The organism is Coprococcus eutactus (assembly GCF_025149915.1).
GTDB classification, from domain to species: domain Bacteria; phylum Bacillota; class Clostridia; order Lachnospirales; family Lachnospiraceae; genus Coprococcus; species Coprococcus eutactus.
Map to the genome: position 1 here is coordinate 847,672 of NZ_CP102278.1, position 922,746 is coordinate 1,770,417.

The window sequence follows — 922,746 nt, forward strand, 5'->3', positions numbered from 1 at the left end:
TACCGTTTGTATCCAGGTTTTCCAGAAAAAAGGAACCGGTTAACAATGTAGAACTCCAGTTTAACAAGGCTATGAACCTTATGGATAATGGTGATGCGGAAGAGTCAGTGTCTATATTGGAGCAGGTTGCAGACATAGGGATAATGGATGCACAGTATAAGTCATATGGGGATGACGCACTGCTTGCACTTGCGGAGTTCTTTGAAAAAGGAAAATATCGTAATGCTGTGATAGATGTGGATCTCAACAAGGCCACAAAGTACTACGAGAAATATGTCAATCAGAATCATGATGGCGATACGATATTCAAGCTCGCCAAGATGCTTCTTGAAGTTCAGAACTTCTCAAAGGCCATAAAGTATTATGAGCTGGCAGCGAATGACTATGGAATCAAGGCAGCGTATATGAGCCTTGGGTCAATATATGAGAGTGGTCTGAACAGGGTTGATGAGTATGGCAACAAGAGCGATTATGTTGTGCCGATTGATTTGGACAAGGCTATGATGTGGTACAAGAAGCTTGCCGATACAGGTGACGCCAAGGCTAAGGCGTCATACGAGAGGGTTGAGTACATGAGTACCCACGGTGACAGCCTGGAGTTTGAGGCGAAGGATAAACTGTACACTGATATTGCAGAGGCGAGAAAAGCCAAGGGTAAGGAGCCTCGTTACAAGGTGATAGAGGCATCACGACTTCAGTATCAGTATACATATGTGCATGATCAGGTTGAGGGCTTTATACATAAACTTCCTAAGGGTTGGGTCAAGACGATCAATGAGTCCACCGGAGAAGAGTATTATGCGCCTAGTCTGACATACAAAGATTTTGCGATGTATGTTTACTATGACAGTGTACCAAAGGATACGAAGATGACCCTTGAGAATTATCTCAGGTATTGCAACGATGCGTTTGACGAGGATCTTCAGATGAAGGCCTACGTTACAGAGTACGCTGATGGCATATGTACAACGTACTACCACAAGGATATGGAGAAGGGAATCGTTTCCTTCGCATTCTATCATGGAAGACGACTTGCATGTATGAGATTTGTATGTGCAACTATGGAAATCATAGAGCAGTATGAGGAGATCATATTTGAGACAGCTAACTCATTTGCATTTGTAGATCCTACACTTGCCAGTGAGCACAGTGCAAACCGTAAGGATATGCAGTATTACAATGAGGCTATCTACTGCTATTACCTTGAGGATTATGAAGGAGCCATGAGAGCCGCAAAACAGGCTCTTAAGCTGGGAAGTATAAAGGCAAGTTATCTGCTCATAGAGCTTTACTATGATGAGGACAGTCCGTACCGCGATGTGGAGAAGACTATCAGCTACGCAAAGCAGTTGTTTGAGGCTACAAAGGATCCTGAGTTGGCATTCCTTCTTGGATTAGTGTATGACCAGCAGCTCAAGGATTATGTGAAAGCGGTCAATTGGTATGAGAATGCAGAGAGACTCGGGCACAAGAGAGTTGCCTTCTATCTTGGAAGAATATATTATTATGGTCTGCTCAGAACAAAGCGTGACGGCGGAAAGGCGCTGGCATACTTCAAGAAGGCAAGAGAGAACGGCATCCAGGAGGCAGAGGGATACATAAAGGATCTCGAGGATCTTAAGGGTGAGGATCTTCAGACAGCTATAGACAAGTGGGAACGCGCCGTTCAGGCAGGAAGCGAGTCCGCAGCGATCAAGATTGCCATGATGAAACAGAGGCAGATATTCTATATTGCAACACCTTATGAGATTGAGAAGGCCTATCTCGAGGCGCTGGGACTTGGAAGTGCACAGGCTGGATATGAACTGGGAAGAATATATCAGGTTCAGGAGAAGCAGGATAACTATAAGGGCGAGATCAAGAGTATTAAGTATTTTGAGAAAGCATTCAATGCAAACTTTGATGACTGGGATAAGGAAAACCTGTTTAAGGTTATCAATTATAAAGTTGAGAAGGGACTCTCAAATGATGAGGCTATCAAGCTTTATATTGAGAATGCCAGCATGGGATATGTGCCAGCTATTGAAAAGCTTATCGCACTTGTGCCTACTACCACACAGCAGATATGGAGTCTGTATGATGCACTCATAGAGCTAGCAGAGACAGGTGATGAGTCAGCTATAGTAGCTATGAACAAGCTTGAGATGAACTATGTGGATCTCATTCTCAGAGAGCCTGCAAAGGGACAGAAGGTTGTGGAGAACAAGTTCTTCAGATTGTGCGTTCCAAAGGAGTGTAACGCTGTTATCAACGATGAAGGCGGTACTATTAAGATGGCTGATTCGGTTGTAGAGTTTGCTGTTGCAGAGATGCCTGTCAACGCAAGTGCAGAGCAGGATTATCTCAAGATATATAAGCTTATCGTGTCTGAGTATCTGCCTGACGAGAATGCAGAGGTAATAATTGCAAACTCAAGAATGATAGGTTCTGCGATCAGGGCTTCAAAAGATAACGTACATACATTCAGCATACTGCTCATAAGTTCAAAGAACCAGTATATATTCAAGCTGAGTTCAAAGGATAGAAGACAGATGATGCAGTTTAAGGATGTGCTTATAGCAATATCAAAATCACTTGTTGAGACAGGCGAGATTTATAAGGCTACAGAGGAGGGCAAGAAGAATATAGGTCTTGCGTTCCTGCTCAAGACAAATGAAAGTGGATTCCTTTCAATTGGCAAGGGCGAGTAATCAGTCTGACCTGGGTATCGGGTCTGACGGAGGATAAATGATCAATTTACCCGGAGGATATATCAGATCTCCTCCGGGTTTTTATCTCGGTATTTGAGAAAGGAAGCATAATTATGCCAGGACTTAACAGGAAAGAGATGACAAACAAGCCGCTCAGAGTGGATTCAAGAATGGCACGCGACATAGAGAGACTTTCTGATCAGACAGGGTATTCCCAAAATGAGATAATACTTATGGCTATCAAGAGATATCTGTATGAGAACCGAAAGTATTTCCTGAGAGATATGGTGGAGGACTGGTGCATATCACGCATAGAGAGGGAAGTGTGCATAATGCACAGTGAGACACATCTAAAATACGGAGGCATGACCGTGGATGTTGTGAAGCCGGAGATGGATGATGCGTTTGGACAGAATGTATATAGTTCCACCATCAGACTCAGAAATAGTCTGGGAGAGATTTTCTATGAGGATCAGCAGAATGTTGATATGAATGGAGAAGACTGGGAGGAATACAAGGAATTTTTATATGAGGTAGTAATGAAGTTCGTAGATATAGATGAACCGGCACTCAAGACATATTTCAGAGAAAAATTCTTGTATGAATAGAAAATAGAAATTTGTAACAAAAAAGTAATAGTGAGAATGCAATAGTACATATGGATGAGCTGGTTATTTACATGTGTTATTATTAGTGGTATGCTATAAATTGTAAAAGGTTAGAAAAAAGTGACCGAATCGAGGTGAGATGCTTGTTTAGGAATATAATGAACGACCTTGCAACATGGTACGAGACAGGAAATAATAAGATAGCTGTCGTGAGAGGTGGCAAGTTCGTGGGAAAGACTTGGGCTGTCACAGATTTTGCCATGGGTTTTTTTGAGGATCACATAATTGTAGACATGAATAAGCAGACAGATTTTGCAGCATATGCAAGTAAGGAGAGGAGACCTGAAAAGCTTCATGCCAAGCTTACCACTTCTCTGGATAAGTATGATTTTAAAGACAAGCTGCTCATATTTGACAACGCAGAAAACTGCAGTGGTCTGTTGCAGAATCTTGTTCAATATGCAAAGTATAACACGGAGTGTAAGATATGTGTTGTGGCTACAGTGTGTGGACCTATGCTTGGTGAGGAAGAGTGCGCAGACGATATATGCGTGTATGAGCTGATGCCTATGTGCTTTGACGAGTTTCTGAAGGCGGGAAAAGGCAGAAAGCTTTGTGCATTTATAGAGAATCAGAAATTGACAGCGATGCCGGATGAGGTGAGGGAAAGTGTCCAGACGATGTTGGAGGCGTTCTTCGTCACGGGAGGTATGCCAGAGGCTGTTGATGAGTATTATAAGACAGGCGATTTTAGAAGAGTAGACGTAATATTGAAGTCTATACTTGACAGGATGACCGATTATCTGATAAACTCCACTCCGAAGAGGTATCTTTCGAAGGTTATGGCGATATGGAAGAGTATTCCAACGCAGCTCACGAAAGAGAACAAGAAGTTCATGTATGGATATGTAGATCCAAAAGCACGAGCCAGAGAGTACGAGGCATCTGTTGACCAGATAGTTCGAATGGGAGTTGTGAGACAGGTGTTCAGAGTAAGAAATGGAGTACTTCCACTGACGGATCAGAGGGATGATAAGTCATTTGAGCTGTATCATTTGGATCACGGACTACTCAGAATGATGGCGGGGATCTTGGTTCAGGATATAGATACTGACAATGTTCTGGATATGATGGATGGAGTTATTGCAGAACAGTATGCGATGGCTGAACTCTATATGAACAAGAGTGTTGGAGATTTGTACTTCTGGATATCATCAGCCACTGCAAAAGTGGATTTTGTATATGAAGGTGATGGAGAGGTCATTCCGGTGGACGTACAGACAAGTCCGCATACGAAAGCTCAGAGTTCCAGAGTATTCCGACAGAGATATAACAATAAGACTTCTGTGAGAATATCTACAGATGACATGTTCGTTGATAAAGGATTGGTAAATATACCGCTGTATGGCATATGGTGTTTCTGACACCGCCATTGGCAGTATTTTTATAGATGCCGAAATAGCTCAGTTGGTAGAGCAACGCATTCGTAATGCGTGGGTCGAGGGTTCGAGTCCCTTTTTCGGCTTGATAATATGGGAAGGCTGCCTGCAATGAACCCCATCAGGGTGCATTTGCTGGCAGCCTTTCGTTGCTATATTGGTGGAACTTCCCGAAGGAGGCGTGGATATGGAGGCACCTAAGTGGTACAGACATTTAAAGACGATAAACAGACATAAATGGATGGTGATGAAGAACTGTTTCAGATGTGGCTTATACAAGCAGGGACTTCTTCACGATCTGTCCAAGTATTCATGGACGGAGTTTTCTGTGGGAGCAAGATACTTCCAGGGGACTAGGAGCCCTAACGACGCTGAGAGAGAAGAAAAGGGGTATTCTGGCGCGTGGCTGCATCACAAAGGCAGGAATAAGCATCATCTGGAATATTGGATAGATTACAGCGCCGACAAGAGCAACAGACAGCTCATGGGAATGAAGATGCCAGTCAAATATGTTGTGGAGATGTTCTGTGATAGGGTTGCGGCAAGTAAGAATTATAACAGGGATGAATATACGGATGCATATCCACTGAATTATTATCTCAGGGGCAGATCGAGGGATCTGTTGCATCCGGAGTCTGCAAAGCTTCTGGAATCAATGCTGGCAATGTTGGCAGAGAAGGGTGAAGATTTTACTTTCGATTATATAAGACGTGAGATCCTGCATAACAGGAAGTGATGCGGGGTACAGAGTTGACAGATGACAGGGAGGAAAATGTATGGAATTTACACATTTGCATGTGCATACAGGTTACAGTCTGCTAGATGGAGCTGCCAAGATAAAGGAGCTTGTACACCGGGCTAAGGAGCTTGGGTATGACTCGCTGGCGATAACCGATCATGGTGTCATGTATGGAGTTATAGAATTCTACGAGGCGTGCATGGCTGAGGGTATAAAGCCGATACTTGGCTGTGAGGTCTATGTAAGTCCGGGATCAAGATTTGACAGAGAGGTGGGAAAAGGAGATGATAGATACTATCATTTGGTCCTTCTGGCTGAGACAGATCAGGGATACCACAATCTCTCAAAGATAGTTACCCGTGGATTTACTGAGGGATTTTATTACAAACCGAGAGTTGATATGGAGGTGTTGGAAAAGTATCACGAGGGCATAATAGCATTGAGTGCGTGTCTTGCTGGTGAGGTTGCAACCCATTTAAGGAAGAACGACTATGAAGGCGCCAGGAAAGCCGCAGTGAAATACAGGAATATATTTGGTGAGAATAACTATTTCCTTGAGATGCAGGATCACGGTATTCCTGATCAGGCTACTGTGAATGCAGGTGTCATGAGACTTTCAAAGGAACTTGGCATACCAATGGTAGTTACCAACGATTCTCATTATATTTATGCCGAGGACTGGGAGGCGCATGACGTGCTGCTCTGCATCCAGACAAACAGGAAGGTCCAGGATGAGAACAGGATGCGTTATGATGGAGGACAGTATTACCTCAAGTCCAAAGAGGAGATGGCGGAACTGTTTCCATATGCACTGGAAGCTCTTGAAAATACCCATAAGATAGCGGAGAGGTGCAACGTCAAGATCATATTCGGTGAACAGAAGGTGCCGAGATTTGACGTGCCAGACGGATATACGGCGGAGGAGTATCTTGAAAAGCTTGTATATGACGGTATGGAGAGAAAATACGGTATAAAGTATGCGGACACGGAAGACCTCAGTGAGGGTGATAAAGGATATGATGTGCGCCAGAGGATAGACTATGAGCTCTCGGTCATAAAGAGCATGGGATTTGTTGACTATTTTCTCATAGTATGGGATTTTATTCATTTTGCAAAGACAAATGGAATAGCAGTGGGACCGGGACGAGGCTCAGCGGTTGGAAGCGTGGTCGCATACTGCCTGGACATAACAACCATAGAGCCTATGCAGTACGATCTTCTTTTTGAGCGGTTCCTGAATCCGGAGCGTGTATCCATGCCGGATATTGATATAGACTTCTGCTACATAAGGCGACAGGAGGTTATTGATTACTGTGTTAAGAAGTACGGAGAAGAATGCGTAACGCAGATAATCGCATACCAGACCATGGGTGCACGAAATGTCATAAGAGATGTCGGCAGGGCTATGGATATTCCATATGCCCAGTGTGATGCCCTTGCGAAGGCGATCCCGGCAGAAAAGGACATGACGATAGATATAGCACTGAAGACAAGCAAGGATTTTCAGGATATGTACAGGGGTTCGGATGAGATAAGGAAACTAGTGGATATCGCGAAGAAGCTTGAGGGACTTCCGAGAAATGCGGGAATGCATGCAGCGGGGGTTGTTATCGGCCGTGAGGCTATAGAAGAATATGCGCCGCTCTCAGTTGGTGCTGAGGGTGCAGTTGTAACACAGTTTGAGAAGAACACAGTCGAACACCTTGGAATGCTCAAGATGGACTTTCTGGGACTTCGTACTGCCACTGTCATACAAGATACAGTTAAGCTCATCAAGGAGAACACGGGAAGAGATCTTGACATAGACAACATAGACTATGATGATCCGAATATACTGGGGCTTATGGGACAGGGTAAGACAGAAGGAATGTTCCAGCTTGAAAGCCCGGGAATGAAAAATTTTATGATGAAGCTGAAGCCACAGAGTCTGGATGATGTAATCGCCGGAGTGGCACTTTTCAGACCGGGTCCGATGCAGTTCATAGATGACTATATCAGAGGTAAGGAGAACCGGGAGCTTGTAAGATATGATACGCCGGAGCTTGAGGAGATACTGGAGCCGACATACGGTTGTATCATTTATCAGGAGCAGGTAATGCAGATAGTTATGAAACTGGCAGGCTACACTCTGGGGAGAAGTGATCTGGTTAGAAGAGCTATGGCTAAGAAGAAGCCCGAGGAGATGGAGAAGGAGCGTAAAAACTTCGTTTATGGCAACAAGGAGCTGAATGTGCCAGGTTGTGTTGCAAATGGAATATCAGAGGATGTTGCAAACAAGATATTCGATGAGATGATGAAGTTCGCAGAGTACGCGTTCAACAAGTCCCATTCTGTAGCATATGCGGTACTTGCAGCCCAGACAGCTTACCTGAAATATTACTATCCAGTGGAATTTATGGCTGCACTTATATCGTCAGTTCTCGATAACAACGGCAAGGTCGCAAAGTATATAAATGTCTGTAAGCAGATGAACGTTGAGATACTCCCGCCAGACATAAATGAGGGAGTTGCCAAATTCTCCATAAGCGATGGAAAGATACGATATGGTCTGTCCGGAATAAAGAGTGTTGGTGCTGCGGTAGTGGACAGGATAGTTGAGGAGAGAAAGAAAAATGGCAGATTTAAGGACCTCCATGACTTCCTCACAAGAATGCCGTCGAAGGATACCAACAAGAAGACTGTCGAGGCACTTATACTCAGCGGAGCGTTTGATGGAATGGGAGCTAATAGAAAGCAGATGTTCATGGCGCTTCCAGCCATATCTGAAGAGACTGCAAGGGAGAGAAAAAGCAGGGAATCAGGACAGCTGTCACTGTTCGATATCATGGGTGAAGATTTTGCGGCAAGCACAAGAGTGCCGTATCCTGAGGTGGAGGAATATCCGGACACGGAGAAGCTTTCACTAGAGAAGTCTGTTCTTGGAGTGTATATATCCGGACATCCTCTTGGAAAATATGTGGATCTGTTGCAGAAAAACTGCACAGCACAGTCTCTGGATTTTGCCGGCGACAGTGAGGATGATGCAGAGCTGGATGACGCCGGAACGGATGAGAAGGACAGAAAGATCCAGGATGGCGCTGTGTATGTAGTGGGCGGAATCATTACGGATGTATCGGTAAAACTTACAAGAAACAACCAGAACATGGCATATGTTACCCTGGAGGATCTTGTAGGTCAGATAGATATCGTAGTGTTCCCTAGAGATTTTGAAAAACATAGGGAGCAGCTCAGAGTTGACAACAGAGTGTTTGTCAGAGGTCGCGCAGATGTGGGAGAAAAGGACAGCAAGATCATTCTTTCTGATCTTGTTGCATTTGACAATGTGACAAATGGTGTGGTGGAATTCGCCTCGCAGAGAAGCTGGGGGACAAAGCAAAAGCCTGTTAAGAGCAACAAGCAGCTGTGGGTTTTGTTTGACGATATGAATGAGTATGTGAAAAACGAGGCGGAATTTATGTCAATCCTCGAGGAACACAGAGGCAACTGTCCTGTGTATGTGCAGCTTAAAGCCACGAGACAGATGAAGAGTATGGGAAGAGGCTTCTGTGTGGATGAGAATTCAGGCATACTCTACTCACTTCAGATGGAATATGGCAAAGACAGGGTGCTTTTACGAGATGTATAGATGAAGGAGAAAAGGAACATTGAATAAAACTTTGGATATAATCACGGCTAACAGCAATCCTAAAGTAAAGATGTTAAATAAGCTGAACAAGGACTCAAGGCTCAGAAGAGAGCGGGATGTCTTTATCGTTGAGGGTATAAGGATGTTCAGGGAAATACCGGTGGACAGTGTGGATGAGATCTACATGTCGGAATCAGCGTACGCTGAATACTGCGATGAGGACGATCTGCAGGAGCTTTATAATGCGGCTGAGGTTACGGTTATGAGCGACAGTGTATTTGCGGGGGTGTCACAGACGAAAACGCCGCAGGGCTGCATGGCAGTCGTCAGATGTTTTCATTATGAAATGACCGATATTGCGGGCAGTACGGACACAGCGACATATCTGATACTGGATACCATCCAGGATCCAGGAAATATGGGAACTATATTCAGAAGTGCTGAGGCTGCGGGAATTACTGGGGTGATCATAGGTCCCGGTTCATGTGATCCGTATAATCCAAAGGTTGTCAGATCGACCATGGGAGCGATATTCAGGGTGCCGTTTGTGCAGAGTGATGATCTGATCTACACCATAGATGCGCTGAAGCGAAAAGGTGTGCTGATATACGGGGCACATCTTGACGGAGAGGAACTTTACGATACGGAATTTCCTGACAAGATAGCATTCCTCATTGGAAACGAGGGAAATGGCCTGTCAAAGGCTGTGTCGGATACTGCCGACAGACTTCTGCGCATTCCGATGGAGGGGAAAGTGGAGTCGCTTAATGCCGCAATATCTGCAACACTTTTGTCGTATGAGGCCATGAGACAGCGAAGGAGTGCACGACAAAACTAGATTAAACAAGACAGCATATTTTTGAATCATCTGGCATAACTTTTAGAGTATGCAAAAGTTTGTTATAACGGAGGGAGAAAATATGACTGAAAAAACATTAAACAACAATCAGGTAGTGGTGGCAGGAGAGATAGCATCAGAATTTACATTCAGCCACGAAATATTCGGAGAGGGATTTTATATGGTTGATCTTATGGTGAGTCGCTTGAGCGATGCCTACGATGTGATCCCGCTTATGGTGTCTGACAGACTGTTTGATGTGAACGAGTCCCATGTAGGTGAGAAGATCATGGCTAAGGGGCAGTTCAGATCCTACAACAAGCATGAGGAGACAAAGAACCGACTTATACTATCTGTGTTTGTGAGAGAGATCGAACAGCTGGACGAGGATGAGCCGGAGGAGGAGAACAGACCGAACCAGATATATCTTGATGGTTACATATGTAAGGCTCCAGTGTACAGGATGACTCCTCTCGGCAGGGAGATAGCTGATGTTCTGCTCGCAGTGAACAGAGCGTATGGAAAGAGTGATTACATACCTTGCATATGCTGGGGAAGAAATGCGAGATTTGCAGGAAAACTTCAGGTCGGGGAACATGTGGCGATATGGGGAAGGATACAGAGCAGAGAATATCAGAAACGTATCGACAACGACCAGGTGGTTAGCAGAGTAGCCTATGAGGTATCTGTGAGCAAAATGGAATGCCTTGAATAATATTTCATAAGGAGGGACCCGCGTAAGCGGGAGGATTTCTTGTGAAGCACGCAGGCGCCGCGCGAAGCGCATAGGAATGCGCCTGCACAATATTTCATAAGGAGGAACCCACGTAAGTGGGAGAATTTCTTGTGAAGCACGCAGGCGCCGCGCGAAGCGCATAGGAATGCGCCTGTACCTTATTTCATAAGGAGGGACCCGCGTAAGTGGGAGGATTCCGGCTAAATAGATGTTGACATAGGGTGAAGTCGGTGATATAGTAGCACTATCTAAGGTTAAACTGAATACAATATAGTAGAGGCGCGGGATTTAAGAGTAGACAGAATGATGCGTGTGGTTGCATATGAGTTCTGGTGAAAGGAGAGACCGCCGAAGTTGTGAACCAGCCACGGAGTTCACTGCTGGTTGTGCAGTTAATAGCTGTATGACTGTCATCGATATTTATATAGGCTATTTTATTTATAGAGATGGAGAGCTACTTATAAGAATGAGATATTTTTATGGGTTGGCTTTTCGCCAACCCATTTTTATGCTACATGCTATATTGTATCAACTATTATTTTTAAGGAGGATGACAATATGTCGATTTTTACCGGTTCAGCAGTTGCACTTGTAACACCATTTTTGGAGAATGGAGATGTGGATTATGCTAAGCTCAAGGAGCTTGTAGAATTTCATGTAGCTCATAAGACTGACGCGATAGTAATATGTGGAACAACAGGAGAGGCATCCACACTCTCACATGAGGAGCATTTGGAGTGTGTGAAGAAATGTGTAGAATTTGCCGATCACAGAATAAAGGTTATAGCAGGAACAGGTTCAAACTGTACAGCTACAGCGATCTATCTTTCAACAGAGGCTGAGAGCTACGGTGTTGACGGACTCCTTGTTGTTACACCATACTACAACAAGGCAACACAGAAGGGACTTATAGCTCATTTCACAGCTGTAGCAAATTCAGTAAATGTTCCTATCATTCTTTACAATGTTCCATCGCGTACAGGATGCAATATCCAGCCGGAGACAGCAGTATATCTGGCGCAGAACGTGGAGAATATAGTGGGAATCAAGGAAGCATCAGGAAATATAAGCCAGGTAGTAAAGCTTGCAAGCCTTGCAAATGGATGCATAGATATATATTCAGGAAATGATGATCAGGTAGTACCTCTTCTGGCGCTTGGCGGAAAGGGAGTTATATCAGTTACAGCAAATATCATTCCTGAGGATGTACACGATATGGTTCAGAAGTATCTTGATGGCGATGTTCAGGAAAGTCTGGATCTTCAGCTCAAGACTATTGACCTCTGCAATGCACTGTTCTGTGAGGTCAACCCAATTCCTGTAAAGAAAGCTGTTGAACTTCTCGGTATGTGCGGTGGTACACTCAGAATGCCTCTTACAGAGATGGAGCCACAGAATGTAGAGAAACTGAAGAAGGCCATGGAGGACTACGGAGTACTCTAAAAATTATGGCACAATATTTAAATATATGCTGAAAATGTCTGCGGTCTGTCAGGACTGCAGACATTTTGTCTTTATAAGGACATTTTATCTTTGTAAGGAAAAACATTGCACAATAGACCGCAAATGTGTAAAATGGAGTACATGTCGTAATGTATACAACAGTGAAAGAAACTGATAAATATCATGCAAATGAAAATACTGATATATGGAGGATGATACAGATGGTAAAGATTATCATGCATGGATGTAATGGAAGGATGGGACAGGTCATAACCGGGATAACGGCAAATGATCCTGAAGCTGAGATAGTAGCCGGTATAGATGTGGTTGACTGTAGAGATAATGGATATCCTGTATTTACAGATATTGATGATTGTGATGTAAAGGCTGATGTCATCATAGATTTCGCAGCAGCAGCAGCAGTGGATAAGCTGCTTGATTACGGTGTTAGAACACAGACTCCTATAGTTCTCTGTACCACAGGACTTTCCGATGAGCAGTTGGCGAAAGTGAAGGAATGTAGTGAGAAGGTTGCTATACTCAAGTCTGCAAATATGTCACTTGGAATAAATACACTCATGAAGCTTCTGAAAGATGCTGCAAAGGTGTTCAGTCCTGCTGGATATGATGTAGAGATAGTAGAAAAACATCACAATCAGAAGGTCGATGCTCCATCGGGAACGGCACTTGCACTTGCTGATTCCATAAACGAAGCGTGTGGAGAACAGTATGAGTATGTGTATGACAGAAGTCAGGTGAGAAAGAAGAGAGATAAGAGAGAACTCGGAATTTCAGCGGTGAGAGGTGGCACTATCGTAGGAGAGCACGAGGTTATATTTGCGGGAATAGATGAGGTTATAGAGTTCAAGCATACAGCATATTCAAAGTCAGTATTTGCCAAGGGTGCAGTTGAGGCAGGCAAGTTCCTTAAGGGCAAAGCGGCAGGAATGTATGATATGGCGGATGTCATAGGATAGGAGATACAATGGATATTTCAACAAGAACTGAGGATGGCGAGCTGGTTCTATGTGCCAGTTCGATATACAATCAGAAGTTTTATCTGAACAAAGAGTTTTCAAAACTTCCTGATGATATAAAGGATGAGCTTCATGCCATGTGTGGGGCATTTACTCAGGAAGTCGGCGGCATATTTATGCTGGTGTTTGATGATGCTGGTAATCTGAGGATACAGACAAGGGCGCTTGACGATGATCTTCTGTTTGACGACATAGGATGTGGACTGAAGGTGAAAAAGCTGCAGAATGAGAAGCGCGAACTGTTTCAGAGCCTGGAGCTTTTCTACAAGATATTTATACAGGGCGTAGACCTTGACAGCCTTATAAAAGAATGATAAAAATTTGATGATCAGGAAGGGAAAGAGATCATGTTATTTGCTATTGATGCGGGAAATACCAACATAACCATCGGACTGTTCGATGGAGAGAAACTTGAGAAAACATTTAGAATGACAACGGGGATATCGCGTACATCGGATGAGTACGGAGTGTTTCTGCTCGACTGGCTGCGAATGAGACAGTTGTCCAAGGATGTTATAGATGAGGTTATCATTGCCTCTGTAGTTCCGAAGATAATGCATTCACTTGTGAACGGTATAAAGAAATATTTTGGCATTACACCGCTTATAGTTGAGCCAGGCATAAGGACGGGCATAAATATTGCACTGCCAAATCCAAAGCAGCTCGGAGCCGACAGGATTGTAGATGCTGTGGCAGCATATCACATGTATGGAGGACCAGTTCTCACGATTGATTTTGGAACTGCTACCACATATGATCTCATAAGTAGCGATGGTATATTTGAGGCCGAAGTCACATCACCTGGTATAAGACTTATAGCAAATGCACTTTGGACGGGAACTGCAAAGCTTCCTGAGATAGAGATAAAGGTGCCTGACACTATCCTGTGCAAGGACACAATATCCAGTATGCAGGCGGGTGTCTGTATGGGTTACATAGGTCAGACTGAATATATAGTGAAGAGGATGAAGAAGGAGTCAGGTCTCGACGACATGAAAGTGGTTGCAACGGGCGGTCTCGGCAAGATGATATATGAGAACACGGACTGTATAGATGTGTATGATCCGGATCTTACTCTCCACGGACTCAGACTTATCATGGACAAGCAGAAATAGAAAAATGACATATATATAGAAGCAATGGAGAAATTTATGGATTTTAGGGATAAATTGATCCTGGCGCCGATGGCTGGTGTATGTGACCAGCCATTTCGTCTTTTATGCAAGGAACAGGGCTGCGATATCCTGTATAGCGAGATGGTCAGCGCCAAGGCGATATACTATAACAATAAGAATACAAAGCCCCTCTTGGCAATGGATGAGAGGGAGAAGCCGTTTGGACTTCAGCTCTTTGGCTCAGATCCTGTGATAATGGCTGAGATGGCGAAAAAGATAGAGGGAAATGGATACTCGTTTATAGATATAAATATGGGATGTCCGGTGCCAAAGGTGGTGAATAACGGTGAGGGATCAGCCCTCATGAAAGACCCTCTTCTGGTGGGCAGGATTGTTGAGACGGTGGCAAATGCGATAAGTATACCTCTGACGATAAAGATAAGAAGTGGATTTGATCCTGAGCATATAAATGCCCCGGAGATCGCACATATAGCCCAGGAAAGTGGTGCTGCGGCGGTTGCGGTACACGGCAGGACAAGACAGCAGTATTATCAGGGACACGCCGACTGGGATGTCATAGCCAGAGTAAAGCAGGTGTGCAATATACCAGTCATAGGCAATGGCGATATAAACACTCCAAAGGACATTATAGATATGAGAAATCAGACGGATTGTGACGGATTTATGATAGGCAGAGGAGCCAGAGGAAACCCGTGGATATTCAGGGATATGAAGTATTATTATGAGCATGGAGATCTGCCACCGAGACCGGATGCCCATGAGGTGAGGGGGATGATCCTCAGACATGCAAGGTTGATGACTGAGTTTAAGGGAGAGTATATTGGGATCCATGAGATGCGAAAACATGTGGCATGGTACTCTGCTGGAATGTACGATTCGGCAAGGCTAAGGGGGCTTGTGAACGAGGTTGAGACATACGATGAGCTTGTGGAATTGCTTGACAGGTGGGAAGAAAGTATACCTGAAAAAGTGATGTAGAGTTAACATAATAATTAAAAATTGTAACAAGAAATAAAGAAATTCTTAAAAAATGTAAAGTAAAAATATACAATGTGCCAATATGTTTCAAAAATGTTACAGGGATTAAATGTGTGATATGCACAAAAATATAGTGCAAAAATGTTACATATTTACATTAACAGAAATAAAGAATTTTGTACAATTGTGCAGCATTCATAAAAATAGCTACTTTGCTTGACCTTTCTTTTGACAGAGATTATAATAGCGTCATGAGTAAAAAATTAACGGTTTTGTAACAATTCTGAAACCGTAAAGAAATTAAGGAGAAAAGGTTATGCAAAGGTTTTCAGATTCATCACGTATGAAATCACAGAAACTAAAGAAAACATCACTCAAGACATCACTTAGAAAGAACGTAAAGAAAATCAGCATCGGAGCAGTGCTCATTGCAGTTGGAATATCATCATATGGTGTTATCTATTCAGATGACAGCATGGTATCATCAAAGAGCAGAGGCATATCCATTGCGGCAGCAGGTAATACATTATATGCAGACAATGCAGCAGACTACGCGGAGACCACAGCAACTGAACAGTTGGCAGATGGAACACTTTCAGACGTCAACAAGACCGGTTCAACAGTACTCTCAAGCAAGAAGTCTACAAGACAGGCAGTAGCGATCAGCGGAGGAGTTCAGCATGCTCCAGCAGAAGCTGTTGAGCAGAAGATTGAATTTGAAGAGGTTACAACTCAGGCAACAGAGGCTACCACAGAGATGAAGGTAGAGGATGACAATAAGTCAACAGCAGGTCTGCCAGAGGATGAGATCTCAGAGGATCCATCTACAGAGAAGGCAACTGACGGACTTCCGGAGGATAAGGTAATGTATGTGAATGGTGAGACATCAGGTACATATCTCGGAACATTCTGGATCACAGCATATTGTCCATGTCCGATCTGCTGTGGAGAGTACAGCAATATGGATAACCCAACAACAGCCTCAGGAGCACCTGCAGTTGAGGGAGTTACATGTGCAGCGCCTAGCAACTTCGAGTTCGGAACAGAGCTGATAGTTGACGGGCATACATATACAGTTCAGGACAGAGGAGGAGCTATCAATGGAAATCATCTTGATATCTACTTCTCAAACCATCAGGCCGCACTTAACTTCGCAACAGGCTACTATGATGTATATGTAAAGTAATACAGCAATCACAGTTCAATTGAATATAAACTTATACAGTAAAACCCGCCATCAGGCGGGTTTTGTGTTGTGTAAAGCGATATGGAGAAGATGAAGGCCGTGGTTTTGATATCATGCCAGCATTGCTTGCCTGAATGCCTTGTTTTTTCTATATCCCTGTGTTATAATGCACACGATTATTTGTGGATTACTTGATCCATAGAATATTTGAAGATGCATATAACCTAGAGGATTAAATACATTTTAAGGAGATTGGCAAATGGAACTGATTTACAGAAGCACAAGAAATGCAAACGAGACAGCAACAGCGTCACAGGCTATACTTAAGGGCCTTGCTAATGAGGGAGGACTTTTTGTACCGGATTCGATCCCGGCACTTGATGTGTCGCTGGAAGATCTGGCAAAGATGAACTATCAGCAGGTAGCCTATGAGGTTATGAAATTAATGTTCACAGACTTCACAGAGGATGAACTTAAGCATTGTATAAATTCAGCATATGACTCAAAGTTTGATACACCGGTCATAGCACCACTTGTAAATAAGGCAGGAGCATATTATCTTGAGCTGTTCCATGGTTCAACGATCGCATTTAAGGATATGGCACTTTCAATTCTCCCTTATCTCCTCACAACATCAGCGAAGAAGAATGGCGTGAAGAATGAGATCGTCATCCTCACAGCAACATCAGGAGATACAGGTAAGGCTGCCCTTGCTGGATTTGCAGATGTACCAGGAACAAAGATAATAGTATTCTATCCAAAGCATGGTGTAAGCCCTATTCAGGAGAAACAGATGGTTACCCAGAAGGGAGACAATACATTTGTTGTAGGTATCACAGGCAACTTTGATGATGCCCAGACAGGTGTAAAGAAGATGTTCTCAGATACAGAGCTTGCAAAGTACATGGATGAGAAGGGATATCAGTTCTCATCAGCAAACTCCATCAACATCGGACGTCTTGTTCCTCAGATGGTATATTATGTATACGCATACACAAGACTTGTTGCAGATGGAACCATCAAGGCCGGTGACAAGATCAATGTGGATGTTCCAACAGGTAACTTTGGAAATATCCTCGCTGCATATTATGCAAAGGAGATGGGACTTCCAATCGCGAAGTTCATCTGTGCGTCAAATGACAACAAGGTTCTGTTTGATTTCTTCCAGACAGGAACATATGATAGAAACAGAGAGTTCATACTCACAACATCACCATCGATGGATATCCTCATCTCAAGCAACCTTGAGAGACTGATATACAAGATCGCTGGCAACGATGCTGAGAAGAACTCAGAGCTTATGAAAGAACTCACAACAGATGGTGTGTACACCATCACAGACGATATGAAGGCAAAGCTTGCCGAGTTCTATGGTGGATATGCTACAGAGGCAGAGACAGCAGCAACCATCAAGAAGGTATACGAGTCAGACGATTATATCATCGATACACATACAGCAGTTGCAGCTACAGTATATGACAAGTATGTGGCAGAGACAGGTGATAAGACGCCTACAGTCATCGCATCAACAGCAAGCCCATACAAGTTCACAAGAAGCGTTATGAACGCTATAGATCCTGAGTACGATTCCAAGACAGACTTTGAGCTCGTTGACGAGCTTGAGAAGCTCTCAGGAGTAAAGGTGCCTCAGGCTATAGAGGATATCAGATCAGCAAAGGTACTCCACGACACAGTATGTGACAAGGAGGATATGCTGGCAGAGGTTAAGGGATTCCTTAATATTTAAAGTGATATTAGAAACGTCAACCAGTCTGTTGGATAGAAATTCCGGCAGGTAAAGAATTGGAGCACAATATAAATACAATAAAATAGATTGACAGTTCATTAGTACCATCCTGTCACTAAACAAAACTAGGACATAAGAAGATCAGAATGTCCTATTCTGGTCTTTTTTTGTGGTGAACAGTTGGATGCTTATAGGAGGAGTTATGTATAAGTTAAAAACAAAGGCAAGTTTTGACAGCGCCCATTTTCTAAAAGATTATGAGGGCAAATGCAGCAATATCCACGGACACAGATGGACGGTGGAGATAGAGGTTGGAGCGGAAACGCTTGAGCACGATACACAGAACAGGGGAATGGTGGTAGATTTCTCGAATCTTAAGAAGGATCTGAGAGAGCTTGCAGATCATTTTGATCACAGCCTTATCATGGAGACAGGAAGTTTGAAACAGGCAACGGAGGATGCGCTGCTGGCGGAGAATCTGAGAATCGTGAAGGTTGATTTCAGACCTACGGCTGAGAACTTCGCAAAGTATATATATGATGAGATGACGAGCCGAGGCTACAATGTTATAGAGGCAAGTGTGTATGAGACACCGAATAATGTGGCGTCTTATTGCGAGTAATATAAACAATAGGATCCCGGTGAGAAACTGACTGGTCTCAAGATCTGTCAGATGTGAGACAATATACACTGGGAGAAAGGAAATATAGACGTGAGTACGTACAGAGTAGTAGAGAGATTTATAAGTATCAACGGTGAGGCGGCAAGAGCCGGAGAACTCGCTGTGTTTATCAGATTTGCGGGCTGCAATCTTAACTGCGGATACTGCGATACAAAGTGGGCAAATGAGCCGGGCGTGGACTATCAGGAGCTTACAGAGGATGAACTCGTGGATTACGTCAGGAGAACAGAGGTAAAGAATGTCACACTGACAGGCGGTGAACCGCTGATACAGAAAGACATAGACAAACTCCTTCTGGCATTTGCGCTTGAGGATGACATAAGGGTTGAGATTGAGACAAATGGAAGTGTTGATATTGCTGAGTTCAAGGCTCTCGGCGGAAATGTGTCATACACACTGGATTATAAATGCCCATCCAGCGGTATGGAGAGTGACATGTGCCTTGCAAATTATAACTATATAGACAAAAATGATTCGGTTAAATTTGTGGTAGGCTCACAGGAGGATCTGGAGAAATGCCTTGAGATAATCAGGGAATATGCACTGGATGAGAGAACGAGGGTGTTCATCAGTCCTGTGTATGGAAGTATAGATCCGGCGGATATAGTGGACTTTATGATAGAGAACGGTATGAATGATGTAAAGCTGCAGCTGCAGCTCCACAAGTTCATTTGGGATCCGGAAGAAAGAGGTGTATAAGATGGCTATAGATAAAGAGGCTATAAAGGAACACGTAAGGGGGATACTCATTGCCCTTGGCGATGATCCTGACAGAGAGGGACTTATAGAGACTCCTGACAGGGTCGCGCGCATGTATGAGGAAGTATTTGAGGGAATGAACTATACCAACGATGAGCTGGCTGAGATGTTCGGTAAGACATTTGCCGAGGATGGAGTGGCAAGACAGGCGGGCGATATGGTGTTTGTCAAGGATATAGAGGTGTTCAGCTACTGTGAGCATCACATGGCGCTTATGTATGACATGAAGGTGTCTGTTGCATACATTCCAAATGGAAGAGTGCTGGGCTTGTCCAAGATAGCAAGGATCGCGGATATGGTTGCGAAGAGACTTCAGCTCCAGGAGAGGATAGGCTCGGATATTGCCTACGTCATATCAAAGGCTGCTGGAACTGAGGATGTTGCGGTCATGATAGAGGCACATCACAGCTGTATGACGGCAAGAGGCATCAAGAAGCCGGGAAGCAAGACTATGACGACCACTCTCAGGGGAAGATTTGAGAGCGACACAGCTCTGCAGAACAAGATGCTGATGATGTACAATGCGGGAAGATAGTCATCGGTATACTGAATTGATAATTATGAATTTGCAGATTCGGGATTATTATAATGAGACCTGGAATATCATATTTGATTATATATGGAGGATGAGATTATGCAGAATTTGAAGAATAAGGATGAGGCAGTTGTAGTATTCAGTGGCGGACAGGACAGCACAACGTGTCTGTTGTGGGCACTCAAGAAGTACAAGAAGGTGTATGCGGTATCATTTGACTATGGACAGAGACATGCGTTAGAGCTTGAGTGTGCCAGGGAGATCGCGGACAAATTCGGAGTGGAGCACCACATACTCGATATGAGCCTTCTCAATCAGCTTGCGCCAAATTCTCTGACAAGAACAGACATGAAGGTTGATGAAAATGCACCTGACGAGGGTACACCGAATTCATTTGTTGACGGAAGAAATATGGTATTTCTTACATTTGTAGCAATATTTGCCAAACAGAGGGGAATATCTGATATAATAACAGGAGTGTCTCAGAGTGATTTCTCAGGATACCCTGACTGCAGGGATATATTTATCAAATCGTTAAATACAACACTAAATCTTGCAATGGACTACGAGTTTGATATAATAACACCATTGATGTGGATCGATAAGATGGAGACATGGAAGATGGCTGATGAGCTGGGTGGACTGGATGTCATCAGAGATATGACACTTACATGTTACAATGGCATCAAGGGCGAGGGCTGCGGACATTGTCCATCATGCAAGCTCCGCAAGAAGGGGTATGATCTGTACATGAAGTACAAGGAGGAACACAAGTAAATAAGCAGTATCAAACGGAAAGGTTGTGTTATTGAAAGTATGAAGAATATGCTGTTCATCATGAATCCCAAAGCGGGTAGGACTACTCTGAAGAATTCTTTGGTGGATGTGCTGGAAGTGTTCTGCAACAACGATTACGCGGTCAGGACATATCTTACGAAATCGGCAGATGACGCAGAGAGAATTGTTCAGGAGGAAGGCGCAAACTACGATGTGATCGTATGTGCGGGGGGCGACGGAACCCTGGGCAACACAGTTACAGGATATATGAAGAGCGGGATAAAGGTTCCACTTGGATATATTCCGTGTGGCTCCACCAATGACTTTGCAAGGAGCATGGACATACCGAGAGAGACAGTTGAGGCGGCTGAGATGATAGTGAAGGCAGAGCCGTTCTCCATAGATATAGGAAGTCTGAACGACAAGAACTTTGTTTATGTCGCAGCTTTTGGAATGTTCTCAGATACATCATATGCAACGCCGCAGAATATGAAGAATATATTTGGGCATGCGGCATATGTATTGCAGGGGATAAAAAGTCTGGCAAATGTACCATCTTACAAGATGAAGGTTACAATAGACGGGGACGAGCAGGAAGGCGAGTTCATATTCGGTATGGTGTCTAACTCGATATCCGTAGGAGGATTTAAGAGTATAACCCGAAAAGGCGTTGAGTTCGATGACGGACTTTTTGAGGGAGTACTGATAAGGACAATTAAGACGCCAGCTGATCTGGAGAGAGTTGTAAGGGCACTTCTTACGGGAGATGTGAATGAGAGGAGCATGGTTTCATTCAGGGCTCACAGGGTCAAGTTCGATGCAGAGGATCCGGTTGCATGGACATGCGACGGTGAGTTCGGCGGAGAATATAAGGAGACCAAGATACACATCCACAGGAGAGCGATAGATCTTCTGGTCGTTCAGGAAAGCGAGCAGGATGAGGTTATAGAATAATAGAATCGAGGATTTTACAATGGGTAAATATTTTGGAACAGATGGATTCAGAGGCGAGGCAAATGTAGACCTTACAGTGGAGCATGCTTATAAGGTTGGAAGATACCTTGGCTACTACTATGGCAAGCAGCATGATGATGGAAAGGCTCATGTCGTCATCGGAAAGGATACGAGACTTTCAAGCTACATGTTCGAGTATTCCCTGGTTGCAGGACTTACTGCCAGCGGAGCTGATGTATACCTGATGCATGTAACACCTACGCCTAGCGTGTCTTATATAGTCCGTACAGGTGATTTTGACTGCGGTATCATGATCTCAGCCAGCCACAACCCTTACTATGACAATGGTATAAAAGTCATCAACGGTCAGGGCTATAAGCTCGAGGCAGCAATAGAGAATGAGATAGAGCAGTATATAGACGGAGAGCTCGGTGAGATACCATTTGCAAAGAAGGACAGCATCGGTAAGACCACCGACTACACCATGGGAAGAAACAGATATATAGGATATCTGCTCACGATCCCTACCAGACCTTTTAAGGGAATGAGGATCGGTCTTGACTGTGCAAATGGTGCATCATATCTGGTTGCAAAGTCAGTGTATGACGCTCTCGGAGCAAAGACATATGTCATCAACAATGAACCAAATGGAACAAACATCAACACGGACTGCGGTTCAACACACATTGATAAGCTTCAGGCATTTGTCAAGGAGAAGGGACTTGATGTGGGATTTGCATTTGATGGTGATGCGGACAGATGTCTTGCAGTGGACGACAAGGGTGAGATCGTGGACGGAGACAAGATCCTCTATGTCTGCGGTCGTTATCTGAAGGATAAGGGCGAGCTGAACAACAATACGATCGTCACAACTATCATGTCCAACCTTGGACTTTACAAAGCACTTGACAAGAAGGGCATCAACTATGAGAAGACAGCAGTCGGTGACAAGTACGTGTTCGAAAATATGATGGAGCACGGACATTCCATCGGCGGCGAGCAGTCAGGACATATCATCTTCTCCAAGTATGCAACAACCGGTGACGGTGTCCTCACCTCACTGATGATCATGGAGACTATACTTGGACGTAAGGTCAAGCTCTCAGAGCTGTTCCACAGCCTGACGATATATCCACAGCTTCTTGTGAACGTCAAGGTTTCAAGCAAGGATGCAGTCATGAATGATGCTGATGTGCTGAAACTGAATGATGAGATAGCAGCAGAGCTTGGAGACGACGGAAGACTTCTTCTCAGACAGAGCGGTACAGAGCCTGTCATCAGAGTTATGGTCGAGGCAGCTACAGATGAGCTGTGTGAGAAGTATGTATACAAGATGGTAGATCTCATAAAGGCAAAGGGATACGCTGTGGAGTAGAGTGGTCTGTAGGACTTCTTGAGGAAATTCATGAAGCAGGTCTGACGATCTTGTGATATTTCTTAAGGAAAATCCTTGTAAAGATACAAAATTATCATCAATAGATAGAAAAAAGCTCAAAAGATACAAAGTACGTAAAATTTGTATCTTTTGGGCTTTTTCGTGTGCTTGGTGAAAATTTTGTGGCATAAGATACCGAGAAATTCAAAAAAGATATAATGTTATGGCAGCCACTATGGAATAATTTCAGGTGGAAGCCGGAAGGACTATGTGGTAACCTGCCGTGTCAGGAGAGAAGTACAGAGCGTCCGGTGAGGCGAGGTTGTGACAGAAAGATGTGGATTTTCTCAAGCTTAAATAGATAAATACTTGCGAAATATACTGCTGTTGGTGAAAATGCATGAAAAAAGTGGGGTATCAACCTGAAAATGATAGAATTTATCTGTTGACATGTTGTGGCAAAACAGATAAAGTTTTATGTGGCGAAAGATATGACTGTCACCAGACTTACAATGAGAAATATGTGGCCGTGACAGTTACAATAATATAACATGAGAGGCATATATTTATGAACGAATGTTTAAGATCCCATTATTATGACGAGGACGAGATGCACGAGGAGTGCGGAGTCTTCGGTATCTATGATTTCGATGGAAATGATGTGGCGAACACGATCTACTATGGTTTGTTTGCATTGCAGCACCGTGGGCAGGAGAGCTGCGGTATAGCGGTGTCAGACACTGCCGGTCCTAAGGGCAAGGTCAGCTCCTTAAAGGGCATGGGCCTTGTGAATGAGGTGTACACGACTGATTCACTGAGCAAGCTAAAGGGAAATATCGGTGTGGGTCATGTGAGATATTCTACAGCCGGTGCCAGCACTATAGAGAATGCACAGCCACTGGTTCTCAATTATGTAAAGGGAACTCTGGGACTTGCCCATAATGGCAATCTGGTAAATGCTCCTGAGCTTAGACGTGAGCTGGAGCTCACAGGAGCTATATTCCAGACTACAATTGATTCTGAGGTAATAGCTTACCATATAGCCAGAGAGAGAGTTAAGTGCGGTTCCGTTGAGGAGGCTGTCACAAGAGCTCTCAAGAAAGTAAGGGGATCATATTCACTTGTTATCATGAGCCCTAGAAAGCTTATCGGAGCCAGAGACCCATTTGGCTTCAGACCGCTTTGTATAGGAAAGCGTGATAACGCATACATACTGGCATCTGAGAGCTGCGCTCTCGATACCATAGGGGCTGAATTTGTCAGGGATGTGGAGCCTGGAGAGGTTGTAACCATATCACCTGAGTACGGAATCCAGTCGTACAAGAACATGTGCCAGGAGCAGCATGCAAGATGTATATTTGAGTATATATACTTTGCGAGACTTGATTCAGTCATAGATGGAATGTCTGTGTACGATTCGCGTATCACAGCCGGAAGATGCCTTGCAAAGGACAGCCCGGTTGACGCTGATGTGGTAGTTGGCGTTCCTGAATCGGGAAATGCGGCGGCTATGGGTTACTCACTTGAATCGGGTATTCCATATGGAACGGCATTTGTCAAGAATGGATATGTGGGAAGAACATTCATAAAGCCACAGCAGAGCCAGAGAGAGTCCAGCGTGCGTGTCAAGCTGAACGTCCTTAAGGAGGCTGTAAATGGCAAGCGTGTCATAATGATAGATGACTCTATAGTTCGTGGAACTACGAGTGACAGAATAGTTGGCATGCTCAGGGAGGCAGGAGCGACTGAGGTCCATGTAAGGATCAGTTCACCTCCATTCCTGTATCCATGCTACTTTGGAACTGACATTCCGGACAGAGAGCAGCTCATAGCATACAACAGGTCTGTGGATGATATATGCAAGATCATAGGTGCCGATTCTCTGGCGTACCTGAAGATGGAGAGGCTTCCGGAGCTCTCAGGCGGAAGACAGTACTGCCATGGATGCTTCAGCGGCCAATATCCTATGAAACCGCCTACAGAGGACATCAGAGGCGACCACGAGAATTTCAAGAGAGGATCGGAGTCTCATATTATATCATGAGGAGGGGCCCGCGTAAGCGGGAGGAGTCCTGGTGATAGCGCACGAAAGTGCGCACTTGTCGCAAGACAAAAATTGTGAAAATTCGGAATCATATCAGCGGAAAAAGCGGATATTGATTCCGAATTTCTGGTTTATGCAAAAAAAGCATGGAAATAATCTGAAACCCATGTATAATAGTTGTGTGATAAGATATAAAAGCATTTGTCAGCTGGCAAATGCGGGAGACTACAGGAAGAAAGAGGTAAAGACATGAGTAAGGACAAGTACGAAAGCCCACTGTGTGAAAGATACGCTAGTAAGGAAATGCAGTATATTTTCTCACCTGATATGAAGTTTAAGACATGGAGAAAGCTGTGGATAGCTCTTGCTGAGACAGAGAAGGAGCTTGGTCTCAAGGACGAGAACGGCAATCCAAGAATCACAGATGAGCAGATCGAGGAGCTCAAGGCTCACGCTGATGACATCAACTACGATGTTGCCAGAGAGAGAGAAAAGCTGGTTCGTCACGACGTAATGAGCCACGTATATGCATACGGTGTTCAGTGCCCTAAGGCAGCTGGAATAATCCACCTTGGAGCAACAAGCTGCTATGTAGGCGATAACACAGACGTTATCATTATGACAGAGGCATTAAAGCTTGTCAGAAAGAAACTCATCAATGTTATAAATGAGCTGGCAAAGTTCGCAGATCAGTACAAGGATCTTCCAACTCTTGCATTTACACATTTCCAGCCTGCACAGCCAACGACAGTCGGCAAGCGTGCAACACTCTGGATGCAGGAGCTGCTCCTTGACCTCTCTGATATAGAGTACATGATCAGCCAGCAGAAGCTTCTCGGATCAAAGGGAACAACAGGAACACAGGCAAGTTTCCTTGAGCTCTTCGGAGGAGATCACGAGACAGTGAGAAAGATAGATGGAAAGATCGCTGAGAAGATGGGATTTGCTGAGTGCTATCCTGTATCAGGCCAGACATATTCAAGAAAGGTCGACTCAAGAGTTCTTAACGTGCTCTCAGGCATCGCACAGAGCGCACACAAGTTCTCAAATGATATCAGACTTCTCCAGCACTTAAAGCAGATAGAGGAGCCATTTGAGAAGAACCAGATCGGTTCATCGGCTATGGCATACAAGAGAAATCCAATGAGAAGTGAGAGAATCGCATCACTTGCCAATTATGTAATGTGTGACGCGCTCAATCCTGCTATCACAGCCGCAACACAGTGGTTTGAGAGAACACTTGATGACTCAGCAAATAAGCGTATCTCAGTTCCAGAGGCATTCCTTGCAGTTGATGGAATCCTTGATCTGTACCTGAACGTTGTTGATGGTCTTGTGGTATATGACAAGGTTATCTACCAGTGCTTTATGAAGGAGATTCCATTCATGGCAACAGAGAATATCATGATGGATGCTGTTAAGCGTGGCGGCAACCGTCAGGAGCTTCATGAGAAGATCAGAGAGTACTCAATGCTTGCAGGCGAGCAGGTCAAGAAGTACGGAAGAGAGAATGACCTCGTTGACCGTATCGCAGCAGACCCTGACTTTGGTATGACAAAGGAGGAGATCGTATCTATCCTTGAGCCAAAGAACTTCGTAGGTCGTGCTCCTGAGCAGACAAGAGAGTTCCTTGCAGAGGTCATTCAGCCTATCCTCGATGAGAACAAGGATATCCTCGGCGTTACTGCGGAGATCAATGTATAAAGATCTGAATTAAAATGTATATAGAGTAAATAAGGCGCTGGCGCATTTGAGATGGTGGTATGTCCGTTTAATATTTGATATATCCCAGAGCTTATGTGCTGGCGCTTTTTGAATTCATGTACAATTTTGAATGGAACTTTGGCATGGGATGTGACAGGAACTAGGGATACATCGAAATGTCTGGATATAGATCCGGATACGTTATATGAATTGGAAAATGTAAAAGATAAAATAGCGTAACATAAATTGGTATACAGTAAACTATAAATAGCTGGTGTATGGACGAAACGTCTGTGCGCCATTTTTTTTGTGCAGACAACAATACAGAGTTTGTATATGCACAGGATTTGGGTGGCTGGCGGGGCAACTATGAAAAAACTGATCAGCGTGATATAATGAGCATTGTGACGACAGGCGATAGGATATAATAAGCTAATAGTGTAGGCATCAGCGGTAAAATTGATTCCATTAGGTATAAAAGATATATACATGGTTAAAGCTCGATGTATTTATGAAATATAAGGGGATATATTATTATGATGAAACTGACAAAGGAAGAACAGCACAGGCAGTGCATAAAAGAGATCAAAGCGACGCTGCTTGTGGTATTTATATGTTTTTTATGGCATGTGCTAACCGCGTTTCTGCTAAATGGCACCGGGTGGACGGTGTTCCATATGCCGGCGTGGTTTGTGGTCTCGGTGCTTGGAACAGTGGTGCTTGCGGTAATCGGTGTATTCTGGCTGCTTAAGTTTGTGTTCGTAGATTTCCAATATGAAGAGGATGAGAGTGAGGGTGAAAATGAACAGTAATCAGATATTGATCTTATCGGTTTTTCTCGGATATTTGTTATTCAATATTGTGGTGAGCTTTGTCTACAGCAGAAGGGCGGAGAAAAGTCTGCACACAACGTCCGAGAAGAAGTATTTCATAGGCGGAAGAAATATGAACGGAATCGTCCTAGCCATGACGATCATGGCGACATACACTTCCGCAAGTTCATTTATATCAGGGCCGGGTGCAGCGGGGCTTACATATGGATATGCACAGGCGTGGATAGCTGCTATCCAGGTCCCGGTCACATTTCTGGTGCTCGGTGTGCTTGGAAATAAGCTGGCGATAGTGTCCAGACGAACGGGCGCTGTGACAGTGGTGGGCTACTTCAAGGCGAGATACAAGAGCGATGCGCTGGTAGTCATCACGAGCATTGGACTTATAGTTTTCTTCATAGCACAGATGATAAGCCAGTTTACGGGAGGGGCCACACTTATAGCATCCATAACGGGAATGGATCATGTGAGTTCACTTTTGATATTTGGCACAGTCGTGATATTGTACACAGCTATTGGCGGATTCAGTGCGGTTGTTATAACTGACACGATTCAGGGAATAGTAATGTGTATCGGAACATTCCTGTTTATATTCTTTGTCTTAAGGAGCGGGGGTGGTCTTGCCGCGATAGATGCCGGTCTTCAGACAAATCTGCCAGAGGTGTACGATGACATTTTCTCAAAATACACGCCAGGAGGGCTGCTCAGCTATTGGGTGCTTGTGGGCTTTGGAACGCTGGGGCTTCCCCAGACTGCTGTGCGCGCCATGGGATTTAAGGATACGAAGAGCATGCACAGAGCGATGTGGATCGGAGTTCTCACATGCGGCTTTGTGATCGTGGGAATGCATCTTGCAGGAACATGGGCTGGCGCACTTGTCGATACGGACAATCTTCCAACTTCGGATTATTTTATACCATATATAGTACAGAAGATCATGCCGCCTGGAATAGCAGCGATATTCCTCGCAGCGCCGATGGCAGCAGTCATGTCGACAGCGGATTCGCTCCTCATACTTGCCACAGCAGCTATAGTGAAGGATCTGTGGAAGAATTACGTGGTGGGGGATGATCCGGTGAAAAATGAGAAATACGACAAGAATGTCAAGCTGGTGAGCACGATACTTACGATGTTGCTCGGCGTGGTGGTGATGGTTCTCACGATCAATCCGCCGGATATAATTTTCATGCTCAACATGTTTGCATTTGGCGGACTTGAATGCACATTCTTCTGGCCCCTTGTGGGAGGCCTGTTCTGGAAGAAGGGAACTAAGCAGGCGGCGGTGTGCAGCAGCGTAGGTGCGATCGCGACATATATATTTGCAACGTATTTTATCAAGATCGCCGGGATAAATGCGGTCGTGTGGGGACTGATGGTAGGTGCGGTGCTGTACTTTGGAATTGGATTTGTAACGGGAAGAAAAGGACTTGATCCGGATATTCTGGACAAGTGCTTTTGATATGTGCGCAGGATGTATGAACATGAAAATAGAGTTGAAAGGTAAAACTAAGCATGAATGAGATAAACGACAACAAAAAAGCTATGTCCGAGGATGTGAAACAGGCGCTGATAAGGTTTAACAAGGACAACATCTATGTCCAGAACCTGAAGATAGAGCTGGTCGATATGAGCATTGGATATGTGAAGGGCAAGATGATGGTCACAGAGGATGTCCTGAATCCATATGGTTCTGTGCATGGTGGATGCCTGTACTCACTTGCGGATATAGTGAGCGGGATCGCAGCATGTACCTACGGAAAGTTTTCTTCAACTATAGATGGAACCATGACATATATAGCTCCGGCTATGAACACGGAGTATCTCATCTGTGAGGGAATCGAGATCCGCCAGGGCAAGAAGGTGTCACTGTACGAGGCAAATATTTACGATGACAAGGGACAGCTTGTAGACAAGGCAAGGTTCTCATTCTACATGATGAACCGTTCTGTTGTGGAATAGATGGGAGATGTAAGGAAAGGTGAAATATACAAATGTTATCTCAGGCAAGTTCGTAGACAGGCCAAACAGGTTCACAGCCCATGTGGAGATAGACGGAGTTACAGAGACCGTGCACGTAAAGAACACAGGGAGGCTTAGCAGTTTGCTGATACCGGGGAACACGGTCAGCCTTGAGAAGTCTGCAAATCCAAACCGCAAGACGAAATACGATCTCATAGCGGTGGAGGATCCAAAGCTTGGCTGGGTGAACGTGGACAGTCAGGTGCCAAATAAGGTGGTTTTGGAATGGCTTAAAACAAAGGATTATGACTTTATAAAGCCAGAGTATGTATACGGGGATTCAAGGATTGATTTCTATATGGAAAAGGATGGCATGAAGTATCTCATGGAGGTCAAGGGCTGTACGCAGGAGATTGATGGGATAGGATATTTCCCGGATGCACCCACCGACAGGGGAGTCAGGCATTTGCGGGAGCTGATGAAGGCGGTCTCCGAGGGATATAAATGTTATGTGGCATTTGTCATTCCAATGACAGGGATAACTGAGGTCAGACCAAATGCGGAAATACACAGGAAGTTCGCGGAGACTTTCTATGAGGCGAAGGCTGCCGGTGTGGAGGTGTTAAATCTCACATGCCGGGTTACACGGGATGAGCTGGAGATAGTGGAGCGTTGGATTCCAGATCGTGAATGAGAATGATGAGAAATATATAATGGTTTGCAGGCTGTCGTAGATGGTAAGTGATTTAGAAGATATAAGTAGCTTTGATGAGAAATATGTGATAAAAAATAGATGAAATTATATCAAGACATAATTGTCAGGTGGAAAAAACGTCATTTCCTCACTTTTTGACGTGTTTTCTCGGAGGTATTTGTATGATAATCAGCAGCGAAAGGAGAAAACAGAAATGATTGACCAAGTAAAGATTGGAAATTTCTTAAGGAAGTTAAGAAAAGAGAAAGGTATGACTCAGGAAGAAATAGCAACAAAGTTTGGAGTATCTTCCAGAAGTGTTTCACGCTGGGAAAATGGAAACACAATGCCGGATTTGGCAATCCTTGTTGAATTGGCTGATTATTATGATGTAGATATCAGGGAAATAATTGATGGTGAGAGGAAAAGTGAGAATATGGAAAAAGAGACAAAAGAAACTTTATTGAAAATTGCTGATTACGCGGACAAGCAGAAGAGGCAGGCCGTCTTTAGAGCGGTGCTGTTCTTTGTTATAGAAATATTATGTTTTGGATTCACAATTGCCGCTGTAATATTTAGAAGTAAAGAAAATATTAGTGCTGGATTTGTTGTGGTTCCGTTGTTTATGACAGTGGTATGTTCAATTGCGTTGATAATAAATGCAAGGGGATATGTATGGAACATTCAGAGGAAATAAGTTGATTTAGGAGATGTCATGGAGATAAAAAAGATTGATGAAGAATTTTCAGTGTGTCAGGTGGAAGCTTATACATATGCTAATCTCGATTCTGAGTATTGTTTTATAGGAAAAACTGATGAGGAAAAGTCTCTGGTATGCCCGGTGAGTGAAGTGCCGTCAAATGTTATAAAGCGTGATGACGGCTGGAGGGCCTTTCGCATTCAGGGAGTACTGGATTTTTCTTTGATCGGGATTTTGGCTAAGATCGCATCTGTTCTGGCGGATAACGGAATTTCGATATTTGCAGTATCCACATATAATACGGATTATGTTATGGTGAAGAAGGAGAATTTTCAAGATGCACTTGAAGTTCTGGCGGCAGCAGGGTATGAAATTGTGGATTGAGAGTTGATAAACCGAAACTTAAAACCGGGATGAGAATCAGGGAGATACAATTATGAATATTCCTCACAATAGTTTAATGGAGAAAATCAAAGAACTTGTGCGCTTATGCGAACAGATTGCATCTGATTATGGTGACGATGCTTCATGGTTCAAACAACCTGCATCAGATGAAATGATTTCTAATTGGGAAAATAAACACAATGTTTTTATTCCTGAAACATATAAAGAATGGTTAAGTTTCACGAATGAAGCACAAATTAGAAACTCATTGGCACATTTTTATGGGCCGGACAAGTTTGTTATGAACTCTGGAGACTTACCAGAAGACTTGATTGTAATTGCAGATTTAATAGGTGATGGTGAACAATTATGTTTTTCAAAAATAACAAGGGATTTTGTTTGGGTTGACCATGGTGAGTTAGAAATAATAGATGATTTTGGTGCTGTTTTAAGTGAAATAATTAGAATGCTTAAGCCCCAAAGCTGCTTATCTCCTAAAATGGAAGAATTATTAATGAATATGGTTAAAAAAAATAATTGCTAGGATAAAAAGGAATGTATATGGATTATGATTTATTACAAAAAATATACAATATCAAGTCATTTGTAGGATATACAGATGAGGAGATAAAAGAGCTGAGAGCGGGATTTGAGAGCATCCCACATACGCTATATGAGATATGGAAGAAATGTGGTAAAACAAGCGAGTTGTTTAATTATAGCAATGATCCCTGGGTTACTCTTGATTTTCAGCGCAGGTATAAATGGACAAGGAAGACAAAAGGATATTTTTATATCTTGAATGAGAATCAAGGTGTATATCAGGTCGCGATCAGAAGGGCTGATATGGCTGAGGATGATCCACCTGTGTATGTCGTGGAAACGGATGACGATGGCACGGTCAACGAGATCGGCCAGGCTGAAAATAGTTTGTCTGCATTTATGATGGGAATGTTGATATATGAGGCGGCAATATCCTGTTTTGAGTTTTGCGCAGAGGATATTATCTGGTATGATGATGGTGATGTTGAAAAGATAGATGGGATATTAAATAAATATCTGTATCATGTTTATAACTGGTATTCTGACAGAATCGATTTATACACGAAAACTGATGAAGAAATCTTGTTTGTTATGCAGGGAGATTCTCCGAATGGCACATATTCAGCACGGACAGAAACGGCATATCAGGAGATTGACAGACTGATAGGGGGTATTGGGGAAAGATAAGGAGCAGATTATGGTAGAGATACTATTTGGAGAAAGCTCGGCAGGCTCCATGAAAGCGGCAAAATGCGAGAATGTGGAATATAAGAATGGTCAGCCACTGTGGATACAGGGTTCTTCTGACGAGGTGATCTGCCTTGGTTTCATGCTGGACATGGGCTACATCGGCGAGGTAGTTGACAGTCAGTACCGCAAGGATTTTATCTACTCAATGTATGCTAAGAACCAGTGGGAGCAGGACGAGGAATATGACAATGAACTTAAGAAACTTGGTGATGTGTATGCTGGGGAACTGGTAAGGCTTATAAGATTTCTTGAGGGTGGTGAGCCGGTAAGAATATGGTACAGTGACGCTCCATATTCAAGGTGTGGATTTTATCATGTATGCAGCATCCTGAAGAACTATCCAAATGAAGTGACTGTTGTCACGCAGCCAGAGCATGTTGTGAAGAAAAACGTCATAGTGTCGTATCATAGCTGGAACGAGGTGGCGGCGGAGGAATTCGCTGGGTTCCTCGGAAATGAGAGGAAACTCACATCAGATGAGATAAGAATGTATGCGGAGATGTGGGGCGAGCTTGTCCTTGAAAATGCACCGCTCAGGGCTGTGGTAAACGGAACTGTGCTCAGTGTGTCAGAGGATTTCTACGATTTTATTATTTGGAACAGGCTGACTGAAAAGCCTGTTAAGGAGTGCAGGCTGATCGGAGATATTCTAGGACAGGTTCCGATTGGAATCGGCGACTGGTGGTATGCGGCGAGGATAGAACATTTCATCAGGCAGGGCAAGATAAAGGTTGTGGAGGATTCGGAGAAAAAGTATGCACGTTTGATAAAAGGGTATTTGTAGAATGGAGACTGAGAATAGCGTGGATAAAGAAAAATACAAAGCATGTATTGATGATATAGAGGTCGCAAAAACTGAAATAAAAAATATGAAATTATACCCAGAGGATGTTGTTGCAGACTTTTACTGTATACCATCACATAACCATCAGGCATATTATGCCATGCTTAGTTGCACAGATGATAACTACAGGTTGACATATATAAAAACTCAAGTATATTTTCCGGGGCATAAAAATCCAATAAAAATGTATCCGTTTGCTCTGTGCAAAAAAGCAGAAAAGCATCCCGGAAAACAAGGACAATTTATGATCGGGGTAAAGAAGGTTGCTGAATCAGAAGTAGCTGTGCTGATGGATATGTTGGGGGATCTCCCTATGACACATATTTTTCAGGAAGATGGTTTATATCTTGATGGAGTAGTACAGGGGATAAGGGCCTTTGGAGATAACCCCAAGGCGGTCTCAAAGGAAGTATTTTATCGCGATGCGGCAAAAATAAATGGTTTGTCAACCAAATAAAGAGAGTTCTTTGAGAATTTCTATCTTAAAATAGAAGAAATTATAGAGGGTAGGGAATAAAAGATATTACGTGTTGGACATTATAATAAATGGAGTGTTGAGGGCTAGATGCCAGCAGTCTGGATAATGTTCAAATATATAGTGGCTTTTCCTCTCGGGTCATGTTAGAATCACATGTATATGCAAATAAATGTGGAAGGAAAGATTACGGGGATTAGTTCCAGGTAAAATATGGTGAAGGTATATGGAAGATATGAAGAATGGTAAGCGAAGTTCATTTTCGGGCAAGCTGGGGTACGTGCTGGCGGCGGCAGGTGCATCTGTGGGCCTTGGAAATATATGGAGATTTCCTTATCTTGCAGCAAAGTACGGCGGGGGAATTTTCCTCATAATATACATCGTGCTTGCACTTACATTTGGTTATACTATGATAGTTGCGGAGACGGCGATCGGACGAATGACGAGAAAGAGTCCGGTTGGAGCATTCAAATCATTTGGAAAGAAGAAATGGCTGTCGTTTGGCGGCTGGATAAATGCTGTTATCCCCGTGCTTATAGTGCCGTACTATTCGGTTATCGGCGGCTGGGTCATCAAATATCTGGTGGAGTATTTCAGAGGAAATGCAAAGCAGCTGGCTGAGGATGGATATTTCACCGATTTCATATCAAATGGTGTGTCAACGGAGCTGTGTTTCATGGCATTCTGTGCATTTACACTTATCATTATATTTGCCGGTGTGCAGAACGGAATAGAGAGGGTGTCAAAGATCATGATGCCTATACTGATCGTTCTGTCAGTCATCATTGCGGTATATTCCGTGACAAGACCGGGTGCACTTGCAGGAGTAAAATACTTCCTTGTGCCAAATGTGAAGAACTTCTCGTGGATGACAGTGGTTTCTGCCATGGGGCAGATGTTCTACTCGCTTTCCATTGCCATGGGAATACTCATAACATTTGGCTCTTACATGAAGAAAGATACGGCGATAGAGGATTCTACCAGAAATGTAGAGGTATTCGACACTGGTATAGCGATCATGGCGGGACTTATGATAATCCCGGCGGTATTTGCATTCTCTGGGGGAGATCCGAATACCCTTCAGGCCGGACCATCACTGATGTTTATCACTATTCCAAAGGTATTCCAGAACATGGGATTTGGAACTGTCATAGGAATCGTGTTCTTCCTGCTCGTACTATTTGCTGCGGTCACAAGCTCCATAGCACTTACTGAGAGTGCAGTGTCAACATTTGAGGATGAGCTTGGATGGGGAAGAAAGAAGGCAACGGTGCTTGTGGGAGTTATCATGCTTGCACTTGGAAGTCTGTCATCCCTTGGCTACGGTCCGCTGGCAGGAATCAAGATCATAGGCATGCAGTTCCTTGACCTGTTCGACTTCCTCACCAATTCGGTGATGATGCCTATAGCGGCACTCCTCACAAGCCTGCTTGTGTCAAGGGTAGTTGGAATAGATAAGATAGAGGATGAGATAATTCACGGCGAGAGTGCCTTCAGGAGAAAGAAGGTATTTGTAGTCATGATCAAATATCTCTGCCCTGTATTTGCCATCATTATCCTGCTCAGCTCTGTTGCAAATGCACTTGGCTGGATAAAGATGTAGAATTATTATAAAAGGGAATGAGGTTCTCCTCTGGAAAACCTGAATGGGCAACCTAAACTGCTAATATAGCTGATGACTTCTACGATTATTTTTGTCGCAGAAGTGTCAGCTTTTTTGTTTCCATAAGAAGAAAATGCTTTGATACATTTGCTAAATTAAGGAGGTATTGTCTATCATGTTGACATCACTTGCACTCATTTTCATAGTCGGACTGGCGATGGGCGCCATCTGTCAGAGGCTTAAGCTGCCGCGCATCATAGGAATGCTGGCGACGGGAATCGTTCTTGGCCCGTATGTGCTGGATTTCCTTGATCCGTCCATATTGTCCATATCTGCGGATCTCAGAAAGATAGCGCTTATCATCATACTTATCAAGGCAGGACTGTCCCTTGACCTTAAGGATCTGAAGAAGTCGGGACGCTCGGCGGTGCTGCTATCATTTGTTCCGGCATCATTCGAGATCATCGGATACATACTGTGCGCACCAGTTATACTTGGAATAAACCGCACAGAGGCAGCGGTCATGGGCGCGGTGCTAGGCGCGGTATCACCGGCGGTCGTTGTTCCGAGAATGGTGAATCTCATAGAGAAAAAGTACGGAACTGACAAGGCGATTCCGCAGATGATACTTGCGGGGGCGTCCTGCGATGATATATTTGTCATAGTGCTTTTTACCACATTTCTCAGCATGGCGCAGGGCGGAAGTGCTCATGTCATGGATTTCGTGAATATACCAATATCCATCGTGCTTGGAGTACTGCTTGGCGTGGACGTTGGATATGGACTTTATCTGTTCTTTGAGACTTCCTATGCAAGGAAACACTGCGTGAGAAACAGCATGAAGGTCATCATCGTGCTGGGATTTTCGTTCCTGCTTATAGCGATAGAGGGATGGCTTGAGGGAAAGGTGTCGGTGTCGGGACTCCTTGCGGTGGTGGCAATGGCATGTGTCCTGAAACTCAAATGTCCAGAGTCGGTGTCGGGAAGACTCTCACAGAAATTTGGAAAGCTGTGGCTTGCGGCGGAGGTCATATTGTTCGTGCTTGTGGGTGCGGCTGTGGATATCAGATACACCCTGGCAGCAGGACTTCCGGCGCTCCTTATGATATTTGTCGCACTGGCATTTAGAATGGTTGGTGTTCTGATCTGCGTGGCACATACATCACTTACATGGAAGGAAAGGCTGTTCTGTGTCATCGCGTATCTTCCGAAGGCTACAGTTCAGGCAGCCATCGGATCAGTTCCGCTTGCGGCAGGGCTGGCATGTGGTAATATAGTATTGTCGGTTGCTGTGCTGGCGATCGTGGTGACTGCGCCGCTTGGAGCGATAGGAATAGACGGAACATACAAGCATTTGCTTAGTGAGGATGAATAAGATGAATAATAAGATAAAGAACATTATATTTGACATGAACGGCACAATGATATTTGACGGAAAGTATCATGAGATAGCCTGGAAGGATTATGCGGAGAAGCTTGCTGGCAGACAGATGAGCACGGAGGAGTTTCAGCATCATGTGCTGGGGCACACGAACAAGGATATTCTGGAATACCTCATGGGAAAGGGTACGCTCACCGAGGAGAGGATACTTGAACTTACCGAGGAGAAAGAGGCTATGTACAGAGAGATGTACATGGAAGATACTGCAAACTTCAAACTGGTGGACGGCCTAGTGGCATACCTTGATAAACTTAAGGGACAGGGGATAAATATGAACATAGCCACAGGGTCAAATATGACAAATCTCGCATTCTATTTTAAAGAGTTTGATCTCGGAAGGTGGTTTGACATAACGCTGTGCGCATACGACGATGGAACCATGAATGCTAAGCCGGCCCCTGATATGTACATCCGGGCCATGGAGCGCATCGGAGCAGTGCCGGAAGAAACCATGGTCATAGAGGATGGACCGTCAGGAATCCGGGCAGCGGCGGCAGCCGGAGCCGGATATATAGTGGGAATCTATGGTGACTCATCGAGAGAACTGCTTGAAGAGACAGGGCTGTGTGATGAACTGATTCCGGATTATAGAAATATGTGATAAGAATAGGGCGTGTTCAAATGGACGAACATGCTCTATTTTGCTATGATATATGGGTGTGGGGATGATTCCTACAACAACTCCATAAGTTTATTTGCAGCAACGCTCATACCACGGCGCCTGTCACTGATGATACACATGTGACGCTTTGGTATGGGCTTTTTAAATTGCAGGCGGAACAGGTCGCCGCGGTCTATATAGCTCTGGGCGAAGTCTGCCATGATGGAGCCGATGCCGAGATTTCTCATGACGAACTGGGCGATCATATCGCTGGTAGAAAGCTCGAATTCGGGCTGCAGAGTCACGCCCTCATGGCTCAGGAATGTGTCGACATATGCGCGTGTGCTTGTGTCGTGTTCCAGACAAATGATCGGAAGTTCGTCAAGCTCGTGGTAATCCAGAGTTTTGCCCTGAAGATATGAGAACCTTGGTCCGGCGATGAAGATGTCCTCGATCTCCCTTGCCTGCCTGATCTCCATGTGAGGATCTGCAGGAAGAGGACTGGTGACGATACCGAAGTCTATGTTGCCTGATAGCAGATGATTTATCGTGCTGGGAGTCGGAGCATTTGTGACATGAACCTTGATCCCCGGATATAGCTGGTGGAAATGCTCCAGATATGGCAGGAGATAGAACTGCAGTGTCATATCGCTTGCACCTATCCTTATCTCCCCGGTCTCCATGTGGAGAAGCTGTGAGAGCTGCTGTTCACCCAGGGATATGGATTCGTATCCCGCTGCAACGTGGGAGTAGAGGAGCTCTCCGGCATTTGTCAGTGAGACGCCCTTCTTGGTTCGGATGAACAGTTCTATGCCGATCGCCTGCTCCAGAGCTTTGACTGCCTGACTTACGGCTGGCTGGGATATACACAGATCCCTGGCAGCAGCGGATATGCTGGATGCATTGGCGACGTGGTAGAAGATCTTGTAATATTCGAAATTTATGTTCATATATAATTTCCTCCAGATTCAATAGAGATCGTTTAATATGTGTGTGTCAACAATATGTTTTATTGCAAAATAATTCAGGACTTTTTACAGTTCTATAATGGTACGATTGAAATAATTTTGCTTAAAAAATTATACATATATAATATAAGTAAAATGGTGTTTGAGGTGGACAAAATTCATTATATTTACAGTTTATGTTGGTTTCTACAAAATGTAAAGACAAATATAAGATACACTTATAATAAATATAAATAATATTGATTTTACTTATGACATTATAGTGTTATAATGAAAAGGTATTGTGAGTGATCTGCTTATAAATATTATGTATGGGCAGAAACATTTGAACAGCCACAATACGGATATCAGAAAATATTTCAAAATGCTGCGAAAGCGAGGAAAAGTATTATGGTAAGAGCGGTTGTAGGAGCCAATTGGGGCGACGAAGGAAAAGGTAAGATCACAGACATGTTAGGCCAGGAGTCAGACATAATCGTAAGATTCCAGGGTGGTGCCAACGCAGGTCACACAATTGTCAATGACTATGGTAAATTTGCTTTACATACACTTCCATCAGGAGTGTTCTACAGTCACACAACAAGTATCATTGGAAATGGTGTTGCACTTAACATCCCTCTTCTTTTCAAGGAGATAAAGTCCATCACAGACAGAAATGTACCAATGCCTAAGATCCTTGTATCTGACAGAGCACAGATGGTTATGCCATACCACATTCTCTTCGACGAATACGAGGAGGAGCGACTTGCAGGTAAGTCATTCGGATCAACAAAGTCAGGAATCGCTCCATTCTATTCAGATAAATATGCAAAGATCGGTTTCCAGGTAAGCGAGCTCTTTGATGAGGAAGCACTGAAGGAGAAGATCGAGAGAGTTATAGTACAGAAGAACGTTCTTCTTGAGAACCTGTATCACAAGCCACTCTTAAAGGTTGATGATATATTCAACACACTCATGGAGTATAAGGAAATGGTTGCTCCTTATGTATGTGACGTATCAGCATACCTCTATGAGGCGATCAAGGAGGGCAAGAACATCCTTCTTGAGGGTCAGCTTGGTTCACTGAAGGATCCGGATCACGGAATCTACCCTATGGTTACATCATCATCAACTCTGGCAGCTTACGGTGCCATCGGTGCAGGTATACCTCCATACGAGATCAAGCAGATCATCACTGTATGTAAGGCATACTCAAGCGCAGTAGGAGCAGGCGAGTTTGTAAGTGAGATATTTGGCGACGAGGCAGATGAGCTCAGACGCCGCGGCGGTGATGGCGGTGAGTTTGGTGCAACAACAGGAAGACCTAGAAGAATGGGTTGGTTCGACTGTGTGGCATCAAAGTATGGCTGCCGTATCCAGGGAACAACAGACGTTGCATTTACAGTACTTGATGTACTTGGATATCTCGATGAGATCCCGGTATGTGTAGGCTACGATATCGATGGTGAGGTTACAACAGACTTCCCAACAACATCAAAGCTCAAGAAGGCAAAACCTGTATATGAGACACTCCCAGGCTGGAAGACAGATATCAGAGGAATCAAGAAGTACGAGGATCTTCCAGAGAACTGCAGAAAGTACATCGAGTTCGTTGAAGAGCATATCGGATTCCCAATCACCATGATTTCAAACGGTCCGGGAAGAAACGATATCATCTACAGAAACGCAAAGTAATTTGACCTGATTCACAGGGAAATCAAATAACAGAAAAATAACAGGGACACTTTCCAGTAAGAGATTATTAGGGAGTGTCTCTTTTGTTGTTGGAAATGGATTTCTATTTGTGGTGTAAGGAGATTGTAGAATAAGATTATATTTGTTATGATTATTTTATCGGCTTTCCGATAAAAGTTCTAGTGGATAGGGCGATGTGCAAAAAAAGCATATTGCAAATTTATTGCATGGAGGAGAAAAATGAAATACATCAAAATCAATGAAAACGGAATTCATATTGTATTTGGAATTACAGATAAAAATCAGATCAAATTGCTGCATTTTTCAAAAGCAGAATTTGATGAAAATGATATTTGCAAATTTGGAAAGGAATGTAAGGCAGAAGATCTGGTAAGAAAAGAGCAATTTATCGATGAGGCTTTTCAACTTGTACAGGTAAACCTTGCCGGATATAATCGCCCATATGAAAAGCATGGAAATAAACATATTTGTACAGCACCGGGATATTTATTGACCTATGCGGGGATGGAAGACAGTTGGAATGAGATTGGACGTAAGATAACCATTTATCAGGAAGATAAGGAAGAGACACATGTCCGCGTAGAAACAAGAATGCAGTTTTATAAGGGCACTTCTATCGTTCGTATGGTCAATAAAGTAATCAATGAAGGCGATAGTACACAGTGTCTGGAATATCTATCTTCATTTTGCTATACAGGAATTGAAAAAGAGGGAAAAAGCAATTCCGATGCGAAAATGAGAGTGCGCATTCCTTATAATGGATGGCAGAAAGAGATGAGTATCAAAGAATATAAGTTCGGAGATGTAGGACTGGCGCAAACACAACCCGGGGTATACCAGCGTACTTCACAGGTGCTTGAAGTATCGAATACCGGAAACTGGTCTACGAAGAAGTATTTACCATTAGGGTATGTAGAAAATACAGAGGCACATACAAGCTTATTCTGGCAGATTGAACATAACGGTTCCTGGCATTATGAGATCAGTGATCAGAATACGCATTTTTATGTCTGTGTCAGCGGACCGACCGAAGTACAGTCTCACTGGTTCAAAAATCTCGCGCCGGGCGAATCATTTGAATCGGTACCGGTTGCTGTGGGTGTGGCAGATGACAGCTTTGAAAAAGCAATGGGTGAGCTGACAAAATATCGCCGTATGATTCGAAGACCGAATAAAGATGATGAGAATTTACCGGTTATTTTCAACGATTATATGAATTGCCTGTTTGGTGATCCGACAACGGAGAAAGAACTTCCGATGATTGATGCGGCTGCGGAATGCGGTTGTGAATACTATGTGATAGATGCCGGTTGGTATGCTCCCGGAGAATGGTGGGACAGTGTCGGCGAATGGCAGGAAAGCAGGGAGCGTTTTCCGAATGGAATTAAAGAAGTAACAGATTACATTCGTCAAAAGGGAATGATACCGGGCGTCTGGCTGGAACTTGAAGTGATGGGAATCAATTGTGAGAAAGCAAAGAATGCTCCGGATGACTGGTTCTTTATCCGTCATGGAAAGCGTGTATATGACCGTAGCAGATATCAGCTCGATTTTAGAAATCCGGAAGTCATCGAACATGTCAATGAAGTGATCGATCGGGTAGTCAAAGATTACGGAGTGGGATATATCAAGATGGATTATAACATTGAACCGGGCATAGGTACTGAACTTGGCGCGGAAAGTGTGGGGCAGGGACTGCTTGAACATGAAAAAGCATATCTAAACTGGCTTGATGATGTATTTGCACGTTATCCGGATCTGGTAATTGAAAACTGTTCCAGCGGAGGCCTTCGCATTGATTATGCGTTGCTCTCCAGATATAGTATTCAGTCTACATCGGATCAGGAAGATTACCGGAATTATGCGACGATAGCAGCAAATGCTGTGGCAGGAGTTACTCCGGAACAGGCGGCAGTCTGGTCGTATCCGATGCGCCAGGGAGACAAGGAAGAAGTAATTTATAATATGATAAATGCCATGCTGCTTCGTATTCATCAGAGTGGTCATTTGGCACAACTTCCGCCGGAACGTCTTGCATTAGTGAAAGAGGGAATTGCCTGTTATAAGACGATTCGTCAGGATATCAAATATGCGATACCTTATTGGCCGATTGATATTGCTGACAATGAGGATATGTGGGTATGCGGAGGCCTTCAGCTTGAAAACAAAGCATATCTTGCAGTATGGAAGCGGCAAATGGAAGGAAAAAATAATGACAGGTACATGAAAGCCGGCATAAACTGCACAGATGATAGTTTGTCCATACCATTGGACAGTATTCCATTTATCAGAGACGATATGCAAGTATCCTGCATTTATCCTAAGAAGGAACCGGTTGATTTTGAATTCAAAGGAAATGTATTAACGGTGCATTTTAAAAAGCCTGTTATGGCAAGACTTTTTGAATTAAGAAAGGGTATTGTTTAATAAGGCGGAATCTGATTCATCGTTTTGAATTTTATAGATTCCACTTGTAGATGTTTGAAAATGTGATACTGGAAAATGAAACAATAGAGGACGCAGAATTTGTTGGCTGTGAATTTAAAAAATGGTATTTGTTGTAAATAAGGACAAGTGGATTAATATTCAATTTGGAGGAATAACATAATGTCAAAAGATGAGTATTTGATCACAGATGCACCGCTTAAAGCGCTGACAGTCTTTGCAATGCCTATGATCTTGGGCAGCTTTTTTCAACAAGTGTATAATATGGCTGATTCAATAATAGTTGGCCAGTATGTCGGATCATCTGCACTTGCGGCTGTTGGCGCATGTGCCGCTCTTACAAATGTATTCATTTGTGTGGCACTCGGTGCCGGCATAGGTGCGGGCGTGCTTGTGAGCCGCTATTTTGGAGCCAGGGATTATAGTAAAATGAAAACAATAGTATCAACATCGCTGATAAGTTTTATGGTTTTGAGTATACTTTTGGGTGTATGTGGTCTTATCTTTTCACGTTCGATGATGACGCTGCTTCAGACACCTGCTGACATACTGGATGAAGCGGTGCTGTATCTTCGTGTTTATTTTGCCGGATTTCCATTTTTGTTTATGTATAATATTCTTTCAACAATGTTCAATTCAATCGGTGAATCAAAGATACCGTTGGGTCTTTTGATATTTTCTTCTGTCTTGAATATTGTTATGGATCTTTGGATGGTGGCAGGCCTCGGCCTGGGCGTTTTCGGTGCAGCTCTTGCAACTCTTATTGCCCAGGGAATATCCGCAGTGTTTTCACTGCTGATTTTTCTTTGGCGTATGTGCCAATATAAAGGCCGTTTTGATTGGTTTGACAGGCACGAGTTACATTTCATGCTTAGAATTGCCGTACCATCGGTTCTTCAGCAGTCCACAGTGTCGATTGGTATGATGATCGTTCAGGCAGTTGTAAATCCATTCGGTACACAGGCACTTGCAGGTTACTCAGCAACGATGAGGGTAGAGAATGTTTTTTCACTGATATTTGTATCCATTGGAAATGCAGTTTCACCGTATGTTTCTCAGAATCTTGGCGCAAAGAAAATCAAACGTATCAAAAAAGGATATCGGGCTGCGTTGGTGTTGGATGTGTGCTTTGCGATCATCGCATTTATAGTCATTGAAACACTGCATACTCAGATTTCATCTTTATTCCTTGGCAAAGATGGAACCGCTTTGGCATATCAGGTGTCTGGGGGCTATATGAGATGGATTGGCTACTTTTTCATCTTCATGGGAATCAAGATGGCAACCGACGGGGTCCTTCGAGGACTTGGGATCATGCGCCCATTTCTCATTGCAAATATGGTCAACCTCGCGATTCGTCTGGCAGTTGCCCTGATTTGTGCGCCCCGTTTTGGTATCGAATTTGTCTGGCTTGCGGTGCCGGCGGGATGGCTTGCAAACTTCCTGATCTCTTATATGGCTCTCAGAAAGTCGTGGCCGGTTGATAAAGCAATTGACGAATGATCGGTTTGGTGCAAAGGGATGTCTGTTTTGCAATAGTACCGGCAATCATTGAGGAATACATCTTCCGGGGTGTGATACTCGGAGCTTATCTGAAAGTGGAGATGATGGCGGCGGTTCTGATTAGCAGCCTACTACAAAGCATTGGATTTAAGATGGTATGGGTGATACAATCTAAAATGTAAATGCTTTGTTTAACTATAGGGGCTGATGGGAATGCGATTGATTTATTATTCTTGGATATTGTTTTTTATGCGATAAACAGCGCGTTGTTTATCTGTCTTAATATATAATTGATTAATCTTATATGTAATGTTCTCGGCATGCGCCATGATATCAGGAATCATTTGTCAGAGATACAGCTTCTGACCGTTTGGAGCTTGTCAAGTAAACACTGAGTGCATCAGTATTTACTCCGTTTTTTAATTAAATTTAACGAAAAGGAGGTATCGTGCATCTGTTGTGTGCGAGAAAGAGAAATGGGAACATTGGAAGTGGACAAGAGTCTTAAAGCGGCGTTTAAGGAAACGCTGGAACCGCATGGGTTCAAGAAAGTAAAGGGGAGGTATCCGCACTTTGTGAGGATGGCAACTCCCGAGATTATTCAAGTCATCAACTATCGGCTGGAGCAGGCTCTGTCGCCGCAGTTGGAGGAAAAACGGTTTGAAGTATACTGTGCGGTCGGCAGTATATACCGCCCGGAGATCAATCTGAACCGGTCTGTGTATGCCAGCATGGATTGGATAAATACAACACAGCTAGATATGTATTTTACGGCAAAGCGAAATGGAATACCGGTTTACGAGAATGAACAGCCGGGAGTTGACTATATCATCAAAAAGGGAGATGAAGCTTCTCTCAGAGAACAGATTGCGTTTGCCATGACTGGAATAGAGCATTATATAATTCCGGCATTTGACAAGGTGGTGGATTTAAAGACATGCGTGGATTATTTGGAGTTATATGATAGAGGCGAACTATTTGTATGGTTTGAAAATGGAGATAAATTTATTTTACCAGCAAAATATCCGGATAAGGAATCATATAGCAAGAAAATACAAAAAGATTGTGAAACAATGAAAAAGGAGGTGGAACAAGACATTTTAGATGGAAGAATTACAGAAGCAAATGGGCGGGAAAAAATAATACAATGCACGAGAAGTTATAATGATGATATCGAACAATACGGAAAATTTTTTGAAGATGAGGCAACTAAAAATGAGATTGCGCGATTAAAGGCAGAGCGAGCAGAAAAAAATATAAATGCAATACGTGCGATGGGAATCGAAGTGTAAAAGACGGGGGCAAAAAGAGGGGAGTAAGCATATGAAATTAAAACAAATGACAAAGGTACGAGAGGACATTGTTAGACAGATAAAATATCATAGCTGTGCTGAGATACCGGATTCAGGCAGTGACGGAAGCCGTAAACGCAGGTAAGATAGTCACAATTCCGGCAGAGAACATGACGATAGGCAGCTGGCCGGGAACAGGGTATATGGTCATAGACCCGGAGACCGGAGCAGGGGCGTATATGATATCCGGAGGGCTGAATGGGGGTGCATTATCGGCGCTTTTGACACTTGGAGGATTATGCGCTACATTTCCTTCGGCTGCTGCAACGTCAATGTTGGTTTGGGCTGCTGTTCAATTCTTCGCACTTACGCTAATATCAAGATATCTCTTGATAAGGAAGCGTTTGTATTTATGATAGATAATCAAGGTGTACAATGGTTCTTTTTTAGATTAGATGAGGGAGATAATCCCCCGGTGTATATGTATACAGAAGCTAGAGAAGATAGATTTGATAAAATATGCGATTCATATACTGACTTTATAACAGGGATAGCTAAAGCTGATTCAACAATATTACACAGATTGTTTGGTTAAGGTTGCAAACGAAAATATATGGATGAGCATCACCCGATTAAATTTTAGGAAGGAAAATGCGTGAAATGGGAAAAAAATTTGTTAAATATATATTAGACGGACAATTTGATTTTGCTAAAAGCTTGTGTAAGGATATGGATAGGAATTTGATTAGAGATACAATTATCATATGTGCAAATGATACAGAAAATGTAACCCTGCTGTTATTTGCACAGGATATGTTTAAAACTACACAGGATATGTTCTGGTTAGACGTCTTAATTGATTTGTTATTGGGACCGTTAGCATTTTATGAGGGAGCATATCATGCGGCATATTATTATTCAAGACTTGCACTTAAAATACAAAATAGCATTGGAAATTTAGAAAGAATCCTATTTTTTTATGGACTTCCTGAACGCGTTATGGATTATAGTCATGCTAAGGAATATGCAGAACTGTTATTAACAATGGACAAAAATAATAAAACAGCGAAAATGATATTAGGTCTTAATGCAAGTAGATAATGTAATACATATGATTCATTCAACCGAGCTGGAAAAGTACCTGCATTTGGCGGATGAACATATGCAATGTATGACGTTGTTGGAATAAGTAATGCTAAGTCTTTGACTAAAGATAGGTGGATAAATAAAAAATAGCTCAAGATTAGTCAAAGAAAGTTTAAATAGGAAGGAAATATCATGATATATACCGATCAGCAACTAATTAAGAAAATTCGTAAGATGATAATAGATTTTGAGGACGAAGTGGTTGAATTTAAAGAAGCCCGTACAAGTTATTCATTTAAGGATATAGGAAAGTACTTTTATGCTTTGGGAAATGAAGCGAAGAGATAAATGCAATATATGAAGATATTGGTGCATGGTGGAAGGTAAAGTAATATGGGAACATTGGAAGTGGACAAGAGTCTTAAAGCGGCATTTAAGGAAACGCTGGAGCCGCATGGGTTCAAGAAAGTAAAGGGGAGGTATCCGCACTTTGTGAGGATGGCAACTCCCGAGATTATTCAAGTCATCAACTATCGGCTGGAGCAGGCTCTGTCGCCGCAGTTGGAGGAAAAACGGTTTGAAGTATACTGTGCGGTCGGCAGTATATACCGCCCGGAGATCAATCTGAACCGGTCTGTGTATGCCAGCATGGACTGGATACATACTACGATGCCTCATATGTACATGAAGGCAAAACGCAATGAAATAACGGTGTATGAGAATGAACAGCCGGGAGTTGACTATATCATCAAAAAGGGAGATGAAGCATCTCTTAGGGAACAGATTGCGTTTGCCATGACTGGAATAGAGCATTATATAATTCCGGCGTTTGACAAGGTGGTGGATTTAAAGACATGCGTAGATTATCTAGAGTTATATGATTCTATGTGCTTAACAGTATGGAACAGGTATCAGTTTGAAAATAGCGAGGAAGCTTTAATTTTACCAGCTAAATATCCTAATCAAGAAAGCTACAAGGAGAATGTGCTGAATAAGTATGAAGCAATAAAGGAAAGAGTGTTTCATGATATTGATGAAGGTAAAATGTTGAGAGCTGATGGAGAAATAAAAATGCTGCGCTGTAAAAAAAGAGCTGATGATACAATAGAGCGATACGAAAAATTTTTTACAGATGAAGAAACTAAAAAAGAACTTGAACGATTAAAGGCAGAGCGAGCAAAGAAGAACTTAGAAGCAATACGTGCGATGGGAATCGAAGTGTAAAAGACGGGGGGTAAAAAAGAAGGGAGCAAGATATGTAGACCGTTTGGCGTGGAATCGATTTCATATAGAGGTGCAGAAGGATACCTAATAAAGATGCTTGATGAGTACAAAGAGGAGGCAGACGATATAGACTGCAAGTGCGATTTATTTACCGCACTTGCAGGGATTATGTGGGATAAGGGCAGACTTACGGAGGAGATAAAACAAAGAACTCTTGCGGAGATTGAAGAAGATAAGTCCGCAGAACGCTGGGAAGGCGAGAAGATTAGACAGAAAAGATGCATAGAACTTGAAAAGTTCAAGAAGAAGCTTGAGAGTGAGATGCCGCCCAGAAAAAAAGTGCCTGTGCACAGACCGTATAAAGCAGGGTGGATAGAAGGCGGTGTATATTGCTTTCAGATAACGGAGACGATAGATGGCTATGAAGAATATACTGGTTGGTATGCAACGTTTTATGTGGATAAGGTGTATAAGGAGGATTGGATAGTCAGAGGCGTATGGGACGAGGTGGCTGATGCTTATTTCTTTCTTTCAAAGGACAAGCCACAGTCTGCGGATGATATAAAACGTATGAAAAATATACTGTTCAGCTGGCCTCCAATTCAGATTAACTATGAAGCAGAAATACTGGAAAGCTCAAAAAGACAAAGACCAAAGGATTTGACATATTTGGGAAAGTGTGGTGATTTCAGATATCCTCACAATGATAAATATTCTAATAAAGATCTTGTGTTTTGGGGATATTGTACTGAAAGAGACTTAGTCTGGGGATATGTAAAACAGTTGGAATATGAGCGTTCATTGAGTGGCAATGAGAATTAGTTTGCACGAAGTTCTGTAGTCATAATCTGTGCACTGCGTGGTAGTCGGCTTCATGTGCGACGGCATGTGCAAGACATCACTCAGAATCATCCTAAAACCGATGATGGCAATATTCGGTCTCGGAAACTAGGTCGACCAGATACAGTAAGCGATAAAGAGCGGCGCCCCCGTGGAGATGGCGGTGCGGTTTGTGCAGCTTACGTGTATGCTGTTCGGCTCACAAGCCAGTGCTTCACAGGAGATACTCTGGTATTGATGGAATACGGGCTTACACCGATAGCTGACATAGAGGCAGGCGATTATGTCTGGTCTGAGGACACGGAGACGGGAGAATGTGTTCTCAGGGAAGTGATGGGAGTTTCTCACTGTCGTAGACATCGGTTGCAACGAGTGGACAAGCCTGTCTGCAAAGTGCAAATGCAATTAATGCTACGGTTATGCTCAATATCGCAAGGAGCCTTTGGGGAACAAAACTGAGTTCCTATGTAGTATATACACTCATGGTTGCATTCCATACAAGAAATTGGATAGAAGATGATGGCGGTATGGTAGGGTACAATATGATAAACGGTATAGGTGCAGGAAATAAAAATAAAACAATATATCATGATAAGTCAAATGAATATTTTAAAGACTACCCATCGTTGATTAATAATTATATTAGCGAATAGATAAATGCAATATATGAAGATATTGGTGCATGGTGGAAGGTAAAGTAATATGGGAACATTGGAAGTGGACAAGAGTCTTAAAGCGGCGTTTAAGGAAACGCTGGAGCCGCATGGCTTCAAGAAAGTAAAGGGGAGGTATCCGCACTTTGTGAGGATGGCAACGCCCGAGATTATTCAAGTCATCAACTATCGGCTGGAGCAGGCGCTGTCGCCGCAGTTGGAAGAAAAACGGTTTGAAGTATACTGTGCGGTTGGTAGTATATACCGCCCGGAGATCAATCTGAACCGGTCTGTGTATGCCAGCATGGACTGGATAAATACTACGCATCTGGATATGTATGTTAAGGCGAAATACAATGGCATACCGGTGTATGAGAATGAACAGCCGGGAGTTGACTATATCATCAAAAAGGGAGATGAAGAATCTCTCAGAGATCAGATTGCGTTTGCCATGACTGGAATAGAGCATTATGTAATTCCGGCATTTGACAAGGTAGTGGATTTAAAGACATGCGTGGATTATTTGGAGTTATATGCTTTTAGTAATTTGTATATCAGCAGAAAAACTGAATGTAATGGGGATGTATTTATTTTGCCGGCAAAGTATCCGAATAAAGAATCCTATAGAGTGAAAGTGCAAAGTGATTTTCATGAGGAAAAAAGAATAGTGATGCAACGTGTTTCAGAAGGGAAAATGACAGAAGAAGAAGGTAAACAGGAACTGCTTTGGTATGAAAGGCGGTTTTGTGACAATATTGAAAGATATGGGAAATTTTTTGAAGATGAAGCAACCAAAAAAGAAGTTTCACAATTAAAGGCAGAGCGCGCAGAAAAAAATATAAATGCAATACGTGCAATGGGAATCGAAGTGTAAAAAACGAAGGTAAAAAGAAGGTTGGCTCTGAACAGTTACATTAAATTCAACGAAAAGGAGGCATCGTACATCTGATATGTGCGAAAAAAGAGAAATGGGAACATTGGAAGTGGACAAAAGTCTTAAAGCGGCGTTTAAGGAAACGCTGGAACCGCATGGGTTCAAGAAAGTTAAGGGGAGGTATCCGCACTTTGTGAGGATGGCAACTCCCGAGATTATTCAAGTAATTAACTATCGGCTGGAGCAGGCGCTGTCGCCGCAGTTGGAGGAAAAACGGTTTGAAGTATACTGTGCGGTCGGCAGTATATACCGCCCGGAGATTAATCTGAACCGGTCTGTGTATGCCAGCATGGACTGGATACATACTACGATGCCTCATATGTACATGAAGGCAAAACGCAATGAAATAACGGTGTATGAGAATGAACAGCCGGGAGTTGACTATATCATCAAAAAGGGAGATGAAGCATCTCTTAGGGAACAGATTGCGTTTGCCATGACAGGCATAGAGCATTATATAATTCCGGCATTTAACAAGGTGGTGGATTTAAAGACATGCGTGGATTATTTGGAGTTATATGATAGAGGCGAACTATTTGTATGGTTTGAAAATGGAGATAAATTTATTTTACCAGCAAAATATCCGGATAAGGAATCATACAGCAAGAAAATACAAAAAGATTGTGAAACAATGAAAAAGAAGGTGGAACAAGACATTTTAGATGGAAGAATTACAGAAGCAAATGGGCGGAAAAAAATAATACAATGCACGAGAAGTTATAATGATGATATTGAACAATACGAAAAATTTTTTGAAGATGAGGCAACTAAAAATGAGATTGCGCGATTAAAGGCAGAGCGAGCAGAAAAAAATATAAATGCAATACGTGCGATGGGAATCAAAGTGTAGAAAATGAGAAAAAAAGAAGGGGAGCAAGAGATGAATTTAAAACAAATGACAAGAAGAATTATTGCTGTAGTGCTGTCAATATCAATGCTATTGACAGTGTTACCGACGAACTGTAGCGTAGCTTTCGCAAAAACAAATCAAGTAAACACTGAGTGCATCAGTATTTACTCCGTTTTTTAATTAAATTTAACGAAAAGGAGGTATCGTACATCTGTTGTGTGCGAGCAAGAGAAATGGGAACATTGGAAGTGGACAAGAGTCTTAAAGCGGCATTTAAGGAAACGCTGGAACCGCATGGGTTCAAGAAAGTAAAGGGGAGGTATCCGCACTTTGTGAGGATGGCAACGCCCGAGATTATTCAAGTCATCAACTATCGGCTGGAGCAGGCTCTGTCGCTGCAGTTGGAGGAAAAACGGTTTGAAGTATACTGTGCGGTCGGCAGTATATACCGCCCGGAGATTAATCTGAACCGTTCTGTGTATGCCAGCATGGACTGGATAAATACTACGCATCTTGAAATGTATGTTAAGGCAAAGCGAAACGGAATACCGGTTTATGAGAATGAACAGCCGGGAGTTGACTATATCATCAAAAAGGGAGATGAAGCATCTCTTAGGGAACAGATTGCGTTTGCCATGACTGGCATAGAGCATTATATAATTCCGGCGTTTGACAAGGTGGTGGATTTAAAGACTTGTGTGGATTATTTGGAGTTATATGGTTTTGATGAGTTAGAAATTAGTAGAAAAACTGAATGTAATGGGGATGTATTTATTTTGCCGGCAAAGTATCCAGATGTAGAATCTTACAGCGCAAAAGTACAAAATGATTTACAAGAGGCAAAGAGAAGGGTGATGCAACGTGTTTCAGAAAAAAAGATGACAGAAAAGGAAGGAAAGGAGAGATTGCTTAGGTGTGAAGGAAGATACAATGATGATATTAAACAATATGAAAATTTTTTTTCAGATGAAATAACTAAAAATGAGATTGAACGATTAAAAGCAGAACGTGCAGAAAAAAATTTAAACGCAATACGTACGATGGGAATTGAAGTGTAAAAGACGGGGGGCAAAAAGAAGGGAGTAAGCATATGAAATTAAAACAAATGACAAGAAGGATTATTGCTGTAGTGCTGTCAATATCAATGTTATTAACAGTGTTACCGACGAACTGCAGTATAGTTTTCGCAGAAAGTGGAAAATCAGGAGAGACAATTCTTGCAACTTTGTCAGATGAGGTTTCAAGTATTGGCGAGGCGAAAGCGGAAGCACAATCTGATTCAATTGCTGATGTCAAGGTGCGGGCAGGGGATTGGAGAACGGCAATCTATAAAGACCATTTGGTGTGGAATCGATTTCATACAGAAGTACAGAAGGATATATTTTCAAGGTATATGTCATCAAAAGAAATAAAGCTAGAGTATGGTATCGAATTTGTCAATGCAAGTGGAAAAAAGACGGGGAAAAAGGGAAGGGCGGATATTGCTATAAAAGAAGATGGGTCTACTTATCTATGGGAAGTAAAGCCTTATTCCTATTCTGTTAACCCGAAGAAACTATTGGGAGAAGAGCAGTTGTCAAAATATATTTTTTCAGGGAATTGCACAAATGAAATGGGTTATGTTAAAGATGGTTCCATTGATTTATCAAAAACAACATATTTTATCGGTGACGCATCCACTATTTCGAGTAGCAGCTGTACATTTTCGATAAGTGATACAGTATCTTACGTCGTTACCTATACCGTTCAAAATAATGGTTTGATCTTATATAAATTCAAAAGATACGAAAAAAAGAAAGAACCAGAGCCGGAGCCTTCGCCGGTGACAGTTAGTGTGCCGTCAAAGAATAAAACAGAATCATATACTGACACTCAGGACTATGGAAACAATGATCAGACTGACAAACCAAGTGGTGAAGGTTTGGTTGCAATCGATCCATATGTGTATTTAACGCTCGTAGCAACTGCTACGACGCTTCAGGCGGCAAATGTGGCAATAAACAGAAATCCGAATACATGGAATTCGGTATCCGAGGCTATTATTGCTGCCTGCGAGTCATTCAAGACAACGGTAGCAGCGAATCTGCCAAAAGTATTGAAAACGGCAGGAGCGAGTGCTGCGGGAATTACGGGAGCAGTTATGGTTTCAAAAACGAATGTTTATGCTCAAGAACTACAAAATGCCCAAGACGATTTTATGACCGCGGTGGAGATATATTGTGGCGAGGATATGGCAGCAGCCGTTAGCGATGCAATTCAAAATGGGGATGAAGACGCATTAAACGACATTACAGACAGTCTGCAGGATTTGGCGGATGAATATGACCAGGCTGGAAACGCTCAGCCGCCAAGAGATCCGCTGGTGGTAGATTTGGGAACAGATGGCATCGAGCTGTCCACGCTTGCTGACGGCGTGAATTTTGACCTCGACAACAACGGCTTTGCAGAAAAGACGGCATGGATTGGCAACGAGGACGGATTTATAGCACTTGACAGAAATAAGAATGGTAAGATTGACAATGGCGGAGAGTTGTTTGGCGATCAGGTAACGCTGTCAAGCGGAGCATTGTCGTCTTCTGGTTTTGATGCACTTGCAGAATATGATATCAATGGTGATAAGGTAATAGATAAAGAGGATGATGTTTATGGGCAGCTTTTAATCTGGATTGATAAGAATCATAACGGTGTTTCAGAAATGACTGAGCTTTTTTCATTGGAAGAAACGGGAATCACATCGATTGGACTGGAACATAAGGAAACAAGCGTGTTGGATGAGACGACCGGAACATTGATAGCGGAGACGTCGGAGGTCGTGCTGGAAAATGGCAAGACAACGGAAGCAAGTGAATTCTGGTTTCCGGTGAAAACATCAGATACGACACATGGAGATATCAAAACGACAGGAAATATTCCGAATATTTATCAGGCGCTGGCGGAGGATGAAACCGGCGAATTGGAAAAATTGGTGTATACATTTGTAGAATCCAATGATATAGCAGAAAAAAGGTGCTGCATAAAAGAAATTTTGTATTTCCTTGCAGGTGCTTCCGATATTGAAGCAAACAGCAGAGGCGGTAATATCGACGCCAGAGATTTAAAGGTAATTGAAGAATGTATGGGACGAGGATTTGAAGGTGTTGACGGCACTTGTCCAAATGTCAATGCAGCGGCTATTTTAAAAGATATTTATGGTACGATAGAGGATGGATACTATAACATGCTCAACCTGAATTCCAGCTTGGGCGGATACTGGTATAGTGTTGTAGAATATCAGGATGAAGACGGGAAAGACAATCTTTTGCTGAATCTTCCGGTTGCACTCATTGATGAAAAGATTTCAGATGGCGAGGATGTTGATTCTATTTTGTATGACTTCTGTCTGTATCTGGCATGGTATGATGAGATGCATCAATCGGAGATGCTTTCTACATGGAGTGAGCATTTTTCTGCAATATCGACTCATTATGCAGAGGTGATTGAACTGGCAAAAACCGGATATGTATATATTGGAACGGAGAAAGCGGATCGTTATAGCGGTACAAATCAGAATTCATATATATTTGGAAAAGCAGGGGACGACCAGTTGAGTGGTGGAAGCGGTTCGGATCGTATATATGGAGAAGATGGTTCAGATAAATTATACGGAAATGCCGGAAATGATATTCTTTCCGGAGGCTCCGGTGATGATTGTCTGGATGGAGGATCCGGAAATGATATACTCTATGGTGGAAACATCGGAGATACTTCTGAAGATGGAGACGATGAATATGTATTTTCTACCGGATATGGTCAGGATATAATTGTTGACTATGGCGGAAGCAACACGATACGGTTTACGGGTGTATCAAGCAAGGATATACGTGTGAATGGAGTAAATGAATATGACGCAGAGATTCGCATTCAGGGAACGAATGATACGTTGACGCTGAAAAATTTCTGTAAAGATGAAGTGTATACAGACTATACATTGATATTCCGTGATAAAAAAATACACTGTTTGGATGAAGACAGTCCGTTTCATTATATCTATGGAACCGAAACGGAAGATTCATTAAAGGCAGTAGTAGAAGATAGTTATATGTATGGGTATGCGGAGAACGATACGATTATCGGAAGTGCAGGGAAGGATATCATTTATGGAAATGCAGGAGACGATCAGATAGAAGCGGGAGACGGCGCTGATACAATCTATGGCGGAGATGGAAAAGATCAGATCAAGGCTGGTGATGGCGATGATATTTTATTCGGCGGTGCAGGTGCGGACATCCTCTGTGGAAACAAAGGAAATGATTATATGTTTGGAGAAGAAGGCGATGACACATACATATTTGATAAAAGCGATGGCGTGGACGTTATAGAGGATAACTCCGGCACTTCGACGATTCAGTTTGGCGAAGGAATTCATTTGAACGATTTGACGGCGATGAAAGTTGGAGATGATTTATTCTTTTTGATTTCGGGTACAGCGGATCGTCTTGTGGTTACCGGATATTCCGACAATCCAGAACGTTTCATTGTTTATGTTGGGGAAGATGAAGTTGATGTCTCAGATATTCTGACAAAAACGGATGCTGCGGAGCTGCCGCAGATTGACGGTGAAACGGATTCTTCACCTGATGTAACAGAGGAGATACCGCAGATAGCAACGCCAACGGATGCGGATGCATCAGATGATGCGATGGATTCCTCTGCTCAGGCATCAGATAAAAGAGATGTTTCAGACAATGTAAACATTATTTCCGGTACGGAAAACTCAGACGCAGTCTTTGCAGAAAACAGTAAAAATTTTATTTTTGCAGGGGCAGAGTATGATTATATCGTCGGCGGAAGCAATGCAGATTATATATTTGGCGATAGAGATGTAGACCGGATATTGGCAGGAGACGATGCAGATGTGGTCTATGGCATGGATGGAGATGATCAGGTCTTTGGAGAAAATGGAGATGACATCATAAGCGGCGGAGCAGGCAATGATTATGTAAGTGGCGGAGCAGGCAATGATGTTGTGATTTCACAAAGCGGGAATGACTTTATAGATGGCGGAGCAGATGATGACACATACTATATATCTCCTTCCTGCGGAACGGTAACAATCAAGGACACCGAGGGGAAGAATACAATCGTGTGTGCAGATGGGTTGGAATCTACGAAGATAAAAGCATATCGGTTAGATTGGAATGATTTGCTTATTGTATTTGAAGGCACAGAAACATCTATTGTGATTAAGAATTATTGCATCAATGAGGATGCTCGTGGGTTCCGGCTGATATTTGCGGATGGTCTTGTAGAATATGCAACTGCTTCCGGCGGCGTACTGCGCACAATCAATGACTGGGAAGGAACAGAATACCATACCAGTATATATACTGATGGAACGACCATTGTTGCGGAAAACGGCGACGATCAGTTAAACGGCAGCGAAGCTTCGGATAATCTTATTGGAGGCGACGGAAATAATAGAATTGCCGGAAACGGCGGCGATGATTATCTAGATGGCGGAAAGGGAACGGATATGCTATACGGCGGTGCCGGAGCGGATGTATATATCTATCAGAAAGGATATGGTACGGACACGATTTCGGATGCACAGGGTGAAAATATCATAGAAATAACAGGCTACGGAATTTCAGATATAAAAGCTTATAGAACAAACTGGAATAATTTGACGATGATTCTGGATGGAAGTGGTGAAGCCGGTTTGAGTGATTCAGGAGCTGATAAGCTCATCATAGAAAACTTCTTTGTTTCGGATGCCAACCGCCAGTATAAGGTGATTTGTGACGGCTCCGTATTTGGAATTACAGATTTTGGAAGTCCATGCAGGACATTGTATGGAACTGCCGGAAGTGATTATATGTTGGGATTTGATGGCGGACGTATGACATACTATGGTTTGGACGGCGCGGATACGTTAAATGGTTCGGATGGTACAGATGTACTTTATGGTGGTACTGGTGATGATAGGATTTTAGGCGGAAATGGAAATGACTGCCTGCTTGGAGAAGCCGGAAATGATTATTTGGAAGGCGGAGCAGGTAATGACACATACTATTTTGGCATTGGGTATGGGACGGACAGTATCAGCGATAACAGTGGAATCAATGAGATTATCTTTTGCGAGGGCTTGAAATGCGAAGACATTCTTGTTGAACGGACGAACTGGAATGATTTAACGATTCGTTTTGCGGGTTCAGAGGATGCACTTGTGTTGCTGGGGTATTTTACGTCCGATGAAAACAAAAAATTTAATCTTGTCTTTTCGGATGGAGTAAAATACGAGTATGATGCGCAGGAGAATCCGATTTTACAGGAATTGAGCATGGGAGAATAAATAGAATTTTATTGCACGGGAAAAGGTCATCTGGTTTCTTGAAAACCAGATGACCTTTTTTTAAAAAGCAGAATGGCTTGGGAGCATCCCAAAGTTTGTGTAAACCTCCAAACTGATGTAAGATAAAATTACTCAGTTTGGAGGTTATTTTTATGGCAAGAAGAAAAGACAGCCCACAAAAAGCAGCAATGAGAGAAATGATGCGTGATTATCTGAAGAATAATGATATCAGCATCAAAGACGGCACCGATGTAAACAGTATCATGCGTGACATGATGTCTGTCATTTTGGAAGGTGCTTTGGATGAAGAACTGGATGAAGAATTAGGATATTCCAAGTACGACTATCGAAACAAAGAAACAGACAATAGTAGAAATGGACATTCCAGCAAAACCATGCACACCAGTTATGGAGATATGGATGTGGCAATCCCAAGGGATCGTAATGGTGATTATGAACCACAGCTGATTAAAAAATATCAGAATACCGTAACTCAGGACATGGAAGAAAAAATACTTTCCATGTATGCCAAGGGAATGACAACTGGAGACATTGAATCCCACATGCGTGAATTATACGATATTGATATTTCTGACAGCACAATCAGCCGGATCACAGACAAAATCCTGCCGATTGTAAAAGAATGGCAGGAACGCCCTTTGGAAGAAGTGTATGCTGTAGTATTTATGGATGCAATCCACTATCACGTCCGCAGTGAAGGACGTATTGTAAAACGTGCGGTTTACATTGCCCTTGGTATCGATATGAATGGGAAAAAAGATGTTCTTGGAATGTATGTTGGAGAAAACGAAAGTGCGAAGTTCTGGCTTTCTATCATGAATGGATTAAAAAACAGAGGCGTTGAGGATATCCTGATTGCATGCGTTGATGGTTTAAATGGATTTCCACAGGCAATCGAGGCTGTTTATCCAAAAACAGAGATTCAGCAGTGTATCATCCATCAGATCCGTAATTCAACGAAGTTTGTTTCTTACAAAGATATCAAAAAACTGATGGCTGATCTGAAGCTTGTATATGCGGCTCCAACGGAAGAAACCGCTTTAAATGAACTGGAACTGTTCAAGGATAAATGGGATTCCAAGTACCCGAAAATCTATAAATCCTGGCATGATAACTGGGCAACACTGTCCACTTATTTCAAATATCCAGAGGCAGTAAGACGGCTGATTTATACCACAAATGCCATTGAAGGATTCAACCGCCAGCTCCGGAAAGTGACCAAAAGCAAAACGGTTTTTCCGTCGGATGACAGCCTTTTGAAAATGCTGTATCTGGCAACCATGGATATCACGAAAAAATGGACCGGACACAGGCAGGACTGGGGACAGATCCATTCCCAGCTTGAAATTTATTTTGAAGAACGTCTGGCGGGACGGAACCTGTAAAGCAGTCAATTTTAGGCAGGTTTTATTGACATGCCTAAAAACTACTGTATAATGCAGATATGGGCAGAATCCGGAAAATCGGCTCTGCCCATTTGTAACTATTCACAAATCTTATATCAGTTTTTAACGTTTACACAAAACTTGAAACGGTCTCAATGGCTTCTTGTCATTTCATTAGTATATTCAATTTAAAGTCAACTATAATTATTTATCCTTGTTATCAGCGTCGATCACTGACTGGATCTGTTTCATGAGAGAGTCGTAGTTAGCCTGATCGTCGATCCCTCCAAGCATAGGCTCTCCGACAATATTACCATTTCTATCGACTAGTATGGTTGTAGGAAATGCCATGATGTCGGAGGCATATTTGCCTACGCTAGAATCAGAGTCAACGGAGATATTGCGGTATTTTGCACCCTGGCTGTCAAGAACGGCTGCGGCTTCCTTGATAGCATCTTCGTTTCCGTCAAATGTCTCTGTGTTGATACCTACTACCTCGCCGCCCATCGATTTGATGGCATCATTTAATTCATTAAGCTTGGACAATTCTGCGACACAAGGCTTGCAGCCGGTAAACCAGAAATTAACGACAGTTACTGCATTATTGGAAAACAGGCTTTCGTCAACAGAATTACCGTCAAAATTCTTGCCGGAGAAACTCTTGAAAGGCGTGATTTCTTCGGAACTGTCATTCTGGTCGGTGCTTTCTGATCCTGCGTTTTTATTTTCGATTTCAGCTATCTGCTTTTCAATCTGTCTGATAGTTTCGATATCATTGTTAAGTGTTTTCAGTTCATCATCCGTAAAGGATTCCTTGTTCGATTCTATTATGCCGGCCAGATAATCGGCATAATCTCCGCTTGGATCAGCATCGCTTTTATTCGCCATGCCAAATGCCTTGTTCCATACATCCTGGTGATCTGCAAATATCTGGTTCTCCTGCTGATATAGATCATCCAGCTTTGTGTTGGAATTGTCCACAGCTTCAGTGGTAGATTCTGTCTGGGTTTTTTGTGAATTCTCAGTAGTGGCGGATCCTGATCCGTTACATGCCGTGAGAGATAAAGCTGCACAGAGAGTGATAATAGATATTAATGTTCTTTTTGTCTTCATAAATAATTGCTCCTTTAAATAATATTAGTATGGTTGATTGTTACATGTTGGTTTTGGAAGCTTGCTTATGTCCTTTTTGGGAACATGGCTTTCCCATAAACTGATAGTGGATCGCATCTTTTGGACATGCCTTCATACATGCTCCGCATCGTATGCATTCCGGATGATTTGGTGTTTTGCATACATCTACATCCATTTTGCATGCCTTTGAACACTTACCGCATCCGACACATTTGCTGCTTTCAACCTTGATACTCATAAGGCTGACCTTGTTGAATAATGAGTAGATTGCGCCGAGAGGACAAATCCATTTACAGAAGGGTCTGTAGAACAGAATACTCAGAACGACAACTGTAATTAAAATAAGGCATTTAAATGAAAACAGCTTTCCGAGTGCAGAGCGTATAGCTGCATTTCCGAGTGAAAGTGGTATAGCACCTTCCAGAACACCTTGTGGACAAATATACTTACAGAAGAACGGGTCTCCCATTCCTATGGAGTTCGTTACAAGCATCGGCAGAAGTATAACGAAAACAATAAGGATTATATATTTCAGGTATTTTAGTGGTTTCAGCCTGGCTGTGGAAAACTTTTTCCCGGGGATTTTGTGAAGCAGATCCTGAAACCATCCAAATGGACACAAAAACCCACATATAAATCTTCCGAGGATCACACCGATTAAAATGAAAAAACCGGTTATGTAGTAAGAAAATTTAAATTTGGATGATCCGACGACCGCCTGAAATGCACCGATGGGACACGCTCCTGTTGCAGCAGGACAGGAGTAACAGTTTAGTCCTGGTACGCATACTGTTTTTGCTTTGCCCTGATAGATCTTGCCTTTAAATAAATTGGGGATGTGAATATTGGTAAGCAGCGTGGCTGCTGCCTGTATCCATCCGCGTATTCTGGCTGTTTTTTTTGACAGTGATTTGTTCTTATCCAATTCCTACACACTCCAGACATAATTTTATTGCTTTGCTGAGCACGGCAGCCGCTTCACCTCTGACTGCACCATAGCTGATCATTGCCATACCCGTGATGAGTAAAATGATCTGAGACATTTTCCTGTACTTCAAGTTATTGCAGCTCCTTTCATGATTGTGTTTGTTGACCAGCTGACTTGGATATTATACAATAGCTGTTGTAAAATTTTTGTTAAGAAGGATTTTTGTTAAGAAACAGGTGACAGTTTTGAGATTATTGATAGTTGAAGATGAGAAGCAGATATGTGATATGGTTGCGAAAGGCCTGTATGATGCCGGGTATGAGGTGGATACCTGTTATGACGGAGAAGAGGCTCTTGAATGCATTCTGTCAGAGGAATATGATCTGATCGTTTTGGATCTGAATCTGCCAGGTGTGGATGGAATGGAGATTTTAAAGGAACTCAGACAGCAAAATGAGGAGACAAAGGTTATCATATTATCTGCGAGGGGACAAATTGCGGATAAGGTTGAAGGGCTGGATGCAGGTGCAAATGATTATATGGAAAAACCATTTCATTTGCAGGAGCTTGAGGCGCGTATCAGAAGTCTTACAAGAAGAAAATTTGTACAGAAGGATGTATGTCTGGAAAGTGGCGGGATAAAGTTTGACACGATAAAACGTGAGGCATACGCAAAAGGAGAAAAGGTTCCCCTTACAAGAAAAGAAAATGGAATCCTGGAATATCTGCTTCTTAATCTGGGCAGACCGGTAAGCCAGGAGGAATTGATGGAGCATGTCTGGGATGCTTCGGTTGACAGCTTCAGTGGAGCGATCAGAGTACATATGTCTTCGCTGAGAAGAAAGCTTAAGGCAGTGCTTGGATATGATCCGATTTTGAACAAGGTGGGAGAAGGATATAAAATACGAGAGGAGTCCGACAGATGAAAAGAATGTCGCTGCAGTGGAGGCTTACCTGTATAATCACATTATATATTGCGCTTATATGTGGATGCCTTACTTTGCTTGTCTATAAAAATGGAGTGTATTATATTGATTCTCTGCAAGAAACCGTTGATGCCCAGGGAGATGATAATGGGAGCGGTACTGATGAAATATATATCAGTATTCCGGAGGATAAGTGGGATGAATTTGCAAATGACTTTTCTGTTAAGGTGTACAATAATAAGGCAGATTACAAGAAAAACAGCCTGATAATTTCTGCCTTGCTGGCCCTGCTTGGCGGAGTAGCTACATATTTTATAAGTGGGCATGCACTAAAGCCGATCAGTGAGTTTTCTGATAAAATTGAAGAGGTACAGGCACAGAATCTGGCGGATTCACGAATAGAAGAAAACAATGTTAAAGAACTGAACCAGCTCAGCGTTTCATATAACAAGATGCTTGAACGCCTCTCGGATGCATTTGAGATACAGAGACAGTTTACTGCAAATGCAGCACATGAGCTCAGAACTCCACTGTCCTTAATGCAGATACAGCTTGATTCATATAATTCTTCCCGGCATCCGGGAGATGATGAAGTCACTCTGCAGACGATAAAGATGGTAACTGAACAGAATGAGAGACTCAGCAAAATGGTAAAGACACTTCTTGATATGAGTGAGCTTCAAACTGTGAGCCGGGATGATAAAATAATGGTCGACGCGCTTGTTGATGAGGTATTGGCGGATCTGGAACCTCTTGCACAGGAAAAGGATATAGAACTTATTGGAGAATGTACGGATGTAACTATGATAGGAAGTGACATCCTTATTTACAGGATGTTATACAATCTTGTTGAGAATGCTATAAAATATAACCGCACAGGAGGACGGGTTACAGTGACAGCGCGTCAGAAGGAAAAACACGTTTACCTGTCAGTAGAGGATACCGGAAATGGTATCCCGGAAGAACTGAAGGATCGCGTGTTTGAACCTTTCTTTCGCGTGGATAAATCCAGAAGCCGTGAGCTTGGCGGCGTAGGACTGGGACTTGCTCTTGTCCGCGAGATCGTGATAGTGCATGATGGCAATATTGCAGTTAAGCCTAATCCGTCTGGAGGAACGATTTTTGAAGTCGTTTTATAAAGTGAGCATTACAGCCGTTACATATAACAGACTTACCCACTTACTTTCCGGTAACAGCATATTGGCTGTCATACATAGCCTTAAGATTTTCGTTGGAATTGAATTTTTCTCCTATGCAGAATTCTTCAGACCATGTCATGTAGTATGCCCATGGAGTGTGTGACTTCTCCAGAAGATGTATATCCGGTATATATCCAACTTCGGTAAGGGCGGCAACCTTGTTCGGAGAGGTAGCTTCTACAAGCTTTGTGTATTCTTCACTGTAATCGGTTGCTGTGTATTCCGGCAGATATATGTCCATGGAGACAATATCAACGAAGTCATCTCCAGGGTATACGCCCTTTGTAGGACAGTTCCATACCCATATAAGGTTGTTGATGTTCAGTACATTTGTATAGTAGTCGAACATGAGTCTGTAGAGCTTTGCCGCAACAGCAGGACCTTTGGCACCCCACCAGAACCAGGTGCCCTCGGACTCGTGGAAAGGTCTCCACAGAACCGGGATATCTTCAAGCTGGAATCTTCGGAGTTCCTTTGCGATGATGTCCATATCGTGGTAGAAAGCATCACGTTCTCTTGTGCCTGGAATGAACACTTTTTCAGCGTTGAAGTCAGTGTTCTCTGTGTAGAAACTCTTGTCACGACCTCCAACCGGAGAGAACCAGTGAAATGTGAAAGTGACAATGCCATTTGTTTTCTTTGCCCATTCGAGAGCGGTGTCAAGGGTATCCTGATTTTCATATACCTCTGTGAGACATTCTGCGGATGCATCATTATAGTTTATGTTTGGCGAGTATCCAAGCAGCTCGAAACCTCTGAGTGCCGGACATTTGCCTGTCTGTTCGTATATATAGTCAATCTCCTCCATAGGATTGGTCTGTGTGTGCTGACCTGTTATTATCTTATTACCGGCAATCTCCGATAAATAATCCAGTAGATTCTGTGCTGAATGCGATATGTGCTTGTTTGCTGCTTTCTGCATCTTATTTTCTCCTTCATTAGTATGTGTTTGATATGCTTTTATCATATACAAATAAATGTAATAATTGTATTATATAAAGAGCAAAAAATTGTATAAACCTATCATGATACAACTTGGATCGTAGGGGGAGAGACTGCTATGGAAATGTTTGAGTACATTGATGAGATGAAACAGCCATATGATATATTTTACACAGATTGTGTGCATTCTGAATTGCACTGGCACTATTACAGTGAGGTACTTTATATAGTCAGCGGATCTATCCGGGTGATCTGCAATGATGGAGAGACGGTCCTCAGAAAAGGGGATATGTGCTATCTATATCCGCTGCAGCTCCACAGTATAAAGGCGGATAAGACCTGTGCGGAGCCGGTGAAGTATGCGGTCATAAAGTTTAATATGTATACACTGGGCATTCCCCAGACTTATATAAGGAAAATGTATGATTGTTTTGTATACAAGACGGAGACTACAGATTTCTGTACTGTTATAAGGTCTGAAAAACTAAAAGAAAGTATGGCAGATATTGTTCAGGATATATTTGAGGAGTATATGGAAAAACGGGAGATGTACATGCTTGCGGTTCAGTCTGGGATATATAAGCTGCTCATCATCATGGCAAGACAAATGAAAACAAATGGAGATTTTAAGCATAAGAGGTCGGATGGTGATGTGTATTTCAATCACATACTGGAATATATAGATGCGCATTCGTCAGAACAGATAGAGGTTCAAGATCTGGCAGAAATGTGCAGTATGAGTTATTCACACTTTGCCAGATCATTTAAGGCTCGTTATGGAAGATCGTGTAAGGAATACATATTGTATATAAGGCTCAATAAGGCGCAGAACATGCTGCTGTATTCGGATTATTCCATGGAATATATCGCGCAGGAAAATGGCTTTTCGGACAGCAGTTATTTTATCCGAGTGTATAAAAAGTGGAGGGGGATCACTCCGAAACAGGAAAGGATGCAGAACAGACTTTAGTATCCCAATAGGGTGCAAAGGAAACAGACTCACATGTGATTGAGACACAAGTGAGTCTGTTCATAAACCGATTATATTGTTGCCGTTGCGGATTTGGCACGGCTAATTTTATTTTTCCCGAACTTTCGTCTCAGCTGTTTCATAACCCACAGGTACGCAGGGATCAGGAAGAGATCAGCACATACCCATGCAAGCGGACTTCCTAGTGATACGCAGATGAAACCGAAATGAGGCACCAGCACGAAACCGGCAACAGAACGGGCTATCATCTCACATATGCCTGCAAGTATGGCGAAAGTCGAGTAGCCAAGCCCCTGTATCATGAATCTTACGATATTCACAAGAGCCAGGAATATGTAGAATGCGGCGTTGATAACCACGAATTCATATATGTAGCCGATAAGCTCAATCTGTTCCTTCTTTACAAAGAGAAGTGCAAGCTGCTTTCCGAACACGATGGAGAAAGCCAGAGCCACGAGGGCATATATGATTCCCATCTTGATACAGGCTTTAAGTCCCTGATCAACACGGTCAAGACGCCTGGCACCAACATTCTGACCTCCGTATGTTGCCATGGTGGAGCCCATTGCATCGAAAGGACAGCACATGAACATGCAAATCTTGGACCCTGCTGATACGGCTGCAACATATGTTGAACCCATATCATTGACTGCGGTCTGTAGAATGACACTGCCTATGGCTGTTATGCTGTACTGCAGTCCCATAGGTAGACCCATACCGCAGAGCTTAAGGCAGTGACGCATGCTGAATGTCCAATCCTCTTTACTGAATTCAAGATACTTCAGTTTCTTTGTCATGTATATCGTACATATGATTCCTGACACTGCCTGTGAAGCTACTGTGGCAACTGCAGCTCCGGCGACGCCCATAGGAACAACAAGTATAAGATCAAGTATTATGTTGACAATTGATGAACCCACAAGGAATATGACAGGTGTGATACTGTCTCCGAGTGATCTCAGTATCCCGGCGGTCAGGTTGTAGAGGAAGGTTGCCGGAATGCCCAGGAATATTATAAATATGTATATATATGCATCATCGATGATATTCGAAGGTGTTCGGAGAACCTTGAGTATCTGCATGGTAAAGATACTTACTGCCACTGTTATAACAGCAGCCAGTGCAACGGATGACCATATACTGTTGATTATATAAGCCTTAAGAGCCTTGAAATCCTTCGCACCGTAAGCCTGTGCAACAGGTATTGCAAATCCGTTGCAGATTCCTATACAGAAACCGAGTATCATGAAGTTGATGCTTCCGGTGGAACCCACCGCCGCCAGCGCGTCAGTCCCAAGTTTCTGCCCGACTATTACAGAATCTACCATATTATAAAACTGCTGAAATATCAGACCAAAGAGAAGGGGCAGACCAAAGTTCAATATAAGCTTTGAAGGCTTTCCTTCAGTGAGGTCTTTTGTGCCACTGATGCGCGCAATAAAATTCTTCATGTGATTCACCTCTCAAAAATCTAGTTGTTTGTTTATAAATTGCTTGTTTTCACGATATCATGTGTTTGCTAGTTAATCACCTTTTAATGATTTTATATATGGAAAAAAGGTGATTAAACGTGGTAAAATGTAAACACTTTTGTAATGCTGGAAACTTGATATATATTAGTCTCTGAACTAATATAAGTATAGTCGTAAAAGTGATGAAAAAAGAGAAAATAATTGTGCATAAAGCGCATGGATACAAACCAGGGTAATGTCGATAACGATAATGACCTGGTGGGGGATATGGAATGAGCAGAGATAGCGATAAAAAAAATAATAAAAAAAAGAACGATAAAAAGATTGGCAAGAATAATAAAACGGGCAGAGAAGAAATCAGGAATATAAATAGTATGAACGGTGGCACAGCAAAATCTTACAGGCAGAAAGTTCTTGTGAATCAGGCAGGAAAGCTAGTGGATGAGCTTGAGCGGGCGAGACGAGAGGAGCAGGAGTCCCAGATTGATGGAATAATCAGACAGAAGGTTATCAAGAGAAAGAATACCAGAGCTGCCTATCGTATTGTGGGAATAGTATTTATACTGATTGGAATCGCGTGTATGTGGTGGGCCATGGGAGGTCACTACAGGTTTTTGAAGGCGGCGGTTTCTATAGCAGCCATGGCATATGGGTTTTATATTGTAAGGGCGTCATTCAGGAGTGCAGCATATGATGCTACATATTTGTTTGGACAGGACAGGATAACGATACTTCAAAAGGGTGGAAGTAAGATCATACCATATGAAGCAGTGACGGGTTATACAATGATAGAACCAGATCCCGAGATGAAGTATTATATTTTTAAGTTCGACAGGGGGAAGGAGAGTTATGTAGTGCCGTTTGCCGGGGCGAAGGCAAAATGTGAGGCAGTGTACAATATTTTCAGAGAGAAGGTAAGAACAGATGAAAAAGAAAATTCTTGAAAAACTCCAGAGTACGGATGGTTTTGTATCAGGACAGGAATTATGTGAGCTGCTGGGTGTGTCAAGAACCGCAGTGTGGAAAAATATACAGGCTCTGAAAAATGATGGATATGTCATAGAAGGAGTTAATAATAAAGGCTATAGGCTGGTTAGCGTTCCTGATGTCATGTCTGAGGAAAATATATCGAGGTACCTCAACACGAAGACATTTGCAAGAAAACTCTACTACTATGATGAAACTGATTCAACAAACACCCGCGCTAAGATTGTTGGTGAGACGGATCTTGTACACGGCGCATTGTTTGTTGCAAATGAGCAGACGGCAGGAAAAGGCCGGAGGGGACATAGCTGGAATTCAGATAAGGGAACAACGATATCCATGTCGTATCTGCTAAAACCGGATATAGATATCTCGTGCGTATCCAGGATAACTCTGGTGTCGGCGGTTGCACTTGCAAGAGCATTCGGCAAAGTGGATGGTGTCAAGCCTCAGATAAAGTGGCCCAACGACGTACTTTCAGATGGAAAGAAGCTTGTCGGAATACTTACAGAGATGAGTTCAGAGGGAACTGATATTAGTTATGTTGTCGTGGGAATTGGTATAAATGTATATAACCAGAGTTTCCCGGAGGACATTGCGGACAAGGCGACATCAATTCTTCTGGAGAACGGCAGGGGATGTGACAGGTCATGGTTCATAGCGCAGGTGTCAAATGAGTTTGAAAAACTATATGATGAGTTTGTAAAAAATAAAGATCTGGGATTTCTTGTTGATGAGTACAACAGTTATCTTGTGAACAAGGATAAGCAGGTATATGTCATAGAGGGAGATCAGAAAACTGAGTATACAGCCTTGGGACTTTCCCCTGACGGCGGACTTCTTGTCAGGGATGCTGATGGAGCTGTGCGCGATATAATATCAGGTGAAGTGTCCGTCAGAGGCATATATGGATATGTATGATATATGATAAACATTCATTTGCATGTCAGCATATGGGGCTTAATAATATTAATAAATGGCAGGCATGATTCAAAAAAACTAGAAATATAGCCCTTTATGGTTTATAATCGGCAGTGGGTATAATATAACTTAGAAAATTCAAAGAATTATAAAAATATTCAAAAATAAAATTCAAAAAAGAAATTCAAAAAAGAAATATAAAAATGGAGGACATAAACATGGAAAAGATTCAGATGACCACACCACTTGTAGAGATGGATGGAGATGAGATGACCAGAATTCTCTGGCAGTATATCAAGGATGAGCTTATCTATCCATTTATCGATCTCAAGTCAGAGTACTATGACCTTGGACTTGTACATAGAAATGAGACAGATGACAAGGTAACATTTGACTCAGCATATGCAACACAGAAGTATGGTGTAGCTGTAAAGTGTGCAACCATCACACCTAATGCAGCAAGAGTTAAGGAGTACAATCTCAAGGAGATGTGGAAGAGTCCTAACGGAACTATCAGAGCAATTCTCGATGGTACAGTATTCAGAGCACCTATCGTTGTAAAGGGAATCGAGCCATGTGTTAAGAACTGGAAGAAGCCTATCACCATCGCAAGACATGCATATGGTGACGTGTACAAGAGTGTAGAGATCGATGTTCCAGGTCCTGGAACTGCAGAGCTTGTATTCACAGGCGATGACGGACAGGTTATAAAGGAGACTATCCATAAGTTTGATGGCCCTGGTGTTCTTCAGGGACAGCACAACGTGGACAAGTCTATTGAGAGCTTTGCAAGAAGCTGTTTCAAGTATGCGCTTGATACAAAGCAGACACTGTGGTTTGCGACAAAGGATACTATATCAAAGAAGTATGACCACACATTCAAGGATATCTTCCAGGAGATATTTGATGCGGAGTATAAGGAGCAGTTCGATGCAGCAGGTATCGAGTACTTCTACACACTTATAGATGATGCGGTTGCCCGTGTTATGAAGAGCGAAGGCGGTTACATCTGGGCATGTAAGAATTATGATGGAGATGTAATGAGTGACATGATCTCATCAGCATTTGGTTCACTTGCCATGATGACATCAGTTCTCGTATCCCCTGATGGAAAGTATGAGTACGAGGCTGCCCATGGAACAGTTATGAGACATTACTACAAGCACCTTGCAGGCGAGGAGACATCTACAAACTCAGTTGCAACTATATTCGCATGGTCAGGAGCACTCAGAAAGCGAGGAGAGCTTGACGGAATCCAGGCACTTCAGGATTTCGCAGATAAGCTTGAGGCAGCAACCATCAAGACCATCGAGGATGGTAAGATGACAAAGGATCTGGCTCTCATCACAACACTTGAGAACCCTACAGTCCTCAACAGTGAGAATTTTATCAAGGCTATCAGAGAGACACTTGAGGGAATGCTTTAAAAAGTGATTCAAGATAATAAAAGCATTGAGAATATATAAAGAAAGAAGCATATCACCTTTATTCAGACAATGGATAAAGGTGATATTTTTATACCATTGTGAAAATCGCAGCGTTAGGTTAAAATAACTTATATCTGAGTGTAGCGTATAAGATGATGAGGAGTTGTATTTATGAGAATTGAGCATGTTGCCATGTATGTGAATGACCTTGAAGGGGCGAAGAGTTTTTTTGAGAGATATCTGGGGGCATCGGCAAACAAGGGGTATCACAATAAAATGACGGGCTTTCGTTCGTATTTCCTCACATTTGACGATGGTGCAAGGCTTGAGATAATGAACAGACCTGGAATGGATGATCCTAAAAAAACGCTTAATAGAACAGGATTGATACATATAGCGTTCAGCGTGGGCAGCAAAGAAAAGGTGGATGAACTTACCAGGCTGCTTGAGTCTGATGGCTACGAGGTGATAAGCGGACCGAGAACGACAGGTGATGGCTATTATGAGAGTTGTGTAGTTTCCATAGAAGGAAATCAGATAGAGATTACGGTATAGAATTAAAATGTAGTAGATAGATAAAAATCAGAGTATGTGGAAATTCAAACATAGATTTCATTATAGGAGGTATAAGACAATGGACAATCAGGTATTAGAGGTAATAAGGAAGAGAAGTTCGGCTAGAGCGTATAGTGATGAAGAGATTACGAAGGAGCAGCTTGAGAAGATCATAGAGGCTGGACTTCAGGGACCTACAGGTATGAATAAGAAAGAGATACATTTTACAGTTGTCAAGGGTGATGCACCAATTCTGGAAGAACTTGATGCGGAAAAGAGGGCACTTCGAGGACAGGATAAGCAGCCACATAATTTCTATTATGAGGCGCCTGTTTTGATATTCTTGAGCGCAGAGGATGATTACAGATGGAGCAAGGTGGATTCAGGAATCGCAGTTCAGAATATGGCTATAGCGGCAGAGAGCATGGGACTTGGCAACTTGATCATAGGTTGTGTGTATGATGCTCTTCACGGGGAAAAGAAGTCATATTTTGATAAGGCACTTGCTATACCAGAAGGGTATTCATTTCAGATAGCGCTTGCAGTTGGACATAAGACCGATAACAAGACACCTCATGATTACGATGAGTCTGTTCAGGTAAGTTATTTGTAGTTTGTCGCTAAAGGTTCATTAGGTGGCAGGGTATAATGAAGTGGTTATCACGCCCAAGAGTGGTTACATATTGTGTATTGTAGGAGATGAGATAAGGAAGTATACAGGGAGGATATAGTATATGGGTAAACTTGTAATGGGGTATTGGGACTGCCCTTATTGTAGTACAAAACATATAGAAGGAACGAGTCGTGAGTGTCCATCCTGCGGAAAGCCGAGAGGACAGGAAGTTAAGTTCTATATGGATGGAGTGAGGTATTTGTCCGCGGAGGAGAGTCGGACAAAGGGAAAAGGTGCCGACTGGTTATGCGATCATTGCGGTAATTACAATTCTGCTCTTAACACACGGTGTAGCAGCTGTGGCGCTGAACGAGGTTCAAATGATAAAGCTTATTTTGATGTCAGGAAAGAACAGGATGCAAAGAATGCCAGAAGTGCATCCGGAACAGGAACAGCTGCCGGAGGACAAAACAGCGGGCAGGGGGTTAGCAAACGGAGCCGTTCATTTGGAGCATGGAAGATAGTACTGATCGGCATGTTTGTGATAGCGGCGATAATCGGACTTACAGCGATCATAGCCATGCCGAAGAAGAGAACAGTAACAGTCAAGGATATGTCGTGGAAGACCAGTGTTGATGTGGAGAAATATTTTCTGTGTGATGAAGATGACTGGGAACTCCCAGAGGGCGCTACGCTAAAGACCACGAAACAGGAGGTTCATCATACAGAACAGGAATATGTGGGTGAGCGCGAGGAGACCTATGATTCATATGAAGTGATAGGTTCCCATGTGGAGTACAGCTACGAGGACAATGGCGATGGAACATTTTCCGAGGTGGCAAATGACGTGGATGATTACGGATATGTGACGAGAACGAGGTCTGTCCCTGTGTACAGAGATAAGCCGATATACAAGACGAAGTATTATTATACAATATGGAGGTGGAAGTACGACAGGACGGAGACTGCGGAGTGCGGTGGAAAAACACCGGAATACCCAGATCCCCAGCTCACAGACAAGGAGAGGCTAGGGGAAAAATCAGTTGAATATGAAGTCACATGTGAAGTGAAGAATAAGGAAAAGATATATAAAGTTAAAGAGGCTATATATGACAAACTTGATATTGGAGAGACATATAATGTCAAGGCTGACTCTGAGGAGATAGTGAGTATCATAGAGTAGAGATATGAGAATACGGAGACGGTCGAAAGTTATAGTGTAAGTGATAGGTACGAATAAATATAAGCAAATATAAATAAATATTATCCCGGACGGATAAGACATAATGTAGCTCACTGTTTTGAGCAAAATGTCGAATCCGCCCGGGATTTTTATAATTAAAATGAATAACATCGATGTTTGCTGAATACCATGTATTTGAGACGAAAAAGTTAAGGCGGACATTGAATGAGAGGGAACCTTGATAGGAGAATGGGATTTCGTACTGTACAGCTCATGGCAGCTGCAGTTTCAGTGATTTTAGTGCTTTGCGTGACGACTGGAATTATAGGAGCATTTGGGAAGACTGATGATGGAAGTTATGTACTGCAGGACAGATCAATCGCAGAACTTATGGGTGATTTCGGAGTGATATGTTTTGATACATTGAATGTGCAGACACATTTGCACAGCAATTTTATAACAAAGACGCTAAATGCAAATTCCAACTCGGGACTCAGAAATTCTTACGGGGTGTATGAGGAGTTCTATTTTGAGGACGCTGAGAATATGAACGGCTGCGTGTCGGATGTGGATACTGATATGCTGTATACAGGGGCAGATATTAGAAGGGTAGAGGATGGCAGTGTTTATATAATTATGAACAATGGCTCTGAGATAAAGCTTGACAGACCTGCAAATGTTAAGACTGATGCGGAGCTTGCTGAGAAGGGAGAATACTCAAAGTATGCCGATATGTCTGACATACAGAGAAGATTTATTGAATACAGTCTGGAACTTAGAGCGTATGCTGATACAGAGGAAACTGTGGATATAGATCTGGATGGAGATATAAATAACAGACGAATTGCGGTAAATGGCGATGGTATGCATGCTGTGTCGCTGGACTACAATGAACTGTCGGCAAATACCAATCCGATTTATTTTGAGTTCCCGGATTGTGATGGGGATACCGTTCTTCTCATGAACATTGATCTGAGTGGTGCGCAGGATGTAGTGTTTGGGGATATGATATTTGGCAGCAAAAATGATGCGAAGGCAAACGACAATGGAAACTATTTTAATGCCTGCAACAGGATGTATTTTAACTTTTATGACAGCTCTGCTGCAGATGGACAGTTCAGCGGCAGTATTACATTTGCAGGTCGAGGATTTGGAACGGTGATGGCACCAAAGGCATCAGTAAATCTCGGACATAACTGGGATGGATGCGTGGTGAGTGAGATATTCTCAAACAGCGGAGAGTTCCACAGAGTGCCGGGAACTGATTTCCCAAAAGAAGAACCGACAACTGAGAGCACGACGACGGAAGACACAACGGAGGACACAACGACGGAGGATACGACCGCAGAGGATACAACGACGGAGGACACAACGACGGAAGATACAACAACGGAGGACACAACGACGGAGGATACGACAACAGAGGACACAACGACGGAAGACACAACAACGGAAGACACAACGACGGAAGACACAACGACGGAAGATACGACCACAGAGGACACGACCACAGAAGATACGACAACCGAGGATACCACAACAGAGGACACGACAACAGAAGACACAACGACAGAAAACACAACTGGCACGACCACGGAGTTGACAACGACAGAGGAGACGACAACGGAACATACCACATGGAGCACCACTGGCACAACAGTGACAATGATAACGACGCGCAGCACTCCGCCAGGCAGACATCCCGATACCGGTGACAGGCTTCCCTTAAAGGAGATAACTGGTGTGATAGTACTTGCACTTATGGGAAGTGCGGGGATAGTGATATATAAAAAAGTAAAAAAATAAATATATACTATTGAAAACAATATATGAGTTTGCTAAACTATGCTCAAAGCATATATTCTTGTATTCAATCAGCGAAGGCTGCATCTAAGAATCTTTAGTCAATTCAATGAATTCTATGCTTTTAAATACCATATTTTATTTTTGCATAGTGCATTGGAGAGGTTAAAGGATATTTGCCGCTGTTTCTTGATAAGGTTCTTTGATGTACTGTAGAAAGGAGAACTTATGAAGAAACTTGAAGACATGAATTTAGTGGATGATTTTTTGATGACGAGTCTCATATGTCATCAGGAGTATGGAGATCGTTCGGTGAGGTATATGCTTGAGTGCATATTGAATCGCCGTTTTGGCAAGCTGACTGTTGTGCCGCAACGAGTTATGTGCGGTGCAGATCCGGAAAAACATGGCATTAGAATGGATGTGTATATTGATGAGAATGATGGAGAGATAATTGATATCGAGCCGGATCAGAATGACGGCAAGGCTGACGTAAAAGCTGTGCCAAGGCGAAACAGATTTTATCATGCGAAGATTGATTCAGCAAATTTGGCTGCTGGAGACGATTATAGCAATTTAAGGAATGTTGTTGTTATATTTATAACAACATATGATCCATTTGGACTTGACAGGATGGTTTATACGGTGAAAAATAAGTGTATAGAAGAATCGGATATGCCGTATGATGATGGGGCTGTGTCGTTATTTTTGTACACAAAGGGGAAAAAAGGAAATCCACCGGAGGAACTTAAGAGTTTGTTGCATTATATGGAAAATTCGATAGAAGAAAATGCTGGTACAGATTCACTTAAGGTCTTTCATCATATGGTGACTGCTGTGAAGAATGATGGAGAGGTAGGTCTTGCGTATATGAAGAGTGTTGAGATAGAAAAAAGGATACGAGAAGAAGGAAGAGAAGAAGGAAGAGAAGAAGGACACAGGGATGGGGTACGTATTGGACGTATTCAGGAGATAGTAAGACTAAGTAGAAGATTCAATAAAAGCGATGAAGAAATAATACAGATACTGCTGGAAGAGACAGGGCTTGGAGAAGACCAGGCAAGAGATGCACTTAAAAAGTACAGTTAGGTTATGTGAATCGTAAGGTTATAGCAGATTTTTAGCACCGTCATGTATACAGTAATATGTTACATGGCGGTGTTTATGTATAGGTGGCTAAAACTACTCTCAGTCTTGCATAATATGTTCGAATGTGATATATTTTAAAGGAATTTTGTGGTACAAAATACCATGGCAGGAGAATGTGTTTACATTATTTGACACAGAATAATAAAAAGGCACATTCTTTATTTTTGCTCATAAAAGATAGGAGAACAATAACATGACGATAACTGATGAAACTATTGATTATGTTGGAATCCTTGCAAAGCTTGAGCTTTCTCAGGAGGAGAAGGAGCAGGCAAAGAAGGATATGTCAGACATGCTTGATTATGTCAGCAAATTAAATGAACTTAATACAGATGGTGTGGAGGCCATGAGCCATACATTCCCATACAATAATGTGTTCCGCGAGGACGTAGTCACAAATAACGACGACAGAGAGAACATGCTGAAGAATGCACCGGAGCAGAAAGACGGCTGCTACAAGGTGCCAAAGACATTTGACTAGGAGGTAAGCTGAAGTGAATTTAATGGGTATGACAGCTGTAGAGCTGGGAAAAGCTATTAAAGACGGACAGGTAAGCGTTGTTCAGGCGACACAGGCTTGTCTTGACAGCATAGAGGCTTGTGAGAAGGACTACAACAGTTTTGTCACAGTTGACCGTGAGGGAGCACTTGCCCAGGCGGAGGAAGTGCAGAAGAAGATAGATGCAGGAGAGCTGAGCGGTCCTCTTGCAGGAGTTCCAATTGCGATAAAGGACAATATGTGTCAGGCTGGTGTTCAGACAAGCTGTTCATCAAAGATACTTTCAAATTTTGTCCCGACATATACAGCCGAGGCAGTGGTGAAGCTCCAGGAGGCAGGGGCAGTCATCGTTGGACATACCAACATGGATGAGTTTGCCATGGGAAGCACAACGGAGACATCGTACTTTGGAGAGACAAGAAATCCATGGGATATAAACAGGGTTCCGGGCGGCTCATCAGGTGGTTCAGCGGCAGCAGTTGCCGGAGAGGAGGTTCCATGTGCCCTCGGTTCAGACACCGGTGGGTCAATCAGGCAGCCTGCATCATTCTGTGGTGTCACAGGAATAAAGCCAACCTATGGAAGAGTTTCAAGATACGGACTCATAGCATACGGTTCATCACTTGACCAGATAGGACCTCTCGCAAAGAATGTTGAGGACTGTGCAACTATCCTTGAGGTCATATCACAGTATGACAAGAAAGACTCAACATCAGTGAACAGAGATGACAATGATTTTACAAGCGCTCTGGTGGATGATGTAAAGGGACTTAAGATCGGACTCCCACGAGATTACTTCACAGAGGGACTTGAGCCTGAGATAAAGGAAGCTGTATACGGTGTAGCTGAAGCTCTTAAGGCAAAAGGCGCAATAGTTGAGGAGTTTGATCTTGGCATGGTTGAGTATGCGATTCCGGCATACTACATCATAGCATCGGCGGAAGCAAGCTCAAACCTTGAGAGATTCGATGGTGTAAAGTACGGCTACAGAACATCAGAGTACACCGATCTTCACAACATGTACAAGAAGAGTCGTTCAGAGGGATTTGGTCCTGAGGTAAAGAGAAGAATCATGCTCGGTTCATTTGTGCTGAGTTCAGGATATTATGATGCATATTACGTTAAAGCACTTAAGGCAAAGGCGCTCATCAAACAGGCATATGACAAGGCGTTTGAGAAGTATGATATCATCCTTGGACCTGTTGCACCTACAACAGCTCTGAAGATGGGAGAGTCACTCTCAGATCCTATTAAGATGTATCTGGGTGATGTGTACACCGTTCCTGTAAACCTTGCGGGACTTCCTGGAATATCACTTCCATGTGGAACAGATAAGGACGGAATGCCGATCGGAGTACAGATGGTAGGAAATGCATTTGAGGAGAAGACTATTATAAGAGCAGCTTACGCATTTGAGAAGACCAGAGAATACAAGAGACCTGCACAGGTTTCAGAAAGGGGGCTGTAAGAGATGGCAAAGACATATGAGACAGTCATCGGACTTGAGGTCCATGTAGAGCTAGCGACCAAGACAAAGATATTCTGTGGCTGCAGCACAGCATTTGGAGGAGCTCCTAATACACATACGTGTCCGGTATGTACCGGAATGCCGGGTTCACTTCCAGTACTTAATAAGGAAGTTGTAAATAAGGCGATCGCAGTTGGTCTTGCGACAAACTGTAAGATCACACAGAACTGTAAGTTTGACAGAAAGAATTATTTCTATCCGGATAACCCACAGAACTATCAGATATCACAGCTTTACTACCCAATATGCAGGGATGGTAAGGTAGAGATAGAGGTGGACGGTGTCAAGAAATATGTGAGAATCCATGAGATACATATGGAGGAGGACGCAGGTAAGCTTGTCCATGATCCATATACAGACAGCTCACTTGTTGATTTCAACCGTTCAGGTGTTCCGCTTATAGAGATAGTATCTGAGCCTGACATGAGATCTGCGGAAGATGTAATAGCATATCTTGAAAAGCTCAGGGAGACGATACAGTATCTCGGTGCTTCAGATTGTAAGCTTAATGAGGGATCAATGCGTGCTGACGTCAATCTTTCTGTCAGAGAGGTTGGCTCGGAGGAGTTTGGTACACGTACAGAGACAAAGAACCTGAACTCATTCAAGGCCATCGCCAGAGCCATAGAGAATGAGAGAGAGAGACAGATCGATCTCATCGAGTCCGGTGAGAAGGTTGTTCAGGAGACAAGAAGGTGGGACGATACAAAAGAGTATTCATATCCGATGAGATCCAAGGAGGATGCACAGGATTACAGATATTTCCCTGATCCTGATCTTGTACCAATCCATATCAGTGATGAGTGGCTGCAGCAGGTAAGGGATGCACAGCCTGAGTTCAGAGATGCAAAAAAGATAAGATACAAAGAGGAATATGCAATTCCTGATTATGATATAGATATAATCACAGCATCAAAGAAGATGGCAGATCTGTTTGAGGATGCCATCGCACTGGGATCGCCGGCAAAGAAGGTGTCCAACTGGCTTATGGGAGAGACCATGAGACTGATGAAAGAGAACATTGTTGATGCGGAAGACCTGAAGTTTTCAGCGGAGAATCTTGCAAAGCTCATCAAGCTCGTGGATGACAGGGTTATCAACGGCGGTGTAGCAAAGGAAGTGTTCGAGAAGGTATTTGCTGAGAATATTGATCCTGAGAAGTATGTAAAGGATAACGGACTTGCGACAGTTCAGGATGACAATGCCCTTAAAGAGGCATGCCAGGCAGCCATAGATAACAATCCGAAGGCTGTAGAGGATTACAGGGGTGGCAAGGAGAAGGCTCTCGGAGCACTTGTCGGTCAGGTTATGAAAGCTATGAAGGGTAAAGCAGATCCTGGATCTGTTAACAAGATGCTTAGGGAGATGCTTTAATATGGAAGAAAACAGAAGAGTGAGAAAGAGGGATAGGTATAAACGTCTCATAACAGTGGGTGAGGCTTGCGTACTCATTGCTGTGGAGCTGGTGCTGTTTGGACTCATGTGGTACCGGTACTATGAGGTAACGCTTACGCTTCCGTTCTGGAGAAGAGGAAACTGGGCGGTTATCGGAATGTATGGAATAATCATCATACTTTTCACCAAGCTTTATGGTGGTTACAGAGTTGGCTTTTTCAGATTGCTTGATATAGTATACTCACAGCTGCTGGCTCTTGTATGTGCCAATGTGGTTGGTTACTTGCAGCTCTGTATAATCTGTCGAGATTATGTGAATCCAGTACCGTTGCTTAAGGTAACCGGACTTGAAGCGGTAGTGATACTGCTTTGGATCTTTACGTGTAGATTTCTGTATGCGAAGATGTATCCGCCAAGGCATCTGCTGTTGGTATATGGATATAAGACGCCGATGGAGTTTATAGACAAGATCAATGCCCGTAAGGATAAGTATGTAATAGAAGATAGAATACATGTCAGTGAAGGCGAGCAGGCGATTAAGGAGAAGATACTCCAGTACGATGGAGTAATCATTTGCGAGACAAAGGCTTATATAAGAAATGAGCTTGTGAAGTATTGTTTTGAACACTCCATCAGATCGTATGTTGTGCCAAAGCTCTCCGATATAATCATACTTGGTGCGGAGCCTATACATTTGTTTGATACGCCTATCCTGTTGTCAAGGAATCAGGGCCTTACTGGAGATGACATGATCATCAAAAGGATCATGGATCTTGTGTGTGGATTTATATTGCTGATCATAGCATCGCCATTTATGCTCATATCAGCACTTGCGATATGGCTTTATGACAGAGGACCGGTTTTCTACAAACAGGACAGACTAACGCTTAATGGTAAGGTATTCAAGATCATCAAGTTTAGAAGTATGAAGATGGATTCAGAGGCTCACGGTGCCCAGCTTGCAAAGAAGGATGATGATAGAATTACTCCTGTGGGCAAATGGCTCAGGAAGCTGCATCTCGATGAGCTTCCACAGCTTTTCAATGTTCTTAAGGGAGATATGTCCCTTGTTGGACCGAGACCGGAGAGACCTGAGATCGCAGAGCTTTATAAGAAGACCTTCCCTGAGTTTGATTACAGACTCAAGATGAAAGCTGGACTTACGGGATATGCACAGGTGTATGGAAAATACAACACCACACCAAGAGATAAGGTGAAGCTTGATCTCACCTACTACGAGCAGTATTCAATATGGCTTGATTTCAAGCTGATGCTGCTAACTGTAAAGATCATGTTCCAGAAGGAGACATCAGAGGGCATAGCTTCAAATATGACTACTGCACTCAGAGATGGTGAGAAGGTTCAGATTCCGGCACCGGTGAATGTCAAACCAGATGGACTGGATGAAGCAGAGGATGCATTTTATGATCTTAAGAAGACCGTAAATAAAAATACAGGCAAAGATTCTTGATATAAACATATGATTTGATGTGTAGGTGGATAGTATGACAAATGCTAAGGTTTCGGTAGTTATACCATCATATAACAGTGGCGGTACAATAGAAGAGGCTATAGAGTCGGTTCTGGCTCAGGATGTGCCAGTGGAGATCATCGTGATAGATGATTGTTCGCTGGACGACACTGAGCATGTACTCCAAAAATATAAGAATGATCCACGTATCAGGATAATTGTGAATGAAAAGAATTTGGGGGTAGCAGCGTCCAGAAATCGTGGAGTGAAAGAGGCTGTTTGTGACAGAGTCGCATTCCTGGATTCAGATGATATGTGGGTGGATGGAAAGCTGGTAAAACAGCTGAAGCTGATGGATGAAACAGGAACACTGATCTGTTCGACTGCGAGGGAACTGCTCACGGAGGATGGCAACAGGACAGGAAAGATCATAGAGGTGCCGGATACTGTGACATACAGGGAACTTCTCAAGGGAAATGTGATCAATTGCTCTTCGGTGGTTGCGGACAGAAACATATTGATGAAATATCCTATGGGTAATGATGATATACATGAGGATTACATCTGCTGGCTTCAGATCCTAAAAGAGTGCGGGCAGGCTGTTCTTATAAATGAACCATTGCTTCTTTACCGTGTGGTGAAGAACAGTAAGTCGGGTTCAAAGCTTTCGTCCGCGAAGAAAACATTTGCAGTATACAGAAAACTTGGTTACGGATTTTTCAGAAGCTGTCTGTATTTTGCGAATTACGCTGTAAATGGTGTGAAAAAATATTTCCTTTAGAAGTTAAAGTGCGGGTATGCATGAGATATAATTATAGTCGGAGAACGATATGGCTGATGAAAAAATAAAACGAGGTCCGGGGAGACCTACAGACAAGAGAAAAGACACTGTCTTGAGACTCAGGATAGATGCGGAGACACATAAGAAGCTGAATAGATGTGCAGAGAAAAGACAGGTGTCGATGTCCGAGATCGTCCGTGAGGCAATAAATGAGATCGTCCGGGAAGCTGAAGCTGAGAGTTATGATGCAAAGGTTCCTGGGGGGAAAAAGACACAGGACAATAGATAAATATAACGACAAAGCAGGTGAGCAGCCGAGAGATTATCAGTATCCCGGCGGTTCACCTGCTTTATTTTATAATTGGGTTTATAATGTATATCCGTTTTGCTTGAGAAGCTCTCTTGCAGAGTCAATGGAATCATTGCCAGTAGCATTTTTTATAGGGGCAAATTCCTTCTCACGCTCAACCTCAAATGGAAGACATGTGCCCATGAATGCAATCATGTCTAGAGCTAGTGTCTCAAACTTGTATCCGTTAGGCTCGGCAGGCTTTACAATGTCACCATTCTTGTCAACATATGGGATGGCTTTCTTCACGATGTGTAGAGGCATGCTTTCATTCATGATCTTCATAAGTCTGTCGACAGGAAAGATGTAGTTGAGGGTAACACCGTAATTGTATGCGTAATCTCCATTTTCATCGCGCTGGTTGCGCATCTCATCTGTGAGCTCATAGTACTCAACGATGTATGGCTTTCCGTGGTTTGTGCAGAGAACACCGACCTTCTCGTCGGGATAGGCTTTTCTGACAACCTTTCCGCCGGAGAGGTAGCCTTCCTTGATGACTGCACCGAGGAAAACAGGATCTGCGATCCTTTGAAGAACATTGTCAACAGAGAAGACATTGATGTATTTGATATTGTGCTCAGTCAGCTTGCTCAGATGACCTGCCTTGCAAAGTGATGAGAACCAGCCACCATTACCGTTAGGGGACATGGCGATACGTCCCTTTTCTTCCAGATAGATCTTGCCGTTGAAGTCAACTGATGGCACCATCTCCTGTTTGAAGAAATGAATATAATCAGGGTTATATCCGAAGTAGTTATGTTCCTTGAAAAATGTAGTCGTATCATCGTGGTTCTTTTCATTCGTCATTATAAAGAAATGTATCCATGTATCGGCAAGCTTTACGATATCCAGTGTGTGCTCAATGAGCAGTTGGAAGATGAACATATCTTTTGTTACGCCCACATTGAAGGTTCCCTTTGGCCCTGAGAATCCAAGACGGGTTCCCTGACCACCAGCTAAAAGTACGAGTGCAAGATCGCCATTTTTTATAGTGTCTATTCCTGCATTCAAGTATGTGTCATGGTTCGCATTGATGGCGTCTAGCTGAAGAGCTGCGACAGGTGCAATGTCGGAATCATTTCCAGAGTTGTTTTTGCCAATCATGTCGATGAGTGAAAAATCGATCTGATCAATCTGGCTTAACAGAGCCTGCTGCTCATCGCTTTTTAATTCATCATAATATCTGAGAAGGTGAAGCTGACCCTTTTCTTCCAGAAGTTTGTATGCGCTTTCGTAATTCATAAAATTCTCCTTAAATAATGTAGATTGTAAATAAATTCTCTCTCCTAGTATTTCTTTCTGATAGCAATTGTGTCCGTAAATACTTTCCAGATATCTCTGAACTTGATCCTTCTGCCGTTTGATAAATCGTCTCTGCTGTAATTAAGCGCTATCGGAGCCTCAGATATTTTGTATCCCTGCTTGTGGGCGGCTACAAGTATCTCAATGTCAAATGCGTATCCATTTATAGTCAGATTTTCAGCTATCGGCTTGATCACCTCGGATTTAAATAACTTGATACCGGTCTGAGTATCGTGGATCCCGAGATTGAAAAGCATCCGGAGCATGACATAATAAGAATAACTCATCATTCTTCTGAGCGGTGGATAGTCAAGTTTGGATTCTGGGTGAAGCTTGGAACCGATGACTATGTCTGCATCGTCATCCTTCATCTGCTTCATGAACTTCCTGAGCAGAGCAGGACTGAGTTCCAGATCAGAATCAAGGAAAGCGATGTATCGGCCACGGGCTGCCTTGATGCCTGTCGTTATAGCGAATCCTTTGCCGTGGTTGTCATTGTATCCTGTGGCTGTAATGTGGGAATCTGCATCAGAAGCCTCCCTTATCAATTGCCAGGTGGAGTCTGAGCTGCCATCGTTTACGGCAATTATCTCATAGCGATGAAGGAAACTGCTGAGTATCTTACTCGTTTCCAGCAGATTATCTTTTATATGCGCTTCTTCATTGTAAGCTGGCATGACTACCGACAAAGTAATATTTGGTGAAATATTCTTTTCAGTTTCCATTTCATTCATTATCTCCCTTGCTATAGACTTAACTCCAATTGTTTTAAACACAATTATTAATAGTATACTTGTAAAAATGATGGGTGTCAAATGAAATACATTTAAGACGTTATGCCTTGGTTTTTAATTTCATTGGGTAATGCCATAGATTATATGTTGTAAAAGCCAAAAATATAATGTATTATATAGCGAGGTAACGACATTTTTAGATATGAAGATAAAAGAGGAGTTCCAATGGATAAAAAGAACAGATTATCAACAGATTATGATGATGAAGATATGAACTGGCTGGATGACGATGACGACTACCTTGAAGAAGGAGGTATTCTGAGTTCATTGTTATTTGGCGATAAAAAGAAGAAAAAACGCTCCAAAGCGGATCCATCCCGCGATGATGACCGCAGAAGCAGGAGATCGACAGACGTACATGAAAAACGCGAGGAAAAGACGGATGTATCAGAGCCGCGCCGGACTAGAGCAGCTTCTGGAATTCATGGAGAGAGAACTGGCAAGTCGGTGAGATCAGTGCGCCGTGTTGGGGACGAGCAGAGCACAGGTATAGATAATGTCTATATGGATGAAACTGCATCTGCGAGAGATCGTCAGTCGGAAAGACCTGCCAGGAGAAGAAAGATTTCGTCAGACAGGACACCGGTAAGACTGGATGAGGGAACAACTAGAACAGGCAGAACCCCGGTCAGACATGATGAGGAAAAGGCAAAAACTGTCAGAACACATGCTGCGTCAGCGGGGACAGTTGGAGAGTATGATGAATACTACCATGAAAACAGCCGTTCGAGAAAACTGAGAGATGACAGGACAGCCCAGAAGAAAGAGAATGCATCAGGAAAACATACAGGCCGTAGTCAGCGAAGCGGATCTGCATATGCTGCAGACAGCGCCAGGACATCAGTGGACAATCTTCTCAGGGAGGTGAATAACCTCGAGGTGGACAGCAAACAGAGACATGAGGACCTGCGCAGAGAGGCGTGGGAGAGAACTCAGCGCAACGTCGCAAAGGCAAAGGCGGAGGTCGAGCGCCTGGAACTTGAGCGCGAAAAGAATGAGAAAGAGGAAGCGCGCAAGAAAAAAGTCCGCGAGGAGATGGAGAGAAGACAGGCTGAGTCAGAGAAGCAGCGTGAACAGGAGAACACCGAAAAAGAGGTAAGGTCTGTAGCAGACAATAGTGAAGAGGACAATAATAAAACAGAGGTGACTTTAGCAGATACTGCGGAAAAATCAGTTGATATAGGACCAGATGATATGGGTTCAGACGATGCAGGCGGCAAGTCAGAGGCAGTGGAGTCTGTTATTTCAGACGATCAGACAGAAGAACCGGATGAAGAGTCAGGTGAAGAGTCAGGTGAAGATGACAATATAACATTTTCTGACAATGCAGACGAAAGCAGCACCAAAGAAGAGAAGCCTCGGATGAAGGATAATAGATCTGATATGCTGAACATGGATGCTCTTGAGCAAATAGAGAGGGATATAGACGAGGATAAGCTCAGATATTCAGAGTCAGATACGGAGGATCTAGGACTCGGAGATATTGGCAGGGCACTTGGGTTTGATGCGGTTGATCTTGAGGATGATGAAGAGGAACTGGATGATGACGAAGAGTCAGACAGTGAGAAGTTTTTCAGAGAGAATCTACTCGATGAGGCTGATCCGAAAGTAGTAAATCCAGAGAGAAAGAAGATAAATATAAGCACTAAGGTCTGGGCGATCGCGTTTTTTGTACTGCTGGCATTGTTCATAATGATATGTGTCATATATGTCAAAAATTATGCAAGAATGAAGTACAATGAGATGAATATCAATGAAATCAGTGCAGATCAGCTTCTTGTAAATGATGGTGTAAAAGATGCTACGGCTGGATACAGAACTATAGCGTTGTATGGTGTTGATTCAAGAGATCAGAATATGGATGCCGGAACAAACAGCGACAGTATCATGATAGTGAGCATCAATGAGTCCACGAAAGAGATAAAGCTTGTATCAGTGTACAGGGACACCCTCATGGATATAGCAAGCGGAGCGATGAACAAGTCGCAGAAAGTAAATTATGCTTATCAGCTTGGAGGCGCCGTCACAGCAATAAACACTTTGAATACTAATCTTGATCTCAATATCACAGATTATGTAGCGGTAGATTTCAGTGCCATGGCAAGCATAATCGATGCGGTAGGCGGTGTTAATATTAATGTAGTCGATGATGAGATAAATAATTTCAACAAGAATCTTGCAGAGCAGATAAGTATATCGGGTAAATATTCATCTGGTATAACACAGGCTGGTCAGTATACTCTTGATGGACAGCAGGCGGTTGCATATTCAAGAATCCGTTCAACAGGCAGCGGTGATATCACGAGAACTGAGAGACAGAGAATAATACTTCTGAAGGTCATCGATAAGCTGATAAAGGCTGATACCAGCTCGCTCAGCGCATTTGTAGATGTGTCATTCAATAATATATCTACAAGTCTTAATAAGGACAGTATATTGGATCTGGTAAAAGCTGTTGCAAAGTACAGTGTAGTTGACACTGCTGGATTCCCTTTTGCCTATGAGGCAGTGGATATGGCAGAACAGGGCAATTGTCTTGTTGCTGCAGATATGGAGAGCAATGTCCAGGCACTTCATGAATACCTGTACGGCAATTCACATTACAAGGTATCAGATACATCAAAGCAGATAAGTGTAAGCCTTGCAAAGGAGACAGGTGTAAGTGCCCAAAAGGTCAAGGTAGAATCAGAAAAGCCGGGAGATGGTATTTCTGACGGAAAGGGTGAGGGTGACCTCAGAACTATAACAGAGCCACCTAAGGGAATGATTCTTGACGAGTGATGTATTAGTACTGATGTGAAATTAACAAATAACATGTATAAATATAGAACCCCCATATGAGTGCATATCAGCATCCATATGGGGGTTTTCTGAAAAATGGAAAAGCATGGGTGGGGAGAAAGAGCCAGCTGCCTTAAATCACAGAAATGTATAGTGATATAAATGTGTTTCATGGAAAATGAAACTGAAAATATTTGAGAATTGAGAACAACAAGAGAAAATGAATATACAATAATTCAAAATATATTAAAACTGAAAACTGTCAGACAATTTCCTGAAAAAAGTTGTTTACAAACGGTATAAATGGTAGTAATATATCAAAAACGATAAAACACTTGAGAAAAATACAAAATTAGCAACATTTACTTGAGAAACAAAAGCAAAAAGAAAAATATCGTTGTGAATGACAAAAATGCAATAACATGGAAAGGACGGAACAGGACATGATTGAGAATAAGAGAGCAGAGAATACCGGATTATACGACCCATGCTTTGAACATGATAACTGCGGTATCGGTGCTGTTGTCAATATCAAGGGTATCAAAACTCACGACACAGTTAACAATGCCCTCAAGATAGTTGAGAATCTTGAGCACAGAGCAGGAAAGGATGCAGAGGGCAAGACCGGAGACGGTGTAGGTATACTCCTTCAGATATCACATAAGTTCTTCAGTAAGGCTGTAGCAGAGCTTGGATACGACCTTGGAAAGGAAGGCGATTATGGAATAGGAATGTTCTTCTTTCCACAGAAGGAGCTGGCTCGCAAGCAGGCTATGAAGATGTTTGAGGTCATAGTTGAGAAAGAAGGACTTGAGTTCATTTGCTGGAGAGAAGTTCCTACAACACCTGGAATTCTCGGCAAGAAGGCGATAGATGTTATGCCATGTATCATGCAGGCATTCATCAGAAGACCTGAGACAGTAAAGGCAGGTATGGACTTTGACAGAAAGCTCTACTTTGTCAGAAGAATATTCGAGGAGAGCAATGATGACACATATGTTCCGTCACTTTCTAGCAAGACTATAGTATATAAAGGAATGTTCCTCGTCGGTGAACTCAGAATGTTCTACAACGACCTTCAGGATCCTGATTATGAGTCAGCAATAGGACTTGTTCATTCAAGATTCTCAACGAATACAACACCATCATGGCTCAGAGCTCATCCATACAGATATCTGTGCCATAACGGTGAGATCAATACAATAAGAGGAAATGAGGACAAGATGATTGCCCGTGAGGAGACAATGGAGTCGACCATCATGCAGGATGAGATGTACAAGGTTATGCCTGTTCTTGATCCCGATGGTTCAGATTCAGCAAGACTTGATAACTGTCTTGAGTTCCTGGTGCTGAACGGAATACCACTTCCTATGGCAGTCATGATCACGATCCCTGAGCCGTGGGAGAACGACAGAGCTATGAGCCAGGAGAAGAAGGATTTCTATCAGTACTATGCAACCATGATGGAGCCTTGGGATGGTCCTGCTTCTATATTATTCACAGACGGTGAACTCATGGGAGCAGTCCTCGACAGAAATGGCCTGAGACCATCGAGATACTATATAACAGATGATGATTACCTTGTACTTTCATCAGAGGTCGGAGTTCTGGACGTAGATCCATCTAAGATCGTGAAGAAAGACCGACTCAGACCTGGCAAGATGCTTCTTGTCGACACAGTGAATGGACGTCTTATCTCAGATGAGGAGATCAAGGAGAAATATGCACTGGCAAAGCCATATGGAGAGTGGGTAGACAGCAATCTTGTACATCTCGCCGATCTGAAGATCCCGAACATCAGAGTTCAGGAGTACACAGATGAGGAGAGAGCAAGACTTCAGAAGGCATTTGGATATACCTATGAAGACTTCAAGAACACAATATATCCAATGGCAGAGAAAGGTGCAGAGGCTATCAGCGCCATGGGTACTGACACACCGCTGGCAGTCCTGTCGAACAGCCACAAACCATTGTTCAACTTCTTCAAGCAGTTATTTGCACAGGTTACAAATCCTCCAATCGATGCGATCAGAGAGGAAGTTGTCACATCCACATCGGTATACCTCGGAAAGGATGGTAATATCCTCGAGGAGAAGCCAGAGAACTGTCATGTGTTGAAGATCAACCATCCAATACTGACAAACACAGATCTTCTGAAGATCAAGAATATGAATGTTCCTGGCCTTAAGGTTGCGACACTTCCTATTCTTTATTATAAGAACACATCCATGGAGAAGGCTCTCGACAGACTGTTTATCGAGGCCGACAAGCTCTACAGGGACGGTGTAAATATACTCATCCTCTCAGACCGAGGCGTGGATGAGAATCATGTGGCAATACCATCACTCCTTGCAGTATCAGCTATGCAGAAGCACCTGGTAAGAACCAAGAAGAGAACAGCGGTTGCGATCATCCTTGAGAGTGCAGATCCAAGAAATGTTCATCACTTTGCAACACTTCTCGGATACGGTGCATGTGCAGTCAACCCTTATCTTGCAATAGAGACGATCAAGCAGATGGTTGATTCGCATCTGCTGAACAAGGATTTTAATGCGGCTGTAGATGATTACAACAGTGCAATATGTCATGGAATAGTAAAGATCGCATCCAAGATGGGAGTCTCAACGATCCAGTCATACATGGGTTCACAGATATTTGAGTGTATCGGACTCTCAAAGGATGTTGTGGACAGATATTTTACAAATACAGTAAGCCGTGTTGGTGGCTCCGGAATAAAGGAGCTTGAGAAGACCGTTGACGATCTCCATTCATCAGCATTTGATCCACTTGGACTGAATACGAATCTTGCCCTCACAAGCATAGGAGCACACAAGTTCAGAAGTGGCAAGGAGGAGCATCTGTACAATCCTGTCACAATACATCTTCTTCAGGAGGCAACAAGGCGCGGCGATTACAAGCTGTTCAAGCAGTACACAGCAGCGCTCCATGATGAGCAGAAGCCATTCCACCTTAGAGGTCTTATGGACTTCAAGTTTGCTGATAAGCCGGTTCCACTTGATGAGGTTGAACCAGCAAGTGAGATAGTCAAGAGATTCAAGACAGGTGCCATGAGCTACGGAAGTATATCACAGGAGGCACATGAGTGTATGGCCATCGCCATGAACGAGCTGGGCGGTAAGTCCAATTCAGGAGAGGGCGGTGAGTCGATAGAGAGACTTACGATCGGCAAGGATGGCAAGAATAGATGCTCAGCCATCAAGCAGGTAGCATCAGGAAGATTTGGCGTTACATCGAGATACCTTGTGAGCGCCAAGGAGATACAGATCAAGATGGCACAGGGAGCAAAGCCTGGAGAGGGCGGACATCTCCCTGGCGGAAAGGTATATCCTTGGATCGCAAAGACAAGACTTTCAACACCTGGAGTAAGCCTTATCTCTCCACCACCACATCACGATATATATTCGATAGAGGATCTTGCACAGCTCATCTACGACTGCAAGAATGCAAACCGTGATGCGAGAATATCAGTAAAGCTTGTGTCTGAGGCTGGTGTAGGTACAGTAGCGGCCGGTGTTGCAAAGGCCGGAGCACAGGTCATCCTGATCTCAGGTTATGATGGAGGAACAGGAGCAGCACCTAACAACTCCATCCATTATGCAGGCCTTCCTTGGGAGCTTGGACTTGCAGAGACACATCAGACACTTATAATGAACGACCTCAGAAATAAGGTTATCCTTGAGGCTGATGGTAAGCTTATGACAGGACGTGACGTTGCCATAGCTGCAATGCTCGGTGCAGAGGAGTTTGGATTTGCAACAGCACCGCTTGTAACAATGGGCTGTGTCATGATGAGGGTATGTAACCTTGATACGTGTCCTGTCGGCATAGCAACACAGAATCCTGAACTTAGAAAGAGATTCAGAGGTAAGCCGGAGTATGTGAAGAACTTTATGCTGTTCATAGCAGAGGAGCTTCGTGAGTACATGAGTAAGCTCGGCGTCAGAACAGTTGATGAGCTGGTTGGACGCTCAGATCTCCTGATGAGCAGCGACAGAGCAGATGAGAGAAATGTAATCCTTGATAAGATAATCAATAATCCATATATGGATATGCCACAGAACAAGGTCAAGTATCATGAGAAGAATATTTATGACTTCCAGCTTGAGAAGACAGTAGATATGAGGATACTCATGAAGAAGCTCGGACCTGCACTTGAGAAGGGACAGAAGAAGAGTGTTGAGCTTGATGTGGTCAATACGGACAGATCTGTTGGAACAATATTCGGATCAGAGATCACCAAGAAATATGGCGAGTCCCTTGATGAGGACACATACATCGTCAAATGTAACGGTGCCGGTGGACAGAGCTTTGGTGCATTCATTCCAAAGGGACTTACACTTGAACTGGTTGGCGACAGCAATGATTACTTCGGCAAGGGTCTGTCAGGTGGCAAGCTGATCGTTTATCCACCACGTTCAGTAAAGTATAAGCATGAGGATAACATCATTATAGGAAACGTTGCACTGTATGGTGCCACAAGTGGTAAGGCATTCATCAATGGTGTTGCAGGCGAGAGATTTGCAGTTCGTAACTCAGGCGCAACAGCGGTCGTTGAGGGTGTTGGAGATCACGGATGTGAATATATGACAGGCGGTAAGGTCGTAGTTCTGGGAACAACAGGCAAGAACTTTGCAGCAGGAATGAGCGGCGGTATCGCATATGTTCTTGATATGGGCAACGATCTGTACAAGAGACTGAACAAAGAGATGATATCCATAGAGGCTGTTACGGACAAGTACGAGGTGAGTGAACTTAAGCAGCTCATCATGGATCACGTAAACTATACCAATTCAGAGATAGGCAAGAGAATCCTTGAGGATTTTGAGGGATATCTTCCAAAGTTCAAGAAGATCATACCAAAGGATTACAAGAAGATGATGAATATGATAGTTGCATTTGAGGAGAAGGGCCTGAGCCGTGAGAAGGCAGCTATCGAAGCATTCTACAAGGTTAAGAACGGAGGTAAGTAGGAATGGGAAAACCAACTGGATTTTTAGAATATGAGAGAAAGACAAGCGCAGAGCTTGCTCCTAAGGACAGAATCAAGAATTTCAATGAATTCCACACTCCGCTTAGCCGTGATGAGCAGAGAAAGCAGGCTGCAAGATGTATGGACTGTGGCGTTCCATTCTGCCAGGCAGGTTTGAATATATGTGGCATGACATCTGGATGTCCTCTGAACAACCTTATCCCTGAGTGGAATGATATGCTATATAACGACAATCTTGAGCAGGCATTTGCAAGACTCAGCAAGACCAACTGTTTCCCTGAGTTTACAAGCCGTGTGTGCCCGGCGCTCTGCGAGAAGGCATGTACTTGTAACTTGAATGGCGATCCAGTGTCGGTCCGCGAGAATGAGAGAGCCATCATAGAATATGCATTTGCAAATGACCTCGTAAATGATGCTCAGCCAAAGGTTCACTCTGGCAAGAAAGTAGCAGTCATAGGTTCAGGCCCTTCGGGACTTGCAGTGGCGGATCAGCTGATCGGCAGAGGTCATGACGTGACTGTGTATGAGAGAAGCGACAGGCCGGGCGGACTTCTAATGTATGGTATTCCAAACATGAAGCTTGAGAAGCAGATCATAGACAGAAGAATAGATGTCATGAAGAAGAGAGGAATAAAGTTCGTATTAAACACAGAGGTTGCAACCGGAAAGGCATCTGCTAAGGCTGTGTGCCCGAAAGACGACCAGATGACTGGATACCTTAAGAACAAGAACCTCAAGTATGTGAAGGCTGATGATCTGCTCAAGGAATATGACGCAGTTGTGCTTGCCTGTGGAGCAGCAAATCCTAGAGATATCAAGGCACCCGGAAGGGATGCAAAGGGAATCTACTTCGCTGTTGATTTCCTCAAGACAACCACAATGAGTCTTGTCAATTCAGGCTTTGCAGATAAGCAGTTCGTGAGCTGTAAGGGTAAGAATGTTCTTGTCATAGGCGGCGGTGATACAGGAAATGACTGCGTTGGAACAGCGGTCCGCGAGGGCGCTGTCAGCGTGACACAGCTGGAGATGATGCCAAAGGCACCTGACACAAGAACACCTGACAATCCATGGCCGGAGTGGCCGAAGATCTGCAAGACAGATTACGGTCAGCAGGAGGCTATAGCAGTATATGGACATGATCCTAGAATATATGAGACTACAGTAAAGGAATTCATCAAGGACAAGGATGGAAATGTCAAGGCCGCCAAGTGCGTGAAACTCGACTGGAAAAAGAATCCTGAGACTGGAAGAATGTCTATGACAGAGATAGAGGGAAGCGAGTATATCGTTGACTGTGACGTGGTACTCATCGCAGCAGGTTTCCTCGGATGTCAGACATATGTGGCAGAGAGCTTTGGCGTAGAACTCAACGAGAGAACAAATGTCAAGACGCCATGTCCAAACTCATATACAACCAATGTGCCAAAGGTGTTCGTAGCCGGAGATATGCACAGAGGCCAGTCACTTGTAGTATGGGCCATCAGAGAAGGCCGTGAGGCAGCCATGGCAGTTGAAGAGCTGCTGCTCGGATATACAAATCTGCAGTAAAAATAGACGAACTTGGTTCGTTCGCCTTTCGTGTAAATAAAAAAATATCCCTAATACCTATCATGTGATTGAGGTATTAGGGATATTTTGTCATATAATCTGAGAATTTATCCTTAATCGGTCTGGTTTTGGGGAATAAGGATAAAACTATAACAACTACGTATAAAAGCCGGGTAATATGGAAAACAATCTGTTACAGAATCCTTTTGTATGTGTGCATTTGTCTCGCAGCCAGCCCTTGAAAAGATTGTTATAGAATGCCATTGTACATGTTGGTTCATCCCACAGTCAGCCCTTGAAAACAAAAAAATGTATATATACATCTTTCTGTTTCAATGGGCGTCCGTCTTTCTTAAAGCAGATGATTTACTGGCAGATACATAGGAAGTCCATCCTTGTATTGCAGGGAAACCTCACCTATTATAAGAGGTCTGAGATATGCTTCCATCTCAGGCGTGACATCATTCTTCTCAGGAGTGATCCACTCTAGTGGAATTGTCTTGGCCTGATTTGCGATGAGTGCTACATTTTCAGGCTCGATAATCCACTGGTAAGGGTCGTTTGACACTCTCTTTATGGTTGACATAACTGCGGTCATACCTTCGGCTGCATACTTTACAGCGGCCTGTCCGAGTGCAAATGACTCATTTATATCTGTTCTTGAAGAAATGTGTGCAGCACATCTCTGTAGAACATTCAGTTCGATGGAACGAACCTTTATGTCCATTCTGTCTTTTACCAGACTCTCAAGAGCCTTTCCGGTTCCACTGAGCTGAGCGTGACCGAATTTGTCTGCTACGGCGGATGTTGCGCTGATGTAGTTGCCGTCCTTATCATGAATTCCTTCAGATACTGCGATGATGACACATCTTGATGTCTTTAATACATTCTTGATATCTTCAATGAACTGGTTCTCGTCGAAATCAACCTCTGGAAGATATATGAGATGAGGAGCAAGGCTGTAATCATTTCTTGCAAGGCATGAGGCTGCGGTAAGCCAACCGGCATCACGTCCCATTATCTCTACGATGACAACACTTGGTATATGATAGATGTAGGTATCATGTGCAATTTCCAGCATGGTCGATGCAACGTACTTGGCTGCAGAACCAAATCCAGGCGTATGGTCCGTGAGACACAGATCATTGTCTATGGTCTTAGGTATACCAACTATCTTTACATCTGAGCCGATCTTCTCTGCATATTTGCTGAGCTTGTCAACTGTATCCATGGAATCATTGCCACCGATATAGAAGAAGGCAGCGACCTTGTATTCTTCAAATCTGTCAAATATTATCTCATATGGCTTCGGATCAACCTCAAAATCAGGCAGCTTGTATCTGCATGATCCCAGATACATAGCAGGAGAAAGCTCCAGTGTATTCACAAGCGGGAATTTAGAGAGTGCCATGAGGGAAAGGTCTATGAAATTATTTTCAAGGACTCCCTGTATTCCGTGAATCGCACCATATACTCTTGTAAATTTCTTACTCTTTTTTACTCCATCTATGACACCTGCCAGCGAAGCATTTATCGCTACGGTAGGGCCTCCTGACTGAGCTACTATACAATTGTCTTTCATATCAATTTACTCCTTTGAAATTATTACTCTGGGCTACGAAGAAGTATGCCTATCTTCTTGCGTCCATAAACCATGAGCGCATCCTTTATGATGTCTTGGTTTGCTTGGGTGGTATGGATCTCAACTCTGTCGAGAAGTTCCTCCACATAAGATACCCAAAGATCATATATTTTCTTTTGATTTTTTTCACTGACTGGTGGAAGAGCAGCCTTTGCCTTTTCAAAGTCAGGATCATCATCGGTCATGTAGATGAATGAATCAGGCTTTAAAGCATCCTCGCCGTATGCTGAGACAAAGATGTCCTCAGTTCTCACAAAGCCGCAGTCGTACATCTCTACGATCAGGTCGTGGATGCATTCATCTATGTTGTCAAAGTAGTGGTAGTATCTCAGACGGTATGTCTGATCCACCTCGTCCATATCGTCTTTATTGAGCCAGTATCCTTTGCTCTCGCCCTGCTCCTCCTGAATGAGTTCATCGGCCCATTTGCTCCGGTCTTGGTCAGTTGCCTCTCGGCGTATGGCAAGCCGCTTTCTTATATAGAGGATCGTCAGGAACACAAGTGCAAGAAAAAATAATATCAGCAGTATTACATATCCCATTTGTAGGGTGTTTTTATCCATTTGTATACACCTGCCTTTCATACATAGCCTTGTTATTAATATTAGCTATAGCACTGAAAAATTGCAAAAGTCAGAGATAGCCATAAGTAATTTTATTTTAACACATAGCATGATTATATTTCAAGATGTAGGGAATGATAGCAAACCAGCTTAATGTAATTTTATATTCTGAAATAAATTTGTGAAAATTACCATTTTAGGAAGTTTTTATTCGCTTTTGACTGATAAATTATCCCTAAAAGGTCCTTGAAATAACTAATAAAGCATTTCAGAAGGGTGGTATGTATGATGAATGGATATTTAGAGTATCTAGCAAAGACTGTGCCTGTTATATCTACACGGCAGACAGTGATCAACATTTCGCAGATGGGAAATATTATGGGTGATATGATATATCTTGAGAATGGATATAAGACGGGGTGGCAGATACTGTTATGTCGACGACGATGACTATAGTGTATATGAGTATGATGAAGAGGGCGGTAAAGAAGAGGACAATGATAACAGAGCTTCAGATTGCTTGGCGATAAATATGTCGATCAGTCTTCAGCCGTCAAATGGTATGCCGCATGATTATATAATGCTGACATGTCCACAGAACAGTCCGAATTGTGCAATGTTCTATAATATCGCAGGCGATGATGATCTTCAGCTAAAGGTTCAGGCACTGGACATGTGTACTGCCATTTTCACACTGATATGTATAGATGAGAGTCATCAGCGGCTATGGGGGAGCTGCTTGGCGAATCATCACAGTCTTTCGTATCTTGATAAACCAAGTTTTACCTCGTTCATCAGCAGATCGACAGCCTCCTGCGGGTGGGTTATAAGCACGATGAACTGGAATGCAGTATTCCAACCAGACAGGCCTTGAGGTTGCTGGTTATGTTGAGATCACTGCTTTCACGCTTTCCTCGTAATTTATCTGATGACATTATAAAACCTCCATATGTTTTTAGGTGATGTAGTTGGATATGACAGAAAATATACACTATATATTATTTTATTATACAGTTGCAGGGGAAATCAAGTGATCGTTTTGAAGGATGTTTAATTAGCTGATGTTATACTAGGGGGGATGATTATGGCAGTTTACATACTCGCAGATATTCATGGAATGTATGATAAGTTTATGAGAATGTTGGACAAGATAAATATGACGGATGAGGATATTTTATATGTACTGGGGGATATGGTAGACAGAGGTCCACATCCGATAAAGGTCGTTCAGAAGATAATGAATATGAAAAATGTGAGGACGCTTATCGGTAATCATGATAGTGGAGTGATTGGAACATTAAAGTTTTTTGCCATGAATGATAGTTACAGGGGAGATACGAGCACGGAGAGGGAATTTCAGACGCTTGATCAGCAGGAAAAAATGAATGTAATAGAGTTTCTGTCTGAACTTCCATATTATTATGATATTAGTGTAAATGATCAACAGTATATTCTTGTACATGGGGGCTTGGGTAATTTTTCCCCAGGTAAATCGCTGGATGAATATACCATAGATGAGATAGTGTGGACGAGACCAGATTTCAGTGTGCCATACTACACTGACAGGATAGTTGTATGTGGCCACACACCGACTCAGCTCATAGAGGAAAATGACAGGCCGAGGTATATAATGAAGAAAAATAATTACATTGCAATTGACTGTGGAGCGTGTTTTAGAGGTGGTCGTCTTGCAGCGATATGTCTGGATACAGGGGAGGAGTTCTATGTCTAAACTTGATGTGAAAAATTGTTGCAAGTGGTGTAAAGGTAATGTATAATGAGTTCACAAGCTGAGATGTATTAAGTCTCTTGTGATTTTGAACCTACATTTGAATAAAAGGGATTCCTACATCATTACATTGAAGTCAAGCCTCGTTATATAAGTTCTAGTGGACGGCTGATATGTAGTTGCGGTTGCCCACCTAGCTCTGCTAGGACTCAAAAGCAAGGGCGCATTTCAGTTTATTACAAAAGACAAAAAAGCAGCATGTATATGCTGCTTTTTCTCTGTAATTGGACGTTTTATAAGAGATGGAGAATGTGATATGCGTATAGACCAACGAAAGAAATGGTATCAAAAGATAAAATACAATAAGAATTTTAAAGTGGTCAGCTTTATAACAGTTATCCTGGTATTTGTGGTTGGATACATGATAATGACAGGCAGGAGCAAAGTGGGGGATGGTACCACTGATGCGGATGGAAGTAATGCTGTTGAGACAATAGTTATACAGGCACCTGACGATCCGACAGAGGACCTTGTGAGGTATGCTGCATATGACGGTGGTGAGAAGCGTGACAGCGATAAGCGTGGCGGCGAAAATATAGAAGAATTTGATTACACGATACAGGGTGCGGGAACAGTGGCAGCTCCAAAGAAGGAGAAGAAGGACACAGATTACTCATACAGGCTGAGCGGATCGGACAGGACTAGCGGAGGTACGGGAGACGGCGGCGCGTCAGTTCTCATAACTGGTATGGAGAATAGTGTCCGTGTCATCCTGACGAATGGCGGAGACTATTATCAGAGTTACGTTGAGTTTTCATGCAGCACAGGCGTAAATGTCACAAGCGATGGCAAGGCAAAAAGTTATAAAGCAGGAGATATCATATCACTTGGAAGTGATGAGAAGGCCTCGAAGATAATTGTCGAGCCTGAGAACTCAGATGGTGTGATAACAGTTTCCAGCCTCAGCAAATCGGGAGGTGCGCCAAGATATCATGGCGCTCTTGATATAACAAAGGATTCATCCGGGTATCTGGTTGTGAATCAGGTCAATATAGAACAGTATCTGTACGGAGTTGTCTCCAGCGAGGTCTCATCAAGCTACAGCATGGAAGCATTAAAGGCTCAGGCCATATGTGCAAGAGGATTTACATACAGAAAGCTTGGCAGCAATTACAGGGGCTATGATGCAGATCTGGATGATACGACAGCGTGTCAGGTATACAACAATTTCCCTGAGACTGATAATTCAATAGCAGCGGTAAATGATACAGTGGGAATTGTTCCTACATATGATGGAGAGATAATAAATGCAGTATATTTCTCAACTTCATGTGGAACCACGACGACCAGTGATCAGGTGTGGGGAGGCAGTATGCCATACACATGCACGAGAATACAGAATACGGCACTCGATATACCATACTTCAGCGATGAGGCGGCATTTATGGATTTTATGGATGGAAGGACAGACACTGATGTTGTCGAGAGAAATCTTCCTATGTACAGATGGACAGTGAGCTATACAGAGGATGAGATGAGACAGGCTGTGGAGACAGGACTTTCAAGGTGCTCCGATGTATCTGCCACATCGGTAGGCAAGATCACATCAATTGCAGTTACTAGTCGTGATGACAGTGGACTTGTCAAGGAAGTGACAATAACAGGAGATGCAGGAACGGTTACAGTGAGCGGACAGAGCAATATAAGAGTTCTGTTTGCAACTGACGGCAAGGCAATCACGGAGCAGGATGGTTCAGAACTTACAGGCTGGACAGGCGTTCCAAGTAATTTCTATTATGTGAAGAAGGACAGCAGTTCAGGACTTTACATACTCAAGGGCGGCGGATACGGACATGGTGTAGGTATGAGTCAGAACGGCGCAAATGAGCTGGCAAAGCTGGGATATACCGCTGCACAGATCATAAGCCACTACTACAATGGAGCGGTTCTCAGTTCGGTTGAAAGGTAATGGAGAGTTTGTTCATATGAAGATGAAGAAAAGAGCGGTGATCTTGTATCACAAGCTAAGACTGTTTATGGCTGAGATGAATAAAGATCAGGTGTCGGCCTTTGCGGCTCAGTCTGCATTCTTTCTGCTGTTGTCGTTGTTCCCACTTGCAATGACACTTCTCACTTTTGTTAAGTATCTGCCATTTACGGAAGTCCAAGTTGTGGAGATCGTGAGAGAGCTTTTCCCGGAAGAGATAAATTCTAATTTTGAATTTATGTTTGCCGAGATATTCAATAGCAGGAGTTCGCTGATAGCGACGGCTGTGTCAATATTGCTCACGGTGTGGTCTGCATCAAAGGGCACCATGGCCATCGGCAGAGGACTTACATTTATGACTGGCAAGGAAGACAGTGCAAACTATTTTCTGAGAAGAGCTATACACACATTGTATACGCTTATATTCTGTGTGATGATAGTGGCGGTGATGGTCATATATATTCTCGGTGATGTTGTTGTTTCAAAGATACTGGTAAGGCTTGATTCTGTTGAGGGATTTCAGCTGGTGGATACAGTTGCCGATATTCTTTCCATTATAAAGATAGCATTTGCGCCTACGGTATTGTTTGGCGTTATGTTGGTTGCTTACTGGGCACTTCCGGTTGGAAAAGTAAGGATCAAAACAGCTATGCCTGGAGCGGCATTTACAACCATACTGTGGATGCTTCTGTCATTTGGCGTTTCAAGCTACATCAATCTTGTGGGTATAAATACTTACATGTATGGAAGTCTTGCCAGTGTCATACTCCTTGCACTGTGGCTTTATATGTGTATGTATGTCATGCTGATCGGTGCGGAGATCAACAAATTCATGGATAACGGAATCCGTGGAATAAGGAGACGTGCACACAAGGCCGGGCGGAAGAAAAAACGTCTTGAGAAGAAGAAAAAGCGCGCAGAGAAGAAGCGGATGCGCCAGACCAGAAGAGAACTCGTGGTGAATGCAGATGAATTTGACCAGGAGCTGGGGATGGAGAACGCTGAAGGCGTAATGGAAAATGAAAATCCGGATGTGAGTCCAGCCACTGAGAAAAAAGAGGTTGACTAACATCCGCCTGTAGGTATATTATCTCTACAGGCAGTGACGATGCAAAAGATGCGCATGTCGCCATCAGAGAGACCAGGTCAGCGGCTGAAAGCCCGGTCAGGTTAGAGTGCGTATTTAATTTCACATCAGAGCCATCATGGCTGAAGGATTGATGATATCTGCTGATCAGTTGACAGATATTGATTTGTGTAGGTTGTGGCGTGTGACGTGCGACAAACGTCTAATGAGAGTCAGACATATAGCACATATATATGACGGTGCATATAATGAATGTCTGGAATCAGGGTGGTAACGCGGATATAATTCGTCCCTAGTATGTAAAACATGCTGGGGACTTTTTTAGTGTATAAGTCGTTTTCAAAGCACGAGCAGTTTCATGCTTGCATGAAAAACTGCTCATGCTTTAGAAAACACAACAGAAATGAGCGAGCAGCCCGATAGGGCGGAGCGCGAATCACTGTAGGAATTGCGGAAGCCAGAGGCGAAGCAATACCGAGACTTATACACTAAGCAGAACACTAAGTAGAAATGTATAAAAATCCCTAGAAATAGAAAAAGGAGAAATACGATGAAAGACAAGTTGGAAGCCATTAAGGCAGAGGCTCTTGCGAAGATCGAGAGCGCAGAGGTTGTATCGACACTTAACGATGTGAAGGTGGCGATACTCGGTAAGAAGGGAGAACTCACACAGGTTCTCAAATCAATGAAGGATGTTGCACCGGAGGACAGACCAAAGGTTGGTCAGATGGTAAATGAGGCACGTCAGGCCATCGAGACAGCACTTGATGAGAAGACAAAGTCCATCAACAGAGCACTCCGCGCTGAGAAGATGAAGAGAGAGACCATAGATGTAACACTTCCAGGTGTGAAGAAACTCACCGGACACAGACATCCAAACCAGATAGCACTTGAGGATTTGGAGAGAGTATTCATCGGCATGGGTTACGAGATAGTTGAGGGACCAGAGGTAGAGTATGACAAGTACAACTTCGAACTGCTGAACATTCCTGCAAATCACCCTGCAAAGGATGAGCAGGATACATTCTATGTTACAAAGGATATCCTCCTTCGTACACAGACATCACCTGTTCAGGCGAGAATCATGGAGAAGGGCAATCTTCCGATCAGAATCCTCTCACCTGGACGAGTGTTCAGAGCTGATGAGGTAGATGCGACACATTCACCATCATTCCATCAGGTAGAGGGACTTGTAATAGACAAGGGAATCACCATGGCAGACCTCAAGGGAACACTGGCGCAGTGGGCAAAGGAGTTCTTCGGTGAGAACACAAAGGTCAAGTTCAGACCTCATCACTTCCCATTCACAGAGCCATCAGCAGAGTGTGATATCACATGCTTCAAGTGCGGCGGCAAGGGATGCCGAGTATGTAAGGGCAGTGGCTGGATAGAGATCCTTGGCTGTGGTATGGTTCATCCAAAGGTTCTCCGCGACTGTGGAATAGACCCTGAGGTATATTCAGGATTTGCATTTGGAATCGGACTTGAGAGAGTAACACTTCTCAAGTATGAGATAGATGACATGAGACTTCTCTACGAGAACGATATGAGATTCTTAGACCAGTTTTAATTGTGGGGACGCTGCTGGACGATGAAGGTTTTGAAGCCGCTTTTGCTGACCCATTTGTCAATGCAGAACGCTTCCGCTCGTTTCGCCCTGCAGCGGTACTAAGACGCCGCTGGAGCGCCACCTAAGGACCGGCGGGCTCAAATGTCTGCTTATGACAAATGGGTCAGCCTAAGCGGATTAAAATGTGTCGAACGTCTGGCAGCTGTCTGCTGATTGACGTAATGTAGTAGAGATTCAATGAGGTTTATGTAGAAAGTAAGATTACACAATTAAAAGGAGAATAGAAGATGAATACACCAATTTCATGGATAAAGGCATATGTTCCTGATCTGGACGTGACAGCTCAGGAGTTTGTAGATGCCATGACTCTCTCAGGATCACATGTAGAGGGTTACGAACAGAAGGATAAGAATCTTGATAAGATCGTTGTCGGCAAGATTCTCACTATGGAGAAGCATCCAGATGCGGACAAGCTTGTAGTGTGTCAGGTAGACGTGGGACAGGCAGAGCCTCTCCAGATAGTGACCGGAGCAAAGAATGTAAAGGTTGATGATCTCATCCCACTTGTACTTGACGGTGGTAAGGTTGCGGCAGCACACGGTGACAACAATGAATACCCTGACGGAATCAAGATCAAGAAGGGTAAGCTCAGAGGAGTTGAGTCAAATGGTATGATGTGCGGTATAGAGGAGCTTGGTTCATCAAGAGACTTTTACCCAGAGGCACCAGAGGATGGCGTGTATGTATTCCCAGAGGAGTCGGGTGTGAAGCCGGGCGATGATGCTGTGAAGGCACTGGGACTCGACGATGTTGTTGTTGAGTACGAGATCACATCCAACAGAGTTGACTGTTTCTCAATGATTGGTATGGCAAGAGAGGCAGCAGCTACATTTGACAAGCCATTTTACCCACCAGTGGTAACAAAGACAGGAAATGACGAGGACGTCAATGACTATATATCAGTAGAGGTAAAGGATCATGACCTCTGCCCTAGATACACAGCAAGGGTTGTCAAGAACCTGAAGATCGGACCTTCACCAAAGTGGATGCAGCAGAGACTTGCTTCACAGGGAATCCGTTCGATCAACAATCTTGTCGATATAACAAACTATGTTATGGAAGAGTACGGACAGCCAATGCACGCATATGATCTCAGCACCATAGCTGGCAACAAGATCGTGGTCCGTCGTGCAAATGACGGAGATACATTTGTAACACTTGATGGACAGGAGAGAAAGCTCGACCATGACGTTCTGATGATCTGTGACGGTGAGAAGGAGATTGGTATCGCTGGAATCATGGGTGGTGAGAACTCCATGGTAACAGACAGTATCGATACACTGCTCTTTGAGGCAGCCTGCTTTGATGGAACAAATATCAGACTTTCATCGAGAAGAATTGGACTTGCAACTGATGCGGCAGCCAAGTTCACAAAGGGACTTGATCCAAATCTTGCAATGGAGGCAATAGACAGGGCATGTCAGCTCATCGAGGAGATGGGCGCAGGTGAGGTAGTCGGCGGAGCTGTTGACGTGTATCCAAATCCTGTACAGGACAAGAAGCTTCCATTTGAGCCTGACAAGATGAATGCGCTTCTCGGAACAGAGGTTGAGCCTGAGAAGATGCTGTACTACTTCGGCAGACTTGGTCTCACATACGATGCAGAGACAAACACTCTGGATGTGCCAAGCTTCAGACAGGATCTGAACTGCATGGCAGATCTGGCAGAGGAGGTTGCAAGATTTTACGGATACGACAACATTCCTGTATCACTTCCAAGAGGTGAGGCAACAGTTGGTAAGCTCCCATACGACCAGATGATCAATGCCATCGCAAGGGATGTCCTTGAGGCAAATGGTTTCTCGGGCGGTATGTGCTACTCATTTGAGAGCCCTAAGGTATTTGACAAGCTGCTTCTTCCTGCTGACAGCGAGTTCAGAAAGACAGTTACAATAGCAAATCCTCTCGGTGAGGACTTCAGTATCATGAGAACAGTATCACTGAACGGTGTTCTCACATCACTGGCAACAAATTATAATAGAAAGAACAAGATTGCAAGACTTTATGAGTTCGGAAATGTATACCTTCCAAAGTCACTTCCACTCACAGAGCTTCCAGAGGAGAGAATGAAGCTGACCATCGGTATGTATGGCCAGGGAGATTTCTTCGATCTCAAGGGTGTTCTCGAGGAACTGACAGATAAGGTTGGACTTAAGGGTCAGGTGACATACGAGCCTGAGTCGGAGTACACATTCCTTCATCCGGGCCGTCAGGCAAAGCTCAAGAAGGGCAAACTGACAATTGGATTTATCGGACAGGTACATCCTGAGGTATGTGACAACTACAACCTTAAGGGTGAGGTATATGTGGCAGTCATCGATATGCCTACACTGGTTATGCTTTCAAACTTCGATACCAAGTACGAGGGAATCGCAAAGTTCCCGGGAAGTACAAGAGACCTGAGTCTTGTTGTGAACAAGGAAATATTTGTCGGACAGATAGAGGAAGTCATAAAGAAATGTGGTGGCAAGCTGCTTGAGAGCTACAAGCTCTTCGATGTATACGAGGGTGAGCAGATCGCAAAGGGCAAGAAGTCAGTGGCTTACACAATGACATTCCGTGCTAAGGATAGAACACTTGAGACGTCAGAGGTCGATGGAATCATTGCCAAGATCCTCAAGGAGCTCGGCAAGCTCGGAATCGAGATCAGAGCGTAATATCTGGGCTGCACTGCATGGAAGCCAGGCATGCGGTGTAGATTCTGCTTAAGATGATCGATACTATATATTTTAAATACCACCCGGTAACAGATCGCAAATGAGGTGTACCTCAGAAGGTCTGTTACCGGGTGGCATTTTTATGTTGAATGCTGAGAGACGGGATGGTAAGGTATGTAAAAGGATTTTTACACTGTATCCGGGGCAAGGACAAAGCCTTTTGATGGAAAAGATGTGATATGGGTGTTAGCATTTGCTCAGATAGAGAACTCAGAGTGATTGCATGGACATGAATTTATGTGCATCAGGCAGACATATGATGACGCAGACGCCACGCGAAGCACCTATATATCTGCTCTATTCTGTGATAAAGGAGGTAAAAGAGGAAAAACATGGAGATTGGAAATAAGATAAAGGAAGCGAGAAATGGAGCTGGGTTAACCCAGGATCAGGCTGCTGAGAAGATTATGGTTTCGAGGCAGACGATATCCAACTGGGAAACTGGAGTTTCCCATAGTTAAAGATACCACACCAAATATAACGAATCCACGCTTATATGATACTGCATGAAAAAAGGTACTTGATAAAAGCAATGAAGCGCAATATCAAGTACCTTTTTGATTTGTTTTTTACATGGTTATTAAGAGAATTACTCTTATTCCGAAGTCCTCAATCGTTCCACCACAGTTCCTTTGTTAAAGAAGTGGAGAACGATCAGCGGAATGACCGCAGCCAGCAACAGATAAAGCACGCCGATGACCAAAGCTGGAACCAATGTAATGTGCAGAGTAAAGAACCACATAGATGGCGAGTTCAAGACATTTTTCAGCACCGTCACAGCAAGCAGCAGCGCAACCACTCCACCAATGATGTCTGCACCAGCGGCATAGTAAACGCCTTCATAAACCATCAGCCTTTGAAGCTGGCGATTTGTCATACCGATACTCTGCATAGTCGCAAACTCATGGCGACGGGTAATAATATTGGTGATGATCATATTTGTAAAGTTAATCAATCCTGCCAATGCCATGATACAGCCAATCAGACTACCTACAACCCAAACCATACTTGCAACAGAATTTAATTGTTCTTTCAGTAATTTTGTTGAGGTATAGGTAACAGAGGGGTTCTTTTCAACATAACTGCTCAGAAAGTCCTCCATTTGCGGATGCAGAGAAGCATCCATATTAAATCCATAGTTCAACAGGGTCGGGGTCGTGTAAATCTGTTTGAATACGGTGTCTGGTAAATACACAAAAGGCGCATCGCCGCCAATATGCATCGTAGCCGTAGTTGTTGTCGGCGTTTCGTCCTCAGTCCCAACGGTGCAGGCTTTTGCCAGAATTGTGCAGGTTTTGACTAACTCACCATCCCTGTAAAAAGAAATGCTATCACCGATCTGCAACTGCTCTGACAGGGATGTTGTTTTCGGGCCACCACTCAGTCGGTCTAATCGGTTTCCGATAATGACATATTCTCCGGTTAGCATTTTCTGTTTCAGTACATTAGGATCTGTTTCACCATCATAAATCATCATGTCAGACCAAAAATGTTCGGAAGCGCCATAGACATTTCCAAAGAAAAGATTTTCTGCATCCGGGGCAGTATTCAGCGCATAATTCCCGAAAGACTTGCTAATCCCATTTTCATATTCAAAAGTATTTGTGCAAGTAAGTCCCTCAAAGCCGTAATCCACAAGCACGTTACCGTCATCTACGGTGTTACGGTAAAGATACCGTTCTTCTTCCAGACCGTTCTGCTCACGGATCATATCTACTACTTGCTGTGGAAGTGCATCTTCGTGATGTCTAAAGCCCTCCTGAACATTGACTGCAATCGAATTGTAGACGGTAAAATCTGTTTTTGTTGTGCGGGTAATCCACTTTTCTTCATCCATACTCTGTGTCACGATGATAATAGAGTTGAACAGAACGATACACAAAAGCATAGAAACAACAATGAATACACAACGGCGTCTGTTACGTCCTAAGTTAGAAAATGCCATGTGAGAGAGCTTTGCTCCACTGATTCGTGTAACCGTTTTCTTTTTATAATCATCCTGCTCCGTATAACGAATTGCCTCCATGGGAGATACTTTTGATGCCTTTTTGGCCGGTTTGCGGGTACTGATAAACACTGTCAAAATCGTAAACAATGCGGCTATAACAAATAGCATAGGAGATGCCGATGCCTGCAAACTTGCCGTAGAATACTCATAACTGAAAATTCGCATTACTACCGGAAGCAACGCCCTGCCTGCAAAGAACCCGGCAATTAAACCGATCGGCAGACCGATTAGGGTCAGCCATACCGCCTGCCGATTGACGATGCTTTTAATTTGCCGTGTAGAAGTACCAATCATCCTCAATAAGCCATATTGCCGAACATCCTGCATAACGGAAATATCAAAAATATTATAAATCAGCAGATAGCCACACAATACAAACATCAAAACAAATACTACGGCAAATAAGATGGACTCCGAAGAAATCATGGCTTTTCCCATCTGGTTTTCAACAGAGAGGATAAAGTTATCGGCAGACATATCCTCTGGATTGCCGCCGATGGAGTAGACAAAGCTATCCATCTGCTCCTGAATGTTCGTCTTGTCTTTCAGCACAACTTCAGAAAAAGTAACCCCTGAGATTTCTCCATCCACTGCGTGGGTATTTTTCACCACATCCGGATTATCTTTTACAAACTGCTCTGAGAGAATCGCCACGCTGACCGTATCGTTGCTTGCTTCCCACCAACCGGAAAGCACCATATCATAATGATAGGTTTTTCCCCGCAGTTCAAATTCCAGAGGAACTTCTGCTCCGATCTCCGGTTCCACACCAAGGGCCTTCAAAGCCAGTTCGGTAGTAGCAATTTCATTCGCCTTTTCCGGCGCTGAACCATGCGTTGGCACGCAGAATGTAAGTTCCTGCTGTATGCTGTCAGCATAGTTTAATTCAACAGAATGACCCACGGCGTTGCTTGCATATCCAATCGTCCGCCGATGACCTGCCTGCTCCACAAAATCACTGTTTTTCAGTTGCTCAAATTGCTCCTCTGTCATATAGCCGAAGGTTCCATCTCCCTTGCTGCCTTTCTGCATCTGCATAGAGAGCTGCATGGAGGATACCATGTTAAATGCCAGTGAAGTGATGGATGTAAACAAAAATGCTGTCAGAACGATCGCAAGAATCGCCGCCAGATTACGAACCTTATTCTTCTTGAAATATTGTTTAGACAGCCGCTTGATGGTTTTTGTATTATTATTGCCAAATAGAATGTCATTCATAGTCCCGCCCCCTTTACTGCACGATCTTGCCATCCTCAATCCGAATGATACGGTCGGCAAGCTGGGCAATCTCATTATTATGAGTAATCATCACGAGGGTTTGGTGGAATTTCTGACTTGTGGTTTTCAAAAGCCCCAGCACATCAGCGCTGGTCTTGCTGTCCAGGTTGCCGGTGGGTTCATCAGCCAAAACAATAGCGGGTTTTGACACCAAGGCGCGGGCAATGGCTACGCGCTGCTGCTGACCGCCGGAGAGGTTATTGGGCATATTGTTCAGCTTATCCTCCAGCCCCAGCATCTGAACAACTTCTTTCATAAACTTCTTGTCTACCTTGTTTCCGTCCAGCTCCACAGGCAGCACGATGTTTTCATAGACATTTAGCACCGGAACCAGATTGTAGTTCTGGAAGATGAAGCCGATCTTTCTCCTACGGAAGATAGTAAGCTGCTCATCTTTTAATGTGGAGAGTTCACGCCCATCCACAATAACCTTGCCGGAGGTAGGCACATCCAGCCCGCCAATCATATTCAGTAGTGTAGATTTACCGCTGCCGGAGGTTCCTACGATAGCAACAAATTCGCCCTTTTCAATGGAGAGGGTCACACCATCCAAGGCTCTGGTAATGTTCGGCTTTGCACCATAATATTTTTTCAGTTCAGTCGTTTGCAAAATGCTCATAAAGAACACCATCCTTTCTTTTTGATAAATCCATTATAACGACCAAACCTCACAGAAATGTCACAGCCAGCATAATAAATTGCCCTGAAATGTCACAATCCTGTGACATTTCAAAAAAACAGGTTATTCATGGGGAAGAAAAACGGAGAATGTTGAACCTGTTCCTACTTGAGAAGTTACTTGTATATAACCGTTCTGTAAGCTAATAATTTCCCTTGCAAGATACAACCCAATGCCGATTCCCTCTATATCGTGGACATCTTCTTCCCGATAAAAGCGCCTAAAAATTGCTCCTTGCTGGTTTTCGGGAATACCTTTGCCGGTATCGGTAATGCTGACTTTCAGGTGCATTTCCCAGCTTTCAACGCAAACACGAATAGAACCGTACTCCGGCGTGTACTTAACTGCATTATCCAATATGTTAAATAAGGCTTCTGCTGTCCATTTGCGGTCATGGGAAACAACCAATGTTTCCGGGCAGTTTACTTCAACTTGTATGTGCTTTCTTTCAGCGTTCAGAAAAATACCGCCCAGCGCCATAGCAAGAGTATCATAGATAGGCTGCTGTTTCTTTTCAAGTGAGATAACGCCAGTTTCAAGTCGGGAAGTTTTTATCATAGCCTGCATTAAGAAATCCAGTTTATCAAGCTGTGTGCCACTGGCAAGTAGAAATTCCCGCTGTTTATCCGGTGGCACTTCTTGTTCTAATAAGGTGGCATTTATCATTTTTAAGTTTGCTATCGGTGTCTTTACCTGATGAGAAATATCGGAAATTAACTCCTGTAAGTCAGCTCGTTCACTGGCAACGCTGTTTTTGCTTTCCTGCATAACCTCATAAAGACGCACCAGCCGATGATTGATTTTATAAAATAGGTTTTCTTCTTCGGCAACCTGTGATACATCTATTTTTCCATTCATCATTTCGTCTAAGGTGCAGCAAAGCATTTCAGAAAACAAAGTCAGCTTTCGCCGTATCAGTATCACAAAAGCAGTAACACAAAGTAGAAAAAGCAGACCAAAAGCCATGCTACAAAATACCACAGACATTTCTTTGGTCAGGATATATAGAACCGAAAACATGACCACTGATAAAAGTAAAATGGTAGTTGCCAGTATTATGCAGACTTTATTTAAGGAGAGTTTTTTTGAAATCATTTTTGCGCTCCTCCAATCCACATATAGCCCATACCGTAAACGGTTTTGATGTAGGAATGCTGGTTCGTTTCAATTTTACTGCGGATGCGGCTGATCGTTGTGGTTAGTGCGTGTTCATCCACATAATTTTCATCTACATCCCACAGCTTTTCAAGCAATACCTGACGTGTCAGGACAGTTTGAGAATTTCTTGTCAGCACTTTTAATAAACGATATTCCAACGATGTAAGGGTAATCGGCTGTCCTGCGAGACAGGCTGATAATTCGGAAAAATTGATATACAAATTCCCGTCATCGTAGAAATCGCCGCCGGATTGTGCTGAAATGCGGTTCAGTAAAGCAGATACTTTCTTTTGGAACACGCTGATAGGAAAGGGCTTTGTTACATAATCATCTGCGCCCAATTCAAATCCTTTCAGCATATCGCTTTCCATATCATTTGCGGTTAGAAAAATCACGGCGGTATCAGGACGGCGTTCTTTTACCTCATGGCATATATCAAACCCGTTCCCATCTGGCAGATTGACATCCAAAACGATTAAATCATAATCCTGTTTTTCAAGAAATCTTATGGCAACAGCCTTTGACATAGCCCCATCCACGGAATATCCGACAGCCGACAGATTATAGCTTAATGTCTTATTCAAAAGCTGGTCATCTTCAACAACCAGTATTCGCATAGTATCACATCCTTTTTCTTTTTATAGTATCAGCAAAATGTCACAGAAACCTCACAACGAGAAAAAAATTTAATATTCTGTCAGTTCCACAATTACATTACTCTGCTGATACAGCCAGTCCGTAAATTCTTTCGGGCTGGCTGTTCCTGTTTTTACAGTCTTTTTTCTCTGTAAGGCTTCTTTCTTAAAGTCGGAAAAGGCAGCCTGTATTTTTTCCAGACGGTCAGCCGGAAAGCCTGCGGTATTTTTTGCCCGGTTTATTTTGTTGCGCCAGTTCTGGCATTCATTTTTATAAAGCAGGTCATAGTTATTTTCTCTTGCCCTCTCGTCAAATTCCCGTTTGTTCTGAAGCGCCTGTGCTTTGCGGCACTTGTCGCTGCACAGCTCATACCGCTGGCTCTTTGCCAGAAAATATTTCCCGCAGACCTTGCACTGCCGGAAGCAAAGCCCCCAGTCATTCAGCCGGTTCAAATAATAGGTAATCAACGGGTAGAGGGACGCATAGGCAGACACACATTCTTCTGTGCGCCGGTTGTCCGGGAACCAGAGGTCAAGCCGGGTATCTTCTGACGGTGCGCCTTTGAAATAAAGGCTGCCAGCTTGAAAATGTTTCGGTTTTCCTGTCTCCCTGTCAAAGCTCATGGCTTCGTTATGGAATACCCCGGTCAGGCTGCTCATTTTATCCATGAAGCGGTCACAGGCAGCGTTACGGTCACGGGGTTCTCTGGCAAGCAGATAGCTGTTCCAGATACGGAACGCTACATACATTTTCAGAGGATCGTTGCTAAGATATTTTCCCCAGAGAAATTCGCTTGCCGCCTGCTCCAGCTCCGGCTGTTTCCATCTGTTGGAGTGGAGGGCTTGCCGCAGCGGAGAAAGCCCATATAAGTTCCAATCTCTGTCCGTGTCATGCTCAAAGTTTATCAAAAAAGTTCCCAGTGGGCGTGTCATATCACAAAGCACCTCTGCGTTTTGGCTCCCGTTCAGCCGGAAGCGGATCTGCTGTTCTTCCCCAATCAAAATCCGCTCTTTCATTTTCTTCCTGTCCAGCGTCAGGACAAACAAAATCCTCTCAAAACATGGCTCATGCCGTATAAACTGATTCTCCATCCCTATCCCCTGCCTTTGTTTATGGTAATTATATAATTCGGTTATATCTGTTACACTCATGGTATCGCAGAAGCATTGTTTTGTCAAGGATAGTCCGCTATGATGATTGCAGTTGGTAATTTCGTGCCACACAGTACCTTGACAAGTGAATGACCGTCCAAAAGGGATATGACCGGCAGGAGAAGTGACGCATCCGGCGCACCAATGCAGGGAAACACCGCAGGAATGGGGCAGGAAAACGGCTTTTGGGGAGAACGGCAGCAGGAAGCATTTTAACCTATTTGATTTATGGGAGGAACAGAATGAACGATAAAAAGAGATTGAACAGCTACGAGGATTTACCGCTGGTTCTGGATGTGGCGGACATTCAGCGGATTATGGGAATTTCAAGAGCGAGCGCCTATGAGCTGGTACACACACCCGGCTTTCCGGCGTTCCGCAGGGGCAGGCTTATCAAGGTCAGCAAAATTGCTTTCTTTGAATGGATGGCAAAAGGCTCCGAAACCGTACCGGGAAGCGACAAATAAGCGTGAGGTATCATTCCCTGACTGCAATACTGCCGTACTTTCCAAAGGGGCATACAGAGGGAAAAAACCTTAAAAATAATACCGAGACGCTACACCAAAACAGCCTATCTGCGTACATCAGATAGAAACGGAGAAAGGAGCCGGTTATGGCAAGAATGAGTAACAAGCGACGGCTGGAATGGTCTTTCTTCTTAAATGACCGCAGCCGTATCACTTACAACGAATTGTGCCGGAAATGCCAGCACGAATGTAAACAGAGCTTCCGGGCGGTTGTGGTTGACTGCCCGAAGTATCTTTCCAAGCGTTCCAAGAAAAAGGACAAGACTGCCGGAAACGGCAAAATCCCTTAGGAACTAAGGGCGCACTTCTATACATAGTCTAAAGACCATGTATCGTGCGTCCTGCGGAGCTTACCTCTGCCGCTGATAAAATCAGCAATCCGAGGTCTGCGTTCGCTTCGCTCCGACAAGGTGGCTACACCCCCTTGCGCCGCTAAAGCGGCTATCCCCTGTGTACCCGCCAAAAAGAGAAATCCGCTTTGCGTTTTTCCCTTTTCATCGGGTTTTATAGAAGCACTGACACACGGACTGTCTGCGGATGGTCTTTCTTTATCTTATAAGCAAAGGATGTGAGAACACGGAAAAATCTTTGGAACAGTTGAAGCAGGAATATGAAAAAAACACTGTCCTGCTGGAACGGGAAAAACGGAAAATGCAGCGTTTGAAAAACCGGCAGGCGTATCTGGAAAGCGGTTCCCGGAAACAGAGGACGCACCGGCTGATTACCCGTGGGGCAGCCGTTGAGAGCATTGCACTACAGACAAAGGAGCTATCCGAAGCGGAATTTTATTCCCTCATGGAAAACATTTTGAATCTGCCGCAGGCGGAGCATTTCATCCGGTCTGCCGCAGAGAACCACGCCCGTATTTCCGGGCAGGAGAAAGGCGGTGACTAAGGATAGCACTTTATCATTTTTCAATCGCACAGATAAAGCGCAGCGCCGGTCAGAGCGCCATTGCCAGCGCAGCCTACCGAGCCGGGGAGCGTCTTTACAGCAGCTACTATGGAGAAGTCAGCGATTACACCAAAAAGGGAGGCGTGATCGCTTCGGAAATCATGCTGCCGCCCCATGCGCCGGAAATATATCTTGACCGGGCGACCCTCTGGAATGCTGTGGAGAGCTGCGAGAAACATCCAAAAGCACAGCTTGCCTATTCCTTTGACATTGCCATGCAGAATGAATTGACGCTGGAAGAAAACATGGAGCTGGCGAGGAAGTTCGTACAGGAGCAGTTTGTGGCAAAAGGCATGATTGCCGACCTTGCTTTTCACAGCCCGGAGAAAGAGGACGGCGGCATCCCTAACCCGCATTTCCATGTGATGACAACCATGCGCCCTTTGAACCCGGATGGCACATGGGGACAAAAACAGCGGCGGGAATATCTTCTTGATGAAGATGGAAACCGAATCCGGGATAAAAATGGCGATTATATGTTTAACGCTGTCCATACAACAGACTGGCATGAGCCAGAAACGCTGGAACACTGGCGGGAGCAGTGGGCGGCTGCCGTTAATACAAAATTTGAGGAAAAAGGGCTGGATGTGCGTATCGACCACCGTTCCTATGTGCGGCAGGGGCTTGACCTGATACCTACTGTCCACGAGGGAGCTAATGTCCGGCAGATGGAAGCAAAGGGCATCCGCACCGAGAAAGGGGAACTGAACCGCTGGATTAAAGCCACCAACCGGCTCATGCAGGATGTGAGGAAGAAGATCAAAGCCCTGTTTGTCTGGATGGCAGAGGTAAAAGAAGAACTTTCCAAACCGCAGACACCGAGCCTTGCCGACCTACTGATCGCTTATTACAACCAGCGCAACGCAGGGGCATGGAGCAATAAAGCCAGAACCGGAAACTTAAAGCAGTTTGCCGAAGCCGTCAATTATCTGACGGAAAACAAGCTGCTCACATTAGAGGATTTGCAGGAGCGTCTTTCCTCTGTCAGTGAAGAATTTGAAGCATTAAGCGGCTCCATGAAAAAGAAATCTGCCCGGATAAAGGAATTGCAGGAATTGATACGGGAGGGCGAGAATTACCAGCGGCTAAAACCTGTCCATACGGAATTGGACAATATCAAGTTTAAGAAACAGAGGGAGAAATTTGAAACATCCCACGATGCGGAGTTACGGCTGTTTTATGCCGCCCGCCGTATTCTGAAAGAAAAACTGGACGGAAAACCTATTGCCCTGAAAGCATGGAAACAGGAATATGCACAGTTAAAAACAGAGTATGCCGAACTGTCTCCGCAGCACAAGCCACTCCGGGAGGAAGTCATACGGCTGCGGCAGGTGCAGAACGCCGTAGATACCGCACTGCGCCGGAGGGAGCAGCCACAGGAAGTACAGAGAAAGAAACATGAGATGGAGCTATGATATAATCGGCAGCTTTACCGCTATCGGTATTTTTATGGAGGGAGCATTTGAATGTATTTGAAGCGGTGAAACAGTCTGTTACCACCCGGCAGGCTGCTTCATTCTATGGAATCCGGGTGGGGAGAAACGGCATGGTCTGCTGTCCATTCCACAATGACCGCACGCCCAGCATGAAAGTGGACAGCCGCTTTTATTGCTTCGGCTGCAGGGCTTCCGGGGATGTGATCGACTTTGCCGCTTTGCTGCATGGATTGGGGAAGCGGGAAGCTGCGGTCAGGCTTGCGGAGGACTTCGGCGTTTCCTATGAGAAATCCGGCAATGCGCCACCAGATAGGAAGCGTAACAACAGGTCACAGCCCCGACAAAAATCAGCGGAGCAGAGATTTCAGGAAACGGAACGGTATTGTTTCCGGGTGCTATGCGATTATCTGCGCCTGCTGGAGCATTGGAAAACAGCATACGCCCCACAGCCGCAGGATGCCATCTGGCATCCTCTTTTTGTGGAAGCGTTGCAGAGGATAAGCTACACAGAATACCTTTTGGATATTTTGTTATACGGAGAAATAGAAGAAAAAGCGGCATTGATCGCCGCACAGGGAAAGGAGGTGCTGCGGCTTGAACAGCGAATTTCAGAGCTTGCCGCCGGAAACGCAGGAAGCGGTCAAAAGGACGATGGATACAATAGAGCCAGCGCAGACACCGGCAGAAATCCGGGAGACGTTAGAGGGGACGCAGAAAGGCGGTGTGAAGAACAGCATCCGAAACTGCCTGACGGTGTTCCAGCGTGATCCGCTGTTTCGTGGGGCGCTGCGCCTGAACCTTTTGACGGAGCAGATTGACATTGTGAAGCCGTTGGGCTGGGAGCGCACCAGTACCACTCTGACCGACATGGACATGAACTACCTGCTTTTGTATCTGGAAGAAAACTACGGGCTTACCAGCGAGAAAAAGGTGCAGAGCGCCATCAAGATTGTTGCCAATGAAAACCGCTACCATCCGGTCAGGGATTACCTGAACAGCCTGCAATGGGACGGCACAGAGCGCATCCGTTACGCCCTGCATCACTTTCTGGGAGCCGATACGGACGAATACACCTATGAAGCCTTAAAACTGTTCCTGATGGGAGCCATCCGGCGGGTATTCAGACCGGGGAGCAAGTTTGAGGTCATGCTTTGTCTGGTTGGTGGTCAGGGAGCCGGGAAATCTACCTTTTTCCGGCTGCTGGCAGGCAGGGACGAATGGTTTTCAGACGATTTGAAGAAGCTGGACGATGAAAATGTGTACCGCAAGCTGCAAGGGCATTGGATTATCGAGATGTCGGAGATGATTGCCACAGCCAACGCCAAGAGTATTGAGGAAATCAAGTCATTCTTAAGCCGCCAGAAAGAAACCTACAAAGTGCCGTATGAGACACACCCGGCAGACCGGCTGCGGCAATGTGTATTCGGAGGGACGACCAACCGGCAGGACTTTTTGCCCCGTGACCGCACCGGCAACCGGCGCTTTCTCCCCGTGACGGTGTACCCGGAACGGGCGGAGGTTCACATACTGGACGATGAAGCGGCGGCGAGGGCGTATATCGAACAGATGTGGGCGGAAGCCATGACGGTTTACCGCAGTGGGAAGTATAAGCTGTCATTCAGCATAGAAATGAACCGATACCTGAACGCCCATCAGCAGGACTTCATGCAGGAGGACACACAGGCTGGCATGATCTACGCCTATTTGGAGGACTACACCGGTGACAGGGTATGCTCCAAGCAGCTTTATGAGGAAGCGCTGGGGAACTTAAATTCCCCGGCAGACTGGGAGACACGGGCAATCTGCGAGATTATGAATACCGGCATTGCGGGCGGCATCATACAGGGCTGGGCAGCCTACAAAAGCCCGAAGCGGTATAAGAAATACGGTTCTCAAAAAGGCTGGGAGCGTGTCAACCAAGACCCGCCGGAGGGGGACGGTTTTCAGGAAATCACGGAAGAAGAAGCCTGGCAAATGGAACTGCCATTCTGAAAATCCACCGGTTAACAGTTTGGTTAACGCTTCGGTTGACAGCCGGTTGACGGGGAAAAGCCTGATATTTGGGGCATTTCTCTCCTTTGTCAACCATGTCAACCAAGAAATCAAAGAAAAAGTAAAAAGTAATCATAGAGCGCCTATGGATTGTTTTCAAAGTCTTTTCTGCCGGTTGACACAGTTTGGTTGACATGGAGACAGTCTGCGGCTGTACACCTGCCTGACATTCCCTTGTCGGGCATATTTCATTTATGGAGGTAACTGCCTATGGCAAAAAGCAAAAACGAGAGCAATAACAAAAACAGCGGCACCCTGCTTACCGAAAAAGACGGCACCCAGTATTTTGTCATGGGGAAAGTCCGTATCAAAGTATCGGAGCATTTCGCACAGGATGGGAAGCCGCTTGACAGTCTGCTGGAAGATGTGATCCAGCACGCTGCCGCCGCTTCCTGAAAAAATACGGAATAACGACTGTCAATCAGCCCACGCTTATGATATACTTGTACCAGCGAGTATTGTATAAGCGTGGGTTGTTTCTTTTAGAAGGAGGATTTTTAACCGTGAAACAACCATACAATACAACGATTTATAACACTGCACTATATTTGAGATTGAGCCGTGACGATGAATTACAGGGGGAAAGCGGCAGTATCCAGACCCAGCGCATGATGCTTAGGCAGTATGCCGCAGAGCATGGGCTGACCGTTGTAGACGAGTACATTGACGATGGATGGAGCGGGACAAATTTCGAGCGTCCAAGTTTCCAAAGGATGATTGATGACATCGAGGACGGGAAAATCAACTGCGTTGTCACAAAGGATTTATCCCGTCTGGGAAGAAACTATATCCTGACCGGTCAGTACACGGAAATCTATTTCCCCAGCAAGGGAGTACGCTACATTGCCATCAATGACAATGTGGACACCATCAACGGAGAAAGCGAGCTTGCCCCGTTCTTAAACATCCTGAATGAAATGCACGCCCGACAGACCAGCAAAAAGGTCAAGGCTGCCATGCACACAAGATTTGCCAATGGCGCACACTATGGAGCCTATGCACCGCTGGGCTATGTAAAAGACCCGGACAAAAAAGGTCATCTTCTGATCGACCCGGAAACACGCTGGATTGTAGAGAAGATTTTTGACCTTGCCGTACACGGGAGGGGTGCCGCCAGCATTACACGGATTCTGGTGGAAGAAAAAGTACCTACCCCCGGCTGGCTGAACTATGAAAGATACGGGACTTTCGCTAATATCTACGCCGGTGCGCCCGCAGAAAAAGCCTATGCGTGGACGATTGCACAGGTCAAGAGCATTTTGAAAGAGGAAACCTACATCGGTCACAGCGTTCACAACAAGCAGAGCAACATTTCATTCAAGAACAAGAAAAAGGTGCGGAAGCCGCAGGAAGAATGGTATCGTGTGGAAAATACCCACGAAGCCATCATTTCCGAAGAAGTGTTCCAAAAAGTTCAGGAGCTGATTGCAAGCAGACGCAGACGACAGAAGAATGGCACAACGCAGATATTTTCCGGGCTGGTAAAATGTGCGGACTGCGGATGGTCATTGGCTTATGGTGTAAACAGCCAGAACAAAAATCCCTATGCACACTACCATTGCAGTAAGTACGGACAGGGATTACGCCAGTGTTCCATGCACTATATCCGCTATGATGTACTGTATGCCTATGTGCTTGCAAGACTGCAATACTGGTCTATGCTGGCACAGAAAGACGAGGACAAGCTGCTGAAACGGCTGCTCAATGCCAGTGACAGGGAAAGAAACTCTGCGAAGAAAAAGCAGGCTGCGGAGCTGAAAAAGGCAGAGAAGCGTAAAGCCGAAGTTGACGGGCTGTTTGCTAAAATGTATGAGGACTGGTCTGCCGGACGCATAACCGAGTATAACTTCAATATGCTGTCCGAGAAGTACCAGAACGAGCAAAAGGAGCTTGAAACAAAAATAAGACAGCTTCACGAAATGATGGAAGCCGCCGTACAGACCGCAGCGGATGCTGAAAAGTGGATTGCCCTGATGAAACAGTATGTCAACCCTGTGGAGCTGACCGCCGAACTTCTGAACACTCTAATTGAAAAAATAACCGTCCACGAAGCTGTCAAGGGCGAGGACGGAAGCCGTGAGCAGGAAGTAGAAATCTACTACCGCTTCATCGGCAAAATCGACTGACCTTTCTTTTTTACCCAACAATATCTTTAATTAAGGGAAACGGGAAAGACCATGCCAGATATTGCCAGCGTGATCAAAATGAGTGATCTCTATCATATCAGTCTGGATGAACTGTTGAAAGGAGATCAGGATATGATGAAAAAGATAGAGAAGGACACAAATATCGTAAGGTCCAACAGCAGGCTTATCGCTGTGGGCATAGTGGCTATCATAGTGGCTGTCGTTGTCACATTTGCAAGTATCATGACGGGAAATGCGGTGTTGGATTTCCTTGCGGCGGCGCTTCCGTGGATATTCATGGGGATTGCCCTTGCGTGTTTTCTTGCAACGAGAAAGCCTGATGAGAACACGCCGAAGCTCAGGGTGGCAGGATTTATACCTATCATGATAGGCGTGATGTTTATGATAGGTGGAATATATCTGATGAACGCATGTATGTGGAGAGGGATTGGAATTGGAGCGCTGGTTGTAGGCATTGTATTGAATGGAGTGGGGCTGGTAATTTTATTTTACAGAAAAAAATAGAGATGGAAAGCGTTGTTTGCTGTCCTTGAAATATTTGTGATAGTAGTATAATATGTAACTGTTTGGCAACGGATATATTGTATCTGATGCCAGACAGTTATTTTTTTGACCAAGGTGTCAGAGAATATGATCACACAAGAAGCAAAGCGGCTGTATAAATTTGAAAACACGTTTTGTGTTTCTCAGAACATGATAGATTAGAAGATGCGAGGAATTACGATATGATGAAATTAACAGATTTTTACTATGATCTGCCACAGGAGCTTATAGCGCAGGATCCACTTCTTAAGAGAAGTGAGTCCCGTCTCATGGTCCTGGACAGGAAAGACAATACGATAGAGCACAAGCACTTTTATGATGTGATAGACTACCTGAATCCGGGCGACTGTCTGGTCATCAACGATACAAGGGTTCTTCCGGCGAGACTCATGGGCGTCAAGGAGGATACGGGAGCATCAATAGAGGTACTACTGTTAAAGCGCAAGGATGACCGCACCTGGGAGACGCTGGTAAAGCCGGGCAAAAAGTGCAAGGTAGGTGCTCGTATAGTATTTGGCTCGGAGTCAAATGAACCTGACCCTGAGACAGGACTTATAAAGGGCAAACTTGTGGGAGAGGTTGTTGGTATAGTCGAGGAGGGCAACAGACTCATCAGATTTGAGTTCGATGGAATATTCGAGGAGATCCTTGACGAACTGGGACAGATGCCGCTCCCACCATATATCACACATAAGCTTGAGGATAAGAACAGATATCAGACTGTGTACGCAGAGCACGACGGATCAGCAGCAGCGCCGACAGCAGGACTTCACTTTACAACAGAGCTGCTTGATCAGATCAAAGCGAAGGGAATCAAGATAGCGCATGTGACACTCCATGTCGGACTCGGAACCTTCAGACCTGTTAAGGAGGAGAATATTCTGGATCATCACATGCATTCAGAGTTCTGTATCATAGAGCAAGATGCTGCTGATATGATCAACGAGACAAAGGCTGCAGGCGGAAGAGTTGTGTCCGTTGGAACGACAAGTACCAGAACACTTGAGTCCATGTCGGACGATGACGGAACAGTACATGCAGGCAGCAAATGGACGGATATATTTATTTATCCGGGATACAAGTTCAAGGTTATTGACGCGCTCATCACGAATTTCCATCTGCCGGAGTCAACGCTTCTTATGCTTGTTTCGGCGCTCTACGACAGAGAGCATATACTTGAGGCGTACAAGGTGGCGGTTGAGGAGAAGTACAGATTCTTCTCATTTGGCGATGCTATGCTGATAAAATAAGATAGCTTGAGATGTGTCCCAGTCACATGGACAGATTGGTATGGATCAATGTTGAACTGACAGGAGATAATTATGGGAAAGAAGATATGTGTTGTGTTTCCAGGTATAGGATATCATAGTGACAAACCATTATTGTACTATGGTAAAAAATATATGTCTGAGAATGGATATGAGATCGTTGATTTAAAATATGGCAAATTGCCGCACGGGCTTGAGAATGCATTTGCTGCAGGATGGGACGTGGTCATTCCTGAGCTTGACAGTATAGACTGGCGGGAGGCAGAGGATATAGTGTTCATGTCTAAGAGCATAGGCACCGTGATAGCAGCGAGATATGCTGCCGAGAAAGACCTCGATGTCAGACATATTTATTTCACGCCTCTTGCAATGACGCTGAAATATGCAGATGGACATGGAATAGCTTTTCATGGCACAGCAGATCCGCTTGCGGATACGGATGAGATAACAAAACTATGTGCGGCAAAGAACATACCTCTTTATAGATATAAAGGCGGAAATCATTCAATAGAGACAAAGGATATTCTATGGAACATAAAAACGCAGAAAGACATAGCGGAAAAGTATATAGATTATTTGAACTTCTAGGTCATACGGAGGGGCAGTTATATATTGCAGAGATAGCAGTGCTCATAACACTGCTTATTGGCACGGCAGTATATATACTGCTCCTTCGTGTCTTGCCGGATACCTCGTGGCTTGAGGGGTGTCAGATACGCCGGTTTACAGGAGTGATATGTCCCGCATGCGGTACGACAAGGGCTGTGCTTGCAATGCTCCACGGACATATTCTGACGGCTATGTATTACCATGTGGCGACTGTGTATCTGGCGTGCATCTGCATCATATATTTGGTGGGCAATACGATCAGGCTTGCCACAAAGGGCAGGACACCGCTTGTGAGATTCCGGTTGTGGTATGTGTATGTGTGGCTTGGGATATTTGTGGTGTCTTACGTGGTGAAGCTGGTGGTGCCGGGATATGTCATATAATGAGCGCAAGTTGAGTAGGCGTGTGCATGTCTCTCGCTTACTCACGACGACATATGATATAAGGAGTGGTTTTATGAGACTTATGATAAAACAACGGGTATTTGCCTGGACAGATACCTACGATATATATGATGAATGGGGAAACAAAAAATATTTTGTGAAGTCGGAGGCATTTCGGCTGACGCATCAGGTTCACGTATATGACATTGCGGGAAATGAGATAGGTCTTATCAGTCAGAGATTATTCACATTCCTGCCTACATTTGACATCAGTGTGGGTGGCAGACCGTGTGGAAGTATCAGGAAGGAATTTACATTCTTCAAGCCTTCGTACAGTATTGAGTATGGTGGATGGCAGTGTGATGGAGATTTCCTTTCGTGGAATTACAGTGTCACAGCTGGAAGCAGGCTGGTGGCAGATATAGCAAAGCAGTTTCTCTCATGGGGAGATACATACACACTTGATATCTCAGATCCGGGTGATGAGATCATGGCACTTATGCTGGTGATAGCTATTGATGCGGTCAATTGTTCACAGAATAATAATTAATTTTTAAACAGGTATTAAGAACTCCTTCATCAGAATCCATTGATAAGAAGAAAAAGATGCTTGAGGCAAGAAAGCGGATTGAAAATAAATGAGTTATTTGACAACAGAAGAATTTGAAAGTATTTTGGATAATGTGTCGATATTTCCAGTTACTTCAGTAGAATTAGGAGATATTTCACAGTATTTTTTTGAATGTGGAGATGCAGAAGAGTATGTCACATTTTTGATTAATAAGATCGTTTAGAAAGCATTTAGAAATTATCCCTTTTATGTTTAGTCGGATGTATGATAGCAGAGCTCTGGATCATCCTTGGAATCTGTAATTGAATATGTTTACAAAAAGGCTTTTCGGGTTATTCGTAACCGGAAAGCCTTTTTTTGTCCAAAATCGGCACTATAATGTCGTTTCGTGAATTCAGCATTGAAGAGGTAATATAACAAAGTGTATAATATTCAAATATTTTACATAATGGGGTGAGTATATGAACCAAAGAAGTAAGCTTAATATAGCGGTATGCGATGATGATATATTTGTAACTGAACAGCTGAGTGAATGGATAAAGGAATATTTTGTTTCCAATCATTTGGAAGAACCCAACATATATGAGTTTGACAATGGCGAGAATCTGATAAAAAGCGAAGTGAAATATGATTTTGTATTCTTGGATATAGTAATTCCGGGAATGAATGGGATAAATATAGGCAGACGGCTTTTGGAGCAGAATGAGGAGTGCCTGATATATATAATAACGGCATACGACAGCTATCTTGATGCTGCTATGAGCTTGAGGGTGTTCAGGTATATTTCAAAGCCGCTTGACAAATCCCGTATATACCGAAATATACAGGATGGACTTAAGATATACACAACATCAAATACTAAGATATTGATTGAGACAAAGAATGAAAATATAATCCTCAGAGCTACGGAGATTATTTACCTGGAGGCACAGGGACATACGCTATTTGTGAACACCAGTGAGGGAAAATACATCTCTGTGAGAAAGATGGATTACTGGGAGAAGACATTGGATACAATGGGGTTTTTTAGAACACACAGAAGTTTTATTGTGAATATGGAACATGTAGTAAGGTTTGATCATTCATTGGTGTATCTGGATACTGGGGTAACAGCCTATCTAACGAAACGCAATTATCAAAATTTTAAGCATGCATTTATGATGTATTTGGAGGGGGCAAGGACATGACAATGGCTATGATTTATGGAATCGTTTTTCTGATAGAAGCGTTGATAGCATTTCAATACTTCGAGTGGATGTTTGTAAAACCAAGATATACGGTGATAAAGAGATTTGTTTTGGTGTTGGCGTGTTATGTTGTTTTATTTGGTTTGTTTGAACTAAATATATTGATATTTAATTTTATTTCATTTCCAGTATTCAACTGGATAATAATAAAATTCGTATATGGACAAAAAACTTTAAGCTCAGTTTTTCACAGTGTGGCAATGTCAGTAATTATGACATTGTCAGAGATGGTGGTTGTGGCGATATTTTCTGGAATCAGTCAAAAAGCCTGGGATCCATCTGGTGGTGTTTTGACTGTATTATTTCTAGCAATATTAAGCAAGTTTGTGTATTTCCTTGTGATGTTTGCAATCAGCCGATACGGGATGAGACACAGGGTTAATGTACATATGGGAGCACAGGGCTGGGTAATTCTTGTCATACCAGTGTGTGTGATAGTTGTTGTGTGTCTGCTCAATTACATGTGTTACTTTTCTGACATCAGCAAAATGCAGGAATCCATAGTGTTGTATTGTTCAATAATCTGTCTGGTGATAATTATTATTTCATTTGTGATCTACGGATATTTGCAGAGTGTCTACAAGGAGAATCTGGATAAAACATTGCAGATCCAGAGAGAAAAATATGACATTGAGTATTATAAAAAAATTATCAGTCAGGACGAAGAGCAGAAAATAATGATACATGACATAAAAAAGCATATCAGCGGGATACATGATCTGCTCGAACATCATGATTACGATAAGGCAGTCGAATATATTGAAAGGATATATGAATCCAACGAGTTGAAAGAGACTATAAGGTTTTCGGATGATCATATGGTAAATGTTATTCTTAATAGATATGCCAGCAGGTTCATTGATGCGGGGATTCATTATGATTTTGATGTGAGAAGGGCACGTATGGATTACATGCAGGTAGATGACTTAACTGTCCTTCTGTGTAATATGCTGGACAATGCCAGTGAGGCAATGAGTGAAATAGGCAGTGCCAGTGTGGAACTTAGAATGAATTCACAGGGGAACGATGGTGGAACGATCATATCAATGACAAATGATTGTACGCACAGATATGATTCACGAAAGTCCGGTAAGCCGGATCAAAAATTCCATGGATTTGGAATAAAGAGTATGAAAAGGGTAGCGGAAAAGTATGGTGGAAGTGTTGATACATATTATTCAGAGGATGATCAAAGATTCCATACGGTCATATATCTGTCAAATGTTACCCGGTAAAGATGTTAGGTATTTCTGTAAAATAAAACGGAGGTGTACGATGAACAAGAAAAAAATAATGTGTGCAGCACTTATTTCTGTTATGGCATTAAGTCTTGCCGCATGTGGAAACAAAAAGGTCGATTACGGAATGAATGGTGGCAGTGATGATGCAGATAATGCAGGAGGTCTTGAGGGACAGCTGGATATACCAGATAACTGCGATGTTACTTTTGACATAGGAGAATCAAAACTCTCATCGATAACATTGAAGGATGATGATATAGAGGTTCCAGATGCTGATAGAGTATATAAAGTCGGGTTTGACATGGTAAATGCACCATGTTCAGATGATGAACTTAAAACTATAATATCCAGACTTTTTGACGAGACATCAGAAATAAGGTGGCAGGATGGCGATGCTGCTGAGTCAAAGGAAATCCTGGATAACACGATAGCTTCATATAAGGCGGACATAGAAAAGGCTTTGGCGAGTGATGATCCTGGTTATGCAGAGCTTTTAGAGGAAGGTATGAAAAGATGGGTAGACGAGAGAAATAGCATTGATGATGAGTTACCAATAGCTACAGAATATAAGATTAATGAGCATTATGTTGCGGAATCCGGTGGGGTACAGAGAATATTTATGGCGGCATCGGATAATGAAGATGGAGGTGGATATAACAATTACTATTTTACATATGGTATGACACCTGAGGGTGAGGATAAGGCTCTTGTATCAGAGGTTCCAGGAACTGAAAGTACGTATGAGATCAATGTTGTCGGTGAAGACATATATGATGGGGATGAGAAGAACCCAATCACAGAAGATGAAGGACTCAGTTCTGCAATGAAGTTACTAGACAATCTGGGGATAAGCGGATTTGCCTGCACAGGGACAGAAGAGGCGGTGAGAGCCTGGACAGGCGGTACTTATGGTGAAGATGTCATAAAAAAGCCTGATGGATACAGATTCCAGTTCGGACGGAAGATAGATGGGATAGATGTGGTATACTCAACAGATATCGACACCGTGGATAGTATTGATACCGATAACCTTACCTATAAAGGTGGAGTTGACAAGGCGGTAATAAGTGTTGATAAGTTTGGGGTTGTCTCATCTACAGTGTATGTATATGCCGACGAGGATACGTTTGATAAAGAGGAGGTCAAGCTTTTAAGCTGGGATGAGATGATTAAAGCTGCGGGCGAGAGTATAGCCAAATATTATAAGGATCACCCGACAAATTATGGAACGGTGGAATTTAATGATGTGGAACTTGCCTATGTACCATGTGCTGATGAGTCGGGAAATAAGTATTTTGTTCCGACATGGATATTTTCTCAGAATGAATATAATGAGGATTACCGATGTGACATGCCGATACAGAGGGTATATATAAATGCGATAGATGGAAACTACATAGATATAGTGGATAACATGAAGAAGATAGGAATGTATGAGGAGACAGGCAGGAAATAGTCATGAATAAGATACCAAAGTATGTTGTTATCATAGCCTGCATATTGGTAATGGTGGTGTTGCTACCATTAGGTTATGTTAGATATAAGACGCGTTACGAAGCTGAGCAGATAAGTGTGTCAACGTCTCCAGATGGTGATTATAAGCTTGTGATCTATTCTGTTGGTGACCCGGATTTTCCATTTGGAGCTGCCCATGGAAGACTGGTGCTGAATGGCAAGGAGAAGACGGTTGCATATAGGTCATTTGAAGTGGCAAATGATGGTGCAAGATTTGACGAAAGCGATCTAAAGACGACATGGTATATTGATCGTGTGGAGGTGGTAGTGTCTGGCTCTGAACAGCGTGACGAGCTTGTGACCATGCGTTTTAATGGGCAGACCAGCAGTAGACGTCTCACGACCAGATATAGAAGAGAAGATACGGATATAGAAAAAGACAGCGAACAAGACTCTGCGATAACGGAAAAAGCTTCGGCTGACAGCAGGGAGAATGCAGAGAGCTCCACTGATTCCTCTGTTGATCCTGATGTAAATGATCAGCCAGAAAATAAGGAAATTACAGTCGGGTATCAGGCGATCTTTGAGAAATATTCAGATGCCACTGCTGGAAAATTCAAAGTGTATTGCGGCGCCTCGGAGTCATCATCAAGATGTATATTGTCTGAAAGTGATACTACAGTGGAATACATTGTATATGATGGCAAATCAGAAAATGAGAAGTGCGGTCTGTATGTAAGGTATCGCGCTGAAAAAGGCGGTGGTGGAACATATGATTATGGCAGCGCCGAAATAAAAGATATCTATGCATATATATTTTCCAGTGGAGAAGTGATAAGCAGTGGGAAAACAAACTGGGAAGATACGGGAACTGATGAGTTTGAGAGGGCAACGGAGTAAGCTGTTGTGAATAGTCCATGAACTGTGGTAAAATGAACTATAAAATAAGACTATTTAAATCATGAATTATATATATAATAAAAAGTATAAAGGCGGTGATTGTATGACAACAGTGAGCACGAAAAGTGGGAAGATAATAAATGTAGTATCAAGAGAAGAAGAAAGTAAAACGTTAACGTTATCGGATCAAGAGATGGATGCCAGAGCTGTTGAGGCGGTTAAAGCTGCAATAAATAAAGCTAAAGTCTGTAAAAAACCCATAGCCGGATATGATAAAGAGAATAAAAAAGCATATATTGAATATGCAAATGGAGAGATAAAATATGCAAAATAGAAAGCCGATGGTTCTTGTTTTTGCTGGTCCAAATGGCTCTGGTAAAAGTACGATAACGTCTTTTTTTGAAAAAGTCGGAAGATACACAAATGTAGACGATATAGTTATGTCGACAGGAATGGATAATATTGATGCAGCAATTCTTGTGGATAAAATGAGATATGAATCCATAGAAAAAAATGAAGATTTTACATTCGAAACTGTTTTATCATCAGAATATAAAATGGATATACTTAGGAAGGCTAAGGATGAAGGATACTTTATTAAGTGTGTATTTGTGTTGACAATTGATCCTGCAATAAATATTCTGCGAATAGAATCAAGGGTAGCATCGGGGGGACATGATGTGGAACACATAAAGGTTATAGATAGATATTATAAGTCATTGGGACATATAAAAGAGCTTATAGATATATGCGATATTTTACATGTCTATGATAACACCGAGAGTCCAAAGAGAATTATTCGTAAACATAAAGATGATTTGTCCATATATCCAAATGAATATTGGACAGAGCAGGATATCATTAAATTATTAGGATAAAAAGTAACACAAATTAAGGCGACACAGCTGTCTGGTATGATGCAAAGCATCACAGACTGTAGTGTCGCCTTTATTTGTGCTAAAAATAATCTATATATCTTTAACGTTCCAGTCCCGCCAGATCATCATAGAATCCCGGATATGAGATATTCACACACTCGGCTCCGGTGATCTCTGTATCGCCATCAGCGTTAAGTCCTGCGATGGCAAAGCTCATGGCGATCCTGTGGTCAAGGTGGCTGTCGATTACGGCTCCATGAAGTGGCTTTCCGCCACGTATGATCATTCCGTCATCGGTTGCGGTTATGTCTGCCCCCATGGCTGAGAGCGCGTTTACCATGACATCTATTCTGTTGGATTCCTTGACCTTGAGCTCCTGGGCATCCCTGATGATAGTCTCACCGTCTGCGAAGCAGGCGAGAACTGCGATGGCAGGGATCTCGTCAATGAGCTTTGGTATGATGGAACCCTCGATGACACAGCCCTTGAGACTTGATGTCTTGACTGTTATGTCAGCGGTTGGCTCACCACATCCGCTTACCACATTGGAGTATTCCATATCGCCGCACATGGCCTTGATTACTTCAAGTATTCCATCTCTGGTCGGGTTGATGCCAACATTTTTGATGGTGATGCATGAGTTCGGAGTGATAAGTCCTGCAACAAGGAAGTAAGCAGCTGATGATATATCTCCAGGTACAATTATCTTCTGTCCAACAAGCTTATCCACAGGCTTTACAGTAGCCGTAGTTCCCTCTGTTTTTATATTGCCGCCAAATGACTCAAGCATGAGTTCAGTGTGGTTTCTTGACACATATGGCTCGGTGACACTTGTCTCGCCGTCTGCGTAGAGTCCGGCAAGGAGTACACATGACTTTACCTGTGCTGATGCGACCGGGGAGTTGTAGTGTATTCCATGGAGCTCCTTTCCGTTTATTAGGAGCGGAGCACAGTCATTTCCAAGCTCCGATGTGATGTCAGCCCCCATCATGGACAGCGGTGTCATGATCCTTTTCATAGGTCTCTTGCATATCGATGCATCACCTATGAGTCTGCTTGCAAATGGCTGAGCGGCAAGTATACCCGATATAAGTCTGGTGGTCGTTCCGCTGTTGCCGACATCGAGTGTGCCTTCAGGCTTTGACAGTCCATTCAGACCTTTGCCGTATACAGTAACGATGCTGCCGTCGTAATCAATATCTATTCCCATCTGTCTGAAACAGTTCATCGAGGAAATGCAGTCGGCCCCGTTTAAGAATCCGTGTACCTCGGTTATTCCATCTGCGATTGAGCCGAACATGATGGAGCGGTGGGAGATGGATTTGTCTCCCGGTATTGTTATCTCTCCATTAAGTGATTTTACTCTGTTGATCTTCATAAATTCTCAGTATTCCTTTAATCTAGTGTAATATGTCTGGTTAAAATATTTTATTCTCCGGCTTAATATAAAATGAGCCGCGAATTTATTTGCCGATAAGTGACAGTAAGATTATAACTGCTTTTACTTAACGGTTATAAATCTTATAGCCTGCGGCCTTAAGCGCATCCTGCGCATTCTTTCTTGATTCTGCATCGTAGAATGAAAGCCTGAGAACACCCTCCTCATCCTCCCGGTTGTGGGAGACTCCGATATTCTTGAGACTTATCTTTGCCTCAGAGATAAGAGCAGTTACCTTCGCTATTGCACCAGCCTCATCAGGTATATCTACGAACAGTTCATGATGCATTCTGATGACACCGCTGCTGTTGTTAGGAATGGAATCTCTGTAGTCCCTTGCGGATGCAAAAAATGCATTTATCCCAGCCGCATCGCGCTGCTTAATATGATAAATCATTTTGTTTATAAGCTCAACATATTCCTGAAGACCGTTTACGATATTGTCAGGATTTGCCAGAAGAATGTGCTCCCATACCACAGGATTGGAGGATGCGATCCTGGTTATATCCTTGAAACCTCCGGCTGCCAGTGATTTGAAAATATTGTCCGGGCTGTCTGCCGCTGCGACAAGATTGACCAGTGAGGCGGCGATGACATGTGGTACATGACTTATATAAGAAGTTATCCTGTCGTGCTCAACCGGAGAATATATGATAGGTATTGCTCCAAGATCTCCGATAAATGTGGAGAACTCCTCAGTCTTGCCCGGCAGAACCCCATCAGCTGGTGTGATGAAGTAATAGGCGTTCTCTATGAGCCTGTCGGTGGCCGCCTCGTAGCCAGATCTCTCAGAGCCGACCATAGGGTGTCCGCCGACAAAATACCTGGCAAGCCCGAGCTCCTGAACCGCTTCATATATGTCGAGCTTCACGCTTCCGACATCAGTCAGTATGGTGCTGTCTGTAAGGAATGGCCCTAGCTGGCGCAGGTATTCTATATTATAGTGGACCGGTGCACATAGAAAGATATAGTTACACCCAGCTATAGTGTGTATGTCATCTGTATATTCAGTCAGCGTTCCATCGGAGACAGCTTGCTTGAGAGTGGATATATTGTTGTCAAAGCCGACTATTCTGTAATCAGGGAAAATGCGGTGGATGGATTTGGCAATAGATCCTCCGATAAGTCCAAGACCAATAAATCCTATTGAAAAATCATTCATTTTACGTTCTCCTTTAACGGTTTGACGCATAAAAGCGTTAAAGTATCTAAAGGCGATTATACAGCCTTTTGAAAGACAGAGCAAGAGAAGATTCACATTGCGATAAAAAACTTGAATATCAGATGTGGATATTAAGCTAAAATAAGAAGTAAGGGAATTGTATAAGCTGAAGATTTGTACTAAAATCTTTGTGAAGAACGCAGACGATGCACATAAGAAAGGGTACTGATGTGTGCGTTTGCCGACCGACCATTATAAGGAGGATAATTTATTATGATAGATACATTATGCAGACTACTGGACGCAGGTGTTACACAGTTTCATGTTGTGAAGGAATGTGAAGATATATTGCTGGATCATGATTACAGGAAATTAGACATAGGTGAGCGCTGGGAGCTTATGGCAGGTGGAAGATATTATGTAAAACCATATCCATCAATGCTGGTTGCATTTGCAATTGGTGAGGTGCCTGAGTATGGAAGACTGAATATAGGACTTGCCCACACGGATTTTCCGATGCTCAAGATCAAGACACAGCCTGATATGAACAGGTGCGGTTATCAGACGCTCAATGTTGAGCCTTATGGAGGACTTATCAAGGAAACGTGGTTTGACAGACCTCTTGGGATTGCGGGAAAGGTCGTGGTTCAGACAGAGGATCCATTCAGACCGAGGACATATCTGTATGATTCAGAGAGGGCTATGTGTATTGTCCCAAGTCTTGCGCCACACCTGAGAAAAGAGACTACCGGTGATAAGATGAATGTGCAGAAGGAGCTTATACCGGTATATGGGCTGAATGGGCAAAACGTTAAAGAAAAAGATATATTACAATACGTGGTTGATGATCTTGGACTTTTGAAGGATGATATACTGGATTACGATCTGTATCTTTACAATATGGATCACATGGAGATCGTTGGGGCAGAGAAAGATATGATAGCATCGCCGAGACTTGATAACATAACATCGGTTTCAGTGCTGGTGGATACCATGTGTAAAACTGAAAAAGGTAACTGCATAAATGTGATATCATTGTTTGATAATGAGGAGATAGGCAGTAGATCAAAGCAGGGTGCAGATTCATTGATGCTGTCTGGAATAGTAGACAGGATCATGAGTGGACTGGATATGGAGGAGAATGATAGAATGCGAATCATGAGGGATGCGTTCATGTTGTCACTGGATGTGGCTCACGCATCACATCCTAATTATCCGGAAAAGAGTGATCCGACTAATCAGATAGTCATGGGATGCGGAGTTGCACTTAAGTCTAGCGCAAGTCAGAGATATGTGTCAGACAGTGAGGCTTCAGCTGTAGTGATGGCTCTTGCAAGAAAAAATGATATAAAAGTTCAGCGTCAGGTGAACCGGTCGGGCATGGCTGGGGGACAGACTCTAGGTCCTATAGCGTCATCGTATCTTCCGGTCAGAGCTGTGGATATGGGAATTCCAATCTTGGCGATGCATTCGGCGATGGAACTTGGAAGCGCTGAGGATTACAGCCAGCTCAAAGCTTTATGTTCGGCAGTGTTTGAAATGTAATATATTACATAAGATTATAGAAGAATGAGGTATTTGAGCAATTTACTTGTACAGGTATTACGATTATGTTACAATAAGTTGATCTGTTTTAATATTTATAAGGAGAGACTCGCGATGGCGAGGAAAATCCTTAACAGGAGGATACTCATGAAAAAGAAATATTTAAAATACGCAGTGCTTTGCCTTGGACTTGCATCTATGCTTGCATTTGCGGGATGTGGAAACAAGAACAGTGATGCAACCACAGCTAAGCCTACAGAGACGGAAGCTACAACAGAAGTGACCACGATGGCTACGACAGAGGCGACCACGGAGGCTCAGCCGGAGAAGGACAAGGATGGATTTACCATTTGCAAGGACAAAGTAAAGACACTAGACTATGTAAATGTCAGAACCACACCATCCACAGACGGTGATGTTTATCAGGAACTTGCAAATGATGTTGAACTCGACAGAGTTGGTTACAACGATGAGTGGAGCAAAGTATCCATAGATGGTGGAGAGTACTATATATTCTCAGAACTTCTTGAGGTCGTTGGCGGAGAGAAGAGTAATGCGTCAACTGAGGCGGCCACAACAGAGAGTTCATCGGATGACACCACCGAGGCCACAGTTAAGTCCAACGTGGGAAACGGAAGAATGATAGTGATTGATGCCGGACATCAGCAGACGGCAAATGAAGAGAAGGAGCCTATAGGTCCTGCCGCTACAGAGACAAAGGTAAAGGCAACCCCGGGCAATACAGGTGTTTCAACAGGAATAGCTGAGTATGAGCTGAATCTTCAGATAGCAAAGAAGCTTGAGACAGAGCTCACAGCCAGGGGCTACAATGTCAAGATGATCAGAACAAGCAATGATGTGGATATAAGCAATGCTACAAGAGCAGAATATGCAAATAATCTGAACGCTGAGGCTGTCATCAAGATTCATACAAATGGTTCCACAGACAACACAGCAACGGGAGTTATGACTGTGTGTCAGACGTCATCCAACCCATATAATTCAGCAATCTATGACAAATGCAAGGATCTTGCCACAAATGTTCTGGCGGGGCTTATTGCATCAACCGGCGCAAAGAGTGATGGAATATGGGAGACCGATTCTATGAGTGGCATCAACTGGAGTACAGTACCGGTCACTATAGTTGAGGTTGGATATATGACAACAGCATCTGAGGAGGCACTTCTTGTTACAGATGATTATCAGAACAAGATAGTAAAGGGCATAGCAGACGGACTTGACACATATGTGACAGGTGGCGATTCATCTTCAGATATAGCGACAGGTTCAGCATCAGGTGAAGCTTCATCAGAGGAATCATCGATGGAGGCTGCCACAGATCTGACAGAGTAATATCACAGCTCATAGAAGCAGTAATTGGCATAATATATAAAAAATAAAACATCATGCATGTTATACCTCATTGAATATACTGAGTGTTTCAAATCGGGGGAAGGTGCATGATGTTTTTATTTACGCGGAGCAACGAGCTAAAGTCTGAACCTTTACAACATTTATTATATGGTATGCGATAGCGCAGATACCTCCTCCGGGGTCAGCTCCCGGTAACTGCCTGTTGGCAGATCGTCTGCTATGTGCAAGTTGCCCATGGATATGCGTTTTAGAAATGTGACGGACATATTCACGGCCTGGAACATTCTCTTGACCTGGTGGAAACGTCCTTCAGTGATGGTCAGTTCTATGCGGGAGCTGCCCGTACTGCGGTCTGCCTCAATGATCTTGAGACTGGCAGGGAGAGTTGGAGTGTCGTCGCCGATATCGATCCCCTGCTTAAAGAGGGATATTGTCTGGTCGTCCACATATCCATCGATATCTGCATAATAGGTCTTAGCGATGTGGTGAGCGGGAGATAGCAGATGGTGAGCCAGCCGACCGTCATTTGTGATTATAAGAAGTCCTTCTGTATCAAGGTCAAGTCTTCCCACGGGAAAAAGGTCCTTTGTATTTTCTCCATTTAACAGGTCTATAACAGTCTGGTGAACATTGTCCTTGGTTGCACTCACACACCCTGCCGGTTTATTGAGTAGGAAGTATCTGTATTTGGAATAGCAGAGTTGTTTTCCGTTATATTTTATTGTATCTGTGTCTTCGTTGATCTTCATGTCAGATGAAGCAGCGTTAGTGCCGTTCACTGAAACCATGCCTTTTTTTATGTACTGTTTTACCTGGCTTCGGCTGCCGATATTCATCTCAACAAGAAATTTGTCAAGTCTCATAAGAATTCTCCTTAATGTGTTATCTTTGTTGATATCATAACATGCAGGCTGTTTTATTTCACCAGATTAATGAGAAATATGTAATAAATGCGCTGAGAAAAAATGCGCGTCGTCTATAACCGCGAGTTGTTACAGAACACAACATATCGTTACGCATAGTCGTAAAAAACCACTATAAATTGATGTTTTTTTGTCATATTTGGTTGACACAATTACATGTCTAGTGTATTATATTTAACAGAAATGTAACAAACAGGCGTTGTTTGTAAATAAATGATTACGAAATAAGAATAAGAGTAAATTATTATATTATATGACAGAGGGATAAAAAATGACAAGATCACGTAGTAAAATGGGAAGATTTGTAGATCACATGAGAAGAAATGTACTTAGCTATAAGTACTTAAAGCATAATATACTTATGACATCACTGGTGGTTGTTATCGCACTTTGTATTTTTGCGGTCGTAAGTTTTGGAGAGAATGCAGACCCGTTGGCGGATGAGCTTTACGTCAATGAGAGTGTAACAATAGATCAGAGTAAAGCGGTCATGATGGCTGATGGCAGCGTTGATATGGCTATGGATGCGGCAATCCCGGCAGACAGATATGTGGCTGCCAATGATACCGCAAGAGTAGCAAGCAGCGGGCTGGGAAGTTCGTCGGCGACAACAGAGAGTATAATAGAGAGTACAACAGATAGCACAACAGATAAAGTAACAACAGAGGAGAGTACAACAGAGAAGACAGAGGTTATGGCAGGCGTAACAGCGTCGGTACTCTATGATGGTGTTGACGTATATGCAAAGCAGGCATCAGACTCGGATGCCATTGCGACAGTAAACAGTGGAGAGGTATTTGATGTTGTATCACAGGATGAGAGCTGGATCGGTGTTCAGCTTTATGATGGATCAGTAGGATATATCTCAACAGAGTATGTAAGTGTAGATGCCTCGCTTCAGTAGTGTATAAAGTATCTTTCACCCGGATACAGGCAACATGTTATATGGAACATGGTAATAGGAATTCAACGATATTGTTAAGGTTCCAGATATTCAGAAAGGCATCATAACAAAAAAAGGATTACAGATCAGGAAACGGCAATATGCCGTAGATAAGGTCTGTAATCCTTTTTGCATGTATGGATGTGTGTGCATGAAATAGAAAGTTCTTAATGTTTTAAATTTTTATAGAAAAAGCATGCAAGCTGGGTTCTGTCGCGAAGGCAGAGTTTGTCGAGAATTGAACTTATATAATTCCTAACGGTTCCCTCGCTCAGAAAAAGTCTGGATGCAATCTCTTTGTTGTTTAGTCCGTCAGCTACAAGACGTATAATATCCATTTCCTTGGAGCTTATCTCGTATTGTGTGTCGGCAAATGGTGATCTTTCAACATCAGTAGAGTGTGATTCACTGTGCCCAAGAAGGTCAGGAAGTTTTCCTATTATCTCCTCGCCAAATACGGTCTGTCCGTTGTATACCGCATTTACGGCTGGGGCAATACATTCGAAATTCTGTTTTAGAATATACCCTTTTGCGCCGAGACTCAGAGCTTTGATTATGTACTCATCATCGGAGAAGGTGGTGAGCAGAAGAATCCTTGCATCCGGGTGTGCTGCGATTATGATTTCCGACGCTTCAAGTCCGTTCATATCTTCCATTCTGATGTCCATGAGAAGGACATCGGGTGAGTACTTGTTGTAAAGCCGTACTGCCTCTGAGCCGCTGCAGCCGGTGGCAGATACGTGTATATTGTCGTCAGCCTCAAGTATGGTCTGAAGAGACAAGGCCACAAGCTGATCATCGTCAACTATAACTATATTCATATGTCATGATCCCTTCCTTTCATTATTGTTATAAGAAGTCTGAAACCGTTATCGGTGGACAGCTTCAGGCTTCCTCCAAGCATGTTGACTCTCTCCTGTATACTGAAAAGTCCCATTCCCTGACCGCTCATATGTATATCTGTACCGTTGTCTGCGATACTCAGCTGGTAAAAAGCGGGATGCTCGCGCAGGCGTATATCCATATGGTCTCCATTGCTGTGTTTAAGCGTGTTGTTTATAGATTCCTTTACTATGTTGATAAATGAATATTTGACATCCTTAGGTAGCTTTTCAGACATATCATAGTCAAGCGTGATATCTATATCGTGGACACCTGCAGTTATATCGTTAAGTGCGACACGGAGATTTACAGATTCGTCGTAAAGATCGTGCACGCTGTTTCTCATGCTGTCCATTGCTGTATCCAGAGTGGATTGCAGCTGTTCTAGAGGCTTTGTCAGTCGTTCATCTTTGTTTATGACCTTGATAGCTCCTGTCTGGAGTATGGATCTTGTCAGCATGTGGCCTACGTTGTCATGTATCTCCCTTGCGATCCTGTTTCGCTCCGACAGGGTTGCGGTGAGCACCATATTGTCCTGGTTCCTAAGCAGCTGGCGGGTATTTTCTGCAACCAGCATATCGTGTTCGGCAGTGTTGTCTCTAAGGGACAGAAGCTCGGAGCGGAGAGAGTCAACATGACAGCTATACACGCTTAATATCAGCGAAAATGCCACAAGACATAACTGCGGGAGAAATACTGCACAGGTATTTTCGGCAACAGTGTAGACAGATAACAATACAAGCAGTGCAGATGAAAAGCGCTGTCTGTATCTGTATATGTCATAGCTTACCAGAGATACAAAAAAGTACATCGGCTCAAGAAAAAAAACGGAGATGAGATAAAGGCATATCAATGTCTCGCACAGATGAGAATATATTCCGCCTTGTATGCCCGTTCTGTCGTATTTGGTTGCTGTGGATGCACTGATGCCTGAAAGCGCCGGATAGATGGCACTTGCGATCATAGACAAAAGAATTGCGGCGATAAGCCTGGTGTCTACAGCAATGTGTTGTGTATATATAAGGACAAACGCTGCAATCAGCAGCAGACCTTTGTTGACGATGTGTTTCATGTTTAAAATCTCCAAAATGTAGAATCTCCGAAATGTAAAATCTCCAAAATGTAAAATCTCCAAAATGTGAATAGATGGATACCATATCACACAGACAAATCAGATGTCCGGCGGTATGTATGCAGCATACTAATACTTTCATTATAAATAAATATTCTAAAAAAAGGAACATGACAAATGTCACATTGTGAAGATGACGCTGTTCACTGTGAAAACAGATCTGAGGTGTATATAATGGGATTATACAATAAAGAATGCAAGCGCACGGGTATTGCAAACTGTCATGATTGCAAATGGAGACAATAAGCGTAAAAGTATCGTGTTAAAACAGGAGGGCATACATGAGTAATTCGGGAAATGCAATAGAAGTTACGAATCTGGTGAAGAGATATAAGGATCTGCTGGCGCTGGATCATTTCAGTCTTACGGTGAAAGAAGGGGAGATACTGGGGCTTCTTGGCCCAAATGGATCTGGAAAAACGACAACTATAAACTGTATATTGTCCCTGCTCACATTTGACAAGGGGGACATAAAAGTATTTGGAAAAGAGATGAAGCCAGACAGCTACGATATCAAGAGGGAGATCGGAGTCGTAATGCAGGATGTGGCGGTGTTCGATGAACTGACAGTGTACGAGAACATTGATTACTTCTGCGGTTTATATATAAAGGATAAGGAGAAGAGACGAAAGTGCGTTGAGGAGACCATGGATTTCGTGGACATAGCGGACTACAGAAAGTTCATGCCTAAAAAACTTTCAGGCGGACTTCTCAGAAGATTGAATATAGCCTGTGGAATAGCACATAAGCCAAAACTTATATTTTTCGATGAGCCGACAGTGGCAGTTGATCCGCAGAGCCGCAACAGAATACTTGAGGGGATAAAACGTCTGAATGAGGAAGGCGCGACCATCGTGTACACTTCTCATTATATGGAGGAGGTAGAGCAGATCTGCGACAGGATAGTCATCATGGACAAAGGTAAATCTGTTGCAGTCGGAACGAAGGATGAGCTCAAGAAGATGATCAAGAATACAGAGACCATAAAGGTTGAAGTGCTTGGACTTACAGGCGAACAGATGTCGGAGCTTCGCAGTCAGCCACATGTGTATGAGAACGAATATAACGGAAGCATGCTTACACTTAGATATTCCGGCGGAAGACACAATCTGGTGAGGCTCATGGAATTTTTCAAGGAGCACGACATATCATTTGGCAGGGTTGTCACGGAGCTCCCAACGCTTAATGATGTATTCCTGGAGATCACAGGCAAGGAGCTCAGAGACTGATTTGAATGTAAGTTGGATTATGGATTTGTTGAAGAAACAAATATTTGTATATTTCAGATGAACCGGGATTAAAAGGAGAGAAATATGTTTATACGGGATTTCCTATATACGATAAAGATATTGATGCGTGCCAAGGTGTCTATTTTCTGGACACTGGTATTTCCGATACTGCTTGCCACATTTATGTACATGGCATTTGGCAGCATATATGAACAGGATGAGATGTTTAGTAATATCAAGGTGGCGGTGGTCACTGAGGATGAATCGGCAAATGGACTTAATTATATGCTGGATGCGCTGTCGGATGGCGATGACGCCCTTCTGTCGGTTACGAGGATGAGCGAAAGCGATGCGGAAAAGTTACTGGCTGATGAAGAGGTCGAGGGCATCATATATACGGATGATGTGAAGCTCACGGTTGCGGAGAGTTCTGTCAATGCGAGCATACTTGAGACAGTGCTTTCTGAGTACAAGCAGTACGAGCATGCACTTAAGGATATATATAAGTATGGCACAGAACCTAAGGGTGATATGTCGAACCTTGTGGAAAAGCTCTCAGAACAGAGATCATATTATACGGAGAAAGCCAGCACCGAGGGCAGTCAGAACGTGTATAACAATTATTTCTATGCCATATTTGCCATGAGCTGTCTGTTTGCATCACTTTCATCTATAGAGATGATGAGCAATCTTCAGGCAAATGTGAGCGCTACGGGAAAGAGAAAAAATGTGTCCCCACAGAGGAAAATGACATTTGTTTTGGCAGAGTTTGCTGCACTGCTGCTTATACATTTTGTGGTCGAGGTCATAAGCTTTATATACATGTCCTGCATAGGAGTGGATTTTGGCGACAGAGTATGGGAGATCCTGCTTACTCTGTTTGTGGGCTGCTTTATCGGTCTGGCAATTGGAGTCATAGTTGGGGCTATATCAAAGCTTGCTGAGGGAACCAAGATAGGAATTGTGATCGGAATATCCATGGTGATGTCCATCCTTTCTGATCTGTGTATAAACGGGATAAAGTATGAGATACAGCAGCACGTGCCGATTATAAATAAACTCAATCCCGCGGCTCTGATATCGGATTCATTCTATGCGCTGAATGTTTACAGTGACCACCAGGTTTTCACTGAGAATATCGTCATAATGACTATTGAGGCTGTGGTGCTCATAGCAGTTGGGATTCTCATGGTAAGGAGGAACAGATATGCAAGTGTTTAAATCTTTTTTCAAGGTTTTGAGAAAATATATTGGGCAGATGATCATGTATGTGGGAATCCTGTGTGGAGTCATGATTGTGTTCATCAATGTGGGAAACACAGATCCACAGAACTATTATAAGGATAAAACGATCAAATATGCGGTGAGCGATGAGGATGGCAGTGAGATGAGCAGAAAATTGATGGCTTACCTGAGTGATACGCAGCAGCTTGTAGATGGCGTTGATATGGACGAACGAGGTATTCAGGATGCTCTCTACAACAGGGCGGTGGATTGTGTGATCAGGATACCAGATGGCTTTGGCGATGCATGGGCAAATGATATTGCGGATGGTATGCTTGAGATAACGACTATCCCCGGAAGTCAGGCGTCCATGCTGTTTGAGACAAGGCTTGACAGCTACATGAATATGGTGTCTCTGTACAATAGGGCCGGAGATGATGTGAACGATGCCGATAAGAGAGCGAGGACGGCACTTGAGCAGAAGGCTGAAGTCGATATGGCTGAAGGAAAGACCGCAGGACATTCCATGTTATATAATTTTTACAACTATCTGGGGTGGGTCATGATCTGCGTTATGGTAATTGGGGTAGCGCCTGTTTTGCAGGTATATAACAGGAAAAAGCTTAGAGCGAGAATAGAGTGCTCATCATACAAATTTTTCAGGCTGAACAGGGAACTTGTCCTGGGGATGATGTTTACTGGATGCGTATTGTCTGTAGTATTTATAGCACTTTCCAGAATACTTATAAAATATGATATAGTCTCAGCAAGGGGCGGAATGTTCATACTCAATATGCTGGTGTATGCCTGTGTAGCACTCTCGCTGGCATTTCTAGTTAGCAAGCTTACCCAGAATGAACAGATTCTTTCTATGTGTGCTAATGTCATATCACTTGGAATGGCATTCCTCTGCGGGATATTTGTGCCGAGAGAGTTCTTAAGTGACACTGTGATGGCGATAGCACATTTTCTCCCGGCATACTGGTATGCAAATGCGACAGACGCCATCGACAATTTCACATCTGGCAGTTCGGTGATAGGAATATTTGTGAGCATGGGAGTACAGGTGCTCTTTGCCGTTCTGTTCACACTTGTTGGAGTGATTGTTGACAGGTACAAGACCGCTGGCAAGGCTATGGCTTAGAAAAATTAATAATATTTTTTGTTTGACGCGCGTCAAATACGTATGTATTATGTATGTATAGTATTTGACGCGCGTCAAATACTATACAAGCAGTACTATTTAATTATTGGATGTGTCAAAGGAGGATATGAATGAAAATAATACACGAAAAACAGGATCTTACATTCCTTCGATGGTCTCATATAAGGAGTTCAAGTGGAACTGCAGGAACTTTTTTAAAGTCGGAATCCAATTTGGATGGGAGTAAGATATATTATAAACTTTCAAGATTTGATCCATTAAATGGCGTAGTTGGACATGAGTGTGTAAATGAGTTGATAGTGGATAGACTGCTCACAGTTCTTGGGGTGGAACACCTGGATTATGAGTTGATAAACAGCCGTATAGAAATAGAGGGAAAAGCGTATGACACTTACCTGTGTGCCTCTAAAGACTTTAAGGAGCGCGGTGAAAGCAAGCTGGCACTTGATGATTATTATAGACTAAATGCGATAAAGGGAGAGAGCCGCTATGATTTTTGTGTGAGATGTGGCTGGAAAGAATATATAGACCGTATGATCGTACTTGATTATATTATCCTGAACAGGGATCGCCATGGGGCAAATATAGAGGTGCTTCGGAATTCAAGGAAGAGAACGATAAGGATGGCTCCGTTGTTCGATCATGGTTTATCTCTTTTGTGTTTTTGCAATTCCGATGAGGAAGTGTCAGAAACAGATATTATGGAAGATAAGAGATGCCAGAATTTTATTGGTGGATTTTCATGTCAGGAGAACTTGAAACTGATAGGAGAAAAAAAGGATGTTTTCCCAAATAAGCTTTATATAACAGATAAAGAGTTTATTTTTGACGGACTTAGAGGCGTAGTGTCAGATGTATTTATAGACACAGTATGGAACATGATATATAAGAGGTACAAGGTTTATGAAAATCTTTGAAATTATAGATGGCGACAAGGATAAAACTGTAGGAGCACTTCTCTATTTTGAGAAGGAGCGCACATGTATAGTTGAATTACAGGAATATCTGGATGAATGGTCAGCGCCATTTTTATTTGCAAGCTATGTGAAGAATAAGGTATATACAATACCGAGAGATGTGAGCGCCCTGTGGGTAAGGGGGAGGGTGATCCCAAGTGGCAGGCAGAATATATCAGATATACTTAAAGTTCATCACCTCAAGGAATACGACGAAATGAAATTTCTTGAAATATCCGAGGGAAGATGTTCACAGGACGAAATGTATATCAGGCAGCTTGATAAGCTCCCGGAATTTGTAGTTGAACGCCAGCAAAAAAATCTGTCGGAGTGTGTTATTTTGGGTGCATATAATATTTTGTGCTTTTTCGCAGATGGTAATACGAGAAAAATAGATTTGAAAAATATATCAAAAAAAGATAGTGAAGCACAGCCGATTGACAGGCTGGCTGGATTGGATAAAGTTCTGGAAAATGACAGACTTTACAGGTCCGGTAAGCTTGGCACTGGAGGGTACTTTGTCACATTCAATGATTCGATTGATGTTCCTACAGACATTTTGTATGAGTCAGGAGAGAAGGTTCCTCTTGGACTTGAGGATTTTAAGACATTTGTAAGACGTAACATTATTGATACGACAGAAAGCTGTGAAATGCTTGAGTGTTCAAGACAGAATATTTCATATATGGTGAATCAGGAACAGATGTCAGCGGTGAAAGAGGATGTCCGGGGAAATCTGTATCTTAAAGGAGAGGTACTTTCAAATAGGTGGTAAGAACAATATTACACTGGAAGTTATGAGGCATGGTCTGTTATAATAAAAAACGGAGGGAGTTTAGGAGGAACGAGAAAGTGCTTAAAAAGAAAGTGCTGAAACAGAACAACTTACTCAGACTGCAGAAGAGACTTGCAGTGGTTATGCTGGCCCTGACACTTGGGCTCGGTACAGGGTGCGGCAAAGCAGATGACGGAGCGGACGGTGCTGCGTCGTCAGAAACAGAGACTTTGGCGTATGGTCAGACAAACGATCAGACAGATGCCGGAGCATCAGAAGAAGATGGACAGGAGTCAAAAAAAGCTGCGGAAGACAAGGATGAGCCCTATGTAGAGGGAACATACTCAAGTGATTCGTATGACGTGGCGGAATTTACGGCAGAGACTCGTAAGAAGACCAACGAAGAGGGTAATCGCGGTGTGTATTACGAGATATTTGTCAGATCATTTGCCGATTCAGACGGTGATGGTATAGGCGATCTGAATGGCGTCACGGAGAAACTTGACTATCTGCAGGAGCTCGGAATTGATGGGATATGGCTCATGCCGATCACAGCATCCGATACCTACCACGGATATTCAGTGACGGATTACGTGACGGTGAATCCCGATTACGGAACAGAGGATGATCTTAAGAGATTGCTTGACGAAGCACACAGCAGAGACATGAAAGTCATCATGGATCTGGTCATCAATCACACCAGTATCAATCATCCGTGGTTTCAGGCGGCAAAGTCCGATGAGAACAGCGAGTACAGAGATTATTACAGGTGGGTGTACAAGACCGACAAGAAAGACTGCAATCATCTTCTCGACAAATCAAGCTGGGGAGATATGGTGTGGCACCAGGAAGGAGACTTCTATTATTATGGTGTGTTCGGCGCGGATATGCCGGACCTAAACTACAACAATCCGGATGTTAGACAGGCTGCGAAGGATGCCGCCGGTCACTGGTTAGAGCTTGGTCTTGATGGTTTCCGTATGGACGCCGCAGTTCATATCTATGGGGCACACGAGTTCAGGCAGCAGGAAGATTCTGAAACGGCAAATATCACCTGGTGGAACGAATTTGCCAGTTACTGCGAGAGCATAAATCCTGATGTATACCTGGTGGGGGAGGTATGGCAGGATGACAAGGTGCTGGAAAATTATGTCCAGCCATTTGACACAAAGTTTGATTTTGCAATTCAGCAGAAGATACTGAACTGCGTACAGAAAGGCATGGCGGTGCCTGGCTTTGGTGATTCTCTTTCCGTGGCGATAGAGAATATACAGAATAAATATGACGGCGTGGATGCCAACTATCTGAATGGAATATTTGGAGCAAATCACGATCAGGACAGGATAGCATCGTCGGTGAACAGCCTGGATAAGGCGAGACAGATTGCGGCGGTATATATGACGCTTCCAGGCAATCCATATATATATTATGGCGAGGAGCTTGGAATGTACGGCAGTAAGCCGGATGAGATGATAAGGACGCCTTTCCTTTGGGGAGGTGACAGTACATATAATACGTCGTGGGAAAAGGACAATCAGAATGCAGAGACAAAGGGACTTGACCAGCAGATGGAAGATCCGGATTCAATGTATTCATATTACAAGACATTGATAGCACTGAGAAAGGACAATCCTGCACTTATGAAAGGAAGTTACAGAGCGGCATCGCTCACAAGTGACAGTGTGACAGCATACTTCCGTGAGACGGATGGACAGAAGCTGCTGGTGGTGCACAATTTTGCAGAGGGCGATCAGACGGTATCACTTGCAGAGTGCGGAGACATAACAGTTACAAATGTACTTTATTCAAGTTCTGGTGAGACAGGTGTGTCAGACCTTAGTTCAGTGAAATTAGCTGGAAATGAGAGCGTGGTGCTGGAACTTGGTGAGTAGATAAAAAATCCCAATTTAAAGGAGGCTCTCCATGAAGAAAATACTAATAACGGGTGGCACAGTATTTGTAAGCCGGTATGCGGCGCGGTATTTTGTGGACAAAGGCTATGAGGTGTATGTGGTCAACAGAAATTCAAGACCGCAGGTTCCAGGTGCGAAGCTTATAGAAGCGGACAGGCATGACCTGGGAGACAAACTCAAAGACATCTATTTTGATGTTGTGGCGGACATAACCGCATATAATGCAGAAGATATCACAGACTTATGTGACAGCCTTGGTTCATTTGGTCAGTATATCATGATCAGCTCAAGTGCAGTGTATCCAGAGTATGGAGATCAGCCATTCCGTGAAGATTCAGAACGGGCACTCAACAGATACTGGGGGTCATATGGTACGGATAAGATTGCTGCGGAGGATGCATTACTTGACAGAGTGAGTGATGCTTACATACTCAGACCACCATATATTTATGGACCTATGAACAATGTATACAGGGAGGCTTTTGTATTTGACTGCGCCAGGGCGGACAGACCATTTTATCTGCCCGGAGATGGTGGAATGAAGCTGCAGTTCTTCCATGTGAAGGATCTCTGTATCCTGATGGAGAGAGTAATAGAGGAAAAGCTGGAGACTCATATCATGAATGTGGGAAATGTGGAGCCGGTCACTATAAAAGACTGGGTGACGATGTGTTACGCCTGCTTTGATAAGATCCCTGCGTTTGTAAATGTCAGTGAGGATATAGAACAGAGAAATTATTTCAGTTTTTATAACTATGAATATTATCTCGATGTGCAGCAGCAGAACAAAATATATCCGGAGACAATATCATTGGAAGATGGATTGAAAGAATGCGCAGAGTGGTATGTGGAAAATGAATCAGAAGTTGGGAAAAAGTCATATATGGAATATATAGACTGTAATTTAAAATAATGTACGTTGGTGCAGCGATATTGTAAATGATATGTATTTAGGGAGATCTGGAGCTTCGGCTCTGGATCTTTTTTTATAGATATACATTCAAATATCGTCGAGATATACGATGTGTATAAATTCATTAAGAAAGTGTAAATTCGTTATAAGTGGGTTTACATCTTCGCTAGCATTGATATAATGCGGATACATAGTGAGAGAGTTCTTGACAATGATGGAGTTTTACTCATTGTTCTCAAATAAGATTTTAGTTCTTTTTTAGTAGAAATAAGTGATCTGAAATTTCTATAGTTTAATTTCCATAATGATTTTTGGCAAATATAAAATAATAAAGGAGTTACTGAATGATAAAAAACAGGAATGTTAGTATAATAACGGACGAAAATAATAATCAAATAGTAATTATTAATGACAAAAAATTTAAAGGCTTATCAAAAGATGATTGGCAGCAGATAGAAAAATACTTAAAAGGCTATATATCGGATTGTTATGAAATTACAGAAACAAATGATGTTGTTTATATTGGAAAAGAATTTCCGTCTGAATATGCAGGTTCGAAAAGCAGAATTGCATTAAAAGGTGCAAGAAAAAAGGCAAAGGCATCAGCATCACAGGGAATTCCAGAGCTAATAAAAATAGCCAAAAATCCACGTTGGGAAGAGAATAAAGAGCAAAAGCATAATAAAGATGCTAAATATGGTTGGTATAGATATGATATAAGGTTTGGACTGCCTGTGTATGATGATAAAACGGGCAATTTAGATAGATATAATATATTCACAGCTATTCTTCTTATAAAACATTCAGAGGATGGTAATAAGTACCTGCATGATATTACCACAATAAAAAAAGAAACGAGCAGCCCGCTTGAGTCGTAAAACTGTACGGTGAAAACCCATTTCTTTTGATATATTCTATTTCAGTCTTTTTGTTTTGTCAAGAAAAAAACATCCTCCATCATATTCATAACGAGTATGATGGGGGATGTTTCATGTCTACACTATAATAAATTACTTATTGTTAGCGTTGTCCTTCTCCTCACGCTTCTGATCCATCATAGCACGAACCTTCATTGAAAGACCGAACAGGTTGATGAAACCTGAAGCATCCTTGTGATCGTAGAGGTCGCCAGTTGTGAATGAAGCAAGGCTCTCTGAGTACAGAGTATAATCTGATGTAGTACCAGCCTTGATGATGTTACCCTTGTAGAGCTTCATCTTTACATGACCAGTTACACGCTCCTCAGTCTTGGCAACAAATGCTGAAAGGCTCTCGCGGAGAGTGCAGAACCACTTTCCTTCATATACAAGTGCTGCGAACTTTGTTCCGACAAGCTTCTTGTACTCCATGGTATCACGGTCAAGTGTGAGCTCCTCAAGCTGCTTGTGAGCCTCTGTGAGGATAGTTCCACCAGGTGTCTCGTATACACCACGTGACTTCATGCCGACAACACGGTTCTCAACGATATCGATGATACCGATACCGTGCTTTCCGCCGAGCTTGTTCAGCTCACGGATGATATCAGAAGTCTTCATCTTCTTGCCGTTGAGTGCTACAGGGTAGCCCTTCTCGAAGTCAAGATCGATGTATTCAGGCTCATCAGGTGCCTTCTCAGGTGTAACTGAGAGAACCAGAAGGTCATCGTAGTTTGGCTCATTTGCAGGATTCTCAAGCTCAAGGCCCTCATGGCTGATGTGCCAGATGTTACGGTCACGGCTGTAAGAATGCTTTGCATCAAATGGAAGATCGATGCCGTGTGCCTTACAGAATGCGATCTCATCCTCACGTGACTGCATAGTCCACTCAGGCTGTCTCCATGTAGCGATAACCTTGATGTCCGGTGCAAGAGCTTTGATAGAAAGCTCAAAACGAAGCTGGTCGTTACCCTTACCTGTAGCTCCGTGGCAGATGGCAACAGCGCCTTCCTTACGTGCAACCTCAACAAGCTTCTTTGCAATAATAGGTCTTGCAAATGAAGTACCGAGAAGATACTTGTTCTCATATACAGCGTCAGCCTGAACTGTTGGCATGATGTACTCGTCACAGAGCTCATCTACAACATCGATGATGTAAAGCTTCTCAGCTCCTGAATACTTTGCTCTCTCGTCAAGTCCCTCAAGCTCGCTCTCCTGACCTACATCTATACATGCACAGATAACATCGTATCCGTATGTCTCCTTTAACCATGGGATGATGGCAGTGGTATCAAGACCGCCTGAATAAGCCAGTACAACTTTTTCTTTAGCCATTTTAATAAATCCTCCTATAAATATAGTGTTTTGAAAAATTACTTTATAATATATTCCATTTTTCGCCTACATGAACTATACAACGCAAATGTATATTATGCAAGCGATTTTTCAAAATATCCATTCAATCAGCGTATAATATGCATGTAATTTATGCATGGATACATAGCTAAATGGCGGCAAAAACGTTGATAAACCGTATATTTTTAACGATTATGCAAATATTCAAAAAAACCATTGCATAATATGCAATCAAAATGTATAATTATAAAAAGTTTTTTGTAGGAGGTATAACATATCGTCTGATTAGATGAATGTTGACTAGGCTGACTAAGTGGGTATACAATCAAACAGGATATGCCTTAAGACAAATCCGTGGGAATGGAAATATAAATTTTTACATATATATGGAGGCAGTTATGATTAAGGTAGGAATTATCGGATCGACAGGATACGCAGGACAGGAGATAGTAAGAATCCTTCTTGGACATAAGGAAGCGGAGATCGTATGGTACGGTTCAAGAAGCTTTATCGATCAGAAATATTATCAGGTATACGGCAATATGTTCCAGATCGTGGACGCAAAGTGTATGGACGACAACATGGAGGAGCTTGCATCAAAAGTAGACGTCATATTTACAGCTACACCACAGGGACTGTGCGGATCACTGGTGAATGAGGAGATTCTGTCAAAGGTGAAGATCATAGATCTCAGTGCAGATTTCAGAATAAAGGATGTTGCTACTTATGAGAAGTGGTACAAGATAGAGCATAAGAGCCCACAGTTTATTGACGAGGCTGTGTATGGTCTCTGTGAGATCAACAGGGAGGATATAAAGAAGTGCAGACTTCTTGCAAACCCTGGATGCTACACAACATGTTCCATCCTTTCACTCTACCCACTGGTTAAGGAAGGTCTGGTTGATGCCAACTCCATCATTGTTGACGCCAAGTCCGGAACATCAGGTGCAGGAAGAGGCGCGAAGATTGCAAATCTTTACTGTGAGGTCAATGAGAGCATAAAGGCTTATGGAGTTACGACACACAGACATACCCCTGAGATAGAGGAGCAGCTTGGATATGCGAATGGCAGTCCGATAGTTATCAACTTCACTCCACACCTTGTTCCTATGAACAGAGGAATACTTGTGACAGCATATGCCAACCTCAAGGAGAAGGTCGATTACGATACAGTGAGAGCCGCATACGATAAGTACTATGCAAATGAGAGATTTATCAGAGTCCTCGACAAGGATGTATGTCCTGAGACAAGATGGGTTGAGGGCAGCAACTATGTGGATGTCAACTTTAAGATAGATGAGAGAACAAACAGAGTAATCGCCATGGGAGCACTTGACAATCTTGTAAAGGGTGCTGCAGGTCAGGCGGTTCAGAACATGAACATCATGTTTGGATTTGACGAGGCAGAGGGTCTCCGCATGGCTCCTGTTTTCCCATAAATTCGGAAATAAGGTGGTAGGATGAAGATAATTCCGGGAGGCGTGACAGCCCCTGCTGGATTTCGGGCAGCGGGACTACATGTTGGAATAAGAAGAAATAAACTGAAAAAAGACATGGCACTTCTGGTGAGTGATGTTCCTGCACATGTAGCGGGAGCATTTACACAGAACATGGTTCAGGCAGCACCAGTCATATACGACAGGCAGCTTTGCCAGAATGTGGGAATGTGTCAGGCGCTGGTTGTAAACAGCGGTGTGGCAAATACCTGTACCGGAGAGCAGGGAATCCATGATGCGGAGGCCATGGCGGCGCATGTAGGTAAGAGCCTTGGCATAGATCCAAGTACGGTTGCGGTGGCTTCTACAGGAGTCATAGGAATGAGACTTCCGATGGATGTCATACAGAGCGGTATAGATATGCTGGTGCCGGAGCTTTCATATTCTATAGATGCCGGAGTGGATGCCGCGGAGGCGATAAAGACGACGGATATCTATAAGAAGGAGATAGCCGTAACTTTAGAGATCAAAGGGCAGCAGGTCACCATAGGAGGCATGTGCAAGGGATCCGGAATGATCAATCCAAACCTTGGGACCGTACTCAGCTTCATCACGACAGACCTGAATATCAGTTCAGAGCTGCTGGGCAAGGTGCTTAAGGCTGATGTGGTCGATACATACAACATGGTGTCAGTGGACGGAGATATGTCCACCAACGACACTGTCATGATATTTGCAAATGGTATGGCGGGTAACGAGGAACTGCTGGAGACCGATGAAGACTTTCCTGCATTTGTCGAAGCGATAAGATATATCAACAGAGCATTTGTCAGGGCGATAGCCTCGGACGGAGAGGGCGCTACCAAGATGTTTCAGGTGGATGTGTCGGGTATGCCTGATAAGGATACTGCAAGGCATCTGGCAAAGGCTATAGTGGCCTCCAATCTTGTAAAGTGTGCCATGTATGGTGCCGATGCCAACTGGGGCAGAATAGTATGTGCCATGGGGCAGAGCGGAGTGAAATTCGATCCGTACAGGGTAGATATAGAGATATCCAGTGTGGCAGGACATCTTGAGATTGTAAAGCATGGAGTGACGACGGATTATGATGAGAAAGAAGCCAGTCACATACTCTCAGAGAAACAGATAAAGCTCAAGGCACATATGAATATGGGGGATGAGACAGCCACAGCATGGGGTTGCGATCTCACATATGACTATATAAAGATAAATGCGGATTATAGGAAATAAAATATAAATTCAAAAAATAGACTGTAGTCAATAAAAAATAGACTGACTGAATAGGGTGTATTAATCAGCGATATTGATCGGGTTAAACCCTAAAAGATACACTTGGAAATACAAGAAATATAATATAGAAGAAAGAAGGACAGAGAAATGGTTATAGGTGATTACACAGTAGATCAGGTAATTGAGAAGGCACAGACACTGATAGAGGCTATGCCGTATATCAAGAAATTTCAGGGCAAGACAGTGGTTGTCAAGTACGGCGGGAGCGCCATGCTTGACGAGAATCTCAAATACAATGTTATAAAGGACGTTGCCATGCTGAAGCTTGTAGGTATGAAACCGGTCATCGTACACGGTGGCGGTAAGGAGATCAGCAAGTGGGTTGAGAAGGTTGGCAAGGAGGCAGAATTTATCAATGGTCTCCGTGTGACAGATGCAGAGACTATGGAGATCGCAGAGATGGTTCTTGGTAAGGTCAACAAGAGCCTTGTAAGCCTCATGCAGAAGATCGGACTTAAGGCAGTTGGAATCAGCGGCAAGGATGGCGGTATGTTCACAGTCAAGAAGAAGTTCCCAGGTGGCAAGGATATAGGTTATGTGGGAGAGATAACAAAGGTTGATACATCACTGCTCACATCGCTCATCGAGGACGATTTCATTCCTGTTATTGCACCTATAGGCGTGGATGAGAATTATGAGGATTACAACATCAATGCGGATGACGCAGCATGTGCAGTTGCCACAGCTCTTGAGGCTGAGAAGCTCGTATTTCTCACAGATATCGAAGGTGTATTCATTGATCCTACAGACAAGTCAACTCTTATCTCAGAGATGGATATACATGAGGCAAAGGACATCATAGAGAATGGTGTTGTCGGCGGTGGTATGCTTCCAAAGCTTAACAACTGTATCTCAGCCATGGAGAATGGGGTTTCAAGAGTGCATATCCTCGATGGACGTCTCCAGCACTGCCTGCTTCTTGAGTTCTTCACCCAGAAGGGTATCGGAACAGCTATACTCAAGGAGCCATTGTTCTAGGAATGGACAGCATATAATATAATCTAGCAAGGCTGCATTTGCTACTTTGAAAAACAGTATACATCACCATATTTGAGGGGCATCAGATGCTTTGATAAGGGTGACAGTATACTGTTTTTTTGTTGTATTGTAAAAACTATCAATCTGATGTGTAGAAAAGGGTTGTTTTGTGAAAAAAGTAACAAAAATGAAATAAATTAGAAATATATTGTTGTAAAATATAAAATGATTAGATACAATGAACCTGTGTAATTCCGTGCAGACACAGGAGGTGTCGGCACAGTGAATAAAATATTAAAAAAAATACAAATGTTAATACGCAAAGGTCTGTTTTTTATATTTGTGGGTTTCATATGTATCACTGCCTGTGGATGTGGCAGCGGAGAGATCTCCTTATATGAAGATATGGAGGCAGTTTCTAGCAATCAGTCCACGGAGACAGGAGATGAAGATGATTCAGAGACTGTGGATTCGGATGATTCAGAGACTGCAAATTTAGACATTTCATCTGAAAAAGTGGGAAAGATAAAGGTATATGTGTGCGGGGCGGTGAGGTCGCCCGGTGTATACGAGCTGGATGCTGATGCAAGGATCAATGATGCGCTTGAGGTGGCGGGTGGCTTTGCTGAGAATGCGGACATAGATATTGTTAATCTGGCGGATGTGGCTGCCGATGGCCAGAAGATATATTTTCCGGTGGAAGGTGAGGATATCCAAAGTGACATTGGAAAAAATCAGAATGGTCAGGCAGATGCTGGATCAGACCGCCTCATCAATATCAATGAGGCTGGCGTCGAGGAGCTGACAGAACTTCCCGGTATCGGTGAGACCAGAGCAGGGCAGATTGTTGAGTACCGACAGACTTATGGCAGATTTTCGGACAAGGAGGATCTGAAGAATGTCAGTGGTATAGGAGACAGCATATATAGGAAACTGGAGACATACATAACTGTAGATTAGAGGACCCGGGAGAGACGGAATTTGATAAAGTGAAGAGAAAGGAAGTTACAATGAAAAAGGTTCTTGTTGTTGATGATGAGAAGTTGATAGTTAAGGGATTGAAGTTCAGCCTTGAGCAGGATGATATGGAGGTGGACACCGCATACGATGGCGGTGAAGCTGTTGAAAAGATAAAGAACAATGATTACGATATAGTACTTCTGGATATCATGATACCTGTTTATACTGGCATAGAGGTATGTCAGATGGTTCGTGAGTTTTCGAATGTACCGATAATCATGCTCACAGCGAAGGGCGAGGATATGGATAAGATCATGGGCCTTGAGTACGGTGCCGATGATTATATAACAAAGCCGTTTAACATACTTGAGGTTAAGGCTCGTATGAAGGCTATTCTCAGAAGAAGCGGCAAGAAACAGGCTCCTGTAAAGCAGAGCAATGTCATGGAGGTAAATGGTATGAAGGTTGAGCTGGATAGCCGCCGCGTGTTCGTGGGTGGCAAAGAGCTGAATCTCACTGCGAAGGAATTTGATCTGCTTGAGCTCCTCATGGCTCATCCCAATAAGGTATATTCTAGAAATGAGCTCCTGAGTACGATATGGGGAGATTCATATCCGGGTGATGCGAGAACGGTTGATGTCCATGTCAGAAGACTCAGAGAAAAAATCGAGGCAAACCCAGGTGAGCCGGTATACATTCATACAAAATGGGGAGTAGGATATTTCTTCAAGGGATGATATGAAAAAAAATAGAGATACAGTTGGTGTAGAGAAAAATAAAAAAACAAGCTCCAACGCAGAGCTCCAGGCGGATAAGGCCAAGGATGAACAGCCTAAAGCCTCCCAGAAGAGTGATGAAGGCAGACGGTTTACGGTCAGCCAGAGACTGATAATCTCAGTGATGGTGGTCGTATGTGTTGCCGTTTTAGTGTATATCGGACTTGAGGTCGTTATAAGGTCTGTTGATGCGAGAAACGAACGGGAATTTGACAGACGGGTGGATTCATGTGCGGACTATGCGGTATATGCAGTCAACAGTTACAATGCGGATGGAGATATGCGAGAAGCCGTGGGAGATATAAAGACCATGGCTTATTCTCTGTCAGGAAGGATACTTGTCATAGATCCTGGGTACAGAGTAGTGGTGGATTCCTATGACAAAGAAACAGGCAAATATATGGCGGATCCTGAAGTGCTTCAGGTCATGACTGGCAAGACACCGGAGGTATCGGAGCAGTATGACAGAGTGTACAGGAAGATAATGCCGGTGGTCGACAGTGAGGGATATACGGATGCAGTCATAATCTTTGCTGTTAAGATCGATGAGCTTGACAACTACAGTGCAGGACTCAGACACAATTCCATGTATCTGTTTGCGCTTGTGGTTATACTAGGCATGGTTGCAGCGTACTTTATAGCCAAACTGTCTGTGAGGGATGTCAACCGAACAAGAGGTATTATAGAGGGCATGAAAGGTGGAAGTCTCGAACAGATGGATACATCGGGCATGTTTGGTGAGATGAAGGCCCTGACAAAGGATATCAACAATATATTCAACAAGGCACAGTTGCTGGAGGAATCGAGACAGGAGTTTGTTTCAAATGTGTCGCATGAGCTGAAGACTCCTATCACTTCGATGAAGGTGTTGTCAGAATCACTTCTTACACAGAGCGATGTTCCTGCCGAGATGTACAGGGAATTCATGGAGGATATAGTCCAGGAGATAGACCGGGAGGCTGAGATCATAAGCGATCTTCTTACTCTGGTCAAGACGGACAAGGGACCAGACAGCCTTAATAAGGAATCTGTTGATATGGATGAATTCATGGATCTCATATTAAAGAGACTGCGTCCGCTGGCGGACAAGAGAAGTATACAGCTGTCATATGAGAGTTTTGGAGAGATACACGCCAGCATAGACAAGGTGAAGTTCACGCTTGCTATATCAAACCTGATAGAGAACGGTATAAAGTACAATGTTGATGGTGGATGGATAAAGGTATCGCTGAATTCTGATCACAAGAACTTTTATATAAAAGTTGCGGATTCGGGGGTAGGAATACCGGAAGACTGCATCAATCATATATTTGAGCGTTTCTACAGGGTGGATAAGGCGCGAAGCAGGGATACTGGAGGAACAGGACTTGGTCTAGCCATAACGAAGAACATCATTATTCTTCATAAAGGAACAATAAATGTTTATAGTGAACCTGGAAAAGGAACAACGTTTACAGTTAGAGTACCTTTGGGTGAACAGTAGAGGATTGAAATGAGACAAATTTTAAAAAATATAGCCATGGCGGCTGTGGTTATGTTGCTGACGCTGGTGATATGGGGATGCAGATCAGACAGTGATTCCAGTAATATAACAGATCAGAAAACTTCTGTGGAGGATGGTTTTTACATTTATTATATCAATGATGGATGGACGGATATCTCCATGAAGAAAATGGATGTTGACCAGCAGTTGTCGTCTGAGAATACAGTTGATCTGGTCATGAAAGCCCTGCTTGAGGGTGGAGGTACATCAAAGTTTGGGACACCAGTTCCTGCCGGAATGACTTATCAGAGGTATATATATGATGGGTATGGAACGGTCAATCTCATATTTGAAGCTGATCTTGAGAATGTTGATCCGTATGCTCTAGTGCTCAGCAAGGAGGCGTTTGTAAAGACACTGAGTCAGATCGATCAGGTACACATTGTGGTGTATGAGATGGTGGATACAGTCAATGAAAGCAACGTCGTAAAGGATAAATTAACGCTGGAATCATTTGCGGATATAGACAACATGACTGATTCGGAAAAAGAGATAAGGATATTTATGCCGGATTCATCTGGGACAGCTTTGGTGGAGAAATCTCTCACGTTGGATTATTCACAGAAAGAGAGTCTTCCAGAACAGGTTATGAAAGGGCTTGGCAGCTCTTATGATGGAACGGTCACACCACTTAACAACAAAACAGTGGTGAAGAGCATAAGTGTTGAGGACGGGTTGTGTACAGTCACCTTCAACGATGCATTTGTAAATGGAAAAGAAGGAGTGGATGACAATGTCCTGGTATATTCCATCGTCGATTCACTGCTCGAACTTGATGATGTGAACTTAGTTCAGCTTCGGCCTGACAACACAGGAAACAGGCTAAATGATATAGATCTGGAAAGAAAGTTTACAGGAGATTATTCGTATGTAACTAGATAGGGTTATGTGCGGTGAGGAGGAAAATAACATAAAGAGACCATTGTTCTGGATAGCGGTATGCTTTGCGCTTGGAGAGGCGTATGCAGTGGCAGCTGGACATTCAGTTATCGTAAGTGGTCTGATGATAATGGCTGCGCTGGTTTTGTCAGTTTGTACTGACAGAGCCGGTACAGCCATGTCTTTTTTTCGTGATCCGATATACAGAAGGCTATTGACAGGAAACATATTTCTACTGGTTACACTCTTAGGATTTATGAACATAAGATCTGTAGACAGACAGGGACAGCTTGCCGATGAGATTATGGAGATAGACAGGTGCCGTGTTGTATGTAGTGTTTATGACGTTAGAAATGCCAACAAAGGCTATCAGGTATACGTAAAGACAGAGAGCATGGATAATCAGCGCATTGGTACAAAACTGATCCTGTATATGGATAATGTGGATGACATAAAGATGGGGCAGCAGATTGCGGTTTACGGCAGAATGGAGAGACCGGACATTGCATCAAATCCCGGTGAATTTGATGCACGTTCATATTATGCATATAAGGGAATATATATGATATGCAGGGATGCCGTCATCACAGAAAGGGGAAGTGGGTACAGCACCATAAGGCAGTTCCTTTATAGCTTCAGGCTAAAGGCAGGTGAGACACTGGACAGATACTTGGCAGTCAGGGATGCATCAGTTATGCGTGCTATGCTTCTTGGAGAAAAGAGTGGTATAGACCGGGATACAAAGAGACTTTTCCAGCTTAACGGAATAGCGCATATATTGGCAATATCCGGTGTCCACATAGCGATAATAGGAATGACATTGTTTAAGCTGCTGAGGAGGATAAGCGGTTCAAATGTGATGCCGGGGATAGTCTCGGTATGTGTGATAGTGCTGTATGGTATGATGACAGGGCTAGCCAGCTCTACGTGCCGGGCGGTCATCATGATGACTGTAGTGGTCGCGGCGAAGATAAAGGGCAGAAGCCCTGATATGATGACTTCAGCCGGGATTGCCTGTGTTATACAGGCTGTGGCAGATCCGTACATAGTCATGGATGCGGGATTTCAGTTATCCTTTGCAGCGGTACTTGGGATAGCGGTCGTAGATCCTATGTTGGAAAAGATAGTGGGACATGGGGGCAGACTCTCCGCACTCCGGATCAATGTGTCTGTAACTTTGACGACAACACCTCTGGTGGTCTACTATTTTTATCAGTTTCCATTGTATTCCGTTGTATTGAACATGGTGGTGGTGCCGTTTGTATCCGTGTTGATATTCTGTTCAATGGCGGCAATATTTTTCGGCATGATGCCGGGGGTCTGGGGATTTGCCTCTGTGACCGCACAGTTTCTTGCGATGCCGGTACGGTATATATTGGCGGCGTACCGGGCGCTTTGCGAACTTATGTGCAAATTGCCAGAATACAGTGTAAATGTAGGACATGTATCAGTGGAGATGGTTGCGGTATATTATGTGACTCTTGTTGTAGTGCTGTGGTTATTGTGCAGGATCAGACAGAAAAATATTGAGAGGCCTACTGTCAGGAGAGCTGCGGTGCTGGCGGTATTTTTCGCCGTGACCTGTGTGACTTATGAGTACATGGCATATGACAGGAATTTCCGCGTTGTGTATATGGATGTCGGTCAGGGGGATGGGATTCTCATAAGATCGGGGAAAGGCGTCAACATCCTGATAGATGGCGGTTCATCGGACAACAGCCAGGTTGGTGAATACGTTATAGTCCCGGTTCTCAGGTATTACGGGGCCGCCCATATAGATTACGCATTTGTGACTCATGCGGATAGTGACCACATATCAGGACTGAAATATATACTCCAGACGGAAAATACCGGAATAATCATAGAGAACATAGTGCTTCCGCTTTACGGCATGCAGGATGACTTTGAGGAGCTTAAGGAAGCGGCGGTAAATGCAGGTGTAAATATTCTGTATATGAAAAAAGGAGATGCCATGGAGGTGTCTGCTGGAGGTGTGGATAAACTTTTGGGTAGAGATATGGCTAAGATATCGCTAAGTTTCTTGTATCCTGGTCCAGAAACTGGTATAAATGATATAAATGAGCTTTCTGCGGTCATAAGACTGGATTACCAGTCACACAGGATGTTATTCACTGGGGATCTAGGTGAAGCTGGAGAAAGGTATTTGCTAGATGAACATGCTGATGTGAGGGCTGATGTGTTAAAGGTGGGGCATCATGGAAGCCGTTATTCAAGTTGCGTTGATTTCCTGAATGCCGTCTCGCCTGAATTCGCGGTTATATCTGCGGGGGCGGATAACCGTTACGGGCATCCTCACGCGGAGACATTAGACAGGTTGGAAGCTCACGGAGCAGGTGTAAAGAGCACTATAGAATGTGGTGCGGTCAGCGTAAAGATTGACCGGGGAGGTTTGAAACTAGAACAATACAGATGAGTCCATGTAGTGCAGACGAACAAAAAGAAAGGATGATTGGTATGACAAAAAGACTAAATTTGCTGCTGGAATTTGTAATGCTGACCCTTGGAGCGGTGATAGCTGCATTTGCTATCGAAGAATTCCTTGTTCCTAACACGATTCTTGATGGAGGAGTTATCGGTATCGGTATCATGATCAATAACCTCACGGGAATATCTCTCAGTATTCTTACGATCGTTTTAAATGTTCCATTTCTTATTATCGGATCGAGACAGCTTGGAAAAATGTTTATAGTTAAGGCTGGCTATTCTATGATTGTTTTTTCAGTGTTTGTAGAGATATTTAAACCTCTTGAGAATGCAACATCGGAAACGATACTGGCTGTATGCTTTGGTGGTGTGATTCTTGGACTTGGAGTTGGAATCATAATCAAGTTTGGCGGATGTCTGGACGGCACAGAGACCGTGGCGATAATGCTGAACAAGAAGAAAGACTGGCCGGTTGGAAGGCTGGTACTTGGGATGAATCTCATTATATACTCTATAGCAGGAATGTTGTTTGGACTCGACAGAGCCATGTACAGTCTGCTTACATACTTTATAACTTCAAAGGTACTTGATATGGTGGAATCTGGCTTGGAGCAGGCGAAGGCTGCAATGATCATAACTGACGATGCCAGAGAGGTAGCTGACAAGATATACAAGCAGCTTGGCAGAACGGTCACTATCATGCAGGGAAAAGGCATGATAAGCGGCAATAAGACAGTGCTGTATTGTGTTCTCACGAGATTCGAGATAGGAGAGCTTAAGAGTATAATAAGATCCATTGATTCATCTGCGTTTGTCACTGTCACTGACGTGGCGGAGATCATAGGTAATCATATCAAGGACAACGAGTACAAGGAGCTCCTTGAGAAGATAGAGGAGAAGGAGGAATCTCTCACAAAGCACCCAGAGCATGAGAGCATGAAAGATTTTGAAAGCCTTGATAAACTGAAATAAACAGGTAAACGATACTGACAGATAAAAAGATAATCTTTTGAATAATATAAATAAGTGAAATAAAATAAGCCGGAATCCAAGCATAGAATGAGGTACTTCCTCAACGCTTAGATCCAGGCTTATTCTTTTATATGTTTTCTATAAATGCTTTGTGAATGCTGTAGTCGCTGTCAAGTTCCGGGTGGAATGAGAAGGCAAACTGCTTGCCGTACTTGACCGCCACGATCTTGTCATCAACTGTAGCAAGAACATCAACATCGGGTGAGACATCAGCCACATAAGGTGCGCGGATGAAAGTCATAGGAACCTCACCGATACCCTTGAGATCTGCCACGGTGTGGAAGCTTCCAAGCTGTCTGCCGTAGGCATTTCTCTTTACTGTTACAGGGAGTGTGCCAAGGTGTACAGTGTCGTCGCCTTCAATGTGCTGTGCCAGAAGAATCAGACCCGCACATGTGGCAAGAACCGGCATGCCACCCTCGATCTGAGATTTTATCGTATCGAACATATCGCTGTCTCTGAGGAGCTTTCCCTGAACAGTGCTCTCACCTCCCGGGAGGATGAGTGCATCGTATTTCTTCTCAAGATCCTTAGCATTTCTCAGCTCGATGCAGGATACACCAAGCTCGGAAAGTACATGCTCATGCTCTGCGAAAGCTCCCTGTACTGCCAATACACCTACCTGCATACTACTTACCCCTTTCTGCCATGAGGATTGCGATCTCCTGCTCGTTGATACCAACCATAGCCTCGCCAAGTCCCTCTGAGAGCTTAGCTACGAGATCTGCGTCATTGTAGTTTGTTGTTGCCTGAACGATGGCAGCAGCACGCTTTGCAGGATCACCAGACTTGAAGATACCAGAACCTACGAATACACCCTCAGCACCGAGCTGCATCATAAGGGCTGCATCTGCTGGAGTTGCAACACCGCCGGCTGCGAAGTTTACAACTGGAAGACGATGATTCTCGTGTACATACTGAACAAGGTCATAAGGAACCTCAAGTTTCTTTGCTGCTTCATACAGCTCATCGGTTCTCATGCTCACGATCTCGGCTATCTGGCTGTTCATCTTTCTCATATGTCTTACGGCCTGAACGATATCACCTGTACCAGGCTCGCCCTTTGTTCTGATCATTGATGCACCCTCATTGATTCTTCTGAGAGCCTCACCGAGATCCTTTGCACCACAAACAAATGGCACCTTGAACTGTCTCTTGTCGATATGATATACATCATCAGCTGGTGAGAGAACCTCGCTCTCATCGATGTAATCGATCTCGATGGCCTGAAGGATCTGAGCCTCTGCAAAATGTCCGATACGGCACTTAGCCATAACTGGTATTGATACAGCGTTCTGGATTCCCTTGATCATCTGAGGATCACTCATACGTGATACTCCGCCTGCTGCTCTGATGTCAGCTGGTATTCTCTCAAGAGCCATAACTGCACATGCGCCGGCAGCCTCTGCGATCTTAGCCTGTTCAGGTGTTGTAACGTCCATGATAACGCCACCCTTGAGCATCTGGGCAAGTTCCTTATTTAACTTATATCTTTCTGTTGTTTCCATGTTGAACCTCCGTTATAATTAGATTTGCATTGAATCTGCATAAATTAGGTGAATATTCATAAATTCACAATCTGTAGGTGATTATAAAACTAAAGTGACATTATAGAAATAATCAATATGTGAATATAAAAAGAGGTCAGATTGTGCTAAAAATGTTGAATAGACATCAAAAATAATGTCAGATACAAGTCTGCTGACATGCAAATAGCAACCTGAATATCGATTTAAACTGGTATCAGCGGGTAATAACCAGGAGTGTGGAGGAGAAAAAGTATGGCTGCAACCAAGAAAAAAGAGAAGAAGAACGCCATGGCGGTCATAAATCAGAATATAAAGTCCGGAGAATTTGCAAAGATCTATCTTCTGTATGGCAAGGAGAGATACTTGGTAAATCAATACAGGGATAAGCTTCTTGGCGCACTTACGGATAAAGATGATAATCTGAATTTTATGAAATTTGCAGGAAATGGGGTAAATACGCAGGAAATCATAGACTTTAGCAATGAGATGCCATTTTTTGCAGACAGGAGAGTGGTCCTCGTAGAAAACAGTGGTCTCTTCAAGAGCAGTAATGAGGAGTTTGCGAAAAAGCTTATTAATATAGAAAATACATCCGTGGTCATATTTGTGGAGATGGATGTCGACACCAGATATAAGCTGTATAAGGAAGTTGACAAGAACGGAGAGGCTTTGGAATTTGTAACTCCAGATGAGAAGATGATGGTGACGTGGGTAAAGTCGATCTTTCGTGACGCGGAGGTGGCAACAACCGATACGGCGATATACAGGATAATAGAATCAGCCAAGATGGACATGAACTGTATCAAGAACGAAGTTGATAAGATGATAAGTTATGCCGGGGATACGAAGCAGGTGAGTGAATATGACGTGGATCTTCTCTGTAGCCAGGACGCTGAGAGTAAAGTGTATCAGATGATAGATCTTATCATAGCGAAGCAGAAAGAAAAGGCTGCAAGAATGTATCATGATCTCCTGGAAAACAAAGAGGCACCGATAATGATCAATTCATGTATCATGAGACAATATAACAAGCTGCTTCTTGTGAAGATGGCTATGGCTGAGGGCGCTCAGGATGCATCGCTGGCAAAGTTAACCTCGGGACCAGTATGGGCAGTAAAAAACTATAAGGCGCAGTGCAGGCCGTATACGGTGGAACAGTTAAAGGGGATAGTAGAGAAGTGCAATGATATGGATTACAAATTAAAGACCGGTCAGGTTATGGACGCGGCGGCGCTTGAGGTAATGATAGTGGAACTCTGTGAGATGTAGTTATTATGATATTTTTATAAATCGTCGAATATTTGCAATAAGTCTGTGAAATGTGCGATATACATTTTGCAGGCTTATTTTTTTGCAATCCCCCCATGTGAAAAAATTGCCGCATAGGCTATGTTATGCTGTCAGTATAAGCAGAGTTTTGAATTGGAAACAGTGCATTATATACCACAGGTTTACTTTTAAAATAGACAGATGCCGTTAATATTATAAGTAAGTGAACAAGGTGGCTTCGAATGGACTGATGTTTAACAGGATGGAGGTTGACGATATGGATAAAGAAAATGTGTGGGATACAGCAGAAGATATGGGTATGCTGTACGAATTTGACCAGACAGGAGAGCCTGAGACTGGTGAAGCAGATGAAGTGGTCAGCATAGAGGATTCTTTTGTCATGTCAATGAGGAACAAAGGGTACGTCGATCTGGATTACATGTCAGCTGTCACGGGGGCATCTGAGAAAAATATAACAGACAGACTTTCGGGCAAGGCGATATGGGTTGATCCTGACAGATATAAAACGTCCAAAGACACATCGGTATCCTGGGTGTCAAGACAGCAGCTGCTCCGGGGCAACCTCTATAAGAAATTGGAGTCAGCGCGTATGTTACTGAAATCTGTCAAGGAGATGGAAGACACAGTGATCCTGCTTCAGAAAGAGCTTCCTGATATGGTCTCAGGTCAGGATATCCATATAAATCTGGGCTCAAGCTGGGTACCTCCAAGATACATCGAACGGTTCATCGGCGAGCTTCTGGGGATGATAGTGGATCCGGATGTGAAGTATGATGACTTCAGGGGAGTGTGGACTATAGAAAAGTCGTATGCGATATCGTATGTCAACAATAATTTCACCTATGGTACCGATCGAATGTCTGCGCTTTCCATCATAAAAAAGATGCTGAATGCAAAGCCTGTGGCGGTGTATGACAGTGTGCCAAATCCTGAGCGGGATGGAGAAATGAGAGTGCTCAACAGAGACGCTACTCTTGAGGCTCAGGAGAAGCAGAAACTGATAGCCAGTGCATGGCAGGATTTTGTACATGGAGATCCGCAGAGAGAGACAGAACTGCAGGAGATCTACATGAAGAGATACGGATATACCTGCAGCAGATATGACGGCAGCTTCCTTGAACTGGCGGATATGGCACCGGTCATGACTCCGTATGCGCATCAGAAAAATGCGATCGCTCATATCATATTGGGGAAGAACACCCTGCTTGCACATGAGGTCGGAAGCGGTAAAACGCTGGAGATGTGCGCAGGTGTGCATGAACTCATAAGGATAGGACTTGGGCACAGAGCAGTGATGGTCGTTCCAAATACGACTTTTTCAGCCATGAATGATACCTATAGACAGCTGTATCCGTCGGACAGAGTCCTGGCGGTATCACCAAATAAGGATTTCACTCCCGCAAAACGCAAGGGAACACTTGGCAAGATGAAGTCGGGCGAATATGATGTGATAATCATGGCGTATTCATCATTTGACATGATAACACTCAGCAAGGAGTGTTCATTTGCCAGATGGGAGGCCAGACTCAGAACATACAGGAGTTATATAGGGCGGTGCAGGACGTATGCAGAAAGGTCAAGAGCTGAGGCTGAGCTTAAAAGGCTGAACGACGCTTACAGGAAGTACAGGGAGAATTTCAAGGATTCGGACACAGCCTGCTTTGACGACCTGGGGATAGATATCCTGGTGGTGGATGAGGCGCATAATTATAAAAATATAACAATAGACGGACGAGTCACCAACATAGTGGGCATGCACGCCAAGGGCTCCAAGAAGGCAAACAGTATGCTTGAGAAGGTCCAGTATATACAGAGCCTTGATTCGGGACACGTGGTATTTGCAACTGGAACGCCCATCACCAACTCACTTGCCGACCTGTATGTGCTTCAGAGATATCTCCAGCCGGTGGAACTGGAACTTTGCCATATAGACCATTTCAATGACTGGGTAAACACGTTTTGCGAGCAGCAGCACAGTTTTGAGGTTGACGTGGATTCCAAGAATTTCAGGTTTACCACGAGATTTTCAAAGTTTCACAATCTGCCTGAACTTATGGCGATGTTCAGCGAAGTGTGTGATTTCTATCAGGTATCTGCGGGCGAACTCAAGCTGCCGGACTTCAATGGCTACAATGATGTACTTGTGCACAAATCCGATGCGCAGACGAGGTACATAAACGATCTTGCAGACCGGACGGATGCTATAAGATCCCATAGAGTAAGAAGGAGCGAGGACAATCTTCTCAAAGTCACGGTTGATGGAAGAAAGTGTGCTCTGGACATTAGACTTGTCAGACCTGATGAGACAGGTGATAACACTGAGAACAAATGCGGAAGCTGCGCCGATAATGTAGCTCGTATTTATTGGGAGAAGCCGAACACAACGCAGATCGTGTTCTGTGATATATCCACCCCGAGGAATGGATTTAATGTATACGATGAGCTGAGAGGAGAGTTGATTAAAAGAAATATCCCGGATACAGACATTGCATATATCCATGATGCTGCGACAGACGCACAGAGAAAAAAGATAGAGAAGAGCTTCAACGATGGAAAGGTAAGGATACTGATCGGCTCAACCATGAAGCTTGGCATCGGCGCAAATGTCCAGGAGAGGCTGATCGCTGTGCATCATCTGGATCAACCATGGAGGCCGGCCGATATGGTTCAGAGGCAGGGCCGTATTCTCAGACAGGGAAACCTGAACAGCGAGGTGTTCATATACAGGTATGTCACAGAATCAAGCTTTGATTCTTATACATGGCAGATCCTTGAGAACAAGCAGAAGTTCATAGCCCAGTTCCTGTCGGGTACGATGTCCGCAGTTCACAGGGAGGAGACGGACACTGCGGATACGGTTCTCAATTATTCTGAGATAAAGGCACTTGCCATAGGTGATCCTTTGATAAGACAGAGGGTTGATGTGTCAAACAGTCTCGAGCGTGCCCGCATCAATCAGAGACAGAGGAGAAAGCAGCTTATCAGTCAGCAGGACTGGCTGGACATGGCCCCGATAAGACTTCGGGCAATACAGAGACGCATAAAAGCTATGGAGTACGATGCAGGGTACTATCATATAAATAAGCATCCGGTTACAAAAGATGATCGTTCCATGTTTGGTGATGATCTTATGTACGCACTGGAGAATAATTCATTTGCTGAGTATGACCGCTTTTTTGAAAACTATCAGGGGTTTGACGTGATGCTTCCGAAGAAGATGGATCCGGCTAAGCCATATGTGCTGCTAAGGAGCGGAAGTGGCAATTCCTATGAGGTGAAGATGGCTGGCGGACGTGGAGTTGGCTGTTCAAAGAGGATAGACAATGTGCTGGAGCATCTGCCTCAGGAAAGGGAGAGGGCGATCAATGAGCGTGAGCAGTTTATAAAACAGATAGAGATGGCACAGCCTGAGATACAGAGAGGAAATGAGTATGATGTGGAAGTCGACAGGCTCGCCTCGGAGCTTGCAGATATTGATAAGACATTGAAAGGAGACATTGCGGTATGAGTAATGATATCAATATGAACATACCATCGGTTTCGGTGGATGATTTTGTGGAGGAAATGACAAGGGTGTATGTTCCGACGATAAAAGCCGGATACCCGATAAATATGATCCCTGCGGCCATGCTGTGGGGGCCTCCGGGTGTTGGAAAGAGTGATGGAGTCAGAGAATTTGCAGACAGGCTTGGAACGGCTACGGACAAGAGGGTGAATGTCACTGATGTAAGGCTTCTGCTCTTTTCTCCAGTTGATCTCAGAGGCGTTCCGGTGGCAGATGCCCAGCGCAGATTTACTGACTGGCTGATGCCGAGAATATTTGATATGGATGCGTCGGATGATGTGATCAACGTGCTGTTCCTTGATGAGCTGACGGCGGCCCCTCCATCGGTTCAGGCGGCTGCATACCAGATAACCCTCAATCGCTCAGTTGGAGAGCACAGACTTCCAGATAACACGATAGTTATTGCAGCAGGAAACAGAACGACAGACCGCTCAGTGGCATACCGCATGCCAAATGCCCTGGCAAACAGACTCATGCATTTTCAGATAAAGGTAAGTGCGGGATCGTGGATGAGATACGCGCTCAACCATGGGGTAAATCCACTCATTCTGGGATATCTGTCCTATGATTCCTCAAAGCTTTGCAGGGCCGAGGTAGGATTGGATGTGCTTGCATACCCGACACCGAGAAGCTGGATGGCGGTCAGCAATGTTCTGAATGCGGTTGGAGAGACAGTGGATCCAGGTCCATACAGCAGACTGATAAAGGCAAATATAGGGGAGGGGGATGCCGCCGAGTTTATAGCCTGGTGCAAGGTATACAGCAAGCTCCCAAAGATCGAGGATATATTCGCTGGACGGAAGGTAGCATATCCGGGAGCTCCGGATGTTCTCTTTGCCTTGATCAGCGGGATAATTTCGTATGCTGTATCTGCATATAAAATGGATGGAGACAGATCACTGTCACTCACAGAACTTGATAATATGTGCAGATTTGTAAATGGATTTCCGAAGGATTACATCGTGTGTACATACAGGAATATACTTCAGATAGAAGGACTTCGCGATATGCTCGTGAATGCGGAGGCATTTATCTCATGGATAAAGAAGTCAGACGATTTTGTGAGGAACAACAGAAAACTTCTTGATCAGTGTAAATTCTAAGGAGGGTATATGGAGCGTAGAAAGGTTATAGAGGCGATAAGTGCAGCCCGTAGCGAAATAGTCATGTTGTATCCATTTTATGGATCAATACTGATGAACCTCAGAGTTGCTCTTGCGGATTGTGGTACGGCTGCAACTGATATGAGGCGGCTTATATTTGACCCGCAGTTCGTCCTCAGACTGAGCAGTGAGGAGCTTCAGTTTGTGATGATGCATGAGGTTATGCACAATGTACTGAGACACTGCATAAGGGGGGCGGATAAAATAAGTGAGATATACAATGTTGCGGCAGACATAGTCGTGAATTCAGATATTATGAAAAGCATGGGTGTCACATCATTTGCGGTTGACGGCTGTGAAGTTATGCACAAGGCTCCCGATGGCAAGGAGGGATACCTGTACAGTGCAGAGGATATATATGACATGCTACTGGTCAGAGGAATGTCTTTGCCCGGAGGAGATGAGAGTTCAATGCAGCCTGCAGCTCAGGCAAATAAGGAGAACAAGAACCAGCCACTTGATCGGCACGATCTGTGGGGACAGATAAAGGTAGATCAGGAGCTTGTAGATGAGCTCAACAGGATCCTCAGACAGGCGATAGATGATGCGGGAGAGTCAGGTCTTGCAGGAATGCCGATGGAGATCAGGAGACTGGCGGCAGAACTGCCGGATGCTGGACGTGTCAACTGGCGGGAACTTCTGCATGATTTTGTACAGACTGCATGTGATGATTATGATTACAGCTTTAATCCGGTGGATAGAAGATACTCGGACAGCGAATTTCTGCTTCCGGCATTTAATGAGACAGAGTCGTACAGTGTGGAGGATATATGGTTTGTGGTTGACACCAGTGCATCGGTGGAAGATGAAGCTCTTGAAGTTGTATACGCGGAACTTAAGTCCGCGGTCATGCAGTTCACAAGCTTCAAGGCTATGCTGAGCTTTTTTGACCTCCAGGTCACGGAGCCTGTAGAATTTGACGATGTCGATTCGCTCATGGACATAAAACCTGTGGGTGGAGGCGGAACGGATTTTGATAGCATATTTGAGTATATGGCAGACAATATGGATGAGAAACTTCCGCGGGCGGTAATCATCCTGACTGATGGATATGCAGAATGGCCTGCCGAGGAGATGAGTCAGGGAGTTCCGGTCTTGTGGATAATTGTAGATTCGAACAGAATGTGTCCGTGGGGACTCACTGTGCAGATAGAAGGTGAATAGGGCAGTAACGACAGGAACATAGACCATGTTGGTTCATGACAAGACCTTGAGGTCTTTAAAAGGGCATGAAAAAACAGCATCCTTGTGGGATGCTGTTTTTTATATAACTATGATTGGTTCAAATATATGCAGCCGTTTAATATATCTAATCCTCTGTCAAAGTTACTTAGTTATCATGCTGTATAAGATTAAGCCATCTTGTTTACAGCAACTGCAAGGCGTGACACCTTACGAGCAGCGTTGTTCTTGTGGTAGATGCCCTTTGAAGCAGCCTTGTTGATCTCAGATGTAGCAACTACAAGTGCCTGCTGTGCAGCAACCTTATCACCAGCAGCAATAGCAGCCTCAACCTTCTTGATAACAGTCTTAACCTTAGACTTGATCATCTTGTTTCTAAGTGTCTTCTTCTCGATAACATTGATTCTCTTCTTTGCAGATTTGATATTAGCCAAAATTCTTACCTCCATAAATTCTAAATAAATATAATAAGGTTTTACATTAAAACCGGACACGGACAATTCAATGTAAACATACTCACATATAATAGATGAAACACAAAATCTTGTCAAGTATAATTAAACAAAAAATGCCAAAAATATAAGTAAAACTGCAGACTTTGTGAGTGACACATAAACCCCAAAACACTTTGTTACGCGCCTTTACATCAAAACACTCAGATGGTATTATTATAGAAGCAAATAAACAGGAAACAGAGAAGTACAAATGGCTAAATATAGATTTTTTCAAGTGGTAATGGCACTGTCGCTGGTCATACTTATCATTTCGTCAGCGGTCATGTGTTCCTTTATGGTCAGAAAGGTTTCGCAGGTAAACTACAAGCCTTATAAAGATGGGAAGATAACATCGGTTATGAATACTGGACAGACGGAAGAACTATCAGATCTCGATGCGTGGGTAGAGTACAGCATAATAAGTGACGGTCTGGATGGTACGGAGAATGACGACTACAGAAAGGGTAACATCTACCTTTCAACGGAGAATGAGATACGTCTTGACCAGCTTAGGGATATAAAGTCAAAGGCAAGCAACGGTGTGTTTATATCGATCGTCATACTTATAGCCTGCTTTGTGGTGATAAGGAGAAGGAGACTCTATGAGTGCGTCGTGTGGGGCGGTGCAGCGGGAGTTATAACAGGTATCATAAGCTTTCTTATGATGCTCCTTTCAAAAAATGGCATATTATATGGTATGAAGAAACTCATATTTGACGGGGATCCTACGGTGCTTTTTCCCGGACATGATGTTCTGCCGGATATCATTCCGTCGGGACTTGGAGTGAATGTGCTGTGTGTTTATATGGGTACGATATTTGTGGGACTGGCAGTTACGATCATCGTGAGAGTGATCAGCTACAAAAAGTCACGTCCACATAAATTCAAATAAATGTTACTTATGCGGTCACGCGGATTGGAGAGTCTGCATATGACCGGAAAATATGGAGGTAGGTATGAGAAAAAGAATTGAGGAGTGGATAAACTGGGTGCTCTATGATGAGCTTATAGCCAGTAAGATCAATGCACCAAAGCATTTGCTTGGTATTCACGATTACGGAGAAGGCCAGATAATCGTGGTGTACAAGCCGGGGGCTATCAGAGTAGAGGTTACATCCAGAACCGGCAAGAAAGTTCACAATATGGAGCGCATGACCAACGAAGGTCTGTATGCGATATACTTTGAGAAGAAGGAGTATGATGGTAACAAGTACAATGTTGTAACTACATATGAGGATGGCACGGTTGTGAACAGTGCAGATCCATATTCATTTGAATCACTCATAACAGACTTTGACACATATCTTTTTGCGGAGGGCAGACATTACAATATATATGAGAAGCTGGGCGCGCATCCTATGACGATAGATGGTGTCAGCGGTACATATTTTGCAGTGTGGGCACCACACGCAAGACGTGTCAGTGTGGTCGGAGATTTCAACCTCTGGGATGGAAATGTAAACCCTATGCAGATCACGGCAAATGAGGGAATATACGAGCTGTTCCTTCCTGGCATTGAACCAGGGGCGGTATACAAATACCAGATCATGACCAGGTACGGAGAGATATTATACAAGGCTGACCCGTATGGTAATCAGTGTCAGATGAGGCCGGAGAACGCGTCTGTCGTTGCTGATATAAGCAGTTACAAATGGAAGGACTCATCCTGGATGAAAGAGAGAGACAAAGTCAGCCGTACTGACAGAATGCGCATGCCGATGGCGATATACGAGATGCATCTAGGCTCATGGCGCAAGAAGGTTGAGGACGATGATGCAGGTTTCTATTCATATAGAGAACTTGCACCGATGGTGGCAGATTATGTGAAGGAGATGGGCTACACCCATATTGAGCTTATGGGTATATCAGAATATCCATTTGATGGCTCATGGGGATATCAGGTCACCAATTATTACGCACCGACCAGTAGATACGGAGCTGCGGTGGACTTTATGTATTTTGTTGACTATATGCACAGCAAGGGAATCAGTGTCATTCTTGACTGGGTACCCGCACACTTCCCTAGAGATGCGCATGGTCTTGGAAGATTCGATGGAATGCCTCTCTATGAGCATCCAGATCCAAGACGAGGAGAGCACCCTGACTGGGGTACATATATATTTGACTATGGTAGGAATGAGGTTGCCAATTTCCTCACGGCAAATGCGCTGTTCTGGGTTGAGAAGTTCCACATAGACGGACTCCGTGTGGATGCTGTAGCATCCATGCTGTATCTCGATTATGGCAAGCAGGACGGACAGTGGCTGCCAAATGAACACGGCGGTAATGAAAACCTTGAGGCTATCGCACTCATGCAGAATATAAACCGCATCATGGAGGAGAGAAATCCTGGTGCATATCTCATAGCAGAGGAGTCAACAGCATGGGCAGGGGTAACGGCACCGGCATCCATGGACGGACTCGGATTCCTGTTCAAGTGGAACATGGGTTGGATGAATGATTTCCTTGAGTATATGCAGATGGATCCTTATTTCAGGCAGAACAATCAGAATATGCTTACATTCAGTCTGTCATATGCGTATGCTGAGAACTATGTCCTTGTCATATCCCATGACGAGGTCGTTCATCTCAAGCGTTCAATGATAGAAAAGATGCCGGGCAGCGAGGAGAACAAGTTTGCAAATCTCAGAACGGCCTATGGATTTATGTATGGACATCCAGGCAAAAAACTGCTCTTTATGGGACAGGAATTTGCTCAGCCAAGGGAGTGGAGTGAGGCTAGAAGTCTTGATTGGTTTGTTCTTGACAATCCGCTTAACCAGGGAATGGAGAGATACGTCAAGGCGCTCAACAAACTGTATAATACAAATGATGCGATGTATGCAAATGACACTGATCCGATGGGATTTGAGTGGACAGACTGTGACCATCCGGATATGAGTATACTCTCATTTGTAAGGCGCGGTTCAACACCGAAGAAACAGTTGCTGTTCGTATGTAACTTTACACCAGTTGAGAGAGATGATTACAGCATACCGGTTCCTTGTTATACCACATACAAGGAGATACTGAACTCAGATGATGTACAGTTTGGCGGTAAGGGCAGACTGAACATCAAAGCCGTAAAGGCGATGGACAAGAAGAATGCGAGAACACCATACAGCATAGATATCACAGTTCCGCCGCTTTCCACCGTTGTGTTTGAGTATGATTACACAGACATGACACCTGAGCTTGAAAAGAAGGAGGCTAAGGCTAAGGTTGCTGCAAAGAAGCGTGTGGACGCTGCAAAGAAAAAGGCTGCAGCTGCACAGAAGAAGGCAGAACAGATAAAGAATGACGCGGAGAAAGAGGTATCAGAGCTGAAGAAAGATGCAGAGAAGAAGAACGCTGAGCTGAAGAAAGATGCATCTGAGATATCAAAAAGGTTTAAGGATGATATAGCTGATATGGAAAAGTCAGTGACGGTTGTTGCTAATGACATCAGGAAAGATATAAAGTCACGAAAAAAATAAACTTGCAATATATATGAACAGGTCATATAATGTCAGTGTAAGTGCAAAGGGGCACAGAACAATATCGTTCTGTGTCCCTTTTTGTATATAAAAAGCGGGCGAGAGTGGCACGCTTTGAAGAATCCATGTAGTTTTTAAGGAGGAAACAGTATTATGAAGACAGGAAAAGTAAAATGGTTCAATGCAAAGAAGGGCTACGGCTTTATATGTGATGAGGACGGCACAGATGTTTTTGTTCATTTCTCAGCACTGAATATGGAAGGATTCAAAGCTCTTGAAGAGGGGGACACAGTAGAGTATGAGGTCGTGGACGGAGAAAAAGGTCCACAGGCTGCCAATGTGACAAAACTGTAATACAATGCGGTATCTGTCAAAACAGTGATATATGAAAGAGAATATATGCGGATTTAGGAGAACATCCTCAGGTTGTGATTATAGATGATCTGGGGATGTTTTTTTTGTGAGCAATGAACTTGAGTATACTATTGCAGGAAACTGTGGTGAATATATACAAGGCTTCGTGTTACATAAATACAAGAATATTATAGATATCACCATATGCTAAAATCGCATGTCTGATATAATAAAAATAACAGATATTTAAAAATCATCTTGACGTCTAGCGATGATAAATTGTAGAATACAAATACACAGTGAAACATGTTTCATGGACGCACTGCTGATGATATACAGTTAAATAAACAGGTACATATATATTTTTATTATAAGGGGGATGTGAATCATGAAGAGATTTGATGTGGTTGCACTCGGAGAGCTGCTCATAGATTTTACGCAGAATGGACTCAGTGGGCAGGGCAATATGATGATGGAGGCGAATCCTGGTGGGGCGCCATGCAATGTTCTGGCGATGCTGCAAAAACTTGGAAAGAAGACTGCATTTATGGGAAAAGTTGGGGGCGACTTTCTTGGAAAGATGCTGGCTGGAGTGGTTGCTGACGCTGGAATCAATACAGACAATCTGAAGTATGACAGTGAAGTACATACCACACTTGCATTTGTGCATACATATGAGGATGGCGACAGGGATTTCTCATTTTATAGAAATCCGGGGGCAGATATCATGTTGAGCGCGGATGAGGTGGACGAGAGTATTATAAAGGATACCAGATTGTTCCATTTTGGATCGCTGTCTCTGACATATGAGGTTTCACGTGCTGCAACGCAGAAGGCTGTGGCAGCAGCGAAAGAGGCTGGATGTATCATCACATTTGATCCTAATCTTAGGGAACCGCTCTGGAAGACTCTGGATGAGGCTCATGAGCAGATAGAGTGGGGCATGAAGCAGTGCGATGTACTCAAGATATCGGACAATGAGATACAGTGGTTCACAGGCAGAGAGGATTTCGATGAGGGCATAAAGCTCCTTCAGAACACATATAATATACCTCTGATACTTCTCTCGATGGGAAGGGACGGCAGCCGTGCATATTATGGTGATGTGATGGCAGAGGCGAAACCATTCATACAGGAGAACACCATAGAGACTACAGGTGCCGGTGATACATTCTGCGCCTGTGTACTGAACTACATACTGGACAATGGACTTGATGATCTTGACGAGGATAAACTCACGGAGATGCTCACATTTGCAAATGCAGCAGCATCGATCATCACAACACGCAAGGGCGCACTCAAGGTAATGCCGGAAAGATCCGAAGTGGAAACATTGATAGCTGACAGAATCGTAAGTTAACATAAAAGGGGACAGGTACCTCCGTCTCCGTGAAGATAGATATGGAAAAGGAGAAAGATAAATGGCGGCTTCAAAAATAGTGAAAAAAACTGCAGAATATATTAAGAGATTTGAGGAGAGATACGATGAGCTCAAGTGGCTATATTGTGAGCTGTACAATAATAACATGGAGGCATTTGACTGGCTGTGTGATTCTCTGTATGGTTATTATCAGGAGAGAAATGCTGATCTCAAGAAGCTGGACAGAAGCCGTGTCAAGAATCCGGACTGGTATAAGCAGAATGATCTGCTGGGTATGATGATGTACACAAATGCATTCGCGGGAACGCTGAAGGGTGTAAAAGAAAAGCTTCCATATGTGAAGTCATGTGGTGTGAATTATCTTCATTTTATGCCACTGCTGGAAAGCCCTAAGGGCAGGGATGACGGCGGATATGCTGTTGCGGATTTCAGGAAGGTAAAGCCTGAGCTTGGAACCATGGAGGATCTGGAGGACCTCACTGCAGAGTGTCACAGACAGGGTATAAGCTGCTGTCTGGACTTTGTGATGAACCATACAAGCGAGGATCATGAGTGGGCAAGGGCAGCGAGAAATGGGGATCCTGTCGCAAGATCCAGATATTTCTTCTATGATGACTGGTTTGTTCCAAATATTTACGAGGAGACCGTGCCTGAGGTATTCCCAACTACGGCGCCTGGTAACTTCACATGGATAAATGACTGCAATCAGGTGGTCATGACCACATTTTACCCATACCAGTGGGATCTGAACTATGCAAATCCTATGGTATTCAATGACATGGTAGGCAACATGCTGTACATGGCAAATAGAGGTATAGACGTCATAAGACTTGACGCAGTTCCATATATATGGAAGCAGATAGGCACAAACTGCCGTAACCTGCCACAGGTTCATACTCTTGTGCGCATGATGAGGATAATCAGCGAGATAGTATGTCCTGGAGTTCTCCTTCTCGGAGAGGTCGTTATGGAGCCTTCCAAGGTAGTTCCATACTTTGGAACAGTTGACAAGCCTGAGTGCCATATGCTCTACAACGTAACCACGATGGCGTCTACATGGAACACAATAGCCACAAAGGATGTGGGACTTTTAAAGCGCCAGATGGATCAGGTGTGTGCACTTCCAAAGGATTATGTGTTCCTGAATTACCTCAGATGCCACGATGATATCGGATGGGGACTGGACTATGACTGGCTGGCACAGTTCGGTATAGATGAGGTGGCACACAAGAAGTTCCTGAATGATTACTTCACAGGAAAGGGATATAACAGTGATTCCAGAGGCGAGCTCTATAACGATGATCCTAGACTCGGAGATGCCCGTCTGTGTGGAACGACAGCGTCCCTGTCAGGACTTGAGGCTGGACAGTACGAGGCAAATGCAGACAAGATCGACCAGGCTATTGCCTGTGATCTCATGCTTCACGGATACCTGCTGGCACAGAGTGGAATCCCGGTTCTGTACAGCGGTGATGAGATAGGTCAGACCAACGATTATACGTATAAGAATGATCCGGACAAATGGGCGGATAGCAGATACCTACACAGGGGAAACTTCCCGTGGGACAAGGTTGAGAAAAAGGATCCTGTTGCTATGAAGATATTTGACGCACTGCGCCACATGGAGGATATCAGGGCATCACATGATGTATTTTCATGTAATGCAAATGTCTACACCATAGAGACAGGATGTGCAAGTGTTCTTGGTATAGTGAGGGAATATGCAGGACATGAGCTGAGGGCATTCTTCAACTTCAGCAATATGGATCAGCTCATCTGGACTATGCCTGAGGAGCAGGCTGACATATATACAGATCTCATATCAGGCAAGACACTCCGTGAGCTTGGAGCAGTCATGCCTAGATATGGGTGCTGGTGGTTCTACAGATAGTTATTCGGAATCTTTTTTATAAAACATAAGAAGAGTATTTTTGATAGAAGGCTTAAAGACTGTGTTATGGTCATAGCCTTCTATTTTTTCGTAGGTTAGGTTTAAGCCAGAATAGTTTCTCTCTTGTAAATCATTGTAAAAATTTTCAATAGAAAAAATGAAATTTTTATCTTCATCTGCACCTACGGTTACATAGACATTAGCATTCAGAGTCTGTGTTCTGTTGTAATATTCTTCTTCATACGTAGACATAAATTTGCCGCCAGTATTTGCCCACATGGAAGGGCTGCCAATATAATAATTTGTAAATGTATTTTTGCCTATAGTGTCATTATGAAACAGAGCGTAGTAAGCCCAGTATCCGCCAAGGGAATGTCCTGTGAGAGTCATATTTTCAGGGGTTACAGAGTATATTTCTTCCAGATAAGGAATCAGGTTATCTACAATAAAATGCAGGAATGAATCAGGGTTAGTCTGAAGATCTCTTTTCCTGATGACATCATAATTGTAAGTGTTTGGATATCCTATGCTGACAAGTATAACATCCTGTATCTGACCAGATGTCATAAGAGGTCTGAGTTCAGGGTGATCACTGAGTCTCCAGACTCCATCGGTCATAACAACCATTGGATATGTGCTTGCTTCGTCATAATCAGGTGGAAGAGATATATGGACAACAAAAGTGTCATCTATCTCAGCATCATAAATGGATAATTCATTGATATAGTCTGCACAGGCGGGATCAAGAGTTGTCACCTCGTTATAATACATGTGTTCGGGAGAGAGTTTTCCCATGGTTATGCTGGCACGTTCCTCTGGAAGTAAACCTGTTGGAGTTGGCGCTTCTGTTGTAATCTCCTCAGTTGTGGTTTCTTTGACAGAGGTTTCGTTCGTTGTTGCTTCTGCGATTGTCGTATCTTCGGATGAAGAATAGCTGGTGACCGATTGGGTGACAGTAGAGTCATTCTTAGATGCTGACGAGTGCTGACACCCGGTGACAACTAATATAATGGCTATGCTGAATGTGGTCAAAATTGTTAATTCCTTTTTCATAAAGGCCTCCTTTGTTTGTATTTAGTAATTATCATATAAATGAGAAATACTATAAAAACAATATCACAGGAGTTGCATTATGACCTGTCAGCAATGGTTAAACTTTGTCGGGACGGATTTGTAGGAGAAGGTAATTTTGTTCCTTTTCTAATGATACATTGCTACACTCTAAGGTTACGTCAGGTACTATGTTATAATGAGAAAATGGTAGAAATTCTGTGTAAATTTTATACCAAAGTGACTGCTGCCCGGCAGGAGTAGTATCTGAACAGTCAAAACAGATCCATTCGCCGTCAGGAATGCTTGTTATCGAATAATCGGATATATTTAATCCGGAAATTTCTTGTTTTGTGATCATTCGTCCAAATGTGTAATTAAAGCATGAAATTTCATTATTGAACTTATCAATATTTATAAAATCATTTGATCTGTAACCGAATAAGCAGTTATTTGGTTTTTCGTTATTGGATTTAATTTCCATTAGTTTATCCCAGCTTTGACTGCAGCATTCTCTTGTAAACTTTGGAATCAGAACATTATTTTTCGCGGTATCGAGGCTTGTGAAAACCCTGGAATAACCAGCAATACACATGTTGTTGATCTTAACGATTCTGTAGTTGAGCATAGATCCCCCATCTGCTGTGACCCTTAATACAATCCGGGTGAAATTATGGAGGCCTGACTTGTTATTTCGAACATAAGATGGAGAGTTTCCATGAAAGCGTGTGAAAGCCTTCGTGAAACTTTCGGGTGTGTCATATCCATATTCAAGTGCAATGTCAGTCACCGTGCGGTTGGATGAAATGAGTTCTTCTCCAGCCAGGGAAAGCCGGCGGTTTCTGATATATTCCCCTATAGTATATCCTGTGATTAGATGAAATACTTTTCTGAAGTTGTCGGGAGAAGAGTAAGCCTGCCTGGCTATTGTATTTTGGTCTAATACTTCACCGTCAATAAGGTGAGTCTCAATATAATCAATTGCGTTAATAAGTCCTTCGGTCCAATTCAAATGGTTTTCTACCTCCATGTAATGTATGTATATCACTATAGCACATATTTGTAGTAAATTGTTATAATGGACATATGAAAGTCATATCGGTTTGTTAATATGCAGGTCAAGGAGGTGATGATGTGGAGAGAAATGACATAGAGGCGTCAATAAATGCCGCATATGCAGAAAAAAATTCGGAGACTTCAAAAATGGAAATGTTCGCTCTGAACAAGATATTGTTGGTGGAGGATGATATACACATAAGTGAGGTCATACATGACTACTTTGTCAGAGAGAGTGGAGGTCAGATGTATGTCGAGGTGGCGTATAATGGCGATGACGGATTGGACAGTTTCATGATGGAGACATTTGATCTTGTGCTGCTTGATATCATGCTGCCAGGGATGGATGGCTTTGCGGTGTGTCGTGAGATGCGCAGGAACAGTATGGTTCCAATATTATTTCTGACGGCTAGAGATTCCGAACGGGATATTATGCTGGGCTATGATCTGGGCTGTGATGACTACATAGTGAAACCATTTTCACTTGCAACTCTGTATGCCAAGTGCAAGGCGCTTATCAAGAGATCCAAGGGGACTGACAGCAATGGAGAGCTGGTATGTGGAGCGATAAGTATGAATCCGTCAAGATATATGACGAAGGTAAATGGCGTGGAGGTCGATCTTGCACCAAAGGAGTTTGCTATTCTGAAGATACTTCTTGAGAATAAGGGAAAGGTTATCACAAGAGAAAGACTGCTCGTTGATATCTGGGGTTATGATTATGAAGGAAGCGACAGATGCGTGGATAATCATGTAAGAAAGCTCCGGGCAGGTATAGGCAGTGCAGGAAAGCAGATAAAGACTGTGATAGGCAAGGGGTATCAGGTGAAAGAAATATAATTTATATCAGGCAAGAAATGATGATAAAAATGTCTGTATTAGAAAGCCTGGATTAGAATGTAAAAAGGGAGAAAAACGATATGACTGATAAAAAGAATAACAATAAGAAATATACATCGGCAGTAAGACGTGAGCTTAAGCGTATAGTGAGGCGAAAACTTTGGCAGGGTCTTCTGGTTGCTGTAGTTATGGTTATGCTGATGACCATAGCAGCACTAGGATTATTGATTATAGTAAATTATAATCAGAGGTCAGAATTTGACAGCAATGTGAGTTCTGTGTGTAATGGAATGTACCGATTGATAAAAAGTGGTGAGGGTGATCAGCAAATACGTGAAGACATAGAAGATATACTTGCCAAATGTAATACACCGGGTTTTGTATCGAAGGTGTACAGATACGACAATGGTGTGGAGCTGTCGGGCTATGATGCAAAGTTTGAGGATGAAACAGATTTTGAAGATGAAGAGCAGGCGGATGATATGTCTGGAGCTGATGGTGAAATGACGGAAAATGTGCCAGAATCAGAGGTGGCACAGGATAGCTCATTGACAGACCGGGAGGAAGATATAAAGCCTGGTGATACATTTGTGGAAAATGGAATAACCTACGAATGGGCATCCACGGATGAAGGAATAACCGCTGTGAAAGTGAAGTCAGATGAATATATATATGAGGATGTAAGATCTGCTGAGGAGGTATACCGTGACTATGTTGCGATGGGATATGACGATGTAGACTATGCGAATATTGACAAACAGTATGAGTGTTCCAGAGAGTATCTTGACAGCGTATTTGAACGGGAGGGTATGAATAATGCCACCGATCACGAAGAAAGTATCTTGTGGAGAGGCTACTTCTACAGAGGGAGAACGCTGACAGTAGGAGAAAATGATTATTACGTTGTATCAGCAATGTATGAGAATCCGTTTACAGATCCGGATATGAAGTTGCTAAAAATTCTTATGTATGTATCTCCAATGTTTTTTATCTGCTGTGTGGTAGTACTTATGATATCATACAGAAAAAAGAAAAAAGAGATAATAGCTGACGAGAGCCGCAGAAACCTGATAGCAGCCATTGCTCATGATGTCAGAGGTCCGGTCACAGCTATATCGGGATATGCGGAAAATCTGCAGCAGATAGCAAAGGATTCCGAGTCCAGACATTACACAGATTCCATTTTGGACAATGTAGCATATATAAATGAGATGATAACAGGAATGCTGTCGTATATGAGACTTGAAAACACCATGACTATAAAAAAAGAAAACGTGGAATTGGATAAGTTAGTAAGTCAGGTGACAGACAGATATATGGTGGATTTTGAAAACAGAAATATAGAGTGTGAGGTAAAAGGACATGCAGTCATTCAGGCGGATTTACGACTTATTGAGCTGCTTATTGATAATCTTGTGATGAATATGGCAAAATATGCCGCTGATGACAGCCATGCGAGCATTGAGATAGACGATGACCAGATCGTATTTTCAAATAAAATGGCTTGTGCTATAGACTGTGAGCCGTCAGAACTCTGGGAACCGTTAAAGAAAGGAAACACAGCGAGAACAGGACACACTGGAAATGGACTTGGACTTTCGATAGTCAGAAAGATAATGGGGTTGTCAGACCTTACAGGAGAGATAACTATCCAAGATGGGAACTTTATAGTCGAGATTGTTTTTAAAAAGTGAAAGACTATAATATAATATATATTATCTGTGATAAAGTTATGGGGCTATTCAATGAAGACTGGATAGCCCTTATTTGTGCAAAAAAATAATATATTATGAAACCGTTTTTGACAGTAATCCCACTACTTTAGTGAAAGGAGGTAAGAGATTTGACCGGTCAGCATAGCAGCAATGTAAAAGAGCATTTTGAAGAAATCTATGAAAAAACCAAACGCAGTGTGACACTGTTCCTGATTTCAAGATGTAAAAGTTTCGATGATGTAAACGATGTACTGCAGGAAGTGTATATGGAGTATTTTAGAATATTACAGAAGAAAGGGATAGCTTATGTCAGGGATGAGGAACCATTTCTGATCTCGCTTTGCAAAAAGAAACTTTCATCATATTATTCATTCTGGGACAGAATAGCAAACCGGACATCGATAGATATATCGGCTGAATCTGAACTGAATGAACAAAGCGTTTATGAAGAGGAGAGCAGTGTGGAGGATGATTTTTACAGGGAGGAAATGCTACATGATGTTAAAGAGATATTGAAACGGCAGCCAGACTGTGTACAGAAGATTTTTTATCTGTATTACTCAATGGAACTTTCTGTAACAGAGATATCCGGACTGCTGCACATGAAACCACAGACCGTGAAGAACAGGTTATTCCGGACAAGAAAATTAATAAGGGATTCATTGAGATGATGCATAAATTGGATATGATATCAAAGGGCGTGTCAGGAATGGAGGTGCGATTATGAACGAAAAGGATTTCTTCAAGGAAGCAACAAAGGAGATGATTGTGGATTTGAAAGGAGTGGATATGAATAATATACATAAAGAGATGAAAGTAAAATCAGGGAAAAGGCTGCACATATCAGTATATAGTAAAGCTGCGGTAATAATCATAGTGTGTGTTATCTCACTGGGTACGGTAGGCGTTGGCGCCAGCGCATTATATCACAGATGGAGCGATGGAATAAGAGACAAATACCAGATATCATCGGGAGACACAGAAAAATATGAACAGTCCGGACTGGCGAGTTTTCCGGGGGAAGACTCCGATGTAAATGCAGTTACACAAGATGGAGTAACGATATCCGTGGCACAGACCATAGTGGATAATTACTTTGCCTATGTGGCGCTTAAGGTTGAAGGCTTTGCCATAGAGGATGGACAGACTCCCGGATTTGGCATACATACCTGTACCTTAAATGGAAAAGCAATAGGGAGCTTTAGCAGCTTTTATGCGGAGAAGGTTCTTAATGAAACCGGTAAGGTAGCAACAAGAGATGGCGAACTGATACAGAACTATGAGCTTGAAGATGGCAGTATGGAGTATCACATTCTTTTGGATTCAGAAGGAACAAAAGGATTTCTAGGTGGCAAAAAGATATCGATAGAACTGGGAAATCTGGGAGTGTATGATGATAGCCTGGGAATACAGACTGAGAACGGAGGAACATGGAAATTTGAATGGACGCTTAGCGGAGACAGTACATCCGTGATCCGAAAGGTCCATACAGTTCTTGAAAATACAGGAGCGGTAGTCACAGAATGCGAAATTTCCCCAATTTCAATTAGAGCGGTAATTGACATAAGTAATGCAAAACATATAAAGAATGACGAGTTATATGCAGTTCTTTCAGGCGTAAAATTAAAAGATGGAACTATCCTCACGCATATTACAGATGCCGGAACCGGCAGTTTATTAAAAAATGGAACATATCAGATTCTATTTTCGACAGACCGAATATTGGACGTAGATCAGGTAGAGAGTCTGCTGTTTCAAAAAACATCAAAATGCGAGGGCAGCACATACACCATCGAAGACTTATACGAAGTGCCATTCAGATAAGCAAATTGACGATGGTCAATAATTAAAGAAAAAGATTAGGTACACTAAGAATTTGCAGACAAATAAAAGTAAGAGAATTAGTTGTATAAAGAATTATTTTATATTAAAACAAGAACAGAAAGAAAGCCCCCCGGGGTATATATAGCGATCGGTAGTGCAGTCGACTGAGTTTCAGCGCTTCTTGCTAAGGCGAAGCGCGCAACGCCCTTATCGCGTGCGTAGCCGCATGCAGATAGAAACAAGCTGAAACGAAGGAAGACAAACGTGATCGATTATATACCCCGGGTGGGCTTTCTTTCGTCCGTCATACAACTTAATTCTTAGAACATCTATACAGCAGATCCTCCCAACGACGGTCAACCTCCTGCTGATACTGAACGAGGAGGTGCTCGTTCTCAGGCTTGAACAGGTGCTTGAACCTGCCCTGCGTTCTCAGGAAGTCCTCGATAGGAAGCTTCTTCTTAGGAGAGTAGGAGAGGATCCATTTGCCCTCGATAACCTCGAACAGAGGCCAGTAACATGTCTCGACTGCCAGCTTGCAGATGTCCATGATCTTCTCTGTAGGGTATCTCCATCCTCTAGGACATGGAGACATGACGTTGAGGAAAGCTGCGCCAGGTGTGTAGATAGCCTTCTCAGCCTTCTCGTAGAGGTCACGCATGTTGCCGAGAAGAGTAGACTGTCCAACATATGGGATGTCGTGTGCAGCCATGACCTGGGCGAGATCCTTTCTGTTCTGCATCTTACCATTTGACTGTGAGCCTACTGGTGTGGTTGTTGTGTCAGCATACATAGGAGTAGCTGATGAACGCTGGATACCGGTGTTCATGTATGCTCCGTTGTCATAGCACACATATACCATGTCATGTCCACGTTCCATGGCACCTGACAGTGACTGAAGTCCGATGTCATAAGTTCCGCCATCACCGCCAAATGTGATGAATTTGTATGTGTCATCTATCTTGCCTTTTTTCTTCAGAACGTTGTACGCTGTCTCAACACCGGAGAGGGTAGCGCCTGCGTTCTCAAATGCATTGTGTATGTAGCTGTCCTCGTATGCTGTGTAAGGATACATGAAGGTTGAAACCTCAAGACATCCTGTGGCGTTACCGATGACCGCCTTGTCGCCCTCGTGAAGGGCGCGGAGTACAGTTCTGACAGTGATAGTACCACCGCAGCCTGCACACATTCTATGACCTGGAGCAAGACGCTCAGGCTTGTTCATTACTTCTTTAAAATTATATGCCATTTCATCTTACCTCCTACTGTCTAAGTCCTATGTACTGATACTGAGGGATCTCAGCATCGTTCTCGATCATGTCCTCAAGCTGTGCAAATACGCCTTTTGCGCTCTCCACAGTGTAGTCACGACCGCCGAGACCGTAGATGTAGCTGACAGCCCTTGTGGTTGCCTGAATGTCATACAGGTGCTCCTTAACCTCTGCTGAGAGAGGTCCGCCGCCTGCTCTGAATCCTTCCGATCTGTCAAGGATTGCCACAGCCTTGGTGTGGGCGAGAGCCTTTGCAATCTCCTCACCAGGGAATGGTCTGAACACTCTAATCTTAAGAAGCCCGACCTTCTTGCCTTCGTTTCTCAGTTCATCTATAGCTTCCTTTGTTGTTCCGGCAGCAGAACCGATCATAACGATGGCGTAGTCAGCGTCGTCAAGTCTGTACTCCTCAAAGAATCCGTAGTGACGGCCTGTCATCTCCTCGAATTCCTTTGCAACGTCAAGAATAACCTGCTTTGCATTCTTCATGGCAGTGTTCTGAGCCATCTTAGTCTCCATATAGTAAGGAGATGTGGCGTAAGGACCGACAGCCATAGGCATCTCAGGATTTAACAGATACTGCTCAGGGGTGTATTCACCTACAAACTTCTTTACGAGATCATCCTCGATGAGGGTGATGTTTTCAACGGCATGGCTTGTGATGAAACCATCCTGACATATCATGATAGGAAGTCTGACATCCTTGTGCTCAGATATTCTGTATGCCTGAACAAAGTTGTCATATGCCTCCTGGTTGTTCTCTGCGTATATCTGAAGCCAGCCTGTATCACGTGCGCCCATACTGTCTGAGTGGTCACAGTTGATGTTGATAGGACCGGAGAGTGCTCTGTTTACAAGTGCGAGGGCAAGTGGAAGACGATTGGACGCTGCCACGTAGAGCTCCTCCCACATGAGAGCCATACCACATGATGATGTGGCTGTGAGTGTACGGCAGCCGGCAGCCTCTGCGCCGATCGCTGCACTCATGGCACTGTGCTCACTCTCTACCGGTATAAATTCTGTATCGATCTCTCCATTGGAGATAAATGTTGAAACGAACTGAGGTATCTCAGTTGAAGGTGTTATAGGAAATGCAGGCATAACATCCGGATTGATCTGCTTTATAGCATGTGCCACAGCCTCATTTCCTGAAAGACGTTCTCTTATAGCCATTTATTTGCCCTCCTTCATAGTGATTGCTCCGAATTTGCACTGGTATGCGCATATACCGCAGCCCTTGCAGTGCTCCAGGTCAAATGCGAGACGCTTGCCTGATACGACCGGAATGCATGAATCCGGACAGACAGGTGCGCACAGAAGACAGTGTACGCATTTGCTCTCGTCTAGGACAGGGGTTGAAGTCCTCCACTCACCTGTGTTAAATGCCTTGGATGTGCCACCGCCGTATACGTGGTTTCCAGGTGTGAGCTCTGTCCATTTGCTATTGTCATGTATCTTGCTTATATCTGTTCTCATTACTTCATTACCTCCCTGAAGGCGAGCTTTAATGCTTCCATGTTGCCTTCGATAACCTCTGGTTTCTTGGCAAATTTGTGCTGATATGACTGTCTCATATCTTCGAGGAAAGGTCCCTCCTCCATGATTCCACTGACAGCAACGATGGCTGCAAGCATAGGAGAGTTAGGGAAATTCTTGCCGAGAGTCTTCAGAGAGATCTCCTTGGCATCAAGTGTGTATACCCTGCCCTTGTAACCCTTGAGCAGTGGACGGACCTCGTCCGGAGTCTTAGGTGTATTTATAATGATGGCGCCATCCTCGGCGAGACCTGCAGTCACATGTACAGGTTCGATCAGAGATTCGTCTACAACAACCACATACTGTGGCTCGTAAATGTTGGAATGTACTCTGATAGGTTCACTGCTGATCCTGTTGTAAGCAGTGATAGGTGCGCCCATTCTCTCTGGACCATACTCAGGGAATCCCTGAACATATTTACCTGTTTTGAATGCCACATCTGCGAGGAGCAGGGCAGCAGTCTTGGCACCCTGACCACCACGTCCGTGCCATCTGATTTCGATAGTATCTTTCACTTTTACATCTCCTGTCAAAAATTTCTCATTAAGTTCCATTTAATAGGAAAAATAATCCTTTTGATTATACCATTTATATATAATAAGTAAAGAATAAAATTAAGGATGTGTAGGTGAATACAGAAAAAATTAACGAATAATGGGGGATACACCTGAAAATGTTAGATATTGACGGGCTGTGCAACATAAAATCATAAACAACAGGGAAGAAAGTGATAAAAATACTGCATGTGTATATATGAAAGAGATCATCGCCAACAAAAAAGACAGCTATGGGATCAACCCATAGCTGTCTAAAATGTTCATAAAAGCGATATTTACAATCTGACCAGAAAATGAATACAAGTCTGTCCGTCTACTGTCTGATTGTCGAGAAGGATCTCACCGTCATATTTTTTAGTGAGTTGTTTTAACTTATAAAGACCTATCCCCCTTGAATATCTGCCATCCCTCAGCGGCTTTGTCGAGTAGCCTTTGGTGAAGAAATCCCTTCGCATGGTGGCGGTGAGTGTAGGCCCTGCATTGAGAGTCTCAATGGATGTCTTCGTTCCATCTGAGTCGATCACTATTTCTATATGTCCTCCATCCTCGGTGGCATCAAATGCATTGTCTACCAGAATACTCATCGTATCTAGGAGTTCGAACTCAGCAGCCTTTGATGTGAGAGTTGAATTCTTGACATTTATATTGAGATCTATATCTCGTTCCTGGGCAAGGTTCATCTTGCTGAACAGAAATCCGGCGATCAGTTTCATGTTGATCTTCAGAAGGTAGGAATTTTTTATAACATGATCGCTGCATGAAGTATCAAGTTCCTTTGCCAGAGCGGCAGAGAGTGATTCATAATCGGTGTAGCTGATTGGCAGCATACTTATTGCCTGAAGCTCGTTGCTGTAATCGTGCTGTCTCATTCTAACCTGATCAATAAGCTCCTCTATAATAGGAAGATACTGTTCATATGACTGCAGCTGCTTCTGGGACTCCCTGAGACTTAAGTAGTTCTTGTACATTCCAGCGTACAGAATGAGGATAAGTATGGTTGTAAACAGGAAAGACATAAACACATTCATGAAATCTTTAGGTGATATACGCTGGTATAAAACAATGGAGACCATGAAGGCAAATACAGCGAGTATTATATTCCTGAAAACCTGGTTTTTTATGATGAGGGTTTCATACAGCTTATTCATGTGTCCGAATTTGTACAGCAAAATAGCTATCACAAGAGCCATACTTTCAGTTACATATGTTGATGTATTGGTGAAAGGGTTGTCTGTGAATTGCATGATGACAACCATCTGTATAAGGTTCAGCACTGTCATGATTATAAGCGCCAGTGCATAGCCCGTTATGATCTTCATTGGCGGATAACGGAAGACCAGGGAGTAGAATACAAAGCAGTAGATGTATGATATCAGTGTGAATATTAACAAGGAGTCTGTAACTGTGGCAATCAGAGAGACTGGTAAAGTCAGCAGAAGCAAAGGTGGAAGTCTCTTTGCTATCTGGGAAAATTTTACATTATATATCGCCATCAAGAATACTAAAAATACAAAGGTATCAAACAGTATCTTGGAAAGAAAATCAAAATATGCAGCCATTATCTGTTCTCCAAATATTTTTCTGTTTCTGTTTTATATTTTCTGCCGATCGGTATGGAGCCCTGAACTCCAGACAGCATCAAAAGACAGTTTGCTCTATCGTAGCTGTGTATGAAGCTGGGAGTAAAATAGTAACTCCTATGGCATCTGACAAGAGGAATATCAGGCTTTTCCATCAACGTGTCAAATGTAGAATTTGTTACAATAAAGTCACCGTTTACTGTGAAAATGTGTTTGTGGTGTCCCTCGGATCTAACAAAGATAATATCCTGAGGAATCACATGGAACAAGATTCCCTGTATATCTTTGAGCTGTAATTTAGTCGGAACGGATTCTGAACCGTGCATTACATTGTTTATGGCCGACACGACTTCATCACTGTTGTACGGTTTTGAAAAATAGTATCGGCAGTGATATTTGTTTATTACATCAAGACTTGGGTTAGTTACGTCCGTTATAAATACGACAGGAGTGTCTTTGTGCTCAGGTTTGCGCCTGAGATAGGAACACACGTCAAGTCCACTTTTGCCATCTCCAAGGTTGATATCAAGCATAAAAAGGTCAAATTTAGAGGAGTCGATGATGGCTGTGGCTTCATTGAAGCACGATGCGGTGAATACAGAAAACGCTGGATAGTGTTCGGCGATTATATGATTCAGGCCGCTGCGCTGTATAGCGTCATCTTCAACAATAAGTATATTCATTGAAATCGGTGATTGTTGGTTCATATCGTTGTTCATATCAGTGTTCATATCAGTGTTCATTGTAAGGTTCCTCTGTTGTAACTGAAATATAAAAATTTATATAATAAATATGTTTTTTTCTTTAGTTAACTATAGTATTTTAACATACAATATTGGTATTATACAATAGGTAGAAAATAAGTATATGTATTTTATGCACAAAAATATTTGCTGTTCACGTCGATAGACACGTCATTCGTGTCGATTTTTGCCTGACCTATTGGAAAATGTATACAAATCGGATAATATTGTAAGCACAGGATAATTGACTCTGAGGGGAGATTGATTATAAAGTGTCAGAAGATGTATGCGGTGTGCAGTGGTTCCTGTAAAAAGGGCTGTTGTACAGCATATGTGATCTGACGCACACTACCATTTCAGATGGCTGTTCAAGCTACTTGATATGGTATAGCCATTTATCTATCGTAAGAAGCTGCTGCAGATTACAGACATCTGTGGCAGCTTCTTTTTTGTTCTGGCAATAGAAAAAGCGGCCAATCATACCTCTAAGTACCATCATATGCGTTACTGACACATAATCCTGTTTAAAAAATCAATGGAATATGGTATCATGTAAAGAAGCATGGGGTTTTGTATACATGAAGGACAGTAATCCCAACTAAAAAGACAAAAAGCTATTACCAGGAGGAAGAGTATGATTAAATTATTTGACAATGGTGCTTATCTTTTGCATGGCACAGAGCTGGTTGAGGATAATGCTGAGGCTGGTGCAGTCCTTGCATCAAAGATCGGCAGCGTTCCATCAAAGGAAGAGGCATCCAAGAACACACTTGCCTATGGAATATTGGAGAAGCACAACACATCAGACAACATGGACAATCTCAAGATAAAGTTTGATAAGATGACTTCCCACGATATAACATTTGTTGGAATCATCCAGACAGCCAGAGCGTCAGGACTCAAGGAATTTCCTATACCATATGTACTTACAAACTGCCACAATTCACTGTGTGCAGTAGGCGGTACCATCAATGAGGATGATCATATGTTTGGTCTTTCCTGTGCGAAGAAATTTGGTGGTGTGTATGTACCACCTCATCAGGCTGTTATACATCAGTTTGCCCGTGAGATGCTTGCTGAATGTGGAGCAATGATCCTTGGATCAGATTCTCATACACGTTACGGCGCTCTTGGTACCATGGCTATAGGAGAGGGCGGCGGTGAGCTTGCAAAGCAGCTCCTGTGCAAGACATACGATGTTGCAAAGCCGGGCGTTATCGCGATCTATCTTGATGGAGAGGTACAGAAGGGAGTAGGTCCTCAGGATGTGGCGCTTGCCATCATCGGAGCAACATTTGGATGCGGATATGTCAAGAATAAGGTTATGGAGTTTGTCGGCCCTGGAGTTGATAAGCTTTCAGCAGATTTCCGTATCGGTATCGATGTAATGACAACAGAGACGACCTGTCTGTCATCCATATGGAAGACAGATGACAAGATAAAGGATTGGTATGATATCCACGGCAGAAGTGAGGCATACAAGGAGATGAATCCTGGAGATGTTGCTTACTATGACGGAGTTGTATATGTTGACCTGTCAACAGTTAAGCCGATGATAGCTATGCCATTCCATCCAAGCAACACATATACCATCGATGATCTGAATGCCAACCTCATGGATATTCTCGATGATGTTGAGAAGCGTGCACTTGTAAGCCTTGATGGCAAGGTAGATTTCACACTTAAGGATAAGGTGAGAGATGGCAAGTTGTATGTAGAGCAGGGAATCATCGCCGGATGTGCCGGTGGTGGATATGAGAATATCTGCGATGCTGCCGATATACTCAGAGGCAAGAGCATAGGAGCTGATGAGTTCACACTTTCAGTATATCCTGCAAGTACGCCTATATATATGCAGCTCGCAAAGAACGGAGTCCTGGCAGATCTTATCGAGACAGGCTCTATCGTTAAGACTGCGTTCTGTGGACCTTGCTTTGGTGCCGGTGACACACCTGCCAACAACGCATTCTCCATCAGACATTCAACAAGAAACTTCCCTAACAGAGAGGGATCAAAGATACAGAATGGTCAGATATCATCTGTTGCACTTATGGATGCTCGTTCGATCGCAGCAACAGCAGCCAACAAGGGATACCTGACATCAGCAACAGACCTTGCAGATATAGAGTACACACATCCAAAGTATTTCTTCGACAAAGCTATATACGACAGAAGAGTTTACAACGGTGTCGGCAAAGCTGATCCATCAGTTGAGATCAAGTTTGGTCCAAACATCAAGGACTGGCCTGAGATGGTTCCACTTACAGACAACCTTCTCCTGAAAGTAGCATCAGTTATACATGATCCTGTAACTACAACTGATGAGCTTATCCCATCAGGAGAGACTTCATCATACAGATCAAATCCTCTTGGTCTTGCAGAGTTCACATTGTCGAGAAAGGATCCTGAGTACGTTGGAAGAGCAAAGGCTATTCAGGCGGTTGAGAAGGTTCGTGAGGCTGGAGAGTGCATGGGTAAGGCATTCCCAGAGGTCAAGGAAGTTATGCATGCTATCAAGGAGAAGTTCGAGGATGTATGCGGTAGCAATACAGGAGTTGGAAGTACCATATATGCTGTTAAGCCAGGTGACGGTTCAGCTCGTGAGCAGGCTGCATCATGCCAGAAGGTACTCGGCGGATGGGCAAACATTGCAAAGGAGTATGCTACCAAGAGATACAGATCAAACCTTATCAACTGGGGTATGCTTCCATTTGTCATAGACAAGGACTTTGATTTTGACAATGACGACTATGTATTCATTCCTGGCGTCAAGGATGCAGTGAAGAACAAGACAGAGGTTATCAAGGCTTATGTTGTGAACAAGAATTTTGCTGAGATAGAGCTTAGACTTGGAGAACTCACAGATGATGAGAGACAGATCATCACAGACGGCTGTCTCATCAACTACTACAAGTACAACTAATTTATATATTATATATGGTGCCGAGTGCGCCATGTATGTACATTTGCAGATTATGTATATTTTCAGATAATGTATATACGACGAGATAACAGGCATCATCATTGTGTGCATTTGCGCGGATTGGTGGTGCCTGTTGTTATTCATATAGCCTGTGTGATCCTGAGACGATGATGCACAATGGCGAAGACGAAAGGATTTGCATCGTGTCGGGGTTGCCAAGACAAAAATAAAATACAGGAGGTTTTTATAATGAGTAAATCAGAGATGGAAAAGATGCACACATGTGAGCTTTATCTTCCGGGTGACGAGGACATCGCCAGAGAGCAGATAAAGTGCCTGGACAGATTGTATGATTTCAATATGACCAGACCAACGGAGATGGTCAAGAGGCAGCAGATGCTTAAGGAGATGTTTGAGGAGATAGGAGACAACTGCTATATAGAGCCACCACTTCATGCAAACTGGGGCGGAAAGTTTGTGCATTTTGGAAATAACATATATGCCAACTTCAACCTGACAATGGTGGATGACACGCACATATATGTTGGAGACTATACAATGTTTGGTCCGAATGTCACACTGGCTACGGCGGGACATCCGATAGACGCAGATCTCAGAAAACAGGGATATCAGTACAATGCACCTATAACAATAGGCAAGAACTGCTGGATAGGTGCAGGAGTTACGATACTTCCGGGGGTAACTATAGGTGATAACACCGTCATAGGAGCTGGAAGTATGGTTGCAACGGATATTCCATCGAATGTGGTTGCTGTCGGAAACCCGTGTAAGGTTCTTCGTGAGGTAAATGAGCGAGATGCAAAGTATTACTTCAAAGATCACAGGATCGACTTCTTCCAGTACAACAACGTAAGTAAGAATGACTGATGAGGTGAATGAGTGAAGGTTATATGCAAAAGCTGCGGTAAAAAATTCGATCCTGAAAAGACAGGACATATGTGTCCGAGATGCGGTTCATGGTATGTGGAGAAAAACATAGATGGGCAGTTTGAAAGCGGAGCAGCCTCGGCAGATGCCGGTGATTACAATCAGGATCAGACATCATATACTGAAGACAAGAATAAACAGTATGGAAACGTGCACAGCGAGTGGTTCAAGAAGAAAGAAAAAGACGTACTCGATAATGAAAAGAGAATGGAAAAAGTCTGCATGATAATTATCATTGTATTTTTCCTGATAATAAGTTTGGGGACCGTTTATTCGGCGCTCACGTCAGATCATGACAAAAGTCTTGGGTTTGATGAAGAATCAGAAGACGAATATGAGGATACAGATGATGAAATATACAGTGGCGATGGGAATTATTATGTTGATAGTATCCCAGTCAAAGGATATGCATTTGGAGACAAGATGGTGAATGTGGATCCTGATGGAAATGCGGCGTGGTTGACGATCGATTCAGTGAAGCCTATAGATCTGGAAGATGCCGATATTCCCGAAGGATATGTAGTATATGACATGGAATATGAGATGGATGCTCCGGATGATGGGGATTCAGATGCAGAGGATATGTCAGACGGAGGGGATTATTTTGATGTATATCTCAGATCAAAATCCTGTATGATGTTGGAACCTATGAGTCAGGAGAACATAGACATTTTGGTGTCATATGATGGATATGCAGATGCCAATGACATATCAGAAGTAGTGGATGCTGATCATGGGCATATGTACTTTATGGTCAGGTCAGGCGATTACGGGTATATGGTTGTATATTGTCAGAATGATGATCCTGATTTATTTGAAGGTAAGTCTAGTCCTATAAATAATATATATGTGGTAGGTGAGAAGGCTGATGCGTCGGTTTGGTATGATGTGAGTAAGCTTGACACTCCTAAAGGAAAGTTATACAAACTATACGATGGAGAGTATGGACAGAAAATTGAGAATGATAAGAAATATACTCTTCCCGGTGGGGCGGAAATTACCACTGATGAGATAAGTTATCTGAGTGGAGTAGACTTTGATTATGACAGTTATGACTATTATCTGGTGAGCGATATACTGTTAAATCACGGCGCGAGAATAGGAAGCTTTGACATTGTGGTTATAGATACGGGCAGCGATACGGATCCAATAAAGAGAACGATTTCTTATGGCGAATATACAGATGACGCCCTTACTCCAATGTCTGTGGTGTATCAATATATTGTGTACGGTATTCCGAAGGGACAGGATAAGATTATAGATGTTACATATGAATTTGGATCAGTGTGGGATGAACTGCAGCATGAGAGCGGAAGACTGCCGGTTCCGGAGCAATAATATTATATATGATGCTATATAGATGAAGGATTATTTATAATATCCTGAATGATATACAGATGAAGTTATAAGAAAAGGCATACATGGACGGTACAGTGAAATGTACTGTCATGTATGCCTTTTGTGATTAATCTCTTTGCTTACTGCTTTGATATAGCAGCTGCTTCAGTGCTCTTGGCAACCTCTACGATAGAAGAGGTGAGACCTGCGATTCCCTGGATCTCGGATGGAATGATGATCTTGGTAGCCTTGCCGTCTGCAGCCTTTGCGAATGCTTCGAGGCTCTTGAGTGTGATAACCTGATTTGATGGCATTGATTCATTAAGAGCTCTGATACCATCTGCATTTGCCTGCTGTACAGCGAGTATAGCCTGTGCCTGACCTTCAGCTTCCTTGATAGTTGCTTCCTTCTTAGCTTCAGCACGAAGGATCTGGGATGCCTTCTCGGCCTCAGCTTCGAGGATAACTGACTGCTTGTTACCTTCTGCGATGAGGATGGCTGACTTCTTCTCACCTTCGGCACGAAGGATCTGCTCACGTCTCTCACGCTCTGCCTTCATCTGCTTCTCCATTGCATCCTGAATAGCTGCAGGAGGGATGATGTTCTTGAGCTCTACTCTGTTGACCTTGATTCCCCAAGGATCAGTAGCCTCGTCAAGCGTAGCTCTCATCTTGGTGTTTATTGTCTCTCTTGATGTAAGTGTCTGGTCAAGTTCAAGATCACCGATGATGTTACGAAGAGTTGTGGCTGTCAGGTTCTCAATGGCCATGATAGGATTCTCAACTCCGTAGCTGAAAAGCTTTGGATCTGTGATCTGAAAGAATACGACAGTATCGATTCTCATTGTAACGTTATCCTTGGTGATAACCGGCTGTGGTGCAAAGTCAACAACCTGCTCTTTGAGAGTAACCTTTTTTGCAACCTTGTCAATGACAGGCATCTTCATGTGAAGTCCAACAGACCATGTTGCCTGATATGTTCCAAGTCTCTCAATTACATAGGCATGTGCCTGTGGCACGATCTTGATCGTACTGCAGATAACAACGATTACGATCAGACATAAAATAATAATTAGTGCTGTTCCAATTCCGTCCATATTAATCTCCTTAATAATTAAAATAGTGTGTGAATAAGTAATAAAATAATGTACATCAAAGACATGCTGGCCTTTTTTGCTCTCCGTTACCGGTCTGCCTGCTCAACAATAGCTTTTACGCCGGATATCTCGCAGATTACAACTTCGGTACCTGTTGGTATGATATTGTTGCTTTTGGATCTTGCTGTCCATTCAACCCCATTAATCATAACCTGACCTTTTGACTTGAGATTGTCTATATCATCGGATACGATCACGTGTTTGCCGATGAGACTCTCTACGTTGGTTTTTACCAGTTTGTTGTCAAGATGTTTCTTGGCAATAGGCCTCGTTGTGAAAAAGAGAATGGTTGTTACAACAAGAAATACAACAATCTGTAGCGGTAATGAACCGCCGAAAAACGCGATGATCATGGCAACCAGTGCGCCACCGCAGGCCCAGATAGTTGTGAGTCCGAGCGATATGATCTCAACAATGAGACATACGGCAAATATTATAAGCCAGGTTACAATCTCCCAATTCATATAGAACACCTCCCTTGTGTAGGAAATCCTGATATGCGATAAAACTCGCATTGCCCTTGGCTAGTTTCCATTTTACTAGAAAAATAATTACTAAACAACATAAATATTCTGAATATACAATCCTTTAAAGTGCATTATATGCACGAATTATAAAATTATTAGGAATAAATAATAAAGGCTTGGTTAAATATGTGTAAGCTGTCTTGCACCATTCGGTAAAAACAAATATAATAAAAAAGCGGTTGCCGGGACTTTCCGGTGAGCCGTACACAAGCTTATGGATGGGAGAGAAAAAGGTGGCGGCAAATAACAAAAAGAGACGAATCTTAAATATAAGCCTGGCGGTTATAGGAATAATCGTCGTGGGACTTTTATTTAACAAGATACTTGAACAGTGGGCAGGCTTTCGGGCGATAATAGATAAAATCTCAGGCGCATTTGCACCAATTATAGTGGGTGCGGTCATAGCGTTTCTTATGAATCCGGTACTTGTATTTTTTGACAGGCTTTTTCATACGATATTTCAGGACAAAGTTATCACGGATAAGAAGAAACTGTTTAAGGTATCAAGAACACTGTCGGTTATACTCACAACTATAGTATTTCTGGGAATCATAACTGGTGTAGTATGGCTTGTGGTGCCACAGCTCTATGACAGTATCAAGCAGCTGGTTGGCAATATGGATAATTATTATTCCAACCTGCAGAATATGGTGGAGAATATCAATGAGAAATTCCAAAAACTCAATATCCCTGAGGATGAGCTGAACAAGTATATGAATACAGCATATCTGAAGCTGCAGGACATGTTGAACACAAAGATCATGCCTAATGTAGACAAGATCGTGGTGAATATAGGAAGCGGGGTATTTTCCGGATTGAAGTTCCTGTATAATTTCCTTATAGGTATAGTGGCTTCTATATATGTGATGGCAAATAAGGAATATCTAGCATCAAGGGGAAAGAAGATCATATATGCTGTGTTCAAGGTAAAGAATGCGAATAATATCCTCGATGGTCTTTCAGAGATGTACAGGATTTTTGGACAGTTTATCAATGGCAAAATACTTGATTCACTTATAATTGGAATGATAATGTTTATAGTTTCTACAATACTCAATCTGCCATATGCAGTGCTGATAAGTGTTATTGTGGGAGTGACAAATGTTATACCATTCTTTGGGCCGATCATAGGAGCTATACCTTGTTTCTTTATCGTACTTATAGCCGATCCGATCAAGAGTCTGGTGCTGCTTCTTGTTATACTCATATTGCAGCAGTTTGATGGGAATATTCTTGGACCGAAGATCATTGGTGATACCACAGGACTTTCAAGTTTCTGGGTACTTACCGCGGTTATTGTGGGTGGAGGCCTGTTTGGATTCTTTGGAATGCTCCTGGGCGTTCCTGTATTTGCGTGCTGTTATATGTATATTAACAGGACATGTACTGCAAAGCTGCAGGATAAGAACCTGGCATTCAAGACCTCTGAGTATGAGAAGATAAAGAGGATTGATGAGGAGACGGGTGAACCGATATACAGGACAGAAGAGGAAGAGGACATAAGATTCAAGAAAAAGACTCCAGAACAGAAACAGGAAGAGCGTGAGAATAAGAGGAAGCTCAAGCAGAAACAGCATATGCTTCAGTATCCATCAGATCTACCTGATGATGAATACTCAAAGAAAGAGCCTGCACAGAATATAGATGATCAGGATGGTGATGAAGATGAGTCCGATGATGATCCGATCAGTATCCTTGATAAATTCATGCATGTTATGAAGAGCGTTGCCAGCAGGGCGGATGCTGAAAAGCTAGCAAAAAATATTGTGGAAAATGATGAAAGTACCGGGCGTGATCCAGATGATACTGGAAAGCAAACTGCTGGAGAAGATCAGACTGAGGATACCGGAGCCGGAGATCCACACAAATAAAAAAGAATATCAATACGGGGAATAAAGTCTGAGTCTCTGTATTACATAAGATAAAAGAACAGATTTGCTTTTACACAAATCTGTTCTTTTTTTCATCGTATGAATAATCTATGGTTGCAAGCTTTTTCTTTACACCATCCGCATCAACGCATAGAGAACTGCACAATTCGTCAAGGCTTGGATAATCGTCTCTGAGCTTTGTGTTGATGAAACTGAGAAGGACCATGGGATCCTTTGGGAGTGATGAATATTCCATAGTAAAATACCTCCTTGTGGTATATTGCGTCATAATATATGAAGTGATTATAAATATTATGGTTGAATTAGCAGCATAAAATTGGTATATATATAGTTTGTGGAAATTGTTCAGTGGCGCATATGCGTGACTTGGTCATGCATGCAACACTTGAATTTTACAATATAGATATAGAAATGGCAATAAGGAGTTAAATATGAGTACAAACACTGGTGCGGAAAAGAAAGGCAAGCTATCAGGAAAAGGAAGTAATCTGGCACTTCAGGCGGGGATTCTGGCTGGCGCTGGAATCGTGTCAAGGATCATAGGTCTGCTGTACAGATCCCCTCTGTATCAGATACTTGGAGATGAAGGAAATGGGTATTATGGATCAGCATATGCCATATATGCAATGGTCATCATGATAGCGACATATAGCATCCCAACTGCGGTATCGAAACTCGTCGCAGGCAAGATAGCAATGGGACAGTACAAAAGTGCCAGACGTATTTATTATTGTACATTTATATATGTAGTGATAGCAGGAGCTGTGGCGGCACTCATCACATACTTTGGTGCTGAGTGGTTTGTCAGTGATCAGCCAAATGCTGTGCTCAGTCTTAAGATACTTGCACCTACCATATTTATATCAGGATTCCTAGCCATATTCAGAGGATATCTGCAGGCATACAATACCATGGTGCCTACATCTATATCCCAGATCATAGAGCAGCTTGTGAATGCCGCGGTAAGTATAATTGCAGCGTACATGCTTGCAAGACCATTTGCTGCGGGAACCACAGAACATGCAAAGTACGGATCTGCGGGAAGTGCCATGGGTACAGGTGCCGGAGTCCTTGGGGGATTGATATTTATACTGTTCGCATATGCGAAGAGAAGAAAAGGCATCATGGAGTCTGTGAAAATGGATACAAGCCCGGACACAGAATCCTATGGAAAGCTGTTTAGAATCATCATAGCAACAGTCACTCCAATCGTGGTGGCTGCGGTGGTGTACAATGTATTGACCCCTATAGATATGAAGGTATTTTATGTTGTCATGAAGATGAAGGGAATGGATTCGCTGGAAATGGCGAAATTGTACGGTATTTATTCTGGACAGTACACGGTCCTCACGAACCTTCCGCTTGCCATAGCAGCTTCAGTAGGAATCGCATACATTCCTGGAATATCAGGGGCGTATGCACAAAATGATATGAAAAAGACGAACAGACTTCTCAATCAGGCACTCAGTATGTCTATGCTTGTCACGATACCATGTGCCGTTGGAATGGGAGTTCTGGCAAAACCAATCATACAGCTCCTGTTTTCGGGAGCAGATCCGATGGCGGCTAAGTGTATGTATCTTGGATTTATATCCATCGTGTTCTTTGCACAGTCCACTGTGACAAACAGTGTGCTTCAGGCGATGGGCAAGGTGATGGCGCCGGTTATCAATGCCACACTTGCACTGGTGATACATGTGGTTGTCCTTGTGATCATGTTGTATTGTACTGACTGGGCACTGTATGCTCTGGTTCTAGGTTCCATAGTAAATTCACTGCTCATATGTATATTTAACCAGCGTTCACTTACAAAGTACAAGACCGGCAGGATGGACAACAGGAGAATATATGTTGCACCGACTATAGCATCTATCTTCATGGGCGTTGTCACGATCATTGTATATGAGGGCTGCCGAAAGCTTATCGGCAACTGGGTCATCTCAATGTTTGTTGCTGTATTTGTGGCGATAATATTCTATGCGGTGGCTATTCTCAAAGTCGGAGGCTACACTGAAGAGGAGCTCCTCAACATGCCAAAGGGAGGCCTCATCGTAAAGTTTGCGAAGAAATTCAGACTATTGTAAGTATCAGGGACGTTCCTTTTGTACCGACGAGTGTCCCCTTGTACCGACGAGTGTCCCCTTGTACCGACGAGTGTTCCTTTGTACCGACGAGTGTCCCCTTGTACTGACGGGTGTCCCTTGTACCGATGAGTGTCCTCCTGTCAAGGCTGAGGTTTGCTGTTGTGAGGCATGCCCTCTGTTAAGGTTCGCTGGATGATTCCTTTAGACGTGCCCGTGAGACGGTTCAGCTGTCTGATAGAAATACCTTGTTCGTGCAAAAGAGCAAGGTGTTTTTTCTTTTCTAAAAGGGGCAGTGATTGAAAATCGGTAATAGTATGGCATCCGGTTTCTTTGATAATTAGCTCTTTTGCAACATCATCTGGGAGCCTTTTGGTAAGTTTATGAATGTCTAGGCAATCGGCTTCTTCAGTTTCTCGATGAAATGTTGTAAATGCCTTCGAACCACCAATTAGATTGTTTATCAGTCCGATATCTACCAATGCCGAATTCCCTGACAGGTAACTGTAGATACTGCTCCAGGGGTAAGACTCGCCGGGAAAAGCTTCTATGCCAGTTTTGTACGGATTTTGGTGTATGTAGCGGACTACAGTGAGAAGGTATCGTTCATCGTTAACAGGTTCACTGTAATATCTGCCTTGCTGTAGGAAACCGGTTCTATCATATTTCATATTAAACCAAACCGCATAACGCGTGTTAATGCGGCGAAATACAGTCGCCAGTGGGGTGTTAGAGGTATGTATGAGAAGATGAACGTGATTAGACATCAGACAATATGCATAGATTTCAAATTGGCATTCTTTTTTGTAATAGCTCAGGATATCCAGGTATTTGTCATAATCATTCTTTTCTTCAAACATTTGCTGCCGGTCTGCTCCGCGAATTACAACGTGGTAAATGTTTGATTCAGATATAGCTCTTGGTTTTCTTGGCATAAAAGGACCTCCTCCAAAGTGATAAAATGTGATGTGTACAGTGTGGAAAAAATAAATGTTAAAATGTGATTCATGAAAACACGGTCATCAAAAATATAGCCATCAAAAACCAACCACGATAAGACAAAAAACAGTTATAAAGAGGTAATTGTTGAAAAATTGAAATGACTATGGGTTTCGTATAACATGATTCATATAATATCATTCATATGAAAATGGATTTGATTAGATACGATAGCTTAACGATCGTTTAAGAAAATCAAAACATATAATATTATACTATATTTTGAAAAGAAGTAAAGCGCTTTGTAGAAGCATATGATAGAATGTATCAGGGACGTTCCTTTTGTATCGGAATGTATCAGGGACGTTCCTTTTGTATCGGAGAGTGTCCCCTGTCATGCGAAAGGTGAAAACTCGATATGGGGCAATAAAAGGAGTAAAGTTGACATAATTGTTTGAGAGAACCATACGTGCAATGTCTGCGACAGAAGATGATAAAAAAGTATGATGCAGAAGATGGCAGATGTCAGTTGCAAAAATATTTAGACGAAAATTATTTAGACTTGATTAGGAATATATATCTAATGTGGGACAGAGGGACGCTCCTCGTTACAGAAGGAACGTCCCCTAGGGATTAATTATGGAAAAAGAAAAAAGAAAGGGCAGGACCCTTTTAAAGATATTAATAACAACATTATATCTGAGCACCTTTACCTTCGGGGGTGGATACGTCATCGTGTCTCTTATGAAGAAAAAGTTTGTGGATGAAACTCACTGGATAGAGCAGGATGAGATGCTCGATCTTGTAGCTATAGCACAGTCGTCGCCTGGGCCTATCGCAGTAAATGGATCGATAGCGGTGGGATATAAATTGTGTGGTATAGCAGGGGCATTGGTGGCGATAGTCGGAACGATCATTCCGCCATTTGTTATCATATCCATCATATCTTACTGTTACAGCGCGTTCAGGAGCAATTGGATGATAAGCCAGATGCTGGAGGGGATGCAGGCAGGTGTTGCTGCGGTTATCGCATCCGTCACATATGATATGGGAGCAGACATAGTAAAGCAGAGGGATGATCTGGGGGTATTGGTCATGATAGCTGCATTTGTTGCATCCTACATATTGGAGATAAATGTCGTGTTCATAGTAATTGTCTGTGGACTTGTCGGTGTTTGTAGAGGACAGCTTGAGAAAAGAAGAGGGCGTGGGCATAAAAAGACAGAGGATACCTCTGACGAAAATCCTGAAAAACGCTCAGGCAAAGGGGGGATGGAATAATGATCTATTTGCAGTTGTTCCTAAGTTTCTTCCAGATAGGACTTTTCAGTTTTGGCGGAGGTTATGCCGCCATGCCGCTTATACAGGGACAGATAGTGAAAATACATGGGTGGATGACCATGTCAGAGTTCACGGATTTGATCACTATATCCCAGATGACTCCGGGACCTATAGCTGTCAATTCGGCGACATTTGTGGGGCTACGGGTGGCCGGATATGCCGGTGCGGCGATTGCCACGCTCGGATGTGTACTCCCTTCATGTATTATTGTAACGGTCATAGTCAGGCTGTATCTGAAATATCGCAAGCAGGATGTTCTTCAGGAGTTTCTCGGCGGTATAAGACCGGCTGTTGTGGCTATGATCGCGTCAGCGGGAGTTTCGATATTCGTGACGGCGGTCTGGACTGGTATCGATATGATAAGTCTCGCAGGAACTAAGTGGAATCTTGTGGTGATATTTGCAGTGAGTGTTGTTCTGCTCAGAAAATTCAAACTGAATCCGGTGTGGGTGATGCTGCTTTCCGGTGCGATGCAGGTGCTGTGTGAAGTGGGGACGTTTCTTTTGTCATGAAAAACGTCCCCAAAGGAGGTCTAGATGAAGAAGAAAATATTACTGTGTCTGATAGCACAGCTCATATGCTGGAGCATTATGACGCTGTCTGATTACATAGAAGAAACATATAATGATAGTTATAATCTGGTCGTTGTATTTGCTGTACCCCTGATATGCGTAATTCTGTATATTATATTCAGAAAATGGATATACGATAATCAGATTGTGCGGCTGAAAGATGTCGCCATAATCTGTGCGGCGTGGATGATCTGTGGATTGATACTGGGATTTCTGATTGGTGCTCTGGTTATGAATGAAATGTGGATAGTGCCGCAGGCTACAGGAGGATGGGAGCATCTGCTGAATGGGATCGAATACATGATGTTCGCCATAACACTTGCAGGAATACCATTTGTGGCGGTGGTTCTGATCGAGTCGGTTGTGGGGATAGTAAAGGTAGTTAGAAAAAGGGCTTGACGAGAGCTTTGGTAAAGTTGCCCGGCGCAAGTAATAAGTTTTATAATTAAATGCTTCATCTGTGAGAGAATCAGGTGGAGCATTTTTTATGCATGGTGGCTAATGGCTTACGCAGGCATATGAATAGTTTATATATCCTATCCCTTGACAAAAAGAGAAAATATGAATATACTTACCGACGATAATTACCTAAAGTAATTATACGAAATAACAATAAAATAATATTTGATAAATTTACAGGAAGGAGAACCATGACAAAGGAAAAGATAAAACAGGTTATGGATGCCTGCTACCAGGCTAAAAGGGTTAGGGATATGATGCCCAAGCTGCCAAATGAAGTGACGCCTACCCACATACATTATCTTGATGTGATAACTAAGCTGGAGCTTGACGGCGCGGAGGTGAAGGTCAGTGATATAAGTGATGAACTGGGGCTTCCAAGACCAGGAGTGACAAAGACGATAAAGGATATGGAACGCCTCGGATTTGTGGAAAAGAAGGCTTCAGAGGCGGATGGACGTATTGTTTATATAAGGAGCACTCAGGCTGGCAGAGATCTGGTTGGCAAATATGTTGACGAGTATTTTACAGGACTGGGGGAGTCTCTTGTCGATATCACAGATGAAGATGCAGATATTATGATAGCGACCATTGAAAAAATTTATGATGTTATGAGCAAAAGGAGTCAAGACATAAGATGAGTGTACAGGATAAAACAGATTTTACACAGGGAAGTATAATTAGAAAAATGCTCCCATTCATGGGACCGATTCTTGGAGCATTGATACTTCAGGCTGCATATGGTGCGGTTGATCTGCTGGTGGTTGGAAGATTCGGTTCAACGGCGGGACTTTCAGCCGTATCAACAGGCAGCCAGGTGCTCAATCTGGTTACATTTGTGATAACAGCACTTGCTATGGGTGTCACAGTGCTTATTGCCAGATATATAGGCGAAAAGAACATGGATCAGATAGGAGAGCTTCTTGGAGGCGCCACGACCATATTTGCAATACTTGCGGTGGTGCTGGCAGTTGTCATGGTGACGTTTGCAAGACCCTTGTCCGTGTTGATGCAGGCACCGTCTGAGGCGGTCACTCTTACATCATCGTACGTGAGGATATGCGGAGGCGGAATATTTTTCATTATGGCTTACAATGTGCTCACCGCGATATTCAGAGGTTTTGGAGACAGCAAATCACCTCTTATATTTGTGTTTGTGGCATGTATAGTAAATGTTATCGGTGACCTTATTCTGGTTGCGGGATGTCATCTTGACGCTGCGGGTGCAGCCATAGCAACAGTGGTTGCCCAGGCGGTCAGTGTTGTCCTTGCGCTTGTGCTGCTGAAGAAGAAAAAGCTTCCATTTAAGATAGCAAGAAAAGATTTCAGATTAAACAGACAGTGCAGAAGATTGCTCTCGGTTGGACTTCCGCTTGCAATGCAGGAATTTCTCACGCAGATGTCATTTCTAGCGCTGTGTGCATTTATCAATAGACTTGGCCTGGAGGCATCATCCGGATATGGCGTTGCCTGCAAGATAGTCAGCTTTGCCATGCTGGTACCAAGTTCGCTTATGCAGTCTATGGCTTCATTTGTATCGCAGAATGTTGGAGCTGGAAAAGAGGACAGAGCGAGAAAAGCGATGCTTACCGGTATGGGCATAGGACTCTCTGTCGGCGTGGTGGTATTCATTGGCGTGTGGTTCTTTGGTGACAAACTGACATCAATCTTTACCACTGACGCGGCTGTTATACAGAGGGGCTTCGAGTACCTGAGGGGCTTTGCACCTGAGACTATACTTACCGCGGTGCTGTTCAGCATGATAGGATATTTCAATGGACATGAGAAGTCACTATGGGTCATGATACAGGGACTTATCCAGACATTGCTCGTTAGACTGCCTCTTGCCTATTACATGAGTATACAGCCGGATGCGAGCCTTACAAATATAGGACTTGCAGCGCCGATAGCAACATGCGCAGGTATTGTGCTGAATGTCATATTCTATATGGCTATGTCAGAAAATAAGAAAAAAGCGAAAGAACAGAAAGCATAGTTGAAAGTATGCTATACATGGCGAGAAAGCTCAGAGTGGATATTTGTTGTATTGACAAATATCCTTATGCACTATACAATATCGTTATATGATATCGATAAATGATATTGAGAAAGAGAAGTGATATTATGCCAAAGAAAGCTATGGATATTCTGACGGAATCCATGTTTTATGTGCTTATGGCATTCTCAAAAGGCCCGATGTGTGGGATAGATGTGGCAGATTATATAGAGGAGAGAACCGGTGGAAGGGTAAAGATCGGGCCGGCGACTCTGTACACTATACTGGGAAAGTTTGAGAAGGAAAAGTGGATAAGGGAAATTGAGGTGGAAGGCCGTAAGCGAACATACAGCATCACAGATAAGGGTATATCTGCATATGAGCAGGAAGTGGAAAGACTTAGAATGTGTGTGCGGGATGCTGAAGATGCAGCAGATGAAATGTAGAGATTCATTTGCAGCGGAGTGCGGACTATTCACAAAAAATTTATATGGAGGACTCAAAGATGGTGGAGAAAAAAGATACAAAAAGTGTGCACCGCATCATACCATGTCCGGATTATGATGTGACCGGAGTTGAGTGCTGGCTCTCATATATGGCGGAGCGGGGGTATATCTTGCGGGATGGTGGAGTGTTCCGTGGAATAGCTGCGTTTGACAGGTGCGAACCTAAAAAGGTGAGGTATAGGTTGCAGCCGGCTCAGAAAGGATTCGTGATATATGACAACGACGGACCAAGTGATGATGAGGTGGAGCTGAACGGCGCTTTTGGATGGAAGTACGTGGCAAAGTATGGAGTATTTAATATATACAGAGCAGATGATATGGATGCCAGGGAGATGGACACAGACACTGAGGTCCAGGCGATGGCGATGAATTCGCTGCATAGAAGTCAGAGGTTTAACATAATATGGATGTCCATCTGGATAATAGTATATCTTGCAATTGTCTTTACAAGTCAGCCGTTCCTATCGATGGTAAACAGAGGAAGCCTGATAAGTATTGCCCTCGTATTGTGCGTGATCATATTTATAGTGACCGGTCTGGTTAAGGCTGTGAGTCTGTACAGGCTCCGCAGAAAAATACTTGATGGGGATAGTCTGGGTTCGGGTACAAACTGGAGAAGAGGCGCCAGAATATACACAGTAAAGGCCGTTGTTGGAATAATTGCATATGTGGCAATGATAGTGTTTGGATGTATGTTTATACTGAGTGATGGCGTAGACAGAAACCAGATGCCGCTTTCCGAATATCAGGGAGAAGTTCCGTTTCAGACAATAACAGATCTGGTATCCTGCAGCGATATTCAGAAGGTAGATAACGTGGACGATGATGTGAATACGATCAGCAAATGGTCTGATATTCTGTGGCCTGAAAATTACAAGGTTTATGAGTATGGTGATATAGTTTACACAGATGGAAATATATGTCATGGTGGATTGGTGATAACCTATCATGAGGCAAAGAATGAATGGCTGGCAAATAAGCTTTATCAGGCTTATGTGCAGAGGGCAAAGCATCAGTCTGACTATGAGAAAATTGATATGAAGATAGCTGGGCTGGATGATGTAGATGCTTACTGGGACGGATCAGAGAGCGTGGTCATGAGAAAAGGAAGGAGACTTATAGTAGCCAGTTTCTACATGAGCGGCGAGAACAGACATGAGGGAGATCTGGAGGAATGGGCTGGCTGCATTGCGGTGAGTCTGGAATAAAGAGAAATTCTTACGCGACTAATACAGGGGACACTCCTCGTGACAGAAGGAACGTCCCCATTAAACATTTACAATTTAGCCACGTTATAGTATATTAGAATTTGTATGCGTGGCTATTTTGTGGCTGCACTATAATATATAGGAAGAAATAATACAGAGGGACACTCTTCGTTACAAAAGGAACGTCCCCAAGGAGGTATACATGAAATTAGGTATCGTAGGACTCCCAAACGTGGGAAAGAGTACACTTTTCAATTCACTTACAAAGGCAGGAGCGGAATCAGCTAACTATCCGTTCTGTACAATAGATCCAAACGTAGGTATCGTTGCAGTACCGGACGAGAGACTGGACAGGCTCACAGAGATGTATAACTCTGCAAAGACAACACCTGCTGTTATAGAATTTGTAGATATCGCTGGTCTTGTAAAGGGCGCGTCAAAGGGTGAAGGACTTGGCAACCAGTTCCTTGCAAATATCAGAGAGGTTGATGCCATCGTTCACGTTGTAAGATGCTTTGAGGATACAAATGTCATCCATGTTGACGGTTCCGTAGATCCGATCAGAGATATAGAGACCATCAATCTGGAGCTGATCTTCTCAGATATAGAGGTGCTTGACAGAAGGATCGCCAAGACCATCAGAGGCGCGAGAAACGACAAGATGCTTGCGAAGGAGCTTGACTTCCAGCAGAGGATCAAGGCTCATCTTGAGGATGGCAAGCTTGCAAAGACCATCGAGGTCACAGATGAGGACGAGCAGGCATGGATAGAGGAGTACAACCTTCTCACATGGAAGCCTGTTATATTTGCAGCAAATGTAGGTGAGGACGACATAGCAGATGACGGTGCGTCGAATGAAAACGTACAGAAGGTAAAGGCGTATGCAAAGGACTTCGATGCAGAGGTATTTGTAGTATGTGCACAGATAGAGCAGGAACTTGCAGAGCTTGACGATGAGGAGAAGAAGATGTTCCTCGAGGATCTCGGAGTTAAAGAGTCTGGTCTTGACAAGCTTATCAAGGCAAGCTACTCACTTCTCGGTCTTATCAGTTATCTGACAGCCGGAGAGACGGAGTCAAGGGCATGGACCATCAAGAAGGGAACAAAGGCACCTGGAGCAGCCGGCAAGATCCACTCAGACTTTGAGAGAGGATTTATCAAGGCTGAGGTCGTAAGCTACAAGGATCTCATGGACTGCGGAAGTATGCTTGCAGCTAAGGAGAAGGGTCTTGTTAGACAGGAAGGCAAGGAATATGTGGTTGAGGATGGAGATGTGATTCTCTTCAAGTTTAATGTATAGAGAAGTCATGTGGTTACATACGGAATAAAGGAGGATGTAATGATATGACTCAGATATCAGAATATTTTAGAAATATATTTTTCCCAAATCTCGGGATAACGCTTAAGAATATAGGCGACCATATCAGTATAGGAAGCTTTGAGATAAGATTCTACGGGATCATCATCATGATAGGTTTCCTGCTGGCGTATGTGCTTGTCACAAAAGAGGCGAAGAGAACCGGGCAGAATCCTGAGACATATCTGGATTTTATACTGATACTCATAATCCCGGCGATACTTGGCGCAAGACTTTACTATATACTGTTCAGGCTTGACCAATATATTGTGAAGGGCGATGCGGGGGCAACCATCAAGGCGATGCTCAACATTCGAGGTGGCGGTCTTGCCATATACGGAGGAATCATAGCCGGAATCATCACGGCGGTCATCTTCTGTAAAGTGAGAAAAGTTAATTTTGTTCTCATGGCTGATACTGCCACGTTTGGAATACTTATCGGACAGATACTTGGAAGATTTGGAAACTTCTTCAACAGGGAGGCATTTGGCGCATATACGAACAGCAAGATGGCCATGGCAATCCCACTTGATTATTACAGATCAGAAGGAAATCTTGACTATCTGGAGAGAACTGGTGTTATAACCCAGAAGATGCTTGACAATGTGGTGAATATAGATGGCATGGACTGTATAACGGTTCATCCAACATTCTTGTACGAGTCTCTGTGGAACCTGATACTGCTTGTTTTCTTATTTATATATAGAAAGCACAAGAAATTCAAAGGAGAGTTTGCGCTTATATATGTGGGAGGTTATGGCCTTGGAAGATTCATCATTGAGGGACTCAGAAGTGATTCTCTGATGATAGGCAGCACAGGAATCAAAGTATCCCAGGCGCTTGCACTTGTCTGTTTCATAGCGGCGGTTATCCTGCTTGTTATAAACTATGTAAAGTGTGCGAAGAATGGCTGGCCTGCAGTGGAGATAAGTGGAACGGATGACCAGCACGTGGAGACAAGTGGAACTGAGAGCCGATCGGTGGAGACCGATAGTGCCAAGAAGCAGCCGGTGGAGGACAGTGGAGCTGAGAGTCAGCCGGTGGAGGCTGGTGGAACAGAAACTCTAAAAGCCCACGAAAAAAATAGAGAAAACAAGTAAATTGACGCTGATTTTTGCTCATATGTAAAACGATCATAATCAAATATATATTAGAAAATAACATATATTAGGGCAGATTCCCCACACAGTGGAGAAAAACTGGGATTTGCCCCCACTACAAAAAAGCCTGTAGATTTAACATGAAAAAGTGTTGAATCTACAGGCTTTTTTATGCTTTTGCGCACAGTTTTTTTGTATAACAGGGTTGCATTTTCAGGGTTGATAGTATAGAATAATGGTTACAAGTGGGTGAACTGTGAAACTCGGTGGTGAAAAGTGGTTTTGAAAGCGGTTTTCATCTATAAGGGAAATACGGTATATCCCGGAATACCTACAACAATTTGTTGCCGGCTGCTGAGAATATGCGAAAGAACTAAGAAGAGGAGGAGATCTGAATGTCCAGATGCTTATCAGGTGAATATGAACATAAGCTTGATGCAAAAGGAAGACTGATCATGCCTCTTAAGCTCCGAGCAGAACTTGGCGAGTCGTTTATGGTTACGAAGGGTATTGATAAGTGCCTTTACGTATACAGCAATGAAGAGTGGGAAAGCTTCGTGGAGAAGCTGAACAAGCTTCCTATTACGAACAGGACTGCAAGAACATTTAAGAGACGTTTCCTTTCAGGTGCGGTCAAGTGCGAACCGGATGGACAGGGAAGAATACTTCTTTCTCCAAAACAGAGGGAGTATGCTGAGATTGATAAGGATGTAATAATCATAGGTAATGGAGAGAAGGCTGAGATCTGGAGCAAAGCTAACTGGGAAGGCGAAGAGAACGTTACTGATGACGAGAGTATGGCAGAACTTGCGGACAAGCTCGATGAGCTTGATTTTAGTTTTTAAGAGAAGAATGGTAGTTGAGTATGGAATTTGCACACAAGTCGGTCTTACTTGAAGAGACCATAGATAATCTGAATATAAAGCCTGACGGCATTTATGTGGATGGTACATTGGGGGGTGCCGGGCATTCAGAACAGATTGTCAGAAGGCTTGGTGAAGGCGGAAAACTCATAGGCATTGATCAGGATGAGGATGCAATAGCTGCGGCTACGAAGAGACTTGAACCGTATAAGGACAAGGTGACGATAGTCCGAGATAACTATCAGAATTTCAGAAGAATTTTAGATGAACTGAACATACAGAAGGTGGACGGGATACTCCTTGATCTGGGGGTATCTTCATATCAACTCGATAATGCGGATAGAGGATTCACATATCGGGTTGATGCTCCACTGGATATGAGGATGGACAACAGGCAGTCGAAGACAGCGAAGGATATTGTGAATGAGTATCCGGAAGCGGAACTGTTCAGGATACTCAGGGATTACGGAGAGGAGCGGTATGCAAAGAGCATTGCGTACCACATATGTAAGTACCGTCAGGATAAAGAGATAGATACGACGGAGGAGCTTAATGACATAATCCGCGGATCAATTCCGGCAAAGGCGAGGAATGGACAGGGGCATCCTTCAAAACAGACATTTCAGGCTATAAGGATCGAACTCAACAGGGAGCTTGATGTGCTCCGTGATTCGATAGATGGAATGATAGCTAGTCTGAATCCTGGAGGAAGGCTGTGTATCATCACATTTCACTCCCTGGAGGACAGAATAGTGAAGACTGCATTCAGAAAGAATGAGAATCCATGCATATGTCCGCCAAATTTCCCAGTGTGCACATGCGGAAGAAAGTCCCGCGGCAGGGTTATAACGAGAAAACCTATCATACCGGGGGAGAGGGAGCTTATAGAGAATTCAAGATCAAAGAGCTCAAAACTCAGGGTGTTTGAGGCTGTTTGATATATAAATGAAAGAGGCGATATATAATGGCAGATAGAAGACGCTACACAGAAGGTAGTTCTGCGAGACAATTGAATGAAGCAAACAGAGCAAGACACAGGGCAGAGGGCGAGAGATATATGAGTGGTTCGGCAGCTCCGGCAATGGTTCCACAGCCACGGAGAAAGCACCAGAAGACATCCCATCTGACAGAAGAAAACAGAAGAAATATAGCAGCGAGAAAAGCTGAGAAGAAAGCTGTTACAAATGCGCAGATTAGATACACAGCGGGAATGGTGGTAGCGATAGTGATTGCGGTTGCACTTTGCTGTTATCTGCTGAAGCTAATTTCGGACGTGAGAGTTGCCAAGAACACGGTGGCGGATCTCAAGGAGCAGGTGGCGACACAGCTTGATGAGAACACGGGATATAGCGCAGGTTTGGATTCGATGGTTGACTTGAATAATATATATGATATTGCAACACAGAAGCTCGGTATGGTATATTCACAGCCGGGACAAACTTTATACTATTCCCAGAATAGTGATGATTATGTAATACAGTACAAGGATGTCCCTGAGGCTAAGTAAACCTCAGGGATAATTTTTTGAGGAAGAGGTGGTAAGTACAGATGTCAGCTAGGTCAAAATCATTTTTGGAAGGAATGAGAAAGAAAAGCAGCTGGGCTGTAATAGTGTTGATTATAGCCATGGTGATATTTATAATACGAGTACTCCAGATAAATATAAAAAATGGAAAAGAGTATTCTGAGGCGGTTGTTCTGCAGGAGAATTATGAATCGTCAACTATACCCTACGAGAGGGGCGAGATCCTGGACAGAAACGGCAATGTCCTGGCAAACAGTGAAAAGACATACAGTCTGATAATAGAACCTAATAACATAAGACTGAAAGATGAATACCTGACAGCGACAAGGGCAGCCATACTTAAGTTCTTTGATATATCTGAAGAAAAACTTGATGAGAAACTGGCAATTGAAGGAGATTATGGGTATTATCAGAATATAGTTCAGGATCTTTCGTACGACAAAGTAAGAGAATTTGAAAATTACTGTAAGACGGATGAGGGAGATAATGTTGTTGGAGTTTATTTTGAAACGAAATACAAGAGAAATTATCCAAATGGAACTTTGGCATGTCATGTTCTCGGTTACACAGTTGACGGAAATGTGGGTCAGTATGGCATCGAGGGATATTACAACGATGAACTGAACGGAGTTGATGGAAAATCATATAGCTACATGTCCGGAACTGACGGTATGGCATCAGAGACCGTGCCTGCGCAGAACGGAGAGACAATAGTATCTACTCTGGATATGAATATCCAGAAGATAATAGAGGATAATATATCTGAGTATATGCAGAATACTGGAGCGAAGCAGATAGGAATCATTGCCATGGATCCAAACAACGGAGAAGTGCTGGGAATGGCAAGCTCACGTGTGTACGATCCAAATGACGCTTCAAATCTGCAGGCGCTGAAGGATAAGATAGTTCCGATTACCCAGGAGGTGGAGGTGGATGGAGCCGATGAGACTGCAGACAGTCTTATATCGGTAGAGAAGTCCACGGAGAAATCTACAGAAGGGGTATATCTTGAGGGGTCAGATAACAAGAAGAAGGCAGAGAAGTCTGAGGGAAAATCTACAGAGAGCACCACTGAAAGCAGTACGGATGATGATGATGAATCATCTTCGGAAAATCAGACAACCGAGGAGAAGAAAAATGTTAAGACGGAGGAGGTCGATTATGACTTCTCGGCCATGACAGACGAGGAATTTAAGGACACGGTAAGCCATTTCACAAAAGAACAGAAGACGGAGGCTCTGAATTATCTCTGGCAGAATTATTGTATAAGTGATGCACTCGAACCTGGTTCAACATACAAGGCATTTACCATAGCAGGAGCTATGGAGGATGGTGTTATATCAGATGGCGATGAATTTTACTGCGATGGTTCACAGACTCCGGTTGAAGGGGAGTCTCCGGTATACTGTAGTTACAGGGCCGGACATGGAACAGTGGATGTAAAAAGAGCGCTTGCTGTATCATGCAATGATGCGCTTATGCAGATAGCCGAGAAGGAGGGACCGGAGACGTTTGACAAGTACCAGGAGATATTCAACATAGGCTCTAAGACCGGAATAGATCTCCAGGGAGAGACCACAGGAATCAAGTACAGTGCAAAATATCTTCACCCTATGGAGCTTGCGACATCCTCATTTGGACAGGGTGTTACAACATCCATGATACAGATGGCAGCAGGTTTCTGCTCAGTAATCAACGGTGGAAATTATTATGTGCCACATGTGGTAAAGCGGCTTCTGGATGATGATGGAAATGTTGTACAGGATATTGAACCAGTATTGGTGAGAAAAACGATATCAAAAGGTGTCTCCGATTATCTCAGAACATACCTTCAGGCGGTAGTTGAAGAGGGAACTGGATACGCCGCAGGTGTAGAAGGATATACCATTGGAGGTAAGACTGGTACAGCGGAGAAGCTGCCTAGAGGAAATGGAAACTATGTTCTTTCGTTTATAGGATTTACCCCGGTTGAAGATCCTCAGATCATGCTCTATGTAGTTGTCGATGAGCCTAATGTTGAGGACCAGGAAGGATCGGGAGCCGGTGCAAAGCTTTTTAGTCAGGTTATGGAGGATCTCCTCCCATATCTCAATGTATATGCAACAAACTCTGATGACGTATCTTATGACGGAACAGATGAGGCTGTTTCTGCAGATGATGAGACAGTTACAGAGGACGATACAGAGGCAGATATATCATCAGATGATGCAGTGGTAGATGACGGAACGGATGATTCCTACACTGACGATACATCGGATGGAGATTCATCTTACACGGATGACGGTTATATTGACGATTCATCAGGTGATGGCGCATATACGGATGATTCATCGGAAGGTGACTCCTACACAGATGATACACCGGATTACAGCGCGGATGACTCGTATTCAGATGATAGCTATACAGATGATACCACGACATATGATGAAGATACCGGTGGTGTGGCGGATTATTCAGATGGAGAATGATCTTATCAAATATATATTAAACAGCCCATGGATATAAGATATAAACGTATCCATGGGCTGTTTTTGTGGTTTGAGGAATAGAACAGAGATAACAGTAATACTATAGTAAAAAAATGCAGGACGATCGAGTGAAAGTATATAGCTACAACAGACGGAGGATAAAATATATATTTGTTATGGTGTGCATAGCTGCTACGGTTATAATCGGTAGACTGGCATACATAATGGTCTTAAAGGCTAAATACTATAGTGAGCGGGCGGATAATCTTCACGAGCGTGAGAGAAGTATAAAAGCACCCCGAGGCAGGATATACGACAGAAATGGAAATATACTTGCGGACAACAGGGCAGTATGTTCGGTGTCCGTCATACATAGCCAGATAGAAGATGAGGAGGCGGTCATAGATCTGCTGGAGAAGTATCTGGATAAATCTCCGGAGGAGATCAGGAAAAAGGTGACAAAGGTATCGTCCAGGGAGATCATAGCGGTAAATGTCAGCGAGGAGACAGGTGACATGATAAGAGCTGCGGCACTGCCGGGGATCAAGGTGGATGAGGATTACAAGAGAAATTATCCGTATGATGAACTGGCATCCAAGATGCTCGGATTCACAGGCGCGGATAATCAGGGAATACTCGGACTTGAGGTGTCTTACGACAGCGTGCTAACCGGAGTTCCCGGAAGTATAAATGCCGTTACGGATGCGCGGGGAATAGAACTTGCGGAATACGCGGAGACGAGAAATGATCCGATTCCAGGCGATGACCTTGTGACAACGATAGATATTAATATACAGAAGTATGCAACCCAGGCGGCATACAAAGTCATGACTGAAAAGAATGCGAACAGGGTGTGCGTGCTGGTCATGAATCCACAAAATGGTGAGATATATGCCATGGTCGATGCGCCAGAATACAATCTCAACAAACCATTTGAACTGATAAATGACGGTGAAAAGTCAGCGGAGAGCACAGAGAATGGCATAGAAAAAGACACAGATGCACGAAAAGAGGAGGCAAATGATCAAGCTTCGGGCAATATACATACTGTCATGAGTCAGATGGATAAGCTCAATAATATGTGGAGAAATTATCTTATAAGTGATACATATGAACCGGGATCCACGGCAAAGATGATCACTCTCACGGCGGCTCTTGAGACTGGGGCTGTGGATAAGAGCAATTCGTTTTACTGCCCCGGATACAGGATAGTTGAGGATCGACGGATAAGGTGCAGCAAGACAACAGGGCATGGAAGCCAGACTCTTGAACAGGCTCTCATGAATTCCTGTAATCCTGCATTTATGGATATAGGGGAGAGGACAGGAGTGGATGGTCTGTACGAGTACTATCACAAGCTAGGACTCTTTGATAGGTGTGGTATAGATCTTCCAGGTGAGGCAAATTCCATAATGCATAAAAAGGAAAATGTTGGACCGGTGGAGCTTGCAACGATCTCGTTTGGACAGTCGTTTCAGGTGACGCCTATACAGTTTATGTCCGCTGTGGCTTCAGTCATAAATGGCGGTTACAGCATAACTCCGCACATAGGACAGAAGGTGATGGATAGCGAGACAGGGGAGACAAGTGTGTTGGGATTTGAAGAGAAAAAACAGGTTATAAGTGAGAACACTTCGCTTCAGATGCGGGAAATGCTCGAGAAAGTGGTTGCAGAAGGCGGCGGTTCAAAATGTGCCATAGAGGGCTACAGGATAGGTGGTAAGACTGCTACAAGTGAGAAGCTGCCGAGAGGTACAGGAAGATATATTTCATCATTTATAGGATTTGCTCCGGCTGATAATCCGGTTGTTATGGCAGCCGTACTGATAGACGAGCCGGAGGGAACTTATTACGGTGGAACCATTGCTGCTCCGGTGGTGAGGGATATATTTTTGAACATTCTTCCCTATTTGGGAATTGACAAAGTATCAAATGAGTATTAAATTTATGACAGTCTGAAAACAGTAAAAGAAATACATAGTCCATGATGTGTGGACAGGTAAGGAGTACAAAATGAATTTAGATTTAAAGATTATTTTACCGGTAGTGATCGCGTTCTGCATCAGCGTAGTGTTATGTCCAATAGTGATTCCATTTTTGAAGAAACTGAAGTTTGGACAGTTTGTCAGGGATGATGGTCCGCAGGCACATCTCAAAAAAGCAGGTACACCTACAATGGGTGGACTTATCATACTGCTTTCATTTACGATCACAACTCTTATATATATGAAAGATTACCCTGATGTTCTTCCAGTTCTTTTTGTAACTCTGGGATTTGGACTGATAGGATTTATAGATGATTATATCAAGGTTGTAATGAAGAGATCCATGGGTCTCCGTGCATGGCAGAAGATGCTGGGACAGATAGTAGTAACAGGTGTATTTGCATATTATGTAGAGAAGTATTCAACAATTAACAATGAACTTATAATACCATTTGTGGGCAAGACAATTCAGCTTAACAGTGTACTTTATGTTGTACTGTTATTCTTTATAGTGCTTGGAACTGTAAACGGTGCAAACTTTACTGATGGACTTGACGGTCTTGCTTCGTCAGTCACAGTTCTCATTGCGACATTCTTTGCGGTTGTTGCAGTCGGAACAGGTTCAGGTGTTGCACCTGTGTCATGTGCTGCAGTTGGAAGCCTTCTCGGATTTTTGGTATACAATGTATATCCGGCAAAGGTGTTCATGGGTGATACAGGTTCATTGGCACTTGGAGGATTTGTTGCTTCTACAGCTTACATGCTCAAGATGCCGATATTCATAGTGATTATAGCATTTATATACTTCCTTGAGGTATTGTCAGTTATAATACAGGTTGTATCATTTAAGCTTACAGGAAAGAGAGTGTTCAGAATGGCACCAATACACCATCATTTTGAGCTTGGCGGATGGCCGGAGTCAAAGGTTGTTGCCATATTCTCTATCGTGACAGCAGTACTCTGCGTTGTGGGACTTCTGGCACTTTAATGGATTTAGATAGCTTTAATATAGTCATATATAGTTCTATATAGCCATAGAAAGGAGAAAGTGGCGTAGATTACGCCATGGTGAAGATTATGGAGATAAAGACAGCAATAGTAGCAGGAACAGGAAAAAGTGGAATCAGTGCGACGAAGCTCCTGATAAATCATGGAGTTTCGGTATATCTGTTTGATGAGAACAAGGACAGAGATATAGATAAGATAAAGGAGTCAGTGGATAATTCGGAGCTTGTAAATGTTGTTCTGGGTGAACTTAGCGAGGAAGCACTTTCGGCATCGCAGCTCATGGTCATAAGCCCTGGAATACCGGTTGACGCTCCGTTCACAGACATAGTCAGAAATGCTGGAATACCTATCTGGAGTGAGATAGAACTTGCATATCATTATGGCAAGGGCAAGATAGCAGCAATAACCGGAACAAATGGCAAGACAACAACGACAGCTCTTGTGGGCGAGATAGTAAAGGCATACAATGCCAGCACGATAGTTGTTGGAAACATAGGAATCCCTTACACTGAACTGTGTGATACAACAAATGAGGATTCTGACACAGTAGCAGAGATAAGCAGCTTCCAGCTTGAGACAGTCATAGATTTCCATCCGAATGTGAGTGCCATTCTGAATCTCACACCGGACCATCTGAACAGACATTATACATTTGAGAATTACGGCAATGTAAAATTCTCAATAACCAAGAACCAGACCATGGATGATGTGACAGTTCTCAACTATGATGACGAGCATACAAGAGCCATGGGTGAGAAAGCAAAATCCCACGTCCGTGTCGTATATTTCAGCAGACTGGAAAAGCCTGCCGGCGGTGTGTATGTTGAGGATGGAAATATAGTGCTTGAGGACGGAGACAAGAAGATAAATGTGCTTGCACTCAGTGATCTTAAGCTTCTCGGAGCACATAATGTTGAGAATGTGCTTGCAGCGGTTGGAATCTCATACTACATGGGAGTACCAGTTGATGTCATAAGAAATGTGGCAACATCATTTAAGGCAGTTGAGCATAGAATAGAGTATGTTGATACTATAAACGGTGTTGCATATTATAATGATTCAAAGGGAACGAACCCTGATGCGGCCATCAAGGGTATTCAGGCTATGGTATCACCTACATATCTAATCGGTGGCGGATATGATAAGGGTTCAGAGTATGATGAGTGGATAGAGGCATTTGGTGGAAAGGTGAAGTGCCTCGTACTTATAGGACAGACAGCACAGAAGATAGCAGACTGTGCAAAGAGACATGGTTTCAATTCCATAGTGTTTGAGGAGAACCTTCAGGAAGCAGTGGCGTACTGCCATGAAAATGCAGTTGATGGTGATGCGGTGCTTCTCTCGCCTGCATGTGCAAGCTGGGGACAGTTCAAGAACTATGAGGAGCGTGGAACTAAGTTCAAGGATTATGTAAGAAGCTATAAGGAGTGATATGATTGCGTGGTGAACCTGTAGTTTCAGAAGATAGGTTGACTAAGGCACGAAAGCACGGGAGGAGATCCTGGGATGGATATGTGGATTTGCCTATGTTGATATGCCTGTCTGCTATTCTGATATTCGGGTTAGCCATGATATACAGCACCAGCAGTTACAGAGCGATGGATCTGTACGGTGACGATATATACTTCTTCAAGAGACAGACGGTATACATGCTTACAGCGGTATTGTTGATGTGCGGTGTATCCGGGATTGATCATACATTTTTCTTCAGGTATTCTAAACTGATACTCATATCATCATTGCTATTGCAGATACTTGTGCTTGTGATTGGAACGGCAAGCCACGGCTCCTCCAGATGGATATATATCGGGCCGATAGGATTTCAGCCATCGGAATATGCAAAGCTGGCGATAACGGTGTATACGGCGGCACAGGCGGCAGTAAAAAGCCGGGATCTGTGCCGGGCCGGATGCCTGATAAAGGTTATGGTGTTTCCGGTAATAACAATAATCCTGATAGGAGTAGAAAATCTCAGTACAGCGATAATATGCTTCGTAATCATGTTTGCCATATTATTTGTGGCAAGCCCGGGCATAAAGCATTTTGTTGTTATAGGGATATGTGGTATAGTTGGGTGTGTACTGTTTATATTATTTGCCGGATACAGGGCTGATCGCGTGAGGATCTGGCTGGATCCGGAACAGTATGCCGACGGATATCAGACTGTCCAATCGCTGTACGCAGTAGGTTCAGGCGGACTTTTTGGCGTGGGCTATGGCAAGAGCGTGCAGAAGATGGGCTTTATTCCAGAATCACACAATGACATGATCTTTTCAGTTGTGTGTGAGGAGCTGGGAATGGTGGGAGCAATCGCTCTTATAGTACTTTTTATAGTATTTTTGTACAGACTGGCGCTGATAGCAATGAATGCGGATGACCGGTTCGGAAGTCTGGTTTCCTGTGGAGTGATGACACATGTGGCCGTCCAGCTTCTGATAAATATGGGTGTTGTCACAAATACGATACCGCCTACGGGAGTTCCTATGCCTTTTATAAGTTATGGCGGAAGTTCGATCATTTTTATTCTCATAGAGATAGGGATAGTCATGTCTGTCGCGCGGGGAAGAACAGTGGGTACAGATGTCAGAGACATTCCATAAACTGATAACTCATAAACTGATAAACGACAGATCCTGAAAAGGAAGATATTGATGAGTGAAGACAATAGAACATACAATAATAGAACCGGTAAAAATACCGGAAACAACAGAAGATATTCCGGATCCAAAGGCGGGGCGAACAGGCCGGAGACGAGAACATCTGACAGAAATGGCCGCGGTCGTAGCCTGAATGATTACAGTGTTGATGTTGCGGCTCAGCGCGGTGTGGTGAGAGATGACAGCGCACTGAGAAGGAACAAAAGACCTGGAGATGTGAAGATGGCACCTGCAAGAAGATCGTCGCGAAGTGATCTGACCGAGAACAGGCCTGCCCAGAGAGAGCGCTCCGCGGACGAACAGATCAGGAAAAGCAGAAATGTCGATGTGGCGGATGCGAGGAGACAGAGCGGTAAGGTTGATGTCGAGACTGGAAGGCGCCTTGATGGACGTGTGCGTGTTCCTGTGGACAAGAGACGAGTTCCGCCATCACAGCCATCTCAATCTCGGTCATCACAGATGTCGGGCAGAAAAAACAGCAGGATGCAGGAAGGTCGGAGACCGTCGGATGGTGGGCAGAGGCGGAGCAAGACTGACAACGGGCAGCGCACAGCTCAGGATAAACGCAGACGTCCCGACGAAGAATCTCGCAGAACCCAGGATAGACACAGACGCTCTGCTGAAGAACAGCGCAGAGTCCAGAACGGACACAGACGCCCTGCTGAAGAACAGCGCAGAGTCCAGAACGGACACAGACGCCCTGCTGAAGAACAGCGCAGAGTCCAGAACGGACACAGACGCCCTGATGAAGAACGGCGCAGAGTCAGGACTAAAAAGGTTAAGCGCAAGCCGACACCGCAGGAGATCGAGAGAAAACAGAGACTTAAGCAGGAGAGGCTCGAGAGAAGAAAGCAGAGACGTGAGAGGGCTGCGAAGGTTTTTCTCATCATACTCAGGGTGCTTCTTGTACTGATCGTGATAGCAGCTATATCGGCAGCCATAATCAACAGCTGCTATAAGCTAAAAAAGATAAATGTCAGCGGAACAGATCACTACACAGACCAGCAGATGGAGGATATAGTTTCCGGAGGAAAGAAATACAGCAATACGCTGTTGTTCATTCTCAACAACAAGATAAATCCTCCTGGTGATGTGACATTTATAGATAAGATAGATGTTTCATATGTAAACAGAAACACCGTGTCAATAACAGTTTATGAGAAAGCAATGGCGGGATGTATCGAGCATAATGGCAAGTATGCATACTTCGACGGAGATGGAATTGTTCTTGAGATATCAGATAAGAAGCTGGATGATGTTCCGTGTATAGAGGGACTGACAAGCGACAGAGTTGAGCAGGGCAAGAAGCTTTCGGTGGGAGACAATAGTTTCTTCCAGGAGATACTGACTATGACGCAGCTGATATACAAGAATGAAATACAGATAGATAAGATAACATACGATAACAAGCAGAATCTAATACTTCACAAGGACGGAATAAAGATAAGAATAGGCAATTCGGATAACCTGGAGAGCAAGTTTATGAATCTTGAAAATATCCTGTCCACACTGAAGGGCAAGAAGGGTACGCTTGACATGTCGAATTACAGTGCATCCGATGGTAATGTTATATTTAAAGAAAATAAATAAAAAAATCTTGCGTATTGATATAAAAAATCGTATTATATAGGTACTAATGCGATAAAGCGGACTAGTTATGCCCGTATATTGTGATCTATCAGATAAACAGAGATAACAGATATAATAATAGAGAATAATATTAAGGAGGATGCAACCGTGCTTGAAATAAAATCAAATGACGAGAGAACACCAGCAAGGATTCTTGTTATCGGTGTCGGCGGTGCAGGTAATAATGCTGTAAACAGAATGATTGATGAGAATGTTGAAGGAGTGGAGCTTATTGCTATCAACACAGATAAGCAGGCTCTTTCACTTAGCAGAGCAACAACAAAGATCCAGATAGGTGAGAAGCTTACAAAGGGTCTTGGTGCCGGAGCAAAGCCTGAGATTGGTGCCAGTGCAGTGGAGGAGAATAGAGAAGAAATCGTTGATATCATCAAGGATGCCAACATGGTGTTTGTCACATGTGGTATGGGTGGTGGAACCGGTACAGGTGCCGCTCCTGTTGTAGCAGAGATGGCAAGAAATCTCGGAATCCTTACTGTTGGTGTAGTTACAAAGCCATTTGGTTTTGAGGGCAAGCCACGTATGAGAAATGCCCAGGAGGGAATTGCAAGACTTAAGGAGAACGTTGATACACTTATCGTTATCCCTAATGACAAGCTCCTCCAGATATGTGATAAGAGAACAAGTATTCCTGATGCACTCAAGAAGGCAGATCAGGTTCTTCAGCAGGGTGTTCAGGGTGTAACAGACCTGATCAACAAGCCAGGTCTTATCAACCTCGACTTTGCAGATATCCAGACAGTTATGAGAGATAAAGGTATTGCCCATATCGGTATCGGATCAGCAAGCGGTGAGAACAAGGCTGTTGATGCCATCAAGGAGGCTATGGATTCACCACTTCTTGAGACAACAGTATCAGGTGCTACAGATATTATCGTTAACTTCTCTGGTAATATCGGAATCGTTGAGGCATATGATGCAGTTACATACCTCACAGAGCAGGCCGGAGACGGTGTCAACATCATATTTGGTACAGTTGACAATGACAACATGGGTGAGGATATAAGCATCACTATTATAGCAACAGGTCTTGAGAGATCAGGAGAAAGTGATGTTACATCAAGATATGCTGGAACAGCATCTCCGATGGGAACTATGACAACAACTCCAAAGCCGGCTGTTGCAACAACTCCTGTATCAGAGCCTAGAACAGCAACATATGCAGGTCAGAGCATAGGTACGCACAGTACAGCATCACAGTCAGTTGCTGCAAGCAGACCTTCATTTATGAATAACAGTTCAGCTGCAACAGAGCCGGCAACAAAGCCTGCATACACCGCAGCTACAACATCACAGCAGAGCAGTCCGGTCACATCCACACCAGTTGAGCCGGTTCATGTTCCAAGACCAAAGACAGAGAGCATAAAGATACCTGATTTCCTCAAGAAGAGATAATTAGATAATTAAGTAAATGTCAGAATCAAAACGGATAATTTCGTGAGAAATTATCCGTTTTGTCACATAATAAGCGGATAGGAGATGAATATATATGTTTTATCTTCCGGATAGAGATGAGATGCAGGAGATAGACAGACGCACCATCAAGGAGCGGGGAATCCCGGGAATACTTCTGATGGAGAGAGCGGCTATATCGATTTTGGAGGAGATAAATGCAAGAAAGGATACAGTACTTCCAGCACGTGTCAAATGTCTTATCGTTGTGGAGGGAGGAAATAACGGCGGGGACGGACTGGCTCTTGCAAGACTTCTGGCACAGCAGGGAGATCAGGTCGAGGTGTGTTATATAAGCGGACTGTCAAAGGTGAGTGATAGCTTTGCATACCAGCTGGATATAGTGCGGAATCTCGGTATCCAGGTCACAGATGAGATCTCACAGAAGGAGTATGACATTATAGTCGATGGAATCTTTGGAGTCGGTTTGAAACGTGATGTGGCAGGAATATGGAAGAATGTCATAGAGCAGATGAACAACATGCCGGGATACAAGATCGCTGTGGATCTGCCATCGGGAGTGGATGCCACCACCGGTCAGGTGCTTGGGACTTCCTTCAGGGCTGATCTGACAGTGACATTTGGTCTTAACAAGAGAGGACTTGTGTTGCACCCGGGATGCGATATGGCTGGGCAGGTAGTTGTAAGAGAGATTGGATTTTCGGATAGAGAGGTTCAGGACATAGCACCTGAGGCTTATGGCTATGATCTGTCAGATCTTGCGCGTCTTCCAAAACGCAGCGACAACTCCAACAAAGGAACATATGGCAGGGCTGCGGTCATCGCTGGAAGTGCTGATATGTCCGGAGCTGCAGTATTTGCTGCAGAGGCTGCATACAGGACAGGAACAGGGCTTGTCAAGGTTTATACACACAGTTTAAACCGTACGGTGATTGGAAATAGGATACCGGAGGCTGTTCTTATGACATACAGTGACGAAGTTGAGGCTCTTAAGTGTGCAGAGGATGCAGTTTCGTGGGCGGATGTCATTCTTGTGGGACCTGGACTTGGCAGGTCAGGGGAAGCTGAAGAACTTCTCCGCTATGTGATATGTGAGGCAGAGCAACCCCTTGTTCTGGATGCAGATGCGCTGAACATCATATCTCAGGATTTGGAACTTCTGAAAAAGCACAGGGGTGAGGTCACAGTTACTCCGCATCTCGGGGAGATGTCAAGACTCACAGATATAGCTATACCGGATATCAAAAAGAATATATTAAGGGTGTGCAAAGACTTTGCTATGGAGTATAATGTTATAGATGTGCTCAAGGACTCCAGGACATGTGTCAGCAGAGGTGGTGACATTTACATCAACACCTCGGGAAACAATGGCATGTCCACAGCCGGTGCAGGTGATGTGCTTGCAGGGGTGATCACGGGACTTATAGCCACGGGTAGTTCACCGTATGAAGCGGCTAAGCTTGGTGTGTATATCCACGGGCTGGCAGGTGATCTTGCAGCTGAGCGCATGGGAAAAAATGGGATGATAGCCAGAGATATAGTTGAATCCATACCTATGGTGATAAAAGGAGTGGAAAATGAGAAATTATAACAGGGTACAGGCAGTGATAAATCTTGATAATATAAGACATAATGTGGCGGCTATGAAGTCTCTAGTGGATAAGGATAAGAAGATGCTGGCGGTTATTAAAGCAGATGCATATGGTCACGGAGCAGTGGAGGTGGCACATGCACTCAATGATATGGTAGATTTCTTTGCGGTTGCTTTCATTGATGAGGCAATTGAACTCAGGAATGCAGGTTTTAAAAAACCGATATTGATACTGGGGTATACTGATCCTGAGGACTATAAGCTTCTGATAGATTTTGATGTACGTCCGGCGATATACGATGTAGATGATGCACGAAAACTGTCGGAGACAGCCGTTGGTAAAGGTGCAAAGGCTAAGATTCATATAAAGGTTGATACGGGCATGGGAAGAATAGGATTTTCATGTGATGATGCCGGGGTAAAACATATAGAAGAGATAAGCAGGATGCCAGGGATAGAGATAGAGGGAATGTTTACCCATTATGCCAAGGCTGATGAGCTTGACAAGACAGCGGCAAAAGGACAGCTGGACAAATTCAGATGGATCAACAGACAGCTTGAGGATAAGCACATATATATTCCTGTCAGACATATATCGAATAGCGCAGGTATCATGGAGATGGATAATTCTGACTTTGATATGGTGAGATCTGGAATCGTAACATATGGACTTTATCCATCAGAAGAAGTGGACAAGAGTATAGTGGATCTGAGACCAGCCATGAGCCTTACATCAAAGGTAATATTTGTGAAGGACGTAAAGGCTGGAACCGGAATAGGATATGGATGGTCATACATAGCAGACCATGATATCAGGGTTGCCACAGTGTCAGCCGGATATGCAGATGGATATCCGAGAGCGCAGTCCAACATAGGTCGAGTCATAATACATGGACAATATGCGCCGATCATAGGCAGAGTGTGTATGGATCAGTTCATGGTCGATGTGAGTCATATAGATGATGTAAAAGTCAGAGATGATGTCATACTGATTGGCAGAGCTGGAGACAAGGTTATCACAGTTGAAGAGGTTGCAGAGCCAGCGAACAGCTTTAATTATGAGCTTGTATGTAATATATCAAGACGAGTTCCGAGAGAGTACATAAGAGATGGCAAAGTTCTTGGACAGGTGAATTATCTGTTGGATTGATGAATAACCAATAATGACACTGGAAATACTTTTTTTAGAGTGGAATACATAATATGTATAAAGCCACATTTATAAAGTATTTATGGGGTGATAAATTTGGTTATAAGAAGAGGGGACATATATTATGCAGATCTAAGACCTGTTGTGGGTTCAGAGCAGGGCGGAATCAGACCTGTGATCGTGGTCCAGAACGAGGCAGGCAATAAGCACAGTTCAACTGTCATAATAGCAGCGATAACGAGTAAGATGAAGAGACCAAAGCTGCCGACGCATATCATGCTGGATTCTGCGAGATGCGACATTGCAAAGGATTCCGTTATACTGCTTGAGCAGCTCAGGACCATAGATAAACAGAGGCTTAAGGAAAAGGTATGTCATGTGGATTCAGATGTACTGAAAAAGGTAGATGAGGCGCTGAAGATCAGCCTGGAGCTGGTATGATATACGAATCAATAAATATATGAGGTGATAAAAGCTAAAGTATGAAGATTTTTAACAAGAAGTCGGATGAGGAGAAGGTAGAGGAAGAGATCATATCGATGGTGAACGAGGGAAATGAGCAGGGATTTATAGAGGATTCCGAAGCTCAGTTCATCACGAACATATTTGAGTTTACTGATAAGGAGAGCAGGGATGTCATGACGGCAAGACTTAACGTCATGGCGATCGATAAGAATGCAGAGCTGGATGAAGTCATGGAGATAATGCTTGAGAACAACTATTCCAGATACCCGGTTATAGACGGTGATCTTGACAATGTTGTCGGTATAATATATTTCAAGGATTTCGTCAAGGAATATTTAAAGGACAAAAAGAAGAAGCTTGCTGATATTATGGTTGAGGCGACATTTGTGCATCCTACATATAATATCGCGAAACTGTTCCGAAGGATGCAGACGGCAAAGATACATATGGTTATAGTTGTTGATGAGTACGGCCAGACTGAGGGTATAGTGACCATGGAAGATATACTGGAAGAAATAGTGGGAAACATACTCGATGAATACGATGATGCCAGCGATGATATCAAGAAAAGAGGGGATGTGTACATAGTCAGCGGAAAGGCTGAACTGGATGAGGTCAGTGATGTGCTGGGTATAGAATTCCCTGATGAAGATTTCCAGACGATGAACGGTTTTTTGCTCTATGAGCTGGGAAGACTGCCGTACGCGGATGAGGAGATAGAGATAGTATATCAGAATTATAAATTTACTTCGCTGTCTGTAAGTAACAACATGATAGGGGAAGTAAAGATCACAAAGGTTGAAAAAACACAGCAATAGTGTTAATATACGAAATTAGTAATCAAGAAAAAGAGGAGAATTAACGATGTCAGGACATTCAAAATTTGCAAACATCAAGCACAAGAAGGAAAAAAATGATGCAGCAAAGGGAAAGATCTTCACAATCATAGGTAAGGAGATCGTGGTTGCTGTTAAGGAAGGCGGAGCAAATCCTGAGAATAACAGCAAGCTTCGTGATGTAATTGCCAAAGCAAAGGCAAACAACATGCCTAATGATACTATCAAGCGTGGTATCGAGAGAGCAGCAGGAGATGCCAACTCAGTAAATTACGTAGTGAATACATATGAAGGCTACGGTCCAAGTGGTACCGCCATCATAGTAGACACTCTTACAGACAATAAGAACAGAACAGCAGCAAATGTGCGTAACTGCTTCACAAAGGGCGGCGGAAACGTAGGAACAACAGGCTGTGTATCATATATGTTTGACCATAAGGGTCAGATCATCATTGCAAAGGAAGACTGTGACATGGATGCAGATGACCTTATGATGATGGCACTTGACGCAGGTGCAGAGGATTTTTCAGACGAGGACGACAGCTACGAGATCATCACAGCACCTGAGGATTTCTCACAGGTAAGAGAGAGCCTTGAGAAAGAGGGTATCAAGATGGCTGAGGCCGAGCTTACAATGATACCTCAGAATTACGTTGATATAACAGATCCTGAAGTTGTAAAGAAATTCACAAGAATTATTGATATGCTTGAGGAGGATGATGACGTACAGGCTGTATATCACAACGCAAATCTTCCAGATGAGGATGAGGAGTAATATCAGACAACAATATTGAATGGCAGTTGGTTAAGTGACAATAGTCGTTATGTGACAATGGCCATTGAACCAGAATTTAGAACTTCCACATTATGCATAATATGTGGAAGTTCTATTTGAGTACAGATATATGACCGAGTATAAGTATCAGACTGCTATTTGCGGAAAAAGGTATTGATAGGAGAAGAGATGAAAGGAATACTTAGATATCTAAAGGACTACAAGAAAGAGTCCGTACTTGCCCCCCTCTTTAAGATGCTGGAGGCAACATTTGAACTGCTCATACCTATAGTCATGGCAAACGTCATCGATGTGGGTATAGCCGGTCGTGACATAGGCTATGTTGTAAAGATGTGCCTTGTCATGATACTTTTGGGAATTATCGGTCTGGTGTGTTCTATCACGGCACAGTACTTTTCTGCCAAGGCTGCAACAGGCTTTGGAACGGCACTTAGAAATGACCTTTTCAGACATATCACATCACTTTCTTACACGGAGATCGACAGTATAGGAACTTCCACACTGCTCACAAGAATGACCAGTGATACGAACCAGGTGCAGACCGGAGTCAATATGGTGCTCAGACTGTTCCTCCGTTCGCCATTCATAGTGTTCGGTGCCATGATCATGTCATTTACGATCGATGTGAAGTCTGCCATGACATTTGTTGTGACAATACCGGCACTTTCAATAGTGGTGTTCGGAGTTATGGCGCTCAGCATACCGCTGTTCAAGAAGGTACAGAACAGACTAGACAGAGTCACACTGCTCACTCGTGAGGGCCTTGAGGGCGCGAGAGTTATCAGAGCTTTCAACAGACAGGACAAGGAATTTGAGGATTTTGATAAGTCAACAGACGATCTGATGAAGTTTCAGCTTCTTGCAGGACGTATATCAGCGTTCATGAACCCTGTAACATATGTGATAATCAATCTCTCAACTGCAGCTATCATATGGATAGCAGCGGGACAGACTGAAGCAGGTATAATTACACAGGGTAAGGTCGTCGCCCTTGTCAACTATATGTCACAGATACTTGTGGAGCTGATCAAGCTTGCAAACCTTATTGTGACGATCACCAAGGCTGTTGCCTGTGCAAAGAGAATAAATGCAGTCATGGATCAGCAGCCATCGATAACAGATGGAACAGGGAAGGTATCAGGATCAGAAGCAAATGCTGTAAAGGTGAGCTTCAAGGATGCCAGCCTCAGATATGCCGGTGCCGGAGCGGATTCTCTGTCTGATATAACATTTGACATTGCACCGGGAGAGACGGTGGGAATCATAGGCGGTACGGGATCAGGAAAGAGCTCTCTTGTAAACATGATCCCAAGATTTTACGATGTCAGCCATGGAAGCGTCAGCATAGACGGAGTGGATGTAAAGGACTACACCTTGGACGAACTCAGACATAAGGTGGGCGTGGTTCCACAGAAGGCAGTGCTGTTCGCCGGAACCATAGCAGACAATATCAGATGGGGAAAGCAGGATGCAACTGAGGCTGAGATAGACGAGGCTCTCGAGATAGCTCAGGCGAAGGAATTTGTGGATGGCAAGGAGAATGGAATAAATTTCAAGATCACTCAGGGAGGAAAGAACCTGTCAGGCGGACAGAAGCAGAGACTCACCATAGCTAGGGCGATTGTGAGAAAGCCGGATATATTGATACTTGATGACAGCGCATCGGCACTCGACTTTGCAACGGACGCGGCACTCAGAAAAGCAATCAGGGAAAAAACAAAGGGTATGACAGTGTTCCTCGTATCACAGCGAGCGTCAACCATCATGAATTCGGATAAGATCATAGTCATGGACGATGGCCAGATAGCAGGAATAGGAACTCATAGGCAGCTGCTTTCTACCTGCGAGGTATATAGGGAGATATGTCAGTCACAGCTTTCGGAGGAGGAACTGGCTCATGAGTAAAGATAAAGGTAACAGATCAGTAAACAAAAAGACAATACTCAGAATACTGAGGTACATCAAGAGATATAGATTCCTTGTTGTTCTGTCACTCATATGTGCAGCCATTTCGGTGGTGCTCACACTGTATGCACCGATCATTATGGGACATGCGGTTGACAAGGTCGTTGGACCTGGAAATGTAGACTTCACAGGACTTAAAGGAATGCTTGCAAAGCTTGTTGTGGTGGTTATCATAACGGCTGTTGCGCAGTGGATCATGAATGTACTTAACAACAGGATCACATATAAGGTTGTAAATGATGTCAGGACAAAGGCATATGAGAAACTGGGCAATCTGCCTCTCTCATATGTGGATTCACACACACATGGAGATATAGTCAGCAGGATCATAGCCGATGTAGACCAGTTCTCAGACGGACTTCTGATGGGATTTACACAGCTCTTTACAGGAGTGATGACGATAGTGGGAACACTCTGTTTTATGATTTCAATCAACTGGATCATAGCTCTGGTTGTTGTGTGTATCACACCTGTTTCGCTGTTTGTTGCATCATTTATAGCTAGGAAAACATACAGCATGTTCAAAAAGCAGGCTGAGATAAAGGGAGAACTCACATCACTTGTAAATGAGATGGTAGAGAACCAGAAGGTGGTTACGGCGTTTTCCATGGAGGATGAGACTTGTGAAAGGTTCCAGGAGATCAATGGAAGACTGGGCGTTGCAGGACTTCAGGCAACATTCTTCTCGTCTATAACAAATCCGAGCACGAGATTCGTAAACAGCCTTGTTTATACAGGTGTTGGAATTATAGGTGCCATAACGGCTATAAAGGGCTTTATATCAGTTGGACAGCTCACAAGTTTCCTGAGCTATGCAAACCAGTACACAAAGCCATTCAATGAGATATCGGGCGTTGTAACGGAGCTTCAGAATGCGCTGGCATCAGCGGCCAGAGTATTTGAGCTGATAGATGAGGATGCAGAGGTGGCAGAGCCTGCCGATGCACACGAGCTCACAGATGTACATGGTGAGGTCAATCTAGAGAATGTTGACTTCTCATACAATAAAGATGTGGAACTTATAAAAAACCTCAATCTGAATGTAAAGGATGGACAGAGGATAGCGATAGTAGGACCTACCGGATGTGGCAAGAGTACGGTCATCAATCTGCTAATGAGATTTTATGATGTGGATGCCGGAAGCATATCGGTGGATGGATACGACATAAGAGAGGTTACAAGAAAGAGTCTCCGTGGCAATTATGGAATGGTACTTCAGGAGACATGGCTTAAGAGCGGTACGATCAGGGACAACATAGCATATGGAAGACCTGATGCAACAGATGAGGAGATCATCGAAGCTGCAAAGCAGTCACATGCACACAGCTTCATAAAGAGGCTTCCTGACGGATACAACACATTTATAACAGAGGATGGAGGTAACCTGTCACAGGGACAGAAGCAGCTTCTCTGTATAACCAGAGTCATGTTGGATCTCCCTCCTATGCTCATACTGGATGAGGCGACATCGTCCATAGATACCAGAACAGAGATCAGGATACAGAGGGCATTTGCCAAGATGATGAAGGGACGAACGAGTTTTGTTGTGGCGCACAGACTGTCGACCATCAAGGAGTCGGATGTCATCCTTGTCATGAAGGATGGACACATCATCGAACAGGGAAATCATGAGACGCTGCTTGCAAAGGGTGGCTTCTATACGAACCTGTACAATTCCCAGTTTGCAAGATAATGCAGAAAAATGTATAAATATAAAAGGACTGTGCTTCAAGGAGTTTCTCAAAGCACAGTCCTTTAGCATGTTTTAGAGCAATTATCTGTTATATTTTATGAATGCTTGCCAGTAGCGGACTTTGTGTATATAATGTATGCGGAACATATACAAAAATAATAAAGCTATACGTTAGTTTAGGTAATTGCGAAACTAGGACAAACATCAAAGGAGAGAATGATGAAGGTTAGTGAATCAGGTTATACAAAAGAAGAACTCTTGGAGATAGTAGATACATATCTGGCTGAACAGTCAAGAAGATGGGATTTTATAGAGGAAAAGGGCGATGGCATGTATGTGTACGCTGAGAACGGCGACAGATATCTTGATTTCTTTGCCGGAATAGCGGTCAGCAGTGCGGGAAATGCCAACAAGAAGGTCGCAAAGGCGATAGCAGATCAGGCGGCGAATGTTATACATGCATCAAATTATGCATATACACTTCCGATGATACTCTTAGCTAAGAAGGTGTGTGACACGATCGGTATGGAGAAGATAGTATTCCAGAACTCAGGAACAGAGGCAAATGAGGCCATGATCAAGATGGCAAGAAAGTATGGAGTAGATCATTACGGACCTGAGCATTACAAGATCGTTACTGCAAAGAACAGCTTCCATGGAAGAACATACGGTGCACTGTCGGCAACAGGACAGCCGGATTCTGCATGTCATAAGGGATTTGCACCGCTGCTTCCTGGATTTACATATGCAGAATATAATAACCTTGAAGATTTCAAGAGTAAGTGTGATGAGAACACCATAGGAATCATGGTGGAGCCTGTGCAGGGAGAGGGCGGAGTATATCCGGCAGATCCTGAATTCCTGAAGGGACTCCGAGAGTTCTGTGATGAGAAGAAGATACTTCTTATGTTTGACGAGGTTCAGACCGGATGGGGAAGAACCGGAGAGATCATGGCATATATGACATACGGTGTTAAGCCTGATATGGTATCCATGGCGAAGGCCATCGGAGGCGGCATGCCTATAGGTGCTATGTGTACAAACGCAGAGATAGCGAAGGTATTTACCCCTGGTGCTCATGGATCAACATATGCTGCCAATCCGGTTTGTTGTGCGGCTGCACTTGCAGAGATAGATGAGATACTTGACAATAAGCTTTATGAGAACGCAAAGGAAGTCGGAGCTTATTTCATGGAGCAGCTCAAGTCACTTCCGTGTGTAAAGGAGATAAGAGGACTTGGACTCCTGATAGGAGTTGAGTTTGAGAAACCTATAGCGTTTGAAGTTAAGCACAGGGCAGTAGAGAACAAGCTTCTCATAACGGCGGTAAGGGACAGTATTATAAGAATGGCGCCTCCTCTTATCGTTACAAAGGAGCACTGTGATGAGGCAATAAAGCTTCTGAAGAAGTCAGTTGAGGAAGCCTTGCAGGAACAGTCATAAAACTGGAAAATAGAATAAATCTAGTTGGAATCGAGCGGCAATAACATAAATACAGGAGATCGAAATGGGAAGAAGTAAAGAAGAGATGGAGGGCGTGACTCTCCTTGGAAATAAAGATGTGAAGTATAGCATGAACTATGCACCGGAGATGCTTCAGACATTTGACAACAAGCATCCGGACAATGACTATTTTGTAAAGTTTAACTGCCCGGAGTTCACAAGCCTTTGTCCTATCACGGGTCAGCCGGATTTCGCAACGGTGTACATATCGTATGTTCCGGGGAAGAAGATGGTTGAGAGTAAATCGCTCAAGCTGTATCTGTTCAGCTTCAGAAATCATGGTGATTTCCATGAGGACTGCATGAACATCATCATGAAGGACCTCGTAAAGCTCATGGATCCGAAATATATCGAGGTATGGGGCAAGTTCACACCAAGAGGAGGAATATCCATAGATCCATATTGTAACTATGGAAGACCTGGAACAAAGTGGGAGGAGGTTGCCTGGAACCGTCTGGCAAACCACGACCTCTACCCTGAGAAAGTAGACAATAGATAATATAGTCTGAGATCTTGTCTTGCTTATGATAATTTTATGATTATATACGAGTACACAAATAAGATGTACATAGCAAGACAAGATCTCAGACAGATAAGGAGAATTATTGTGGCGGATTACAGAGAGACCGTGGATTATATATTGGGTATTCCGCTTTTCGCGCAGAAGATTGGTAAGGAGAACCTTTCCAGTCTTTTGTGTCGTTTAGGGAACCCTGAAAAATCAATACCGGCTGTTCATGTGGCTGGAACTAACGGAAAGGGATCTACCTGCAGAGCTCTGGCACAGATGCTGACGGGCATGGGATACAGAGTGGGACTGTTCATATCCCCCCATCTCGTGTCGATAAATGAGCGTATACAGATTGACGGCGAGAATATATCTGATGCTGACTTTGTGTGGGCATTTGAGACCGTGAAGGAGAAGTTCACCCAGCATCCATCATTCTTTGAGGTCATGTTTGCCATGGCAGCAGTCTATTTCAGAGAGAAGAAGTGTGATTTCGTGGTGTATGAGACAGGAATGGGAGGAAGGCTTGATGCCACAAATGTTCTCATGCCTGAGCTTTCGATCATAACATCGGTCGGCATGGATCATATGGAGTACCTCGGGGATACTATAGAGAAGATAGCCGCAGAGAAAGCGGGGATCATAAAGCCGGGGATCCCTATCATATATTTCAAGCGAGATGAGGCCGTGGCGAAAGTTATAGAGGATACTGCCAGAGGGCAGAAATCCCCGGTTATTATGGTCGAAAAACAGGATTATATAATAAATCATTTGGGTGACAAAACCATTGATTTTTCATTGCATAGTCGGTATTATAGTTATTGCAATTTGGTTATACAGAAGACATCGCTATATCAGCTGGAGAATATAAGCCTTGCTGTTATGGCGTTTTACGGGCTCATGAAGGCCCGGAACGCATCGGAGGAAGATATAGAGAAGGGCATAAGGGAGACTCTTCCTGAGTTCTATTGGGAGGGGCGTATGGAAGAGATCGCTCCGCATATATATGTGGATGGCGCACACAACGTCGAGGCAATCAGGGCATATATAGACACTATGCGGACACTCCATAGAGATGACAGGAAGATACTCGTATTCGCGGCTGTCAGGGACAAGGAGTATGGTGCTATGATAAGTATGCTGGCAAGTCAGTTGAAGTGGGACCGCATTATAGTCACCAGTGTGGACAGTAGCAGAAAGGCAGATTCCGGGAAACTGGCTCAGATATTTGCAGATAACACGGATGTGCCGGTCTTGGTAAGCGATGAAATAGATGAGGCTATGGATATGGCAGTGGCACTTAGGACAGATATAGGGACGGATCTGGAAAGATGCGGAGGACAGGGTATAGATGACGTAGATATATATTGTGTCGGATCGCTGTATCTGGTCGGCGGTGTCAAGAGATGGAGGAAGAAACATGATCAATTTTGATGAAGAGATAAAGAGATTCAAGCCTGCACTTGAGCTTGATCAGGCAGAGGATGCCATATATAACAATGACCTGAAAGATATCATGGACATCATGCAGGAGATGATGAGAGTTGCAAAGGAAGCCGAAAAGTAGAGCAGATAAATAAAGCTTTTGAATAAAGCAGAAAAGCGAAGCGGCAGAGACTACAGATAGATCAGGAGATTATGTTATGGCAGATGTACTTAACTGTAAACACTGCGGAGGCCCGATAGCTGTCACAGGCTATTGTACCCGATGCGGTCTTAAGATAGATTACGTGAACAAGGCTCTTAACTCGTCCAAGTATTATTACAATATTGGACTTGATAAGGCCAGAGTAAGGGATATGACCGGAGCTGAGGAGGCGCTGAGACTTGCCCTTAAATATGACAAGATGAATATTGATGCCAGGAATCTTCTTGGACTTGTGTATTACGAGACAGGCGAGATAGTACAGGCACTCAGCCACTGGGTCGTCAGCGTGAATTACTTTGACGGCAAGAACGTGGCAAAGAGATATATAAAAGAGATAAAGTCAAATCCCCACAGATTGGAGGCTATAAACAACGTCACAAGAAAGTATAATCAGGCTCTTGTGTATGCAAAGCAGGGAAGCAAGGATCTTGCATTCATACAGCTGAGAAAGGTCCTGTCAGATAACTCCAGGTTCATACAGGGATATCTGCTCCTTGCCCTTCTCTTCATAGATGAGGGAAGAGATGACAAGGCGAGAAAGGCGCTGAAGCGCGTCATAAAGATAGATAGAACAAATCCTGTGGCAGTCAGATACTTTAATGAGCTTGGACACACAGACGAGGAGATTATGAATTTCCGCGATTATCCACAGGAGGATTATGATGTTGATTCACTGTTCGTCGATGACCAGAAGAAACTCATAGCAGGAAATAGTGAGGTCGATTTTGACGGCGATCCGGTTCCGGTTGGAAGATATAAGGATATCAATTTTTACAAATACTCCATAGCATATATCATAGCTGGAGTTGTACTGGGGCTTGCAGCCATGTGGACATTGATAATTCCGAACAGGGATAAGGCTGCAGACAATTCACAGAGAGATTTGCAGATAACCTTCAGCCAGGAGATATCAGACAAGAATGTGAAGATATCTGAGCTTCAGTCACAGGTAGATTCTATGACAAACAAGCTTCAAAACGCGGAGACAGAGACTAAGACATTGAAGAATCAGATATCAAAGTATGGAGATTACGCATCACAGGTGCTCTCGGACGACAACAAGGCGAGGGTTCAGTCAGCGATATCAAAGTACGAGAATATGTCATATGAGGCTGCAATGGATGATCTTAACAGGGTGCTTCAGGATACACCGAATAGTGATGTGGCACTTTATTACAAGGGCATGTGTTACCTCAAGCTGTCGGACGAGAACAATGCAACACTTGTATTTAACCAGCTGGTAGAGAACTGTCCTAATTCAGTATATTATGCGTATGCCTGCGAACATGCCGATGACGAGGCGATACAGGCGGGCAAGGATAAGGCTGCACAGAAGACAAGTGCAGCTGCAGGAACAGAAGGATCGGCTGTGGCAGATAGTACAGATACATCTGTGGCAGATCAGTCAGATACGTCTGGAACAGATACATCCGGACCAGATACCACAGATGGAAATACAGATTCTTCCTACGGATATGATGATACGGCAGGAGCAGATGATCAGGGTGACGGATACACAGATGGCACAGACAGCACAGACAGCACTGAGCCTGATTACTCGGCAGATGACACTACAGACGGAACAACAGATGGAGTTACAGACGGAACAGCAGATGGTGCTGACACCGGAGACTCAGCCGATGGCGTTTATTAGTCGGCTGGAGAAAATATAGAATATAATATAGGTCATAGATGAGAATAGAGAGATACGAAAGAGATTGATGTAAAGATCAGCAATTTCTTTTGTATCTTTTTTTGTTATAGGAGGCGTGGGTATGAATATTTATGAGAAAATGGGGGATACTGTCATTGTATATATGCCCTCAGAGGTGGATGATTATGCAGCCGGGAAGATCACTGAGGCGACCGAAGAGATCTTTGAGGGACAGGATATAAGACATGTTGTGTTTGACTTCAGGATAACCACGTTTATGGACAGCTCAGGGATTGGGATCATAACAAGACGGTTCAGGCAGGTACAGACGAGAGGAGGAAGCGTGGGTGTCATAAATGTAAATGGGAGGATAGACAGGATACTGCTCATGTCAGGAATATACAGAATAGCGGTAAAGCTCGATGGCGGGCTGAAGGATGCCTAGCAGTTAGATATCAGTGAGTATAGAAAACAAGGAGAGTAAAAAATATGGACAAGAACAGATTAGTCGTGGAGTTTGGCAGTGATGCGAGGAACGAGTCGGTTGCGAGGGTAGTGGTTGCGGCAATGATGACGAGGATAAACCCTACACTTTGTGAGGTAGAGGATGTGAAGACAGCCGTATCCGAGGCAGTAACAAATTCCATAGTTCATGGCTACAGGTCAGGGACTGGAGTTATAACGGTCGAGGTATACATAGAGGACAGGACGATATACATAACAGTCAGGGATCAAGGCTGCGGAATAGAAAATGTTGACAAGGCTATGGAGCCGATGTACACGTCGGTCACGGATGGAAGCCGTTCAGGTATGGGATTTTCGTTTATGGAGGCATTTATGGACGGACTTGAGGTATTGTCGGCACCAGGAGAGGGGACAGTGGTAAAAATGAAAAAGATGATCGGAAATAGTCAGGAGATGTATTGATGACAGATAATCTTCAGCTGCTCAGGCTTGCAAAGGAAGGCGACATTACAGCGAGGGACAGACTGATAACTGAGAATATGGGGCTTGTGGTAAGCGTGGCAAAGAGGTACATTGGCAGGGGACAGGAGCTTGAGGATCTTATACAGATAGGACTTATAGGACTTATAAAAGCTGTAGACAGATTTGATCTTGAATACGATGTTATGTTCTCCACATACTCAGTTCCGCTCATACAGGGGGAGATAAGGAGGTTCTTAAGGGATGACGGACTGGTGAGAGTCAGCAGAAATCTGAAAACGATACATTACAGGGCGGAGAAATACCGGCAGGAATACCAACGGACAAATGGCAGGGAGCCAACTGTGGACGAGATATGCGCGAAGATAGGCAGTGATCCGGAAGAGCTGGTCATGGCAATGGAATCTGCGGTAGATATATCTAATATTGAGGAGATGGGAGAACTTCAGACCAGCCGCCGGGAGGAGGAAAGAGTAGTGGAAAAGCTGTATGTGAAGCAGCTTCTGGACACCTTACCGGAGAGGGAAAAGAAACTGATAACATTGAGATATTTCGGTGAAAAGACACAGGGGGAGATTGGAAGGATACTGGGTATGAGCCAGGTTCAGGTCAGCAGACTGGAGAAGAAGATTCTGCGGGAACTCAAGCGGGCGTAGAGTGCAGATGCTGGATAAAAAATGGAATATATTGGAATAATATCAGCCGTACACATGGACAGACTATTCTTAGAGGAAAAGAACAGGAGTATAAGTGTATGGCTGATTGTGTTTATTTAAAGCTTTCAGAGAGCTGTCTGGCTGAGAAGAAAAAAGTCAGAATAAAGGATGTTGCCACGGTGGTCAGCGGTAATCCTGATGCGAAGTATGATATAGAGAAGATGGAGCTGGCGAGTTTTACTGGTACAAAGGAGCAGAAGGTGATCTCTGTAATGTACATTATAGAACTGATACAGCAGAAATACCCAGAGCTGCAGGTGGAAGCACTTGGGGCGACGGATGTAGTGGTATATTACAGGACTTATGATACCAGTGACAATGTCAAGCAGATACTGAAATTCATAATGATATGTCTGATAGCCTTCTTTGGCGCCGGGTTTTCGATCATGTCATATAACTCAGATGTGAATATGGTGGGACAACTGGATGTCATGGAAAATATATTTGTGGGAAAGGCGAGGGAAGCCTACCCTGTGGCGGGAATAGCATATTCTCTGGGACTTTTCATAGGCATCATCATATTTTTTAACCACGGAGTCAAGAAGAAGTTCACAGATGATCCTACACCGCTCCAGGTTCAGATGCGCCAGTATGAGCAAGATGTCAACCAGACAGTTATAACAGATGCAGAGAGAAAGAAGGAGTGCAAAGATGCTGATTAGATATGTTTTGCTTGCGCTGGCGTGCTTTGCTAGTGGAATAGCCATATCCGGCGGCTATTTTGCATTCATATCGCTTATAGGAATATTTCCGAAGCTGTTAGAGAAGGTCAAGGGAGCAAGGCATTACATGTTGATAGAGAGCCTTCTGGCGTTTGGAGCAACTCTTGCAAATGCGGTGTATCTGTTTGATATACCGGTGAGGGTAACCTGGCTTGGGTATTCTGTCGTGTGCCTGTTTGGAGGCATATTTGTCGGATGTCTTGCGGGAGCGCTCACGGAGGTGCTGAACGTGATACCGATTGCGGCAAGACGTTTCAGCGTGAGAAGAAATCTGCCTTACGTTATATATGCGTTGGCGGCGGGAAAACTTATAGGCTCCCTGATCAGTGTTGCCGTGGGAATGTAGGGGAGTCTATTTAAATATAAAACAAATCAATAAGGAGGATCTTTGATCATGAAATTTGAGCCAAATGAAAGCGATTACAATGAGTATGTGGAAAATGTCACACCGACATCCAGTGCCCCAAGAAACTGTCTGTGGGCGTTTATTGTGGGAGGCATAATATGTACAATAGGACAGTTGATATTTAATATATTGACAAGATTTGATGTGAAGGAGGATGAGGCTTACGCGTACGTTTCTCTCATACTTGTGCTTGCCAGTGTTATACTTACGAGCTTAAATCTGTACAAGAAGATCGCAAAATACGGAGGTGCTGGAGCCCTTGTGCCTATAACAGGATTTGCAAATGGAGTGTGTGCACCGATAGTTGAGTTTCAGACAGAGGGCGAAGTATTTGGAAAGGGTGTCAAGGCGTTTACCATAGCCGGACCGGTCATATTGTATGGTATATTTACAAGCTGGCTGCTTGGAATTATTTATTGGATCATCTCTATATGGTAGATAGATACGGATAACCAGTTAAAAAATGGGCTTTTTACTAAAGAGATGTTGACTTTGGTAAAAAAAACAACATAATGATGTATAGACAAAAGACGATGGTTTGTGAGGATGATAGTTGTATGAAAAAAATATTTGCCATGAACCTGCCGGCTGACAAAGAGACGGTGGTTAAAGAGATATGTGGTGTACTTGGAGCTGTGTACGAGACAATTGACAGTGGCTGCGGTATGGTGAAGGTGTCAGATATTCTAGACGGTGTGGAATATACCGGCGCTACCGGTTTGAAAGAAAGTGACAGCCGAAAACTCAACATGGAGATGGTGGTATTTGCCGGGATAAGCAGCCGTGAACTGGATATATTCCTCGACAGGTACAGGAAGTCCGGGGTGGCGCCGATAGCACTCAAATCGGTGGCTACGGACACGAACAGGACATGGACAGTGGAGAAGCTCTATTCGGAGCTTGCGAAGGAATATCTGTTTTATAAGATGCATGGCAGAAAATAGGATAAATCATTTGTATACTGGACAAAAGATAAAGTACAACATACGATAATGAGGATGAGAATATGGAAGACAGGAGACCCAGAAATTCAGGGAACAAACCGGTGAGACCGGCGAATGATTCCCAAAAACGAGGCGGGATGACTGACAGCCAGCGGATGGAGCTACAGCGGATGAGAACCCGCAGACAAAAATTACAGAGACAGTATAAGATAGTGAGCTGGATACTTACAGGTATATTTGTCGTTATATTATATGCGGTCATATGCCTTATAATTGGAAACAGAAAGTTCTATGACAAGACCAGCATAAATGGCATAGACGTTGGAAAGATGAAGCCCACGGAAGCCGCCAGACTGGTCAGCAACCAGTACGACAGGGATTACAGCAGCGCCAGCGTCAGGATTGAATTAAACGGACAGAGATACACGTTGAATATATCTGAAGCTCTCGACAGAGATTCATACAGTTCAGTCAAGGATATTCAGGACAGAACTCACAGGTTCTGGATAAGAGGATATGGTTTCCTGAAATCGAAGATTGGTGGAACTGATTACAATATATATCCGGAGATCGGAGATGCACAGAAGCTGAAGAAGCTCGTGGAAAGCAGCGATATCATGAAGGCAGATCTGAGCAGGGAGGATGGCTACAAGATAGATAATGACAAGCTTATCCTCACGAAGGGCAAGGGTAGCTATGCCGTGGATGTGGATAAACTTGTCAGGACCATAAGCAGACAGACCGGCAAGGGCGATTACGACACGGTCATAAAGTGCCCGGAAAAACAGTCGGACGTTGACATGGATGCGCTTTATGAAAAGATACACTGTGAACCGCAGGATCCTACGCTGGATCCCGACGATGACTATAAGGTCATAGAGGCAAAGGACGGAGTAGATTTTGATCTGGATGCGGCTAAAATGGCTCTGAGTGGGGCAAAGTCAGGGGAGAAGGTTGAGATACCTCTTGTACTTACAAGCGCTGATCTGACGACAGCAGAGTATGAGAAGCTTCTGTTTAGGGATCAGATAAGCAGTTATTCCACTGAGGTTGATGGATCTGACAACAGAAAGACAAATGTCAAGCTTGCGGCTCAGTATTGTGATGGAACGATACTCATGCCAGGAGAGTCATTTTCCTACAACCTGGGAGTTGGAGAACTCACTGAGGAGAGAGGCTTCCTTCCTGGACCTTCATATGCAGACGGAGAGTCGGTTCTGGATATGGGAGGTGGAATATGTCAGGTATCGTCAACCCTCTACATGGCTTGCCTTTATGCCAATTTGGAGATAGATGAGAGACATTGTCATCCATATCCTGCATCTTACGTGCCTGCGGGACTTGACGCAACAGTTGCTTGGGGAGGCTGTGATTTTGTGTTTACAAACGATACAGACTATCCGATAAAGATAACGACTACATATGATGGATATTCCACATCATGTACGATATGGGGAACTGTCACTGAGCCATTCAGCGTGGAACTCTACACTGAAACTCTTGAGACTGAGCCATATGAGACGAAGTACGAGCTTGACAAGAGCCTAGGAAAGGATGAACAGATCCTCGATACTACAGGAATAGAGGGACTTACGATCCAGTCATACAGAAGAGTGTATGATGGTGAGGGCAATGTTATATCGGATAATCCTGAGGCTGTGAGCGTGTACTCCGTCAGGGACGAAGTATATAAGGTCGGTAAATTGCCAAAGAAGGCTAAGAATGATGATAAGTCCGGCGATAAGACGACGGACGATTCAGGAGAAAAGACGGAGTCAGACTATGACGAGGATTCAGAAGAATCGTCCACATCGGAACAATTGTAGATAGATCAGATGAGACTTCCAGTGACGGAACATCGGAGAGTTCATCAGAAGATAGTGCAGAAGCTGTATCGGAATGATACAGCTTTTGTTTACTCTACATCGTCAGCGTCATCTTCACGGATTCTGAGAAATCCCTCCAGAAATCCCGGTTCTTTAGTCCGTATTTCCTGGTTGGTATAGAGATTCACATAGTGAGGACGGAGCTTGGAGTAGATGATCTTCTGTTCGTTGTACAGGCTGTAGTAGCCGGACAGCATATAGCTGACGGCGCAGCCGATGGTGAAGAACATGATGCCGTTTGCACCAAAAAGCTCGATACTCAGGAACAGTGAGGTGAGAGGGCAGTTTACAACTCCGCAGAAGAAGCAGACCATTCCGAGAGCCGCTGCAAATCCTGGATCCATTCCCATGAGGCCTCCGGCTACACAGCCAAATGTGGCACCAACGAAGAATGACGGAACAATCTCACCACCTCTGAAACCGCAGCCTATCGTTATGGCTGTAAACAGCGCTTTCAGAAGGAAAGCCGCTGGCTGGGCATTTCCATTTAACGCTTTGGCAATGATATTCATACCGGTACCGTTGTAATCTGTTGTTTTTAAGACTATGTTCAGGAGTACAAGCATTAAACCACCCGCAAACACGCGTAGATACTGATTCTTAAAATATTTTCTGAACAGCTTGTGTACTATGGTCATAAATATGCAGAACAGACTGCTCAAAATGGCGCAGAGGATCGCAAGTCCTATGACTTTAAGCACCATGACAACATCTATGGATGAAGGTATCCCGGTGATATCGTAATGCTCATGGACGACGTGCAGCTTTTGGGTTATGGCGTAGGATATAACGGATGAGAACAGACACGGAACGAATGCACAATAGTACAGTATTCCTATACTGATGACCTCCATGCTGAATAGGGCGGCTGTTATAGGCGTTCCGAACAGCGCAGAGAATACTGCACTCATACCACACAGAGTCAGTATGTGCTTATCGCTCTCATCTAGTTTAAGGATCTTTCCTATTGATACACCGATACTTCCACCGATCTGGAGAGCGGCACCCTCACGGCCGGAGGAGCCTCCGAACAAATGTGTTATAACCGTTGACACAAATATGAGCGGAGCCATACGCGAGGGAATCTCGTTCTCCACACTTCTGATGGAACCAATTACGAGGTTCGTGCCTTTGGAATGTCTGATTCCGCATATGCGATAGATAAATACGATCACAACGCCCGCCAGAGGAAGAAAATATATGATCGGATGGTGACTTTCCCTGAAGCCGGTTGCGTACTCAACACAGATGTGGAATGCGGTTCCCACAAGTCCGCATATCGTACCCATGATCAGTGAAAAAATAATCCATTTTATAAATGTCTTTGTATATCTGATGCACCTGTTAAAACAGTTTATCCAATATTCCTTTGTAAATTCCACAATAAATCTCCATTTCTACACATGTACTTTTCTATTTAACGTCTCTGGTAATGTTAAAGCATACATGGCTTTTTGTCCAGTACTGGTTGATGGCGTATTCCTTTTCTGACATAAAATACCATGATGAAAATTTAAAATTCAGGGAAATATAGTATCAGAGACAGATATGCATATCAGTAAGGAGATATAAAAAATCTTCAAAACTGAATCGCCGAGCGAAAGGGAGTTGCGGAGTATGAAGGAAAAGGTAGGAAAGCAGAGTTTAAAATTTGAAAATGCGCCCTATATCATAGGAGCCGCATCTGTTGCGGGGCCCAAGGAGATAGACGGTCCTATGGCAAGGTATTTTGACAGGGTGAGCGAGGATCCGACATTTGGAAAGGATTCCTGGGAAGAGGGAGAGAGCGAGATGGTGAGACAGGCGGTGATGCTTGCCATACAGAAGGCTGGAGTGAATAAGGACGACATAAGATATGTATTTGCCGGGGATCTGCTTGGACAGCTCATAGCATCCACATTTGGAATAAAGGATATGGAGATACCGGTATTCGGTCTGTATGGGGCGTGTTCAACGTGCGGAGAGGCGTTGTCACTGGCAGCTATGACAGTTGCTGCAGGGTATGCTGACAATGTTGTGGCGGAGGCATCCAGTCACTATGGAAGCGCAGAAAAGCAGTTCAGGTTTCCCCTCGAATATGGAAACCAGCGGCCCCTGTCAGCTACCTGGACGGTTACCGGAAGCGGAGCCTTTGTGGTGTCGGACAGAGAGTCGGAAGTATGTATAAAGGGCATAACAACAGGACGGATAGTAGATTATGGAGTTAAGGATTCACTCAATATGGGGGCGTGTATGGCGCCAGCTGCTGCGGATGTGATATATCAGAATCTGCAGGACTTTGATATCGAGCCGACATACTATGACAGGATAATAACAGGCGATCTAGGAAAGGTCGGAAAAAAGATCCTTACAGATCTACTCAAGATGAACCAGGTTGACATATCGGACAATCATATGGATTGCGGCATAGAGATATTTGACAATGAGGAACAGGACACACATTCAGGTGGCTCCGGATGCGGCTGCTCTGCCACGGTGCTGGCTGGTTATATATTGAAGAAGGTCAGCTCCGGGGAGTGGAAGAGGGTTCTGTTTGTGCCGACAGGTGCGCTTCTCTCAACAGTGAGTTTCAATGAGGGGCAGACGATTCCGGGAGTTGCACATGCTGTGGTGATAGAACATCATGAAATGTCGAAAGGAAAATGATATGGATTATATAAAAGCTTTTGTGATAGGTGGAGTGATATGCGCACTTGCGCAGATCCTTATGGACAAGACTAAGCTGATGCCAGGCAGGATCATGGTGATCCTGGTGTGCTCAGGTGTAGTTCTCGGAGCACTTGGACTTTATGAGCCGATATTGAAGTATGCGGAGTGTGGTGCCTCAGTACCTCTTACGGGATTTGGTTACAACCTGTGGAAGGGTATAACGGAGGCGGTTGACAAAGATGGTTTCATAGGACTTTTCAGGGGCGGATTTCAGATGGCTGCGGTTGGCAGTTCAGCAGCGCTGATATTTGGTTATCTGGCTTCACTGATATTTAAACCGAAGATGACAAAATAATGGTATTTAGTTAGCATTTGATAAAATAAAAAAGTCCTGCCACAATGATCGTGGCAGGACATATTTTTATATCGATATTGAGCAGATCATCAGAAGCATTATTCACCTCCAGATTGATCTTCGGTGGTTACAATATCTTCTGATGTCGTAGGATCCTCACTTGTAGGTTCATCCGTTGGTGGATCCTCACTTGTAGGTTCATCTGTTGGTGGATCCTCACTTGTAGGTTCGTCCGTTGGTGGATCCTCACTTGTAGGTTCCTCAGTTGTAGGTTCTGGCGTAGGTTCCTCAGTTGTTGTAGCCTCAGTCGTCTGAGTAGTTTTCTGAGTTGTGGTCTTTTTATCCTTCTTCTTGTCGAGATGAATGTTACAGTGCTCCTTCAGAAGTGATTGATCCCACATGTATCCATCGAGAACATACTCACCGTCTGAATTGAGCTTGTATATATATGTTGTGGTCTCCGGACACGCTTTGTTTGCAAGCATGTGGGACTCGTTACATACGGTAACCTTCTTAACACCAGGACAATACTTTGTAGGTAACTTTGATGCATCAAAGTAATCTGTTACAGTAGGACATCCGTTTGATGGGAGAAGTCCTGTATCAGAACATACAGTAGCCTGAACGATTCCATCCGGCATTTCAAATGTGACGGATGTGTCAAGTCCCTTCTTTTCGATGATCTGATCCATGATATCTCTCCACATATAACACTTTATTGAGCCTGGACTGTAAGTTATATTCTCGTCATTTCCAAGCCATATAGAAGCGGTGAAATAAGGGTTATATCCACAGAACCAGTTATCAAAGTCGCCTGAGGTTGTACCGGTCTTACCTGCTGTGTACATACCCGTTGATGAGTTTGCACCGGAACCTGTACCTCCTACTACAACATCGTGCATAGCACTTGTGAGAAGCCAGGCGGTCTGTTCGGATATGACACGTGTCTTTTCTGGTTCTCTGTTGTCTATCAGAATGTTGCCATCGTGGTCATATACCTCTGTATAGAATACGGGCTTTATATAGTTACCGCCGTTTGCTATGGTTGCATATGCGGCTGTGATCTCAAGGTTGGTGATACCGTTTGTCAGACCACCGAGGGCGAGAGACTGGTTTATATCTGAAAGAATAAGTCCGTCGCTGTCTGTCTTTCTGTCTACAAGGGTTGTAAATCCAAGCTTTAACAGATAATCGTATGCAAGCTGAGGTGTGACATCTGTGATACACTTTACAGCTATGATGTTCATGGATTCCATGATTGCATATCTGATGGTCTTTGGTCCCCAGTAACCGCCATACCAGTTGAATACCTGATTACCATTCTCGTAGTAATATGGGGCATCGTCGTACACAGTGGCGAGAGACATGTTGCATGCCTCAAGTGCTGGGAGATATGTTGCAACGATCTTGAAGCAGGAACCAGGCTGTCTGGTTGCTTCAGTGGCACGGTTGAATGATCTGTTCTCGGTCTTCTCACCACGTCCTCCGACAAGTGCCTTTACCTGACCTGTCTTTTGATCCATGAGGGTAAATGAGACCTGTGGCTGGATGACAAGCTTGAATGTCTCAAGAAATACATCGTCACCGCTCTTTTCGATCATGGCAGCTTTGAAAGTGTCTGCATCAGCCCTAGCCTCATCCTCACTGTAGTATCTCGCACTATATTCGTATCCCTGCTGTTCGGTGAACCAGCTCTCCATATTCTCAACACTGTAGTTGGTCTGGACCTTTGTCTCCTTATCAATAAGTGTGAGAGCATAGTTCAACTGGTATACAGGTTCTGGCCAGTAAGAAGCATCGTTTACGACTGAATCAGCGATCTCCTGGATCTCCGGATCCTGGCAGACGATAACTTTGAGACCGCCGGACCATATCATAGTCTCGGCATCTTCCTCTGAGTATCCCTTGGCTTCCAGATCAGACTGAAGCTGCTTGATGACCTCGTCTGTGTAATATGAGTTGACCTCTGTCTTCTCCTCTTCACTGTCTTTCTTAGATATCTTTGCTATTCTGTCATACACCTTATCGTTTAAGGCCTCATCGTACTGAGCCTTTGTTATATATTCAAGATCCAGCATATATTTCAGAACCATTTTTCTTCTTTTAGCATTCTCCTCAGGATAAACTATGGGATCATACTTTGATGGGTTCTGAGGAATTGATGCAAGCACTGTACACTCGGAAACAGATAGCTGGCTGAGATCTTTATCAAAATAATTCTTGGCAGCTGTCTCAACACCGTAGCAGCCCTGGCCAAGGTATATCGTGTTCAGATAATACTCGACTATGTGTTCCTTGCTTATCTGCTTCTCCATCTCAACAGCGAGATACTGTTCCTGAACCTTACGTTCAAGAGACTGCAGGAAAGTGGTCTCGTTAAGACCAACGTTGAAAACGTTGTTCTTGATGAGCTGCTGTGTGAGGGTTGAAGCACCCTCGTCGAAGTCACCCTTGCTGAGACCCTGTATGAAAGCTCTTGCAATACCCTGTACATCGATACCGTTGTGCTCCCAGAAACGCCTGTCCTCTATTGCAACAAATGCGTTTACAAGGTCTGCCGGTATGGAGTCATAGTATACATACTCTCTGTTGGAATTAAAGTTTGCAAGAGTAGTGATCTCCTTGCCATTCTGGTATACAAGTTTCGTCTTGTATCCTGTAGGTATAAGTGCCTCTGCATTTACATTTGGCGTGTCATCAAGGATTCCCTTCAGCGCGCCGAAACCGGCGCCCACACCAACGATGACAAATGCGAGGATCAGAACCAGAAGCGCTTTAAAAAACGAGATACTGAACTTCCTCCGGTTCCTTGGGAGTTTTGATACCAGCTCTTTTTGAGCCTTGACCGCTCCCTTTTTAGTAAAATCCATAAAAAGACCTCCTTAAATGTGGGAAACAATATTCCCAGATATTTGATTGTAAGTTAATTTCATAAAATAATGGTGGGATATCCCACAAATACATACTTCAAATTAGTATATCAAATATAAGTATAATAATAAAGAAAAAAATAATGCAACAAAACAAAAATTAATAAAAGTGAAAAGACGGAACAAACCGGTTGCCTGAAATAAGGACCGATGTTAAAGTATAGACAGCAATAGTTAAGGAGGTACGGTATGTTTGCATCAATAGAGGAAGCAGTAGAGTACTGGAAAGACGAACTTTCTTATGTGGAAGACGCGAAGATAATAGGTTATGAGGGCGGATATCCTATAGTAGAATTTACTATAAAGGATGCGGCCTGGGATCTGGTGAAGGACAAGAAAAAATTTCCAAGGATAGTGAGATCATCCGAGATGGAGGGCGGAATAGAAGTTGGCGTGTCAACATGTTTTTATAAAACAGCTTCGCTTGAATGGAATCCACCAGTCATGAGGATATGCGGATATCCGGAGGTCATAAACAGGATTCTGAACAAGGTCATGTAGGACCTCGCGATGACTGATTGACAGGAGTTATATATTTGATGAACTAAAAATACCCCTGCAGATACATAAACAGGTATCTGCAGGGGTATTTTAATCATGGGGACGGCAGATAAATTTGCGGATAAAAAGAGAAATGATGGCAACAGTGAAATCAAATATTAGGAGGATGATCATGAACAGAGAGATACGTACAGATCTTGCTATAGAGCTCAGGGAGAGTGCCGGCGGGAATACAGAGATGGAGGGAGTACGTGTAAAGACAGTTGTAAATGAGGACAAGAGTATAAGAACTACTACTATAGATGTTATCAATGAGGCGGGGGAGAAAAATCTGAAGAAGGCAAAGGGCAGATATATAACAATAGAAAGCCGACACCTAAAAGAGCCAGACGAGACGATAAATGAACAGTTGAAGGATGAACTCGGAGAAAGACTCAGACTCCTCACGGAGGGATGTGATAACATACTGGTGGTGGGGCTTGGCAACAGGCAGGTCACGCCAGATTCCATAGGTCCTCTTGTCGTTGACAATCTGTTTATAACAAGACACCTTGAGCCTTCACCGAAAGGAGGTGTGACGCTGAGTGCCATATGTCCCGGAGTTATGGCACAGACAGGCATAGAGACTCTGGATATAGTCAGGGGAATATGCGATAAGATCGATGCGGATGCAGTGATAGCGGTCGATGCCCTTGCCGCAAGAAGCAGCAAAAGACTCAACACGACCATACAGATAACAGATACTGGGATAAGTCCGGGATCAGGAGTTGGGAACAACAGAAAGACGCTCAGCGCAGACAACCTTGGAAGGCGTGTCATAGCACTTGGAGTTCCTACGGTGATATCAGTTCCATCCATCATAGATGATTCCTTAGATGAGATGGCTGATGCGTTTAACGAGACATATGGCAGAAAGATCATGAGAGAATTTACAGAGGGACAGAGATATCAGATAGCTAGAAGTCTCATAGATGAAGACATGGCTGATATGTTTGTCACACCGAAAAATATAGATGAGCTTGCGAAAAGAATAAGCTATACCATATCCGAGGCGATAAATGCCCTCACCCTGTAGGTTTATATGCATTGGTGTCACACCATGATAATCATATGTGCCGGATTTGGGTAATGTTTTTCGCATTATACACATATACTTGAATGATAGGATCCGTAAATGACCTTGTTTGAGGGGTGTGTTGTTATGAATAAGAAGATCAGAGACAAGATATTGTATATTCTGGCATGGATCATCATGGTATGTGCCGGGATACTCATACAGACAGGTGAAACAGACCGGCTGTGGCAGATAATATACAGGGGAGTTTATGACAATACCGCGGGAGGAAACGCCGGCTCAGTGAGAAGCTGCGTGGATACAGATGTCGAGGATTATGTAAATTACTGGGAATCCCAGGTGAGGGAGGTATGCGATGACGGCATAAGGGATGCAGGAAAAGGCGGTGGGAGTGGAGCCCTGACTGAAAATGGTGCAGACTGTGAAAATTCCAGCGGAGCAGAGTCAGCCGGTGAGACAGAGAATACAGATACTGCGGATGATGAGGCGGTGAAGGCTGCAAAAACCCAGGCGAGAGCTGAGCGGGTCCGCGGATCTGAGAGCACAGTACCTGTAATGGCAGATATATCAAGTTCGTATATAGGAATGGATCCGGATACGCTGCTGTCATACTGCTACAACGCCACCTATCCAAAATGTGTAAAGAGCGATGAGCTGGATGCGGAGGATCTGCTAGGAAAGGATATGTCGCTGGACATGAGCACGGGAGGTTATAAAGTCCTGATATACCACACGCACAGTTCTGAGGCATATGCGGATTCACGCTCCGGCGAAGTAGATGATACAGTGGTTGGACTTGGACAGCAGCTTGCAGATATACTCACGGATACCTATGGAATACCGGTTTACCACGACACGACGCCGTACGATATGATGACGGGAACCTTAGACAGAAATGCGTCATATGATTACTCGAGGGAGGGTGTATCAGAGATACTTGCGGAGCATCCTGAGATAGAGGTGATGATAGATCTGCACCGTGATGGAGTGCCAGACGATACCAGACTGGTAACTGAGGTAAATGGAAACGAGACAGCTCAGATAATGCTCATAAATGGTATGTGCCGTGATGAGGAGGGAAATGATGTGGATTACTGGAGCAATGATAACAAGGTAGACAATATGGCATTTGCACTCCAGACGTACCTTGCGGGCAGGGGGAACTATGGTGATATAATGCGAAAGATATATATAAGCACCTGCCGTTACAACATGGATCTTATGCCTCACGCCATGCTGGCGGAGATTGGCGCTCAGACAAACACGATCGAGGAGGCCAGAAATGCTATGGAACCATTTGCGGCGATGCTGGCAAAGGTACTGCTTGAACAATAAGTGCTGAATAATAAGCCAAATAATAAGTAATCTTTTCTCTTGCAGAGGAATGACAATACATGATATATTAACGTCAAATGCGTAAATCAGATACAGGATAAGGATGTGGAGAGATAAACATGGAGCATATAGATCAGTCCAAGATAAGAAATTTTTGCATAATTGCCCATATAGACCACGGCAAGTCTACACTTGCCGACAGGATCATAGAGAAGACAGGTACACTTACAAGCCGTGAGATGCAGAACCAGGTGCTTGACAACATGGACCTTGAGAGGGAAAGAGGAATAACCATCAAGGCGCAGTGCGTCAGAATCATATACAATGCGAGTGACGGTGAGGAGTACATATTTAACCTCATAGATACCCCGGGACATGTGGACTTCAATTACGAGGTCTCACGAAGCCTTGCAGCATGTGAGGGAGCGATACTCGTTGTCGATGCAGCACAGGGTATAGAGGCACAGACTCTGGCGAATGTATATCTTGCCATTGACCATGATCTCGATGTCATGCCGGTCATAAATAAGATAGATCTTCCATCGGCTGATCCGGAAAGAGTAGTGAACGAGATAGAGGATGTTATCGGAATAGAGGCTCAGGATGCACCGAGGATATCGGCAAAAAATGGTATTAATATAGAAGAGGTACTGGAACAGATAGTCACAAAGATACCTGCACCACACGGCGATCCAAATGCACCACTCAAAGCACTCATATTTGACAGTCTGTATGACTCATACAAAGGAGTTATCATATTCTGCAGAGTGTTTGACGGCTGTGTGTCCAGGGGAACCGTTATAAGGATGATGGCGACGGAAGCGGAGGCAGAAGTTGTAGAAGTTGGAATATTTGGCGCGGGAAGATTTGTGCCGTGCGATGAACTGTCAGCAGGGATGGTTGGCTATATAACAGCCAGTCTCAAGAATGTCAAGGATACGACAGTCGGAGATACGGTGACACAGGCGGATATGCCATGTGCTGAGGCACTTCCGGGCTACAAGAAGGCACAGCCTATGGTGTACTGTGGTTTATATCCGGCAGATGGTGCAAAATACCCGGATCTCAGGGATGCACTTGAAAAACTCCAGCTAAATGATGCAGCACTCAGTTTTGAGCCGGAGACATCGATAGCACTCGGATTTGGTTTCAGATGTGGATTCCTTGGACTTCTCCATCTGGAGATCATACAGGAGAGACTGGAGAGGGAATTCAACCTCGATCTGGTGACGACCGCACCGGGAGTTGTGTACAAAGTCCATACCACGGATGGCAACGTCATAGAACTTACCAATCCTTCAAATCTCCCTGATCCTTCAAGCATAGAGTATATGGAGGAGCCATTTGTTTCAGCTGAGATCATGGTGACAACGGAATTTGTAGGAGCAATCATGCAGCTTTGCCAGGAGAGGCGTGGAGTGTATAAGAGCATGGAGTACATGGAGGAGACCAGAGCGCTTCTCAAGTACGACCTTCCGCTCAATGAGATCATATACGATTTCTTTGATGCGTTGAAGTCACGCTCAAGAGGGTATGCGTCATTTGACTATGAGATGAAGGGTTATGTCCGCTCTGAGCTTGTAAAGCTGGATATACTTATCAATAAGGAAGAGGTTGATGCTCTGTCATTCATCATACATCAGGATACAGCCTACGAGAGAGGAAGAAAGATGTGTGAGAAGCTCAAGGAGGAGATCCCGAGACACCTGTTTGAGATTCCGATCCAGGCTGCTATAGGTAACAAGGTGATCGCTCGTGAGACAGTCAAGGCGATGAGAAAAGATGTCCTTGCTAAGTGCTACGGCGGTGATATATCGCGTAAGAGAAAGCTCCTTGAAAAGCAGAAAGAGGGCAAGAAACGAATGAGACAGGTCGGCAATGTGGAGATACCGCAGAAGGCATTTATGTCTGTGCTGAAGCTGGACGAGGAATAGAGATACAGACAGATTATATGCAATAGATCCTGAAAAGCCGTTAATAAGAAGATTCTTAATAGCGGCTTTTTTAGTGGGCTATATTGCGTATACATATACAAAGAGGATGATCGAAAATGATAGATATTATAGAAGATGAGAGCGGTGTCAAGTACGACGATGGCAGCAGCTACGAGAGAAGAGAACTTAGCATATACATACACATACCGTTCTGTGTGAAAAAATGTGTGTACTGTGACTTCCTGTCATTTCCTGTGGGAACATCCTGCATGCAGGGATATGGCGTGTATAGGGAGAAGTACATAGAGGCTCTGTGCGAAGAGCTCAGAAGCTATGCGTACCTGGCGGAGACGCACAGCGTGAAGACGATATATATAGGAGGCGGTACGCCTTCGCTGCTGGAAGCTGACGAGATAACAATGATAATGACGACAGTGAGAAGCATATTTGATGTCGCAGAGGATGCAGAAATAAGTATAGAGGTCAATCCGGGAACCCTCACAAGCCGCAAGGCGGCAGACTACATAGCAAATGGAATAAACAGGATGAGCATAGGCCTTCAGTCTGCGCAGAGGGACGAACTTCAGGTGCTCGGAAGGATACACAATTATGATCAGTTCCTCGCCGCATTTGATATGGCGAGGGAGGCAGGATTTAGAAATATCAACATAGATCTGATGTCGGACATTCCCGGACAGACCATGAGATCATATCTGGATACTCTGGAAAAAGTCCTCAGATGCAAGCCGGAGCACATATCGTCCTACAGCCTCATAGTGGAGGCTGGTACCCCGCTTGCAGCTTCACCGGAACTCATTTCAAGGATTCCTGATGAGGACGTGGATAGGGAAATGTACGATATAACAAATAAACTTCTGGATTCAGGAGGATATCACAGATATGAGATATCAAACTATGCCCGCCATGGCTACGAGTGCAGGCACAATATAGTCTACTGGACGCTGGGCGAATATATCGGTGTCGGTATCGGCGCAGCCTCTTTCCTATACGGCCGCAGATACACGAACACCAGCGACATAGGAGAATACATAGACACAATGGAAAACTGTCATGAACTGGTCACATATGGAGATCCCGTGGCAAATTCAAGAAAGGTCCGTGATCTGCTTGAGCAGATGAGAACAGTGGATGAAGAACTAAACACAGACAGGCTGATGGAGGAATATATGTTCCTTGGACTGCGTATGATATCAGGTGTGAGCGCCGAAAGATTCAACGACTACTTTGGACACTCCATCTACGACATCTACGGTCCCGTCATAGACAAATACAAGGTATCAGGCCACCTCGAAGACGACCACGGCCTGATCCGCCTCACAAAAAAAGGAATAGACGTAAGCAACACGATCCTGGCAGACTTTCTGATAGAAGATTGATAAAAAAACAAAAAAATTCGTTATTTTGTTGACAAAAAGGGGCGGCGGTGTTAGATTATGTTTAGTGGTTAGCACTCGGATATATTGAGTGCTAATAAAACTAAAAAAACAAGTAATAAAGGGAATGATAGTCATGGAACTTGACGAAAGAAAAGTCAGAATTCTTAAAGCGATCGTTTCTAACTACCTTGAAACAGGCGAACCGGTTGGATCAAGAACCATATCAAAGTTGGCAGACATGAATGTCAGCCCGGCTACAATCAGGAATGAGATGTCGGATCTTGAAGAGATGGGATACATTTGTCAGCCGCATGCATCGGCAGGAAGAGTGCCGACGGATGCCGGTTACAGATTTTATGTTGACAGCATTATGGCAGACCGAGAAGAAGAGAAAGCTGGCGATCAGGAAGAGAGAGAGAATCTTCTTCAGAGAGTCGACAAGTTGGAAAAACTTCTCAAGCAGGTAGCAAAGGTGCTTGCAGCGAATACACAGTATGCAACACTTGTCACTATGCCTCAATACAACAACACGGTGAAGTTCATTCAGCTGTCACAGGTTGATGAGACCACGTTGCTGGCAGTTATCATGGTAGATGGCAATATTGTTAAGAATAAGCTTATAAAGACTACTTATAGTCTGAAGAATGAAGAGATATTAAAATTTAATATACTGCTCAATACATTTCTTCAGGGGGCGTCGCTGGAAGACATTAACCTGGAGCTTATACAGACTATGAAGTTACAGGCTGGAGAATATGCTGAGATATTGGAAACAATATTTCAGGGAATCATGGAAGCGATCCATGAGGCTGATGACCTGAAGGTATATACAAGTGGCACAACCAATGTTCTGAAGTATCCGGAATTGGCAAATTCGTCTTCAGCAGAGAAACTGCTTGGAACACTTGAAGATATAGAGGACAAAGAGGAATTTGCAAAGCACGTAGAGGACGTGATACAGCAGGACAGTGATATACAGATTCTGATTGGGCAGGAGAACAGTGATGAGAATCTCAAAGATTGTTCCCTTGTAACGGCGACATATAAGATGCCGGAGGGGGCAAAGGGTACCATAGGAATTATAGGACCAAAGAGAATGGATTATAAGAAAGTGGTAACAATGCTCAAGGAACTTACCGGAGAGCTTGATGATATATTTAACAGTTAGATTGTTAAAAAGACATTATAAAAAGACATTAAAAAAGATGTTAAAAGTAATTTAAGGTACTAAAAACAGTACACCAAAAAGATGATGAATAGGAGGATATGTAATGGCTGATAGCGAAAACAGCAATGCATCCGACAAGAAGGTGAAGACAGAGCAGACCGCTTCTGAGACAATAGTTGGAGATGCTTCAGCAGAGATAAAAGACAGTGCAGAATCATCGGTGGATGTAACGGAAACGGTTGATGTTCCAGAGGAACAGGCAGAGGCGGCGAAGCCACAGCATGTTGCAAAGGAAAACAGACGCGGAGGCAAGGCACTGCGTGAGGAGAATGAGAAACTCAAGGAGCGCTGCAAGGATGCAGAGGCTAAGTATACAAGACTTCTCGCTGAGTGTGAGAACATCCGGCAGAGAAATGAAAAGGAATCAGGTAAGTTGTACGACATAGGTGCGAAGGGAGTCCTTGAGAAACTGCTCCCGGTAGTAGATAACTTTGAGAGAGCACTAGCAGCCATACCTGAGGACGAAAAAGGAAGACCATTCGAGTCAGGAGTTGCAAACATATACAAGCAGCTTATGACTTCATTGGATAGCATAGGCGTTAAGCCTATGGACTGTGCGGGACAGCAGTTTGATCCGACATATCACAATGCCGTGATGCATGTTGAGGATGATAGCTACGAAGAGAATGTTATCGTCGAAGAGATGCAGAAAGGTTATATGTACAAAGATCAGGTACTCAGATTCAGCATGGTAAAGGTAGCAAATTAGTGCACTGATGTGCGCGCAGGTCATCAGGCAGAGCTTGGTGATATGTTACGCAGACGCTGAGCGTAGAGCTTCTCACGCGTCTGTGCAATAAATTTAGAAGTATGATCATTTGAAATTTTTTCTAGGAGGAAAAGACAATGGGTAAGATTATAGGTATTGATTTAGGTACAACAAATTCATGTGTAGCAGTTATGGAAGGTGGTAAGCCTGTAGTTATAGCAAACTCAGAGGGTATGAGAACAACACCTTCAGTAGTAGGTTTCCTGAAGACAGGAGAGAGAGTAGTAGGAGAGCCTGCAAAGCGTCAGGCAGTAACAAATGCTGATAAGACAATTTCATCTATCAAGCGTCATATGGGTACAGATTACAGAGTGGAGATAGATGGTAAGAAGTATTCTCCACAGGAGATCTCAGCAATGATCCTTCAGAAGCTGAAGGCAGATGCTGAAGGATACCTTGGTGAGAAGGTTACAGAGGCAGTTATCACAGTTCCTGCTTACTTCTCAGATGGACAGAGACAGGCAACAAAGGATGCCGGTAAGATCGCAGGTCTTGATGTAAAGCGTATCATCAACGAGCCTACAGCAGCAGCTCTTTCATATGGTCTTGACAATGAACAGGAGCAGAGAATCATGGTTTACGATTTAGGTGGTGGTACATTTGATGTATCTATCATTGAGATCGGTGAGGGTGTCATCGAGGTTCTTGCAACAGCCGGTGATAACAAACTCGGTGGTGATGATTTCGATAACGCTATTACACAGTATATGCTTGACGAGTTTAAGAAGGCAGAGGGTATCGACCTTTCAGGCGATAAGATGGCTATGCAGAGATTAAAGGAAGCAGCAGAGAAGGCAAAGAAGGAGCTGTCATCAGCTACAACAACCAACATCAACCTTCCTTTCATCACAGCAAACCAGGATGGTCCAAAGCATTTTGATATGAACCTTACAAGAGCTAAGTTTGATGAGCTTACAGCAGATCTTGTAGACAGAACAAAGGGCCCTGTTAACACAGCACTTGCTGATGCAGGTCTCACAGCAGCAGAGCTTGATAAGGTACTTCTTGTCGGTGGTTCAACACGTATCATCGCAGTACAGGAAGAAGTTAAGAGACTTACAGGCAAGGAGCCATTCAAGGGAATTAACCCTGATGAGTGTGTTGCAATCGGTGCTTGTATCCAGGGTGGTAAGCTTGCTGGAGATGCAGGTGCAGGTGAGATCCTTCTTCTGGATGTTACACCACTTACACTTTCAATCGAGACAATGGGTGGTATAGCTACTCACCTTATCGAGAGAAACACAACTATCCCTACAAAGAAGAGCCAGATCTTCTCAACAGCACAGGATAATCAGGATGCCGTTGATATCAACGTAGTACAGGGTGAGAGACAGTTCGCAAAGGACAACAAGAGCCTTGGTAGATTCAGACTTGATGGTATCGCTCCGGCAAGACGTGGAGTTCCACAGATCGAGGTAACATTTGATATCGATGCAAATGGTATCGTAAATGTATCAGCTAAGGATCTCGGAACAGGAAGAGAACAGCACATTACAATTACATCAGGTACATCACTTTCAGATGATGATATCGATAGAGCAGTTAAGGAAGCAGCTGAGTACGAGGCTCAGGATAAGAAGCGTAAGGAAGGCATTGAGGCAAGGAATGAGGCCGATGCACTTGCGTTCCAGACAGAGAAGGCACTCGGCGAGGTAGGAGATAAGCTTTCAGATTCAGATAAGGCTGGCGTAAAGGCAGATCTTGACTCCTTAAGAGCAGCAATAGACAGCACAGATGCAGAGAACATGAGCGATGCTGATGTTGACAAGATCAAGGCAGCTAAGGATAAGCTGATGGAGAGCGCACAGAATCTGTTCTCAAAGCTCTATGAGCAGAATGGTCCTGGAGCAAATGCAGGCACAGGAGCAGGCACACCTGATTACTCAGATGGCGATGTTGTAGATGGAGATTTCACAGAGGTTTAATATATAGAGGATGAAAGGTAAAGGCTATGGCAGAGACAAAGACCGATTATTATGAAGTCCTTGGTGTTTCCAAGGGTGCCTCTGACGCCGAGATCAAAAGGGCATACCGAGTGGTAGCAAAAAAATACCACCCGGATATGAACCCTGGTGATGAGGAGGCTGCAGAGAAATTCAAAGAAGCCGCAGAAGCTTATTCAGTCCTCAGTGATCCTGAGAAACGTGCAAAGTATGATCAGTTCGGCCATGCAGCATTTGATCAGAACGGTGGCGGTGCCGGTGGATTTGGCGGATTTGACTTCGCAGATATGGGAGATATCTTTGGTGATATCTTCGGAGATATGTTTGGAGGAGCAAGTCGTCAGAGAAATACAAATGGCCCTATGAAGGGTGCAAATATCAAGACAACTATAAGAGTTGGATTCGAGGAGGCTATATTTGGTACTCAGAAAGAGCTTGAGCTTCCTCTTAAAGATGAATGTGATGTATGTAAGGGTACTGGATCCCAGCCAGGACATCAGCCGGAAGTATGTGGCAAGTGTGGCGGCAAGGGTCAGATAGTTACAACACAGCAGTCACTGTTTGGAGTTGTCCGTAACGTACAGACCTGTCCGGATTGTTCAGGTTCAGGAAAGATCATCAGATATAAGTGCAGCAACTGTGCAGGCACAGGATATGTCAAGAGTAGAAAGAAGATACAGATAGCTATTCCACCTGGAGTGGATAATGGTACAAATATCCGTATCAAGGGCAAAGGTGAGCCAGGCATCAATGGCGGTGAGAGAGGAGATCTTACAGTTACGATCCTGGTGGATCGTCACCCTAACTTCCAGAGACAGGAGTACAATCTTTACTCATCAGAGCCTATTACATTCACACAGGCAGCCCTTGGTGGAACGATCAAGATCAACACCATAGAGGGTGAGGTGGATTACACAATACCACCTGGAACACAGACAGATACACGTATCAAGCTGAAGGGTAAGGGCGTACCAAACCTGAAGAATCCTACTCAGCGAGGTGATCACTATGTAACACTTGTCGTACAGGTACCTGAGAAGCTGACAGAAGAGCAGAAGAAGATTCTCAACCAGTATGAGCAGGCAACACTTGTGGAGACAAGACCTGCCACAGACTCAGCAGGACCATTTACATTTGGTGATCATAAGAGAAGAAAGAAGAAACAGTAAAAATAATAAAAGCAGGTAAAATAATATATGAAATGGACTAAGCTCACGATAGATACAACATGTGAAGCTGAAGACCTCATAAGCGCCTTCCTCGAAGAGGAAGGCGTTTTGGGTGTTCAGATAGAAGATAATATACCTCTTACAGAGGAAGAGATGGAGACGATGTTTGTGGATCTCCTGCCGGATGATATGCCGGAAAATGATGGAACAGCCAGGGTGACATGTTTCCTGGATGATACATTTGACGTTCAGGAGATAAAGGATAAAGTTACAGCCGAGATAAAGAGGCTGTCAGAGTTTCTTTCGGTTGGAACCGGCAATATAACAGAGAGCGAGACGAAGGATGAGGATTGGAGAGATAACTGGAAGGCATACTTCAAACCATTCAGACTCTATGACAACATTATCATCAAGCCGACGTGGGAGGCGGTTCCGGATGATGCGAAGGAAGAAGATATCATCATAGAGATAGATCCGGGAACAGCGTTTGGAACAGGCTCACATGAGACAACAAGACTGTGTATAGGACAGCTCAAGAAATATATGAAAGATGGAGACAAGATACTTGACGCTGGCAGCGGAAGCGGTATCCTGTCATTTGTATGCAACAAGCTTGGAGCAGAACATGTGCTCGGAATAGATATAGATCCTATAGCTGTGGATGTTGCAGGAGAGAACAGGGATGTAAACAACATACCTGCTGATGCTGTAAGCTTTATATGCGGCAATGTGCTTGAGGACCAGAAACTGGTAGATTCGATCGGCGCAAATTATGATATAGTAGTTGCAAATATTCTCGCGGACGTTATCATACCTATGTCAGCGGTTGTTCAGAAGTTCATGAAGGATGATGGACTTTTCATATCATCAGGAATCATCAATATAAAAGAGGAAGAAGTTCGACAGGCTTTGCTTGACAATAACTTTGATATCGTAGATACTGTCTACATGAATGACTGGGTAAGCTTTGTCGCAAAAAAACATATAGATTAAGCGAACTATAGATTTTATAGGGCGTAAAGTATGAGAGGATATAGTCTGGGATGAACAGGTTTTTTGTGGATATAGATGGCAGGGATATAGGTACAGATATCGAGATTACAGGTGGAGATGTGAATCACATAAAGAATGTACTTCGGCTTAAGATCGGGGAAGAGATCCTTGTGAGTGATGGCAGAGGCCGGGATTATACTTGCAGGATATCGCGTATAGATCCTGATAAGGTAGTTTGCAATATAGAAGACATAAGCGACAATTTTGCTGAACTCCCGGTTAAAGTCACACTGTTTCAGGGCTATCCAAAGTCCGATAAAATGGATCTCATAGTCCAGAAGATGGTCGAACTTGGAGTATGCAGGATAGTGCCGGTATTTACATCCAGAACTATAGTCAAACTGGATCAGAAAAAAGCTACGAAAAAGACAGAGAGATACCGAACTATTGCGGAATCCGCGGCGAAACAGTCCGGACGCGGGATCGTTCCAGAGATTACAGAGCCGGTATCATTTGCCAAAGCGCTGGATATGGCGTCGGAACTTGATATGAATATCATACCTTATGAAGAGGCGGAAGGTATAGAGGAGTCGAGGCAGATTATCGCTAACGTGCGAGGCAAAAGGTCACTGGGAATATTTATAGGCCCGGAGGGCGGATTTGCCCGCGAAGAAGTGGAAGAGGCTGTGGCGGCGGGGGCTGAGTGCATAACGCTTGGACACCGGATACTGCGCACGGAGACGGCTGGACTTGCGGTGATGGCGATCATCATGTTTCAGGCAGAGTAGCAGGCATAAAGAAGAGATATAAAGAAAAGACATAAAAAGGCATAAAGAAGAAATAGAGAGACTGGCAATTACAAAGACGGAATCAGGGACAAGAATCATGGAAACAAATTCAGGAAACAGGATAGAGGCATATTTTGACAATTCAGCGACAACTCCGGTGTATCCGGAGGTCAGGGATCTTGTAGTAAGGCTCATGGAGGAGGATTATGGCAATCCATCTTCACTTCACCTCAAGGGGGTTGAAGCGGCAAGATATGTTACAGACGCCAGAGAGAAGATGGCAAGACTTATGAAGGTCATGCCGAAAGAGATAGTGTTCACATCCGGCGGAACAGAGTCAAACAATATGGCACTTATAGGCGGTGCACTTGCCAACAGGAGAGCAGGGAACAAGATCATAACAACAGAGGTGGAACATGCATCGGTGGGAAGTCCGGTATCATTTCTGGAAGATATGGGATTTGAGGTAGTTAGGATAGGTGTTGACAGCAAAGGTGTGATCAATGTCGATGAACTTGTCGATGCAGTGGATGATAACACCATCATAGTGTCTGTGATGTACGTGAATAACGAGATAGGATCTGTGATGCCGGTCCAGGATATAGCAAAACGCATCAAGGAGAAGAATCCAGCAGTGCTGTTCCATGTTGATGCGATTCAGGCATTTGGCAAATATGTCATATATCCGGGAAGAATGGGAATAGATATGATGTCTGTCAGCAGCCATAAGTTTCACGGACCAAAGGGCGTTGGCGCGCTATACATAAGAGACCGTGTAAAGGTGAAGCCGGTGATATATGGCGGAGGCCAACAGAACGGAATGAGATCGGGTACGGAGAATGTGCCGGGGATAGCCGGTATGGCACTTGCGGCGGAGATGACGTACAGAGATCTGGATGAGAAAGTGCGGCACATGCGTGAAGTAAAGCAGCATCTGATAGATGAACTTACAGGAATAGAAGAAGTATACAGCAACTCAGGTGATGCACCACATATTGCGAGCATCACATTCAAGGGTGTGAGAAGTGAGGTCATGCTGCACGCACTTGAGGAACGGGGAGTATATGTCTCTTCAGGTTCGGCGTGTTCGTCTAACAAACATTCCACCAGCGGAACACTTAAGGCGATAGGACTTCCACCGGAGAAGCTTGAATCAACATTGAGATTTAGTTTTTCACCGGAAAACACAATAGAACAGGTGGACTATGCAGTGCAATGTTGTAAAGAGCTGCTTCCTGTACTGAGAAGATATGTAAGAAAAAAATAATGTCAGGATTATAAGGAGGACACATGCAGTACAAGGCTTTTATGATAAAGTATGCCGAGATAGGTACAAAAGGAAAGAACCGATATATATTTGAGGATATCCTGTGCAAGAATATAAACAGAAAACTCAAAAACTACGGTGATTTCTATATAAGAAAAGAACAGGGTAGAATTTTTGTGGAGTGCAAGTCAGATTACGATTACGAGGATGTGGTCGGAGCGCTCGGTAAGGTATTTGGAATAGTTGGCATATGTCCTGTTGTTGTGGAGGAGAATACAGAATTTGAGAACCTGAAACAAAAGGTTATAGACTATGTTGACAGGGCTTATGATCACAAGAATTTCACATTCAAGGTGTTCACCAGAAGAAATGAGAAGTCATATCCGATGACATCGATGGAAGTCAGCGCAGAGCTTGGACATTTCCTCCTCGAGGCATACCCTGGACTCTCTGTTGACGTCCATTCGCCACAGGAGATAATCAATGTGGAGATACGAAAGGTTGCATATATATATTCCATAACGATACCTGGACCGGGAGGGCTTCCTGTCGGAACAAATGGAAAGGGAATGGCACTTCTCTCAGGCGGTATAGACAGCCCGGTTGCTGCATACATGATAGCGAAGAGAGGGGTTGTGGTTGAGGCTGTATATTTCCATGCGCCTCCGTTTACAAGCGAGAGAGCAAAGCAGAAGGTCATCGATCTTGCGTGCCTTGTGGCAGATTATGCAGGAGCCATAAAGCTTCACGTTGTCAATTTTGCAGATGTGCAGATGGCTATATATGACAACTGCCCTCATGAAGAACTCACGATAATAATGAAGAGATATATGATCAAGATCGCAGAAGAACTGGCAGAGAAAAATGACTGTCAGTGTACCATCACAGGAGAGAGCATCGGTCAGGTGTCAAGTCAGACGGTGTTTAGCCTTAATGTTATCAACCAGGTGAGCACCATGCCGGTGTTCAGACCGTGTATAGGTATGGATAAACAGGAGATAGTGGATATATCTGAAAAGATAGGCACATACGAGACATCTATCCTGCCTTATGAGGATTGCTGTACGACATTCGTCGCAAAGCATCCGGTTACAAAACCTGTTCTCTCAGCGATAGAGAAGTCTGAGGAAAAACTTGCGGGAATCATAGAACCACTTTATCGCACGGCTGTTGATACAGCAGAGACAGTTATGTGCAGGGCAAAGAACTAAGTCGAGTCGTGAATAACTAAAGTTATAAGGCGGATTCAACGTGGACTAGATTGCATAGTTGTATAGTATAGTTGTATAGAAAATAAAAAAGAGATGCTGAAAAGCATCTCTTTAAATTGAAAATAGCAATAAAAAAATTGTTATAATATAATTGATTTTGAAAAACTTACTCGGCAAGGTATGGCTTGAGTGTTGCCATAATCTCATCAATACCGCTCTCTGCATGGATGTTAAGCTCGATTGGCTTTGAGATATCCAGACTGAAGATACCCATGATTGACTTTGCATCGATGACATAACGTCCTGATACAAGATCGAACTCAGCGTCAAACTTAGCAATGTCGTTGCAGAAGCTCTTAACCTTATCGATTGAGTTTAAAGAAATCTTAACAGCTTTCATAATTAGTCCTCCTAACCCTTATGATATAGTTTATGTACTGTAACCATTATATTTTTATGGAATACAAAAGTCAATATAAGGAGAGTAAAATTGATGTTAAAAGGTAAGTCGGTTGCGGCAACCACACTTGGGTGCAAAGTTAATCAGGCAGAGACGGACAGCATGCTGGATATGCTCAGTGCCGCAGGCGCTGATATTGTTGACTTTGAAGAAAAAGCAGATATATATATAGTAAATACCTGTTCAGTTACAAACATAGCGGACAAAAAATCCAGGCAGATGCTTCACAGGGCAAAAAAGAGAAACCCGGAGTCGATAGTGATAGCAGCTGGCTGCTATGTACAATCTGCAAAGGAACTGCTTGAGCAGGATGAATCCGTAGATATAGTGATCAGCAATAACAAAAAGAAAGATATCACAGATATAGTGAATGATTATATTAATGTGAGAAAAAACGAAGGAGGGGATACACCTGCTGGTGGAGAGAAAAAAGAGTACTTTATTGATATATCCAAGGAGACAGAGTATGAGGAGATGGGAGGACATGTTCCTGTCGGCCATACAAGGGCGTATGTGAAGATTCAGGACGGGTGTAACCAGTTCTGCTCATACTGTATTATACCATATGTAAGGGGGCGTATACGTAGCAGGAGTGAGGAAGCTGTGATAGCGGAAGTCACCGAGCTTGCGGAGTCTGGTATTAAAGAAGTGGTGCTTACCGGAATACATATATCATCCTATGGCAAGGATAAGAATAATGAGGGAGCACTTATAGATCTCATAGATGCCATCTCAAAAATCAAAGGAATCAAGAGGATACGTCTTGGATCGCTTGAGCCAGGCATAATAACAGAGGACTTTGTACGAAGAGTTTCCGCAAACAAAAAAGTCTGCCCACACTTCCATTTAAGCCTGCAAAGTGGTTGCAATACAATACTTAAAAGGATGAACAGAAAGTACACACGGGAGCAATACTTTGAAAAATGTGAGATGCTTAGAGAGGCGTATGATGCGCCGGCGTTGACTACCGATGTCATTGTAGGGTTTCCAGGAGAGACAGATGAAGAATTTGAAGAGACTGTACAGTATCTGACGGAGCTTAATCTGTACGAGATGCATATATTCAAGTACTCACCGAGAAAGGGAACTGTTGCGGCAGCCATGAAAGATCAGGTTTCACCTGAAGTGAAAAACAAGAGAAGTGATGTGCTTTTGGAACTTGCGGAGCGCGGCAAGAAAGCATATGAGGCGAAGTACGAGGGTGCGGAGCTGGAAGTGCTTGTGGAGGAGGTTCTGCACAGAGAAGATGGGACTTACCTGAGAGGCCATACGGAGAGATATATGGACATACTTATAAAAGCGGGGGATATACCTATGCCAGAAAGCTTCGTGAACAGCTTTGTCTATGTGAGATACACACAGAATGGAGATATACTAATGGTCTGATCTGCTGAGAATATGTTCCTTTACTTTTGGAATCTTTTATATTAGAATAGGAACGTTAGATAGGCAGCTCGACAGAGAATAACAATATGAGGACGTGATTTGATGAATAATGAAAGTACACAGAACATTTCAGCGGTGAAGGATGCCACCATTGATGTAAGACAGATCATTGGTCAGGTGTATGATGCACTTGCTGAAAAGGGATACAATCCGGTAAGTCAGGTTGTTGGATACATAATGAGCGGAGATCCAACATACATTACCAGCTACAAGAATGCCAGAAGCCTTATCATGAAGGTTGAGAGAGATGAGATCATAGAAGTATTGTTTGAGGATTATATCAGAAACAATCTGATATAGGTGGTACACATGAGAGTTTTAGGATTAGATTACGGAACAAAGACTGTTGGAGTAGCGGTGAGCGATCCGCTGGAGATCACAGCGCAGCCTCTTGAGACCATCGAGCGAAAGTCAGCAGGCAAGCTCAGACAGACGCTGGCAAGGATCGAGGCGATCATAGAGGAGTATGGCGCAGCTGGTCAGCAGGAGAAGATAGAAAAGATAGTGCTTGGATATCCAAAGAACATGAACAACACAGAGGGAGACAGATGCGAGGCTACCGTGAGCTTTAAAAATGATCTGGAGAGAAGAACCGGTCTTGAAGTTGTGTTGTGGGATGAGAGACTGACCACTGTTGAGGCCGAGCGTATACTCATGGACAGCGGAGTCAGAAGAGAGAATCGTAAGACGTATATAGACAAGATGGCAGCTGCGGTTATCCTGCAGAACTATCTTGATTCCAAAAGTAACGGCATGTAGAGCCGCGAACACAAAAACAGGGGTTTATATGGCAGAGAATAAGAATGACAGCATAATTTTTGAAGCAGAGGATGGAACAGAAGTAGAGTTTGCAGTGTTGGAACAGACAACACTTGGTGGGATAAACTATCTGTTTGTGGTAGACAAGGCGGATGATGAATCATTCCTTATACTCCGTGAGGACAGCGGAGCTGATACGGAAGAGATGGCAGCATACGATATTGTTGAAGATGAAAAAGAATTAGATGCAGTTATCAGGATATTTGATGAACTGCTTGAGGACGTAAATTTGGAGGTATAAGAAAATTGAATAAGAATAACAAAGAGACAGTGAAGATCATTCCTTTGGGCGGTCTGGAACAGATTGGAATGAATATCACTGCGATAGAGTATGAGGACTCTATCATAGTCATTGACTGCGGACTGGCATTCCCTGAGGACGACATGTTAGGAATAGATCTGGTTATTCCGGATGTCACGTATCTCAAGGAAAACGCGGACAAGGTCAGGGGACTTGTGGTTACCCATGGACATGAGGATCACATTGGTGCCATACCTTACATTGAGAAAGAATTGAATATGCCTATCTATGCGACCAAGCTGACCATGGGGCTTATAGAAAACAAACTGAAAGAACACAACCTTATGAATAACACAAGGAGAAAGGTTGTAAAGTATGGTCAGAATATCAATCTTGGAGCGTTCAGGGTGGAATTTATCAGAACAAACCACTCCATAGCTGATTCGGCAGCGCTTGCAATATATACACCGGCTGGACTTCTGGTTCACACCGGAGATTTCAAGATAGACTACACACCTGTATTTGGTGGAACTATAGATCTTCAGAGATTTGCAGAACTTGGCAAGAAGGGTGTGCTGGCACTTATGGCAGACTCAACGAACGCCGAGAAAGAGGGATTTACACAGTCGGAGAAGACTGTTGGAAGAACATTTGACAACCTCTTCAATGACAACAAGGATCACAGAATCATCATAGCAACGTTTGCGTCAAATGTTGACAGAGTACAGCAGATAATAAATTCTGCATACAAGTATGACAGAAAAGTTATAATCGAGGGCAGAAGTATGGTGAATATAATCACCACGGCCTCGGAGCTTGGATATATAAATATACCGGACAACACACTCATAGATATAAGCCAGATGAAGAATTACCCGGATGAGAAGGTTGTGCTCATAACGACGGGAAGCCAGGGAGAGAACATGGCGGCACTTTCAAGGATCGCAGCATCCATACACAATAAGGTTGCGATCAAGCCGGGAGATGTTGTTATATTCAGCTCACATCCGATACCGGGAAATGAGAAAGCCGTATTCAAGGTTATAAACGAACTTGAGGCTAAGGGTGCGCATGTAATATTTGAGGATACCCATGTATCCGGACATGCCTGCCGGGAGGAACTCAAGCTTATATATGCACTCACAAAACCGAAGTATGCGATACCGGTTCACGGTGAGTACAGACATCTGAAGCGCCATGCAGAGCTTGCAAGAGAGATGGGCATTCCAAAGGAAAATATAAAGATCATGACAACTGGCGATGTACTGGAAATCGGTGAGGATAAGTTTGATGTGGTCGGAAAGGTTCCTGCACAGGGGGTATTTGTTGATGGCCTCGGAGTTGGAGATGTGGGTAACATAGTTCTCAGAGACAGACAGCTCCTGTCTCAGAATGGACTTATCATTATAGTTGTTACTTTGGACAGATACAGCAACCAGCTTGTGGCCGGTCCGGATATAGTATCAAGAGGTTTTGTGTACGTCAGGGAGTCTGAGACACTGATGGAGGACTGCCGTATAACATGCCAGGAGGCACTTGACAGATGCCTTAGCCGCGGTGTGACTGACTGGGGCAAGATTAAATCTGTGATAAAGGATGATATGGGAGAATTCCTGTGGAAGAGGACCAAGAGAAGCCCGATGATCCTTCCGATAATCACAGAAGTGTAGAAGGGTGATAATATGACAGATACGTTGGAACTTAGCAGACAGCTCAATGCGTGCATCAAGGATTCCGAAGTCTATAAGAATTATCAGTACTGCAAAGACAAACTCAGACAGAAACCTGATAAACTTCAGCAGCTTATGGAATTTCGTAAGAAAAATTATGAAATACAGAACAATGAAATGCTTGACAATCCTTATGATGAAGTCAATAATCTATTCATAGAATATGACTCCATAGTCCATGATACTATAGTAAACGATTTTATCAGGGCGGAGCAGAAGCTTGTGCGTATGATGAAGATGGTGTATGAACAGATCGCGGACGATCTTGACTTTGACATCATTGATGAGGATGCACAGTAACACTTCAGGCGTGTGCCTGCTTGTGTATATGTGAACAAGGAGAATTAGGGTTATGGCTATAGATAGTGCTAGAAGTATGAAAAAGATACTGAGATTCCTGTTTGGTCTTCTCATAAATGTATGTATTCTGTTTGTGTTGGTCAAAGGTTTCTCGTATTCATTTGACTTTGCGTATCAGGTGTTTTCGACCACGGCGGTTGAACCTGGAAGTAACAAGAAGACGGCCATCACCATCACCGATGATGAACCCCTGCTGGATATAGCAGATTCACTGAAGAAGTCAGGAGTGATAGACAACAAGTATGCATTCATACTCAAGGTCAGGATAAACGGTGATGCGGGCAAGATGAAACCTGGTACATACGCGATGTCTCCAAGCAATACCAACCAGGAGATCATAGATATAATAACAGGCGTGTCAGGGGACGACACAGCAAGTTCGGGAAGCTCGGACAGCAGCTCCACAGGAGATGAATCGGGCGGAGACGGGCAGAGCACAGTGACCAATGCAAATGGCACAGGAGATGAAGGCGCTGCTGAGGACAGAATAACAGAGGCAGCAACAGATGAAACTGGAGAATAGACAATATGATAACTGATGAGAGACTTGCGTCATTTATTAATTCATTCAGTGTGGATTATGACGAGGTGGTGACAGCTATCAGAAAAGAGGCAGAAGAGAACGGGATACCGATAATAAGACGTGAGGCCGGAGAGTTCATAAAGATGATCATATTGATGAACCGACCGGAGCGGATACTTGAGATTGGTGCTGCCGTAGGCTTTTCTGCCATTTTTATGAGCAGATTTCTGAATAGCGATGCACATATAACAACAATAGAGAATTACCCACCTAGAATAGAACAGGCAAAACAGAATATTATGCGCGCGGGAGCACAGGATAAGATAACCCTTCTTGAGGGCGATGCCCATGAGATACTGCCACAGCTTGATGACGAATACGATATGGTGTTTATGGATGCTGCAAAGGGACAGTACGGAAGCTTTTTTGACGAGTCGATAGAGAAACTGAAGAGTGGTGGGATACTTTTGTGCGACAATGTGCTTCAGGATGGTGATGTGCTGGAGAGCAGGTTTGCGGTGACAAGGAGAAACAGAACGATACATGCCAGAATGCGGGAATATCTGTACAGCCTGACTCACGACGAGAGACTGGAAACCGGGATATTCAATATAGGTGACGGCATGTCGCTCAGCATAAAAAAGTAATATAAAAGATTTGGAGAAGGTGCTATGGAAAGAAGAAATAAGCCGGAACTTCTTGTGCCAGCAGGAGGTCTTGACACGCTGAAGGTGGCGGTTGATTACGGTGCAGACGCTGTGTATATAGGTGGTCAGTCATTTGGACTCAGAGCCAAGGCGGATAATTTTTCAATTGATGAGATGAGAGAGGCTGTTGGATATGCGCACGAGCGTGGAGTCAAGGTGTATGTAACAGCGAATATATTTGCGCACAACTACGATCTCGAAGGAATAAAGAGATATTTCGGTGAGCTTAAGAATACTGGTGTAGATGCTGTTCTGGTATCTGACCCGGGCGTGTTTATGATCGCGAGGGAAGAGATGCCTGATATGGAAATCCATATCAGTACCCAGGCGAACAATACCAATTATATGACGTACAAATTCTGGTACGAGCACGGTGCAAAGAGGGTGGTGTCCGCAAGAGAATTGTCTCTGACGGAGATATCTGAGATACGCGCAAATATACCGGACGATATGGAGATCGAGTCGTTTGTCCACGGTGCAATGTGTATTTCATATTCAGGAAGATGTCTGCTCAGCAACTATTTTACAGGAAGAGATGCCAATCACGGTGCGTGCACACATCCGTGCCGCTGGAAGTATTCGATAGTTGAGGAGACCAGACCGGGAGAATACATGACTGTGAATGAGGATGACAGGGGAACGTATATATTTAACTCAAAGGACCTCTGTATGATCGAGTATGTCCCTGAGATGGTAGCCGCAGGAATAGACAGCCTCAAGATAGAGGGAAGAATGAAGACGGCGTTATATGTGGCGACTGTGGCAAGAACCTACAGGAAAGCTATAGACGATTATTTCGAGTCTGAGGAGAAGTATCGTTCCAATATGGAATACTACAAGAGTGAGATCGCAAAGTGTACATACAGGCAGTTTACAACGGGATTCTATTTCGGAAAGACGGATTCAGATTCACAGATATATGACAGCAACACATATGTAAAGAATTACACATACATCGGCACAGTCAGACAGGTAACAGATGATGGCTGTGTGTGCTTTGAACAGAAGAACAAATTCTCGGTTGGAGAGTGTGTTGAAGCGATGGATTTCAATGGGGACAACATAGAGTGTACCGTGGAAGCCATATATGATGAGGATGGTGCGTTGATGGAATCGGCGCCACATCCAAAACAGCAGCTCAAGGTGAAATTCAGCGAGCAGCTGACCGAGGGTATGATAATCCGCAGGAAAGAGTGAAAACAATTCTCTGGCATAAAAGTAAAAGGTTAAAAAATAAAAAACAAGAATGAGGATGTCTTGATCATTTGTCGAGACATCCTCTTAGCTTGCTTAAAGCGCGTTTTTCTATCCTGGATACATATGATCTGGATATTCCCAGAATCTTAGCGGTTTCCTTCTGAGTCAGTGGCGCTTCCCCTAAAATCCCATATCGCATCTGGATTATGTGGTATTCCCTTGGAGTCAGGATCTGATTCATGCACGATGGCAGGTGGTTTAGATGATCTTCCGTGATCAGCTTTTCGAGTGGACAGCTTTCAGATGTACTTATGATATCCATTATAACGATCTCGTTGCCCTCTTTGTCAGTTCCTATCGGTTCATACATAGAGACTTCACGGGATTTTTTCTTTTCCTGGCGCAGATTCATCAGAAGTTCATTTTCAATGCATTTGGCAGCGTAACCGGCGAGCTTACAGCCTTTTTCCGGTTTATAGCTGTCGATCGCCTTTATCAGACCAATGGTTCCTATAGACAGAAGATCTTCAGGATCCCGGACGGATGAGCTGTACTTCTTAACAATGTGGGCAACCAGTCTCAGATTATACTCGATCAATACCCGGCGCGCTTCGTTGTCTCCGGATATGCACCGGTTTATATATTCCTTTTCTTTATCGGGAGTTAAAGGATTTTTGAATGCTTCCATATGTTTTTGCTCCCGGCAGCTTTGGCTGCAACGATCAAGGTTGTTTGTAATATATTATGTCGTTTGTGCAAAAATAGTGCTTATCCACAGATTCAAATCTGGATTTTTATAAAAGATTATAAAAAAAGCTGGTAAAATATGTACAAAATGTTTAAATTGTGAAAATACTGTGATATAATGCACTTTAGGTATTTGGGTAATTGTGTGTATATAGAGAAAATAGACAGAAAATGATAGGGAATAACAGGGAATAACAGAAAATGACATGGAATGAAAAGAGAAAAATAAAGAGGAGGATTTTCGGAGAATGCGACTTAGTGTGGGGCGTAAGAAAATAAGAATAGGAGATGTCCTTGTTGCGGCAGGGGCAATTACAGAGGAACAGCTGCAGGAGGGACTTGCAAAGCAGAAGGAGACCGGAAGAAAGCTTGGTAATGCTCTGGTTGATCTGGGATTTATCAGTAATGACATGCTGATCACAGTTCTTACAACCCAGCTGGGAATTGACTATATAGAGCTCAAGGGAGCCAAGATAGAGGATAAGGTCATACATATGGTTCCGGAGAGTATGGTAACCAAGTATCAGGCCATACCTATAGAGGTGGATCCGGATAATCCGAATATCCTCAAGGTGGCTATGGCTGATCCTATGGATATCATGGCCATGGACGATATAGGTCTTGTAACAAATCTTCAGGTCGAGCCTATGCTTGCATCCGAAGAGGGGATAAAGAACGCCATAGACAAGTACTATGGAAGTGCCCAGGCGATGGAGGCTGCTGAGGCCTACAGACAGGAACAGCAGAGTGTTCTTGGTGGGGATGATGAAGATAACAGTAACGATGAAGTAGATAACTCCCCTATCGTTCTTCTGGTAAAACAGATAATAGAGGGCGGTGTAAGACAGAGGGCATCAGATATACATATAGAGGCTCTGGAGAACAGCGTCAGAGTAAGATACAGAATAGACGGTGCACTGAAGCAGGTTATGTCATATGACCTGAGTATATTGGCTGGTATCACAGCGCGTATCAAGATCATAGGCGGTATGGACATAGCAGAGAAGAGAAAGCCACAGGATGGTCGTATCACGATCATGGTGGACAGGAGAGAGTTCGATGTCCGTGTTTCTATCCTCCCTACAGTGTTTGGAGAGAAGACGGTTATGAGACTTACATCCAAGGATGGTCTTACAAAGCCTAAGAGCGCTCTTGGTTTCGATGCGGAGCAGGAGAAGGTATTCGACAATATCCTGAGCAACCCACATGGTATAATCCTCGTAACGGGACCTACAGGATCAGGAAAGTCAACTACACTGTACACTTCACTCAGTGAGCTTAACACAGAGGATGTTAATATCATCACAGTTGAAGACCCTGTCGAGGCCAATATCAATGGTATCAACCAGGTACAGGTTAACAACAAAGCGGATATGACATTCGCGGCAGCCCTCAGATCTATCCTCCGACAGGATCCGGATATCATCATGATAGGAGAGATCCGAGACGGTGAGACAGCAGGTATCGCCGTACAGGCCGCTATCACTGGACATTTGGTTGTATCGACACTGCATACAAACTCGGCGGCATCGACGATCACACGTCTTATAGATATGGGTATTGAATCATATATCGCCGGCGATGCTGTAGTTGGCGTTATCGCACAGCGACTTGTGCGAAGATTGTGTACAACATGTAAGCAGCCTAGACTTGTGGAGGATGAAGAGAGAGTACAGCTCGGCATTCCAGCAGACGAGGAGGATGTTATTATCTACGAGCCACAGGGATGCCCGCTGTGTAACGATACAGGATATGCAGGACGTATCGGTGTGTATGAGATGATGCCAGTATCAAGAGAGCTTCAGGCAGTCATAGCGTCAGGCGCTACAGCAGATGTTATCGAGAAGCAGGCTCTCAAGGAGGGTATGCTCACACTTAAGATGGGAGCTGCAAAGCATGTGCTTGATGGAATCACATCCATAGCCGAGATGAACAAGATAGTCCACAGTACAGTTACAGTCGCTGAGGGCGTGGACATGGGAGAATTGTAAAATACCACACAACAAACGAGATATATAATAACAGGGATTATTTATATATATGAAATTATTAATGCAAAAGGGAAAGGAAGGGACAAGAAAATGCTGGATATGAAAGAACTGCTTGCTTTCTCCGTTGAGGAGAGAGCTTCAGATGTTCACATAGCTGTAGGAATACCACCTAAGCTTAGGATCAACGGAAAACTCACGGAGGTTGAGGTTCCGCCTCTTACACCGGCTGACGCAGCCGAGGCAATAGGTTCAACCATGAAGGACAGACATAAGGCGATACTTCAGGACAGAGGAGAGGTCGATTTCTCATTCGACTCACCGGAGACCGGACGTTTCCGTGTGAATGTATTCATGGACAGAGGAAACATGGCTGCCGCTTACAGACGAGTTGAGACGCAGATACCAAGACCAGATCAGTTAGGTATACCTAGAGAGGTTGTTGAACTGTACAAGAGAAAGAGAGGACTTGTCCTTGTAACCGGACCTACCGGATCAGGAAAGTCGACCACACTTGCTTCTATTATTAATAAGGCGAATGAAAACCTCACGGATCACATCATAACACTTGAGGATCCTATAGAGTACATACATCACCACAACAAGGCGATAGTCAACCAGCGAGAGGTTGGTATGGATACCCTCAGCTATGCGAATGCACTTCGTGCAGCACTTCGTGAGGATCCTGATATAATCCTCGTAGGAGAGATGCGAGATCTTGAGACTATCTCAACAGCTATAACAGCTGCCGAGACCGGACACCTGGTATTCTCAACACTGCATACGATTGGAGCGGCCAGTACCATCGACCGTATCATAGATATCTTCCCTACGAACCAGCAGCAGCAGGTAAGAGTTCAGCTTGCCATGGTTCTTGAAGGTGTCATATCGCAGTCATTGCTTCCTATAGCAAGTGGCAACGGACGAGTAGCAGCATTCGAGGTCATGCTTGCATCACCTGCTATACGAAGTCTGATACGAGAGGCAAAGACCCATCAGATCCAGTCGACTATCCAGACAAGCAGATCACTTGGAATGGTAACTATGGATGATTCACTCTATGAGCTATATGCGTCAGGCACAGTAACAAGAGAGACGGCCATGACATATGCTCAGGATCAGCAGTATCTGAGAAAGAAGATCAATGGACAGTAAGATACGGATATATGGTAAAATGAATTGCGATATGGCATAATGTGAAATAATTGACAAAGCGGTTTGTGCACATATTATAAAAAAAAACGTGCGAATAATTAAATGTTGATTAAATTTACGCAGTATAGTAAGATGTTTTACATATAGTTTATGTTGCAAAATTGTGCTTTTAACGCGCAGATACATGAAAACGTAAGAATATTAAGATTGGGTCGGAGGAGAGACAATGGCAGTATTTAATTACAAGGTTGTTGACAGAGATGGTAAGAACAAAAAAGGTACCATCGAGGCCCCAAACAGGGATGGCGCTGAGAAGAAGCTCAAGTCGGAAGGATATTCCATCATGAGCCTTACGGAGCAGAGCAGTCCACTTGGGGATATTGGATTATTTAAGAAAAAGGTAAAGTCAAGAGATCTGGGAGTGTTCTGTAAGCAGTTTTCAGCGGTCATCAAGGCTGGTGTTACGATTATCTCAGCACTGGAACTTATGGGTGATCAGATAGAGAACAAGACACTCAGAAAAGCTATACAGGATGCCCGTACATATGTAGAAAAAGGTGGAACTCTCGCTGATGCGTTCAGAGTTAACCCTGATGTATTCCCACCTATCATGATCAACATGGTTGCCGCAGGTGAGATGTCAGGTAACCTGGAGATATGTTTGGACAGACTGGTAGAACATTTCGAGAAGGATAATGCTCTTACGTCCAAAATCAAGGGTGCCATGACATATCCTATCGTAGTGCTTATAGTTATGGTTATAGTAATCATAGTAGTGCTGGTAGCCGTTATTCCTAACTTTGCCAGCATGTTCGAGGATATGGGAACACAGCTTCCACTTGCCACACGTATAATGATGGCCGCTGCGGACTTTGTGAAGTATAAGTGGTGGCTGCTCATCATCATCGTTGCAGCCATCGTATTCGGAGTTAAGTTCTTCAAGAAGACTCCTTTCGGTGAACAGCTTTTTGCAAATCTGGGACTTAAAGCACCTATATTTGGACCTCTGAATGTTAAGACTGCATGTTCAAGATTCGCAAGAACCATGAGTACACTTATGGCATCAGGTATCTCGATGATAGATGCAGTTGAGCAGGTTGCCAAGATGATGGATAACAAGATCATAAGAGACGGCTTGATGGATGCCAAGGTTCAGGTATCCAAGGGTGTGCCACTCTCAAAGCCACTCAAGGATATGGAGATGCTCCCACCTATGCTCTCAGCTATGACTAAGATCGGTGAGGAGACAGGAGATATAGAGGAGATGCTCAGCAAGGTTGCAGACTATTACGACGAAGAGGTAGAGGCGGCAACAAACGCGCTCACATCAGCTATGGAGCCAATCATCATGGTTATCCTTGCATGTATCGTTGGAATGATAGTTGCAGCTGTGTATGGTCCTATCATGAGTATGTACGATGCGATGGATCAGTACTAGAATCAGGGATGCAAGAGATACAATAGAGAGTATCATATGATATATATGTTACTATAGAGAGAGTATTTCTCGGGACTCCTGACCCGGAGCCGGGAAATACAATGAGTGATTAAGTCCGGTAGTACGAGGATACCGGTTTAATATAGTGCAAAAGCACAAACAACAAACAACAAAACGACATATAACAAAAGGAGAGTAAAATTATGAAGAAAAACAACAAAGGTTTCTCACTCGTAGAGTTAATTATCGTTATTGCTATCATGGCAATCCTTGCAGGAGCTCTTGCTCCAGCACTTATCAAGTACATCAACAAGTCAAGAAGATCAACAGATGTACAGAATGCTGATTCACTTAGAACAGCTCTTCAGACAGCACTTTCAGATCCAGATGCAGCAGATGCTGATTCAGCTAATGATACAGATATCCAGTCTGCATCGACAATTTCTGAGAGCGGAGATGCGTTCCAGAAAGAGGTATATTCGATCGTAGGCAAGGCATCACTTAAGACAAAGTATGCACCTAAGGGTGGTCCGGAATCTGGTAAGACATTTGGATTTGTAGTGGATCAGGCTACAAATCAGGTTAAAGTTTATGCAACAGATGATGCTACAACATATGAGCTTTCACCATCAACATGTACTGAGTGGAGCAAGTAATATAAGACGATAGTAAGCACTATCTCGAGTAAACAAAATGTGGATGTATCACATAGATTGTTATCTGATCACATATCTTTATTTCGCCTCGTAAGAATATGAAAGTGACAAGATGACATCAAGAAAAAACAAGATAAAATCCACATACATAATAAAGCTTGTTACGCAACAGGTGCCATGGGTGCCTGTTGCATAATTAAGCTTTTAGCGGTCAGGAGTGATATGCTTGCGGTGACGCCGGCCAGATGGCGGTGCAGAGCTCGCGGCAACGAAACTTATGGCGGCAGCTGGCTTACCTTGTGTAGCTGGTACTTATTTTTCTCGGTGAGTTTCTTCTATATAAAAGGGTCATTATACGGAGGAGATGAACTATTAAAAGGGTGACAGAATGTTGAACTTTATTCAGCAGATAGCCGGACAGTTCGGGATCTGTTGTGACAATTTCTATGAATGGGGTGAACAGCGGTAAGCTGGTACTCAAGCAAATACAAAACTACTGATTAGCGAGGGAGGCTATAAAAATGGCGAGTAATAGCAAAGTTTTAACAATCGACATTACAAATGAAAGTATTACAATCGTTGAAGTTACACCTTCAAACAAAAAACAGTCAACGATCCACAATGCTATCATCTTCGAGACACCGGAAGATGCCTATGAGGATGGAGTGATCAGAGACAAGGAGAGAATAGCAGAGGCAATCAAGTCTCAGCTCTCAGCAAATGGAATTACAAACAAGAACGCAATATTCGTTCTTACCTCTACAAAGATCGTTAACAGAGAGGTTCTTGTACCTTTCGTTAAGGAGAACAAAATCAAAGGAATTATTAATGCGAACTCATCAGAGTATTTCCCTGTTAATATAGAGGATTACGTGGTGTCTCACTCAGTTCTTGAGACCGTTACTGATGAAGAGAATAACAAGCAGCTCAGAGTTCTGGCAGTTGCAGCACCGGAGAACATGGTTAGATCGTACTACGATCTCGCAGCACTTGCAGGACTTAAGGTAGTAGCGCTTGATTATATTGGTAATGCGATGCTTCAGTTGATCAAGACTCAGACAACCGAAGCTATGACAACTATGGTAATCCAGTTGGGCAGTGAATCAACCGTGCTCAACATCGTAAAAGGAGACACACTTCTCCTTCAGAGAACAGTCCCATACGGTACAAATGTAGTAGTAAATGAAGTTATGGATGCAAAGGGTGTGGATGCTACAACAGCTATGACACTTCTGCAGAACGAGAGACTTCTGACAGTAGATTTCGATGATAATGCTATAACAGGAGCATTCAGATATCTCATCAACAACATCGGCCGTGTTATGGACTTCTTCACATCAAAGAACCCTGATAAGCCAATAGATGATGTATTCCTCACAGGTGATGGAGCACTCATCAAAGGTATAGATGGTCTTTTCAAGGTCCAGCTCAATGTATCGACAAGAGTAATGGATACATTGTATAATATTAAGTTTGATCCAAAGATTGATCTCAAGATCTACAATCCGGTATACCTTATGGTTCCGATAGGAGCAGCTTTTGATCCGATGGGATTTGAACTTGGAGAAGCAGGAGCAAAGGGCAGTGCAAGCAGTGTTGACACGACACCTCTTGTGATTGCTTTCCTGATACTTTCAGTGATAATCGCCGGAGGAGTTACAGCGTATTCGTTCATAGCGAAGAACAAGGCTCAGTCAGAACTCGATCAGGTAAACAGAGATATCCAGGCTATAAGTGATATTGAGAAGATAGTTACTGATTGTGAGAATGCACAGAACATCTATATGGATGCTGAGAACATGTACAGCTACACAGAGAACCTCAACGAGAACGTGGGTACACTCATCACAGAACTCGAGGACAAGATGCCGAAGGGAATCAGCCTCACAGCGTTCAATTCAACTGCTGACGGTGTAGACTTTACAGGCAACACAAAGACTTATGAAGATATAGCTGCATTCGCAATCAATCTCAAGGACATCGAGTGTATCGATAATACATTCATAGAGTCTGTAACAGAGAACAAGGATGCGCAGTCAACAGATGTCACATACGATTTTACAGTTAAGTGTATATATAAGGATGCTACAGCAGATGCTGATGCAGCAGAGACTTCAGGTACTGAAGTATCTGCAAATTAAGGAGGTACGGATATGGATTCAATCACAAAGGGTCAGAGAAATTTATTATTATTCATACTTGGTATAGCTATTCTTGTGGTTCCTATAAGGTTCTTTGCAATGGATAATTTTGGTGCCAAAAAGGATCTTGAAAGCCAGAAGAATGAGAGACAGACATATTATAATGAGCTGAAGGCAAAGGATGCCAACAGACAGCAGTATATAGAAGATACAGAAAAGTATACAAAGCAGTATCAGGAAGTTATAGCAAAGTTCCCTTCAGAACTCTATCAGGACAATACAATCATGTATCTCCAGGGAGTTAAGGATAAGTATAAGTTCAACTTCCCAAGTGTTACCATGGGCGAGGAGACACTTTTTTATACACTTGGTTCAGGTGCTGCAGGGGACGTGACAACTACAGATACGACAGTGACAACAGATGCAGCAACAGACGGCACAGCTTCAACTGATGGAACTGTTTCAACAGATGGATACAACTGCTATTCAGCATCATTCCCTGTTACATACGAAGGCGATTACAAGGATATCAAGGATGTGATCGACTATATCAAGACAGGTGATTACAGAATGACACTTGATGAGGTTACCATTGCATTTAATGATCAGACCGGAAAATATGAGGGTGATATGACCATCACATCATATGCTGTAAACGGCGAAGACAGAACAACAGATCATGCAGATGTCAATGTACAGATTGGTACAAACAACATCTTTGGAAACCCAACAGTCAAGTCAACAACATCAACAAGTGCTGAATAATAGATGTATAACACTGAATGGAGTGAATAAATTAAATGGTAAAATCAAATAATAAAGGCTTTAGTTTGGTAGAACTTATAATAGCTGCAGCCGTATTTGCCATTCTGGTTTATCCTATAACGAATGCACTGATAGCGGCCACCAAGACCACATCTACTTCGACAAAGAAGCAGTATGCGGTCGAGAAGGCCGAAGAAATAATGGAGAATTTCAAGACTGCAGACCTTGGTGATAAGGTTGCTCTTCCTGATGACAACGGTACGAAGACATATACATTTAATAAAGGAACGTCAACAAAAGAGAGTATATCACTTCCAAATTCAAAGACTGCATCATACACAGATACACAGTATACATGTAACGATATCTCAATCGGAAATAATTATGAGAAGTATACATGTACAGTAGATGTCAACGATGCAGCATATCAGGTTCTTAAGAATGGATATGTTCTTACAGGACTTGAGGGTGGTGCAACTTTTAAAAATGATGGCGGAACAGTCGTAAATACCAATATTACAGAGTCAGGTACGATCAGGAATCTTGACAGCAAGCAGTCAGCTATTATTGTAGGCGCAACTTACAATACAACGGCTGCCGGAAATAATCTGGATAATCTTGCTTACCAGTATTTCCTTGATGAGAAGCTTGCTTTACTTAAGGATTATGACGTGCAGTATAACCATTATCTTTCAGGTGGAGGTACATTCGACGAGGACCACTTCCAGAAAAATACGACTATAAAGATCTCAAAGCTTGGATCGACATATACAGTAGAATGTATAGTAGAATATACAGATTATACCAACGTATCTGTCATCAGATCAGCATATGTCAATTCAGGAAATAATGTATATAAGCCAACAACAACATATGGCGATGGCATTGTATATAAGAAGGAGTTTGCAGACAGCATACCACCTATATATCTGCTGTATGTTCCGGCTATCTATAATGGTGCTTATTGTACAACGGACAATATCACAGTAGATAAGAGTGGTGTATCAGAGGATGCCAAGATATATGTATTTGAATCTACAGCTGAGCTTAGCGATACATACAAGAAGATTATATGCGAACAGTTTGGCGTGAGCAATGTAGGAGATCTTACATATACAAATGCAAAGAAAAATACAAAGATGCAGGATGTTAAAGTTAGAGCAAAGCTTGCGCTTGGAACAGACGCAGACAGCCTGGACATGTTTGCAAACTTTGATTTTGACAACGATAATTCTGATTATAACGTAAAGAAGCTGACAGATGATGAGAGCGGAAATGTATATATGTATCAGATCACAGTTACTCTTACTGACAGCACAGGAAAGAAGACAGTAGTAACGGGAACAAGGGGGAAATAGCAGATGATTAAGAGATTAAAGAATAAGCTTAAGCATACTGATGATCATGGATCAAGTTTCGTTCTTGTAATTATTGCTACTACATTTATGTGTATACTTTCAGCTGCACTTCTCATGGGTGCGTTTATGACATATAAGCTGAAGTATTATAAGCTTAACAGTCTGAATAATTTCTATGAAGTTGAGACAGCTCTTGATGAGATATATGCAGGCGTGGGTGCTGCAACAAATGAGCATCTGTATTCAGCATATACCACTACAGCTGAGCTGGTTGTAGTATATGATCCTGCGACTAAGGAATATACGACGATCGACAATGACGAGGCTAATGACCTATTCAAGAAACTCTTCATGACAGGATTTATTGCAGATGTCAATTACAAGAATATCAAAAGTGTAACAGATACATTCCAGTCATTTATATCAAATGAGTATGATGCATCAACAAATCCGGATGGTATAAAGCTTGATACTACGAATCTTAAGCTTATTTATACAGATGAGGCTGGTAAGACATCAACACAGAAGTTCTCATCTGGAAGACCAAGAACAGAAAAAGAGGCAGGTTTCAAGAATGATAAGGTAAGGACAGTGACATTCAAGAATGTCTGCCTTAAGAGAACAGTTGAACTTACAGGTTCAGAAGCAGCTACAACATCGGGAGTATACGAGCAGTCGATCACTACGGATATAGTTCTTTCTGAGCCAGAGTACAATGTATCATTTGACACGAGTAGCACATCAAACAATTCTCTCTATGAATATGCAATACTTGCCGACATGGGAGTTGAAGTTGGTGAGGATGATGACACAATGGCCACAGATCTTCAGATAAAAGGTAATATCTATGCTGCGAGTGATTACTACAACAAGGATTACAATGATGTTTCTTCAACAAAGGTAACCGGTAAATATGACAGAACAAGTACTACTAAGTGGGGCAGTACATCTGAGAGTGCTTACTCAGGAATCTTTGTAAATGGAAAGAATTCCAAGCTGACGATGAATTCAGATGTTATCATATGTCCAGGTTCAGTTGCAGCGTATAATGGTGGACAGATAAGTCTTTCAGGACGTTCAGGCACTGTTTCAGAGCTTTGGACAGACAATATAGTGATCGGCGGTAAGGCGAGCGGTTCGATAAAAGCATCAGCAAATGCATATGTATTTGATGATACAGAGCTCAATGCAGAGAAAGCAAGCCTTAAGTTTACACAGGGTAATTATTTTGGATACAGCTACAATGCACAGGATACCAGAAGCCTGAACTACCTTAGAAAGTATGGATGGCTTGCAACAGGATACAAGCTCAGATCACACTTTAGTGACAGTGCGATAATCGTAAATGGCAAAGATTCTACATTGGATCTTGAAAAGCTGAATTCTCTGTATATAGCAGGTAAGTCTTATATTGAGTTTTCAAAGATTGCAGCATCAAGCGTTGCAGAAGAGAATAAGGTTAAGACAGCAGAGGATGAGAAGGATCCGAATAAGATCAAGGTCGACGATAATGCAGAATATGCATTCACAAATCTTACTGATTACTCAACAGGACAGTCTCTGGATGTAAAGACAAACCAGCTGATGTTCCTTACACAGTGGGCAGTTATAGAAGGTTCTGAGAAAACTGATCAGGATACAGGTATTACAACAGTAGAACTCAGATTTCCTAAGACGCTGTCAACAGATGTTGCGGATGCAACTGACAAGAATGCAAAGATAGAGGCACTTTATGGAGCTCTCAGAGATCCGGATTCAGACGACCTTAAGGTTTCTGCTATAAAGCAGACCGTGTCAGGACATGATTATTATTATCTCTACATTGAGCCAGGTGAGGATTCCAACGGCATAAGCAATGCAGAGAAGTTTGTTGAGACATACTATGATCTCCTCGGTGATGAACATGATGGAGAGTACTATACAAGCACACTGAATTATAATGTAAGAAATTATGAGAATTTCAAGGTTAAGCTTGTTCTTCCAACGCAGGATAAGATCAATGCGAGTGGAGCAGTAACAGCACAGAACAAGGATGACTCATTATTCCTTAGAAAGTCAACAGATACAACTATGGATGTGTCAAAGTCATTCGAGAGCGCATCAACCAGCAAGGTGTTTTCAGGCATACTTGGCAACAAGGGTACCGATGAGAATAAGAAGACTCTTAATGATCTTAAAGCAGATGCACTTAAGCTGTCAGGTTCAGGAACTGCAAGTGAGGAAGAACAGACAAGTACATTCCTTTCATATATGTATATCAATATGAAGGATCATCTGTCAGTTCTTAACAAGGTTGATGATGCAACGAAACTTACACAGAATGCGTGGGATATAGTTAAATATACTTCTTCGTCAGTAGGCTACATAAGTTCGTATGATAAGGATAAGGATACATATTCATATGACTACAGCGTGACACCGCTTAATAATTATGTTAATTATAATTACATATTATCAAATAACCTTACAATAGATAAGACAATGGGTGTTGCAGCAGATAATAGTGCAAAGTCAGTTATAATCAATTCAGGGGATGTAGTTGTTGGTGCAAATAATAATGATAGTTCATTCCAGGGAATCATCATAGCAGGTGGTGATGTAAGATTTGATAATTCAGTAAAGTCATTCAGAGGAATGATCATAACTGGTGCAAAGCTTATCATAGACCATAACATGACTATATCATCAGATGCGGCATTCGTGGCTAACTTCCTTGAACAGTGTTCAGAGAGTTCGGATGAGAATACAAAGCTTATAACGACGAATAACATACTCAAGAAATATGACTCGACAAAGAAAGAGGGTAACACAGAGGTTACAGGAGTATCCATATCTGATATCTCTTATGAAGATATTCTTGAATTCCAGAACTGGAAGAGAAATGTCGAATAGGGGGTGTAGAAGATGAAAAAAGAACTTAAGAATAATAGTGGATATACTCTGGTAGAGTTAATTCTGGTAATTGCAATCATTCTTATCATGTCAGGTGGTGCTATGCTGACTGTGTCGGCGATCAGATCATCACAGGCTACATCTTCTATGCAGAAGTTTGATGACGAGATAGCTACTCTTGAGATGAAGACAAAGTCGTTCAGCGTTGGTCAGGCTATAAAGATAGTTCAAAATGGAGCGAATTATGAAATCTATTATGGTACATGTACCGACAATGATGTAAGTACTTTTACAGCAGATTCAGCAGAAGCTGATTCAATACTTGAGAGAGTTTCTATTTACTATTCAGATAGCTATGACGCAGATGCGGTTTCGACACCTCTGACATCTGCAGTGATACTTGTCAGAAAGTCTGATGGGGAGATCTTATCAGGTTATGGTGAATACAAATTCTGTAAATATAATACAACAAGTAGCGTTGGCAGGGTTACTCTTAACAGGTACACCGGCGGACATACTTATGGTAAGAATTAGGGGGTGTGAAGAATATGTATAGAAAGAACAACAAAGGCTTCACATTCGTAGAACTTATTTTGTACATGGCAATACTTGGTATATTCATGGTGGCGGTTATGTCGCTTGTGGGTTCGACAGTTGCTTCACATAAGAAACTGAAATCCAGACAAAAGCTTGAGACACAGGCGAGTGAGGCTTATGACACTATAAGCGATATGCTTATGGGAGCCAGCAATGTCAGAATCAACGGAGATGGCTATGTAGGATCAGGTACTTCATACTCAAAGGTCACAGCAAGCTTCATAGTGCCTGATGACACTATGGAAAAAGCAGCAGCGGCAGGTAAGCTTACATATAAGAAAGGTCCTGCTGGTGATGTGACACAGGATATTGCTGTAAAAAGTGGTGCTGGTGTCTCAGTTACAAGCAGTACCACATGCTATGATATTTCTGATGTGAAACCTTTTGTCAATGAGGGATCTTCAAAGGATCCGGAGACATTTATAGACACAAAATACCTGTGGATACAGTATTCGTCTTCGCTTAGCGAGACGGCATATTGTACCATCGGATATGATGAGACTAATAAAAAGCTGTATATATACAGAAATCAGTTAGCTGATACAGCTCGCGAACAGGCTGAGGCATTTCTTAAGAGCGGTGATGACGGAAAGGTTAGAGCGGCGAAGGCAGTCCTTGATCCTTGTACCAAGTTTGTCGATGTAAAGACAGAGAAGGGTACGGTTTTGGCTAACAATGTTGAGAGTTTCAGGCTTCAGGTAAATCCTGATGATGGAAGTATAGCAGTCACAATTGGCTTAAAGGATTCAAAGACAGACGAGAAGTACGAAGTAACAAGTGTTGTAGGTCTTAGAAATTCATTTGTGCTGAAGAAGCATGAGTGGAACTAGTAGAGGAGGATAATACAGTGTTTAAGAATAAAAAGATAGTCTTATCATCTATAGCTATTATATTCGCACTTGTAGTCAGCTCTATATTTGTGAATTATACACTGGCTAATTCCGATTCTCAGGCTTCTGTGAGCGATGCAACTGGAAGTGGCACCACGACAGGACTGACAGGTCTCTCCAATATCGATCTGGCAATAGAGAATTCAAATAATGCCGGAAAGAAGGCGACGGGTGAGGATAAGTATCGAATCGTTCAGATAGTTTCCGATGATTATGCAGCGAATGCAGCCATGGATACACAGCTGAAGGAGACAGTATCTAACGCTAAGTTCACAGGTGACGCAAAGAAGCTCACAGGATATGAGTCTACAACTTATCTGTGGAGATACGTATACGCAGGTGAGTACTTCAGACTTGCAGTGTTCAACGGTTATAAGACTATTGCAGATAACATGGCTGAAGGGGCTGTCACCCTTACGACATGTACGGTTAGTGAACTTAACAAGATGGACAAAAATGCTCAGGGAATCCTCAATCAGGCAGACTTCATATACATATGGGCAAATGGTGCCAGTGATTATGCAAGCAAGAGCAATGATTTGAGTGAGGAGCTGTATAACTGGCTGGATTCATATGCAACTGCAAATTCACATCCGATAGCTATGTGTACGGGTACTCTGTGTACAAGTGAGCCTGGCAATATATCAGGAAACAATGATGATTTCAGAATGGGAGCTCTGGCATATAAGCTCATTACAAAGGGTGCGGTTGCAAGATATGATAATGTACTTGTAACTGATGCAGATTTCTTCAAGACACTTTACGAAGAAGCAGATAAGAACAATGAGCCTACTCCGGATATAGAGAAGACAACGTATACCATCTCAGATTTTATACTGAAAGCTGAGAGAACAGCAAGTCAGGGGGGCAGTGATTACCTTAACTTTGGTACATACTATAAGTGGTATGATGGTGTATCGATCACAGACTTCCTGGATGGTAATATTCCGGATAATATCACAGATTCTACATATGATAAGGCGGGATCAAGATCAGGTCTTACCGGTGATAGAAAAGAGTGGAATTTTGACAATGCAAAGGTTCTTATCATATCAGAGGATGGTGCAAACAGTGCCATGTTCAATGAGATGAAGGAGAAGAACAGCGGTAACAGTGCTGAATCAGCAGCTTCTGACTACAAATTTGATAAGAAGACACAGACCTGGAAGTCGGTTGAGAAGGCACCTAACAGTGAGCTTACCGGACATATGTATGCGAATGGTACATCGGCCAGTGGAACAGGTATTTCAAAGTATGTGCCAAGTGGTGCAGATATATATGTATTGGATAGTGCTAATATAGTGGATGCACTTACAAATGGTGGTGTTCCATACAGCAATATGGCACTTTCAAATTCAGCATATATGGATGTCAAAACAAAGACGGTAAGTGGTACAGTGAGACTTACGGATATGGCGGTTGATGATGATCATGCGCTTGCTGTTGAAGATGTGAAACTGAGTGCTTATCTTGTGGTAGACAACGGTTCAGAGCTTCATCTTGCAGGAACATCTGCAGATGAAATGATGATGTGTCCACTTACAAAACAGGAGCAGCCAAAGCTTGACACAAATGGTGATGAACTCACGGATGACGATGGCAATATAATTATGGAAACAGTTTATACATATAGTTTTCCAAAACTTGATCCATCGTATAATTATAAAGTTGTCATTGGCGGAGATGATGGTTTCAGTGCAGATGACTATACAGTAGGTATGGCACAGGCAGGAGAAGATTCAGCAGATGGCGGTACTCAGGATAACGCAGATAATGTATATGATTTTATCATCAAGGCTGCAGAAGAGGATAACGTTGATGGTTATACTTTTAGAAAAGATGCAGAGGGAAATGAGGATGCAACAGTAGTTGTTACTCGTGATGATTTCAATGAAAGTGTTGATAAGCCTGATCTTGGAGCTGTGTACAAGAGTGATCTTATATACACAGGATTTGACCTTTCTGATGAGAGCAAGATTGCTGAATATGTAAAGAGTCAGCATGATGCATATGTAGCTTTGCAGACTGGTCTTGTAAGTGCTAATCCAGATAAGGTTGATCTTACACAGTTTGATTTCGTATTTATTGATAAGGGTACATATAACAAAGAGATAGGTCGGGATGTATTCAAGACTCTCACAGGTGGAGTCGAGAGTGGTCAGTATTTCATCGTATCATCTAAGGCCGGAGACGGTAAAGGTTCAAATACTGGAGATGGCGGCGGAAATGATAAGCCTGGAATCACAGTTATCACAAGCCCTTCAGCAAAGGCTATTGCTGATGTGATCAATGCCAGCGTTTACAGGGATGGAGCTGATAATAAGTTCAAGGTTCTTGAGATTCAGCCGGATTATCCAATTGATCTTGAGGTTGCAGCCCTTAATCAGACAGTAGAGACAGCTTATAAAACGAGAAGCGATGGAACAACACCTATCACAGGTAACTATTATACAGTTCCTTCAGATGTTGTGAGTGGTAAGTCAAAGGAAGAGCTTTCTGCGAAGACAGAGTATTATGACTTTGATCTCACAAAGGCAAAGATAGCGTATGCTGTAGATGGACTTTCATATGGTGATATAAGTCTTACTCAGGTTTCAACTGAGCAGCTCATAGGTATGAAGGAGAATATAGCAGCAACTTATGATCTTGTATATATCGGTGGTGATATAAGTGCAATGGATAGGAATCCTGCCGAGATGTATAAGGGACAGAATGATATAGGTAATTCCACACCGGGGTATACATATCAGATATTCCCGACATTTATAATGTATTATCACACCGGTACACTGAGTCAGTTGATGGCAGCTTCTACATATAGTCCGGATACGGCGCCTATATCAGGAAGCACAGAGATGATGGCTACGCCATGCATCGGTAACAAATATTACAAAACTACATATCTTGCAGAAAACGGTAATGACCTGACAAAGACCAAGTATGATGAACTTATATCATATATGGCATCAGGAAAACCGGTTATGGTAAGTGATGAGCTTACAAGTGTATATGAGAATATGCAGGGTACAAATGCAGATGGACAGGGATTGTCAGAAGCTGAGCTCCTTCAGGGATATTGGTATAAGAATGGCAATCTGGAGAGAACGAATTATTACCTTGATCCATCATCAAGAATGTACAGTCTGGTAGGCAGCCTGTATACAAGACATAACAGCCAGAGCGGTTCTAATGTACTGTGGGGCTTCAATAGTAAGTCTACTCAGTATATATCAGACAAGGATGGAAAGTATGGCAACAGTCTTTGGACAATGTACGTTCCGGCAGACAGCCAGAATGGAAGTGGTATACAGGATCTACTTGACAGCGATGCGCAGAAGAAAGCTTGGTATAAGGGAACCTCAGATGGTACAATATATTATAACTACAAGCTAGTGTGGGATGATGTGACATGTGCTTCGGTTAACAGACTTGTGACAGGAAGTGCACATAGGACCAGACTTACGGTTACTGAGAAACCTGTTACATATCAGCAGGGAATAGAGACGACATATATTAAGTCGAATAGGATGCCGTTTACTTTCAGAGTCGATGGAGATGATGCATCTTACAACTATAAGCTTTTCGTTGATGTCGATAAGAACACCAAATTCGAGAGTAGTGGTAAGGATATATGCCTTTCTAGTTCTTTACAAAACGGTGTAGACAAGTCTGTTACAGTTACACTTGATACGGAATTCTTCGGATCTGCTGCATGGTATCTTGAGATAACAAATACTAGTGGAGACGTGATTGCAACTGCGAACGGACTTAGCAAGATAGTCAATAATAAGACGGAGCTTGCAAAGAATGAGATCAATGTACTTCAGGTTCAGACTATGGCAGAGGGACAGGGCGCTACATCATGGGGTGCTACAGATACTCTGTATTTCGATATTGAGTCACAGACAGCGCATAAGATAGCAAAGTATAATGTATTTGCAAATATGGTGGAACTTGACAATGCGTCAACGACACAGTACGAAGTGCTTGGACGTCATGAGAATAGGTTCGGTATATACGAGTTTGATACGGATACAGATGCAGATGATTACTATTCAAATCTTGCAGATGAGATAAGTGATGATTATGACATTAATCTTGATCTTGTTGTTGCGTCGAAAGATAAGGCAGAGTTTACTACTGGTGATGGAAAACAGACAAGTTATGCTTGTCTTGATACAATGGTAGAGGAAGCTGAGATACTTGCAAATGGTGGTAAAGTTGATAACATGAGTCAGGAGGATTATGCAAATCAGGCTACAGTAGCTCTTGCAGCATATACAAAGGCTACATCTGATGTTGTAGCTCCAAAGAAGGCTCTCGACACTTACCTTACAAATGCGATAGCATATATGAATGGTACGTATACAGGTTCTATCAATTATCAAGAGGAATTCCTTAAGAATTTCAAGACCAGCACAGATGAGACAAAGCAGGTACTCCAGTATATTATGGATACAGGTGATTACTACATTATATTCTGGCCTAAGTACAATACCATGAATCACTGTGAGGCAGCATTTAAGAATCACCAGATGTCCAATGATTATGGCGATAGATTCAAGACGTTGTATGAGAAATATGTAGAAGTAAAGGATAAAGAAATTGAGGCAAAGGAGAAGTATAATACATATCTTAGAAGATCATATGGTAAGGACTTCATGAAGAAGATGTATTCAATACTTGTACTTGGACCTTCAGATTCATTTGGTGGATTTAAGGTTGATTTCCAGAAGGCTACATGTCAGTACATACTGGATTATGTATCATATGGAGGAGATCTCTTCTTCTTCCATGATTCAATGTCACCTTATGCAAATGCTGGTGCGGTTAATCTTACAAGATCACTGTTGTCAGTTGTTGGAATGAATAGATTCCATGTTGATATAACAAATGATGTGGTATCATATTCAAAGCCTATATCTCTTGGAGAATATACGGTTAAAAATGTTGCATATAGTAAAGCTTCAGTTAACACAAGTACATTGGATGTTACATATACGCCAGATGGCACTGTTGATGATGTCACTTATACATCTCCAGATACAAGCCTTTACTATATGACACCATATGTTAATAACTCTGCGGCGGGTGAAGGCTTACTTAACAGTATGAATTCAAATATTATGGATATATTCGTAAAGAAGAATGCGTACTGGCAGCCATACCTCGGTAAAGAGAAGAATTTATTTATAAGCCCTGTTGCTATGACAGCACTTTATTACAATGGTAATATGGCTGGAGCAACGACAACTCTTCCATATGTATATGCTCAGGAGTCATTCAAGGCAGCTACGGCATGGTCACAGGCTTCAAATCAGGATCAGTCAGCATGTGCTGAGACGGTAAAAGCTACACAGCTTAACTCAGGTCTTGTAACGTTGTATCCATACAATATCAGTTCTTCACTGAATATTTCTGGTACACATCAGCAGGCTTATGCACTTGATCTTGAAAGCAATAATATAACTGTTTGGTATACACTTGCAGGTTCTAACAACTCATCTAACAGTAAGATGCGTTCATCAAAGTATGCAGCTGATCCTGGTGATGCTATGGAAGCTTATTACATCTACACTACAGCCTATGGCAGTGGTGCAATCACGTATTGTGGATCAGGACATTCATCAGTAACTGGTCGACGTACAAGAAACAATGATGAGAGAAAGCTCTTTATCAACGTTATTGTAAACAGCGCTACAGCAGTACCTGATATGCCTACGATCAAGTGTTATGATCCTGTAGAGACTTGGAAAGATGAGGATGAGCTCACAAAGGATGAGGAGATTCTTGCAACATCAGGCAGAACAGTATACAACAGAGTTGTAGATGCGAAGACAGATGCACCTACATTCGATTACAAGATTGGTATTCCTGAGAATACAAAGATTACAAAGGTTAACATCTTCTATGATCTGAATCTCGATGAGGAATCTCTTAAGACAGAGAAACCTAGTATGCCGGTATATGAAGAGAACGTGGATAAGATGATTCTCTCATACGACGAAATAGGTGGAAAGAAAGTTAGAGAGATTTCAAAGCAGATTACAGATGCACTCAGAGATGGTGAAACCAGAGGAAATCTCACTGTAAATCTCAAGCCAAACGATACCTACTTTGCAGCTTATGATGGAACACATACATACATTGTTGTTCAGGTAGAGTATCAGGGAATGAAAGCTCCAGTATACACAATCATAAGAGTAAAGGCATCAGATCCTCTGTTTGATCTGACAGATAATACGATCGATGTTCCAGCATATGATGATTTCATAGCTGAGAAGAAGAAGGTATTCGCATAAATCGCGGAGAAACTAATTCTTAATCGCAAATAACTAAAAAAATTGGAAGCCGGGTATATTGCCCGGCTTCTTTTATGTTATACTGTCGGAGTGAAGATGTTATACTGTTGGAGTGCAGATGTTGAAAAGCTTGCGATATGTTGTAACACATAATATGTGTGACAACCTTAAAGTATTAGGGATGCAGATTCACTAGAATGAAAATTATTATTATTTATATATAGCTGTGACATGGGAACGGCGGAATGGAGATTAGATGAATATAGATGGTAAGACAAGGCTTTTAGGTTTGCTTGGAGATCCGGTGGAGCACACGATGTCTCCGGTTATACACAACACTCTCAGTGATGTGCTTGGATTTAATGAAGTATATGTTCCTTTTCACACAACAAGCGAGGGGCTCAAGAATGCTGTAAAAGGTGCATATGATCTGAATATTCTTGGGATGAATGCCACGGTACCTCACAAGAATGCGGTTATGGATATGTTGGTTGATATCGATGCAGGAGCAAAAGCTATCGGCGCAGTGAATACTCTGGTTCGGGTAGAGGGAGGTTACAAAGGATACAACACCGATATGATGGGGCTTTCGAGGGAACTTGATGTGTATGGCATATCCCTGAAAGAAAGAAATGCGGTTATCCTTGGAGCTGGTGGTGCTGCGAGGGCTGTAGCATATATGTGTGCAGCGAAGGGGTGCAAGAAAGTATTCATACTTAACAGGACATTACAGAAGGCAGAAGGTATTGCATCTGATATGAACAGATATTTTAAAAAAGATATATTCCTGCCTGTATTACTTGCGGATTATGAAAAGCTATATGATGAATATAATGATGAGAAGTTTGTAGTGTTCCAGTCTACATCTATAGGTCTTGCACCACATAATGAGGATGTGGTTATTGACGACTCAAGATTTTACGAGTTGATAGATGTTGGAATCGATCTGATCTATAATCCATTTGAGACGAAGTTTATGAGACTGTGTCGTGAGAATGGTGCAAAGGCTTACAATGGACTCAGGATGCTTCTCTATCAGGGGATAATAGCATATGAATTATGGAATAATATTTCAGTCGCCGAGGATGTGGCAGATATCGTATATAACAAGATGTTGAAATCTGTTAGAAAGAATATAATACTTATTGGATTCATGGGATGCGGCAAGACAACAGTTGGAACAGCGGTTGCCGGCAGACTGGGATATAATCTGCTTGATGTGGATTTATATATAGAAAAAGAAGCTGGATGCAGCATAAGCCAGATATTTGCTGACAAGGGAGAACAGTATTTCAGAGAGCTGGAGACAGATACATTAAAGAAACTAAATGCATCTATATCTCATACTGTGATCTCAACGGGTGGCGGACTTCCGATGAGACCAGAGAATGCCGAGGAGCTCAGAAAACTGGGAACGGTCATTTATCTGGATGTACAGCCGGAGGAAGTGATTCGCAGACTTTCTGGCGATACATCAAGACCATTGCTTCAGGGTGATGATGTAGAAAGAAAAGTCAACAGGCTTATGGATGAGAGAAGACCGGTGTATGAGTCTGAAGCAGATTGTGTGATTCCTGTAACTGGAAGAGATGTGGAAGAGATAGTTGACGAATTGGTTTGTATCGTAGAATGAGTATTTGATGTGATCAAAGATATAAACAAGCTAAACAAATAAAAGAAAACAGGTACGGAAAGCATATATCATATATAGAAGGGAAGATGACATTTATGGAGTCTGAGAGAACAAGGGTAGAACTTGAAAAAGTAATTCGTGAATTGGACCTTGATGCAATATTGATAACGGACAGATATAATATGAGGTATATCGCTTCATATCGCGGAGAGGGAGTCATATTTTATACAAAAGACGCAAAGTATGTACTCACTGATTCCAGGTATACAGAACAGGTGGAGAGAGAATGTGATGGATACGAATGCATAGATATTGCTGGTTTAGGATATGCCGGTAATTTAAATCAATTGATAGCCACAATAAAATGTTCTCCGGAGTATACAGGAAGTAAAGTAAGGGTGGGATTCGAGAATCTCAGTATCTCATACAGTGATTATGATATATATCAGAATAAACTTGATGAGGTTGAACTTGTAGCTATAGATGGAAGACTCGATTCCATCAGGGAGATAAAGACAGATGATGAGATCGAGAAGCTCCGTGTTGCAGAGTCCATAGGGGATGCGGCGTTTAAGTACATTCTGGGATTTTTGAAGGAAGGAATAACAGAGAAAGAGGTTGCCCTGGAACTGGAATACTATATGAAAAAGAATGGCGCTGAGGGCCTGAGCTTTGACACGATAGCTGCTTCAGGAAGGAATTCGTCCATGCCGCACGCTATACCATCAGACAAGAAGCTTGAAGCGGGAGACTTCCTGACGATGGACTTTGGATGCATATATGATGGGTACTGTTCAGATATGACAAGAACTGTTGCGATAGGATATGCATCGGACAGCATGAGATCGGTATATGATATAGTTTTAAGGGCTCAACTAGAGTCGATGAAGCATATAAAGGCAGGCGCACTGTGTAACGAAGTGGATGCAGCTGCCAGGAGAGTGATAGCAGATGCCGGATATGGCAATTGTTTTGGCCATGGACTGGGACATTCTGTAGGATTGTTCATTCATGAGAATCCGAGATTTTCACCAAAATGCAATGCATTACTGAAGCCGGGCATTGTCATAACTGTGGAACCGGGAATTTATATTCCGGGTCAGTTTGGTGTCAGGATAGAGGATCTGGTTGTTGTGACAGAGGATGGGTTTGTAAATCTTGCAAGAGCGGAAAAGAGCCTTATCATAGTCTAGCTTATATGCGTGGGAGATGTCAGCAAACCAGGGATAAATGTATGAATGGAGAAAAATAGAATGGATAGTAATCTGACTAATGTGCCAGAGGAAAATCATGAAGAAAGAATAAAACATAATGAGAAAGGCTGCTCAAGAACTAAAAATAAACACTGGTATGTTGGGATCTTTATTGCATCAGTACTTTTGTATACTATAGTGATAGCGGTGGAGGGGGCATATCCGTTTGGAAAAAGGTGCTTCCTGACTGACGATGCATATGTCCAGTACAACACCATGCTAAGAACATTGATAGAGTATGTACACAGTGGTGACAAAAGTGCAATTCTATGGAATAGAGGTATGGGAACTGATATGTACCTGACCGCACTTTATTACCTGATGAGTCCGTTTAACATCATCGCGTTGTTGATGGGGGAAAAGCATGTTGAATTAGCTCTTATCTTCATCATAGTGTTAAAAGGCTCACTGGTTACAGTCACAGGCCTATATTATTTCCGTAACACGACTGTGTTCGCGAATGAAGATAGAAACAGCAAGGCTGGTGGATGGGTCAGCTTTTGCTGTGCTCTGGCGTGGGGATTCTGTGGATACTTAGTTGCTTATGGACAGAATATCATATGGCTTGATGCGATTATTCTTATGCCACTTATAGCTCTGGCTGTGGAGAAAGTGAATATGGGAGAGTCATATATAAGATATATTCTTCTTCTCACGTTGGTTTTTATATTTAATTTTTATTATGCATTTTATGTATGTATGTTCATAGTTGTATATTATATTCTTCTAGACAGACGAACTTTCGGAGAGCTGCTCAGAAATGGCTTGAAGCTGGCTGGATTGTCTGTGGCTGCAGTTATGCTGGCGGGAATAGTGTTGGTTCCTGCTGCACTCAGCATCATGAAAGCTGGTGACACAACACTTAACAGTTCAGATACTTTGGACATGTGGGGAGATTTTGGACATTATATTGTGTCCTTTTTCCCGTTCAAAGAAGTGACAAATGGATATATGTACAACAACAACAATTATTGCGGAACAATTGTAGTGTTGCTGCTGTTCGTGTTTGTCCTGTCGTCATCGGTGTCACTTAAAGATAAATTGAAGTATGCTGCCGTAGTGTTGATGTTTATGCTTGCGGCCAATTTTCTGCCTCTTAATTATGTGTTCCACGGATTTGTTGTTCCCCACGGAACGGGAAATCGATTTGCGATCATTCTCACATTTGTCATGTTGATGATCGCCTATAGGATACTTACAGATATAGAGTCTGTGAAAACGTATGCAGTTGCTGGAGCCGGAATTGCAGGCGGAGTTGTATTTGCATTGTCATTTACAGATGAAAACATGCTTCAGGTGTTTTACTGTTATGTGGGATTTCTTCTGGTCATGGCAGTCAGCCTTATTGTTATGGTGCTGTTATCTAGAAAGAGCATAAAGAAAACTACAGCACTTGTCATCATAATGGTGCTGTGGGTGGCAGAAATATGCTGCAATATGGTTGTGACCATGAAAGACAAGGCAAATGAAGGAGACATGATTGATAATATACACTTGTCAGAGTGGAATGCACAGTATCAGATGCTTAATACGGATGGAAAATCGCGAAAGACAGCTCTGTTAAATGATAATTATGTGCAAAATTCTGACGTGAACTGGTATTCATCGATGATAAATGGATATTATGTCAATGCGTTTGAGACCATGGGAATGGCACATTTTGATAATGTTGAGTGTGTGTATGATGGCGCGACACCTCTTACAGCTATGATGTATAATGTCAGATATGTTCTGACGAACTCAAAGAATACAAATGGTGGATATCATTCGATATATAGCGGTGAGATATATAGCGTATATGAGGCGGATGAGTTGGCTGACTGGGGATTTATGACAGGTGAAGGCATAAAAAAGTGGAATGCTGATGGAAATGTAGCAGAGAATCAATCCAAGTTCTTGGAATGTGGGTTTGGCGATGAACTGGCTGATCTGAATAGCGAAAATCTTCAGAACTCCCTACAACTTTCTCAGCTTATGGAGCTTATTCCGTGGGGGGACATATCCTATGATGTGGCACACGGATTGGGAATGTTGCAGAGATATATGGCGCCGGAGGGTAGATTTATAAATCGTGGACTTACACAGATATTTAATTTTGGAGATTTTAAAGAAACAGGAATTGGTGAATACATATATTCGGGAAACAGTACCCAGTACCATGCGTGCGTACAGCTTCGATTTACAGCTGACAGAGACATGGATCTGTACGTGTACAGTGCAGATAACAGAGATCAGGCAGTTACCACGTATATAGATGGAGAAGAGTCTTCCTCGGTTATGTATACATCGTCAGGGCAGCTTGCCTATGGAGGACATGTGAAAAAGGGACAGAAGGTGAAGGTGTCAGTCATCGGCGGGGCTTCTGTAGGTGAGTCAGCGATAAAGGAAATTCAGCTTTATAGCTTTAACACAGAACTATTCGAGAAGGCTAAGTCATCTATAACTGATGAGACCCTCATAAGTGACGGCTTTTCAGGCAATACTTTTAAAGGACATGTAACGGCAAAGAAGGATGGCGTGCTCTATCTGGCGTTCCCGTACAGTGACGGATACACGATATACGTGGACGGCAGAAAGGCAGAAAAAATTCTTCTCGGCAAGGGGAATATGGGAGTGGAATTGTCTGGTGGCGAACATGAGATAAAGCTTGAATATCATACGCCGGGATTTGCCTTTGGAATAATCGTAAGCTGTGCTGGATTGGTATTTTTAGTACTTATCTGCATGCATGGCAGAACGAAAAGAAAAGCAGCTGTTAAATAAAGGCAGAAGGTATGTGTATAGCTGAATATGTATAGCAGTGTATGCGTAGCTGAGCATGTATATAGCTGAGTATGTATATCTGCGTATGCGTAGCTGAGTATATATAGCAGTGTATGAATATAGCTGAGTATACACAGCTGCGTATGCGTATAGTTGCAGTATGTCTGTGTATGGTAAAAAATAGTTGAAAAATTATTTCATATATTATAAAATGTGACAAGAAGTTTGTATCTTTAAGCAAGAAGTTAATATCTTTAAGGAGGATAAGATAGTTATGGCAGAGATGATCTCAGCAGGCGATTTTAGAAACGGCGTTACGATCGAATTCGAGGGAAATATTTATCAGATTATAGAGTTCCAGCACGTTAAGCCAGGAAAGGGTGCAGCTTTCGTAAGAACAAAGCTTAAGAACATCAAGAACGGCGGTGTTGTAGAGAAGTCATTCCGTCCAACAGAGAAGTGTGAGAAGGCTCACATCGAGAGAAAGGATATGCAGTATCTTTACAATGACGGAGATCTTTTCTATTTCATGGATCCAGAGACATATGATCAGATTCCTATCAGCTCAGCAGCTATAGGTGATTCACTTAAGTTCGTTAAGGAGAACGAGCTCTGTAAGATCTGTTCACACAACGGCAACGTATTTGCTGTAGAGCCACCTCTTTTTGTAGAGCTGGTTATCACAGAGTGCGAGCCTGGTGTAAAGGGCGATACAGCAACAGGTGCTACAAAGCCATGTACAGTTGAGACAGGCGCTCAGGTATCAGTACCTCTCTTCGTAAACGAGGGTGACACGATCAAGATCGATACACGTACAGGTGAGTATCTTTCAAGAGTTTAATTCACAGCGTGTAACAATATTAATAGAAACTATCATAGATCAGGTATGGCGGTTGCTGTACCTGATTTTTTTATGCAATCAGTTCCCTGCGTGTTCTAAATCCTCAACCCCATGAATATATTGTTTATGTAGTCATAATAGCAGAGTGATCACAAGAGGGAAAATGTATGTGCGGAGAAGATGTATTGCGCCTGCTGCCGGTGAGGATCAGGTGTATGGTGGAGAAACTGAAACTGGATTTCAGCAGATTGTGGGAGATCAGGCTCAGGGTGAACAGCCCGTTTATTCTGAGGTATGAGGACAGCGAGATATATGTGGATTCAAGGGGAATGAAGACGGATGATGCGGCAAAGGCTTACATAGTGACTGCCAGGGATGTGAATGATACCTTGGAATGTGTGTGCAACCACTCACTGTATGCTTACGAGGATGAGATAAGGCAGGGCTTTGTGACTGTGTGCGGAGGTCATAGAGTAGGTGTTGCGGGAAAGATCATATTGGACGGAAACAGGATAAAGTGTATACGGCACATATCGTTTCTCAACATAAGGGTTGCCCATGAGATCAAGGGTTGTAGCAACAGAGTGATGCAGTACATAGTGAGCGGTGGAAGACTTCTGAACACACTCATCGTATCAGCGCCATGTCATGGCAAGACCACTTTGCTCAGGGATATCATAAGGGTGGTGTCCAACAGCGGAACCACGGTGGGAGTTGTAGATGAGAGATCTGAGATAGCGGCATGTTACAAGGGGATACCTCAAAACGATGTGGGTATAAGGACTGATGTGCTTGACTGCTGCCCGAAGGCTGCGGGAATGATGATGTTAGTCAGGACCATGGCACCGGAGCTTATAGCGGTCGATGAGATAGGTGGGCCTGCGGATGTGGACGCGATATTTGGCGTCGTAAACTGTGGGTGCAGATTGCTTGCCACAGCTCATGGCTACTCCATAGATGATGTGCGGGAGAGAACCGGTATAAGAAGACTTGTGGAAAACCGCGTGTTTGAGAGATACGTTGTTCTGGGGGGAGAGAAAGCAGGGCAGGTATCAGACATATTTGACGGTCAGGGCAACAGACTGTGCTGGTGCGAATGACGCCGGGGAGGATGAAGTAGATATATGTTGAAGATAACAGGCTGCTTTCTTATACTGTATGCCTCATTTATGACAGGACATGCAGTGGGCAGCTTTCACACAAGAATGGTGAGTGAGCTGGAGGAGCTCATTTTACTGATACAGATCATAAAGAACCAGATAATATACGAGGGAACAGAGCTGCCTGAACTGCTTGCCAGATGTGAGAAGCGCACTAAGGGAGCTGTGAAGATGTGGCTGCACAGCCTCAACGAAGACGTTTCCGGCGGCAGGGACAAGCCATTTGGCGAATTGTGGCGGGATTCGATGGCAGTGCTGTCGGATCTCTCGGCAGTCCGCGCGGATGTGGTGGAGGAGATTGGCCGTCTTGGTGATATACTCGGAGATATGGATGTCGATGCACAGATATCCAGGATATCGCTGATAGAGAATATAATCACTGACAAATATGAGAGGGAGAGAAACAGAAATGGGGGGATCAGGAAGCTTTCCAATTCCCTTGGGATACTGGCAGGACTGTTCATCGTGATAATGTTATTGTGAGCGTAGAGGAGAGGAAACTATGACGATCCAGATACTGTTGAAAATAGGGGCGGTAGGTATCCTGGTGGCATTGCTGAACCAGATACTCAAGCATTCCGGGAAAGAGGAGCATGCATATCTTCTTAATCTGGCAGGGCTTATCATAGTGTTGTCATGGGTGATTCCCTATATACGGGATCTGTTTAATGAGATAATGGAACTTGTAAATCTGGGACAGTGATGGATGGTGATGTGATGAATCTGATAGCAGTGTCATTTGCAGCGGTGATAGTGGTACTCATAGCCATAAAGATAAAGGATATGGATTCCGGATATGGAGTCATTCTCTCGATGGCGGGCTGTGTGATGGTGATGTATTTCGTGGTTAGTAGATTCAGACAGATCACGGATTATATAGACAGGATCACAGCATACATATCGGTAAATATCACATACATAGATGTTATCCTGAAGATGATCGGTCTTGCATATGTGTGTCAGTTTTCAAGTGACCTGTGCAGGGATGCGGGATACAATGCCATAGCCTCCCAGGTTGAGATGGCGGGAAAGATATCCCTCATACTTCTAAGCATGCCGGTTCTCATGAGTGTGATAGATCTGGTGGTGAAGATAGTTGAAGGGTAGGTATTTTTTTAGATGCGGTGTCCGTATGGCTTTATTGATCTATATGGTCGGTGTGTTTGCGCTGCTGCCAGAATACCAGGTGTCAGCGGATATGCGGACCGCAGAGTACGAGAGTGATCCTGATAGCGACTGGATAGATCAGCTTGACGAACTCATCAGCGAAAAGACATCGGTTAAGTTCAGCGAGATATATGAACTTCTGAGGACCGGTGATATAGACGGTGCCTGCCGGCGCGTTGGAAGGGCTCTGGCGGACAGCATCGCCTATGAGGTGAGGACAAGCCGCGTGCTTGCTCTGCAGATAATCGCGGTAATAGTTCTTGGAAGTACATTTGCCCAGGTGTCGGGCAATATCGGAGAGTATGTCATGGAAAATGGCTTCATGGTGACATATATGGTGCTTGTATCGCTGCTGCTCGGTGATTTCGTCATAGTACAGAATGTTGTAACAGACACGATAGGGGATGTTACCGAGTTCATGAGGGCGTTTTATCCTATGTATGCATCTCAGATATTGTATGTCAGCGGACCTGAAAGCGCCATGTACTCGCAGTCGGTGCTCATACTTGTGATATACATATGTCAGACGGGGATAATCGGATTCATCCTGCCCCTTATAAAGTGCAGCGGGATAGTGGCGCTGGTGAATAATCTCAACAAGGAAGATAATTTCTCAAGACTTGCGGGGCTGATGAAGAAGCTTGCCAGCTGGGGGCTTGGAACGATGTTCGCCGTTGTCACGGGCATCAATGTCGTGAAGAGCATGATAGCACCATCGATAGACAGGGTATCAAGAAACGGGATACTCAGGGCTATAGGAAAGATGTCTGGCATGTCATCTGTCAGTGCAGTGCTGAGTGTCATGATAAGTACAGGAGAGTTTATAAAAAACTGTATGGGGATGGCGTGTACAGTTATCATAGTGATACTGGCGGCGGTTCCCATGATAAAGATACTTATTATAGTATTTACACTTAGGTGTATCGCGGCTGTGGTACAGCCTGTTGGGGACAGCAGATATTCAGAGGGAGTTGGGATCATGGCGGCGACAGCGGAACTGATGCTGAAGGCATGTGGTATAAGCGTGATGATGTTTGTGATCAGCATAGCTCTTATGACAATGAGTATATCGTCGTAGCTGAATGCAGGCAGGATCAACCCCTCCTGCCTTTACATGGAGGGATGTAATGCTCAGGGAATGGATAACAAATATAATAGTGTGCGGCATATTGTTCTCGGTTATCCTGTATCTTGTGCCTGACCCGAAGATGAAGAAATACATACAGACGGCCATCGGATTTGTCATGATGATAGTCGTTCTCACGCCGGTCATAAGGTGGCTGCACAGCGATGACCGTGTGATCTTTGATATGTATGAAGAGTCGCTTGGGGCAAATATAGATGGTGGGGATGATGAGGTGTACGTAGAACTTATGGAGAAGGTAATACAGGATTTTATTTCTGACAGGTATGGGACATATGCAGATGTGGATATAGAGTTATCCGATGAAATGGAAATAGCTGGAATCCGGGTAATTCTTTCCGGAGATAATCCTATGGAAGGGGAGAATGCACAGACCGGAAAACAAATAGATCACGGGGAGGCTGATTCTGGGGAAATGTCAAAAGTGCTTTCGGATGAATACGGGCTGGACCAGGAAAAGATCAGCATTGCAGGAAGGGCTGGAAAATGAAAATGAATATTAAAGCGATACTCAAAAGCAGCAACAACAGGATATATAAGTTGCTGCTTGTTTTGATTGCAGGGATATGCATGCTTATCATAGTATGGCCGTCAGACCGCCGGGATAGTTCTCAGGAGAACACGGATGATGCGGAGAGCGAAATCTATGGACAGACGGCTGACAGTTACGCAGATGGGCAGCAGGCAACGGACAGCATGGCGGATGAAAACTATATGGATGATGTAGCAGCCTATACTGAACGCCTTGAAAAAAGACTGGCGGGTGTGCTTGGGACAATGTATGGAATATCGGATGTGCAGGTGATGATAACAGTAAAGGATAACGGGCAGAAGATCGCACTCAAGGACAGAAATACAGCCCAAAGTGAAGATGACGACTCCAGTCAGACATCCGTCACTGAGGATACAGTCCTTAAGGAGAGCGGAAGTCAGAGCGTTCCATATGTGACAAAATATGTGCAGCCTGAGATTGAGGGAGTTGTGATATGCTGCAAAGGTGCGGAAAATGCAGAAATGTCGCTGAAGATAACAAATGCTGTTCAGGCATTATTTGACGTTCAGGCGCATAAGATTGTGATATTAGAAGCAAATTAATGTGGAGGACTCTATGAGAAGAGTGAGTGGTAAAAACAGACTTGCGATAATAGCACTTGCAGTTATGATCGGTGTGGCTGGTTATATGAGCTTTGCAGATGCGGGAAAGGACAAAAAGACAAAAAAGAACGGCAAGGAACAGGTCGAGGTCATAAGCTATGATGAAGTTGCGGGAAGTGACAGCAAAAATGTGGCAGATGGAAGTGAAAACATTGCTGCTGATGAAGCGCAGGATACAGATGAGGGACTATCGGAGGATATGGAGCTCAACGGTCCGGAGGAAGAGATAGGCGATGCGGTGCTCACCAGTGCCAGTGCAAAGGCTGTCACAAACAATATGGCATCTGTCAAACTCACAAGGGAGCAGAACAGGTCAAAGAGCAGAGAGACACTCATGGATATCATAGGTGATGAGGCGCTCAGCGATGAGGCAAAGAAAGAGGCGGCTGATACATATGTCAGATTAAATGACACGATAGAGATGGAGACTGATATAGAGACTGTGCTGGCGGCAAAGGGATACACAGATGTAGTAGTCACGATAGGAGACGAGTCGGTCGATGTGACACTTGGCGCAGCAGAGCTAGATGATGCGGAGAGGGCACAGATAGAGGACATAGTGACACGTAAAACCGGTTATAATATCAGCAATGTGGCAATATCTATGATGGATGGCAAGTAGGTACTGTAAAATCTCATATACTTGCAAAATAGCTGTCAGGATATTATAATGTGTGATATATAAATCTAGAAGTCTGCCTATAGGAGAAATCTAAGGCAGACTTGACGGATTTGTCAGTCCGTAAAATACAATCCGGGAGGTATGAATGAGTATGAGTGATACAGTACAGAACGGCGCAGCAACTGATGCCCTGGACAATAAAAAAGACGAGATAGTTCAGATAGATAAGGTTCAGGACGGTTCATATAATATTGAGGAGAATAACTCTCTTGGCAAGGTACAGATAGCAGATGATGTTGTTGCTATCATAGCAGGTCTTGCTGCTGGAGAGGTGGAAGGTGTATACAGACTTACCGGAAGTATTTCAAATGAGCTTGCTTCGAAATTTGGCAAGAAGAATCCGGCAAAGGGAGTCAAGGTGGAACTGCTTCCGGGAAAAGTCAAAGTGGATATTGCTATAGAAGTGCTCTATGAGTACAGTATTCCATCGGTATCTGCACAGGTTCAGGATAAGGTCAAGCAGGCTATAGAGACCATGACAGGACTTTCTGTTGAGCAGGTCAACATCAGGATAGCAGGTGTGCGTGTCAGTGACGCCAGGTAGACTGGCTGATTTAGATGATGCAGATATAGACATGGCAGAATACGAGTGATAGTGGAGAGGAAAACATGACAAGAAGAGAGATAAGAGACAAGATATTCAAGATCGTATTTACAGCAGAGTTCAATACTCAGGAAGAGATGAAGGAACAGCTTGAGCTGGCATTTGACACGGAGATGCCTGGGGATGAGGAAGACGATCCTATGCTGTATGCGTCTGTATCGGAGAAGGACAAAGAATATATAACAGATAAGGTTATGGATATACTTGCCCATAAGGATGCCATAGACAACACGATATCAGAGATATCAGAGGGATGGAAGCTTCCGAGAATAGGCAAGGAGGAACTTGCTATCCTCAGACTTGGTGTATATGAGGTAGTTTATGATGAGACCATTCCTGAGAAGGTAGCCATAAACGAGGCGGTTGAACTTGCAAAGAAATATTGTGATGTCTCAGCAAGCAAATTTGTGAATGCACTTCTTGCAAAACTAGTAAAAAAGGAAGAAAGCGGTAATGCCACAGAATAATATATATACAGTTCAGGAACTCAATCGCAGGATCCAGGATCTGATCAGCGGGGAACCGTGGCTGGGCAATCTGTGTGTGGAGGGTGAGATAACAGGATTTGGACGTGATAAGAAAGGTCATTGTTATTTCTCTCTCAAGGATTCCAGTGGAGTTATATCCGCTGTGATGTTCGCCGGTAAGCAGAGATACGGTTTGGGTTTCACACCGAAGAATGGCGACAAGGTTCATGCCTTTGGCCGGGTGGAAGTGTATGTGCGTGATGGAAAATATCAGCTCTATGTGGACAGGCTTGTGCGAGTGGGCGATGGTGAGGTTAATGCCAATCTGCAAAAGCTCATTGCAAAGCTTGAAGGCATGGGGCTTTTTTCACAGGAATACAAGAAACCGATACCTCGATATCCCAGGAAGATAGGAGTTGTGACGGCTGGAAATAAGGCTGCGATAAGCGACATATGTAAGGTAGCAAAGACAAGGGATCCGTATGCCCAGCTGTATTGTTATCCCGCGACGGTGCAGGGACAATATGCCGCGGCGGATATATCAAGAGGAATAGAGATACTGGATGGCATGGGTATGGATGTCATAATCGTTGGTCGTGGAGGCGGATCTGCGGAGGATCTGTGGGCGTTCAACGAGGAACAGGTTGCATGGGCCATATTCAATGCTGAGACACCGATCATCACTGCGACAGGACATGAGATTGACACGACGGTTGCAGATATGGTTGCGGATAAGAGAGAGTCCAACCCATCCACGGCGGTCATGCATGCACTTCCGGTGGTGAAGGAGACTGTTTCGGAGTTTGAACAGAGATATCTGTACATCAAGGCACTTATGGATAATCGGATGGAGAAGTATCGAAGAAATCTGGACGGCTATGCGAGACAGTTAAGGCTGCTGAGCCCGGAGGCACAGCTTGGGGCGCAGAGAGAGAAGCTTGACAGACTTCAGGAGACGATGAAGTCCCTTATGAGTGCAAGGCTGAGCAGCGCTCATGACAGGTGCGAAAGGATGAGTGAGAGACTTGAGGGCGGAATGTACAGAAAATACGAGCTGCGACTCAATGCTCTTGCGGTTATGACGGAGAGGTTACACGGACTCTCACCTACAGCCAAGCTTGTTAACGGATTTGGATATATAGCATCGGCAGATCAGCCAGTCACATCTGTGGGGGATGTAGAGCCGGGCAGCGATATTGAGATAACAGTACACGATGGAAAGATATTGGCGTCTGTTACGGACATTAATGGATTTCGATAGACAGGAGGAATAGCTATGGCAGAAGATATACAGAAAACGGCAGCAGGATCTGATGAACAGTCACTCGGAGACATGTCCATAGAGGAAGCTTTTGGAAGACTTGACGAGATAGCCGCCATACTTGAGAATGCACAGACAGGACTCAGGGAATCTCTGGATGTGTATGCGGAAGGCGTCCAGCTTATAAACAGATGCAGAAATTATCTCTGTGACGTTGAGAAGGAGATGATAACACTCTCCGGTCAGGAGGATGAATGATGAGCGTAAAGAGTGAGTCATATAATGATGCATACAGTGCAGAGCAGAAGAAATCACTTGATAAAGCGATCGCTGAACGCGCGGAGCGCATAGATGGGATAGTCGCAGGGTATCTCCCAAAGGTGGAGGGATTTCCGAGAACTGTTTGCGAGGCTATGGCATATTCTGTGGAGGCTGGCGGCAAGCGCCTGAGGCCTATGCTTATGGAAGAGACATACAGGATGCTTGGCGGCAGCACAGATGTGGTAAAGCCGTTTATGGCAGCGATAGAGATGATACATACATATTCGCTCATACATGATGATCTGCCAGCCCTCGATAACGATGATTATAGAAGGGGCAGACAGACGTCACATGTGGTGTTTGGTGAGGCTATGGCGATCCTTGCCGGTGATGCTCTTCTGAACTATGCGTATGAGACCGCATGCAAGGCATTTGATCTGGATGAAGATGCGCGCAAGGTTTCTGAAGCTCTGCGGATACTTGCTAGAAAGCCAGGAGTTTACGGCATGCTCGGAGGCCAGGTGGTGGATGTCGAGATGACGGGAAGAACGCTTACCAGGGAACAGCTTGAATATGTGTATGAGAACAAGACTGGAGCCCTCATAGAGGCATCTATGATGATAGGTGCGGTCCTTGCAGGTGCGGATAGTGAACAGGTTGAGGCTGTTGAGAAGATCGCATCAGATATCGGAATGGCATTTCAGGTTCAGGACGATATACTGGATGTTTGCGGGGACAGTATGGTCCTGGGAAAGCCAACTTTGAGTGATGAGGAGAACGGCAAGATCACATACGTCACGATACATGGAATAGAGAAGTCCAGACAGTATGTCAGGGACTTATCGGAGAGAGCGGTAAGAGAATTGGAAGAGATGGACGGTGACAGTGAGTTCCTGAGGAAGCTTGTACTCTGGCTGATAAACAGGCAGAAATAACAGGTTTGTCTATGGTGTGTTTATGAATATACTGGATAGAATAAATAAAGAAAACGATATAAAGAACATTGACAGTGAGGAGCTGCCGAGGCTGGCAGAGGAGATAAGGGAATTTCTGGTATCACATGTGAGCGAGACAGGAGGACATCTGGCACCAAATCTGGGGTGCGTAGAGCTTACGATGGCCCTCCACCGTGTGCTGAATTTCCCGGAGGATAAGCTTATATGGGATGTTGGACATCAGTCGTACGTCCACAAGATACTGACGGGCAGAAAAGACGAGATGGGCAGTCTGAGACAGTTTGGAGGCATGTCGGGATTTCCAAAGACAAGCGAAAGCCCATGTGACGCCTTCAATACCGGACACAGTTCGACCTCGATATCAGCAGCCCTAGGTATGGCATGTGCCAGAAGCATAAAGGGCACACATGAGAATATCGCGGCAGTGATAGGCGATGGCTCGTTCACCGGCGGGATGGTGTATGAGGCCATGAACAATATGGCGGACATCAAGACGAGCTGCCTTGTCGTGTTAAATGACAATAACATGTCTATAGATCAGAATGTTGGCGGAATGTCTACGTACCTGAGCAAACTCAGGGTAGGCCAGCAGTACAATGATTTCAAGGGCAATGTTGAGAAAGTACTTATGAAGATACCTGTGGCAGGAGAGCGTCTGGCGAAGGGACTCAAGAAGTCCAAGGATTCAATTAAACAGATACTGGTGCCGGGAATGTTCTTTGAAGAGCTTGGCGTTACATATATAGGTCCGATCGATGGACATGATATAGAGACTATGGAAGCTACATTCAGAAAAGCCTTGAAGCTTGACAGACCTATACTTGTGCACGTTAAGACGGTCAAGGGCAAAGGCTATGTTCACGCTGAAAGGCATCCGAGCTATTTCCACGGTGTCGAGCCGTTTGACATCCGGACAGGTCATGTGATAAAAGAGAAAAAGACAATGTCTAACACGGGCGTGTTTGCAAGAAAACTGATCGAACTTGGCAGAACCGATGACAGGATAGTTGCGATAACAGCCGCCATGGGAAAGGGTACCGGAGTGTCTGCATTTGCCGAGAAGTTCCCTGAGCGGGCTTTTGACGTGGGAATTGCTGAGGAGCATGCGGTGACATTTGCGGCCGGGCTTGCTGCATCAGGACTTGTGCCTGTTGTTGCAATCTATTCATCGTTCCTGCAGAGGGCGTATGACCAGATACTCCATGACGTGTGTCTGCAGAACCTGCATGTGATATTTGCCATAGACAGGTCAGGTCTTGTCGGAGCTGACGGCGATACACATCAGGGAATATTTGACACGGCATTTTTATCGCACATACCGAATATGACAGTGATTGCGCCAAAGAACAGATATGAGCTCACGAAGGCGATGGAATGGGCGGTAGGCTATGACGGTCCGGTTGCGATAAAGTATTCAAGGGGAGATGCATACTATGGTCTCAGTGAATACAATGTGCCATTTGAAAAAGGAAAGAGTGAGATCATACACAGAGGACGCGGACTTGCCATCATGGCTGTGGGCAATATGGTACAGGAGACCGAGAAGATATACAACAGGTATATATCTGAGGACGATGATGTTACATTTGTGAATGCAAGATTCCTGAAGCCTCTTGACACTGAACTTATCGATGATCTGAGTCATGACCATGACAGAATAGTCGTGATCGAAGAGGGTATAAAGCGTGGTGGATATGGAAGTGCCGTGGAGGAGTATGTTGAGGAACATGGTCTGCCAGTGAAGGTGATGACCTGTGCCATAGATGACAGATTTGTGCCGCAGGGAACGGTCAGTGAACTCAGACGGATGCTGGGGCTGGACGCCGATTCCATATATGACAGAATAGGACACGCGGATACAATACAGTAAGATAATCAAGAATATAAGAGGACAGAAAATGAAGAAAAGACTGGATGTGCTCCTCGTAGAGCAGGGGCTTGCTGATTCCCGCGAGAAGGCGAAGGCGATCATCATGTCCGGAATAGTGTATGTAGATAACAATAAAGAGGATAAGGCTGGAACTACATTTGAGGAGACGGCCAGGATAGAGGTCAGGGGAAACACCCTGAAGTACGTCAGCAGAGGCGGGCTTAAGCTTGAGAAGGCGATGAACAATTTCGGAGTGACACTCGAAGGAAAGGTGTGCATGGATGTGGGAGCTTCCACCGGTGGATTTACTGACTGCATGCTGCAAAATGGTGCGGTAAAGGTGTACTCAGTGGATGTCGGACATGGACAGCTGGCATGGAAACTCAGAAATGACGAGAGAGTTGTCTGTATGGAAAAGACAAACATCAGGTATGTAACACCGGATGACATAGATGACGTGATAGAATTTGCATCGATAGATGTGTCGTTTATATCCCTCACAAAGGTTCTCCCTGCGGTCCGCGAGCTCATGACACCAGGCGGTGAGATCGTGTGCCTGATAAAGCCTCAGTTCGAGGCGGGGCGCGAGAAGGTCGGAAAGAAGGGGGTTGTCCGCGAACTCTCAACACATATTGAAGTAGTGCAGATGATCGTGGACTATGCCAGGGCGAATGGATTCAGGACACTTCATCTGAGTTATTCTCCGATCAAAGGCCCAGAGGGCAATATAGAGTATCTGCTCCATATAACGAAGGATGAGAGCCGTGAAAATGAGGAGTTTGATATCAGGGCGTTGGTTGAGGAATCACACAGTGCGCTCAGCAAATAAGCTGGAGGATTTATAGATGAAAGCGATATATATACTGTATAATCCTGATAAAGATGATGAATCCGGGGTGCTCCCAGGACTTACGGAGTATATACATGCCCATGGCGGACAGAGTAAGTGTATGGACTGCTATAGCTTCAGCGCACTCACAAAGCAGCAGGTGAGTGATGTGCTTTCTGGCTGCGAATGCGTTATAGTGCTCGGCGGTGATGGAACACTGTTAAATGCAGCATCTACGGCCAGTCATGTGGATATACCGTTGCTTGGTATAAATCTTGGAACAGTAGGCTTCCTCACCGAGGGAGAGGTCACAAACTGGAGAGAGATAGTTGACCGCCTGATGGCTGATGATTTTGCCATTCAGGAGCGCATGATGATAAAGGGCTCTATAAAAAAGTCAGGATGCAGGCCGGAGGACAGCGTGGATGCACAAAAGGAAAGCAACATAGGAGCAGCTCGTGTCGGCACCTTCAGGAAGAGGGCGCTCAACGATATAGTTATAAGCAGGGCTGGATTTTCGAGGCTGATCGGACTTGATGTGTATGTGAACGGGAGTTTCCTGAACGCTTATGAGGGCGACGGAATCATCGTGTCAACGCCGACCGGCTCAACCGGATACAACCTGTCTGCCGGCGGACCTATAGTGGACCCGATGGCGCGTCTTATGATAATCACGCCGGTTTGTCCCCATTCGCTCACGTCCAAGAGCATAGTTCTTCCGAGTGATGCAAAGGTGTCGATTGCCATAGCAAAAAAACGGAAAACACAGGACACAGAGGCGATAGTGTCATTTGATGGAGGAAATGATTATGAGCTTTCTGCCGGGGATGTGCTTGATATATGTACATCACAGAGGACGACGAAGCTCATAAAGGCAAGTGATGTGAATTTCTACGAGATACTTAGAAATAAGCTCGGGGGTAAATAGCATGAAACAGAAAAGACAGGCAAAGATATTGTCTATAATAGAGCAATATGATATAGAGACCCAGGATGAACTTCTGGAAAAACTTGCTGAGGCTGGTTTTACAACGACTCAGGCTACGATATCGAGGGACATAAGGGAGATAAATCTGACGAAGGTGGCAGTTGCTGGAGGCAGACAGAAGTATACACTTGGCAAGAGCACGAGCCATGAATCGATAGAATCTTACAGAAAGGTACTGTCTGCGGGAATACTGTCCATGGTCCCCGCTGAAAATCTGATAGTCATAAAGACTGTGTCTGGAATGGCTATGGCAGTTGCCGCAGCACTTGACAATGTGGAGATAAATGGACTGCTGGGGAGTATCGCGGGTGATGACACGATATTTCTGGCGGTCAGGAGCAGGGATATGACTGACGCGGTGATGAAGACCATCGACCGTATGCAGAGATAATATATACATTGTGGAATGACAGCTTCCATGAGTTATGATATGTGTAGAGAATTCTGTGTAAATACAGGAGGAGACAATGCTACTTAATGTACATATAAAGAACATCGCCCTGATAGACGATGCGAATGTTAATTTTACAGACAATCTTAATATACTGACAGGTGAGACCGGTGCCGGAAAATCCATCATCATGGGGGCTCTCAAGATCGGAATGGGAGACAAGCTCCCAAAGGATATAGTGAGGGAAGCCGGCAAGGAGGGCTTCTGTCAGCTCCTTTTTCTTGTGGATGATGAGGCAGTCCTTGAGCAGATCAGACAGCTTGGAGTGGAGCCTACAGAGGATGGCGAGATACTCATAACAAGAAGAATAGTGAATTCCAGAACGATCAATACTATAAATGATATGGCGGTAACAGCCGCAAGGCTCAGAGAAGTCTCGGCACTTCTGATAGACATGCACACACAGCATCAGCAGCAGACACTTCTCAAAAAGAATGAGCACATGAAACTTTTGGATAAATTTGGCAGAGCAGCTATAGAACCACTGAAGCGCGAGGTGGCACAGAGACATGCTGATTATACTGAGCTTGTGGATCAGATGGATAAGCTGTCCATGGATGAGGCTGAGCGAAGCCGCAGAGCTGAGTTCCTGAAATACCAGATAGCGGAGATCGAATCTGCAAATGTCAAAGCTGGCGAGGATGAGGATATTGAGCATCAGTACAACAAGATGGTAAATTCCAGGGATATAGTTGCGGCAGCGTCAGAGGTTTACAGTGTGACCGGCTATGAGAACCAGTCATCCGCAGGAAATGAGATAGGCCGTGTTCTCGTAAATCTTAAAGGCATAAAGGAGCTTGACGATGAGATAGACGGACTCTACAGTCAGTTGGAAAATATAGACGCTCTGTTAAATGATTTTAACGTTGAACTCAGCAACTATATGCAGAGCATGAACTTTGACGATTCAGAGTTCCGCGAGGTGGAGTCGAGGCTTGACGTCATAAATGACATAAAAGGAAAGTATGGCAGCACGGTGGATGAGGTCAACAGATATCTCGAGGAGAGCAAGGCTGAATACGAAAAATTATCAGAGTATGATGAATATATTGCTGAGCTTTCAGGCAGGATAAACAAAGCCAAGAAACTTATGATTGATGCCGCTGACAAACTCAGTGCGGAGAGAAAGAAGCAGGCAAAGCTTATGTGTAAGGAGATAAAGACAGCTCTCTCAGATCTGAGCTTTATGCAGGTCGATTTCGATATGGTATTTGACAGACTTTCGGAATGTACGGCAAATGGCATAGATGACTGTTATTTTGTGATATCCACGAACGTGGGCGAGAAGCTGAGACCACTCTATGATGTTGCATCGGGCGGTGAGCTGTCTAGGATCATGCTGGCAGTCAAGTCGTGTATGGCGGTGGAGGACAATATCGGAACGCTCGTGTTCGATGAGATAGATGTCGGAATAAGCGGACGTGCAGCCCAGGCGGTCGCTGAAAAAATGGCATTAATTTCCAGAAAACATCAGGTTATCAGTATCACGCATCTTCCTCAGATCGCGGCCATGGCGGACAGCCATTATCTCATAGAAAAATCCGCAGATGAGGGCAAGACAGTCACAAAGATAGTCAGACTGTCAGAGACTGAATCAATCACGGAGATAGCCAGACTGCTCGGCGGAGCAAGTATAACTGATGCGGTCATGAGCAACGCACTTGAGATGAAACAAATGGCAGAAAAGACAAAAAAATACTGATATAAACTTGTTCTTAAATCAACATAATAAGAGTAACAGCAGATGCCGTTGCTCTTATTTTTTTTGCTTAAGAAGGAGGAATAGATTATGAAAAAATATAAAAAGCTGATCTTATGGGTAAGTGTTGCGGATCTTTTGCTCCTTATGGTCTTATTTGTTCTATGTGCTGTGGCTGATAGCATAAGAGCGGGTGAAAATGAAGGCTCGGAAATCAATATGTATGGTTATTCAGGTGAAACGTACAACGCCAGTATGACAATGGAAGATCATGCCGCGAGTATGAAGCTGAAAGACAAGGCATTTGGCGATGATATATATGAAAGACAGGTCATTCCATCAGGGGAGGCCATGGGAATCTATATGAAGACGGATGGGGTCATGGTCGTTGATGTATGCAGCTTTAGGAATTCAGATGGAAAGACGTGCTGTCCGGTTGAGGGTATTTTGCAGACAGGGGATTATATTGTGAGCGTTGATGGAAGGGACATATCAAAAAGGTCAGAGCTTTTAAGCATGGTGGCAGCGGGGAATGGTCAGAGCATGGACTTAGAATATGTGCGTGATGACAAGACATTCAGAAAGTCAGTAATTCCCGAGAAAAATGAGAGTGGCAACTATCTTCTTGGTGCCTGGGTTAAGGATGATGTCTCTGGTATTGGCACGATCACATTTGTAGATGGCACGCGGTTTATGGCCCTGGGACACAGTGTGTCCGATGTGGATACCGGACTTATGATGAGATGCAGCACCGGCGGAATGTACACCACGAACATCACCAATATAAGCAAGTCATACTCGGAGCAGCCCGGAAGGCTGCAGGGAAGCATTGCATACAGAAAGGCACTTGTCGGTATAATCGATGGCAACAGTGCAAGTGGTATATACGGACATCTTGATGAGGCGTACTGCAGCACCAGATACAGTGATGCGGAACGGATGTATATAGCAAAAGGGGATGATGTTCGCAGCGGCAGGGCATATATATATTCCAGAATGAACGGCGAACTTAGCAAGTACGAGATAGATATAGAGATAGTGGACTGTGATGCCGACGATAAGAATATAGAGTTTCATGTTATAGACAATGATCTCCTAGAGCTCACCGGCGGAGTCGTCCAGGGAATGTCCGGCTCCCCGATAGTCCAGGATGGAAGGATAATAGGCGCCGTCACCCACGTATTTGTAAACGATCCAACCAGGGGATATGGGATATTCATAGAGAATATGCTGGAGGAGTGAGATTATAGTGGAAAAAAATTGTTGAAAAGGATAAAATTGTATCTGTAAAAAGATATCAGGCGGCAGGGAGGAGAGACCTATAAAAGTATCAAAAGTTTCAGTGTGTCATACACTTAGGAATTACAAAAAAGAGAATATAATCCCGGACATTCTGACGGGAATAATCATAGCGGCGGTGTCCATACCGATATCCATGGGATATTCCCAGATAGCCGGACTTCCGGCGGTGTACGGACTTTACGGATCGGTGCTGCCGATAATAGTTTTTGGACTGCTGTCCACATCCAGACAGTTTATATTCGGGGTGGATGCAGCGCCGGCGGCGCTTGTCGGCGCTGCACTGGTAACTCTGGGGGTGACTCCCGGAACGGAAGAGGCAATGCAGGTAGTGCCGGTGATAACATTCTTCACGGCGATATGGCTGCTAGTGTTCTTTCTGTTTAAGGCGGGAAAGCTGGTCAACTACATATCGACTCCGGTAATGGGAGGCTTCATATCTGGAATATGCGCCACGATCATATTGATGCAGATCCCGAAGCTTTACGGTGCCGGGGCTGGAACAGGAGAGCTGTTCGAACTGATGGAGCATATAGCGGCAACGGTGAAGGATGCAAATATGCCATCAATAGTCATGGGGGTGATAGCCCTAGTCATACTTCTCGTGTCAAGACGGCTTATACCAAAGTTCCCGATGGCAATCTGCGTCATGGCAGCGGGGGCGGTGATGTCCTGCTTTATAGATATGGATGAGTACGGGATAGTATGTCTGTCTGAGGTGAGCAGAGGACTTCCGTCATTCATAGTGCCACAGGTGGACGTCAGAATGCTTCCAGATATTCTCACGGTGAGTTTGTCAGTGGCAGTGGTTATCATGGCGGAGACACTTCTGGCAGAGAACAATTTTGCGCAGAAGAATAGATATAAGATAGATGACAATCAGGAGCTCCTGGCATTTGGCGCGGCAAACCTTGCTGCAGCATTTACTGGATGCTGTCCGATAAACGGATCAGTGTCGAGGACGACCATGAACGAACAGTACGGAGGACGAACCCAGCTCACAGGGATAACCGCGGGTGTAGTGATGATAGTCATACTATTGTGTGGAACAGGATTTATAGGATATCTTCCTGTCCCTGTGCTCACGGCGATCGTCATATCGGCACTTTACAGTGCCATGGAATTTGATCTTGCGGCCAGATTGTGGAAGGTAAGCAAAGTAGAATTCTATATATTTTGTGGCGCATTTCTGGGAGTTCTGCTGCTCGGGACCATCAATGGCGTTCTCATAGGAATGATACTCTCATTTGTGGCTGTGATCAAAAAGGCAGCGGACCCACCTAGAAATTTCCTAGGACTGGTACCGGGACACGGAGAATTTCTTGCCCTTGAGAAATTCAAACACGCATATCCGATACAGCATGTGGTCATATACAGATTCAGCAGCAATCTGTTCTTTGCAAATATAGCAACATTTCAAAAAGATATAATGGATGCGGTTGACGAGGAGACCAGAGCAGTCATAGTGGATGCATCTGCTATAGGAAGTGTGGATGTCACGGCGGCGAAGACACTTCGCATAATGTATGATACCCTGGCAGATATGGGTATTAAGCTATACATAACGGAGCATATCGGGCAGCTGAATGTCCAGCTGAGAAAGCTGGGACTCGGTGACCTGATAGAAAATGGCAGCGTGAGACAGACTATAGAGAGGGCATTGGCGGACTGTGGTTTATCCAGCCCGTACCCATTGGTCGGAGTACATAACAGCTATCATGATATAAGGAGAAAGCGGACCGACACCATGGTTCAGGAGCTTGTCTGGGCATTTGGCGATGACGCAGAGGATGTGATAGAGCGGCATATACAGGAGTCTATAAGAAGCATGAAAAATGGTGCGGATATGGAACAGATCATGTCGGGATTCTGGAGCCAGATGGATATCCAGGATGAGGATGAGTGGCTTGAACACATGGAGTCTCATATTGAAGAGATAGTCAGAGTGACCGGAGAGGATGAAAATAAGATTGCTGAACACATAGAGAGAAGAAGAAAACAGCTCTATGAGAGACTTGAGAAGGAACATCCGGAATTTGTGGAAAGATATAAGGCAAGACGCACACGTATGGATGAACGTCTCAGAAAACACAACCCTGCCGCGTATGAGGTCGTCATGAAACTCCGTGAAAAAGAGTGATTGCTGTGTTCTGCGGTAACTTGCTGTCAGATAAGATATTCTATTAAATAAAAAATACAGATCCCTGCACTTTTATGACGGTGCAGGGATCTCTTTTGTTCTGAGATGTTGAATCACGCTGACTGCCGACAAGATGCTGTCGTAACTTGCGAAGTTCTACATATTCCCAAGGAAAGATTGAATATATATAATAAAACAAGTGAATAACAGCAAGGCGAAAGGAGTACGACATGGGTCATGTTAAAGTTTTGATGGTGAAACATGACAAAAGAGAAAGTGAGCAGCTGAAGAACATAATAAGTAATCTCAAGGACTATGAATATGCGGGATGCTGTGAAAAGGGAGAAAATGTAATAAAACAGATAATTGAGAACAAACCTGATATCGTGATAGTAGACGAAGTAGTGGCGGGAACAGATATTCCAGAGATGGTTGACAGTGCGATAAAAAACAAGAATCTTAAGAATGTGAAGTTTGTCATCTGTTCATCGAGAAAACACAGGAATTATCTTGAATTTTTATTTTCCATGGTCGGAGAGAAAGCTGTACTCAGGGTCCTCGAACAGCCATATGATGAGCAGAAAGTAAAGGAAGTGTTAGATGAGGCGACAAAGGGACGCGGCAACAATACGGAGGTTTTATTCAAAAAAGATGAACCAGACAATGAACTTCTTGAGACGACTGTCACAAATATAATTCACGAGATAGGCGTGCCAGCGCATATAAAGGGATATCAGTATCTAAGAAGCGCGATAATAATCGCGGTGGGAGATATGGACATACTGAATTCCATTACAAAGCAGCTTTATCCGACAATAGCGGAGATGTATGGAACAACAGCATCGAGGGTTGAACGAGCCATAAGACATGCGATAGAGGTCGCCTGGAATAGAGGAAGAGTTGAGACCATAAATGATCTGTTTGGATACACCGTGAGCGCGGGAAAAGGCAAGCCGACCAACTCGGAATTTGTCGCTTTAATTGCAGATAAGATAAGGCTTGATTCCAAAATGCGAAATGTCGGGTAATGTGTCCGAAAATGATGTTTGAATACATGATATTAAAAACGATATCAAAAATACTTGACAAACTAAATAGTTTTTAATATTATTTTATCCGAAGACAGGAGTAGCGCTAATGACTGAATAATCTTATACATAACAAGGGAGATATTATGGGAAACAAAGGGTTTAATATTGTAATTGCTGATGGCGACAGCACACAGATAGCAAAACAGATCGCCACATATGCATCAAGGGACGAGATGAGAGTAGTGGATATGGTCAGTACAGGGGATGAGGCGATAGAATCCATCAAGATAAATAAACCTGATATAGTGATTCTGGATATATGTCTGACAGGCATCGACGGGCTGGGTGTCATGGAGCATATAAGTGAACTTCCTGAGTACAAGGATACGACATTTGTCGTACTCACATCGGTATCATCACAGAGACTCATAAGATGTGCTTTTGAGATGGGAGCCACATACTATATATTGAAACCGTATAATCCGGTTCAGCTTGTGGCAAGGCTCAGACAGATGTATATCAAGAAGCAGGAGAGCAGTGCAAAGATTACGGACAACCTTACGTGTCTTACAGAGAAGAATCTGAACCACAGGATAGACAACACTATAGAGAGCGATGTTACAGACATCATAAGAGATATAGGAATCCCGGCAAATATCAAAGGTTATCAGTATATCAGAGAGGGAATCATCATGGCAGTGCATGATGTGAACATGCTCAACTATATAACTAAGCTGCTTTACCCGACGATCGCGAAAAAGTACAAGACGACATCGTCAAGTGTTGAGAGAGCGATAAGACATGCCATTGAGGTGGCGTGGAGCAGAGGCCAGATCGATACTATAAATGACCTGTTCGGATACACGGTAAATGCCGGAAAGGGCAAACCGACAAACTCAGAGTTCATAGCACTGATAGCGGACAAGCTGAGGATAGAGTACAAAAAGAGAGCATAAAACACTGGTAGACAGCAGCTTTGGATAGATTGAATACAGAGTGGCAGATGTATGGACAAATATAGAGGTGAGGCATTTTGATGGAACAGTCAGGGTTGAAGAACTGACCCTGGTAATGTATAATAATATAGGTACAATGAAGAGCAGGATACGCACAGGTACCCTGCTCTTTATATTTGTGCGGAATTGACGCGCAGGTGTACGGAATATAGCAGACGATAACGGTATAATGGGTGGTAATATATGATAGAGACAGTTGTTTCAGCAAATATGCTGATCGGAGAAGTTATGAGGGTGAAGAAGAATCACCTTGCGCCTGATTTCCCAACGGGAAAGGAAAAGAGACTGTGTATTGTTTCGGGTATACACGGTGATGAGGTTGCCGGACAGTACATTTGTTATGAACTTATAAGAAGGATCAAGAAGGATTTCGATAAACTGACAGGGATAGTGGATGTGTATCCATTTGTCAATCCGATGGGGCTCGAGGCCCAGTACAGGGATGTGCCGGTATTTGACATCGACATGAATACACTGTTTCCCGGATCAAAGGACGGAACTGTGGGGGAGTATACTGCGGCGAAGGTCATGAAGGATATAGAGGGCGCAGACATATGTGTTGATGTACATTCCAGCAGTGTATATATCAAAGAGATACCACAGGTGAGAGTGAACTCCGATGTGGCATCCGATGTAGCTCCATATGCGGCATGTATGAACGTCGATGTGGTGTGGATCCATCCATCGTCCACAGTCATGGAGGGAAGCCTTGCCCACGCACTGAATGAGATAGGTGTCAAGAGTATGGTCGTGGAGTCCGGAGTTGCCCTCAAGATAGACTATGATTATTCAAATCAGATAGTGGATGGTCTGTTTTCACTCATGAAGAAGATGGGAATATGGCAGGGAGATGTGGAGGTTCAGCACAAGCCTAAATTTGCGAAGGATAAGGATGTGGAATTTGTCAATGCGGAGAGCAGTGGTATATTCCTTCCGGTTGCAAAGCACTCAGAATATATCCAGCAGGGTGAGATAATAGGCAGGATAGTGAACGTTCTAACAGGAGCTGTCGAGGAGACAATCAGATCTCCGAGAAATGGAATCGTGTTCTCACTCAGAGAATATCCGGTCATAGAAGAGGGCTCGCTTGTTGCCCGCATATTCGGAGGTGCACATGAATAAAGAGATCATATATTCGATGAATACAGCCTACAGAGGCGAATATGAGATACAGGGCTTCTCATATGGAAGCGGTGAGAAGACTGCATGTATAGTTGGTGCGATGCGGGGAAATGAATTTCAGCAGCTCTACATAAGTTCTCTCCTTGCAAAGAAGCTCAGTGAGCTTGAGGCCAGGGGAGCCATAGTGTCAGGCAAGCAGATACTGCTCATCCCATCACTCAACTACAGTTCATTCAATGTCGGTAAGAAATACTGGATAACAGATAATTCAGATATAAACAGATCATTTCCGGGAAATCCAGAGGGACCGGCGACAAGCCGTATTGCGGCTGCGGTCATGGAGAAGGTCACCGGTTATGCATACGGAATACAGTTTGCAAGCTTTTATATGGACGGTGAGTTCATCCCGCACGTCCGCATGATCGAGACCGGAAGACAGAGCAACAGTCTGGCAAACCAGTTTGGTATGCCATACGTTCTCACAGCGGAGCCACGATCATATGACAGGGCGACGTTGAATTACAACTGGCAGATGCGCGGAACAGATGCATTCTCGGTATATTCGGGCGTAACAGATACCATCAACGGAGAGAGTGCAAGCCAGGCGGTGTCATCAGTGCTCAGATTTCTTACGCGTATGGGCGTGATAAGGTATAACTGTCATGCCGGCTATATATCGACGATACTTGATGAGGAGGATCTTCTCAGCATCAGATCGGAGCATGCGGCAGGATTTTTCAAAAAACTCGTTCAGCCAGGGGATGAGGTGGTAAGAGGCGACATCATAGCCAACATCATCAACCCGATGACAGGTGAGAACACCACAGACATATATGCGCCGACGGACGGAATCATATTCTACTGCCAGAACTCGCCGATGATATACCAGAATTCGGTGATATTTAAGATGATAAGAAGGCTACATAACTAAGATAGGATAGGTATGATAAGTTTACAGAAGGATACATATTGTATTTCTTTATAAAGCTTTAATAAAATAATAAATTTATATTGAAAAGAACAGAATAATTGGTGTATTATACAAAAATTTGTAAACTGATACAAAAACACTACAAAAAAATCAAGATAAATGCTATTATAAAATAATTGAGATAAAAGGGCGGAAAATATTTTCGCCTGCATGAAAAACGCTTTTACTATGGAGGTATGACATGAGTAAGGTCAAGAGAGTGTATGTTGAGAAAAAGCCTGACTATGCGGTCAAGGCAAAGGAACTTCACGAAGAGATTAAGAACTACCTGGGAATCAAAGCTGAGTATGTAAGAGTCCTTGTCAGATATGACATTGAGAATATATCGGATGAGACCTACAGCAAGGCGCTTGAGACAGTATTTGCAGAGCCACCAGTAGATGTTATCTACGAGGGCGAGCCAGAGCTTGCAGCTACAGACAAGGTATTCTCAGTAGAGGCACTTCCTGGTCAGTTCGATCAGAGGGCGGATTCAGCAGAGCAGTGTGTAAAGCTTCTTGCAGAGGATGAGGAGCCTGTCATCAAGACTGCCACAACATATGTACTCTCAGGCGACGTGACAGACGAGCAGCTGAAGGCTGTCATGGATTACTGTGTAAACCCTGTTGATTCAAGAATATGTGGCATGGAGATCCCTGAGACTCTTGTAACTGAGTTCCCGGAGCCAGCCGATGTTCATATATTTGACGGATTTAAGGATATGGCTGAGGCAGATCTGAAGGAGCTTTATGACTCACTTGGACTTGCCATGACATTCAAGGATTTCCTTCACATCCAGAACTACTTCAAGGGCGAGGAGAAGAGAGATCCATCCATGACTGAGATCAGAGTGCTCGATACATACTGGTCAGATCACTGCCGTCATACAACATTCTCAACAGAGCTCACAGATGTAGAGTTTGATGAAGGAGATTACAAGGATCTTCTTGAGAAGACATTTGACGCGTACAGAGCAGAGATGAAAGAGATGTACAAGGACAGAGATGACAAGTTTGTATGTCTCATGGATATAGCTCTGATGGGTATGAAGCAGCTCAAGGCAGCAGGCAAGCTCGATGACATGGAAGTGTCAGACGAGATCAATGCATGTTCTATAGTTGTTCCTGTAGTAGTAGACGGAGTAGAGGAAGAGTGGCTTGTATTCTTCAAGAACGAGACTCACAACCATCCTACAGAGATAGAGCCATTCGGTGGCGCTGCAACATGTCTGGGCGGAGCTATCAGAGACCCACTTTCAGGAAGAGGTTATGTATACCAGGCTATGAGAGTTACAGGTGCAGCTGATCCTACAAAGTCCCTTAAGGATACTATGGAGGGCAAGCTTCCACAGCGTAAGATCGTCACAACAGCTGCTCGTGGATACAGCTCATATGGTAACCAGATCGGTCTTGCAACAGGTCTTGTAAATGAGATATATCATCCTGATTATGTTGCAAAGAGAATGGAGATCGGAGCAGTCATGGGTGCAGCTCCAAGACGTGCAGTAAAGCGTCTCACATCTGATCCGGGAGATGTCATCATCCTTCTCGGTGGACGTACAGGCCGTGATGGCTGTGGCGGAGCTACAGGTTCATCCAAGGCCCACACATCACACTCACTTGAGACATGTGGTGCAGAGGTTCAGAAGGGTAACCCACCTACAGAGAGAAAGATACAGAGACTCTTCAGAAGAGAAGAGGTTTCATCTATTATAAAGAAGTGTAACGACTTCGGTGCCGGCGGTGTGTCGGTAGCCATCGGTGAGCTGGCAGACGGACTTGTGGTAGACCTTGACAAGGTGCCAAAGAAGTACGCAGGACTTGACGGTACAGAGCTTGCAATATCAGAGTCCCAGGAGCGTATGGCTATAGTGGTTGATCCTAAGGATGTTGATACTATGCTCGGATACGCAGAGGAGGAGAACCTTGAGGCTGTAGTAGTTGCAAAGGTTACAGAGGAGCCTAGACTGGTACTCAATTGGAGAGGCAAGGACATTGTAAATATCTCACGTGCATTCCTGAATACCAATGGTGCTCATCAGGAAACAGAGGTTAAGGTTGAGGTGCCAAGCAAGGCAGACAATTACTTTGACTCAGTTAAGGAGCCACAGGATATCAAGAAAGCATGGCTTGATACATTGTCAGATCTCAATGTATGTTCACAGAAGGGACTTGTTGAGATGTTCGACAGCTCTATCGGAGCTGGAACAGTTACTATGCCATATGGTGGTAAGTATCAGCTGACACCTACCCAGACCATGATCGCAAAGCTTCCTGTACTCAAGGGCAAGACAGACACTATCACCATGATGAGCTACGGATTCGATCCATATCTCTCAAGCTGGAGCCCATATCACGGTTCAGTATATGCGGTAGTTACATCGGCAGCCAAGATCGCTGCAGCAGGTGGAGATGTGAGCAAGATCAGACTCACATTCCAGGAGTATTTCAAGAGACTTGGTACAGACCCATATAGATGGGGACAGCCACTGGCAGCGCTCCTCGGTGCATATGATGTACAGATAGGACTTGGACTTCCATCTATCGGCGGTAAGGATAGTATGTCAGGTACATTCAACGATATAGACGTACCTCCAACACTCGTATCATTTGCAGTTGATGTGGCAAGTTACATGGATGTTGTGACACCTGAGCTCAAGAAGGCTGGAAATGTACTTGTGGAGATGGATGTAGATAAGGATGAGAACGATATACCTGTATATGAGAATGTTCTCTACATGTATGATCTCCTCAACAAGAAGATAAAAGAGGGCAAGATCCAGTCTGCATATGCAGTAGGATTTGGCGGTATCATAGAGGCTGTCAGCAAGATGGCATTTGGAAATAAACTCGGCGTTGAGCTTGAGGATACAGTCAGCAAGAGAGATCTGGTAGCCAAGAATTACGGCTCCATCATCCTTGAGGTCAAGAAGTCAGATCTTGATCAGCTCGGCATTCCTGTTAAGAAGATCGGTAAGGTCACAAAGGAGCCTGTATTTACATACAAGGATGTCACTATCACTATGGATGAGGCTCTTGCAGCATGGACAAAGACTCTTGAGAAGGTATTCCCAACAGAGTCAAATGTACCACAGACAGAGATTAAGACAGGACTTTTCGATGCCAAGACAGTTTACACATCAAGGAACAAGGTTGCAAAGCCAAAGGTATTTATACCGGTATTCCCTGGTACAAACTGTGAGTACGATTCAGCAAAGGCATTTGAGAGAGCTGGCGCAGACGTACAGACGATAGTATTCAGAAATATGACAGCACAGGGAATCAGAGATTCTGTTGACGCATTTGCAAAGGCAATCAGCGATTCACAGATCATCATGTTCCCAGGTGGATTCTCAGCAGGTGATGAGCCTGACGGATCAGGTAAGTTCATCGCAACTGCATTCCGTAATGCAAAGATCTCAGAGGAAGTCATGAAGCTCCTGAACGAGAGAGACGGACTTGCACTCGGTATCTGCAACGGATTCCAGGCACTCATCAAGCTCGGACTTGTGCCTTACGGCGAGATCAGACCACAGACAGATGACTCACCTACACTGACGATGAACAGCATCGGTCGTCATCAGTCCAAGATGGTATACACAAAGGTTGTTACTAACAAGAGCCCATGGCTGAAGAAGGCAGAGCTTGGCGGAGTATACACAATTCCTATCTCACACGGTGAGGGACGTTTCGTTGCAAGCAAGGAGTGGTGTGAGAAGCTCTTTGCAAATGGACAGGTTGCAACACAGTATGTCGACATGAACGGCAATCCAACCATGGATGAGTACTACAATGTCAACGGCTCATACTACGCAATCGAGGGTATCACAAGCCCTGACGGACGTGTCCTCGGTAAGATGGGTCACTCAGAGCGTATCGGACAGGCTGTAGCTGTGAACGTATATGGCGATCAGAACCAGAAGATATTCGAGAGTGGTGTGGAGTACTTTAAGTAAGATATAATATAGATTCATGCTGTGACATGAAGTGACACATGACTGAATGATGAGTTAGAATAGACGGGGACAGGTGAGATGATGAACCTGTTCCCGTTTTTTAGTAGGGTTGAATGCCTGAAAAAATAAGTTGTCGGGGGAAATAGAATTGGTTTATAATACGGATCACACATTTGCGGTGTGTGCATATAAAGAGTCACCATATCTGGAGGAATGCATCAGATCACTTGTGGAGCAGACTGTAAAGACGAATATAGCTGTATATACATCGACACCGAATGCCTACATAAGAGGCATAGCAGAGAAATATGGTGTGCCTGTGTATGTGAATGAGAATGCAGGACAGGGGATACAGGCAGATTGGAACTTTGCATATAACAATGCAAAGACAAGGTATGTGACGGTTGCTCATCAGGATGATGTGTATGACAGAAACTATGTGAAGGCATTATTAAAGTGTGCAAGATATTATGATGATTGGAGTATATTCTATGTGGATTATACTCCAGTTAAGAATGGTAACTATAGCAAACGAGACGTAAACAGCCGTATAAGGAGATTCCTGAGATGGCCTGTGAAGAATAAGGATAAGGCTGATAGGATCTGGAGAAAGAAAATGAGTCTGTGTCTTGGCAACACTATAGTGTGTCCGCTTGTAACTTATAATAAGGGTCGTCTCGGAGACAGTATATTCACTTCTGACTATGACTTCAACCTTGACTGGGATACTTTCTATAAGCTGGCATGTATGCCTGGAAGGTTTCTGTATGTAGATAAAGTGCTTGGACACTACAGAGTGCATGATGGTGCGACCAGCAAAGAATTCATAGTCGATCACCGCAGAGAGCGGGAGGACAGGAGTATGTTCGAGAAGTTCTGGCCGAAATGGATTGCAGGACTTATCATGGTGTTTTATAAACTTGCATACAGAACATATGGATAGTGAAGTAAGATCTGACACACATAAAGCGTGTGGATATGGCAAGACGATATGAACTGATATACAGAATACGTAGATAGAGCGTATGGTCAGATATTATAGTCAGATATGAAAAAGGTGGAACAGGATATGGGTGACATATCATTTTCCACCTTTTTATTTGTTTTTGTTTATATTAGTTCACTTTGTACACATTGATCCTGTGGTAGTTGAGACCATCACAGCCAATGTATGTGAGGTCATTGACAAATGATAGATCCTTGCACTTTTTCAGCACAGTTTTCAGATCAAATCTAGGATCTGTTTCTTCTTCAGGTATGGAGGACGGGTTAAGTTCATTTGATATATATGTAGGTTTCAGGTAATCTATCATGACATTGTTTTTTTCTATATCAATCTGTGTGCTGTTTATTCTAGTCATGTCAATTAAGATATACGTATCACCATCCAGCTTATGTCCATCTATTTTTTCAAGTTGGTTATCCAAGTCATAGTCTGCCGTGAGGAAAGCTTCGTTGCAGTCTATCAGTTTATCTGCATACTGTACGAGCATCCATTTGGCTGCGGAGATTATGATGAAGTTGGAATCCTTACTGATATCTTCCAGTTTCATGGTTGTAGGGCACTCCATAAAGTATGTACAGGTTATTCTGCCAGATGATATGGTTGACGCTGCAAGTACAAGTGCCAGAACTATTGATATCACAACCTGCCTGTTTCTAAATATAAGTGTACATATTCGCCAGAATGCAAGTACAAATACCACCATTGCGGCTGGAAGGCAGGCAAATATGTATCTGTCACCGGTGTCGCCAAGACCATACAGGTCGGCGATATATGCTGCAGCAAGGCAAGTGATAAGTACACTGCATACAAGTGATAATGTCACGAAGTTGAATGTCCTGAAGAATGTAAGGATACCATTCTTTATCCTGCCACAGAGTTTTATGAACCATGCATCCTTTCGGAAGAGGAATGACATAAAAGCTGCCACGATTATAAGTACAAATACTGCACATGAAATGTATATTCCAATGTAGCTTTTATAACCGGAGAATATCTCGTATCCAAAAAGTTCCTTGTTCACATGGGCAAGAGCAAGTCTGAACTGGAATGGTACGGGCATATATCTTGTACTGCTGTTTACAACTGTCCCAGCTGCCTGAGAGCTTCCCTGACCAATGCTGATTCCGAGAGATCCCAGCATACTCGTAAATGTCTTAGGAAAGATGACTATAGACAATATGATTCCGCAGGCTGCCGAAAGAATGTATTTCCACAGAGTCTTGAAATCTTTCTTTACACACCAGCATATGCAGAAGATAAGTGTGGTGGCAAATGCATATGGTAGGAAAAAGTTGTCTGTAAGTGCTCCGATAAGCGCAGTCACACCTATCAGGATGTAACTAGATACCTTGTGCCTCTTTTCTTCATTGTAATACAATTTTGCATTCAGATATGAATATATAGTTGCAACTGCAGCCACACACAGGTACATTCTCACAAACATGGTCATGTTGAGCATTCCAAGTGAAAATGTGGAGAATAATACTCCGATGAGGCTGACGGCTTCTGATTTTGTTATCAGAAGAAGTAATTTATACATAAAGATTGACAATATGATATATGCGGCCATGTTGATGATAAAACCTATGACGAACATATATTGATTTGGGAAAAATGAGCACAAAAAATGCAGAAGCATAAAGTAAAGTGGGGGGTGTGTGTCACATGACATGTTATAGTACACCGATCCAAATGCGAAACGCTCACCTTTCTGTACCGTAAGGTAGTCTCTGAAAACTTCATTTGTGATCCATGTGTCAACGTTCCGATATTCAGATGTGTCATCGGAATATTGTATGTATGGTTCATAGTAGCTGTTCGCCAGACCAAATGACCAGGTTTCATCAGAGTGGGCGCCTTGTTTTTGAACGAAAAAACCGTAGCTGAAACGGCATATTCCAGCAGCTATAATTAGTGCCAGCAATATATAACTAAGTTTTGTTGTAGTTTTTTTATTTCCCATGATTGCTCCTTTGTGATTCTTGTGGATTATGTGACTGCTGCAGGTGATATAAGTTGATAAATATGTCATATCTGCTATAATTATATCATTATGCACAGTTCTGTTTTGATTATTTGTATGTATCAGACAATCACTATAAAATATAACATAGAATGCCTACAGTTTCAATTGTGCATAAGCAGACAAAGGTTATATAGATCAAAGGGAAAAGAGTAGTATATGGCGGATATTTTATACATAGTGATACCTTGCTTCAATGAGGAAGAGGTGCTCACTGAGACGACAAAGAGGCTGACTGAAAAGATGCGTAAGATGATGGAATCCGGAAAGATAGCTGACTCAAGCCGGATACTTTATGTTGATGATGGATCGACAGACAGTACTTGGCATCTTATAGACAGACTGTATATGGACAATGGGTTGGTGACAGGCATAAAGCTTTCAAGGAATAAAGGACACCAGAATGCCCTTCTTGCAGGACTTTTTGAGGCGGCGGATCACGCAGACATGATAGTGTCCATGGATTCGGATCTGCAGGATGATATAGATGTGTTGGACAGCTTTGTTGACGAATATTATAACGGCAGTGAGATCGTGTACGGTGTGAGAAAATCGAGAAAGAAGGATTCGTGGTTCAAGCGCACGACAGCGGTTGCGTTCTATAAGCTTATGAGAGCCATGGGTGTGGAGATTGTCTATAACCATGCCGATTACAGGCTTATGAGTAAGAGAGCAGTTGATGAGTTAAAAAACTATAAGGAAGTCAATCTTTTCCTCAGGGGCATCATCCCGCTTATCGGATTTGAGACATCGACAGTGGAATATGACAGAGGAGAAAGGTTTGCGGGAAAGAGCAAATATCCTCTGAAGAAGATGATATATTTTGCGATAGACGGTATTACATCCACTAGTGTAAGGCCGATAAGGATGATCACGATGTTTGGCCTGTTGTGTATCCTGTTCAGTATAATATATGGAATATATGTAATTATAGGTCATGTTGCAGGTGGGACCGTACAGGGCTGGACAACGTCTGTCCTTCTCATATGTTTCTTTGGCGGAGCTCAGATTATGTGTACTGGAATTGTCGGTGAGTATGTCGGTAAGATATATCTTGAGACAAAAGCGAGACCTAGGTTTATCATTGAGGAGAAGCTGACGGACGATTCTAAGAACAAATAGCGGTAAAATAATAAATACGGTGTAGGAAAACAAAATATGATATATGTTATTACACATAAGAACTTTAAAAAAGTGATCACAGATAACTTCTATAAAACACTTCTAGTCGGAGCGGATGGGAATAGTGCTGATGGATGTGATGAGAAAGATAACACAGGAGATAATATATCCCTAAAGAATCCAAGTTATTGTGAACTGACAGGATTATACTGGATATGGAAAAATACATGTGATGATATAGTTGGAGTATGTCATTATAGAAGATACTTTGCCGATTCGTTTATACCGGATAAAAAGAAGCTGCTATCGGGTGAAGATGTAAAAAGATATATGAAAGATTTTGATATCATCCTTCCTCATAAAAGATTCTTTGATGGTAAGAATGCCCTTGAGTTTTATGGTAAATATCATAATATAGAAGATTGGCAGAGAATGGTGGAAGTTGTGGGGAATCTGTATCCTGAGTATATACCAGACATAGAGTGGTTTGGAAAGGAGAAGAAGGGCTATTGTTATAATATGTTTATAACAACTAGAGAAAATATGTATCTCTACTGCAAGTGGCTGTTCTCAATATTGTTTGAACTTGAGAAAGATACAAATACAACAACATATACGAAATATAACTCGAGAATATATGGTTTTCTTTCTGAAAGAATGTTGAATATATGGTTGCACCATAATAATCTGAAAATTTGTGAAAAGAATGTATATAATCCGGAATTTTTTCCAATGGTTTGGAATCAAGCCAGAGGTTGGATTCTGCGTAAACTAAAGAGAGAAAAGAAATAACGTTATATGTAGGAGACAAATTAGCATATGTGTAATTCAAAGGTTACAATAATAATTCCGGTATATAATGGAGCTGATACTATATCAAGGACAATAGATAGTCTTATAGCGCAGACATATGATGACTGGATTGCATTGGTGATAAATGATGGATCTACCGACGGAACGAATGATATCCTGATGCAGTATAAGAACAGATATCCGTCAAAGATAAAAGTGGTTTGCCAGAAGAATATAGGACAGGCAGAGACTAGAAATCATGCTGTGAAAATGGCGACCGGAAAATATGTGATGTTTGTTGATGCGGATGACTATTTGGACCCCGACTATGTGGGAACATATGTGAAAGAAGCTGAAAAGGGTGACTATGACTGCGTCATAGGAGGCTTCAGGCGGGAAGATAATAAAGGAAATATTATAAAAAAATTTGTGCCATCAAGTAGGTGGCTTATGTATTCACATATGGTGCCGTGGGCCAGAATATTTAAGAGACAATTTTTACTGGATAACGATATTGAGTTTTTGAATATCTCGATAGGAGAGGATTCATATTTTAATTTTAAGGTGTTATGTGCTACCGATAATATAAAGTGCATAGATAATATGGGGTATGTCTGGTATGTAAATAATGGCAGCATAAGTTTCAGCAGGCATAAGGGATTTTCTGTAACTGATGAGATAGTTACTTTATTAAATAGTCTGGCTGAGACATTGGATATGAACGACGTGCTGGTTCAGGCATGGCTTGTAAGGTATGTAGTCTGGTACTTACTTTTTTCTGGAAAGAATACCGATAGAAGTGATTTTATCTGTACAGATGATAAGTTATTTGCATGGTTGAAATTGCATAATGTGAGACTTAAGTTCCCAGTGAAAGGCGTTACGGATGGAGAGACGTTAAAAATAAGGTTTTGTGTCCGGGCATATTTGGTGATAAGAAGGCTGGGATTATTAAAAATATTTGCAAAACTATATTGCAGATAGTTAATGCTAGGAGAGAACAATTGATCGAAAGTGTAAAAGTGAGCATTATAGTTCCTGTTTATAATGTGGAAAATGAGCTTGATAGATGTGTTGCCAGTCTGATAAATCAAACGTATCAAAATATTGAGATACTGCTAGTAGATGATGGAAGTCCGGGTGCATGTCCAAAAATGTGTGATGAATATGCCAAAAAAGACAAGAGGATTATTGTGATACATAAGCCGAATGGGGGATTGTCATCGGCAAGAAATACTGGATTAAAAAGAGCTTCAGGTAAATATGTTTTATTTGTTGATTCGGATGATTATATAGAAACTGATTCATGTGAAAAGTTTTTGACATTTGTGAAAGATGATGTTGATCTGGTGGTTGGAGCAGGCAGGATGATAAAAGGAAAAGATGAGATCCTGCTGAGACACAGTAATATACGTGAAAGGGAAAAGTACAGTGCTAGGGATTTTACTATCAAATCAATAAAGCATTCAGAATGGAATTCATATGCATGTTTAAGTCTATATGACAGAGAATTTCTTATTAAAAATGACCTTTTTTTTAGAGAAGGTATAATATTTGAGGATATGCAGATTTTGCCAGAGATATATTTGAAGGCTGGTAATATAGTGTATATGGATTATGCATTTTATAATTATGTAGTAAGAGATGGTTCTATAATGACATCTGGAAATGTCGAAAATAAAAGACGGACATGTGTAGAAATCTTAGAAGAGTGGTACATTACGATGAGTAATGTCATGGATAGAAGATACAGGAGATACCTGTATGGAGCTCTGGTGAACTTTTATTTATGGTCTTGCAGAAGTATTGGTTTTTGCAAATGGAACATAAAAAATGTAAACTTTGTTTTTTCTATCAGGTATGCCGTAGGCATAAAGGAAAAATTGAAGGTGATAATGTTTCAGTTCCTGCCGAAATTATATCTGAAATTCAAAGTATAATAACAATTGATATACGAATATTTTACACATGAAAGATGGATAATCAGATGAAAGAAAGTACTAACGATGAAAAAATTGGTGTAAGTGTCATATGCAACACATATAATCATGAAAAATATATTGCAAAGACGCTTAACAGCATATTAGAACAAAGAACTGAATTTGTAATAGAGGTATTAGTGCATGATGATGCCTCAACTGATAAAACTGCTGATATTATACGGGATTTTCAATACAGATTCCCTGATATAATCAAACCTGTTTATCAGAAAAAAAATCAGTATTCCATGGGAGTGGATATAATACAGAGGTATCAGTTTCCAAGAGTTAAAGGAAAATATTTTGCATTTTGTGAGGGAGATGATTATTGGAATGATCCATATAAATTGCAAAAACAATATGATGAATTGGAATTACACGTTGACATAGATATATGTGCACATGCATCGTATGTTTTAAACAGCAGTAAAAAAATCCGTATGAATGATATTGTTCCTGCAGCGAAAAATACCATATTTTCTATGTCTGAAGTAATCAGAGGTGGTGGAGGTTTTGTTGCAACAAATTCGCTGCTTATGAGGGCAAGTCTGTTGGATGAGCAGCCTGACTTTTTTAAAAAATGTAGTCTGGATTATTCTATTCAGATGTATGGGGCGTTAAAAGGTGGGATGTTGTATCTTTCAGATAAAATGTCTACATACAGATATATGATTGCAGGGTCATGGTCGGACAGAACAGAAAAGGATACGGTTTATAAAGAGAAGCAGCTAAACATAGTTATGAGTCTTTTGCGAGGCGTGGATGAATATACAGAGCATCAATATAGCCAAGATATAAGTATGGTGATGAGCAAGGAAAGATATAATTTTTTGATGGAGACGGGATCTTATAGAATGGCAAGACATGAACAAAAACAGTATTTTAAAACAGTTTGTTCAGCTAAGGATAAAATATATAATTATTGTATGGATTATTGCCCCTGGTTTGTAATATTAGTACAGCGTATATCTAAAAAGAGTTTCAGAGAGTACGGTAAATAGATAGATGAAAAATAAAAGCGAAAATAATAGTACGATTGCAAATTTTATATGGCGTTTTACAGAGCGGACAGCTGCGCAGCTAGTTACATTTGTAGTGTCGATAATACTGGCTAGAATTTTATCACCGGAATATTACGGAACAATAGCTCTTGTCACGGTATTTACAACTATATTACAGGTGTTTGTAGACAGCGGGCTGGGCACCGCGCTGATCCAGAAAAAGGATGCTGATGATCTGGATTTTTCATCGGTGTTTTTTTTTAATATGTTTATGTGTGTAGTTCTGTATATAGTCATGTATATTGCATCGCCATACATCGCAGCTTTTTATAATGATAAAGGACTTACACCAATCATAAGATTTATAAGTTTAACGATAATAATATCTGGCGTGAAGGGAATACAGCAGGCTTATGTATCACGCAATATGTTATTTAAGCGTTTTTTCTTTTCAACTATAGGAGGAACCGTTGCATCAGCTATAATAGGTATTTTCCTTGCGTATAAAGGATATGGAGTATGGGCGTTGGCAATTCAGCAGGTATCCAATACAGCCATTGATACATTAATTCTTTGGCTGACTGTAAGGTGGAAACCTAAATTTATGTTTTCTTGGCAGAGATTAAAAAGTTTGTTGAAATTCGGATGGAAACTGTTGGTGTCTGCGTTGCTTGATACGGTTTATAACAACTTGAGGAATTTGATGATAGGTAAGATATACACGTCATCAGATTTGGCATTTTTTGATCAGGGGGATAAGTTGCCTAAGGTAATAGCAACCAACATTAATATATCTATAGATAGTGTGTTACTGCCTACATTGTCTAAAGTTCAGGACAAAGTGGAAGAGGTTCGGTTATTAACACGTCGAGCAATTAGAATAAGTGTATATATAGTGGCACCATTAATGATTGGTTTTGCATGTTGTGCAGAATCGTTGGTTAGTCTTGTACTGACTGATAAATGGTTGCCATGTGTACCTTTTGTTAGAATATTATGCGTGTCATATATGCTTTGGCCGATACACACAGCGAATTTGAATGCTATTAAGGCTATGGGACGAAGTGATATTTTTTTAAAAATGGAAGTAATAAAAAAAGTTGTAGGAATAGCGCTTCTAGTGTCAACTATCGGATTTAGTGTTAAAGCGATGGCTTATGGAGTATTATTGGAGTGTGTAATAGCACAAATAGTTAATTCTATACCAAATAAAAGTCTTTTAAATTATGGTTATATTGATCAGTTGAAAGATGTACTACCAACATTAGCTTTATCAGGTGTGATGGGGATAGTTGTATACTATATAGGAATACTGCCCCTACCTCAATTATTAGGGGTAGTAGTTCAAATTCTGACAGGAATGATAATTTATATTGTTGGTTCATATTTATTAAGATTTGATGAGTTTAGATACATAATGAGTAAGTATAAATTGTTGGTGAAAAAATAATTGGCATTTTTAAAATATGATTAGTTATTGGTTATGGGAGAAAGATGAAGATGGAAAGAAAAGTAGGGATAATGCAACCATACTTTATGCCATATATAGGATATTGGCAATTGATGAATGTAGTGGATACATATGTAATTTATGATGATGTTAATTATATAAAAAGAGGGTGGATAAACAGAAACAGAATACTGATAGATGGTGAACCGAGGTATTTCAATATTCCAATTCAGGGGGTCAGTCAAAATAAGTTAATAAAGGATGTGGATTGTTGTCTGTCTGATGAACTTATAGAAAAAAGGTTGAGGACTATTGAACTTGCATATAGACGAGCTAAATATTTTGAGGATATTTTTCCAATGATTGATAGAATTATAAATTGTGGAGATATAGCAATTGTAGATTTGATAGAAAAATCATTTTTGGAGATTACTAAATATCTTGATATTACAACAGAAATAATAAGGTCTTCATCACTTGATAAAGATAATTCTCTGAAAGGACAAAATAAGATATTAAATATTTGTAAAGTGCTTGGGGCAAATGAATATTATAATGCAGTTGGAGGTCAAACATTATATGATGGGAGAGAATTTTTAAAGCGTGGAGTGAAACTGTGCTTTGTGAAAACCAAAGAGATAAAATATAAACAATTTGATGGGAAATTCCAACCAAATTTATCAATAATAGATATTTTGATGTTTAATTCAAAAAATGATGTAAAAAAAATGTTAGATGAATTCGAATTAATTAATGGATAATAATTATGGGGATAGAAAAATGAATATAAAAGAGACTAGTAATATCTTCTTTAAAGAAATAGAATGCGCACGTTTACAGGGTAAAAACATATATATTCTTGGGGCTGGTTCAGGCGCTGGAATATTAGTAAACGGACTAAAGAAACTAGGTGCGTTTGCGTATATTACTGGGTTTGTTATTGATAATTGTCCTGATGATGGTGAAATATATAAATTCGGCAAACCCGTTATGGATACAAGCAAATTGAATGATGAAACAGACAAGCCTTTGGTGATATTATCGATTCGTGGATATAGTGAAATAAAAAAAAGAAAAATAGAGAAATATGCAAATGTGATAGATGAGGATATTATGTCTCTGTGGACGCTGGATGGGAAAGAATTATTTACACGTGAGTATTATGATAATAATAAGGCAGCATTTATAGAAACATATAATCTTCTGAGTGATGAAAAGTCGAGGGACTGTTTAGAGGCGTATATAAATTCTAAGATAAGTGGGAAATATGATTATTTGGCTAAAATATGGGAAGAAAATCAGTATTTTGCAGAGAATCTTATCGATATAGGAGGCGTCACTTCGTGGATAGATTGTGGGGCATATGATGGTGACAGCTATATTTCATTTGCAGAAAATTATAAAGAAATTACAGGAAACGACTTTTCTGGAAAAGTTACATTATATGAACCAGATAAAAATAATTATGACCGAATGGTCGAAAATATGAGCAAATATAAAACGGTTAGTTCAAAATGTATAAACAAGGGGATTTGGAAGAAAAAGACTACACTGATGTTTTATACTGGTGATACGACTTCAAGTTGTTTTGATGACGGTGGAAGTGTGGCTGTTGATGTTGATAGTATTGATGATCTGCACAGGTATGAAAGAGTAGATTTTATTAAGATGGATATTGAAGGAAGTGAACTTATGGCGTTACAGGGAGGAAAGACGGTTATAGAAAATAATCATCCTGCGCTTGCAGTATGTGTTTATCATAAAAGAGAAGATTTGATAACAATTCCACAATATATTCATAAGCTTAATTCTAATTATAAATTATACCTTAGAGCTTATGAGCGGTGGAGTCAGGAACTTGTATTATATGCAGTTGAAGGATAGTGAGTGAAAAGATGAAAAAAGTGTTAATGCTAACGGCAAAAGAAACTGAAATTCCCTTTATTTTACAGGCGAAGATGTTGGGATATTATGTTATTACAACGGGAAACGCTCCGGAACAGGTAGGACATAAATATGGGGATCAATATATACCATTTGATTATTCTGACTTTGAAGGAATAGCTCAGATGGCGAAAGATATACACGTAGATGCAGTTATGAGCGGTTGCTCGGATAACTGTGTTCTGACAGCCGCATATATATGTGATCATCTGGGACTGAAGGGACATGATTCATTTGAGACGACAGAGATTATTCATAGAAAGGATAAGTTTAAAAAGTTTGCGTTGGAGAATAGGGTAAAGACACCTTTGGCCAGGTGGTTTGATTCAAAAGAAACTGCATATAAATATTCGGATAATGGATTCCCGGTTATTATAAAACCCAGCGATATGGCAGGAGGAAAAGGGGTAAGCGTGGCACATGATATAGACGAGATGATAGCTGGTGTAGATCGTGCATTTGAAGTATCCAGGGACAAAAAAATCGTGATAGAGCCGTATATAGAAGGATCACTTCACTCACTGCATGTTTTTATTGTTGATGAGAAGGTCAGGTCATATGGTACGGCAAATGATTATTCATATAAAAACAAATATATGACAAGTTATGGCATATTCCCTGCAGATAATTGGGAGACTGCAACAGAAGCTTTAATACCGGAGATAAATAGAATAGCAAAGATACTTCATTTGGTAGACGGACAGATGGATATACAGTATATTATGGGGGCAGATGGACCGTGGATTGTAGAGATGATGAGAAGATTTCCGGGAAATCATACGACATCAGTAATAGCTAATTCAATTGGCATAGATTGGAGAGAATGGATATGCCGTGCTGAGTTAGGCGAATCTGTGAAAGGAATGCCATGTGCTGTACACCCTCAGAAATATTATGGATATTATGCGCTTATGGCAGATCATAATGGTTGCTATGATGGCATGGATATAGATCCTCTGATAAGAAAGTATGTAATACAGATTGATGAGTGGCATTCGAAGGGGTATGAAATAGAAGATTATATGTATGACAAAATGGCACTTATTCAATTTTATTTTGATACTGAAAGTGAAAGACAGTTTTATTTGCCGCAAATTTGCAATCTGATAAAAGTTAAATATAGTTAATATGGAGGATAAGGGATGAATGAAAAAGGGGAAATATGTATTGGAATGGTAGGAACAGGAAGAGCAACAGAGTTACATATGAATGCTCTTCAGCGGTACACGGAGGTTCCATTGTGTTACAAGTGCATTGTTGGAAGACGACAGGAAAGATTAGATTTATACAAAAAACGGTATGGATTTTTGAATACCAGTCTTGAGCTGGACGACTTACTGTATGATCCAGAGATAGATGTTATAGATATATGTACGCCGCCATATGTTCATGATGATATGATCACAGCGGTATTAAAATCTGGAAAACATGTTATATGTGAAAAGCCTTTAAGCGGTTATTTTGGTAAAGCAGGCGATAAAGAACCAATAGGCGACAATGTATCTAAAGCACATATGTATGAAGAATTGTTAAAGTCGTTAGATAGACTCCGTGATCTGGTCAATAAATCTGGTAAGAAGTTTATGTATGCAGAGAACTTTGTATATGCGCCGGCTATAGTTAAAGCTGCTGAGATAATAAGAAAGAAGAAATCTAAAATACTATTTGCAAAAGGTGAGGAATCATTAAAGGGATCAAGTTCTCCTGTTGCAGGAGAATGGTCTAAAACGGGTGGTGGAACATTTATACGAACAGGCGCACATCCACTTTCGGCAATATTATGGTTGAAAAAAGTGGAGGCAGAAACATATGGAAAAGATATTTGCGTAAAAACAGTTTTTGCAGACATGGGGCGTATTACACCGCAGCTTACTGAATATGAACACAGACATATAGCGGCAACTCCTATTGATGTTGAGGATTGTGCAACAGTTATTATTACGTTTAGTGATAACACGAGGGCTGTTATTATGGCTAATGATATGCTTTTAGGTGGTTCTAAGAATTATGTAGAATTGTATTGTAATGATGCGGTTATAAACTGTAAGATGACTATGTCAGATATGATGGAAACATATTTCCTTGATGAAGATAGACTGGATGATGTATATATTTCGGAGATGCTGCCATCAAAGACAGGTTGGAATAAGCCTTTTTTGGAGGACGAGATTATAAGGGGATATACTGATGAGATGAGAGACTTTATAGAGTCGATATATTATGATAGGGAACCTAAATCCTCATTTGATCTGGCTTATGATACAGCAAAGATCATATATGCGGCGTATAAATCGGCAGAACTTGGAGTTGCAGTAAAACCATAAATGCGAAAGAAAAGAGAAAATATGAATAAGAAAATATTAGTCACCCGTTCATCCATGCCGGGCATGGATGAATATGTGCAGGAGATACGATCACTGTGGGATACACATTGGATTACAAATATGGGACAAAAACATATTGAGTTGCAAAATGCATTGAAAAAGTATCTGAACGTTGACAACGTTGAACTCCTTGTAAACGGACACATGGCACTTGAGATGACACTTCAAGCTATGAATCTACAGGGGGAGGTGATAACGACTCCTTTTACATTTGCATCTACAACCCATGCGATAGTCAGAAATGGCCTTGAGCCGGTTTTCTGCGATATAGACCCTGTTACATATACGATGGATGCCACCAAGATAGAAGATCTTATAACTGACAGGACATGTGCGATAATGCCAGTTCATGTATATGGCAATATATGTGATATAGATGGGATACATAGAATTGCGCACAAATATGAACTGAAAGTGATATATGATGCTGCCCATGCGTTCGGTGAGACATATAAAGGTGAGAGTGTTGGCAGTTTTGGTGATGCCTCATGCTTTAGTTTTCATGCGACGAAGGTGTTCAATACCATAGAGGGTGGGGCAGTGTGTTACCGTGACAAAGAGCTCGGTGCAAGACTATATGAACTTAAAAATTTCGGTATACACGGTCCTGAGGACGTGGATGCTGTTGGTGCAAATGCAAAGATGAACGAATTCTGCGCAGCTATGGGAATATGTAATCTGAGGCACATTGATTCGGAGATTGGCAAGAGAAAAGTTGTTTATGACAGATATATGGAAAGACTTGCGGGAGTTAATGGCTTACAGTTAAACAGCAGACAGCCGGATGTGACATATAACTATTCTTATTTTCCGGTTCTGTTTGATGAGAGAACATTTGGAGCGAGCAGAAATGAAGTGTTTGACAGACTTGCGAATGATGGCATATGTGCGAGAAAGTATTTCTATCCGCTTACAAATACATTTGCATGTTTTCATAATAAATATGATGTGGATGATACCCCTGTTGCAAGGAGTGTTGCAAACAGAGTTTTGACACTGCCGCTCTATGCAGATCTGAGTTTAGACGATGTTGATAGAATATGCGATGTTATATTAGATTGTAAGGCGTAAACGTAAAATGGATAAATTAGTTGTATTAATTCTCTGCTACAATGAAGAAAGAACAAGAAAAAACAATATCGAAGGTGGTAACTGATTTCAAGGAGACTTTGCAATCACGGCGGTTGTCATTTGACAGGGCAGATGATAGAATTGAAACAAAGTTTTTGGGACATTTGACATGACGTTCAAAGAAATTGATAGGAAAGTATGGGAAAGTTCGTGAGAGATGACTTCCTCATGGACGGAGAGTGTGAACATATTTAATAAAATGGAGGCGAGGATTAATGAGGAGTGGTATAGGAATAAAGCCAATAAATCCTGGAGTACAGGATTTTATAAAACTCCGGGAAGAGGACAGCTTCCTCATTGACAAAACGGAATTCATCAGGGAGTAGTGGGAAAGCCGTGATGACGTGACCTTGATCACCATACCGAGACGTTTTGGGAAGACCTTGAATGCCTGATCAGTATGCTGCAGACTCGTTAAAGATCCTGAGTCTGTTTATTTACAGATATTATGGAAAGAAGATCATAATACTTCTCGATGAATATGACACACCCACGCAGGAGGCGTATCTTAATGGATACTGGGAGGAGTTTACTGGATTTGTCAGACAGTTTTTTAACAGTACATTTAAGACAAATCCATACATGTATAGAGCTGTTATGACAGGCATAACAAGGATAAGCAAGGAGAGTATATTTTCTGATCTTAACAATATTTCGGTGATCACGACTACATCAGAAGAGTATGCGGACTGCATTGGATTTACAGAGCTGGAGGTATTCAGTGCACTTGATTTGGCAGGTCTTTCAGACATGAAGGGAAAGGTAAAAGCCTGGTATGATGCCGAACTGATGTCAGAAAACATAACGACAACGCAGATATATCATTATGGATTTGCATTTGATGGCAAGAACGTGCTTATCAAATGCAAGAGTATGTAATTGATAATTGATCACACCCCCACCCACTCCATAAACTTCCTCATAGCCGTGCTCTGATTTCTAACTCCCGAGTAAGCGAATCCAACAGTTCTGCTTGGAATAGGAGAGTCAAGCGGAAGCTCGGTGATGTCGCCTGAGTCCAGCTGTTCCTGGGCGAATTCGCGGACCACGCTGGCAACGCCCATACCGATGGCGGCGAAGTCGATGAGAAGATCCATGTTGTTGATCTCCAGGACCTGGCTGCAGCTTATGCCCTGGGAGCGTAGATATTCGTCCACATGGGTACGGGTTACATTGGCCTCCTCGAGAACCATGAGATTGGAATTCTCAAGGATGTCAACGGTTGATATATTTGAGATATCGGTGTTAATTGAATCAGAAATTGTATCAGAAGCAGAGATGCCGGACGAATGTCTGGTGTCTCTGCTTTTTTTATCATGATTCGGAACTGGTGCATCCTCGCCTGTGACAGAGGTTAGACCTGAGCTTAGCAGAGGGATGAAGTTGCCTTTGATATTGTTTGGAAGATCATCAGCAAAACTATAGTGAGCCTTTTCATTTGCACGCTCGTAGAAATTGTCCAGATATTCGGGACTGGCCACAAATACGTCGTGGATCTCCCTGACAGGAGAGTAGACTATCCCCTTTGGAAGTTCGGTGTTGCAGATGAGACCTATATCGATATCCTCGTTTCGGAGCAGCTTGATGGTGTTGATCGTTGAGTGGCAGTCGATGCTGAACTTGATATTTGGATTTTCTCTTATGAAGTCCTTCAGGTAGTCCAAGAGTATGTGCTTGCACAGTGATGTGCTCACACCGATCCTTATGTGTCCGATCCCAAGTTCTTTGTAGTTCTTCAGATTTTCCTCGCCCATGTTCAGTGAATCGAAAGCCCTCTCCACATACTCGTAGAGCACCTGTCCCTCCTCCGTCAGTACCACGCCCCTTGAGCTTCTGGAAAAGAGGGCAGTGCCAAGCTCTGCTTCAAGCTTGGATATTGATTTGCTGATCGCTGGTTGGCTGATGTAGAGCTGGCTTGCAGCCTTGCTGATATTTCCGGTCTTTGCTACTGTATGAAATATGACGTAATTGTTCAGATTACTTATCATGACATTCCTCCAAGTTATAATAATTATTCTTTTTATATATTGTAATTATATCTGGATGAGTGATATTATCAAGAGTAAGAATTTGTATTTAGAAACAAATGATAGGAGGACTATACATATGGGTATGACCATGACTCAGAAGATTTTAGCTGCTCATGCAGGACTGCCAGCAGTTGAAGCAGGACAGCTTATCGAGGCAGATTTGGATTTAGTATTAGGAAACGATGTAACAACACCGGTTGCAATTCACGAGATGGAGAAGTTCAACAAGAAGGAAGTATTTGACAAGAAGAAGATAGCACTTGTCATGGATCACTTCACACCAAACAAGGATATCAAGAGCGCAGAGCACTGTAAGTGTGTAAGACAGTTCTCGGCGGCAAATGAGATTGAGAATTATTTTGACGTCGGAGCAATGGGTATCGAGCATGCGCTCCTTCCAGAGAAAGGACTTATCGTAGCAGGAGAGACATGTATCGGTGCAGACTCACATACATGTACATACGGAGCACTCGGAGCATTCTCAACAGGTGTCGGAAGTACAGATATGGCAGCAGGAATGGTGACAGGCGAGGCTTGGTTCAAGGTTCCATCAGCCATCAAGTTCAACATCGTTGGAGAGAAGGCAAAGTGGATCAGCGGTAAGGATGTCATCCTTCACATCATCGGTATGATCGGCGTCGACGGAGCACTTTACAAGTCTATGGAGTTCGTTGGCGAGGGTATCAAGAACCTTACTATGGATGACAGATTTACAATTGCAAACATGGCCATCGAGGCTGGTGCCAAGAACGGTATCTTCCCTGTAGATGAGCTTACAGAGGAGTACATGAAGGAGCACAGCACAAAGTCATATACAAAGTATGAGGCAGACGAGGACGCTGTATATGATGCAGAGTATACCATCGACCTGTCACAGCTTAAGCCGACAGTTGCTTTCCCACATCTCCCAGAGAACACAAAGACTATCGATGAGGTTGGCGATATCAAGATCGATCAGGTAGTCATCGGTTCATGTACAAATGGACGTATCTCAGATATGAGAATAGCAGCCGATATCATCAAGGGAAGAAAGGTTGCCGACGGTGTCAGAGTCATCGTCATTCCTGGAACACAGGATATCTACCTTCAGTGTATTGAGGAAGGTCTTATGACTATATTTGTCAAGGCTGGAGCAGTGGTTTCAACTCCTACATGCGGACCATGTCTCGGAGGACATATGGGTGTCATGGCAGCAGGAGAGAGAGCTGTATCAACAACAAACCGTAACTTCGTAGGACGTATGGGTCACGTTGACTCAGAGGTATATCTTGCCAGCCCGGCTGTAGCAGCTGCATCAGCGATCACAGGTAAGATCAGCAGCCCTGACGAACTTGGTTTGTAATAAAAAACATAGAATATGAAGAAGTTTGCTAAGCATGCTAAAGCACCCAAAAGGTCAGGCTTGCATGATTTAGCAAATTTCTATAGAGATAAAGGAGATAGACTATGAAAGCACATGGAACAGTACACAAATATGGTGACAACGTAGATACAGATGTAATCATCCCTGCAAGATATCTGAATTCATCAGACCCTGCAGAGCTTGCAAAGAGCTGTATGGAAGATATAGATAAGGATTTCGTTAAGCGCGTAAAACCGGGCGACATCATTGTGGCAAGAAAGAACTTCGGCTGTGGATCTTCAAGAGAGCACGCACCTATAGCCATCAAGGCTTCAGGAATAAGCTGTGTCATCGCAGAGACATTTGCCAGAATCTTCTATAGGAATGCCATCAATATCGGACTTCCTATCATCGAGTGCCCTGAGGCAGCTGAGGCTATCCAGGCAGGCGACGATGTGGAGATCGATTTTGACAGCGGTATGATCTATGACAGAACCCAGGGAACAGAGTTCAAAGGACAGGCATTCCCTCCGTTCATGCAGGAGATCATCAAGAGTGAGGGACTCATCAACTACATAAATAGCAAGAATTAATAATCGAAAGAAGGAATAAGAAAATGCAGTGTAATTTAGCCGTAATAAAAGGCGACGGTATCGGCCCTGAGGTAGTCACAGAGGCTATGAAGGTCCTTAATACAGTCGGAGAGAAGTTCGGACATACATTTGACTATGAGCAGATTCTCATGGGTGGATGTTCAATAGATGCAACTGGTGTGCCGCTCACAGACGAGGCAGTGGCAGTTGCAAAGTCAAAGGATGCTGTTCTTCTCGGTTCGATAGGAGGAAATACATCCACATCACCATGGTATAAGCTCCCTCCAAATCTCCGCCCGGAGGCAGGACTGTTAAAGATCAGAAAAGAGCTTGGCCTCTTCGCAAACCTTCGTCCTGCAAATCTTTATGATGAGCTGAAGGAGGCTTGCCCACTCAAGGCTGAGATCGCAGAGCGCGGATTTGACATGATGATGATGAGAGAGCTCACCGGTGGTCTCTACTTTGGCGAGAGACACACAGAGGAGGTTGACGGAGTCATGACGGCCGTTGATACCCTCACATACAATGAGAACGAGATCAGAAGAATTGCAATTAAGGCATTTGACATAGCTATGAAGAGAAGAAAGAAAGTCACATCCGTTGACAAGGCAAATGTTCTTGATTCTTCGAGACTTTGGAGAAAGGTCGTTGAGGAAGTGGCAAAGGATTACCCTGAGGTTGAGCTTGAGCACATGCTCGTAGACAACTGTGCAATGCAGCTTGTAAAGGATCCGGCACAGTTCGACGTGGTCCTCACAGAGAATATGTTCGGAGATATCCTCTCAGACGAGGCGTCCATGATCTCGGGGTCTATCGGAATGCTTTCATCGGCATCACTTAACGAGACAAAGTTTGGTATGTACGAGCCATCAGGCGGATCAGCACCTGACATAGCAGGACAGAACAAGGCAAATCCAATAGCAACCATCCTGTCAGCAGCCATGATGCTCAGATACACATTTGACCTTGACAAGGAGGCAGATGCGGTGGAGAACGCTGTAAAGCAGGTGCTCAAGGACGGTTACAGAACCATAGATATCCACTCAGAGGGAACACAGCTCGTAAGCTGTTCCGAGATGGGTGATCTTATCTGCGAGAGAATCTAACGACCAACAAGATATACCACAAGCGGACATACGAGAGAGAGCACTCCGCGGTGGTATATTGAAGATGATGTATATATAAAATGTAGGAAATTATAAATAAATTTGACATTCACAGCGAGTGGTTCAATGATATACAGAAAAGCGGAGTGTGTTTCAGATATATCACAAGCGGACATTTGAGTCCGCCGGTACTAGAATCCACTCGCGTGATGGGAAAGGAAAAAAGATGAAGAGTGATAATGTTAGGGTTGGAATGCAGCAGGCGCCACACAGATCTCTGTTCAACGCACTGGGCATGACAAAGGAAGAGATGGAGAGACCTTTAGTAGGTATCGTATGTTCATACAATGAGATAGTTCCAGGTCACATGAACCTGGATAAGATAGCACAGGCAGTAAAGATGGGAGTTGCCATGGCAGGTGGTACACCTGTTATGTTCCCAGCAATCGCTGTATGTGACGGTATAGCAATGGGACATATCGGAATGAAGTATTCACTGGTTACAAGAGATCTGATCGCAGACTCGACAGAGGCTATGGCTATAGCTCATCAGTTTGACGCACTGGTTATGATCCCTAACTGTGACAAGAACGTTCCCGGACTTCTCATGGCTGCAGCCAGAGTAAATGTTCCAACAGTATTTGTATCTGGCGGTCCTATGCTCGCCGGACACGTAAAGGGAAATAAGACAAGTCTTTCAAGTATGTTTGAGGCTGTTGGCTCATATGCAGCCGGAACTATGACAGAGGAAGATGTATACGAGTATGAGTGCAAGACATGTCCTACATGCGGATCATGTTCAGGTATGTACACAGCAAACTCAATGAACTGTCTTACAGAGGCTCTTGGAATGGGACTTCCAGGAAACGGAACTATTCCAGCCGTTTATTCAGAGAGACTTAAGCTTGCAAAGCATGCAGGTATGGCGGTCATGGATATGTACAGAAAGGGCATCAAGCCTAGAGATATCATCACAAAGGAGTCCATCATCAACGCTCTTACAGTTGATATGGCACTTGGATGTTCAACCAACTCCATGCTCCACCTTCCAGCCATCGCACATGAAATCGGCTTCGACTTCGATATCTCATTTGCAAATGAGATCAGCGCGAAGACACCAAATCTGTGCCACCTTGCTCCAGCAGGTCACACATACATGGAGGATCTCAATGAGGCCGGCGGTGTGTATGCGGTTATCAAGCAGCTTGCTGATGCGGGTCTCATCAACAAGGACTGCATGACAGTTACAGGTAAGACAATAGGAGAGGCTGTTGCAGGCAGTGTTAATAAGAATCCAGAGGTCATCAGACCTATGGACAATCCATATTCAGTTACAGGTGGTCTGGCTGTACTCAAGGGTAACCTTGCACCGGACGGCTCTGTAGTAAAGCGTTCAGCAGTTGTGCCTGAGATGCTGGCTCACAAGGGGCCTGCAAGGGTATTTGACTGTGAGGAGGACGCGATCGCAGCTATCAAGGGTGGTAAGATCGTAGAGGGTGACGTAGTAGTCATCAGATACGAGGGACCAAAGGGAGGCCCTGGTATGAGAGAGATGCTCAATCCTACATCAGCAATAGCAGGTATGGGACTTGGCTCATCAGTAGCTCTTATCACAGACGGAAGATTCTCAGGAGCAAGCCGTGGAGCATCCATCGGACATGTATCACCTGAGGCTGCTGTGGGCGGACCTATCGCACTTGTTGAGGAAGGCGATATGATCGAGATCGATATCAACAACCTCAGCATCAAGCTTGATGTGTCAGACGAGGAGCTTGCAAAGAGAAAGGCTGCATGGACACCAAGAGAGCCAAAGGTTACAACGGGCTATCTTGCAAGATACGCAGCAATGGTTACATCAGGTAACAGAGGTGCTGTGCTTGAGGTGCCAAAGAACTAGATGATGATTGTGAAATTCAATTATGTAGACTAAAACATCTCAGAAGTTCATGATCTACATGTTTCACAATTATTTCTACGATATGAGAGAAAAGAAGGAGAAGATAATAATGTCAAAGATATCAGGTTCTGAAATTGTTATAGAGTGCCTTAAAGAACAGGGCGTTGACACCGTGTTCGGTTATCCGGGAGGAACTATCCTCAACGTATATGATGCCCTCTACAAGCACCAGGATGAGATCAACCATGTGCTCACATCACATGAGCAGGGCGCTGCCCATGCAGCAGATGGATATGCCAGAGCTACAGGCAAGGTTGGAGTGTGTATGGCCACATCAGGTCCGGGTGCCACTAATCTCGTAACAGGTATAGCCACAGCATACATGGATTCAATTCCTGTTGTAGCTATCACAGCAAATGTAGGTGTGAACATGCTCGGTAAGGACAGCTTTCAGGAGATAGACATTGCAGGTGTTGTTATGCCGATCACCAAGCACAGCTTTATTGTAAAGCACATAGATGATCTTGCGCCAACTATCAGACGTGCATTCAAGATCGCAAAGAGCGGCAGACCAGGACCTGTACTTGTGGATATAACAAAGGATGTAACTGCAGCGGAGACAGAGTATACACCTGAGACACCAGAGGTTATTGAGAGAAAGACAGACACCATCCGCGAGGAGGATGTGAACAAGGTCATTGAGATGATCAAGGTTTCAAGAAGACCATTTATCATGGCAGGTGGCGGATGCATTATCTCTGGCGCGTCAGCAGAACTTGCAGAATTTGCAGATAAGGTGGATGCACCTGTGTGCGATACGCTTATGGGTAAGGGTGCATTTGACGGAAGAAGTGAGAGATACACAGGCATGATCGGTATGCACGGAACCAAGGTGTCCAACCTCGGTTTGTCAAGGGCAGATCTCGTGATCGTTGTGGGAGCCAGATTCTCAGACCGAGTTATCGGAAATGCATCCAAGTTTGCGCCAAATGCGAAGATCATACATATAGATATAGATGCAGCCGAGATAGATAAGAACATCCCTACAAATGCCAGCATAGTCGGCGATGCAAAGGAAGTTCTGGAGATACTCAACGGCAAGCTTGCAACACAGTCGAACAAGACGTGGATGTCTGAGATCGAAGACCTCAAGAAGCAGAACCCAGATGTGTACAGCTTTGACACATTGAACGGTCCTGCAGCGATTAAGAAGATATATGAGCTGACAAATGGCGATGCAATCATCACGACGGATGTTGGACAGCATCAGATGTGGGCTGCCCAAAACTATACCTTCAAGGAGCCAAGAACATTCCTGTCATCAGGTGGCCTTGGAACCATGGGTTACGGTGTTGGTGCTGCGATCGGAGCAAAGTACGGCAGACCTGATAAGGTTGTCATCAACATAGCCGGTGATGGATGTTTCAGAATGAACCTGAACGAGATAGCAACAGCAGCAAGATACAACGTTCCTATCATTCAGGTAGTCTTGAACAATCATGTGCTCGGAATGGTAAGACAGTGGCAGACACTGTTCTATGACCACAGATATTCCAACACGGTGCTTGACGATTCAGTAGATTTCGTCAAAGTCGCAGAGGGACTTGGTGCAATGGGAATCAGAGCCAACACTCTTGATGAGTTTGAGGCAGCGATGAAGACAGCACTTACAGCAGGCAGACCGGTAGTAATAGATGTAACAATAGCAGGAGATGACAAGGTATGGCCAATGGTAGCACCTGGTGCAGCCATCGACACCTGTTTCTCAGAAGACGATATGTAATATATACGCCGACACAAGATGAAAAGACACCATATTTGTGTGGATACATACATAAATATGGTGCCTTTATATATAATCCCCACTTGCCGACAGGCGAAAAGAGTGCTATAGTACAGGGATATAAGCGATAATAAAGTTAAATTACTTGATAATATAAGATTTTAGTAAGAATAACTTGTTAATCGCAAGCGGGATATACCAAAAGAACAAAGATAAGTCAGAATTTTCATATAAATATAAATGGGAACGAAGGACATTTTTGTTAAGTAAAGTATCTCGCACACATTTAATTAAGTCACAACCAGATAATTTTGTTAGAAAGAATAAATTGCTTGCGATTGGCTGTATATGCCGTTCGAAGGACATTCTCCTCCGCCGGTTCTTAGGTGGTGCGTAAGCAGCACCTTAGTACCGCTGCAGGAGGAGACGAGCGGGAGCGCTCCGAAGAATGTCATATACAGCCAATCGCAAGTGCATTCAGCTTAAGGCAAAATTATCGTCACAAAATCAAAGAAGGAGAGATAACAAAAATGGCAAGAGTGTACAACTTTTCAGCAGGCCCTTCAGTTCTTCCTGAGGTGGTATTAAAAGAGGCAGCAGAAGAAATGCTTGATTACAAGGGAACAGGCATGAGCGTAATGGAGATGAGCCATCGATCTAAAGCCTTTGACAATATCATCAAAGAGGCAGAGAAGGATCTCAGAGATCTCATGAATATACCTGACAACTACAAGGTGCTTTTCCTTCAGGGAGGAGCTTCACAGCAGTTCGCAGCAATTCCAATGAATCTCATGAAGAATGGTGTAGCAGATTACATCATCACTGGTCAGTGGGCAAAGAAAGCATACGAAGAAGCAAAGAAATATGGAAAGGCAGTTGCAGTTGCATCATCAGCTGACAAGACTTTCTCATATATCCCAGATTGTTCAGATCTTCCAATCGATGACGATGCTGATTATGTATACATTTGTCATAACAATACTATATATGGAACAACATATCACACATTGCCTAACACAAAGGGTAAGATCCTTGTGGCAGATATGTCATCAGACATTCTCTCACAGCCTGTGAATGTTGAGGATTATGGCATGATCTACTTCGGAGTACAGAAGAATGTTGGTCCTGCCGGTGTGGTAGTAGCCATCATCCGTGAGGATCTCATCAGAGATGATGTAATGCCATTTACACCAACCATGCTCAAGTACAAGACTCAGGCAGATGCTGATTCACTCTACAACACACCTCCATGCTACGGTATCTATATCTGTGGCAAGGTATTCAAGTGGGTTAAGGAGATGGGCGGACTTGATGCAATGAAGATCCACAATGAGAAGAAGGCTAAGATCCTCTACGATTTCCTTGATAGTTCAGAGCTTTTCAAGGGAACTGTTGTAAAAGAAGACCGTTCACTTATGAATGTACCATTTGTAACAGGTGACGCTGATCTCGATGCCAAGTTTGTCAAGGAGGCAACAGAGGCTGGATTTGTCAACCTCAAGGGTCACAGAACAGTCGGTGGTATGAGAGCGTCTATCTACAATGCAATGCCTATCGAAGGTGTTGAGAAACTTGTAGAGTTCATGAAGAAGTTTGAGGCAGAGAATAAGTAATATTAACTATTATATAGTAGCATACAAAAAAGATAGTGACGGGTGATCGTAAAGTCTGCAGTATATGATCATACAATTGCCAGTGTCACAGAAAAAGGGAGAAAAAGACATGTCAGTAAAGATTAATTGCTTAAATCCTATCGCAGCATGCGGTATGGAGCTTTTACCTGATACATATGAAGTAACAGATAATTTTGCAGAGGCAGATGCGGTTCTCGTTAGAAGTGCATCCATGCATGACCTTGAGCTGTCAGACAGCCTTCTGGCAGTAGCCCGCGCAGGTGCAGGCGTCAACAATATTCCGCTTGATAAGTGCGCTGAAAAGGGTATCGTAGTATTCAACACACCAGGTGCAAATGCAAACGGTGTTAAGGAGCTTGTTGTGGCAGCGCTCCTCATGGCTTCAAGAGACCTTGTTGGCGGTTATAACTGGGTCAAGGACAATGCCGCTGAGGCAGATATCACCAAGATGGTGGAGAAGCAGAAGAAGAATTATGCAGGTAACGAGATCCTCGGCAAGAAGCTCGGTGTAATCGGACTTGGTGCCATCGGAGCAAAGGTTGCAAATGTTGCGCTTAAGCTCGGTATGCAGGTATACGGATATGATCCATATGTGTCAGTAGATGCCGCATGGGGACTTTCAAAGGATGTAAAGCACATCACAAATGTAGAGGATATCTACAGAGATTGTGATTATATAACAGTTCATGTTCCGGCACTTGACAGCACAAAGGGCATGATCAACGCAGATGCATTTGCCATGATGAAGGACGGCGTGAAGATCCTCAACTTTGCAAGAGATGTACTGGTTAACGATGAGGATATGAAGGCTGCACTTGACTCGGGCAAGGTAGCAAAGTATATGACAGATTTCCCGAACCCAGCTATAGCAGGTTACAAGAATGTTGTAGCATTCCCGCACCTTGGAGCATCTACAGCAGAGTCAGAGGACAACTGCGCAGTTATGGCATGTAAGGAGATCAAGGCATACATCAACAATGGTAACATCAAGAACTCAGTAAACTATCCAAATGTCAACATGGGAGAGTGCAGTGATGTAGCCAGAGTTACTATCTGCCACAAGAACATCCCTAATATGCTCACACAGTTCACAGGAGTATTCGCCAAGAAGGGTGGCAACGTATCAGGAATGATCAGCAAGGCAAAAGGCGATTATGCATACTCTATCCTTGATATCGGTGTAGAGCCAACTGCGGATGACATCGCAGAACTCTCAGCAATCGAGGGCGTAGTAAAGGTCAGAGTTATAAAATAAATAATATAAAGTAGAACGAAGTAATTCTCGAGTATCGAGCAATATACTGGATTTTACCTAAAACAGGCAATTGCAATAATCACAGAGGTGGATTGAAAGTTTTGTGGTTAGTATTACCAAATCAGGGGAATACGAAGCCACCGGTCCTTAGATGACGCGCCAGCGGCATCTTAGTACCGCTGTAGGCTGAGTTAAGCGGGAGCGACCCCTGATTGGTATACTAATACACAAGACTTTCATCATAAAAGTTACGCAATTGCCGTCATTAAAAAGATAGGAGAGAAGAAAGATGAGTGACAAGTTAAAGGTAGGTATTCTTGGCGCAACAGGTATGGTAGGTCAGAGATTTATCTCACTTCTTGAGAACCACCCTTGGTTCGAGGTCGTTACAGTTGCAGCCAGCCCAAGAAGTGCAGGCAAGACATATGAAGAGGCAGTAGGTGACAGATGGAAGATGGATACACCGATGCCTGAGGCAGTTAAGAAACTTGTGGTATACAATGTCAATGAGGTGGAAAAGGTCGCTGCCACAGTTGATTTCGTATTTTCAGCAGTTGATATGACAAAGGATGAGATCAAGGCTATCGAGGAGGCTTATGCCAAGACTGAGACTCCTGTAGTTTCGAATAACTCAGCTCACAGATGGACTCCTGATGTTCCTATGATGGTTCCGGAGATTAATGCAGATCATGCAGAGGTTATTGAGTTCCAGAAGAAGAGACTTGGAACAGAGAGAGGATTTGTTGCAGTTAAGCCTAACTGTTCGATCCAGAGCTACGCACCTGTACTTACAGCATGGATGCCATTTGAACCATATGAGGTGATCGTAAGCACATATCAGGCAATCTCAGGAGCAGGTAAGACATTCAAGGATTGGCCTGAGATGCTTGGCAACATCATCCCATATATCGGCGGTGAGGAAGAGAAGTCAGAGAAGGAGCCACTCAGGATCTGGGGTAAGGTAGACAAGGAGAATGGTGTGATCGTTCCTGCAGAAGGAATCACTATCACAAGCCAGTGTATCAGAGTTCCTGTTCTCAACGGACATACAGCAACTGTATTTGTAAAGTTCAGAAAGAACCCTACAAAGGAGCAGCTCATCGAGGCTATGACAAGCTTCAAGGGCGCACCTCAGGAGTTGAACCTTCCAAGCGCACCAAAGCAGTTCATCCAGTATCTCGAGGAAGACAACAGACCACAGGTATCTTTGGATGTTGACTTCGAGAACGGTATGGGCATCAGCGTTGGACGTCTCCGTGAGGATTCAGTATATGACTGGAAGTTCGTTGGTCTTTCCCATAACACTGTAAGAGGCGCTGCAGGTGGAGCAGTTCTCTGCGCAGAACTTCTGAAGGCAAAGGGATATATCACAAAGAAATAAATTTCTCGCGGTATAAAATCTGATAATTTATAAATATTAGACAGAATTAAGCCTGTTTAGCCGACATTGACATAATTTGTGTCAACCGCTGGCTGAACAGGCTTGTTTTGGCTAATATGTTATTGACAGTGCACAAATACTTGTACTAAAATTATTATATCTATAAATATGCATATGCATGAGCCGTATCATTATGACATACATAATGCATACATAATAAGGGAGGTAGAACATGAGAAAAGGGAGAAAGTGGCTGCCTGCAGTGTTGAGTGTGGCCATGGTACTTCAGCCGTTTGCTGGTATTGGATCGGTAACAGCAATGGCTGCAGATGGTGTAAATATTGATGACACATTTAGGAATGATTCAATATTTAAAAAGTATGTATCTAATAATTTTGATACAAATAGCGATGGATATCTTGATGCAGATGAAATTTCTGCAGTCAGAAGTATAGATATTCATGATATTGACAGTAAAGCTGAATATGGTAGAAAAGCAGTACAGAATGTAGATGGTATAGAGGTATTCACTAACCTGACAGAAATCAACTGTAGCGGTCAGGGTATAAAGAACATGGATATACAGAATCTTACAAAGTTGGAATATTTGGATGTATCAAACAACATGATGAGTGATCTTACACTTCCAGTTGCTGCTGATGATTTGGCATATCTGGATATAAGTGGAAATGACATTACTAGACTCACCTCGCTTTCAAATTATGACAATCTTACACATCTTGATGCCAGCGGAACAAATCTTGAGAGCGTTGATGTAAGAAGTATGAAAGGACTTACATATCTAAGTGTAAGTGGACTTTCTCTTAAAACTCTTGATTTGTCAGAGAATATGCAGCTTAAGACGTTACGTTGTCAGGCTATGTCGGGATTATCCACTTTGGACGTATCTGACCACACTGCACTTGAGAGCCTTTATTGTGACGCTACAGCAAGTTCGATAAAGGGATCAATAACAAAACTTGATGTTTCTGGTGATACATCGCTTATCAGCCTTAATTGTGCATCTAATAACCTTGCTGATCTGGACATCACAGATACACCAAATCTTACAATATTGGATTGTTCGGAGACAAGACTTCAGTCTCTGGATATAGCTAATAACAGTAAATTGACAAGTCTTACAGTTGATGGTACACCACTTGGTACGTTAGATATTTCTAGTAATACGGCCTTGAGTACTTTATCTGCATCAGGGATTGGACTTCAAGATGTGAACATAAGTTCTAATGCAGCATTGAAGTATGTGAATTTGAATTCAAATGATCTCAAATCTATAGATATATCAAGTAATGCGGCACTTGAGACACTGTATCTTAGTGATAACATACTTGAGAGTATAGATTTATCAAGGAATGTTAATCTTCGTGATCTGACATTGGACAGGAACAGACTTGTCTGCATAGATGTTTCAGACTGTACTAAACTTTTTAATTCGGAAGAAGGCGGATCATTTAGCTGTATAGGTAATAGCAGAGATATAACACTTGACAAGCCAAATTATGATTTTGATTTAACTAAATATAATAGTCTATATAACTTCCACAGAGCTTACAATGATAGTGAGATAAAAGTTTGGAACGAAACTAAGGAACAATTTGAGTATGGTAGAAAGAATACTACTATTGGATATGCTGGACTTGCGTTGGGTGAAGAAAACGGAGCGATATACACTGCAACAGGTGGTACAATAAATAATTATAGTCTTAATGCAGATCTTGATTCCACAGAGATAAAATATCAATATTATTGTGGTTATGGAACAAGAAAAGTTAAATTCACACTTAATATTCTGAATCCTTTAACAGTTCAGGTATATTATTCAGTAAATGGCAAGTTTACACAGGCTGGTAGTTCTACACTGAATTGTGTGGTAGGAAGTACAACTAAACTTGTTGCAAGGGATAAGGATGGCAATCTTCATGAGAATATAACATGGAGCTCAAATAACAGCAGAGTAGTATCAGTTAATAACTTAGGAGAGGTTACATGTAAGGAAAGCGGAACCGCTCAGATAACTACAAACCTCAACGGAAGACCTGTTGGATACATCAATATAGAATGCCATAATCCTGTAAATAGAATGAGTTTTATTGACAGAGATAATAAGAATGATGATGGAACAGATATAGCTTATGGGGATAATTCTGTGATTGATCTTGAGTGTGGAAGATATGCTGGTATTAGTACGAAGAATCTGACAGCTAAATTCTACAATACAGATGGTGTTGTAGCTCCCAAATTTTCAGGATATACATGTGTTATATCTGATTCTAAGGATAACTGTGACAATGAATCGAACTCTGTGGTTTCGTTTAGAAATGGACAGTTAGCATCAGTAGGTCCTGGTATTGCATATCTTCACTTTACCTCCAAGGATAATCCGGAAACCAAGATGGTTATCCAGGTGAATGTCATTCAGAGGGCAGATAGCATTCAGGTATCACAGAGAACACTTTCAATGATTGCAGGTAGGACAGCGACTCTTACAGCGATAATCAGTCCTGCAGCTACAGCTAATCAGAATGTAACATGGGTATCAGGGGATGACAGTATAGTTTCTGTAGATGAAAATGGAAAACTTACAGCACATAAGGCAGGAACAGTGGACATAACCTGCATAGCTGATGATAATCCTAATGTACTCAAGAGCAAATGTACGGTTACTGTACTTGAGGCAGTAGCTGGAGTCACTATGGATAGAACTGAGTGCACACTCACACTTCCTAAAGACAGATCAGTTCAGCTAAGCGTGAAGATTGATGCAGAAGATGAGTCAAAATATACCCAGAAATGGGTTTCCTCTGATTCAGAGGTTGCCAAAGTGGCTAGCAATGGTTATGTAACAGCTATTAAGCGTGGTACAGCAGTCATTACCTGCTATCTTTCAGATGATCTTTTTGCTAGTTGTGAGGTTACTGTAAATCAGAATGTTACGAATATAGAACTTAATGTTGAGAAGAATGAACTCATAATAGGAGAAAAGATGCAGGCAGTTACTAAGGTAACACCTGAGAATGCAAATAATAAGCAACTTATATGGTCGTCAAGTGATGACAAAATTGCTACGGTTGATCAAGAAGGAAATATAACAGCTGTAGGTAAAGGATCTGTTACAATAAAAGCAACAGCAGCTGATGGAAGCGGAAAATATCGTCAGATAGGACTTCGGGTTAAAAAACTGGTATCAGATGTTAAGCTTGAGAAAGATTCCATGATAGCATATATTGGAAGAGCATCAAGAATGGATATTAGTGTCATTCCAGCGGATGCAAGTAATGGAAATCTTATATGGGAGTCAAGTGATGTAGGTATAGCTACAGTAAGTGGCGGACGAACAACTGTAGCTGTTACAGGTGTTAAGCCTGGTGAAGCAACAATCACAGCAAAGACCAAAGACGGAAGCGATATAGTAAGAAGCTTTACAGTGACTGTATATCAGCAGATTACAGGAATATCTTTTAATGAGGCAAGAAAAGACGTTAAGGTAGGGGCTAAATTTAAAAATACATATACAATCCAGCCGGATACTGCAAATAGCAGGGAAATTACATGGTCAACGTCAAATGAAGCGGTTGCTACTGTAGCTTCAGATGGAACGGTAACGGCTGTGGGCAGAGGTGTGACTGTAATATCAGCAGTGCCATCAGATGGAGTAGGTACACGGTCTACGTATGTTGTCAATGTAATCCAGCCGGTAAAAAAGATAACATTGTCAGCAACTAAGTTGTCTCTTGCAAAAGGAAGCAAATACACACTTGCGGCAACGGTTTTACCTGCTAATGCCAACAATAAGAAAGTTACTTGGAAAACTTCAAATCCGAAGATTGTGAATGTGTCAAATGGATATCTAACAGCGGTTGCAAAGGGCACAGCTACTATCACTTGTACGGCTAAAGACGGTAGTGGAAAATATGCAACTTGTACAGTAAAGGTAGTACAGCCTGCAACATCAATAAAGTTAGGGGTATACCAGAAGACTATGTTGAAGGGATCAACATATACACTGAAATATGCAGTTGGTCCTGCATCAGCAAGCAATAAGAAGGTGGTATGGTCTTCATCAAATAAAAAGGTTGCAACAGTGACTGCAACTGGTGTAGTTAAAGCTGTTGGAAAAGGAACAGCAGTAATCACGTGTAAGACAGCTGATGGCACAAATCTTACAGCTTCATGTACAATTACATCGATAGTTCGAGTCTCCCGTGTTAAGCTCAACAAGACATCAGTAGCTGTAAAACGAGGGGGAAGAGTTGCACTTAAGGCTACAGTTGCTCCTACAATAGCGAATAACAGAGCGGTTGCATGGACATCTTCAAATAAGTCCATTGCCACAGTTGCAGCTAATGGTGTTGTAACTGGAAAGAAGAAAGGTAAGGCTGTCATAACCTGCAAAGCTAAGGATGGTAGTGGCAAGTATGCAAGATGTACAGTTGTCGTAAAGTAAACGTATATTGATTAATGTTAAAATATTAACAATTAACGATTAAATATAAAATAATTAAAATAAGACCTGCTATATAATCATTTTCGCATTTTATTTGATATATGGTGGGTCTTATTTTATGTGAACAGGAACATAGGGGGACAGGTACCTCCGTCCCCGATGGGTGTCGTATGCTGTTCTTTATTTTTATTTAACGTTAAAAAATGTTGTAAGCAAATTGTAATTGTGATAAACTATTAGAAAAATTGATTTCATTTACATGGAGGCATTTATAGATATGAAGAAGCTTATTTTAGTTACATCACCACCAGCATGTGGAAAGACATTTATTTCAAAGCAGGTTGCAAAGGCACTTCACAATTGTGTATACCTTGACAAGGATACACTGATCGTGCTCTCAAAGCAGATATTTGTAGTTGCCGGACAGGAGTACAATCGTTCATCAGACTTCTTCCAGAAGGAGATCAGAGATTACGAGTATTACTGTGTACTGGATCTTGCATTTGAGGCACTGGATTACAATGATACAGTACTTATCAATGCTCCGTTCACAGAGGAGATCAGAGATGATGAGTATCTTGATAACCTTCGTGCCAAGTTGGCTGAGAAGGATGCAGAGCTCTTCGTTATCTGGGTAAATACAAGAAAAGATGTATGTCACGAGAGAATGATCAAGAGAGCTTCAGACAGAGATACATGGAAGCTTGAGCACTGGGATGAGTACATCAACAGCCAGAACTTCAATCCACCAACCAATATCAAGGATCTCTTTATATTTGAGAACTCATCAGAAGAGGAATATGAGGATTCCATTAAGAAGGTTGTCAAGGCAGTAAGAGGTTAATTGGCACATACAATAAAATATTTATGACAGGAGTAATGAATATGGCAACAATCAGAAGTTTTAGAGCCTATAGACCGAGACCCGATGTTGCAGGCAGAGTAGCTGCCTTGCCATACGATGTGTATAACCGTCAGGAAGCAGAGATAGAGGTCAAGCGTGAACCATTATCATTTTTGAAAGTGGACAGAGCTGAGACATCCTTTGGACCAGATGTAGATACATATGCTCCATGTGTATATGATAAGGCTGGCCAGCTGCTTCAGGGTATGATAGATGATGGAACGTATATTATGGAGCGCAGACCAGTCTATTATATTTATGAGCTTATCATGGATGGCAGACATCAGACGGGACTTGTGGCATGTGCTTCTATAGACGATTATATGAATGGGGTTATCAAGAAGCATGAGAACACAAGAGAAGACAAGGAGATAGACAGAATAAAGCATGTTGAGGCGTGCGGGGCGCAGACGGGGCCTATATTCCTTGCGTACAGAGCTATAGATAAGGTTGATGAGATCATAGGCAGAGTGAAGTGCGGAGAGAAGCTTTATGGCTTCACATCGCCCGATGGAATAACCCACAATGTATGGATCATAGAAGATCAGGGGGATATCGACACCATCAAAGAGGCTTTCGACAATGTAAATGACATATATATTGCGGATGGACATCACAGGGCTGCATCTGCTGTGAAGGCTGGAATGCATATGAGAGAGAAGAATCCGGGATACACCGGACAAGAGGAGTTCAATTATTTCCTCTCTGTACTTTTCCCTCATGATCAGCTCATGATCATGCCGTATAACAGAGTCGTTAAGGACCTGAATGGACTTGATAAAGATGGATTTATGGACAGTATATCACAGATATTTGATGTGGCTGAGAGCAGCACCCCCGTTGATCCAGATATCAAGGGACAGGTTGGCATGTATATTGATGGACAGTGGTACAGGCTGAATGTTAAGGACAGTATTGTACCAGATGATGTGGTCGGAAGACTGGATGTGTCGGTGCTTCAGGACAATGTGCTTGCACCGATACTTGGAATACAGGATCCGAGAACAGATCAGAGGATCATGTTCATAGGGGGAATCAGAGGACTTTCAGAGCTCGAGAGATTGGTGGATGACGGAATGGCAGTTGCATTTTCCATGTATCCTACATCGATCACAGAGCTATTTGATATAGCGGATGCTGGTCTTCTCATGCCGCCGAAGTCTACATGGTTTGAGCCAAAGCTTAGGAGTGGAATATTCATTCACGCCATAGACGGAAGATAAATATGTAGGAGAAGGTTTTATGGATATATTTGTACTAAAGTCAGATGAGATTGCATCGATAACAAGAGCTACACACGGCAATCCTCATCATATACTGGGAATGCATAAATGTCTTAAAGACTGTTATGTGAATGCATATCTGCCTGGGGCTGCATCCGTGTCTGTGATGGATGGGGAGCAGGAATATCCGATGAAGGAGATAGGATCCCAGGGATTTTTTACGGTCAGAATAAAAGATAGATCAGAATTTGCATATAAACTCAGGGTTACAAAAAAGATATGGGGGGAATCAGGTGAGGAGGATGTCGTAAAAGATATATATGATCCTTATTCATTTGGTTACAGCGTTGATCCGGAGATGGTCATGAAAGTCGTTGATGGCGATGATGATGTGGAGTCCGGATTCCATGTGAAGGAAGTGTTTGGGGCTAGAAAGATCACGATGAACGGAGTTTCCGGTGTGTCGTTCTGTATGAATATGCCGGGGGCAGTCAGAGTCAGCGTGGTTGGCGATTTTAACGGATGGGACGGAAGAGTAAATCCTATGAGAAGGATTGATTATACGGATATATTCGAACTGTTTATTCCGGGAGATCTTGCGAATACGAGATATAAGTTTGAGGCATTATATAGAGATGGCAATGTGGATATATTTGCGGATCCATATGCGGTTGCTTATGAGGTGGCGCCGGGCAATGCATCCATACTGACAGAACTTGAGTACAGCTGGAATGATTCAGCGTATATGAAGAACAGAAACAAAGCAGCAGGCGTCAATATATATGAAGTTCATATGCCTACATGGGGCAATGTTCCTGACGACGGAAAGCTGACATACGCAGAGTTTGGCAGGGAGATAGCCACTTATGTGAAGAATATGGGATATAACTATATCCAGTTCATGCCGCTTATGGAGTACGGAGATGATTCAGGCTGGGGATATGATACTGTGGGAATGTTTGCGCCGACATCGAGGTATGGAACACCAGTAGATTTCATGGCGATGGTCGATCATCTGCACAGCAAGGGCATAGGGGTGATCATGGATATGGTCACTGTGAAGGACATAGATTGTCTGTCGTATTGGATCGATACCTATCACCTTGACGGAATCAGGATAGAGGATGAAGAGCTGGTGAGAGAATTCAGAAACATCACTGGTGACAGATATGCGGATGTGCTTGTCGGTCTTGGATGGAACAATGAGGCTGTGACGAGGGTGACGGATTATATGATGATCCCGCCGGCAGCCAGAGGAAGCTTCAGTGATTACACCTGTGGTATCACATTTGATGAGAGTGACAGTTCTGTCTGGGCACTCAGCCATGATGCTGTTGCTGGACAGAGAGGCAGTTATGCATCAAAGATGCCGGGAGGATATGAAGACAAATATGCTGATCTTAGGGTGCTTTTCGGACTTGTGATGACGCTTCCGGGAAGAAAGCTCACATTTATGGGTCAGGAGCTAGGCGGATTTAACGGATTTGATGGCAGAAGTCTGATAGACTGGTCGGTACTTGAATTTGATGCCAACAGCTACTTTCAGAAGTATGTTAAGGAGATCAACAAGCTGTACAGTTCAAAGACAGCATTTCACGGACAGGCAGATGGCAATGTGGAGTTCAGTGAAGATGGACAGGTCATGTCATTTGTAAGAAGGGGAATGAGGCTTGATGATGTGATGTATGTAGTGTGCAACTTCGGACTTAAGGATGCGGAGTACAGTATGCCAGTGCTTGCAGATGGCAGGTACAGAGAGGTGTTCTCCAGTGACAACCAGAAGTTTGGAGGCGAGGGAAACAATAACAGAGGCTATAAGAGCTCCGCTGATGGTAGGATAACGGTTACTGCTCCAGCGCTGTCATTTGCGGTCTTTGCCCATGTAAATACTAAATAAGCTATAGAGATAGCGACTATAGATCGATAGAGATATGACGCTGTGCGGGGATGGGCGGCTTGTGGCTGGGATTTCTGCACAGCGTTTTTAGCTTAGTATTTCATATATTTTGTTGAGTAATGAAGACAGGAGGAATGTATATTTATGATATTACCAGAGACTTTAGTCAATATGGCATCATACAGTGCGACCACGGAAAATGTTGTTGAAGACGCCGTGAAAGAGGCAACGGACCAGGTGAGTGTCATAGGACAGTACATCCAGAAACTTACAGACTGGTGTATGTCAAAGCTGGGAAGCATAGTTGTGGCAATTATCTTTATGGTAGTGTGCTTCAAGCTTGTGAAGCTGCTCCTAAAGATACTAAGAAGGAGCTTTGAGAAGTCTAAGCTTGACACGAGTGTTGCAGGATTTTTCGTGTCGGCTGTGAAAGTTGTGTTAAATGTCTTGATAGTTCTCACGGCTGCAAGCATTGTGGGACTTCAGATAACATCGTTCATTACCATACTGGGCACAGCGGGAGTAACGCTTGGTCTTGCTCTGCAGGGCAGCTTGTCCAACCTTGCGGGAGGGCTGCTTATCCTCATGCTAAAACCGTTCAGAGTTGGAGATTATATAGTAGAGAACAATACACACTGTGAGGGCACAGTCGTATCAATAGATATTTTTTACACCAGACTTATAACCCTTGATAATAAATCAGTAGTCATACCAAATGGCAACATATCCAACACTTCTCTCGTAAATGTCACGGAACATGATATGAGAAGAGTTGAGATCCCATTTTCGGTAGCATACGACTCGGATATAGAGAAGGTAAAGAGAGTTACACTGGATGTGATAAAGGATGTTGACGGTTATCTGAAGGATGAACAGGTATTGCTGTATATAGATGAATTTGCTGACAGCGGGATCAATATGTATGTCAAGTTCTACGCAAGGATCGAGAAGTTTTTTGATGCAAAATGGGACGCTATGTGGAAGCTGAAAAAAGCATTTGATGAAAATGGAATAGAGATTCCATTCAACCAGGTGGATGTACACATGATTCCTTGCAAAAATCAGGGCAATCGAGTATAATCCATAAGGATGTATTGATATCAAAGCTGTGCAGACATAATTCATATGCGCAGTCTTAATATAAATTTGTTTAAGGAGTGATTGATATGACAAAGATTGATATTATCTCAGGTTTCCTTGGAGCCGGTAAGACAACGTTGATCAAGAAACTTATTGAGCAGGCATTTAAGGGAGAAAAGCTGGTTCTTATTGAGAACGAGTTTGGAGAGATCGGAATCGATGGCGGTTTCCTGAAGGATGCCGGTGTTCAGATCACAGAGATGAACTCAGGTTGTATCTGTTGTTCACTGGTCGGAGATTTTGGTACTGCACTCAAGCAGGTTATAACAGACTATACACCTGACAGGATCATTATTGAGCCATCAGGAGTTGGCAAACTGTCTGACGTTATCAAGGCAGTTAAAGATGTGGCAGCAGATCTCGATGTGGAGCTTGACAGCTATACAACTGTTGCAGATGTATCAAAGGTCAAGATTTACATGAAGAACTTCGGTGAGTTCTTCAACAACCAGATAGAAAGTGCCAACACTATCATCCTGAGTAGAACACAGACAACTACACAGGACAAGATAGAGAAGGCAGTAGCCATGATCAGAGAGAAGAATGATCATGCAACAATCATTACAACTCCATGGGATGAGCTTGATGGAGCTGCTATCCGAGAGGCTATGCAGAACTATAAGTCTCTTGAGGAGACAATGATGGATGAGGCAAAGAGCGGACATGATCATGAGCATGATCACGGAGATGACTGTACGTGCGGATGTCACGATCATGATCACCATCATGACCATGACCACCACGATCACGAGCATCATCACGATCATGACCATGATCACGAGCATCACCACGATCATGGAGATGAGTGCACATGTGGATGTCATGACCATGATCATCACCATCATCATGCAGATGAGGTATTTACAAGCTGGGGCAAGGAGACACCTCACAAGTACAATGAGGATAAGCTCAGAGAGATTCTTGACACCCTGGCTGACACAGAGAAGTATGGCATTATCCTACGTGCAAAGGGAATTGTGCCTAGCGATGCTGGTGACTGGCTGTACTTTGATCTTGTACCAGGTGAGTTTGAGATCAGAAAGGGTAAGGCAGATATCACAGGAAAGCTCTGTGTAATAGGAAGCAAGCTTAAGGAAGATGACCTTGCACAGCTGTTCGAGGTTTAAATAAGGAGTTAATATGATGGGACGTCAGAATAAAGAGATACCCGTATATGTGTTCATGGGATTCCTTGAGAGCGGCAAGACAACATTTGCCAAGGAAACTCTTATGGACAGGGGCTTTACAGGCGGAGCCAAGACTCTGCTTCTTGTCTGCGAGGATGGAGAGGAAGAGTACGATCTTGAGGCTCTGAAGAAGGCGAATATATATACAGAGTTTATAGAGGAAGATCAGCTTACAACTGACCATCTCCTTGATCTTCAGGACAAGTATGAGCCTGAGCAGGTTATGATCGAGTACAATGGTATGTGGAAGCTTGATAAGATATTTGAGATAAGAGTTCCAAAGGGATGGACAGTCGTTCAGGTTATCTCATTTGTGAATGCTGAGACATATGATGTGTATTCACAGAATATGAAGGCGACTATGGTCGAACAGTTTAACAGCGCGGACATGGTGATCTTCAATAGATGCGATGAGAACTCCAAGATCCCCGAGTGGAGAAGATCTATCAAGGCAGTGAACAGGAGAGCACAGATCATCTTTGAAATGAAGGATGGTTCTATAGCACCTGAGACAAATGAGCCAGAGGATCTGCCGTATGATGTGACCGCTGATGTCATAGAACTTCCGGATGACGATTTCGGTATCTGGTATGTGGATGCATCAGATATGAAGGAGCGATATGATGGCAAGAAGATACACTTCAAGGCCATGGTATTCAGACCAAAGCAGTACGGAAGCAACGCATTTGTTCCTGGAAGATTTGCCATGACATGTTGTGTTGAGGATATCCAGTTTGTCGGATTCAAGTGTTACTATCAGGGAGCTAGAAATCTTGTGGATAGACAGTGGGTGGATGTGACAGCGAAGATCGGATATGAGTATTATCCTGATTTTGACGGAGAAGGACCAGTTCTTACGGCTGAGAAGGTCACACTTACAAGTGCTCCTGAAGAGGAAGTTGTATATTTCAGTTAAAAATAAGATCCCTGTATACAGGCAAGCTTTGTATACAGGGATTTTTTGTGCCATAACGCCGGAAAGATTATTGAGTGGAATGTTGAAAAAGGTCTTACGAAAGTGTAAGTTGCGTAATTTTCTTGTAGAATTTATTATTAGCATAGTTGTAAAACTATAACGGAACAGAAAGGCATCATATGTTCAAAAATAATTTGGTATGTGGAAGTGCAATAGCGATAATGCTTCTTACTAATCTGGCGCCGGTGACACAGATAAAGGCTGATGCGGCAGCGTTGTCACAGGCGGGAAGTAAGGCTATAAATACAGTATATGATACACAGGATGATGAAGGCGATGACTCATTTGCAGAGATGGACGATGAATCGGATGGGACAACTGAAATCAGTGCAGATGGAAGTACATATGGAAAGATAGAACGCAAGATCATCACTAGAAATCCTGACATCAGTGTAAGCCTGAATTATGGTATTGACGGATATGCGGTTTATGATTCGGGCTCTCAGGTTGTACTGAATGTGCACACAGATGTGGAGTTTAGCGGCAGGGTAGTTCTTATGCCGGACTATGACGAGGTGTACAGTGACAGTGCAACCATGAAATATTCCCAGGAGATCGACTGGGGAGCAGACTCGGACAACACAGTGAAATTCTATGTAAATGAGCTTGGGTATGGAAGGCTGCTCGTTCAGATAGAGGATGAGGATGGTCAGGTAGTATATGCTGAGAGTGATCAGCCAAGTGTGAGCGGTTATGAGATGGCGACAACAGTCGGAGTACTGTCTGATGACCGGGATTCATTTGAGAATCTGGAAGATGCGAGGGTCAGAACCCAGAGTGACAGTGTGAGTGTCAGAAAACTGAATATGCAGACAGACCTGTTCCCAGATTCGCTTCAGGGACTGGAGGTTGTCCATTATATTCTGATAGATAAATATGATACCTCAAAGCTCTCAGAAGATCAGATGGAGGCTTTGCAGGAGTGGGTTTTCGAGGGTGGTACTCTCATATTGTCACTTGGCAAAGATGCGGACAGAGTTCTGGGCGGATTCAACAGCAAGTTCATCAACTATGAATTAAATGGAAGTTCATCGAAAAATGTCACTGTATGGTCTGATAAAGGCAGTTCAACTGAATATAAGAAAGTATCTGTTGCAGATATCTCGGTATATGGAGCACAGGTAAACGACGCGTTAGGTGGTGTAAGTGTTCTGGATACAGGGTACGGCAGGGTAGTGGTGGTTCCGTATTCTCTGGTATCAAAACCGGTGGCTGGCGGCAGCGGTGAACTGCAGCTTATGGAGATGATACTCAAGGCTGGCTACACCGACAAGATAAACAACTTTGTCCAGGGTTCATTTTACGATAACAGTGCAGGTTATGGAATAATAAATGCGATAAATACAAACAGGAAGAAGGTGGTATCACCGTATATTTTTATAGTGATACTGGTGGTTTACCTGATACTGTGCGGCCCTGTAACCTACGTTGTGTTGAAAAAACTTCGCAGGAGAGAGTGGATGTGGATAACGGTTCCTGCGTGGGCGTTGGTTGGAACTATTGCAATATACATTGTAAGTACCAGATACAGCGTGACGAGACCCCTGGAACTTACATTTGAATCGGCGGACATAAGCGATAACATTATGAGACAGAATGTATATACATACATAATAGGCTCTAAGGCAGATAGTTACTCAGTGGATGTGAACAGTGAGTATGACAACGTACAGGTTATGGATGAGTATTACGGAGATGCCACATATTCCCAGTCTATGAACATTGAGAGATGCGCCAGCGATGATGGCATAACGATGAAGTTTGATACCCATATTCCATTTGGCGGCATAAGTCTTCAGGCGAGCAGCGTGACGACAAATGACATAGGCAGATTTGACAGTTCATTGAAGCTTTACACTGATGGCATAGAGGGAAGTGTAAAGAACAACACGGCATATGATATGCGGGACGTGGTTGTTATGACTGATGGATATTATTACTGTTTGGACAGCCTGCCGGCAGGGGAATCCATGGATATAAATAAGCTCCAGAACAGAAAGATGACAAATGGTTTATCAATAGACTGCATGAAAAACTATTATATATACAGATTTGGAAGCGGCTATAATTATGATGATGAGGCAGATGTCATGATGTCGAGAAATTATTATATGCTGCTCAAGATGGGAGCGTATTCATCGGTTCCATCAGGAATGGGCAGGATAGCTGTGTGGGCCACGATAGATAAGGAGGCCGATATAAGTGATGGTCAGTCATCTGAGAAATATGGTAATTACGTGGTATATGATATACATCCCCAGGATTATGAGGATTTAGACGGTGCATATTACAGCAATATATACACAAGGGATGTCAACAGATTTGAACAGTCGGATTATGACACCGATGATCTTATGATGTATTCGGATCAGGTGGACATAGATATATGCTTCCAGAACGATGACAATATAACTACCGTTACAAGAGAGAGCAGTACGAAGGATGAGTCAACAGCAAATGTGATCGTGAAGGCATATAATTTTTATACAGACAATTACGATGTCATATTTGTAAATGGTTCACAGGAGATAGAGGGAGACAGACTGGCTCCTTATATTGAAAATAATGAGATGCGGCTGAGATGCATATCGCCACATAAGGGTGAGGATTATACAGAGACATATCTTCCGCGTATAAGTGCAAGAGGGGGTGGACAGTGATGGTAGATATTGTGAATCTGACAAAATATTATGACGGATTCGCTGCCCTGGACAATCTGAATCTCCATATCGACAAGGGGGAAATATTTGGTTTTGTGGGTCCTAACGGGGCTGGAAAAACCACCACCATGAAGATCATGTGCGGACTAATTAAGGCTACATCGGGAGAACTTCTGATAGATGGCGTTAATGTACTGAAAAAGTCGGCGGATGTCAGGCGTAAGATAGGATATGTTCCTGATTTCTTTGGAGTATACGACAACTTTAAGGTTATAGAGTATATGGAATTCTACGGTTCCATGTATGGAATGTCCAGACAGGCTTCAGATGAGATGGCAGACAGACTGCTGGAGCTCGTAGATCTGTCAGACAAGCGAGAGGAGTTTGTGGATGTGCTGTCAAGAGGTATGAAGCAGAGACTTTGTGTGGCAAGAGCCCTTATCCATGATCCTGAGCTGCTGATATTAGATGAGCCAAACTCTGGACTTGATCCGAGAGCTAGAGTAGAGATGAAAGACATAATGAAGAAACTGAGAGAACTGGGCAAGACAGTAGTGATAAGTTCACATATATTGCCGGAGCTTTCGGAGATGTGTACGAGCATAGGGATAATCGATCACGGAAGGATAGTGTCCAGCGGTAAGGTTGATGATATAATGGCGCAGGGACATGCGGAGGCGCCTGTAAAGATAAGGGGGTATATATTAGGACTCAGCGGACACGAGGCGCTTGACCGTATATCCGTGATAATCAGGGAGCGCTTCAGCGTTGACCGCATAACTGAAAAAGATGGAGAACTAATAGTGTATTATCACGGGGACCGTGAGAGTGATGCGGAGCTTCTGAGGAGCCTTGTGGATAACGGTGTTCATGTGCATCAGTTTGTTAGGGAGAAGGAGAATCTTGAATCCCTGTTTCTTGAGATCACAGGAGGTGGTGCAGATGACAAAAACAACACTCATTAATCCGATACTCAGGAAGGATGCGCTTGTAAATGCCAGAAGCCCGAAGATGATAATAGTGGTGACCATGATAAACTGTCTCTTCGCCATCATTGCATCAGTCGCATTTGCCATGTCATTTGGATCGGGTTATCAGGCATATTATTCATACATAGTAAAGCTTTTCCCTATTCTTGGGGGATGTGAGCTGGCTATAATATGCATGGTCCTGCCTGTGATGACAGCTACATCGATAGCGGGCGAGCGTGAGAGGCAGACACTAGAGATAATGCTCACAACACCTGTCAGGTCGTTTTCTATAATAGCAGGAAAACTTGCCTCTGCAATGGTGACAACATTTATGTATGTTGTGGCAACTCTTCCATTCCTTGCTGTGTCGTTTGTCGTGGGAGGTCTTGGATGGAAGTCACTGTTTGAGTTTATCGGAATCGTTTTGTATGTTGATATATATATAGGAAGTTTTGGAATGTTTTATTCTTGTGTGCGAAAGACATCGGTGTCAGCCACTATATCAACTATCATAACTGTGGTTGCAATCGTGCTTATATCATACCTTGCAGGAAGAGTTATGATCTCTGCTATGTACATGACTGCAAGTGTTGAGGCTTTTAAGTTTTATCAGGCAGGGATCAGGACAATTTATGCACTGAATCCGTTTTTATGGATATTTGAATTTGCAGATCAGACCTTTTATGCAGACAGCCTGTTGCCGTCACTTGAGAAGGCGGGGGGCTATACAGTGTTTATGTCGGACTATATGACATGGATATCTGTTATATTCAATCTGACTGTGGCGGTGGTGATGCTTAAACTGGCATCGGCAAAGCTGCGGTCTGGAAACAGGAGAAAGATACTATCCAAAAAGGAGTTTGACTTGTAGGATAGGATAGTTTATTCTCGTTTATATGATATGTGCTTCGAATGGAGAGGCTGTCCGGAAGGACAGAAAGGAGCACACATAAGACATGTACAGTAAAGTTTTAAGTGGACTTGTTCGAGGTGTGGAGGGAACGCTTATATCTGTTGAGACGGATATACATGACGGTCTTCCTATGATGAATATGGTTGGATATCTGTCCGCCTGCGTCAGGGAGGCCGGAGAACGCGTCAGGACCGCACTTCGCAATTCCAATTTCAGTCTGCCGCCGAAAAGAGTCACTATTAATCTGTTTCCGGCGGATATCAGAAAAGAGGGAACGGCGTTTGACCTTCCAATTGCAGTAGGAATACTTGCGTCTATGGGGATCATCCCACAGGAATCCATTGAAAATATACTTATATTAGGTGAGATGGGCCTTGACGGACATGTAAGTTCGGTCACAGGAATTCTCGCCATAGTTCATCATGCCTATACGCAGGGAATCAGAAAGTGCATAGTCCCATCTGGCAACTCACAGGAGGCTGCGATCATAGATGGTATGACAGTTATACCGGTGGAGAGTCTCACAGAGCTTGTAGATTATCTCAGTGGAATAAGTGCCATAGAGCCGGAATATGTTGATGTAGACGGACTGCTGGGAGAAGCACCTGACAGAAGGGAATGTGATTTCTCTGAGGTTAGGGGGCATGAGACATTGAAGAGGGGTGTTGAGATAGCGGCGGCGGGAATGCACAATATATTGATGACCGGCCCTGCCGGCGCGGGCAAATCCATGATAGCCAGACGCATTCCAACCATACTGCCAAAGCTTACATTAGAAGAGAGCATAGAGATAACAGAGATATACAGTGTGGCAGGACTTTTGAAGGATGGCGCCTCCATAATAAACAGGCGCCCCTTCAGATCCCCTCATCATACGATCTCATTGCATGCCATGTCAGGAGGCGGCAGGGATCCAAGACCAGGAGAGATAAGCCTGGCCCACGGAGGTGTCCTTTTTCTTGATGAGCTGCCTGAATTTGGAAGAAGTGTGCTTGAGGTGATGCGCCAGCCACTTGAGGAGGGGGCGGTCAACATATCAAGACTTAATGGCGTTTACAGGTTTCCAGCGGACTTTATGCTTGTTGCGGCGAGAAATCCGTGTCCATGTGGACAGTACCCGGATGTAAACAAGTGCACATGTACGGTGAACCAGATAAGAAATTACAATGCGCGCATAAGTAAGCCGCTTCTGGACAGGATAGACATAAATGTGGATGTGAGGAAGGTCCAGTATGGCGAATTGTTCGGGGACGGAGTTGGCGCTTCATCATCAGAGATGAGGGCACGTGTCCTGGCTGCCCAGAATATACAACTGTGCAGGTATAAGGGTGAGGACATACGGTTTAATTCGCAGCTCGACTCCGGCATGTGCGAAAAATATATACCGCTTGGAAACGCAGAAAAAGAATTTATGGAAGATTGCTTTACGAGACTCTCACTCACCGCAAGAGGAAGCTACAGGGTGCTCAAAATTGCAAGGACCATAGCGGATCTTGACGGTGATCAGGATGTGAACGTAAGGCATCTTGAGGAAGCGGTGTTTTTCAGAAATGCGGATGGGGGAGGTGCAGTCTGATGATAGATGACGAACTTCTATATCTCTGGTATGGAATGATGAACCGCATGGTACACACCCAGAAGATTGAGCTTGCATTCAGGTTTGGTGGCATCCGTGGGTTGTGGGAGACATCAGAAAAGGTCTTGCAGGAAAGTCTTACGAAGAAACAGTTTGAAATGGTAATGGAGAACAGGACGGAGCATGCTGTACTTGAATACAGGAATAGGTTGGAGGCTGGGCATATCACGTATGTATATCCAGGGCATGACTGTTATCCTGGAAAATTGTATGATATTCCGGATCCACCTATGCTGCTGTTTGCTGCAGGAGATATAAATGTGCTGAAGGATATGGCTCCGGCGGTGGCGGTTGTTGGAGCCAGAAAGGCCTCGGTGTATGGCAGAACGATGGCGGACAGGATCTCGGCGGATGTGTCGGCAGCAGGTGTTACGATAGTTAGCGGAATGGCACTTGGGATAGACGGGACTGCACATCGGGCGGCGTTATCCGGCGGTGGAAAGACGGTGGCAGTTCTTGGAAGTGGTATAAATGTGCCTTATCCAAGAGAGAATTATGATATATACCGCAGCATAGTAAATGGCGGAGGCGTTGTGGTCTCGGAAAGTGGACTTGATGTGGCACCGGAGGCATTTCGTTTTCCCTACAGGAACAGGATAATAAGCGGAATGTCAGACGGTGTGCTGGTGGTGGAGGCCCGTGAGAAGAGTGGCTCCCTCATCACAGCCGACCAGGCACTGGAGCAGGGGAGAGATGTGTATGCGGTTCCGGGAAGAGTAACTGATACGGGCAGCGCGGGCTGTAACAATCTGATAAAAATGGGCGCAATGTGTGTTACATCGTCTGAGGATATATTGGAAGAACTTGGAATACAGACAGTCAAAGGACAGTTCCTTAACAAAAAATTACTTGCACCTGCAGAGAAAAAAGTGTATAGTTGTGTACGTTTGGAATCAAGACATATTGATGATATATGTTTTGAGGCTGGGATGACGGTGTCTGAGACAGCTCAGATACTATTTGAATTAGAGAAGAAGAGGCTGGTAAAACAGTTGGTGAGAAACTATTACTGCAGGGCCTGAGATATCAGGGAGAGGCGCTGCACAGCTTCGTGACTATACACAGAATATTACGGAAAGGAACAGATACCTATGGCAAAAAATCTTGTTATTGTTGAGTCTCCGGCAAAGGCTAAGACAATCAAAAAGTTTTTGGGGTCAAACTATGAGGTCATAGCTTCAAACGGACATGTTAGAGATCTTCCTAAGAGTCAGATGGGAATAGACGTTGATAATGATTTCGAGCCAAAGTATATCACTATAAGAGGGAAAGGTGATATTCTTGCGGCACTCAGAAAAGCGGTGAAGAAAGCGGATAAGATATATCTCGCAACTGACCCGGACCGTGAGGGAGAGGCTATATCCTATCATCTTATGAAAGCTCTCAAGCTTGAGGATAAGGATTACAAGCGAATTACATTTAATGAGATAACAAAGAATGCAGTCAAGAATTCAATAAAGCAGGCGAGAGATATAGATATGAATCTTGTTGATGCACAGCAGGCAAGACGAGTTCTGGACAGATTGGTTGGTTATAAGATAAGTCCGGTCCTTTGGGCAAAGATCAAGAGAGGCCTTTCAGCAGGCCGTGTCCAATCAGTTGCGCTTAAGCTTGTGTGTGACAGAGAGAAAGAGATAAATGATTTTATACCACAGGAATACTGGACATTGGATGCGAATCTCATAGCCGGCAAGATGAAAAAGCCTATCACTTTCAAGTTTACAGGAGATGGAACAAACAAAGAGGAGATATCCGGACGCGCTGCACTCGATGAGATATTAAAGTCACTTGATGGCGGAGAGTATGTTGTAAAGTCCATAAAGGAGAGCGAGAGAAACAAGAAACCTCCGCTTCCATTTACAACGAGTACGATGCAGCAGGAGGCGTCGTCCAAGCTCAACTTTGCAACATCAAAGACCATGAGGATAGCCCAGCAGCTGTATGAGGGCGTTGACATAAAGGGCCGTGGAACAATCGGTCTTATAACATACCTGAGAACGGATTCCACCAGAATATCGGAGGAGGCTGTTGCGGCAGCAGACACATATATTGCAGACAATTTTGGGCAGCAGTATATCGGGGATTCCAATGGAAGAGCCAAGACTGACAAGAAGATACAGGATGCACATGAGGCTATACGTCCTACGGATGTGGCACTTTCACCGGTCATGATAAAGGATCAGGTATCCCATGACCAGTTCAGACTGTACCAGCTTATATATAACAGATTCCTTGCCAGCCAGATGTCGGGTGCTGTATATTCAGTCAAGAACGTGAAGGTTGGATGTGGCAGTGCTGTATTCCAGACATCAGCATCCAAGATAGCATTTGATGGTTTCCTTGCCGTGTACAATCTGGACAATGACAGAGGAGAGAGTGTGGCAGGTATCAACAATCTGTCTGAGGGCGATGTGCTGAATCTTGACAGCCTTGATGAAAAGCAGCACTTTACACAGCCACCGGCGAGATACACGGAGGCGCTTCTCGTAAAGACTCTTGAGGAACTGGGTATAGGAAGACCAAGTACTTATGCACCAACCATATCAACGATACTTGCGCGAAGATATATAACAAAAGAACAGAAGAAGCTTTATGTTACCGCCTTGGGAGATGCGGTGAACCAGAGTATGGAGCAGGCGTTCCCTGTTATAATAGATGTAAATTTTACAGCAAACATGGAGTCACTTCTTGATAATATAGGAGAGGGTGCAGTTGACTGGAAGGTCGTAGTCAGAAATTTCTATCCAGATCTCGATGAGGCGGTAAAGAAAGCGGAGGCAGAACTTGAGTCCATAAAGATTGAAGATGAGGTGTCGGATGAGGTCTGTGATGTGTGCGGACGCAATATGGTAGTAAAGTATGGCCCTCATGGCAAGTTCCTTGCATGCCCGGGATTTCCTGAATGCAGATCCACAAAGCCGTTCTATGAGAAGATAGGCGTTGCATGTCCAAAGTGTGGTGCTGACGTTGTCATAAAGACCACAAGGAAGGGTAGAAGATACTATGGATGTATAAAGGCTCCTGAGTGTGATTTTATGTCATGGGCGATGCCAAGCAACGAAAAGTGTCCTGAGTGCGGTGGCTACATGGTCGTCAAGGGCAATAAACTTGTATGTGCTGATCAGAAATGTGGGTATACATGTAACAATAAGGCGGCAGAAAATTAAAAATGAGATTATATATCCTGTGGGAGGGAAGGAGAAATCCGGATTTCCCACGGGATTTTTGTTGTATTGTCTGTTATTTTATATAATTGTGTGAAAATTAGCAAAACGCTTAGGTTGTCATAATGTTGAAAATTGTGTCGAAAAATGATCCTACCACAATATGTTGTGGCTAAAAATGCAAGTAAAATCAACACTTTCTTAAATTTTTAAATTCATGCCTACTTTACATAAAATAGGCTTGTTATGAGTAATTCATTGTGATAGAATTTCAAATAGTCATAAAAATTCGCGCAAAAGATACTTTTTGTTACATATTATTACACAAAAATTTGGAGGATAACTTATGAGTGTACAATTGTTAGATAAAACACGAAAGATAAACAAGTTATTGCACAATAACAATTCACATAAGGTCGTGTTTAACGATATCTGTGATGTGCTCAGCGATATTCTGGCGTCGAACGCCATGGTTATTAGCAAGAAGGGAAAGATACTTGGACTTAAGAACAGGGAAGATATCCCTGAGATCCACGAGCTGATCGAGGGAAAGGTAGGAAGCCTTATAGACAACATGCTCAACGAGAGACTTCTGCTTGTTTTGTCTACAAAAGAGAATGTCAACCTAACGACACTCGGATTTGACGGAGTGGATATCGACAAGTATCATGGATTGCTTCTTCCGATAGACATTGCCGGAGAGAGACTTGGAACTCTGTTTTTGTACAGACTTGGGACTGAGTACGATATTGATGATATCATTCTTGGAGAATATGGAACGACGGTCGTCGGCCTTGAGATGATGAGGGCTCTCAACGAGGAGAATGCGGAGGAGAACCGCAAGATCGCGATAGTTCGTTCAGCGATCAGCACACTCTCGTTCTCAGAGCTTCAGGCGATAAAGCATATCTTCTCAGAGCTTGACGGCGAGGAGGGAATACTGGTTGCCAGCAAGGTGGCGGATCGGGTAGGTATAACAAGGTCTGTTATAGTGAATGCCCTCAGAAAGTTTGAAAGCGCGGGAGTTATAGAGGCGAGATCTTCGGGAATGAAGGGGACATACATCAAAGTGTTAAATGATGTTGTGTTCGATGAACTGAAGGATGCCTGATGAATTATACAGTACCCATTTAGGATATAAGTATGCGATAGAAATACGTTATAACATATAAAAGGAGAAGAAATATGACACCGAATATTATAGCGGCAATAGTGACATTGGTAGTAGGTCTTGCAATAGTAGTGATTAGCTTTTTTATCGGAGACGGCAAGAAGGAGAATGAGACGGATGGTACGCTTGCAGACAGCAGGGAGAAGCTTGAGAAACAGCTCGATGAATATTGTGATCTTCTTGTAGAAAAGAAGAAAAATGATCTGAAAAAGCAGGGCGATGAAGTCAAGAATAACATGAAGAAAGGCCTAGATGAGGTGAAGGCTTCATCAAAGAAAGAGCTTGCCGAGATCAGGGATTCATCAAAGAAGGAGATCGATGAATACAGGGAGAGTGCAAGAAAAGAGATAGATGAGTTAAAAGCATCAACAGACAAGAGAGTTAATGATATGACATCCGATGCTACACAGAGGATAGATAAGGCTATGGCGGATTATGAATCCAGCATTGAGGCGGCAAAGGATAAGATGAGAAAAGAGCTTGAGGCATGCTCTTCACAGCTCTCCGAGAAGGCGAAGAAGCAGATGATAGATTATATCAATCAGAGCCTGACGGAGGCATACGAGTCATATGACCCGGACGACACAAGCGAGAAAGAGCCTATAACATATGACGAGTCTGCAAAGCCAGAAGATGAGAAGGAAAATGACAGTATAGCTAATGAACCGGCTGCAGGCGAGACAGATGATGATGAAACAGATGCGACAGAGACAGATGAGGCAGAGTCAGATACAGCAGATCAGGATGATGGAGATATGATCGATCAGGAACTTGAGAAACAGGCTTCCGATACGGCGGATGCTGAGCATGGCGATGTGCCTGAGCAGGAGACAGAAGGTGCAGTTGTAAACGAAGCTCAGGAGTCAGTTGTCTCTATAGAGGATAAGCAGGTTACAGATAGTGCATTCACGGTTGTCGAAGCAGCAAACCCAGAGAAGATGGCAGCAGCTATAGAGGAGGGAAATGTTGTACCGGTACCTCAGAAGAGTAGAAACAACAGATCAAAGAAGAAAAAGAAGAAAAAAACTGCACAGAACAGGCCTTTGGATATCTGGGATGAAGGTGTTGACACAGAGACACAGGTGGCTGAGCTTCACAGAAAAGGACTCAGCATAATGGAAATTGCAAATAAACTTGGAATCGGTGTCGGCGAGGCCAAGGTTATGATCGACCAGATAAACGAGGTAAAAATTACAGAGAATTCAGATGAGACTGGCAGGCAGTAAAGCGGTCGGGAGGTAAGAAATGTATAAAAAAAGTTTTTTCAGAGGACTTGGAACAGGTTTGATCGTGGGTGCTCTTACCGTTACTGTTGCATTTAACTTTGACAATGCCGGAAAGAATAATTCAGACCAGGGCAATACGACAAAAGTTGTTCAGCAGGATAATACAGAAAACACGGGTTCCACATCGGAAACAGCAAAGACCACTGAGACGGAAAAGAACACCACAGAGAAGTCAACAGGAAAAGATAATACAAAAGATGCTGCAAAGGACTCTACAAAGGATACCACGGAGAAGGTTTCATCAGACACGAAGGGCAGCAATATCAATGGAAAAGGCGATGTCAACTCTGGTGGCAGCAACGGCAAAAGCACCAAAGACGGCAGCAACACAGGAAATGGCAATGCGGGCAGCACGGCTGGCTCGGATGATAAGAGTAGTGCATCGACAGGGGACAAGTCTGGAACGTCGACTGGTAATAAGGGCGGATCTTCATCTAGTGACAATAATGGATCGTCACAGGGCGGCAATGATCTGAGTGACAACACACAGAAAGTACCATCATCTAAGGATAATGGATATACAGAGGACAAGAATTCACAGTCGGGATCAACGGCAACGACAGAAAAGACAACCGAGGCTAATACAGAGGCTCCTAAGCCGAGTGCAATAAAGTATGATAATGGCGGCGGTCAGATCACGATCGTTGATGGAATGTCAGCGTATGAGATCTGTCAGCTGCTTGAACAGATAGGACTTCGCGATGCAGATGAGTATTATGATTGGCTGCTCAGATCAGGGTATTCGAACAGCCTTGTGTCAGGAACATATACATTTACTGGAAATGAAACAAATGGCGGGATTGTATGGATTCTGCTCGGACACCAGTAGAGGGATAAAAAGGGGGATAAAATGATGAATAACGAAGAACAGCAGATAAATGGATTTGCAGGACAGCAGTATGGCTATGATCAAAATTATGCAGGACAGCAGTATGGTTATGACCAAAATTATGGTGGACAGCAGTATGGATATAATACCAATCAGAATGGACAGTTCCAGGGATCTTATGGAAATGGCATTGATCAACAGAGCTTTGGTGTAGATGTTTCGTATAACCAGAATCAGGGATATGCACAGCCAGCAATGAACACACAGACATTTGGGAAAGAGACTGTCAGTTCAAATGTTGTGACTGGAATTGTCGGAGCGTTCTTGGGATCGCTCGTGGGTGTTGCAATGTGGGTTATTGTATACAAATTGGGATATATCGCAGGAATGTCAGGCGCGGTCATGGTAATATGTGCTATGATGGGATATAAGAAATTTGGTAAGTGTCTGGATATCAAGGGAATAATCATATGCGTAGTGCTGTGTATCGGCATGATATATATTTCTCAGAGACTCAGCGTCAGCTTACAGCTCTATAAAGAGTTCAGTGACTATGGTTATGATATGGCATTTTCAGATTGTTACAAGGAAATGTTCGATATCCTTGATGTGGTAGATCAGAAAAGCACGTTCTGGGGAGATCTTGCTATAGGATATCTGCTGTTCGTTATTGCCAGTGTTTCATATGTAATAAGCAGTATAAAGAATAGAGCGAAATAAGTGAAAAACAGATGAGTGATCAATATATTTGACATACAGAAAAAAAGTGCTTGAATGCACTTTTTTTTTGTGTTACAATGTCGATTGCGTGAGTGCGCAGAACAAATATACATGCTGGTTGATAGTTGGCGTGGTGCCTGTGCTCGGGTGGTCCAAAGAGTTGATACTGGCAGAAGATTTTAACCATGGAGGTAGAAAAAATGAGCGTTATTTCAATGAAACAGTTATTAGAGGCAGGTGTACATTTCGGACACCAGACAAGAAGATGGAACCCTAAGATGAAGCCATACATCTACACAGAGCGTAATGGTATCTACATCATCGATCTTCAGAAGTCAGTAGGAATGGTTGACGATGCTTACAATGCAATCGGTGATTGTGTTGCAAACGGCGGAACAATCCTTTTTGTTGGTACAAAGAAGCAGGCTCAGGACTCAATCAAGAGCGAGGCAGAGCGTTGCGGTATGTACTATGTAAATGAGAGATGGCTTGGAGGTATGCTTACAAACTTCAAGACAATCCAGACAAGAATCGCTACTCTCAAGAAGTACGAGGAGATGGAGCAGGACGGTACATTTGATGTTCTTCCAAAGAAGGAAGTTATCCAGATCAAGAAAGAGATGGAGAAGCTTGAGAAGAACCTTGGTGGTATCAAGGACATGAAGAGAATCCCAGACATGATCTTCGTTGTTGATCCTAAGAAGGAAAGAATCTGTATCCAGGAGGCTCAGTCACTTGGAATTAAGCTTGTTGGTATCGCTGATACAAACTGTGATCCAGAGGAGCTTGACTATGTAATTCCTGGTAACGATGATGCTATCAGAGCTGTAAAGCTTATCGTTTCAAAGATGGCAGACGCTGTTATCGAGGCTCAGCAGGGCGTTGACGCTGATTCAGTAGAAGAGGCAGAGGCTGAGGAGGCTACAGAGGAGTAATCTGTAGTTGATCATAATTGATTACAAGTAATAAATGATTATAAAAAGTAACGGGGTAATATAATAAAAAGTATTATCCCGTGACTTTTAAAGAGACATATACGGGCTGAAAGGCTTTAATAAAATGACATAAACATGATTATGAGAATGTCAATATTCAAATTTGGAGGTAGAAAAAGATGGCAATTACAGCAGCTCAGGTTAAAGAGTTAAGAGAGCTTACAGGTGCTGGTATGATGGATTGCAAGAAGGCACTTGCAGAGACTGATGGTAATATGGAAGCAGCAGTAGATGTACTTCGTAAGAGCGGTGCGGTTAAGGCTGAGAAGAAGGCAAGCAGAATCGCAGCAGAGGGTATCTGCCGTGCAGCAGTTAATGATACAACAGGTGTTGTTGTTGAGGTTAACTCAGAGACAGACTTCGTTGCTAAGAATGAGATATTCCAGACATTTGTTCAGCAGATAGCTGATCAGGCACTTGCTTCATCACTCGTTGGTGGCAAGGATGGCGAGGATGTTGAGGCACTTCTTGGTGAGAACGGACTTAAGGAAGAGCTTGTTGACAAGACTGCTACGATCGGAGAGAAGTTATCATTCCGTAGATTTGAGAAGGTTACAGGCGATGTAGTTGTTGATTACTTACATGGCAATGGTAGAATAGGTGTTATCGTAGCTGGCAACGGCGCAAGCGATGACGCTGCAAAGGAAGCTCTCAAGAATGTGGCAATGCAGATCGCAGCTATGAACCCACAGTACATCAGCAGAGCAGACATCTCAGCAGACGCTATGGCTAAGCTCAAGGAGATCACAGTTGACAGTGCACTCAATGCACCTGATACACTTCCAAAGCCAATCCTTAACAAGCTGATCGCAAAGGCTGTTGATGGCGTATGGAGCGCTGAGGATGTAGCTATTTACGAAGAGAAGAAGAGCAACATGAACTTCTTATTCAACTTCCTTTCAAAGGAGGCTAAGGCACAGCTTGCAGAGCTTGCTATGGCTGATAAGGACGCAATCGTTGCAGACAAGATATTCAGTGGTCTTGTTGAGGGACGTATCTCAAAGCAGGTTAAGGAGATCAGCCTTCTTGATCAGGTATATGTAAAGGCTGAGGATGGAAAGCAGACAGTTGCCAAGTACCTTGAGTCAGTAAACAAGGATCTCAAGATCGTTAAGTTTGTTCGTTTCGAGGTCGGCGAGGGAATGGAGAAGAAGAACGAGGATTTCGCAGCTGAGGTTGCAAAGCAGATGAACGTTTAATCTGTTCCACGATTTGAATATAAAATAAGAATGATTGCCTTACGGTTTACTTCAGGGTAGACCGTAAGGTTTTTTTGTTTTGCTTTTTCGTGTAGTATTGATCGCTTTTCACCTGTCTATATTGAAATACTGTACCTCGTAAAATATAATTGCAATGAAGATATACAGGAGAAAGGGACAGGAATATGTATGGTATATATGGGCAAACTGGTGCAGACTATTGCGGATGTATTGAGAGTTTAAGTTTGATTTAAGTTTTGCGCTTATAATATGGATTATAAGGATGGCTTAAGCATATGCTGTCTGACAATAAAGTGAAACGGAGATGAGATTATGCGATTGCTTCTTGCGGAGGATGAGAAGGCTCTTTCAAGTGCCCTTCAGGTGATATTGAAACATAATAATTATTCTGTGGATGCGGTATATAATGGGCAGGAAGCCTATGATTATATTATGGCGGGGGTGTATGATGGGGTTATACTTGATGTCATGATGCCAAAGATGGATGGATTTACAGTGCTGTCTAAGATCAGATCGGAGGGCTGTGATGTGCCAGTCATAATGCTCACTGCAAAGTCAGAGACTGATGATAAGATCAATGGACTTGATCTCGGTGCCGACGATTATCTTGCAAAGCCATTTGATACGAAGGAACTGCTTGCGAGGATACGTGCTATAACCAGAAGAAAGAGCGAGGCTGTAAGCACCGATGTGATATATGGTGACTGCACATTGAACAGTCTTAACTATGAACTCAGTTCTGGTGGTGGAAGTGTCAAGCTGCAGAACAAAGAGTATCAGATCATGGAGCTTCTCATGGCAAATCAGAAATCCATAATATCTGCAGAGCTCATGATGGAGAAGATATGGGGGTATGACACCGATACTGAGATAAGCGTAGTGTGGGTAAATATATCATATCTAAGAAAAAAACTGGGACAGATAGGCTCTAAGGTGTCGATAAAGGCAGTCCGAAATCAAGGATATACACTGGAATATTCTGAATAAATTTAGAGTTTATGCGTAGGTGAAAAGAGGATAGTATATGATAAAAAGTCTTAGGAAGAGGTTTATATTTGCGGCGATGGCATCTACATTTGGCGTTCTGTTTGTCATAATGAGTATATTGAACGTTGCCAATTATGTACGTATGGTTTCAAGGGCTGATGATACCCTGGATGAACTTGCGGACAACAATGGACAGTTTGACAGCCGAGATTTTATGAAGGAACTGATGCCAGATCATAAAGATGGGCAGTTGCCTTCGAACTCAGGAGAGTCGGATGGAAATGCGGTCACAAAACAGGATGAATCCGAAAACATACAGCCACCTGAAAAGCTTGGTAAGAAGCGTGGTGACAAATTCTCACCGGAAACACCGTTTCAGACCAGATTTTTTTCAGTGGTTGTGTTGGATGGAATTGTGGTTTCTTACAGTCTCGATAATATAGCGGCTGTTAATGAGTCTGATGCAGAATCGTACGCTGAGCAGATAATTGCTGACGGTATTGATAAAGGGTTCATAGATATATACAGATATATGGTGGTGGACTGTGATGATGAGACAGGTGGAAGCAGGATAATATTTGTGGACTGCCGTCAGGAGATTGAGTCTTTCAAAAATACGCTGGTGTATAGCGTTGGAGTTTCATTGCTGGGATTTCTTGCGGTATTCACGCTGGTGCTTTTCTGGTCGAAGAAGATATTCAAGCCTGTGGCTGACAGCTATGAGAAGCAGAAGAGATTCATCACTGACGCGAGCCATGAGATCAAGACACCTCTTACCATCATAGATGCAAATACAGAGGTTATAGAGATGGTGAATGGTGAGAGCGAGTGGACTCAGAACACCAGAGACCAGGTCAGGAGACTTACGTCACTAACAAATCAGATGGTTGCCCTGTCAAGGCTGGACGAGAATCCTGAGCCAAGGGAGAAGTCCGAGTTTGATTTCTCAGAGGTCGCATATGAGGTGATAGACCATTTTTCAACCTTGTCAGAAGTTAGAGGCAAGAAGATAAATGCTGATATTGAGGATGGAATAAAGTATACGGGAGATGAGAATTCCATTCGTCAGCTTATAAGCATACTGGTGGATAATGCCATGAAATATGCGGTCGAGACAACGCCTATAGACATATCGCTGAGACGTGATGGCAGAAAAGTTCGATTTATGCTTCGAAATCTTACGGATGAAATGGATGAAGGTTCCCAGGACATATTGTTTGAGAGATTTTACAGACCGGACAGCTCAAGAAATTCCGAGACCGGTGGCTCCGGAATAGGACTTTCCCTTGCAAAATCAATAGTGGAGGCCCATAAGGGCAAGATAACAGCCAAATGCGACAAGGATGGATATATTACATTTCAGGTAACGCTTTGAGGATAGAGAAAACTTATCACAAGAGAAACTAAAAACATATAGAACAAAAACAATGTTTCAGGAAAAAATCTCAAACTTTATAACTTTTCAAAAGTAAAATGGCCTTTTCAGGATAAAATTATCCATTTCTACAGCAAATCCATCAATATGGGAAAATTATACTGTTGCGCGCAAAACCACACATATATTGCACTTTTGTTGCGCATAAATATGTGCACAATATACAATAAAAAGCCCCAAAGATTGTCCACAAGCGACATAGTAACTATAAAGTAAATATGTTAATATATATTCATAAGAACAAACGGTTGCGCAACTGTTGCACGCAGACGCTGCGAATCATTAGCGCATATAAAGTGTCTGTATATTAACTAACATATTTTAGGAGGGCTTATATGAGAAAAATGAGAATTGTAAAGCAGGTTGGCTGCGCAATTCTCGCAGGAGCGCTTGTGATAGGGCAGATCTTTGGATCGGGAGCATCACTTATAACAGCGAAAGCTGCGGAGAGTTGGGTAGATACACAGAAGATCACAAACGGTGATTTTGAGACCGGAGATGAGACAGGATGGACGATATCAGGAGGAGATGCGCTCACATACACAGTTAAGACTGACCAGTGGGCTACAAACAACACAACAAATTATCTGAATTATTTTGCTGCTACTGAGGCTGATATTACTATATCACAGACGGTATCATCAGTTTCTGCAGGTACATATAAGATTGGATATGACCTTGAAGGCAAGGCGGGCGATACGGGACTTACACTTACAGCGGCATCAGTAAGTCAGGCACTCACAGCGACCACAGGATATAATGTCTGGACAAGTTATGAGACAGATACTTTTACTCTGGACAGTACAGAAGATCTTACGATAACTATATCGGGAACACTGGCAACAGATTACTGGGGTGACATAGACAATATAAAGCTTTATAAGCTTACAGATGACTCAGATGTAGTAGAGCCTGTAGAGGCTGGAATATATGTTGACCGTGTGGCAGATCTTACTTACACAGACCTAAATGGACAGAAACAGTCATTCATAGAGGGTGTTGATGTGTCATCATATGTATCACTGAAGAACAGCGGTGTAAAGTACTATGATTTTGATGGCAACGAACTCGATGATATTGGATACTTCAAGTTCCTTGCAAGCTGTGGTATCAACTATGTGCGTGTTCGTGTATGGAATGATCCATATGACTCAGAGGGAAATGGCTACGGCGGTGGTGACAACGACCTTGAGACTGCAAAGAAGATCGGTCAGTACGCAACAGCAGCAGGCATGAAACTCCTTGTGGATTTCCACTACTCAGATTTTTGGGCTGACCCAGGTAAGCAGCAGGTGCCAAAGGCATGGGCAGACTTCACTCTTGACGAGAAGGTAGCTGCAGTTAAGTCCTACACATCAGAGAGTCTTAAGACACTCCTTGATGCAGGCGTTGATGTGGGTATGGTTCAGATCGGAAATGAGACGACAAATGGAATATGTGGTGAGTCATCCACGAACTGGGCGAACATGGCTAAGATATTCAATGCTGGAAGTGAGGCGGTAAGAGCCATAGACAAGAATATCCTTGTTGCTATTCATTTCGCCAATCCTGAGAAATATGGAACTTATGCAAATTATGCAAAGAATCTCAATACATACAATGTGGACTATGATGTGTTTGCATCGTCATATTATCCTGTATGGCATGGAACACTAGAAAATCTCACATCAGTTCTCAAGAACGTGGCAGACACATACGGAAAGCTGGTCATGGTGGCAGAGACATCATGGGCATACACTCTCGATGATGGTGACGGTCATGACAACACAGTGAGAAAGGGTGTAAACGACTCGACAACTTATGATATATCAGTTCAGGGTCAGGCGAATGAGATCAGCTCAGTTATCAAGGCTGTAAAGAATACAGGTTCATCAGGAATCGGTGTATTCTACTGGGAGCCGGCATGGCTGCCTGTAAATGTATATGATTCATCTGCTGACAATGCGGCTGATATCCTTGCAGCCAACAAGGCAGCTTGGGAGCAGCACGGTTCAGGCTGGGCATCATCCTACGCAGGAGAGTATGACGCGGCTGATGCAGGAAAGTGGTACGGCGGATCAGCAGTTGACAATCAGGCCCTGTTTGACTTTTCAGGACATCCACTTGAGTCACTCAAAACATTTGCATATGTTCACACAGGAACAAAGGCAAAAAGAGAGGTAGTATCAATATCAGTTGAAGATGTTGAAGTTGTAATAACAGATATAGAGAATGTTGCGCTTCCAGAGACAGCAACAGTAAAATACAACGATGGCAAATCAGAGAGTGCAGACATCACATGGGAGGATGGAGCGCTTGATAAGATCAAGAATTACGGTGCAGGAACATGTACTGTAAACGGAACTATCACAGTAAACGATGAGGAAGTAGGCGTTAGCTGCAATGTATCTATATTAAAAGAAAATATCCTTGCAAATCCTGGATTTGAGTCAGGAAACGAGGGATGGACAATTGCTGATACAAGCAAGGGATTTGCAATCAAGGCAAAGGAAGATTTTAGAAACGGTGCTTATTGTGGTCATTACTACAATTCATCAGATTTCACATATGATGTATATCAGACCATCACACTTGAGCCGGGAGAGTACGTGTTCAGTGTATATCTTCAGGGTGGTGCAAATGGAGATAACGACGTATATGAGGTGTATGCAAAAGCTGGAGATACAGAACTCGCATCCGCACCTGCAGTTCCACAGGGCTGGAAGATCTGGCAGAATCCACAGATCAGATTCACAGTAAATGAGACTACCGAAGTTATGGTTGGAATGAGAGCGACGGCGACAGGTAGTGCCTGGGGAACATGGGATGATGCATACCTTTATAAGGATGTCGATTTAACACCAACACCAGATGTAACAAAGAACGGGCTCGTAACTGTAGATGGAGTTACATACTATTACATAAAGGGTGTTGTTCAGGAGAATTACACCGGATTTGTAAAGAGCAATAGTATCCAGTACTATGTAAAGGCGGGTATTGTCCAGGCTGCATATAATGGCCTTGTGACAAGCAGCAAGACAGGAAATATCTGGCTTGTTAAGAACGGTATGGTATATTCTTCATACATAGGCTTCTACAAGAATGCAAAAGGACAGCAGTGCTATATATATAAAGGAAAGTTCCAGAATGCCAAGTCAGGATTTGCAAAGAGTCCAAAGACAGGAAAGATCTACTATATCAGAAAGGGTATAGTACAGTATGGATACACAGGATTTATCAAGAATCCTGCAAGTGGTAACCAGTGTTACGTTGTAAAGGGTGTATTCCAGGGCAGCAAGACTGGCGTTGTGAAGAGTCCAAAGACTGGCGTTAAGTACTATGTAAAGAGCGGCAGAGTATCATACAAGACAACAGGTATTGTAAAGATCTCAGGTGTTAAGTACAAAGTAGTAAAGGGCGTCGTAAAGGGAATTGTCAAATAAGTGGCGATTTGAATGTTGAAAATACAGATAAGATAGGCACCTTCGGGAGCTGCTTGGAAGATATATCCAGGCCGGCTCCCGGAGGTGTTTTTTGTGGATAATTTATTTATAGAAAATTAATGATTTTTAAAAAATAGTTGAAAAAATATCAAATGCTGATATAAAATAGATGGGTATTTGTTTATATTATACTATAAAGAAAAAAGGAGAGTAATCATGGACAAATTCTTCAAAATCTCAGAGCGTGGGTCAACTATCAAGACCGAGATCATGGCAGGTCTCACAACATTCTTTGCCATGGCTTATATCGTTCTGGTCAATCCGAATCAGGTAGCAGGCGAGGGCAGCAATGGATGGCTGGCGGGGGAAGTTCCAGATATGGCTGGTGAGCTTGGTACAGTATGGAATGCTGTATTCATAGCATCTATCTTAGTTGCCGTAGTGGGAACACTCCTCATGGCGTTCTTTGCAGACATGCCATTTGCACAGGCTTGTGGAATGGGACTCAACTCATTCTTCTGCACGATATTCGTTGCAGGTGCAGCATTTGCAGGTGTCAGTGTAATCAGAGGTTACCAGGCAGGTCTGGTAATAGTATTTGTATCAGGTCTCGTATTCCTGATCCTCTCAGTGACAGGTCTTAGAAAGTATATTGCAGTGGCAATGCCAGAGTGTCTCAAAAAGTCAATTCCAGCAGGTATCGGTCTTTTTATAGCACTTATTGGACTGAAGAATGCAACACTCATCCAGGACAATCCATACACATTTGTACAGTTCTTTGATTTCCACGGTGTTATATCAAGCGCTGGCAGCGCAAAGGAGGCTATAGCACAGATTGCTCCTCCAGTGGTCGCATTTGTTGGATTTATAATTATTGCAATCCTTGCAAAACTCAATGTAAAGGGTAATATCATCATAGGTATCCTTGTATCAACAGTATTATATTATGTTATGATGCTTCAGGCACCTAACTTTGATTTCTCATCCATCGGACAGTCATTCAAGGATTTCGGTTCAGTCGGATTTCTCGGAGTATTTAAGGGACAGGCATGGAAGGATGCATTTTCGGCTGAGTATATCGGCGGTGTGTTCTCAGCAATCATGCTTGTTGTCAGCTTCTGTCTGGTAGATATGTTTGATACGATTGGAACTCTCTATGGCGCAGCCTCTCAGGCTAACATGCTTGATGAGAAGGGTGATCCAATGAAGCTTGATGAGTGTATGATGTGTGATTCTATTGGTACTGTATCAGGAGCTCTTCTCGGTACATCAACATGTACAACATTCGTAGAGTCAGCATCAGGTATCGCAGCCGGCGGTAGAACAGGTCTTACAAGTTTAGTTACAGCACTCTGCTTTGCAGTATGTCTGTTCCTCAGCCCTGTTGCAAATATCATTCCATCATGCGCAACAGCTCCGGCACTTATATTTGTAGGTGTTCTCATGGCTAAGAACTTTGCAAAGGTTGATATGGAAGATATGCGTTCAGCAGTTCCTGCTTTCGTAACATTCCTCATGATGCCACTGACATACTCAATTTCAAATGGTATTGGTCTTGGTGCCATCACATATGTTCTTATCACTCTGTTCACAGGTAAGTACAAGAAGCAGGATATCGTAGTTACGATCATCGCACTCTTATTCATAGTCAAATTCGTTTCAGTTACAATGTAACGGGCGGATATATCGGTGATAAATAAAGACGGAATTCTCCATGTGTGGAGGTTCCGTCTTTTTATGTGCGGCTTTTCTTCTCAGGGAGATTTTTAGTTTGCCAAAGTTACACTTTTGTAGTATTATACCAACTGTGTACCAGTAGCCAATCGGATACGGCAATGGCCTCCGGAGCCATGACGGGCGGTTCGACTCCGCCCTGGTACGCTTTTTTAATTTGCTCGGGTAAGGATGTGTGACAGATATGAAAGGGAAAAATAAGAATAGAATAAAGGAAAACAACATAGATATGACACAGCGTAAAATGAATGCCATGCCTGAAGATGCCGAGAATAATTTTGATGAGGATGCCGCAGACATGGACGACACAGACAAAGACGATGTGGAGCCGGACGATACGGATGTGGATGCTGCTCATATAGATGCTGCTGATATAGATGGTGGGGATGATGGATCCAGTATTGATCCAGATGAGAGCGATGATGACATGCCCAAGAAGGTAAGACTGTATGAGGATTATGTAATTGACGATCCTGAAGATATGGACGAGGCACCGGATACTGGAGATATGTTTGACGATGAAGATGACGATGATTTGGAGAGCGCAGCTTCACGCGGCAGGAGATCCGGTCTAAGAAGGTATAACATGTATGGCCCAGCGGGAAAAACCCTTGCACTTTTGTGGACAATATTTGTTGTTTTGGTATGCGGATATATATACATTTTCCATATCAATACAACTATATTTGCAGATGATATCACAGGGCGGGACAATTCGGTAAATATCGAGATCCCGGCTGGGGCAAATTACAGCCTGTGCACGATAGACGAGATCAACCAGCTAATAAGCAATTACCTGCTTGCAAGGGCAAATGCCGATCAGACTACCTTAAAGAGACTTGTGACAAATCCTTCTGAGTTTGACGATATGAAGAGCGTAGAGATAGCGGCGCAGTACATAACCGCATATAACCGAACCAAATGCTATATGGTTCCGGGGAAGAATGCAGGAGAGTATATCATATATGCGCTTTCAAATCTCACGATAAAAGATGTGGATAGCGAGCCGCTGGATATAAGATCGTTCTATGTTGCAAAGCAGACTGACGGAAGCTACAAGATCGACAATTCACAGCTTTCTGGTGATGTGAATGAATATATACAGAATGTTACAGCATCGAAGTATATACAGGACATGTATCAGTATGTTAAGGAGAATACAGATTATCTCCTGAAGAATGATGATACGTTTAAGAAGTTCCAGAATATGTATAATTAAAATAAGCCGGATATGCTTATGAGAATAAAGTATCTCATGCATTTCCGGCTTATTTTATAAGAGAGAATTACATTGCCTCGGAAGAGTCGACATCCTCGGTGTCGATCACTATGCCTCTTGTAGGAACAGGTGTTGAGAATACAATCTGGGTTTCAGTGCTTCCAAATCTCTGGAGCTGACCGATGAAAGAGTCCAGATCCATGGTGTTAGGAAAACACACCTTCATAAGCATTGAATGCGCTCCGGTCACACAGTTGCACTCAAGTACATTAGGACAGGCCTCCACAAATGGATAGAAGGTCGGTTTCTGTTTTGGATCCAGCGCCATATGTATGAAAGCGGTTATATGATAACCCAGTGCCTCGTGATCCACACTTGCATGGTAACCGGTGAGGATACCGGCCTTTTCTAATCTTTCGATTCTTGCTGAAACTGCCGGCGAAGAAAGGAAGACCTTGTTGGCCAGGTATTTGAGTGGTGTTCTTGCATTGCTCTGTAAAAGATGAATTATTTTTCTGTCGATGTTATCCATATCAAACACTTCCTTTTTCTAATAGAATTAAGCCGAATTGCGCTTAAAACGTTATTTGCATTATAAAGTTTATAAAACAAATAAAAAAAGGTGTGTTCCCTAAGAATATTTCTTAGAAACACACCTTTGCGTTTGTTTCACTATACATTAGATGATAAAAAAAATCAAGTGTTTTTATATAAAATTTTAACCGGATTTTAGTTTGAACTTTACAAAGATATATGAACAGTGGATATAGACAGTTCACAAATGACAGATTAAATGGTATGATTTAATGTAATTGAGCATTACTTAAATAGGTTGTTTGATTGATTTACATTTGAAGGATCACACACGGAAAGAGTATTATATGATGAAAATATAATTACAGAAAAAATAAAATTCAGATGTTGAGAGAAATAACAATGTCAGAAAAAATAAAATATTATAAGATTAGGTGAAGAAGATGTCAGACGGAATAAGACTTAACAAATATCTCAGCGAGGCGGGCGTGTGCTCAAGACGCGCTGCGGATACACATATAGAGAATGGAAAGGTTACGATCAACGGAGAGACTGCAGTCATGGGTCAGAAGGTCATGCCCGGGGATGTGGTGACATTCATGGGCAGGAAGGTTCAGCAGAAGGATAGGACAGTGATCCTGGCATATAATAAGCCGATAGGACTTACCTGTACAGCGAGTAAGGCTGATCCAGACAATATATTTGATCACATAGATTATCCGATCAGACTTCAGTACGTGGGAAGGCTGGACAAGGACTCCCAGGGTCTACTTCTTCTGACAAATGATGGTGACCTGTCAAATGCCATCCAGAAGTCGGTGAACAACCATGAGAAGGAATACAGAGTGAGGGTGAACCGTGAGATAACAGAGGACTTCATCAGGAAGATGTCGGAAGGAGTGCCTATACTTGATACAGTGACAAAGAAATGTAAGGTGCGAAAGATAGATGACAGATCATTCATGATAGTGCTGACACAGGGCCTCAACAGGCAGATCAGACGAATGTGTGATGCATTGGGCTACAGGGTAGTGAACCTGAAGAGAGTCAGGGTCTGCAACGTGAAGCTTGGCAATATGAGACCTGGAGAGTTAAGGGAGCTCAGCCGCGAGGAAGAGGCAGAGCTGAGACGGATAGTGGGGATGTAGTAGAGAGTGTATATAGGATTTTTTGTGGGGTGTGTATGGAAGATATTAGTAGAAATACCAGTGAAAATATTAAAGAAAATAATGACATCAGTGGCAATAACGATAATGGCAAGATAGCCAGAATTAAAGAACTTGTAAAGCAGCTCAACGATGCTGCAAAGAAATATTATATGGAAGATACAGAGATCATGAGCAATCTGGAATATGATGCTCTGTACGATGAGCTGAGTGCCCTGGAGAAAGAGACCGGGATGGTCATGAGCAACAGCCCGACGGTCAAGGTAGGATATGAGGTCGTCAGTGAGCTGCCGAAGGAGGCTCACGAGCATCCAATGCTTTCTCTTGACAAGACAAAGGATGTAGGTGCTCTTGCGTCATGGCTTGGCGGTCAGAAGGGCGTAATATCCTGGAAGATGGACGGACTCACAGTTGTTCTCACATATGAGAACGGAGAGATGATAAAAGCGGTTACCCGTGGAAATGGTGAGATAGGCGAGGTCATCACGAACAATGCGAAGGTATTTGCAAATGTACCTCATCACATCCCGTACAAGGGCAAGCTGACGATCAGAGGCGAGGCGGTCATCAAATACTCGGATTTCAATGCGATAAATGAGAAGATAACGGATGCGGAATCTAAGTACAAGAACCCGCGAAATCTGTGCAGCGGCTCAGTGAGACAGCTCGATAACAAGATAACAAAAGAGAGAAATGTACATTTCTTCGCTTTTAATTTAGTGGACGGTGAGGATGTGGACTTCCACAATTCATTCAAATATCAGCTTGACTGGTTGGAGCAGCAGGGATTTACCGTGGTAGAACACTACCTGACAGACTCGGCGGCGATTCCTGATAAGGTGAGGGAATTTTCAGAGAAGATAACGGAGAATGACTTCCCATCGGATGGTCTGGTACTCATGCTGGATGATCTGGCATACGGAAGAAGCCTGGGAACCACAGCCAAGTTCCCGCGAAATGCCATGGCGTTCAAATGGGCGGACGAGGAAGCGATAACCCACCTCCGCTATGTGGAGTGGAGTCCATCAAGAACTGGACTCATCAACCCGGTTGCTGTATTTGACCCGGTGGAGCTTGAGGGAACAACAGTCAGCCGTGCCAGCATACACAACGTCAGCATACTTAAGTCATTGGCGCTTGGCGAAGGTGATGAGATTGCAGTGTACAAGGCGAATATGATCATTCCGCAGATTGCAAGGAATCTAACCATGAGTGGTAACGTGGTCATACCGGCTGCGTGTCCTGCATGCGGAGGAGAGACTGAGATAGTGAGGGAGGAAGGCGGTGCAGTGTCAGGAGTTGAGACTCTGTACTGCACAAACCAGTTCTGCCCTGCGAAGAAACTTAAGTCATTTTCACACTATGTGTCCAGAAATGCGTTGAATATAGATGGACTCTCAGAGGCGACCATAGAGAAGTTCATAGATGAGAAGATCCTCGAGGAGCCTCCTGATCTGTATAAGCTTGCGGCTCACAGAGAACATATAGTTGAACTTGAGGGATTTGGCGAGAAGTCGTACAACAAGCTTGTGGCTGCGGTGGACGCATCCAGACAGACGAACATGTGGCGTCTTGTCAATGGTCTCGGCATTGCAAATGTCGGAGAGGCGACAGCCAAGCTCATGGCAAAGCATTTTGCAAATGATATGGATGCCATGAAGAAGGCAGATGTGTCAGCATACGTTGAGATAGACGGAATCGGTCAGGTTATAGCAGAGGATATAGTCAGATACTTTGAAAATGAGAAGAATTGTGCTATCATAGATAGGTTGATGGCTGAGCTTACGTTTGTGGATGAGGCTTCTGATACGGAGCAGGATCTGGCGGGCAAGGTGTTCGTCATAACCGGTTCGCTCACCCATTTTGAAAACAGAAATCAGCTCAAGGAACTGATAGAGAGCAGAGGAGGTCAGGTTACAGGTTCTGTATCTGCCAAGACCTCATATCTTATAAATAACGATGTGAATTCTACATCATCCAAGAACAAGAAGGCAAAAAGCCTTGATGTGCCTATCATATCTGAGGAGGATTTCTTAGAATTGATTGGACAGTAGGAGTAACTGTAGTAAATGGAAAGGAATGAATAGAGATGCCGATAAGAATAGATGATGATCTGCCGGTTAAGAAAACATTGGAGGACGAGAACATATTTGTCATGGGAACAGGAAGGGCGCACAGCCAGGACATAAGACCCCTTGACATCCTGATACTCAACCTCATGCCGCTGAAGGAGGATACAGAGCTGCAGCTCATGCGAAGCCTGTCAAACACCCCACTTCAGGTGAACATCACGCTTCTTAGAACCATGTCCTACGAGTCCAAGAACGTGACAAAGGGACACCTTGACAGATTCTACGAGGATTTTGACAGCGTAAAGAACCGCAAATGGGACGGTTTCATCATAACCGGAGCACCTGTTGAAAAGATGGAATTTGAGAATGTTGACTACTGGGATGAACTCCGCGAGATCATGGATTGGTCCGAGACAAATGTCACATCGACCATGCACATTTGCTGGGGCGCCCAGGCGGGACTCTACTACAGATACGGTGTGCAGAAGTTTGACCTTCCGCAGAAACTGTCAGGCATATACGAACATCACACCTTCCACAAGAGAACACCGCTAGTCCGCGGTTTCGACGATGTATTTTACGTGCCACATTCAAGATACACGGGCGTATCCAAGGAGGACATTGTAAACAATGAGCACCTTGAGATCGTAGCCGAGTCAGATGTGGCTGGCCCGTACCTCATAATCGGTGACGGCGGCAAGAACATATTTGTCACAGGACACCCTGAGTACGACGTGCTGACCCTTGACCAGGAGTACCACAGAGACCTCGGCAAGGGACTTAATCCACAGATCCCGGTGAACTATTACCCAGACAACGACCCGGAAAAGAAACCAGTGAAGAAGTGGAGATGCCACGCGAATACTTTGTATGCGAATTGGCTCAATTATTACGTTTATCAGCTCACACCGTATAAGTGGGAGTAGGAGCTGGTGAGATCGCATAAAATCTAAGAATTTAAGCCAAATTCGTTACATATCAATAAAGCCAAAAATGTATGTAAAATGATGTGATTTTTTGTAATTTTATGACTTTGTGGCGATTAATTGGTGTTTTTTCAAAATGCAGATGGTGTTTTTTTAAACGGCGCTAGGCAGAAGATATTAAATATAAAATTAAAACACAGCACTATGTAGATGAGTGGGAGTTATCTATATGGTGCTGTGTTTTTCGTTGTAATTTCTTAATCTATAGTATTTAGAAAGGCGAGTAATGCCTCTCTTTGTACAGAGTTGAGTCTATATATTCTGGTTGACAGTGGATCATTGATTAGAACCTTATTATCATCATCAAAAAAATCCCTTAATGAAATGTCAAGTGCTTTGCACAATTGGAAAAGAACTTCTATTATCACCGTAAGCAATCCGTGCAGAATGCCGGAGAAGCAATATTATAATTCAAGGAGGACGAGCCGGAGGGCAGACCCATCGGCATTTGGGGACAGCGACACCTGAGGTATATCCGCAAGCACAAGGTCAGCTTGTATGCCGAGCTGCTGACCACCGGCAAGCTGAACGATTACCTTGCAGACCTCAATGAGCAGGCGGAAGCAATGTTTTCTCGGCTGGTAAAACAGTTTTCCGAAAAAGAGGGCGTAACGGAAGCCCTCAAAGCGGAAAATCAAATGCTGTGGGTGCAGAGGATGAACAACAGACGGCGGCTTTTCCTTTTCAGGCAGTATTCAATAAGTCATAAAGTTCCGTGAGTAATGGAAGAAGCCAGCGTTTGCGGAAATGTCACAATTTACGGAGGTAAAGTTTCAAATTCCACTTGCCTTTTTGCACTTGTTATGATATTATTAGTATGTGTACTAGGATGCTCAAAGAGAGGTGATATATTTGCGGAGAGACAGCAGTGAAACAAAGAGGAAAATACTGACCGTGTGCGTCCGTCTCTTTTTGGAGCAGGGGTATAAAAACACCTCTGTCAGTCAGATTGTGGATGAAGCAGGTGTTGCAAGAGGAAGCTATTTGAATTTGTTTCCTACCAAGGACAGAATTTTGCTGGAATTGACCGAAACGATGTTCGGCGGACAGTTCGGCGTGGCAAGAAGCATTGCAGACAGCAAGCTGCCGCCGGTTTACGCTTATGCGGTGGAAACGGCGATTCAACTGACACTGACCGAGTTGAACGAGAACCTGCGGGAAATCTACATCGAAGCCTACTCCCTGCCCGAAACATCGGAATATATTTACCTGCATACCACAGCAGAGCTGAAACAGATTTTTGGTGAAAAATTTCCCGATGATACCGAGAGCGACTTTTACGAGATGGAAATCGGCACGGCGGGACTGATGCGCAGCTATATGGCGAGAAAATGTGATATTCATTTTCCGTTGGAACGCAAGCTCAGCCGCTTTTTGACGGCGGCTATGCGGGTGTATCGGGTACCGGAGGCAGAGCAGGCAAAGGTGCTTGCCTTTATTCAATCACTGGATATCAAGGCAATCGCCACCGAGGTAATGTATAAGCTGTTCGCCATGTTGGAAATGAAATATGACTTTAAGCTGTCAAAGGACAGCAAAGGAGAGGAGACTATATGAATAAGAAAATTTTGAGCGTTGTGCTCATACTGTGCGTGATGCTGGCTGTTATGCCTATGACGGCATATGCGGCGAATATTGCGCTTTGTCGTAAATGCGGCCAGATACAAACGGTAAGGGTGACTTATCAATACGCAAATGATAAATTGCACCGAACCGCTCTTACATGCACGGTGTGTGATAATACATGGGATTACTGGGAGTCACACATGTGGAGCGGAACGGCGACTTGCACAAGCGGAAGGACATGCACGGATTGCGGCGGATCTTCCGAACCGCTTGGGCACGACTGGGGCGCTTGGACGCAGAACAGCGATGAAAAGACCCACACCCGAATCTGTAAGCGTGACACCAGCCATACGGAAACCGAGAATTGCCACGGCGGCACGGCGACCTGCACCGCCAAGGCTGTCTGCACGGTCTGCGGCGGCGAATACGGCGAGATGGCGGCACACAGCTTCACTGCCGAAAAAGCAGAGGCGCAGTATTTGAAGTCTGCTGCAACCTGTACCGAAAAGGCGGTCTACTACAAGTCCTGCGCAGTCTGCGGTCTGAGCTCCGAGGGCACGGCGGATGAGGCGACCTTCTTCTCCGGCAATGCGCTGGATCACGACTGGGGCGCTTGGACGCAGAACAGCGATGAAGAGACCCACACCCGAATCTGTAAGCGTGACACCAGCCATACGGAAACCGAGAATTGCCACGGCGGCACGGCGACCTGCACTGCCAAGGCTGTCTGCACGGTCTGCGGCGGCGAATACGGCGAGATGGCGGCACACAGCTTCACTGCCGAAAAAGCAGAGGCGCAGTATTTGAAGTCTGCTGCAACCTGTACCGAAAAGGCAATCTATTACAAGTCCTGCGCAGTCTGCGGTCTGAGCTCCGAGGGTACGGCGGATGAGGCGACCTTCTTCTCCGGCAATGCGCTGGACCACAACTGGGGCGCTTGGACGTCCAACGAAGACGGCACCCATACCCGCACCTGCACCGTTGACGGATGCTCTGCAGGCACGCAAACGGAGAATTGCATCGATGCAAACAAAGACCACAAATGTGATATCTGCGATTATATAATCAGCGAGTGTGCAGACGATAACAAAGACCACAAGTGTGATTATTGCGGCAAGAAGCTGACTGAGCACACCGGCGGGAAAGCGACCTGCAAGGACAAGGCAAAGTGCGAAGTTTGCGGTGCGGAATACGGTGAGCTTGATGCGAAGAACCACACCAACTTAAAGCACTTCCCGGCAACTGCGGCGACCAAGACCACCGAGGGCAATATCGAGTACTGGTACTGCGAAGGCTGTGGTAAATATTACAGCGACAAGGACGGTACAAAGGGAATCAAAAAAGCCGACACCGTAACGGCGAAGCTGAAGGACGATTCCAAATCTCCGCAGACCGGCGATACAAGCAACCTTGCTTTGTGGATTGCCTTGCTGTTTGTCAGCGGCGGTGCAGCCATTGGCACAACGGTTGTCAGCAGAAAGAAAAAGTACAACAGATAATTGAATAGCGTTCCCTTGCTCCATCTTCCGAGCAAGACAAAAGCGTCGTAGCGATACGGCGCTTTTTTGTTACTCGGAAGCGACAAACAGCGGCTTTTGAATGGTTGGCGGTAAAGGATACCGCCGCTAAAACAAAGCCGCTCATATCGAAGGAAAACGCCCAAAATCGCCCAGAAAAATGACAGTTCGGAGAGGTTTTGGGCGTTTCTGCATTTCGGGAGCAAATCGGCAATTAGGCAGCACAAAGGAGGTGCTCGCTATGCCCCGTATGCCGAAATACCTCAAGGAAAAATGGGCGTTCTTTCTTGATGAGCGTGGCGGGAAGAAATACAACGAGCTTTGTAGGAAATGCGAAAGGAGCTGCAAGCAGCGTTTCCTACTATCAAAGACAGTATTTCAATGCGTCCTCTGCCGTGGAACGATTGCAGGAACGGTATGACCGGCTCAAAGAAAAATGCCAGCCGTTTTTGCAGGCACTGGAACACTTTCCAAAGCTGGTGGAGGTCTTTGTGAAGAAGGTCAAGGAGCTTTTCAGTATCAAGGAAGCGCAGGAGCGCAAGGAACGGGAGGACAGAGCAGCCGCCCGAAAAGAACAATCCAAACACCGTCGGGGCAGAAATGATTGGGAACGGCAATGCCGCCAAGCTGGACATCCGAGAGTAGCATCCGAACCACGAGCGCTGCGGGAAGGGTATCACGCTCACGGAGGACGAGGGCAGAAATCTTTACGCAGCACTCAAGGCAATCTATGAAAAGGAATAATCCTTTTTCGGCTGGTAACGGGGCGTTCGGAAACGGACGCCCCTATTTTTACGGAGGGAGGTGATGACCGTGGAGGATATGAAAACCGGCTTTGTAGAGAGAATCGGCGGCACCATTTTCGTTGTCAACGCAATGCCCGCAGAGAACGCAAAGCATACGCAGGAGGAGCTTGTAAAGGCTCTGATTGCAAGAGAAGCAATGGCTTTGCAGGAAGCAGATGTTGCCTGATTGCCAACACGACACCTAAAGGTGCCACCCCATCTGATCCGTTCTGGGAGAAAGCAGGGTAAGCCGTCAAAACTGGATACAAGAATGAAGTTTTTACAGGAGAACAATCCTCTTGGAGCTAATCATCCGGCGGTAAAGCAGTATAACAAATGTATGAGAGGTGCCGGAGATACCGTTCGTTCTATTATTATCAGTGCAAATTCCAGACTGGCATTTCTTGAAAATAAACAGGTACTCAGGCTGCTTTCAAAGGATGATCTTAATCTGCCTGAAATAGGGATAGGAGTAAATGGGGATGGTGAAACAAAGACAGCTCTGTTCTGTGTAATTCCAGATAGTGATAAATCATATAACTTCATTATCGGAATGTTATATACACAGATATTCCAGGAGTTATATTATCAGGCAGATTTCAATTGCGGTGGCAGATTACCGATTCATGTGACATTCATGCTTGATGAATTTGCAAATGTTGCATTGCCAGATGATTATATCCTTGACGAGATTGCCAAGTTTGTTGCTGTGCCACATAATTCCTGTCGGAGCTTTTCGGGGACAGCCGCTGTACGCCCAAGCCTTAATATCTGCAGGAGAGCCGACGATATATGTTTCCGTATCTTCCGTAAAATCAACAATTATGCCTACCGAAGCAATATCTGCGCAATGCTCAAAAAAATTCATCATAAAAGTTTATTCCTTACCATATAAAGTTGTTTTTCAAATTATCATTCTTGGAAATTTTCCTGTACTCACTCGGTGTGATCCCTGTTCTTTTTTTGAATATCTTCATAAAGCATATCTCATTTTCGTATCCGCAGAGGTCGGATATTTCCTTAACGGTCATATCGGTGGTCGAAAGATAATATTGTCCTGTCTTGATCTTTGCGGATAAAATATCTTCATAGCAGCTTATCCCGAATTTCCGTTTGTATATTGCCTGAAGATATGACGGACTCAGATTCATTTTTTCAGCAAGCTGATATATATTGCTGTAGCTCCCTGCATTGCTGTAAATATCGGTGCGGAGCATTTCAAGAGCGGAAATGCGGCTTTTATCGCTGTCAGGATTTATGCTGCTTTCGGATATTTTCATAAGTATCATCTGCATAAGCATATTTTCGTACTGTTTCCTGTTGGTCGAATCGGCTACATTTTCACGGCATAATATCGTAAGCAGCTCTTCAATTGCAGGAATATCCGCCGAGGTGATAAGCGTGTCAGTTTTTATCCCATTCATAAGCTCGGTATCGTCCGTATCAAAATGGACAAAGTGATTAACATAACTTCCGCACAGAGTTTTGTAATGCTGCATTGTTCCCTTGCTGTATAAAATGAGGCTGTCGGGAGAAACGGTTATTTCTTCACCGTTTTGTATCAGAACAGCGGAGGTCTTGAAGATAACAAGAAGATCATCTCCCGAACCATCCGGTCTGCATATTTCAAAATTCCCTTTGTGTCTTACGTTCTGACAGACTGTGTTTATATTTATCATATCATCACCTCAAAGTACGAATGGTTAGTATAATAATGTTATAAGTCATTGCAATACCAAAGTCAATGACTTATATATGATAATATAATAATTCAGTATGCGGCGGAGGTATAATATGAAAAAAATATCAATAGTAATAAATGCAGACGACAGGCTCGGACATATCTCTCCCGAGATATACGGACATTTTTCCGAGCATCTCGGAAGATGTATCTACAACGGTATATATGTGGGTGAAAATTCACCTATTCCGAATACAGACGGAATAAGGAATGATATCATCGAGGCGTTCAGAAATATAAAAGCTCCCGTTTTCCGCTGGCCCGGCGGCTGCTTTGCGGAAGAATATCACTGGCAGGACGGTATCGGTGAAAAAGCCTTGCGCCGAAAGATCGTGAACACGAACTGGGGCGGAGTTACGGAGGATAATTCTTTCGGTACACACGAATTTATGCGCTTCTGTGAGCTTGTTGGCTGCAAGCCTTATATAAACGTCAATGTTGGCAGCGGCAGTGTTCGTGAAATGTCCGAATGGATAGAATATATGACCTCAGATGCGGAATCGCCTCTCACAGAGCAGAGAAAGAAGAACGGCAGAGCCGAGCCGTGGAAACTCGAATACCTCGGTGTCGGCAATGAAAACTGGGGCTGCGGAGGAAATATGCGTCCCGAATATTACGCCGACGTTTATAAAAGGTATCAGACGTTTTGCCACAATTATTCGGGAAACAGACTTTACAGAATAGCCTGCGGTCCAAGCTCTGCCGACTATAACTGGACAGAAGTCATGATGAAAAATCTTGACAGCAATAATGTTGATGCTATCGACCTGCATTATTATACGATGCCCGTATGGCCCGAAATGGAATCAGCCACCGATTTTGACGATGAGCTTTATTATAAAACTATCGCTGCAGCGAACTTTTCCGATGAGCTTATCACAAGACATTCGGAGATAATGAATCGCTATGATCCCGAAAAGAAAATAGGACTTGTAATAGGCGAGTGGGGCTGTTGGCATAAGGTAGAAGAGGGTACGAACCCGGGATTTTTATATCAGCAGAATACTATGCGTGATGCTATCGTTGCTGCAATAGAGCTGAATGTTTTTAACAGACACAGCGACCGTGTTGTAATGGCAAACCTTGCACAGGCGGTGAATGTTCTCCAATCGGTCATTCTTACAGAGGACGATAAGATGATAAAAACGCCTACATATCACGTTTTCGACCTTTTTAAAACACACCAAAACAACGAGGCAGTTTACTGCTATACGCAGAACGAAAATATGTCGGAAGGCAAAAATGCTCCGATGATCTCGGTTTCCGCATCGGTGAACGAAAAGAGTATGACCGTTACCGCCGCAAACTGTTCGCTTACGGAAGAGGCTGCTGTTGAATGCAGCATTTTCGGATTTAAAGCATCATCGGTTTCGTGCAGGATACTTACAAACGAGGCGCACAGCTATAACGACTTCGACTGTCCCGACAGGGTGAGCATTACCGAGCATACGGCAGTCATCAAGGATAATGTTTTAAAGCTGAATATTCCGCCTTGTGCTGTTGTGGAATGTGTTGTTGACTAAATATTGGGGCATATTCACAGTGCATTTCGTCTTTATAATAAAATATAAGCATAAGAGCTGCGTTTCATTAAAGAAGCGCAGCTCTTTGTTTTATTGTAATAGAGGGGACGTTCCTTTTGTAACGAGGAGTGTCCCCGTGTCACGATTAAGACAGGTGAGTTCCTTATGACAGGGGGACACTCTTCGATACAGGTGACACTCTTTGTGACAAAAGAAACGTCCCCAACACCACTTACACCCCTAAATACGGTCTCATACCATCCAGAAATGCTTCTGTCAGGAAAGCAGACACCTTGTCGCTGCTTTCCTGACAGTTATCCACCGCAAACTTGTGCAGTATACCAACCACGCCGCCTATTGCGTATGCTACGGCGTATGAGTATTTCTCCTGGGCCAGGCCGGTCTTGCTGGATTTTTCCAGAATTAATCGCACGTATCTATGGAACATTGTCAGTGCCTTTTCCACGAAATCATAAGCCTCAGGTGTGGCAATGATGATCATGAGAAATTTATTTGCTTTCATGTATTCGCATAGAGACCTGAAGAACTGGTGGCAGATCTCAAGATTGCCTTCTGGTTTGAAGCTATTCATGATCTGAAATATTTCATCGACGATGCGGTCTTCCATGGCATTGATGAAAGCAGGCATGTCTTCGTAGTGGTTGTAAAATGTGCTTCTGGTCACACCTGTGAGTTTGGTTATCTCGGACACGCTTATTTTGTTCAGAGCCTTTTGACCTGCAAGTATCTTGAATGCATCTAGAAGGTCACTTTCAGTTCTATCATATCGGGGATCGGTTGAGTTGATCATGGCTGTCTCCTTTATCTGCTGCCTGGCTTGGTGCTGCAGTTTTGTCACTATCTAATACAGCAATGTTACAACAATAATGCGTGTGAGTCTATTGTTATACGAGATTTCTTTTGATCTTTTTTGTCGAACTCTTTTCAAACGGCTCTTTTCTTATATCCAGTGCAGAGATCCTTTTGTATGTTGGCTGGTTTTTGTTGAAAGTATCAATAATTTTTTGCAATTTTTCAGAAGTCCTGGCTGCATCCATATGTTTCTTATCTACAAAATCCTGATCTGGATATATGTGAGCAGTGAGATGGTTGCCGTCGCCGGTAATGACTATTTCTGAAATAAGGGGCTCTATAGAAAGCTTTCCTTCCAGTTCCTCAGGGGATATGTTTTCACCATTTGCCAGAATGATGAGGTTCTTTTTCCTTCCGGTTATATACATGAAACCATCGGAGTCGAGATAACCAAGATCTCCGGTGCAGAGCCAGCCGTCTTGAAAAGCTTCTGCGGTCTCGTTTGGCATGTCGTAGTATCCGGACATGACGCTTGTGCCTTTTACCTGAATTTCCTCGTCGACAAAACGAACAGCACAGTTGTCCAGGAGTTTGCCAACGGATCCGGGTCTGTTGTATCTGTGATTGTTGGAGCAAATTACAGGGGAGCATTCAGTCATGCCGTATCCCTGGAGTATGTCTATTCCGTATTTTTTGAATTCGGTAACATACATAGGATCCAGGTATGCCCCTCCGCAGAATATATATTCCAGTTTACCGCCAAATGCTTCCTTTGCAACCAGCTTTTTAGGAAGGAGAGGGTTGACGTCTTTGAGTTTTTTGTAAATGGTTTCTACCATGAGAGGAACCATCAGCATGCCAACGGGCTGGAACCGTTTCATGTTTTTCAGCATGTGGAGCAACGAGTCATTGATGCAGATAGTGGCGCCCAGTGAAATGCCCTTCATCCATTCCATTGTCAGGCAGAAGGCGTGATGTATAGGAAGAACGCTCAGAATAGTTACACCAGGTTCCAGATTTACATATACATTTTCAACATTTTGTGCGAGATTGAATTGAGACAGCATGACGCCTTTGCTTTTGCCCGTTGTTCCAGAGGTATACATAAGCGTACACATTTTATCCTTATCCTGATCGGCAAATGCAAAGTCATCCGGTATGGTAATTTCGTTGCGGAGCTGTTCAAATGACAAAATTGCTAATTGTGGATTTGAATCTGCACCCTCCAGATGCTCTATATCTACTTTCTTTTCCATGGTGAATACAATATTCATTTCGGGACAATCGTCTGTCAGTTCTGTTATCACATCCTTTCTGGATGCTCCGCAGAATAATGCAATTGATCCTGACCGATTCAGAAGTTCATGTAATTCTGAAACTGACAGGTTTGCATCCAGCGGTACAGCAGTATTTCCCGTGAAAAGTATAGCCATGTAGGCGCAGATCCATTCATAAGAGCTGCTTCCCACCAGTGCAATATGTGTTCCGCAGAGTCCATTATTTCGTAAAATGACAGCAGTTTTGCGAATGTCATCCCACATATCTCCGTAGCTCTTTTCGACAATCTCTCTGTGAGACAGATATTTAACAGCTATTACATCTCTATGTATCCGACAGCTTTTTTCAACAATTTCCAGAATATTTTCTTCCATATATCATATCTCCATTTCTTTTATGTGAGGCAAAATGGGACATACTCCGTCGCCCCAGATTTTTAATGTTAAACCGATGCAGAAGAGCTTGTCAGGTTGTCAAGGTACTTGATGGCGTCTTCTATAGTGTGAATATTGATGATCTCATCTTCATTGATTTCCACGTCAAATGTATCTTCAAGGTCGCCGAGGAAAGTCATGAAATCAAGGGAGCTAAAGCCCAAATCTTCTATGAATCGCATATCATTAGTGATCTCATCAGCTGGTGTATTGCAGTATTCGGCAACAATGTTTAAAAATGTTATATTGTTATTCATATTAAAAATCTCCTTATTGAATTAATTAAATGGGGTCAGGCACCTCCGTCCCCAAAAAATAGTTAGATGCATTCGATGATTTCGCCCACGGTCATTTCTGGTTCGGCAATGCCTTTGAAGATTATCTTCATAAGGTAGTAGTAGAACAGTTCAATGTCCTGTTCGGAGAGACTTGCGGTCTGGTATCTGAAATAGAAATTCAAACCCAGATCATTTGCACTGTGCATGACGGTGAGATAGATCTTTTGTTTTGATGTACCGTTTGGAATCCACATGCTCCTTACGGAAATGTTTTCGAGATGCGGATTTTTAAGCCTGATAGGAAGAGGCTGGTAAGTAAGCCCCACGCTCTCATAAGTAGTGTGTGGAGGAGTGTGGAACATTTCTTTCATCTGGTCAGACAAAAGTTCCGGGTCATAATTGCAGTGTCGGTATACATGATTCTGAACATCCTGAATCATGAAAACTGCATCTAGAAACTCTGTGTCCGGATCAATGATGGTTCTGCAAGGGTATGCCATTGCGCGAGAGCCACCTGATACCCACTCGGCATGTGTGGAACGTCTTGAAACATAATTCCTTATGGAAATGTCAGTCTGTCCGCCATTTGCCTTGGAGAGATAAGTTCGTATTCCCATGAGAATGAGGTTGGTCATGGATATGTGATTGTTCATACAAAAATCCAGGAGATTCTGGGTTGGCTCAGCATCCAGATGATAGTTCTTTGTAGCGACAGACAGGTCGTTGATCTCCTGATCTGCAGCGCGGAGTGACTTGTCATTGTGAAGGCGTCTGCTTTCCTGAAGTATCCGTTGTCCCTGTATATCGGAGTAAATAGGTTCTCCATTTTCCTCCAGCACATTTTGCCAGTACATGCGGTCTTTTGAGACACGTTTTTCGTCTGTGCTTTTTTTAAGATCACGTTCGACCATGTCAGTGAAACTTGCCATGTCCTCAGGATAAGGCGTGCCAAATTTATAATGACAGTACAGTTCCATGATGTCATTCACCATGACGATAGCTCCACATGAATCCATGAGTCTGTGATCGATTTTGATGTACAGCCCATTATAGCCACCCGGAAGCGAGATCATTTTTATCACATTCATTGGAATATTGTCCCCGTCAAACGGAATTCTGGACCATTCTTCCATGCGGTGATAAGCGTCATCACCGGAAAGCCATGAAAGGTTTTCGTAATCAATATCTCTGTCATCGCGAGAAACAACATATTGCCGTACCTCTCCATTTTGGTCAACTTTTGTAAAACGGATTCGCAGGCATTCGTATCTTTCGTACTCCAGCTGTATGCATTTTTTCAGCAGACCAAAATCAAGCGGCGCCTGCAGAGTCATACAAATGCTTATATTTGCGACTTGCTGAGTGCCAAATTCAATAATTGGTTTGAAATGTATCTTTTGTGAAGGTGTTAATGGATAATATTTTCTTGGCATAATTTATTCCTCCTGATGTTCTGATACGCTGTGGGAAAAGTTATCACAAGAAAAATGAGGATTCAATATGCCTGGTCCGCTAATGGACACTTTAGATGAAATTGACCGGAAATCGGGGACGTTCCTTCTGTCACCAAGAGTGTCCCCCTGTAACGAATAAGACAGGGGGACACTCTTGGTGACAGAAGGAACGTCCCTACATGTATTAAAAATCAGAGCGATAAATTTGAAGTCTCACTTGAGGTATTTTAAGGGATTTAATAACTGTTATATTTGGTTATAGAAATCTCGGCAAACCCTTGAAAATACTAAAATTTTCGTGGGTGTCCTCCCCGTCACATCTTGTATTGTGTTATATCGTTTTACCCTTGTTTATGAACCCTCATAGGGAAAAAACAAGGGAAAGAATCAACTGCGAAAACATTGTTTTTGACCAGTTAGGTAGAAAAAATGACCACCTATTGATAAAGTATAGATAATAATTCTAATTCAGATATACTACAAAGCAAGAAAGGAGGAAAATCATGAAACTGAATATTAATATCGATGCGGAAGCTAAAGAACCTGAAATTATGATTACAACAGCACAGATGACGGAAGAAGTTAACAGAGTTGTTGATTTTGTAAGCAGATTAGATGATGCTCCAACAATTATTTCCGGTATCAGAGAGGATAAGGTCGAACTATTAGATCCGGATCACATAGTAAAGATTTATGCAGAAGACAGTAAGGTTTTTACCCAAACTGACAATGGTACGTATCAAATTAGATTGAGACTATATGAAGCGGAAGAAAGATTGGATAACAGTAAGTTTGTAAGGATATCAAATTCAGAAATTGTGAATCTTAAGAAGGTTAAAAGCCTTGATTTAAGCTTTGTAGGAACAATTTGTATGGAATTATCGAATGGGACTGTAAGTTATGTTTCCAGAAGATATGTTTCAAAGATCAAAAAAGTATTAGGATTATGAGGTGACTAAAAATGAAAAAAGAATTATTTTCTAGAATATTTGTTGGATTATTGGGTGGAATTGTAATTAGTTATTTGATTACAATTGGAATTTCACTTGCAATCGGTGATGGTAGTTACTATTCATGTGTTCCGAGTTTGATTGAACGATTTGGCAATGAGGTAACAGCGATTATCATACAGACTGTTTTAAGTGCCGTTCTTGGAGCAGGATTTGCAGGAGCATCTGTTATCTGGGAAATAGATAAGTGGAGTTTATTAAAACAAACAAGCATTTATTTTGGAATTGTATCTGTACTTATGATGACAGTTGCATATATTTGCGAATGGATGGAGCATTCTGTTAAAGGTGTATTAAGCTATTTTGCTATTTTTGTTGCAATATTTGTTGTAGTTTGGATAGTACAATATTTGATTTGGAAGATACGTATTTATAAGATAAAAGAAGGCATTCAAAAGAATAATTAGTCGAAATACACAGAGTACAAAACGAAGATTTGTGCGGTGGGTGTATTTCGCTCTACGAGGCTGAAAAATGATTTGTGCTAAATATAAAAAGATTATGAATTTTTAGAAATTCATTGACAAAAGAATGGCATTTGGTTCAATAATATTGAAGGAGGGCCCTGCCGATAAGTGGACGTTCAAAAAGCGTTAGGGTCGCTACGGTGACACTACATTCAAGGACTATGGAAACATAGTCCTTGAAATATTTTAAAGAAGAAATGAATGATTCAAGCACCATTAGAAGTATATCGTATTGATATGAAATACATCAGAAACTTACATAATATAGATGACAGAGTTTTATCGGTATCTCCTCAGATTGGTAAGGACGAGCGACATTTTCTTGGAGTGCTTGTTATTTGTAATGAACATAAGTATTGTGTTCCCTTATCTAAGCCAAAGGAAAAGCATGAAAAAATGAGGGATAAAATTGATTTCAAAAAGATTGTATGAATTGTAATTTTCCGCATTGAATATTAAGAGACTTGTTGGTGTATGTCTTTTGCTGTTTTATTATATTCTTTCAAAAAATGAAAGCTAATCTTTGAATAAATATCTTTTGAATTTAAGTGACGCTTGACACATTTTCCCCGTCTATTAGAGTGAAAGGCCTTAATACAAAGGAGGAGGAGAAGCCTATGGATGATAAGCAGATATTAGATTTATATTGGGAGCGCTCCGAAGCTGCTATATCCGAAACTTCAAAAAAATACGGAAAGTATTGCAGATACATAGCCTTTAATATTCTTCACAATGACGAAGACAGCGAGGAATGTGTAAATGATACTTATTTAAGAGCTTGGAACAGCATACCGCCTAACCGTCCATCTGTCCTAAAAACTTTTTTAGGGAAGATTACTCGCAACTTATCTTTGGACAGGTACGAACTGCTCAATGCAAAGAAACGTAATGGCGGGCAAATGCCATTGATTCTTGATGAAATACAAGAGTGCATACCATCGTTGGATAGTACAGAAAACATTGTTGAAGAAATTGCTCTAACGGATATTCTCAACCGCTTTCTTTCTTCCCTGTCATTAGAACAGCGAAAAATCTTTATGAGAAGATATTGGTACTTATCGCCCATTAAAGAAATTGCAACGGAATATGATATGAGCGAGAGCAAAATCAAGATGTCATTATTTCGTTCAAGGAACGAACTTAAAAAATTGTTAGAGAAAGAAGGTATCTCTGTATGAAAGAAAAGAAACTTTTAAGGGCATTGGGAAATGTCGATAATCAGTATATTAAGGAGGCTGAACCTATGAAAAAAACAAGTAAAATAACTAATCGGCAAAAATGGGTGTCTGTTGCTGCTTGCTTCGTACTCGTTGCTGTGATTGGAGTGGGAGTTTTTCAAAGCAATCTGTTTGGTACAAAAAACGATATTGCCACGCTGGATGGTGGAGAAACAATTACTTTTGTTAAAAATGACTTATCACAATCTTCAATTAACTTAAATGTAACAACAAGGCCCTTGAGCGATGCTGAGATTGAAATGCTTTTTGCAGACTTGCCTGTTACCGCAGATGCTTACTTTGATGCTGACAATCATAATATTCTGGGTCTTGAGGGAAAAATTGGTGATACAAGAATGGTAGTATCTAAACAGGGTGTAAATCTATTAGATACTATCATTGATGGAAATACAATCACTTCAAGTGTAGACGGCGTTGATATCAATGCAGGATATTTCGTAACAAAGTCAAATAGTCAAGGTATCAAAACCGTAATATATTATGCAACCTTTGATATGGGAGAGAACACTATTTATGTAGAGTATTCTGGCGTTGAAAATGAAAGTGAAACTGTAAAAAACAACTTGGTAGACACAATTTTGAAGTTGATTGAGAACGGTGCATTTGATTTGAGTCAAATCCAAGAATAATCAAGAATAATCGGGGACGTTCCTTCTGTCACCAAGAGTGTCCCCCTGTAACGAATAAGACAGAGGGACACTCTTGGTGACAGAAGGAACGTCCCTACAGCCGCGTCAGCTCAGCCGCGCCATATCTGCTGGTGTGTCAATGTCCATCAATTCAGTTTTGTTGGTGACGGGTAGCTGCCTTACCTGAGATTCGTGACTGTGGACAACGACATTCCCGCCTTTTCCTTGTGGGAGAGACATAAGCTCATCAAAATATTCTTTTGGAAATATCACAGGTGATCCTGGAGTTTTGTCATAACATGTTCTCCATATATATGATGGATCATTTTGGGCACATAATAATAGTGATGCTATAGATTCCGCCTTTATGAGTGGCTGATCGGAAGGAATAAAAGCACAGCGGTCAATATAGGAACCAATTGTATCCAGACCAAGACGGATCATATCATTCCGATATGGTGAGGAGTGAAGGATTACCGGTATACTATATTCTGTGCAAAGCTTTTCAATATCCTGGTGTATGGTGACAACAAGTCGTCTGGAAAACAAATCTTTTGTTATATCAAGCATCCACTTTATGAGCGGCTGTCCGTGATATTCAGCCATGAGTTTATTGCCGCCAAAGCGCTTTCCCTGCCCTGAAGCCATGATGATACATCCGGAATTGCCAAATGGTCTGTCAAGGTCAACAAGGAACACATCTTTATGGCTGCACAGCCAGTTCAGAAATGAGAGATCCTGTTTTCGAACAACCATAATGATCCGCTTTTTATTCATGAGTCTTTCGAAAGCTTTTTGATAATCGTATGATGTGTTTTCAAGATATCCAATTTCGTCTACAGTAATCCATGGTGCTGTTGTGTCTGCTAGGCTTTCTAAAAAAGCAATACATGTGCTGTTAAAGGAATCTTTAATGGGTTGCATGAGGTTCTCGCAACCTGTGGCATCAGAGCAGAATCTGCCGATACGTACAACTTCACCGCTTGAGTTGTTTTTCATGTATACGCCTTCTTTTGGGACGGCCCATGATGTAATTCCGGGCATTTGTCTGTCGAAAAGTGAAGAGAGAAGTGTTGATTTGCCTCTTTTCCTGCCACCTGTAATAACGATATGTTTCTTTTTGCTAGTCAGAAAAGATCTCCATATACAATTGGCTTCCAGCCTGAATACAGGCTTCTCTGTATTGTTCATATTTTTTCAGCCATTCCTTTCCCTCTGGTGTTATCGTGCTTCCGCCACCTGATCTGCCGCCTGTTGTGCGGCTTGTAAGTGAAAATCCCAGCGCTTCTTCAGCATTTTTTATCATGCGGAATGCTTTGCTGTAGGCAAGCCCCATGGACTTGGACGCGGAGCGGAGAGAACCGGTTTCTTCTATAGCCAAAAGCAGGCGATATGGACCTTCACCAAAGAATTTCTCATCATTATCATCAAAAAATGTTATTTTAATAGCAGCTCTCAATGCATATCATCCTCCTTCATCATGACAAGCTGGCGCTTTCCCTGACGGTTGCGAAGTTCTCTGATACTGATTGTACCATAAACTTTGGACAGAAGCATTTCCATTTCCTCAATGGGTGTTTTATCGGGATATACTTCACCGATCAGCTTGGATTCAGATAAAACCAGAAGGGTGTTGCAGTAATTTAATGCAAGTGATGAATCGTGAAGCGTTACCAAAGACACCGCGTGGTTTCGTTCAACATAGCTGCACAGAAGTTTCATGATCTGGTAACGCAGCCTGAAGTCCAGTGCACTTTCCGGTTCGTCTAGGAGTAAAAGCTTCCGGTTTGTCACAAATGTACGTGCCAGCAGGGCAAGCTGTTTTTGGCCCTCGCTCAATGTCTGAAAATTATCGTTTATCCGTGAATCAAGGCCGACCATTGCAAGAACTTCATGAGCCTTTTCTTTCATGGTATCAGTAGGTGGCTTAAGCAGCTTAAGCTCTGGGTTAAATCCCATCATGACAACATCTAAGAGAGATATGTCTATGGATATGCCGCTTTTTTGAGGGATATATCCACATAGCTGTGCTAGTTTTTTGTGAGGCATATGTTCCAGCTGGAGATTATCTAACTCGCAGCAGCCACTATGCGGAATCAAATTGGCGATTGCTTTGATAAGGGTTGTTTTGCCACAGCCATTCTCGCCAAGTATACCAACAATTGTACCTTCTTCTGCAGAAAAGCTGATATTATTTATCACATTTTGCACATCTGTGGTGTTGGTGCGGCTGCTGTGGTGGTAGCCGGCTGACAGATCGCATATGTTTAATATACTCATTTTACAGGTTTCCTCCTTATGCATAGATATATAAGAAACGGTGCTCCTACAATACTTGTGAATATACTGACCGGCAGTTCTGTGGAACATACACTGCGGGCAAGGATATCGCCGAAAGTGAGAAGACATCCACCTATAAGACCACTCAGAAGCATAGTTGATAAGCGGTTATTTTTGAGCAGCATTCTGGCTCCGTGCGGAGCAAGCAGAGAAATAAAGCTGATAAGTCCTGTCATGCTGATCACACTTGAAGTTGCCAGGGTTGCGATCAAAAGAACCAGCATTCGTATGTGGTTAACATTCACGCCAAGCATTTTGCCATCTGCGTCATCAAGGGAGAGCATTATGATCTGTCTGTACAACAGGAAGATTATCAGCAGGCAGATCGCACATAGTATTACGTTTGAGCCAATGGAATATATGCTTATGCCATTAAGACTTCCCATGATCCAGTATTCAATTGATGCTAATTGTTTTTCAGGGTCGGCAGTCAGCTTCAGACACACAAGAGCGGTCTGGGCAAGACTGTGTACTGCTATGCCTGCCAGTACTATGCTTTTTCCATCACGTTCATATGTCAGCGATGACAGAAGCAGAACCAGTATCACACAGCATATGGCTCCGGCAAAAGCAGATATGGTTACAGACATTGTTCCGGACAAAAACAGAATGCCAAATGCGGCACCTGCGCTTGCACCTGAGGATACACCTATGATGTCTGGAGAAGCCAATGGGTTCTTAAAGACAGTCTGATATACAAATCCTGCTATGCCGAGAACAAATCCCCCTATACAGCCGATGATTCCGCGGCTTGCGCGAAGCGTGAGAAATACACGCCACTGCATGTCATCACCTTGCAGCAATCCATTCAGTGTAAGAGGATATCTTCCGACAAAAAAAGAAAATATACTAAGAGCTGCCAGAATGACAGCTCCCAGTATAATAGTTATTGTTGCTTTGTTTTTATTTTTACGCTTGTTATTAGTTGTTGATTCCATAGAATGTTTCATAATAATTTGTCATTTCAGTTGTATATGTGTCAGTTGATACCTGATCAGGATGAAGGATCCCTGCAAGCCATACAGATGCCAGGATTCCTGCAGGTACCGGGCTGTCCAATGCTTCCATGTCTCCAGGAATAGCATATACGTGGCTGCTTTTTACAGCAGTGCATTCTGCAAGGTTTGGATCGTTCATTATGTCATCTACTGTATATTCGGCATCCGATGCGATTATTATATAAGAAGGATCCCATGCAAGAAGCTGCTCATAGCTTATCTCGGCCCAGTAGGTGTCTGTGATAGAATCAGCTGCATTTTTTCCACCGGCAAGCTCGATGATGCTTGACTGATACATAGAAGGACCGGCAGTAGACAAGAATGATGAGTTGCCGGCAAGGTATACACTTTCAGGTTCTACGCCAGACAGAGCTGAAGTAAGCATATCCTTCTGAGAATCTATATATGCGAGCAGCTTTGCAGCCTCTGAGTTGGTGTTAGTTGCCGTAGCTATGGTGTTGATCATTTCTGTCAGAAGATCCTGACTTTCAGGATTGACGAGCAGTACTGTGATACCGAGGTCTGTCAGGCTCTGGGCTGCATCCTTAAGCTTCATTGGCAGAATAACCAGATCAGGTGAAAGAGCAGCGCATGTCTCAAGGTTGAACTCTTTGGCAGTTCCAACATTCGGCAGCTCAGTCAGTTCTGGTGCAGCAAGCTTATAAATAGGGCGCTTGTCTGCTTTTGCTTCAATACCGACAACCTTATCCTTGAGACCAAGAGCGATCAGAAGGCTTGAAGAAATATAGTAGCCGCTCACGATAGAAGATGGCTCTTTTTCAATTGTAACTTCACGGCCAGCCTGGTCGGTAACTGTTATAGGGTAGACAGTCTGTTCAGCATCTGCTTCAGTGGAAGATTCTTCGGAAGATAATTCTTCAGATGATATTTCTTCTGATGCTTCTTCACTGGAAGCTGATTCTGATACTGAAGCAGCTGTGGTGCTTTCCGTAGTACTCTGTGTTGTCGTAGCACTGTCTGTACCACAGGCTGTAAGTACTGCCAGCATAGCACAGATAAGGATGATAGATAGATGTTTTTTTAGAGTTGTTTTCATGAATTCAATGTTCCTTTCGTTATTCTTGAAATAATACAACGGTATTGTAACAAAGCACCTTTTCAAAGACAAGATGTTTTAATATAATATATTTTGAAAAATTGTGTTTATATGTTAAAAGGAGTATTTATGGTAACAATACAGAATTATGTACGCGCACAAAGTATTGATGAGGCATATGAACTGAATCAGAAAAAGGGAAGCTGTATTATAGGAGGAATGCTTTGGACAAAAATGCAGGATCGCCTGATACAGACAGCCATAGATATGTGTGATCTGGGACTTGATACGATCGAGGAAAAAGATGACGAATTTATTATTGGTGCAATGACATCACTCCGTCAGATAGAGCTACATGACGGATTAAATAAATATACACATGGTGCAGTATGCGAAGCGGTGAAGGATATTGTGGGAGTTCAGTTTCGAAATCTCGCAACGATTGGCGGAAGCATATGGGGTCGTTTCGGCTTTTCAGACATTCTGACAGTTTTTTTAGCTATGGATGCATTTGTGGAGCTTTATCATGGTGGTATGATTCCACTCAGGGAATTTGTCAACATGAAGCAGGACAGGGACGTGATTGTACATCTGATCATCAGAAAAACTCCCGGAGTTTTTGCTTATGCATCAGTCCGCAATCAGAGAACAGATTTTCCTGTCATTGCCTGTTCAGCATCATGCGTGGATGGAGAATACCGTCTGGCTGTGGGAGCAAGGCCTGGAAGGGCGATGCTTGTTCTGGATGAAGAAGGCTTGCTCACAGAGGGACTTTCTGATGAGACAGAGAAAGCATTTGCCAGTTGGGTTTCTGACAAGGTTCCGGTTGGAAGCAATCATCGTGCTGGCGCAGAATACAGAAGCCGTCTGATACGTGTGCTTGGACAGAGATTATTGAAAAAGATTGAGGAGGAGCAGCAGTGGAAATAAAAATTAAATTAAATGGGAAATTCGTCTCGGGAAATATAGCTCCTGATATGCTCCTTATAGATTTTCTACGTGATCATGGCTGTTATAGCGTGAAACGCGGCTGTGAGACGTCCAATTGCGGCCTGTGTACAGTGCTTATGGATCAGACTCCTGTCCTTTCCTGTTCGGTGCTTGCTGCCAGGGCAGATGGACACGAGGTGCAGACCCTTGAGGGCCTTCAGGATGAGGCGGCAGAATTTGCCGGATTCATTGCTGATCAGGGTGCTGATCAATGTGGTTTCTGCAACCCGGGTTTTGTGATGAATACAATAGCTCTTCTCAGAGAAAATCCTGACCCGTCGGATGATGAGATCAGGGCATATCTTGCCGGGAATCTGTGCAGATGTTCCGGATATGAGGGACAACTGAGAGGAATCCGAAATTACTTAGACAGTAGAATTCCTGCAGATGACAGACAGTAAAGGGGTGAACTCATGGAACATAAAAAATATAATGTAGTTAATAAATCCGTTAGAAAAAAAGATTCTATGCAGTTACTTCTTGGCAAACCGGTATATGTGGATGATATCACTCCCGGTGATGCACTTGTTGTGAAACTGCTTCGCAGTCCACATGCGAATGCCATTGTGGAGGATATAAATGTCTCCATAGCAAAAAAAATACCCGGAATAGTAGATATTTACACATGGCAGGATGTGCCAAATAGCCGGTTTGCAATAGCAGGACAGACATATCCTGAGCCGTCACCGTATGACAGACTCATTATGGACCGCCATGTGAGGTGTGTGGGCGATGTGGTTGCCATCATAGCAGCTGAGGATGAAAAGTCAGCAATCAAGGCTATGAAACTCATAAAGGTAAAATATAAAATCTTAGAGCCTGTTCTGGATTTCCGCAAGGCAAAGGATAATGATATATTGGTTCATCCTGAGGACGACTGGTTCCCGCCGGTTCAGGTAGGAGGCGATCCGAAACGCAACCTGATAGCAAGCGATGTAGGCGGTGATGGCGATGTTGATGCTGTTATAGCTGACTGCGATGAGGTGCTGGAGAACAGATATCATATGAGAGCCTTTAACCAGGCTATGATGGAGACTTTTCGAACGTATACACACCTTGACCGTTATGGAAGGCTTCATGTAATTTCTTCTACACAGATCGTGTTTCATGTACGTCGTATTTTGTCAAGAGCGCTTGGCATTCCAAAGAGCAGGATCAGAGTGGAAAAACCACGTATAGGAGGCGGATTTGGAGCAAAGCAGACAGCGGTAAGTGAGGTGTATCCTGCATTTGTGACCATGAAGACCGGACGTGCGGCCAAGATCATATTTACGAGACAGGAAAGTCAGATCGCAGGTTCACCGCGTCATGAGATGGAGGTGAGAGTCCGTCTGGGAGCAGACCGCGATGGACATATAAGAGGACTTGATCTGTATACGCTGTCCAACACTGGAGCGTATGGGGAGCATGGACCTACAACAGTCGGACTTAGCGGGCATAAGTCCATCCCGTTGTATACAGGAGGTCTTGAGGCATATAGGTTTGGATATGATGTTGTATATACGAACACCATGGCGGCCGGCGCATACAGAGGCTATGGAGCTACGCAGGGAATCTTCGCACTTGAGTCTGCGGTGAATGAGCTTGCGGAGAAACTGGGGATAGATCCGACTGTGATCCGTGAGCAGAATATGCTGCGCGAGGGAATGAAGATGCCTGCGTATTATGGTGAAACGGCAAATGCGTGTGCTCTTGACAGATGTATGGCCAGATGCAAGGAGATATTTAACTGGGATGATAAATACCCTGTCAGGGACATGGGAAACGGAAAAGTTAGGGCTGCAGGAGTGGCAATGGCCATGCAGGGTTCTTGTATATCGAATGTGGATGTAGGATCTGCAACGGTCAAGCTTGCGGATGATGGTACATTTAACCTGATAATCGGTGCTGCAGATATGGGAACTGGATGTGATACTATCCTTGCACAGATGGTTGCGGAGTGTATGGACTGCTCGGTTGATGACGTGGCGGTATTTGGAGCAGACACAGATGCTTCACCATATGATTCCGGCTCATATGCTTCATCCACTACGTATGTAACAGGAAAGGCTGTGGAGCTTGCATGTGATAAATTGAAGAAGAAGCTGTGCGCAATTGCAGCAGGAATGCTTGGATGTGAACAGGATGAAATGTATTTCGAAAATGGCAGGGCATATCGGACAGGAACAGATCAAAGCGTTTCCTTGGCTGATATAAGTGTTAAGGATCAGGTCGCAAATGATATTGCCGCTGTAGCTACAGCCTCTCATTCATCTCCGGTTTCGCCTCCTCCATATATGGTCGGAATGGTTGAGATAGAACTTGACAGATATACAGGAGAAGTGAAGATATTGGATTATGCTGCAGTCGTGGATTGTGGCATAGCCATAAATCCGGCACTGGCACGTGTTCAGGCGGAGGGAGGCATAGTTCAGGGAATCGGACACACTCTGTTTGAGAACATCACCTACAATGCGAAGGGATGCCCGATAGAGTCGAGTTTCATGCAATACAAGATACCAACCCGTCTGGATATGGGACATTTGAGAGTGGAATTTGAAAACAGCTATGAGCCTACAGGTCCTTTTGGAGCCAAATCGATAGGGGAAATAGTTATCAACACTCCGGCACCTGCTATTGCACATGCCATATACAGGGCGACAGGTGTATGGCACAGAGAACTGCCGATTACACCGGAGAAGATTCTTATGTCCATGCCGGAAGAGTGATTGGAGATAACATAAGCAGAATAACAGAATCTGTAATATGAAAAAAATATACAGGAGAAAACAACAGATGAAAAATAAGTTTAAACTTTCAGAAACAGCATTCCAGCTTGATGGAAGGATGCCTCTTTCCCAGGCGATACCTCTTGGACTTCAGCATGTCCTTGCAATGTTTGTCGGAAATTTGACACCATTATTGATTATCACAGGAGCATGCGGACTGGTCGGTGGTGAATTTGCTGATCTTCAGCTTTCACTGCTTCAGAACGCAATGCTTATCGCGGGAGTTGTCACCCTGATACAGCTTTTCTCAATAGGACCTGTTGGAGGAAAGGTGCCGATCATTATGGGTACATCTTCAGGTTTTATAGGAGTATTCAACAGCGTGGCGGCAACCATGGGCGGTGGAGTGCTTGCGTATGGTGCGATTATGGGGGCATCCATTATCGGTGGCCTGTTTGAGACTGTGCTTGGCTTTTTCCTGAAGCCATTGCGCAGGTTTTTCCCGGCTGTTGTAACAGGTACAGTGGTTTTATCCATTGGACTCAGCCTTATATCGGTGGGAATAAATTCGTTTGGAGGTGGAAATAATGCCGCAGACTTTGGCTCCATGGAGAACCTTCTGCTTGCATTATTTGTCCTTGTGGTTATTCTTTTCTTTAAGCACTGGACAAAAGGATTTTTAAGTTCGTCATCTATTCTTTTTGGAATAATCGCAGGTTATATCGCAGCGATCATAATGGGACTTGTTCTTCCGAGAACAGGTATAACTGCTGATGGTGTGGAATATACAAAAGCCTGGGTGCTGAACTGGGACAAGGTGAAAGATGCTTCCTGGTTTGCGATTCCACAGCTCATGCCTGTAAAACCGGTGTTTGATGTGCGCGCAATCCTTCCTGTGCTCATAATGTTTATTGTAACAGCGGTGGAGACTGTAGGCGATATATCAGGTGTTATGGAAGGTGGTCTTGGAAGGGAAGCCACAGACAAGGAACTTTCAGGTGGTGTGATGTGTGACGGTCTGGGTTCATCTCTTGCAGCGGTGTTTGGAGTCCTTCCAAATACATCGTTTAGCCAGAATGTGGGACTTGTAGCCATGACTAAGGTCGTCAACAGATTTGCGCTTGCAACAGGAGCGATATTCCTGATATTATGTGGCCTTTGCCCTAAACTTGCAGCACTGGTATCGATCATGCCTCAGTCAGTGCTTGGCGGAGCTGCGGTTATGATGTTCTCTTCGATAGTTATCAGTGGTATTCAGCTCATAACAAAGGAACCATTAAGCGCACGCAACCTGTCCATAGTTTCGGTAGCACTGGGCGTGGGCTATGGAATGGGAGCCAATCCGGGTATTCTAGCAAATGCTCCTCAGCTGCTCCAGCTTGTTTTTGGAGGCTCAGGAATTGTTCCTGCGGCAATGGTTGCAATTCTGCTTAATATTATACTGCCTAAAGAAAAGTAGTAATCGGGGACGTTCCTTCTGTAACGAGGAGTGTCCCCGTGTCACGAATGGGACAGAGGGACGCTCTTTGTGACAGAAGGAACGTCCCTGGGAGGAGATTATATGCCACTAAGGATAGTTAGAAATGACATTGTGAAGATGACCACGGATGCCATTGTGAATACGGCAAATGATCATGTGGTCGTTGGAACAGGATGTGACGGAGCCGTATACAGGGCAGCAGGGTATGATGAACTTTTAAATTATCGCAGGGAATATATCGGGTTTGTGGAAGAAGGCGGAGCCTTTATAACTCCGGGGTTTGGCCTTAATGCCAGATATATCATTCATGCGGTGAGTCCGAGGTTTATAGACGGAGATCACGGAGAAGAGGGAAAGCTTCGTTCGTGCTACAGAAAGAGCTTACAGCTGGCAAAGGAGAATGGTGTCAGGTCTATAGCATTTCCGTTGATTTCGACCGGAGGGTTCGGATATCCGAAGGAAGAAGGACTTAGAATCGCGGTGGATGAGATAAATGCATTCCTTTTTGAGAATGAGGTGGACATATTCCTGGTTGTATTTGACGAGAAGTCTACGCGGCTTGGTGAGAAGATATATCCGGATCTGGAGGCATATATAGATCTACATTATGTCGAAGTGGCAAATGAGACAGAGTATCTATCTGACGGATTTGGTGTGGCACAGACTGGGCGGAGTAGAAATTCTGAAGATACACGCCGCATAAGCGATTATTTCGGTGCTCCGGAGACAGCTCCATTTGAATTCAGTGAGCGCCACGGTGATAAGCTTGATGAGAGGATCAAACATATATCAGACACCTATTCGGAGTATCTGATGTACCTTATTCATCAAAAGAATCTGACGAGTAAAGAGGTATATGATGGTTCGATAGTCAGCAAGAAGGTGTTTTCAAAGATCAAGAATAACCCGGACTATCATCCAAACAAACAGACGGCACTCCGACTTTGCATAGGGGCGAGACTTAACCTTGATGAGTCGAGGGATCTGCTGGCAAGAGCTGGCTATGCATTATCCCCATGTGACAAGACGGATATCATATTCTCTTACTTCATAGAAAATGAAATATATGACATTATTGAACTGGATATTCAACTGGAAGAACACGGACTGCCGTGTGCCATTTCGTAATATTACAGGATTTTTCAGGGTCGCTTTCGAAGCGACCTTTTTTCGTGGCCTCTTTTGTATAATGCGTATATAAGATAAAACACCGAGAGGTGATGACATATCATAAGGAGGACAAATATTATGCGTAAAGGTTTAACAGAGGTTGTTTTTATTTTGGACAGAAGTGGTTCTATGAGGGGACTTGAGGCAGATACCATAGGTGGATTCAACTCCATGATTGAGAAACAGAGAAAAGAGGAGGGAGAGGCATATATCTCCACAGTGCTTTTTGATGATCAGACAGAGGTGATCTATGATAGGGTTTCGGTTGATAAAGTGGAGCCGATGAATGACAGGCAGTACTATGTCAGGGGCTGCACAGCTCTTCTCGATGCCATTGGCGGAGCGATCGACCATATTGCAAATGCTTACAGATATGCGAGGGAAGAAGACAGACCGGAAAAGACATTGTTTATCATAACCACTGATGGAATGGAAAATTCCAGCCGAATGTACACTTACAAAATGGTAAAAAAGATGGTGGAGAAGGAGAAGAAAAAATATGGCTGGGAGTTCCTGTTCCTTGGAGCAAATATTGACGTGATAGAGACTGCGGGAAGATTTGGCATAGGGGCCAGACAGAGCATTCAATTATGAATGTGACAGTGTAGGAGTATCACTTAATTACCAGGCAATTTCGCAGACAGTGTCTGCAGTTCGCAGATCATCTAGCAAAGAGGAGCTGGATAATGCGGTGTATGCAAGCTGTGAGACCATCAGGGACGATTACAAGAGGCGTCATGGTAAAAGATAAAAGTAAAAATAAAAAAGCTGAAAATCAACAATTCATAGTATATCACTGTGAATTGTTGATTATAAAGAGTCCTGAGGGTATAATATAATTTGATAGTTATCAGTACGATGAACATTTTTGATCATGGTAAACAGGAGATATAAATTGATTGATAAGGGCAAGATAGTAAAAGGATTTGGAATTGCCGGAAAAGCGATATGCGAAGTTGTGTTGTCGGCATTTGGCATAAATGAGGATGACCGCCACGATGGTTTGCAGGGCGATACTGGTCAGGAAAACGGTTATCCGGAGGAGTTGTTTGAAAAGTACAAATATAAATAATATTTGACATGGAGGTGGTCCCCTAGATTCGTTCTATGAGCCATATATAAATGGTGAGAAGGAACTCCGTGAACTCAATGAGAAGTACAGAAGTAACTCCGGAATGGTACATTAGGTGTTGCCATAAGTCATATATAACAAAAGGTTGTGCTACAAAAGTAGTTGTTGATAACAAAAAAATATGCTAACATAAAAATAGTAGTTTTCGAATGTATGTTCGATATAGTATAATGAAATCGCTGATGCGAGAGTATGTCATCATGATTGTGTACGATGACGTATGGTATAACGTATACTGTAGATACATTTGAGACTGCTATTTTTTAGCTTGAAGAAAAATATATAGTAATAAAACATATTCGGTATGGAGGAGAAGTTATGTACCTTGTGATAGACGTAGGCGGAACATTTATAAAGCATTGTGTGATGGACAGAGATGCTGAGATAATGGAGAAGAATAAATTCCCTACACCTGGAAGATTTGGGAATGGACTGGAGAACATACAACAGGGGCTGGATGCATTCCTTGATGCACTTCAGTCGATATATGATGGATATAAGAAAAGATATGATATACAAGGAATAGCTATATCACTTCCTGGACAGGTGGATGTGGACAACGGGATATGTTATGCCGGCGGAGCCTTGCCTTACCTTGACAAAGCACATATAGGCGAGCTTGTAAGCGAGAGATGCGATGGACTTAAGGTGGCTCTTGAGAACGACGGCAAATGTGCAGCATTGTCGGAGATATGGCAGGGAAATGCAAAGGACTATAGCAGCGCAGTTGTATTGGTATTTGGCACAGGTGTCGGTGGGGGAATAGTCATAGACAGAAAGATACTCCACGGCAGAGGTATGGTTGCTGGTGAGATGTCATACCTGTTTGAAGATGTGAACAGGGACAATATAGACAAACTTGTACCGCTTGAGGCGACTCTCAAGAATACAAAGGAACATGTAAAACTTCCAGACAATGTCACCTGGACGATGCAGGCATCGGTAAGCTCACTCAGAAGAGAGGTGGCAGCAGTCAAGGGCATGAGGGAAGATGAAGTGTCAGGTGAGATGATATATGAGTGGGAGGCCGTCGGTGATAAGGCGGTCATAGATGTGCTTGAGGACTGGTATCTGAATATTGCCAAGCACTGTATGAACATGCATGTTCTGCTGGCACCGGACATCATACTCCTTGGCGGTGGAATCAGTGCGGAACCAAGATTCATACAGGGCGTGAAGAAGTATGTGGATAAACTGGCGAAATTTTCAGTGATTTATAATGAGATGCAGGTGGGACTGTGCAAATTTGGCAACGATTCCAATCTCATAGGAGCACTTTTCAACTATCTTCAGAAGTATGAGGGTGCCCACTAGTTAAGAAAACGGAGATCATATCAGGATGAAATACAATGACGAAAAAGAGACGGACATCAGGATTAGAGCAGAAAAGAGTATAGAAAAAAACATAGAAATGAATACAGAAAAGAACACCGATCATAGAAAAAAATCACATGAGATGGATATGTTAAACGGTTCACTGGCGCTTAAGATGCTTATATTTGCAATGCCGCTTGCGGCCAGTAGTATATTGCAGCAGCTTTTCAATTCAGCGGATGTGGCTGTGGCAGGAAGATTTGCGGGAAGTGATGCACTGGCGGCAGTTGGAAGTAATGCCGCAGTCGTTGCTCTCTTTGTGAATGTATTTGTGGGACTTTCGGTTGGTGTGAATGTTCTTGTGGCTCATTATATAGGTCAGAACAAGAAGGATTCAATAAGCAAATGTGTGCATACCAGCGTGAAGTTCGCCATTATATGCGGAATAGCTATGCTTGTGGCTGGAATGTTTGTGGCAAGACCTATACTTGAGGCTATTGATACTCCTGTCAAGGTGCTTGACCAGGCGGTATTATATCTGAGGATATACTTTGTGGGTATGCCGTTTATCATACTTTATAACTTTGGAGCTGCAGTGCTCAGAGCGATAGGAGATACGAGAAGACCTCTCTACTGTCTGATAGTATCCGGTGTGCTCAACGTTATCCTCAATCTGTTCTTTGTGTGCGTGTGCAAGCTTGGAGTCGCAGGTGTAGGTATGGCAACGGTCATATCCAATGTGGTCAGCACAGGAATAGTTATGTACATATTGATGCACGAGGAAGGACCACTCAGACTCGATATGAAGAATATACGAATAGATAAAGTGTGCCTGGGAAAGATACTCAGGATAGGTGCACCATCCGCGATACAGACAGCGGTGTTCTCTCTTTCGAATGTTCTTATACAGGGAGGAATCAACAGTTTTGGATCTGATGCGGTAGCTGGATCGTCCACGGGACTGAATTTTGAGTATTTCGCATATTTTGTCATATCTGCATATGCTCAGGCTGCGGTTACATTTGTCAGCCAGAACTATGGCGCAGGAGAGAAACAGAGGTGCAGAAAGGCACTTCGCATAGCTATGCTTGAGGGAATGCTCATGACTGCAGTGTTTAGCTGTGTCATGATGCTGGCCGGAGATTTCCTGGTGAGGTTCTACACCAAGGATCCTGAGGTTATAAAGTATGCTCTTATAAGAATGAAACATGTCATGCTGCTTGAGGCAATGACGGGCACATATGAGATGACGGCGGCCGCACTCAGAGGACTAGGCAAGTCGATGCTGCCGGCGGTCATAACTGTCATCGGATCAGTTGTGTTCAGGATCATATGGCTTTACACCGTATTTGCGAAGTATCATTCATTTGGAATGCTGCTGAATGTATATATAGTGTCGTGGATAATCACAGGTACGGCCATGATAATTGCATATATACTTGTGTCTAGAAAATTGCTGGGACATACGAAAAAACAAAATCAATTTTCTAAGGCGATTTCATAAAGCAGTTTTATAGATAAGGGGGCGGAGATTTATGACGGCAGATTTGACCAGTGATAAAAAAAGGACATATATAGCCATAGACCTCAAGTCCTTCTTTGCGTCAGTTGAGTGTGTAGAGCGTGGATTGGATCCCCTCACAACGAATCTGGTGGTGGCTGATGCGTCGAGGACAGAGAAGACTATCTGTCTTGCGGTGTCCCCCTCGCTTAAGGCGTACGGAATATCTGGAAGAGCCAGATTGTTTGAGGTAGTCCAGCGGCTTAAGGAGGTAAATGCCAGCAGGTGCACTATTGCTCCGAATGGGGTGTTTACTGGGGATAGCACGGATTCGGTTATGCTGACAACGCATCCGGAACTTGCGGTTTCATATATAGCAGCACCGCCAAGGATGGCGTACTACATGAAATACAGTACGATGATCTACAACATATATCTGAAGTATGTTGCGCCTGAGGACATGCATGTGTATTCCATAGATGAGGTGTTTATGGACGTCACGGATTATCTTGGAATATATCACAAGACACCATACGAACTTGCCATGACGATCATACAGGATGTACTCAGCCAGACTGGAATAACAGCCACAGCGGGAATAGGTACAAATATGTATCTGTGCAAGATAGCGATGGACGTTGAGGCGAAACACATAGCCCCGGACAAAGATGGTGTCAGGATAGCGATTCTCGATGAACAAAGCTACAGGAGAAAACTCTGGGATCACAGACCCATTACGGATTTTTGGAGAGTCGGAAGAGGATATGCGAAGAAGCTTGAGGAACATGGTATGTATACCATGGGAGATATTGCAAGGTGTTCCATAGGACGTGAGGATGAATATTACAATGAAGATCTTCTATACAGACTGTTTGGCATAAATGCGGAACTCCTCATAGATCATGCGTGGGGCTGGGAACCTTGTACGATTGCGGATATCAAGTCCTATAAACCAGAGCGCAACAGTATGGGTTCGGGGCAGGTTTTGTCGTGTCCGTATGAATATGATAAGGCCAGGCTTATCGTCAGGGAGATGACAGATCTGTTGGTGCTTGAGCTTGTGGACAAGAAGGTCAAGACAGATCAGATTGTCATTACAGTCGGTTACGACATAGACAATCTGAAAAAGAATGATCAAGGAAAGAGATATTCCGGAGTAGTACAGACTGACAGATATGGCAGACGGATTCCAAAGAATGCACATGGTACGGTGAACCTGGGTGAGTATACATCGTCAACCCGCAGGATAATGGACGCGGTAACCGGATTGTTTGAGGAGATAGTTGATCCGAAGCTTTACGTGAGGAGAGTGTATGTCACTGCAAATAATCTGATATCAGATGATGAAGCGGAGGACAGACAGGGATACAGACAGATGAGCCTGTTTGAAGATTTTGGAGATGAAGCTGAGAACAGACAGAGGGAACTTGCGGACGAGGCACGTGAGAAGGATATGCAGCAGGCGATGATAGAGATAAAGAAGAAGTTCGGTAAGAATGCCATACTCAAGGGTATGAATCTTGAGGAGGGCGGAACCACGATCTCCCGAAATGGACAGATAGGCGGACATCGTGCATGATGAAAAAGATATGGGGGCTGGGTGATAGAATTGAATCCTAAATATAAAGATATGTATGATATGCCGCATCACGTATCTGACAGACATCCACATATGTCCATACATGACAGAGCAGCTCAGTTTGCGCCCTTTGCTGCGCTTACAGGGCATGGGGCGGCTATCGCGGAGACTGCAAGGCTTACGGAGGATAGACTGGAACTTGATGAAAGCCAGAAAGCGGTTCTTGATCAGAAACTTACGAATATAATGCATAGTGCAGGCGAAATATTAGTGGATGTGGAGTATTTTGTCAGGGATGAGAGAAAGTCTGGTGGGCGGTATGAACATGTATCAGGAAGAATAATGAAAGTGGATATGTACCGCCAGATGATCCTTCTGGGAGATGAAAGCGGCAGATGCATAGCTGCAATACCTGTGGATGATGTATATGACATAAATGAGATTTTATTGTAAAGCGATATTTTATTGTAAAGCGATATTTTATGAGAGAGGTTTTTATTATGAAAAGAAATAAAAAATCATTTGAGGGCTATAGAGCAAATAAAAATGAGAGACCACTCACCATAGCACACCGCGGAGCCAGTGCGCTGGCAGAGCATGAAAATACCCTGGAGTCGTTTCAGATTGCCATAGATATTGGAGCAGATATGGTAGAATTTGATGTGAGAAAGACAAGTGATGATGTTCTCATTGTCTTTCATGATTCGGCTATAGATGGCAAGAAAGTCAGAGATCTCACATATAACAGGATAAATGATATAACCAGACGGTTGGGCTACAGAGTTCCGAAACTGGTGGAGGTCCTTGATCTCTGCCAGGGAAAGATACATTTGGATATTGAACTCAAAGAGAGTGGTTACGAGAGACCTGTAGTGAACCTGGTGAAAGAGCGATATGGGTATAATGAATTTTCCATCAAATCATTTAAGGATAAGGTTTCATATAAAGTGAAATCCATAGATCCAAGGATAACCACGGGGCTGTTAATTGGCAAGGATAAGGCTGGATTAAGTGTGCGGCTTAATGAATACTTTCCAGCGAGAAGACTAAAGAGGTGTAAGGCTGATTTTGTATCACCACATTACCTTCTGTGTACCAGAGAGTTTGTGCGGAGAATGAAGAGGGAAGGGTATCCTGTGTTTGTGTGGACCGTGAACAACGAGAAAATTATGGATAGGATGATAGCACTGCGCGTAGATGGGATAATATCTGACAGACCAGATCTCCTTATGAAACATATCCATTGATAGAAAACTGATTTTTTGCTATAGTTAAAGTTAAAAGAATAAACAGACTAGACAGAGAAGGATATTAGGTACAAAGGAGGGGATGAGATGAACAAGGTACTGTATTTTGATTATGCTGCGTTTATTGTATTTGCACTTATTCTGATATCAGTCGTCATGAAAAGACTGACCAGAGGAAAGATGAGCAGGCAATTTCTTATAGTGCTGATCGTGGCGTTGGTTGCAACCTCTTTTGATATAGGTGCTATTGCATACGATAATATTGGTGAAAGACATACATTTGCTCAGTATTTTTTCCATACGGGATATCTTGTATTTCATGTGCTCTCGGCTGCTTTATATACAATATACGTTATAAGTATGGTTGATGCCATACATATATTCAGGGGCAGAGTAAAGTCTGTTATTCTGGCACTTCCGACTTTGTTATGTGTGTTACTTCTGATAGTGAATCTGTTTTATCCAACGGTATTCTCTATTGGAACTGATGGTGAGTATGCAAGAGAGCGGTTCATGGTCTTTCTTTATATCACATCGTTCATATACATGATCATAGGGTTTATAGTTGTCATGAAATACAGAAGAAGGCTATCTAGAAAGTGCCTGATATCTGTTATCATGATCTTCCCATTGGTGGTTGTTGCAGCATTCAAGCAGGTGCTCGTACCTGAGGTTCCAGTAGAGATGTTTGCCAATTCTATAGGATTATTGTTTGTTGCACTGTTAATACAGAGCCCTGAACAGATGATAAGCAACGCAACAGGTCTGAACAACATAACCAGATATATGGAGGATGTCGACAATGTTCTTGACAATGGACTTAATATAGGCATCATCATGATATCGCTTGTGAATGACAAGGCGCTTAGGGGGATGATCGGTGTTGTGGAATATCACAAGCTGCTCAGATGTGTTTCAGACAAGCTGGTTGCCATGGGACAGTCAAAAAGATACAACACAGAATGGTATTATCTTGGCAATGGCATGTTTAGATGCATAATGGATTATAAGGTGGCTGATCAGGCGGAGAGGTTTGCAGCCAACATAAACTCTGAGCTGAAAAAGGGATACACATACAATGGAATGTTGATAAACCTTCTTGCAAATATCTGTATTACCAGGTGTCCGGAGGATATAGACAATGTGGATGCTGTTATGAGATTTGGTACAGAACTCTCTGACTGGGAATATACAGGACAGATCATGTATGCAAGGGATATATACAAAAAAGAAAATTATGATCTGATCAAGAACCTTGATGTGATAATAGACAGTGCTTTCGTAGACGGAAGATTTGAAGTTTATTATCAGCCTATCTATTCATTAAGCGCTAAGAGATATAACAGTGCTGAGGCATTGCTCAGGTTGTACGATGAAAAATATGGTTATGTAAGACCAGATATATTTATTCCGGCAGCTGAAAAGAGCGGTATGATACATAAGATAGGTAAGTTTGTGTTGGAAGAGGTGTGTAAGTTTATAGTCAGCGATAAGTTTAAAGAACTTGGACTTGATTATATAGAAGTGAATCTGTCGGTGATACAGTGCATGAGCAGTGAACTTGCAGACGATGTCAGGGAGATAATGAACAGATATAATGTGAGCTCAGAGCAGCTCAACCTTGAGATCACGGAGACAGCCGCTGCGTATGCCCAGACTACTATGATGAACAATATCGAAGAACTTAACGACGATGGAATAGCGTTTTCACTGGACGATTTTGGAACAGGGTACTCCAATATGAAGAGGATTGCGTCAATGCCATTTGCGATAGTTAAGCTGGATAAGACATTTACAGAGATGAACGAGAATGACAAGATGCTCAAAGTAGTGAAGAACACTATATCAATGGTGAGAGATATGAATTTGAGGATCCTTGTAGAGGGCGTTGAGACTCTCGAGTCGTTCAAGGAATTTAAGGCGTTGGGTGTTGATTACATTCAGGGGTATTATTTTTCAAAACCATTGCCTATGGAGAAGTTTGTCAGTGAGGTAAAGCGTGTCAATATGGATTGACATGCAAGTCAGATATATGAAGACTGAGTGGTGCACGATACATGAAGGAAGGGTAATATATGGTTGACATAAGAAGGACGGATGCTGAAAAAAACGGCAACATCAGCAACGTAGTTATAGATGAGATAGAGAAGGTGGTCAAGGGCAAGAGAGATGTCATAACAAAGGTATACGCTGCGATACTAGCTGGTGGGCATATATTGCTCGATGATATCCCTGGTGTCGGAAAGACCACACTTGCAATGGCATTTGCGAAAGCTTTGGATATGAAATATAACCGTGTACAGTTTACCCCGGATGTCCTTCCTAGTGATATCATGGGTTTCTCGATGTACAATGCCAAGACAGGTGATTTTGAATACAGGGAGGGCGCAGCATTCTGCAATCTATTTTTGGCAGATGAGATCAACAGAACATCACCAAAGAGTCAATCGGCACTTCTTGAGATCATGGAGGAGAAATGTGTCACTGTAGATGCAGTCACAAGACAGCTCCCTGAACCGTTCACTGTCATAGCGACGCAGAATCCCATTGGATCATCAGGCACTCAGATGCTGCCGGAATCCCAGCTGGATAGATTTATGATACGACTTTCCATGGGATATCCATCCCATGATGCTGCGGTACAGATACTGAAAGGACAGGAGTTTGTCCCTATAAACGGTGTGAATTTGGTAGTGTCCAGGGAGGAACTGGTGGAGCTTCAGAAGAAGACGAACAGTTTGAGTGTCCATGACTCTATATTTGACTATATAGTCACATTGATAGAGAAAACTAGAAACAATGAGTATTTTGCCTTGGGTGCAAGTCCTCGAGGCGCAAATTCGCTGCTCAGAATGAGCCGGGCGATGGCGTTATTGTCAGGAAGGAATTATGTTGTACCTGATGATATTGAGGCGGTGTTCACGGCTGTTCTGGGGCATAGGGTTAAACTGTCTTCCAGAGCTAGGGCGAATGGATTCACGGTTGATACGGCACTGGAGGAAGTAAGGAAGTCGGTGAAGCTTCCGAGAACATAAGGAGGACCGGGAGATGATGCATGTAACGAATGTTGTCAGATACATTCTTGTATTTATTGTGAATCTGCTGCTCCTTCTTTTTTTGCACTCATACTTCAATATGGTGGTATTGGTCGTACTCATTGTGCTGCCATTTTGTTCTGTATTTGCAGCATTTATGGCGGCAAGGTATATGACGGTGGAGATCAGTGGAGGTATTGGTGATACGGAGACCGATGAACCTTTTCCTGTGAATATCATACTCGGCAACAGATCAGTATTTCCAGTAATGAATGTTGATATCGATATACATATGGAGAATTGTCTGTTTGGTATATCCGGGGATCACAGACTGAGCGTGCCATCGTATGTAAGAGCAGCAAATGTGGTGAGTTATGAGATTTCTGAGTCTTTTGTCGGAGTGCTTACGGTGTCTGTAAAACGGATATATGTGACGGATTGGCTTGGGTTTATCAGGATAAAGAAAACCAGTGATGCGGTAAAGGAGATAGAGGTTTTTCCTGGTGGTGAGATAGAGGTGGAACCTGATATGACAACGCTTGCAGGAGGCATGAGTGAGGCGGAGGAGACAAGGCACAAGGGAAATGATTTCTCAGAGGTCGTTGATATTCGGGAATATCAGCCCGGAGATAAGCTCCAGAACATACACTGGAAGCTCTCGGCAGGACGTGATGAGCTGATGGTTAAGGAGAGGGAGAGCATGTCATCTGATTTGATTATCATCTGTGTGGAATTGTCCGATGATGAAAAACACGTTCTCAATGATATACTGAAGGCAGCATATGGACTTGGGAAATATCTGCTGTTGGCGGGGGTGCCGTTTTCAATGTATTACTGGAGCGTTAACCGGGATGACATGATAGAGACAGTCATTGAAAACAATGGAGATATGCATGAGTGGATGGAAGGGGTGTTCTACGAGATCCCGTATCCGGAATACCGACTTGGATTTGATATGATGCAGAAGTTGTTAGACTCTGACCGGAAAATATTTACCGTCACTGCGGCGGACGATATAGATGGTGAACAGGTATTTACATATGGAGACTGCGTGAAAGGATATATAAGTGAGTAGGAGAAAACCAGATGGCAGGCATTTAGAGAAAAAAAGAAAAAATAAAAAAGAAGAAAATATCTTTGAGTTTTGTCTTGGCACCACACTGCTCAACAAACCTGAGATAACGAGGCGGAAGCTTGGAAAGCATACGGGAAGTCTGAAGGAATTAAAGGGCATGGCTGACAGCCACGGAATATTGTCAAAATGTGTTCTTGAGGTGCTTGTGGTGTGGGGAGCCATGGTGGGTTTTCTCACGTCAATAGAGTGTGCGTACAATGTCCCCTTGATATTTGCAGCATATGCCATGATGGCTTTGTTTTTCAGCTGGATATTCAAGACGGGAAAGACGTGGATAAGGGATCTGTGGTATGTTGCGTTTCTGGTATTGTTCATCGGGTTTGTGGTGGTGTTCAGAAAATACATAAACAGTGGTTTTTATGCCATGATAAATGAATTTCTGGACCATGTGACGGACTATTATGGTGCATCCGAGGTGAAGGTGTTCCAGGAGGCTGTCGAAAACAGGAAGGTCACAGTTCCGATAGCGGCGATAGCGATCGGAACAATACAGATAGTAATACTGAACATATTCCTTAACAACAGTATGAGTGTCCTGTGGGCAGTGGCATTTACATTGCCTGTGTATATAGCTCCGCTGTTTTTCAGACTTGAACCGGATATCCTTCCAATGATCATGGGAATAACCGGAATGACTGGCGTTATCTGTCTGAAGGGTAACAGGCATTTCAGGATAATAGATGCGGACGACACTTTTAAAAGCGAGCCCAAGAAGAGGTGGCTGGTATACAGACACAGCGACAGGGCATCCCTACAGATGATAGCCGAGATCGGCGTGCTGTGTGTGATAGTATTTGTGGTGATGACCGTTGTCAAGCCGGTTGACAGGTATTTTTACAGATACAGGGATAGCTCCATCAAGAAAAAGATAGAGGCTCCACTTGGAAACCTTATAATGTATGGTTTTGAGTCACTGAGAAATACGGCTAATACGGGAGGCCTTGCGAGCGGCAGACTGGGAGGAGTTTCCGATGTAACATTCGATGGAGAAACGGATCTTGTGGTAAGATTCACACCATATAGTGCAGACCGTATATACCTGAAAGCATTTGTCGGTGATGAATACGAATGGGATCACTGGAATAGGGACAGGGATGGAACATATCCATCTGCGGATATGACAGGCGGTGTTCCGGTTGGAAGGATGGATATAAGCAACGAAGACGGAATGAACGATCTGCTATATTATCCGTATTACACAGGTTATGATACGGCACTTGGGAAAGTTCTCATCAATTTCAATTCAGCTGATGCAGAACAGACAGACAGCTATGATGCAGAGAGTAGGACTCTCACGGTGCAGTACAGTCCGGACGTTCAGTCTGAGCCGGAAACGTCAAATGTAGATGAAAAGTATCTTCAGATACCAGAGATCAATCAGCCTGTGGTAGCGGAATTCTGCGAGAATGCAGGAATAAAAGATGCAGATAGTGTGGATGAGCGTATACAGAAGGTGTATAGTTACTTTTGGGACAATTACCCATATACACTCCATCCTGGGGCTACGCCGGCAAGGGAGGACTATGTGAACTATTTCCTCCAAACAACCAGGAAAGGCCTTTGTGCCAACTATGCCACGGCGGGAACTCTGATACTTAGATATATGGGTATTCCATCTAGGTATGTTGAGGGATATGTCATAGATTACTCGGATGTTGTTGAGGCCGAGATTCTTGATTCCACCGATTTCAGCTACGATGATTATTATAATGGAGACTCAGAGCTTGGGCGTACGGCTGTGGTTCAAGTGAACGTAACCGATGGTGCAGCCCATGCCTGGATAGAGGCATTTATAGATGGCAGGTGGCAGGTGGTTGAACTTACACCTCCGTCAAGTGAGGACGAGGATGAAAATACTCAGGATTTCTGGAGCAGACTCGGCAACTGGCTGGCAGGCGGGGATGACGGAGACCAGACTGGGGCTGGAGGTACGAACGCGGTGTCGTTTTCACTTGATAGATACATGTGGATATTATATGTGATCGCATGCGTGGTCATAGCTTTCATCGCAGGCTGGACAGGTATTATCGTATTCAGGAAAATAGTTCGGGTGCGGAGTTATCACAGTGGTGATATTGGAGAAAATATAGTTGCATATTACAGATATATGTGCGATTATGCAAGAATGGCGGAGTCGGATTTCCTGCGAGCGGGAAATCATAGAGAACAGCTTGGCATATTTATGAAAGAATCTGAAGGGTTTGACATAGATGGCCTTGCGGAAAAAATAGAAGCTGTATCATATGATCGCTCAGCGGCAGCTGCAGGAGATAGTGATACACCATCTGTACATATGCAGACTGGGCAGACCGATGTTACTGATGGTATGTTGAAACAGCTTCAGGATATTATGAAGGCATACCGGAGAACGGTTCCGGTCATGAGAAGAATTTACTTGTTTGTAAAGATATAGGAGGTATGAGATGCTTGGAATTATAGGAGCAATGGATGAGGAAGTTGCAAGACTTAAGGAGATGATATCTGGTCTTCATATTGTACAGAGGGCTGGAATGGAATTTTACAAAGGACAGATCAGTGAGAAGGATGTGGTTGTTGTTAAGTGTGGCGTGGGCAAGGTAAATGCAGCCATGTGTACACAGTCGATGATAGACCTGTTTTCCGTGGATGCCATCATCAATACTGGAATTGCCGGTTCGCTGGACGCAGATATAGATATCGGAGATATAGTCATTGCCACAGATACAGTTGAGCACGATATGGATGTGGCAGCACTTGGATATGCGCCGGGCATCATACCGGACACGGAGACCAGCGTGTTTAAGACTGATACTGAGCTCCTTGAGACTGCACAGGCATCGGTTGAGGCTGCAAAGCTGGATGTGAAGGTATTCACGGGACGCGTTGTCAGCGGAGACCAGTTCATATCAAGCAGGGAGAAGAAGAAATGGCTTGTATCGGAGTTCGGCGGTAGATGTGCCGAGATGGAGGGCGCGTCAATAGGTCACGTTGCAGTGTTAAACAGAGTCCCATATCTCGTAGTCAGAGCCATATCGGACAAAGCGGATGACAGCGCCGAGATGGATTATCCGACATTTGCTGCCAGGGCGATAGACAACAGTGTCAGACTTATGACAGAGATTATAAATAGATTTGATTCATAGGGGGTTAGAGAAATGGATAAAATAGCAAGTTTTCAGATAAATCATCTTCTTTTAAATCCGGGCATATACGTGTCCAGAAAGGATATGGCAGGTGATCAGGTCCTTACAACATTTGACATAAGGATGACAAAGCCGAATTATGAGCCGGTCATGAACACAGCGGAGATTCATGCCATAGAGCATCTGGGAGCCACATACCTCAGAAATAACGAAGAGTATAAGGACAAGGTTATATATTTTGGACCTATGGGCTGTCGTACGGGATTTTATCTCATACTTTCCGGTGACTATGAGTCAAAGGATATAGTTGAGCTTATGATATCGATGTTTGAGTTCATAAGACATTATCACGATCCTATCCCAGGGGCAAATCCAAGGGAGTGTGGAAACTATCTCGATATGAATCTCAATATGGCAAACTACCTTGCAGAGAAGTTCCTGTCACAGGTTTTGTATAATATTGACGATAGCAGGTTGCATTATCCGGAAGGTTAACAAAATCGAAAAATAAGGGGTGCGATCTTCCAAAAAGTAAAATCAGGGGGTAAAATACCCCCTAAATGCGCTGATTTGAGGAATATGTGCCACTCTATTGACTTTGGGCTTACGTGTATTTAATATGCACGTAAGCTTTTTTTTGCGCAGATAAACAGCTTATCAATGACCGGAAACGGTCAAATAAATTCAAGGAGGAAGATATGAAGGTTGAGTCTGAAAAGGACATAGAATGTCAGAAGGAAAACATATATGAAGATCCGTTCTACTATGATGCCCCGTTTTACCGGGCAGGAATGTCTGTCAATGAATACAGACAGGAACAACTATATCTCAATGAGAATGTGGATATTTTCATTGATGGCACCTACGTCCCTCTTTGGAAGCAGAAACTCATAAGAGATAAGGGTGATAATAATGATAAGAATGCGTGAAAGGGTGAGCATATGAGAAAATTGAATATTTGCAAGACTTTAGTGGCTTTGTTATTGGCGGTGAGTGTTGTATTGCTGGTGTTTTATGACAGGGATGAGATACATTCAAGTGCTGTTGAGTCAGTAGTTCAGGATAGTGATGTACATACTGAGGTTTACTTTGCAGATGAGGGAACAGATGGCGTGGCGACAGGGACGGATGCTGGGGCGGAGATAGCGTCTGCGGGTAGTGAGAACAGCATAACCAGCGGAGAACTTGTATATTATGCTGGGGCAGCATATACGAGATTTTATACGGTGCGCAGAACTGGCACGGATCACAGGGCATACTGCGGAGACCACAATAAGAATGCGGTCAGGAGCACGAACAATGTAAGCTTTTCGGAAAATGATGATATTATGCTGAGACTGGCATTTGCATGCGGACCGGATGGTGAATATGAATGGGGGGGCTTCCGAAATAAGAGTGAAAACGATGTGCAGCTTATCATGGCGCTTACCCTCAATTATCTGAGACATGGACAGTATTTCCCTGTTATCTCAGAATATCTGGATTATATAAATTCGATGGATAAGAAAAGTGTTTCTCTTAAAAGTAATGAGACGAGATTGTCCCTGGTCGTGGAGGGGGATGAGGGCGGAGAAGTTCAGTCTGTCTCGCTCGGCAATTATAGAAGATATACGATACCGGGAACAAAGACCGTGAGAAACAGGACAAAATTGTTCAGATTGAAGGGGAAATCCGGTAACTACATAGAAATAGGTGTGCCGGGGCACAGCTGGATCCATGTTAAGAGGCCGGGTGATAAGACATACAGCATTTATAAGACTGGAAATGTAATCATTCATGTAGGAGACAGAGTGTTTTTTACATCGGCAGTGTCGTACACAGGAAAAGAGGGGATGACATATGCGGAGGGAAAAAGTGGACTTACTGTGTATACGGCTGATTCCAATGATACGAATCTTGACCAGCAGCTTCTGTTTGCCGAGCACTCAGACAAATGTGCTGTCTCACTGGATCTTGACTGGAGTGATGACGGCGGAAGCGGATATATGTGGATCACAAAAAACAAAAAGTATAATGAGAAGGAGAACTGTCTGCAAAATATGAATTCGTACAGTGCAGACATATACGGAGCGGAGAATTACTCTTATAAGGGAATCGTGTACGATGTCAGGGACAAAAACGGTAGTGATGTGTTCAGGTTTGTACTGTCATATAATGGAATGTGTTATGCTGACAAGGCAACGGGCAGGCAGGTTGTATTTGGATCTAAAACGGAAAAGGAAGAATACAGCAACGCGTTGGATATAAGCTGTGCGAAGCTTCCATTTGGAGCTTATGAGGTATCGGAAAATGAATATCTGTGGGATTACGACAACAAGACAGGAAAACTTAAATCCACAGGTAAAAAGGTCGTAAACTCCGGATATAAATACAATCCTAAGGTGTATAAAGTTGAACTCACAGAGAAAACTTCGGTCAGAAGTATGGCCACAGCGTACCATATTGCGGCGGAGGATGATGTGGTGACCGGTAGATTCGGTCTGAAGAAAACGGACGCAGATACACAGGAGCCGGTGAAGAACGCGGTTTATTATGTGGTGAGAAAGGCGTCGGGTTCCATAACCTCGGATCAGGTCGTAGCAAAGCTGAAGACAGATGGATGTGGAATAGGAATAGTATATGCTTCAAAGTACGGCAGTACAAATACGCCGGAACTTACTGGTCTGCCAATTGGAACGTATGAGATATATGAGAAGAAGGCTCCGGCGGGGTATGAGAAGAATGAAGAGAAGGCGGTGCTTAAGATAAAGGCATCTGGAAGCACCCTGTCAGCCGGAGAAAAAATATCATCTGATTCAGAAGGCAATGCTATCGTATGGAACACCTCAGATAAGAAAAAAGGCGGAAAGATAGATTTTAGCATATATAAGCAGGACGCCTCAACCGGGATCGATGCACAGGGTGAGGCAGAGCTTAAGGGCGCTGAGTTTACGGTGAACTATTATGATGGCATGTATGGCTCCCTGAGCGAGCTTCCGGACAGACCGGACAAGACGTGGATCCTTGAAACGGACAGGAACGGGATATGTATGCTACAGAAAAAGTACCTGTCAGCTTCAAAGAAGAGCGATGAGACAGTCATAGATGAGAACGGGAACATTGAGCTTGCTGCCGGAACGATAACCATTAAGGAAACAAAGCCGCCGGTTGGTTATATCCTGGAAAAGTCGGTTATAAGGAATGGCGATACAGGTGAAAGAATAACGGATGCCGGTGAAGGAATATGCCTGACAAATATCACAAACAAAGGGCAGAGTGTGAGCCTGGAGATAGGGAATGAATTGATAGTCGGAAACCGTGTAATCCGTGGAGATTTTCAGTTCAGCAAGAAAGCTGCGGACACAGGTAGGACTATGGCAGGGGTAAAGTTTCTTTTGGAAAATAATGACAGATCAGAGTCGATCGTAATATATACAGATGAAAACGGGTTTTACTCGAGTAGCGCATCGTATATCAGGCATACATTCGATACGAATTCCGGAAAAAGTGGATGTGGTATATGGTTTGGGGACGAGAATACGGATGACGACAGAGGCGCACTTCCGTATGGTACATATCATCTGAGTGAGCTGAGATGCGATGCGAACTCCGGAAAGTACAGATCGGCGGAGACTATAACATTTACAATTGACTCTGACAGCAAAGTGATCGATATAGGCGATATCATAAATGAGAGATTTGCGGAGATGGATTCTGTTGCAAAATTCAGGGACACGGGAGGCAAGAATATTCCTGAGTCGGCGGCGGAGACGGTGCTAGTGGACACTGTGATCATGAGCGGACTTGAGATAGGACATGTGTATACAATAAGTGGACAGGTCCTTGATAAGGATAGCGAGCAGGTGCTTGAGCAGGCAGGTGCTGTAAACAGAGTTGAGTTCACTGCGAAAGAGATAAACCAGAGTGTGGATGTTCCTTTTGTTATTGATGTGACCGGTCTTGGCGGCAGAGATCTGGTGTGCTACGAAGTCCTGACAGATGCTACCTATGAGGGTGAGGTAATAGCATCCCACCAGGATATAAAGTCTGAGGGGCAGACGGTGCATGTAGGTGAAAAGAGACTGGAGATCAGCAAGACCGCTGTGACGGGGAGTGATGAGCTTTCGGGGGCAGAACTTGTGCTTGCAGATAGTACTGGCAAAGTGGTCGACAGATGGATAACAGGAAAGACGGCGCACATTGTGGAGAATATAAAGCCGGGAGAATATACGCTGAGTGAGCGTAGTGCACCGGCGGGATATCTGAAAAGCAGAGAAATAACATTTACGGTGGATGATGACTATGGAACCCAGAAGGTCAGAATGATCGATGAGATTGCAAAGATACGGATAAAGAAGGTTGACGATGTTGGAAATAAGCCTCTTGGCGGAGTTCGGTTTACTCTGTATTCTGCGGAGAGTGGAGAAAAGGTCGACAGCAAAATGACAGATAAAAAGGGATATCTGGAATTTGAATATGTGTCACCTGGGGAATATTATCTTGTGGAGGACAATATTCCGGAGGGATATATGGCTGTCGATGCAGATTCGGAAGGACACATAAAGGTGACAGTGAAGAGCGGGCAGTATGAGAATGAGCCTGTGCGTATAGTAAAAAATCATTATGGATCAGTGTACATTTACAAAAAATCAGCAGATGACGGAGCAGCCCTTTGCGGGGCGGAGTTTGGTCTGTATGAAAAGTTGTCGGATAAGCTTGTGATGAAAGCTGTGTCAGGTGATGACGGATATGCTGAGTTTAAGCAGATTCCAGCCGGAAAATATTACATAAAGGAACTGAAAGCTCCGGAAGGATATGAGCACAGAGGAGAAGCGACTGAGATCGATACAGGTGAAAAAATATATAATAAAGAAAATCCGGTCATATTTGTAAATGAAAAGGAAAATACTACCACGGAGACAACAGATACTACGGAGACCACAAAGACCACGGAGGATAAAACAACGGAGATGACTAGGGAGAATAAATCTCCGGAAACCGGAGATGGGGCTCCACTGGTACTGACGGTTGTGTTTATTGTAATGGCAGTTCTATTGTCGGCAGGATTGCTTATATACAGAAAAAAATTTCCTAAAAACGAAGATCTGCAATAATATGTAAGATGGTACAATGATGTTGACCTTTATAATTTTTAGTGATAACATAAAAAATGGATTTGTTTAAATAATAATTTTCACGTGAGGTGCGAAAGATGAGTAAAAGTTTTGATGATTTATTGGCAAAGGTTTCACAGTGCAGCATAAAGAAAGTTTCGGTTGCAGTAGCACAGGATGCGCCTATTCTTGAGGCTGTAAAGGCAGCAAAGGAGAAGGGAATCGCAGATGCTATACTTGTGGGTGACGAGGCAAAGATCAGAGAGGTCGCAGATCAGATCGGTATGGATCTTACAGGTTATGAGATCATAAATGAGCCAGATGATATAGAGGCTTCACTTAAGGCAGTGAAACTTGTTCATGATCATAAGGCTGATATGTATATGAAGGGACTTCTCTCAACAAAGGATTTCCTTAAGAGCGTACTTAACAAAGAAGTTGGTCTTAGAAATGGCAAGCCGCTTTCACACGTATGTGTATTTGAAATCCCTGGAATTGACAGACTTCTGTATCTTACAGATGTTGCATTCATGACATATCCTTCACTTGAGGAGAAAAAGTCAATTATAGAGAACTCTGTAGAGGTTGCCCATGCGTGCGGAATACCTTGCCCAAAGGTAGCTCCACTTGCCGCAGTAGAGGTAGTTAATCCTAAGATGCCTGTTACTGTTGAGGCAGCAGAGCTTACAAAGATGAACGAGAACGGCGAGATCACAGGATGTATCGTTGATGGTCCTCTTTCAATGGATCTGGCTATCGAGCCTGAAGCAGCTATTCACAAGGGTGCTACGGACAGAAAGATAGTTGGAGATGCAGATATCCTTCTGTTCCCAGATATACATGCAGGTAACCTTGTATACAAGACACTTGTTCACACAACAAAGTGCAAGAACGGATGTATCATTACAGGTACAGATGCTCCTGTAATCCTCACATCGAGATCAGATACATTTGAGGTCAAGCTCAATTCAATAGCTCTAGCAGCCGTTGTAGCAGAGTCACTCAAGAAGAATAAATAATAAAATATAATAAACAATAAAAAGATACAGATCTGTGCATTAAAGAAAATGGAGGTTTTATAAAATGGCTTACAAGATTCTTATAATAAATCCAGGTTCAACATCAACAAAGATTGGTGTGTTCGAGGATGAGACACTTTTATTTGAAGAGACACTCAGACATACAACTGAGGAGCTGGCAGGATTCAACATGATAGTTGATCAGAAGGATTTCAGAAAGAAAGTTATCCTTGACGTGCTTGCAGAGAAGAATTTTGATATCAAGACACTTGATGTATGTGTAGGACGTGGTGGAATGCTCAAGCCTATCCCTGGTGGTACATATGCAGTAAGCGATGATCTTCTTGAGGATCTCAAGATAGGTAAGCAGGGACAGCATGCATCTAATCTTGGTGGTATACTTGCCAGAGAAATCGGAGATGAGCTTGGAGTTCCTTCATACATAGTTGACCCTGTGGTTGTAGATGAGCTTATGCCATCATCAAGACTTTCAGGAGTTCCAGAGCTTCCAAGAATCAGCGTATTCCACGCACTCAACCAGAAGGCAGTTGCAAAGAGATACGCAAAGGAGGTTGGCAAGAAGTATACAGACCTCAATCTTATCGTAGTACACATGGGCGGCGGTGTATCAGTTGGTGCACACGATCACGGTAAAGTTGTAGATGTGTACAATGCACTTGATGGTGACGGAGCATTTTCACCGGAGAGAGCTGGCGGTGTACCTTCAGGAGCTCTTGTAAAGATGTGTTTCTCCGGTGAGTATACACAGGCAGAGGTTATGAAGAAGCTTGTTGGTAAGGGCGGATTCAACGCATATATAGGAAGCAACGATGCAAGAGATCTTGAGAAGCTTGTGAACGATGGTGATGAGCATGCAAAGCTTGTTCAGGATGCATTTTATCAGCAGGTTGCAAAGGATATAGGCGGAATGGCTACAGTACTCCGCGGTAAGGTGGATCAGATCATCCTTACAGGTGGTATAGCTTATTCAAAGCATACATGCGAAGAACTTGAGAAGAGAGCTGGCTTCATAGCTCCATTTACAGTATATGCAGGTGAGGATGAGCTTCTCGCACTTGCACAGGGTGCACTCAGAGTCATGAACGGTGAAGAGGAGCCAATGAAGTACTAAAATTGAATTATAGCAGAAATTGCCATTATAAGATCCACCATATTGCTCATAATAGTAACAAGACGAAAGTCTTAAACATCTATAAATCATTTATATGGAGGTAATGGGAAATGGCAAGTTCAAACTCTAACAAGGCAAGTGTCCCAGAGGCAAAGAGTGCTATGAACAAGTTCAAGATGGAGGTAGCTAAGGAGATCGGTGTAGATCTTAAGGACGGCTACAATGGAGATTTAACTTCAGCTCAGTCTGGATCGATCGGAGGAGAGATGGTTCGTCAGATGATCAAGAGACAGGAAGAGCAGATGTCAGGCAGATAAGAGAAATCCGAATAGTCTGAAATAACCGTAAAAGTCTTCGTGAAAATTACGGAGAGAAAAAGGTCTGGTGTATTATGAATACATCAGGCTTTTTTCGTTAACAAAGTGAGACATAAAGCTGCAGGACGTCCAGAACTTTAACAACTTTATAGTATAATGTGCTAGACAATCATTTGCACATTATGATATAATCGATGATTGATGTGGACTTTTGTTTGCATTGATAATAAGAATAGGATAAATGGATGCTGCTTGAGTGCCTTAAAATAAATTATAAGAAAGGCTAAGGCACCATTTGCACATTTTAAGGAGGAAATAAAAAGATGAGTTTCACAGTAGAAAAGCTTGAGCACAGCATGGCAAAACTTACTATCACAGTTCCAGCAGAAGAGTTTGATAAGGCAATGGTAAAAGCTTACAACAAGACAAAGGGAAGATTCAACGTTCCTGGATTCCGTAAGGGCAAAGTACCGATGGCTTTCATCGAGAAGATGTATGGTCCTGCAGTATTTTATGAGGATGCCGCAAACGACATGATCAACGAGTACTATCCTAAGGAGGCTGTCGCTTCAGAGCTTGAGATCGCTTCACAGCCAGTCATCGATGTTACCCAGATCGAGAAGGGTAAGGATCTTATCTTCACAGCTGAGGTTGCTGTTAAGCCAGAGGTAACTCTTGGTGAGTACAAGGGTGTTGAAGTTGAGAAGATCAATGTAGAAGTTACAGATGAGGAAGTCCTTGAGGATATCAAGAAGGAGCAGCTCCAGAATGCAAGAAAGGTTCTTGTAGAGGGAAGACCTGCAAAACTTGAGGATGAGGTTACGCTTGACTTCGAAGGATTTGTAGACGGCGTTCCTTTTGAAGGCGGAAAGGGTGAGAACTATAAGCTCGTTCTTGGTTCACATTCATTCATCGATACATTTGAGGATCAGCTTGTTGGCAAAAACATCGGCGAGGATGTAGAGGTCAACGTTACATTCCCAGAGGATTATCAGGCAGACGAGCTTGCTGGTAAGCCAGCTGTATTTAAGTGCAAGATCAACTCTATCACAGAGTCACAGCTTCCAGAGCTCAACGATGAGTTCGCAAGCGAGGTAGGCGGATGTGATACACTTGATCAGTACAAGGAAGAAGTAAAGAACAAGCTTGTTGCAAAGAAGACAAAGGATGCAGCAAACGAGAAGGAAGTTAAGGCAATCGATAAGGTAATCGAGAACGCTACTATGGATATTGCAGATGCTCAGGTTGAGGATATGCAGCACAGAATGAGAGACGAGTTCGCTCAGAATCTTCAGTACCAGGGAATCAAGCTTGAGCAGTACATGCAGATAGTAAATGTTACTGAGGATGAGCTTATGGAGCGATTCAAGCCACAGGCACTTAAGAGAATCCAGCAGAGAGCAGTTCTTGAGGCAGTAGTAAAGGCAGAGAACATCGAGGCTACAGACGAGGAAGTTGATGAGGAGCTTACAAAGATGGCTGAGCAGTACCAGATGAAGCTTGAGGATATCAAGGGATTCATGGGTGATGCAGAGATCGCAAGCATGAAGAAGGATGTTGCGGTGAAGAAGGCAGCGCAGCTTATCGTGGATGCAGCTAAAGAGATTTAATCTGACCAGTATTGGAGGTAGATAACATGGCATTAGTACCATACGTCGTAGAGCAGACCAGTCGCGGAGAGCGCACATTTGACATTTATTCAAGATTACTTAAAGACAGAATCATATTCCTTGGAGACGAGGTGAATGATGCAACAGCAAGTCTGGTTATAGCTCAGTTGCTGTTCCTCGAGTCAGAGGATCCGTCAAAAGATATATCGCTTTATATAAACAGTCCTGGTGGATCGGTTACAGCAGGAATGGGAATATACGACACAATGAGATATATAAAGTGTGATGTTTCAACTATATGCTGTGGAATGGCTGCCAGCATGGGAGCATTTCTCCTGGCAGGTGGCGCAAAGGGAAAGAGATACGCCCTTCCAAACTCAGAGATAATGATCCATCAGCCTCTTGGAGGAACTCAGGGTCAGGCGACAGAGATAGAGATTGCAGCCAGACATATTTTGAAGACAAAGGAAAAGCTCAACAAAATGCTGGCAGAGAATACAGGAAAACCACTTGATGTTATTGCGGCTGACACAGATCGTGATAACTGGATGACAGCTGATGAGGCCTGCGCATATGGTCTTATAGACAGCGTTATAACCAACAGATAATTGTGGGCAGGAGAACAGGACGGAATTAAGTCAGAAAAACCTGCAGATATATACCAGACATGTGGCTGCGGTGGCGGTCCAGCCCCATGCCTGGTATATAATAAATAGTGAAAACAGAGGTATTGTAATGGCAAATCGTAGTGACGAGAGAAAGATGCTCAGGTGTTCTTTTTGCAACAAGACCCAGGATCAGGTGAGAAAACTCATTGCAGGTCCGGGAGCTTACATTTGTGATGAATGCATTGAGATATGTACTGAGATAATCGAGGAAGAACTTGGGGATACCGAACTTGAAGATGTCAACCTTCTGAAGCCGAAGGAGATAAAAAGTTTCCTTGATGAGTATGTGATAGGTCAGGAAGAGGCAAAAAAAGTACTGGCGGTTGCCGTGTACAACCATTATAAGAGAATCCTTGCACAGAAAGATTTTGATGTTGAGTTGCAGAAGAGTAATATTCTTATGGTTGGACCAACAGGTTCAGGTAAGACATATCTTGCCCAAACCCTTGCCAAACTTTTGAATGTCCCATTTGCGATAGCTGACGCGACAACGCTCACTGAGGCTGGATATGTTGGAGAGGATGTGGAGAACATCCTGTTAAAACTCATACAGGCGGCAGACTACGATATAGAGCGAGCTGAGCATGGAATAATTTATATTGATGAAATAGACAAGATCACAAAGAAGAGCGAGAATGTGTCCATAACTAGAGATGTATCTGGAGAGGGCGTTCAGCAGGCTTTGTTAAAGATAATAGAGGGAACGGTTGCTTCAGTTCCACCACAGGGTGGAAGAAAGCATCCACATCAGGAACTTATACAGATAGATACGACAAATATTCTGTTCATATGCGGAGGAGCATTTGAGGGACTTGAGAAGATAATCGAAAACCGTGTAGGACAGAAGTCCATCGGCTTCAATGCAGAAGTGGTTGAACAGTCAGAGCAGGATATAGGACAGCTTCTGAAGCAGGTAATGCCACATGATTTTGTGAAATATGGATTGATTCCTGAATTTGTGGGAAGAGTTCCGGTTGCAGTTACACTTGATCTTCTGGATGAAGATGCGCTTGTGAGGATACTCACTGAGCCTAGAAGTGCGATATGTAAGCAGTATAAGAAGCTGTTTGAGCTTGACGGAGTTGAGCTTGAGATAGAGGACGATGCGCTGAGAGAGATCGCGAAAGAGGCGATGGAGCGTAAGACGGGTGCCAGAGGTCTCCGTGCAATAATGGAGAATGCAACCCTCAATCTTATGTATGAGATCCCGTCCAATCCGGCTATAAACAAGTGTGTCATAACAAAGGATGTTATAACCGGCAATGGAGAGCCAATTCTTTCCTACAGAGAAGGTACAGATACGGATGATGATGGATCATCCAAGAAGTCTCAGAGAAAGAAAAAGACAAATACAGATAATGGAGAAAGTGCTTAGACAGACTTTTACAGATAGGGCGTTATTACACGGGGAAAGCGTATAGTAACGTCTTATTTTGTAGTTGTATAACTGCATGATGGCTTTGCGGCAAAAGTGGTCGGCATATGGTAAAACGGAGATAAGGTTATGAACAAAGAAATAAAGAATATAGCTATGATCAGCCTTAAAGATGGCGTGGCTATGCCTGGGGTGTCTTTTTATCTTGATGCTGTAAAAAGAGATGCGTGTGAGGCTGTGAAACGTACTGTTAAGGATGACAGTTATATTTTTCTAGCAACTCCCACGTCGGAGAAGATTGCAGGAAAGGTTACATTTTATCCAGTTGGTGTTATTGCAAGGATAAAACAGTATGTGAGAAACACTAATAAGACTATGAGGGTGCTTTTACAGTCGGTAAAACGTGCTCAGCTTATAGAGTATAACAAAGATACATGTTATATGTGCAGTGTTCATGAGATAGACGAAAAGGATGAAGTTACAGCTGACGAAAAGAGGGCAATATTATCGCTGCTCAGAGACAAGCTTAAGGAAGCGGTTGACAATGGAATGACAAGGAATAATGTCATGTTTTCAAAGGTGGCGGCAAATGATTCCATAGGTTCTCTTACAGACAGTATGGCAGATTATATTACCATACCGAATGATAGCAGACAGGAGCTTATCGAACTCGTCGATGTGAAGGAGCGCGCATTCAGATTTATCCAGATTCTGGATGAGGAACTTGAGGTTGCGAAGATCAAGAGGGAGATACTGGAAAAGACAAATCAGGAATCAGCTAAGAATCAGAGAAATTTCATCCTCAGAGAACAGATGGCAGTGATACGGAGAGAACTCGGTGAGGATGGAACGGATGAGAAGGTGGATGAGTTCCAGAAGAGACTTGATGCCTCTGGATGCAGCCCAGAGGTATATGAGAAGATATCCAAGGAGATAAAGAATTATAAGAGTATCCCACTCAGTTCAATGGAGAGCAGTGTGACGGCTAACTATATAGACGTGATGCTGAGCTATCCGTGGAATATTGCAACGGAGGAGAATTCAGATATAAAGTCAGCTATAGATATTCTCGACAAGGATCATTACGGTCTGGAGGAAGTTAAGGACAGGATAATAGACTATCTTGCCGTGCATATTCTGAATAAGAAGGGCAACCTTCCTATTATATGTCTAGTAGGACCTCCTGGTACAGGAAAGACATCAATAGCCAGATCCATAGCCAGGGCAACTGAGAGAAAATATATCAGGCTGTCACTTGGCGGAGTGCGCGATGAGGCTGAGATACGAGGACACAGAAAAACATATGTCGGTGCAATGCCAGGTAGGATAGTACAGTCTATGATAAAGGCAAAGGTTAACAATCCACTGATGCTGCTTGATGAAATAGACAAAGTCGGCAGCGACTATAAGGGTGATGTGTCATCAGCTCTTCTTGAGGTGCTTGACAGTGAACAGAACAACGAATTTAATGATCATTACATGGGAGTACCAGTTGATCTGAGCAATGTGCTCTTCATAGCCACGGCGAATGATATCTCGACCATACCAGGACCACTTCTGGACAGAATGGAGATAATAGAGATATCTGGATATACCGAGAATGAGAAATACAATATTGCAAAGCTGTACCTGGTTGACAAGACGAGGGAGAGGAATGGTTTGACAAAAATCCAGTTTAAGATGGATGCTGGAGCAATAAGAGACATAATCCGCCACTATACCAGGGAAGCGGGAGTCAGAAATCTGGAGAGAAATATTGATAAGGTCTGCAGAAAGGCGTGCCGTAAGATACTTGCTGGAGAAATTGAAACGGCAAAGATAACGAAGAAAAATATTCAGGATTACATTGGCCCGTATAAATATAAGGATGAAAAGAACAACCTCAAAGACAGAGTTGGAGTAGTCACAGGTCTTGCCTGGACAGCCGTTGGCGGAGTGACACTGGAGATAGAGGTGAATGTACTTCCTGGTTCAGGTGCGGTCCAGCTCACAGGTAAGATGGGGGACGTCATGAAGGAGTCAGCCTATGCGGGTATGAGTTATATAAGATCGCTCAAAGAATCAGCTGCGCTTGGCGATGATTACTTCACTAAGCACGATTTTCATATACATATCCCAGAGGGAGCGGTTCCAAAGGATGGCCCTTCGGCCGGAATCACGATGGCTACGGCACTCTACTCGGCGATATTTAGTGCACCAGTGGATGGAAAGACTGCCATGACAGGAGAGATTACGCTTAGAGGAGAGGTTCTTCCTATTGGAGGCCTGAAGGAGAAGCTTCTTGCTGCAAAGCTTCAGGGGGTGAAGCGAGTCCTTATTCCAGCGGCAAATGAGTCAGATTATCTTCAGCTTGATTTTGATATTGTGTCGGGACTTGAGATACATCTTGTAGACAAAATGCGACAGGTGCTTGACTACGCACTGGTCAGATAGGAGGTAAGACGAATGATTGTTAAAAGTGCTGAACTTGAGACGGTGTGTGGAATAACAAGTAAGCTTCCGGACAATGAACTTCCGGAAATTGCATTTGCGGGAAAGTCAAATGTGGGAAAGTCATCGCTTATCAATGGTCTTTTGAACAGAAAGTCATTGGCGAGGACATCCGCACAGCCGGGTAAGACACAGACGATCAATTTCTATAATATCAATAAAGAACTTTATTTCGTTGATCTGCCGGGATACGGATATGCAAAAGTGTCTGTGGAGATCAGAGCGAAGTGGGGAAAGATGATAGAGAACTATTTGCATACATCAGCCCAGCTCAAAAAGGTATTTTTGCTGATAGATATAAGGCATGTTCCGTCTGAGAATGACTGCCTCATGTATGACTGGATAGTGAATAACGGATATGAGCCGGTGATAATATGTACAAAGCTAGATAAGATAAAGAGAAGCCAGGTGCAGAAGAACCTGAAGCAGATAAAAGAGAAACTCGGTCTGGTTCCGGGGACAAGGATGATACCTTTTTCGGCCCTCACCAAGCAGGGAAAGGATGATATATGGAATCTTATAGAGCTGTCGTTATCTGAATCTGAGGATGATGATAGTGAGCTTCAGGAAAAATAAGACTAAATTATATATCAGGAAGAGATATAGGTATATGCGAAAAAACAAAACAGGCGATCACGGGAATCTGTAATTGCCTGTTTTGTTAATATTTGTCTATTTAACACGATGGCTTTGATGTCCATAGCTGTTGAACCAGGAGATCATATACCTCGGTGCTTTTCTGCCTCCAGTTGTCACATATCGCAACGGCAACAGCCTTGGTTGGAACACTGAATTTGATATCCAGCAAAGGCTCATTTCTGTCGTTTATCACGCAGGAGACTGTGTATTCATTTGCTTCATTCAAATAGTAGTCGGACTGGATTTCGGTTTCCTTTTTCAGGTTGATCTGCTGCTGCTCGAAGAATTCGAGGATATCCTGTTTTATTGCGTATGGAATCTTGTTCTCGAACATGCTCAGCGCCTCCTCACCCTTGTCGGTGATCTTGTAGTGTGAGGAGCTCCTTATGGTGGATACATATACGAACTCACTGTCTACAAGTCCGTTGATGGACTCCTGAAGAGTGAAATAATTAGTGTATCCCTTCTCGAGAACAAAATCTGAGATCTGGGAGTTGGTGAGAGTAAAGTTAACTCTGTCCAACATGTAAAGTACTATAAGCTTGTATAAAACAATAGATTCCGTTCCCATATGATTTATCCTTTGTCAAATAAATATTTGCTTATTTAAGAGCAACAGTCACATGATAACATTACAAAAATATAAAATCAATATATTTGCAAAGGATTGTTTAACACTGATGTTGACATTTGGGGTGGCAATGAGTATATTTAATAATAATGTATCGTTGAGAGACACTTATTTCCTTAAGTGTGTATAATTCCCAAAATATATTTACAAGATTATCAGATATATATTCAGATCGTGAACTGCTTCGAACAGTCAGTCGTAAGTACAAAAGAACGTTCATACAGGTATTGTATCGGAAAATATCGATTTTTAAATTTGTGTTGATTCATATTGATTTAAATGAAAGGAGAAAATTGTATATGGATTTTAGTAAAGCTTCTCTGGCAGAGATGAAAACTTTTGTCAAGGATAACGGGATAAAGGGTTGCTCAGCCATGAAAAAGGCTGAGCTTGCCCAGTATCTGACAGAGTATGTGAAAAAGCATGTGACAGCGGTGTCGGTAAACAGTGTCGATACAAGGACTGCACCTAAAGCGGAACCAGTCAGAAATGATGCTGATGTTGTAGCAGAAAGCAGCACATACGCAACTGAAAGCTCTGTGGAGGAGAAGAGGGAGACCGCGGCTGATAATGTGACAGGAGCCGGACAGCAACAGAGAAAGGGTAGAAGAATAGTGGGCTTCCAGGGAAAGAACGGGGTACGCCAAAGCAGACAGAATGTTCAATTTGAGCCTCGTCAGAGGCAGACAGAGACCAAAGCTGAGGAGCCGGCTGTCCAGGAGGGTCAGGAGCAAGCGGATCAGAAGAATGTTCCGTCATACGCCCAGGGAGAATATAATCCGGAACTTGACAGTGGAAGGATGGCTCACGGAATACTTGAGGTCATGGCTGAGGGATACGGATTTATAAGAAGTGCGAATTACCTGCCGGGTGACCAGGATATATACGTTTCTCCAGCACAGATCAGAAGATTTGGCCTGAAGACAGGAGATATAATCACAGGAAATATACGAAACAAGACACAGGGAGAAAAGTTCAGTGCGCTGCTCTATGTTGCAAGCGTGAACGATGAGAGCCCTCTTGTGATCGCAAACAGAAAGAATTTCGAGGATCTGACACCTGTATTCCCAAATGAGAGAATAGACTTGGACGGAGCCGGAGCACCTATTCCTATAAGAATGATCAATCTGCTTGCACCTATAGGCAAGGGACAGAGAGGTATGATAGTCTCACCTCCAAAGACTGGAAAAACAACGCTTTTAAAGCAGATTGCCAAGAAGATCAGCACAAGCTATGAAGATATGCATCTTTTAGTGCTGCTCATAGATGAGAGACCGGAGGAGGTTACAGATATAAGAGAGTCCATAGAGGGACCGAATGTTGAGGTCATATATTCAACATTTGATGAACTTCCGGAACATCACAAGAGAGTGTCAGAGATGGTCATAGAGAGAGCAAAGAGACTTGTTGAGTCCAAGAAGGATGTAGTGATCCTGCTTGACAGTATCACAAGACTTGCCAGAGCGTACAACCTGACGGTATCTCCTAGTGGAAGAACACTCTCAGGTGGCCTCGATCCTGCAGCCCTCTACATGCCAAAGAGATTCTTCGGTGCTGCGAGAAACATGAGGGAGGGTGGAAGCCTGACGATTCTTGCAACAGCACTTGTGGATACTGGAAGCAAGATGGACGATGTCGTATTCGAGGAGTTCAAGGGAACTGGTAACATGGAACTTGTTCTCGACAGAAAGCTCTCAGAAAAGAGGATATTCCCGGCCATAGATATAGCAAAGTCTGGAACAAGAAGAGATGATCTGTTGCTCTCAAGGGAGGAACAGGAGGTTGTTGCGGCTATACATAAGGAACTTATGGGAAGCCGATCAGAGGATGTTTTGGAGGATGTGAGAAAACTTTTCATTAGAACAAAGGATAATAAGGAATTTATTCATTATATAAAACAGTCACTGCTGAGAAAATAAAAGCAGATAAAATAAAAAGTTATCAAAATTGCTATTTAAAATCAAAAAAATATCTTGCATTGTGTAATGTACTATGATAGAATACAGAAGTTGTGTTATGAAGAACCCTGGCTTTATGCCTGTTCTCATATATAAAAAATATATGTAAAGAGGTGAAAAAAATGCGTAAAGGAATACATCCAGATTACTATCAGGCAAAGGTTGTATGTAACTGTGGTAACGAGTTCGTTACAGGTTCAACTAAGGAAGAGATTCACGTAGAAATTTGCTCAAAGTGTCATTCATTCTACACAGGTCAGCAGAAGGCAATCAAAGCTCGTGGTAGAATCGATATGTTTAACAAGAAGTATGGCGTTCAGGCCAACTAATAAAACTATGACAGCTTGAGGTTATTTTTAAAATAATCTCAGGCTGTTTTTTACTTTATAGGAGAATTACGTGAAAAGAGTTAAAATAGGCGGTCAGGCTGTCATGGAAGGTGTCATGATGAAAAATGGCGATAGGTATGCTGTGGCGGTCAGAAAACCGGATCAGGAAATAGAGGTAAAGGTAACAGATTATGTATCCATCGGATCCAAAAGCGTGTTTTTTAGGATCCCGATAATAAGAGGCGTTGTCAATTTTATAGAGTCTCTTGTGATTGGAGTCAAGACGCTCATGTATTCAGCGTCATTTTATGACGAGGAAGAGGATTCTGAAAGCACCAGGTCTGTGGAGAAACAGCGCACCCAGAAGCAGCAGAAGAAATCAGATGATCTGGCTATGTATGGAACGGTGGCGTTCTCGCTGGTATTTGCCATAGCGCTGTTCATGATGCTGCCAGCATTTATCGGGGAACTGATAGGACGCGTGGTGGAGAGCAGAGTGCTCATGTCCGCTATAGAGGGAGTGATAAGACTTGCGATATTCATTGGGTATGTTGCTCTTATATCCATTATGAAGGATATACAGAGAGTGTTTATGTATCACGGTGCGGAGCATAAGACGATAAACTGTTTCGAAGCGGGAGTGCCTCTCACACCAGAGAATGTCAAGAAATATTCAAGATATCACAAGAGATGTGGAACAAGCTTTTTATTTATCGTCATGATAGTCAGCATAATAGTGTTTATGTTCATAGATGCGCCATCGGCATGGATGAGGATGCTTATAAGGCTTTTGCTGGTTCCTGTTATAGCAGGTATTTCATACGAATTCATCATGTTTGCCGGAAGAAGCGATTCGTGGATAGCAAATGCACTCTCAGCGCCGGGAAAGTGGGTTCAGAGACTCACCACAAGGGAGCCGGATCTTGATATGATAGAGGTCGCCATCGCATCGGTCGAGGCGGTCATAGACTGGAGAGAATACCAGCAGGCAATGCATGACGGTAAGATAGAGAATTGACAGATAAAAAGTGACAAATAACAGGGAGCGTTTATGAGGCTTTTTGAACTTGTAAAATATGGACAGGGGATGCTTGAGGAAAGCGGTGTACCCGATGCAGAAATAGATGCGGCTCTGCTCTGGGAGCATGCATCAGGTATGAACAGGACGGATATGTTCTTTGAAAGAGACAGGGATATATCCACTGAATTGGAAACAGGTTATCTTGAACTAATAAGGAGACGGTGCACCAGAGAACCGCTGCAGTACATAACGGGAGTGCAGAATTTCATGGGATATGATTTTTGTACCTCGGAGAACGTGCTGATTCCCAGACAGGATACGGAGATACTTGTGGAGACTGCACTGAATCTCACGAAATCATCGCAGAAAACGCTTGATGTTCTGGACATGTGTTGCGGGACAGGCTGCATAGGTATATCATACGGTCTGCTAAGACCAGACAGCAAGGTGACACTGGCCGACATATCGGGAGATGCCATCAGAGTCACCCGGAAAAATGTCACAAAGCTGTGCGATGAGCCGGAGCGGTTTGACGTCATAAATACGGATCTGTTTGGTGATGTGGACGGGCAGTTTGATCTTATACTATCAAACCCGCCATATATAAAAAGTGATGTTATAGAAGCTCTGATGCCCGAAGTCAGGGACAATGAGCCGAGACTGGCACTTGACGGAAAAGCAGACGGGTTGTATTTTTATAGAATAATAGTCAGTCAGGCTATAAAATATATAAAGGATGAAGGTTATGTTGTATTTGAGATTGGCAATGATCAGGCAGAAGATGTACAGCACCTCTTTGTAGATACAGGCTATGATGACGTTCATGTGGTGCAGGATCTGTGCAGAAATGACAGAGTTGTGTACGGAAGATATCACAGAAAATAATTATAAAGTAATTATAAAGTATATGGAAACTGCATTGAGAAGATTAACTGTATTAAGGAGAGGCATATTATGTTTGACAGATTAGAAGAATTAGTAGATAAGCTTGACACGATCAACAATCAGCTGACAGACCCTGATGTGGTCACAGACCAGAACAAATTCAGAAAGCTGATGAAAGAACAGAGCGATCTTGTTCCGATCGTAGATAAATACAAAGAGTATAAGGATGCAAAGACTACAATAGAGGACAGTCTTGAGATACTTGAGGAGGAGAACGATGAGGAACTCCGTGAGATGGCAAAGGAGGAGATGAACGATGCCAAGTCGAGACTTGAGACGATAGAGCAGGAGCTCAAGATCCTTCTGCTTCCAAAGGATCCTAACGATTCAAAGAACGTAATAGTTGAGATACGTGCCGGTGCCGGCGGAGACGAGGCTGCTCTTTTTGCCTATGAGATTTATAGGATGTATCAAAAGTACGTTGACCAGTTCAAGTGGAAGGTTGAGCTTATGAGTGTCAATGAGAATGGTATAGGCGGATTTAAAGAGGCAGTGTTCATGATAACTGGTGATGGAGCCTATTCAAAGATGAAGTACGAGAGCGGTGTACACAGAGTGCAGAGAATACCGAAGACTGAGTCAGGTGGAAGGATTCATACATCTACAGTCACAGTAGCGGTTATGCCTGAGGCGGAGGAAGTAGATGTAGAGATAAACGACAATGATATCCGAATTGATGTCATGAGGGCATCAGGAAATGGTGGCCAGTGTGTCAATACAACCGATTCCGCCGTCAGACTTACACATATACCTACAGGTATAGTTATTTACAGTCAGACAGAGAAGTCGCAGCTTCAGAACAAGGCAAAGGCATTTGCACTCCTCAGATCAAAGCTGTATGATATGGAGCTTCAGAAGCAGCATGATGCTGAGGCTGCAGATCGTAAGAGCCAGATAGGAACAGGAGATAGATCTGAGAAGATCAGAACCTACAACTTCCCCGAGGGAAGAGTGACAGATCATAGAATCAAGCTCACACTTTATAAGCTTGACCAGATAATGAACGGTGATCTTAACGAACTCATAGACAGCCTTATAGCAGCCGACCAGACAGCAAAGCTTGCCCAGGTTAACGAAGAGGAGTAGAAGAGGGGGAATAATGATGGCAGCATGGAGTGACAATATTAGAAAAGTTGAACCTTATGTACCTGGCGAGCAACCAAAGGACACAAATGTGATAAAGCTGAACACAAATGAAAATCCATATGGACCGTCGCCAAGGGTGGCAGAGGTAATTCAGAATCCGGATCTGCTCAGACTATATCCAGATCCTACAGCATCGCAGCTTGTGGACGTTATTGCGGAGTATCACGGCGTTGATTCCTCCCAGGTGTTTGTCGGTGTGGGATCAGACGATGTACTTGCAATGTCATTTCTGACATTTTTCAATTCTGATAAGCCGATATTGTTTCCAGATATCACATATTCATTCTATGATGTGTGGGCAGAACTTTTCCGTATTCCCTATGAAAGACCGGCTCTTGATGAGAATTTCAGACTTGTAAAAGAGGATTATTACAGGGAAAATGGCGGTGTAGTATTTCCAAACCCAAATGCGCCTACAGGAATATATGAGAATCTTGCAAATGTGGAGGATATTATAAGTCACAACGGCGATTCAATAGTGATCGTAGATGAGGCTTATATAGATTTTGGTGGAAAGTCAGCACTTGAACTCATAGATAAATATGATAACCTCGTGGTTGTCAGAACATTCTCAAAATCAAGATCTATGGCAGGTTTGCGTATCGGATATGCAATAAGCAATCCGATTCTCATAAAGGCTTTGAACGATGTGAAGTATTCATACAATTCATATACAATGAACAGACCATCCATAATCATGGGGACCGAGTCGGTGAAGGATGATGCGTACTTTAAAGCGATGGTGGCAAAGGTTGTGGCTACAAGGACAAGATTTGTTGAGAGTATCAGACCTCTTGGCTTTACATGTCTTGAGTCATCAGCAAATTTTGTGTTTGCCACACATGAGAACATACCGGCAAAAGAGATATTTGAGGCTGCGAAAAAAGCTCATATCTATGTGAGATACTTTGACAAACCGCGCATAGACAATTATCTCCGTATTTCCATTGGAACAGATGAGGAGATGGACAAATTTGTTGAGTTCCTGACTGGATATGTCCAGAGTATACAATAAGTTAAAAACCGTGCTTTTAATTAATCCTGGAAGTATTTCGGGATGACGTAAAAGCACGGTTTTTAGTTTGCTTTTCTTTACAAGTATACAGACTGTTTATATACGATCTGTGGGATTCCATAATAAAGCGCAGAATGACGCGTATTCGCGCACAAAATCTATTGATTTTCACAGTCTGTTTTTATAGAATGCATCCATGAAATATTTCAGCAGCAAAAAATATCGAAACGTTTCGTTAGATCTCAATACAAAATTACAAATCACAAAACAAGATGATAAAGGAGAACTAAATGAAATTTGAAGAATTTACGGAATTGCTCGTGGACTGTATGAAAGCACGTCTCGTACCAAATGATAGCGGGATACAGATAAAGACTGACAAAATATTAAAAAATAATGGGGTGACGCTCACAGCTTTGAATATAAGAAAAACATCCCAGAATATATGCCCCACCATATACATTGAGCCCTACTACAGGGAATTTGAAAAAGGAAGATCGATGGCGGATATATGTTCCTCCATAATTGACATATATATGAGAAACGGGACGGATGACAGGTTGACATTTGAAAAGGTGATGGATGAGAGTGATGTGAAAAACAATATCATTCTTAGAATAGTGAACCGTGAAAAGAACAGAAAGTTACTTGAGACCGTGCCATATGTCGAGTACCAGAATATGGCTGTCACATTCAGGAGAGTCATAGAGGTGTCCGATACAGGTATCTCAAGTTCCGGTGTGACTAACAGCGATATGGACAGGTGGAGACTGGATCTGGATACAATGTACAGACTGGCGCTTGCCAATACGGAAAGGCTGTTTCCACCTGTCATAAAGGATCTTTTTTCGGTGCTGGAGGATAGGTACGATTATTCTGTAAGTGAGAATATCGGACAGGCTCCGGATATAGATGAACTGTATGTCATGACAAATGAATACGATATAAACGGAGCTTCGGTTATACTGTACGATGGAACTTTGGCGAGATGCGCAGACATGGTGGACGACGATATATACATTCTTCCATGCAGTGTGCATGAACTTCTGTTTATAAGAGCGCACTGCTCCTTTGGCGAGGACTATCTTAAGAATCTTGTGCACGAGGCGAACAGGAGTGCAATAACTCCAATGGAGTTTTTATCTGACAGCATATATGTGTATAGAAGAGATAGTGGAGAATTGACAGAGATAGTGTAGCTTACAAAGAATATTTGTTTAAAGTGCACAAAACGAACCTTGATAACTAAATATTTTGACTGTTACTTTGCAACATGTTGGTTGACAAAATATACCCCATGACATAGAATAAAAACAGTGTTATAAGGTTTAATATATGTGTAATGGGAGGAAATAGGTAGTGGAGGATAGTTATATTTCTAACAGGGATAAAATTGTCGCTTCAGCTATTGAACTTATCGGAGATTTGGGATTGCACGCTCTTACACCAAAGAATCTTGCTCGAAAGCAGAATATTTCGGACACATTGATATATAAGTATTTTGGCGGGATAGATGAGGTGCTTATAGCAGTTGTGAATGAATATGCTGCATTTGATATCAATATCCAGAGAACCGTTGATCATCTTGATGGTTCATATATTGATAAGATCAGATATTATGCGGATACATATGCGACATATTATGATAATTATATAGGTATGGGGGCTATAATGCTGCATTATGAAGAACTACTGCATATGTCTGAGACACGGGAGATCATCTCGGAGTGCATGCTGAAACGAAACGATTTTGTGTGTTCGTTATTCCAGGGAGCAATTGAGAACAAGGAAATTAGACCGGTATTTACACCGAAGGAATTGACACTTGTTTTTAACGGACTCTTTACAGAGGGATTGTTAGAACGCAGAAATCAGTATTCTAGAAAGAGTTTCCGTGTGGAGATGAAAGAGATGATTGGACATCTCGAAAAGATACTTAGGTTGTAGATTAGGGAGGAATGACCATGAAGATTTTAGTAGCTGAGGATGATGTTGCAAATGCAAAATTCTTATCTAAATATTTAAGCAAGTTTGGAGATGTGGTGATAACACCTGACGGAATAGCTGCTGTTGATGAGTTCGTCAGTGCGCTTGAGAAAGGTGAGATGTTTGGACTTGTATGTCTGGATATTATGATGCCAAAGATAGATGGGTATAAGGTATTGGCATCTATAAGAAGTGCGGAGAGAAAGCATGGGGTGTCAAGAATGCTCAGATCAAAGGTTATCATGACGAGTGCTCTTGACGAGGCAAGCTTTGACAGCAATCTTGCAAGTGATGATTATGATGATTATATCTGCAAACCGATAGATATCATGAAGTTCAACGATATGTTGAAAAAGCTGGATATCATAAAGTAGAATAAATTGTATCAGATTCTGAAGCCCGCTATTGAAAGATATCGGGCTTCGATGTGTCTATAGACGACATCAAAGAGAACAGTAAGGGTAATAAAATAATAGCCGAAAACGATAGTAAAGAGAATGGTAATAGCAGGTGATAAGATATGGATTTGTTTGAGTATATGAGAGAGAATGCATCCGAGGATGACTCTCCGCTGGCAAAGAGGATGAGACCGGTCAGCCTGGATGATGTTGTAGGACAGGAGCATATAATAGGCAAGGATAAGCTATTGTACAGAGCGATAAAGGCGGATAAGATCAGTTCACTCATATTTTATGGACCTCCTGGGACCGGAAAGACGACACTGGCTATGGTTATAGCAAATACTACAAAGGCTGAGTTCAGACAGTTGAACGCCACAACTGCAGGTAAGAAGGATATGGAGCAGGTGGTGAATGAGGCCAGGGATATCAAGGCTATGTATGGCAAGAGAACCATATTGTTCATAGATGAGATACACAGATTTAACAAGTCCCAGCAGGATTATCTTCTTCCGTTTGTTGAGGACGGAACTGTGATACTCATAGGTGCAACGACGGAGAATCCATATTTTGAGGTGAATGGGGCTCTTATATCCAGATCCCATATATTCCAGTTGCATCCGCTCTCAAAGGAGGATATCAAGAAGCTTATCCATAAGGCGGTCTACTCTGAAAACGGCATGGGAGCCTTTGATGCGGATATAGATGAGGACGCGGAGGACTTCCTTTCTGATATGGCATCGGGAGATGCGAGAAATGCACTCAATGCCATAGAGCTTGGAGTTTTATCAACTGAGAGAAGTGATGATGGACGTATACATATAACCTTGCCTGTTGCCGAGGAGTGCATACAGAAGAGAGCGATAAGGTATGATAAGGATGGGGATAATCATTATGATATAATATCTGCGTTTATAAAGAGTATGCGTGGATCAGATCCAGATGCAGCGGTATTCTATCTGGCAAAAATGCTCTACGGCGGTGAGGATATCAAGTTTATAGCCAGGAGAATTATGATTTGTGCCAGTGAGGATGTGAGCAATGCAGATCCGAATGCAATAGTGGTGGCGACCGCATGTGCCCAGGCTGTTGAACGTATAGGCATGCCGGAGGCTCAGATAATTCTTGCCCAGGCTGCAACATATGTGGCGTGTGCTCCAAAGAGCAATTCTGCGGTAAATGCGATATTTGCAGCTATGGATGCGGTTAAAAATGAGGATACAGGACAGGTGCCAGTGTATCTGAGAGATGCACATTATGGTGGTGCGGCGAAGCTTGGACATACAGGATATAAATATGCGCATGATTATCCAAATCACTATGTTGATCAGCAGTATCTGCCGGATAAGATTGCAGGACGTGTATTTTATGAACCTTCGGACAATGGATATGAACGGAATATAAGGCAGTATTTTGACCGAATAAAGAATAAGAAAAACACAGAGGAAAGTTGACAGAAATATGTTGAAGAGAATTGGAGCTATTGCACTTGTAGTTTTGCTGGTAGGAATGTATGTTGCCACATTTGTCATGGGAGTTACAGGACGTGGAAATTTCATGGGAATGATATTTCTTGATGTGGTCATACCTGTTCTGTGCTGGGGTGTATGGCTGATAGCCAGAGTCCTAAAGCGCAAGGGTGAGGAGATAAGATCTGCAGCGAACAGAGATGATGAGAATTGATGTATTATTGCGGGATGTTTGTGCGTAATATCAGCAGATGTAAGACGAGCAGGTGTAAGACGATTACAAAGATGTTGAAAAAAAACATATAATTTGATATACTCATAAAAGTTCAAAAAATACTTAAGAGGTAGATGAGATGAGTTTATTAAAAGAATGGCGTGATTACGCATATGGATTAGATGACAGAACACCGGAGGGCAAGGAGTTCTGGCTGAATTATTTTCAGGCTGAGAAGGGTGTTTATGAGAAGCTCCTTTCAAATCCGCTTGCTGATCCAGAGCATGGAACAGTTAAAGAGCTTGCTGAGAAGTATGGTCTTAGCATCCAGCATATGATAGGCTTCCTTGATGGAATAGATGACAGCCTTATGGAGTCAAACAACCTTGATGATGTAACAGAGGATTCAGAGGTCAAGCTTGCCATTGACTATGAGAAGCTTTACATGAATATGGTTGAGTGCAACGCTGAATGGCTCTATACTCTGCCACAGTGGGATGGAATATTCCCTAAGGAGAAGAGAGATGAGCTTTATAAGATCCAGAAATCATCAAAGACGATCATAAAGGCTCCAAAGGTTGGAAGAAATGATCCATGTCCATGCGGTAGCGGTCTCAAGTACAAAAAGTGCTGCGGAAAGTAAATTCGAAAAGCAAATTCGAAAAGCAAATTCAGAAAGTGGTTCGAAAAATAAGGCAACTGATAAGGCGGTTAAAGTGTGATCTTTAACCGCCTTATTATGTGAAGTTATACTAATGTCGATGATCAAAAATGTAAATTATGTAGAAATAGCGGGAGGTGATACTAGTGGAATTTAATGAATCTCAGAAAATTGCTATAGAACATGGGGGTGGTCCCATGCTGCTTCTAGCAGGACCGGGCTCAGGAAAGACCACAGTGCTTATCCATAGAATAAAGTATATGATACAGCATCATGGCATAAGACCTGAACATATACTTGTCATCACCTTCACAAAGGCGGCAGCGAATGAGATGAAAATCAGGTTTAGGAATCTCTGTCCGGAGGTCGGCAGCGTGACGTTTGGAACATTCCATTCTGTATTCTTCTGGATACTTAGAAATGCCTATAATTATACTGGAACGGATATCATCACGGATGCTGAAAAATACGGAGCAGTCAGGGATAGCATAGAAAGACACGGATTCAGATATGACAGTCAGGAGGACTTTGCCAGAAATGTTCTGGGGGAGATTGGATGTGTGAAAAGCGAAATGTGTGATCTGAAATCGTATGAGAGCACGACTATGAAAACAGATGATTTCCGGGTGGTATATGATGATTATGAGAATTTTCTTCGCTACAGGGGAAAGATTGATTTTGATGACATGCTCGTATTTACGTATGAACTTCTTTCCCAGAGGCAGGATATACTGGATATGTGGAGAAACAGATTCCAATATATCCTCATAGATGAGTTTCAGGACATCAACACAATACAGTATGATACGGTAAAACTGCTGGCAAAAGAACGAAATAATATATTTGCTGTGGGCGATGATGACCAGTCTATATACGGCTTCAGAGGGGCGGCTCCTGCGATAATGAAGCGGTTTCCAAAGGATTTCCCTGGAACGAAGATAGAGTATCTGAATATGAATTACAGGTGCAGCTATGATGTAGTGGAGTGTTCAAAGAGAATAATAAAGAACAATACAGATCGTTACGATAAGAATCTTCAGTCGGCATTTGCGCCGGGAGAGAGCGACAGGGTACATATTGTGAAGGTAAAGGATGGAACAGAGCAGAACCGCAAGATCGTGGATAAGATCAGAGAACTGAATTCTGCGGGAATACCATACTCAGATATTGCGGTCATATTCAGGACGAACACTGAGCCAAGGGCGCTCTCGTCAAAACTCATGGAAAATGGAATACCGTTTTCTATGAAGGACAGTATCCCAAATATATTTACACATTTCCTTGCAGAAAATATATTTGACTATATAAAGCTTGCAAGGGGCTGCAGAGAGAGACGGGTACTGCTGAGGGTTATCAATAAGCCTAACAGGTATATAAGCCGTGATGCTTTGGATTCATCGCAGGTGGACTTTGAGATGCTTAGACAATATTATAAGGACAAATACCGCATAGTTAACAATATAAATGTCCTTGAAAACGATCTCGAGAGGATTAGCAGGCTTGCACCGTATGCTGCGGTGAATTATATCAGAAAAGCTGTGGGGCTTGAGGCTTATGTGCGTGAATATGCAGAGTACAGAGGTGTGAGCGCCGATGATTATATGGATGTGCTAGACGAGATACAGGAAAGTGCCAGAGATTTTCTTAGTATGGATGGGTGGCTTGAGTATATAGACAGATATACCGCGGAGCTTGCAGAGAAGAACAGGACCGGTTCCATGATACCGGATTCCGTGACGCTCACCACCATGCATTCGGCAAAGGGACTAGAGTATGCGTATGTATTTATAATGGACGCAGCTGAGGGGATGACGCCTCACAGAAAGTCTGTGGATAATGACAACATAGAGGAAGAACGTAGGCTGTTTTATGTGGCAGTCACTAGGGCAAAATACGGGCTTTACATATATGTTCCCCAGAAGATATTTGGAAAGAATATGAATGTGTCAAGATTTGTCCAGGAAATGCTTGTGGACAGAGATCTCATCAGGGTTGGAAATAAGATAGTTCACAAGAGATACGGACAGGGAGTTATAACGTATGTGGATGAAAAAAAACTGTGCGTATATTTTGAGAAAAACGGAGAGACTAAGACACTCAGCCTCGAATATACAATAAGCAATGAGCTGATAGAAAACGTACAGAGATAAGAATATGTGCAAAGGTCAGACGGATAAAATATGACAGACAAATATGATAGAAAAATATGACAGATAAAGTATATGAAAATTAGAGGTTGATGGCATCTTCGACAGACAAAAAGATTAGATGCTGGATATATCCTGATCAGATCCCGGTGCCTGTTGGAGATGCTATCACGGTTAATATTGCTTCATTAGGTCAGACTCAGTCTTCCGAATTGAATTCAAGATCGTCGAGTATCTCGTCGAGGACATCGGCAACCTTGTTGAATTCATCCTCATCTGTGATCTCGCAGAGTTCCACGTCATCTCCGTTTTCGGAGTATCTGTAAACCAGAATATCGGAATCCTCATCGCCCTCCGGCAGGAGAGCCACATAAGATATATCTTCCACATCAAAATGAGCTATTACCTCACAGCTGCATGAGGTGCCGTCTTCGTAGGTTATATCGATCATCTCGATGTCGTCCATGTCGCTTGGAAAGTCGTTTTTTGTGTTTGCCATGTCAAATCTCCTTTGTTTTTTTATATCATAAAATTAACGGACACACTTGTCAACTTTATTGAATTATAGGAGCCCATGTGGTATAATATCAACATATTTGCGTGGGCGGAAGGAGACTGCCGAGCGTGGGTTCAGAGCTTAGATGTTATGGAGGGTTTTGTTAGATGAAGAAAGTTGCATATGTAGCGTCAGAGTGTGTGCCATTTATAAAGACAGGTGGACTTGCGGATGTTGTTGGAACACTTCCAAAGATATTTGACAGGAATGAATATGACGTGAGAGTTATTATGCCGAATTATCTCTGTATACCGAATAAGTACAGAGAGAAGATGCAGTATATAACCCATTTTTATATGGATATCGGATATAAGAATGATTATGTAGGAGTTATGTACCTTGAGTATGAGGGCGTGAAGGTTTACTTTATTGACAATGAGTATTATTTCAATGGACCAACGCCTTACGGTGATGTAAAGTGGGATATTGAAAAGTTCTGTTATTTCTCAAAGGCAGCACTGTCGATACTGCCTTCGATAGGGTTCCAGCCGGATATCATCCACTGTCATGACTGGCAGGCAGGTCTAGTTCCAGTATATCTCAAGACGCTATTTGCCGGTGATCTGTTCTATACAAGCATGAAGTCGGTTATGACAATACATAACCTGCAGTTCCAGGGCAAGTGGGATATCAAGACTATTCAGGAATATTCAGGACTTCCTGATTATGTATTTACACCGGATAAGCTTGAGGTTCAGAAAGATGCAGCTATGTTAAAAGGAGGGCTTGTGTATGCTGATAAGATAACTACGGTCAGCAACACCTATGCAAAGGAGATACAGACTCCATATTATGGAGAGGGACTTGACGGACTCTTAAGTGCAAGATGGCAGTCGCTGTGGGGAATTGTTAACGGTATAGATTACGAGGTTTGGAATCCTGCCACGGATCCACAGATATACAAGAACTACAGTGTTGACAACTTTAGGGAACTCAAGAAGATCAACAAGATAGAGCTTCAGAAGGAATGTGGACTCCCACAGGATGAGAATCAGTTTGTCATTGGTATAATATCAAGACTTACCGACCAGAAGGGACTTGATCTCGTTGACAGGATCATGAATGATATATGCTGTGACGGCGTACAGTTCATAGTCCTTGGAACCGGTGATGTCAGATATGAGAATATGTTCAGATACTATCAGGGTATACACCCTGCAAAGGTATCGGCTAATATCTATTATTCAGATGAGAGGTCACATAAGATGTATGCTGGATGTGATGTTATGCTGGTGCCTTCGAGATTTGAGCCTTGCGGACTTACACAGCTTATGGCACTCAGATACGGAACAGTTCCAGTTGTGCGTGAGACAGGCGGTCTTGCAGACACAGTTGAGGCGTACAATCAGTTTGAGGGAACAGGAACAGGATTTTCATTTGCAAACTATGATCCTTATGAACTTCTCAATGCTATCAATTATGCAAAGGAAGTTTATTATAACAACAAAGAGGCTTGGTATTATATACAGGAGCGTGGCATGAGGCAGGATTATTCATGGTACAACTCAGCGAATATATACAAGGATTTATATAATTCATTATAAGAATATACGGGGCAGAGAATGATTTGCATTTTCTGCCTTTTTTCAGGACAGGAGAGACATGTATGGCTTTTGACGGAATAGTAATATCCAATGTGGTTAGAGATATGAAAGAGAAGCTTGTGGATGGCAGGATATACAAGATATACCAGCCGGAAAAGGATGAGCTTAATATTGTTATCAAAAACAATAGGGAGAATTACAGACTTCTGATATCGGCGGATGCCAGTCTTCCGCTTATATATTTTCAGCAGTCGGCAAAGGAAAACCCTATGACTGCACCAAATTTCTGCATGTTGCTCAGAAAACATATCAACAATGGCAGGATAGTGGATATTTATCAGCCGGGGTTCGAGCGTATAGTTGTTATCGTGATAGAGCATCTGGATGAGATGGGAGATCTCAAGCGTAAGAAGCTTATCACTGAGATAATGGGTAAGCACAGCAATATAATATTTGCAACTGATGACGATATTATAATAGACAGTATAAAGCACATCTCACATATGATAAGTTCCGTTAGAGAGGTGCTTCCGGGAAGAACTTATGAATATCCTCCGGCTGGCGGAAAGGTGTCTCCTCTTGAGATCACAGAGGAGAATTTCAGAGAACGGGTAAAAGAGAGCCCAGTAAATATAATAAAGGCGATATATCAGAACATAACAGGATTTTCTCCTGTGGCAGCAGCCGAGATATGTTACAGGGCAGGCCTGGACGGCAATGCGTCAACGGCAAGTCTCAGTGAGGGTGATATGGATTCTCTGTACAGTTCGTTTGCTGGGGTTGTCTCAGATATAAAGTCAGGAAATTATGTGCCACAGATAGTGATTGACGGATATACACCTGTTGAGTTTTCTTCGATAGAGATGACGATGTATGTGGACAAGATGATTGAATACCGCGAAAACATATCACAGGTGCTGGATGAGTATTTCTATAGGAAGAGTGCTGTGACGAGAATCAGACAAAAGTCTGCAGATCTAAGAAAGATAGTTTCAAATGCCATAGAGAGGACCAGCAAGAAATATGATCTTCAGCTTAAGCAGCTGAAAGATACAGAATCCAGAGAAAAGTATCGTATCTATGGAGAACTGATTAACACATACGGCTATGGTATTGAGCCGGGGACGGAGAGCTTTGAGGCACTCAACTATTACACGGATGAGATGGTGAAGATCCCACTGGACAAGACAATATCCGTTATGGATAACTCCAAGAGATACTTCGCCAAGTACAACAAGCTTAAGAGGACATATGATGCTCTGGCGGCTCTGACGGTGGAGACCAAGGAGGAGCTGGATCATCTGATATCTGTACAGACATTTCTGGATATGGCCATAGATGAGAACTCTCTGACACAGGTGAAGGAGGAGCTTGTGGCCTGCGGATATATAAAGGGGCACTATGGCAGAAATGGCGACAGGAAAGGCGATAGGAAGGCTGTAAAGGCAAAACCTCTGCATTACATATCGAGAGATGGATTCCATATGTATGTTGGAAAGAACAATATACAGAATGATGAACTTACATTTAAACTTGCAAACGGCGGGGATATGTGGTTTCATGCAAAAAAGATGCCGGGTTCACATGTGGTAGTAAGGCTTGAGGGTGCGGGAGAACTGCCGGATTCGACATATGAGGAAGCAGCCAGACTTGCGGCATATTACTCATCGGGCAGAACGGCGCCAAAGGTCGAGATCGATTATACAGAGAGAAGAAATATAAAAAAGCCGACTGGGGCTAAGCCGGGATTTGTCATATACCATACAAATTATTCTATGATAGCTGAGCCGCAGATAGCAGGCATAAAAGAGCTTGTCTGATTCATGCGTGGCGAAGACATGACAATAATAAATTACAAGAAACAATAATCAAGAAAAAATTGATTTTTACAGCTGCATGACGTATAATATAATATCTGTTGCCAGATATTATCATATTGTCGGTATGCAGAGTTATAGGAGATATATATGATAAACAGCATGACAGGTTTTGGACGTAGCGAAAAGGTTACGGATGCATATAAGATAGTCGTTGAGATGAAGTCGGTAAATCACAGATTCTGTGATATAAACATAAAGCTTCCAAAGAAGATAAGTTTTTTTGAGACATCGATAAGAACCTATCTCAAAAAGTATATCGAGAGAGGAAAGATTGATGTATTCATTACATATGAGGACTATTCGGATGACAATGTCAAACTTAAATATAACAAGGATGTTGCAGAGAAATACATGAGCTATTTCTGCAAGATGGCGGAAGATTTTGGCATAACCAACGATGTGACACCGGCAGTGCTTGGCGGATTTCCTGATGTGTTCACGGTTGAGGAACAAGAAGTGGATAAGGATGAGCTGTGGAAAGTTCTTGAAATGTCACTGGACGAGGCGGCAGAGATGTTTGTTGCATCGAGACAGACGGAGGGTGAGAATCTCAGGAGGGATCTCCTCGATAAGCTAGACGAGATGACTGGAGCGGTGGACTATATAGAAAAGGTGTCACCGGAACTTATAGAGGAATACAGACGTAAGCTTACAGACAAGATAACAGAGGTGATTGCAGGACCGGTCATCGATGAGAACAGGATAGCTACAGAGGTCGTAATTTATGCTGATAAGATATGTGTTGACGAGGAGACCGTGAGACTTAAGAGTCACATCGACAGCACAAGAAAAATCCTTGAGGTCGGAGGCTGCGTTGGAAGAAAGCTTGATTTTATAGCGCAGGAGATGAACAGAGAGGCAAATACGATACTGTCGAAGGCGAATTCCCTTGATGTATCGGACAAAGCTATACAGCTTAAGACTGACATAGAGAAAGTAAGAGAGCAGATACAGAATCTTGAATAAAATTTTGCAGTAAACAGAGGTATTGATCATGGCGGAGAATAAGAAGAGAGGTTCGCTTATAGTTATTTCGGGATTTTCCGGTGTGGGCAAGGGAACAGTGGTAAAAAGACTTGTGTCGGATTTCGGATACAATCTTTCTGTTTCGGCCACGACTAGAGCACCTAGAGAAGGCGAAGTGAACGGAAGAGAGTACTATTTCATGGAGAGATCAGAGTTTGAGAACCTGATCGATTACGGCGGATTTATAGAGTGGACACAGTATGTGGAAAACTACTATGGAACTCCAAAGAAATACGTTGAAAAGAGCCTTGAGGAGGGCAAAGACATAATCCTTGAGATAGAGGTAATGGGCGCACTGAATGTCAAGAAGCAGTTCCCGGATGCCTTACTCATATTTATTTCAGCTCCAAGTATATCTGAACTTAGAAACCGTCTTGCGGGAAGAGGTACAGAGTCGGAGGAGACAATAATTAAACGTCTCAAAAAGGCTACAGAGGAAGCCGAGGATATGGACAAGTACGATTATGTGGTTGTCAATGATGACCTTGAGGAGTGTATACACACGGTCGACTCTGTGATCAGAAGCTATGGCTGCCGCCGGGATAACCAGCTTGGTTATATAGCTGGAATAAAAGAAGAACTTGCAGAGATAAGAAAACTCTGATAAATTATACTAGATATCTGATGCAGAATTAAAATAAGATATAAACAAGACCATTTCAAATAATCAATATAAGAAAGGGGATCTAATAATATGTTACATCCATCATACACAGATCTAATGTCAGTAGTAAACGCAGAGGTAGAGCCAGGTGAGCAGCCTGTAGTAAACAGCAGATATTCAATAGTTCTTGCAACAGCAAAGAGAGCAAGGGAGATAATAGACGGACAGGAGCCATTGGTGGCAGCTGATCCTAAGAAGAAGCCACTGTCGATCGCGGTTGACGAGGTTTATCATGGAAAGGTCAAGATAGTAGGAGCAGATGAGGAGTAATCTGTTATTGACCTGTTGATATTTGATCGATCAGTAGAGTAGGTGAATCAGAGGAGGTTGGAGCGTGAAAGCACAGCCTCCCTTTTCTATATTTCACAAGTGATACTTTCCAGCATAGTCTATATTAAACAGATATTATAGACGGCGGAGGTATTCATGCGTGCTGAATGTTTGTTTTCAGGTATCAGATACGAGCTGATAAAGGGCAGTCTTGATGCAGATATATGTGATATTGTAGATGACTCAAGACAGGTGTCTCCCAATGCGGTATTTGTGTGCAGAAGAGGCGCTGTGACAAACGGGAGAAAATACATCGGTGATGCAATATCCCGCGGCGCGGCAGGGATAATCATAACTGATGAAGTGTGGGACAGTGAGGATGTATATGATGCGGATAGCATGTCAGGATCGCTCGGCTATTATCCGGATGACTTTTTTGTGGTTGTAATGCATGATAAAAGATACAGCATTGGTAGACTGTGCAATAATTTTTGGGGATATCCTTCCCGGGAGCTCACAGTCATAGGTGTAACGGGTACTAAGGGAAAGACAACAGTCACCTACATGATGAAAAAAGTCCTAGAGACCTGTGGATGCAAGACGGGACTTATTGGAACAATAGAGGTGGACGATTGCAGCAGCCAGGTGCAGTCAGTCAACACCACCCCTGGAGTGGTACAGCTTCACAGGATATTGCACAACATGGTCTCAAATGGTGCAAGGTGTTGCGTGATGGAGGTGTCATCCCAGGGAATCATGCTGGGCAGAGTATCCGGTGTGGATTTTGATATTGGGATTTTCACAAATATATCTCCGGATCATATAGGGAAAAACGAGCATAAGACGTTTGAGGAATATATCAGATGGAAAAGCACCATGTTTTCAATGTGCAGGTATGCGGTCATAAATATGGATGATGTATATGCTCCGTGTATATGTAATGGTATACAGGTGAACGGCGCGAAAAAGTGCAGTGGGGTTATCGGATATGGTATGAACATCTGGTCAAAAGAATTGTATGATAAAATATCAGAACATATGCCTGTATATGACATACATTTTTCATTATATATCGGAGATCAGCTTGCTATGGCATACAACGGCATAACTCCGGGGACAGAATGTGAATGCGTTATGCCTGACGGAGATAGGGTTCCCATCCATATTGATATGCCGGGACTATTTAACGTATATAATGCTCTTGCGGTCATTGCAGCTGGGGATGTGCTTGGCTTTCCGAGAAGTACAGTGTCCAAGGCACTGGAGGATATATGTGTCCGCGGGCGGATGGAGTGTGCTGCCGTATACAGAGGTGCCTATGTGTATATTGATTATGCACACAATCCCGTCAGTCTTGAAAATGTATTAAAAACACTCAGATCATATTTTGGTGGAAAGATATTCTGCGTGTTCGGCTGTGGTGGAAACAGGGCAAAAAGCCGAAGAATAGGAATGGGGATGGTTTCAGGGAAAATGGCGGATCTCACTATTGTTACCAATGACAATCCGCGTTTTGAGGATCCAGAGGCTATCATGGATGATATAGAAGACGGGTTAAATGCTGCCGGAGCGGAGTACATCAGAATACCGGATAGAAAAAAAGCGATAAGATATGGGATCGTCCATGCCGTGGCCGGTGATGTGGTACTTTTGGCAGGAAAGGGACATGAGACATATCAGGATGTGATGGGGCACAGGACACATATGGATGAGAGAGAACTGATAGGGCAGATTTTGGAGGAAGAAGATGCAGGAGTTATATGCGGACGTGATAATTGATATATCCCATGAGGCGATAGATAGAGCATTTCAGTATGTCATTCCAGAGAAACTTGTATCGCAGATCAGAACGGGATGTCAGGTAAATATTCCTTTTGGCAGAGGAAATACCATGAGAACGGGATATGTCATAGGTATATCTGACCGCACAGAGTACGACAGGACAAAAATTAAGACAATAGATTCCGTGTGCACGGAGGGGATAGCTGCTCCCGGCAGACTGGTGGCCCTTGCCGGATGGATCAAGGAGAATTACGGCTCGACGATGATAAATGCGCTTCAGACTGTCATGCCGGTGAAGAAAACTGTGAGATCTGTGGTCGTCAGATATGTGGCACTTGCAGTAGATGAGACTGATGAGATCGAATATAAATATATGAAGAGAAATGCCAGGGCAAAGCTGAGACTTCTAAGGACGCTGAAAGGTGAAAATATCATCCCTATGAGTAAAGTTACAGGAGAACTTGGTGTATCTTCTGCGACGGTAAAAGCTATGCAGGAAGAAGGTGTGATCACTGTCACTGAGGACAGTTGCTACAGGAAAGTCACATCCGACGCTGTGCGCAAAGAGGCTTTCATGGCTCCTGATATAGAGCTTAACGACATACAGATGTCGATCATAAATGAATTTCAAGATGATGTTGATAAAGATGTGCACAGGACTTACCTGCTGCACGGAGTGACAGGAAGCGGGAAGACAGAGGTGTATGTGCAGTGTATCCGCAGAGTTATAGAGCAGGGAAAACAGGCCATTGTCTTGATTCCTGAGATCGCTCTAACATATCAGACTATAAAATATTTTACAAGGTATTTTGGAGAACGGGTGACTGTGGTCAATTCAAGACTGAGTAGTGGTGAGAGGTATGATCAGTTTGAAAGGGCTAAAAAAGGGGATGTCGACGTTGTTATAGGTCCCAGATCAGCTCTGTTCACACCGTTTGAAAGGCTTGGCCTGATAATTATCGATGAGGAGCATGAGAGTAGCTATAAAAGCGATAATCCACCTAAGTATCATGCCAGAGAGACGGCGATAGAGCGCGCAAGGCTTGAGGGTGCCAGTGTGATACTGGGATCGGCCACCCCATCTGTGGAGAGCTATAAAAAAGCGATGAGCGGTGAGTTTAGGCTGTGGACGATGGATGAGAGAGTGTCTGACAGGAAGATGGCGGACACGAGTATAGTGGATCTCAGGGAAGAACTCAGAAGGGGCAACAGATCCATCATAAGCGATGAACTCGCTGAGGATATAACGGACAGGCTGAGCAGGCATGAGCAGATAATGTTGTTCATCAACAAGAGAGGCTTCAACAGTTTTGTATCATGCAGAAACTGTGGGGAGGTAGTAAAGTGTCCTCACTGCGATGTGTCTATGACAAAACACATGGCGTCAAATGGGGGAAAGCTGGTCTGCCATTATTGTGGCTATACGGTTGAAGAACCTTCAAAGTGTCCATCCTGCGGCTCTAGACTGATAGGCGGATACGGCGTTGGAACAGAGAAGGTTGAACAGGAGATAAACAGGATGTTTCCTGTGGCCAGGACACTCCGGATGGACAAGGATACAACGTCTAAGAAGAATTCACATGAGCAGATATTGGAGAGTTTTGGCAGGGGAGATGCCGATATCCTCATAGGAACGCAGATGATAGTCAAGGGACATGACTTTGCAAATGTGACTTTGGTCGGAATCCTGCTTGCGGATCTCACACTTTTTGACGGGGATTACCGTGCCGGTGAAAGGACATTTGATCTGCTGACACAGGCTGCCGGACGTGCCGGAAGAGGTGATGTGCCAGGAAAGGTAGTCATTCAGACGTACAAGCCGGATAATTATGCCATAGTGGCTGCGGCAAATCAGGATTACCGTTCATTCTATGAGACGGAGAGTGCCTACCGTTCATTTATGAGATACCCACCTGAGTGGAATATGCTGGTCATAATGGCGGTCGGTGAGGATGAAGAACAGCTTGCCAATACAATGGATAGGATGTATTCTCATATAAGAGGAAATCACATGAATGTGCGGCATCTGGCGGTGATAGGCCCTGCGGAGCCTGCTCTTGCAAAGGTGAAGGATCTGTATCGGAAAGTGCTGTACATAAAGCATCGGGATTATCAGGTGCTCGTGGATGTGAAGAACTGCGTTGAGGAATGGCTTCGGGATGACGAAACTAGAGAGATAAATTCCGGTATAAATGTGTTTTTTGATTTCAATCCTATGAATATGTATTGACGAGATAAAAGAATAAAGAATAAGCAATAAATCAGAAAAAGGAGAATATAAAGATGGCAATAAGAAATATCAGACTTGACGGAGATGACATACTCAGAAAGACTTGTAGACCTGTCACAAAGATGGACGACAGGACACTCACCCTCATCGATGATATGTTTGATACGATGTATGAAGCAAACGGTGTAGGACTTGCTGCTCCACAGGTTGGAATACTCAAGAGAATAGTTGTTATAGATGTCTGTGATGACAATCCTCTGTGCCTTATAAATCCCGAGATAATCGAGGCTGACGGTGAGCAGACAGGCGAGGAGGGATGTCTCAGCCTGCCTGGGAAGTTTGGAACGGTGACAAGACCTATGCATGTTGTATGTAAGGCATACGATGAGAATATGGAGGAGTTTACGGTCGAGGGCGAGGGACTGCTTGCAAGAGCAATATGCCATGAGCTTGATCATCTGGACGGTAAGCTCTACAAGGATCTGGTGGTTGACGGTCTTCATGAGGTGGAGCAGAAGTAATTGAGAGTCAGAAGTGGGCGTATGATTTACAGGAGGAATAACGGATGAGAATTATATACATGGGAACACCGGACTTTGCAGTTAATGCACTGGTGAGTCTGGTTGATGCAGGACACGAGGTCGTTGCCTGTTATACACAGCCAGACAAACCGAAGGGCAGAAGTAAGGCGCTACAGCCTACACCGGTTAAGGTCAAGGCATTTGAGTATGGCATACCGGTATATCAGCCGGTGAAGCTGCGTGAGGCTGAAAATGTAGAGAAAATAAAGCAGTATGCCCCTGATGCCATCGTAGTTGCGGCGTATGGACAGATACTGCCTGAGAGCATTCTGAATATCCCGGCGTATGGATGTATCAATATACATGCATCTCTGCTCCCAAAGTACAGGGGAGCAGCCCCTATAGAGAGGGCGATCATAGATGGAGAGAGTAAGACCGGTGTCACAACGATGTATATGGCAAAAGGGCTTGATACCGGCGATATCATAGAACAGAGCGTCGTATCTATAATGAGTGACGATACCGGCGAGACATTGACTGACAAGCTTGCGAAGACTGGTGCGAAACTTATATTGTCAACACTTGATAAACTAGAGAATGGTACCGCCGAGAGAACGGTGCAGAACGATGATGAGAGCTGTTATGCAGCCATGCTCAGCAAAGATATGGGGGATATTGATTTTACAAAGCCAGCAGACGAGATAGAGAGACTTGTCAGGGGATTGCAGCCATGGCCTTGCGCGTTTACCAGGATAAAAGGCAAGAGTGTGAAGATATATGGCGCGTGTGTCACAGATGCACCGGAAGGTACGGAGCCGGGACAGATCACAGGTGTGACAAAGAAATCATTTGCCATTGTGTGCGGCGAGGGCGCATTGCAGATAAAGAGACTCCAGCCGGAGGGAAAGAAACCTATGGATGCCGCAGCGTTCCTTGCGGGAAACAAGCTGTGTGATGGAGAAAGGATATAGAGAGACATAATGGAGAAGAATACCCGTGAGGTGGTTCTTTCTATTCTTCTTGATATAGAAAAGAACCATACTTTTTCAAATACTGCGCTCGGTACAGCACTAAGAGCAAATCAGTTCATGAGCAAACAGGACAGGGCTTATATTACGAGGATGGTGGAGGGCGTCACGGAAAAACGCATGAGACTGGATTATATAGTTAATCAGTTCTCAAAGACAAAGATAAACAAGTGCAAGCCGCTCATAAGATGTGTCCTGAGAATGGGGACATATGAGATATTCTACATGGATTCGGTTCAGGATCATACCGCATGTAATTTGTGTGTCAAACTAGCGGCGGACCACGGATTTGGCAGTCTGAGGGGATTTGTGAATGGCGTTCTGAGGAACATAGCGAGAAATAAGGACTCAATAGTGTTTCCTGATCAGGAAAAGGATAAGCGGGCATATTATTCGGTGATGTATTCAGTGCCGGAGGAACTGCTTGAAATCCTGGAGAGGGATTATGACTATGAAACGATAGACAGGATTCTGGCAAGCGGGGACAGTGACCGCCCGACGGCTATAAGGGTGAACACGGAAAAGATAAGTGTCACGGCTTTTTCAGAGAAGCTTCGGCAAAACGGTATCACCGTGGAACGAGGATCGATGAATGATACATCACTGCTCATAAGCGGTTATGATTATATAAGAAAGGTTCCTGGATTTTTTGATGGCGAATTCGTGGTCCAGGATCAGAGTTCATGTCTTGCGGTAAAAGCTGCGGGTATCAATGAGGGTGACCTGGTGGTCGATGTATGTGCTGCTCCCGGAGGAAAGACCATGTATGCAGCCATGCTGACCGGAAGTGAAGGCCATGTCATATCCAGAGATCTGACAGACAAGAAAACGGAATTGATAGAGGAGAATATAGAGAGACTTGGACTTTCAAATGTGACGGTGCAGGTGCATGATGCAAGGGAATTTGATGAGGAGCTGACTGGTAAGGCGGATGTTGTCATAGCGGATCTTCCGTGTTCGGGACTTGGTATCATGGGTAGGAAAAATGATATAAAATATCACGTTTCCATGGAGAGCGTAAAGGAGCTTGCACAGCTTCAGCGGGAGATACTGGATACCGTGTGTCGGTATGTGAAGCCGGGGGGAACTCTTGTGTATTCAACATGTACCATAGACAGCATTGAGAACGATGAAAATGCGGTCTGGTTTGCAGATACGCATGATTTCAGCCTGTGCGGGATAGATGATGTCGTTCCAGAACATGGCGGAGAGAGAGGATTTGTGACTCTGCATCAGGGAATAGATGAATGTGATGGCTTCTTTATATCGAAATTCAGGGCAGACAGTAATAATCAGATTGGACAGGAATAGATATGTCAGATACAGGTGTGAAAAACAAAACAGAAAAAAATACAGAATGCAGTACAGACAATAATACCAATACGGAAGAGACAAAGTGTGATCTCAAGTCCATGTCGATAGATGAACTCAAGGACTGGGTGCAGGGCGTTGGACAGCCGGCATTCAGGGCAAAGCAGATATATCAGTGGTTTCATGTAAAGCTGGCGGGAAGCATTGAGGAGATGACAAATCTTCCCAAATCACTCCGCGAGCTGATGGATGAACAGAAGATATACGGTGTAAATGTTGTCACAAGACTTGAGTCGAAGGAAGACGGAACAAATAAATTCCTTTTCAGACTTCATGACGGAAATGTAATAGAGAGCGTCCTCATGAGATATAAGCATGGGAACTCAGTGTGTATATCCTCCCAGGTTGGCTGCCGCATGGGCTGCAGATTCTGCGCTTCCACGATAGGTGGTCTAGTGAGAAATCTAACAGCGTCGGAGATGCTTTCACAGATATACGAAATACAGAAGATCTCAGGTGAGAGGATATCAAATGTCGTTGTCATGGGAACAGGAGAACCACTTGACAACTTTGACAATTTGGTCAGGTTCATAAAGATGCTGACGGATGAGAACGGGCTCAACATAAGCCAGAGAAATATAACGGTTTCAAGCTGCGGTCTGGTTCCGGAGATAAAGAGACTTGCGGATCTGGATCTGACGATAACATTTGCACTGTCGCTTCACGCACCAAATGATGCGGACAGGCGGGAACTCATGCCGATTGCGAACAGATACAGCATTGAAGAGGTGTTAGATGCCTGCAGATATTATTTTGATAAGACTGGCAGGAGGATCACATTTGAGTATTCACTGGTCAAGGGACAGAATGACAGCCCTGAAAAGGCGCGCGAACTTGCGGCTCTCATAAAAGGAATGAACTGTCATGTCAACCTTATACCGGTCAATCCAATAAAAGAGAGAAGCTTCGAGCGGGCGGATAACACTTCCATAGAAAACTTTAGAAAGGTGCTTGAGAGCAGGCAGATAACTGTAACAGTCAGAAGAAGTATGGGGCGGGATATAGATGCTGCATGCGGACAGCTGCGTCGAAAGTACGAGGAACAGGGTGGGATGGACTTTAAATAGGTTCATCTTGTTCTTTTTTATGTCTTGTGATAAAATAGGCAAGGTGGCGTATCGGATTATATTTTAAGATGTTGGAGAACGATATAGAATATGAAATCAGTTGGAATAACAGATGTTGGCAAGAAGCGTTCCATGAACCAGGACAGTATCTTTTATACAGATGAGGCAGTAGGACCTGTCCAGAATCTGTACATTGTTGCGGATGGAATGGGAGGTCATAAGGCAGGGGACGTTGCTTCCAGGACAGCGATAGAGGCTGCAACAGAATATATACGTGAGAGCGAGACAAGGAACCCTGTTACACTTTTGAAGAGATCTATAATATATGCAAATGACAAGGTGTATAAGCTTGCACTCAGCGATCCTGACGATTATGCCGGTATGGGTACAACATTTGTAGCTGCGATTATAGATGATGGAACTATGTATGTTGCCAATATAGGTGATAGCAGATTATATATAGTAAACAGTGAAATAAAACAGATAACAATGGATCATTCGCTAGTTGAGGAACTCATCAGGAATGGTCAGTTAGACAGGAATAAAGGACGAAATCATCCGGAGAAAAACATAATTACAAGAGCGCTGGGCATAGGGGATGGCGTTGTTCCTGATTTTTTTGAGGTCGAGCTCGCATCAGATGACAAGGTGTTGCTCTGTTCTGATGGATTGTCCAATATGATAGAGGACGATGAGATAAGAGACATCATTTCGGGTACTGATGACCTGAATGAGGCCTGCAGGAAACTGATAGACAGAGCTAATTACTATGGCGGTAAGGATAATATATCCGCTGTTGTGGTTGCTATAGATTGGGAGGAATAGTTGGTATGTTGAATCCGGGAACGATGCTCAGTGGTCGATATGAGATCATTGAGATGGTTGGCTCTGGCGGTATGTCAGAGGTATATAAGGCTAAATGCCATGTACTTAACAGGTTTGTTGCGATAAAGGTTCTCAAGCCAGAATTCAGTTCAGACGTTAATTTTGTCACTAAGTTCAGGATTGAGGCACAGTCAGCAGCAGGTCTTTCTCACCCTAACATTGTCAATGTGTATGATGTGGGAGAGGACAACGGAGTATATTATATAGTAATGGAGCTTGTGGAGGGTATAACTCTCAAGGAGTATATACAGAAGCATGGCAGGATAGAACCTAAGGAGGCGATAGATTTTGCCATACAGATTGCCCAGGGCGTTCAAGCTGCACATGAGCATCATACTATTCACAGAGATATAAAGCCGCAGAATATAATACTTGCAAACAATGGAACACTCAAGGTGACGGACTTTGGAATCGCGAAGGCCGCATCGTCAAGCACAACAACAACTAATGCTATGGGAAGCGTGCATTACATATCACCAGAACAGGCGAGGGGTGGTTTCAGTGATGAGAGAAGTGATATATATTCTCTTGGTATTACACTGTACGAGATGCTCACAGGTCACGTTCCATTTGAGGGAGAGAACAATGTGGCTATAGCACTTATGCATATCCAGAGTGAGATGGTATCACCTAGAGAATATTATCCAGATATACCTACAAGTCTGGAAAAGATCATAAGAAAGTGTACACAGAAGAAGCCTGAGAGAAGATATCTCACAGCGAATGCACTTATTGCAGATCTATACAGAGTTAAGGAAAATCCGAATATCGACTGTATAGTAGTTCCAAAACAGACAGTCCCTTCATCTCCGACAATCGAGATGACCAAGCAGGAGATGGAGATGATAAAGACTGGACGACAGGTAGATGCGGCTGCAACACAGGAGGTTCCACCTGCAAGGCCAAAAACATCTGAGATACAGGTCAACAGACCGGTTATGAAACCGTCACAGTTTGATGACCTGTTCCCAGATGACGATGATCCGGAAGATGAGGTAAGCGAAAATGATATAGGCGATGACTATCAGAATGATGATGAGCCGGAACATGATGAGGATCTTGATCCAAGACTCAAGAAGATCATAACAGTAGCGAGCGTTGCCATAGCTGTTGTTCTTGCTATTCTGGCACTTGTCGTCATAGGCAACATAGCGGGATGGTTCCCAGGCGGTCTGTTTGGTGGCAAGGCTACGACAGAGAAGACAACGGGATCAGACGTGCTTGCACCTACAGATGCCCTGTCAACGACAGAGCAGGAGACTATACCGATGGTCAATGTGGTAGGACTTTACAAGACTGCTGCTGAGGAGCAGATGAAGAAGAATGGTTTTACAAACTATACATTCAAGGAACAGACAGATGCGACCGTTGAAAAGGGATATGTAATATCCCAAAGTGTAGATGATGGAACAGCCATAACAAAAGATACAGCGATAACGATAGTGATATCTTCTGGAAAAGAGATGACAAGTGTACCTAATGTAGTCAATTATGAGGACAGTCAGGCTACCACACTTTTGGAGGAGGCTGGGCTGAAGGTTACACATGGATATGCATATGATGACAATGTTGAGAAGGATCATGTAATATCCTCTGATCCTGTTGCTGGAACAGAGGTGGAAGAGGGATCAACAGTAAAGATAATCATCAGCAATGGTAAGGAACAGAAAAAGGTTGTGGTACCGAACCTTGAGGGAATGAGTGAGGCTGATGCGGCTGAAAAACTCACAGAGTTAAACCTTGTGGGGGCACCTACGTATGAGTATAGTGATACTGTAAAAGAGGGGCAGGTAATATCGCAGGATCCAGTGGTTAACACAGAGGTTGATGAGCAGAGTACAGTTTCATATGTTGTGAGTAAAGGTCAGGAGAAAGTCACATATTCAGTTGCGTTTAGCGGATCACTTACAAATACTGAATTTGACTTTGACACATTTGGAAAAGTAAATGTAAGCATATCTTATACCATAGGCAGGGAGAGTTATTCAGTGTACAGTGGTTCAGCCGGTGCAGGTGATTTCCCACTAAGTATTGATGGCGTTCAGGGGCTTACAGGAATAGAGACAAACAGTGGTACGTTTACAGTGACCATAACCGATTCGGAGGGAATCGATGTGACTTCAAGCTTTAATACCGGAGGATTGTCAGCAACATTTACACAGGAGAGCGGAGAATAAGTGGCAGCGGAAACAATAACAGGAAAGATAATCAAAGGAATAGGTGGATTCTACTATGTCGATGCCAGAGATGGCGTGCTTTATGAGTGCAAGGCCAAGGGCGTGTTCCGCAACAAGAAGATAAAGCCGCTTGTGGGTGATAATGTCAATATAGAGATAATTGATTCAGAGAAAGATCTAGGTAATATCGTTGAGATATTGCCTAGATTTAACTCGTTAATAAGACCTGCTGTTGCAAATGTTGATCAGACGATAATAATATTTGCGGTGAGCGAACCAGAGCCTAATTTCAATCTGTTAGACAGGTTTCTGGTAAGTATGGAAAAGAGCGATGTAAAGACTATAATATGCTTCAATAAAACGGATCTGAGTCCTGACAATATGGAAACTTGTAGATCGTACAGCAAGAGCGGTTACGAGACGCTGTTTATAAGCGCCAGGGAGAATGAGGGCATCGAAGAACTCAGAGAACTTCTAAGGGACAGGACGACCGTCTTTGCCGGACCTTCTGGTGTTGGAAAGTCATCGACGTTAAATGCTATCAAGCCAGAGGCAGAGGCACAGACTGGTGCGGTGAGTGAGAAGATCAAACGAGGGAAACACACCACGCGTCATTCGGAGCTCATGCATATCGAGGGGGACACATATATTATGGATACCCCCGGATTTTCTTCCCTTTATGTGGATTCAATAGAGCCTGAGGATCTGAAAGAATATTTTCCAGATATCGCTGTCTACACAGGAAAGTGCAGATTTAATATGTGCAATCATATAAGTGAACCTGACTGCCTTGTCAGGAAAGCTGTTGAGGACGGGGAGATAAGCCGGGTGCGGTATGACGACTATGTCATGATATACAACGATTTAAAAGAAAAGAGGAAATGGTAAAATGGGTAAAGAGATAATTCTATCACCTTCATTATTGTCAGTGGATTTTGCTCATATCGCGGATGGGATAAAGGAACTTGACAGGGCGGAGGTTCCTGCACTTCATCTTGATGTTATGGATGGAGCTTTTGTGCCGAATATATCATTTGGAGCCCCTGTTATAAAGTGTCTCAGAAAAGAAACGAATATGATCTTTGATGTACATCTTATGGTCGAGGAGCCGGTGAGATATATCGATGATTTCAAGAAAGCGGGAGCGGACTGGGTTACAGTACATGCTGAGTGTTGTAAGCATCTGCACAGAACGATCACAGCTATAAAGGAAGCCGGGATGAAGGCCGGTGTTGCACTCAATCCGGCAACGCCTGTTTCAGTCATCGACTATGTGCTTGACGAGGTGGATATGGTTCTGGTCATGAGTGTCAATCCGGGATTTGGTGGACAGTCGTTTATACCATCTTCACTCAGGAAGATCGTTGAGGTAAGGAAGCTTATTGATGAGAGAAATCTTGATGTCCGTATAGAGGTTGACGGAGGTGTCAATCTAAAAAATGTCGGTGAAGTAATAAAGTCCGGAGCGGATGTAATCGTTGCAGGCTCTGCAGTGTTTAATGGAGATATCTACGAAAACAGCACGAAATTTATGGAAAAATTCAGAGAGCGTGGATCTGATGGAGCAGAGAGATAGATGAATAGTTATATTATAATAACGGGTGGCAGAGTCGACCTGCAGTCGTTGAAGGGTATCATGGACAGACATATGGGAGATTATTCGGAAGACCATATGGATGACAGCACAGTGATCGCCGTTGACAAGGGCCTTGAGGTGTGCAACAAGATCGGGATCGTGCCGGATGTCATAGTCGGTGATTTTGATTCTGCCAGCTCAGTGGTTGTGGGCGTGTACAGGAAGATGGCTGACAAGAAGGGATCTATAAAGTTTATTGATCTTGACACACACAAGGATTTCACAGATACACATGTGGCTCTCATATACGCGATGGATAACGGTGCCACTGATATATATATAGCCGGTGCGACTGGCACACGTATGGACCATACAATGGCCAATATCGGGCTTTTAAAGGAATGTGCAGACAGAAGAGTGAATGCCTATATCGAGGATGACCACAACGTGATAACGATGATTGCCGGAAGTGCGACGGTCGACCGTATTGAAGGATTTGATTATGTATCGCTTATACCATATGGAGGACCGGTTGCCGATGTAACCCTGAAAGGTTTTGAGTATAATGTGGAGGATTTCACATTTGATATCGGTGACAGCCGTGGAGTGAGCAATACGATAAGTGCCGACAGCGCCAGGATAGAGTTTGAGGATGGCTACATGATAGTTATATACAGCAGGGATTGATATGTATAATATATAGCATGGTTGGATAAACAGAATACATAAAATAAAACGTACACATGAGCAATATGATCCGTGTGTACGTTTTGTTTTATGTCTTAGTTATGTGTACGATACCGATTTCTTAACCTGTCGGTGTAATTTATTTTTTCTTGGAATTTTTGCTGTTCTTACCAGAGTATTTTCCGTCGATTTTCTGTTTGATCTTTTCATGTTTTTCCGCTGCTTTACTCTTGGCTGAGGATTTCTTCTTTCCATCCTGACCGGCTGATGATTTGTCCTTTTGCTTTGGCTTGTCAGAGGCAGCCGGTACAGTGACAGCAGATCCATCTGATAAGTTATCTGAGTCTGATATGGCCACAGCAGGTTCTTCTACAGCAGGTTCATAGTCAGTTGTCATCTCACGCAGACTGTTGTCGAAGTTCTCAGCTATAGGATCCTCGTACATGGAAGAGTAGTATACATACAGTGCCTTGTATTCCTCGGATGTTTTGTAGCCTGTGATATATATGTGACCATGCATCTCGTCCATATGGGTTCCTCTGATCTTCTTTGCAATATGAAGACCTATATTCTTACAATGGCTTCCTATACGGTCAAGACTTGTGAGGATATCCACAAGGGCAAAACCGCCGGGAATGCCACATTCACCGACCTGAAGTCTGATTACATGGTGATCCTTTATAAGTTCTGTTATCTCACTTATGGTTTGGGCAAGAGGCTCGATCCTTGAGATTGCCTGAAGGTCATCCTCCTTGAAAGCACTGAGTGTCATGTCTATGATATTAGCAGTTGCCTTGAGAGCCATCTCGATCTCTTTCATACCCTGATCGGAGAAGCTGATCTTCTGTTCATGTATGTTTCTCGATACCACAAGAAGATTCTCACAGTGGTCGCCGATACGCTCCATATCACTTAAGCTGTTGAGAAGTTCAGACACATCAAGACGCTCAGCTCTTGACATATTGTTCTGCGAAGTGACCTTGAGAAGAAAGTTATTGAGTGAACTCTCACATTTGTCTATGAAATCCTCGTTTTCCTCAAGCTTTGCTGCCTCCTCCTCGTTGTACTCAGATATGAGCTTTCTGGCTATATCAAAATTCTCTCTGATACAGTCAGCCATGGCAAACATTACGTTTCTTGCCTGGGATATCGCGATAGCAGGAGTGGCGATGAGTCTTGGGTCGAGAGTAGCAAGCTCCTTGTCAATCTTGGATTCCTCCTCATCTTTGATGATCTTTCCAGTAATCTTTGCTACCTGGTTAGAAAATGGCAGAAGAATCAAACTCGTGATGAAGTTGAACATAAAATGTACATTTGCAATATTACCACGGTTTACGACCTTGGCCATAAAAGGCATATCGATGAACAGCTGGAGACCGTAGATGACAACTACGAAGAATACGGCTCCAAATATGTTGAACATGAGATAGGAGAGAGAAACTCTCTTTGCTTTCTTGTTTGCGCCGATTCCGCCAAGAATGATAGTCATACACTTACCGATGTTCTGACCTATTATAATAGGTATGGCGGTTCCGTATGTGACGACTCCGGTTGAGGATATTGCCTGGAGTATACCGACTGAAGCCGACGAGCTTTGTATTATAGCAGTCAGCACAAGACCTATGAGTATTCCGAGTAATGGATTGTTGAATGAAGTGAAAAGGTTTTGGAAACTTTCTGATTCTTTGAGCGGAGCAAATACACCCTCCATGGTGTTCATACCGAGGAAAAGGATGCCGAGACCGACAAGAATGCTGGCAACATCACGTTTCTTGTTGTTGCTTGTAAACAGTATGATAAAAGCACCTATACATATAAGGATAGGAGCAAATGAAGACGGTTTTAAAAGTTTAAGTATAAAACTGGTCTCAGACAGATCTCCGAGACGCAGAATCTGGGCTGTCGCTGTACTACCGATATTCGCACCAAATACAACCGGGATAGCTTGTCCCAGCTTCATGATTCCAGCATTTACAAAGCCAATGAGCATGATGGTGGTTGCCGCCGAGCTTTGGATTATAGCGGTGACAGCAGTACCGAGAGAGAAACCTTTGATCGTTCCGGTGAACTGGTTTTTGCCTGTTGTGAGTTTTTCAAGAACCTTCTCAAGACTTCCTCCTGCCAGATTTTTTAGAGAGGCGCCCATGAGATTCATTCCGAACAGGAATAAGCCTACACCTCCAAGCAATGTTAAAATAGAAAAAAAGTCCAAAATTAATGCCCTCCTGAGTAAAATATCTTTTACTTTAACAGTATAAAGTAAATAACATGTAATGAATATGTAAAAAGCCCATTTATATCCGATTATATCACAATAGTAGTTTTTGTACTATTGAAAAAAATAATACAAATAATATTAACATTTCGTCAAATGTACCAACAAATTTGATGGTGGCGGTGAGCTTACAAGTGTGATAGAATGAGCGCGAAGTGAGAGATTTGAAAAATCATTATGGGAGATAGATATGTCAGTTTTCACAGATAAGAGAGTGTTTGGAATAAAGAGAAAAAATGCCAGCGGTTTGTCAACGGCAGGACAGGTATGTGCAAATGATATCATACTATGGGTAATTTTCCTGCTGCCGGTCAGCATTGTACTGCACGGAGCTGGGCAGTGCTTTGTGGCGATAGGACTGTTTGCCGGAAATGTAATTGGCTGGATATTTCTTTCAAAACGCATGAATTCATATGTAGAAATATCAAAAAAGAAGATACACAATGCGCCGGAGCTGTTTGCGGCAAGGTATGACTCGTGGCTGCTCAAGGACATTGTTTCGGTCATCTGGATAGTTACACTCGGACTGATCCTTGTATCAGTTCTAAAAGTAATAGTGTCGGTGGCTGCCTATTTTATGAATATGGATGAGTGGATATGTATGGCTATCATCGTGGCATTTCTTGTGTTTGCAACCATTCTCATTGACAACAGGCTTATGGGCATCATAAAGACAGTGGTGTTCATTTTGGTTATAATAGCATGTTTTGTTATGATAGGTCTTGTATTTTACAGAATGGATGTGTGGGAGATACTGGACAATTATAGGCGGGCAAGACTTTCCGGTGGAACAAGCACATACCTCAATATCCTGTACTATGATGGCGATACTGTGAATGCCGGAAGTGCTGTCTCCATGGCGGGGGTAGGACTTGGATGTATAGCCATGCCGCTTATGTATAAAGGGGTTATCAATATACAGAATGTGAAGGAGCTGGATGCCGGCAGAATATGGGCGATAGTATTTGAAGGATTCACCATAATATCCAGCTGTGCCCTTGCACTGCTGGTCGTGCCGGTTCTATATCCTGGAAGGATATCGGCATATATGAATTCGTTTCAGGTATATAACCTGATGCTCAAGCGGCTGCTCGGAGAAAACGAGCATGCAGATATCATAAGGCTTGTTGTCCTTATGATATTCATTCTGGCTGTCGTCGTTATGCTGGAATCATTTATGAGAACGATATGCGAACACATAAGAGGAATAGTTCCATCCATAAAAAAGGCCGGGAGAGGACTGAAGCTTGCAATAGATATAACAGTGGTGGTGCTCACAGGAGTGATTCTTCTGGCATTTGGAATATTTGTTGAGTATGACAGAGAGCGGATGATCACACTCAGCTGGGGAATGTGTACCGCGGCGCTTGCGGCACCGCTGATGCTTAGCCTCATGTACAGACATTCTACAAAGGCTGGTGTGTATGTGGGTATAATATCCGGAATGGCATCATTTATAGTGTGGAATTTCATTTCGCTTATACACGGGGAGACACTGAAGGCATATTTGGACCTCAGCGGTGATGTTGCTGGATTTGCGGTGAGTTTCATACTGACCGTTCTAGTAAGTGTATGTACTCGGAAGAATTCAGAAGAAGAACTCAAGGATTTCGACCGCATGGTGGAGGAACAGCGATAGTGGCGTGCGGATAGATGTAGATAGCAGAGTGAAAAGATATAAGGCGGAGGACGAAGTGTTTGAAGTACAAGATAGCCTGTGTTGGTAAAATAAAAGAGGATTATTTCACGAAACTGATAGATGGGTACCGCAAGGAGATAAACAAAAGGGACAGTCTAGAGATATGTGAAGTCCCTGACGAGAGAATCCCCCAGAAAAATGGAGATCGGGTAAATTCTATTATACTTAATGCTGAGGCAGCGAGGCTGAAAAATGTGATCGCACCGGAGGATTACGTCATAGTACTTTGTATAAATGGAAAGAAGATGTCCACGGCAGATCTTACAGAACAGGTGAGAAAGGCTGAGGAGAGAGATCAGAGAACTGTTACGTTTGTGATAGGAGGATCCCTTGGACTTGCCAATGATATCATGAAGCTGGCTGATTATAAGATGAGCGTTTCGGATATGACATTTCCACATCAGCTCATGAGAGTTGCCTTGACAGAGCAGATAATGATCGTCTCAGAGTATCTTCATAAGAGTTCATAAGCAATCATGAACAATCATTTGTGGTATGTTATGTTGTTCAGGATCGTGTAGGCTCTGTAGACCTGTTCACTGAGGAGAAGCGCGGTCATCTCATCCGATGGCTTTATGGTGCAAACTGCAAATACATCCATATGGTTTGTGTCCTCTGATGGATAACCGATGTAGTAGTTCAGCTTTGAAGTGCCATTTGTGGTCACAGCGTTTATCTGACTGGCAAAATCCTCTGATGATATGGTGCGTGCAGAGCCTGTGCTGGTAGAATCGGAGATGGACTGATATTCCTCATATCCGTGATTCCAGTTCCCATATCCGTATGAAACGACCTTTTGAGATGCCTGTATTACGGCGTAATGGGCGCTGTTGTGTCCAGGTGTATATTTTACATGTCCCGGTGCACACACTATCTTCATATTACAATAAGGGGACAGTCTCTTTACATATTCAGCTATCGCGCTGCTGCACAAAGGGTTGATTTTTTTCTGATTAACGTATATGTTTATATCCATGTGATTTTCTCCGTATATTCGACATAATCAATGCTGATATGTAATTATATATTATTTGGGAGAAAATGCATAGTATAAGAAATTGTATATGGAGGAAGATATGCGTAAAAAACTGTTGGCACTTGATATTGATGGCACACTTACAAATACACAGAAGGATATAACACCTGAAACCTTGAAGAAGATAATAGAGGTTCAGGAGAAAGGGCATGTCGTTGCGATAGCATCGGGACGTCCGTTGCCGGGGATACGGAAGATCGCAGACATCATACAGCTCGACAGATTTGGCGGATATGTTCTGGCATTTAATGGTGGAAGGATAGTCAATTATAAGACGGGTGAGGTAGTATATCAGGCTGCTCTCGACAATGAGATCGTCAGAGATATATATGATTATTGTCTGAAGGTCGGCTGTGGTATGGTGACATATGACGGCGATCGTGTCATCACGGGAACAGATATAGATGGATATATGACATTTGAGGCCAGCATAAATCATATGGAACTCATGCGTATAGATGATTTCAAGGAGTATATAGATTTTCCACTGAACAAATGTCTGCTCACCGCAGAACCTGACAAGGCGGAGAAGATAGAGGAAGAACTTGTGTCCAGATTCGGAGATAAGGTTACGATATTCCGTTCTGAGCCATATTTTGTAGAGATTATGCCGCAAAATGTCCATAAGGCGACGTCGCTTGAGAAGCTCCTGGGTGTTCTAAATATGGATGTCAGGGATCTTATCGCATGTGGTGACGGTTATAACGACCTTACTATGATAGAATATGCAGGTGTTGGTGTTGCCATGGCAAATGCACAGGATATAGTGAAGAAACATGCCGATTATATAACACTTTCCAATGATGAGGACGGTCTGGTTCCAGTGGTGGACAAGTTTATTCTCGGAGTAGAAAATATTTAATATATGTGAAATATCAGTATTGCGTTGAATTTGAGTTTTTTTTGTAGTAAAATGCAATCCTGTATGAACAATTAAGACATAAAAGACAGCTGATAACAAAAAATACCTGCTACGTGTATAGTTGTAGGGATAATATATTGATATTTAGGAGAAAACTATGAGAAACAGCAATGGCGGTCGGGACAACAGAAAATCGAACCGTGATCAATACAGAAAGCCGGATTACGCAGGTGAGATGTTGTTTGACGACGAAGAAGACTATGATGATGACGCTGATTATGATGTCGTTGACGATATGAAGGCTCACAATGACGACTACAGCGACAGCGCATTTGGTCCTGATGCAGATAACTATGATACGGATGATGACGCATGGCATGATGATGTGGCGGCTGCGGATGATGATCCGTCTGATGAAGATGGATATTATGACGAAGAATATGATGATACAGAAGACTGGCAGGATATGAAAGATAGTAAAAGAAAAAAGAAAAACAGAGTATGGGGAATCATACTAGCTCTAGAGATAGTGACAGCGATAGTTATAGGCGTTCTGTTTGTGAAGTCATATATCAACAACACATACAGCAAGATGCAGTATAACGAGCTTAAGAACACTCACATCAACGAGGATCTTAATGAAGAATCGGTCAAGAAGATGACGGGATACACAAATATAGCCCTGTTCGGTATAGATACAAGGGATTCAGGAATGGTCGATGACGGCGTAAGATCAGACAGTATAATAATCTGCAGTATCAACAATGATACTCAGGAGGTCAAGCTTCTCTCAGTATACAGAGACACCTACCTGGAGCTTTGCAATGACAGCCAGTCATATGAGAAGGCTGCCCATGCATATGCATATGGCGGAGCACAGGGAGCTGTAAACATGCTCAACAAGAACCTGGATCTCAACATAACAGACTATGTTGCTGTCAATTTCACTGCGCTGACAGAGGCGATAGATGCGCTCGGCGGTATCGATGTCGAGCTCAAGGAGGAAGAACTTTATAAGCTTAACCAGTGTATCGATGAGCAGATGGGTGTAAATGGAATTTATTCTGACTATGTGTATGACACAGGAGTCGTACATTTGAACGGTGTGCAGGCGACAGCTTATTCAAGAATACGAAGCACCGATGAGGGTGATATAACGAGAACATGGAGACAGCGAACGGTCATATCAAAGATGATCGAGGCAGCAAAGAGCGCAGGTCTTTCAAGATTACTCGACTGTATCAACGTTGTAGTTGACGATGTTGCATCGAGCCTTACAGAGAGTGAGATAATGGACATGGCTAAGTCATGCTTCAATTACAAGCTCTCGACTACTACCGGTTTCCCATTTACCATCGCAAGCCCGACTATGAATGATGTGAGCTATGTGGTTGCGTGTGATCTTGCAACAAATGCCACAGCACTTCACAGATTCCTGTTCAACGACAGTAATTACACACCTTCAGCAACAGTCCAGAATATCAGCGACAATATCGTTAATGAATCAGGATATGGCAATCAGCTGGATCTGGATACGTTCACAGTTGAGGATGATGTGGATTCGATTGTGAATACAGAGTCAGATGATTATTGATATAAATAATAGTAAAATATCAGATGTCCTGCCCGCAGTCATGCAGATGACTCGGACGGGACATTTGTCGTATATGGACTTTCATGGCAGTGGATTTATAGGTGTAATATAATTAGTTTTTTTAGTAGGTCATATAGCTGGTTTTTTTGTTTGAATTATGCTCTGTATGTGATATACTATCTAAGAATGTGCAGAGAGATGAAATATAACATTTATAATATTGCAAAGGATGGATATGCATTATGGAGAACGCTAATAATATCAAGATGGACAGAATACTTCTCAAGATGAGCGGTGAGGCACTTGCCGGTGACAAGAAGCACGGATTTGATGAGACAACAGTAAAGGATGTATCAAATCAGGTAAAGCAGATCGTTGACAAGGGCATACAGGTGTGCGTAGTTATCGGAGGAGGTAACTTCTGGAGAGGAAGAACATCTGATAATATGGATAGAGTAAAGGCAGATTCTATAGGAATGCTTGCCACAGTCATGAACTGTATTTACACAGCGGATAGTTTCAGAAGCTGCGGTATAAAGACTCATATCATGACACCATTTATCTGTGGAAACATGACAGAGCTTTTTGATAAGGATAAGGCAATAGATTATATGGAGCAAGGAGATGTGGTTTTCTTTGCCGGTGGAATAGGTCATCCATATTTCTCAACAGATATGGCTACAGTACTCATGGCGATTGAGGTAGGCGCAGATGTTATCCTGTCCGGTAAGGCTATCGACGGAGTTTACGACAGCGATCCGAAGACCAACCCAAATGCAAAGAAGTATGATTCGATGAAGATGAGCGATATCGTGGACAACAAGCTTGGCGTTATAGATCTTGCGTCAGCGGTTCTTGCAATGGAGAACAAGATGCCTATGATGCTTTTTGGACTTGGTGATGAGAACAGTATAGTGAAGGCTGTTACAGGGGGATTCACAGGAACATACGTCAGAGCAGAATAGTTTCAATAAAATAAATTAAGAGATCAATATATATTTCAGGAGGAATGAGAGTAATGTTATCACAGTACGAAGAGAAGATGCAGAAGTCACTTGACAATCTTGAAGCAGAGTATGCAACAATCAGAGCGGGAAGAGCGAACCCTAATATACTCAACAAGTTAAGGGTTGAGTATTATGGCGTTCCAACACCTATGCAGCAGCTTGCCAACATAACAGTTCCAGAGGCAAGAACACTTATGATCGCACCATGGGAGCCATCACTTGTTAAGGAGATAGAGAAGGCTATCATGAATTCAGACATAGGAATCACACCGAACAATGACGGAAGAAATATCATCCTCAACTTCCCTGAGCTTACAGAGGATAGAAGAAAAGAACTCGTAAAGGATATCAAGAAGAAGGGTGAGGCTGCAAAGGTTGCAATAAGAAACATCAGAAGAGATGCAAATGATGCTATCAAGAAGATGGAGAAGAGTGGAGACATCAGCGAGGATGAGCTTGCAGACAACGAAGATAAGATACAGAAGCTCACAGACAAGTATGTTGGACAGATAGACAAGGCTGTTGAAGCAAAGTCTAAGGAAATAATGACTGTATAGGGATATCGGAGAAAATATGAAGAGAGAAATTAACGGAGAATTGCTCAATGTGCCAGAACATGTTGCGGTTATAATGGATGGAAATGGCAGATGGGCAAAAAAGAGATTTCTTCCAAGAAATTATGGACATGCTGAGGGTGCGAAAGCTCTTGAGGCGATATGTGAGAACTGTGACAAGCTGGGTATAAAGCACCTTACGGTATATGCATTTTCTACTGAGAACTGGAAAAGGTCAGTTGAGGAAGTCACAGGTATAATGAACCTTTTCAGAAAATATCTGGTTGACAGTATAGAGAGGTCAAACAATGCGAATATGAAAGTCAATCTCATAGGCAAGAGAGAGGGACTTCCAGAGGATATCGTCCAGAAAATGAATGATCTTGAGAGAGCGACAGCAAATAATACCGGACTTCAGTTCCACATTGCAATAAATTATGGCGGAAGAGATGAGATAGTCAGAGCGACGAAGAAGATATTGAATGATGCGGCTGACGGAAAGGTTAAGGCCGGTGATATCGATGAGAAGTTGTTTGCAGATTATCTTGACACTAAGGGAGTTCCTGATCCGGACCTGCTTATAAGGACCAGTGGTGAGGAGAGGACTTCAAATTTCCTGCCATGGCAGCTTGCATATTCGGAGTTTTATTTCACAGACACATTGTGGCCGGATTTTGATATGGATTCTCTCGTTGAGGCGGTCAGATATTACAACAAGAGAGAGAGAAGATTCGGAGATGCAAAATAGATATCAGTGATCCGGAGGATATTATATAATGAAACAGAGAGTTATAAGTGGAGCGGTGCTGGTGGTGATACTTGCTGTCACATTGTATTTTGGCGGTGCAGTCACATGTGCATTCATGGGACTTGTGTCACTTATAGGTAATATGGAATTGCTTAGGGTATATGGAGTCAACAGAAAGCTGCCGGGGATTGTATGTTATCTAGCAACGATTTTCTATTATGTGGCAATATATCTTCAGCGTATGGATATAATAATCCCTATGATGGTGATATATCTTTTGGTTATGCTTGCTGTGTATGTACTCACATTCCCAACATATTCTGATAAACAGATCATGGCATCGTTTATGGATTTCTTCTATGTGAGTGTCATGTTGTCATTTGTGTATCTGATAAGAGATATGAAGCATGGACTTGTTCTGGTGCTCCTCATATTTGTCAGTTCATGGATAAATGACACATGTGCGTATTTTGTCGGCAGAGCACTCGGCAAACACAAGATGGCGCCTGTACTCAGCCCGAAGAAGAGCATAGAGGGACTGATCGGCGGAATAATGGGAGCCGGTATATTTGGAGCGGTATTTGGTATACTGTTCAACTCATATGTAGAACAAATGAACTATGCACCGTTGCTTTTTGCAGTGATTGGAGCTGTCGGAGCACTTCCTGCAGTCATAGGTGATCTGGCAGCATCGGCAATAAAGAGAAACAATGACATCAAGGATTACGGAAAGCTTATCCCGGGTCATGGTGGAATATTAGACAGATTTGACAGTATAATATTTACAGCACCTATAATCTATTATTTATTGATGTATCTGCTGTAATATATTATCATCGTATTGCAGTAATGGATAAATGTTTGTAAATAATGGGCAGTGCCCAGTGAGTTCACTGGATGCTGCCTATTTATGTCCTGATCGTATCAGGAGTGTACAGGAGGAAATATGAAGAACACAGCGATAATCGGATCCACCGGTTCCATCGGAACCCAGACTCTGGAGATAGCCAGAGCAAATGATGATTTAAATATTGTGGCACTTGCAGCGGGAAAGAATATAAAGCTTCTGGAGAAACAGGCTAGGGAGTTCAGACCGGAGATCATCGGTATATGGAGCGAGGAAGATGCAGCAGTCCTTAAGCAGAATCTTTGCGACACAGATATAAAGGTAGTGTCTGGTATGGATGGACTTATAGAGATAGCAGAGCTTCAGTCATCGGATATCCTGGTTACGGGAATAGTTGGTATGATAGGAATAAGACCAACCATCGCGGCGATAAATGCAGGCAAGGATATAGCTCTTGCAAACAAGGAGACTCTGGTCACAGCGGGACACATCATCATGCCTCTTGCAAAAGAAAAAGGCGTGTCAATACTCCCTGTTGACAGTGAGCATTCAGCGATATTCCAGTCCCTTCAGGGAAATGTACACGGTGATGTGGCTAAGATACTTCTTACTGCATCAGGAGGACCTTTCAGAGGTAAGGATACAGAATTCCTGTCACATGTGCAGGTGGAGGATGCACTCAAGCATCCAAATTGGAGCATGGGAAGAAAAATAACCATAGACTCAGCTACGATGGTAAATAAGGGTCTTGAGGTTATAGAGGCAAAATGGCTTTTTGATGTCGATCCGTGCAACATACAGGTGGTTGTGCAGCCTCAGAGTATCATACACTCTATGGTAGAATACCGGGACGGCGCGGTTATGGCGCAGCTTGGCACACCGGATATGAAACTTCCGATACAGTATGCACTGTTTTATCCTGAGAGGAGATATCTTGCGGGAGACAGGCTGGATTTCTGGAAGATGAATTCAATCCTCGTGGAGAAACCGGATATGGATACATTTAAGGGACTTAAATATGCGTACGATGCTATAGGGAAGGGCGGTTCAATGCCTACTGTGTTCAATGCGGCAAATGAATGTGCAGTAGCAAAGTTTTTAGACAGAAGGATAAAGTTCCTTGACATATACAGGATAATAGAGGAGTGTATGTCGGAGCATAAGATCATAGAGGATCCTGATGTATCCCAGATACTGGATACGGAAAAATGGGTATATGAATTGGTAGAAAGCAGGTGGTAGATTGAACATTATACTTATAATACTTGTGTTTGGCGTGATAATATTTTTCCATGAACTTGGACATTTTATAGTAGCCAAGATGAATCATATAACCGTAAAAGAGTTTTCAATGGGTCTTGGTCCCAAGCTCTTCTCATTCAAAAAGAAAGAGACACAATACTCACTGAGACTTATACCTCTCGGTGGATATTGCATGATGCTCAGCGAGGATGAGGAGGAGAATGAGAACGATGAGAACTCATTTGACAAGAAATCAATATGGGCAAGAATGGCTGTTGTGCTGGCTGGTCCGTTTATGAATATAGTCATCGCATTTATATTCTCAGTGATACTCATACATTTTTGTGGAACGGATCCGGCGACAATCGGTCAGGTGTACGATCAGGAGATGGCGCAGGACAGTGAGTACGCGGATGTTGTTAAGGACTTTGGCGGAGTTTATCCAGCGCAGGAAGCCGGCATAGAGGACGGAGATACAGTACTTAAGATAGGCGGAAGCAGTATAAAGAATTTCAGGGAACTTCAGATATATCTTGAGATATACGGAGACGGATCACCGATAGACCTGGAACTTCAGAGAAAAGACGGCACTGTATATGATACGACGGTGTATCCGGTCAAAACGAGTTCCGGATATAAAGTGGGAATAATGAGTTGCGGCTATGTGCTGCCGGAGAATTTTGGAGAGTTGATGAAGTATTCTGCATATGAGGTCAGATACTGGGTGAAGGCGACATTCCTCAGTCTCAAGCTCATAGTTACCAGACAGGTAAGCTCAGATGAAGTGTCTGGTCCTGTGGGAGTCGCAAAGAGCATGAACGACACATTCAAGGAGGCGGCAAAGGTTGATCTTCTAACAGTGCTTCTCAACTGGATGAACTATATAGTACTGCTCTCAGCGAACCTTGGAATCATGAATATGCTGCCGATACCTGGACTTGACGGCGGACGTTTCCTGTTCCTGCTCATAGAGCTCATAACCAGGAGGAAAGTTCCTAAAGAGAAGGAGAACATAGTTACGGTGATAGGCTTCGTACTGGTAATGATATTGATGGTAGTTATACTGTTCAATGATATAAAGAATGTATTCTTCAGCTGACATATCAGTCTGTTAATGAATAAAGAATATTGCAGGTAAAGTTATAAATATTTTTATAGGAGGAAGACGCCGGTGCCGTTTCGGCACTGGCGTTTATGGATATATGAAGACAAGAGAGATTCACATAGGTGACAGAGTTATAGGAGGGGGAAATCCGATCCTCATCCAGTCCATGACAAATACAAAGACAAGTGATGTTGAAGCTACAGTTGCACAGATTCTACGGCTTGAAAAAGCGGGCTGTGATATAATAAGATGCACCATAAATGACGAGGCTGCGGCTGATGCTGTTCCAGAGATAAAAAAGAGGATTCATATACCTCTAGTTGGGGACATACATTTTGACTACAGACTCGCGATTAAGGCCATTGAGAACGGCGTTGACAAGATAAGGATAAATCCAGGAAATATTGGCGGACAGCAGAAGCTTGCCAAAGTGGTGGAGGCTGCGAAAAAGAGAAATATACCGATAAGGGTAGGAGTAAACAGCGGTTCCCTCGAAAAAGACCTGGTGGAGAAGTACGGCGGAGTCACAGCTGAGGGCATAGTTGAGAGTGCTCTTGACAAGGTGAGGATGATAGAAGATCTCGATTATCACAATATAGTTATTAGTATAAAGTCCTCAGATGTCATGATGTGTGTGAAGGCTCACGAGCTTATAGCGGACAAGACAGACTATCCGCTCCATGTTGGAATCACTGAGTCGGGAACCGTGACTAGAGGAAACATAAAGTCATCAGTTGGCCTTGGAATCATATTGCATGAGGGAATAGGCGATACTATCCGTGTATCATTGACAGGTGATCCGGTGGATGAGATATTGTCTGCAAAGCTCATACTCAAGGCGCTCGGTCTCAGAAAGGGCGGCGTTGAGCTTGTGTCATGTCCTACATGTGGCAGGACTGAGATAGATCTCATAGGACTTGCAAATAAGGTTGAAAAACTTGTATCCGACTACGACAATTTAAATATCAAGGTTGCGGTCATGGGATGCATTGTAAATGGTCCCGGTGAGGCTAAGGAGGCTGATCTTGGAATAGCCGGAGGAAAAGGCTGCGGCCTTCTCATAAAGCGTGGTCAGATTGTAGGAAAACTAAGTGAAGAGGAGTTTATACCAGTTCTTAAGCATGAACTGGATAATTGGAGTGATCAGATTGAATAGTAACGAATATCAGGGGACAGGGCAACAAAATATAGATGATATATATGCGTGTGAGATGCAGGATGCCATGGCGTACGAACAGCAGATGTATGAAGAACAGATGCAGTCGCTTATGTATGAGGACATGCAGATGGAGCCGCAGCCGGTAAACGAAGCTCCTGTGCAGAATGTTCCGGATAAAGTCCAGGCATCAGTGCAAGATGAGCCAGAGAAAACTGAAGGAAAGCATGCTGAGACAGAGTCGGACGAAAAAGAAAATCCGGAGAGGCAGCTGTTTTTTGATGTGTTTGGCGGACTTGAGATGCCTAAGGAACTGGATGGACTGTTCCGGGAAGAGGTATATGTAACAAGGGTAGTTATCATAGAGAACAGGGAGATTCTGCGAGTAGATATAAGTTCAAGACATATAATAAGCCGTCCTAATATTGAGAAGGCTGAGGAGGCACTCAGAAAGCATATATTTGGAAAGCGGCGGTACACGGTTCAGATCAGGGAACACTATGATCTGTCTACACAGTATAATCTTGAGGCTATAGTCAGGGCGTATGAGAAGAGCATTCTCTACGACATCAAGTCATTCAGTAATGTTGGATACAGGCTGATATCGAGATCTGTTGGCGACTGGTATTGTGATGCGGACGTTATAACTATAGCGATAGAGGACAGTAAAATAGCCCATATCCATGCGGACAAGATAAAGCACTACATGGAAGAGATGTTCCACGACAGATTTGACATGAATGTAAATGTTGCATTTGAGTTTAATGAGGCTGACAAGGAAAAGCTGCGCCGGGCGAGTGCACTTGTGGAGCAGCAGAAGATAGATGCGATACTTAGTAACCTCAGAGATCATGGCGATATAATCGTTGACGGTCAGGCGGTTGGAAAGGAGCAGCTTGCTGTCAGCAAGAGTTCGGAGAAGGCTGCTGGTGAGAAAAAGACAGAGACAAAGGCTGCCCTGGCAACGGCTGGGGACAATGCACAGAAGCCTGCGGGCAAGGAGGCGTTTGGCAGGAGAAAGAGATATTCAGATGATCCCGATGTGTTCATCGGAAGGGATGTGGAAGGACAGCTCCTTGAGATATCCAGTATCAATGACGGTATCGGTGAGGTAGTCATTCACGGACAGATCATGAACACGGAGGAAAGGGAACTTCGAAATGGCAAGATCATTCTTACGGGATATATCACGGATTTCACGGATACCATAGGATTCAAGATGTTCTGTAGCCCTGAGGATATGGAGGTCTACCGTGAGGAGATACAAAAGGGAAAGTTCTACAGGATGAAGGGCCTAGCCGAATTTGACTCGTATGCTAAGGAAGTCATGATCTGCAGAGTACTCGGAATGAAGCATATACAGGATTTCCGTGTGCCTCGTATGGATACATATCCGGAGAAGAGAGTCGAACTCCATATGCACACCAAGATGAGTGAGATGGACAGTGTCGTAGACATAGAGACGATAGTCAAGCGTGCCAGTGACTGGGGACATCCAGCTATAGCCATCACCGATCACGGCGTGGTTCAGGCTTTCCCTATAGCCAATCACACAAAGGGACTCAGAAAAGATTTCAAGATAATATACGGTGTCGAGGGATATTTTGTAGATGATCTCAAAGATCTGGTCAAGAATTCCAGAAACCAGAGTCTCGATTCAGAATATGTAGTATTTGATATAGAGACGACAGGACTTTCAAAGAAACACAATAAGATCATAGAGATAGGTGCTGTCAAGGTGAAGGACGGCGAGGTCGTTGACACGTTCTCAGAGTTTATCAATCCAGGCGTTCCGATCCCATACCAGATAGAACAGCTCACCTCCATAAACGATGACATGGTAAAGGATGCACCTATGTATGATGTCATAGTACCGAGATTTGTGGAGTTCTGCGGTGATGACATAGTGGTAGCACACAATGCGTCATTTGACACGGGATTTGTAAAGAAGAATGCGGAGGAACTGGGACTGAGGTTCGACAATACAGTTCTGGACACTATGACTCTCAGCCACATACTTTTGCCGGAGCTTGGCAAATTCACCCTGGACAGAGTGTGTAAGGAACTGAAGGTAGTAAATGCTCATCACCACAGGGCTATAGATGATGCAGAGGCTACATCAAAGGTGTTCTTCAAGCTCCTTGATATGCTGAAGGAGAGGGATGTCAAGACCATGGATGATCTGAATGTCCTCGGAAGTACGTCACCTGACGCCATAAAAAAAGACAAGACATACCATGGTATCATCCTGGCAAAGAATGAGATCGGCAGGGTCAATCTGTACAGGCTCATCTCTGAGTCGCATCTTACGTACTTTGCGAGAAGACCGCGTATGCCGATGAGTCTCATCAACAAATACAGGGAGGGACTGATACTGGGATCTGCCTGCGAGGCGGGAGAACTGTTCAGAGCCATCGTTGACGATGCTCCCGATGAAGAGATAGTGAGACTGGTAAACTGGTTTGACTACCTGGAGATACAGCCCATTGGCAACAATGAGTTCATGACAAGGGATACTAGAAATCCAAAGACCATGGACGATCTGATAGAGTACAACAAGAGGATAGTGGAGCTTGGCGAGATGTTCAACAAGCCTGTTGTCGCTACATGTGATGTCCATTTTCTGAATCCGGAGGACTATATATACAGAGCGATAATCATGAAGAGCAAGGGATTTGACGATGCGGACATGCAGCCGCCACTCTACTTCAGGACAACGGAGGAAATGCTGGCAGAATTCCAGTATCTTGGAAGTGATAAGGCACGGGAAGTAGTCATAACCAACACTAACATGATAGCTGACATGGTGGAGAGGATTGAACCAGTGAGACCTGATAAGGCACCGCCAATAATCGAGAATTCGGATCAGACACTTACTGATATATGTTACACGAAGGCACATCAGATATATGGTCCTGAGCTTCCACCGCAGGTTCAGGAGAGACTGGACAGGGAACTGCACTCCATCATCTCAAATGGATTCGCGGTTATGTACATAATTGCGCAGAAGCTTGTGTGGGATTCAAATGACCACGGATATCTGGTTGGTTCGCGAGGTTCGGTCGGTTCTTCATTTGTCGCTACAATGGCTGGTATCACGGAGGTTAATCCTCTGTCAGCGCACTATATATGTCCGAAGTGCCATTTTGTAGATTTTGACTCGGAGCTTGTAAAGTCGTATTCTGGAATGAGCGGATGTGATATGCCTGACAGAGACTGTCCAAATTGCGGAACACCACTCATAAAGGAAGGACATGATATACCATTCGAAACCTTCCTTGGATTTAACGGAGACAAGGAGCCTGATATCGATCTGAACTTCTCAGGAGAGTATCAGTCGAAGGCACATGCCTACACCGAGGTGCTCTTCGGCAAGGGCAAGGCATTCAAGGCGGGAACAGTAGGTGGTGTTGCGGAAAAGACAGCATTTGGATATGTGTACAATTATTTCAAGGATCACTCCAAAGAGGAACTTATGGCGGAGGCCAAGGCGTCCGGAATGGATGAAAAAGCCGCGAAGAAGTACGCTGAGGAGAATGCAACAGTCACAAAGAGAAGGTGTGAGATGGAGCGTCTGGCTCTTGGATGTACTGGTGTCAGAAGAACTACGGGTCAGCATCCGGGTGGTATGATAGTTCTCCCGAGACACGAGGAGATATATTCATTTACCCCTATACAGCACCCGGCAAATGATGTGACATCGGATATCATCACATCGCACTTTGAGTACCATTCAATCGATCATAACCTGCTTAAGCTCGATATTCTTGGACACGATGATCCGACCATGATCAGGCGACTTGAGGATCTGACGGGACTTGACGCCACGAAGATAAGACTTGATGACAAGGATGTCATGGAGCTTTTCCACAGCACGAAGTCTTTGGGGATCACCCCGGAGGATATCAACGGAATACCGCTTGGAAGTCTGGGTGTACCGGAATTCGGAACGGATTTCGCTATGCAGATGCTTATAGATGCCAAGCCTACATGTTTCTCAGACCTTGTACGAATAGCGGGTCTGGCACATGGAACCGATGTGTGGCTGGGCAACGCACAGGAGCTCATCAAGTCGGGCAAGTGTACCATATCGACAGCCATTTGTTGTCGTGACGATATTATGGTTTATCTGATACATATGGGACTTGATGCCGGACTTGCCTTCAATATCATGGAGAAAGTCCGTAAAGGAATAGTAGCCAAGGGCAAATGTGACAAATGGGAGGATTGGAAGGCTGAGATGGCAGCCCACGGAGTGCCTGACTGGTACGTGTGGTCGTGTCAGAAGATCAAGTACATGTTCCCGAAGGCCCATGCTGCGGCATATGTCATGATGGCGTGGAGAATTGCATGGTTCAAGGTCAATTATCCGCTTGAGTACTATACGGCATTCTTCAGTATCAGAGCTGATGATTTCAGTTATGAGATGATGTGCTTTGGAAAGGAGAGAGTTCTCTTCCATATCAATGAGATAAGCAAGGTGGACAAGAACAAGAGATCAGCCAAGGACGAGGGCAAGCTCAAGGATCTGAAGATAGTTCTCGAGATGTACGCAAGAGGCTACGACTTTGTCCCTATAGATATATACAAGGCGAAAGCCGACAGATTCCAGATAATAGACGGCAAGATCATGCCATCCTTCGCATCCATAGAAGGAATGGGAGAGAAGGCTGCCCAGCAGCTCTACGAGGCTGCCCAGAAGGGACCGTTCCTCTCCAAGGAGGAGATCAATGAGCGTGCCAAGATAGGCAAGGGTACCATAGAGAAGATGAGCGAACTCGGAATCCTGGACGGAATGCCAGAGACAAATCAGCTGTCGCTGTTTGACTTTATGTAAAGAGATACAACATTTTTCATATTGATTAGTTTTGCACTTAGAAATACAAGAAAGATACAGTATTTTCCAAGTTAATAAGTTTTATGCTTAAAAGATGCAATATTTTCCATATTAGCCAGTTTATCCTCTGAAAGATACAATTATTTGAATATTTTGTATCTTTCTAGGTGTAAAAGGTCTGTTCAGGGAAATATTGTATCTTTTTTTTAATATATAAATAAATGGATAAAATGAAAAGTGGTTAAACAGTGAATGGATAAAACGGAAAGTCTTAAAATTAAAAGTTTTAAAACTGAAATTCTAAAAATGGATAAGATTACACTACAAATATAATGCAAAAATCACATAAAATGGTACGATATACATAGTGTTATAATATATGGAGGGGAATCAAGACGGTAATAATATGTTAAATATCTATTTGGATAAACCGGAAAATACAATAGACTATAATGATGCATACTTTAATACAAACTATATGAATTATATGAGGTGAGGACATGATACAAAATATGCAGATAAAAAGTGAAGATATGGTGTTTGAGCTAGAGCTAAAGAGCTGGCTGACTTTGATAAACGGAGATTCAGGTACAGGCAAGACCTTTAAGGGAGAACTTTAAGACATTATACACAAGAAGGACAAACAAAAATCTTACGAAATTTCTTTGAAAAAATTCTTTCGAAATTTATAAAAAAAGTGCTTGCATTCTTGTTTCGTTTCTGTTATATTAAACAGGTCGCAAGTGAAGCGGCAAGAAAACAAGCACTTAAGGTTCGTTGGTCAAGCGGCTAAGACGTCGCCCTCTCACGGCGAAAACAGGGGTTCGATTCCCCTACGAACTGCTAAGGATTGAATAGTTAAAAGATCCTACAATTAAAAAATAAAACCTATGGTTCGTTGGTCAAGCGGCTAAGACGTCGCCCTCTCACGGCGAAAACAGGGGTTCGATTCCCCTACGAACTGCTAAAAGCTGAAATCATTATGATTTCAGCTTTTTTTGTGTTGCGCGCCATCAAGAGAAAAACCAAACAAAAGAAGTGCATGCCATTTATATGTAAAATCCATGTAAAAGGTGCCTGACCCCTCTGCTTTGTGTAAAATCCATGTAAAAGGTGCCTTACCTCATATGCCTGACCCCTCTGTTTGACGGACAGAGATCACATATAATTCTACACATTCTCTGCAATCTTGGTAACGCCCACATATATCTGGGAAATCTTATACCACGTTTTGTAATCCGTGACACCCGTTGCCGGAAGATTGAATATCTGTTGGAAGTTCTTTACGGCATCTGCAGTGTGCTGACCGTATACTCCATCTACAGCTATGGAGCCAATAGCAGGATAGTTCAGTGCTATTCGGGCGAGCTGGCGCTGAAGCTGGAATACCTTGTCGCCGCTTGAACCGATGGTGAGGTCATAGCCAGGATATGATGAAGGAATTCCGGATATGGTTTCGGATGTGTTGATGTACAGATTGTCTCCGTAATAGTAGCGGAGAATCTGGATGGCGGTCAGACCGTCGTCGGCCAGGGATTTTGAGCCCCACTGAGTCATCCAGCCGGGACAGGACACACGCCTGCCATCGCAGTACTGGGTGAACAGCGGCTGAGTGACATTCGGCTTTGATAGATAGCTTGCAAACATCTCATCGACCACCTGTGAAATATTTTCAAATATAGTCGCATTGTATACCCATTTCTGATCAAATGCCGTGTTGCTGGTTATGGTGAAGTCATAGCCTTTACCCCGATACCATTCCGTGTACACTCGGTTTAGGGTAAATGACTGTATCGCCAGGACATTTGCACGGATCGCGGCATCTGGCCAGGTTGAATATATCTCGTTGCAGGCGACATTTTTTATGTAGTCCTTATATGGAACATAGTAATCTTTGGCGGTCGGATCGGTTGGAGCACCGTCATGGACAACGATGGTCTCTGGTACGACGACACGGCTCAGAACTATTCCTCCGGATGGATTCACAGGTTTTATAATGTCCTCAGCTATCTTTGGAGGGTATTCCGCCCAAAGCGTGTGGGCATCAAGGACAGTGGGAGAGTCGGGACTTCCATCCTCAGGGGTCAGTTCTATGTTCTGGATGCCATTTTCACCGGGGAATATCTGAACACCGGAGACAAAGCGCTCATTATATCCGGGCGCATTTACGAGAACATTGTATTCGGAGTAGGGCTGGTTGTCGCCGGGCTCTAGACTGTAGGCTACATCAGGGGCGGGAAGCTCCTCATCGATCACGATACCATTTTCATCGGTTACAAGCTCCTCGGACACCGCATCAGGAATTCCCGTGGGGCTTACGAACACAGATGCGCCCTGTACAGGAAAAAAATTGTTGTTGGTAATATGAATTTTTAGTGAACCCACGTTATTTGTAATTGCCATTTTCTATTTCCTCATTTATAATTCTATTCGTAACTGTCGCATAAGAGGGCAGTCGTTTCACTACAATATATGCAGATTATTTTTATATATTCGGAAGGAGAATCGATATGGCATATTTCCCAATGTACATAAATCTTGAAAATAAGAAGGTCATCGTAATAGGCGGAGGAAAGGCAGCGCTCAGAAAGATTAACTCACTGCTTTATTTTGGCGCAAAGATCGCAGTTATAGCTCCGAAGATATGCGATGATATAAAGGCTTTAAAGGGCATAAATGTGCATGAGAGCAACGTGGCTCTTGATATCCTGCAGAACGCGGATATAGTTGTGGCAGCCACAAGACGTCCAGAGATCAATGCAAAGATAGGCAAATACTGCAACGACAATGATATCATGGTGAATGTGGCTGACAACAAAGATCTCAGCAGTTTCCTTTTCCCTGGAGTTATCGTGAGAGGAGATCTTGTTGTGGGTGTGACGACTGGAGGCAACAGTCAGGCAGTGTCGAAGCAGATCAGGAACATGATAGACAGGATGCTCCCAGAGGAGTATGAGACCCTCACAAGAAAGATGGGAGCATATACAGAGCTTGCAAATGTCAACATAAAGACACCGTCACTGAGGGAGGAGGCTCTCGATGAACTCGTAAAGACAGCCCTCTCGAACAAATGTGTCCTTGATGACAAGAAAGCGAACAAGATACTTGATAAATATTACCGTGAGGACGCAGCCAGAAGAAACGGCTGATGATATGGGGAAGATAGAGTGCGGATGACGTTATATCGTTATAGTTACAAGATGTTTACAAGGAAAAACCTGTATTTATCGGCATATTTGTTGATATTTGCACTTGAATTATCTGATAATTATGATACAATAAATATGATTGTTATAGTATGCAACATGAGAGTGGGCTTTGGCCCACTCTTAATTGTTGTAAAGGTCTTATAAGAGAAAGGTGGTCGTATTACGAAGAGAGCAGATATTGAGGCAAAGACAGTTGAACTGGTAACTCCGATCATTGAGGCAAACAACCTTGAGCTTGTGGATGTGGAGTACGTGAAGGAAGGCAGTGATTATTATCTGAGAGTGTATGCTGACAAGGAAGGCGGCATCACGATAAATGACTGCGAGATAGTAAACAGGGCATTGGGAGACCTTCTCGATCAGGAGGATTATATCAGTGATGCATATATACTGGAGGTAAGTTCACCGGGACTTACAAGACCACTGAAGAAAGAGAACGATTTTAAGAGAAGTATTGGTAAGGTAGTTGAGATCAAGACATTTGTCAAGATAAATGGTGCAAAGGAGTTTGAGGGTGTGCTTAAGGCATATGATGACGCTACGGTTACCATAGAATTCGAGGATGAAACAGAAGTTACAATATCAAGAAAAGATATTTCTATGATACGTTTAGCATTTATATATTAGGAGGATAAAAAGGTGTCAGAGATCATTGAAGCATTGAATCAGCTGGAGAAGGAGAGAAACATAAGCAAGGATGTACTGCTTGAGGCTATTGAGAGATCACTCAAGACAGCCTGCAAGAAGGATTTCAATACAGACGAGAACATAACAGTTTCACTTGACAGAGAGACAGGAGAGTGCCATGTGTACGCAGCCAAGGAGGTTGTTGATGAGGTTGAGAATCCGTCATTTCAGATATCTCTCAGCCAGGCTAAGATGCTGAACAGAAGATATGAGATCGGCGATACGGTAAACGTTGAGATAACAACAAAGAACTTTGGTAGAATAGCGGCTCAGCGTGCGAGAAATGTCATAGTTCAGGCAATTAATGAGAACGAGAGAGCTGCTATATACGATCATTTCCATATGAAAGAGAAGGATGTGGTTACAGGAATCGTTGAGAGACAGGTTGGAGACAGTGTGAATGTAAGTCTTGATGATAAAACAGAGGCACTCTTGAAGCCATCAGAGATGATCGAGGGCGAGACATATGAGAGAGGCGACAGGATCAAGCTGTATGTGACTGAGGTCAAGAAGACAAACAAGGGACCAAAGATCGTGGTTTCAAGAACACATCCAGAGCTTGTGAAGAGACTGTTTGAGAAGGAAGTTACAGAGATCGCGGACGGCGTTGTTGAGATCAAGAGCTTCTGCAGAGAGGCCGGTTCAAGATCAAAGATCGCTGTGTGGTCAAATGATGAGAATGTTGATGCTGTAGGAGCCTGTGTCGGTGTAAACGGAGACAGAGTAAATGCGGTTGTCGCAGATTTAAATGGCGAGAAGATAGATATCATCCCTTGGAGTGAGAACCCTGCTGAGTTTATTTACAACGCACTCAGTCCATCAGATGTTGAGGATGTATCTGTTGATCTTGATGAGAAGAGTGCATTTGTCGTAGTGCCTGATACACAGCTTTCACTTGCTATAGGTAAGAAAGGTCAGAATGCAAGACTTGCAGCAAAGCTCACAGGATATAAGATCGATATCAAGAGTCATTCAAAGGCTGAGGAGATGGGTTATTTCGACGATCAGGCACCAGACGGTGGTTATGACAAAGATTTTGATCCATACGGAAGCGATGATGATTATTATGATGAGGTTGACGATGATAAAGATGCCAAGTCAGCTTCAGTTGACATAGATGAAACCGATGACACAGGCGTAGAGGAATAGTCATTTACATTTGGTTATGACGATGCGCTGCACTTGTCCGGAGGATACCGGACGGCACATGAAAAGAAACAGGGAGTGATGAGATGGCAAAGAAGATACCTCTGAGGCAATGTCTTGGATGCCGTGAGATGGTTCAGAAGAATCAGCTTATCAGGATTGTCCGCAGCAGTGACGGTGCGTTTGCAGTTGACGCCACAGGAAAGCTTAGCGGCAGAGGCGCCTACATATGTAGGAAAACGGACTGTCTGAAGAAGGCGGTCGGAAGTAAAGCCCTTGAGAAGTCTTTCAAGGTGAGCATACCTTCTGAGGTTTATGAACAATTAGACAAGGAGCTGCGTGATATTGAAGAACAATAAGATATACTCGACTATTTCTTTGTGTGCTAGAGCGAGAAGGCTCTGCAGTGGCAATTTTTCAGTAGAGAGAGCGGTAAAGACTCAGAGTGCATATGTTGTTATAGTTGCAAAGGATGCCTCTGACAATACAAAGAAACTTTTCGACCAGAAGTGCAACTACTATGGAATCCCATATTACGAGTACGGAACCAAGGATGAGCTTGGCAAGTACACGGGAAACGAGATGAGGACATCGGTGGCTATACTGGACGAAGGTTTTGGCAATCAGATCATAAAGTATATGAATGTAAATGAAAACATGGAGGTGTAACATTTGGCAAAAATCAGAGTACACGAATTATCAAAACAGTTGAACATTTCAAATAAAGATATTATAGATACCCTTGGTGCAAAGGGAATAGAGATCAAGAGTCACATGTCAAATCTTGATGACTCAATGGTGGCAATAGTTAAGTCAAAGTTCAGTGGTGCTGGAAACGCTCCAAAGCAGGCAGCAGCCAAGACAGAGACTCCAAAGCAGCAGGCAAAGCCAGTGGTTCCGAAGCAGGAGCCAAAGCAGCAGATAAAGCCACAGACCGCTGCCGAGACTGTGAAGACACAGACTGTTAGGACAGAGACTCCAAAACAGCAGCAGACAAAGGCAGAAACACCTAGGCAGACTTCTGCAAGAGAGGACAATCAGGCAGCCAGACAGGGGGCTGGCAATCATGTTAGATTTGCCAGAGAGGATAAGAACAGCGGCAAGATGAATAATAACGGAAACAGAGTCAGATTTAACAACGACAGACAGGGCGGCACTGACAGAGCAAGATTCAGTGGCGACAGAAATCAGAACGACAGAAATCAGGGCGACAGGCCAAGATTTAACAGAGATGGTCAGGGCGACAGAAACCAGGGCGACAGACCAAGATTTAATAGAGACGGTCAGGGCGACAGGAACCAGGGCGACAGACCAAGATTTAATAGAGACGGTCAGGGCGACAGGAACCAGGGCGACAGACCAAGGTTTAATAGGGACGGCCAGGGCGACAGACCAAGGTTTAACAGAGATGGTCAGGGTGACAGAAACCAGGGCGACAGACCAAGATTTAACAGAGATGGTCAGGGTGACAGGAACCAGGGCGACAGGCCAAGATTTAACAGAGATGGCCAGGGCGACAGAAACCAGGGCGGCGGCCGTTTTGGCAGAGACGGAGGCGACAGAAACCAGGGCGGAAGAGGCTTTGGAAGAGATGGCGGAAACCGTTTCAGCAATCGTATCAACATGCCATTTGGCAAGGATGACGAGGATGACAGCCCGGCTCAGAAGAGAGCACCGTTTAGAAGAGACCGCAAGGACTTCGACGCCAAGGAGATGCCAGGTAAAGATCTGAAGAGTCAGAACAGAGACAATTACAACAGAGATAAGAATAAGCCTCGTAAGGGTAATAGAAGATCTCCAGAGGAGGTTGAGGCAGATATCAGCAGACTTGCAAAGAATGTCAAGAGCAAGCCTCAGAAGAAGCAGCAGACACCACAGGAGGATCCGGATGCAATCAGAACCATCACACTTCCAGAGACAGTTACACTCAAGGATCTTGCCGATGCGGTTAAGACACCTGTAACAGCTCTCATAAAGAAACTTTTCCTTGCAGGAAAGATGGTTAATGTGAACTCTGAGTTTTCATTTGATGAGGCTTCAGAGATCGCTCTCGAGTACAACTGTATAGCTGAAGAAGAGGAGAAGGTAGATGTTATCGAGGAACTCCTGAAGGAGGACGAAGAGGACGAGAAGGATATGGTTTCAAGACCACCTGTTGTCTGTGTTATGGGTCACGTTGACCACGGTAAGACATCACTTCTTGACGCTATCAGACAGACAAAGGTAACATCAGGTGAGGCTGGTGGAATCACACAGGCCATTGGTGCATCAGTTGTCGATGTAAATGGTCAGACTATAACATTCCTTGATACTCCTGGACATGAGGCGTTCACAGCAATGCGTATGCGTGGTGCACAGAGTACAGATATCGCTATCCTTGTTGTAGCTGCCGATGATGGAGTAATGCCACAGACAGTTGAGGCTATAAACCATGCAAAGGCTGCCGGAATAGAGATCATCGTAGCGATCAACAAGATCGATAAGGAAAGTGCCAATATAGAGAGAGTTAAGCAGGAGCTTACAGAGTATGAGCTTATCCCAGAGGATTGGGGCGGTTCAACAATATTCTGTCCTGTATCTGCACATACTAAGGAAGGTATCGACAATCTCCTTGAGATGATACTTCTAACAGCAGATGTGCTTGAACTCAAGGCAAATCCTAACAGAAAGGCAAGAGGTATCGTCATAGAGGCTGAGCTTGACAAGGGACGCGGACCTGTTGCAACAATGCTTGTACAGAAGGGAACACTCCATGTTGGAGATTACATCGCAGTAGGTGCTTCACACGGTAAGGTTCGTGCTATGACGAACTCAAGAGGTGAGAGAGTTACAGAGGCTCTTCCATCAACACCTGTACAGATCCAGGGACTTAACACAGTACCTGATGCAGGTGAGATATTCATGGCAGTTGACAATGAGAAGGAAGCCAGAACCATATCTGAGACATATATCTCACAGGGTAAGGAGAAGCTCCTTGCAGATACAAAGCAGAGAATGTCACTTGACGATCTGTACAGCCAGATCCAGGCCGGCAACCTCAAGGAACTCAAGATCATCATCAAGGCAGATGTACAGGGTTCAGTTGAGGCCGTTAAACAGAGCCTTTTAAAGCTCTCAAATGACGAGGTTGTCATCAAGTGTATACATGCAGGTGTAGGTGCTATCAACGAGTCAGATATAATTCTTGCGTCAGCATCAAATGCCATCGTAATTGGTTTCAATATCAGACCGGATGCGAGAGCAAAGGATATGGCAGACAGCGAGGGCGTAGATGTTCGTCTGTACAGAGTCATCTACAATGCAATAGAGGATATTGATTCAGCAATGAAGGGTATGCTTGATCCTATATATGAGGAGAAGGTCATCGGACACGCAGAGATCAGACAGACGTACAAGGCTTCTGGTATCGGTGTCATTGCCGGTTCATATGTTCTCGACGGAACAATCAACAGAAACTGCAGCGTAAGGATCACAAGAGAGGGCAATCTTATATTTGAAGGAAAGCTTGCTTCACTTAAGAGATTTAAGGATGACGTAAAGGAAGTTAAGTCAGGATTCGAATGTGGTATGGTATTTGAGAACTTCCAGGACGTTGCAGAGGAAGATCAGATAGAGGCATACGAGATGGTAGAGGTGCCTAGAAAGTAGTAATAGATATGAGAAAAAACAGTGTAAAGAATAACAGGATAAATGGTGAGGTTCAGAGGGAACTGAGCAGGATCATAAGTCGTGAGATCAAGGATCCCAGAATATCACCTATGACATCAGTTGTTGATGTGGTTGTCACACCTGACCTCAAATTCTGTAAGGCATATATCAGTGTCCTGGGAGACCAGGATGCTGTTGATTCCACATTTGCAGGGCTGACCAGTGCGATGGGATATATCAGAAGAGAGCTTGCTCATTCTGTAAATCTTCGAAACACTCCAGAGATAACATTTATCATGGATCAGTCCATAGAGTATGGTGTTAACATGTCCCACAAGATAGACGAGGCTATTGGAAAGCACGGGGACGAGACAGAAGATATAACAGATGGTTCAGATGACAGTGAAGAATAATGAAAAATGAGCATTGTGGCAGTTGTGCATGGGCAAACTGTCACAATGCATATTCCTACATCGAGCCGGCGGGAGGTATATATGAACGAACTTATAAGAGAGATAGAGAATGCAGACAGTATAGCCATAACAGGACATATAAATCCTGATGGTGATTGTATAGGTTCTACACTTGGAATGTATAACTATATAACAAGCAATTACCCTGGTAAGAAAGTTCAGGTATATCTTCAGGAATTTCCTGATGTATTCATGTTTTTGAATGGCGCATCTGAGGTCAAGCATGAGACTGATGATGAGATCTATGATCTGTTCATGTCACTCGATTGCGGGGATCCGGATAGATTCACTCCATTTGCACAGTATTTTGAGACTGCAAAGAGGACGCTGTGCATAGATCATCATATATCCAACAAGGGCTTTGGTGATGTGTGCTATGTGGAGCCACAGGCGTGTTCTGCAGCGGAGGCAATCTTCAAACTCCTTGATGAGGATAAAATAAATCAGCCTTGCGCCGAGGCATTATACATGGGAATAGTTCATGACACAGGCGTGTTTAAACACAGCAATACGACAAGATCAGCTATGACGATTGCCGGAATTCTGATCGAAAAGGGAGCCAGACCAAGTTTTGTTATAGATGAAACATTTTATAAGAAGACTCTTACACAGAATAAGCTTCTGGGTTACGCACTGCTCGGTATGAAGCAGTTTGCAAATGGCAAGATTACGCATACATTGCTTACTTTTGAAGATTTCGAAAAGTTTGGTGCTTCAAAGATGGATACGGATGGCATAGTCGATCAGTTGAGACTCACATCAGGAACAGAGGTTGCATTTTTCATGTATCAGTCTGGAGAGAATGAGTATAAGATATCACTCAGAGCAAATGACATCGTGAATGTGAGCGAGATCGCATGCAGCCACGGCGGCGGCGGTCATGTAAAAGCAGCGGGATGCAATATAAAAGGCGATCCGGATAAGATAGTTGCAGAGATAGTCGCAGAGATTGAAAAGCAGCTGGTATAAAAACAGCTTAAAGTTTCTTGGATAGGAATAAATAATAATTATGATAGACGGTTTTATCAATATATATAAGGAGCAGGGCTATACATCATTTGATGTGGTTGCAAAGCTCCGGGGTATACTAAAACAGAAAAAGATAGGTCATACCGGAACTCTCGATCCCATGGCGGAGGGAGTTCTTCTTGTGTGTCTTGGAAGTGCCACAAAGATGTGTGATCTTCTGACGGAGAAGAATAAGACATATACGTGTACGATGCTGCTTGGCAAGACCAGTGATACGGAGGATGTCACAGGTAAACTCACAGATGTGACAGACATCTATCCTGATGAGCAGACAGTCATTGAGACAGTGATGAGTTTTGTCGGGGATTACATGCAGGTCCCACCGATGTATTCTGCCATCAAGGTAAATGGCAAGAAGCTTTATGAGCTTGCAAGAGCTGGGCAGGTCATAGAACGGCAGCCGAGACCTGTTACGATACACAGTATTCAGATACTTTCGACAGATCTTCCGAGGGTAACATTTGACGTGAATTGTTCCAAGGGTACTTATATAAGAAGTCTCTGCCGGGATATCGGAGAAAAGCTGGGCTGCGGAGCCGTGATGGAGAGACTTATCAGAACAGAGGTGAAAGGCTTTACTATAGAAGAAAGTCTGACACTTGATGCCGTGGAGAAGGCAAGGGATGATGGAACGCTTATGCAGCATGTGCTCACAACAGACAAGCTTATGCCGGATATTCCAGAGCTCCATATATCAGCAAAGGGTGAGAAGCTTCTTGCAAATGGCAATAAACTCTCTGCGGATTCATTTGTGGAAAATCAGATATACAGGGACACATACGTCAAGGTGTACGATGAGAACGGGAGATTTGCAGCACTGTATGAATACAGCGATGAGAAGAGGCAGTATGTGCCGTTCAAGATGTTTCCGGTGAGCAGATGATTTCGAGCGGGTTTAATGGTAAGGTGATAAGTCTGGCAGTGATCGCTAGATGAGCCTGTTTACAAATATATATTTTATGAAATTTAGGACATACATTTATGATTTATATAAAGAATACGAAGAAGATACAACTAAACAGCACAGAACGTACAGCGGTTGCCCTTGGAAAGTTTGACGGAATCCATCAGGGGCATATGCTTCTGATAGAGCAGGTGTTAAAACTTCAGAAACATGGCTACATGGGAGTCGTGTTCACATTTGACATGAGGGAAAATCATGTGTTTGATGTGAGTAATATGAAGACCATATATACATCTGAAGAGAAAGCACAGGTGGTATCGGATACAGGTGTTGACGTTCTGGTCGAATATCCGTTTGATGATGCATTTGCTGCAACAGAGCCAGAGGCTTTTATCAGGGATATACTGGTGGGTATGATGAGAGCCGGATATGTGGTGGTTGGAAGTGACTATAGGTTTGGCAGAGACAGGAAAGGTGACGTGGAGACCTTGAAGAGTCATGCTGAGGAGTATGGTTATAAGGTCATAGTCATAGACAAGCTGGAGCAGGATGACGAGGTGGTGAGTTCCACAGTCATAAGAAGGAATATATCCGAGGGCAACGTGAGAGCGGTAATACCGATGCTGGGAAGACCGTACAGCATGACCGGTGAGGTCGTGTCAGGAAAACAGCTTGGGAGAACTATCGGAATCCCAACTGCAAATATGCTGCCGCAGGATCATAAGCTATATCCGCCAGCGGGGGTGTATGCATCCAGGATAAAGATCGTAAAAGGCGAACATGCAGGTCACGAGGATCCGTTCAGGATGTATATGGGAATCACCAATATAGGTGATAATCCTACGGTGAATGATAATGGCAATATAACCATAGAGACCAATATATTTGATTTTGACAGGGATATATATGGCAATATCATAAAAGTTGAGCTTATACAGAAAATTCGCGGCGAGAAGAAATTTGCAGGTATTGAGGAATTAAAGAAACAGATGTCAAACGACATAGATGCAGCAAAAAAAATAATTGTAGATAGTAAATTGGTAAAATAGCACAGAAAACATTGGCAAAAATGCGGATAAATAATGACTGGTTATTTGTTCTCATGAAGGTGTTTTCTGTGCTATATTTTTAATAATAGGGTATTTTTTAGGAGGAAAAAGGAAGTACAAGGAGGAAAAGAAAATGAGAAAGGGAACAGGGAGCAGAATCCTGGCGTATGTTCTCACCTTATGCATGATCATCGGCAGTATAACCTGGCCGGAGATCACAGCTAAGGCGGAGACTATCACAAAGGATCTGAAACCGGACACCGGCTGGAAGACGGTGACTGCGGCAACAGATGAGTGGAGTGATTATGGAAAGGCGGAGATCAGGTTTTCGCCGTCATCAGATCTTGCATCTATGAAGGCTATTGCGGATGCGGGATACAAGACGCTCAAGATCACATATGCGGTTGATACATTTACCGCTGCAAGTGGACAGAATGCGGGAGTTATGCCATTTGCATCATATGGGTCTTCATGGTCAAATAATGACAAGTGGATCGATCTGTCCAAGACCGGTCAGTTTGAGACCGTACTTGATCTGGCATCTATCAGCACAACCAGCACGGAGAAGGTGGCATTTGGTATACAGGTTGCCAATCTTCAGGAGAACAGCACGATCAAGTTCAGGATCGTGTCAGCGGTTCTCTCAGGAACAAAGAGCACCTCGGGCGGTTCGTCAGGGGAGTCAGGCGGTTCAGGCGACAGCGGATCAGGCAGTGCAGATCTTGATTCAATTGGAAACACAAGTTCAAGCGTAACTGCAAGCCTTGCCGATGGAGATGGAACAGCCAAGGGAGATGGCTACTACGAGACAGAGATAACGATAAATAACAAGAGCAATTCATACATAGCTGACTGGATAGCGGTAGCTGATGTGAATGGTTCGGTAACTGCAGTTAAGGATTACAGCAGCTGGTCAGCTCTTAAGGGTGTATTCAGTGATGGAAAGCTGTACATATATCCAAACACATCCAAGAAGTCAGGTGCAGTAAATGCCGGTTCGAGCGTGAGATATTCAAAGCTTGGCTACACAGGTACGGCAAACGGTGTGTCTATAACAGGTGTCAAGGTGTACTACAGCTCACAGTCAGGTGCATTTGACTCATTTATCGGTTCGCTTTCATCATCATCTGGCGGAGCCGGGGACAACACAGGTGAGATCAATACGGATGTTGAGTACAATTATGCAAAGCTTCTTCAGGAGTCACTGTATCTTTATGATGCGAATATGTGCGGAAGTGATGTATCTGCAAAGAGTGAGTTCTCTTGGAGATCAAACTGTCATACTGAGGATGCAAAAACAACATATAATGGAAAGACTGTGGATGTCAGCGGTGGATACCATGATGCGGGAGATCATGCCAAGTTTGGTCTGCCACAGGCATATTCGGCTACAGTTCTAGGACTTGCGCACATGGAGTTTGCCGAGGCATTTGCGGATACTGCTACAGAGGCACACTACAAGAGGATCATGGACAGATTCGTTGATTATTTCGAGGGATGCACAGTCCTTGGAAGCGATGGCTCGGTTCAGGCTTTCTGTTATCAGGTCGGTGATGGAAATGTAGATCATGGATACTGGGGAGCTCCGGAAAAGCAGTCATCTAGAAGTGGACAGGCAACATTCACATCTGATTCGGATACGTGTACAGATATCGTTTCAGAGACAGCTGCGGCACTTGCGGCATATTATATAAATTACAAGGATAAGAAAGCGCTTTCCTATGCGGAGAAGCTTTTCACATATGCGGATACAAAGGCTAAGAAGAATAGCTCGGGTCCGGCATCTGGTTTCTATAACTCGGATTCATGGGAAGATGACTACGCCCTTGCGGCGGCTCTTCTGTACAAGGCTACAGGTAAATCAGCATATGCAACAAAATACAATAATGTATATGGTGGCAGAACAAATCCTAACTGGGCTCTTTGCTGGAATAACGTGGCTCAGGCGGCTCTGCTCTACAGTCCTAATTCATCAAAGAAGAGTGTGTTCGTGGAGAACCAGTCAGGACTTATAGCAAGCAAGACACAGTCAGGAGATAACAACTTCTGCCTGATAGACAGCTGGGGATCGGCGAGATATAACACTGCTCATCAGATGACAGGTCTTCTGTATGATACTATATATGGAAAGAATGATTATTCATCATGGGCAAATGGTCAGATGAGGTACATACTTGGCAACAATGCAGGTTCAAAGTGTTTCGTTGTCGGTTACAACAAGTATTCATCAAAGTACCCTCATCACAGAGCCTCAAGCGGATATCAGGGTTCTGTAACTGGAAATGCATATACAAAGCAGGCACATGTATTAGTCGGTGCTTTGGTTGGCGGCCCGGCGAGTTCGAGTACATCCTATGTAGATAGCTCAGAAGATTATAACCAGAACGAGGTTGCACTGGATTATAATGCAAGCCTTGTGGGTGCAGCAGCCGGACTTTATCTGTATGTAAAGAACAGCGGAACAGATGAGGAGAAGGCAGCACAGAAGGTAGTTCCAAAGAGCGAGGTGTCGTCAGAGCTCAGGACGATAAGCGGGGAGTCAGGTGGAAATGTCACCACTGAGACTACAACAAAGACAACTACCACAGAGAAGGCAACAAAGAATCCTTCATCTGGATCCAGCGCGGGTTCGACAGGATCAACAACAGGTTCATCAACAGAAAAGACTACAGAGTCTTCTACGGAAACTCAGGTTATACCAGTCAAAGGAATCACATTTGACCAAACGGCGCTTACTATGAAGGTAGGTGAGAGTGGACAGATAAAAGCCACAGTCACACCAGCGGATGCGACAGACAGCTCACTCGTGTGGACAAGCTCTGACAGGACAAAGGTATCGGTTCAGAATGGCAAGATAACGGCACTTACAGCCGGAACGGCCACCATCACCGCAAAGGCAAAGGATGGTTCAGGAGTTAAGGCTGAGTGCAAAGTCAAGGTTCTTGAGCCGGGAAAACTGTCATGCGAAACTTCTGGAAAGGCATGGAATGCTCTTGTCTATGGATACGGGGATGTTTCTTCAGAACGCATAGGCTTAAGCAATTGTGGCGAGACTGAGCTGAGCGATGTGAAGGCGAGTCTCAAGACCGGAAGTAATTTCCAGATCACAGTATATCCTGTAGGTCAGATAGCAGCCGGACAGGAGACCTCTGTTGAGGTGAGACCTGTGACAGGCCTTGCTGCAGGAAGCTATAGCGATACACTTGTGATCACAACAGCAAATGGAACAGCGAATATACTTCTTAAAGCGAAAGTCGCAAAGTCTGAGAACACAGCCAGTGTGTCACTTGCCAAAAAGGCAGTTTCATCATCATCTGTAACAGTTGAGAGCTATGTATCAGGTACAAATACAGGAGTTGAATATGCAATATCTACAGTTCCTGTCGATGACGCGGATAGTCTCACATGGCAGGACAGCGCATATTTTGCAGGACGCAAGGCATTTACAAAGTATTATGTATATGGACGAATGAAGGCAACTTCAAATCTGAATGCCGGTGCAATGAGCAAGGCACTTGAGATTGTGACACTTGTGTCAGATCCATACACGATAGATGTTGGACGACTTGGTGACAGTGAATATGTTGGAGCTTTGGTAGATGGCAATGGCAATCCAACTGTAAGAGTGTCTGAGTCCGGTGGAAATATACTGGTTTCATTTACACAGAGTGGTGATTATACTGTGACGGGTGATGGTGCAGATGTGGCGGTTGATACCGGAAAAGCAGGCAGTATCACGATAGACTGTGCTGTCGTAAAGAAGCTTACAGTAGATCCAGGCAATTCTGGAACATTCGTGATCAGTGTGCTTGGAAACAATATCGTCTCAGATGGAATCAAATGTATGGAGGATTCTGCGGGATCAGGTGTTGTGAAGATAAATGGAAATGGCGATTCATCAGTGATAGTCTCATCAACACCGGATGCTCCGGCGGTGAAGGCTGACGGAGATGTTGAGATATCAGGCATAAAGATAAAGTCTGAGGGCAAGGGCGTTGAATCAGCTGGCACAGTGAAGATATCCGGTGGCAGCAACAAGATAGAGGCAGTGTCTGAGGCTGTTGCAGCGAAGGATGTCGAGATGACAGGTGGCTTGCTTGATGCCACATCCACAGCTCTCGGTGATGATGAGTCGGTTATATCGGCTGACAATTCTATAAAGCTTGTAGGCGGAAAGATCACGGCTGATGCATCAGGTTCAAGTACAGGTGGATCATTTGGTGTCAGATCAGACGATGGAAAGATCATAGTTGACGGAGATGCCGTTATAGGCGGAGCTCCGACGTATTCAAAGGATCCTGTAGACAGCACGGGTGAGAGCATTGTTATGGTCAAGGTGACATTTGTCGATGAAAATGATGATCAGATCTGTGTATCATCATTCAACAAGGGTTCAATACTCGATATCTCAAAGCTCGATATAACTACAAAAGATGGTGTAGCTTACTCGGCATCAAAGCCTGGCTACAGCCTGGCATGGACAGATCAGACAGGTAAGACATATGCGGCCGATGCGTTGTATGGAGCCGTGGACGGAGATATTACACTGAAGGCTGTGTGGACATGGATAACAGTTGACATATCTAAGAGCGCAAAGGTGATTTATAAGGCGACACAGAAGGCATCCTACAAGGCTACATATACGGGAGCGAAGATAACTCCTGCAGTAGTTGTTAGTGTCGGAAATACCACACTTGTATCTGGCACAGATTACACAGTTACATATTCATCGAATATAAATGCCGGAACAGCCAAGGTGGTCATAAAGGGCAAAGGAAAATACAAAGGCACGGCTACATTGACATTTGCCATTGCAAAGAGAGATATTAAAAAGGCAAAGGTGGCTGTGTCAGCAAAGGTTCTGTATACAGGCAAGGCTGTAAAGCCAAATACCAAGGTGGTGTACGGCAAGACCAAGCTCACATTGAATAAGAATTACAAGATAACATGCTATTCCAATAAGAACTTCGGCAAGGCAAAGGTCGTAATAACCGGAATTGGCAACTATGGTGGAAGTGTGGTGAGATACTTCAATATAGTTACAAAGGCTGGAAAGGTATACACATACGGAAACTATAGATATAAGATAACAAATGCCTCCACAAGCGGAAGAGGAACAGTAACTCTTGTGTCAGCTGTCAAGAAGACAACTTCTGTTACAGTGCCGGATGCGATAAAGCTTGGCGGAAAGACATTCAAGGTCACTGCCATAGGTGGCGGAGCATTCAAGGGCAATACAAAGCTTGCAAAGGTTGTTATAAGCAAGAATGTAAAGACCATAGGTTCAAAGGCATTTTACGGATGTAAGAACCTCAAGGCACTTGTGGTGAGAAACACAGCCATGACCACAAAGACGGTAGGAGCTGCGGTCTTCACAGGAACATACGTAAAGATGACCGTCAAAGTACCGGCATCAAAGCTTGCTTACTATAAGAAACTTCTGGTAGCAAGGGGCGTGTCTAAGAAAGCGGTTATCAAGAAGTAAGGTATATTAAATAAAAAATTTCTTTATAGACATTTCAAAAAGATCCAGACATGACGTATAAGTTGTGCCTGGATTTTTTTGTATAGGCAGAGACGGGGACGGAGGTGCCTGACCCTGTTTGGTCACAGATGTTGACATGAAAGATAAGAAAAGAGTATTATGTTTAGCGTTCTAATAATTAGAATTAAATGCAGCGAAAAAACAACAGGAGAAGAGGTCTAAAAAATGAGAAACATGAAGGCTAGGATCCCAATGTATTTTGTCGGACTGTTTATTATGACTATAGGTATAGCATTGTCAGTCAAATCCAATCTGGGAGTGTCACCGGTGAGTTCTATACCATATACGATGACATGTGTATGGGGAATCGAGATGGGAAAGGCGACGATCATATTCCATGCGGCATTGGTGCTTATACAGATCGTTATACTTCGAAAGAATTTCAAACAGATAAATCTCCTTCAGATAGTGGTTGGAGTAGTATTTGGGTACTTTACGACATTCTGCAATTATCTTGCGACGTTTCTGCCGTCAACAGATAACATAGTTGTCAGGGTTGTTTTGATGCTTGTGAGTACCATATTCATAGCAGGCGGAATATTCTTTTATCTGCCGGCGGATCTCATCCCGCTTGCCGGGGAGGGTGTTATGCAGGCTGTCTCAGAGGTCACACACATTGAATTTTCAAAGGTAAAGATCGGATTTGACTGTTCTATGGTGGCTGTGTCGGTCGTAACATGCCTGATCTGTATACATAGTCTTGGAAGCGTGGGCGCCGGTACGGTTATTGCCGCATTCCTTGTTGGATTCAATCTGGGTAAGTTGAATAAGGCATTTGGCGGAAAACGAGATAAACTTCTTGGAAAGCACACATACACTGAGGAGGAAGTACTCAGGGAGAGAATGGAGCAATTGCAATAGGACTTGTTCCTGCCCGTGAGCCGGTCGAATTTTTATCCTTAATCAGCCTGTTTTGTAGAATTAGGGATAATATTTTCTCATTTTTAAAAATATAGGGGTGTAAGATACAAAAGTTCAGGACTTTATCTTGAAAGGCGGTATTTGTGAGCTCGTCTACGTATGTCTGACTGTCATATGGTCCATTTGCATTTATATGGAAAAGACGTTTTTGCGCTTTCGCGGCACTCCGGCAAGTTCTGCGCTGAATATATTCCTGTTGTATTCTATGCGCTTTTTCTTTCCATCAATCAAGTGACAGTATCTGCTCTAAATTCGTATCGGAAGGCTGCTCTGATCTATCACTGTCATGTGATATAGAAACATCTGAGTTTTCCGGTTTTGTAAGTTTTAAATTCATTTTTGAAATTCCCTTTTGTACTTGTTTATATGAGACGATATAACATTTGGGTTTTGTTGGCAAGGCTTTTAAGTAAATACATGAGCCGGAATGAGTGGGTGGAGTTTTATTTGTTTGCTTTTGATATTACGTGGTGTATAATTTATAGCATGATAAATAAGTGTTTATGATTATACTTAAATAATAAAAACGATATATTTGACATAAAAGCGGTTGAATGTTAATATAAGTGTAAAGAGGTGCTACCGATAGACGGTTAGCCCTGATATTGCAATTACAAAAAAGTAACCGCCAAGTTTTGTCAGGACAGGGCGGTTACTTTTTTGTCTTATTTCTTATCATTGCTCTTAGAGCCAACGGCATAACCAAGAGCAAAGCATGTTATGCATAAGCTGATGATGGCTATAAAAATTTCCGTTGTAAGCATAAGCACAAACCTCCGTAATAGATTTCCGTAAATGGATGTATCTATGTAAACACAGGCTATAAACTCCTGTGGCGAAGGCTAACCGCCTACCGAATAGGGTAGCACCTCTTATATTATAACAAACATATGTTCGATAATCAATATACATGAAAAGATAAATTTTTATTTGCTCTACAAAACACTTAGACCATATAAGTTCAAAGAAAGTGCTAATGTGGCTTAACGGACACTAAGTAAAACTTTCGGGGGGAATCACATGACTTTATACATGAACATAAAACAGCTTGGCAAGCGGAAGGACACAGTGCACAAGGTCCCGTTTGAATATGACACAGCACCGAGTACGCTACGGGAACTCATAACAGAGACAGTAAAGATATGCGTGGCACAGTACATATCCCGCATGGATCGCGGCGATGCAGTGCTGACAGATGAACAGATCGATGACATGGGAAGAATAGGAAAGATAGCGTTCGGGATCGTCTATGGGGAGAAGAAACCGGATGTGGATGAAGCAGTGAAGACAGCCATTCAGGGATTTGAGGATGGACTGTTCAGAGTGTTCCGCGGTATGGATGAATTAACGGAGCTGGACAGGGAAGAGAAGTTTAACGAAGGGGATGAGATCACATTTATCCGCCTCACAATGCTGGCGGGCAGAATGTGGTAGAACATAAAGAAAGGGGTTACAATGGCGGAGGACAAGAAGACAAGACTTGAGCTTGAGGAGAAGAAGAGGATCGCAGATGAAGTGAGAGAGGTATTTGACGAGAATTCTATGAAGCTCAGAAAGAGCTACAGTGCGGATGCGCAGAAGCTTCTTAAGGAGATGGATAATTACTATGGAGATGTAAAAGAGTCGATGATCGGCAAGAGACTTGAGACATTTCTTGAGAATGAAAAGAATCTTCCTTCGGAATTCTTCAGGAACGAGCTGAAGCATTTGCCGGGGTGGGTGCCGGATCATCTGATGGAGGATTTCTACACTTCTATAGACAGCATAATCAAGTGGCAGACAAGCCAGTATTATTACAGAAGAACCATGCGTACGAAGAGGTATGGGGCATTTCTTGACAGATATTTCAGGATAATGAATGAATATCACTCCATGGGGATATACGGATGCGACATAGCATCTCTCTACAAGGAGAAATTACCGCAGGATATATTGTGCTATTACAGGGATGGCAGCAGCAACGGATATAGAATAATATCTGAATATTGGATACAGGCGGAGCTCGACAGGGGGAATGCAGAGCTTGAGGAAGTGCTCATGGACATCATGTTCGGTGAGAGTGCGCAGACAAGGCTCACGACAAATATCCTCAGGGGAATATATATGAGCTCCAACACAAGACTCCATGAGGCTGTAGGCAAGCTGCTCGTTGCGGCAAAGCTTCAGGAGGGGCTTAGGCAGGCGATATGTGAGAATATGGATTATGGAACGGCAGGTGCATTTATGACCCTGTTCCATGTAATAAAGGAGAATGATCTTCTGAGATTCTCGTCTGTTATGAGGGCTGTAGCCACCTGGACAGGACTTGTGACTGACGAGGAGAGCAAGCTTGACCGTATACAGAAGAAACAGCTGATTCTTATAGATACATATCTGAATGATGAAAATGCAAGGCGTGAAGCTTTATCCGGCGATGATGCCATGCAGATCTATCTTGCGCTGTGGAGCTATGGTTTCTTTGATGTGGACGAGGCATGCCATGTGATGAACAAGCTGGCACTTGATGGCAGCAGACACCAAAGACTGGTATTTGGCACATATATCAGGGCAATGAGTCTGGGAAAGGTGTACACACACAGCGTTGCAAAGGAATTTATCAAGAGATTCTCAGACGAGATGGACACCATGGCGGTCATCATGCCAAGTTTCATGTCGGATTACCAGCCTTATATGAATAGTCTCATATATAAAGACGGCAGATCGTACAACAATGAACTTAAGAAAATGACATTTGCCGAGGTGGACAAATATTTTGACAGCAGGAAAGAATGTCAGGAGATGTACGACATCCTCATGGGCATACTTGAGCGCATGCCAAAGAAGAGGCTTGAGTTTGATCCGTGTGTATTTCCATGGAATGCCGAATATCTGGACAGATCCGCAATCATCATGAGACTTGCGGTCTGTGCAAGCGCTCTAAAGGACGAGGACAGGATCACACACATAGCGGAGATGGTTCCTGAGATAGATTCCGCAAGGTATAGCAGAGATGCGCTTTTGCTTCTGCTTGTAAGGCAGCCGGCAAATGACAGACAGCGTGCCATACTGGTGGATGCGGTTGCCGACAAGGAGACATATACCAGAAACAAGGCGGCGATGATCGTTAAGGATATGAAACTTTCGCCGGAGAATTATGTACAGCTTGAGAATATGCTCAAGTACAAGAAGTCAGACATAAGGGAGACTGTTTTATCTATTTTGTATAAGCTTGACGGTGAAGACATGGATGGCCTCATTGGAAGACTTCTTGCAGATCCCAAGGAGGAAAAGAGAACAGCGGGACTTGACCTGTTGCTCCAGCTCAAGAATGATGAGAACAGGCAGAAACTTTTTGCAGATTGTGTTGGTCATATAGACGCTATGCAGAGGGAGTCTGCGAATGGAAGATCCAGTGTTACAACTAAGGAGCAGATTCTTATACGTGAGATTAAAAATGTTGGCACAGACCGGGCTGGTGCAGATGAGGGATATGGACTTTATGATGTAAATGCGGACTATGAGCCGATATTTGACAAGAGTTATCTGGCTGAGTGCTTTGAGCTGTACAAAAAGTATTTCCCTGAAAGCGGGATTGCAAATGATAATCTGTGCAAGACTGCTAAGAGCGAGGGTGCATTTGCAAAACTCAAATCAAAGATTGTGCCTAAAAAGAAAGACACGACATCTGATTCAGAAGTAATAAATATATTAAGAAAATTTGATGCATTTGTGGATGAACACAAAAATGATGAGTATGAGATGACTGACGGAGAAATCGGTCTGCTTGGTGAGTCAGGTGGAAACATATATGTGAACCGTGACAAAGTGGCATGTGAGGAATTGTGGGTAGATTTCTACGAGAAAAATATTCAGACTCCGTATATGTGCATGCAGCTCTACGTGTATCTGAATGGCTACAACAGTGACAAACAGGATTTCAAGAAGTACTGTGAGAGCTTTATGGCGGATATGTTTGGAAATATATATATAGAAGAATGTCCGGCATTCGGATATCTTGCCATTTCCAGAGCTGTAATTGGTTTCCTGTATAGAAGATATGTGATGGATAGTGACAAGAAGAGGCTTGCCGTTGTGGCAGCAGACTATCTGCTTGGAAGAAACGATGAGCTCATATATACATTTGGCGGGAATAAAGGTGGCAGCAGTATATCTGGTGATGATTCAAAGGTATATCACAGAAGTGTGCTCACAAATGAGCAGATCATGATAATAACATGGTGGCTTGCAATCGATGGTGACAGCGATATATTAGACGTAAAAGAGGATTCTGACGAGGCAAGGCAGAATGAAGAAAATTTCATGCATTTGTTTCCATACAACTATGCCCTTGCAAAGAGTCATAACTTTAATATACCTTCAGACGTTGTAAATGATAGAAATTCATATTACTGGGTACACACAGGAAGTGTCATGCCGGTTCCAGGTCTCCAGAACTATATTGCTGCATACAGTCGTGGCTTGATTTCAAAAGATTATATGTACAAGATGGCATTTGAGGGGAATTCCCTGGATAGGAGCCTCAAATGTGTATCTGACGTGATGCGTTTTATAACGGAGCGCAATAGGAAGGTGCAGACCAGAGGCTATGAGTGGGGATATACGGAGCGTGAAAGGCTGAGAAGTGTGCGGCAGATACTTCTTCACAGTCCGGAAGGAGAGTTCTCAGAGACGGACGAGAAAAGGCTGGATATAGCTAAGAAGCTGTACACTGATATGTCAGAGCTTGTGCTTTCTGCAGAGCTCACAAGGGGAGACACGGAGACAGAATTCTCTCCATATATATATGGGCTTACAAGAATATTCGGAGCGGAGTATTTTGTCAGGATACTGTCAGCCCTAGGCAAGGAGACGTTGGAGAGATCAACGTATTTCAATACCGGTTATTACTATAATCGTCAGAAGGTCAGCAAGAAGAACAGTATGTCTCATCTTCTTCAGGCGTGTGTGCCTGATGCAAATGACAGTGCGGAGACTTTGAAGGCCTATCTTACAGGTACGGATATAAGTGATGCCAGGCTTATAGAGGCGGCTATGTATTCTCCAGAGTGGATAGATATAGTTGGAGAGTATCTTGGATGGGATGGATTTACTGCGGGATGCTATTACTTTATGGCGCACATGAACGAGTCATTTGACGACAAGAGAAAGGCTATGATAGCGAGATTTACACCGCTTGAGGTGGATGAGCTGAACGACGGCGCATTTGACAGGACGTGGTTTACCGAAGTCTATGAAAGGTTGGGTGACAAACGTTTCCAGCTCATATACAAGGCGGCGAAATACATTTCGGACGGTGCAAAGCATACCAGGGCGAGAAAATATGCGGATGCGGCACTTGGCAAATATGATGAGCCCGAGCTGATGGCTGAGATCGAGGCAAAGAGAAACAAAGATCTGCTCATGGCGGTGGGAATCCTGCCGATAGAGAATGAGGAGCAGATAAAGGACAGGTACATGTTCCTTCAGAAGTTCAAGAAGGAGAGCAGGCAGTTCGGAGCACAGAGGAGAGCCAGCGAGGCGGCAGCAGTTTCTACAGCTATGCGCAATATGGCGATCAATGCCGGATATCAGGACGTGACGAGACTTACCCTACGTATGGAAAGCCTTGTAGTTCAGGGCATGAGGGAATATTTTCAGCCGCATGAGGTCGAAGAAGTGACCGTATGGCTTGAGATGGAGGATGGCGGCAAATGCACTGTCATCTGTGAGAAGAACGGCAAACAGTTAAAGTCCGTTCCGGCAAAGATCAAGAAGGATGAGTATGTATTGGCTCTGATGGATGCCAAGAAGCAGATGGCGGAGCAGTCAAGGCGTACAAAGGCGATGCTTGAGGATGCGATGGAGAGCCAGGAGGAATACACCTGGGCTGAGATCAGGGGCATGCTGGAGAATCCTGTTATATATGACATGGTAGCTGCGCTGGTGTTCAAGGTGGCGGAGCCGGATGGCGTGAAGGCAGAGCTTGATAATGCGGCTGACAGTATTATGTCAGGGGCAAATGAACTTGATGACAGCAAGAATGTTGTGCTGGGATTTGCGACTGAGGATGGATTCAATACATTTGTGGCAACGTCCATCGGTGATGCAGATATTGCGGATACGGTATCAAAATCAACGGAAAATAATAGCTCCAAAAAAACAGGCTTGAACCTTATGAACCTGTCAGATGACACAAAGCTCACAGTAGCACATCCATTCCATATGTACATGGCTGGCAAATGGCATGATATACAGAAATATGTATTTGACAACAAGATCGTACAGCCGTTCAAGCAGGTGTTCAGAGAGCTCTATGTGAAGACCGAAGAGGAAATGAACATGGAACATTCCCTCAGATACGCGGGCAATCAGATCCAGCCGAAGAAAACTCTGGGCTGTCTGAGGTCAAGACACTGGGTGGCAGACATAGAGGATGGACTTCAAAAGGTTTATTACAAGGAGAACATAGTAGCACAGATATACGCGCTTGCAGACTGGTTCTCACCTGCGGATATAGAGTCACCGACCCTCGAATGGGTGGTGTTCTCAGATAGAAAGACAGGAAAGAATATGAGGATCAAGGATATCCCAGACATCATATTCTCTGAGGTCATGAGGGATGTGGACATGGCTGTTTCCGTGGCACATGCCGGAGGCGTGGATCCAGAGACCTCACACTCAACTGTTGAGATGCGAAAGGCGATAGCAGAATTCACCATGCCGCTTTTCAGGCTGACAAATGTCACATTTACAAAGAACCATGCGGTGATAGAGGGCAAGCGCGCCAATTATACAGTCCACCTTGGAAGCGGAGTGGTGCATCAGGAGGCAGGCCCTATGATAAATGTACTTCCTGTGCATTCGCAGAGGCGGGGCAGAATATTCCTGCCATTTGTGGATGATGATCCAAAGACATCGGAGGTGCTCACGAAGATACTGTTCTTTGCAGAGGATAATAAGATCAAGGATCCTTATATACTGGGACAGATCGAGCAGTGAGTGTGAAGATAATACTGCTGCCTGTGACAAGTAAGTGATGTGACGTTTGACAGACAAATTTCCGGACAGAGAAAGAAGATGACATAATGGGAATCAGGAATATAATAACAAGGCTTAAAATTGGACGTGGTGATGCAGATAACATGTTCCCATATGATGAGAACATGCATGAGGCTGTCATCAGGTGTTCTATCTGCACCGGCGAGCAGGTCGCAGGTTTTAAGAACAGACAGGACGGCAGCTTTGTGGGTGTGATGGTGATAAAGTCGGATGACGATCTGGAATACTTCAAAGAGCTTTATGGCGTGGAGAAGGTTAGGAAGGTATATTAAAATAAAAATTTCATCGATATTGACATAAAATAGTGTTGAGTATATTATTAAACAAAGGAGTGCCTGCCTTAAGTGGGGATGATAACAGAGTTGTTTCGCTACTTGGGAAACAACATAATACGTAAATGGCTATGCGTTAATCGCATAGCCATTTGCTGTTTTATCAGATGTATACAAATTGGATAATTATTTGATAGTAGAGAGGCTGATATAAATAGATAATAAAAAACTGAATCTGTATAGGGTAGATATTTTTTATATTTTTATTGTTGAGTGCTACATAAAAACGTGAAAATACACATAAAATAGTAGTTGGTATTGATTAAGTAGACACGGGATAGTAAAATAATATTACTAAAAAATGTGTCCATACACAAAAACAAGGAGCGTGACAATGGAAATCAAGAGAGATGCATACCTTGAACAGCTGAAGATAAGAAAAGATAATGGAATGATAAAGATTATTACAGGAATCAGGAGATGTGGAAAGTCATTTCTATTATTTGTATTATTTAAGAACTATTTATTAGAGAATGGTGTAGATAATGAACATATTATTGCGATTGCATTAGATGGTATCGAAAACGAAGAACTGAGGGATCCGAAAAAGTGTTATCAATACATTAAGGATGCAATGAAAGATGAGCAGAGGTATTATTTGATTTTGGATGAAGTACAGTTTATGCCGCGATTTGAGGAAGTACTGAATAGTTTGCTCAGAATTAGCAATATTGATGTATATGTGACCGGTAGTAATTCGAGATTTTTATCCAGTGATATTGTAACTGAATTTAGAGGCAGAGGTGATGAGATAAGAATTTATCCATTATCTTTCGCTGAGTTCTATAGTGCGTATGATGGAGATTATGACGAAGCCTGGGAAGAGTATATGACATATGGTGGTTTGCCACAGGTAGCACAATTTTCTGTGGAACGCCAAAAGGCAGAATATCTAAAAAATATTTTTACCAATGTCTATATCAGAGATGTTGTAGAGAGGAATAACATTAAAAATGTTGATGAAATTGGAACTTTAGTCGATATTCTTGCTTCTGCCATAGGCGCACCAACCAATCCAACTAAAATATCAAATACTTTTAAAAGTGAACGGGGTATCAATTATAGCAATAAGACTATATCTAATCATATTGATTATTTGACGGAGGCCTTTTTGATTTCTAAAGCGGAACGGTATGATATTAAGGGAAGAAAATATGTGGGTGCTAACTTAAAATATTATTTTTCAGATGTGGGACTTAGAAATGCTAGGTTAAATTTCAGACAGCAGGAACCTACTCATATTATGGAGAACATAGTTTATAACGAACTGCTTATTAGAGGCTACAATGTGGATGTTGGTATCGTAGATGTGTATGCAAAGAATGATTATGGAAAAACTACTCGCAAGCAGTTTGAGGTTGATTTTGTAGTGAATCAGGGTAGTCAGAGATATTATATTCAAGTAGCCTATGATATGGTTTCTGAAGAAAAACAGACACAGGAATTTAATTCATTTAGGAATATTCCAGATTCATTTAAGAAGATTGTTATAGTAAATGGAACGAAAAAGCCGTATAGAAATGATGAAGGATTTGTGATTATGGGAATGAAATATTTTTTACTTAATGCAGATAGTTTAGAATTTTAGTGAGGTTGTCAAGAAAAAACACTTGACAACCCATCCCACCTGTATTAGAATAGCCCATGGTAAAGCAAAAACACTTTACATGCAAGTGCGTTACGGAGAGTTTGTTATGGAGAAGATAGTCAGACAGTCTATGTTATATGATTTTTATGGTGAGCTGCTCACAGAGCATCAGAAGAGCGTGTACGAGGATGTCGTGAACAATGATATGTCTTACTCGGAGATAGCGAGACTCAACAACATAAGCAGACAGGGCGTGTACGATATGGTAAGGCGCTGTGATAAGATCCTTGAGGAGTATGAGGAGAAGCTTATGCTGGTACATAAGTTCATGAAGGCACAGGAACAGGTTCAGAAGATCAAGGAATGTGCGGATGAACTCAAGGCGATCAATTCGGACGAACGGCTTGCGGGCAGAATTGAAGATATAGTGAATTATTCAGATAAGATACTCGAAGATTTCTGATGACAGGTAGTGATGTATTGCGGAACCACCCCAGGATTTACAGAGTGGAGCTGCATGTACCCGATAGTTTATATCAGAAGGGAGAATGTCTATGGCATTTGACAGTTTATCAGATAAACTGCAGAACGTATTTAAGAAGCTGAGAAGCAAGGGCGTACTTACAGAAGATGATGTCAAGGAGGCTATGAAGGAAGTTAAAAGAGCACTTCTTGAGGCCGACGTTAACTTCAAAGTTGTCAAGTCATTTGTCAAGTCGGTGAGTGACAGAGCTGTAGGTGAAGAAGTCCTCAAAGGTCTGAATCCTGGACACATGGTCATCAAGATTGTTAAAGAAGAGATGGACAAGCTCATGGGTTCTGAGATGACAGAGATCAAGCTCAGACCGTCAAATGAGATAACGATCATCATGATGTGTGGACTTCAGGGTGCAGGTAAGACCACCACAGCGGCAAAGCTAGCATATCAGTTTAAGAACAAAGGTAAGAAACCGCTCCTTGTAGCGTGTGATGTATACAGACCGGCGGCTATCAAGCAGCTGCAGGTAAATGGTGAGAAGGTTGGAGTCCCCGTATTTGCCATGGGTGACAACAACAAGCCACTGGATATTGCAAAGGCGGCTATACAGCATGCAGCCAAGAACAATATCAATCTGGTATTTCTCGATACGGCAGGTCGTCTTCATGTCGATGAGGATATGATGGATGAGCTGGCAGAGATAAAGGCGAATCTGGACATTGCCTACACCATACTGACTGTAGATTCTATGACTGGTCAGGATGCGGTTAATGTAGCTACAACGTTCAATGACAAAATAGGTATAGATGGTGTCATCCTTACAAAGCTGGATGGTGACACCAGAGGCGGTGCCGCACTGTCGATCAAGGCAGTTACAGGCAAGCCAATCCTGTACTCAGGTATGGGAGAGAAGCTTACAGATCTGGAGCCATTTTATCCGGATCGTATGGCGAGTCGAATCCTCGGTATGGGTGATGTTGAGTCACTCATAGAGAAAGCCCAGTCGGCCATCGATGAGGAAAAGGCAAAGGAGATGGAACAGAAGTTCCGCAAAGCAAGTTTTGATTTCAACGATTTTCTTGATCAGATGGCTCAGCTCGAGCAGATGGGTGGCATGCAGGAGATCCTTTCGATGATGCCAGGCATGGCAAGTCAGATGAAGAATGTTGAGATAGATGAGAACGCTGCTAAAACACCAAAAGCAATCGTTCTGTCCATGACACCTAGAGAGCGTTCACTCCAGGATCCGATATCGCCATCAAGAAAGAAGCGTATCGCAGATGGAGCAGGTGTCCAGATAGCAGATGTGAATCGTTTTCTTAAGCAGTTTGAACAGTCTAAGAAGATGATGAAGCAGATGTCAGGCATGATGGGCGGAAAGAGAAGACGCGGTGGTTTTAAAATGCCTTTTGGCTTAAGATAATTAATATTTAGGAGGAACAAGAACAATGGCAGTAAAGATTAGATTAAGAAGAATGGGTTATAAGAAGCATCCTTTCTACAGAGTAATCGTAGCAGATTCAAGATCACCAAGAGATGGTAGATTCATCGAGGAGATCGGAACATATGATCCTAACCAGGAGCCATCTGTAGTAAAGATTGACGAGGAGGCTGCAAAGAAGTGGTTAGCTACTGGCGCACAGCCAACTGAGTCAGTTGCAAAGTTATTAAAGCAGGCAGGTATCGAGAAGTAATTTTACGGATGTATCAGCTTTTCTATGAAAAGCTGATATGCAGCGCCAGCCATCGACGAAGTCGATTTTGCATGGCTGGTGTTCCATTTGGGAGGTATAGAGATGAAAGATTTAGTAGAAATCATTGCAAAGTCCCTAGTAGATCATCCTGAGCAGATAGCTGTAACCGAGACTGAAGAAGACGGCATAATAAAGATAGACCTTACAGTCGCACCAGAAGACATGGGTAAGGTAATCGGCAAGCAGGGCAGAATAGCCAAATCCATCCGTACAGTTGTCAAGGCAGCTGCTTCAAAGGGTGATAAGAAGGTTGTCGTTGATATTAAGTAGAACTGCATAGGCAGGATAAGTGGTATTTCTTAATCTTCATATGACAGAGGATTTATTACCGAGTTAAGAGGGGGAGTTTATACTCCCCCTTATATTATATGTCACAGGCGTAAGCCTGATGACCTGCGCACGCATCAGCGTGCTACCACTTTATATGTCACAGGCGCAAGCCTGATGACCTGCGCACGCATCAGCGTGCTACCATATTGTATAGGAGAGAGTATGGAACATAATACAGAAGACAGACTCAGAGTAGGTGTGATAACCTCAAGCCATGGTATAAAGGGCGAGGTTAAGGTATATCCAACAACAGATGACAATGATCGTTTCAAGACCCTGGAAAAGTGTTATCTGTCAAATGGCAGAGAGACTTTGGAGGTTAATTGTACATCTTGCAAATTCTTGAAAAATATGGTTATTCTCAAATTTGAAGAATACGATAACATAAATGATATAGAACGTTTTAAGAACTATGATATATTAGTTGACAGGGAGGATGCAGTTCCGCTCATGGATGGAGAATTCTTCATCTGTGACGTCCTAGATGCGGATGTCTACGATCAGAATGATGAGCATATCGGAATACTTGATGATGTGCTTGAGACCCCTGCAAATGATGTGTTTGTTGTGAAGAAGGATGATGGCGGGGAGCTACTTATCCCTGTTGTTTCGGATTTCGTTTATGACGTGGACACTGAGAATAGGAAAGTCAAGGTCAGGACATTTGAGATGGTGGAGGCGGACGATTCGGATCACAAGACAGAGTGATAAGAGTGTGAACTGGCAAAGGCTTAAACCTAAGTTCAAATATCAGGAGTAGATTATGAATTTTTATATTTTGACACTTTTCCCTGAGATGGTTATGAATGGACTGTCTACCAGTATCACGGGAAGAGCTATAGAATCTGGAAAACTTCATATAGAGGCTATAAATATAAGAGATTACACCAAGGACAAGCACAATCATGTGGATGATTATCCGTATGGTGGCGGTGCTGGTATGGTAATGCAGGCACAGCCTGTATATGATGCATATACGGCGCTTGTGGAGAAGATAGGAAGGAAGCCGTGGGTCATATATATGACTCCGCAGGGGCAGACTTTTAATCAAGGAATTGCTCAGGAGCTCTCGGAGAAGGAGGATATAGTTCTTCTCTGCGGACACTATGAGGGAATCGATGAGAGAGTTTTGGAGATGATAGTGGACGATTATATGTCTATTGGTGATTTTGTCCTTACTGGTGGAGAGCTTCCAGCTATGGCTATTGTAGATGCGGTATCCAGACTTGTTCCGGGGGTACTGAACAATGAGGACAGTGCGGAGATAGAGACATTTTACAACAATCTGCTTGAGTATCCGCAGTACACTAGACCACCGGAGTTCATGGGCAGGCGAGTTCCGGATGTGCTTCTCTCGGGTAATCATAAGCTCATAAATGAGTGGAGACTGGAGCAGTCCATAGAGAGGACCAAGGCGAACAGACCGGATATGTATGAAAAGTACATAGCCGAGAATCCTCCAAAAGAGAAAAAGAAAAAACAAAAAAAATCCGGCACTGATAACTGAAACGGCGTTTTGATAATACAGACCGGGATATATGGGTTGTCACTTGGGGTTTTAAAGTGGTATACTATGAATGGCAGAATTGAGAAAGAATTTGCACCTGAGTGTGAAAGGTCTTATGTCAATTCTGCCATAACCTTGTGGAACGAGACTACAGGGCATACATAAATACAAGGAAGAACAAGGAGATAAAACATTATGAAACGCAGATTACTTATGACAATGATGGCTATGGTTTTGGTATTTTCACTTGCCGGTTGCGGAAGCAAGAAAGATGAGCCGACAACAGCAGCTAGCACCGAGGCAGAATCGGAGGTAAAGGATGAACTTATTCAGTTTATAGGAACTGATATACCAAAGGTTGAGGCGGATGAGGCAGCTGTCATGAAATCATACAATTCATATTTTGCAGAGGGGGCAACTATAGATACAGATACTCTTCTGAAAGATCTCACAGATAACATCATCCCTAAGTACAAGGCATTTCTTGATTCTGTACAGGCGATAGAACTGAAGACAGATGAGGTAAAGGCACTCAGAGATCAGTATTACGATGCGATGAATACCCAGTATGAGGCTATACAGAAGGTGCAGGCAGCTGTAAAGAACAAGGATAAGGATGTCCAGAACGAGGCAAAGAAGCTTCTGTCATCTGCGCAGAGCAAGTACACAGCATACAATGATGCAGTGTATGCCCTTGCACAGAAGGAAAATGTGACATTAAACGGTGAGATCGCGACAACGGCTACCACAGAAGCGGGAAGTACCACAGAGGCAAATACAGAGGCCATAGATCCAAGCGAAGCAATGACTGATGATACAGTGACAACAGAAGCAGCAGAGTAGGTTAATAAGACAATATATAATTATAGATAGCATGTGATTGAGTCAGATAATTGACTCAATCACATGCTGTTTTTATGCATCGGGTGGGGACGGAGGTATCTGTCTCCGTTAGAATGGACAAACTGGGCAAAAATGTGGAAATTGTTGATATAGTTCACACTTTATACAAACATGGATGGTATATTATTGAAAAATGAAGAAATTCTATGTGCGGAGGTATATTATGGATACAATAAAGGTACTGATGGTTGATGATGAGAGTAGAATGAGAAAGCTTGTAAAGGACTTCCTTACAAGGGAAGGATATATTGTTTTAGAGGCCGGAGACGGAGAGCAGGCTCTTGATATCTTTATGGAAGATAAGAATATATCACTTGTGATACTTGATGTCATGATGCCTAAGATGGATGGATGGGAGACGCTCAAGGAGATCAGAAAGTTCTCTCAGGTTCCTGTGATCATGCTTACAGCCAAGGCGGATGAGAGAGATGAGCTTCAGGGATTTAATCTTGGGGTTGATGAGTACATAACAAAGCCATTCAGTCCAAAGATACTTGTTGCCAGGGTGGCAGCGATACTCCGAAGAACCTCAGATGCAGCATCTGAGGAGAGACTCTCAGCTGGCGGGATAGATATGGATCTTTCGGCGCATATTGTCACTATAGACGGCAAGCCGGTGGAGCTCAGCTTCAAGGAATTTGAACTTTTGCAGTATTTCATAGTAAACAGGGGTGTTGCGCTTTCGAGGGAGAAGATACTGAACAACGTATGGAATTACGATTACTATGGTGATGCCAGAACAATAGATACACATGTTAAGAAGCTCAGAAGCAAGATGGGAGCTAAGGGTGATTATATCAAGACTATATGGGGTGTAGGTTATAGATTCGAGGTAGAGTGATGCGCAAATCAAAAATGACATCGATCAAAACAAAAATAACGCTGTTTCTTGCGGCAACCATATTGATCATGGTCGTCATGTCGTGTGCCATAACCATGCTATTTATAAAGAAGTATTTCTATCATGGAATGGAACAGATGCTGGTGGATACATACAATTCCTGCAATGAACTGTTTGGACAGGATGAGGATATAGACAGCAGAGAGCTGGCAAATGATGTGACGAACCAGTCTGGAGCCATGATCTTCATATTTGACAGTGTGAATATGAGAGTGTACACAACGGTGAATGAAGAGGCTGCAGTGTACAACAATCTTTCATTCATTGCGGACTATTTTAATTACAGTGGCGGTAAGAATCCGGACAATCCGAAGATTAAGAGAAAGCAGATAGAAAAGACCGACAAATACGATATCCAGATAACAAATGACAAGAATACGGGGAACAGTTACTATGATGTGGTGGGATTCCTTGACAATGGATACGTGGTGATAATAAGAAAGCCGATATCCAGCGTTGATTCGACGATCGTGATATCATTGAAGTTCTTCTTCTTTGTATTCTCAGTTGTGGCGATATTTGGATTTATCTTGATATATTTTATAAGCAATGCTGTTGCAAAGCCGATAAAGAATCTGGCGTCCGTTGCAAATCAAATGGCTCAGCTTGATCTTGATGTGAAGGTAGATCACACATCCAACGACGAGATAGGAGAGCTGGCGGACAGTATGAATGAGATGTCATATCAGCTGAAGAACACTCTGACAGAGCTGCAACAGGCAAATGCCAAACTCCAGACAGATATAGATGAGAAGGTTCAGATAGATGAGATGAGGAAGGAGTTCTTATCTCATGTATCACATGAACTCAAGACACCTATAGCACTCATACAGGGATATGCAGAGGGCTTGAAGGACAATGTTATTGAGGATGACGAGAGTAAGGAGTTCTACTGTGACGTTATCCTTGATGAGGCGGGCAAGATGAACAGGCTCGTTAAGCAGCTGCTGAATCTAAATGAGCTAGAATTTGGTATGAACAGGGTTCAGCCCGTTGCATTTGACATCAATGCCCTCATGAGGAATGTAGTCGGTTCATCATCGATTCTGATAGAGCAGAATCATGCTGATGTTGAGCTGCCAGAAGCGTTGAACAAAGAGTGCAATGTGTATGCCGATGAATTTATGATAGAGCAGGTATTTACAAATTACTTCACAAATGCGCTTCATTACTGCAATGATGGCGGCAAGGTCAAGATCTGGACCGCACAGACGGACTATGATGCGCCAAGAAAGGTTGACGACGGAGAGATCACAGGAAACCTCAGAGTGTTTGTATATGACGAGGGACCAAACATACCTACCGATGAGCTTGACAAGGTATTCATCAAGTTCTACAAGGTGGATAAGGCGAGAACGAGAGAGTATGGCGGAAGCGGAATAGGACTCTCGATAGTTGCCGCATCCATGGCGGCTCATAACAAGAACTATGGTGTATACAATGTTGAAGACGGCGTGGTATTCTATTTTGATCTTGATGTCATAAAACAGGATGGGGACGAACCGGGACTGTTACCGGAGAATACCGAAGATAATACGACTGAAAATGTGTCAGAACAATAAATACTTTGCAAGAAGGAAACTTTTAGGCTATAATTCTAGGGGTTTCCTTTTTCTGTTGAATGCTGGCAGCCGCAAATATATTTATAAAATGGGAGAAGATTATGTCATACAGTGCAAAAAACATTGAGGTGTTAAAGGGACTTGAGCCGGTAAGACTGAGACCGGGAATGTACATCGGCAACACAGGGCGAAGTGGACTGAATCACCTCATACAGGAGCTTATAGACAACTCGGTAGATGAGCATCTGGCGGGTTATTGTAATAATATATGGGTTAGCATAAACGAGGATGGTTCAGCAACAGTATCGGATGATGGACGAGGGGTTCCTGTTGATCTTCATGAGCAGGAGGGGATACCTGCTGAGAGAGTTGTATACACTGTGCTGCATGCGGGCGGTAAGTTCAACAGCTCCACCTACAAAATAAGTGGAGGTCTTCATGGTGTAGGTTCTGCCGTTGTAAATGCACTGTCCAACAAGCTTATAGTGGATGTAGCTAGAGATGGTTATCTCTATCACGATACATATGAGAAGGGAATACCGACAACTGAGCTGGTTGACGGAATGCTTCCAAAGACAAAACTCAAGGAAAAGAGAACTGGTACAACTGTGACACTCTATCCTGATGATACGATATTTGAGACGGTGAAGTTCAAAGCGGATGCCATCAAGCAGAGGATCAAGGAGACTGCATACCTGAATCCGAATCTTACGATCACATTCCAGAACAAGAGGGACGGTGAGGAGCCTATAGTATTCCATCAGCCGGGAGGTCTTTCAGCATTTGTTGAGGATATATCACAGGGACTCACACATACATCGCCAGTTGTTGCAATATCCGGTGAGAAGGATGGAATCGCTGCTGATATCGTATTTCTGATGACGGACGATGGCGAGGAGAATATCATAGGATTCACCAACAATATCACGAATCCTGAAGGCGGAACCCATGTGACGGGATTCAAGTCGGCATTTGCAAAGCTCATCAACAATTATGCCAGAAATGAGCTTGGAGTTTTGAAGGAGAAGGATTCAAACCTCACAGGTGCAGACATAAGATCGGGAATGCAGGCCATCATATCAGTTAAACATCCTGATCCTCAGTTCGAGGGACAGACCAAGACAAAGCTTTCAAATACGGACGTGTCAAAGGCTGTGGATGATATCGTGAAAGAGCAGCTCACTGTATATTTTGACAGAAATTATGACGTGCTGAAGGATATAGTGGACAGGGCGGTAGCGCTCTCCAAGAGAAAGGCGCTTGAGAAGTCCAAAATCAATATCAACAAGTTTTCATTTGAGGGAAATGGCAAGCTGGCAAAGCAGGAGTCCTCAGATTCGTCCAAATGTGAGATATTCATAGTCGAGGGAGATTCTGCGGGAGGCTCAGCCAAAACCGCGAGAAACAGGAAGTATCAGGCGATACTGCCACTTAGAGGAAAGATACTCAATGTGGAGAAAAAGCCTGTTGCAAAGGTGCTTGAGAATGCCGAGATCAAGGCGCTCATCAATGCATTTGGCTGTGGTTTCATGCAGGGCTACGGCAACGATTTTGACATAAGCAAGCTGAACTATGACAAGATAATCATCATGACGGATGCCGATGTGGATGGTGCCCATATAGCGACACTTCTGTTGACATTCTTCTACAGATTCTATCCCGACCTTATCAGCGAGGGACATATATACATAGCTATCCCGCCTCTCTACAGAGTTGGCGAGGGCAAGAACATCAAATATCTGTACTCAGATGATGAGCTCGCAAAGTATAGAAAGACGCATACAAGCAAGTTTACGATACAGAGATACAAGGGCCTTGGTGAGATGGACGCAGACCAGCTCTATGAGACGACCATGAATCCGGAGACGAGACTTTTAAAGCAGGTATCAGTGAACAGCCGTATTGAGGCAAATCAGCTCACACAGACGCTCATGGGAACTGAGGTTGCCCCTAGAAGAGAGTACATAGAGACACACAGTGCGGATGCTGTACTCGATATCTAAGCTTATATAGAGTTATATTTGATAAATACTGCACAGTGTGTTTTCACAGTTTGTATGATGAAAGGGATAGATCATGTCGGAAAAGATATTAAACGTAGATTATGAGAGCGAGATGGGACAGTCCTATGTGGACTATTCCATGTCGGTTATAACAGAGAGAGCGCTCCCGGATGTAAGGGATGGATTAAAGCCTGTCCAGAGAAGAATACTTTACTCACTGGATGGTCTTGCAGGCTCCGACAAGCCACACAGAAAGTGTGCGAGAATAGTCGGAGATACAATGGGTAAATACCACCCACACGGAGACAGCTCTATATACGAAGGACTTGTAAATATGGCGCAGAATTGGAAGCTGCCGATACCACTTGTTGACCCACACGGTAACTTTGGCGCGGTGGACGGCTCCGGTGCGGCTGCCATGCGATACACTGAGGCGCGTATATCCAAGTACACAGAGGATGTGTGTATGAAGGATCTTCCGTTTTTCAAGGATCAGTTCATACCGAACTTTGACGGAACGGAGACAGAACCGACTTTCCTGCCTTTCCAGGTACCCAATATCCTGGTGAGCGGTTCAACCGGTATCGCCGTAGGTATGGCGACAAATATTCCTACACATAATCTCGGTGAGGTCATAGACGCAACTGTTGCATATCTGAATGATCCTGAGATAGAGCTTGAGGACCTGTTAAAACTCATGCCGGGACCTGATTTTGCCACAGGTGGAATCATCAATGCCACACCTGAGGAACTGTACAATGTGTATGCCACAGGACTTGGCAAGATCAAGGTGCGCGGTAAGGTAGAGGTCAGGGATATCGGATACGGAAGAAAGAGTATTTGTGTCACAGAGCTTCCATATACCATGATCGGAGGCACCGCCAAGTTCCTCGATACTGTTGCAGAGCTTGTCAGGAACAGAGAACTTCCAGCTGTCGTGGATATTGCGGACAGAGGAGACAAGAACGGTGAATGTCTGTGTATCGATGTGAAGAAGGGAACTTCTGATGAGGAGATACAGAACATTATCAATATATTATATAAGAAGGCAGCTCTTGAGGATACATTTGGCGTGAATATCAACTGCATCAACAACGGCAAGCCGGAGGTAATGGGACTCAAGAAGATACTGAAGGTGTACACAGATTTCAAGTACGGTCTGTATGACACGAAGTACAGAAAGCTTCTTGCACAGCAGGAGGAGATCAGAGAGATCAAGATGGGACTCCTCACAGCTGTCGATTGCATAGACCTGATCATAGAGATACTCCGCGGAAGTACAAAGGTTGCAGATGCCAAGGCGTGTCTCATGCACGGCGATACATCAAACGTTAAGTTCAGATTCAAGGGCTCAGAGGCGGATGCAAAGTTCCTGTGTTTCACAGAGAAACAGGCGGATGCGATACTTGCCATGAGACTTCAGAAGCTCATAGGTCTGGAGATCAATGCCCTCAAGAAGGAACTTTCTGACGCTGAGAAACTCATCAAGAAGTATACAAGGCTCATGGAGTCCAGGGATGCCATGAAGCAGCAGATGATAGATGATATGCTTGAGATAAAGGCAAAATATGCCATACCTAGAAGAACACAGATCCACAATTATGGAACTGTTGTTGTGAAGAAGGCAGAGGTTGTGGCCACAGATGTGGCTGTACTTCTCGACCGATTCTATTATATCAAGGTCGTAGATGCAAATGTATACGAGAAGAATATAGAGCAGATAAACCGTGATTATAGATTTGCAGTGAAGTGTCAGAATCTTGACAGGATAGCAGTATTTGCCGACAATAATCAGGTGTATACGATCAAGGTTGCCGACATCATCAAGCTTCAGGCGAAGAAGAACACCAGCAAGAAGGGGGGCGGAAGCCTCATAGGACGTCTTGCCGATAAGGGAATCCAGGTGTTCGAGTTCTGCAACATGAACGGTGACGAGAACATTCTGTTCATGGATTGCATAGAGCATTTTGTGACGGACAAGCTGCTGTTCGTCAGCAAGCAGGGACTTGCCAAGGTTGTTGACGGCTCCGCATTTGACACCACAAGGCGTGCTGCAAACGCTTCAAAGGCCGGTGATGATATAATTTACATAGGTAAATTCTCTGAGGGAGATTTTATTATTGCACAGTCAGAAAAAGGATATTACATAAGAGTTGATATCTCCGAGATCCCTGAAAAGGGCAAGGGTGCAGCGGGAGTCAAGCTCATCAATTTAGAGGGTGACGATGTCCTTGAGTCGGTATTTGTGGGAAGCACAAGGGATACCTTCAAGGTTGGAGACAACGAGATAATCTTCACCAGAGTTAAGCCGGGCAAGCGCGGCGGCAAGGGAAGCAAGCTGAGGTTCTAGAAAAAACTTTTGAAAGGACAGAGACAGATGATTTCAATTTTGGATTACGATGCAGGTAACATAAAGAGTGTTGAGAAGGCAGTCCAGTATCTGGGTGAAGAGGCTGTCATCACAAGAGACAGAGATGTGATCATGGCGAGCGACAAGGTGATACTTCCGGGAGTTGGAAGCTTTGGAGATGCCATGGGTAAGATCAGGGAGTATGGACTTGAGAACGTTATCTATGATGTTGTGGATGCAGACAAGCCATTTCTTGGAATATGCCTTGGACTTCAGCTTCTGTTCAAGACCAGCGAGGAGTCGCCGGAGGCCACAGGACTTGGAATTTTAGACGGCGAGATTCTTCGTATACCGGATGCACCGGGGCTCAAGATACCACAGATAGGATGGAACAATCTTGAGGTAAATCCGAAGGCAAGACTTTTCAAGGGGCTTCCTGAGAACCCATATGTATACTTTGTTCATTCATATTATCTGAAGGCGAAGAATCCAGATGATGTGGCAGCATCTACATTCTATTCAACTCAGATTCATGCCTCTGTGGAGCGCGGCAATGTATTTGCATGTCAGTTCCATCCTGAAAAGAGCTCAGAGGTTGGACTTAAGATACTGAAGAATTTTATCGACCTGGAGGTGTAGAGCATGCATACAAAGAGAATAATACCATGTCTTGATGTCAAGAACGGAAGAGTTGTAAAGGGTGTGAATTTCGTAAATCTTATAGATGCCGGAGATCCGGTTGCAGTTGGTGCAGCCTATGACAAAGCGGGAGCTGATGAACTTGTATTCCTTGATATAACAGCTTCCTCAGATCAGAGAAATATTGTGGTTGATATGGTAAGACGTGTTGCTGAGACAATATTCATCCCATTTACAGTTGGCGGCGGAATCAGAACAGTTGATGATTTCAAGGCGATACTCAGAGAGGGTGCGGACAAGATATCCGTGAACTCGGCAGCTATAGACAATCCTACACTCATAGCAGATGCAGCGGATAAGTTTGGAAGTCAGTGCGTTGTGCTTGCCATCGATGCAAAGAGGCGCGATGACGGTTCCGGTTGGAATATATACAAGCATGGCGGACGTATCGACTGCGGAATAGATGCTGTTGAGTGGGCTATGAAAGCTGCAGAGCTTGGAGCTGGAGAGATATTGCTTACCAGCATGGACTGCGATGGAACAAAGGCTGGATACGACATAGAGCTTACCAGAACTATAGCAGACAACGTGAACATCCCGGTCATAGCTTCAGGCGGCGCGGGAACAAAGGATCATTTCTATGATGCCCTGACAGAGGGCGGTGCGGACGCAGCACTTGCGGCATCTCTGTTCCATTATAAAGAGCTTGAGATAGGAGATCTAAAGAGATACCTTCAGGACAAGGGAATACCTATGAGACTGTAGCGATTTCTATATCAATCTCACGGCACAGAATGATCGGAATGGATACCTATTCAGAGATTATTTTCCTAAATATATATATGATAGAAGAAATAAAGATACAAAATTTTCCTAAGACAAGGTTAAATCATCAAAAAGGGAGAAATATGAGGTAAATATTTGATGATTTATCCCTTTTTGATCGAAAAAGGCTTGTTTAGGAAAATTTTGTATCTTTTGCTTTTTAATATGACTTATTAGGAAAAATTACTGTTCGATATATGTTGCATTTCCGTCAGCGGCGGTGCCGGATGTATCTGAAAGGTCATCATCCAGGTAAGGATTGCCTGTGTCAACACCCTCAGCATGCAGGGCGTCATTAAGCCATGGGTCGCTGTAGTCTTCAACGTTCATGTTGTTAAATACATATTTCCCATTCTTGTCAAAGAAGAGTTCTGCCCATCCGCAGCTCTCAGGTGTACCTCCTATGAGGATGACGCTGTGTGAGCCGTCCGCATTCTTGATCTCATGACGGAAATATTTGTCAGGACCGCACTGGTCGGTGATATCTTTTTTGGTATCTCCGAGAACAAGGTAGAGACGACCATTTTCAACTTTTGTGTACCCATTGACATCATCTGTAGATATGGTGAACTGTATGGAGTTTCCCTCGCTGTTTTCCTCGTATGTCACCTCGGTGCCATTTGCTAGGTGGAATGTCTGCTTAATGTAGTCGATGGCAGCCGAGACAGTGGTCCTTGTCGCTGGGATGCACAGTAGGACTGCGCACACAGCGGCGGCAATGGCTGCATACTTTCCTATGCGGATGAGCTTTCGTCCAGATCTTCCAGTCTGGGACTGCTCAGCAAGCTTTGCGCGTATAGCATCCTTGTTTTCCTGAGACATAGTCACATTATCCATAGTTTTAGTGTACAAGTCTGTAAATTTGCTGTCATCAGAATCATCAGACGTGTTATATGTATTTGAGTTTTGAAAATCATCAATATCGCTGATCTTGTCTTTGTTTGTCATATGTTATTCCTCCTTCAATATTTCTTTTAATTCTTTTCGTCCCCGGGATACTCTCATTGAAACTGCAGATGGTGACAGGTGAAGTATCTTTGCAATTTCTCCAAATGTATATCCCTCATAGTAGTGCAGATAAAGAACAGTGCGGTATGAGTCAGGGAGTTTCCCCAGAGCCTCGTACATGGATTGCTCTTCGATATTGAATCCGCTGACGATAGAGTCGCTGCTCAGTTCCTCGTAGCTGCTGCTTAGACGGTTCGCTGCGGATTTTAGATGATTCCTGCACATATTTGCCGTCATCGTGAGCAGATATGATTTTTCTTTGCCCTTTGATATATGTGGGCTTTTTTCTATAAGTTTAGTATATACATTCTGAACAATGTCCTCAGAGTCCGCTGTGTTGCCTAAAAAGCTCATAGCGAGACGGAATACGTTGTTCGAGTATGTATCATATAACTCCAGCAGCTGCTGCTGTTTCAAGATTTATCACCTCCGTAGTTTGTTTATATGAGAATACGTGAGAAATGAATTTCTGCAATTCTCTCATTTGAGATCTCATATATAAAACAATCCAGAACATCAAAATAGCACACAGGTTTGGAAAAATCCACAAACATTTATAAGCATCTTAAAACATGTCGTAAATATTACGAGACAAATATATACATAGCTATAATAAGAAACAGTGAAGCAGAAAAAAGTTTATCAGACATGAATCGCCTGCCATTTGCCTGGCTGGTGTTCAAAAACAAGGAGGCATGAAAATGAAATTTGAAAATTGTAAAGAGTATTGCAGCTTAAAAAATAATAAGGAAAATATCAGGAAGCTCATGAAGGAATTTGAATGTGAGGCAAGTGGAAGAAGTAATTTGATCAGACCGCTGGTGACTGATGAGAATGGCAGATTTGATGAGGAAAAAGCGGAGAAACTGATAACAGAGCTCGTGGAAGACATGGACCGGTATGGATATAGGTACAAGATGTGGCTGGGACACATAACAGCGGAAAATGCACTTCCGGAACAGAAGAGCTTTTGCAGATATGTGAGAATGTATCTGTATCTTGCGATAAGAATGTCTTTATTGGATTTTTCCCAATACGGATTCCTGATGGATAACCTTCCAAATGGTTCATTTGATAATCTGCTCTCAGGCTGTATTGATTTTGAATCAAATAATGATAAGGATACGCTGATTTTCGAGTATGTTGTGGATGGCTGGATATGTGATGCAGGTATTATATCATGGTGTGTTTGGGCATTTGACTACTCGCATCCTGACAATAAGCCTGACTGGATGTCCGATAAGGTTTATAAAAGGATGCAGGAGATTGAAGAAGAAATGCTTGAAGACTTGGATTCGAATGATATGGAAGATTTGAATGACATGACGGATGTGGAAGACTTGGGTGATATGGATGACTTCGATATTGATGATATTGATATTGTGGAGCCGATATATGATAACCTGGATGCTGACGAGTTTGTGGATGAGGAATTTTTACAGGATGGTCATGATGCGGATGAAAGTAAAACACTCGTCTGTGTGTGTGACCAGATGGAAGATTCGGATAAGGTTTGCAGTCGTTTTGCCAGTTTTTTGGATATGATATATTCTGATGAGGTGCCGTATAGTTATCTGTCACAGATGAGGAAAGCTGTGGAGGGAATGCTTGACACGTACATGTGGGATCATGGGCTGTCGATATACAGCAGTATGGATAGTCTAAAAAGATCGAAGCTTTATCTGGAAAAAGCAGCCGAGAAGACTGCGTATCTCAATACACAGAGAAAAAACCGGCTATGATAACGACATGATGTTATTGAAACATTAAGTGAATATATATTATACTTTATATGATGTAGAAGAAAGGAGTCTACCATGTCGGTTATAAATTTAAGAGAGTACATGAAAAGAGTATATACTGAATTAGAAAATTACATAGAAGGACTTTCCGAAGAGGAGAGATTCAGATTTGTTACAGAGTTCCATGATATGTTCGATTCGGGAACTGCGGATTATGATGATGAGCATATAACCGCATTATATGTTATGAAGTATGCAAGAGCATATGGATTTCAGTTCTCAAGAGCCTACGCAGATATATTTGCAGATATGAATAATCCTGAAAGTATAAAGGCGGTAAGCATAGGCTGTGGCACAGGTATTGACTATTGGGGAATGTCCTATGCAGCGAGAGTGCTGGGCGAAGCACCGGAAAGTAAGCTTGATTACACCGGAATAGACCCGGTACGCTGGCCGTACAGGATCACGGAAGCGGCTGACATGCCGGAACAGGACATGGTGAGATACAATGAGATTGTATCTGATAAGCACAACGCAAATGGGGAAAGACACTCTGGCTTGTTTCATGAAGCGGCGGATGAAATAAAATCATGCACGGACTTTAATGAATATCTGAATTATATGGAAAACAGACCAAGAGAACCTCTAAGCGATATTTATTTCTTCCCACATTCCACGAAGGAGGTATGTATTCACACTGTGCCCAATGAGGTGGAGGACAGGTCGCTATACAATACATATCAGGCAATGTCAAGATTTGCCCACATAATACACTCAAGGATAAAGGACAAGCCGGTATACGTTGCATTCACATATAGACAGATCCCAAATGACGATGGAGTGTGCAGAGAGCAGAATGAATCATATGATATCCGCTATGGAACATACCTGCGAACCTGCCTCATGCAGAGAGGAATAGATGTGGAGCTGCTGCAGCCAATGCACTGTGAGCAGAGGTATGGACATGATCTTGTAATCTGTGAGAGCCCGGAGAGTAACAGAGGCTGTTATTTTACATATGACGAGTTTCATAGTTATGTGGGGGCACCGGATACCCCGGATAAGATATGGCTTTTTGGACGTGACGACGATGACTCATTTGACAGTATATTTTATGGCAGTAAAAAGATATGCGACAGAGACAGATGGAACGAGCTTACAAATGTCAGTGATAAGATACACAATTATCCGATGGACAGCACAAATGGAATATGCTATCAGGTTTTTAAGATAACAAGAGGAAAGGCTGACAACAGGGAACTTACCGATAAAAATCTAGTTCTGGATATACTTGAAGAAACCATGAGAGGGTTTACATTCTGGAGTGGATTCTCGCAGGATATTTATAAATTTGCAAAAAATATGTATATGTATCCGTGGACTGTTCATGAAAAAGCTATCAAGCTTATTGCCGATACGACCGGATATGTACCTGACAATGTACGTGGGCTTCAGGAGGTATTCAGTATAGATAATATCTTTAAGGGACTGATAGCCGATGGCTGTATAGAGCAGTTTGAGGAAGCTGACGGAAGACTGCGGTATGGCATAACTCCAAATGGCGAAAAGTGTGGACTCTATGACAAGGATGGCAGGATAATGGCCAAGTCATTTGCAAGAAGAATGATATTTGCAAATATGATCTGTGGAAGATATGTCAAATTTGAAGGAATCAAGAAGCAGATAACGATGGAAGATACAAGGGGAATTTTAAAATTATGATAGTAAGTGCGAGCAGGAGAACTGATATTCCAACATTTTACTCGGAGTGGTTCTACAACAGAATAAAGGAGGGATTCCTGTATGTCAGGAATCCCATGAACGCTCATCAGATAAGCAGGATTGATCTCTCGCCGGATGTGGTGGACTGCATAGTGTTCTGGACAAAGAATCCGATACCGATGCTTCCAAGACTTGATGAACTGGCTGCGTACAAGTATTATTTCCAGTTCACGCTGACCGGATACGGAAGGGATATGGAGGCAAATCTGCCTGATAAGAAAGAAAAGCTGATTCCGGCATTTAAGCAGCTTGCAGAAAAGATAGGGAAAAAGCGCATTATCTGGAGATATGATCCGATAGTGTTCACGAAGAAATACTCTCCGGAGTACCACATAAAGGCATTTACACAGATCGCTGAGGCACTTGACGGATGTACTGAGAAGTGTGTCATAAGCTTTGTCGACATATATGCCAAGAACAAGAAGAATATGGAGGCAGTGGACAGATATGAGATGAGTCATGACGAGCTTGAGACATTTGCAAAGACCATCGCCGACATAGCAAGGAGCCACGGTATGGTGGTTGCGACATGTGCGGAGATAATAGACCTTGAAAAATGCGGAATTGAGCATAACTGCTGCATAGATAAGAAGCTCATCGAGGAGATCATAGGCTGTGATATAAAGGTGTCAAAGGATAAGGTGCAGCGTCCGGAGTGTGGATGTATGGAGAGCGTGGAGATAGGCTCATATAACACCTGTTTAAACGGCTGCAGATACTGTTATGCCAACTATTCTGAGGCTGCGGTGAAAGCAAATTGTGCATGCTACGATCCTAAGTCACCTCTCCTGTGCGGAACTGTTGGCGAGTTAGACAAGATCACAGAGCGCAAAATGAAATCACTTAAGGAGACACAGATGAGCTTAAGGTTTGATGACGTAGATTAATCTGATTGATCTCGTAATCATTTCAAAAGATTAGTTTAAAAGTTGGCTTGATAGTGAATTTGCCTATTATTATATAGAAAGATGAGGTTGTGATTGCTTTGAGAATATCGGACAAAGAGTGGAAAAAAATAGAATTCCGCAAGAACAAATTCCGGGAGCTGGAATCGGCACTGGATCAGGCTGTAAGCGGAAGGGACAACAAGGTTCCGGCTTTTCTGTCAGGGGCTCTGGCAGGAGGAGAAATGGGAAAAGCTACGGCTGTGGAAAAGCTTGTAAATGAGCTGGTAAAATCCATGGACAGCTATGGTATAAGAAACAGACTGTGGATAGAGAGTGACGAAACGATAAAAGATAATGGGCTTTCGGATGATGACTTTTGCAAAATGAAAGCGACAGAAGAAAAAGCTTCGGAAGAAAAAACTTCGGAAGAAAAAGCTTCGAAAGAGAAAATTCCATGTATGCCGACAAGATTCAAAGAATTTATACATGATTATCTCTACTGCATGATACTGCTCATGACAAGCGAGATGGAGTGGGTTGAACAAATCTATGCTGAACCGTATGCCGATTCATTTCAGCAGCTTTACCTTCATGCAAAAAGAGTGAGAGAGTTTTCTGTAAGACCAATCGAGAAAAGATATGATGAGCTCTGGGGGGAGACTTATTTTGGCGTCAGAGGAGCATCTGGTTTGTTTGAAATATTCAGCATGGCATATGAGTCGATTACCGGGAAAGATATCGGAGACAGCCTTACCCAGAGCATGAAGGATGGACTTGATACGTACTGTCAGGAACAGATGCAGATGTATGATGAGTTTCTGGATGAGGCAGAGGACAATGCCATGACCGAAGAAGAGATAGAAGCGGTCATGAGTGAATATGTGGATGTCGATGCAAATGATCCGGACATGGCAGAGCTTAACAGATATTTTGATGAGCTGGCAGTCAGATGGGATGAGAGTGAGAAGCGGTTCAGACAGACATTTCCTGATACTGAAGGGTTCTGTACCAGATATCTGAGGCTTCGTGAGCTGTTTTATACTGATGAATCCCGTGATATGAGGTATCCGCTTACGATATTTGATATCCTGGTGGAGGGCATGCTGGATGTATTCCTTGGCAGGCGGGGCAAGACTTTGTATACCGATGCAGATAATTGCGCAAGGACATACATCAGTATAAAGAAGCAGATAGATGCGATAAAGAAGCTTCGGGAGGAGGCGTAGGGCGTGGCTGGTTTCAGAGAAGATTTTTATGTCAGACTAGGACGGGATTACCATGAAAATACGGAGAATTCTTTCTTATATGGATATGTGAAAAGTAAAAGAGAGAGCAATCTCAGAATTCGGATGAAGGAAGAATACTACTGTCTGGTGGACACGGCAGCAAGCAGGAAAAGATATGTCCGTTTTCTGGTAAAAGCGCTGCTTTCTGATAAAACCCTTTCTGATTCGTTTGATAGGATTCACAGTCTGCCAGAGCTGTTAGACAGTATTTCATTTTATGAAGAAAAAACGGATGGATCAGAGCGCCCAGGTGAGAGTGGTAAATCAGAATTGGAAACGGAATGGGAGACGGAGAGGTTAGAACTTGAAAATGAGCGTGAAGCGTTGAAGCATGCAGAGGGTGACTTGTGTGGTGACAGACTGAGACTGCTTGATAAGTATATGGATAATAGCAAGGTATCAGAATCGGACATCAGTGTAGATGCGGATATAGATATGCTTAGGCGCATCTCGTCAGAACTGCTTGATTCATTTGAATTCGATGGCGAGAAGAAGAATCCGTATGTGGAGCTTATGTCGTCTTACCTGGATTTCTATTATGGTATTATATCTAAAGCAGGATATGTCAGCAGACTTCTGGAATTCTGGGCGGGCAACAGCAAATATATCCCAGACAAGAAGTCACTGGCATATTTTACAGAATTTGGAAAGCAGACATTTGGAGATGATGTATTTGCAGGATGCGGGAGAGCTGCACTGAGACTTGCAAGATTAAGGCAGCTTGGAGAAGAGAACTATGAAAAATTCAACATTGAAGCGGACCGGTTCTTTGAAGCGGAATTTCTTGATAAGCTCACGGAGAACCTGCAGAGAGACATATTAACCGTCGATGTGCATACACTGCTTTATGATGCAGGCTTTTCAAATGTAGGCAGGCCCCGCAAGAAGGATAAAAGTATGGACATAATGGATGCGTATTTCAGATATGTGGGGGATAATCCATTTTCTGGCGGTACAGGCTATGTTGAAATCCCCGGCGGTTATACGACATGGGATGAATATTACAATGCGTGTGATAATGTCCGTGACAGACTGAATTCGGATAAGAGAGCTTCTGTTTACCAGAATGTCTTTATGCCGATGTGGATTGACAATGATACAGGCGGCGGAATATTTCTCATAGGCAAAAGGCAGTTTGCGGAGAATGCCGATGTGAGACTTGCCAGCAACTGTGAGTTCGGCGTGGTATATTTCTACGGAACAGATGGCGGAAGTGCATTTGAATTTTCGGCGTTTCAGGAAGGCTCCTTTGATGAAAATGTGTTCCCTGGTATGTCAGAGGCGGTGAGCTGGTTTAGAAATTATGATTATAAGGCTGACTCTATGGAGGAGTACAGGCGGTATAATGGGGATGCCCCGGCAGGCTGTCCGGAGGTTTTCCTTAAGTATTTCAAAGGCTATGACAATGTAAAAGCAGATGTGGCAGATATATCTGGCGAAGTGACAGGAAACTCTGCATTATATGGAGATGTTGATGAGTCAGATATAAGAGCTACGCTTGAAGCGTTCGACAGGGAACAGGAGGAGAAAGAAAGAAAAAAACGGCTGAGAATGATATTTCAAAGCCCCAAAATAAAATAGCTGCATTGGTTTATAGGCCATCAATCTGTATTGGCACAGATTGGTGGCTTTTCTTCGTAAATTTTACGAGCTTAAATATTGCTGTAGTTATACTGTGTTTATCAAATAAAGAATATCCCATGTGGCACAGACAGTGAGCTGTTTCATGGGGCAAGACGAAAGGAGAAAATGCATATGAAGATCGACAATATGAGAGAACTTTACGAGGAATTACTTAGAGCAACATCAAATGGATACAGAAACAGAAGCATTGCAAATCCGGCAGTAGATTTCACAAAGAAAGCAAAGGCTGGGGATTTTGATGAGATGTCCGACGAAGAGTATTACCAGGCGCTTGATAAAGTAAATGAATTAAATGATGTATGGCAGCATCTGCCAAGCGGTCAGATTGGTGAACTGCTTTTTACTGCACTTGAGAATCTTACACTTAGAGACAGTGACGTGGAGGACATGGCAGCGACATTGCTTTGTGCTTATGAGCGTTCAAGTAAAGATCATATCCCTTGTGATGCAAAAGCGGCGGATAGAAATGCAAGAACTGCCGGATATGCTGCTTCCAAGGAGATAGACAGAGATAATCCATCCAAAACAAAGACACAGTCTGATAAAAGAAGCACTGATGCAAAAGGAATATTGAGCTCGCCGGCGAAGATATATGAATATCTTGACCGCAGAGTATATGGCCAGAAGGAGGCAAAGCGCGCCGCTGCCATGCTCCTCTGGAACCATGTGAATGGCAGGAGGCAGAATGTACTCTTTGCAGGCCCTACCGGCTGTGGCAAGACAGAGATATTCAGGCAGCTCGCAAAGCTATATCCGAACATAGTGATCCACAATGCCACCTCTCTGACGGGCACGGGCTGGAAGGGCAATACAAAGGTCAGAAATCTGTTCGATGGGGTGCCTCAGGATAAAATGGGCCACCTTATCATTGTCCTTGATGAGGCTGACAAGATGTTCGAGGATGCGGACGACAGGCATTACAGTTACATAGTCCAGAATGAACTGCTGAAGGTCCTGGAGGGGGACATGGTTCATTTTGATGGCAATCCGTCGAACAGTGAACCAGCTCTTGATATAGATACATCAAATGTAAGTTTTGTGTTCCTGGGTTCCTTCGATTCCATGGTCAGAGCGAAGGAGGTGGCTGTGAATAAGAGCAGGGCTATAGGTTTTGGTGCAGTATCGTCTGACGAGTCATTTGACGGATACAGGAGTACATTCACTCAGGAAGATCTTGTACAGTATGCAAATGTGAGATGTGAAATAGCGGGGCGCATAGGGAATATAGTTCAGCTCAGGGAGATGACTGAGGATGACTTCTACGCCATATTAAATGACAAAAGAATAAGTCCTGTCAGAAAGCTTTCTGATTACTATGGCGTTAAGCTTAAGATGTCAGAGACAGCAAAACATAAGCTGGCAAAGGAAGCTGCGGAGAATGGGATGGGAGTTCGATTTATTCATTCACAGATACAGAGAAGACTTGATTATGAGCTTTTCGAGAATTGTGACAGAAAGGAATATGTCATAGCCTGACCATTGAGTCATAAATAAAAGTATATGGTAGCACCAAAAGACTCCGAGTAAATTGTTGCGATAGTCGGAAAAATCATAAATAAATAAAATATAAAAAAAACCTGAAGCAGTAAGATATTGACTGCTTCAGGTTCTTTTTTAATGTGTTTAAATTGTTATATATAGATATTTTATTTCTTCATATTCTTATTTGCCGCTGCAAGCATGAGCTTGATTCTGTTTACCTGATTGACCTCAGATGCACCAGGATCATAGTCGACAGCCACGATGTTTGCCTCAGGATATGCCTCACGCAGATGCTTGATAACACCCTTGCCCACGATGTGGTTTGGAAGACATGCAAATGGCTGTGCGCACACGATGTTCGGAGCACCGCTCTTTATGAGCTCTATCATCTCACCTGTAAGGAACCATCCCTCACCGTTCTGGTTTCCTATGGATACGATTGGTCTTGCATAGGCAGCAAGCTTTTCGATATGGGCAGGAGCCTCGAATCGCTTACTCTTTTCAAGAGCATCCCTTGCAGGTTTTCTGAAGGATTCCAGAACCTTTATAACAGTGTTGCTGACTATGGCTCCCTTCTTGGTCTTGCCAAGGAACTCATAGTTGTAATTGTTGTTGTAGAAGCAGTACATGAAGAAGTCCAGGAGATCTGGCATAACAGCCTCTGCTCCCTCTGCTTCCAGCAGGTCAACTAAGTGGTTGTTGGCTGATGGCAGGAACTTTACAAGTATCTCTCCAACAATTCCGACTCTAGGCTTCTTGATATCAAGGAGTGGAAGAGTATCGAAGTCGTGGACGATTCCCTGTATATTCTTCTTGAATACTGCGTTGCTTCCGGTCTTTGTAAGGCTCTCCAGACAAACCTTCTTCCATTTCTCATGGAGTGCATTTGCCGAACCCTTTTCCTTCTCGTAAGGTCTTGTCCTGTACAGACATCTCATGAATACATCACCGTATATCAGAGCCTGCATTGCACGCTTTACGACCTTGTAGCTTATCTTGAAACCTGAGTTCTTCTCAAAGCCCTGGGCTGACAGTGCTATTACAGGTATCTGACCGTAGCCTGCCTTGGAGAGGGCACGTCTGATAAATCCTACATAGTTTGTTGCACGGCATCCGCCTCCTGTCTGGCTCATGATGACAGCCAGCTTGTTCACATCGTACTTTCCTGAAGTGATGGCGCTCATCATCTGTCCGACAACGATCAGAGATGGATAACATGCGTCGTTGTTTACATATTTCAGACCAACATCTATCGTCTCCTTGGTTGCATCCGGCAGGATCTCAATGTTGATTCCCATGCACTTGAATGCAGGTGCAAGAAGATCGAAATGGATAGGAGACATCTGAGGTGCAAGAACTGTATAGTCCTTCTTCATCTCCTTGGTAAATTCTATTCTGTTGATGGCACTGCTTGACGGACATGTCTTGTAGTGCTGTTCATGTCTTGAGTTGACCGCGCTTATGAGGGATCTGATTCTGATCCTTGCTGCACCCAAGTTGCTGACCTCATCGATCTTGAGGACAGTGTATATCTTGCCTGACTTGGTAAGTATATCGTTGACACAGTCAGTTGTTACAGCGTCCAGACCACAGCCGAATGAGTTGAGCTGTATGAGCTCCAAATTGTCACAGGTTTTTACATAGTTAGCTGCCTTGTATAATCTTGAGTGGTACATCCACTGGTCGGAGACGATAAGAGGTCTCTCAACCTTTCCAAGGTGTGCGACTGAATCCTCGGTAAAGACAGCGATCTTGTATGAGTTGATGAGTTCTGGTAGACCGTGGTTGATCTCAGGATCAAGGTGGTATGGACGACCTGCCAGAACGATACCGAGCATGTCATGTTCATCAATGTATCTGAGGGTTTCTTCACCTTTTGCACGTACATCTTCCTTGACCTTCTCTGCCTCTGCGTACGCAGCATGTATGGCACTTCCAATCTCGTCCATTGTCACATCATAGTACTTGGACATCTCACGATACATTCGCTTTACGAGAGCTTCCTCATTGTCCAGTGCCACAAAAGGTCTGATGAATGTTATGTCATCAGCCTTGAGTTCCTCCATGTTGTTCTTAATGTTCTCTGCATAAGAAGCAACGATAGGGCAGTTGTAGTGATTGTTTGCCTCAGGAGTCTCGTTCATCTCATACGGTACACATGGGTAGAAGATGGATTTGATTCCGTTCTTCAGCAGCCACATGACATGCCCATGTGAGATCTTGGCAGGGTAACACTCTGACTCACTAGGTATGGACTCGATACCAAGGCTGTATATATCTCTTGATGACTTAGGAGAGAGTACAACTGAGAATCCAAGCTTTGTGAGGAATGTGTGCCAGAAAGGATAGTTTTCGTACATGTTGAGTACACGTGGAACACCTATCACACCGCGCTTTGCCTCCTCAGGCTTAAGTGATTCATAGCCAAATATTCTTCCAAGCTTATATTCAAAGAGGTTAGGGATGTTGTCTGCGTTCTTCTTCAGACCTACACCCTTCTCACATCTGTTTCCGGTGATGAACCTCTTGCCGTTTGAGAATTTGTTTATGGTGAGGAGACAGTTGTTCGTACATCCTTTACATCTTGTCATGGAGCTCTCGTATGTGAGCTTTCTTATCTCCTCGATAGGGAGCATGGTCGTGACAAATCCCTCTTTGTATTTGTTTCTTGCTATGAGGGCAGCACCAAAAGCACCCATGATACCTGAGATGTCAGGTCTTATCGCTGTTCTTCCTGATATGACTTCAAAACTCTTTAAAACCGCATCGTTGTAGAAGGTACCACCCTGTACCACGATGTTTTTTCCGAGATCCTTTGGATCCGTGAGCTTTATAACCTTGAGCAGGGCATTTTTGATGACGGAGTAGGCGAGTCCGGCGGATATATCAGCCACGGATGCGCCCTCCTTCTGGGCCTGCTTAACCTTTGAGTTCATGAAGACTGTACATCTTGAACCGAGATCTATAGGTGTTCTCGCTGTTATGGCGATGTGCGCGAAATCTGCGATATCGTAGTTCAGTGACTTTGCAAATGTCTCTATGAATGATCCACATCCAGATGAGCATGCCTCGTTCAGCATAACGTTATCTACTACGCCGTTCTTGATCTTGATACACTTCATATCCTGACCGCCGATATCAAGTATACAATCTACCTCAGGGTCAAAGAATGCAGCGGCTGTATAGTGGGCTATGGTCTCAACCTCACCGAAATCTAGTGAGAGAGCCTGCTTGATAAGAGCCTCACCGTAGCCTGTGGAGCATGATCCTGCGATCACTGCACCTTCAGGAAGCTTACTGTATATATCCTTTATAGCTCTGATAGTAGTGTTCAGCGGACTTCCGTTGTTGCTGCTGTAGAAGTCGTAGAGAAGTTCGCCGTCAGCTCCGACGAGGGCAACCTTGGTTGTGGTTGAACCTGCGTCGACACCGATGAAACAGTTTCCTTTATATGTAGCGAGATCACCGCGCTTTACAGCGTATTTGTTGTGTTCTGCCTTGAATTTTTCGTAATCCTCATCACTCTCAAAAAGAGGTGCAAGTCTCTCCACACCAGAGGAGAGATTGAGTTCCTGGGAGAGAGCGTGGATGAGCTCTGAGAGCGTCATGGACACCTCAGGTTTGGAGTTCATGGCAGCACCTACTGCGGCGAACAGATGTGAGTGTCCTGGATCTATGATGGCGTCACCTGTAAGATTGAGTGTTCGGATAAATGCATTCTTCAGTTCCGGAAGGAAATGGAGAGGACCACCAAGAAATGCAACATTTCCCTTGATTGGTTTACCACATGCAAGACCTGATATAGTCTGATTGACAACGGCCTGGAATATGGATGCGGCCAGGTTTGGCTTTGTAGCTCCTTCGTTGATGAGTGGCTGTATATCTGTCTTGGCAAATACACCACATCTTGCAGCGATAGGATAGATGGTATCATAGTCCTTTGCATAGTCGTTAAGACCTGATGCGTCAGTCTGAAGAAGAGTAGCCATCTGGTCGATAAAAGAACCGGTACCTCCGGCACATACGCCGTTCATACGCTGTTCGATTCCGTTTGTAAAATATATGATCTTGGCATCCTCACCGCCGAGCTCTATTGCCACGTCGGTCTGTGGTGCATAGTCCTGCAGTGCCTCTGATACACAGACTACCTCCTGGGTAAATGGCACACCGATGAGCTGGGCGAGTGCCAGTCCACCAGAACCGGTGATACATGGATTGACCTCGTTCTCGCCGAGGGCATCCTTTGCTTCTTGTACAAGATCCTTAAGTGTTTCTTTGATATTTGCAAAATGTCTTTTGTAATCGGAGAAAAGTATCTTGTTGTCCTTATCGAGGACAGCAACCTTAACTGTTGTTGATCCAATATCAATTCCTAATGTGTACATAAAACAACCCTTCCAATTTCTTTTGTGTGTTGAATGTGTTTGATTTCGACATTTCTGCCGATAAAGCTACTTTATTATAGTGTAGCGTTTGAAAAAATACAATGACTTTATAAAAACTTAACCATTCAGAAAAAGTGTAAAATTTTGACTCTTTTGGAGTAACAAAGGGGACGAAACAGAATATATTATAAAAAAGCTTTCAGGGGTAAAGTATGAATTTTGATACATGTAATGGCGTCATCCATGTGGTAAAGAAGGGCGACACACTGTATAAGCTGTCAAAGATATATAAGGTAAAGCTGAGTGAAATCATCTCCGCAAATCCATATATCAATGTATACAATATGCAGCCCGGGGACGAGGTGTGCATTCCGGTTATTGAGGAGGAAGACTTCCTTATATATTCAGTCAAAGAGGGAGACACATTTGAGGATGTATTGAAGAATACGGGAGTTTCGCCAAATGACCTGTTCAAGTTCAATCCTGATCTGTATAAGACTATGCTCGCAGAATCGATGGAGATAAGATATATAGACCTTCAGAAATAATTCTGTCCGTCGGAGTGCACTCGATGATGTTTTTTAGCGGAGCAGAGCATGTCCGGCGGTATTTGTATCTGATATAACACAGGCCAGGTTAGAAAAACTTAATTATTATACGGTTGTAAACTCATTTTTTATATTATATAATTCTAAAGGTGTAGTTTGAATTACGATTGGAGATATTATATGAACCTTATTAGTAATATGGAGAGAAAGTTTGGCAGGTATGCCATAAGAAACCTTACGTTGTACCTTATCATAGGATATGGTATAGGATATCTGCTCCTAGTTTTCTGTCCGAATGTTTTATTTATGCTCACTCTCGATCCGAGAGCGGTTATGCATGGACAGGTGTGGAGACTTGTCACATGGATCATAACCCCACCAAGTATGGATTTCAGCATACTTACATTTGTCATGCTGTTTTTCTACTATAGTCTTGGAACTCTGCTGGAGAGGACGATAGGACCGTTCCTGTATAATCTTTACATGTTCAGTTCTATGATATTTACAATGCTTGGATTGATGATAGCACATATATTGTGTTATTACGTTTTCCATTACAGTTACACGTCAAATAGAATATATCTGGCATCTTCGGGAACCATTGTGTCATATGCATCGACCTATTATATATTGTTGTCGATATTCCTCGCTATAGCACTCTGTTATCCCGATATGAGCGTGCTTTACGCGATGATCATTCCGATCAAGATGAAATACTTGTCGATAGTATATATACTGATGACGCTGTATTATTTCATCCAGGAGACATTCATGGGACGTGTGAACATTGCAATGTCTCTTGTAAGCTTCGTGATCTTTTACCTGAGCACGAAGAACTTCAGAAGATTTGCCCCTAAGCAGATGAAGAGACGGCGAAATTACAACAGACAGGTACGAAACGCAAAAAGAGAGAATATAGGACACAGGTGTGTAGTGTGCGGAAGAACGGATAAGGAATATCCGGATCTTCAGTTTAGATACTGTTCAAAGTGTACCGGCAACAAGGAATACTGTCAGGATCATCTGTTCACACATACACACAACTAAAATATAAAAAATCAGAGGGATTAAAAGATGTATAACGAAGAGAAGAAATTGATAACTGATATACAGAGAAAGAAGGATCTTGATAGTAATTTGGGATTATTTGCAGATGTTGCATTCAAGGCGAATTTTGAATATGCATGCCATAAGTTCACACTAAACTATCTGACACTCAAGGATATGCATTTGGATGGTGATATCCCGGACGATCCATATATAGCACATTGCCAGACAGTAATAGATAAGCTGGTGAGCGACTACATTGCAGATTATCAGACAGAAGCTCATGACGGCAAGTATCAGGCAGCTGACGCTGACATCAGATTGATATCCGAGGTGAGGGATACGATCACGAGCAAGATGAAGGTGCTCACATCATACACGGATGCTTTCGAGATGTATGAATATATTTTAAATAGAAAAGAATACAGCTACCAGGAGAATATGACGGATGATCTTCAGGCTGAACTTGACGGGATTGATGTCAGTGAATTCGCGGATGAGATATTCAGATTTGTGTTTGCCGATTCGGACAAGGTGGCGATCAACTCCAAGCTGCAGTCTCTCATAGGTCAGCTTCCCATCCGTATGACAAAGAACAGATTTTACGATATACTTGGAGATACTCTTGATATATACAATGGGGTGGAGAAGGAATCTCTAGATCAGTTTATAGATATGGTTGAGAGCACAGCCCTTATAAAGCTTCCGGAGGGATTTGAGACTGAGTATCCGGATCTCTACACAGCCCTTGGAATACTTAAGAACGCTGATTATACAGATCTTGATGCTGAGAATTACAGAAAGCTTGCTGATGTGCTTGACAGGAGTGCACAGTTCCTCAATTCAGTGGTTACAGAGTATATGCTCATCGTGGAACTGGTGAACGATCTGTATGTCATGCTTCTAGCTATCTCTGCAAGGGATGATACGTCAGACAAGTGTCATAAGGCTATGGATGTCATTGCAAATGCCATGAAGGCTGATGATGGCGATCTTGAGGCTGTATACACCATGCTAAACGATATAGTTGGTGAGCAGGAGAATGCGGGAGAGCATAAGGTCATGCTGGAATCGGCAGTTTATGACATAACGACAGGATATATGGAAGAGATAGCAGAAAATGGCCTTGAGGCGACTTTCAGAGCTCTTGAGACGATGGACAAGTTACTGTCCGGAAGTATGTTTGTTGATATAAGCAACGTTGCGATAGCAGGGGTTCTCAAGGTCGACAGTGATTATATCGCTGCCTGCAAAGAGAAGCTGGCAAATGAGTTCGCAGAGCTGTTTACTGGTAATTCCATGACGGTGAACAGGGCTATCATGGCGAAGATACTCTCAAATATTCCTGTATTTTTCAATACAACGGATGAGATCAAAGAGTATATTCAGGGAGCACTCTCAAGGTGCAGGGAGCAGAGCGAGCTTTTGGCTGATTATATAGTGATAAAACAGATGATGGAAGAATAAACTAATAGTATGTATTATCTATACGTCCAAGCTGGGGCGTTAGCAGGTGAAAAGGATGGTCATTGACGATAAATTCTATGTCGGAGGAGCGAGAGACCGGCAAATCATAAGAATGGTCAGAGGAATAAGAAGATTTCATAAGGTCAGATATGTGCCGGGGGTGTTTGTTGTGACGCTTCCGCTCTTTGACGATGGAATACTAGAGATATATGAACTCAATGAGCTCAGACAGAAGGTGTACAGAGATATGGAGAATTCTATACATATAGTTGGTGCCGCACCTTCCAGAGTCCAGGCTATATGGCTCGTCAGGGATATTATAGATGATATATATAGAAAGACTGGAGATGTCGACGTGAAAGGTTTCTTTGACGCTGAAGTCTAAGGGGATGGAACATGCATATAGTCTTACTGATATTAAAAATATTACTAATAATAGTGTTGTCGATTATAGGGCTGGTGCTTCTGCTTGCACTGCTTGTTCTGTTTGCCCCTGTCAGATATAAAATGTATGTCAGAAAGCAGGATGATATATGGGCGAAGCTGACGGCTAGATGGCTTGGGTTTGTGCTGTGCTTCAAACTGGTGTATGATCAGGGGGAAGGACTGAATTACAGGCTGAGACTGTTTGGCGGTACGCTGTTTGGCTCAGAAAAAAAAGAGCCGCGAAGAGGGAAAAAGAGTGCCAGACCTGCTGATGATTACGATGACAATAGTATAGAAGCGGGAAATTTGGATACAGATATTGATAATACAGATATTGATAATACAGCCAACAATATAGAAGATATAGAAAATACAACTGAAGGAGATTTAGAATTTGAGAGGAATTTCCCATCGGCGGACAGTGAGGACAGGGAGTTTCTTCTTGAAGACAAAGAGTTTGAGAAGAAAACAGAAGGTATATTTGGAAAGATAGGCAGAAAGATAGATTCTTTGTGCAAGCATATAGCAGACAAATATAAAAATATATCTGAGAAAGTATCAGGTCTTAAAAAGAAAAAAGATGGCTATACTAAACTTGTGAACAATGTGAGAACAAAGGAGGCTTTCAGAGTCGCCAAAGTCCAGCTTATAGCATTGTTAAAGCATCTTAAGCCGTCTGTGCTCAAGGGACAGATAACCTATGGAACCGGAGATCCGGCATCCACGGGACAGAATCTCGGATACATGAGTGTTCTGTTTCCACTGTATTACGATCACATTGACATAACACCGGATTTTGAGAATGAGATACTTGAAGGAGATTTCATGATGAAGGGTCGGATAATAGTGTGGTCGGTTGGGTGGTGTGTGCTCAAAGTTATATGGAATAAGAATGTAAAGATAACAATATCACGCTTTAAGAAGATATCGGGAGGAAATTGATATGGCAAATAACAATATTGAAGGAACGCTTAGTACACTTTTTAACGGCATGGATGGTTTTATTTCATCAAAGTCAGTGGTTGGGGAGCCTGTATACGTGGGTGACACGATCATAATTCCTCTTGTAGATGTGAATTTCGGCATGGCAGCCGGTGCGTTCAACAAGCAGGACAGCAACAAAGCAGCTGGAGGTATAGGTGCAAAGATGAGCCCATCAGCGGTGCTTGTCATAGCAAATGGCAGTACAAGGCTTGTCAACCTTAAGAATCAGGATGCTGTGACCAAGATAATCGATATGGCCCCGGAGGTTATTGACAAGGTTGTAGGGCTTTTCAGGAAAGACAAAACAGACGAGGAGAATGCAGTGGATCAGGCTATAGATGAGATGGCACAGTCGGAGGATAAAGTAGTACAGTAATTCTGCATTATTAAAGAATCACCACATATAATGATAGTAAATCATTATGGTGGTGATTTTTATTTGGCGTAAATATTGTGGTTATGCATTTTTTTTTACGGCGGTTGGAGTTGTGATCGGATATTTTATAAGTGGGTTTGTCCAGTTTCTGATCATAGTGATACTGCTTTTATTATCATATATATTTTCATGCAGATAGGGTAGTGGCATGCAGGGGGCGAGTGTGCCTGGTATGAGGGCAATCGATTGTCAATGAGTATGGGACAAAAAAATAAGAGCAGCGATCTTATAAATCACTGCTCTTATTTTATCAGAACTGAATCGGTGATATTATGCAAATATTATGCACGCTCGACCTTACCAGATCTTAAGCAAGATGTGCAAACATAAATCTTTTTAGGTGTTCCATCAACTACAGCCTTAACAGCTTTAACATTTGACTTCCACATCTTGTTTGCTCTTCTATGAGAGTGGCTCACTTTGATACCGAAATGAGCACCTTTATCACAAATTGAACATTTTGCCATAATAGCACCTCCTTCAACGAATAAACTAATTGAATAAACCAACTTACCTTCTAAGTTCACAACAAGACATATAATAGCAGATTATTTTTCTATATGCAAGCATAAAATTTATTTTAATGAAAAATATTGAATTATGAGGGATGCGACACATGGGAATAGGGTGAGAACTCATATGTAAATAATGGAAATGCACTGTGAGATAGCGTCATTTCTTGAAATTTTGCTTAACTATGATATAATCAATAAATAACTATGTAATTAACTCGATAGAAAGGAGTTAGCCATGAAAGAGTATATAAATGGAGATAACGGAAAGGTAAGCATAGATGAGAGTGTTGTGGCTCAGGTAGCAGGACTGACAGCCCTTGACTGTTTTGGAATTGTAGGAATGGGAATCGTCAGTGTCAAGGATGGAATAGTAAAACAGCTTCGAAGAGACAATGTGTCGAGAGGCGTGAATGTAAGATTTGATGAGAATGGCGACATTGTGATAGAACTTCATATAGTTGTGGCTTATGGCGTGAGTATAAAGGCTGTCACGGACAACCTGATGCAGTCAGTGAAGTATAAGGTAGAAGATTTCACTTCATTCAAGGTAAGTCAGATCAATGTGTTTGTCGAAGATGTAAAAGTAATGGATTAAGTAATGGATTAGTTTGGAGGATACAGAGAAGTGAGTAATACGATCGATGCACTTACGCTCAAGAAAGCATTTATAGCGGGTGCTAACAACCTGGATAAGAATAAGGAATATATAAATGAATTGAATGTATTCCCTGTGCCTGATGGAGACACTGGAACCAATATGACATTAACGATACTGTCAGCGGTCAGGGAGGTTGAAGCAGCTCCTGATGATATGAAATCTATTGCAAAGGCGATGTCGACAGGTTCACTTAGAGGTGCAAGGGGTAATTCAGGTGTTATATTATCCCAGCTTTTAAGAGGATTCAGCAAGAAGGTTCAGGACAGCAGATCTATAGATGTACACGATATAGCAGATGCATTTCAAAAGGCAGTTGAGACAGCGTACAAGGCTGTCATGAAGCCAAAGGAGGGAACTATCCTCACTGTTGCAAAGGGCGTTGCTACAAAGGCGAGAGAGTGTGCAGATGCAGATATGTCACTGGAGCAGTTCTGTGATGAGGTTATAGAGTATGGTGATGCGGTTCTCGATTCAACACCTGAGATGCTTCCGGTGTTGAAAGAGGCAGGAGTTGTTGACTCAGGCGGACAGGGACTTATGGTGGTCCTCAAGGGCGCTGTGGACTGTCTCATGGGCCGTGTGACAGTGGAACTCAACAAGAGTACAGGAGCGGTCAATGTAAAGAAGTCCAGCACTGGTGCAGGAAATGATGGGATTTCTACAGCTGATATAAAGTTTGGATATTGTACAGAATTTATAATAAATCTTGAAAAAACTTACGGTGAGGCCGAGGAGGACGACCTTAAGAGTTTTCTTGAGTCCATAGGAGATTCTATCGTCTGCGTATCCCTCGATGATATAGTGAAGATCCATGTTCACACCAATCATCCAGGACAGGCGTTTGAGAAGGGACTCACCCTTGGTTATCTTACAAATATGAAGATCGACAATATGCGTATAGAGCATCACGAGAGAGTTATCAGTCAGTCTGAGCGCGATGAAGCGGAGAAGCAGGAAGAGGAGAGACAGCAGAGAAAGACAGCACATGCAGAGCCACGCAAGAAATATGGATTTATAACAGTATCCATGGGAGATGGATTGAAGAAGCTTTTTGAGGAGCTTGGAGCAGATTATGTCATTGAGGGCGGTCAGACAATGAATCCTAGTACTGAAGATATGCTCAATGCCATAGATGTGGTCAATGCGGAGAATATATTTATACTTCCAAATAACAAGAACGTTGTGCTTGCAGCAAACCAGGCGGCAACCCTGTGCGAGGACAAGAATATAATCGTTGTACCTACAGCAAATGCACCACAGGGAATAAGCGCTATGATAGCATTTGACAGCACTGTGGATGTCCAGGAGAACAGATCATCCATGAAGGCTGCAGTGAAGAATGTGAAGAGTGGACAGGTGACATACTCAGTGAGGGATACGTCTATAGACGGCAAGGCTATCAAAGAGGGAGATATCATGGGCATAGGAGACAAGGGACTTGTCAGTGTCGGAAATGATATTGAACAGGTCACATTTGATCTTATTGCTGATGCGGTGGATGATGAGGCTGAGGTTATAAGCATTTACAGCGGTGCTGATGTTTCTGATGAGGATGCGGAGAAACTGGCAGACAGGGTCGAGGAGACATATCCGGATGTGGATGTTCAGCATTACTATGGAGGACAGCCTATATATTATTATATAGTTTCGGTTGAATAGACAGATATATATCTGTTATGAGGTGGATATATGGTACTTGGCGACTCGATAAAGACGATAAAGGGAATAGGCGATAAGACGGCGGCAGCCATGTCTAAGCTGGGGATATATACAGTGTCTGATCTTTTGATGTATTACCCCAGAACGTATATATCCTATGAGGATCCTGTTGATATAGAGAACCTGCAGACTGGAATGCGGCAGTCGGTCAGGGTGATGATCAACAGCAGAGTTGAAGTCAGAAAGGTCAGAGGGTTAACCATATCCATTGTCTATGCAAAAGATTTTTCAGGGACAATTAAGCTGATGTGGTTTAATTGTCCTTTTTTGCGTAATTTCTTTCATATAGGTCAGGAGTTTGTATTTTCCGGAGAAGTTTCATACAAAAGCGGCATGATGACAATGACACAGCCGGAGTATTACACCCCGGACAAATACAGTGAGCTGACAAATGTATGGCAGCCGGTGTACACCGTGACGCCGGGAATAACATCAAAGACCATCCAGAAAGCGGCTAGAAACGCCCTTCCGGCAGCGTCAGGACTGGTGGATTATCTCCCTGAAGATGTACTCTCAGAGTATGGGATAATGGATCTTCCGGAGGCTGTAGCTTCCATACATTTTCCTGCGGATGAGTATCACCTCAAACTGGCAGTAAAGAGAATTGCATTTGATGAATTTTATGGATTTATATCGGATATGCACAGGTTAAAGTCGGATTTTGCCGGCTATAGAAATGAATGTGTTATATCTTGTGACGAAGAAGTAAGGCGTTTTATAGAAAAACTTAGTTTTACACTGACAAATGCCCAGATGAACGCTGTTCGTGATATGCTGGAGGATATGTCGTCGGATCATGTCATGAACAGGCTGATACAGGGTGATGTCGGATCCGGCAAAACCATTGTGGCTGCTGTGGGACTTTTTGCCGCTGCGGTCAGTGGTTGGCAGGGCGTTATAATGGCACCAACAGAGGTTCTGGCAGTGCAGCATTACAAGGAGCTTCACGCTCAGTTCGAGCCGTATGGAATATCTGTCGGTCTGCTGACTGGTTCCATGACTGTAAAGGAAAAGAGACTTATGTATCAGGATATAAAAAATGGAGATGTGTCTGTGATCGTTGGAACACACGCACTGATACAGGATAAGGTCGAGTATAACAGGCTGGGGCTGGTAGTAACTGATGAACAGCACAGATTCGGTGTCAAGCAGCGCGAAAAGCTTACGGAAAAGGGAGGACATCCTCATACGCTTGTCATGAGTGCAACTCCGATACCGAGAACTCTGGCGATCATAATGTACGGAGATCTGGACATATCTGTTATAGATGAGCTTCCGGCGGGCAGAATACCGATAAAGAACTGCGTGGTTGATGAGAGTTACAGGAAAACGGCGCAGAGTTTTATCATGAAGGAAGTGAGTAAGGGGCATCAGGTGTATATAGTGTGTCCTATGGTGGAAGCCAGCGAAGTGCTTGACGATGTTGCAAATGTAACTGAGTACACGGAGGAGCTTCGGGAGACGTTAAGGAGCCAGTATGGCGGCGATATACAGGTGACATGTCTTCACGGCAAGATGAAGGCGGATGAGAAAAATGCCATACTGGATGATTTTTCGAATGGCAGTATAAGTATACTCGTGTCTACGACTGTAATTGAGGTTGGTATCAACAATCCAAATGCAACGGTCATGATGGTGGAAAATGCGGAGCGGTTTGGACTTGCGCAGCTACATCAGCTGAGAGGCCGTGTTGGCCGTGGAAAACTTCAGTCTTACTGTATATTTGTGAGCGGCAAGAAGGATAAGGATACCATGGAAAGACTTGAGGTTCTTGAGAAGTCGAACGATGGGTTTTATATTGCCGGTGAGGATCTGAAGATGAGGGGGCCTGGTGACTTCTTTGGCATAAGACAGAGCGGAGAGGTCATGTTTAAGATCGGAGATATCTATAACCATGCCGATATGCTGAAGGCGGCGCAGAAGATATATGAAGATCATGGAGCTGAGATAGACAGGACAATTGAGGAAAAGGGAATCTATAATAGATATTTTCAGCCGGTTCTGTAGCTGTTATATTATTTGAAAACGGGGGTAAATATGAAGAATAAAAAGACTTTGATAATGGGGATAATAATCGGCGTTCTGGTCGTGGTCATAGGTGTGATGGGATATATGCTTATTAAAGGCAGAACGGATGGCAGGGATAAGGACGGTCAGGATAGCACGCAGAATATATCAACTGATGTAACGGATAAGGATCTGGAACAGGATACATCGGATAAAGCTGCAGATATGACCTCAGCAGCGAAGAAAGGCGATGATGCGGACGGCAAAAACAGCGAAAAAAAGAGCGTTTCATTTTATGCCGAGATAGGTCATGACAGTACATGGGAAGCCTCTGGTAAGATCTGTGCGACAGAGAATATCAATATATATAATAAGACCTCATCTGTGGTTTCGGGTTGGAAGCTTGATGTTATATATAAGGGTAAACCTGCTATAGAAGATATCTGGAATGGAGAAAAAAAGATAAACGAATATACAGTGTCGATAACACCAGCAGATTACAATCAGGATATACCTGCGGGAGGATCAGTAAATGTTGGTTACAATATAGCCTCAGATGATCTGACAGTGGTAGACTACATATTGTACATAGATGGAAAAGAATACCGAGGAAGTGAGAATTTATCTGCAGATACGTCAGGTGCAACTTCAAACAGCGTGGATGCTGAGCCGAAGGATGGCAAGATGAACAAAGTGGAAACTACAGATAAAACAGATAAAACGTTGGATGTGACCGGTGGTGTGGCAGAAAGCGATACAAAGAAAACAGCGGAGGACGGAACACCATTTGATAATCACGGACAACTGTCGGTGAAGGGAACTGATATAGTGGATGAATCGGGCAGCAAATATCAGCTTAAAGGTGTGAGCACACATGGAATCACATGGTTTCCTGATTATGTGAATAAGGATGCATTTCAGTCGATAAGAGATGACTGGGATGCCAATCTGGTACGTCTTGCCATGTACACGGATACAGGTGACAGCAACGGATACTGCAGTGGGGGCGACAAGGACAGTATCAGAGGTCTTGTTGATGCCGGAGTTACAGCTGCAACAGAGCTTGGAATGTATGTCATAATCGATTGGCATATATTAAATGACAACAATCCAAACAGCCATATAGATGATGCTAAGGAATTTTTTGATGATGTATCAGCAAAGTATTCCTCAAATCACAATGTGATATATGAGATCTGCAATGAGCCAAATGGAGGCACGTCCTGGTCAGATATCAAGAGCTATGCGGAGATAATAATTCCGGTGATAAGAAAGAATGACAAGAATGCTATAATAATAGTTGGTACTCCGAACTGGAGCCAGGATGTAGATATCGTGTCAGAAGATCCGATAACTGGTTATGACAATATAATGTACGCTGTGCATTTCTATGCAGCAACCCACAAGGATGATCTGAGAAATAAGGTAAAGACGGCCATCTCAAACGGACTTCCGGTGTTTGTCAGTGAATTCAGTCTGTGTGATGCCTCGGGAAATGGCGGCATAGATTATGACTCATCTGATGTGTGGTTTGATCTGATAAATGACAATAATTTGAGCTATGCATCTTGGAGCTTGTGCAACAAGAACGAGACATCAGCTCTCATAAAACCGGATTCCACAGCGACATCGACTATAACTATCGATGATCTGTCGGACACGGGTAAATATGTTAGAGACAAGATACTCGGCAACTAATCGCATCGGACTTGTATTTTATAATATATCGTGTTATAAAAATGTCTGTAAATTTATAGAGACTGCAGAACACTGTGGTCGGTTAGGAGAAAATGATGAGAGTTATAGCGGGCCGTGCACGCAGTTTGAAACTGGTTACTGTGGATTCTATGGATACAAGACCTACAACTGACAGGATAAAGGAAACTTTGTTCAATGTCCTTTCACCAGATATACCGGGATGCAGCTTTCTTGATCTGTTTAGCGGAAGTGGGGCGATAGGCATAGAGGCACTCAGCAGAGGTGCGAAGAGAGCTGTGTTTGTGGAAAATGGCAGAAAAGCTCTTGAGTGTATAAACAAAAATCTGGATTTCACAAAGCTGCGTGATGGAGCACAGGTGTTGAGCACAGATGCCGTCAGTGCAGTGAATACGCTGGAAAGACAAAAAGATGTATTTGATATCATATTCATGGATCCCCCCTATGGAAGATCGCTTGAGCGGGATGTTCTCATGAGATTGTCGGGATCAGATATAGTGTCGGATGATACCATAATAGTTGTGGAATCTGATCTTGATACGGAGTTTGATTATCTGAATGACATAGGATTTGAGATATATAAGATAAAGAAATACAAGACAAATAAACATACATTTATTTACAGGAGACTGGAAGATGAGTAGAGCTATATATCCGGGAAGCTTTGATCCCGTGACACTTGGACATTTGGATATAATAAAAAGGTCGGCGGAAATGTTCGACGAACTCACAGTTGGAGTGCTGAACAATACTGCAAAAACACCATTGTTTTCTTTAGACGAACGTGTTAATATGTTAAAGAATGTAGTTTCGGATATACCTAATGTTAAAGTTGTTGGATTTGGAGGCCTTCTAGTAGACTATGCTAGACAGAATGATATCAAGGTCATTGTCAGAGGTCTCAGGGCTGTCACAGATTTTGAGTACGAGTTGCAGATAGCCCAGAGTAACAGAAAGGTTGCACCAGACATAGATACAGTTTTTCTGACAACGAATATACAGTATTCGTATCTCAGTTCGAGTATTGTTAAGGAGTATGCAAGTTTTGGTGTTGACGTAAAAGATTTTGTTCCGGAACCGATACAGGATATTCTTAAAGAGAGATTTGCGGATATTCGAGTGTAATTTGCGATAGATAATTAGGAGGAGAATAACATGGCAAGAAAAGGTATTGAAGAGATGATTAGTGAGATAGAGATATTTATTGACAATTGCAAGTTCCAGCCGTTGTCTTCCAGTAAGATCATTGTGCCAAGAGAGGATCTGATGCAGATGGTTAGTGAACTCAAGCTCAAGATACCAAATGAGATAGAGAGATGTAAGAAGATCATGAGAAACAAGGAAGCTATATTGGCGGATGCCAGAGCTAGGGCGGATTCTATAATCACAGAATCTGTCGCTGAGGCTAACAGACTTGTTGATCAGAGCCAGATCGTTGAGCAGGCTAATCTCCGCGCAAACGAGATTACAGATCTTGCAAGAAGCCAGGCTGAACAGATCGTCGCTGAGGCAAACGAAGAAGCTGATCAGGTGAGAACAGGTGCGATGTATTATTCAAAGGATAAGCTTGCAGAGATAAGCCAGTATATTGACGCAACACTTCAGGCTGAACGTGCAAACTATGAGAATCTTATAAAGTCACTCGAGGATAATTCAACTAGAGTTGCATCCAATATGGCTGAGCTTGACTCCAGCATTAATCAGATGAATGGAGTTATAGAGCAGTCGGCTCAGGTTGATTCTGCATTTGACACCAAAGAAGATGAGTATAATGTCTATGGAAAGACAGAGTATACATCTAAAGAAGATGAGTATGATGATGAGTACGACGAATATGATGACGATGACTATGATGACGAAGACGACGATGATGAGTATCTCGATGAATAAGTTGTTTGTGCCATGTCTACAGTATTAGAAATACAGTTATGCCACATAATATACCGTACATACATTTAGCGAATATATATTTTGTGAAAGACAGCCCTGATTTTTGTATAAGATCATAGCTTTGGAACAAGGCGGATAAGCCTCCAAAGGCAGTGAGCGACAAAAACAGGGCTGTCTTTATTTTGAAAGATAGCGTGCTCTCGTCAAGTGTTTTGATGCCTGCAGATATCTCTAGAAAGGCTGTAGCTATATGAGCGGATGGACAGGGAAAGTAGTTGGTTATGATGCTTCCTAATATAGCGAAGATAACCATGTATATACCTATTAAAGTTATATTGTGAATAGCATTGTCAAGCAGATGCCGCTGACGGTCATCTGATGAGTCGGATGTTTCGGATATAATGTTTGTTTTAAAGTTCGCGTGTGACTTCGATTCTACGTGTGCAGTGGCTGCAGTTTCAATGTTAATATTGAGTTGCCTGAGTATTGCCTGACTGCGCGGATGAGCATAGATGAAGTGTATGATGCGAGGTATAAGGAAGAACAGTGCGGTACATATGAACTGCGGTATGTATAGACATGCGAGAAGAGTATTGATTGATATATATTTGTATAAATAAGATGAGTATAAGTATCCGTACAGGAACATTGGGCTCACATTGTTGCAGATGGGAAGCATTGTCTGGGCGGTATGACGACCTATCCTATCGTTCTTGTACAGAAATGATATGGTGATGGTTCCGGTTGGAAATCCGCAGAACAAGCCTATGATAAGAGTCAGCATACATGCACAGTAGGCGGACATATGGTTTAGATCGGCGGAGTTCAGTATAACACTTGTGAGCAGCATAAAAGGAAGCAGGACAGGGACTATGGAGCTATACCATAGATAGATACCCTGACTGCAGCCTGAGGTTATTAAAGAAGCGTTCAGACATGCAAATATTACAATAGCTGTTATGATTATCATATAAAAAACATTCTTCATACGTGTAAGATATGCACACCGTAGTCTGAATATGAATTAATGATAGTCAATTATTGTCAATTATAGCTTCGGGTGTCAATCGGTTATCACTGGTATGGTATGTTCGTATTCGTTCTTCAGTTTTGTTCCGTAGGCACTGTAGATGAGACTATTATATATGGCTGTCGACTTGATATCATAACCGAACATTGATTTTCCTACAGTGGACAGAACAGATGCAGCTTCTGGTGCTCTTGTTATGACAGGAATATATGAATTCTTTTTAATCTGTTTTACGATGCCTCCGGCACGCGTATTTAGCCCGATAAGACGTAGATAGTATATCCATCCATTCGATTTATAGGTATCATAATCCGTTTTCGTTAGTTGCATCACATAGTGTAGAAGAGCCCTCTGTATATGTGTCAGAGTGTAGTTCCTGGATTTGATAGTCTTTGCGGTATCCGAAAATGACATATCTGAGTCGATCTTTGACATTCTATTATACAGATCTCTATCCATGTCAACTATTTCGCTGAATGATGATATTGATGGAGAGAGGTCATATCTGCCGTAAAGAAGTCTCGCCGCGGCGAGGAGACTGGACAAGTGATCCTCAAATACCGGGAATGTTTTTCTGTAGTTTGTGTCAAGGATGCAGTAGCATTCTTTCGGAACATGGCGCTCAATAGTCTTTATGTCGGAATTTCTCAGAAGAGATCTGATTGCTGATGCTGAACATATGTCATGAACAGCTTCGTTGCTGTTGTAATCCGATATAATACGTTTTATTATGACCGGCTTGATTTTTGATTTGATTCTTTTGAGGGCGGCGAGATATTCTATGGCAAGTATGTTGTTGGGACTTGACATAACGCTGCTTATGTTGCTTTTAGAGACTGATGAGGAGCTGTTTGAGGGATTATTCCTGACGATATCTTTTTTCTGGAGATAGTCCTCGATTGCGGTAGCTCTGGCTGCGCCATATGTCATGCCTGATGCCACGGATCTTCTGATGCTGTCTGATACCTGTGGAGGTTCATTTTCCACGATATCGGCGATCTGCGACAGAAGAACAAGGTCGTCTGTCTCTGCTCCGAACGATATAAAGTCTATGGCACCACTCATATCCATCATGGTGACGGCAGCGGTGGCATAATCCCTTGCGCTTGATGTTGAGTAGACAAATGGTATCTCGAATATAACGTCCACACCGCACTTGATAGCGGCTTCAGCCCTTGTAAACTTGTCAGCGAGGGCAGGGATTCCTCTCTGTAGGAAATTGCCGCTCATAAAGCACACCACATGGTCGGCTTCAGTGAGTTTTTTTGCCTGTTCGATCTGGTATAGATGTCCTTTGTGAAATGGATTATATTCGCATACGATTCCAACCGTGCTCATTTACGTCCTCCGTTTATAAATTTGATTGCTTTAATTCCTGACTGCTTCAATTTTTCTTTCAAGAATTCTTGACTGCTATTTTTAGTGCTAGATTTCTTTGCTTGAGTATAAATTTTATTGTATCTTAATAGTTCTAGCGTGTAAAGTGTGATATAATCAATACAGTTTAAGCGATTATTATTATCTGAGATTTCTGGGAGTATTATTCTTTCCTGCGTGGTATCGTGTGATCGCAGGATCACCATATGATCACAATATCCCTGTAAGATCAAGAGAAAAAGAAATATGGTATTTGATATGTATCGAAAATGTATTGTATATATATTATATATGCATCATACATGTACCGAATATGTATGGTATAAAGTTATTGTGTGCTGATTGTAGTACCGCTGTGCGTATAAAAACGTGCATAAATAATGATAGGATGTGTATGTAACCGGGAATTAGTTGTTGACAAAACAGCAAATATTTAATAGTATAATAAAGTAATCGAACATATGTTTAGGAGGAACAGACTATGGCAAGTAATTCAATCAATAGCGTCAACAAAGACGATAAGAAAAAAGCTCTTGATGCAGCTATTGCACAGATAGAAAAACAGTATGGAAAAGGTTCAGTTATGAAGCTTGGGGATTCCAATGCAAACATGAATATAGATGTCATTCCAACGGGGTCGCTCAGCCTTGATATTGCGCTTGGACTTGGTGGTATACCTAGGGGAAGGATAATAGAGGTGTTTGGTCCCGAATCAAGTGGTAAGACGACGGTTGCACTGCATATCGTTGCAGAGATACAGAAGAGAGGTGGCATAGCAGGCTTCATAGATGCTGAGCATGCCCTTGATCCTACATATGCCAAGAATATCGGAGTGGATATTGACAATTTGTACATATCACAGCCTGACTGCGGAGAGCAGGCTCTTGAGATAACTGAGACTATGGTTAGATCGGGGGCTGTAGATGTTGTTATTGTAGACTCTGTGGCAGCCCTTGTACCTAAGGCTGAGATAGATGGTGAGATGGGAGATTCCCACATGGGACTTCATGCAAGACTTATGTCACAGGCTCTCAGAAAGCTCACAGCTGTTGTCAGCAAGACCAACTGTGTTGTTATATTTATCAACCAGCTCAGAGAGAAGGTTGGAGTTGTATTCGGCAATCCTGAGGTTACAACAGGTGGCCGTGCCCTTAAGTTCTATGCATCTGTCAGGCTTGATGTAAGACGTATCGATACCCTCAGACAGGGCGGCGAGATAGTTGGCAACAGGACTCGTGTCAAGATAGTGAAGAATAAGGTTGCACCCCCATTCAAAGAGGCAGAATTTGATATCGTGTTTGGTAAGGGTATCTCAAAGGTTGGAGATATACTTGATCTTGCCGTTGCAAATGATATCGTCGATAAGTCGGGCGCATGGTATGCGTATAACGGCAACAAGATAGGCCAGGGACGCGAGAATGCCAAAATGTATCTTGAGAACAATGAGACAATATGCTCAGAGATTGAGCAGAAGGTCAGAGAGATACTTGGCGTTGCTGGTGATGGCGCAGGCACTACAGAGCCTGCTGAGAACGAAGAAGAGTAGATATTGGGAGATTGTGTAGATGATAGTTACGGATATCAGAAGAATAGATGACAAGAGATATTGCCTGTATATAGATTACGAGCCGTATGCATCCGTTTATTCTTCTGATATCAGGAGACTGCAGCTCCGTGTAGGTGAGGAAGTTGATGAGGTTTCCATTAAGGAATTTAGAAAAGAATATTTGTTTCGCAGAGCTCTCAATAAGGCTGTCAATTCCATAAAGTTTTCAGATAAATGCGAATATGACATCAGAAAGAAACTCAAAGATTTATATTACGATGAGGAGATCATAGAGCACTCGGTTGAAAAACTGAAAACATATGGATATATAGATGATTATCGGTATGCGTGTGGTTATGTCCGAAAGAATATGCGAAAGAAAGGACGCAGGATCATTGAGTATGAGCTTGATGGAAAGCATATAGGACGAGATATTGTTGAACGAGCGTTAAATGATACCTATGAACAGGATGAGGCGGAGACAATACTTGCGATCATAAGGAAAAAATATTCATATACAGATCTGACAGACGGGAGAAATAAGGTGATGGCGTACCTGTACAGCAAGGGGTTCGATCACAGAAAGATAAATGAAAGTATACGGATTATACAGGAAGAGTGTCGAGAACAGAATCAAAAACAGAATCGGGAACAGAATTAAAGAACAGAACCCATAAAAATATCGGGAACAGAATTAGTGTAAATGGGACAATATAGGAAATAGTTTGCAAGCGAAAAACTTATTATACTATTGTCAAAAAAAGAACCTACAATTGGACATAATTACTTGACATAATTAGTTAAAAATATTAAACTTAAATAGTTGTATTCTTGTACAATGAAAACTTAATAAGGAGGTGCTCCTGTGGATTCACCAATAGTATGGGTGATAGTCGCTGTTGTTGTAGTTGCGCTGCTTGTTGCTACTTGGTTTATAGCTATTGCGTATCGCAAGAATATAGTTGAGACCAAGATAGGAAGAGCGGAGTCACAGGCAAGAGAGATTATCGATGAAGCTCAGAAGACCGCCGAAGCTAAGAAGCGTGAAATATTGCTTGAGGCAAAGGAAGATTCCCTTAAGACACGTAATGACCTTGAAAAGGAAGTAAAGGACAGACGTGGGGAACTGTCACGTATGGAAAAGAGAATTCTTGCACGTGAGGAGAATCTTGACAAGAAGACTGAGGCAGTAGAGAAGAAGGAAGCAAGTCTTGCCGGAAAAGAAAGCGCTCTTGATAAGCAGAGGGCAAAGGTCGAAGAGTTACAGGCGAAACGTTTACAGGAACTTGAAAGAATTTCAGGTTTAACCTCTGAACAAGCAAAGGAATACTTATTAAAGACTGTTGAAGATGAAGTAAAGCATGAAACAGCAGTTATGGTCAAGGAATTAGAAACCAGAGCTAAAGAAGAAGCGAACAAGAAGGCGAAAGAGTATGTTGTCAACGCAATACAGAGATGTGCTGTTGATCACATTTCAGAGACAACGATCTCATTAGTTCAGTTGCCTAACGACGAGATGAAGGGTAGAATAATTGGTAGAGAGGGTAGAAATATTCGTACTCTCGAAACACTTACTGGAGTAGATCTGATAATAGACGATACTCCTGAGGCAGTTATTTTATCAAGCTTTGATCCTGTAAGACGAGAGGTAGCTAGAATTGCACTTGAGAAACTCATCGTGGATGGAAGAATTCACCCAGCCAGAATCGAAGAGATGGTTGAGAAAGCGCAGAAGGAAGTTGAAACTATGATGCGTGAAGAGGGCGAGGCGGCTACCCTTGAGGTAGGAATACATGGAATTCATCCAGAGTTAGTGAGACTTCTTGGTAAGTTGAAATTTAGAACAAGCTACGGACAGAATGCCCTTAAGCATTCAGTTGAAGTAGCTCAGTTGTGTGGTTTATTGGCCGGTGAAATAGGTGTCGACATCAAGGTTGCAAAGCGTGCTGGATTACTTCATGATATAGGTAAAGCCCTGGATCATGAGATGGAAGGTTCGCACGTTCAGATCGGTGCTGATCTGTGTAGAAAATACAAAGAATCAGCAATTGTTATCAATGCTGTAGAGTCACATCATGGAGATGTTGAACCTGAGTCATTGATTGCACTTTTGGTACAGGCTGCAGATACTATTTCTGCTGCAAGGCCGGGAGCAAGAAGAGAGACCTTGGAGACTTATACTACAAGACTTAAGAAGCTTGAGGATATTGCCAATGCTCATAAGGGTGTAGATAAGACATTTGCTATTCAGGCGGGTAGAGAAATTCGTGTGATGGTAGTTCCTGAACATGTAAGCGATTCTGATATGGTATTGCTGGCAAGAGATATTGCAAAGCAGATTGAAAATGAGCTTGAATATCCAGGTCAGATTAAGGTAAATATTATTAGAGAGTCACGCGTAACAGACTACGCAAAGTAAAATCATGAGAATTTAAATCATGAGAATTAAAAACTAAGAAAGTATTGAGAATAAAGCATTTTCAATACTTTCTTTTTTTGTAACGGAGGTGTTTGTGGAAATGAAATGTGAGAAGTTTAAAAGAGAAAGGCTTGAACTGGCATACAGAGCGCATGTGTTTGATGTTTATAATGATTATCTTGTTCTCCCTGATGGGAGAAGAGTCGTGTATGATCTGATCAAACATTCACCTGGGGCGTGCATTCTTCCAGTCTGCGATGATGGAAGAATCGTACTTGTCCGACAGTATAGGAATGCCATAGATGAAATCACATATGAGGTTCCGGCAGGATTTATAGATGAGGGGGAAACGCCCAAGGATGCAGCGATACGGGAACTGAGGGAAGAGACAGGATATATAGCCAGAAACGTTGAATATGTTACAAAGACAGTGCTGGCTATAGGTACAAGTGATGAACAGACCTATTTATACATCGGTAGGGATCTTATGTTTGAAAAAACAGAGCCTGATGAGAATGAATTTATCAACTGTGAGTACATCGAAATTGATGATGTTGACAGAATGATAAAAAACGGAGAGATAGTTGATTCAAAAACACTGATAGCGATTTATGCGTATAAATGCTCACTCACATAATTCTAAACAAGTAAGAAACGGGTGGGTTAATATCTGAATTAAAAAAAGTGAAACAATTTTGAAAAAAATTATGTCAATATGTAGTATACATAATTACAAAGCAACACCCCATTTGGTATTTTGAGGAAAAATACTGCAAAGGCGCAGTTTTACTTATTAAATTAGTGTTTGATTTTATTTACATTTATATTTATAATATATTTTAGTCTACATAACTAAGGGGATAAATTAGTGGAACAATACATAGACAGATACGTTGAATATTTAAGAAATGTAAAAAAATCAAGTGAGAATACCATAGCGTCATATAGAAGGGATCTTATGAAGTTTGTTGCTTATTTTTGCGACAAACATCTTGACAGGCTGGAGGATATAACTGAGACATATATAACCTCGTATGTTCTTGATATGGAGAAGAATGGAATGTCAATGGCTACGGTGTCGCGTAATATAGCGTCCATAAAGTCGTTTTACGCATTTTTGCTCAGAGAGCGGATTGTTGATGATGATCCCGCTGAGAATATAAAGCCACCGAAGATCGTTAAGAAAGTGCCTGAGATACTTACGATCAGTGAGGTCAATAAACTTCTTTCACAGCCTACGAACAAGACTCCAAAGGAGATCAGAGATAAGGCTATGTTGGAGCTCCTTTATGCAACGGGCATCAGGGTGACAGAACTGGTTACACTCAAGCTCACGGATGTTAACATGAAGCTTGGGTTTATAGAATGCCATGATGGAGACCGGGTGAGGACGGTTCCTGTTGCGGAAGTTGCACAGAGAGCACTGAGCAGATATATAACAGAGGTGCGTGATGATATGAGTGGTGGAAGCGATTACCTGTTTTTCAACTGTAAGGGTGCGCCTATGTCCAGACAGGGATTTTGGAAGATAATAAAATATTATGCAGCGAAGGCTGGAATAGATAAAGATATAACGCCGCATATGATAAGACATTCATTTGCATCGCATATGCTAAATAATGGGGCAGATATCAAGTCTGTTCAGGAGATGCTGGGACATGTGGATATAGCCACTACTCAGATATATCTGACTAATAAGCAGAGTAAGCTCAAAGAAGAATATGCGAAAGCGTATCCAAGGGCTTAAAATAAAATAACTTATAGACTAAGGAGAGAATCAAATCATGGAAAACAATTATTTTGCTCCGGCACAGATCATTGAGAACAATCTGAAAGGTGCAGTTGGAAAAGCAAACCTGAAACTGCACAAAATGATCATGATGGGCTTTTTCGCAGGCATGTTTATTGCAATCGGTGCTGAGGGATCAAATCTTGCAGTACATACGATTGACAATTTTGGATTAGCAAAGACACTTGCGGGCTGTATTTTCCCGGTAGGACTGATGATGCTTTCTATTATAGGTGCTGAGCTTTTTACTGGAAACTGTATGATGATAGCAGCTGTAGTGGATAAAAGGATAAAACTTGTTCAGATGTTAAAGAACTGGATAGTAGTATATCTCAGCAATCTGCTTGGATCAGTGGTTACAGCTTCTCTGATATATGGAAGCGGACAGTTTGACAATTCAGCCGGCGGCCTCGGTGCCTACACTATCAAGGTTGCCATGGGTAAGACTGGGCTTGATTTTGGAAATGCCTTTGTATCAGGAATAATGTGCAATATCCTTGTGTGTGTTGCTGTCCTTATGGCATCATCAGCAAAGGATATAATAGGTAAGATATTTGCGTGTTTTTTCCCGATCATGGTATTTGTTATATCAGGCTTCGAGCATTGCGTTGCCAATATGTATTATATTCCGGCTGGAATCATGGCTGCATCAAACAGCAAATATGTCGACAAAGCATGTGAGCTTTATGGCTATACAGCCCAGCAGATAAGCGACCAGTTGACTATAGGTAATTTTTTTGGAAAGAACCTTCTTCCGGTTACCCTCGGAAATATCATTGGTGGCGGTGTGATAGTTGGACTTGGACTTTATGTGATTAACAAGCCTAAGAAAAAAGATGAATAGTTGTAAGCTGTATTTTATATAGTCTTTGAATAATATATGGAGATGAAAAAAAGATATGCCCGTGTACCTGCAAACAGATGGTTGGACATATCTTTTTTGATGTTGAATGCCAAGCATAATTTTATTTCTTGATTCTTCAGTCGTTATAAAATTCCACAATCTTGTCAATTCTCGATGACATGTTCTCAAATAACAGATCCAGAATAGTGAGGGCGGTCATCGATTCGACAACAACAACGGCTCTTGGCCCGATAATCGGATCGTGGCGGCCTCTTATGGACACCTCGATGTCTTCCCCGGATTTGTTGACGGTATTTTGTGTGGAGGCAATTGACGGAGTAGGCTTGAAATGAGCCTTCAGCACGATGTCTGAGCCATCACTCATGCCGCCCAGAATTCCACCGGCATGGTTTGTACTTTTTGAGACTTTGCCGTCTTTCATGGTAAATTCGTCGTTATTGTATGATCCTCTGCTCTCAGAAACCTCTGTGCCCTCGCCAATTTCCACTGCCTTGACAGCTCCGATGGACATGATGGCCTTCGCCAGACATGCGTCTAGTTTGTCAAATACTGGTTCTCCGATTCCTGCAGGCATTCCGTGGACGATACATTCAACACTTGAGCCTATGGAGTCGTTTCCAGCCATGCAATCCTCAAGAAGAGAAGATGCCCTGGTATAAGCAGCTGGATCAGGTATGTTAAGATCGTTTTTGAGAATATAGTCTGCATCAAAATTGTTTTTGTCTATATGTACATCACCGATGGAAGATACATATGTAGTTATGTTGATTCCCAGTTCCTTAAGTATCTTAGATGCGATCGCACCTGCGGCAACCCTGCCTATGGTCTCTCTTCCTGACGATCGTCCGCCGCCTCTATAGTCTCTGAAACCATACTTCTGATCAAAAGTGTAGTCTGCATGCCCTGGTCTATAATATGTGGCGATATCTCCGTAATCCCCGGAGCGCTGTGAAGTGTTCCTCACCATCATTGATATAGGTGTTCCTGTTGTCTTTCCCTCGAAAATTCCTGATAATATCTCAACGGTGTCAGATTCTTTTCTTGGAGTTGAGAACTGCGAAAATCCCGGCTTTCTCCTGTCGAGAAATATCTGGATATCCTCCTCGCAAAGCGGAAGTCCTGCCGGACATCCGTCAACAACAACTCCCAGAGCCTTTCCATGAGATTCTCCCCATGTTGTGATAGTGAATTTATTTCCTATGGTAGAACCTGCCATAATATGTCTCCTTTAAAACGTGGTATAGCTACCACTTCATTTCAGACAAATGCACTGCCGGATATGTATGTGCAAAGCCTGCGCGAATTATTATAGCATACATAAGTTTATGATAACAAGGAATAAGTTGAGATGCTGAACCTTGTAATGACTTCGTGATGCTGAGATAGTGAACCTTGTAATGTCGAATGGTATGTATTAAAATATACAAATAATGCTGAACGGCAGGCGTCAAAATATACAAGTAATGCCAGGTGTGAAACGATAGATAATGGAAGGACACAGCTGAATATATAGCTGATAAAAGGTGAAGAAGATGGAAAAATATTACATAGTAAAATCTATAGATGGAGATTACGCTAATCTGGTTGATGAGAATGAGCCGGATGGTGAGACTAAGCTCGTTGCAAGAGCATTACTTCCAGAAAATATATCGGAGGGAACAAGACTTCATTATGCGTTCTTGCAATATGAAATAGCAGAGTAGTTCTGCAATAGTTCTGCAATATGAAACAATAATAGTAGAGGATAATAATATGTAGAATAATTCCCCCTTTACAAACAAACACACATATGTTATTCTACACAAGGTCAGCTGACACTTAGTTTGAGGATACCTCTAGACCTTTTGCCCGGTGTCAGCCATGTATATTTATTTTATAGGAGGATTGTTATTATGATAACAAAAGAGCAGAAGCAGGAAATCGTAGCTAAGTACGGCAAGGATGCAAACGACACAGGTTCAACAGAGGTTCAGATCGCACTTCTTACAGCAAGAATCAATGACCTCAACGGACATTTCAAGGCTAATCCAAAGGATCATCACTCAAACCGTGGTCTTCTTAAGATGGTTGGTCAGAGAAGAAACCTTCTTGCATACCTCAAGAGCAAGGATATCGAGGCATACAGAAAGCTTATCGAGAGCCTTGGACTCAGAAAGTAATTCTAGTTTAAGAATTTCTATTCGGGCTTTAATAAAATAACAATTATGAGAACCATGTGGCAGCACATGGTTCTTTTTTATAAGCCTTTTTTTATAAGTACACACCTTTGGATATTGTATTTTTTATATTCGTATGCTAAAATTTAAAAGATTGTGGAATGACATATCGAGACTTCTATAAAGAATATCGTGGGTGATTGAATCAGGGTGCTGAAAAGGAGTTGAGACATGGTGTTTTTTATAGTTGTTTCGACGTCTTCCACAATACAAATAAATATAATCAAGGAGATTTTGAGATGAGTAAGGAATTCAAGAGATACCAGAAAGAGATCGCAGGCAGAATGCTCACAGTCGATATAGGCAGAGTAGCTGCACAGGCAAATGGCGCTGCATTTATCAAGTACGGTGACACAACAGTGCTTTCAACATGTACAGCTTCAGAGAAGCCAAGAGACGGAATCGATTTCTTCCCGCTTTCCGTAGAGTATGAGGAGAAGTTATATTCAGTTGGAAAGATACCTGGAGGATTCAACAAGAGAGAGGGAAAGGCATCAGAGAACGCTGTCCTCACATCACGAGTAATCGATAGACCTATGAGACCACTTTTCCCTAAGGACTATAGAAATGACGTAACACTTAACAACCTTGTTATGTCAGTAGATCCAGAGTGCAGACCAGAGCTGGTGGCAATGCTCGGATCATCTATCGCAACATGTATATCAGACGTTCCATTTGACGGACCATGTGCCATGACACAGGTAGGTCTTATTGATGGAGAGTTCATCATCAACCCAACACAGAAGCAGTGGGATGAGGGCGATCTGAAGCTCACAGTTGCATCTACATCACAGAAGGTTATCATGATCGAGGCTGGTGCAAACATAGTACCAGAAGCTAAGATGATCGAGGCTATCTACATGGCTCATGATATCAACCAGGACATCATCGCATTTATCAATGAGATAGTAGCTGAGGTTGGAAAGCCAAAGCATTCATATGTAAGCTGTGCAGTTCCAGAGGAGCTCTTTGCAGCAATCAAGGAGATCGTTCCTCCAGCAGCTATGGAGGATGCTGTATTCTCAGATGAGAAGCAGGTTCGTGAGGAGAATATCAGACAGATAACAGAGAAGCTTGAGGAGGCATTTGCAGACAACGAGGAGTGGCTTGCAGTACTTCCTGATGCTATATACCAGTACCAGAAGAAGACGGTGAGAAAGATGATCCTCAAGGATCACAAGAGACCTGATGGACGAGCTATCAACCAGATCAGACCGCTTGCTGCTGAGGTTGACATCATTCCTAGAGTTCATGGTTCAGCTATGTTCACGAGAGGACAGACACAGATATGTAACGTATGTACACTTGCTCCACTTTCTGAGATCCAGAGAGTTGATGGACTTGATGAGAATGTTACAACAAAGAGATATATGCACCACTATAACTTCCCTGCTTACTCAGTAGGAGAGACAAAGGTTTCAAGAGGACCAGGACGTAGAGAGATCGGACACGGTGCACTTGCTGAGAGAGCACTTCTTCCAGTGCTTCCAAGCGAGGAGGAGTTCCCATATGCTATCAGAACAGTATCAGAGACATTTGAGTCAAACGGTTCAACATCAATGGCATCAACATGTTCATCATGTATGTCACTTATGGCTGCCGGTGTCCCTATCAAGGCTATGGTTGCAGGTATCTCATGCGGACTGGTAACAGGTGATACAGATGACGATTATATCGTTCTCACAGATATCCAGGGACTTGAGGATTTCTTTGGAGATATGGACTTTAAGGTAACAGGTACTACAGAAGGTATCACAGCTATCCAGATGGATATCAAGATCCACGGACTTACAAGACCAATCGTTGAGGAGGCCATCGCAAGAACACGTGAGGCAAGACTCTTTATCATGGAGACATGTATGAAGCCGGCTATCGCAGCTCCAAGACCAACAGTCAATGAGTTCGCACCAAAGATCAAGCAGATCAAGATCGATCCAGAGAAGATCGGTGAGGTTATCGGACAGAGAGGTAAGACTATCAACACTATCATCGAGGAGACAGGTGTTAAGATCGATATCGATGATGAGGGAAGAATCTCTATCTGCGGCGTAGAGCAGGCGGGTATGGACAAGGCCATCGAGATGATCAACATGATCGTAGAGCCTCTTGAGGTTGGCAAGAACTACCATGGCAAGGTCGTTAAGGTTATCGACTGCGGAGCTATCGTATCACTTGCACCGAACAAGGACGGACTCATCCACATCTCAAAGCTTTCAGACAAGAGAGTTGCAAAGGTTGAGGATGTTGTAAATGTTGGCGATGAGGTTGACGTAAAGGTCATCAAGATCGATGAGAGAGCAGGAAGAATAAGCCTGAGCCTCAAGGATGTACAGTAAATAATTACTAACTATAAGGGTATTTGATATTATTTTATAAGGGTAAATCTGATGTCTCGAAACCGGCCATTTATATGACCGGTTCCGGGGCATTCTAATAACTGAAATAAATGCAGTAAATAAAGACAGACAGAAAAAAACAAACTAAAATAAATGTTAAAACAGATTTAAGGGGGAACATATGAAATACGGTTATTTTGACGAACAGCACAAAGAGTATGTAATTGACAGACCAGACACACCGGCACCTTGGGCAAACTACCTCGGTTCACCGGAATATGGAGCTATAATCTCCAACAATGCAGGTGGCTACAGCTTTGAAAAGTCAGGAGCAAACGGAAGAATACTTAGATACATATTTAACAGCTTTGACCAGCCTGGAAGATATATATATATTCGTGATGATGATACAAAGGATTATTGGTCAGCATCATGGCAGCCGGTTGGCAAGAGCCTTGATGTATACAAGAGCGAGTGTCACCATGGAACGGCATATACAAAGATGTATGCAGAGTATTCTGATATCAAGTCAGAGGTACTGTATTATGTTCCACTTAACAAGACTCATGAAGTATGGAAGGTAAGAGTTACCAACAATTCGGACAGACCACGTAATCTGTCAGCAATCGGATACTGCGAGTTTACAAATGACTGTAACTATGAACAGGATCAGGTAAATCTTCAGTACACACTCTTTATAACAAGAACATATTTCATGGATAACAACAAGATCCTTCAGGTCATCAACGAGAATGTTGAGAAGGCAGAGATCAACGGCAGCAAGGCCAACAGAAGATTCTTTGCAATTGCTGGAAGTGATGTCGCATCATACTGCGGTGACAAGGAGGAATTCCTTGGAAGATATCACGGTTATGGTGATCCTGTTGGAGTTATAAATGGTGATCTTGGCAACAAGCTTAACTACAACAGCAATGCCTGCGGAGGACTTCAGACAAAGTTCACACTTGCTCCGGGCGAGTCGAAGGATTTTGCATTTATAGTTGGAATGAAGGACAATGATGCTGCAAATGCTGTCATAGCCGGATATTCAGATCCTGCTGCAGCATGTCAGGAGGAACTTGATGAGCTGATAGAGTACTGGCATTCAAAGCTCAACAACTTCCAGGTACATACACCAAGTGATTCATTCAACAATATGGTAAATACATGGAATGCATATCAGTGTTTCATGACATTCATATGGTCAAGAGCTGCATCATTCTCATATTGCGGTCTGAGAAACGGATATGGATACAGAGATACAGTTCAGGATATCCAGGGCGTTATTCACCTTGCTCCTGAGATGGCTCTTGAGAAGATCAGATTTATGTTGTCAGCACAGGTAGACAACGGCGGCGGACTTCCACTTGTAAAGTTCACACATAATGCAGGACATGAGGACACGCCAGATGATCCTTCATATGTACAGGAGACCGGACATCCTGCATATCGTGCAGATGACGCGCTGTGGTTGTTCCCAACTGTATACAAGTATATTGCGGAGTCAGGTAATCTTGACTTCATAGATGAGGTTATTCCATTTGCCAACAAGGATGAAGGTACTGTATATGAGCACCTTAAGAGAGCTATCGATTTCTCTATGAACAGACTTGGAGACAACGGTATGCCGGCAGGACTCTGGGCAGACTGGAATGACTGTCTGAGACTTGGAAAGAGAGGAGAGTCAACATTTGTTGCCATGCAGCTCTACTATGCGATGACGGTTATCAAGTATTTTGCAGAGATGAAGAATGACGCAGAGTACATAGATTACATCAATAGCATTCAGTACAAGATGGGGGAGACCATCCAGAAGAAGTGCTGGGAGGACGACAGATTTATCCGTGGATACAAAGAAGGCGGACAGGTCATCGGTTCAAAGAATGATCCAGAGGCAAGCATGTGGCTGAATCCTCAGTCATGGGCAGTTATAAGCGGACTTGCAACAAGAGAGCAGTCCGAGCTTGCACTTGAGTCCGTTCATAGAGAACTCAACACAGAGTATGGTGTAAGACTTATGTTCCCTCCATACAGAGAGCACGCATTTGACGGAGCATTAATGCTTCTGTTCAATGCAGGAACAAAGGAGAATGCAGGTATATTCTCACAGCCACAGGGCTGGATCATACTTGCCGAGGCACTAATGGGACATGGAAACAGAGCGTTCGAATATTTCAATGAGAGCTCACCTGCATCCATGAATGATAAGGCAGAGATCAGAAAGCTTGAGCCATATTGCCATGGACAGTTTACAGAATCTGTGGGAAGTCCATTTGAGGGACGTGCTCATGTACATTGGCTCACAGGTACAGCATCAACCTGTATGGTTGGCTGCGTTGAGGGTATCATGGGTATGAGACCTGACTTTGGCGGAATCAAGATCGCACCTTCAGTTCCATCAGACTGGAAGGAGTTTGAGATTGAGAAGGTGTTCAGAGGCAAGAAACTTTCCATCAAGGTACAGAATCCGGATGGACATGAGAGCGGTTTCCAGAGTATGACAGTGAACGGAGAGACATTTAAGTCGAACTATATTCCAGCAAGCGCACTCAAGGACGAAAATGATATCGTGCTTGTCATGTAATATATTATAGGAATATTTCGACAGCCTGGCGCTGAATAAAAAAACAAATATTTTCATATTACTATATGAGAAGGGGGGCGATCCCCCTTCTTAATTTTTGAGTGGAAAGCTGGTATGGTTATATGAATGATAGTTCCGAGAACATGGCGGCAGGAGCGAATCTAAGAAAAATAGAGGACAGAATAAAGGCAGGGAAGAACTGCCACATTATGGAGTGCGGAGATGATGGCTATATTCTGTTGTGTGGAATATATGGAGAGATAGAAGGACATGAAAAACTGCCCGTGGGTGTGAAGAGTACGAGCTATGAGGATCTTCTTCCAGCGGTTGCACAGGCGGAGAACTGCCGTGAGATAAAAGGCGTGTTGGTGCTTATAAATACAGTTGGCGGTGATGTTGAGTCGGGACTTGCGATTTCGGAAATGTTTGCAAGTCTGTCAAAGCCGGTTGTGACACTGGTGCTTGGCGGGGGGCATTCCATAGGAGTCCCTCTGGCAACTTCCGGAGATGCCTCATTTATAGTCCCAACCGCGACTATGGTGGTTCATCCTATACGGACGAGCACTGCTGTGCTTGGCGTGAAGCAGAATTTTGAATATATTGAGAAAATGCAGGATCGTATAATAGATTTTACGGTTGTACATTCAGATATTTCCCATGATGATTTCAAGAAATACATGTTCAATACTGCTGAACTTACAAAGGATGTTGGATCAGTACTGGTAGGAAATGAAGCTGTCCGCGCGGGAATAATAACTGCATCAGGAGGAATGGCTGACGCTTTAAAAAAACTCTATGACTTGATTAATTGCATAAATGATAGTAAAATTCCATAGGATATTGTTTAGAATAATGGAAGAAGAGGTAAGAGATGGCTTCTGGTAATAAAAAGTCAGGAACAAAAACTTCATCAAATAAAAAGATATCTGGAAATTTAAATTCCAGGAGCAGGACAAAACAGACAAGAGCAAATGTTAAAAAGACGGGTACCCCCCGCATGACAAAGAAGCAGCTTGCGGCAGAACAGGCAAGACAGAGGCGTATGAGAAATGAGATAATCCTTATAGTGATATTTGCGTTCTCAATCTTCCTTTTGATAGCAAACTTCCGCATCTGTGGAATAGTCGGAGACGTTGTTTCAGGATTCTTCTTTGGAATCCTTGGATTCAGTGAATATTTCTTCCCGATATACCTGTTTGTATCGGCTGCATTCCTGATATCGAATGATTTCAACAGGAAACTGGTCAAGAAAGTTGTGTGCTTTGGAGTTGTTCTGCTGCTTGTATCAATGATATTTCAGGTGTTTTATTCAACAGATTACATATCGATCAAAAACTGCTATCTGGACGGATATCAGCATCATGCCGGCGGCGGAGTTATAGGAGGAGGGATATTCTTTGCCATAAGAAAGCTTCTTGGTGTTCCCGGTGCCTGCATAGTGATGCTTATTCTTGCAGTTGTCATGTTTATTCTGATAACAGAGATATCGGTTATAGACAACATAAAATTGCTGTGGGAAAGAATCAGATCAGATAAGGACTACGATGATGAGCATGCTGGTGATTATGGATACGATACTGACGATGGCTGGAATGGTGAGGATAATAATCGTGTAAAAAATCCTATGATGGAGAATGATGACAGGGTTCTAGTATCTTCGGGCAGACGGGCAAAGCCTTCCATGGCAAATCTCAATGTATATGGTCCAAAGGAATCAAATGGCACAGATCATCAGAAGAAGAATAGATCATCAGGTAATAAGCAAAAGGATTCTGATAAGCCAAAGGATTTCTTCTATAGGGAAGAAGTCCATGAACTTCAGTCGGATAATCTGATTGACGACCATACCGCGGTTCCATATGATGAGTTCAGTAATGGTGTTGAAAAGATCGTAATGTCTGATGAGGATGATGAGTTTATCAATCCTGTACAGGTGGATACAACTGATACTGAACCTGTGGATACCGCGCTTGACGGATTCGGAAACAGGCAGATTAAGAGGCAGACGGAGAGTGCCGCAGCCAGCATGGCTATGCCTGATAAGACAGATATGGCGGATGACATTGTGAACAGTGATGCTGAAGATGTGCTTGCAGGTGCGATCAATGGCAATATGCATCCAGAGAGCGTGTCGGATTACAATCCTCTTATGGATTCCGCTTTTGCAGATGAGACGGTTATACAGAAAAAGCCTGTAAGGAAGACTAAGCAGAGCGATAAGGAGTCGAAGACATATCAGGAGGGGCGCAGGTACAGATTCCCAACGGCGAGCCTGCTAAACGAGCCTCCTAAGAATAATAATTCAAATAGGGATGCGCACGTCAGGGAGACGGCAATAAAGCTTAAAAATACACTTGAGACATTTGGTGTAAATGTGACAATAACCAACTACAGCTGTGGTCCTGCGGTTACAAGGTTTGAGATGCAGCCGGAGCAGGGAGTGAAGGTTAGCAAGATACTGAATCTTGCCGATGACATCAAGCTAAACCTTGCTGCAGCAGACATTCGTATTGAGGCTCCGATACCTGGAAAGGCAGCTATAGGAATAGAGGTTCCAAACAAAGAGAATTCCATTGTAGCATTCAGGGAACTTATAGAATCGGACAACTTTAAAAATCTCAAATCAAAAGTTGCATTTGCAGTAGGAAAGGACATAAGCGGACAGGTAATAGCCACGGATATTGCCAAGATGCCACATCTTCTCATTGCCGGAGCGACAGGGTCAGGTAAGTCGGTATGTATCAATACTCTAATAATGAGTATTCTGTACAAGGCAACACCGGAGGAGGTCAAGCTTATAATGATCGATCCGAAGATGGTAGAACTCGCATGTTACAACGGCATACCACATCTTCTTATTCCGGTAGTAACCGATCCGAAGAAGGCAGCCGGAGCACTCAACTGGGCTGTGATGGAGATGACAAGGAGATATCAGCTTTTTGCAGAACACAGTGTCCGTAATATACAGGGCTACAATGACAAGGTCGAGAGTGCGGTTATCGCCGGCGCTGACGGCGAGAAGCTTCCAAAGATGCCGCAGATCGTTGTTATAGTGGACGAGCTTGCAGATCTTATGATGGTTGCCCATGGCGAGGTAGAGGATGCGATAGTAAGACTTTCACAGCTTGCCAGAGCTGCCGGGATACATCTTGTCATAGCGACACAGAGACCTTCTGTAGATGTAATAACAGGACTTATAAAGGCAAATGTGCCATCCAGAATAGCATTTGCGGTATCATCAGGAGTGGATTCCAGAACCATACTTGACATGGTTGGAGCGGAGAAGCTTCTTGGAAAGGGTGATATGCTGTTTTATCCGACCGGTTATCCGAAGCCTGTCAGGGTTCAGGGTGCATTTGTTTCTGATGATGAGGTTACAGCAGTCGTTGACTTTCTTAAGAAGAACAACGGAGTCGGTACATACGATGATGATATTGCCAAGTCGATATCAGGAAATGGCGGATCAGGAGCCACTGCAATAGGCGGGGCTTCTGCAAACGATAAGGATGAATACTTCGTGGAAGCAGGAAGATTCATTATAGAGAAGGAAAAGGCTTCAATAGGTATGCTTCAGAGAACGTTCAAGATAGGCTTTAACAGAGCAGCCAGGATCATGGATCAGCTGATGGCCGCGGGAGTAGTTGGCCCTGAGGAGGGGACAAAGGCCAGAAAGATTCTGATGAGCCAGGAACAGTTCGATGAATACATAGACACTAATTTATAGAAAAGCGGAGGATAAGAGCTATGATGACAGACATTGAAATTGCACAGAATGCCGAGATGAAGCACATAAAGGAGGTTGCTGCGAAGCTTGGTATATCAGAGGACGACCTCGACATGTATGGAAAGTATAAGGCAAAGCTTTCAGATGAGCTTATAAAGAAAGTCGAGGGCAACGAGAATGGAAAGCTCATCCTCGTCACAGCCATCAATCCAACACCTGCAGGTGAGGGAAAGACGACTATCACCGTAGGACTTGGTGAGGCTATGGGACAGCTTGGAAAGAAGGCGGTCATAGCACTTCGTGAGCCTTCACTTGGACCGTGTTTTGGCATCAAGGGCGGTGCAGCCGGTGGTGGATATGCACAGGTAGTACCTATGGAGGATCTGAATCTCCACTTTACAGGAGATTTTCATGCCATAACATCTGCAAACAATCTCCTTGCGGCCATGATGGATAACCATATCCAGCAGGGAAATGCGCTAAGGATAGATGTGAATAGGATAGTGTTTAAGAGATGTATGGATATGAATGACAGAGTGCTCAGACACACTGTTGTAGGACTTGGAAAGCGTGTGGACGGAGTACCTAGAGAGGATGGATTTGTCATAACAGTTGCTTCAGAGATCATGGCCATCCTATGCCTTGCAAGTGATATGAAGGATCTTCAGGAGAGACTGGGAAGAATAATCGTTGCATACAACATGGATAATGAGCCTGTTACAGCGGCTGATCTCAAGGCTGTGGGAGCTATGGCTGCACTCCTCAAGGATGCTATCAAGCCAAATCTTATTCAGACACTTGAGCATACACCAGCGATCGTACATGGTGGTCCTTTTGCAAATATAGCGCACGGATGCAACAGTGTAATGGCGACAAAGACAGCTTTAAAGCTTGCTGACTATGTCATTACAGAAGCTGGCTTTGGCGCAGATCTCGGAGCTGAGAAGTTCTTTGATATCAAGTGCCGTATGAACGGATTAGAGCCTGATGCGGTTGTCCTCGTAGCGACAGTAAGAGCACTCAAGTACAACGGCGGTGTGGCAAAGGCTGATCTTGGTGAGGAGAATCTCGACGCACTTAAGGCAGGTATAGTAAACCTTGAGAAACATATAGAGAACCTTCAGAAGTACGGCGTACCTGTAGTTGTTACACTTAATAGATTTGTCACAGACAGCCAGGCAGAACTCGATTTTGTGAAGAAGTTCTGTGAAGACAGAAACTGTGATTTCGCACTTGCTAACGTATGGGAGCAGGGCGGCAAGGGCGGTATAGACCTTGCAAATGCAGTGCTTAACACACTGGAGAACAAGAAGAGCAACTTCAAGGTGCTCTACGATGACAGCCTTTCAATAAAGGATAAGATAAATTGTATCGCTACAGAGATATATGGCGCAGACGGCGTTACATACAGTGCAGAGGCCAGCAAGGCTATCGCCAAGATAGAGGAGATGGGCTTCGGCAATTTCCCTGTATGTATGGCAAAGAACCAGTATTCTCTGTCAGATGATCCAAAGAAGCTTGGAAGACCTACAGGATTCGATATAAATATCCGCGAGGTATATGTAAGTGCAGGAGCAGGATTTGTGGTTGCCATAACAGGAACTATCATGACTATGCCAGGTCTTCCAAAGTCTCCTGCAGCAGAGAGAATATATGTGGATGATGATGGCAAGATCGTCGGACTGTTCTAATATTGTGGACAGTATTGATCTGCATAGATTATAAGCAGATATTTATAGCGTATTGATGCTTAATGTTACAGGAGGTCAGATATATGTATAAACTTATAGATGGTAAGGTTATATCAAAGCAGATAAAGGATGAGCTGAAGGAGAAGGTGGCAGCAATTAAAGCCGAGGGCACTGAGATATGTCTTGCGGTTATACAGGTTGGCAATGATCCAGCTTCGTCAGTATATGTGGGCAATAAGAAGAAAGCTTGTGAGTATATAGGAATAGGCTCACTGTCATATGAGCTTCCGGAGAATACAACAGAGGAGGAGCTTCTTACACTTATCGAGAAGCTCAACGCCGATGACAAGGTGAACGGAATACTTGTACAGCTTCCTCTTCCAAAGCATATAGATGAGGATAAGGTTATAAAGACCATCTCGCCAAAGAAAGATGTGGATGGATTTCACCCTATGAGTGTTGGTGCACTCAGTATAGGACAGCCGGGATTCGTGTCATGTACACCGGCCGGTGTTATCCAGCTCATCAAGAGATCAGGAATAGAGATAGAGGGCAAGGAGTGCGTTGTCCTTGGAAGAAGCAACATAGTCGGAAAGCCTATGAGCATGCTTCTGCTCCGCGAGAACGGTACAGTGACCGTATGCCATTCTAGAACAAAGGATCTCAAGGAAGTATGTAAGCGCGCTGATATACTTGTAGTGGCTATAGGAAAGCCAAAGATGATAGATGCTTCATACATAAAGGATGGAGCAACTGTCATAGATGTTGGAATCCACAGAGATGAGAACAATAAGCTCTGCGGAGATGTCGATTTTGATTCAGCAAAGGAAGTTGCCGGAGCCATAACTCCTGTGCCGGGCGGCGTTGGACCTATGACTATAGCGATGCTCATGGCGAACTGTGTCGAGTCGATCAATATAAATTAAAACAAACGATTATAAATTATTGGAGAGCACATGAAAGTATTACTCATATCACTTGGCTGTGATAAGAATCTGGTTGACAGTGAGGTTATGCTGGGACTTCTGAATAAGGCCGGTCATGAACTTACAAATGATGAGACTGAAGCAGAGGCTGTGGTCATAAATACCTGCGCATTTATCAGTGATGCGAAGGAGGAAAGTATCAATACCATCATAGAGATGGGACGTCTTAAGAAGACCGGTAGACTTAAAAAACTCATTGTGGCTGGGTGTCTGTCACAGAGATATAAGGACGAGATAATGAAAGAGCTTCCAGAGATCGATGTCATAATCGGTGCGACAAATTATGACAAGATAGTGGAGGCGATAGGAACTGATGAGGATGCCATAGTAGATGATATAAATTATACACCAAAGCCTGTATCTGAGAGAATAGTCACAACAAATGCGTCTATGGCATATTTTAAGATAGCAGAAGGTTGTAATAAACTGTGCACTTATTGTATAATACCTCACATAAGAGGCCGATACAGAAGTATTCCTATGGATAGACTTCTGGCATCTGCTGAGAAACTTGCAGCGGACGGAATAAAGGAGCTGGTTCTTGTTGCACAGGAGACGACTCTTTACGGAGTTGATCTGTATGGGGGCAAGAAGCTTCCGGAACTTCTCACAAAACTCAGTGATATAGAGGGTATAGAGTGGATTAGGCTTTTGTACTGTTATCCGGAGGAGATTACAGATGAACTTATATCTGTGATGGCGGAGAATCCAAAGATATGTCATTATATAGACATACCTATACAACATTCTGAAAATGAGATACTCAGAAGGATGGGCAGAAAGACAAGCAGAGAAGACATAGTATCACTTGTATCAAAGCTCAGGACAGCCATGCCGGATATAGCCATCAGGACCACTCTTATATCAGGCTTCCCTGGGGAGACTCAGGAACTTCACGATGGCCTTGTGGATTTTGTTGACGAGTGCGAGTTTGACAGACTCGGTGTGTTCACGTACTCACCGGAGGAGGGAACACCTGCAGCCGGTTATGAGGATCAGGTGGATGGAGAGCTTGCGGCAAAGTGGCGCGACGAGATCATGGAGCTTCAGCAGGAGATCTCATATGAGAAGAATCAGGAACTGATCGGTTCCATTCAGAGAGTACTCATAGAGGGATATCTTGTGGAAGACGATGTCTATGTTGGAAGAACATACAGAGATGCTCCGGGAGTTGACGGTATAGTTTTTGTCAGTGCACCATATGAATTGATGTCCGGTTCATTTGTGGATGTGAAGATAACCGAGGCAAATGAATATGATTTGACGGGAGTGATAGTAGAATGAATTTACCAAACAAATTGACAATACTGAGAGCAGTGATGATTCCTTTCTTTTTGGTATTTCTGTATATACCGGGAGGATGGTCAAAATGGGTTGCGCTTGCAATATTCATAGCTGCTTCACTTACAGATATGCTTGATGGAAAGATTGCGAGAAAGTACAATCTTGTTACTAATTTTGGAAAATTCATGGATCCGCTTGCGGACAAGCTTTTGGTCTGCTCTGCGCTGATTGCACTTTCAGATCTTGACCGTATACCGGCATGGATAGTTATAGTGATAATCGCCAGGGATTTTATAATAAGTGGATTCAGACTCATTGCAGCGGAAAAAGGGGTTGTCATAGCTGCTGGATGGTGGGGCAAGATCAAGACTACAGTACAGATGATCATGGTTGGGTTCCTTATCGCCAATCTGAAGGTATTCTACATTTTTGATCAGGTGCTCATATACCTTGCGCTTGCACTTACCATCATATCTCTGATAGACTACCTTTACCACAACAGGGATGTGTTAAAGGATTAATATGTTAAAAATCAGGATGTTAAGGCGTCAGGATCAATAAATAAATAATAATTTATAATTCAACGGGGAATTTGGGGTATACTCTATCATGAGTGGAGTTACACGGGTTCCCCATTTTGTGTTCTGCCTGGTGAGCAGAGCAGATAAAAATCCTAAAACAGCAAAAACACCGGGTGTCTTTTGTCGGTTTTTTCGATTTTACTTGAAATATGGCGGCAAAGGCTTTACAATTATACTCGGCGAAAATTGGACTATATTATATTTTGGTAGTCCTAAAATAAATTAAACGGAGGGCTAAAAATGAGCAACACACCAAGCTTGTCAGCAAGTGACAGAATATCAATGTTACTTGATGACTCAAGTTTTGTTGAAATCGGCGCATATGTAACTGCTAGAAATACAGATTTCAACATTCAGGACAAGGATACTCCAAAAGACGGTGTTATAACCGGATACGGAGTCATCGATGGCAATTTAGTTTATGTTTACAGCCAGGACGCAAAGGTGCTCGGCGGTTCTATCGGCGAGATGCATGCAAAGAAGATAGCAAACCTTTACGATATGGCTATGAAGATGGGGGCACCAGTGATCGGGCTGATCGACTGTGCAGGACTCAGACTTCAGGAGGCAACAGACGCTCTCAATGCATTTGGTGAGGTTTATCTCAAGCAGACACTTGCATCAGGTGTGATTCCACAGATCACAGCAGTATTTGGTACTTGCGGTGGTGGTGCAGCGATCATTCCTAATCTTACAGATTTCACATTCATGACTAAGGAAGGTTCAAAGCTTTTTGTGAACAGTCCTAACACATTGGATGAGAACCGTACAGAGAAGCTTGACACAGCAGCTGCTGAGTATGTTGCAGAGAATACATCAAACGTTGATGCAGTATACGATACAGAGTCAGAGGTTCTCGGTGCTGTGAGAACTCTTGTGGGACTTCTCCCAGCCAACAACGAAGATGATGGTGATGGAGCAGTTTGTGAGGATGATGTGAACAGGATAATCCCTGATCTCGAGTCTAAGGCAGGAGATGTTGATGCAGTTATAGCAGACATCACAGATGACGAGTTCGTATTTGAACTCAAGAAGAATTTTGCAGACGATGTAGTCACAGCATTTATAAGATTAAACGGTGAGACTGTCGGCGTAGTTGGAAACAAGAAGGATGTAATGACAACTGCAGGAGCATACAAGGCAGAGGATTTTGTCAAGTTTTGTGATGCATTTAATATTCCAGTGCTCACACTTGTCAATATCAAGGGCTTTGAGGCAACTATAAAGGAAGAGAAGACAATATCAAAGGCTGTTGCAAAGCTCACATATGCTTATGCAAACGCAACAGTTCCAAAAGTAACAGTTATGCTTGATAAGGCATACGGCACAGCTTACACAACAATGTGTTCGAAGGCTATCGGTGCTGATATGGTATATGCATGGCCAAAGTCAGTCATTGGAACAATGGATCCAGAGATGGCTGTCAAGATCATGTATGAGGACGAGATAGCAACAGCTGGTGATAAGGCCGCATTTATAAAGGATAAGAAGGCTGAGTATACTGAGGCTCTGTCAGGAGCACTTTCAGCAGCTAAGAGAGGCTATGTTGATGATATCATCGAGCCGGACGCTACAAGAAAGAGAGTTATCGCAGCATTTGACATGCTTTTTTCAAAGAGTGAGGATAAGCCATACAAGAAGCATGGAACAATATAAAGGAGTGACAACTTAATGGGAAAAATAATAAAGAAAAGATTATTATTGATAGTTTCTATGTTAGCTGTTACATTTGCACTTGCTGGTTGTACATCTTCAGACAAAAAGGTCGAATTTAAGTATGATAAGAAAACTCTTGTTCAGACTGTAAAGGATCAGGCACAGCAGTATATGAGTATGGCAAGCGTTGACGAGATATACAATTATGCTGTTGATGAAGATGCAAGTTTAGGCTCTGATGAGAGTGTGGTCGATGCTATAAAGGTATTTGCCACACTGAACGAAGATTATGGTGATTTTGTAAAATTCACATCAGACTATAATGTTGAAGAAGTTGACGACAAGGTAGCAGTTAGTGTATATGCACAGTGTACAGAGAAGGAAGCTATTGTTAAGGCAACATTTGTAGATAACTCAGTTGTATACAATTTTCAGAAGTATAACATAATGAATCAGAATCAGTGTTCTGAGGAGCAGGCTGATGAGTTACTGACATCAAATGGTGTATATCCATACAAGATCTCAGAATTTGAAGTTGCAGCTAATCAGACTATGGCTGATAAGATGAAGGATGCCGGAGCAAATACACTCATCGGTATGGGTATAGTATTCATAGCACTTATCTTCATCTCATTCATAATTTCACTTCTCAAGTATGTACCAGCTCTCTTGGATAAGGAGACAAGGGAAAAGAAGAAGGCTGAGAAGGCAAAGAAGCTTGCCGAGGCAAATGCAGATGCATCAGAAGCAGATGACAATGCCAAGGCGGATAATGCTCCTGCACCTGCCGGAATAGTAGATATAGTTAACACAGCGACAGGAGAGAGTGTCATGAACGATAGCGAACTTGTTGCAGTTATATCAGCAGCAGTTATGGCAGCACAGGGCGGAAAGACCAGAGTTCGTGTAAACTATCCAAGTAATGATAAACTGGTTGTAAGACCTAGGAAAAGGAATAAGAGATAATATAGGAGGATAATTGTTATGAAGAATTATAGAATTACAGTTAATGGAACATCATATGATGTTACAGTTGAAGAATTATCAGGCGGCGCAGCACCAGCAGCAGCTCCTGTAGCAGCGCCAGTTGCAGCTCCTGCACCAGCAGCAGCTCCTGCACCATCAAAGGCAGCACCAGCAGGTGGAGCCGGAAGTATCAAGGTTTCATCACCTATGCCAGGTAAGATCCTTGCAGTTAAGGCTAATGTCGGCGATTCAGTAAAGAAGGGTCAGGTCATCCTTATCCTTGAGGCTATGAAGATGGAAAATGAAGTTGTTGCTCCAGAAGATGGTACGATCGCAAGCATTGATGTTACAGTAGGCGCTAGTGTTGAGTCAGGTGACACACTTGCAACACTCAACTAATTGCTTGATTAGATGAACTGTACAATGAATCATGAAATGATTCTAATAAATCTTATAGGAGGAAACAACTAAATGGGCAGCACAATAGTTGACGTTTTGACAAATTTAGCTAATCAGACCGGTTTTGCAAGTCTTGACTGGAAGAACTACGTTATGATCCTTATAGCGTTTGCTTTCATGTATCTTGCGATCGGAAAGGGCTTTGAGCCACTTCTTCTTGTCCCTATCTCATTTGGTATGTTTCTTGTAAACATGTTCCCAGATATTATGGCAGAGGGCGGCTTGTTACATTATTTTTACCTGCTTGACGAGTGGAGTATCTTACCTTCACTTATATTCATGGGTGTCGGTGCCATGACAGACTTCGGTCCGCTTATCGCGAATCCAAAGAGTTTCCTGCTCGGCGCAGCAGCTCAGTTCGGTATCTATACAGCTTACTTCCTTGCATTCCTTATGGGATTCAATGGTAAAGAGGCTGCAGCTATATCAATCATCGGTGGTGCTGATGGTCCTACATCTATCTACCTGGCTGGTAAGCTCGGCATGGGTGGAACACTTCTCGGACCTATAGCAGTTGCGGCATATTCATATATGTCACTTGTACCTGTTATACAGCCACCTATCATGAAGGCTCTCACAACAAAGAAGGAGAGACTTGTAAGAATGCCACAGCTCAGACCTGTAACCAAGATCGAGAAGATACTCTTCCCTATCATTGTTACACTTGTGGTAGTTCTTATCCTTCCAACAACAGCTCCACTTGTAGGTATGCTGATGCTTGGTAACCTCTTTAGAGAGTGCGGCGTTGTTAAGCAGCTCACAGAGACAGCTTCAAACGCTCTTATGTATATCGTAGTTATCTTACTTGGTACTTCAGTAGGTGCATCTACAAGTGCAGAGGCATTCCTCAAGCTTAGTACACTTAAGATAGTATTCCTTGGTCTTGTCGCATTCGCGGTTGGTACAGCAGCCGGAGTTCTCTTCGGTAAGCTTATGTGTTGGGCGACAAAGGGCAAGGTCAATCCGCTTATCGGTTCTGCTGGTGTATCAGCCGTTCCAATGGCAGCCAGAGTATCACAGAAGGTTGGATCACAGTATGATCCTACGAACTTCCTTCTGATGAATGCTATGGGACCAAACGTTGCAGGTGTTATCGGTACAGCCGTAGCAGCTGGTACTTTCCTTGCAATATTTGGAATTTAATTAAGAATTTAGACAATGAATTCAGAAGCTATGACGATGATTTATACTATGAACAGATATTGAATCAGAAAAAAGTTAATTGAGAAAGTCATGGCATAATTTTATAGGAGGACGATAAAATGGCAGATAAGAAACCGATAAAGATTACGGAAACTGTACTGCGTGATGCGCATCAGTCACTTATAGCTACTCGTATGACAACCGAGCAGATGCTTCCTATCATCGACAAGATGGATAAGGTTGGTTATCATTCAGTAGAGTGCTGGGGCGGTGCAACATTTGATGCATCACTCAGATTCCTTAAGGAGGATCCATGGGAGAGACTCAGAAAGCTCAGAGATGGATTCAAGAATACAAAGCTGCAGATGCTCTTCAGAGGACAGAATATCCTCGGATACCGTCATTATGCAGATGATGTTGTAGAGTATTTCGTACAGAAGTCAATCGCAAATGGTATTGATATCATCAGAATATTTGACTGTCTGAACGATCTTAGAAACCTTCAGACATCAGTTAAGGCTTGTAACAAAGAGGGTGGACATGCCCAGGTAGCTCTTTCATATACACTCGGTGATGCATATACTCTGGATTACTGGAAGGATATGGCAAAGAGAATCGAGGATATGGGAGCAGATTCAATCTGTATCAAGGATATGGCCGGACTTCTTGTTCCAAATAAGGCTACAGAGCTTGTACAGGCACTCAAGGATGGTTCAAGCCTTCCAATTCAGCTTCATACACATTACACATCAGGTGTAGCTTCAATGACATACCTCAAGGCTGTAGAGGCTGGATGTGATGTCATTGATACAGCAATCTCACCTCTTGCACTTGGTACATCTCAGCCTGCAACAGAGGTTATGGCCAAGACATTTGAGGGAACAGAGTTTGATCCGGGTCTTGATCAGAAGCTCCTTGCTGAGATCGCAGACTACTTCAGACCACTTAGAGAAGAGTGGATCGCAAGCGGTCTCTTAAATCCAAAGGTTCTCGGTGTTAACGTTAAGACACTTCTCTACCAGGTGCCTGGTGGAATGCTTTCAAACCTCGTATCACAGCTCAAGGAGATGGGTGCTGAGGATAAGTTCGAGGCAGTTCTTGAGGAAGTTCCTAGAGTTCGTAAGGACTATGGTGAGCCACCTCTTGTTACACCTTCAAGCCAGATCGTTGGTACACAGGCGGTTCTCAACGTTGTAACAGGCGAGAGATACAAGATGTGTACAAAGGAGTCAAAGGCACTTGTACGTGGCGAGTATGGCCAGTCAGTAAAGCCGGTTGATCCAGAGGTTAAGAAGAAGGTTATCGGCGATGAGAAGCAGATTACATGCCGTCCAGCTGATCTTCTTGAGAATGAGCTTGACAAGATCGAGAAGGAGATGATCCAGTACAAGCAGCAGGATGAGGATGTGCTCACATATGCACTGTTCCCACAGGTTGCTACTGATTTCTTCAAGTACAGAGAGGCTCAGCAGAAGAAAGTCGATGTGACACTTGTAGACAAGGAGAGCACAGCTTATCCAGTCTAATAAATAAAATATGATCAGATATCTGAAGGTTACCTCTGATATCGATATAGAGAGGCAGAGCTCCTCAATCGGAGTCTCTGTCTCTTTGTATATATGCATACAAATATTTGGAGATATTATGGCGAAGAAAATAGTTGTTATCGGAGCAGGTGCTGCCGGGATGATGGCAGCGATCACAGCTGGTAAAACGGCTGATGTGTTATTGATAGAGAAAAACGACAGAGTTGGCAAAAAGCTTTTTATCACAGGAAAGGGAAGGTGTAACGTCACAAATGCAGGTGATGCAGATGTGTTTTTTAACTCGGTCGTGACAAACAGTAAGTTCATGTACAGCTCATTTTATTCATTTGACAATAATATGGTGATGGATTTCCTTGAAAAAGCTTCGTGTCCGCTCAAGGTCGAACGCGGCGGCAGAGTGTTCCCGGTCAGTGATCACTCATCGGATGTAATAGGTGCATTCAAGACGCTGATAAATAGGAACCATAACATAAAATTGTTGACAGATTCAAAGGTTTTACAGATCAAATGTGAAGATGGGCAAGTTACAGGAGTTGTTATACAGGAAAAAGAAAACAAGAAGAACAGAGAGATCGATTGTGACGCGGTGATAGTGGCTACAGGCGGAATGTCGTATCCACTTACGGGATCCACGGGTGATGGCTACAAGTGGGCAGAGAAGTGTGGACACACGATAAAGGAACTTTCACCATCTCTTGTTCCGTTTGAGATAGAGGAAAAATGCTGCAGGGATATGATGGGATTGTCACTCAAGAATGTTGATCTGCATATAAAATGCGGCAAGAAAAAAATATTTGATGAGCAGGGGGAGATGCTGTTTACCCACTTTGGAATAAGTGGTCCGCTTGTGATAAAGGCATCGGCATATATTCACAGATATATAGGTAAAGAGATAGAGTTGTATATAGATCTTAAGCCAGCTATGGATGAACAGATGCTTGATGCAAGAATACAAAAAGATTTTGCGAAGTATGCGAATAAAGACTTCAGAAATTCACTGACAGATCTCCTTCCAGTAAAACTCATACAGCCAGTCATAGAAAGGACAGGGATAGATCCATTTAAAAAGGTTAATTCTGTTACAAAAGAGGAAAGACTGGCATTGGTTCATGCCCTGAAACATTTTGCACTAACGTTTACAGGACTCAGAGATTACAACGAGGCTATAATTACAAAGGGCGGAGTCAATGTCAAGGAAGTGGATCCATCCACGATGGAATCTAAAATAGTTAAAAATCTATATTTCGCCGGTGAGCTATTGGATCTGGATGCTCTGACAGGAGGTTTTAATCTACAGATTGCGTGGTCTACGGGATATCTGGCTGGACTTTCTGCTGCGGAGAGTATAGAATAGTCAGGAAATGTAAAATACAAAAATACATATCAATGAATAAAGGAGATTAGTACGATGAATATTGCAATAGATGGACCTGCAGGAGCAGGCAAGAGCACAATAGCAAAAAGAGCGGCAAAGGAACTTGGTTTTATATATGTTGACACAGGTGCGATGTACAGAGCAATCGCTGTATACCTGATAGACAATGGGGTGTCAGCAGGAGATGAGGCGAAAGTAGCTGAAGCTATAGACGATATATCGATTGAGATAAGATATGAGGATGGCGCACAGCAGGTATATCTGAATGGAGATAATGTTACAGGCAGACTCAGAACAGAGGAGGTCGGCAACATGGCGTCAAAGTCTTCAGCCCTTCCATGTGTCAGAGAGAAGCTTTTGTCTATACAGAGAGAGCTTGCAGCGAAGAACGATGTCGTGATGGATGGCCGCGATATAGGAACGAATATTCTTCCAAACGCCGAACTCAAGATATATCTGACAGCATCTGTCGAGGTAAGGGCACAGAGAAGATATGATGAGCTCGTGGCAAAGGGAGAGGCTGGTGTCGATCGTGATAAAATAGAACAGGATATAGCAGCAAGGGATAAACAGGATATGGAGAGGAAGGCAGCTCCATTAAAGAGGGCTGATGATGCAATTTTAGTTGATAGTTCTGATATGGGAATTGAAGAGGTCGCAGCACAGATCATCAGACTTGCAAATGAGAGAAAGTAATATATAATTTGTACAAGGATGGTTTGAGTATGGAGATTTTGCTAGCAAAGTCGGCAGGGTTCTGCTTTGGTGTGCAGAGGGCAGTCGACACGGCTTACAAACATGCGGATGAGAAGAATGTATACACGTATGGACAGATAATTCACAATGAGGAAGTTGTCGGAGATCTGGCAAAGCATGGTGTGAAGATCTTAGAAGATGATGAACTGGATCAGATAAAAGACAGCAAAGTCATCATACGTTCACACGGTGCAGAAAAAAGAGTGTATGATATTCTCGAGAAAAATGGAAATGAGATTATAGATGCCACCTGTCCGTTTGTCAAAAAGATACACAACATAGTTATGGATGAATGTGGAAAAGGTCATACAGTTATAATCATCGGAGATGGAAAACACCCTGAGGTAAAAGGCATTATGGGCTGGTGCATGAGTGAGCCGGTTGTCATAGGTACTGAGGAAGAAGCAGAAAAATTCGTTCAGTCATGTCTTAACGGGGAGTACAAACCAAGCGAGAATATATCAATAGTCAGCCAGACAACTTTTAATTACAGAAAATTTCATAATGTTGTTGATATTATTCGAAATAAATTGTATAATGTTACTGCTTATAAGACTATCTGTAATGCTACGTCTGTGCGCCAAAGGGAGGCGCAGGAGATTGCATCAAAGGTAGATGCCATGATTGTTATAGGTGGTCGAAACAGTTCTAATACTCAGAAGTTATATGAGATTAGCAAAAAAGAATGTGAGAATACTTACTATATACAGACACTCGTTGATTTGGATTTGACTACTTTTGAATCCGTTAGTAGGGTAGGTATTACAGCTGGGGCATCTACCCCAAACAAATTAATTAAGGAGGTTCATGGTAGGATGGACGAGATGAATTTTGCAGAATTATTAGAGAATGATGAGAGCAGAGGCTCAATCAAGACAGGAGAGATAGTTGAGGGCAGAGTTATCGATGTAAAGCCAGATGAGATCATTGTTGATATCAGCTATAAGTCAGATGGTGTTATTCCTAGAAATGAATATACAAACACACCAAACGCTGACCTTACAGAGCTTGTACATGTTGGTGATGCTATCACAGCTAAGGTTGTAAAGACAAACGACGGTGAGGGTTCAGTTCTTCTCTCATACAAGAGAGTTGCTGCTGAGAAAGCTAACGAGAAGCTTGAGGCTGCTCTTGAGTCAGGCGAGATCCTTACAGGTAAGGTTGTACAGGTTGTAAGTGGTGGACTCAATGTTATGTATGATGAGACAAGAGTATTCATCCCTGCAAGCCTTGTATCTGATACATATGAGAAGAACCTTGATAAGTACCTTGATCAGGATGTTGAGTTTATTCTTACAGAGTATCAGCCAAAGAAGAGAAGAATTATAGGTAACAGAAAGCAGATCATCGTTGCTAGAAAGGCAGAGGCTGCTAAGGAACTGTTCGATAGAATCGAAGTAGGAATGACTGTAGAGGGTGTTGTTAAGAATGTTACAAGCTTTGGCGCATTCATCGACCTCGGCGGTGCTGATGGACTTCTCCACATCTCAGAGATGTCATGGGGTAGAGTTGAGGATCCTAAGTCAGTTCTCAAGGTTGGAGACAAGGTTAAGGCATTCATCAAGAACATTGATGGCGAGAAGATCGCACTCAGCCTTAAGTTTGATGATACAAACCCATGGCTTAACGCTGATGAGAAGTATGCTCCTGGCACAGTAGTAACTGGTAAGGTAGCAAGAATGGCTGATTTTGGTGCTTTCATTGAGCTTGAGCCAGGTGTAGATGCACTCCTTCATGTTTCACAGATCTCATATGACCATGTAAACAAGCCAGAGGATGTATACAAGGTTGGCGATGTTGTAGAGGCAGAGGTTGTAGAGTGCAATGCTGCTGACAAGAAGATCAGTCTTAGCGTAAAGAGCTTACTTCCGGTTCCAAGTGAGTCAGATTATGACGATGATGCAGAGAGCGAGGAGTAATTATTTTAGGCATTAATTTTCAGATGACTGTTTTGTCTGAATATAAATAATAAAAATCAGGATTTCCAGATCAAAGATCTGAAGATCCTGATTTTTATTTGTATTTATAGATGCGATGTATCGCGAATGAACTAATGAAAAACCACTGATATCATGTTTTGTATGTATTGTGTTGTTACCTGACCGATTGATGTGAGCTCATCTGATAATCGGAGAAATCTGCCCCCATTGATTCCGGTATCATAAAAAATATTGTTTTTCTCGTGGGACGGTGCCGGTATGAATACATCAGTGATCTGCGTATATGCGGTCTCCTTTGTGGCTTTTTCTTTGTGTGTACTGTCAACATATGCAGCCATGGATTTGTGTATAGCCATATCCTCCACGGGCAGATAATAATAGTTCTTGTAATCCTTGAAGTAGAATTTCATCGTTTTCTGGGTTACAGGTATAAGAATCCTCAGTTGACGATCATTTGCATTTATGCGCATGACGGGGGATGAATATGTTATCCTGCACGGAAGCTTTGGTGTACTGCAGGTATATTCTATGAAGTCGTCTGTTCTGCTTACATCCAGAGTCTCCAGTTCGTTGCAAATGCGGGGAAGATTGAGAAATTCAGTTATGGATATCAGTCCGCGCACATCATCATGGTTATGGGTCATCAGGTCATCAAGCAGGTCACTTGAACCTGTCTTAAGATATTCCTTATAAGCATTGATAAGTGTACCGCCTGATATGAAGATCTTCCGCTGAAATCCAACAAGGTCTTCGACATCGATCTGTTTTACAGAATTCATATTAAAAAGCTTTTTGTATCTTCGGGATGTCTTATATATATCTACACTTCTTATGTTGTCAAATGAGCAGTCTATGTCAAATTGCTGCATTTTTGTACGGATATATGGAATGTCAAATGTATCTCCATTATATGATACAAGATATCTGTATCTAGATATATGATTGGCAAATCGTGCGAGAATTTCCGGTTCAGAACATCCATCGTCATTGAACAGGAATAGTGTCTTGAAGTGATCGTCATCATAGAAACCCATTCCGATAAGATACAAGTCAGATCTGTTTGCGCTGAGGCCAGTGGTCTCTATATCGAAATATAATATGTCGTCTGGTGTATCAGATATACAAGTAGTATCTACAACAATATCATTTTCATCAAATTCAAAAGTTTTCATATGTACTCCTTTCATATCTATTATACTAGCGGTGAATGTTCAAAAAGGCAATCGAATATTCACAATTGATAAATATTGTGATATACTTATGAAAGTTTAATGTCGGTAAATATGCAATTATATAAGACAGGAAAAGGAGATAGACAGACTGATGATTTCATACATAACAGGTACACTTGAGTATCAAAGTGGCAACAGTATAGTTGTCGAATGTGGCGGAATTGGATATAGTATGATGATATCAGGACAGTTTATGAACAGGCTTCCGGCGATGCATTCCCATATCAAGGTCTTTACTTATATGAGTGTGAGGGAAGATGAGATAAGCCTGTATGGATTTTATGACAGAGATGAACTTGAAGTGTTCAAGGTATTGCTCAGTGTGAACGGTGTTGGACCAAAGGCTGCGATGTCTATTTTGTCAGCGCTCACAGTAAACGAGCTTAGGCTTGCAGTTGTATCTGAGGATGTGAAGGCGATAACCCGTGCAAATGGAATAGGAACAAAGGGAGCTTCTAGGATCATACTCGAACTCAAGGATAAGCTTCGCCTGGAGGATATGATAGATGCTGCATATGAGGACGCGATGAATGGTTCACGGGTTGGATCAGGTGGTGTAGCACAGAGCGATATAGATACAAGGGCGAATGTAGTGGCAGCTCTCACAGCACTCGGTTATTCGGGAGTTGAGGCCGGACGTGCTGTAAACAGAGTTGAGGGCTGGCAGGATATGGATGAGGAACAGCTTTTAAAAGCTTCACTTAAGAACATAATATAAAATAGATGGCGGAATTTTAGATGAGCAGAATTATTTCAACAGAAGCATTGGACAAGGAAGAGGAGAAAAGCGAATATAGTCTGAGGCCACAGTATCTGAACGAGTACATCGGACAGGAAAAGGTAAAGGATAACCTGCGGATTTTTATCGAGGCGGCAAAGAAGAGAAAAGAGCCATTAGATCATCTGCTGTTATATGGACCCCCTGGACTTGGAAAGACCACATTGTCAACTATAGTGGCAAATGAGATGGGGGTGAACATCAAGATAACCTCCGGCCCGGCGATAGAAAAGCCAGGAGAGCTTGCGGCGATATTGAACAATCTGTCTGACAACGATATTTTGTTCATAGACGAGATTCACAGACTGAGCACACAGGTTGAGGAAGTACTGTATCCGGCTATGGAGGATTACGCCATAGATGTGGTTATAGGCAAGGGGGCAGGCGCTCGTTCTATCAGGCTTGATCTTCCCAAGTTTACACTCATAGGAGCAACGACCAGAGTTGGAATGCTTTCTGCACCGCTCCGAGATAGATTTGGAATGGTTGATAAGCTTGAGTTTTATAGCAATGAAGATCTGAAGGAGATCATTGTGCGTTCAGCAGATGTTCTCGGAGTGTCCTTAGATGACGAGGGGGCACTTGAAATCGCAAGAAGATCGAGAGGAACACCGAGACTGGCAAACAGACTTTTGAAGAGGTGCCGGGATTATGCAGAGGTGTGTCATGATGGATGTATAAGCCGTGATGTAGCAAAAAGTGCATTGGATAAACTTCAGGTAGATTCAATGGGGCTGGATGTGAATGACAGAAACATACTTTTGACTATGATAGAGAAATTTGATGGAGGTCCTGTAGGATTGGATACGCTTGCAGCAGCGGTTGGGGAGGATCCGGGAACCATCGAGGATGTATATGAACCATATTTTATCATGAACGGATTCATTAACAGAACTCCGAGAGGAAGAGTTGTTACTGAGCTCTGTTACAGACATCTGGGATTGGATGCATTTATAAAATAATATATGATATAAGGAGAATGGGTATGGTACAAAAGAATGATATCAAGGTAGTAATAAACAATAAAGTATATACTCTGAGCGGTCAGGAAAGTGAAGATTATCTTCAGAATGTTGCCACATATATCAATGGCAAGATCGCCGAGTGTCAATCATCGGAAGCATATAGAAGATTTAATGCAGAGTATCAGAATGTGCTTCTTGCGCTGAATATAGCGGATGATTACTTTAAGGCGAAGGATCAGGTCAACCAGATGTTGACAGAGGATGACGACAAGGACAAGCAGATATATGATCTCAGACATGAGGTTATTGAGGTACAGATAAAGTATGAGTCTGCACAGAAGATGATTGAGGAATATAAGGACAAGATAAGCGAACTTCAGAGACAGATAATAAAGCTTGAAGCGGAGAAAAATGTTAAGTAAAACAGAGATATTAGCACCGGCAGGCAACATGGATGCGGTGAGGGCGGCGGTAAACGGACATGCGGATGCAGTTTATCTAGGAGGAAGTCTTTTCAGTGCCCGTGCGTTTGCCGGCAATTTTGATGAAAAAGAATTATTAGAGACTATTGATTACTGCCACACCTTTGATGTCAAAGTGTATATGGCTGTCAATACTCTTCTAAAAAACGATGAGATAAAAAGGCTCCCTGATTATTTGGAGCCTTATTACAGAGAAGGCGTAGATGGTATCATAGTTCAGGATATGGGCGTTGCAGGCGCCATTTCTGGATGCTTCCCGGATCTTCCATTACACGGCAGCACACAGCTCAGTGTGTCCAGTGAGTATGGAGCAGCATTTCTAAAGAGTATAGGCATGACGAGATTTGTGCCTTCAAGAGAATTATCACTGGATGAAATAAGATCAATAAAGAGTAAGATTGATATTGAGGTAGAGACATTTGTTCACGGGGCGATGTGTTATTGTTACTCCGGTCGATGCCTTATGAGCAGTTATGCCGGCGGCAGAAGTGGTAACAGGGGACGCTGCGCCCAGCCATGTAGGAAGAGATATCAGTTGGAAGATCAGCGCGCATACATGCTCAGTCTTAAAGATATGTGTATGCTTTCGGATATAGGTAGACTGATCGATGCAGGGATAGATTCGTTTAAGATAGAGGGAAGAATGAAGAAGCCAGAGTATGTGGCAGCTACTTCCTATGTATACAGTGAGCTGAGGGATGAATATTTGTCAGGATGTAAGAATTTGTCCAGGCAGGCTGCGAAATATGAAAACATGCTGAGGGATATATATAATAGAGGCGGTTTTTGTTCTGGATATTATTTTACAGGCAATGGCAGACAAATGATGGCTGATGATAGACCTAATCATACAGGTGTAAAAGTAGGCAAAGTGTCAGGAATCCAAAAACCATATATCAATATAAAGCTTAGCATGGACGTACATCCCGGAGATATCATAGAGATAAGGGGCAGACAGGGAGATGTAGAACTTACTTGTGGGGCTGAAGGCAGTGCTGGTAAGTCTGTAAGATTAAAGGGAAAGTTATTTCAGAATATAGCAGTGGGCAGTCAGGTATACAGGACGAGAAATAACGCTCTCTTAAATGATATTCAGAAAAATATCATAGAACGTGATCGGAAAGTTCAGTTAAAGGCTGATGTAAGGGCTAAGATCGGTGAGAAAATGAGTCTCAGTCTCAGCCTGGGCAGTATGAAAGTGTATGCCGAGGGCTCTGAGTGTATTGCGGCGTTAAATAAACCGGTCACAGAGTCACAGATAATAGAAAAGATACGAAAGACCGGTGGAACACAGTTTGAGATAACCGATGTGACTTCTGATATAGATGAAGGAATATTTGCCCAGATCAGCGCTATAAACAATCTGAGAAGACAGTCGCTTGAGGATATGAAGGATCTTCTTATAAATTGTAAAAAAAGGAATCCACGTGATGCCAGAAATACAGAAGACATATATAGAAATGTCTCTGAAAGAAAAAAGTGGTCAGACAGACATCCGGGAATTACAGTCTTAGCTTCGACGGCAGAGCATGTAAATATTATTAAGAATTATAAATGGGTGAGCAACGTTATTGTAGATTATAATATCAAACAATACGGCGGTGAGCTTAAAGAACAGGGATTTAAAGTCTTTATAGCGCTTCCGGAGGTGTTAAGACAGAGAAAACTGAAAACATACTCGGACATGACTGCAGCCATAAATGAGTTTGATGGTGTGATGATAAGGAACATGGATGAACTGGGCTATATTATAGAAAATGGTTATAGCGGACCTGTTATAGCCGATGCGGGGCTTTATGTCTACAATGACATTGCCTGTGATTTCTACAGAGAGCATACGGAGGATGTGTCATTTGTGGCATCTCAGGAACTTACGCTTGACGAGATAAAGAATTTGTCAGTTGAGCCGGCGCTTAAGATATATGGACATCAGAAGGTCATGGTAACAGCCAACTGCATATCTGGTAATTATAAACACGGATGTGCTGATAAAAAAATGGATGGGACCGGAGATGTATTAAGGTTGACCGATGATATAGGAAATGTCTTTTATGTAAGAAATTACTGCAGCGATTGTTATAATGTCCTATACAATGGAGTTCCCACAAGCCTGCTTGATGAGGGTGATGAGTTAAATGACATTATGGATGACTGTTATATAGAGTTTACTATTGAAAATGCAGATATGGTAAAAAATATAATGGATCATATAGGAAAGAACATATTGGGGCAGGAACTTCCAGATGGTAGGGATACAGTTAAGAATCCCGTTAAGGATTACACCCGTGGACACTATTATAAGGGAATAGATTAAGACTTTTGATAAAGGTGAGAGAATGGTAACGATTATAAGTGAGATAGCAAAATATCTTATTATATTTTTTATGGTGCTGTATACAGTCAAGTGTTTTACGGTGCTCAAGCCGGTTGCGGCTGAGCGCAAGAGAAAGGCGCTTAATGTACAGATATTTTACGTGTTTATGATACATTTTCTGTGTTATCTGACATTGTATCTTCACTATGAAAAGAAAAGCATAATAGTATTTTATATCGTGCAGATGATAGTTTCCATAATTTATATGGTTTCATATCACGCAATTTACAAGGGGTCATCGAGACTCATCACAAACAATATGTCATTCCTGCTTCTGATAGGATACGTGATGCTGACAAGACTTGACTTTGATCTGGCAAAGAAACAGTTTTTATTCGCCACGATCATGCTGGTTGTCACGGCATTTCTACCTCTTTTTATAATGAAGTTTCCGCAGGTGCGTAACTGGAATGTATTTTATGCAATTTTCGGAATAGGATTTCTGGCTACTGTATTTATCCCACATGTTGGAGTGGATAAATACGGATCAAATAACTGGATAAGCATTGCGGGAATATCGATGCAGCCTATGGAAATAGTGAAGATAGTATTTGTATTTTTCCTTGCAAGTTCATTCCTCAAGGCGAAGAATTTAAAGGATATGACGAAGACGATATGTGTTGCGGGACTTTTCATGCTCGTGCTCGTTGCGGAGACTGACCTCGGTGGTGCGGTCATATTCTTTATGGTATTTGTCATGATGTTATATCTTGCAACGGGAAAGCATATCATACTCATAGGTGGAGGTATTGGCGGATCGGTGGTTGCAGTAGTTGGATATATGTTGCTCAAGAGCCATTTCGGTCATGTAACTATGAGAATCGATGCCTGGCTTAATCCGCTAAAATATATTGACGGAAGTGGATATCAGGTGGCACAGAGTCTTTTTGCAATAGGGTCAGGTGGCTTTGAGGGATCGGGACTTTGTCAGGGATCGCCGACATCAATACCAGTAGTATCAAGTGATTTTATATTTGCAGCGATATGCGAGGAGCTTGGTGTAATATTTGGACTGTGTCTTCTCCTCATGTATCTAAGTTGCTTTATATATTTTATCAATATCTCTATGAAGATAAGAGATACCTTTTACAAAAATGTAGCTTTTGGATTTACAATATGCTTTATATTCCAGATATTCCTGAATGTTGGCGGTGTAGTGAAATTCATTCCGTCTACAGGAGTCACGCTGCCGCTAGTCAGCTACGGAGTAAGCTCTGTGGTCAGTACGCTCATAATGTTTGGAATTATTCAGGGTATATGTGTATTAGAGAACAGTGGAGTTGATAAGAATGTCAGACAGAAAAAAGCCGTACAGTCAGGATGGGCAGAGCAGGAAGTCACAGAGCGCCCACAGTACAGGGACGAAGATGAAAAAAAACAAAACAGACAGCAAAAAAGTGAACAGGACAGGCGCGGCAGTGAAAAGAAGTCAAGGCGATATGCAGACAGAAAAAAGCAGCCAGACACAGATGAATTCTGGGGCGAGTGATGGAATCCTGGATAAGCGTGCAAATGAGAAAAAAAATGTTCCCGTTCTCGTTATAACATACTTTGTTGTTTTGATATTTATATGTATGTTTGCGTATATAATCGTGTTCATAGTCAGGGACTCAAGGACATTTATCGCCAACTCATACAATGATCGTCAGAACCTGTATGCTGAGAAGGTAAAGAAGGGTAGCATAATCTCAAGTGATGGAAATGTCCTGGCTGAGACGATCACAGATGACGATGGAAATGAGTACAGAAATTATCCATATGCAAATATGTTTGCGCATGCGGTTGGGTACGACAGCAATGGACAGGCAGGGCTGGAGATGAATTCGGCATATTATCTTCTTGCGTCTAATCAGAATATAATTACCAAGACATATAACAAGCTGAAGGATGAAAAGAGTATAGGAAACAATGTTATAAGCACTCTTAACTACACGCTTCAGAGCACGGCATATGATGCGCTGGGCTACAATGATGGCGCAGTGGTGGTTATGGAACCTTCCACTGGCAAGATCCTGACCATGGTTTCAAAGCCTGATTTTGATCCGAATTATATAGATGATGTTATAGAGGAAACACAGGACACGGACAGTTCATGCCTTTTGAACAGAGCTACACAGGGCTTATATCCGCCTGGATCAACATTCAAGGTGCTCACAGCACTTGAGTACATCAATGAGAATCCAAATTACAAGAAATACTCCTATGTCTGTGAGGGGGAGGACATATTTGATGGTGTTCAGATACACTGCTCAGACTATGCGGTTCATGATACCGTTGATCTGGCCGATTCACTTGCTAGATCCTGTAACACTTCATTTGCAAATATTGGAATGAAGCTCAATAAACAGTCGTATCGTGATCTTTGTGAAAAGTTTTTATTTAACAAGGATCTTCCGTATGATGGATATTATAGAAAGTCTGAATTTAAGCTGAGTGCATCATCAGATGACTCTGAGATACCGCAGACAGCTATAGGACAAGGAGATACACTTATAACACCTCTACACAGTGCCATGATCATGAGCACCATAGCAAACGGCGGTGTGATGATGTCTCCTTACATGATCGACAGTATAGAAAATACGGATGGAGATCTAGTGAAGACATTCAAGCCAAGCACTTATGGCAAGATTATTTCCTCGTCGGATGCGAAGATACTTAAGGATCTTATGCTTGGTGTTACGTCATATGGTACCGCATCGGATGCATTTGCGGATGCATCATATACGATTGCGGGAAAGACTGGTACAGCAGAGTTTAACGATAATATGGATTCCCATTCATGGTTTGTAGGTTTCTCAAATGTTGACGATCCGGATATAGTTGTGTGCGTTATAGTTGAAAATGCGAGCAATACCGGAGCATCAGCCAAATATATTGCAAGGCAGATATTTGATGCATACTATTACAGTGTTAAGAATTAAAAATTTATAAAGATTTGTATTTACTTTAAAAATGTGAACACATATGATATACTGTTTTCAAGTTTTAAATGCCATAGTAAACAGAGAAGCTGCATGTGGCAGTGAATCTGGGTTACACACCAGAGAAAACAGGAGGTTTTGCAGTGATTGAGGCAACAAGCTGTGGAGGTGTGGTAATCTTCAGAGGAAAAGTATTGTTATTGTACAAGAATTACAAGAACAAATACGAAGGCTGGGTTCTCCCCAAGGGGACGGTCGAGAAAGGCGAGGAGCATGACGAGACAGCTCTTAGGGAAGTGAAAGAAGAAACAGGTGTAAGCGCATCTATCATCAAGTATGTCGGAAAGAGCAATTATACATTTAACACGGCATTTGATGTGGTTAACAAAGATGTTCACTGGTATCTGATGATGGCAGACAGTTATTATAGTAAGCCACAGAGGGAAGAGTACTTTGTTGATTCTGGTTACTACAAGTACCATGAAGCCTACCACCTTCTAAAATTTCCAAATGAGAAGCAGATACTTGAGCAGGCGTATTCAGAGTACGTGGATTTGAAGAAAAAGAATCTGTGGGGAAACAAGAAGTATTATTAGTAACAAAGGGCTTTTGTATGTATAGATATATATACAGAGGCCTTTTGTGTTTTTAGTGATAATATAAAAAGGAGCTACAGATGGCAGAAGATGCAAATGGAGTGGAAGATAAGAATATTAAAAAGAAGTCTGGAAAAAGAAAGAAGACATTCAAGGACAGGATCCTTGATGTGATCATTGTTTTGTTGCTTCTCGTCGCCCTCGGCAGCGGAGGTTATCTGGCGAGGTATTATTATATAGCAAAGACAGCGCAGAGCAATTTCGATGATCTGAAATCCCTGATGGACATAGATGATCCCGAGGATGACTATGATTCCGGAACTGGTGACAATAAGTCATATAAGACCGCTGACGGAGAGTTGACCATTTTAAAGAAATACAAGAAATTGTACGAGAAAAACAATGACATCGCAGGATGGCTCAAGATCGATGATACAACAATAGATTATCCTGTCATGTATACACCAGGGGATAATGAATATTATCTACATTTGGATTTTGACAAGAACTGGAGTGATCCGGGTACCCCATTTATAGATGAAAACTGCAGACCATTCGACAACAGAACAACAAATGTGTTGATATATGGGCATAATATGAAATCTGGAATAATGTTCAGGGAACTTCTTCAGTATGAGGATAAGGATTTTTGTAAAAGTCATAACATAATTAAGTTCGACACGATATATGAGACCGGAAGATATGAGGTCGTTGGTGCATTCAGAGCAGAGATATATCCATCTGATGACACGGATCATTTTCATTACTATGAGTTTTTTGACGCTGCAGACAATGAGGAGTTTGACGAGTTTATTGATTTTGTGAAACAGAATTCCCCGTATGATACAGGGATAACACCAGAGTATGGGGATGAACTCATAACACTTTCCACGTGTGCGTCACACGTGGAGGATGGAAGATTTGTTGTTGTTGCGAGAAAGATAAATGAGAAAGATAAGTGAGAAAGATCGATGTGTTCAAGTACAGGCTTAGAGGCGGCTTTAACACAAATAAAAATCCCACATATCAGGATGAATATACATCTCTTTGATATGTGGGATTTTTCGTGCCGGCTGCGGGACTTGAACCCGCACGGTGTTGCCACCAACAGATTTTGAGTCTGCCTCGTCTGCCAATTCCGACAAGCCGGCTTTTCACGACATTTGTTATCTTAACACATGCATTTGGCAGTGTCAACAAATATCGTCGGCATATCGAAATGCAGTCTGAATACTTATGGTAAGCTCAAATCAGTGGTGATATCCAGCCATACGTTTTTTGTAATCTTCAACTTTGAGAGAAAGCTTTTGAAAATCCTTTTCCTTCAAGCTTCCGTCATCATGCAATTGGTTTACAAGTATGTCAAGATCCTTAAGTGCCTTGTGTGCAAGATCTTTATAGTTGTTTGACAGATTCATGTCGAGTTCATTGATTGCTGCATTTATCTGTTTTTTTACTTTCCCGCTGATCAATCCAAACATCTCCTTTGTATACATATAATATATAAGGTCATTTGTGTATTATAATATCATACGGAAAGGAGGCTTACAATATCGGGACAGATCAGTAATTCTTCATGATCTCACGACGCAGCTTTTTGATGATCTTTTTTTCAAGTCTTGATATGTAGGACTGGGATATGCCGAGAATGTCAGCTACCTCCTTCTGGGTTTTCTCAACTCCTCCTATTGTGTTTATGCCATACCTTAGTTCTATTATGGTGCGCTCTTTTTCACCAAGTTTCGATATTGCGGCATCAAGGAGATTGTGATCGACCTCGGTTTCTAGATCCCTGTATACAATGTCTTCGTCCGTGCCTAGAATATCGGAAAGCAGTAGTTCGTTGCCGTCCCAGTCTACGTTGAGTGGTTCATCAATTGAAACCTCGGTTCTGAGTCTGTTGTTGCGCCGCAGGAACATGAGTATCTCGTTCTCAATACATCTTGAAGCATATGTGGCCAGCTTTATATTTTTATCATTTTTAAATGTGTTTATGGCTTTGATTAGTCCGATTGTACCTATTGATATCAGGTCCTCAATGCCGACTCCTGTGTTGTCGAATTTGCGGGCTATGTATACCACAAGTCTGAGATTGCGTTCTATCAGCATTTTCTTTGCTTCCTCAGACTGTTTCTGTGTCAGTTCGTCTATAACGATAGCTTCCTCGTGTGGCTCAAGTGGAGCTGGGAGAATCTCCGCGCCTCCGATATAGTGTACATCTCTGTTGTTCTTCATAGACAACAGAGACAGGCTGCTGGCAACCGTGAATTTGAAGTCATTACCTCGTATTGTGTTTAACATGTCTTTTGCCTCTTTTCATATATTTTTTATTTAGCAGGATGCATTTGTCTGTGTGTAGTATCTTGAATGTGGCAGGGCTTATTCCTATAAGCGGCTTTTTCTCTATATACCTGTCGTCCACGAACATAAAATCGGCATCAACGGCAAGCATAAGCTGGTTGTTTGCGCATATTGTATTATAAGGAATGATGTGCATTCCTTTAGGCATAGGTTTATTTCCCTTGTATATAGACGCGCAATCCCTGATGTACCTGTCTACAAATGCCGCCTCATCACATGTGATGAGGGAGGCAATGACAGCGTAATTTGCCACTGCAACATACCTTCTGGTGAGACTGCATTTCAGGGAATTTCCGGTGTCAATATACCCGATAGCGTGTGTGATGTTAGAATTTCTGCCAAGTAATACATTTGTCAGAATCTTCAAATAACTCACTTCTTTTTATGTAGTGCATTTCGCATTATAGTCCTGTATATGGAAGAAAACGGTCGGATTAAAATAAATGAAGCATCAATATTTCGATTGAATTTTTAAAATGTTGATAAAAATGTGGCTAGTTTTTGCAATTGCCGACGTTAACCTTGAAAAATGTGTATAAATCTGTGGATAGTGTGGAAAAGTTATAAAATACTACAAGATATGCGAAAATATAGTACAATTTACGACATAGTGCTATATTTATCGAAATATAATAATAAAAAACGGGAAATGTTTAGATGGGAGAAAAAATTAATCCGGAACTTGAACTGGCGATCAATTCTGATGCATATACCCCCGGAAGCAATCTTTATCTAGGATATGACAAAACTAGAGATGAGTGGACTCTCATAATAAGACACTCCGGTGAAATTGATGATTTGGAGGGAACGCTTGTCAACGAATCGGTATATCTCCTGGGTGGATTTGCGGTAATAAAGATATACACATATAACATATATTATCTTCAGCTTGATCCGAGAATCCTCTATATCGATAAGGCGAGCTATTACAGTTATGGGGCAGAGAGAGGGACCACTGCTTCGGAGCAAAATACTTATGCAAGATATGCCGCGTGCCTGACAGATAGTCAGGTGGGAGTAATGCCAGTGTACGGTGATGGCGTGTGTATAGGGGTGATAGACAGTGGACTTGATATCAGGAACGAGGAATTCTGCCGTGATGGGCGAACCAGACTGCTTAGATACTGGAACCAGAATCAGAACTACGAAAACGAATCTGGAAACAGATATATGATGGGAAGAATATATGACAGAGAGGAACTGGATGAGCTGATTGCTAAAGGTAGAAATACAGGTGATGTAATAAGCACGCACGGCGCTGAGGTCACATCGATAGCAGCCGGTAGCAGTCTGGGCGCTGCGAAAATGGCCGATTTGATCATGGTTGAACAGAGGCTTGAGGGAATATTTCCTGATACCATAAGCATAATGTTCGGCATAGATTTTCTTGTGAGATACAGTATGAATGAAAATGTTCCTTTGGTTATAAATCTGTCATATGGAAACAACTATGGCGCCCACGACGGAACAGGGATGCTTGAGAATTTTATAGATGTGGTATCGAGAATGGCAAAAATAAATGTTGTAACAGGAACCGGAAACGATGGCAATAAAAGACTTCATACCAGTGGTATACTTGGAAATGTCAGTTTCGATGACCTGAATATCGATGTGACAGGAGGCGTTAGAAACTTCGGCATCCAGATATGGAAAAATTATATAGATAATTTTGATGTTCTGGTCTATAGCCCAGCATATGATATTGTGTTGTATCTGACGGAGGGACAGCTCCCGGCGAATGGAAGATTTGGCAGTACACACGTTTATGGAATATATCAGCCACCAACGCCATTCAATGTACAGCAGCTTATATATATTTTTTTTCAGGCTGATACATATATAGATGAGGGCGTGTGGAAGGTGAGGATAATGCCAAAGAGCATAGTCAACGGGACATATAATGCATATCTGCCAAGCGATGCATATATTACGGGAAGAGTTGAGTTCGAGAGTGCAAATGCATTTGGCTCACTGACTATACCTGCAACGTCCCAGAGTGTAATATCAGCAGCCTCATATGATCAGAACAGAGATGCATTTGTAGGATTTTCTGGCCGTGGCTTTACCTCTGACAACAGAATAAAGCCTGATATTGCAGCTCCCGGTGTAGGCATCGTGGCTGCGGCTGGAATAAGTGATCTGACAGTGGTAGATGGAACATCTATATCTGCTGCATTTGTGTCTGGAGCTGCGGCACTGCTCATGGAGTGGGGAATAGTACGGGGAAATGATCCTTTTATGTATGGGGAGAAGCTTAAAGCGCAGCTTATAAAGGGAGCGAGACAAATAGAGACGATCAGGCAGTATCCGAACAGATATGTTGGGTGGGGAACGCTGTGTGTTGAACGGAGTTTTGAAGGGTTATGAATCTGCATAAATATGTGGAAGGATGAAGGATAATTAATATTTTAAAAAAAAGTAGAGTTATGTCAAAAAAATGTGTATAATTACAATATCGCGGTCTTTAAACAGAAAAAGAGATGGAGTAGGAATATCAATGGTAGGATTTTATAATTATACAGTTATTTTGACATATATGAGCCTGATATCATCAATAACAGGCCTATTTTTTACTTTTAGCGGACATTTAAGCATAGGAATACTTTGTCTAGCTCTTTCCGGGCTTTTTGATGCATTTGACGGCAAGGTTGCAAGACGTAAGAAGGACAGGACTATGGATGAGAAACGGTTTGGAATCCAGATCGATTCCTTATGTGATCTTATAAGCTTTGGTGTATTTCCTGTTGTGTTATGCTGGTATTCTGGAATGAATACACCACTAGGAATGTTTATTCTTGTATTGTACTGTCTTGCAGGAATGATCAGACTTGCATATTACAATGTTCTTGAGGAAAAGAAGAACAACGATGATTATGATTCAGAGGTCATTGAGGCTCCGGATGGACGCAAGTATTTCCATGGTATGCCGATAACAGCAATCGCTGTTGGACTTCCAATAGTATATGTTACTTCGCCTTTGCTTGGGGAGTATTTCCCTATAGTACTACATATTATAATGATACTTGCCATGATTCTCTTTATCACAGATTTCAGATTTCCGAAGCCGACTTCAAAAGAGCTGACTGTTATCATCGTGATAGTTGCTGTTGCTGTGGTATGGCTTTTGATAAGATATATGGCAAAGAGACATATAATAGACGTTCCTCTTTTATTTTTATCATATGTCAGAGGTATTATGCAATGATCTGATATGCAGGTGATGCAGAGGTAAAAATTAAAGAGTGACAGGATATGCAAAAGGGATAAGCTAAAGATAATCGAAATGACGAATAATAAACTGGATAAAACAACAAAAAACAATAAACAAAAGAATTTTGTAAACTTAAAAAGAACGGGCAGTTCATCTGCTTTGGCTAAGTACAAAAGATCACATATATCTGATGGACTTTCAAGTCAGGATAAGTTTCTCAGAAAATTATATGGAACAAAAGCGGGAAGAATGCTTCTCAAAGTTCTTATACGGCCGGAGATATCGATATGTTCCGGATGGCTTATGGACAGACCAGTTTCAAAGATAGCCATCAGACCTTTCATTAAGAAGAATAACATTGATATGTCAAAGTGTGTGAAGAACATTGACGAGTTTGAATCGTATAACGACTTTTTTAAAAGAAAGATCACTGCCGATGCAAGGATAACGGATGATACAGAGTTCGGATTTGTCAGTCCGTGTGATGGTAGGCTCACAGTATACAATATATATGATACGGCGAGTGCAAAGTTCAATATCAAAGATTCACAGTACAGCCTTGAACAGCTTCTTCGCGATAAGAAACTGGCCCAGAGATATAAAGGCGGAAGGTTATGGCTTTTCAGATTGTGTGTAGATGATTATCACAGATATATATATAATGTGGATGGTATACAGTCAGAAGTCAGAAGAATAGATGGTGTATATCACACAGTAAATCCTATAGCTTCCGAGTACTATAAGATATACAAGGAGAACACCAGGGAGTATTGTCTAATTAAGACAAGGGATGCCGGAACTATCGTTTTTATGGAGGTCGGAGCTCTGCTCGTTGGAAAGATCGAGAATCACTTTGTTAGAAGACACAGAGTTATGAAGGGGCAGGAGAAAGGCAATTTTGCCTTTGGGGGATCCACTATAATTCTTCTAACTCAGAAGAATGCCGTTGAGCCATTTGGCAGAATTTTGGAAAACTCTGCCAGACATGTTGAGACAAAGGTCATACAGGGAGAACTTGTCGGATATATAAATAAAAAAGAGAGCAGTCAATATAATATATAAATTATAAAACAGCCGGCGGTATGTAGGAGCCAGAACAATATTTCTGAGATACATACCACAGGCTGTTTTGTTGTTTTATGTGAAAAGAATTAAATGTTACTCTTCTGATCCGTGGACATGCCTTTTAATTGCATCAAAAGTCTCCTGGCTGATTACATGCTCAATCTTACATGCATCCTCAGTTGCTATCTCTTCGGAGACACCGAGACTTGCGAACCAGCTTGAAAGAAATTGATGTCTTTCATAGATCATTTCAGCGATCCGTTTTCCTGCCCCCGTAAGAGAGATATATCCGGAATCACTTACTGATATGTAATTCATCTCCCTGAGATTCTTCATTGCAACGCTCACGCTTGATTTTTTATATCCTGTTTCGTTGGCTATATCTACTCCGCGGACAACAGGAAGCTCCTTGCTGAGAACAAGAATAGTCTCTAGATAGTTTTCTACGGATTCGTTTGTTGTCAACATACTCATATACCCCCTATATATTACAAAAAACATTTTTATATTAAAACTCGCCGGATCACAGCGAGAAACTCTTCCGACAAACAATAAAAAAATTATATCATAAACGGTTTTTTTATTCAAACTTATAATCAAACTTATAATTGAAACGTGTCATGTATCAAATTATAACTTTTTCAATAAAAAAGTTTTGTTTTATTCAATTAGTCCAAAATAATTAATATTATTGACATCTAATTGATGTTAGTATATACTAACCACGATATGAAAATCATTGGTTTTAACTGCTAGTTAAGGAGGTGCAATTATGCCATTAACATTTGCAAAACCTGGAGAAGCTAACGTGATCAAAAAGGTTGGTGGAAGAGAGAAAACAAGACTGTTTCTTGAAAAACTAGGATTTGTTGAAGGCAGTGTTGTAACTGTCGTGGCAGAGAATGCCGGAAACCTTATTGTCAACATTAAGGATTCCCGAGTTGCCATTGATAAGGATATGGCCAGCAAGATTCTGGTATAGGTATGTACAGGATTCTGATTGGTGAGAAATGTATGTAAAAGGAGTAATGTCATGAGCACATTAAAGGATGTCAAGGTTGGCAGTACTGTGACTGTCAAAAAGATTGCAGGCGAAGGCCCTGTAAAGAGACGTATCATGGACATGGGCATCACAAGAGGTGTACAGGTTTATGTGCGTAAGGTTGCGCCTCTCGGTGATCCTGTAGAGGTTACTGTAAGAGGCTATGAATTATCAATTCGTAAAGCTGATGCTGAGATTATAGAGGTAGAGTAACAGCATATTTTTTTGTTCTTACGTTAGCATTTTCTAACATATGATAGAAGTGACTAATGTGAAAATGCGTTGGTTGGTGATAGAGCCACCTACAAAGAAGATATTTTTGTAAGGAGGGACCCGCGTTAGTGGGATGATTCCTTCAGAGGAAACGCACTGATGTGCGTGTAGGTCATCAAGCTTCGCTTGATGACACATTGCGAAGCATGCAGACGATGTGCGCAAGCACCTTTCAATGCGTCTGCACAATACAATAGGAAAGAGGGTAAACAATGTCAGTAAAGATTGCACTTGCAGGAAATCCTAACTGCGGTAAAACAACGTTATTCAATGCTTTAACTGGCGCAAACCAGTATGTAGGTAACTGGCCTGGCGTTACAGTTGAAAAGAAAGAAGGTAAGCTTAAGGGTAATAAGGATGTTATCATAACTGATCTTCCTGGTATCTATTCACTTTCTCCATACACTCTTGAGGAAGTTGTTGCCAGAAATTATCTTATTCAGGAATATCCTGATGCCATCATCAACATAATTGATGGTACTAACATAGAGAGAAACCTTTATCTCTCAACACAGCTCATTGAGCTGGGTATCCCCGTTGTCATGGCTGTCAACATGATGGATCTTGTAAAGAAGAACGGTGATTCCATCAACATCAAGAACCTGAAGGAAGCTCTTGGATGTGAGGTTGTTGAGATCTCAGCTCTCAAGGGTACAGGTATTGATGAGGTTAAGGAGAAGGCTATCGCTGCAGCAAAGTCAAAGGCAGCAAATGCAAGAGTTCACAGCTTTGATGAGGCTGTTGAAGCTGCAATCGAGAGTGTAAGCGCAAAGCTTGACATGGAGGAGAATAGAAAGAGATTCTTCGCAATCAAGCTTATTGAGAAGGACAGCAAGATCATAGAGCAGATGAAGAATGCTCCAGACTGCTCAGCAGAGATCAAGAAGCTTGAGGATGACTTCGATGATGACACAGAGAGTATCATCACAAGCGAGAGATATTCATATATTTCATCAATCATTGACAAGTGTGTAAAGAAGGCTGCTAAGGGACAGAAGCTTACAGTATCAGATAAGATCGACCGTGTTGTAACAAACCGTATCCTTGCACTTCCTATATTTGTACTCATCATGTGGCTCGTATATTATATAGCAATGTCAACAGTAGGTGCATGGTGCACAGACTGGACAAATGATAACCTGTTCGGCGATGGTTTCCATCTCTTTGGAATAGGAAGCTCAGCTTATGAGGATGCATCAGGTGACTATGATGCAGCAACAACAGCCCTCGATGCATACGGCGTACTCGTAACAGATGACGAGGATGCAGTTGATGTGGATGCCACAAAGGCGGCCATCGAGGCAAACACAAACACAGAGGCAAGTGTTAAGTATGAGATGGAAGATGAGGAGACACTTGATACATACGATATCGATGTTTACTACTCAGAGGTTCCTGCAAATGCTAATGAAGAGACAACAAATGCAATGTCATATCTTGATGCAGTTGATTACTTCAACGAGACACAGATGGCAGAGATCGATCCTGCTGATTACGGCGTATTTGTTCCTTCAATCCCTGATCTTATCTCTACAGGACTTGACAAGATCGGATGTGCAGACTGGTTACACGGACTTATCATCGATGGTATTGTAGCCGGTGTTGGTGCGGTACTTGGTTTCGTACCTCAGATGCTCGTACTGTTCATATTACTTGCAATCCTTGAGTACTGTGGATATATGGCACGTATCGCCTTCATCATGGACCGTATCTTCAGAAAGTTCGGTCTCTCAGGAAAGTCATTCATACCTATCCTTGTAGGTACAGGTTGTGGTGTGCCAGGTATCATGGCTTCACGTACGATTGAGAATGAGAAAGACCGTCGTATGACAGTCATGACAACAACATTTATACCATGTGGTGCTAAGGTTCCATTTATTGCCATGATCGCCGGTGCTATATTTGGTGGTTCATCAATAGTTGCAACAAGTGCTTACTTTATTGGTATTGCAGCAATTATATGTTCTGGTATAATACTTAAAAAGACAAAGATGTTCGCCGGAGATCCATCACCATTCGTTATGGAGCTTCCACCTTATCATATCCCAACAGTAGGTTCTGTACTCAGAAGCATGTGGGAGCGTGGCTGGTCATTCATCAAGAAGGCTGGTACGATAATCACACTTTCAACAATCGCTGTATGGTTCACAACATACTTTGGATTTGTTGATGGTTCATTCCAGATGCTTGATGAGAGTCAGATTGATTACAGTATCCTTGCAAAGATCGGTAATGCGATAGCATGGATCTTCGTTCCACAGGGCTGGGGCAACTGGCAGGCAACTGTAGCATCTATCACAGGTCTTGTTGCCAAGGAGAACATCGTTGGTACAATGGGTATCCTCTACGGCGGTGGAGACGGTACAGTTTACCAGGCACTTGCAGGTGCATTCACAACAGCAAGCGGATTCTCATTCCTTGTATTTAACCTTCTCTGCGCACCATGTTTCGCAGCTATGGGTGCTATCAAGAGAGAGATGAACAGTGCTAAGTGGTTCTGGTTTGCAATCGGATATCAGTGTGGATTTGCTTATCTTGTAGCACTTGTTGTATACAGAATCGCCGGTCTCTTCACAGGAGCTTGTTCATTCGGTATATGGTCAGTAGTAGCAATTGCACTTGTTGTTCTGTTCTTCTTCATGCTGCTGCGTCCGGATCCAAACAAGAAGGTAAAGACAAGCAAGGAGTTCCTCAACGCTTAACTTTTCATAAGGAGGGACCCGCGTAAGAGGGAAGAATTCTTCAGAGGAAGCGCGCTGATGTGCGCGTATGTCATCAAGCTTCGTTTGACGACATATTATTAAGCACGCAGACGCCGCGAGTAAGCGCATTTAAATGCGTCTCCTCTATATAAAATAAAGGAGTGGTGACTTATGTCAGAGTATCTTGGTACAATCATTGTGGCAGCCATAATCGTTCTGATGGTGTTCTTCATTGTCAGAGGTATGGTTAAGGATAGAAAAAAGGGCAAACACATATGTGGTGGCGACTGCTCGAGCTGTCATGGCGGATGTAGTCACAAGCTCTAAAAAATAATAGTTGTAGTATAAAATGAATGTGCGTCGTAAAAATTTTACGGCGCACATTTTTTTGCCCTGGCTTCTTTTTGTTTGCTTTGTTAAATACTAGAATGTTGTTTGTAGAAATTCTGCATAAGGTTTATAGATCCTATAATACTCATCGCCTTTAGTTTGACCAAACTCTTCGATGTATAGTTTGTATACATTTTGTAAATTTGCCTTTATCGGATATAAACTCTTATAAAAAGCATCGTTTAATATTATTCCTGAATTATGGAATATTGATGGTGCTTTGCGACATTTATTATATCCGCGGTTAGACCAAAAATGAACTACACTATCAAATCCTTTGTCCTTTGAAACAATTATGAGATTATCTTCTGGATTTTTGATTGTATATGAACCAAGACAGGATGGAGGAAATTTTGTACAGATTCATCAATTTAGAAGTTGTATATTGTACTTGAAATAACAAAAGATTTACTATATTATAAAAATATGTTGGTACACGACTGGCGGAGACGGCCGAAAGGCTGGTAGGAATTACCTACAGGGAGTGTACTGTTAAGACAAGCCGACCGCCTGGGCAAGCAAATATATCAAGACATGTATTTGTGTGCGCAGGTGGCCGGTTTTCTTTATGGCATCAGCTCACAGGTACGAGAAAACACATGGAGGTACAACAGAAATGGAAATGTTATCACTTGAGAAGGAACTTAGCGAAAATGCATATCCGGGACGTGGAATCGTGATCGGCGTGTCAGAGGATGGTAAGAAGGCAGTTACAGCTTACTTCATCATGGGAAGAAGCTCAAACAGCCGTAACAGAGTATTTGTGACAGAGGGTGAGGGCATCAGAACAGAGGCATTTGATCCTTCAAAGCTTGAGGATCCAAGCCTTATCATCTATGCACCTGTAAGAGTTCTTGGCAACAAGACTATCGTTACAAATGGCGATCAGACAGACACTATATATGACGGACTTGACGATGAACTCACATTTGAGCAGTCGCTTAGAAGCAGACAGTTTGAGCCGGATGGCCCTAACTACACACCTAGAATCTCTGGCGTTATGCACATAAAGAAGGGCGTGTTCGACTATTCAATGTCCATACTTAAGAGCAACAATGGCAACCCTGCAGCAAATAACAGATACACATTCTCATACGAGAACCCTGTAGCTGGTGAGGGACATTTCATTCACACATATATGCACGATGGCAATCCGCTCCCAAGCTTTGAGGGTGAGCCAAAGTGGGTTAAGATATCCGGTGATATCGATGAGTTCACAGACAAGGTATGGAACAGCCTCAATGATGACAACAAGGTGTCACTGTTCGTCAGATATATTGACATCGCAACAGGTGAGTATGAGACAAAGATCGTGAATAAGAATAAGTAATTAAAGAATAAAGGAGATATTTGATCATGAACGAGATTCAGTTAAAGTATGGTTGTAACCCAAATCAGAAGCCTTCAAGAATATATATGGAGGATGGCAGTGATCTTCCTGTCAAGGTTTTAAATGGCAAGCCAGGATACATCAACTTCCTTGATGCATTCAACGGATGGCAGCTTGTAAAGGAACTCAAGGCGGCAACAGGGCTTCCAGCAGCAACATCATTCAAGCATGTTTCACCAGCAGGTGCTGCAGTTGGACTTCCACTTAACGATACACTTGCAAAGATCTACTGGGTAGATGACCTCGGAGAGCTCTCACCACTTGCATGTGCATACGCAAGGGCAAGAGGCGCTGACAGAATGTCATCATTCGGTGATTTCATTGCACTCTCAGATGTATGTGACGCAGACACAGCACGTCTTATCAAGAGAGAGGTATCAGATGGTGTTATCGCTCCTGGATACACAGATGAGGCTATGGAGCTTCTCCTTGCAAAGAAGAAGGGAAATTACAACATCATCCAGATAGATGAGAACTATGTTCCTGCTGAGATAGAGAGAAAGCAGGTATATGGTGTTACATTTGAGCAGGGAAGAAATGAGCTCAAGATAGACAAGAATCTCCTGTCAAACTTTGTTACAGCAAACAAGGAGCTTCCAGAGCAGGCTGAGATTGACATGAAGATCGCGCTCATCACACTCAAGTATACACAGTCAAATTCTGTATGCTATGTAAAGGGTGGACAGGCTATAGGTATCGGAGCAGGACAGCAGTCAAGAATCCACTGTACAAGACTTGCCGGACAGAAGGCAGACAACTGGTTCCTCCGTCAGTCACCACAGGTTATGGGACTTCAGTTCGTTGATGGACTTGGAAGAGCAGACAGAGACAATGCCATCGACGTATACATGGGAGATGAGTACGAGGATGTCCTTAAGGAAGGCGAGTGGCAGAAGAGATTCAAGGTTAAACCAGAGGTGTTCACAGCAGAGCAGAAGAAGGCATGGCTGGCGCAGAATACAGATGTTGTCCTTGGATCAGATGCATTCTTCCCATTCTCAGACAATATAGAGAGAGCTCACAAGAGTGGTGTCAAGTACATTGCACAGCCGGGCGGATCAGTTCGTGACGATCTTGTTATCGAGTGTGCCGACAAGTATGATATGGTCATGGTATTTACAGGAATCAGATTGTTCCATCACTAATATATCAGGGCAAGGTGAGAGTGACAGATTTTGTTTTTAAAATAAAATTAAAGCGGTTTTGCTGGTGAAAATCAGTAAAGCCGCTTTTTTACTTTATCTTATCGTTTGATTGTGATAATATAAAATGATGTATAAGAAGAGATATCTATAAATAAAACACACTTCACAGAGAACATAAAAAGGAGATTACATATGTCGAAACGTAAACGCAGCATATTCAAGAAACGAAAGAGAATCAATTACCCACTGATCTTAGGAGTGGTTTTACTTTCGTGCATGGCAGTTCTGCTCATTGCATATGCCATATCTGCCATCATTTCACAGAAGGATGAATATTATGATAAGGGTGTCACATATTATGAGAGCGGCTCGTATCAGGAGGCGATAACATCATTCAAGGATGCACTGAATGAGAATCAGCTGTTTTCTGAAAAGAAGGATCAGAATATAAAACTTTATATGGCAGACGCATACTTAAAGAGTGCACAGTATGCTGAGGCTGCTGCCACATATAAGGAACTTACCGATTCATCATTCTCAGGATCAAATGTGAACGATCTGAAGGATCTTGCCAGTGCGCTTGATGATTTTTCAAATGGTAATTACGGAGGAGCTCTGGATGTGCTTTTGAAGGAGGCTGATACCTATCCGGAACTTTATATGTATATAGGAACATGTTATGCGGTTACCGATGATTCTGAGAATATGTTTGCAAGCTATGAGAAGTATGTTCAGACATTTGGATTTAACTCATATGTATACGCCATGTATGGCTCATATTATCTGAGCAATGGGGATATGGAGTCGGCACTTGCATATATTAAGAATGGACTTGAATGTGACGATACAGTATACAGAAAAGAACTCATGTTACTTCAGGTTGCATATTATGAGAAAAATTCTGATTTTGATCAGGCCTACGAGCTTGCTTCACAGCTGGTGGAGACATATCCTGATTATGAGGATGGACAGAATGAATATGAATTCCTGAGCACAAGAGTATCTGAGCAGTAATATGAATTGTGTCATATGTCATCAGACATGGCAGGATGACTTATTGATTTGGGAGGAATTATATGGAGATTCAGCTTTGGAAGGAGATTTTGTCTCCCTATGAGCAGGCGGTTGATGAACTTCTAGTGAAGTTTAATCATATAATCATGCAGTATAAGAGCATGGGAATGTATTCACCTATAGAGAGTGTGACGGGAAGAGTGAAGACCGTTTCAAGTATCATAGATAAACTGCAGAAGAAGCATATTCAGATGGATCATATTGTTGAGGAGATGGATGATATTGCTGGTATAAGGATAATGTGCCAGTTCACCGAGGATATAGGAAAAGTGGTAGATATCATACGGGGCAGGCAGGATATGCGCATAAGAGAGGAAAAAGACTATATAACAAATGCCAAGGCGAGTGGATATCAGAGCTATCATATAATTCTAGACTACGATGTGTATACGGCTGCAGGGCGCACCACGATACAGGCTGAGATACAGATCAGAACGATGGCGATGAATTTTTGGGCTACAATTGAGCATTCACTTCAGTATAAATACCGCAAGGGAATTCCGGAGGACATTAGGGTGAAACTCAGAAATGCTGCGGATGCCACCGTGGCGCTGGACAGAGAGATGTCATATGTCCGTGGGGAGATAATGGATGCCCAGAATTCGTTCAATATAAAGGCAAATATTGTATCTGAGATAATAGTCAATATACAGAATCTTTATAAAGTTGGTAATCCGCGTGAGATTCAAAAGATTCAGGATGAATTCTATTCCATATATCAGAAGGATGACATGGAGCTGCTGGAGAATTTTGCAAAGCAGCTAGACCTGATTGCGGAGGGATTCAAGGCTCAGAGTATCAACTAGACATAGATAAGACAGCAAACATAAAAGGGAGTTGGAAGTTTTATATGGTTTTACCTAAGAAATTTGACGAGAGAATAAAGAGTCAGCTTGGCGATGAATACGATGACTATATAAAGTGTTTTGATAGTGATATGTATCATGGAATCAGGGTGAACACATCCAAGATATCTGTTGAGGATTTTCTTAAGATCAGTCCATTTGAACTTGAACCGGTTCCGTGGACAAAGAATGGATTCTATTACGATCATAAGAAATATACACCGTCCAAGCATCCGTATTATTATGCGGGACTTTATTATATACAGGAACCGAGTGCCATGACACCAGCTAGCGTACTTGATATCGATGAGGGGGATGTGGTGCTTGATATATGTGCAGCTCCGGGAGGAAAATCCACGGAACTTGCTGCTAAGCTTGGCGGTACAGGAATACTTATATCAAATGATATAAGCAATTCAAGGGCGAAGGCACTTCTGAAAAATCTGGAACTTTTCGGTATAGGCAACATGTGTGTTGTGAGTGAGCCGCCTAATAACCTATCAAAGGCATTTGAGGAAACATTTGACAAGATACTTATAGATGCCCCTTGTTCCGGTGAGGGAATGTTCAGAAAGTCATCGTCAATGATGACAGCCTGGGAGAACAATGGCACCGAACTATTTGCGGGACTTCAGCGGGGAATACTGAAAGAGGTATGTAAGATGCTGAAACCAGGTGGAAGACTGTTGTACTCTACGTGTACATTTTCACCTGAGGAGGATGAAAGATCAGTGGAATATCTTCTATCGATAGATGACTGTATTCATCTGATCGATTTTCCTAAATATGAGAAGTTTGATGACGGCAATCCTGAATGGGGGGAGACTGGAAATCCTGACCTCAAAAAGTGTGCTAGACTGTGGCCGCACCACCTGAAGGGGGAGGGACATTTCATTGCGCTGTTTGAAAAAGATGCTGACGCATATGTCAGAGGATGTCAGACGTATTCATTTAAACCGTATAAGGCTGATGAAGATTTCCTGAATTTTATAACTCATGTTTCTGCGGATGCCGGAATAACCCCTGGCAGGATAGAAGAGAATAAAGGGAGACTTTACTATATCCCCGATGGTATGCCTGATGTTAAGGGACTCAGGTTGCTGAGACATGGACTGTTTCTTGGAGAAGTCAAGAAAAACAGATTTGAGCCGAGCCAGTCGCTTGCAATGTATCTGAAGAAAAATCAGTTTGACAATGTGGTTGATCTGCAGGCTGATGACATACGTGTCATCAAATATTTAAAGGGAGAGACAATAGAGCTAGATACAGAATCTGCTGACAGTGTAGATTCGGGTATGGAGCTAAAAAATGGATATGTTCTTGTCTGTGTGGATGGCTATCCACTTGGCTGGGCAAAGAACAACAGAGGCGTATTGAAGAACAAATATTTATCTGGATGGAGGATGATGTCGTGAAAAAAGTAGCAATAGTAACTGGTGCATCTTCGGGAATTGGAAGAGAATTTGCTATTCAGATAGCACAGAAATACAAAACTATAGATGAGATATGGCTGATTGCGAGAAGAAAGGACAGGCTTGCAGAGGTCAAGGCTGAGATAAATGCAGTAAGCGGAAAACTTGTGAGAATATTGTCGCTTGATCTCACAAAGGAATCTGATATAAAATTCTACAGAAATCTTCTGGAGAGACAGGATCCATCCATAAGAGTTCTTGTGAATGCAGCAGGATACGGCATAGCCGGACATTTTGAGGATATGACAGTGGATGATGTAAGTGGAATGCTTGATCTCAACTGCAGAGCTCTTGCTGAGATAACACATATATCCTTGCCATACATGTCAGATCCGTCCAACATAATTAACCTTGCATCGTCTGCGGCATTCCTGCCACAGCCATCATTTGCAATATATGCAGCATCAAAGTCAATGGTGCTCAGCTTTTCAAGAGCGTTAAACAGAGAGCTTGAAGGCAGGGGAATTAGCGTGACAGCTGTCTGCCCAGGCCCGGTAAAGACAGAATTCTTTGATGTGGCACAGAAGTATACGAAGTCAAAGCCATACAAGATGGTTCTCAGAGCCAATCCTAAGAAGGTCGTTAAGAAGGCATTGTTTGATTCTTATTATATGAGTGAAATGTCTGTCTACTCACCTCTTATGAAAGCCTTCAGACTTGTGAGCAAATACCTGCCACACAGTATTCTGATCAGATTTATGAAATAAAGATAAAAGATTACTACTATCAATTAACTGGAGGATGATATGGAAAAAGGACAACACGGATATATGAACAGACACAAGAGGAATGTTCTTATAAGTATCATTGTGCTGGGACTGTTCGTTATCGCCGGAGTGTTTTTTACGGTGGTGATGTTCGACACCAGAAAATCAATATTTATAGTTATACCGATATTGGTGGCACTGCCACTTGCAAAGCAGCTTGTGGCTTACATAATGTGCGCCGGATTTAGGGAACTCTCAGATGAAGAGTACTCAAAACTTAAGAAGTTATCTTACTTTGAGGATCCATCCGTTGTGTATGATGTTTCTGTCAGCAGATATGAGGGAATAGTTTATTTTCCTGTTGCCGTGATCAGGGATGGCAGGATGCTATTTTATTACAATGGTGACTTTGGAAAGAAGATAAAAGATGAAGCATCCCTGAAAAAGATAATAACTGAGGCATTTGCTGATCAGAAGAAGCAGTATGTAGTTATAGTAGCAACGGACATAGACAGCTTTATATCCAAGGCAGGCAAAATAAAGGCTCCAGCAGAGGAATTCATCGGTGCCGACGAGAGAATGAGAGAGAGATTATTTGAACTGGGAATATAAAAATGAGAGAGATAGTAATATCAAAAAACGAGGCAGGACAGAGACTGAATAAACTTGTGATGAAATATCTGAACAAGGCTCCGTCTAGTTTCGTGTACAGGATGATAAGAAAGAAAAACATAAAATTAAATGGTGGCAAAGCAGTTGGAAATGAGATAGTGTATGTCGGGGATGTGATACAGCTTTATCTTGCGGATGACACGATAGATTCATTTAGGGATGATAATATACAGACTGCGGCTTCTGGATCACAGAAGAAGTTCAAACCGGAGATAATATATCATGATCACAATGTCCTTATAGTCAACAAACCGGTTGGCGTATTGTCGCAGAAAGCCTCCAAAGACGATTATTCGATAAATGAAAGTGTGTTAGATTATCTTCTGGACAATGGATATATAACTTCAGAGCAGCTTAGAACATATAAGCCGTCGATATGCAACAGACTGGATAGAAATACATCCGGTCTTGTTCTATGTGGAGTATCCCTTATGGGAAACCAGGAATTATCCAGGATAATAAGGGAGAGAAATATAGACAAATATTATTACACCATTGTAAAGGGACACATAAAGTCGGTTCAGGACGTTACGGCATATCTTGTAAAGGACGAGAAAAAGAATACAGTTATCGTGAGAGACGGTGTGGACGAGATAAAGCAGGATTCTGGAAAGAATGAATTTGAAAAAATCCATACGATATTCGAACCGGTAAGATCTAATGGAAAATATACCGAGGTGAAGGTTAAGCTGATAACAGGAAAAACTCATCAGATCAGGGCGCAGCTTTCTCATATGGGTTATCCGATCGTCGGAGATCAGAAGTATGGGGACAGAGAGACGAATATATACTTCAGACAGACATACAAACTTAGAAATCAATTGCTGCACTGCGGTGAGGTTAAATTTACAAATGTTACGGGTGGCCTTGATTACCTAACCGGTAAAATTTTTTCTGCGTTTAAGCCTGACATGTATAAGAAAATAGAAAAGGATTTATTTGAGTAGATGGCAACATGGAATTCCCGCGGACTTAGGGGATCTACCCTTGAGGATATGATAAACCATACAAACGAATACTACAGACAGAAAAATCTCGCACTGGTTCAGAAGATACCCACCCCTATAACACCAATAAAGATTGACAAGGACAGCAGTCAGATAACGCTGGCATACTTTGAAAAGGATTCCACGGTCGATTACATAGGCGTAGTTCAGGGTGTTCCCATCTGTTTTGATGCCAAGGAGTGTGCGACAGACACATTTACTATGAGGAACATACATGAACATCAGATAAAATTTATGTCTGACTTTGAAAAGCAGGATGGAGTGAGTTTTCTAGTAATCATGTTTACAGGAAGAAACAGGCTGTATTACATGAGATTTTCGGAACTTGAAGGATTTCTTGAAAGAGCAAAGAACGGACATCCTAACAATTTCAAATATGATGAGTTGGATCCTGATTATTTTGTGGAGTCAAAGGGAGGTGCCCTTGTGCATTACCTGGAGCCTCTAAGTCGTGATCTGTCAGGGCATGACTAAAAAATCAATTTTTAGAAATAGCTTTTGGTATGATATCTGATGATAAATACTATATAACAAGTGTGTTGACAAAACGTACAAGCTCTAATATAATGGGCACGTTGACATGCTATCAAAGTAGCGAAGTAACACTTTAGTGTAGTAAAGTGAAAGCATAAAACACTTCAGGGAAAAAATAAGTATAAAGCGTAAAACGATATATGTCACATATCAGGACGTGTGCCTGAACAATATTTATTTACAAGGAGATACGATTATGCAGGACAAACTGTTACAGACCCCAGATGGAGTTAGGGACACCTACGATGTAGAGTGCAAAAAGAAGAGAAAGGTTATGAATGAACTCCACCACATCTTGGAGTTATACAGCTATCATGACATAGAGACACCGACATTTGAGTTTTTTGATATATTTAACAGAGACAAGGGATCGGCTCCTTCGAATGAGATGTATAAGTTCTTTGACAGAGATAACAATACACTTGTTTTAAGACCTGATATCACTCCGTCTATTGCAAGATGTGTTGCAAAGTATTATGCAGACGAGGAGTTTCCTGTAAGACTTTGTTACACAGGTAACACATACACAAATACACTTAAGCTTCAGGGTAAGCTCAAGGAAGTGACGCAGATAGGTGCAGAGCTTATAAACGATGATTCATCAGCGGCTGATGCGGAGATAATAGCCACCGTCATAGATTGCTTCAATGAGATTGGAATAAAGGATTTCCAGATCGAGATAGGTCAGATCGACTATTTCAAGGGCCTTGTCGCAGAGTCTGGTATAAGTGAAGAGGAAGAGGATCAGATAAAGGAATATATTCATATTAAGAACTTTTTTGGCCTTGAGGAATATGTAGACGCACTTGATATCAGTGATTCGCTCAAAAAGGCTTTTTCTTCTTTTGATTCACTGTTTGGTGGTGTGGCGATGCTTGACACGGCTGAGAGCTATGTGTCAAATGAGACATCACTTGAGGCTGTAAAGAGGCTCAGAAGAGTTTATGAGGCACTCGAGTGCTACGGATACGAAAAGCATATAAGTTTTGATCTTGGCATGCTTGATGGATACAATTATTATACAGGAATCATTTTCAGGGGTTATACTTATGGCACTGGTGATGCTGTAGTAAAGGGTGGCCGTTACAATAATCTGTTAAAGCAGTTTGGCAAGGATGCGCCTTCTATAGGATTTGCGTTCACGGTGGAAGAACTTATAATGGCGATGAACAGACAGAATATCAAGATACATGTGGAGTATTCAAATACCATCATTCTTTATAATATTGAGGAGCAGGACAAAGCGATCAAGACAGGCATGAAACTTAGAAGTGAGGGATGCAAGATAGAGCTTATAAGAAAGTCACAGAAAAAGTCTATTGAAGATTATCTAGAGTACGCTCGAAGGGAGCATTTCTCGGGACTTATATATTTTGATCAGAAAGAGTTGGCTGTGGCGTATGATGTTATAAATAAGACAAACTCAATGTGGGATGGCGAATCATATAGCATAAAATGATCCAGAAGACTAAATAAGATGAAAACGAAAGGCATAGATGGTTAGAAAACTATGAGATATTTGACTTTTGCCCTAGCTAAGGGAAGACTTGCAAAGAAGACGCTTGCACTTCTTGAGCAGATAGGTATAACATGTGAAGAGATGAAGGATCCAGATACAAGAAAGCTTATATTTGTCAACGAAGAACTGAAAATGAAGTTTTTCCTGTCAAAGGCTACAGATGTCCCAACATATGTTGAGTATGGCGCGGCTGATATAGGTGTTGTTGGAAAGGATACAATCCTTGAAGAGGGACGTAACCTCTACGAGGTTATGGATCTTGGATTTGGCAAATGCCGTATGTGCGTGTGCGGACCGGCATCGGCGAGAGAACTTTTAAAGAAGAATGAGATAATAAGGGTTGCCAGCAAATATCCTGTTATAGCAAAGGATTATTTCAATAACAGAAAACACCAGACGGTGGAGATAATCAAGCTTAACGGTTCAGTTGAGCTTGCCCCTATAGTGGGACTTTCAGAGGTGATAGTGGATATAGTTGAGACCGGAAGTACACTCAGGGAGAACGGCCTTGAGGTGCTTGAGGAGGTCTGTCCGCTCTCAGCGAGAATGGTAGTGAACCAGGTGAGCCTTAAGATGGAGAATGAGAGAATACACAGGCTTCTTGAGGATCTCAACAGACTTATTAAAGAAGAGAACAAATAGATTCCTATACGATACTAAAGGGATGATATAGATTGATTAATTGATATTTATACGGAGGCATGACAGAGATGAGAATTGTAAAGCTTAACGCAGAGACAAAGAAGGATCTTCTGAAAAATCTTTTAAAGAGAAGTCCAAGCAATTTCGGTAATTATGCTGAGACTGTACAGGGAATAGTTGATGATGTGAGGGACAACGGTGATGCCGCTCTCTTCTCGTATACAAAAAAGTTTGACAAGGCAGATATAACAGCAGCCAATGTCAAGGTCACACAGGCTGAGATAGATTATGCATATACACAGGTGAGCCCGGAGCTTCTTGAGGTTATCAGAAAGGCAAAGAAAAATATCTGGGAGTATCATGAGAAGCAGAAGCAGTACAGCTGGTTTGACTCAAAACCAAACGGAACACTTCTCGGACAGAAGGTCACAGCACTGGCATCGGTTGGTGTGTATGTACCTGGTGGAAAAGCTGTATATCCTTCATCAGTTCTTATGAATGTAATGCCTGCTAAGGTTGCAGGAGTTGAGAAGATCGTCATGACCACCCCTTGTAACGCAGAGGGCGAGGTGTATGCGACAACACTTGTTGCTGCAAAAGAAGCAGGAGTTGACGAGATATACAAAGCCGGAGGCGCTCAGGCGATTGCAGCCCTTGCATATGGAACGGAGTCAATTCCAAAGGTTGATAAGATAGTTGGTCCTGGAAACATATTTGTAGCTTTGGCAAAGAGAGCTGTATACGGACATGTCAGCATTGATTCTATAGCAGGACCATCTGAGGTAATGGTTCTTGCGGATGATACAGCCAATCCAAGGTATGTTGCTGCTGATCTGCTCTCACAGGCTGAGCATGATGAGATGGCATCCGCTATCCTTGTTACAACATCTGCGGATCTTGCAGAAAAGGTTTCAGTTCAGGTAGACAAGTTTATAGATGAACTTTCAAGAAAAGAAATAATGAGAAAGTCCATAGACAACTATGGTTATATTCTTCTTGCAGATAATCTTAATGATGCGATAGATGCGGTAAACGACATAGCATCAGAACACCTTGAGATTGTCACAGCCAATCCGTTTGACGTAATGACAAGAGTAAAGAATGCAGGAGCGATATTTATCGGTGAGTATTCTTCAGAACCCCTCGGAGATTACTTCGCAGGTCCTAATCATGTGCTTCCTACAAATGGAACAGCAAAGTTCTTCTCACCTCTTTCAGTGGATGATTTCATCAAGAAATCAAGCATAATCTACTATTCAAAAGAGGCGCTTGAGGCCGTTCACACTGACATAGAGACATTTGCTAAGGCTGAGCAGCTCACAGCCCATGCCAATTCGATAGCGGTTAGATTTGAAAAATAATACATTATGATATAGAATATGGGAAGGAGACAGGGATATGGCAGAAAAAGCGGCAAGAATCGCAAAATGCACAAGAAAGACCAACGAGACGGACATAACCCTCGAATTAAATATAGATGGAAAAGGACAGTCTAAAATAGATACAGGTATAGGTTTTTTTGACCATATGCTCACAAGCTTCGCAAAACATGGATTTTTTGATCTCAATGTGACGGTAAAGGGAGATTTGTATGTAGACTGCCATCACACTATAGAGGATGTTGGTATCGTGCTCGGCAAGGCTATCAAGGAGGCTGTCGGAGAAAAAAAAGCCATCAAGAGATTTGGCAATTTCTTCCTTCCTATGGATGAAACCCTTGTAATGTGTGCTATTGACCTGTCAGGAAGACCATATCTTGTCTATGATCTGAACCTCACTACAGAGAGAGTAGGATATTTTGACACTCAGATGGTCAAGGAGTTCTTCTATGCGGTATCGTACGCTGCAGAGATGAATCTCAACTTAAAACAGTTCTCCGGTGAGAACGATCACCACATCATAGAGGCTGCATTTAAGGCATTTGCAAAGGCTCTTGATGAGGCAACAACTTACGACAGAAGATTAAATGGAAGGGTTCTCTCTACAAAAGGTACCCTTTAAGGAGGTGCAGACTCGAGATGAGTAATGATATGATCTACAAAAAGATAATTCCATGTCTGGACTTGAACAACGCTGTGGAGATGGCAAAGTATTACAATGATGCAGGTGCTGACGAGATCGCGTATTTTGACAGCAGGGCAACGAAGGAAGGCAGAGAGCCGAATGTGTATGTCATAAGACAGATATGTGATAGCGTTGATATTCCACTTATAGCCTGCGGTGGTGTCCGAAAGCTTGAGGATGTAAAGAAACTCTTATATGCAGGTGCTTCAAAGGTATGTATGAAGTCAGCAGCTATAAACAATCCTGAGCTTGTGACTGAAGCTGCGGACAGATTTGGTTCCGAGAGAATCATCTGCACTATAGATCTGAGTGAGTGCGATGAGCCGGTGGAGTATGCTAGAAAATTAAAGGAACTTGGTGCTGGTGAGCTGCTTTTGCTTCACAATAATATGGTACCAGAGTATATGGATATTGTTAAATCTATACGAGAGACTGTTGCACTGCCTGTTATTGTGTCTACATATTCGACTAATGGTGAAGCTGTTGCAGAGATGCTGAACAAGACTAATGCAGAGTCGATTTCCCTGTACAATCTTCAGAAGATGGATATAATGGAGATAAAGCAGGATTGTCGTGCCGCAAATATAGATGTTAACCTATTTGAGTCCTCAATGTCATTTGACGAATTTAAGCTTAATTCAGATGGGCTTATTCCATGTGTTACCCAGCATTATAAGACAGGTGAAGTACTCATGGTAGCATATATGAATAAGGAATCATACGAGAAAACCATAAGAACCGGTCGTATGACTTACTGGAGTCGCAGCAGAAATGAACTGTGGACGAAGGGAGATACATCGGGACATTATCAGTTTGTCAAGTCACTTACTATTGATTGTGACAAGGATACAATACTTGCGAAGGTTTCCCAGATAGGTGCTGCATGTCACACTGGCAGCCGTACTTGTTTCTTTACAGATCTGGTGAGAAAGGAGTACAATGATACTAATCCTCTGAAAGTGTTTGAGGAGGTATATAATACCATAAGGGATAGAAAGGAAGATCCAAGTGAGGGATCTTATACAAACTATCTGTTTGACAAGGGTATTGATAAGATTCTGAAGAAGGTTGGTGAAGGTGCTACTGAGATTGTTATAGCAGCCATGAATCCTGATTCAGAAGATATAAAATATGAAATATCTGACTTCCTTTATCATCTCATGGTTCTGATGGTAGAGAGAGGAATCAGCTGGAAAGATATTACTGAAGAGCTGGCTGACAGAAGATAGAGTGGAGGATATTAGACAATGCAAAATTATGGCGTGAATGAACTGAGAAAAATGTTTCTGGAATTCATGGAGAGCAAAGGTCATCTGAGAATGAAGAGCTTTTCACTTATTCCACACAATGACAACAGCTTACTGTTGATCAATTCCGGTATGGCACCACTTAAGCCTTACTTTACAGGTCAGGAGGTACCACCTAGGAGACGTGTCACAACATGTCAGAAGTGTATCAGAACAGGAGATATTGAGAATGTAGGAAAGACAGCCCGTCACGGTACATTCTTTGAGATGCTGGGTAATTTCTCATTTGGCGATTATTTTAAGCATGAAGCTATATCCTGGACATGGGAGTTCCTTACAGAGGTTGTAGGACTTGATAAGAACAGACTTTATCCATCAGTATATCAGGATGATGATGAAGCGTTTGATATATGGAACAAGGAGATTGGTGTATCTGCTGACCGTATATTCAGATTTGGCAAGGAGGACAACTTCTGGGAGCATGGAGCAGGTCCTTGTGGTCCTTGTTCAGAGGTTTATTATGATAGAGGTGAGAAGTACGGATGCGGTAAGCCTGGCTGTACGGTAGGCTGTGACTGTGACAGATACATGGAGGTTTGGAACAATGTATTTACACAGTTCAACAATGATGGCCACAACAACTACACTGAGCTTGAGCAGAAGAACATAGACACAGGTATGGGTCTTGAGAGGCTTGCCGTTGTTGTTCAGGATGTTGATTCTATATTTGATGTTGATACGATCAAGGCTCTGCGTGACAAAGTATGCGAGATGGCTGGTGTAGAGTACGAGACAGACCATGAGAAGGATGTATCGATCAGACTCATTACTGACCATATCCGTTCAGTTACATTTATGACATCTGATGGTATCGTTCCATCAAATGAGGGACGTGGTTACGTTCTCAGAAGACTTCTCAGACGTGCTGCGAGACACGGAAGACTTCTCGGAATCAAGGGCAAGTTCCTCTCAGAGCTTGCAAAGACAGTTATCGAGGTGTCGGAGGACGCTTATCCAGAGCTTTGTGAGAAGAAAGAGTATATCTTTAATAAGATAGACAAAGAGGAGGAGAGCTTTAACAAGACTATTGATACAGGTCTTGCTATCCTCAAAGATTATATAGAAGAGACAAAGGCTGCAGGTGAGAAGGTTCTCTCAGGAGACAAGGCCTTCAAGCTGTATGATACCTACGGATTCCCTCTTGACCTCACAAAGGAGATCATCGAGGAGGAAGGTATCGAGGTGGATGAAGCAAGATTCACTGAGTGCATGAACATTCAGAAGGAGACCGCGAGAAATGCAAGGCAGACTACGACATATATGGGTGCCGACGCAACAGTATATGAGCAACTTCCAGTTGACATGACCTCGGAATTTGTTGGTTATGATAAGCTGACATACAAGTCCAAGATAACTGCTATCACAACCGAGCTCGGTGAGGGAAAAGATAAGAAGTCTGTTCTTGCTGACACAGTATCAGAGGGAGCGCAGGCGACTATTATAGTTCCGGAGACACCTTTCTACGCAACAATGGGTGGACAGATAGGAGATAAGGGTATCATCAAGACCAAAAATGGAACATTTGTTGTTGAGGATACTGTCAAGGTTGTAGGTGGAAAGATAGCACATATCGGTTATGTTGAGTCAGGTGAGCTGAATGTCGGTGATGAAGCAGAGCTTACAGTTGACGCTGAGAACAGAGCGCTCATATGCAACAACCACTCAGCAACACATCTTCTCCAGAAGGCACTCAAGATGGTGCTCGGAGATCATGTAGAGCAGGCCGGATCCCTTGTTGAGCCAGGCAGATTGAGATTTGATTTCTCACATGACCAGGCTATGACAAAGGAAGAGATCAAGAAGGTTGAAGATATAGTAAATGAGCAGATCCAGCTTGACGTACCTGTCTGCACAGATATCATGACGGTTGATGAGGCAAAGAAGACAGGAGCTATGGCGCTCTTTGGAGAGAAGTACGGCGAGAAGGTACGTGTTGTATCAATCGGAGATTTCTCAAAGGAGTTCTGTGGTGGTACACATGTAGCAAACACAGGAGTTATAGGAATGTTTAAGATTGTCTCAGAGACGGGCGTTGCAGCCGGTACGAGACGTATAGAGGCACTCACATCTATTGGAGCTCTTGAGTATTACAGAAGCATGGAATCTGAGCTTGTGGAAGCAGCTAAGGCAGCCAAGACAGATATCCACGGCGTGGCAGCAAGAATCGAACAGCTTCTTGCAGAGGTTAAGGAACTTACAAACGAGAATAAGAAACTCAAGGATAAGATGGCTAAGGAAGCTGCCGGAGATGTTCTTTCAAATGCAATTGACAAGGATGGAATCAAGATACTTACAGCAGCTATTCCTGATACTGATATGAACTCACTCAGAAATCTTGGTGATGATTTCAAGAGCAAGCTCGGCGACAGCATTGTGGTTCTTGCGTCAGCAAAGGATGGCAAGGTAAATCTCATAGCAATGGCAACTGACGGAGCTGTTGCAAAGGGAGCACATGCAGGCAATATCATCAAGGCTGTGGCAGGTCTCGTTGGTGGCGGCGGTGGTGGCCGTCCAAACATGGCTCAGGCAGGAGGCAAAGATCCTAACGGAATAGATGCAGCCCTTGCGCAGGCTGTTACAGAGGCACAGGCACAGCTGTCATAACGGGCATCTAGCAGTTGCCGCAGATATTTTATAATTTTGTCATTTTTCTGTTGACGATTAGGTATTTTATGTATATAATACATTTTGTGCTTAAAAATACCCAATCAGTTGTTATTTGGTAGCATAATTTACAACTGGAGGGAGGTCAGGTGAGAGAATGTCAAGTGTAATAGTTAAAGAGAACGAAAACTTAGATAGCGCTCTTCGCAGATTTAAGAGAAATTGTGCGAAGGCTGGTATTCAGCAGGAGATTCGTAAGAGAGAGCATTACGAAAAGCCTAGTGTAAAGCGTAAGAAGAAGTCAGAGGCAGCTAGAAAGCGTAAGTACAAATAAGTCCAAATAAATCAGAATATATAATAAATATTTTATAAGTATTTAATATTTGATTTTAAATTGATTTCTAGGAGTACCGAATTTATTCGGTACTCTTTTTTTATGCATTTTCATATAATATCCCAAAAGCATTTCGAGGGTTTATGAAGGATAGATTAAAGAAAGTCATAGAGATGGAACCACCGGGATGGTGTCCTGATGCAAAGTGTTCTACGTCAAGGATGACGGTATTTAACAATGAAGAGATTCTGATAGAGAACTTCAGACATGTGATATATTGCCATGATGAGAGAATTTCGGTTAAGACTCGAAAGGGCATTCTCAACATATACGGTACTGGACTGCAGATTGATTACTATACAGGTTACGAGATAAAGATCTATGGTGTGATAAGCAGTGTAGACTGGCTTACGGTGTGATTATGGATATGAGACGTGAAATCAGAGGCTATGTGAAAATAGATGGGGATGAGCGTACTCTGCTGAGGCTTATGAATATCTGTGGACATAAAGGGATAAAGACATGGCGTGATGAAAACCATGATAAAGAGGCCTTGTATATTTATTGCGATGAAACCGAAAAGGTAAGGGAAATAGCAAGAAACTGTATGTTCGACATAGAGATAACAGAGCAGAAGAGTCTGAGGCAGAAATTCATGAAAAACAGGAGACGGCTGTCCGTATTGCTAGGGATAGTGCTCTTTGCTGTATACATTTACATAGAATCTCTGTATGTGTGGCGTATTGATATCAGTGGATGTGGAAACTATACAGAGGAGGAAGTCCTCAATGTTATAGAGAAGAATTATCCTTGCTACGGTAGGAGAAAGGAAACTATAGATACAGCCGTTTTGCAGGGAACAATATCAGATAATCTGGAAGAGGTGTGCTGGGTATCCTGCAGCATCAGTGGCACAAAACTCACAGTGAGGCTCAGTGAATCTGTGGATGTGTTCACGGATGATACCCTGGATACACCATGTGATATTGTGTCTTCTGTTAACTGTACAGTTTATTCTATTGTCACATCCATGGGGACTCCGGTGGTAAGTGTTGGCGATGAGGTAAAAAAGGGGGATACACTTATATTGGGGGCTGTAAATATATGTAATGATGAAAGTGAGATCGTAGATACAAGATATGTATCGGCCCAGGGAGAGATCATAGGACAGTTCAGCATGCCATATCATGACGAGGTGGAGGCGAGACACTACAAAAAAAAGGTGTCGGATACATTTGTGGGATCGATCAGTCTCAGAGTCGGGAAAAAGATTATGTCTGTCTATGATAGAAAAGATGGCGGAAGGCTTGAAGGTCAACAGGAATATGATACGGAAAGTAGTGAGCACTGGTTGCATATAGGCGATTTTTATCTGCCGTTTGCTATACAGATATCAAGAAATCATGTATGTAACATAGAGGGCCGGGAATATTCTGAGGATGAGATGAAAGCACTGGCTGAGCAGCATATTGCGACATATATTGGTGAATTACAGGAAAAAGGGGTGCAAATTGTACAAAAAAATGTTATTATAACTAATAGGTCTGATAAGCTCGTTGCCGATGGAAATATGATAGTGAGAATGTCAGTTGGATTTCCGAGAACTTTGAGAAATGTGGTGTCCGGAAACAACATTGAAACTGAGGCAGACTGAGACAGACAAACAGATAAAATCAAAGACAGGAGATTGGAAATTGGGAGATTATTCAGAATCTATTACAGTGGCATCCAATTATGTCCAGACAGTATTTGGTCAGTTTGATGCCAACATAAAAAAGATCGAGAAGATTTTTAACGTATCCATGATACTGAGGGATGACAAGCTGAAGGTGAGCGGTACGGAGGATAAGGTAAAGAGATCCATTCAGGTCATAGATCAGCTTTTTGATATGGCTGACCGGGGGGCTGTTCTTGATGAACAGAAGGTAGACTATGTAATATCCATGGTCAATGATCACCCACAGGAGGCAAAGGAGAATCTCGCAGAGATAGACAGGGATATAATCTGTCATACGACAAACGGCAAGCCTATAAAGCCGAAGACTGTTGGACAGAGATCATATGTCAATGCGATAGAAAAGTCTATGATAGTGTTTGGTGTGGGACCTGCAGGAACAGGCAAAACATATCTTGCCATGGCAAAAGCTATAACTGCATTTAAGAATAACGAAGTCGGAAGGATCATCCTAACAAGACCGGCTATTGAGGCTGGTGAAAAGCTTGGATTCTTGCCGGGAGATCTTCAGAGTAAAGTTGATCCATACCTCAGACCGCTGTACGATGCACTCTATGAGATCATGGGCGCCGAGTCGTTTATGAAGAATATGGAGAAAGGGCTTATAGAGGTCGCCCCGCTGGCTTACATGAGAGGACGTACTCTGGACAATGCATATATTGTCCTTGATGAGGCACAGAATACCACGCCGGCGCAGATGAAGATGTTCCTGACGAGAATTGGATTTGGTTCCAAGGCGATCGTAACAGGAGATCTGTCGCAGAAAGATCTACCGCACGATGCCCAGTCAGGACTTGATGTGGCACTTAAGGTCCTTAAGGATATAGATGATATAAGCATTTGTCATCTGACGAGTCTGGATGTTGTAAGACATCCTCTTGTACAGAAGATAGTAAATGCATATGAGAAATATGAAGATAAGATGAGCAGACAGGATAAGTCAAGATCGGGCTCAAGACCGTCTAGTTCCCGCACTGCCCAGAAAAACAGAGGAAAGTGATATGTCAGTTAATATTGAGAATGAATATGGGGATATAGAGATAAAAAATTATGAGACGGTGATAAATGAGATAATACAGGCGTCTCTGGATTTTCTCAAATGCCCATATGTGTGTGAGGTCAATGTCCTTCTGACGGACAATGACTCCATACATGAGATTAATAACCAGCAGAGGAATATTGACAGGGCTACAGATGTCCTGTCATTTCCGCTGATTGATTATACAATTCCTGGAAACTTTGATGGTCTCGAGGATAGCCGGTGTGACAACTTTGATCTTACTACAGGTGAACTGCTATTGGGAGATATCGTAATATCTATTGACAAGGTGTATGAGCAGGCAGCTGAGTACAATCACTCAAAGACGAGAGAGCTGGCTTTTCTTGTTGCCCACAGCATGCTCCATCTGTCGGGGTATGACCACATGGAGGAAGATGAGCGTAAGGTCATGGAAGACATGCAGGAAAAAATACTTACTACGAAAGGATACACGAGAGACTATGAAGAAATCTAAAAAGGGATTAAAGAAGGGACTTGTTCTTGCCACTGCAGTGGTTATGGGACTTTCACTGTTTGGATGTGGTTCCAAGGAGGAGCCAAGTACAGCAGCTACAACAGAGGCAAAGGCGGAGGTTGACGTTACACAGACTGATATGATGAAGTCTGCGGATGCGATAGATGAGACATTTCATGAGGGAATATATAACGATCTCACAGGTCAGTGGAACACAAAGAGAAAAGAAGAGTATGGACGTCCGCTTGCTGTCATGATCAACAATATTGAGAATGCAATCCCTCAGTCAGGAATCGGCCAGGCAGATATCCTATACGAATTTGTTGTAGAGGGCGGAATCACAAGAATGCTTGCTATATATAGTGATTACAGCAACCTTGAGAAAGTTGGTTCCATAAGAAGCTGCAGACCTTACTATGTTACAACAGCCATGGAGTATGATGCCATTTACATGCATTATGGACAGTCTCCACAGGGACAGGAGGAGCTTGACAAAACGGGAATAGATCATATAAGTGGCCTTGGTGGTGAGGGATCTGTTTCGTTCTACAGATCATCCGACAGAGAGGCTCCGCACAATGTATATACAAACAGTGACATGATAAAGGCTGGTCTTGATTATCTGGGCTGTAGAACGGAGCATGAGAAGAACTTCAAGAGCAAATTCGAGTTTAATGAGGAAGACACAGCGCCAAGAGGTGAGGCAGTGAAGAAACTCACACTTAATATGTCTGTATATACACAGCCTTGGTTTGAATATGATTCAAAAAACAAGGTATACAAGAGATTCCAATATGGTGACAAGCAGATAGATGATCTCACAGGTAAGCAGCTTTCATTCAAGAATATCATCATACAGTTTGCTCATTACACAAGCATAGATGACCATGACAGACAGCTCATTGATCTGGTCGGTTCAGGAGATGGATACTATGTATCTGACGGACAGCTCATACCTGTTACATGGACCAAGTCTGATGACAGCGCAGTCACAAAGTACTATACAGAGGATGGCAAGGAATTAAAGCTTAATCCTGGTAAGACATATGTGACAGTTTTTGAGAGTGATAACAAGGCAGGAGTTGTATGGGAATAATAAAGGATCCCTGACGGATCCTGATATGACAGGATAATATATTTTATTTTAAAGCGGATATTATATATTTTGATCGTAAACAGATCTGATATATAAATATCCGCTTTTTATGTTTTGAACGCAACATGAACCGGTATAGATACAGCAAAAATGGATATCCCTAATACAGAGAAGAGAGTGTATTTATGCGCTTTCAGCATCATCATCTGAAGATAGATGACATAAAAGGAGGGTTTTCTGCTTGAAAAGAGCCGTGTATTTATTTATTATCATTATCAGTATATTTGCGTTTGCATTTTTCTGCAGAGAGGTTGTTCTGCAGAGCAACAGGCAATATAATGACATGGGGCAGAGATCTCATCGCAGCGAAAAAGAAAAAGAAGATATGATAGCTATGGACAATGTCTCCCCAGATCTGATGGGCGGCATAGTTGTCGGTGCCGAGGCGGAATTTGAGCACAGATTCTTCTATGTGGGACTGTATAATGGATGCGTAACGGTGTTTAACAGATATGGGAGCATTTGCTTTGAAACGGGTATACCATTTGAGTCTGTGGATATAAGGATCAGGAAATGCCTTTCAAAGAGGATATATTTTGAAGACATTGCGGATGCAGAGAAATTTGTGGTATCTATTGAAGAAGATTGAAAAAAATGGAAAAATCAAAAATATATAAGGTTAATATAAACGATTTAATTTAAATGGAAACGATTTAGATACATTAAACTAGAGAGAACAGGTGAAGAGATGATATATGATACTATAGTGATCGGCGGCGGTCCGGCGGGAATGACTGCAGCGATAAAGGCGAAGGAGACGTGTGAAAAGGCAAAGATTCTGATAATTGACAGGAACAAAAAGCTTGGGAAAAAACTATATGCAACAGGAAATGGCAGATGTAACATTGCAAACTCGGCCCTTGATCTGTCGAGTTACCACAGCTGTAATGAATTTTTCCCATATCAGATAATAAATACGGAGAGCTATAAAAAACTTAAGGAATTCTTTATGGATCTTGGTGTTGCAATATATGATGACGGCGGATATCTTTATCCCCAGTCCATGCAGGCGTCCACTGTTGTGTGGGCACTTTCAGACAGAATAAAACATCTTGGAATCGAGATACATACAACAGAGGAAGCTGAGTCTGTGGAACCCACAGACGAGATGTACGGAATCGTTACTGACTGCGCTGAATATACGGCGAGAACAGTTGTGGCTGCGCCTGGAAGTGCGGCCGCTCCAAAGCTTGGGGGAACAGAATCTGTATACAGACTTTTAGAAAATACAGATATCAGAACAATAGCGCCTCATCCTGCGCTCTGCAGGTTAAAGACTCGTGAGGATACATCTGATCTTGCCGGAGTCCGTGCAAGATGCCGGGTATCACTTCTCTGTGATGGAGATGTATACGATTCCGAGTCTGGTGAAATACAGTTTGCTGATGGATGGCTGTCCGGAATTGCTGTTTTCAACCTGAGTATGCAATGTATTGACCTTTTGAATGATGGCAGAACACCGGTGGTAGAGGTCACGCTTGTTCCTGAGATGGATGAGGATGACGTGTTGGGATATCTGAGAAAATTCAGAGACAGCAATCCCGACAGACGTTTGGAGGCTATGTCTAATGGCCTTGTCAATGAAAAGATCGCCAGATTCATAATAAACAGACTGGAACTGAAGTCAGTTACGGCTGCCAGATTAACTGATGAAGAACTTGACAGAATGGTTTTTGAAATCAAGCATATGAGATTTGAGATATCAGGTCATGGCGGATATGATGAATCACAAGCAGCCTGCGGAGGGATAGATACGAGGCAGCTACGTCCTGATTCCATGGAGGCTGATGGATATAAGGGATTGTATGTGGCAGGTGAGTATGCAGATGTCACAGGAAAATGTGGTGGTTATAATATAATGTGGGCTGTTATGACCGGTATGCGCGCAGGTGAGGCTGCGGGAAAGAGACTTACTCATGATAAGAATAAATAATGTAAAATTAGGACTGAAATTTGAACAGAGAGATATTGAGGATGTGATAAGGAAAAATCTTAAAATAAAACATATACCCCCTTATCATATTTTCAAATTGTCGTTGGATGACAGAAAACGAAACCAGGTTAAATATATCGCATCAATAGATGTTGAAGTTCCAAATGAGCAGAAGCTCGTTAAGCAGCTTCACAATAATAATATTATGTTAACAAATACTGTGACATACAGTTTCCCTGATGGAGGAAATGTTCCTATGAAGCACAGACCGGTTGTTGTGGGAACAGGACCTGCAGGACTTTTTGCAGCGCTTTATCTTGCCAGGGTGGGATTTAAGCCTTTGGTTATCGAGCGTGGAATGGACGTTGACAGGAGAATGAAGCAGATAAATTCATTCTGGGATGGCAAAGCCGAACTTGATCCAAACAGCAACGTGCAATTTGGTGAGGGTGGTGCCGGAACATTTTCCGATGGAAAGCTCAACACTGTCATAAAAGATGGCTCTGGAAGACGTACCGAGGTGATGAACACATTTGTCAGATATGGGGCAGACTCATCCATCACCTACATAAATAAGCCACATATAGGCACCGATGTGCTTGCAGCTGTCGTAAAAAATATGAGGTGTGACATCATAAAACTTGGCGGAGATGTGATGTTTGAAAGTCTTTTTGTTGGGTATGACAAGCTCTCGGATGACGAGGTTGATGTGCATGTAAAGGACCTTGTGAGCGGCGAGCTTCGTACGTACAGGACAAATGCACTTGTGCTGGCTCTTGGACACAGTTCAAGAGATACTGTGGAGATGCTTTACAGATCTGGAATTCCTATGGAGCAGAAGTCATTTGCAATGGGACTTAGAATTGAGCACAAAAGGTCTGATATCGATGTTATGAAGTACGGTGATGATCCGCTGTACAAGAAACTGCTCCCTGCGGCGGACTATAAGATGACACACCAGGCGTCAAATGGCAGGGCGGTATATTCATTCTGTATGTGCCCGGGTGGATATGTTGTCAATGCATCATCTGAGCCGGGCATGATCTGTGTAAATGGAATGAGTTACAGTGGAAGAGACGGTGAAAATTCCAATAGTGCCATAGTGGTAAATGTCACCCCTGACGACTTTGGTTCAGCTCATCCTCTTGCAGGTATGGAGTTTCAGAGAAAGTGGGAAAAAGCTGCGTATGATGCGGGAAATGGAGCAGTTCCTGTACAGCTTTTTGGAGATTATAGAGACGACAGGCCATCAGAAAAACTTGGCGGTGTCACACCTCAGATAAAGGGACAGTACAGGCTTACGAGCCTTAAATGCTGTTTGCCAGAGTATATAAAGGATGCTATAATAGAAGGAGTTGTGTCATTTGACAGGAGAATGCCAGGGTATTCCTCTGACGATGCCGTTTTGTCTGGAATAGAGGCGAGAACGTCATCGCCTGTAAGGATGATAAGGGGTGAGGATCTTAGAAGCGAGGGCACATGCATATATCCGTGCGGTGAAGGAGCCGGGTATGCTGGGGGAATAACCTCTGCTGCCGTGGATGGAATGAAGGTTGCGGAGGCCATTGCCTCCAGATACAGCAGTGATTCTATAACAGACAGTACAGATATAAAATAATATAAATATACAGGAGTACAGGTCGTACACAGGAGAATATAAATGGACAGAGAATATTTGAAAGACAAAAAGAAGATAGTTATTAAGATAGGTTCGTCATCGCTCATACACGAGGAAACAGGCGGACTAGACTACACAAAGCTTGAAAAGCTTGTCCGCATCATTTGTGACCTTAGGAATCAGGATAAGGATGTGGTTCTTGTATCATCTGGAGCAATCGGCGTCGGGGTACAGGCGCTTGGACTTGCCAGAAGACCTAAGACGACGTCGCTCAGACAGGCGTGTGCAGCAGTTGGACAGGGACAGCTCATGATGATATACCAGAAGCTGTTTCAGGAGTATCACAGCACGGCAGCTCAGGTTCTTCTGACTTTTGATGTCATATCATCGGATGAGAGGAGAAAGAATGCAATCAACACATTCAATGAACTGCTTCAGCTTGGCGTTGTGCCTATAGTCAATGAGAATGATACTGTTGCCATCGATGAGCTTGATGACAGCGTTGCATTTGGCGATAACGATACGCTTTCAGCAATAGTTGCATCCATGATCCATGCCGATCTTCTTATACTGCTCACTGATATAGACGGACTGTACACTGATGATCCGCACAATAATCCTGGTGCCAGACTCATTCCAGAGGTCAACTGTATAGACGATCATATCATGGATATGGGAAAAGGTGCAGGATCCAAATATGGAACGGGTGGCATGACGACAAAGATCGCTGCCGCGAGGATTGCGACAAACTCCAATTCGGATATGGTCATAGTATCAGGGGCAGACATGGACAATATAGTCAGGGTTATGAGCGGAGAAAGTATCGGTACACTGTTCACGGCGTATAAGGATCATGATTTTGACGTGGTGAGATTTATATTAAACAAGGAGTATCTTATTTAGTTATGAACGAATCTATAATGGATGCGGCAAAAATTGCACGCATAAATGAGTTATATCACAAGTCTAAGGCGGAAGGGCTCAGCGATGAAGAGAAGGCTGAACAGCAGCAGCTTCGTCAGGAATATATATTTGCAATCAGGAATAATCTGAGAAGCACTCTCAACAACATTGATATCAAGGAGAAAGATGGATCCATAACAAAACTACAGGATCTTGATCCTACAAGAAAGGCATAGATGCGGGCTTGATCATGAGTAGCGAAAATAATGTTAATTCCGGCAGCAAAGCCGTTATAAGGAAGAGAATAAAAGCGGTCAGGAATGCCATGGACAGAGCTGACTGTGTACGGAGATCTGAACTTATATGCAAGCGTCTCTCAGAACTTCCGGAATATGTGAATGCCCGTAATATATGTGCATACATATCAAAGGGAAATGAGGTGGATACAAAGCTTATAATTGAGAGGGCGTGGGCTGACGGCAAGCATGTATATGTTCCAAAGGTTTATGGGAAAGAGATGGAATTTATAGAAATTGCAGACTATGGAGAACTTGCTCCTGGAAACTTTGGAATACTCGAACCAAAGTCCGATGACCGGAGCGAGATCAAAGACGGACTAATGTTCATGCCTGGAGTGGCATTTGACAAAACGCGCAGCAGGATAGGTTTTGGCGGTGGTTATTACGACAGATATCTTGAAAAGCATGAATATCTCGTCACTGCGGCCCTGGCATATGACTGCCAGATAGTTGAATCCATAGCCAGTGAACAGACCGACATAAAACCGCATATCATAGTAACAGAATCAAAGGTTATATCATGAGGAGGTCATGGGGTAAATGAACAGGGATGAGATAGCGGCGAAGATTGCTGAACTTGAAAAAAAGATTCAAATAGACAAAATGCGGGAGACATCATCGCCACATACAAGCGATAGTACATCGAATTCAGGTAATGACAGATATGCACTTTGTCTTGGAGGAGGCGGAGGCAAGGGTGCATACCAGCTTGGAGTTTACAGAGCACTCACAGAATATGGGCTCATGAAAAAAGTAGATGCGATATCTGGCACATCGATAGGAGCAATAAATGCTGTTCTCTTTGCGTGCAACGATCCAGACAGATGTGATGATGCATGGAGGCAGATACATTTTGAGACTGTGTTTGATGTTGACTCGGATCTGTTGTTCAACGACAAACTGGGATTTTTATCCAGAAAAGAAATGTTGAAACTCATGGGCAGTTATCTGGATTATGATAAGCTTTCGTCCGGTATTCCGAAGATATATGCGACTATTGCTGAATGCGTTCAGGATGGACCTAAAAATGCTGAGTATATAGACCTATCAGGTAAGAATAAAGAGGAGATAAATACTGTAGTCATGGCGTCATCGACACTTCCTCTCCTATATGAGTCAGTTACATATAATGGCAAAGAGTACTGTGATGGTGGGCTTGCGGATAATGTTCCAGTGAAACCACTGTACGATATTGGATACAGACATATTGTGGTGTGTGGGCTGAACGCGGATTCAAGGAAGGAGCTTTCGGAGTATCCTGATGCGGATTTCATAGAGATATATCCAAGTGTGAGTCTTGGTGATCTCATAGACGGAACCCTGAATTTTTCTGCAAATTCAGTGAAATTCAGAAGCATGCTCGGATACAGAGATACCATGAGAGCGTTGAAGGTTCATTTTGAACATGATCCTGATTACATTGCAGCGATAGACCATTACAGGGATATTGACCTTGCCGACATAAAAACACAGATGAGCATGGATGCCGCAGATTCCAATGTGAAAAATACCATGGGTGATATAGGGAGAATACTTGGAAAGCTCGGCATAGATGAATAATTACGAATGGGTTTACGCATCTTTAAAGAAATAGATAAGGATACATAGAGATTATGAATGATTTGAAAAACGTTATTGACAGCATAGATCTAGGGCTTCCAGCTCCGCTTGAGGAGCCGGAGAGGCAGTATTACTTTATAAGAAAAGGCAGGGAGTACGTCACAGCAAGAAGTAAGTCTCTTGGACGTGATCTCACCTGTTCCATCCAGACATTTGGCTGTCAGATGAATGTCAGGGATTCCGAAAAGCTTGCCGGAATACTTGAACAGATGGGATATGTGAGAACAGAGTCCGAACATGCGGACTTTATCATATATAATACGTGTACGGTGAGGGAGAATGCCAACAGAAAGGTGTACGGACATTTAGGACTTATGAAACATCTCAAGGAGAAGAATCCTGAGATGAAAATAGCTCTGTGTGGATGCATGATGCAGGAACAGCATGTAGTCGAGATTATCAGCAAGAGTTATAGATTTGTGGATATGGTATTTGGAACTCACAATGTTTATAAACTTGCAGAGATATTTGTAAATAGGATAGAGTCTGGAAGTATGGTGATAGATATATGGAAGGATGCAAAGGAGGTTGTGGAAGATCTCCCGGCAGTCAGAGAATTCCCATTCAAATCAGGTGTAAATATCATGTTTGGATGCAACAACTTCTGCACATACTGTATTGTTCCTTATGTAAGAGGTAGGGAACGGAGCAGAAATCCAGAGGATATTATAGCGGAATGTGAGAGACTGGCTGATGATGGAGTGGTTGAGATCATGCTGCTGGGGCAGAATGTCAATTCCTACGGCAAGAATCTCGAACATCCGATCACATTTGCCGAACTGCTCAGAAGAATATGCACCATAGAGAAGATTCAGAGAGTCAGATTTATGACATCTCATCCAAAGGATCTGTCGGATGAGCTGATAGATGTGATAGCGGATAATCCTAAGGTCTGCAGACATCTGCATCTGCCGGTACAGTCGGGTTCGACGAAGATACTTAATGCCATGAACAGGCGGTATACAAAGGAATCTTATCTTGCGCTTGTCGACCGTATAAGGACGAAGGTTCCGGAGATATCACTTACTACAGATATCATCGTCGGTTTTCCTGGTGAGACCGAGGAGGATTTTCTTGAGACTATGGATGTGGTTGAGAAGGTGCAGTACGACACTGCATTTACATTTATATATTCAAAGAGAACCGGTACTCCGGCAGCCGGCATGGAGAACGGTTCCACAAAGGAAGAGATACAGGATAGATACAACAGGCTTTTAAGGCGTGTTCAGGAGATAAGTGATGTGAAGACACTTGCGATAAAGGGGCAGACACAGCCGGTCCTTGTTGAGGGCTTTGACGAGAAGGGTGATGGTCTCCTGACTGGAAGACTATCGAATAACATACTTGTCCATTTCCCTGGGTGTGCGGAGATGGTTGGAAAGATACTGAATGTAAAGCTTGTTGAGTGCAAGGGATTTTATTACATGGGTGAATTAGCAGAATAGGAGTAGTTGAAGTGGCAGCATTAACACCAATGATGGCTCAGTATATGGAAGTTAAGAATCAGTATAAGGACTGTATTCTCTTCTACAGACTGGGAGATTTTTACGAGATGTTCTTCGATGATGCCTTGACGGCGTCCAGAGAACTTGAGATAACACTGACCGGCAGGGACTGCGGTCAGGAGGAACGGGCACCTATGTGCGGTGTTCCGTATCACGCTTGTGACATTTATATTAACAAGCTGATAGAGAAGGGTTACAAGGTAGCTATATGCGAGCAGATGGAGGATCCGAAGCTTGCAAAGGGTCTAGTAAAGAGAGAGGTTATACGAATAGTCACGCCTGGTACAAATATGTCCCAGGCTATTCTTGATGAAACGAGGAATAATTATCTCATGTGCATATTTGGATGCAATGAGGAGTATGGCTTAGCAGTGTGCGATATCACTACAGGAGAGTTCCGTTCCTGCCATGTCTCATCCACAGCCAAATTGTACGATGAGATCAACAAATATTCTCCGACGGAGATCATAGGAAATGGAGCATTTTTGTCATGTGATCTGAACTTTGATTACATGAAGGAGAAAATGAAGATAACGATATCCGAGGCTCCATCACACTACTTCAATGATGATACATGCGAGGACTTTATAAAGAGACAGTTCAAGGTCGGATCTATAGATGGTCTGGGCATAGAAGATGATCAGGAGGATATTCTGATTTCTGTAGGTGCACTTTTGCAATATCTCCATGAGACTCAGAAGAATTCGCTGGATCATATCAACAGAATGGATGTGTATTCAATCGAAGACTATATGATCATAGACAGCTCATCGAGAAGAAATCTGGAATTGACAGAAACACTTAGGGATAAACAGAAGAGAGGCTCACTGCTGTGGGTAATGGATAAGACCAAGACGGCCATGGGAGCGAGAATGCTCAGAAATATGATAGAGCAGCCCCTTATCCATAAAGATGATATAGAGGCTAGACTTGACGCCATAGCAGAACTTAACAATTCTGTAATAGACAGAGATGAAATTCGTGAGTATCTGAATACCATATATGATCTTGAGAGACTTATGACACGAATATCACTGAGAACTGCAAATCCAAGGGATCTTCTGGCATTTAAGACTTCCATACATCTGCTTCCGGCCATCATACAGGTGCTTGGTAATTTTTATTCGGATGGACTTACGGAAATCAGGGAGGGAATTGATGACCTGCATGATCTATACGAACTGCTTGACCGCGCTATAGTTGATGAACCGCCTATACTTATCAGGGAAGGCGGAATATTCAAGGATGGATATCTTGAGGACATAGATACACTGAAGAACGCGACAACCGATGGCAAAAACTGGATAGCAGAACTCGAGGCCAGGGAGCGGGAAAAGACAGGTATCAAGAACCTCAAGATAAAATTCAATAAGGTGTTTGGATATTATTTTGACGTAACAAACTCATATAAGAGTCTAGTCCCGGACTACTTCATCAGAAAGCAGACACTTGCCAATTCTGAGAGATACACCACTGAGGAGCTTGACAGACTGGCTGGAGTTATCCTTGGATCATCTGATAAGCTTGTAGCTCTGGAGTACAACACTTATGTGGAACTTCGTGATACACTTGCGGCGGAACTCACAAGGGTTCAGAGGACAGCACACAATATAGCTATGCTAGACGCACTGTGCTCTCTTTCGTATGTTGCAATAAAAAATGGATATGTGAGACCAGATATCAATAACGATGGAGTTATCAATATCAAGGATGGAAGACACCCAGTTGTTGAGAAGATGTTGAACAACGACATGTTCATCACAAATGACACATATCTGAACAACCATGAGAGCAGGATATCTATCATAACTGGTCCTAACATGGCTGGTAAGTCCACATACATGAGACAGACTGCGCTTATAGTACTCATGGCTCAGGTTGGTAGCTTTGTCCCTGCGGCATCTGCGGATATAGGCATCTGCGACAGGATATTTACAAGAGTAGGAGCCTCCGACGACCTTGCATCTGGGCAATCCACATTCATGGTGGAGATGAGCGAGGTTGCAAATATTCTCAGAAATGCAACAAAGAACAGTCTGCTTATTCTTGATGAGATAGGACGAGGAACAAGCACATATGACGGACTCGCAATCGCATGGGCTGTCGTGGAGTATATAAGCAACAGCGAACTACTCGGTGCAAAGACATTGTTCGCAACACATTACCATGAGCTCACGGAGCTTGAGGGCAAGCTGTCGGCTGTGAACAACTACTGTATAGCTGTCAAGGAGGACGGAGACGACATAGTGTTCCTCAGAAAGATTGTCAAGGGAGGAGCCGACAGAAGTTACGGCATACAGGTTGCAAAGCTTGCCGGCGTGCCGGATGTCGTTATAGCCAGAGCTAATGAGATATGCAATCAGCTTATTGATAAGGACATAACAAACAAGCTGAAAGAGATAAAAATTACAAATGATTTCAAGCCGAAAAATGATGACACCCAGATGTCAATGTTTGGCTCACTTGCCGAGTCACAGGTGATTGAGGACATAAAGTGTGTTGACCTGTCCAACATGACACCTATGAAGGCATTACTTTATTTAAATGAATTGCAGGAGCGACTTAAATAATAAGGAGCGATAAGTAATGATAAAAGTATTAGACCAGAATACGATAAACAAGATAGCGGCCGGTGAGGTTATTGAGAAGCCAAGCTCGGTCATAAAGGAGCTTGTGGAAAATTCCATAGACTCAGGCGCCACAGCAATAACTGTTGAGGTAAAGGGCAGTGGACTCTCATTTCTCAGAGTCACAGACAACGGTTCCGGAATAAAGAAGGACGAGGTGAAGCTTGCATTTCTGAGACACGCCACAAGTAAGCTTGTGACTGTTGAGGATCTATTAAGTATCTCGTCGCTGGGCTTTAGAGGTGAGGCTCTTGCCAGTATTGCGTCGGTTGCACAGGTTGAGATGATAACAAAGACTGCTGACGATGTGACGGGACTCAGATACCAGATACACGGTGGCAGGGAGATATCTAGCGAGGAGATAGGCGCTCCAGGTGGAACAACCATCATTGTCAGAAATCTTTTCTACAATACACCGGCGAGAAAGAAGTTCATGAAGACTGATCTGACGGAGATAAGCTATATATACGACCTTATGTGTCGTATATGCATGTCTCATCCTAAAATTTCATTTAAGTTCATCTCAAATGGAACTGACAAGCTGTTTACATCCGGAAATGGAAAACTGCGGGATATAATCTACCATATCTATGGAAGAGACATCACCTCAAATCTTCTTGAGATAAATGCGGAGAATGACTATATGAAGATCTCCGGATATATAGCAAGGCCTTGTATATCAAGGGGAAACAGATCGTTTGAAGGCTACTATGTAAATCACAGATATATAAAGAGTGCGGTGCTCACAAAGGCGATCGAGGATGCATTCAGGACATTTGTCATGATACACAAGTTTCCATTTACAGAGATCAATTTCCAGGTGAGACCTGATCTTTTAGATGTAAATGTCCATCCTACCAAGATGGAGCTGAAATTTGCAAACAGCCAGGATATCTACAGCTTCACCTACAATGCCATAAGGGAAACGCTTTTGTTTAAGGAGCTTATACCTGATGTGGCACCAGGCAAGGATTCAAAACCTGAGACATATAAGCAGAGAAATGTTGGAGATGCGCCAGAGGCGTTTGAGAATAAGAGACGTGAGGCACTTGTTGGTCCTGTGGCACAGGCAAAGGCAGCCCCGACACATATGGTGACAGACAATAGCCTGGTGAAGTCGGAGAACGCACCTGTACTAGATCAGCGACAGATGAAACCGGAGAGAGCGTCAACTTCAGAGAGCCAAGCAAGACCAGAGGGGACATCTACAGCGCTACAGCAGCCGTTAAAGCCAGATAATATACCTGCTCCGGTAAGACCTATTATAGATGTCATAGATGAGACAAAAGATACAAATACATCTGCGGAAAAAAAGTCTGACAACAATACATATGAACAACCGCAAAAATCCGGATATTCATATAGTGGCAGGCATCAGGAGATTCCAGGCAGTAAAGTTGCGGAGAGTAAAGCATCCTATATGGCCGTGGATGACAGGAAGTATGTCCAGCAGAATATGTTCCAGGAGAAGTTCCTGACCAAGGAAGCCCGTGCAAAACATAGACTTATAGGACAGCTATTCAAGACATACTGGCTCATAGAGTATGACGGAAAGTTCTTCATCATGGATCAGCATGCTGCCCATGAGAAGGTAAAGTATGAGGAACTCATGGAGAATTATAAGAACAAGAAGATATATTCACAGTATCTTATGCCTCCTGCGGTGGTGACTCTCAGTGCTACAGAGATAGAGTTTCTTCATGAGAACATGGAAACGTTTGAGGCCCTTGGATATCAGATAGAAAACTTTGGTGGCAGGGAATTCAAGCTTAACGCTGTCCCTGACAACCTGTTCGGGCTTGACGGCAGAGAACTGTTTATAGACTTTATCGCAGATGCGAGCAGCAGTGCGAAAAAAGTTACCATAGATGTGTTTATACATAAGCTGTCAACTATGGCGTGCAAGGCTGCGATAAAGGGTAATACGGAAATAAGCTTCAAGGAAGCTGATGCACTGATCGACCAGCTCTTAAAGCTTGAAAATCCGTACACCTGCCCTCATGGACGTCCGACGGTCATATCCATGACTGAGGCGGAGATAGAGAAAAAGTTCAAGCGTATAGTGTAGGAGATATGTATGAATAACAGACCATTGATAATTCTAACCGGACCTACAGCTGTCGGCAAGACGGCGCTCTCGATAGGGCTGGCTAAGGCTGTGGATGGTGAGATCATTTCAGCCGATTCCATGCAGGTATACAGAAAAATGAATATAGGCACAGCCAAGATACAGCAATCAGAGATGCAGGGGGTTAGGCATCATCTGATAGATATTCTTGATCCGGGAGAGGACTTCAATGTTGTGCTTTTCAAAAAATATGCACTTGAGGCCATGAAGGATATATACAGTCGAGGAAAGATACCAGTCGTAGTAGGCGGTACAGGATTTTATATCCAGGCACTTTTGTATGATATAAATTTTGAGGATAACGATAATGATATGTCCTACCGCGAGGAACTGCAGACCCTTGCCGCTGAACATGGCAACTCATATATACATGATATGCTTGCGGGTGTGGATCCTGAGTCTGCGGAGAAGATACATGAAAATAATGTAAAGAGAGTGATCAGGGCGCTAGAATTTTACAAGAAGACCGGCACGAAGATATCTGAGCACAATGAGGCAGAGTCCCAGAAGGAATCGCCATATAATTTTGAATATTTTGTGTTAAATGATGACAGGCAAAAATTATATGATAGAATAGACAGACGGATTGACATCATGCTTGAAGATGGGCTTCTTGACGAAGTCAAATCCCTGGTGGATGAGGGATATAGCAGAGATCTTGTGTCCATGCAGGGACTCGGATACAAAGAGATGATCGATTATATCCAGGAACGATACACTTTAGATGAGGCTGTGTATACATTAAAGAGGGATACAAGACATTTTGCTAAGAGACAGGTCACCTGGTTTAAGAGGGAAAAACAGGTCACCTGGGTAAACAAAAATGAATTTGACAGCGAGGCGGATATATTGTCGTTCATGATAGAAAGGCTTCGCGAAAAGGAGATTATACAGAGATGAAGGATATGCTGAAGGACTATTATAAGTCACTTAATGTAGATGAGAGAGTGTTTGAGTACTGTAACAGCGTGGAGGAGAAACTCAAAGACAGATTTGCGAAAATAGATGCTGTCAGCGAGATAAATCAGCTGAAGGTGCTCAAGGCAATGCAGGACAACAGGCTGTCAGAGGCTCACTTTGCCGGTTCATCAGGTTACGGATATACAGACGATGGAAGAGATGCTCTTGAAAGGATATATGCAGATGTGTTTCACACTGAGGATGCACTGGTGAGAAGCCAGATAGTGTGCGGAACTCATGCGCTATGTACGGCTATGTTTGGCAATCTCCGTCCAGGTGATGAGATACTTGCAATTGCCGGAAAACCATATGATACGTTGGACGAGATAATCGGTATCAGGGATTCAAGAGGTTCACTTGCGGAATATGGTGTGACATATGCCCAGGTCGATCTACTACCAGATGGAGAGTTTGATATTGATGGGATAAAGAAGGCGATAAACAACAGAACAAAGCTTGTAGAGATACAGAGATCCAAGGGATATGCGGTCAGAAAGACATTATCAGTCCAGCAGATAGGAGAGGCTATCAAGGCGGTAAAGAGCATAAATCCTGATATCATATGTATGGTAGACAACTGTTACGGTGAGTTTGTACAGGAGGTAGAACCATCGGATGTCGGTGCAGACCTTGTGGTCGGTTCCCTCATCAAGAATCCGGGTGGCGGACTTGCCCCTATAGGTGGATATATCTGTGGAAAGAAGGAATATGTGGAGAATGCATCCTACAGACTGACTACTCCAGGTCTTGGCAAGGAAGTCGGAGCATCCCTTGGCAACACAAAGGCACTCACGCAAGGACTCTTCATGGCTCCAACAGTCACTGCAAGTGCGCTTAAGGGGGCCATATTTGCGGCAAATGTATATGAGGGTCTAGGTTTTAAGTCAGTTCCAGACAGCACCGAGGAGAGATACGACATAATACAGGCAGTGGAACTGCAGACCCCGGAGCGTGTCGTTGCGTTCTGCGAGGGAATCCAGGCGGCTGCACCGGTTGACAGTTATGTTCGTCCTGAACCATGGGATATGCCTGGGTATGATTCACCGGTTATAATGGCGGCAGGAGCATTTGTCTCCGGATCATCTATAGAGCTTTCAGCCGATGCACCTATGCGTCCGCCTTATGCTGTATATTTTCAGGGAGGGCTTACATATCCACATGCAAAGTACGGCATAATAATGTCATTACAGAAAATGGTAGAAAAAAAACTCATAGTATGGTAGATTAATAAGTTGGTCGAAAGACCATTGTTCCTGCGCGCTTGGAGAGGCGGAAGGAGGAACATATGAAAAACAGAACAAATAGTATCTTATCAGAAAAATTCACAGATCCATTGTCAGAGATGACAGAACAGCAGTCTGCCGGAGATCACATCATAATGAAAGAGATGTCCGAGACAGAGAGACCTTATGAGAAAAGCTACAAATACGGAGTTGAGGTCCTCTCTGATGCGGAGCTTCTGGCAGTTATACTGCGGACTGGAAGCCAGAGGGCAAACGCCCTCACTACAGCGTACAGGATACTTGACGCCCACCCGATACACAAGGGGATAGTGGGACTTAATTATCTGACCACAGGAGATCTTGAGGACATTGAGGGTGTCGGCAAAGTTAAGGCGGTACAGATGAAATGTCTTGCAGAGATATCAAGAAGAATGGCCAGGGCTACGCTGAAACCATTTATGTCATTTCATTCTCCGCAAAGTATTGCGGACTATTTTATGGAGAATACGAGATATCTTGAAAAAGAGTATGTCTATCTGCTTATGTTTGATTCAAAACATAAATTGATCAAGGATGTGCGCATATCAGAGGGAACTGTCAACAGTTCTATGCTTTCACCACGGGAGGTGTTTGTGCAGGCTCTGAAATACGAAGCAGTATTCATAATACTTGTACACAATCATCCCTCCGGGGATCCTACACCGAGCGGCGAGGACATAGATATAACATACAGGATATCAGATGCGGGAAGTATGATAGGGATTGATCTGTCAGATCATATAATATTAGGCAACAACTGCTATGTCAGTTTGGCTGAGCGAGGTATATTCAATGAAACGAAGACGAAACAGGAATAGAAAAAGAATAGAGATATCGCCGAGGTATGTCCTTTTGGGACTTACGGTTTTTTGCGTTATCCTCATGGTGATCTCACTGTTTGCAGGGGGAGCATTTGCCCCTATCAGGGAAGTCTCCAACATGATAGTGCAGCCTATGCAGAAGGGAGTCAACACCATCGGACGCTGGGTTCAGAGTAAGACTGAGGCATTTGAGAATTATGACACACTTCTCAAGGAGAATGAAGAACTTAAGTCGCAGCTGGAACAGACACAGAAGCAGGTTGAGCAGTATCAGCAGAATTCATATGAGCTCGAGAGGCTTCAGGCGCTATATGAACTTGATTCTCAGTATGCGGATTATAATAAGACTGCTGCCAGAGTTATATCAAAGGATACGAGCGGATGGTTCGATGTTTTTTATATAGATAAAGGAACTGACGATGGCATAAAGACCGGTTGTAATGTAATGTTTGGCAACGGACTATGCGGAATTGTCACGGATGCGGGCTCAGACTATGCGAAGATCCGATCGGTTATAGATGACACATCAAATGTGAACGGAATGATCCTGCCATCTGAGGCAATATGTAATGTGGAGGGAAGTGTCAACAATTACGAGAACGGTTATCTCATTGCAGAGAATATTGAAAAGGAAGCCGATATAAGTGTAGGAGATCAGGTCGTTACCTCGTATGTGTCCAGCAAATACCTGCCGGGGCTGAATATTGGATACATCTCAAAGATAGATGAGGACTCCAACAACCTGACAAAGACAGCCTATATAACTCCGTCCTGTGATTTTTCAAAGATCCAGGAGGTTCTTGTTATACTTGAGACAAAAAAGAATGTCTCGGAATAGGAGTAGCAGTTTTGAGAAGAGTAATAACATTAGGGATTCTTATAATAGTATGTTTTGTGCTTCAGTCGGCACTCTTTCCTTATATTGAAGTTGCCGGGGCTACCCCCAATCTTCTGCTGATACTTACTGTGTCCTTTGGACTTATGAGAGGCCGAAAGGAAGGAATGTTGGTTGGTTTTTTCTGCGGTTTTTTATATGATCTCTACTTTGGTTTTGCCATAGGACCTTTCATGATAATCTATATGCTGATAGGTTACTGCAACGGTTTCTTTCACAGACTTTACCTTGTGGAGGACGTACTTCTTCCGATCATCATCATAGTGTTTGATGATTTTATATTTAATTTTATAACATTTATCATATTCTTTGTTATGAGAAACAGGCTCAGTTTTGGCCTGTACCTCAGGGAGATAATACTTCCAGATATGATTTATACAGCGATATTGACTATGATAGTTTTCAAATTCTTCGTATTCGTCAACCGGAGACTGAAACGTGCTGAAAAAGGAAGTGAAACTTAGTGATCAGAGATATATTGGAGATAATAAAAGAATTTATACTTGAAAAGTTAAAGAGCAGGATATTCTATGTTACGCTGATATTCCTGTGCCTTTTTGGTGTGCTGGTGTATAGGCTGTTTAATTTGCAGATAGTGAACGGTGAAAAGTACCAGACTAATTTTCAGTACAAGTCGTTAAAGACGGTATCTGTGAAAGCGACAAGAGGAAAAATATTTGACTGCAACGGCAACCTGCTTGCGTACAATGAGTCATCATACAATCTGAGCTTTACGAGCAATGCCGATCTTTCTGAAGCAGCGGCAGAAAAAGACATCACAGAAAATGAGCTGAGAAATGAAATTGTATACAAGACTATACTTATCCTCGAGCAAAATGGCGACAGCCTCTCTGTAAAGCTGCCGATATCCCTCGATGCTAATGGAAATATGAAATTCACGATAAGTGGAGCCCAGCTCAATACATTTTACATGAATGTATTTGGTGCATCCTCAGTCGATGACCTGACAGATAAGCAGAAAAATGCAACGGCGAGGGAAGTATTTGACTATATGAGAAGCGATGAGCTTTTCAACATATCAGACGAGTATTCAGATGCATATGTGCTAAAGATACTTGCCGTCCGTTATGAGGTGTGGCTCAACAGATATCAGCAGTATATGACTGTAGATATAGCAAACAACATAAGCCAGCAGAGCTATGCAGCGATAACCGAGAATATGGATACCCTTCTCGGAATGGACGTGAGCATAGAGTCAAACCGAGTATACAATGACGCTATATATTTTTCTCATATAATCGGATATATAGGAAATATCTCAAACGAGGAGCTGGAAGAGTACAATGCCAAGCTTCCAGATAATCAGAAATACAGTACCAACGCCATGATTGGAAAGCTTGGTCTTGAGCAGTCGTACGAGGAACAGCTCCGTGGAACTGACGGCTCACAGAAGATGTATGTCGACAACATGGGAAAGGTGCTCGAGATCATAGACAAAACCGACACAGTTGCGGGCAATGATATATACCTCACACTCGACACAGATCTTCAAAAGTACTGCTATAACGCACTTGAGAAGGAGCTCTCGGCGATCATACTCACAAACCTTAAGAATGTGACATCATCTACAGAGAAGGATGACATCCCGATCACCGAAGTGTACTATGGGCTTTTTGATAATAACATTATAGATATGAAGCTGCTCAATGCCGCAAATGCCACAGACAACGAAAAGACTGTATACAACACATTTGTATCCAGCAGACAGTATACTTTGGACAATCTTGCAGATATTCTTAAGAATAGTCACACAGAGTTATATAATCTGTCAGACCAGTACAAGGATTACATGGAGTTCATATGTGAGACGCTGAGTGACAACGGGGTTTATGACAGCAGTGCAATTGATAAGGACAGCACAACATACAATGACTATATAAATGATAAGATATCACTCTATGAATATCTCAAGTATTGCATAAGTCAGGGTGCGATTAACATAGATGATATAGAGACACACAGTGATTACTATGATACAGATGAGATATACGACGTGGTTGTTGACTATGTTCTCAAAGAATTTGAAGAAGATACCGATTTCGACAAACTCGTTTTCAAATATATGATATTATCAGGAGAAATAACAGGTTCTCAGGTTATATACCTTTTATACGACCAGGGAATCCTAAATAGTACAACAGATGAGGATTACGATGCATTTGCGTCGGGTACAATGGGAAGCTTTGAATTTATATACAGAAAGATACAGAAGCTTGAACTCACTCCTGCAATGCTTGCATTAGACCCTTGTTCTGGTTCAATTGTTGTAACTGATACCGAGACGGGACAAGTTAGAGCTATGGCAATATATCCAAGCTATGACAATAATAAGCTGACAAATGTTATCGATTCAGATTATTATGATAAGATAACTTCGGATAAGACAACGCCAATGTACAACAGAGCTACTATGCAGAGAACGGCGCCAGGTTCAACATACAAGATGCTCGTATCTGCTGCTGGCCTTGGAGAGGGAGTTATTGATGTTGGTTCTGTCATAACAGATTATGGAACCTTCACCAAGATCTCTCCTTCGCCAAAATGCTGGTTAACTGGAGGACATGGTGCCCTTGGACTGGCAGAGGCAATAGAGGTTTCCTGTAATGGATTCTTTTATGAGGTTGGTTACCGGCTTGCAACAGACAGCAACGGCGTATATCAGGATGCACAGGGTATTGACAAGCTTCAGAAATACGCTACATTATTTGGCCTTAATAGAAAATCAGGTGTGGAGATAGAGGAGATAGATCCTCATATTTCAGACTCTGATGCGGTACGTTCTGCAATTGGTCAGGGTACAAACAACTACACTCCGGTTCAGCTATCAAGATACGTTACAGCAATTGCAAACGAGGGAAAATGTTATGATCTGACACTTGTAAATGAGATCAAGAATGTAGAGGGAAGGACAGTATATAAGAATGACAATGTTCCTGAAAGTACAATAGATCTTACTGATAGTCAGTGGTCAGTGATAAAACAGGGTATGAGACTCATGGTAAGTGATCATACCAGCTCATATGCACTTATAAATCAGATAAATGTTGCGGTTGCCGGTAAGACTGGAACTGCAGAGGAGGACTTGACAAGACCTGATCATGCTCTGTTTGTGTCATTTGCTCCATATGAAAATCCTGAGGTCAGTGTTACGTGTGTAATTCCACACGGATGCACATCCGGTAATGCCGAAGAACTTGCCGGCATGGTATATGCATATATGTATGATCCAGACAAACTGGATACAGTTGGAATAACAGGAAATAACCAAATTTCAGATTAATCTGCCAAGGATATATCACAGATCACAGGACCTGTGTGTAAGAAGCTGTTTTGACAGGAGCGGATGATATGGAGGACAAGATAACAAGATTATCTATCAAAGCAGATAGATCCGGCATTGCTGTATATGTACCGGCTCATATGTCAATGGATGAAATCTGCAGCGAGTTGTACCGTAGATTCAGTCACAATGCATGTGCTTTTGAGAAAAAGGGCACAATTGCTGTCGCCTTCAGGGGCGACGCTCCGACGGAGGCTGAGTCGCACATGATAATAGACTTTCTTAACGACCTGGATATGAATAATGTATCATTCAGGTACAAAAAAGAATCTGGAAGCACCAAAACGGATAATTATAATAAATATACAGAGACTTTTTGTGATAGTGCGATAAGGTCCGGATACGAAAATGTGACGCATGTGTCAAAATTTACAGAAAACAGTATAGATAATCACATCGGGAGTCAAATGAATATGTTTCGTGGTACTGGTATTACAAATGATGACAGTATTTACAACAAAAAGTATGCCAGGAAAGACATACCGTATATATTCATAGGTGATATAGGAAGAAAGCAGACTCTGGAGATAAAGGGAAATGTCATTATACTTGGCAATGTGGCCAGGGAGGCAAAGGTCGTCTCTGGAAGAAACATAATAGTGATCGGCGGTCTGTATGGAACGGCGATAGCCGGGAAAAGCAACAAATATGACAGCTTCGTCCTTGCCATGTATATGGCACCGAAATTTCTGCAGATAGGAAATGCTAGATCTGAGTTTCCAAATATAAGGAATTACTCAGATTCGTCTGTGGTCGCAGCAAATGATGGAACTTCGATAAGTATAACATACATATGATAGTATTTTCAGGAGGATTGTATTATGTGTGAAGTTATAGTCGTTACATCAGGAAAGGGAGGCGTTGGCAAGACAACGACCTCAGCAAACATAGGTACTGGTCTCGCAGCTCTTGGAAACAGTGTCGTGATGATCGACACTGATATTGGTCTCAGAAATCTGGATGTTGTGCTGGGACTTGAGAACAGGATAGTATATAATCTCATCGATGTTATAGAGGGAAACTGCAGATTTAAACAGGCCCTCATAAAGGACAGAAACTATAACAATCTGTTTCTGCTTCCGTGTGCGCAGACAAGGGACAAGACAGCGGTGAGTCCGGAGCAGATAGTAAAACTTGTAGATGAGATCAGACAGGAGTATGATTACATAATCATAGATTGTCCTGCGGGGATAGAGCAGGGATTCAGAAATGCTATTGCCGCTGCGGACAGGGCTGTTATAGTTACAACACCTGAGGTTTCCGCTATAAGGGATGCCGACAGGATAATAGGACTCCTCGAGGCCTATGGCATAGAGAAGCAGCACCTTATAATAAACAGAATCAGATATGATATGGTCAAAAAGGGCAATATGATGTCCGCTGATGACGTTGTTGATATACTGGGAGTTGATCTACTTGGAGTTATAGCCGATGATGAGGACATCGTTATTTCAACAAACAAAGGTGATCCTGTCGTAAATGGACATTCGAGATCTGGACAGGCATACATGAGTATATGCAAGAAGATCATTGATGATTCCATAGAGGCGGAAGACCATTATAATTCCCGGAACCGTTCACTTCGCTCTCTGTTCAGACGTAAAAGAGCCTGAAGGGAGGAGTGATGATGAATAACAGAGTATATTTGTACAATACAGGAAGTTATGCCAGAGAAAGACTGGTTACAATGCTTGCCTCAGACAGAATAGGCTGTAATCCAGATTTTATCGATGGACTGAGACATACTATAAAAAATGAACTTGAACGCTATCTGAGCGTTAAAGAGTCAGACATAGATATACATGTCAAAGAAAAAATGCTGATTGCCTACATTCCACTTGCGGGCAGTCAGGATGATAACACAGATAACAGATATGAACACAAAGCAACAAGACAAGGATCAGTGAATTATGAAGCTATTGAAGAAGGATCAGCTGAACTTAAAACAGTTCAGTCTTGATCAGGACAAGAAAAAATACAGCATACTGGATTACAATTTTAAATTGCTACTGTTAATTATGGCGGCCATGGCATTTGGATCCGTCATAATTGTGAGCGTTGATGAGACTAAACTTGTAAAACAGCTCATAGGTGTGGGGGCATGTATAATTGGAATAATCATCGTTTCATTGATAGATTACAATTTTATATGCAAGTATTACATGGTGCTATATGGAATAAATATAGTCCTCCTGGGACTTGTATTATTATTTGGATCAGGGTCGGACTCACACGGAGCCAGCAGATGGTTTGCCATATCGGATTCATTTACAATACAGCCGTCAGAGTTTTCCAAGATAATACTCATAATATGTACTGCGGTGTTTCTTGAAAAGCATGCCGATGATCTGAATACGGTGAAAACACTGCTTAAATTGGCATTATTTCTGGCAATTCCTATCGGACTCATATTTGTTGAGCCGGATCTGTCGACAACTTTATGTATATGTGCGACATTGTTTATAGTCATATTTATCGCGGGACTCAGCCTCAAAATAATAGGAATAGCAGTTCTTGTGCTCATTCCGTGTTTTGGTGGATTCTTTTGGTATATACAGCAGGACAACCTCCCACAGATACTGAGTGAATACCAAAGGGGACGAATCCTTGGACATATGTATGGTAGTGAGTATGGTGCATCACAGGATCAGCAGAACAACTCAATTATGGCTATAGGTTCAGGACAGCTTACAGGCAAGGGCATTAATAGTTCAGATGTGGCAACGGTAAAGGATACGAACCTCATTTCCGAGCAGCAGACAGATTTCATTTTCTCAGCTGTTGGAGAGGAATTAGGCTTCATTGGAAGTGTTATTATTATTGCAATTTTACTGCTCATAGTGTTACAATGTATTAGGATTGCTAGGCGCTCGAGTGATAAAAAAGGAATGTACATTGCGACCGGTATGGCAGCACTTATATGTCTGCAGTCATTTATCAATATCGGAGTTGCAACGTCCATCCTGCCAAATACCGGATTGCCACTTCCATTCATAAGCTATGGACTAAGTTCACTAGTCAGTCTGTGTGCCGGAATGGGAATGGTACTCAACGTCAATTTGCAAAAGAAAAAGTATTAGGAGGATACCCATGAATATTGGTTTGATAGCACACGATGCCAAAAAGAAACTTATGCAGAACTTCTGTATTGCCTATAGAGGGATTCTTAACAAACATGAGCTTTATGCGACAGGTACAACAGGAAGACTTATAGAAGAGGTAACAAACCTCTCTGTTCACAAGTATATTGCAGGACATCTCGGAGGTGAGCAGCAGCTCGGTTCCCAGATAGAGAACAACGACATAGATATGGTCATTTTCCTGAGAGATCCGCTTCATCCAAAGAAGCATGAGCCGGATATCAACAATATATTCACACTGTGTGATACACACAATATTCCGCTTGCAACTAATCTTGCAACGGCAGAGCTTCTGATCCTTGCACTGGACAGGGGGGATCTTGACTGGCGTGAGTTCTATAAGTAAAATGGAGGGCTTGTTATCATGTTAAAACATCATTCAGTCAGAAATAGGCTGTTTAAAGTTACAACACTGGTTCTTACATGCTCGCTGGTTTTGTTGACAGGATGTGGAAGCAAGACCTACAAAGCAGGGAAACAGCTCGACATTGGTGTACTGCCAAACCTGCCACTATACAGTGATTGTGGAATGGCTCAGGAATATGCTGTTGTTGGCAAGAATGAAGAAGTCAATGCGGCAAATTACAGCGGCTTTTATGCCGCAATGCTTCTTGACAACACCACAAGAGAGCCGGTTATCGCACACAATGCACATAAAAAGATATATCCTGCGAGTATGACCAAGATCATGACGGGGCTCCTTGTTATAGAGAGCATAGAAAAGGGAGAAATATCGCTTGACGATATGGTGACTCTCAATAGAAAAGTTACATTTGACGATTGGGATGCCATGGCTAGCGATCTAGTCGGAGGATGCAGGATCAACGTCAAGAATCTTCTGTACGGACTTATGATAACATCATATAACGACTGTGGAGTTATCCTTGCAGAGCTTATAGCGGGAAGTGAATCGGCATTCTGTGATATGATGAATGAAAAGGCGCAGGAGATAGGTGCAACAAACACACATTTTGAGAACTGCCATGGACTTCATTCAGATGACCATTATACGACGGCATATGATCTGTATCTGATACTTGATGAGTTTTCAAAGCATGATCTTGCATACATGATCGATTCTCTTTCAACGTATGACTTTACATATACAGATGCAGACGGAAATGAACAGGTAGTTACCATTGAGCCTACAAATGAATATTTGACAGGAGAAGTAAATCTTCCGGATGGCTACTCTATAGGTTCATGGAAGACAGGTACAACTGAGGAAGCTTTGAACTGTCTTATAATGGAACTCAAGAATGATTCCACAGGTCATGAATATGTTGCGATCATAGCCGGTGCGGATGGAAAAGAAGCTCTGTACAGCGGAATGACGGAGATGATAAACACCGCCAAATAAGTTGTGTTATTATAGCTGATAGCTGCAGCCTTTTCAAGGGGCAGTTGGAATAATAAATATGTAATAAATAAAACAAGTTTAGGAGGCACAAAAATGATTCACATTATTACAGGAGATAAGGGAAAAGGAAAGACAAAGGCATTGATTGACAAGGTAAACAATGATGTAAAGGTTGTTTCAGGTACCGTAGTATTCCTTGATAATAATAACAAGCATATGTATGAGCTTAGCAATCGTGTCAAGATGATCAACTGTACAAATTATGGAATAAGTAAGCTTGATGCATTTACTGGCTTTATAAGAGGCATAATCTCTCAGAATACAGATATCGAAAAGATATATATCGATAATTTCAAGACGGTTGCCTATGTTGGTGAATCACACATTGTAGAAGCGTTGGATGAGATTAAAAACATCTCTGACATGTTCAATGTAGACATAGTTATATGTCTGGCAACAGATGTAAACGGTGTGCCTGACGACTTTAAAGACTGCGTAATTGCTGCTTTATAGAAACGGAAAACAGGAAATGGTTGGCGTGGTACATGTATGCGTACATAATGCCAGCCATTTTCTTGTTTTGGTAAAACGACAAGACAGGAGATATTCTTATGGCAACAATAAAAAGAAAGAAAAAGATGTCAGACTTCAAGAAGCCGGAACTTAAAATGCCAGGATTTGGAGCCATTCTTTTTACCATTGTCTTTATATATATACTGATTATGATTATCAATTCCATAAACAGTTCTTCACCGGTTATATTCACAGTTGAGCAGAGCTCATATGACACTGATTTCACAGCCACTGGACTTGCGATAAGGAAAGAAACACTTGTTACTGCAAAGGTTTCGGGAATGCCTTACTACTACGTCAGAGACGGTCAGAAGGTCTCAAAGAGCTCAAATATATATGCGATGGACAGTTCAGGATCTATACAGGATGCCATGGAGACAATACAAGCAAATGGTGGGGATGCGTTTACAAGTGATGACTATTCAAATCTAAAAAAGCAGATAAAGATGTTTAAGACAGGATTTTCAGATAGCAGTTTTGGAGATATGTACAGTTTCAAGACCAGCATCGACAATAATCTTCTGGAGCTTTTTGAGGAAAAAGCCATAGAGATGGCTGGTGGCAGCACTGTATCAAACATGTTAAACGCAGATAAGGCACCATTTAGCGGTCTTGTAACCTATTATCAAGATGGATATGAAAATGTTACGGTCAAGGATATTTCACCGGAGCTTTTTGACAAAACTGTTTATTCCAAGCAAACATTAAAAACTGAAAATGGAGTTGAAGCTGGAAGTCCTGTGTGCAAGCTCGTGGACGATGAGAGCTGGGAGATAGCGATTCTCCTCACTAAGGAAGAATATGAAAAAATTACAAAATCGTCTATGATATCATATACCATCAACGATTCAAGCAGGAAACTTACCACGGATTATGAGAAACTGGAGAAGGACGGAAATTATTATATAATTGTCTCATTTAACAAATACATATCACAGTATGTAAATGAAAGATTCCTAGATATCAATTTCAGCTTTGAAGAGTCAAGTGGATTGAAAATCCCACAGACTGCGATAGTGGAAAAAGAGGCTTATATGATACCTGTTGATTTTCTCACAAGCGGAGCGGATGACGAAGAAAAAATATACTTTACGCAGCAGGTCTATAAAGCTGGAAAAGAGACAGTGGATCTGATAAGTCCTCTTATATATTTTCAAGATGAAAGATTCTGTTACGTGGATATGTCCGAGATAGATTCCGATGCTGTTTTAAAGAAAACGGATTCGGATGAGACTTTTTCTGTTGCAACAGCAGCAAGATACACCATGAGCGGCGTCCTCTGTGTCACAAAGGGAACCGCACAGTTCAGAAGGATCGTTGTAAAGGTTTCTGGAGATGATTACTCTATAGTAGAGCCAGGCATATCATATGGTATATCACGATATGACAGGATCCTCTTAGATGGAAAGTCCATGAATGAGGGAGATATGTTGAACTGACAGATAAAACATTGCATGAAAAAACTTATATAAGAAAACATTTATAGGAGATGAACTAAATGCTTAAAGAGAATTACGAAGAGGTAAGATCCAGGATAGATAATGCATGCGTGAGAACTGGAAGAAATCCTGAAGATGTAACGCTCATAGCAGTGAGCAAGACAAAGCCGCTTTCGGATATCGAGGAGATACTCCGAGACACGAAAGCCATAGACTTTGGAGAAAACAAGGTACAAGAGCTAGTCGACAAGTATGAAAATGTTTCAAGGAATGTCAATTGGCACATGATAGGCCATCTTCAGACGAATAAGGTTAAATATATTGTAGATAAGGTGTGTATGATACACTCTGTGGACTCTCTTAATCTAGCTAAGACCATTGAGAAAGAGGCGGCAAAACATAATGTCACAGTAAATATCCTTATAGAAGTTAATGTTGCACAGGAGGAGAGTAAATTCGGCCTTGCTTGCGAGGAGGTACTTCCGCTGATAAATGAGATAAAAGATTTCCCTCATATAAGGGTAAAAGGTCTTATGACTATAGCTCCGTTTGTCGATGACCCTGAGGATAACAGAGTCTATTTCCGCAAATTAAGGGATTTATCACTTGACATACAATCAAAAAGCATTGATAATATTGATATGAGCGTCTTGTCGATGGGAATGACAAACGACTACGAAGTTGCTGTTGAAGAAGGAGCAACCTTGGTAAGAGTTGGCACGGGTATATTTGGCGCCAGAAATTATAATATATAGATTAAAGGAGAACGATCATGGCAAAGGGTAGTGCAAAGAAGAGTTTTCTTGACCTTTTTAAAATAACTGACTCAAATGACGATGACTTTGATGATGATATGTTTGATGATGAAGATGAGATGGAAGATGAGTATGACGATCCATATGATGAAGCTTATGATTCAGAGGAAGAGTATGATGATGGATCAGATGCAGCATCAGACAGAGCTAAGGCTTCACCATTAAAATCATTTAACAAATATAAGAATTCAAGAACACCATCAGGCAATGTATCCAAAACAAAGACTGCTAAGAGCTCACAGAACAGTAAGCTTGTATCAATAAACAGCAGATCGGATAGAGATTCATATGATGACAGCGAGGTTTTTGTTATCAAGCCGGATGAGTTCGATGATGCACAGATGATAATCGATCACCTCAACAGAGGACAGATCATCGTTATCAACATGGAGGATCTTGATCTTCCAACCGCACAGAGAATTGCTGATTTCATAGGAGGTGCAAGCTATGCTGTGAACGGTCTGTTCCAGGCTATCTCAGGCAACATATTCCTTGCCACACCTAACGGTACATATGTATCTGGTGATCTTAGAGAAGAATTGGCGGGAGGATCTCTTGGCGGAGAGGATCTTTCAAAGGCAACGTACTAATATAGTATTAATAAGGGTATTTATGGGGGAATACATATGCTTACACCAGTTGATTTACAACAGAAAAAATTTGCACATGGTATGGGCTATGCCAAGAAGGATGTTGATGCATTCTTTGATAAGGTAGTGCTCAGTTACACTGAATTATATAAGTCGAACGCGGATCTTACAAATCAGGTTAAGACTCTCACAGACAGCCTTGTCCACTACAGAACGACTGAGTCAAAGCTTCAGAAGTCACTTATGCTTGCTGAGAAGAATGCGGAAGAGTCAACCAAGAATGCAACAGATAAGGCAAGACTTATAGAGAATGATGCAAAGATTAAGGCTAACAACATCGTTCAGGAAGCACGAGAAGAACTTGAACGTATCGAAAACAGCATAGATGGCATCAAACAGCAGTATAAGGATTACGTGTGTGCGTTTAAGGCGCTGATGGATTCTCACATGAATTTTCTTGCACAGAATCCTATCAATGAGGAGATGGGAATTGAATTTGACGATGTGCTGAGCGAGGCTAAGGCATATTCATCGTCTGCCACCCAGAATGCGGCCATGAATTCATTTATGGGTTCATTCGACGGAGATCCACAGGGACGTGAGGAATCAACTCTTGGCTCTGGTGGTGGTTCAGCGATGGGCGATTCAACCCTTGGCGGTGCCGGTGGCGGCAATGTAACAAGTGATTCATCAGTATATACCAAGAATCTTGGTGGCAAATCATTTGTAAATCCATTTGGAAACTAGAAAATACTTATCAGGGAGAATGTTATTATGAATAATTATCTTACCGTTCACCAAAATGGTGAACCTATCTATGACATTTTCTTTGCAAACGATTTTAATTCCCTGCCTGAGCTTTTAGCCGGACAGGGAATTGCTGATAAAAGGGTGTGTATTGTCACAGAAAGCAATGTCGCACCATTATATCTTGAGGCTATAGAGAATCAACTCAGAGGAAAATGCAAAGAAATAATATCTGTAGTGTTCGAGGCTGGGGAGGCAAACAAAAATCTTGACACAGTGAAATACATATATGAGAAACTTATTCATGCCAGATTTGACAGAAAGGATATGCTTATAGCTCTTGGCGGAGGTGTCACTGGAGATATCACCGGATTTACCGCTGCAACATATCTAAGAGGCATAGATTTTGTACAGATACCTACAAGTCTTCTCGCACAGGTAGACAGCAGCATAGGAGGAAAGACCGGTGTTGACTTCGATTCGTACAAGAATATGGTAGGCGCATTCCATATGCCAAAGCTTGTATATATAAATGTATCTACCCTAAGCACTCTGTCAGACGACCAATTCATGTCAGGTATGGGCGAGATAATAAAGCATGGTCTTATCAAGGATAAGGACTATTTCAACTGGCTTATGACGAACAGAGACTGTATATTGGCTAAGGAGCCGGATATCCTTATGGAGATGATACGTGCAAGCTGTAACATCAAGAGGCTGGTTGTAGAGAATGATCCGACTGAGAAGGGAGAACGAGCTCTCCTAAACTTCGGACATACCCTTGGGCATGCGATAGAGAGATATCTAGATCTGAAGTTGAGCCATGGAGCCTGTGTCGGCATAGGTTGCTGTCTTGCAGCTATCATATCAAAGAATAATGGCGATATAGATAAAGAAACTCTGGATACCATAACTACAGCTTTTGACGCATTTGGCTTCCCAACGCTTGAGGATTATCCAGTTGACGCAGATAAGGTCATTGAGTATACACGCAATGATAAGAAGATGGTCGGCGACAAGATTAAATTCATACTTTTACACGACATAGGCAATGCGTATATCAATATGGATATAACTGTTGACGATATGAAAAAGGCATTTACAGAGAGATGAGAGGGAAAAATCATGAAAAAAAGACTTCCACTTGCGATACTGGTTATGGCTGTGCTTATCAGTCTAGATCAGTTCGTCAAATACCTGATAGACTCTTCCTTTTCAGTTGGAGAGAGCCAGCCACTCATAGATAATGTATTTCAGCTCACATATGTACAGAACAGAGGTGCTGCCTGGGGAAGCTTTTCAGGCAAGGTAGTATTTCTCCTCATAATTACAACAGTGATCCTTATCGGATCTATCTATGTATATATACAGCTTGCTAGGAGAACAGATACAAAATTTACTCCTCTTAGAATCTGTCTTGTATTTCTCATATCCGGTGCGATTGGCAATATGATTGACAGAATCGTTAGGGGATTTGTTGTGGATATGTTTGATTTCTGTCTCATCAACTTTCCGGTGTTCAATGTGGCAGATATATATGTGACATGTAGTTTTATAGTTATAGTCATACTTATAATGTTCAGGTACAAGGATGATGATCTTACGGATATACTTCATAGTTCAAAGACTAAATCTTGATAAACTATGAATATGAAAAATTCTATGAAAATGGAATACAATATAAAATAATATAGAATTACTAAGTTAAGGAATATAAGGTAGATAAGGTAGATTTATTATGGAAGAGTATAATCTGGAGTCGTCCGAGGAATGGACTGACAGAAGGCTTGATAAGGTTTTAAGTGAATATTTTGATGGGTACTCACGATCGTTTATCAAGAAACTCTTTGATGATGGTCTGATACTTGTGAATTCAAAGGCTGTGAAGCCGAGTTACAAAGTTAGAGCTGGCGATATGATAGATATATCTGTGCCAGATCCGGTGAGCATAGATATTGTGCCAGAGGACATTCCGCTTGATATCATATATGAAGATGATGATGTTATTCTCGTAAATAAACCCAAGGGCATGGTTGTGCATCCGGCACCTGGTCATTATAGTGGAACACTTGTAAACGGTCTTATGTACCATTTTGGAAGTTCACTGTCGGGTATAAACGGCGAATTCAGGCCCGGAATTGTCCATAGGATCGATATGGACACCACAGGCGTATTGGTGGTATGCAAGAACGATAATGCCCACAGAGCGCTTTCTGAGCAGCTTCACGAGCATAGCATCACCAGAAAGTACTATGCAATCGTTTATGGAAATATTTCTTCCGATGAAGGCACAGTGGATGCACCCATCGGAAGAAGTCCAAAGGACAGAAAGAAGATGGCTATCAATAATAGAAACGGACGCAGGGCAGTCACTCATTATCGTGTCCTTGAGAGATTTGGCGGCCGTTACACATACATAGAATGTCAGTTAGAGACGGGGCGTACGCACCAGATACGTGTGCATATGGCATCTATCGGTCATCCCATCCTGGGTGACGAAGTATATGGACCGAAGAAATGTCCGTTTAAGCTTCAGGGGCAGACTCTTCATGCGGGTGTTCTTGGATTTATACATCCATCCACCGGCGAATATGTTGAATTTAAAGCGGAACTGCCGGAGTATTTTAAAGCGGTTCTTGAGAAATTAAAATAACTCAGCATACACCTTAGTATAGACAATTGTTGCAAACAACAGTCAATTGTCTATACTTTTTTATTTACACTTTATTGTATAAATGTTATAATAACATATATAAGATTTTAAGTATTTTGTACATAAGTCATATATAATTGGCATATTGGACATATAAATATTACAAGAAGATGGGAGTGGTTATTATGGCAGAAAAGAAGATAATTACTATAGGAAGACAGTTTGGAAGCGGCGGAAAGCAGATAGGTGAGGCGCTCGCTGAAAAAATGAACATTCCATTTTATGATAAGGAACTGCTCAAGGAAGCAGCTAAGGACAGTGGGATATGTGAAGAGATATTCGACAGCTTTGATGAGAAACCTACAAACAGTTTCTTATATTCGTTGGTCATGGATCCATATTCCCTTGGATTTGGCAGTTCGACAGAACTTCCACTCAATCACAAGGTTTTCCTTGCTGCTTTTGACACAATCAAGAACCTGGCTGAGAAAGACGGTTCTTGTGTGTTTGTAGGCAGATGTGCAGATTATGCCCTCAGAGATCTTGACAATGTTGTCAACGTATTCCTATATGCAGACATGGAGGATCGAGCTGCCAGAATAGCGAAGAAGTACAATATCAGTGAGTCAAAGGCAAAGGATATGATCAAGAAAGAGGATAAGGCCAGAGCGTCATATTACAACTATTATACATCAAAGCGCTGGGGTGAGATGAAGGGGTATGATATCTGTATCAACACATCAAAGTATGGTATAGATAAGACCATTGATCTGCTCTATGACATTGTAAACAATTATTGATCAGAATTATTGATCAAAATAACTTGCATGTATAAAAATTCATGCAAAAATATAATAAAGAGGCAATCAGCCTGGTTATGTGTTTCCATATTTAATTAATGTATATGATGTTTATCATACACATATATTACACATAGAGGCTGATTACCTCTTTTTTATTTGAATTTAATCGATAGATTTCCGCGGAATAACTCTCTAATGTCTCACCCATCCATCGATCCCTGCACCTTCAATAGATGAAAATATCCTGTCTTTTACATCAGGAACTCGTACCTTTAACTCATCAATTATATCCTTGCTCTCCTGACGCTTTGTAACGCCGTCAGCCGGACAAGGATTTTTGCATACTGGGAGTGCATTTGCACGGGCAAACGCTCTTATTTCGCCTTCCAAAACGTATATAAGGGGCCTAATGAGTGTTACACCAGTTTTCTCAAGATGTGTTACTGGGGAGAAGGTGTGTATGCGTCCTTCGTAGAGCATCGACATGAGAAAACTGTCAATCACATCATCTTTGTGGTGGGCATAAGCGATCTTGTTACATCCTAGACTGACTGCACAGTCGTTGAAAGCGCCTTTTCTCATCCGGCTGCAGAGAGAACATGGATTTGACTCTTTTCTATAATCAAATATAATTTCGCCTATCTGAGTTTTACATACGCTATATCGTACATCAAGAGATTCGCAATATTCTCTGAGTTCTGATGTGTCAAAGCCTTCAAAACCAAGGTCAACGGTTATGGCCTCGAGCTCAAATGGTATTGGATAAAATTTCTTCAGCTTTGCCATGGCATACAGCAATGTAAGGCTGTCTTTGCCCCCGGATATTCCTATGGCAATGCGGTCACCCGGACTGATCATATTGTAATCTGTCACAGCACGTCTTGTGTATGATAAAAGTTTCTGAATTTTCATTAGTTAAGCTCCTTGTTGACATAATACTATTATTGTAAATTATTCTTGCTTTTTGTTATCAATTTTTTCCTGATTTGTTTCACTCTGCACGTTTTGAGGAGTTCGAGCTCTGTCTAAGTCCTCATTGACTACAGGACGTTTTTCGCGCAACTGAACTTCATTCCTGAATCGCCTTTTTCTGTCCTCATCCATGTCAGCATAATGCTTACGTGTAGTATTTACATCTGAATGTCCAAGTACGTCTGCCACAAGATATATGTCGTCCGTAGCCCGGTAAAGTTCGGTGCCAAATGTGCTCCTCAATTTATGCGGTGTTATGTGCTTGAGCGGAACAGAGGTGAGAGAGTATTTCTTCACAATATTCTCAACTGATCTGACAGAGATCCTTTTTAACTGCGATGAGAGAAAAAGAGCATTCTCATGTCCTGATTCAGGCACAAGTTTTTTCCTTTCTTCTAGATATTTTATTAGAGCTTCGCATGCTTCATCGCTGAAATATACAAAAGCTTCCTTTCCACCTTTTCGTATTATTTTTATACGCATATTATCAAAGTCGATGTCGTGTATATCAATACCCACACATTCTGATACACGCATACCTGTGCTAAGCATGAGTGACAAAAGAGCCAAATCTCGAACTTTATTCTTTTCGTGATATTTTTTCTGGCGTTCAGTCAGGCCGTCACCATATTCAACGTTGTCGAGAAAATCAGCAACTTCGTTTGGCTCCATGCGGATGATCTTTTTTTCATGTATCTTGGGCATATCAACCTTTTCTGCAGCGTTTGAGTCAATACGGTTGTTCTTATATAGGTAGGCAAAAAAAACTCTTAACGCCGATAATTTGCGCTTTAACGCTTGTTCGCCATTGGTGTATGTACGCCCGTTTTTCTCGTATAAACGCATGGCATCAAGGAATTCTTCGATGTCTTCAGCTTCAAGCCGGCTGAGATCATCAGTTTTTATATCTTTTGGAGTTTTACCATTAAAGTATGGATTGTGTTCGCACAGAAATTCATAGAATATCTTTATATCCCTTGCATATCCAAGTCTTGTTCGTGTGGATGTTGTGTTCTCGATTCCGCGAAATGTAATCGTCACATATTGTGGAAGTTCTGATAATATTTCCCTGAGCAACAATATGTTATTTTCATCCATCTGTTTGCTATAGGCCTTTGCCATAGATGTGACCTCCTTGTAAAACATATCTAACATATTTAAAGTATAGCATAAATAGATTCTCTTTGCTATACTTTATTCGTAAAACCTGAGTTTTGCGAATAGTTTTATCTCAAATAAAACATCAAGCAACATCAAGCAAAACAAAAATTGAGTATGCTGGAACTTTGTGACTATTGATGTATTATCAAGTTCCTGCATACTCTCATCCCCGATTGCTATTTTAGATTTAGTTGAATGCTTTATAGCTGCTTGCTTATCAGTTAATTAGTTACTAGTTGAATTCTGATACTTTGTAATAAGGAACTACAAGATTGCATCCAGCTGTTATAGAAGACTCATCATCCAGCTTGTTGATTGATACCACCTCATCAATATATTCCTGCTTAGATACATATTCGTCTGTCATATACTCATCTGCAATATCCCAAAGGGAGTCTCCATCTTTGATGCTTATACATGTATAATATTTTGTGCTTGCATTGGTTGCGTCCGCCTCTGAAGCATCCTTGTGTGTGACGGCTAGATATAAAATTGATATCACGATGATCGTGATTATTATACTTATCTTCTTGCTGCTTATTATATTGAAAAGTTTATTCATAATAAATCCCTCCTGAACGTATGTTTGTTTTGATCATGTTAGTATTATATCGAACACATGTTTTGATGTCAATAGTTTATTCGAACATTTGTACGATATATTGTTTTTGTAGTTTTTGTGATTGGATCCATCTCACATGTCTAGGTTCATTATGCACTAAATACTGTCCATTTTTTTACTCATAAGAACATTAGTTTGCAATACAAGAACATATGTGCTATTATAAAATTACTGATTAAGAAAATTAATAATTGATCATCGGTTAGATTAACATTTAATTAGATTATCATGTAATGGAGGATTTCTTATGGGAAAAGGAAAGATATCAGATAAACAGAACGAGATTCTGGAATATATCAAGGAGGAACAGCTCAGCAAGGGTTATCCGCCTTCAGTAAGGGAGATATGCAAGGCTGTAGGACTTAAATCTACATCTTCCGTGCACGCTCATCTCGCATCTCTCGAGGAGAATGGATATATCAGGCGCGACCCAACCAAACCAAGGGCTATAGAGATTATAGATGATGATTTCGCTCTTTCAAGACGTGAGGTTGTCAATATACCTATTGTTGGTCAGGTTGCTGCAGGACAGCCTATTTTGGCGACACAGAATATAATGGATTATTTCCCTGTTCCACCAGAGTACATACATAACACGAACAATCAGACATTTATGCTCAGAGTTAAGGGCGAAAGTATGATCAACATAGGAATAAATGACGGAGATCTGCTTATAGTTGAACAGTGCTCTTCCGCTTCAAACAGAGACATTGTAGTTGCTCTTATAGAGGATGGGGCTACTGTAAAGCGCTATTTCAAGGAGAACGGACATATCAGACTTCAGCCGGAGAATGATTATATGGATCCAATCATTGTTGAACACTGTGATATTCTTGGAAAAGTTATAGGACTTTTCAGACAGATGTAATAACTAATAAGAGCCTTTTGTATAATAATTGATATTATACAAAAGGCTCTTATTATGATAAAGGAAACATCCAAGGATGCATAAAGTTAGTAGATATATAAAGTTAGTAGATATGTTTATCGGCATTCTGTTCTGCTATCTGTTTAAATTCTTTAAAATGAGCCTGGAACAAAAGCACAACCTTTGGATCAAACTGTTTGCCACTCTGGCTTACGATTTCTGTATACGCCTCTTCCATCGACCAGCCTTTCTTATAGTATCTGGCTGAGGTAAGTGCATCAAATACGTCACAGACAGCCATAAGTCTGCTTATGTATGCAATCTCCTCGCCTTTCATATGAAGGTATCCAGAGCCGTCCCACTTCTCATGATGTTCCTTGGCAATAGTTCTCGCGATCTGAAGGATCTGTCCGGGACATTTGGATAAAAGTGCATCCCCATAGAGAACGTGACTCTTCATGATTGCAAATTCCTCTTCAGTAAGCCTTGATGGTTTGTTAAGAATCTCCTCACTGATCATCAGCTTGCCTATATCATGCATCATGGCCGCCGTTGATAACATATCTACATAGTCATCGTCAAAGCCAGATGCCTTGCCGAGCACTTCCATGTATTTCGCAACTCTCTTAATATGTTCTCCAGTTGATTTGGATTTGCTCTCTGAGAGCTCTGCAAATGCATATATGAGCTCTTTCTGATTTGTCTTAACCTCCTCAGAATGTTCGATAACATTGTTCAACATAGATGAATTTCTCGATACTATAAAGTATGATACGAACGACATGAGGAATATTGCAATTACACACGGAGCAATAAAGAGTATCATATTGTCCGCAAAGTCAGCATGAACTGGAGGAATCACCAGATCACACAGACGGTAATTTGCTATATCAGCTCCGAATACTCCCAGTGTAGACAAAAGAGCTGTATACAAAACCATAGTCTTGTTATAATACAGTGATGCAACAAGCATTGGAAATATCCAGACAATCATTGCCGTATATGATAATGTCGTGCTGAGTATAGTACAGATAAGAACAGCAAGGGCTATAACTATATATTTGATGCATTTACCCTGATTGTTCTTGAGCATATCGATGAAAACCGTCGGTGTCAGAGCCAGTATACAACAAACGCCCATGCAGGAACATAGAATAACAAAGTTGCACTGACCTCCGATGTATGTGAAAACCCAGTAAAGAAGTATGAGTATGACAAATAGTCTCATACATTTGGACGCAATATGATTGATCTTGATATAATTATCGCTTAATAGTCTGTTACTCTCCATTTTATAATCCCCAAATAATAAATCAGTCTAAGCTGTCTAATGAAACTGTTTCCCCATCATTCCATATCTTTTCAATGTTATAGAATCTTCTGGATTCCTCTGAAAATATATGAATAATTATATCATAATAATCTAGTAAAATCCATCCACCTTCGGAGTATCCCTCCACTCCTTTATGATTGTATCCCGCTTCTCTCATCTCGTCCTCCACGTTGTCGCAGAGCGCCTGAACCTGTTTTTTGTTTGTACCGTCAGCGATGACAATATAATCACAAAGTGTTGAGATCTTACTTATATCTATGATCTTGATATCAAAAGCCTTCTTATCTTCCAATGCGGCACATGTGATTTTCAGCATTGTCTTTGAATCTTTTTTAGAGTCTATTATTAAATTTGTTTTTGAATCTGTCATATGGCTCCTCCCCGGAATATCAAATATGTATTTTATGCTTATATACGCTGCTATTTCGCTTTATTTTCATCAGTCTGGCTGACGTAGTAGTTATATGTCATTACAGACATTTCGTCGGTGCTGCCGCAATTTTCGTTGCTTAGATAGCTTAGCGTGTTTCTGAGTATATGAACCACCGATACATCGATATCCGTAAATGCCTCCCGTCGTATCTGTTCGATCTCTGGAAGTGCCCTTCTGTTCGGTTCGATATAATCTGCTACGAACACTATCTTTTCAAGAAGCGACATGGCTGGTCTGCCCGTTGTGTGAAATTCAATGGCTGAAAGAATATCATCGTCTTCTACACCATATTTTTCACGAGCATAAAAAGCTCCCAGCTTGGCGTGAAGAAGTTCAGGATTTTCGAACTCTACCTTGCTTATAGGAAGCTCGTGCTTCTTACATTTGGCGAGCTTATCCTCCGCTGACAGACACTTGGCGCAATCGTGAAGAAGTCCTGCGGTCAGTGCTCTTTCGACATCGGCACCATGAACCATAGCCAGGCAACCTGATACATACTCTACACCAAGAGAGTGTTCAAATCTTTTTTTTGTAAGTTTATTCTGAAGTCTTTCCCTCATCTCAGGTCTGTTCATGTTCTCTCTCCTGTTTCGTATAAATGATTCTGAAGTATATAATCCTTCACTGTAGCAGGCACGTCATCGTCAATAGGGAGCCCTGTTTTCACATTTGCCCTTATCTGACTTGAGGATACGTCATACTCATGTATTGTCTCAGTTCGTATATCAGCATATGGATACATAGATCTGAGATCTGCTATCTTGCCGGCAACAGACTCTGCTGGCGTGTCGCTTCTTGTGGTGATGATAAGGGTTGCCAGACGAGCTATCACATCCGGTCTGAACCACTTATCGAAATACATTACCGAGTCACCGCCCATTATAAAATACCAGTGAACATCAGGATATAATGAATGTAGGGATTCAAGGGTATCTGAAGTATATGTGATCCCTGGACGGCTAATTTCAAAATCAGAATACTCAAGTCCCGGAATATCTGATATTGCAAGCTTTATCATTTCTATACGATGACTTGCAGCTATCTCAGATGTCACATCCTTATATGCCGGTTTATTGTTTGGCATCACGAGAACTTTATCCAGATCAAACTGGGACAGAGCCTGTATTCCAAGTTCAATGTGACCGTAGTGTATCGGGTTAAAAGTCCCCCCAAGTATACCGATGCGCTTAGAAAACCGTGTATCCATAAAAACTCTCCTATTAGTTTCAAATATAATGCAAAATGCTGCAATATAATCGATATCTTATGAATAAGCTTAAGGAAGCTCAATCCTCTTGCGTTCCTTTGATTCTTTGTACAGAACGATCTTTCTGCCGATGACCTGTACGACTTCTGAGTGCGTTCTCTCACTGAGCATAGATGCGATCTCTTTCGGATCATCGAGACAATTCTTTAAAACTGAGATCTTGACAAGCTCTCTAGCTTCAAGTGCCTCAGCAACCGATGCTGTAAATTCAGGTGTGAGTGATGACTTTCCTATGTTGAGTATAGGCTGAGTAGTCTGTGCCAGCCCTTTTAAATATGCTCTCTGTTTGCTGTTCATTTATCATATCTGACTGCCACGAAAGCAGCCATCTCCTTTACTTATTTTACTTATAATAATCAAACTCAAGGAAATACATTCTGACTGTATCTCCATCTACGCAGCCAAGTGCCTCAAGCTGTGTGAGAATTCCATTGTCTCTGAGGAACTTCTGGAAGAAGTCAAATCCCTTCTCTGATTCAAGGTTGGTGTAACCGAGCATCTTCTCGATACGAGGACCCTCAACGATGTATACGCCTTCCTCTTCGTCTGACTTTCTGACCTCAAATGGAAGCTCTGGATCATCCTGCATGGACAGATCTATCTCAGGCTCAAATTCAATGATCTCTCTAGGAGATGCTTTGACAAGGTCGTTGACATACCACAGGAGTTCATTTATGCCCTTTCCTGACACTGCAGATATAGGGAATATCTTATATCCCTGATCCTCGGGAAATTCCTCCTTCAGCATCTCTATAACTGTCTCATATCCAATATCATCGAGCAGATCGACTTTATTTGCAGCTATGACCTGTGGTCTGTTCTCTATGTCTTTGTTGTATTTCTTGAGCTCCTCATTGATGACATGTATGTCGTTGATAGGATCTCTGCCGTCAACTGAGGCTGCATCAACGATATGAATTATAACTTTTGTTCTCTCAATATGTCTGAGAAACTGCAGGCCAAGACCTGTTCCCTCCGAGGCGCCCTCTATGATTCCTGGAATATCAGCTATGACAAATCCGTTCTTGTCACCGAGGTCTACAACACCAAGATTTGGAACAAGTGTTGTAAAGTGGTACGCTGCAATCTTCGGACGCGCATTTGTCACTCTGGCAAGAAATGTTGACTTTCCAACACTTGGATATCCAACAAGGCCTACATCCGCGATACACTTAAGTTCCAGATCGACCGTGAGTTCCTTTGCAGGCTGTCCCGGCTGTGCATATTTTGGAGCCTGCATAGTGGATGTAACGTACGTTCTGTTTCCACGTCCGCCACGGCCTCCCTTCAAGAATACTACAGGTTCTTTCTTATATGCCATATCAAGTATGACTTTCCCTGTCTCGGAATCCTTTACAACAGTTCCAGGTGGAACCTTGAGTACTATGTCGGCACCATTGCTGCCGTGGCAGTTCTTCTTGCCACCCTCTTCGCCGTCTCCGGCTCTGTATTTTGTTACGTGTCTATAATTAGTAAGAGTATTCATTCCCTCGTCGACAACAAATATGACGTCTCCGCCATTGCCCCCATCTCCGCCGTCAGGACCGCCGTTTGGCACGTATTTTTCTCTTCGAAATGAAACGTGTCCGTCACCGCCCTTACCTGATCTCACATATATTCTGGCTCTATCGGCAAACATACAATACCGCCTTTCTGTGTCAGATATTCTCTACCGAATATTCAGTGTCTTAATTCAATATCTTAATTTAATGTCTTAATTGTCTGTGTCAAGTTCTACAGATACATATCTGCACACTATTTCATAGTATACCCTATATCTGCACTTTTGTCTGTAAAAAAAGACTGGAATAATAAAAATTACTCCAGTCTCTTGATAGTATTACTTATATATATCCAATATTACTCGTTAACTACTGGATAGATAGAAACCTGCTTCTTGTCTCTACCCTTTCTCTCAAATCTAACGATACCATCAGCTGTAGCAAACAGTGTGTCATCTCCGCCGATACCAACGTTAAGACCTGGGTGAATCTTTGTTCCACGCTGTCTGTAAAGGATGTTACCAGCCTTTACGAACTGACCGTCAGCTCTCTTAGCACCAAGTCTCTTGGACTCTGAGTCTCTGCCGTTCTTTGTAGAACCTACACCTTTCTTATGAGCGAAAAACTGAAGTTCCATCTTCATCATGTCAATTACACCTCCTTAAAGGTCATACAAATATAATCGCCATAGGATTCCTCAATTCCAGATATACCGATGACAAATGCCTGTATCAGAGTCTGTGCTTTGATATCAGGTGACTCCTTGAACATGAAATCCATATTGCCACTCTCCTGATCGCAATCTAGTGTGAAACTCACATCTGAAAGTTCTTCAATAGAGTTCAAAATAGTTATCGCAATAGCAGACACTGCACTGCATACGATATCATGTCCTGGATCATCATAACCGGCATGTCCATTCGTCTTAAATCCTATATAATCCGAATTGCTGTTCTGATAAATAACTACATCAATCATGTCTTATAATCGATACAATCAATAATTAAGCGTTGATCTTCTTGATCTCAACCTTAGTATATGACTGTCTGTGACCATTCTTCTTGTGATAGCCAGTCTTTCTCTTGTACTTGTAAACAATAACTTTCTTAGACTTGCCTTCACCAACTACTGATGCTGTTACAGATGCATTAGCAACTGCATCTCCACACTTAACGTCTGAATCAGTGCTTACTAAGATAACATCATCAAATGTTACTTCGCTTCCAGCCTCTGCTGCGAGCTTCTCAACCTTGATTACGTCTCCTTCAGCTACCTTGTACTGCTTACCGCCTGTTGCTATAATTGCGTACATGGTTAATACCTCCTTAATCAAACTCGCCAGTTTTGGTGGTGTCTGTTAACACACTTATACCTAACTGTGCGGCATACTCATATAATCTACCATCAAGGTGGTTATTTGTCAATAATTTTCAGATATATTTTTACAATATTTTTTACTAAGATAAACATCTTTAAATAAGCATTTCATGGAGCGGTCTCTTAAGTTTCTTTCTTGTAAGCTCGATGAGGCCTAGTTTTGTTATATCGACATACTTTGCTGGAACCGGATCATCTGCCAACTCTTTTATGAGTACATCGCGAATCTTGTATATGTCATCAGGATTTTTCATGTTGATAAAGTCTATGACTATGATTCCGGACAGATTTCTGAGTCTTAGCTGTCTACACGTCTCAACCGCCGCCTCAGTATTGACCTTCAGGATATGCTGTGACATATCCTTTCCTGAAACAGATTTACCTGTGTTGACATCCACAACCACCATGGCCTCTGTCTGCTGGATTATGAGATAAGCCCCCGATTTGAGCCATACTCTCTCTTTAAGTGCACCCTCGACTTCTTTTTTCAGGTTATATATTGCCGAAAGTGGGCAATTATCATTGGAATACAGAACTGCATTTATATCACAAAGACCTTTTTTGCCGGAGTATTCATTAAATACATTGAATATATCCAGATCATCGGTCACAAACTCATCTATCTTTTGGCTTCCGATAAGAGTAATGTTTTCTATATATTCAGGTGGATTCCTGAACAGACATGAGAAACACTTTCTTGTAGTCGCCGCCTTTAATATCTGTTCAAGTCTGCCGGCAAGATCATTTAACTCCTTTTTTATGACGTCGTGTTCTGCACCTGCCGCGTTTGTCCTGATAATACAACCCATATTGTCCGGAAGAGTTTCCTTTGCCAGTTTTTTTAGATCATCCCGGAGTTTTCTGCTACTTATCTTGCCTGATATTCCAATCTGGTTTCCGGTATGAACTACAGAATATTCGCCCCTGATGGTAAGCTCGGAGGATCCGACAGGATTCTTTGTCTTGACAGCATCCCTGCTGATCTGTACGACCACATCATCGCCGATCCTGAGCTTGGTGTGTTCTTTCCCATCGGCATATATGATGTCATTGTCATCAAGGCTGTAATAGCATGGCAGTTTATCTCCGTAGTCGATAAAACACGCATTTATATTGTCTACTATATTCGCAACCTTTCCCACATATATGTTGCCGAGAACAGTATCATTTTCAGACAGATTCAGGTCTGTGACTTTTCCATCGTGAATGGTTGCCTGAAGTATTTTATTTTCATAGTGTGTGACAACAAGTTTTCTCATTTTTATTTCCTTGATATTTAATATATTACTTTTTGAATTTCAAATAAGTAAAATGTATTTGAAATGTGATCTGTGTGTCGAATTGCTGCATATTAGGCAGCATCAAAATGATGTTCCAGCCTGATAAAGTGGCATGATACCGCCCTTAGGGGAATCCATATATGTTTCAAGCCTGTGTATATGGTAATGAAACTGGTTATGTTCAATGCCTGAAAACGAATAGAGTGCCTGCATGACAAGCTCCGGCTTCAGATTGTATTCGCTTCCTGTCGAGAGAAGCATGTACATGGAGTCACCTCTAAGTTCACATTTCATGATTCCCGGTTTAATATTCTCCTCACGTTCGCTTTTCTTGGTCTTTTTGAGTATCACGATCTCTTTTTGCACCATGAAATCCATCACACTGCCAAGCAATTTGGATTTTTCTTCAGTGGAACATTTTTCCTCAAATGTGATCACATAATCCGATGCAGACACTACTGACATGGAATTTTTTGCATCATCAGGAAGAAGGACGCACTCTGTTACATGCATCTCATCGACAGAGACGGCATTCAGGGCATCGACCATAGCCTTTGATGTTGAGACTGATTCAAACTCACCGTCAAAGTATTCCCCGTCAGATGTTATTCCCATGGCAAGAGGAGCTGCAAATGAGATTATCTGGTGAGGGGAATATCCCTTTGAATAGCTTACATCAAGACCTGCCCTCCTTATCTCTTTCTGAAAATATCTCATAACATCAAGATGACCTATGAATTTCAGATTGCCAAGCTTGGAGTATTTAATTCTTATTTTCAAAGCACACACCTCCTCCAAATCTTGCCGCACCACATCCTGAGCACTGCTGTCTACAGTTAGGAGTCACCTTTTCATTCTGGGCATTCTCCCACTCTCTCTCAAGGAATCCCCTTGTAACTCCTATATCTATGAAATCCCACGGAAGGATCTCGTCAACATTTCTGTCCCTGTATGTGTAAAAATCAATGTCAAGACCGTGCTTAGCCATGGAATTGTCCCAGTTTTCTTTTTTAAAGAACTCTGTCCATGCGTCATATATCTGTCCTGATCTGTAGACATCATATATGACGTCGCAGAGTTTTCTATCGCCCCTTGCAAGAAGTCCTTCTAGTATTGTTATGTCTGCCTCATGGTATTGGAATTTAAGGCTCTTATGGTTCTTCTCCTCGCGAAATCTATCCTTCACAAAGTAAGCTCTCTTGACAAATTCCTCAGGTCTTATCATCGGTGCCCACTGGAATGGTGTAAAAGGCTTTGGCACGAAATATGATGCAGAAGCTGTGACCATCACTCTGCCATTTCGCTCTTCCCTCGGAATATTTGCGAAAAACAGTTCTGTGATCTCCTCCGACAGGTCTGCGATTCCTGCAATATCGTCATAAGTCTCCGTAGGAAGTCCCATCATGAAGTAAAGCTTTACCTTGTCCCAGCCGCCCTTGAATGCCTTCAGGGCACCATTCATGATGTCCTCCTTGGTGAGCCCCTTATTTATGACATTTCTGAGTCTCTGCGTTCCTGCCTCCGGTGCAAATGTGAGGGAACTCTTCTTGACATCCTGGATTTTGCTCATAACATCAAGTGAGAAAGCATCTATACGCAGAGATGGTAGCGAGATATTTACGTGCTCATTGTCCATCTTCTCAATCAGGCAGTCGGTAAGTTCAGGGAGATCTTCATAATCACTGGATGACAGACTGCTGAAAGTGATCTCCTCATGTCCGGTACTTGCCAACATCTTCTCAGCATAGCCCTTTAGCATATCTACATTCTTAGGCCTTGTCGGTCTGTATATCATTCCCGCCTGGCAAAAACGACAGCCTCTTATGCAGCCTCGCATGATCTCCAACACGACTCTGTCCTGGGTGAGCTTCATAAATGACACGACCGGTTTTTCTGGATACGTCACCTTGCTGTGATCCATAACCACTGTCTTTGTAACTGTTGCCGGGACACCATCAAATTTCGGGCCAAAAGAGGCTATCGTTCCATCTTCATGATAAGTCACCTCATAGAGCTCTGGCACATAAAGTCCCGGAATGTTTGACACTTTTATGAGAAATTCTTGCCTTGTCATGTCGGAGTGCTTATAGACTTTGTAAAGTTCTAGCAACTCATCATACGATACTTCACCTTCACCCATGTAGAATATATCGAAAAAGTCTGCAATAGGTTCTGGATTATATGAGCAAGGGCCTCCACCGATTACAAGTGTGTCCCCTTTCTTACGGTCCTTGGTGCGCAGAGGAATACCTGATAGATCGAGCACCTGAAGAATATTCGTGTAACACATCTCATATTGAAGGGTTATACCCAGAAAATCAAAGTCTTTTATAGGATCCTGTGATTCTAATGCAAAAAGTGGTATGGCATGTTTTCTCATCTCAGCATCAAGATCCGGCCATGGCGAGTATACTCTCTCACACCATGTATCTTCCCTTCTGTTGAACATGTCATACAGTATCTGTATTCCAAGATGGGACATTCCTATCTCATATACATCGGGAAAACACATGCAGAAACGAACATCTATCTTGTCCTTCTCCTTGATCACACTGTTGTATTCGCCACCTATATATCTTGCGGGTTTTTCAACTTTCATCAGTATCTCATCCGATAACGCTAATTTTCTCATATATAAATTCCTTAAATATTTTTTCTTTTTATTCAATTACAGCAAAAGAGATGCGCACGAAATACGGAAGTTCCGTGCGCATCCACTGTTTATATCTATTATATCGATATGCGTATGAAATATCCATAATCCATATACGCGATATCCATACACGATCAGAATTAGTTCTTGAAGCTGTGAATAGGTGCAGGGATACGTCCACCTCTGTTGACGAACTTATCACATGCAAAGCTGTTTACAGGCATGATAGGTGCATATCCGAGAAGTCCTCCAAACTCAGCCTGATCCCCAAGCCCCTTTCCGATGACAGGGATAAGTCTGACAGCTGTAGTCTTCTGGTTTATCATACCAAGAGCCATCTCGTCCGCTATGATTCCTGAGATAGTTGCCGGTGATGTGTCACCCGGGATTGCAATCATATCAAGACCTACAGAACATACACAGGTCATAGCCTCAAGCTTCTCAAGTGTAAGGGCACCTGCTGAAACGGCATCGATCATTCTCTGATCCTCTGATACAGGTATAAATGCTCCTGAGAGTCCGCCCACATATGATGAAGCCATGACTCCGCCCTTCTTTACCTGATCGTTGAGCAGTGCAAGCGCTGCTGTTGTTCCAGGTGCTCCCGCATACTCAAGACCAATCTCCTCAAGTATCTCACCAACGCTATCGCCAATGGCAGGTGTAGGTGCAAGTGACAGGTCTACGATACCAAATGGCACGCCAAGCATCTTAGATGCCTCCTTGGCAACAAGCTGTCCAACTCTTGTAACCTTAAAAGCTGTCTTCTTGATAGTCTCACAAAGGATCTCAAAGTTCTCTCCTCTCACCTTCTCAAGAGCTTTCTTTACGACGCCAGGACCACTGACACCGACATTTATTACGCAATCTCCCTCTGTAACGCCGTGGAATGCTCCGGCCATGAAAGGATTGTCATCAGGTGCATTGCAGAATACAACGAGCTTTGCACATCCGATAGAGTCCTCATCCTTTGTGAGTTCAGCTGTGTGCTTGATCATCTCTCCGAGAAGCTTTACCGCATCCATATCAATACCAGTCTTTGTTGAACCGACATTGATTGAACTGCAGACCTTTCCTGTTGTTGAGAGAGCCTCTGGGATTGAACGGATGAGAAGCTCATCTGCAGGAGTCATGCCCTTGTTTACAAGTGCAGAATATCCGCCGATAAAGTTTACTCCTATAGTATCTGCTGCCTTATCGAGAGCCTTTGCTATCTTGACGAAATCCTCGCTTGTCTTGCAGACTGAACCGCCCACAAGCGCAATAGGTGTTACAGAAACTCGCTTATTTACTATTGGAATGCCATATCTTCTTGATATCTCCTGACCTGTTGACACAAGATCCTTGGCATATGTTGTTATCTTGTTATAAATCTTTGTGCATGTATCGTCTACATCTGCGCCTACACAATCTAGAAGACTGATACCCATTGTGATGGTACGAACATCCAAATTCATGTCTGAGATCATCTTATTGGTCTCAATTACTTCATTTATGCTAATCATGTATTTCCTCTTTTCCGTCGTCTGACTGTGTATTATTAAATTCTGTGCATTGTCTCAAATATCTTCTCGTGCTGTACCTTTATCTGAACTCCGATCTCGTCTCCGATCTGACCGAGCTCTGAAGCGATGAGCTCTGTTGATTTTGATGACTCCTGAGTGTCAACCACCATCATCATGTTGAAATACCCTGCAACTATAGTCTGTGATATGTCAAGTATATTGATCTGGTTGTTTGCCAGATATACACATACCTTAGCTGTGATTCCCACGCTGTCCTTACCTACTACAGTTATGATTCTCTTCTTCATTTCATTTATCCTCCTTGTTGATGATGATATCTGTCTCAGCAGACTCATCTTTTTTACTCCTTAAAAACCGTTCAGGCTTTCTGATCAATATATTAAGATCAGGCTTCTATAGCAGCCATCGGCACATCCCTTCTGGCAACTGCCAGACCAAATTCCCTTACATCGCTTGCAAATGAGTTGTCGGCAAGTTCCAGCTTGACTGTCTCGTATGCCAGTTCTTCAAAGTTGTTCTCCTTGCTCAGATGTCCAAGCAAAATCCCCTTTACGTGATCGTTGAGAAGTCTGTATATAAGCTGGCCTGAGAGCTCGTTTGACAGATGCCCGTAATTGCCGAGAATACGTCTTTTGAGATAATATGGGTAAGATCCCGCCTCGAGCATTCTCACATCATGATTGGCTTCAACTACCATTATATCCGAGTTGTCAAGTTTATCTACTATGTAATCGTTGAAATTCCCCATATCTGTTGCGATAGATATCTTTTTTCCATCTCCGTACAGGCTGTAACACACCGGATCTGTGGCATCATGCCATATGGATGAAGGATCTACAATTATATCGTTTATCAAGATCTTTTCATCTGGGCGTATCTCATGGAAAAGACCTTCATCAATACTTCCAAGAGATGACATGTTCTTCATCTCCATGATGGTCCCTGCTGTGGCGTATATAGGCACACCATGTTTTCTTGCCAGAACGCCGATTCCCTTTACATGGTCTATATGTTCATGTGTCACAAGAATCCCATTTAGCTCGGATGGCTTTAACCCTTCATCTTTCAGAGCTGTCTCCACTCTCTTGCAGCTTATACCTGCATCCACTAGAAGGTGTGTATTGTCATTTCCAACGTAATAGCAGTTTCCACTGCTGCCACTTGCTATGCTTAGTAATTTCATATCGTGTTCTTCTTATCTGTGTATTGTATGTTATTTACTGTTATCAGAACTCCATGGTCTCAGATTCATATGGCTGTAATATCTTCTGTCAAATCCATCAAATTCACCCAGATTAACAGCAGTCAGAGTTCCTTTAAACTCATATATTCTATCAATAAAAGACTCATCAATCAAGCACTTATGTGCCCCGTACAGTGATGTGTTTCCAGAAAATTCCGATTTTTCCCGAAAACTTTCAGGAAAGAGGCCGAGACTTACAGCGCTGGATATCCTCAGACTGCAGCCAAAACCGCCGGCAAGATAGACTTTTGAGATGTCTCTATCACATATACCCGCAATATCCATAAGCGATTCAATACCTGCACATATAGCCGCCTTTGCAAGCAGAAAGCTTCGTATCATATCCATATCGACAACGATTCCGCCTGCAAGTCTGTATCCATTTTCCAGATACTGGTCTGCAAGCACACCGTCATCACTTACGATGTGCAGTGTGTTGAGCCTGTAAAGCAGATCAAAGGCTGTTGTCGGCGCAGAGGTTCCTCTTTTTAACATTCCCTCAAATGCCGGACCGCAGGCACATGATGTCGCATATCCGATTCCTTGTTTTGCCAGAATCAATTCTCCGTTTGTTCCAAGATCCGCAAAAAGCTGATATGTGTCTGATCTGTCTATGTCACAAACCAACGCTCCACACAGCGCGTCAGCGCCGACAAAAGCACTCAGGTTTGGCAGGCATGTGATACTCATGTCAGCAAATGTATCAGTGTATGCGGAGTCTTCATACAACATTCCATCAAAGAAAACATTGCCAGGTATAGTTTCAGCATCAGCATTTCTAATGACAAATGGTGAATGTCCAAGATTGTCGAGAGTATATCCTTCAAGAATCGCATTCATGGTGGTGTTACCAGATACGACAACATGTGATATGCCTTCTGTTTCAGCAACCATATCATAAAGCTCGGACGCAAGCTTATGCGTCACAGCTTTTCTGAGATCGGTCAGACCAGCCTCAGTTGATCCCACTCCGATCCTTGATATGACATCACTTCCGTACTTTATCTGAGGATTCATGAATCCGCGTCTGTCTATAGCAATCCCTGTTGACATGTCAACCAGTTCCATTGCTATGGTGGTCGTTCCAAGGTCTATAGCTGCTCCAAGCTTCCGATTCTGCATCTTGGCAGAACTCTTTCCGATATCCGTTAAAGTCGTGTCTGCCATTTTAGATATGCCACTAAACTGATCATATCCTTGGGCATATGAGGTGAGTATGGACGTGTTATCATCACTGATAGTCACCGCAATATCTCGTGTCACCGTATATGCGCAGCTTTTTACAGAACCTTCACCCGCTATATCAACAAGACACCGCTGGCAGGTACCTCGCTTTCCACAATTTCCGCTGAATACATACCCTGCCCTGCTGAGAACGGAGAAGAGGTTGTCCCCCTGCCCGCACTCAATGAATCTATTATTGTTTACTGTTATTGTGATCTTATTGTTATCCAAGGTTAATTGTATATTCCTTTTGTCATTACTTCCTTTGGCTTGTAACCCTTATCGGCAAGTGTATTGATGATAAGCTGCTTGTGTTCAGGTCCAAATGCTTCCATGGTTATGACAAGCTCAACTGCTGAGTTTCTGTTGATCGAGACGAACTGGTTATGCTCGAGCTTGATGACATTTCCCTGAAGATCGGCTATGACCTTTGAAATATTCATCAATGCGCCAGGCTTATCCGGAAGAAGTGTAGACACTGTGAATATTCTGCTTCTGGCTATAAGTCCGTGCTGTACCAGTGATGCAAATGTGATCATGTCCATGTTGCCACCTGACAAAATACTTACAACTTTTGCACCTTTGACATCAAGATGCTTGAGAGCTGCAACTGTAAGAAGTCCTGAGTTCTCCACTAGAAGCTTGTGATTTTCAAGCATATCAAGGAAAGACACGATGAGTTCATTATCCTCAACGGTGATGATGTCATCAATATTCTTCTGTATATAAGGGAATATCTTGCTTCCCGGAGTCTTTACTGCGGTACCATCTGCAATAGTATCCACATAAGGAAGTGTTGTCACTTTCTTATTTTTAAGTGATACCTGCATACAGTTTGCACCTGCAGGCTCAACACCTATAACCTTTATGTTAGGATTCATCATCTTAGCAAGAGTTGAAACGCCTGTTGCCAGACCACCTCCTCCGATAGGAACGAGTATGTAGTCGACAAACGGAAGCTCTTTTATAATCTCCATTGCAACTGATCCCTGACCTGTGGCAACATCGAGATCATCAAAAGGATGGATAAACGTATATCCCTTATCCTCAGCAAGCTCCAGTGCATATGCGCATGACTCATCGTATACATCTCCGTATAATATAACCTCTGCTCCATATGCCTTTGTCCTATTCACCTTGATAAGCGGTGTTGATGAAGGCATGACAATTGTTGCCTTTACTCCATATGCCTTAGCGGCGTATGCAACACCCTGGGCATGGTTTCCGGCCGATGCTGTTATAAGTCCCTTCTGTCTCTCCTCATCAGTGAGAGTGCTGATCTTGTAGTAGGCTCCTCTAATCTTGTATGCCCCGGTTTTCTGCAGATTTTCAGGCTTAAAATAGACCTTGTTTCCTGTTAATCCGCTGAAGTAGTCACTGTATATAAGCTTTGTGGGAAGAACCACCTTCTGAACGAGTTCATAGGCCTCCTCAAATTTAGCAAGTGTCAGTTTGTCAGTTGTCTTCTCTTCTGCCATTTTCCAAAAGTCTCCTTATATGTTATTCAAAGTTATAAGTTAAGTTAAATTTGATATTATAATCAGAAATACATGTGTTGTTCAGAGATATTACTCGTCCTCATCAATCAACATATCTATCTCTGAACGATCCTCGTCAAAGTCAGCAAACAATGCATTTACATACGCCTGTGGATCAAATCTCTGGAGATCTCCTATCTTCTCTCCTACACCTATGAATTTTACAGGAACATCAAGTTCTGACTGAATAGCTATGGCAATACCACCCTTTGCTGTTCCGTCAAGCTTTGTTATGACTATACCGTCAAGCTCTGTTACGTTACTGAACTGTCTTGCCTGCTCAAGTGCATTCTGACCGGTTGTTCCATCAAGTACAATGAGCGCCTCAACATTTGCCTCCGGATAATCGCGTGTGATTATCCTTCTCATCTTTGCAAGCTCATCCATGAGATTTTTCTTGTTGTGAAGTCTTCCCGCTGTATCAACAAGCAATATATCGGTATTTCTTGCCTTTGCCGCAGCTACAGCATCATATACTACAGCAGCAGGATCCGCGCCCTCATTGTGTGATATTATATCTACCTGTGCTCTGTCTGCCCATGTCTTAAGCTGATCGATCGCTGCAGCTCTGAATGTATCTGCTGCCGCCATGAGGACTCTCTTACCCCTCTGTCTGTACTGCGCAGCGAGCTTTCCTATAGTGGTCGTCTTTCCAACTCCGTTTACGCCGATGACGAGAACAACAGTCTTTTTATTCTCAAAGTCATATGCTGACTCGTCAACTGACATCTGGTCTCTGATTATGTTTATCACTAGTTCCTTGCAGGCTGCAGGCTCCTTGATGTGGGAATCCTCAACTCTCTGTTTGAGATCTTCGATTACTTTCTCGGTGGTCTCATATCCCATGTCGGCCATTATGAAGGTCTCCTCAAGGTTCTCATAGAAATCATCATCTATGTGGGAAGCACCAAATACATCAGCAAAGCTCTCCACGATATTGTTTCTAGTCTTTGCAAGTCCTTCCTTGAGTCTTGCAAAGAAGCCTTTTTTCTCTTTCTTCTCATTCTTGTTCAGAATATCTTTATTTTCCTCTGACATACCATACCTCCTGTCTCATTATAAAAATGTAAATATCTTTATATCTGTTTACTTGTCAAGATCATTTTCTATCAGGTTTACAGATACGAGAGTTGAAACTCCCTTCTCCTGCATCGTTATACCGTACAGTATATCCGCAGCCTCCATAGTACCTTTTCTGTGGGATATAACTATGAACTGTGTATCCTTTGTAAGCCTGTTCAGATACTGTGCAAATCTTCTTACGTTAGAATCATCCAGGGCAGCCTCTATCTCGTCAAGAAGACAGAATGGAGATGGCTTAAGACTCTGTATCGCAAATAGCAGAGCTATGGCTGTGAGTGATTTCTCTCCACCTGAGAGCTGCATCATGTTTTGGAGTTTCTTTCCAGGCGGCTGTGCGATAATCCTTATTCCTGTCTCAAGAAGGTCATCCGAATCCACAAGTTCAAGAGCGCCGCGGCCACCGCCGAAAAGTTCCTTGAATACCTTGTCAAACATTACCTGTATCTCTTTAAACTTCTCTGCAAACTGCTGCTGCATGTTTTTTTCAAGCTCGGCTATGATATTTACAAGGTTTGTCTCGGCGCACACTATATCGTCATGCTGTCCCTTTAAGAATTCATATCTCTCAGAGACCTCCTTGTAATCGTCAATGGCATTGACATTGACATCACCGAGGGACTTGATCTTTGCCTTGACAGCTGTTATTTCTTTCTTGAGTGCCGGAAGCTCTGGCAGCTTTTCATCTCTGAGCTCTTTTGCTGCACTGTAGGTTATCTCGTATTCTTCCCACATGTAGCTGCTGAGTTCATCGGATTTCTCACTGCTCTTTTCGATTATCGATGTGAGCTTGTATGAATCCTTTTCAAGTCCGGCGATCTTTTCGGAAAGCTCCTCACGCTTTGCAAAGAATTCCTTGTGACTTTGCTGAAGTTCCTCGCGTTTGGCAGAAAACTCAGCAACCTTGTCCTCGTTCTCCGTGATGCTGCCGGATCTCGATTCTATGTCAGATCTTATCGACTCTATCTTATTCTCAAGTTCTGTTATCTCGGCAAACGAAGTCTCGACACGGCTTGTAAAGCTTTCAAGCTCCTCACGGTTCTTTTCAAGATCGATATTGATCCTTCGGATATTTTCGACAATAAAGTCATCCCTTTGCTTTATGGAGTTGAACTTTATCATAAGCTCGGATACCTTTGCGTTTGCAGCGGCGAGCTTATCTTTGTTCTCCTGGCTATGGCTTTCTAGTTCATCGACCCTGGCCTCAGCCTCAAGCCTCATTGCCTCATGCTTTTTATTGTTGTCAGCAAGGGAGTTTTTATTGTTGTTTATCTCAGCTATCTGATTGTTGAGCTCAGACATCTCTTTTTCTATTGATGCCGTCATCTTCTCTGATTCAGCAAGCTTTTCCTTCACCTGATTAAGACTCATCGTGAGGGTGTTCTTCATGAGATAAGCCTTCTGGAGCTCGGAGTTATATTTATCAATATCCTGTCTCAGCTGTTCCCTTGATGCTTTCAGCTCCTCGTCAAGCTTTGCAGCTCTTGCAGCCGTTCCCTTGAGATGCTCTATCTGTTCCTTGAGTTCATCAAGCTCCCTCTTTCGTCCGAGAAGGTTGCTTGAATTTCTAAATGCTCCACCGGTAAGTGAACCGCCCGGATTGATAAGCTCACCCTCGATGGTAACCAGTCTTAATGACTGATTATTCTTTCTGGCAACTGCCAGTGCATTATCTATATTGTCAACCACTATTATCCTGCCAAGGAGATTCCTGGCAAGGATTGAAAACTTAGGATCGACATCCACAAGGTCTGAGGCAACACCTATAACGCCTTTTTCTTTGAGAACATCATTCCTTATGGAGCCTCTGTCTGTTATTGTATTGAGTGGGAGAAATGTTGCCCTTCCCAGTTTGTTACTCTTAAGATATGAGATCATTCTCTTTGCAGTTGCGTCATCCTCTGTGACAATGTTCTGTATGCTTCCACCAAGTGCGGTCTCCACTGCAACCTCATATTGCTGTTTAACTGTGACTATATCAGCTACAACTCCTATTATTCCAGGATTGTGCTGTTTCTGCTCCATAACACGCCTTATGCTGTTTCCGTATCCGTCGTAACGCTCTGTAATATTTCGAAGTGCCTCCATCTTGGATCTGGTTGCGGAAAGCTTTTCGTTTGTGTTATGTATCAGTTCTCTGTTTGTCTTATTTCTGCTCTGGTTATCCTCCAACTGCTCTGTGGCATTGTCGAGATCTGCAAGAACAGACTTTACACTCTCCTCAAGCTCTGTAAGCTGGTTCGAAAGATCCTCAAACTCTTTTCTATCACCAGCATCATCGCTCTTTGATTGCAGAAGTCTCTGGTTAAGCTGTGTCTTACGGAAATTGATATTCTCCAGCATGGCGTCATATCTGCCGACCTTTGCCTGGAGTGTACCGCTCTCATGGACATACTCGATTATGTCAGTTTTGCAGTTCTCTATCTCCTGCTGGCACTCCTCAATATATCTGGACATTTTCTCGCTTTGCTTTCTAGCTTCCTGCAGTTCGTTTTCTACATCCGAACTTGAATCGTCCAGATTGTCCTTCTGTGAAGTGTACTCTGCAAGCTCACGCTCTCCAGCTTCGATCTGAGCATTTATCCTATCAATCTGCTCATGGATATTCTTGTCGTTCATCTTGAGGGTTATGATCTGCTGGTTTATAACATTTATCTCACCCTCTGCGCGCTCCTTGGCAAGTCTGCCCTCATGAATCTCGTTTTTGGATGAATCAATAACAGAATTGAGCTGCTCTATCGTGTTTTCAATCTGCTCGTACTCTTCCTTTGTCTGTTCGTAGAGATTCCTATTTTCTTCAATGTCATCATTTACGATCTCAAGTCTTGCCTGATCACGTTCTAGATCAGCTCTGAGTTTTTCTATCTCAAGAAGAAATGCATTGACATCAAGATTTTTCAGTTCGGATTTGAAAGCAAGATATTTTCTTGCCGTATCAGATTGTTCCTTGAGGGGACCGACCTGCTTTTCAAGTTCCTTTAAGATGTCATTAACTCGGCTCAGATTGTCTCTCTCAGCTTCAAGAGCCTTCTCTGTTGCCGCTTTGTTCTTCTTGAATTTAACGATACCGGCCGCTTCGTCAAAGAGCTCACGGCGCTCCTCCGGTTTACCGTTAAGTATCTTCTCTATCTGACCCTGTCCGATGATCGAGTATCCCTCCTTACCTATACCAGTATCAAAGAAAAGGGAGTAGACATCCTTGAGTCTGCTCACGGTTCCGTTGATAAGATACTCTGATTCTCCCGACCTGTATACTCTTCTGGCAACAGTAACTTCGCCGTAATCTATAGGAAGACTGTGGTCGCTGTTGTCAAGGGTTATCGCAACATATGCGGATCCCTGAGGCTTACGGAGCTGTGTTCCGGAGAAAATGACATCCTCCATCTTAGAGCCTCGAAGGCTTTTAGCACTCTGTTCACCGAGAACCCATCTGACAGCATCGGCGACATTACTCTTGCCGGAACCGTTAGGACCGACAATACATGTGATGCCATGATTAAATTTAAATACTATTTTATTGGCAAATGATTTGAAACCATTTACCTCTATACTCTTTAAATACATATGTTAATCCTGCTTTTTTCTTAATTGTAACAATGTCTTATATGCGGCCATCTGCTCAGAGGTCTTTCTGTTGGGTCCCTCACCTCTGGCTGTGACTTTGCCATTGATAACCGCATCTGATACAAATATCTTGCTGTGTTCCGGACCTCGCTCCTCTATAAGTTCATAGCTGAGCTGCCTGCCATGCTTCTGGCAGAATTCCTGAAGCGTTGATTTTGCATCGTAAAAGAGAGATTTTGTCTCAACGTCATCGAGAAGAAATCTGTGAACAAACTCCTTTGCAGGTTCAATGCCCCCATCGAGGTACATGGCGCCAAGAACCGACTCAAAGAGATCACACAATATTGATTTTCTCTTTCTGCCTCCGGTCAGTTCCTCCCCCTTGCTGAGACGGACATAATCCCCGTAGCCCAGACTCTCAGATATCTGAGAGAGGGTAAATTCACATACCAGGCTCGCCCTGAGTTTTGTGAGTCTGCCCTCCTCGTACTCTTTCTTTTTTAGAAAAAGGTATTCACTCACGATATATTCCAAAATTGCATCACCCAGAAATTCCAATCTTTCATAGGAATCTGTCTTATTTACTTTGAGTTCGTTGGCAAATGATGTATGTGTCAATGCTGTGATAAGCAAATTTATATCTTTGAACTGGTATCCGATCTTTTTTTCAAGTTCATCATAATTTCTATTCATGCCTGCCATTATGCCTGTTCCTCACTGATCTTTTCAGCAATCTTGGCATTTACGCCGGTCTCACTGAAACTTATACACTGGAATATAGCACTCTTAACCTCTTCGTTGTGTGAGTTACCATGAATCTTTACCACCAGGCCTTTGAGACCTAAGAGAGGTGCTCCACCCTTTGTCTTGGCATTGAATCTTTCTTTGAGTTCGCCGAGTGAACCCTTTATCAGTGCTCCACCTATCTTAGATTTAAATGAAGACATAACAGCCTTCTTGATCTCACCGAGAAGCATCTTTGCAAGGCCCTCATAGAGCTTTAATATGACATTACCCACAAATGCCTCACACACGATGACATCGGCTGCGCCGTTAGGTATCTCACGGGCTTCTATGCTTCCTATGAAATTGATATCCTTGCACTCTTTGAGAAGTGGATATGTCTCTTTTACGAGGGCATTGCCCTTCTCCTCCTCATCACCGATATTGACTATCGCAACGCGGGGCTTTTCAATCTTTTCGATATTCTCCATATATACTGTACCCATCTTGGCAAACTGAACGAGATGTTCTGGTCTGGCATCAACATTCGCGCCACAGTCTATGAGCAGTGAATATCCCTTGGTTGTAGGGATGAGCGGTGCAAGAGGTGATCTCTTAACACCCTTTGATCTTCCTACAATGAGCTGACCTCCGGCAAGTATAGCACCTGAGCTTCCGGCTGATACGATAGCATCAGCCTCACCGTTTTTAACCATATTCATACCAACTGTGAGTGATGAGTCCTTTTTGCTTCTGATAGCCTGTACTGGTGCATCATGACAGGTTATTTCCTCTGTGCAGTTCTTTATCTCGATCTTGGAAGTGTCGTATGTATACTTGGCAAGTTCGCCCTTTATCACAGCCTCCTTACCGGTAAGTATTATATGAGCTTTTGCACCTTCATTTACAGCCTCAACAGCACCTCTGATTATCCATTCAGGTGCATAATCTCCGCCCATAGCATCTACAACTATTCTTGTGTCTCCCATATCTGATTCTCCTTTTTGTGTATCAATTATCACAAACAAATTGTTTCGTATTTATATATGATGCGTCATACCCTGCACAATAAATCTAAAAAAGGGCATAAACACACAAAGTCATTATATATTTCCATAAAGTCAAAGTCAAATGATTACCAAAACAAAAATAAAAACATGGTACATAGAATAAAATTCCATATACCATGTTCAGACTGTATAATTTTAAAACAGTTAGCCTCTTATTATGTAACGTCTGTTATAATAAATATCAATTCTTCCTCCATGGAAGTACTCCTGAATGTTGTGTGTAAGTTTTCTGATAAACTCAAGACAAGCCTTCAGAATAGTGTCACACTCAATCTTATCATATCGATTACCTCTTTCCCCGTTGTAAACCATCCATCCTACATCATCAGATTGTATACAAACAGCAGCTTCCTGATATCCACCAATGTGATAAGCAGTGCATGGAAATCTCTTTTTTACTACTTTGTCTAAAGCAGCCAGATATTTTTCTGAATCCATAAAAATTCCCCTTTAGTAGATAACCGTCTTCTCATTTCAAGGTGATTGACTGCATATTTTATAACGCTATGCTGTTTTTAATACTTACTTTCCTTTTACTTTTCTCAATGATATTATCTCTTATCGCTTTATCCCTTCATTGCTTTTACATCACGTATTTTCCTTTTGAAGAAACAAAAACTGGATTTGATTCTTCAAAAGATTTTGGCGCCCGATAGGTTTCGGCTGGCAAATATCTTATAATTATGGCTTTCTAATAAGTTCAGTATGCCATCTATTCAATACTTATAACCTAGTCATCGGCAAATAATATCGAATTCTTTATAGAAATTCTGGAAAAGAATATATTGATGTACATAAAAAGAGGAATACGTGTTTGTCAAAGCATAGAAAAAAGTTATCGGAGTATATATCCTTTTCTTGACTATTAGAATAATAACAATGTATATAGAAAAATCAGGATTAGATATGGATTTCGGAATTGTAAATCAAATTATACTTGAAATTACCAAGTAATTGCATATTAATAAATCAATTATGTTAAATTCGGGCTATCCTATAGAATGAGATTGAGCGAAAGTCGCTCAATCCCTTGATTCTATAGCATTTTTTGCTTACTCAGCAACTGAAATAATCTCTTTCTTGTTGTATGAACCGCAGTTCTTACAAACTCTGTGTGGAACCATTAACTCGCCACACTTGCTGCACTTAACTAATGCTGGTGCAGACATCTTCCAGTTAGCTCTTCTCTTATCTCTTCTTGCCTTTGAGCTCTTATTCTTTGGACAAATTGACATTATTCACACCTCCTCAATTCTTTAAGATGTCGTTAAAAACTGATAATCTTGGATCAGGAACAAAATCATCACAGTTACATGTACCATGATTCAGATTCGTTCCACACACCTTACAGAGTCCCTTGCAATCATCCTTGCACAGAATCTGTATTGGAACTAAACCCATCAGTTCCTTTTTCAGCAGTGCGTCCATATCGATATTACAGTCTTCAAAATAGCTTAACTCATCTATCTCATCTACCTTATCAGAATCTAAAACGGAAGTATCAATAACCGTGTCGATATCTATATGGAAAGTTCTCTCGAACTCCTCAAGGCATCTGTCACACACAAGCTCCATGACAATATCTGTACTGCCTGAAACCTTAACTCTGTTCTTACCATCATTTACAAGGTCAAGCTGAAAATCATCCGCCTGACCAATGCGGTAATCCATTCCCTTAAACTGGAAACTATCAAAGCCTACATGTACTTCAACGCTTTTAGTCAATCCTTCAGTGGATAAAATCTCAGATAAATCAATTAACATAATATCTCCTAAAAATCGCACATCTGCTATTATACATATGCGTATATTCATTGTCAACAAAATTTTGTAAAAAATTCACCGAAAAATTTATACAATTTCGTCAACTATCGTCATGTATCTTATCGTATTCAGATAATTCTATCTGTTAACAAGTTCCACAGTCTCACGAGCTATGGCAAGTTCCTCGTTTGTAGGGATGACCCATACCTGGATATGCGAGTTTTCTGTAGATATCTTTATCTCCTCACCTCGCACAGCATTTTTGTCATCATCTATATCTATTCCCATGAACCCAAGCCCTGTGGTCGACATCTTTCTAACGTAGGAATTGTTCTCACCGATTCCAGCGGTGAAGGCGATGGCGTCAAGCCCGCCCATGGCCGCTGCGTAAGCGCCGATATATTTCTTTACGCTATAGCAGAAAACATCAAGAGCAAGTCTGCATCTGTCATTTCCATTCTTCATTCCGTTGTCAAGATCTCTGAAGTCACTTGAGACACCTGAAAGGCCTGACACTCCAGATTCCTTGTTGAGGATCGTTGTGATCTCCTGAACTGACTTGCCCTCTTTACCGGCAATGAACTCAAGAATTGCAGGATCTATATCACCACTTCTCGTTCCCATAGGAAGTCCTGCAAGCGGAGTGAGTCCCATCGATGTATCAACCGATTTTCCGCCATCTACAGCCGTTATACTTGACCCGTTGCCAAGGTGGCATATTATCATTTTGGTATCTTTGATATCCTTGCCGACAAGCTCAGCAAGTCGTTTCGATACGAAGCTATGGCTTGTACCGTGGAAACCATATCTTCTTATCTTATACTTCTCATAATACTCATATGGTATAGCATATGTATATGCCTTGTCCGGCATTGTCTGGTGGAATGCTGTGTCGAACACCGCAACCATAGGAACACCTGGCATATGTGCCTGACATGCTCTGATTCCGATTAGGTTTGCGGGATTGTGAAGTGGTGCAAGGTCATTGCACTCCTCTATAGCAGCCATAACATCATCTGTTATGACAACTGAATTGGCAAACTTTTCTCCACCGTGGACGATTCTGTGACCCACTGCATCGATCTCAGAAAGTGATGCAATTGCACCATTCTCCTTGTCGAGAAGTGCATCAAGCACATATTTTACAGCTGTGTTGTGCTCAGGTATAGCAACGACTTTTTCGTACTTATCTTTTCCAATCGTCTGATGTGTGAGCTTGCCGTCTATTCCGATCCTCTCACACAATCCTTTTGCAATAACAGCTTCTGAGTCAGAATCGATGAGCTGATATTTCAATGATGAACTTCCACAATTAATTACGAGAACCTTCATCTCTAAAACCTCCTGTTTATATCTTGTTATTTTATATTTAAACCTACATTTTAGTATATATGAAAGGATTATTTTTTCAATACCCAAACAGGTAAAGACAGACAAAAAACGAGATGCAATACGCTCACATCTCGTTTTTGTTGTATGTATACCGTCATACAGTTTTATTATCTCTCCTTAGGAGTTACCTTCATAAGTCCTGCCTCCTGAGCCTGAGCCTGGATAGCAGTAATTGCAACAACACCTACTATATCGTCAGCTACACAGCCTCTTGAAAGGTCGTTAACAGGCTTTGCGATACCCTGTGTAACAGGACCGTAGGCATCAGCCTTTGCAAGTCTCTGTACAAGCTTATATCCGATATTTGCAGCATCCAAATCAGGAAATACAAGAACGTTGGCATGTCCTGCCACCTTACTTCCAGGTGCCTTGGATGAAGCAACCTCCGGTACAAGTGCTGCATCAGACTGAAGCTCGCCATCACACAAGAGATCAGGGAATTCTGCATTTACGATCTCTGTAGCCTCTATCACCTTATCTACGTCAGGATGCTTTGCACTGCCCTTTGTTGAGTGTGAAAGCATAGCCACAACAGGCTCTTCCTGTACGAGAAGCTGAAATGACTTTGCTGACTGCTCTGCGATATCTGCCAGCTCTGATGCTGATGGACTTTGGTTTAATCCTGCATCGGAGAATACAAATGCTCCATTTGCACCATATTCGCAATCAGGTACAACTACTAGAAAGAATGCTGATACAATTCTTGTTCCAGGTGCTGTCTTGAGTGTCTGAAGTGCAGCTCTAAGTACGTCTGCGGATGCATTGATAGCTCCTGCAACCATACCGTCTGCGTCATCCTGCTTAACCATCATACATCCGAAATATAACGGATTTGTCAAAAGCAGTTCCTTGGCTCTCGCCGGTGTCATGCCCTTCTTTCTTCTCATCTCAACAAAAGCATCTACATATTCGTCAAATTTATCATAATTCTCTGGATCTACAAATGACGCTCTGCTCAGGTCGATGTCGCCTGCTCTGCTGATGATATCTTCCTTGTCTCCTACCAGAATAATGTCCGCAATGCCTTCTGCCAATACCTTGCCGGCTGCCTCGATGGTTCTCATGTCTGATGTCTCAGGCAATACGATCTTTTTCTTATTCTGTTTAGCTCGTTCTTTTAACTGTTCGATAAACTTCATGTTTATGTCCCCCTTTAAAATAATGAAAACACACATAAATAAATATTAACGCATTGTTTCATTATTCTCAATAGAAATCACCAAAAAAATTGTCTTTTTATCCGTACAATCCGTGATTATAACTAAAAAATATTACACTATATTTGCATTGCAATGCTTATCTGTTTCTTCAATTCATCGATATCTCCTGAATTGTCTATTTTTTTCGCACAATTCATCTCGTAATATTCATCAGGTGCCTGTGATCTGATGACTTTTGCTGCCCGCTCGCGGGTAAAGCCTCTGTACATGCAGAGTCTTTCTATACGTTTTTCTAGATCCGCATATACAAACCACATCTCATCGCATATATCCAAATATCCATCCTGTATAAGGAGTGCTGCTTCGAGAACATACAGGTCACATCCAGCAATTTCTTTTTCCTCTATAGATGAAAGAATGGCTTTTTTTACGTTTGGATGGGTTATCGAATTGAGAATTTTTAGCTTTTCTTCGTCATTAAAAACTACCTGTCCCAGTTTTTGTCTATCTATTGCTCCATCTTCCATGAGAATGTCTTGTCCAAATGCATTAACAATGTCGTTGTACGACATCTGTCCCGGCTTCATCAAACAGTGGGCAAGGACATCCGCTTCCATGACAAATGCGCCATAGTCACTTTTTAATATATTGAGTACCGCTGTTTTTCCGGAGCCTATTCCTCCGGTTATACCGATTATTTTCATGTTATTTTGCCTCGTACCAATTATTTCCGGATGCAACGCCCACTTCAAGAGGAACCGTCATATCAGCCGCATGCATCATCTCGTCCACAAGTATCTTTCTTACAGTATCTACTTCATCCTTCGCTGTCTCTATGAGAAGTTCATCGTGTATCTGAAGTATAAGACGTGATTTCAAGCCAAGCTCCTTGAGCTTTATATTTACATGAAGCATGGCGATCTTAATGATATCAGCCGCAGATCCCTGTATAGGAGAATTCATAGCAACTCTCTCTCCGAAACTCCTCTGCATGAAGTTGGATGATTTGAGCTCCGGTATCGGTCTTATTCTACCGAACATCGTTTTCACATATCCATTCTCCTTGGCAAATTTTACCTGTCCATCAAGATACGTCTTTATACTTTTGTATGTGTCATAGTACTTCTCAATGAAATCCGAAGCTTCTTTTCTTGAAATTCCAAGATCCTCAGATAACCCGAATGCACTTATTCCATAAACGATTCCGAAATTGACAGCCTTTGCGTGTCTTCTCTGCAGCGGTGTCACCTCATCTATCGGAACTCCAAAAACCTCAGAAGCGGTGGTCGAATGGATGTCTATATTATTCTGGAAAGCGTTTTTCATGACGCTGTCATCAGACAGATGTGCAAGTACTCTCAGTTCAACCTGTGAGTAATCGGCATCGACAAACACAAAGCCATCCTGTGGTATAAATGCTTTCCTGATAAGTCTTCCAAGCTCCATACGCATCGGAATGTTCTGAAGATTTGGATCTGTGGAGCTTATTCTTCCGGTGGCGGTTATCGTCTGGTTAAACGTTCCGTGAATACGTCCATCTGAGGATATAAAGCTGCCAAGTCCTATAGCATAGGTTGAATTGAGCTTTGATAGCTGTCTGTATTCAAGGATATCATTTATTATAGGGTGGACATTCTTTATCTTTTCAAGCACATCTGCACTCGTCGAGTAGCCGGTCTTAGTCTTTTTTCCGCCCGGAAGAGCCATATCCTCAAACAATACAGGACCGAGCTGTTTTGGTGAATTTATATTAAAATCCTTGCCAGCGTACTCTATGATAGAATCATGCAGTTCCTTTATACGGGATTCAAGCTTATGGCTGTATTCCTCAAGAGCAGTTCTGTCTACCCGGACTCCTCGCTTTTCCATATCATGAAGAGTGTAGACCGTAGGAAGTTCTACGTTCATATACAGATCATACATACCTGTCCCTTTAAGCTTTTCGATCAAGGTATCCATTGCGAGGAGCGGAACGAGTGCCTTATATGCAAATAGCTCAAGAAAGTTATCGCTTATAAATGTAAATGCATTGAGTTCCTCTTTACCAGTCAGTTCCTTTTCCGACGGGAGCATTACCTCAAGGTATTCCTTGGAAATATCATCGTAATTATAGGAGTTCTCAAGCGGGTTTAACAGATACGCTGCAATTCCGACATCCAATACGTTGGTATCGCATTCTGAAAAATCCATATCGTTCAGACAACTTTTAATATCACCGATACATATAGATGTACCGGAAGTCTTTATATCTCTCACAATGTCAGACATAGCATCTGATGAAACACCGGACATGGAATTGATCACATACACTGTCCTCGCGTCACAGGTTATTGCTATTCCATAAAGAATATCACTGTCTGATATAACATACATTCCGGCTTTTCCAGCAGCTATAACAGTATCGCGGACAGTATCCAGCGCACTGTTTTCATTTATCACTGTTATCTCAGGCTTCAATTCCTGGGCGTCCGGCTTTGCATCGAATCGTTTGAGCATACTCTTGAACTCAAGTCTTTTCATTATATTGTAAGACTTGTCATTAAACATATCAAAAAGATCTGTATCATCAAGGTTGAAATCAAGTACACAGTCAAGCTTAATAGTCGCAAGTTCTCTTGACATTTTTGCCTGATCTGCAAATTCTCTGAGGTTCTTCTGTGCCTTAGGCGGTTTTATCTCATCTATATGTTCCAACGCATTGTCTATCGATTTCCACTCCTGAATGATCTTTCCTGCTGTCTTTTCACCTATTCCGGGAACTCCTGGTATATTGTCGGATGTATCACCCATGAGTCCTTTCATATCTATGAACTGTACAGGCGTAACGCCGTATAATTTCTGAACGTCAGCTGCATAATAATTCTCCACAGTGGTGCCGCCAGCCTTCGTCTTAGGTATCCTTACCAGAATGTTATCAGTTGCCAGCTGAAGGAGATCACGGTCTCCCGACACAATAACGACCTTGTAGCCATCCTTGTCTGCTATTCTTGAAAGCGTCCCTATGATATCATCAGCTTCGTAGCCACCCTTTTCGATGATCGTTATATTCATAGCAGTAAGAACTTCTTTGATAAGAGGCACCTGCTCTCTTAGTTCGTCCGGCATAGGTTTTCTTGTACCCTTATACTCTTTGTACATAAGATGCCTAAATGTAGGTTGTTTTACATCAAATGCAACACACATATTTGTCGGCTGTTCTTCATCTATGATCTTGAATATAATGTTCAAAAATCCGAGGACTGCGTTGGTGTGGAGTCCCTCATAGTTTGTCAGATCCGGGAGTCCATAAAAAGCCCGGTTCAAAATACTGTGTCCATCTATTATCAAAATCTTCTTATTGTGATCTGGCATTTGTGTGTCCTCCATTTATAAAATAAGTTACTGAATAATTTATAAGCTGTTCATTCCTTTATGGCTCAGATTATATTTGTGTACACGTTTCATAAAATCTGTTGTTTCATCCTGTGTGGTATTGATTTCTATATAATATTTATCTATATCGCTGACATCATATTCTTCATCGTTTAGCAGTCTTGAACCAAAGAAATCCTGATAATAATACTCGCTCTGTTCACTCAGCTTGGATGTCTGCTCGTAATTGTATACCTTGTCAAGCACGCCGCTGTACAGCCATATAAGTCCAGAGACCACAAGCACGATGACGACCATTATGGTCGAGTTTGCAATCCTCTTTACCGTTGTTAGTCTGTTCATTTCTTCATCGAGATGTCTGTCGAGAGCGTTCTTGAAATCTGTCGATATATTATCTGATTCATCAAGCTGTTTCATTCCGACGATAAGAGTATAATATATGTCAAGCTCCTCGTAACAGTTTTTGCAGGAACGGACATGCTTAATAAACTCCCTGAGCTCATCGTCAGGCAGCTTATTCTCTATGAATGCCATGATCTTTGATTGTGCTTCCAAACAATTCATATTATCCCTGCCGTTTAACAATTTTAATTTATCTCAAATGATCCGTCGTCGTGGGTGTTTTCTATCTTCCTTATGGTTATAAAATAAGGATCTCCCCTCTCAGGAACGACCTGTACCCTGTCTCCAACCTTGTGTCCGAGAATGGCTTTTCCTATAGGTGAAACATTGCTCACAAGTCCCTCAAGAATATCAGCACGGACACTTGTCACAACCCGGTATGTCTCTTCCTCGTCATCGTCCTCAAAATAAACAGTAACTGTGTTGTCAATACCAACCTCATCATCCGAGGAGTTATCCTCTATGATATCTGCTGTTCTCACAAGTCTGTCCAAATATCTTATTCTTCGCTCATTTGCATTCTTGTCTTTCTTTGCAGCGTAGTACTCAAAATTCTCACTGAGATCACCCTGAGCCCTGGCCTCCTTGACAGCCTCAAGCTTCTCCTTTCTGACAACGCACTTTCTGTATTCTATCTCCTGTTCTATCTTCTCTATATCCTTTTGCGTAAGCTGTTTTCCCATGTGTAAAACCTCCCGGGTACCTTAAGACCCTGACATATAATATGTGCAGTAAGATATACGCACACGCTCTTGTATATACTACCACAAAACCTGTACAAAGTAAAAAAGAAACCCGGTCTCAACTATAAAATAGTCAAAACCGGGGAATCCTTTATATATAATTCGGTGAGATAAACTCTATCAAATATTAGTTGTTGATGAGCTTGTCTGACTCGTTGTTCCAGCTGTAAAGTGCTCTGATCTGCTCTCCAACCTTCTCTGATGGATGCTCTGAAGCAAGCTTTCTCATAGCCTTGAAGTGAACCTGACGACCTGCTGGTGACATGTCAAGGAGGAACTCCTTAGCAAATGTACCATCCTGGATGTCCTTAAGTATCTGCTTCATAGCCTTCTTTGTCTCAGCTGTAACGATCTTAGGACCTGTTACATAGTCGCCATACTCAGCTGTGTTAGAGATTGAATATCTCATTCCTGCAAAACCTGACTGGTAGATAAGATCTACGATAAGCTTCATCTCATGGATACACTCGAAGTAAGCGTTTCTTGGGTCGTAACCAGCCTCGCAGAGTGTCTCGAAACCAGCCTGCATAAGCGCACAAACACCACCGCAAAGAACTGCCTGCTCACCGAAGAGGTCTGTCTCTGTCTCTGTTCTGAATGTTGTCTCAAGAACACCAGCTCTTGCTCCACCGATTGCAAGTGCATATGCAAGTGCGATGTCAAGTGCCTTACCTGTAGCATCCTGCTCTACAGCAACAAGACAAGGTGTACCCTTTCCTGCCTGGTACTCTGAACGTACTGTGTGTCCAGGTGCCTTTGGTGCGATCATTGTTACATCAACATCCTTTGGTGGCTTGATACAACCGAAATGAATGTTGAAACCATGAGCGAACATAAGCATGTTGCCTGGCTCAAGGTTTGGCTCGATATCCTTCTTGTACATATCTGCCTGTAACTCATCGTTGATAAGAATCATAATTATATCAGCCTGTTTTGCAGCCTCAGCAGCTGTGTATACCTTAAATCCCTGTGCCTCAGCCTTAGCCCATGACTTGCTTCCTTCGTAAAGACCGATGATGACATTGCATCCTGACTCCTTAGCGTTGAGGGCATGTGCATGACCCTGACTACCATATCCTATGATTGCTATTGTCTTTCCATCAAGTAATGAAAGATTACAATCCTGCTGATAATAAATCTTTGCTTCTGCCATTTTCTTAATCCTCCTAAATTTGTATAAAATGACTTATATATTAACTACCACTTGGATAATTAAAAACTTTATTATATGACTCATCCTCTGATAAGTCCTGTGAGTCCTGTTCTGACAAGCTCCACGATCTCATGACCATCAAGCAGTCTCAGGAATGCCTCGCACTTAATCGTTGTTCCGGTAAGTTCTATAATAACCGATTCCTTTGAAACGTCAACAATATTCGCCCTGAAAATATCTGCAACAGAAATGATGTCTTTTCTCTCAGACGGTGATGCCTTCACTTTGACAAGCACCAGTTCTCTGCACACAGATTTACCAGGCTCAAGTTCAACGATATTGACCACATCTTCAAGCTTGTTGAGTTGCTTTTTGATCTGGATGAGACTCGCCTCATCGCCACTCACTGCAACAGTCATTCTGGAATAAGCAGGATTTTCAGTCTCTCCTACTGTCACACTGTCAATGTTGTAACCTCTTCTACTGAACAGTCCTGACACTCTGCTCAAAACTCCTGATGTGTTGTCAACCAGCAGCGACAAAACAATATTACCCATCTATAAGTACCACCTTTCAACTCGTCTCTTTAAAATGTTCTAAATTATTATAGTTATAAATTTCTTCAATGTCAATTTATAACACACATTTTATCGCGATTTTTCTCTCTTTTTTCCGATTGGCAAAGGGCAAAATTTAATGTGATTTGCTCATACTGCCAAAACTTATAACGTTTACACAAAAATGTGCTGAATATTTACTCTATTCCGAGCAGTTCCTTAACTAAGACAACACAGTCTGCGGCGTCTTCTGAATATCCATCTGCGCCTATCTCCTCAGCGTAACTCTCTGTTATAACCGCACCGCCTATGATAACCTTGCTGTCAAGACCATTCTCTCTGACTGCCTCTACCACGTCTTTCATTTTCACCATCGTTGTTGTCATGAGAGCTGAGAGACCTATGATACTTGCATTATTCTCCTTTGCAGCCTGTATTATCACATCACATGGAACATCCTTACCGAGATCGATCACGTTAAATCCATAGTTTCTGAGCATAAGGACAACAAGATTCTTACCTATGTCATGAATATCGCCCTCAACGGTAGCAACGACTATTGTAGGCATATTTGAGCTGTCCTTGCCCTTTAAGACAAGAGGACTTATGACTCCTATAGCCATCTCCATGGTCTCTGCACTTGAAATAAGCTGCGGCAGAAAATATTTCTTCTTCTCAAAAAGTTTTCCAACTTCATTTATTGCGCTGATAAGATCGTCGTCTATTATGGACTGAGGGTCTGCTCCGCTCGCAAGGACAGCATTCACATCATCAAGGATAGTTCTCTTGTTTCCCTTGAGGACATCTATGTATATCTGACTTTTACCCTCCAAATCTGCGCCGGCTTTGCCGCCTGAAGCCCCGGCCCCCGGTGCTGCTATATCCAAAGCCTTTACATTTTCAATGTAGCGGACATCACTATCCTCCTTAAAAAGGAGCATATCTGAAGCGTATGCAGCATTCATGAGCATCGTTTGTGACGGATTAGCTATTGCCATTGTAAGGCCTCGCTCTATGGCCATGGTGAGGAATGCTGTATTTACAAACATTCTCTCTGGAAGGCCAAATGATATATTCGAAAGTCCGCATATAGTTGCAAGACCGTTACTGTAGCAATAGTTGATGGTCCTCAGACAGTTGACAGCTGCATCCTTCTGGGCCCCAATCGTGGCAACAAGGCCGTCTACAACTACATCCTTTTTTGTAAACCCCAGATCATACGCCGTGCCGAGAACAGTGTTGATTATATCTTCCTTCTCCTGAGAACTTTCCGGCAGTCCTTTGTCGGACAAAGGAAGAAGAATAAACATAGCGCCGTACTTTCTGACCAGTGGAAGTATCTCTTCCATCTTTACTTTTTCAAGAGATACCGAATTAACAAGCGCTCTTCCCGGATAAATCCTAAGAGCAGCCTCGATAACCTCTGGTGAACTTGAGTCGAGACACAGAGGGAGATTTACAGCCTGGGATACCTGATATACAACCTTCAGCATCATTTCCCTCTCATCGATCCCATTCATTCCTACGTTTATATCAAGGATAGATGCACCCTTTTCAACCTGTTCCTCAGCCATGTTCATAACCAGTTCAAGGGAACCTTCCCTGAGTTCTGCCTGCAGCTTCTTCTTGCCAGTAGGATTTATCCTCTCACCTACTACCTTAAACGGCGCATCGAGATCTATGACTAGGGATGAACGCTCTGACGATATACATCTCACATGTTCACTGCTTATCTTTGGAACTGGCACTGTGGCGGCCATGTCTGAAAGTGCCTTAATGTGATCCGGTCTGGTACCACAGCAGCCTCCGACCATTCCGGCACCTGCCTCTATTATAAGTTTCATGTCAGCAGCAAACTCTTCCGGTGTCATTTTGTATACACTCTTGTCGTCCACAAGCTCCGGCATTCCGGCATTTGGCTTCGCAAATACAGGTATGAACGCTATACTTTTCATCTGTTTCACAAGCTCGACCATCTTGTCAGGTCCAGTAGAACAGTTTACTCCTATCGCCGCAACCCCAAGGTTCTGAAGGACGTTTACAGCTGTAACCGGATCAGTTCCATAAAGTGTACGCCCATCTTCATTGAAGGTCAGACTGGCTATAATAGGAAGCTTCGACACTTCATTTGCTGCTATGACAGCTGCTCTCGTCTCCGCAAGGCTCATCATTGTCTCCACTACCAGGAGATCACATCCACTTTCATCGAGCACCTTTATCTGCTCTTTGTATACATCTACCAGTTCTTCAAACTGAAGTTTGCCCATAGGGTAGAGCATCTCACCGGTCATGGTGATGTCTCCTGCGACAAGTCCATGTCCGGCGTTTTCAACCGCTTTCTGTGACAGCTTAACAAGCTCACTGTTCATGCTCACAAGATTGTCCGCAAGTCCATATTCATTGAGTTTTATGCGGTTACATGTAAATGTAGGTGCATACAGGATATCAGTACCAGCATTCAGATATGCTGTCTGAAGGTCTATCATGATCTGCTTATGTTCAAGTATCCACTGTTCTGGACATACGCCTAGGGGCATTCCGGCATCCATGAGATTGGTACCAGTAGCACCATCAAGTATAAGTATCTTGTCATCAAAAAGTTTTCTGAATTCAGTCTTATTCATATGTATTACCTCAGTGTTTAATATTGCTTATGGATTTAAAGCGATCACTCCTCGACAAGTCCCTCATCAACAATTTTTCCGCTGCCATCTGCGGCAGCAGTCGCAAGTATATCGCATCTCTCATTTCCCGGATTGCCAGCATGGCCCTTAACCCATAGGAATTCAACATTGTGAGGCTTCTTTGCCACAAGAAGTCTCTCCCACAGATCTCTGTTCTTAACCGGTTCATTCTTGCCGCGCTTCCAACCTTTCTTTATCCAGCCCTCTATCCAGTGCTGGTTGAACGCATTGCACAGGTACTGGGAATCAGAATAAAGCTTGACATTGCAAGGCTTTATAAGCGCTTCAAGGCCAGCTATTGCGGCCATGAGCTCCATTCTGTTATTCGTCGTCTTAATATATCCCTGACTATATTCTCTTTCATGCAATTTACCTGATGCATCAACATACTGAAGCACTGCGCCGTATCCACCTGGACCGTTTGGGTTTCCTCTTGCCGATCCGTCTGTATAAAGAATTACATCCATTTCTATATCTCCAATAATAATTATGTGATTTTCTGCAATAAAGATGAGATTATTCTCTGCATCTTCTCCGCTGCCGCATTTCCTGCTTTTATTATATCTTCGTGTGACAACTCACCGCCAAGTCCGGCTGCTTTATTGCACACCGAGGACAGACCAGCTACACGGATTCCCATATGTCTAGCTGTTATAGCCTCACATACGGTACTCATACCCACCGCATCTGCACCGAGGCTTCGATACATCCGTATCTCCGCAGGTGTTTCGTATTGTGGTCCCGTAACCTGGATATAGACTCCTGACTTATATATCATGCCAAGCTCATCGTAACTCTGTTTCAGTTTCTCTATGATTTCCAGATCATACACATGCGTCATATCGGGAAATCTGACACCAAACTTCGCATAATCGCTGTATATGAGTGGAGATCTCACAAAAGAAGAAATGTGATCTTCAATGACCATTATGTCTCCGGCATTCAGCTGATCAGATATTCCGCCTGAAGCATTGGTTAGAATAAGATTCTTTATTCCAAGAATACCTATTAGTCTTATAGGCATTACGACCTGATCCATGCTATAGCCCTCATAGAAATGAACACGCCCCTGCATAAGGAGAACATATCTGCCAGATAATCTGCCATATACAAAACGTCCCCTGTGTCCCTGAACCGTGGATCTTGGAAAGCCCGGTATATCTGCATATTCTATAAAAACCGGATCCTCTATCTTATCAGCCATATGTCCCAGCCCACTCCCAAGAACTATGGCCGTGTCAGGAATCACACCTATATGACTGCCCACATGATCCGCTGCCCTTTTTATATTCTCAAACGTTATAACTTCGCATGACATATTTCTGCTCATATCCCTTTTACACTAGATTTATATTAAACCTGCTGTTAAGCAAAAGAGGTAAGTACAAAGACTTACCTCTCTAATATATAAGTGATAACGGAGATGAAGGGATTTGAACCCTTGCGCCGGTTGCCCGACCTACCGCATTTCGAGTGCGGACCCTTCAACCACTTGGGTACATCTCCAATTATACTTTAATAATAGCATACAACGGGCATGCCCTCGTACGCTATATTAAACAACTGTTCTGCGGCTGACAAAGGAAGATTTACACATCCGTGAGAACCTCCGGTTTTATAAATGTCACCGCCAAAAGCACTTCTCCATGTTGCATCATGGAAACCTATTCCAAGTTCACCGATAAATGGCATCCAGTATTTTACAGGTGTCTCATAATCGTCTCCGATAAGAACCGCAGGCGTCTTTGTATAAAGTATTGTATACACACCTCCAGGGGTTCTGTATTTGCCTGAGTCGGCAAGGCTTCCTGTAACGCAGTCAGAATCCATGACCTGTTCGCCGTTGACATATACATATATATGCTGCTGTCCAAAATCACATTCTATATAAGTATCGCCGATATCATCGCCGCCATCGCGGTAAACCGCTGCATAGCAGTCAAAAATAGGCACCCTCTCAACGGACTCTCCAGCTTCAAGAACAGAGTAAAGTTCTTCAGCTTCACTGTCAACATCTATCAGCCAGCCATACCATGTATTATCAAGGGTTACTATACGTCCATCGTGTGTTCTGAAGTTTCTCGGCACACCGTATGTATCATACCTGTCCGCCATATTCTGGACGTACTCATGGACTTTATCTTTCTGGAATTCAATCTTTTCAGCTGAGATATCAGATATCCAGTCACCATAATCCTCACTGGTGAGTTCCCATGAGATCTCATCTATCTTATATGTAATCTTCATGGACAATACCTTTTCAAGCTTTGCCTGCTCAGATATTATCTCTTTGCTGTCAGCAGTCACCTCTGGTTTCTCATATACATCTGTGTCATCAAGATCAACGAGTTGATCGCCTTTATTAAGCGCCTCATCTATTATACAGCATAATTTTGTAAAATCAATATAATTTCCTTCAGTTTCCGGAATAATTGTTGATTTTCCATCTTTTATCTCAACAGAAGCATTCACCGGCTTCTCCATATTGGCTTCCTGAGTAAAATCACATTTCTTTAGAAGCGATTCAAGCTTGTCTTTATCATAATCTGCCGTGTAATAAAGCTCATAGTCTTTTCTCCTGCACATATAATATGGCCACAGGAAACCATTCTGTTCATTTTTGATCTTTTTAGCCGTGATGTTGGGTCTTATAACAAGTCCTATGTCATCAGTATCTATCCTGTATTCACTGTCGTCTCTCAACTTCAACGTGAGCGAATAATCTGATATGTACTCTCCTATGTACTGATCTACCTCATCCAGCGTAAAGAATGAGTAATCGTTGCCATTTATATATGTCTTGTAATTATAATGAAACATAAACCACACAGATACTGCAACATATGTACATACAACCACAATTGCAAATACGATTCCAAATATTTTTAATGCACTTAATTTTTTTGTGCCAGACTTCTTATTTTCTATTTTGTTATCTTGGTTTTGGGTATCATGCCTAGTCCCGGTTTCAGCCGGGGCATTATCTGATTCCTGCGTACCGGATATATTTCCTACAGCATCAGTCATTCCAGTCAGAACTGTTGTTGCAGCAGAATCATCCGGTGGGAGCTGTGAATCGGCAGCTTCAAATATCGTATCTGAATCTTCTTTCTGAGAATTTTGTTCTTCATCAAATATTTTCTCAGATTCAGCCGTTTCAGTCACGCTTTCTTCACCAAATATCTGTTTTTCAGAATCTGATATATCATTGTCATCTGATACATTTTTGTCGTCTGATATATTAATGTCGTCAGTGTTTGTATCTATATCATCATCTATACCATTATCTATTTCTTTACTCATAGTGCGCTCTCCAACCCTCAAATACATTTTAAAGGATATTATCCAGTACAGATAATTCTATAGTGTATAGAAGATTATTTCAACTATTAAATATTTTTAAATATTTACATATAATGTCACAAATTTCAGATAATATATGCTATTTCACCAGATTTATGGTGACAAGATCAGGTTCATTGTTCACCCTTATCTTTAATGTGTGAAGTCCCATTCCAGCACTTACGATCATATGACTATCTCCTATGTTGTAGACACCCTTATAGTATTTTGGAAAGAACTTTATCATTGGGGATATGAGCCCGCCGAGATGTGGAATTATTATAAGTCCACCATGGACATGTCCCGACACGCAAAGATCTGCTCCCCATGCGGCATATTCCTCAAAATAATCCGGATCGTGGCCTATCAAGATGTTATACGATCGCTTATCAGGCTTCCGTAATTCTTCTTCGAGATAAGCGCTGTCCATGTACAGCTTTTTAAATCTGCGGTAGTATTCAGGTTTCATGTCAAGACCATAGATCGTCATGTTGTAATCGGCAAGGTAAATACTATCGTTTATAAGCCAGTGGACTTTATCCTTTGTTCTTTCATACAAAGTCTCCCACATATCTCCGTATTTCTCATATATTGATGTGCGCATTTCATGGTTTCCCTTGCCCACAAACACGGGGAAGCTCTCCCCGAGAGAGTTCAGAAAATCGACACCCGTATCAACAGACAAGCCAGTCTTTCCGACTATAACATCTCCTGCAACCAGAATCAGATCGGGGGATATCGTTTCAACCGCATGTAAGAGTTCGCTATTTTTCTCTCCATAACAGGCATTATGAAGGTCTGATATCATCACGATCTTCGCATTTTTCTTAAGTCTCTTGTCTTTTATCCTGTAGCTTGAAAATGATATTTTTCTATTTTCCCTATGACTCTCCAGCAATATATTTACAAGAGTTATCACACATAATGCAGCTACAATAATTAAAAAGTATTTCATAATACCAACCTTCTAAAAACCTTTCTCACCGCGTAACTGATATTAATTTCATCCACGCTATCATCAGCATATATCATCACCTTACCTATAAATCTCTTACCGGCATAGTAAGATACCTCTCCCAGTTCGTCACCTTTTTTGACAGGCGCAGTTATCTTTTCTGGAATATCTATCTTCTTGCTCACGCTGTCAGCGTTTTCCGATCCAAGCAGAATTGCTTCAAACTGCGGGATAGTCTTAATTGTAACATAATCAGAGGTACCTTTGTCTACACTTAATTTCTTTTCTTTTATAATCTCTTTGTCTGTATATTTGTGACACTTTGAATATCCATAATCAAGGAGATGACATGCATCATTGTTTCTCATCTCTTTTGTCTCCCCGCCCATTATAACAGCTATAAGATCGATCCCGTCACGTTCTGCTGTTGCTGACATACAGTATTTGGCGGTGCTTGTATAGCCTGTTTTGAGTCCTGTTGCACCTGTGTACATGTTGAGAAATTTGTTCGTGTTCACCAGGTCAAAGCGGCTGTCTCCCCTGGCTGTTTTGTGTGTTATGTGGTCCATCCATATGCCGGAATAATCAAATATCTCAGAATGTTTTGTGATAAGTTCACGGGACATTAGGGCTATATCTCTTGCTGACATCTCATGCCCGGAAGTGTCAAGCCCACAGGCATTTTTAAACGATGCGTTCTCCATTCCAAGTTCTTTTGCCCTCTCATTCATCATGTTCACAAATGCCGGCTCTGAACCGGCTATCTTCTCCGCCATAGCCACTGCCGCATCGTTTCCGGAAGCAATTATTATACATTTTATCATATCCTGCACTGTCTGTTCTTCACCGGACTCAAAGAAACACTGTGAGCCACCCATGGATGCAGCGTGATCACTCACAACAACAGTATCATCCAGAGAAAATTTCCCGTCGTCGATCGCCTCAAATGTGAGCAGGAGTGTCATGACTTTTGTGACCGATGCCGGAGCCATGGCCGTGTCACAATTTTTTTCATAGATCACCTGCCCAGACTCCGCTTCCATAAGGATTGCACTGGGAGATTTGATATCTACATCAAAATTTGCAGACGAATCGGCATCTTGAGTTTCATTATTCTCTGCCGAGTTGTCATTTTTCAGAGACTGATGACTTTCCTCAGCTACTGCATTCCATACAGGACAAACAATTCCAGTACACAGTATCAGCGCCAGAATCAGGCTTATATGTATCCACATTTTTCTAATCATCATAAACTTTTATCCTAAAATTTATTTATCTCATTATATTCATTTACATGTAGTCTTTATTCTATAAAAACTAACGATAATTTCTATATATGAATATTTTCTTTATTTTGCGTAATATTTCTGATATAATCAACGATTAGAAAATAAGGAGGAAATGTTTCATGAGTATGAAATTAGTAAAAAGAGTACCGACTGGCGATGAGATCAAGGAACTATACCCTCTTTCAAGCGAGTTGAAAGCCATCAAAGCCAAAAGAGATGAAGAGATCAGAAAAATTTTCGTAGGCGATGATGACCGATTTATATTTATCATCGGACCTTGTTCAGCGGACAACGAGGATGCTGTATGTGATTACCAGAGTCGTCTTGCAAAGGTTGCCGACGAGGTTAAGGATAAAATATTGGTTATCCCACGTATATATACAAACAAGCCGAGAACAACAGGGGACGGATACAAGGGAATGCTCCATCAGCCTGATCCTACAAAGGCATCAGATATGCTTGAAGGACTCTACGCTATCCGTAAGATGCACATCAGAGCGATAAAGGAGACCGGTCTTACCGCTGCCGATGAAATGCTTTACTCAGAGAACTGGCAGTATGTCGACGATATCCTCTCCTACGTTGCCATCGGAGCACGTTCTGTTGAGGATCAGCAGCATAGACTGACAGCAAGCGGTATGGATGTACCTGTAGGTATGAAAAACCCTACAAGTGGTGATTACAATGTTATGATGAATTCATGTATAGCAGGGCAGCATCATCACACATTCCTGTACTCAGGATGGGAGGCTCACACAGATGGCAATCCCCTCACTCACTGCATTCTCCGCGGTGCACTCAACAAACATGGACAGTCTATATCAAACTACCATTACGAGGATCTTCGACTTCTCGCTGACACATACAAGAAGTTCGACCTTGTCAATCATGCATGTATAGTTGATGCTAACCACAACAACTCAGGCAAAAAGTTCATTGAACAGCCTAGAATTGTCAAGGAAATAATCCATAGCAGAAATTATGATCCTGAGATTAAAAATCTTGTAAAGGGTGTAATGGTTGAAAGTTATATAGAGGACGGCAATCAGCCTGTAGATGGTGGATGTTACGGTAAATCTATAACAGATCCTTGCCTCGGATGGGACAAGACAGAGAGGCTTCTCAAGGAAGTCGCAGAGCTCCTCTAGAATTTAATGTAAGATTTAATTTACGAGACGTATAAACAAAAAAGATCATATCAACAATACTCTGATATCAAGAGTTGCTGATATGATCTTTTATTATATTGATGAGACCGTTTCAAGTTTTGTGTAAACGTTAAAAACTGATATAAGATTTGTGAATAGTTACAAATGGGCAGAGCCGATTTTCCGGATTCTGCCCATATCTGCATTATACAGTAGTTTTTAGGCATGTCAATAAAACCTGCCTAAAATTGACTGCTTTACAGGTTCCGTCCCGCCAGACGTTCTTCAAAATAAATTTCAAGCTGGGAATGGATCTGTCCCCAGTCCTGCCTGTGTCCGGTCCATTTTTTCGTGATATCCATGGTTGCCAGATACAGCATTTTCAAAAGGCTGTCATCCGACGGAAAAACCGTTTTGCTTTTGGTCACTTTCCGGAGCTGGCGGTTGAATCCTTCAATGGCATTTGTGGTATAAATCAGCCGTCTTACTGCCTCTGGATATTTGAAATAAGTGGACAGTGTTGCCCAGTTATCATGCCAGGATTTATAGATTTTCGGGTACTTGGAATCCCATTTATCCTTGAACAGTTCCAGTTCATTTAAAGCGGTTTCTTCCGTTGGAGCCGCATATACAAGCTTCAGATCAGCCATCAGTTTTTTGATATCTTTGTAAGAAACAAACTTCGTTGAATTACGGATCTGATGGATGATACACTGCTGAATCTCTGTTTTTGGATAAACAGCCTCGATTGCCTGTGGAAATCCATTTAAACCATCAACGCATGCAATCAGGATATCCTCAACGCCTCTGTTTTTTAATCCATTCATGATAGAAAGCCAGAACTTCGCACTTTCGTTTTCTCCAACATACATTCCAAGAACATCTTTTTTCCCATTCATATCGATACCAAGGGCAATGTAAACCGCACGTTTTACAATACGTCCTTCACTGCGGACGTGATAGTGGATTGCATCCATAAATACTACAGCATACACTTCTTCCAAAGGGCGTTCCTGCCATTCTTTTACAATCGGCAGGATTTTGTCTGTGATCCGGCTGATTGTGCTGTCAGAAATATCAATATCGTATAATTCACGCATGTGGGATTCAATGTCTCCAGTTGTCATTCCCTTGGCATACATGGAAAGTATTTTTTCTTCCATGTCCTGAGTTACGGTATTCTGATATTTTTTAATCAGCTGTGGTTCATAATCACCATTACGATCCCTTGGGATTGCCACATCCATATCTCCATAACTGGTGTGCATGGTTTTGCTGGAATGTCCATTTCTACTATTGTCTGTTTCTTTGTTTCGATAGTCGTACTTGGAATATCCTAATTCTTCATCCAGTTCTTCATCCAAAGCACCTTCCAAAATGACAGACATCATGTCACGCATGATACTGTTTACATCGGTGCCGTCTTTGATGCTGATATCATTATTCTTCAGATAATCACGCATCATTTCTCTCATTGCTGCTTTTTGTGGGCTGTCTTTTCTTCTTGCCATAAAAATAACCTCCAAACTGAGTAATTTTATCTTACATCAGTTTGGAGGTTTACACAAACTTTGGGATGCTCCCATATTGATTTTGTATCGCAAACATCGCACAGCTTGATAAGAACTTTTCTTCCAAGTGCGACTTCACCCATCATTTTGAATTTGCCTGTCGTGTATGCATATATCGGATCAATCACTTTCATGAGAAGTCTGGACAACACCGGCGCCGTTACAACTATCTTTACGTTATATGTATGTCCATATGTATTTTCATATGAATCTCCATATTTGTCTGTTTCACCGCTTTCCCCACTGCCAATCACCTTAATATCAGCCTCATGATCCCTTATGATTATATAAAATCCCCCATTATCTGAGCCTATGATATTAAACTGCAAACTGCAATCTTCTGTGTCACTCCAGTCGATCTTTCCCAGAATACCTCCGATATGATCTGCGCATTCTGAATAAGTCATATATAAAACTCCCTTTTTGCTTTATAATGTATCCATCCCGACCGTATGTTTTTTTAATGATCAGATTCCTTTATAGATTCTTTTATAAGAACTCGAAATCATCATCACCTTCGTCACCGTCACCGATGAGAACCTGATTACGATTTACACCCTCTTCTACTTCGCCTACGATAAGCTCCTCTTCTTCCTCTTCCTGAGCAGCCTGAGCACTCTTACCTGTGAATGCTGCCGGTTTTGGCTCTGCAGTCTGAGTTGACTTTGGTGTCATCTTAAGTTTCTGTGGAGCATCTCCACCCTGTGACTTCATCTTGAGCTTTGTAATAGGATCCGCCTCAACTGCAGCCTCAACCTTTTCTGCAGCCTCAGCAACTTTAGCGCTTGATCCGCTCTTGAGTGTCTCCATTTCATCCTTAAGCTTTGCCAGTTCAGCCTTTGCATTTGCAATTACCTCATTGGCTTTCTTCTTTGCATCATTGATGATCTTGTTTGCCTCTGCGTTTGCTGCGTTAGCTTCCTTCTTTGATCCAGGAGCTGCCTGTTCAAGCTGCTTTTCAAGTTCATAAATCTTTACACTGTTCTCCATAAGGCTCTTTTTTGAAACCTCGTTCTCTGACTCAAGTGCTGCATACTTTGTCTGAAGATCTCCATATTCCTCAGCCATCGTACGCAAAAAGCTATTAACTTCATCCTTATTATATCCAAAAAGTCCTTTTTTAAAGGTTTTAGATTCAATCTGATCCTTTGTCATCATTATATAGTTCTCCTTTTTAGTTTAATTGAACTTTCTATGATTATATTTTATTGATTATAGAAACTCCACTTGTAATTATATTAACAAATATTCATTTTTTCAACAATATTGTGGGATTTTATAAAAAATTCCCAATATAATGCAGCTTTTTTATCAATCTGACAATAAATTACAATTCCCTGCTGTCCAATAATATGGTAAATGGACCATCATTGGACAAATCAACCTTCATATCTGCTCCAAATTCCCCATGTTCAACCACAGTTACATGTTCGCGGCATCTCGTTATTATGTATTCATACATCTCATTTGCCATATCCGGTGCCCCTGCACCTATAAATGATGGTCTGTTTCCCTTTTTGCAATCAGCACACAGTGTAAATTGTGAAACGATCAGTAATTGTCCGTCAACACTGTTTATATCGAGATTCGTCTTATCGTTTTCATCGGCAAATATTCTCATCTTCACAAGCTTATTTATCATTTTGTCAGCGATCTCTCTGGTGTCAGAATCATACACACCCACAAAGACCAGAAGTCCCTTGCCTATGTTGCCGATAATTTTTCCGTCCACCTCTACAGAGGCGTGATTAACACGCTGTATCACAAATTTCATCTTACATTATTTTCCTTTCACACTCTAAAACATATCAAGCACTGCTCTCTATGATACGGCTTTATCTGTCTGACATACTTATAGCCTCGACAGCTACACTTCCGCCTCTTACAACCTCTATTCTGTTAGGAAAACTCTCCTTGAACAGTTTTATTGCATTGTCGTTCTTTGCATCAGTCTGAACACACTCAACAAGCACTGATTTCTTATTGTAGTCAGTTATCTTGTATCCAAATGCATTTGCAATTCTGAACACTTCATCTTTATCCTCATTTGAACAGCTGTTGACCTTGACAAATAAAATCTCATTGTTGTGAATGGCTATATCAGTGTAGTCAACTACCTTGATAACCTCAACACTTCTGTTGAGCTGCTTTTTCACCTGCTCAAATGTCCTGTCATCACTGGTGAAACCGATGGTCATTCTGGATATTGTCTCATCCTCGGTTACTCCAACGGTTATAGTATCTATATTGTATGATTTGCTTGAAAACAAACCTGAAATTCTTGCAAGTACACCTACCTCATTCTCTACGAACAGGCATATCCATCTCTTCTTTACGCTCATTCTATATACCCCTTTCATTTGGATAATATACAAATCTATATATGTACATTCTATTACCGATATAAATCAATTTATCAATATCAGCAGTCAAGTATCATGTCATTCAGTGATTTTCCACCAGGAACCATAGGAAATACATTGGCCGTAGGATCTATGAAGAACTCTATAACTGTAGGTCCGTTTGTATTGGCCTTTGCAGCCTCAAATGCAGGTCTTATTTCCTCCGGCTTAGTGACTCTGATTCCCTTTGCATCATAACTTTCAGCCAGTTTTACAAAGTCAGGCGAATACTTTGGACAGCACTTGTCCGGATTCTGACAATCTCTGTTGCATCTTCTTCTGTATCTGAGACATGTACTGCTGTATCTCTTGTTGAAGAACAACTCCTGCCACTGACGAACGTTGCCAAGGTAGCCGTTGTTAAGTATACAGAGGGTAACAGGAAGCTCAAGTGCAACAGCCGTAGCCATCTCCTGAATGTTCATCTGAACTCCGCCATCTCCTGAGATGCATATTACATCCTTATCCATGTTGCCAAGCTTTGCGCCTATAGCGGCAGGGAATCCATAACCCATGGTGCCAAGGCCTCCGGAAGTTAAGAGCTGCTTGTTCTCGTCTATATCAATGTACTGCGTTGTCCAGAGCTGGTTCTGTCCAACGTCAGTTGTAACGATGAGATTGCTGTACATATCGTTTATGGTTCTGATGATAGCCTCAGGAGTCACTCCATCATATCTGTTCATGTTGATAGGATACTCAGCCTTGACATTCATAATGTCATCTACCCAGTCTTTGATATCAAGAGGCTCAGCGTATTCAAGCATCTTGGATATTGCAACCTTTGCATCTGCAACTATAGGTATATCAACTTTTATGTTCCTTGATATGGACGCTGCATCTATATCAACATGTATGATCTTGGCATTCTTGGCAAATGTATCTATAGTACCTGTTATTCTATCATTGAATCTACATCCGATGGAGAAGAGAACATCACTCTCCATGATAGCTTTGTTGGATGCCAAGTTACCATGCATACCGATGTTACCTACATACAGTGGATGATCTGTAGGTATTGCACCTTTTCCCATGATGGTTGTGACTACAGGGATACCTGTCTTCTCCGCAAGCTGCTGCATCTCTTTTCTTGCATGGGCGATATTTACACCACCGCCACAGAGGAACACAGGCTTCTTTGCATTCTTAAGCTCCGCAAGGGCTCTCTTGATCTGTCCGACATGTACACCCTCTGAAGGCTTGTAACCTCTGATATTTACCTCTGCTGGATACTCATCACTTCCCATGGCAAGCTGTATATCCTTAGGAATATCAACAACTACAGGACCCGGCTTTCCGGTTCTTGCTATGTAAAATGCATTTTTAATGATCCTTGCAAGATCCTCTCTCTTTCTTACTGTGACTGCGTACTTGCATATGCTTCTTGTGATCCCAACTATGTCAACCTCCTGAAAAGCATCATTTCCAATAAGATTCATTGGAACCTGTCCTGTAAAACATACCAGTGGCACGCTGTCGTAGTTGGCTGTGGCAATTCCCGTTACAAGGTTTGTCGCACCCGGACCACTTGTTACCAGACACACTCCAACTCTTCCCGTTGAACGTGCATATCCATCTGCTGCATGGACAAGCGCCTGCTCGTGTCTTGGAAGTATCATATCGATACCTTCTGCATCATACAACGCATCAAACAGGTCTATCGCTGTTCCACCAGGGTATGCGAACAGAGTGTCTACCCCCTCTTCCTGCAACGCTTTTACAAACATCTTTGCTCCATTGATCTCCATATCTTATACCTCCTGTAAAGTTCATGATAATCTAAACTTACGCCCCGGGATGTATATATGCACCCCATGCATAGAAAAAGCCCTAAGCGCAACTGCTTTACGCTTAGGGCGAATATGTTCATATCCGTGGTACCACCTAAATTCAGACAAATGTCTGCACTCATCAGATACTATAATAAATTATCACTGTAATCATTATTAATATCTTATTCCTGTAACGGGGAAAACCGTTGAAACCTACTCGACTACAGCCGACAAATATGTATGCTGCAATCTTTCAATCCACTGCTCGAAGGCTACCTTCCACACATTCCTGATGAAGACTCTCACCACCGTCTCCTCTCTGTTGATCGGGGGATGCATGTACTCCTCCTCGTCATAGCATTTGACTATTTTCCGGTCGTTTTACGACCCTTAGATGTGATTATTTTATCATTAACATGAAGATGTGTCAACGATTCTTTTACTTGCCCGCCAGCAGTTCAAACCAGAACACATCATAACCTGCCGCAGCGGCAACTCTCTGTGATGCTATATGTGACATTCCTGTGCCATAATATGGAATTTTACCACATCTGAGTATATCCTTGGTCAGTTCAGATACAAGCGCTGTACCCACATGTCTTCCCTCAGCTTTTTGAACAACATTTATACCAATCTGCCAGAAGTCGTCACTATCAGCACTTGCGCCAGCCATACCGATAATCTCATCACTTGATACAGCTGCCACAGCAAGTACATCAGGTGTGTTATCATCAAAGCAGAAAGCTTCACACCACCTGTCATCTCCTTTGAATTGCAGGATCTCATCCCCCGTATACCTGACAAGGTTAAAATCTTCTTTTATCATCGAATCAACGGTTTTATCTGTAGTATCTTTTCTCACTCCCTGTTCGCTCAGTTCCGTTGGAAGGTAAAATGGGTGAGCAAATTTCAATTTACATCCGTATCTGGAAAGAATACTGTCAAGCTCACGAAATTTCTCTATATCCATGAACCATTTGCCAGATGCATTCTCATAGCGTTTTCTGCATTCATCTACAATCTCTCTACGACCGGTAAATAGCAGCTTGCCATTTACCACAGCTATTTTGAGCGGGCACTTTTCCTGTCCTTTGAACTGCCTTTGCCCTGCTATCTGTCTGTATTCAGAGAATATATTGTCACTGGAATATATATCGGCCGCATCACAGCAATAATCCCTGGCCAGCTGATCATACAGTGCATTCTTCATCTTTCCAGACAGCCAATGTTTTCTCGTCAGAATATTCGTATGTCCTATCCGGACTTCATTCAAAAGAGGCACATCCACTTCATCACAGATATGATGAAACACAAATCCAAGCTTTTCCTGTACTATGCAGGACTTGGAATTGCCATCGTAGTAACCGCACCATATTGTTCTCATGCCCAGATCAAGAAATCCATGTTTTATGAGTCTCCTGGCCGCCTCCGGTGCGTATTCGTTGCCCCAGTGAGGCTTTCCTATCCAGTATCCGAGTTCACATTCGTCATCGCGGTCTGTCATATCTGTCCTTCCATTTAACAGTAATTCGATGGCACCGACAACCAGGCCGCTGTCCTTCAGACACACAGCATAACACTCCGGCCCATTAAATACATTCCGTATCACATCAAGGCTGTACTCCCTGCTCTCATGCACTGGCCAGCCAGCTATAGGTCCCACATCAGGGTCACTTGCATATTCAAATAATATATCTGCGTCACTCTCCTGCCAGTGACGTAATATTAACCTATTAGTTTCTAAAATCAAATCATATATCCCCTTTCATATAAGACTTTCTTTTTCTGATACGCCTATTCTAAATTATATATGCCACTGAATGTCGCACCCACTGTTTAGCTGATTCAGCCTTTTTACCTCAGTCTATGCTTTCCCAGTTTTTCACTATCCTCAGATATTTGCCGAGATTGATAAATGATCTAACGATCTCGTCCACTATGACTGCAAGAAAGACACCTGCTATTCCAAGCTTAAGGACAAACACAAACAAAAGCGCCACAGAAACCACCCACACCGTGCCAAACAGCTGTGTTATGAGCATCCATATCGTGTTGCCACTGCCCCTGATCGCATTGCCAACAACTATGTTTGCTGATTTTGCGAACAGATTGATGCTGATAAAGATCAGATATATCCCACACGATGCAATTATACTCTTGTCGTTGGTGAAAAGTGATATGATCTGCTGTGGAAACGCAAGACAGACACCGAGTGTGATGATTCCAACTACTATACACAAGCCATATGCACAGACACATACACCCTTGTATTTACTCAGATCATTGTTTCCTTTTGCCTCACCGGTTAGCGTCATTGTACCGTTTCCTATCGCTCCAATGATAACAACCGCCAGGACCTCGACACTGAATATGATGGAATAAATTCCGGCAGCCATTTCATTTATGGCGTTGAGAATCCTTATAAGCAGCAGATTACCAAGATTCCATGCAAAATCCTCAAGAGCTGTGTTCACTCCCAGCTTTGCCGACAAAAGATACGGCTTTATATGTGCCTTTACTACCCATTTCATAGATGGTTTGGTGTTAAGTTTCTTGCTTGATACCACGAATATCACTGCAAATATAAGTCCAGAGTACTCCGCTATTGTAGTCGCTATGGCTGCACCCTTTATCCCCATGGCCGGAAGCCCGAATCTTCCAAATATCATAACCCAGTCGAGGAATATATTGACTCCCGACCTTATTATTCCATATATGACAAGCGGCTTTGTATAATTAGACGTCTGAAGTATTACACTGAAAGCACCGCCAAGTCCTGTTATCAGAAATACGGGCGCATAATACCTGGAATAATCAAGACACATCGGCATCAGACCATCTGACACGCCCATGAGTCTGAATACAAATTCAGCGCAGAATGTCCAGAAGAAAAATAACAGTATCGGTATGATATTATTGTATTTCACCATGGCACCTGAATACTCTTCTATATGCTTGGTATCTCCTGCGCCAACGCTCTGACTTATCAGTATGGACGCTCCTGTCACTATGGAAAAACAAAATGACATGGTTGTCCACATAGGTGAAGTCACATTGCCGAGTGCACTCATATACATGCTGTTTACATGTCCTAAGAATATTCTGTCTATAAGCATCTGAAGCTGAGATATCAGATTGCTAAGCATGATCGGAACCGCAATATTTAATAGTCCCGGAAGGTATTTTTTATTAGTTTGTATTATTGTATTTTTCACGGTAGATTTTCTCTTTCTGTATTGTTTCTTAAGGATATGTCTTCTATAAACTCCAAGCTCAATTGTTGCAATAATCATAACATGACAGTGTATTCAATTATATCAACGCATGCTTTATTCTGCATTACACCTGTGGTGTGATATAACAAAATAAAGTGCATGAAAAACCGATTCATGCACTTTACTTTACATACATTTATCTACAAATTATCAGTCCAGATCAAGCCAATATGCTATATGTTCAGCAAGATCATCCTCGTCCATCTCAGGATGTTCTGCTATGTAATCTTTTATCTCATATATTTGCTGTTCTTTGATTCCCAGTATTTTAGCAGCAATCTCAGCATCTTTTACATCTAGCTTCTTTACCTGATCAATCAGATGCATGTATTTGCCCAACAGCTTATTTTCGTTATCTCTCATCAACAATGTCATAAATTCGCGCCTCCATTTCTTATTGCTTTTAACATTGTTCATAGTACAGCGCCCAAAATAAAATTGTCCGTTATAGTCTTATCTTTAAATATCGTCATTTTATATGTCCTCCTGTATGTGCCTCTCCAAGCGCAATGTCAGTTCTTCATATAAAAATCTTGTTTAGATTATAACTTTTATTTAATCATACTACAACCGCATATCATCTAAAAGTTCTATAAAATCAACTCCCCAATATAATATATAGATACCACAAAAAGAGGTAAATATATGTGTTCCATCGCAGGATTCTATAACTCCAGCAGGGATTTCAATACCGAACAGGAACGATACTCATACATATTGAACGACATGAATAAGGCGCTTGCTCACAGAGGTCCGGACGCACAGAATACAGTGCTGTCATCCCACTGTGGGCTTGCTCACACCAGACTATCCATACGTGACGTAGCAAGAGGCGAACAGCCTATGAAAAAGGTCATCGGCGAAAATACTATATACATAGTGTACAACGGCGAGATCTACAACACAAAGGAACTGAAATCGGAGCTGCTCGCCCTTGGATATACATTTGATACAACTTCGGACACAGAGGTTATTCTCAACTGTTTTCTTCACTTCGGTCCCGATTTTGTTCACAGGCTGAACGGAATATTTGCATTTACGATATATGACGAACATATCCAGACCATATATCTGTACAGGGATCACTTCGGTGTGAAGCCGCTGTACTACTCAGTAACTGATGACGGAACACTTGTCTTCGCCTCAGAGATCAAAGGCCTGCTCTACTATCCAGGTATAAGGCCTGTCATTGATGCACGGGGACTATGTGAGGTGTTCGGAATCGGGCCGTCCAAGACTCCAGGCTGTGGAGTATTTCAGAATATAGACGAAGTAAAGCCGGGACATTTCATGAAATTCTCACCCTACGGAATGACAGACTTCACATATTACCGCATAACCAGCAATCCTCACACTGACAGCTATGAAGACACTGTGGAAAAAGTCCGTTATCTTGTCAAGGACAGTATAGAGAGACAGATCGTATCGGATGTGCCTGTATGTACATTTCTCTCGGGGGGCATCGACTCATCAATCGTCAGCAGCGTATGCGCCGCAAAACTCAGGGAGCAAGGGAAAAAGCTGCACACTTTCTCATTTGATTTCAAAGATAATTCCAAATATTTCAAGTCAAATGCATTCCAGCCGGAGCAGGATCGACCATATGTAGATATGATGGTAGCCCACATAGGTTCAGACCACACATATCTCACCTGCAATTACAGTGATCTTGCAGACTATCTGTATACTTCCGTGGAATCAAGGGATATGCCGACGATGGCGGATGTGGATTCTTCCCTTCTCTACTTCTGCTCACTTGTGGCAAAGGAATACAAAGTAGTATTGACCGGAGAATGTGCAGATGAGATATTCGGAGGCTATCCTTGGTTTTACAGGGATGAACTGCTGTCTGCAGACACATTCCCATGGATGAAGGATCTGTCGCCAAGGCTCTCAGTACTGTCACCGGACCTCAGAGATTGTCTTGATATACCAGGATATGTGTCATCTCTGTACAATTATCTCTTATCCGAGATCAATCTTCTCCCGGGGGAATCCGATACAGAAAAGCGGCGCAGGCAGATATCTTATCTGAATATCAGGATGTTCATGCAGACATTGCTTGACCGAATGGACAGAACAAGCATGGCAAGCGGACTTGAGGCGAGAGTTCCATTTGCAGATCCACGAATACTTGATTATGTGTTCAACGTTCCATGGGAGTACAAATATTCCGAAGGCTGTGAGAAAAAGCTTCTCAGGGAGGCCATGAAGGATTATGTACCGCACGAGATCATGTACAGAAAGAAAAGCCCTTATCCAAAGTCATATGACCCTCATTATGAACAGGAGCTTGCAAAGAGGCTTCTCTGCGTACTAAATGATCCGGAAAGTCCTCTTCTGCCTCTCATCGACAGAGAATATGTGAAAAACTTCATAAACGCGCCAAAGGATTACGGCAGACCTTGGTTCGGCCAGCTCATGGCAGGACCTCAGATGATGGCATATCTTCTCCAGATTGATCACTGGCTGAGAAAATATGCTATTGTCCTTGACATATAAAAAGACTTCCAGACTTCTGTATACATGCGGCGTATCGAAAATGGCGAATACGCTGCATGTACAAGAGTTCTGAAAGTCTTGTTTTTACAGGCAATTTATATATTTGTTATTTATAGATTGCTTTCGCAGAAGGACTGCCCTTCTTTATCAGTTTCTTGTATGCTGTGGCCTTATTCCTAGGTACTGCAAATGTAATTTTGCTGTATGTTCCACTGAAGGCTTTTGCGCCAACGCTCTTGAGCTTAGCTGACTTTATCGTCATCTTCTTAAGGTTTTTGCATGATAAAAATGCGTTTGACCCTATGCTTGTCACATTGTTACCTATAGTGGCATTCTTTAGAGCCGTATACCTGCTGAATGCATTTGCGCTTACAGATGTTATCTTAAACCTTACATCTCCTATAATGACAGTATCTGCGATGGTCAGTGATGCAAATTTCTTATCTGACCTTGAGTACGTTGTACCGGCAATTGCAACTGTTCCGGTGCCGTCTGTCTTTGCTCCGGTTATAGTGTATTTGAATTTTCCAACTGTATATGTCTTTCCCTTGGCAGCCTTTACTATGGCAAATGTCTTTGTTATCTTTCCTGAATATGCATTCTTACCACGTATTATCACACTAGCCTTGCCCACCGCTTTGTTCTTGCTGTAGGTGACAGTGTAATCCTTGTTCAGTCTAAGTGTCTTTGCACCAGCCTTTACAACAAGAGACTTCTGGGTATGTACCTTTCCATTATAGATCTTGTTCTCTATTCCGGAAACAGTGATCTTGCTTGTCTTTTTACTTATATCAGTTGTTGCAAGTTTGGCAATACTTCCAATTTTAGTTGCTTTGCACACGGTACATGTGAATGTCTTCACACCTGTCGCCGTGTATGTAGGTTTCCTTGTCACCCTGCCGGAATTCCACTTATGTCCAAGTTCCTTTACATATACACCTGTGCTCATTACATCGCCGCAGATTGAACACTCTGTATGTCCAGTTCCTGCCTTTGTGCAGGTTGGTGCCTTCTCTCCTTTTAGTGTATACTTTACAGTCTTGCCCTCTGAACATGCCGCTCTGTAGATGGTTATCTTCAGCTCTGTGCTATCATAATTTTCCTTGTCATCGCCAACGTATACAGCGGTTGCCTCCACTGATCCGCCTGCCTTTATCGCAGTCTTATCATCCGCATCAAGCCATGTCCAGTCTCCCGGAAGTGCAATACTTCCAACTGTCTTATTTGTATTATCTACACTTAACAGCAGATTCGGCATTGTAGCCTTGCTCACATTTACCGTAATCTCAGCTTCTGCAGTGTTGTAATTCACACTGTCAGCCGGAGTAAATACAACGGTGTATAGTGTCTTATCGCTGTCAGATACAAATGGCTTTATGGATTCATCTTTCCATGCAAATGTTCCCGGTATCTCAACCTGATCAATACCATCAAAGGACACTCTTCCTCCAGATATAACAGCTTTTGCAAGATCGTCGCCATATGTTATTGCGCTTGCCACTGGCAAATCAACTACGTTTACATCAGCCTTTGAGACATTTACCTGAACAGTTCCACTGACCGGATTGTAATGTTCCTGTTCATCAGGGGTAAATACTACATCATAGTCTGTTACATCAACCGCAGGAACTGCGGAATCGTCAGCCCAGCTCCATGTTCCGGTTATGTTTTCTCCTGAAACTCCGATTACGGCTCCGCCCGAAATGCTTGCTTCATTTAAGGTTTTGTGTGGATCGTAGCTTATCGGATCTGCCACCGGAAGTTCACTTATAACCGGATCAGCTTTAACTATATCGAATTCAGCCTTGCAGTTTATATCGTAATTTCCTCCCATGACGTCCGTGATGGTTATTGCCGCTGTTCCAACTTCTGTATTGTCACTGTAAGATACTTCATATTCGCTTGAAGGAATGACTGTATCACCATCCATAAGGGCAAACTCAGGCTCTACCTTCTGTCCTGTGTATGTGTACTCAGGCTTAAGTCCATCAAATGTTGGACTGCTGATCTTCTTTGGCTCGATGGTAAATGTTACTTTCTTTGTTCCTGAGTAAGCACCAATTCCTGTTACAATCGCAGTCGCTGTGCCGGTATTTATGTTGTCGGAATACGTTACATTATAATCTAAGCCTTCTTTTAGCTGTACAGAAGACATATAGTTTCTATTGTAATATACCTTTACAGATGGTTTTAATTCACTTCCAGAATAGGTAATGTTTTTATTTTCATCTAACTCTGCATATACTTTATCGTTCAGCAATGCTACAATTCTAAGTTTATTATCTTCTATACTTGTTGACAGATCAATTATGGAATCATTTGATGATACGTTGAACCAATCTGACTTTAACGCAATGCCATCACCTGCTACAGCATATGCAGCACCTTGTTGTACACTTATTCCATCCAGAACAATTGGAATAACATTATGAGGCTCTGCATTTATGATTATTTCTTCTCCGTATGCTCCAAACAAATATATTCCTTCATTGATTTTTATATCACTATTGTCAAAGTATAATTTTATTGTTTCATCAGCTAGAATTATCCTGTATATATCTCCACCATTTAGTATCAATTGACCCGTAGTATATATCGTTCCCGAGATTTTTACATCGCCAATTGTTACTGTTGAATCTTTTTGTATATCTAATTCACCTTTTACGTATCCTCCCGTCTTGGAAGCAATTATCGTTATTTTTCCGTTATTTACATTAATATCATCTATCTTATGTCCATTTATGTCTATAGTAAAATCAGAATCAGGATTGTTTATATCAAGAGCTGTATTCGTATCTTCCATAACGGTAACAACACTACCTGGCATTTTTTCGGCATAACCTATTGCTTCCGGCAGTGAAACACAGGATAAAGTCTCATCACCTTTTGTGACTGTCGCCGCAAGTTTCTCACCACAGTATCTGCATATGCCATCCTCGAAGTTATGTTTGCCAAATACATCCTTTTTCTCATTGCTGTATGACACCGAGACAACGTCAGATGAATCGTTACAGCCTATATAAGTTATGCTCTTATATACCTTTGCACCGCGTAATACAGGATAAGTGTCTGTTCCGATGGTCTGTCCCCAGATTTCTTCTGACTGGCCGTTCTGCAGGAGATATGCAACCTCGCCGTTCTTATATTGTTCTGTTGTTTTACCTTCTACATTTTCGTATTTTCCGGTAATGTCACCATATGCATACTTGTCTCCGATCGAATCCCCGGCATAAACGGTACTGTCATAATAGCAGTTTTTGATATCCCCTTTGCCATCAATATCTTCTCCACATATACCTCCAATCTTATCACCACTTCCAGAAACCGCACCCGTACTGTTGCAGTATGATATTCCGCTAAAATTAGCCCCGCAGATACCGCCTATATATGTTCCTGATCCACGGATATCGCCAGAATTACTGCAGTTTGTGATATTGCTGGCATAACCGCCAGAACCACTATTTCCACATATCCCGGCAACTCTATAAACGCCGCTCACATTACCTGTGTTATAACAACGTGTGATCGGGCTTGTACTATCACCGCATATACCGCCTACATAAGTATCACCATTAACCACACCTGTATTATCACAGTCAGAAATCGTTCCTCTGTAAGTACTTCCGCATATACCACCAATCCCCAAATGAGAATTACCGGTTGTCCCATTGATGGTGCCTGCATTATGGCAGTTTACGACCGTTCCAAGGTGGCTCTTTCCGCATATACCTCCAACATCGGTAGCGCCACTGAAATATGAATCTAAAATACTTACATTGTAAATCTTGCCATCTTCAATACAGCCGAACAAACCTATAGACCGATCATCGTCCTTTTTTAAATATAAGCCGCTGATCGTGTGGTTTTGCCCGTCAAATTTGCCACTGTATGGAGCAGCAAATGGCACATGGTTTTTTCCGTAATAAAATGTTCCGATAGGTATCCAGTCTCTATACGTTCCTTCATTTAATGTGCCATCTGATTTCAGAACATTTTCATTTACAACAATATCATCTGTAAGAACTACATTTATTTTTCCGTATGTATCGTTGTTATTGAGCACTTTATCGCTAAACCAATACAGTTCACCTGCATTTCCAATCTCATACACCTTGTCCTTACTATCATCATTGTCGATATCATACTTGTCCGTAGTGAGTACTGCCGGCTGGTACGCGTCGCAATCTGTACAAAATCCCTGCGAATTATAATTGTGTGATTTCGTTTCTTTAGTCATATATCCAATCGGACAGTCTTTGCATGCTACTCCTTTTGTATGTTCTTTGTCATCTTGCCAAATATATGTAATATTACCGTTTGTATTATGTTTGTGTTCAGCTCCATCTATCAGAATTGTGGCTCCATCTTTAACAATAAGCTTGTCCAGATTGGCGATACTTGCACTACTCTCAAATTCTATGCTTTCTCCACTTGCAATCGTTAAATCTTCTTTTAAAGCGGCTTTACCATATACATATGTTTTCGTTACATCATCACCGGTCTCAATGTCGTTCCATTGCTTTGTGATGACAGAGTTGCTGAAGTCACAATCACTTAATACAGGTTCTTGACAGGCTAAAGCACGGCTAACCACAATCTGGCTTCCTGATACATTAATTTGTTGATTTGATCTAAATACCACACCTTCTTCTCGTTCTGTTGTTGCTTTCGCTTCAACATAACTGTCTACTATATTAATTTTATCACCACTAATTACGTTTGAATGATCCTCCTCATTTGCTACCACATAGCTATTTTCAATCGTTAAGCTGCCACTACATTCAATTGGGGAAGTCTCCAGCGTTGCTCCTATAATTTTTAAATTATTATTATTTAAGCCTAAGTCAGCTACACTGATACTTCCACAACTTAGACTTCCATTATGATTGTTACCATTTATTTCTAATGTAGGCACAATTCCGCTTTCTGTTAAAATACTTTGAATCACCATATCTGATCTCATAGTATTTGTTCCGGATAACATAATCGAAAGATCACCGTTCTGAATCGTAATGTTTCCAGAAATAGACGCATTTTCCAGTACAAGCTGATTCCTCGTGATGTCATAGTACCAATTGGTTCCCTGATATATCGTGTCATCATTACCAGAAACTCCATCATCTTGAAATTCCCCATTATCAATAAGACGTGTTGAGCCCATCAATAAATATTCGGGTATTTTTTCCGTTGTAGTCTCCTCTGCCTTAGCATTCATCACTCCCCAGCCGCTTACACCCATCACCGGCGCAGGCGACGTAACCACCGCTGCAGCAAGCGCAATTATAATTCCCTTCTTAAATATTAATCCCTTTCTCATATCATTCCCCCGTTTCTATTTAACTCTGTTATTTTATCCCTTTAGTTGCGTAATCAATTATCATCTCCTTGATCATTATCAGCTCGTCCGTGTAATCCTTGTTGTCGTCCGATCCCCATATGAACCCCTCCGCATAGTGGGCGCAGGCTGTCATCATAGAATGAACGGTGACACGCATGAATTCGGCTTCTGGTATGTCTGTCCGGATAGTTTTGTCCACCCTCGCTTTCTCGTACATCATGTGAAGTCTGGTATCCACCGAATACAGTGAGCTGTGAAAATCTACAAGCTGATCATTGTTCTTGCCCTCATTGGTTACATAGTAGTTGAAGTTATCGTTGTACTTCAGCAGCGCCTTGTGGTTCTGATACATGTCTATGTAACTGTCCATGGTAAATCTCAGTCTGTCTATGGCAGGTATGTCATGTACAGACGATATAGGTCTTTTCGCGTCCAGGCCATCCAGATATCTTTTCCACTGATCAGCACATACCGCTATGACCAGCTCAAGCTTACTTGGATAATACCTGAACAATGTAGCCCTTCCCACGTCGGCAGCCCTTGCGATATCTCCCATACTCACCGCCTCTATCTTCTTGTCTACGAACAGCTCAAATGCAACATCAAGGATCTTTCTATTGCGCTCATCCATTTCCTCTTTTAGTTTTTCCGGATCTCTCATATATTACTTTACACTCCAAAATTACATTATGATACTCCCTGTCTCACAATAAATATTTTACAGGACTATCTTATGTCAGTCAACAAAAATCCCAGAAGTCACATTTCGAATCACATTTCGATAGTAAGTAACTTCTGGGATTTCGTATTATATTATATTTTTATCAATCTGCCAAAATCAGCATTCTTTCCTCAATCAAATGATTGAAGTCTGATTTCATTTTTTCAGGTATATAAGATTCGTCACACATTCCTTACACATTACACCCGATGAGGTATAATAATCGTAATAAGTAACAAAAATTATACCCCATCGGGTGTACAAAACTATTTTATGAGCACAGGCTGTATCTGTCTTCCCTCAAGAGCCTCCTCTATGGTGGCTGGGATGAGATCAAGTCTGCTTATGAGCGAATTTGGCTTCTTCACACAGTTATCCTGTTCAAATGGAACAAAATAAATATTTTTCATGTTCATGAGCTGACCGATGTTCTTGAAGTTCATACCCATGGCATCATTTGTCGAAACCGATATGATGAGCGGCTTGTTGTTCCTCAGATGTGCCTTCGCAGCCATGAGAACCGATGTGTCAGTTATTCCATTTGTCAGCTTGGCTATGGTGTTGCCGGTACAAGGTGCTATGACCAGCGCATCAAGATATGCCTTGGGACCTATAGGCTCCGCCTCCTGTATGGTGTAAATACCCTTTCTTCCTGCTATCGTCTCAACGTCATTTACGAATTTGTCAGCTTTCCCGAATCTCGTATCGTACTCTGCGGAGTGAGGCGAGAATATCGGATACACATTTATTCCCATCTCAACCATTTTCTTTATTTCTATCTTAATCTTATCAAAGGTACAAAATGAACCGGTTATAGCCAAACCAACATTGCACTTTGATAAATTCATGTTTTATTATCTCCTATTTATTAAAGTCCGATACCACCTTTATGGCAGCATCTGCAAGAATGATTCCCGATGACTTTGGCGAGAGTTTTCCGGGAATTCCCAAACTGTGTCTGTAAGGTATTTCGTGCTCCTTACAATATTCAAAATCCACTCCGCCTGGCATTGATGCAATGTCTATTACCACTGCCCCTTTACAAAGCTGTGATAATATGTCATCGCACACAACCCTTGCAGGCACTGTGTTAAAGCAGAAATCCACCTCTGAAAGAACGTGACTGTATATCGGTATGTCCTCAAATGACATTACCTTATATCCACACAGCGCCGCGTCATTTCTCTGCTTTGGTCGTCTTGCCATGATGATGACATCAGCTCCCCACGCAGCAAGTCTCTTTGCCAGCGGCTTCGCGCATTTGCCAAATCCCGTCACAAGGCAGAGGCTGCCATCAATATTTACATCAGACAGCGATTCAGCATCACATATAGCTCCCTCCGCTGTGACTATGGCATTCTTTTCAGCCACCTCATCATCAGCGAGATAATCAAATACATAAGGACCTGATCCATTTTCATCTGGCATATATTTGTCGATACCTCCGCCAAACACCATATCAAATTCACCGCTGCACTCAAGAACACTGCTGACCGTGAGAAGGGTTCTTCCATTTATGAATTCGCCATCCCTTGATACAGGAACCGGAAGTACGATTGCCTTAAGTCCTGTTCCGGATGGTGATGCGCATTCCCCTTCTATAAGTCTTCTAAATCCTACTCCGGACGCCCCGGATATGATGGTGACTGGCGAATGTCTGAGCAGATCGGCATCATATGGATCAAAATGAAACACATTGTATCCTTTTTCAGCCAGTGTCAGTGACATATAACAGCTTCTTCTGTCACCGCCAACCACATAGTATACACAATCCATATCCATACTCTAATGCACCGCCCTTATATCATTGATAATTTAATATATGCCTGATAAGATCAAATGTTACATCGCCGCACGTCTGAGAACCAGTAATATTTCATCCATAAAACAAACGTCAGTTTTCTTTTCCGCCGCCGTGACCGGAACAATATCAATAAGCTTCCTTCCTCTGTACACAAACAGACTTCCTACAACTTCCCCAGTGTACACCGGAGCTTTGACTGAATCTGCAACATTGTACACATATCGTATGTCATCGACCTTTCCCTCTGTATCACCGGCTTCCGCTACGATCCCCGACAGATTACACTTTGTGCAGATGTTTCCCGGCTTTGCCGATTTGGATGAATAATTTACAGTAACATTCGGAGATTCAGGAGCACTCAGCTCTGTATATTGCGCATGTTCTCCCGCATATGACAACAGAGTTTTTGAATCCTTCCATTTATAAGTCTTGTTGCCCGGCCAGCCACATCCTAGAAGCGACCATATATATGTATGTCCATTCTTATTTGCCGCACCCACATAGCAATATCCTGCATCGCAGGTAAATCCGGTCTTCCCGGACAGAGCTTCACTTGACATATTGAGAAACGCGTTGTGATTTACACATGAAAAAGTCCTGCTGCCACTTTTCTCGGAAAATGTATGTGATGACGACTGGGTGATCTTCAGGAACATATCTCTTTCGGGCGATACAAGAATACAATATCTCATTATCCGAGCCAGATCATCCGCCGATGTCCCATGCCCCCCTGATTCATCCTGCGCGTCAAGTCCATTTGGCGTTATAAAGTATGTAGAATGACAACCTATCTCTCTTGCCTTCCGATTCATCATATCTGCAAATACTTCCATGGAGCCTCCTATGTGCTCAGCGATCATTACTGCGGTATCATTGTAGCTCTCAAGCATCATGGCGTATAACATATCCTCCAATGTATAACTTTCCCCCTCCTGGGCTCCTAGTCTTACTTCCGGCTGCTTTGCAGCATATGATGAAACTGCCACCGTATCCTCCAGGTTCCCACATTCCAGGGCAAGTATGCATGTAAGTATTTTTGTTGTACTTGCATTCGGTCTGTGCGCGTCTGCATTCTTTTCATATAGAATATCTCCGGTCTCCCCATCTATAAGAACTGCATTTTTAGCATATAACTGCAGATCTCCATCCGTCGCGGAAACTTCTGCAATTTCAGTCCCATTCATAGTTTTATTATCAACGCAACTTGTCGATGCTGTTGTATCCTGCTGCATCCCGCATATGGCCACTCCGAGTATCACAGCCATGATCACTATACATGTCATGATATTTATTTTTCCATCTGTCAGCCTATACATATTTTTCCTTTTTACTTGGTCTTGATATTATATTATTACAACCAAGTAAAAATAACCGTCTGATGTTACATTTTTTGCATATAGAAGCATAAATGCATAAAAATCCATGTACGGCTCTGTGATATATTGTCACCAGCTCACCGTGCATGGATTTTCTTATATTTATTAATACAATTTATATTTTTATTTTGGTGCCTAAATATGTACATCAATCCTCAGACGTTGTGTCAACGCTGAGTGTAAAGTCCGCTTCCTCTAAGGCTTCCTTCTTGAAGTCCTCGATCTTATCCGGACTTATGACCGGAAGATCGCTTGTTGAAGATACACCAAAGCACCTAAGGAACTCCTCAGTTGTTCCAAACATAATCGGACGTCCCGGCGCATCAAGTCTTCCGACTTCCTGGACAAGATTGTATTCTATAAGCTTGTTGATGGCGTGCACGCAGGACACACCTCTTATCGCCTCGATCTCAGGTCTTGTGATCGGCTGCTTGTAGGCTATGATCGACAATGTCTCAAGCACAACATCTGTAAGTGAAAGTTTCTTCGGCGTATTCACTATTTTGGCAAGCACACCGTAGTACTCATTGCGAGTACAAAGCTGTAGAGATCCATCGAGATCTATGATCTTGATTCCTCTGTCGTTGTTATTGTAATTGAACACAACAGTTTCAAGCTGCTTTACAAGCTTTTTCTTCTCCATTTCAAGTGCCGCAGCAAGTCTGTCCACAGAAACTGACTCTCCCAATGAAAAAAGAATTGCCTCAAGAGCTGATGTGAGATAATCGTCACTGTATTCTTTATATTGCGGTTCATCAGATTCAGTATCAGCATCTTCACCGGATATATCAGATGAATTATGCTCTACATTATCAATACCGTCATTTTTATCTCCCACTGTTTCTTCGACTGTCAAATCTTCAGTTATCATATCTTCAGTTGCCATATCTTCACTCTGTATATTATTATTCTGCAAATCTTCGCTATTCATCGCTACCTCATCTCAACTATATTGTATCAAGAGAATCTATGACTATCTCCCCAAATATCTCTTCCTGCTTTATTGTTATAGCACCTATCTTCATAAGCTCCAGAATCGCAAGAAAAGTAACTATAACATTCATCTTGGAGGCCTGCATCTCAAGCAGAGTTCTGAAATTTATCCCTTCAAGGCCCCTCACCTGTTCTCTGACCTCAGCCATCTTCTCCTCAAGGGATATCTCCTCCCTCTCGATCTCCTTGAACTTGCTTCGTATCGGATCCACCTTATCCACCTGCTTGCGCATAACGGACTTGAATATCTCATTCAGCTTCTGCAGATCTATATCAGCCTTTGATATAAGCTCATAAGGATCTACATCCTGTTTTACATTCTTAACCTCTGCAGGGATTGTAGCCTTCTTGAAAAATGCCTTGTTTCCTTCAAGCTCTAGATCCTTGAGTTCTCCTGCCGCATATTTGTACATCTTGTACTCAAGCAGCCTTCGCACGAGTTCTTCACGCGGATCCTCCTCATCCTCCTCTGTCTCTTCATCCTTTGGCAGAAGCATACGGGATTTTATCTTGATAAGAGTCGCTGCCATGACTAGGAACTCACTCATGACATCTAGATCCTCTTCCTCCATATTGTTCACATATTCAAGATATTGCTCCGTGATGGTGACAATAGGTATATCGTATATATTAACTTTATTCTTCTCTATCAAATGCAAAAGAAGATCCAGCGGGCCCTCAAACACATTTAATTTTACATCTATCGCCGACATATTCACGTCCTCTTTCGTTTTCCCATAACTAAAATGCCCAAGGCATCCCCGGACACCTTAGACATTTTAACATAGCAGAGTATAAATATGCAATCTTATATTATTATGCACACCATTCCACCATTTCCATCATTTACAATCTTCTCCATCGTATTCTGGAGCTTCTGCTGGCTCTCGGCACCTATCTTGCTCACCTTGTTGTTAAGGCCATCATCAACAAGCTGCTCTATTGTCTTGCCAAATATATTTACTCCCCATATATCGTCACCGTTGCTGTTGTCCGATATATACGTTATGAGGTCGTCTGCCTGCTCCTTGCTTCCGACAAGTGGCATGATCTCCGTTGTTATATTCGCCTTGATCATATTCACCGACGGCGCATTTGCTGTTATCCTTACGCCAAACTTGCCTCCGGTCTTGATGACCTCCGGTGTGCCGAGCCGAATATTGTTTTTCTCCGGCATAACCAAACCATATCCGTTGGAATTTACCTGTTCAAGCGCATCCATGACATTCCCACAATATCTTTTGTTATCTGACATCGTCTTGAGCTCGGTAATAAAATCATATTCATTGTTTATCTCAGCCCCCATCATATCCGACAGCATCTGGTAATAATAACTGCTATGTATATAGACACTTATATTTATTCTGCCATCTGCCATATTTATATTGTCACACTTGTATTTTTTTACGTAATCATTCTCCGGAAACACTATTCCATCTATGTCCCTAAGATAGTTTACAACCGAATTGATCTGTACAGCATCACATATTATGCTGTTCTTCACTTCATTGTCATCGTCAACGACCTCAAGCCATTTTGGAATATCAAAATAGATCGCAGTCACAGGGAAACTCATCAATAGCTCCCTGAATATGTATGTAATGTCTGAATCTCTAAGCTGTTCAACATTGACAGGAACCACACTTGCCCCATATGTATCACTCATCTCTTCTGCCAACGCACGCGCCTGATTTCCAGATGGTTTATCCGTGTTCAGAACAACAACAAATGGTTTCCCCAGGCTTTTTAGCTCCTCTATAGTCTTCTTTTCGGCATCAATATAGCTTTCCCTCGGGAGTTCCCCAAAACTGCCATCCGTGGTTACGACTATTCCAACTGTAGAATGATTTGTTATAACTTTGTTTGTTCCTATCTCCGCAGCCTTTGAAAAAGGAATGTCGTATTCATACCATGGAGTTCTAACCATTCTCTCCTTCCCATCCTCAAATTGTCCCTCTGCATCCTTCACGACATACCCTACACAGTCTATCATCTTAACTTTCATGTCAATGTTTTCACCAACATTGATCGATACAGCATCCTTAGGTATAAATTTCGGTTCGGTCGTCATTATAGTTTTTCCAGCCGCTGACTGTGGAAGTTCATCCAGTGCAAGCTGACGGTCATTTTCACCTGAAATATTCGGTATGACCATCTGATTCATAAATCTTTTTATAAATGTTGATTTTCCTGTTCTTACCGGTCCAACTACACCGATGTATATTTCTCCATTTGTTCTAGCCTTGATATCCTGATATACCTGATACTCCTCCATACATCCTCCTGACATGCTATTTATTTACATAATTTTATTATTGTAAACATAATAGATCTGCGGTCATTTTCTATATATAACATATGAATGCAACTGCTGTTTTATGAATAAAAAAATCCCCCAGAATACCACCATATAAGGCGATATTCCCGGGGGACATGTCACGGCTTCGTATTACTTGCTGTTCTGATTATCTTTTCTCTTTTTAGATGCCACAATAACACCACATCCGCCAAGACTTATAAAGAGTATAACTGCTATTGGTACAACAGGAGCTCTGTCACCGGTATCCGGCTTGTTCTTGTCCTCTGTTGTTATTTCAGTAGTCTGTGTTGTCTCGGTTGTTTCAGTTGTCTCTGTAGTTTCTGTTGTCTCTGTTGTCTCGGTTGTCTCCGTAGTCTCGGTCGTTGTTGTCTTCTTATCAACCATTGTGATAGTAACAACAATATCCTCGCCAGCTGCAACCTTATCATCAGAAACTGTGAACAGTATATCATCAGCCTTGTCATAGCCCGAAGGAGCCTTAACCTCTATGAGTGCATAGATCTTGCCAATTACAAGTACATTGTTGACTTCATGCGCACTGCCATCTGTTACCCACTCATCAATGAGTTTTCCATCAGCATCCTCGAGTCGAAGTGTTGCGCCCTTTACAGGAACACCATCCTCATCTACTTTCTCAAAGCTGTATTTTACTGAAGGTTCAAGCCATGTAATGTTTCCATTCTCATCAACTCTGGCTGTGACTTTACCTGTGTCAGTATTAAAACCACCGTCAAATGATTCAACTGTAATCTTTCCGTTCTCATCTTTCTTGAACTTGATTGATATTGGCTGTTCAGATACATAGTATCCATCCGGCGCCTGTATCTCTCTGATCGTATACTCTGTGCCGATCAAAATACCGTCAAACTTGAGAACTCCGTTGCTGTCTGTTGTAGCCTTAGCGACAAGCTCTTCCTCACCATTCTCGTTCTCCTTGTAGAGTCCGTATACTGAATTTGGAAGCTTTATGCCATTGTCCTCCTCTGCAACCTTCTCTATCTTGAGATCTGTTCTAGGAAGATCATTTATCAATGTGTTATCCTGAACACCATTTAACACTGCATAAGTGCCAATGTTTGCCTCTGTTACCTCTGCTGTGTAGACTGTGTTATCGACAATATAATCTCCGATAGTCTTACTCTCTTTTACAAGATACGTACCTATCTTAAGATCCTTGAATGTCACAACACCATTTACACTTGTTGCTGTCATTACAGGATTCTCACACTCTGTATCTGTACCCTCATAGAGCGCAAACTCTACACCATCAAGCATTTTTACATCATCAGGGTTTTCAGCACATGACTCCTTATAAAGTCCAGCCTTAGTGAACTTGACAGTGCCAAGCTTGTAGGTATCAACGAACTCTACATCAGCTGTATTTCCACCGATAAGTGTTATTCCGGATGCCTCTGTTCCTTCACCGTCTATTCCATCCACAGTATAGCTGACTGTTACCGCTGCTCCATCATATGCATATGATGTTTCCTCAACTGTATATGTACCATCAGGCACATTTACAAGAGTTATCTCATACTTGCCATTTCCAAGCTTTGCCACCTCAGGGTCTGTAAGCTTTATGATCTTACTGTAGCCTGCATTGTTTGTAACATTGAACGTTACATTTGCCGCTGCATCATCTGCTGTAATATCTCCATTTATGGTCTTGGTAAGTTTTATAACATTTGGCTTGTATGTGTTAGTTATGTCATATCCAACAACAGATGCCTTGTATCCCGAAACAGCATTCTCTGATACAGAATACTTGATCAAGGTTCCATTATCTTTGTACTTTGGTAAATCTGTAAAGCTGTAATTCCAGTCAGTATCTGCTGTAACCACGAGGCTCTTTATAACAGTACCATCTGCAAGAAGCTTAACTGTTATTGAATCTGGTCTCTGACCATCGTGATCATCGTCATCAACCCACGTCTTAGTACCTGATACATTGATCGTCTCAGGTGTGTGCTGATTGTCAACCACATATCCATCAGCTGCATTTCCTGTTATGACTGTTGTGTAACCATCTATAGTTGTAGTCTCCTCAACTGTGTAGTCGATGGTCTGTCCATTTTTCTTCTCGTCAAGAGCATTCCATGTATGTGTCCAGTTATTTGCCTCGCTGAGTGTTACCCCAGAGCCAGCTACAACCTGTCCATCAGCCAGAAGACGAACCATTACGCTAGGTGTTCTCTTGCCGTCCTGGTTATCATTATCACTCCACTTCTTTGTAACTGATACACTTGTCTTTCCCGGTGTGTAACTGTTCGTGATATTATAACCTGTAACCTCACCTGTATATTCTGGTACATCAACCTCAGATACAGAATACTTGATCTGAATTCCACCATCTCTATACTTTGGAAGATTTGTAAAACTATACTCCCAGTTTTCTGCCTCGGTTACCGTCTTTGTAGCATATACACTACCATCTGCAAGAAGGTTTACCTTGATATTTTCAGGTCTCTTGCCATCCTGATCGTCCGCATCATTCCATGTCTTGCTGCCGCTCACTGATGTCGTCTCTGGGGTATAGCTGTTCTTTATTGTAAATCCTGTCTCAGCATCGCCTGTGACTGTAGTTGTATATCCATCAATTGACGTTATCTCTCTTACACTGTAGACGATATTCACACCGCTCTTCTTGACATCAAGTCCTGCCCATGTATATGTCCAGTTGTTGTCAGCACTGAGAGTTGTTTCTGATCCAACAACAGGAGTTCCATCAGCAAGAAGTTCAACCTTTACTGAACTCTCTCTCTTGCCGTCCTGATTGTCGGCATCATCCCAAGCCTTTGTAACTGATACACTTGTCTTTCCTGGTGTGTAACTGTTCGTGATATCATATCCATTTACAAGTGTCTGATAATCCTCAACAGCATTTTCTGTGATACTATATGTGATCTCGTTGCCACCTGCGTACTTTGGAAGATCTGTAAAGCTGTACTTCCAGCCGTTCGCAGCTGTAACTTCCTTATCAGCCACCTTCACTCCGTTTGCAAGAAGATTTACTGTGATCTTTCCTGGTCTCTTACCATCCTGATCATTTGCATCATTCCATATCTTCTTACCACTTATTGAAGTTGTCTCTGGTGTGTAACTGTTCTTGATGATATAACCGGTCTTCGCAGATCCTGTGATAACTGTTGCATATCCTTCAACCGCTGTGATCTCTTCAACAGTATATTCAATAGGTGATCCACTCTTGTTGATATCAAGATCACTCCATGTATGACTCCAGTTGTTGGCATCACTGAGATCCACCTCAGAATCTGCAACTACGTTTCCGTCGGCAAGAAGTCTTACTTTTATATTTCTAGCTCTCTTGCCATCCTGGTTATCAGCATCATCCCAGGCCTTTGTAACTGATACACTTGTCTTTCCTGGCGTATAACTGTTCGTGATATCATATCCGTTGACAAGTGTCTGATAGTCCTCAACAACATCCTCTGTGATGGTGTACGTGATTTTATTGCCATTTTTGTACTTTGGAAGATCCGTGAAATTGTACTTCCAACCATCTGCCTCAGTTACTTCCTTCGTAGCATATATGTCTCCATCTGCAAGAAGATTTACCGTAATCTTTCCTGGTCTCTTGCCATCCTGATCGTTTGCATCGTTCCAGGTCTTTGTTACTTCTATATTGATCGTTTCAGGCGTGTGACTATTGGTAAATGTATATCCGTTTTCTGCGTCTCCTGTCACAGCTGTAGTGTATTCGGAAACAGCATCCTCAGTTACTTCGTATGTTATCTCTGATCCATCTGCATATTTAGGAAGGTCTGTAAAACTAAACTTCCAGTCATTTGCTGCTGTGACTTCAAGACTCTTGATCTTTGTTCCGTTTGCAATCAGGTTGACTGTGATACTTGGAGGTCTGATACCATCCTGATTCTCACCGTCGTCCCAGATCTTAATGCCCTTTACTGATGTCGTCTCTGGTGTGTAGCTGTTCGTAACTGTGTATCCTGTTGTCATATCTCCGGTTATCACTGGAGTATATCCTTCAGTAATATCTGTTTCTTCTACAGTGTAAGCTATCGCAGCTCCATCCTTGTTCACATCAAGATCTGTCCATGTATGTGTCCAGTTGTTATCTGCTTTTAATATAGTCTCTGAGCCATCTACTGCTATTCCGTTCGCAAGCAGCTGAACCTTTACACTCGTAGGTCTCTTCCTGTCCTGATTGTCTGCATCATCCCAGCTCTTTGTGACTGATACACTTGTCTTTGCCGGTGTATATGTGTTTGTAATGTTATATCCGTCTATTACAGTAGCATAATCACCAACCGCATCCTCTGTGATGGTATAAACTATCTTGTTGCCACTGCTATACTTTGGAAGATCTTTGAAACTATACTTCCAATCTTCATCAGCTGTAACAGTCTTTGTCTTGTATAACTGACCATCCGCAAGAAGATTTACAGTGATGCTCTCAGGTCTCTTTCTATCCTGATTGTTTGCATCATCCCATGTCTTTGTACCAGCTATATCGATGGTCTCTGGTGTGTAGCTGTTTGTTATGACAAATCCTGTCTTGGCATCACCCGTGACCTTCTTCGTATATCCGGTTACTGTGGCTGTCTCATCTACTGTATAACCTATAGCCGTACCATTCTTATAAACTGCAAGATCTTTCCATGTATATGTCCAGTTGTTATCTGCTTTAAGAGTTACCTCTGAGCCAGCGACCTCTGAACCATCAGCATACAGTTTAACCTTGATCTCTGTTGCTCTCTTACCATCCTGATTTCCGGCATCGTTCCAGATCTTTGTAACCTTAACATCTGTAACCTCCGGAACATGTGTGTTTGTAATATCATATCCATTTGGAGCTGCCGTATAACCCTCTACGCTGTCTTCTGTGATGGTATACTTTATCTCCTGTCCATCGCTGTACTTTGGAAGATCTGTAAAACCGTACTTCCAATTTTCTAACTTTGTCACTGTTTTTGTTGCGGTCTCAGTTCCATTTGCAAGAAGTCTGACTGTGATTTTATCAGGTCTCTTGCCATCCTGGTTATTATTATCATCCCAGGTCTTGGTTCCCTCGATATCAATAGTCTCAGGTTTATGACTATTAGTCACTACAAAGCCTGTCTTGGCATCGCCTGTGACTTTGGCGCTATATCCATCGATACTGCTAGTCTCTTTAACAGTGTATGTTATGTTCTTTCCGCCGGACTTCTGTGGAAGGTCATTCCATGTATGTTTCCACTGATTGTCAGCACTCAGTGTAACCTCAGAGTTTGTGACATCGATACCGTTTGCCACAAGCTTAACCTTTACGCTTGTAGCTCTCTTGCCATCCTGGTTATCCGCATCATTCCACTCCTTGAGTACTGAGATGCTTGTCTTTCCAGGTGTATAACTGTTGGTAATGTCATATCCATTGATATCAGTATTGTAATCCTCAACCGTATCCTCAGTGATGGTGTACTTTATCTCATTACCACCTCTGTACTTTGGAAGATCTGTAAATTTATACTTCCAGCCCTTTGCTGCAGTTACACTCTCTGAGTTAATCTCACTGCCATCAGCATAGAGTCTGACTGTGATAGCATCTTTTCTCTTACCATCCTGATTATCATTGTCATCCCAAGTCTTGGTTCCCTCAATGTCAATTGTCTCAGGTGTATGGGTGTTTTTGATGGTAAAACCGCTCTCTATACTGCCGGTTATCTGAGTATTATAGCCAGTTACCTTTGCCTCTGATACAGTGTATGTGATCGCTTTGCCTGCCGCATCATACTTAGGAAGATTCTCAAAGTTGTATGCCCAATTTCCTGCTGCATCAGGTGTAACCGTTTTCCTGTCAACTTCCGTATCACCATTCTTAACAATAACAGTTATGTTATTCGGTCTCAGACCATCCTGATTGTCATTATCATCCCATACCTTGGTTCCGCTTATATTGACGTATGCAGTATAGGTATTGGTAATAGTCACAAGTGATGTAGCATCTGAAGATATCTCTACAGTGGCATCTGTATCATTTTTTGAAGCACCTACAGCATATGTAACTATGTTCTTATATCCGTCAAATGCAGCATTCGTCTCTGTTATTGTATATGTTCCATATGGAGCATTCTTTACAACGTAGCTTCCAGAGGTGAACTGATCATATGTAACTGATGTTGGTCCATTATATCCATCTGGACCTGCGATTGTGAATGTGATCTGTCTCTTCTGTGCATCTGTGAGCTTTGTATCATCAAGATCCCCACTAAACAGCTTGGCGATCTGTATCTTTCCAACATTCAGTGTGTTGGTAAGCTCTGCAGCCGTAACCACTCCATTCTCATCTTTTGTGAGTTCAAGCTTTCCTGTATAGCCATTCACATCATTCTCGACAACTGTGTAGTTAATCAGATTGCCAGCGCCATCCTTCTTGTCAAGATCTGTAAATGTTCCGCTCCAATTGTTTGCATCGTTTAATGTAAGTGTCTTATCTGCAATCTCTGTCACCTCTCCGGCTGCATTCTTTGTTGCAAGTGTAACCTTGAGGTTTTCAGGTCTTGCTGACAGAACGTTATCGCTATCCACCCATTTCTTTGTGACCGGTATGTCTATCGTCTCACTTGTCACCTTCGTGTTGGTATTCGTGATAGTGATCGTACCTGAAACTGTTCCATTATTGCTTATCGAAACTTTATAATCTTCGTTTTCAAATTCCTCATCAGCAAAATAATAGAGATATTTTCCATCGTTATCAGCAACATCAAGTGTCAACACACCACTCGACCAATTATTTGCACTGTTTAATGTAACTGTCCTTACAGGTGCAGAATTTTTATCGTATGACGAAGGATTTGTTGAAGCATAGATATTAACTTTTATGCTGTCAACAGGTATATCTTTTAAAGTTCCGCCCGATGCATCCTTCCATATCTTATCAACAGTGATCTTTCTGTCTTCCGGATTGTTGCCAATCGGAAGCTCATAATCCTGAGATGTTCCGTTCTCAAGAATTATATCTGAAATATCATCATCCGTTATTTCTTCAGGTCTGTCAGTTCCAATAACAGGTGAATTTAGGTTAGTATTATGTATATAAATAGGCTTTGAGAGCGCTTTGTAACCCTCAGGTGCTTTAGTCTCTACCAGCTTATAATAATAGTTGTAATAAAGGCCATCTATGTCCAGCCTACCTGAATCATTGGTTATACGTTCCTTTCCATCTTCCGGATTTATAATGTGCCAAGCTCTGTCATTCTGATCTTCAAGACTTCCATATCTGTAAAGGTCAAATGTTGCACCGCCCAGTTTTATTCCTGTCATGATGGAATCCGTCTTGATTATAGACAGGTTATACTGTTTGACAGTTGACTGCATGTACGAATCCTGATCATCTATATTGGTATTGACTGATGATGAATCCGCAGAGCTGGTTGATCCGAGTATACCCACTGTGTTTACAACATCCGCTTTAAGTTTTCCTGTATATACCAATGTATACGTATATTTAAGGATAAACTTAGTTGAATCATCCATGGTAAGCGTAAGCGTGGACATCTTGGTCGAAGTGTCATCGACATAGGTGTAACTGTACTTATCAGCCGGAACCTCTTCACCGCTTTCCGCATAGTAAAGTTTAAGAGAATTATCCTTAATGTATACACTTTTTACTGATGAGGCAGCGCTGTAATTATACTTATCAACCACAGTTATATATCCAGTCGTTCCAAGGGTCTCCCCTTTCTCATTGATATTAACTGTATATTCTACACTGTTAGAAGCGCCATCATATTCACCAGCGGTCTTTGATATATTCGGACCTGTTACCGTGACCTTAGCCTTATCGCTGGCAGTCTTTGTTGAACCATTGCTTCTTGTGACAGTTGCAGAGCAATTATTAGTAAAGCTTTCATCATTGCCGCCTACAACAGACGAAATATCCTTTGTGACTTTGGCTGCGTAATATACAACTACCTTGGAATTTACTCCATATATACCAAGTGACTTAATATCAAAGCTGATACTGTTATTAGTTACATTGTAGTTCTCTATAAAGTTAGAAACTCCTATATCCGGTGTATCCTGCTTGCCGTTCTGTCCATAATATGTAACAAAATATATTCCCGGATGATCTTTGATCTCACCTTTTCCACCAGGAAGCATCTCTGGCTTTAGATATTCTGTATCAAGCTCTGTACCTTCAGGGAGCGTATCTTTAAATGAAAATCTATCGCCATCACCATATGCAAAATCTCCATTCAGTACAACCTTATACACAAATACATTTTTGTCTTTGTCATATCCAACAATGCTTTCCTTCTCATCGCTGCCATTTGTATAGCTGTACTTTTCTACTATTGATCCCTTTGTTATACCTGATACTTCGTGATTAGCAGAAACCTTCTTGGTTGATCCCTTTATATTGATCTCACCGTTGTTGATGGCATTATACTTACTGTCAGTTTTCACTGTAGTGTCATAAGTTATTACATAATCTATAGGGGATTCCGTTGTTCCTATTATGTCGTTAAGGAACGTTACGGTATATCCTGTTATGTAATTTGTAGAAGAAACCGGGACATCAGCAACGCTGTCCACGGTGTAGCTTCTCTGACTCCACACATTCGAGAAATCAGTATATGTTACACTGACTTTATAGTCAACCCCCTCTGTAAGTCCGGCTACATGCAGTCCATTTATCTGGTCAGTTGTAAAATAATGCTTTGGAAGTGAGCCATTTTCAACTGTAACATTATCGCTGTATGTATCACCGGAGTTTATCTTATCAAGACCAGAGATTGTCGACTTCCATGTCAGGGAATAAGTGTCTTCATTTTCCTTTTCAGCGGAAAACTCTTTCTTAAGTGTATCACCTGTAACATTAACTGTAGCATCTACACTGTCTGTTATGCCGTTCTTCTCTATCGTTGCCACATTATAATATGTATCAACCAGCTTATCCAACTTTGAAGAATCTGTTGTATATGTAAATACGATTTTTGACTTATTCTCCTGAATCTCAATCCTTGATGTGCCATCAGTAAGATAAAGCTTACCTGAATCTTCTATAAATTCCGCAGGAAGATTGATCGTATCTGATACACTTGAGTCATTTATTGACAGATTACACTTTTTAACATCCCCTACTTCCACGTCATTCTTCTTAAGGATGTCTGACACTGCCATTCCGGTAAGATTCTTTTTCCTGTCTGAATTTACTGTGACTGTCCAGGTAATAGTTGACTTATCAGCGGACAATTCACCGGATTTGCTTATAGATGCAGTTGATTTTCCTGAATTGTACCATGTGGTGCTGTCGATATCCTGATGTTCATGATGTGACTTATCTTTTATATCAACACTATTTCTATTATTTATCTGTAAAGATCCAATATTGTCTGCTATGTCTGACAAAACGACATCGTATGTTATCTCGTACTGTGAGTTGGCATTAAGCTTTGGAAGAGTACCACTGACAACCTTGTCTCCATTATCAATAGTTCCATCTGCCGGTGTTACATATCCCTCAGAGCTTACATCTGTATACTGACCTGTTGTATTATCTTTCAATTTACATGACACGTTCTGGACAGTTCTCTTCGCATCAGTGCCAAGTTTCGAATCCAGTGTGTTTGCCAGCACATCGTTGAGAGTAATGTCACCGTCACTGCCATATTCAGAGCTTACAACAACTTTATACCTAAAAGTCGTCTGATTATTATCAGCATCTGCATAAACACCTTCCGATGACTTGCTGACCTTGATATCAGTTGCTCCGTCTTTTACATATTTAAATCCTTTGTTTGTCTCTGCTTTTTTATCAACCTTTGAGTTTTTTGCTTCAACTTCGTTTTTCTGATTCAGGTTAACTATATCTTGTGCGAGATCTCCAACCTTATTCCTAACTGTATATGTAATCTTATATGACTCTTTTGGATTAAGACTTGTAAGCGTTCCTTCTATACTAGAGGACCCACTATTATATGTAAGTAGAGAACTACAGTCTGTCCCATCAGACTTTATCACTTTCAATCCGGTAACCTCCGGAACGACGCCAGAAACGTTATTTGTCAATGAGTCGAAAAATGTGAGACTCTCTTTACCTGTTCCGTGTGGAGAACTAACTTCCACTGTGTAATCAAAATACACGTAACCATCATCAGGATCACTCACCCGACCTTCAGATGCAGTTTTAACAACATCAAGATCTGGTTTAAAATCAACAGGTGTTGTGATTGCCACCTTACTTGAAAATTTATTTTCCACTTCATTCTTTTCATTTGATTTCGAAAGATCAATATTGACCCACGCACCAAAGTTTGCATCAAGCTGCATACCATTCTGTATAGAAGCAGCTGTGTGATCAATTGTAGCAATCAATACTTCGTTTATAACAGAGTACTTACCAATTACGGATCCATCTTTATCTTTAATATCCTGATTCAGGATATCATCATTAAACTTGATGGTATCCGGCATAGTGTATCTGAATACTGCATCTTCACCAGAATCTCTTATATCCTTAACAAGCTCCTCTGGAAATACAATATCAAGCAAAACCCTAACATCCCCAGCTGTTTTTGTAGGATCATTTGGGTCAACCGGAAGTGGTGCATTCGCCGGCCTGTCCGTACGTGTGGTTCCATATATCTCAGTTGAACCATTCGATATAGTGGCTCCAGTAATGTAGTCTTCCAGGCTGCCAGTGATAGCTGCATCTGCAAGCATCGCCAGAGCATCCGTCTCCGTTGCATAATTATCCCCGCCCCTCGTCTCGGCCGCATTCGACCAGTTATAATTAGAAGGCGAAACCAACGTAGTTATCATAACTATCGCTAGCAGGAGTGCTATAAGCTTTTTCGTAGTTTTTGCCATTGTCATACCTCTTTTCTAATTATTTTTAGACTTACACACTTAGTAACAATCTAACATAACAAGAAGTAATTGTAAACACTTTGTGAACAAAAAACATTTTTCGGCTCTTTTTTGTTCACATTTATTTACAATTCACTCTTTCTATCTCTGTTAAGCAGTTCCGTAAGTGCCTCTTTCGCCGTCATGCCGTTAAATAATACATTATTGACAGCCTCAACTATAGGCATATCAACCCCGTGTTCTTTTGCAAGTGCCAAAGTCGCCTTGGCTGAATATACGCCTTCCACAACCATTTTGACCTCAGCCATAGCCTCCTCATATGTCTTTCCCTGTCCTATGAGATATCCTGCATTTCTGTTGCGGCTGTGCTTTGATGTGCATGTAACAATGAGATCCCCCATGCCTGACAGGCCTGACAAAGTCTTGACATCAGCGCCCATGGCAAGACCGAGCCTCATTATCTCTGCCATTCCCCTCGTCATAAGTGCTGCTTTAGTGTTGTCTCCAAGGCCAAGGCCATCCGATATTCCTGCCGCAAGAGCTATTACATTTTTCACTGAACCACCAAGCTCTATGCCTGTCACGTCTGTACTAGTATATACTCTAAAATAATCATTCATAAACGTATTTTGTATAGTCTTTGCAACCTCCATGTCGCGCGCTCCGGCAACCACTGTTGTAGGGATTTCTCTTCCAACTTCCTCTGCATGTGAAGGTCCGGACAGCACTGCCACCTTCGCCTGTGGGATCTCCTCCTCTATCACTTCAACAAGAGCTTTGAGAGTCGATTCCTCTATTCCTTTGCTCACGTTTACGATCAACTGTCCTGCCGCCACGTATTCAGCCACACTTTTAGCTGTACTTCTTACAAACGGAGAAGGCACAGCGCATACGACCATATCCTGTCCTACCACTGACTTTGACGCATCAGTTGTGTATTCAATGCTGTTGTTTAATATCACACCCGGAAGTCTGTCTCTCTGCTCATGAAACTCCTTGAGCATGGCTACCTCCCTCTCATCTATCGACCATACTGTCACCTCATGGCCGTTTCCCGCCAGAAGATTTGCTAGTGCCGACCCCCATCCTCCGGCTCCAAGAACTCCTATTTTCATAGTAAAATACCTCCAAATATTTTAATTTTGCTTTTTGCTTTCATACATATTTTTTTGCATATTTTCTGCATATCTTTATTTGCATCTTTTTATTTTAACTTTTTTTGCCGTTATAATCCAGTCTATTGTTGTAATCAATGCATATTTTTGCATATTTTTAATATTTTTTAGTGTAATAACGTATTTTTATTATTTTATGTAAACTCACATAATTCAAATCATATGTTTTGACAGTAGGATATGCAATCACATAATATTGGTTGTAGTGCAATAACATTTTATGTAAACCATATCACAGATATATTTTTCATATGTTCGGTTATGTACATCTTTTCTTTAGTTGCAAGTTAGTTTTACCGGAAGTTAACTAGGTTAACATTTTACATACATACATATATATATAAAAGATAGGTGGATATGCACCTACTACATACCCACCTATTCTTCATCGCATCACCAAAATAATACGATATCTTGCTTATGCTGTCTTCGAACCAAACGACAATTTATTCTCTGTTCCAGCTATAAGCCTCTTTATATTCGGCAGATGTCTTATCACTGCCATTCCTGCAATAACTCCTGCCAACACGATTCCCTCTATCATCTTTGCATTTGATGTAAAATTATAATCTCCATGTATCGCAAATATTGTGTACAATATGAAGAAACCTATCATGATCGTAAGCGAGCCAACCGACACATATCTGGTAACCACAACACTAATGATAAATGCTGCAAGCAAGATGACCACAAGTCTCCAGTCCCAGAGACCTACTATCATTCCACCGCTGGCTGCAATTCCTTTACCGCCCTTAAACTGCATGTAGAATGGGAAATTATGTCCAAGTACAACTCCAAGCCCTGTATACAAAACGAACATATATGCATTTCCCACGTCAAGTTGTCCAAGTATGATATGTGTGAGCGAACAGGCAATTATTCCCTTGAGAAAATCTCCAAGAAAAACAATGAGTCCGGCTTTCTTTCCGAGCACTCTGAGGGCATTCGTTGTTCCTGCATTTCCACTTCCGTACTTTCTGATGTCGACACCTTTTATCCTTCCGTATATATATGCGGTCTGGATCAAGCCGACTCCGTAACCTCCTACAAGGCATATCAATCTGATCAACATATCCATAATTACTTCTCTTTCCTCTCTCTGATTATGAATTTTAAAGGTGTTCCCCTGAAACCAAAAGACTCTCTTATCCTATTTTCAATATACCTGGTATATGAAAAGTGCATAAGCTCTTTGTCATTTACAAATATGACAAATGTAGGTGGTTTCACAGATACCTGTGTTATATAGAAAAGCTTTAATCGCTTTCCCTTGTCTGATGGTGGCTGCTGCATTGCAACGGCCTCACTCATAATCTCGTTGAGGACTCCTGTGGCTACACGGAGTGAATGGTTCTCTATAACAGCATCTATAGTCTCAAATAATTTTGGCAGACGCTGCCCGGTCTCAGCCGATATGAAAAGTAGTTCCGCATACGGCATATAAGACAGTTTATTTCGAATCTCCTCTGTAAATTTGTATATAGTCTTGTCGTTCTTTTCTATGGCATCCCATTTATTTACAGCTATTATCATACCCTTACCACGCTCATGGGCTATTCCTGCGATCTTGGCATCCTGATCCGTGATTCCCTCCGTGGCGTCAATGACCAAGACTGCAACGTTGCATCTCTCAACAGCTGAAACTGTTCGTATGATACTGTATCTCTCTATATCTTCTTTTATCTTGCTCTTTTTTCTAAGTCCGGCTGTGTCGATGAACACATACTCCCTGCCATTTCTGACTACCTCTGTGTCTATGGCATCTCTCGTTGTTCCGGCTATATCTGATACAATAACCCTGTCTTCGCCCAGGAGCTTATTGATAATAGAAGATTTACCCACATTGGGTTTTCCTATGATTGCAATTCTAGGTCTCTCATCCTCGACTTCTTCCTTTGCCGACTCATCAAAATGGGATACAACCTCATCCAGCATATCTCCTATTCCAAGTCTTGATGAGCCTGATATCGGATGTGGATCTCCAAGCCCTAGATTGTAGAATTCATAAACGTCAGGCATAAACTTTTCAAAGCTGTCAACTTTATTGACAACAAGAACTATAGGTTTCTTCGACCTTCTGAGCATATCGGCAACCTTTGAGTCGTCATCAACCATTCCCTGTCTTACATCTGTCATAAAAATAATGACATCTGCCGTCTCTATCGCAATCTCAGCCTGCTCCCTCATACTTTTAAGTATGATATTATCCGTTTCAGGTTCAATACCGCCAGTGTCTATAAGCGTAAAATTATAATCCAACCAGTTTATATCGGCATAAATTCTGTCTCTTGTAACTCCAGGAGTATCCTGAACTATAGATATCTTCTCTCCTGCAAGTACATTGAACAGAGTAGATTTACCTACATTTGGTCTGCCAACTATGGCTACTATAGGTTTGCTCATATCTGTTTCCTCCATTATATATTGTACAGACAATTTAACGTGTACACGTTGTATATCTGTGTTATTTACTTTTCAAAACGAGAATGCATCTCATCCCCGATAACTGAGTGTATAAAATCAGCACCACTTGATTCTACAATACAAACATCCACTTGTAAAGCTTCTATAAATTGGTCCAGAGTCACATCATCCAGAAACTTAGGTTCATCAGCCATAAGGGTATTTGACGGCAGGATAAGTCTTTGTCCCAAAGGCTTTCCCTTGAGCTGTTTGATTATGTCTCCGCCCGTAAGCAATCCTGTAACTGTTATTCTATGACCAAAGAAGTCATTTATTATCTTATACAGATGAATCTTAACATTTGGGAATTTCTCTTTCATTCTGTCCACCAGGATCTTTATAGAATCATATACGAGAACCCCCGTGACTATCGACACCTCATATTCCCTGTCATCACCTTGAACAGCGCTGAACTCCTGTTCAAACTCTTCTTTCATAAGTCTGACCATTCCAACTCCATTTTCGAGCTGTACAAAGCCATCATATCTCTCTGCCTCTGGAAAATCTCTGCCCGCGTTTATATACCACTCATCACTTGCCTGAACAAAATGTATACCATGCTTTTCGTATGCCTTTTTCTGAAAATGTTCGATTATATCTATGACCTCACAGGCATCTTCTTTATCGAACGGTTCGAGATGAAATAATCCATCACGATAATCCGAAAGGCCAACCGGGACCACCGACAAACTCTCCATGACCGGCACAAATTCCATCAGATCAGATATGGACCTCCACAGCTCCTCTCCATCATTTATCCCTTTACACAAAACGATCTGTCCATTCATTGGAATTCCGGCATTGTAGAACTTCCGAATTCGTTCAAGGATCGTTCCCGCAAATCTGTTGTTGAGCATACTGCACCGAAGCTGCGGATTCGTAGTATGAACAGAAATATTGATGGGGGCAAGATGATAGTTGATGATTCTGTCTATATCCTCATCTTTCATGTTTGTAAGTGTTATATAGTTGCCCTGCAAAAATGAAAGTCTTGAATCATCATCCTTAAAATATATCGTATCTCTCATGCCCTTTGGATTCTGATCAATAAAACAGAAAATGCATTTATTGTAACAGGATTTGTAATTATCCATGAGGGAATTCTCAAATACTATTCCAAGATCCTCGTCATAATCTTTTTCTATCTCCAAAAGCCATTCTTCACCGTCTGATTTTTTAACGAGCAGCTCTATATATTCGTCATTTATAAGATATTGATAATCAAATATATCTTCGATCGGATGATCGTTTACCGCGAGGATATTGTCCCCGGGTTCAATCTCCAGTTCTTCGGCTATACTATTTTCAAGTACATTTTTTACTATATGTTCCATAATAACCTCATATATTACAACAATCTTGTTTTACCAAATCAACGTCCATAGGATTTCTTCTATTCAGGCAGCATGATAACAGCACCAAGATTGCCTCTAAGCCCTTTACTGGCTCTATGTGAGAAAAGCCAATCAGAATTGCAGCATGTACATATATTTGTCACATCAATATTCTCCGGTTTCACCCCGGCATCCACCAGATTAAAATAATTGGCTGTATGAAGATCAAGCAAATATTTGCCTTTATACTGACTTTCTCTAGGATATACGATCTCACGCGCCTCCTGCTCCGTATAAGCTAATTTAAACTGCTCTGCCACATCCTCACTTACCTCGTAGCAATCCTTGCAAATAGAGGGACCTATAGCACAAATAAGATCTGTGGGATCTGTCCCATACTCATCTCCAAGCCTTTTTATCATGCACTGACTGATCTTAGCTACGGTTCCTTTCCAGCCGGAATGATTCATAGCCACAACTTTTCTAACAGGGTCATAGAAATATATCGGAACGCAGTCAGCATAGAACGTCATAAGCGGTATACCTGGAACATTTGTCATAAGTCCGTCTATTCCGATTATATCGGAGATTCTCACTATTCCTTTTCCGGCATCCGCCTCTGTAACTTTGTATATATCCGTCTTGTGTACCTGATCGGAGAACACAAGCTTCGTGTGATCGTAGCCGACAGCCTTCGCAAAGCGTTGATGATTTTCCATGACCTTATCCGGATCATCGCCCCGGTGAAAGCTCAGATTCATAGAGCCCAGATACCCTTCACTTACGCCCCCTGTTCTCGTAGAAAACGCATGAACCACGCCGGTCTTATCCAGCTTGTCAAATGTTATATAATCAACCCCATTCACACTGTGGATATGTGTTGAATTGCTTTTATTTGGTATATATTTTATATTCTTCATAAATCTTCACCCAATTTACCAGCCTGCATAATCATATGCATTTTCTATATGTGTTATCTCATTCCCAGATACAGTTATGACATCAAACCGCACTGGGACTTCAACGCCATACCCATATTGCTTTAGGAAATACAGCGCAGCCTTAGAGATCCTTTTCTGCTTTCTGTGATCCACTGCCTCGGAGGCAGCTCCCATATGAGTGTTGGACCTGAATTTGACTTCAACAAACACTATGTATCCATCGCTTTGCGCAACAATATCTATCTCCCCCGCAGACACCCTATAATTTCTTGCAAGTATATCATAGCCGCAGTTTTTCAGATAGTCGCACGCTGCCGTCTCATATTCAGAACCTGTTCGTCTGCTGTTGTACTCATTTAATACAGCGCTATTCTCCATCTTCACACCATCTTATCTATTTTGATATAATCACACAAACTTTGTGATAAACGATCTTCTATGTATCGCACACGGTCCGATCGTCTCCAACGCTTTTATATGCTCCGCCGTTCCATATCCCATATTGCGTGCAAATCCATATCCAGGATAGATAGAATCGTACTCTACCATGAGCCTATCCCTTGTCACCTTTGCAATTATACTCGCAGCCGCTATGGATGCGGACAAAGTATCTCCCTTTATGATGCCTACCTGTGGGATATCGACACCAGGAATGTTCACCGCATCGTTGAGCAGCAGCTGAGGTCTAACAGAGAGCTTTGATATAGCCTGTTTCATTGCCTCGTAATCAGCGTTTAAAATATTTATATCATCTATGACATCCTGATTAGCCATACCTACTCCCACTGCAACAGCCTTCTCCATGATCTCATCATACAGAAGTTCCCTCTTTTGGGCAGATATCTGCTTTGAATCATTCAGATACAGTATATCACACTCCTTTGGAAGGATAACCGCAGCAGCAACCACCGGACCTGCCAGCGGACCTCTGCCTACCTCATCTATACCGCAGATAAACTCATTATCACTATACTTTCTCTCGTACTCGAACATCTTGTACATTCTGATCTTCTCATCATCGTATGCTTTCTTTTTCCTGTGGGCTGACTCGAGTATCTTCTTAACTCCCTCTCTGTCATCCCCGGCATACTCTTCAAACAGTCTGTCGTAATCGGACAGATCTGTCGATGCAAACACCTTCTTTATCTCTGCAATGCTGCTCATATATTCCTCCATAAAACAAGGGCTATTGCCATTCTTATCGGCAACGGCCCTCGATACATGTTCTATTCTATCTTACCTAAACCACCGGTAAATCTAAATACAGCCCTGCCTATTATCACATCCTTGTGAATGTTTCCAACATCCTCAAAACGGCTGTCCCTGCTGTTATTTCTATTGTCGCCAAGCACGAAATATTCATCATCGCCAAGCGTCACTTCCTCAGATGCTACACCTCTCTTGTCTTCAGCTATAGGCTCCCTGCCGTACTTATCGCCCTCAAGAGGCTCATCATTGATATAGATAGTTCCTTCCTCATCTATATACACAGTCTCACCCGGCAAACCTATGATACGCTTGATGTAAAATGTGTCTTTCTCTTCCTCATAAGGGAACACCACCACATCAAATCTCTTTGGAGAGCCAAACTCATATTCAAGCTTGTCTATCCACAATGTATCCCCGCTGTGCAGAGTATTACTCATAGATTCTCCGCTCACCTCTGTTCTCTGTCCCACATATGTGAGCACTGCCCAACAGATTCCTATGACGATCAGTATATACATACACAGAAACAGAAGATCTTTTACGATATTTATCTCCTTATCTTCCTTTTTCTGAGCCTTTCTCTGTTTTTTCTCTGCTTTTTTCTCAGCTCTGAGCTTACTTCTCAGCGCTTTCTCATCAAGCTCACCATCCTCAGAATATACGGCCTGTACATCGGACTCATTCTTGCTCGATGTATCTGCTTTATTCTCGTTTTTCTCAGATTCATTCTTATTTGGCGTCTCTGCAGATTCACTGGATTCATTATTATTCTTATTCTGATCAGTCTCAGTCTGGTTTTCGCTGCTCTCCTTCACCGCCTGATCCCAGGACCATCCGCTGACACCCGAAGCCTGTCCCTCCGCACTCTTATCTGTGCCTAACTGACTAACTTCGGTGTTTTCCTCAGATTCACCGTTCTTTTTCTTCTGTTTAGCCTCTGCCTTCGCCGCCTTTCTGGTCTCTTTCTCAAGTGCCTTCTGACGTTTTTTCTCGTATTTGGCAATCTCTCTTTCCCTGGCTTTTTTCGCAGGGTCATCATCAAATATCTCGTTTAAGGTATCAGCAACATTTGTCTCTTTATTAGTATCTTCGCTCATCTATACTCCTTTAAGGTGTCTCAAGAGTGATCCGTCCAAGCTTACCTGATCTGAAATCATCCATGAGAAGAGCTGAAGCTTTATCATAGTCCAACTCGCCACCTTTTTTTATACACTGTCTCTTTTCAGCGATCTGCGCAATCACCTGCACGGGGTCGCCAGTACTTTCAATATTATACCTTTGAGTCAGTGTCTGACAATAGTTTGCCTGTAAAAATTTTATTAATTCAACTGCTATATCTGTAACATTCAGGATCTCGTCATTGATAGATCCGATATATGCCAGTCTGAGACCTACAGCCTCATCATCAAACTTAGGCCAAAGTATTCCCGGAGTGTCGAGAAGTTCTATGTTCTTTCCCAGACGTATCCACTGCTTGCCCTTTGTCACGCCAGGCTTATTTCCAACCTTTGTACATGCCTTTCTCGCGTATGAATTGATAAATGTGGACTTTCCAACATTTGGTATTCCCACGATCATCGCTCTTATAGGTCTGTTGATTATACCTCTTTTTCTGTCACGCTCTATCTTCTCACGACATGCCTCCTGTACGATGCCATTTATACTCTTCATCCCGGCACCGTCCCTGGCATTGATCTTAGCCACAAAAAAGCCTTTCTCGCTGTAATATTTTTCCCACTTTGCTGTGACGGCGTCATCCGCAAGGTCTGATTTGTTGAGCAGTATCAGTCTGTATTTGTTCTTTGCCAGTTCATCTATATCCGGGTTCTTGCTGCTAAGCGGAATCCTCGCATCAACCAGCTCTATAACTATATCTATCAGTTTTATATCTTCCTGCATCATACGCTTTGCCTTTGTCATATGACCAGGATACCACTGTATATTCATTCAACGCACCTCTTTGATGTTTGTATCCTTAGTTCCTGATGTTTCCATCTCACTCTTTTATTCTTCCAAGCATCTCGCTCTTTTTTATATTCCCCACACTGCTGAATCTCGAATCCTGGCTGCTGTCCGGATTGTCTCCAAGCAGAAAATATTCATTTTCCCCGAGCGTGATGGATGACTCCGCCAGACCTGCCGTTCGTATCTCACTATCTATCGGACTGTCTGTAAGCGGATTTCCATTTATATATACCTGTCCATTCTGTATCAGCACAGTCTCCCCCGGCAGGCCTATAACTCTCTTGATCGAATAATATTTGTCCTGGTGTTCCACAGAACGGTAGGCAACTATATCATATCTGTCCGGTGAACCCACAAGGTATGCTATCTTATTGACAACACACTTCTGTCCGTCCGGTATAACCGGAGTCATGGATGGCCCCACCATATAGACTTTCTGAAATCCAAATGCGACAAATCCATATCCTAGAACTGCTGCTGTCAGAATCGTTATAAGCCATCCAAATAGATACTTCATGGATTTCTTCAACGTTCTCTGCTGTCTGCGCTGCCTGCGTTTCTCACGGCGTATTCTTCTTATTCTGTCATATCTCTCACTCATGTTCAGCAATCTCCGCCCTATTTCAAAAATGGCTGGAGTAAATATTTACCCCAGCCATCTTGTCCTACATGTTATAAGCTAAATTATTTAACAAGCTCTTTAACCTTTGCTGCCTTACCAACTCTTGAACGTAAGTAGTAGATCTTAGCACGTCTAACTTTACCTTTTCTTACTACTTCGATCTTCTCAACGAAAGGTGAATGTACAGGCCATGTCTTCTCAACACCGCATCCGCTAGAAATCTTTCTTACTGTGAAAGTCTCTCTGTTGCTTCCGCCCTGTCTCTTAATAACTGTACCCTCGAAGATCTGGATTCTTTCCTTGTTACCCTCTTTGATACGGTTGTGTACCTTAACTGTGTCTCCTACGTTGAACTTGTCAACGCTCTCCTTCATCTGAGAAGCCTCAAGATTCTTGATGTAATCGTTCATTGTGTTCCTCCTTAATATTCTGATGTTCTTACTGCCATATCCATCGGATATATGGGCACAGAGGACCATCACTCTTTTCACAACTCATTTAATATAACATAACGAAATGATAGATGCAAGAGGAATTTTGATAAAAGTGTTATTCAAATTCTGCAAAAATCAATCAAATATTCTACCTGTCAAATCTATATGTGCCATAAACACATAATAAGGAATCCTCTTTATCTCTGTGTCTAAAGACAGTATAGAATCAGTAAGGATCATGTTGTCAAAATGCAATTTACCTGTATTGTCGCCCAACCAATTATGAACAGAACTTCGAATCGTACTCTCAACAACTCTTCCGGTGTATCCCATGATATAACAAAACCATAAAGAAAATCATCTAACTCCGTATCGTCCAGTGGTTTTACAAACTCTATTATCTCCATATCATATACGAAACGCAATACTGTGAAGAAGTAATCTTCCGGAGTACGAAAAGAATCATCAAATCTCCAGCCATTTAAACAGCTAATCGCCTTCCCAAATCTTTTAAATAAGCAATATCGTCTAAATATTCAATAGTTTCCTCATTATTGCTGATCCTCTTTAAAATATCATCAAATGTGTCATCTGAAGCATCATCCGACAGCAATTTAAATGATACATAATTGCCGCCACACTCATCAGCTAACTGAGCCATCATTACAGATTTTCCCACCCGACTAGGTCCCACTATGGCAATAAAGTTTTCAGACTGCAATAATTCTTTCACACGAAAATATTGTTTTCTATGAAATGTACCTGTACTCAACATAATTCTCCTTTAAACCGATTATTGACTAACTCCTTTATGCATTGATCTACAAATATTTCTTTAGTTTCTTCGTTTGTTATAATTAATGGCATTGTTTGTTGTCCTACACTTCTATCTGGCATAAAACTGGTTGTCTTAAGATATCCACAAATAAACAACAATAACCATCTATGCTCAACTGGTCGGTCTATACTTTGCTTTCAAGACATAACACATTGAAGATGTTTTAGCATTATGTTATTCTACAATTTAGAACGTTATTGGGGGTCTCTACATATCAAAAATAACACGGGGGATATATCGATGAAAAAAGACAAAACAGATATCAAAAAAACGGATTCGTCTGTTGAAGCACCAGGATCTCAAAGCAAGGAAGATGAAATAAATGGGTTTGTTATGCTCTTCTTACTTCATTTAATTTTCACTAAATGGGCTGTAGATTCCATACCTTCATACAAAAAGAATCATGCCGGTTCAGAACCAGCAATAATAAATTTCTCATATACAGATGATAAGAATTCGTCTGCAAATGAAAGAACTTATTATAACACCATCGCTCTGCTCCAGGAAAAATACTGTAAAGACAATGGACACGACGATGATGACGAATTAAATAACCCTTTTGTTTTTCTCTCAAAAGAATGTTCTGATTATTTGCTTAACAAAAGAACCAACTCAGAAAAGCAAGTAACATTAGAATTGGAAGACCTCGCTGATGGAGTGATATACTATCCGTATCTCCCAAAAATAAGCATAGAATCTTCCAACTCTGGAACCATATTCTCTAAAAAAACCAGCTACGGAAGATATACTGCGGAAATATTGACTGCCTTAACTGGCATATTTTACACAACTCAGAATAACGAATATAAAGGTAAAATAATAGAATGTGATGCAGCGCTTACAGCGCTCTTGGCGGACTATTTAAAACCCTCTACGAAATTTCGGGAATTTGGGGATTTTTTGAAGAATACTAACAGCTACACCGAACCTGAAAAAGACACTATATTAGATATACTAAATAATTTGCGTTTGAGCAATTTCTATACAAACCCATCTTTGCTGACTTTTTATTATAACAACCCCTGGTCAATTATAGATCAGCTTATTTTTACTGTAAGGCGGGCATGGAGTAAAGAAATATCTATACAAATAGACAATGATAAAGATAAAAATATAACCATGTCTTTGTTTACTTGTCTAGAGAAAGTTGATGAATTACTAAATAAGTTAACCCTCATATCATCAAGAAAAAATACAACAAAAAATCTAGAAGAAACAAAGCAATTAGAGAATGACGAATACCTGATATTTACTCGGGACATTCCCGACACGAGGATTAAATATAATCAAATAACTGGTATTACTATAGCAACCTATAAGATATCCAAATATTTAAACGATTTAATAAGATCGGGGAGCTTCCCTTCTGTAAATTTATATGACTGGCAATGTGGTTATCATAAATATTGGCTTTCAAAAATTATATCACAGTTTATGCTTATAATTTATGTAGAAAAAAAACAGTTTTTGAACATGAGTCAATACAACAAACTCAAAAGAAAAGAACTGGATGGTTCAGTGCCTGAAGTTTTTTTTAAATACATTAACGATGAAGGAGAAAAAAAAGACAAAGAAGTACCCCAATTTCGCCATCCTTTTATAGCAAATGGAAATAGCAATGCAGACAACCACCAAAAGAATTGCGAAAGCAGAGCAAAATTTGATAATGTCATGGATGACGTTTTGGACAAATATAATCCTATATTCTATGAAGTGACAATAAGGGTGTTTAAAAGAGGAATTGATGTATCACATATAGCAACAGAGGAATATATTACAGATCAAGCTGCAGATATAGCTAAAAATATAACTAAAACCAAAATATTTGACAAGGAGAAATATAGAAAATTCTATAAAAACTACTTTCTCAAGTTTAACAATATTTTCAATGCACTAAGTTCTATTGATAAGAGAGATACCTTATATCCTGAAGCTCAGAAGATCAAAATCCGAGAGGCGCTTGATTCCCAAGATAAACCTCGTGGACGTAAAGCTCTGTGGGACCTTATAGGTCTCTACGGACGTTATATCAACAACAATTGCCGGTCCTGCAGATATTACAATACTTACGCTAGCGAATTAGATGATAGCAAAAGTAAAGCCACCAATGAAAACCCAGCCAACATCTGTCGTGAATGGGAATATAATCCGGTCGGTTGTAACCATGAATGCAGCACTGGGAAAATCCTGTCTGAAATAGAAAGTGCACTATATGATATATATTCTATGTTCGATTTTCCTGATGATAACGGCGCATTGCGTTAAGAAAATCCCTTCCCACCTTGGCGGTCATACAAGACCGTCAAGGCGGGGTGTAAATGTCTACCACAATCCAATTACGGTTCGGTTGCAGTTTTCATACAGTTGTCTGTCAGCAATGTTTTTGATCGAAGAGATTAGATATCTAATTCCCAATCCGTTCTCAGCGGCAGTTTTCGCGAGTCTTTTCTTCTGATCATCTGAGAACTTTACATCAACCCCAAATTCTTTTGTAAACCTGTCCATGAATCCCTGACTGTTTAATAAATTATAGAAATCATTCTCGTGCATAGTCTGAAGCTGGGAAATACAGGTTATTCTACCCGCAAGCTCTGGTCTGACATGAGCATACTTGATGAGATCATCTGGTGTGAATGTACTTTCATATCCCTTGAATTCCGTCATATCACATATAGTATCAGCAGATTTAAATCCTATGCAAGACATATGCGAGTTTACTTCCTTATTTTTCAGCATGTCCTCAAAAGCTCCTAGGAACACCCAACTTATGTGGGTAGTATCAATCGTGAATGAGGACTCATCAGTCGGAATCAGATCATCTTTCCTCAGTAATACTTTTCCAGGTTCTAAGAGCTTAAGCAGTTCATTCTGCACCGTTACCTTATACGCATCAGCAAACACTTTATCCGCCTCGTCTAACACAACGATCAAGTGATCACGATCCTCAGGGGCAACTCCATCCCAAAGCGATGTTACCTTACATGCCCCTTTCCAGCCTTCTCCAGTAAGGACTGTAGCATTGTACAAAACCACATTCTTATATAACGCCTTAATCTGCCTGAAGATCTCAGTCTTTCCGCAGCCGGTTGGTCCCACGAACACCACGTTACGTGCTCTGCCATTTACATGATTCCAGAGCAGCGTGGACGCAACCTGCTTGGCTTCATCCTGACCATAAATCTTTTTATCCAGGTAAGCTTTAATTCTTTTAGGCGACTGCAGTATATATTCAGTCTGATCCCAGAAATCATAAGTAAAATCATCTGATGTAAGTACTTTTGTGTGTTCATCTTCATCAGACTGAATTCGTGATACAGCGGATTTTACTGCAAATTTTATATCATCTGTATACAGCTCTCCTTTTCTTGTATTTATCAGTTTAGAGATAACCTCATCCATATCCCCAGACAATGCGTAACCAGCATCGCTAATACCATTTCTGATATCTGTTCTGTAGTCAGTCCAAACTGGTGGAATAAGAGATATGGTCTGAGCGCCTTTTTCCAGCAAAATTTTTTTTAAATTCTCAGTGCATCCAGTTACTCCCAGAACAATTATTTTGTCTTTGGACTTGCTGTTTATAAAAGCTTCTAACTCCTTGGTGAATTGCTTAATGAGTCCCTGATCATAAGCCAGATGTCCCAATAAAACTAAAGCATCGTTGATCCAATACGGAGATTTGTTGCTATGAATTAATTCCCATTCTCCCTCTGAATTTCTTCTCTCAGTCACCATATCTAATCTCAAGCTGATACCAGGTATCTCTGTATCTATGGGTACCTCCGGAACAAAGTAACAAACACTTTCTATCCTGCTCTTCATCTCATCCTTTGAACAATCTTCCAGTTCATCTCCACTAATTTTCCCATAAGCCATTTTTATAAGCTGTAACTCATACTCAGACCCGCTAAGATCAGAAGCCTCTGGGTCAATTATAGAGATATCCGTAATGTCCTCAAGATCTTCAAAGTCGTCTGTAAGATCATCATCAAAAAACTCCAGGTCTAATGCTTGTGTTTGATCCATATTATTTTTACGTCTGTTCTTACTTGCAATACCAGCAGCGATACCCACTGTAGCCGCAACAGCTCCATCAATGACATTCTTATTAAACTCTCCACCATCCACATTCAAAATATATATGTGATTTGGATTAGAGGATCTAGACTCTCCCAGCTGCATTCCTCTAAGAAAATTTCTATTCTGGTTTGCGCCAAACTCTGCTGTCTTGTAATTATAAATTTTGTCAATAAAAGTCAAATTGTTATTCATATAGTATTTTTGTTCTCCTTTCGTTTCATAACCGGTCTAAACTACTTATACTACATTTGATATGTAGACGCCATCCCTTACAGGCGCCGGCATTTGAGCTCACAAATTTCTTTATTGAACACTTTCAATGGGTAAATTTTTTTCAAGGCAGTATGCCTCTCTTTTATATGTACGACCATCTTCTGTAAGATTTAGTACTTTTAATAAACAAATATTGCTGTTTGTCTTATCTTCATATTCTATTTGATTTTTTACTTTATCCTTAACAAGTGCAAATACATAAGGATTTTTCATCAGGTCGGCTACATCCTGCAGATATCGCAACCTAACAATTTCTCCCGAGACTTTCTTTATATCTATGATATCTTTGTAGTAATATGCAGGAATTTCCTTGATACAATTGTATGTAACTACTCTTTTTCCAATCTTCCTTGTATCTTTTACCACATCACCTCTTTCAAGAGTATATCCTGATTTTTTCATCAAATATTCCGAGCCAGAATGAAATGAGGCTTCCATTGAATATCCAGAAACCCTCACACAATGTATATCAAACATAGGAGCCTTTATTAACACAACTAGAGCAAATACAATGATTAGCAGCTGGCCCATAGCACGAACTTTTAGCATATGAACTCTCTCATCAGTATAACGTTCAAAATCCATATTTTTTCTACCTCTTTTTCTGTTTCTTATTTCTACATCTATTTCTGTTTATTTTTCTGCCCGCTATTTCTGATTGCTATTTTACCTTATACGAGAATACTTCCACACCGCGGATAAGGCATTCCGGCATGAATCTAATATCGAAGCGTCCACTATCATACAGAAAACTCCTGTCATCAAGAACATAATACTCTTTTTCAGGGACGGTCCCTGAGAAACTCATACTGTCTACTTCTATGTCCTTAGTATCAAATTCCGATCCGTTGACATACAAAATACCATTCTTTATCTGTATACTGTCACCAGGTAGTCCTACTATCCGCTGTAGATATCTGTGTCCTTCGATATCTATCATAACCAGATCTCCCCTGTCTATAGTGTAACCGGATACCTTCATTATGCTTCCAATTTTAGTTCTCTGCTTGTCCCAGTAGTTATATACCAGCTTATCTCTCATATATATGCCGATGCCACCCAAGACAAGAACCACCATCAGCATAAGCACACCCACGATGCGCAGCATAGCAAGTCTGCTTTTCATTATCACATCCGGCATATCAAAATCATATGCACACATATATAAAGCCTCCCCATCATTTTTATCTTTTATTGGATCAGTATAGAATCCGATACATCATACATACATCTTATCCGATCATCTCTCGTCAGACCATCAACTTGTAGTTTAAATAAAAAGCAGGGCATATAGAAACAAAATCTATATGCCCTGCTTTTCCATTTAGTGGAGCAGACGAATTAAAAGGCGAACTCCGTTCGCAGGCGTCTGCGTGTTTCACAAGGATTCCTCCCACCTTCGGCGAGTCCCTCCTTATGAAAATTAGTGGAGCTGGGGGGAGTCGAACCCCCGTCCAAAAGCTCATTCACTACAGTTTCTTCCATCACAGTCAGTGCTTTAACATTCCCTCAGCCTATCGCCCACTAACATGCTATAAACCTTAGTAGCTTCATGGATTTTCCTACATCGCAAAGCTTAGATGCAGGAGTTTGCCGAAAGTCGACGCCATTCCTAAAGGCTCGGCGTTCCTAAAGGATGACGGCTGCAACTAGGCAGCGTATGCTAAATTATCGTTAGCGTTTATTTTTTGTCCAGCTTTTAGCGTGGCTCTGGTCCACGGATGGCTTCCATAGCTTCAAAACCCCTGTCGAAACCAGTCAACCCCTGATTGTTTAATAAACCAGTGATAACCGATTATTATATATTATGTGGAATCCACATGATATATGCATATATTCTAATGTCATATTCTCATGTCATAATCTCATGTCATATTCCACGCAATATCTGATATATTGCTACACTATCTACTACCGTATAACTTATAGCTTTCTGCTTACTCTGCTTCAGTTGAAGCAGTCTCCTCTGATGAAGCAGCTTCTGTTGTATCGTCCTCTGATGTTGAATCAGCAGCCTCCTCTGAGTCCGTTGTATCTTTCTCTGCATCTGTGCCAGTAGCAGGGAGCAATGAATCATATCCAAGATCTGAATAAGCCTTATCTATATAACTGTTAAGACTTGATGCCTCCACATACTTTGGAATAGCCTTATATATCTTAACACCTGCTATGCTTCCTACAATACCGGCTATCACAACTATAGTAATCGTAACAGCAAGCACCTTTTTCACCTTCTGCTTACGAAGTATCTCCTTGCGGTGCTTCTTCTCATATTTTCTCTGATCTACTTTACTCTGACTCATAACTCTCTTCTCCAAACAATTCGTATTATATGAAAATCATTTCTAATTTTCAACACCCTGCTAGTATAACACATGCAGGAGAACATTTCCAACAAATAGTTCCATAATATATCATATTTCACAGTTTTTTGACATATTGCATCCGAAAGCTTCCCACGGTTCAGAGTATATTTACTCTCTACACCCCAAAGCTTCCTATTACACAGCCCAGCACATAACTACTCTCTGTTCCTGTTTTTCAGATCTCTCTCCATCTCACGCTTCATATCTTTCTTCGCTATATCCTCACGCTTATCATAGAGCTTCTTACCCTTTGCCAGACCGATCTCCATCTTGACAAGGCCATCCTTGATATATACCTTGAGCGGCATGATGGTGTAGCCCTTTACTTTCTGCTGTCCTATGAGTTTATTGATCTCGTACCTATGCAGCAGAAGTTTGCGTGTTCTGAGCGGATCCTTGTTGAATATATTGCCCCTCTCGTATGGATTGACATTCATCCTGTACACGTATACCTCACCGTGATCGATTCCGACAAATGCCTCCTTGATGCTGCAGTGTCCCTGCCTTATGGACTTGACCTCCGTTCCCACAAGCTCGATACCAGCCTCAAATTTCTCTTCTATAAAATACTCATGATATGCTTTTTTATTATTTGCGATGAGAGTGTTTCCTCTTTCCTTTGACAAATTTATCCTCTCCTTTATAAACAATACTGAAGTCTATAGACTTCGTCATCTTATCCGTGTTCTTAACTCTGATCTGTATAGGATCTCCGATGGCATACTGATTTCCAGTCTCCTCACCTATCATAGCATAATCTTCCTGGGAAAAATAGTAATAATCATCGCGCATATCCGCCACATTTACAAATCCTTCTACCGTATTCGGAAGTTCAACAAACATTCCTCGGTTGGTGACACCAGACACAAATCCATCGTATACCTCACCAATATGTGCCGACATATATTCTACCTTCTTGAGCTTTTCGACATCTCTCTCAGCTTCCTCTGCACGCCTCTCCTTGCGGGAATTGTCATCAGCAACCCTGTCCAGTATCATGCTATAATGCTCTATTCGCTTGGAATCAAGCTTTCCATGTATATTTTCCTTTATTATACGATGAATCTGCAGATCTGGATATCTCCTTATAGGAGAAGTGAAGTGACAGTAGTATTTGCACGACAGACCAAAATGTCCTGTACATTCAGTGGAATACTTCGCCTGTTTCATGGTTCGAAGCGCCATCCTGCTGACAAGATTCTCGTACGGCTCGCCTTTTATCCTGTCAAGAAGCTTCTGAAACTCCTTTGGATGTATATTCTCCTTTGAAGCCTTGAAGTACATTCCAAAGTTGCTTATAAGAAGCGACAGCTGCTCCACTCTGTCTGCATCCGGAGTCTCGTGAACTCGGTATTCAAACGGTATATCCTGCCAGAAATAATCCTCGGCGATCGTCTCATTTGCGGCAAGCATGAAGTCCTCTATGATCTCATTTGATCTTCGTCTCTCATATACTCCTATAGATACAACCTTACCGTCAGAATCTATCTTGATCTTCGACTCATCGAAATCGAAATCTATCGAACCACGTTTTCTCCTGTTTGCCCTGAGAAGATCTGATACATGAAGCATGAGTTCAAACATCGGCACAAGCTCCTCATACTTTTTAGTCTCCTCTGGATCGTGGTCCTCAACTATGGCGGAGACACTTGTGTACGACATTCTACGATCTACATTGATAACCGTCTCGCAAATCTTATGTCCAACTATATGTCCATTCTTATCTATATCCATAAGACAGCTGAGTGCAAGTCTGTCCTGCCCTTCATTAAGTGAGCAGATGCCATTTGACAGCTTGTGCGGAAGCATAGGTATAACTCTGTCCACAAGATAACAGCTTGTACCCCTGTTAAGCGCCTCCTTATCAAGCGGAGAATTCTCCTTCACATAATGAGTCACATCAGCTATATGAACACCCAGCTTGTACATACCATCTTTTTCATACAGAGTAATAGCATCATCTAGATCCTTTGCATCCTCTCCGTCGATCGTGACTGTCTGAAGGTGCCTGAGATCTGTTCTGCCCGCCATCTCCGATGTGCTGACCGAATCAGGTATCTGAGCAAGGCTGTCCATGACTTCATCAGGGAAATCAACCGGTATATCTAAGGCTCTGACAACAGACAGAACATCGCTCTCAGGATCGTTGATATGTCCAAGTATCTCTATGATCTTGCCTTCTGGTGACTTGACCTTGTCCCCATAACTTATGATCTCCGCCACGACCTTATGACCCGCCATAGCGCCCATGGAATTAGCCTTCGATATAAATATATCACCATCGATCTTGAGATTGTCCGGTATGACAAATCCAAAGTTCTTATTCTTCTGATATACTCCGACAACCTTTTTCAAACCTCTCTCAAGTACCTTTATGACCGTAGCTTCCTGCTTCATGCCCTTAGGTCTGTCCTCGGCACGTATAAGGACCGTATCACCGTGAAACGCTCCCATTGTATTCTTTTCAGGCACAAAGAAATCCTCCTTCATCCCCTCAACACGGACAAAACCAAATCCTCTCTGATTTCCTATAAATGTTCCCTTGTAGGTACCCTCGCCAACTTTCTGATAACGTCCCTTTGCAGATCTGATTATAAGACCTTCATCGGTCAGATCGTTCAATATATCCAGAAATGTCTGTCGTTCATCTCCGGGAACCTGAAGGAATGTACACATCTCCTTAAACTTCATCGGTGGATAGTCATCATCACAGATGAACTCATACACTGTCTGTTTTCTTTTATTATAAAGATCTATATCTTGATTATCCATATATGTCCTTTCTCTGATATATCACTATTTTATAACTCATTGTAACAAATATAATAAAAAAATGCTTAATAACAAAAAATGCTTACATATATCGTTTAATATATGTAAGCATCAGAATTCATATTAGTTAAAAAGCTTTGAATCAAGCAGTAATGCAAGTACGAAGAACAACACTGTAAGCACTGCTGTTATCTTCTTAAGTATCTCCTGCTTGGAACTTCCCTTATTCTTGCCCCAGTAGGAATTGTCAAATCCACCGCCTGCTCCTGATATTGAGCTTGTAAGGCTGGCATCTTTTCCTTCCTGTGAAAGAACCACGATCGCTAATACTATACATATTATAACATAAACTACAAGTAATATCGTCTTTAACATCTTAACACCTCCGTTTCCGAAAAATGGTGCGTGCATATTCCGAACACCAACTCAAAACATAATATCATATCGTTTTGATTTATTCAATACGCTTTTTATTTTTCTTTACAAGATTTGATAAGAGCTGATAAAACTATCATGATAATTCCTATCACAAGTCTTAATGTCAGCACACTTCACAGTACAGTATCGTTATATCATGAATCTGCTGTCTATATCAAAGCCATGGTTTAACGGGCCGCTTCCTCTTCCTAGATCAAGCATCGCAGCCAGGGCTCCTGAGATGTACGCTTTTGCTCTCTGCACAGAAGTTTCTATATCATATCCCTTTGCAAGGTTGGAGGCTATTGCACTTGAGAGTGTACACCCCGTTCCATGGGTATTCGGATTTTCTATTCTCTCACCTGAAAACCATGATACATTCTCTCCATCAAACAGCATATCATTCGCATCGTTTATGCTATGTCCGCCCTTCACAAGAACTGAGCAGCCATATTTTTCATATATTTTCCTTGCTGCACTTTCCATATCTTCCTTAGACCGGATACTCATACCTGTGAGGGCCTCTGTCTCTGGAATATTTGGGGTGATCAGCTTTGCAAGTGGGAACAGCCTTCCTGTCAAAACGTCCACAGCATCATCGCTTATGAGTTTAGCACCGCTTGTCGCAACCATCACAGGATCAAGCACCACATTCTCCGCCCTGTAAAATTCAAGCTTGTCTGCGATCACATTTATAAGTTCTGGCACAGACACCATACCTATCTTGACCGCCTGTGGTCTTATATCTGTAAATACTGCATCTATCTGATCTGCAAGTATGTCAGGTGTCACATTCATGATGGATGTCACACCTGTGGTATTCTGCGCCGTCAAGGCAGTTACTGCGCTCATGCCAAACACTCCATTTGCCTGCATGGTCTTAAGATCTGCCTGTATTCCCGCACCTCCCGATGAATCACTGCCCGCGATGGTAAGAACCGGTGCAAGCTGGCTTCTGTCAGGCAGCAGCTCATCTATAAGCTCGGCAAATCCCAAATAGTAATAATTGCAGTGAACCTTAAGTTCTGCTTGCATGTCACGGCTTGACTCGTCATAGAGTCCTACAACTGTAAATCCCGCATTCTGAGCTGTCTCGGCCGCATGATAGGCATCCTCGAACACAAATGACTCGCCGACTTTCGTCCCCATAAATTCGGCCGCAAGCTCATATATCTTTGGAGAGGCAGCCTTTCCAACGCCAACTTCCGAACACGTAAATATCTTGTCTACATATTCCATAAGTCCATTTCTTGAAAGAGCAGCCTCCACATGGCATCTGTCGGTCGAAGTTGCAACGGTTACAGGTATATTGTGACTCTTCAACAGCCTGAGGAACTTAAGGACTCCATTCTTAGGCACAACCTTATTTGCATAGAAATCTCTCACAGTCTCATTTATGCCATCTATGATCTCATCCGCCGTGAGTTTTAACCCATAATGATCACGTATATATTCAGCGCCCTTTTGCATAGTCATTGTAAACAAGACTTTTTCAAGATCAGGCTCAGCCTCTATCCCCTGTCCTGCAAGGTACATCTCGCCCGCATGGTCCCACATCGGCATAGAGTCCAGCAGAACTCCATCCATGTCAAATATCGCACCTTTTATATCGCTGATAACTATCTTTTTCATGTGCACCTCTATCTATCTCTAATTTCAACATCTACTGTTCAAGCATCTTCTCCACAGAAGCCTTGAGGTCTTCCGTAGCTTTCTTTATGTCGTTCTGTCCAAATATGGCGCTTATCACTGCCACGCCGCATATTCCAGAGCCAGCAAGTTCAGACACGTTATCCTTTGTTATTCCGCCTATGGCGATAACCGGTATGGAGACAGCCTCACATATCGCTTTCAGTGTCTCATGGCTCACATCATCCGCATCATCCTTTGAGCCTGTCGCAAATACTGCGCCAACTCCGAGATAGTCTGCACCGTGTTTTTCGGCTATTATCGCCTGTTCAACAGTCTGAGCGGACACGCCAAGTATCTTGTCCGGGCCAAGCACCTTTCTGACATCCATCGCCTCCATGTCGCTCTGGCCCACATGCACACCGTCAGCATCTATATCTTTCGCTATGCTCACCTCATCATTTATGACAAACGGAACTCCGTACTTCTTGCAGAGCTTCTGTATCTCCAGCGCCTCAGCAAGAAAATCTTCTCTGTCAAGCTTCTTTTCCCTGAGCTGAACAAATGTTGCCCCACCGTCGAGTGCTTTCTTTACCTGATCGTATAATGTCTCGTCTCCGAGCCAGTGTCTGTCTGTGACCGCGTAAAGCATAAGCTCTTTTTTACTGCAATTTATCATGATATACATCCTTCTTCCATATTGTATATTCTATATATTATATTCAAATTTTAGCCCTGATAAATATATACTTCCTTATCATTTATCTGATTTCATATCTGGCGCCTTTTTCAAGAGTATCACCATCCATATTGTATACAGCATCAATTATCCTGTTTCTGTATGTAGAGTTGCCCTCAAATGTCTGGAGATGAGAATAACCTATCTCGCCTGCAAGTCCCATAACCATGACAGCCGCGGCAGCAGCCTCAAGTTTGTTATCCGGATTTGCCGCAACGTATGCAGTCATCATTCCGGAGAGCTGACAGCCTGTTCCCGTGATCTTTCCCATCTCAGGTCGGCCATTTCTTATGATATAACACTTCTCGCTGTCTGCGACAAGGTCTATCGCACCTGTCACCGCTATGATTGATCCTGTCTCTGCAGATAATTTTTTGACAAATGTTACTGCTCCGTCAAGTGTATCCTCAGTAACCGCATCTGCCACATCCGCATCAACTCCCTTTGTGCTTCCTGAGCCGTATGCAAGAGTCTTTATCTCTGAGATATTTCCTCTTATGACATCAAATTTAACATCTCGCATAAGTCCGACAGCTGTATCTGTTCTGAGCTTGCTTGCTCCCGCTCCAACAGGATCAAGAAGCACCACATGTCCAAGTTCATTTGCCCTCTTTCCGGCAAGATACATAGATGGTATCGTATTCTTATTGAGTGTACCGATATTGATATTCAGTCCACCGCATATGCTTGTTATATCGGGTGCGTCATCCTCATCGTCCGACATGATCGGACTGCCGCCACAGGCAAGGATAACATTTGCCACATCGTTTACAGTTACATAGTTTGTTATATTGTGCACCAACGGCACATTTTTTCTTACATTTTCAAGACATTCTTTTATCATGATCTTTTATCTCCTTTGTAAATATTATATTCCTAAAAAATTAAACAGCAGCTATGCCATAAGGCACAGCCGCTGTTCCTATGCTGTATATATTCCTACGCTGGCATTATCCACATCAGGTTCTAGGTCAAGATGTCTACACCTACTCCTGAACAGGTGGAACATCTGATGTACAATGCATACACTTTGTTGCTTTAATATCTATCTCTCCCATACAGTAAGGGCACTTTCTTGTGAGAGGCGCTGTTTCCTCTTTCTTCTTGCCAAGATCCATGATAGCATTGATTCCCTTCATGATGACAAATATAACAAATGCCATGATTATAAAGTTGATCACAGCTGAAATAAACGCTCCGTACTCGATATACTGTCCAGTGTGGAATATCTGAAAATGTCCACCGATCTCTGCTCCGCCTATGCTGTTGATTATTGGTGTGATGAAACAGTCTGTAAAAGCTGTAACCAATGACTGGAACGCTCCACCAATGATAACACCGATAGCCAGACTCATCACATTACCCTTAAGGGCAAACTCCTTAAACTCTTCCAAAAACTTCTTCATATGTGTCCTCTCAACTGAATACAGCACCGATCATAACAATCTTATATTATAATTCGGTGCCGTATCTTTTATTTATTGTTCTGAACTACTTTCTTACAATAAGTGACTTGCCTGTCATCTCTTCAGGCTGAGGAAGTCCCATAACCTCAAGAAGTGTAGGTGCGATATCTGCAAGGCATCCGCCCTCGCGAAGCTCTACGTCCTCACCATAGTTGTAAAGGATAAATGGTACAGGATTGGTTGTATGAGCTGTGTGTGGAGCACCTGTCTCGTAGTTGATCATCTGCTCTGCGTTACCGTGATCAGCACAGATGAAGAGAACTCCATCAACCTTATCAATCGCCTCTACTGCAGCGCCAACGCACTTATCAACTGTCTCTACAGCCTGGATTGCTGCAGGGATAACTCCTGTATGACCAACCATGTCAGGGTTTGCAAAGTTGATGATGATCACATCATACTCTCCGCCAAGGATGGCAGCATTGAGCTTCTCGCTTACCTCTGGAGCACTCATCTCAGGCTGGAGATCATATGTTGCTACAGCAGGTGACTTTACAAGGATTCTGTCCTCATTCTTGTTAGGCTCCTCAACACCGCCGTTAAAGAAGAAGGTTACATGAGCATACTTCTCTGTCTCAGCAAGTCTGAGCTGCTTAAGTCCCTTAGCTGCAAGATACTCGCCAAATGTGTTGTCGATCTCTTCTTTCTTGAATGCAACAAGCTTGTTAGGTATTGACTCGTCATAGTCCTTGAAGCATACATATGTGAGTGGCATACGACCATTTGCTCTCTCAAATCCATCGAAATCGTCACAGCAGAATGCTCTGGTAATCTCACGTGCTCTGTCTGGTCTGAAGTTGAAGAATATAACTGAATCATTTGGCTTAACAAGTGATACAGGCTTACCGTTCTCTGTGATGACTGTTGGAAGAACGAACTCATCATATACTTCCTTGTCATATGACTCCTGCATAGCTGCTACAGCATCCTCTGCCTGAACTCCCTCACCTGTCACAAGTGACTTGTATGCAAGCTCTACTCTGTCCCATCTGTTATCTCTGTCCATTGCGTAGTAACGACCTGACATAGATGCAACCTTACCTACACCGATCTCCTTCATCTTTGCGATGAGCTCCTCAAGGTAGCCCTTACCTGATGCGGGCGGTGTATCTCTTCCATCGAAGAATGGATGAACGTATACGTTCTCAAAATTCTGCTTCTTGCAAAGCTCAAGGATCGCATAGAGGTGTGTATTGTGGCTGTGAACACCACCGTCTGAGAGAAGTCCCCAGAGATGAAGATCAGAATTGTTCTTCTTGCAGTTCTCTATTGCAGCGAGCATCTCCTCGTTCTCAAAGAAATCTCCATCAGCGATTGCCTTTGTGATTCTTGTAAGCTCCTGATATATGATACGGCCTGCGCCGATATTCATATGACCTACCTCTGAATTGCCCATCTGACCGTCTGGAAGTCCTACAGGAAGTCCTGAAGCTGCGCCCTGCACAAATGGTGCTGTAGCCATAAGCTTGTCCATAACAGGCGTCTTTGCAAGTGCTACTGCATTACCCTCTGTCTTGTCACTGAGACCATATCCATCGAGGACCATTAAAACTACTGGTTTCTTACTCATAATTTTTCTCCTTTTTATTTATTCCGGCTAAATGCCTCTTAATCATAATTCATTCATTGAGATTATACTTATATAATGTCAATTTTTCAAGCTGTGATGACTCGCTTTATCATGTTTTTTGTTATATTAGATACATATACCTGTAAATATTATCACTTGTTTTTGCATTTTTGTATTTTCAGCGCATACTACATGTCGATATCCAGCTCAACCGGACAATGATCAGATCCCATGATATCGGTGTGGATCTTGGCATCGATAAGTTTATCCTTCAGACTTTCCGATGTGAGGAAGTAGTCGATACGCCATCCGGCATTCTTCTCCCTTGCCTTAAATCTGTACGACCACCATGAATAGATATTTTCCTGATCCGGATAAAAATATCTGAATGTGTCGATGAAGCCATCATCTAGAAGCACCGTCATCTTCTCTCTTTCCTCATCAGTAAATCCCGCATTCTTCCTGTTTGTCTTTGGATTTTTCAGATCTATCTCATTGTGAGCCACATTCATATCACCGCACACTATAACAGGCTTATTCTCCTCAAGCTTTTTCAGATATGCTCTGAAATCATCCTCCCACTTCATCCGGTAATCAAGCCTTGCAAGCTCGTTCTGTGAATTTGGCGTATATACAGTCACCATGTAGAAGTTCTCATATTCAAGTGTTATGACACGACCCTCATGGTCGTGTTCATCTATGCCTATACCTTTTGTTTCACTCAAAGATTTCTCTTTTGTGAAAATAGCCGTACCTGAATATCCCTTCTTATCCGCATAGTTCCAATACTGATAATATCCTGGCATATCAAGTGTGAGCTGTCCCTCCTGCATCTTGGACTCCTGTATACAGAATATGTCTGCATCTATGCTGTTAAAAAAATCCATGAAGCCTTTACCGGCGCATGCCCTTATTCCATTTACGTTCCATGAGATAAGTTTTTTCATAAATTTATATACCATTTTATCCTTTCATTATTATTTGGGAAAAATCATGTTTTATTTTAACATGTCGCCTACCGGCTCCATGCAGGCATTCGCATTATGACGTCTTGCGCAAGCGCATCCGTCGCAATGCTCATTATATCATATCGCCTGTCGGCTCAATGAGGGCATTCGCATTATGACGTCTTGCGCAAGCGCATCCGTCGCAATGCTCATTATATCATATTTTATTTTCTCATACAAACACCCATTCTGACTGTCAAATCATTTAAAAATTCACTAAAATCCTGCTATGGCCACAATGAAAAAGGCAGCGACGATTCGCCGCTGCCTAAGGGTATATATTATTTTTTAGGGGTCAAATTTAGTTTTTTACAAATGATACATTTGATATAGAAACTGTATGTGCTCCAAGTGTGTATCCTTCAACATATCCCATTGAGAAGAATAATCCGGCACCTGTATCAACAGTGATACCATCTGTGAAAACTTCTTCCTTAGGTGTAATTGTGAGTGTTACATCCTTAGCCTCACCAGCTGTAAGAACTACATCTTCACCGCCATGCCATGCATATCCGGCTGAAGGAGTCATAACAGCAACCTTCACAACTCTATCAACATCAGAAACCAATGTACATTTAAGCGTATATGACTCGCCCTGCTCAAGAGATAATCCCATCTGCTTAAGCTGGATGTTCCAGTCTGCCTCACCCACGTTTGCAACACTGTATGTGATCTTTCCATCTCCAGCCTCAAATGTGGCATCTCCAGGAGCAGTTACTGCATTTTCCCAACCAGCAAGGCTACCATCCTCACTCATCTCAAATTCTGAATTTGTGATAAGATTCTTGCCTACAGGCACATCTATCTCTGGAGCTGAAGTCTTTTCAAGGACAATATTGTCAATACAGATTCTATGCTGATCAGTAATTGCCGAACCATTTTCTCCGCCTGCACCAAGTGCAATATTGAAAATACTCTCTTCGTCTGTGTCACAGGCCATCTGGAATGTGTTTGAAACAGTCATATATTTCTGATCAGCCTGATCGTATGCATCAAGCTTTACTGTCTCCTGAACATATGGTGTCCAGTCCTCTGCACCTGTACTATCCTTATGCGTGCTTCCATCTCTCTGTATTGCGTACTGAACAGTTCTCGACACAGAGCTCTTTATATCAAATGAAAGCTTGTACCACTGACCTTTCTCAAGCTTGATATTATTCTGCTTGAGCTGTATCTTCCAGTTCTGATCACCAGAATTCTTTATTGTGAAATCAGCAGCATTGTTCTCCTTCTGGCTGTCCACAACAGCATCTGCATCCGCACTGCTGTCTATATACACATCATATCCAGCAAAATCTGCTGAAAAATCTCCATTGAGAAGAAGTGAATCCTGCATTATCTTCACATTGTCTAACAGAACTTCTCCGCTGTTACCAAAATCAATGCTGATTGAACTGTCAGTCACTTCTTCTCCAGTCTCAAACTTGTAAACATAATTCTTAATTCCTTTATCCAGAGTTACAGCAAACTTTGAATCTCCTGTAGTGATAATTATATTCTTTCCCTCAGTTGCACTCTCAGCGTCAAATTTAAGTACATACTTTGTATTTGGGGCATACGCAAGCTCATCCTGTGATAATATGAAGTTGCCATCTACACTTTCATCCAATGACTTGTATGAAAATCTTCTTCCGTCAGACAGACCTGTCACCTTATACTCAGCACCGCAATTGTTGCTGACTGTCCAATATCCAAGTCTTCCTGTTCCTTCCTGAAATTCTCCATTGTAAACAAGGTTTCCATCAGCGAGGATCGTCTTCTTGTCAACTATCTCAGTCTGATTTGTCTTTATCAGCTTTACATTTGTAATATGTACACCAGCCACGCTTCCCTGATTGCCGAAGTTGAATTCTATTCTTCCCTTATCATCAGATGAATCAGTCATCGTATACTCATACTCAAATGTCTGTTTCTCTGTTGTCATGTCAAATTTTGTATCCTTAAGATATCTTCCCCATGATCTGGTTGGCGCTGAGACATCAATTATGCCTGTTCTCGCCTCATCCGCCCACGCATCAAATGAAAGCTTGTATGTGGCACCTTTTTCTACAGGAATATCAGGCTGTACTAGCTGAATACTGTAATCAACTGTACCAGCATCAGCTGTATTTATGTTGATTGTATTGTTCTCGATGACCGCTGTTCCTTCGCCGCCATTCTGCGCCATAAAAATCCAGTTTTCTGCATCTCCCAGATCCTCGGTCTCACTAAAATCACCATTTATTACATAATTGCCATTTTCATCCGGATCACGAATTATAACTTCACGCTCTGGCTTTGTCACATTTTCATCATAAGAATCCTTCTGGTATACCCTTACATAATCAACATACAGACTTTCACTGTTGATATAATCTGCATCTGCGTCAGGATTTCCAGGCCAGTTGCCACCAACTGCAAGATTAAGTATCACGTAGAATGGCTGATCAAATGGTGCAGGATATGTAACAGTTCCCTTTCCTGCTGTCGTTGAATACCAGTCATTTTCCTCATGCATCTTAACTCCATCTACATACCATGTAATTTTTCCAGGCTCCCAGTCGCATGTAAATACATGATAGCTGTCCGCAAATGACTTTCCATTTGAAAGTGTATATTTTCCCTGTGACTCTGAATGCGGATTGCCATAGTGAATCGTTCCATAGGTTGTATATGTATTGTCTCCAAGAACCTCCATCACATCTATCTCACCACATCTAGGCCACTGTCCATACAGACTCTCATTTGTAGGCATCATCCATGCTGCAGGAAGATAGCCCTTACCTGTAGGAACCTTTGCTCTGAACTGTACTCTGCCATACTTGAAATCCTGCTTATTCTGTGTGTTTACTCTTCCTGATGTATATGATATGGAACCATCCTCATTTACTTTTTTCTTCGAGCTTATAATAAGTGTGCCATTCTTAACCTTTATATTATCTTCAGAATCAACATATGCCTGAAGCTCATTATTAACCCAGCCAGGCTCATGGAGTTCAACATTCCAAATATCACGGTTGAGCTCTGTTCCGTCAAATTCATCATGCCATAAGAGTTTATACCCCTGCGACTCGTATTTATTTTCTACAGTCACCTTCTTCTTTACAGTCACTTTACATGTTGCTTTCTTTCCTGAACCGTCAGCAGCTTTTGCTGTGATTGTAGCTGTACCTGGTGCTATAGCCTTCACAACGCCTTTTGCTGAAACCGTTGCAATCTTTTTATTGCTCGATGTCCAACTTAACGTCTTTCTGGTTGCCGATGCAGGAGCGACAGTAGCTGTAAGAGTTTTACTGCTTCCCTCTGTGATAGTGAGTGTTGCCGCTGAAAGCTTGATAGAAGTAACTGGCTGTTTTACTGTAATCTTACATCTTGCATATTTGCCACTTCCATCCATAGCCTTCGCAGTTATATATACTGTTCCAACCTTAACTGCTTTTACAACACCTTTCGAGGAAACTGTTGCTATTCTTTTATCTGATGATGACCACTGAATTCCCTTATATGTGGCATTTTTTGGAGCAATTGAAGCTTTTAACGTCCTGCTGGTTCCTTTAAACATATTCACAGCCTTTGCAGACAATTTAACAGCCTTCGTAGGAACCCCAACATAAACATTAAACTTGTACATTACCCTTGGGTTTGCAGCACTCTTTACTGCTACAACCGCTTTTCCTGATTTTACTGCTTTGACAACACCCTTGTTGTCTACTGTAACTATCTTCTTATTTGATGATACATATGTTACTTTTTTACTGATCTTACCTGTAACTACAACTCTAGGTTTCACCTGAAACTTTGTACCCTTTTTTAGTACAAGTTTATTTGTGACAAGATTTGTCACAGTTACAGACTTTACCGCAGCTTTTGATGTTCTAGCGCTAACGTCTGATGGACACAGAGTGATCAACATACAAACTACAAGCATCATAGCCACAAGCTGTTTTAACCTTCTCATAAAATACTCCTCTCCAAAAATAAAATGATAATATTTACGACGTCGCATCTTTATAAAGTATTTTGATAATAACATCTTATCCATTTGCCATATATCGTTTTATTGCTTTTTATATCGTTTACATGATATATTATAGAGGAGTTGTAAAGTAAGACTTTTATAAACTTTTGATAACATATAAATTTTTACCCTGACACAATTTACTAGAAAGGATTTATACACATATGAAATACTCAAAGGAAATATTCTACCAGGAATTTATAAGGCGCGAAGATTCAACCAACAGAGCGCCCTATAACCCTGAACTTGAATTTTACTCAATAATACAAAATGGAGATACAGAACTGGTTAAAGAATTGTGTAAAGCCTCACCACTTAAGGATAAAAAAGGACTCGGCTTACTATCTGAAAAACCGGTCAACAACATAAGATATCATTTTGTCATAACAACAGCCCTTGTTGCAAGATACTGTATTGAAGGTGGTCTCGATGTGGCAACTGCTTACAATCTCAGTGATTTTTATATAAAAAAGTCAGATACAATGAAGTCTGTGGAGGATATATCTGAATTACATGCGTTCATGTGCATCGACTATGCAAAAAAAATGCGAAACCTTAAGAAAAATTCCATATGCTCCAAACCGGTCGCAGAATGCATAGACTACATATACGATCATCTGCATACTAGGATCACTGTTGAACTTCTGGCAAAACGTGTCAATCTCACCCCGTCATACCTGTCAAGGCTGTTCAAAAAAGAGACCGGAGATAATATCGGACATTATATAAAAATGCTAAAACTTGATACTGCAAGGAACATGCTCATGTACTCTGATTATAGCCCTGCCCAGATAGCACAGACTCTCGCATTTCCAAGTCAGAGTTATTTTACCGAACAGTTCAAAATACATACTGGTCTAACACCTGCGAACTATAGAAATATAAATTTCAGGCAAACCCCATTTCATAAAAACAATAATTAGTTCCTGAAATATACCACCTTGTTTTTCTAAGCGTAAACAAAAGGGATTACCTTGTGATAAAGCACTTGATAATCCCTTTCAATATTCTATATCAGATTTAATCTAAAACTAATATATTTTGGCCTGTTTAAAATTACTTTCCGGCATTTACAACCTGACCGAAATCAGCCTTGAGTGAAGCACCGCCGATAAGACCACCGTCGATGTCTGGCTTTGCAAGGAGCTCAGCAGCGTTGCCAGCGTTCATAGAACCGCCGTACTGAATTCTTACTGCCTCAGCTGTATCTGTATCGTAGATCTCAGCGATGAGATCACGGATTCCCTTACATACTTCCTGTGCCTGATCTGATGTAGCTGTCTTACCTGTTCCGATAGCCCAGATTGGCTCGTAAGCGATAACCATTGACTTAACCTGATCTGCTGTTACGCCAGCGAGGTCTGACTTGATCTGGAGACGGATCCAGTCCATAGTAACACCGAGCTCTCTCTGCTCAAGTGACTCACCACAGCAAAGAATAGGTGTGATACCAGCCTCAAATGCCTTCTTAACCTTCTTGTTGAGAAGAACATCATCCTCCTTGAAGTAATCACGACGCTCTGAATGTCCGATGATAACGTACTTAACACCAGCATCTACAAGCATTGCTGCTGAGATCTCACCTGTGTAAGCTCCGCTCTCCTCGAAGTACATATTCTCTGCACCTACAGCTACGTTTGTTCCCTTTGTTGCCTCAACAACAGGTACGATATCGATAGCTGGTACACAATATACTACATCTACGTCATCATTCTTTACTAAGTCCTTTAACAGGTTAACAAGCTCAACAGCCTCGCTAGGAGTCTTGTTCATCTTCCAGTTACCTGCAATAATCTTCTTTCTTGCCATTGCAATCTACCTCTTATAATGTATTTTTTTGATGAACGCCGGACATGTCAGAGACTCTGCCGGCATCCACCGTTATAATCTTTATATCTATACGATATATAAATTACTTGTCGTTAGCTGCTGCTACACCTGGAAGCTCCTTACCCTCAAGGAACTCAAGTGAAGCTCCTCCACCTGTTGAGATGTGGCTCATCTTTGAACCGTAACCAAGCTGGTTAACAGCTGCTGCTGAATCTCCACCACCGATGATAGTTGTAGCGTCTGTGTCAGCAAGTGCTGCTGCAACTGCCTTTGTACCAGCTGCAAGTACAGGGTTCTCGAATACACCCATAGGTCCATTCCAAACAACTGTCTTAGCTGTCTTAACTGCGTCTGAGTAAAGCTTGATAGTCTTAGGTCCGATATCACAGCCTTCCTTGTCTGCAGGCATCTTGTCAGCGTCAAATATCTCTGTCTTGATGCTTGGATCGTCGATAGGATTAGGGAAATCCTCGATCATAACTGTATCAACTGGGAGAAGAAGCTTCTTGCCAAGGCTCTCTGCCTTTGCCATCATCTCCTTACAGTAATCGATCTTAGAATCATCTACAAGTGACTTACCGATCTCATATCCCTTAGCCTTAAGGAATGTGTAAGCCATACCACCACCGATGATAAGTGTATCACACTTCTCAAGAAGGTTTGAAATAACATTGAGCTTGTCAGCAACCTTAGCACCACCGAGGATAGCTACAAATGGTCTAACTGGGTTCTCTACTGCATTGCCAAGGAAGTCGATCTCCTTCTGCATTAAGTAACCAACTACTGCTGTGTCAACAAGTCCAGCAACACCAACGTTTGAGCAGTGAGCTCTGTGAGCTGTTCCGAATGCATCATTTACAAATACATCACAGATGCTTGCAAGATCCTTAGAGAAAGCCTCTCCGTTCTTTGTCTCCTCAGCTCTGAAACGAGTATTCTCAAGAAGGATAACCTCTCCGTCCTTCATAGCGTCAACTGCAGCCTTAACTGTATCGTCAACAACCTCAAGGCTTGGTACGAACTTAACTTCCTGTCCGAGGAGCTCTGTAAGTCTCTTAGCAACCGGTGCAAGAGTCTTAGTCTGCTTGTCCTCCTCTGTCTTAACCTTTCCAAGGTGTGAACAAAGGATAACCTTTCCACCATCAGCGATAAGCTTCTTGATAGTAGGAAGAGCTGCAACGAGTCTGTTCTCGTCTGTGATCTCTCCGTTCTTTAATGGTACATTGAAGTCGCATCTGCAAAGCACGCGCTTGCCCTTAACATTGATATCATCTACTGATTTCTTGTTTAATGACATTTCTAATTCCTCCTAAATAATGTTATAGAACAGAAAACTATAAGTTGTCCTCTGCCCAACTACCTACCCGCTCTTATGCGGGAACATAGAAACGCATAATTGCTTTCTACGAAGAAAAAAGGGCCCGGTCCTTGGAGACCGGACCCTCTATTAGGTCTAATAAATACTTTTAAATGAGCTTACATTATAAAAGCTAATTATAGCTTGAAATAACTTATGCTAACTCTGCGAAGTACTTGATTGTTCTAACCATCTGGCTTGTGTATGAGTTCTCATTGTCATACCATGAAACAACCTGAACCTCATATAAATCATCAGCGATCTTTGATACCATTGTCTGAGTTGAATCAAATAATGAACCATATCTCATACCGATAACATCTGATGAAACGATTGGATCTGTGTTGTAACCGAATGACTCTGAAGCAGCAGCCTTCATTGCAGCGTTGATTCCATCAACTGTTACATCAGCACCCTTAACAACTGCTGTAAGGATTGTTGTTGAACCTGTTGGAACTGGAACTCTCTGAGCTGATCCGATAAGCTTGCCATTTAACTCTGGGATAACAAGACCGATAGCCTTAGCAGCACCTGTTGAGTTAGGAACGATATTAGCAGCACCTGCTCTAGCTCTTCTTAAATCGCCCTTTCTGTGTGGTCCGTCAAGTATCATCTGATCGCCTGTGTAAGCGTGGATTGTTGACATGATACCAGACTGGATTGGAGCATAGTCATTAAGAGCCTTAGCCATTGGTGCAAGACAGTTAGTTGTACATGAAGCTGCTGAGATGATCTGATCATCAGCTGTTAATGTATCCTGGTTAACTGAGAATACGATAGTCTTAAGATCATTACCAGCTGGAGCTGAGATAACAACCTTCTTAGCACCTGCATTGATATGAGCCATTGACTTCTCCTTTGAGCAGTAGAAACCAGTACACTCAAGAACTACATCAACACCGATCTTACCCCAAGGAAGGTTGTTTGCATCTGCCTCCTTGTAGATTGTAAGAGTCTTTCCATCAACTGTGATTGTGTTAGCCTCATCATCAGCTGAAACTGTGTGAAGGTTCTCACCGATCTTGCCACAGTATCCACCCTGTGCTGTATCGTACTTGAGAAGATCTGCAAGCATTGAAGGCTTTGTTAAATCGTTGATTGCAACAACTTCATAACCCTCTGCACCGAACATCTGTCTGAATGCAAGACGACCAATACGTCCAAAACCGTTAATTGCTACTTTTACTGCCATTTTTTATTCCTCCTAGGTTTTTGAAATATAATAAAAGTATTTATCAATCTGCTACGCGGGAACGTAGCAAATAAATCGTGTTAAATACACAAGCTAATCATACATTCTTTAGGTATAAATTTCAAGCCTTAATCTCATTTTTTTAGTTATCATATATCCAAAATAGACAAATTTGTTTTAACAAATTATACTAATGGGCTGAGACTATAGAAAAAATGTTTCTACTACAATTTGATAATAATAAGATTACTCAACAGCTTTACTTTATATATTTTTTTCAGTGTTTTATGTTATAATATGAAACGCAATGATTATAAACGGAGGTATACAGAAAATGATCATCTGTGATTCGCATATACATTCGGAGTTCTCCAGCGACTCTTCCGCTCCACTGGACAGTATAATCCAGAAGGCAATACAACTTGGAATTCCAAAGATCTGTCTGACAGATCACCACGATATAGACTTTCCTATCAATCCGGAGGACGGTTTTGACTTCCAGCTTGATTTCGATTCGTACTTTGCTGCGATAGACGAAATACGACACAGATACGGAGATCGGATTGACGTGAGAAGCGGCGTGGAACTCGGTCTCATGAATACGGTTGCCGGCAAGGCAAGGGACATTGCTGATAAATACAAAAATGAACTGGACTTTATCATAGGATCATCACACCTTGTCAGGGGCCTCGACCCATACTATCCAGCTTACTATGAGGGACGTACAGAGATAGAAGGTATACGTGATTACTTTGAGTCCATTCTTGAGAATGTGACTCTGATAGATGACTTTGACGTATATGGTCATCTTGACTACGTAGTAAGATACTGCCCATCAGGCGAGAAGATCTTCAGGATGTCAGATTATAAGGAAGTATTTGAACAGATTTTCAAGGAAATCATCCCAAAGGGAAAAGGTATAGAGATCAATACTGGAAGTCTGTACAAGAATATGAGTTACGCACATCCTCATATGGATATCCTGAAACTCTACAAGGATATGGGTGGTGAGATCATCACAGTGGGATCTGATGCACACAAGCCCGAATATCTGTGCTATGATTTTGAGACATATGCAAGGGATGCCCTCACATCACTCGGTTACAGATATTACTGCACCTTCAAGAACAGAAAGCCGGAATTCAATCCGCTGTGATCAGCAGATACTTCCGCCGCCAAGCACATGGTCACACTCATAGAATACAACTGCCTGTCCCTTTGTCACAGCTCTGACCGGTTCGTCAAATACCGCCTCAACCAGATCTTCATCTATCTTCCTGATCGTGCACATGCTTCCCTTGTGGTTATATCTGATCTTCGCCTTGACATGCATAGGCTCTGTGAGATCCGCTATGGACATGAAGTTCAGTCTGTTGCATGTGAGCCTCTCTGAGAATACGTCTCCGTTCTCTCCTATCACAACCTGATTTGTCTCAGGTATGATGTCCACCACAAATACCGGATGTCCCATCGCAAGTCCAAGTCCTTTTCTCTGTCCTATGGTGTAGTGTATGATTCCCTTATGTCTTCCGATCACATTGCCATGTATGTCTACAAAATCTCCCGGAACCGCCTTAAGTCCTGCTTCGTTCTCAAGATAACCGGCGTAATCTCCATCTGGCACAAAGCATATATCCTGGCTGTCCGGCTTGTGAGCCACCATAAGTCCGTGATCCTCTGCGATCTTTCTGATCTCAGGTTTGCTGTATTCTCCAACTGGCATGAGAGTCCTGGCAAGCTGTTCCTGGGTGAGATTGTAGAGTGCATATGTCTGATCCTTATCTATTCCCCTGGCCTCCTGGAGAGTATACCTGCCGTTTGGGAGCTGGATTATTCTTGCATAATGACCTGTGGCTATATAATCACCACCAATCGCCATGCATCTTGTGAGCAGCGATTCCCATTTTACATATCTGTTGCAGGCGATACATGGATTCGGGGTTCTGCCATGCTTATACTCGTCCACAAAATAGTCTATTACGTACTTCTTAAATTCTTCCTTGAAGTTCATAACGTAATACGGAATATCGAGCTGCGACGCCACACGTCTGGCATCGTCAACTGCTGACAGCCCGCAGCATCCAGCATGGGCACTCACCACGTCCCTGTCCTCGTCCTGCCATATCTGCATGGTAACTCCTATTACATTGTAGCCCTGCTCCTTGAGCAAAAGTGCGGCAACCGACGAATCAACTCCGCCCGACATACCTACACATACTGTCTTCTTATCTGTATCAATCAACTTCATTTCCTCTTTATAATAAATAATAACTGTAGTATATTTTTATTTTAATGCTATCTTTTATCCTGCATTATGTTCAAGAGCATGTATTTTGCAAATTATTTATTTCTACTGACAAAATCCTGATATGCAGGTGACATCTTTCTGAGATTTTCCACAATCCTCTTGAGATTATCTACCACAGCATCTGCCTCGTCCATGGTATTCTCATATCCAAGTGTAAGTCTAACAGCACCATGTGATATCTCCTTCGGAAGACCGATAGCTGTCAGTACATGTGATGGATCAACAGAACCTGATGTGCATGCAGAGCCTGCAGAAGCGCATATTCCCACCATATCAAGCATGATAAGGATCGTTTCTCCTTCAACAAACTGAAAGCTCACATTCACATTGTTAGGAAGTCGGTCTTTCTCATGTCCATTCAGCCTTGAATATGGTATCTCCGACAAGATTCTATGAATCATATGATCTCTTATGTCTGTCTCCCATTTCATTCTATCTTCCATAGATAGAACCGCAAGCTCGGCAGCCTTGCCCATTCCAACGATTCCCGGTACATTCTCAGTTCCAGCACGACGCCCACGCTCCTGCTGGCCTCCATGTATAAAGCTTCCAAGCTTTATTCCACTCCGTATATACAGAAATCCGATTCCCTTTGGACCATTAAGCTTATGACCGCTGCTGCTGAGCAAATCTATATTCATGGCATTTACATCAAGCGGAATCTGTCCATACGCCTGAACTGCATCCGTGTGAAACAGAATTCCATGTTCATGTGCTATGGCTCCAATTCTGCTGATTGGCTCTATGGTTCCTATCTCATTGTTGGCTGCCATAACAGATATCAATATTGTGTCTGGTCTTATGGCTGCTTTCAGCTTATCCGTATTCACCAGCCCCTTTTCGTCCACGTCAAGGTATGTCACATCAAAACCCAGCTTCTCCAGATACCGGCATGTGTGAAGAATGGCATGGTGTTCTATCCTGGTTGTGATTATATGCTTTCCCTTATCCTGGAAGGCTTCAACAACGGACTTAAGAGCCCAGTTGTCCGACTCAGAGCCTCCCCCGGTGAAGTAGATCTCCTCAGGCTTCGCCCCAAGGGAATCGGCAATTATATCCCTTGCCACATTTATTACGTCCTTATTTTTGGACGCAAATGTATACACGCCTGAGGGATTTCCATATTTTTCTGTAAAGTAAGGCAGCATGGCATCGAGCACTTCAGGTCTCACCGCCGTTGTTGCCGCATGATCCATATATATCATTTTTCCCATATCCGCTCTCTTTCCATTTCTTTTCTGCCATCTATTTGCGACAAATGCAAAACTGCGTTCATCATATGAAAACTATACTACTATATAGTATTCTATCACAATACAAATGCCACGCGCTATGTCTATATTATTGCATTTCCTCCGTATATCATTCTCTTATTTTACTCTATCTGTCCTCTTTCCAAAGGTTTTACTATCTTTTTATACACTCTTAGAAGAAGAAATGTTGATATAATTACGCTGAAGATTTCTGCAATAGGGAACGCCGTCCACACGCCATTCACACTGTTCATTGCCTTTGAAAGGAAATACGCTACAGGAAGTATGACAAAGAGCTGTCTCGCCATGGACACTATCATACTGTATACACCCTTTCCAACGGCCTGGAACATTCCAGAACATGTTACTGAAAATCCCGCAAATATAAACGCTGTGCTCATGATCCTGACAGCAGGGATTCCCATGGACAGCATATCATCTGTGGCATCAAATATCTTGAGTATCTGTCCAGGGAATGCCTGCATGATAACAAGGCAGAACAGCATAATGGAACAGCCCACCATAACTCCCAGCTTCATAGTTCTCTTCATCCTGTCCGGTCTTTGCGCTCCATAGTTGTATGAAATTATCGGTATCATCCCGTTATTTAATCCGAACACAGGCATAAACGCCATACTCTGAACCTTGAAGTAAGCTCCAAATACAGCAACTGCCAACTTGGAGAACGAAAACAGTATAAGATTCAGAAAATAATTCATCACAGAACCTATTGCAACCATGATAACCGACGGCACGCCAACGCCGAGTATCTTGCCAATTATCTCTCCATGTGGTCTGAATTTCCTCAGAGTGATATGGAGATCCGGATTCTTCTTGATATTGAAGATCATAGCCAAAGTTCCAGCTATGCACTGACCACATACTGTCGCGATGGCCGCCCCCTTAACACCCATCCTAGGGCATCCAAGGAGTCCAAATATCATGATAGGATCAAGTATAAGATTGATGACAGCACCAAGTATCTGAGTTATCATACTGTACATTGTACGACCTGTGGACTGCAAGAGTCTCTCAAATGTCATCTGGAAAGCTATACCAAAAGCACAGCAGCAGCACACCTCTAGATATTCCGTTCCGTACTGGATAACCTGCGCATCACCTGTCTGGCTCACCATAAATGTTCTTGCAAAAAATAGTCCTATTATCAGAAATATCACATATCCTATCGCCTCAAGGAATATTCCCTGTCTGGCAACCTCATTTGCCCTGTCAAACTTCTTCTCACCAAGGGCCTTAGATATAAACGCATTAAAACCGACTCCCAGTCCCGAGAAAACCCCTATCATCAGATTCTGTATCGGGAATGCAGTGGACACAGCAGTAAGACCATCCATGCTGAACCTTGATACAAACACACTATCTACAACATTATACATAGCCTGGAACAACATGGATATTATCATAGGCAACGACATGGACATCAGAAGCTTTCCCTCTGACATCACGCCCATCTTATTCTCTCTGTTCTCGCCAGCGGACGGCTTTCCAGTAGCAGACATTGTTTTATTATCAGATATTATTTTTTTATCAGATGTTTTCCTGCTATCAGCTGATTTTACGTTATCAATAACGCTATCTTTCTCTTTCATATGTACCTCTCTTCTGCATGTTCTACTACTGTGCATACCGTACTTACTGTACCTGCCATTTGTGTTTATCCTCATTTGCACTTGCTTTCGCATGTACTGTACCTATCTTCACATGCATACTCTCTTTATCTACTATATTCAAACTAATTAATATTACATTATTTTTGTATTATTTACAATACACTTGTATTGGATTCCCAATTTCTGATTGTAACAGAATTGCAGATTTTTGTTTTTTATTTTTGCCTTTTTATTTTTTAGAGCACAAAATTGTACCCAAATCCAAAATATAATGCAAAAAGATACAAACTTACATGATATTGTCACATTTCCTATGAAACTGATTAAAAAGAGATAATTTTGTGGAAAATACGCCTAAAACTAACCAAAATACAAAAACAAGCCATTATTGTTAGCTATGTAATCTACTCTCCAAAAAATTCCATGGCAAAATCTTCCACATCAAAATCTTCCACGTCAAAAAGTCCCCCTCTTGAACATCAAATCCAAGAGGGGGACTTTATAATTTACGCGAGCAACGAGCCAAAGTCCGTGCTTGCACGAGACCTTGGCGACTGCCGCGATAACTTGAGAAACTCGCGAAGCGTTTTTCTCATAGTTGATAATTTCAAAATTATCTATATAGCAAACAGCCTGTTAATTACTTGTTAGCAAGCTCTGCCTTGATAGCCTCTGTAAGAGCTGGAACGATCTTGTTGAGATCTCCAACTACACCATAGTCAGCTACATCAAAGATAGGAGCATCCTCATCCTTGTTGATAGCAACGATGATGTCTGACTCTTCCATACCAGCTACGTGCTGGATAGCACCTGAAATACCGATTGCGAAGTATACCTGTGGACGTACTGTCTTACCAGTCTGACCAACCTGAAGCTCCTTTGGCTTCCAGCCTGAATCAACAACTGCACGTGAGCATGATACCTGTCCGCCAAGTACCTCTGCAAGATCATCAAGGAGCTTGAAGTTCTCTGCTGAGCCAACTCCACGACCACCTGAAACAAGGATCTTAGCATCCATGATATCCTTGATATCTGAGATAGCCTTTGAGATCTCAAGGATCTCAACATACTTGTTGTTTGGTACGAATCCTGGATTATACTCGATAACCTCTGCCTTCTTACCAGCTACCTTGTCAAGCTTCTGCATAACACCTGGACGAACTGTTGCCATCTGTGGACGGTTGTCAGGACATGCGATTGTAGCAATTGTGTTACCACCGAATGCAGGACGTGTCATAAGAAGCTGATTGTGCTTCTGCTCCTGATTTGGAAGTGCAACAAGAGGGAAATCACCGATCTCAAGTAATGTACAGTCTGCTGTAAGACCTGTAGCAACTCTAGCTGAAACTGTTGGACCAAGATCTCTACCGATTGCTGTAGCACCAACTAAAACGATCTCTGGCTTGTACTCATTGATAACTGATGCAAGTGCGTGTGCATATGGCTCTGTTCTGTAATCCTTGAGCTCTGGATCGTCAACAACGATAACTCTGTCTGCGCCGTACTCTGCAAGCTCATCTACAAGACCCTTAACATCTGAACCGATAAGTACTGCAGTTACCTTCTCATCAAGCTTTTCTGCAAGTCTCTTTCCTTCGCCGATAAGCTCGAAAGAAATACCACTTAACTTATTATCTACCTGCTGTGCAAAGACAAATACGCCTTTGTAGTTCTTCATTTCTTCTGCGTTCATTGCGCCCATTTTATTCACCACTTTTCCTTTACTATATTAGATTACATGCTTATCCTTTAACTTGCCAACAATATAGCTAACTGCCTCATCTGGAGAATCAGGAACAACCTTCTCGCCTGCGCCCTTTCTTACCTTATCTGAAGCCTTAGCAATCTTTGTAGGTGAGCCCTTAAGACCGAGGTTTGAATCATCAACATCAACAAGGTCTGCTCTGCCAAGTGTTGTGATCTCTGCATTAACTGCATCGAAGATTCCACCCGGAGTCATGTATCTTGGCTCATTTAACTCAGAAAGTGCTGTTACAAGGCAAGGCATCTTAGCCTTTAACATATGATATCCGTCATCATACTGACGCTTAACGATAACTGCGTCTCCGTCAACCTTGATCTCCTGTGCATATGAAATTACAGGAATTCCAAGATGCTCAGCGATCTGTGGTCCAACCTGAGCAGTATCTCCATCGATAGCCTGACGACCTGTGATGATCAGATCGTAATCAAGCTTTCTGAGAGCTCCGGCAATTGTTGTTGATGTAGCCCATGTATCAGCTCCACCAAGTACACGATCTGTTACAAGAACGCCCTTGTCAGCTCCCATAGCAATTGCCTCCTGAAGAACATCAGCAGCCTTTGGAAGACCCATTGTAAGAACTGTTACCTCTGCACCATACTGATCCTTTAATCTAAGTGCAGCCTCAAGTCCTGCCTTATCATCAGGGTTCATGATTGTAAGCATTGCTGCTCTGTTTAATGTACCGTCTGGGTTGAACTGTACTCCACCCTTTGTATCAGGTACCTGCTTTATACAAACTATAACCTTCACGTTAAGTACCTCCTATATTACTTTAATAAGTTTGCAGAAATAACCATACGCTGAACCTCTGAAGTTCCCTCGTAGATCTCTGTAATCTTAGCATCACGCATCATACGCTCAACATCGTACTCCTTGATGTAACCGTAACCACCGTGTAACTGAACACACTTTGTAGTAACTTCCATAGCAACCTCAGCTGCGTAAAGCTTAGCCATAGCTGCCTCTACTGAGTAAGAAACCTTAGCACCGCTCTGGTACTCATCCTTCTTTCTTGCTGCCTTGTATACGAGAAGCTTAGCTGCCTCGATCTTTGTTGCAAGATCTGCAAGAACGAACTGTGTATTCTGGAACTGAGCGATTGATCTGCCGAACTGCTTTCTCTCCTTAACATAGTTAACTGTTGTCTCGAGAGCGCCCTCTGCAATACCGAGAGCCTGAGCAGCGATACCGATACGTCCACCGTCAAGTGTATGCATAGCGATATTGAATCCCTTACCCTTCTGTCCAAGAAGTGCATCCTTTGGAATACGGCAGTCTGTGAAGATAAGCTCATATGTTGAAGAACCACAGATACCCATCTTGTTCTCCTTTGTACCGAATGTAAATCCAGGTGTACCCTTCTCTACGATGAATGCAGATATCTCCTTCATCTTTCTGCCACGCTTCTCAACGATACCAGTAACGGCGATGACGATATATACGTCAGCCTCTTTACCGTTTGTGATGAAGCACTTTGATCCGTTAAGTACCCACTCGTCTCCGTCAAGTACAGCCTTTGTCTGCTGTCCCTGAGCATCTGTACCAGCACCTGGCTCAGTAAGACCGAAAGCACCAAGCTTTCTGCCTGAAGCAAGATCAGGAACATACTTCTCTTTCTGAGCTGGTGTACCAAATGTTACGATAGGATCAACACAGAGTGATGTGTGTGCTGATACGATAACACCTGTAGTACCGCAAACCTTTGAAAGCTCCTCAACGCACATAGCATATGTGAGAATATCACAGCCCTGTCCGCCTAACTCCTTAGAAACAGGAATTCCTAAGAAACCATACTTTGCCATCTTCTCAACTGTCTCTCTAGGAAATCTGTGCTGTTCGTCAATTTCCTGAGCAAGAGGCTTTACTTCATTCTGCGCGAACTCTCTGAATAAATTCTGCGCCATTTCATACTTCTTGTCTAAAGCGAAATCCATTCTAATTATTCCTCCATAAATATATTATATTACTTAGCACTATTACTGAGCATCAACTGGTGTCTTTGTACGATCAGCATTGTATATATAGAATCCTCTGCCGCTCTTAACACCGAGATTGCCACCACGTACCATCTTACGAAGTAATGGACATGCACGATACTTGCTGTCACCTGTCTCATTGTACAGAACATCCATGATTGCAAGACAGATATCAAGACCTACGAAATCACCTAACTCAAGTGGTCCCATTGGATGGTTAGCACCGAGCTTCATAGCTGCATCAATACCAGCTATATCTGATACACCTTCCATCTTGATGAATGCAGCTTCGTTGATCATTGGGATGAGGATTCTGTTTACTACGAATCCAGCAGCCTCGTTAACCTGTACAGGAGTCTTACCGATCTCCTCTGAGATCTTAACGATCTTCTCTACAGTCTCAGCTGGTGTATTAACACCTGCGATAACCTCGATAAGCTTCATTCTGTCAGCTGGATTAAAGAAATGCATACCGATCATAGGACGTGTAAGACCATTTCCAATCTCTGTGATAGAAAGTGATGATGTGTTTGAAGCGAATACACACTCTGGCTTGCAGATCTTGTCAAGCTCAGCAAATGTTGTCTTCTTTACTTCCATGTTCTCGAAAGCAGCCTCAACGATAAGGTCGCAGTCTGCACATAAGTCTTCCTTAAGACCTGGAGTGATGCTGGCAAGAATACCATCAACCTTCTCCTGTGTCATCTTTCCTTTTTCTACGAGTCTTGCATAACCCTTAGCGATCTTGTCCTTACCGCCTTCAGCCCACTCCTGCTTGATATCGCAGAGTGCAACCTCGTATCCGTCAACCTGAGCAAATGCCTTAGCAATGCCCTGACCCATGGTTCCTGCACCAATTACGCCAACCTTCATTTTTATGTCCTCCTAAATCTTTTTTTCCGGTAAACATGAGAAATTCATATACGTTTCGTTTAACATGCTACCATAATACTTATATCACACATTTAGGATGGTTTACCTTTATCAGATTCCCCACCCTGTTGAACACCAGCCATACAAAATTTACCTACGGCAAATGGCTGGTGCTACATGTCAGTTTTTCACAGAAAAACTGACACATATTCTAAATGTTAATATCAGAACTGTTAATTATTACTTATTCTGGAAAGGAACAACCTTAAGCTTCTTCTCCTTGTCTTTCTCAAGGAAATTGCCCATTCCTGCCTTCTGATCCTCTGTCTCGAAACAGTCACCAAAAAGCTTCTCCTCAATAACAATTGCCTGATCCATATCTACCTGTAAGCCATCATTAATAGCCTTCTTGCAGTTTCTTACTGCAATAGGAGCGTTTGCTGCGATTCCGGCTGCCATCTTCTTAGCTGCTGGAAGGAGCTCCTCAAGTGGATAAACAGCATTCACAAGACCGATTCTGTATGCCTCGTCTGCCTTGATGTTTCTTGCTGTGTAGATAAGCTGCTTAGCCATGCCTGCACCTACAAGACGTGCAAGTCTCTGTGTTCCGCCAAAACCAGGTGTGATTCCAAGACCAGCCTCCGGCTGACCAAATATTGCATTCTCTGAGCAGATTCTGATGTCACAGCTCATTGATATCTCGCATCCGCCGCCAAGAGCGAATCCGTTCACTGCTGCGATAACTGGGATAGGAAATGTCTCGATAGCTCTAAACACATCGTTACCCTTCTTGCCGAAGGCCTCTCCCTCTGCCTTTGTGAGTGTTGACATCTCACCTATATCAGCTCCGGCAACAAATGACTTCTCGCCGGCACCTGTAAGAATAAGACATCTTGTTGTATCAAGATCAACTGCCTTGAATGTAGCATCAAGCTCCTCAAGGACTGCACTATTGAGTGCGTTCAGAGCCTTTGGACGGTTGATTGTGATAATTCCTACGTATCCATCCTGTTCGTATGTTACAAACTCCATGATGTATCTCCTTTTTATACTGATTTACAGAAGCTGGCTGCATGGAATGTAGTCAGCTCCGTTTTGAATTATATATATCGCTTTGAATTAGTCCTCGATCTTAACGACTGTTGAGCAACCCATTCCACCACCGATACAGAGAGTAGCAAGACCTGTCTTAGCACCCTTTGCCTGCATCTCATGAAGAAGTGTAACAAGGATACGACATCCTGAAGCTCCAACTGGATGTCCAAGAGCGATAGCACCACCGTTAGGGTTAACCTGCTTGTCAACATCAAATCCAAGCTCCTTAGCAACTGCTACTGACTGTGCAGCAAATGCTTCGTTTGCCTCGATAACATCGAAGTCCTCAATCTTGAGACCAGTCTTAGCCATAACCTTCTTGGTTGAAGCTACAGGTCCAATACCCATGATTGAAGGATCAACTCCGCCAAGTGCTCCAGCTACCCATGTAGCCATAGGCTTAACGCCAAGCTCCTTAGCCTTCTCCTCACTCATAACAACGATAGCTGCTGCACCATCATTGATACCTGAAGCGTTACCAGCTGTAACAAATCCGTTAGGATTGATTGTTCTGAGTCTTGAAAGTGTCTCAACTGTAGTACCAGGTCTTGGTCCCTCATCCTTCTTGAACTCAACCATCTCTTTCTTCTTCTTTACCATAACTGGAACGATCTCAGCATCAAATGCACCTGACTCCTGAGCTGCAACAGCCTTCTGCTGGCTCTTTGCTGCAAACTCATCAATCTCCTCACGTGTAAGACCCCACTGCTCACAGATATTGTCAGCTGTCTTGATCATGTGATAGTCATTGAACGCATCCCAGAGAGCATCATTTACCATTGTATCCACAAGTACACCATTGTTCATTCTGTAACCGAAACGGCCCTTCATCATAGCATAAGGAGCCATAGACATATTCTCCATACCACCTGCAACTACGATATCAGCATCTCCTGCCTCGATCATCTGTGCAGCCATGTTGACACAGTTAAGACCTGAACCACAGACAACGTTAACTGTAACAGCAGTTGTCTCGATTGGAAGTCCAGCCTTTATTGAAGCCTGACGTGCTACATTCTGTCCCTGACCAGCCTGGATAACACATCCCATGTATACGTGGTCTACCTGATCTGCAGGAACTCCTGCTCTGTTGATAGCCTCCTTGATAACGATTGAACCAAGCTCTGCAGCTGGTGTTGTGCTGAGTGATCCACCCATTGTTCCGATAGCTGTACGACATGCGCCTGCTAAAACAATCTTCTTTGCCATTTTCAAATCCTCCATTTTAAAAAATATTGTTTAAAAATTTTAGTGTGACATAAGACTACATATATAATAAATCTTTTTGATCGCCATATATTGTATATTCACGTTGTTCACCCAAAACAGTACACGACAATCTAAAGGTTCACACAATCTGCCATAATTCTAGCACAAAAGCATGTACCACGCAACCAAAAATGAATATCACCATTTACTGCTTATTTTCTTTTATGCCTTTTGTTTTCACCCACAGATCTGACATTATCTTTAATTTTTTTGTTTTTTTGAGGTGCCTCTTTATAATTTTTGTTGTTTGTATTATTTTTCCTTGTATTATTCGAACATACGCAATTTCTACTCTGATTTCTACCCTTGGAAGGTCTATGTTCATGTCCTGAACTGTTTTCCATTTTTCTAGGCCTTATCAGACATTTTTTATCAAAGCCTATAAGATCCTGTCTTCCAGCTTTTATGAGTGCCTCTTTTACAAGGTCATAATTCTCAGGCTTTCTATACATCATGAGTGCTTTCTGCATTGCTTTCTCATGCGGATTATGCGGCACGTATACCGGCTGCATCGTACGCGGATCGACTCCAGTATAATACATACATGTAGAAATGGTCGATGGTGTTGGATAAAAGTCCTGTACCTGTTCCGGCATATACCCTATATCCCGCACATACTCCGCAAGCTCCACTGCTTCTTTAAGCGTAGAGCCAGGATGCGACGACATCAGATAAGGCACGACAAACTGTTTTTTGCCTGTACGCGCATTCACCTTCTGGTATCTGGCTATGAAACTCTCATATACACTATTCTTCGGTTTTCCCATCATCTTCAGAACATTGTCTGACACATGCTCTGGGGCAACCCTGAGTTGTCCACTTATATGCTTCTCACAGAGTTCTTTCAAAAACTCATCACTGCTATCTGCCATTACATAATCAAATCGGATTCCCGATCTTATAAACACCTTTTTCACGCCAGGAATAGCCTCAAGTTTTCTAAGAAGTTCAATGTAATCTTTGTGATCAACCTTCAGATTCCTACACGGTTCTGGGAAAAGGCATTGTTTATTTGTACACACGCCATATCTATCCTGTTTTGCACATGACTTATGTCTGAAATTCGCCGTTGGACCTCCTACATCATGTATATACCCTTTGAAATCTGGATCGTGCGTCATCTGCTCAGCCTCCCTTATCAAGGATTCATGACTTCTAGTCTGGATGATTCTTCCCTGATGAAATGTAAGTGCGCAGAAACTACAGCCTCCAAAACAGCCTCTATTGCTCGTCAGACTGAATTTGATCTCCGAGATTGCAGGAATCCCACCTTTTGACTCGTATATGGGATGATAGTTATTCATGTAAGGAAGATCGTACACATCATCCATCTCCATCTGTGTAAGTGGGTAAGCAGGTGGATTCTGCACCACATATCCTCTGTTACCATACCCTTCAACTAGTGTCTTTGCAGAGTATGGATCCGTATTTATATACTGTGTATAAAAGCTTCTGGCGTACTCCAGTCTGTCTCGTGTAAGGCTGTCATAATCCGGAAGCAATATAGCATCCTCCGAAACACCTGATATATCCTTGGTCCTATAGCAGGTTCCCCTCACATATGTGATATCACTGACATTGATGCCACTGTCAAGAGCCTCAGCTATCTCTATCATACTGTGTTCGCCCATTCCATATGACAGAATATCAGCAGAGGAATCCACAAGTATGGAATGTTTAAGTTTGTCAGACCAATAATCATAGTGAGCCATTCTTCTGAGGCTGGCCTCGATACCACCTATTATGATCGGTACATCCTTGTATGTTCTTCTGATAAGATTACAATACACGGTTGTTGCATAATCAGGTCTGAGTCCCATTTCTCCGCCTGGTGAATATGCATCTTTCTGTCTTCTCTTTTTTGATACGGAGTAGTGGTTGACCATAGAATCCATGTTTCCTCCGCACACCAAAAAACCCAGTCTTGGCTTTCCAAAAACATCAATGCTTTTGTCGTTTTTCCAATCAGGCTGGGCTATTATACACACTTTATATCCATATCTTTCCAGTAATCTGCTTATGATAGCCGGACCAAATGATGGATGGTCAACATAGGCATCACCTATGACAAATACAAAGTCTGCCTCTGACCATCCTCTTTTCTCCATATCATCCCTACAGATCGGCAAAAAATCTTTTTCCATAAGTTTATTCGTCTTTCTTTTCGTTTATGACCACCGACATTCCAGCGCCGAGCGCAACAGCCTCAAGTGCCTTCTCAGAAACGTATGCTTCTATGCCGGTTCTCTCCTTTATGAGAGTGTCCATGCCGTATATCAGACTCCCGCCTCCGGTGAGAACTATACCCGACACAGCAATATCAGCCACCAGCTCAGGCGGTGCAGTCTCAAGAACATTGTGGATTGCTCCAAGGATATGATTTGTTGTCTCCTCAAAGGCTGCCACCGTTTCGTTTGCCGTTATGGTTACCGCCTTAGGAAGTCCCTTTATCAAGTCACGTCCCTTTATCACATATTCTATATCATCCTCACGTTCTATAACAGAACCTATAGCTATCTTTGCTTTCTCGGCAGACTGATCGCCAATAAGCAGATTATACTTTCTTCTGACATACCTGACCAAAGCGTTGTCAAAATCATCACCGGCGTACTTGATGGAACTGCTCTCCACCGCGCCTCCAAGTGATATAACTGCTATATCAGTGGTTCCTCCACCTATATCTACAACCATGCTGCCCTTAGCTTCATGAATATCAACATTTGCTCCAACAGCCGCAGCAAGAGGTTCTTCCATAACGTAGACCGTCTTTGCTCCTGTCTTATATACAGCCTCTTCAACCGCCCTTCTCTGCACCTCGGTTACACCGCTTGGAACGCAAACACATATACGAGGTCTCCCCACACCTGATCTCTTCTCCATGGCACTTCTAATAAATGCCTTGAGCATAATCTCCGCAATCGTATAATCGGATATGACTCCCTTGTTGAGCGGTCTAACAACATCTATATTCTCCGGCGTCTTACCTATCATCTTCTTGGCTTTTATCCCTATCGCTATTACCTTTTTCGTGGAGACTTCATATGCGACAACGGATGGCTGATTAACAACAACCCCCTTGCCTCTGACGCTTATCAATACATTTGATGTTCCTAAATCTACTCCTATATCAGTCGAAAGCATACAAAATCTCCTTTACACAATTAATGCCAGTACTTATAACACTGATATTATAAGCACTGGCATATTATTTTTCAACAAATTTCTGTCTTTAGCGACAGCATACCTGTCTGTATTACTATTGTACTATTTCTTTTTTCAAAACCTTTTTATCAATTGGATCCCTATTCTCAGCCTTCTTCATAGCATCTTCCATAGCACCAAGAAGTCTGTCTATATTACCGGACTCCATTCCCATCAAAAGGTTCTTTATGGCTGAATCTGCTCCACTCTCAAGCTTGAATCCTTTCTCTTCAACATAGCACTCTGCAACATTGACCATACCATTTTCGTTAATCTGATCGAAATAAATACGGTTGTTGAAAGCTCGTGCCTGAGTCATATTAGATGCAAGCATATTGCTGAGTGCGGTCTTTTCACCAGTCAGGATAATCTTGATATCATTCTTCTCCGGAGAACACATGTCAACCATTTCTTTAAATCTATCTGGAGTTATAAGACCTGCGCTCTCGATTATAAGACATCCACCCTTGAGTTTTGCCACGGCTCCACCAAGTTTACCACTGTTTATGACCTTTGCCTTAACTTTAGCCTTAGCATCTGACTTACATATTCCCATATCATAATAGAACTTGGCAAAATCCTCACCTATGGTTGTAAGTCCGAATCCGTGCTGTCCAAGTATGACAATATTTTTAGATCTCTTAGGGTCTACCTTAAGTGTCTGAAGCACATTGACGATCTGAGCCCCTGCAGGTTCAACACCAAGATACTTATAAAGATACTTTGCCTCTGCCGGAAGTGATTTGCGTCTTGCAGCAACTACTTCACTTATGGATGCTGCCATCGTCGCCTCTTCATCCTGAGTGATAACATTCGCAGCTTCCTCGATCTTACCCTCTTTAAGAAGTTCCTCCTGCTTTCTGTATTCTTCTTCTCTCTTTATTGCCTTTTCAAGAACCTTTGCAGCTGCACTTGCCTTACTCTTTATGTCATCGAGCTGTTTCTTTACATCCGCCTCAGCCTTATCTATTGCAGACAAATCTTTCTTCTTCTTCTCCTCGGCTTCAGCCTTTGCCTGCTTTGCAGCCTCTTTTCTTGCAACTACTCTTTCTGCCTGTTCTGTCTTAAGCTCTGAAATTTTATTCTTTATATCAGACTCTTTTTTCTTGGCATCATCAAGAAGTTTCTTTGCATCCGCTTCAGCCTTGTTCTTCATATCTGCAGCATCTTTATCAGCTTTCATAGCTGCAGTCTGAACCTTCTCAAGTTCCCCAGCCTCAGCATTGGCGTACTTTTCATCCTCTGACGCAACATATGCCTCATGCTTAGCTTCACGGAGCTTGGCATCCGCACTAATCTTATCCGACTTCTGCTTAGCCTGACTCTCAGCATTCTGTATTTCAACTTCCTCTGATATCTTCGCCTCTTCAACAATCTGTTCAGCTTCTTCTGCTGACGCTTCTGCCTTTGCGAGCAGATCTTCGGCCTCTACAAGAGACTTTTTGGCCTGATTAAGTGCATCCTGAGCTTCCGTTTTTGCGGTCTTAAATGATTCATTCTCTTTCTTCGCAGCAACGACATCCGCAGATATCTTCTTACAATCTTCTTCAGCAGACTTGATAGACTCAGCTGTTTTCTTTATAAACTCCTCGCTATCAGCAATCTTCTTCTGAACATCCGCCTTTATCTTCTTAGCCTTCTCAAGAGCCTTTACAGCTTCCTCTTCAGCTTTCTCCGCTTTCTTTAACTCTTCTTTCTGAATTGCAAGTTTGGTATTAGCATCGTTCTTGCTGTTTTTAGCATTCTTGATAGACTTTTCAGAATCTGCAAGTTTCTTATTCAGATCATCAAGAGTCTTCTGCGACTTTTCTTCCATCTCAGTTGTGTTCTTGAGATTTGCGTCAGCCTCTTCCTCAGCTTTCTTTGACTCACTAAATATAGTACCTGCCTTGGTCTTATCTTCTTCCGCAGCTTTAATTATCTTAGCAGCTCTGGCTTCTTCATCTGCACGTTTCTTCTTTGCAGCATCAAGAGCCTTCTTCTTTTCTATCTCAATATCTGCAAGTTTCTTTTTATCCTCATCCACTGCTTTCTTGAATTCGGCAGCACTCTTGTCAATATTGTTCTTCTTTGTCTCAGCAAGAACCTTTATAGCTTTATCTGCAACCGCCTGAGCCTCCGTGATAATGCTATTCTTATATGTATCAGGATCGCTCTCACTGAGTATCTTATCAGATTCCTTCTTTGCCTTCTCGTTGCTATCTACAATCTCTTTCTCAAGCTTTTCTACAGTCTCTTTGAGCTCTTTTTCTTCACGCTCAAGAAGCTCAGCATCATTCTTCTTTTTGGCATCAGCTTCCTGTGCCATTTTGGCATCATAACTGTCCTTCTTGATCTTGAACTCTTCAAGCTGCTTCTCAAGATCCTTCTGAGACTTTTCACACTCTTCTATAGTCTTTCTGGAGGTTTCAGCGTGTTTCTTTGCTTCTTCGGCATTCTTTCTGGCATCATCTATAGCCTGCTGTTTCTTTGCTTCAGCCTCTGCCTTTGCCTTTTCAGCCGCTGCTTTCTTTCTCGCATTCTCGGCTTCTTTGCGTTTCTTCTCCTCCTCGGCTTTCCTCTTAGCTTCTTCCTCTGCCTTCTTCTTGGCTTCTTCTTCAGCCTTCTTCTTAGCTTCCTCTTCCGCCTTCTTCTTAGCTTCCTCAGCTTCTTTCCTCTTTGCTACCTCTTCAGGACTCTCCTCATCAATATTTGAGAGATTCTTTATTCCAGCTCCAAGGAAATCGTCGTCATCATCATCGTCATCATCGAAATCGTATAATGACTTAGCATCTGAATTCTGCTTATTTCTATCTGGAAGAATGCTGAACAGATCACCATTGGCATCACTACCAGCCTTCGGTGATTTAACCTTATTGACCTTGGCGTTCTTATTCTCTACCCATTCGAGAGTCTCTTCCTCTGTATTTTCAGACTCCTCATCATCAAGAATTATATTCTCTCCGCCTTTCGACTTGACTGTTCCACGATTTGGATCCTCAAGGTTGAGACCACCACCAAGTCCACCTTCTGGCTTGCTTCCAAGGCCACCACCAAGGCCACCACCAAGTCCACCGCCAAGACCGCCCTCAGGCTTACTTCCAAGGCCGCCAAGACCGCCACCGAGTCCGCCTAAACCGCCATCTGGTTTACTTCCAAGGCCGCTACCAAGGCCGCCTTCCGTTTTACTTCCAAGACCACCGCCGATGCCACCTAAACCGTCCTGCATATCATCGGCAATTCCACCAAGATTAAGACTAAGTTTTGGCGCTGGTCCATTTTCTTTCTTTTTCTCTTTATCATCAGGCTTCAGCCCTTCACCCTCATTCTGGACCTCTTCCTTCTTCTCGTCCTCTTCAGATGTCTCTGGCTCATCTTTCCTCACGATGCCGAGAGCTTCCTCTCTCTTGCGACGTCGTTTCGCTTCAATTCGCTCTAACTCCTCTTTGGACAAAGTTTTGTGTTGGCTTTTTGTAGTCTCTGCCTCTTTCTTCTTGCCGCCATTTTTGAGAAACTCTTCTTCCTCTTCTCTTTTCTTCTTTGCGGCCTCGGCAGCACGCTCTTTCTCAAGCTGCGCTTTTATCGCAGCAATCATAGCTTCTGTCTGATCTACAGCCACTTCCCTCGCCTCCTTCCGCGTGTTCAAATAAAAAGCAATATGGATATATATTTATGCTACTTTATTTCATATTTAACCTTTCAACTTAAAATATTTCTTTTCCTTTTTACTATCCTTATCTATCTTCTCATTGAATGGTTTTTCTATGTTATCGACTTCGGATTTTTCATCAGAATCTTCTGAATCTCTGGCATCTCTAGTGCCGCCAGCATTCGGACCATTCTCTCCATCTGTTTCACCAGTGTCCTCATCACCTTCCGCACCGAAGTCAAGAATAGACTTAAATTCTGTTTGAAATCTGATCCCAAGTCTTGCCAGCAACCTATCGGTTTCACCTATGAGATCCTCTTCTTTTTGAAGGTTCTCCGTTATCTTGGCTTCCTCAGTTTCTATCTGCTCACCCATCTTTAGATTTTTGCCATTTCCCACCTCATACAGTTTTGCTCCATCCGTATTGTAATCTGGAAACAAACTACTCTTAAAAACAGGGAACTCGGCATATCTTGTCTTCTCTGATTGATATCTTCTGAACGAACGCTCTTCCCGAACTGGTTCTTCTAAATCTTCCTGATGTTCTTCGGATGGTTCATGGATATTCTCTGATGGAATCTCATAATCTTCATTTTCTGAGACAGGCTCAGTTTCTTCCACTGATATCTCATTTTCGATATCTGCGTCAACATCAACTTCATATTCAAATTCGGATTCTGCCATCTCATCTGCGAATTCGGCTTCAGGATTCTCTTCAAAGCTTTCTTCCCCCTGCTCTATCTCCCAAACTTCAGGCTCATCTTTCACCATTTCCTGTTCAGCATCTATCCCATATTCCATCATGGAGCTAGTTTCAGATTCAGAATCATTGTCATCGTCATCTATATTGTCAAGTTTCTGATCAATCTCAAAATCTTCATTGACATCAACCTCAAACTTTTCAAGAGTCTCAAGTGCTTTATCAAAATCAAAAGACTCCGTCTCTTCTATATCTGATACTTCTGATACTTCTAATACTTCTGGCTCTTCAGGTTCTTTTATATCTGTATCCGATTTTTCAGGTTCAAAATTTTCATTTTCAACAATACCCGTTATTTCTTCATCTGACGTATCGGATCCTGGCTCATCAGAATCTAAATCATCAAATTCCGGCATATCAGATTCCAAAATATCCGTCTCTGACGTATTCTCCGTCTGTAGCTCCTCTGAAACGCTAATATCGTTTTCCGCTACAAAGAACAAATCATCGTCTTCATCGGAAAATTCCGGATCAAACGTTTCCTCAGATATACTGTCCGTTTTATCATTTTCTTCTGGCTCCGGCTCATCGCTTTCTTCTGTCATAAGATCTGCATCTACCATCACAACTTCTTCCGGCTCCTCCTCTATAACAAAGAGGTCCTCCTGTTCATCCGGTTCGCCATTCAAAGCTCTTTCGCCTTCTTCATCTTCTGCATTATACACAGCCGAGTCCTCGGCTGATATGTTATACGAAGACATCTCTGTCATATCTTGCGATGCGCCTGACTCATCATTTCCAGATTTCATTTCAGAGCTTTCCGTTTCTGAAACAGCAGATGTTTCAGAAACTGTTTTCTCATCAACATGTGCGGATTCCAACTCACCCGCCTTGCTAGTCACGACTTCACCAAGGAGTTTTTCTTTATCCATATTCTCAGACAAGATATCCTGCATCTCCTTGTCCACAAGTTCTTCTTCTTTTTTGGACATTATTCCCCACAATCCATGGGATCTTTTCTTATCCTTTTTATTTTCTTCCTCTGTCTCTTCCCTTCTCAGTTCCTTCTTATGTTCCTTTTTGTCCTTAGATCTTACCCACATCTGCTTAAACTTCATGGAACTAGTGACAGGAGCATCATCTTCCACCATGATCATGATTTTAGCATCCTTAGGATGTATCTTCAAATCATCCTCATCAAGGATCTTTTTCTCGAATTCTCTGATTTCTTCCTGCTCCGGATCGTCATCGTTCCTGTCTTCACAAGGAAAAATATACACCTTTGATTCCAGGGATTCTGTATTCTCTATAAGACTATCCAATGTAGAAAGTCTTGCAGAATTTCTATATTTTGCTTTAAACTCTATCGCCGCCGAATCAAATTTGTCTTTGTTGCGTATATAGGCATGAAGAAGCAGCATCTCATAATCCCACTCCTCCGATGTCTCCACGTCATTAGCTGACACCAGAATGCTGTAAAGTTCATTCACAGGCTTATGATATGCCTTCGCTATCATGTATTCTATTCTGTATGTACCAGCATCTTTACTCTCCTGATTGAATCTGTATATCTCAAAGTAATGCTCCGCCTGCTTTCTAAACCCCATAGAAAGATACAGCTTTATGATAGAATAAATGATCTTGTTGCCAGCCGGCGCCATTGAGTGAGCTCTTACCAAAGCTGCTCGCGCATCTGCATAGCGACCATTCTCATAATATACTTCACCACAAATCCTTATAAACTGAGGACTGAGAGATTTTGACAGATCCTGATGTTCAAGTATATCAAGAGCAAGACTGTAATCACCATTATCAGCAAGTTCTTTTATCTTATTAACACTTGACATACTAATTCCAGTACTCATACCCTGCCTCCCGCATTTTTGTCGTCGATATATTTTATCATAACCAGCTATTCTTTACAACCTTTTGATTGACCAGCAAAAGGACGATCCCAGCCAGTATTCCAGCCATAAATCCCGCTGCATGGGCAACATTATCAATGCCTTCCGACATCAGTCCGTCAACCAGCGTCAGAATAAATAATATAATCATATTCATAAGCGACAGATCCTTCACCCGCCCCTTATTGTAAAACGCTATGACAACAAGCACTCCCAGGAGACCGAATATTGCTCCGGACGCACCTGCCGAATAATCATATATATCATTACAAAAAAAGTTAATATATGATGCAAATGCAGCTGCAAGACCTGTGACAATATAGACTATGACATAATTAAGCCTGCCTATTATGTTCTCGATTCTCGCGCCGAGCGCGATCAAAATGACCATATTGCCCAATAGATGTGTTATTCCAAAATGTGTAAACATGGATGTCAAAAATCTGTAATATTGTCTTTTCTCTGATATTGCATACACGTTTACAGCCAACTCAGTGGGTTGATAAATATACACACATGCAAGATATACCAAAATATTCATCAACAGAAATATCGGTGTCACAACGCCAAACATTCTCATCAGATTATGCTGGGATCTACGGTTATCCACCACCGTTTTTTTATCGATCACATCATAGAGCGAATCAAAATCTGTCGGCTGGTTCTCAAACACATACAGTTTTCCATAATCTTCTGTAAATAACCATACATTTTCCACATTTTCGACTATCTTCTTTGTCATGTCATCAAACATACCATTTGGAGTGATGAGAATATTCAGAATATTCACTTTCTTATGTGAATTGATCGATAGTTCAATAATTATCTTATCATTGAACTTTTTTAATGAATCCGCATCAAGATTTCTATTGCTACCTATAACAACAACGTATACGACATCGCCATCGACTCTGCCGTATACGTTATTTGAATCAGGGTTCAGTTGTCTGTACCCTCTCTCCTGTAAGCTTTTTATGATCTGAATCATATATTGCTGCATATTCTATCCATCCATAACCTATTCAAAGCTTTATAAGCCAAGGAAAAGATTCTCCACCTTCTCAATAACTGAGTCCTTCATAGATCCCCTTGTCTTCTCATAATTTATTCCAGATTCCATAATCTCAAGGAGCTGCATTCTCAGGCTTGCGTCAATATCCTTGATATATTTCATAAGAACATCCTTAATTTCAATTACATACTCTTTGGTCTTCATCTCCTCAACCATAGGTTCATAATTGAAAGTAATAGAATTCTTCATATCATCCTGTTTTCTTCCACAGATAGTACACTCCTCAGAACCGCCTTCATTTACATGTCCGCAATTACACGTCCATACAAGGCCATCTGACTTGTAGTTTGCTACCGCATCAATACCCTTCTTAACCTTGAGTGCCCTAAACTTGCTCTCTGACATCTCAATTCCGATAGAATCAGCATCGATCTCGTATACTCCACTGCTCTTAACATACTTCTTGATGTATACCTTAGCCGAAGATATAAGCTTGATATATCTATCCGGGAGCTTGCACTCTACAAAATCCGACTTGAGCAGATTGAGATTTGTCTTGTCAAATGTAAAATCCACATCCGGAAGTGTGATATTATCTCCGTATATGTTGGTAAACTGTAATTCAGCCTTGAGTGCAAGTATATCGTCATTGTTATAGTTGTTAAACCACACTGAAACCTTTGTTCCCTTACCCTCCGATGCAAGCACTACCTTCGACGCTCTCGGCACCAGAAGATCATAGTAGTTACGTACATAGAGTTCTTTCCTGATAAAATTACTCTTCTCAAACTCAGACTTATATACCGGTGTGATACTTACAAGTGTTCCACTGGCAACAACAGCCGTAACATTGTTTGTATAAACTTCAACCCCCGTTGTGAAACCAACGACCGCATTGTAGTTGCTCTCACCGACCATTTCTTTAAAATTCTTGATAGTCTCATTAAGGATCTCATCTATCTTCTCCTGATAAACGTCACGTCTGTCAGTTGCTATATCGGCGATAGATGTTCCTAAATCCTTCAAAAAATTAGAGTTAATAATCGTCTGGGTGAACTTATATGTTCCGTAATCAACGATCTCGTAGCCCTCAAAGCTTGTTCCCGATGTAATTAAAACTTCCTTCATGTTGTACACCTCCCAAAATATATAAAAATTGTATCACAATAATCTACAATAAACAAATGTTTTTTGTGTATTTTTCATCAAAAATAAGAGGTTTTTTGTTGCTTTTATAAGAAAATTACTTTTTGTACAGAGACTCACTGTTCTTATATGTGACAAATGTGATATTCACATCGTTTGGCTCAGTGCCAGATCTCTCATTCTCCACATGCCAGTTATCCATCTCGTCAAGATTCTGAATAAATGCATCTGCTTCATAACTTTTGTCTATTTTGGTAACAATGCCCGTGTCACAGTATGGGATCAGAACATCATACACTGTTTGTCCGCCTATTATAAATATATCATCAGACTCATATTCTGACAATTTTTCAAACAATTCGTCAATGGAATGTACCACAACTGCATCCTGTACTGTATAATCTGGATTTGTGCTAAGTATAATATTGGTTCTTCCCTTTAGTGGTCTTCCTCCGGGAAATTCCTCAAGAGTCTTTCTTCCCAAAACCACTACATGTCCCATTGTCTCTTTTCTGAAATTCTTCTGATCCTCTGATATTCTGACAAGAAGACTTCCTTTATTGCCAATCGCCCAGTTATTATCAACCGCTGCTATAAACTTCATATATTCTCCTTACAAAACTTTATGTTTTTATATTGCTACAGGAATGTTTTTGATCTGAGGTCCGGTAACATAATCCTCTATAGTGAAATCATCCACAGTAAAATCATAGAAATCCTTGACATCCGGATTGAGTATAACCTTCGGTGCCGGATATGTAGGTCTCTTTATCAATTCCTTTACAAGTGGTATATGTCTGTCATAAATATGCGCATCCGCTATGACATGAACAAGTTCCCCCGGTTTAAATCCTGTCACCTGCGCTATCATATAAACAAGAGCGGCATACTGTACCACATTCCAGTTATTTGCGGTGAGGACATCCTGTGAGCGCTGATTGAGTATCGCATTCAGTCTGTCACCTGTAACATTGAATGTCATACTGTACGCACATGGATATAGGTTCATCTCATGAAGATCCTGATGGACATATATATTGGTCATCATTCTTCTGCTGTATGGGTTATTCTTCAGATCGTACAGAAGCCTGTCCACCTGATCCATCATTCCTTCTTTATACTGATGTTTTACACCTAGCTGGTATCCATACGCTTTTCCTATCGATCCATTCTCATCTGCCCAACTGTCCCAGATGTGGCTCTTCAGATCATGGACATTGTTTGATTTCTTCTGCCATATCCATAACAATTCATCTATCGCAGACTTTATATATGTCTTTCTGAGTGTGATTGCCGGAAACTCCTTAGACAGATCATACCTATTAACAACGCCAAACTTCTTTATGGTGTAAGCGTAACTTCCATCCTCCCACTTCGGTCTTACCTTTTCCCCCTCTGTGCTATATCCATTTTCAATGATATCGCTACACATATTTATAAAAAGCTCATCTGCTAAACTCATGATAATTCTCCTCCTTAGCTGTATCTGCCATGACTGCACGACAATTGTCAACATTATAACACAACTTTAATATGTTTTGTGCCTTGTATATTACATAATTATGCCATTTTATTACAAATTCGGTTTTACAGCTTTAAGTTTGTGTAAAATGACACCATAAAATAACAACGGAGGTCAAATATGGAATACAACGCAACCAATCCTCTCCCATCACTTCTGAAACATTTTAGAAAGAAGGCAGGGCTTACTCAGACAGATGTAGCCACCGCACTATCCATGTCCAGATCAGGGTATGCAAACTACGAAGAAGGACGCAATATACCAAACATAGAACAGACACTACAGCTTTCTGAACTTCTGCATCACGATCTCTTATACGCATATACCTTGTCATCGAGATATATGCGGGCACGTTCCAACAGATCCAGACAAATGGTCATGGAATCCGACACATACCTCGCCGCCATCAAGACAAACGAGAACATGGCAGCCCTCATGACAAATTATCAGATGCTAGGGACAAAGGACAAAATGCTGGTGGACAAATTTGTTGAAAGTCTCGCAGCCAAAACAAATAAACCGACTGACATCACATCAGACAACGAACAGACATAACTATCAAACGCCGCACAGGATGTCAGTATCTGAAAAGACTACATTATTAAAAAGGAGAATCAAAATGGAAAGCAAAAGAAAACGAGAATCATCAGGAATAGGAAAACCTGACAAAACAAACATTTCAGAAATATCAAAAATACTCAACAGTTCACTCAGTGACAACAATGACAAAAATACCTCTATCGCCAGCGCATTCAGATCAATGCGAACCGGCAGAGGTCTTACACAGGCTGAGATGGCTGCTTTTTTAGAGATATCCACCCCTGCCTACTCTCACTATGAGAGAGGAGACAGAATACCTGATATGGTAAATCTGATCAAGGTTTCAAACCTGTTCTGTATAAATATCAGCTATCTGCTACTCTTGTCCTGCATAGATGCCGCAAGAAAAAACGGCTACAGCACAAGCGATGTATTCAGAGCATACGGTCATGGTCAGACACTGCCCGAAGAGGAGGCCGAGATCCTGTCGAGTTGCAGTAAGCTCTCGCCTGAAAACAGGGAAAATCTGCGTATTTTCCTCAAATCTGCCGTCAGTATATCATAAATCAGACACTATCCTGTTCAAACGGTTCAGGACCATCTTTTTATCAGCGCTCCACATCGGAGCCACAAGTATCTTTTTAGGTCCGTCGCCGGTAAATCTGTGAACAACCATGTCCGGCGGCAGCTCCATGAGGCAGTCACACAGTATATCTGCATACTCTTCAAAAGTCAGCACATCAAATTCACCATTTATGTACATTTTCTCAAGAACTGTATTCTTTAGTACATGCAGAAGCTGGAGCTTTATGCCGTCGGCTCCACTGTCCGCTATATAGCGGACGGTGGATATCATATCCTGTTTTGTCTCACCAGGAAGCCCTATTATCATATGAACTACAACGTGGACATCCAACCTCTTCAGATTATTCATGGTCTTATCATATTCATCTAGAGTATAACATCTGTTTATAAGCTTTGCAGTCCTATCGTTAGAAGTCTGTAAACCTAGTTCTATCCATACCGGCTTGATTGTCCTCACCTCATTTATTATCTCAAGTATCTCCGGTCCGAAACAATCAGGTCTTGACGCTATAGATACCGCTGCTATGTCGTCTCTTTTTGCCGCCGCAAGAAATTTCCTTCTAAGCGTTTCCGGATCACCATATGTATTCGTAAACGACTGAAAATATGCTATGAATCTCTTACATCTGCATTTGCCGGCAATACGCATCTTCGCACGTTCTATCTGACTATTTATGTCCAACTCGGCATTCTCGGAGAAATCTCCGGATCCGCTTGCACTACAGAATATACATCCACCTATCCCCACCGTTCCATCACGATTCGGGCATGTCGTTCCCGCATTCAATGATATCTTATATAATTTTTCACCAAATGTATCTCGTATATAGTCGTTTGCGGTATATAACTTCACGACATCACCCTATCTTTCATTATATTTTATTATCTTTTATTGTAACTGTAGTTTATATCCGCTGTAGTTTTAATCTGCTGTATATAAATACATCAAATTATATCTGATGGGTAGCTTTAACCAGTGCCGGAACTATCTGTTTCTTCCTCGAAACCACCCCTGGAAGATATGCATATCCATCATCAAGCTGAACGCCAAATGCTTTTGTGCAGAGCTCATCAGCCCCGGCCCCAACACAGATTATACCAGATCCCTCCTGGAGGATATTTGTCATGGCAAACATTACTACGTCACATCCAGATTCCATATAACCGCTTAGATAGTCGCCCATATCTTTTTTTATTCTTTCTATCTCTTTCTCATTTACAGAATTGATCTGTCCAACAGCAACGACCATATCTCCTATATCAAACTTCTTGAAATCCTGATGGAGTATCTCTTCCATAGTCTTATCCTTGAGGTTGCTTCCAGCATCGAACATCTCCATAGCAAACTCGTATATATCTATCTCTGCAAGCCTCGCCAGTTCTTTCGCTGCAGCCTCATCGATAAATGTACATGTCGGTGATTTGAACGCAAGGGTATCAGACAGAATCGCTGAACAGAGTAATCCCGCTATCTTCTTGTCTATTTTGACATTTTGCTCCCTGTACATCTGATAGATTATCGTGGCAGTACATCCAAGTGGCTGATTTCTGAAATAAACAGGATTCATAGTCTCTATATTTGCGATTCTGTGGTGATCAATAATCTCGAGTATCTCTGCATTCTCCACACCGTCAACGGACTGCGTCCTCTCATTGTGATCCACAAGGATGAGCTGCTTCTTTCTGGCATTGATGTAGTTACGCCTCGAGACAAGCCCCTTATAGTTGCCATAGCCGTCCGTTACAGGGAAATATCTTACCCTGGTCTTTGCCATGGTAGTCTTAAGGGTGTCTATATCATCATCCTCATAGAATGTCATGATGTGATCTCTTATCATAAAGAATCCTATAGGCATACTCTGTCCGATAAGTCTGGCAACTGCATAGGTATCCGTAGGCGTCACAACAACCGCACATCCCTTATTCTTTGCAAATTCAAGAACGACATCTGATATACTGTTCACAAGACAGACTATGAGCATGCTGGCACCACAGTTTATGGCCGCAAGCTGTGCCTCAACTCTGTCACTCACTATGACTATGTCATTTTCCTTGACATGCCGCTCAAGAATATCGACCTGGGCAGCCCCGACGATCACTCTTCCGTCCTTCACATATTCATCAGCATCACCGTACACAAGTTCACCGTTTATAGTATCTATTATATGGGAGAAACGTGTTTTTGCTATATACAGGGAATTATCGTCCTTCTCCAGCATATACGCTTCCGCTATATCCCCTACTGTTATAATTCCCTTGATCTTGTCTCCGCTCACAACAGGAAGGGTGGTGGCATCATTATCCTGCATTATCTCAAACGCTCTCTTCATAGTGATATTCCCTGAAACACCATCTACGATTCTGTAGGCAATATCCTTGACCTGAACATTTACATTACTGACAAGTTCAGGAGATTTCACGCCGAAATAATCAAGCACAAACTGTGTCTCTTTGTTTATATTTCCGGCTCTCTTTGGTATAAATTTGTTCTCATGCTGATTTTTCAGATGGGCATACGCTATAGCAGAACATATCGAATCCGTATCCGGGTTCTTATGACCTATAACAAACACTTCATCTGTAGGTACATTATGCATATTTCACCTCTGATTTCTATAATTATTATTTTCACTTGACCATAAGCATAAATTGAATAAGGCAAAATGACAACCACTTTTAACGTTGTATATCATTTTGCCCCATTTTTGTCTATTTAACTAGATTTTATATCTCGCTTATGTCCACAAGTGAAAGCTTTGTTGTATCGGCTGTCTCAAGACTTGTAAGCAGTGCATCTGCTGTATCAAGGCTTGTAAGACATGTAACGCCAGTCTCTACCGCATGGCGTCTTATGATAAATCCATCCTTGCTTCTCTCAACACCCTGTGATGGAGTGTCGATGATCAGGTCGATCTCATGGCTCAGTATCAGGTCAAGCAGGTTTGGTGATGGCTCCTCAACTTTGTTGATGAGCTTTGCAGGAACACCATTCTCATTGAGAACTCTGCATGTGCTTCTTGTTGAATATATCTCATATCCAAGAGCAGCAAATCTCTTACCGATATTTATAGCATCCATCTTATCTGAGTCCTTGACTGTGAGGATCATCTTCTTGGTCTTTGGAAGATTGATTCCGGCTCCAAGGAATGCCTTGTAGAGAGCCTCATTGTAGTTCTTGGATATACCAAGGCACTCTCCTGTTGACTTCATCTCAGGTCCAAGGCTTATCTCTGCGCCTCTGATCTTCTCAAATGAGAATACTGGTTTCTTGATCGCGAAATACTCTGACTCCGGCTGAAGTCCAGGTGTGTAACCCATATCCTTGATCTTCTCACCTGTGATAACACGTGTTGCAAGATCTACGATAGGTATTCCTGTTACCTTGCTTATATATGGAACTGTACGGCTTGAACGAGGATTTACCTCTATTACATATACCTCATCATTGTATGCAATAAACTGTATATTTATAAGTCCGATTACGTGCAGGCTGTTTGCAAGCTTCTTGGTGTAATCAGCGATGACTCTCTTTGTCTTTGGTGAGAGTGTCTGTGCAGGATATACCGAGATACTGTCTCCTGAATGTATTCCAGCTCTCTCAACATGCTCCATGATACCAGGGATAAGTATGTCATCTCCGTCACATACAGCATCGACCTCGACCTCTTTACCCATGATGTACTTATCTACAAGTATTGGGTGCTCCTGGGTATGTCTGTTGATGATATCCATGAACTCTATGATATCCTTATCAGAGATCGCGATCTGCATTCCCTGTCCACCGAGAACGTATGAAGGTCTTACAAGTACCGGATAACCCAGCTCATTTGCAGCCTCAAGCGCCTGCTCTCTTGTAAATACCGTCTTACCAGCAGGTCTTGGTATACAGCACTTCTCAAGGATCTCATCAAAGAGCTCTCTGTCCTCTGCTGCATCTACATTCTCTGCACTTGTTCCAAGGATTGGTACCCCCATCTCCATGAGTGCCTCTGTAAGCTTGATAGCGGTCTGTCCACCGAACTGTACAACAGCTCCATCCGGATGCTCCAGATTTACTATAGCCTCAACATCCTCTGCTGTAAGAGGCTCAAAGTAAAGCTTGTTTGCTATATCAAAGTCTGTACTGACTGTCTCAGGGTTGTTGTTGACGATGATTGTCTCGTAACCCTTTCTCTCAAATGCCCATGTGCTGTGAACTGAACAGTAATCGAACTCGATACCCTGTCCGATTCTGATCGGGCCTGAACCAAGTACCATTACTTTCTTCTTTGAATTGTCCTCAGCGGCCTCGTTCTCCAGAGAATCAAAACATGAATAGTAATATGGAGTCATGGCATCAAACTCTGCTGCACATGTATCAACCATCTTGAAGTGTGCTGTTACACCGTAGTCGTAACGCATCTGTCTAATCTCTTTCTCTGTCTTGCCTGTGAGTCTCGCGATAACCTTGTCAGGGAACTCTACTCTCTTGATCTCCTTCATAAGATCCTTGGAGATATCGCCCTTTGACTCTATTATCTTTCTCTCAGCTTTTACAAGATTGTGAATCTTATCTATGAACCACCTGTCGATCTTGGTGATGTCATAGATCTGATCGTATGATATTCCACGTCTGATAGCCTCAGCTATGACATAGATACGTCTGTCATCAACATGTCCGAGAAGCTTTATAACCTCTTCGTCTGTCATATTCTTGTATCTGCTCGACCAGAGACTGTCTACGTGCTGCTCCAGTGAACGGAGAGCCTTCATAAGTGCACCCTCAAAGTTTGTACAGATACTCATAACCTCACCGGTTGCCTTCATCTGTGTTGTCAGATCATGGTCAGCGGCGATGAATTTATCAAATGGAAGTCTAGGTATCTTGACAACCACGTAGTCAAGTGCCGGCTCAAAGCTGGCATATGTCTTCTTGGTAATAGCGTTCTTGATCTCATCCAGATTGTATCCAAGGGCAATCTTGGCTGAAACCTTTGCTATCGGATAACCAGTTGCCTTTGATGCCAGTGCCGACGATCTTGAAACTCTAGGGTTTACCTCGATAACACAGTACTCAAATGAATTAGGATTCAGGGCAAACTGAACGTTACATCCACCCTTGATGTTGAGCTCTGAGATAATGTTCAGGGCTGAACTTCTGAGCATCTGGTATTCCTTGTCTCCAAGTGTCTGTGATGGAGCTACAACTATAGAATCTCCTGTGTGAACTCCAACAGGATCAAGGTTCTCCATGTTACATACGGTTATACATGTACCATTTGCATCACGCATAACCTCATACTCGATCTCCTTCCACCCTGCTATACATCTCTCAACAAGGACCTGTCCAACACGTGAAAGTCTGAGACCGTTCATGAGGATCTCCTTGAACTCTTCCTCGTTGTTGGCTATACCACCACCTGAACCTCCAAGTGTATAAGCCGGACGGAGAACTACAGGATATCCGATCTTCTTTACGAAGTTGAGACCTCCCTGGACAGTTGTAACGACCTCCGAAGGTGCTACAGGCTCATGGATCTTCTCCATGGTCTTCTTGAACTCAAGTCTGTCCTCGGCCTTCTTGATCGTCGTCGATGATGTTCCTATGAGAAGTACATCGTGCTCTCTTAAGAAACCTGACTCATCAAGCTCCATGGCGATGTTGAGGGCGGCCTGACCACCAAGTGTCGGCAGAAGGCTGTCTGGCTTCTCCTTTTCAATGATAGCCTTTACAACATCAACTGTAAGAGGCTCAATATATACCTTGTCTGCTATATCCTTATCTGTCATGATCGTTGCAGGGTTCGAGTTGATGAGGACAACGCACAGCCCCTCTTCCTTCAGGGAACGACATGCCTGTGTACCAGCGTAATCAAACTCAGCAGCCTGACCGATAACTATAGGACCTGATCCGATAACTACAACCTTTTTTATATTAGGATTCTTTGGCATTACTTTGACACCTCCATCATATTCATAAATGTATCAAACAGTGAATCTGTATCCAACGGACCTGCACAAGCCTCCGGGTGGAACTGGACCGTCTGCGCATTCTTTCCAAGATAGTGAACTCCTTCTACTGTTCCGTCATTTACATTGACAAAGCTGACCTCTGCGATCTTTCTGTCGAGGCTGTCTTCCTTGACCATATATCCATGGTTCTGTGTTGAAATATATACCTTGCCGGTCTTCATATCTCTTACAGGATGATTTGCACCTCTGTGGCCATACTTCATCTTCTCTGTATCTCCACCGTTGGCAAGCGCCATTAGCTGATGTCCAAGACATATAGCAAAAATTGGAATATCTGTATCGAAAAGCTTCTTTACCTGAGCTATTGTGACCTTACACTCTTTTGGATCTCCAGGACCATTGGTAAGCATAATTCCGTCCGGAGCGTCTGCGATGATTTCCTCTGCAGGTGTCTCTGCAGGATATACTGTGACCTGGCAGCCTCTTGCAAGGAGTGACTTGACGATGTTCTTTTTTACACCGAGATCGATGACCGCAACCTTGAATCCGTCACCAGGATAGAACATTTTCTCCTTACATGTTACATCGAGAACAACATGTCCCATCTTCCATGCCTTAATACGCTTCATGCACTCATCAAGATCATAATTCTCATCAGTTGTTATCATACCTCTCATGGTACCATCTTTTCTGAGGATCTTGGTAAGTGTTCTGGTGTCTATTCCCTCTATACCAGTTATATTATTCTCAACAAGAAATTCGTTTATGGTCATCTCGCTTCTGAAATTGCTAGGCGTCTTGCAGAGTTCTCTGACAATGAATCCTGACTGCCATGGTCTGCCAGCCTCCATATCCTCTCTGCATACACCATAGTTGCCTATAAGCGGATATGTCATACATACTGACTGCCCTGCATATGATGGATCTGTAAGAATTTCCAGATAGCCGGTCATCGAAGTATTGAATACTATCTCACTGATTATCTCATCAGTTGATCCAATACTTTTACCTTCAAACACGTGTCCGTCTTCAAGTATCAAAAAAGCTTTCATAATCGTATTCCTTTCGTTTTTTCTATTTTATTACAAAAAAAAAGAGTGAAAACGGGGATATACTTGAAATAGCCCACATTATTGGCCTCTTTTTTCTTAATTTAATAAATACTACCACATTTGACAAGGTGGTACAATATTTTTTCAAGATATTTTTTATTTTTGTGTTAGCGACAAAAAACTGTTTTTTTATGCATTATTTTTTATTCAATTTGCCCCCTGCTCTCAGCCGCTCTCCTGCTAAATTCGCATCCACAGAAGTTCTGCCTGTAAAGACCATATTCCTTAGAAAGCTGAATGGAATGCCTGTAGCCATCTTTCTTCTTGAAGTCGCTGAACAGATATTCTATATCATATTTTCTGCTCATCTCTTCGCCTATCTCGTTCAGCCAATTCGCATTTTTGTGCGGACTTATAGACAACGTGGTTGTAAATATGTCATATCCGTGGTCCTTTGCATATGATGCGCTCTTGTCAAGTCTGAGCTTATAGCAGTCATAACACCTTGCACCTCTCTCTGGCAGATTCTCCCTGCCCCTTGCCATTTCCAGAAACACCTCCGGTTCATGTTCGGCAAGTTCTACCTCCACTCCCCGAACATACACTTCATGAATAAATCTGTCGAGCTCTTCAAATCTCTTTATGTATTCATTGCAGTCAGTTATATTCGGATTATAGAAGTACGCCGTTATATCAAAATGCTCTGCAAGTACAGAAAGGCAGTGGCTTGAACATGGTGCACAGCAGCAATGCAGCAACATTCTTTTTTTGCCATGTTGTATATTTTCACTATCTATTCTTGCCAGTTGGGCTTCCATCCTTTGATAATAATTTGCATTTTGTATCATTATTTTCTCCTTTTTTTGTCTATTATATACACTGTTTTTTGCAATCTCCGACGATTTTATACACGTTTGTGCATTTTTGCTAGTTGACTTTGTTATTTCTTTACAATATACTGTAGATAGTTACTAAAGCACGTTATAATCAATTATTAATGGAGGTGTAGATTATGACAATTCAGCAGGCAATCAAAAAGTACAAACTAGAACCGCTAAGTGTCAGTGCTGCCAAGGTTAAAGCCAAAGAACTTAATGTTGACGAAGTTCTTTATATGAATGTCCAGAAGAACAAATATGCATACATAGTTCGTGATTCCCGCGGTGTTATGCTATATACAGATGAGCGTAATCTTTATACCAAACTGTATAAAGGTTTGAAAGTTACTTATCTTCAGGAATAACATTTTTCACACACACTACATTTTTTGTTACTGATATTGCAACAACTTACAACAACATAATATCACAATATACAAATATGGGAAATCGTCATTCTCTCCATCCCCATGAGATAATCGACGACTCCCCATATTTTTTTACCAAAACCTGTACACTGGTCTCTCCTCACCAAACAAATTACACCTTATGTTGTCATCTACATATATCATAGCCGGCGCAATCAACATCCAAAGCAACGAGTATGGAATGCATATCTGCCCCATCAAATTTAACGAAACATCTGAGTAATCCCATATTCCGCAGTTCAGTCCTATATTGAATATATATCCTGTTATAAATTCTAGTTCAGAAACTATAACTGCCGAGATCACCATCTGGAGCAGAACGCTCATTCTTTTGAATGTCTGGTTAAGTCCACCACACAGCAGTGTAGCCATACCCCCGCACAGGATCATGGAGTAATGCGAATAATGCCTGACTGCTATCTCCAAAAAATAATATATCAGACCACCTGTCATAAATATAGCGAACCATTTTACTAAAAGCCCCTTCACAACAATACCTCCGATATCGGTAGTATCTGCCATGAAAGGGCATATTATTTATCAACTTTCAACTTCTTTTACTGTTTCTTTTATTATTTCTTTTATTGTTCTTTATACTTTCCCTTAAAGAAATTATTGACATGATCTATGGTCTTGTCTGAAAGTTCAAGCTTAACAAATTCAGTCTTGCCATTCTTGTTAAGTACAAACACATAAACACCATCAGCATATTTAGGATCCTTTGAGGTGTAATCCTTTGTTTTTATTGAGGAATCCTGCTGAAGCTCATTGTCGAGATATATTGAATCACTCTTCGCTATGAACTTCACATCATTGTTACTGAAGCTACACATCTTCTTACGACTCTTCTTTGCGATTATCCTGGCGATGTCAACATCCTCGTTGACCATAATATACTCGTATTCCGTTTCCTTTCTAGAAATGAACACTCCAAATAAAACGCCTCCGATTATCACAACCAACAGACCTATTGATGTAAGCATCGGTATAAAAAATGCTATGACACCTGCTACTATAAGTATTGCGCCCAATACCATTCCTGCCATAACTCCCGTCGGAGTCTTTCCTTTCACTATATGCTCTGCATATCCATCATTTAACATAAAACCTGTTCTCCTTAGTTCTTAATAATACATAACTATTGCTATTCTATCACATATATCCGCTTTTTGTGGGTTATCCAGATAAATTTAATGAATTATTCACACTCATATTGTCTGTCACCTGCAGGGCAGCCCTGACAGCCACCGCATCCACCAGATCTGCCAATATCCGCCACATCTGTTGTATAGTTGTATGCCGATTCAATCAGACATATAGCCTGTGAACTGATACCAAGACCTTCCCCTGTAAAGCCAAGCTTTTCCTCTGTAGTAGCTTTTATATTCACCATATCTTTTTCTATGCACAGACAGTTTGCTATATTCTCACGCATCTGTTCTATATACGGCGCAAGCTTCGGACGCTGTGCTATGACTGTTGCATCTATATTCTCTATCACATACAGTTTCTGCTCAAGCAGTCTCTTCACCTCCGACAGAAGTTTCATGCTGTCGGCATCTTTGAACCTCTCATCTGTATCCGGGAAATGCCTCCCGATATCCCCCAACGCAGCTGCACCTAACAGCGCATCCATTATCGCATGCAGCAAAACATCAGCATCACTGTGTCCAAGCAATCCCTTTTCATATGGTATATCTACTCCTCCAAGTATAAGCTTACGACCTTCCACGAGTCTGTGAACATCATATCCCATTCCTACTCTCATATATATCTTGTATGATAATTAGGAAGTTAATTATCACATGTTTCCTTTCTTTTAATATCATGGTTCAATACATTCAAATACTGTAGCCTTTTGATTTTGCCCTGTAGCTTTGACTACTCTAAGAAGTGTATTGCCGCTACCTTTATCTGAATTGTTTATAGCTGGATGTTACCGGAGTAATCCGAGTACTTATTTCCATCAAGTCTACGATGATAATCGCTGGTGGATATCACGGTATCAGACTTTGGAAAGGGAGGTACAACCTCGTGATTTACGTAGGCATTGACATTGCCAAACTCAATCACTTTGCCTCAACCATATCTTCTGATGGTTAAGAACTAATCAAGCCGTTCAAATTTACAAATGACAATGATGGCTTCCAACTGCTGATTTCCGAGCTAGATCCTCTAGACAAGGACAGCCTCACCATTGGTCTTGAATCGACGGCACACTACGGCGACAACCTTGTTCGATATCTTGTTGCTAAGAATTACAAAGTGTGTGTGTTGAACCCCATCAAGACTTCTACTATGCGTAAGAACAACATTCGCAAAACGAAGACTGACAAAATTGACACATTAATAGCTAAATATTTGTTGGGTGATTTTGTTCAAACACAAGTCCATAGTTTGAACATCTACCCTCTGTAAAGCTTTTATAAAATCCTCAAGCGGTGAGCTACAAGATATAAACCAGCTTTTAACCAAATTATCAAAACAGATTTTTGTCTCGTAATTAGTTATACTGACATTATATTTGTCACTATATTCAAAGTCTGACATATTGTACCGTAAAGAGAAGAAATGATCAAGCATACTCATGTTTAATGTTTTAACCAAATCTTCTCGGTCTAGTTATAAGGGTCACTTCATCAGAAGCATGCCACCAATCACTAATTAAACCAGTCTTATCCACATAAAATAAATTATTTTCTCTAATATATCTAAAATCCTGATTACCTATAGCAATACATCTTGCAGTCATACTAGCACCACCCATTACAACCTTACTCTAAACTCTATTAAAAAGCAAGGGTGGCTTTTGTACCACCCTCACCTAATTGACCGAGTAACCTCAACGATTACTTATTTCTTCTTTCTTCTAGTTACAAACAATGTAACCACTCCGAGTCCGAGCATACCAGCTAAAATAGATAAGAACATTACAGTTCTATCACCTGTCTTATTTGGTGTCTTATCAATATAAATAGTCTGTGACTCAGCGTCAAAATCAGCCTCCTTACTAATAAGATTGCCCTTGTTGTCATATACATACTCGAAGATAACTATTCTGTGCTTTCCGAGTCCGTCTGTCTTAAATGACATACTTACATCGAATGAACCATTCTCCGGTTTCTTGCTATCAACATGTAATTCAGTAACCTTACGTACCTTCTTACCATCACTGACAACGATCTGCTGTGTATTGTAGTCCCAAGCCTCAGTAACTACCTTGTATGCTACAGAAGAATCAAGCTTGCTATAGTTGACTGTATCAACTATCTTAGCAACTTCACCCTCCTTAACGTGCTGTGAGTTATCCTTGCTGTTCTTTGCAGAGGTCTTTAACTCAGGATAGTGAATCTGCTGGCCCTCATCAGTAATTTCGGTATGACCACACACTTCATACCCTTTTGTACGAATTGTTTCAAATGCCGTTATAGTTTCACCTGCTAAAAGTGATGCGTCATACTTAACCTCTACCTTAACTGAACCATCAGTTGTCTTTGCCTGGAACTTAACTGTTGCAGTAATAAGATTACCATTGGCATCCTTTAACGGTCCGGCATCCTTACCATCCTTATTTAAATGAAGAGTAAGTGTTGTGCTGTACCAATCACCTACAATAAGATTATAGTAATCAACTGAATCCCTAAAGATTGCAGTCTTACTTGCATAACCTACATGCAGCTTTGTTATACCATCACTTGCTGAAGTACCACATGAAGGAAGTTTTATTGTCTGATCAAAGCTGTCGAAATCTTCCTCCTTGTCAATAAGAATTCCATCCTTGTATAAGTATACAAAACTTACAAGATCATCATTCTTATCCTTATGATATGCATCTGACTTCAAACCATTATACTGATACTTAAGGGCTACCTCTTCACTATTTCCCTTAGCAGTAAAATCAATTGAATTAGTCACCTGCTTACCATCAACAAGCATTGGTTTTCTTGTACTCTTATTATATACTACACCCTTCAGAGTAAATCTCTCACCTTTTGTAAGACCATCAAGCGTAACTGTATCCGTCTGATGGACGTCCTCTGTAAGCATAGTAGCATGTGTTCCATTCTTGTCATCTAAGAACTTAGTTCTAAGTGAACTAAACGAGAATGACTGCTCAGCACTATTTGGATCTGTGTGCTTAAACACTATCTTGCCATTGTAGACTGCAAATACGAATGATGTAAGTCTCTTGCCTTTCAACTTTGTTCCATCAACTACGTAATGTAACTGTACTTCCTGATCAGCTTTGCTTATAGTCTCACTCTGCTTTACTACTACTGGCTTGCCATTCAACTCAACTGGCTTGTTTGTATCCTTATCGATTGCAATACCGTAAAAGTCTACTGAAATTCCTGTTGCAAGATTCTTGCAGAAAATCGTATCAACAACATCTGCATCCTTTGTTGGTGCAATTGTATGATTGTGTGATGTATTATCAACTGCTAAAGTGGATCCTGTTGGAAATGAAATCTGCTGTGACTCTGCATCCTTATCAGTATGCTTTGCTACTGCAACTCCATTAAGTTTAATTACCTGCCGAATTGTAATGGTTTTACCTTCAAGATTAAATGACCTCGGATCAATATCAAAAGTAACATTAACTGTATCATCCATCTTTTCTGGTTTGAGAACCTGAGTTCTCTTAAATGCTTTTCCTACCTCTGAAACAATCTTTCCTGTGTCTTCAGCTACGCTATCACCTGTGCTGTCACTACTTGTTTCATCAGTAACATAACCGAGATCCTTGAGCATATTCCAGTATGGATCTTTCTCGATCTCAGTCTTCTTTATCTCTTCTCCTGTTGCGCTGTCAACAAATGTTGTCTCCAGCTCGTACTCGTACTCTGTTGGGAGATTTGAATACTTAACAGAATCGATTATCTGTGTTTTGTCCAGTATTGAATACTGTGTATTTGTGGTTGCATCTATAGCGTTTGTCTCAACAGCTGGTACATAGAATTTCTCATCAGGATCAGTACCATCTTCGTTGTGAGTAGCTATAACCTCGCCATCGTACTTTAACTCACAAATTACGTATAATGATTTACCAGCATACTCAGTGAGATTAAGACCCTTAAGCGGAACGCTTACAGTCTCATCATCACCCTTAGCAGTAAATTCAACTTCGTTCTCAACCTTGATATTCTCACCATCAGAAACCTTACCTACTAAAGTAAACTTAGTTCCCGCTACCAGATTGTGCAATGTAACTGTATCTGTAACATCTACTTTCTCATCTGCCGGCGCTACATTAGTCTTAGTGCTATCAACTAAAACCTTAGTCTCCAGACTGATAACATTGACTGTCTGAGCTTTATTGCTTACTGATGCATCCTTAGCCACACAATTTGCTGGCTCTACTGGCTTTCCGGCTGAATCCAAAGATACTGTCTTTGTTACAGAACCTTCAACAAGATACTCATAGAATACTAATTTCCTTGACTTGACATTGCTTGTGTTTACGCCTGTGAATGTGACGCTTGCTGTTGTCTCTGGGAAAACCGTACCCTTCTTAACTGCACCTGTTGTGAATTCAACATTCTTTGCAACATACTTGCCATCAGCATCCTTGTATGCCTTGCCAGTATTAGCGTCTACTGCCACTGACATAAGCGTGTACTTGGTTGATGCTTTCAGATTGGTTGCCTTGACACTATCCTTAAATGAGGAATTCTTGCCTGCAACGGACATCTTTGTATTTGTGTCTGTTGAAATGGCACTTGAAGTCATCTTTGGTATTGCTGTGTTTGTGTAAGTACCGAAGTCTATTACGGCTCCGTTCTTAGCACTATCTGAAACTGTAATTTTCTGTGCTGGTCCAAGGTCGTATACCTGTGTCAGCTTGTACTTCTTACCATCAATTGTTACATACTGACGATGTATCTCTCTGATTGTGTAAGTATCCTTGTACAATGGTCTTGGCGCTTTACCGTCAACGGTCTCTTCCTTGATCTCTGCAGCTGCTGTCTTGCCGGATCCCGGTGTTGTAAAGAACACATTTGTTTCTTTGTATGTTGGGTACAGCGTTGTATCAGCCATAGCCTTAGCTAAAGTTGCATCGTTGCCGTTTACATTTGTGTAATCCAGCTTGCTTGAATCGAACTCACCGTTCTTGTCTGTAACTACAACATGCTGATCGCCATTGCTTGCAGTTACAAGGAATGCTACTCCTGCCATTGGATTACCGTATGAGTCAACCTTCTTGAGTTTGAAGTCGTAGCGCTCTTTCTGCTCGTACTGCTTGAAGGCATCTGCTGTAATTTCTGCACCGGCATAGATTGTTCTGCCGCCTGTTACACGAACAGTTACACTTGCCTGATTAATAACCTTACCTTTGATAACAAAAGCACCCTTATTCTTACCATCAACTACCTTATAACCACTTGGAGCTTTTACCTCTGTGATTCTCATTGCACCATCTTCGAGCTCATAAGTATCACCCTGCAAAGTATCAGGTGCTGCATCACTCGGATAATCCTTATTTCCTGTTACAAGACATGTTTTACTGAACGAAGCCTTATACTGATTACCAACTTTAACTGTCTTTAAATACCAAGTATTAGTTGGTGTTCCTGACGCAGTAGTCTTTCCCTGATAGTACTCCATCTTGAAAATAGCACCGGCAAGTGATGTTTTACCAACCTGTGTACCATCCTCACGAACAGAATCTACCTTGTCAATAACAATATTGATAGGATCGTGTGCAACCTTATCTACTGTATGATAAGTTACTCCGGTTGCTGTTGTGCTAAATGTTGCACCTGTGATTGATGTATAATCCACATGACCGTCCGTTGCGTTTACTCCAATGTGAGCCTCGTACGGATACTTTTCACCACCAATTGCTATCTGCTTGTTCTTGTTTAGCTTGTAATGTTCTGGTGCTTTTGTCTCAACAATATAATATCTAACTCCAGCTTTAAGCTTTACCACTGTTTTACCAACTTCACCAGAAGCCTGTGTTGGGTTAACGCTTGTTATTTCTCCAACACCATTGCTATTAGTCTTAAACCTTACAACATTGACTTTCTCATTATCCTGTGCACAGTATACTAAATACTCAGCGCCTTCAACAGGCTGTCTTGTCTTGCTGTCTGTTTTCCTCAAAGAAAAATTAGGACTGTTCCACTGAAGTTTTGCAGTGAATTCTTTATCAGTTGGCTCTCCTAAAAATCCAAGTACCTGTAACTCTGCGCCAAAATCAGCTTTGTATGCACTGTAACCTTTCACACTGGTGAATTTAATGTCAGATGTTCCACCTTTAGCTATCGAGGCACTAAAGTAAATCTTGTCACCGTTAGAAACTGTCGCAGTACCTGCCCCATGAGTTGACTTCTTTCCTTTGGAATCTGTTTTATGCATTGTAACACCTGTTGGAATAGTTACTGTGACACTCTTCTTAGAGACAACTGCCCATTCATTAGTTGTCTGGGTTTTATCTGTAATATTATATGCTGCTCTTGATGCTGTAAAATCATCAGATTTTCCTGCAATGCTAAAGGCTGTGTCTGCTAATGTATTAGGCATGTCCTTACCTTTCAGCCATTTTTCATACGAAATTGCATTATCATAAGCTGTTCCAAAATCACCAGAATCCCAATACCCTGTGTAGTAATAATCAAGAATACAGCTAAGTGTCATAACATTGTCACCATTTAAGCCACCTGAACTAGGTGCTCCATCATAACTTCCTGCACCTGGTCCAGCAAATGAATAGTATAAAGCCTTTGTAATATTACCCTTACCTATACTCGAAACTGTGCCTGTTCCTGAAGTTGGACCGGTCTTACCTTCTTCCATACAAAAAGCGTAACCAGTGTTGTTATAAGTTAAGCCCTTGTTAATATAGAAGATATAAGAAATAGTTCCTCCATTGTAACCATAACCTGTTCCTCTACTAACTGCTGTAGTTGTAGCGGCTTTTGCAGCCTTAGCCATCCTAAACACTGATGCTAAAGTGGCTATTGGCTTCACCTCTGGAATAGAATCTGTTGGTGTCGCTACCTGTGTAGTAGCCTTTGTTTCCTCAGAACTTGCATCTGATGTAGTTGCGACCTGTGTGTCTGACTCTGTAGTAGCCTCAGTACTAACCTCAGTACTAACCTCGCTACTAGCATCTGTTGGCGTTGCGACCTTTTCTGTTGGTCTAAACATATTATTGTCGAGCTTTATTTCCTGGACTCCATCTCCTGCAACAATAGAAAATGAACCCACTGTATTATTGTAATCGTAACCTGTCTTACTGTAATCGTCATTCGATCTGAATAACTTCTCGTCAAGCTGGTAGTAATAAGTATCTTCCTGAAGTTTTGCTATTGCCTTTGATGCATTGGCATTAACTCTCTCCTCAAGATTCTTGTACACAACTCTATCGTCACCACCGTATGACTTTCCATCATAGGAGAGTACGAACTCAGTGATACTCTCGGTGCACGCAGAATCCTTAAATACTTTAATTACTGCACCTGCTAAGTTCCTGTCTTTATCAGAGTCATTCAACTCTTTGTAGACAGTAACATCTCTTGTTACTGGCGTAGCGTCAGTTGGCGTTGCCTCCTCTGCCTTGGCTCTAAATACATCCGCAAGACCTACAAAAAGATCTGTTGTGATACTAAGAACCATAAGAAGTACCATGACTAAAGCTACTACTGTTACTTTAACTTTGTCCTTAAACATGATTTACCTCCCTTAAAACTTTTCCTTGTAGTTACTTTCTTGTTGCTCCTTTCTGCAACATTCATTCTTCTTCCTGCTCCTTTCCTCGTTATTTTCTTGTTTTCAGCTCGACATTGTGTTTGAAAAGACATTGCTTTCAAACGCAAAAATAGGAGTCGGACTTAACCGACTCCTACCTGTCTTGTTTTAAGGGAAACCCAGAACTACTGGGTGAAAAGCTCTAGTAGGAATTACCCTACCAGAGCCTGTTAAACTATCTTGGCAAATTTATCACCTGAGACATGGTAAATTGGTATTTCTGCGTAATCACTGTATGTTTTAACGCCTGCGTAATCTTTATCTTCTGAATCATAATCCTCGGAAACTACAATACCCACTGGTTGATTTTTCATTGTAAAAATAAGCTCATTGGCATCTGACAAAAGTTCTATCAGAATAGCTGGGTAAGCACCAACACCACCATATTGTATACCAACACGGCTATCTAACTGATATTTCATAAAAAGTTTACTCTCAACTTCATTCAAACCAACTGTATATTCCCAATCTACTTTATGCCTATTATCAGTGCCTAGATCATTGATTCCCATAACGATCAATGATCTCCAATCAAAATCGTATAAAAGAGCAACAGATCTATTCTGTTCACAATACCAGTGTGGATCTTTTGTATTCGTAATTCTTGTAGAAACTGTAAATACATCGTACCCAGGCTCTAAGTATGATTTCTTCAAGCTGCTAACGCTCCTTAGCAAAACATTTCCTACTAGTGCACCATCCTGATCTTTTGAATTAACTGTTATAATTTTCTCAGCATATAACCGCTTTATAGAAGAGCAGGCGGCTTTTGTGGACAGAGTAAGTTCATTGACTAAACCTTTGAAAATCAAATATTCATTATCATCCATACTCTTCAGATCATTCACCATAAATTCGGGTATCTTAGTTATGATTTTATATCTTGTATAGTCATCAAAAAGATTTCTCCACAAATTACTCTGAATACGCTCACTATTATTACTTATGTAATCCAACAACGATATTTATCAAGCACTACACTGCACCTTCGTTTAGTCAACTGTATCAAAAGTATGCATGAAACCTACTGGCTTACAGGCAGATAAATCTCTTAGCACCTCCCATTACAAATCGCAATCTCTAGTCAGGTTCACTGCCGGACTGCTCTTATAATACCTAACTGCCTTCTCCAGGTACTCATCGTAGTACCGTCCTGTTGCTTTATAAAAATCTACAAACTCGGTCGTAAGCACATCAATTACGTCTGCAGTACTACTAGTATCAAACCTATTATCTAAGATAAGACCTTCTGGTAAAGTACAGCAACTAAACATACACCTCATATCAGTAACCTTACTAGTGTCAAACTTATGACCGAGGGTAAAGCCTTTCGGTAACCCGCAACTACTAAACATACGTTTCATATCAGTAACCTTACTAGTGTCAAACTTATTACCTAGAGTAAAGCCTTCTGGTAAGGTGCAATCAGAAAACATATTGCTCATATCAGTAACACTACTAGTGTCAAACTTATTACCTAGAGTAAAGCCTTCTGGTAAGGTGCAATCAGAAAACATACCGCTCATATCAATAACACTACTGGTATCAAATTTATTGCCTAGAGTGAAAGTCTCTGGTAAGGTGCAATCAGAAAACATATTGCTCATATCAATAACACTACTAGTATCAAACCTATTACCTAATGTAAAGCCTTCCGGTAGAGCACAATAGAAAAACATACGTTTCATATCAGTAACCTTACTAGTATCAAATTTATTGCCCAGAGTAAAGCCATCTGGTAACTTACACCCATTAAATATACAGCCCATATCAGTAACACTACTAGTATCAAATTTATCACCAAGAGTAAAGCCATCTGGTAACTTACACCCATTAAACATACAGCCCATATCTGTAACATTGCTAGTATCAAATTTATCGCCCAGGGTAAAGCCTTCCGGTAACCTACATTTGTTAAACATACAATACATACCAGTAACGTTACTAGTATCAAACTTATCGCCCAGGGTAAAGCCTTCCGGTAATTTACAATCCCAAAACATACCGTCCATATCAGTGACACTACTAGTATCAAACTTAGTACCCAAGGTAAAGCCTTCCGGCATAGTACACCCTGCAAACATACTATGCATATCAGTAACCTTGCTGGTGTCAAATTTATTGCTCAAAGTAAAACCCTCTGGCATAGTACAATACCCAAACATATAATCCATATCAGTAACATTACTAGTATCAAAGTTGTCGCCTAGAGTAAAGTCTTCTGTGAAAGTACACCATTGAAACATTTTTCTTGTATTTGTTATTCCCTTAGGTAAATTTAAAACCGTTGATCTTCCCCTGTAATGCAGATAATCACCGTTATCATCAGTTATTAACTCATAGTCTTCTGAATCATAATCAAAGCAGCCTAATTCACCCTCGTAATGAATTAAGTTACTTTTCTTTTCTGCTGATGACACATCAGTGCCGTTAAATAAATTTAATTCCTCCATAAATACCTTCCTTAGCAATTTATAAAAGACCAGAGAATTTTACTCCGCTGAGTCCGTTGTAACTTTTATGTAAAGCTAATAAAAATCGATAATACTTAGAAAATCTAAAGTTGCTATCTTCTCTATACCATTTTTCTTCGCCATACCAATAAAACACCTTTGTTATAGTAATCACCTCGTAAATACTATAACACCTTTCTTTTAGATTTTAAATATCAGTAAAAAACTCTAGCAAGTGTTACCCTGCTAGAGTCAATTTATTTGGATTCTATACATAGAATCTACCACGTTTTATTGAACATGTTCCTTCAAAAACAATAAATTGGATTTTACAAAATCCCCATACTTATATTTGCTCAGGTCAACATCGAAATTGATAATATCTGCATAATTATCAATAACAGACAAAGCATAATCCTGTAACGAAATTTGCATTCCAAGATATTGAGCAGGCTGACAGATAAACTGGGGACCAGCTTCGAAAGCATGATCAAAATCCATGATTGGGGATATATTTGTAATATTAAATTCATTGTCATAAATAATTCCCCAATTTTCAGAATGCTCATCAGAATTTCCTACAAGATAATCCGCTAGATTCATCATGTCAAAACGTAATTTATACTTATAGATTATATCTGCAAAATCGATATCATGATTCATACACCATATATCAACATACTTAGCCCTTGCAAAACAAACATCTTTAGATGTATAACAATCACATACTGAAACAAGTCTCGATTTAAATTTACTACTATGGTAGTTAACAACATCTATACCTATAGCCTGCAACATTTGTGAAGCTTCTACTTCTCTCCTTACTGAACCGTTCACATTGCCCTTCAGTAGTTCAAAACCAGAATCTGTTCTTCTCCATGCCTTAGGTGCTGCTCCGGCTGTAGAAATATCAGGAGACACGAGGCTCTGGTTTGTGATAGTAGGTGATATTCCAAATAATGCAACTTCCAGAACATGATTCTTCAAACTGTTATCAAATAAATTAACTTGAGACCAAGATATGTTCTCGCCAGATTTCTTAATCCAAAAACAATCATTTATAGATAAGCCACGTAATGCTATAACTATCGTTGCGCGTTCTTTATCAGAAAATGGCTGCGGTATACCAAGACAATTACATATCTCCTTAGCATACTTTCTGTCTAAACTTAGCATACGTTCAGAACACCATGAATTAAAATTCTGTATATTATTGATACGATCGCTAAAATCATTAGATTCTTCTAAATAGATATCAAACGGTAGTTTATTTTTATTAAAAATATGAACAATTCCCTCGTTCCGATCTATGGAAAAAATTTCTTCATCCTGAAAACATACAACATACTCATGGCTTTCAAGATCAGCAGTTCCACCAAATAAACTCATAAATTCCACCTCAATCAAACCTCGCAATCATTTATAATACCATTTAGTTTATCGTAAGTGCTACGCGGTACGTTAAGTGCTTGATATACACCTGACAGCATAATAACATAATACAGTTAAAAACTCTAGCAGGAGTTACCCTGCTAGAGCCTGATGTGCAATACCATTTTATTGATACTATACTTAAACTATAGTACAATGAGAGAAACTACTGAAAGGAGGTAATGCAACATGCAAAAACCAAACTTAAAGGCAGTTTTGAATCTATTCCGAGGTCGAGCCGAATTGTAGTTATACATTAGCTTTGGCGTAATGCCCTTCCTCAACGTATAAATTCTAGAAACTATACGCAAATATGTTATGCTTCGCCTCTGGATTTTAAGTATAGAACTTCGTCAAATCAGTTGGTAACAATAATTAACTCCAACAACCGCTGACCAAGATTACTATGAACAAAGCAAACAAGACATACATATGGAATAGCACCAAAAGCATCAAGTGGCCACTTGATGCTTTTTATTCTGCCTAAAAACTCTAGCAAGTGTTACCCTGCTAGAGCCTAGTAACCAAGACCAGTTCTGCTGGTCTTTTTATTTGCACTAAAAAGAGGTAGTCCCGATTAAAGGACTACCTCTTGTTTATGTAATTCTTCACCTACTAACTTGTATAATGGAAGTTCCATTACTAAAGCAAGTGAAGATGCATACCTATAATCTCTATTTGATGCGTTCTTCACTAATACAGCAATAGGCTCTGCTTCAGACTTCAGAACAATAGTTCCACCAAACCTATTAGCATTAGCTGCGAACTGATCAAACATACTGAAGATACCATCCTTACCGGTATAAAATTGCAAACCAACCATACCTCTGATATCAAATAAAATATCTTGTAAACTACCTTCTTCTACCTTAGTTAAGTTGTATGATGGATCTTTTGTATCCATGCAGACTAAAGATGAAGGATCTGTCTTGTATGCTATTGCAATACTTCGATTATTATACCAACCAAATTCCTTCTTGAACAATGAAGTTGTAAAAACATTACATGTTCTCAGAGAATACCACGAAGGATCTATGGCTCTGACAATTAACTTAGGATCAGCAATCACATCATCCGGATGATAACTATCTATCACTGACAGATGTTCATTCCAATCAGAAACAATTAGTCTCTTAATGACTCGTTCGACTTCAAATACATCTCTACTACCTTCGATCAATTTGCTGAAGGCCTCTTCATTTGTGCTGTTATCATCAATGCTAGAAATGCGCTCGTGTCCTCTATATAATTGATTAAGTAATCTATCTATATCCTCAGAACTACGCAAAGAATCTACATTAAAGCAGTATAATCTATCTGCGTAATTCTCTTTCAGATAATGCAATGTGTTCTCTAAAGAATTATAGCATGAATTTAATCTACACTCACACTTCTTACCAACACTACTCTGTTTACCAAGATACTTGACAATACCTCGTTCAAAACTATCCACCATTAATTTACCAACAGTATACTCTAAATAATTCATAATAACCTCCTATTTAGAGTATAGGTCTCCTTTCTATGAAAGTAAAGCGGCATACTAAATAACTGCTCCTGCACACATCGTGTATTCCAACTATTGATAACAGAACCTAGCTTCTGTACAATAGTAAAAAGTTGTGAAGGGAGGTAATACACAATGTGTACAAAAATCTTAGAAGCAATTTTTTCTTTATCCCGAGGACGAAGCTCACTGTAATTATACATAGCTTTTGGAGAGACAAAATCCCGCCCCACCAGTTAAATTCTAGGCATTAACTGGATTGTGCTAAACTCTCTGTTACGTTTCAACTTAACTCGCTATGTCATTTGACCAATAATGATAAACATCAAATACCACTAGCACACTTAACTCGCTATGTCATTTGACCAACAATGATAAACATCAAATACCACTAGCACACTTAAAGTTGATATAGCTAAGACTGAATAACACAGGGATAATATGGAGAGATGGTGCGCACCATCTCTTTTTACTGGAAAGAATCCAGCGAAAAACCCTAGCAAGTGTTACCCTGCTAGAGCCTGATGCATTAACTTTTTGTAAGTTGTTTTGTTCCTGTACACACTATATAATGTTTATAGTACCAACAACACACACAACATAATGTGGAAGGCTCAATATGCTTACAATAGATAGAAATTTACCATTAACATTTAACAAAACTTCTCTCGAAATCAATGAGCAAATAAATAGCTATACTTACCTAAAGTATGAACTTGGAAAAGAAGAAGCACTAGTACACTTTCTGAATTTGCGCAAGTTTGAACGCTTACATCACTGCTGCGAGGATATAGAATTCAAAAACAACACCTCCCAAGTACTGTTTCGCGTTCTTATGCCCATCATTCATAACAATAATGCTTACGTTAACTGCGAAAGTTTGATTGATACAGTCGAATCTTCTCACTACACCAAATGCTATGCCCAATCTCGTGAAGAAATGCTACGTGACGCCTTAGATTTGCAATACCCTAGCAATACCTTCTTAAAGAAGATTCTTGCAGTTCTTCGAGTTGAATACACCAATAATTCAGTCGAACGACAGTTATTAACGCTGCTAATAACTCTTTGGTATACACTTAACATCTTTAGCTATCCTTGTTGTCAAAAAGGTTACTCAAACTTAATGGATCATTATAGAACATTTTGCATTCCGACTGGATTCAGCCAGTACGAACTTATGTCTGATCCTATCATAAGTCGCATAAGTAATCTATCTACATTAATTAATGCAAAGCTGGATAAACCAGCGAAAAGTGCTAGCAGCTTTGACACTGCTAGCGCCTGATGTGCAAACATTAACTTTTATAAGTTGAACCAACCAAAGACACATGTTATAGCATACGTCAAAAAGTACACTACATATGGTGTCTAAGAAAGAAGGTTATTATCATGTTTTATTTCTATAATGTAGTTGAAGAAGAAAGTGAATTTCCACCTTTTGAGCGTGGTTATTCATACCAAAAAACGGACTGCCCAGATAATTGTGAAAATCTGAGCAGACGTTAATTAAAGAATGCTAGTTCTTTAATTAAAACCCAGGCGGATTCGATGTAACAGTCGTTTCTGCTTTTAACCGAATCTCAAGCATGATGATAACCAAGACCAGTTCTGCTGGTCTTTTTGTTTACACAGAAAAGAGGTAGTCCCGATTAAAGGACTACCTCCTGTTTTTTATTTTGTAGCACCACAAGTAGAACACTTCTGACCCACTACCTTGGTAACTTCTTTGGTTGTGTATTCTGCATCGTGATGTATTGTATCCCAGCCTGAAACCCAGCTAGCACCCTCATATAACCACTTATGAAAATATTCATCGTAATATTTCTCTCCACAATCACTGATATGAAACTCACCAACATCAGTCTCTCTAGCACCACAGTATGAACACTTGTAGTATTCTACTTCTTCGTCCCAAGCATCTTTAACCTTAACTCTTTCAGTTGTAGTTTCGGTAACATCAACCCAAGTATGCTGGTGCTGTGTTGTAGGAGCTTCTGTAGGAGCCTCAGTTGGCGCCTGAGTAGGAGCTTCTGTTGGTGCTTCAGTATCCGGAACGTATGGTGCTTCTGTTGGGTTATTCCAATCACCATTACCTGAGTTATCTGATGGAGCCTGTGTAGCTTTCTCTGTTGTAGCCTTTGTATTGCTGTCATTCTTAGACTCTGTTGTGATACCACCGCTTACACTGGCTACTTTCTTAGTCTTCTTTGTCGTAGTCTTCTTAGCCTTTTCTGTAGTAGCCTTTTCAGTGGTAGCCTTTGTTGTTGCTTTGGCTAAAGTGGTAGCCTCAGTCGTAAGCTTATTTGTGAAAGCCTTCTTGTCACCTCTACCGGATGCACTTCCCTTTGTGCTACGGAATACTCCGAGGGCTACACCTGATCCTACCACTACTAACAGTAGAATCACTACTGCAATCACAATTACTGCGATCTTCTTTTTCTTGTTGTCGTTGTTCTTCATAATACTCCTCCTTCTTGTGACTTTTTTCAGTCACTACTTCTTAATCATTAGATAATTATATATAAGGATTAAAAAGCCTCATTTAGGTTTTTGTTGACAAGGGCTTGTGTTGCTATTCAGTATCATTCCCTTGATTTGAGAGCTTGATAGAGTCAAAGTAATCTAAATAGCTATACCATGTTTTCTTCTAATACGTAGTGTATCACGTTGAAGAGGAGAGGACAACTACTCATTATTTTCTTGTTTTCAGCTCGACATTGTATTCGAAAAGACATTACCTACAAACATAAAATAGGAGCCGGACTTAACTGACTCCTACCTGTCTCGTTTTAAGGGCATGTATACCTCTATACTATGACCTAGTACAAATCGTAGCAGGTTCATTTCTAAACATCCATAAAGCTATCCATGGTAATAGTATCACTGTCTCTATTGTCATTTTCTTTACTAGCCTTGCTTAACGCTGAATCGACTGTACCAGCGATAATATCTTTTACTTCACTTTCTTTTATACCAAGCTTTTCGCTGATTTCTTTCTCAGAAAGATGCATTTCGTTATAATACAGTTCCACTTTTCCTTTTACAATACCTTTTTCAATGCCCTTTTCAATACCTTTTTCAATACCTTTTTCAATACCCTTTTCAATACCTCTTTCTTCTATTCCTTCGCTCAGATTGCACATAACGTTCATCTCCTCTCTGAATTCTTCAGAATAAGAATAGCTTGTGTTCTCACAAGAGTACTAAGAGCTTCTAAACGCGCCAGCTTAAATGAATAAGGTTCTGTCGTTTTAAACTCAAAATATTTTGCCACAGCTCTAACCTTTTCTATAAGGTCCGGTCGATTTTGTAATATAAAAGCACCTAATTCTATAAATGAATTTCCAAACTTTGACGAACAAGTTGCAGCATATGAATTCAGATTTCCGTCTAAAGAAGGCACCCAGTAAGGAGCTAATGCTAAATTACTGTCGAATATTGGCGCAAACTCTATGGTATTAAAATTATTATTATCAATCAAATACCCAAAATTTCCAGTGTGTCTATCTACATTTAAAGATAAACAATCAAATAATAGCATCACAGAAAGATCATTACAAAAATCAGCTTTTTGTAAAAGCTCCTGATATGAGCTTCCCTCAGAATAATAACGCATAGGAACATAACCAATCTGTTCATTTGTAAAACTGTCACAAACTGAAGCAATCCGTATATTATCCTCTATAGTAGGAGAAACTATTTCTTTCATATACTTACTATTTAGAAACTTATAACCAAATTTGGTATAATCAATTTCACATAGTTCATAAGGCACATATTTTTTATAATCTAAAGCCTCTAAAAGCTGGCAACTAAGTACCTCACTAAAGGGCTCCAAACCTGCGTTATATGCGCCGCTGCCCCCACACTTAATAAGCTTGTCAACACCATCTTGCTTTACCCAGCATTTAGGAAAATTACCATCAGTAGAATATTCAGGTCTCCCCACATGCAAATTAGACTTATCCATATCAGAACAAAACCAAGCTAAATCAAAAACACGTTCTTTGTTGTATGGATTTATTGTATCCCAGGTCATTTTATCGTCAGCACGTTTTATCCATAAGGTATCATTCATAGAAATACCATAATTAGCCAATGCTAAATCAAATCTTTCGCTCAACCCAATATTACTAAGAATTCTCTCTATGGAATCTCTATTAGCTATAATAGTCCTAGAACTGAGAAACGTGTTAATATCTCTGAAGTTTGGTGGGATCTTTTGAATTGATGCTTCATCAATATTAAATATATACCCACTACCTACACTTATTTTATAAAAAACAAGTAATAAATCATCCTTGTTCATTAAGAAATATGATTCTTTCTTATCCGAAAAAAGTGTTAATGGTTTCATAAAATTACCCTTTCTTACTATTCATCACTAAATCAAGATCCATATAAATCATTTGTTATTTTCATCATATCAATTAAGCTCATATCTGCCTATAATTGTGATAAATTGTGTAACCATTTGTAGTGTAGCATGCTGAGATTTTGGCAACAACTACACCTCTTATTGTAACTTATCCAAATCTCCTATACTTCGCAGCTCATCCACGCCAAAAACATACACTTTATCCCCTATAGACTTTCTTATATCAATTAATGTATTATCTATGGCATGAAAACAAAAATCTGTAGTTCTCTTTGTACTAGACTATAAATAAAAATGTCTTTGCAGAAACCTAGCTATATCATCGCTGTTATCATTTATCATTTCACCAATTTTATACTCTATATAATTCACATAATCACCCTTATACAGAGTATAGTCTCCTTTCTCATATTATTCAACTAAAGATAATTTCCACAGATGCAAAATAGGAGCCTCAATTAAGAGACTCGTACCTGTCTTGTTTTTATATGATCCATAGCGGTTTCTTCTGATTTATCATATTTAAATTCCACTATCATTGCAGGTTTTGAACTGTTTCCCGAAAGCGGAATAAACGCCAGATCCGCAAAGCCTTTTCCTGATGACAGTATCACAACTTTTATTCAAAATTATTGTTATTATATGTCCATTACTAATTAAACCATCTCATTACGCAACCACACATAATCGTTAATCAAGTCAATAATAAGTTCGTAGCCGCTACTTAATTGTTTTCTATGTTCTTTACCAAGCTGAACTAGATGGTCAAAATCAGTGCCTAGAGTATCTGCAATAGCTCTAATTTTTGTAGGAGCAATGCACACATCCCCATAACAAATTCGATCAATATCTCTTGCGCTGTACTCCCCAATTGACCTAGGTACTCCTAGGTATTGTAATAATCCTAAACCAAAATCTGTTAACATTGCAACCTCCATTAAGTAAAAATGGGCAGTGATAACACACTGCCCTGGCCTGTATAGCCATAGTTGTTAAGGAGCTCGGCACTCCAAAAAATAGCAGTACACAAATCAAGTATTAGGTGAGACAATAACCCACAAAACAAACCAATCAGACCAAGAAATAAGATATTTGTACTAATTTGATTTAAATTAAAAACAGATTTTCCCAAAATAGACATTATGCATAGCACCCCTGCAATTACACAAGGAGCCACATGAGATTTCACACTCCTGTGTCCTGCTTGTATAATTCTAAAAAAATCCTGTATAACTGAGTTAACTGGATTTGTCTCACCCCTGTTTTTATTATTCTGGTCAAGATCTGGTAATGTACTGGCCCAGGTTGCGTAAGGCAGTATAATACCTAACTGCAATGGCTCCCATACACTGTCAACCAATAACCCTGTCTTCTTCATTAGAATATAGCTACCCAATGCAAAAACATTTCCTTCAACAACATGCGTTTTTCCTGTCATAACTCTCCTTTCACATAAAAAGAGAGTGCTTAAGCACTCTCTTTTAACTTTAACTATTCATCTGTGTTTCCTGTAGTGTTACCTGGTCTAAACTGAACTGCTGTTCTGGCTAAATAGTATTGACAATATTTGTCTCTCCTTTTCTCAAAAATATAATAAATAAGCCATCTTCAGCAAATTAAAAAGAGGCAAAGGACTTAGCCTTCGCCTCACACTAGAGTAGCGAGAGGGGGATTCGAACCCTCGACACTGCGGGTATGAACCGCATGCTCTAGCCAACTGAGCTATCTCGCCATATTTCGTAAATGGGACCTATAGGGCTCGAACCTATGACCCTCTGCTTGTAAGGCAGATGCTCTCCCAGCTGAGCTAAGATCCCATGTTACTTCGTGTCATCGCTGACACCTTTGTTAGTATACTCAAATGACTATGTTTTGTCAACAATTTTTTTGTTTTTTTTTGAATTTTTTTAAACATTGTTTTTCAAGACTATTCTCGTCCCCACATCCACCTAATATACTGATACATACCCTCTAATATCTTCCCCCACCAAATATATATATGATCAGGTTGACGATAAAGAGAATTATCACTACTGGGATTACAACATACCAGACTATTTTAAATCCAATCCATATAACACCTAGCACTATTCCTATGACAAGGGCCGCAGCAAGAACCAGAACTATCGCAGTGAGGACCTTTCCAAGGGTTGAACTGAAATCCAGCTTGCCGTATGCAAAGCTTGTGTTGCCCTCATCATCCACATTTACATGCCAGCCCTTCTGGCTGCTCTCACCGGCCCGGCGATTATTTACACCACCATCGTATGAATCACTCTCGGTGTCGTAATATCTGCCGCTGGCACCCTGCCCCTCTGTATCTATGATGGTCTTGGCTATTATCCTGGCAGAACCGAGAGATGCACATATCTCCTCTTCCGTTCTGCCGGCTTCTTTCTGCTTTTTAAAATAGTCCTCATAATAATTCATAGTGTCATAATATGTCTGAGTGGAGACGCTTCCATCAAGGGCCTCCTTAAGTTCATTCATAAATTCTCTTTTCTTCATATCGAACTCCTTGTCCTGGATATTTTAATCTGATCTATTTATTTTAAAACGTGTATCTTCACACAGATCACCTAAAGTTGAGATACACTACTATAATTTTATACTCACCCATATCTTCTATAGCATAATTTATGGAATTTATATTGCCATAATTATAGAAAAAAGACAAGTCAAAAGTTGCCTCATCCGTCCTTACTGCAGCCTCGACAACTTTGTTTCTTCCTAGCTGTATTTTAACACCTTTAACGTAGTCATCAAAGCACTCATATCTGTAGAATTTCTTTGAATAGAAATTATAGGTATCCTCTGTACATTCTCTGTAGAACTGTTTCTGCCATATATGTGTCCGCTCAAGTACATCATCCGCCACATTAACATATGTGTGTTTAATATAATTTCCCATATCCGGAAGCGAATCATCCCAAGTCAGATCTATATTGTACCACTCACCGCCAAGCGCTACCTGATTCCATGCGTGAAGTCCCTCATCGGTGCTGCCGACAACTATGTCACAGTCAACTCCAAGACAAGACATTATAACGAAGAAGGCCTCCGCATATCCATCACACACGCTCCGTTCCAGCACCAGGGCTCCATATGCCGTATATGCATCATCCTTATTTTCAGGATATCCATAATGACAATTTGAAACTATGTAGTCATGCACTGCCAGTTCCTTGTCAAAATCCGTCATTCCATCAGTTATATATCTATCTATAAATCCATCCACAACATCATAGATACGGAGCGCTCTCTCATTGTCACCCGGTATATCCGTACCATACAAATATTTTCTCACAACATAATAGTTATCTGACAATTCGAAATTGAACTGAATCGCCAGATAATCACCGGATTCGATGATTATGCGGTATGTATCGACCGAGCCATATGCCGAATCAATATATTTGTTGATATTGGGTACATCTTTCTTTTTTACGTTTTTAACAAAATACATTCCTGATTTGCTTCCAGACTCCATATCCTTGACAACAGATGCCCGAAACTCCACAAGTCCATCCAACATCTGGTCACTCTTCAGGACTTCGAAAAAAAACCAGCGAAATCCTATCATCATGATCGCCAGTGCCGCAACAATAATCACAAACAGACCTATCTTCTTCTTTGTCTTCACATATACCTCCATCCTTTTTACCTCTATACCCACTATTATATTATCATCTGCCACTCCCACCTGCAACACCGACTGTCAAAACTATGATAAACACTCACTTTGTTTCAGGTTGATTATAAATCTCCAATGTTGTAAAATGTACACGTTGTCTAGAATTTACAAGCTGCACTGAGAATATGCTCACAGCTTCAAACGTTTTTTCCTGAACAGCACTTTACTATAATCTAAAGAAAAGAGGATTTAATATGGCTCAGCTCTGGGGCGGACGCTTCACAAAAGAAACAGATAAACTAGTATACAATTTCAACGCTTCTATCTCATTTGATCAAAAGTTCTACAGACAGGATATTCGCGGAAGTATTGCTCATGTAACAATGCTTGCTGCATCTGGCATTCTTACAGACATTGAGAGAGACCAGATCATCGCCGGACTGAATGGAATCTTAAACGATGTTGAGAATGGCAGCTTACAGATCACCTCTGAATACGAGGATATACACAGCTTTGTTGAAGCCAATCTCATCGACAGGATTGGCGACGTAGGTAAAAAGCTTCACACTGGTCGAAGCAGAAACGATCAGGTTGCCCTTGATATGAAGCTTTACGTAAGAGATGAGATCGTTGAGCTCAAGAAACTGATCTTCAAGCTTATGAGCACGATCCATGTACTTATGAAGGAACATATAGACACTTATATGCCAGGATTTACTCATTTGCAGAAGGCTCAGCCTATAACTCTGGCTCACCATTTGGGCGCATATATGGAGATGTTCAAGCGCGACTACGACAGAATGAACGATATATACGACAGAATGAACTACTGTCCTCTCGGATCAGGGGCTCTTGCCGGAACCACATATCCGCTCGACAGAGAACTCACTGCATCTCTTTTGGATTTCTACGGTCCAACGCTCAACAGCATGGATTCTGTTGCCGACAGAGACTACTGCATAGAACTACTGTCCGCAATGTCCACTATTATGATGCACCTATCCCGTTTCTCTGAGGAGATAATCATTTGGAATTCAAATGAATACCAGTTCGTTGAGCTTGATGACTCTTATAGTACAGGAAGCTCGATCATGCCTCAGAAAAAGAATCCAGATATAGCTGAACTTGTAAGAGGCAAGACAGGAAGAGTGTACGGAGCTCTCACGTCTCTCCTAACAACCATGAAGGGAATACCACTTGCGTACAACAAGGACATGCAGGAGGACAAGGAGCTTACTTTTGATGCTATCGACACTGTCAAGGGCTGTCTTGCACTGTTCACTGGAATGATCGCAACCATGACAGTCAACAAACCTAAAATGGAAGCCTCAGCCAAGAACGGTTTTACAAATGCAACAGACGCCGCAGACTATCTTGTAAACCATGGTGTTCCTTTTCGTGATGCCCACGGAATCGTAGGTCAGCTCGTTCTCAAGTGTATAGATGAGAATATTTCTCTCGACCAGCTAAGCCTCGACGAATACAAGGCCATCTGCCCGGTATTTGAAGATGACATCTACACCGCCATAAGCATGGAGGAGTGTGTTCAGAAACGTAACACCATCGGAGCTCCGGGACATACTGCAATGCAGAACGTCATAGATACAAATGGCAATTTTTTAAAATGGGCTGAGAAGGATATCATAAACCACAACAAGGAGTGATCATATATGAATAAAACCACAAAGGCCAAATACGATATGGCCGAAAAGATGCTCAAAGTCAACATATCCCTCGATGAGGTCGCTCTGATGACCGAACTTCCGATGGAGACTCTGAAGGAGATCGAGAAAGAGATACAGAAAGACGGTCTCGTCACAAGACAGGATGTAAAGGATGTAGATCTCGATTCTGGTTATCTCATATAAACTGGCACCAGATACCATAAGACATCTAGTATCATCTTTTTTATTTAACATTTCAAGCAGAAACAGCAGTCCTCATCTCGCAATTTCGCATGACGGCTGCTGTTTCTGCTTTTTGTATATGCTTTTATGTGTACTTTAAATCCGGTTATAATCGAATTTCCTATTTATCCTCTAGATATCTACGAAGGCTTTTTATGGCATTCTTCTCAAGGCGACTCACCTGTGCCTGGGATATACTTATCTCCTCAGCCACCTCTGTCTGAGTCTTTCCCTCAAAAAATCTCAGCCTTACGATATTTTTCTCCCTGTCACACAGCCTGCCCATAGCTTCCCTGAGATCAAGATTTTCCACCCACAGTTCTTCTCTACTCTTACCATCCTTTATCTGATCCATTATATACAACGTATCTCCACCCTCCTGGTACACCGGCTCATAAAGTGACAAAGGGGCTGATATTGCGTCAAGTGACATAACGATATCTTCCTTAGGTATACTTATCTCCTCCGCTATCTCTTCTATCGTAGGTTCCTTATCCCTAGTCTTTTGCAGATTCTCCTTCGCGTATATCGCTTTGTACGCTATATCGCGGAGGGAACGTGACACCCTTATCGCATTGTTGTCTCTCAGATATCTCCTACATTCCCCTATTATCATAGGTACGGCATAAGTACTGAATTTAACGTTGAGGCTCCTGTCAAAGTTGTCAAGTGCCTTTATGAGACCTATACATCCAACCTGAAAAAGGTCGTCAGGATTCTCATTTGAACTTCCAAATCTCTGTATCACGCTGAGAACAAGTCGAAGATTTCCTTCTATGAACTCATCCCTCGCAGATTCATCCCCCTGCTCCATTCTGTCAAACAGCTTGTTCTTTTCATCCTCTGTAAGATATGGTAATTTTGATGTATTTACACCGCATATAACCACTCTGTTACCCGCCATATCAAAGCCCTCCAAGTGTTATCTGTCTAACACTAGGATTTGCACATTACAGAGCGTTTATTCATATAAATCGCGAAAAAGACTGTGGGCTGGCACGTCAGCCTCACAGTCTTTTCTATATGTTTAAATATCAATGAAAATATTCACTTTTCCCTAGTTCTTGCGGAATTCCTCAAGTTCAAGCCCTTCATTATGCTGAAGCACCTGATCAATGACCCATTCATTTGCAAACAGGAGAAGTGGATTGCCCTTCATGTCCTTAACCTTCTTGACATCGCTAACTCTCTTGAGCTTTGTCACATCTACGGTCGGATCCTTCACCCATCTGATGAAGTTATATGGGATAGGCTCAAGTCTGATCTCACAGCCATACTCATTCTCCAGCCTGTACTTGAGTACATCAAACTGCAGCACGCCGACAACTCCCACTATGATCTCGGAAAGTCCCGCGGTGTACTCCTGGAATATCTGGATAGCTCCCTCCTGGGCAATCTGCGTAACACCCTTTACAAACTGCTTTCGCTTCATACTGTTGAGCTGTACAACTCTGCAGAAATGCTCAGGGGCAAATGTAGGAATGCCATCATACTCAAACTTCTTACCGCCTGTTGTGAGTGTATCACCTATGGAGAACAGATCCGGATCAAATACGCCTATAACATCCCCAGCATAAGCCTCCTCTACTATCTTTCTATCCTGTGCCATTAGCTGCTGTGGCTGGGAAAGCTTGATCTTTCTCTTGCTGGCCGCATGGTATACTTCCATACCAGCTTCAAATTTGCCGGAGCATATTCTCATGAACGCGATTCTATCTCTGTGCGCCTTGTTCATATTCGCCTGTATCTTGAACACAAAAGCCGAGAAAGGCTCTGTCACAGGATCTATAATCCCCTCAGATGAATTACGCCCAAGCGGAGGCGTTGTCATCTGCAGGAAATAATTCAGGAACTGCTCAATACCAAATGTATTGAGTGCGGAACCAAAGAATACAGGTGATAGTTCTCCAGCCCTGACTTTCTCTATATCCATCTCATCTGTTGCTCCGTCGATGAGCTCTATCTCCTCCTTGAACTGTTCATACAGATATGGTCCAACCAGCTTCTTGAGTTCATCATCATCAATGTGGTAATCAGTCTCAGCCGCTTTTTTCGCTCCACCTGTGGATATAGCCTGAAATGTTGAAACAACCTGTGTCTTTCTGTCATACACGCCCTTAAACTCTTTACCGGAACCTATAGGCCAGTTTACGGGGCATGTCTTTATACCGAGGACTGTCTCTATATCATCGAGAAGTTCAAATGTATCTCTTGCATCTCTATCCATCTTATTAATAAATGTGAATATAGGAATATGTCTCATGACACAAACCTTAAAAAGCTTTATTGTCTGAGCCTCAACACCCTTTGACGCATCAATGACCATGACAGCTGAGTCAGCAGCCATGAGGGTTCGGTAGGTATCCTCCGAGAAATCCTGGTGTCCTGGAGTATCAAGGATGTTTATACAGTAACCATCATAGTTGAACTGTAAAACAGACGAAGTAACAGAAATACCTCTCTCCTTCTCTATATCCATCCAGTCGGACACTGCATATTTTGAGTTTGCTTTTCCTTTTACTGAACCGGCTGTATTGATGGCTCCTCCAAAAAGCAGGAACTTCTCTGTAAGTGTCGTCTTACCGGCATCAGGATGTGAAATTATGGCAAATGTCCTTCTTCTGTTTATCTCTTCTCTTAACTTGTCATCCATTATCTTTTCCTCATATTTATTTTTTTTATAAATCACTGTTTGCGGATATGCTTTAATTGTTCTTCTCTTTCAGGGCATCTCTGTTCTTCTGTGCCCAGAGCATAAGCGACTGTATATTTACAGACATCCTCTCAAGTTCATCAAGAATCGCATCAAATGCTGCCACCTCAGTTTCATCGACTATTCCATCAGCGGTTATTTCTATGAGCTGTTCTGATATATCCTCCATTTTCTTTGATGAACCAAGGAACTGGAGTATAAGTCTGTCCAAACTATCTGCATTTATAGGCTTCACAGTCTCTTTTCCTATAGGGCAGTCGCTTGAACAATAGCTGTTGCAAAGCTCAGGTATGTCATACGCCTTTGACATGGACAGCACTTCCTCCGGATACGGGACTACTGTTCCAAGCTCTATCCTAGAAAGCCTTGTTCTGTCGATATTAAGAACCTCTGCACTTTTCTCCCTGCTTGTAAGACTATCATTATTCTTAGAAGCATTGTACCTCGCTACATAATATTTATTATTAAGAGCCTTTGTCGCTTTTTTACTCATTTCCTTCTCCTTAAGTACTTTTCTTGCTTATACACCTAATTACACATAATACCACACCACACGCAAATGGTGAAGCCTATATTTCAAGCTTATGTGAATCAATGACGTGCAGATCCGCAATCGATGCGCCTTTTTCACTACATACAGCCACAACGAACTGCGCCTTTACGCTCTCTTTGCAATTTATTATGAACAATTTACCTGACGGATATTGTCCTATTTCATAGTTCGTGAGCACCGCATTACGTTCCGCCATATATCCATCATCCATGACCTTCTTTTGATCCGGATCAGACATGAGCAGCCCTGTCCCAGTCATCTTTCCAAAAGCTTCCCTTCTGGTCCACACACATGTGCTATATATATCTGCTTTTTCACTTTCATCCTCAATATCCGCTATCCGTTCTGCATCCTCCTTTGAGTACATTCTGTTTACTATGCTGTCCGGTATGCGTCTAATATGCTCCACATCAATACCACATACGTTTCCTCCAACCACAACAGCAACGCACCCTTCTGTGTGGCTTATGGAAAATTGTATATCAGTATTATCATTTCTGTACGCAGACGCACACATTCTGTCCACACCGGGAGCATTTCTCCCCAGATCATACTGCTCATCATAATTTTCTATGATAAATGGTTTCCCTGATTTATTCTTTATATATACAATATTCCGCTCATCTATACCCGCATACTGCTTTAACGCATATGAAAGCAGACATCCTGCGGCAAGACTTGCATTTCTATCCTCTCTTCTTCTAAGCCTCAGAACTTTTCTTCTTCTGTATTCAGACACCATTTCAAGCCACCGTTCAAATTCTGCATCGTCCTCAAGTGCCCTTGTATCCATGACATACAACAAATAATCCATACTATGACCCATACAACACCCTTTACAAAATCCTTTTCAACATATTTTACAGCTTTATTTTAATCACCAATTACAACTAATGTACCACACCCGTTCCATTAAACGCAACAGAGCCATTTAATATACAGTGTGATATTAAATGGCTCTGTATTAAAATTTTTTCTTGCTAATACCCTATAAATAAACTTAAATAATTATATAGTCACAAAGTCTGGGAAACTCTTCATATCCTTATTGACCTCATCTATATGAAGTCCCTTGTAATCATAAACCGCATTGTATGCCATCTGCATCTCCATTGCACACTGCATCATGGAAACAGGGACACCCACAAATATATCATCTATGGATATCTCAATCTCGCCAGGATTCAATGTTATCGAGTCTTCCTTCTCATTGTATGGCTTGCCCATGAGTATCGCCTTCACTGCCTTACTGAAATACGGCATAACATTAGGAACTGAAATATATTTCTTCGCAAGCAGCTTCTCCTTGTAATCATCCTTAAGTACACAGAGTGGCTGTTCCTCTGATATATCATCCACAAATGCCTTTGCAGCCTCCTCCATGATAGCTGTACGGCGATCATTGACCGGTGAGCCAAACATTACATTGATATCTTGTTCCGTAAGTTTATTATCCGAAAATGCAACTGTAAACATCTTTTCAGGTCCGTAAGCTCCAACACCGGAGAAAAATTCTCTGTAAATCTTCTCCATCTCATCTTTAACCGGTATGACTCTTCCGTTGTCAATGTTGGCCTCATTATCAAGCATGAGCTTGATAATGCCTGAACTCATCTCTCCTATCCTCTTGGATGTAACATAGTCCGTAGGAAGAAATTCATGTCTCTTGGCCTTCTTTAATATGTTCACAACTGTCTGACTGCCCGCAATAGACAGATCATCTATGGAATTCTTAAGATCCTCCCCGAACTGTGAATATATCTCGTCAAGTCTCTCAGCCCTCTGTTGAAGCCATCTGAGAGTATCGCCAAACAAATCCTGTGCGTCAAGTTCATCTATAAGCTTTGTTCTCTCCGCGGCAAGCATCTCCTTGATACATGCTTCATAGTATCCATTCTCGGTCTCCCTCTTGGCAGATGGGAATGTAAAAAATCTCTTTGCCACAATCTCCTTTATGGAATCGATGATTCTCGTATACTCTCCCGACGGAGTGTAATCCTTCATCATTTTTTCAAGCTTTTTGACCTCAGCCATCATACCCTTGGTGGAGTCAGTTACTCCCGCACTCGGAGCTCCTATAATATCTATTGCGCCAAACGGACCAAATTCCTTCATATATTTAACGATAACATCATCCAGCGCGCCCCAAAGTTTATTCTTCATGGACTTTATTATGACAGGGAGTTCTTTCTCGAAATTCTCCATTTTGGTAGCAAATCCCTCTCTGAGTCCATCTGTATGCTTCTTGATCATCTTATATGTTGGCTTGGTGATCTGACTGTACTGGATAAGTCCGCCCACATTCAGCTTGATATTCTCCCCAGCATCCTCTCCTAGGAACTCTGTGAGTTCTGTGAGGACACCCTTGATATCTGCCTCCGCGTTGCCCTCTTTAAAAGGAGAACGGTATAATCCCTTGTACGCCTGTGAAAATATATCATTCTCACACATATTCTCAATCTCCTTGATTGGAATATGGTAATCAGCCTCGCTTACAACCTTATAGTAGCAGTTAGACTTCTTGATATCTTCATCATTATGCTCCATCTTCCAGTTGGTTATGGCATAGCCTTCATTCTCAAAGAAAACATCTCTAAGAAGCTTCCTGTCATTGTCGACATCGTTGTTGCCGATATATTTGTTGCTGGCAAGCCTGTAAATGAAACTTGCCACATCTTTCAGTACAAACCCTTCAGGAATATAGCCCTGGGAATCTTTTCTTCCCGATACAAGCATACAGGCATCAAAGAGATTCTCTCTGATGACCATCTTGTTATCCTTACTAATAAATGTATAATTGTCATCCTTCTCAGAAAGCTTCATGTAATAATCCACTTCCTTCATGGTCGCACATCCATTTGCATTTAGTCTGGACACGAGCTCTGTATCCTCATATACTGCTTTATATCCAAATAACACATCCGGCATCAATAGACAACCACCTATCCTGAGGTTATTCCACTTCTTCGCCTTGCCGTAAGCCCTTATATTGTATGCCACATCTGACAGGATTCCACTTCCGGTTCCTCCGGAGACGCCAGACACTATGAGTACATCAACTGTACCCTCCTCTGTCTTGTCGTACACTGCCTGCAGTTTGTCAAACAACAACATCCTTATATCTGTATAAGCATTGGAAAACATCAGACGGCCAATCTGTCTGTTTCCCTTTGCGCCATCTCTTCCTATTATTATCTCTGGAAATTCTGGACTCATCCAGTTAGCAAGATTCTTATGTATCTTGTTGTTCTGGATCCCATTCTCAAGTACATTTTCTATATCAGGTCTGTATATACTGATAACCTCAAGAGCATTGAAACCAACCCCTTCTTTGCTATCCTCTATAGTCCGTTCCATCTCTGAAATATCTGAATCGATCATGAGAAAATTAATATTGTCTTCCGGGGTTATATCATTCACCAGCATCCCTTTCAACGCACATACAGCTCTGCTTCCAAGTCCACCAAGACCTATCACCAGAAAATTCTTGTTAAATCTGTTCTCATGGCTTATCTTTCCGAAGACACGAATATCCTTAAGCTTGCTAAACTCCTCTTTTTGAGTATCAATAAGTATCATAAATAATGCCTCTCCTTATTTTGTGCGTACACTTCTTCCCCCATAGCAGGTTCTCCGTACATAAAAACCCACAATTTCAATTTATCACTATTCTTATTGATTTTCAACAAAAAAACTTACTTTTTTTGTTATTTTTTCTCAAAATACACAATTCAACACCGTAATTCCAAATCGTTGATCTATATCTGTTTTTCTGTAACCTTTACCCGGTCTCCAACTATCTCAAAGCACCCGAAACTTTTAAGGAAACTGGAGAATTTGCTATATCCATATTTCTTTATGCTGAACCCAGGAATAATATTCTTGAGTTCCGTATTCAATCTTCCCATATTGTACATAGTATCCGTGCTTTCCGTGAGGAGTCTGATTATCTTGTCCTTTACCTCACTCTTCGGATCCATGTGGTTCTTGATGGACACAAATTTCTGTCTTCCCTTGTCTATGTCAAGGTCATCAAACTCCTCGCTGAGAAATGTTGAAAGCTTAGAATATCCATAATTTCTCACGTCAAAATCAGGATATTTGTTCACAAGGCGGCTACCAATCTCACCCATATGAGTCTTTTTGTCCTTATCCTCATTCTCATCAATGATGTTGTATACAGTCTTCTTTATGTCTCTTATACTTGTTATACTTGATTCATCCGAAACCGCAGTCTCCATAGAAACAGGCTTTGATGCAGGCTTGTTAAGGTCTTCATTCACAAGAGAGTCGAGTATCTTAAAGCTGGTACATGCACTGACAAAAGCCTTTGGCGTTTTTCGCTCTCCCATTCCTATCACCTGCTTGCCAGCCTCTCTGAGTCTCGATGCCAGTCTTGTGAAATCACTGTCACTCGTCACCAGACAGAATCCATCTATATTGCTTGTATAAAGCAGATCCATGGCATCTATTATCATTGCCGAATCTGTTGAGTTTTTGCCGGCTGTATAGGAAAACTGCTGCACCGGCTGTATAGAGTAGGACAAAAGGCAATCCTTGTCCCAGCCGTTATTATTCTTTGACCAGTCTCCATATATCTTCCTGACTGTTATGGAGCCAAGTCTTGAAAGCTCATCAAATATACTCTCAATATATTTTGCTGATACATTCTCCGAGTCAATAAGTATAGCATATTTGTTAGAAATTTCACTTGATATTTCTTCCATATTAAAATTCCTTTCATTTTACACAGCCCAGTAAGAATCACCAGACATGTTTCACCGTCAGTTCTATTTACTAATCTCAACTCCAAACTTGCCCGGACCATCATCAAAATATTCACGGGTGAGCTTAACGACAGTACCAGAAAGCATAAACACAGCGATAAGGTTCGGTATTATCATGAGGCCGTTGAATGTATCCGCTATATCCCACAGGAGTCCGAGATCCATTGTTGCTCCTATGATCGCGACAAATGCATACACTACCATGAATGGCTTTATGAATCTGCTTCCGATCAGGAATCCTACGCACCTAGAACCGTAAAGTCCCCATCCGAGAATTGTTGAAAAAGCAAAACAGCAAAGAGCAACTGCCGTAAATATAGATATCCAGTTTCCATATGTGGCTACAAAACCATTTATTGTCAGGTCTGCACCTGCTGCCTGTCCATACGCTATATCTGTTCCACTGCACAGGATAACAAGGGCTGTGAGTGTACATATAACGATAGTATCGATGAACACCTCAAATATTCCCCAGAGCCCCTGCTGCACCGGGTGCTTTACATCTGAACATGCATGGGCTATTGATCCTGTACCAAGACCTGCCTCATTGGAGAAGATACCTCTCGACACGCCCTTTCGCATGCTAAGGAACAGGCTGCCAACCACTCCGCCTGTGACGGACTTTGGATTGAATGCGCCCTCAAATATCGATGCAAACACGTCAGGCACACTCTTGATATTTATTAAGACAAGGATTATAGCCATAATTATATACATTGCCGCCATAAATGGCACGAGTTTTTCAGCGACTCTTCCTATTCGCTTTATTCCGCCTATCAGTATAAGCGCAACAAGAATGGCTATTATGATTCCTATCACAAGGTTTATTGTAAATGCATTGCTCCTGTCAGCTAGATTGTAGTTAAAAAGAGCTGAGTCTATAGCCGTTGTTATGGTGTTGACCTGGGTTGCATTTCCGGTTCCAAACACAGTTAGTATACCTAAAATCGAATATGCCACGGCAAGGAAGTACGCCTTCTTGCCGAGACCGTTCTTGATATAATACATTGGGCCTCCAACCCAGTCACCATTTGCATCTTTCTCTCTATAGAACACCGCCAGAACTACCTCTGCAAACTTTGTTCCCATTCCAAGAAGTGCTGATATCCACATCCAGAATACTGCTCCCGGACCGCCTATGGCGATGGCTCCGGCAACTCCCGCTATATTTCCCGTCCCAACAGTTCCCGCCAGTGCTGTACATACAGCCTGAAATGGACTTATGGCACCTTCTGAGGTCTCCTTCTTGTTGAATATCCTTCCAAACGTATGTTTGAAAGCATATCCAAACTTTGTAAACTGAACGCCACGATTTCTTATGAGGAGCCACAGTCCAACACCCACGATACATATCATGGATGGCACTCCCCATATAAAATTGTTCACCGATGAATTGACATCAGTGATGATCTTAAGTAATTTCTCCATATCTGTAATTCTCTTTTCCTATTACTTTTTTGCATACTATAAATGATTTTACAATATAAACTGCACATTGTGCAAGAAAAACCGCATATATATCCCGTATAGTCCCGACAGCAATCACAATACCTATCTGCTTTTCAGACTAATTTTGCACACAAAATAACGGAGGCGATTATTTATACCGCCTCCGCAATCATATATTATTTTAAGGTACTTTTATATCATACTGCCACTATCCTTACTCTCTGTTCTTCAGCACCTCAGCCGGCACGATCTTGTTCAGCCTGCCAACCAGAACTCTGTTGATTATGAAATACAGGACAAGTATTCCGCCATAAAGCACAGCCTAGAGCCATGGGACAAATGTCAGCTTGACGCCACAGTTTACATTTGACACCAGAGAAGGATACACTGCACTCATTATGAGCTTTGCAAGTGGCAGGCATATGGCTGCTCCAATTGCGATTATGAAGAAATTGCCATCCAGATATAGCTTCCTTATCTCCTTTGTCCTGTATCCGAACACCTTTATAAGCGAGATTGAAAATACTGATCTGTCTATCATAACCTTCATCATCAAATACATTACCACTACGAATATAAGTGTCGAGATAATAACTATCATAACAACCATGCTCTTCATCTGATCAGCAAATATTCCGGCAGCAGACTCGATATCAGCCTTTGTTGTGGTTGCATACAGTCTTGCCGGATCAACTCCCAGATCTTTATCTGCAAATACCACATTGTACTCGTCACTTTCTGCACCGAACAGTTCCCTTGCGTCATCAATAGCCATAAAAACATAGAACGACGGAGTATACTGTGTCACACTGTCCACTGTAAAACCATAATCTATATCATTCTCCTCGTCGTGGAGCACGATTTCGTCACCCACACCATAACCATATTTCTCAGCAAATGATGATGATATGGCAACTCTGTTCTTGCCATCCTTAAGGTCAACATCAAAATACTTAGTATTAATTGTCAATCTTTTTTCTCAACATCACGGCTCTGCTTTATTTCTTTCAATATCCTATCTGTCAGAGAATTGATGGTCTGCATCTCTTCGGTGTAACTGTCATCAATGAGACTAACCACATAGGACATGGATGGCGACTCACTCATCTCCATCATCAGGAATATCCAGCCGTTTCTGTTGAGTATTTCGGTCAGCTCATCCTTGAAATACTCACACATATTCTCAAGTGTGGGATTTATCATGTCAAATGGTGCAATCTCATTCAAAGTCTTGTCCTGATACCTGTTCAGTAATTCTTCAACTCTGTGCTCCAGATGATGGAACTTTACAGTCTCATCTCTTCCCTTGACAACATTTATGACTATCTCCCAGGTGTGAGGATGTACCTCCCCAAGCACTCCGTTTTTGTAAATTCCATGTCTTGCATTGAGGTAGAATTTGAATTTGTATTGCCTGAATCTCATCTGTCCATCTCCTCCCCGTAGAATACCTTTCTAGGATCATCGCCGTCTGTGGCAGCTCTGAGTTCTGTTCTAATCTCGGCTCCCGCTTCATTTGCCGAGGTTCTTTTCCAGCTTTCAAGCATCTTATCACGTATGTCTTCAGCCGTTGACATATCTGTCATATACATAAGCACAACAAAATTGCCCTTTGACATTTCTGCAGTCACATGATTAGATTCCATGCAGCCCTTTATGAAATCCATTATCCCGAATATCTCATCTCTTGAAAAATAACGATCTCCCATCTGAACACTTATGAACAAGAAAGTAATCGGATAAAGCTCCGGATCTGTCGATTTTGAGAGCAGAGAGTCCACAACCTCCATATCGTAATATCTACCTGATCTTTTATCTGCAGGCTCAATATCCTTCTGTCTTAACTCTTCCTCATAGCTTTCTGTAAGTCTCTCATATTCATCGAATTTCTCATTTCTCGCTGTAAGTTCATCTTCTAATCTTTGAACCTTTCTGCCCATATGCCCTATCCTGCCGGCATATTCTATCACCATGCCGCCAAGAACAAGGAAGGCTGCTATCACAGCTATTACGATATAGAATTCAAAATCATTCACTCCGTACGACGAAAGCACATATGACCTGTCAGCATATATCCCGACAACGTAACCAGATCCGGCAATAGCAACCGTACTGACTATTCCCTTCTGTTCGCTCATATATTCATCCAGCCCAGATGCAGTCATGTTAGACAGTTCCGCCGTGGTTGCCGTATCCTTGATAAATATGATATCATCCGCTTTTATAAGGAACGCCCATTTCGAACCGGATATATCAACTACTTCATTGATGACTGACTCCATATCTTTCTCACCCAAGCCTTCCAGTCTCTCAGCCAGAATAGATACCATCTGCGACTGGTAGTCCTTATATGCTGCAAGAATATTGTCTCTATTGGTCTTCATGTGATAACCATAGTATATGGTTTCCAGAGCTATCATAAACAGAACAACAGCACAAGCTGCCACTACTCTTCCTCTATATGACTTATTCTTTTCAGCTTTCCTGCTCATGACATTTTCTCCTTCCTGTCACCTTGTACACCAATCTTCCAAGCCAGCGGAAGTCATGCTTTATGATGCTCCACGCCGTCTGTCTCTCCTCGCTGAAATTTTGCATTTTCCAGCTTCCCCTGGACTTCATGGAGTTGATTATTCCTGCAAATCTGAACCAGAACACGACAAAGTTGTACAGAGGAAGCAGGAATACAAGATACCATTTTCTCATGTAATATCTTCTGAGCTGTTTAAACGGACTCAGGAAAAGACTTATACATATATATAGCAGTGTTGTGGTAAACACATACAAAAAATACATGATTATGACCGAATCTATGATGAGCGTAAACGGATAATCCTGAAATATACCAAGGCATATCAGCGCAAAGTACCATATCATACGTGGGAATGCAAATGTATGATCGAACATAATCAATCTCACAATGAAGTCAGAGAAGAATCCGCGCACGGCGTTCATCCTGTTCTTCATGAACATGTGGACAACCTCTATCTCACCCCTCTGCCATCTCTGTCTCTGTATATATAGTCTATTCATATCTTCTATCGGATCAACATAGAATATAGCTTCACTGCACAGTGCTACCTTATCTCCGAGCACATCCCTTATCTGAAACGTTACATGCGTATCCTCGCACACGGTATCCGTGTTGTACATATTTGTCTTCATGATGGTCGAACGTCTGAATGCTGAGAAAGCACCTGACAAAGTGAATATATTGTTGAACTCCGACTGGAAATTCCTACCAGCAAGAAACGCCTGACAGTATTCAAAGAACTCCAGTTTTCTAAGCAGTCTGAGCCCAAATCTGTCAGTATCATCGACCATTTCAGGGTTGGTCATGATCGTTCCGGTCATGCAGTCGATGTCAGGATTTCTCTCGAATTTGGTCACCATATTCCTGATGGCATCCCTCTGAAGCACACCATCGCTGTCTATGTGTATGATATATTTGCCATAGCTGTTGAAAAGTCCCAGATTGAGAGCCTTTGATTTTCCCTGCCTTGAATTTACCCAGTTCATTGTAAGATCAGGAAATTCCTCCTGACATTTGCAGAATACGTCAAAGCTCCTGTCCGTGCTCATATTATTTACAACAAGTATATATATCTTGCTGTTTGGATAGCTTGACGCATCTATGGAGCTTATACATCTGTGAAGGCTGTGCTCCTGATTGTATACAGGTATGATAAGTGTTATCTCCGGTGAGAAGTTGATCACCTTCTCCTTCCTTGACACAAGCTTCTTCTTTATCAGTATGAAGAAATTGCATATAGTCGGTATGATCTCCATAACGATCGGTATGATGACCCATGCCGCCCAGAAAAGTATGGAGCTATGAAAGATCTGTGTTATCAGTGTCATATCTGAAACCTCCTACCTTCTGTCTGATGATCTGAGCCTTTGTGAACACGAAGAAATACAAAAGCACAGTACATGCATAGAATACCAGACGTCCTATTATGCTGTGTGCAACGAAGTACGAACCGCCGCCAAACACATGAACAATGAGACATATGGTGAATATCCTGAGTACATTTGCCGCAAATATCAGGGCTGGTCCAACTATGCTGAGTACCACCTTTTCATATGTGTGGTACATAGGGAAAAACCACAAAAGCGACAGGAATGCCAGCATCTCCACTATTCCTGAGCACTCATAATCTATATACATTGACAGGTTGGCATCACCAGTCGATATGAACACTATGTTCTTGTTGAAGTATCCCTCATATATGCCTGTCATATCTCCGAACATGCCGGCAACCGCAGACACGCTCTTCTGGAGAGGTGCAAGAACGACCGGTTCAATCTTGATGAGCATAAATACAAAAAGGCCTATGCTTCCGGTTATAAAATACCAGAAATCCAGCTTTCCACGTTTCAGTACGGTCAATATATATATCCACAAAACCAGTACTATAACAAAAAACATATTCATCATCGGCGTGCACCTCCTCTCATTCATATTCACACCCTGCTATAACCTTCAGCAGTTTATATTCTCTTTCTTCTATATACTATTACTCCGCCTATGGCCATGAGCAAGGCTATAGCAGCACCAGCCCAAGGACCTGTAGGTGTTCCGGTTATTGTAACACCCTCCGTACCTATATTAGGGTTTGATACAGTGATTGTTGCCCCCTGATCCAGCTTTATGCCAAGATAGTCTGCCAGTTTGTCAAGTGATATGGAGAACTCTATCTCATCACCCTTGCCCATTTCTGTGTGTGCTGCATCATATACTGTGAATGCCACATCTCCATCCACATCATTGTAGTAGCCTGCAAACACGCCAAAATTCCTGTATACTCCTGCTCCAAAGCCATTAGTCTGACCACCCCAGTTTATGGACCCGTCGGAATTCACAGGTAGTACATTGAGCACACATGACTTTCCATCCACTGTTATATTCCACAGATGGAACTGCATCTGGGATGTATACAGATCGTTCATGGAAAAGTGTACATACAGTCTTCCATTCTCCACTGCAAGCTGTCCCTTGTGAACTGAGTAACCATTGTTACTGTTGTAAGTTATATCCGCTGACGGATACTGACTCCACTCACCATAATACCCATCGATCACAAGTCCGGATGTGACAGGTCCTGTGATCTCCTCAGTTGTTCCCGTCTCTGTTGTGGCTTTCTCCGTTGTCTGTTCTGTAGTGCTGCCTTCAGTTGTTATCTGTTCTGTAGTGCTCTCTGATGCCTGCTCTGTTGTCACTGTGGTATCCTCAGTCGCATCTTCGGTCGTAGTCTCTTCTGTGCTGTTCTCTGTAGCCTCTGTGGTTGACTCACTCTCAGCCTCCGTAGTTGTCTCGCTTCCGGCCTCCGTGGTCGCCTCTGAGGATGAACTACCATCTGCTATATCAAGCCCGGCCGTATTGCCATTCCAGCCTATTGTTATATTCCGTACATCCGTTCCATATGTGCTGACTGGCACCTTTGCACTCCAGGACATATCCGCATATCCCCAGCCAGATGACGATGCGCCGGCATTTGTCGTATAACCAGCAGCGCCGTCGATTGCCTGATACCATGCATTTAACACGTTAAATGATGAACCATCGCCATTGTTGCCTGTGTTTATAACTAACTTGGATAATGCCCCCGGAGCTGTCTGTCCATTTACGGATACATCAAATGTCTGCTGAATGTAATTAGTCCATGAACCATTATATTCCAGATAGATGTACTCGCCATCCGTTGTCACTTCTATGCTTCCACCATTTCCATCGGAGAGTGTCTGCGCCTGACTTCCAAATATGGAAATACCTGAAAAGATGATCACCATGCATACCGCAGTTATAATCCCTGTAAGTCTCTTGATTTTAGTTCTTCTGTTCTTCATATAATCACGCCTTTTCTTGTAGTAAAATCTATTGAGAATTGTTTACTCCTGTCATACTCTCAAGTCTCAGTATGTCATCAAATATCTTTTGATAGTTTCTATTGCTAGTATCCATATTCATGGTAGGCAGCAGCAGTCTGTCCGACACTTGATACACGCAAAGAGGATTTTCAGATATATCCAGCTGATAAAGTTCCATTCCAATCTTCTCAAGCCTGCGTTTAAGTTCTTCATAGAAATGATCGCCCAATGTCTCAAGCGTGTTCTCACATTTCTGAAACTCAGGAAGCTCATTCAAATACTTGCCTCTGTACTGGTCAACAAACGCTGAAACTATCGCCTCAAGTTTGAAGAAAGGTATATCCTCACTCTTATCCTTCATGCCTATATATGTGACTAACGTAAACGAATGACCATGCATATTCTCCCTGTCACCATTAAAACTGTGTCTGGCGTTGAAGTAAGATCTATATATGTAATAGTTAAACAACCAGCCACCTCCTTGCTTTATATGCCAGATTACGACACGATAAACCTATTCTTGTCATTCTAGATTATAGATACCTAATTGTGATATATCAATGATGAAAAATCGCCAAAATTATGGCTATTTTATGAACATATTGTGACTTTATGTATAACAAGGGCATTTCAACCGATTGCGCTATTCATATTTTATTACTTATTTGATCGTTATTGATTGTATAATCACAAAATCAGTCAAATAGTCACAATATGAATGTTCAAAAAAAGATCTCATCCACATGAATGAGATCTTTTTTTGAACATTATTACTTTTTTTAATAGTATTTCTTTAATTGATATAGCCCGCGGAGCCGTTGCTCCGAAGTTGCCTTTTACACCTCAAGCAGTTTCTGAACACTTACAAGCTTTACACAGAGAACAAATATCTCTGTTGCCTGCTGCATCTCCTCCGGTGTAGGGAATGAAGGTGCGATTCTGATGTTGCTGTCCTTTGGATCGTTGTGGTATGGGAATGTTGCTCCTGCGCCTGTGAGGATAACTCCTGCCTCCTTGCACTTTGCAACTATCGCCTTTGCACAACCTTCCATAGCGTCAAATGATATGAAATATCCGCCGAGAGGCTTGATCCATGAACCAATTCCAAGTCCATCAAGCTCCTTCTCAAGAACTTTGAGAGTTGTTTCAAACTTTGGTCTCATGAAATCAGCATGCTTCTTCATATGCTCCTTGAGTCCATCAAGGTTCTTGAAGTATCTTGCATGTCTGAGCTGATTTACCTTATCGTTTCCTATGGTCTGTATTGTGTAATGCTTCTTGGCATCCTCAAGATTTGCATGTGATGTAGCCATAGCTGAAACTCCTGAGCCAGGGAAACTTACCTTTGATGTTGACGCAAACTCAAATACCATATCCGGATTGCCAGCCTTTTCGCACTCTCCGATGATATCAAGTATCTCTACCTGATTGTCCTCATACAGATGATGGATGACATATGCATTGTCCCAGAAGATTCTGAAGTCCTTAGCCGCAGGCTTAAGATTTGCAAATCTTCTTACTGTCTCATCGCTGTAGCAGATTCCCTGTGGGTTTGAGTACTTTGGCACGCACCATATACCCTTTACTGTTGGATCTGAATTTACAAGTTCTTCAACCATATCCATGTCTGGACCTGTCTCTGACATAGGTATGTTGATCATCTCTATTCCAAAATGCTCTGTGATAGCAAAATGTCTATCATATCCTGGAACAGGACAGAGGAACTTCACCTTATCAAGCTTGCACCAAGGTGTCTCTCCCATTATTCCATGTGTATATGCTCTTGATACAGTGTCAAACATAAGAGTAAGACTTGCGTTACCACCGATGAAGATATGATCCTCAGTAGTTCCCATCATCTCTGCCATAAGTCTCTTGACTTCTGGAATTCCATCAAGGCACCCATAGTTTCTGCAGTCTATGCCACACTCTGACTTCATATCAGAATCACTGTTGATAACATCCATAAGACCAACAGATACTCCAAGCTGGGTTGGTGATGGCTTACCTCTTGACATATCAAGGTTCAGGCCAAGAGCCTTCTTCTCCTCATATGCCGCAAGCAGCTGCTCTCTAAGTTCCATTAACTCTTCTTTTGATAATTCACTGTACGCTTTCATAAAAGTCTCCCTTGCTACCTAACAATGTTATAGTTATATGTCCAGGTTGCACGTCAAAATATTCTACATTAAATAGACTATCCTAACGTTCAACCCTTGTATCATATAATTTATTTCTCCGGTTGTCTAGACCTTAATCGCATAAGTTTGCAGTATTTCGCAAATTTTGGTTGAAAAATCTAAGTTTAATCACTGTATTCGACTATATTTTCGTCAAAATTTCATATTTAACTTTTTATTTTCAAGTTAGCTGACATTGAAAGATGCTGCAGTGTTCTTTTGGGGTCGGCTTAAATATATGGCTCTATTGGTTATTTAGATGGTATCATGGATGCTATCTCAGCGGCAAGCTGCGATTTTGGCATGGTCTGAAGTGTTATTCTGCCAGGGCCTGTTACCACTGTATTGAAGAATCCCTCTCCTCCAAAGAACATATTCATGGCACCACCCTTTACTGTCTCTGCGTTCAAGGAACATGTTGCATCCATCATTGCAAGATAACCTGTGTCAATGACCATCTGCTGTCCCGGTGCAAGCATGTAATCCACAACAGAACCATCGATTTCAATGAACACTATTCCCTGACCTGTAATCCTCTGCATAATAAATCCCTCACCTCCGAAGAACCCACCGGCTATCTTCTTTTGAAAAGCTATCTCCAGATTGATTCCCGGTGTCGACGCAAGGTATGCTGACTTCTGACAAATGATCTCCTTGCCAGGTCCTATCTCAACCGCCATTATATTCCCCACAAAGCTTGAACCGAATGCTATCAGTCCAGGTCCCCCCTGAGCCGTATATGTATTTCGGAACATCGATTCACCGGATATGGCCCTGGTGAACATCTTGCCTACTCCGCCACCTGATGTCTGCATCTGCATATTCGGAGACATCCATACCATTGCACCTTTTTCGCAGTTTATAGATTCCCCTGCCTCCAAAATGATTTCTACCACAGGCATCATGCCGCCTTTGATCTCGTATCTCATATAATCTGACCTCCCTGTATTCTTCATATTTAAATATGAGTTTCATTTTTTTAATGATACAAATGTATTATATAGTAAATACTATTCATATAACAATGTTTATTTATAAATCATGAATAAAAGCCTGTTTTTATTAGGCATCTCACTTTTTCCCGCTTTTGGAACGAGTTTTTTCATATATTAATTGCTTTTTTTGAAACACAATGGTATATTTATTCAGATAAAATATGAAAGGAAGATGTAAAAATGAAACTCAAAAACTTATTAGCAATTTCAATGTCAGCAGTTCTGGCTATGACAGCTCTTACTGCTTGTGGAAGCAAGGATGATTCTTCGGAGGCAGCTTCAGAGAGTGCTTCATCATCAAAGAAGACTGCAAAGGTCATAGAGATTGACCTTACAGACGAGCAGTATGCTTTCGGTGTTGATAAGGATCAGCCTGAGCTCTTAACACAGGTCAATGATTTCATCAAGTCAATGAACGAGGATGGATCATTTGAGGAGATCTGCAATCACTATTTCGGTGACGGCGAGCCAGTTGCCGTTGAGTCAGCAACACTCGATGCAAACAAGGATCAGCTTGTAGTTGCAACAAATGCTGCATTCGAGCCATTTGAGTATACAAAGGGTGAGAACTACTATGGTGTCGATATGGAGATAGCTAAGGCTCTCGCAGACAAGCTTGGCAAGGAGCTCGTTATCCAGAACATGGATTTCGATGCTGTATGTCTCTCAGTTGGTCAGCACAAGTGTGATATCGCTATGGCAGGTCTTACTATAAAGCCAGACCGTGAGGAGTATGTAAGCTTCTCAGATTCATACTACAAGGCTTCTCAGAAGCTCATCGTTACATCAGACAATACAGAGTTTGATGATTGCAAGACAGCTGATGATGTCAACAAGATTCTTCAGGCTAAAGGCTCAGACATGAAGATTGGTTTCCAGACAGGTACTACCGGACAGTTCTACTGCGAGGGTGACGCAGACTGGGGATTCACAAAACTTGCTATGACTTCAACCGGCTACAAGAACGGTTCCCTTGCAGTTCAGGATCTTTTAAATGGTAACCTCAACTATGTTATCATCGATGCCGCTCCAGCAGCCAGCATCACTGCTGCTCTTAACGCAATGCAGTAAATTTTAATTCGGATTTAGTAGTTTTAGTATTAACGCCAATTATGTTTGAAAGGATATTTCATGGGAGACATTTCTACAAAAATACAAAAATTCATAGAAATATTCATCGACAACAACGGGTATGTTAAGGTAGTCGAGGGTCTGAAGAATACTGTGATAATAGCCATTGCCGGTCTTATCATCGGTATAATAATCGGTACCCTCATTGCTACCGTCAGGGTAATTCCAAAGTACAAGCGTCTGCCTAGAGTTCTGGATGCGATCTGCAGTGTATATGTAGGTTTCTTCCGTGGAACACCTATGGTTGTACAGCTTCTTCTCTTCTACTATGTTCTTCTTCCTATAGTGGGAGGACACATGACAGGAGTTCAGGTGGCTATGCTTGTATTCGGACTCAACAGCGGTGCCTACATCTCAGAGATCATGCGTGGTGGTATACTCTCCGTTGATCCAGGTCAGATGGAAGGTGGACGTGCCATGGGACTCAGTTTTTCGACTACCATGCTCAAAATCGTTATACCTCAGGCAGTCAAGAATATTCTGCCAACCCTTGGAAATGAATTTATTTCTTTAATAAAGGAGACTTCAGTTGTAAGTTTTGTCGGAGCAACTGATCTCTACGTTGCATTCAACTACATCGGAAGTAACAGCTACGAATTCATGGTCCCTTATCTGGTCATGGCGCTTATCTACATCGTGATGGTGCTTCTCATCAGTCTGGGAATCAAATTAATGGAAAGGAGCCTGAGAAAGAGTGATAGACGTCATTAATCTTGAAAAAAGCTTCGGTGATAACAAAGTCTTAAACGGCATCAATATCACCATAGACAAAGGCGATATAATGGTTGTTATCGGCCCTTCAGGTTCTGGTAAAAGTACATTTCTTCGCTGTTTGAACTGTATGGAAGATCCTACCGGCGGCCAGATTATATTCAATGGTGTTGATATAGCAGACCCTAAGGTTGATATAAACATACACCGCCGTCATATGGGTATGGTTTTCCAGCATTTCAATCTGTATAACAATAAGACTGTTATACAGAATATCATGCTTGCTCCTGTCTATGTCAGATGTCAGGATCTGAAAAAGGCAAAGCGGCATAATCTTCTGCTTCCTGTCACCAATCTCTTCCGCAAGGAAAAGCAGACAAAGCAGGAAATAACAACAACAAAATCAGAGATCATTGCCGAGGCACATGCAAAGGCGGAGGAACTTCTGAAAAGGATCGGTCTGGAGGACAAGGCGGATGTATATCCATCTACTCTCTCAGGCGGTCAGAAACAGCGTGTTGCCATCGTCCGTGCGCTTGCCATGAATCCTGATGTCATTCTGTTTGATGAGCCAACCTCAGCTCTTGACCCCGAGATGGTCGGCGAGGTTCTTGATCTTATGAAGGCTCTTGCGGACGAAGGCATGACAATGATCATTGTTACCCATGAGATGGGATTCGCCAGAGAGGTTGCCAATAAGGTTGTATTTATTGACGACGGACAGATTCTAGAATCCGGTACACCGGAGGAATTCTTCGGCAACCCTAAGAATCCTAGACTTAAGGATTTTCTTTCAAAGGTGTTATAAGACATTTTATCCGGCATGTGTGTTTTTTCATATGTGCCGGATTTTCTTATGTAAAAAATCATATCATTAATAATTTTTACTGTATATTCATACGTACTTTCCAATTCAATTCTTGATCCATTTCATATTTCAGTTCATTTTTTCAATTTATTTCCTTATTAGCTATGTACTTTTGGGCTCTTATACTTTATAATAACAATAATTTGGGCATTTTTATAAAAGAAAATAAATGATGTCCGGCAATGTTTAAAATCACATTAAAATACTTCTTTATTTTGTGTGGTTTCATGTAGTTTTCAGTGCTCTCGCTCTGAACAAGAATCATTTTACAATAAGGAGAAATATATGCCAAAAAGAGAAGACATTAACAAAGTTCTGATAATAGGATCTGGTCCAATCATCATAGGTCAGGCATGTGAGTTCGACTACTCAGGTACTCAGGCGTGCAAGGCCCTTAAGAAGCTTGGTTACGAGATCGTATTGGTCAATTCCAACCCTGCTACCATCATGACAGATCCTGAGACAGCTGATGTCACATACATTGAGCCGCTCAATGTCAAGAGACTTGAGCAGATAATTGCAAAAGAGAGACCTGATGCTCTTCTTCCAAATCTCGGAGGACAGTCAGGACTTAACCTTTGTGCTGAACTTGCAAAAGAAGGCATCTTAGACAAATACAATGTCAAGGTCATCGGTGTTCAGGTAGATGCCATTGAGCGCGGTGAGGACAGAATCGAATTCAAGAAATCCATGAACGCAATCGGAATAGAAATGGCAAGAAGCGAGGTTGCCTACTCTGTAGATGAGGCTCTCGCCATCGCAGATCAGCTCGGATACCCTGTTGTTCTTCGTCCTGCATACACCATGGGCGGTGCCGGCGGCGGACTCGTATACAACAAGGAGGAGCTCAAGACTGTCTGTGCAAGAGGTCTCCAGGCCAGCCTTGTAGGTCAGGTTCTCGTTGAGGAGTCAATCCTCGGATGGGAGGAGCTTGAGCTTGAAGTTGTACGTGACTGTGAAGGCAATATGATCACTGTATGTTTCATCGAGAACATCGATCCTCTCGGCGTTCACACAGGTGATTCATTCTGCTCCGCTCCTATGCTCACAATCTCTGAGGACGTTCAGAAGAGACTTCAGGAGCAGGCATACAAGATCGTTGACTCTGTTGAGGTCATCGGTGGAACAAATGTACAGTTCGCACATGACCCTGTATCTGACAGAATCATCGTAATCGAGATCAACCCTAGAACATCCCGTTCTTCTGCCCTGGCATCAAAGGCTACAGGATTCCCTATTGCCCTTGTGTCAGCCATGCTGGCAACAGGACTTACCCTCAAGGATATCGAGTGCGGTAAGTACGGCACACTAGACAAATACGTTCCTGACGGTGACTACGTGGTTATCAAGTTTGCACGCTGGGCATTTGAGAAGTTCAAGGGTGTCGAGGACAAGCTTGGAACACAGATGCGTGCCGTAGGTGAGGTCATGAGTATCGGTAAGACCTACAAGGAGGCTTTCCAGAAGGCTATCCGAAGCCTTGAGACAGGAAGATACGGTCTCGGCTACACCAAGGACTACAATACAAAGAGCAAGGATGAACTATTGCGCATGCTTGCACATCCATCAAGCGACAGACATTTCATCATGTACGAGGCGCTCAGAAAGGGTGCTACAGTAGATGAGATTTTCGATATAACAAAGGTTAAGCACTACTTTGTTGAGCAGATGAAGGAACTCGTTGAGGAAGAGGAAGCACTCGCAGCACACAAGGGCTCTCTCCCATCTGACGAGGCACTCACCACTGCAAAGAAAGACGGTTTCTCAGACAGATACCTCAGCCAGATCCTTGAGATTCCTGAGGAGGACATCAGAAATAAGAGAATCGAGCTCGGAGTTACTGAGGCATGGGAAGGCGTACACGTAAGTGGAACAAAAGACAGCGCTTACTACTACTCCACATACAATGCACCTGACAGCAATCCGATAAATGAGAACAAGCCAAAGGTTATGATCCTCGGCGGAGGTCCTAACAGAATCGGTCAGGGTATCGAGTTTGACTACTGCTGCGTACATGCATCACTGGCACTTAAGAAGCTCGGATTTGAGACTATCATAGTAAACTGTAATCCAGAGACTGTTTCAACTGACTATGATACATCAGATAAGCTCTACTTTGAGCCACTTACACTTGAGGATGTTCTCAGCATTTACAACAAGGAAAAGCCAGTGGGCGTCATCGCACAGTTCGGCGGTCAGACACCTCTTAACCTTGCTTCTGACCTTGAGAAGAACGGCGTAAAGATCCTCGGTACATCTCCTGCTGTCATCGATCTTGCAGAGGACAGAGATCTCTTCCGTGAGATGATGGATAAGCTTGAGATTCCTATGCCAGAATCTGGTATGGCTACTACTGTTGACGAGGCACTTGAGATCGCTCACAAGATTGGCTATCCAGTCATGGTCCGTCCATCATACGTTCTCGGTGGACGTGGTATGGAGGTCGTATACGATGACGAGAGCCTTGACGGATATATGAGAGCTGCCGTTGGTGTCACACCTGACAGACCTATACTTATAGACAGATTCCTGAATCACGCCCTTGAGTGTGAGGCAGATGCCATAAGCGACGGAACTCACGCATTTGTTCCTGCCGTTATGGAGCACATCGAGCTTGCCGGAGTTCACTCAGGTGATTCAGCATGCATCATTCCTTCAGTACACATCACTGCTGAGAATGTTGCTACTATCAAGGAATATACAAAGAAGATCGCTGAGGAGATGCATGTCGTAGGTCTTATGAACATGCAGTACGCTATTGAGAAAGGCAAGGTATATGTTCTCGAGGCAAATCCTAGAGCATCCCGTACAGTACCTCTCGTATCAAAGGTATGTAACGTGCGCATGGTTCCTATCGCTACTGATATCATCACATCAGAGCTCACAGGAAGACCATCTCCTGTTCCAGCTCTCAAGGAGCAGCACATACCATATTACGGAGTTAAGGAGGCTGTATTCCCATTCAACATGTTCCCAGAGGTTGACCCGATCTTAGGACCTGAGATGAGATCTACAGGTGAGGTTCTCGGACTTTCAACCTACTACGGAGAGGCATTCTTCAAGGCTCAGGAGGCTACACAGACTCTCCTTCCTACAAGCGGAACTGTCCTGATCTCTGTAAACAGAAAGGACAAGGATGAGGTTATCGAGATCGCTCAGCTCTTCGAGAAAGCTGGTTTCAAGATCCTTGCTACAAGCGGAACATATGCCATAATTACGGCTGCCGGAGTAAAAGCTGAAAAAGTCAAAAAGCTCCAGGAGGGCAGACCAAACATCAATGACCTTATAACAAATGGCTCTATAGACCTGATAATCAATTCTCCGAGCGGTAAGGAAAGTGCCCACGACGACAGTTACCTCAGAAAGGCTGCCATCAAGGCAAAGATTCCTTATGTGACTACAATTGCAGGCGCAAGAGCAACCGCAAAGGGTATCCTGTACGTTCAGGCGCATGGTGACAGCGATGTGAAGTCACTGCAGGAGCTTCACAGTGAGATAAAGGACGCTGAGTAATATCGGGCGCGGGCGGCTTTGCCGCTCAGGTGGCCCGGATTGCCAGTTAAAGGACTAGAGGCTTGCTCTAGTTTACAATTTGTTGGCCAGCAAGACCTCTCAGCATTCAAAAGTGCATAAAATTTTATCTAAAATGACAAAAACCAGGAAAAGGATACAATTTCTAATGTCTTTGTATCCTTTTCCCGGTTTTATTTTAATTTGCGAAAATATTATGCGCTTTTTATTGATTACACTTCTCGCCAAACTACCTACACAATTCTCTCAAGAAACTTGTCGATATACTTCTCCAGATTATAATCCGAGTCTATCGTCAAAGTTGTCGTGATGCACATTTCCTTCACCATCTCAGGGAATCTCTTTGCAAATATCTGTGCATATAAACCACCATCACTGGCCCCTTAAAATACATTGTTATCTATAACTATAACAATTTCAACTTTAAAACGGCAGTGCGGGTATTGAGATTTTTTTCAATAATGTGTTTTCACCACAATATATATAATAAAAAATAATAGCAAGTATCTGCCTGCTATTATTTATCATGCAAATAATATTCTTTTTCCTGCGGTTAATCCTCAGGCTGGCCTTCACCTATATTGAACTCAAATAGTTTATACACCGTCCACCCTGTGTCTTCGTAAAACATGTCTTTATGTTTATAACAGTATTTATTTATGAATCAATATTGAGAGTCGAACATTTGTTTGATGTGATATATGCGGTGCTACCCTATTCGGTAGGCGGTTAGCCTTCATCACAGGAGTTTATAGCCATAATCAGCTTTATGCATCACTTGCTTTGCTCTTGATTATGCCGTTGGCTCTAAGAGCAATGATAAGACACAAAAATAACCGCCCAGTCCTAACAAACTTTAGCGGTTACTTTTGTATCCAATAATATCAGGGCTAACCGTCTATCGGTTGCACCTTTTGATATATTATATTAGCATTCTCCACCCCCTTCATGTCAAACGTATATTAACTCATATTTTCCATATCTCACTGAAACTTGCTCATCATTTCCTCAAACAACTCAGGCCTGAGTAAGACAAGTCCGCCGTGTCCGAGTTCCGGTAATACTTCAAACTCCGTCTGAGGTAGCCTGCGCCTGATATACGCTATATCATTTTTCCGCTCTTTTTCTTCATTCTTTGCGTACCAATAATGGATGTGCGTATCAATCTTCGGAACAGGATCCGGCACCTTATAGTTATTGCACGATTCAAATGTTCGCCACAGTGTTTTGCTGCTGCAATGTCTCAGAACATCCGCAACATACTGCAGATCTTCCTTGGAATAGTCGTCTGTAGCAAATGCCTTTTCCAGCAAAGCCACACCGCCTGCTCTGCCTATCATCATCATTAGATAATCCTTGAGCGCAATAAAGCGTGTCACGATCCATGGCAACTGATACGGTGTGATTCCGCCGTCTATTACACAATGCTGTATTCTAACCTTCTGTCCCAGCGCAACCATAAGCGCAACGGAACCGCCCATAGAACAGCCATATACAGCATATATCTCCGTGAATCCCTTCGCCTTGATCCAGTTATTTAAGTCTGATGCAATCTGCTCCACGCTTGTAAAGTCATTGTCATTGTCAAAATCATAACCCGGAAGTGCCGGAACCAGCAGATGATAATTCTTTTCTAACAGAGGAATTACATTCTCAAAGTAATCCCACTTCACAACAGATGGATGTATCAATATTATCGTTTCTTTATTCTCTTTTCCGAACTCATGGATAGTCATTGTATTTTTCCTTCCTCATACCATATTCTTTCTTTAGATCATGATGAAAATATTAAACTCTTGCCATCATGATCCAATTCAACGCTCAACAATTACGCATCATGCTGATACACTTGTCCCCATCATGCCGCCTGCCGGCTCAATGAGGGCATTCGCATAAAGAGTGCATATTCAACAATTGTCTCTGATATTTTTCACCGCCATTACAATCATTGCCACACTATATATCAAAGCAATTATCAGCATGCATCGTGAAATCAAGATTCCACCAGTGAATTGTATCGGAATACAAATCAGAGATATAAGTATTATTGAAAATATAATTGAAAATATGGGATGCTTCATCTTGATATTGAAATATAAAGCAAGTATTGCCATTGCAATACCAATCAGAAACATAATCCCAAATACTATAAGTAAAAATGCTATTGTATTTACCATTTCAAGCTCCCCTCATACAAAATATTTGCCGCATTTATCAAATGCCGAAATCAGATCAAGGAAACGCTGTTAAAATGACTCCTCGTAAATCCACGGGTTAACATTGTGAACATTGGACTCTAGTCCATTTTAACGTCCTTGTATCCGTGTGACATGGAAATTACAGCATTCATCACCCTGACCAAGTGTCTTGGTACGATGAAGCTGACCTCCTTCATTCCTGTAATTTCTCTCGTCCATGTTGCACAGGCATGGAACAAATTCAAAGCAGTTTTCCCTCTTGCCCAGTTTGCATATTCCACATTCCGTATAAGTGTTATAGAATTCGTCGACACCTTTCTCATAGCGGAATTTCCAGTCAAGCTCATACTTTGATGTCTGGCTTGCTATGCTCTCCTGCACCTTTTTGTCCTGAACATTGTCAGTGAAGAGCGTACACTTCTTGTTCTCATGCGCCTTCACCATGAAAGGCGAATCGAACACCGCAGTGACCATCTCATCCACAACTTCAGGTGTGATCCTATCCGGCTCTGCCTTGTGCAGTGAAAATACAAATGCCGCGATATACAGGTTCATCTCCAGTGAGCTTCCACCTATATCGGGAGTTCTGAGAAGCATCTCCTTGTACTCTCTCTTCACGGATCTTTTATATCTCTTCATGTCCATATCAGGATATATCTGCGCAAGCCTTGCAAGTGCCTGCTTAAAACACAGCAGTTCCACAGCCTTTGCATACATTCCATATTTCAACATTCTAATCGCCTGCCTTTTTATTCCTGTATCCATTCCTTAAGTGCGGCTGAGAGTCTTCTGTCTATATCCTTTCTCGTCGCCTCGCACTCATTTGGATAATCCTTTGCAGCCTTGAATATAAACTTCATGACAAATTTCAGTCCAACCGGAAGCGCCATACGAAGCATCGATTCCGGCAGCACAAAATGGGTTCCGTGCTCATACACAAGCGGCACATACTCACATGTATGCGGGCGCTCCTTCAGACGCTGATCCATTCTGCGGATGTATTTGCCCGCCTCCCAGAATGAGTCGTCATCTGCGCCAATTAAAAACAGCTTTCCCTTTATGTTCTCGACCTTGATCATTTCCTCTTCCGTATGTTCCCTTGCCTTCTCCGAATCGATGAACAGGCAGGTACTGCGCTCAATGTCACCGGAGTCCTTCGTCTCCTCCTCGATTTTCTGCCAGTACACAGGATGCTCATACACAAATGGCATATAAGCAAGAGGCTCGCCTCTCCACGAAAGAGTCGATGCACCCGGTATCGGCCATTCCTTACATCCGTCTTTTTTGCCCTGTTCAAATCCCTGCCATACAAAATCACTTGCCGTAAGTCCAAATGTCAATGTGATATCAGGAAAATACGATGCCGCAACAAGGGAATCCATTCCAGCCGTACTCATTCCCATGATGCCTATTTTCCGGTTTCCATGACTCTTAAGCCATGCGATAGCCGTCTCTATTCTCTCAAGCGGATTATTTACATGGCTGTAATTCTTTCTTCCGGGAGATACACAGAGTGCGTTCACACCATTTTTGTGCAGCCACTTTGCTCCGCACTTCGCCATAAAATCATTCGGATCATCTCCAAACAGTCCTATGAATGCACAGTCAGCCCCATTTGGATTCTCGTAATATGTTCCGTAGAACCCATCCTTCTCGATCTCAAAAAACTGTTTTTTCACAACTTTTTCCTCCATTTTCCTGTATACTCCAGACCGCCCTCGCTGCCTGATAACACAATGACAACTTTATCTCTTCTGTCACAAACCGGATATAAGACACAATCCGCCTTGTGCAGTGTTTCTTTTATCGTTTCAGAACCTTTCATTTGTTACATCCCCCTGATCCAATTCTCTTAACAACCACAATGTTAGTCGCTACTAACTTTATTGTCAACTGTTATTGCTTTATAAATCAAAAAAACTCCCTCAAATAAAAAAGCACCCGCAAATACATCTTCTAAGACCTAATGATGTGTTTGCGGATGCCATTTGCATCGTATTATTCTTCTATATATTTTCTCAAATACAGCCCCTCTTGCGTAACTAATTTCTGTATCAAATCTATATGCTCCGAATTTGCATTTATTATCTCTATCGAATTTCTGTTATTGATACTAAAGAGCATATCTCTGTCTTTTCCAATCAAAAACTGCATCGATGAGAATTCATTTGTCAATACAAAACGTATCAAATCCGATATATACTCGAAATCCTGTTTTGCAATATCCACACTTTCGTCATATAGCTTTTTGTAATCTCCGGTGTATCCATCAGGGAATTCTGTCATCACGCCCACCGCATCGTAATATGCAAGCAAAGTTATGACTATATTGGATACTTTCCCGCAAAAGCTGTTCAGGTTGTTGCTGAAATAATACTCTTCAAACTCATAGAATCTGTCTCCCATACACTTCTCCGGCAGATAATCTATATAAAAATATTCATTGCTCTGTTGTAACTTCTCTATCTTATCAAATATATCCATTCGTATCTCCTTTGGGTGTGCTTTAGAAAAAAGCAGCCAGACAAAATTTTGCCTGACTGCTGATAGGTGCTTCCCCAATTATTACATATAAACATTTACTTCTATTGAACCCTACAGTTCCTTGTGGCGTGCAAAGTAATCCTTTGTCTCTGCCACAACCACACTGCTGAGTGCAAGCAATGCTATGATATTCGGAATCGCCATAAGTCCGTTGAATATATCAGCGATAGTCCATACAGCCTTAACTGTCATGTATGGTCCGATGAATACGCAAAGTATGTATAACCAACGATAGATCTGAACTGAAACCTTGCTGCCGTTTGTGAGGTACTCAAGACATCTCTCACCATAATAGTCCCAACCAAGGATAGTTGTAAATGCGAAGAATACAAGGCAGATCATCAGGATGAATGCTGCAACCTGACCTGGCATAAAGAAAAGTCCCTTCTGGAATGCATCAGTTGTGACTGCGATTCCCTCAAGGCTGCCATCCTGCCAGCTTCCCATCATAACGATTGAAAGACCTGTCATTGTACATACGATGATAGTATCAATAAATGTACCTGTCATTGTTACAAGTCCCTGACGAACAGGTTCCTTTGTCTGAGCTGCTGCTGCTGCGATAGGTGCAGAACCAAGACCAGCCTCATTCGAGAAGATACCACGTGCAACACCCTTCTGCATGGCAATTGCAAGACTTGCTGTAACACCACCTGCAAATGACATAGGCTTGAATGCGCACTTAACTATTGTTGCAAATGCAGCCGGAACCTTATTTATATTAACTATTATAAGAACCAGACACACCACAATGTAGAGAACTGCCATGAATGGCACTATAACCTGAGAAACCTTTGATATTCTCTGGATTCCACCGATTACGACAAGTCCTACAAGAATTGCAAGAACAAATGCTGTGACGACGATGGCTATTGAGTAGTCATTACCCAAGATTGATATTGTATTTGCCTTGTCAGGATCAAAGAAAGCCTGAACTGCAGAAGCAATACCATTTACCTGTGTAAATGTACCGATACCCATAAGACCTACGCATGCTCCGAAGAATGCAAATATCTTTGCAAGCCACCTCCACTTGTGACCCATACCGCTCTCAATGTAATAGAAAGGTCCTCCGAGAACGTGTCCATCCTCGTCAATCTTTCTGTACTTTACAGCAAGCAATCCCTCTGAATACTTTGTTGCCATTCCAAAAAGCGCTGCGATCCACATCCAGAAAAGTGCTCCGGGACCACCGGCAAGGATACCTATAGCTGTTGCTACTCCTACGATATTACCTGTACCGATAGTTGCTGAAAGTGCTGTACATAACGCGCCAAAGCTCGTCACCTCTCCTGTACCGTCTTCCTCATTCTTAATCATGAATCTCAGTGCCTTTGGCAGATGAACTATCTGAAGGAACTTAAGTCTGATCGTCAGATAGATTCCGCAAACGATGATGAGTATTATGAGTGGCAAGCCCCAGACAATATCATCAACTTTGCCTAAAAAGTTTGTGAATGCGTCCATGTTTCTCCTCCTGTTTTTTATTTATAATTCACAAGTGTAAATTATAGCATAAAAATTCTTAAATAAAAATGAAAAAACACGCATTTTCAAGATTTTTCTTGTTTTTTTGCGTGTTTTTTCGAATATTTATTTATTATATTGCGAAATCTCGTCAATTTATATTCTTTACCGTCTCTTTGCCAGATGTGTTTTGTCATTACTTCTTATAAGCATCCACACAAGCGAACTGACAAGAAGAAGTATTGGATAAAACAGATTTGGAATTATCTGGAATGCTGATATCTCATGTCCCAGCTCCGACACCGCTGATATTGCAACCAGCATCTGAGCACCGTAAGGAATGATTCCCTGAAATATGCATGAAAATGTATCAAGCAGTGACGCAGATCTCTTCGGTGATATACCATAATCATCTGCCATCTCCTTTGCTATCGGATTTGCCATGACTATCGCGACCGTATTGTTGGCTGTGGCTATGTCCATGGCTCCAACCAGAAGTCCGATTCCGAGCTGACCTCCCTTGTCACCTTTGAACACCTTCTTTATAGCCGAAAGCAGTGCCTCAAATCCGCCATACTCCCTGATGAGAGAACACATGGCAGCCACAAGTACAGCAACCATACTCGTCTCGAACATTCCAGCTGCACCGCTTCCCATATTCGTCAGGAGATCCACTGCTGCCGTCTGCCCTGTGGCAAGCATAATGATGGAACCTGACACGATTCCAACTATCAGGACTACAAACACATTAACTCCTGCTATTCCTCCTATGAGTACCAGAACATAAGGAATGATCTGTATCATATTGTAATCATGTTGTACTACTCCGCCTATCTCAGTATTGAATGACTTAACCAAGATTACTATGAGTGTCACAATCGCCGCAGGAAATGCTATCCAGAAGTTTGCCCTGAACTTATCTTTCATGGCACACCCCTGACCATTACATGCTGCTATGGTCGTATCCGATATGAACGACAGGTTATCTCCGAACATCGCGCCACCCATGATTGATGCCACACAGAGCGGCAGATTAAATCCTGACGCATCGGCAACCGCAACTCCTATAGGCGTCAGAAGTGTTATTGTTCCAACAGACGTTCCCATAGCTGTTGAGACAAAGCACGCTACAACGAACAGAACTGCCACGGAGAATCTCGCCGGAATGATACTCAGCATAAAGTATGCCACACTCTCGGCACTGCTCCGCCCCACGACTCCCACAAATATTCCCGCCGTCAGGAATATGAGCAGCATGGTTATAATATTTTTGTCTGTAAGTCCATTTGCCATAATCTGAAGCTTCTCATCAAAGCTTACCTTTCTGTTCTGCAGACATGCCACAAATATCGCCACCATGAAGGCGACCACTATTGGAATATTGTAAAATCCCATCGGGATCTTCAGCACGTACTCAAACAGTATTCCAAGTCCAAGATACAGGACAAGGAAGACGTATATAGGTATCAGTGCCGCACCATTTGACTTCTTCATAATTCTCCCTCTTCTTTCAATATTTTATCTAAATCGTATATCTTTTAATTGAAGCTTTCTGCTGCCATGGTATACAAGATACACCGCGTGGACTCCCTCCGGGAAATCCACTTTGTTCTCGCGCCATCTCCACTCTGTCTCTGAGATATCTTCAGATACAGGTATATCTATTCTTCCGATACTCTCATTATCTTCTGTCACGCATATGTCAAAGTATCCATGATTTTGCACATCTGATGCAGAACGCTTCTTATCATTCACTCCATCTGCATCGATATCACAGGATTCGTCCATGCTTGTTGATTTATTTCCTGTCAGGTCGTTTGCATCCTTGATCTGCTCCTGATTCTCACATCTCTCATCTACTCTGACAGGTCCCTCATACACCACCTTGTTGGCATCCGTCTCATATCTGACATTCACGCCAAATGTACTGCTGCCCTCAAGTGCAAAATACTTATACCCTATGAGTGTTCCATCCTCTATCTCCGCAATAAATCTATCCTCACCCTTGTTCGTCACATTAGGGAATTCTGTCGTATATATACTGTTGGAGCCGTGTGGCATATGTCCATTTGTCAGGTTACATGCTATCACCGCCGGATAAGAGCCTTTTGCGGCAAGCGGGCCGTCGTTCAGTCCGCAGCTCGTAACCTCCACCTGGTCTATGTGTCCATCCGCATCTATATATATCTTCTCAGCACAGGCCTGTCTGCTGTAGTCCGACTTGTGTGTGAGTCTGTGATAGAACACGTACCACTGACCATCTATGCACTCTATGCTTCCGTGCGTAGTTCCGGTCATATTCAGCTTGTTCTCGAAACTTCTTCCCTTATATCCCACATCGCCATTTGACACTATAGTGCCGCCAAATGTAAATCCGTGATCCGGATAATCGCTCACCGCATAGCACAGCTCATGGTTCTGCCATGACGAATAAACAAAGTAATATTTGTCTCCCACCTTTCTCATGGATGAACCCTCGAAAAATGGATGCTCCTCAAATGATGTTCCCTTCACAGCGTAAGGAATGATGTGCCTCGGTTCTTCCTTGACCGTCAGCATATCGTCCTCAAGCACCACCATGATCGGTCCCATGATGCTGTCCTTGTAGCCAAGTATCTCCTCCTTTGTTCTTCCAAACATAGATACCTCATCATCCAGCCTGCCATTTGTCAGAAAATCAGGCTCTTCCTCGTATCCGTACTGGGTTCCGTAGAATATCCTGATGGTTCCGTCATCATTCATGGCTGCTGGATCAAAGCAAATGTACTTCTTCATCACAGTGCCGTCCTTGTAATGCACATGGCCAAGATATTCGTATTTGCCCGCCGGCGTATCGCACACAGCCACACTGATTGGACCTGTGTATCCGCCGTAACCGTAGTCACCGCCCATACAGTAATACAGATAATATCTGCCATCATTCCCCCTCACAACATCTGGCGCGTACATATACTTCAGCTCCGGGTATGCCGGATCCTGACTCGCCCTGTATGTAATGCCCTCGCATCGCCAGCTTGTTAGATCTTTTACAGGCGCGGAGTACACCACATAATCCTGCATACAGAACGTGTAACCGCCCTCCTTATCGTGAGATCCATAATGATAAACCCTGTCGCCCCATACATGCGGCTCACCGTCCGGTATGTACTCATTCAGCGGCAAAAAGGGATTGTAAACCTGTCTGCTCATATATCTTCTCCTTCTTGTATCAATTTTTCTGTTTCACTAAAACAATAAATACCCAACATGATCCGCGTCATCTACAGACATGTTGGGTTCTCATATTTACTAGTATATTTAATAGAACTTTTTTAGTCAACCAGCACTTATAAAAAAGGCTGCATCTGCTCGCAGAGTTTCTTCTCAAGCTCTATGAGTCTCTTCGTCTTATCCTTCGCCCTGTCATCCGCTGCATTGTATTCGTTCAAATATTTGTTCAGAGACTTCACACCCATATTGCAGCCATCCGTCATAAGCTCCGCTATGGTATTGTCCGACTCATCCACTATGAGTTTCACATTTGTCTTGATCCAGGACATGCTCTTGGCTATTGGATTTGGATCCTTGCCATCATCGTGGTACTCATCCAGCAGCTTCTGTATCTCCTGTTTTATTGCATCGTGTTCCTCTTTACATTCTATAAGTATCTTCTTCATCTTCGCCGCGTGCACATACCCAAGCACCTCATCAATAGACGAAACACCCATCTTGATCCCGGCATCACATTCCCTGAGCAGCTTTATTGTATCTGGTGATATCATCTCATATACCTCCTTAGCCTGTATATGAGTATGTTACCCGGTGTTTGAAAATTATATACTCTGCTAAACAATCCTTTTTGGAGAGTTTCCTCATATGTATATACAAAGGCTTTCATAAATGTTACAATCCATCTAAATCAACAAATGAAGCACTCCATGACATAATCGACATTGAAATATATATTATGCCAATTTGGAGATAACCGACAACAAAAGTTTCATAATCAAATATTCAACGAAATATCTGATCTTTCATTATCTGCTTTTGCTTATTCTAACTATTCTTGAAGATCAAAAAAATTATACTTACCCAGTCTATCATTGAACAAACCTCCACAACACAATTGACACCCCACCCCATAATCTTTATACTGTTATTACAAACGTAGTATTAAAGGAGTATAATCTATGAAACACATTCCCCAGATTTCCGAAGCCGAATATGAAGTTATGAAGGTTATATGGAAATATGCCCCTATAAGCACAAATGACATTACTGACAAACTGTTGCAGACCACTTCATGGAATCCTAGGACTATCCAGACTCTCATCAAAAGACTTTCTGATAAGTCTGCTATCTCCTATGAGAAAAATGGCCGCATGTTCGTCTACTCCCCTGTCATCAGTCAGGAGGAATATCGAAAACATGAAAGCTCATCTTTTCTAAAGAAGTTTTTCAATGGACACATATCCGACATGGTTTCTGCGTTTGTGGATAGTGATGAGCTTAGTGCTGATGATATAAAGGAACTTCAAGACATATTAAATGGAAAAGGCACCGGGAGGAAATAAGGCTTGACTGAATTTTTCACACATTTTTTTATCAGCAATATATCCAAAAGTTTCTCTCTGCTGCTACTGATATTTGTTCGATTTATGTTCAGAAAACAGCTAACATGTAATGGCAGATACAACACCATATATATTGTGCTGTTTCTTCTCGTAATTCCATTTATCCCTGTAAATAATTCATTTATATTCCAGGCCATAGGTTTCATACGATCATTATTTAACAGAAGTACTTCTGCCGCAAATACAGTTACTCCTTTGCCTATCAATGCCAACCTTTCATCGAATGTGAACTGGATGAACGACTTTGCTGTATCTGTAAACAGTACATCTACAATATATCCAAAGCTCCTTTTTATTATCTGGCTTGCCGGAGTTTACATATTTTCCATCCGTTTAATAGTGTCAGGCATATCACTATACAAGCTGAAAAAATCTGCTGTTCCAGTCACCGACGATACTGTCATATTGAATATATATTCGGAATGCCTTGAGCTCTGCAATGTGCGCAGATACAAACCGAAATTATATTACTCCTCTGCTTTATCTGGGGCGGTCATTGTAGGTGTATTCCGCCCTGTTATATATATTCCACGGCAAATCAACGACTGCATATCCGATTACACAATAACCGACCTGAGACATATTTTGTTACATGAACTACAACATTTTAAACGCAGAGACAATGCCGTGAATATGTTTATCTGCATATTCTGCATACTGTATTGGTTCAATCCTGTTGTTATATACACATTACATACAGCAAGACATGACAGAGAAAAAGCATGTGACAATGATGTATTACAGTGCCTCGGTCAAAACTATGCCGCGAAGTATGGGCAGACCATCCTCCGTGCGGCTGCAAGCAGATTCAGTAGTTCATCATCGCTATCATTCAAGAGCAAAAGCAGGAAAAATTTACTTAAAACAAGGCTTCAGCTTATTGTTGATTTCAAACCTATCACCAACAGAGAAAAACGGAAATGTATATATGCATTTTCCATTATCATATTGCTGATGACTGTATGTGCGCCATTATCTGTATATGCTCTGGATGATACACAATACAAGGATTTTGCCCCGATGAATCTGGAATCCTTGGATCTATCCAGCTACTTTTCTGACTACAACGGCTGTTTTGCTCTGTACGACAAGGGAAATGATAAATGGTATATCTATAACCAGGACAAAGCCCTATACCGCACTTCACCGGATTCTACATATAAAATATATGACGCAGTGATGGCTCTTGAACATGGCATCATAACTTCCGACAACTCATTTATGCGCTGGGATGGGAGCTCTTACCCTTTTGATGCCTGGAACACAGACCAGACACTTCGATCTGCCATGACCGGATCTGTAAACTGGTATTTTGACAATCTGGATGCAGCCATGGACCACACAGATGTGAAAAATTTTCTCAGTCTTATTGAATATGGAAATCAGAATATCAATTCAGCTCAGAACTGTTACTGGCTGGAATCCTCTCTGACTATATCCCCGGTAGAGCAGGTAGAACTGCTATGTCACCTGAAAAAAAATGATTGGAACTTGTCTAAGGCAAATGTGGATACAGTCATGGAGTCCATGTTTATAGCAAGCTCTGATGGAAAAAGTCTGTATGGCAAGACAGGTACCGGCAGAATTGATGATGTAAATATAAACGGCTGGTTCGTTGGATTCATTACATCTAATGATAAGGGAGCATCCCAAAGTTTGTGTAAACCTCCAAACTGATGTAAGATAAAATTACTCAGTTTGGAGGTTATTTTTATGGCAAGAAGAAAAGACAGCCCACAAAAAGCAGCAATGAGAGAAATGATGCGTGATTATCTGAAGAATAATGATATCAGCATCAAAGACGGCACCGATGTAAACAGTATCATGCGTGACATGATGTCTGTCATTTTGGAAGGTGCTTTGGATGAAGAACTGGATGAAGAATTAGGATATTCCAAGTACGACTATCGAAACAAAGAAACAGACAATAGTAGAAATGGACATTCCAGCAAAACCATGCACACCAGTTATGGAGATATGGATGTGGCAATCCCAAGGGATCGTAATGGTGATTATGAACCACAGCTGATTAAAAAATATCAGAATACCGTAACTCAGGACATGGAAGAAAAAATACTTTCCATGTATGCCAAGGGAATGACAACTGGAGACATTGAATCCCACATGCGTGAATTATACGATATTGATATTTCTGACAGCACAATCAGCCGGATCACAGACAAAATCCTGCCGATTGTAAAAGAATGGCAGGAACGCCCTTTGGAAGAAGTGTATGCTGTAGTATTTATGGATGCAATCCACTATCACGTCCGCAGTGAAGGACGTATTGTAAAACGTGCGGTTTACATTGCCCTTGGTATCGATATGAATGGGAAAAAAGATGTTCTTGGAATGTATGTTGGAGAAAACGAAAGTGCGAAGTTCTGGCTTTCTATCATGAATGGATTAAAAAACAGAGGCGTTGAGGATATCCTGATTGCATGCGTTGATGGTTTAAATGGATTTCCACAGGCAATCGAGGCTGTTTATCCAAAAACAGAGATTCAGCAGTGTATCATCCATCAGATCCGTAATTCAACGAAGTTTGTTTCTTACAAAGATATCAAAAAACTGATGGCTGATCTGAAGCTTGTATATGCGGCTCCAACGGAAGAAACCGCTTTAAATGAACTGGAACTGTTCAAGGATAAATGGGATTCCAAGTACCCGAAAATCTATAAATCCTGGCATGATAACTGGGCAACACTGTCCACTTATTTCAAATATCCAGAGGCAGTAAGACGGCTGATTTATACCACAAATGCCATTGAAGGATTCAACCGCCAGCTCCGGAAAGTGACCAAAAGCAAAACGGTTTTTCCGTCGGATGACAGCCTTTTGAAAATGCTGTATCTGGCAACCATGGATATCACGAAAAAATGGACCGGACACAGGCAGGACTGGGGACAGATCCATTCCCAGCTTGAAATTTATTTTGAAGAACGTCTGGCGGGACGGAACCTGTAAAGCAGTCAATTTTAGGCAGGTTTTATTGACATGCCTAAAAACTACTGTATAATGCAGATATGGGCAGAATCCGGAAAATCGGCTCTGCCCATTTGTAACTATTCACAAATCTTATATCAGTTTTTAACGTTTACACAAAACTTGAAACGGTCTCAATGATAATGATTACTTTTTCGCCACGAATATATCACTTTCTGAAAATGACAATCAGTTTTTATCAGCGGACGGACTTTCCGCATCGAAGATCTCTCTGTCAATACTGCGTGATCTTGGAATATATGCCTATGGATATCAGTCAGAATAAACTGGTATGTCACATTCCATCTTCTCTATATGATTTGACATATATTTGAAAGTACCATCTTCTTCCGGTTTTACTGTAAGTGTATTTCTAAATGCAATGTCCGATCCCTTGTCAGCCCACACCGCATCAACAATAAGCGAAACAGTTCCATCATCGTTGTAGGAATAGTCCACAACCTCTCCGAATGGTGGGTACTGTTTTCCAAGGATGACATGGTATCTGTACGAATCTTTTTCTGGATTGTAATCACATTTATCCCTCAGCTCCGTCACAGTGACAGGGAACATTGACAACATAACAGACTCATATTTGTCTGCATCTATCCATCCACCATCAGGTTTCAGATTTTCACCAGTGTACAGTCTGTATATATCATCAAACATACACGGCACAAGTATATCAGATGCATTTGACTCATCCCAATCGATAACAAGCATATTGTAATTCACATAACTAAGCCCATACACATATTTTCTTGTCAGTTCCCTGCATTCATCCGTCAACGGACTGACTCTGAAATACTCCTTCAGCCCACCATGAGCTATTATATTTGAATATGTATATATAAAGTAGCCTTTTTGTGTGAGTTTCATATCTTTTAAATCCCGTATGCCAGTCGCTATAAACTTCCAGTCATGATTCTCGAATTTTGCTGTGTTAAAAATCATCTGTATCCGGCTGTCATCATACACAAATGTCATCTCCGTCACGCTTGCATCCCTGTTTACCCTATATACGCAAATGTAATCACGCCCTCCACCATCTGTATATTTTCTATAAAATGACTGAAATAGCTGATAATTATACATATTGGTATCATCAGAAAAACACATCAGTCCACTGTTTCCTAAGATATCTACTGCACCATATATTAAATCACTATTATTCGAAATATCTTCATCCTCATACAACTTTCTTATAGCATCTGACTGTAATATTCCTATTATATCTACTTTAACATTCTCCATTTCGTCATCGGATAACAGACTATCATCAATAACATTTCCACTCTGATTTATTGTGATGGTCTTTTCTGTATCTCCGTAGTACTCCTGCCACTCTTTATCAGAAAGTCTGTCTCTATACCAATATATCCCCTCTTTGTTCATCGTCAGAACATCATTTGACACATACTCAAATCCATCATTTTCTTTCTCCTTTATTGCAACCTTATGTGTAAATAATCTGCCACTCTCATCTTTCTCCGAAACAGCATTTACTATGAGGGTTATTGTTCCGTCAGCATTATACTCAGCATCCACTACCTCTGGAAATGGAACCAATGGTGTTACACTGTGGTCAAACATCCCCCTCGTTCTGTACTGATACATTTGTCTAGACACATCATACACATTGACATGCTGAAGTACGTCTGTAGACACAGGCAAATACTCCTGAAACACCTTCTCATATAACTCTTCTTCTATCATATATGTGACCCCCTCCTCCGAATAGGGACTGGACACACCATATTTCATTTTGTAAAGTGCCTCATAGATATCATAATAATTTATTCTGTTCATATCTGATTCATCCCAGTTTGTGGTAAATAAATTATTCGAATCATATCCAATAGTCTTGATATACTTTCTGTTAAGTACCCTTAACTTCTCATCCAGAGGCTCAACTCGTAATGCCGTATACGCAGAATCTCCGTCATATCCTCCCATCCTGTACCTCTCAAAAAATAGATATCCGTCTGTGTATTTCCATGTATAGGCCTTATAGTTTTCTTCATTTTTCTCAACAAAACAGTTATTCTCCCGCACATAGAATCGCCTGGTTATCATCACATTGTTACCGCCTGATTTAAAATCAAACCTTACAAAGGACTTATCATACATGACCTGCAGTATTGTACATCCCGCATCTCTGTTTTCAGCCACCTCTGATAAAAACATCTCCGCATTCTCTGCATTTGCCATATTGATCTGATTCTCCACATCCACAGCTATGTACCCCTTACTTCCCATCGATTCTATTACGGTCCTAGTCTGATTCAGTTTTTCTTCCTCGGTCTTGCATTTCATATCCTGACAAGATGAATATATATCATCCAAATCTGCAATAAACTGATTTTCATCAGATATACTAAAATCAATAACTGTCCGCTCTGCGTCCGTCACTGCTTTTTTATTGGAACAACTGCATAACAATATGGCTATGCCAACCAAAAGCAGCATACAATATAACTTCTTGCATATATTACATATGTAGTATTTCGAGATAAAAAAATATAAGCTCATCATATTAAAACTCCTTTATAATAAATATTACGTTTGTAGTATTTATTATAAAGGAGTTTATTGCTGTGTCAATACTAATTACTTATAACTTCGCCCTGCGATTAAGTAACTCCCGGCAACACAGAGGAATGCCATTGTGGTTATCTGCTATCCTGCGCCTGAACTGATTTATGACATAAGGTTTCTCAACACCAAGAGCGCCAAGCACCATAAGTTCTCCTGTGATCGCACCGCATGTCAAGCCACATTCATTGCAAAATCAATACATTTTGCTGCAAAGAATATATGGATAAAGAAAACATCACAAGAAATGCACTCGCCAGAGCTATTAACAATATGCTTTGTTTTAAAATGCAATCCCGGTGATATAATAAGATACAAAAATTGACATAATCAAAGCCTTCCCCATAAAATATAGAGAACAAAAGCCATGCACTATATTCTGCATGGTTTCTGTTCTCTATGTTTTTTTACTATATTCTCACTCTTAAAAATCAACCAGCATTTCTGCAATTTCCTCATCATCAAGATCAGGATTTTCTTCAATTAAATCCATGACTTTGATAACGAATGATTCTGAAACACCAAGGAAATCACTTGTAGCTGCAACTTTGTCTCTGGTTATCTTTCGAATCAGAAACACCTGTTTTTTCATCTCGCCAAGTTCTACATTTTCCCTGTCTCTCATCTGTAATGTCATGTATTCCCGCCTCCATTTTTCACTGTTTTTTACATTCTGAACTTCATTGTCCAACGATCGTGCAAGCTCACCTCTTGGAGCTTGACCGCCAATGTATTTCAGCAAGTTTTTCAGATCATCACTCACATCATCAGCTATTCCATTAGTGTTGAGAACAATAACTGTGGTATCATCCCCAAACTCCAATCCAGCGACTTCTCTGCATGTCCTTGTGAATGTGTAGATATGCCTTCCAAAACCAAACTCATCATAATCACAGATAAATATAATAAAACTCTTCTTAAGCTTATTGTATGAACTGCCTTTTTCGATAATGTTCAAATCAATCATCGCCTGATAATATCTGATTCTTTTGGGAAGATTTTTCTTGTTTGTAGCCTGCATTTCTATATTATATACTGTGTTCATATCATCTTCAACATATACATCCAGTCGAACTCCTTTTGAGCTGTACGTCTTCTCAATTACCTTTTCAACATCTGTGTATTCAATTTTTCTGATTTTGATTCCCAATATACATTCAAGCAGTGTCTTACACTGTTTCTCGTTCCTCATTACAGCGCCGAATATAAAGTTGTCCTTAATCGTGAGCTTATCAAACTCTTTTTCTTTTGTCTTTATTACTTTGTCCTCCATATGTAATATTTTGCCTCTCCAAGCACAATCACATATAGATATTTATTATTATATGAATAATTCTATAAAAATCAATCTAACAATAATAAAAATAAAACTTAGCCTATATAAAGAATGGGCATCTCTCCCCAATGCACTGCGCATTCATATCACTATACTCACATTGCCTATGCTCATACTGTAACGCCATACCATAATGGCTGTTCACATACTCTATTCCATTCTTGAATGCTATCATCGCATCCCGTTTGCAGCATCTCGGACCATTTATAGTTCCAAGCTCACCAATGGCCGCTGATGTATACTGCATGTGATCTCCCCATGTGCCATCAGCGGATAGTGGTCCAGTGCCGTCAATTATGGCAAGTGCCGCACCTATGGATGTTATAGCACCGCAAATTCCCCATAAGCCACACATCGCCCCCGGCATGCGCAACCCCTCGGACATGAGTTTATCCAGAGCAACATCAATGTCTATGTTTCCACCTGCATTTTTATATGCCACCAGCAGACTTGCACCGTCAAGTATATGGTGCTCCGGGCCATGCATACTCACATAGTCTTTGGCAGCAATATTTCTAAATATAGTGACAGGATTTGTTCCCTGTTCCCGTTTTATATCCCTTATGATGTATTCAGCTTTTTCTCTTATTGTCATCATATATTTCACCTCAACTGAAAGTTCTCCATTAAAATATCTTATCTTTATTCCAATGGCGCGTCTCCTCCAATTTGTTTCTTCAACTTCAATATATTATTTTCGATTTCTTTTATCACTTTCTTAAATGTCTCATCATCACAGCCAGTCGGATCTTCCAGTCCCCAGTTGTCATCAAATGGTCTTCCGATAAACGGACATCCGACATTACATCCCATAGAAATCACAATATCCGGTTCAGGTATATCACTGATCAGCTTGCTATACTGTCCGTTTTCTTCCATATCTATCCCATATAATTCCTTCATGATCCGAACTGCATCCTGATTGATCTGTGGCTTCGTCTCCGTTCCCGCCGAATAGCTTTCAAATACATCGTATGCCAGATATTTCCCGAGAGCCTCGGCAATCTGACTCCTACAGGAATTGTGAACACAGATAAATGCAACCCTCTTTTTTCTCATAAAAGCTTCCTCCAACTCTACGTTCAACCTTCATTACTTTCTACCAGTTCATCGATAAGCTCTATAGCCTCGCGAATCATGCCATCGCAGTGCACTTTTTTGATTCCACCCTTTTGGGCATTTGCCTTTAAAAGATCGGCACAATCGGTCATGCCGTTGTGGTTATCTGCTATCCTGCGCCTGAACTGATTTATGACATAAGGATTCTCAACGCCAAGAGCGCCAAGCACCATAAGTTCTCCTGTGATCGCACCGCATGTCAAGCCACACTTCATGCCACCGCCGAAATTGGAACTGAGCTTCGCCGCCATGTCACCGGTAATTCCAAGTTCTTCTGCATAAGCTCTCAGAATTGTCTGCGCACAGTTGCTCACCATTGGATTTTCATTTCTTATGCTCATTGCTTTTTCTATATGTTTGTTCATCTCATATTTCTCCGTTCCTGTTTATTGCCCTCATATCACGGGAAACTTCAGCTGCATCCCTATACTTTCCCTGTGCAGCATGCTCACGAGACTTCTCTAACTTTTCAAGAATTTCATTCTCTGTCATTTTTTCATATGGATTTTTACTTATCCTCTTTATTTCAAACGGAAAGCCATTTGCAGCCAGTGCCTGCGTTAAAAAAATACGAATTGCTGTTGTTGTATCCGTACCTAAATCTCTAAACAATTCATCTGATTTTACTTTTAATTCATCATCCACTCTAACTTGAATCGTACTTGCCATTTGCTCAACCTCCTAATCACTCAATTCTCTTTATAATATAACAAAAAAGCGCCGTATTGCTACGACGCTTTTGTCTTGCTCGGAAGATGGAGCAAGGGAGCGCTATTCAATTATCTGTTGTACTTTTTCTTTCTGCTTACTGCCGTTGTTCCAATTGCTGCACAGCCGCTGACAAACAGCAGAGAGAGCCACAAGGCAAGATTGCTTGTGTCACCGGTCTGCGGAGATTTGGAATCGTCCTTCAGCTTTGCCGTTACAGTGTCGGCTTTTTTGATTTCCTTTGTACCGCCCTTGTCGCTGAAATACTTGCCACAGCCTTCGCAGTACCAGTACTCGATATTGCCCTCGGTGGTCTTTGTCGCCGTCTTTGCCGGGAAGTGCTTTAAGTTGGTGTGGTTCTTCGGATCAAGCTCACCATATTCCGCACCGCAGACCTCGCACTTTGCCTTGTCCTTGCAGGTCGCTTTCCCGCCGGTATGCTCAGTCAGCTTCTTGCCGCAATAATCACACTTGTGGTCTTTGTTATCGTCTGCACACTCGCTGATTATATAATCGCAGATATCACATTTGTGATCTTTGTTTGCATCGATGCAATTCTCCGTTTGCGTGCCTGCGGAGCATCCGTCAACGGTGCAGGTGCGGGTATGGGTGCCGTCTTCGTTGGACGTCCAAGCTCCCCAGTCGTGGTCCAGCGCATTGCCGGAGAAGAAGGTCGCCTCATCCGCCGTACCCTCGGAGCTCATACCGCAGACTGCGCAGGACTTGTAATAGATCGCCTTTACCGTGCAGGTGGCAGCGAATTTCAGGTACTTTGCATCCACGGTCTCCGCCGTGAAGTCGTGGGGCAGCTTTTCGCCATACTCAGACTTGCATACCTCGCAGACGGCTTTTGCGGTGCAGGTCGCCGTGCCGCCGTGGCAATTCTCGGTTTCCGTATGGCTGGTGTCACGCTTACAGATTCGGGTGTGGGTCTCTTCATCGCTGTTCTGCGTCCAAGCGCCCCAGTCGTGATCCAGCGCATTGCCGGAAAAGAAGGTCGCCTCATCCGCCGTGCCCTCGGAGCTCAGACCGCAGACTGCGCAGGACTTGTAATAGACCGCCTTTTCGGTACAGGTTGCAGCAGACTTCAAATACTGCGCCTCTGCTTTTTCGGCAGTGAAGCTGTGTGCCGCCATCTCGCCGTATTCGCCGCCGCAGACCGTGCAGACAGCCTTGGCGGTGCAGGTCGCCGTGCCGCCGGTGCAGTTATTAGTCTCGGTGTGCGAGGCATCGCGCTTACAGATTCGGGTGTGGGTCTTTTCATCGCTGTTCTGCGTCCAAGTGCTCCAGTCGTGCCCAAGCGGTTCGGAAGATCCGCCGCAAACCGTGCATGTCTTTCCGCTTGTGCAAGTCGCCGTTCCGCTCCATTGGTGTGACATTCCATAATACCATTTATTATCACACACCGTGCATGTAACAGAGAATAGGTGCCATTCATCATTTGAGTATTGACAAGTCATCCTTACCGTTTGTACCTGGCCGCATCTAGTACAAAGCGCTCTATCCGCCGCATATGCCGTCATAGGCATAACAGCCAGCATCACGCACAGTATGAGCACAACGCTCAAAATTTTCTTATTCATATAGTTTCCTCTCCTTTGCTGTCCTTTGACAGCTTAAAGTCATATTTCATTTCCAACATGGCGAACAGCTTATACATTACCTCGGTGGCGATTGCCTTGATATCCAGTGATTGAATAAAGGCAAGCACCTTTGCCTGCTCTGCCTCCGGTACCCGATACACCCGCATAGCCGCCGTCAAAAAGCGGCTAAGCTTGCGTTCCAACGGAAAATGAATATCACATTTTCTCGCCATATAACTGCGCATCAGTCCCGCCGTGCCGATTTCCATCTCGTAAAAGTCGCTCTCGGTATTATCGGGAAAATCTTCACCAAAAATCTGCTTCAGCTCTGCTGTGGTATGCAGGTAAATATATTCCGACGTGTCGGGCAGGGAATAGGCTTCAATGTAGATTTCCCGCAGGTTCTCGTTCTGCTCGGTCAGGGTCAGTTGGATCGCCGTTTCCACCGCATAGGCGTAAACCGGCGGCAGCTTGCTGTCTGCAATGCTTCTTGCCACGCCGAACTGTCCGCCGAACATCGTTTCGGTCAATTCCAGCAAAATTCTGTCCTTGGTAGGAAACAGATTCAAATAGCTTCCCCTTGCCACGCCCGCTTCGTCCACAATCTGACTGACAGAGGTGTTTTTATACCCTTGTTCCAGAAAGAGACGGACGCACACGGTCAGTATTTTCCTCTTTGTTTCACTGCTGTCTCTCCGCAAATATATCGCCTCTCTTTAAGTATCCTAGTACGTATACTAATAATATCATAACAAGTGCAAAAAGGCAAGTGGAATTTAAAACTTTACCTCCGTAAATTGTGACATTTCCGCAAACGCTGGCTTCTTCCATTACTCACGGAACTTTATGACTTCTTGAATACTGCCCGAAAAGGAAAAGCCGCCATCTGTTGACAGCGACTTTTCTTGCTTAGTATTAACAGTATATAAGCTCACTCGAAACGTTTTCCATAGCAGCACTACGGATGTGGTTCATTCTCTGTACCCACAGCATTTGATTTTCCGCTTTGAGGGCTTCCGTTACGCCCTCTTTTTCGGAAAACTGTTTTACCAGCCGAGAAAACATTGCTTCTGCCTGCTGATGGGCTTTTGTGCAGTCAGTATTGCAAAACCTCTGCCTTGTGCTGTTCGGATAGAACTCCCGGCAGCACTGAAACATTCGCTCCGATCCAGACGTTATCTCCCACTGTGATAGGCAGGGCGATCTCCAAATGTAACTTTGCTCTATCATCATATATACTACAGCTTATACTGCATGAAATTACCATTATGAACGAACCCGAAATCCGTATACAACTTAACCCCCATGTCAGATGCCGTGATCTGTATCGTTCCACATCCATAATCCCTTGCATTATTTACAACACGGGCTAACAGTTCCTTTGCAATGCCCTTTCTTCTATAATTAGGGTTGGTAAACATACTGGAGAGCAACCCAATTCTTCCACTTGGGCATCCAAAATATGGCGGTTTCTCCACAAATGACATACCGCTTGTCCCTATAATATCATCCCCGTCAAAAGCCAGCCATGATACAAATGTTCCGTCTGCCATATGGCGGGTATAATAATCCTTAAGCGCTGGCACCAGGTCTATCTCTTCTTTTGCGCCCTCTTCCCTGAGCTGATTTATTCTCATATTTATAAATGTATCAAGTTCATTTTCTGTAAGTCTTCTGTAGTCTATTTTCATTTACTTGCATCCTCCATTCCAGAATCCCTTTTTCCTCCAGGATAGGTAAACACGTTGTTCTTGTTACATTTTATTCACTCTTCACCAGCTCATCTATCAGCTCTATAGCCTCTCTTATCATGCCATCACAGTGCACTTTCTTGATTCCACCCTTTTGGGCATTTGCCTTTAACAGATCGGCACAATCGGTCATGCCATTGTGGTTATCTGCTATCCTGCGCCTGAACTGATTTATCACGTATGGATTCTCAACACCCAGAGCGCCAAGTACCATAAGCCCTCCTGTGATCGCACCGCAGGTTGAACCACACTTCATACCTCCACCGAAATTAGCACTGAGCTTTGCCGCCATATCTCCTGTTATTCCGAGTTCGTCCGCGTAAGCCCGCAGAATGGTCTGCGCACAGTTATTGACCATCGGTGTCTCGTTTCTTATCTCCATAGCTTTTTCTACGTGTTTATTCATTGCTGTTTCCTCCAATCCATGAACCTAATTCCTATTATATCATTATACATTATTTGTGATAATATCAAGTTTTTGATGCTTGTATTTATTTCATCCAAATCTATTCTATTAGTGACAATATTGTATCTTTCAATTGTAAAATCTCTTCCTTAAATAAAAATTTTTAGTTATACAAAAGAAATCCAGGAAAGACATATATCCTCCCTGGATCAATTACTCCTGAAAAATTTTTCATTTCCCTCACTCACTGATAATCTTCCTGCTGCACAGATACGTTATAAGGAAATATCCGCCATATATGATTACCACGATGGCAGCCGTGATTCCGATAGCACCTGCTATATCATACGCTCCCATAGTGTCAAGAATCTTCGTGCTGACCATCATTCCAAATACCGAATGGACTATGGCGAGAGCAAGTGGGAATACGAAGAATAGTCCCATCTGTGAGAAAAGGGCCTTGTTGATCATGTGCTGATCCACGCCAAGCTTTCTGAGCATCTTGTATCTCTCTATGTTGTCTGTACTCTCTGAGAGCTCTTTGAGTGCGAGGATGGCTGCACCGGATATGAGGAATATGAGTCCGATATACATACCTATAAATGATGCGATAGCTCCAACTCCCACGCTGGCTGCCTTAATACTATCTTTAGTGTTTACTGTGATAAGTCCGCAGGTCACATCCTTATTCGATACCTTATTTATAATCGTATCGCTATCCTGTATGGCATCTATGTCCTGATCGGCATACTTTCCGATGAAATACTCTTTCGCGAACTGTGCACCTTCAATGGCTGAATCCGGCACGATAAACACACCTGTGTTGAGGGGCTGAGTGGCAAGCTCTATATCACCATCTATACAATACGAGATAACCGGTTTAAGCTTGTTGCCATATACCTCTATCTCTTTTCCCTCCTGAAGTCTCTCATCACGGATCTTAACGAATATTCTATAATTTGCAAGGATGGCATACTCGTCATCGGCAAGCTGGAGCTCAGCATTGTCATAAATCTTTGCAACCTTGTTATAGTCGGACTGTGATATGATCTCCTCCGTTCCCTCATAACTAGACAAAGCGTTTACATCTATTCCAAGAGAATCAATCAGAGCCTCATCTCCCAGATAGTTTCTGATTGTAAGTGCAGGACATGTATATGTGTGTACGTCAACGTAATCTGAGAAGTATGATCCAAGATCCACATTATTTTCACTATATACATCTTCTATGCTCTTTCCATCAGTCACCTCAAGTTTCTTCAAAAGATCATTTGTCTCGCTGTCATTACCCATCTCGTCTTCGTCATAATAGATTGAATCACTGCTCTGGGTTTTCGATATACTCACATCCGCTCTTGCGTACTTTGCAATGCCCTCATTTAAGGAATTCTTCACTGCAAGCGCTGATGAAAGCACACATATTGTCACAAAAAGCATCAAACAGATGACTGATATTGAAAGTACATTTGTATTTACACGGCTGCTCATCTGTCTGACGACAAATGTATTGAGTCCCTTATAGTACACATTCTTCATGGATGACACAATCCTGAAGAGCATTCCGGATACCGACCAGAAGAAGAGCACCGTTGCAACGCATCCGACCACGATCCACTTGTAGAGATCATTCATGTACATGTCATTTAGATCGGTAATTACCGCATGATAAGCATATCCAAGTGATACAGCTGATATCAGGAACACGATAACTGATACCCATGGATTCTTGATCTTGACGTTCTCAGACTTTCTTCCATTCTGGAAAAGGTCGATGAGCTTACATTTGCTGATAATAAATGTGTTGAAGATTATAACCACCACATATATGATTGCAAAATACAGACAGGTCTTGGCAAATGCGCTGCCCGAGAACACAAAGCTGTATGATGACATATCTGCATCGAACATGTTTGCAACAAGTACACTTGTTATCTGTGAGATTCCTATTCCGGCAAGAAGTCCTACCACAAGTGATACAAGTCCGATGATAAGTGTCTCTATGAAAAGCATTGTGGACACCTTGCGTTTTCCCATTCCAAGGATGAGGTACAGACCAAATTCTTTGTTACGCCTCTTCATCAGGAAACGGCTTGCATATATGATGAGGAATCCGAGCACAAATGCGATGAACACACTGACACCCGCAATCATCTTGCTCATGAGCTGCACGACCTGTCTTGTGTCAGCCGATATCCGGAGCATGGCGGTCTGCGTCTCTATGGCATTGAACACATAGAAGATTGCAACACCGAGTACCAGAGTGAAGAAATATATGGCATAGTCCTTTATACTCTTCTTCATATTTGATACGGAAAGCTTAAAGAGCGTCATTCAGATCACCTCCAAGCAGTGTCACGACATCTATGATCTTATTGAAGAACTCTTTTCTGGTATCTCCTCCTCTTCTGAGCTCGTGGAACACCTTGCCATCCTTGATGAAAAGTATCCTGCCTGCATAGCTGGCTGTAAATGAATCATGTGTTACCATGAGTATCGTTGTCATGAGATCCTCATTTAGATGCTTAAGTCTCTCAAGCAACAGCTTTGCCGACTTGGAATCGAGTGCTCCCGTGGGCTCATCCGCAAGCACAAGCTTTGGATCAGTGATGATTGCTCTCGCAGATGCTACTCTCTGCTTCTGACCGCCCGACATCTGATACGGATACTTCTTCAGAACACTCTCGATCTCAAGCTCCTTTGCAACAGCCCTGACCTTCGCATCTATCTGTTTTGCAGGCACATTCTGTATCGAAAGTGCCAGTGCGACATTCTCATACGCTGTGAGTGTATCGAGGAGATTGAAATCCTGGAATATAAATCCAAGCTCCTCTCTTCTGAACTCGTTAAGCTTGTTGCCCTTGAGTGTTGTGATATCCTTGCCGCCCACATAGATGTGTCCGCTGCTAACCTTATCTATAGTTGAAACGCAGTTAAGCAGTGTCGTCTTACCACTTCCCGATGCGCCCATGATAGCGACGAACTCCCCTGTCTCCACAGCGAATGATATTCCATCTATGGCCTTTGTCATATTGGATTTGTTTCCGTAATACTTCTCAATGTTGTCAATCTTTAATATTTTTTCCATTGAAATGCCTCCTCAAATGTTTGTTTATTACTGCTCTCACCATTGAACATATTTGCAGTTTACACATTTTGAAAGCAATTGTCCTTTTTTCATTATTACCTAACATTACAATTCTGTAACCTAGGGGACGCTCACCCGATCTGGTATCCCACTATCGAAAAACGCAATTTTTATATCATCCAATCTTGTATATATCATTATGTCCAAATACTATACTCACATCTGTGTATTCGTCCACCTTTGACGCTATATTCAGCTTATGTCCCAGCTGCCTGCACAGATTGTCTATTATATAAAGGCCCATACCTGTGGATTTCGCATGTTTCCGCCCATTTTCCCCGGTAAATGATTTCTTGCACACAAATGGAATATCAGACTGTGGTATACCTATTCCATTGTCCTTTATGTGCAGAGCCTTGCCGTCACCCACTGCTTCAGCCCAGATCTCTATAGTCTTTTCCTGTCCTCGGTCTATATACTTGATGCTGTTGCTCACGATCTGATTTACCATAAACTCAAGCCATTTTGAATCCGTCACAACACATTCATCCACATCATGAACATTCAGCGATATGTCACCATCAAGCAACATATCCTTGTTCTTCACAGCCACCCTTCCGATGACACTCTTAAGATTTGTCTCGGCAAATCTGTAATCTGCCGATGCATGCTCTGCCCTCACATAGTAGAGAACCTGATCTGCATACGCGTCAAGCCTTGCGACCTGATCCGCATATTTTCTCGGGATCACATCCCTGTTGTTGTGGCACATGAGCACCAGACTTGCTATCGGAAGCTTTATCTCGTGAACCCAGATCTCTATAAAATCCTTGAAATCCTCCACGCTATCCCTGTACTTTCTCACATTCTCAGTCATGGACTTGTTGATGTCGTACATAGCTGAATACACCAGCTTTCCCTCGTAGAAGTCAGGCTCGTCCAAAGTGTCAAGTATAAGATACTTCTGATCCAGTTCATCCAGATGTCCAACCAGACTGTTGTAGAACTTATATTTTCTCAGATAATCGAAAGCGATAACCGAGACGACAAATATCACAGCCACTATGACGAACATAATTCTCATCTGTAACTGTGAGTGAAATGCCATCATGAGCAGATATGTGAATATCACAAATCCCGCATATCCCGCAATTATTCCAAGTTTGTCCTTTATATACAAGCCAAATTTCATTTTACAAAATTACTCCAATCTTTTGTCACTGTAAATGATTTACAATCCCACTTACCTGTCATACAAGTCGGTATCCCTGCTTCTTTCTGGTCTCTATGGCATCATCATATCCAAGATCCGCCAGTTTCCCTCTGAGCCTGCTGATGTTCACCGTGAGTGCATTGTCATTTACAAACTCATCATTATCCCACAGGTCTGTCATGATCTCATCTCTCGACACTATCTTTTCCCTGTTGGCAAGCAGCAGCTGGAATATGATCATCTCATTCTTGGTGAGAACCATCTCCTGATCACCTTTGCTGATTGTCCCCTTGCTGAAGTTGACCTCCGCATCTCTGTATGATGCCGTATTCTGGCTGCCCTCCATGCGCTTGAGCACCGCCGCTATCCTAAGCAGAAGTATCGTTGGATTGTATGGCTTTGTTATATAATCATCCGCGCCATAACTCATGGACAGCACCTCATCCATCTCGGAAGTCCTGCTTGTGACCATGATGATAGGCACATCAGATTCCTTTCGTATCTCCTTCACAAGGTTTCTGCCGTTTATACCCGGAATGTTGATATCCATGAGCACCAGATTCGGCGCCGCTTTCAATATATCGTCCTTTGTATTGTCAAAGCTCTCAAGACTCTCAGCCTCATAGCCCTCATTCTCAAGTATCTGCACAAGCTCCTCACAGATGCTCTCGTCATCTTCCACCACAAATATCTTTTTCATCTTTATTTCTCCATTTCCTATTTTCCATTTAGGCAATTACGAAACCCTTAATCTATTCAACATGCAAGAAGATGTTTAGCATTACCAAATCAGGGGAATACGAAGTCGCCGGTACTTAGATGGCACGTTAGTGACATCTTTAGTACCGTTGCAGACTGAGTTAAGCGAGAGCGACCCCTGATCGGTATGCTAAAACATCTCTTGCACATTCAGCGTATTTAAGTTTCGCAATTGCCTATTTCCCCATTTTAAGTGGCATGTCCACCAGCATCCTCGCCCTGTTGTAGACATTCAGCTTTGAACCGCTGGAATCCATATCACAGCTCACTATCATGCCCTGCTGCAGCTTCTTCTGAAGCGAAGGGTACAAACCTCTTCCGCAGGTGTGATTAGGCATACAGCCAAATGGCTGAACCGCCAAAACCTTTGGACACTCATGGAGTATGTGTCCCGTTATCTCCGCGCCGATGAGCCAGCCATCTCCTGTTTTATATCCCCAGCTCACATATCCTTCAGCCTCACGCTTCATCGTGAAGAAATCCTCCATGGTATAGAACCCATATTTTCTAAGCGCCTCTATCATTGCTCTCTGCAGGCTGCCGAAGAACTTCAGCCCCGCCTTGTAAAGCAGAGATTCAAATGTCATATTGTCTGTGAGGTGTGAATCCATATAGTACATGGCATACCATGAAAGCCCATTTGTATGGCTCTCACATCCATTTGACTCAAGGAACTTTATCATATCCCAGTTGCCCAAGTGGCAATACTTTATGTACAGCTCTCCCACTATCCCCACTCGCTGTTTCCTCTTATCATGCAGCTTTATCCGTGAAAAATCCCTGGCTATACTGACAAAGTTTCGTTTCATCCTGCCGAGAGTCAGATTCTTTCCATCTTTCAGATCTCTGGACAGGATATCTATCCACTTCTGCCAAACCTTTTGCGACTGCCCCTTTTTCACCTCATTTGGCCTTGTCTGATTGAGGAGCAGCATGAGTATATCTCCGTAGAAGAGTCCGAACAGGGCTCTCCACACCATGAATGGCTGCACGCGCATCTGGCATTCCTTCTCCAGCCCCTTAACATTCAGGGATAGTATCTTTACCCTGTCAAATCCTGCCTTTCTCACCGACTCCTTTAACACATGTAAGTAGTTGGCTCCCCTGCAGGCATCCCCCGCCGTCGGCATGAGAAGTCTTGTCCGGCTGATATCATATTTGCCTGACTGCAGTGCATCTATCATCTGCCCGGCATTTAACACGATCGGATAACACATATCATTGTTCACATACTTAAGTCCCACATCCGTGATATGTTCCTCATTTGACAGTATGACCGGATGATAATCCCTTGAATAAAAGGCGTATTTTATCAGAGGAAAATGCGCATCCAGCATGGCTGGGATCAGCAATATATATTTTTCATTCCATGTATCTTCATCTATCTTGTACATTCTCTACTCCCCATATACTTTGCAGTTATATAACGTATTTGCAGCACTTCAATCAAATATGACATTTTTTGAAAATGGACAACCCCTGGTCCATTTTCAAAAAAGCTTAAATATCTAATCTAATTTCAATCAACTTACATTATAACTTCTTTTGCATGCACCTAGCCACTGTTTACTAATTAATTATGTTAAACTTATTTGTTGATATAACAAAACACAGGTACTATATAAAATGTCACACCCGTTACAACGGCTTAACATCTTATATAGCACCTGTGTCTCAACGCAAATATTTTTATAGACTGCTAGAGCATCGACTGGGAATTGAACTATCGATGATTTTCCCGGTTCTTGTTCTTAAGTTTATTCCAGAATACTCTTTGCAAGCTTCTGCTCCTCATCAGTAGGCGGGTCGATTCCCTCAAGCTTATATGGTATTCCAAGTCTCTCCCACTCAGGGATTCCGAGCTTGTGATATGGAAGTACCTCAACTTTATCTACAGTCTTAAGAGTGTCTATGAACTCCTTAGTCTTTCTCAGATCATCCTCATCAGTTGTGATGGTTGGTACCAGTACGTGTCTGATCCACATATGCTTACCCTGATCTGACAGATACTGTGCAAGATCAAGTATATTGCTGTTGGAGAATCCTGTGAGATCTCTATGCTTATCATCATTGATCTGCTTGATATCGAGCAGGAACAGATCTGTGAGATTCATCAGCTCATTGAACTTGGAGAAGAATGGCTCCTCCCTTGTAAATGGATTGCCGGCTGTATCTATTGTTGTATGAATACCTTCAGCCTTTGCAAGCTTGAAAAACTCGATGAGGAAATCCATCTGAAGCAGCGCCTCACCACCGCTCACTGTTATACCACCACCGTTTTTCCAATATGGCTTATAGCGGAGCGCCTGCTTTAACAGGTCCTCAGGGGTCCTCGCCTCGATCTTGACGCCCTTATCCTTCAGCAGCTTTGTATTCTCTTCTATCTTCTTCTCAAGTTCTTCTCTCTCAGCATCGCTTGTTTCATCTGAGTAAAGCTTACTATAGTCTGTCACAAGATTCCATGTCTCTGGGTTGTGACAATATTTACATCTCATCTTGCAGCCCTGTAAAAAAACTACAAATCTTATGCCTGGACCATCTACTGCTCCAAAGCTCTCTGTCGAATGGACATATCCTAAAACCTGTTTCTTTTCAGACATATTTCACCTCTAAGTTCTTCCTATTCAAATACAACTCTCAATTAATGAAAGTAATTACAAACAAAACTACATGTCTATTATCTCTTGTAAAACTGATATAAATACATATTCTTAAAAAAAGTCCCGGAGAGGTTATCCCCGGGACCATGGTTCTTGTTATATCTGACAAAGCATCTATAACTTCACTGAAAATCCAGCGTCAGCTAAGAATTAAAGTGAGTCATGGAATGTTCTGTTGATAACATCGAGCTGCTGCTCACGTGTAAGTGATATGAACTTAACAGCATATCCTGATACACGGATTGTGAAGTTAGCGTACTCTGGCTTATCTGGATTCTCCATAGCATCAAGGAGCTTATCCTTACCAAATACGTTTACGTTCAGATGATGAGCGCCCTGATCGAAGTATCCATCCATTGCGCTTACAAGCTTTGTAGCTCTCTCTTCCTCATCATGTCCAAGTGCTGATGGGTTCATTGTCTGTGTATTTGAGATACCATCCAGTGACCACTCATAAGGAATCTTTGCAACAGAGTTAAGTGATGCAAGAAGTCCTGATGTCTCAGCGCCGTAGCTTGGGTTAGCACCTGGTGCAAATGGTGTCCAAGCACGTCTTCCATCTGGAAGGTTACCTGTGTACTTACCATAAACTACGTTAGATGTGATTGTAAGGATAGATGTTGTAGGCTCTGAATTACGATATGTGTGTCTCTTCTTGATGTCTGTAAGGAACTCATGAAGAAGCCATACACCGATGTTATCAGCTCTGTCGTCATCGTTACCATACTTAGGGAACTCGCCTTCGATCTCGAAGTCCTCAGCAAGTCCTGTCTCTGCGTTACGGATAACCTTAACCTTAGCGTACTTGATTGCTGACAGTGAGTCGATTACGTGTGAGAATCCAGCGATACCTGTTGCAAATGTACGACGTACATCTGTATCGATAAGTGCCATCTCAGCTGACTCATAGTAGTACTTGTCATGCATGTACTGGATGAGGTTAAGAATATTTACATAAAGTCCTGCTAACCAATCAAGCATCTTCTTGTACTTAGCAAGTACTTCATCATAGTCAAGGTACTCTGATGTGATAGGTGCGTACTCTGGACCTACCTGCATTGGCTTACCAGTCTTCTTGTCAAGGAACTTCTCATCCTTACCACCATTGATAGCGTAAAGAAGACACTTAGCAAGGTTTGCACGAGCTCCGAAGAACTGCATCTCCTTACCAGTCTGTGTAGCTGATACACAGCAGCAGATTGAGTAATCATCGCCCCAGATTGGCTTCATTACATCATCGTTCTCATACTGGATTGAGCTTGTTCTTACAGAGATCTTAGCAGCATACTTCTTGAATGTATCCTGAAGAGCTGATGAGTAAAGAACTGTAAGGTTTGGCTCTGGAGCTGGTCCCATGTTCTCAAGTGTATGAAGGAATCTGTAATCGTTCTTTGTAACCATTGAACGTCCGTCAACACCGATACCACCAACCTCAAGAGTAGCCCATACAGGATCTCCTGAGAACAGCTCGTTGTATGACTTAATTCTTGCGAACTTAACCATACGAAGCTTCATTGTGAAATGATCGATAAGCTCCTGAGCCTCAGCCTCTGTAAGCTTACCAGCCTTAATATCTCTCTCAATATAGATATCAAGGAATGTAGATACACGTCCAACTGACATAGCTGCACCGTTCTGAGTCTTGATAGCTGCAAGGTATCCGAAGTATAACCACTGAACAGCCTCTTTAGCGTTTGAAGCTGGCTTTGAAATATCATATCCGTATGACTGAGCCATAACCTTCATCTCTTTGAGACGCTTGATCTGCTCTGCAAGCTCTTCTCTCTGACGGATGACATCATCAAACATGTTGCCATCGCCACAGTTAGCCTTATCCTCTTCCTTCCAAGCGATAAGCTGATCAATACCGTAAAGAGCAACTCTTCTGTAGTCACCTACGATACGTCCACGACCATATGTGTCAGGAAGTCCTGTTACGATATGTGTATGACGAGCTGCCATCATCTCTGGTGTGTAAGCATCAAATACTGCCTGGTTGTGTGTCTTGTGATACTCAGTGAAGATCTTGTGGAAGTTCTCGTTTGGAGTATATCCATACATCTGAAGAGCTTCCTCAGCCATCTTGATACCACCATAAGGCATAAATGCTCTCTTAAGTGGCTCATCTGTCTGAAGACCTACAATCTGCTCAAGATCCTTTGTCTCTGGATCAATGTAGCCTGGGCCATAAGATGTGATGCTTGATACAACATCAGCATCCTCCTTTAAAACTCCACCGTTATCTCTCTCAGCCTTCTGAAGTGCCTGAAGCTTATCCCAAAGCTTGTTAGTAGCATCTGTTGGGGCTGCAAGGAAACTCTCGTCTCCATCGTACTGTGTGTAGTTGTTCTGGATGAAGTCTCTTACATTACACTCTTCCTTCCAGAGTCTACCTGTGAATGATTCCCATTCCTGGTTCTGTAACATGATAAAATTTCTCCTTTCAGTGTTTTAATATGTGAAAATGTGACACACTATTTACTTATTATACAGAATAATCTTCTATAATTCAATAATGCTTATCACATTCCTTGCTTTTCATTTGTAAGTATATTATACTTTACTCATAAATTCGGTTGTTATAACCACGTAATGAAGATTTAAACAACTTTTTTTGAAAAAATTTGAGAAAATATATGAATAATATATATTGTGTATGGACAAGGGATAATTTATTACACATATACAATATACTGTGTTTTGAAAAAATATACATTCTATAGCTGAAAGCCTGATCGCACCCCTGCATCATGACATCTTGTCACTATAATATACTACGCTGCAGACTGCTGCTCTGCATAGAAATAAATAATAAGATGGAGGTTATGTATGAAACTTAAAATTCCTCAATATCAATTGTCTGAAGTACTCAACATGATGGCATTCAAAGGAATCTCGGAAGCCGATATCAAAACCATGATGGATCTCAGGATCCTGCGCGAACACTATTACAGATACAACTCCACTATATTCAAAGCCGGCGAGATAACCGAGGAGCTTGGAATAGTCATCAAAGGCCGGGTGATTGTTGAGAATGTTGACTACTGGGGCTCCAAAAGTATCCTGAGTTCAGCACTTCCGGGAAAGGTGTTCGGTGAAACATACGCCCTGTCCGGACACAAACTCATGATCGACGCAAGAGCAACAGAGCCTACTATCGTATTCCTGCTCAACGCACAGGATATCATGTCCGGCAAATACAACAGTTATCCGTGGCATCTGCAAATGCTGAAGAATCTTCTTCTCCTATCATCGAGAAGAAGTCTCACACTCTCTCTTCATATCTTCTATATAAAGCCAAAGAAGATACGTGAGCGTGTCAGCTATTATCTCTCAGGACTTGCCAGCTCTCTTGGTACAACTGAGTTCGATATCCCATTTAACAGGGAACAGTTTGCCGACTACCTGAATGTCGACAGAACCGCACTGTCAAAGGAGCTGTCCAACATGCAGAGTGAAGGACTTATAGAGTTCAAAAAGAATCATTTCAAACTGTTGGAGCTTGACCACGAGGAATTGACATAATACTACTATTCTGAATCCAGTACAAGTCTATCTTATGGTTACCGGGTGCGGAATTGTAAAATGCCAGCACCCGGTAACTGAAATTATATCTAAGAGAATCATGAATTCAATATCTTCATAAACTCCTCGCCTGTGATCGTCTCCTTCTGATACAGATAATTGGAAAGCTCATCAAGCTTCGCTCTGTTCTCGAGGATAATGGTTGCCGCCTTCTCATGCTGCTTTCTTATAAGCTCCACAACCTTCTTGTCTATGAGTGTCTGCGTCTCTGCCGAGCACGAAAGTGATGAATCACCGCCAAGGTATTTGTTAGTTTCTACCTCCATGGCTACCATATCAAAATCTTTGCTCATTCCGTATTTGGTGATCATAGCTCTTGCAAGCTTTGTTGCCTGTTCTATATCGTTGGAGGCTCCCGTTGTAATAGATCCAAATACTATCTCCTCCGCAGCTCTTCCGCCTGTGAGTGTCGCTATCTTATTCTCAATCTCTTCCTTGGTCATAAGGTAATGGTTGCCCTCATCGACCTGCATGGTGTAACCAAGGGCTCCTGAAGTTCTAGGAACTATGGTTATCTTCTGGACTGGCGCCGAATCAGTCTGCTTGGCAGCTACAAGCGCATGTCCGATCTCATGGTATGACACGACAAGCTTCTCCTTGTCTGTAAGTATCGCATTCTTTCTCTGGTAACCTGCAATTACGACCTCTATGCTCTCTTCCATATCGGCCTGTGTCACGAAGCCTCTGCCGGCTCTGACAGCCCTGAGCGCCGCCTCATTTACAATATTTGCGAGCTCGGCACCTGATGCACCTGATGCCATTCTGGCTATCTTATTGAAGTCTACATTGTCTCCTATCTTGACCTTCTTGGCGTGAACCTTAAGTATATCCTCACGTCCCTTGAGATCCGGAAGTTCCACAGGTACTCGTCTGTCAAATCTTCCCGGTCTGAGCAGTGCAGGATCAAGTGAATCCGGTCTGTTGGTTGCTGCAAGGATGATGACACCATTGTTACCCTCGAATCCATCCATCTCGGTGAGGAGCTGGTTAAGTGTCTGCTCACGCTCGTCATTGCCTCCTATCTGTCCGTCTCTCTTCTTACCTATGGCATCTATCTCATCGATGAACACTATACATGGAGCCTTTTCCTTTGCCTGCTGAAACAGATCTCTCACCTTTGAGGCTCCCATACCTACGAACATCTCAACGAATTCTGAACCGGACATTGAGAAAAATGGTACATTTGCCTCTCCGGCTACAGCCTTGGCAAGCATGGTCTTACCTGTTCCCGGAGGACCCACAAGAAGAATACCCTTCGGCATGGAAGCGCCGATCTCCTTGTACTTTCCAGGATTGTGAAGATACTCAACTATCTCAGCCAGATTCTCCTTTGCCTCATCCTCTCCGGCGACATCTGTAAACTTTATTCCCTCTGTAGAATTAACATATATCTTCGCATTGCTCTTGCCCATTCCAAACATCATGGAATTCTTGCCGCCCCCGGCGTGCTTCATCATCTGATTGGCAAGCATTCTTCCAAGTAATGTGAATATAAGTATAGGCACGATCCAACTGAGTATAAAGCTGAGTATCGGTGATGTCTGCTTGATCTCCTGACCTGAGAACTTGGCTCCCGACTTGTAAAGTCTCTCGGTTAAGTTCTCATCACTCACCATAGCAGTCTTGTACACCTTCTTGTCATCCTTGCCTGTGAAATAGATGACATTTGACTGGGTCTCAATATCTACCTCGTCGATCTTCTTGTCCTCTGTCATGGATATGAATGTACCGTAATCCACATCCTCTATACTTCTCTCAGTAAACCAGGGAACAACTATAATATTAAGAAGCATGATTACTGCGAGCACGATCAGATAATAAAATATCAGCGGCTTTTTGGGCTGTTTTACTTCCTTCATATAAAAATCCTCCTTGTAATATTTTTTAGGATATATATGTCTGACACAATACAAAAACGCCATTATCATATATATTATTCTAACCTTATATCACAAGGAGGATTTATTCAATTAATTATTTCTAAAATTTGTATAACTCTTTTGAAAATATAGACAAAATTATAAATATTGCTTACAGTACAGCCATGTGGGCAGCTTCGGGCTGATCAGTCAGCACCTCCATTAACCATTCTCATGGATTTCAGCATCACATTCTGATGCCTAAAGAACAATTATTATATATCTGATATCTATTCAACACTCTTATAAGTTAACCAATACCCATTATCTATTAACCGGTGACTATTAACAGTTCAAGCCCGCCTTCCTTAAAGAAGAATACCATTTGGGTTCTTGTACAGGGATCGAACCTGTATTCATGCTGTTGCAGAGCATTGTCTTACCATTTGACCAACAAGATAATTTTGGCGCGATTAGAGGGAGTCGAACCCTCGCGGCAAATATTTTTTGCCCTATGACTGTTTAGCCATTCCCTTAAACCACTTGGGTATAAACGCTTAAGTACACACTTATCGCCGTGTGCTGCGGACTGAATAGAAGCTATTCGTACTGTAAGCAATACTTATGAAGAATTTGCCTGTCCGTTCTGAAATATCAGAACTCTACATATGTGGTCGCATTCGATATTCTTATAGCACTCTCAAGATTAGCTTTAAGCTCATCCTGTCTGCCCTGTAAGTCTCCAACAACCTTTTCAGCGTCAATTGGATCCACCATGCTGTATACAAGATTATCGCAGTAGGCAGATATACTTTTCAGACTGTCGTCACTGAGAACCTTCTTATCACTTGAAGCAAGCGCTGTACTCATGGCCTCCTTCTGTCTGTCGGCATTCTCCTGTGACTTATTGATAGCCATCTTGGCCTTGGTGAAATCGTTATTTATCTTTCTGATAAGAGCGTCATCAAAGTTAGTATTTGAGAAACTTCTTCCAAGTAAAGTCTTTCTGAGATTGATTGCCGCTGCCCTCGTCATGGTCACCCCTGCCACCTCTATATCCGTAGTGGCATTTGCAAGCAGGATCGCTGCATCAAGCCTGTTGTATCTGCTTATGAGATCCCTTATACTCTGAAGATCCGCCCTCGCCTCGTCATCAAACTCCTGCACGCTCTTCTTACCACCGATAACGATATCATCTGATGTCTTTTTCACTGTCACAAAACTGGCTCTGTCTATGGCATCATTGATCTTCTTTATCAGAAGGTCTCTCTCATCCAGAGCTCTTGTCACTATCATTTTCTCCATAATATTCGTATCCTCCTTATTTTAATAATTACATTTATATGTTATCCCCTTTTATTTCAGGTGATTTTTAACATCTGGCTCTTCAAATATGATCTGTTCATTACGATATTTGCTATCTCTAACGAACTAATTCCATACCACAGGCACCATATCATAATATATAAGTCTGTGCTTCGTATCCACGTACATATCCTCGTGATAATGTCCGAAGTACCACATGGAATATTCAAGTTTTCCTTCAAGTTCCTCAAAGAAATCCGTCAGTATATTCTGAGCGTACAATTCATGCAGGCGTCCCTGCATCCTCTTTATATCTTCAAGCTTCAGCTGTATAGTGTTTGATGCGCAATGGGTTATGACATAGTCGACCTTGTAATCACAGCTCTCAAGATTTACCCTTGCTTCCTCTATCTCTGTATCTGTCGGAAGCTCCTGTTTCCACCATGATGTGTTCAATATTCTGAACGGTCTGCCACTCCCCATTGCCAAATTATATTTATGCTCGAACAAAGGATCATCCTTATCAAGCACGCCACCGCTTATATCGTGGCTCTGTGCTCCTCCGAACGTAAAATATCTTTTTCCCTCTATATCGAATACCTGTCCGCGCTCAAGAAGTATCACCTTATCACGGACTATATGCCGCACTTTGCCACCATGCCACTTCTCCACCGGGTATTCATCTATCATATTGTAATTCTCATGATTTCCCTGAACCCATAGAAGTGTAAATGACTGCTTTGCGAAGAATTCACAGTCCTGTTCAAAGGACTCTCCTTTTGCCCAGAGCAAACCAAGATCCCCGCATACGATCACTGTATCATTTTCAGTTAGATCCGGGCAGCAGGAAAATCCTCCTGACATAAATCTCCCAAACCTCCCGTGACAGTCGCCTGTAATATAAATCATTTCAAAATCACTCCTTTATTTAATTGCCTTGTAATCCGGCTCATCCGGCAGACTTATGTTCGCCTTTGCATACTCAAGTCTTCTCTCGTACCAGTTTGTTTTTTACAATGAACTTAATACGCTATTAAACACTCTGTAATTGGAATCGTCGCTTGGTCTGCAATACACAGCAAACTCGATATTCTTAAATGCGTACATATAATCCCTCACCACATTTGCCGCAGCAGTTGCCACGACCTGCGGTTCGTTACAGAATGCTCCGCAACCAAACGCCCCGAGTATTACTGTGTCTGCATGATTCATAACCGCGCTGTCAAGTATTCTTCTGAGTCTTTTCTCATGGATGACCTGAAGTTCTCTATTGCGGGGTTTCACCGCTCTCGTTCCATCTCCGGAATTATATCTATTGCTGGGGGTTTCCCTGAGATTTGGCGCCGCACATGTGATCACGTCAACTATATACCAGTCATCACGCTCCATTAGTTCCGGACGATCTGTATCAGTCTTAAACACAACGATATCCGGAGTGTATATGATGTCATCGTTATGTATCGGATCATGTGCCGCTCTGTGCGGTGTGTAGAACATCCCCCACATATCAGGGGTGTTCAGACAGAAATACAGATTGGAACATCTGCAGAGACATTCCTCCTGCGCCCCCGCACCATTTACAACTCCGCCGCCTGGATTTGTCGCTGATGCAAAGTTATGCACTGCTACGTGATTTCCTTTATAGGCCTTTGCCGCCTCATAGGTTCTCTTCTTTGAGACAACCACATTTGCCTTCTTGTAAATATTCAGTTCAGGCGTTGGTATAACCTCCGCCTCTGCTATAAAGCGCTGATTTGCCACCGATATCTTTGTGACAGCTGAAAGCTCAGCATCCGTCTTGCACATGCGCTCTGTATCCTGAAATATACTTCTGTTCATCTCTCTGCGATCCATATTTTTTACACCCCTTTGATATTATGCTATTACATTACTCTATTATCCTGTTAGTTTTTTAACCTGCTATTCCAATACTCTCTGTTTTTACTGCTCTCCAATATATATAAGATGGTCAACATACTCTCTTTCCTCGCCCTTGAATATCGGTATATCATTGTCTATCATCCATCCTCTGGAATTTTCGTTGCTGCTGTCTCCTGTACATGACGGGACTTCATCTGCCTGTCCCCTGATGCAACAGCTTCCCCTCTTGCATGTCACCGAAAAGTCATTCCAGTTTATATTCTTCTCAAGCATCAGCATATCCTGTATATCACTGGTGGACTTGCCATGCATCTGCTTCTGTGAGAAATTGGCATGCCCAACCATCTGTATCGAATTGCGGGATGCGTCGAGCTGCCTCCAATATATGAGATTCGTCACCTCTTCCTTCGGTATATTGAAGCATCTTGAATCAAACATCGCCCCAGTCTGGCAAATACTTGATTGAACCTCATCGTGGCCATGGAGGCGGATACGGAGCAAAGCTTCTGTACCTCGTAGTCAAACCACGCCGAGGAGTTGATCTTTTCATAATCCACAAGTATGAGCGTGATCTCATCCGACTGGGTATATCCAAGCACACATCCCTGGATATTCTCACACAGGTATTTCATGGTCTCCTGCATAGCTCTCATAAAAACCGAATCAAACGGCCTCTTAAAATTTCTTGTATATGTATGAAATGCCTTGCCATCTATTCGTATCGCAACCGGACAACGTCTCATAAGCTTTGTCTTCGGTATCTGCTCATAAAAATCCTTCATTCTGGTACCTATATCATCTCGAAGTCTTGCCACACTGCCACTTCCTTTCTTTCATATCTTTTAAATCTTTCATATATTTCAAGTCGTTCATATCTTTCAAATCTTCCGTATATTCATTTACTAATATAGCCTAGTTTATATCACATCCGGCTGATTGACTATAAACCCGTAGTTTAAAAATCTAAGTGTTCCTCTTTACGCTTATAGCCGTGTATCAAAGCTCCCATTCTTTTCTGAATATCTCTATTCCAACCTTCATACACATCTTTCCGGCATAGTTTCCAGCCTTCTGAATGATTTCGGGCTCCTCTTTCAGACAGTCTTCATAAATTCTCTTTGGAAGATTCTTATAAATAATCTGCAAATCCTTCCTCTCGATTTTTTCGGGCATTATTCCTTCATCCACAAGCTTATTTACTATTTTCCGCACCCTGGCCTCTGTGACGATCGTTCGGACATATCTTTCTGCCTCATCCATGTCTGCTTTTCTCTGTGAATCATCCCTTTTCCTCATATTTTGCCTGCGGTTATCCACCTTTATCTCATAAAATTCCGGATTTACATACTTCAAAACATGTGGCTCACGTCCCTCCAAAAGAGCCGTCTGGTTCTTTATGACAATTCCCTCCTGCTTTTTTCCATAGGCGGGATCATTTGCAAACTGTTTACAGTGATCCCAGCTTATAAATTTCCCATAATAGAGTTCATGTACATATGGAATGTCACATTCATCTGCAATAGATTTCACAGAGTCCTGAGGCAGCCACTGATCAGCATCTCCATCGAATATGCTGAACAGATAAAATTTGTCATAGTTATCTTTTTCATATATCACCGTATGTTTCACAAGCCACTCTCCGAAAAATATGTAATGTGGATACCTTGCAAATGGTTCCTTGTCCATTTTCTGAACGTATTCCCAGAAACCTCTTAAGTTCTGGTCCTTACTCAGCTCATTATTGCGGCTGAACGCTCTGAGAACATCCTCTTTTTCGTCATACCGTATACTTGCATTGGCCCCATCCATTTTTTCCGTGATACTGATGATATCTCCAACCTGAAATGCCCCTGTGTTTACCGGGAGTGTGATGTCATCGAGCACTGTTTCTCTTTCCCTTACCACCTGGATATCTATATATTTCTTCACAATCAACCTCCAAATTTTTGACATTTAACAGATCTGCTTGCAACGCATTATAGCTAGTGTTTCTGCCGTTTTCAACGCATCTCAAGCAACTTCTGCATTTTCAGCCAAACGCTGATTTTCAGCCATTTGTGGGCATTTTCAGGGATAAAAAAATTTGTTACCCCTGCACAAAACTTAAGCTGGAACATAAGGTTAATTTCTACCCCATAGACAAATAAAATGTAGAACATAAGATAACCGATTTTACCCCATGCACAAAAACGGGCAAGAAAACGACATGCCCGAAGCTTCCCAGGCACATAATGAATTGTTTCCCCAAGGTTGAATAGTCTCACCAAATATAGTATTCTTAAAGTTTATGATAAAATATAATCCATAATCACTGTCATATGGTCCTCAAATATACTGATTTAGTAATAAATAACTTTCAACACATTTGACTTATGGTCTCAAGAATATTTATAATAATCTATATGCATTCTGACATATATTGATCTAAGCCAGCTGCATATATTGACTATCACATTTTACTGAACAGGAGATTTTTAATGAGTGTAAATAAAAATTCAAAATACCATTCTTTATCAAAAGAAGTTTATGAACAGATCTTAGGCGACCGTGAACACGGCAAGATAAACCCATATGCATGCAAGGACTCTGACATTATAAGACGTCAGCCAGACCATGATGCCCCACATCTGTGGAGACCTGCATTTGTCATGGATGTGGAAAAGATACTTCACAACAACTATTACAATCGCTATTCTGATAAGACACAAGTTATCTCATGCTACAAGAACGATGACATATCAAGACGTGCACTTCACGTCCAGCTTGTATCCAGAATTGCAAGGACTATCGGAATGACTCTTGGACTCAATCTTGATCTCATAGAGGCAATCTCCCTTGGACATGACATCGGACATACTCCATTTGGTCATGCCGGAGAGCGTTATCTGAATGAGATCTACAACGAGCATACCGGAAGGCTCTTCAACCATAACATCCACAGCGCCAGAGTACTTGACAAACTTATATTCCGAAATATCAGCCTCCAAGTGCTTGATGGTGTTATATGCCACAACGGCGAAATGGAACAGCAATGCTATACACCTAAGACATTTAACGCAGACGATCCATGGGGAGAATTTGACAGGTCGGTGGAGGACTGCTACACAGATCCTTCTGCAAATAAAAAACAGATTCCAGGTACACTTGAAGGCTGTATCATGAGAATCAGCGATATCATAGCCTACCTCGGAAAAGACAGGCAGGATGCAATAAAGATCGGTCTCATTTCAAATGATGATTCTTTCTCTGCAGGCAGCCTTGGATCCTCCAACGCCCAGATAATTCACAATATGACTGTCAATATCATAGAAAACAGCTATGGGAAACCTTATATAAGCATGGATCCGGATGTATATGAGACCTTCTCCAAAGCCAAGACTGAGAATTACCAGAACATATATAACAATGACAGTCTCAACACAATGTATAATGACAACATAAAGCCAATGTTCTATTGTATATACGAAGAATTACTGAGACAGGCTAAGAGCAAAGACACTAATTCCATACTGTATAAACACCATGTCAACTACATAAAAGATGCAAACCGGTATAGCAATTATTTTGGTAAAAAAGAATTCATCGACAATTATCTCAGTCAGGATCCAAACGAAATCGTAGTAGACTTCATCGCCAGCATGACTGATGACTATTTCATAGATCTGTATGAATACCTTTTCCCAGATGGACCATACAAGGTCAACTATGTCGGATACTTTGACAACATCTGATCATAATTGTCAAAACAAATACCTCCCGGGCAGATTGTTATATTTCCATCATCCGCCTGGGAGGTATTATCATACATTTTTGTAATTAAAAATAACTATTCACTATCGACTACTTGCCGGTCTGATCTGACATTTTCTCTATAAGTTTCTTACATTCAGCCTCAAATTCATCTTCCACTTCTCGCCATGATCTTTCTGCCACAGCAGGGACTGAACTAAGGTTGTCCGTATTCCTATGCGCCTCGCCTTTCATCAGATTCTTAAGTTCGAAGTTCATCATATCATCATCTATCTGTTTCCACATAGCATTCTCTTCTTCGCTCAGATCAGATAATCCAAAATGCTCCAGTATTACATCCATAATCATACTCTCTATCTCAAGATAATTGGACAAATGTGCTTTTACCGGTCTGATTATGTCTGATATATACGCCTCGCTGGCATCGTGAAGCAGACAGGCAAGCTGTAACCGCTCTGACCATCCCCTTGCCTTCGCCTCATTCATACAGTTGATGGAGTGCTGTGCCACAGAAAAGAAATAGGACACATGCCCTCCACCGCGGCACGTGAGGCTTAACGCATGCGCAATATCCTGTATTGATATGTCTGAAGCTGTCATATTCATCGGATCTATTTTGTTCCCCGTATACGTGTCCATCGTTGCCATATCACAGTCTCCTTATCCTTATTTATCAGCATTTTAAGATAGTATATCCTTGTTGTATCATATTCCACTTTTAATTCATTCAAGGTCAAGCAATTCAGAAATAATATCATTGAATTGTCTGCTCTGATCTATGTTGCACACGTGACCGCAATGCTCTATTATTACCAGCTCCGCATCTGTCAGATCAGCTTCCTCCACGATTCCATTTATAAAACACAGATCACCACGCCCGGAAATATATATATTCTCCTCGTGTAATCTGCTCACGAACTCGTCACAAAGTGAAAAATGCTCAATAAAAATATTCATATATGCCTTAAATTCCTGACTGTTTAATGCCTTGGCACATTTGCAGAACACCTTCCTGCTTGTCTTGCTGACTTTCCATGGCATAAATAACTTTGCCATTATTCTGTAGACGACAGGAAATGGAAGTTTGTCACCTATCTTAGCAAAGACATTGACAGCACGCCTGAGTGGTTTTCCAACCGTGCCAAGCGCACCCACAAGTATTGCTTTATCTATGTAACTTCCGCATCTCATCTCCATATATTTGATAAATATAGTTCCAAGTGATACGCCCATAAAAACAGCTCGCTGTATCCCCCGCTCATCAAGCACCTGCGTGATCTCACCCACGACAACATCCAGCGTACTTCCCATCTTGGACAATTTCAGTTCACTGTCTCCATGGCTTGGCAAAGTTATCGCCAGAACATTAAACTTCTTTTGAAGCAAGGGAATCTGATTCTTCCATACCCTGTTGTTTCCTCCAAATCCATGAAGCAGAACTATATATCTATCGGTATCACATGAGCTTTCAAAAACTTCATAATGTAACAATATCCTTGCATCCCCTTGATCATTTGTATTTTGTATTACAGCTTTACTATCAATCTGGTATGACCTCTATATACACCTGATCATACTTATCCCTTAGCTCCTGTTTTATCTCGTCTCTCACCTTATGAATGATACTTATATGTATCACATCCGTCTGATTTCCTATATATACCTCAACCCACAGCTTCCGCCCGGTCTGGATGACATCCAGAAAAGTGACCTCATATGGGTAATCCTTCATATGCTGATCCACTATGGCTCGTATCTGACTAAGCGTCTCTTCCTCCGGAGCAAAAAGAATAAGATTCTTGATACTCTGAAATATCTCGCACACCGGCTCTTTTATGAGAAGAAGTGCCATAACCACCGCTACAGCCGGATCAATATAAGGGGTCATAAAACGCAGACTTGTATGCAAAAGAGCAATCTGTACCGCAAATGCTATAGCAACTCCCATACTGCTTATTACGTCAAGCTTCCACATATACAGCTCCGCTTTGATAGTTGTAGACTCATATTTCTTACTGTAATGGCCAAGTATCGCATACATAACCGCACAGCATACACATACAAGAAATTCAAATACCGCTATGCTCCCCGCATCTACATCATGTCCCCCATGAAACAACAGCTTTATATTCTCAACCATGAGATTACATGTGAGTGCAAGTAATACACTGTACTTCACAAGGAGGAAAAGCGATTCCACCTGAGCATAGCCATATGGATGTTTCTCCGTCACCGGTTTATACAGAAGCGGAACCAGCACCATGAATGGTCCTATCATGACCAGATCTGCAGAGTCGAACAGGCAGTCCGTCCAAAGTGAATGTGAATGGGTATACCATGCCATCACGCCCTCCGCAAGTATAAACAGAACGCTTCCCAGAAACGACAGACGAAGTATTCTCTTCTCTATTGCAAGCTTGTCCTTTCTCGACCTACGTTCCTTCTTCTTAGCTTCTCTTTTACTAATTTCTACATCTCTTTCATTCATTATATATTCTTCCTATGTTTAATTTCCATAGACCACAATATCATCAGTACATAATATAATCAAGTATCGGCTATTGATTTCTCCTTTTTGATATGTATATTTTTTTACAAAAGTATGCAGCAGTATAATCGTCCTGCTCTGCACCATGGTTTTAAAATTACTCGTTTATTTCCCAATATCCGCTCCGACTTGAGCCAACTCTTTTTATAACACCATCACTCTGCAATTTTGATATATAACGTTTAATTGATCTAAGTGAAGTTCCGGTTTGTTCCTGCATTTCTTTCTGCGTTATTTTTTTATTTTCACGAATCAACTCAACAATCTTTGCCTCAATATCCTCTTCGTGTACATCCGTTCCGGTTTTGGTGTCATTGGTGCCAGCTTTGGTGCCAACTTTAGTGCCATTGGTGCCAACTTTAGTGTCATTGGTGCCAACTTTAGTGCAAGTTTTGGTGCCATTATCATCAACATGTTCACTTTCATTGCGTTCTTTAAGTGGAACTGTCAGTTTAAACACATCTCCCTCTTCAAAATCAGGTTCACCGCCCGAATATATTTTTGTATACTTATACAAATTACGAACTCCTGAACCTAATGAATCTGCATAGCCAATATTAACAAAGAAATTTGACAACACCGGATTTTTGGGATACGGTGTGAAATTTTGAGGTTCTATCCGTCCTACTCGTTGCGCCCTGTTCCAATTCTCTGTATATATCTTGTCCGGTTCAACCACAAGTTTCGCCGGAAATGCCGTACTAAACTCACGATGTACAAGAATATTGCTTACAATTTCACGTGCAATCGCATTTCTAACACTTACACTAACATTATCAATCAGGAAAAACTTGTCATTTATGTGTGTTCAATCCTGATGTATGACCAGTACAATAAGAAGAAGCAATCCACCTAAAGATTGCTTTCTTTTATAATCTCATTCTTTACCTATAATATTCCGCACCGGTCTCGACCTCGTACAGTGACAGCCGTCCGCCACTTTCTCTGTGTCCCGCCCCGGAATCTATACTGATCAGGTTTCGGTCCCGGCGAATTTTATATGAGCCGTCATAATTCAGACGCATCACGGGAACGTGCCCGACCAACACCGTCCGATCAAATGCTTTCCGATCTGCAGTGGGTATGTAGTGAATATCGTTTGATACCAAATGCTTGAACAAATCCGAACGTGCACTACTCTCGATTGTCTTGACTACATTGATGCTGCCGTCCGGTTCTCTGACAATATAATCTGCCTGAAAGCCGGAATGTGTCATGAGCAGCTGTCCATCCCTGCCCTCCTTCGCGCCGTCAATCGTGAGATATAACGGCAGGCTCTGTATATACTCAGCAAGAGCTTCCGTTTCAGATGGATTGAGGCGGTTGACCTCCTCCACCGTGTCCGTGCTACCAAATGCCCGCCATGTAAAATCCGATAATTCTCTGCGAATATACTGAAGGCAGAACAGCTCATGATTGCCCATGGTGAGAAATACGTGTCCCGGATGCTCTTCCGACATCTGCTTAATCTCATACAAGAGCTTCAGTGAACACTTTCCACGATCAAGCACATCGCCATTGACATACAGCTTGTCGGCATTTGCGTCAAAAGAAACGTCTGCAAGTAACTTGTGAAAATTCTTGGAATCACCATGAATATCCGATATGACAAACGTCCTCATACTCATACATCATTGCTCCCTTCAACATGAAATCCCTGCTTTTTCAAAGAAGAATAAAGCTCATATACCTCTTCATAATATAGCGAACTGCTGACAAGCAGCCCATCATTATCCATACGTTTCAATTCAGTCAAATCCACCCACTTAAAGTCCCGAACTTCAACATTGTCAATCTTACAGATAGTTTTTTCTCTGTCTACCACAAATAACCAGGCATCAAAGAAATCACTATACTTATCTCTTCTCTCTGATTTTATCAAAACTGGTTGTATTTCCGCAAGATCTATTCCTAATTCTTCCCCGACTTCACGCTTTGCACCTTCGATCGAAGACTCACCCTCAAGAACAGAGCCACCTGTCCTCTCCCACATCAGCTCATCCGTCCGCCCTTTCTGCCTCTGCGAGATCAGGAAGTTACCATAGTAATCCATGACCCATGAGTGAACGACGATATGATACAATCCGTCAGAAATCCTGTCTCCACGCTTGTGGTGATTTCTTACCCAGACTCGATTCCGATTAAACAAATCCCAATATTCAACGATGCTCATAATTCGCGTCACCTCCCTCATCGCAAGTGCCTCCACGCTCATACCACCGATTATTATTCTCAAGTAGCTCCTCAAATGTCACCGGTTCGTAATTGTTGAATTCTTTGAACGTTTCTTATAACGGACTATTCCTACCGGTTTATCAACCTCAAGCGCAAGTTCTCTCCAATCGAATTCCTCTACTTCATCGTCCATCTCTGATTCAGGAGCATAATAATACATATTTTTTCTTGACCAAGTCACCCGCATAGTAACGTCATCTTCCTGTTCAGCTTTCTCTGCCGGTACAAATAAGCGAAAAGTGTCTCTTTTTTGATCAGACCAGATTGTTCGAACGATCAAGCCTGTCGCATATAACTCCGCCATAAGTATAATAACACAAATAAATACACCCATATTTACCGTAAAGACTTTGCTCCATACCGGCAATCT

The 922,746-nt window shown here is 42.5% G+C and carries 787 protein-coding genes, 9 tRNA genes, 2 other RNA genes, 5 pseudogenes, 3 riboswitches and 1 other annotated feature (2 of these 807 cut by a window edge); of the genes and pseudogenes, 537 read left to right on the plus strand and 266 right to left on the minus strand.

Features of this window, described 5'->3' with window-relative positions:
• From NQ536_RS03610 to NQ536_RS03790, 37 genes are all read left to right on the plus strand, one after another.
• Positions 1-2,690, plus strand: the 3' portion of a protein-coding gene (locus NQ536_RS03610; protein WP_004849588.1) for a tetratricopeptide repeat protein. The gene continues 31 nt to the left of window position 1, outside the view; the window shows 2,690 of its 2,721 coding nt (coding positions 32-2,721); its start codon lies beyond the left edge, outside the window; its stop codon occupies positions 2,688-2,690.
• A gap of 113 nt (positions 2,691-2,803) precedes the next feature.
• On the plus strand, positions 2,804-3,298 hold the full coding sequence (locus NQ536_RS03615; RefSeq protein ID WP_004849590.1) for a hypothetical protein: 495 nt from the start codon (positions 2,804-2,806) through the stop codon (positions 3,296-3,298).
• A gap of 158 nt (positions 3,299-3,456) precedes the next feature.
• A complete protein-coding gene (locus NQ536_RS03620) occupies positions 3,457-4,722 on the plus strand; it encodes a DUF4143 domain-containing protein (RefSeq protein WP_004849592.1) in 1,266 nt (421 codons plus the stop codon).
• Positions 4,723-4,750: 28 nt separating this feature from the next.
• Positions 4,751-4,823 (plus strand) — tRNA-Thr (locus NQ536_RS03625).
• 101 nt (positions 4,824-4,924) lie between these two features.
• Positions 4,925-5,473, plus strand: a complete 549-nt coding sequence (locus tag NQ536_RS03630; protein ID WP_022059605.1) for a DUF5662 family protein — start codon at positions 4,925-4,927, stop codon at positions 5,471-5,473.
• Positions 5,474-5,513: 40 nt separating this feature from the next.
• Positions 5,514-9,101 (plus strand): DNA polymerase III subunit alpha, encoded by a 3,588-nt coding sequence (locus tag NQ536_RS03635; RefSeq protein WP_004849596.1) that lies wholly within the window; start codon positions 5,514-5,516, stop codon positions 9,099-9,101.
• 37 nt (positions 9,102-9,138) lie between these two features.
• Complete coding sequence (locus NQ536_RS03640; RefSeq protein WP_044997816.1) at positions 9,139-9,939, plus strand: TrmH family RNA methyltransferase; 801 nt, start codon at positions 9,139-9,141, stop codon at positions 9,937-9,939.
• 82 nt (positions 9,940-10,021) lie between these two features.
• Entirely contained in the window at positions 10,022-10,654 is a 633-nt protein-coding gene (locus tag NQ536_RS03645; RefSeq protein ID WP_044997801.1) for a single-stranded DNA-binding protein, read from the plus strand.
• Positions 10,655-10,941: 287 nt separating this feature from the next.
• A riboswitch (Lysine riboswitch) is annotated at positions 10,942-11,140 on the plus strand.
• 93 nt (positions 11,141-11,233) lie between these two features.
• Positions 11,234-12,118 carry a 4-hydroxy-tetrahydrodipicolinate synthase gene (gene dapA, locus NQ536_RS03650; protein ID WP_004849602.1) on the plus strand — a complete coding sequence of 295 codons (885 nt, stop codon included), beginning with the start codon at positions 11,234-11,236 and terminating at the stop codon, positions 12,116-12,118.
• Between the two features lie 221 nt (positions 12,119-12,339).
• Positions 12,340-13,095 carry a 4-hydroxy-tetrahydrodipicolinate reductase gene (gene dapB / locus NQ536_RS03655; protein WP_022059608.1) on the plus strand — a complete coding sequence of 252 codons (756 nt, stop codon included), beginning with the start codon at positions 12,340-12,342 and terminating at the stop codon, positions 13,093-13,095.
• An 8-nt stretch (positions 13,096-13,103) separates the two neighbouring features.
• Positions 13,104-13,469, plus strand: a complete 366-nt coding sequence (locus NQ536_RS03660; RefSeq protein WP_004849607.1) for a DUF6145 family protein — start codon at positions 13,104-13,106, stop codon at positions 13,467-13,469.
• 33 nt (positions 13,470-13,502) lie between these two features.
• Complete coding sequence (locus tag NQ536_RS03665; protein ID WP_004849608.1) at positions 13,503-14,270, plus strand: type III pantothenate kinase; 768 nt, start codon at positions 13,503-13,505, stop codon at positions 14,268-14,270.
• A 36-nt stretch (positions 14,271-14,306) separates the two neighbouring features.
• Positions 14,307-15,269: a tRNA dihydrouridine synthase DusB gene (dusB, locus tag NQ536_RS03670; protein WP_155803783.1), complete on the plus strand. Its 963-nt coding sequence runs from the start codon at positions 14,307-14,309 to the stop codon at positions 15,267-15,269.
• A 316-nt stretch (positions 15,270-15,585) separates the two neighbouring features.
• Complete coding sequence (locus NQ536_RS03675; RefSeq protein WP_155803775.1) at positions 15,586-16,455, plus strand: 3D domain-containing protein; 870 nt, start codon at positions 15,586-15,588, stop codon at positions 16,453-16,455.
• A gap of 259 nt (positions 16,456-16,714) precedes the next feature.
• Entirely contained in the window at positions 16,715-18,202 is a 1,488-nt protein-coding gene (thrC, locus tag NQ536_RS03680) for a threonine synthase (RefSeq protein ID WP_004849616.1), read from the plus strand.
• Positions 18,203-18,404: 202 nt separating this feature from the next.
• Positions 18,405-18,824 carry a 6-carboxytetrahydropterin synthase QueD gene (queD, locus tag NQ536_RS03685; protein ID WP_022059611.1) on the plus strand — a complete coding sequence of 140 codons (420 nt, stop codon included), beginning with the start codon at positions 18,405-18,407 and terminating at the stop codon, positions 18,822-18,824.
• A 90-nt stretch (positions 18,825-18,914) separates the two neighbouring features.
• Entirely contained in the window at positions 18,915-19,583 is a 669-nt protein-coding gene (queE, locus tag NQ536_RS03690) for a putative 7-carboxy-7-deazaguanine synthase QueE (protein WP_004849619.1), read from the plus strand.
• Position 19,584: 1 nt separating this feature from the next.
• On the plus strand, positions 19,585-20,178 hold the full coding sequence (gene folE, locus NQ536_RS03695; protein ID WP_022059613.1) for a GTP cyclohydrolase I FolE: 594 nt from the start codon (positions 19,585-19,587) through the stop codon (positions 20,176-20,178).
• Positions 20,179-20,277: 99 nt separating this feature from the next.
• Positions 20,278-20,955, plus strand: a complete 678-nt coding sequence (queC, locus tag NQ536_RS03700) for a 7-cyano-7-deazaguanine synthase QueC (protein WP_022059614.1) — start codon at positions 20,278-20,280, stop codon at positions 20,953-20,955.
• Positions 20,956-20,994: 39 nt separating this feature from the next.
• A complete protein-coding gene (locus NQ536_RS03705) occupies positions 20,995-21,909 on the plus strand; it encodes a diacylglycerol/lipid kinase family protein (RefSeq protein ID WP_004849627.1) in 915 nt (304 codons plus the stop codon).
• A 19-nt stretch (positions 21,910-21,928) separates the two neighbouring features.
• The gene (glmM, locus tag NQ536_RS03710; RefSeq protein ID WP_004849629.1) at positions 21,929-23,284 is read left to right on the plus strand and encodes a phosphoglucosamine mutase; all 1,356 of its coding nucleotides are present in this window, start codon (positions 21,929-21,931) and stop codon (positions 23,282-23,284) included.
• A gap of 568 nt (positions 23,285-23,852) precedes the next feature.
• On the plus strand, positions 23,853-25,328 hold the full coding sequence (gene purF / locus NQ536_RS03715; RefSeq protein WP_004849634.1) for an amidophosphoribosyltransferase: 1,476 nt from the start codon (positions 23,853-23,855) through the stop codon (positions 25,326-25,328).
• Between the two features lie 249 nt (positions 25,329-25,577).
• On the plus strand, positions 25,578-27,032 hold the full coding sequence (gene purB / locus NQ536_RS03720; protein ID WP_004849638.1) for an adenylosuccinate lyase: 1,455 nt from the start codon (positions 25,578-25,580) through the stop codon (positions 27,030-27,032).
• A gap of 108 nt (positions 27,033-27,140) precedes the next feature.
• Complete coding sequence (locus NQ536_RS03725) at positions 27,141-27,272, plus strand: hypothetical protein (RefSeq protein ID WP_259806202.1); 132 nt, start codon at positions 27,141-27,143, stop codon at positions 27,270-27,272.
• 296 nt (positions 27,273-27,568) lie between these two features.
• Positions 27,569-27,844, plus strand: a complete 276-nt coding sequence (locus NQ536_RS03730; protein ID WP_004849642.1) for a YhdT family protein — start codon at positions 27,569-27,571, stop codon at positions 27,842-27,844.
• Positions 27,834-29,321: a sodium/pantothenate symporter gene (gene panF, locus NQ536_RS03735; RefSeq protein WP_004849643.1), complete on the plus strand. Its 1,488-nt coding sequence runs from the start codon at positions 27,834-27,836 to the stop codon at positions 29,319-29,321. The genes NQ536_RS03730 and panF overlap by 11 nt, the downstream gene beginning before the upstream one ends.
• Before the next feature lie 53 nt (positions 29,322-29,374).
• Positions 29,375-29,821, plus strand: a complete 447-nt coding sequence (locus tag NQ536_RS03740) for a PaaI family thioesterase (RefSeq protein ID WP_004849646.1) — start codon at positions 29,375-29,377, stop codon at positions 29,819-29,821.
• Between the two features lie 19 nt (positions 29,822-29,840).
• Positions 29,841-30,515, plus strand: coding sequence for a DNA/RNA nuclease SfsA (gene sfsA / locus NQ536_RS03745; RefSeq protein WP_004849647.1), 675 nt, complete (start codon positions 29,841-29,843; stop codon positions 30,513-30,515).
• A 214-nt stretch (positions 30,516-30,729) separates the two neighbouring features.
• Positions 30,730-31,212 (plus strand): helix-turn-helix domain-containing protein, encoded by a 483-nt coding sequence (locus NQ536_RS03750; protein ID WP_252203850.1) that lies wholly within the window; start codon positions 30,730-30,732, stop codon positions 31,210-31,212.
• Between the two features lie 18 nt (positions 31,213-31,230).
• A complete protein-coding gene (locus NQ536_RS03755) occupies positions 31,231-31,599 on the plus strand; it encodes an ACT domain-containing protein (RefSeq protein ID WP_004849653.1) in 369 nt (122 codons plus the stop codon).
• Between the two features lie 76 nt (positions 31,600-31,675).
• Positions 31,676-32,143: an SMI1/KNR4 family protein gene (locus NQ536_RS03760; protein ID WP_155803776.1), complete on the plus strand. Its 468-nt coding sequence runs from the start codon at positions 31,676-31,678 to the stop codon at positions 32,141-32,143.
• A gap of 17 nt (positions 32,144-32,160) precedes the next feature.
• On the plus strand, positions 32,161-32,829 hold the full coding sequence (locus NQ536_RS03765) for a hypothetical protein (RefSeq protein WP_155803777.1): 669 nt from the start codon (positions 32,161-32,163) through the stop codon (positions 32,827-32,829).
• Entirely contained in the window at positions 32,816-33,676 is an 861-nt protein-coding gene (locus NQ536_RS03770) for a DUF3658 domain-containing protein (RefSeq protein ID WP_004849660.1), read from the plus strand. The genes NQ536_RS03765 and NQ536_RS03770 overlap by 14 nt, the downstream gene beginning before the upstream one ends.
• 1 nt (position 33,677) lies before the next feature.
• The gene (locus NQ536_RS03775; RefSeq protein WP_004849663.1) at positions 33,678-34,193 is read left to right on the plus strand and encodes a hypothetical protein; all 516 of its coding nucleotides are present in this window, start codon (positions 33,678-33,680) and stop codon (positions 34,191-34,193) included.
• A 244-nt stretch (positions 34,194-34,437) separates the two neighbouring features.
• The gene (locus NQ536_RS03780; protein WP_004849664.1) at positions 34,438-35,814 is read left to right on the plus strand and encodes a sodium-dependent transporter; all 1,377 of its coding nucleotides are present in this window, start codon (positions 34,438-34,440) and stop codon (positions 35,812-35,814) included.
• Between the two features lie 4 nt (positions 35,815-35,818).
• A riboswitch (Fluoride riboswitch) is annotated at positions 35,819-35,903 on the plus strand.
• An 86-nt stretch (positions 35,904-35,989) separates the two neighbouring features.
• A complete protein-coding gene (locus NQ536_RS03785; protein WP_004849666.1) occupies positions 35,990-37,189 on the plus strand; it encodes a cation:proton antiporter in 1,200 nt (399 codons plus the stop codon).
• Position 37,190: 1 nt separating this feature from the next.
• A complete protein-coding gene (locus NQ536_RS03790; RefSeq protein WP_044997802.1) occupies positions 37,191-37,856 on the plus strand; it encodes an HAD family hydrolase in 666 nt (221 codons plus the stop codon).
• A 71-nt stretch (positions 37,857-37,927) separates the two neighbouring features.
• On the opposite strand, the gene NQ536_RS03795 is transcribed toward NQ536_RS03790, so the two are convergent.
• On the minus strand, positions 37,928-38,806 hold the full coding sequence (locus NQ536_RS03795; protein WP_004849670.1) for a LysR family transcriptional regulator: 879 nt from the start codon (positions 38,804-38,806) through the stop codon (positions 37,928-37,930).
• 408 nt (positions 38,807-39,214) lie between these two features.
• Here NQ536_RS03795 and NQ536_RS03800 point away from each other — a divergent pair, with 408 nt between their 5' ends.
• The 16 genes from NQ536_RS03800 (at position 39,215) to NQ536_RS03870 (ending at position 59,083) form a co-directional block, all read left to right on the plus strand.
• On the plus strand, positions 39,215-40,498 hold the full coding sequence (locus NQ536_RS03800; RefSeq protein WP_004849677.1) for an adenylosuccinate synthase: 1,284 nt from the start codon (positions 39,215-39,217) through the stop codon (positions 40,496-40,498).
• 240 nt (positions 40,499-40,738) lie between these two features.
• Positions 40,739-42,946: a glycoside hydrolase family 36 protein gene (locus NQ536_RS03805; RefSeq protein ID WP_004849680.1), complete on the plus strand. Its 2,208-nt coding sequence runs from the start codon at positions 40,739-40,741 to the stop codon at positions 42,944-42,946.
• Positions 42,947-43,126: 180 nt separating this feature from the next.
• Positions 43,127-44,467: an MATE family efflux transporter gene (locus tag NQ536_RS03810; protein ID WP_004849683.1), complete on the plus strand. Its 1,341-nt coding sequence runs from the start codon at positions 43,127-43,129 to the stop codon at positions 44,465-44,467.
• A complete protein-coding gene (locus tag NQ536_RS13910; RefSeq protein WP_004849685.1) occupies positions 44,464-44,649 on the plus strand; it encodes a CPBP family glutamic-type intramembrane protease in 186 nt (61 codons plus the stop codon). Before NQ536_RS03810 ends, NQ536_RS13910 begins: the two co-directional genes overlap by 4 nt.
• 294 nt (positions 44,650-44,943) lie before the next feature.
• The gene (locus tag NQ536_RS03815; protein WP_004849690.1) at positions 44,944-45,759 is read left to right on the plus strand and encodes a hypothetical protein; all 816 of its coding nucleotides are present in this window, start codon (positions 44,944-44,946) and stop codon (positions 45,757-45,759) included.
• Positions 45,760-45,854: 95 nt separating this feature from the next.
• Positions 45,855-46,175, plus strand: a complete 321-nt coding sequence (locus NQ536_RS03820) for a hypothetical protein (RefSeq protein ID WP_004849693.1) — start codon at positions 45,855-45,857, stop codon at positions 46,173-46,175.
• Positions 46,172-46,354 carry an SMI1/KNR4 family protein gene (locus NQ536_RS03825; RefSeq protein WP_004849695.1) on the plus strand — a complete coding sequence of 61 codons (183 nt, stop codon included), beginning with the start codon at positions 46,172-46,174 and terminating at the stop codon, positions 46,352-46,354. Before NQ536_RS03820 ends, NQ536_RS03825 begins: the two co-directional genes overlap by 4 nt.
• Before the next feature lie 56 nt (positions 46,355-46,410).
• Positions 46,411-46,860, plus strand: coding sequence for a hypothetical protein (locus NQ536_RS03830; protein WP_004849696.1), 450 nt, complete (start codon positions 46,411-46,413; stop codon positions 46,858-46,860).
• 378 nt (positions 46,861-47,238) lie between these two features.
• A complete protein-coding gene (locus NQ536_RS03835; protein WP_004849701.1) occupies positions 47,239-48,069 on the plus strand; it encodes a hypothetical protein in 831 nt (276 codons plus the stop codon).
• 93 nt (positions 48,070-48,162) lie between these two features.
• Positions 48,163-48,891, plus strand: a complete 729-nt coding sequence (locus NQ536_RS03840; RefSeq protein ID WP_004849703.1) for a hypothetical protein — start codon at positions 48,163-48,165, stop codon at positions 48,889-48,891.
• Positions 48,892-49,328: 437 nt separating this feature from the next.
• Complete coding sequence (locus NQ536_RS03845; RefSeq protein ID WP_155803779.1) at positions 49,329-49,562, plus strand: hypothetical protein; 234 nt, start codon at positions 49,329-49,331, stop codon at positions 49,560-49,562.
• A gap of 49 nt (positions 49,563-49,611) precedes the next feature.
• Positions 49,612-50,436 carry a hypothetical protein gene (locus tag NQ536_RS03850; RefSeq protein WP_004849707.1) on the plus strand — a complete coding sequence of 275 codons (825 nt, stop codon included), beginning with the start codon at positions 49,612-49,614 and terminating at the stop codon, positions 50,434-50,436.
• Positions 50,437-50,530: 94 nt separating this feature from the next.
• A complete protein-coding gene (locus NQ536_RS03855; protein WP_227909660.1) occupies positions 50,531-51,346 on the plus strand; it encodes a hypothetical protein in 816 nt (271 codons plus the stop codon).
• A gap of 233 nt (positions 51,347-51,579) precedes the next feature.
• Entirely contained in the window at positions 51,580-52,404 is an 825-nt protein-coding gene (locus NQ536_RS03860) for a hypothetical protein (RefSeq protein ID WP_147565660.1), read from the plus strand.
• Positions 52,405-52,451: 47 nt separating this feature from the next.
• Positions 52,452-57,677 (plus strand): calcium-binding protein, encoded by a 5,226-nt coding sequence (locus tag NQ536_RS03865; RefSeq protein ID WP_044997805.1) that lies wholly within the window; start codon positions 52,452-52,454, stop codon positions 57,675-57,677.
• Positions 57,678-57,865: 188 nt separating this feature from the next.
• Positions 57,866-59,083 (plus strand): IS256 family transposase, encoded by a 1,218-nt coding sequence (locus tag NQ536_RS03870; RefSeq protein WP_167530854.1) that lies wholly within the window; start codon positions 57,866-57,868, stop codon positions 59,081-59,083.
• 204 nt (positions 59,084-59,287) lie between these two features.
• Here NQ536_RS03870 and NQ536_RS03875 read toward each other — a convergent pair whose 3' ends face one another.
• From NQ536_RS03875 to NQ536_RS03885, 3 genes are read right to left on the minus strand one after another with little or no spacing between them, the layout of a single operon-like run.
• On the minus strand, positions 59,288-60,196 hold the full coding sequence (locus NQ536_RS03875) for a TlpA disulfide reductase family protein (protein WP_004849717.1): 909 nt from the start codon (positions 60,194-60,196) through the stop codon (positions 59,288-59,290).
• 40 nt (positions 60,197-60,236) lie between these two features.
• Positions 60,237-61,142, minus strand: coding sequence for a 4Fe-4S binding protein (locus NQ536_RS03880; protein WP_004849719.1), 906 nt, complete (start codon positions 61,140-61,142; stop codon positions 60,237-60,239).
• The gene (locus tag NQ536_RS03885) at positions 61,135-61,260 is read right to left on the minus strand and encodes a CD1871A family CXXC motif-containing protein (RefSeq protein ID WP_004849721.1); all 126 of its coding nucleotides are present in this window, start codon (positions 61,258-61,260) and stop codon (positions 61,135-61,137) included. The genes NQ536_RS03880 and NQ536_RS03885 overlap by 8 nt, the downstream gene beginning before the upstream one ends.
• A gap of 172 nt (positions 61,261-61,432) precedes the next feature.
• Between NQ536_RS03885 and NQ536_RS03890 the strand changes: the two genes are divergently transcribed.
• Positions 61,433-62,071: a response regulator transcription factor gene (locus tag NQ536_RS03890; protein ID WP_233419674.1), complete on the plus strand. Its 639-nt coding sequence runs from the start codon at positions 61,433-61,435 to the stop codon at positions 62,069-62,071.
• Positions 62,068-63,210, plus strand: a complete 1,143-nt coding sequence (locus NQ536_RS03895) for a HAMP domain-containing sensor histidine kinase (protein ID WP_004849725.1) — start codon at positions 62,068-62,070, stop codon at positions 63,208-63,210. Before NQ536_RS03890 ends, NQ536_RS03895 begins: the two co-directional genes overlap by 4 nt.
• A 40-nt stretch (positions 63,211-63,250) precedes the next feature.
• On the opposite strand, the gene NQ536_RS03900 is transcribed toward NQ536_RS03895, so the two are convergent.
• Positions 63,251-64,192, minus strand: coding sequence for a glycosyl hydrolase (locus tag NQ536_RS03900; protein WP_044997806.1), 942 nt, complete (start codon positions 64,190-64,192; stop codon positions 63,251-63,253).
• 138 nt (positions 64,193-64,330) lie between these two features.
• On the opposite strand from NQ536_RS03900, the gene NQ536_RS03905 reads away from it, so the two are divergent.
• Positions 64,331-65,182: an AraC family transcriptional regulator gene (locus NQ536_RS03905; RefSeq protein WP_004849728.1), complete on the plus strand. Its 852-nt coding sequence runs from the start codon at positions 64,331-64,333 to the stop codon at positions 65,180-65,182.
• A gap of 71 nt (positions 65,183-65,253) precedes the next feature.
• Here the strand turns inward: NQ536_RS03905 and NQ536_RS03910 are convergent, their stop codons facing one another.
• Positions 65,254-66,654 (minus strand): MATE family efflux transporter, encoded by a 1,401-nt coding sequence (locus NQ536_RS03910; RefSeq protein ID WP_004849729.1) that lies wholly within the window; start codon positions 66,652-66,654, stop codon positions 65,254-65,256.
• 293 nt (positions 66,655-66,947) lie between these two features.
• Here NQ536_RS03910 and NQ536_RS03915 point away from each other — a divergent pair, with 293 nt between their 5' ends.
• The 14 genes from NQ536_RS03915 to NQ536_RS03980 all read left to right on the plus strand — a co-directional run bounded on the left by NQ536_RS03915 (position 66,948) and on the right by NQ536_RS03980 (position 81,273).
• The gene (locus NQ536_RS03915) at positions 66,948-67,619 is read left to right on the plus strand and encodes a hypothetical protein (protein WP_004849731.1); all 672 of its coding nucleotides are present in this window, start codon (positions 66,948-66,950) and stop codon (positions 67,617-67,619) included.
• Positions 67,600-68,580 (plus strand): biotin--[acetyl-CoA-carboxylase] ligase, encoded by a 981-nt coding sequence (locus NQ536_RS03920; protein ID WP_004849732.1) that lies wholly within the window; start codon positions 67,600-67,602, stop codon positions 68,578-68,580. The genes NQ536_RS03915 and NQ536_RS03920 overlap by 20 nt, the downstream gene beginning before the upstream one ends.
• A 218-nt stretch (positions 68,581-68,798) precedes the next feature.
• Positions 68,799-70,007: an NADP-dependent isocitrate dehydrogenase gene (locus tag NQ536_RS03925; protein WP_015533231.1), complete on the plus strand. Its 1,209-nt coding sequence runs from the start codon at positions 68,799-68,801 to the stop codon at positions 70,005-70,007.
• A 171-nt stretch (positions 70,008-70,178) separates the two neighbouring features.
• Entirely contained in the window at positions 70,179-70,562 is a 384-nt protein-coding gene (locus NQ536_RS03930) for a VOC family protein (protein WP_004849736.1), read from the plus strand.
• Positions 70,563-70,641: 79 nt separating this feature from the next.
• Positions 70,642-71,175: a nitroreductase family protein gene (locus tag NQ536_RS03935; RefSeq protein WP_022058841.1), complete on the plus strand. Its 534-nt coding sequence runs from the start codon at positions 70,642-70,644 to the stop codon at positions 71,173-71,175.
• A gap of 121 nt (positions 71,176-71,296) precedes the next feature.
• Complete coding sequence (locus NQ536_RS03940) at positions 71,297-72,358, plus strand: zinc finger Ran-binding domain-containing protein (RefSeq protein WP_004849739.1); 1,062 nt, start codon at positions 71,297-71,299, stop codon at positions 72,356-72,358.
• Positions 72,359-72,583: 225 nt separating this feature from the next.
• A complete protein-coding gene (locus tag NQ536_RS03945) occupies positions 72,584-74,164 on the plus strand; it encodes a hypothetical protein (protein ID WP_004849741.1) in 1,581 nt (526 codons plus the stop codon).
• Between the two features lie 225 nt (positions 74,165-74,389).
• Positions 74,390-75,250: an Rpn family recombination-promoting nuclease/putative transposase gene (locus NQ536_RS03950; RefSeq protein ID WP_004849742.1), complete on the plus strand. Its 861-nt coding sequence runs from the start codon at positions 74,390-74,392 to the stop codon at positions 75,248-75,250.
• A gap of 253 nt (positions 75,251-75,503) precedes the next feature.
• Positions 75,504-75,791, plus strand: coding sequence for an Asp-tRNA(Asn)/Glu-tRNA(Gln) amidotransferase subunit GatC (gene gatC / locus NQ536_RS03955; protein WP_004849744.1), 288 nt, complete (start codon positions 75,504-75,506; stop codon positions 75,789-75,791).
• 22 nt (positions 75,792-75,813) lie between these two features.
• Positions 75,814-77,277, plus strand: coding sequence for an Asp-tRNA(Asn)/Glu-tRNA(Gln) amidotransferase subunit GatA (gatA, locus tag NQ536_RS03960; protein WP_004849746.1), 1,464 nt, complete (start codon positions 75,814-75,816; stop codon positions 77,275-77,277).
• Positions 77,278-77,280: 3 nt separating this feature from the next.
• On the plus strand, positions 77,281-78,711 hold the full coding sequence (gene gatB, locus NQ536_RS03965) for an Asp-tRNA(Asn)/Glu-tRNA(Gln) amidotransferase subunit GatB (protein WP_004849748.1): 1,431 nt from the start codon (positions 77,281-77,283) through the stop codon (positions 78,709-78,711).
• 1 nt (position 78,712) lies between these two features.
• Complete coding sequence (locus NQ536_RS03970) at positions 78,713-80,203, plus strand: sugar transferase (RefSeq protein ID WP_004849749.1); 1,491 nt, start codon at positions 78,713-78,715, stop codon at positions 80,201-80,203.
• A gap of 34 nt (positions 80,204-80,237) precedes the next feature.
• Positions 80,238-80,984: a glycosyltransferase family 2 protein gene (locus NQ536_RS03975; protein ID WP_004849751.1), complete on the plus strand. Its 747-nt coding sequence runs from the start codon at positions 80,238-80,240 to the stop codon at positions 80,982-80,984.
• Between the two features lie 49 nt (positions 80,985-81,033).
• Positions 81,034-81,273: a ribbon-helix-helix protein, CopG family gene (locus tag NQ536_RS03980; protein ID WP_004849753.1), complete on the plus strand. Its 240-nt coding sequence runs from the start codon at positions 81,034-81,036 to the stop codon at positions 81,271-81,273.
• A 78-nt stretch (positions 81,274-81,351) separates the two neighbouring features.
• Here NQ536_RS03980 and NQ536_RS03985 read toward each other — a convergent pair whose 3' ends face one another.
• Positions 81,352-82,575, minus strand: a complete 1,224-nt coding sequence (locus tag NQ536_RS03985; protein WP_004849755.1) for a UDPGP type 1 family protein — start codon at positions 82,573-82,575, stop codon at positions 81,352-81,354.
• A 44-nt stretch (positions 82,576-82,619) separates the two neighbouring features.
• Positions 82,620-83,360: a glycosyltransferase family 2 protein gene (locus tag NQ536_RS03990; RefSeq protein ID WP_049937624.1), complete on the minus strand. Its 741-nt coding sequence runs from the start codon at positions 83,358-83,360 to the stop codon at positions 82,620-82,622.
• 234 nt (positions 83,361-83,594) lie between these two features.
• Between NQ536_RS03990 and NQ536_RS03995 the strand changes: the two genes are divergently transcribed.
• From NQ536_RS03995 to NQ536_RS04005, 3 genes are all read left to right on the plus strand, one after another.
• Positions 83,595-86,210, plus strand: a complete 2,616-nt coding sequence (locus tag NQ536_RS03995; protein ID WP_004849758.1) for an LCP family protein — start codon at positions 83,595-83,597, stop codon at positions 86,208-86,210.
• 443 nt (positions 86,211-86,653) lie between these two features.
• Positions 86,654-91,201: a glutamate synthase large subunit gene (gltB, locus tag NQ536_RS04000; RefSeq protein ID WP_044997807.1), complete on the plus strand. Its 4,548-nt coding sequence runs from the start codon at positions 86,654-86,656 to the stop codon at positions 91,199-91,201.
• Positions 91,202-91,203: 2 nt separating this feature from the next.
• Entirely contained in the window at positions 91,204-92,769 is a 1,566-nt protein-coding gene (locus tag NQ536_RS04005) for a glutamate synthase subunit beta (protein ID WP_004849762.1), read from the plus strand.
• Positions 92,770-93,121: 352 nt separating this feature from the next.
• Here the strand turns inward: NQ536_RS04005 and NQ536_RS04010 are convergent, their stop codons facing one another.
• Both NQ536_RS04010 and NQ536_RS04015 read right to left on the minus strand, forming a co-directional pair.
• Positions 93,122-94,351 (minus strand): 6-phosphofructokinase, encoded by a 1,230-nt coding sequence (locus NQ536_RS04010; protein WP_004849765.1) that lies wholly within the window; start codon positions 94,349-94,351, stop codon positions 93,122-93,124.
• A 23-nt stretch (positions 94,352-94,374) separates the two neighbouring features.
• Positions 94,375-94,974 carry a restriction endonuclease subunit S domain-containing protein gene (locus NQ536_RS04015; RefSeq protein ID WP_022058851.1) on the minus strand — a complete coding sequence of 200 codons (600 nt, stop codon included), beginning with the start codon at positions 94,972-94,974 and terminating at the stop codon, positions 94,375-94,377.
• 403 nt (positions 94,975-95,377) lie between these two features.
• On the opposite strand from NQ536_RS04015, the gene NQ536_RS04020 reads away from it, so the two are divergent.
• From NQ536_RS04020 to NQ536_RS04055, 8 genes are all read left to right on the plus strand, one after another.
• Positions 95,378-95,848, plus strand: coding sequence for a hypothetical protein (locus tag NQ536_RS04020; RefSeq protein ID WP_004849769.1), 471 nt, complete (start codon positions 95,378-95,380; stop codon positions 95,846-95,848).
• A 210-nt stretch (positions 95,849-96,058) separates the two neighbouring features.
• Positions 96,059-96,706 carry a metallophosphoesterase gene (locus NQ536_RS04025; RefSeq protein WP_044997808.1) on the plus strand — a complete coding sequence of 216 codons (648 nt, stop codon included), beginning with the start codon at positions 96,059-96,061 and terminating at the stop codon, positions 96,704-96,706.
• 52 nt (positions 96,707-96,758) lie between these two features.
• Positions 96,759-96,942, plus strand: a non-coding RNA gene (gene ssrS, locus NQ536_RS04030) — 6S RNA.
• A 77-nt stretch (positions 96,943-97,019) separates the two neighbouring features.
• Positions 97,020-98,672 (plus strand): SpoIID/LytB domain-containing protein, encoded by a 1,653-nt coding sequence (locus tag NQ536_RS04035; RefSeq protein WP_004849775.1) that lies wholly within the window; start codon positions 97,020-97,022, stop codon positions 98,670-98,672.
• A gap of 16 nt (positions 98,673-98,688) precedes the next feature.
• Complete coding sequence (locus NQ536_RS04040; RefSeq protein WP_044997809.1) at positions 98,689-99,759, plus strand: YihY/virulence factor BrkB family protein; 1,071 nt, start codon at positions 98,689-98,691, stop codon at positions 99,757-99,759.
• Positions 99,760-100,327: 568 nt separating this feature from the next.
• A complete protein-coding gene (pheS, locus tag NQ536_RS04045; RefSeq protein ID WP_004849780.1) occupies positions 100,328-101,347 on the plus strand; it encodes a phenylalanine--tRNA ligase subunit alpha in 1,020 nt (339 codons plus the stop codon).
• Between the two features lie 287 nt (positions 101,348-101,634).
• The gene (pheT, locus tag NQ536_RS04050) at positions 101,635-104,064 is read left to right on the plus strand and encodes a phenylalanine--tRNA ligase subunit beta (RefSeq protein WP_004849782.1); all 2,430 of its coding nucleotides are present in this window, start codon (positions 101,635-101,637) and stop codon (positions 104,062-104,064) included.
• A 392-nt stretch (positions 104,065-104,456) separates the two neighbouring features.
• Positions 104,457-104,585 (plus strand): helix-turn-helix transcriptional regulator, encoded by a 129-nt coding sequence (locus NQ536_RS04055; protein ID WP_004849786.1) that lies wholly within the window; start codon positions 104,457-104,459, stop codon positions 104,583-104,585.
• Positions 104,586-104,719: 134 nt separating this feature from the next.
• Here the strand turns inward: NQ536_RS04055 and NQ536_RS04060 are convergent, their stop codons facing one another.
• The 5 genes from NQ536_RS04060 to NQ536_RS04080 form a co-directional block, all read right to left on the minus strand.
• Positions 104,720-107,350: an ABC transporter permease gene (locus NQ536_RS04060; RefSeq protein ID WP_044946984.1), complete on the minus strand. Its 2,631-nt coding sequence runs from the start codon at positions 107,348-107,350 to the stop codon at positions 104,720-104,722.
• Positions 107,351-107,363: 13 nt separating this feature from the next.
• A complete protein-coding gene (locus NQ536_RS04065; protein WP_009896684.1) occupies positions 107,364-108,029 on the minus strand; it encodes an ABC transporter ATP-binding protein in 666 nt (221 codons plus the stop codon).
• A 123-nt stretch (positions 108,030-108,152) separates the two neighbouring features.
• On the minus strand, positions 108,153-109,184 hold the full coding sequence (locus NQ536_RS04070; RefSeq protein WP_004849789.1) for a sensor histidine kinase: 1,032 nt from the start codon (positions 109,182-109,184) through the stop codon (positions 108,153-108,155).
• Entirely contained in the window at positions 109,181-109,864 is a 684-nt protein-coding gene (locus tag NQ536_RS04075) for a response regulator transcription factor (RefSeq protein WP_004849790.1), read from the minus strand. The genes NQ536_RS04070 and NQ536_RS04075 overlap by 4 nt, the downstream gene beginning before the upstream one ends.
• 69 nt (positions 109,865-109,933) lie before the next feature.
• Entirely contained in the window at positions 109,934-110,974 is a 1,041-nt protein-coding gene (locus NQ536_RS04080) for a DUF6076 domain-containing protein (protein WP_009896690.1), read from the minus strand.
• A gap of 302 nt (positions 110,975-111,276) precedes the next feature.
• On the opposite strand from NQ536_RS04080, the gene NQ536_RS04085 reads away from it, so the two are divergent.
• The 20 genes from NQ536_RS04085 to NQ536_RS04180 all read left to right on the plus strand — a co-directional run bounded on the left by NQ536_RS04085 (position 111,277) and on the right by NQ536_RS04180 (position 127,245).
• Positions 111,277-111,501 (plus strand): helix-turn-helix domain-containing protein, encoded by a 225-nt coding sequence (locus NQ536_RS04085; RefSeq protein ID WP_005362423.1) that lies wholly within the window; start codon positions 111,277-111,279, stop codon positions 111,499-111,501.
• Between the two features lie 146 nt (positions 111,502-111,647).
• Complete coding sequence (locus NQ536_RS04090) at positions 111,648-111,851, plus strand: hypothetical protein (protein WP_004614949.1); 204 nt, start codon at positions 111,648-111,650, stop codon at positions 111,849-111,851.
• A gap of 247 nt (positions 111,852-112,098) precedes the next feature.
• A complete protein-coding gene (locus tag NQ536_RS04095; protein ID WP_004848574.1) occupies positions 112,099-112,455 on the plus strand; it encodes a DUF3847 domain-containing protein in 357 nt (118 codons plus the stop codon).
• A gap of 2 nt (positions 112,456-112,457) precedes the next feature.
• Positions 112,458-113,930 carry a MobQ family relaxase gene (mobQ, locus tag NQ536_RS04100; protein ID WP_081445835.1) on the plus strand — a complete coding sequence of 491 codons (1,473 nt, stop codon included), beginning with the start codon at positions 112,458-112,460 and terminating at the stop codon, positions 113,928-113,930.
• A gap of 47 nt (positions 113,931-113,977) precedes the next feature.
• Positions 113,978-114,718 (plus strand): CHC2 zinc finger domain-containing protein, encoded by a 741-nt coding sequence (locus NQ536_RS04105; RefSeq protein ID WP_044997645.1) that lies wholly within the window; start codon positions 113,978-113,980, stop codon positions 114,716-114,718.
• Complete coding sequence (locus tag NQ536_RS04110; RefSeq protein ID WP_226865987.1) at positions 114,603-115,943, plus strand: virulence-associated E family protein; 1,341 nt, start codon at positions 114,603-114,605, stop codon at positions 115,941-115,943. Before NQ536_RS04105 ends, NQ536_RS04110 begins: the two co-directional genes overlap by 116 nt.
• Before the next feature lie 270 nt (positions 115,944-116,213).
• Positions 116,214-116,399: a hypothetical protein gene (locus NQ536_RS04115; RefSeq protein ID WP_004849804.1), complete on the plus strand. Its 186-nt coding sequence runs from the start codon at positions 116,214-116,216 to the stop codon at positions 116,397-116,399.
• A 107-nt stretch (positions 116,400-116,506) separates the two neighbouring features.
• A complete protein-coding gene (locus NQ536_RS04120) occupies positions 116,507-118,129 on the plus strand; it encodes a recombinase family protein (protein WP_226865975.1) in 1,623 nt (540 codons plus the stop codon).
• Positions 118,130-118,261: 132 nt separating this feature from the next.
• Entirely contained in the window at positions 118,262-118,654 is a 393-nt protein-coding gene (locus tag NQ536_RS04125) for a hypothetical protein (protein WP_155803734.1), read from the plus strand.
• A 224-nt stretch (positions 118,655-118,878) separates the two neighbouring features.
• Entirely contained in the window at positions 118,879-119,943 is a 1,065-nt protein-coding gene (gene queA, locus NQ536_RS04130; RefSeq protein ID WP_044997699.1) for a tRNA preQ1(34) S-adenosylmethionine ribosyltransferase-isomerase QueA, read from the plus strand.
• A 72-nt stretch (positions 119,944-120,015) separates the two neighbouring features.
• On the plus strand, positions 120,016-120,549 hold the full coding sequence (locus NQ536_RS04135; RefSeq protein WP_004848586.1) for an alpha/beta hydrolase family protein: 534 nt from the start codon (positions 120,016-120,018) through the stop codon (positions 120,547-120,549).
• Entirely contained in the window at positions 120,489-120,953 is a 465-nt protein-coding gene (locus tag NQ536_RS04140; protein WP_081445836.1) for a DUF2752 domain-containing protein, read from the plus strand. The genes NQ536_RS04135 and NQ536_RS04140 overlap by 61 nt, the downstream gene beginning before the upstream one ends.
• Positions 120,954-121,026: 73 nt before the next feature.
• Complete coding sequence (locus NQ536_RS04145) at positions 121,027-121,503, plus strand: LURP-one-related/scramblase family protein (RefSeq protein WP_004848589.1); 477 nt, start codon at positions 121,027-121,029, stop codon at positions 121,501-121,503.
• Positions 121,504-121,600: 97 nt separating this feature from the next.
• The gene (locus NQ536_RS04150; RefSeq protein WP_155803736.1) at positions 121,601-121,747 is read left to right on the plus strand and encodes a hypothetical protein; all 147 of its coding nucleotides are present in this window, start codon (positions 121,601-121,603) and stop codon (positions 121,745-121,747) included.
• A 238-nt stretch (positions 121,748-121,985) separates the two neighbouring features.
• The gene (locus tag NQ536_RS04155) at positions 121,986-122,711 is read left to right on the plus strand and encodes a LytR/AlgR family response regulator transcription factor (RefSeq protein ID WP_004848593.1); all 726 of its coding nucleotides are present in this window, start codon (positions 121,986-121,988) and stop codon (positions 122,709-122,711) included.
• Positions 122,708-124,006 carry a GHKL domain-containing protein gene (locus tag NQ536_RS04160; protein ID WP_004848594.1) on the plus strand — a complete coding sequence of 433 codons (1,299 nt, stop codon included), beginning with the start codon at positions 122,708-122,710 and terminating at the stop codon, positions 124,004-124,006. The genes NQ536_RS04155 and NQ536_RS04160 overlap by 4 nt, the downstream gene beginning before the upstream one ends.
• Before the next feature lie 40 nt (positions 124,007-124,046).
• The gene (locus NQ536_RS04165; RefSeq protein WP_044997648.1) at positions 124,047-125,468 is read left to right on the plus strand and encodes a hypothetical protein; all 1,422 of its coding nucleotides are present in this window, start codon (positions 124,047-124,049) and stop codon (positions 125,466-125,468) included.
• A 2-nt stretch (positions 125,469-125,470) separates the two neighbouring features.
• On the plus strand, positions 125,471-126,367 hold the full coding sequence (locus tag NQ536_RS04170) for a hypothetical protein (protein ID WP_004848597.1): 897 nt from the start codon (positions 125,471-125,473) through the stop codon (positions 126,365-126,367).
• 103 nt (positions 126,368-126,470) lie between these two features.
• Positions 126,471-126,701: a hypothetical protein gene (locus tag NQ536_RS04175; RefSeq protein WP_044997650.1), complete on the plus strand. Its 231-nt coding sequence runs from the start codon at positions 126,471-126,473 to the stop codon at positions 126,699-126,701.
• Complete coding sequence (locus NQ536_RS04180) at positions 126,691-127,245, plus strand: zeta toxin family protein (protein ID WP_004848601.1); 555 nt, start codon at positions 126,691-126,693, stop codon at positions 127,243-127,245. The genes NQ536_RS04175 and NQ536_RS04180 overlap by 11 nt, the downstream gene beginning before the upstream one ends.
• 100 nt (positions 127,246-127,345) lie before the next feature.
• Here NQ536_RS04180 and aroA read toward each other — a convergent pair whose 3' ends face one another.
• Both aroA and NQ536_RS04190 read right to left on the minus strand, forming a co-directional pair.
• Positions 127,346-128,623 (minus strand): 3-phosphoshikimate 1-carboxyvinyltransferase, encoded by a 1,278-nt coding sequence (gene aroA / locus NQ536_RS04185; protein WP_004848602.1) that lies wholly within the window; start codon positions 128,621-128,623, stop codon positions 127,346-127,348.
• Positions 128,624-128,750: 127 nt separating this feature from the next.
• Positions 128,751-129,845 (minus strand): prephenate dehydrogenase, encoded by a 1,095-nt coding sequence (locus NQ536_RS04190; protein WP_044997652.1) that lies wholly within the window; start codon positions 129,843-129,845, stop codon positions 128,751-128,753.
• 273 nt (positions 129,846-130,118) lie between these two features.
• On the opposite strand from NQ536_RS04190, the gene NQ536_RS04195 reads away from it, so the two are divergent.
• Positions 130,119-131,390, plus strand: coding sequence for a M18 family aminopeptidase (locus tag NQ536_RS04195; RefSeq protein ID WP_004848607.1), 1,272 nt, complete (start codon positions 130,119-130,121; stop codon positions 131,388-131,390).
• Between the two features lie 147 nt (positions 131,391-131,537).
• Entirely contained in the window at positions 131,538-132,743 is a 1,206-nt protein-coding gene (locus NQ536_RS04200; RefSeq protein ID WP_155803738.1) for an N-acetylmuramoyl-L-alanine amidase family protein, read from the plus strand.
• A 164-nt stretch (positions 132,744-132,907) separates the two neighbouring features.
• Here NQ536_RS04200 and NQ536_RS04205 read toward each other — a convergent pair whose 3' ends face one another.
• Entirely contained in the window at positions 132,908-133,627 is a 720-nt protein-coding gene (locus NQ536_RS04205) for a pseudouridine synthase (RefSeq protein WP_004848611.1), read from the minus strand.
• A 352-nt stretch (positions 133,628-133,979) separates the two neighbouring features.
• Between NQ536_RS04205 and NQ536_RS04210 the strand changes: the two genes are divergently transcribed.
• Positions 133,980-134,591 (plus strand): SH3 domain-containing protein, encoded by a 612-nt coding sequence (locus tag NQ536_RS04210; protein WP_004848612.1) that lies wholly within the window; start codon positions 133,980-133,982, stop codon positions 134,589-134,591.
• Between the two features lie 206 nt (positions 134,592-134,797).
• On the opposite strand, the gene NQ536_RS04215 is transcribed toward NQ536_RS04210, so the two are convergent.
• Positions 134,798-135,451 carry a response regulator transcription factor gene (locus NQ536_RS04215; RefSeq protein WP_004848614.1) on the minus strand — a complete coding sequence of 218 codons (654 nt, stop codon included), beginning with the start codon at positions 135,449-135,451 and terminating at the stop codon, positions 134,798-134,800.
• Complete coding sequence (locus NQ536_RS04220) at positions 135,448-136,599, minus strand: sensor histidine kinase (RefSeq protein WP_227135239.1); 1,152 nt, start codon at positions 136,597-136,599, stop codon at positions 135,448-135,450. Before NQ536_RS04220 ends, NQ536_RS04215 begins: the two co-directional genes overlap by 4 nt.
• 326 nt (positions 136,600-136,925) lie before the next feature.
• Here NQ536_RS04220 and NQ536_RS04225 point away from each other — a divergent pair, with 326 nt between their 5' ends.
• The 8 genes from NQ536_RS04225 (at position 136,926) to NQ536_RS04260 (ending at position 145,697) form a co-directional block, all read left to right on the plus strand.
• Entirely contained in the window at positions 136,926-137,873 is a 948-nt protein-coding gene (locus NQ536_RS04225) for an ABC transporter ATP-binding protein (protein ID WP_004848619.1), read from the plus strand.
• A gap of 84 nt (positions 137,874-137,957) precedes the next feature.
• The gene (locus NQ536_RS04230; protein ID WP_004848620.1) at positions 137,958-139,094 is read left to right on the plus strand and encodes an ABC transporter permease; all 1,137 of its coding nucleotides are present in this window, start codon (positions 137,958-137,960) and stop codon (positions 139,092-139,094) included.
• The gene (locus NQ536_RS04235) at positions 139,081-140,241 is read left to right on the plus strand and encodes an ABC transporter permease (protein ID WP_004848622.1); all 1,161 of its coding nucleotides are present in this window, start codon (positions 139,081-139,083) and stop codon (positions 140,239-140,241) included. The genes NQ536_RS04230 and NQ536_RS04235 overlap by 14 nt, the downstream gene beginning before the upstream one ends.
• 131 nt (positions 140,242-140,372) lie before the next feature.
• Positions 140,373-141,179: a hypothetical protein gene (locus NQ536_RS04240; protein ID WP_004848624.1), complete on the plus strand. Its 807-nt coding sequence runs from the start codon at positions 140,373-140,375 to the stop codon at positions 141,177-141,179.
• Positions 141,166-141,993 (plus strand): hypothetical protein, encoded by an 828-nt coding sequence (locus tag NQ536_RS04245; protein ID WP_004848625.1) that lies wholly within the window; start codon positions 141,166-141,168, stop codon positions 141,991-141,993. Before NQ536_RS04240 ends, NQ536_RS04245 begins: the two co-directional genes overlap by 14 nt.
• A gap of 77 nt (positions 141,994-142,070) precedes the next feature.
• A complete protein-coding gene (locus NQ536_RS04250) occupies positions 142,071-143,885 on the plus strand; it encodes an alpha-amylase family glycosyl hydrolase (protein ID WP_049937534.1) in 1,815 nt (604 codons plus the stop codon).
• Between the two features lie 31 nt (positions 143,886-143,916).
• Entirely contained in the window at positions 143,917-144,819 is a 903-nt protein-coding gene (locus NQ536_RS04255) for an NAD-dependent epimerase/dehydratase family protein (RefSeq protein ID WP_004848628.1), read from the plus strand.
• 344 nt (positions 144,820-145,163) lie between these two features.
• Entirely contained in the window at positions 145,164-145,697 is a 534-nt protein-coding gene (locus NQ536_RS04260) for a hypothetical protein (protein WP_004848629.1), read from the plus strand.
• Positions 145,698-145,829: 132 nt separating this feature from the next.
• On the opposite strand, the gene NQ536_RS04265 is transcribed toward NQ536_RS04260, so the two are convergent.
• Positions 145,830-147,068 carry an argininosuccinate synthase gene (locus tag NQ536_RS04265; RefSeq protein WP_004848633.1) on the minus strand — a complete coding sequence of 413 codons (1,239 nt, stop codon included), beginning with the start codon at positions 147,066-147,068 and terminating at the stop codon, positions 145,830-145,832.
• 419 nt (positions 147,069-147,487) lie between these two features.
• Between NQ536_RS04265 and argC the strand changes: the two genes are divergently transcribed.
• The 9 genes from argC (at position 147,488) to NQ536_RS04310 (ending at position 158,389) form a co-directional block, all read left to right on the plus strand.
• Entirely contained in the window at positions 147,488-148,528 is a 1,041-nt protein-coding gene (gene argC / locus NQ536_RS04270) for an N-acetyl-gamma-glutamyl-phosphate reductase (protein WP_022059392.1), read from the plus strand.
• Positions 148,529-148,549: 21 nt separating this feature from the next.
• A complete protein-coding gene (gene argJ / locus NQ536_RS04275) occupies positions 148,550-149,776 on the plus strand; it encodes a bifunctional ornithine acetyltransferase/N-acetylglutamate synthase (protein ID WP_004848638.1) in 1,227 nt (408 codons plus the stop codon).
• A gap of 147 nt (positions 149,777-149,923) precedes the next feature.
• Complete coding sequence (gene argB, locus NQ536_RS04280; protein ID WP_004848641.1) at positions 149,924-150,814, plus strand: acetylglutamate kinase; 891 nt, start codon at positions 149,924-149,926, stop codon at positions 150,812-150,814.
• A gap of 405 nt (positions 150,815-151,219) precedes the next feature.
• Positions 151,220-151,774 (plus strand): helix-hairpin-helix domain-containing protein, encoded by a 555-nt coding sequence (locus NQ536_RS04285; protein ID WP_044997705.1) that lies wholly within the window; start codon positions 151,220-151,222, stop codon positions 151,772-151,774.
• A gap of 50 nt (positions 151,775-151,824) precedes the next feature.
• Positions 151,825-152,511: a response regulator transcription factor gene (locus tag NQ536_RS04290; protein WP_022059395.1), complete on the plus strand. Its 687-nt coding sequence runs from the start codon at positions 151,825-151,827 to the stop codon at positions 152,509-152,511.
• Between the two features lies 1 nt (position 152,512).
• Positions 152,513-154,033 carry a sensor histidine kinase gene (locus NQ536_RS04295; RefSeq protein ID WP_004848648.1) on the plus strand — a complete coding sequence of 507 codons (1,521 nt, stop codon included), beginning with the start codon at positions 152,513-152,515 and terminating at the stop codon, positions 154,031-154,033.
• Between the two features lie 9 nt (positions 154,034-154,042).
• A complete protein-coding gene (locus tag NQ536_RS04300; protein ID WP_004848650.1) occupies positions 154,043-154,975 on the plus strand; it encodes a GerMN domain-containing protein in 933 nt (310 codons plus the stop codon).
• Positions 154,976-154,979: 4 nt separating this feature from the next.
• A complete protein-coding gene (locus NQ536_RS04305) occupies positions 154,980-157,406 on the plus strand; it encodes a DNA internalization-related competence protein ComEC/Rec2 (RefSeq protein ID WP_004848652.1) in 2,427 nt (808 codons plus the stop codon).
• A gap of 41 nt (positions 157,407-157,447) precedes the next feature.
• Positions 157,448-158,389: a YitT family protein gene (locus NQ536_RS04310; RefSeq protein WP_044997655.1), complete on the plus strand. Its 942-nt coding sequence runs from the start codon at positions 157,448-157,450 to the stop codon at positions 158,387-158,389.
• Positions 158,390-158,516: 127 nt separating this feature from the next.
• On the opposite strand, the gene pdxT is transcribed toward NQ536_RS04310, so the two are convergent.
• Together pdxT and pdxS are read right to left on the minus strand one after the other, a co-directional pair.
• Positions 158,517-159,077: a pyridoxal 5'-phosphate synthase glutaminase subunit PdxT gene (gene pdxT / locus NQ536_RS04315; protein WP_004848656.1), complete on the minus strand. Its 561-nt coding sequence runs from the start codon at positions 159,075-159,077 to the stop codon at positions 158,517-158,519.
• 1 nt (position 159,078) lies between these two features.
• Positions 159,079-159,957, minus strand: coding sequence for a pyridoxal 5'-phosphate synthase lyase subunit PdxS (pdxS, locus tag NQ536_RS04320; RefSeq protein WP_004848658.1), 879 nt, complete (start codon positions 159,955-159,957; stop codon positions 159,079-159,081).
• 273 nt (positions 159,958-160,230) lie between these two features.
• Here pdxS and holA point away from each other — a divergent pair, with 273 nt between their 5' ends.
• From holA to NQ536_RS04340, 4 genes are all read left to right on the plus strand, one after another.
• Positions 160,231-161,247, plus strand: coding sequence for a DNA polymerase III subunit delta (gene holA / locus NQ536_RS04325; RefSeq protein ID WP_004848663.1), 1,017 nt, complete (start codon positions 160,231-160,233; stop codon positions 161,245-161,247).
• 277 nt (positions 161,248-161,524) lie between these two features.
• Complete coding sequence (locus NQ536_RS04330; protein ID WP_044997657.1) at positions 161,525-164,776, plus strand: helicase-related protein; 3,252 nt, start codon at positions 161,525-161,527, stop codon at positions 164,774-164,776.
• On the plus strand, positions 164,773-165,936 hold the full coding sequence (locus NQ536_RS04335) for an AAA family ATPase (protein ID WP_004848666.1): 1,164 nt from the start codon (positions 164,773-164,775) through the stop codon (positions 165,934-165,936). Before NQ536_RS04330 ends, NQ536_RS04335 begins: the two co-directional genes overlap by 4 nt.
• Positions 165,937-165,945: 9 nt before the next feature.
• Positions 165,946-167,160 (plus strand): vWA domain-containing protein, encoded by a 1,215-nt coding sequence (locus NQ536_RS04340; RefSeq protein WP_004848668.1) that lies wholly within the window; start codon positions 165,946-165,948, stop codon positions 167,158-167,160.
• Positions 167,161-167,348: 188 nt separating this feature from the next.
• Here the strand turns inward: NQ536_RS04340 and rpsT are convergent, their stop codons facing one another.
• Positions 167,349-167,612: a 30S ribosomal protein S20 gene (gene rpsT / locus NQ536_RS04345; protein WP_044997659.1), complete on the minus strand. Its 264-nt coding sequence runs from the start codon at positions 167,610-167,612 to the stop codon at positions 167,349-167,351.
• 271 nt (positions 167,613-167,883) lie between these two features.
• On the opposite strand from rpsT, the gene NQ536_RS04350 reads away from it, so the two are divergent.
• The 5 genes from NQ536_RS04350 (at position 167,884) to NQ536_RS04370 (ending at position 174,774) form a co-directional block, all read left to right on the plus strand.
• The gene (locus NQ536_RS04350) at positions 167,884-168,564 is read left to right on the plus strand and encodes a hypothetical protein (protein ID WP_004848673.1); all 681 of its coding nucleotides are present in this window, start codon (positions 167,884-167,886) and stop codon (positions 168,562-168,564) included.
• Positions 168,565-168,628: 64 nt separating this feature from the next.
• Positions 168,629-171,148, plus strand: a complete 2,520-nt coding sequence (glgB, locus tag NQ536_RS04355) for a 1,4-alpha-glucan branching protein GlgB (protein WP_044997661.1) — start codon at positions 168,629-168,631, stop codon at positions 171,146-171,148.
• Positions 171,149-171,301: 153 nt separating this feature from the next.
• Positions 171,302-171,502 carry a cold-shock protein gene (locus NQ536_RS04360; RefSeq protein WP_004848678.1) on the plus strand — a complete coding sequence of 67 codons (201 nt, stop codon included), beginning with the start codon at positions 171,302-171,304 and terminating at the stop codon, positions 171,500-171,502.
• Between the two features lie 388 nt (positions 171,503-171,890).
• Positions 171,891-172,862: a PfkB family carbohydrate kinase gene (locus tag NQ536_RS04365; RefSeq protein WP_004848681.1), complete on the plus strand. Its 972-nt coding sequence runs from the start codon at positions 171,891-171,893 to the stop codon at positions 172,860-172,862.
• A 61-nt stretch (positions 172,863-172,923) separates the two neighbouring features.
• Positions 172,924-174,774, plus strand: coding sequence for an alpha-amylase family protein (locus NQ536_RS04370; protein ID WP_004848683.1), 1,851 nt, complete (start codon positions 172,924-172,926; stop codon positions 174,772-174,774).
• On the opposite strand, the gene NQ536_RS04375 is transcribed toward NQ536_RS04370, so the two are convergent.
• Together NQ536_RS04375 and NQ536_RS04380 are read right to left on the minus strand one after the other, a co-directional pair.
• Positions 174,775-175,827: an alpha/beta hydrolase gene (locus NQ536_RS04375; RefSeq protein WP_004848686.1), complete on the minus strand. Its 1,053-nt coding sequence runs from the start codon at positions 175,825-175,827 to the stop codon at positions 174,775-174,777. It lies immediately after the preceding gene.
• A gap of 97 nt (positions 175,828-175,924) precedes the next feature.
• Positions 175,925-176,854: an AraC family transcriptional regulator gene (locus tag NQ536_RS04380; RefSeq protein WP_004848687.1), complete on the minus strand. Its 930-nt coding sequence runs from the start codon at positions 176,852-176,854 to the stop codon at positions 175,925-175,927.
• Positions 176,855-176,958: 104 nt separating this feature from the next.
• Between NQ536_RS04380 and NQ536_RS04385 the strand changes: the two genes are divergently transcribed.
• The 4 genes from NQ536_RS04385 (at position 176,959) to NQ536_RS04400 (ending at position 181,259) form a co-directional block, all read left to right on the plus strand.
• Positions 176,959-177,720 (plus strand): response regulator transcription factor, encoded by a 762-nt coding sequence (locus NQ536_RS04385; RefSeq protein WP_004848689.1) that lies wholly within the window; start codon positions 176,959-176,961, stop codon positions 177,718-177,720.
• A gap of 80 nt (positions 177,721-177,800) precedes the next feature.
• A complete protein-coding gene (locus NQ536_RS04390; RefSeq protein WP_004848691.1) occupies positions 177,801-179,414 on the plus strand; it encodes a sensor histidine kinase in 1,614 nt (537 codons plus the stop codon).
• Positions 179,415-179,563: 149 nt separating this feature from the next.
• Positions 179,564-180,106 carry an RNA polymerase sigma factor gene (locus NQ536_RS04395; RefSeq protein WP_004848692.1) on the plus strand — a complete coding sequence of 181 codons (543 nt, stop codon included), beginning with the start codon at positions 179,564-179,566 and terminating at the stop codon, positions 180,104-180,106.
• A 52-nt stretch (positions 180,107-180,158) separates the two neighbouring features.
• Entirely contained in the window at positions 180,159-181,259 is a 1,101-nt protein-coding gene (locus NQ536_RS04400; protein WP_004848695.1) for a DUF4179 domain-containing protein, read from the plus strand.
• Positions 181,260-181,572: 313 nt separating this feature from the next.
• On the opposite strand, the gene NQ536_RS04405 is transcribed toward NQ536_RS04400, so the two are convergent.
• The 7 genes from NQ536_RS04405 to NQ536_RS04435 form a co-directional block, all read right to left on the minus strand.
• A complete protein-coding gene (locus NQ536_RS04405) occupies positions 181,573-182,508 on the minus strand; it encodes a thiamine pyrophosphate-dependent enzyme (RefSeq protein ID WP_004848697.1) in 936 nt (311 codons plus the stop codon).
• A gap of 13 nt (positions 182,509-182,521) precedes the next feature.
• Positions 182,522-183,703, minus strand: a complete 1,182-nt coding sequence (locus NQ536_RS04410; protein WP_004848699.1) for a transketolase C-terminal domain-containing protein — start codon at positions 183,701-183,703, stop codon at positions 182,522-182,524.
• A complete protein-coding gene (locus NQ536_RS04415; RefSeq protein WP_004848700.1) occupies positions 183,704-184,006 on the minus strand; it encodes a 4Fe-4S binding protein in 303 nt (100 codons plus the stop codon).
• Entirely contained in the window at positions 184,006-184,581 is a 576-nt protein-coding gene (locus NQ536_RS04420; RefSeq protein ID WP_044997663.1) for a 2-oxoacid:acceptor oxidoreductase family protein, read from the minus strand. Before NQ536_RS04420 ends, NQ536_RS04415 begins: the two co-directional genes overlap by 1 nt.
• Positions 184,582-184,898: 317 nt before the next feature.
• Positions 184,899-186,182: a sensor histidine kinase gene (locus NQ536_RS04425; RefSeq protein WP_004848707.1), complete on the minus strand. Its 1,284-nt coding sequence runs from the start codon at positions 186,180-186,182 to the stop codon at positions 184,899-184,901.
• Complete coding sequence (locus NQ536_RS04430; protein ID WP_004848708.1) at positions 186,182-186,946, minus strand: LytR/AlgR family response regulator transcription factor; 765 nt, start codon at positions 186,944-186,946, stop codon at positions 186,182-186,184. Before NQ536_RS04430 ends, NQ536_RS04425 begins: the two co-directional genes overlap by 1 nt.
• A gap of 373 nt (positions 186,947-187,319) precedes the next feature.
• Positions 187,320-187,445, minus strand: coding sequence for a hypothetical protein (locus tag NQ536_RS04435; RefSeq protein WP_004848710.1), 126 nt, complete (start codon positions 187,443-187,445; stop codon positions 187,320-187,322).
• Positions 187,446-187,580: 135 nt separating this feature from the next.
• Between NQ536_RS04435 and NQ536_RS04440 the strand changes: the two genes are divergently transcribed.
• The 3 genes from NQ536_RS04440 (at position 187,581) to NQ536_RS04450 (ending at position 192,155) form a co-directional block, all read left to right on the plus strand.
• Positions 187,581-189,869: a hydratase gene (locus NQ536_RS04440; RefSeq protein ID WP_004848713.1), complete on the plus strand. Its 2,289-nt coding sequence runs from the start codon at positions 187,581-187,583 to the stop codon at positions 189,867-189,869.
• 249 nt (positions 189,870-190,118) lie between these two features.
• The gene (locus NQ536_RS04445; protein ID WP_022058892.1) at positions 190,119-190,757 is read left to right on the plus strand and encodes a sugar O-acetyltransferase; all 639 of its coding nucleotides are present in this window, start codon (positions 190,119-190,121) and stop codon (positions 190,755-190,757) included.
• Positions 190,758-190,769: 12 nt separating this feature from the next.
• Positions 190,770-192,155, plus strand: coding sequence for a hypothetical protein (locus tag NQ536_RS04450; protein ID WP_044997666.1), 1,386 nt, complete (start codon positions 190,770-190,772; stop codon positions 192,153-192,155).
• A gap of 140 nt (positions 192,156-192,295) precedes the next feature.
• On the opposite strand, the gene NQ536_RS04455 is transcribed toward NQ536_RS04450, so the two are convergent.
• Both NQ536_RS04455 and NQ536_RS04460 read right to left on the minus strand, forming a co-directional pair.
• A complete protein-coding gene (locus tag NQ536_RS04455) occupies positions 192,296-193,252 on the minus strand; it encodes an SPFH domain-containing protein (protein ID WP_004848721.1) in 957 nt (318 codons plus the stop codon).
• A gap of 86 nt (positions 193,253-193,338) precedes the next feature.
• Positions 193,339-193,776: an NfeD family protein gene (locus NQ536_RS04460; RefSeq protein WP_004848723.1), complete on the minus strand. Its 438-nt coding sequence runs from the start codon at positions 193,774-193,776 to the stop codon at positions 193,339-193,341.
• A gap of 281 nt (positions 193,777-194,057) precedes the next feature.
• Between NQ536_RS04460 and NQ536_RS04465 the strand changes: the two genes are divergently transcribed.
• Complete coding sequence (locus NQ536_RS04465; protein WP_004848725.1) at positions 194,058-195,710, plus strand: AI-2E family transporter; 1,653 nt, start codon at positions 194,058-194,060, stop codon at positions 195,708-195,710.
• A gap of 70 nt (positions 195,711-195,780) precedes the next feature.
• Here the strand turns inward: NQ536_RS04465 and NQ536_RS04470 are convergent, their stop codons facing one another.
• Entirely contained in the window at positions 195,781-195,966 is a 186-nt protein-coding gene (locus NQ536_RS04470; protein ID WP_004848728.1) for a DUF4250 domain-containing protein, read from the minus strand.
• Between the two features lie 196 nt (positions 195,967-196,162).
• On the opposite strand from NQ536_RS04470, the gene NQ536_RS04475 reads away from it, so the two are divergent.
• The gene (locus tag NQ536_RS04475; RefSeq protein WP_004848730.1) at positions 196,163-197,815 is read left to right on the plus strand and encodes a putative polysaccharide biosynthesis protein; all 1,653 of its coding nucleotides are present in this window, start codon (positions 196,163-196,165) and stop codon (positions 197,813-197,815) included.
• A 140-nt stretch (positions 197,816-197,955) separates the two neighbouring features.
• On the opposite strand, the gene NQ536_RS04480 is transcribed toward NQ536_RS04475, so the two are convergent.
• Entirely contained in the window at positions 197,956-198,747 is a 792-nt protein-coding gene (locus NQ536_RS04480; protein ID WP_004848732.1) for a transposase, read from the minus strand.
• A 643-nt stretch (positions 198,748-199,390) separates the two neighbouring features.
• Between NQ536_RS04480 and NQ536_RS04485 the strand changes: the two genes are divergently transcribed.
• The 39 genes from NQ536_RS04485 (at position 199,391) to NQ536_RS04675 (ending at position 240,224) form a co-directional block, all read left to right on the plus strand.
• Positions 199,391-200,032, plus strand: a complete 642-nt coding sequence (locus NQ536_RS04485; protein ID WP_004848736.1) for a chromate transporter — start codon at positions 199,391-199,393, stop codon at positions 200,030-200,032.
• Positions 200,032-200,604, plus strand: coding sequence for a chromate transporter (locus NQ536_RS04490; protein ID WP_004848737.1), 573 nt, complete (start codon positions 200,032-200,034; stop codon positions 200,602-200,604). The genes NQ536_RS04485 and NQ536_RS04490 overlap by 1 nt, the downstream gene beginning before the upstream one ends.
• Positions 200,605-200,628: 24 nt before the next feature.
• Positions 200,629-201,063 carry a hypothetical protein gene (locus tag NQ536_RS04495; RefSeq protein WP_004848740.1) on the plus strand — a complete coding sequence of 145 codons (435 nt, stop codon included), beginning with the start codon at positions 200,629-200,631 and terminating at the stop codon, positions 201,061-201,063.
• Positions 201,064-201,314: 251 nt separating this feature from the next.
• The gene (locus NQ536_RS04500) at positions 201,315-201,764 is read left to right on the plus strand and encodes a MarR family winged helix-turn-helix transcriptional regulator (protein ID WP_004848742.1); all 450 of its coding nucleotides are present in this window, start codon (positions 201,315-201,317) and stop codon (positions 201,762-201,764) included.
• Positions 201,761-203,119: an MATE family efflux transporter gene (locus NQ536_RS04505; RefSeq protein WP_004848744.1), complete on the plus strand. Its 1,359-nt coding sequence runs from the start codon at positions 201,761-201,763 to the stop codon at positions 203,117-203,119. The genes NQ536_RS04500 and NQ536_RS04505 overlap by 4 nt, the downstream gene beginning before the upstream one ends.
• Before the next feature lie 128 nt (positions 203,120-203,247).
• Positions 203,248-203,565 (plus strand): PadR family transcriptional regulator, encoded by a 318-nt coding sequence (locus tag NQ536_RS04510; RefSeq protein ID WP_044997668.1) that lies wholly within the window; start codon positions 203,248-203,250, stop codon positions 203,563-203,565.
• Between the two features lie 44 nt (positions 203,566-203,609).
• A complete protein-coding gene (locus NQ536_RS04515; protein ID WP_004848749.1) occupies positions 203,610-204,833 on the plus strand; it encodes a DUF2812 domain-containing protein in 1,224 nt (407 codons plus the stop codon).
• A 202-nt stretch (positions 204,834-205,035) separates the two neighbouring features.
• Positions 205,036-206,133 (plus strand): redox-regulated ATPase YchF, encoded by a 1,098-nt coding sequence (gene ychF / locus NQ536_RS04520; RefSeq protein WP_004848751.1) that lies wholly within the window; start codon positions 205,036-205,038, stop codon positions 206,131-206,133.
• Between the two features lie 44 nt (positions 206,134-206,177).
• Complete coding sequence (lgt, locus tag NQ536_RS04525; RefSeq protein ID WP_004848754.1) at positions 206,178-207,290, plus strand: prolipoprotein diacylglyceryl transferase; 1,113 nt, start codon at positions 206,178-206,180, stop codon at positions 207,288-207,290.
• Between the two features lie 395 nt (positions 207,291-207,685).
• Entirely contained in the window at positions 207,686-208,135 is a 450-nt protein-coding gene (gene mraZ / locus NQ536_RS04530; RefSeq protein WP_004848756.1) for a division/cell wall cluster transcriptional repressor MraZ, read from the plus strand.
• Between the two features lie 20 nt (positions 208,136-208,155).
• Positions 208,156-209,091: a 16S rRNA (cytosine(1402)-N(4))-methyltransferase RsmH gene (gene rsmH, locus NQ536_RS04535; RefSeq protein ID WP_004848757.1), complete on the plus strand. Its 936-nt coding sequence runs from the start codon at positions 208,156-208,158 to the stop codon at positions 209,089-209,091.
• Between the two features lie 26 nt (positions 209,092-209,117).
• Positions 209,118-209,660: a hypothetical protein gene (locus tag NQ536_RS04540; protein WP_004848759.1), complete on the plus strand. Its 543-nt coding sequence runs from the start codon at positions 209,118-209,120 to the stop codon at positions 209,658-209,660.
• 41 nt (positions 209,661-209,701) lie between these two features.
• Entirely contained in the window at positions 209,702-212,146 is a 2,445-nt protein-coding gene (locus NQ536_RS04545) for a peptidoglycan D,D-transpeptidase FtsI family protein (RefSeq protein ID WP_004848760.1), read from the plus strand.
• A 113-nt stretch (positions 212,147-212,259) separates the two neighbouring features.
• A complete protein-coding gene (locus tag NQ536_RS04550; protein WP_004848763.1) occupies positions 212,260-214,089 on the plus strand; it encodes a peptidoglycan D,D-transpeptidase FtsI family protein in 1,830 nt (609 codons plus the stop codon).
• A gap of 70 nt (positions 214,090-214,159) precedes the next feature.
• Entirely contained in the window at positions 214,160-215,119 is a 960-nt protein-coding gene (mraY, locus tag NQ536_RS04555; protein ID WP_022058876.1) for a phospho-N-acetylmuramoyl-pentapeptide-transferase, read from the plus strand.
• 77 nt (positions 215,120-215,196) lie between these two features.
• A complete protein-coding gene (gene murD, locus NQ536_RS04560; RefSeq protein ID WP_004848765.1) occupies positions 215,197-216,570 on the plus strand; it encodes a UDP-N-acetylmuramoyl-L-alanine--D-glutamate ligase in 1,374 nt (457 codons plus the stop codon).
• Positions 216,571-216,575: 5 nt separating this feature from the next.
• Complete coding sequence (locus NQ536_RS04565; RefSeq protein ID WP_004848767.1) at positions 216,576-217,739, plus strand: FtsW/RodA/SpoVE family cell cycle protein; 1,164 nt, start codon at positions 216,576-216,578, stop codon at positions 217,737-217,739.
• Positions 217,740-217,790: 51 nt separating this feature from the next.
• Positions 217,791-219,386, plus strand: a complete 1,596-nt coding sequence (locus NQ536_RS04570) for a cell division protein FtsQ/DivIB (protein ID WP_004848769.1) — start codon at positions 217,791-217,793, stop codon at positions 219,384-219,386.
• A gap of 147 nt (positions 219,387-219,533) precedes the next feature.
• On the plus strand, positions 219,534-220,838 hold the full coding sequence (gene ftsZ / locus NQ536_RS04575; protein WP_004848771.1) for a cell division protein FtsZ: 1,305 nt from the start codon (positions 219,534-219,536) through the stop codon (positions 220,836-220,838).
• A 94-nt stretch (positions 220,839-220,932) separates the two neighbouring features.
• A complete protein-coding gene (locus NQ536_RS04580; protein ID WP_004848773.1) occupies positions 220,933-222,447 on the plus strand; it encodes a bifunctional ADP-dependent NAD(P)H-hydrate dehydratase/NAD(P)H-hydrate epimerase in 1,515 nt (504 codons plus the stop codon).
• On the plus strand, positions 222,434-223,597 hold the full coding sequence (gene alr, locus NQ536_RS04585; protein ID WP_004848775.1) for an alanine racemase: 1,164 nt from the start codon (positions 222,434-222,436) through the stop codon (positions 223,595-223,597). Before NQ536_RS04580 ends, alr begins: the two co-directional genes overlap by 14 nt.
• A gap of 96 nt (positions 223,598-223,693) precedes the next feature.
• Positions 223,694-224,038: a type II toxin-antitoxin system PemK/MazF family toxin gene (locus tag NQ536_RS04590; protein WP_044997672.1), complete on the plus strand. Its 345-nt coding sequence runs from the start codon at positions 223,694-223,696 to the stop codon at positions 224,036-224,038.
• A gap of 41 nt (positions 224,039-224,079) precedes the next feature.
• The gene (locus NQ536_RS04595; protein ID WP_004848778.1) at positions 224,080-224,880 is read left to right on the plus strand and encodes a hemolysin family protein; all 801 of its coding nucleotides are present in this window, start codon (positions 224,080-224,082) and stop codon (positions 224,878-224,880) included.
• Between the two features lie 46 nt (positions 224,881-224,926).
• Positions 224,927-225,673, plus strand: a complete 747-nt coding sequence (locus NQ536_RS04600; RefSeq protein ID WP_004848779.1) for a YebC/PmpR family DNA-binding transcriptional regulator — start codon at positions 224,927-224,929, stop codon at positions 225,671-225,673.
• 189 nt (positions 225,674-225,862) lie between these two features.
• Positions 225,863-227,599: an ABC transporter ATP-binding protein gene (locus NQ536_RS04605; RefSeq protein WP_044997673.1), complete on the plus strand. Its 1,737-nt coding sequence runs from the start codon at positions 225,863-225,865 to the stop codon at positions 227,597-227,599.
• Complete coding sequence (locus tag NQ536_RS04610) at positions 227,592-229,352, plus strand: ABC transporter ATP-binding protein (protein WP_004848783.1); 1,761 nt, start codon at positions 227,592-227,594, stop codon at positions 229,350-229,352. The genes NQ536_RS04605 and NQ536_RS04610 overlap by 8 nt, the downstream gene beginning before the upstream one ends.
• Positions 229,353-229,571: 219 nt before the next feature.
• A complete protein-coding gene (locus NQ536_RS04615) occupies positions 229,572-230,795 on the plus strand; it encodes an aspartate aminotransferase family protein (RefSeq protein ID WP_044997674.1) in 1,224 nt (407 codons plus the stop codon).
• Positions 230,796-230,859: 64 nt separating this feature from the next.
• Positions 230,860-231,354: a preQ(1) synthase gene (gene queF / locus NQ536_RS04620; RefSeq protein WP_004848786.1), complete on the plus strand. Its 495-nt coding sequence runs from the start codon at positions 230,860-230,862 to the stop codon at positions 231,352-231,354.
• Between the two features lie 36 nt (positions 231,355-231,390).
• Positions 231,391-232,797 (plus strand): bifunctional folylpolyglutamate synthase/dihydrofolate synthase, encoded by a 1,407-nt coding sequence (locus tag NQ536_RS04625; RefSeq protein WP_004848788.1) that lies wholly within the window; start codon positions 231,391-231,393, stop codon positions 232,795-232,797.
• The gene (locus tag NQ536_RS04630) at positions 232,784-232,930 is read left to right on the plus strand and encodes a hypothetical protein (RefSeq protein WP_004848789.1); all 147 of its coding nucleotides are present in this window, start codon (positions 232,784-232,786) and stop codon (positions 232,928-232,930) included. The genes NQ536_RS04625 and NQ536_RS04630 overlap by 14 nt, the downstream gene beginning before the upstream one ends.
• A gap of 76 nt (positions 232,931-233,006) precedes the next feature.
• The gene (locus NQ536_RS04635) at positions 233,007-234,665 is read left to right on the plus strand and encodes a tetratricopeptide repeat protein (RefSeq protein ID WP_004848790.1); all 1,659 of its coding nucleotides are present in this window, start codon (positions 233,007-233,009) and stop codon (positions 234,663-234,665) included.
• A 121-nt stretch (positions 234,666-234,786) separates the two neighbouring features.
• Complete coding sequence (locus NQ536_RS04640) at positions 234,787-235,110, plus strand: anti-sigma factor antagonist (protein ID WP_004848791.1); 324 nt, start codon at positions 234,787-234,789, stop codon at positions 235,108-235,110.
• A 44-nt stretch (positions 235,111-235,154) separates the two neighbouring features.
• On the plus strand, positions 235,155-235,592 hold the full coding sequence (gene spoIIAB, locus NQ536_RS04645) for an anti-sigma F factor (protein WP_004848792.1): 438 nt from the start codon (positions 235,155-235,157) through the stop codon (positions 235,590-235,592).
• The gene (locus tag NQ536_RS04650; protein ID WP_004848793.1) at positions 235,592-236,266 is read left to right on the plus strand and encodes a sigma-70 family RNA polymerase sigma factor; all 675 of its coding nucleotides are present in this window, start codon (positions 235,592-235,594) and stop codon (positions 236,264-236,266) included. The genes spoIIAB and NQ536_RS04650 overlap by 1 nt, the downstream gene beginning before the upstream one ends.
• Before the next feature lie 98 nt (positions 236,267-236,364).
• Positions 236,365-236,988, plus strand: coding sequence for a stage V sporulation protein AA (locus tag NQ536_RS04655; protein WP_004848794.1), 624 nt, complete (start codon positions 236,365-236,367; stop codon positions 236,986-236,988).
• Positions 236,978-237,394: a stage V sporulation protein AB gene (locus NQ536_RS04660; RefSeq protein ID WP_004848796.1), complete on the plus strand. Its 417-nt coding sequence runs from the start codon at positions 236,978-236,980 to the stop codon at positions 237,392-237,394. The genes NQ536_RS04655 and NQ536_RS04660 overlap by 11 nt, the downstream gene beginning before the upstream one ends.
• Positions 237,395-237,442: 48 nt before the next feature.
• Complete coding sequence (locus NQ536_RS04665; RefSeq protein ID WP_004848798.1) at positions 237,443-237,892, plus strand: SpoVA/SpoVAEb family sporulation membrane protein; 450 nt, start codon at positions 237,443-237,445, stop codon at positions 237,890-237,892.
• A gap of 119 nt (positions 237,893-238,011) precedes the next feature.
• Entirely contained in the window at positions 238,012-238,398 is a 387-nt protein-coding gene (locus NQ536_RS04670; RefSeq protein WP_022058492.1) for a DUF3783 domain-containing protein, read from the plus strand.
• Positions 238,399-238,460: 62 nt separating this feature from the next.
• Positions 238,461-240,224 (plus strand): VanW family protein, encoded by a 1,764-nt coding sequence (locus NQ536_RS04675; RefSeq protein WP_004848802.1) that lies wholly within the window; start codon positions 238,461-238,463, stop codon positions 240,222-240,224.
• An 89-nt stretch (positions 240,225-240,313) separates the two neighbouring features.
• Here NQ536_RS04675 and NQ536_RS04680 read toward each other — a convergent pair whose 3' ends face one another.
• The gene (locus NQ536_RS04680; protein ID WP_227909657.1) at positions 240,314-241,666 is read right to left on the minus strand and encodes a chloride channel protein; all 1,353 of its coding nucleotides are present in this window, start codon (positions 241,664-241,666) and stop codon (positions 240,314-240,316) included.
• 235 nt (positions 241,667-241,901) lie between these two features.
• Between NQ536_RS04680 and spoVAD the strand changes: the two genes are divergently transcribed.
• Complete coding sequence (gene spoVAD / locus NQ536_RS04685; protein ID WP_004848807.1) at positions 241,902-242,930, plus strand: stage V sporulation protein AD; 1,029 nt, start codon at positions 241,902-241,904, stop codon at positions 242,928-242,930.
• Position 242,931: 1 nt separating this feature from the next.
• Entirely contained in the window at positions 242,932-243,288 is a 357-nt protein-coding gene (spoVAE, locus tag NQ536_RS04690) for a stage V sporulation protein AE (protein WP_022058488.1), read from the plus strand.
• A 98-nt stretch (positions 243,289-243,386) separates the two neighbouring features.
• On the opposite strand, the gene NQ536_RS04695 is transcribed toward spoVAE, so the two are convergent.
• Positions 243,387-246,158: a PBP1A family penicillin-binding protein gene (locus NQ536_RS04695; protein ID WP_004848811.1), complete on the minus strand. Its 2,772-nt coding sequence runs from the start codon at positions 246,156-246,158 to the stop codon at positions 243,387-243,389.
• Positions 246,159-246,407: 249 nt separating this feature from the next.
• Between NQ536_RS04695 and NQ536_RS04700 the strand changes: the two genes are divergently transcribed.
• From NQ536_RS04700 to thiI, 13 genes are all read left to right on the plus strand, one after another.
• Positions 246,408-246,719, plus strand: coding sequence for a hypothetical protein (locus NQ536_RS04700; protein ID WP_004848812.1), 312 nt, complete (start codon positions 246,408-246,410; stop codon positions 246,717-246,719).
• Positions 246,720-246,891: 172 nt separating this feature from the next.
• Positions 246,892-247,794, plus strand: coding sequence for a GPR endopeptidase (gene gpr, locus NQ536_RS04705; RefSeq protein WP_022058485.1), 903 nt, complete (start codon positions 246,892-246,894; stop codon positions 247,792-247,794).
• Positions 247,795-247,920: 126 nt separating this feature from the next.
• Positions 247,921-249,129, plus strand: a complete 1,209-nt coding sequence (spoIIP, locus tag NQ536_RS04710; RefSeq protein ID WP_227909656.1) for a stage II sporulation protein P — start codon at positions 247,921-247,923, stop codon at positions 249,127-249,129.
• 119 nt (positions 249,130-249,248) lie between these two features.
• Complete coding sequence (gene lepA, locus NQ536_RS04715; protein WP_004848817.1) at positions 249,249-251,063, plus strand: translation elongation factor 4; 1,815 nt, start codon at positions 249,249-249,251, stop codon at positions 251,061-251,063.
• Between the two features lie 116 nt (positions 251,064-251,179).
• Entirely contained in the window at positions 251,180-252,460 is a 1,281-nt protein-coding gene (gene hemW, locus NQ536_RS04720) for a radical SAM family heme chaperone HemW (RefSeq protein ID WP_004848820.1), read from the plus strand.
• A gap of 133 nt (positions 252,461-252,593) precedes the next feature.
• Positions 252,594-253,628: a heat-inducible transcriptional repressor HrcA gene (gene hrcA / locus NQ536_RS04725; RefSeq protein WP_022058482.1), complete on the plus strand. Its 1,035-nt coding sequence runs from the start codon at positions 252,594-252,596 to the stop codon at positions 253,626-253,628.
• Positions 253,629-253,731: 103 nt separating this feature from the next.
• Complete coding sequence (grpE, locus tag NQ536_RS04730) at positions 253,732-254,397, plus strand: nucleotide exchange factor GrpE (protein WP_004848823.1); 666 nt, start codon at positions 253,732-253,734, stop codon at positions 254,395-254,397.
• Between the two features lie 137 nt (positions 254,398-254,534).
• Positions 254,535-256,382: a molecular chaperone DnaK gene (dnaK, locus tag NQ536_RS04735; RefSeq protein WP_004848825.1), complete on the plus strand. Its 1,848-nt coding sequence runs from the start codon at positions 254,535-254,537 to the stop codon at positions 256,380-256,382.
• 26 nt (positions 256,383-256,408) lie between these two features.
• Complete coding sequence (dnaJ, locus tag NQ536_RS04740) at positions 256,409-257,569, plus strand: molecular chaperone DnaJ (RefSeq protein ID WP_004848826.1); 1,161 nt, start codon at positions 256,409-256,411, stop codon at positions 257,567-257,569.
• 27 nt (positions 257,570-257,596) lie between these two features.
• Positions 257,597-258,562, plus strand: a complete 966-nt coding sequence (gene prmA / locus NQ536_RS04745; RefSeq protein ID WP_004848828.1) for a 50S ribosomal protein L11 methyltransferase — start codon at positions 257,597-257,599, stop codon at positions 258,560-258,562.
• 50 nt (positions 258,563-258,612) lie between these two features.
• Positions 258,613-259,350, plus strand: coding sequence for a 16S rRNA (uracil(1498)-N(3))-methyltransferase (locus NQ536_RS04750; RefSeq protein WP_004848830.1), 738 nt, complete (start codon positions 258,613-258,615; stop codon positions 259,348-259,350).
• Positions 259,351-259,471: 121 nt separating this feature from the next.
• Positions 259,472-260,617, plus strand: coding sequence for a cysteine desulfurase family protein (locus NQ536_RS04755; protein WP_044997724.1), 1,146 nt, complete (start codon positions 259,472-259,474; stop codon positions 260,615-260,617).
• A gap of 23 nt (positions 260,618-260,640) precedes the next feature.
• On the plus strand, positions 260,641-261,828 hold the full coding sequence (gene thiI / locus NQ536_RS04760; protein ID WP_004848833.1) for a tRNA uracil 4-sulfurtransferase ThiI: 1,188 nt from the start codon (positions 260,641-260,643) through the stop codon (positions 261,826-261,828).
• 166 nt (positions 261,829-261,994) lie between these two features.
• Here thiI and NQ536_RS04765 read toward each other — a convergent pair whose 3' ends face one another.
• Positions 261,995-262,228, minus strand: coding sequence for an HPr family phosphocarrier protein (locus tag NQ536_RS04765; protein ID WP_004848835.1), 234 nt, complete (start codon positions 262,226-262,228; stop codon positions 261,995-261,997).
• Between the two features lie 93 nt (positions 262,229-262,321).
• On the opposite strand from NQ536_RS04765, the gene mtaB reads away from it, so the two are divergent.
• The 9 genes from mtaB to NQ536_RS04810 all read left to right on the plus strand — a co-directional run bounded on the left by mtaB (position 262,322) and on the right by NQ536_RS04810 (position 269,311).
• Positions 262,322-263,674, plus strand: coding sequence for a tRNA (N(6)-L-threonylcarbamoyladenosine(37)-C(2))-methylthiotransferase MtaB (mtaB, locus tag NQ536_RS04770; RefSeq protein ID WP_004848837.1), 1,353 nt, complete (start codon positions 262,322-262,324; stop codon positions 263,672-263,674).
• A 102-nt stretch (positions 263,675-263,776) separates the two neighbouring features.
• Complete coding sequence (locus NQ536_RS04775; protein ID WP_004848838.1) at positions 263,777-264,034, plus strand: IreB family regulatory phosphoprotein; 258 nt, start codon at positions 263,777-263,779, stop codon at positions 264,032-264,034.
• A 9-nt stretch (positions 264,035-264,043) separates the two neighbouring features.
• Positions 264,044-264,493, plus strand: a complete 450-nt coding sequence (gene ruvX / locus NQ536_RS04780) for a Holliday junction resolvase RuvX (protein WP_004848840.1) — start codon at positions 264,044-264,046, stop codon at positions 264,491-264,493.
• 28 nt (positions 264,494-264,521) lie between these two features.
• Positions 264,522-264,794, plus strand: a complete 273-nt coding sequence (locus NQ536_RS04785) for a DUF1292 domain-containing protein (RefSeq protein WP_004848842.1) — start codon at positions 264,522-264,524, stop codon at positions 264,792-264,794.
• A 5-nt stretch (positions 264,795-264,799) separates the two neighbouring features.
• Entirely contained in the window at positions 264,800-266,464 is a 1,665-nt protein-coding gene (locus NQ536_RS04790; protein WP_004848844.1) for a ribonuclease J, read from the plus strand.
• A gap of 12 nt (positions 266,465-266,476) precedes the next feature.
• Positions 266,477-266,824 (plus strand): YlbF family regulator, encoded by a 348-nt coding sequence (locus NQ536_RS04795; protein ID WP_004848847.1) that lies wholly within the window; start codon positions 266,477-266,479, stop codon positions 266,822-266,824.
• A 52-nt stretch (positions 266,825-266,876) separates the two neighbouring features.
• Positions 266,877-267,407, plus strand: a complete 531-nt coding sequence (locus NQ536_RS04800; RefSeq protein WP_004848848.1) for an endolytic transglycosylase MltG — start codon at positions 266,877-266,879, stop codon at positions 267,405-267,407.
• 5 nt (positions 267,408-267,412) lie between these two features.
• The gene (locus NQ536_RS04805) at positions 267,413-268,054 is read left to right on the plus strand and encodes an O-methyltransferase (RefSeq protein WP_004848851.1); all 642 of its coding nucleotides are present in this window, start codon (positions 267,413-267,415) and stop codon (positions 268,052-268,054) included.
• A 24-nt stretch (positions 268,055-268,078) separates the two neighbouring features.
• Positions 268,079-269,311 carry a peptidase U32 family protein gene (locus NQ536_RS04810; protein ID WP_004848852.1) on the plus strand — a complete coding sequence of 411 codons (1,233 nt, stop codon included), beginning with the start codon at positions 268,079-268,081 and terminating at the stop codon, positions 269,309-269,311.
• A 64-nt stretch (positions 269,312-269,375) separates the two neighbouring features.
• On the opposite strand, the gene sigK is transcribed toward NQ536_RS04810, so the two are convergent.
• The gene (gene sigK / locus NQ536_RS04815) at positions 269,376-269,999 is read right to left on the minus strand and encodes an RNA polymerase sporulation sigma factor SigK (protein ID WP_004848854.1); all 624 of its coding nucleotides are present in this window, start codon (positions 269,997-269,999) and stop codon (positions 269,376-269,378) included.
• A gap of 307 nt (positions 270,000-270,306) precedes the next feature.
• Between sigK and NQ536_RS04820 the strand changes: the two genes are divergently transcribed.
• The 42 genes from NQ536_RS04820 to NQ536_RS05025 all read left to right on the plus strand — a co-directional run bounded on the left by NQ536_RS04820 (position 270,307) and on the right by NQ536_RS05025 (position 323,900).
• A complete protein-coding gene (locus NQ536_RS04820; RefSeq protein ID WP_004848858.1) occupies positions 270,307-272,049 on the plus strand; it encodes a GspE/PulE family protein in 1,743 nt (580 codons plus the stop codon).
• Positions 272,050-272,139: 90 nt separating this feature from the next.
• Positions 272,140-273,201, plus strand: coding sequence for a type IV pilus twitching motility protein PilT (locus NQ536_RS04825; RefSeq protein ID WP_004848860.1), 1,062 nt, complete (start codon positions 272,140-272,142; stop codon positions 273,199-273,201).
• A 226-nt stretch (positions 273,202-273,427) separates the two neighbouring features.
• Entirely contained in the window at positions 273,428-274,639 is a 1,212-nt protein-coding gene (locus NQ536_RS04830) for a type II secretion system F family protein (RefSeq protein WP_004848862.1), read from the plus strand.
• Between the two features lie 203 nt (positions 274,640-274,842).
• Positions 274,843-275,295, plus strand: coding sequence for a type II secretion system protein (locus tag NQ536_RS04835; protein ID WP_004848864.1), 453 nt, complete (start codon positions 274,843-274,845; stop codon positions 275,293-275,295).
• 521 nt (positions 275,296-275,816) lie between these two features.
• Positions 275,817-277,436 carry a type IV pilus assembly protein PilM gene (gene pilM, locus NQ536_RS04840; RefSeq protein WP_004848869.1) on the plus strand — a complete coding sequence of 540 codons (1,620 nt, stop codon included), beginning with the start codon at positions 275,817-275,819 and terminating at the stop codon, positions 277,434-277,436.
• Between the two features lie 12 nt (positions 277,437-277,448).
• Positions 277,449-278,201, plus strand: a complete 753-nt coding sequence (locus NQ536_RS04845; protein ID WP_004848871.1) for an acylphosphatase — start codon at positions 277,449-277,451, stop codon at positions 278,199-278,201.
• 35 nt (positions 278,202-278,236) lie between these two features.
• Positions 278,237-279,559 (plus strand): type IV pilus modification PilV family protein, encoded by a 1,323-nt coding sequence (locus tag NQ536_RS04850; RefSeq protein WP_004848874.1) that lies wholly within the window; start codon positions 278,237-278,239, stop codon positions 279,557-279,559.
• A 3-nt stretch (positions 279,560-279,562) separates the two neighbouring features.
• On the plus strand, positions 279,563-282,451 hold the full coding sequence (locus NQ536_RS04855; RefSeq protein WP_004848875.1) for a hypothetical protein: 2,889 nt from the start codon (positions 279,563-279,565) through the stop codon (positions 282,449-282,451).
• Positions 282,452-282,463: 12 nt separating this feature from the next.
• Positions 282,464-282,985, plus strand: a complete 522-nt coding sequence (locus NQ536_RS04860; RefSeq protein ID WP_004848878.1) for a prepilin-type N-terminal cleavage/methylation domain-containing protein — start codon at positions 282,464-282,466, stop codon at positions 282,983-282,985.
• Positions 282,986-282,999: 14 nt separating this feature from the next.
• Positions 283,000-283,878 (plus strand): prepilin-type N-terminal cleavage/methylation domain-containing protein, encoded by an 879-nt coding sequence (locus NQ536_RS04865; RefSeq protein ID WP_004848879.1) that lies wholly within the window; start codon positions 283,000-283,002, stop codon positions 283,876-283,878.
• Positions 283,879-283,895: 17 nt separating this feature from the next.
• Positions 283,896-290,240 (plus strand): DUF5057 domain-containing protein, encoded by a 6,345-nt coding sequence (locus NQ536_RS04870; protein WP_044997680.1) that lies wholly within the window; start codon positions 283,896-283,898, stop codon positions 290,238-290,240.
• A gap of 256 nt (positions 290,241-290,496) precedes the next feature.
• Positions 290,497-291,873: a shikimate dehydrogenase gene (aroE, locus tag NQ536_RS04875; RefSeq protein ID WP_004848882.1), complete on the plus strand. Its 1,377-nt coding sequence runs from the start codon at positions 290,497-290,499 to the stop codon at positions 291,871-291,873.
• 86 nt (positions 291,874-291,959) lie between these two features.
• Complete coding sequence (locus NQ536_RS04880; RefSeq protein WP_004848884.1) at positions 291,960-293,066, plus strand: aminopeptidase P family protein; 1,107 nt, start codon at positions 291,960-291,962, stop codon at positions 293,064-293,066.
• Between the two features lie 45 nt (positions 293,067-293,111).
• Positions 293,112-295,889: a YfhO family protein gene (locus tag NQ536_RS04885; protein WP_004848886.1), complete on the plus strand. Its 2,778-nt coding sequence runs from the start codon at positions 293,112-293,114 to the stop codon at positions 295,887-295,889.
• Between the two features lie 283 nt (positions 295,890-296,172).
• A complete protein-coding gene (gene efp, locus NQ536_RS04890; protein WP_044997730.1) occupies positions 296,173-296,730 on the plus strand; it encodes an elongation factor P in 558 nt (185 codons plus the stop codon).
• 167 nt (positions 296,731-296,897) lie between these two features.
• A complete protein-coding gene (spoIIIAA, locus tag NQ536_RS04895) occupies positions 296,898-297,830 on the plus strand; it encodes a stage III sporulation protein AA (protein WP_022058469.1) in 933 nt (310 codons plus the stop codon).
• Between the two features lie 24 nt (positions 297,831-297,854).
• Complete coding sequence (locus NQ536_RS04900) at positions 297,855-298,373, plus strand: stage III sporulation protein AB (protein WP_004848893.1); 519 nt, start codon at positions 297,855-297,857, stop codon at positions 298,371-298,373.
• Positions 298,374-298,392: 19 nt separating this feature from the next.
• Positions 298,393-298,593 (plus strand): stage III sporulation protein AC, encoded by a 201-nt coding sequence (gene spoIIIAC, locus NQ536_RS04905; protein WP_004848895.1) that lies wholly within the window; start codon positions 298,393-298,395, stop codon positions 298,591-298,593.
• A 14-nt stretch (positions 298,594-298,607) separates the two neighbouring features.
• Positions 298,608-298,997, plus strand: a complete 390-nt coding sequence (gene spoIIIAD / locus NQ536_RS04910) for a stage III sporulation protein AD (protein WP_167530853.1) — start codon at positions 298,608-298,610, stop codon at positions 298,995-298,997.
• Between the two features lie 25 nt (positions 298,998-299,022).
• Complete coding sequence (locus NQ536_RS04915; protein ID WP_004848898.1) at positions 299,023-300,135, plus strand: stage III sporulation protein AE; 1,113 nt, start codon at positions 299,023-299,025, stop codon at positions 300,133-300,135.
• 49 nt (positions 300,136-300,184) lie between these two features.
• On the plus strand, positions 300,185-300,691 hold the full coding sequence (locus NQ536_RS04920) for a stage III sporulation protein AF (protein ID WP_022058465.1): 507 nt from the start codon (positions 300,185-300,187) through the stop codon (positions 300,689-300,691).
• On the plus strand, positions 300,688-301,296 hold the full coding sequence (locus tag NQ536_RS04925) for a hypothetical protein (RefSeq protein ID WP_004848902.1): 609 nt from the start codon (positions 300,688-300,690) through the stop codon (positions 301,294-301,296). The genes NQ536_RS04920 and NQ536_RS04925 overlap by 4 nt, the downstream gene beginning before the upstream one ends.
• A gap of 13 nt (positions 301,297-301,309) precedes the next feature.
• The gene (locus tag NQ536_RS04930; protein WP_004848904.1) at positions 301,310-301,978 is read left to right on the plus strand and encodes a SpoIIIAH-like family protein; all 669 of its coding nucleotides are present in this window, start codon (positions 301,310-301,312) and stop codon (positions 301,976-301,978) included.
• A gap of 145 nt (positions 301,979-302,123) precedes the next feature.
• Positions 302,124-302,582 (plus strand): Asp23/Gls24 family envelope stress response protein, encoded by a 459-nt coding sequence (locus NQ536_RS04935; protein ID WP_004848905.1) that lies wholly within the window; start codon positions 302,124-302,126, stop codon positions 302,580-302,582.
• Positions 302,583-302,647: 65 nt separating this feature from the next.
• The gene (gene nusB, locus NQ536_RS04940) at positions 302,648-303,109 is read left to right on the plus strand and encodes a transcription antitermination factor NusB (protein ID WP_004848907.1); all 462 of its coding nucleotides are present in this window, start codon (positions 302,648-302,650) and stop codon (positions 303,107-303,109) included.
• The gene (xseA, locus tag NQ536_RS04945; RefSeq protein ID WP_004848908.1) at positions 303,096-304,370 is read left to right on the plus strand and encodes an exodeoxyribonuclease VII large subunit; all 1,275 of its coding nucleotides are present in this window, start codon (positions 303,096-303,098) and stop codon (positions 304,368-304,370) included. The genes nusB and xseA overlap by 14 nt, the downstream gene beginning before the upstream one ends.
• Positions 304,371-304,385: 15 nt before the next feature.
• Complete coding sequence (xseB, locus tag NQ536_RS04950; protein WP_004848909.1) at positions 304,386-304,628, plus strand: exodeoxyribonuclease VII small subunit; 243 nt, start codon at positions 304,386-304,388, stop codon at positions 304,626-304,628.
• Entirely contained in the window at positions 304,625-305,566 is a 942-nt protein-coding gene (locus NQ536_RS04955; RefSeq protein WP_004848911.1) for a polyprenyl synthetase family protein, read from the plus strand. Before xseB ends, NQ536_RS04955 begins: the two co-directional genes overlap by 4 nt.
• Positions 305,567-305,588: 22 nt before the next feature.
• The gene (dxs, locus tag NQ536_RS04960) at positions 305,589-307,457 is read left to right on the plus strand and encodes a 1-deoxy-D-xylulose-5-phosphate synthase (RefSeq protein ID WP_004848912.1); all 1,869 of its coding nucleotides are present in this window, start codon (positions 305,589-305,591) and stop codon (positions 307,455-307,457) included.
• 28 nt (positions 307,458-307,485) lie between these two features.
• A complete protein-coding gene (locus tag NQ536_RS04965; protein ID WP_004848915.1) occupies positions 307,486-308,286 on the plus strand; it encodes a TlyA family RNA methyltransferase in 801 nt (266 codons plus the stop codon).
• A 16-nt stretch (positions 308,287-308,302) separates the two neighbouring features.
• Complete coding sequence (locus tag NQ536_RS04970; protein ID WP_004848916.1) at positions 308,303-309,214, plus strand: NAD(+)/NADH kinase; 912 nt, start codon at positions 308,303-308,305, stop codon at positions 309,212-309,214.
• A gap of 1 nt (position 309,215) precedes the next feature.
• Positions 309,216-309,665, plus strand: coding sequence for an arginine repressor (locus NQ536_RS04975; RefSeq protein ID WP_004848917.1), 450 nt, complete (start codon positions 309,216-309,218; stop codon positions 309,663-309,665).
• Positions 309,666-309,741: 76 nt separating this feature from the next.
• Positions 309,742-311,427 (plus strand): DNA repair protein RecN, encoded by a 1,686-nt coding sequence (gene recN, locus NQ536_RS04980; RefSeq protein WP_004848919.1) that lies wholly within the window; start codon positions 309,742-309,744, stop codon positions 311,425-311,427.
• Positions 311,428-311,514: 87 nt separating this feature from the next.
• The gene (locus NQ536_RS04985) at positions 311,515-312,666 is read left to right on the plus strand and encodes a SpoIVB peptidase S55 domain-containing protein (protein WP_004848920.1); all 1,152 of its coding nucleotides are present in this window, start codon (positions 311,515-311,517) and stop codon (positions 312,664-312,666) included.
• Between the two features lie 100 nt (positions 312,667-312,766).
• Positions 312,767-314,863 carry a SulP family inorganic anion transporter gene (locus NQ536_RS04990; protein WP_004848922.1) on the plus strand — a complete coding sequence of 699 codons (2,097 nt, stop codon included), beginning with the start codon at positions 312,767-312,769 and terminating at the stop codon, positions 314,861-314,863.
• A gap of 230 nt (positions 314,864-315,093) precedes the next feature.
• Positions 315,094-315,891, plus strand: coding sequence for a sporulation transcription factor Spo0A (spo0A, locus tag NQ536_RS04995; RefSeq protein WP_004848924.1), 798 nt, complete (start codon positions 315,094-315,096; stop codon positions 315,889-315,891).
• A gap of 146 nt (positions 315,892-316,037) precedes the next feature.
• Complete coding sequence (spo0A, locus tag NQ536_RS05000; RefSeq protein ID WP_004848925.1) at positions 316,038-316,850, plus strand: sporulation transcription factor Spo0A; 813 nt, start codon at positions 316,038-316,040, stop codon at positions 316,848-316,850.
• 40 nt (positions 316,851-316,890) lie between these two features.
• Positions 316,891-317,040, plus strand: coding sequence for a hypothetical protein (locus NQ536_RS05005; protein WP_004848927.1), 150 nt, complete (start codon positions 316,891-316,893; stop codon positions 317,038-317,040).
• A 53-nt stretch (positions 317,041-317,093) separates the two neighbouring features.
• Positions 317,094-318,032 (plus strand): M14 family metallopeptidase, encoded by a 939-nt coding sequence (locus NQ536_RS05010; protein ID WP_004848929.1) that lies wholly within the window; start codon positions 317,094-317,096, stop codon positions 318,030-318,032.
• A complete protein-coding gene (locus tag NQ536_RS05015; RefSeq protein WP_004848931.1) occupies positions 318,025-318,963 on the plus strand; it encodes a M14 family metallopeptidase in 939 nt (312 codons plus the stop codon). Before NQ536_RS05010 ends, NQ536_RS05015 begins: the two co-directional genes overlap by 8 nt.
• A 241-nt stretch (positions 318,964-319,204) precedes the next feature.
• Positions 319,205-322,957, plus strand: coding sequence for a phosphoribosylformylglycinamidine synthase (locus NQ536_RS05020; RefSeq protein ID WP_004848932.1), 3,753 nt, complete (start codon positions 319,205-319,207; stop codon positions 322,955-322,957).
• Between the two features lie 148 nt (positions 322,958-323,105).
• Complete coding sequence (locus NQ536_RS05025) at positions 323,106-323,900, plus strand: glycosyltransferase (protein WP_044997685.1); 795 nt, start codon at positions 323,106-323,108, stop codon at positions 323,898-323,900.
• Positions 323,901-324,072: 172 nt separating this feature from the next.
• Here NQ536_RS05025 and NQ536_RS05030 read toward each other — a convergent pair whose 3' ends face one another.
• A complete protein-coding gene (locus tag NQ536_RS05030) occupies positions 324,073-325,503 on the minus strand; it encodes a hypothetical protein (RefSeq protein WP_155803748.1) in 1,431 nt (476 codons plus the stop codon).
• 642 nt (positions 325,504-326,145) lie between these two features.
• On the opposite strand from NQ536_RS05030, the gene NQ536_RS05035 reads away from it, so the two are divergent.
• From NQ536_RS05035 to NQ536_RS05090, 12 genes and pseudogenes are all read left to right on the plus strand, one after another.
• A complete protein-coding gene (locus tag NQ536_RS05035; protein ID WP_004848938.1) occupies positions 326,146-327,108 on the plus strand; it encodes a glycosyltransferase family 2 protein in 963 nt (320 codons plus the stop codon).
• A gap of 36 nt (positions 327,109-327,144) precedes the next feature.
• Complete coding sequence (locus NQ536_RS05040) at positions 327,145-327,900, plus strand: DUF4422 domain-containing protein (RefSeq protein ID WP_004848940.1); 756 nt, start codon at positions 327,145-327,147, stop codon at positions 327,898-327,900.
• Between the two features lie 27 nt (positions 327,901-327,927).
• On the plus strand, positions 327,928-328,884 hold the full coding sequence (locus NQ536_RS05045) for a glycosyltransferase family 2 protein (protein ID WP_004848942.1): 957 nt from the start codon (positions 327,928-327,930) through the stop codon (positions 328,882-328,884).
• 20 nt (positions 328,885-328,904) lie between these two features.
• The gene (locus tag NQ536_RS05050) at positions 328,905-329,840 is read left to right on the plus strand and encodes a glycosyltransferase family 2 protein (protein ID WP_022058449.1); all 936 of its coding nucleotides are present in this window, start codon (positions 328,905-328,907) and stop codon (positions 329,838-329,840) included.
• Positions 329,841-329,875: 35 nt separating this feature from the next.
• A complete protein-coding gene (locus tag NQ536_RS05055; RefSeq protein ID WP_004848946.1) occupies positions 329,876-330,880 on the plus strand; it encodes a glycosyltransferase family 2 protein in 1,005 nt (334 codons plus the stop codon).
• 4 nt (positions 330,881-330,884) lie between these two features.
• On the plus strand, positions 330,885-332,330 hold the full coding sequence (locus tag NQ536_RS05060; protein WP_004848947.1) for a lipopolysaccharide biosynthesis protein: 1,446 nt from the start codon (positions 330,885-330,887) through the stop codon (positions 332,328-332,330).
• A 50-nt stretch (positions 332,331-332,380) separates the two neighbouring features.
• Entirely contained in the window at positions 332,381-333,091 is a 711-nt protein-coding gene (locus NQ536_RS05065) for a WbqC family protein (protein ID WP_227135229.1), read from the plus strand.
• 19 nt (positions 333,092-333,110) lie between these two features.
• Positions 333,111-334,214 carry an FkbM family methyltransferase gene (locus NQ536_RS05070; RefSeq protein WP_049937560.1) on the plus strand — a complete coding sequence of 368 codons (1,104 nt, stop codon included), beginning with the start codon at positions 333,111-333,113 and terminating at the stop codon, positions 334,212-334,214.
• Positions 334,214-335,401, plus strand: a complete 1,188-nt coding sequence (locus tag NQ536_RS05075) for an ATP-grasp domain-containing protein (RefSeq protein ID WP_004848952.1) — start codon at positions 334,214-334,216, stop codon at positions 335,399-335,401. Before NQ536_RS05070 ends, NQ536_RS05075 begins: the two co-directional genes overlap by 1 nt.
• Positions 335,402-335,416: 15 nt before the next feature.
• Positions 335,417-336,598 carry a Gfo/Idh/MocA family protein gene (locus tag NQ536_RS05080; protein ID WP_004848953.1) on the plus strand — a complete coding sequence of 394 codons (1,182 nt, stop codon included), beginning with the start codon at positions 335,417-335,419 and terminating at the stop codon, positions 336,596-336,598.
• Positions 336,599-336,619: 21 nt separating this feature from the next.
• On the plus strand, positions 336,620-337,729 hold the full coding sequence (locus NQ536_RS05085) for a DegT/DnrJ/EryC1/StrS family aminotransferase (protein ID WP_119203318.1): 1,110 nt from the start codon (positions 336,620-336,622) through the stop codon (positions 337,727-337,729).
• 275 nt (positions 337,730-338,004) lie between these two features.
• A pseudogene (locus NQ536_RS05090) lies at positions 338,005-338,569 on the plus strand (AAA family ATPase); the annotation flags it as partial.
• A gap of 110 nt (positions 338,570-338,679) precedes the next feature.
• On the opposite strand, the gene NQ536_RS05095 reads toward NQ536_RS05090, so the two are convergent.
• A complete protein-coding gene (locus NQ536_RS05095) occupies positions 338,680-339,777 on the minus strand; it encodes a LysR family transcriptional regulator (RefSeq protein WP_004848960.1) in 1,098 nt (365 codons plus the stop codon).
• Between the two features lie 118 nt (positions 339,778-339,895).
• On the opposite strand from NQ536_RS05095, the gene leuC reads away from it, so the two are divergent.
• The 33 genes from leuC to NQ536_RS05265 all read left to right on the plus strand — a co-directional run bounded on the left by leuC (position 339,896) and on the right by NQ536_RS05265 (position 386,964).
• Positions 339,896-341,161 carry a 3-isopropylmalate dehydratase large subunit gene (gene leuC, locus NQ536_RS05100; RefSeq protein ID WP_044997688.1) on the plus strand — a complete coding sequence of 422 codons (1,266 nt, stop codon included), beginning with the start codon at positions 339,896-339,898 and terminating at the stop codon, positions 341,159-341,161.
• Between the two features lie 104 nt (positions 341,162-341,265).
• Entirely contained in the window at positions 341,266-341,754 is a 489-nt protein-coding gene (leuD, locus tag NQ536_RS05105; protein WP_004848964.1) for a 3-isopropylmalate dehydratase small subunit, read from the plus strand.
• A 23-nt stretch (positions 341,755-341,777) separates the two neighbouring features.
• Entirely contained in the window at positions 341,778-342,860 is a 1,083-nt protein-coding gene (gene leuB, locus NQ536_RS05110) for a 3-isopropylmalate dehydrogenase (protein ID WP_004848966.1), read from the plus strand.
• Positions 342,861-343,086: 226 nt separating this feature from the next.
• Positions 343,087-344,757: a dihydroxy-acid dehydratase gene (ilvD, locus tag NQ536_RS05115; protein WP_044997690.1), complete on the plus strand. Its 1,671-nt coding sequence runs from the start codon at positions 343,087-343,089 to the stop codon at positions 344,755-344,757.
• 109 nt (positions 344,758-344,866) lie between these two features.
• Positions 344,867-346,540: a biosynthetic-type acetolactate synthase large subunit gene (gene ilvB, locus NQ536_RS05120; protein WP_044997691.1), complete on the plus strand. Its 1,674-nt coding sequence runs from the start codon at positions 344,867-344,869 to the stop codon at positions 346,538-346,540.
• A 530-nt stretch (positions 346,541-347,070) separates the two neighbouring features.
• Positions 347,071-348,153 (plus strand): 3-phosphoserine/phosphohydroxythreonine transaminase, encoded by a 1,083-nt coding sequence (gene serC, locus NQ536_RS05125; protein WP_022058430.1) that lies wholly within the window; start codon positions 347,071-347,073, stop codon positions 348,151-348,153.
• A 109-nt stretch (positions 348,154-348,262) separates the two neighbouring features.
• Positions 348,263-349,429 (plus strand): phosphoglycerate dehydrogenase, encoded by a 1,167-nt coding sequence (locus tag NQ536_RS05130; RefSeq protein WP_022058429.1) that lies wholly within the window; start codon positions 348,263-348,265, stop codon positions 349,427-349,429.
• Positions 349,430-349,718: 289 nt separating this feature from the next.
• The gene (asd, locus tag NQ536_RS05135; protein ID WP_004848976.1) at positions 349,719-350,810 is read left to right on the plus strand and encodes an aspartate-semialdehyde dehydrogenase; all 1,092 of its coding nucleotides are present in this window, start codon (positions 349,719-349,721) and stop codon (positions 350,808-350,810) included.
• Positions 350,811-351,042: 232 nt separating this feature from the next.
• Positions 351,043-355,275, plus strand: coding sequence for an Ig-like domain-containing protein (locus NQ536_RS05140; RefSeq protein WP_004848977.1), 4,233 nt, complete (start codon positions 351,043-351,045; stop codon positions 355,273-355,275).
• Between the two features lie 277 nt (positions 355,276-355,552).
• Positions 355,553-356,119, plus strand: a complete 567-nt coding sequence (locus NQ536_RS05145; RefSeq protein ID WP_015533536.1) for an AAA family ATPase — start codon at positions 355,553-355,555, stop codon at positions 356,117-356,119.
• Between the two features lie 41 nt (positions 356,120-356,160).
• Positions 356,161-357,402: a DUF1015 domain-containing protein gene (locus tag NQ536_RS05150; RefSeq protein WP_044997694.1), complete on the plus strand. Its 1,242-nt coding sequence runs from the start codon at positions 356,161-356,163 to the stop codon at positions 357,400-357,402.
• A gap of 19 nt (positions 357,403-357,421) precedes the next feature.
• Entirely contained in the window at positions 357,422-359,299 is a 1,878-nt protein-coding gene (locus tag NQ536_RS05155; protein WP_004848982.1) for a GlgB N-terminal domain-containing protein, read from the plus strand.
• Between the two features lie 144 nt (positions 359,300-359,443).
• Complete coding sequence (locus tag NQ536_RS05160; protein ID WP_004848983.1) at positions 359,444-360,379, plus strand: mechanosensitive ion channel family protein; 936 nt, start codon at positions 359,444-359,446, stop codon at positions 360,377-360,379.
• Between the two features lie 86 nt (positions 360,380-360,465).
• Positions 360,466-361,566, plus strand: coding sequence for a GTP-binding protein (locus tag NQ536_RS05165; protein ID WP_004848985.1), 1,101 nt, complete (start codon positions 360,466-360,468; stop codon positions 361,564-361,566).
• A gap of 13 nt (positions 361,567-361,579) precedes the next feature.
• A complete protein-coding gene (locus NQ536_RS05170; protein WP_004848987.1) occupies positions 361,580-362,542 on the plus strand; it encodes a TIGR03943 family putative permease subunit in 963 nt (320 codons plus the stop codon).
• Positions 362,543-362,721: 179 nt separating this feature from the next.
• Positions 362,722-365,262 carry a hypothetical protein gene (locus NQ536_RS05175; RefSeq protein ID WP_004848988.1) on the plus strand — a complete coding sequence of 847 codons (2,541 nt, stop codon included), beginning with the start codon at positions 362,722-362,724 and terminating at the stop codon, positions 365,260-365,262.
• On the plus strand, positions 365,262-366,227 hold the full coding sequence (locus tag NQ536_RS05180; protein WP_004848990.1) for an ABC transporter ATP-binding protein: 966 nt from the start codon (positions 365,262-365,264) through the stop codon (positions 366,225-366,227). The genes NQ536_RS05175 and NQ536_RS05180 overlap by 1 nt, the downstream gene beginning before the upstream one ends.
• Complete coding sequence (locus NQ536_RS05185; protein ID WP_004848992.1) at positions 366,205-367,104, plus strand: ABC transporter permease; 900 nt, start codon at positions 366,205-366,207, stop codon at positions 367,102-367,104. Before NQ536_RS05180 ends, NQ536_RS05185 begins: the two co-directional genes overlap by 23 nt.
• A gap of 85 nt (positions 367,105-367,189) precedes the next feature.
• The gene (locus NQ536_RS05190; protein ID WP_004848994.1) at positions 367,190-368,722 is read left to right on the plus strand and encodes a YifB family Mg chelatase-like AAA ATPase; all 1,533 of its coding nucleotides are present in this window, start codon (positions 367,190-367,192) and stop codon (positions 368,720-368,722) included.
• Positions 368,722-369,804: a DNA-processing protein DprA gene (dprA, locus tag NQ536_RS05195; RefSeq protein WP_004848996.1), complete on the plus strand. Its 1,083-nt coding sequence runs from the start codon at positions 368,722-368,724 to the stop codon at positions 369,802-369,804. Before NQ536_RS05190 ends, dprA begins: the two co-directional genes overlap by 1 nt.
• A gap of 69 nt (positions 369,805-369,873) precedes the next feature.
• On the plus strand, positions 369,874-371,949 hold the full coding sequence (gene topA, locus NQ536_RS05200) for a type I DNA topoisomerase (protein ID WP_004848998.1): 2,076 nt from the start codon (positions 369,874-369,876) through the stop codon (positions 371,947-371,949).
• Positions 371,950-372,292: 343 nt separating this feature from the next.
• Positions 372,293-373,057 (plus strand): GTP-sensing pleiotropic transcriptional regulator CodY, encoded by a 765-nt coding sequence (gene codY / locus NQ536_RS05205; RefSeq protein WP_004848999.1) that lies wholly within the window; start codon positions 372,293-372,295, stop codon positions 373,055-373,057.
• 74 nt (positions 373,058-373,131) lie between these two features.
• Positions 373,132-374,343: a hypothetical protein gene (locus NQ536_RS05210; RefSeq protein ID WP_004849001.1), complete on the plus strand. Its 1,212-nt coding sequence runs from the start codon at positions 373,132-373,134 to the stop codon at positions 374,341-374,343.
• Positions 374,344-374,362: 19 nt separating this feature from the next.
• Positions 374,363-375,232, plus strand: coding sequence for a hypothetical protein (locus NQ536_RS05215; protein ID WP_004849003.1), 870 nt, complete (start codon positions 374,363-374,365; stop codon positions 375,230-375,232).
• 21 nt (positions 375,233-375,253) lie between these two features.
• Positions 375,254-375,952 carry a hypothetical protein gene (locus tag NQ536_RS05220; RefSeq protein WP_004849005.1) on the plus strand — a complete coding sequence of 233 codons (699 nt, stop codon included), beginning with the start codon at positions 375,254-375,256 and terminating at the stop codon, positions 375,950-375,952.
• Positions 375,953-376,152: 200 nt separating this feature from the next.
• On the plus strand, positions 376,153-376,887 hold the full coding sequence (gene rpsB, locus NQ536_RS05225) for a 30S ribosomal protein S2 (RefSeq protein WP_022058417.1): 735 nt from the start codon (positions 376,153-376,155) through the stop codon (positions 376,885-376,887).
• A gap of 179 nt (positions 376,888-377,066) precedes the next feature.
• Positions 377,067-378,146: a translation elongation factor Ts gene (tsf, locus tag NQ536_RS05230; RefSeq protein WP_004849009.1), complete on the plus strand. Its 1,080-nt coding sequence runs from the start codon at positions 377,067-377,069 to the stop codon at positions 378,144-378,146.
• 333 nt (positions 378,147-378,479) lie between these two features.
• Positions 378,480-379,154, plus strand: coding sequence for a response regulator transcription factor (locus NQ536_RS05235; RefSeq protein ID WP_004849011.1), 675 nt, complete (start codon positions 378,480-378,482; stop codon positions 379,152-379,154).
• 37 nt (positions 379,155-379,191) lie between these two features.
• Positions 379,192-380,529, plus strand: a complete 1,338-nt coding sequence (locus tag NQ536_RS05240) for a sensor histidine kinase (RefSeq protein WP_004849013.1) — start codon at positions 379,192-379,194, stop codon at positions 380,527-380,529.
• A gap of 395 nt (positions 380,530-380,924) precedes the next feature.
• Positions 380,925-384,011 carry a glycosyl hydrolase 53 family protein gene (locus NQ536_RS13780; protein ID WP_004849014.1) on the plus strand — a complete coding sequence of 1,029 codons (3,087 nt, stop codon included), beginning with the start codon at positions 380,925-380,927 and terminating at the stop codon, positions 384,009-384,011.
• A gap of 216 nt (positions 384,012-384,227) precedes the next feature.
• Positions 384,228-385,685, plus strand: coding sequence for an NCS2 family permease (locus NQ536_RS05255; protein WP_004849016.1), 1,458 nt, complete (start codon positions 384,228-384,230; stop codon positions 385,683-385,685).
• Between the two features lie 135 nt (positions 385,686-385,820).
• Positions 385,821-385,892: transfer RNA gene (locus NQ536_RS05260), tRNA-Arg, on the plus strand.
• Between the two features lie 37 nt (positions 385,893-385,929).
• Positions 385,930-386,964 carry a hypothetical protein gene (locus tag NQ536_RS05265; protein WP_004849018.1) on the plus strand — a complete coding sequence of 345 codons (1,035 nt, stop codon included), beginning with the start codon at positions 385,930-385,932 and terminating at the stop codon, positions 386,962-386,964.
• Positions 386,965-387,031: 67 nt separating this feature from the next.
• Here NQ536_RS05265 and NQ536_RS05270 read toward each other — a convergent pair whose 3' ends face one another.
• Positions 387,032-387,496 (minus strand): Lrp/AsnC family transcriptional regulator, encoded by a 465-nt coding sequence (locus NQ536_RS05270; RefSeq protein WP_004849020.1) that lies wholly within the window; start codon positions 387,494-387,496, stop codon positions 387,032-387,034.
• 445 nt (positions 387,497-387,941) lie between these two features.
• Here NQ536_RS05270 and NQ536_RS05275 point away from each other — a divergent pair, with 445 nt between their 5' ends.
• The 9 genes and pseudogenes from NQ536_RS05275 to NQ536_RS05315 all read left to right on the plus strand — a co-directional run.
• Entirely contained in the window at positions 387,942-388,646 is a 705-nt protein-coding gene (locus tag NQ536_RS05275) for a pseudouridine synthase (protein WP_004849022.1), read from the plus strand.
• A gap of 35 nt (positions 388,647-388,681) precedes the next feature.
• Positions 388,682-390,718 carry an NAD-dependent DNA ligase LigA gene (gene ligA / locus NQ536_RS05280; protein ID WP_004849024.1) on the plus strand — a complete coding sequence of 679 codons (2,037 nt, stop codon included), beginning with the start codon at positions 388,682-388,684 and terminating at the stop codon, positions 390,716-390,718.
• 35 nt (positions 390,719-390,753) lie between these two features.
• Positions 390,754-391,662 (plus strand): homoserine O-acetyltransferase MetA, encoded by a 909-nt coding sequence (gene metA, locus NQ536_RS05285; RefSeq protein WP_004849025.1) that lies wholly within the window; start codon positions 390,754-390,756, stop codon positions 391,660-391,662.
• 533 nt (positions 391,663-392,195) lie between these two features.
• Positions 392,196-392,441 (plus strand): TnpV protein, encoded by a 246-nt coding sequence (locus NQ536_RS05290; protein ID WP_334303829.1) that lies wholly within the window; start codon positions 392,196-392,198, stop codon positions 392,439-392,441.
• Between the two features lie 124 nt (positions 392,442-392,565).
• Positions 392,566-393,279, plus strand: coding sequence for a TetR/AcrR family transcriptional regulator (locus NQ536_RS05295; RefSeq protein WP_082418028.1), 714 nt, complete (start codon positions 392,566-392,568; stop codon positions 393,277-393,279).
• 146 nt (positions 393,280-393,425) lie between these two features.
• Positions 393,426-394,787: a hypothetical protein gene (locus NQ536_RS05300; RefSeq protein WP_227909655.1), complete on the plus strand. Its 1,362-nt coding sequence runs from the start codon at positions 393,426-393,428 to the stop codon at positions 394,785-394,787.
• Positions 394,788-395,095: 308 nt separating this feature from the next.
• Positions 395,096-395,539 carry a hypothetical protein gene (locus tag NQ536_RS05305; RefSeq protein ID WP_004853272.1) on the plus strand — a complete coding sequence of 148 codons (444 nt, stop codon included), beginning with the start codon at positions 395,096-395,098 and terminating at the stop codon, positions 395,537-395,539.
• A gap of 79 nt (positions 395,540-395,618) precedes the next feature.
• Entirely contained in the window at positions 395,619-395,777 is a 159-nt protein-coding gene (locus tag NQ536_RS05310) for a hypothetical protein (protein WP_167530871.1), read from the plus strand.
• Positions 395,774-396,269, plus strand: a pseudogene (locus NQ536_RS05315) (type IV secretory system conjugative DNA transfer family protein); the annotation flags it as partial. The gene NQ536_RS05310 and the pseudogene NQ536_RS05315, both read left to right, overlap by 4 nt.
• A 205-nt stretch (positions 396,270-396,474) precedes the next feature.
• Here NQ536_RS05315 and NQ536_RS05320 read toward each other — a convergent pair.
• Positions 396,475-397,269 (minus strand): helix-turn-helix domain-containing protein, encoded by a 795-nt coding sequence (locus tag NQ536_RS05320; protein WP_004853267.1) that lies wholly within the window; start codon positions 397,267-397,269, stop codon positions 396,475-396,477.
• Positions 397,270-397,384: 115 nt separating this feature from the next.
• Between NQ536_RS05320 and NQ536_RS05325 the strand changes: the two genes are divergently transcribed.
• Positions 397,385-398,854: an alpha-N-arabinofuranosidase gene (locus NQ536_RS05325; protein ID WP_004853264.1), complete on the plus strand. Its 1,470-nt coding sequence runs from the start codon at positions 397,385-397,387 to the stop codon at positions 398,852-398,854.
• Between the two features lie 232 nt (positions 398,855-399,086).
• Here NQ536_RS05325 and NQ536_RS05330 read toward each other — a convergent pair whose 3' ends face one another.
• From NQ536_RS05330 to NQ536_RS05345, 4 genes are all read right to left on the minus strand, one after another.
• Positions 399,087-399,665, minus strand: coding sequence for a TetR/AcrR family transcriptional regulator (locus tag NQ536_RS05330; RefSeq protein WP_044998345.1), 579 nt, complete (start codon positions 399,663-399,665; stop codon positions 399,087-399,089).
• Positions 399,666-399,759: 94 nt separating this feature from the next.
• Positions 399,760-401,319: an AMP-binding protein gene (locus tag NQ536_RS05335; protein ID WP_004853261.1), complete on the minus strand. Its 1,560-nt coding sequence runs from the start codon at positions 401,317-401,319 to the stop codon at positions 399,760-399,762.
• Positions 401,320-401,387: 68 nt separating this feature from the next.
• Positions 401,388-401,636, minus strand: coding sequence for an acyl carrier protein (locus tag NQ536_RS05340; RefSeq protein ID WP_004853259.1), 249 nt, complete (start codon positions 401,634-401,636; stop codon positions 401,388-401,390).
• A 62-nt stretch (positions 401,637-401,698) separates the two neighbouring features.
• Positions 401,699-403,090, minus strand: a complete 1,392-nt coding sequence (locus tag NQ536_RS05345; RefSeq protein WP_004853257.1) for a condensation domain-containing protein — start codon at positions 403,088-403,090, stop codon at positions 401,699-401,701.
• Positions 403,091-403,614: 524 nt separating this feature from the next.
• Here NQ536_RS05345 and NQ536_RS05350 point away from each other — a divergent pair.
• The 5 genes from NQ536_RS05350 (at position 403,615) to NQ536_RS05370 (ending at position 406,455) form a co-directional block, all read left to right on the plus strand.
• Positions 403,615-404,061, plus strand: a complete 447-nt coding sequence (locus tag NQ536_RS05350; RefSeq protein ID WP_004853256.1) for a LytTR family DNA-binding domain-containing protein — start codon at positions 403,615-403,617, stop codon at positions 404,059-404,061.
• A gap of 11 nt (positions 404,062-404,072) precedes the next feature.
• A complete protein-coding gene (locus tag NQ536_RS05355; protein ID WP_004853253.1) occupies positions 404,073-404,528 on the plus strand; it encodes a DUF3021 domain-containing protein in 456 nt (151 codons plus the stop codon).
• 297 nt (positions 404,529-404,825) lie between these two features.
• Positions 404,826-405,020, plus strand: a complete 195-nt coding sequence (locus tag NQ536_RS13915; protein WP_259806120.1) for a type III toxin-antitoxin system ToxN/AbiQ family toxin — start codon at positions 404,826-404,828, stop codon at positions 405,018-405,020.
• 185 nt (positions 405,021-405,205) lie between these two features.
• The gene (locus tag NQ536_RS05365; protein WP_044998344.1) at positions 405,206-405,766 is read left to right on the plus strand and encodes an RNA polymerase sigma factor; all 561 of its coding nucleotides are present in this window, start codon (positions 405,206-405,208) and stop codon (positions 405,764-405,766) included.
• On the plus strand, positions 405,763-406,455 hold the full coding sequence (locus tag NQ536_RS05370; protein WP_004853247.1) for a hypothetical protein: 693 nt from the start codon (positions 405,763-405,765) through the stop codon (positions 406,453-406,455). The genes NQ536_RS05365 and NQ536_RS05370 overlap by 4 nt, the downstream gene beginning before the upstream one ends.
• 105 nt (positions 406,456-406,560) lie before the next feature.
• Here the strand turns inward: NQ536_RS05370 and NQ536_RS05375 are convergent, their stop codons facing one another.
• From NQ536_RS05375 to NQ536_RS05395, 5 genes are read right to left on the minus strand one after another with little or no spacing between them, the layout of a single operon-like run.
• On the minus strand, positions 406,561-407,646 hold the full coding sequence (locus NQ536_RS05375) for a nucleotidyltransferase family protein (RefSeq protein ID WP_227909654.1): 1,086 nt from the start codon (positions 407,644-407,646) through the stop codon (positions 406,561-406,563).
• Positions 407,579-407,914: a winged helix-turn-helix domain-containing protein gene (locus NQ536_RS05380; protein WP_004853244.1), complete on the minus strand. Its 336-nt coding sequence runs from the start codon at positions 407,912-407,914 to the stop codon at positions 407,579-407,581. The genes NQ536_RS05375 and NQ536_RS05380 overlap by 68 nt, the downstream gene beginning before the upstream one ends.
• Positions 407,911-408,735 carry an ABC transporter ATP-binding protein gene (locus tag NQ536_RS05385; protein WP_044998343.1) on the minus strand — a complete coding sequence of 275 codons (825 nt, stop codon included), beginning with the start codon at positions 408,733-408,735 and terminating at the stop codon, positions 407,911-407,913. The genes NQ536_RS05380 and NQ536_RS05385 overlap by 4 nt, the downstream gene beginning before the upstream one ends.
• A complete protein-coding gene (locus tag NQ536_RS05390) occupies positions 408,732-409,733 on the minus strand; it encodes a FecCD family ABC transporter permease (protein WP_004853241.1) in 1,002 nt (333 codons plus the stop codon). Before NQ536_RS05390 ends, NQ536_RS05385 begins: the two co-directional genes overlap by 4 nt.
• Complete coding sequence (locus NQ536_RS05395) at positions 409,717-410,850, minus strand: ABC transporter substrate-binding protein (RefSeq protein WP_004853239.1); 1,134 nt, start codon at positions 410,848-410,850, stop codon at positions 409,717-409,719. Before NQ536_RS05395 ends, NQ536_RS05390 begins: the two co-directional genes overlap by 17 nt.
• A gap of 129 nt (positions 410,851-410,979) precedes the next feature.
• On the opposite strand from NQ536_RS05395, the gene NQ536_RS05400 reads away from it, so the two are divergent.
• The 28 genes from NQ536_RS05400 (at position 410,980) to yihA (ending at position 445,543) form a co-directional block, all read left to right on the plus strand.
• Positions 410,980-411,780 (plus strand): FAD binding domain-containing protein, encoded by an 801-nt coding sequence (locus NQ536_RS05400; protein ID WP_044998342.1) that lies wholly within the window; start codon positions 410,980-410,982, stop codon positions 411,778-411,780.
• Positions 411,771-412,241, plus strand: coding sequence for a (2Fe-2S)-binding protein (locus tag NQ536_RS05405; protein ID WP_004853235.1), 471 nt, complete (start codon positions 411,771-411,773; stop codon positions 412,239-412,241). The genes NQ536_RS05400 and NQ536_RS05405 overlap by 10 nt, the downstream gene beginning before the upstream one ends.
• Positions 412,242-412,253: 12 nt before the next feature.
• Entirely contained in the window at positions 412,254-414,548 is a 2,295-nt protein-coding gene (locus NQ536_RS05410; RefSeq protein ID WP_004853233.1) for a xanthine dehydrogenase family protein molybdopterin-binding subunit, read from the plus strand.
• A gap of 67 nt (positions 414,549-414,615) precedes the next feature.
• The gene (locus NQ536_RS05415; protein ID WP_022216044.1) at positions 414,616-416,007 is read left to right on the plus strand and encodes a uracil-xanthine permease family protein; all 1,392 of its coding nucleotides are present in this window, start codon (positions 414,616-414,618) and stop codon (positions 416,005-416,007) included.
• A gap of 102 nt (positions 416,008-416,109) precedes the next feature.
• Positions 416,110-417,156 (plus strand): macro domain-containing protein, encoded by a 1,047-nt coding sequence (locus NQ536_RS05420; RefSeq protein WP_004853229.1) that lies wholly within the window; start codon positions 416,110-416,112, stop codon positions 417,154-417,156.
• Positions 417,157-417,276: 120 nt separating this feature from the next.
• The gene (locus NQ536_RS05425; RefSeq protein ID WP_004853227.1) at positions 417,277-417,792 is read left to right on the plus strand and encodes a vWA domain-containing protein; all 516 of its coding nucleotides are present in this window, start codon (positions 417,277-417,279) and stop codon (positions 417,790-417,792) included.
• A gap of 280 nt (positions 417,793-418,072) precedes the next feature.
• Positions 418,073-418,270, plus strand: a complete 198-nt coding sequence (locus tag NQ536_RS05430) for a hypothetical protein (protein WP_004853223.1) — start codon at positions 418,073-418,075, stop codon at positions 418,268-418,270.
• A gap of 378 nt (positions 418,271-418,648) precedes the next feature.
• On the plus strand, positions 418,649-419,644 hold the full coding sequence (locus NQ536_RS05435) for an ROK family protein (RefSeq protein WP_004853220.1): 996 nt from the start codon (positions 418,649-418,651) through the stop codon (positions 419,642-419,644).
• Positions 419,645-419,669: 25 nt separating this feature from the next.
• The gene (locus NQ536_RS05440; protein WP_004853218.1) at positions 419,670-421,148 is read left to right on the plus strand and encodes an MATE family efflux transporter; all 1,479 of its coding nucleotides are present in this window, start codon (positions 419,670-419,672) and stop codon (positions 421,146-421,148) included.
• A 31-nt stretch (positions 421,149-421,179) separates the two neighbouring features.
• A complete protein-coding gene (locus NQ536_RS05445; protein WP_004853215.1) occupies positions 421,180-422,724 on the plus strand; it encodes a Y-family DNA polymerase in 1,545 nt (514 codons plus the stop codon).
• 21 nt (positions 422,725-422,745) lie between these two features.
• Positions 422,746-423,177: a hypothetical protein gene (locus tag NQ536_RS05450; RefSeq protein ID WP_004853214.1), complete on the plus strand. Its 432-nt coding sequence runs from the start codon at positions 422,746-422,748 to the stop codon at positions 423,175-423,177.
• 47 nt (positions 423,178-423,224) lie between these two features.
• Positions 423,225-423,971: a glycerophosphodiester phosphodiesterase gene (locus NQ536_RS05455; protein ID WP_044998340.1), complete on the plus strand. Its 747-nt coding sequence runs from the start codon at positions 423,225-423,227 to the stop codon at positions 423,969-423,971.
• A gap of 87 nt (positions 423,972-424,058) precedes the next feature.
• Positions 424,059-425,987: an EAL domain-containing protein gene (locus NQ536_RS05460; RefSeq protein WP_004853210.1), complete on the plus strand. Its 1,929-nt coding sequence runs from the start codon at positions 424,059-424,061 to the stop codon at positions 425,985-425,987.
• Between the two features lie 59 nt (positions 425,988-426,046).
• Positions 426,047-427,006, plus strand: coding sequence for an AAA family ATPase (locus NQ536_RS05465; protein ID WP_004853209.1), 960 nt, complete (start codon positions 426,047-426,049; stop codon positions 427,004-427,006).
• 13 nt (positions 427,007-427,019) lie between these two features.
• Positions 427,020-428,081, plus strand: a complete 1,062-nt coding sequence (locus NQ536_RS05470) for a DUF58 domain-containing protein (protein WP_004853207.1) — start codon at positions 427,020-427,022, stop codon at positions 428,079-428,081.
• On the plus strand, positions 428,074-430,554 hold the full coding sequence (locus NQ536_RS05475; protein WP_004853205.1) for a transglutaminase-like domain-containing protein: 2,481 nt from the start codon (positions 428,074-428,076) through the stop codon (positions 430,552-430,554). The genes NQ536_RS05470 and NQ536_RS05475 overlap by 8 nt, the downstream gene beginning before the upstream one ends.
• Before the next feature lie 10 nt (positions 430,555-430,564).
• Positions 430,565-431,263: a 5'-methylthioadenosine/adenosylhomocysteine nucleosidase gene (locus tag NQ536_RS05480; RefSeq protein WP_004853203.1), complete on the plus strand. Its 699-nt coding sequence runs from the start codon at positions 430,565-430,567 to the stop codon at positions 431,261-431,263.
• A 12-nt stretch (positions 431,264-431,275) separates the two neighbouring features.
• A complete protein-coding gene (locus tag NQ536_RS05485; protein WP_004853201.1) occupies positions 431,276-431,758 on the plus strand; it encodes an S-ribosylhomocysteine lyase in 483 nt (160 codons plus the stop codon).
• Positions 431,759-431,961: 203 nt separating this feature from the next.
• Positions 431,962-432,192, plus strand: coding sequence for a hypothetical protein (locus tag NQ536_RS05490; RefSeq protein WP_004853200.1), 231 nt, complete (start codon positions 431,962-431,964; stop codon positions 432,190-432,192).
• Between the two features lie 12 nt (positions 432,193-432,204).
• A complete protein-coding gene (locus tag NQ536_RS05495; protein ID WP_004853198.1) occupies positions 432,205-436,356 on the plus strand; it encodes an MSCRAMM family protein in 4,152 nt (1,383 codons plus the stop codon).
• 98 nt (positions 436,357-436,454) lie between these two features.
• On the plus strand, positions 436,455-437,375 hold the full coding sequence (gene ptb / locus NQ536_RS05500; protein ID WP_004853197.1) for a phosphate butyryltransferase: 921 nt from the start codon (positions 436,455-436,457) through the stop codon (positions 437,373-437,375).
• 64 nt (positions 437,376-437,439) lie between these two features.
• The gene (gene buk / locus NQ536_RS05505) at positions 437,440-438,507 is read left to right on the plus strand and encodes a butyrate kinase (protein WP_004853195.1); all 1,068 of its coding nucleotides are present in this window, start codon (positions 437,440-437,442) and stop codon (positions 438,505-438,507) included.
• Between the two features lie 110 nt (positions 438,508-438,617).
• Entirely contained in the window at positions 438,618-438,824 is a 207-nt protein-coding gene (locus tag NQ536_RS05510; protein WP_004853193.1) for an alpha/beta-type small acid-soluble spore protein, read from the plus strand.
• Positions 438,825-439,147: 323 nt separating this feature from the next.
• The gene (gene tig, locus NQ536_RS05515) at positions 439,148-440,434 is read left to right on the plus strand and encodes a trigger factor (RefSeq protein WP_004853192.1); all 1,287 of its coding nucleotides are present in this window, start codon (positions 439,148-439,150) and stop codon (positions 440,432-440,434) included.
• Positions 440,435-440,460: 26 nt separating this feature from the next.
• Positions 440,461-441,042, plus strand: coding sequence for an ATP-dependent Clp endopeptidase proteolytic subunit ClpP (gene clpP / locus NQ536_RS05520; RefSeq protein WP_004853191.1), 582 nt, complete (start codon positions 440,461-440,463; stop codon positions 441,040-441,042).
• 127 nt (positions 441,043-441,169) lie between these two features.
• Positions 441,170-442,477 (plus strand): ATP-dependent Clp protease ATP-binding subunit ClpX, encoded by a 1,308-nt coding sequence (clpX, locus tag NQ536_RS05525; protein ID WP_044998338.1) that lies wholly within the window; start codon positions 441,170-441,172, stop codon positions 442,475-442,477.
• Between the two features lie 129 nt (positions 442,478-442,606).
• Entirely contained in the window at positions 442,607-444,910 is a 2,304-nt protein-coding gene (gene lon / locus NQ536_RS05530; RefSeq protein WP_004853186.1) for an endopeptidase La, read from the plus strand.
• A 12-nt stretch (positions 444,911-444,922) separates the two neighbouring features.
• Positions 444,923-445,543 (plus strand): ribosome biogenesis GTP-binding protein YihA/YsxC, encoded by a 621-nt coding sequence (gene yihA, locus NQ536_RS05535; protein WP_004853183.1) that lies wholly within the window; start codon positions 444,923-444,925, stop codon positions 445,541-445,543.
• A gap of 100 nt (positions 445,544-445,643) precedes the next feature.
• Here yihA and NQ536_RS05540 read toward each other — a convergent pair whose 3' ends face one another.
• Positions 445,644-446,177, minus strand: coding sequence for a DUF4364 family protein (locus NQ536_RS05540; RefSeq protein WP_004853182.1), 534 nt, complete (start codon positions 446,175-446,177; stop codon positions 445,644-445,646).
• A gap of 359 nt (positions 446,178-446,536) precedes the next feature.
• Here NQ536_RS05540 and rho point away from each other — a divergent pair, with 359 nt between their 5' ends.
• The 13 genes from rho to NQ536_RS05605 all read left to right on the plus strand — a co-directional run bounded on the left by rho (position 446,537) and on the right by NQ536_RS05605 (position 459,529).
• Entirely contained in the window at positions 446,537-448,156 is a 1,620-nt protein-coding gene (gene rho, locus NQ536_RS05545; RefSeq protein WP_004853178.1) for a transcription termination factor Rho, read from the plus strand.
• Positions 448,157-448,317: 161 nt separating this feature from the next.
• Positions 448,318-448,524: a 50S ribosomal protein L31 gene (gene rpmE / locus NQ536_RS05550; RefSeq protein ID WP_004853176.1), complete on the plus strand. Its 207-nt coding sequence runs from the start codon at positions 448,318-448,320 to the stop codon at positions 448,522-448,524.
• A 70-nt stretch (positions 448,525-448,594) separates the two neighbouring features.
• A complete protein-coding gene (locus tag NQ536_RS05555; RefSeq protein WP_004853174.1) occupies positions 448,595-449,542 on the plus strand; it encodes a DUF1385 domain-containing protein in 948 nt (315 codons plus the stop codon).
• Between the two features lie 33 nt (positions 449,543-449,575).
• On the plus strand, positions 449,576-450,430 hold the full coding sequence (gene prmC, locus NQ536_RS05560) for a peptide chain release factor N(5)-glutamine methyltransferase (protein ID WP_004853171.1): 855 nt from the start codon (positions 449,576-449,578) through the stop codon (positions 450,428-450,430).
• Between the two features lie 69 nt (positions 450,431-450,499).
• Positions 450,500-451,576, plus strand: a complete 1,077-nt coding sequence (gene prfA / locus NQ536_RS05565; RefSeq protein ID WP_004853169.1) for a peptide chain release factor 1 — start codon at positions 450,500-450,502, stop codon at positions 451,574-451,576.
• A gap of 16 nt (positions 451,577-451,592) precedes the next feature.
• Entirely contained in the window at positions 451,593-452,651 is a 1,059-nt protein-coding gene (gene hisC / locus NQ536_RS05570; protein WP_022059436.1) for a histidinol-phosphate transaminase, read from the plus strand.
• A 290-nt stretch (positions 452,652-452,941) separates the two neighbouring features.
• Complete coding sequence (locus NQ536_RS05575; RefSeq protein ID WP_004853164.1) at positions 452,942-453,850, plus strand: DUF5688 family protein; 909 nt, start codon at positions 452,942-452,944, stop codon at positions 453,848-453,850.
• Positions 453,851-454,010: 160 nt separating this feature from the next.
• Positions 454,011-454,598: a TetR/AcrR family transcriptional regulator gene (locus NQ536_RS05580; protein ID WP_004853163.1), complete on the plus strand. Its 588-nt coding sequence runs from the start codon at positions 454,011-454,013 to the stop codon at positions 454,596-454,598.
• A 17-nt stretch (positions 454,599-454,615) separates the two neighbouring features.
• The gene (locus NQ536_RS05585) at positions 454,616-455,011 is read left to right on the plus strand and encodes a response regulator (protein ID WP_022059437.1); all 396 of its coding nucleotides are present in this window, start codon (positions 454,616-454,618) and stop codon (positions 455,009-455,011) included.
• Between the two features lie 146 nt (positions 455,012-455,157).
• The gene (locus NQ536_RS05590; protein ID WP_004853158.1) at positions 455,158-456,489 is read left to right on the plus strand and encodes a replication-associated recombination protein A; all 1,332 of its coding nucleotides are present in this window, start codon (positions 455,158-455,160) and stop codon (positions 456,487-456,489) included.
• A gap of 7 nt (positions 456,490-456,496) precedes the next feature.
• Positions 456,497-456,718: a hypothetical protein gene (locus NQ536_RS05595; protein ID WP_004853157.1), complete on the plus strand. Its 222-nt coding sequence runs from the start codon at positions 456,497-456,499 to the stop codon at positions 456,716-456,718.
• Between the two features lie 139 nt (positions 456,719-456,857).
• Positions 456,858-457,361: an SEC-C metal-binding domain-containing protein gene (locus NQ536_RS05600; RefSeq protein ID WP_004853155.1), complete on the plus strand. Its 504-nt coding sequence runs from the start codon at positions 456,858-456,860 to the stop codon at positions 457,359-457,361.
• Positions 457,362-457,525: 164 nt separating this feature from the next.
• Complete coding sequence (locus tag NQ536_RS05605; protein WP_044998337.1) at positions 457,526-459,529, plus strand: ATP-dependent helicase; 2,004 nt, start codon at positions 457,526-457,528, stop codon at positions 459,527-459,529.
• Between the two features lie 196 nt (positions 459,530-459,725).
• Here the strand turns inward: NQ536_RS05605 and NQ536_RS05610 are convergent, their stop codons facing one another.
• Positions 459,726-460,025 (minus strand): DUF1292 domain-containing protein, encoded by a 300-nt coding sequence (locus NQ536_RS05610; protein WP_004853151.1) that lies wholly within the window; start codon positions 460,023-460,025, stop codon positions 459,726-459,728.
• 164 nt (positions 460,026-460,189) lie between these two features.
• Here NQ536_RS05610 and glgA point away from each other — a divergent pair, with 164 nt between their 5' ends.
• The 16 genes from glgA (at position 460,190) to NQ536_RS05690 (ending at position 478,790) form a co-directional block, all read left to right on the plus strand.
• Entirely contained in the window at positions 460,190-461,626 is a 1,437-nt protein-coding gene (gene glgA / locus NQ536_RS05615) for a glycogen synthase GlgA (protein ID WP_004853149.1), read from the plus strand.
• 62 nt (positions 461,627-461,688) lie between these two features.
• Positions 461,689-463,446 carry an Rqc2 family fibronectin-binding protein gene (locus NQ536_RS05620; RefSeq protein ID WP_004853148.1) on the plus strand — a complete coding sequence of 586 codons (1,758 nt, stop codon included), beginning with the start codon at positions 461,689-461,691 and terminating at the stop codon, positions 463,444-463,446.
• 147 nt (positions 463,447-463,593) lie between these two features.
• Positions 463,594-464,472 carry a YicC/YloC family endoribonuclease gene (locus NQ536_RS05625; RefSeq protein WP_004853143.1) on the plus strand — a complete coding sequence of 293 codons (879 nt, stop codon included), beginning with the start codon at positions 463,594-463,596 and terminating at the stop codon, positions 464,470-464,472.
• Between the two features lie 28 nt (positions 464,473-464,500).
• Positions 464,501-465,136 (plus strand): guanylate kinase, encoded by a 636-nt coding sequence (gene gmk, locus NQ536_RS05630; RefSeq protein ID WP_004853141.1) that lies wholly within the window; start codon positions 464,501-464,503, stop codon positions 465,134-465,136.
• Between the two features lie 90 nt (positions 465,137-465,226).
• The gene (rpoZ, locus tag NQ536_RS05635; protein ID WP_022059444.1) at positions 465,227-465,466 is read left to right on the plus strand and encodes a DNA-directed RNA polymerase subunit omega; all 240 of its coding nucleotides are present in this window, start codon (positions 465,227-465,229) and stop codon (positions 465,464-465,466) included.
• 156 nt (positions 465,467-465,622) lie between these two features.
• Entirely contained in the window at positions 465,623-467,245 is a 1,623-nt protein-coding gene (locus tag NQ536_RS05640; protein ID WP_004853138.1) for a UDP-N-acetylmuramoyl-L-alanyl-D-glutamate--2,6-diaminopimelate ligase, read from the plus strand.
• Positions 467,214-469,478, plus strand: coding sequence for a replication restart helicase PriA (gene priA / locus NQ536_RS05645; RefSeq protein ID WP_004853136.1), 2,265 nt, complete (start codon positions 467,214-467,216; stop codon positions 469,476-469,478). Before NQ536_RS05640 ends, priA begins: the two co-directional genes overlap by 32 nt.
• 53 nt (positions 469,479-469,531) lie before the next feature.
• On the plus strand, positions 469,532-469,999 hold the full coding sequence (gene def, locus NQ536_RS05650; RefSeq protein ID WP_004853133.1) for a peptide deformylase: 468 nt from the start codon (positions 469,532-469,534) through the stop codon (positions 469,997-469,999).
• Between the two features lie 44 nt (positions 470,000-470,043).
• Positions 470,044-470,970 (plus strand): methionyl-tRNA formyltransferase, encoded by a 927-nt coding sequence (gene fmt, locus NQ536_RS05655; RefSeq protein WP_004853131.1) that lies wholly within the window; start codon positions 470,044-470,046, stop codon positions 470,968-470,970.
• Positions 470,971-470,979: 9 nt separating this feature from the next.
• Positions 470,980-472,338: a 16S rRNA (cytosine(967)-C(5))-methyltransferase RsmB gene (gene rsmB, locus NQ536_RS05660; protein ID WP_004853129.1), complete on the plus strand. Its 1,359-nt coding sequence runs from the start codon at positions 470,980-470,982 to the stop codon at positions 472,336-472,338.
• Positions 472,339-472,340: 2 nt separating this feature from the next.
• Positions 472,341-473,465: a 23S rRNA (adenine(2503)-C(2))-methyltransferase RlmN gene (rlmN, locus tag NQ536_RS05665; protein WP_004853126.1), complete on the plus strand. Its 1,125-nt coding sequence runs from the start codon at positions 472,341-472,343 to the stop codon at positions 473,463-473,465.
• A gap of 90 nt (positions 473,466-473,555) precedes the next feature.
• On the plus strand, positions 473,556-474,290 hold the full coding sequence (locus NQ536_RS05670) for a Stp1/IreP family PP2C-type Ser/Thr phosphatase (RefSeq protein ID WP_004853123.1): 735 nt from the start codon (positions 473,556-473,558) through the stop codon (positions 474,288-474,290).
• A gap of 5 nt (positions 474,291-474,295) precedes the next feature.
• Positions 474,296-476,527, plus strand: coding sequence for a Stk1 family PASTA domain-containing Ser/Thr kinase (gene pknB, locus NQ536_RS05675; RefSeq protein WP_004853122.1), 2,232 nt, complete (start codon positions 474,296-474,298; stop codon positions 476,525-476,527).
• A 15-nt stretch (positions 476,528-476,542) separates the two neighbouring features.
• Complete coding sequence (gene rsgA, locus NQ536_RS05680) at positions 476,543-477,415, plus strand: ribosome small subunit-dependent GTPase A (protein ID WP_044998350.1); 873 nt, start codon at positions 476,543-476,545, stop codon at positions 477,413-477,415.
• 1 nt (position 477,416) lies between these two features.
• Positions 477,417-478,103: a ribulose-phosphate 3-epimerase gene (rpe, locus tag NQ536_RS05685; protein WP_004853117.1), complete on the plus strand. Its 687-nt coding sequence runs from the start codon at positions 477,417-477,419 to the stop codon at positions 478,101-478,103.
• On the plus strand, positions 478,104-478,790 hold the full coding sequence (locus tag NQ536_RS05690; protein WP_004853115.1) for a thiamine diphosphokinase: 687 nt from the start codon (positions 478,104-478,106) through the stop codon (positions 478,788-478,790). It begins immediately after the preceding gene.
• 139 nt (positions 478,791-478,929) lie between these two features.
• On the opposite strand, the gene NQ536_RS05695 is transcribed toward NQ536_RS05690, so the two are convergent.
• Positions 478,930-481,002 carry a Na/Pi cotransporter family protein gene (locus NQ536_RS05695; RefSeq protein WP_022059449.1) on the minus strand — a complete coding sequence of 691 codons (2,073 nt, stop codon included), beginning with the start codon at positions 481,000-481,002 and terminating at the stop codon, positions 478,930-478,932.
• A gap of 253 nt (positions 481,003-481,255) precedes the next feature.
• Here NQ536_RS05695 and NQ536_RS05700 point away from each other — a divergent pair, with 253 nt between their 5' ends.
• Together NQ536_RS05700 and NQ536_RS05705 are read left to right on the plus strand one after the other, a co-directional pair.
• Positions 481,256-482,704, plus strand: coding sequence for an SLC5/6 family protein (locus NQ536_RS05700; protein WP_004853110.1), 1,449 nt, complete (start codon positions 481,256-481,258; stop codon positions 482,702-482,704).
• Between the two features lie 59 nt (positions 482,705-482,763).
• On the plus strand, positions 482,764-483,234 hold the full coding sequence (locus NQ536_RS05705; protein WP_004853108.1) for a 23S rRNA (pseudouridine(1915)-N(3))-methyltransferase RlmH: 471 nt from the start codon (positions 482,764-482,766) through the stop codon (positions 483,232-483,234).
• A 14-nt stretch (positions 483,235-483,248) separates the two neighbouring features.
• Here the strand turns inward: NQ536_RS05705 and NQ536_RS05710 are convergent, their stop codons facing one another.
• Complete coding sequence (locus NQ536_RS05710) at positions 483,249-483,740, minus strand: 23S rRNA (pseudouridine(1915)-N(3))-methyltransferase RlmH (RefSeq protein WP_004853106.1); 492 nt, start codon at positions 483,738-483,740, stop codon at positions 483,249-483,251.
• Between the two features lie 100 nt (positions 483,741-483,840).
• Here NQ536_RS05710 and NQ536_RS05715 point away from each other — a divergent pair, with 100 nt between their 5' ends.
• From NQ536_RS05715 to NQ536_RS05770, 12 genes are all read left to right on the plus strand, one after another.
• Positions 483,841-484,662: a Cof-type HAD-IIB family hydrolase gene (locus tag NQ536_RS05715; RefSeq protein ID WP_044998336.1), complete on the plus strand. Its 822-nt coding sequence runs from the start codon at positions 483,841-483,843 to the stop codon at positions 484,660-484,662.
• 157 nt (positions 484,663-484,819) lie between these two features.
• Entirely contained in the window at positions 484,820-486,256 is a 1,437-nt protein-coding gene (locus tag NQ536_RS05720) for an LCP family protein (RefSeq protein ID WP_004853103.1), read from the plus strand.
• A gap of 242 nt (positions 486,257-486,498) precedes the next feature.
• Complete coding sequence (gene pyrH, locus NQ536_RS05725; RefSeq protein WP_004853100.1) at positions 486,499-487,221, plus strand: UMP kinase; 723 nt, start codon at positions 486,499-486,501, stop codon at positions 487,219-487,221.
• A 53-nt stretch (positions 487,222-487,274) separates the two neighbouring features.
• A complete protein-coding gene (frr, locus tag NQ536_RS05730; RefSeq protein ID WP_022059451.1) occupies positions 487,275-487,820 on the plus strand; it encodes a ribosome recycling factor in 546 nt (181 codons plus the stop codon).
• Between the two features lie 16 nt (positions 487,821-487,836).
• Positions 487,837-488,565, plus strand: a complete 729-nt coding sequence (locus NQ536_RS05735) for an isoprenyl transferase (protein WP_004853096.1) — start codon at positions 487,837-487,839, stop codon at positions 488,563-488,565.
• Between the two features lie 28 nt (positions 488,566-488,593).
• Positions 488,594-489,391, plus strand: coding sequence for a phosphatidate cytidylyltransferase (locus NQ536_RS05740; RefSeq protein WP_004853094.1), 798 nt, complete (start codon positions 488,594-488,596; stop codon positions 489,389-489,391).
• Positions 489,392-489,511: 120 nt separating this feature from the next.
• A complete protein-coding gene (gene dxr, locus NQ536_RS05745; protein ID WP_004853092.1) occupies positions 489,512-490,654 on the plus strand; it encodes a 1-deoxy-D-xylulose-5-phosphate reductoisomerase in 1,143 nt (380 codons plus the stop codon).
• A gap of 1 nt (position 490,655) precedes the next feature.
• Positions 490,656-491,753 (plus strand): M50 family metallopeptidase, encoded by a 1,098-nt coding sequence (locus tag NQ536_RS05750; protein WP_004853091.1) that lies wholly within the window; start codon positions 490,656-490,658, stop codon positions 491,751-491,753.
• Positions 491,754-491,856: 103 nt separating this feature from the next.
• Positions 491,857-492,915 carry a flavodoxin-dependent (E)-4-hydroxy-3-methylbut-2-enyl-diphosphate synthase gene (gene ispG / locus NQ536_RS05755; RefSeq protein WP_004853090.1) on the plus strand — a complete coding sequence of 353 codons (1,059 nt, stop codon included), beginning with the start codon at positions 491,857-491,859 and terminating at the stop codon, positions 492,913-492,915.
• Positions 492,881-497,752, plus strand: coding sequence for a PolC-type DNA polymerase III (locus NQ536_RS05760; RefSeq protein ID WP_004853089.1), 4,872 nt, complete (start codon positions 492,881-492,883; stop codon positions 497,750-497,752). Before ispG ends, NQ536_RS05760 begins: the two co-directional genes overlap by 35 nt.
• Positions 497,753-498,523: 771 nt before the next feature.
• A tRNA-Glu gene (locus tag NQ536_RS05765) sits at positions 498,524-498,595 on the plus strand.
• A 49-nt stretch (positions 498,596-498,644) separates the two neighbouring features.
• A tRNA-Glu gene (locus NQ536_RS05770) sits at positions 498,645-498,716 on the plus strand.
• 206 nt (positions 498,717-498,922) lie between these two features.
• Here the strand turns inward: NQ536_RS05770 and NQ536_RS05775 are convergent.
• The gene (locus NQ536_RS05775; protein ID WP_004853082.1) at positions 498,923-500,155 is read right to left on the minus strand and encodes a peptidoglycan-binding protein; all 1,233 of its coding nucleotides are present in this window, start codon (positions 500,153-500,155) and stop codon (positions 498,923-498,925) included.
• A gap of 107 nt (positions 500,156-500,262) precedes the next feature.
• Here NQ536_RS05775 and NQ536_RS05780 point away from each other — a divergent pair, with 107 nt between their 5' ends.
• From NQ536_RS05780 to hisF, 29 genes are all read left to right on the plus strand, one after another.
• Positions 500,263-500,901, plus strand: coding sequence for a precorrin-2 dehydrogenase/sirohydrochlorin ferrochelatase family protein (locus tag NQ536_RS05780; RefSeq protein WP_004853080.1), 639 nt, complete (start codon positions 500,263-500,265; stop codon positions 500,899-500,901).
• A gap of 219 nt (positions 500,902-501,120) precedes the next feature.
• Positions 501,121-501,588 carry a ribosome maturation factor RimP gene (gene rimP, locus NQ536_RS05785; RefSeq protein WP_044998332.1) on the plus strand — a complete coding sequence of 156 codons (468 nt, stop codon included), beginning with the start codon at positions 501,121-501,123 and terminating at the stop codon, positions 501,586-501,588.
• Between the two features lie 12 nt (positions 501,589-501,600).
• Positions 501,601-502,797, plus strand: a complete 1,197-nt coding sequence (nusA, locus tag NQ536_RS05790) for a transcription termination factor NusA (RefSeq protein ID WP_004853075.1) — start codon at positions 501,601-501,603, stop codon at positions 502,795-502,797.
• An 83-nt stretch (positions 502,798-502,880) separates the two neighbouring features.
• Entirely contained in the window at positions 502,881-503,153 is a 273-nt protein-coding gene (gene rnpM / locus NQ536_RS05795; RefSeq protein ID WP_004853074.1) for an RNase P modulator RnpM, read from the plus strand.
• The gene (locus NQ536_RS05800; RefSeq protein ID WP_004853072.1) at positions 503,134-503,463 is read left to right on the plus strand and encodes a L7Ae/L30e/S12e/Gadd45 family ribosomal protein; all 330 of its coding nucleotides are present in this window, start codon (positions 503,134-503,136) and stop codon (positions 503,461-503,463) included. The genes rnpM and NQ536_RS05800 overlap by 20 nt, the downstream gene beginning before the upstream one ends.
• A gap of 3 nt (positions 503,464-503,466) precedes the next feature.
• A complete protein-coding gene (gene infB, locus NQ536_RS05805) occupies positions 503,467-506,442 on the plus strand; it encodes a translation initiation factor IF-2 (RefSeq protein WP_147564488.1) in 2,976 nt (991 codons plus the stop codon).
• A gap of 8 nt (positions 506,443-506,450) precedes the next feature.
• Positions 506,451-506,855 (plus strand): 30S ribosome-binding factor RbfA, encoded by a 405-nt coding sequence (gene rbfA / locus NQ536_RS05810; protein WP_004851253.1) that lies wholly within the window; start codon positions 506,451-506,453, stop codon positions 506,853-506,855.
• Positions 506,856-506,936: 81 nt separating this feature from the next.
• Positions 506,937-507,884: a DHH family phosphoesterase gene (locus NQ536_RS05815; protein ID WP_044998006.1), complete on the plus strand. Its 948-nt coding sequence runs from the start codon at positions 506,937-506,939 to the stop codon at positions 507,882-507,884.
• Positions 507,885-507,924: 40 nt separating this feature from the next.
• Complete coding sequence (gene truB / locus NQ536_RS05820; protein WP_004851250.1) at positions 507,925-508,827, plus strand: tRNA pseudouridine(55) synthase TruB; 903 nt, start codon at positions 507,925-507,927, stop codon at positions 508,825-508,827.
• 98 nt (positions 508,828-508,925) lie between these two features.
• Positions 508,926-509,897, plus strand: coding sequence for a bifunctional riboflavin kinase/FAD synthetase (locus NQ536_RS05825; RefSeq protein WP_004851248.1), 972 nt, complete (start codon positions 508,926-508,928; stop codon positions 509,895-509,897).
• Positions 509,898-510,030: 133 nt separating this feature from the next.
• Complete coding sequence (locus tag NQ536_RS05830; protein WP_004851247.1) at positions 510,031-515,382, plus strand: glycoside hydrolase family 9 protein; 5,352 nt, start codon at positions 510,031-510,033, stop codon at positions 515,380-515,382.
• Between the two features lie 225 nt (positions 515,383-515,607).
• Entirely contained in the window at positions 515,608-516,303 is a 696-nt protein-coding gene (locus tag NQ536_RS05835) for a YczE/YyaS/YitT family protein (protein ID WP_004851245.1), read from the plus strand.
• Between the two features lie 1,092 nt (positions 516,304-517,395).
• The gene (locus tag NQ536_RS05840; protein ID WP_004851239.1) at positions 517,396-517,797 is read left to right on the plus strand and encodes a hypothetical protein; all 402 of its coding nucleotides are present in this window, start codon (positions 517,396-517,398) and stop codon (positions 517,795-517,797) included.
• A gap of 21 nt (positions 517,798-517,818) precedes the next feature.
• Positions 517,819-523,341: a DUF4132 domain-containing protein gene (locus NQ536_RS05845; RefSeq protein WP_004851237.1), complete on the plus strand. Its 5,523-nt coding sequence runs from the start codon at positions 517,819-517,821 to the stop codon at positions 523,339-523,341.
• A gap of 86 nt (positions 523,342-523,427) precedes the next feature.
• Positions 523,428-523,673, plus strand: a complete 246-nt coding sequence (locus NQ536_RS05850; protein WP_004851235.1) for a hypothetical protein — start codon at positions 523,428-523,430, stop codon at positions 523,671-523,673.
• 394 nt (positions 523,674-524,067) lie between these two features.
• Positions 524,068-525,321 carry an ATP-binding protein gene (locus tag NQ536_RS05855; RefSeq protein ID WP_004851232.1) on the plus strand — a complete coding sequence of 418 codons (1,254 nt, stop codon included), beginning with the start codon at positions 524,068-524,070 and terminating at the stop codon, positions 525,319-525,321.
• Between the two features lie 106 nt (positions 525,322-525,427).
• Positions 525,428-525,784, plus strand: a complete 357-nt coding sequence (gene ylxM, locus NQ536_RS05860) for a YlxM family DNA-binding protein (RefSeq protein ID WP_044998003.1) — start codon at positions 525,428-525,430, stop codon at positions 525,782-525,784.
• 91 nt (positions 525,785-525,875) lie between these two features.
• Positions 525,876-527,222 carry a signal recognition particle protein gene (gene ffh / locus NQ536_RS05865; protein WP_004851227.1) on the plus strand — a complete coding sequence of 449 codons (1,347 nt, stop codon included), beginning with the start codon at positions 525,876-525,878 and terminating at the stop codon, positions 527,220-527,222.
• Between the two features lie 25 nt (positions 527,223-527,247).
• Positions 527,248-527,493: a 30S ribosomal protein S16 gene (gene rpsP, locus NQ536_RS05870; protein WP_004851225.1), complete on the plus strand. Its 246-nt coding sequence runs from the start codon at positions 527,248-527,250 to the stop codon at positions 527,491-527,493.
• Positions 527,494-527,595: 102 nt separating this feature from the next.
• Positions 527,596-527,823, plus strand: coding sequence for a KH domain-containing protein (locus NQ536_RS05875; protein ID WP_004851223.1), 228 nt, complete (start codon positions 527,596-527,598; stop codon positions 527,821-527,823).
• 222 nt (positions 527,824-528,045) lie between these two features.
• On the plus strand, positions 528,046-528,591 hold the full coding sequence (rimM, locus tag NQ536_RS05880; protein ID WP_004851220.1) for a ribosome maturation factor RimM: 546 nt from the start codon (positions 528,046-528,048) through the stop codon (positions 528,589-528,591).
• Positions 528,592-528,646: 55 nt separating this feature from the next.
• Positions 528,647-529,390, plus strand: coding sequence for a tRNA (guanosine(37)-N1)-methyltransferase TrmD (trmD, locus tag NQ536_RS05885; RefSeq protein ID WP_004851218.1), 744 nt, complete (start codon positions 528,647-528,649; stop codon positions 529,388-529,390).
• Between the two features lie 195 nt (positions 529,391-529,585).
• Entirely contained in the window at positions 529,586-530,233 is a 648-nt protein-coding gene (locus NQ536_RS05890) for an LptM family lipoprotein (protein WP_004851217.1), read from the plus strand.
• Positions 530,234-530,456: 223 nt separating this feature from the next.
• Complete coding sequence (locus NQ536_RS05895) at positions 530,457-531,134, plus strand: response regulator transcription factor (protein ID WP_044998001.1); 678 nt, start codon at positions 530,457-530,459, stop codon at positions 531,132-531,134.
• 14 nt (positions 531,135-531,148) lie between these two features.
• On the plus strand, positions 531,149-532,756 hold the full coding sequence (locus NQ536_RS05900) for a sensor histidine kinase (protein WP_147564608.1): 1,608 nt from the start codon (positions 531,149-531,151) through the stop codon (positions 532,754-532,756).
• 101 nt (positions 532,757-532,857) lie between these two features.
• Positions 532,858-534,759 (plus strand): DNA gyrase/topoisomerase IV subunit B, encoded by a 1,902-nt coding sequence (locus NQ536_RS05905; RefSeq protein WP_022059480.1) that lies wholly within the window; start codon positions 532,858-532,860, stop codon positions 534,757-534,759.
• Between the two features lie 73 nt (positions 534,760-534,832).
• A complete protein-coding gene (locus NQ536_RS05910; protein ID WP_004851209.1) occupies positions 534,833-537,109 on the plus strand; it encodes a DNA gyrase/topoisomerase IV subunit A in 2,277 nt (758 codons plus the stop codon).
• Between the two features lie 27 nt (positions 537,110-537,136).
• Positions 537,137-537,748: an imidazole glycerol phosphate synthase subunit HisH gene (gene hisH / locus NQ536_RS05915; RefSeq protein WP_004851207.1), complete on the plus strand. Its 612-nt coding sequence runs from the start codon at positions 537,137-537,139 to the stop codon at positions 537,746-537,748.
• A 3-nt stretch (positions 537,749-537,751) separates the two neighbouring features.
• Positions 537,752-538,513: an imidazole glycerol phosphate synthase subunit HisF gene (gene hisF / locus NQ536_RS05920; protein WP_004851206.1), complete on the plus strand. Its 762-nt coding sequence runs from the start codon at positions 537,752-537,754 to the stop codon at positions 538,511-538,513.
• A gap of 243 nt (positions 538,514-538,756) precedes the next feature.
• On the opposite strand, the gene NQ536_RS05925 is transcribed toward hisF, so the two are convergent.
• Both NQ536_RS05925 and NQ536_RS05930 read right to left on the minus strand, forming a co-directional pair.
• A complete protein-coding gene (locus NQ536_RS05925; protein WP_004851203.1) occupies positions 538,757-539,521 on the minus strand; it encodes a hypothetical protein in 765 nt (254 codons plus the stop codon).
• Between the two features lie 3 nt (positions 539,522-539,524).
• Complete coding sequence (locus NQ536_RS05930; protein ID WP_004851201.1) at positions 539,525-539,998, minus strand: RNA polymerase sigma factor; 474 nt, start codon at positions 539,996-539,998, stop codon at positions 539,525-539,527.
• Positions 539,999-540,282: 284 nt separating this feature from the next.
• On the opposite strand from NQ536_RS05930, the gene NQ536_RS05935 reads away from it, so the two are divergent.
• The 6 genes from NQ536_RS05935 to NQ536_RS05960 all read left to right on the plus strand — a co-directional run bounded on the left by NQ536_RS05935 (position 540,283) and on the right by NQ536_RS05960 (position 548,398).
• Positions 540,283-541,323 carry a hypothetical protein gene (locus NQ536_RS05935; RefSeq protein ID WP_044997999.1) on the plus strand — a complete coding sequence of 347 codons (1,041 nt, stop codon included), beginning with the start codon at positions 540,283-540,285 and terminating at the stop codon, positions 541,321-541,323.
• Between the two features lie 102 nt (positions 541,324-541,425).
• On the plus strand, positions 541,426-543,045 hold the full coding sequence (locus NQ536_RS05940; protein ID WP_155803836.1) for a hypothetical protein: 1,620 nt from the start codon (positions 541,426-541,428) through the stop codon (positions 543,043-543,045).
• Entirely contained in the window at positions 543,042-543,992 is a 951-nt protein-coding gene (locus NQ536_RS05945; protein WP_004851191.1) for a DUF1848 domain-containing protein, read from the plus strand. The genes NQ536_RS05940 and NQ536_RS05945 overlap by 4 nt, the downstream gene beginning before the upstream one ends.
• Before the next feature lie 98 nt (positions 543,993-544,090).
• Positions 544,091-545,218: a hypothetical protein gene (locus NQ536_RS05950; RefSeq protein ID WP_044997998.1), complete on the plus strand. Its 1,128-nt coding sequence runs from the start codon at positions 544,091-544,093 to the stop codon at positions 545,216-545,218.
• A gap of 3 nt (positions 545,219-545,221) precedes the next feature.
• A complete protein-coding gene (locus NQ536_RS05955) occupies positions 545,222-546,859 on the plus strand; it encodes a hypothetical protein (protein ID WP_004851186.1) in 1,638 nt (545 codons plus the stop codon).
• A gap of 174 nt (positions 546,860-547,033) precedes the next feature.
• Positions 547,034-548,398, plus strand: coding sequence for an AAA family ATPase (locus tag NQ536_RS05960; RefSeq protein WP_044997997.1), 1,365 nt, complete (start codon positions 547,034-547,036; stop codon positions 548,396-548,398).
• A 170-nt stretch (positions 548,399-548,568) separates the two neighbouring features.
• On the opposite strand, the gene NQ536_RS05965 is transcribed toward NQ536_RS05960, so the two are convergent.
• On the minus strand, positions 548,569-552,789 hold the full coding sequence (locus NQ536_RS05965; protein WP_004851182.1) for a 2-hydroxyacyl-CoA dehydratase: 4,221 nt from the start codon (positions 552,787-552,789) through the stop codon (positions 548,569-548,571).
• A gap of 212 nt (positions 552,790-553,001) precedes the next feature.
• Between NQ536_RS05965 and NQ536_RS05970 the strand changes: the two genes are divergently transcribed.
• The 6 genes from NQ536_RS05970 (at position 553,002) to NQ536_RS05995 (ending at position 557,637) form a co-directional block, all read left to right on the plus strand.
• Positions 553,002-553,337: a LysM peptidoglycan-binding domain-containing protein gene (locus NQ536_RS05970; RefSeq protein ID WP_004851181.1), complete on the plus strand. Its 336-nt coding sequence runs from the start codon at positions 553,002-553,004 to the stop codon at positions 553,335-553,337.
• Between the two features lie 180 nt (positions 553,338-553,517).
• Positions 553,518-554,384 (plus strand): hypothetical protein, encoded by an 867-nt coding sequence (locus tag NQ536_RS05975; protein ID WP_004851180.1) that lies wholly within the window; start codon positions 553,518-553,520, stop codon positions 554,382-554,384.
• A gap of 27 nt (positions 554,385-554,411) precedes the next feature.
• Complete coding sequence (locus NQ536_RS05980; RefSeq protein ID WP_004851179.1) at positions 554,412-555,851, plus strand: hypothetical protein; 1,440 nt, start codon at positions 554,412-554,414, stop codon at positions 555,849-555,851.
• 55 nt (positions 555,852-555,906) lie between these two features.
• Entirely contained in the window at positions 555,907-556,236 is a 330-nt protein-coding gene (locus NQ536_RS05985; protein WP_004851178.1) for a hypothetical protein, read from the plus strand.
• Positions 556,237-556,247: 11 nt separating this feature from the next.
• Complete coding sequence (locus tag NQ536_RS05990; protein WP_004851175.1) at positions 556,248-557,219, plus strand: DUF2953 domain-containing protein; 972 nt, start codon at positions 556,248-556,250, stop codon at positions 557,217-557,219.
• Between the two features lies 1 nt (position 557,220).
• Positions 557,221-557,637 carry a GerW family sporulation protein gene (locus NQ536_RS05995; RefSeq protein WP_004851173.1) on the plus strand — a complete coding sequence of 139 codons (417 nt, stop codon included), beginning with the start codon at positions 557,221-557,223 and terminating at the stop codon, positions 557,635-557,637.
• A 341-nt stretch (positions 557,638-557,978) separates the two neighbouring features.
• Here NQ536_RS05995 and rpmB read toward each other — a convergent pair whose 3' ends face one another.
• On the minus strand, positions 557,979-558,164 hold the full coding sequence (gene rpmB, locus NQ536_RS06000) for a 50S ribosomal protein L28 (protein ID WP_022059057.1): 186 nt from the start codon (positions 558,162-558,164) through the stop codon (positions 557,979-557,981).
• A gap of 283 nt (positions 558,165-558,447) precedes the next feature.
• Between rpmB and NQ536_RS06005 the strand changes: the two genes are divergently transcribed.
• The 7 genes from NQ536_RS06005 (at position 558,448) to NQ536_RS06035 (ending at position 566,202) form a co-directional block, all read left to right on the plus strand.
• Positions 558,448-558,807, plus strand: a complete 360-nt coding sequence (locus tag NQ536_RS06005) for an Asp23/Gls24 family envelope stress response protein (protein ID WP_004851167.1) — start codon at positions 558,448-558,450, stop codon at positions 558,805-558,807.
• A gap of 30 nt (positions 558,808-558,837) precedes the next feature.
• On the plus strand, positions 558,838-560,529 hold the full coding sequence (locus tag NQ536_RS06010) for a DAK2 domain-containing protein (RefSeq protein ID WP_004851165.1): 1,692 nt from the start codon (positions 558,838-558,840) through the stop codon (positions 560,527-560,529).
• A 30-nt stretch (positions 560,530-560,559) separates the two neighbouring features.
• Positions 560,560-562,596, plus strand: a complete 2,037-nt coding sequence (gene recG, locus NQ536_RS06015) for an ATP-dependent DNA helicase RecG (RefSeq protein ID WP_004851164.1) — start codon at positions 560,560-560,562, stop codon at positions 562,594-562,596.
• A gap of 30 nt (positions 562,597-562,626) precedes the next feature.
• Positions 562,627-564,294 (plus strand): cellulase family glycosylhydrolase, encoded by a 1,668-nt coding sequence (locus tag NQ536_RS06020; RefSeq protein WP_004851162.1) that lies wholly within the window; start codon positions 562,627-562,629, stop codon positions 564,292-564,294.
• Between the two features lie 95 nt (positions 564,295-564,389).
• A complete protein-coding gene (gene rsmD / locus NQ536_RS06025) occupies positions 564,390-564,956 on the plus strand; it encodes a 16S rRNA (guanine(966)-N(2))-methyltransferase RsmD (RefSeq protein WP_022059054.1) in 567 nt (188 codons plus the stop codon).
• Positions 564,949-565,437: a pantetheine-phosphate adenylyltransferase gene (coaD, locus tag NQ536_RS06030; protein WP_004851159.1), complete on the plus strand. Its 489-nt coding sequence runs from the start codon at positions 564,949-564,951 to the stop codon at positions 565,435-565,437. The genes rsmD and coaD overlap by 8 nt, the downstream gene beginning before the upstream one ends.
• A gap of 30 nt (positions 565,438-565,467) precedes the next feature.
• Entirely contained in the window at positions 565,468-566,202 is a 735-nt protein-coding gene (locus NQ536_RS06035; protein ID WP_004851157.1) for an ATP synthase subunit B family protein, read from the plus strand.
• A gap of 16 nt (positions 566,203-566,218) precedes the next feature.
• Here NQ536_RS06035 and NQ536_RS06040 read toward each other — a convergent pair whose 3' ends face one another.
• Together NQ536_RS06040 and NQ536_RS06045 are read right to left on the minus strand one after the other, a co-directional pair.
• Positions 566,219-567,172: a hypothetical protein gene (locus NQ536_RS06040; protein ID WP_044997996.1), complete on the minus strand. Its 954-nt coding sequence runs from the start codon at positions 567,170-567,172 to the stop codon at positions 566,219-566,221.
• 93 nt (positions 567,173-567,265) lie between these two features.
• Positions 567,266-568,570, minus strand: a complete 1,305-nt coding sequence (locus NQ536_RS06045) for a tRNA(Met) cytidine acetate ligase (RefSeq protein WP_004851154.1) — start codon at positions 568,568-568,570, stop codon at positions 567,266-567,268.
• 520 nt (positions 568,571-569,090) lie between these two features.
• On the opposite strand from NQ536_RS06045, the gene recA reads away from it, so the two are divergent.
• From recA to NQ536_RS06075, 6 genes are all read left to right on the plus strand, one after another.
• On the plus strand, positions 569,091-570,155 hold the full coding sequence (recA, locus tag NQ536_RS06050) for a recombinase RecA (protein WP_004851151.1): 1,065 nt from the start codon (positions 569,091-569,093) through the stop codon (positions 570,153-570,155).
• Positions 570,156-570,174: 19 nt separating this feature from the next.
• On the plus strand, positions 570,175-570,816 hold the full coding sequence (locus NQ536_RS06055; RefSeq protein WP_004851149.1) for a regulatory protein RecX: 642 nt from the start codon (positions 570,175-570,177) through the stop codon (positions 570,814-570,816).
• Between the two features lie 204 nt (positions 570,817-571,020).
• Positions 571,021-572,574 carry a ribonuclease Y gene (gene rny / locus NQ536_RS06060; protein ID WP_004851147.1) on the plus strand — a complete coding sequence of 518 codons (1,554 nt, stop codon included), beginning with the start codon at positions 571,021-571,023 and terminating at the stop codon, positions 572,572-572,574.
• Between the two features lie 100 nt (positions 572,575-572,674).
• Positions 572,675-573,211, plus strand: a complete 537-nt coding sequence (locus tag NQ536_RS06065) for an NUDIX hydrolase (RefSeq protein ID WP_004851146.1) — start codon at positions 572,675-572,677, stop codon at positions 573,209-573,211.
• Positions 573,212-573,442: 231 nt separating this feature from the next.
• Positions 573,443-574,321: a site-specific tyrosine recombinase XerD gene (xerD, locus tag NQ536_RS06070; protein ID WP_004851144.1), complete on the plus strand. Its 879-nt coding sequence runs from the start codon at positions 573,443-573,445 to the stop codon at positions 574,319-574,321.
• A gap of 37 nt (positions 574,322-574,358) precedes the next feature.
• The gene (locus NQ536_RS06075) at positions 574,359-575,207 is read left to right on the plus strand and encodes a formate/nitrite transporter family protein (protein WP_004851142.1); all 849 of its coding nucleotides are present in this window, start codon (positions 574,359-574,361) and stop codon (positions 575,205-575,207) included.
• Positions 575,208-575,343: 136 nt separating this feature from the next.
• Here the strand turns inward: NQ536_RS06075 and aroC are convergent, their stop codons facing one another.
• Positions 575,344-576,444 carry a chorismate synthase gene (gene aroC / locus NQ536_RS06080; protein WP_004851140.1) on the minus strand — a complete coding sequence of 367 codons (1,101 nt, stop codon included), beginning with the start codon at positions 576,442-576,444 and terminating at the stop codon, positions 575,344-575,346.
• A gap of 316 nt (positions 576,445-576,760) precedes the next feature.
• Here aroC and NQ536_RS06085 point away from each other — a divergent pair, with 316 nt between their 5' ends.
• From NQ536_RS06085 to NQ536_RS06170, 18 genes are all read left to right on the plus strand, one after another.
• A complete protein-coding gene (locus tag NQ536_RS06085) occupies positions 576,761-576,931 on the plus strand; it encodes a hypothetical protein (protein ID WP_004851139.1) in 171 nt (56 codons plus the stop codon).
• A 189-nt stretch (positions 576,932-577,120) separates the two neighbouring features.
• Positions 577,121-577,387 (plus strand): 30S ribosomal protein S15, encoded by a 267-nt coding sequence (gene rpsO, locus NQ536_RS06090; RefSeq protein WP_004851136.1) that lies wholly within the window; start codon positions 577,121-577,123, stop codon positions 577,385-577,387.
• Positions 577,388-577,683: 296 nt separating this feature from the next.
• Positions 577,684-579,780, plus strand: a complete 2,097-nt coding sequence (locus NQ536_RS06095; protein ID WP_022059047.1) for a polyribonucleotide nucleotidyltransferase — start codon at positions 577,684-577,686, stop codon at positions 579,778-579,780.
• A 181-nt stretch (positions 579,781-579,961) separates the two neighbouring features.
• On the plus strand, positions 579,962-582,364 hold the full coding sequence (locus NQ536_RS06100) for a GH36-type glycosyl hydrolase domain-containing protein (RefSeq protein ID WP_004851133.1): 2,403 nt from the start codon (positions 579,962-579,964) through the stop codon (positions 582,362-582,364).
• Between the two features lie 122 nt (positions 582,365-582,486).
• Entirely contained in the window at positions 582,487-583,200 is a 714-nt protein-coding gene (locus NQ536_RS06105) for a ClpP family protease (protein WP_004851131.1), read from the plus strand.
• Positions 583,201-583,235: 35 nt separating this feature from the next.
• Positions 583,236-586,088: an FtsK/SpoIIIE family DNA translocase gene (locus NQ536_RS06110; protein WP_004851129.1), complete on the plus strand. Its 2,853-nt coding sequence runs from the start codon at positions 583,236-583,238 to the stop codon at positions 586,086-586,088.
• A 20-nt stretch (positions 586,089-586,108) separates the two neighbouring features.
• Positions 586,109-587,779 (plus strand): formate--tetrahydrofolate ligase, encoded by a 1,671-nt coding sequence (locus NQ536_RS06115; RefSeq protein ID WP_004851128.1) that lies wholly within the window; start codon positions 586,109-586,111, stop codon positions 587,777-587,779.
• Positions 587,780-587,862: 83 nt separating this feature from the next.
• The gene (gene folD / locus NQ536_RS06120; RefSeq protein ID WP_022059044.1) at positions 587,863-588,705 is read left to right on the plus strand and encodes a bifunctional methylenetetrahydrofolate dehydrogenase/methenyltetrahydrofolate cyclohydrolase FolD; all 843 of its coding nucleotides are present in this window, start codon (positions 587,863-587,865) and stop codon (positions 588,703-588,705) included.
• Positions 588,706-588,735: 30 nt separating this feature from the next.
• Entirely contained in the window at positions 588,736-590,049 is a 1,314-nt protein-coding gene (gene rimO, locus NQ536_RS06125) for a 30S ribosomal protein S12 methylthiotransferase RimO (RefSeq protein WP_004851119.1), read from the plus strand.
• Positions 590,046-590,570, plus strand: a complete 525-nt coding sequence (gene pgsA, locus NQ536_RS06130) for a CDP-diacylglycerol--glycerol-3-phosphate 3-phosphatidyltransferase (RefSeq protein WP_004851117.1) — start codon at positions 590,046-590,048, stop codon at positions 590,568-590,570. The genes rimO and pgsA overlap by 4 nt, the downstream gene beginning before the upstream one ends.
• Before the next feature lie 300 nt (positions 590,571-590,870).
• Positions 590,871-592,286, plus strand: coding sequence for an acyl-CoA carboxylase subunit beta (locus NQ536_RS06135; protein ID WP_044997993.1), 1,416 nt, complete (start codon positions 590,871-590,873; stop codon positions 592,284-592,286).
• 15 nt (positions 592,287-592,301) lie between these two features.
• Positions 592,302-593,252: an OadG family protein gene (locus tag NQ536_RS06140; protein ID WP_004851113.1), complete on the plus strand. Its 951-nt coding sequence runs from the start codon at positions 592,302-592,304 to the stop codon at positions 593,250-593,252.
• 18 nt (positions 593,253-593,270) lie between these two features.
• A complete protein-coding gene (locus NQ536_RS06145) occupies positions 593,271-593,651 on the plus strand; it encodes a biotin/lipoyl-containing protein (protein ID WP_004851111.1) in 381 nt (126 codons plus the stop codon).
• A gap of 72 nt (positions 593,652-593,723) precedes the next feature.
• Entirely contained in the window at positions 593,724-594,854 is a 1,131-nt protein-coding gene (locus tag NQ536_RS06150) for a sodium ion-translocating decarboxylase subunit beta (RefSeq protein WP_004851109.1), read from the plus strand.
• Positions 594,855-594,973: 119 nt separating this feature from the next.
• Positions 594,974-596,380, plus strand: coding sequence for an oxaloacetate decarboxylase subunit alpha (locus NQ536_RS06155; protein ID WP_004851108.1), 1,407 nt, complete (start codon positions 594,974-594,976; stop codon positions 596,378-596,380).
• Positions 596,381-596,498: 118 nt separating this feature from the next.
• Positions 596,499-597,755 (plus strand): BaiN/RdsA family NAD(P)/FAD-dependent oxidoreductase, encoded by a 1,257-nt coding sequence (locus NQ536_RS06160; protein WP_044998032.1) that lies wholly within the window; start codon positions 596,499-596,501, stop codon positions 597,753-597,755.
• Positions 597,756-597,809: 54 nt separating this feature from the next.
• Complete coding sequence (cmk, locus tag NQ536_RS06165; RefSeq protein WP_004851104.1) at positions 597,810-598,472, plus strand: (d)CMP kinase; 663 nt, start codon at positions 597,810-597,812, stop codon at positions 598,470-598,472.
• Between the two features lie 29 nt (positions 598,473-598,501).
• Entirely contained in the window at positions 598,502-600,451 is a 1,950-nt protein-coding gene (locus tag NQ536_RS06170) for a bifunctional 4-hydroxy-3-methylbut-2-enyl diphosphate reductase/30S ribosomal protein S1 (RefSeq protein WP_004851103.1), read from the plus strand.
• 131 nt (positions 600,452-600,582) lie between these two features.
• Here NQ536_RS06170 and NQ536_RS06175 read toward each other — a convergent pair whose 3' ends face one another.
• Positions 600,583-601,644: a ribonuclease H-like domain-containing protein gene (locus NQ536_RS06175; protein ID WP_155803834.1), complete on the minus strand. Its 1,062-nt coding sequence runs from the start codon at positions 601,642-601,644 to the stop codon at positions 600,583-600,585.
• 151 nt (positions 601,645-601,795) lie between these two features.
• Here NQ536_RS06175 and ruvA point away from each other — a divergent pair, with 151 nt between their 5' ends.
• The 8 genes from ruvA to NQ536_RS06215 all read left to right on the plus strand — a co-directional run bounded on the left by ruvA (position 601,796) and on the right by NQ536_RS06215 (position 610,785).
• Positions 601,796-602,422, plus strand: a complete 627-nt coding sequence (gene ruvA / locus NQ536_RS06180; RefSeq protein ID WP_004851098.1) for a Holliday junction branch migration protein RuvA — start codon at positions 601,796-601,798, stop codon at positions 602,420-602,422.
• A 20-nt stretch (positions 602,423-602,442) separates the two neighbouring features.
• On the plus strand, positions 602,443-603,444 hold the full coding sequence (gene ruvB / locus NQ536_RS06185; RefSeq protein ID WP_004851096.1) for a Holliday junction branch migration DNA helicase RuvB: 1,002 nt from the start codon (positions 602,443-602,445) through the stop codon (positions 603,442-603,444).
• A 23-nt stretch (positions 603,445-603,467) separates the two neighbouring features.
• Positions 603,468-603,869, plus strand: coding sequence for a cell division protein ZapA (locus tag NQ536_RS06190; protein ID WP_022059034.1), 402 nt, complete (start codon positions 603,468-603,470; stop codon positions 603,867-603,869).
• Positions 603,859-606,243 (plus strand): U32 family peptidase, encoded by a 2,385-nt coding sequence (locus NQ536_RS06195; protein WP_004851092.1) that lies wholly within the window; start codon positions 603,859-603,861, stop codon positions 606,241-606,243. The genes NQ536_RS06190 and NQ536_RS06195 overlap by 11 nt, the downstream gene beginning before the upstream one ends.
• A 70-nt stretch (positions 606,244-606,313) precedes the next feature.
• Positions 606,314-607,792, plus strand: coding sequence for an FtsW/RodA/SpoVE family cell cycle protein (locus NQ536_RS06200; RefSeq protein ID WP_259805926.1), 1,479 nt, complete (start codon positions 606,314-606,316; stop codon positions 607,790-607,792).
• On the plus strand, positions 607,773-609,227 hold the full coding sequence (locus tag NQ536_RS06205) for a peptidoglycan D,D-transpeptidase FtsI family protein (protein ID WP_004851088.1): 1,455 nt from the start codon (positions 607,773-607,775) through the stop codon (positions 609,225-609,227). The genes NQ536_RS06200 and NQ536_RS06205 overlap by 20 nt, the downstream gene beginning before the upstream one ends.
• 143 nt (positions 609,228-609,370) lie before the next feature.
• Positions 609,371-609,823 carry an NUDIX hydrolase gene (locus NQ536_RS06210; RefSeq protein WP_044998029.1) on the plus strand — a complete coding sequence of 151 codons (453 nt, stop codon included), beginning with the start codon at positions 609,371-609,373 and terminating at the stop codon, positions 609,821-609,823.
• An 80-nt stretch (positions 609,824-609,903) separates the two neighbouring features.
• Positions 609,904-610,785 carry a class B sortase gene (locus NQ536_RS06215; RefSeq protein WP_004851084.1) on the plus strand — a complete coding sequence of 294 codons (882 nt, stop codon included), beginning with the start codon at positions 609,904-609,906 and terminating at the stop codon, positions 610,783-610,785.
• Positions 610,786-610,890: 105 nt separating this feature from the next.
• Here NQ536_RS06215 and NQ536_RS06220 read toward each other — a convergent pair.
• The 4 genes from NQ536_RS06220 to NQ536_RS06235 form a co-directional block, all read right to left on the minus strand.
• A tRNA-Leu gene (locus tag NQ536_RS06220) sits at positions 610,891-610,974 on the minus strand.
• 99 nt (positions 610,975-611,073) lie between these two features.
• Positions 611,074-611,304 carry a hypothetical protein gene (locus NQ536_RS06225; protein WP_227909653.1) on the minus strand — a complete coding sequence of 77 codons (231 nt, stop codon included), beginning with the start codon at positions 611,302-611,304 and terminating at the stop codon, positions 611,074-611,076.
• 82 nt (positions 611,305-611,386) lie between these two features.
• Positions 611,387-612,124 carry an RNA polymerase sporulation sigma factor SigE gene (gene sigE / locus NQ536_RS06230; RefSeq protein WP_004851080.1) on the minus strand — a complete coding sequence of 246 codons (738 nt, stop codon included), beginning with the start codon at positions 612,122-612,124 and terminating at the stop codon, positions 611,387-611,389.
• Complete coding sequence (locus tag NQ536_RS06235; protein WP_004851078.1) at positions 612,102-612,560, minus strand: sigma-E processing peptidase SpoIIGA; 459 nt, start codon at positions 612,558-612,560, stop codon at positions 612,102-612,104. Before NQ536_RS06235 ends, sigE begins: the two co-directional genes overlap by 23 nt.
• Positions 612,561-612,841: 281 nt before the next feature.
• On the opposite strand from NQ536_RS06235, the gene NQ536_RS06240 reads away from it, so the two are divergent.
• From NQ536_RS06240 to NQ536_RS06250, 3 genes are all read left to right on the plus strand, one after another.
• Positions 612,842-614,551: a S8 family peptidase gene (locus tag NQ536_RS06240; RefSeq protein ID WP_004851076.1), complete on the plus strand. Its 1,710-nt coding sequence runs from the start codon at positions 612,842-612,844 to the stop codon at positions 614,549-614,551.
• A gap of 130 nt (positions 614,552-614,681) precedes the next feature.
• Positions 614,682-615,389 (plus strand): CDP-alcohol phosphatidyltransferase family protein, encoded by a 708-nt coding sequence (locus tag NQ536_RS06245; RefSeq protein WP_004851074.1) that lies wholly within the window; start codon positions 614,682-614,684, stop codon positions 615,387-615,389.
• 165 nt (positions 615,390-615,554) lie between these two features.
• Positions 615,555-616,457, plus strand: a complete 903-nt coding sequence (locus tag NQ536_RS06250; RefSeq protein ID WP_044998024.1) for a phosphatidylserine decarboxylase — start codon at positions 615,555-615,557, stop codon at positions 616,455-616,457.
• Between the two features lie 96 nt (positions 616,458-616,553).
• Here the strand turns inward: NQ536_RS06250 and NQ536_RS06255 are convergent, their stop codons facing one another.
• Positions 616,554-616,928, minus strand: a complete 375-nt coding sequence (locus NQ536_RS06255; protein ID WP_044997991.1) for a metal-dependent transcriptional regulator — start codon at positions 616,926-616,928, stop codon at positions 616,554-616,556.
• Positions 616,929-617,232: 304 nt separating this feature from the next.
• Here NQ536_RS06255 and NQ536_RS06260 point away from each other — a divergent pair, with 304 nt between their 5' ends.
• The 56 genes from NQ536_RS06260 (at position 617,233) to NQ536_RS06535 (ending at position 674,637) form a co-directional block, all read left to right on the plus strand.
• Positions 617,233-617,442 (plus strand): FeoA family protein, encoded by a 210-nt coding sequence (locus tag NQ536_RS06260; RefSeq protein WP_004851067.1) that lies wholly within the window; start codon positions 617,233-617,235, stop codon positions 617,440-617,442.
• Positions 617,443-617,493: 51 nt separating this feature from the next.
• Complete coding sequence (locus NQ536_RS06265; protein WP_004851065.1) at positions 617,494-617,715, plus strand: FeoA family protein; 222 nt, start codon at positions 617,494-617,496, stop codon at positions 617,713-617,715.
• Between the two features lie 272 nt (positions 617,716-617,987).
• Positions 617,988-620,477, plus strand: a complete 2,490-nt coding sequence (gene feoB / locus NQ536_RS06270; RefSeq protein ID WP_004851063.1) for a ferrous iron transporter B — start codon at positions 617,988-617,990, stop codon at positions 620,475-620,477.
• A gap of 171 nt (positions 620,478-620,648) precedes the next feature.
• Positions 620,649-620,804, plus strand: a complete 156-nt coding sequence (locus NQ536_RS06275) for a FeoB-associated Cys-rich membrane protein (protein WP_004851061.1) — start codon at positions 620,649-620,651, stop codon at positions 620,802-620,804.
• A 489-nt stretch (positions 620,805-621,293) separates the two neighbouring features.
• Positions 621,294-621,390, plus strand: a riboswitch (ZMP/ZTP riboswitch).
• Between the two features lie 93 nt (positions 621,391-621,483).
• Entirely contained in the window at positions 621,484-622,197 is a 714-nt protein-coding gene (locus NQ536_RS06280) for an IMP cyclohydrolase (RefSeq protein ID WP_044998023.1), read from the plus strand.
• A gap of 26 nt (positions 622,198-622,223) precedes the next feature.
• Positions 622,224-623,402: a phosphoribosylaminoimidazolecarboxamide formyltransferase gene (locus tag NQ536_RS06285; RefSeq protein WP_004851058.1), complete on the plus strand. Its 1,179-nt coding sequence runs from the start codon at positions 622,224-622,226 to the stop codon at positions 623,400-623,402.
• A gap of 192 nt (positions 623,403-623,594) precedes the next feature.
• Positions 623,595-624,416, plus strand: a complete 822-nt coding sequence (locus NQ536_RS06290; RefSeq protein ID WP_044997988.1) for a tetratricopeptide repeat protein — start codon at positions 623,595-623,597, stop codon at positions 624,414-624,416.
• 62 nt (positions 624,417-624,478) lie between these two features.
• Positions 624,479-625,282, plus strand: coding sequence for a GTP pyrophosphokinase (locus tag NQ536_RS06295; protein ID WP_004851053.1), 804 nt, complete (start codon positions 624,479-624,481; stop codon positions 625,280-625,282).
• A 44-nt stretch (positions 625,283-625,326) separates the two neighbouring features.
• The gene (locus NQ536_RS06300) at positions 625,327-626,736 is read left to right on the plus strand and encodes an RsmF rRNA methyltransferase first C-terminal domain-containing protein (protein ID WP_004851051.1); all 1,410 of its coding nucleotides are present in this window, start codon (positions 625,327-625,329) and stop codon (positions 626,734-626,736) included.
• Positions 626,718-627,500 carry an SDR family NAD(P)-dependent oxidoreductase gene (locus NQ536_RS06305; protein WP_004851050.1) on the plus strand — a complete coding sequence of 261 codons (783 nt, stop codon included), beginning with the start codon at positions 626,718-626,720 and terminating at the stop codon, positions 627,498-627,500. Before NQ536_RS06300 ends, NQ536_RS06305 begins: the two co-directional genes overlap by 19 nt.
• 39 nt (positions 627,501-627,539) lie before the next feature.
• Positions 627,540-628,112 carry a hypothetical protein gene (locus NQ536_RS06310; protein WP_004851048.1) on the plus strand — a complete coding sequence of 191 codons (573 nt, stop codon included), beginning with the start codon at positions 627,540-627,542 and terminating at the stop codon, positions 628,110-628,112.
• A gap of 2 nt (positions 628,113-628,114) precedes the next feature.
• A complete protein-coding gene (locus NQ536_RS06315) occupies positions 628,115-629,119 on the plus strand; it encodes an RluA family pseudouridine synthase (RefSeq protein ID WP_004851046.1) in 1,005 nt (334 codons plus the stop codon).
• Positions 629,120-629,653 (plus strand): Holliday junction resolvase RecU, encoded by a 534-nt coding sequence (locus NQ536_RS06320; protein ID WP_004851044.1) that lies wholly within the window; start codon positions 629,120-629,122, stop codon positions 629,651-629,653.
• A gap of 256 nt (positions 629,654-629,909) precedes the next feature.
• Positions 629,910-631,172, plus strand: coding sequence for an ATP phosphoribosyltransferase regulatory subunit (hisZ, locus tag NQ536_RS06325; RefSeq protein WP_004851042.1), 1,263 nt, complete (start codon positions 629,910-629,912; stop codon positions 631,170-631,172).
• Between the two features lie 51 nt (positions 631,173-631,223).
• A complete protein-coding gene (gene hisG / locus NQ536_RS06330) occupies positions 631,224-631,874 on the plus strand; it encodes an ATP phosphoribosyltransferase (RefSeq protein ID WP_004851040.1) in 651 nt (216 codons plus the stop codon).
• Between the two features lie 68 nt (positions 631,875-631,942).
• Positions 631,943-633,235, plus strand: a complete 1,293-nt coding sequence (gene hisD / locus NQ536_RS06335) for a histidinol dehydrogenase (protein ID WP_044997987.1) — start codon at positions 631,943-631,945, stop codon at positions 633,233-633,235.
• Between the two features lie 37 nt (positions 633,236-633,272).
• Complete coding sequence (gene hisB / locus NQ536_RS06340; RefSeq protein ID WP_004851037.1) at positions 633,273-633,875, plus strand: imidazoleglycerol-phosphate dehydratase HisB; 603 nt, start codon at positions 633,273-633,275, stop codon at positions 633,873-633,875.
• Positions 633,876-633,892: 17 nt separating this feature from the next.
• The gene (hisIE, locus tag NQ536_RS06345) at positions 633,893-635,167 is read left to right on the plus strand and encodes a bifunctional phosphoribosyl-AMP cyclohydrolase/phosphoribosyl-ATP diphosphatase HisIE (RefSeq protein ID WP_004851035.1); all 1,275 of its coding nucleotides are present in this window, start codon (positions 633,893-633,895) and stop codon (positions 635,165-635,167) included.
• Between the two features lie 18 nt (positions 635,168-635,185).
• Entirely contained in the window at positions 635,186-637,849 is a 2,664-nt protein-coding gene (gene alaS, locus NQ536_RS06350; protein WP_004851033.1) for an alanine--tRNA ligase, read from the plus strand.
• A 157-nt stretch (positions 637,850-638,006) separates the two neighbouring features.
• Positions 638,007-638,183 carry a 30S ribosomal protein S21 gene (gene rpsU, locus NQ536_RS06355; RefSeq protein WP_004851031.1) on the plus strand — a complete coding sequence of 59 codons (177 nt, stop codon included), beginning with the start codon at positions 638,007-638,009 and terminating at the stop codon, positions 638,181-638,183.
• Between the two features lie 143 nt (positions 638,184-638,326).
• Entirely contained in the window at positions 638,327-638,602 is a 276-nt protein-coding gene (locus NQ536_RS06360; protein ID WP_004851028.1) for a YabP/YqfC family sporulation protein, read from the plus strand.
• 2 nt (positions 638,603-638,604) lie between these two features.
• Positions 638,605-639,837, plus strand: coding sequence for a sporulation protein YqfD (locus tag NQ536_RS06365; RefSeq protein ID WP_004851027.1), 1,233 nt, complete (start codon positions 638,605-638,607; stop codon positions 639,835-639,837).
• Between the two features lie 40 nt (positions 639,838-639,877).
• Positions 639,878-640,918, plus strand: a complete 1,041-nt coding sequence (locus tag NQ536_RS06370; protein ID WP_044998021.1) for a PhoH family protein — start codon at positions 639,878-639,880, stop codon at positions 640,916-640,918.
• Between the two features lies 1 nt (position 640,919).
• Positions 640,920-641,432 (plus strand): rRNA maturation RNase YbeY, encoded by a 513-nt coding sequence (gene ybeY / locus NQ536_RS06375; protein WP_004851024.1) that lies wholly within the window; start codon positions 640,920-640,922, stop codon positions 641,430-641,432.
• Positions 641,419-642,528, plus strand: coding sequence for a DUF3048 domain-containing protein (locus NQ536_RS06380; protein WP_004851022.1), 1,110 nt, complete (start codon positions 641,419-641,421; stop codon positions 642,526-642,528). The genes ybeY and NQ536_RS06380 overlap by 14 nt, the downstream gene beginning before the upstream one ends.
• Positions 642,529-642,769: 241 nt before the next feature.
• A complete protein-coding gene (locus NQ536_RS06385; protein ID WP_044997986.1) occupies positions 642,770-643,177 on the plus strand; it encodes a hypothetical protein in 408 nt (135 codons plus the stop codon).
• Positions 643,178-643,276: 99 nt separating this feature from the next.
• A complete protein-coding gene (locus NQ536_RS06390) occupies positions 643,277-644,521 on the plus strand; it encodes an aminoacetone oxidase family FAD-binding enzyme (RefSeq protein ID WP_004851016.1) in 1,245 nt (414 codons plus the stop codon).
• The gene (locus NQ536_RS06395) at positions 644,505-646,139 is read left to right on the plus strand and encodes an NAD(P)/FAD-dependent oxidoreductase (RefSeq protein ID WP_004851014.1); all 1,635 of its coding nucleotides are present in this window, start codon (positions 644,505-644,507) and stop codon (positions 646,137-646,139) included. Before NQ536_RS06390 ends, NQ536_RS06395 begins: the two co-directional genes overlap by 17 nt.
• 42 nt (positions 646,140-646,181) lie before the next feature.
• A complete protein-coding gene (gene proB, locus NQ536_RS06400) occupies positions 646,182-647,042 on the plus strand; it encodes a glutamate 5-kinase (protein WP_004851012.1) in 861 nt (286 codons plus the stop codon).
• Positions 647,043-647,059: 17 nt separating this feature from the next.
• Positions 647,060-647,278, plus strand: a complete 219-nt coding sequence (locus NQ536_RS06405; RefSeq protein ID WP_044998020.1) for a DUF896 domain-containing protein — start codon at positions 647,060-647,062, stop codon at positions 647,276-647,278.
• Positions 647,279-647,292: 14 nt separating this feature from the next.
• Positions 647,293-647,865 carry a 5-formyltetrahydrofolate cyclo-ligase gene (locus NQ536_RS06410; protein ID WP_004851008.1) on the plus strand — a complete coding sequence of 191 codons (573 nt, stop codon included), beginning with the start codon at positions 647,293-647,295 and terminating at the stop codon, positions 647,863-647,865.
• Between the two features lie 16 nt (positions 647,866-647,881).
• The gene (locus NQ536_RS06415) at positions 647,882-648,901 is read left to right on the plus strand and encodes a patatin-like phospholipase family protein (protein ID WP_004851006.1); all 1,020 of its coding nucleotides are present in this window, start codon (positions 647,882-647,884) and stop codon (positions 648,899-648,901) included.
• A 53-nt stretch (positions 648,902-648,954) separates the two neighbouring features.
• Positions 648,955-650,406: a tRNA (N6-isopentenyl adenosine(37)-C2)-methylthiotransferase MiaB gene (miaB, locus tag NQ536_RS06420; protein ID WP_004851004.1), complete on the plus strand. Its 1,452-nt coding sequence runs from the start codon at positions 648,955-648,957 to the stop codon at positions 650,404-650,406.
• Positions 650,407-650,435: 29 nt separating this feature from the next.
• Positions 650,436-653,036, plus strand: coding sequence for a DNA mismatch repair protein MutS (mutS, locus tag NQ536_RS06425; RefSeq protein WP_004851002.1), 2,601 nt, complete (start codon positions 650,436-650,438; stop codon positions 653,034-653,036).
• A 16-nt stretch (positions 653,037-653,052) separates the two neighbouring features.
• Entirely contained in the window at positions 653,053-655,161 is a 2,109-nt protein-coding gene (gene mutL, locus NQ536_RS06430) for a DNA mismatch repair endonuclease MutL (protein ID WP_004851001.1), read from the plus strand.
• Between the two features lie 9 nt (positions 655,162-655,170).
• Positions 655,171-656,121, plus strand: coding sequence for a tRNA (adenosine(37)-N6)-dimethylallyltransferase MiaA (gene miaA / locus NQ536_RS06435; RefSeq protein ID WP_004850999.1), 951 nt, complete (start codon positions 655,171-655,173; stop codon positions 656,119-656,121).
• Positions 656,118-657,404: a methionine gamma-lyase family protein gene (locus NQ536_RS06440; protein ID WP_004850997.1), complete on the plus strand. Its 1,287-nt coding sequence runs from the start codon at positions 656,118-656,120 to the stop codon at positions 657,402-657,404. The genes miaA and NQ536_RS06440 overlap by 4 nt, the downstream gene beginning before the upstream one ends.
• A 62-nt stretch (positions 657,405-657,466) precedes the next feature.
• On the plus strand, positions 657,467-658,261 hold the full coding sequence (gene radC, locus NQ536_RS06445) for a RadC family protein (RefSeq protein WP_004850996.1): 795 nt from the start codon (positions 657,467-657,469) through the stop codon (positions 658,259-658,261).
• Positions 658,236-659,102 carry a rod shape-determining protein MreC gene (gene mreC, locus NQ536_RS06450; protein WP_022058997.1) on the plus strand — a complete coding sequence of 289 codons (867 nt, stop codon included), beginning with the start codon at positions 658,236-658,238 and terminating at the stop codon, positions 659,100-659,102. The genes radC and mreC overlap by 26 nt, the downstream gene beginning before the upstream one ends.
• A gap of 11 nt (positions 659,103-659,113) precedes the next feature.
• The gene (mreD, locus tag NQ536_RS06455) at positions 659,114-659,623 is read left to right on the plus strand and encodes a rod shape-determining protein MreD (protein ID WP_044997985.1); all 510 of its coding nucleotides are present in this window, start codon (positions 659,114-659,116) and stop codon (positions 659,621-659,623) included.
• Positions 659,623-662,460: a penicillin-binding transpeptidase domain-containing protein gene (locus NQ536_RS06460; protein ID WP_004850991.1), complete on the plus strand. Its 2,838-nt coding sequence runs from the start codon at positions 659,623-659,625 to the stop codon at positions 662,458-662,460. Before mreD ends, NQ536_RS06460 begins: the two co-directional genes overlap by 1 nt.
• Before the next feature lie 68 nt (positions 662,461-662,528).
• Positions 662,529-663,317: a septum site-determining protein MinC gene (locus tag NQ536_RS06465; RefSeq protein ID WP_004850989.1), complete on the plus strand. Its 789-nt coding sequence runs from the start codon at positions 662,529-662,531 to the stop codon at positions 663,315-663,317.
• Between the two features lie 24 nt (positions 663,318-663,341).
• Positions 663,342-664,133 carry a septum site-determining protein MinD gene (gene minD, locus NQ536_RS06470; RefSeq protein WP_004850987.1) on the plus strand — a complete coding sequence of 264 codons (792 nt, stop codon included), beginning with the start codon at positions 663,342-663,344 and terminating at the stop codon, positions 664,131-664,133.
• Positions 664,134-664,144: 11 nt separating this feature from the next.
• Positions 664,145-664,480, plus strand: coding sequence for a cell division topological specificity factor MinE (locus tag NQ536_RS06475; RefSeq protein ID WP_004850985.1), 336 nt, complete (start codon positions 664,145-664,147; stop codon positions 664,478-664,480).
• The gene (locus NQ536_RS06480) at positions 664,431-665,600 is read left to right on the plus strand and encodes an FtsW/RodA/SpoVE family cell cycle protein (protein WP_004850984.1); all 1,170 of its coding nucleotides are present in this window, start codon (positions 664,431-664,433) and stop codon (positions 665,598-665,600) included. Before NQ536_RS06475 ends, NQ536_RS06480 begins: the two co-directional genes overlap by 50 nt.
• Positions 665,601-665,610: 10 nt before the next feature.
• Entirely contained in the window at positions 665,611-666,006 is a 396-nt protein-coding gene (locus tag NQ536_RS06485; protein WP_004850983.1) for a methylglyoxal synthase, read from the plus strand.
• An 18-nt stretch (positions 666,007-666,024) separates the two neighbouring features.
• A complete protein-coding gene (locus NQ536_RS06490) occupies positions 666,025-667,020 on the plus strand; it encodes a D-alanyl-D-alanine carboxypeptidase family protein (protein ID WP_004850981.1) in 996 nt (331 codons plus the stop codon).
• A gap of 93 nt (positions 667,021-667,113) precedes the next feature.
• Complete coding sequence (locus tag NQ536_RS06495) at positions 667,114-667,533, plus strand: hypothetical protein (RefSeq protein WP_004850979.1); 420 nt, start codon at positions 667,114-667,116, stop codon at positions 667,531-667,533.
• 98 nt (positions 667,534-667,631) lie between these two features.
• On the plus strand, positions 667,632-669,032 hold the full coding sequence (locus NQ536_RS06500; RefSeq protein ID WP_004850977.1) for an HlyD family efflux transporter periplasmic adaptor subunit: 1,401 nt from the start codon (positions 667,632-667,634) through the stop codon (positions 669,030-669,032).
• Between the two features lie 59 nt (positions 669,033-669,091).
• Complete coding sequence (locus NQ536_RS06505) at positions 669,092-669,787, plus strand: YggS family pyridoxal phosphate-dependent enzyme (protein WP_004850975.1); 696 nt, start codon at positions 669,092-669,094, stop codon at positions 669,785-669,787.
• A gap of 17 nt (positions 669,788-669,804) precedes the next feature.
• Positions 669,805-670,437: a cell division protein SepF gene (locus tag NQ536_RS06510; protein ID WP_004850974.1), complete on the plus strand. Its 633-nt coding sequence runs from the start codon at positions 669,805-669,807 to the stop codon at positions 670,435-670,437.
• A 36-nt stretch (positions 670,438-670,473) separates the two neighbouring features.
• A complete protein-coding gene (locus NQ536_RS06515) occupies positions 670,474-671,184 on the plus strand; it encodes a DivIVA domain-containing protein (protein WP_004850972.1) in 711 nt (236 codons plus the stop codon).
• Positions 671,185-671,211: 27 nt separating this feature from the next.
• Positions 671,212-672,297, plus strand: coding sequence for a 3-dehydroquinate synthase (aroB, locus tag NQ536_RS06520; protein WP_004850970.1), 1,086 nt, complete (start codon positions 671,212-671,214; stop codon positions 672,295-672,297).
• 12 nt (positions 672,298-672,309) lie between these two features.
• Positions 672,310-672,822 (plus strand): signal peptidase II, encoded by a 513-nt coding sequence (lspA, locus tag NQ536_RS06525; RefSeq protein WP_004850969.1) that lies wholly within the window; start codon positions 672,310-672,312, stop codon positions 672,820-672,822.
• Positions 672,823-672,922: 100 nt separating this feature from the next.
• On the plus strand, positions 672,923-673,837 hold the full coding sequence (locus NQ536_RS06530) for an RluA family pseudouridine synthase (protein WP_004850967.1): 915 nt from the start codon (positions 672,923-672,925) through the stop codon (positions 673,835-673,837).
• Between the two features lie 185 nt (positions 673,838-674,022).
• Positions 674,023-674,637: a cytidylate kinase-like family protein gene (locus NQ536_RS06535; protein WP_022058989.1), complete on the plus strand. Its 615-nt coding sequence runs from the start codon at positions 674,023-674,025 to the stop codon at positions 674,635-674,637.
• Between the two features lie 195 nt (positions 674,638-674,832).
• On the opposite strand, the gene NQ536_RS06540 is transcribed toward NQ536_RS06535, so the two are convergent.
• The 3 genes from NQ536_RS06540 to yneA all read right to left on the minus strand — a co-directional run bounded on the left by NQ536_RS06540 (position 674,833) and on the right by yneA (position 677,335).
• Positions 674,833-675,552, minus strand: a complete 720-nt coding sequence (locus NQ536_RS06540; protein ID WP_004850964.1) for a tRNA 2-thiocytidine biosynthesis TtcA family protein — start codon at positions 675,550-675,552, stop codon at positions 674,833-674,835.
• Between the two features lie 39 nt (positions 675,553-675,591).
• Positions 675,592-676,767, minus strand: a complete 1,176-nt coding sequence (locus tag NQ536_RS06545) for a tyrosine-type recombinase/integrase (RefSeq protein WP_004850962.1) — start codon at positions 676,765-676,767, stop codon at positions 675,592-675,594.
• Positions 676,768-677,005: 238 nt separating this feature from the next.
• The gene (gene yneA, locus NQ536_RS06550; RefSeq protein ID WP_004850961.1) at positions 677,006-677,335 is read right to left on the minus strand and encodes a cell division suppressor protein YneA; all 330 of its coding nucleotides are present in this window, start codon (positions 677,333-677,335) and stop codon (positions 677,006-677,008) included.
• A 307-nt stretch (positions 677,336-677,642) separates the two neighbouring features.
• Between yneA and lexA the strand changes: the two genes are divergently transcribed.
• On the plus strand, positions 677,643-678,263 hold the full coding sequence (lexA, locus tag NQ536_RS06555; protein ID WP_004850960.1) for a transcriptional repressor LexA: 621 nt from the start codon (positions 677,643-677,645) through the stop codon (positions 678,261-678,263).
• A gap of 103 nt (positions 678,264-678,366) precedes the next feature.
• Here lexA and NQ536_RS06560 read toward each other — a convergent pair whose 3' ends face one another.
• From NQ536_RS06560 to NQ536_RS06750, 39 genes are all read right to left on the minus strand, one after another.
• Positions 678,367-679,554 carry an HD-GYP domain-containing protein gene (locus tag NQ536_RS06560; RefSeq protein ID WP_004850958.1) on the minus strand — a complete coding sequence of 396 codons (1,188 nt, stop codon included), beginning with the start codon at positions 679,552-679,554 and terminating at the stop codon, positions 678,367-678,369.
• Positions 679,555-679,576: 22 nt separating this feature from the next.
• A complete protein-coding gene (rsfS, locus tag NQ536_RS06565) occupies positions 679,577-679,966 on the minus strand; it encodes a ribosome silencing factor (RefSeq protein WP_004850956.1) in 390 nt (129 codons plus the stop codon).
• A gap of 50 nt (positions 679,967-680,016) precedes the next feature.
• Positions 680,017-680,604, minus strand: coding sequence for a bis(5'-nucleosyl)-tetraphosphatase (symmetrical) YqeK (gene yqeK, locus NQ536_RS06570; RefSeq protein WP_004850954.1), 588 nt, complete (start codon positions 680,602-680,604; stop codon positions 680,017-680,019).
• Positions 680,601-681,236 carry a nicotinate-nucleotide adenylyltransferase gene (gene nadD / locus NQ536_RS06575; protein WP_004850953.1) on the minus strand — a complete coding sequence of 212 codons (636 nt, stop codon included), beginning with the start codon at positions 681,234-681,236 and terminating at the stop codon, positions 680,601-680,603. Before nadD ends, yqeK begins: the two co-directional genes overlap by 4 nt.
• A 69-nt stretch (positions 681,237-681,305) precedes the next feature.
• Positions 681,306-681,593, minus strand: a complete 288-nt coding sequence (yhbY, locus tag NQ536_RS06580) for a ribosome assembly RNA-binding protein YhbY (RefSeq protein WP_004850951.1) — start codon at positions 681,591-681,593, stop codon at positions 681,306-681,308.
• Between the two features lie 46 nt (positions 681,594-681,639).
• Positions 681,640-682,935, minus strand: coding sequence for a GTPase ObgE (obgE, locus tag NQ536_RS06585; protein ID WP_004850949.1), 1,296 nt, complete (start codon positions 682,933-682,935; stop codon positions 681,640-681,642).
• A 221-nt stretch (positions 682,936-683,156) separates the two neighbouring features.
• Entirely contained in the window at positions 683,157-683,444 is a 288-nt protein-coding gene (gene rpmA, locus NQ536_RS06590; protein WP_004850948.1) for a 50S ribosomal protein L27, read from the minus strand.
• Between the two features lie 5 nt (positions 683,445-683,449).
• Positions 683,450-683,776, minus strand: a complete 327-nt coding sequence (locus NQ536_RS06595; RefSeq protein ID WP_004850945.1) for a ribosomal-processing cysteine protease Prp — start codon at positions 683,774-683,776, stop codon at positions 683,450-683,452.
• Between the two features lie 25 nt (positions 683,777-683,801).
• Entirely contained in the window at positions 683,802-684,110 is a 309-nt protein-coding gene (rplU, locus tag NQ536_RS06600) for a 50S ribosomal protein L21 (protein ID WP_004850943.1), read from the minus strand.
• A 160-nt stretch (positions 684,111-684,270) separates the two neighbouring features.
• Positions 684,271-685,434 (minus strand): ribonuclease E/G, encoded by a 1,164-nt coding sequence (locus NQ536_RS06605; protein WP_004850941.1) that lies wholly within the window; start codon positions 685,432-685,434, stop codon positions 684,271-684,273.
• A gap of 102 nt (positions 685,435-685,536) precedes the next feature.
• Complete coding sequence (locus tag NQ536_RS06610) at positions 685,537-686,235, minus strand: TIGR03936 family radical SAM-associated protein (protein WP_004850938.1); 699 nt, start codon at positions 686,233-686,235, stop codon at positions 685,537-685,539.
• Positions 686,219-688,087, minus strand: coding sequence for a TIGR03960 family B12-binding radical SAM protein (locus tag NQ536_RS06615; protein ID WP_004850936.1), 1,869 nt, complete (start codon positions 688,085-688,087; stop codon positions 686,219-686,221). The genes NQ536_RS06610 and NQ536_RS06615 overlap by 17 nt, the downstream gene beginning before the upstream one ends.
• A 161-nt stretch (positions 688,088-688,248) precedes the next feature.
• Positions 688,249-689,613 carry a PFL family protein gene (locus tag NQ536_RS06620; RefSeq protein WP_004850934.1) on the minus strand — a complete coding sequence of 455 codons (1,365 nt, stop codon included), beginning with the start codon at positions 689,611-689,613 and terminating at the stop codon, positions 688,249-688,251.
• A 35-nt stretch (positions 689,614-689,648) separates the two neighbouring features.
• The gene (locus tag NQ536_RS06625) at positions 689,649-689,921 is read right to left on the minus strand and encodes an ACT domain-containing protein (protein ID WP_004850932.1); all 273 of its coding nucleotides are present in this window, start codon (positions 689,919-689,921) and stop codon (positions 689,649-689,651) included.
• A 98-nt stretch (positions 689,922-690,019) separates the two neighbouring features.
• Complete coding sequence (locus tag NQ536_RS06630; protein ID WP_004850930.1) at positions 690,020-690,817, minus strand: MBL fold metallo-hydrolase; 798 nt, start codon at positions 690,815-690,817, stop codon at positions 690,020-690,022.
• A gap of 30 nt (positions 690,818-690,847) precedes the next feature.
• Positions 690,848-692,332: an ASKHA domain-containing protein gene (locus NQ536_RS06635; protein ID WP_004850928.1), complete on the minus strand. Its 1,485-nt coding sequence runs from the start codon at positions 692,330-692,332 to the stop codon at positions 690,848-690,850.
• A 2-nt stretch (positions 692,333-692,334) separates the two neighbouring features.
• Positions 692,335-693,579, minus strand: coding sequence for a threonine ammonia-lyase (gene ilvA / locus NQ536_RS06640; protein WP_004850926.1), 1,245 nt, complete (start codon positions 693,577-693,579; stop codon positions 692,335-692,337).
• Positions 693,580-693,669: 90 nt separating this feature from the next.
• Positions 693,670-694,677 carry a signal recognition particle-docking protein FtsY gene (ftsY, locus tag NQ536_RS06645; protein WP_004850924.1) on the minus strand — a complete coding sequence of 336 codons (1,008 nt, stop codon included), beginning with the start codon at positions 694,675-694,677 and terminating at the stop codon, positions 693,670-693,672.
• Positions 694,678-694,725: 48 nt separating this feature from the next.
• Positions 694,726-698,283 (minus strand): chromosome segregation protein SMC, encoded by a 3,558-nt coding sequence (gene smc, locus NQ536_RS06650; protein ID WP_004850922.1) that lies wholly within the window; start codon positions 698,281-698,283, stop codon positions 694,726-694,728.
• A 3-nt stretch (positions 698,284-698,286) separates the two neighbouring features.
• A complete protein-coding gene (rnc, locus tag NQ536_RS06655; protein ID WP_044998010.1) occupies positions 698,287-698,976 on the minus strand; it encodes a ribonuclease III in 690 nt (229 codons plus the stop codon).
• A gap of 8 nt (positions 698,977-698,984) precedes the next feature.
• Entirely contained in the window at positions 698,985-699,995 is a 1,011-nt protein-coding gene (gene plsX, locus NQ536_RS06660) for a phosphate acyltransferase PlsX (protein WP_022058976.1), read from the minus strand.
• 225 nt (positions 699,996-700,220) lie between these two features.
• Positions 700,221-700,514, minus strand: coding sequence for a hypothetical protein (locus NQ536_RS06665; RefSeq protein ID WP_004850917.1), 294 nt, complete (start codon positions 700,512-700,514; stop codon positions 700,221-700,223).
• Between the two features lie 614 nt (positions 700,515-701,128).
• Positions 701,129-701,311: a 50S ribosomal protein L32 gene (gene rpmF / locus NQ536_RS06670; protein ID WP_004850916.1), complete on the minus strand. Its 183-nt coding sequence runs from the start codon at positions 701,309-701,311 to the stop codon at positions 701,129-701,131.
• A gap of 13 nt (positions 701,312-701,324) precedes the next feature.
• The gene (locus NQ536_RS06675) at positions 701,325-701,840 is read right to left on the minus strand and encodes a YceD family protein (RefSeq protein ID WP_022058974.1); all 516 of its coding nucleotides are present in this window, start codon (positions 701,838-701,840) and stop codon (positions 701,325-701,327) included.
• Between the two features lie 138 nt (positions 701,841-701,978).
• Positions 701,979-703,172 carry an acetate/propionate family kinase gene (locus NQ536_RS06680; RefSeq protein ID WP_044997984.1) on the minus strand — a complete coding sequence of 398 codons (1,194 nt, stop codon included), beginning with the start codon at positions 703,170-703,172 and terminating at the stop codon, positions 701,979-701,981.
• Positions 703,173-703,339: 167 nt separating this feature from the next.
• Positions 703,340-704,371, minus strand: coding sequence for a phosphate acetyltransferase (gene pta / locus NQ536_RS06685; protein ID WP_022058972.1), 1,032 nt, complete (start codon positions 704,369-704,371; stop codon positions 703,340-703,342).
• Positions 704,372-704,508: 137 nt separating this feature from the next.
• Positions 704,509-705,096, minus strand: a complete 588-nt coding sequence (gene coaE, locus NQ536_RS06690) for a dephospho-CoA kinase (protein ID WP_004850907.1) — start codon at positions 705,094-705,096, stop codon at positions 704,509-704,511.
• Position 705,097: 1 nt separating this feature from the next.
• Positions 705,098-707,743 (minus strand): DNA polymerase I, encoded by a 2,646-nt coding sequence (polA, locus tag NQ536_RS06695; RefSeq protein WP_049937736.1) that lies wholly within the window; start codon positions 707,741-707,743, stop codon positions 705,098-705,100.
• 39 nt (positions 707,744-707,782) lie between these two features.
• Positions 707,783-708,328, minus strand: a complete 546-nt coding sequence (locus tag NQ536_RS06700) for an anti-sigma factor family protein (RefSeq protein WP_004850903.1) — start codon at positions 708,326-708,328, stop codon at positions 707,783-707,785.
• A 23-nt stretch (positions 708,329-708,351) separates the two neighbouring features.
• Positions 708,352-708,849 carry a transcription elongation factor GreA gene (gene greA, locus NQ536_RS06705; protein ID WP_004850901.1) on the minus strand — a complete coding sequence of 166 codons (498 nt, stop codon included), beginning with the start codon at positions 708,847-708,849 and terminating at the stop codon, positions 708,352-708,354.
• Between the two features lie 187 nt (positions 708,850-709,036).
• Complete coding sequence (ilvC, locus tag NQ536_RS06710; RefSeq protein ID WP_004850900.1) at positions 709,037-710,062, minus strand: ketol-acid reductoisomerase; 1,026 nt, start codon at positions 710,060-710,062, stop codon at positions 709,037-709,039.
• Positions 710,063-710,142: 80 nt separating this feature from the next.
• The gene (gene ilvN / locus NQ536_RS06715) at positions 710,143-710,619 is read right to left on the minus strand and encodes an acetolactate synthase small subunit (protein ID WP_004850898.1); all 477 of its coding nucleotides are present in this window, start codon (positions 710,617-710,619) and stop codon (positions 710,143-710,145) included.
• A 197-nt stretch (positions 710,620-710,816) separates the two neighbouring features.
• Positions 710,817-713,243, minus strand: coding sequence for a homocysteine S-methyltransferase family protein (locus NQ536_RS06720; RefSeq protein ID WP_004850896.1), 2,427 nt, complete (start codon positions 713,241-713,243; stop codon positions 710,817-710,819).
• Between the two features lie 44 nt (positions 713,244-713,287).
• Complete coding sequence (rnhA, locus tag NQ536_RS06725; RefSeq protein WP_004850895.1) at positions 713,288-713,770, minus strand: ribonuclease HI; 483 nt, start codon at positions 713,768-713,770, stop codon at positions 713,288-713,290.
• A gap of 20 nt (positions 713,771-713,790) precedes the next feature.
• Positions 713,791-714,621: a purine-nucleoside phosphorylase gene (locus NQ536_RS06730; protein ID WP_004850894.1), complete on the minus strand. Its 831-nt coding sequence runs from the start codon at positions 714,619-714,621 to the stop codon at positions 713,791-713,793.
• A gap of 100 nt (positions 714,622-714,721) precedes the next feature.
• Positions 714,722-714,809, minus strand: a tRNA-Ser gene (locus tag NQ536_RS06735).
• A 9-nt stretch (positions 714,810-714,818) separates the two neighbouring features.
• Entirely contained in the window at positions 714,819-716,606 is a 1,788-nt protein-coding gene (locus NQ536_RS06740; protein WP_044997983.1) for a L,D-transpeptidase family protein, read from the minus strand.
• A 139-nt stretch (positions 716,607-716,745) separates the two neighbouring features.
• Complete coding sequence (locus NQ536_RS06745; RefSeq protein WP_004850891.1) at positions 716,746-717,600, minus strand: metallophosphoesterase; 855 nt, start codon at positions 717,598-717,600, stop codon at positions 716,746-716,748.
• Positions 717,597-718,850 (minus strand): D-alanyl-D-alanine carboxypeptidase family protein, encoded by a 1,254-nt coding sequence (locus NQ536_RS06750; RefSeq protein WP_227909650.1) that lies wholly within the window; start codon positions 718,848-718,850, stop codon positions 717,597-717,599. Before NQ536_RS06750 ends, NQ536_RS06745 begins: the two co-directional genes overlap by 4 nt.
• A gap of 158 nt (positions 718,851-719,008) precedes the next feature.
• Between NQ536_RS06750 and NQ536_RS06755 the strand changes: the two genes are divergently transcribed.
• Positions 719,009-720,037 carry a 3-deoxy-7-phosphoheptulonate synthase gene (locus NQ536_RS06755; protein WP_004850887.1) on the plus strand — a complete coding sequence of 343 codons (1,029 nt, stop codon included), beginning with the start codon at positions 719,009-719,011 and terminating at the stop codon, positions 720,035-720,037.
• A 257-nt stretch (positions 720,038-720,294) separates the two neighbouring features.
• Here the strand turns inward: NQ536_RS06755 and NQ536_RS06760 are convergent, their stop codons facing one another.
• The 9 genes from NQ536_RS06760 to NQ536_RS06800 form a co-directional block, all read right to left on the minus strand.
• A complete protein-coding gene (locus tag NQ536_RS06760) occupies positions 720,295-721,512 on the minus strand; it encodes an IS256 family transposase (RefSeq protein WP_167530854.1) in 1,218 nt (405 codons plus the stop codon).
• Between the two features lie 62 nt (positions 721,513-721,574).
• Positions 721,575-722,015: a hypothetical protein gene (locus NQ536_RS06765; RefSeq protein WP_227909649.1), complete on the minus strand. Its 441-nt coding sequence runs from the start codon at positions 722,013-722,015 to the stop codon at positions 721,575-721,577.
• 82 nt (positions 722,016-722,097) lie between these two features.
• Positions 722,098-722,766, minus strand: a complete 669-nt coding sequence (locus NQ536_RS06770; RefSeq protein ID WP_004850796.1) for a DivIVA domain-containing protein — start codon at positions 722,764-722,766, stop codon at positions 722,098-722,100.
• Positions 722,767-722,935: 169 nt separating this feature from the next.
• A complete protein-coding gene (gene dtd, locus NQ536_RS06775) occupies positions 722,936-723,382 on the minus strand; it encodes a D-aminoacyl-tRNA deacylase (RefSeq protein ID WP_004850798.1) in 447 nt (148 codons plus the stop codon).
• 61 nt (positions 723,383-723,443) lie between these two features.
• On the minus strand, positions 723,444-723,950 hold the full coding sequence (ilvN, locus tag NQ536_RS06780; RefSeq protein ID WP_022058961.1) for an acetolactate synthase small subunit: 507 nt from the start codon (positions 723,948-723,950) through the stop codon (positions 723,444-723,446).
• A gap of 80 nt (positions 723,951-724,030) precedes the next feature.
• Positions 724,031-725,755, minus strand: a complete 1,725-nt coding sequence (gene ilvB / locus NQ536_RS06785; protein WP_004850802.1) for a biosynthetic-type acetolactate synthase large subunit — start codon at positions 725,753-725,755, stop codon at positions 724,031-724,033.
• Between the two features lie 101 nt (positions 725,756-725,856).
• Positions 725,857-726,144: a binding site (T-box leader), on the minus strand.
• 74 nt (positions 726,145-726,218) lie between these two features.
• Positions 726,219-727,529 carry a GNAT family N-acetyltransferase gene (locus NQ536_RS06790; RefSeq protein WP_004850804.1) on the minus strand — a complete coding sequence of 437 codons (1,311 nt, stop codon included), beginning with the start codon at positions 727,527-727,529 and terminating at the stop codon, positions 726,219-726,221.
• Positions 727,530-727,638: 109 nt separating this feature from the next.
• A complete protein-coding gene (locus NQ536_RS06795) occupies positions 727,639-729,072 on the minus strand; it encodes an MATE family efflux transporter (protein WP_004850805.1) in 1,434 nt (477 codons plus the stop codon).
• Between the two features lie 132 nt (positions 729,073-729,204).
• Positions 729,205-729,429, minus strand: coding sequence for a hypothetical protein (locus tag NQ536_RS06800; protein WP_022058956.1), 225 nt, complete (start codon positions 729,427-729,429; stop codon positions 729,205-729,207).
• 270 nt (positions 729,430-729,699) lie between these two features.
• Here NQ536_RS06800 and asnB point away from each other — a divergent pair, with 270 nt between their 5' ends.
• Complete coding sequence (gene asnB / locus NQ536_RS06805) at positions 729,700-731,556, plus strand: asparagine synthase (glutamine-hydrolyzing) (protein ID WP_022058955.1); 1,857 nt, start codon at positions 729,700-729,702, stop codon at positions 731,554-731,556.
• A gap of 106 nt (positions 731,557-731,662) precedes the next feature.
• Here the strand turns inward: asnB and NQ536_RS06810 are convergent, their stop codons facing one another.
• The 23 genes from NQ536_RS06810 to NQ536_RS06935 all read right to left on the minus strand — a co-directional run bounded on the left by NQ536_RS06810 (position 731,663) and on the right by NQ536_RS06935 (position 765,981).
• A complete protein-coding gene (locus tag NQ536_RS06810) occupies positions 731,663-736,873 on the minus strand; it encodes a leucine-rich repeat protein (RefSeq protein ID WP_004850812.1) in 5,211 nt (1,736 codons plus the stop codon).
• Positions 736,874-736,901: 28 nt separating this feature from the next.
• The gene (locus tag NQ536_RS06815; protein ID WP_004850814.1) at positions 736,902-737,555 is read right to left on the minus strand and encodes a TetR/AcrR family transcriptional regulator; all 654 of its coding nucleotides are present in this window, start codon (positions 737,553-737,555) and stop codon (positions 736,902-736,904) included.
• 326 nt (positions 737,556-737,881) lie between these two features.
• Positions 737,882-738,463 carry a dipicolinate synthase subunit B gene (locus tag NQ536_RS06820; protein ID WP_004850816.1) on the minus strand — a complete coding sequence of 194 codons (582 nt, stop codon included), beginning with the start codon at positions 738,461-738,463 and terminating at the stop codon, positions 737,882-737,884.
• Between the two features lie 13 nt (positions 738,464-738,476).
• A complete protein-coding gene (locus NQ536_RS06825; protein WP_022058902.1) occupies positions 738,477-739,391 on the minus strand; it encodes a dipicolinate synthase subunit DpsA in 915 nt (304 codons plus the stop codon).
• A gap of 66 nt (positions 739,392-739,457) precedes the next feature.
• Positions 739,458-740,702 carry a D-alanyl-D-alanine carboxypeptidase family protein gene (locus NQ536_RS06830; RefSeq protein WP_259805288.1) on the minus strand — a complete coding sequence of 415 codons (1,245 nt, stop codon included), beginning with the start codon at positions 740,700-740,702 and terminating at the stop codon, positions 739,458-739,460.
• Positions 740,703-740,943: 241 nt separating this feature from the next.
• Positions 740,944-741,726, minus strand: a complete 783-nt coding sequence (gene scpB / locus NQ536_RS06835; RefSeq protein ID WP_004850820.1) for an SMC-Scp complex subunit ScpB — start codon at positions 741,724-741,726, stop codon at positions 740,944-740,946.
• 16 nt (positions 741,727-741,742) lie between these two features.
• On the minus strand, positions 741,743-742,501 hold the full coding sequence (locus NQ536_RS06840) for a segregation and condensation protein A (RefSeq protein WP_004850821.1): 759 nt from the start codon (positions 742,499-742,501) through the stop codon (positions 741,743-741,745).
• Between the two features lie 95 nt (positions 742,502-742,596).
• Positions 742,597-744,063, minus strand: a complete 1,467-nt coding sequence (gene spoIVA, locus NQ536_RS06845; protein WP_004850824.1) for a stage IV sporulation protein A — start codon at positions 744,061-744,063, stop codon at positions 742,597-742,599.
• A gap of 174 nt (positions 744,064-744,237) precedes the next feature.
• Complete coding sequence (locus tag NQ536_RS13785) at positions 744,238-754,941, minus strand: Cna B-type domain-containing protein (RefSeq protein ID WP_044997962.1); 10,704 nt, start codon at positions 754,939-754,941, stop codon at positions 744,238-744,240.
• 125 nt (positions 754,942-755,066) lie between these two features.
• Positions 755,067-756,056, minus strand: coding sequence for an NAD(P)H-dependent glycerol-3-phosphate dehydrogenase (locus NQ536_RS06870; protein WP_004850827.1), 990 nt, complete (start codon positions 756,054-756,056; stop codon positions 755,067-755,069).
• Positions 756,057-756,534: 478 nt separating this feature from the next.
• Positions 756,535-757,194 carry a glycerol-3-phosphate 1-O-acyltransferase PlsY gene (gene plsY / locus NQ536_RS06875; protein WP_004850828.1) on the minus strand — a complete coding sequence of 220 codons (660 nt, stop codon included), beginning with the start codon at positions 757,192-757,194 and terminating at the stop codon, positions 756,535-756,537.
• 2 nt (positions 757,195-757,196) lie between these two features.
• Positions 757,197-758,519 (minus strand): ribosome biogenesis GTPase Der, encoded by a 1,323-nt coding sequence (gene der / locus NQ536_RS06880; protein ID WP_022058905.1) that lies wholly within the window; start codon positions 758,517-758,519, stop codon positions 757,197-757,199.
• Between the two features lie 65 nt (positions 758,520-758,584).
• Entirely contained in the window at positions 758,585-759,913 is a 1,329-nt protein-coding gene (locus NQ536_RS06885; RefSeq protein ID WP_004850833.1) for a radical SAM protein, read from the minus strand.
• A 59-nt stretch (positions 759,914-759,972) separates the two neighbouring features.
• Positions 759,973-760,833 (minus strand): peptidoglycan editing factor PgeF, encoded by an 861-nt coding sequence (pgeF, locus tag NQ536_RS06890; protein ID WP_004850835.1) that lies wholly within the window; start codon positions 760,831-760,833, stop codon positions 759,973-759,975.
• A gap of 15 nt (positions 760,834-760,848) precedes the next feature.
• On the minus strand, positions 760,849-761,232 hold the full coding sequence (locus tag NQ536_RS06895) for a YraN family protein (protein WP_004850837.1): 384 nt from the start codon (positions 761,230-761,232) through the stop codon (positions 760,849-760,851).
• Positions 761,233-761,262: 30 nt separating this feature from the next.
• Entirely contained in the window at positions 761,263-762,018 is a 756-nt protein-coding gene (locus NQ536_RS06900; RefSeq protein WP_022058908.1) for a ribonuclease HII, read from the minus strand.
• A 62-nt stretch (positions 762,019-762,080) separates the two neighbouring features.
• Positions 762,081-763,160, minus strand: coding sequence for a signal peptidase I (lepB, locus tag NQ536_RS13790; protein WP_004850842.1), 1,080 nt, complete (start codon positions 763,158-763,160; stop codon positions 762,081-762,083).
• Positions 763,161-763,170: 10 nt separating this feature from the next.
• On the minus strand, positions 763,171-764,010 hold the full coding sequence (ylqF, locus tag NQ536_RS06910; RefSeq protein WP_004850844.1) for a ribosome biogenesis GTPase YlqF: 840 nt from the start codon (positions 764,008-764,010) through the stop codon (positions 763,171-763,173).
• A gap of 49 nt (positions 764,011-764,059) precedes the next feature.
• The gene (gene lepB / locus NQ536_RS06915) at positions 764,060-764,629 is read right to left on the minus strand and encodes a signal peptidase I (RefSeq protein WP_004850846.1); all 570 of its coding nucleotides are present in this window, start codon (positions 764,627-764,629) and stop codon (positions 764,060-764,062) included.
• Positions 764,630-764,712: 83 nt separating this feature from the next.
• Entirely contained in the window at positions 764,713-765,060 is a 348-nt protein-coding gene (gene rplS, locus NQ536_RS06920; protein WP_022058911.1) for a 50S ribosomal protein L19, read from the minus strand.
• Between the two features lie 159 nt (positions 765,061-765,219).
• A complete protein-coding gene (locus tag NQ536_RS06925) occupies positions 765,220-765,417 on the minus strand; it encodes a hypothetical protein (RefSeq protein WP_044997964.1) in 198 nt (65 codons plus the stop codon).
• A 148-nt stretch (positions 765,418-765,565) separates the two neighbouring features.
• A complete protein-coding gene (locus NQ536_RS06930; protein WP_004850853.1) occupies positions 765,566-765,859 on the minus strand; it encodes an AAA family ATPase in 294 nt (97 codons plus the stop codon).
• Complete coding sequence (locus NQ536_RS06935; RefSeq protein ID WP_259805289.1) at positions 765,853-765,981, minus strand: hypothetical protein; 129 nt, start codon at positions 765,979-765,981, stop codon at positions 765,853-765,855. Before NQ536_RS06935 ends, NQ536_RS06930 begins: the two co-directional genes overlap by 7 nt.
• Positions 765,982-766,162: 181 nt before the next feature.
• Between NQ536_RS06935 and NQ536_RS06940 the strand changes: the two genes are divergently transcribed.
• On the plus strand, positions 766,163-768,187 hold the full coding sequence (locus NQ536_RS06940) for a hypothetical protein (RefSeq protein WP_044997966.1): 2,025 nt from the start codon (positions 766,163-766,165) through the stop codon (positions 768,185-768,187).
• Positions 768,188-768,244: 57 nt separating this feature from the next.
• On the opposite strand, the gene NQ536_RS06945 is transcribed toward NQ536_RS06940, so the two are convergent.
• The 16 genes and pseudogenes from NQ536_RS06945 to NQ536_RS07020 all read right to left on the minus strand — a co-directional run bounded on the left by NQ536_RS06945 (position 768,245) and on the right by NQ536_RS07020 (position 786,178).
• Positions 768,245-770,194 carry an AAA family ATPase gene (locus NQ536_RS06945; RefSeq protein ID WP_004850857.1) on the minus strand — a complete coding sequence of 650 codons (1,950 nt, stop codon included), beginning with the start codon at positions 770,192-770,194 and terminating at the stop codon, positions 768,245-768,247.
• A 111-nt stretch (positions 770,195-770,305) separates the two neighbouring features.
• Entirely contained in the window at positions 770,306-770,860 is a 555-nt protein-coding gene (locus tag NQ536_RS06950) for a S24/S26 family peptidase (protein WP_004850859.1), read from the minus strand.
• Positions 770,861-770,936: 76 nt separating this feature from the next.
• On the minus strand, positions 770,937-771,437 hold the full coding sequence (locus NQ536_RS06955; RefSeq protein ID WP_004850861.1) for a S26 family signal peptidase: 501 nt from the start codon (positions 771,435-771,437) through the stop codon (positions 770,937-770,939).
• Positions 771,438-771,699: 262 nt separating this feature from the next.
• Positions 771,700-772,041: a transfer-messenger RNA gene (gene ssrA, locus NQ536_RS06960) on the minus strand.
• A 171-nt stretch (positions 772,042-772,212) separates the two neighbouring features.
• On the minus strand, positions 772,213-772,578 hold the full coding sequence (locus tag NQ536_RS06965; RefSeq protein WP_004850862.1) for a hypothetical protein: 366 nt from the start codon (positions 772,576-772,578) through the stop codon (positions 772,213-772,215).
• 218 nt (positions 772,579-772,796) lie between these two features.
• Positions 772,797-773,267 carry an SsrA-binding protein SmpB gene (gene smpB, locus NQ536_RS06970; RefSeq protein ID WP_004850863.1) on the minus strand — a complete coding sequence of 157 codons (471 nt, stop codon included), beginning with the start codon at positions 773,265-773,267 and terminating at the stop codon, positions 772,797-772,799.
• A complete protein-coding gene (rnr, locus tag NQ536_RS06975) occupies positions 773,230-775,413 on the minus strand; it encodes a ribonuclease R (RefSeq protein WP_004850865.1) in 2,184 nt (727 codons plus the stop codon). Before rnr ends, smpB begins: the two co-directional genes overlap by 38 nt.
• Before the next feature lie 123 nt (positions 775,414-775,536).
• Positions 775,537-775,788 (minus strand): preprotein translocase subunit SecG, encoded by a 252-nt coding sequence (gene secG / locus NQ536_RS06980; protein WP_022058919.1) that lies wholly within the window; start codon positions 775,786-775,788, stop codon positions 775,537-775,539.
• Positions 775,789-775,980: 192 nt separating this feature from the next.
• Positions 775,981-776,796 (minus strand): bifunctional hydroxymethylpyrimidine kinase/phosphomethylpyrimidine kinase, encoded by an 816-nt coding sequence (thiD, locus tag NQ536_RS13920; RefSeq protein WP_044997980.1) that lies wholly within the window; start codon positions 776,794-776,796, stop codon positions 775,981-775,983.
• Between the two features lie 153 nt (positions 776,797-776,949).
• Positions 776,950-777,462: pseudogene (locus tag NQ536_RS13925) on the minus strand (HAD family hydrolase); the annotation flags it as partial.
• 31 nt (positions 777,463-777,493) lie between these two features.
• A complete protein-coding gene (gene thiE, locus NQ536_RS06995) occupies positions 777,494-778,147 on the minus strand; it encodes a thiamine phosphate synthase (RefSeq protein WP_004850871.1) in 654 nt (217 codons plus the stop codon).
• 73 nt (positions 778,148-778,220) lie between these two features.
• Complete coding sequence (thiM, locus tag NQ536_RS07000) at positions 778,221-779,042, minus strand: hydroxyethylthiazole kinase (protein WP_004850873.1); 822 nt, start codon at positions 779,040-779,042, stop codon at positions 778,221-778,223.
• 142 nt (positions 779,043-779,184) lie between these two features.
• Positions 779,185-779,604: a large conductance mechanosensitive channel protein MscL gene (gene mscL / locus NQ536_RS07005; RefSeq protein ID WP_004850874.1), complete on the minus strand. Its 420-nt coding sequence runs from the start codon at positions 779,602-779,604 to the stop codon at positions 779,185-779,187.
• A gap of 85 nt (positions 779,605-779,689) precedes the next feature.
• Positions 779,690-781,234 carry a 2,3-bisphosphoglycerate-independent phosphoglycerate mutase gene (gpmI, locus tag NQ536_RS07010; protein ID WP_004850877.1) on the minus strand — a complete coding sequence of 515 codons (1,545 nt, stop codon included), beginning with the start codon at positions 781,232-781,234 and terminating at the stop codon, positions 779,690-779,692.
• Positions 781,235-781,422: 188 nt separating this feature from the next.
• Positions 781,423-782,181 carry an exodeoxyribonuclease III gene (locus NQ536_RS07015; RefSeq protein WP_044997982.1) on the minus strand — a complete coding sequence of 253 codons (759 nt, stop codon included), beginning with the start codon at positions 782,179-782,181 and terminating at the stop codon, positions 781,423-781,425.
• Between the two features lie 361 nt (positions 782,182-782,542).
• On the minus strand, positions 782,543-786,178 hold the full coding sequence (locus tag NQ536_RS07020) for a carbohydrate binding domain-containing protein (RefSeq protein ID WP_022058924.1): 3,636 nt from the start codon (positions 786,176-786,178) through the stop codon (positions 782,543-782,545).
• A gap of 224 nt (positions 786,179-786,402) precedes the next feature.
• Between NQ536_RS07020 and NQ536_RS07025 the strand changes: the two genes are divergently transcribed.
• The gene (locus tag NQ536_RS07025; protein ID WP_004852915.1) at positions 786,403-787,161 is read left to right on the plus strand and encodes a helix-turn-helix domain-containing protein; all 759 of its coding nucleotides are present in this window, start codon (positions 786,403-786,405) and stop codon (positions 787,159-787,161) included.
• A 133-nt stretch (positions 787,162-787,294) separates the two neighbouring features.
• Here the strand turns inward: NQ536_RS07025 and tpiA are convergent, their stop codons facing one another.
• From tpiA to gap, 3 genes are all read right to left on the minus strand, one after another.
• A complete protein-coding gene (gene tpiA, locus NQ536_RS07030) occupies positions 787,295-788,047 on the minus strand; it encodes a triose-phosphate isomerase (protein ID WP_004852916.1) in 753 nt (250 codons plus the stop codon).
• Between the two features lie 103 nt (positions 788,048-788,150).
• Positions 788,151-789,365, minus strand: a complete 1,215-nt coding sequence (locus tag NQ536_RS07035; RefSeq protein ID WP_004852918.1) for a phosphoglycerate kinase — start codon at positions 789,363-789,365, stop codon at positions 788,151-788,153.
• 214 nt (positions 789,366-789,579) lie between these two features.
• A complete protein-coding gene (gene gap, locus NQ536_RS07040; RefSeq protein ID WP_004852921.1) occupies positions 789,580-790,617 on the minus strand; it encodes a type I glyceraldehyde-3-phosphate dehydrogenase in 1,038 nt (345 codons plus the stop codon).
• A gap of 334 nt (positions 790,618-790,951) precedes the next feature.
• Here gap and NQ536_RS07045 point away from each other — a divergent pair, with 334 nt between their 5' ends.
• Entirely contained in the window at positions 790,952-791,773 is an 822-nt protein-coding gene (locus NQ536_RS07045; protein WP_044998299.1) for a histidinol-phosphatase HisJ family protein, read from the plus strand.
• Here the strand turns inward: NQ536_RS07045 and mnmA are convergent, their stop codons facing one another.
• The 17 genes from mnmA to thyA form a co-directional block, all read right to left on the minus strand.
• Complete coding sequence (gene mnmA / locus NQ536_RS07050; RefSeq protein WP_004852924.1) at positions 791,774-792,865, minus strand: tRNA 2-thiouridine(34) synthase MnmA; 1,092 nt, start codon at positions 792,863-792,865, stop codon at positions 791,774-791,776. It lies immediately after the preceding gene.
• Between the two features lie 92 nt (positions 792,866-792,957).
• On the minus strand, positions 792,958-794,139 hold the full coding sequence (nifS, locus tag NQ536_RS07055) for a cysteine desulfurase NifS (protein ID WP_004852925.1): 1,182 nt from the start codon (positions 794,137-794,139) through the stop codon (positions 792,958-792,960).
• Positions 794,140-794,300: 161 nt separating this feature from the next.
• Complete coding sequence (locus tag NQ536_RS07060; RefSeq protein ID WP_004852927.1) at positions 794,301-795,788, minus strand: MATE family efflux transporter; 1,488 nt, start codon at positions 795,786-795,788, stop codon at positions 794,301-794,303.
• A 661-nt stretch (positions 795,789-796,449) separates the two neighbouring features.
• Positions 796,450-797,511, minus strand: coding sequence for an electron transfer flavoprotein subunit alpha/FixB family protein (locus NQ536_RS07065; protein WP_004852932.1), 1,062 nt, complete (start codon positions 797,509-797,511; stop codon positions 796,450-796,452).
• A gap of 27 nt (positions 797,512-797,538) precedes the next feature.
• Positions 797,539-798,324: an electron transfer flavoprotein subunit beta/FixA family protein gene (locus NQ536_RS07070; protein ID WP_004852933.1), complete on the minus strand. Its 786-nt coding sequence runs from the start codon at positions 798,322-798,324 to the stop codon at positions 797,539-797,541.
• A gap of 17 nt (positions 798,325-798,341) precedes the next feature.
• Complete coding sequence (locus NQ536_RS07075) at positions 798,342-799,508, minus strand: acyl-CoA dehydrogenase (RefSeq protein ID WP_004852934.1); 1,167 nt, start codon at positions 799,506-799,508, stop codon at positions 798,342-798,344.
• A 42-nt stretch (positions 799,509-799,550) separates the two neighbouring features.
• Positions 799,551-800,423: a 3-hydroxyacyl-CoA dehydrogenase family protein gene (locus NQ536_RS07080; protein ID WP_004852936.1), complete on the minus strand. Its 873-nt coding sequence runs from the start codon at positions 800,421-800,423 to the stop codon at positions 799,551-799,553.
• A 240-nt stretch (positions 800,424-800,663) separates the two neighbouring features.
• Entirely contained in the window at positions 800,664-801,455 is a 792-nt protein-coding gene (locus NQ536_RS07085; RefSeq protein ID WP_004852940.1) for an enoyl-CoA hydratase-related protein, read from the minus strand.
• Positions 801,456-801,542: 87 nt separating this feature from the next.
• The gene (locus NQ536_RS07090; protein WP_044998303.1) at positions 801,543-802,727 is read right to left on the minus strand and encodes an acetyl-CoA C-acetyltransferase; all 1,185 of its coding nucleotides are present in this window, start codon (positions 802,725-802,727) and stop codon (positions 801,543-801,545) included.
• A 212-nt stretch (positions 802,728-802,939) separates the two neighbouring features.
• Entirely contained in the window at positions 802,940-804,931 is a 1,992-nt protein-coding gene (locus NQ536_RS07095) for a YgiQ family radical SAM protein (protein ID WP_004852942.1), read from the minus strand.
• 4 nt (positions 804,932-804,935) lie between these two features.
• Complete coding sequence (mreB, locus tag NQ536_RS07100; RefSeq protein WP_004852944.1) at positions 804,936-805,928, minus strand: rod shape-determining protein; 993 nt, start codon at positions 805,926-805,928, stop codon at positions 804,936-804,938.
• A 115-nt stretch (positions 805,929-806,043) separates the two neighbouring features.
• Positions 806,044-809,586: a hypothetical protein gene (locus NQ536_RS07105; protein ID WP_227909648.1), complete on the minus strand. Its 3,543-nt coding sequence runs from the start codon at positions 809,584-809,586 to the stop codon at positions 806,044-806,046.
• 72 nt (positions 809,587-809,658) lie between these two features.
• Positions 809,659-812,181: a midas domain-containing protein gene (locus tag NQ536_RS07110; RefSeq protein WP_004852948.1), complete on the minus strand. Its 2,523-nt coding sequence runs from the start codon at positions 812,179-812,181 to the stop codon at positions 809,659-809,661.
• 37 nt (positions 812,182-812,218) lie between these two features.
• Positions 812,219-813,208 carry a rhomboid family intramembrane serine protease gene (locus NQ536_RS07115; protein ID WP_227135174.1) on the minus strand — a complete coding sequence of 330 codons (990 nt, stop codon included), beginning with the start codon at positions 813,206-813,208 and terminating at the stop codon, positions 812,219-812,221.
• 42 nt (positions 813,209-813,250) lie between these two features.
• Entirely contained in the window at positions 813,251-814,360 is a 1,110-nt protein-coding gene (locus tag NQ536_RS07120) for a heavy metal-binding domain-containing protein (protein WP_004852951.1), read from the minus strand.
• 115 nt (positions 814,361-814,475) lie between these two features.
• Complete coding sequence (locus NQ536_RS07125) at positions 814,476-814,982, minus strand: dihydrofolate reductase (protein WP_004852952.1); 507 nt, start codon at positions 814,980-814,982, stop codon at positions 814,476-814,478.
• Between the two features lie 27 nt (positions 814,983-815,009).
• Complete coding sequence (thyA, locus tag NQ536_RS07130) at positions 815,010-815,840, minus strand: thymidylate synthase (protein WP_022058369.1); 831 nt, start codon at positions 815,838-815,840, stop codon at positions 815,010-815,012.
• Positions 815,841-816,020: 180 nt separating this feature from the next.
• Here thyA and NQ536_RS07135 point away from each other — a divergent pair, with 180 nt between their 5' ends.
• Both NQ536_RS07135 and NQ536_RS07140 read left to right on the plus strand, forming a co-directional pair.
• The gene (locus NQ536_RS07135; RefSeq protein WP_004852954.1) at positions 816,021-816,455 is read left to right on the plus strand and encodes a helix-turn-helix domain-containing protein; all 435 of its coding nucleotides are present in this window, start codon (positions 816,021-816,023) and stop codon (positions 816,453-816,455) included.
• A gap of 64 nt (positions 816,456-816,519) precedes the next feature.
• The gene (locus NQ536_RS07140; protein WP_022058370.1) at positions 816,520-817,005 is read left to right on the plus strand and encodes a helix-turn-helix domain-containing protein; all 486 of its coding nucleotides are present in this window, start codon (positions 816,520-816,522) and stop codon (positions 817,003-817,005) included.
• Here NQ536_RS07140 and NQ536_RS07145 read toward each other — a convergent pair.
• From NQ536_RS07145 to NQ536_RS07165, 5 genes are all read right to left on the minus strand, one after another.
• The gene (locus NQ536_RS07145; protein ID WP_004852956.1) at positions 817,000-817,878 is read right to left on the minus strand and encodes a TIGR01212 family radical SAM protein; all 879 of its coding nucleotides are present in this window, start codon (positions 817,876-817,878) and stop codon (positions 817,000-817,002) included. The two genes, NQ536_RS07140 and NQ536_RS07145, sit on opposite strands and share 6 nt — an antisense overlap.
• Positions 817,879-817,975: 97 nt before the next feature.
• A complete protein-coding gene (locus NQ536_RS07150; RefSeq protein ID WP_004852957.1) occupies positions 817,976-819,622 on the minus strand; it encodes a putative manganese-dependent inorganic diphosphatase in 1,647 nt (548 codons plus the stop codon).
• Between the two features lie 127 nt (positions 819,623-819,749).
• The gene (carB, locus tag NQ536_RS07155) at positions 819,750-822,956 is read right to left on the minus strand and encodes a carbamoyl-phosphate synthase large subunit (RefSeq protein WP_004852959.1); all 3,207 of its coding nucleotides are present in this window, start codon (positions 822,954-822,956) and stop codon (positions 819,750-819,752) included.
• Entirely contained in the window at positions 822,956-824,029 is a 1,074-nt protein-coding gene (locus NQ536_RS07160) for a carbamoyl phosphate synthase small subunit (protein ID WP_004852960.1), read from the minus strand. The genes carB (NQ536_RS07155) and NQ536_RS07160 overlap by 1 nt, the downstream gene beginning before the upstream one ends.
• Before the next feature lie 203 nt (positions 824,030-824,232).
• A complete protein-coding gene (locus NQ536_RS07165) occupies positions 824,233-824,877 on the minus strand; it encodes an epoxyqueuosine reductase QueH (RefSeq protein WP_004852961.1) in 645 nt (214 codons plus the stop codon).
• 164 nt (positions 824,878-825,041) lie between these two features.
• Between NQ536_RS07165 and NQ536_RS07170 the strand changes: the two genes are divergently transcribed.
• Complete coding sequence (locus tag NQ536_RS07170) at positions 825,042-825,272, plus strand: hypothetical protein (protein WP_004852962.1); 231 nt, start codon at positions 825,042-825,044, stop codon at positions 825,270-825,272.
• Between the two features lie 135 nt (positions 825,273-825,407).
• Here NQ536_RS07170 and NQ536_RS07175 read toward each other — a convergent pair whose 3' ends face one another.
• The 3 genes from NQ536_RS07175 to ispF form a co-directional block, all read right to left on the minus strand.
• The gene (locus NQ536_RS07175) at positions 825,408-825,857 is read right to left on the minus strand and encodes a putative ABC transporter permease (RefSeq protein WP_004852963.1); all 450 of its coding nucleotides are present in this window, start codon (positions 825,855-825,857) and stop codon (positions 825,408-825,410) included.
• Positions 825,858-825,916: 59 nt separating this feature from the next.
• Positions 825,917-826,438: a DUF6106 family protein gene (locus NQ536_RS07180; protein ID WP_004852964.1), complete on the minus strand. Its 522-nt coding sequence runs from the start codon at positions 826,436-826,438 to the stop codon at positions 825,917-825,919.
• A gap of 95 nt (positions 826,439-826,533) precedes the next feature.
• Positions 826,534-827,103 (minus strand): 2-C-methyl-D-erythritol 2,4-cyclodiphosphate synthase, encoded by a 570-nt coding sequence (gene ispF, locus NQ536_RS07185; RefSeq protein WP_004852965.1) that lies wholly within the window; start codon positions 827,101-827,103, stop codon positions 826,534-826,536.
• Positions 827,104-827,492: 389 nt separating this feature from the next.
• On the opposite strand from ispF, the gene NQ536_RS13930 reads away from it, so the two are divergent.
• Positions 827,493-827,753 (plus strand): IS110 family transposase, encoded by a 261-nt coding sequence (locus tag NQ536_RS13930; RefSeq protein ID WP_233419712.1) that lies wholly within the window; start codon positions 827,493-827,495, stop codon positions 827,751-827,753.
• Between the two features lie 135 nt (positions 827,754-827,888).
• Here NQ536_RS13930 and NQ536_RS07195 read toward each other — a convergent pair.
• The 6 genes and pseudogenes from NQ536_RS07195 to NQ536_RS07220 form a co-directional block, all read right to left on the minus strand.
• Positions 827,889-828,087: pseudogene (locus NQ536_RS07195) on the minus strand (AAA family ATPase); the annotation flags it as partial.
• A gap of 101 nt (positions 828,088-828,188) precedes the next feature.
• On the minus strand, positions 828,189-834,011 hold the full coding sequence (locus tag NQ536_RS07200; protein ID WP_004852969.1) for a VaFE repeat-containing surface-anchored protein: 5,823 nt from the start codon (positions 834,009-834,011) through the stop codon (positions 828,189-828,191).
• 248 nt (positions 834,012-834,259) lie between these two features.
• Positions 834,260-835,045 carry a hypothetical protein gene (locus NQ536_RS07205; RefSeq protein WP_004852970.1) on the minus strand — a complete coding sequence of 262 codons (786 nt, stop codon included), beginning with the start codon at positions 835,043-835,045 and terminating at the stop codon, positions 834,260-834,262.
• 108 nt (positions 835,046-835,153) lie between these two features.
• The gene (locus tag NQ536_RS07210; RefSeq protein WP_004852973.1) at positions 835,154-836,542 is read right to left on the minus strand and encodes a BspA family leucine-rich repeat surface protein; all 1,389 of its coding nucleotides are present in this window, start codon (positions 836,540-836,542) and stop codon (positions 835,154-835,156) included.
• A gap of 291 nt (positions 836,543-836,833) precedes the next feature.
• Positions 836,834-837,931, minus strand: a complete 1,098-nt coding sequence (locus NQ536_RS07215) for a hypothetical protein (protein WP_004852975.1) — start codon at positions 837,929-837,931, stop codon at positions 836,834-836,836.
• A gap of 619 nt (positions 837,932-838,550) precedes the next feature.
• Complete coding sequence (locus tag NQ536_RS07220; RefSeq protein ID WP_004852977.1) at positions 838,551-839,462, minus strand: hypothetical protein; 912 nt, start codon at positions 839,460-839,462, stop codon at positions 838,551-838,553.
• Between the two features lie 637 nt (positions 839,463-840,099).
• Between NQ536_RS07220 and NQ536_RS07225 the strand changes: the two genes are divergently transcribed.
• The gene (locus NQ536_RS07225; RefSeq protein ID WP_004852979.1) at positions 840,100-840,768 is read left to right on the plus strand and encodes a hypothetical protein; all 669 of its coding nucleotides are present in this window, start codon (positions 840,100-840,102) and stop codon (positions 840,766-840,768) included.
• Positions 840,769-841,154: 386 nt separating this feature from the next.
• On the opposite strand, the gene NQ536_RS07230 is transcribed toward NQ536_RS07225, so the two are convergent.
• From NQ536_RS07230 to NQ536_RS07275, 10 genes are all read right to left on the minus strand, one after another.
• Positions 841,155-841,943 (minus strand): PT domain-containing protein, encoded by a 789-nt coding sequence (locus tag NQ536_RS07230; protein WP_004852980.1) that lies wholly within the window; start codon positions 841,941-841,943, stop codon positions 841,155-841,157.
• A gap of 386 nt (positions 841,944-842,329) precedes the next feature.
• Positions 842,330-842,626: a hypothetical protein gene (locus NQ536_RS13760; RefSeq protein WP_044998307.1), complete on the minus strand. Its 297-nt coding sequence runs from the start codon at positions 842,624-842,626 to the stop codon at positions 842,330-842,332.
• Positions 842,627-842,631: 5 nt separating this feature from the next.
• On the minus strand, positions 842,632-843,840 hold the full coding sequence (locus tag NQ536_RS07240) for a HipA domain-containing protein (protein WP_004852983.1): 1,209 nt from the start codon (positions 843,838-843,840) through the stop codon (positions 842,632-842,634).
• A gap of 479 nt (positions 843,841-844,319) precedes the next feature.
• The gene (locus NQ536_RS07245) at positions 844,320-844,475 is read right to left on the minus strand and encodes a hypothetical protein (protein WP_004852984.1); all 156 of its coding nucleotides are present in this window, start codon (positions 844,473-844,475) and stop codon (positions 844,320-844,322) included.
• 42 nt (positions 844,476-844,517) lie between these two features.
• Positions 844,518-844,787, minus strand: coding sequence for a hypothetical protein (locus tag NQ536_RS07250; RefSeq protein ID WP_044998308.1), 270 nt, complete (start codon positions 844,785-844,787; stop codon positions 844,518-844,520).
• A gap of 11 nt (positions 844,788-844,798) precedes the next feature.
• A complete protein-coding gene (locus tag NQ536_RS07255; protein ID WP_004852987.1) occupies positions 844,799-845,299 on the minus strand; it encodes a metal-dependent hydrolase in 501 nt (166 codons plus the stop codon).
• Between the two features lie 220 nt (positions 845,300-845,519).
• Positions 845,520-845,593: transfer RNA gene (locus NQ536_RS07260), tRNA-Met, on the minus strand.
• A gap of 12 nt (positions 845,594-845,605) precedes the next feature.
• A tRNA-Val gene (locus NQ536_RS07265) sits at positions 845,606-845,678 on the minus strand.
• A gap of 154 nt (positions 845,679-845,832) precedes the next feature.
• Positions 845,833-846,369 carry a DUF1700 domain-containing protein gene (locus tag NQ536_RS07270; RefSeq protein ID WP_004852988.1) on the minus strand — a complete coding sequence of 179 codons (537 nt, stop codon included), beginning with the start codon at positions 846,367-846,369 and terminating at the stop codon, positions 845,833-845,835.
• Between the two features lie 67 nt (positions 846,370-846,436).
• Positions 846,437-847,558, minus strand: a complete 1,122-nt coding sequence (locus tag NQ536_RS07275) for a transglutaminase domain-containing protein (protein WP_155803887.1) — start codon at positions 847,556-847,558, stop codon at positions 846,437-846,439.
• Positions 847,559-847,749: 191 nt separating this feature from the next.
• Between NQ536_RS07275 and argH the strand changes: the two genes are divergently transcribed.
• Both argH and NQ536_RS07285 read left to right on the plus strand, forming a co-directional pair.
• A complete protein-coding gene (gene argH / locus NQ536_RS07280; RefSeq protein WP_004852991.1) occupies positions 847,750-849,159 on the plus strand; it encodes an argininosuccinate lyase in 1,410 nt (469 codons plus the stop codon).
• Positions 849,160-849,165: 6 nt separating this feature from the next.
• Entirely contained in the window at positions 849,166-849,363 is a 198-nt protein-coding gene (locus tag NQ536_RS07285) for a hypothetical protein (RefSeq protein ID WP_004852993.1), read from the plus strand.
• Positions 849,364-849,523: 160 nt separating this feature from the next.
• On the opposite strand, the gene sigG is transcribed toward NQ536_RS07285, so the two are convergent.
• From sigG to NQ536_RS07365, 16 genes are all read right to left on the minus strand, one after another.
• The gene (sigG, locus tag NQ536_RS07290) at positions 849,524-850,306 is read right to left on the minus strand and encodes an RNA polymerase sporulation sigma factor SigG (protein ID WP_004852998.1); all 783 of its coding nucleotides are present in this window, start codon (positions 850,304-850,306) and stop codon (positions 849,524-849,526) included.
• Positions 850,307-850,459: 153 nt separating this feature from the next.
• On the minus strand, positions 850,460-852,055 hold the full coding sequence (locus tag NQ536_RS07295; RefSeq protein ID WP_044998309.1) for a peptide chain release factor 3: 1,596 nt from the start codon (positions 852,053-852,055) through the stop codon (positions 850,460-850,462).
• A gap of 52 nt (positions 852,056-852,107) precedes the next feature.
• Positions 852,108-852,608: a helix-turn-helix domain-containing protein gene (locus NQ536_RS07300; RefSeq protein ID WP_004853001.1), complete on the minus strand. Its 501-nt coding sequence runs from the start codon at positions 852,606-852,608 to the stop codon at positions 852,108-852,110.
• Positions 852,609-852,684: 76 nt separating this feature from the next.
• Positions 852,685-853,482 (minus strand): 4'-phosphopantetheinyl transferase family protein, encoded by a 798-nt coding sequence (locus NQ536_RS07305; protein ID WP_044998311.1) that lies wholly within the window; start codon positions 853,480-853,482, stop codon positions 852,685-852,687.
• A gap of 194 nt (positions 853,483-853,676) precedes the next feature.
• Positions 853,677-856,247, minus strand: a complete 2,571-nt coding sequence (locus tag NQ536_RS07310; protein ID WP_004853004.1) for a tubulin-like doman-containing protein — start codon at positions 856,245-856,247, stop codon at positions 853,677-853,679.
• A gap of 179 nt (positions 856,248-856,426) precedes the next feature.
• Complete coding sequence (locus NQ536_RS07315) at positions 856,427-857,395, minus strand: NYN domain-containing protein (protein ID WP_004853008.1); 969 nt, start codon at positions 857,393-857,395, stop codon at positions 856,427-856,429.
• A gap of 63 nt (positions 857,396-857,458) precedes the next feature.
• A complete protein-coding gene (locus NQ536_RS07320; protein ID WP_004853010.1) occupies positions 857,459-858,883 on the minus strand; it encodes an alanine/glycine:cation symporter family protein in 1,425 nt (474 codons plus the stop codon).
• Positions 858,884-859,226: 343 nt separating this feature from the next.
• A complete protein-coding gene (locus tag NQ536_RS07325; protein ID WP_004853016.1) occupies positions 859,227-859,874 on the minus strand; it encodes an FtsX-like permease family protein in 648 nt (215 codons plus the stop codon).
• Positions 859,871-860,329: a 6-carboxytetrahydropterin synthase gene (locus NQ536_RS07330; RefSeq protein WP_004853018.1), complete on the minus strand. Its 459-nt coding sequence runs from the start codon at positions 860,327-860,329 to the stop codon at positions 859,871-859,873. The genes NQ536_RS07325 and NQ536_RS07330 overlap by 4 nt, the downstream gene beginning before the upstream one ends.
• Entirely contained in the window at positions 860,326-861,396 is a 1,071-nt protein-coding gene (locus NQ536_RS07335) for a hypothetical protein (protein WP_004853019.1), read from the minus strand. The genes NQ536_RS07330 and NQ536_RS07335 overlap by 4 nt, the downstream gene beginning before the upstream one ends.
• On the minus strand, positions 861,380-862,765 hold the full coding sequence (locus tag NQ536_RS07340; RefSeq protein WP_004853020.1) for a TIGR03111 family XrtG-associated glycosyltransferase: 1,386 nt from the start codon (positions 862,763-862,765) through the stop codon (positions 861,380-861,382). The genes NQ536_RS07335 and NQ536_RS07340 overlap by 17 nt, the downstream gene beginning before the upstream one ends.
• Positions 862,737-863,345, minus strand: coding sequence for an exosortase family protein XrtG (gene xrtG / locus NQ536_RS07345; RefSeq protein ID WP_004853022.1), 609 nt, complete (start codon positions 863,343-863,345; stop codon positions 862,737-862,739). Before xrtG ends, NQ536_RS07340 begins: the two co-directional genes overlap by 29 nt.
• 53 nt (positions 863,346-863,398) lie before the next feature.
• Positions 863,399-864,754: a Firmicu-CTERM sorting domain-containing protein gene (locus NQ536_RS07350; protein ID WP_004853024.1), complete on the minus strand. Its 1,356-nt coding sequence runs from the start codon at positions 864,752-864,754 to the stop codon at positions 863,399-863,401.
• A 28-nt stretch (positions 864,755-864,782) separates the two neighbouring features.
• Positions 864,783-865,244 carry a 6-carboxytetrahydropterin synthase gene (locus tag NQ536_RS07355; RefSeq protein ID WP_022058391.1) on the minus strand — a complete coding sequence of 154 codons (462 nt, stop codon included), beginning with the start codon at positions 865,242-865,244 and terminating at the stop codon, positions 864,783-864,785.
• A 367-nt stretch (positions 865,245-865,611) separates the two neighbouring features.
• On the minus strand, positions 865,612-866,895 hold the full coding sequence (locus NQ536_RS07360) for an aminotransferase class I/II-fold pyridoxal phosphate-dependent enzyme (RefSeq protein ID WP_004853026.1): 1,284 nt from the start codon (positions 866,893-866,895) through the stop codon (positions 865,612-865,614).
• Between the two features lie 311 nt (positions 866,896-867,206).
• The gene (locus NQ536_RS07365) at positions 867,207-867,884 is read right to left on the minus strand and encodes a TIGR00266 family protein (RefSeq protein WP_044998312.1); all 678 of its coding nucleotides are present in this window, start codon (positions 867,882-867,884) and stop codon (positions 867,207-867,209) included.
• 246 nt (positions 867,885-868,130) lie between these two features.
• Between NQ536_RS07365 and NQ536_RS07370 the strand changes: the two genes are divergently transcribed.
• The 4 genes from NQ536_RS07370 to carB (NQ536_RS07385) all read left to right on the plus strand — a co-directional run bounded on the left by NQ536_RS07370 (position 868,131) and on the right by carB (NQ536_RS07385) (position 874,173).
• The gene (locus tag NQ536_RS07370) at positions 868,131-869,021 is read left to right on the plus strand and encodes a transporter substrate-binding domain-containing protein (RefSeq protein WP_004853029.1); all 891 of its coding nucleotides are present in this window, start codon (positions 868,131-868,133) and stop codon (positions 869,019-869,021) included.
• 60 nt (positions 869,022-869,081) lie between these two features.
• Positions 869,082-869,792 carry an amino acid ABC transporter permease gene (locus NQ536_RS07375; RefSeq protein WP_004853031.1) on the plus strand — a complete coding sequence of 237 codons (711 nt, stop codon included), beginning with the start codon at positions 869,082-869,084 and terminating at the stop codon, positions 869,790-869,792.
• Positions 869,776-870,600: an amino acid ABC transporter ATP-binding protein gene (locus tag NQ536_RS07380; RefSeq protein ID WP_004853032.1), complete on the plus strand. Its 825-nt coding sequence runs from the start codon at positions 869,776-869,778 to the stop codon at positions 870,598-870,600. The genes NQ536_RS07375 and NQ536_RS07380 overlap by 17 nt, the downstream gene beginning before the upstream one ends.
• 345 nt (positions 870,601-870,945) lie before the next feature.
• Entirely contained in the window at positions 870,946-874,173 is a 3,228-nt protein-coding gene (gene carB / locus NQ536_RS07385; RefSeq protein ID WP_004853034.1) for a carbamoyl-phosphate synthase large subunit, read from the plus strand.
• A gap of 1,001 nt (positions 874,174-875,174) precedes the next feature.
• Here the strand turns inward: carB (NQ536_RS07385) and NQ536_RS07390 are convergent.
• From NQ536_RS07390 to NQ536_RS07435, 10 genes are all read right to left on the minus strand, one after another.
• Positions 875,175-875,927 carry an alpha/beta fold hydrolase gene (locus tag NQ536_RS07390; protein WP_004853039.1) on the minus strand — a complete coding sequence of 251 codons (753 nt, stop codon included), beginning with the start codon at positions 875,925-875,927 and terminating at the stop codon, positions 875,175-875,177.
• A 171-nt stretch (positions 875,928-876,098) separates the two neighbouring features.
• Positions 876,099-876,368: a hypothetical protein gene (locus NQ536_RS07395; protein WP_004853041.1), complete on the minus strand. Its 270-nt coding sequence runs from the start codon at positions 876,366-876,368 to the stop codon at positions 876,099-876,101.
• 129 nt (positions 876,369-876,497) lie between these two features.
• Positions 876,498-877,154 carry an L-2-amino-thiazoline-4-carboxylic acid hydrolase gene (locus NQ536_RS07400; protein ID WP_004853043.1) on the minus strand — a complete coding sequence of 219 codons (657 nt, stop codon included), beginning with the start codon at positions 877,152-877,154 and terminating at the stop codon, positions 876,498-876,500.
• Positions 877,139-878,068 carry an acyl-CoA thioester hydrolase/BAAT C-terminal domain-containing protein gene (locus NQ536_RS07405; protein WP_022058733.1) on the minus strand — a complete coding sequence of 310 codons (930 nt, stop codon included), beginning with the start codon at positions 878,066-878,068 and terminating at the stop codon, positions 877,139-877,141. Before NQ536_RS07405 ends, NQ536_RS07400 begins: the two co-directional genes overlap by 16 nt.
• Positions 878,065-878,214 (minus strand): hypothetical protein, encoded by a 150-nt coding sequence (locus NQ536_RS07410; RefSeq protein WP_004853047.1) that lies wholly within the window; start codon positions 878,212-878,214, stop codon positions 878,065-878,067. Before NQ536_RS07410 ends, NQ536_RS07405 begins: the two co-directional genes overlap by 4 nt.
• A 173-nt stretch (positions 878,215-878,387) precedes the next feature.
• Positions 878,388-878,873 (minus strand): hypothetical protein, encoded by a 486-nt coding sequence (locus NQ536_RS07415; protein ID WP_044998313.1) that lies wholly within the window; start codon positions 878,871-878,873, stop codon positions 878,388-878,390.
• A 111-nt stretch (positions 878,874-878,984) separates the two neighbouring features.
• On the minus strand, positions 878,985-880,400 hold the full coding sequence (locus NQ536_RS07420) for an alanine/glycine:cation symporter family protein (RefSeq protein WP_004853050.1): 1,416 nt from the start codon (positions 880,398-880,400) through the stop codon (positions 878,985-878,987).
• A gap of 165 nt (positions 880,401-880,565) precedes the next feature.
• On the minus strand, positions 880,566-881,894 hold the full coding sequence (locus tag NQ536_RS07425) for a Na+/H+ antiporter NhaC family protein (protein ID WP_004853052.1): 1,329 nt from the start codon (positions 881,892-881,894) through the stop codon (positions 880,566-880,568).
• Between the two features lie 24 nt (positions 881,895-881,918).
• Positions 881,919-883,589 carry a family 43 glycosylhydrolase gene (locus NQ536_RS07430; protein ID WP_004853054.1) on the minus strand — a complete coding sequence of 557 codons (1,671 nt, stop codon included), beginning with the start codon at positions 883,587-883,589 and terminating at the stop codon, positions 881,919-881,921.
• Positions 883,590-883,726: 137 nt separating this feature from the next.
• Positions 883,727-884,161 (minus strand): hypothetical protein, encoded by a 435-nt coding sequence (locus NQ536_RS07435; protein ID WP_004853055.1) that lies wholly within the window; start codon positions 884,159-884,161, stop codon positions 883,727-883,729.
• Between the two features lie 408 nt (positions 884,162-884,569).
• Here NQ536_RS07435 and NQ536_RS07440 point away from each other — a divergent pair, with 408 nt between their 5' ends.
• The 3 genes from NQ536_RS07440 to NQ536_RS07450 all read left to right on the plus strand — a co-directional run bounded on the left by NQ536_RS07440 (position 884,570) and on the right by NQ536_RS07450 (position 887,980).
• Positions 884,570-884,953, plus strand: a complete 384-nt coding sequence (locus NQ536_RS07440; RefSeq protein WP_004853059.1) for a BlaI/MecI/CopY family transcriptional regulator — start codon at positions 884,570-884,572, stop codon at positions 884,951-884,953.
• 84 nt (positions 884,954-885,037) lie between these two features.
• Positions 885,038-886,690, plus strand: coding sequence for a BlaR1 family beta-lactam sensor/signal transducer (locus tag NQ536_RS07445; protein ID WP_004853061.1), 1,653 nt, complete (start codon positions 885,038-885,040; stop codon positions 886,688-886,690).
• A gap of 72 nt (positions 886,691-886,762) precedes the next feature.
• Entirely contained in the window at positions 886,763-887,980 is a 1,218-nt protein-coding gene (locus tag NQ536_RS07450) for an IS256 family transposase (RefSeq protein WP_167530854.1), read from the plus strand.
• Positions 887,981-888,271: 291 nt separating this feature from the next.
• On the opposite strand, the gene NQ536_RS07455 is transcribed toward NQ536_RS07450, so the two are convergent.
• A complete protein-coding gene (locus NQ536_RS07455) occupies positions 888,272-890,467 on the minus strand; it encodes a DUF6070 family protein (RefSeq protein WP_004851291.1) in 2,196 nt (731 codons plus the stop codon).
• Positions 890,468-890,840: 373 nt separating this feature from the next.
• Between NQ536_RS07455 and NQ536_RS14005 the strand changes: the two genes are divergently transcribed.
• The gene (locus tag NQ536_RS14005) at positions 890,841-890,918 is read left to right on the plus strand and encodes a helix-turn-helix domain-containing protein (protein WP_408639980.1); all 78 of its coding nucleotides are present in this window, start codon (positions 890,841-890,843) and stop codon (positions 890,916-890,918) included.
• A 99-nt stretch (positions 890,919-891,017) separates the two neighbouring features.
• Here NQ536_RS14005 and NQ536_RS07460 read toward each other — a convergent pair whose 3' ends face one another.
• From NQ536_RS07460 to pflB, 17 genes are all read right to left on the minus strand, one after another.
• Positions 891,018-891,866, minus strand: a complete 849-nt coding sequence (locus NQ536_RS07460) for an Rpn family recombination-promoting nuclease/putative transposase (RefSeq protein ID WP_004851288.1) — start codon at positions 891,864-891,866, stop codon at positions 891,018-891,020.
• A gap of 103 nt (positions 891,867-891,969) precedes the next feature.
• Complete coding sequence (locus tag NQ536_RS07465) at positions 891,970-892,527, minus strand: DUF5714 domain-containing protein (RefSeq protein WP_004851287.1); 558 nt, start codon at positions 892,525-892,527, stop codon at positions 891,970-891,972.
• 44 nt (positions 892,528-892,571) lie between these two features.
• Positions 892,572-892,988, minus strand: a complete 417-nt coding sequence (locus NQ536_RS07470; protein WP_044998058.1) for an arsenate reductase ArsC — start codon at positions 892,986-892,988, stop codon at positions 892,572-892,574.
• A 23-nt stretch (positions 892,989-893,011) separates the two neighbouring features.
• The gene (locus tag NQ536_RS07475) at positions 893,012-893,413 is read right to left on the minus strand and encodes a C-GCAxxG-C-C family protein (protein WP_004851283.1); all 402 of its coding nucleotides are present in this window, start codon (positions 893,411-893,413) and stop codon (positions 893,012-893,014) included.
• 1 nt (position 893,414) lies between these two features.
• Entirely contained in the window at positions 893,415-893,717 is a 303-nt protein-coding gene (locus tag NQ536_RS07480) for a type II toxin-antitoxin system RelB/DinJ family antitoxin (RefSeq protein ID WP_004851281.1), read from the minus strand.
• A gap of 110 nt (positions 893,718-893,827) precedes the next feature.
• A complete protein-coding gene (locus NQ536_RS07485; protein WP_227909646.1) occupies positions 893,828-895,339 on the minus strand; it encodes a hypothetical protein in 1,512 nt (503 codons plus the stop codon).
• Positions 895,336-896,040 carry a TetR/AcrR family transcriptional regulator gene (locus NQ536_RS07490; RefSeq protein WP_227909645.1) on the minus strand — a complete coding sequence of 235 codons (705 nt, stop codon included), beginning with the start codon at positions 896,038-896,040 and terminating at the stop codon, positions 895,336-895,338. Before NQ536_RS07490 ends, NQ536_RS07485 begins: the two co-directional genes overlap by 4 nt.
• A 214-nt stretch (positions 896,041-896,254) precedes the next feature.
• Complete coding sequence (locus NQ536_RS14010; RefSeq protein WP_004854125.1) at positions 896,255-896,572, minus strand: TnpV protein; 318 nt, start codon at positions 896,570-896,572, stop codon at positions 896,255-896,257.
• 5 nt (positions 896,573-896,577) lie between these two features.
• Positions 896,578-897,030 (minus strand): GNAT family N-acetyltransferase, encoded by a 453-nt coding sequence (locus NQ536_RS07500; protein WP_004854123.1) that lies wholly within the window; start codon positions 897,028-897,030, stop codon positions 896,578-896,580.
• A 70-nt stretch (positions 897,031-897,100) separates the two neighbouring features.
• Entirely contained in the window at positions 897,101-897,496 is a 396-nt protein-coding gene (locus tag NQ536_RS07505) for a C-GCAxxG-C-C family protein (RefSeq protein WP_004854122.1), read from the minus strand.
• Between the two features lie 240 nt (positions 897,497-897,736).
• Positions 897,737-899,827, minus strand: coding sequence for an ABC transporter permease (locus NQ536_RS07510; protein ID WP_004854119.1), 2,091 nt, complete (start codon positions 899,825-899,827; stop codon positions 897,737-897,739).
• Positions 899,814-900,581 (minus strand): ABC transporter ATP-binding protein, encoded by a 768-nt coding sequence (locus NQ536_RS07515; RefSeq protein ID WP_004854117.1) that lies wholly within the window; start codon positions 900,579-900,581, stop codon positions 899,814-899,816. Before NQ536_RS07515 ends, NQ536_RS07510 begins: the two co-directional genes overlap by 14 nt.
• 175 nt (positions 900,582-900,756) lie before the next feature.
• Positions 900,757-901,773, minus strand: a complete 1,017-nt coding sequence (locus tag NQ536_RS07520; protein WP_004854116.1) for a sensor histidine kinase — start codon at positions 901,771-901,773, stop codon at positions 900,757-900,759.
• Positions 901,774-901,831: 58 nt separating this feature from the next.
• The gene (locus tag NQ536_RS07525; RefSeq protein WP_044998415.1) at positions 901,832-902,494 is read right to left on the minus strand and encodes a response regulator transcription factor; all 663 of its coding nucleotides are present in this window, start codon (positions 902,492-902,494) and stop codon (positions 901,832-901,834) included.
• A 235-nt stretch (positions 902,495-902,729) separates the two neighbouring features.
• A complete protein-coding gene (locus NQ536_RS07530; protein WP_004854112.1) occupies positions 902,730-903,947 on the minus strand; it encodes a 2-hydroxyacyl-CoA dehydratase in 1,218 nt (405 codons plus the stop codon).
• A gap of 363 nt (positions 903,948-904,310) precedes the next feature.
• Positions 904,311-905,153, minus strand: coding sequence for a radical SAM protein (locus NQ536_RS07535; protein WP_004854109.1), 843 nt, complete (start codon positions 905,151-905,153; stop codon positions 904,311-904,313).
• 210 nt (positions 905,154-905,363) lie between these two features.
• Positions 905,364-907,640, minus strand: coding sequence for a formate C-acetyltransferase (gene pflB / locus NQ536_RS07540; RefSeq protein WP_004854107.1), 2,277 nt, complete (start codon positions 907,638-907,640; stop codon positions 905,364-905,366).
• A 402-nt stretch (positions 907,641-908,042) separates the two neighbouring features.
• On the opposite strand from pflB, the gene NQ536_RS07545 reads away from it, so the two are divergent.
• The gene (locus tag NQ536_RS07545) at positions 908,043-908,738 is read left to right on the plus strand and encodes a Crp/Fnr family transcriptional regulator (protein ID WP_004854105.1); all 696 of its coding nucleotides are present in this window, start codon (positions 908,043-908,045) and stop codon (positions 908,736-908,738) included.
• 98 nt (positions 908,739-908,836) lie between these two features.
• Here the strand turns inward: NQ536_RS07545 and ftsH are convergent, their stop codons facing one another.
• From ftsH to NQ536_RS07590, 9 genes and pseudogenes are all read right to left on the minus strand, one after another.
• Entirely contained in the window at positions 908,837-910,657 is a 1,821-nt protein-coding gene (ftsH, locus tag NQ536_RS07550; protein ID WP_044998414.1) for an ATP-dependent zinc metalloprotease FtsH, read from the minus strand.
• A 386-nt stretch (positions 910,658-911,043) separates the two neighbouring features.
• Positions 911,044-911,117 (minus strand) — tRNA-Cys (locus NQ536_RS07555).
• Positions 911,118-911,122: 5 nt separating this feature from the next.
• Positions 911,123-911,214 (minus strand): annotated as a pseudogene (locus tag NQ536_RS07560).
• A gap of 97 nt (positions 911,215-911,311) precedes the next feature.
• Positions 911,312-911,962, minus strand: coding sequence for a hypothetical protein (locus NQ536_RS07565; RefSeq protein ID WP_004854102.1), 651 nt, complete (start codon positions 911,960-911,962; stop codon positions 911,312-911,314).
• 126 nt (positions 911,963-912,088) lie between these two features.
• Entirely contained in the window at positions 912,089-912,826 is a 738-nt protein-coding gene (locus NQ536_RS07570; protein WP_233419719.1) for a metallophosphoesterase, read from the minus strand.
• Positions 912,827-912,973: 147 nt separating this feature from the next.
• Positions 912,974-913,816, minus strand: a complete 843-nt coding sequence (locus NQ536_RS07575) for a TIGR02452 family protein (protein WP_004854097.1) — start codon at positions 913,814-913,816, stop codon at positions 912,974-912,976.
• Between the two features lie 87 nt (positions 913,817-913,903).
• On the minus strand, positions 913,904-914,281 hold the full coding sequence (locus tag NQ536_RS07580) for a hypothetical protein (RefSeq protein WP_044998413.1): 378 nt from the start codon (positions 914,279-914,281) through the stop codon (positions 913,904-913,906).
• Positions 914,239-914,658, minus strand: a complete 420-nt coding sequence (locus tag NQ536_RS07585) for a tRNA(His) guanylyltransferase Thg1 family protein (protein ID WP_044998412.1) — start codon at positions 914,656-914,658, stop codon at positions 914,239-914,241. The genes NQ536_RS07580 and NQ536_RS07585 overlap by 43 nt, the downstream gene beginning before the upstream one ends.
• Positions 914,659-914,839: 181 nt before the next feature.
• Positions 914,840-915,772, minus strand: coding sequence for an RNA ligase family protein (locus NQ536_RS07590; RefSeq protein ID WP_155803906.1), 933 nt, complete (start codon positions 915,770-915,772; stop codon positions 914,840-914,842).
• Positions 915,773-916,320: 548 nt separating this feature from the next.
• Between NQ536_RS07590 and NQ536_RS07595 the strand changes: the two genes are divergently transcribed.
• Complete coding sequence (locus NQ536_RS07595; RefSeq protein ID WP_004854084.1) at positions 916,321-917,574, plus strand: deoxyguanosinetriphosphate triphosphohydrolase family protein; 1,254 nt, start codon at positions 916,321-916,323, stop codon at positions 917,572-917,574.
• Positions 917,575-917,683: 109 nt separating this feature from the next.
• On the opposite strand, the gene NQ536_RS07600 is transcribed toward NQ536_RS07595, so the two are convergent.
• From NQ536_RS07600 to NQ536_RS07630, 7 genes are all read right to left on the minus strand, one after another.
• Positions 917,684-918,241, minus strand: coding sequence for an HD domain-containing protein (locus NQ536_RS07600; RefSeq protein ID WP_004854079.1), 558 nt, complete (start codon positions 918,239-918,241; stop codon positions 917,684-917,686).
• A 75-nt stretch (positions 918,242-918,316) separates the two neighbouring features.
• Positions 918,317-919,084 carry an alpha/beta fold hydrolase gene (locus NQ536_RS07605; protein ID WP_004854074.1) on the minus strand — a complete coding sequence of 256 codons (768 nt, stop codon included), beginning with the start codon at positions 919,082-919,084 and terminating at the stop codon, positions 918,317-918,319.
• 49 nt (positions 919,085-919,133) lie between these two features.
• A complete protein-coding gene (locus NQ536_RS07610; protein ID WP_004854073.1) occupies positions 919,134-920,081 on the minus strand; it encodes a cation diffusion facilitator family transporter in 948 nt (315 codons plus the stop codon).
• Between the two features lie 157 nt (positions 920,082-920,238).
• Entirely contained in the window at positions 920,239-920,820 is a 582-nt protein-coding gene (locus NQ536_RS07615) for a winged helix-turn-helix transcriptional regulator (protein WP_004854070.1), read from the minus strand.
• 205 nt (positions 920,821-921,025) lie between these two features.
• Positions 921,026-921,769 (minus strand): metallophosphoesterase, encoded by a 744-nt coding sequence (locus tag NQ536_RS07620; protein WP_004854069.1) that lies wholly within the window; start codon positions 921,767-921,769, stop codon positions 921,026-921,028.
• The gene (locus NQ536_RS07625; RefSeq protein ID WP_081445881.1) at positions 921,766-922,377 is read right to left on the minus strand and encodes an NUDIX hydrolase; all 612 of its coding nucleotides are present in this window, start codon (positions 922,375-922,377) and stop codon (positions 921,766-921,768) included. Before NQ536_RS07625 ends, NQ536_RS07620 begins: the two co-directional genes overlap by 4 nt.
• Before the next feature lie 15 nt (positions 922,378-922,392).
• Positions 922,393-922,746, minus strand: partial view of a hypothetical protein gene (locus NQ536_RS07630; RefSeq protein WP_252199603.1) — the 3' portion only. The gene runs 363 nt beyond the window's last position; 354 of the gene's 717 nt are visible here — the last part of the coding sequence; its start codon lies off the right edge, out of view; the stop codon is at positions 922,393-922,395.

Excerpts from the sequence above, each read along its gene's own strand:
- rnhA (WP_004850895.1), bottom strand. The coding sequence starts at position 713,770 with ATGGATGTAATTCTTTATACAGACGGATCGGCAAGAGGAAACCCAAAC.
- plsX (WP_022058976.1), bottom strand. The coding sequence starts at position 699,995 with ATGGGAGACACAAGAATAGTTGTAGATGCTATGGGCGGAGATTATGCA.
- rnr (WP_004850865.1), bottom strand. The coding sequence starts at position 775,413 with ATGGATAATCAAGATATAGATCTTTATAATAAAAGAAAACAGACAGTG.
- NQ536_RS04635 (WP_004848790.1), top strand. The coding sequence starts at position 233,007 with ATGGCAGATGTACTTAACTGTAAACACTGCGGAGGCCCGATAGCTGTC.
- asd (WP_004848976.1), top strand. The coding sequence starts at position 349,719 with ATGAGTGACAAGTTAAAGGTAGGTATTCTTGGCGCAACAGGTATGGTA.
- gap (WP_004852921.1), bottom strand. The coding sequence starts at position 790,617 with ATGGCAGTAAAAGTAGCAATTAACGGTTTTGGACGTATTGGTCGTCTT.
- NQ536_RS04070 (WP_004849789.1), bottom strand. The coding sequence starts at position 109,184 with ATGATTTCAAAAAAACTCTCCTTAAATAAAGTCTGCATAATACTGGCA.
- NQ536_RS07340 (WP_004853020.1), bottom strand. The coding sequence starts at position 862,765 with ATGACACTGATAACACAGATCTTTCATAGCTCCATACTTTTCTGGGCG.
- NQ536_RS04835 (WP_004848864.1), top strand. The coding sequence starts at position 274,843 with ATGAAGAAAAACAACAAAGGTTTCTCACTCGTAGAGTTAATTATCGTT.
- NQ536_RS07285 (WP_004852993.1), top strand. The coding sequence starts at position 849,166 with ATGAATAAAACCACAAAGGCCAAATACGATATGGCCGAAAAGATGCTC.
- alr (WP_004848775.1), top strand. The coding sequence starts at position 222,434 with ATGAGAAATTATAACAGGGTACAGGCAGTGATAAATCTTGATAATATA.
- NQ536_RS05835 (WP_004851245.1), top strand. The coding sequence starts at position 515,608 with ATGAGAAACATGAAGGCTAGGATCCCAATGTATTTTGTCGGACTGTTT.
- NQ536_RS03900 (WP_044997806.1), bottom strand. The coding sequence starts at position 64,192 with ATGCAGAAAGCAGCAAACAAGCACATATCGCATTCAGCACAGAATCTA.
- NQ536_RS04390 (WP_004848691.1), top strand. The coding sequence starts at position 177,801 with ATGACTGATAAAAAGAATAACAATAAGAAATATACATCGGCAGTAAGA.
- NQ536_RS03905 (WP_004849728.1), top strand. The coding sequence starts at position 64,331 with ATGGAAATGTTTGAGTACATTGATGAGATGAAACAGCCATATGATATA.
- NQ536_RS06195 (WP_004851092.1), top strand. The coding sequence starts at position 603,859 with ATGTTAAGTAAAACAGAGATATTAGCACCGGCAGGCAACATGGATGCG.
- NQ536_RS04935 (WP_004848905.1), top strand. The coding sequence starts at position 302,124 with ATGAGTATGAGTGATACAGTACAGAACGGCGCAGCAACTGATGCCCTG.
- rplS (WP_022058911.1), bottom strand. The coding sequence starts at position 765,060 with ATGAACGATTACATCAAGAATCTTGAGGCTTCTCAGATGAAGGAGAGC.
- leuB (WP_004848966.1), top strand. The coding sequence starts at position 341,778 with ATGCAGTGTAATTTAGCCGTAATAAAAGGCGACGGTATCGGCCCTGAG.
- lgt (WP_004848754.1), top strand. The coding sequence starts at position 206,178 with ATGACTCAGATATCAGAATATTTTAGAAATATATTTTTCCCAAATCTC.
- NQ536_RS06155 (WP_004851108.1), top strand. The coding sequence starts at position 594,974 with ATGGCAGATAAGAAACCGATAAAGATTACGGAAACTGTACTGCGTGAT.
- NQ536_RS04060 (WP_044946984.1), bottom strand. The coding sequence starts at position 107,350 with ATGAATGACATTCTATTTGGCAATAATAATACAAAAACCATCAAGCGG.
- gpr (WP_022058485.1), top strand. The coding sequence starts at position 246,892 with ATGAACAGAGAGATACGTACAGATCTTGCTATAGAGCTCAGGGAGAGT.
- NQ536_RS05045 (WP_004848942.1), top strand. The coding sequence starts at position 327,928 with ATGTGTAATTCAAAGGTTACAATAATAATTCCGGTATATAATGGAGCT.
- NQ536_RS06100 (WP_004851133.1), top strand. The coding sequence starts at position 579,962 with ATGAAATACGGTTATTTTGACGAACAGCACAAAGAGTATGTAATTGAC.
- NQ536_RS07460 (WP_004851288.1), bottom strand. The coding sequence starts at position 891,866 with ATGGAGGACAAAGTAATAAAGACAAAAGAAAAAGAGTTTGATAAGCTC.
- NQ536_RS06105 (WP_004851131.1), top strand. The coding sequence starts at position 582,487 with ATGAATGATAGTTCCGAGAACATGGCGGCAGGAGCGAATCTAAGAAAA.
- NQ536_RS06045 (WP_004851154.1), bottom strand. The coding sequence starts at position 568,570 with ATGAGCACGGTTGGAATCGTATGCGAATATAATCCATTTCACAAAGGA.
- NQ536_RS06505 (WP_004850975.1), top strand. The coding sequence starts at position 669,092 with ATGCTTAAAGAGAATTACGAAGAGGTAAGATCCAGGATAGATAATGCA.
- aroE (WP_004848882.1), top strand. The coding sequence starts at position 290,497 with ATGAATATAGATGGTAAGACAAGGCTTTTAGGTTTGCTTGGAGATCCG.
- thyA (WP_022058369.1), bottom strand. The coding sequence starts at position 815,840 with ATGAGTTTAGCAGATGAGCTTTTTATAAATATGTGTAGCGATATCATT.
- NQ536_RS07220 (WP_004852977.1), bottom strand. The coding sequence starts at position 839,462 with ATGAATTATTTAGAGTATACTGTTGGTAAATTAATGGTGGATAGTTTT.
- NQ536_RS06545 (WP_004850962.1), bottom strand. The coding sequence starts at position 676,767 with ATGTTAGATATGTTTTACAAGGAGGTCACATCTATGGCAAAGGCCTAT.
- ilvD (WP_044997690.1), top strand. The coding sequence starts at position 343,087 with ATGAAGAGTGATAATGTTAGGGTTGGAATGCAGCAGGCGCCACACAGA.
- NQ536_RS04695 (WP_004848811.1), bottom strand. The coding sequence starts at position 246,158 with ATGGATTTTACTAAAAAGGGAGCGGTCAAGGCTCAAAAAGAGCTGGTA.
- plsY (WP_004850828.1), bottom strand. The coding sequence starts at position 757,194 with ATGGATATGTTGATCAGATTGATATGCCTTGTAGGAGGTTACGGAGTC.
- NQ536_RS07375 (WP_004853031.1), top strand. The coding sequence starts at position 869,082 with ATGGGAGACATTTCTACAAAAATACAAAAATTCATAGAAATATTCATC.
- NQ536_RS05845 (WP_004851237.1), top strand. The coding sequence starts at position 517,819 with ATGGCGGAGGACAAGAAGACAAGACTTGAGCTTGAGGAGAAGAAGAGG.
- argC (WP_022059392.1), top strand. The coding sequence starts at position 147,488 with ATGATTAAGGTAGGAATTATCGGATCGACAGGATACGCAGGACAGGAG.
- NQ536_RS04195 (WP_004848607.1), top strand. The coding sequence starts at position 130,119 with ATGATAGATACATTATGCAGACTACTGGACGCAGGTGTTACACAGTTT.
- NQ536_RS05235 (WP_004849011.1), top strand. The coding sequence starts at position 378,480 with ATGCGATTGCTTCTTGCGGAGGATGAGAAGGCTCTTTCAAGTGCCCTT.
- dapA (WP_004849602.1), top strand. The coding sequence starts at position 11,234 with ATGTCGATTTTTACCGGTTCAGCAGTTGCACTTGTAACACCATTTTTG.
- NQ536_RS05085 (WP_119203318.1), top strand. The coding sequence starts at position 336,620 with ATGAATAAGAAAATATTAGTCACCCGTTCATCCATGCCGGGCATGGAT.
- NQ536_RS13780 (WP_004849014.1), top strand. The coding sequence starts at position 380,925 with ATGAGAAAAATGAGAATTGTAAAGCAGGTTGGCTGCGCAATTCTCGCA.
- pyrH (WP_004853100.1), top strand. The coding sequence starts at position 486,499 with ATGGAGAACGCTAATAATATCAAGATGGACAGAATACTTCTCAAGATG.
- NQ536_RS04375 (WP_004848686.1), bottom strand. The coding sequence starts at position 175,827 with ATGAAAAAGGAATTAACAATTTTGACCACATTCAGCATAGCCATTATA.
- NQ536_RS04920 (WP_022058465.1), top strand. The coding sequence starts at position 300,185 with ATGCTCAGGGAATGGATAACAAATATAATAGTGTGCGGCATATTGTTC.
- mraY (WP_022058876.1), top strand. The coding sequence starts at position 214,160 with ATGAATTTAGATTTAAAGATTATTTTACCGGTAGTGATCGCGTTCTGC.
- ilvB (WP_044997691.1), top strand. The coding sequence starts at position 344,867 with ATGTCAAAGATATCAGGTTCTGAAATTGTTATAGAGTGCCTTAAAGAA.
- NQ536_RS04020 (WP_004849769.1), top strand. The coding sequence starts at position 95,378 with ATGGATATAAGACGGGGTGGCAGATACTGTTATGTCGACGACGATGAC.
- fmt (WP_004853131.1), top strand. The coding sequence starts at position 470,044 with ATGAGAATTATATACATGGGAACACCGGACTTTGCAGTTAATGCACTG.
- thiM (WP_004850873.1), bottom strand. The coding sequence starts at position 779,042 with ATGATAAAAGAATGTCTTGAAAATGTAAGAAAAAATGTGCCGTTGGTG.
- ilvC (WP_004850900.1), bottom strand. The coding sequence starts at position 710,062 with ATGGCAGAAGCAAAGATTTATTATCAGCAGGATTGTAATCTTTCATTA.
- NQ536_RS04580 (WP_004848773.1), top strand. The coding sequence starts at position 220,933 with ATGTTTTATCTTCCGGATAGAGATGAGATGCAGGAGATAGACAGACGC.
- lexA (WP_004850960.1), top strand. The coding sequence starts at position 677,643 with ATGGGAAAAGGAAAGATATCAGATAAACAGAACGAGATTCTGGAATAT.
- aroB (WP_004850970.1), top strand. The coding sequence starts at position 671,212 with ATGAATAATTATCTTACCGTTCACCAAAATGGTGAACCTATCTATGAC.
- NQ536_RS05320 (WP_004853267.1), bottom strand. The coding sequence starts at position 397,269 with ATGATAAATATAAACACAGTCTGTCAGAACGTAAGACACAAAGGGAAT.
- obgE (WP_004850949.1), bottom strand. The coding sequence starts at position 682,935 with ATGTTTGCCGATAGAGCCAGAATATATGTGAGATCAGGTAAGGGCGGT.
- rimO (WP_004851119.1), top strand. The coding sequence starts at position 588,736 with ATGAAAGTATTACTCATATCACTTGGCTGTGATAAGAATCTGGTTGAC.
- NQ536_RS05425 (WP_004853227.1), top strand. The coding sequence starts at position 417,277 with ATGCGTAAAGGTTTAACAGAGGTTGTTTTTATTTTGGACAGAAGTGGT.
- NQ536_RS06515 (WP_004850972.1), top strand. The coding sequence starts at position 670,474 with ATGCTTACACCAGTTGATTTACAACAGAAAAAATTTGCACATGGTATG.
- NQ536_RS06135 (WP_044997993.1), top strand. The coding sequence starts at position 590,871 with ATGAGCAACACACCAAGCTTGTCAGCAAGTGACAGAATATCAATGTTA.
- pheT (WP_004849782.1), top strand. The coding sequence starts at position 101,635 with ATGAATACACCAATTTCATGGATAAAGGCATATGTTCCTGATCTGGAC.
- NQ536_RS05410 (WP_004853233.1), top strand. The coding sequence starts at position 412,254 with ATGGAACATAAAAAATATAATGTAGTTAATAAATCCGTTAGAAAAAAA.
- NQ536_RS04160 (WP_004848594.1), top strand. The coding sequence starts at position 122,708 with ATGACAATGGCTATGATTTATGGAATCGTTTTTCTGATAGAAGCGTTG.
- panF (WP_004849643.1), top strand. The coding sequence starts at position 27,834 with ATGAACAGTAATCAGATATTGATCTTATCGGTTTTTCTCGGATATTTG.
- NQ536_RS03920 (WP_004849732.1), top strand. The coding sequence starts at position 67,600 with ATGAAAAAGAAAATTCTTGAAAAACTCCAGAGTACGGATGGTTTTGTA.
- NQ536_RS05140 (WP_004848977.1), top strand. The coding sequence starts at position 351,043 with ATGAGAAAAGGGAGAAAGTGGCTGCCTGCAGTGTTGAGTGTGGCCATG.
- NQ536_RS03795 (WP_004849670.1), bottom strand. The coding sequence starts at position 38,806 with ATGAACATAAATTTCGAATATTACAAGATCTTCTACCACGTCGCCAAT.
- NQ536_RS04040 (WP_044997809.1), top strand. The coding sequence starts at position 98,689 with ATGAAGATGAAGAAAAGAGCGGTGATCTTGTATCACAAGCTAAGACTG.
- NQ536_RS04805 (WP_004848851.1), top strand. The coding sequence starts at position 267,413 with ATGATAACTGATGAGAGACTTGCGTCATTTATTAATTCATTCAGTGTG.
- NQ536_RS04550 (WP_004848763.1), top strand. The coding sequence starts at position 212,260 with ATGCAGGACGATCGAGTGAAAGTATATAGCTACAACAGACGGAGGATA.
- NQ536_RS06620 (WP_004850934.1), bottom strand. The coding sequence starts at position 689,613 with ATGATTAGCATAAATGAAGTAATTGAGACCAATAAGATGATCTCAGAC.
- coaD (WP_004851159.1), top strand. The coding sequence starts at position 564,949 with ATGAGTAGAGCTATATATCCGGGAAGCTTTGATCCCGTGACACTTGGA.
- dxr (WP_004853092.1), top strand. The coding sequence starts at position 489,512 with ATGAAGAACACAGCGATAATCGGATCCACCGGTTCCATCGGAACCCAG.
- hisD (WP_044997987.1), top strand. The coding sequence starts at position 631,943 with ATGAGAATTGTAAAGCTTAACGCAGAGACAAAGAAGGATCTTCTGAAA.
- NQ536_RS04210 (WP_004848612.1), top strand. The coding sequence starts at position 133,980 with ATGGGAAGATTTGTAGATCACATGAGAAGAAATGTACTTAGCTATAAG.
- NQ536_RS04430 (WP_004848708.1), bottom strand. The coding sequence starts at position 186,946 with ATGAACACTGATATGAACACTGATATGAACAACGATATGAACCAACAA.
- glmM (WP_004849629.1), top strand. The coding sequence starts at position 21,929 with ATGGGTAAATATTTTGGAACAGATGGATTCAGAGGCGAGGCAAATGTA.
- rho (WP_004853178.1), top strand. The coding sequence starts at position 446,537 with ATGGATTTTAGTAAAGCTTCTCTGGCAGAGATGAAAACTTTTGTCAAG.
- NQ536_RS06160 (WP_044998032.1), top strand. The coding sequence starts at position 596,499 with ATGGCGAAGAAAATAGTTGTTATCGGAGCAGGTGCTGCCGGGATGATG.
- NQ536_RS05415 (WP_022216044.1), top strand. The coding sequence starts at position 414,616 with ATGAAAAATAAGTTTAAACTTTCAGAAACAGCATTCCAGCTTGATGGA.
- yhbY (WP_004850951.1), bottom strand. The coding sequence starts at position 681,593 with ATGAACAGCAAACAGAGAGCATATTTAAAAGGGCTGGCACAGACTACT.
- NQ536_RS05445 (WP_004853215.1), top strand. The coding sequence starts at position 421,180 with ATGACGGCAGATTTGACCAGTGATAAAAAAAGGACATATATAGCCATA.
- queD (WP_022059611.1), top strand. The coding sequence starts at position 18,405 with ATGTATAAGTTAAAAACAAAGGCAAGTTTTGACAGCGCCCATTTTCTA.
- NQ536_RS06405 (WP_044998020.1), top strand. The coding sequence starts at position 647,060 with ATGGATGCGGCAAAAATTGCACGCATAAATGAGTTATATCACAAGTCT.
- NQ536_RS06410 (WP_004851008.1), top strand. The coding sequence starts at position 647,293 with ATGAGTAGCGAAAATAATGTTAATTCCGGCAGCAAAGCCGTTATAAGG.
- NQ536_RS04515 (WP_004848749.1), top strand. The coding sequence starts at position 203,610 with ATGGAGGACTCAAAGATGGTGGAGAAAAAAGATACAAAAAGTGTGCAC.
- NQ536_RS06320 (WP_004851044.1), top strand. The coding sequence starts at position 629,120 with ATGGCAACATGGAATTCCCGCGGACTTAGGGGATCTACCCTTGAGGAT.
- yneA (WP_004850961.1), bottom strand. The coding sequence starts at position 677,335 with ATGAATAAACTTTTCAATATAATAAGCAGCAAGAAGATAAGTATAATA.
- lepB (WP_004850842.1), bottom strand. The coding sequence starts at position 763,160 with ATGAGCGAAGATACTAATAAAGAGACAAATGTTGCTGATACCTTAAAC.
- spoIIIAC (WP_004848895.1), top strand. The coding sequence starts at position 298,393 with ATGACGATCCAGATACTGTTGAAAATAGGGGCGGTAGGTATCCTGGTG.
- NQ536_RS07450 (WP_167530854.1), top strand. The coding sequence starts at position 886,763 with ATGAGAGAAATGATGCGTGATTATCTGAAGAATAATGATATCAGCATC.
- rsmB (WP_004853129.1), top strand. The coding sequence starts at position 470,980 with ATGGAGAAGAATACCCGTGAGGTGGTTCTTTCTATTCTTCTTGATATA.
- NQ536_RS03780 (WP_004849664.1), top strand. The coding sequence starts at position 34,438 with ATGGAAGATATGAAGAATGGTAAGCGAAGTTCATTTTCGGGCAAGCTG.
- NQ536_RS06485 (WP_004850983.1), top strand. The coding sequence starts at position 665,611 with ATGAATATTGGTTTGATAGCACACGATGCCAAAAAGAAACTTATGCAG.
- NQ536_RS06110 (WP_004851129.1), top strand. The coding sequence starts at position 583,236 with ATGGCTTCTGGTAATAAAAAGTCAGGAACAAAAACTTCATCAAATAAA.
- NQ536_RS04435 (WP_004848710.1), bottom strand. The coding sequence starts at position 187,445 with ATGATGGTACTTAGAGGTATGATTGGCCGCTTTTTCTATTGCCAGAAC.
- spo0A (WP_004848925.1), top strand. The coding sequence starts at position 316,038 with ATGGGAAACAAAGGGTTTAATATTGTAATTGCTGATGGCGACAGCACA.
- NQ536_RS05430 (WP_004853223.1), top strand. The coding sequence starts at position 418,073 with ATGGTAAACAGGAGATATAAATTGATTGATAAGGGCAAGATAGTAAAA.
- NQ536_RS07110 (WP_004852948.1), bottom strand. The coding sequence starts at position 812,181 with ATGAGTACTGGAATTAGTATGTCAAGTGTTAATAAGATAAAAGAACTT.
- NQ536_RS06380 (WP_004851022.1), top strand. The coding sequence starts at position 641,419 with ATGAAGAAATCTAAAAAGGGATTAAAGAAGGGACTTGTTCTTGCCACT.
- NQ536_RS04425 (WP_004848707.1), bottom strand. The coding sequence starts at position 186,182 with ATGGCTGCATATTTTGATTTTCTTTCCAAGATACTGTTTGATACCTTT.
- NQ536_RS04415 (WP_004848700.1), bottom strand. The coding sequence starts at position 184,006 with ATGAGAACAGATATAAGCAAGATACATGACAATAGCAAATGGACAGAG.
- NQ536_RS06290 (WP_044997988.1), top strand. The coding sequence starts at position 623,595 with ATGTCGAAACGTAAACGCAGCATATTCAAGAAACGAAAGAGAATCAAT.
- NQ536_RS05270 (WP_004849020.1), bottom strand. The coding sequence starts at position 387,496 with ATGGATAACATCGACAGAAAAATAATTCATCTTTTACAGAGCAATGCA.
- NQ536_RS07515 (WP_004854117.1), bottom strand. The coding sequence starts at position 900,581 with ATGGAAAAAATATTAAAGATTGACAACATTGAGAAGTATTACGGAAAC.
- NQ536_RS06940 (WP_044997966.1), top strand. The coding sequence starts at position 766,163 with ATGAAAAAAGACAAAACAGATATCAAAAAAACGGATTCGTCTGTTGAA.
- NQ536_RS04595 (WP_004848778.1), top strand. The coding sequence starts at position 224,080 with ATGAAGATTTTTAACAAGAAGTCGGATGAGGAGAAGGTAGAGGAAGAG.
- NQ536_RS07310 (WP_004853004.1), bottom strand. The coding sequence starts at position 856,247 with ATGATACTTATTGATACTCAAAAAGAGGAGTTTAGCAAGCTTAAGGAT.
- NQ536_RS05145 (WP_015533536.1), top strand. The coding sequence starts at position 355,553 with ATGAAGAAGCTTATTTTAGTTACATCACCACCAGCATGTGGAAAGACA.
- NQ536_RS06540 (WP_004850964.1), bottom strand. The coding sequence starts at position 675,552 with ATGAAAATTCAGAAACTTTTATCATACACAAGACGTGCTGTGACAGAT.
- NQ536_RS06560 (WP_004850958.1), bottom strand. The coding sequence starts at position 679,554 with ATGGAGAGTAACAGACTATTAAGCGATAATTATATCAAGATCAATCAT.
- thiE (WP_004850871.1), bottom strand. The coding sequence starts at position 778,147 with ATGTATATCATGATAAATTGCAGTAAAAAAGAGCTTATGCTTTACGCG.
- gatC (WP_004849744.1), top strand. The coding sequence starts at position 75,504 with ATGACGATAACTGATGAAACTATTGATTATGTTGGAATCCTTGCAAAG.
- dnaK (WP_004848825.1), top strand. The coding sequence starts at position 254,535 with ATGGGTAAGATTATAGGTATTGATTTAGGTACAACAAATTCATGTGTA.
- NQ536_RS05325 (WP_004853264.1), top strand. The coding sequence starts at position 397,385 with ATGAAAAAAATATCAATAGTAATAAATGCAGACGACAGGCTCGGACAT.
- hisB (WP_004851037.1), top strand. The coding sequence starts at position 633,273 with ATGGCAGAAAAAGCGGCAAGAATCGCAAAATGCACAAGAAAGACCAAC.
- NQ536_RS04455 (WP_004848721.1), bottom strand. The coding sequence starts at position 193,252 with ATGGACGGAATTGGAACAGCACTAATTATTATTTTATGTCTGATCGTA.
- NQ536_RS04625 (WP_004848788.1), top strand. The coding sequence starts at position 231,391 with ATGATTATATACGAGTACACAAATAAGATGTACATAGCAAGACAAGAT.
- dusB (WP_155803783.1), top strand. The coding sequence starts at position 14,307 with ATGGATTTTAGGGATAAATTGATCCTGGCGCCGATGGCTGGTGTATGT.
- NQ536_RS06245 (WP_004851074.1), top strand. The coding sequence starts at position 614,682 with ATGGTAGGATTTTATAATTATACAGTTATTTTGACATATATGAGCCTG.
- NQ536_RS04265 (WP_004848633.1), bottom strand. The coding sequence starts at position 147,068 with ATGGCTAAAGAAAAAGTTGTACTGGCTTATTCAGGCGGTCTTGATACC.
- pdxT (WP_004848656.1), bottom strand. The coding sequence starts at position 159,077 with ATGCAGGTAGGTGTATTGGCAGTACAGGGAGCTTTCGCAGAGCATGAG.
- NQ536_RS06145 (WP_004851111.1), top strand. The coding sequence starts at position 593,271 with ATGAAGAATTATAGAATTACAGTTAATGGAACATCATATGATGTTACA.
- NQ536_RS06170 (WP_004851103.1), top strand. The coding sequence starts at position 598,502 with ATGGAGATTTTGCTAGCAAAGTCGGCAGGGTTCTGCTTTGGTGTGCAG.
- NQ536_RS07120 (WP_004852951.1), bottom strand. The coding sequence starts at position 814,360 with ATGAAGGAAGTTTTAATTACATCGGGAACAAGCTTTGAGGGCTACGAG.
- NQ536_RS05825 (WP_004851248.1), top strand. The coding sequence starts at position 508,926 with ATGATTTATATAAAGAATACGAAGAAGATACAACTAAACAGCACAGAA.
- der (WP_022058905.1), bottom strand. The coding sequence starts at position 758,519 with ATGAGCAAACCTATAGTAGCCATAGTTGGCAGACCAAATGTAGGTAAA.
- NQ536_RS07315 (WP_004853008.1), bottom strand. The coding sequence starts at position 857,395 with ATGGAAGAAATATCAAGTGAAATTTCTAACAAATATGCTATACTTATT.
- NQ536_RS04190 (WP_044997652.1), bottom strand. The coding sequence starts at position 129,845 with ATGAATGATTTTTCAATAGGATTTATTGGTCTTGGACTTATCGGAGGA.
- NQ536_RS05370 (WP_004853247.1), top strand. The coding sequence starts at position 405,763 with ATGAAAGAAAAGAAACTTTTAAGGGCATTGGGAAATGTCGATAATCAG.
- NQ536_RS06480 (WP_004850984.1), top strand. The coding sequence starts at position 664,431 with ATGAAGCTATTGAAGAAGGATCAGCTGAACTTAAAACAGTTCAGTCTT.
- NQ536_RS06115 (WP_004851128.1), top strand. The coding sequence starts at position 586,109 with ATGATGACAGACATTGAAATTGCACAGAATGCCGAGATGAAGCACATA.
- NQ536_RS05815 (WP_044998006.1), top strand. The coding sequence starts at position 506,937 with ATGAACGAACTTATAAGAGAGATAGAGAATGCAGACAGTATAGCCATA.
- NQ536_RS03740 (WP_004849646.1), top strand. The coding sequence starts at position 29,375 with ATGAATGAGATAAACGACAACAAAAAAGCTATGTCCGAGGATGTGAAA.
- NQ536_RS07360 (WP_004853026.1), bottom strand. The coding sequence starts at position 866,895 with ATGAAAGCGTACAGTGAATTATCAAAAGAAGAGTTAATGGAACTTAGA.
- NQ536_RS04540 (WP_004848759.1), top strand. The coding sequence starts at position 209,118 with ATGGCAGATAGAAGACGCTACACAGAAGGTAGTTCTGCGAGACAATTG.
- NQ536_RS04125 (WP_155803734.1), top strand. The coding sequence starts at position 118,262 with ATGATGAAAAAGATAGAGAAGGACACAAATATCGTAAGGTCCAACAGC.
- NQ536_RS05905 (WP_022059480.1), top strand. The coding sequence starts at position 532,858 with ATGTCATACAGTGCAAAAAACATTGAGGTGTTAAAGGGACTTGAGCCG.
- NQ536_RS03970 (WP_004849749.1), top strand. The coding sequence starts at position 78,713 with ATGGAAGAAAACAGAAGAGTGAGAAAGAGGGATAGGTATAAACGTCTC.
- NQ536_RS05440 (WP_004853218.1), top strand. The coding sequence starts at position 419,670 with ATGAAATACAATGACGAAAAAGAGACGGACATCAGGATTAGAGCAGAA.
- hisG (WP_004851040.1), top strand. The coding sequence starts at position 631,224 with ATGAGATATTTGACTTTTGCCCTAGCTAAGGGAAGACTTGCAAAGAAG.
- NQ536_RS04785 (WP_004848842.1), top strand. The coding sequence starts at position 264,522 with ATGGCAGAGAATAAGAATGACAGCATAATTTTTGAAGCAGAGGATGGA.
- NQ536_RS04675 (WP_004848802.1), top strand. The coding sequence starts at position 238,461 with ATGGAAGACAGGAGACCCAGAAATTCAGGGAACAAACCGGTGAGACCG.
- NQ536_RS03755 (WP_004849653.1), top strand. The coding sequence starts at position 31,231 with ATGGAGATAAAAAAGATTGATGAAGAATTTTCAGTGTGTCAGGTGGAA.
- NQ536_RS03620 (WP_004849592.1), top strand. The coding sequence starts at position 3,457 with ATGAACGACCTTGCAACATGGTACGAGACAGGAAATAATAAGATAGCT.
- prmC (WP_004853171.1), top strand. The coding sequence starts at position 449,576 with ATGAGGCTTTTTGAACTTGTAAAATATGGACAGGGGATGCTTGAGGAA.
- NQ536_RS04865 (WP_004848879.1), top strand. The coding sequence starts at position 283,000 with ATGTATAGAAAGAACAACAAAGGCTTCACATTCGTAGAACTTATTTTG.
- rpmE (WP_004853176.1), top strand. The coding sequence starts at position 448,318 with ATGCGTAAAGGAATACATCCAGATTACTATCAGGCAAAGGTTGTATGT.
- NQ536_RS05540 (WP_004853182.1), bottom strand. The coding sequence starts at position 446,177 with ATGGGAACGGAATCTATTGTTTTATACAAGCTTATAGTACTTTACATG.
- NQ536_RS03995 (WP_004849758.1), top strand. The coding sequence starts at position 83,595 with ATGGATAAAAAGAACAGATTATCAACAGATTATGATGATGAAGATATG.
- NQ536_RS03930 (WP_004849736.1), top strand. The coding sequence starts at position 70,179 with ATGAGAATTGAGCATGTTGCCATGTATGTGAATGACCTTGAAGGGGCG.
- NQ536_RS05575 (WP_004853164.1), top strand. The coding sequence starts at position 452,942 with ATGAAATTTGAAGAATTTACGGAATTGCTCGTGGACTGTATGAAAGCA.
- ruvA (WP_004851098.1), top strand. The coding sequence starts at position 601,796 with ATGATTTCATACATAACAGGTACACTTGAGTATCAAAGTGGCAACAGT.
- NQ536_RS04470 (WP_004848728.1), bottom strand. The coding sequence starts at position 195,966 with ATGGAATATTCATCACTCCCAAAGGATCCCATGGTCCTTCTCAGTTTC.
- efp (WP_044997730.1), top strand. The coding sequence starts at position 296,173 with ATGATCTCAGCAGGCGATTTTAGAAACGGCGTTACGATCGAATTCGAG.
- NQ536_RS05170 (WP_004848987.1), top strand. The coding sequence starts at position 361,580 with ATGATGGGACGTCAGAATAAAGAGATACCCGTATATGTGTTCATGGGA.
- NQ536_RS07440 (WP_004853059.1), top strand. The coding sequence starts at position 884,570 with ATGAAACACATTCCCCAGATTTCCGAAGCCGAATATGAAGTTATGAAG.
- NQ536_RS07025 (WP_004852915.1), top strand. The coding sequence starts at position 786,403 with ATGAAATACTCAAAGGAAATATTCTACCAGGAATTTATAAGGCGCGAA.
- NQ536_RS06750 (WP_227909650.1), bottom strand. The coding sequence starts at position 718,850 with ATGATGATTAGAAAAATGTGGATACATATAAGCCTGATTCTGGCGCTG.
- NQ536_RS05775 (WP_004853082.1), bottom strand. The coding sequence starts at position 500,155 with ATGGCAATTACAAATAACGTGGGTTCACTAAAAATTCATATTACCAAC.
- NQ536_RS13915 (WP_259806120.1), top strand. The coding sequence starts at position 404,826 with ATGAAATACATCAGAAACTTACATAATATAGATGACAGAGTTTTATCG.
- NQ536_RS07230 (WP_004852980.1), bottom strand. The coding sequence starts at position 841,943 with ATGAAGAACAACGACAACAAGAAAAAGAAGATCGCAGTAATTGTGATT.
- NQ536_RS07215 (WP_004852975.1), bottom strand. The coding sequence starts at position 837,931 with ATGAGTTTATTTGGTGGAACTGCTGATCTTGAAAGCCATGAGTATGTT.
- NQ536_RS07500 (WP_004854123.1), bottom strand. The coding sequence starts at position 897,030 with ATGAAAATAGACTACAGAAGACTTACAGAAAATGAACTTGATACATTT.
- NQ536_RS07305 (WP_044998311.1), bottom strand. The coding sequence starts at position 853,482 with ATGGATTATTTGTTGTATGTCATGGATACAAGGGCACTTGAGGACGAT.
- gpmI (WP_004850877.1), bottom strand. The coding sequence starts at position 781,234 with ATGAGTAAGAAACCAGTAGTTTTAATGGTCCTCGATGGATATGGTCTC.
- xseA (WP_004848908.1), top strand. The coding sequence starts at position 303,096 with ATGCCACAGAATAATATATATACAGTTCAGGAACTCAATCGCAGGATC.
- trmD (WP_004851218.1), top strand. The coding sequence starts at position 528,647 with ATGAATTTTTATATTTTGACACTTTTCCCTGAGATGGTTATGAATGGA.
- NQ536_RS06085 (WP_004851139.1), top strand. The coding sequence starts at position 576,761 with ATGGAAAAATATTACATAGTAAAATCTATAGATGGAGATTACGCTAAT.
- NQ536_RS05910 (WP_004851209.1), top strand. The coding sequence starts at position 534,833 with ATGTCGGAAAAGATATTAAACGTAGATTATGAGAGCGAGATGGGACAG.
- NQ536_RS06810 (WP_004850812.1), bottom strand. The coding sequence starts at position 736,873 with ATGAGAAAGGGATTAATATTTAAGAAGGGAATTATAATTGCGCTTGCT.
- NQ536_RS06065 (WP_004851146.1), top strand. The coding sequence starts at position 572,675 with ATGAAATGTGAGAAGTTTAAAAGAGAAAGGCTTGAACTGGCATACAGA.
- argJ (WP_004848638.1), top strand. The coding sequence starts at position 148,550 with ATGAAGATAATTCCGGGAGGCGTGACAGCCCCTGCTGGATTTCGGGCA.
- spoIIAB (WP_004848792.1), top strand. The coding sequence starts at position 235,155 with ATGGACAAGAACAGATTAGTCGTGGAGTTTGGCAGTGATGCGAGGAAC.
- NQ536_RS04825 (WP_004848860.1), top strand. The coding sequence starts at position 272,140 with ATGCTGGATATGAAAGAACTGCTTGCTTTCTCCGTTGAGGAGAGAGCT.
- NQ536_RS05945 (WP_004851191.1), top strand. The coding sequence starts at position 543,042 with ATGATAGTAAGTGCGAGCAGGAGAACTGATATTCCAACATTTTACTCG.
- NQ536_RS04065 (WP_009896684.1), bottom strand. The coding sequence starts at position 108,029 with ATGAGCATTTTGCAAACGACTGAACTGAAAAAATATTATGGTGCAAAG.
- rsmD (WP_022059054.1), top strand. The coding sequence starts at position 564,390 with ATGAGAGTTATAGCGGGCCGTGCACGCAGTTTGAAACTGGTTACTGTG.
- NQ536_RS05030 (WP_155803748.1), bottom strand. The coding sequence starts at position 325,503 with ATGTATAAATTACTTCTTCTGATAACAAAATCAGAAGCCGTCAGCCTC.
- rbfA (WP_004851253.1), top strand. The coding sequence starts at position 506,451 with ATGAGAAAAAACAGTGTAAAGAATAACAGGATAAATGGTGAGGTTCAG.
- NQ536_RS06510 (WP_004850974.1), top strand. The coding sequence starts at position 669,805 with ATGGCAAAGGGTAGTGCAAAGAAGAGTTTTCTTGACCTTTTTAAAATA.
- lepB (WP_004850846.1), bottom strand. The coding sequence starts at position 764,629 with ATGAGTGAGAGATATGACAGAATAAGAAGAATACGCCGTGAGAAACGC.
- NQ536_RS07200 (WP_004852969.1), bottom strand. The coding sequence starts at position 834,011 with ATGTTTAAGGACAAAGTTAAAGTAACAGTAGTAGCTTTAGTCATGGTA.
- NQ536_RS05345 (WP_004853257.1), bottom strand. The coding sequence starts at position 403,090 with ATGCCAAGAAAATATTATCCATTAACACCTTCACAAAAGATACATTTC.
- NQ536_RS06140 (WP_004851113.1), top strand. The coding sequence starts at position 592,302 with ATGGGAAAAATAATAAAGAAAAGATTATTATTGATAGTTTCTATGTTA.
- NQ536_RS07520 (WP_004854116.1), bottom strand. The coding sequence starts at position 901,773 with ATGAAATTTGGCTTGTATATAAAGGACAAACTTGGAATAATTGCGGGA.
- NQ536_RS07270 (WP_004852988.1), bottom strand. The coding sequence starts at position 846,369 with ATGAAGAAAAGAGAATTTATGAATGAACTTAAGGAGGCCCTTGATGGA.
- NQ536_RS04925 (WP_004848902.1), top strand. The coding sequence starts at position 300,688 with ATGAAAATGAATATTAAAGCGATACTCAAAAGCAGCAACAACAGGATA.
- NQ536_RS04010 (WP_004849765.1), bottom strand. The coding sequence starts at position 94,351 with ATGAAAGACAATTGTATAGTAGCTCAGTCAGGAGGCCCTACCGTAGCG.
- NQ536_RS04230 (WP_004848620.1), top strand. The coding sequence starts at position 137,958 with ATGTTTATACGGGATTTCCTATATACGATAAAGATATTGATGCGTGCC.
- NQ536_RS04615 (WP_044997674.1), top strand. The coding sequence starts at position 229,572 with ATGAAGGTTAGTGAATCAGGTTATACAAAAGAAGAACTCTTGGAGATA.
- rpe (WP_004853117.1), top strand. The coding sequence starts at position 477,417 with ATGGGTAAAGAGATAATTCTATCACCTTCATTATTGTCAGTGGATTTT.
- NQ536_RS05350 (WP_004853256.1), top strand. The coding sequence starts at position 403,615 with ATGAAACTGAATATTAATATCGATGCGGAAGCTAAAGAACCTGAAATT.
- NQ536_RS04975 (WP_004848917.1), top strand. The coding sequence starts at position 309,216 with ATGAAACAGAAAAGACAGGCAAAGATATTGTCTATAATAGAGCAATAT.
- serC (WP_022058430.1), top strand. The coding sequence starts at position 347,071 with ATGGCAAGAGTGTACAACTTTTCAGCAGGCCCTTCAGTTCTTCCTGAG.
- rimM (WP_004851220.1), top strand. The coding sequence starts at position 528,046 with ATGGAACATAATACAGAAGACAGACTCAGAGTAGGTGTGATAACCTCA.
- NQ536_RS06360 (WP_004851028.1), top strand. The coding sequence starts at position 638,327 with ATGAAGGATAGATTAAAGAAAGTCATAGAGATGGAACCACCGGGATGG.
- NQ536_RS04655 (WP_004848794.1), top strand. The coding sequence starts at position 236,365 with ATGGCTGATTGTGTTTATTTAAAGCTTTCAGAGAGCTGTCTGGCTGAG.
- pgeF (WP_004850835.1), bottom strand. The coding sequence starts at position 760,833 with ATGAAGAATATAAAATATATACCAAATAAAAGCAATTCAACACATATC.
- NQ536_RS06950 (WP_004850859.1), bottom strand. The coding sequence starts at position 770,860 with ATGGATTTTGAACGTTATACTGATGAGAGAGTTCATATGCTAAAAGTT.
- polA (WP_049937736.1), bottom strand. The coding sequence starts at position 707,743 with ATGCCAGATCACAATAAGAAGATTTTGATAATAGATGGACACAGTATT.
- spo0A (WP_004848924.1), top strand. The coding sequence starts at position 315,094 with ATGGGTCATGTTAAAGTTTTGATGGTGAAACATGACAAAAGAGAAAGT.
- NQ536_RS05830 (WP_004851247.1), top strand. The coding sequence starts at position 510,031 with ATGAGAAAGGGAACAGGGAGCAGAATCCTGGCGTATGTTCTCACCTTA.
- lon (WP_004853186.1), top strand. The coding sequence starts at position 442,607 with ATGAACAAAGAAATAAAGAATATAGCTATGATCAGCCTTAAAGATGGC.
- priA (WP_004853136.1), top strand. The coding sequence starts at position 467,214 with ATGCAGGAGTTATATGCGGACGTGATAATTGATATATCCCATGAGGCG.
- nifS (WP_004852925.1), bottom strand. The coding sequence starts at position 794,139 with ATGGGAAAAATGATATATATGGATCATGCGGCAACAACGGCGGTGAGA.
- NQ536_RS04405 (WP_004848697.1), bottom strand. The coding sequence starts at position 182,508 with ATGGCATATAATTTTAAAGAAGTAATGAACAAGCCTGAGCGTCTTGCT.
- NQ536_RS07210 (WP_004852973.1), bottom strand. The coding sequence starts at position 836,542 with ATGGAGGAATTAAATTTATTTAACGGCACTGATGTGTCATCAGCAGAA.
- rpoZ (WP_022059444.1), top strand. The coding sequence starts at position 465,227 with ATGTTACATCCATCATACACAGATCTAATGTCAGTAGTAAACGCAGAG.
- NQ536_RS06395 (WP_004851014.1), top strand. The coding sequence starts at position 644,505 with ATGATAAGAATAAATAATGTAAAATTAGGACTGAAATTTGAACAGAGA.
- NQ536_RS03665 (WP_004849608.1), top strand. The coding sequence starts at position 13,503 with ATGTTATTTGCTATTGATGCGGGAAATACCAACATAACCATCGGACTG.
- rnpM (WP_004853074.1), top strand. The coding sequence starts at position 502,881 with ATGGCAAAGAAGATACCTCTGAGGCAATGTCTTGGATGCCGTGAGATG.
- NQ536_RS03790 (WP_044997802.1), top strand. The coding sequence starts at position 37,191 with ATGAATAATAAGATAAAGAACATTATATTTGACATGAACGGCACAATG.
- NQ536_RS07020 (WP_022058924.1), bottom strand. The coding sequence starts at position 786,178 with ATGAGAAGGTTAAAACAGCTTGTGGCTATGATGCTTGTAGTTTGTATG.
- NQ536_RS07350 (WP_004853024.1), bottom strand. The coding sequence starts at position 864,754 with ATGAAGAACAGAAGAACTAAAATCAAGAGACTTACAGGGATTATAACT.
- NQ536_RS05700 (WP_004853110.1), top strand. The coding sequence starts at position 481,256 with ATGTCAGTTTTCACAGATAAGAGAGTGTTTGGAATAAAGAGAAAAAAT.
- NQ536_RS04985 (WP_004848920.1), top strand. The coding sequence starts at position 311,515 with ATGAAAAAATATAAAAAGCTGATCTTATGGGTAAGTGTTGCGGATCTT.
- ylqF (WP_004850844.1), bottom strand. The coding sequence starts at position 764,010 with ATGAATATACAGTGGTATCCTGGTCATATGACAAAGGCAAAGCGTATG.
- NQ536_RS06150 (WP_004851109.1), top strand. The coding sequence starts at position 593,724 with ATGGGCAGCACAATAGTTGACGTTTTGACAAATTTAGCTAATCAGACC.
- NQ536_RS05020 (WP_004848932.1), top strand. The coding sequence starts at position 319,205 with ATGAGTAAGGTCAAGAGAGTGTATGTTGAGAAAAAGCCTGACTATGCG.
- NQ536_RS06175 (WP_155803834.1), bottom strand. The coding sequence starts at position 601,644 with ATGAAAACTTTTGAATTTGATGAAAATGATATTGTTGTAGATACTACT.
- NQ536_RS03840 (WP_004849703.1), top strand. The coding sequence starts at position 48,163 with ATGCTTGATGAGTACAAAGAGGAGGCAGACGATATAGACTGCAAGTGC.
- NQ536_RS04015 (WP_022058851.1), bottom strand. The coding sequence starts at position 94,974 with ATGGATAAAAACACCCTACAAATGGGATATGTAATACTGCTGATATTA.
- NQ536_RS04140 (WP_081445836.1), top strand. The coding sequence starts at position 120,489 with ATGGAACATAAAAACGCAGAAAGACATAGCGGAAAAGTATATAGATTA.
- NQ536_RS05080 (WP_004848953.1), top strand. The coding sequence starts at position 335,417 with ATGAATGAAAAAGGGGAAATATGTATTGGAATGGTAGGAACAGGAAGA.
- NQ536_RS04235 (WP_004848622.1), top strand. The coding sequence starts at position 139,081 with ATGCAAGTGTTTAAATCTTTTTTCAAGGTTTTGAGAAAATATATTGGG.
- rsmH (WP_004848757.1), top strand. The coding sequence starts at position 208,156 with ATGGAATTTGCACACAAGTCGGTCTTACTTGAAGAGACCATAGATAAT.
- NQ536_RS04360 (WP_004848678.1), top strand. The coding sequence starts at position 171,302 with ATGAAGACAGGAAAAGTAAAATGGTTCAATGCAAAGAAGGGCTACGGC.
- clpX (WP_044998338.1), top strand. The coding sequence starts at position 441,170 with ATGGCAAATCGTAGTGACGAGAGAAAGATGCTCAGGTGTTCTTTTTGC.
- truB (WP_004851250.1), top strand. The coding sequence starts at position 507,925 with ATGATAGACGGTTTTATCAATATATATAAGGAGCAGGGCTATACATCA.
- prmA (WP_004848828.1), top strand. The coding sequence starts at position 257,597 with ATGAAATGGACTAAGCTCACGATAGATACAACATGTGAAGCTGAAGAC.
- NQ536_RS04670 (WP_022058492.1), top strand. The coding sequence starts at position 238,012 with ATGAAAAAAATATTTGCCATGAACCTGCCGGCTGACAAAGAGACGGTG.
- NQ536_RS03830 (WP_004849696.1), top strand. The coding sequence starts at position 46,411 with ATGCGTGAAATGGGAAAAAAATTTGTTAAATATATATTAGACGGACAA.
- dprA (WP_004848996.1), top strand. The coding sequence starts at position 368,722 with ATGATAGATGACGAACTTCTATATCTCTGGTATGGAATGATGAACCGC.
- NQ536_RS04330 (WP_044997657.1), top strand. The coding sequence starts at position 161,525 with ATGGATAAAGAAAATGTGTGGGATACAGCAGAAGATATGGGTATGCTG.
- NQ536_RS06040 (WP_044997996.1), bottom strand. The coding sequence starts at position 567,172 with ATGATAATCATAACAGCTATTGTAATATTTGCATGTCTGAACGCTTCT.
- NQ536_RS07465 (WP_004851287.1), bottom strand. The coding sequence starts at position 892,527 with ATGATGACAATAAGAGAAAAAGCTGAATACATCATAAGGGATATAAAA.
- NQ536_RS05780 (WP_004853080.1), top strand. The coding sequence starts at position 500,263 with ATGGCATATTTCCCAATGTACATAAATCTTGAAAATAAGAAGGTCATC.
- NQ536_RS06415 (WP_004851006.1), top strand. The coding sequence starts at position 647,882 with ATGAACAGGGATGAGATAGCGGCGAAGATTGCTGAACTTGAAAAAAAG.
- NQ536_RS04640 (WP_004848791.1), top strand. The coding sequence starts at position 234,787 with ATGAATATTTATGAGAAAATGGGGGATACTGTCATTGTATATATGCCC.
- NQ536_RS05960 (WP_044997997.1), top strand. The coding sequence starts at position 547,034 with ATGAAGATCGACAATATGAGAGAACTTTACGAGGAATTACTTAGAGCA.
- glgB (WP_044997661.1), top strand. The coding sequence starts at position 168,629 with ATGAGAAAAAGAATTGAGGAGTGGATAAACTGGGTGCTCTATGATGAG.
- xrtG (WP_004853022.1), bottom strand. The coding sequence starts at position 863,345 with ATGATGAATATGTTTTTTGTTATAGTACTGGTTTTGTGGATATATATA.
- NQ536_RS05420 (WP_004853229.1), top strand. The coding sequence starts at position 416,110 with ATGCCACTAAGGATAGTTAGAAATGACATTGTGAAGATGACCACGGAT.
- NQ536_RS05055 (WP_004848946.1), top strand. The coding sequence starts at position 329,876 with ATGGATAATCAGATGAAAGAAAGTACTAACGATGAAAAAATTGGTGTA.
- NQ536_RS05470 (WP_004853207.1), top strand. The coding sequence starts at position 427,020 with ATGATGCATGTAACGAATGTTGTCAGATACATTCTTGTATTTATTGTG.
- rpmF (WP_004850916.1), bottom strand. The coding sequence starts at position 701,311 with ATGTCAATTTGTCCAAAGAATAAGAGCTCAAAGGCAAGAAGAGATAAG.
- NQ536_RS04860 (WP_004848878.1), top strand. The coding sequence starts at position 282,464 with ATGAAAAAAGAACTTAAGAATAATAGTGGATATACTCTGGTAGAGTTA.
- NQ536_RS07470 (WP_044998058.1), bottom strand. The coding sequence starts at position 892,988 with ATGAGAAAAAAGAGGGTTGCATTTATCTGTGTTCACAATTCCTGTAGG.
- NQ536_RS04245 (WP_004848625.1), top strand. The coding sequence starts at position 141,166 with ATGAAAATCTTTGAAATTATAGATGGCGACAAGGATAAAACTGTAGGA.
- NQ536_RS05220 (WP_004849005.1), top strand. The coding sequence starts at position 375,254 with ATGATGAATAACGAAGAACAGCAGATAAATGGATTTGCAGGACAGCAG.
- NQ536_RS05400 (WP_044998342.1), top strand. The coding sequence starts at position 410,980 with ATGGTAACAATACAGAATTATGTACGCGCACAAAGTATTGATGAGGCA.
- NQ536_RS07485 (WP_227909646.1), bottom strand. The coding sequence starts at position 895,339 with ATGAATAAGAAAATTTTGAGCGTTGTGCTCATACTGTGCGTGATGCTG.
- NQ536_RS05850 (WP_004851235.1), top strand. The coding sequence starts at position 523,428 with ATGGGAATCAGGAATATAATAACAAGGCTTAAAATTGGACGTGGTGAT.
- NQ536_RS07420 (WP_004853050.1), bottom strand. The coding sequence starts at position 880,400 with ATGGACGCATTCACAAACTTTTTAGGCAAAGTTGATGATATTGTCTGG.
- secG (WP_022058919.1), bottom strand. The coding sequence starts at position 775,788 with ATGTTAAAGACGATATTACTTGTAGTTTATGTTATAATATGTATAGTA.
- NQ536_RS05740 (WP_004853094.1), top strand. The coding sequence starts at position 488,594 with ATGAAACAGAGAGTTATAAGTGGAGCGGTGCTGGTGGTGATACTTGCT.
- rpsU (WP_004851031.1), top strand. The coding sequence starts at position 638,007 with ATGTCAAGTGTAATAGTTAAAGAGAACGAAAACTTAGATAGCGCTCTT.
- NQ536_RS07175 (WP_004852963.1), bottom strand. The coding sequence starts at position 825,857 with ATGGCAGATACTACCGATATCGGAGGTATTGTTGTGAAGGGGCTTTTA.
- NQ536_RS06260 (WP_004851067.1), top strand. The coding sequence starts at position 617,233 with ATGCCATTAACATTTGCAAAACCTGGAGAAGCTAACGTGATCAAAAAG.
- NQ536_RS07365 (WP_044998312.1), bottom strand. The coding sequence starts at position 867,884 with ATGAGATACGAGATCAAAGGCGGCATGATGCCTGTGGTAGAAATCATT.
- NQ536_RS04510 (WP_044997668.1), top strand. The coding sequence starts at position 203,248 with ATGCCAAAGAAAGCTATGGATATTCTGACGGAATCCATGTTTTATGTG.
- NQ536_RS06840 (WP_004850821.1), bottom strand. The coding sequence starts at position 742,501 with ATGTCGGCGATAGATGTAAAATTAAATGTGTTTGAGGGCCCGCTGGAT.
- NQ536_RS07595 (WP_004854084.1), top strand. The coding sequence starts at position 916,321 with ATGAGTGTAAATAAAAATTCAAAATACCATTCTTTATCAAAAGAAGTT.
- NQ536_RS07455 (WP_004851291.1), bottom strand. The coding sequence starts at position 890,467 with ATGCTGCTTTTGGTTGGCATAGCCATATTGTTATGCAGTTGTTCCAAT.
- NQ536_RS06300 (WP_004851051.1), top strand. The coding sequence starts at position 625,327 with ATGGTTTTACCTAAGAAATTTGACGAGAGAATAAAGAGTCAGCTTGGC.
- NQ536_RS07410 (WP_004853047.1), bottom strand. The coding sequence starts at position 878,214 with ATGAAAGGTTCTGAAACGATAAAAGAAACACTGCACAAGGCGGATTGT.
- NQ536_RS05185 (WP_004848992.1), top strand. The coding sequence starts at position 366,205 with ATGACAAAAACAACACTCATTAATCCGATACTCAGGAAGGATGCGCTT.
- NQ536_RS07295 (WP_044998309.1), bottom strand. The coding sequence starts at position 852,055 with ATGGATGACAAGTTAAGAGAAGAGATAAACAGAAGAAGGACATTTGCC.
- gatA (WP_004849746.1), top strand. The coding sequence starts at position 75,814 with ATGGGTATGACAGCTGTAGAGCTGGGAAAAGCTATTAAAGACGGACAG.
- NQ536_RS03765 (WP_155803777.1), top strand. The coding sequence starts at position 32,161 with ATGGATTATGATTTATTACAAAAAATATACAATATCAAGTCATTTGTA.
- mtaB (WP_004848837.1), top strand. The coding sequence starts at position 262,322 with ATGTTAAAAGGTAAGTCGGTTGCGGCAACCACACTTGGGTGCAAAGTT.
- NQ536_RS07045 (WP_044998299.1), top strand. The coding sequence starts at position 790,952 with ATGATCATCTGTGATTCGCATATACATTCGGAGTTCTCCAGCGACTCT.
- NQ536_RS04155 (WP_004848593.1), top strand. The coding sequence starts at position 121,986 with ATGAACCAAAGAAGTAAGCTTAATATAGCGGTATGCGATGATGATATA.
- NQ536_RS04025 (WP_044997808.1), top strand. The coding sequence starts at position 96,059 with ATGGCAGTTTACATACTCGCAGATATTCATGGAATGTATGATAAGTTT.
- rnc (WP_044998010.1), bottom strand. The coding sequence starts at position 698,976 with ATGAATAGAAATTATGATGAACTTGAAAAAAAGATCGGATACCAGTTC.
- NQ536_RS04820 (WP_004848858.1), top strand. The coding sequence starts at position 270,307 with ATGCGACTTAGTGTGGGGCGTAAGAAAATAAGAATAGGAGATGTCCTT.
- rpmB (WP_022059057.1), bottom strand. The coding sequence starts at position 558,164 with ATGGCAAAATGTTCAATTTGTGATAAAGGTGCTCATTTCGGTATCAAA.
- NQ536_RS07255 (WP_004852987.1), bottom strand. The coding sequence starts at position 845,299 with ATGACAGGAAAAACGCATGTTGTTGAAGGAAATGTTTTTGCATTGGGT.
- ftsY (WP_004850924.1), bottom strand. The coding sequence starts at position 694,677 with ATGTCAGAGGAAAATAAAGATATTCTGAACAAGAATGAGAAGAAAGAG.
- NQ536_RS04085 (WP_005362423.1), top strand. The coding sequence starts at position 111,277 with ATGAACGATAAAAAGAGATTGAACAGCTACGAGGATTTACCGCTGGTT.
- ylxM (WP_044998003.1), top strand. The coding sequence starts at position 525,428 with ATGGAGAAGATAGTCAGACAGTCTATGTTATATGATTTTTATGGTGAG.
- NQ536_RS07300 (WP_004853001.1), bottom strand. The coding sequence starts at position 852,608 with ATGAGTAAAAAAGCGACAAAGGCTCTTAATAATAAATATTATGTAGCG.
- spoIIP (WP_227909656.1), top strand. The coding sequence starts at position 247,921 with ATGAATAAGAAGATCAGAGACAAGATATTGTATATTCTGGCATGGATC.
- NQ536_RS04480 (WP_004848732.1), bottom strand. The coding sequence starts at position 198,747 with ATGCCAAGAAAACCAAGAGCTATATCTGAATCAAACATTTACCACGTT.
- NQ536_RS07065 (WP_004852932.1), bottom strand. The coding sequence starts at position 797,511 with ATGGGCGCAATGAACGCAGAAGAAATGAAGAACTACAAAGGCGTATTT.
- NQ536_RS06825 (WP_022058902.1), bottom strand. The coding sequence starts at position 739,391 with ATGGATTGTGTATACTATGTGGTTGGCGGTGACAGAAGAAGCTGTTAT.
- NQ536_RS07370 (WP_004853029.1), top strand. The coding sequence starts at position 868,131 with ATGAAACTCAAAAACTTATTAGCAATTTCAATGTCAGCAGTTCTGGCT.
- NQ536_RS03750 (WP_252203850.1), top strand. The coding sequence starts at position 30,730 with ATGATTGACCAAGTAAAGATTGGAAATTTCTTAAGGAAGTTAAGAAAA.
- NQ536_RS06595 (WP_004850945.1), bottom strand. The coding sequence starts at position 683,776 with ATGATTGATGTAGTTATTTATCAGAACAGCAATTCGGATTATATAGGA.
- NQ536_RS04310 (WP_044997655.1), top strand. The coding sequence starts at position 157,448 with ATGACAAAAAGACTAAATTTGCTGCTGGAATTTGTAATGCTGACCCTT.
- rpsO (WP_004851136.1), top strand. The coding sequence starts at position 577,121 with ATGATAACAAAAGAGCAGAAGCAGGAAATCGTAGCTAAGTACGGCAAG.
- NQ536_RS06615 (WP_004850936.1), bottom strand. The coding sequence starts at position 688,087 with ATGAGAAAATTAGCGTTATCGGATGAGATACTGATGAAAGTTGAAAAA.
- NQ536_RS04410 (WP_004848699.1), bottom strand. The coding sequence starts at position 183,703 with ATGGCTATAAGAGAACGTCTTTCAGGAAATGAGGCTGTGGCACATGCT.
- NQ536_RS05935 (WP_044997999.1), top strand. The coding sequence starts at position 540,283 with ATGAAATTTGAAAATTGTAAAGAGTATTGCAGCTTAAAAAATAATAAG.
- NQ536_RS06075 (WP_004851142.1), top strand. The coding sequence starts at position 574,359 with ATGGAAAACAATTATTTTGCTCCGGCACAGATCATTGAGAACAATCTG.
- NQ536_RS06275 (WP_004851061.1), top strand. The coding sequence starts at position 620,649 with ATGTCAGAGTATCTTGGTACAATCATTGTGGCAGCCATAATCGTTCTG.
- NQ536_RS04660 (WP_004848796.1), top strand. The coding sequence starts at position 236,978 with ATGCTGATTAGATATGTTTTGCTTGCGCTGGCGTGCTTTGCTAGTGGA.
- NQ536_RS06830 (WP_259805288.1), bottom strand. The coding sequence starts at position 740,702 with ATGACATGTATAGTGATCATGGCTGTGATACTCGGAGTGGCCATATGC.
- NQ536_RS07580 (WP_044998413.1), bottom strand. The coding sequence starts at position 914,281 with ATGTTTGATTCAAGATGCTTCAATATACCGAAGGAAGAGGTGACGAAT.
- NQ536_RS04845 (WP_004848871.1), top strand. The coding sequence starts at position 277,449 with ATGGATTCAATCACAAAGGGTCAGAGAAATTTATTATTATTCATACTT.
- NQ536_RS06200 (WP_259805926.1), top strand. The coding sequence starts at position 606,314 with ATGGTGCTGTATACAGTCAAGTGTTTTACGGTGCTCAAGCCGGTTGCG.
- NQ536_RS07080 (WP_004852936.1), bottom strand. The coding sequence starts at position 800,423 with ATGAAGGTTGGCGTAATTGGTGCAGGAACCATGGGTCAGGGCATTGCT.
- NQ536_RS06500 (WP_004850977.1), top strand. The coding sequence starts at position 667,632 with ATGGCAACAATAAAAAGAAAGAAAAAGATGTCAGACTTCAAGAAGCCG.
- ispF (WP_004852965.1), bottom strand. The coding sequence starts at position 827,103 with ATGAGAGTAGGAATGGGATATGATGTTCACAGACTCGTGGAAGGTCGT.
- hemW (WP_004848820.1), top strand. The coding sequence starts at position 251,180 with ATGATAGATATTATAGAAGATGAGAGCGGTGTCAAGTACGACGATGGC.
- NQ536_RS03980 (WP_004849753.1), top strand. The coding sequence starts at position 81,034 with ATGGCTGATGAAAAAATAAAACGAGGTCCGGGGAGACCTACAGACAAG.
- mscL (WP_004850874.1), bottom strand. The coding sequence starts at position 779,604 with ATGAAGAAGTTTTTGGAAGAGTTTAAGGAGTTTGCCCTTAAGGGTAAT.
- NQ536_RS03985 (WP_004849755.1), bottom strand. The coding sequence starts at position 82,575 with ATGAATTACGAAAGCGCATACAAACTTCTGGAAGAAAAGGGTCAGCTT.
- ftsH (WP_044998414.1), bottom strand. The coding sequence starts at position 910,657 with ATGAAGGAAGTAAAACAGCCCAAAAAGCCGCTGATATTTTATTATCTG.
- NQ536_RS07160 (WP_004852960.1), bottom strand. The coding sequence starts at position 824,029 with ATGAAAGCTTTTTTGATACTTGAAGACGGACACGTGTTTGAAGGTAAA.
- NQ536_RS03705 (WP_004849627.1), top strand. The coding sequence starts at position 20,995 with ATGAAGAATATGCTGTTCATCATGAATCCCAAAGCGGGTAGGACTACT.
- NQ536_RS03855 (WP_227909660.1), top strand. The coding sequence starts at position 50,531 with ATGGGAACATTGGAAGTGGACAAAAGTCTTAAAGCGGCGTTTAAGGAA.
- aroC (WP_004851140.1), bottom strand. The coding sequence starts at position 576,444 with ATGGCAGGTTCTACCATAGGAAATAAATTCACTATCACAACATGGGGA.
- NQ536_RS04300 (WP_004848650.1), top strand. The coding sequence starts at position 154,043 with ATGAGACAAATTTTAAAAAATATAGCCATGGCGGCTGTGGTTATGTTG.
- NQ536_RS07250 (WP_044998308.1), bottom strand. The coding sequence starts at position 844,787 with ATGTTAACAGATTTTGGTTTAGGATTATTACAATACCTAGGAGTACCT.
- NQ536_RS03825 (WP_004849695.1), top strand. The coding sequence starts at position 46,172 with ATGATAGATAATCAAGGTGTACAATGGTTCTTTTTTAGATTAGATGAG.
- NQ536_RS05495 (WP_004853198.1), top strand. The coding sequence starts at position 432,205 with ATGAGAAAATTGAATATTTGCAAGACTTTAGTGGCTTTGTTATTGGCG.
- leuC (WP_044997688.1), top strand. The coding sequence starts at position 339,896 with ATGGGTATGACCATGACTCAGAAGATTTTAGCTGCTCATGCAGGACTG.
- spoIVA (WP_004850824.1), bottom strand. The coding sequence starts at position 744,063 with ATGGAGGAGTATCAGGTATATCAGGATATCAAGGCTAGAACAAATGGA.
- NQ536_RS06675 (WP_022058974.1), bottom strand. The coding sequence starts at position 701,840 with ATGTTAATTGATTTATCTGAGATTTTATCCACTGAAGGATTGACTAAA.
- NQ536_RS04955 (WP_004848911.1), top strand. The coding sequence starts at position 304,625 with ATGATGAGCGTAAAGAGTGAGTCATATAATGATGCATACAGTGCAGAG.
- minD (WP_004850987.1), top strand. The coding sequence starts at position 663,342 with ATGTGTGAAGTTATAGTCGTTACATCAGGAAAGGGAGGCGTTGGCAAG.
- NQ536_RS06740 (WP_044997983.1), bottom strand. The coding sequence starts at position 716,606 with ATGAGTAAAGAAATAGATAATGGTATAGATGATGATATAGATACAAAC.
- argB (WP_004848641.1), top strand. The coding sequence starts at position 149,924 with ATGGTTATAGGTGATTACACAGTAGATCAGGTAATTGAGAAGGCACAG.
- NQ536_RS03800 (WP_004849677.1), top strand. The coding sequence starts at position 39,215 with ATGGTAAGAGCGGTTGTAGGAGCCAATTGGGGCGACGAAGGAAAAGGT.
- NQ536_RS04205 (WP_004848611.1), bottom strand. The coding sequence starts at position 133,627 with ATGAGACTTGACAAATTTCTTGTTGAGATGAATATCGGCAGCCGAAGC.
- NQ536_RS05435 (WP_004853220.1), top strand. The coding sequence starts at position 418,649 with ATGTACCTTGTGATAGACGTAGGCGGAACATTTATAAAGCATTGTGTG.
- NQ536_RS06945 (WP_004850857.1), bottom strand. The coding sequence starts at position 770,194 with ATGAATAACAATTTGACTTTTATTGACAAAATTTATAATTACAAGACA.
- pta (WP_022058972.1), bottom strand. The coding sequence starts at position 704,371 with ATGAAGTTTATCGAACAGTTAAAAGAACGAGCTAAACAGAATAAGAAA.
- NQ536_RS06020 (WP_004851162.1), top strand. The coding sequence starts at position 562,627 with ATGAAGAATAAAAAGACTTTGATAATGGGGATAATAATCGGCGTTCTG.
- NQ536_RS07240 (WP_004852983.1), bottom strand. The coding sequence starts at position 843,840 with ATGAAACCATTAACACTTTTTTCGGATAAGAAAGAATCATATTTCTTA.
- NQ536_RS04080 (WP_009896690.1), bottom strand. The coding sequence starts at position 110,974 with ATGGAGAATCAGTTTATACGGCATGAGCCATGTTTTGAGAGGATTTTG.
- NQ536_RS04110 (WP_226865987.1), top strand. The coding sequence starts at position 114,603 with ATGGATACAATAGAGCCAGCGCAGACACCGGCAGAAATCCGGGAGACG.
- tpiA (WP_004852916.1), bottom strand. The coding sequence starts at position 788,047 with ATGGCAAGAAAGAAGATTATTGCAGGTAACTGGAAGATGAACAAGACT.
- pilM (WP_004848869.1), top strand. The coding sequence starts at position 275,817 with ATGGCGAGTAATAGCAAAGTTTTAACAATCGACATTACAAATGAAAGT.
- NQ536_RS04475 (WP_004848730.1), top strand. The coding sequence starts at position 196,163 with ATGAGTACAAACACTGGTGCGGAAAAGAAAGGCAAGCTATCAGGAAAA.
- NQ536_RS04075 (WP_004849790.1), bottom strand. The coding sequence starts at position 109,864 with ATGCGAATACTGGTTGTTGAAGATGACCAGCTTTTGAATAAGACATTA.
- NQ536_RS05210 (WP_004849001.1), top strand. The coding sequence starts at position 373,132 with ATGACACCGAATATTATAGCGGCAATAGTGACATTGGTAGTAGGTCTT.
- NQ536_RS05305 (WP_004853272.1), top strand. The coding sequence starts at position 395,096 with ATGAGCGTGGCGGGAAGAAATACAACGAGCTTTGTAGGAAATGCGAAA.
- carB (WP_004852959.1), bottom strand. The coding sequence starts at position 822,956 with ATGCCAAAGAATCCTAATATAAAAAAGGTTGTAGTTATCGGATCAGGT.
- NQ536_RS04880 (WP_004848884.1), top strand. The coding sequence starts at position 291,960 with ATGACATTTATGGAGTCTGAGAGAACAAGGGTAGAACTTGAAAAAGTA.
- tsf (WP_004849009.1), top strand. The coding sequence starts at position 377,067 with ATGGCAATTACAGCAGCTCAGGTTAAAGAGTTAAGAGAGCTTACAGGT.
- NQ536_RS04115 (WP_004849804.1), top strand. The coding sequence starts at position 116,214 with ATGGCAAAAAGCAAAAACGAGAGCAATAACAAAAACAGCGGCACCCTG.
- NQ536_RS04165 (WP_044997648.1), top strand. The coding sequence starts at position 124,047 with ATGAACAAGAAAAAAATAATGTGTGCAGCACTTATTTCTGTTATGGCA.
- queA (WP_044997699.1), top strand. The coding sequence starts at position 118,879 with ATGAAATTAACAGATTTTTACTATGATCTGCCACAGGAGCTTATAGCG.
- NQ536_RS04965 (WP_004848915.1), top strand. The coding sequence starts at position 307,486 with ATGAAGAAAAGACTGGATGTGCTCCTCGTAGAGCAGGGGCTTGCTGAT.
- pknB (WP_004853122.1), top strand. The coding sequence starts at position 474,296 with ATGTTGAATCCGGGAACGATGCTCAGTGGTCGATATGAGATCATTGAG.
- NQ536_RS05610 (WP_004853151.1), bottom strand. The coding sequence starts at position 460,025 with ATGGCAAACACAAAAAACGACTTTCCAAGCGACATGGACGACATCGAG.
- coaE (WP_004850907.1), bottom strand. The coding sequence starts at position 705,096 with ATGAAAATAATCGGTATAACCGGAGGAATAGGCTCCGGAAAAACAGCG.
- NQ536_RS03645 (WP_044997801.1), top strand. The coding sequence starts at position 10,022 with ATGACTGAAAAAACATTAAACAACAATCAGGTAGTGGTGGCAGGAGAG.
- NQ536_RS05760 (WP_004853089.1), top strand. The coding sequence starts at position 492,881 with ATGAACTGGATAATTGGAGTGATCAGATTGAATAGTAACGAATATCAG.
- NQ536_RS03935 (WP_022058841.1), top strand. The coding sequence starts at position 70,642 with ATGGACAATCAGGTATTAGAGGTAATAAGGAAGAGAAGTTCGGCTAGA.
- NQ536_RS05180 (WP_004848990.1), top strand. The coding sequence starts at position 365,262 with ATGGTAGATATTGTGAATCTGACAAAATATTATGACGGATTCGCTGCC.
- yihA (WP_004853183.1), top strand. The coding sequence starts at position 444,923 with ATGATTGTTAAAAGTGCTGAACTTGAGACGGTGTGTGGAATAACAAGT.
- NQ536_RS04340 (WP_004848668.1), top strand. The coding sequence starts at position 165,946 with ATGGAGCGTAGAAAGGTTATAGAGGCGATAAGTGCAGCCCGTAGCGAA.
- NQ536_RS05095 (WP_004848960.1), bottom strand. The coding sequence starts at position 339,777 with ATGATAAGTAATCTGAACAATTACGTCATATTTCATACAGTAGCAAAG.
- NQ536_RS06815 (WP_004850814.1), bottom strand. The coding sequence starts at position 737,555 with ATGAGAGATCCGGAAAAACTAAAAGAGGAAATGGATGAGCGCAATAGA.
- NQ536_RS05690 (WP_004853115.1), top strand. The coding sequence starts at position 478,104 with ATGAATAGTTATATTATAATAACGGGTGGCAGAGTCGACCTGCAGTCG.
- NQ536_RS05390 (WP_004853241.1), bottom strand. The coding sequence starts at position 409,733 with ATGGAATCAACAACTAATAACAAGCGTAAAAATAAAAACAAAGCAACA.
- NQ536_RS06870 (WP_004850827.1), bottom strand. The coding sequence starts at position 756,056 with ATGAAAATAGGAGTTCTTGGAGCCGGAGGATGGGGGTCGGCACTAGCA.
- NQ536_RS05710 (WP_004853106.1), bottom strand. The coding sequence starts at position 483,740 with ATGGATATAAACATATACGTTAATCAGAAAAAAATCAACCCTTTGTGC.
- NQ536_RS05625 (WP_004853143.1), top strand. The coding sequence starts at position 463,594 with ATGATAAACAGCATGACAGGTTTTGGACGTAGCGAAAAGGTTACGGAT.
- NQ536_RS06280 (WP_044998023.1), top strand. The coding sequence starts at position 621,484 with ATGGAAATGTTATCACTTGAGAAGGAACTTAGCGAAAATGCATATCCG.
- tig (WP_004853192.1), top strand. The coding sequence starts at position 439,148 with ATGAGTTTCACAGTAGAAAAGCTTGAGCACAGCATGGCAAAACTTACT.
- asnB (WP_022058955.1), top strand. The coding sequence starts at position 729,700 with ATGTGTTCCATCGCAGGATTCTATAACTCCAGCAGGGATTTCAATACC.
- NQ536_RS05510 (WP_004853193.1), top strand. The coding sequence starts at position 438,618 with ATGGCAAGTTCAAACTCTAACAAGGCAAGTGTCCCAGAGGCAAAGAGT.
- NQ536_RS04970 (WP_004848916.1), top strand. The coding sequence starts at position 308,303 with ATGAAAGCGATATATATACTGTATAATCCTGATAAAGATGATGAATCC.
- NQ536_RS04605 (WP_044997673.1), top strand. The coding sequence starts at position 225,863 with ATGAAAGGAATACTTAGATATCTAAAGGACTACAAGAAAGAGTCCGTA.
- recA (WP_004851151.1), top strand. The coding sequence starts at position 569,091 with ATGGCAAGTAATTCAATCAATAGCGTCAACAAAGACGATAAGAAAAAA.
- topA (WP_004848998.1), top strand. The coding sequence starts at position 369,874 with ATGGCAAAAAATCTTGTTATTGTTGAGTCTCCGGCAAAGGCTAAGACA.
- NQ536_RS03810 (WP_004849683.1), top strand. The coding sequence starts at position 43,127 with ATGTCAAAAGATGAGTATTTGATCACAGATGCACCGCTTAAAGCGCTG.
- leuD (WP_004848964.1), top strand. The coding sequence starts at position 341,266 with ATGAAAGCACATGGAACAGTACACAAATATGGTGACAACGTAGATACA.
- NQ536_RS05990 (WP_004851175.1), top strand. The coding sequence starts at position 556,248 with ATGCATATAGTCTTACTGATATTAAAAATATTACTAATAATAGTGTTG.
- NQ536_RS07165 (WP_004852961.1), bottom strand. The coding sequence starts at position 824,877 with ATGATACAAAATGCAAATTATTATCAAAGGATGGAAGCCCAACTGGCA.
- ilvA (WP_004850926.1), bottom strand. The coding sequence starts at position 693,579 with ATGGCAGAAGAGAAGACAACTGACAAACTGACACTTGCTAAATTTGAG.
- NQ536_RS03875 (WP_004849717.1), bottom strand. The coding sequence starts at position 60,196 with ATGAAGACAAAAAGAACATTAATATCTATTATCACTCTCTGTGCAGCT.
- NQ536_RS06925 (WP_044997964.1), bottom strand. The coding sequence starts at position 765,417 with ATGGGATACACCGGAAGAGTTGTTGAGAGTACGATTCGAAGTTCTGTT.
- NQ536_RS07620 (WP_004854069.1), bottom strand. The coding sequence starts at position 921,769 with ATGAGTATGAGGACGTTTGTCATATCGGATATTCATGGTGATTCCAAG.
- NQ536_RS04175 (WP_044997650.1), top strand. The coding sequence starts at position 126,471 with ATGACAACAGTGAGCACGAAAAGTGGGAAGATAATAAATGTAGTATCA.
- NQ536_RS05600 (WP_004853155.1), top strand. The coding sequence starts at position 456,858 with ATGAGTTTATTAAAAGAATGGCGTGATTACGCATATGGATTAGATGAC.
- NQ536_RS13785 (WP_044997962.1), bottom strand. The coding sequence starts at position 754,941 with ATGGCAAAAACTACGAAAAAGCTTATAGCACTCCTGCTAGCGATAGTT.
- NQ536_RS05265 (WP_004849018.1), top strand. The coding sequence starts at position 385,930 with ATGAAAGGGAAAAATAAGAATAGAATAAAGGAAAACAACATAGATATG.
- NQ536_RS04225 (WP_004848619.1), top strand. The coding sequence starts at position 136,926 with ATGAGTAATTCGGGAAATGCAATAGAAGTTACGAATCTGGTGAAGAGA.
- alaS (WP_004851033.1), top strand. The coding sequence starts at position 635,186 with ATGCAAAATTATGGCGTGAATGAACTGAGAAAAATGTTTCTGGAATTC.
- NQ536_RS06630 (WP_004850930.1), bottom strand. The coding sequence starts at position 690,817 with ATGAAATTACTAAGCATAGCAAGTGGCAGCAGTGGAAACTGCTATTAC.
- NQ536_RS03975 (WP_004849751.1), top strand. The coding sequence starts at position 80,238 with ATGACAAATGCTAAGGTTTCGGTAGTTATACCATCATATAACAGTGGC.
- NQ536_RS03835 (WP_004849701.1), top strand. The coding sequence starts at position 47,239 with ATGGGAACATTGGAAGTGGACAAGAGTCTTAAAGCGGCATTTAAGGAA.
- NQ536_RS06390 (WP_004851016.1), top strand. The coding sequence starts at position 643,277 with ATGATATATGATACTATAGTGATCGGCGGCGGTCCGGCGGGAATGACT.
- ispG (WP_004853090.1), top strand. The coding sequence starts at position 491,857 with ATGAAGACAAGAGAGATTCACATAGGTGACAGAGTTATAGGAGGGGGA.
- NQ536_RS03945 (WP_004849741.1), top strand. The coding sequence starts at position 72,584 with ATGAGAGGGAACCTTGATAGGAGAATGGGATTTCGTACTGTACAGCTC.
- NQ536_RS04465 (WP_004848725.1), top strand. The coding sequence starts at position 194,058 with ATGGGAGAGAAAAAGGTGGCGGCAAATAACAAAAAGAGACGAATCTTA.
- NQ536_RS07525 (WP_044998415.1), bottom strand. The coding sequence starts at position 902,494 with ATGAAAAAGATATTTGTGGTGGAAGATGACGAGAGCATCTGTGAGGAG.
- NQ536_RS04855 (WP_004848875.1), top strand. The coding sequence starts at position 279,563 with ATGATTAAGAGATTAAAGAATAAGCTTAAGCATACTGATGATCATGGA.
- scpB (WP_004850820.1), bottom strand. The coding sequence starts at position 741,726 with ATGAATAGCGAAGATTTGCAGAATAATAATATACAGAGTGAAGATATG.
- NQ536_RS05480 (WP_004853203.1), top strand. The coding sequence starts at position 430,565 with ATGCTTGGAATTATAGGAGCAATGGATGAGGAAGTTGCAAGACTTAAG.
- radC (WP_004850996.1), top strand. The coding sequence starts at position 657,467 with ATGAAAAACAGAACAAATAGTATCTTATCAGAAAAATTCACAGATCCA.
- NQ536_RS05900 (WP_147564608.1), top strand. The coding sequence starts at position 531,149 with ATGACATCGATCAAAACAAAAATAACGCTGTTTCTTGCGGCAACCATA.
- NQ536_RS07475 (WP_004851283.1), bottom strand. The coding sequence starts at position 893,413 with ATGAACAAACATATAGAAAAAGCAATGAGCATAAGAAATGAAAATCCA.
- spoIIIAD (WP_167530853.1), top strand. The coding sequence starts at position 298,608 with ATGAATCTGATAGCAGTGTCATTTGCAGCGGTGATAGTGGTACTCATA.
- def (WP_004853133.1), top strand. The coding sequence starts at position 469,532 with ATGGCAATAAGAAATATCAGACTTGACGGAGATGACATACTCAGAAAG.
- NQ536_RS05465 (WP_004853209.1), top strand. The coding sequence starts at position 426,047 with ATGGTTGACATAAGAAGGACGGATGCTGAAAAAAACGGCAACATCAGC.
- nusB (WP_004848907.1), top strand. The coding sequence starts at position 302,648 with ATGACAAGAAGAGAGATAAGAGACAAGATATTCAAGATCGTATTTACA.
- NQ536_RS07125 (WP_004852952.1), bottom strand. The coding sequence starts at position 814,982 with ATGAAGTTTATAGCAGCGGTTGATAATAACTGGGCGATTGGCAATAAA.
- NQ536_RS05010 (WP_004848929.1), top strand. The coding sequence starts at position 317,094 with ATGATAGAGACAGTTGTTTCAGCAAATATGCTGATCGGAGAAGTTATG.
- NQ536_RS07575 (WP_004854097.1), bottom strand. The coding sequence starts at position 913,816 with ATGGATCGCAGAGAGATGAACAGAAGTATATTTCAGGATACAGAGCGC.
- NQ536_RS05255 (WP_004849016.1), top strand. The coding sequence starts at position 384,228 with ATGGACAAATTCTTCAAAATCTCAGAGCGTGGGTCAACTATCAAGACC.
- NQ536_RS06720 (WP_004850896.1), bottom strand. The coding sequence starts at position 713,243 with ATGAATAAGACTGAATTCAGAAAACTTTTTGATGACAAGATACTTATA.
- NQ536_RS05395 (WP_004853239.1), bottom strand. The coding sequence starts at position 410,850 with ATGAAAACAACTCTAAAAAAACATCTATCTATCATCCTTATCTGTGCT.
- NQ536_RS05385 (WP_044998343.1), bottom strand. The coding sequence starts at position 408,735 with ATGAGTATATTAAACATATGCGATCTGTCAGCCGGCTACCACCACAGC.
- NQ536_RS05970 (WP_004851181.1), top strand. The coding sequence starts at position 553,002 with ATGAATTTTGATACATGTAATGGCGTCATCCATGTGGTAAAGAAGGGC.
- murD (WP_004848765.1), top strand. The coding sequence starts at position 215,197 with ATGGTGAAGATTATGGAGATAAAGACAGCAATAGTAGCAGGAACAGGA.
- NQ536_RS04200 (WP_155803738.1), top strand. The coding sequence starts at position 131,538 with ATGAAAAAGAAATATTTAAAATACGCAGTGCTTTGCCTTGGACTTGCA.
- frr (WP_022059451.1), top strand. The coding sequence starts at position 487,275 with ATGTTATCACAGTACGAAGAGAAGATGCAGAAGTCACTTGACAATCTT.
- NQ536_RS05590 (WP_004853158.1), top strand. The coding sequence starts at position 455,158 with ATGGATTTGTTTGAGTATATGAGAGAGAATGCATCCGAGGATGACTCT.
- NQ536_RS05240 (WP_004849013.1), top strand. The coding sequence starts at position 379,192 with ATGATAAAAAGTCTTAGGAAGAGGTTTATATTTGCGGCGATGGCATCT.
- lspA (WP_004850969.1), top strand. The coding sequence starts at position 672,310 with ATGAAAAAAAGACTTCCACTTGCGATACTGGTTATGGCTGTGCTTATC.
- NQ536_RS05895 (WP_044998001.1), top strand. The coding sequence starts at position 530,457 with ATGGATACAATAAAGGTACTGATGGTTGATGATGAGAGTAGAATGAGA.
- NQ536_RS05375 (WP_227909654.1), bottom strand. The coding sequence starts at position 407,646 with ATGAACAATACAGAGAAGCCTGTATTCAGGCTGGAAGCCAATTGTATA.
- NQ536_RS07400 (WP_004853043.1), bottom strand. The coding sequence starts at position 877,154 with ATGGATACAGGAATAAAAAGGCAGGCGATTAGAATGTTGAAATATGGA.
- NQ536_RS06465 (WP_004850989.1), top strand. The coding sequence starts at position 662,529 with ATGGAGGACAAGATAACAAGATTATCTATCAAAGCAGATAGATCCGGC.
- mraZ (WP_004848756.1), top strand. The coding sequence starts at position 207,686 with ATGTCCAGATGCTTATCAGGTGAATATGAACATAAGCTTGATGCAAAA.
- NQ536_RS07170 (WP_004852962.1), top strand. The coding sequence starts at position 825,042 with ATGACAATTCAGCAGGCAATCAAAAAGTACAAACTAGAACCGCTAAGT.
- NQ536_RS05365 (WP_044998344.1), top strand. The coding sequence starts at position 405,206 with ATGGATGATAAGCAGATATTAGATTTATATTGGGAGCGCTCCGAAGCT.
- NQ536_RS05460 (WP_004853210.1), top strand. The coding sequence starts at position 424,059 with ATGAACAAGGTACTGTATTTTGATTATGCTGCGTTTATTGTATTTGCA.
- folE (WP_022059613.1), top strand. The coding sequence starts at position 19,585 with ATGGCTATAGATAAAGAGGCTATAAAGGAACACGTAAGGGGGATACTC.
- pflB (WP_004854107.1), bottom strand. The coding sequence starts at position 907,640 with ATGTTACAGAACCAGGAATGGGAATCATTCACAGGTAGACTCTGGAAG.
- pheS (WP_004849780.1), top strand. The coding sequence starts at position 100,328 with ATGAAAGACAAGTTGGAAGCCATTAAGGCAGAGGCTCTTGCGAAGATC.
- NQ536_RS05060 (WP_004848947.1), top strand. The coding sequence starts at position 330,885 with ATGAAAAATAAAAGCGAAAATAATAGTACGATTGCAAATTTTATATGG.
- NQ536_RS04485 (WP_004848736.1), top strand. The coding sequence starts at position 199,391 with ATGGAAAAAGAAAAAAGAAAGGGCAGGACCCTTTTAAAGATATTAATA.
- NQ536_RS03760 (WP_155803776.1), top strand. The coding sequence starts at position 31,676 with ATGGAGAAAATCAAAGAACTTGTGCGCTTATGCGAACAGATTGCATCT.
- NQ536_RS05670 (WP_004853123.1), top strand. The coding sequence starts at position 473,556 with ATGAAATCAGTTGGAATAACAGATGTTGGCAAGAAGCGTTCCATGAAC.
- NQ536_RS06530 (WP_004850967.1), top strand. The coding sequence starts at position 672,923 with ATGGAAGAGTATAATCTGGAGTCGTCCGAGGAATGGACTGACAGAAGG.
- NQ536_RS13760 (WP_044998307.1), bottom strand. The coding sequence starts at position 842,626 with ATGTGCAATCTGAGCGAAGGAATAGAAGAAAGAGGTATTGAAAAGGGT.
- NQ536_RS06240 (WP_004851076.1), top strand. The coding sequence starts at position 612,842 with ATGGGAGAAAAAATTAATCCGGAACTTGAACTGGCGATCAATTCTGAT.
- NQ536_RS03915 (WP_004849731.1), top strand. The coding sequence starts at position 66,948 with ATGAGCAGAGATAGCGATAAAAAAAATAATAAAAAAAAGAACGATAAA.
- NQ536_RS04035 (WP_004849775.1), top strand. The coding sequence starts at position 97,020 with ATGCGTATAGACCAACGAAAGAAATGGTATCAAAAGATAAAATACAAT.
- gmk (WP_004853141.1), top strand. The coding sequence starts at position 464,501 with ATGGCGGAGAATAAGAAGAGAGGTTCGCTTATAGTTATTTCGGGATTT.
- argH (WP_004852991.1), top strand. The coding sequence starts at position 847,750 with ATGGCTCAGCTCTGGGGCGGACGCTTCACAAAAGAAACAGATAAACTA.
- NQ536_RS13910 (WP_004849685.1), top strand. The coding sequence starts at position 44,464 with ATGATCGGTTTGGTGCAAAGGGATGTCTGTTTTGCAATAGTACCGGCA.
- NQ536_RS04135 (WP_004848586.1), top strand. The coding sequence starts at position 120,016 with ATGGGAAAGAAGATATGTGTTGTGTTTCCAGGTATAGGATATCATAGT.
- NQ536_RS04885 (WP_004848886.1), top strand. The coding sequence starts at position 293,112 with ATGGAGAAAAATAGAATGGATAGTAATCTGACTAATGTGCCAGAGGAA.
- NQ536_RS07320 (WP_004853010.1), bottom strand. The coding sequence starts at position 858,883 with ATGGAGAAATTACTTAAGATCATCACTGATGTCAATTCATCGGTGAAC.
- NQ536_RS07505 (WP_004854122.1), bottom strand. The coding sequence starts at position 897,496 with ATGAATAAACACGTAGAAAAAGCTATGGAGATAAGAAACGAGACACCG.
- NQ536_RS05015 (WP_004848931.1), top strand. The coding sequence starts at position 318,025 with ATGAATAAAGAGATCATATATTCGATGAATACAGCCTACAGAGGCGAA.
- holA (WP_004848663.1), top strand. The coding sequence starts at position 160,231 with ATGGCTGCAACCAAGAAAAAAGAGAAGAAGAACGCCATGGCGGTCATA.
- NQ536_RS04295 (WP_004848648.1), top strand. The coding sequence starts at position 152,513 with ATGAAAAAAAATAGAGATACAGTTGGTGTAGAGAAAAATAAAAAAACA.
- NQ536_RS04800 (WP_004848848.1), top strand. The coding sequence starts at position 266,877 with ATGGCTATAGATAGTGCTAGAAGTATGAAAAAGATACTGAGATTCCTG.
- NQ536_RS05175 (WP_004848988.1), top strand. The coding sequence starts at position 362,722 with ATGTTCAAAAATAATTTGGTATGTGGAAGTGCAATAGCGATAATGCTT.
- spoVAD (WP_004848807.1), top strand. The coding sequence starts at position 241,902 with ATGAAGGAAAAGGTAGGAAAGCAGAGTTTAAAATTTGAAAATGCGCCC.
- NQ536_RS05155 (WP_004848982.1), top strand. The coding sequence starts at position 357,422 with ATGGATATATTTGTACTAAAGTCAGATGAGATTGCATCGATAACAAGA.
- NQ536_RS06680 (WP_044997984.1), bottom strand. The coding sequence starts at position 703,172 with ATGAAGGTTCTCGTAATTAATTGTGGAAGTTCATCATTGAAATATCAG.
- NQ536_RS06885 (WP_004850833.1), bottom strand. The coding sequence starts at position 759,913 with ATGGAACATATAGTAAAAAATGTACTTGAAAATAGTATAGCCGAAGAA.
- NQ536_RS06285 (WP_004851058.1), top strand. The coding sequence starts at position 622,224 with ATGAACGAGATTCAGTTAAAGTATGGTTGTAACCCAAATCAGAAGCCT.
- NQ536_RS03860 (WP_147565660.1), top strand. The coding sequence starts at position 51,580 with ATGGGAACATTGGAAGTGGACAAGAGTCTTAAAGCGGCATTTAAGGAA.
- NQ536_RS07330 (WP_004853018.1), bottom strand. The coding sequence starts at position 860,329 with ATGAGATTCAGGCAATACAAATTCAAATTCTACCTCAATGCAAGACAT.
- NQ536_RS03775 (WP_004849663.1), top strand. The coding sequence starts at position 33,678 with ATGGAGACTGAGAATAGCGTGGATAAAGAAAAATACAAAGCATGTATT.
- pgsA (WP_004851117.1), top strand. The coding sequence starts at position 590,046 with ATGAATTTACCAAACAAATTGACAATACTGAGAGCAGTGATGATTCCT.
- NQ536_RS04600 (WP_004848779.1), top strand. The coding sequence starts at position 224,927 with ATGTCAGGACATTCAAAATTTGCAAACATCAAGCACAAGAAGGAAAAA.
- NQ536_RS05490 (WP_004853200.1), top strand. The coding sequence starts at position 431,962 with ATGAAGGTTGAGTCTGAAAAGGACATAGAATGTCAGAAGGAAAACATA.
- NQ536_RS06265 (WP_004851065.1), top strand. The coding sequence starts at position 617,494 with ATGAGCACATTAAAGGATGTCAAGGTTGGCAGTACTGTGACTGTCAAA.
- NQ536_RS07335 (WP_004853019.1), bottom strand. The coding sequence starts at position 861,396 with ATGAGCAGGAAAGCTGAAAAGAATAAGTCATATAGAGGAAGAGTAGTG.
- NQ536_RS05995 (WP_004851173.1), top strand. The coding sequence starts at position 557,221 with ATGGCAAATAACAATATTGAAGGAACGCTTAGTACACTTTTTAACGGC.
- NQ536_RS05980 (WP_004851179.1), top strand. The coding sequence starts at position 554,412 with ATGTATAACGAAGAGAAGAAATTGATAACTGATATACAGAGAAAGAAG.
- NQ536_RS04700 (WP_004848812.1), top strand. The coding sequence starts at position 246,408 with ATGTTTGCATCAATAGAGGAAGCAGTAGAGTACTGGAAAGACGAACTT.
- NQ536_RS07430 (WP_004853054.1), bottom strand. The coding sequence starts at position 883,589 with ATGAGCAGACAGGTTTACAATCCCTTTTTGCCGCTGAATGAGTACATA.
- metA (WP_004849025.1), top strand. The coding sequence starts at position 390,754 with ATGCCGATAAGAATAGATGATGATCTGCCGGTTAAGAAAACATTGGAG.
- hisZ (WP_004851042.1), top strand. The coding sequence starts at position 629,910 with ATGCAGGACAAACTGTTACAGACCCCAGATGGAGTTAGGGACACCTAC.
- sigG (WP_004852998.1), bottom strand. The coding sequence starts at position 850,306 with ATGGCGGGTAACAGAGTGGTTATATGCGGTGTAAATACATCAAAATTA.
- NQ536_RS06765 (WP_227909649.1), bottom strand. The coding sequence starts at position 722,015 with ATGACTTATTCAGAATGCGCAGATCATATCGGAGGTATTCTGGGAAAG.
- NQ536_RS03660 (WP_004849607.1), top strand. The coding sequence starts at position 13,104 with ATGGATATTTCAACAAGAACTGAGGATGGCGAGCTGGTTCTATGTGCC.
- NQ536_RS05355 (WP_004853253.1), top strand. The coding sequence starts at position 404,073 with ATGAAAAAAGAATTATTTTCTAGAATATTTGTTGGATTATTGGGTGGA.
- NQ536_RS05040 (WP_004848940.1), top strand. The coding sequence starts at position 327,145 with ATGATATATGTTATTACACATAAGAACTTTAAAAAAGTGATCACAGAT.
- NQ536_RS05035 (WP_004848938.1), top strand. The coding sequence starts at position 326,146 with ATGGCGGATATTTTATACATAGTGATACCTTGCTTCAATGAGGAAGAG.
- NQ536_RS03630 (WP_022059605.1), top strand. The coding sequence starts at position 4,925 with ATGGAGGCACCTAAGTGGTACAGACATTTAAAGACGATAAACAGACAT.
- proB (WP_004851012.1), top strand. The coding sequence starts at position 646,182 with ATGGACAGAGAATATTTGAAAGACAAAAAGAAGATAGTTATTAAGATA.
- NQ536_RS07115 (WP_227135174.1), bottom strand. The coding sequence starts at position 813,208 with ATGATTCAGATCATAAAAAGCTTACAGGAGAGAGGGTACAGACAACTG.
- sigK (WP_004848854.1), bottom strand. The coding sequence starts at position 269,999 with ATGGAAGCATTCAAAAATCCTTTAACTCCCGATAAAGAAAAGGAATAT.
- pdxS (WP_004848658.1), bottom strand. The coding sequence starts at position 159,957 with ATGGAAACAACAGAAAGATATAAGTTAAATAAGGAACTTGCCCAGATG.
- NQ536_RS04095 (WP_004848574.1), top strand. The coding sequence starts at position 112,099 with ATGGTCTTTCTTTATCTTATAAGCAAAGGATGTGAGAACACGGAAAAA.
- NQ536_RS04505 (WP_004848744.1), top strand. The coding sequence starts at position 201,761 with ATGAGTGTACAGGATAAAACAGATTTTACACAGGGAAGTATAATTAGA.
- NQ536_RS05150 (WP_044997694.1), top strand. The coding sequence starts at position 356,161 with ATGGCAACAATCAGAAGTTTTAGAGCCTATAGACCGAGACCCGATGTT.
- NQ536_RS06800 (WP_022058956.1), bottom strand. The coding sequence starts at position 729,429 with ATGACATTGTTGATGAGAGATAACGAAAATAAGCTGTTGGGCAAATAC.
- ptb (WP_004853197.1), top strand. The coding sequence starts at position 436,455 with ATGAGTAAAAGTTTTGATGATTTATTGGCAAAGGTTTCACAGTGCAGC.
- NQ536_RS07085 (WP_004852940.1), bottom strand. The coding sequence starts at position 801,455 with ATGGAGTTTGTAACATACGAACAGGATGGATACGTAGGAATTATCACA.
- NQ536_RS05840 (WP_004851239.1), top strand. The coding sequence starts at position 517,396 with ATGAACATAAAACAGCTTGGCAAGCGGAAGGACACAGTGCACAAGGTC.
- ychF (WP_004848751.1), top strand. The coding sequence starts at position 205,036 with ATGAAATTAGGTATCGTAGGACTCCCAAACGTGGGAAAGAGTACACTT.
- mutL (WP_004851001.1), top strand. The coding sequence starts at position 653,053 with ATGATAAAAGTATTAGACCAGAATACGATAAACAAGATAGCGGCCGGT.
- NQ536_RS04305 (WP_004848652.1), top strand. The coding sequence starts at position 154,980 with ATGTGCGGTGAGGAGGAAAATAACATAAAGAGACCATTGTTCTGGATA.
- cmk (WP_004851104.1), top strand. The coding sequence starts at position 597,810 with ATGAATATTGCAATAGATGGACCTGCAGGAGCAGGCAAGAGCACAATA.
- NQ536_RS05070 (WP_049937560.1), top strand. The coding sequence starts at position 333,111 with ATGAATATAAAAGAGACTAGTAATATCTTCTTTAAAGAAATAGAATGC.
- NQ536_RS14010 (WP_004854125.1), bottom strand. The coding sequence starts at position 896,572 with ATGATGATAGAGCAAAGTTACATTTGGAGATCGCCCTGCCTATCACAG.
- ligA (WP_004849024.1), top strand. The coding sequence starts at position 388,682 with ATGGAAGATATTAGTAGAAATACCAGTGAAAATATTAAAGAAAATAAT.
- miaB (WP_004851004.1), top strand. The coding sequence starts at position 648,955 with ATGAATGATTTGAAAAACGTTATTGACAGCATAGATCTAGGGCTTCCA.
- NQ536_RS04810 (WP_004848852.1), top strand. The coding sequence starts at position 268,079 with ATGGAAAGAAGAAATAAGCCGGAACTTCTTGTGCCAGCAGGAGGTCTT.
- NQ536_RS04830 (WP_004848862.1), top strand. The coding sequence starts at position 273,428 with ATGGCAGTATTTAATTACAAGGTTGTTGACAGAGATGGTAAGAACAAA.
- NQ536_RS03845 (WP_155803779.1), top strand. The coding sequence starts at position 49,329 with ATGCTCAATATCGCAAGGAGCCTTTGGGGAACAAAACTGAGTTCCTAT.
- NQ536_RS04090 (WP_004614949.1), top strand. The coding sequence starts at position 111,648 with ATGGCAAGAATGAGTAACAAGCGACGGCTGGAATGGTCTTTCTTCTTA.
- NQ536_RS06365 (WP_004851027.1), top strand. The coding sequence starts at position 638,605 with ATGGATATGAGACGTGAAATCAGAGGCTATGTGAAAATAGATGGGGAT.
- rpsB (WP_022058417.1), top strand. The coding sequence starts at position 376,153 with ATGAGCGTTATTTCAATGAAACAGTTATTAGAGGCAGGTGTACATTTC.
- NQ536_RS07565 (WP_004854102.1), bottom strand. The coding sequence starts at position 911,962 with ATGGAGAAAATGATAGTGACAAGAGCTCTGGATGAGAGAGACCTTCTG.
- NQ536_RS04500 (WP_004848742.1), top strand. The coding sequence starts at position 201,315 with ATGACAAAGGAAAAGATAAAACAGGTTATGGATGCCTGCTACCAGGCT.
- NQ536_RS04495 (WP_004848740.1), top strand. The coding sequence starts at position 200,629 with ATGAAGAAGAAAATATTACTGTGTCTGATAGCACAGCTCATATGCTGG.
- xseB (WP_004848909.1), top strand. The coding sequence starts at position 304,386 with ATGGCAGAAGATATACAGAAAACGGCAGCAGGATCTGATGAACAGTCA.
- hisF (WP_004851206.1), top strand. The coding sequence starts at position 537,752 with ATGCATACAAAGAGAATAATACCATGTCTTGATGTCAAGAACGGAAGA.
- prfA (WP_004853169.1), top strand. The coding sequence starts at position 450,500 with ATGTTTGACAGATTAGAAGAATTAGTAGATAAGCTTGACACGATCAAC.
- NQ536_RS04900 (WP_004848893.1), top strand. The coding sequence starts at position 297,855 with ATGTTGAAGATAACAGGCTGCTTTCTTATACTGTATGCCTCATTTATG.
- NQ536_RS07140 (WP_022058370.1), top strand. The coding sequence starts at position 816,520 with ATGGAAAGCAAAAGAAAACGAGAATCATCAGGAATAGGAAAACCTGAC.
- NQ536_RS06095 (WP_022059047.1), top strand. The coding sequence starts at position 577,684 with ATGAGTAAGGAATTCAAGAGATACCAGAAAGAGATCGCAGGCAGAATG.
- NQ536_RS06255 (WP_044997991.1), bottom strand. The coding sequence starts at position 616,928 with ATGTTGACAACAAACGAATCCGTAGAAAACTATCTAGAGACTATTCTT.
- NQ536_RS05065 (WP_227135229.1), top strand. The coding sequence starts at position 332,381 with ATGGAAAGAAAAGTAGGGATAATGCAACCATACTTTATGCCATATATA.
- NQ536_RS07060 (WP_004852927.1), bottom strand. The coding sequence starts at position 795,788 with ATGAAAGAGAAAGATAGCGTTATTGATAACGTAAAATCAGCTGATAGC.
- NQ536_RS04610 (WP_004848783.1), top strand. The coding sequence starts at position 227,592 with ATGAGTAAAGATAAAGGTAACAGATCAGTAAACAAAAAGACAATACTC.
- NQ536_RS03885 (WP_004849721.1), bottom strand. The coding sequence starts at position 61,260 with ATGTCTCAGATCATTTTACTCATCACGGGTATGGCAATGATCAGCTAT.
- NQ536_RS05715 (WP_044998336.1), top strand. The coding sequence starts at position 483,841 with ATGCGTAAAAAACTGTTGGCACTTGATATTGATGGCACACTTACAAAT.
- NQ536_RS04260 (WP_004848629.1), top strand. The coding sequence starts at position 145,164 with ATGATAAAAAACAGGAATGTTAGTATAATAACGGACGAAAATAATAAT.
- NQ536_RS06225 (WP_227909653.1), bottom strand. The coding sequence starts at position 611,304 with ATGTTTGGATTGATCAGCGGGAAAGTAAAAAAACAGATAAATGCAGCA.
- NQ536_RS06215 (WP_004851084.1), top strand. The coding sequence starts at position 609,904 with ATGGCAGAAGATGCAAATGGAGTGGAAGATAAGAATATTAAAAAGAAG.
- hisC (WP_022059436.1), top strand. The coding sequence starts at position 451,593 with ATGGCAGCATGGAGTGACAATATTAGAAAAGTTGAACCTTATGTACCT.
- rpmA (WP_004850948.1), bottom strand. The coding sequence starts at position 683,444 with ATGATGAAGATGGAACTTCAGTTTTTCGCTCATAAGAAAGGTGTAGGT.
- NQ536_RS04930 (WP_004848904.1), top strand. The coding sequence starts at position 301,310 with ATGAGAAGAGTGAGTGGTAAAAACAGACTTGCGATAATAGCACTTGCA.
- NQ536_RS04850 (WP_004848874.1), top strand. The coding sequence starts at position 278,237 with ATGGTAAAATCAAATAATAAAGGCTTTAGTTTGGTAGAACTTATAATA.
- NQ536_RS03850 (WP_004849707.1), top strand. The coding sequence starts at position 49,612 with ATGGGAACATTGGAAGTGGACAAGAGTCTTAAAGCGGCGTTTAAGGAA.
- NQ536_RS07480 (WP_004851281.1), bottom strand. The coding sequence starts at position 893,717 with ATGGCAAGTACGATTCAAGTTAGAGTGGATGATGAATTAAAAGTAAAA.
- NQ536_RS04400 (WP_004848695.1), top strand. The coding sequence starts at position 180,159 with ATGAACGAAAAGGATTTCTTCAAGGAAGCAACAAAGGAGATGATTGTG.
- NQ536_RS06665 (WP_004850917.1), bottom strand. The coding sequence starts at position 700,514 with ATGGATTCAGAAAAATATCTGGCTGCTTTAGACAAAGTAGTAAAAAAG.
- NQ536_RS03950 (WP_004849742.1), top strand. The coding sequence starts at position 74,390 with ATGAAGAAACTTGAAGACATGAATTTAGTGGATGATTTTTTGATGACG.
- NQ536_RS04795 (WP_004848847.1), top strand. The coding sequence starts at position 266,477 with ATGACAGATACGTTGGAACTTAGCAGACAGCTCAATGCGTGCATCAAG.
- NQ536_RS06495 (WP_004850979.1), top strand. The coding sequence starts at position 667,114 with ATGATTCACATTATTACAGGAGATAAGGGAAAAGGAAAGACAAAGGCA.
- NQ536_RS05620 (WP_004853148.1), top strand. The coding sequence starts at position 461,689 with ATGGCTTTTGACGGAATAGTAATATCCAATGTGGTTAGAGATATGAAA.
- NQ536_RS05190 (WP_004848994.1), top strand. The coding sequence starts at position 367,190 with ATGTACAGTAAAGTTTTAAGTGGACTTGTTCGAGGTGTGGAGGGAACG.
- NQ536_RS07570 (WP_233419719.1), bottom strand. The coding sequence starts at position 912,826 with ATGTCAGGAGGATTTTCCTGCTGCCCGGATCTAACTGAAAATGATACA.
- NQ536_RS06005 (WP_004851167.1), top strand. The coding sequence starts at position 558,448 with ATGAAAGAGTATATAAATGGAGATAACGGAAAGGTAAGCATAGATGAG.
- NQ536_RS04350 (WP_004848673.1), top strand. The coding sequence starts at position 167,884 with ATGGCTAAATATAGATTTTTTCAAGTGGTAATGGCACTGTCGCTGGTC.
- mreC (WP_022058997.1), top strand. The coding sequence starts at position 658,236 with ATGAAACGAAGACGAAACAGGAATAGAAAAAGAATAGAGATATCGCCG.
- dnaJ (WP_004848826.1), top strand. The coding sequence starts at position 256,409 with ATGGCAGAGACAAAGACCGATTATTATGAAGTCCTTGGTGTTTCCAAG.
- carB (WP_004853034.1), top strand. The coding sequence starts at position 870,946 with ATGCCAAAAAGAGAAGACATTAACAAAGTTCTGATAATAGGATCTGGT.
- NQ536_RS07510 (WP_004854119.1), bottom strand. The coding sequence starts at position 899,827 with ATGACGCTCTTTAAGCTTTCCGTATCAAATATGAAGAAGAGTATAAAG.
- NQ536_RS05485 (WP_004853201.1), top strand. The coding sequence starts at position 431,276 with ATGGATAAAATAGCAAGTTTTCAGATAAATCATCTTCTTTTAAATCCG.
- NQ536_RS07425 (WP_004853052.1), bottom strand. The coding sequence starts at position 881,894 with ATGAAGAAGTCAAATGGTGCGGCACTGATACCTATATACGTCTTCCTT.
- NQ536_RS06900 (WP_022058908.1), bottom strand. The coding sequence starts at position 762,018 with ATGAGCAGCATTGCAGAGATAAAGAAGGTGTTTGCATCGACAGATCTG.
- ffh (WP_004851227.1), top strand. The coding sequence starts at position 525,876 with ATGGCATTTGACAGTTTATCAGATAAACTGCAGAACGTATTTAAGAAG.
- NQ536_RS07435 (WP_004853055.1), bottom strand. The coding sequence starts at position 884,161 with ATGATATCACCAGATACAATAAAGCTGCTCAGGGAATGTGATGCCGGG.
- NQ536_RS04460 (WP_004848723.1), bottom strand. The coding sequence starts at position 193,776 with ATGAATTGGGAGATTGTAACCTGGCTTATAATATTTGCCGTATGTCTC.
- NQ536_RS06770 (WP_004850796.1), bottom strand. The coding sequence starts at position 722,766 with ATGATGACAAAGGATCAGATTGAATCTAAAACCTTTAAAAAAGGACTT.
- NQ536_RS05455 (WP_044998340.1), top strand. The coding sequence starts at position 423,225 with ATGAAAAGAAATAAAAAATCATTTGAGGGCTATAGAGCAAATAAAAAT.
- dtd (WP_004850798.1), bottom strand. The coding sequence starts at position 723,382 with ATGAAATTTGTGATACAGCGTGTTAATCACGCCTCTGTAGAGGTGGAC.
- mnmA (WP_004852924.1), bottom strand. The coding sequence starts at position 792,865 with ATGAAGTTGATTGATACAGATAAGAAGACAGTATGTGTAGGTATGTCG.
- codY (WP_004848999.1), top strand. The coding sequence starts at position 372,293 with ATGAGTGTACAATTGTTAGATAAAACACGAAAGATAAACAAGTTATTG.
- NQ536_RS05925 (WP_004851203.1), bottom strand. The coding sequence starts at position 539,521 with ATGACAAACAAAGACAAGATCAGCGATATTGATGATTTTCAAAACTCA.
- grpE (WP_004848823.1), top strand. The coding sequence starts at position 253,732 with ATGGCTGATAGCGAAAACAGCAATGCATCCGACAAGAAGGTGAAGACA.
- miaA (WP_004850999.1), top strand. The coding sequence starts at position 655,171 with ATGAATAACAGACCATTGATAATTCTAACCGGACCTACAGCTGTCGGC.
- NQ536_RS05975 (WP_004851180.1), top strand. The coding sequence starts at position 553,518 with ATGAACCTTATTAGTAATATGGAGAGAAAGTTTGGCAGGTATGCCATA.
- NQ536_RS04285 (WP_044997705.1), top strand. The coding sequence starts at position 151,220 with ATGGAGGCAGTTTCTAGCAATCAGTCCACGGAGACAGGAGATGAAGAT.
- NQ536_RS06965 (WP_004850862.1), bottom strand. The coding sequence starts at position 772,578 with ATGAGTCAGAGTAAAGTAGATCAGAGAAAATATGAGAAGAAGCACCGC.
- gatB (WP_004849748.1), top strand. The coding sequence starts at position 77,281 with ATGGCAAAGACATATGAGACAGTCATCGGACTTGAGGTCCATGTAGAG.
- NQ536_RS05585 (WP_022059437.1), top strand. The coding sequence starts at position 454,616 with ATGAAGATTTTAGTAGCTGAGGATGATGTTGCAAATGCAAAATTCTTA.
- NQ536_RS07395 (WP_004853041.1), bottom strand. The coding sequence starts at position 876,368 with ATGGTAAATACAATAGCATTTTTACTTATAGTATTTGGGATTATGTTT.
- dxs (WP_004848912.1), top strand. The coding sequence starts at position 305,589 with ATGAATATACTGGATAGAATAAATAAAGAAAACGATATAAAGAACATT.
- queC (WP_022059614.1), top strand. The coding sequence starts at position 20,278 with ATGCAGAATTTGAAGAATAAGGATGAGGCAGTTGTAGTATTCAGTGGC.
- NQ536_RS07180 (WP_004852964.1), bottom strand. The coding sequence starts at position 826,438 with ATGTTAAATGATGGATATGCAGAGCATATAGTGAAAGGAAAGACTCCG.
- NQ536_RS06605 (WP_004850941.1), bottom strand. The coding sequence starts at position 685,434 with ATGAGAAAACTTGTTGTCACACACTATGAAAATAAAATACTTCAGGCA.
- NQ536_RS07535 (WP_004854109.1), bottom strand. The coding sequence starts at position 905,153 with ATGTCTGAAAAGAAACAGGTTTTAGGATATGTCCATTCGACAGAGAGC.
- hisH (WP_004851207.1), top strand. The coding sequence starts at position 537,137 with ATGATTTCAATTTTGGATTACGATGCAGGTAACATAAAGAGTGTTGAG.
- purB (WP_004849638.1), top strand. The coding sequence starts at position 25,578 with ATGAGTAAGGACAAGTACGAAAGCCCACTGTGTGAAAGATACGCTAGT.
- NQ536_RS04380 (WP_004848687.1), bottom strand. The coding sequence starts at position 176,854 with ATGGAGGTAGAAAACCATTTGAATTGGACCGAAGGACTTATTAACGCA.
- NQ536_RS06700 (WP_004850903.1), bottom strand. The coding sequence starts at position 708,328 with ATGAATTGTTTGGAAGCACAATCAAAGATCATGGCATTCATAGAGAAT.
- NQ536_RS06310 (WP_004851048.1), top strand. The coding sequence starts at position 627,540 with ATGGAAAAAGGACAACACGGATATATGAACAGACACAAGAGGAATGTT.
- NQ536_RS05595 (WP_004853157.1), top strand. The coding sequence starts at position 456,497 with ATGTTGAAGAGAATTGGAGCTATTGCACTTGTAGTTTTGCTGGTAGGA.
- NQ536_RS04570 (WP_004848769.1), top strand. The coding sequence starts at position 217,791 with ATGAGTGAAGACAATAGAACATACAATAATAGAACCGGTAAAAATACC.
- NQ536_RS03990 (WP_049937624.1), bottom strand. The coding sequence starts at position 83,360 with ATGGAAACTGAAAAGAATATTTCACCAAATATTACTTTGTCGGTAGTC.
- ilvB (WP_004850802.1), bottom strand. The coding sequence starts at position 725,755 with ATGGAGATCAATGGAGCAAAGATGTTTGTAAAAGCGTTGCAGGAAGAG.
- greA (WP_004850901.1), bottom strand. The coding sequence starts at position 708,849 with ATGGGAAAACAGCTTACGCAAAAGGATATAGAGAAGATAGAACAGGAG.
- NQ536_RS07415 (WP_044998313.1), bottom strand. The coding sequence starts at position 878,873 with ATGGATATATTTGATAAGATAGAGAAGTTACAACAGAGCAATGAATAT.
- yqeK (WP_004850954.1), bottom strand. The coding sequence starts at position 680,604 with ATGAACAGACCTGAGATGAGGGAAAGACTTCAGAATAAACTTACAAAA.
- NQ536_RS04630 (WP_004848789.1), top strand. The coding sequence starts at position 232,784 with ATGATCAATTTTGATGAAGAGATAAAGAGATTCAAGCCTGCACTTGAG.
- NQ536_RS04365 (WP_004848681.1), top strand. The coding sequence starts at position 171,891 with ATGAAGAGATTTGATGTGGTTGCACTCGGAGAGCTGCTCATAGATTTT.
- recG (WP_004851164.1), top strand. The coding sequence starts at position 560,560 with ATGGTACTTGGCGACTCGATAAAGACGATAAAGGGAATAGGCGATAAG.
- NQ536_RS05130 (WP_022058429.1), top strand. The coding sequence starts at position 348,263 with ATGTCAGTAAAGATTAATTGCTTAAATCCTATCGCAGCATGCGGTATG.
- NQ536_RS05735 (WP_004853096.1), top strand. The coding sequence starts at position 487,837 with ATGAAGAGAGAAATTAACGGAGAATTGCTCAATGTGCCAGAACATGTT.
- NQ536_RS05720 (WP_004853103.1), top strand. The coding sequence starts at position 484,820 with ATGAGAAACAGCAATGGCGGTCGGGACAACAGAAAATCGAACCGTGAT.
- lepA (WP_004848817.1), top strand. The coding sequence starts at position 249,249 with ATGGAGCATATAGATCAGTCCAAGATAAGAAATTTTTGCATAATTGCC.
- NQ536_RS03865 (WP_044997805.1), top strand. The coding sequence starts at position 52,452 with ATGACAAGAAGGATTATTGCTGTAGTGCTGTCAATATCAATGTTATTA.
- NQ536_RS04915 (WP_004848898.1), top strand. The coding sequence starts at position 299,023 with ATGGCTTTATTGATCTATATGGTCGGTGTGTTTGCGCTGCTGCCAGAA.
- NQ536_RS07545 (WP_004854105.1), top strand. The coding sequence starts at position 908,043 with ATGAAACTTAAAATTCCTCAATATCAATTGTCTGAAGTACTCAACATG.
- NQ536_RS06535 (WP_022058989.1), top strand. The coding sequence starts at position 674,023 with ATGGCAGAAAAGAAGATAATTACTATAGGAAGACAGTTTGGAAGCGGC.
- NQ536_RS05165 (WP_004848985.1), top strand. The coding sequence starts at position 360,466 with ATGACAAAGATTGATATTATCTCAGGTTTCCTTGGAGCCGGTAAGACA.
- nadD (WP_004850953.1), bottom strand. The coding sequence starts at position 681,236 with ATGGATACACGGTTTTCTAAGCGCATCGGTATACTTGGGGGGACTTTT.
- NQ536_RS04440 (WP_004848713.1), top strand. The coding sequence starts at position 187,581 with ATGATTAAATTATTTGACAATGGTGCTTATCTTTTGCATGGCACAGAG.
- NQ536_RS03805 (WP_004849680.1), top strand. The coding sequence starts at position 40,739 with ATGAAATACATCAAAATCAATGAAAACGGAATTCATATTGTATTTGGA.
- ilvN (WP_022058961.1), bottom strand. The coding sequence starts at position 723,950 with ATGAGCGTAAAGAAGAGATGGATATGCCTGTTCGTAGAGAATGAGGTA.
- NQ536_RS06730 (WP_004850894.1), bottom strand. The coding sequence starts at position 714,621 with ATGTCATGCGAAGTTATAACGTTTGAGAATATAAAAAGGGCAGCGGAT.
- spoVAE (WP_022058488.1), top strand. The coding sequence starts at position 242,932 with ATGGATTATATAAAAGCTTTTGTGATAGGTGGAGTGATATGCGCACTT.
- smc (WP_004850922.1), bottom strand. The coding sequence starts at position 698,283 with ATGTATTTAAAGAGTATAGAGGTAAATGGTTTCAAATCATTTGCCAAT.
- NQ536_RS04775 (WP_004848838.1), top strand. The coding sequence starts at position 263,777 with ATGAATAATGAAAGTACACAGAACATTTCAGCGGTGAAGGATGCCACC.
- NQ536_RS07090 (WP_044998303.1), bottom strand. The coding sequence starts at position 802,727 with ATGGCAAAGAAGATTGTTTTAGCAGGCGCATGTCGTACAGCTATCGGA.
- aroA (WP_004848602.1), bottom strand. The coding sequence starts at position 128,623 with ATGAAGATCAACAGAGTAAAATCACTTAATGGAGAGATAACAATACCG.
- NQ536_RS06955 (WP_004850861.1), bottom strand. The coding sequence starts at position 771,437 with ATGTGTGCATATGATTTTGATATGCCGGATGTGATAATGAAAAGCAGA.
- NQ536_RS03870 (WP_167530854.1), top strand. The coding sequence starts at position 57,866 with ATGAGAGAAATGATGCGTGATTATCTGAAGAATAATGATATCAGCATC.
- rpsP (WP_004851225.1), top strand. The coding sequence starts at position 527,248 with ATGGCAGTAAAGATTAGATTAAGAAGAATGGGTTATAAGAAGCATCCT.
- ruvX (WP_004848840.1), top strand. The coding sequence starts at position 264,044 with ATGAGAGTTTTAGGATTAGATTACGGAACAAAGACTGTTGGAGTAGCG.
- NQ536_RS06795 (WP_004850805.1), bottom strand. The coding sequence starts at position 729,072 with ATGATTATTGCAACAATTGAGCTTGGAGTTTATAGAAGACATATCCTT.
- NQ536_RS03910 (WP_004849729.1), bottom strand. The coding sequence starts at position 66,654 with ATGAAGAATTTTATTGCGCGCATCAGTGGCACAAAAGACCTCACTGAA.
- NQ536_RS06755 (WP_004850887.1), top strand. The coding sequence starts at position 719,009 with ATGAGTATGAAATTAGTAAAAAGAGTACCGACTGGCGATGAGATCAAG.
- NQ536_RS03730 (WP_004849642.1), top strand. The coding sequence starts at position 27,569 with ATGATGAAACTGACAAAGGAAGAACAGCACAGGCAGTGCATAAAAGAG.
- NQ536_RS06820 (WP_004850816.1), bottom strand. The coding sequence starts at position 738,463 with ATGAATTTATCAAAGTGCAATGTTGGTTTGGCTATAACCGGTTCATTT.
- NQ536_RS06055 (WP_004851149.1), top strand. The coding sequence starts at position 570,175 with ATGATAGTTACGGATATCAGAAGAATAGATGACAAGAGATATTGCCTG.
- NQ536_RS06440 (WP_004850997.1), top strand. The coding sequence starts at position 656,118 with ATGAAGGATATGCTGAAGGACTATTATAAGTCACTTAATGTAGATGAG.
- NQ536_RS06930 (WP_004850853.1), bottom strand. The coding sequence starts at position 765,859 with ATGTTGAGTACAGGTACATTTCATAGAAAACAATATTTTCGTGTGAAA.
- NQ536_RS06760 (WP_167530854.1), bottom strand. The coding sequence starts at position 721,512 with ATGAGAGAAATGATGCGTGATTATCTGAAGAATAATGATATCAGCATC.
- NQ536_RS04490 (WP_004848737.1), top strand. The coding sequence starts at position 200,032 with ATGATCTATTTGCAGTTGTTCCTAAGTTTCTTCCAGATAGGACTTTTC.
- thrC (WP_004849616.1), top strand. The coding sequence starts at position 16,715 with ATGGAACTGATTTACAGAAGCACAAGAAATGCAAACGAGACAGCAACA.
- NQ536_RS07225 (WP_004852979.1), top strand. The coding sequence starts at position 840,100 with ATGCTTACAATAGATAGAAATTTACCATTAACATTTAACAAAACTTCT.
- ruvB (WP_004851096.1), top strand. The coding sequence starts at position 602,443 with ATGAGCAGAATTATTTCAACAGAAGCATTGGACAAGGAAGAGGAGAAA.
- NQ536_RS06190 (WP_022059034.1), top strand. The coding sequence starts at position 603,468 with ATGGTACAAAAGAATGATATCAAGGTAGTAATAAACAATAAAGTATAT.
- NQ536_RS07530 (WP_004854112.1), bottom strand. The coding sequence starts at position 903,947 with ATGTACAAGATAGATGAAGATACATGGAATGAAAAATATATATTGCTG.
- NQ536_RS04445 (WP_022058892.1), top strand. The coding sequence starts at position 190,119 with ATGAGTAAATCAGAGATGGAAAAGATGCACACATGTGAGCTTTATCTT.
- NQ536_RS04370 (WP_004848683.1), top strand. The coding sequence starts at position 172,924 with ATGGCGGCTTCAAAAATAGTGAAAAAAACTGCAGAATATATTAAGAGA.
- NQ536_RS04170 (WP_004848597.1), top strand. The coding sequence starts at position 125,471 with ATGAATAAGATACCAAAGTATGTTGTTATCATAGCCTGCATATTGGTA.
- NQ536_RS06625 (WP_004850932.1), bottom strand. The coding sequence starts at position 689,921 with ATGAAGAAGAGAATCATAACTGTAGTAGGTAAGGACAGCGTGGGAATC.
- NQ536_RS07035 (WP_004852918.1), bottom strand. The coding sequence starts at position 789,365 with ATGTCATTAAACAAGAAATCAGTAGATGATATCAATGTTAAGGGCAAG.
- NQ536_RS05335 (WP_004853261.1), bottom strand. The coding sequence starts at position 401,319 with ATGGAAGAAAATATTCTGGAAATTGTTGAAAAAAGCTGTCGGATACAT.
- NQ536_RS05855 (WP_004851232.1), top strand. The coding sequence starts at position 524,068 with ATGGAAATCAAGAGAGATGCATACCTTGAACAGCTGAAGATAAGAAAA.
- NQ536_RS03895 (WP_004849725.1), top strand. The coding sequence starts at position 62,068 with ATGAAAAGAATGTCGCTGCAGTGGAGGCTTACCTGTATAATCACATTA.
- buk (WP_004853195.1), top strand. The coding sequence starts at position 437,440 with ATGGCTTACAAGATTCTTATAATAAATCCAGGTTCAACATCAACAAAG.
- gltB (WP_044997807.1), top strand. The coding sequence starts at position 86,654 with ATGATTGAGAATAAGAGAGCAGAGAATACCGGATTATACGACCCATGC.
- hisIE (WP_004851035.1), top strand. The coding sequence starts at position 633,893 with ATGAGTAATGATATGATCTACAAAAAGATAATTCCATGTCTGGACTTG.
- mutS (WP_004851002.1), top strand. The coding sequence starts at position 650,436 with ATGATGGCTCAGTATATGGAAGTTAAGAATCAGTATAAGGACTGTATT.
- NQ536_RS04290 (WP_022059395.1), top strand. The coding sequence starts at position 151,825 with ATGAAAAAGGTTCTTGTTGTTGATGATGAGAAGTTGATAGTTAAGGGA.
- NQ536_RS04215 (WP_004848614.1), bottom strand. The coding sequence starts at position 135,451 with ATGAATATAGTTATAGTTGACGATGATCAGCTTGTGGCCTTGTCTCTT.
- NQ536_RS03940 (WP_004849739.1), top strand. The coding sequence starts at position 71,297 with ATGGGTAAACTTGTAATGGGGTATTGGGACTGCCCTTATTGTAGTACA.
- NQ536_RS05330 (WP_044998345.1), bottom strand. The coding sequence starts at position 399,665 with ATGATCAACTCAACCGATCCCCGATATGATAGAACTGAAAGTGACCTT.
- spoIIIAA (WP_022058469.1), top strand. The coding sequence starts at position 296,898 with ATGTGCGGAGAAGATGTATTGCGCCTGCTGCCGGTGAGGATCAGGTGT.
- NQ536_RS05160 (WP_004848983.1), top strand. The coding sequence starts at position 359,444 with ATGATATTACCAGAGACTTTAGTCAATATGGCATCATACAGTGCGACC.
- NQ536_RS05940 (WP_155803836.1), top strand. The coding sequence starts at position 541,426 with ATGAAAAGAGTATATACTGAATTAGAAAATTACATAGAAGGACTTTCC.
- NQ536_RS04005 (WP_004849762.1), top strand. The coding sequence starts at position 91,204 with ATGGGAAAACCAACTGGATTTTTAGAATATGAGAGAAAGACAAGCGCA.
- mreB (WP_004852944.1), bottom strand. The coding sequence starts at position 805,928 with ATGCTTTCGACTGATATAGGAGTAGATTTAGGAACATCAAATGTATTG.
- NQ536_RS04240 (WP_004848624.1), top strand. The coding sequence starts at position 140,373 with ATGAAAATAATACACGAAAAACAGGATCTTACATTCCTTCGATGGTCT.
- NQ536_RS04145 (WP_004848589.1), top strand. The coding sequence starts at position 121,027 with ATGAGACTTATGATAAAACAACGGGTATTTGCCTGGACAGATACCTAC.
- NQ536_RS03615 (WP_004849590.1), top strand. The coding sequence starts at position 2,804 with ATGCCAGGACTTAACAGGAAAGAGATGACAAACAAGCCGCTCAGAGTG.
- NQ536_RS05340 (WP_004853259.1), bottom strand. The coding sequence starts at position 401,636 with ATGAATAACAATATAACATTTTTAAACATTGTTGCCGAATACTGCAAT.
- NQ536_RS04545 (WP_004848760.1), top strand. The coding sequence starts at position 209,702 with ATGTCAGCTAGGTCAAAATCATTTTTGGAAGGAATGAGAAAGAAAAGC.
- NQ536_RS07445 (WP_004853061.1), top strand. The coding sequence starts at position 885,038 with ATGTTCAGAAAACAGCTAACATGTAATGGCAGATACAACACCATATAT.
- thiI (WP_004848833.1), top strand. The coding sequence starts at position 260,641 with ATGCAGTACAAGGCTTTTATGATAAAGTATGCCGAGATAGGTACAAAA.
- NQ536_RS06315 (WP_004851046.1), top strand. The coding sequence starts at position 628,115 with ATGAGAGAGATAGTAATATCAAAAAACGAGGCAGGACAGAGACTGAAT.
- ilvN (WP_004850898.1), bottom strand. The coding sequence starts at position 710,619 with ATGGGTAATATTGTTTTGTCGCTGCTGGTTGACAACACATCAGGAGTT.
- NQ536_RS04650 (WP_004848793.1), top strand. The coding sequence starts at position 235,592 with ATGACAGATAATCTTCAGCTGCTCAGGCTTGCAAAGGAAGGCGACATT.
- NQ536_RS04055 (WP_004849786.1), top strand. The coding sequence starts at position 104,457 with ATGGAGATTGGAAATAAGATAAAGGAAGCGAGAAATGGAGCTGGGTTA.
- NQ536_RS06490 (WP_004850981.1), top strand. The coding sequence starts at position 666,025 with ATGTTAAAACATCATTCAGTCAGAAATAGGCTGTTTAAAGTTACAACA.
- NQ536_RS05640 (WP_004853138.1), top strand. The coding sequence starts at position 465,623 with ATGCGTGCTGAATGTTTGTTTTCAGGTATCAGATACGAGCTGATAAAG.
- NQ536_RS05275 (WP_004849022.1), top strand. The coding sequence starts at position 387,942 with ATGTCAGACGGAATAAGACTTAACAAATATCTCAGCGAGGCGGGCGTG.
- rsfS (WP_004850956.1), bottom strand. The coding sequence starts at position 679,966 with ATGACAGATTCAAAAACAAATTTAATAATAGACTCTAAAAAAGATTCA.
- rplU (WP_004850943.1), bottom strand. The coding sequence starts at position 684,110 with ATGTACGCAATTATAGCAACAGGCGGTAAGCAGTACAAGGTAGCTGAA.
- NQ536_RS06035 (WP_004851157.1), top strand. The coding sequence starts at position 565,468 with ATGGCAAGAAAAGGTATTGAAGAGATGATTAGTGAGATAGAGATATTT.
- feoB (WP_004851063.1), top strand. The coding sequence starts at position 617,988 with ATGTCAGTAAAGATTGCACTTGCAGGAAATCCTAACTGCGGTAAAACA.
- NQ536_RS07610 (WP_004854073.1), bottom strand. The coding sequence starts at position 920,081 with ATGAATGAAAGAGATGTAGAAATTAGTAAAAGAGAAGCTAAGAAGAAG.
- NQ536_RS04750 (WP_004848830.1), top strand. The coding sequence starts at position 258,613 with ATGAACAGGTTTTTTGTGGATATAGATGGCAGGGATATAGGTACAGAT.
- sigE (WP_004851080.1), bottom strand. The coding sequence starts at position 612,124 with ATGTTAAACACAATACGAGGTAATGACTTCAAATTCACGGTTGCCAGC.
- NQ536_RS05890 (WP_004851217.1), top strand. The coding sequence starts at position 529,586 with ATGAAACGCAGATTACTTATGACAATGATGGCTATGGTTTTGGTATTT.
- NQ536_RS07150 (WP_004852957.1), bottom strand. The coding sequence starts at position 819,622 with ATGCATAATGTACCTACAGATGAAGTGTTTGTTATAGGTCATAAGAAC.
- NQ536_RS03815 (WP_004849690.1), top strand. The coding sequence starts at position 44,944 with ATGGGAACATTGGAAGTGGACAAGAGTCTTAAAGCGGCGTTTAAGGAA.
- NQ536_RS06895 (WP_004850837.1), bottom strand. The coding sequence starts at position 761,232 with ATGGAGAATAGCGCTGTATTAAATGAGTACAACAGCAGACGAACAGGT.
- NQ536_RS07095 (WP_004852942.1), bottom strand. The coding sequence starts at position 804,931 with ATGGAAAAAGATTTTTTGCCGATCTGTAGGGATGATATGGAGAAAAGA.
- glgA (WP_004853149.1), top strand. The coding sequence starts at position 460,190 with ATGAAGAAAGTTGCATATGTAGCGTCAGAGTGTGTGCCATTTATAAAG.
- NQ536_RS06305 (WP_004851050.1), top strand. The coding sequence starts at position 626,718 with ATGGAGGATGATGTCGTGAAAAAAGTAGCAATAGTAACTGGTGCATCT.
- folD (WP_022059044.1), top strand. The coding sequence starts at position 587,863 with ATGTATAAACTTATAGATGGTAAGGTTATATCAAAGCAGATAAAGGAT.
- NQ536_RS03785 (WP_004849666.1), top strand. The coding sequence starts at position 35,990 with ATGTTGACATCACTTGCACTCATTTTCATAGTCGGACTGGCGATGGGC.
- NQ536_RS07600 (WP_004854079.1), bottom strand. The coding sequence starts at position 918,241 with ATGGCAACGATGGACACGTATACGGGGAACAAAATAGATCCGATGAAT.
- NQ536_RS04255 (WP_004848628.1), top strand. The coding sequence starts at position 143,917 with ATGAAGAAAATACTAATAACGGGTGGCACAGTATTTGTAAGCCGGTAT.
- ybeY (WP_004851024.1), top strand. The coding sequence starts at position 640,920 with ATGTCAGTTAATATTGAGAATGAATATGGGGATATAGAGATAAAAAAT.
- NQ536_RS06475 (WP_004850985.1), top strand. The coding sequence starts at position 664,145 with ATGATGAATAACAGAGTATATTTGTACAATACAGGAAGTTATGCCAGA.
- NQ536_RS07390 (WP_004853039.1), bottom strand. The coding sequence starts at position 875,927 with ATGACTATCCATGAGTTCGGAAAAGAGAATAAAGAAACGATAATATTG.
- NQ536_RS05875 (WP_004851223.1), top strand. The coding sequence starts at position 527,596 with ATGAAAGATTTAGTAGAAATCATTGCAAAGTCCCTAGTAGATCATCCT.
- NQ536_RS06935 (WP_259805289.1), bottom strand. The coding sequence starts at position 765,981 with ATGCCAGATAGAAGTGTAGGACAACAAACAATGCCATTAATTATAACA.
- NQ536_RS07015 (WP_044997982.1), bottom strand. The coding sequence starts at position 782,181 with ATGAAAAAACTTATCTCATGGAACGTAAATGGAATAAGGGCATGCGCC.
- recN (WP_004848919.1), top strand. The coding sequence starts at position 309,742 with ATGCTACTTAATGTACATATAAAGAACATCGCCCTGATAGACGATGCG.
- NQ536_RS05985 (WP_004851178.1), top strand. The coding sequence starts at position 555,907 with ATGGTCATTGACGATAAATTCTATGTCGGAGGAGCGAGAGACCGGCAA.
- NQ536_RS07135 (WP_004852954.1), top strand. The coding sequence starts at position 816,021 with ATGGAATACAACGCAACCAATCCTCTCCCATCACTTCTGAAACATTTT.
- NQ536_RS04180 (WP_004848601.1), top strand. The coding sequence starts at position 126,691 with ATGCAAAATAGAAAGCCGATGGTTCTTGTTTTTGCTGGTCCAAATGGC.
- NQ536_RS04765 (WP_004848835.1), bottom strand. The coding sequence starts at position 262,228 with ATGAAAGCTGTTAAGATTTCTTTAAACTCAATCGATAAGGTTAAGAGC.
- NQ536_RS06745 (WP_004850891.1), bottom strand. The coding sequence starts at position 717,600 with ATGAAATACTTTTTAATTATTGTAGCTGCATTATGTGTGATAACTCTT.
- NQ536_RS05965 (WP_004851182.1), bottom strand. The coding sequence starts at position 552,789 with ATGTACACATTAGGAATTGATATTGGATCAACAACAGTTAAGGTTGCT.
- NQ536_RS04335 (WP_004848666.1), top strand. The coding sequence starts at position 164,773 with ATGAGTAATGATATCAATATGAACATACCATCGGTTTCGGTGGATGAT.
- NQ536_RS06205 (WP_004851088.1), top strand. The coding sequence starts at position 607,773 with ATGAATTCTGGGGCGAGTGATGGAATCCTGGATAAGCGTGCAAATGAG.
- purF (WP_004849634.1), top strand. The coding sequence starts at position 23,853 with ATGAACGAATGTTTAAGATCCCATTATTATGACGAGGACGAGATGCAC.
- hrcA (WP_022058482.1), top strand. The coding sequence starts at position 252,594 with ATGGAACTTGACGAAAGAAAAGTCAGAATTCTTAAAGCGATCGTTTCT.
- NQ536_RS06295 (WP_004851053.1), top strand. The coding sequence starts at position 624,479 with ATGGAGATTCAGCTTTGGAAGGAGATTTTGTCTCCCTATGAGCAGGCG.
- dapB (WP_022059608.1), top strand. The coding sequence starts at position 12,340 with ATGGTAAAGATTATCATGCATGGATGTAATGGAAGGATGGGACAGGTC.
- NQ536_RS14005 (WP_408639980.1), top strand. The coding sequence starts at position 890,841 with ATGCACTCGCCAGAGCTATTAACAATATGCTTTGTTTTAAAATGCAAT.
- clpP (WP_004853191.1), top strand. The coding sequence starts at position 440,461 with ATGGCATTAGTACCATACGTCGTAGAGCAGACCAGTCGCGGAGAGCGC.
- NQ536_RS03890 (WP_233419674.1), top strand. The coding sequence starts at position 61,433 with ATGGTTGCGAAAGGCCTGTATGATGCCGGGTATGAGGTGGATACCTGT.
- NQ536_RS03675 (WP_155803775.1), top strand. The coding sequence starts at position 15,586 with ATGCAAAGGTTTTCAGATTCATCACGTATGAAATCACAGAAACTAAAG.
- NQ536_RS04665 (WP_004848798.1), top strand. The coding sequence starts at position 237,443 with ATGAAATTTGAGCCAAATGAAAGCGATTACAATGAGTATGTGGAAAAT.
- NQ536_RS03635 (WP_004849596.1), top strand. The coding sequence starts at position 5,514 with ATGGAATTTACACATTTGCATGTGCATACAGGTTACAGTCTGCTAGAT.
- NQ536_RS07075 (WP_004852934.1), bottom strand. The coding sequence starts at position 799,508 with ATGGATTTCGCTTTAGACAAGAAGTATGAAATGGCGCAGAATTTATTC.
- queF (WP_004848786.1), top strand. The coding sequence starts at position 230,860 with ATGGGAAGAAGTAAAGAAGAGATGGAGGGCGTGACTCTCCTTGGAAAT.
- NQ536_RS03925 (WP_015533231.1), top strand. The coding sequence starts at position 68,799 with ATGGAAAAGATTCAGATGACCACACCACTTGTAGAGATGGATGGAGAT.
- NQ536_RS05215 (WP_004849003.1), top strand. The coding sequence starts at position 374,363 with ATGTATAAAAAAAGTTTTTTCAGAGGACTTGGAACAGGTTTGATCGTG.
- rlmN (WP_004853126.1), top strand. The coding sequence starts at position 472,341 with ATGTCAGATACAGGTGTGAAAAACAAAACAGAAAAAAATACAGAATGC.